This window comes from Pantoea sp. CCBC3-3-1 (assembly GCF_007981265.1).
Classification (GTDB): Bacteria; Pseudomonadota; Gammaproteobacteria; order Enterobacterales; family Enterobacteriaceae; genus Erwinia.
Genome location: NZ_CP034363.1, coordinates 1,715,335 through 2,638,080, shown reverse-complemented (window position 1 = coordinate 2,638,080; position 922,746 = coordinate 1,715,335). Strand labels below are relative to the sequence as shown.

Below are 922,746 nucleotides of genomic sequence, written 5' to 3'. Positions count from 1 at the left end.
GAAAATCAGCACTAACGGTATTGCCTTTATCAAGCAGGAAGAGGGCGAACGTCTTACGGCTTATCAGGATTCGGTCGGCATCTGGACTATTGGTGTCGGGCATACGGGCACGGTAGAAGGGCAACCTGTTGCCAGAGGGATAGCCGTCACCCCGGACCAGTCAACCAGCATTCTGCGAAACGATCTGGCCTGGGTGGAAGCGGCCATAAGCAGCAACGTGAAGGTGCCGCTCACGCAGAATCAGTATGATGCGTTGTGCAGCTTCGTCTTCAACGTGGGGAAAGCTGCATTCACCGGTTCCACACTGCTGCGTGAGCTTAATCAGAGCAACTACCAGGCGGCAGCGGATCAATTTTTGCAATGGAAGCGGGCCGGGAATAAGGCGGATCTGCTGCTGCAACGCCGTCAGCGAGAAAGGGCGCTCTTTCTGACGTAAGGATCGATCAGCGCTGATGGACAAACTGAAAGCTATCGGGCCTCGCTCTCGCGAGCGGATGAATGCGATGAACGGCAGGGGATAACCATGCTTACCGTAAAAAGTATTATTGGCGGAGTGACCCATATCTGTGAGGTAGGCAGCATCACCATTGCAAGGCGAGGCTCTGAAACCTTTGAATTTGTACTGGCGCTTACCGGTGAACATCCCAATCCTGATTTTGCCGAGGTAATGCCCGGCATTTTTGAAGATGCCGAAAAAACAAAGACCCTGCAAAAAGAGGAAATTCTGGTCAGTGAAAGGGAGGGCGTACTGGTTGAAGATGCAGTTGCCGTGCTGATTAACGACGTAGACAGCGTGAAAATGCCCGGGATCAAAGAAGCGGACGGCGTACTGTATCAGTACATCTATCCGGGGGATCGGGTGTACGTGATGAATTCTCACGGTTCAACCATTGAGACACTAAAATAAATGCGGCCTGTGAAAATCAGGCCGCTCAATATTGCCGGTCAGCTGTGACGAATACCCATGCCCGCCACCTCACCGATAATTTGCTGGCTGTTTAACAGTGGAATGCGAAATTCATCACTGGCGCTGGCCAGACAAACGGTGCGCAGATGACGATTGCAGATAAACCAAATCTCGTCACGATCGTTAGAAAGAATATAATAGGCGTCCGACGTTTCGGAGGGGTTAAAACAGCCCAACGCCCGATAAGCGGTATCGCTACTAAAACCGCTTTGCAGGGGCAGAGGGCGAGGACCGTTATCCATCTCTTTTACCCTCAGGTACAGACCTTGTTCGAGCCAAAGCATACGTCACCAAAAGTTTGCGGTTGATAAGGTCATTATAACAAGCCTGCACCGCTTCACTTTTTTGATCTGTGTATTTGCCGGGTTTGTCACAGAGGCAATACTTTTACGTCGCGTTGCCTCTGATATTTCAGGCTTAACTTACTCTTCTGCCGGGCTAAACTTACGGGTTGCTTTCGCCGCTGCACCCGCCGCGATGGTAGCTAAAATGCTTTGCGCTACCGACGCGACGCTCTCAGAAAGAGAATTCGCACATGCCGGGCAAAACTCGGCATCATAAGCTTCGCTGCCTTTAGCATAATGACCGCAGCCTGGCGTACGGCAAGCGTAGACGATACCCTGGCACGAGGTGCACTCGCATTTGTCTCTTCTCAGAAAGTTTTCGCCAAGAACGCGCGGAGAAACTATTTTTCTGCAGTGTGGGCAAGTGCCGGGATGTTTGTTTGCCATGTAAGCCTCTTCAAGGGTGGAATTACGTCAGTGGCTTTAACATCGGCAACTTTCTGGCTTTTTTTAATTTTTTTAATGGGGCAATATCTGCACGGCAAAGGGATGTTGCATTTTTGCGGGGGTGTAGCAAGGCCAGGGGCGGGGAATGTTTTGCTATGCTTGAAGTCTTTACCAGTAAAACAGGGGTAGAGATCGCTATGCATCGCAGAGATTTTATTGGGTCTGGAAGCGCCATCATTGCACTTTCCTTAATGTCTTCATCAGGCAGCGCTGCTGACGCGCCACAGATAAAATCACCACCGCTGACGCTGCAAAAACCGGTACTGAAGCTGAAAGGCATTGCGATAGGCGAAGGCGAACCCAAAATTATTATCCCCACCACCGCAACGACGGAATCCGAGGTGCTGCATTTTGTCGATAGCGTTGCGGCAAGAACCGACTTCCACATGTTGGAGCTCCGCCTGGACTCGCTGGAAAACGGCACTGATGGTCAGGCCATGGCCGCGCTTTCTCATAAAATCGCCAAACGTCTGCCGGGCAAACTCCTGCTGCTGACTTTTCGTACCAAAGCCGAAGGCGGTAAAAAGGCGGTGAGCGATCGGCAGTATGCGCAGCTTTATCAGGTGTTATTGCAGCAGGGCGAATTTGACCTGCTGGATATTGAAATGTACCGCGACCGGCTCTTAACTGAACCGCTTATCGATCTTGTGCATCAACGCGGCAGGCATGTGATCCTCTCCAGCCATGAACTTCACGCCACGCCATCGGCGGAGGAGATCGTTTCTCGTTTACGTGAACAGCAAATGCGCGGAGCCGATATTCTTAAGCTGGCGGCTATGCCCGCCGACGCCAGCGACGTTCTCCGGCTCCTTTCCGCCACGCTGGAAATGCATCAGCGCTTTGCGCAGCGGCCGCTGCTAACCATGGCCATGGGCGACACGGGCGTATTAACAAGGATGAGTGGGGAGCTGTCGGGATCGGCGCTGACGTTTGCCTCACTTGGTGACGCGTCCGCTTCAGGTCAGGTGGCGCTGGACGATCTCAGTAAAGTGTTAAATGTCATCCATAAAGGGATGTCTTCGTGAGACCCGCCGTTGCTGGTTCGCAGTTTTAATAAGCCCGGCAGAAAGAGCCTGAGTATGCCCAGGCTCCTGTGGTTGAGGTGCTCAGGCCTGAGGTTGTCCAACCGGACCGCTGCCACCCGGTGCGCCAGGAAGCTGTTGCCCGCCTGGAGGGGCGGGCGGCGGACTGTGAGTATCGCGTTCGCCCCAGTGAGCACAACCGGCAAGTAAGGTGAGTGAGAAAACGAGAGACAGTGCTAAGGCAATGTTTTTCATTGAATCCCTTTCCACAATGTTGAGGTCTTATTAGCGTAGTTGCTGGTCTGCGCTCTTTCAACCGGCTGCGGTACGTCAGGACAGTAGGGAGGGCTGGCGGCACAGCCCACCCCAGGCGGGCTATACGGCAAAACTAGCGAGAGAACAGATCGCGTTTTTTCGCTTTGAAAGGTTGAGCAATAAGCACGAAAAGCGCGATTAAAAGATAGGCGGCGAAAATACCAATCAGCCACTGCGGCATGCCCAGCGTAAACAAAGACCACTGGTTCTCAGAACAATCCCCGCTGGCGACAAATACCGAAGGCAGCCATTTATCCAGCGGTAGCCAGCCAGGGAAACGGGCCGCAAAATCACAGGTGACAAACGGATTGGGATGCAGCTGAATCATGGTGTGTTCCCACGCCAGGCGCAGGCCTTCCCAGGCGCTGTAAAGCCAAATCAGGATGGCAACCCAGCGTAGCGGCGTTTTTGGTGCAATGGCACCAACCAGTCCGGCGCCCATTACGCCGAACAGGGCACAGCGTTCGTAAATGCACATCACGCAGGGCTTAAGCAACATGACATGCTGGAACCAGAGCGCGGTCATTTCAAGAGCCATAGCCGTTAAGGCCAGCAACAGCCAGGCACCACGTCCTCGGGAACAGCTATTCAAATATCGCAACATATTCTTTCCATGTAGTGAGCGTCAAAGCGGCAGTGTAAACCAAAAGTCCGCCCCTGCCAGCCGTCGGACAGAAATTTTAACCTTAAATATGATTTAGATAGTCAGACCCGCCCGAATTTTCTCTTCAGGCAAAGGCTGCGCCTGACCTGAACCCTGCCACCTTAGCGGGTGCGATCTGTCGTTTTTGAAAAAGTGGTAACGCGATCGCCGTTTACCCGGCCGACGATCTATGTGATGGCGGGGGCATCTGGTATGATGAGCCGAATTTTTCCTGTTTGAACGCAATGGAAACAAAACGCTATGGTCATTAAGGCGCAGAGCCCTGCGGGTTTCGCTGAAGAGTATATTATCGAAAGCATCTGGAATAGCCGCTTTCCGCCAGGTTCAATCTTGCCCGCAGAACGCGAGCTTTCCGAGCTCATCGGCGTTACCCGAACGACATTGCGTGAAGTGCTACAGCGTCTGGCCCGAGACGGCTGGCTGACTATTCAGCATGGTAAGCCAACGCGAGTGAACAATTTTTGGGAAACTTCCGGTCTCAATATTTTAGAAACGCTGGCGCGTCTCGATCACGACAGCGTGCCGCAGCTTATTGATAATCTGCTCTCTGTACGCACCGATATCTCCTCTGTCTTTATCCGCCGCGCTATTCGCAACTATCCGGATAAAGCGAAAGAGGTATTGGTGGCTGTGGAACAGGTCGAAGATAAAGCCGAAGCCTATACCGAGCTGGATTACAATATTTTCCGTGGGCTGGCATTTGCTTCCGGCAACCCGATTTACGGGTTAATCCTTAACGGGCTGAAAGGGCTTTATACGCGCGTTGGCCGCCACTATTTCTCCAATCCCGAAGCGCGTCAGCTGGCGCGTGATTTTTATCAGCAGCTACTGACTATCTGCCATAACGAACAGGTTGAGAAAATCACGGAAATTGTTCGTGAATATGGGCATCGTAGCGGCACGCTCTGGCATGGAATGCAGAACACCATGCCGACTGAAGCCGTGCCACAGCGTCGATAAAAAAAGCCGGTTTGATTAAACCGGCTTGAGTTTGTTGAAATACATTGCAGGCGCAGGGAACACAGGCCTTCCACAAAGACGCAAAATACGGCATCCATGCCAGCTCGGCCTGGGCCGTCCATGGCCCAGGACGCTTTGTTCCAGGCCTGTGTTCCCCGCGCTTCACGTTCGTTAGCCGTCTGGGCCGGTTTAATCAAACCGGCTTTTTGTCACTACAGCGTTGATGGACGAGGCGGACAACGGTCAAGAATTTCCGTGCTGCCATCTTCGTTTTGCTGTTCCAGATGCACATCAAATCCCCACAGGCGATGCACATGTTTCAGCACTTCACGGCGGCTTTTGTCTAACGGCGCACGGCTGTGAGGAACGTAACGCAGCGTAAGAGAGCGATCGCCGCGTAAATCCACATCATAAACCTGAATATTAGGTTCCAGGTTACTCAGATTATACTGCGCCGACAGCTGCTGGCGGATCGCCCGATAACCCGCTTCATCATGAATAGCGGCAATCTCCAGGAAATTATTACGGTCATCGTCCATTACGGTGAACAGGCGGAAATCGCGCATCACCTTCGGCGACAGGAACTGGCTGATAAAGCTCTCATCTTTAAATTCACGCATAGCAAAATGTAGCGTTTCCAGCCAGTCAGAACCGGCGATATCCGGGAACCAGTAGCGGTCTTCTTCCGTTGGCTCCTCGCAGATGCGTTTGATGTCCTGGAACATGGCAAAGCCGAGTGCGTAAGGATTGATACCGTTGTACCACTGACTGTTATAAGGCGGCTGGTAAACGACATTGGTATGGCTGTGCAGGAACTCCAGCATAAAACGCTCGCTGACTTTTCCTTCGTCATAAAGGTGATTGAGGATGGTGTAGTGCCAGAACGTCGCCCAGCCTTCATTCATTACCTGCGTCTGCTTTTGCGGATAGAAATACTGGCTAACCTTACGTACGATGCGCAAAATCTCACGTTGCCAGGATTCCAGCAGCGGCGCATTTTTCTCCATAAAATAGAGCAGGTTTTCCTGCGGTTCAGAAGGATAGCGCGCAGCTTCGGCCTGGGCAGACTCTTTCTCACGGCGGGGGAGCGTACGCCACAGCATATTGACCTGGCTTTGCAGATACTCCTCGCGACTTTGCTGACGTGCTTTCTCTTCCTGCAACGAAATTTTCTGTGGACGTTTATAGCGATCGACGCCGTAGTTCATCAATGCATGACAGGAATCCAGCAGGCGCTCAACCTCTTCTACGCCATAGCGTTCTTCGCATTTAGCGATATAACCACGGGCAAAAATCAGGTAGTCGACAATCGAACTGGCATCGGTCCAGCTGCGAAACAGATAGTTGTTTCTGAAAAACGAGTTATGGCCATAGCAGGCGTGCGCTATCACCAGCGCCTGCATAGTGATGGTGTTCTCTTCCATCAGATAGGCGATACAGGGATTGGAGTTGATAACGATTTCGTAAGCAAGGCCTTGCTGGCCGTGTTTGTAGCGCTGCTCGGTTTCGATAAACTTTTTACCAAAAGACCAGTGGGCATAATTAATCGGCATCCCCACGCTGGAATAGGCGTCCATCATCTGTTCAGAAGTAATTACCTCTATTTGATGCGGATAGGTTTCCAGCCGGTAAAGTTTGGCGACGCGGTCGATCTCTTTTAAATAGACATCAAGAAGATCGAAAGTCCAGTCAGGCCCATCGCTGAGTCGTTGACCGTGGGTAATCGGCTCATCAAAGATAGTCGTCATAGCGCACCCCTTTTTAAAAACCGGGTTGCAGCGTCACTTTGTCACGCCACAACAGCCGGTCGACTTGCTTTTGCCGAAGCGAAGGCAAGCCTGGAATTGAAGCCAGTCTTTCAATGATAGTTCACTCTTCAGGATCGCTCTGACGAATGCAATGGAAATCTTTAGTAGAAAATAGAGTCGACAATTGAAAATAATTTTTACGTCGGGAGAAATGCAGATAATGTCCTGTTTTGCAGAATAAAATTCTGTATATAAGAGAAAGATCTGTAGCAGTCATATTCTGCTGTAAAGAGTGAGAAATGCCTGTTTTGCAATTATTTACTGCTTTAAGGGGCTTTAAAGCGATATTTCATGCCAAATTAAGAGTGGCATCTTGTTTTTATTCCCTCCCAGGGTAAAAAAGATGTGATATTTGTCAAAGCGTTGTTGCTTGTGTGGTGTGGTGTTTTCGTCCGCAAGTCATACTGATAAGCAGTTTATTCTTCTATTGTAACCAGCGGGGTGGGTATGCGAGTTGTCATTCTGGGAAGTGGCGTGGTGGGCGTGGCGAGCGCGTGGTATCTCGCTCAGAATGGGCATGAGGTCACGGTTATCGATCGTCAGCCTGCCGTCGCGCTGGAAACCAGTGCCGGTAACGCCGGTCAGATTTCCCCTGGCTACTCGGCTCCGTGGGCCGCGCCGGGTGTGCCTCTGAAGGCGATTAAATGGATGTTCCAGCGCCATGCACCGCTGGCCGTTCGGCTTGATGGCAGTCGCTTCCAGCTGGAATGGATGTGGCAAATGCTGCGTAACTGCGATATGTCGCATTATCAAAAAAATAAAAGCCGGATGGTGAGGATCGCGGAATATAGCCGTGATTGTATGAAAACGCTGCGTCAGGAAACCGGTATCGCCTATGAGGGGCGTCAGGGAGGAACGCTACAGCTTTTCCGCACTGCGCAACAGTTTGAAAGCGCCACTAAGGACATTGCGGTATTGAAAGAAGCGGGCGTGCCTTATGAATTGTTGGAAAGCAGCCAGCTGGCCGATGCGGAACCCGCGCTGGCACAAACTGCCCACAAATTAACGGGCGGTCTGCGTTTACCGAATGATGAGACCGGCGACTGTCAGCTCTTTACTCAACGCCTTGCGGAAATGGCGGCTGCGGCGGGCGTGACCTTTCGTTTTAATACGCCAGTCGATGCGTTGCTTCAGGAAGGCAACCGGATTGCTGGCGTGAAATGCGGCACAGAAATCATCACTGCGGATGCGTACGTAGTGGCATTCGGCTCTTACTCTACCTCGCTGTTGAAGGAGGTGGTTGATATTCCGGTCTATCCCCTGAAAGGCTATTCCCTCACAATCCCCATCAAAGATGCACACGCCGCACCCGTTTCTACCGTGTTGGATGAGACTTATAAAATTGCCATTACGCGCTTTGACGATCGGATCCGCGTAGGCGGTATGGCAGAAATTGTCGGTTATAACACCAAACTGAAAACCGCACGGCGTGAAACGCTGGAGATGGTCGTCAGCGATCTCTATCCACAGGGCGGCCATATCGAGCAGGCGACGTTCTGGACCGGCCTGCGACCCATGACGCCAGACGGTACGCCGATAGTGGGGCGGACGCCGTTAAAAAATCTTTATCTCAATACCGGTCACGGAACGCTCGGTTGGACGATGGCCTGCGGTTCGGGACAGTTACTTTCTGATATTATCTCGGGACGTACGCCAGCCATTGCAGCAGATGACCTGTCGGTAATGCGTTATCTGCCGGGTTTTTACCCGGTAAGCGATAGCGTTTTACACGGCGCCCGTTAGTTTTTTTGGTTAAAAACCCAGGAGAAGTTATGTCTCGTCCGATTGTCGCAACCATCGACACCAGCGCGTTGCGACATAACCTGGCGGTCGCCCGCCAGGCTGCACCCCATTCCCGCCTTTGGTCGGTGGTAAAAGCCAATGCTTACGGGCATGGTATCGATCGCGTCTGGCAAAGTTTATCTGCGACGGATGGCTTTGCGCTGCTGAATCTGGAAGAAGCCATTCTGCTGCGTGAGCGCGGCTGGAATAAGCCCATCCTGCTGCTGGAGGGGTTTTTTCACGCTGACGAACTCGATATCCTCGATCGCTATCGTCTGACCACCAGCGTGCACAGCAACTGGCAAATTCAGGCGCTGGCAAAAGCTAAACTGAGCGCTCCGCTTGATATCTATCTGAAAATCAACAGCGGCATGAATCGCCTTGGCTTCCAGCCGGAGCAGGTGCATCAGGCCTTTCGCTCGCTGCGAGCGCTGGAGAACGTCGGTGATATCACGCTTATGGCGCATTTTGCTCAGGCGGAGAACAGCGACGGGATCGTTGAGCCGATGCAGCGTATCAATCGTGCAGCGGAAGGACTGGAATGCCCCCGTTCACTGGCTAACTCTGCCGCCACGCTCTGGCATCCTGAAACCCATTACAACTGGGTGCGTCCCGGTATTATTCTGTATGGGGCTTCACCGAGCGGTGAATGGCAGGACATTGCCAGCTGCGGTTTGAAACCGGCCATGACGCTAAACAGTCAAATTATCGCGGTGCAATCGCTCAAAACGGGAGAGGGCGTGGGATATGGCGTTCGTTATCGTGCCAGCGGCGAAGAGCGGATTGGCGTAGTGGCATGCGGCTATGCTGATGGCTACCCGCGTCATGCGCCAACCGGCACGCCAGTATGGGTTGATGGCGTGAAAACCCGTACCGTCGGCGCGATTTCGATGGATATGATTACCGTGGATTTGACGCCTTGCCCACAGGCCGGGATTGGCAGTCAGGTTGAGCTGTGGGGCAACAATATCAAAATTGACGAGGTTGCCCATGCAGCCGGTACGGTAGGCTATGAGCTTATGTGTGCTTTAGCACCGCGCGTACCGGTAAAGGTCATTGAGAATTAATGAGTTAGCGCGGTCAGCGTACCGCGCACTTTCTTACTGTACACCCAGGCCAGACCCGTCAAAACAGCACCAACAACCATCATTAACGCCAGCGCCGATTTCTCCGGCAGCGGCAGTGCCATCATCAGCAGTCCCGCAGAGGATCCGCCCGCCATCTGGATAAAGCCAGCCAGCGCAGAAGCGACGCCCGCCTGTTGCTGATAAGGCTCCAGCGCATAGCTGGTGGCCGGGCCTACGGTAAAGGCCAGACCAGCAACCGAGATCGCAACCGGCAGCATATAGAGCGCCCAGTTATTCTGCCACGCAGCCGGGAACAGCATCACGCCAGCAATCAGCGTGACAGCCCCCAATGCCATAGCAAAACTGCCCGTCGCCAGACAGACAGGACGGCCCACTTTGCGGATCATTTTATTCACCAGCACGCTGACTAACATAATCCAGAAGCCGTTCGCACCAAAGGCGATGGAAAATTGCAGCGCCGACAGTTTCCCTTCGGTCATCAGAACCTGGGGAGCCAGCGAAACGTAGGTTAAAACCATTCCCAGCGCGCCCGCGTTTGCAAAGGCAAAAGCCAGAAAGCGCGGCTGACGCAGGATCTGCCAGTACTGACGCAGCGGAATACCTTTTACCGCCAGCGTTCCGGCCGGACGCGTTTCCGGCAGGAAGCAAATCACCAGCATGCCAATCACCAGGGCATAGCAGGTCAGGAACCAGAAGGGCGCACGCCAGCCAAAGGCATCTGCCAGAAAACCACCAAGCATAGGCGCAAGCGCCGGCACAATATTAAGCGCGCCGTTGAGGAACCCATAGGCACGGGCCGCCTCTTCCCCGTCCAACCGGTCCCGTACGCCGCTGAAGGCAACGACGGCGGTACAGCAAACGGCACAGCCCTGCACGATCCGCGCGCAGAGGAACTGTGGCCACCCGGCTGCCGTCGCGGCAAGGACGCTGCCAAGTACATACAACAACAGACCCGCCAGCGCGATGGGTTTTCTGCCCCAATTATCCACCAGCGGGCCGGCAACAATCTGTCCCAGACCCATTACCAGTAAAAAGAGCGGGATAGTGGTCTGGATTGTGCTGACGGGCGTATTCAGCCCCAGCGCAATCTCAGGCAGCGTAGGCAAATAAAGATCGATCCCCAGCGGTGCAAGCAGCACCAGGCTGAGAAGAAGTAAGGTGAACTTTTGCATTGAGCGAGGCGATATCCAATAAAAAGCAAGCCGCACAGGGTAGTGATAACGGGGAGAAAAGAAAAGAAAAAGAAGCACAATTTTGCGAAGAGGCCAGCGTCATGTCGATATGGGTCAACATGACGCTGAAGTTGAAGATCAGTAAGCGCCGTCGCGACGCAGCACCACGCCTGCCGTTTTAAACAAAATGGCGATATCGGTCCACAGCGCCCAGTTTTTTACATACCAGGAATCGAAGTAAACGCGAGTATCATAGTCAATGTCATTGCGACCGCTAACCTGCCACAGGCCTGTCATACCGGGCTTAGCCATCAGATAATAATCCACATCGCCAGCGTAGCGTTCCAGCTCGGCTTCAATAACCGGGCGTGGCCCCACCAGGCTCATTTCACCGCGAATGACGTTCCATAACTGCGGCAGTTCATCCAGGCTGGTTTTACGCAGGAACGCGCCGATTTTGGTGACACGCGGATCGTTTTTCAGCTTAAAATCTTTATCCCATTCGGCGCGGGCTTCAGCGCTGGTGGCCAGCAGTTCTTCCAACACTTCTTTGGAGTTGGTCACCATTGAGCGGAACTTCAGGCATTTGAATTTCTTCCCGTCCTGGCCCACACGTTCGTGCCCGTAAATTTTGTTGCCGCCATCGCGACCCACCATCCAGCAGATCAACGCAAAAGCGGGCGCAAGGAACAGCAGCAGCAGGGAAGCGACGACCACGTCAAACACGCGTTTCAGGAAACGTGACGAGCGTTTCGCCAGGTTATTACTGACCCGCAGGATCATCACTTCATGGCTGAAGATAAAGGACATATCGGTGCCGTATAGGGGGACACCACGCAGCGTTGGCACCACCGAAACCGAACGGCATTTCTTTTTAGAAAGCAGTTTGAGCCACTTATCACGCATTGCCTGCTGCTCATATTCCATGGCAACGATAAACTGGGTGTTCTCCAGATCGACCGTATCCCAGACAATATCTTTTGCGGTGATGATTGGGACGCCGTTAAGGCTTTCAGCGCCGTTATGGCCGTTTGAAGCGATAAAGGCTTTCACCTCATAACCCAGAATCTCTTCGCTTTGCAGCGCGGCATAGGCTTCGCGGGCATTCTTACCGGAGCCGATGATGATGGTGTGTTTCTGCCACTGTCCGGCTTTCAGGATGGCATGCTTAACGCTTGAACGCAGCAGAGGCACCAGAATCAGCGCATAGGCCCAGGTAAAGCTCCACAGCACGCGAGAGAAGTCCCATTTAGAGAAAGCAATCAGCGCTAAATCTAACAGGGAGAAAATGACCAGGGTTTTAATAATTTCTTTCAGCTCAAACCAGAACGGTTTGCGGTAAGTATAATGCCGTAGCCGCATCCAAAACCACGCGGTACAGACAACAGACATAACAAACTGAGCGGTAAAACGGATCTGAACTTCCTGGGGTGGGATAAAGAGATCTAAGTTTCCCCAAATAGCCCGTACGGTAGCCGCTGATAAAAACAGGGCCAGATTTATTGAGATTAAATCACTAAGACTTAATGTCACTTTGGCAATAATGTTTTTTCGGGTGCCGCTAAAGGCGCGACGACGGTCATTCAGTACCAGAGTACTAGCCATAATACCTGCTCTCTTTTCAAGAAGGATCAGTGACCTGACGAGGATCACGCACGCGTTCAGGAGTCGTGATATACAAAAAAATTGTATAACTTCAACCGGTTATTTTTTCTTGCCAGCGTTTTGACGCAAAAGATAAATGAAACACACTCCGTTTCATCATGAAGCAGTTTAATGAGTATGCCGAAGTTATTTGGGTTAGTTAATACGGGTAATTCCGAAAATGTCAGAAGTGCTTTTTTTATAAAAAAAGAGAGTGAAATAATTAAGCGAAGCGCAGGAAGAAATCCATAGCAATTAATTATGACAATAAGAGGACAGTGAGAGGGCAGGAAAATAATAGTTTAACGCCGCGAATATTCGCGGCGTTAAAGAGATAAACAGTCATCAGGCGGGTTTTTTCAGCACCCAGCGATCTTCCTGCTTATCATAATGGCCAATGGCCAGGTCAACCGGTTCACCATCAATCCAGGCAGGAACGCTGGTCTCATTGTCCCAACCATCAAGCTGGTAGCTCAGTCCTGGATTGGTCTGACAGGGAATGCTGACGGTATCGACATTCTGCGCATCCATTTCCGCATCGATAATTTCATAGCGACCAATCTTCACGACATGACCCATGATTTTCTCCCTTCTGGAAAGACACGAACTTTAAGGTTAGTCGTTATTTCACAGAGATCGAGCCGTCAGCACCAGGATTATTCCTTATCTTCCGCCACGCGCACGCCGATTTTAATAATTTCATTATCCAGCTTTTCAGCCACGGTCCAGATCATTCGCTTCCACTCAACCTGATCGCCAACCACCGGCGCGCCGCCGATCATGCCGGCCACCAGATGACCCAGCGTTTCCTGGACATTGACGTCCTCATCCAGCTCAATACCATAAATCTCAGAAATATCGTGCAGGCGGGCATCGGCCTGCAAAATAAAATCACCGAAGAAGCGTTGATCGAGCGCCACCGGCGGCGACTGGCTAAACAGCTTGCCCAGTTCCGGCAGATCTTTTTCACGGCCGATAACGCACAGCACGTCCCCCTCACGCAGGCGCGTATTCCCGGTCGGATGCAGCAGCAGATTATCGCGAAACAGGGCGGCAATGCGGGTTTCTCTCGGCATTTTCAGTTCACGAAGCGCGGCACCCACGCACCATTTGTCGGCACCCAGCTGATAAACAAACTGTTCCCAGGGGTTTTCCGGGTGAATATCCAGTCCAATGCGTGAAACTGGCGAGGCGGTGGGCGGCACGATAACCCGCGCTTTTCGGGCAGCAAAGCCAAGCGACGTTCCCTGTACCATCAGCGAAACCAGCACGACAAAGAAAGCGATATTAAAAAACAGCGAAGCGTGCGGCAAACCAGCCATCATTGGGAACACCGCAAGAATGATGGGCACCGCGCCCCGCAGGCCAACCCAGCTGATAAAGAATCGCTCACGGGTGGTGAAGCCGCGAAACGGCAGCAGGCCGACAAATACGGAAAGCGGGCGGGCAAACAGGATCAGCCAAATCGACAGCAGCATTGCCGGCAGCGCGATGTTCCATAAATCTTTGGGATTAACCAGCAACCCCAACACCAGGAACATGCCGATCTGGCTGAGCCACGCCATACCGTCAAAGGTTTGCAGAATGCCGTGTCTGTTGCGGATCGGGCGGTTGCCCAGCACGTAACCGCAAAGGTAGACGGCGAGAATACCGCTGCCTTCGAGCAACGTAGTCATGGCAAAAACCAAAATGCCGCCGCTGACCGCAAGCAATGGATAAAGACCGCTGGCCAGCGAGACCCGGTTAATCAACTGCTGTAAAGCCCAGCCGCCGCCCATTCCTAATACAATGCCCAGGCCAAACTGCTGTATGAGATGCACAACGAACATCCAGCTCAGGCCCGTTTGGCCCTGCTCAATCATCTCAATTAGCGTGATGGTCAGAAACACGGCCATAGGGTCGTTGCTGCCGGATTCGATTTCCAGCGTGGCGCTAACGCGTTCGTTAAGCCCTTTGCCGCCGAGTAGGGAGAAGACCGCTGCGGCGTCCGTAGAGCCAATAATGGCACCCACTAAAAAGCCCTCAATCATATTGAGATTGAAAAGCCATGCTGCCGCCATACCGGTCAGGCCTGCGGTAATCAGCACGCCAACGGTCGCCAGCGACAGCGCCGGGCCCAGCGCAACCTTGAAGGAACTGGCCTGGGTTCGCATGCCGCCATCAAGCAAAATCACGGCCAGCGCGAGGTTACTGATGAGATAGGCTGCGGGATAGTTATCGAAAGCAATGCCGCCGATGCCGTCAACACCGGCCAGCATGCCTAACGCAAGAAAAATGACTAAAATGGGGATGCCCAGCTTTGAAGAGAACGAACTCAGCAAAATGCTTGCAGCGACCAGCACGGAACCAATGATAAACAGACTGTAAATAGCGCTGGCTTCCAATAGGGCGATCTCCTGTAATGAATAAAAACTTGCTTAAACAGTGTGTTGTAAGAATACCGCAAATGGCCTGGCAGCGGCATAGTGAATAGTGCGAAATGAGATTTTTTATCCAAAAAAGACAATAGCGCATTTTACCCGCGGGTAAAAGCCATCATCAAGGCATGATTTGCGGGTTATTCAGGGGATTGAAAAAGAAAACGCGAAGAAAGCGCTATTTTAGCGAGGAAGCCCATTCAGTCAGCAGGGTATCAGAGAGTCGTAACACCTGAAGGAAAGCAGCCGGAAACCCGTGCGTTTCTGACTGCCCATCCTGATTTACTAATAAGATTCTTCAGCCTGTTTGTGAAAAAGTTCCCGGAACACCGGATAAATATCTTCCGGTTCACGGATATGCTGAATCGCAAAATTATCAAACATCGCCTGTAAATGTTCATATTCTCGCCACAGCGTTTGATGCGCGCGGCGGGTGATTTCGATGTAGCTGTAGTAACGAACGACCGGCAAGATATTTTTGGCCAGAATCTCATGGCAAAGCGGTGAATCATCAGCCCAGTTGTCGCCATCCGAGGCCTGAGCGGCATAGATATTCCACTGCGTTGGGTCATAGCGCTCTTTAACCACCTCATCCATCAGCTTCAGTGCGCTGGAGACAATGGTGCCGCCGGTTTCCTGTGAGTAGAAAAACTCCTGTTCATCCACTTCCTTCGCCTGGGTGTGATGGCGGATATAAACCACGTCCACGTTTTTATACGTCCGGCTGAGAAACAGATACAGCAGAATATAAAAACGCTTGGCCATATCTTTGGTCGCCTGATCCATTGAGCCGGAAACGTCCATTAAACAGAACATCACCGCCTGGCTTGAAGGCTCCGGGCGTTTCTCAAAGTTTTTATAGCGTAAATCAAAAGTGTCGATAAAAGGCACGCGCTTGATTCTGGCGCGCAGCTCGGCAATCTCCTTACGCAGGCGCTCCTCTTCCAGCAGCTGGGCTGGTTCGGTGTTTTGCACGGCCTCAAGAGAAGCTTCCAGCTCGCCCAGCATACGTCGTTTACCTGCCGTCATCGCTGTACGTCGGGCCAGCGAATTTTGCAGAGAACGAACCACGCTGATGTTCGCAGGCACGCCGTTAGAGGTAAAACCAGCCCGATGAACTTTATATTCATTAAGCTGACGATGCTGATTTTTCTTCAGATTAGGCAGGGCCAGATCTTCAAACAGCAGATCCAGATACTCGTCTTTAGAAATATTGAAGACAAATTCATCCTGACCTTCACCGTCCTGACTGGCGTTGCCCTGGCCACTACCGCCGCCACCGCCGCCGCCCTGAGGACGCTCCACCCGATCGTTCTGCACAAAATGGTCGTTACCGGGATGGACACGGTGGCGCTGGCCGCCGCGGCCCTGATGGAATACGGGTTCATTGATATCGTCAATAGGAATTGAAACGGATTCGCCGCTCTCAACGTCTGTCACCGAGCGCTTATTAATGGCCTCGGAGATCGACTGCTTGATTTGCGACTTGTAGCGGCGCAAAAAGCGCTGGCGGTTTACCGCGCTTTTGTTTTTGCCGTTAAGACGCCGATCGATAAAATAGGCCATAGAGCTCCCCCAAATACGTTGCTAGCCGGGTCAGGTTTCCCTGACCCCTTTCAGGCACTTCTGAGGCTGATATCAGGAGGACTTTCTGACTCGCAGATACCATTCACACAGCAGGCGAACCTGCTTGCGGGTATAGCCTTTTTCCATCATACGGTCGACAAAATCATCATGCTTTTTCTGCTCGTCAGTGGACGTTTTGGCGTTGAACGAAATGACTGGCAGCAGCTCTTCGGTATTTGAGAACATTTTCTTCTCAATCACCGTGCGCAGTTTTTCGTAACTGGTCCAGTTCGGATTGCGGCCGCTGTTATGAGCCCGGGCGCGCAGCACAAAGTTGACGATTTCATTACGGAAGTCTTTCGGGTTGCTGATCCCGGCAGGCTTCTCAATTTTTTCCAGTTCCGCATTCAGCGATTCGCGGTCAAACAGCTGGCCAGTGTCCGGATCGCGATATTCCTGATCCTGAATCCAGAAGTCAGCATAAGTGACGTAGCGATCAAAAATGTTCTGGCCGTACTCAGAATAAGATTCCAGATAGGCGGTCTGAATCTCTTTGCCAATAAATTCGGCATATTTCGGGATCAGATAGCCTTTCAAGTGCTCAAGGTACTTCTCTGCTAAATCCTGCGGGAACTGTTCGCGTTCAATCTGCTGTTCCAGCACGTAGAAAAGGTGTACCGGGTTAGCCGCCACTTCGGCGTGATCGAAGTTAAATACGCGCGACAAGATTTTAAAGGCAAAACGCGTTGAAAGGCCGTTCATCCCTTCATCCACGCCCGCATAATCCCGATATTCCTGATAGGACTTGGCTTTAGGATCGGTATCTTTCAGGCTTTCACCGTCGTAGACCCGCATTTTGGAGTAGGTGCTGGAGTTTTCCGGCTCTTTCAGACGCGACAGAATGGAGAAACGTGCCAGCGTCTCCAGCGTACCCGGTGCACAAGGCGCATGGGTCAGTTCACTGTGATCAAGCAGCTTGTCGTAGATTTTGATCTCTTCCGACACGCGCAGACAGTAAGGCACCTTGACGATATACACGCGGTCAAGGAACGCCTCATTGTTTTTGTTATTACGGAAAGTTACCCATTCTGATTCGTTGGAGTGAGCCAGGATGATGCCGTTAAACGGCAGGGCAGAAATCCCTTCCGTCCCGTTATAGTTCCCTTCCTGGGTGGCGGTAAGCAGAGGATGCAGCACTTTAATCGGTGCTTTAAACATCTCAACGAATTCCATAATCCCCTGGTTGGCGCGGCACAGTGCGCCGGAGTAGCCATAGGCATCCGGATCGTTTTGCGCGTGGTTTTCCAGTTTACGGATATCCACTTTACCGACCAGCGCTGAAATATCCTGGTTGTTTTCATCGCCCGGTTCGGTTTTAGCAATAGCAAGCTGTTCGAGAATGGAAGGCCAGACTTTCACCACTTTAAAGCGTGAAATATCGCCGCCAAAGTCGTGCAGACGCTTCGCCGCCCAGGGTGACATGATGGTGCCAAGATAGCGGCGTGGCACACCGTACTCTTTCTCAAGGATGTTGGCATCTTCCTGAGGATTGAACAGGCACAGCGGGTGATCGTTCACCGGGCTGCGTTCGCCATCAGCGCTAAGTACGTAAATAGGTACGCGCTGCATTAAGGATTTCAGTCGTTCAGCGAGGGAAGATTTACCCCCACCGACCGGCCCCAGCAGATACAGTATCTGCTTTTTCTCCTCCAGACCCTGAGCAGCATGTTTGAGGTAAGAGACGATTTGTTCAATCGCTTCTTCCATGCCGTAAAATTCCTCGAAGGCGGGGTAACGCGCAATAACACGATTGGAGAAAAGTCGGGAAAGGCGTGGCTCCAAAGCAGTATCGACCATTACAGGCTCACCAATAGCCATTAATAGTCTCTCTGCCGCGTTGGCGTATGCACTGCGATCTTGCCGACAAACGGTAAGAAATTCCTGCAATGTGAACTCTTCGTCCTTGGCAGCTTCATAACGCTGACGATAGTGATCGAATATATTCATAGCGATGCCCGTCCTTTCATTTTTAGCACAGGTACCAGGAGCCTAATCAGTGACAGCCCCTGAAGGAACTTATAGTGAGTACAGCAACCCTCATGCCAACCTGACGTTTTTTATCGGGATACACAAAACTTATGGTTACTCTGCTCTTCAAACTTAGCGTCTTACATTAAAGCTTAGTTGGCATTTAAGAAATTTCCTGAACCTCTTCTCTTTTTCAATGCAATTTCAATAACAAAGTCATAAAACATCTAAGCGATGACCTTGTGGAATGCGGGCTGCATGGATTTTGTAAATAAGACAGCGCAATTGCTGCGTCGCTGAATTCGTGAAGTTGATTCTGCGTGCTGCGGGTGATGTAAAATTTTAACCAAACGCCATCATGCTGATAAACTGCCTGTCCTGATTGTTATATTTATGGAACGAATAAATTGTGAACCATTTCAAATTTAGCGCGCTTGCCGTGTTATTGCCTCTCGGTTTTTCCGCTGCGATGGCGCAAGCCAATCCATTAACCGTTGGTGCTTCAGTCATTTACAGCCAAAGCCCTTATAAAAGTGGCCAGGATCGTTATTACCCGTTTCCAATTATTAATTATGATGGCGACAGTTTTTATCTGCACAGCCTGCAGGCGGGTTATTACCTGTGGAAAGACCCTCAGGATCAGCTTTCTCTGACGGTATTAGGCTCAGCACAAAATTTCGATCCGGACGATACCAGCGACAACCAGCTGAAATCGCTGGATAAACGTCATATGACGATGATGGGCGGTCTGGCTTATCGGCATGTGGCGGACTGGGGGATTATCCGTACCGTGCTGGCGGCTGACATGCTGGATAACAGCGATGGTTACATCTGGGATTTGGCCTGGCTTTATCGCTTCCAGTTTGGCCAGTTTAGCCTTACGCCGGGTATCGGTGCGCTCTACAGCAGCGAAAACCAGAACGACTATTACTATGGCGTATCAAAAAGCGAATCCCGCCGTAGCGGACTGAGCAGCTACGATGCTGACGACAGCTGGAACCCGTATCTCGAACTGACGGCAGCGTGGGCTATTAATCAGCAGTGGAATGCTACTTTCTCAGGCCGATACACGCGCCTGGGGAGCGAAGTGAAAGACAGTCCGATGGTGGATAACGATTCCCAGGTCACAATCTGGACCGGGATCAGCTACACCTTCTGATTTAACGTTATGCACTTATTAAGGGCGCTTCGCGCCCTTTTGCATAATTTGGGCGATCTGAAACAGTGCAGGAGGGCTTAATGTCAAAATCCGTGATTTTTTCTGATCATAAAGTACTGCCCGCTATTGGCCAGGGGACCTGGTATATGGGCGAAAACGCCGCTCAGCGCAGGCAGGAAGTCGATGCGCTGCGCTGCGGTCTGGACAGTGGACTGACGCTTATAGACACCGCAGAAATGTATGCCGATGGCGGAGCGGAAGAGGTGGCGGGCGAGGCCTTGAAGGGAAGGCGTGAGCAGGCCTTTCTCGTATCGAAAGTTTACCCGTGGAACGCAGGCGCAGTCGATGCCGTAGAAGCCTGTGAACGCAGCCTGCGTCGGCTGCAAACAGAGTATCTCGATCTCTATCTTCTGCACTGGCGGGGGAATGTTCCGCTACAGGAAACCATTGTCGCCATGGAAACGTTGCGCCGTGCCGGTAAGATCCTGCGCTGGGGCGTCTCTAACTTTGACAGTGATGACCTGAACGAATTACTGGCAGAAGAGGAGGGCACAAACTGTGCGGCTAATCAGGTGCTTTATCACCTTGCCTCACGCGGCATTGAATATGATTTACTCCCCGACTGTCAGCAGAGAAACATTCCGCTAATGGCCTACTGCCCCCTGGCGCAGGCCGGGAGGTTGCGGCACGACCTGATGTCTCATCCGTTACTTAATCAGATTGCACAGCAAAAGGGCATTAGTGTTGCTCAGCTGCTGCTGGCGTGGGTTATCCGTAAGGAAGGGGTGATTGCCATTCCCAAGGCGGGGTCACTGCAACACGTCCGGGAAAATGCGGCAGCGCTGGACATAACGCTCAGTAGCGATGAGCTGGCGTCCATCAATCAGGCTTTTCCTCCTCCGACGGGTAAAATGCCTCTGGATGTGGTGTAGCGCACTGACTAACAGGCGGGCCGTCAGCCCGCCTGAGTCACGTTTTAAGCCGTTTTACGCACCCGGAAGGTGGTTGCCAGACGGGCAGGGGATTCGCCTGCACTGACCATCGGTGATGAAACGTGGGCGGTTTCAACGCAGACCATCGTCTTGAAGCCTTCGTTTGCCATATCGCCCATGCTGCACGAGAGTTCCGGCCCTGGATTCCAGGTCACTACATCACTGTGATAATGATGATAAATTTCAATCGTTCGCTTGCCGGCCGTGTCGGTAATCACGCTGCAATCTTCCGGCTGGGTATAAATACGATCAATGCGATCGGGGTAAGTTTGCTTGCCGGTTGCTGAGGTATTTACCGCCCCGTCGTTGACCTTATCAATAAAGCCTGAGCCAAGCCCGCTGACTTCTACGCCCGCAATGTCTTCTACCGCAAAATAGCTGTGTAGCGCGGCCGTTGCTTCAAAGTCACCGTGCGCTTCCAGTTCGATATCGCAGCGGTCGCTGAAGCGGAAACGGGCAAAAAGCGTGAAATCATGCGGCCAGAGCTTTTTGGTCTGCTCATTACTTTTCAGCGTCAGCGTCAGTACTACGCTCTCTTCGTTCTCATCGTGTGCTGATAAGGTCCAGGGAAGAGTGCGGGCAAAGCCGTGGGCCGGTTCGCCTGCCGGACCAAACCATGGCCAGCAGATGGGTACGCCGCCACGAATCGCTTTGCCTGGCGTCCAGGCGGTTTTTTCACTGAGCCAGATCACCGGTTTTTCGCCGCTGGGCTGCCATGCCACCAGCTGTGCGCCCTGCAACGTTACCGCTGCGCGTACTTTTGGATGGACGATCGTCACTACGGGTAGCTCACCCATCTTACGTTGCGAAATGTAAGGGGTAATCTGTTCAATTACGGGAAGCGAAAAGAGTTTTTCGTTCATCAGATGACCTGTTGTTGAGCAAAAAAAAAGGGCGACCGCAGTCGCCCTCAGGATAGATCCACTCGCTTATTTAGCGATGTGAGAAATCAGATCCAGTACTTTGTTTGAGTAGCCGGTTTCGTTATCGTACCAGGAAACCAGTTTCACAAAAGTGTCGCTCAGTGCGATACCTGCTTTCGCATCAAAGATAGAAGTCAGCGTTTCGCCGTTGAAATCGGTAGAAACCACTTCGTCTTCGGTATAACCCAGAACGCCTTTCATTTCGCCTTCAGCAGCGGCTTTGATTGCTTCACAAATTTCTTTGTAAGAAGCAGGCTTAGCCAGACGTGCAGTCAGGTCAACAACAGAAACGTTAGGGGTAGGAACGCGGAACGCCATACCGGTCAGTTTACCGTTCAGCTCAGGGATCACTTTACCTACGGCTTTAGCTGCGCCGGTAGAAGAAGGGATGATGTTCTGAGATGCGCCGCGGCCGCCGCGCCAGTCTTTGTGAGACGGGCCATCAACGGTTTTCTGCGTCGCGGTGGTGGCGTGAACAGTGGTCATCAGCGCTTCAACAATACCGAACTTGTCGTTGATTACTTTAGCCAGCGGTGCCAGGCAGTTGGTGGTACAGGAAGCGTTAGAAACGATTTCCTGACCTGCGTAAGCTTTGTGGTTAACGCCCATGACGAACATTGGGGTGTCATCTTTAGACGGGCCAGTCAGCACAACTTTCTTCGCGCCAGCTTCGATGTGTTTACGAGCGGTTTCGTCGGTCAGGAAGATACCGGTTGCTTCTGCTACCACATCAACACCGATTTCGTTCCACTTCAGGTTAGCCGGATCGCGCTCAGAGGTAACACGGATGGTTTTGCCATTAACAACCAGGTGGCCGTCTTTGACTTCCACGGTGCCGTCAAAACGACCGTGAGTAGAGTCATATTTCAGCATGTAAGCCATGTACTCGGCGTCCAGCAGATCGTTGATACCAACGATTTCTACGTCAGAACGCTGCTGAGCAGCACGGAAAACGATGCGACCGATACGGCCAAAACCGTTGATACCTACTTTGATAGTCATATATTCCACCAGCTGTTGTTAGTGAATAAAAGGTTGACTGTAAAATTACAAAAACCTTACCAGGCGTCAAGCGGAATCGCTTCAATAGTTGCGACAAATCAAACCCTGATGCAGGAATAATTTGTAAAAAGCGACTTTCCTGACTCACTTCTTCCCCCTATGTTGGGCCTTCCGGCCCGAATATAAAGGGCTGTTAGATGCAAAGGGTGATCTCAATCACAAATTCACCTTTGGAGCACTTTAAGACAACACTGAGAGGGAAAAAATCCCCTGATGTTGTTAAGTCTTTGTTAGAATGTTAGCCGATAATTTGTGATCCACTTCGCCAGAGACCCTTAATATGGCTAATCACCCGACGCCCCTGAATCCAGAAACGGATTTAAACGAGATGCAGCGCTACGTGACCCAGCAGCGTGGCACAGAACCGCCTTACACGGGCAAGCTGCTGCACAACAAAGACGAAGGCATTTATCATTGCCTGGTCTGCAACTCTCCGCTGTTTCTTTCCGAAACAAAGTATGACTCCGGCTGCGGCTGGCCGAGCTTTTATCAGCCTTATCACGATGATTCTATTCGCTATATTGAAGATGATTCGCACGGTATGCAGCGGATTGAAATTCGCTGCGGCAAATGCGATGCGCATCTTGGCCATGTGTTTCCCGATGGTCCTCAGCCGTCCGGTGAACGCTACTGCGTTAACTCTGCCTCGTTAAGCTTCACCGATGATGATGGCAACAATATTAAAGGATAGCTGTTATGGAGCTGGATGAGATGATTGCAGCGATGACGCCTGAGGTCTATCAGCGTCTGGCCACCGCGGTTGAAACGGGAAAATGGGCGGACGGCGTCGCGCTGACGCCCGAGCAGAAAGAGAACAGCCTGCAACTTGTCATGCTTTGGCAGGCGCGCCATAACGACGAACCCCAACATATGAGCGTGGGCAAGGGCGGCGAGATGGTGATGAAAAGCAAAAAGCAGCTGAAGGAAGAGTTTGGTATCGGCGACGACGATGTCACCCAAATCACGCTGCAATAAATTATTCCTGGAGGAATAACTGAACGGATCTTTTGCTGACGATCCGTTCAGCTTGCCATCCCAACTTATAAAATTACCGCGCCTTTAGCGGCCATGTCATTCAGCGCTTGCTGAGCGTCGCCCGGTGACAGTTCCACGCCGCGACAGCCTGCCGTAATCACCGTCACGCTATAGCCCAGTTCAAGCGCGTCGAGCACGCTGTACTTCACGCAATAATCCGTCGCCAGACCCATTATGGTCAGCGCCGTGACGCCGCGCGCTTTCAGCCAGCTGTCCAGCGCGGTCTGATACCGATGACCGTTATCGTAAAAGGCGCTGTAGCTGTCAATCTGCGGCTGCTGACCTTTACAGATCTGAGCACTCAGATAGCGCTGTTCAAGCGCAGGATGCAGTGCCGCGCCAGCACTGTGCTGGATACAGTGATCCGGCCACCACACCTGCGGCAGCCCGTCCAGCTCACCCAGACTCCACGGCGCCTCGCCTGCATTTGAGGCAAAGCTACCATGGCTGGCCGGATGCCAGTCCAGCGTAGCGACCACCGGCTGGCCCCGTTGATGAAACGCTGCGGCGTACTGGTTAGCCACTGCGATAACGTCATCGCCTTCGTTAACCGCCAGCGCGCCGCCGGGGCAGAAATCATTCTGCAAATCGATCAGGATCAGGGCCTGCTGTGTGGTCATTCAGCATCTCACTTTTCGTCTGGCGTCAGCTCACCGCGCAGGTTGACCTGCATCAGGCGGCGTATCTCATCACTGGGCAGATTCTGGCTAAGCAGGTAGTGCAGCTTGGTCAGCGTCGCTTCTACCGTCAAATCGTAGCCGCTGATTACGCCTGCCAGCGCCAGCGCGTTGCCGGTGGCATAGCCGCCCATATTCACTTTTCCCGACATACACTGCGTCAGATTCACCACCACGATGCCGCGGTTAGTCGCTTCCTGTAGCTCTTTCAGGAAGGCGGGGTTTTGCGGCGCATTGCCGACGCCGTAAGATCGCAGGATCAGCGCCTTAACCGGTTGCAGCAGGAAGTTGCTCACGACATCCGAGGAGATACCCGGATAGATAGTGACCACACCGACAGGCTGCGGAGTGATTGAACGCACCACCAGATCGCCCGTTCCCGCCGGCGCGGGCGGCGTATTCAGACGGCGAATATGAATGCCCGCTTCCAGCAGTGGCGACAGGTTAGGGGAGGCGAAAGCATTAAAGCCATCGGCATGGGCTTTGGTCGTGCGGTTTCCGCGATAGAGCGTGTTATTAAAAAACAGTCCGACTTCGTTGATCGGATAGTTCGCCGCGACGTACAGCGAATTCAATAAATTCTGCTGGCCGTCTGAGCGCAGTTCGGCCAGGGGGATTTGTGACCCTGTCACAATAACCGGCTTGGAGAGATTTTCTAACATAAACGAAAGCGCCGAGGCGGTAAACGCCATGGTGTCAGTGCCATGGAGGATCACAAAACCGTCGTAGTCGTCATAGTTATCCCGGACATCGTTCGCAATCGTTTGCCAGTCCTGCGGAGTCATATCCGAGGAGTCCATCAGCGGCTGATATTCATGGATAGTGAAATCGGGCATGTCGGCACGGTGGAATTCCGGCATGTTAGCCAGCTGGGTTTGCAGATGCCCGGAAACCGGCACATAGCCATGTTCGGAACGCTGCATGCCAATGGTACCGCCGGTATAGGCGACGTAAATGGATTTCTTTTGCATGGTTAACTCAATAAACGCTGTATTTGAAAAATGCAGCCCGGTTAAGGGCTGCAATACTGTTATTTTACCTGACCACAGGTCAGACAGATCGCATAGCGGTTTTGCGGGTCGTTGAGGTTATCAAACAACCCGGGCTGATCTTTCATCGCTGACATGACATCAATCATTGGCGCAGGCAGATAAACCTTCAGCGCTTCCGGCAGCATCGCCCGGGCGGAGGCATCAACCTGGCTGAACAGCATGTCAACAAAGCTCGGATCGTCCTGATACCAGCGTAAATGCCACTGCGGCAATTTTGCCAGTTCGGCAGCTTTAGCGACCGCATCATCAAAGTCGCCCAGTGCATCGACCAGCCCATTATTTTTCGCATCGCTTCCGGTCCATACATGGCCCTGAGCGATCGAATCGATCTGTTCAGGCGTTTTGCCGCGCGAGGCAGCCACCAGGCCAAGGAAGTTTTTATAGCCGTTCTCGATGCTCATCTGCATCAGCTGCTGAACTTCAGTCGGTAAGGCTTTGGTGGTAGAAACGTCAGCCAGCGGCGAAGTGGCTACGCCGTCGGTGTGAACCCCAATCGAATCCAGTGAGTTTTCTACGGTATTGATCACGCCAAAGATGCCGATAGAGCCGGTAAGCGTATTCGGGCTGGCCATAATGTAACTTGCTGGCGTGGAGATCCAGTAGCCGCCGGAAGCTGCCATACCGCCCATTGAGACCACTACCGGCTTGCCCGCTTCTTTTGCGGCGGCCAGCTCTTCACGAATGGTCTCCGACGCGGTGACGCTACCGCCAGGGCTGTTAACGCGCAGTACAATTGCTTTCACTTTAGGATCGAGGCGTGCCTGACGGATTTCCATCGCGGTGGTATTACCGCCGACGTTACCCGGCGTTTCATCGCCATCCATAATCGCGCCGTTGGCCAGCACGACGGCGATATTGCCATCTGGCGTGCTGTTGTCTTTCACCTGATAATCATAAATGCTGGTGCCTTTATAATCGTTCGCCTCTTTGTCCCAGCCAAACACTTTGCTTAACTGCTGATCGACCAGCGAACGGGAAGCCAGTTCATCCACCAGCCTGTTGTCTTTCGCATAACGTGCCGTATCACCACCGGTTTTCTTCAGGCCATCCAGCACGCCCTGAGCGCCCGGGAACAGCTGTTCTGGTGTGATCTGACGATTAGCGGCAAGGGTATTCAGATAATTTTGCCACAGTTCGCCAATCCAGCGACTGTCGGCATCGCGTGCGGCAGGCGACATATCATCGCGCAGGAAAGGCTCTACGGCTGATTTGTAGGTGCCAACACGGAAGACGTGTGAACTGACCTTCAGCTTATCCAACAAGGATTTATAGTAGAGGCCGTTAGTTGCAAAGCCATGCAGATCCACCGTGCCCTGAGGGGAGAGATAAATTTTGTTAGCAAAGCTGGCGAGATAATATTGTGCCTGGCTGTAGCTGTCGCCAGTGGCATAGATTTGCTTCCCGCTGTCGCGGAATTCGCGCAAGGCTTTGCCAATATATTGCAGGGACGGCTGATCGGCTCCGGCGAAGTCACGCAGGTCCAGCACCATGCCGGTGATATTGGCATCGGTTTTGGCCTGGCGGATAGCGTCAACCACATCAAAAAGCGAATTCTCTTTCAGCCGGTCGCTGCTGGTTCCGAGCAGCTGACGGCCAAGCTTGCTCAGCTTGTTGCTCACGGAAGGTTTATCCACCACGGTGCCGCTCAGGTCGACTATCAGTGCGCCTTTTTGAGGTTCTGCTGGCGTGGAAGATTTGCTGAACTGGAAGTAAACCGCCAGGCAAATCACAATCACCACCACCAGAAACAGATTCAGGATAAATTCCCGGACGAAATTCAGCAGGCGCCAGGCCCATTTAAAAATACCCGCGATCGCTCGCCCTAAAGTGCGCATACTCTCTCCATAATCGCAATAAAAAAGCTCGCCTGTGGCATACAGGCAGGCCAAACCCAGTGAGTCAGGAGACATCCTAAAGAGCAGGGGGGGAATTGTCAGCAGGAAAAAGTGCAATGCTGTAACAAATCATCATCCTGTGCTAGTTTCAGCTGCACAGAATGTTTATCAGGAGGAAGTTATGGACGCACTGGATTTGGTGGTAAATCGCCGCTCCGCATCGCGCTTAAGTGAGCCAGCCCCTAAAGGCGAGGCACTGGAAAATATTCTGCGCGCCGGTATGCGCGCGCCCGATCACGGCACGTTGCAGCCGTGGCGTTTTATTATTATTGAAGATGAAGGACGCGAGCGTTTCAGTCAGCTGCTTGAATCTGCCGCCCGTGACGATCGTATGGAAGACAAGGCGATTGAAAAAGCGAAAAAGTCGCCGTTTCGTGCGCCAATGATCATTACGGTAGTGGCCCACTGTGAAGAGCATCATAAAGTGCCGCGCTGGGAACAGGTCGTTTCAGCAGGCTGTGCGGTGATGGCTATGCAGATGGCGGCTCAGGCGCAGGGTTTTAACGGCATCTGGCGCAGCGGCGCGTGGACCGAGCATCATGCCGTACGTCAGGCCTTTAACTGCCGCGAACAGGACGCCATCGTGGGCTTTCTCTATTTAGGCACGCCACAGCTCAAATCTTCCACCACCGTTCTGCCACCGGATACCGCTCCGTTTGTTCGTTATTTCTGATTGTTTCTTCTACAGGGTTAACGATTTCCAGCCTTGAGATGGGTGACACAGTGCCTGCATGAAGAACATGGGCCGTCCAGAAAGACGCAAAAGGCGGCATCCCTGCCAGCTCGGCCTGGGCCGTCCATGGCCCAGGACGCTTTCTTACCGGCCCATGTTCTCCATGCCTCACGTGCAGCAATCGTCTGTGTGCCAAAAATCCCCTCTCTTCTGTTGTCGTGTTAATGAGCTATCAGACAGCGAGAGCCTTACGCCGCGGTGCCGAAAGCGTTACCATAACACCGGTAAATTCTTAGAGGCGTTGCCCATGACCGATGATGCTTTTCACCTGATGCCCTGCTGTCGCAACGTTTGCTGCGGCCGCGAAACCTCATCTGATGCCAGAGTGATGACGCCGCACGCCTGCGCCAGTCATGCCGTGACTGAATTTATCTCCTGAAGGAAGCGATTGCCGGATGCGTTTGTTTATTGCCGAAAAACCCAGCCTTGCCCGCGCCATTGCGGATGTCTTGCCCAAGCCGCATCGTCGCGGAGACGGGTATATTGCCTGTGGCAGCGATCAGGTCGTTACCTGGTGCGTAGGCCATCTGCTGGAGCAGGCGCAGCCTGACAGCTATAACAGCCGCTTTGCACGCTGGTCGCTGGCTGATTTGCCTATCGTGCCGGAAAAGTGGCGGCTCCAGCCTCGTCCCTCGGTGGCTAAGCAGCTCAACGTGATCAAAGGCCTGCTTGCTCAGGCAACCGAGGTGATTCATGCAGGCGACCCGGATCGCGAAGGCCAGCTGCTGGTGGATGAAGTGCTCGATTATCTGGAACTTCCGGCTGAGATCCGCGGCAATGTCCAGCGCTGCCTGATTAACGACCTCAATCCCCAGGCGGTAGAAAGAGCCGTAGGGCGTCTGCGTGCTAACAGAGAGTTTATTCCACTGTGCGTATCCGCACTGGCTCGCGCCCGCGCGGACTGGCTGTACGGCATCAATATGACCCGTGCCTACACGCTTCTTGGACGCAATGCCGGTTACGACGGGCTGCTTTCGGTCGGGCGGGTCCAGACGCCGGTACTGGGCCTGGTCGTGCGTCGTGATGAGGAAATTGAAAACTTCATTCCTAAAGATTTCTTTGAAGTGAAAGCGCATATCGTCACGCCTGCTGAGGAACGTTTCGTGGCGCTCTGGCAGCCCAGTGACGCCTGTGAGCCTTATCAGGACGAAGAAGGGCGGTTACTTAAGCGCTCGCTGGCCGAGCATGTCGTCGCGCGTATTGGCGGTCAGCCTGCACGGGTCACAAGCTATAATGACAAGCGTGAGAACGACACGGCACCTTTGCCTTTTTCATTGTCCACGCTGCAAATAGAGGCGGCCAAACGTTTTGGCCTCAGCGCGCAGATGGTGCTGGATACCTGTCAAAAGCTTTATGAGACCCATAAGCTGATTACCTATCCGCGTTCAGACAGCCGTTATCTGCCGGATGAACATTTCGCCGGGCGCCATGCGGTATTGAACGCGATTAATTCACATCAGCCCGATTTGACGCCGCCGGCGGATTTCGACAGCGATCGTAAAAACCGCTGCTGGGATGATAAAAAAGTCGATGCGCACCATGCCATTATTCCCACGGCTCGCAGTGGCAAAATCCGCCTGACGGAAAATGAGAGCAATATTTACCGGCTGATCGCCACACAGTATCTGATGCAGTTTTGCCCGGATGCGGTTTACCGTAAATGCGTTATTGAACTGGATATTGCCGGTGGGAAATTCGTGGCTAAAGCCCGTTTTCTTGCCGAAGCAGGCTGGCGCGCGCTGTTGGGCAGTAAAGAACGTGATGAAGACAATGACGGTACGCCGCTGCCGGTAGTCGCCAAAGACGACGAACTGCTTTGTGAACGCGGAGAAGTGGTCAGTAAGCAAACTCAGCCGCCTCGTCCGTTTACCGATGCCACGATTTTATCGGCGATGACCGGCATTGCACGCTTTGTTCAGGATAAAGATCTAAAGAAAGTACTGCGAGCGACCGATGGTTTAGGGACAGAGGCTACGCGCGCCGGGATTATTGAATTACTGTTCAAACGCGCCTTTTTAGTGAAAAAAGGGCGCTATATTCATGCCAGTCCCGCCGGGCGAGCGCTGATCCACTCGCTACCAGAAATGGCAGCGCGTCCGGATATGACCGCCCACTGGGAGTCCACGCTAACGAAAATCAGTGAGAAGCAGTGCCGCTACCAGGACTTTATGCAGCCGCTGGTGGAAACGCTGCATAACCTGATTTATCAGGCCAGGCAGCAGCCTGCTGCCCACGCTTTTCGTGGCCTTCCTGCGGCGGATAATCGTAAAAAGCCCAGGCGCAAGCCGGCAAAAGCGAAGGAAACTGAGTGATGAAAGCAGGTGCACTACTCCTCCTGGCAGGTTCCATCCTGTTCAGCCAGCCGATTCTCGCCGCAGGCGAGGGATGGCATCTGAGCACGGGTAACACCAACAGCGTGAACGAGAGCGGTCGCGGTTATGAAAACGATAGCGGACAGCGCTATCGCAATAATAGCAACCGAGATTATGATGACGAGCGTGAGAGCACCAGCAGTGGCAATACTAACGCCGATGTGGTGGTAGATATGCCACCGGAGGTCTGGACTCAGGGGCAAAATAATCAGCCACCCTGCCTGCGCTGCTGTAGTTATCAAAACCGCAGCTATACCGAAGGCTCGGTAGTGAAAATGGAAGGCGTGCTGCTTCAGTGCGTGCGGGATGAAAAATCCTTCGGCACCAACAATCTGATCTGGCAAACCGTTAAGTAAACGCGGGATAGTTTGGTCGGTTAAGCTTTGCTGAGTTTAACCGACCGGATGGCGATCAGATTGTGGGCAGCCAGGCCTGAAGCAGGGGGATGTCCGCCGGCGCGAGATCGTAGGTTAGCGCCTCTGTGGGCAGGCACCATACCAACGCCTGATGACAACTCGGCTTAAGATCGCCCTTAAAATCAGTAACCAGCCAGCCATGCAGATGAATTATCCGCCCGCCGACTTCGCGGCTTTCACTGGCGATGTAGCGCTCAATCCGCGCATCAATCGCCAACTCTTCCCGTAACTCACGTTGTAACGCCTGCTGCTGGGTTTCACCGGCTTCTACTTTGCCACCCGGAAATTCCCAAAGACCCGCCTGATCGCCATTTTCTCCACGCTGCGCCAGCAGCAGCTTGCCACGACGGTAAATCAGCGCGGCGACAACATCGATCCGTGGCTGCATCGTTATCACAATGTGAACTTCGCCCAGACCGGGGCATGATCGGAGGGTTTTTCCATACTGCGAATATCGTAATCGATGCCGGTCTCCACACAGCGCTCTGCCAGCGGCTGGCTTGCCAGCAGAAGATCGATACGCAGGCCACGGTTATCATCAAAGCCTTTTGAGCGATAATCGAACCAGGAGAAGCGGTCATTGACGTCGCCGTTCTGTGCGCGCCAGGTATCGACCAGTCCCCAGTTCATTAACCGATCCATCCACTCCCGCTCTTCCGGCAGGAAGGAACATTTCCCGGTGCGCAGCCAGCGTTTGCGGCTATCTTCACCGATGCCAATATCCCGATCGGTTGAGCTGATATTCATATCACCCATAATCAGCACAGGATTAGCCGGTGTCTGTTCCTGTTCAAGATAGTTTTGCAGATCGCGGTAGAATTTTTCTTTTGCCGGAAATTTAGTGGGGTGGTCGCGGCTTTCTCCCTGAGGGAAATAGCCGTTAATAACGGTGATATTGCCAATCGGGCTGGCGATATCAGCCATGATCAGGCGGCGCTGCGCATCCTCATCATCCCCCGGGAAACCACGGCGCACCATCACCGGCTGCTCTTTCGTCAGCAGGGCAACGCCATAGTGGCCTTTTTGGCCGTGATAAAAAACGTTGTAGCCGAGGCTGGCAACCTCTTCCAGCGGAAACATATCGTCGTGGACTTTGGTTTCCTGCAGGCCGATAACGTCTGGCTGGTGCTGTTCGACGATGGCGGCAAGCTGGTGCGGGCGGGCACGCAGCCCGTTGATATTAAAAGAAAGAAATTTCATGACGCGGGCCGGTTTACGAGAAAAAAGAGGGAGGAATGGTAGCAGATGGCCCCCTAAGCTGTCATCTTTTGAGGGGCAAGCCTTCTCGAAGCTTCTCATCCTTCCCCGTGGGGAATATGAAAGTGCTTACAAGGTTTACTGGTGCGGAGTGTCGCTGAAATGGTGCAGAAAAGGGCACTACCGTGCGGGAAGGATTCACGTCACTGCGTTCCGTGCCCTGCGGGTCAAACCTTCGAGGTCGAAGCTTCTCATCCTTCCCCGTGGGGAATATGAAAGTGCTTACAAGGTTTACTGGTGCGGAGTGTCGCTGAAATGGTGGTGGGGGAAGGATTCGAACCTTCGAAGTCGATGACGGCAGATTTACAGTCTGCTCCCTTTGGCCGCTCGGGAACCCCACCAGGGGAAGCGTAATGCTGAACTAAAACTCGTAGCGTCTGGTAAACAGCACTGCGAGGGAAGGATTCACGTCACTGCGTTCCGTGCCCTTCGGGTCAAACCTTCGAGGTCGAAGTTTCTCGTCCTTCCCCATGGGGAAGCTGAAAAATTCTGCCTCTTATTAACAGAGTGAATCATGTTAATGGTGGTGGGGGAAGGATTCGAACCTTCGAAGTCGATGACGGCAGATTTACAGTCTGCTCCCTTTGGCCGCTCGGGAACCCCACCACTGGCCTTGCTGTTCTTCGTTAAAGCGGGGCGCATCATACCAAATGTCGGAACGCTGTAAACCCCGAAACTCACTAAAAAACACCGTTTGCCGTTTTTTTGCCCCAACTGCTGTTTTGTCAGACAAAACAACAGTTGGCAGCAACAGACGGCGGTCGAAATGGCTTACAGAATAATAGTACGATTGCCGTAAACGAACACGCGCTGCGCCAGAACCTGATAAAGCGCACGGCTAAGGGCATTTTTCTCAACGTCGCGGCCGGCACGCATCATATCTTCAGCGGTGTAGGTATGATCGACGTGGATCACGTCCTGCATAATGATCGGGCCTTCATCCAGATTATCATTCACGTAGTGAGCCGTTGCACCAATGATCTTAACGCCACGCTCATAGGCCTGGTGATAAGGACGTGCACCAATAAAGGCTGGCAGGAATGAGTGGTGAATATTGATGATCTGGTTAGGATAACGCTGGACGAAAGCCGGCGTCAGGACGCGCATATATTTTGCGAGAACAACGTAGTCCGGCTGGTAGCGATCGATTTCCGCCGCCATATTGTTATCGTGTTCTTCACGAGTCAGGCCTTCGTGGCTGACAAGAATAAACGGGATGTCAAAACGTTCTACCAGCGTGCGCAGCGTTTCATGGTTGCCAATCACCGCCGCAATTTCTACATCCAGCCCGCCGTAGGTGCTTTTCATCAGCAGGTCGCCCAGGCAGTGGGCTTCCTTCGTGACCAGAATAACAATACGGCGGCGGCCCGCGGAATTAAGCTCTCTGAACGATCCGGCTGGCAGCGCGCTGTCCAGATCGGCGAGCAGCGTCGTGTCGTTAAAAATGCCTTCCAGCTCGGTACGCATAAAGAAGCGCCCGGTACGGTGATCAACAAACTCATTGTTCTGCACGATATTCAGCTCGTGCTTGTAACAAATATTGGTGATTTTTGCGATCAGACCTTTAGCATCAGGGCAAATGGTCCGTAAAACTTTTCGTTGCAGTGTTTGCGCTTGCATTGCGATGGTAATCCTGTCGAAGCAATTCATTAATTAATGAAGGGACCGTCACTGGCCACAGCATTTCTTGAATTTTTTTCCGGAGCCACAAGGGCACCGATCGTTTCGCCCTGTCTCAGGGAATGTTCCGTCAATATAGTACCAGCGTTGCGCCAGTTGAAGAAAGCGGGAACGCTCGTGGATAAAGCTTCTCTGCTGATTTTCAGAAAATCGGGCGAAGAAAGTCACAAACCCTTCGCCCTCATCGGCTGGCGTTTCGGCTTCAATAATATGTAAACTTAACCACGTTGTCCCTTTATAGCTCTGCTCCAGACTGCCGCGGAAACGCGCCGGGTCGCAGGAAGGATGCCAGGTGGCGATTAAATAATCTGTATTGTTGCGAACGTAAGCAGTATAGCGTGAGCGCATTAGCGCCTGTGGTGAATCAGGTATAGCCGCGTCATTTAGATAGGGCTGGCAACATAAGCTATAATCCAATCCGCTACAGCACGGGCAATGTTCCGACACGTTGACTCCATGGATAATACATAAGGGCTGAGTGAGTTTAGGCGTCATGGTAACTGAGCGACGATAATGGCGCCATTGGTTAGTTAAACGAACACCAGAGGTTGAATGAGACAGGTTAAGATTGGGCTGGCGCTGGGGTCGGGTGCCGCTAAAGGATGGGCTCACATCGGCGTAATTAACGCGCTGGAAAGAGCCGGTATCAAGGTTGATGCTGTTGCGGGTTGTTCAGTAGGTGCACTGGTGGGTGCCGCCTATGCCAGTAATCGCCTGCCTGTTCTCACCTCATGGGTTCGCGCTTTCAGCTATTGGGATGTTATTCGACTGATGGATTTCTCCTGGCGTCGCGGCGGGTTATTGCGCGGCGAGCGTGTTTTCAGCCATGTCCGCCTTTTAATGCATCACGAAACCATTGAACAATGCGATTTACCGTTTGGCGCCGTCACAACCAACCTCAGCACCGGGCGCGAGCTGTGGCTGACGGAAGGCGATTTACATCAGGCGGTGCGTGCCTCCTGCAGTATGCCCGGTTTACTGGCACCCGTTGAGTGGAATGGGTACTGGCTGGTAGACGGTGCGGTGGTTAACCCTGTTCCCATTTCACTGACCCGCGCGCTGGGCGCAGATATTGTGATTGCCGTTGACCTGCAACATGATGCGCATCTTATGCAGCAAAATCTGCTCTCCATCACGCCACAGTCGGAAGATAATGAGGCCATCGTGGATAACAGCTGGCGAGGCAGGCTGCGGCAGACGCTGGGACGCGCCACGCACAGAAAAATGAACCAAACGCCCGGTGCCATGGAAATTATGACCACCTCCATTCAGGTGCTGGAAAACCGGGTGAAGCGCAACCGGATGGCTGGCGATCCGCCTGATGTGCTGATTCAACCGCTTTGTCCTCAAATCTCGACGCTGGATTTTCATCGTGCGGATGAAGCGATTGCAGCCGGCAAGCTGGCCGTTGAGAAAAAAATGGACGAATTACTCCCGTTGGTTCGTCAATACTCATTGCCGGAGCGATAAATGACAACACTTCAGCCAAATCCGAGATGCGTAATTGTCGATTTTGAGCCACTATTGTCTTATCTGGCGAACAAGGGGGGATAATGGAGAAGCCATTAAGTGGAAAACAGATTCTGATCGTTGAAGACGAAGTCGTTTTCCGCTCTCTGCTGGATAATTTCCTGGGCGCGCTTGGCGCAACGGTGACATTAGCAGACGACGGCGTGGACGCCCTCGAAAAAATGCATCAGCAAGACTTTGAGCTGATGATCTGCGACCTTGATATGCCCCGCATGAACGGGATTGAGCTGGTTGAGCACCTGCGCAGCAAAGGCTGTGCCGTTCCTATTCTGGTTATTTCCGCCACGGAGAACATGTCCGATATCGCTCACGTACTGCGGTTTGGCGTGCAGGACGTACTGTTGAAGCCGCTGAAAGATTTGAACAGATTGCGCGAGGCGGTGTACGAATGTCTCTATCCTTCTATGTTCAGCTCAAAGGTGGAAGAGGATGAGCAGCTATTTCAGGACTGGGATGCGCTGGTACGCGATCCGCAGGCCGCAGCGAAACTTCTGAAGCAGTTGCAGCCGCCGGTACAACAGGTTATTTCCAATTGTCGTATTAATTATCGCCAGCTGACGACGGCAGAGCAGCCAGGTCTGGTACTGGATATTGCACCCTTATCTGAAAAAGATCTGGCGTTTTATTGTCTGGATGTCACCAGAGCTGGTGATAACGGCGTGCTTGCCGCCCTGCTGTTAAGAGCATTATTTAATGGTTTGCTGCAAGATCAATTATCCGGCCAAACTCACCGCCTGCCAGAATTAAATGGCCTGTTAAAACAGGTCAATCTGTTGTTGCGTCAGGCTAATTTGCAAGGTCAGTTTCCTTTATTGGTCGGTTACTATCACCAGGGGCTAAAAAACCTGATTCTGGTTTCGGCAGGGTTAAACGCCACGTTAAATATTCATTCTCACCAAATTCAGCTCAGTAATGGTGTGCCTCTTGGTACTTTAGGGAGTACACATCTTAATCAAATTAGCCAGCGTGGCGATGCGTGGCAGTGTCAGGTTTGGGGCGCGGGCGGCAGGCTGCGTCTGATGTTGTCTACTGAGTAATCAATTCACCTCTCTTTAATCGCTGAGCCCCGGCGACAGGGCCAGCATTAAGCTTTACACTTAGGTAATTGTCTTAAATTACGCTGAATTGGTTCAACCAGGATAATTCCATCCCGATTCAACTGATATACTCACTTCGTTTTTTAACTCGACATATCAAGTAATAACTTGAACGGCCTAAAGAGAGGTACTTAGATGTCTGCCTATAAGTCCAAAGTAAAAAAAGCGGTTATCCCTGTTGCTGGTCTGGGAACGCGTATGTTGCCGGCTACCAAAGCCATTCCTAAAGAGATGCTGCCACTGGTTGATAAGCCGTTAATTCAGTATGTCGTTAACGAATGTATCGCTGCGGGTATCACTGAGATTGTGCTGGTAACGCACTCATCTAAAAACTCTATTGAAAACCATTTCGATACCAGTTTTGAACTGGAAGCGATGCTGGAAAAACGCGTTAAGCGCCAGCTGCTGGAAGAGATTCAGTCTATCTGTCCACCGCATGTGACTATCATGCAGGTGCGTCAGGGTCTGGCAAAAGGCCTGGGCCACGCAGTGATGTGTGCTTACCCGGTTGTTGGTAACGAGCCTGTAGCCGTTATCCTGCCAGACGTCATCATTGATGAGTACGAATCAAACCTGGCTAAAGATAACCTGGCCGATATGATGCGTCGCTTCGATGAAACCGGTCACAGCCAGATCATGGTTGAGCCTGTTGCTGATGTTACTGCTTACGGCGTGGTTGACTGCCAGGGTGCAGAGCTGAAAGAAGGCGAAAGCGCACCGATGGTAGGTGTTGTTGAGAAACCTAAAGCGGATAAAGCACCTTCTAACCTGGCGGTAGTGGGACGTTACGTTCTGTCTGCTGACATCTGGCCTCTGCTGGCGAAAACGCCTCCAGGCGCGGGCGATGAAATCCAGCTGACCGACTCTATCGCAATGCTGATGGACAAAGAAACCGTTGAAGCGTACCACCTGAAAGGCATCAGCCATGACTGTGGTAACAAACTGGGCTATATGCAGGCTTTCGTCGAATACGGCGTACGTCACAGCACGCTCGGCGCTGATTTCAAAGAGTGGCTCGAAAGCACTGTTGGCAACGATAAGTAAGTTTAATTTTTAACCGGGACAATTCAATGAAAGTCACCGTATTTGGTATCGGCTATGTGGGTCTGGTTCAGGCTGCTGTTCTGGCCGAAGTCGGACATGACGTTCTTTGTATCGATGTCGACGAAAATAAAGTCGAAAATCTGAAGAAAGGGATCATTCCAATTTTTGAACCAGGTCTGACGCCGCTGGTGATGCAGAACTATGAGGCAGGTCGCCTCAAGTTTTCCACCAATGCGGAAGAAGGGGTCAACCACGGCATTATGCAGTTTATTGCTGTAGGCACGCCTCCAGACGAAGATGGGTCTGCGGATCTGAAATATGTTACTGCGGTAGCACGTACTATTGCACAGCACATGGGCGATCATAAAGTTGTGATCGACAAATCTACCGTTCCTGTTGGCACGGCAGACCGCGTACGCGCAGTCATGGAAGAGACCCTGAAAGGTCGTGGTGTTGAAATCGCGTTTGACGTGGTTTCTAACCCAGAATTCCTGAAAGAAGGCGCGGCAGTCAATGACTGTATGCGTCCTGAGCGTATCGTTGTGGGTACCGACAATGATGACGTTGTTGAGCTGCTACGTGAACTTTACGAGCCATTCAACCGTAATCACGATCGTATGATCCTGATGGATATCCGCAGCGCAGAACTGACCAAGTATGCCGCAAACTGCATGCTGGCTACTAAAATCAGCTTTATGAATGAGATCTCCAACCTGGCTGAACGCCTGGGCGCAGATGTCGAGAAAGTGCGTCAGGGCATTGGTTCTGACTCCCGCATCGGCTACTCCTTCATCTACCCTGGCTGTGGCTACGGTGGTTCCTGCTTCCCGAAAGACGTGCAGGCACTGATTCGTACCGCTGAGCAGATTGGCTACAAGCCTCGTCTGTTGCAGGCAGTAGAAGACGTCAACGACTCGCAGAAAAACAAACTGCCAACGTTCATCAAACGGCATTTTGGCGACAACTTGCAGGGCAGAACTTTTGCGCTGTGGGGCCTGTCGTTCAAGCCGAACACGGATGATATGCGTGAAGCCTCAGCCCGCGTGCTGATGGAAGCGTTATGGCAGGCGGGTGCAACCGTTCAGGCTTTCGATCCGGAAGCAATGGACGAAGCACAGCGCATCTACGGTAACCGCAGCGATCTGAAGCTGATGGGTACCAAAGAAGCTGCTCTGCAGGGTGCTGATGGCCTGGTCATCTGTACTGAATGGCAGAATTTCCGCGCGCCGGATTTCGACGTCATTAAAAATGCTCTGAAAGAACCCGTGATTTTTGATGGTCGTAACCTGTATGATCCAGAAAGAGTCAGCAAACGCGGTTTCGTTTATTATGCAATCGGCCGCGGAGCTTCTATTCAAATTGCATAATTAACGAGGGCAGTATGAAATATCTGGTTACCGGTGCAGCAGGATTTATTGGGTTTCATGTCTCACAACGCCTGTTAAGCGCCGGTCACCAGGTTGTCGGTATCGACAACCTGAATGACTATTACGATGTAAAACTCAAACTCGCCCGCCTCGATCTCCTCAAACCTCACAATGAATTTACGTTTATTCAACTCGACCTGGCCGACAGAGAAGGGATTGCCCGTCTTTTTGCCGAAGGTCATTTTGAACGTGTTATTCATCTGGGCGCGCAGGCCGGGGTACGCTACTCTCTTGATAATCCTTTAGCCTATGCCGATGCCAATCTTATTGGCCATCTGAATATTCTCGAAGGGTGCCGACATAATAAAATCGGCCATCTGCTCTATGCTTCCTCAAGCTCGGTTTACGGGCTGAATCGCAAAATGCCATTCTCTACCGATGATTCGGTAGATCACCCTGTCTCGCTGTATGCGGCGACTAAAAAAGCCAACGAGTTAATGGCGCACACCTATTCTCATCTTTACGGTATTCCGACCACGGGCCTGCGGTTTTTCACCGTCTACGGCCCCTGGGGACGCCCGGATATGGCGCTGTTTAAATTTACTCGCGCAATGATTGCGGGTGAAAAGATCGATGTTTATAACAACGGCCAGATGCGCCGCGACTTCACCTATATAGATGATATAGCTGAAGCGATCGTGCGTTTACAGGATGTTATTCCGCAAGCCGATCCGGAGTGGAGCGTTGAAACAGGAAGCCCGGCAACCAGCTCAGCGCCGTATCGGGTCTATAATATCGGTAACAGCAATCCTGTCACGCTGATGGCCTATATTGAAGCGCTGGAGAAGGCGTTAGGGATAACCGCGGATAAGAATATGCTGCCTATGCAACCTGGCGACGTTCTGGAAACCAGTGCGGATACAACTGCATTGCAAAAGGCGATAGGGTTTAAACCGCAAACGGGCGTGGAAGAGGGCATCAGTCACTTTGTCAGCTGGTATCGTTCTTTTTATCAGGTCTGACGATGTATGAAACAATAAAAAAGGAAGCGAAAGCTTCCTTTTTTTAATACACGAATATCACGCTGCTGGTTAAGCAAATAAAGTCTTCACTCAGGTAAAGCCTTTAACAGGCACGTGGGCCTGAATTACAGCGAGAAATCTTCGAGTTTTTTACCCTGTTCTTCGATAGCTTTCTTGATTACTGCTGGAGTACGACCCTGGCCAGTCCAGGTTTTGGTTTCGCCGTTTTCATCGACATATTTGTATTTGGCTGGACGTGCGGCGCGCTTTGCTTTCGCCGTGGTTTTGTTGGTCGCGCCAAGCGTTGCCAGTAATTCGTTAGGATCGATGCCGTCAGCAATCAGCATTTCGCGATACTGTTGCAGTTTACGCGTACGCTCTTCAATTTCAGCCTGAGCGTGACTTTCTTCTTCACGACGCTCATTAACAACGACTTCCAGCTTTTCCAGCATTTCTTCCAGCGTTTCCAGCGTGCATTCTCTTGCCTGCGCACGCAGAGTACGGATGTTGTTCAAAATTTTAAGGGCTTCGCTCATTGTCCTGGTCTCAAAAATTATAATGGGGAATGTTCTGCTGGATAATAATAGAGTGGGTCTCTAAGAACTGCAATAGCTAATTTTTTCGGTGCTGTTAAATCGTTTATGCAAAAGACATGCGAGTATCATTATTAATCTATTGTTTTATTAACGCCAACGCTATAAGCAGAGATTGCATTTTCCGTCAGATACCGCGATTACAAACGTAACTTAAGGTAATAACATGTTCAATTAATTCCTTTGAAAAAGCAGTAACTGCGGTACGAAAAAGGCTGGGAATCCTATCAATATCAACCCTCTCTCTTTAATCGATAAATGCGCATTAATCTTCCCCTATACTTTAATAGGGTGCATTAATATTAGCTGTTATTTTAGTTACGTAAGTACAGCTATCCATAGCACAGGTGGAGGTCAGTGCCTGTCGCGGCGCGGCTTATGATACAATTGGAATGAATACCTGCAACCTTTTAACCGGAGTAAAGCCCGATGGCTCAGCTTTATTTTTATTATTCTGCGATGAATGCGGGCAAATCTACCGCATTACTGCAATCTTCATATAACTATCAGGAACGCGGGATGCGTACCATAATCTACACCGCAGAGATTGATAACCGTTTTGGCTTCGGTAAAGTGAGCTCGAGAATTGGACTTTCTTCTCCAGCAAAATTGTATAATAACGACACGGCACTTTTTGCTGAGATTAAAGCAGAACAGCAAATGGAACCGGTTCACTGCGTGCTGATTGATGAGTGTCAGTTTCTGACCCGCGATCAGGTAAAAGCATTATCTGATGTGGTTGATAATCTTAATATACCTGTACTGTGCTACGGGTTGCGTACAGATTTTCGTGGGGAGTTATTTAGCGGTAGCCACTATTTGTTAGCCTGGTCAGACAAGCTGGTAGAATTAAAAACCGTTTGTCACTGCGGCAGAAAAGCGGGAATGGTATTGCGTCTGGATGAAAACGGCACGCCTTATAATGAAGGGGAGCAGGTGGTGATAGGCGGTAACGAGCGCTATGTCTCCGTCTGTCGTAAACATTATAAGGCCGCTATTGAACAGAAGTGCCTGCGCGCCGTTTACGGTGAAAAAGGCAATCAACCGCTCTGATTAGCGCATGCGGTTACAATAGTTACCTGTGGAATGTGGATGATTAGCTACGGCTGTTGATGATAAATTTTTCTAAAGATTTAACCGATAAAAAAACCCGCCATATGGCGGGTTTTTGTTTCAGATAAAAAAGCTTTTATGCCTTTTTAGCTTTCTTTTCCGCTTTCTTCGCGGTTGCTGGCTGAGCGGCAGCTGCCTCAGCGACATTGGCGAAGAGCTCGGTGTAGTCGCGACCATAGAAGCTGTCGAGCATGATTTGTTTCAGTTCGGCAATCAGCGGATAACGTGGGTTCGCGCCGGTACACTGGTCATCAAAAGCATCTTCTGCCAGGTTATCGACTTTAGCCAGGAAATCAGCTTCCTGAACGCCCGCTTCACGGATGGATTTAGGAATACCCAGTTCCGCTTTCATCCCTTCCAGCCAGCTCAGCAGCCGCTCGATTTTCTCAGCGGTGCGATCGCCCGGCAGGCTAAGACGCAGGTGATCTGCAATTTCAGCATAGCGACGACGCGCCTGTGGACGGTCGTACTGGCTGAATGCGGTTTGCTTGGTTGGATTATCATTGGCGTTGTAGCGAATGACGTTGCTGATGAGCAGGGCATTAGCCAGACCATGAGGAATATGGAACTCTGAACCCAGTTTGTGCGCCATTGAGTGACAGACGCCCAGGAAGGCGTTGGCGAAAGCGATACCCGCGATAGTGGCCGCGTTGTGGACACGTTCACGAGCAACCGGGTTTTTTGCACCCTCGTTGTAGCTGGCTGGCAGATTTTCCTGTAGCAGCTTCAGTGCCTGCAGGGCCTGACCATCAGAATATTCATTTGCCAGCACGGAAACGTACGCTTCCAGTGAGTGAACAACCGCATCCAGACCGCCAAAGGCACAAAGTGATTTAGGCATGTTCATCACCAGGTTGGCATCCACAATCGCCATATCAGGCGTCAGCGCGTAGTCAGCAAGCGGATATTTCTGGCCGGTCGCATCGTCGGTTACAACCGCGAATGGCGTCACTTCTGAACCTGTTCCGGACGTGGTAGTGACCGCGATCATTTTGGCTTTTACGCCCATTTTTGGGAATTTGTAGATACGTTTACGGATATCCATAAAGCGTAGCGCCAGTTCCTCAAAGTGGGTTTCAGGATGCTCGTACATCACCCACATGATTTTTGCCGCATCCATTGGCGAGCCGCCGCCCAGCGCGATAATGACGTCTGGTTTGAAGGAGTTCATCTGTTCGGCACCTTTGCGAACAACGCTCAGGGTTGGATCGGCCTCAACTTCAAAGAACACCTCGGTTTCAATACCGTGGGTTTTCAGTACAGAAACGATCTGATCGACATAGCCGTTATTAAACAGGAAGCGGTCGGTAACGATAAAGGCACGTTTCGCGCCATCGCTGGCCACTTCTTCCATCGCAATGGGCAGAGAGCCACGACGGAAGTAGATAGACTTAGGAAGTTTATGCCACAACATGTTTTCTGCTCGCTTAGCCACGGTTTTCTTGTTGATCAGGTGTTTAGGCCCAACGTTTTCAGAAATGGAGTTGCCACCCCAGGAGCCGCAACCCAGCGTTAGCGACGGTGCCAGCTTAAAGTTATACAGGTCGCCAATACCCCCCTGAGAAGCGGGTGTATTGATAAGAATACGTGCCGTTTTCATTTTGTCGCCGAAGTAGTTAACGCGCTCGCGCTCGTTATCCTGATCGGTATACAAACATGAGGTATGGCCGATGCCGCCCATGGCCACCAGTTTTTCTGCTTTCGTTACCGCATCTTCGAAGTCTTTCGCGCGATACATAGCAAGGGTAGGGGAAAGCTTCTCATGAGCAAAAGGCTCTGATTCATCAACCAGCTGAACTTCGCCGATTAAAATTTTGGTGTTGGCCGGAACAGTGATGCCCGCCATCTCAGCGATTTTGACCGCCGGCTGTCCGACGATTGCCGCATTCAAACCGCCATTTTTCAGGATGATGTCCTGGACGGCTTTCAGCTCCTGACCTTGCAGCATATAGCCGCCGTGGCTGGCAAAGCGCTCACGAACGGCATCATAGGCAGAGTCCACAACGATGACGGACTGTTCAGATGCACAGATAACGCCGTTATCGAAGGTCTTTGACATCAGGATCGAGGCGACAGCACGTTTGATATCCGCTGTTTCATCAATCACTACCGGGGTATTACCGGCACCAACGCCGATGGCAGGTTTACCTGAGCTGTAGGCGGCTTTCACCATGCCTGGGCCACCGGTAGCAAGGATTAAATTAATATCCGGATGGTGCATCAACTGGTTGGAAAGCTCGACGGAAGGGACATCGATCCAGCCGATAATATCTTTTGGTGCGCCGGCTGCGATAGCAGCCTGCAACACGATATCGGCCGCTTTATTGGTGGCATCTTTAGCGCGTGGATGAGGAGAGAAAATAATGCCGTTACGCGTTTTGAGGCTGATTAGGGCTTTGAAAATAGCGGTGGAAGTCGGGTTAGTGGTAGGAACGATGCCGCAAATCAGGCCGGTAGGTTCTGCAATGGTGATGGTGCCAAAAGTGTCATCGGTATCCAGGATGCCACAGGTTTTTTCGTCTTTATAAGCGTTGTAAATATATTCTGATGCAAAATGATTTTTAATCACTTTGTCTTCGACAATGCCCATGCCGGACTCGGCAACCGCCATTTTCGCCAGCGGGATTCGGGCATCTGCTGCTGCCAGGGCGGCGGCGCGGAAGATCTTGTCTACTTGCTCTTGAGTGAAGTTGGCGTATTCTCGCTGGGCTTTTTTTACACGCTCAACCAATGCGTTTAACTCAGCAACATTAGTAACGGCCATAATGCTCTCCTGATGGAAGTTTAAACTCTATTAGTAAACAAGTGAGAACTGACAATTATAGACTCGCGTGCTGGTTAACGCTGAAAAGACACAGAATCTACATAAGTTTTACTGTCGCAAGTTCTAAAAGTTTACTGAAAGAGTCTCTGGCGGCCAGGCCTGCCTTTACAAAAGTCCGTCTGTTGCAGTGAATCTTACGCATTCCGAGGGGGAAGGATTTTGATCTAAATCATCGATTTTCCAAGCTGACACCTTTCAGCATCGGCAAACGTGCCGCGTTGTGAGATGTTTGCCTGAGGTTGCAGCAGGGGATGATACTTTCAGGGAAAATAGCCGCCAGTAAGAGAATGCGACGTGAATTTACTGCAAACAATTTGACACAATAAGCCAACGTTGGCGATGAGACCGTACGGCCTGCATAATCCTGTCAGGCTTGCATAATTACTATAGAGGAGAAGAGCGTGAATCCGGCATTACTGGACCTTTCAGGCTATATTAAATTTTTTGTCGGACTGTTTGCGCTGGTCAATCCCGTTGGGATTATTCCTGTGTTTATCAGCATGACCAGCTACCTGCCTCCCGCAGCCCGTAACAAAACTAATCTTACCGCCAATCTTTCGGTGGCTATCATTCTCTGGACTTCACTGTTTTTGGGAGACGGCATCCTGCATACCTTTGGCATTTCCATTGATTCTTTCCGCATCGCCGGGGGCATCCTGGTAGTGACAATCGCCATGTCGATGATCAGCGGAAAGTTGGGTGAAGATAAGCAAAACAAGCAGGAAAAATCGGAAACGGCTATTCGTGAAAGCATAGGTGTCGTTCCGCTTGCGTTGCCCTTAATGGCAGGGCCGGGGGCGATCAGTTCAACCATCGTCTGGAGCACCCGTTATTACAGCTGGCAAAATCTGCTGGGATTTAGCGTGGCTATTGCGCTGTTTGCTTTCTGCTGCTGGCTGCTGTTTCGTGCGGCCCCTTTAATGGTCAGGGTGCTGGGACAGACCGGGATCAACGTTATCACGCGCATTATGGGACTGTTGCTGATGGCATTAGGCATTGAGTTTGTCGTCACCGGTATCAGGGCGCTCTTCCCAGGTTTGGTACATTAATTAAGCACTGAAAAACCCCGTATTCTTCGAACAATCTACGCTTTTTTCTCATGTCTAATAAAAATTCGCACCACTCTGGTGCGAATTACGGCTTTTACGCACCAAAATAGAGCAATTATTCTTAAATCTTAACAGCGCTTCGCTTTTATTAATGTAATTACTGCAAGCTGCTAATTATTCAGAAGCTAATACAGAAATGTTATTTTCTTCACAACGTTTATCTCCGCTACTATCGCCACATCCAAACTATTATTCTCGCAATCTGTGGATAGGCAGAGGATTTACCTGCCAGTCTGCTTTTACAGCCGCTTGCGATTACTTTATAACTTAACTGAAAGCGATGAAGGTCTTGTTGAGATTTATTTGTAAATTTTTGATTAAAAATCAATATCTTGACTGTTAATTCGCGTCAGAAATAATAGCGCTGTTATAAACTTTCCCTGGCGAAAAAGAGAATTGGTTAACATTTTTGTTAATAAGATTTAGCGCGGGCTACCGCATTCTGTTAGTTTTCGAAAGATTCGCTGAAAACTGGCATCAGATGTGCAGGTATCCCGTGCGCTACCCGCAAGCTGATTTTATTGAACCTATAAGGTTCCCGGATACAGGTTACTCACGCTTAATGAAAATTCCGTTCTCGTCCTGGCGTCATACCCGCATTCTGCTGAGCAGTCTGATTGTCTTTACCCAAGTTCCTTTTGCCGCCGCCGCACCGGCGGGGGTAGCACTGGCGGCGCACCAAACCATTGTGATTAATAATGGCGGTGAAGTCGCTTCGCTTGATCCGCATAAAACCGAGGGCGTTCCGGAAAGTAATATCATCCTGAACCTGCTCGAAGGGTTGGTGACAACCGACAATCAGGGAGCGGTGGTGCCCGGCGTTGCAGAAAGTTGGCAAAATGAGCAGGGCAAAATCTGGACGTTTACCCTGCGTAGTAATGCCAGATGGAGCAACGGTGAACCGGTGACCGCGAAAGATTTCGTCTACAGCTGGCAACGTCTGGTCGATGCGAAAACGGCTTCCCCCTACGCGAGCTATTTACAATATGCTCACGTTGAAAATATTGACGCCATCCTCAGCGGCAAAAAAGCGCCGGATACGCTTGGCGTAAAGGCGCTGGACGACCACCATTTGCAGGTAACGCTGAGCGAACCCGTCCCTTATTTTATCGCGCTGGTGGCGCATTCCTCGTTAAAGCCTGTTAATCGTAGCGCGATTGAGAAGTGGGGCGAAAGCTGGACGCAGCCCGGTCACTATGTCGGAAACGGCGCTTATTCGCTGAGCGACTGGGTGATTAACGAAAAGATCGTGCTCAGGCGCAATCCACAATACTGGAACAATGGCAAAACCATTATTGAGACGGCAACCTTCCTGCCAATTTCTTCTGAAACGAGTGACGTCAACCGCTACCGAAGCGGTGAAATTGATATGACCAACAGCGCGCTGCCGCCCGATCTTTTCCCTATCCTGAAGAAAAGCATCGCTTCACAGGTTCATGTCAGTCCGTTGCTCTGTACTTTTTACTATGAGCTGAATAATAAACGGCCGCCTTTTAACGATCCGCGTGTACGCACGGCCGTCAAGCTGACGTTGGATCGCGACATCATCGCCAATAAAATTATGGGACAGGGGCAAAAACCTGCGGGTGGTTTTACGCCGCCGTTTATTTCGGGCGCGCATCTTACGCAGCCTGAATGGATGACGTGGAGTCAGGCACAGCGTAACGAACAGGCAAAAAAACTGCTGGCAGAAGCCGGATATAGTGCGGCAAAACCGCTGTCGTTCGCCTTGTTGTATAACACCTCCGATCTCAATAAAAAGCAGGCTATCGCTGCCGCATCGATGTGGCAAAAAAACCTGGGCGCGAAGGTGACGTTAGAGAACCAGGAATGGAAGACGATGCTGGATACGCGCCACCAGGGTGAATTTGACGTTGCACGGGCGACCTGGTGCGCCGACTACAACGAACCTTCGACATTTCTTAACGCCATGCTGAGCCATTCTTCCAGCAATACTGCTTTTTATCACAGCGAGAAATTTGACTCGTTAATGGCAGAAACGCTCAAAGCCGCTGATGACTCACAGCGTGCGGCGCTTTATCAGCAAGCTGAACAACAGCTCGATCGCGACTCTGCCATCGTTCCGGTTTATTACCGTGTCAGTGCCCGGCTGATCAAACCCTGGGTTGGCGGGTTTACCGGCAAGGATCCTCAGGACCAGCCTGACCTGAAATATTTCTACATTACAAAGCATTAAGTTTTTGCCATACCGTGTTGATAGCAAGTAAGTGACACAGCAACAGTTCAGTAAGCCTCCGTTCCGGCCTGCTGAATCCTGAAAGACAGGTGTGCTGAGATAACATTAGCAATAATAAAAACTGGAGTAGTGGAATGACCAACATCACAAAGAAAAGCCTGGTTGCACTGAGCATCCTGACGGCGTTGGCTGGAAATATGGCCATTGCTGCGACAGTGCCGGCAGGGGTGGAACTCGCTGCGAAGCAGGAGCTGATTAAAGGTAATGGTGATGAAGTGCAGTCACTCGATCCGCATAAAATTGAAGGCGTCCCGGAAGCTAACGTCAGTTACGATCTGCTGGAAGGGCTGGTCATTAACGATACCAACGGTCAGCCGGTGCCGGGCGTGGCGGAGAGCTGGGATAACAAAGAGGGCAAAGTCTGGACTTTCCATCTGCGTAATAACGCCAAATGGTCCAATGGCGAACCCGTTACGGCGCAGGATTTTGTTTACAGCTGGCAGCGTCTGGCCGATCCGAAAACCGCATCACCGTACGCCAGCTATTTGCAGTATGGTCATCTGGAAAATATCGATGAGATCATTGCCGGTAAGAAAAAACCTGATCAGCTGGGCGTGAAGGCGCTGGATGCGCATACGCTACAGGTCACGCTGACCGAATCGGTTCCTTATTTCTATAAGCTGTTAATCCATCCTTCTATGTCGCCGGTTTACAAGCCTGCTATCGAGAAATTTGGTGAGAAGTGGACTCAGCCTGAAAACTGGGTGGGCAACGGTGCCTACAAGTTACAGGAACACATTATCAATGAACGTATTGTTGTCGTGCGTAACCCGCAGTACTGGGACAACGCCGATACTAAACTGGACAAAGTCACCTTCCTGCCTATTCCGTCTGAAGTCAGTGACGTTAATCGCTATTTCAGCAACGGCGGCAGCGACATGACCTACACCAATTTGCCGATTGAGCTGTTTAAGAAATTACAGCGCGATAATCCGAAAGAGCTGCATGTCGATCCCTATCTGTGCACCTATTACTATGAAATCAATAACCAGAAAGCACCGTTCACCGATCCTCGAGTTCGTGCCGCGCTGAAGCTGGGCCTGGATCGCGACATCATGGTCAATAAAGTGCTGGCTCAGGGACAGCAGCCGGCTTACAGCTACACACCGCCCGCCATTGACGGCGCTGATGTCACCAAACCTGAGTGGTTCAGCTGGTCACAGGACAAGCGTAATGCAGAGGCGAAGAAGCTGCTGGCCGAAGCCGGTTATACGGCCGACAAGCCGCTGACTTTCGAGCTGCTGTACAACACGTCCGACCTGCATAAAAAGCTGGCGATCGCCGCCGCGTCTATCTGGAAGAAAAATCTCGGTGTGAATATCAAGCTGAATAATCAGGAGTGGAAAACCTTCCTGGATACCCGTCATCAGGGGAACTTTGATGTTGCCCGTGCGGCCTGGTGTGCGGATTACAACGAACCGACCTCCTTCCTGAATACCATGCTGTCCGACAGCAGCAACAACACCTCTCACTATAAATCCGCTGATTTCGATAAAGCGATGGCGGCCGCGACGGCAGCCAGTGATGATAAAGCGCGCAGCTCTGCTTACACCCAGGCTGAACAGATTCTGGATAAAGATTCGGTGATTGCGCCGGTGTTCTATTACGCCAACACGCGTCTGGTTAAGCCTTATGTCGGCGGCTACAGCGGTAAAGATCCGCTGAATTACGTCTACGATAAAGATCTCTACATAATAAAACACTAAGCAGCAAAGATTGGGGGAAGTGCTCCTTCCCCCGTGGGTTTATTTTGAGCAGTGCTGATGCACAGGCCAGCAGGTACGGGCAATGTTAAAATTTATATTTCGTCGGTGTCTGGAAGCGATACCGACGTTGCTAATCCTTATTACTATCTCCTTCTTTATGATGCGCCTGGCGCCAGGGAGTCCTTTTACCGGTGAAAGGACGCTGACGCCGGAAGTGATGGCGAACATCGAAGCCAAATATCACCTCAATGACCCCATCTGGAAACAGTATCTTGATTATCTGAATCAGCTGGCGCACGGTGATTTCGGCCCGTCGTTTAAATACAAAGACTATTCGGTGAACTATCTGGTCGGCCATGCGTTCCCGGTTTCCGCCAAACTCGGGCTGGCTGCCTTTATCCTGGCCATCATTCTTGGCGTCACGGCAGGGGTGATCGCGGCGTTAAAGCAAAACAGTAAATGGGACTTTGTGGTGATGGGCATTGCCATGACGGGCGTGGTGATCCCCAGTTTTGTCGTCGCACCGCTGTTGGTGCTGATTTTTGCGATTGCGCTGAAATGGCTGCCCGGCGGCGGCTGGAACGGTGGGCAGGTGCAATACATGATTTTGCCGATGGTTGCGCTGTCGCTGGCTTACATCGCCAGTATCGCGCGCATCACCCGTGGCTCGATGATTGAAGTGCTGCACTCCAACTTTATTCGTACCGCGCGCGCCAAAGGTTTGCCGATGCATCGTATCGTACTGCGTCATGCGCTAAAACCGGCGATGTTGCCCGTGCTTTCCTATTTAGGGCCGGCGTTTGTCGGCATCATTACCGGATCGATGGTGATTGAAACGATTTACGGCCTGCCGGGTATTGGCCAGCTGTTTGTTAACGGCGCGCTTAACCGCGACTACTCATTAGTGCTCAGCCTGACAATTCTGGTTGGCGTACTGACCATTCTGTTTAATGCGATTGTTGACGTGCTGTATGCGGTCATCGATCCGAAAATCCGTTACTGATCCCGGAGCTTGCCATGATGTTGAGTAAGAAAAATAGCGCAGCTCTTGATGCCTTTAGCGAAAAGCTGGAGGTCGAAGGACGCAGCCTGTGGCAGGATGCCCGCCGTCGTTTTATCCATAACCGTGCGGCGCTGGCCAGCCTGATCGTACTGTTGCTGATTGCACTTTTTGTCGTTTTCGCTCCGATGCTTTCGGCCTTTACCTATGACGATACCGACTGGGGCATGATGTCGGCCGCGCCGGATATCGTTTCAAAGCACTATTTTGGCACGGATTCTTCCGGCCGTGATTTGCTGGTCAGGGTAGCCATCGGCGGCAGGATTTCCCTGATGGTCGGGGTGGCTTCTGCGCTGGTGGCCGTGTTAGTGGGCACGCTGTACGGCTCGCTGGCGGGTTATCTCGGCGGCAAAACCGATTCGGTGATGATGCGCCTGCTGGAAATCCTCAACTCCTTCCCGTTTATGTTTTTCGTCATCCTGCTGGTGACCTTCTTTGGCCGTAATATTCTGCTGATTTTTGTCGCCATCGGGCTGGTCTCCTGGCTGGATATGGCGCGTATTGTACGGGGTCAGACGCTGAGCCTGAAACGCAAAGAGTTTATTGAAGCGGCCCATGTTGGTGGTGTTTCCACGGTCAATATTGTACTGCGTCATATCGTGCCTAACGTGCTGGGCGTGGTGGTGGTGTATGCCTCACTGCTGGTGCCGAGCATGATCCTGTTTGAATCCTTCCTCAGTTTCCTGGGGCTTGGCACACAGGAACCGTTAAGCAGCTGGGGCGCTCTGCTTAGCGATGGCGCAAATTCAATGGAAGTTTCCCCATGGCTGCTGCTGTTCCCGGCCGGTTTTCTGGTGGTTACGCTGTTCTGTTTCAACTTTATCGGCGATGGCCTGCGTGATGCCCTCGACCCGAAAGATCGTTAAGGAGTTTCCCGATGAGCGTAATTGAAATGCCGTCAGCGATGGCAAAAAAAGCGGGAAGCGAGCTTCTGCTGGATGTAAAAGATTTGCGTGTAACCTTCGCTACCCCGGATGGCGACGTCACCGCGGTAAACGATCTCAACTTTAGCCTGCGGGCAGGTGAAACGCTGGGGATTGTTGGCGAATCGGGTTCAGGCAAATCGCAAACGGCGTTTGCGCTAATGGGCTTGCTGGCCAGTAACGGGCGCATCGGCGGCTCGGCGCTGTTTAAGGGTAACGAAATCCTTAACCTGCCGGAAAAACAGCTTAACAGGCTGCGAGCTGAACAAATCGCAATGATTTTTCAGGACCCGATGACCTCGCTCAATCCCTATATGCGGGTTGGCGAGCAGCTGATGGAAGTACTGAAGCTGCATAAAGGTTTAAGCAACGCGCAGGCGTTTGAAGAATCTGTACGCATGCTGGATGCGGTAAAAATGCCGGAAGCGCGTAAGCGAATGAAAATGTATCCGCATGAATTTTCTGGCGGCATGCGCCAGCGTGTGATGATTGCCATGGCGCTGCTGTGTCGGCCTAAGCTGCTGATTGCTGATGAACCGACAACGGCGCTGGACGTCACCGTTCAGGCACAAATTATGACGCTGCTCAACGATCTGAAACGCGAATTTAACACCGCCATTATTATGATCACGCACGATCTGGGCGTTGTTGCCGGGATCTGCGATCGGGTACTGGTGATGTACGCAGGCCGCACTATGGAATATGGCAAGGCGCGGGATCTGTTTTATCAGCCGACGCATCCCTATTCTATCGGCTTGCTGAATGCCGTTCCCCGACTGGATGCAGAAGGCGATTCGCTTACCACCATTCCGGGCAACCCGCCAAACCTGCTGCGCTTGCCGAAAGGCTGTCCGTTCCAGCCGCGCTGTCCGCATGCGATGGAAATCTGCGCCACGATGCCGCCGCTACTGCCTTTTGGCGAAGAACGGCTCCGTGCCTGCTTTAAACCTGCGGAGGAGCTGGTATGAACGCAGTAGCTGAAAAGAAAGTGCTGTTAGAGATTGCCGACCTGAAGGTGCATTTTGATATTAAAGATGGCAAACAGTGGTTCTGGCAGCCATCGAAAACGCTGAAAGCGGTTGATGGCGTCAGCCTGCGCTTATACGAAGGCGAAACGCTGGGCGTGGTCGGCGAGTCGGGCTGCGGGAAATCCACGCTGGCCCGGGCCATTATCGGGCTGGTGAAAGCAACGGAAGGGCGCGTGGCCTGGCTGGGGCGTGACCTGCTTGGGCAGAGCGAAGAGGAGTGGCGCAAAGCCCGCAGCGATATTCAGATGATTTTTCAGGATCCGCTGGCTTCACTCAATCCACGTATGACCATTGGCGATATTATCGCTGAACCGCTGCGGACCTATCATCCAAAGATGGCGCGCCAGGAAGTGAAAGAGCGGGTCAAAACGATGATGATGAAGGTTGGCCTGCTGCCGAATCTGATCAACCGCTATCCGCATGAGTTTTCCGGCGGCCAGTGTCAGCGAATTGGTATTGCTCGCGCGTTGATCCTGGAGCCGAAGCTGATTATCTGTGACGAGCCGGTTTCCGCGCTGGACGTTTCCATTCAGGCTCAGGTCGTTAATCTGCTGCAAAAATTGCAGCGCGAAATGGGGCTTTCACTGATCTTTATCGCGCATGATTTGGCGGTAGTAAAGCATATTTCCGATCGGGTATTGGTAATGTATCTGGGACATGCGGTAGAGCTGGGAACCTACAGCGAGGTTTATCAAAATCCTCAGCATCCCTATACGCGAGCGCTGATGTCGGCGGTGCCGATCCCCGATCCCGATCTGGAAAAAAACAAGGTCATTCAGCTGCTCGAAGGGGAGTTACCGTCACCCATCAATCCGCCTTCCGGCTGTGTGTTTCGTACGCGCTGTCCGATTGCCGGGCCTGAATGTGCCAAAACGCGTCCGCTGCTGGAAGGGAGTTTTCGCCATGCGGTTTCGTGTCTGAAGGTCGATCCGCTCTAGTCGGGCAATAAAAAAGGCCGGGATTTCCCGGCCTTATCTGCTATTCACGCCATAAAATATGACACAGCTTATGATCTTTCTCGCGGCACAGCAGAACGCGGGCAAAGATGTCAGTGACCGGGTCTTCCTCGGTTTCACCAAGACCAATCACCACTTCAGCGAAGAAGTCCGGGTTCAGATCGAAATCGACATGCTCTGCCCAGTCTTCTGCCGGATCGTGCAGCTCTGCACCACCGCGTTCTTCAAACTGGAGGTTAAACAGAATGATATCAGCCGGATCGAGGTTATCGCCTGCGAGCTCAAGGAAAATATCATAAGCCTGTTCAAGCGTTTCATCTTCGGTAAGACGGTTATTTAAATCCATAAAAATTTCCCATAATGTCCTTGCGGACGCTGTGCAACTCCGCTCGTTTTACAGTAATGGACTGAAGAAGTAAAACAGTCGCTCGACAATCCGTTGCCAGTAAGCACGACGTGCCCAACGTTTGCCGTCTACCAGCCGTGAGCGGGCGATATAATCATCCTGTACGCGGGCCAGATCGCCGCCGAAACCATCGTCGTCAATCACCAGCGTGTTCTCAAAATTGAGCCACAAACTGCGCATATCCAGATTAACCGTTCCGACCAGGCTCAGCTGCCCGTCGACCAGGACGCTTTTGGTATGCAACAGGCCTTCTTCAAACTGATAAATCTTGACGCCAGCTTCCAGCAGTTCGGCGAAAAATGCCCGGCTTGCCCAGCCGACCAGCAGCGAGTCGTTACGATGCGGTACGATGATGCTGACATCGACGCCACGCTGTGCTGCGGTGCAAATCGCATGCAGTAGATCATCGCTGGGGACAAAATAAGGCGTGGTCATAATCAGCTGTTCGCGGGCAGAATAGACCGCCGTTAACAGCGCCTGATGAATCAAATCTTCCGGGAAACCCGGTCCGGAAGCGATCACCTGGATGGTATGCCCGCTCTCCTGTTCAAACGGCATCACGTTACCGTCCGGCGGAGGAGGCAAAATACGTTTACCGGTTTCGATTTCCCAGTCGCAGGAGTAGATGATGCCCATGGTCGTGGCGACGGGGCCTTCCATCCGCGCCATTAAGTCAATCCATTGTCCCACGCCAGCATCCTGCTTAAAGAAGCGCGGATCGACCAGGTTCATGCTGCCGGTATAAGCGATATAGTTGTCGATCAACACCACTTTACGGTGCTGACGTAAGTCCATTCGGCGGAGAAAAACACGCAGCAAACTTACCTTTAAAGACTCCACCACATCGACACCGGCGTTGCGCATCATTGCCGCCCACGGGCTGCGGAAAAAGGTCACGCTACCGGCCGAGTCAAGCATTAGCCGGCAGTGCACGCCCCGCCGCGCAGCCGCCATCAACGATTCCGCCACCTCATCCGCCATACCGCCAGGCTGCCAGATATAAAACACCATCTCGATATTGTGCCGCGCGAGCTGGATATCACGAATCAGAGCCTGAAGCGTGTCGTCGGTAGAGGTCAGCAGCTGTAGCTGATTACCCTTAACGCCAGCAATGCCCTGACGGTTCTCACAAAGCTGAAACAGCGAGCGCGCCACATCACTGTTGTCTTTGGCAAAGATTTGATGGCAGGACTTCAAATCACCGAGCCATTTAGCGGTTGAAGGCCACATGGTTCGCGCGCGCTCAGCACGGCGTTTTCCCAGATGCAGCTCGCCAAAAGAGAGGTAAGCGATGATCCCTACAAGCGGCAGAATATAGATAATCAGCAGCCAGGCCATGGCAGACGGCACCGCACGGCGCTTCATCAGAATGCGCAGCGTGACCCCGGCAATCAGCAGCCAGTAACCGAAAAGCAACAGCCAACTGATAAGAGTATAAAAAGTCGTCATGTAAGTGGAAGTCCTGTTCACGCTTGATTAACGGGAGTTTACGTGCAGATGACAGCAGACGAAACCTTTTCCTGTAAAGTCATCGGACTTGGCCTCAGAGCAGAAGTGTTTATAATGCGGCGCGAGTTTTTTTAAGCGTAGAGGGTAAAATGAGACGGAGTAGAAATGAAGTCGCACGCTGGCGTATGTCGCGCCAAATTCAGCGCCGCCGCGCACGGTGGCTTGAAGGGCAGTCGAGGCGCTATGGACGTATGCATGCCATTCGCCACCAGCTAAGCCAGCAGCAGCGCCGTTCTATTCTGTTTATTACTCAGCTGGTTTAATTCAGAAAATCACTGTCCGTTCTGCTGTCATCCGGCTTACTGATGAAAACCTCGTTTTGACGAGGTTTTAAAGCGTCTTGATTAAAACACGCGTTTAAACGGCTTCACCGCGACCTGCTTATAAACGCCAGCAGCAATGTAAGGATCGTCCTGCGCCCATGACTGAGCGGCTTCCAGGGACGGAAACTCTGCAATGATTGTCGAGCCGCTAAAGCCCGCCACGCCGGGTTCATTACTGTCCACTGTCGGCATTGGCCCGGCAACAATCAGACGGCCTTCGTCCTGTAAAAGCTGTAGACGCGCCAGGTGGGCAGGGCGCACGGCTGTACGCTTTTCCAGTGAGTCCGCATTATCTTCGGCATAAATTACGTAGAGCACGTTTACAACTCCTGTCGGTAATAGTCGGTCACACGTTAAGTGATCGTTCTCAGTTGTGCAAATGAAAGATAGTTATCCGGGCTGATGCGCTCTTTTCTGACAAAATGATGCCTGTGGCGCGGCGACTTATTGAAATTGATTGCTATTTGCATTTACACTTACGTCTCAACATTCACAGCAGAAAGATTATGACGACGCTGACACAAACTTCTTTACCCCGCCGTATATCATTACCCATGCTGTTTTCTGTCGGGCTGCATGCTGTGGTGATTGGGGGAATACTTTATGCTTCTTTTCACCAGGTTGTGGAAGTGCCAAAAGCGTCTCAGCCCATCAGCGTTTCGATGGTTGCGCCGGAAGTCCAGCCCGAGCCGCAGCCGGCGCCTCAACCCGCGCCGGAGCCCGTTCCCGAGCCGGAGCCGGAGCCTGAACCCGCACCAGAGCCGCCAAAGCCTGAGCCAGTGCCGATTCCAAAGCCGGTACCAAAGCCCAAGCCAAAACCGGTGAAAAAAGAGGCGATCAGGCCGAAGAAAGAGGTTAAGCCGAAGAGCGAACCTCGTCAGGCAGCGCCGCTGGATAACAGCAAAACGGCAACGGCGGCCAAACCGTCTACCGCACCTAAGACCTCGCCTGCGCCGTCAACCGCGGTTTCAACCGGGCCAAGAGCGCTTAGCATTGGTAAACCGGGCTATCCTCAACGTGCTTTTGCACTGCGTCTGGAAGGACGGGTTCGCGTACGGTTTGACGTTGACAGTACCGGACAGGTGCAGAACGTGCAGATTGTTGAAGCGCAACCACGTAATATGTTTGAGCGGGAAGTTAAGCAGGCGATGAAAAAATGGCGCTATGAGCCAAATAAACCAGGCAGCGGTTTAACAATGAATATCGTTTTTAAAATCAACGGTGGTTCCAGCATCGAATAAAAACGGGCCTGAGAAAAGCACAGAAAAGAATGCTCACCTCAGCCCGCCTTTTTGAGCACGCCGCGTCCGCGCGGCGTCAGTCCTGTTCAGTATGCATAAAATTGCTTTTACCCGGCGGCAGCGGGCGCGATTTGCCTTCAGCATCCACAGCCACGTAGATAAAGACCGCTTCGGTAGTGCAGTAGCGCTGACCAATAGGTTCAGACGACACTTTTTTAATCCAGACTTCGACGTTAATAGTGATGGAACTGCTACCGGTACGAATGCAGCGCGCATGGCAGGTCACCACATCGCCAATCGCGACGGGTTTTAAAAACGTCATGCCGTCCACCCGGACAGTCACCACGCGACCACCAGCAATTTCCTTTGCCAGAATCGCGCCGCCCATATCCATCTGCGACATCAGCCAGCCGCCAAAGATATCGCCGTTTGCATTGGTATCCGCAGGCATCGCCAGCGTCCGCAACACCATTTCGCCTTGCGGGATCCGCGTCTCTGTGTTCATTGTCTTGCTTCCAAAGTAAAGAAAAGCAGCCCGATAAAGCCATCGGGCGCTAAATATTATTTTTCTTCCTGCGGCATCAGCCGGTAAATATACAGGCCGCTGATCAGGGTAAAGAGCAGGGTAAGGCCGGTTAACCCAAAGACTTTAAAGTTAACCCAAAATTCCTGAGATAACCAAAATGCAACATAGATGTTTGCCAGGCCGCAGGCGAAAAAGAAGAGCGCCCAGGCAACGTTCAGTCTGCGCCAGGCAAACGCGGGTAGCGTCAGCTCTTTGCCTAACATGGTTTGGATCAGTGGCTGCTTCATCCAAAACTGGCTAAACAACAGCGCGGCGGCGAACAGCGTATAGATAACGGTAACTTTCCATTTGATGAATTCATCATTATGGAAAACCAGCGTCAGGGTGCCGAATACCGTTACCAGCACAAAAGTGACCAGCGTCATTTTTTCCAGCTTACGATATAAAACCCAGCTGATAACCAGCGCCAGCGCGGTGGCGACAATCAGCGCGCCAGAAGCAACAAAAATATCGTACAGCTTATAAAAGATGAAAAAGACGACAAGAGGAAGGAAATCAAGTAACTGCTTCATAAGGGTTCCAGATATCAAACCAAACGAAACGCCGTGCGCGCAAAGGCGCACGGCGGCTGATTAACGTAACAGCATATACAGGCGATACAGATAAATAATCAGTATGGCCGAAACCAGGTTACTCAGGGCATTTAGCACCACTGAAGCGACGTTTGCAGGGAGAACCGTCAGGGAGGAGGCCAGCAGCAGTACCGCAATTTTCGCCAGCAGCCAGACGGCAACGGCAGGTGCCACCACTTTAAGCTGAGGCCAGACCAGGCGCATACTGGCGCGCATGGCGGCAAAAATGCCTTTTTTTTCCGTACTTTGGATAACCGGTGCCAGCGCCAGCATAATGGCAAAGAAAATGCCCGGCACCACCAGCACCATAAAGCCAAGCTGGACAACCAGCGTCATAACAAAGACCAACAGCAGCAGGCGAGGCAGAGTGGGGGCAGAAGCACCAATGGCCCGCAGCGCGCTAACGCGTTCTCCCGCCGAAACCATCGGGATCAGGCTTAACATCGCGCCAAGCAGCAGCGTATTACCCACCAGCGAAGCAAATGTTCCGGCAGCGGAGGCGCGTAGCAGAATACGCTGCTGATCCGGCGACATATTTTGCACCATTTCCAGCAGGCTCATGCCCGCGCCGCTATCGCCATCGGTCAGTATTGACAGCTGATCGGCACCTGGCGTCAGCGCGTGGCCAATCAGAACGGTAATAAATGAAGTCAGCAGTGAAATCAGGACAATAGTAATGAGCTGATGACGAAAAAAATTCCCCGTGTCACGGTATAACGAAGCCGCCGTGAATGACATGTACACTCCTTGAAAAGCCGAATTTAGCGATCCGGCGATTGTACATGGTCTGAAGGCAACCTGGCACCCTGACTTACACAACTTTCCTTAAAGCAAAGCCTCAAAATGTGACTGCATCATTTCTCGTATTCAGGAAATACTATGACCAGAATCGAAAAGAGAACATAGCGCAAAATATCCTATTATTTTTATTAATGAAATAAGTGAATTTTTGATCCAAATCAATGTTTTGTCTTTTAGCCATTGTGGAGGGTACGAATGAGGTGATCTTTATGAAAATAAAGGTAAAGTCTGCGCAGAAAAAAATGACAAACGCGCAGATGCGCTTATTCACCTCGCAAAGGAGTGGTTATGAAACTTAACGTGTTGGCTCTGGCAGTAACAGCATTATTACCTGCGGTCGTCTCTGCTCATCAGGCAGGCGATTTCTTTATGCGCGCGGGCGCTGTTACCGTTCGTCCAACGGGGGGATCGGATAATGTCCTGGGTCTGGGAGAGTTTGACGTCAGCAACAACACGCAGTTAGGCCTGACGTTCACCTATATGGCGACCGATAATATTGGTGTTGAGTTACTGGGTGCGACGCCTTTCCGTCATAAAGTTGGTCTGGCTTCTACCGGCACGCTGGCGACCGTACATCAGCTTCCGCCGACGCTGATGGCACAATGGTACTTTATGGGCAATACCAGTAAATGGCAGCCTTATGCGGCCATCGGCGTTAACTACACCATGTTTTATGACAGTGATTTTAATCAGACCGGACGCGATGCGGGCCTGAGCAACCTCAGCGTGAAGAATTCCTGGGGGATTGCGGGTCAGGTTGGTTTAGATTACCAGCTTACGCCGGACTGGATGCTGAACGCCTCCGTATGGTACATGGATATCAATACCAAGGTGCGTTTCAACGCCGGCGATCAGCGTCAGAGCATTGATACGCACATCAATCCGTTCGCTTTCTTCCTTGGGGCAGGCTACCGCTTCTGAGCACCCGACAGATACAAAAAAGGCGCAAAATCTGCGCCTTTTGTCATGAATAAAAATTATTTAATCTGCATATTATTCGCAACTGACTTCACGCCTTTCACGCTACGTGTCACCTGAACGGCATGGTTAGCCATCTGTGGAGACGTCACGAAGCCGCTGAGCTGAACGCGTCCCTTAAAGGTTTCTACGTTAATCTCAGTCGATTTCAGCGAGTCATCTTTCAGCAGCTCAGTTTTCACTTTCGTGGTAATGACCGTGTCGTCCAGATAGCCGCCGGTACCTTCTTTTTTTGCTGTTGGCGCACAGGCGCTAACGGAAAGCGCCACGACTGCCGCAATAGCCATACTCGTCACAACGTTGAATAACTTCATTGTTTTCTCCCTGTTATGTGGAATTAGCCAGAGCAGTGATTACGATACGACTCTGTACAGGGAAGCTTAGTTGCGGTTGATAAATTTGCCATGAAAGAAAGCAGGCAGATGAAAATATTGCCTTATCCGGGCGGATAAGGCAGTGGGCAGCTAGCGGGTGGCGGCTTTCAGGCGGCTGACAAACGCCTCCAGCTCGGCCAGCATCACCGGAGGGTTGGCATGATGCTGTTCGATGATTTTGACGATAGCAGAACCTGAGATTGCCCCCGCCGCGCCGGCCGTCAGCGCCTCTTTGACCTGGGAAGGTTCGGAAATGCCAAAGCCCTGCAAAGGAGGGGCTGCATGATATTCAGTCAGTTTTGTTACCAGATGCTGGAGAGACTGGCTGACGCCACGGCTTTCTGTACCGGTAACGCCAGCCCGGGACAGCAGGTAAGTATAGCCACGGCCATGAGAGGCGATCTCTCTCAGCAAATCGTCGCTGGCGTTCGGCGGACAAATAAAGATTGGCGCGACATTATGCCTCAGCGCCGCCTGGCGGAAAGGGGCAGACTCTTCCACCGGCACATCGGCGACCAGCACGGAATCCACGCCAACTTCCTGGCAACGGGCATAAAAGTTGTCAATGCCGCCTGAAAAGACCAGGTTGGCGTACATCAGCAGGCCGATCGGCATATCCGGATATTTCTGGCGAACCGCAGCCAGTAATTCAAAGCACTGCGCTGGCGTTACGCCTGCGGCAAAAGCGCGTAGCGTAGCGTTCTGAATCGTTGGACCATCTGCCAGCGGATCGGAGAAGGGAATGCCCAGCTCCAGCGCATCGGCACCGCCAGCAATCAGCGCATCAATAATTTGCAGAGAAAGCTCCGGCGTCGGATCGCCAAGCGTCACGAAAGGAACAAACGCGCCTTCTTTGCGTTCAGCCAGGCGTTTAAACAGGTTATCGTAACGCTCCATCAGATTTCTCCCTTAGCTGTCAGAATATCGTGAACGGTGAAAATGTCTTTATCGCCACGGCCGGAAAGGTTAACCACCAGCAGCTGCTCTTTCTCGGGGTTGGCGTGGATCATTTTCAACGCGTGGGCGAGGGCATGAGACGATTCCAGCGCCGGGATAATCCCTTCACGCCGCGCCAGCAGCTTAAAGGCATCCATGGCTTCGTCGTCAGTAATGGAAACGTATTCCGCCCGGCCAATGCTGTTCAGATACGCGTGCTGAGGTCCAACGGAAGGGAAGTCCAGGCCAGCAGAGATAGAGTAAGACTCTTCGATCTGTCCCTCTTCCGTTTGCATCATTGGCGCTTTCATACCGAAGTAGATACCTACGCGACCGTGTTTCAGCGGCGCGCCGTGCTCGCCGGTTTCAATGCCGTGACCGGCGGGCTCTACGCCAATCAGCCCAACAGAAGCATCGTCAATAAAATCAGCAAACATACCGATGGCGTTAGAGCCGCCGCCCACGCAGGCGATTACCGCATCCGGCAGGCGGCCTTCTTTTTCCTGAATTTGTACCTTAGTTTCTTCACCGATCATTCGCTGGAACTCGCGCACGATAGTGGGGAAAGGGTGCGGGCCCGCCGCCGTGCCCAACATATAATGAGCGGTCTCATAGCTGCCGGACCAGTCACGCAGCGCTTCATTACAGGCATCTTTAAGCGTGGCAGAACCGCTGTGCACAGGGATAACCTCAGCGCCCATCAGCTTCATGCGGAAGACGTTTGGCGACTGGCGTTCAATATCTTTCGCGCCCATATAAATACGGCATTTCAGGCCCAGCAGGGCGCTGGCGAGGGCGGAAGCCACGCCGTGTTGCCCGGCACCGGTTTCCGCAATAATCTCTTTTTTACCCATGCGTTTTGCCAGTAAAGCCTGGCCCAACACCTGGTTGGTCTTGTGCGCACCGCCGTGCAGCAAATCTTCTCGTTTGAGGTAAAGACGCGTTTTAGTGCCTTCAGTCAAATTCTTACACAGCGTTAATGCGGTCGGACGACCCGCGTAGTTTTTCAGCAGGTCGATAAATTCAGCCTGAAATTCCGGATCGCGCTGGGCGCTGACGAAAGCTTCTTCCAGCTGATTGAGCGCAGGCATCAGAATCTGCGGTACGTACATACCGCCAAATTCGCCGAAGTAGGGATTTAATAAAGTCATATCGCTTCTCTTTTCGCTTATGGCGCCATTTTCAGGCCCCAACGGTCAGTAGGCTCTCAGCGTCTGAAAAACTGAGGCAATTTTAGAGGCATCTTTTACGCCGGGCTCACTTTCCACGCCGGAATTAAAATCCAGGCCGGCGCAGCCAAGCTGGGCAGCCGATACGCAGTTGTCCGCGCCCAGTCCGCCAGCCAGCAACACATTATCCAGCGGTCCGGTCAGCAGGCTCCAGTCAAACTGCTTGCCGCTGCCGCCGGTGCCGCTATCAAAAACATAACGATCGACATGCGGCCAGTCGCGGGCCGGCAGCGCTTCTTTAATGCTGAAAGCTTTCCAAATTTTCACCTCTGCCGGCAGCTGGCTGCGCAATTCAGCAACAAAGGCCCGATCTTCGTCACCGTGTAGCTGAACGGCAGCGAGCTGGAGTTCCCGGGCTATAGTGACAACGTCACTTATGCTGCTGTTACGAAACACGCCCACGTATTTTAACGCAGCCGCTGCGATTACCGTTTTAGCTTGTTCAGCATCGATTTGACGTGGCGAGCCTGCGGCGAAGATTAATCCGCCATAGATAGCACCCGCTTCCAGCGCACAGCGCGCATCCTGAGGTCGGGTCAGGCCGCAAATTTTATTATCACCCAGGGTGACGCGACGCACTGCTGCCGCCAGGTCATCTTCGGACATCAGCGCTGAGCCAATCAGAAAACCGTTGGCAAAATGGCTCAGCTCGCGCACCTGCGCATAGCTGTTAATCCCGGATTCGCTGATCACCGTCACGCCATGGGCCACTTTCGGGGCCAGACGGCGGGTACGATCCAGATCGATGGAAAGATCGCGCAAATCACGGTTATTAATGCCGACGACCTTTGCGCCCAGCTGAGTCGCACGTTCCAGCTCTTCGTCGCTGATCACTTCAGTCAGCACGCCCATATTCAGACTGTGCGCAACGGCGGCGAGCTGCCGATATTGTTCATCGTTCAGTACTGAAAGCATCAGCAAAATCGCATCGGCCTGGTAGTGACGCGCCAGATAAATTTGGTAAGGATCGATAATAAAGTCTTTGCACAGCACGGGCTGCGTAATCGCGGCGCTGACGACAGGAAGGAAATCAAAGCTTCCCTGAAAATATTTTTCGTCGGTCAGTACCGAAACGGCAGAGGCGTAATGTTTATAAACGCCTGCAATCGTTGCCGGATCGAAATCTTCGCGAATCAGCCCCTTCGAAGGAGAGGCTTTTTTACATTCCAGAATAAAAACGGTCCGGGCGCCCTGAAGCGCGTGATAAAAGCTGCGGGTGGACGGTTTAATCTCACTCTGAAAGGCGGACAGCGGCTGTTGCTGCTGGCGTTCGGCCAGCCATACCGCTTTATCCTGCACAATTTTGTTAAGTACGGTTTCCTGCATGATTATCCTCTTGCTGCCAGTGCGACAACGCGCTCGTAAGCCTGACCACTACGGATGGCATTCAGCGCCTGTTGGGCATTTTCCCGTAGATCTTCCTGACCAAAAATTTTCAGCAGTAGCGCCACGTTAGCCGCAACGGCTTCTTCGTGCGCCTGCTCGCCCTTACCCTGGAGCAATCGCGTCAGAATGTCACGATTTTCTTCCGGCGTGCCGCCCGCCAGCGCTTCCTGAGGGTGATAGCTCAGGCCAAAGTCTTCCGGCGTCAGCTGATAGCGGGTGATTTCCCCCTCACGTAATTCCGCCACGTGTGTTGCGCTGTGCAGCGCCACTTCATCCATGCCGCCACCGTGCACTACCGCAGCGCGCTGATAGCCCAGCATTTTAAGCACCTGAGCGACAGGCAGCACCAGCTCCGGGCTGTAAACACCGATAACCGCCAGCGGCGGACGCGCCGGGTTGATCAGCGGCCCCAGCACGTTAAACAGGGTGCGGGTTTTCAGCTGTTGCCGGACGGGCATCGCGTGGCGAAATCCCGTGTGGTATTGCGGCGCAAACAGGAAGCAAACATTGAGATCGTCCAGCGCCTGACGCGCTTTCTCCGCGGGCAGATCCAGGCTGATGCCGAAGGCGGCCAGCAGATCCGACGAACCCGACTTGCTCGAAACGCTGCGGTTGCCGTGCTTGGCGACTTTCAGCCCACAGGTTGCCGCAACAAAGGCGCTGGCCGTAGAGATATTGATGCTGTTGCTGCCATCGCCGCCGGTGCCGACAATATCGGCAAAAGCGTAATCGGGGCGCGGAAAAGGTCGCGCATCTTCCAGCAGTGCGGTAGCAGCCCCCGCGATCTCTTCAGGGCGTTCACCACGAACTTTCATTGCAATCAGCGCTGCCGCCAGCTGAGTAGATTCCAACTGACCGGTAATAATCGCTGAAAACAGCTGGTGGCTTTCGGCCTGCGTCAGAACTTGCGCCTGGTAAAGTTTTTCCAAAATAGCATTCATCAGTCTCTCCTTATTATTCCGCCAGCGCCCAGGCAAGCGTTTGTTCCAGCAGGCGTGCGCCCTGTGTCGTCAAAATCGATTCCGGATGGAACTGGAATCCGCAGACGCGATCGCCATCATGACGAACCGCCATTACCATTCCATTGAAAGTCGCGTTGACGGTTAACGCATCCGGAACGTTACTCCCCACCAGCGAGTGATAACGGGCCACAGGGAGCGGGTTACTCAGCCCGGCAAACATGCCCTGGTTATCATGCTCAATAGCAGAAGCTTTACCGTGCAGGATTTCGCCCGCCTGACCCACGTGGCCACCATAGGCTTCAACGATAGCCTGATGCCCAAGGCAAATACCGATAATCGGCAGGCGGCCACGCAGCAGCGTAAGCAGCTCGGGCATACAGCCCGCTTCAGAAGGTGCGCCCGGCCCTGGCGACAGCATTAGCACCGGATTGACCATATCCTGTAGCCGTTCAAGCAGGGTTTCGGTCGGTACGCTGTTACGGTAAATCACCACGTTGTGGCCGAAAGCACGTAACTGATCGACGAGGTTGTAAGTGAATGAATCGATATTATCGAGCAGCAGAATATCAGCCATCAGAAAATCTCCTTGCAATGATGAGCGGTGGCAATTGCCCGCAGCACTGCTCGTGCTTTGTTACGGCTCTCATCCGCTTCAGCCTGAGGAATAGAGTCCAGGACGACGCCTGCACCAGCCTGAACGGTGGCGACACCGTCTTCAACGTACGCAGAACGGATCACGATGCAGGTGTCCAAATCGCCGCTAGCGGTAAAATAGCCCACCGCGCCGCCGTAGCTGCCGCGCCTGGTGCCTTCGGCTCCGGCAATGAGCTGCATGGCACGCACTTTTGGTGCGCCGCTTAAGGTGCCCATATTCATGCAGGCGCTGTAGGCATGCAGCACGTCTAGGTCATCCCGCAGACGGCCCACCACGCGCGAAACCAGATGCATAACAAAAGAGTAGCGGTCAACCTTGGTCAGATCGGCGACGTAGCGGCTGCCAGACTGACAAATACGGGCTAAATCGTTGCGAGCCAGATCCACCAGCATCAGGTGCTCCGCCAGTTCTTTATGATCGGTACGCATTTCCAGTTCAATACGACTGTCCAGATCCCGATCTAAAGAGCCATCTGCATGACGGCCACGCGGGCGAGTACCGGCAATAGGATAAATTTCAATCTGACGGCTGGCCGCTGAATATTTCAGCGAGCTTTCCGGGGAAGCGCCGAACAGGCTGAAATCCTGGTCCTGCATAAAGAACATGTAAGGGCTGGGGTTGCTGTTTTTCAGCGTGTCGTAAGCCGCCAGCGGAGACGGGCAGGGCAGCGAAAAGCGACGCGATGGCACCACCTGGAAAATTTCGCCAATGCGAATCGCTTCCTGCATTTTACGTACCACGCCGCAATACTCTTCGTCGCTCTGATTACAGCTCAGCGTCATATTTTCTACGTGCTGAACCGGCAGCGGTTGGGCTGGCTGAAGCATTTGCCCGTGCAGCTGTTCAATACGGCTTTGCAGCCGTAAAAATTCGCCCGGCGTGGTGGTAAACAGGCTTGCCTGAAGACGAGCAGTCTGGCTCTGATGGTCAATAACCAGCAGCGTTTCTGCCAGATAGAAACAGTAATCAGGGCAGCGCTGATCGTTATCCAGCGCCGGTAAATCTTCAAAACCGGCAACCAGATCGTAAGCGAACAGGCCGCCGAGCAGCACAGCTTCGCGCTCTTCTTGCGGGCTGTTGACCAAATGAGGAATGAGTCGCAGCGCATCAAATACCGAGGTTGCCTTCAGGCGGGAATCCTCGTCCTGGATCTCGGTGTTTGCAGGAAAATGCAGCTCACGTCCATCGGGACGCACCGTACTGATGACGCCTTCAGGCAGCGCCGCATCGAGCAAAGGCAGCAGTGCGCGACCATTTTCTGACAGCGCCTGAACAGTCACCATATTGTCCAACGCTTTGATCCGCAGCGCGCTGTCGACAATCAGCAGGCTTTTCAGATTGCGTTTGCTGTCAATGTCCGCTGATTCGAGCAGCAGCGTGGCGGGACGAGCACCACACAGCTGATGAAAAACCGCCGCAGGATCCTGGCGGTAAGGGGCATTGCCGGTAATCAACTTCACTGTAGGTTTGGCATATTGCATAAGGTCATCTCTGAATTTGGCTAAAAAAAAGGCCCGCTTCGGGCGGGCCTGGGTAGCTGTGCAACGACTGATTGCGTGCAAGACTCCTTCGCCCGTTCAGGGAGAAGTGTGCCACCAACCAGTCATTATTGCCTTTATCGTCTTCATTATCGTGCTACCCATAAGTGTGAACTTGCGTACTAGTTAACGAGTTCATGAGGAAAAAGTCAATACTCTTTTTCCCTTAGCGAAAATTCTGGTTATCATGCTGCGACATTTTCCGCGCTTTATGGAGTCGTTTTGACTGACCCAACCCCGCTTAATCCCTGGCCCATTTACGATTTACACAGCCATACCCGAGCTTCCGACGGCTTATTGACGCCGGAAGAGTTGGTGCTGAGGGCCGTTGAACAGCGCGTTGGCGTGCTGGCCATTACCGATCACGACACGGTCGATGGCATCGAGCCTGCCCGTGAAGCCATTGCCAAACACCAACTGCCGCTGCGGCTGATTGCCGGAGTGGAAGTTTCTGCGCTGTGGGAAAACCACGAAATTCATATCGTCGGGCTGGGCGTGGATCCCCAACATCCTGTCCTGACGGCTTTCCTGCAGGCACAAAGCGACCGGCGAATGGCGCGCGCGCAGCTTATCGCCGAACGTCTGGAAAAAGCTCACATCCCCGGCGCGTTAGCGGGTGCGCTGGCGCTGGCCGACGGTGGGGCTATTACGCGCGGGCATTTCGCCCGTTTCCTGGTCGCGCAGGGGAAAGCCGATAATATGGCGCAGGTTTTCAAAAATTATCTCGCGCGCGGTAAAACCGGTTACGTACCGCCACAGTGGTGTACAATTAAACAAGCCATTGATGCTATTCATCATTCTGGAGGACGTAGCGTACTGGCGCATCCCGGCCGGTATGGGCTATCTGCCAAATGGCTGAAGCGTCTGATCGCCCACTTTAGTGACGTCGGGGGCGATGCAATGGAAGTCGCACAGTGTCAGCAGGCGCCTAATGAAAGAACGCAGCTGGCGCAATACGCGCAGGACTACCAGCTGGCCGCGTCTCAGGGTTCGGACTTCCATCAGCCCTGTCCGTGGATTGAGCTGGGAAAAAAATTATGGCTTCCGGGTGGCGTTGAAGCTGTCTGGCTACGCTTCCCGGAAATTACGCAGGTTTGATCCGCCCGTTGCGCGGCAAACATGAGGTTTTTTATGAGTCAATTTTTCTATATACACCCGGAAAACCCGCAGCAGCGGCTGGTAAAACAGGCTATAGAGCTGCTGAATAAAGGCGGCGTTATCGTCTATCCGACCGATTCAGGCTACGCGCTGGGTTGTAAGCTGGAAGATAAAACCGCAATGGAACGTATCTGTCGTATCCGGCAGCTGGACGGAAATCACAACTTCACCCTGATGTGCCGCGATCTCTCTGAGCTTTCTACTTATGCGCATGTTGATAACACCGCCTTCAGGTTGATCAAGAATAACACGCCAGGAAATTACACCTTTATTTTGAAGGCGACCAAAGAAGTTCCGCGACGCCTGATGAACGATAAGCGTAAAACCATTGGCCTGCGCGTTCCTTCCAATCCGATTGCGCTGGCACTGCTGGAAGCACTGAATGAACCGATGATGTCAACATCGCTGATGCTACCGGGCAATGATTTTACCGAATCCGATCCGGAAGCGATTCAGGATGAAATAGGTAAGCTGGTGGATTTAATTATTCATGGCGGATATTTAGGACAGCAGCCGACAACGGTAGTGGATTTAACCGAAAATACGCCAGAAGTGATTCGTGAAGGCGTGGGCGACGTGCAGCCTTTCCTGTAATTAACTCAGGCTCGCCAGCAAGTTAAATTCTGGTGAGCCTTAAGTGCAATTAAAAACATTAGGTGTCAACTTATTCCGTGTTGCTGGTTACGACGCTGTCGTCTGAGTCAGCCACGCTTTAAAGTCCTGATAAGGGATATAAAGCGAAACATCTTTCAGGGGCACAGTGCTTGCCTTATGGCGTTTAATCTCTTTGGTGAAACCAACAATCACGCCGCTGATGCTGTCGTCATGATTATATACAGCGCCGCCTGACATGCCTTTTACGACGCCAGCGTTAGAGGCCATTGCGACACAAGGACGTTTATTCCATTCATTACGAATTCCCGTCAACGCCAGATTTACGCCCGTTGATTCCACCGGCATTGCGCTAATAAAGCTGTAGCCATACATTTTAACCTGCGCGCCGACTTCACCATTACTGAATTTTGGTAAGGTTTTAATGTCGTTTTTATGGTAGATAATCGCCAGATCGCAATAAGGATGGTATGCCTTAACGCGCTGCACGGAGAGCTTAGCGACGTGTGCGGCGGTGAGGCTGTATTCCGGAGTAATGGGTATGCTGGTGCCGAGCGCACCGATGCCCAGGATGGTTGGAATGCCGGTAAAATTCATATCGACACGTTTCATAGCTTCGCTGCTGTATTCATATTTGCCTACAGAGCAGCCGGTCAGCGTCAGCAATGCTAACGCCGCGAGGGGCATTATTTTTTTCATAATAGTCACATGTAGTCGGACACGTCAGGAAATCCCTGGTGAGGATGAATGACGTGCAAGGCCGATGCTGACGTAAGTCAGCGTATTTCAGAGAGGTAATCTCTCCGGTTTTTAATTTCTAAACTAAAAAAATCACTATTTTTATATTTAAACTTAAACTAAATTTTTATTTAACTTAAAGATTACTTAAATGGAATTTAAACGTGTAGCCGCTAGCGACTAGACTTTAATACAGTGTTCAAACTCAAGTCTGACTTAAACTAAATTATTATGTGTACTTCAAGATCTGTTTATATGGCGCTCTTTTGCCTGAGTGAATTCTACACAATCTTATTAGCGCTGCAAATAAATATAAGCAGGTAAATAATTAAAAAAGCAAAATTCATGAACTAACTCAATCTTCAAATCAATTAGCCATGGCATGTTGTCATTTACCTGCGTTAGCTGGCGTAAGTTTGCGTTAAGTCGGGTTAAAGCACTGCCCTGGTGTATAATGCTGCTATTAACATCCATTAAACATTCTCGGCGTGTTTTTTTATATCTGCGTTAAGTTTTATTTGATAACTTAAGTTTCAATTCCCTTTCTGGTGGGCTTTGGGGGCAATTTTCCAAAGAAAGAGGCGAATAAAATAAAAGAATATTGCTATAAACATTCATGTAACATTGCCGATAATGACACAGCGCAGTTTGATATAAAGCAACGACAGAAAAGGTTAACTGTTAAGCCCGCCGAATGATAATTGTTTAATTTTATTGCTCAGTGATAAGTTTGTCCCGTGCGGCTGCTTTTACCGTCTGTCTGCTGGCCGAAGCCAGGCAGCTTTTTATCCTGCCTCTCTTATCAGCAAGAGATAAACTGTACGCCCCTTCTTTTATAGCGGCCGATGAGGTTAGGCAGAACTCGCCACGGCCAAAGCTTTTTGCCATGCAAAATTGAATGAAACATTAAAGGTTACAGCACTGTTTTAATCCTGTATAATGGCAAACTGAAAAAGAGTTAACATATTGTTTTATAAAGGATTTATCCTTTAATCACTGACGCCTGGGAAGGCGACAAAGAGGTAGCTCCATGAGCGAAAAGTTACAGAAAGTTCTCGCGCGCGCCGGACACGGTTCCCGCCGCGAAATTGAAACCATGATTTCCGCCGGACGCGTCAGCGTGGACGGTAAAATAGCAACGCTGGGCGACCGCGTTGAACCAAGCAAATCACTCAAAATTCGTATTGATGGCCATCTGGTCTCCGTCGCCGAATCCACTACCGAAGTTTGCCGCGTGCTGGCTTATTACAAGCCGGAAGGCGAACTTTGCACGCGTAACGATCCGGAAGGGCGCCCGACCGTATTCGATCGCCTGCCCAAGCTGCGTGGCGCGCGCTGGATCGCCGTAGGGCGTCTGGACGTCAACACCTGCGGCCTGCTGCTGTTCACTACTGATGGTGAGCTGGCAAACCGTCTGATGCATCCAAGCCGTGAAGTGGAAAGGGAATATGCCGTTCGCGTCTTTGGCCAGGTAGATGATGACAAGCTGAAACAGCTGAGCCGCGGCGTGCAGCTGGAAGATGGCCCGGCCTCGTTCAAAACGCTGAAGTTTGCTGGCGGTGAAGGTATCAACCAGTGGTATAGCGTGACGCTGACCGAAGGCCGTAACCGTGAGGTGCGTCGCCTTTGGGAATCGGTAGGCGTGCAGGTAAGCCGTTTGATCCGTACCCGTTACGGCGATATCGACCTGCCAAAAGGCCTGCCGCGAGGGGGTTACACCGAGCTGGAGCTGGCGCCTACCAACTATCTGCGTGAACTGGTGGGTCTTCAGCCAGAAACGACCAGTAAAGTGGCGGTGGAAAAAGATCGTCGTCGTACTAAAGCGAATCAGATCCGTCGCGCTGTTAAGCGCCATACTCAGCTTAACGGCAGCCGTCGTCCGGCAAATAAGCGTTAAGTAAGCGCTGAAACGGTTGCGAACCGCCCCCCGGATGTAAAGTCAGTAACGACATTTCGGGGGGCGGTTTTTTATTGCCTGGCGTTTGGCACTCTTTACCAGTCGATCCCTTGCTGAGCCTGAATGCCTGCATCAAAAGCATGTTTTACCGGACGCATTTCAGTCACGGTATCCGCCAGCGCCAGAATTTCACGATGACAGCCACGACCGGTAATAATGACGCTTTGATGCGCCGGACGGTCACGCAAGGCTGTCAGGACCTCGTCCAGTAATAAATAGTCATAGCTGACCATATAAGTCAGTTCATCCAGCACCACCAGATCCAGTGAGGCATCCCGCAACATGCGTTTTCCGTGCTGCCAGACGCTTTGACAGGCGGCAATATCGGTTTCGCGGTTTTGCGTATCCCAGGTAAACCCGGTGGCCATAACCTGAAACTCGACGCCTGCTGGTTCCAGTAAATTGCGTTCGCCGTTAGGCCACTCGCCTTTGATAAACTGAATAACGCCCGCCTGCTTCTGATGACCCACCGCACGCGTTACCGTTCCGAAAGCGGCAGTTGTTTTGCCTTTTCCGTTGCCGGTGAAAACCATCAGGATGCCGCGTGTTTCGGTTGCTGCCGCGATACGTGCATCCACCTTTTCTTTTAGCCGCTGCTGACGCTGCTGATGGCGATCGTCCGTCATTATTCTGCTGCTCCAGGCTTACGGCCTGGCTGAGCATCAAAGCTGACGCCGGTTTCATGACAGTCGTCGCCCATAACATAAAGATAGAGCGGCATAATATCGGCAGGGGTTTTCAGCTTATCAGCATCTTCTTGCGGGAAGGCGCTGGCGCGCATTTTAGTGCGGGTTCCGCCCGGGTTAATACAGTTCACGCGCAGCGCCGCGTCGCGATACTCTTCTGCCAGTACCTGCATCATGCCTTCGGTGGCAAATTTCGACACGGAATAGGCGCCCCAGCCGGCACGTCCCTGACGACCAACGCTGGATGAGGTAAATACCAGTGAACCGTTCGCCGATTTCAGCAACAGCGGCAGTAATGACTGGGTCAGGAAGAAAGTGGCATCAACGTTTACGCGCATCACTTGCTGCCAGACAAGCGGATCCTGCCCGGCCATTGGCACCACGTCGCCGAGTAAGCCAGCATTATGTAATACGCCATCAAGGCGGGAGACCTGCTGAGCGACCTCGGCGGCTAACTGATTGCACTGTTCAGGCGTCGCGGTGGCTAAATCCAGCACAAACCAGGGCGGAGTGGGTTTACCGCTGGCGGCGATTTCATCGGCAACAGCCTGAAGCTTTTGGGGATTACGTCCCAGCAGCAGAACCTGAGCGCCATGGCGCGCATAGCTGACGGCCGCTTCCCGGCCAATACCGTCGCTGGCACCGGTGACAAGAATGATACGATCGTTCAGCAAATTGTTGTCGGGTTGATAATGCATTGAGGCGATCCTCTGGCGGAATGAAGGGGGGCAAAGGCGACCTTAAGTCGGTAATCCTTTGACCGCAATGAATAATCCGCTTTATGCCTGAAAATTGCCGACGGTTCAACGTAAAACACTTTTTCAGGCGCGGGATTTAAGCGACGGCGGGCAGCGACTCGGCTACACTAGCGATAGTCTAATACGATGTTAAATAAGGCGGAATAAGTGGAATTACTCTCTTACTATGGACTTTTTCTGGCAAAAACGGTCACGGTGGTCGTGGCGATTGCGGCCGTTGCCATTCTGATTACCCATCTGGCGATGCGCAAACGGACGCAAAGCGGCCAGTTAAAGCTGACGCATCTCGGCGATAATTATCGCGACATGCAGGACGAGATGCTGCTGGCGCAGATGAAGCCACAGGATAGAAAACGGTGGCATAAAGAGCATAAAAAGCAGGAAAAACTGGAGGCGAAAACGGCCAAACAGCGTGCAAAGCAGGGGCTGAAAAGCGAAAGCGGCAGGCCCGTTCTGTATGTGATTGATTTCAAAGGCAGCATGGATGCGCATGAAGTCGCCTCGCTGCGTGAGGAAGTTTCCGCCGTCATGGCGGTGGCAAAACCGCAGGATGAAGTGCTGCTGCGGCTGGAAAGCCCCGGCGGCGTGGTACATGGCTATGGGCTGGCCTCATCGCAGCTTCAGCGCCTGCGCGATAAAGGCATTCGCCTGACCGTTGCGGTAGATAAAGTCGCTGCCAGCGGCGGTTACATGATGGCCTGTGTTGCGGATCGCATTGTTGCCGCGCCGTTTTCAATTATTGGTTCCATTGGCGTGGTGGCGCAGATCCCTAACTTTAACCGCCTGCTCAAGCGTAACGAAATTGATGTCGAGCTGCACACTGCCGGAGAATATAAGCGCACGCTGACGCTTTTTGGTGAGAACACCGAGCAGGGCCGCGAGAAATTCCGCGAAGATCTGAACGAAACACATGAACTGTTTAAACAGTTCGTGCATCAGATGCGCCCTTCGCTCGATATCGACAGCGTGGCGACGGGCGAGCACTGGTTTGGCAGTCAGGCGCTGGAAAAAGGGCTGATTGACGCAATCGGCACCAGCGACGATTTGATCATCGATCAGATTGCCGGACGTGAAGTCATTGCGGTGCATTACGTACGACGCAAAAAAATGATGGATCGCTTTACGCAAAGCGCAGCCAGCAGCGCCGAACGCCTGCTGCTGCGCCTCTGGCAGCGTGGCGAAAAGCCGCTTCTTTGAGTTTAAAAACGCCCGTCTGACGGGCGTTATTGCTCAAGGTGATAGCGCGGCGAAAGCTCAACGGCCAGAAATTTAAATACGTTAAATACAACCGTGCTTTTCTCGCCGGGCAACCCTTGTTCGTCGAGAAAATAATCGCCCCGAAATACCAATACATCCCCTTTCTGTTCCACATCGCTCGCGGCTAATCCGGCGAAATAATTTTCGTGCGCGGCAATCATTTCGTTCGCTTTGAGAAGCAGGGCAGCCTTCCCGATAGCTTCAGTCTGTTTCACAGATTTCTCTCCTTTATTAACGGCGTTGCTGGCCAGTATATTACGCCTCCCGCCAACAAAATCTCAATGAGGAAAGCGGTTTGCGCCAGGTAACTCTTTTTCATCAACGATCTGGCGTAAATGAGGCGCAGATGCTAATTAAGTTGCGTAACAGATTTTATCAGGTAGAGTGTGGGCGTTTCGGGTTCCGGGCGTAAACTCGGCTTTACGCTTTGTTAGAGATGCACTTAACAGGTTGTAAAAGGTGTCGTTAATCAGCGAGTTAGCTTATCGGTAAGGAAGCTGTTACAGGGATAAACCGGCGGGTTGCCATGGCTTACCCCGATCGTTATCGTCTTAACGCGCTGGACTGCTTACGGGCAAACGGCACAATTTACTCTCGGATGTTTTAATCAGGTAAAGGTAAATATGGGTAAAGCTCTCGTAATAGTTGAGTCCCCGGCAAAAGCCAAAACAATCAATAAATATCTCGGAAATGACTACGTGGTGAAGTCCAGCGTCGGTCATATTCGCGATTTGCCGACCAGTGGATCAACAGTTAAAAAGAGCGCTGACTCTACAACCAGTAAAACAACTAAAAAAGTGAAGAAGGACGAAAAAGCGGCGTTGGTTAACCGCATGGGGGTCGATCCTTATCACGGCTGGGAAGCCAATTATCAAATTCTTCCCGGCAAAGAAAAAGTGGTTGCCGAGCTGAAATCGCTGGCGCAAAACGCTGACCACATCTATCTCGCAACCGACCTTGACCGCGAAGGGGAAGCCATTGCCTGGCACCTGCGGGAAGTGATCGGCGGTGATGATTCGCGTTTCAGCCGCGTCGTATTTAACGAAATCACCAAAAATGCGATTCGTCAGGCTTTTGAAAAGCCGGGCGAACTGAATATCGATCGGGTTAACGCCCAGCAGGCGCGGCGCTTTATGGACCGCGTGGTGGGCTACATGGTCTCTCCACTGCTGTGGAAGAAAATTGCCCGTGGCCTCTCTGCGGGACGCGTACAGTCAGTTGCCGTGCGTCTGGTCGTGGAGCGTGAACGTGAAATCAAAGCGTTCGTGCCGGAAGAGTACTGGGAGCTGCACGCCGATCTGAATACGCCTAAAGGCACCGATCTGCCAATGGAAGTCACGCATCAGCATGACAAGCCATTCCGTCCGGTTAACGGCGAGCAGACTCAGGCGGCCGTCAGCCTGCTGGAAAAAGCCCGTTATGTCGTGGCCGATCGTGAAGATAAGCCAACCAGCAGCAAGCCAGGCGCGCCGTTTATTACTTCTACGCTCCAGCAGGCGGCCAGCACGCGTCTGGGCTACGGCGTGAAAAAAACCATGATGATGGCCCAGCGTCTGTACGAAGCCGGTCACATTACCTATATGCGTACCGACTCCACCAATCTTAGTCAGGATGCGGTGAGCATGGTTCGCGGCTACATTGAAAACGAATTCGGTGAAAAATACCTGCCGAAAGCCGCTAATCAATACGCCAGCAAAGATAATTCGCAGGAAGCGCACGAAGCGATTCGTCCTTCTGACGTCGCTATCCAGGCCGAGCAGTTAAAAGATATGGAAGCGGATGCGCAGAAGCTTTATCAGCTGATTTGGCGTCAGTTCGTCGCCTGTCAGATGGTGCCTGCACAGTACGATTCGACGACGCTGACCGTCACCGCCGGCGATTTCAAACTTAAAGCGAAGGGGCGAACCCTGCGTTTTGACGGCTGGACAAAAGTGATGCCTGCGCTGCGTAAGGGCGATGAAGATCGCACGCTGCCGCCGATTGACGTTGGTGAGGAGCTGAAGCTCCAGCAGCTGAAGCCAAGCCAGCACTTTACCAAGCCGCCAGCGCGTTTCAGCGAAGCCTCGCTGGTCAGAGAGCTGGAAAAGCGCGGCATCGGCCGTCCTTCTACTTATGCTTCAATCATTTCCACCATTCAGGATCGTGGCTACGTCCGTGTTGAAAGCCGTCGTTTCTACGCCGAGAAGATGGGTGAAATCGTTACCGATCGACTGGAAGCCAATTTCCGCGAATTGATGAAATACGAGTTCACCGCGCAAATGGAAGACAGCCTGGATCAGGTTGCCAACAACGAAGCGCAGTGGAAAAGCGTTCTGGATAACTTCTTTGCCGATTTCAGCCAGCAGCTGGAAAAAGCGGACAAGGATCCGGAAGAGGGCGGCATGCAGCCGAACCAGATGGTGCTGACCTCCATTGACTGCCCAACCTGTGGCCGAAAAATGGGAATCCGTACCGCCAGCACCGGCGTCTTCCTGGGCTGTTCTGGCTACGCGCTGCCGCCGAAAGAACGTTGTAAGCAGACCATTAACCTGATCCCTGAGAATGAAGTACTGAATATTCTCGAAGGTGAAGATGCCGAAACCAACGCGCTGCGCGCCCGCCGTCGCTGTCAGAAATGCGGCACGGCGATGGACAGCTACCTCATTGATAACCAGCGTAAACTGCACGTTTGTGGTAACAACCCAAGCTGCGATGGTTATGAAATCGAGCAGGGCGAGTTCCGCATCAAAGGCTACGATGGCCCGATCGTTGAATGTGAAAAATGTGGATCGGAGATGCACCTGAAAATGGGGCGCTTCGGCAAATACATGGCCTGCACCAACGACGACTGTAAGAACACGCGTAAAATTCTGCGTAACGGCGATGTTGCGCCACCGAAGGAAGATCCGGTGCCGCTGCCAGAGCTGGCCTGCGAGAAGTCTGACGCTTATTTCGTTCTGCGTGATGGCGCGGCGGGCGTTTTCCTGGCCGCAAACACCTTCCCGAAATCACGGGAGACGCGTGCGCCGCTGGTCGAAGAGCTACAGCGCTTCCGCGATCGTTTGCCGGAAAAACTGGCCTATCTGGCGGATGCGCCTGCGGCCGATGATGAAGGCAACAAATCCGTAGTGCGTTTCAGCCGTAAAACCAAACAGCAGTATGTCAGCACCGAGAAAGACGGTAAGGCAACCGGCTGGTCAGCGTTTTACGTTGACGGCAAGTGGGAAGTCACCACCAAAGCCTCAGCGAAGAAGTAATCTGACGGGCTGGCACATGCCGGCCCGTTTTTTCATCTCCCTTCCTTTACTGTGCTATACATTCCGGTCATCTTTGGTATGATTGTTATAGAAATGCCTTTCCTTATTATCAAATCGCATTAGACCGGACTTTCCAGTGCTGCGCGTTTCTGTCTGCACGGGTAGCCGGCGCATAGCTTCATACCTGGACGGAACAAACATGAAATTGCAGCAGCTGCGTTACATTGTTGAAGTGGTCAATCATAATCTGAATGTCTCTTCAACCGCCGAAGGACTCTACACCTCTCAACCCGGTATCAGTAAGCAAGTGCGAATGCTGGAAGACGAATTAGGCATTCAGATTTTTGCCCGCAGCGGTAAGCATCTAACACAGGTTACGCCTGCTGGTCAGGAAATTATTCGTATCGCCCGTGAAGTGTTATCAAAAGTTGAGGCGATTAAATCAGTCGCCGGTGAGCATACCTGGCCCGATAAAGGGTCTTTGTATGTTGCCACCACGCACACTCAGGCGCGTTACGCGCTGCCGAATGTCATCAAAGGTTTTATTGAGCGCTATCCTCGCGTTTCGCTGCATATGCATCAGGGCTCGCCCACGCAGATTGCGGAAGCGGTCTCTAAAGGCAACGCCGATTTCGCCATCGCTACCGAAGCGCTGCACCTCTATGACGATCTTATTATGCTGCCTTGTTATCACTGGAACCGGGCAATCGTCGTGACCCCCGATCATCCTTTGGCTGGCAAAGAAAAAGTGTCTATTGAAGAGCTGGCTGAATATCCGCTGGTAACATACACCTTTGGCTTTACCGGGCGCTCGGAGCTGGATACGGCATTTAACCGTGCCGGCCTGACGCCACGCATTGTCTTTACCGCTACTGATGCCGATGTGATTAAAACCTATGTGCGGCTGGGGCTGGGCGTGGGCGTTATCGCCAGCATGGCGGTGGACCCGGTCTCGGATCCGGATCTGGTCAGAATAGAAGCTACCGATGTATTCACCTTCAGTACGACGAAGATTGGTTTCCGACGCAGCACTTTCCTCAGAAGCTATATGTATGATTTTATTCAGCGCTTCGCACCGCATCTGACGAGGGATGTCGTTGATACGGCCGTTGGCTTACGCTCTAACGAAGATATTGAAGCGATGTTTAAGGATATTAAGCTGCCTGCGCGATAACTCCGCCCGCGAATTCGTATTGAGTAAAAAAGGTCGCTGAGGCGACCTTTTTTTATCATTGGTCCTGTCTATTACTCCCATCGATTAAATCTTCTTATTCTTTTTTGTAAATGACGGACCCATCACATGTTTTTTCATTGTTATTCATTAAATGCGAAACAGGGCACATTTTTGCCCCGGCAACTTTGCGCGTTCTTCGGAAGATTCCCATACTCAATTTATACATCGCTGAGCGCGGCGCGTTGTAAGGTAACCTCAAGAAATATTGAGAAAAGGTTGGACCGAAACGGGAGTATTCATGGGGTAATTTGTGTTAAAGAGTCATTTTTCTTCTACAGTTTGATTAACGACAATCGATACAATTGTTCTGTTTTGATAAATACAATTAATCGTTGTGCGTAATAAAAATGACTGGATTTCGCTCCATAAAATGTTTAGGATTCATCCTAATTTCTGATTGGTTAAAACAATCGTTTCAATGAGAGTGATTATCAAAAACTATGGCTAGCAGAATAACGGTAGGTTCTGACTTCGGTCACAAAGCACTTAAGGCTCAGCGTCCTGAGAATCTGAAACGCAAAGCCTGGTTAGCGGTATTCGCGGGTTCAGCGCTGTTTTGGGGAGCTGTTGCAGTAGCGATTTGGCATATTTGGGGGTAACGATGTACCTGCAGTATTTGAATCAGAAAACGCAACAAACCGGTAGTAGCAAAGATCAGTACCACCAGGCGAAAGCCAGTGAACAACCGTCTATTCCAGGCAGTTGGGGCCTTAGCGAAATGCAGCGCGACTTCATCGAAATGATGATGGATAAGAATCAAAATTCATAAGCACGCTATTAATACTCAATCTTATTACTGAGTCCAGTTATTCAAACAGTTAATGAGCTTTAATGACCGCTATACTTTTGGTCAGGTTTTTTGTCACCGGGTTGAATGTAATACCAGCATTAAACGGTAGATCTGCCGGTAATAACCGCAGTTCGGGATGTAATACGTTTTGGTCAGTCAGACCTGAGTGAGGGCAATAATGAATTTAACCCAAATGACCTGGTTCAGCACCTGGATGTTTTCCGCCTTATTCTGGTCGAGCCTGCTTTGGCTCGGAATGGTAATGCATTAATATCGAAGGGTAATGCATTAATATCGGCAGATTAAAAAAAAGAATTTATATAAAAGAGCCTCTCCGCTTCCCGGTGAGGCTTTTTTGTTTATACGGCTGTTTCAGCCTGTGTCAATTTGTGTTGTTATCAAAACGTTACACTCAGTTTGTACTATCTTTAAATCAGACCATATAGTTACTCAGGTTATGATAAGACAAACGAAGGAGGAGTAATGTCGGCGACCCTACATCAGACGACGAAAGCCACGCTGGATGTTAAAGGCCAACGTTATCACTATTACAGTCTGCCTAAAGCGGCAGAACAGCTGGGCGATCTTTCCCGCCTGCCCAAATCCCTGAAGGTTCTTCTGGAGAATTTGCTTCGCTGGCAGGATGAAGAGTCCGTGACGGCTGATGACATTGCCGCCCTGGCGGGTTGGCTCGAACAGGCGCATGCGGATCGCGAAATCGCTTATCGTCCCGCGCGTGTATTAATGCAGGATTTTACGGGTGTGCCAGCAGTGGTGGATCTTGCTGCGATGCGTGAAGCGGTCAAGCGTCTTGGTGGCGACGTTGCAAAAGTGAATCCGCTTTCTCCCGTCGATCTGGTTATTGACCATTCGGTAACGGTGGATCATTTTGGCGATGATGATGCGTTTGAAGAAAACGTGCGGCTGGAAATGGAACGCAACCACGAACGCTATGTTTTCCTGCGCTGGGGGCAAAAAGCCTTTAACAAATTTAGCGTGGTGCCGCCGGGCACCGGCATCTGTCACCAGGTCAATCTTGAGTATTTAGGTAAGGCCATCTGGCATGAAACGCAGGATGGCGAAGAAGTGGCTTACCCCGATACGCTGGTTGGCACGGATTCACATACCACGATGATCAATGCGCTGGGCGTATTAGGGTGGGGTGTAGGCGGCATTGAGGCGGAAGCAGCGATGCTGGGACAGCCGGTGTCGATGCTGATCCCGGATGTCGTCGGCTTTAAGCTGAGCGGGAAATTAAAACCGGGTATTACCGCAACTGACCTGGTACTGACCGTCACTCAAATGCTGCGTAAGCATGGCGTGGTGGGCAAGTTTGTTGAATTTTATGGCGATGGTCTGGATGACTTGCCGCTGGCGGACCGGGCAACCATCGCCAATATGGCGCCTGAATATGGTGCAACCTGCGGATTTTTCCCGGTAGATGATGTCACGTTAGGTTATATGAGCCTGACCGGACGATCGCCTGAACAGGTTGCGCTGGTGGAGGCCTATGCAAAAGCGCAGGGTATGTGGCGCAATCCTGGCGATGACCCGGTTTTCACCAGCTCGCTGGCGCTGGATATGAATGAGGTTGAAGCGAGTCTGGCCGGACCGAAACGTCCGCAGGATCGCGTGTCGCTCGGCGATGTACCCCAGGCTTTCCAGGCAAGTAATGAACTGGAAGTTAATCAGGCGCAGAAGCAGCATAAAGCCGTTAGTTATCGCGATCGGGCAACCGGCCAGCAGCATCAGCTTGAAGATGGCGCAGTGGTGATTTCAGCTATTACCTCCTGTACCAATACCTCTAACCCCAGCGTATTGATGGCCGCCGGGCTGTTGGCTAAAAACGCCGTTAACCTTGGCCTTAAACGTAAACCCTGGGTAAAAGCGTCGCTGGCACCCGGCTCTAAGGTCGTTTCCGATTATCTGGCGACGGCACGGCTCACGCCTTATCTGGATAAGCTGGGTTTCAACCTGGTGGGCTACGGTTGTACCACGTGTATCGGTAACTCAGGGCCGCTACCCGACGCGATTGAAAGCGCGATTAAGCAGGGTGATTTGACCGTCGGTGCCGTTCTGTCTGGCAACCGTAACTTCGAAGGGCGCATCCATCCGTATGTTAAAACCAACTGGCTGGCTTCGCCGCCGCTGGTCGTAGCCTATGCGCTGGCGGGCAATATGAACATCAATTTGCAGACCGAACCGCTGGGTGAAGATCACACCGGCAAACCGGTCTATCTGCATGATATCTGGCCATCACCGGAAGCAATTGCAGAAGCGGTACAGCTGGTCTCCACTGAAATGTTCCATAAAGAGTATGCCGAAGTCTTTGAAGGCACCCCGGAATGGCAGGAAATTAAAGTCAGCGAGGCGGCAACCTACGACTGGGATGAAGGCTCGACCTATATTCGCCTGTCGCCATTTTTTGACGATATGGGCAGAGAGCCTGAGCCGGTTGAAGATATCAGCGGGGCAAGGATCCTCGCCATTCTGGGGGATTCCGTCACCACTGACCATATCTCCCCTGCGGGCAGCATCAAAGCGGAAAGTCCGGCCGGACGTTATCTGTTGGATCATGGCGTTGAGCGAGGTGATTTCAACTCTTATGGTTCACGACGGGGAAATCATGAAGTCATGATGCGCGGTACTTTTGCCAATATACGTATCCGCAACGAAATGGTTCCGGGGGTTGAAGGTGGCGTTACCCGTTTTGTACCGGGCGACGAACAGCTGGCCATTTATGATGCGGCAATGAAATATCAGCAGCAGTCAACGCCGCTGGCGGTGATTGCAGGGAAAGAATATGGTTCGGGATCGAGCCGTGACTGGGCGGCAAAAGGGCCACGCTTACTGGGCGTAAGGGTGGTAATCGCTGAATCCTTTGAGCGCATCCACCGCTCGAATCTGATAGGGATGGGCATTCTGCCACTGGAGTTCCCGCAGGGCGTAACCCGTAAAACGCTCGGCCTGACGGGTGATGAACAGATTGATGTGAAAAACCTTCACTTACTGAAACCCGGCGGAACGGTGCAGGTGACGCTGACGCGTGCAGACGGCAGCGCCGAAACGCTGGAGGCTCGCTGCCGTATTGATACCGGCAACGAATTAACCTATTACCAGAACGACGGCATTCTGCATTACGTGATTCGTAATATGCTGAATTAGGCGGCACGATCAGGCTGCTGACGAGGATCGCCGGCCTGTAACAACGCGTCCTGAGCCATCGGTGGCCCAGGACGCGCGCGGGTAGGGATGTCGGACATCACTCTTTTGACAGCAGATGACCCATTTTCGCGGCTTTAGTATCGAGATAGTGAGCGTTCTCCGGGTTGCGGCCTACAATCAGCGGAACGCGCTCAACGATATTAATACCCGCCTCGCTGAGGATCTCAACTTTGCGTGGGTTATTGGTGAGCAGGCGAACTTCATTCACGCCGAGCAGCTTGAACATATCTGCGCACAGGGTGAAATCACGCTCGTCGGCCGCAAAACCGAGCTGATGATTGGCCTCAACGGTGTCATAGCCTTTATCCTGCAAGGCATAGGCGCGGATTTTATTCAGCAGCCCAATATTGCGACCTTCCTGGCGATGGTAGAGCAGCACGCCACGCCCTTCCTCCGCAATGTGGTTTAGCGCGGCTTCGAGCTGAAAGCCGCAGTCACAGCGCAGGCTGAACAGGGCATCGCCCGTCAGACACTCTGAGTGCACGCGAGCCAGTACGGCTTCGCTGTCGGTAATATCGCCATAAACCAGCGCGACGTGATCGTGGCCCGTGGCCAGTTCTTCGAAACCAACCATCAGGAAATCTCCCCATGGCGTGGGCAGTTTGGCTTCTGCTACCCGTTTAAGCTGCATGTGACTCTCCAGTACATCAGGTGTTGCTAAGTTATCGTCGCTGGCTGCCAGCCATCTGGCATCATCAATGCCAGCCATTTTGCCACAATCAGAGCAGCGGCGGTTAACGTCTTAGCGCGAATGTTGTAATACCGCACAATTATCACCATCTCAATCAGTATGTTATTATTTTTTCTCATATTGTCAGCAGAAAATGACCTTTTTGTTTTGAACTACCAGGAGAGAAGCCATGTTTGAGATTGCCAAACGCACCACGCTGGGTGCCGTGTTGCTGCTGATTATGCCGCTTGGCGTCTGGTTTTCCGGTTGGCAGTGGCAGCCCGTGCAGATGGGATTCGGTCATAAGTTGCTGTTTTGGCTAACGGAAACCGTTACCAGCCCGTGGGGCATTGTCACCAGTACCGTGCTTTGCGGCTGGTTTCTCTGGTGTCTGCGTTACCGACTGAAGGCGGCGGTTATTTTATTGGTTATCGTTATTGCAGCGATTCTGGCGGGTCAGTACAGCAAAACCTTTATTAAAGATCAGGTGCGTGAACCCCGTCCCTATGTGGTATGGCTGGAACAGCATGACGGCCTGAATGAGCAATTCTTTTATCAGCAAACCCGCAAGCAACGAAGCGTACTGGTACGAGAGGCCATTAATGACGATCCTCAACTGCCTGCATGGTTGAAAGCGCACTGGGAATTTGAAACCGGCTATGCATTTCCTTCCGGCCATACTATGTTTGCAGCAAGCTGGGCGCTGTTGGCAATTGGTCTGCTGTGGCCACGTCGGCGTATTGTCACGCTGACAGTGTTGATACTCTGGGCCGTTGGGGTGATGGCCAGCCGGTTGGTGCTGGGTATGCACTGGCCGCGCGATCTTGTTACTTCCACGCTCATCAGCTGGGTGCTGGTGACGCTGGCAACGTGGCTGGTGCAGCGCTACAGTGGTCCGCTTACCGTTCCACCAGCGGAAGAGCAGGAAATAAGCGAACGAGAAGAGCGGTGATTGTGTTCCGGGGATTTGTCCCCATAACATCAACGCAGGAGAAATTTTTCGCGGTATCGGCTGCTGATGAGGTTTCAGGCAAGCAACAGGGCTAATTTTTTGGCATAATTCATCTGATTATCATCAGACTATGGGACGGACTGTGAAATATTTGCTGATTTTTTTACTGGTTTTAGTGATCTTTATCATCTCAGTCACGCTGGGTGCGCATAATGACCAGGTTGTCACATTTAACTATCTGCTGGCGCAGGGGCAATATCGTGTCTCCACGCTGCTGGCGACGCTGTTTGCCGCCGGCTTCTTGCTGGGATGGGCGATTTGTGGACTGTTCTGGCTGCGCCTGCGCGTTTCGCTGGCGGCCTCACAACGTAAGCTGAAGCGTTTGCAGCATCAGATTGGTCAGGCGGAAGAGGCATCGCCGTCCGTGCCTGCCGTTAAGGAATAATTTCACATGTTGGAACTGCTGTTTCTGTTATTACCCGTGGCCGCTGCCTATGGCTGGTACATGGGGCGCAGGAGTGCGCAGCAGGACAGGCAACAAGAAGCCAGCCGTCTGTCGCGTGACTATGTTGCCGGGGTGAACTTCCTGCTCTCTAATCAACAGGACAAAGCGGTCGATCTCTTTCTGGAAATGCTGAAGGAAGACAGCGGCGCGGTCGAGGCTCATCTCACCCTGGGCAACCTGTTTCGTTCGCGGGGCGAAGTGGATCGTGCCATTCGTATCCACCAGGCGCTGATGGAGAGCGCCTCTCTGACTTACGATCAGCGATTGCTGGCTATTCAGCAACTGGGCCGCGACTATATGGCAGCCGGTTTCTACGATCGTGCGGAAGAGATGTTTAGCCAACTGACGGATGAAACTGATTTCCGCATTGGCGCATTGCAGCAGCTGCTGATTATTCATCAGGCAACCAGCGACTGGCCAAAAGCCATTGAGGTGGCCGAACGTCTGGTCAAGCTCGGCAAAGACAAACAGCGAATGGAAATCGCTCATTTTTATTGCGAGCTGGCGTTGCAGGCAATGAGCAGCGATGACCTGGATCGCGCTATGGGACTGCTGAAGAAGGGCGAATCCGCCGACCGGGAAAGTGCACGCGTCTCCATTATGATGGGCCGTATCCACATGGCGAACGGCGACTACGCCAAAGCGGTGGGGATGTTTGAACGCGTAATAGAGCAGGATAAAGAGTTGGTTAGTGAGACGCTTGAGATGCTTGAAGCGTGTTATGCAAAGCTGCAACAGCCAACGGCCTGGGCCGATTATTTGAAACGTTGCGTTGAAGAAAATACTGGCGCAGTGGCTGAACTCTATCTGTCCGACGTGATTGAACATGACGAAGGCGGCGAAGTCGCCCAGATTTATATTAACCGACAGCTGCAACGCCATCCCACTATGCGCGTTTTCCATCGCCTGATGGATTACCATCTTCACGAAGCGGAAGATGGTCGGGCAAAAGAAAGCCTGATGGTATTGCGCGATATGGTCGGAGAACAAATCCGTACCAAGCCGCGCTATCGCTGCCACAAATGTGGTTTTACTGCACATGCTCTCTACTGGCACTGTCCTTCCTGTCGTGCCTGGTCATCCGTTAAACCGATTCGCGGCCTTGACGGTCAGTAACCATCGTAAGATGACTGACCGCCTCCTTTATTTTAGTTACAACATACTAATTACTGTGATTCAATTGATGCCAGTAGCAACGGTATCGTTTTCCGTCAAGCAGGCGAGGATTGCGAAAACCCGGTCGCTAACCTGTGATTTTGTTAACGTCGCAGGTAGAATGCTTGCCGTTTATCTCTTGCGCCATGCGGTGCTCCATCTTCAGAGGGTTTTATCATGCAATCACCTCACGGCTCCCAAATCCTGGTAGCGTTAGATTATGCTGACCACGCCAGCGCTATGGCATTTGTCGACCGCATCGATCCACGCAGCTGTCGCCTGAAAGTGGGCAAAGAGATGTTTACCCTGTTCGGCCCTCAGCTGGTACGCGATCTGCAACAGCGCGGTTTTGAGGTGTTCCTTGACCTGAAATTTCATGATATTCCCAACACGACGGCTCACGCGGTCGCCGCTGCGGCGGATCTCGGCGTGTGGATGGTCAACGTGCATGCCAGCGGCGGGGCGCGGATGATGACCGCGGCTCGTGAAGCGCTGGTTCCCTTTGGTAACGATGCTCCTCTTTTGATCGCTGTTACCGTCCTCACCAGCATGGAAGCGGAAGATTTGCGCGGTATTGGAATTGATCTTTCACCTGCCGATCATGCGGAACGCCTGGCGAGGCTTACCCAAAACTGTGGCCTGAATGGCGTGGTTTGCTCAGCTCAGGAAGCGGCGCGTTTTAAACAGACATTGGGCGCAGAGTTTAAACTGGTGACCCCTGGCATTCGTCCCGTCGGCAGCGATGCAGGCGATCAGCGCCGCATCATGACGCCTCAGCAGGCAAAACTGGCAGGCGTGGACTATATGGTTATTGGACGCCCGGTGACGCAGGCTGCGGATCCCGCTGCGGCACTAGACGGCATCCTTGCATCGTTACAGGAGGCATAATGGCCGATCACAACAGCCGTCTGGTTTACTCCACTGAAACCGGACGGATTGACGAACCGAAAGAAACCGTGCAGCGACCTAAAGGCGACGGCATTGTGCGCATCCAGCGCCAGACCAGCGGGCGTAAAGGCAAAGGCGTCTGTCTGGTAACGGGCGTGGATCTGGCCGATGCAGAGCTGGAAAAGCTGGCGGCCGAGCTGAAGAAAAAGTGCGGTTGCGGTGGCGCTGTTAAAGAGGGCGTCATTGAAATTCAGGGCGATAAGCGTGATTTATTGAAAACGCTACTTGAAGCGAAAGGGATGAAGGTCAAACTGGCAGGCGGCTGAAACATCAGGGCCGCGTTGAATCGCGGCCCTTGCAAACATCATGACAGATTAACGACTGATCTGATGTCCGATGATGCCGCCGACTGCGGCACCGCCTACGGTACCGAGGCCGCTGCCGTTAGAGAGGATGGAGCCGCCAATGGCACCTGCGCCAGCCCCAATTGCCGTATTACGGTCACGTTTAGACCAATTCGAACATCCGGCCAGAGAAAGCAGTAAAGTCGCGGCCAACAGGCCCGCGGTGATGCGTTTTGCATTTATTGACATAGTCACTTCTCCATTATTGCTGCTGCAGAAAACCTTTTTAAGTATAGTCCTGGTCCGTTTATGACGGCCCGGGAACAGCGCATTTAACAGCGATTTATCTCACTAAACTGAAATTTTTAGCGGTAAAATTTCGTCAACAGGCCCATTCAGCGCTGCGTCAGAATGTAATAGTTTAGCTTCTCATTATCACTATTGTTGCTATTACAGATATATATTGTAACAACTACTGTTCACCTTTACAGGTAAAAAATCCGAATTACTGCCCAGGCTGTCACTCTCGGGCAACGTTCTGTTGCTGTAGCCAGTTTTTGCCACGCATCCAGCCATTACCTCCATACCCTGATATTCAGCCAGCAGTGACAATAGTGAAAAACAGGCTGGAGAGTGAAAATGTTGGAAGAACTGAAGCAACGCGTACTGGATGCTAACCTGGCGTTACCCCGCCATGGCCTGGTGGTGTTTACCTGGGGAAACGTCAGTGCTATCGACCGCGCCAGCGGATTGATGGTAATCAAACCGTCAGGCGTCAGTTATGAAGAGATGAAAAGAGACGATATGGTGGTGGTGGCGCTGGAAAGCGGTGAGGTTATTGAAGGAAATATGCGGCCTTCGTCGGATACCGATACCCACCGGGCGCTCTATCTTGCCTGGCCTGACGTGGGTGGCATTGTCCACACGCATTCCCGGCACGCTACTATCTGGGCGCAGGCGGGAAGGGAGATCCCGGCCTGGGGAACGACGCATGCTGATGATTTTTACGGCACCATTCCCTGTACTCGTCAGATGTACCCGCAGGAGATCCAGACAAAATATGAGTGGGAAACGGGGCAGGTTATTATTGAAACCTTCCAGGAACGCGATCTCGATCCCTTAGCGATACCCGCCGTACTGGTGAATTCACACGGGCCTTTTTGCTGGGGGGCAACACCTGAAAAAGCTGTCCACGCGGCCGTGGTGCTGGAGGAGGTCGCCTATATGGGCATTTTTAGTCAACAGCTGACGGCAGAACTGCCTGCTATCCAACAACCCCTGCTTGACTGTCACTATCTGCGTAAGCACGGCAGCAACGCCTGGTATGGTCAGAAGAAGTAAATTAACCAGATTAGGTAATATAACGATTTTTTATGGTTGTAAGGGGGTGTCTCTCCTCTTACGGCTGCTGTTTTTAGGGTATTTATGGTAATAACCAAATTATTTCACCTTAAAAATCATCTCTGAGTTAAGCAAGGTCATTCTCTGCATTACGCTTGGGCCGCGTTTAAGCGCACCCATAAACTAAGGATGAGAGTATGACCGTAATTAATCAGACAACCTGTAAGCTGTTTACTGAAGCTGGACAAACAACGCAACTCACTGCGTACTATGAAGAAGGGCGTCGCACGCTGTGGATGATGCTCAGGGCGCAGCCACGCCCAAGCTTTAACCACGCGCTGATTGAAGAGATTATGAATCTCAGCTATGCCGCGCAACGCTCAGGTCTGCAGATAGACTTTTGGGTAACGGGTTCACTGGTGCCCAACATGTTTAATGCCGGTGGCGATCTGCGTTTTTTTGTTGAGTCCATCAAAAATGGTCAGCGTGAGGCGCTTCGGGCTTATGCCAGGGCCTGTGTTGATTGCATTCATGCGGCAGCACGAGGATTTGACACCGGCGCCGTCTCAATTGCAATGGTAGAAGGAAGCGCGTTAGGCGGCGGTTTCGAGGCGGCACTGGCTCACCATTTTATCCTGGCACAGGATACGGCGAGAATGGGCTTCCCTGAAATTGCCTTTAACCTGTTTCCGGGCATGGGCGGCTACTCACTGGTCTCCCGTCGCGCAGGAATGAAAGTGGCTGAAGAGTTAATCTTTGAAGGGGAATCACACTCGGCCGAGTGGTTTGAAGCACGCGGGCTGGTGGACAGGCTCTTTCAGCCGGGCGAAGGCTATCAGGCCACGCGTACTTTTATTGACACGATGAGGCCGAAACTGAATGGGGTCAGGGCGATGTTAAAAGCGCGTCAGCGGGTGCTTCAACTGACGCGGGCCGAATTAATGGACATAACCGAAGACTGGGTAGACTTTGCCTTCTCGATTGAGCCGAAAGATATTGCTTATATGGAACGGCTGGTTCAGTTGCAGGATCGCCACAGCGCGCAGGCTATGCGTAAAGCGGGCTAACCTTTAACGGTTGCCAGCCAGTCCTCCAGTTCAGCGGGGGGCATAGGTCTGGCGTATAAAAATCCCTGGCGAGCGTCTACACCGCTCGCCATAATAAACATTTCCTCTTCAACGGTTTCGATACCCTCAGCAATCACCTTTAAATCCAATGCCTTCGCCACGGCGACAATCGCCCGTACCAGCGACTGCGAAACCGGCTGATTATTGACATTATGCACAAAACTGCGGTCAAGCTTGATGGTATCAATCGGCATGCGTGCCAGCTGGGAAAGCGAGGAGTAACCGGTGCCAAAATCGTCAAGATGCACTTCTGCGCCAAGCTGCCGAAACTGCTCCATCAGCGTGAGTGCCTGTTGCTCATTCTCAATCAGGCAGCTTTCGGTCAGTTCAATATCAATAGGGCAGCTGGCAAGCCGGGCCTCCTGCAACGCCAGTTTCAGATCGATGTAGATATTCTGATCGATAAGCTGACGCGGCGAAACATTCACCGCCACGCGAAGGTTAATGCCCTTTTCCCGCCAGCGTACAACCTGCGCCAGTGCGGTATGGATGACCCAGCGCCCAAGCGGCACGATGAGTCCTGACTCTTCAGCATAGGAAATAAAATCTGCGGGAGAAACCAGCCCACGCTCGGGTGATGTCCAGCGAACCAGCGCCTCGACGCTGTTCACGTTCCCTTCACGGTCCAGTTTTGGCTGATAATGGATCAGCAGCTGATTTTGATCGAGCGCCTTACGTAAATTGGTATCCAGCCACAAATATTCAAATACCCGCCGGTTCATTTCCGCTGAGAAAATGCAGAACCGCCCCCGACCGTTCTCTTTCGCGCTATACATCGCCGTATCCGCATTACGGATTAAACTCTCGCGATCCTCGCCATGCTCAGGGCTGATAGCTATGCCAATTGAGCAGCCTGAGTAAACTTCAATCGGGCCGAGCCGGAACGGTTCTTTGAGCCGGTGAAGAATACGCGACGACATCGCTTCCAGCGAAACCTGAGTAGCCTGTCTGGACAGCACGATGAATTCGTCGCCGCCAAGGCGCGCCAGCGTCTGCTCCTCATCCAGACAGTTCAGAATCGCCAGTGAGACCATTTGCAGCAGCCGATCGCCGAACATATGTCCGTAGGCGTCATTAACCTTTTTAAAATTGTCCAAATCAAGATAAACGATACCGACTTGCTGATCGTTCGCCAGCGCCTCGGCGATAGCATTATTGATCGCATTACGGTTAGGCAGGCCGGTCACGCTATCGGTGTTGGCCAGAACGTGCAGGCGCTCCTGTGCACGGCGCTCTTCGGTAATATCCGTCCCGGAGCAGATCAGGTAGATTTCATTCTTGCCGCTGCCGCTGTGCACAAACTTATTTCGAAAAAGGAACAAACGCTGACCTTGAAGGGTTTTAATCCAGCGCTCCACTTCATATGAATTACCGTCGCGGAAAAAACCGCTGACGTTACGGCGCGATGCCGCGGCTTCCCGGCGTGTCATAAACAGCTGAAACACATTGCGGCCAATAACTTCCTGTTCTTTCAGCCCGGTATATTCCTCGCTTTTACGGTTGAAACGCTGAATATTACCGTGCTGATCGAGGATAACAATCACCGAATTGGCTTCAGAAACGACCTGTTCGGCAAAAGAGAGTCCCGAAACCAGATCGCGTGCGACCGCCGTAGTGTCGCCCCATGCGGAAGCACTGCCAGCCCATTCGGACTGGTTCACCTTACGTCCAACAAGATGCATTGATAATGACTCGCCATAGAGGTTTAGCGTCAGATTGACGCTGGATGTAATCACCGTCATGGCGCGTAATAAATTTGCTTGTGAAGGCGTTAGTGCAATGACGACATGTGTACTGGCCAGTTCATCTTCGGCAAACAAAAGTGCGTCGCTGTCAGACTTTAAACGCCAATGAGGGCTGCTGGTTCCAAACCAGGTATAAAGCAATGATTGCCCTTCATCACTGGTCATCACGTATCTCCTTGAGGGATGCTAAGTAGTAAGGGTCTTTCATCGTAAGCAACAGTATTCGGCGATCGGCAGAATCTCAAGGCGTAGGGGTAATATATTTTTTATGTAATGAATTAAGTATAGAGTAATTCGGCCCCGAGCGAATGTTCGGGGCCGTTATTCAGCAGGGACATTTTCCTATTTTACCCGCCTTCGAGGGATAGCGGGCATCAAGACAGTAGCGATGGAATGCTTTCTCCGTCATTGGCGGAGTATCAGGATGTTTTAGCTGCATATGACGAACATAATTACCGTAATCCTGTACGCCAACCATCAGTCGAAAACTTTGCGCCAGCCGCGAAATCAACAGCCGTAGCGTAAAGGGCTGCGGCGCTGGCGCTGCCGGTAGTGGATAGCAACGCCGCACCTGCAATGAGCGCCTTTTAGCGCGTGCAAAAATGGCCTCAGACATGACGGACCTCACTTCGCAGGATCTGTTCCGATTCATGCACGGTAGGGGTTGGGCTCGTTAGCGCGCGTCGAATAACAAAAAACGCGGCGATCAGCATGGTCACGGCGACCAGCATGAAAAAACCACAGAGCGCGGCGTTAATCTGATTACTGAAAACGATGGTCTGCATATCCGCGAGAGTTTTAGCGGGCGCAATAATGACGCCTTCCTCCACTCCTTTAGAAAACTTACGTGCCTGAGCCAGAAAACCGATGCTCGGTTTCTCGTGGAAAATCTTCTGCCAGCCAGCGGTCATTGAAGTGATAAACAGCCAGGCGGTCGGTAAAATAGTGACCCAGGCATAGCGCTGCTTCTTCATCCGGAACAGCACCACGGTGCCGAGGATCAGTGCCATGGATGCCAGCATCTGATTACCGATGCCGAACAGCGGCCACAGCGTATTGATGCCGCCAAGCGGATCGACGACGCCCTGATAAACAAAGAATCCCCAGCCTGCGACGGCAACGGCGGTGCCCGCCAGATTTCCCAACCATGAGCGGTTATTTGCCAGTGAAGGCACGATAGTCCCTGCCAGATCCTGCACCATAAACCGGCAGGCACGCGTTCCGGCATCTACCGCAGTCAGAATAAACAAGGCTTCAAACAGAATGGCGAAGTGATACCAGAACGCCATCATTGCCCGGCTGTTAAAGACGTCAGTAATGATATGCGCCATGCCTACGGCGAAAGTCGGCGCGCCGCCCGCTCGGGAAAGGATGGTGGCTTCGCCCACGTCTCGTGCCGTAACCGTCAGCATTTCAGGCGTAACAACGAATCCCCAGCTGTTAATGACCTGCGAGGCGGTTTCAACGGTGGTTCCGATTAACGCCGCCGGAGAGTTCATCGCAAAATAAACGCCGGGGTCGATGACCGAAGCACAGATCAGCGCCATGATAGCCACGAAAGATTCCATTAACATCGCGCCATAGCCAATCAGGCGCATATGGCTCTCGCGTTCGACAAGTTTTGGCGTTGTCCCGCTGGAAACCAGCGCATGAAAACCGGAAATAGCACCACAGGCGATGGTAATAAATAAAAACGGGAACAGGCTGCCGGAAAATACCGGACCGCTGCCGTCGATAAACTTTGTCACCGCCGGCATTTTCATTTCCGGCATGGCAAATAAAATGCCAACGGCGAGGCCGATAATGACCCCGATTTTTAAAAAGGTAGAAAGGTAATCACGCGGTGCCAGCAGCAGCCAGACGGGCAGCACCGACGCGATAAAACCATAAATTACCAGGATCCAGGTGAGCGTGGTGCCTTTCAGGGTAAAGAAGGGGCCCCAGAAGGGATGCTGTGCGATGTTGCCGCCAAAAATAATGGCCGCCATCATCAGCACAAAACCAATCAACGAGACCTCAGCGATTTTTCCGGGCCGCAGAAAACGCATATAAATGCCCATAAACAGCGCGATAGGAATGGTGGCGGCAAGGGTAAATAATCCCCACGGGCTGTTGGCCAACGCTTTTACGACGACCAGCGCCAGGGCAGACAGAATAATGATCATTACGCCAAGCGCGCCCAGCATCGTCACCACGCCAGCAAAGGCGCCCAGCTCCTGCTTTGCCATCTCGCCCAGCGAGCGGCCATCACGTCGCGTTGAAATAAACAGGATCAAAAAATCTTGTACGGCTCCCGCCAGCATGACGCCAATCAATATCCACAGCGTCCCGGGCAGGAAGCCCATCTGCGCGGCAAGAATAGGGCCGACCAACGGACCCGCGCCCGCAATGGCGGCGAAATGGTGACCAAACAGCACCCATTTATTGGTGGGAACATAGTCCAGCCCATCGTTTTTCCTTTCGGCTGGCGTCAGCCTGCGGTCATCCAGCTCAAAAATATTGCGGGCAATAAACAGGCTGTAAAAGCGCCACGCGATGCTGTAGCAGGCTACGGCGGCAACCACCAGCCAGAGAGCATTAACGTGTTCCCCCCGACTCAGCGCCAGCATGGCGAAGGCAGTCGCGCCAATCAGTGCGACGCCCGTCCAAATTACCCCGGTTTTAACATTTCTCATGACAAACTCCCTGGCGCAGCCAGCTCAATGTTAATGATGATGTTAAAACTAATGTAATTATTTGTTAATGAAAGCCAATCAGGAGAGATCTGTGAGGTAGCAAAGAATTTTTTGTTGAACGGGCAGGAGGGGATTAGGGTGCAACTTAACGCAGGCGGGCAAGAAAACAGGCGGGAGGAAGATTATCCCGCCTGTTAAGCGCGTTACGCCACCGGGCGCGCGACGATACTGCGGGTTTCCATACGGACTTCAGCGATAGTCACTTCAATCACGTCAGTAACGCGATAAACCACTTCGCCTTTAATCTGTACGGTGCCATTTTCCTGGCTGCACACCATCTCATCACGTACGGCATGGATGAACGGGGCAGGGATAAAGGCTACCGCGCCGTTAGCGGTCAGGCGCACGCGCATGCCGCCACGCGAAACATCAATGATCTCGGCAGCAAAACGCTCATCGGTTCCGGCAGATTTTTGCAGGAAGCGTGAGTACAGCCAGTCACCCACATCGCGCTCGGCCATGCGGTTCAGACGACGACGTTCGCTCATTTTGACCGTGACGTCATCCTGTGGACGGCTCGCCGCTTCGCCTTTGATCATCGCTTTCAGCAGGCGATGGTTAATCATATCGCCATACTTACGGATCGGTGAGGTCCAGGTCGCGTAAGCTTCCAGACCAAGGCCAAAGTGCGGGCCTGGCTCGATGCCGATTTCGGCAAACGACTGGAAACGACGGATACGGCTGTCGAGGAACTGGGTAGGCTGAGCATCCAGTTCGCGACGCATGATGCGGAAGCCTTCCAGCGTAGCGATGGCGACCGGATCCACTTTCACGCCGTGGTTTTCCAGCACCGCAGCGGCCTGTTCAGCGTTTACCGCATCAAAGCCCTGGTGAATGTTATAGATACCAAAGCCCAGCTTATCGCGCAGCACGGCAGCGGCGCAGATATTTGCCGTGATCATCGCTTCTTCGACAATGCGGTTAGCGATACGACGGTGCTCGGCAATGATATCCAGCACTTCGCCTTTTTCGCCCAGCAGGAAGCGGAAGTCAGGACGATCCTTAAATACCAGCGCATGGGTTTTACGCCATTCGCCGCGCGCCAGACACAGCTTGTGCAGCAGACGGATCTGCGTCGCAATAGCGTCGTTTTCCGGCTGCCATGTACCGCTGTTTTCCAGCCAGTCAGAAACATTGTCGTAGGCCAGCTTCGCTTTGGATTCAATCCAGGCGGCGAAGAAGTGGATATCCTCACCCAGCGTGCCGTCAGCCGCTACGGTTACGCGGCAGGCCAGCACTGGACGACGCTCATTAGGGCGCAGCGAACAAATATCGTCAGACAGCTGACGCGGCAGCATCGGGATGTTGAACCCGGGCAGATAGTTGGTGAACGAACGCTCGGCGGCGATGGCATCAAGCGGGCTGTCTGCCGCAACGTACGCGGTCGGATCGGCAATGGCGATGGTCAGACGTAGCTGGCCGTCGGCCAGTTCTTCCACATACAGCGCATCGTCCATATCTTCGGTGCTGGCACTGTCAATGGTGACGAAATCCAGCGCGGTCAGATCTTCACGCACCAGGCCTTCGTCCCTCATTTCGCCGGTAACGGCTTCTGGTGCTTCGCGCTCGAGGTTATGACGTGACAGTGTCACCCACCACGGTGCCAGATGGTCGTCTGCGGTGGTGATAAAAGCGGTCAGCTCAGCGTAAAAAGTACGGTCGCCCTTCAGGGGATGACGACGCATCTCGGCCACGGCCCAGTCGCCCGCCTGGAAATCATGCTGTACGCTACGGTCGGCGCGGCACTGGATCGCATCCCTTAACAGAGGATGATCGGGAACGATAGACAGACGGTCATCTTTACGCTGAACGCGGCCAACAAAACGGGTGAGGAAAGGCTCGATAAGCGTTTCCGGATCGGCAACTTCACGATCCTTATCCGTTTGCAGCACCGCGCTTACGCGGTCGCCGTGCATGACTTTTTTCATGAACGGTGGCGGGATGAAATAGCTTTTCTGGGCATCGACTTCCAGAAAGCCGAAACCTTTTTCAGTGCCTTTTACCACACCCTCAACACGCGGCGTCTGGGAGTGGAGTTTCTCTTTGAGCTGCGCGAGCAGCGGGTTATCCTGGAACATAATCTCAACAGTTTTCGTGGCCTAAGAGCGGCAGACAGTTTTACGCGATTAACCGCTTCGCGGCAAGTAAAAAGCCGGGAAAATCCCGGCTTTAAGAACTCGGACAGCTGTCCCGTCAGGCAATACGCAGGTCGCTTTTCGCCTCTGAACGGGTGATTTTCACCGGAACAGATTTCGACGTTGGCGTCCCGCTGCCGTCACCGAAGCTGGAAAGCGGAACCAGCGGATTGGTTTCCGGGTAATAGGCCGCGAGGTTGCCCTCAGGGATATTGTAAGGCACCAGTTTAAAGCCAAAGACTTTGCGGGTAATACCGTCATTCCACAGCGTTTCGATATCGACGTTTTCGCCCGCGGTGAAGCCCAGTTTCGCCATATCATCAGGATGGATAAACAGCACTTCGCGCTGGCCATAAACGCCACGGTAACGGTCATCGAGGCCGTAGATCGTGGTGTTGTACTGGTCGTGAGAGCGCAGCGTTTGCAGTGTGAATGGCACTTCAACATCACCCAGCTGCGGGAACAGGGAATCCGGCAGGCGAGCCGCGCTGAACTGCGCTTTATTATTCAGCGTATTGAAGCGGAACTCTGCCGCTGCGTTGCCAAGGTAGAAACCGCCTTTAATATCACACTTAGCGTTAAAGTCGCTGAAACCTGGGATGGTAGCGGCGATATGGTCACGAATTTTATTATAATCCGCAGCCAGGCCCAGCCAGTCCACTTTCTCCGAACCCAGCACCGCGTGAGCAATACCGGCCACAATTGCCGTTTCAGAGCGCTGCGTATCCGCCAGCGGTTTACCGACGCCTTCAGACGCGTGAACCATGCTGAAGGAGTCTTCTACGGTAATAAACTGCGGGCCTGTCGCCTGAATATCCTGCTCGGTACGACCCAGCGTCGGCAGGATCAGCGCGTCAACCGCACCCGGACAGAGGTGGCTGCGGTTCAGCTTGGTGCTGATCTGTACGGTCAGGCCGCAGCGGCGCAACGCTTCTTCAGTCCGCGGACTGTCTGGTGCCGCGGCCGCAAGGTTGCCCCCCAGCGCAATCAGCACTTTGATTTCATCGCGCAGCATTGCTTCCAGCGCTTCAACCGTGTTGTGACCGATTTCACGCGGCGGCTCAAAGTTGAAGTGCTTGCCCAGGCTGTCGAGAAACGCCTGGGTCGGCTTCTCATCAATACCCATGGTGCGGTTGCCCTGCACGTTACTGTGGCCGCGAACCGGGCAGAGGCCAGCGCCTTTTTTGCCCAGCTGGCCAAACAGCAGCTGAAGGTTAACGATTTCACGCACGGTATCGACCGAGTGTTTGTGCTGGGTAATCCCCATCGCCCAGGTACAGATCACGCGCTCAGAATGTTGATAAATAGCGGCCGCTTCGCGGATTTGCTGCTCGCTCAGGCCAGACTGCTGCACAATCTGTGGCCATTCGGTCGCGGCAACGGCGGCCAGATAAGCATCAAGACCTTCCGTTTTCGCATTGATAAACACTTCATCAAACAGGCCTTTTTCACCCGCAGCGATCAGCGCAAAATGGTTTTCTGCCAGCACTTTCACCATGCCGCGTACGGCAGCCATATCACCACCGAGGTTTGGCTGGTAATAGGTAGAACTGATGGTACCGGCTTTACTGGTCACCACTTCCAGCGGTTTTTGTGGATCGGCAAAACGCTCGAGTCCACGTTCACGCAGCGTATTGAAGGTGACAATTTTAGCACCGTGGTCAGCAGCATGACGCAGGCTGTGTAGCATGCGAGGATGGTTAGTTCCCGGGTTTTGGCCAAAGACAAAAATGGCATCGGCATGATCAAAGTCATCCAGACGGATGGTGCCTTTACCCACGCCAATACTGCGCTTCAGGCCCGAGCCGCTGGCCTCATGACACATGTTTGAACAGTCAGGGAAGTTGTTGCTGCCATTCATGCGGCCAAACAGCTGATAAAGCCAGGAGGCTTCGTTGCTGGCGCGACCCGAAGTGTACAGCTCCATCTGATGCGGATTGTCCATTGCCTGAATATGCTTCGCGATGAGCGCAAAAGCATCGTCCCAGCTGATGGGCTCGTAGTGGTCGGTTTCGCGGTTATAACGCAAAGGTTCAGTCAGGCGGCCCTGATATTCCAGGAAATAGTCGCTCTGCTGATAGAGGGCAGAAACGCTGTACTGAGCAAAGAAGCTGGCGTCGATAAAACGGCGCGTCGCTTCCCAGGTCACGGCTTTTGCACCGTTTTCACAGAAGCTGAAGGTACTTTTGTTATCATCGCCCCAGGCACAGCCCGGGCAGTCAAAGCCTTTTGCTTTGTTCATGCGCATCAGGTTGCGCATATTTTTTAAAACTTGTTTGCTGTCAAAAACGAAACGGGTAGTAGCCTCAAGTGAGCCCCAGCCGCCCGCCGCCGCCTGGTAGGGTTTGATTGCAGTTTTAAATTTCATATCGCTTCGCAGGTGTCTATTATGTTTATGAGTTGTTAAGAAGTTATTACTTCTTTTATCCGGTAAGTCTGCAACTCGGTAACAAAATTGTCTAATTGATTGCTTTAATCATGCGATAGCTGTGGTTTATCGCTAAAGCGTGAACGGCTTCAAAGAATCATGCGTATTGTTATGCTTTTGCCTCCATCACGTAGCGAGCTGACTAATAATTAGGCTTTGCGACCTCAATGGAGCAGCCCGTGAAAGAATTTGCCAGCAAAATTCATGCTTTTGGTAAGGCGTTGATGATGCCCATTTCGGTCATCGCCGCGGCCGGTATTTTTCTCGGCGTGGCTGCAGCGATGCAGAACCCTGCCATCACTGGAGAAGCCTTCGCCAGCCTGCATACGCCCCAGCTCATTATCGGTTTTATCCGTAAAGTTGCTGGCGCGCTGTTCGCTAATTTACCGCTGTTCTTTGCCGTTGCGAGCGCGATTGGCCTCGCTAAAGCCGAGAAACCCACCGCTGCCTTTGCCGCCGTAATTGGCTTTATCGCCATGCATGTGGGCGTAAGTGCCACGCTTGCCGCTCAGGGCTTAACTGCCGCCACCACCACGCCAGAAGCATTACAGGCGAAAGGGATGGCGCAGACTGCCGCTATGATGACATCGGCAGAATACAGTGAAATGTTAGGGATTTTTACTTACAACATGAGCGTGCTTGGCGGCGTCATCGCCGGATTGCTGACGGTTGTCATCCATAATCGCTTCTACACCACGCAGTTACCGACGGCGATCGGCTTCTTTGGCGGCCGACGTTTTGTGCCTATTGTCACCGTACTGGTTCTGCCGCTGGTGGGCGTCCTGCTGGCGATGATCTGGCCGACCATCGGCGCGGGCATCGCCTGGGTGGGCGAGCTGATTGGTAAAAGCGGACAGTATGGCGCGTTTCTTTATGGCACCAGCGAGCGCTTGCTGATCCCGACCGGCCTGCATCATATCCTCAATGAAACCGTGCGCTTTACGCCCATTGGCGGCATTGCAACGGTGGATAATCAAACCGTCGTGGGTGCGCTAAACATCTTCAATACGGCGCTAACGCATCCGGGCTCGATTCCTGATGACACGATCCGCAATGCGACGCAGTTTCTGGCGCAGGGAAAAATTCCGGTGATGATGTTCGGTCTGCCCGCCGCGGCGCTGGCAATTTACCACTGTGCCAGGCCGCAACATAAGCAAAGGGTGAAAGCGCTGGTGCTGGCAGGCGCGCTGACCTCCTTTACCACCGGCATAACCGAGCCGCTGGAGTTCTGCTTTATCTTTGTCTCGCCGGTGCTTTACCTGCTGCATGCTTTTCTCAGCGGCCTGTCATTTATGCTGATGTCGATGATGCATTTAATGATTGGCAACGTGCAGGGCGGCGCGATCGATTTAGTGGTGTTCGGCATTCTGGGGGGCAGTAAAACGCAGTGGTGGTGGAGCATCGCGCTGGGTCTGATTTATCTGCCGGTCTACTACTATAGCTTTAAGTGGATCATTCTTCGCAGGCGGGTGGAAACGCCGGGAAGAGAGTCAGAGGAAGCCGAGCCGGAGCGCAAACTGGTTTCGGCGGATGAGCGTACTCAGACCATCATTAGCGGGCTGGGCGGCGAGGGCAATATAGAGGACGTCGATTGCTGCTTTACCCGGCTGCGCGTGCGGGTCAAAGAGATGAAAGAGGTCGTTGACCAGACGCTGATGACCACGGGCGCGAACGGCGTGAACCGCGTCAGCGATCACGATGTTCAGGTGATTTACGGGCCTCAGGTGGAAAAAATCGCCCATGAAGTCAAAACGGCACTGGGCGTGGCCTGAAGCCCTGCGGATCAGCCTTTACGCGCGCGTGCCGCTGCGACCAGACCGTCCAGCCATGCCTGGACAGACAGGCTCGTCTTTTTTGCACATTGCTTCATGCTTTGCCTGAAACTTAAGTTAACAAAATTAATGCAAATTAAAACCCTGCCCGCCTTGCGGTTTTACCGGTAACATCTTATTTTTGCATTGAGTCATTAATCCACGTTAACCGTGAGGGGTAAGTAATGAAGCATGTTAAAGCGTCTGATATAATAGAGTTTTCTGTACTTTTCCTTTTTCTTTTTCTGGCGGTGTGGTTTATCGCTTCCGGCATAATCTCTGCGGGAGGCTGGGTTCATAACTGGCCTTATCCGCATCGGTAAATCATCCGCACACCAGGGAAAAATAAAATAAACTTATAATTGCGAATGCAGAATAAGCTGTGCGCTTTTTTTGAAAAGCCTGTCTGTAGGCCTTGGCTAACACCTGCAAACCGTGACATTAATAGTGCTTTTCAAAAGGAGCGATAAAAGATGGCTTCCTCCCCTTTATCTGTTGGCCTGTTACTTTTTCCGGCCCTTACGCAACTCGATTTAACCGGACCTTACGAAGTCTTTGCCCGAACACCCGGCGTTACGGTTCACCTTATCTGGAAAACATCCGATCCCATGGTGGCCGACCGGGGTATGGCCATTTTACCGTCCACAACCTTCGATCGCTGTCCGCCACTGGATGTGCTTTGTGTGCCCGGCGGCCCGGGTCAGATAGCCCTGATGGAGGATGAACAAACGCTGGCGTTTATCCGCCGTAAAAGCGAAGAAGTCAGCCTGATTACGTCAGTGTGTACGGGTTCACTGGTTCTGGGCGCGGCCGGGCTGTTACAGGGATACAAAGCTACCACCCACTGGGCTTCGCTCGACCAGCTTGCTTTGCTCGGTGCGCAGCCGGTGGCGGAACGTGTCGTGGAGGACAGAAACCGGATCACCGGTGCGGGCGTGACGTCCGGCATTGATTTTGCGCTCAGCGTGGTGGCCCGGCTCCGTGGCGCAGAAGTTGCGCAGAATATTCAGCTGCAAATGGAATACGATCCGGCGCCGCCGTTTGCTTGTGGATCGCCCCGGGTCGCCCCGGCAGATCTGACTGAGCACGCCAGACAGCAATCAGCGGCTTTTATTGCTAAAAGGCTTGAGGTGACGAAAAGGGCAGCAGAGAAACTGCGCTGATTAATGCATCACAGCGCGGCTTCGGGTAAACGCTTTTCTGTGGCTATCTCTTCCCGCAGTAATGCAATCAGCTCTTTCAATCCCGGAGGTAATTGCCGGTGGCCGGGGTAGTAGAGATACATGGCTGGCGCTACGTGCGCCCAGTCGGCCAGCACCACGCGTAGCGTACCGGCCCGCAGATGATGGGCAACCCGATCTTCAAGACAGTAAGCAATTCCGTGACCTGCCAGCGCCAGTTCAATCGCCAGCGTGGTTTCACTGACGCACGCCTGGCCGGGCACATCAATAACGCGATGCTCTTTGCCTTTGCAAAATGCCCATTTGTCGATAAGTCCCTGACCGGTTCTCAGCTGAATGCAGGCATGCTCGCGCAGCTCTTCCGGGATAACCGGCGCGGAGCGGTGAGACAGGTAGCGGGGCGAAGCAACGGCAATCCAGCGGAGATCCTCACCCAGCCTGATGGCCACCAACTCTTCCGGCACCGTTCCGCCAAAACGGATCCCCGCGTCAAAACCCTCTGCGACGATATCCACCCTGCGATCGTCCACGCTGATTTCAACCGTCACCTGTGGATACTTGTTGAGAAATTTAGGCAGATGGCGCGCGAGGATAAGCCTGGCGCCATCGCTCAGTACGTTTAACCGCAACCGACCCACCGGGCGGTCACGCATCCGGTTGATATCGTCAAGCGCGTCACCGATTTCCCGAAAACCAACATCCAGCCGCAGAGCAAGGTTTGACCCCGCTTCCGTCGGGGCGACCGTGCGGCTGGTGCGGTTGAGAAGCCGTACGCCCAGCCGCGTTTCAAGATTGCGGATAGCGTGGCTGAGCGCGGAAGTGGTGATCCCCAGCTCAACGGCGGCGCGGGTGAAACTGCGCTGTCGTTCAACGACTCTGAAAGCATTCAGGTCAGCAAGATCGCTACGGGAAAGGCGGGCGGCGGGGTGGTCGGTCATGTCATTCCATTTTCAGATGAGCGTAATTCAATGTTGCATAGCGTCATATCAAATTATGCGGTGATATTCAAAGGGCTGAGTTTAGTGAAATTCACAGAGGCCCTGCAACAACAACCCAACGACGGGCCGATAAAAATATTAATTTGCAGCCTGCGCCGATAAATGAACATAACGCTGAATAGAGTTGAACAAAATATATACAGAGGTGGTACAATTAGTTTCATACATCATAAAGGCGAAACACCATGTCCGTTTTATTTGAAATTCATGCGTAGCTTAAAAAACGCCGCAAAAGGGTCGGGAGTCAACCTTACCCTGCTGCTCTGCTTTGGTAAAAAAGTAAAGCACATCAGAAAAATCAGGCATCTTAGTCAGGAAGTGCTTAGCCAGGATGCGCATCTTGACAGAAGTTACATCAGTCATATCGAATGCGGTAAATGCAACCCGTCACTGCTGATAATAAATCAGATTGCCGGTGCACTGGATGTAACTATGAATGAGCTGGTCAGCGATATTGATAACTAAATGAAAGGATTATCGTTGTTGCCGTTATGGAATGACTCGCAAAAAAGCGAGTCATTTTCTATGGCAGCTGAGCCGGTTTATTGGAATAAAAAGAACCGCTATAATAGCGGCTCAGGTCCCCATCAAAATAAATTCTGTTAATCTTCCCTTCAGGTAATAATTTTCCGGATGCACCCTGCGACGCGTGCTGGAAGGCTTCCATTAGCCTGGCTAAAGGCAAAAAAGCGCACTGGCGGGCCTGGTGTTCGCTTATTCGGAGGGGAAGAATGCATCCGGAGAAAGGATGATTGCGGAGCAGCAGCAATATCCCAAATTGTCATCTGGTAGAAAATCAACGGCACCCGATATTGCTGTGCAGTTTGCTGACATAGGTGATGGCGGAGCGGGACTATTTTTTATTTTCCGCAGAGAACGTGTTGGTTTAAATTTTATTTCACACCGTGCAGGCAACCGTTGACTGCATATTTGCAGCGTGGTTTAAAATAATTAAAAAAGATTTAAAGATAGTCGCTCACAGAACCGGGAAAAACGGCCTGCGTGCCGTTCTTGCGGGGCTGGTTATACCCTTTCCCAGTCTGGCAGCTGGTTAGCTTTTTGGCGCCACAGTTGAAAAACTGACATTGCGGTACTGAAAAGCAAGCCACTCAACAGGGTGGTGACTAACGCAGTCGTGAAATCAACGGATTGTGCATCCCAGAACACGAACCACATCACCAGACCCCAGAAAGGCGTATAGACGGCGGTAAAACAGAGAAAGTTAGTCCAGAAAGGCGCAAGCGTCGCCGGGGCGACCTTGAATCCGAGGTTCCATAGAATACGGTGACACGGTGGAGCATAAGTACTGTGCCACATACCTTTTGCCTTCATCATGGCGAAAGCACGACTTTTTTTTGCTTCAAAAAACAGGGCGTTTTTCATTTTATAAATCCATAGGGTTTTTGTTGTTATCTTAGTGTAACAGTTTCTGGGGTAAATCGTTTCATGCTTGATACGTTTTGATGAATCATGCAGCTAAACCGTTCAGGATGTTATAAATCAGGGAAATGTTTTTATAAAAGGCATTTTGATAATATTAAATGCTGATGTGATGGTATTATTTCCAGCCTTATTCCTGCCGTGCTCCAAAATTGGGCAAAGTGACTCTGTCAGTATCTGCTGGCATTAGCGGTAAATGACGACAAAAAAATGCTGCCGTAGCCGGCTCTACACCCTCGTTGAATGATCCTTTAGGGCGCTTTAAATTGACATCCCTGACGGGCTGGCTGAAGATCCTGTCCGGTCAGCAAATTTTATTGCTCAGACAGATTCTTTATTTCGTACACGGCCGGGTACATAATTTTAAAGTTGATAAAATCCACGAATTATAACCTTCTGAAAAATAAGAAAAATGGATATCAAACAATTAATTTATCTGTGTAATCTTGAGCGTGAGCGTCATTTTGGGCGGGCGGCAGAGGCGAGCTTTGTCAGCCAGCCGACGCTCTCTATGCGGCTGAAAAATCTTGAACGCGAGCTGGGTTTGTCGCTGATCAATCGCAGTAACAACTTTGACGGCTTTACGCCCGAAGGCGATCGGGTGTTAACCTGGGCTCGTGAAATTGTTTCTGTCTATCAGGGGCTTAAACTTGAAGTGGAATCGCTCAAGCACGGCGTCAGCGGCACCTTAAGAATTGGGGTCGTGCCGCAGTGCAGTATCTCTCTGCCGCCGATCCTGAAAGGAATTAGCGAGCGCTATCCGCAACTTAACTATCGCGTTTCGGTACTGAGCGCCGATCAGTTACTGGATGCGCTCAACAGCCATACCGTCGATGTCGGCATTGGTTTTTTTGAACTGGTAACGCTGCGGGAACTGCATTTTCAGGCGGAGCCGTTGCAGGACAGCGGAGTGGAAGTGGTTTACCATCCCGCACATTTTCCGCAGCTGAAAGGGGAAGAGCCGCTTGAACTGACAGCGCTGAAAGCGATCCCTTTTTGCCTGGCGGAGCAAACGCGCTATTTCCGGCGTTATCTGGACACGCATTTTCGCGAGGCCGATATTCAGCTGCGCGTCATTCTCGAAACCACCTCGGTGTTTCAGCTTATCCAGGGTGTCCAGGTGGGGCTGGGCTGTCTGATTTCGCCTCGTGGACATTTGCTGCCGGCTATGACGCCTGAACTCTGTTCAAGGCCGCTGGCGATAGCGCCGATGACCCGCCAGGCTGCGGTAGTGATCGCCGAGCCGGGCAGGGCAACGCCGCTTTCACAGCACTTCTTTGATGAAGTACGCCGCTGGTTAAGCGAGCGTTAAGGGCGTTTTGTCAGCTTGCTCCCAGAGACTGCATCAGGCGGTTATTCCAGCTGGAAAGCGCGGTGCTCATAATGACACTGAAGACGGCATGCGGCGACAGTCCCGCTTCTTTTAGCGGCTGAAGATGCGCGGCGTTAAAGCGCTCCGGCGAGCGGGTAAGTTGTGCAGCGGCGTGGATCACCGCCTGCTGTACTGGTTCTGCTGCGGCAATTGCCACGTCCACACCTTCTTTCAGCGCTTCCCGCAGCGTTGGGGTGACATAGCGGTTGAAGCAGGCGGGGCTGCCGTTGATGCGAGCAGCAACAGCCGCCGCTAACGCACCTTCCGGGGAATCAACGGTACTCTCAAGCGTGTTGAAAAGCGTACTCCAGCCATACAAAACCTCCGCATCGTGTGCCAGCAGCCAGGCACTTGTACTTAATGCCTGCTGGGGCTGGCACCAGGTCAGGGCTTCCAGCTGGCGCGGCGAGGCATAGCGCAATTCCACCGGGGCCAAAGCGGGCTGCCAGCTGGCCTGCTGCTCAAAACGGTGTGAATCCGCATCATCAGGCACGGTAACGCCCGGGATCCAGCGTACCGGCAGCGCGAGCAGCGCGTTGATCCCCGCCGCCACGCGCGCCTGGTAGCTGACAAAGCCAATAATCTGACTAAACGTAATGATGTCCGGTAACGTCAGGCCGACTTCATCCAGCCGCAGTAATGCCGCTTTATCGATAAGCGTTGGCTGGCTTGCCAGCTGACGGGCGTATTCCGTAATCTGCGTTAAACGGCGATTGCTTTCGCGGGAAGAGTCAGGCCCGGAGAGCGGATTCAGCCGGGCGGCATAATGATTACAAAGACGCTGGATGCCTGTCACCTGCGCCACGGTAAGCGCCGTGCTGAGCCGATCGTACAGCGTCAGCGTATGCGTCATGCTGGTGACCAGCTGCCGGGGAAAAAGCAGCTGATAAATATCTCTCGATGCCAGCAGCGCAGGCTGCGCCTCTTGCAAATTCTGCTGCAGTTCATCTTTACACAACGCGGCCAGACCAAGTAAAAAGCGGTCTTCAATATCCGCCGCCTCGGGAACCAGAGGGGCGGCTTGCGTGGTCAGTGTAGATTGCGTTTCATGATACCAGTGGCTGTTGCCTTCAAATCGGCGCTGTTCCATGGTCATTCCTTTTCAAGTTAACTGACCCGAAGGCCGCCAGAGAAGCATGGCCGCCGGGTCTGAAGGGCAACTCTATCCTCGCTTAGGGGAATTAACCGACCAAAGACCAATCGGTGCTAATAAATAGCGGAAAAGCATAATGCTGAAGGCGTAAGCAGGATGTGCCGAAAAAACGCCCGATTTTATGGGTGCGGGCGATTTTCGGCTAAACAGACGGGGAATTTAACGATCTTTGCGCCAGGCGTCGGCGGTCAGCGCCTCGCCAAAATGGCTGTTGATCAGCCTTTTGGTCAGGTCATGTAACGGGGAAGCAAGCACATCGGCAGTACTGCCGCGCTCAACGACTTCGCCCTGGTGCATAACCATCACCATGTCGCTGATATGTTTCATCATGCCCAGATGCTGTGTGACGTAGATGTAGGAGATGCCGTGCTTATCCTGCAACTCTAACATCAGGTTGACCAGCTGGGAGCGCATCGACATATCCAGCGACGCCAGCGCTTCATCGGCCACAATCACTTTAGGTTGCAGGATAAGCGCTCTGGCCAACCCGACGCGCTGCTTTTGGCCAGGTGCCAGCATATGGGGATAATAGGCGGCATGGTCGCGCAGCAATCCAACCTGGCGCAGGGTGGCGATAATGCGTTTTTCCCGCGCTTCTGAGGATAAATCGGTATTAAGCCGCAGCGGAAAATCCAGAATTTGCCCGATACGCTGGCGCGGGTTGAGTGAGGTCGACGGATCCTGAAAAATCATACGGATGCGCTGGCTGCGATAGCCATAATCACCGTATTCCAGCGGACGATCGTCAATCAGAATAGCGCCCGAGCTGGGTGCAATCATGCCGCTAAGCATTTTCGCCAGCGTCGATTTGCCCGAGCCGTTTTCACCGATAATGGCCAGCGTCTGCTTTTCGCGCAGCATAAAACTGACATCTTTCACGGCTTCTACGTGCTGACGGCGAAACAGGCCCGTGCGGTATCGGTAGGTTTTGGTGAGGTTGCGCACCTCCAGCAGGGTATCCATCACTGGCTCTCCATATTCAGCGGGAAGTGGCAGGCAAAAAGGTGAGACTTTGCACCGGTCAGGCGAGGCGTTTCAATACACTTCTTCTGTGCATACGGACAGCGTGGTCCCAGACGGCAGCCGATCGGCAAATGTTCCAGCGAAGGAATAGCACCTGGCAGCGTATTCAGGCGGCTTTTATGCGGCAGCGACAGGCCGAAATCCGGCATCGCGCGGATCAGCGCCTGCGTATAGGGATGATGAGGAGAGACAATCAACTCCTCACTTACGGCGGTTTCCACCGTTTGCCCGCAATACATCACGTTGATGCGGTCCGCCCAGTGACTCAACATTTGTAAATCATGGCTGATCAGCAAAATAGTCGTGTTGTTGTTCTGGTTGAGTCGCGACAGCAGGCGGAAAATTTGTGCCTGCGTGGTCGGCTCCATCGCGTTTGTCGGCTCATCGGCAATCAGCAGGCGAGGCTGATTTGCCAGCGCAATCGCAATCATCGCTTTCTGACATTCGCCATCCGTTAGCTCGTAAGGGAAGCTACGCATAATGTCTTTGTGATCTTTGATCCCCACGCGATGCAGCAGCTCGACGGCACGACGATGCCGCCAGCGAAAACGCTGATACCAGCGGCCTTTGTAAGTCCAGCCAGGGATCGCCTGCATCAGCTGACGGCCGATGCTTTCAGAGGGATCCAGACAGGACTGCGGCTCCTGGAAAATCATCGACACGTTATGACCAACAATTCTGCGCCTTTCACGCGGTGAAAGTTTCAGCAGATCGATATCGTCAAAGCGCATGCGATCGGCGGTCACGCGCCAGTTATCTTTGGTGACGCCACAAATCGCTTTCGCAATCAGGCTTTTGCCCGAGCCAGATTCGCCAACCAGCCCGCGGACTTCGCCTTCGGTCAGGGTCATACTGACGCGATCGACGGCTTTCACCGGCCCGTCGGAGGTCATGAACTCAATGGTCAGGTTACGAATATCGAGCAGCGGCATTATTCAACTCCCGCAACGATGGCCCGGCGTACGCCGTCACCCAACAAATTAACAATCAGTACGCTAAGCATAATTGCGGCTCCGGGCAGCATTACCGTCCAGGGCGCAACATAAATGAGCTCCAGCGCATCGCCTAGCATCGCACCCCATTCCGGTGAAGGCAACTGTGCACCCAAATCAAGAAAGCCCAGCGCGGCAATATCCAAAATGGCCATCGACAGCGCACGCGTAAATTCCGTGACCAGCAGCGCCAGGATATTGGGGAAAATCGCATAGCGCAAAATGTTGGCACTGCTTGCGCCATCAAGCCGCGCAGCGGTCACATACTCTTTTTCCAGCTCATCATGCACCGCAGTATAGATGGATCGCACCAGACGGGGCATGATGGCCAGCAACACCGCCAGCAGCGCATGGGGCAGGCTGGGGCCAAAAAAGGCGACCACGATTATCGCCAGCAGCAGCGAAGGAATAGACAGAAAGGTATCCAGAATATGGTTCATGACTGCCGAGCGTAGCCCACGCGTCAGCCCGGCAAAGACGCCAAGTACCATCGCGCAGAATGAAGCCAGCAGGGTCACGACTATCGCTGAACCCACCGTTGGACCTGCACCGCTGAGCAGCCGGCTCAATACGTCACGGCCCAGATCGTCAGTCCCCAGGAAGAAGGAAACATCACCATAACGCGACCAGGAAGGCGGCAGCAGCTGATAGCCAAGAAACTGCTGATCAAGGCCATAAGGCGCGAACAGACGGCCAAAAAGACAAAGTAAAATCAGCGCAATAAAGGTGTAAAAACCGATCATTGCGGTGGTATCCCGGTAAAACAGACGCCAGGTGTGGCGAAAACGACTGGGAAGCTGCTTTTCAGCATAGATATTATCGGAGGGCATACCATTCCTTATGCTTCAGCGGCGTAGTGATCGCGCCCAAAATATCAGCAAGTACGTTGACGGTGATGACCAGGCCGCCGACCATCATCACGCCAGCGGAAATCGCGGCGTAGTCCTGTTGACGTATAGCATCTACCAGCCAGCGGCCCAGACCGGGCCAGCTAAAGACCACCTCGGTGATCATTGCCAGCGTCAGCATCGTTGAAAACTGTAGTCCGAGGCGAGGGATGACGGGCGGCAGGGCGTTGTGCAGTACGTGACGGCGAATAATCGTCAGCCGTGAAAGCCCGCGCGTAGCGGCCGCTTTAATATAGTTTTGCTCCATGACTTCACGGGTACTGATCCGCAGCAGACGAATGACCTCTGTCGTTGGTGCCACCGCCAGGGCTGTGACCGGTAAGATCAGATGCAGCAAGGCGCTTTTCAGCATCTCATGCCGCCACGGCGAATGGCTGAGCCAGACGTCAATCAGCGCAAAGCCGGTGATGTTTTTGACCGGGTAGAGCAAATCGAAGCGGCCTGAAACCGGCAGCCAGCCTAAGTCGAGTGAGAAGAACAGCGTGAGCAATAGCGCCAGCCAGAACACCGGCATGGAGAAGCCGAGCAGGGCAAGCGCGCTGATAGTTTTGTCCTGCCATTTATTGCGCATCACGCCAGCGGCAATGCCCAGCGGAATGCCGACAATCAGCGCCAGCGCGAAAGCCATCATGCACAGCTCGAGCGTGGCGGGAAACACTTCCAACAGCTGCCGGGAAATCGGCTCGCCGTTGATGCTTGATACCCCAAAATCAAACTGCATCAGCCCCTGATACCAGAAAAGCAAAGCATCGGTCAGCGACGCACCCTGAAGCGGCGCATGCGGCGTAAAATAGCTCAGGCTGAACCCCACCAGCGTCAGCAGAAAAAGCGTCACCAGCCACAGCACCAGACGACGTAGCGTATAGATAACCACTTTATTTCACCCCGCCTTTATCACGATAAACACCGGCAAACGATGCATTGCCAAACGGGCTTAATACCAGACCATGAATATCGTATCGGTAAGCCTGTAGGCGCAACGAATAAGCCAGTGGCAGCACCGGAAGCTTTTGTGCCAGCTGCGCCTGGGCACGGCTGTAATATTCAATCCGCGATGCCAGCTGTTGAGAGAGGAGCGCTTTGTGCAGCGTTTCATCAAAGGAAGTATCGCACCAGTGCGCGAAGTTAGTCTGCGAACTAATTGCGGCGCAGCTTAACAGCGGGCGGAAGAAACTGTCCGGATCGTTACTGTCCGTCGCCCAGCCCGTTAAGGTCAGATCGTGATTCATCTCCATCAGGCGCGCTTCCTGAAAACGTCCTTCGACCGGCACGATTTTCACCGTCACGCCCACCTGAGCCAGATCGGCCTGAATCAGCTCGGCGGTTTTCAACGGGCTGGGATTCCACGCCTGGGAAGCCGAGGGTGCCCATAAAGTCAGCTGCAAATTTTCGACCCCCAGCGCCTTCAGCTGTTCACGTGCCTTCTGCGGATTATATTCTGTCACCCGAGCATCATTATCATAAGCCCATGATGCACGTGGCAAAATCGACGCTGCCGTTTCTGCCGTGCCGTACCAGATAGACTCCATCAGACGCTCATTGTTAATCGCCAGCGCCAGCGCCTGACGCACTTCAGGGCGATCCAGCGGCGCTTTACGGGTATTAAAAGCCAGATAGGCAATGTTCATGCCTGGCCGCAACGTTAGCCGCAAACGCGGATCGTCGCGCAAAATAGAGATTTGGCTGGCGGCGGGATAGGCCAGCACATCACATTCCCCGGTCAGCAGCTTGGAAAGACGCCCGGTACCGCCAGCGCCCATATCAATCACTACCTGCGACATGCGTGGCAGTCCTTTCCAGTAACCCGGATTGCGCGCCAGGCGAATATACTGGCCGGTGCGGTATTCACTCAGCTGGAACGGTCCCGTGCCGATGGGCTGACGATCCAGCTGTTCCTGATGATCGATCTTTGCCAGCTTCGCCGCATATTCTGCCGACAGCACCGGGGCGTAATGTGTTGCCATATGCCAGAGAAAAGAGGCATCGGGGCTGTTCAGCCGGATCTCTACGGTATCGTTATTCAGCTTCCTGACGCTTTGCACCGCATCAGAAAATTGCAGGCTGTCAAAGTAAGGATAGCTGCCGCCGTTGACGTCGTGCCACGGCGACTTACGATTAAAAATGCGCTCAAAGCTAAATACCACGTCATCCGCATTTAATGGCCGGGTGGGCACAAACCAGCTGGTTTTCTGGAAGGCGACATTGTGTCGCAGGTGAAAACGGTAAGTTGCACCATCGTCCAGCACCTCCCAGCGTTCGGCCAGTTCCGGAATTAACCGGTATGTATAGGGATCGACATCCAGCAGGCGATCGTACAGCTGGGCCGCCAGCGTATCCACGACCAGCCCGCCGCTGGCCATCTGCGGATTAAAGGTGGTTACCGCGCCATTAACGCAGTAAACAAAGCCGCTCTGGCGGATATCATCCGGCGCGGCGGCGCAAACTGCAGCACTGAACAGGCTCAGGCCAGCGAAAAGAAAAGAGAGAAATGTGCGCATAAGTCATCTGAAATATCAGGCAATAGTCAGAGTGTACCGCACTCTGCGGCGTCGCCCAAAGTTTGCCTGGGCAAGTGACGATTTTTCATGCGAAAGCGAAATAGCAGTCAGGCGCGTTGACGACCTGAGGACAAAATAACCCTGTGCTTAATAAAGCCCGGGCGATGAAGAATACGCCCAGTCTTGCTATGGAAATGAGAAAGATTCTCAACAAACTGCTTTACAAGTTTGGTTGAGAATGATTATTATTCACCTGCGCTTCGACGGTGGCTCTACCGCTGAAACGCACGACATTGCTCACATTGCTTCCAGTATTTTTAGCCCGCCTTGCGCGGGCTTTTTTTATGTCAGATCCCGACGTGGAGGCGATAGCTGTTCCGGCAGCTGATGCAGAAAACCGCAAAGCAGGCTGGCCGCAAACGCACAGCAGAAGGGCAATGCGGGGCGAGCCATCGACTATACTTAGCCTGTCGAAAAGGAGCGCTTATGAATTGTAAAATCAATCTTTTGCAAGGCGATATTACTCAGATTCCTGTTGAAGCGATCGTCAATGCGGCGAACTCTTCTCTGCTCGGAGGCGGAGGCGTGGACGGCGCCATACATCGGGCTGGAGGTAAAACGATCCTCGCAGAGTGCCGTGAAATTATCAGTCGTCAGGGAAGTTGCAAAACGGGCGATGCCGTTATTACCCGCGCAGGCAATCTTCCAGCCAGTTATGTCATTCATACCGTAGGACCGGTATGGAACGGCGGGAAAAGCGGAGAACAGGCGCTGTTAAGAAACGCCTGGAATCGCTGTTTTGATCTCATCGCCCAGTACCAGATAAAATCCGTTTCTTTTCCTAATATCAGCACCGGAATTTATCGTTTTCCAAAAGCGTTAGCGGCGGAAATTGCGCTTGAGGTTATTTCAGCAAGGGCAAATGAGAATATTGATCATATTAATATCGTCTGCTTTGAACAGGAAAATTATGCGATTTACGCGTCGCTGCTAAAGGCACAATCCTGATTATAAGCGGCTGGCAGAGAAGCGTTTGAGAGGCAATATGGTGATAAACATGCGCCTTGCGGTCATGCAGACAGACGAGAAAAAGCCTGCATCCTGTGCAGGCTTCATCCCACTTGCGAGGTAGTAGGAGTACCTCGCCTGTTCAATATAAGGGTATTAAAAAGGCCCGCGTTACCGGGCAATAAATCTGACAAAAGGGAATCCATTTTACCAGCACACGCTTGCGGGTACTGATGAGTGCACCCTACAGGGTTATGGCGAAATTGATACCCCAGTCGCAATAAACCCATAAAATTGCGCATTTTTTGTCTGTTTAATGCGAGAGCTATGTTTCGCCATTGATCTCAACATTGTGCTTTTTCATCATCGCCCTGAGCTGATGGTAGGTCACGCCGAGTAGTTCAGCGGCGCGACGTTGATTAAACCGGGCCTGCTGCAAACTCTTTGCCAGCAGCGTCTTTTCCTGCTGATTCTGCCAGCGGCGTAAGTCCAGCGGCAGTGAAGGGGACGTTGCCGTCGTGGCATCCGCAGGTGAAGCTTGCGGATGCCGAGGCTGGAACGGATTGATAATAATGGCATTAAGTTCTTCGTCTGGTTCGCTGTGTCGATAAACCGAACGTTCCACCACGTTTTTGAGTTCCCGCACGTTGCCCGGCCAGCCGTAGTCCAACAGCATTTGTTGCGCCGCAGCGGAAAACCCAGGGAAATAAGCTAACCCAAGCTCACGGCACATCTGAATGGCAAAATGTTCAGCCATGACCAGGATATCGCTGCGACGTTCTCGCAACGGCGGTAGCTGTACCACGTCAAAGGCCAGCCGATCCAGCAGATCGGCACGAAACTGCCCCTGTTCCGCCAGCAGCGGCAAATCGGCATTGGTGGCGCAAACCAGCCGCACGCTGACCTGAAGCGGCTGGCTGCCGCCTACGCGTTCAAGGTGGCCATATTCAATCACTCTCAGCAGTTTTTCCTGCACCAGCATCGGGGCGGTAGCCAGCTCGTCCAGAAACAGCGTACCGCCATCGGCACGTTCGAATCGCCCGAGATGGCGTTTTTGCGCGCCGGTAAACGCGCCGGCTTCATGGCCGAACAGTTCTGAATCAAGCAGGTTTTCGTTCAGCGCCGCGCAGTTGAGTGAGATAAAAGGCCCCTGCCAGCGGTCGGAAAGATAATGCAAACGGCTGGCGATAAGCTCTTTACCGGTACCTCGCTCACCGATAACCAACACTGGTTTGTTCAGCGGCGCCAGGCGTGAAACCTGCTCCAGCACTTCCAGAAAGTTATTAGATTCGCCTAACAGCGTTTCCTGTTCGCTCATGAAATTCACCACATATTGGTTATTTACACCACCTTATCTGAATGACGACGAGGTGTAAACTCTGTCAATCCTGATAAATCAATAAGATAAAAACTGGCACGCTATTTGTATTACTCCTCACAGCGCACCGCGCATAAATAAATAATTGAGGAGTGTGATTATGGGTATTTTTTCTCGTTTTGCCGACATCGTGAATGCCAACATCAATTCACTGCTGGAGAAAGCGGAAGATCCGCAGAAACTTGTCCGCCTGATGATTCAGGAAATGGAAGATACGCTGGTTGAAGTCCGCTCCACGTCCGCCCGGGCGCTGGCTGAAAAGAAACAGCTCCTGCGTCGTATCGAACAGGCTGAATACCAGCAGGCGGAATGGCAGGAAAAAGCCGAACTGGCGCTGCGTAAAGATAAAGACGATCTGGCGCGTGCCGCGCTGATTGAGAAGCAGAAACTGACCGATCTGACCGTTTCGCTGAAAACCGAAGCGGAGCAGGTAGAAGAAACGCTGCTGCGGATGAAAGGTGAAATTGGTGAGCTGGAGAAAAAACTCAGCGAAACCCGTGCCCGTCAGCAGGCGTTGACGCTGCGCCACCAGGCTGCCTCCTCTTCACGTGATGTACGCCGCCAGCTGGACAGCGGTAAAATCGATGAAGCGATGGCGCGTTTTGAATCGTTTGAACGCCGGATCGATCATATGGAAGCCGAGGCGGAAAGCCACAGCTTTGGCAAGCAGAAAAACCTCGATCAGCAGTTCGCTGAGCTTCAGGCCGATGATGAAATTTCTGCTCAGCTGGCCGCGCTGAAAGCAAAAATGAACCGCAGCGAGTAACGTCTGTGTGGGGCATCCGCTGAAGATGCCCACTGACCTTTGCCTGAATTTTCAAGGAGAGTAAATGAGCGCATTATTTCTGGCTATACCGTTGACCATTTTCGTGCTTTTTGTCGCGCCAATCTGGCTGTGGCTGCACTACAGCCGTCAGAGCGGCAATACGGCACTGTCTAACAGCGAGCTACAGCGTCTGCAACAGTTAACTCAGGACGCCCGGCGCATGCGTGAACGCATTCAGGCGCTGGAGGAGATCCTTGATGCAGAACATCCGAACTGGAGGCAGTCATGATGGCTAACGGCAAAAAGCTTTACCGCATTCCCTCACGCGGTAAAGTGAAAGGCGTGTGTGCCGGCGTGGCTGAATACCTTGATATTCCGGTACGCCTGGTTCGGGTGATCGTGGTGCTGTCGATGATTTTTGGCTTGTTCATGGTGACCACCATCGTCTATTTCGTGCTGGCTTTTGTACTGGATGAAATGCCTGAAAGCGTTGCGCGCGAAGAAGAAAACAGGCCGACGGCGCATATGCTGTTAGAAAAGCTTGATGCTGAACTTAACGGCGGCGAAGCAAACCTGCGTGAAATAGAACGCTACGTCACCTCGGAAACTTTCAGCGTGCGGAGTCGTTTCCGTCAGCTGTAACCGCTCTGGCTGGCCGCGTCAGGCCGCCAGTTTTCTGGAGAGAAATATGCACAACTGGCAATCTGGTTTTCGTCGTAATGCCGCGCCCGCGCTAAAGGCGGCCGGAAAATTTGCGCTGATCGGCGCACTGAATTACGGCCCCGCAGGCCTGACCGGCTGGGCGGTGAAATCCGTCGCCCGTAAACCGCTTAAAATCGTGCTGGCCTGGGCGTTGGAACCGCTTATCCGTCGTGCGCTGCGCGGCGTCACTTCCCGCTGGAACCGCTAAGGCTCCTCAAGCGTTATTTTTAAATATTTGCTACGCCTGGCGTTTAAAAAGGGATAGCTCGCTCAAAAAAGGCATTGGTTACTCGCATGAAACGACTTCAAAATGAATTGCTGTCGCTAATGAACAGAGGTGCAGACCGCCATCTGCGCCTGGCGGTCACGGGACTTAGCCGCAGCGGCAAAACGGCTTTTATCACCTCGCTGGTCAGCCAGCTTCTGAACGTTAATGCCGGCGCGCGGCTACCGATGTTTTCTGCCGTGCGGGAAGAGCGCCTGCTGGGCGTGAAGCGCGTCCCGCAACGCGATATGGGCATTCAACGATTTACCTATGACGAAGGCTTATCGCAGCTGTATGGTTCGCCGCCTGACTGGCCAACGCCCACGCGGGGCGTCAGTGAGATGCGGCTGGCGCTGCGTTACCGCTCTCGCGAATCCCTGCTGCGCCATTTTAAAGAAACCGCCACGCTGTATCTGGAAATTGTCGATTATCCCGGTGAATGGCTGTTGGATCTGCCGATGCTGGCGCAGGATTATCTCAGCTGGTCACGGCAAATGACCGGGCTGCTTCAGGGCGATCGCGCCGACTGGTCGAAGACCTGGCAAAAACGCTGTGCCGATCTGGATCCGCTCGCACCGGCAGACGAAAACCGTCTGGCGGCCATTGCTGCGGCCTGGACCGATTATCTGCTGAAGTGTAAGCAGGAAGGGCTGCACTTTATCCAGCCGGGGCGTTTTGTGCTGCCTGGCGATATGGCAGGTGCGCCCGCTTTACAGTTTTTCCCCTGGCCACAGACTCGCGATGTTAACGAGTCGAGACTGGCGCAGGCGGATGCCAGTACCAATATCGGCATGCTACGTGCTCGTTACAACTATTATTGTCAGCATGTCGTTAAAGGCTTCTACAAAAATCATTTTTTGCGTTTCGACCGGCAAATCGTGCTGGTGGACTGTTTGCAGCCCCTTAACAGCGGGCCGCAGGCGTTTAATGATATGCGCCTTGCCCTGACACAGCTGATGCAGAGTTTCTCTTACGGGCAGCGAACGCTGTTCCGTCGGCTCTTCTCGCCGGTTATCGACAAGCTCTTATTTGCCGCAACCAAAGCGGATCACGTTACCAGCGATCAGCACGCTAATCTGGTTTCGCTCCTGCAACAGCTGGTGCAGGATGCCTGGCAGAACGCCGCGTTCGAAGGCATTACGATGGACTGCGTTGGGCTGGCTTCGGTACAGGCGACGCAAAGTGGCTTAGTGGATCACAACGGTGAAAAAATTCCTGCGTTACGCGGTCACCGGCTAACGGATAATGCGCCGCTAACCGTTTATCCCGGCGAAGTGCCGCCGCGACTGCCGGGTAACGCGTTCTGGCAGCAGCAGGGATTTCATTTTGAGCAGTTCAGGCCACAGGAACAGGATGCCGATCGTCCTTTACCGCACATTCGTCTGGATGCGGCGCTGGAATTTTTGCTGGGAGATAAATTGCGATGAACAGCCCGATTAAACCACGGATTGATTTTGCTCAACCGCTGGAAACAGAGAAAACCGACACGCTGAAAGCGGCGCATTTTTTTGCCCAACAGGATGAGCGATTTGTCGCAGTAGACCCCGAACGGCCTGCTGAAGAGGAAGGCGCTGGCGAAAAAGCCGTTGAGGCCGCGCTCAGGCCCAAACGCAGCCTGTGGCGAAAAATGGTCAAGGCCGGGCTGGCGGTATTTGGCGCAAGCATTGTTGCGCAGGGCGTACAGTGGGCGCATAACGCCTGGGTGCAGCAAGACTGGATTGCGATGGGCGGCTGCGTGGCGGGGGGGCTCGTTGTTTGTGCCGGTGCCGGTTCGCTAATTGCCGAATGGCGGCGACTTTACCGGCTGCGTGAAAGAGCAGAAGAACGCGACGTGGCCCGTGATTTGTTACACAGCCATGGCGTGGGAAAAGGGCGCGAGTTTTGCGAAAAGCTGGCGCGTCAGGCGGGGCTGGATCAGGGGCATCCGGCTTTACAGCGCTGGCAGGCATCGCTTCATGAAACGCACAACGATCGGGAAATCGTTGCGCTTTACGCCCAGCTGGTACAGCCGGTGCTCGATCTTCAGGCTCGTCGTGAAATCGGTCGCAGCGCGGCAGAATCAACCCTGATGATTGCCGTCAGCCCGCTGGCGCTGGTGGATATGGCGTTTATCGCCTGGCGTAATCTGCGGCTGGTCAACCGTATCGCCGTGATCTATGGCATTGAGCTGGGCTACTTCAGCCGCCTTCGTTTATTCCGTCTGGTGCTGTTAAATATGGCTTTTGCCGGTGCTTCTGAACTGGTGCGTGAAGTGGGGATGGACTGGATGTCGCAGGATCTGGCCGCCCGATTTTCTGCGCGAGCGGCTCAGGGCATTGGCGCGGGGTTATTGACCGCACGCCTGGGCGTAAAAACCATGGAGCTGTGTCGACCGCTGCCGTGGCTGGAAAATGATAAGCCTCGTCTTGGCGATTTTCGGCGTGATTTGGTTACCCAGCTGAAAGAAACGATGCAGAAGTAGCCGACTGTCAACTTTTCATTCCAGAATGCTTCTGACGCCTGCACCAATGGAGTATTATTCGTTATCGCCCGAACAATAAGAAGGTTGCTCTACATGCGTCTGGAAGTATTTTGCCACGACCGCCTTGGTCTGACCCGTGAACTGCTTGATTTACTGGTAGAAAGAAACATTGACTTGCGGGGAATCGAGATCGCACCGATTGGGCGTATTTACCTCAATTTCACGCCCGTTTCGTTTGATCAATTCAGCCAGCTGATGGCAGAAATTCGCCGTATTCCCAGCGTGACGGACGTGCGCACCATTACATTTTTACCTTCCGAGCGGGAGCATCGTGCTCTCAGCGCGCTGCTAATCGCCTTGCCTGAGCCGGTTTTCTCCATTGATTTGAAAAGCAAAGTGGAGCTGGCAAACCCGGCGGCGCAGGCGCTGTTTTCACTTAACGAAGACAAAATGCGCAATTTTGGTGCCGGTGCGCTGATTGCTGGTTTTAATTTTCAGCGCTGGCTGGAAAGCGAGCGCATTGAGCCTCAGGCCCACCATGTTGTGATTCAGGGACGCGATTTCCTGATGGAAATTACCCCGATTTTCGCGCCGGGAGAAAATGAGCAGCCGGGTAACCCGGTAGGCGCTGTGGTGATGCTGAAATCAACGGCCAGAATGGGACAGCAGCTGCAAAACCTGGCGGTAAATGACGACAGCGAGTTTCAGCATATTGTTGCGGTTACCCCTAAAATGCGTCAGGTGGTGGATCAGGCGCGCAAGCTGGCGATGCTGGATGCGCCGTTGCTGATTGTCGGTGATACCGGTACGGGCAAAGATATGCTCGCGCGTGCCTGTCATTTACGCAGTGCGCGCGGTAAGAAACCGTTCCTGGCGCTGAACTGTGCTTCCCTGCCGGATGACGTTGCTGAAAGCGAACTGTTCGGTCATGCCGCAGGCGCCTACCCGAACGCGCTGGAAGGCAAAAAAGGCTTTTTTGAACAGGCGAACGGCGGTTCGGTTCTGCTGGATGAAATTGGCGAAATGACGCCACGCATGCAAACCAAGCTGCTACGTTTCCTTAACGACGGTACCTTCCGGCGGGTGGGCGAAGAACATGAGGTCAAAGTTGATGTGCGCGTAATCTGCGCCACACAAAAAAATCTTACCGAGATGGTGCATCGCGGCGAGTTTCGCGAAGATCTTTTTTACCGCCTTAACGTGCTTACGCTCAATCTGCCGCCGCTGCGCGAACGTCCCCAGGATATCCTGCCGTTAACGGAAATGTTTGTCGCTCGCTTTGCCGACGAGCAGGGCGTTGCCCGACCGAAACTCTCCGCGCAGCTCAATGCGTTTCTCAGCCGCTACACCTGGCCGGGCAACGTTCGTCAGTTAAAAAATGCGCTTTACCGCGCGTTGACTCAGCTGGAAGGCTATGAGCTGCGTCCACAGGATATCGTGCTACCGGAATTTGCTACGGATATGCCGCTGGGCGAAGAGGCGATGGAAGGATCGCTGGATGACATCACCAGCCGTTTTGAACGGTCAGTGCTGACCCGACTGTATCTCTCTTATCCCAGCACGCGCAAGCTGGCTAAACGGCTGGGCGTTTCCCACACCGCGATTGCGAATAAGCTGCGTGAATATGGTCTGAGCCAGAAGAAAGGCGAGGGTGAAGGGAAATAGCGCGGGAAAAATTTTTTCTGAAACCGTGTAAAAAGCATCGTCATGCCAGCCGGCAATAATATATCGATTAACGACACAGCCCCGGCCGCAAGGCCTGGGCTTTGATTCAGGCGTACGACAGTCAATATTGGGTTGCAGGTAAATTCAGGGAATTATCGGGAGAAGCTTCGTTAATGGATATTCTGAAAGTAATTGAAGATAATTTAGCTTCAGCATTAGGTAAGCTGGGAGAATTCACATGGGCATATGTTGTGCTGTCAAAAAACAAAATGTCTGTGCAGTTTTTTGCAACCAATTATCCAGAAGAGTGGGTGAAAACCTATCAGGAACAAAGTTTGCACTTTACCGATCCTGTTGTTATTAACGCGCTTAACCGGTTGACGCCATTCCTGTGGGATGAAAAAACAGAAACGGATAATAAATTTTGCTCGCCGGGCATATTCGATAAAGCAAAAAATCATAATGTGAAAAATGGCTATACGTTTGTTTTGCATGATTATAAAAACAACATGGCAACACTCTCTTTTGTTATCGATCCTGAACGGAGAAACGAAATCGAGGATTTTCTTTTCAAGCATCGGGGCGATATTAACATTCTGCTTACCACCGTACATGAACGGTATCTGGCGCTGATGATGCTTTCTGAAAATAACGAATTGCATTCAGTTAATAAAAACCTTTTCACCGATCGCGAAAACGAAATCCTTTACTGGGCAAGCGTAGGTAAAACCTATCTTGAAACGGGAATTATTTTAGGAATTAAAACGACAACGGTTAAATTCCATATGGCAAATATTGTCAAAAAACTGGGTGTAACCAATGCCCGCCATGCGGTGCGTCTTGGTGTTGGCCTTGATTTAGTTAAACCGGTGACTCACTAATTTAAATTTGCGTATTGTTTCTGTTAATCAAATTTTTTTAAAAAGCCAGTCATCGACTGGCCTTAGTGCTTTACTTTAGTGCAGCAAGCGCGGCGTCATAATCCGGCTCGGTGGCGATCTCTTCAACCAGCTGACTGTATAAGACACGATCCTGTTCATCGAGGATCACTACCGCACGTGCAGCCAGCCCTTCAAGCGGGCCATCGCTAATCGCCACACCGTAGTCCTCTTTAAATTGCGCACCACGCAGTGTTGAAAGCGTGACGACGTTGTTCAACCCATCGGCACCACAAAAACGCGACAGGGCAAACGGCAAATCGGAGGAGATGCACAGCACAACCGCATTATCCATTTCGCCCGCAAGCTGATTAAATTTACGTACCGAGGCGGCACAAACGCCAGTATCAATACTGGGAAAAATATTCAGCACCTTACGCTTGCCCGCAAAATGGGAAAGAGGAACGTCGGAAAAGTCTTTTGCGACCAGCGTAAACGGCTTCGCAGCCTGACCCGGAGTGGGGATTTGACCGGCGACAGGCACCGGATTACCCTGAAAAAGTACTGTCTGAGACATAATCTTTCCTTATATGCACGGTAAACATTGTTCTGAGTGTAAGCCATACAGGCTAACTCACCCAGAAAAAACCTGCCCTGAGCTTGTTCATTACGCAAATACGGCCACAATGGCTAAGGTATTGTGGTAGCAATTCTTTCTCTTCTTTAAGGATCCGTTGATGAGAGCAGTGAAGGTATATCCGGAAACATGGCCGTTGCATACGCCGTTTGCTATTGCGCGTGGCGCGCGCAGTGAAGCGGGCGTTGTGGTAGTAGAAGTGGAAGAGGAAGGGATCAAAGGCATTGGAGAATGTACGCCCTATCCACGCTATGGTGAGACCGAAGCATCGGTGCTGGCGCAAATCGCCTTACTGATTAATGCGCTGAAGCAGGGGCTGACGCGTGAACAGCTTCAGTCGCTGCTGCCCGCAGGAAGCGCCCGTAATGCTATCGACTCGGCGCTGTGGGATCTTCAGGCCCGTAAACTACATAGCGACCTGTGGCGACTGACCGGTGCCACACCGCCAGCGATTATCGAGATGGCACAAACCGTTAGTATTGAAATGCCGGAAGTGATGGCCAGCAGCGCGCTGGCATTGTGGCAAAACGGCGCACGATTACTGAAGATCAAACTCGATAATTCGCTGATCACCGAGCGGCTGGTGGCGATACGAACAGCAGTACCGCAAGCTACGCTGATTGTGGATGCAAATGAGTCCTGGCACAGTGAAGGGCTGGCGGCGAGATGCCAGTTGCTGGCCGATCTAAACGTGGTGATGCTCGAACAGCCGCTTCCCGCCGCAGACGATGCCATGCTGGAAAACTTTATCCATCCGTTACCGATTTGTGCTGATGAGAGCTGCCACACGCGAGCCGATCTGCCCGCGCTAAAAGGGCGTTATGAGATGGTGAATATCAAGCTGGATAAAACGGGCGGCCTGACCGAAGCGCTGGCGCTGGTGCAGGCGGCAAAAGCCGCCGGTTTTGAGGTGATGCTCGGCTGTATGCTGTGTACATCTCGTGCAATCAGCGCTGCGCTTCCGTTAGTAAATTCGGCTCGCTTCGTGGATTTAGACGGCCCAACGTGGCTCGCGGCGGATGTTGATCCCGCTCTACCCTTTAGCTGCGGCAGAATAACCCTCTCCTGAGGGCTTGCTCAGTAAATCTACCATTGCCGCAAGGTACTTTTCACTGGCCTCGTCTGTAGAAACCGGCGGCAGTTCAACGGTAATCACCGGCAGGCTCAGATCGGCACACCAGCTGCCAAAGGAGCCTGGCGTGGCATAGCCTACGGTTGTCACCAGCGGCAGCGACATATTCTCTGCCAGCCATTCGCCCAGTTTGCTGCTGTGCGGATCTTCAACACAGGCCAGCGGTTCATGAAAGGAGACCACCCAGGCCGGTTTAAGCTGATAAATCAGGCTGCAAAGGGCTTGGGTTTCCGGCTCAGAACCTGCGCGGTCGCCGGTTGAGAGCCGCACATCGCGTTCTTCTGCCGCACTGTTCCAGCGATAAATCGTCTCGCCAGACTGCCAGTTCGCCGCCGGAAAGTTACGATTCAAATCGACGCCATGGGCGTTAGCCCGTAAACCCAGCTGGCAGCCATCAGGATTAACGGCCAGCACCACATGATGTCGACGGTGTTCCTGCTGCAAAGTTCGTAAAGCACAGGAAAGCGTGACGACTGCGGCGGCCTCATCGCCATGCGTGCCAGCCAGGATCAGCCCGCTGTCGCTATCTGCCAAGGGGGCTGGGAACCAAAGCAGCGGTGCGCCCAGCACGCTGTGCCCGTAAATCTTACATTCGATCTCCAGCTTTCCCCGCGCGCTACGTGGATGGATCCGCGACATAACTTAACTCCCGAAAAGTTTTGCTAACGCTAGCTTAAATTTCAGCAGAAAAAAAGCGCAGTTCGATCCGTTGCGCAAAGCAATGGAAAAAGAGTGTCTGGCGATCAACGATTTGCGTTAAAGTGCGACTGTTAGCTCTTAAGCATTTAGCGAGGTTTCCTGATGCACAATTCTTTTCAATTATCTCTGGCATTACTGGCGATGGCGGCCAGTGGCGCACTTTATGCCGCTGAAGTGCCGCCGGGCGCTGACCTGGCTGCCGTACAACAAATTGTTCGGCATATCAAAGATGAACCCGCTTCGCTCGATCCGGCGAAAGCTGTCGGGTTACCTGAAATTCAGGTTATTCGTGATTTGTTTGAAGGGCTGACTAACCAGGACGCTAAAGGAAATAGTGTGCCGGGCGTGGCGACGCAATGGCAGACGACGGATAACCAGACATGGATCTTCACTCTGCGTAAAGATGCACGCTGGTCAGATGGCGAACCGGTTACGGCGAACGATTTTGTTTACAGCTGGCGACGGCTGGTCGATCCGAAAGTTGGTTCCACTTTTGCCTGGTTTGCTGAATTAGCCGGTATGCAAAACGCCGCCGCGATTACCAAAGGCGAGATGTCACCCGATAAACTTGGCGTGGTGGCGCTGGACGATCGCCGGCTGAAAGTCATGCTGGATAAACCCGTACCGTATTTCCTCGGCCTGACGTCCAATTTCAGTCTGTACCCCGTTTCGGCAAAGGCGATTGAAAAATCCGGCCAGGCCTGGACACAGCCGGGCAATATGGTAGGGAATGGCGCTTATAAATTGCAGGAGCGCGTTGTTAACGAAAAACTGGTGCTGGTGCGTAACGAACATTATTGGGACAACGCTCACAGCGTGTTAAATAAAGTCACCTTTGTGCCAATCAATGAAGAATCGAGCGCCACCAAACGTTATCGGGCTAACGATATTGATATCACCGAATCATTTCCCAAAAATATGTATGCGCTGCTGAAAAAACAGATCCCGGGTGAGGTCTACACGCCAGATCAGCTGGGCACCTATTATTACGCGTTCAATACCGTAAAAGGTCCAACTGCTGACGTGCGGGTGCGTAAGGCGCTTTCATGGAGCATCGACAGAAAGATCGTTGCTGAAAAGGTGTTAGGCACCGGTGAAAAACCGGCCTGGCACTTTACGCCAGATGTCACGGCCGGTTTCAGGCCACAGTCCGGCTTCCCGGAGCAGCATTCACAACAAGAGCTGAACGCGCAGGCTAAAATGCTGCTGGCGGCGGCAGGCTATGGGCCTGATCATCCGCTGGATCTGACATTACTCTACAACAGCTCTGAAAATAATCAAAAAATCGCCATTGCAGTAGCCTCAATGTGGAAAAAGAACCTTGGGGTCAACGTGAAGCTGCAAAATCAGGAATGGAAAACCTACATTGACAGCCGCAACAGTGGCAATTTTGATGTGATCCGTGCTTCCTGGGTCGGTGATTATAACGAACCCTCCACCTTTCTCAGCCTGCTAACTGCCAGCCACAGCGGGAATATCGCTAAATTCAACAGTGCAGAGTACGACGCGCTGTTGGCGAAGGCCAGCCGTGAAACTAACAGCGATTCCCGTAATGAGGACTATAACCGCGCCGAAAAAATTATTGCTGACCAGGTGCCAATTGCACCGTTATATCAGTACACCAATGGACGGTTGATCAAGCCATGGGTGAAGGGATATCCGATTACCAACCCGGAAGATATGGCCTACAGCCGAACGATGTACATTCTTAAGCATAATCAGTGAGTCATCTCCGGTTGTGGGCAAGATTTTAACCCAGGCGGGGATGGCGCGCCGATCGGTTATTGATTAATTAACGTGCGCTTTATACGCTTTTGTAACGCATCGTTATTAATAAAATGCCAGATAATAGCGTTTCCTATAAGGTTTTCATTCTTTCGGTCAGGTGTTTTATGGTTAAAGTGTGTGCTCTGCTTTGTCTTTCACTGCTGCTCACGGGTTGTGCATTAAAACGTTATCCTGCTTCACCGCCGGTTAGCGCGGTGCAAAAAACCACGCTGGATTGCCCGGCCGTAGAGAAGGCGATCGCCAGCCAGCAGGAGATCCAGGCGCAGATTGATAAAACAGGAAAATTTGATGGCCTGACGGTTCTTGGCTTTATTGGCGATTTCGGCATTGGCAACGGTGTGGCGAAAGGACTGGCGCAAAAACATGCGAATGAACGGATGAGTGAGCTGAAAAAGCTGGAAGCGGCAAAATGCCCGGCAACGCTACATAGCTGATTAGACAGTAATTTTCGAAGCATATCACAGTTCCATTTCTGGAGGCTTGAGCTCTCATGAGATTGGATTAAGGTAGCAGCTGGATTGTTACTGCTTCGCTGCAGGCAAAACCTGACAGCCGGATGAACGTCCGGCGTCAGGTTTTTTTTCATTGCAGGCCGGGATATGAAAATAATCAAGATACTGAATAATAACGTTGCAATAGTGCATGACGCACAGGGAAAGGAACAGGTTGTTATGGGGCGCGGGCTGGCTTTTCATAAAAGTGCGGGCGAGGAAATTAACCCACTGTGCGTGGAGAAAACATTTGCGCTGCAAAGTTCTGAATTGATCGGCCGACTGGGTGAACTGCTGCTGGAAATCCCCATCGAAGTCGTCACCACCAGCGAGTGTATCATCGCGCTTGCCCGTAAAGAGTTTGCAGGCAATCTCCACGAAAGCCTGGCGATAGGCCTGACCGATCATATTAATTTTGCCGTGCAGCGACAGCGGGAAAACCTCCCTCTGCGTAATGTGCTGCGCTGGGAGATCCGTTCCCTCTATCCTCGTGAATATGCGATTGGGCTGGCAGCGCTGGAGATTATTTTTCAGCGCTTAGACGTAAGGCTTGAAGAAGATGAAGCGGGGTTTATCGCGCTGCATCTGATCAATGCTCAGCTGCACAGCGAGATGCCGGAGGTGATGTATATCACCCGCTTTATGCAGCAAATCCTCGATATCGTAAAATACCAGCTACAAATCACCTATCAGCCGGACTCTCTCAGCTACAACCGTTTTGTTACGCATCTGAAATTTTTTGCTCAGCGAATATTGGGTAAGCAGGGAGTGGTCAGTGACGATGTGTCACTCCATGACGTGGTACGCAGCCGCTACCCGCAAGCCTACCGATGCGTGGAGAAAATCGACCGGCATGTGATTAAAACTTATGACTACGCGCTTGGCACGGAAGAACGCATGTTCCTCACCATCCATATTGAACGTGTGCGTAAAGAAACACTGGCGCTCGAAGAAAGCGAAGATGAGGCCTAATGCCCCTCGTCACACCACGTCTGCGGGCGATGGGTGACAACCTGCGATGTGTGGGACGCACACGTTCATGCTGCAAAGTGCAGCGGTATCCATCGACATGCCGCTGCGAATAGCCTTCAGAATTTCACCACCGTTTTGAGGCCTGTCACCCAGGCATCCTGCGTTTCTTTAAATCCACCAGGGCGATGCCAGTATTGAATACCGGGCTGAAGTTGCAGCCAGCTTGTCGCCTGTACACGGTAATACAGCTCTGCATTCAATGCGTGCCCCGGCAGAGGCAGATAACGTGGGTCACTGTAATCACTTACACCCTGTAGCTGATTACGATATTGCCTGTCGCGACGGTAATCGTCGCTTATTTCAATCCAGCTGGCGCCAAAACCAATCCAGTCATCGGGTCTGGCATCCATCAGCCCGTGGTAACGCAGTGAGGCCGCGACATTCAGACGCAGGTAGTTTGAGCGCTTGTCGCTTACCCCAATGCTCCAGGAGGTACTCAGTCCACGTGATGCATCATCACCATGGCGGGTCAACTGCTGGTTAAGCCCGCCGTAAAAAAACCAGGTGCGGTTATGGTTTCGATAGCCCAGCGGATCGTCCGCGCCGGTGCTGCCAGACTTACCCCTATAAAGATCCTGCTGTCTGGCATTGGTAAATAACAGGCCGAGGTTATAAGCGCCGGGTAAGGCATTTACATGGGTTTTTAATTCCAGTTCAACCGGAACCAGAAGCCCCTTGCTGCCTCTGGTTGACCCGCTCCAGGCCTGGCTGCGTTCCTGCTTGTGCGGATTTTGCTCCATCAATCCCGCTTTTAAGGTGAGTTCATCGTTAAGCTTATATTGCAGAGTCGTTCCCCAATAGTGCACGTTCCAGTTATACCAGGTTAAAGCGTAGGCAGATTTGCCACCGCACTGGGACAGCAGCTGAAAATCACAGGGGATAATTTGATCAAAATCCTGCACTTTGTTCATCATGCCGATTCGCCAGTGAAGACGCTGATGATTAAACGTGCGCGCAAATGTCAGCCAGCCAAGACGGGTAACAGAACCGCGACCTGAACTTTCCTGAGAAATGTCACTGATATTGGCACGAGGATCCTGCAATCGTCGGGTAGTCAGGCTGTCGTCATGATTACGGTTAACAATATTTCCTTCAATTTTTGCATCAGGAATACCGGTCAACGCGGCAAGATCCTGCTGGAATGTCAGTGAAAATTGATCGATATAAGCCGCATGAGGCTCATGGTTATATCCTCCTGCGGCATTATAAGAAACCTGACTTAAATAGCCGAGGTTATAATGAAAGCCGTTTTCTTCCAGGATGGGTTTTATCCCAGCCATATTACCCAATAATCCTGTTTGCGGCGGCGTAAAGCCCAACGCAACGCCTTGCCATTGTTCATCAGCAACAGCACTGCCAGCGGTAAAAAGATTGATTAACAACGTCCAGGCAATAAGATTGCTGGAGTAAGCCGTTAGCGAGGTCCTTTTCATTGATTATTCCTTATCTCATCCGCTAAATAGAAACAGATCCGATAAAATAGTTTCCATTAAGGTCACGGCAGATCATTCTGCCGTGAAAACACTATTTCAGTGACTCGCCCTGGCTTTTAATGACTTCCTGATACCAGTAAAAGCTTTTTTTTCTTTTACGTTCGAGCGTACCGTTACCGTCGTCATCACGATCGACATAAATAAATCCGTAACGTTTAGACAGCTGGGCTTTTGAGGCGCTAACCAGGTCTATGGGGCCCCAGCTGGTATATCCCCAAACCTCCACGCCATCCTCAATAGCTTCGCGGACCTGAACCAGGTGGTCATTAAGGTAGGCGATGCGGTAATGATCGTTAATGCTGCCGCAGGCTTCCTGTTTATCAAGCGCGCCAAGGCCGTTTTCGACGATAAACAGCGGTTTTTCGTAGCGGTCATAAAGGGTGTTCATCAGCAGCCGCAAGCCCTGCGGGTCAATCTGCCAGCCCCATTCAGAGGCGGGCAGATGCGGGTTTGGCACCATATCCAGAATATTACCGCGCAGCCGATCCTGATTTTCTTTAGCGGTGGCGCAGCCCGTCATGTAGTAGCTGAAGGAGATATAATCGACCGGTTCCCGGAGATCGATTTTATCTTCAGCATCGATCGCAAGCGTGATGCCCTGTTCTTTAAAAAAGCGTTTCATGTAAGCGGGATAGTAGCCGCGTACCTGCACGTCGCCAAAAAACAGCCACTCACGATTTTTTTGCAGCGTTTCCAGCATGTCAGCCGGACGACAGCTGAGCGGATAAAGCAGGCCGCCCAACAGCATATTGCCAATTTTCCCATTGGGGACAATTTCATGACAGGCCTTGACCGCTCGCGCGCTGGCGACCAGCTGATGATGGATAGCCTGATAGACAGCCTGTTTGTCACTCTCTTCGGGTAGACCCACGCCGGTAAAAGGGGCATGCAATGACATGTTGATTTCATTAAAGGTCAGCCAGTATTTAACCCGGTCTTTGTAGCGCTGGAATACCGTTCGGGCATAGTGCTCAAAAAAGCCAATGGTTTTGCGGTTGCCCCAGCCACCATAATTTTTAATCAGTCCGTAAGGCATTTCATAGTGCGAAAGGGTCACCATCGGGGCAATATTGTATTTTGCCATTTCGGCAAACAGACGATCGTAAAATGCCAGGCCCGCTTCGTTTGGCTGGCTTTCGTCGCCCTGCGGGAAAATACGCGTCCAGGCGATGGAAATACGCAGCACGGTGAACCCCATTTCCGCAAATAGCTTAATATCCTGCGGATAGCGATGATAAAAATCGATGGCAACATCTTTAATACTGAAATCACCCGGCTTGCGCTCAACGCGCTTGCCAAAAATACCTTCGGGTTGTAAATCGGAGGTCGACAGGCCTTTTCCTTCTTCCTGCCAGGCACCTTCAACCTGATTGGCGGCTATCGCACCGCCCCATAGAAACGTGTCCGGAAAACGTGTGGTCATCTGCAACTCCTTGTTAGCGGTTAAACGATCAGGCTTAGTAAGGGCATATTTTCTGCGGTTTCTTGCTGCGAATTAACGGGAAGCACGTCCAGATAATCATCACTGTTAGTAATAACGATCGGCGTGGTCAGTTCATAACCGGCCTGATGAAGGGCGGCGATATCAAATTCAATCAACAGATCGCCGCAGCATACCGGTTGATCCTGTTTGACGTGGACAGTGAAGTGTTTGCCATCGAGCTTGACGGTATCCAATCCTACGTGGATTAAAAGTTCTACGCCCTCATGGCTAAGTAAGCCAATAGCGTGGCCGGTGCGGAAAAGTGACGCCACGCTCCCGTTAACCGGCGACAAGACCCGCCCCTGGCTGGGGACGATGCCGACGCCTTTGCCTAACAGCCCGCTGGCAAAGGTTTCATCCGGCACTTCGCTCAAAGACACCACTTTGCCGGCTATCGGACTGCTGATTGATAAGGTGCGGAGGAGGGCATCTGTTGGCATACCCCGTGGCGTGACGAGTGAAGGGGAACCCGCCTGCGGTGCTGTTTTGCTTAGCCCAAAGAAGTAAGTGCTGAGAGCCGCAAAAACCAGCGCCAGCGCCGAGCCAGCAATAAGTGCGTAAACAGTTGCATCAATGCCCGCTTTGGGGACACTCTGGAAAACGCTAAAAATACTGGCAAGGCCGAATGAAAAGACTTTTGTCTGGTAAAAGCCAGTGAGGGCAGCGCCCAGTGCGCCGCCGATACAGCCAAAAATAAATGGGCGACGCTTTGGCAACGTTACGCCGTAAACGGCCGGTTCGGTGACGCCAAAAAGGCTCGCGCTAAATGCTGACGCCGCGATGCCTTTCAATTTTGCATCACGCGTACGCAGCATCACTCCTAATGTCGCACCCGCCTGGCCCATTACTGCCGCAAGTAGCAGAGGCAGCATAGTATCCTGGCCATGAATACTGAGATTGTTGATCATTAGCGGCACCAAACCCCAATGCAGCCCGAAAATCACCAATACCTGCCAGAAACCGCCGAGAAACAGTCCCGCCACCAGCGGGCTCAGACCGTAAATCAACACGTAGCCGTTGGCCAGCAGGCGACTAAGCCAGGTGGCAAGTGGACCAATCAGCAGAAAGCTCAGTGGGATAACCACTATCAGGCAGATTAACGGCGTGGCAAAGTTTCTTATCGCGCCTGGCATGCGTGGGTTAATGGTCCGCTCGATCAGGCAGGAAGTCCAGGCGGCAAAAATAATCGGGATTACGGAAGACGCGTAATTCAGCAGCACCACCGGCACGCCAAAAAAACGCATCGGTGCCAGGCCTGTCTGTTCCTGAACAAAGGCTTCCAGCATGACTGGATGAATCAGGGCGGCACCGATCGCCATGCAAATAAAGGGATTGCCGCCAAACTTTTTGCCGGCACAGTACCCCAGCACGACCGGGAAGAAATAGAACAGCGCATCGCTGGCGACGAATAAAATTTTGTATCCGCCGCTCTGCTCGGTTAACAGACCGGTCGCCAGCGCCAGTGCCAGCAACCCTTTTAAAACACCGGAAGCGGCCATAACGCCAAGAAAAGGGGTAAAAATCCCGGAAACGATATCAATAAAACGGGCAAACAGCGTTTGTTTTTCCTGTGTTTCCGTCGTGGAGTCGCCTTCGCTTACGCCTTCGTTTAATAACGCCTGCCAGACCTCGCTAACGTGATTGCCGATGACGACCTGATACTGACCGCCGCTCTCGACAACGGTAATAATGCCGGGGTTCTGCTTCAGATGTTGAGTGTCTGCTTTTGCCGCTGTTTTTAGTTTGAAGCGCAGACGTGTGGCGCAGTGAACCAGAGACTGAACGTTTTCCCTGCCGCCCACGCCTCGTAAAATCTGTTGGGCCAGCTGCTGATATTCCATAATGAGGCTCCTGAAACGGGTGTCGCGGTATATTGCTGAATAAAAAGCAAAAAAAAACCTAAACCGCTTATCAGTGCCGGTATGGCACACTAAGCGGTTTAGGTTTTGCCTGATTGAACAGTCACAATCCTGTTTAGCTGACGGGATATTTCCCTGGCTGCGCGAAAATAACAAGTAATGGATAACGGTACGTGCCCGATCCGTGAACCCGATCGGATTTTATGTCCCGGTTGCGCTTTTTTTCAGCATTCGCAAGTGAGAAGGGTGTTTTGCATCAGCAGTCGGTCAGGCTAGACTGTATCTCATTGAAATAAAGAAACGTGGAGCGGCTGTGGACGTCATAGAAGGTAAAGCTTTACAGGTGTCAGATGCCATCATTTCCTGCCAGCTGGATGGCAAAGGCGGGTTGATTCCCATTGATGATAAAGACGTGATTAATTGTGACCAGCCGTGCTGGCTGCATCTCAACTATACCCACCGTGAAAGCGCGGACTGGCTGATGTCAACGCCGCTGATCCCTGATGCGGTGCGGGATGCATTAGGGGGCGACAGTATGCGCCCACGTGTGAATCGGTTGGGTGATGGAACCATGATCACCTTGCGCAGCGTCAATCTCAACAGCGAGTCGCGTCCCGATCAGCTGGTGGTTATTCGGGTATTTATTAACGATAAGCTGATTGTGTCGACCCGGCAGCGCAAGGTTTTTGCCATCGACGAAGTGCTGACTGACTTACAAAACGGTAATGGGCCGGTTAATGGCGGAAGCTGGCTGGTTGAAGTGTGCGATGCGCTGAATGATCACACCAGCGAGTTCATTGAAGAATTACACGACAAAATAATTGAGCTGGAAGATGCCGTTGTCGAGCAGCAGGTTCCGCCACGAGGCGAGCTGGCGCTTATTCGTAAACAGCTGATCATCATGCGTCGTTACATGGCGCCGCAGCGTGACGTGTTTTCGCGAATTGCCAGCGAGCGGCTGCCGTGGATGAGCGATGACGACCGTCGCCGGATGCAGGATATTTCTGACCGGCTCGGGCGTGGCCTGGACGATTTGGACGCCAGCGTAGCCCGCACCGCCGTGCTGGCGGATGAAATTAGTACGGTGATGGCAGAAGCGATGAACCGCAGAACCTATACCATGTCGCTTCTGGCGATGGTATTTTTGCCAACAACCTTCCTCACCGGACTGTTTGGCGTGAATTTGGGCGGTATTCCGGGCGGCAACTGGCATTATGGGTTCAGTACGTTTTGCCTGTTGTTAGTGGTACTGGTGATGGGCGTTGCCTGGTGGTTACATCGACGTAAATGGCTGTAAAAGCGGACGGCGCAGAGGGACGAAAGGCGGAAAAGGGGGATTAAAGCTGATCGACATCAATAAAATCCCTGCTCACCTAAGGCAAACTCTCTTTCGCAGGTGAATGCAACGTCAAGCGATGGGCGTTGCGCTCCATATTGTCTTACTTCCTTTTTTGAATTATTGCATAGCACATTTAATTCATACAGGCCGGCGCAAGCCGGCTTTTTTTTGCGCATTTGCCAGCGCTCCGTGACGTGCCTATGCTTATAATTCCTGTCACGTCTGAGGAGGAAGAGATGTCATATAGCACAATGGAAAATCCACGCGCATCTGACCCGGTCCCAACAGACCCCGTTCCGATTCCCGAACCTATCCCGACGCCCCAGCCCATGCCCGATCCGCCACCGGATGTCCCGGATCCGATTACCGATCCACCGCTGCATATGTAAGTAAAGGCTGGCCGGTTGACGTCATACTGTGAACCGGCCCCGGATCCGCATCCGGCTACCCAGTGATATTCCCACCTTTCCGAAAAACCCGTATAATCCGCGCCAACTTAGTGCCTAACCAGGAAATCTACAGCCGGTTTTATCGGTCGTTGTGAAATTAGCTATGAATCAAACCGATACAAGAAAAGAATCGCTTGAGTTCAACAAACTCCAGAAGCGCCTCAGAAGAAACGTTGGCAACGCCATCATCGACTACAACATGATTGAAGAAAATGATGTGGTTATGGCCTGCATGAGCGGCGGCAAAGATTCATTTGCAATGTTAGATATCCTGTTGAATTTGCAGAAAGTTGCGCCCATCAAGTTTGATGTGGTGGCGGTTAATCTCGATCAGAAACAGCCCGGTTTCCCGGAACACATTCTGCCAGACTATTTTGAAACGCTGAACATTCCTTATTACATCGTCGATAAGGACACCTATTCAGTGGTGAAAGAGAAGATCCCGGAAGGCAAAACGACCTGTGGATTATGTTCAAGGCTGCGTCGTGGCACGCTTTACTCCTTCGCTGAGCGAATCGGCGCCACTAAAATCGCGCTGGGACACCATCTCGACGATATCGTCGAAACGCTGTTCCTCAATATTTTTCATGGCGCGCGCATGAAGGCGATGCCGCCAAAGCTACGCTCTGACGACGGACGTAACGTGGTGATCAGGCCGCTGACTTACTGCCGTGAAAAAGATTTAATCCGCTATGCGGAGGAGAAAAACTTCCCGATTATCCCGTGCAACCTCTGCGGTTCGCAGGAAAATCTCCAGCGACAGTCAATCAAAGCGATGCTGTCTGAATGGGATAAAAAAGATCCGGGCCGGGTGGAAAGCGTCTTCAAGTCTATCCAGAACGTGAGCCCAAGCCAGCTGGCGGATCGCAATCTGTTCGACTTTGAAAATCTGCCGCTGGATCGTGAAGGCGAGCGGGAAGAATACGCGTTTACGGAAGCAACGGTTTCTTCCACTAACATTGATAAAGCCATGTTTATTGATGTGACAAATATCTGACAGACATTCAGGTGACAATACGGGAATTGATTTAGCTGCAACAGAACAATATTTGGCAATAAGCGTAGTCAGAAGATGATATATGCAGCCACTCTACTCACTTTTTTCAGGCTAAATCAGTTGCTGTTGGTGACGATCGGGGAGGGGTTTTCTGCTACACTCAGCGCCAATCCCTCCTCCGGTTTTTTCAGAGAGTAATTTGTGAGCGCTTTTTCAACCCTGACTTCATTGCCCGCCAGCCAGATCGAGAATCTGAACGAGCTGGGCTACCTTACCATGACCCCGATTCAGGCAGCTTCGCTTCCGGCGATCCTCGAAGGGCGAGACGTTCGTGCGCAGGCTAAAACCGGCAGCGGCAAAACGGCTGCTTTTGGCCTGGGCGTGATGCAGCGTATTGATGCCACCCAATTTGTTACCCAGTCGCTGGTGCTTTGCCCAACGCGTGAGCTGGCGGATCAGGTGACTAAAGAGCTGCGTCGTCTGGCGCGTTTCACTGCCAATATTAAAATTCTGACGCTTTGCGGCGGACAGCCGATGGGCGCTCAGCGCGATTCTCTGGTGCATGCGCCACACATCGTGGTCGGTACGCCGGGACGCATTCTGGATCACCTCAAGCGTGAAACGCTACAGTTGAACAGCCTTACTACCCTGGTGCTGGACGAAGCCGATCGCATGCTGGAAATGGGTTTCCGCGACGACATCGACGCCATTATCGGCCATACGCCATCTGCCCGTCAGACGCTGCTGTTCTCGGCAACCTGGCCGCAGGATATTGCACAAATCAGCCAGCGTATTCAACGCGATCCATTAAGCGTGGAAACGGACGTGGTTTCCGATCTGCCCGTCATTGAACAACGGTTCTATGAAGCAAGCCCGCGTGAAAAACTCACCGCGCTAATTGGCCTGCTAAGCGATCGCCAGCCTCCTTCCTGCGTGGTGTTCTGCAACACCAGGCGCGAATGCGACGATATCGCCGCGGCACTGGAAAACAGTCAGATTAGCGCGCTGGCGCTGCACGGCGATTTAGAACAGCGCGACCGCGATCAGGTGCTCATCCGTTTTGCTAACGGCAGCTGCCGTGTGCTGGTCGCGACAGACGTTGCCGCTCGCGGATTAGATATCAAGTCTCTGGCGATGGTGGTGAACTATCAGCTTTCATTCGATCCGGAAGTGCACGTTCATCGTATCGGGCGTACTGCGCGTGCCGGAGAAGAGGGAACAGCGGTAAGTTTTGTCGCGGCAGATGAAATGATCCGCGCTCACGCGCTGGAAGATTTCTTACAGCAAAAGCTGAGCTGGCACAGCCTGTCAGAACTGAAGTCCGTGGCGGCAAAACCGTTGCCAGCCGCGATGGCGACGCTTAGCCTGGACGGCGGCCGTAAGGCAAAGATTCGCCCGGGAGACATCCTGGGAGCGCTGACTGGCGAAGCGGGACTGAGCGGCGATCTTATCGGCAAAATTGATATCGGGCCGACTCAGGCGTACGTAGCGATTCGTTATGACAGCGTACGTAAGGTGATGAATCAGCTACAGCAGCTGAAAATCAAAGGGAAATCCTGCCGGGCGCGCCTGCTGAAATAAAACAATTAACCCCAGCCAGGCTGGGGTTAGTTTTGCCGTATTGATCACTTATGACGGCACGTTTCAGAACTTAATCACTTCAGGCGGCTGGGCCAGCAGCGGTTCGGCATCGGCCATCAGGGTGAGGAAGTGGGCCTGTTTGCCATGGACATCCACGGCCTGGGCGTCTTTCCAGGTTTCATGAAACAGAAACACGTTGCCATCTTCCACGCTGCGATACAGATCGTAATGCACACAGCCTTCTTCAGCGCGAGCGGGTTTGACGCCAGCATTAAGCACTTTCTTCAGCTCTTCAGCTTTGCCCGCCCTGGCGGTAAATTTCGCCACGATACGCACATGTTTATCGGTCATGCTGTTCTCCTTTACTGTTAATACCTTTGCCGGACATTCACCGGCACTGAAATAGACTTTTCAGTTCGTTGTAAAACTCAATAACTACAGCCTGTTAAAAGAGGGTAAGGAAAAATAAGAGCGGTGGCTATTGCATTCGAATTTTTTTATTTAGTAAATATTCGTGACAGCGCTCGACCCATAAGAATTCATGGCTTATTCTGACCCACGCCCTGTCCATTGATCCCGGAGTTTTTTGAATGAAAGCAGCGACCTTTCTGTTAGCTGGTTGCGCGTTGTTGCTGGCTGGCTGTAGCAGCAATACCGACAACGAACCGCCGCAACAGGCTACCAGCGCGCACGTTCCAAAAGTCATGATGTCCGAACTGGCCGCCAGCACCTGTGCCAGCGCCGGGGGCACGCTGGCGTTATCCCGTCAGCTTGACGGCAGCGCCGTTGGGATGTGCCAGCTGGCTAATGGTCGACGCTGCGGTGAAAATGCCCTCGCCAGCGGCACCTGCGCCCGCTAGCTTTCCGGCAATGAAATGATTGGGCGGGCTCTGCCCAGCGGCCCCTAAGTCAGCTCTGAGCGGTAAGCTCATTGTCACAAGGCTGATTTTTTTCCAGCTGCTTCAGGTTTTCCAGCGTCGTTTTCGCGATGCTGGTCAGCGCTTCCGCCGTCAGAAAAGCCTGATGTCCGGTAAACAGGACGTTATGGCAGGCAGAGAGCCGGCGGAAAACATCATCCTGAATAACGTCATTAGATTTATCCTCAAAGAACAGGTCGCGTTCGTTTTCGTACACGTCCATCCCCAGCGAGCCGATTTTTTGCAGTTTTAAGGCATCAATCGCCGCCTGTGAATCAATCAGCCCACCACGGCTGGTATTAATAATCATCACGCCATCTTTCATTTGCTGAAACGCCGCCATATTCAGCAGGTGGTTATTTTCCGGCGTCAGCGGGCAGTGCAGGGAAATGACATCCGATTCACGGAACAGGGTTTTGATATCAACATATTCTGCGCCCAGCTCCAGCGCCTGAGGATTTGGATAGGGATCAAAGGCTAACAGGCGCATGCCAAAGCCTTTTAGAATACGTAAAGTCGCGAGGCCGATTTTTCCCGTACCAATAATTCCTGCGGTACGGCCATGCATATTAAAGCCAATCAGCCCTTCCAGAGAGAAATTGGCGTCACGGGTTCGCTGATAAGCGCGATGGATCCGCCGGTTAAGCGTCATCATCATGCCGACAGCATGCTCGGCTACCGCTTCCGGCGAGTAGGCCGGGACGCGTACGACTTTTAGCCCCAGCTCTTTCGCTGCATCAAGATCGACGTTATTGAAGCCCGCACAGCGTAGCGCAATAAATGTGATCCCTAATGCAGCCAGCTCTTCCAGCACGGCCCGGCTGCCATCGTCATTAACAAAAATACAGACGCCCGTACAGCCGGTAGCCGTTTTAGCCGTACGTTCGGTCAGCAGAAAATCGAAAAACTCCAGTTCAAAACCATAGCTTTCGTTCACCTGCTCAAAGTATTTCCGGTCATACTGCTTGGTACTGTAAACCGCGAGTTTCATGCTTTCTCTCCTGTGACCGTAAAGAAAATATAACCAGACTCAAGGTTAATAATAGTTCTCATTAAGCCGTGGAAGCCGGGTTTATGCCAGAAAAATTAATGCTTAACGCATGAATTTCAGGTTAAAAACTTCTCCCGCCGCGCGTAACGTGACATCATTTACCCTGATGATATTCACGGATGGGGCGGATTAACGGTCATGAGCCGGGGCGGAAAAGGGCTGATTGCAGCGCTGTTGATTTTGATGCTACCGGTGGTGGCCTTTTTTAACCTGAGCTGGTGGCTTCCCCGACTGGCGGGTTTTTGGCTGCCTGCCACAACAACGCTCTCCCTGGAGGGCCGCCCGGTGTGGGAAACAGCAGGGCTTCAGCTGCCCGCTATCCACTACCGGGTAAAAGATTGCGAGCTGGCTGCCGTAAACAAGCCGGTATTGAGTCATAAAGCGGGCCGCTGGCTGTTACATGCCCGCCAGGTCGAGATCAACAGTGCCTGTTTCAGCCAGTTGCCTGCCACGCCTTCACAGCCAACAGCACCGCGTTCCCTGGCTGAATGGCAGGCGATGCTGCCCAAAGCGACCGTCACTGTCGATCGGCTGCTTGTTAGCCCCTGGCAAACCTGGGCGGGATCCCTGACGCTTAACGTTGATGATCGGCAGCGAATAACCTATCGGGGAAAATCCCTGTCACTTGAGGCGGAATTACAGGGGCAGCAGCTCAATTTGCACTCGCTAACGCTAACGGCTGCTGCGCTCATGCAGCCTGTGAACCTGAGCGGAACCCTGATGCTGCCTGAGATTCCTGACACGCTTCCCGCCAGCGGCATTTTGAGCGCTGATTTGGCTTTGCAGCAGATCCCCACACCCTTAAAAGCCACGCTGCGCTGGCAGCAGGATCGAGGGGAACTGATGCTAAAGCCGACCGATGAGACGGAACCGCTGGCATTGCTGCCGTGGCAGGTTTCTGCGGATAAAATCACCCTGGATCAGGGGAGATGGCGCTGGCCGTACGCCGCACAGCCGGTCTCGGGCGGCATCACGCTGGCATTACAGCACTGGCAGAAAGGGCTGTCAGCGACTGAGATTACCGGTCGGCTGAACGTCCTGACCCAGGGGCGCGGCGGAAAGGGGAACGTGGTGTTAACGCTGGGGCCTGGCCGCCTGGACTGGACCGACAGCGAGCTGCCGTTTCGCCTGACCGGTGAAAGCAAACTAGCCCGACTGCTCTTCTTTGCCGGCATACCGGGCAGCGTGCAGGGGCCGCTGCTCGATCCCCTCTTGCATATCAAACCCGGTGCGCTTTTACGGATGCGCGGACGTATGCTCTCTACGCTGGAAGTGGATGAAGCCCGCTGGCCGCTCTCCGGTATCAAAGTCTCTTCTGCCGGCATTGACGGGCGGCTCCAGGCAATTCTTTCCGCGCACGACCCACAGAGGGGCCAGTTCCGCCTGCATCTGGATGGCCGGGCCAGCGATTTTTGGCCGGATAAAGGTGAATGGCGCTGGCGTTACTGGGGGAAAGGGGTACTGGCGCCGCTGGCGGCAGCCTGGGATGTGAAAGGTCAGGGACGCTGGCAGGACCAGCTGATTGAGCTGGCGTCACTGTCAACCGGCTTTAATCACATCAATTACGGCAGCGTTAACGTTCAGGATCCAAGGCTAACCCTGACCGCGCCGGTACGCTGGCAGCGCAATGAACAGCATCCTGCATTCACCGGAAAGTTTCGCCTGGAGGCGCAGCAAACCCACTTCAGCAACGGCGCGTATCTGATGCCAGCCACGCTACTGATTGCCGTAAAAGGTGTCGATCCTTCCGCTTTTCAGTTCACTGGCGATCTGGACGCACCGCCAACCGGCCCGATAAAAGTACGCGGCCGGTGGGATGGGGAACGCCTGCGTGGTCAGGCGTGGTGGCCTCAACAGGATCTCACCGCGTTTCAGTCGCTGCTAAGTGAAGATTTAAAAATGAAAATTCAGCACGGAACGCTGAAAGCCCAGGTGGCGTTTTCGGCAGCCAGTGAAGGATTTACCGCAGGCGGTCACTGGGTGGTGAACAGCGGCAGCCTGTGGATGCCGGATAACAGTATTAACGGGATCAATTTTTCGCTGCCGTTCAGGTTTAAAGACCACCAGTGGTATTTCGGCGCCAAAGGGCCGGTATCGCTGCGTATTGCGGAGGTCAAAAACCAGTTCTCCCTGCATAATATCACCGCCGATTTACAGGGCTGGTATCCATGGAACGCTCGTCAGCCGCTGCGTTTAACGAACGTTAGCGTCGATGTGTTGGGTGGGCAGATGACGCTTGTCAGCCTGCAAATGCCGCAGCGGGAAGCGGCGACGTTGCGCCTGAAAAACATCAGTATGAGCGAGTTGGTAACGGCAATAAAACCGAAGCAGATCGCTATGTCTGGCCATGTCAATGCGGCGCTGCCGCTGTGGCTGGACAATCCGCACTGGCTGGTCGAAGGCGGCTGGATCGCCAATAATGGTCCGCTGACCGTTCGGCTGGATAAGGATTTTGCCGACACGCTTGCGGCCAATAATATTGCCGCCGGCGCAGCAATGGACTGGCTGCGTTATATGGAGATTTCCCGCAGCTGGGCCACGCTTGATATGACCCGTTCAGGGCAGATGAACCTGAAGGCGCAGGTCAATGGCACCAGTCGTTTCAGTGATAAAAACCAGCGTGTTTCACTGAACTATACGCAGCAGGAAAATCTTTTCCAGCTCTGGCGCAGCCTGCGTTACGGCGATAATTTGCAATCATGGCTGGAGCAGCACGCCACTCTGCCATCGCAACAAGGAAAACACTGAATGAAATGCATTCTGCTGATGCCGGTCGGCGTACTGCTGCTAAGCGGCTGCGTTCCGCGTATTGAAGTGGCGGCGCCGAAAGAGCCGATTACCATCAACATGAACGTCAAAATCGAGCACGACATTCGAATTAAAGCGGATGACGATGTAAAAACGCTGTTAAAAAATCAGGACAACCTGCAAAAAACCCCCTGACAGCAGGGCTGGCAGAGGGTTCGGTCTTCATCTCAGGTTAACTGCCTGAAGCAGGCACCCGGAACGGAAAAATCTCAGGCAGCAACGATCTGCTTCAGCGCTTCTTTTGCATCGTTAGCCGCTTTGGTCGCTACTTCTGGCCCATAGGCGATGCCTTCAGCGAAGACGAACTCAACGTCGCTCATGCCCAGGAAGCCCAGGAACAGCTTCAGGTAAGGGGTCAGCAGATCGCTTGGGGTATCTTTGTGGATGCCGCCACGGCTGGAAATGACCACCACTTTTTTACCGGTGATCAGGCCTTCCGGGCCGTTTTCGCTGTAACGGAACGTCACGCCAGCGCGGGCAACCAGGTCGAAATAGTTTTTCAGCTGGGTAGGGATATTGAAATTATACATCGGCGCAGTGATCACTACGGTATCAGCAGCCTGAATTTCAGCAATCAGCTCATTCGACAGATCCAACGCTTCCTGCTGACGTGGAGTCAGGGTTGCATCAGAAGGGCGCAGCGCGCCAACCAGCTCGCCGTCCAGTACCGGGATTGGATTGGCGGCCAGGTCGCGAACGACAATATCATCGCTGCCATGAGCGGTTTTCCACTCTGCAATAAAGTGGTCAGCCAGCTGGTTGGACTGAGAATAACCGGCGAGAATACTGGATTTCAGAACTAAAACTTTGCTCATGATAATTTCCTGTGCGTTACGCGGAAGGGCTTCCGCTCAATGCTTTACACTTTATGGGTAAACATCTCTCAGTGATAGTGCAATATTCTGAGGCCGATGTTCGAATTTACTGAACAAGCTTACCCGGTTAGGGGCGGAACTAAGTGTTTGTCTGTGCTGAAACTCATAATAAATTATGTAACGAAACCAGGACCGCTTAATGAGGCCGGGTGTATGCCTCTTACCGCCGGTCTGTCAGAGGTTCCTTTCGTGACCGTTGGGACAGGTTTTGAGCAATTCTGCCCGTTTGCCCCCCGAAAACAATTATATTTGCTCGGGCTCACGGTATAGATGCACTTAACGATAAATGGCGCAGACTCGTCTATAACGTACCGTTGAATCCGCGGACGATGCGCTTTAACGTGTCCACTGTCAGTGCTTATGCCGCGCGAAAATCTGGGGCCGTAACGGGAAATCATTTTTTTGCAAAAGCCGATCGCTAAATGTGAGAAAGAGGGAAATTATGCTGATGCGGAATTTTACTATTTAGATTAAAGGGAACTATAAGAAGCGTTTAACATCGTCTTAATATTAACGCACGGTGACTTATTGTTTTATTCAGAAAGCATCTGTCTGGTTAAGTCCCGAATTACTTATTCAGGACTTTTTATTTCATATTTGTTGGTAAAAAATGAGTCAAAGGTTATTTGGCCTGTACAGTTCCTTTAAACTCGGAACCTGCGCCTAATGAAAGACCAACGACCATAAGATACTGCCCTGACTCGCTCACAACTTCATCAACTTTTCTGGTCTTTCCATAAGCTGGGGCGCCTTTGAGTGTATCTCCATTGTAGTAATTAGCTGGATCTTCGTCTTGCGGATTACCGCTTCCGTATTTTATGGTTGCACCTGGCTTATAAACAGTTATAGCCGAGTTGCCGTTGTTATCCTTCAGTTCAACGTGTAAGCGCTGTCCTGATTTTAGCGGAAGATACCAGCATTTTTGCTGGTATCTTAATAAATTACCTTTGAATTCGGCTTGTTGATTGTTAGCGATATGTAACTCAGTGATATTGCTACAGCTGACTTCTGCATGTAACTGTGTTGAAAAAATAGCCGCTACTAACGTTAACAGTACAAATTTTTTAGTCATGATTAACCGGTATAAATGAATGAAAAAGATAGATTCTAAAGTATTGTACGCAATTTCTTATCACTTTCGAGGTGCAAAAGGACGAAATCAGGCCAGGATAGTTCAGCTGATGCCAAAGTATCTGCCCACGATTCTGGCAAAATACCAGATTAATACCTATCTGAGAATCTGCCACTTTCTGGCGCAACTTTGTACGGAAAGTAGAGGGTTTTCATCATTGACCGAGCAGGGCATAAATCCCATTCACAATGCCTATAGCTGATAAAGATGATATTGTCTCAATAACTCACAGAATTAACGGTGACGAAAACGGATTACCCGATCGGCGTGCATTTTTAGCGCGGGTTAAGTTAGCTTTGCACTAAGTATATGCTGTCAACATCCAGGCTGTCTTTCAACAATCGCTTGCGAGAAACCTAATGAGTTTTTGGAAGATGTCATCACGATCCATAGCCGAAAATGTGATGTGATTGCGGATTTCTTCAAGGGATCTGGTTCTATCGCTAAAGCGGCGGTGAGGCAGGGACGCAAAGCAATGGGTATTGAATTTAAAGAAGCTCATTGCGAGCCAGCGAAAAGAGAAATAGTTAAACTGCAAAATTAGTTATGCAGTAGACGTAACGAAAAGTTATCGCTTACGGGATCGGTGATTAATCTTTTTGATAAAAAAGACCTGAGCACAGGGCTTTATTTATCTCACTTTGGTTTGAGAGTTCGCCTGCTATCCATAACCATAGTTTTTCCCACCAACTTAAAGCTGGTTGAATATCATAAAGGTCAAGAGTAACTTTTTCACAGATTCATTTTCCCATTCACCTGCCAGCAATTTTGCTTTAGCCTCAGACTGGCCTGGGCATGTGCTACACTACGCAAAATTTTTTTCATCTGCATTCATTGGCCAGCCTGCTGGCAATTAGCGAGCCTGATACTTTATGTCTGATCTACCCCAATCGCCGCTGACGGCGCTGCAACCTCGCCTCGATGCGCTGATGCTGCGCGATCGTCAGCGTCTGCAAAAACGCCTGTTCGGGGCAAAAAAAGTCAAAAATCCCGCCGCACAGCAGGCGATTGCTGAAGAGCTTAGCGGGGACATTAGCATAGCGGAGCAGCGCGTTGCACAGCGTAAAGCGGCGACGCCCGCTATCCGTTATCCGGAAAACCTGCCGGTTAGCCAGAAAAAGCAGGAGATTGCCGAGGCGATACGCGATCACCAGGTAGTGATAGTCGCGGGTGAAACCGGCTCAGGTAAAACCACTCAGCTACCTAAAATCTGTCTGGAGCTGGGCCGTGGCATCACCGGCCTGATTGGCCACACCCAGCCGCGCCGTCTTGCGGCCAGGACCGTTGCGGATCGCATTGCTGACGAGCTGGAAACATCGCTCGGCGGCTGCATTGGTTACAAGGTACGTTTTAACGATCAGGTCAGTGAAACCACTCAGGTCAAGTTAATGACCGACGGGATTTTGCTGGCGGAAATCCAGCAGGATCGGCTGCTGTTGCAGTACGACACCATCATCATTGATGAGGCGCACGAGCGCAGCCTGAACATCGACTTCCTGCTGGGCTATCTGCGCGAGCTGCTGCCGCGTCGTCCTGATTTGAAAATTATTATTACCTCAGCCACCATCGATCCGCAGCGTTTCTCGCGTCACTTCCATAATGCGCCGGTAATTGAAGTATCAGGCCGGACTTATCCGGTTGAGGTGCGCTATCGTCCCGTTGTTGAAGATGCGGACGATACCGAGCGCGATCAGCTACAGGCCATTTTTGACGCGGTAGATGAACTGGGCCAGGAAAGCCGTGGCGATATCCTGATCTTTATGAGCGGCGAGCGGGAGATCCGTGATACCGCCGATGCGCTGAACCGTCGCGATTTACCGCATACGGAAATCCTGCCGCTGTATGCACGCTTATCGAATGCTGAACAGAACCGGGTATTCCAGTCGCACACGGGCCGCCGTATCGTACTGGCGACCAACGTTGCAGAAACCTCGCTGACCGTTCCCGGTATTAAATATGTTATCGATCCCGGTACGGCGCGCATCAGTCGTTACAGCTTCCGCACCAAGGTACAGCGGTTGCCGATTGAGCCGGTTTCTCAGGCGTCGGCCAATCAGCGTAAAGGCCGCTGTGGACGCGTTTCGGAAGGGATCTGTATCCGTCTCTATTCGGAAGATGATTTTTTGAGTCGTCCGGCGTTTACCGATCCGGAAATTTTGCGTACCAACCTGGCATCGGTCATTCTGCAAATGACCGCACTGGGGCTCGGGGATATCGGTGCCTTTCCTTTTGTGGAGGCGCCTGACAAACGCAATATCCAGGATGGGGTCAAGCTGTTAGAGGAACTGGGCGCGATTACGCTGGATAATCAGCACTATAAACTCACCCCTTCCGGCCGCACGCTGGCCCAGCTGCCGGTCGATCCTCGCCTGGCGAAAATGGTGCTTGAAGCGCAGAAATATGCCTGTACGCGTGAAGTGATGATTATCACCGCTGCGCTTTCTATTCAGGATCCGCGCGAGCGCCCGGTTGAAAAACAGCAGGCTTCTGACGAGAAACACCGACGTTTTGCCGACAAAGACTCCGATTTTCTGTCGTTCGTTAATTTGTGGGACTACCTGCAAGAGCAGCAGAAAGCGCTGTCATCCAGCCAGTTCCGTCGCCTCTGCAAGACCGATTATCTGAACTATTTACGCGTGCGTGAATGGCAGGATATTTATACTCAGCTGCGTCAGGTTGTTCGCGAGCAGGGTATTCCGCTGAACAGCGAACCGGCGGACTTCCGTGGCGTCCATACTGCGTTACTGACCGGTTTACTTTCCCATATTGGACAGAAAGACACGGATAAACAGGAATATACCGGCGCGCGTAATGCCCGTTTCTCCATTTTTCCTGGTTCAGGGCTGTTTAAAAAACCGCCGAAATGGACGATGGTGGCGGCGCTGGTGGAAACCAGCCGCCTTTGGGGACGCATTGCCGCGCGCATTGAACCCGAATGGATTGAGCCGGTCGCCCAGCATCTGATCAAGCGCAGCTACAGCGAGCCGCACTGGGAAAAAGCTCAGGGCGCAGTGATGGCCAGCGAAAAAGTCACGTTATACGGCCTGCCGATTGTTGCGGCACGTAAGGTCAATTACGGTCAGATCGATCCCGTACTGTCGCGTGAACTTTTCATCCGGCATGCGCTGGTGGAAGGCGACTGGCAAACGCGTCACGCTTTCTTCCGCGCCAACCTGAAATTGCGGGAAGAAGTAGAAGAACTGGAGCATAAATCACGCCGTCGCGACATTCTGGTTGATGAAGAAACGCTGTTCAGTTTTTACGACCAGCGCATCCCGCATGATGTGATTTCCGCTCGCCATTTTGACAGCTGGTGGAAAAAAGCCAGCCGTGAACAGCCGGAGCAGCTGAACTTTGCTAAAGAGATGCTGATCAAGCAGGGCGCGGACAACGTCAGCAAGCTGGATTACCCGAACTTCTGGCAGCAGGGCAATCTCAAGTTAAAGCTGAGCTATCAGTTTGAGCCAGGCACCGACGCCGATGGCGTCACGGTGCATATTCCGCTGCCGCTGCTGAATCAGGTCGAAGAGAAAGGTTTTGAATGGCAGATCCCCGGCGTGCGCCGCGAGCTGGTCATTGCACTGATTAAATCGCTGCCGAAGCCGTTACGCCGTCACTTTGTGCCTGCGCCAAACTACGCCGAAGCGTTTCTTGGCCGGGTGAAGCCGCTTGAACAGCCGTTACTGGAAGCTTTGGAGCGCGAGTTCCGTCGAATGAGCGGCGTGACAATAGAGCGTGAGGCCTGGCAGTGGGATCAGGTGCCCGATCATCTGAAAATGACTTTCCGTGTGGTGGATGAAAACAACCGCAAGCTGAGTGAAGGGCGCGATCTGTCGCAACTGAAGCAGGCGCTGAAAGGTAAAGTTCAGGAAACGCTGTCGCAGGTAGCTGACGATGGACTGGAACAGCGCGGGCTGCACATCTGGAGCTTTGGCGATTTGCCAGACCATTTTGAGCAAAAGCGCGGTAACTATAGCGTGAAGGCCTGGCCTGCGCTGGTGGATGAAAAAGAGAGCGTGGCTATTCGCCTGTTCGACTCTCAACACGAGCAGCAAAAGGCGATGTGGCGCGGCCAGCGCAGGCTGTTGCTACTGAATATTCCTTCGCCGGTAAAATACCTGCATGAAAAACTGCCGAACAAAGCCAAACTGGGACTTTATTTCAATCCTTACGGCAAAGTGCTGGAGCTGATCGACGACTGTATTGCCTGCGGCATTGATAAACTGATTGCGGAATATGGTGGCCCGACCTGGCAGGAAGAGAGTTACAACAAGCTGCACGATAAAGTTCGCGCCGAGTTGAATGACACCGTGGTTGAGATTGCTAAAAAAGTGGAGCAAATTCTTACCTCGGTTTTCAATATCAATAAGCGGTTGAAAGGACGCGTTGATATGACCATGGCGCTGGCGTTGTCGGATATTAAGGCGCAGATGAGCGGTCTGGTTTATCGCGGTTTTGTCACGCAAAACGGCTGGAATCGCCTCTCGGATACCTTGCGTTATCTGCACGCTATTGAGCGGCGGCTGGAAAAATTGCCGGTCGATCCGCACAGCGATCGTGCCCGCATGCTGAAGGTGGAAAAAATTCAGCAGGCCTGGAGCAGCTGGTTCAATAAGCTGCCTGCGGTACGCAAGGACGATGAGGATGTCAAAGCCGTTCGCTGGATGATTGAAGAGTTGCGGGTGAGCTACTTCGCGCAGCAGCTCGGTACGCCTTATCCGGTTTCGGAGAAGCGTATTCAGCAGGCGATGGATGAGATCGTGGAATAAGGGACGTTGTTTTTACGTCTTTGTTCCAGTCCCGTGTTCCTCGCGCCAGATCCGGAGCAATAAGTCAAAGGGGAGCATTCGCTCCCCTCTCTTTATTAAAGTACTCATCAGAAACTGACGCGCAGTTTACTCCTGCGCCAGCGCTTCCAGATTATCGCGGAAAGCCGTTACGGCAATGGCGCGATTGTCGGCGAGGTAGCGATCTTTTGGCGCAGGCGCCGAACTTTGCACGGCAATCAGTTGCCAGGCATTATCCACCTTCAACAACAGCGGAGAACCGCTGTCGCCGGGCAGCGTATCGCACTGGTGAGACAGCACGCCTTTCTGTGCCCAACCGGTAATCAGGCAATCGGAATGGGAGTAGAGCGTATCGAGATGATCCAGCGGATAACCCGCCTGAGTCACCCGACGCTGCTCCTCTTTTAACGCAGCGGTCAAATCGCCACGGCTACCAGCAAATAAAGGCACCGGCGTGATGCCGGACGGTGGGTTATGCAAAATCACCAGGCCATAATCGTAGGGTGCCGCAGAAGCAGGAACTATCCAGCCGTCGCCGTCAGCTTTAAGCTTTTTCCCCAGGGCAGGATCGACGCGGGTTTCAATATCGTGGATCTCATAACGCCAGTCACCAGCCGTAGTAGCGATAAAGCGTAGCGCAATGACTTTGTCGATTTTTCCGGGAGGCGTGAGCAGGCAGTGTCCGGCGGTTAACGCCAGATGAGAAGAGATCAGGGTGGCAGTGCACAGATTACCGCTGGCGGTTTCCAGTTGACCTATGGCTTCCCAGGGCTGGGCGGTTGTGTCTGCCACGGCCTTGCGGTCATCTTTGCCGAAGAACAGGGTTTTCGTCTCTTGTTCGCTTTGAACGTCGTCATCAGCATGGGTATAAAACGATAAGGCTAAACACCCCATTAAAAAAACAGCTGTCAGGCGCATATCTCTCTCAACATGGAGAATTATTAGGAATTATCACGACCATACGGTGACAATAACTATAGACGGATAGTGATTAAAAAGGGAGTTTAATTTGAAATATCAGCAAGCTAGGAAACTACAGGTAGAAGCTGGCAGCAATGATGCCGCAAAGGATCATAAAACCCAGGATAATTTCGAATAAATAGCGACGCACCATCATCCGCAACTCCAGAAAAAAACACCCGGTTAAACCGGGTGTTGTAGTGAGAGTCCTTCAGGATTCGATCCTGCTTAACGTCGGTCTCAAGCTTTTTTAGCGGCTTTCTTGTGGTGTACTTTTTTCGCAGCCTGGGCTTTCTGAGCGACTGGCTTAGCGGCTTTCTTGTGGTGTACTTTTTTCGCAGCCTGCGCTTTCTGAGCGACTGGCTTAGCGGCTTTCTTGTGGTGTACTTTTTTCGCAGCCTGCGCTTTCTGAGCTACCGGCTTAGCGGCTTTCTTATGGTGCACTTTTTTCGCAGCCTGTGCTTTCTGAGCGACTGGCTTAGCGGCTTTCTTATGGTGCACTTTTTTCGCAGCCTGTGCTTTCTGAGCAACTGGCTTCTTAGCGGCTTTCTTGTGTTTCTTAGCGGCCTGAGCTTTCTGTGCGGCAGCTTTTTTATGCTTTTTAACGTGCTTAGTATCATGAGCTGGCGCTGCAGTCGTTGTAGAAGCCGTTGGAGCGGTAGCTGGAGCAGCAGTGGTTTCAGCAGCGAAAGCAACTGAAGACATACCCATAGCAGCGGCTACAACCAGAGCAAATAATTTTTTCATTGCAAAACCCTCGTTTATTTTATTTCAAAGTTCAGCCCACTGCGGGGCCGGTGAAGAGAATATAAGGGATTGCGATGAGCGCTTCCGTGAGTGATTGGTATCGCTGTGTTACCGAATGTACAAAGCGGGTAGGAAGGGGAAGAGTACGCCCGGCAGCTAAAGGCCGGGCGGGGACTGTATCAGTGACCGTTCAGATAACGATTTTCCAGATGTTGTTTAAAATACAACGGGTTGAGATCTTCACCGCTGGCATTTTCAATCAGCGTACGGGTACTGAAACGGCTGCCATGCTGCCAGATATTTTGCTGTAGCCAGTCAAATACCGGTTGCAGATTGCCTTCACGCAGGTAGTCATTCACCTGTGGCAACGCTTTTTTCACGCTCTGGAACAGCTGCGCGGCGTACATCGCACCCAGCGTGTAGGTTGGAAAATAGCCAAAAGCGCCGTCCGTCCAGTGGATATCCTGCATGCAGCCATCGCGATAGTTGCCGGTGGTATCCAGACCCAGCAGAGATTGCATCTTTTCCTGCCACAGTGCAGGAATGTCATCGACCTCAATATCACCCTCGATCAGCGCTCGTTCGATCTCATAGCGCAGAATAATATGCGCAGGATAGCTGACTTCATCTGCGTCGACGCGGATCAGACCCGGTTTAACACGCTGGTTAAGCGCAATAAAATTACCTTCTTCCAGCCCCGGCCGATCGCCCATCAGCTGTTTGACCTGCGGCAGGATCAGGCTGAGAAATTCGGCGCTGCGTCCCAGCTGTTTTTCAAAGAACAGGCTTTGCGATTCATGAATCGCCGTTGAGCGAGCCAGAGCGACGGGTTGACCAGCCCACTGCTTCGGCAAATTCTGCTCGTAATTAGCGTGGCCAGTTTCATGGATCACCCCCATCATCGCGCTGATAAACTCGTTTTCATTGTAGCGCGTGGTAATGCGGACATCCTCAGGAACACCGCCACAGAAAGGGTGTGCGCTGACGTCCAGGCGGCCTGCGTTAAAATCAAAGTTCAGCAGCTTCATCAGCGCGTGGCCGAGCTGTTTTTGCGATTCAACGGCGAACGGCCCGACGGGTACTTCAACTTGCTGCCGTGCCTGTTTTTCAACAATGCGGCTCAGCAGGGAAGGCAGCCACTCTTTAATATCGCCGAAGGTTTTATCCAGGCGGGCGCTGGTCATGCCGGGTTCAAAAATATCCAGCAGCGCGTCGTAGCGGGAGCAGCCGTTCGCCTGAGCACGAATTTCCGCTTCTTCGCGACTAAGCCTGACCACCTCTTTCAGATTGGTGGCAAAACCCTGCCAGTCGTTAGCCGGACGCTGCTGGCGCCAGGCATGTTCGCAACGCGTACCGGCAACGGATTTGGCTTCGACCAGCGAAGCGGGCAGCAGAGCGGCCTGCTGCCAGGCGCGGTGCATTTCAGCCAGGTTAGCGCGCTCCACGTCATTTAGCGAGGCGTCGGACGCTTCCTTCAACCACTGTTCCACCTTCTTGTCCGTCAGAATTTCATGCTGCAACACGCTCAGTTCAGCCAGCGCGGCGCCGCGGGCGCTGCTGCCGGCAGGTGGCATCATGGTCATCATATCCCAGCCGGTGATGGCCGACAGGTGACTGAAGCGGGAGAGTCGGGTAAATGTCTTCGTCAGATTAGCGTAGGCAGATGACATAGCGATCCTTGATTGTCGGGCGCTGTCAGACAGCGCGGTGAGAAGAGGAAGATAATAAATTAACCGGCCAGCAAAAGCGAACGCTGGCGCCGCCTAACGGGCTGGCGTCAATTTGCACATAGCCGCCAAATGCGGCAGCGATAGAGTGGACAATCGCCAGTCCCAAACCACAGCCGCCGGTCGCGCGATCGCGGCTCGGATCGAGTCTGACAAAAGGCTCAAACACGCGCTCACGTTCCTCTGGCGGAATGCCGGGGCCATCATCTTCCACCTGTAAACAGGCCGTGTTGCCGTCAAACCACAGGCCTACCCGCAGTCGCTGTTCGGCATAACGCAGCGCATTATTGACCAGATTGTCCAGTACGCGTTCCATCAGCCGGGTATCAGCCATGCCTGAATTCTCCCGCTGCGGCATATCAAGGTCGATGGCAAATTCAGGATGCACCAGACGAATATCTTCCAGCTTTTCGCTTAGCCAGGCGGCAAGATCTAACGACTGTACATTCAGATCCACGCGGGGACGATCCAGGCGTGCATAGGTCAGCAATTCTTCAATCAGCGATTCCAGCTGGCCAATATCGCGGTTTAACGCAGCGCGTTCGCTCCCGGCCAAATTATCACTCATCTCCAGTCGGTAACGGAGACGAACCAGCGGCGTCCTTAATTCATGAGCAATGCCGTCAATCAGCTGTTTTTTGCTGGCGACCAGCGTGTTGATATTGTCGGCCATCTGGTTAAAGGCCACGCCTAAACGAAGCAGGCTTGAGGTGTTATCAAAGTGAATACGTTCGTCAAGATGCCCCTGACCAAAGCGCTGTGCGGCGGATTCCAGCCGCAGCATATCTTTCCAGTGCGGCCGCATCCAGATAAAGACCGGAAACGCCAGCGAAATGCCAATAAACGCCAGTAACGCAATATCCAGAATGCGCATTTCATGCAAAAAGAATAAATAAGGGATAGGCCCGACAACCAGCACGTAGTGACTGCGCGGAATATGTTGCAGAAAAGTATATTCGTCATCCATCGCCACGATTTCGCCCGCGCGCAGGCGGCGTAACGTAGAGGCATCAAGCTGGTAATTACTCATCGGCTCAATATGCAGCTTAAAAGATAAATTGAGTTCCAGATTATCGATGGTTTTATTCCAGTCGCGCGGGGGGATTTCCCGCAGCTCGCTGCGCATTAAATAAAGCGAACTTTTCATCAGGTCGTCCATCGACTGGCGTCCCGCCCGCTCGGCGGTAAATTTATAAACCAGCCCAACCAGCATTGCCATCACCAGGAAGCAGACAAACAGCAATAAATAAAACTGAATGAAAAGTTTCTTCATTTATTCAGCGTCCCAGGCGTGTGGCGCAAACAGATACCCTTTATTACGGATAGTTTTAATACGGTAAGGCTCGGTCGCGCTGTCCATCAGCTTTTTGCGTAAGCGTGAAATCGCCACGTCAATGCTGCGATCCATACCGTCATAGCTGACGCCACGCAGCGTTTTCAGCAGCGCATCGCGATTCAAAATCGATCCTGCATGAGTCGCTAACTCCCACAGCAAATCAAAATCGGCCGTGGAAAGGGCAACCGCTTCGCCAGCAAGGGTGATCTGACGATTGACCGGGTCGATAAACAACGTTCCAAAACGCAGCGCTTTCTGGCTGGTCAGGGAGGGAGGCTGGTCCGGCGTTTGCGTAACGGCCTGACGTAAATGCAACCGCAGCCGCGCGAGCAATACCGCAGGTGGGGTGGTTTTCAGGATGTAATCATTCGCACCCATCTCCAGCGAAAGAATATGGTTCATATCGCTGTCCAAAGACGTTAGCAGGACAATTGGACCTGACCAGGCGGAACTGGCGCGCAAATCGCGACACAGCGTCATGCCATCTTTTCCCGGCAGCATAATATCCAGCATAACTAAATCTGGCAGGGTAGCGGCTATTGTCGCTTCGGCACGATCGCCCCGGCTTTCAACAATAACCTCAATATCATGGCGACTGAGATAGGCGGCGATCAATTCACCCACATCCTGGTCATCTTCAACAAATACAATTTTGTTCATAATGCGGCTTATCTGAAAATGAAAAGTAAGATTACCCAATGTTCAGGCTAACTACTACGAGTTCATGTTAAATAACTCTCGATGTATAGTATAAATAGCGTAAAATATGCCATTATGTTCGCAGGGTTGTTTCCTGACGATTAGCGGAAACGATTAATGGAGAAAGGGGGGAAAAGGGTGTCTGATAAAGAGCTGGCTACAGCGGTGCACAGTGACCATATCTGCCTGAATTACATTGATTTTCTCTCAGCTTCCTGCAAAAAACGCTGGAGCTTTGTCGATGCAATTTATGGCGTGATGCCGATCTTCGGCATGGTGACTAAAAATTCACCGGATTTGCCTGGTGCACCTTCAGAACGGCTGAAAGCACTGGCTCTGCAAATTATTTCCACCCAGGTTAGTGACGAAATAAATATCGCGCGATTGATAACGCTGGCTGAACAACAGCATATTGAACAGTTCGATATTTTATTGCCTTACCCGCTTTCCGAACAGCAGCTTGAAACCATTCGCCAGGAATATGTAAAGCCGCTCAATCTTGAGCAGCACGACGATCGCCTGACGATCAATATGCCAGCATTTTCCCACTAGTCTGTGCATATTGCCGATTATAAACCGGCAATATGCAGCAGTTTCTTAGCGCACCAGCATCCACAGTGCAGGCGCTGCGCCGATTACCAGCAGCACCATCGCCATTTTCTCTATGGCGCAAAGCGGGGCGTTTCCTCTGCCGTCGCGACGCGCCCACAGGAACAGCGCAATTCCAGGCGCATACAGCACGACCGAAAGCAGCAGGTGCAGCGGGCCGGATGCATAAAGCAGCCACAGGCCGTAAGCGCTGGCACCACAAGCGATAGCCACTGCGCCGGTCTTTTTCAGCGAGCGGGCCACCTTAAACAGATAAGCGCCAACCAGCAGGTAAGGCACCAGCACCATTTCGGAAGCAATGCCAAGCAGCGTGTTGTAATCGGAGCCGGTCAGCCAAATCAGAATCAGGCAAGCCTGCACGCTAATATTGGTCAGCCACAGTGAGCCGGAAGGGGCACCCTGTGCATTCTGTTTTGCCAGCGAGCGGGGGAAAGCGCCCTGTTGTGCCGCCAGGAGCGGCACTTCAGCAGCCATAATTGTCCAGCTAAGATAAGCGCCACTGACAGAGACAATCAGCCCTGCCGCAATCACCACGTCACCCCAGGAACCCATTAGTCTGGTCAGCAAGCCCGCCATGGAAGGATTACGCATCGTGGCAAGCTCGGCGCGCGGAACGATCCCCAGTGACAGCAGCGTGACCAGCAGGTAAACGATCAGCGCGGCAACGACGGCCAGCAACGTCGCCCGGCCAACATCTTTTTTGTTACGCGCACGGGCTGAAACTACCACTGCACCTTCTACACCAATAAAGACCCACAGCGTAATCAACATGGTGTTTTTCACCTGTTCCCAGACAGGCATGCCCAGCTCAACGCCGGTAAAATCAAAGCGGAAGCGGTCGAAATTAAAGGCTACAATCGCCAGAATGATAAACAGGCCCAGTGGAACGAGCTTGCCGAGCGTGGCAACCAGATTGATGCTGGCTGCCGTTTGCACACCGCGCAGCACCAGCCAGTGAACCATCCAGAGCAGCACAGAGGCTCCCAGTGCGGATTGCCAGGTGTTACCGTCACCAAACACCACGTGGCCGGGTGAATCGGTAAAAAAGCTCAGCGCCGAAAAAACAATAACCAGATAGGAAACATTGGCGATCACCGCGCATAGCCAGTATCCCCAGGCGGAACAAAATCCAACCAGCTCGCCAAATCCGGCGCGGGCATAGGTAAAAATACCGCCGTCCAGTTCCGGTTTGAAACGGGTCAGCAGCAGCAGCGCCAGCGACAGCATAATAATGCCGACACCGGTGATTACCCAGCCGATCAGCAGCGCTGCCGGGCTGGCCACCGCCGCCATATTCTGTGGCAGGCTGAATACGCCTGCGCCCAGCATCGAACTCAGTACCAGCGCCGTCAGCGCGGTAAGACCTAATTTTTTGTCCAAAAATGCATCCCAAAAACAGAATAAAAAACCATAGCAGGAGAATTAGATCGCATTTCATGGGCTGAGCTGCGCATAAATGTGAAGGAATCTCCTGAAACCGGCGGCGATTTTACGGAGTGGGCTGGTGAGATGCAATGCGCGATCGGGCGAAAAGTGAGTGAATATGCAAAATAAGGCGGGAAGCTATGCAATAAAGGGAGCGACGTGGTCGCTCCCGTAACACATTACTTAAAGAGATCCGCAGAAACGGTAAGGTTACCACCGCTCTGATTCGACCACTGACGCGTGATGTGATAATACTTCGCGCCTTTATCGATCGCCGCACGGCCAACCGCTTCCGAGATCTCGGTTGGTGTACCAAAGTGGCCGGTAAAGGTGACGCTGTCAAAAGGCTGCATTTGCGCGGCGGTGACAGCATTCACTTCCTGCACGCTTTTACCCGCTGGCGTTCTGACGGTGTAACGTTCACCCGTAGACGACTGGGTTTCGAAGAAACGGCCGACTTTGTTGCTAGGCGTTTCTGAGGAGGCGACGCCAGGGATCTGTACGGTTTTTGCTGCGGCACCGCCAGCAGCGACAGCGGCTTTTCCTGCCTGTGAATCTGCCGGGATCAGGTCAGGTGACTGCACCTTACGTTCTTTCGCATCGGCTTTATAAACATAGGCCGTGATGTACTGATTGCCGCCGCTGTTGGCATCAATCTGACGAATAATAAAGAAAGAGGCCGCGCCTTTCTCTTTTGCCTGTTTGGTAATGGCATCGTTAACGTCAGGCTGGCTGTGATAAAAGCCGCTAATTGACACCGTGTCGAAAGGTTCCAGCTTGTAAGCTTCAGCCTTGGTCAGTTCACGTACACCGTTAATGATGCGATCGGTGCTTTTAACCGCTTTAGGCGCATCGCCACGGTAAAGGTCGGCAACCACGCGCCAGTTTCCGCCGTTGCCGTTGGTGTCGTTAATGCCCTGAATGTAGTAGGAGGTGGCGCCCAGTTCATCTGCACGTTTTGACACAGCATCGCTGGCATCGTTAAGCGCATTAAAGCGGCCTGACACGGCAATGCGATCGAACGGTTTCAGCGATGCCGCTTTTTCCGGGGTCAGTTCCTGTGCCGCATGCGCGGTTAATGATGTGAGTGACAACAGGGCTGATGCCAGAATGGTGTTCTTCAGCTTCATAAAAATAATCCTTCGCCTTACGCAAAAAATGAGTACGAAAACGTGCTGGACTCTTGATGTGTAACAGATTAGCTGCCGATTATTGCATGTAATAATGCGTTCTGTCTCAGGCATTTTGCGCGGTCCAGCCAGGCAGCAGCCAGTCTCGCTCGTGAGAGTATTAAAAAATTGTTAAATTAAAGCACATGTTCGTTGCTTAACACTTAAAGCGGTAATTAATATTACTAATATCGTTAATTCTTTGTTAAATCTACGGTTTTTAACCGGCACCAGAAACGTTAAGCTGCGTGTCAGCTAGCAGATTCTGCCGGTTTGTCATCTAAATTAAGACTGAAAATTGTAGATTTGCCATCTGTATCCAGTTTTTTACCGTTAAAACCGTTATTCGGGCCAGGTGCGTCTGGATTGAAGGACATAATTTCAGTAGTTTATAAACAGTTTGAAACAGACTGTGCCCCGGCTATCCGTTCGGGGCAGTGTGCACTCATCTCTATCACTTCTGATGTAAGGGAATAATATGCTGATTGGAATAACCAAAGAGCGGTTGCCCAACGAAGCGCGAGTTGCAGCAACGCCGAAAACGGTTGAGCAACTGCGGGCTTTGGGCTTCAGCGTGGCCATTGAAAAAGGCGCTGGCAAAGCAGCCAGCTTTGACGATGCGGCCTATGTCGCTGCTGGCGCGACGCTGACTGACAGCGCTGAGGTCTGGCAGTCTGATATTGTGATGAAAGTTAACGCGCCGACGGACGAAGAGATTGCGCTGGCTCGTGAAGGCAGCACGTTGGTGAGCTTTATCTGGCCCGCTCAGAATCCTGAACTGCTGGAGAAGCTCGCAGCTCGCAAAGTGACCGTGATGTCGATGGATGCGGTGCCGCGTATTTCACGCGCGCAGTCGCTCGACGCGCTCAGCTCCATGGCTAACATCGCGGGTTATCGCGCCATCGTTGAGGCCGCGCATGAGTTTGGCCGCTTCTTTACCGGGCAGATTACCGCAGCGGGCAAAGTACCTCCGGCAAAAGTTATGGTGATTGGCGCAGGCGTAGCCGGTCTGGCCGCCATTGGTGCCGCCGGCAGCCTGGGCGCCATCGTTCGTGCCTTTGATACCCGTCCGGAAGTTAAAGAACAGGTGCAGAGTATGGGCGCCGAGTTCCTTGAACTCGATTTTGAAGAGGAAGCGGGCAGCGGCGACGGCTATGCCAAAGTGATGTCCGAAGCCTTTATTAAAGCTGAAATGGCGCTGTTTGCAGCTCAGGCGGAAGAGGTGGACATTATTGTCACCACCGCGTTGATCCCTGGCCGACCCGCACCGAAACTGATCACCGCTGACATGGTGGCTTCAATGAAACCGGGCAGCGTGGTTGTCGATCTGGCCGCTCAAACCGGCGGGAACTGTGAGCTGACGGTGGCTGACAAGATCGTGACCACTGACAACGGCGTGAAGATCATTGGCTATACCGATCTGCCAAGCCGTTTGCCGACCCAGTCGTCTCAGCTGTATGGCACCAATCTGGTCAACCTGCTGAAGCTGCTGTGCAAAGAGAAAAACGGTGAAATCAGCGTCGATTTTGAAGATGTGGTGATTCGCGGCGTAACGGTTGTCCGTGATGGCGAAATTACCTGGCCTGCGCCACCCATTCAGGTCTCCGCCGCGCCAAAAGCCGCGCCAGCTGCGGCGAAAGCGGCAGATAAGGTCGAAGAGAAACCCGCTTCACCTTTCCGCAAATATGCGCTTTTCGCCCTGGCTATCATCCTGTTTGGCTGGTTCGCCAACGTAGCACCGCCTGCTTTCCTGTCACACTTCACCGTCTTCGCACTCTCTTGCGTGGTGGGTTACTACGTGGTCTGGAACGTCAGCCATGCGCTGCATACGCCGCTGATGTCGGTAACGAATGCGATCTCCGGCATCATTGTTGTCGGTGCCGTACTGCAAATTGGCCACGGCGGCTGGGTAAGCTTCCTGTCGTTTATCGCCGTGCTGATTGCCAGCATCAATATTTTCGGTGGTTTCACCGTCACTCAGCGCATGCTGAAAATGTTTCGTAAAAACTAAGGGGTAATCAATGTCTGGCGGATTAGTGACTGCAGCATACATTGTTGCCGCAATTTTATTTATATGCAGCCTTGCGGGGCTGTCGAAGCATGAAACCTCTAAGCAGGGGAACCTGTTTGGTATTGCCGGGATGGCTATCGCGCTGCTGGCAACCATTCTTGGCCCGTACAGCAGCAGCGTTGGCTGGGTTCTGCTGGCTATGGTGATCGGTGGCGCTATCGGCGTCCGTCTGGCGAAAAAAGTCGAAATGACGGAAATGCCGGAGCTGGTGGCGATTTTGCATAGCTTCGTTGGCCTTGCTGCGGTACTGGTTGGCTTTAACAGCTACCTTGACCACGAGCCGGGGCTGGATGTGGTACTGGAAAACATCCACCTGACCGAAGTCTTTGTGGGGATCTTTATCGGTGCCGTTACCTTTACCGGTTCGCTGGTAGCTTATGGAAAGCTGTGTGGGAAGCTTTCTTCCCGCCCTCTGGCGTTGCCGCATCGTCACAAGCTTAACCTGCTGGCGCTGGTGGTTTCACTCTGCCTGCTGATTATCTTTGTGCGCACTGAGAGTACCGGCGCGCAGGGCTTTGCGCTGTTCCTGATGACGCTGATCGCGCTGGCTTTTGGCTGGCATCTGGTGGCGTCGATTGGCGGTGCGGATATGCCGGTGGTGGTTTCAATGCTGAACTCCTATTCAGGATGGGCAGCCGCGGCCGCGGGCTTTATGCTCAGCAACGACCTGCTGATTGTTACAGGTGCCCTGGTTGGCTCAAGCGGTGCGATCCTCTCTTACATTATGTGTAAAGCGATGAACCGCTCGTTTGTTAGCGTAATTGCCGGTGGTTTTGGCACCGACAGCAGCTCAACGGGTGAGGGTGAAGAAGTGGGTGAGCATCGCGAAATTGATGTTCAGGGCACGGCGGAACTGTTGAAAAACTCGTCATCAGTGATTATCACCCCAGGCTACGGCATGGCGGTGGCACAGGCGCAATATCCGGTTGCCGAAATCACCGAGAAACTGCGCAAAATGGGCATTAAAGTGCGCTTCGGTATTCACCCGGTTGCGGGACGTCTGCCAGGCCATATGAACGTGCTGCTGGCGGAAGCTCGCGTGCCTTATGATATCGTGCTGGAAATGGACGAAATCAACGATGACTTCAGCGATACCGATACCGTACTGGTGATTGGCGCTAACGACACCGTTAACCCAGCCGCGCAGGAAGATCCGCGTAGTCCGATTGCGGGCATGCCGGTTCTGGAAGTGTGGAAGGCGCAAAACGTGGTGGTCTTTAAGCGTTCAATGAATACCGGCTATGCCGGTGTGCAAAACCCGCTGTTCTTTAAAGAGAATACCCAGATGCTGTTCGGCGATGCAAAAGCCACCGTCGACGCCATTTTGAAAGCGTTATAACGTCGTTAAAGGCCGGGCTTCCCCCGGCCTTTCTTCTTCTCCCGTCAATCGTCCTCGTCGTCGTCCAGTTCGACCGGGGAAGTAAAACCTTCAGGCTTGATTGCCAGCAGATCGCAACGCAGATGGTCAATAACCTGCTCGGCCGTGTTACCCAAAAAGGCAGCGGAGAGGCCGGTACGTCCAATGGTTCCCAACACCACCACGCCGGCATCAAGATGACTGGCGAGGCTCGGGATCACCTCTTCCGGCAGTCCTTTATCAACGTGGGTGTATTTTTCATCAATACTGAATTTTTGCCTTAACGCTTTCATTGCCAGCAGGTGCTGCCCGCGAATCGCGTCGTTGTACACGCTCGGATCAAAGTCTGGCAGTTCAATCGCAATATTGATGGGGGTAACGGGGTAGGCTCCCACCAGGTGAACCTCTGTATGATTGACCAGTTCCGCCAGTTCCAGCGTCTCCTTTACCAGCCTGGTATTCAGGGGGTCGTGATGAGGTTCTTCACTCGCCAGGTTTACCGCCACGACGGCTTTGCCGCCCTCAGGCCACGGCTGGTCTTTTACCATCCAGACCGGGCAAGGGCATTTACGCAACAGATGCCAGTCGGTGGGGGTAAATACCACTGCCTGAAGCCGGTCATGCTGATGGGCCATTTTTAGCAACAGATCGTAGCCGCCATCCAGCACTTCCTGAATAATCGCTTCGAAAGGCCGGTTGTGCCAGATGACCTTCACTTCAATGTTTACGCCTGCATCAAGATAGGCCTTAGCCTGCTCGCGGATCCATTCAGTACGCTGGCTGACAACGCCTTTACGCATGGTAGTCCGTTCGTCAGGGGAAAGCAGCGTGGTCATCTCGTAGGAAAAGTCATAGATAGGCAAAAAAGCCGTGATGCGGCCACCGAGACGCTGGTTAAGATAAACAGCGCGGCGAAGCGCAGGCTGGTCGTCCTGCTGCGGGTCGATCGCCACGAGAATGTTTTGATACTTAGCCATAACGGGTTCTCCATACGCTATGCGTGTCAGATTAAAAGATAGCCCAATCATAGCGGGAGGAGAAACAAAAAGTCACTGTCAGATCAATATTATAACAATTAAAGCTTCTCTCAGACGGCGAGTGCGATAAGGCTCGCATTCTTACCTCGAAGCTCACTGAAAGCGTTCGTTTTTATTTATATGTTGAAGAATGATAAGACGAAGAGGGAGAGGAAAACAGGGGGAAGGAAGCGCCGGATCTGAGCGACCCGGCAGTAAAAATCAGGCGATGGCGCGGCTCTGGCCTGCCAGCATCGACAGCTCATCGTGATTTTCAATGGTGATGTATTTACCTTTTACGGCCAGCATGCCGCTTTTCTGAAATCGGCCCAGCAGTCGGCTGATTGTTTCAACTGTCAGTCCAAGATAGTTGCCGATATCGCCGCGCGTCATGGTCAGACGAAACTCACGCTGAGAAAAGCCGCGCTCGCCAAACCGACGGGACAGGCCGTAAATAAAGGCCGCCAGACGCTCTTCCGCATTCTTTTTGGACAGCAGCAGAATCATCTCCTGATCGCCTTTGATTTCGCCGCTCATCAGGCGCATCATTTGCTGACGCAGGCTGGGCATTTTTCCGGAGAGGTCGTCCAGCGTTTCGAATGGAATTTCGCAAACCATCGCGGTTTCCAGCGCCTGAGAGAAGCTCGGATGCTGACCCACGCTGATAGCATCAAATCCCACCAGGTCACCGGCAAGATGGAAGCCGGTAATCTGCTCATCACCCTGTTCGGTAATGGTGTAGCTCTTTATGCTCCCGGAACGAATCGCATACAGCGACTTGAGTTCATCGCCCGCTTTAAACAGCGTTTGGCCTTTCTGGATTGGCTTTTTGCGCTCGATAATATTATCCAACTGATCGAGTTCGTGCTCGTTCAGCGTGAAGGGAATACAGAGCTGGCTGATGCTGCAATCCTGACAGTGAATCGCACAACCGCCAGACTGTATACGTCTGTTGATGACACGCTTTTCCGGGATCATAGTAGTGGCTCGAGTAATTATTGATTGAGGTCAATTTTAACACTTTTTAGTCACTAAAGTGAACTCATCACGCGTGATTTATCCCTGGAAAAGCCAGGGATGTCATGTTTAGTGACATTCCGTTTAAAAATCCATCTAAAAACAAACTTTCCTTCTGCTTGTCGATTATTGGTTACATAACCAGTGTTTCATCGCAACTTTTTTGCCGGAACCAGCGGTTTACGCTGTCCGGACGATCTGCCGTATTCAACGCGCGTTCCGGGCTGAATTTTTGCTAAACTACCGCGGTGGGTTGTGTCACCACATCATCATTTATCTGTTGCCACCGGGGGACCCGTATGATGAGCCTTAAAGATGAAGATCTGTTCAAAGACGCGATGGAAGACGTCACGCCGCTGAAGGATTGCGCAAATATCCACTGGTTGAAATCCCCCTCACCAAAATCTCCCCGCGCATTTGAAGATGATGCGCAGCTGGACAATCCGCTGACCAGCGGCTTTCTGAATGTTATTCCCCTTAGTTTGCCACTGGAGTACAAAGCGGAGGGGATCCAACAGGGCGTGCTGGATAAGCTGCGGCAGGGGAAATATCCGCTCGATGCCAGTCTTAATCTTCTGCGTCAGCCGGTCGAAACCTGCCGACAGTCCCTTTACAGTTTTATGCTCCAGGCACAGCGAGATAACTTTCGTAATCTACTGATTATTCATGGTAAGGGGCGAGAGGATGACGCTCATGCCAATATTGTGCGCAGCTATCTGGCACGCTGGCTGCCACAGTTTGAGCAGGTGCAAGCCTTTTGCAGTGCGCAGCGTCATCATGGCGGCAGCGGAGCCTGCTATGTTGGCCTGAAAAAAAGCGAGCAGGCGCGTCTGGAAAATCGCGAGCGCCATGCCAAGCGCAGTCGCTAAGCGCAATCCGCAGAGGTTTTACGGGTGACGGCCATCAACACTTCGGCACTGAGGCTGAGCGGTGCGCCGGAGCGGGTGATAATACCGACCGGTTCGCCAGGCCCGTGTGAGGCAATCGGCAGGGCGGTGAGAGAACGGTGCATTAAATCTTCTTTAACCGCGCCGGAAGGAACAAACCAGACATAGTTATAACGGAGCGCCAGCTGGCGCGCGAGAGACGTGGCTGAGGTTTCAACCAGCGTGCCGGGGAGCTGGCAACCCTGTGCCTCCAGCATCGCTTCCGCCAGCCGTCTGGGCGCGGTGCCTTCCGGTGAGATCACCACCGGCCAGCTCATGGCGCGTGAGAGCGTGACGTTGTCACGCAGGAGCGGATGATCCGGGCCTACCACCAACCTTAAAGACTCAAGGAAAAGCAGTTCATAAGTCAGGCCCGCCATCATATCCAGATCGGCCATACGGCCAATGCCAACATCAAACTCGCCTGCCTTCAGGCCAGCCAGCAAGACATTGTTATGCAATGTCGCTACCTGCACGACAGTCTGTGGCTGCTGCAAATGAAAACGTTCAAGGATTGACGGCAGCATGCCCAGCGCGACGGTGGTTAAAACGCCAACGCGCAATACATCAGGCTGCTGCGGTTTTGCAGGGCTGAAAGATTGTCCGGCATGGTTGAGCGCATCCAGAATACGGACGGCATGAATGAGAAACTGCTCGCCCATAACGGTAAGCTGAGCGCCTAAACGACCGCGTTCAAGCAGCCTTGCTCCCACCAGCTCTTCCAGTTCGTTAAGCGTTTTAGAAAGCGCTGGCTGACTGAGAGAAAGGACTTCTGCGGCGCGCCCCAGCGTTCCTTGCTGAGCGACGGCGACAAAAGTATGCAGATGGCGCAGGCGAATGCGCTGGTTAAACAGATAATTTTTTTCCATATCCCAGAGTAGTCAGCGAGGCGGGTAGCAGGCAAGCCTCTGTAAAGATAAATGTTAACCATATTGCAAAACTTAATTAACATTAGCCCGCTTTTCCATAACCTCCACCCTTAGCTGACTGGCTAAATCATCAGTTAAAGCGATAGATGCCCCCAATGTCCTTGAGGATGCTCGCTTTTTTATGCCAAATCGCAGCAGAAAAGCACATAATTTTGCAGCCAGAGCGCCCGACGATCCGTTATGATAGCCGACACTTTTTTCAGGAACCGACAGCCAGCTTATCTGTGCAACCCTGGCTATGGAGCGCTAACGTGGAGAGTATCGCTGCGACAGATGTGCGTGCCTTGATCAACGAAGGCAGCATCAGCCGCTATCAGCAAAGAATCATTGCCCTCTGTTTTGCAGTGGTAGCAATGGATGGAATGGACATTGCGTTAATGGGCTTTATTGCGCCGGCGTTAAAAACGTCATGGGGCGTAAGCACCACTCAGTTGGGCGTGGTCATCAGCGCTGCGCTGATCGGTTTGGCGCTGGGGGCGATGTTTGCAGGGCCGTTGGCAGACCGCTTTGGTCGCCGGGTGATCATTATTAGCAGCGTGTTTTTCTTTGGTTTATGGACGCTGGCCACCGCCTTCTCACAAAATCTCGATCAAATGATGCTGTTCCGCTTCCTGACCGGGCTTGGGCTGGGAGCGGCAATGCCCAATGTGGGTACGCTGGTGGCGGAATACTCTCCCGAACGCAAACGCGCTTTCATTATTACCGTGGTGTTCTGCGGCTTCACCTTTGGCGCGGCAGGTGGAGGCTTTGCGGCTTCCTGGCTGATCCCTAACTTTGGCTGGCACGCCGTGCTGGTGCTGGGCGGCCTGTTGCCGATGCTGATTGTGCCGATGCTGCTGAAATGGCTACCTGAATCCGTGCGTTTCCTGCTTGCCCGCCAGGCGCCTCCCCAACAGATTCGCCAGATCGTTGAGAAAATGGCGCCCGGTCAGGTTCGTCACGACTGTGAATTTGCAATGGATGAAAAAGCCCAGCGTCAGGGCGCAGTAAAACTGGTGTTAACCCGACCTTATCTGCTCGGCAGTACGCTGCTGTGGGGCAGCTATTTTATGGGGCTGTTTCTGGTCTATCTGATCGGAAGCTGGTTACCGTCGCTGGTAAAAGATATGGGGATGACCGTCACCGAGGCGGCGTTGGTCACGGCGATGTATCAGGCCGGCGGAACGGTAGGTTCGCTCTTTGCCGGTTGGGTAATGGATCGTTTTAACGCTAACCTGGCGCTGGCGGCGATCTATTTCACCGGCGCTATCGCGACCGTCGCCATTGGCTATGCGCCGGCAGAAACGCTGATCCTCAGCCTGATTGCCTTCTGTAGCGGCTTCTGTCTGAACGGAGCCAATACCGGCATGAACGCGCTTTCCGCCAGCTATTATCCCACGCATGCCAGGGCCACAGGTTCCAGTTGGATGCATGGCGTAGGGCGAATGGGCGCCATACTCAGCGCGTTTGCCGGTGCGCAGATGCTCTCTATGGGCTGGCATATCACCGAGGTCTTTACCAGCCTGGCGATCCCGGCGGTATTGACCTCGCTGATGCTGTTGGCGAAAAGCCGTTATGGCCATACCCGAGTCGGGCAGGCGTAATTTTACCGGCGAGAAAGCAGAATGTCCGTCTCCGGATGCAGAGCGCATCCGGCTGGTAAACCTGTTGAATTATTGGGATTTATATTCCCTGCCGCCCAGTTAAAAATGAGACTGGGGTAAGCATAATCTGTAAATGACCGCCAGTGTTGGACAAAGGTTTCCAGTCTACAAATAATAGTCGACAGGCTATTAATGGCGTAATGACAGAATAATGAAAAACGAGCAATTGTTAAGGATTGGTACGGCTGAAGGAGCGTTACGCGGACGCCTGGAAGAGGGAATTTTTGTTTTTCGGGGAATTCCCTACGCTGCACCGCCAACCGGCAAACTGCGCTGGCAGCCGCCTAAACCCGTTCAGCCATGGCAGGGCGAGCGGGATGCCATCCAGTGGTCTGCCGCCAGCTGGCAAAACCGGGATTATTGCGTCGCCGTGGGTGGCGGAGATCCGGGCGTTTTCAGTGAGGATTGTCTTTATCTTAACGTCTGGACGCCTGAAACCGAGCCATCAAAGCCTTTGCCCGTGATGGTCTGGATCCACGGGGGCGGCTTCAGTATCGGGGCGGGTGGATTAACGCCCTACATTGGCGCGCCGCTGGCATCGCAAGGTGTGGTGGTCGTTACCCTGAATTACCGGCTGGGGCATCTGGGCTTTTTCGCCCATCCGGCGTTGGATAAAGAATATCCCGCTGGCGAAGTCGTCAATAACTTCGCCTTACTCGATCAAATTGCTGCGCTGCAATGGGTTCAACGCAATATCGATTCATTTGGCGGCGACAGACATAACGTCACTATTTTTGGTGAATCCTCTGGCGCCCGCAGCGTTCTGTCACTTTTCGCCTCGCCGCTGGCCGTCGGCCTGTTTCATAAGGGGATTGCGCAAAGTCCTTATGCGCTCCCCGATATTCCTCGGGAAACGGCGCTGAAAACCGGTGAAAAACTTAGTCATCATTTTAACCTGACGAACGCCACCGCCGAACAGCTTCGCGCTTTGCCTGCTGAAGCTTTCTGGCCGCTCGATCCCGCTTTTGCTAACGGGCCGGTTGCCATTGCGGGCGATCGGGTATTACCGCAGCCGGTGCTGGATGTCTTTAACGCCTCCCGGCAGCAAAAGCTGCCGCTGATGATTGGCAGCAACAGTGATGAAGCCAGCGTGCTCAACTATTTTGGCGTCAATCCGGGAAAAATAATTAAAGAGCTACGCCATGCACGGCGTCCGGGACTGCGGTTGAAGCTAATCCGTATGTTATACGACGGCGTTTATGACGACGATCGGCTGGGCAGGCTGGTGGCAAGGGATGTCACTTTTACCACGATGGGATACGTCGTCGCCCTTTCTCAGCATCGCATTGGGGTCCCTGTCTGGCGTTACTATTTTGATTACGTTTCAGAAAACTCGCGGGATATCTATCCTGAGGGTACCTGGCACGGCAACGAAATCCCCTACGTATTCAATACGCTGGATGCGCTTGCCTCGACGATGGGTAAACGGCCATTTACCGATAATGACCGTCTTTTTGCCCGAAAGGTCAGCGAATACTGGCTGAACTTTGCCAGAGAGGCGAGTGTGTTTTCCCATCAGCTGCCGGGAGAACTGAGCTGGCCCGCCTGGCAGCCCTGGGCGGATAAAGTCATGCGTTTTGGCGAAAAAGGCGAGGCGGGCCTGAAGCTGGAAAATCGCTTTATGCGTCGTCGCACCCAGCTGTTTCGGCTGTTAATGAAACACATGGTGCGTTTGAAACGCTAAATTGTTAACAAACAAATTTCACCATGAGATTTTTCCAGGCGCCATACCCGGCAAAAAAAGCTGATTTAGCAACGACTTAACATTATTTTCCGTTTCGTAACATAATGAATATCAAGAAATAATTACTCAGTATTTTTGTCATGATGCCGATAATCCTCGGTAAGCGTCCGACCTCATGGACGACATTATCGGCTTTATTACATCGTTACGGAGTAGTTATGAATTTGCTAAAAAACTTTACCATCCGCAGCGTGATGCTTTGGATTCTCGGGCTGTTTTGCCTGATGTGGACCGGGGTTGGAATTTACAGCGTTTCCTCATTAAATTCACTGGGCAAGGGAAATGAAGTTGACCGCCTGCTGGTCAACCAAATGACGACGCTCAGTAAAGGCAACGATCAATATTTTCGTTTTATTACCCGACTGACGCGTGCCGTCGAATCCCGCCAGGCGGGAAGCGCAACGGCACCGGCTGATATGGCATCCGCTCAAAAAGCGCTGGATAACATGACCAAACTGCTGGCGGACTTTAAAGCTGAAGCACCAGGTCCACTGAATGCCAGCCTTGCTACAGCGGTCATCGAAAGCTGGCAGAAACTGTTGGAAGAGGGCGTTCTGCCGCAGATGCGCCTGGCGCAGCAGCCGGTACTGGACGATTTCCGTCGCCATGCCGCTTCCGTAACGCCGCCGCTTAGCCGTGCATTTGGTGCCAGCGTTGACAAATTCAACGTTGCCGCAGGCGATAAGCTTGATATAACCCGCGTGACTGTCGATCGTCTGACCGATATGACCAAGCTGGTTATCGTGTTGGCGGTTGTCGCGGGTTTGCTGATTTTGCTGTTTACCGATCGCTATCTGGTCAAAATGCTGGTTCGTCCGCTGGACGGCATGCGCGAACATTTCCGCCGCATTGCCGATGGCGATCTCAGCCATCCGCTGGAAGATATTGGTCGTAACTGCGTTGGCAAACTGGTGCCTCTGTTGAGTGCCATGCAGGACAGCTTGCGTGAGGCGGTCAGCTCCATCCGTAGCGGCACAGATAATATCTATCGCGGCGCCGCTGAAATTTCTTCCGGCAATAACGACCTTTCTTCGCGTACCGAACAGCAGGCCGCTGCGCTGGAACAGACGGCAGCCAGTATGGAACAGCTGACTGCTACAGTGAAATTCAATGCCGACAACGCCCGTCAGGCGAGTGAGCTGGCACAGAGCGCTTCCGCGACCGCCAGCAAAGGCGGCAAGCTGGTTAGCGATGTGGTCAGCACGATGCAGGGTATTTCCGGCAGTTCGCATAAAATTGCCGAAATCACCAGCGTGATTAACAGTATCGCTTTCCAGACCAATATCCTGGCGCTGAACGCGGCGGTGGAAGCGGCAAGAGCCGGTGAGCAGGGCCGTGGCTTTGCCGTGGTCGCCAGCGAAGTACGTAACCTGGCGCAGCGCAGCGCCGGCGCGGCAAAAGAGATTGAAACGCTGATTGCCGACTCGGTGAGCCGCGTGAGTAACGGTTCCAAACTGGTTGGCGAAGCGGGCAGCACCATGGATGAAATGCTGAAAGCCGTGGCGGAAGTGGTTGAAATCATGAAGCAGATCGCCTCAGCCTCTGAAGAGCAGAGCAAAGGTATTTCGCAGATTGGCACCGCGATTACGGAAATGGATAGCGTGACGCAGCAGAACGCCTCGCTGGTGGAAGAAGTTTCCACAGCGGCGAGTGCGCTGGAACGTCAGACCGAAGAACTGACGCTGTCCGTCTCTAAATTCCGTCTTTCTGCCGACAGCCCGGCAAGAAGCCCGGCACCGGTTCGTGCCGTTGCTGCTGCTGCTCGCCCGCTGGCGGCAAAAGCGGCTGCTGACGACTGGGTTTCATTCTGATTCAACGCGCGGGAAGTTCGCTTCCCGCAATTTGATTTTTGCCGGTGAAGTGAGATTATTCCGCCGCCAGCCGACACAGTTTTTCCGCAACAAGATACGACTTCACAAACGACGGTACCGGTAAAAACTCGAATTTTGAGTGAAAATTATGCGCACCGGTAAAGAAGTTTGGCGTCAACAAACCCTTTGCTGACAGCGCGGCACCGTCCGTGCCACCCCGCATCGGCGTCACTTTCGGCGCAATATCCAGCGCCTCAAGCGCGGCAAAGAGCAAATCAATCGCCCGGCGATCCTCGCCAATAGCATTACTGATATTGCTGTAGATATCGGTCAGGTTAAATTCGACCTTTCCAGTGGGATATTTTGCAGCAACGCTGGCGCTGACATCGGCAATCTGCTGTTTACGCTGGGTAAACGAGGCCAGATCAAAGTCGCGAACGGATGCTTTGAGCCGCGCCTGGCTGGCATTGGCGGTCATATCATTAAACCAGACATAACCCTCGCGTCCTTCGGTATGCTCGGGCGTCTGCTGACGATCGAACTCAGCGACAAAATCCAGCGCCATCAGCAGCGGGTTGACCAACACGCCTTTGCCGGACATCGGATGCGCCGTCACGCCGGTAAAGACGATTTCTGCCGCTGCCGCATTGAAGTTTTCATACACCACTTCGCCCAGCTCGCAGCAGTCGATGGTATAAGCGAAATCCACGTTAAAACGCGTCTCCAGATCGAGCGCTTTGGCACCGCGCAGGCCGATCTCTTCATCAGGTACAAAGGCCACCACAATATCGCCATGCGGCGTGTCATCCTGCAAATTTTCCATCAGCGTCATTACCACGCTGACGGCGGCTTTGTTATCTGCACCGAGCACGCTGGTGCCGTCGCTGAAGATAATTTCCTGCCCCTGATAGGCGGCGATTTCCGGATGTTGATCAACGCGCAGCCAGATATCCTGCTGCTGATTTAAACAGAGATCCTGACCTTCAAAACGCAGCGTTTGCGGATGGATATGAGGTGAAAGCCCCACGTCTACGGTGTCAATATGGGTGATAAAGCCGATGCGTGGCGCATTCGGGCGATTACCGGGTTTAACCGCCGTCACCGTCGCGTGCTCATCAATAACAATCTCTTTCAGTCCTAACGCACGCAGCTCTTCAGCCAGCAGTTTGGCCATATCATGCTGCTCTGGCGTGCTGGGTAACTGAGTGGAAACCGCATTGCTTTGGCTGGTGACGGCAAGATAACGATAGAAACGCGTGCATAACTGGCTGGATAAATCCTGAATCATGCTGTTTTCCTGATTTGAATGAAGTCGTTCAGCGAATATAGCCTACTCTTTTCAGAGGGAAAAGGGCTATTGCGCTTGTCTATTTTTGTTTATTTTAACTTTCTCACCTGTTTTTTATTCTACACGCTTCGATTTGCATCATTAATTTCTAATTTATCACGGTGATAATTGAGATAAACAAGCAGAAAGGTGAGCGGTATATTCGCCATGATGCAGCGCAAGTAAAAATATTTATGAAGTCATTTTTCAGTGCTGTTTATTATATTTTAATGTTAAATTAACACCATTCATCGGGCAAGTAACAGCGGTCATGTTGTTTTACCGTCACAGAATGTTGAACTGGATATCCAGATTGTCTACCCAGGTGTTTCGCAGGCGTACGAAGCGATTGAAAACCTGCAGGTGGTTGCTTACGGTAATACCGCTATGATCGTCAATGGTCGGAAAATGAATAAAATCCGTTATCGTTAAGGTAAATAACAGGCTGCCCGGTAAGATGGGCAGCTTGTGTTAACCAGAATATTTTATGCTGCCTGCCGGGATTCAGCAGACGCCGAAGTCGCCTTCTTCGTGATAGAGGTTTACCGAGCTGGCGGGTACCTCAATTTCTTTTTTCTCTTTGTCATCCACTCTGGCGCAGTAGAGCGTGTCGCCTTTCACCTCTAACACCACCATTTTAGGCCCGCCAGTTTTGCTTTGTACTACATCATCTACGTTAAACATTGTGGTTCTCCTGTTAGTCTTCTTTTATTAACGGTCAGCTATTGAGCATTTGCAAGCCGTTCCCCGGCAAAGTCGTAAAAAGCCACTATACTGAAAACTCATCACTAATAAACGGGAGGATTTTCATGACCATTCATAAGAAAGGGCAGGCGCATTGGGAAGGCGATATCAAAAAAGGTAAGGGGACCATCAGCACCGAAAGCGGCGCGCTGAAAGAGCAACCTTACGGTTTTAATACCCGTTTTGAAGGCAAGCCAGGCACCAACCCGGAAGAGTTGATTGGCGCTGCGCATTCGGCCTGTTTTTCTATGGCACTGTCGCTGATGCTTGGCAATGAAGGCCTGGTGCCGGAAAGCATCGATACCGTCGCTGACGTTTCGCTTGATAAAGTCGGCGAAGGCTTCAAAATTACTAAAGTCGCGTTGCAGAGCAAGATTAAACTGCCTGGCGTGGACAGCGCTAAATTTGATGAAATCATCAATAAAGCCAAAGAAGGCTGCCCGGTGTCGCAGCTGCTGAATACTGAAATTACACTCGACTATTCCCTGAATTAATGCACGAGTTAGATACCCTGCCGCCCGGCAGGGTATTTCGTTAATCGCTATCCCCCTAAAATCCTGAAATATAATCAAAATGTATGAAGATTATCCCATTTTGACTCTGGTTCTGCGCTTCGCCAGCGTTTAGATTACTCTTTGTACAAACAGGAATAATCGACAACGAGAGGATGGCGATGAAAAAGTTGGGAATCAGAATGACCATGGCCGCACTGACGCTGGCCGTTGCTTCAGGCGCATCTGCGAAGACGTTAGTCTTTTGTTCGGAAGGTTCGCCGGAAAACTTCAATCCGCAGCTGTTTACCTCGGGTACCAGCGTGGACGCCAGCGCGGTGCCCATCTACAACCGGCTGGTGGATTTTAAACCGGGCACCACTGAACTGATCCCCAGCTTAGCGGAGTCGTGGGATATCAGCGCCGACGGCACCGTTTACACTTTTCATCTGCGTAAAGGCGTTAAATTCCACACTACGAAGCTGTTTAAACCCACCAGAGATTTTAATGCCGATGACGTGATTTTCTCGTTTATGCGGCAAAAAGACGTCAACAATCCTTACCATAACGTTTCCAACGGGACTTACGCTAACTTTGAAAGTCTGGAGTTCGGTACGCTGCTGAAAAAAATAGAAAAAGTTGATGAGCACAGCGTGCGTTTTACCCTTGCACATGCCGAAGCGCCGTTTCTGGCTGATTTAGGCTGGTACTTCGCCTCTGTTCTCTCCGCCGAGTATGCCGATGCGATGCTGAAGGCGGGCACGCCGGAAAAGGTCGACCAGCAGCCGGTGGGAACCGGGCCTTTCGAGCTGGTGCAGTACCAAAAGGATTCCCGCATTCTCTATCGCGCCTTCCCGCAATACTGGCAGGGCAAAGCAAAGCTGGATCGGCTGGTTTTCTCTATCACGCCGGATGCCTCAGTCCGTTTGGCGAAGCTTGAGAAAAACGAGTGTCAGGTCATGCCGTTTCCGAACCCCGCCGATCTGCCACGGATGAAAGAGAACACGTCAGTCACGTTAATGCAGAAGGCGGGCCTGAACACCGGTTTCCTGGCTTTTAATACGCAAAAAGCGCCGCTGGATAACCTGAAGGTGCGCCAGGCGCTGACCATGGCAATTAATAAACCGGCGATTATTCAGGCGGTTTTCCAGGGAACCGGAACCGTAGCAAAAAACCTGCTGCCGCCTGATGTCTGGAGCGCGGACAACGCGCTGAAAGATTACGCTTACGATCCACAGCAGGCCAAAATCCTCCTTCAGCAGGCGGGCATCAAGCCCGGCACCACTATTGAGCTGTGGGCGATGCCGGTTCAGCGGCCTTACAATCCCAATGCCCGGCGCATGGCGGAAATGATTCAGGCTGACTGGGCCAATGTCGGTATCAACGCGAAAATTGTCAGCTTTGAATGGGGTGAATATCTCAAACGGGTGAAAAATGGCGAACACCAGGCCGCGCTGATGGGCTGGACCACGGCGACCGGCGACCCGGATAATTTCTTTGGCCCTCTGTTTAGCTGTACGTCGGCGAACGGCGGCTCGAATTCTTCCAAATGGTGCTACAAGCCTTTCGATACGGTGATTACGCAGGCTCGTGCCGAGCAGGATCACAATAAACGTATTGAATTATACCGTCAGGCGCAGCAGATTATGCACGACCAGGCGCCCGCGGTGATGATTGCCCATTCGACCATTTTCGAACCGGTCAGAAAAGAAGTGAGCGGCTATCAGGTCGATCCCTTTGGTAAACATATTTTCTATCAGGTGGATTTGAAATAAAGCTGCTCGCCGGGGAAAAAGCACGCCCTGCGCGATAACCGGCGCAGGGCAGTATATATCGACAAAACCCGCTGCTTCATCAGTTAATACGCCTGTACTCCGTCTGCATTATTTTGTCAGTTACCAAACCGACAGCACAATTTAATCCGCTCTCCGCGCAAGCAATCGTAGTTTGTCCTTCCTCCGTTAGTGCTAATTTAATCCGCAGTCTCCTCGCCAGAAACGTCAGAACAGCCGCCTGAGGAAATTGAGAACATGGTTTGTCATCTGCTATCCATACCTGATATTTATTTCGGTGAAAAAGCGATTCACTCATTACAACGCCTTGACGCCTGCAAGGTGGGTATTGTCACCGATGCATTTATGGTGTCATCAGGAAAAACGCAGTCTTTAATTGAGGCAATGCCACGCGCTTCAGTCTGTATTTATGCGGATGTCAGGCCGGACCCCGATGTGGAAATCGTGAAGGCCGGAGCTGCACGTTTTAACGACTTCAAACCCGACGTGATTATTGCGCTTGGCGGCGGATCCTCGCTGGATGCGGCAAAAGCCATTAAGGTGACGCTTGAAGAGATGGGCAGCGACATTGAGCTGATTGCTATTCCCACTACCAGTGGTTCAGGCTCAGAAGCCACCGCTTATGCAGTTATCTCCGACCCGGAAAATGGGCGAAAATATCCGCTGGTTACGGCGAATATCCTGCCCGACAGTGCGATTCTGGATCCTCAACTGGTGCTTAGCGTCCCCCGAGAGGTGGCGACAGATACAGGGATGGACGTGCTGACGCATGCTATTGAGGCACTGGTTTCCACGGGGGCTAATGATTTCAGTGATGCTTTTGCCGAGAAAGCGATTGCCCTGACCGTCAAATATTTACCCGACGTGTTTTATCAGGAAAAAAATATTAAGGCGCGGATACGAATGCATCACGCGGCCTGTCTGGCCGGAATGGCATTTAATTCCTCCGGGCTGGGTTTGGTCCACGGTATGGCGCATGCTATTGGCGGGATGCTGCATATTCCGCATGGCAGAATTAACGCAATGCTGCTGCCGAAAATTATTGCCTATAACTGCGCGACGCAAAATCCAGTAATAACGGAGCGTTACCTGAGATGCGCAAAAATAATGGGGATCGACACGGATAACGATCGTCATGCAGTTTGCCAATTAATCGATCTTATTCGCGATCTGAATCAGCAGTTTGCTATTCCCGAAACGCTCACTGAATACGGTATTACACGGGAGAATATTTGCCGGCTGCGTCAGTCAGTTATTTCTGCGGCCTTAGCCGATGCCTGTACCCTGTCGAATCCGCGCACGCCCACGGCTCAGGATATTGACCGCTTGCTGACGGAAATCTCTTAACAAGGACAGAAAAGAATGAACCATTGCCCGCAGGCCTTAACGCTTACCCGACAAATTATGCAGGAGCTGTCTGCAACAGCGGGAATTCAGCCCACAAGGCTGGCTATTCCGGTAGGGATTTCCAATCATCATCTGCATCTCAGCCTGGCGGATATGGAAACGCTGTTTGGCTATGGCGCAACGTTAACGCGGATGAAAGCAGTGAAGCAGCCCGGACAATTTGCCGCCGATCAGACCGTTACGCTACATGGCCCTAAAGGCGATATCGCCGGCGTACGGGTGCTGGGGCCGCTGCGCACCACCACCCAAATTGAAATTTCCATTGCCGACAGCTTTGTGCTGGGCGTGAAAGCGCCGGTGCGGATGTCCGGTGAACTTCAGGAGTCCGCAGGCATTGAGATCCTTGGCCCTCGCGGGCGAGTGCAGGCAAAGCGCGGGACCATTGTTGCCTGGCGGCATCTGCATATTTCACCGCAGCAAGCCGCACAGCATAAATTATCTGACGGCATGGAGATCGACATTGAAGCGGCCGGTCCACGCGGCGGCATTATGCGACATGTGCGGGTGCGTGTCAGTGAGGATGCGGTACTGGAACTGCATATAGATCGGGAAGAAGCGAACGGTTTTGGGCTGCATAACGGCGATATCGTTCACCGCTGGCAGCAGGCGTGCTGACATGGCTGAGGCGCGGAAAGAGAGCAGGCCGCAGACGTTTGCGCACCGTCTGGACGCGATAATCAGCCAGGTCCTCAGCGCGCACAGGCAGGCACAGCCCGGACGCCTGCAAATCGTGATGACCGGCGGCGAAATCGAGAGCCTGTCAGGCAGCCTGAAGTGCCTTGAAGCGCTGCACCGTGCAGGCTATCAGCTGCGAATTTCCTTCTCACATAGCGCCAGTCAGTCCGCTGTAAAAGCAGGCTGTCAGCTGTGGAACCTTAAGCGGGGAGGCGCGGCACGTTTTGAAAACCCCCGCATCCAGTCACAGCCCGCTGATTTTATTTTGCTTTTTTTGCCGTCGCTGTCGCTGAACAGCCTGATGAAAATCGCGTCGGGCCTGCGAGACAACGTGGCCTGCGAGTGGGTTTTTTATGCGCTCGGCAGGCAGAAAAAGGTGATCGCCACGCTCGGCCCGGAATGCACTGCAACATGGCTTCCTTCCGCGCTCCGGGCCTTGATCGCCCGGCATATTGCCACCCTGCAACAGTATGGTGTGGTTGTTAAGGGAAGCCAGCCCGTGGAAAGAAAAGATCGCCTGATCGCACTGCGGGACGTGCGGCTTATGACACCAGGGCAAAGCCTGTATCTCGATCGGAACACGTTAATTACCCCGGCTGCCCGGGACGAGCTTCGACGGTGGAATATCAGCGTTATTCAGGGACGTTAAGGGGAAACGATGTATCTGGCAAAAGTTACCGGCGCACTGGTCTCCACCAGTAAGCACGCCTCACTCAACGGGGCTAAGTTGCTGGTCGTTGCGCGGCTGAATGAACACTATCTTCCTACGGGGTATGCCCAGGTTGCAGTGGACTGCGTGGGTGCCGGAAATGGCGAAGTCGTTATCGTCACCACCGGCACTTCCGCCAGGATGAGCAACGCGACAGACCATTCGGTGATTGATGCGGCAGTGGTTGGCATCGTGGATTCATTAAAAATGCATGATGCGTCAACACAAGGGAAGCAGGATGAGGAATAAAGATGATCGATTATAAGGGTTCTGAGACGCCCAGGCTTGAAGTTTGCATTGATACTGCTATCGCCAGCCATACAGCCCGGCCAAAAACCGGTCTGAATCTCGATGACGCGGCATGGCTGGCCCACGCCGTACGTGAGGAGGCCGAGGCCCGGCAGGTGCCGGTAGTCTTCAGTCTGGTGGATGCCCACGGTCATCAGCGCTATTTCTTTAGCATGGAAGAGGCGTTGCTGATTAGCCACCGACTGGCTCCGCAGAAAGCCTGGACGGCGGTAGCGCTGAAAATGGCGACGCACGAGCTCGGCAGACAGGTTCAGCCCGCAATGGGGCTGCACGCGCTGGCAGCTGACCCAGGGATATGCTGGCTGGGAGGCGGACTGCCGTGCTGGTCACAGGGGCAATTACTGGGCGGTATTGGCGTTAGCGGCGGAACAGCTGAACAGGATATCGCCATTGCCCGTGCGGCGATTCTCCGCTTTAGCGACAGTCGTTACCCGCTGGTTTCGGCTTAGTTTTCTGGCCAGGGGAGATCGGAGTATGGCCTCTTCAGCTTCACGGGTTTTAGTCATTAATTGCGGCTCGTCCTCGCTGAAATTTTCAGTGCTGCCGTTGCAGGAAAAGATGCCCGTCTTCTCCGGGTTAGCAGAACGGTTGGGGCAGCAGGAAGCGAGTATGAGCTTCGTCGAGGCCCAGGGCGAAAAAACCACGCTTGTTCTTGACGAGCCGAGCCACCGGTGTGCGCTGAGCCTGCTGTTTTCGCAGCTGACCCGGCTGAATATGCTGGGTTCGCTCTGCGCAATTGGGCACAGAGTCGCGCATGGCGGCAGCGAGTTTACGCATTCGGTATTACTGACGCCGGAAACCGTCGATAAAATCCGCCGCGTGTCGCCGCTGGCCCCTTTGCATAATCCGGCAAATCTGATCGGCATTGAAGCGGCCCTCGCGCTGCTGCCTGAACTGCCGCAGGTTGCGGTATTTGACACCGCTTTTCACCAGACAATGCCGCCGGAAGCTTACACCTATGCCATTCCGCTGGAATTTCAGCAACGCTATCAGATCCGACGCTATGGCTTTCACGGCACCTCGCATCGCTATATAGCAGCAGAAGCGGTGGCTTATCTGCAACTCGATCCTGCTCATCACGGCATCCTTATTGCGCATCTTGGCAACGGTTCATCGGTCTGCGCGGTGAAAAATGGGCGCAGCGTCGATACCTCGATGGGGATGACGCCGCTGGAGGGACTGGTCATGGGGACGCGCTGCGGCGATCTGGATCTGGGTGCGGCAGCCTGGCTGGCGAAATGCACCGGGCAGTCCATTGAATCGCTTTGCCACCTTGCCAACACGCAATGCGGTTTGCTCGGACTGTCGGGGCTCTCCAGCGATTGCCGTACGCTCCAGGCCGCCTGCGAAAAGGGCGTTCCCCGCGCCAGGCTGGCGATTGAGGTGATGGTACACCGGCTGGCCCGTCATTTAGGCGGACATCTGGCCGCGTTGGATCGGCTGGACGCGCTCATTTTTACCGGCGGCATTGGCGAGAACTCCGTGCTGGTACGCGAGTTGACGGTCAGGCGGCTGGCGGTGTTTGGCCTGCGTCTGGATGAGCAAAAAAATCTGGCTATTCGGGGTGGGCAGAGCGGCGTGATATCAGCGCCGGGCAGCCCGGTTATCGCCGTGATCCCGACCAACGAAGAAAAGATGATTGCTGAAGATGCCGCGGCGATAGCTGGCGGCAGGCAGGCAACTTTATTGCCAGCGAACCACTTTTAAACCGTTAAGGATGAAGTTCCTTAACCTCTGTTCCTTTCATTAGCGAGGTTATTATGCAACAGGAAGCATTAGGTATGGTTGAAACAAAAGGGCTGGTGTCGGCGATTGAAGCCGCCGATACCATGGTCAAATCGGCGAATGTGATGCTGGTGGGCTATGAAAAAATCGGTTCCGGGCTGGTAACGGTCATGGTACGGGGCGATGTCGGTGCGGTAAAAGCGGCGACGGATGCGGGTTCCGCCGCAGCGGGTAAAGTGGGCGAGCTGGTGTCGGTACATGTCATTCCACGACCGCATATTGAAGTGGAAAAAATCCTGCCTAAGGCCGTCAGCTAATCAGGCCCGGGGAGGGTGGCTATGCGCGATGAGGAACGCATTCAGCAGATAATCTCTGACGTCATTAACAAAGAGACGGCAGAACGGTCAGTTGAGAAACGGACCAACACGCAGGGATGTGGATTAACGGAGTTTGTCGGGACGGCGCTGGGCCATACGATTGGTCTGGTCATTGCGAATGTCGACAACCAACTGCATGACGTGATGCATATCGACGGCAAATACCGTTCGCTGGGCATTATTGGCGGGCGAACCGGCGCTGGCCCGCATATTTTTGCCGCCGACGAAGCGGTAAAAGCCACCAACAGCGAAATCGTGGCGATTGAACTGGCGCGGGATACCGAAGGCGGCGGCGGCCACGGCTGCATGATTATTTTTGGTGCAGAAGACGTATCGGATGTGCGCCGTGCCGTTGAAGTCACGCTCAGCGAAATCGCCCGCACGATGGGAGATGTTTATGGTACGCCTGCGGGACATCTGGAGTTTCAGTACACCGCCCGCGCCAGCCATGCACTCTACAAGGCGTTTGGCGCCCCACCAGGAAAGGCGTTTGGTATGACCTGTGCTTCGCCTGCGGCGATTGGCGTAGTGATTGCCGATGCGGCGGCAAAAGCTGCCGTTATCGAGGCGGTCAGTTATGCCAGTCCGGCAAAAGGCACCAGCTTCAGTAATGAAGTGATTTTCACCTTCTCCGGGGATTCCGGTGCGGTTCGCCAGGCGGTAATAGCCGCACGTGAGACAGGTTTACAGCTGCTTGCCGCGCTGGATCCGACACCGATCAAATTCACCACCACACCCTACATCTGATTTCAATGGACATCGGGATGCCAGGTAAGGAAGCTTGAAGATGAATGATGATGAAATTACCCGGGCCGTCTCGCAGGTCCTTAGCAAATATACGCAAGGCCTGTCGGTTTGTGACGGTATCTTTGACTCAGTAGAGGAAGCGATTAGCGCAGCGGCACGGGCGAAGGTGCAGTTTCACCACTGTTCAATGCAGGATCGTAACGCTTTTATCCGCGGGCTTCGTGAACTCTTTTCGCAGGAAGAGGTATTAAACACCCTTTCCCGGATGGCGGTAGAAGAGACGGGAATGGGCAATTGCGCTGACAAGGTGATTAAAAACCGCGTGGCAGCGCTGCAAACGCCAGGCACTGAAGATCTCTGCACCCGTGCGCAGAGCGGCGACAGAGGTCTGACGCTGATGGAATTTTCCGCCTGGGGCGTCATTGCCTCAATAACGCCAACCACCAACCCAACGGAAACGATCATTAATAACAGCATCAGCATGCTGTCGGCGGGCAACAGCATCGTGTTCAGCCCGCATCCCCGATCGCGTAATGTTTCACTGCACGCTATTGCGTTGATAAACCAAAAGCTGGCGGCGCTGGGAGCGCCTGAAAATCTGGTAGTGACGGTGTCACAACCCTCCCTCGACAACACCACTGCGCTGATTGCCGATCCCCGCATCAACATGCTGGTTGCCACTGGCGGGCCGGCGATTGTCAAAACGGTGATGGCCTCCGGCAAAAAAGCGATTGGGGCGGGTGCCGGAAATCCGCCGGTGGTGGTTGATGAAACGGCGGATATAGAAAAGGCCGCCCGCGATATCGTGAATGGCTGTAGCTTCGATAATAATCTGCCCTGCATAGCCGAAAAAGAAGTCATCGTGGTCAGTCAGGTTGCCGACTACCTTATTCACTGCATGAAAAAAAGCGGCGCCTGGTTGTTAAGCGATAAAAAACAGATCCAGCAGCTCCAAAGGCTGGTAATGAACGAGCAGGGAAGCGGACCGGCAACGGCTTTTGTCGGTAAAGATGCCCGTTATATCCTTCAGCAGTTGGGCATTACCACCCCTGAAGAAGTTCGGGTCATCCTGCTGGAAACGGATAAATCCCATCCTTTTGTCGTTCATGAAATGATGATGCCGGTTCTGCCCGTGGTGCGGGCGGCTAACGTGGACGAGGCTATTGAACTTGCTGTAGAGGTTGAGCAGGGGCATCGGCACACCGCGATAATGCATTCCACCAATATCGATAAACTGAGCAAAATGGCTCGCCAAATCCAGACCACTATTTTTGTCAAAAATGGCCCTTCCTTTGCCGGGATCGGCGTGGGCGGCGAGGGCTATACCACCTTTACCATTGCCGGGCCGACGGGAGAAGGGCTGACCTCGGCCCGCTCTTTTACCCGCTGCCGCCGCTGCGTGATGGTGGAGGCGCTTAATATCCGCTGAGACAGGCTGTTAACCATGAAAACGCGTCTTATTAAGGCCCCCACGCCCGATACGCTGGCAATGTTGCAGCGCCGGATGCCGGCAGAGTTTCGTGCCCGCGTCGGGCTGATTCGCATTGATGCGGTCGGGCTGCTGATGCTGCCGGTGCCCGATCTCTATTTCTATGCCGATCTGGCCAGCAAAAGTGCCCAGATAGTAGTGACAGAAATTACCGGCAGTTGCCCACAGCACGTCACCACGCTGGCAATATTTGGCGAGCTGTCGGCTGTGGAAGAAGCTATGCGGGTCATTGCTCATGACGCCACTTAAGCTACCCGATCCAACCACCGTATTCAGGGAGTGAAATTATGTTAGAGAAAGGTTTTTCAGAGCCGACCGATCGCATTATACGACTGAAAAACAGGCTTATTCAGGCCCGACCTCACGTGGAGGCCGCACGGGCGGTACTGGTTACGCAGGCGTATAAAGAAAACGAGCATCAACCCGCCATCATGCGCCGGGCAAAAGCCGTGGAGAAACTCTTCAACGCGCTGCCAATCGTCATTCGTACCGACGAGCTGATCGTCGGTGCAGTAACGATCCATCCCCGTTCGACGCAGATCTGCCCGGAGTTTTCTTACGACTGGGTAGAAAAAGAGTTTACGACCATGGAACATCGTCTGGCCGATCCCTTCATAATTCCCAGTGAAACCGCGCAGGCGCTGCGCGAGGCATTTCAGTACTGGCCGGGTAAAACCACCAGTGCCCTGGCGGCATCTTATATGTCTCAGGGTACGCACGACAGTATGGCCGGCGGCGTTTTTACCGTGGGGAACTATTTCTTTGGCGGCGTGGGACACGTCAGCGTGGATTACGGCAAAGTGTTGAAAATCGGCTTTCAGGGCATTATCAATGAAGTGACCCGCGCGCTCGAACAGCTTGATCGCAGCCAGCCGGATTATATCCGCCGCCAGCAGTTCTACCACGCGCTGATTATCACCTATAAAGCCGCGATTGCCTTTGCCCATCGTTATGCGCAGGAGGCTTCCCGTCTGGCTCAGGAAGAGAAAGATCCGCTTCGGCAGCGCGAGCTGGAACAGATTGCGCAAAACTGTACTCGCGTCCCGGAACAGGGCGCCACGACTTTCTGGGAAGCTTGCCAGACCTTCTGGTTTATTCAAAGCATGTTGCAGATTGAATCCAGCGGCCACTCTATCTCGCCAGGACGGTTCGACCAGTATATGTATCCTTATCTCGCTGCGGATACATCCCTTACCCACGCGTTTGCTCAGGAACTGGTCGACTGCTGCTGGATCAAACTCAATGATATAAATAAAACCCGCGACGAGGTATCGGCTCAGGCGTTTGCCGGTTACGCCGTATTTCAGAACCTGTGCGTGGGAGGGCAGACGGAAGAGGGGCGTGACGCTACCAACGAGCTGAGTTATATGTGCATGGAAGCCACGGCCCATGTCCGTTTGCCGCAGCCTTCTTTCTCTATTCGCGTCTGGCAGGGGACGCCGGATGCTTTCCTCTACCGCGCCTGTGAGCTGGTGCGTCTGGGGCTGGGTGTCCCGGCCATGTATAACGACGAAGTTATTATACCGGCGCTGCAAAATCGGGGCGTTTCGCTGCACGACGCGCGCGATTACTGCATTATTGGCTGTGTTGAACCTCAGGCGCCACACCGTACGGAAGGCTGGCATGACGCGGCCTTCTTTAACGTCGCCAGGGTTTTGGAAATCACCCTGAACAACGGCCGCGCAGGCGATAAACAGCTGGGGCCGGCCACGGGTGAAATCACCACTTATCGCGACATCAATGACTTTTACGCCGCCTTCAGCCAGCAAATGGCGCATTTTGTCCATCAGCTGGTTGAAGCCTGTAACAGCGTGGATCTTGCCCACGGGGAGCGCTGTCCGCTGCCATTCCTGTCGGGACTGGTTGATGACTGTATCGGACGCGGAAAATCGTTGCAGGAAGGCGGAGCAATTTACAATTTTACCGGGCCGCAGGCCTTTGGCGTAGCGGATACCGGTGATTCCGTTTATGCCCTGCAAAAACAGGTTTTCGAAGAGAGCAGGGTTAGCCTTGCCGAACTGAAAAGCGCGCTGGAGAGCAATTTTGGTTATTTGACCGGCGAAGCGCCGCCTGACGATGCTTTGCCGGATGAGCAGGCCGTCTATGAGGTGGTTAAACGCATTATCGAGCAAAACGGTTTACTGGACCCGGCGGCAATCAAAAACGAAGTCTACCGTCAGCTTGCTGTCGCCTCTGAGCCGTCACCCTCCACAACGTCTGGCATGACGCGTTTTGCCGACATCCGCCGCATTCTGGAAAACACGCCCTGTTTTGGTAACGACATTGACGACGTGGATATGGTCGCCCGTCGCTGTGCGCTAATCTATTGCCAGGAAGTGCAGAAATACCGTAATCCGCGCGGCGGGCAATTCCAGGCCGGGATCTATCCGGTTTCCGCCAACGTGCTGTTCGGCAAAGATGTCGGCGCACTCCCTGATGGCCGCCTGGCCGGCGCCCCGCTGGCCGATGGCGTGTCACCGCGCCAGGGCAAGGATATGCTCGGCCCAACAGCAGCGGCGAACTCGGTAGCAAAACTCGATCACTTTATCGCCTCAAACGGTACGCTCTATAACCAGAAGTTCCTGCCTTCTTCGCTGGCTGGCGAGAAAGGGCTGCGCAATTTCAGCGGCCTGGTCAGAAGCTATTTCGATAAAAAGGGCATGCACGTGCAGTTTAACGTTATCGATCGGCAAACCCTGATTGAGGCGCAGAAGAATCCGCAGCAGCATCAGGATCTGGTCGTGCGGGTAGCAGGCTACAGCGCGCAGTTTGTCGTGCTGGCGAAAGAGGTTCAGGACGACATCATCAGCCGTACGGAACAGCAGTTCTGAACAGGACAGCGGGCCAGGGAGTGGCTCGCATAAAAAAGGACAGGATATGGATAAAGTCGATTACCACGCGGAAGGCGTACTTTTTAATATTCAACGCTACTCTCTGCATGACGGGCCGGGTATACGCACCATCCCTTTTCTTAAAGGCTGCCCGCTGGCCTGTAAATGGTGCAGCAACCCGGAATCGCAGCGGCCTCAGCCGGAAGTGATTTATAAAAAAAATGACTGCATTGAGTGTGGAAAGTGCATCGCAGTTTGCAGTCAGCAGGCTATTTCCACCCGCAATCGCTTCTTTATCGATCGGGAACGCTGTATTCAGTGCGGTGAGTGTACGCAGGTCTGTCCGACCGCGGCGCTGGAAATGAAAGGGAAGCGCATGACGGTGGCGGCCGTGATGCTCGAACTGCAAAAAGAGGAAAACCTTTTCCGGCGGTCGGGCGGTGGGATCACCCTCTCTGGTGGCGAGCCGCTGGCGCAGCCGGTATTTGCCCGCGAGTTGCTTAAAGCCTGTAAAGAACGGGGCTGGCACACGGCGATTGAAACGACGGGCATGGCCAGCCGGGAAGTGATAGAGCAGGTTTTTCCCTGGGTGGATCTTGCCCTGACGGATATTAAAGCGATTAATCCTCAGGTACACGCGTCTTTTACGGGTGTCAGTAACCAGCGTATTCTGGAAAATCTGATTCGAATTTCTTTTATTACCCAAACGGTAGTGCGCGTGCCGGTGATCCCTGGTGTTAACGATAATCCGCAAGAGATGCGCAGTATTGCCGAATTTGCCCGACTGATGTCCCGTGTCGACACCCTTCACCTGCTGCCTTATCACAGCTTCGGTGAGAACAAATACGCTCTGCTGGGTCGGGATTATTCACTGGCGAATATCGCTCAGCCGGATGAAAACAGGATGGCGCTATTGCAGGCGGAAATCGAAGCGTCAGGGCTTTCCTGCCAAATCGGGGGTTAACACCGTTTCAGCAGACTGGATAAAACTTTCCACACCTTCCGCACTGTGGGCAATGATCAGGTGTGAATAAAGCTGGTCGGCTTCCTTTAGCGCTGCCGCCCCTGCTGCAATCGCGGCATTGACTGCGCCAACATCTCCCTGCATTTTTAGCGTCACCAGACCGCCGCCTTTGGTGAGCTCATAGCCAGCCAGCGTGACGTTGGCTGCTTTCAGCGCGGCATCGGCGGCTTTTATCGCTGCCGCCAGCCCGACGGCTTCAATTAATCCCAGGCTTTTCCCTGACATACTATTCTCCTTTTTATGAGGTCAAGCGCCGCGCCAGAGGCGGGCGTCACCGCACAGCGTGGCGGCCGGATAAGGGGCAACACGCCCCAGGCATCAGGACGCCGTTCGGCAACTTCCTGTAAAACCAGCAGCAAGGCGAAACCGCATTTTAACGGGGCCACTCCACACTGGCGGTAAACTATGTTGTCGACAGTGTGGATTTTTTTGCTCTCTTTCTGCGGAAATCAGAAGGGGCCATGCCGGTTTCTTTTTTGAAAATGCGGCAAAAGTAATTTGCGTCCTGCCACGCCAGTTCAAGGGCAATAGCGTTAACATTGAGGTCGCTGTGCATTAGCAGCGACTTAGCCAGTTTGATTTTACGACGCGTAATATAAAGGGCAAAGCCAATGCCGGTATTTTTTTTAAATGTTCTGCTAAGGTAGCAGGGACTGACAAAAGATTTTTCCGCGATGCTATCAAGGGTCATATTTCCTGAAATATTTCTTTCAATATGAAACTTTGCCCGGGCGATAAAATCGAGGTGGCGGTAATTTCGTCTGAAAAAAAGATCGTATATAGTGGCGCTGACTTCCAGTAATGCAGCGATCATAAAACGGTAATGATGTCCGGCCAAACCCTGTTGGTGAAGGAGCAGAATAATCTGTCCGATTTTTTCATGGCAGCCAGCCAGTTTTTCATTTTCGGCAACAACATATTGTTGCAAGACTTCCAGCGCTTCCGCCAGGCTTTTGCCATTATCTGAAGCGGCTGCACCGTCACCGCTTTGCTCCATCAGGCCGAAAAGAAAATTATGCCACTGCGTATAATCGCCGCTTTCTATCAAACCGGAAATATGTGCTTTCAGCGCAATCGCTGCCGCAATTTCATTTTTACTGATGCGCAAATTATTTCTGACCGACTCACTAAGCAGGCATTGCTTAACCGGCTTGAGTAAATAATCATCAACCTTCAGGTTAAACATGCTGCGTATAAGGGTAAAGTCATCATTAGCCGTAATCACGATAACGCGGGTTTCTTTGCCTTGCTGTCGCAGATACTCAATAACTTGCTGGCCATTCGGTAAAGGGATATTGATATCCACCAGCATCATATTGATATGGCTGAGTTGATCGATCAGCTGCATGGCTTCGCGCCCTGTGCGGGCCAGATAAATCTCCGCATTGCTTACGCTCTGGCTCACAATACGATGCAGCGATTCCGACTCTATCAGCTCATCTTCCACGATCACGATATGGTACATCATTGCTCTCCTTAGCGGGGGGTGAATGCAGATGAAAACGCACGGACACCGTTGTCCCCATCATCGGCCGATACGCGCTGTTAATGGTCAACGCATCGTCTTGTCCGAACAATAACCGCATTCTTTCCTGAATATTGCTTATTCCGATACTGCCCTGTTGCCGTTTTTTCCTGCCCGAAAGAATATTTTCGATATCCTCAGGTGAAATTCCATCGCCATTGTCTGTTACGTCAATAATGATATCGTGACCATTATCCATGGCGCGGATCAGTAAGGAGCTTTTCACCTCGCGAGGCTCAACGACATAGTTAAAAAAATTTTCTATCAGCGGTTGCAGGAACAGAAAAGGGCACAGCACGGAAAAATATTTTTCGTCTATGTCAAACTGATACGTGAAGCGATCTGCCATTCTCACTTTCTGCACCGAAAGATAACTTTTTACATAGTTTATTTCCTGTCCCAGCGTAATGAATTGCTGGTTATTTTTACGCAGCAAATAACGCATCATATCGGAGAAGTCATGTACCATCGCTTCCGTACGCTGCGCATTTTCAAGAAAAGCCAGCCGGCTGATGGTATTTAAAATATTAAATAAAAAGTGCGGATTGATTTGATAGGAGAGCGCCTTAAATTCCGCTTCATGCAATGAGCGTTCAATTTCGATACGCTTGTGCAGCGCCTCGGAGAGTTCCCGCTCCTTCTGATGGAGTTCCCGCTGCACCGTATTGGTCCAGGCTTGCTCAACAAGGTAGGAAGCCACTTGTAACAGCGTGCGCGCTGTAGACTCCAGACGTTGATAAGGCATGCGCGGCGTTGTGTGATTACGATCGATCGGCCACGGGTTATCCGGCATAACCGGGCGGTTATGCAAAATATAAGGAATGGTCTGCTCTTTCTCCTTTTCTACGTTGACCTGTCCGGCAATAAACGCGCCAAGATAGTGGCCGTTAATCATGATAGGAACGGCAAACTCAACGAAACCACAGCAGCAGCGATACACGACCGGCTTACCAGCCAGCATAGCGGCACGGCCTCCTGCATTATCACTCTGATAACAGTATGTCGCCCGGTTGGGATGCGCGCGCGCCCTTAAGCAAAAGTCAGAAAAGCCGCTCGGGGAGGTTACGGGCGCGCCTGTTTCATCAACGACCACCAGTGCAATCATCATTGACTGGCTAAAATTGTCCTGCAATGTTTGCAGCCTGGCCACATCTAAAAATTCTGAAAGCGTATAGCGTGATTTCATGACACCCGTCCGTAGCAACATTTCTCCGTGCATCATGAAATGTAACCGGGTTCGGCCTGGTAAATATTGAGCATGCTCACAGCTAAAAAAGCGCGCTTTGTAACTCCAGCTCTTTGGCAACAAACGTCAAAAACAGACTTAGCGCCGCCGATTGCTGGCGGCCAGAGACTGTCTGTACCTGCAACGTTCGCTGGGTAAGCTGATCGATGCCCAGCGAGCGCAGCAGCAGGCCATGTTCTTTTGCCTGATACAGCACGGTAAACTGGCTGCAAAGGGTGATGGCCTGCGGATTTTGCAGCAAAAAGCTATACAGCGTACTGAAGTTATTGCAGGTCAGCACCGGTTCGATAAACGTGCCGCTCATCTGGCAGGAGAGTTCGAAAAGCTGCCGCACGGTGGTGCCCTGATCGGGAAGGGCAACGGGGAACGCCGTTAAGTCGCGCAGTTGAAAAGGCTTTGTCGCCAGCGGATGGTGTTCATTCATCACCATCAGTACCGGCGCGGGCCAGGACCCTACCACGTTCACGCCTCGCTCCGGTTGCAGGCTAAACTGGAAAGCCACGTCACATTCCCCCTGGCGCAGGATTTCTGCCACGCCTAAGGTGCTACTGACTGTCAGCGTAAAACTGACCGCCGGATGTAGCTGGCGAAACTGCGAGCACAGCGTGGGTAACAAGCTGAACGCCATCCCGTCGGTACAGGCCAGACGCAGCGCCGTACGTCGCACCGCCTTCAGGCCTTTAATCTCCGCCAGGGCCTGGTCCATTCCCAGCATGCTTCGACGCACATGGCTCTCAAAAATCCTGCCTGCATCATTCAGCACCATTCCCCGCGCGTGACGATCGAATAACGGCGTGCCGATTTCCGCTTCCAGCCGCTGGATTTGGCGGCTGATTGCCGACACAGCCACAAATAGCTGCTGGCTGGCGGCGCTTAACGAACCGCTACTGGCGACGGCCAGAAAATAGCGAATTTCCGAACTGTGCATCGCTGTGCCTCTTTATAGTGCATGCCGCGTTTTCGTGCAGCCGGGCATTGCTTTTTAAGCAACGCTTGTTTGATATTTTAATAATTGTGGCAAAGCGCGATTTTAGCTTAGATGGTCTGCATAACAAAATCACAATGCAAACACATCGGGGCAGATTTATGACAGCTGAACAGGCGGTAAAACAGGCGGCAGCCTATTTCGACAGCGGCAAATTCCAGCAAACGCTGGCGCGCCGCATCGCGATTCGTTCCGAGAGCCAGCGAGACGATCGCGACGCGGAACTGCAACGCTATCTGCAAGAAGAGATCAGCCCGGCAATGCAGGCGCTGGGCTTTGAACTGACCCCTATTGCCAATCCTCAGGCGCCGCGCCGACCATTTCTGTTGGCAACCAAAATCGAAGACGCCAGTTTGCCCACGCTGCTGTGCTATGGGCATGGCGATGTGGTTTTTGGCGATGATGCAAACTGGCGCGAAGGGCTTTCCCCGTGGGAACTGACCGAAGAGGGCGATCGCTGGTACGGCCGCGGCAGCGCCGATAATAAAGGCCAGCATTCGGTTAACATTGCCGCGCTGGAGCAGATTTTTGCCGCACGCGGCGGTCGGTTAGGCTTTAACTGCAAATTCCTGTTTGAAATGGGCGAGGAGATCAGCTCGCCTGGCCTTGCACAAATCTGTCGTGACCATCAGCAGCTGCTTAGCGCCGATATTTTTATCGCCTCTGACGGGCCAAGGCTCAGCGCCGATCGCCCGACGCTGTTTCTTGGCTCGCGCGGTGCGGTCAACGTTCGTCTGAGCATTCAGGCGCGCGACAGAGATTACCATTCAGGCAACTGGGGGGGCTTGCTCTCCAACCCGGGCACCCAGCTCGCTAACGCCATCGCCTGCCTGGTCAATCATCGGGGACAATTGCAGGTTAGCGCGCTCAGGCCACCCGCAATTAGCGACGCTGTCCGCGCCATCCTGAGCGATATTGAAGTAGTGAGCAGCGCTGAAGGTCCGCAAATTGATGAAAGTTGGGGCGAGGCGGGGTTAACACCCACTGAACGCTTATATGGCTGGAACACGCTGGAAGTGCTGTCGTTTCTCACGGGTAACCCGGCGCAGCCGATGAACGCCATTCCTGGCAGCGCCACCGCCGTTTGTCAGCTGCGTTTTGTAGTCGGTACCGACTGGGAAAATATTGCTCAGCACCTACGCGCGCATCTGGATAAGCACGGCATGGCTCAGGTTGAGGTTGAGGTGCTGCGCGGTTCGCCAGCAACCCGGCTCGACCCACGCGATCCGCTGGTCGACTGGGCGTTGGCCGCGATGCAGCAGACCAGCGGTAAGAAAACCGCGCTGTTGCCTAATCTCGGCGGCTCGCTGCCGAACGATGTGTTTGCGCACATTCTCGGCCTGCCCACCCTGTGGGTGCCGCACTCTTATCCTGCCTGCGGTCAGCATGCCGTTGATGAACATATGCTGAAATCGATTGCGCGTGAAGGTCTGCAAATAATGACGCGTCTGCTGTGGGATTTGGGCGAGAAGGGCGGGCAGCTGCTTGCCAGCCATCATGACTATCAGCAGGGAGCATCGCGATGAGCACCGTAATAGATCGGCGGATTGAGACGGCGCAGGCGACGCCCAATCTGTATAAAACCCTGTTCGCGACCTGCATTGGCAACGCGCTGGAGTGGTTTGATATCGCGGTTTATGGCTTCTTTGCCAGCTATATTGCCCATGCTTTTTTCCCGACGCAGGATCCTGCCGTATCGCTACTGCTGACCTTTGGCAGCTTTGGCGTCTCTTTTCTGATCCGACCGCTGGGCGCGGTGGTGCTGGGCGCTTACGCCGATCGCGTCGGACGAAAAAAAGCGCTGCTGCTTTCCATCTCCCTAATGACGCTGGGTGGTGCAATCATTGTGCTGATGCCGTCATGGCGCAGCATTGGCCTGATTGCGCCGGTAATGATCCTGCTGGCGCGGTTGATTCAGGGCTTTTCCGCGGGCGGTGAGTTTGGCAGCTCAACGGCATTTCTTGTGGAACATTTTCCCCATCGACGGGCTTTTATTGCCAGCTGGCAGTTTGCTACCCAGGGGGCCAGCACGCTGCTGGCTTCCGCATTCGGCCTGGGCTTGACTCACTGGCTGAGCGAGTCGCAGATTCAGGACTGGGGATGGCGCATTCCGTTTGCATTTGGCCTGCTGATTGGCCCGGTAGGATTGTATATCCGTCGCCACGTTCATGAACCTGAAAGTTTCGTGACGCGTGAAAAGGTGCGTTCGCCGCTTACGCTGCTTTTTGCCCGGCAAAAAACATTGATGCTGCTGGCGACGGGTTTGATGGTCATTTCAACCGGCATCAACTATATGCTGAATTATGTGCCGACCTATGCCACACGCAGCCTGCATTTACCCGGTTCGGCGGCCTTTAGCGCCACGCTGCTGGCGGGCGTGATCCTGACGGTGGTGACGCCGCTGATGGGGCTGCTGGCGGAAAAAACGGGTCGCAGACCGCTGATGTGGGGCTCGCTGGGGCTGTTGATTTTGACTATCTATCCGGCGTTCTCGCAGGTGGTTGATCATCCTACACCAGCAAGGTTGCTGGTGCTGGTGGGCTGGATGGCGCTGCTGAAATCGGTTTATTTTGCCACGGTACCCTCCATGATGGCGGATCTGTTTCCCATCAGCACCCGTGCCAGCGGCATGGCCATTACCTATAACGTTGCCGTCACCGTATTCGGCGGATTTGCGCCGCTAATCTGTACGTTGCTGATCACCGCCACCGGAACCAGTCTCGCTCCTGGGTATTATTTAATGGTGCTGGCGTTGGTGAGCGGCTGGGCGCTGCTGAAAAGTCAGGTTCGGTTGAGGGATTAATGCACAAGGACATGCGGTAGGAACCTGTCGTGTTTCTCCTGCCAGCGAATTATCTGACAGACGACTGCGTTCCCGCTCCGCCCCTAATCCTCGTGCGCCTGTAAATAGGCTACGTGAGTTTGCAGATACTCTTCCAGCCCGTGACGGCCATCGGCACCGCCAATCCCCGATTTTCGCCAGCCCGCGTGGAAACCCTGCATCGCTTCAAAATTCTCACGATTGACGTAGGTTTCGCCAAACTTCAGTTTCTTCAACGCCTGCATTGCGGTATTGAGATTTTCGGTGAAAATGGATGAGGTCAAACCGTATTCGCTGTCGTTTGCCAGCGCAATGGCATCGTTAAGCGTGCGGAACGGCATTACCGGCAGAACGGGGCCAAAGGTTTCCTCCTGCATAATCGCCATATCCTGACGCACGTTGGTTAACAGCGTGGGTTCAAAGAAAAAGCCTTTATTGCCTGACCGTTTACCACCGGTAACAACCTTAGCGCCCTGCGCCACGGCCTCAGCAACTTTCTGCTCCATTCGTGCCAGCGCGTCGGCGGAGATCAACGGCCCCATATCCAGCTTATCCGACTGACCCGGATCGCCGCTGGTCACTTCCCGGAACGCCGCAGTCAGACGGGCAATGACCTCGTCATAAACCTCTTCCTGAACGTATAACCGCTCGGTGCAGTTGCAAACCTGCCCGGTATTGATCATTCGCGATGCGACGACCGCACCGATCGCCCGGTCCAAATTGGCATCTTTCATGATAATGGCCGGCGCCTTTCCGCCCAGCTCCAGCGACACTTTAGTGATATTTTTCGCAGCGGCTGCAAGCGTGGCCACGCCCGCATTCACACTGCCGGTCAGGCTGACCATACCGACTTTGGGATTAGCGGCCAGCGCCTGGCCAACGTCCGGGCCATAGCCGGTGACGATATTGAAAACGCCCGCTGGCAAGCCGATTTCGTCAACAATTTCGGCAAAAATCATTGCATTATTCGGCGTAAGTTCGCTCGGTTTAAGCACTATCGTATTGCCGGTGAGCAGCGCCGGAGCCGCTTTACGGGCAATAAGAAAGAAAGGGAAATTCCAGGGCAGGATACCGGCGGTAACACCAATGGCTTTTTTAAATACCAGAATCGTTTCGTTGACGCGATCGCTCTGCACGATCTCGCCTTCATAACGGCGATCCCAGTCCGCCATGTATTCAAGATAGTCAGCGGTGAACAGGACTTCTGTTTTCGCCAGCTGCTGCGTTTTGCCGCCTTCGGCAACGATAGTCGCGCTAATTTCTGCTTCACGACGCCGCACGCCGGCAGCAATGCGGCGCAGCCAGTTGCCACGTTCAACGGCGGGCAACGCTTCCCATTTTGGCTGAGCGGCTTCAGCTGCAACGATCGCGAAGTCGGTATCTTCACGGCTGCCCTGCGGGATCTGCGAGAGCGTTTCTTCCGTGGCGGGATTAATGACCGCGATCCAGCGTCCGCTGTGGTTTTCGACAAACTGACCGTTAATATAATGACGATATTGGCGCAGGCTCATGGCAGGGTCTCCGTAAAGCGCGATTTTCAGGTTAAATAGTTGTTAAATTAAAGTGTATTTGTTTGTATTTTTTGTTGCCTTGGTGGGATTGCCACGCCTGCGAGAGTTTTGGCAAAAAAACAATTATTTTACGCAAATACTGGCGTTGCTCTAAGGTGCGCACGCTTCAAAAAGAAAGAGATGTTTCTTTAGGGTTAAGGAAATGTTTTTACAGCAGGCGAGACTGAGAGGAATTAACGGGGATTCACGCTTTTTGTCTGTGCCGGAATCGTGCCTGGTACAGTTTGTGATCGCGGTCGGCGATAGCTGCTGAATTTTGCCATTTTTGTATCCGCGCGGGCAGCCAGCATAAGGTCGCGCCCGATCAATCCTTCGTAGACTGCTGGCTCACCGGGATTTAACCCTACCTACGAAGGAAGATAACAATGAGTCAAACTATCCTTTCCGGCATCCTCTGGCATCTGGTTGGCGCGGCCAGCGCCGCTTGTTTTTACGCTCCAATGAAAAAGGTGCGTAACTGGTCCTGGGAAACCATGTGGTCAGTTGGCGGCATCATGTCATGGATCCTGTTGCCCTGGGCGGTCAGCGCTGTACTGCTACCTCACTTTTGGGCGTTTTACAGCTCTTTTACCCTCTCTCAGCTCCTGCCGGTATTTCTGTTCGGCGCTATGTGGGGCATCGGTAATATCAATTACGGCCTGACCATGCGTTATTTGGGCATGTCGATGGGGATCGGCATCGCCATCGGCATCACCCTGGTGGTCGGAACGCTGATGACGCCGCTGTTGCAGGGACGTTTTGTCGAACTCTTCAGCTCAACCGGCGGCAGATTAACGCTGCTTGGCGTACTGGTTGCGTTAATCGGGGTAGCGATTGTGTCCCGGGCCGGTTTGATGAAAGAGCGGGCGATGGGCATTACCGCCGAAGAATTTAACCTGAAAAAAGGACTGATGCTGGCGGTGATGTGCGGGATCTTCTCGGCCGGTATGTCGTTTGCGATGAATGCGGCAAAACCAATGCACGATGCCGCCGCCGCCATGGGCATCGATCCGCTTTACGCTTCGTTACCCAGCTACGTGATCATTATGGGAGGGGGTGCGATAGTCAATCTGGGCTTCTGCTTCATTCGTCTTGCCACCAAGTCCACGCTGTCGGTAAAAGCGGATTTCTCCGTGGCTAAGCCGTTGCTGATCGCGAATGTATTGCTCTCATTGCTGGGTGGCACCATGTGGTATCTGCAATTTTTCTTCTACGCCTGGGGCCACGCCCGTATCCCGGCGCAGTATGATTTTATCAGCTGGATGCTACATATGAGCTTCTACGTGTTGTGCGGCGGTCTGGTCGGTCTGGTGCTGAAAGAGTGGAGAAATGTGGGGCGTCGTCCGGTGAGCGTGCTGTGTGGCGGCTGCTTTGTCATTATTATCGCCGCCAATATCGTGGGGATGGGAATGATGTCCTGATAACGGCTCCGCGTTAATATTCGTACGGCAGCAGAAGATTTTTCCGCTGGGCGTGGTGCTCAAACTGCTGCCGGAACGCGCTGGGCGTCAGCCCCGTTTCACGTGTGAACACCACTGAAAAATAGTTACTGTCATCAAATCCGCAGCGGGCAGCCACTTCGCCAATCAGGCAGCCGCTGCTACGCAGGAGAAACTTTGCCTTACACAGCCGCAGCTGCCGCAGGTATTGCGCCGGCATCATGCCGGTTTGTTGGCGGAACAGCGTCTTCAGCGCGCGCTCAGAAAGCTGATGCTGCTGGCAAAACTCGCCTAAGTCAAAATGGGCGATCTGTCCCTGAATCGCAGACATGAGCAAATCCAGCTGTTCGCCTTCCGGCAGATGGCCGCCACTGTTGGCCGCATAGCGGTGGCGTTGCAGGATCAATACCAGCTGCAGAAACAGCGCTTCCGTCAGCTGTCTGGAGAGCAGGTCGCTTTTGCGACTTTCCTGCGCCAGCTGTTGGATAACGCCACGAGCCAGCGCCATACCCCGCGTCGTTAATCGCCATGCCGGCTCCTGCGGCAAAAATTGTGACCAGTCCAGTTCAAGGCGAAAACGCTCGGGACAATAAATAATATTATCCAGCACCAGATCGTTCACCGACTCGTAGCTGTGGCAATCGCCCGGGCCGATGTAAAACAGATCGCCGCAGGTGATCAGCCATGGACGATCGTTCATCATGTGCAGACCGTTGCCGCGCCAGACGACCACCAGCTCGTTGAACTCATGGATATGAGCCGGAAAAGAGGGCTGCGGCGTCCGTTCGGCAACCGCCACAGGCATCATTTCGGAAGGGAAATAGTCGGCTTTTGCCAGACGAAGGGGCAGGGTCACGTTTCACCTCACAGGTCGTTTTGCCTGATGGTACGCGGAGAAAGACCAAACTCGCGCTTAAACAACGTGGAAAAGTGATTGCTGTCACCAAATCCGCAGTGATAGGCGATATCGGTAATGCGCATTTCGCTGTGGCGCAATAAATGTCGCGCCTGCAACAGGCGCAGCTGATTGAGATAACGCTGCGGAGTACTGCCGGTTTGATGCTTGAGCTGCCGGTGCAACGTTCGTAACGAGAGCGAAAAGCGCTCGGCCAGCGCTTCCCAGTCAACTTCCTCGCTGTAATGATCCGCAAGCCAGTTCAGCAGGCCGCGCATCCGACCGTCCTGATCGTCGCCCGGTTCTTCGCTGCAGCCCCGACGCAGTAAGACCAGCAGCTGCATAAAACACATTTCCTGTTCGGCCTGATCGATCAGACTACAGGGCCGGGGCATTTTCCCCAGGCCTGCAATCAGCAGTCGCGCTTTTTCCATTACCTTACTGCTGATGCGCCAGTGAGAAGGGTAATTGCCTTCATTTTCCTGCGGCAGCAAATGTTGAAAGCCCGTAATAAAGCGAAACGCTTCCGGTCCGCGATAGAGCACGTTGGTCAGGATCAGACGATCGGTATTTTCATACAGATGGCGGTCATGGTCGCGGATAAAGCAGACGCAGCCGCCGCACAGCGTTCTGGGTTCGCCGTTGAACACGTGAATACCCGCGCCCTGTTCAACAATCACAATTTCATGAAAATCATCATGGTGGTGTTCTGGAAAAGCCCCCTGCGGCGCCCGGGGTTCAATAGCGATGGGTAGCCCACCACCAGGGAAAAAATCCACGCTGTGTAACACGGTCATGATTAGCCCTCCTGCTTTATCAGTAAAAAATAGTACTGCCTGCCTGAGGAACGAACCTTGATTTTTTGACACAAAATAGCGGGTTGACTGCTTATTTTTCAAGAATATGCCTGTGCATCAAGAAATTTGCGTAGCGCATCACAACCCGTTGTTTTTGCAGAAGCGTGACCTGCTTCACGTTCACCTTTGTGGTGTTGCCAGGCACCCGACGCAGCTGGCAGTAACAGGAAGGTAGTAAATCCGCGCGCTTTTAGACTGGAGGCATTGATTTGACAGGAAGCCAATGCCATGACCATGCGAAATTGTGTTGCTATTGATCTGGGCGCGTCCAGCGGTCGCGTCATGTTGTGCCAGGTCGATACTGCCAGCGGAAAAGTGCAGCTGAGCGAGATTGCCCGCTGCGTAAACCGACTGGTGAAAATTGAGGATTATCAGTGCTGGGATGTGGACGCCCTGGAGACATTTATTCTCGCTTCGCTTAACAAACTTGAGCAGCAGGATATCGTTCCGGACAGCATTGGCATTGATACCTGGGGCGTGGATTACGTGCTGCTGGATGCGCAGGGTAAACGCATTGGGCTGCCGGTTGCCTATCGCGACGATCGTACGCATGGCCTGATGCAGAAAGCCTGCCGTGAAATGGGGAAGGAAGCGGTTTATCAGCGCACCGGTATTCAGTTCCTGCCTTTTAACACCCTTTATCAGCTGCGAGCACTCTGTAAAGACCAGCCTGCCTGGCTGGACGATGTCCGTCATGCGCTGCTCATTCCTGACTATTTCCATTATCGCCTGACCGGAAAACTTAACTGGGAATACACCAACGCGACCACCACGCAGCTGCTCAATATTCACAGCGGGGAATGGGATGAAATGCTGCTGGAATGGACCGGTGCTCGCCCGGCCTGGTTTGGAAAACCGTCCGCACCGGGGCGTAAAGTAGGCGACTGGAAAACCCCAGCGGGAAAAGCCGTTCCGGTGATCGCTGTGGCAACGCACGATACCGCCAGCGCGGTGCTGGCCGCGCCGCTAACAGAGCACAACGTTGCCTGGCTGAGTTCCGGTACCTGGTCATTAATGGGGTTTGAAAGCGTTGAACCTTATAACGGTGAGGCGGCGCTGGCGGCTAACATCACCAATGAAGGTGGGGCGGAAGGTCGCTTTCGCGTGTTAAAAAACATTATGGGCCTGTGGCTGCTCCAGCGTATTTGCAGCGAACTGGTGATTGAGGATCTGGATAGCCTGATTACCGAGGCTGCACAGCAGCCCGCCTGCCGGTCGCTGATCAACCCTAACGACGAACGCTTTATCAATCCGGTCACCATGGTGCGTGAAATCCAGGATGCCTGCGCAGAACAGGGCATGCCGACGCCGGGTACTGCGGCCGCGCTTGCACGCTGCATCTTTGACAGCCTCGCGCTCTATTATCGTCAGGTTCTTGAAGAGCTGACTGCCGTCCGTGGCGCGGCTTTCAGCCAGTTACATATTGTTGGCGGTGGCTGCCAGAACCATTTTCTCAATCAGCTGTGCGCCGATGCCTGCGGCATCCCGGTCATTGCCGGGCCTGTTGAAGCCTCAACGTTAGGCAATATCGGTAGCCAGCTGATCGCCAGTGGCGATGTGCGAGACGTTACGCACTTCCGCCAGTTAATTACCCAGAATTTCCCCCTAAAAACTTTTACCCCACAGGCCAGTGACGCCTGGTGCCGCAGCTGGGCACTGTTTCAGTCACTGACACACACGGCTAAGGAGCTATGTATATGACCCGAGCAATTGAGCAGGCGTTTGAACTGGCAGGATTGCGTTATGCGGAAATTGGCGTGGATGTAAACGCGGTTTTCGAGCAACTGAACAAGCTGCCCATTTCCATGCACTGCTGGCAAGGGGATGACGTACGCGGTTTTGAAAATCCGCAGGGTTCGCTGACCGGCGGCATTCAGGCCACCGGTAACTATCCCGGCAGGGCATCGACGCCGGCTGAACTGCGTGCCGATCTTGATATGGCAATGTCGCTGATTCCTGGCCCTAAAAGGCTGAATTTGCACGCTATCTACCTGGAAAGCGACACGCCGGTTGAACGCACCGAGATTGCGCCTCAGCATTTTTCACGCTGGGTAGAGTGGGCGAAAGCGAAGAACATCGGGCTGGATTTCAACCCAACCTGCTTTTCGCATCCTCTGAGCGAAGATGGCTTTACGCTGGCCAGCGCGGATGAGGAAACGCGCCAGTTCTGGATCGAGCATTGCAAAGCCAGCCGTAGAATTTCCGCCTACTTCGGCGAACAGCTGGGCACGCCTTCGATTATGAACATTTGGGTGCCCGACGGGATGAAAGACCTTACCGTCGACCGTTTCGGCCCGCGTCAGCGCCTGATGAATTCCCTGGATGAGATCATCAGCGAAAAACTGAACCCGGCTCATCATATTGATGCAGTGGAAAGCAAGCTTTTTGGTATCGGTGCGGAAAGCTACACCGTAGGTTCCAACGAGTTTTGCCTCGGCTATGCCAGCAGCCGCCAGACGGCATTGACGCTGGATGCCGGGCATTTCCACCCTACAGAGGTGATCTCCGACAAAATTTCTACCGCGATGCTCTACGTGCCGCGCCTGCTGCTGCACGTCAGCCGCCCGGTTCGTTGGGACAGCGATCATGTCGTCCTGCTGGATGATGAAACCCAGGCAATCGCTAACGAGATCGTTCGCCAGCGCCTGTTCGATAAAGTGCATATCGGGCTGGATTTCTTTGATGCTTCCATTAATCGCATCGCTGCCTGGGTCATCGGCACCCGTAACACCAAAAAAGCGTTGCTGCGTGCACTGCTGGAACCGGTAGACATGTTGAAAAAGCTGGAGCTGGACGGGGATTACACCACGCGCCTGGCGCTACTCGAAGAACAAAAATCGCTGCCGTGGCAGGCGGTGTGGGAAGCGTACTGCCTGCGCCACGATGTGCCTGCTGATGCCAGCTGGCTTAACAGCGTACGTCATTATGAACAACAAACTCTCAGCAAACGTTAAGGATGCAATATGCAACACATTCTGACTTCATGGTTCGTCCAGGGAATGGTCAAAGCCACAACTGATATGTGGCTGAAAGGATGGGACGAACGCAACGGCGGCAACGTCAGTCTGCGTCTTCTGGATGAAGAGGTGAAACCGTTTGCGCAGGATTTTTACCGCGAACCCAGAACGGTCGAACTGACTAAAGCTGCACCAGAGCTGGCTAACTGCTGGTTCCTCGTTACCGGTTCCGGGAAATTTTTCCGTAACGTGCAGCTGGATCCCACGGATAGCCTGGCCCTGTTACAGGTCAGTGACGACGGTCGTGCTTACAGCATTTACTGGGGACTGAGCAATGGGGGACTGCCGACGTCAGAGCTGGCTTCTCACTTCCAGTCACATGCAGTAAGAATGAAGGCCACTAACGGTGCCGACAGGGTGATTATGCACTGTCACGCGACCCATTTTATGTCGCTAAGCTATGTGGTTGAGCTGGACGCGGCTCGCTTTACCCGCTTGTTATGGGAAGGCAGCACCGAATGCCTGGTGGTGTTCCCGGACGGCGTGGGAATTGTTCCCTGGATGGTGCCCGGCACGGATGAAATTGGTGATGCGACCGCCTTACAAATGGCCTCGCACAGTCTGGTGATGTGGCCGTTCCATGGCATATTTGGCGCAGGGCCGACCCTCGACGAAACCTTTGGCCTGATTGATACCGCAGAAAAATCGTCTCAGGTGGTGGTGAACGTCCTGTCGATGGGGGGAATGCGCCAGAGCATTACCACCGATCAGCTGATTGCACTGGGTAAACGTTTTGGCGTTAAGCCATGGCAGGCAGCCTTAGACGCGACGCATGACCATGTTGCGTAAAGCGTTTGTTATGCAGGTGCATCCTGACAAACATGAAGAGTATCAGCAGCGCCATAATCCGATTTGGCCAGAGCTGGCGCAGACGCTGAAAGATCATGGTGCGCATCACTACAGCATTTTTTTGGATGCGCCTCGTCATCTTCTGTTTGCGGTGGTGGAAATCGAATCGGAAGAGCGCTGGGCTGCGGTAGCAAAAACGGAAGTCTGTCAGCGCTGGTGGCAGTCGATGTGTTCCCTGATGCCGTCGAATCCGGATAACAGCCCGGTGAGTGCGGAGCTCCAGTCGGTCTTTTATCTGGAGTGACGAATCTGAACAAAAAACCCCGTGAACTTCACGGGGTTTATTTTTAACCGTTTATCCGCAGCTGAGGATAGCGTTTCATACTCCACAAACACCACGCCAGAGAAATTAAACCTATCGTACCGCCGACGTAACCGATATTAGTCATAGATAAATGCAGACTGACCTGATTCCCCAGCAGCGCACCACCACCAATCCCCAGATTATAAATACCGGACATTAATGACATCGCCACATCGGTTGCATCCGGTGCCAGCGCCAGCACCCTGACCTGTACGGCAAGGCCAATAATCATCATCGACATGCCCCAGATAACGCAGAGCGTTGAGATGGCTATGCTGTGCGTTGCGGCAACCAGCAGGGTCAACATGCAGAGGGAAACCAGCGCGATTGCGCTAAGCAGAAACGTTGCCGGAAACTTATTCCCCAGGGCGCTAAACAATACGCTGCCGATAATCCCCGCCGCGCCAAAGATCAGCAGCAGGAAAGTGGTAAAGTTGTCACCCATCGCCGCGACGCTCTGGATGAAAGGTTCAATATAGCTATAGGCGGTATAGTGCGCAGTAACCACAACGGCAATCAGCAGATAAAGTGAAACCAGAGCAGGGCGCTTAAACAGCATCGGCACGCTTTTAAGCGAGCCGGTATGTTCGCTTGGCAGCTTCGGCAGCAATTTTGCGAGGCACAGCATGGTTGCCAGCGCCACAACGCCAATTACGCCAAAGGTGATGCGCCAGCCGAGATACTGTCCAATCAGGCGTCCGATAGGCAAACCCAGCACCATTGCCAGCGCGGTGCCCGTGGCCAGCATGCTCAGCGCCTGAGTTTTCTTACCGGCAGGCGCTACACGGATAGCCAGCGAAGCCGTAATCGACCAGAAAATCGCATGGGAGAGCGCAATACCAATGCGTGACAGCACCAGGATATTAAAGCTCCAGGCGAAAGAGGAAAGCACATGGCTGGCGACAAACAGCAGAAAAATCGCAATCAGCAGAAAGCGCCGCTCAACCTGGCGAGTCAGTAGCATCATCGGCAGCGACATCAGCGCGACCACCCAGGCGTAAATGGTCAGCATTAGCCCGACCTGGGCCGTTTTCATGGAAAAACTGGCGGCAATATCAGAAAGCAGGCCCACCGGCGCAAACTCGGTGGTATTAAAAATAAACGCAGCAATGGCTAACATGATGACGCGTAGCCATGCTGTTTTGCGTGAAACGGTAGATGATTGCATTAGAGTTAACGACTTGTTGTTATTAGGTTAATTTCGCCAGGGCGAAAGCAGAAACAGGGATATTGTGTTTGATTTACCTGGCAGATGACATGAAAAAAAACCTCTTTTTTGTAAATCAGAACATCTGTCGCATCGTGCGCGGCAGGAACGGCTTCTGATTGTGGTTACAGCAATTTTTGTTCATTTAGCAGCGTAAAAAGCTGACCAACCAGTATAGACAGGAATGATAATGCTTCCAGGGAGATTATCGGCAGGTTGACTTAAGTTATTAATGTCATTGCGGTGGAGCCTGATGCGCTTGCGTTCAGAGCATTTCCGGGCGAAACAGCGAGCGGCGGCTGACCTGTTTACCTGACAGCATAAACTGGCCATCGCCACGGTAGTGCACCGTTTCGGGCTGCTGTGGTGACGCGGCGGCATGGGCTTTAACCACTTCAAAAATAAAGAAGTTAAAGTTATCCACCAGCGAATCGTCATAGATCCGACATTCGAAACTGGCGTGGCATTCTGCAATGAGCGGCGCGTTTACCCGGCTTGCAGGTTCAGCGGTAAGGCCAAACTCTCGAAACTTATCGATCGCTTTGCCGCTGCTATTGCCGATGGCCACAACCGTATCCAGCAGGGCCGATGTGGGCAAATTAATGACGCATTCACCGCTTTGTTTGATCAGGGAATGGCTGTGATTACCGGCAGAAATCATACAGCCCACCAGAGAGGGTGAAAATTCCAGAATGGTATGCCAGCCCAGCGTCATGATATCTCGTTCTGAACCCAGCATTGACGAGATCAGCACGACCGGGCCCGGCTCCAGAAAGTGGCGGACATTATGCACCGGAAAATCTTGTTTTTTACTCATCATCGTTTCTCCCGCGGCTGACCGAATGTTGGGCGTACTAAACACTATAGAAACGGGCTGGAGATTATTCATAACCGCTTACGCATTCTTCTAACGAATGCTTCTGCAAATCAAGCATTCTGCTGCGCGTTGCGCTACCCTGGATAGTTGACGGTGTCCGCAGCGTCACCAACCTGTTAACCATTATGAGGAATTAAGATGAGTCAACGTCCCTCTGTCGCAGTACTGGGATTGGGTGCCATGGGCCATGCTTTTGCCGCCAATCTGTTGAAAAATGGCTTTATCACCTGGGGCTGGAACCGGACAAAAGCCCGCGGTGAAGATTTGCAAAGCGCCGGGCTTCAACTCGTCGACACGCCTGACGCAGCCGTACGGCAGGCCGACGTGGTGATCAGCATGCTAGCCGATGCTGCGACCACCGAAAGCGTGTTGCAACAGGCAACGGCGGCGCTGAAAAAACAGGCGATCGTGGTGCAAATGGGCACCATCGGCGTGGAATCCACGGAAAAACTGATTGCCCATTTCAGCGAGCAGCGCCCGGACGTGGTGCTGCTGGATGCTCCGGTTTCAGGCACCAGGACTCCCGCGCAAAATGCGCAAATTGTGGTGCTGGCCAGTGGCGATCGCGAACGTGCTGCGCATGTCGAACCGGTGTTTGCTGCCATTTCCAAAGGAACCAAATGGCTGGGCAAAGCAGGCGCTGCCTCGCGCATGAAGCTGGTGGTCAACGCCTGGCTGATTTCAATGGTTCAGGGGCTGGCGGAAAGTACGCAAATGGCGGAAGAGTTTGGCTTCACCCCGGACGAGTTCTGGAACGTACTGGATGGCGGCCCGCTGGCTGTACCCTATGTAAAAGGCAAGCTGGAGATGATCAAAGAGGGGAGTTACGATCCGCAAATGCATCTCACCTGGGCGTTAAAAGACGTTAACCTGGCGCTGGCTGCCGCTAAAAACAGCGAACTTCCCGGTCTGAATTTGATTTCTGAGGTCTGGCAGGATGCCGTAGACGCAGGCTATGGCGAGAAAGATTTATCGGTGATCTACCGTTATCTCAGCGAAAAAACCTCTTAAAATCCTCATGTTTTTCAGGGCTATATAACCAATAGCCCTAAACGCTTAACGCCCATCTTCTAAAATGTAACAGTATTTGTTATATTAATAAGGCATTGCCTTTTATAGTTGACTGATTTTCAATGCTTTTTAACACCACCGCTGAAACGGTGAGGAACTGCTAAAAGCAAGGATCTGAACATGCTTGATATTCGTTTTCCTACGGCCCTACAGATGGTGCTGTGCGTGGCCCAGGCGGAGCGGGAAGGTAAACGCAGCACCAGTAAAATACTGGCGATGGGCCTTGAGGCTAATCCCAGTTTCGTACGCAAAATGATGGTGCCGCTTGCTCGCGACGGCATTATCGTTTCAACGCTCGGTCGGACCGGTACTATCCGGTTAGGGCGTCCGGCGGAAGAGATCACCCTGTGTGATATTTATACTTCTGTGCTGGAAGATAAACCCTTACTGGCGGGGCGTCCGGAAGTGCCGGCGCGTTGTCTGGTGAGCGCCAATACCTGCTGGTTCTTCAAAGAGCTGGCTCACGAAGCCGAACAGGCGTCGCTAAACGTGCTGGCAAAACGCACGGTTGCAGATGCACTACGCGAGATCTATGAACGCGATCGCCGCTATCCTGAAGGAAGCTGTGAGGCGATGAAAGCAGGTGAGCAAGTTGAATCCTGAGTCGTCTTAAGACCTGCCAGCCAGCCGGACATGGCCACCATGTTCGGTTTTTTTTGCCCTCCATCTTGCCCATACACTTGTGCTTCAGCAGGTTGCAAATCGCACTTAATGCAACAATAAAACTTGCATTAAGGCCGTTGCTGCTTTAACTTACCGAAATGCATTCATCAAAGTTACCTTTTACGCTGCAAGGCGCGAATGGTCAACACTTAAAAAACAGCATTAAAGCATTAAGGGGAAGACAATGAGCCATGATGATTTCATTAGCGATCTCGTGAAGTGGATTGATACTCACATTGAAGGGAAGATGGATTTAGACACCGTTGCGCGCCGCGCGGGATACTCTAAGTGGCATCTGCAACGTATGTTTAAACAACATACCGGCCATGCGCTGGGTGAATATATTCGCGCCCGTCGCCTGAAAAAATCCGCTGAACGCCTGGCGCGAGGCGCAGAACCCATTCTGGATGTGGCCATCTCCTTTGGTTTTGACTCCCAGCAGTCTTTCAATCGCAGCTTTAAACGCCAGTTCGGCCAGTCACCAGGGGCATGGCGTCGTCAGGTGCAGGTCAGCGCCTGACAGCAGTGCTTCAATAGCGGGCGCGCCTGCCCGCTGTGAAATTCATTTCTTATTCTGCTTCGTTTTCCCCGCTGTGGGTTGTCCGCACACAGCCAGAGCCTTGATTGCCTGACTCACTTCATATCGAATCGACAAAAAATGCCTGCCCGGTTGTATACTGTCTGAATTATAATGATTTTTGGCAATATTCAGACAGGAATGATGATGGAGATACGCAACCTGAGTAAACAGAGGATGTGTGAAGGCGTAAGCTATGTGCTGATTTTTGTCGCCTTGTTTTCAATTTTTCCGCTGCGGCTGTTGCCGTGTTTTCTGGCCGGTTTTATCGTCTATGAAACCATTCTGGCTTTGACGCCCTGGGTGGAAAGGCTGGTGAAAGGCCCACTGGCTCGCTGGATTATTATCTTTTTCCTGACGGTATTAGTACTGCTGGCGCTGGTTGGCGGCATCACCAAGCTGATAGGTTTCCTGCTGCACGATTTTCAGAACCCGGCGGCCTTTCACGCGGCGGCCAGCAAATTGCTGGAAGATGCCCAGCGTACTTTATCGCCCGTGGTGACGCGTTATCTGCCAGCGGATATCGATGAACTTCAGCATCAGGTCATTACCTGGCTGCGTGAGCATCTGGTCGTGGTGCAAACCTTTGGCCGCAGTGCGGCACACACCTTTGCCACCATGCTGATTGGTATGCTGCTCGGGGCGATTATCTCTTTGCGTATTGGCAGTGCCAGCAGCAGCACCGAGACGCCGCTCAAGTATGCCATGCTCGAACGGTTAACCGTATTAGCCGCGTCGTTCCATAACGTGGTGTTTGCGCAAATCAAGGTTTCGCTGGTCAACACGCTGCTCACCTGCGGTTTTTTATTCGGCGTGCTGCCGCTGTTTGGGCTGCATTTCCCGTTCGCCAAAACCGTTATCGTACTGACCTTCATCGCAGGCCTGCTGCCGATTATCGGCAATCTCATCTCCAATACGGTTATCGTGCTGATTGGGCTCTCTATCTCGCTGGAAGCAGCGTTTATTGCGCTGATATTTTTGATGCTGGTGCACAAGCTCGAATATTTTATCAATGCCCGTATTTTTGGCACGCGCATTAACGCTAAAACCTGGGAGATCCTGCTGGCGATGCTGGTATTTGAATCCGCTTTTGGGCTGGCAGGCGTTGTCGCGGCACCGGTTTATTATGCCTACCTTAAAAGCGAGCTGCGCCTCGCCAGACTGATCTAACATGTTGCCGGGCCGCCACGGCCCGCTGCAAACACACGCCATCTCAGGCGTGGGAAACCGGACATGCAACAGAGCGCCCCAGGTTCGGTTTCCCATGATCATCCTGCACGATCCCCCGCCCATAAAGAATAGCGTTGCGGCTGCCGATAACAGCTGTGAAGAACCAACAACAACATTCCACTTTTCACACTTACCAGGGCGTTTTATGAAATTATCTAATTTTAAAATCGGTGCGCGGCTGGGATTGTTAGCCGCGCTCCTGCTGTTAGCAACGCTTTTTATTGGCCTGCGCGGGCTAATGCTAAATCAGGCATCGCTTGAGCAAAGTCATGCAATTATGCAGCAGGAAAATCAAATCGAGCAGGTTATCGATACGGCCCGCAACGCTCAGGTGCAGTTTAAAATTCAGGTGCAGGAGTGGAAAAATACGCTGTTGCGCGGCGGTCAGGATCTGCAATCTTTTGAGAAATATAAGCAGGCTTTTATTGCACAAAGCGATAAAACGCAGGTATTGCTGACCCAGTTAATTACCACGTTACCCGAGCTGGGGATGGATACCGGCGAAGTGGTAAAAACCAAAGCGCTGCATGCCGAATTGCAACAGCGTTATCTGGCGGCGCTGGATGCGTTTCATCAGGGCGATGCGACCAGCGCGCAACGCGTCGATCGTTTAGTGACGGGGGCTGACCGGCTGCCCACTAAAATGATTGATGAGGTGGTCAGCCAGGTGCTGGCGCACAGTCAAAAAATGCATCAGAACATTGAGGCAGAAAACCAGTCCAGCTTTCAGCATACCCGGTTGATTCTGATCGTATCCATGCTGGTGGCATTAATCACCGGCTGTACCATCACCTGGTGGCTGGTGCGCAGCATTACGCGTCCTCTGGCTGAAGCCGTAGGCATTGCGCAGAAAGTGGCGGCAGGCGATCTGCAAACCCAGATTGTTATCAGGGGACGAGATGAAACCGCGCTGCTGATGACCGCCCTGAAGGAGATGAATCTCAACCTGACCCGCATCGTTTCTGACGTGCGTGAAGGAACCGAAACGATTGCGACCGCCTCGGCTGAGATTGCCCTGGGCAGTCAGGATCTTTCTGGCCGTAACGAAGCGCAGGCCAGCGCACTTGAAGAGACCGCCGCTTCTATGGAAGAGCTGACCTCGGTCGTGAAAAAAAACGCCGATAATGCCCGCCACGCCAGTGATATCGCCCTTACGGCGACCACCGCCGCGAAACAGGGCGGCAGCATGATGCACGAAGTGGTGGAAAATATGGGCGAGATCCAGCATTTCTCAGACCGTATCAGCAACATCATTACCCTGATTGATGGTATTGCTTTCCAGACAAATATCCTGGCGCTGAATGCGGCGGTTGAAGCCGCGCGTGCAGGGGCTGAAGGGCGTGGATTTGCTGTTGTTGCAGCAGAAGTCCGTGCGCTTTCCCAGCGCTCCGCTTCGGCCGCACGGGATATTAAAGAACTTATCGACAGTTCGGTTACGCGCATCAATGCGGGCAACAAACTGGTTGCACGCGCGGGTGAAGCGATGGAAAACATCGTAGAGAACGTTCAGCGTGTCAGCTCGCTGGTGGCGGAAATTTCACTGGCCAGCGGCGAACAAAGCGTGGGCATCGATCAGGTAAACCTGGCCGTTACGCAGATGGACTCGGCTACGCAGCAAAACGCCTCGCTGTCTCAGCAGTCCACCGTCGCGGCACAGTCGCTTCAGGCTCAGGCAGAGAGCCTGCTGCAAAGCGTCAGCGTATTTAAGCTGGCTCAGGTGTGACGTTGTCACGCGTTATGGGTGCGATAGCCGTTTTTTTTGCGGCTGAGAAATAATCTCAGAGGCAGATGGCCGGAAAGCTGGACGCTTAGTCTTTACTGAGGCAAACTCCGGCCATGAACAAGAAACTGATTATTGCAGTTGTCTTCGCGATTGTGGCGACGGCTGCCGGGCTGCGCCACCCGTCGAAAAATGTCGCTTCCACCGGTAACACCAGCCACAGCACCGATGTCACCGCGCTGACGCAGCAGCAGCGTGTGGCGGATTATCTGCACCAGCATCACCAGCTACCGTCCATCTATCTGAGCAAAGCAGAAGCGAAAAAACGGGGCTGGGATCCCGCCCGGGGCGATCTCTGTAGTAGCCTCGGCCGGGCCATTGGTGGCGATCGTTTTGGCAACCATGAAAAGCTGTTGCCGGAGGCACAGGGCCGCCGCTGGTTTGAAGCGGATGTCAATTATCAGTGCGGGCATCGCGGCAGCGATCGCCTGCTTTACTCCAGTGACGGACTGATTTATCTCACCCGGGATCATTATCGTCATGTTGAGCGGGTGTATTGAGATGCGCCAGATCCGCTTTGATTTCAGGGAAATTGCTGATGTAGCAGCATTTTACCGACAGTTTGTCGAAAAGTTTGCGATTGAAATGGCGTTTGGCGCGAATCTGGATGCGCTTTGGGATGCGTTGACGGGCATGATCGACCTGCCGGTTTGCGTCATCTTCTGTCATCTCGCACAGCATCACGAACGCCAGCAGTTTGCCGCAATCGTTGAGGTTATGCGTCAGGCAGAAAAGGAAACGGCAGGCCAGTTCAGCCTGTTCATAAGCTAAAATGGCGTTCATGGGTAATTTTTAGCGGATATTATCCCTTTTTCTTCGGGAATTTGTTAAAAAACGTCGTCAGTAAACCTTACCAGTCAATTTCCCCGTCTACATAAAACAATTTATTTAACACCATCCCAGCCATAGCTATGATGGTTTAATAAATTATCTTTATTTAAATGATGCAGATCATTTTTACTTTAGCTAATTTTTACCGGCGTTTTTTATTTATTAAAATTATGCACAATTGCATTACTGCTACTATCCCTCTACTTTTCATAAATTAAAAAGAGAGTGAGATGCGCGTTATCCGAAGCAAACAGCTTTATACTCTGGAACGTCCGGTATGGATGGATGCCGCAGGGCTATCCAAAGGTATTAATCACGATCGTCAACATTTGGATATTATTCTGACAGCGGGACAAACGATCCGCGTCCGTCAGGTCGGCGATATTAGCGCTAATTTAACCTTGCGCTTGCTGAATGATGACCATCATACTGAATCATCCATCAGCGTTGGCAGCAGCTGGGTATCTTTAAGCGCCAGTGCAGCTTCCGTCCCGTTTATTGATACGCCTTATTACAACGCCAGCGTCGTTGTTGAGTATGAGTTCGAGGATACGGTGAAAGCGCTGCCGGTTTTCATTGAGGGTGATGATGACCATGCATTTTATAATAGTTGGGACACCCAACAGGCTGAGTTTTCATTGATAGAGGGTAAGTACGTCAACATTCTGGTCCCTCAGGGGGATAAAGAAGCGCTGCGTACTTTGCATGCTGAAAATGGCATCAATATACTGCTGGAAAGCTACAGCCATATTTTTGAGTTCTACAATGCGTTAATTGGTATTTCATTTGATTCTGCGGTTTATACCGATCGTAATATTCCTAATCGCTACTTTATCAAAGCAGATAAACATGGCGGAGGTGCGGCTTATTACGGTAGTAACTGGACAGCGGAAAGTACCGCTTCGATTCAATCATTCTGGCTTTACCCGCAACAGCCCGGCTGGGGATGTTTGCATGAAATTGCGCATGGTTATGAAGGGCACTTCATGTCAGAAAAATATATTGGCATTTCGGAAGTCTGGAACAACATTTTATGTGCCTGTTATCAGCACATCACGCTTGGCGACCGTCAGTTTAAGGAAGGCTGGCTTTATGATTACGGTAAACAGGCGGCGGTTGAAAAAGTCATCACTGATTACATCAGTACAGATACGGTTGTAAATGACTGGGATCTGCGTTCAAAACTCTATTTCTTTATGCTGATGGTGAGTAAAGCAGGAATGGCAGGCTTTACCGAGTTCAATCAACATTATCGCCAGCTCAGTAACAGCGCTGACTTTATCGCCAGCGATCATGCGCTGCTGGATATGCTGTGTGAAAGCTTTGCCTTTTTCGGCGAGCGGGTTGACGTTGCGCCATTTATGCAAAAAGTTGGCGCTTATATCACGCCGGCACAGCGTGAAAAAAATCACTTTAGCAGTGCCAAAGCCGTTTATCCGCTGTATCTACTGGCTGAAGCCAACCAGCTGGCAAGTTTGCAGCAGCAGCTGAATTTGCAAAGTTTGCTTAGCCTGGTAGATGTCGATCAACTGTCGGTGAGTGGCCTGAAAGGCAGCGTGACCTTACAGCTGAATGTTGATGATTTCAGTCAGATCAACGGCGAAAAGATACAGATCCTCAACGGCAAAGATGTCGTCAGGGTGGTACCGATTAGCAGTACGACAACGGTAGTAAAGGATCTGAATATCGGTGTTTATACCCTGCGCATGCCAACCGGGAAAAATAAAAAATATGAAATCCAGTCCTGTTATTTAGTGGTTAAACAGGGGGACAGTACGCAGCAGGTGAATTATGTCTGGAAAAAAGCGTCACCATTAGTAAATCAAACGCTGGTTATGCTTGGACTTGGCGACGTTAATTTTGCCAACGTTTCTGTCGATCATTCACAAAGCATGATCGGTATTGATGTTACCCGACGCGATCCGCACGTCTATTTTAAAGGGCAAACCTATGCGCAAATCGTTATCCGTGACGGCAACAACAATGAAATTTACAGCCGGACCATGGAAGGCTCTGATACCGCTGTAAACTACCAGGAATTTGCCTTTACGGTCGGGTATAAAATAGAGATTTTCCACGCTGAACCTGGCCGTCTGCGCTTATCCCCCAGCTTTGAGGGCATTATTAGCGGCAATACGAAAAGCACCGTATTTGAGATTACCGAATGCGGCTTAAGAAATATTGTATTAAATAATGACCCGCAGGAGGCCACTCTGCGAGCAATAGAGCAGGCAGCTGAGAGTATCGCCAGCCATCCCGTTATCTTAGCGACTGATTATGCTGCGGCGAAAGATAATCTCTGGCTGGCTATTATGGCGTTCACGCATCCGCTACGGGATACTTTACTTACCAGGTACCATGCTTTGCTGCCTGCAAATAATAAAGAGCCAGAAGCGCCAGAAATACCCGAAGCACCAGAAAAGCCTGAGATCTTACCTTATCCTGCCTGGGAAAGTACCCGGGTCTACGCGACCTGGGCAGAGAGAGTGACTTATCAAGGCAAGGTTTATCAACATAACTTCTATTCGATTAATTTGCCGCCGGATTTCTACTCCGCGCCATGGGGGCAGCCCTGGATTTATCTGTTTGAGTATTGATTCGCTTGTTCTGCTTAAAAGGCGGCACTGGCCGCCTTTTATAACCAGTCGTTATTTGACCTGTTTCAATATTTCCGCCAGCCGTTCACGATGTTCGCTGTCGATTTCACGGGCGGCAGAATAACCGGCATTTTGCAGGATCATCTCATTCAACCCCACCAGCCAGTCATAAATGTAATAGGCGGCATGATTATTGGGTTTGAGCGCCAGTTTCGTCAGACGCTGGCCTGGCCCCAAACTGGCCGTTTGTGTTTCCGGCTTGGCGAAAATCTTCTGTCCACGGTTGATTTTGCTGTCCGGACGCTGTGCTTCAGGAATGTGCTGGAAGCCGAGCCAGGCAACAAAATCACCTAATACGCTCATCGCTCTGGAAACCTGACGGTCAGCCAGCAGTTCTGGCGGCGTACCTTGGGCATCATTGTCAGTAAGGATTTTTACCAGTGCGGCTTCAATATTTAGCCGGATACTGGCCGTGACCAGCTCTTCGGTTAGCATTTCCAGCGTCGGTTTTGTGACACCCAGCAGTTCTAACAGCGCGCTCTGCTCGGGCAGCTGGCGCAATACGTTAATCCAGTGACGATAAACCTGCTGCGCAAATTCGGCCTCGGGTTCATCTTCAGCGGCGTTTTCAGGTGCGTTAAGCAGGCCCGGTACGGGTTCATCGCTGAGCAGATCAATGCTCATTCCGATACCAAAAGGATCCTCTTCGGTCAGCGCATACTCTTCAACCAGCGGACGGCTGGCCCGATGCTGATGCTGCATAAAGAGATGGCGCAGCGTTTCGCGCGAGGGCAACAGACGTTCAAGCAGCTCGCCGTGGACGCCGGTTCTCGCCTGCAACGCTTTGAGTAAAGATTCAGCGACGCGCAGGCGAGCCTGCGGCTCTTCTTTTTCCGATGCCAGATACCAGCGGCCCAGCAGGTTTTCCCGCAGTTCTCGTTTTATCTCATCGAGCTGTTCCTGCAACCGCGTCATTTTGTTTTCACGATTGATCTCGGTCATCAGCCAGCCAGCCATGCGCTTCACGCCTTTATCGTCCATCGCCAGCATCGATCCCCAGGCATCGCCAGGGTTGCCGACATAGCGCTGCACGGCGGCATCATAGTTGTGACCATGGGTCACTCGCTGGTCGAAAGGCGTCAGCGCCCAAATCAGACCGGGCTTACGGCGGCTGCGAACCTGGCTGTTCTCTCCCTGAGTCTGTTTCACCCAGTTATCCAGCACGCGGCCCACGATGCGGGTGTCCGAGCGCTGGCTACAGGCGCTGCACACCATCAGCATATTCACTTCCTGACGCTCGGCCGCGCGGGTCAGCAGGAAAGGGCGTTTGGCGCTGATAAAAGCCAGCGCCAGCTCATGATGCGCATCGTCTGGCAGCACGGCAGCATCTTCAAAACCCGGATAGTCAAGTAAATCAACCTGTTCAAAAAGAGTTTCCTGCGGCGCGCTGTAAAGCGGCAGTAAAACTTCGCGCGCAAGCAGGCTCAGTTCGGCCTGTGCAAGGTTGACCGGTTTCAGGCTGCGGCCATTATGTTGCGGAACAACCTGGATCACGCGATCGGTTGACGCATTGAAATAGCGCAGGCCATGGGTATTCAGCACGCTTAACGCAGGATCTTCCACTATCGACAATGGGGCCAGCACGCGGGAAGCGCCAGAAAGGTGATGTAAGACGTGGGCCAGCTGTCGGTAGAGTGCGGTCAGTTCGCGATCTTCACCCCACAACAGGGAGAACAGGCGGGCCCGATCATCCACGCTGAGCATGGGGGCTAACTCTACCGCCAGCGGCCAGAAATGGGTTTCGAGCGCTTTGCTACTGACCAGCTGGGCAGCAGAAAGCCGATCCCATAACGCCACGACGTTATTACTGCTCAGCCCGTCGGTTTCCTGCGGCTGCCGGTACATCGCTACCGTTTTCAGGCGTTCGGCAATTTGCTGCTCGTCAGGAATAGCAGAGGGATCGGTCTCGCGCTTAGCCCACAGCTCCACCAGCACGGCAACAATTTCTTCTTCGCTTAACAGCGCCAGCTGAACCGGCCATTCATTATCGACGCGGATTTGCTGGCCGCTAAAACGCATCACCATGGTGCCGGTTTGCTGCTGTGGGTTCAGCTGGGCATAATCAAAGGTGACGTTGCCCAGCGCAATCTCCATCCGGCCTTTTTCACTGGCGGCCAGCGCCGAGATCAGATAGGACTTTCCCGCCTGCGACAGGCCGAAAAAGCCCAGCGCGCTCTCTTTCCCGGCGGCTTCCGCCAGATACGTGGCTTTATTCTGCTGGCGACGCAGCCTGACGCCGAGGCGATCGGCCTCAAGGTTCAGGCGTGGCGCCGTTTCACGTGCGCTTGCAAGCCAGCTGATGGATTGACCGATGCCTTTCGCGACGGTTTCCAGTTTTCTGCCGAACTGCCCCGACAACTGCTTAGGCGTCAACGGTTTCATTTTTTGTATACGCTCCCACTGTCAATCCAGTAATGGGTTAAACCCGATCCGCTGCTGGCTAAGGTATTCAGTTTCAGGCGCAGATGCTCCAGCGGTACGCGCGTGCCGTCATCCAGCGTCGCTTCGGTAATGTCGAATCTTTCCGGGCCGAATTCGCCCTCGGTTTTGGCTACTGCCAGCTTAATTTTTAGGACTTTATCGCCCGCCACACTGCGTGCCAGCTGCGGATCGGCTATCGACAGCGTGTAGAGCGGGGAAGCCGGCCAGCGGTCGTTATCCAGCTGACGGAAACCCAGCGTCAGTGCGCCGCGCACCTGGAAGCGCTCGCGAGGATCCAGCGCAAACTTTTCATCATCAAGATCGATATCGCCATACCAGACGTTTTCACTGGTCAGAGCGCCGTTGCCGTCCAGCATACCCAGATAGCGGATGGTGGAATAAGGCTGGAAGTCGCCCGCTTTAAACCAGAAATTGGCGAGGCGTAAATCCAGTGAAAGCAGGCACAGCATCGCACCGACGGCGGCGGTCGATTTCGGATTTTCAATACGGCCCTGTTTGTTGAACGGATACCAGTCATTAGTATGATAGCCATCCAGCGAAAGAATACGGCTGACCGGCAGCGGCTGAAGATGACGGAACAGCGCCTGCACGCCAGGAAAACGCGAAGGGCGGCCGGTCAGCAACAGTACGTCGCAGTCATAAACCGCAACCACTTCCGACATCGAGCGCAGGCTCTGGGTAATGTTCATCCGCGGTGAGAGGAATTCCGCATGCAGCTTGCTCAGCTTGACGATCAGCGACACGCTCAGAATATCAAAGGCTTCGGCCTCGCCCGGCAGCTCACGCTGAATTTCACGGTTGATATAGTCCAACAGCTTTTGCGTGGGTTTCTGCGCCAGTAACTCGCCGAAACGTGCATCCACTTCGGCATTCAGCTCCAGCGGATCGAACTGTTCGTAAGCCTCCAGAATCGCCTGGCCCAGCGGAATAAAGATTTGCAGCGTGACCTGCTGGCGCAGCGTGGAATGACCATCCAGACGACCTTCATGACCAAACAGGCGGGTCATCACGCCTTCCGGATTGACCATGCCGGCCTGCTTAAAGGCCGATTGCAATGCAGGCAGAACGTACAGCTGGATCACGTCCAGTAAAATATCATCCCCGGCCAGCTTAAAGCCTTCACGGAACAGCAGTCGCGGCATAATTTTGACGTTGTTACCGACGCCATCGTCCAGTCGGTATTGCGTGATAGCGAGGTCAGTCGTGCCGCCGCCGATATCAATCGAGGCGATGCGCAGCGTTTTTCCAACCGGTTCATCAGCGGCACGCGCGCGGTCGGGACGCGCCATACTGATGAAGAACGCCTCCGCACGGCCGCCAAAGTTCACCTGCGTTTCGTTATACAGATAAACCATTTGGCCGCAGGTCGCTTCATCCCATTCCATTTGGACTTCCGGCACCGGCACCTGGCTTTTCGCCTTGTCTTTGGCGCTGCTGAAGTCATCGTCGGCCGGATGCCAGCCCATCGCTTTCCACACCAGCGCGATCGCTTCGATCATCCGGCGGCGGAATATTTCACGTTCGGGTTTCGGCATGGCGGAGGGCAGTGTCAGGATGATATTACGCAGCTGGCGCGGGGCGCTGCTGTGCAGCATTTTTTGACGCTGTGCCGGGCTGTTCATCTGCATCAGCGCCTGTGCCAGCAGTTCAGAAAGCATAAAGCTCATCACCGAACTGCGGCTGTACTGTGGGGAAAATACCGGCAGACGCTCTTCCAGCGGCTGGTTGTACAGCGGCTGACCTTCATCATTGACCAGAAAAGTTAACGGTGCGGCGGTGGCCAGCGGTTCCTGCGCGGCGTTGCCCGGCGTACGGCTGAAGCGCCAGCCTGGCGTATAGCTCTCTTCATCCCATAAATAGCGGCGCGGGCTGGAGATACCGGTTGCACCTTCGGTGCCCAGACGTTGCAGCGCCAGATGACTGGCTTCACGGCCGACGCGGGTAATGGATGGCCAGATAAAGGCGTCATCACGGCCGCTCTCTACCGAGAAGTTCTGTTTGCCAAAACTGGCCTGAGCAAACTCCACGCGGCTCTCAAACAGCTCGTTGTAAAGCTGATGCGGTGAGGTCAGATCGCGCATGTGCAGTTCATAAGTGTGTTTCAACCCATGATGGTCATCGACATGATCCTCAACCATGATGCCGCAGGTATGCGAGTTGCCCACGTCCAGGATCAGGTCGACCGGAATGGCGGGTTCCTGAAGCGTAGCGGCGCTGATTTTCAGCTCCGGCAGCGTCAGCTGGTGGCCCAGCATATGCAAAATATTCAGGTAGTGCGCCTGATATTCAAATTCGCGCAGCGCGGAGCGGATGTTGACCTGAGGACGCTGCTCGCGGCTGGCAGCCTGCTGGCTGAACACCTCGCGCAGCCAGCCATCAATCCAGGTATGATCGAGAAACTCACCCAGCTCGTCGCTGCCGTGAGCAAGCGCAAAACTGACGCCGTTTTTTACATCGCTTTCATTCAGGGCCAGCGATTCGTCTTCGCCTTCCGGCCAGACACGCGTTTCAAAAGCGAAACAAACACGGTGTGTATTGCCGTTGGCGTCGGGCTTGTCCAGCGCCACAATCTGCACCCGCGCCCAGTTGTCCGGGCCGCCAATAAAGGTGCGGGGGGGATTAAAGCGCAGAAAAGGCAGCGGCAGCCAGATGCCGTCCAGCAACGCCAGCGACTGTGCCAGCGGGAAACTGAACTCGGGCTTTACCACTTCCGGCATCCCGCCCACGCTAATGGGCAGCATGTATTTGCCGCTCTGCGCGTTAAAATTCAGGCGTAACAGCGGGCCGTTTGCCGTTTGCCGCACAAATTTCCCGGGCATATCCGCGTCCAGCTCCGGGGTCAGAGCGTAGTCAAGGAACTGAATGCCACTGTTCTGAATCAGCGTCATATTCGGTTTAAAATCAGCGATTGTCGCCAGCATCATTATTTACTCTCGCGCTTCATCGTCATCGGTAATACCGTGTCGGCATCGTACTGGCCGCTGCATGCTGCCGCGCCCGTGGCTCCCTGAGTACAGACCAGCTCGGGCATCTGGTAACGCGCGCCGTCACTGCAACGGGCTTTTGTACGGCTGTTAATCACCAGATTGCCTGACTGCATCAATCCGGCGTATACATCAACGCGGCAGACGGTGCCGTCGCCCTGAGTCATCAAGGCCTGGCCTTTGCCGTTCTTTATCTGGTAACGCAAAATCGGTGGCTTGCCGGTCAGTGGGGTTTTGATGCCCACGATGACGCGCCAGTTGCCGTTAAGGAATCGGGTAGAGCCTCGCTTGACCGCATCCGGGGGCAGCACCAGATCGTCTTTGCCTGCCGGTGGCAGAACAGCAACGGATGCCGGTGTGGCGTTAGCCGCAGGTTCTGTTGGCGTGGCTTGCACTGCCGCAGGTTCGGTAGCGGCAGGCTGCTGGGTCGGCGCCACGCTGGCAGAGCTAACCGGCAGCGTGGGGGTCTGAACGGCCGCCGGTGCAGGTTTTGCCTGTTCCGTGGAGGCTGGCGCGGCCGTTGAGGTCTGCGCTTCAGGCGCGGGGACAGGTTGCGGATTCGACTGTGCCGGTGGCTGAGCGGCTTTATCGCCAGAGGGTGCAGCGAGATAGTTTTTCATCTGCACGCCAAACACCACCAGCAGAGCCGCCGTGGGCAGGATCCAGCCATAACGCAGCAGCTGACCTTTAATGCCTGACGGCTTTTTCGCCGCCGGGCGGTCGGGCTCGGCCGTAGCCTGAGCAGGCGCCGGAGGAGAGGCAGGATCCAATGCTGCATAAGTCACCGCATCCGCAGGGAGCTCCGTTTTCACCGCGACGGGTTCAGGACTGGCCTCCACAACGGGCGCGGCCGGGGCTGGCTCCGGTGCGGCGATTACCGGTGCAGAAACAACCGCAGGCGCGACGGTAGCCACCATTTTCGACAGCGAGAGCGGCGGCTCATCTTCTTCAACCGCCCGCAGGCAGTCCAGCGGATCCTGACGATTTTTTTTCTCCAGGCTGACAAAGCCCCAGAAGGTTAACACCGGTTTGCCGCCCACCAGATAGACAAAGTTCTGATCGGGAAACTGAATGGCTTTCGCCAGCAGCGCACCAAACAGTTTCTGGCTGGTTTTTTCTGATTTCTGCGCACGCTGACACATATCGGCCACCGCCTGCTGACAGGCGACAAGCTGGTTGAGCGCATGGGAACGAGAGCTGTCGCTGGCGGCGGCCCATGAGGTGACTTTACCGGAAATCGGGGAATACCAGTCAAGGCGATCGCCCGCATCGTTGGGCTGAGGAATAGCCAGACAATCCGCTATCTGCTGCTGTTTTCTCAGACGCAGCGTCTCTCGTAGTTGCAGGGCCGACAGCCAGACAGGCTGGCCATTTTCACCGAGAGGGAGCACCGCGTCCAGACTTCCGCTGCGTAAGAATAATTTTGCCACGCAAAAAGACCTTTTTTGTCAGGATTCAATAAGTTTTAATCCAAATTTCTATTTACTGTAGCCCAGCAGACTTAAATCAAATGCAGAAATAAGCGATAAAAGCGGGGTCTGCTCAGCTCATAAAGGCCAAAAAAGTCTGGAACACCTTCATTTAAATAGAGAAATGGCGAAATTATGCGCGATTTTAAAAGGCGACTAACCGTGCATTATTTCACCAGTAATATGTGGGCTTGTCCGGCATCGTCATTATGCTGAAATAGTCTGCTATTTTTACATATTGATACAAACCTACCGCATAATGACTCGTTTCGGTGCATAGTCAGCGAGCCTGCTTTGCTAGACTCAAAACGTTAATCACATCAGAGGTAACGAATGAAAATTAAAAGCTATGCAGCCATGGAAGCCGGCAAGGCACTGGAACTGTACGAGTATGATGCTGCCGAGCTGAGTGCAGAAGAAGTCGAAGTCGAAGTGGAATACTGCGGCGTTTGCCACTCTGATCTGTCAATGATCGATAACGAGTGGGGCATATCCAGCTATCCGACCATCGCAGGCCATGAAGTTATTGGTCGCGTATCGGCAATGGGCGAAGCCGCCAAAACGAAGGGCCTGAAAGTCGGTCAGCGCGTGGGCATTGGCTGGACCGCTAAAAGCTGCCAGCACTGCGACGCCTGTATTAACGGCGAGCACGTTAACTGTGAAAACGGCTCCACGCCAACCATTTTGAACCACGGCGGCTTTGCCGAGAAGCTGCGTGCCGACTGGCAGTGGGTTATTCCTCTGCCAGAAAAACTGGATCCGACGACTGCCGGTCCGCTGCTGTGTGGCGGTATTACCGTATTCAAACCGCTGCTGATGAGCAACATCACGGCGACCAGCCGCGTTGGCGTTATTGGTATCGGTGGCCTGGGCCACATTGCTATTAAACTGCTGCATGCGCTGGGCGCAGAAGTGGTGGCGTTCAGCTCATCACCTGCTAAAAAGCAGTCGATTCTGGATATGGGTGCGGATGAAGTGGTTAACAGCCGCGATCCGGAGGCGTTGAAAGCGCTGGCGGGTAGCTTCGATCTGATTATCAGCACCGTTGCTGTCGATCTGGACTGGAAACCTTACTTCGCCGCGCTGGCGCCTAAAGGCAAGTTCCACACCGTCGGTGCGGTGATGAAGCCGTTTGAAGTGTCTGCCTTCGAGCTGATTATGGGTGATAAAGCGCTGACCGGTTCTTCAACGGGTTCACCAGGCCAGCTGCGTTCGCTGCTGAAACTGGCTTCGCGTCGCGATATTGCGCCAAAAGTTGAGTTCTTCCCGATGTCGAAGATCAACGACGCGCTGGAGCACGTGCGTGCCGGTAAGGCGAATTACCGTGTAGTACTGAAAGCGGACTTCTGATTTTTCGCGCGGATTAGCTGCGCGTTACACATCATCAACGGCGACCCTGTGGGTGGCCGTTTTTTTTAGTTTTGAAGCAGAATGTTATCGCTGAGATTCAGTGCGGGGCGAAACGAAGGCATGGTGCCTTCGCTTGCAGAAAGAATGATTTCGGGTAGCGCGATCGTTAACCCTGAGTTGATGCGGCTTCGGCAGACGTGGTTTTCTCCGTCGACGCAGATTCAGAACCTGCCGCCGTTTCAGACGTTGAGGTTGTTTTCGAAGCCGTTGCTTCCGTGCCCGACGTGGTTGCTGGCGCAGATTGAGTTTCAGCGGAGGTGCCTGACTCAGTGGTCGACGTCGTTGCCGGGGCCGACGGCACTGTCGCGGCAGCGGGTGCGGTTACGGGTGCTGACGTTGTCTGAGTCGCCGTTGCTGCTTCAGAAGAAGATGCTGGCGTTGAGACCGGCGCGGCGCTGGTGGTGGTGGCAGGCGTCGATACGGCGGCTGTTGCCGTCTTAATGTTTTCTGGTGCCGGTGCCGCTTTAGCTGTCGTTACCGGTATTGCGGCTTTTTCAGTAAAGGCAGGTTTACTGCGGGTAACGGAATAGGCGACCTGTTTTACCTGGTCAGGTCGGGTGGTGATTTTAATCGACTGAACGGTTACGCGGCCAAAGCCAAGCAGTGTAGGGACATATCCCCCAATCTGATGATCGCCTGCGGGCAGGTGCAGCTCCAGACTCTGACCACGAATAATCGCGCCAGCATCGTTACCGTCTACGGTGACGTAAATGGGCGAGCCATCATCCGTACGGCTGATGACGTGCGAGACTTTGACTTCGGTCGGACCTTCAGAGAAGTCATTTGCCGATATTTGCGCAGGGCCTTTAAAAAAGCGGGTATCCGCCGACTCGGTTGGCGCGCTCGGTTCGCTTTTATGCTGACTTGCACAGCCAGCCAGCGTCAGGGTGGCCATTACAGCGGCCAGAGTAAAACGACAAATCATTGAACCTCACTATCAAGCAACACACTTTGAGATGCCCATATTACCGCTACCGCGCTGCCGAATACAGCCAGTAACGGTTCGGGTTCATCTTAAAAACGCTAACCGCTGCAAATTCCTTCAGATCATGCTTAAACCATCGGCTGGGGGAAAGCGGCTTTCGCACTTGTCTCCGTGGTAGGGGGAAATCAGCGGGTTTTGTTGAGCTTAATTAAACGGAGTGCGAAAAAACGCGGGGTTATATTTCGTTACCTGCCGTAAGTATTGAATTTGGCTCAATGATGCCAGGGGTGGCAGCTAGCTTTCGCTTCCGACGTAACCTTAAGCGGCTTAAGGTTTTCCTAATCTTCCTCTGCCACATTATCGGTCATTGTTGGTTAACGGAAATCTGTTATGTCCCTGTTTACACTGAAAAGACCGACACTGAGTCGGCTTTGGCTACTGACTGCTTTTTCACTCTATATTGCCGTATTCCTTAATATTGCTTACTACCGTCAGGTATTGGCAGTTATGCCCCTGACGACAGTGCACACCACGCTGGTTTTTCTCTCTATGCCGTTAGTGGCATTTAGCGTAATCAATATAGCCGCGACGCTGGCTTCGTTTCTCCGGCTGGAAAGGGTGCTGCTGGCGGTTTTCATCCTGGTTTCCGCTGCGGCTCAGTACTTTATTATCAGCTTTGGTATCGTGCTCGACAGGTCGATGATTGTTAACATGCTGGATACCACCGCGTCCGAAAGCTTTGCCTTAGTGACGCCGCAGCTGCTGCTTACCTTGCTCGTTTCCGCTATCTTACCCATCGTGCTGCTGTTTCTGATCCGCGTTAAAAAGAGGCAGCCAGTATGGAAAAGCGTATTTTATCGTCTGGGCAGTCTGCTGATTTCGGCGCTGCTGATTGGGCTGGTGGCGCTGCCGTTCTATAAAGATTACGCCTCGCTGTTCCGTAATAATAAAGAGCTGGTCAAGTCGCTGAGTCCTTCCAACAGCATTGTCGCGTCCTGGTCTTATTACTCTCATCATCGTCTGGCGAATCTGCCGCTGGTACGCATCGGTGAGGACGCGCATCAAAATCCGCAACGGCTCGAAGGCAAACAGAATTTAACGATTCTGATTGTTGGGGAAACATCCCGTGCAGACCATTTCTCGCTGTTAGGTTACGAACGTCAGACGACGCCGCGACTGGCTAACGATGACGTTATCGGCTTCCCGAATACCGTGTCCTGTGGCACCTCGACGGCGGTGTCAGTTCCGTGCATGTTTTCGAATATGCCGCGTGCGCATTATGATGATGCGCTGGCCAGCCATCAGGAAGGCTTACTGGATATCATTCAGCGAGCCGGGATCAATGTGTTGTGGAATGAAAACGACGGCGGCTGTAAAGGTGCCTGCGACCGCGTGCCGCATCAGGATATGACCCGCCTTAACCTTCCCGGAATGTGTATTGATGGCGAATGCTATGACGACGTCCTGTTCCACGGGCTGGAGGCGTATATCGACCGGCTGAAAGGCAACGGCGTTATCGTGCTGCATACCATTGGTAGCCACGGTCCAACATATTACCATCGCTATCCGCCCGCGTTTCGTCAGTTTACGCCGACGTGTGACACCAATGAGATTCAGACCTGTTCTCAGCAGCAGCTGATTAACACCTATGACAACACGCTGCTCTATGCAGATTACATCGTCGATCGGGCCATCAGGCTGCTACAGGCTCATCAGGATCGCTTTACCACCAGCCTGGTCTATCTCTCCGATCATGGCGAATCGCTGGGCGAGAACGGCGTTTATCTGCACGGCATGCCTTACGCCATTGCACCAGAAGCGCAAAAGCATGTTCCCATGGTGATTTGGTTATCTCCTGACTATCAGAAACGCTATGCTGTGGACACGCGGTGTCTGAATAAAGCAGCCGCGACGCAACATTTTTCCCAGGATAATCTTTTTTCAACGGTACTGGGCCTGACGGGGACGATGACCCGTGAGTACATGACTTCCGATGACATTCTGACGGCCTGTCGGAGTAAAGCGTAAATGAAAATACTGGTAGTTGAAGACGATGCCTTGCTGTTGCAGGGGCTGATTATCGCGCTGGAAGGTGAAGGCTATGTCTGTGACGGTGTCACTAGCGTTCGCGAGGCGGAAGCGCATCTGGCGAGCGGGCTGTACAGCCTGCTGGTGCTGGATCTGGGATTGCCCGATGAGGATGGCCTGCATCTGCTGTTGCGGCAGCGACGACAGAAAATAAAGCTGCCGGTACTGATCCTGACCGCAAGGGATACCGTACAGGAACGTATTGCGGGCCTCGACGCGGGTGCTGACGACTATTTAATTAAGCCTTTTGCCCTGGACGAGCTGCTGGCACGTATTCGCGCGCTGATCCGCCGACACGTGAATCAGGGTGACAGCCGCATTGAGGCTGGCAATCTGTCGCTGGATATGGCGCACCGTCAGATTCATTTTTCCGGTGAGCTGCTGGACTTAACGCCAAAAGAGTATGCCATTCTCTCCAGGCTGATGCTGAAAGCAAGTAAGCCGGTACACCGCGAAGTGCTTTACAATGATATCTATAACTGGGAAACGGAGCCGTCAACGAACACCCTTGAAGTGCATATCCATAACCTTCGCGAGAAGATTGGCAAATCGTCAATTCGCACGCTACGGGGGTTTGGTTATGCGCTGATAACGGCGGAAACGTGCGGAAAACCTGAATGAAACACCTGTCCGAGCTAAAACGGAGTAGCAGCACGATACGCTTTCGTCTGCTGTTGGTCATTGGCCTGATCCTGCTTTTTTGTCAGGTTATCAGCGTCGCCTGGCTGTGGCATGAAAGCAAAGAACAAATTCAGCTGCTGGTGGATGCGGAAGTTCACAAGCACGATCAGCACAAGCATGTTGAGAAAGAGATCCATGAAGCGGTAGCGAGTCTGGCCTTGCCCAGCCTGATTATGATCGCCATGACGCTGCTGATTTGCTATCAGGCGGTGAAATGGATCACCCGCCCCTTATATGAGCTTCAGCATCATCTTGAGAATCGCCGGGACGACGATCTCGACCCGATCAATCTTCGCCGGTCGGTTAATGAAGTGGATGCCGTTACCCTGGCGATTAATCAGCTGGTCTCTCGTTTAACCACCAGTATAGAACGTGAAAGAATGTTCACCGCTGACGTGGCGCACGAGCTACGCACGCCGCTGGCAGGGCTTCGCCTGCATCTGGAACTGATTGAGAAAAAAAATAATATTAACGTCAAACCGCTGCTGCAACGGCTGGATCAGATGACCAACAGCGTTTCGCAGCTGTTGCAGCTGGCGCGGGTGGGTCAGTCGTTCACTTCCGGTAATTATCAGAACGTCTCGCTGGTGGAGGATGTGGCGATCCCAATGGAGCATGAACTGCACACCATGCTGGCACAGCGTCAGCAGACCCTGAAAATGGACTTTACCACAGCGGTGAGCGTTCGCGGCGACGCCACGTTGTTACGGGTTCTGTTACGTAATCTGGTTGAGAACGCCCATCGCTATAGCCCGGAAGGAACGGTTATCACGCTTCGGATTGATCATCAGCCTGCGCCAGCAATGGTGGTGGAAGATCAGGGACCGGGCATTGATGAGAGTAAAAGCGGCGAACTGACCAAAGCTTTTGTCCGTATGGACAGCCGTTACGGCGGGATTGGGCTGGGACTGAGTATTGTCACCCGCATTGCCCAACTGCATCAGGCTCACTTTTTCCTTGAAAATCGTCGCGAGCAGCATGGCTGTTCCGCCAGGATAACCTTTACCTCTGGCGGCTGAGAAGCGGGGCGCTAAAAGGTGGTGAACCAGATTTTCAGAAAAGAGACGATCACCAGGGCGCAAAACAGCGCGGTGGCATATTCACTGGCCGGACGGATGCGTGCAGATTTCATCGGAAACTCCTCTATGTCGTCTGAGGAGTTTCTCAGGTTTATATTAAGGAAACATTAAGAGGATTCTTTTGTGACGGAACCCGGCGTGGCAGCCGACACGTTCAGCGAAGAGCGGGTGGCTCCGCCCATATTTAGTTACAACATACATATCTATTTCTTTTAAACACCACTCACTCAACCTTCATACCTTTAGACGAGCTTAACAGGGGACTAACAAAATCCTGAAAAGTTCATTAATAATCTTTTACATGCTAAATAAAAAAAATTATAGTTCTCATTCGCATTTATGGACTGGCGTCTCTGTGGGTGCCCGCGGGGCGGAAAGCAGAAAAACCTCTTCAGGTACAGGGGGATCGCCGCCTTTAGTCCGGCGAGTTGTTAAGCGTGGCTGAGCGCCATTCGACAGGCGTTTAAATAAAACACAATAAAAATTCTTTTGAGGAAATAAGATGTTTTTTGACTTAAACCGTATCAGGGAAAGTAGCTGTTGTAGCCTCAAAACCGGCACGCCTTATTCCGTCGTCGCTGCGCTGGTCGCTGTCGCTATTCAAATGCCGCACGCCTCAGCGGCAGAAGTGACAAAAGAACAGCAGACCCTGACGGTAGACGCCACGGCCAATAGTGCCAGCGACACTGCCGCTACCGATTACAGCGTGCCGGTCACTAACGCCGGCACCAAAATGTCTCTGACGGCGCGTGATATTCCTCAATCGGTCAGTATTATCAGCAAGCAGCGCATGCAGGATCAGCAGCTTCAGTCTCTGGGGCAGGTACTGAATAACACCACCGCGATTCAGGAAAGCGTTTCTGGTGCGGATATGGACCGCAAAACGTATTACTCGCGCGGTTTTTTAATCGACAACTATATGGTCGATGGCATTCCAACCGTCTTTGAAGGGCGCTGGAACCTGGGCGATTCCCAGACCGATACGGCGCTATATGAGCGTGTTGAGGTGGTGCGCGGCGCAACCGGCCTGATGACCGGCGCGGGGAATCCTTCCGCCGCGGTTAATATGGTGCGCAAGCATGCCGACAGCAAAGAATTCACCGGCGACGTTTCCGCGACTTACGGTAGCTGGAACAAACAGCGCTATGTCGCTGATTTGTCTGCGCCGCTGAGTGAGTCGGGCAACGTTCGCGGTCGCCTGGTTGCCGGTTATCAGGATAACGACAGCTTCGTGGAGCGCTACAGCGCCGAGAAGAAATTTATTTATGGCGTGGTCGATGCCGACCTGACGGATTCTACTTTACTTTCAGTGGGCTACGAATATCAGGAAGTGAATGCCGACAGTCCAACCTGGGGCGGGGCGCCGCGCTGGTATACCGACGGCAGCCTGACCCATTACCGTCGCGGATTTAATACCGCGCCTGACTGGGCCTATAACGACAAAGAGAGTAAAAAAGCGTTCGTGACGCTGAAGCAGAGCTTTGATAACGGCTGGCAGCTAACCCTGAACGGCACCCATAACGAAACCTATCTCGACAGCCGACAGCTCTATATCAACGGTTTCTTCGATAAAAACACCGGCGCCGGCGTTTCCTCTTATGCTGATTACCCGGTCGTTGGCGGCACGGGCTACAACACCGGCAAACGTAAAATAAATTCTGTCGATACGTTTGCCAGCGGCCCTTATCAACTGTTTGGTCGTCAGCATGAACTGATGGCGGGCGTGAGCTACAGCAAGCAGGAAAATACCTACTACAGCGCCTTTGATAATATCTCTTCCGAATCGCTGGGCGACTTCAACAGCTACAACAGCCAGTATCCAGAAACTGACTGGGGCGAACGATCGCTGTCGCAGGATGACACCACGCGCCAGAAATCCGCCTACGTCGCTACCCGTATTTCACTGGCCGATCCGCTGCACCTGATCCTCGGCGCGCGCTATACGCGCTGGAGCACCAACACGCTGACTGAAAACGTCGAAAAAAATAACATTACGCCCTACGCTGGCCTGATCTATGACATCGACGAAAACTGGTCCGCCTACGGCAGTTATACCTCTGTGTTCCAGCCGCAATCCTATCGTGATATCAACGGCAGCTACCTGGCACCGGTGGTGGGCAAAAACTACGAAGCGGGCCTGAAATCAGACTGGTTTAACAGCCGCCTGACCACCTCACTGACCGTTTTCCGCTCAGAACTGGATAACGTGGCGCAAAGCACCAACCAAACTATCGCAGGCTCTAACGATACCGCTTACGTCGGTAAATCAGGTACCGTAAGCCGTGGCGTTGAGTTTGAAGTGAATGGCGCGATAACCGATAACTGGCAGATGACCGTCGGCGGCACGCGCTATATTGCAGAAGAGCGCGATGGCACAGCGGTGAACCCAACCTTACCGCGTACCCAGCTGAAAATGTTTACCAGCTATCGTCTGCCAATGTTGCAGGCACTGACCGTTGGCGGCGGCGTTAACTGGCAGACGCACGTCTGGGATGATGTTGATGCACCGGAAGGCAACGGCACCTGGCATGCAGAGCAGGGCAGCTATGCACTGGTGAACCTGTTTGGCCGTTACCAGCTGACCAAACAGCTCACATTGCAGGCCAACCTGAACAACCTGTTTGATAAAGAATACGACACCAACGTCGGTAACTATATCGTCTACGGCGAACCGCGTAACTTCTCACTGACCGCCAGCTATCACTTCTGATTAGTGATGCACTGAAAAGCAGCGATAAAAAAAGCCGATAACATTTGTTATCGGCTTTTTGTTTAACGCAGAAAAGATTACAGCAAAGGCTGAGCCGTTTTCTCTACCAGCGCCAGCAGCACCTTAATGTCTTCCAGCGTCACCGTTGGGTTCAGCAGGGTCAATTTCAGGCAGGTCACGCCACCATGCTCGGTTACGCCAACGTTGGCACGGCCTGAATCCAGCAGGGCGTCGCCGATCTGTTGGTTCAGCAGCGCGATAGCGGCATCGCTGATGTTTGCCAGCTGAGCAGGACGGAAACGGAACAGGACGCTTGCCAGCTGCGGCTGCATAACCAGCTCAAGCGAGGCCTGCGTGGTCACATACTCTGCAACCTGCTGTGCCAGCGTCACGCCGTGATCGATGATTTCGGCATACTGGGTCTGACCTAAAGCTTCCAGTCCCATCCACAGTTTTAACGCATCAAAACGGCGAGTGGTCTGCAAAGACTTAGACACCAGGTTCGGCACGCCATGTGCTTCATCGAATTCGGAGTTGAGATAAGCCGCCTGATAGCGCATCAGCTCGTAATGACGCGCATCTTTTAACAGGAATGCGCCGCAGCTGATGGTCTGGAAGTACTGCTTATGGAAGTCCAGAGTAACGGAATCTACCAGTTCAATACCGTCCAGATAATCACGATATTTTTCAGACAGCAGCAACGCGCCGCCCCAGGCCGCATCAACGTGTACCCAAATCTGATGCTCTGCCGCCAGTTCAGCAATGGCACGCAGCGGATCGATAGCGCCCGCGTCGGTGGTGCCCGCCGTCGCAACAATCGCCAGAATCTGCTCGCCGTTGGCTTTCGCCTGCTCAACTTTCTCTTTCAGATCGGTCAGATCCATACGAGCAAAGCGATCGGTCTTCACCAGCGTAACGGACTGATAGCCCAGGCCCATCAACGCCATATTCTTCTGCACGGAGAAGTGGGCGTTTTCAGAACAAAGCACTTTGATCTTACGCAGATCGCCTGGGATGCCATCCTGCTGTACGGAGTGACCGCGTGCAGCAAAGAACGCATCGCGCGCCAGCATCAGGCCCATCAGATTGCTCTGGGTGCCGCCGCTGGTAAACACGCCCGCATCGCCAGGCTGATAACCCACCTGTGTACGCAACCATTCAATCAGCTTGACCTCAATAATGGTCGCTGACGGGCTTTGATCCCATGAGTCCATGCTCTGGTTAGTGGCGTTAATCAGCACTTCAGCAGCCTGGCTAACCACCAGGCTCGGGCAATGCAGATGCGCAACACACTGTGGATGGTGCACTGACAGACTGTCTTTCAGGAAATATTCCACGGCGCGTTCAATCGCGGCCTGGTTGCCCAGGCCCTGAGGATTGAAGTCCAGCTGAATACGTTCACGCAGCTCGGCAACGCTTTTGCCCTGATACATCTCAGGCTGTTGCAGCCACTGCACGACCGCTTCACTTGCCTGCGCAATCGCCTGCTGATAGGACTCGGTGCTCTGCGCCGAGCCTGCCAGAATAGGGTTAGACCTGGACATCGAATTTACTCCACTCAGACTGGTTTAACGCCAGCATCAAGCAGGGCGTGTTCAAATTTATCCAGGAAAATATCCAGCTCTGCATTGGTAATCAGCAGAGAAGGGAGCAGGCGCAGCACGCAACCGTGGCGGCCACCGCGCTCCAGGATCAGACCGTTTTCAAAGCATTTCTTCTGCAACAGGGCAGAAAGCTGACCATCAGCCGGGTAGCAACCCATATGATCCTGCGCTTCGTTTGGTTTGACGATTTCAATACCGATCATCAGGCCCAGACCACGCACGTGACCAATCACCGGGTAACGTTTCTGCAAATCGGCCAGTTTGCCTTTCAGCCATTCACCTTGCGCTGCCACTTTATCTGCAACCTGGTTATCTTTCAGGTATTGCAGCGTGGTCAGGCCGGTCGCCATCGCCAGCTGGTTGCCACGGAAGGTGCCGGTATGATGGCCTGGCTCCCATGCGTCAAATTCTTTCTTAATACCCAGGACGGCCAGCGGCAGACCGCCACCCACAGCTTTGGACATCACGATGATGTCTGGCTCAATGCCAGCATGTTCAAAGGCGAACAGTTTACCGGTACGGCAGAAACCAGCCTGAACTTCATCAATAATCAGCAGGATACCGTGTTCCTGGGTGACTTTACGAATGCGCTGCAACCACTCAGCCGGAGCCGGGTTCACACCGCCTTCGCCCTGAACCGCTTCCAGAATGACGGCAGCAGGTTTGCGTACGCCACTCTCAACGTCGTTGATCAGGTTTTCGAAGTAGTAAGTCAGGGCATCTTCACCCGCTTTACCGCCAATCCCCAGTGGGCAACGGTACTGATGCGGGTAAGGCATAAACTGAACTTCCGGGATCATGCCGTTCACGGCTTCTTTCGGTGACAGGTTGCCGGTAACCGCCAGCGCACCATGCGTCATGCCGTGGTAGCCGCCAGAGAAGCTGATCACGCCAGTGCGGCCGGTGTGCTTTTTAGCCAGCTTCAGCGCAGCTTCAACGGCATCCGCACCGGATGGACCGGTGAACTGCAGGCAATACTCTTTACCCTGACCAGGCAGGATAGAAAGCAGGTACTCAGAGAATTGATCTTTTAACGGCGTGGTCAGATCAAGTGTATGTAACGGCAAGCCGCTGGTAATGACATTTTGGATGCTTTGCAGAACGTCTGGATGGTTATGTCCAAGCGCCAGCGTTCCCGCACCGGCCAGGCAGTCAAGATATTGATTATTCTCAACGTCGGTAATCCACACGCCCAATGCTTTCGCAATGGCGAACGGCAGTTTACGCGGATAGCTGCGGACATTCGATTCGAACTCAGCCTGACGGGCTAAATAGGTTTCATTGCTGCTGTTTGAGGAATTGGCACCTAAAGTATCAATACGGACTTTATCCGTCATCATATCACTCCTACAACTGGGGTTATCAGCAACGCCGCAGTTGAATAAATGGGATTAAAAAGGGTTAGGGTGTAAAAAACGCGGCCAATATATGGCTTTTTGAGTCGCTACTCAATAAATAAATTTGTTTAAATTTGTTTACTATTTTCTTATATGAATCAATATGTTGTTGATTTAGTGACCGTTGCTGCCGAGTATAGCCGCTTCGACCGTTAACGATAAGGCACAAAAAAGCACCGCGGTTCAGGATCTTGTTAAGCGACGGTTGATAAAAAAGACTCAGCCGATACGTTACACACGCGATCGTTTAACTCAAATCTATTATAGTCCCTCAGGGTTTTATCTGTACGGAACAGGGCGTCAGACAGGTAAAAAAGGGTTAACTATGTTGAGTTATTGTAAATTAAATTATTCCTGTGAGGAATTTGGCCTATTGGTCATTTTTCTCGATGGCTTACTGATGAACGACGAAAGCTGGAAACAAACGGGTATTATCCACCCGCTTACAGAAAATTAGCATATTGTGTGCCCAGACCTGGCGGGGCATAACCGGCGCGACAAGAATTTTGAGCCGGAAGCTTACTCACTATCCTGACTTATTTATTCGGCATCCTTTGGATTTTGTTTATATAAATTATTAATAATGTCCCTGCTAATTTTATTACATTACATTCACTAATAATGAAGCGCTAACCGTCGATTATCATCTGCAAGATGGAGATTGCCCGGAGGCTGCGCGGAGGGTTGGACATATATTCCAGGCGTTGGCTGCATCAATCCAGGCGATCCGGGTAGCCGTCCATAACTGCCGGATAACATCGTAAATTTGCACCACAATCTTTCAGCCAGTATGGTAGCGCCATTAATGTATTGCTGAGAGATAACGATGTCCCCCCATACTTCAAAAGATCCGCTTCATGGTATGACGCTGGAAGCCATTCTTAACGCCCTTGTCGCTCGCTACGGCTGGGACGAGATGGGCAAACGCGTCAATATTAACTGCTTTAAAAGCGATCCCAGCATCAAATCGAGCCTGAAATTTTTGCGTCGCACGCCGTGGGCGCGTGCAGAAGTTGAAGCTTTCTATATTGAGTCTCTTGATGAACCCACCGCGCCAGAAGCGGAACTGCCGGCCGACAGTCCCTGGGCTAACTGGAAAGCGAAGAAAGAAGAATAACGCTCTGACAAAAATGACGCCCCGACAGGCTGTCGGGGCAGGCTGTTAGCGGTGAATGACCACGCTTTCGGATACCGGCATCCGTCCCATATTGGCGTGGCGAGATGGCGCCTTGTCATCGGCATAACCAAACGAAATGCCAAACAGCAGACGGAAACTGTCGTCCACACCCAGCCTCTCTCTTATTGTATCGGCCTGGAAGCCCAACAGCGTTTGCGGGATGCCGGCAAAACCTCTTGCAGCCAGCGACAGCAAAAAGTTCTGTCCGTACATGCCGATATCAGAAGCCACACGCACATTGTCACCAAATGACGGCATAAACAAAAAGGCGACATGGGGTGCGTTAAAGAACGTAAAATTACGCAGATAGGCTTCATGGCGGCCTGCCCGATCGTCCCGCGCTATTCCCAGAGCATCATAGTAGATACGCGCCTGTTCCTGGCTGCGATCGAAGTAGTCACCGTAAAAATCGCCATAATCGAAAGTGAAATCAGGCGTCATAACCCCGTTTTCCGCATTGCGAATCATCGCGGCGGCAAGCTCATCCTTTTTTTGCCCGGAAACAATATGCACATGCCATGGCTGCGTGTTGCAGTTTGATGGTGCATGTTGCGCATCCAGCAGGACTGCCTGGATTTGCTCATCCGATAAAGGCGTTGGTAAAAAGGCGCGCGGTGAAAAGCGTTGACGGACGGTTTCTTCAAAAGAGAGCGTATTCATAAAGATAAAACTCCATGCTGGGGTAACCAGAAACCGAAATTCCCGTGTCGGGTTCGGTTCCAAAAACGAATGCATGCAGCTTATACTGGAATTCAGATGCCATCTTTGGCGATTCTTACTCAATCAATTGAAAAAAATTCAACAATGGGAGCGGAAGAATGCACTCTTCTGAACGGCTGAAAGGCATCGACGTTTTTGTCTGCGTGGCAGATACCGGCAGTTTCACCGGCGCGGGAGAACGTCTGCACCTCACCACCTCAGCCGTCAGTAAAGCAATCGCCAGGCTCGAAAAGCGCTTACAGGTCAGGCTTTTTGACCGCACCACAAGACGGTTGGCGCTAACCGAAGCGGGGAGGGAATTTTACCATACCTGCACCGGTGTGCTTGCCCATCTTGAAGAGGCAGAGCTGTCGCTGCATGCAAATAATAATGAATTTAAGGGCCGATTGCGGATCGATCTCTCTGCCTCTTACGGGCGGCTGCATGTCCTGCCGGCAATACTGGATTTCGTTAAACAGCATCCGCAGCTTGAGCCGCACATTACGCTGAGCGATCGTTTTGTGGATCCGGTTGAAGAGGGCATTGATATTATCGTGCGCATTGGCGGTTCGGGCAGCTGGCCAGCCGCGCTGGATCATTATCCGATCGGTGTACAGCGACTTATTTTCTGCGCCTCTCCGGACTACCTGCATCAGAGAGGTGAGCCCGTCGATGAACAGACATTAGCAGAGCACGGTTGCGTACTTTATGGCACAGCGGAGGGTACCGCATCCCCTTTACACGGGTTGGAAATCGGTACGGGGAAAGTGCAAAGGCCTGCTGCCACAAGAATCGCCATTGGCGATATAGAAGGGCAGGCAACCGCGGTTATTGCCGGGCACGGTATCGCGCAGCTGCCGCTGTGGCTGGTCCGGGAACATTTGAAAAGCGGTCGCCTGGTTCAGGTTTTACCTGGACTGGAGTCCGAAGGACTGCCGATGAATATCGCCTGGCTGAGAAGCCGGGAAAAGCTGCCGAAGGTGAAAACGCTGGTTGAACATCTGAAATCAACGCTTTCACCAGCGGGCCATAATTGCGGTGCGGAATGACCTTAATCACCACTCAGCCGTAAGCCACTTTGTCATTAATGGTGTAGAGCGTGGCGGTAGCCGCCAGCAGTGACTGAGCGTCATTGCCCGGCTTGTGCGATTCCACTTCAGTAATGTGATACGCAACGGCACCTGCATCCAGCGCTTTATGCAGCAGGGCATCGTTTAACTCTTCCATCGAGGTTGCCCAGCTTACCGTCGTCACGCCCGTCGGCTGAGCAGCATTTTTTTCACGATGTGTTAAGCCTGCGCGAATGAAAACCGGCTCAACGGACTGAGGCGTGAAGATAGATAACACATCCTGCACTAAATCTTTCATGGTCTGACTCCTGAAATGCTAATAAAGAGTTAATTGATTTCGGTAGTTGTTATAAAAGACGCTTTTACCACGGCGTCTTTAGCTTTAACTGCTAATTAGCGTGCGGAGAAAGGTCTGGCCACATTTCCGTGAAGGTTTAGCGGCAATATTATCATCTGCTTACAGGTTACGTATTCAGACACATTTCATCGAGTTTCGATGGCCGGGTACCGCAACGAGAATACCCTATGCCGGTACAGACTCAGGCTGCAACTGATAAATCCATGCGGTAACTTTCTGCCCGTTGGCTGTCGTAACAGTAACTTCAACCCGATCGTAACCGTCTTCAAATTCATCCAGCATTGGCCAGTGGTTTGCCATGTGGTTGGAGAGAAAAAGATAGCCGTTTACGCGCGGTCCTTCGTCATCCAGCACGATGCCGGGAAAATCAGCCGCTGCGCCCCAGCTTTTTTCATAAAAAGTGCCGGTAACAAAACCCTGCTGCCATTTGCCACCGATAGCTTCCAGGATATGCGCATTAGAACGGCCAGGACAGAGCGTGCCGTAAACAAATAAAGGTGTCATAGTCCCTCGTTAATTTTGCTTAAAAAGTGAGTTTACCCTTGTTGTGCCGCGCGTAATTGAACGAACAGAATACGAATATGTCAACACCGTGCGGGAAAGCCAGACAGAAAAGGAAACCTTCACATCTTGAGCTGGATTGGCAAAGCCGCTGCTTACGGGCTTCGAATTCGAGGTTTGTTTCACTCTTGAAGCCGTTCCACAGCAAGAGCGCTGTAGAACGGCTTTGTAACCGCCAGAGGCGGCGCGGGCTGAGTACCGGAGGAGCACTCCTGTTCACATTTTTATCACTGACTTATGACCTTACAATCCCGGCAAAATAATTTATGCGCCTGATGAAGAAGCCGTGGAGGAACTATTTCCCGCCGTTTTTTTCTCCGTCTTACTGCTCGAATAAATAAAGTAAAGCGCGATGCCCAGGCAAACAACTGCACCAAGGCGTGTTGCTGAGAAGTGGATCGCGTCATTCCCTAACCAGCCAAAGTTATCAATAAGCATGCTCATTGCCAACTGACCAAAGATCACCGCAACGGTCGCGACAGCCGCACCAATACGCTGTACAGCCAGCACCATAATGACGATGTATGGAACGCCACAAAGTGCGCCAAGCAGTTGCCATTTTGGCACGTCCAGCAAGGTCACAGTCTGCTTCGGTTCAAAGAAGAAGATGAGAAGGGCAGTGACCAGTGCGCCAATTGAGAAGGTCAAAAATGCACTACGGAATACGCCAACCTTACTGCCTAACTTGCCATTCATTGCAGCCTGCACGCTTAAGCACGCGCCACCCACTACAGCCAGAATTATCATTATTATATTCATAGTTTTTACCTTAGCCTTTTGCCACAAGGAACAGCGCGGCAATAATAAAAAACAGCGCGATGATGCGTTTGTTGTCAATTTTGCGGTGAGCGGTACCGAACAGGCCAAAGTGGTCGATCACCAGACTTTTGAACACCTGTCCTGCCAGAATGCCAATCATCGTCATCGCGATTCCGATGCTGGGAACGGCAACGGTCAGAATGACCACGTACACCGGCCCCAGGATGCCGCCCAGCAGCGTCCATGATGGCTGAGCAAAGAAAGAAGGGCTGTTACGTGGGCTAAAGAACAGCATCAGCAGAAATGTCAGCGCTGCGCCAACGCCAAAAATACTGAACGTTGCCCACAAATCTCCAACCGCGCTGCCCAACGGCCCTAATAATCCGGCTTCAACGGACAATCCCATCCCGCCTGCAACAACGAGTAATATAAATAACAGCTGCATAACACAATCCCCAGTAATTAAGGCGGTGGATCCTATAGCAGTAAGGCATAATGAAAAACGGTATAATCCAGGAAACACCTTTGCAGGAAATGAGATAATGTACGATCCCGCCACGATCAATTTTCGCACGTTGTTATTTTTCATCGGTGTCTACGACGACCAGAGTTTTTCAGCTGTAGCAAGGCGTGAAGGGGTCTCGGCCTCGATGATTTCACGCGTTATTCTGCAACTGGAGGACACGCTGGGTCAGCAGCTTTTTTATCGCAATACCCGGGCCGTTATTCCTACCGAAGCGGGCAGGTTGTTTATCGATTATGCCCGGGCCATGACTGAACAGCTCAGTGAAGCCCGTAAAGAGATGCTGGACAGATCTCTGGAACCGGCCGGATTGATAAGAATTAATGCGCCCGTCTTTTTCGGTCAGCGCCATATTGCGCCGTGGCTGACTGAGCTTTCTGTGCGCTATCCGAAACTACTGATTGAGCTGACGCAAACCGATGATTACATCGATCCGCACAAGGATGCCTCAGATGTCATTTTCAGAATCGGCACACTGACGGATTCCTCTTTCCATGCCCGCATATTCGGGACACAGCGTTATCATCTGGTTGCCTCTCCAGGCTATATAGAAAGGCAGGGAGAACCGGCGTCGCCAGCCGAGCTGAACCATCATAAGTGTCTGGTCTACAAAGGCTGGTCGGGGCCTAATCGCTGGTTGTTCAGGGAGCCAGCAGGCAGCTGGATCCATTATCCGGTTACCGGATTACTCACTTCTAATAATGCTGAATCCTTACTTACCAGCGCGCTGGGCGGCATGGGAATGGTGCTGTTTCCTGACTGGTTGATTGGTGACAGCATTAAAAAAGGCGAGCTGGTCAGAGTGATGATGGGATTCGAAGCCGCAATCAAAACAGAGCCACAGCATATCGCCGCCATTTATCCCAACGTGCGCCATCCGCCGTTAAACGTAAGAGCCGTGATTGACTATTTTGTGGAAGTCTTCGGCACGCCGCTTTACTGGCAGTTTGACTGACCTGGATATAATTTTAACGTACCGTTACCTTGGTGCGCATAATGTATATTATGTTAAATTAGATAATCATCAGCCGGGCCGAAATCCGGAGACCTGCTTCTGGTCCCTAACCTGCCTTTTCCCATCCTTTGTTGAGGCTGCCTTTCACTCGCCGTTCTTTACATGTTTGCCTTAACCTGAACAAGCCGCAGATTAAACCGATCGCGCTACGTGAAATCTGAGAAATCCTCAGCATCAATCCCTTGCAGATTTCACGTAGCGGCAGCTTCATCTTACGGCCTGTCAGGCACCGATATCACGCAGTGGTTTGCCCTTCATCAGATTTCGTTCGATATGTTCCAGCGTGACGTGCTTCGTTTCCGGCACCAGCCATATCGTCAGCAGGATAAACGCCAGGTTCAGCGCGGCGTAAAACCAAAACGTGTTGGCGTTACCGAACTTCTCCAGCATGGTCAGGAACGTTGCGCCGACAATCATATTGCCCACCCAGTTGGTGGTTGTTGAAGCCGTGATGCCAAAATCGCGCCCCTTCAGCGGCTGGATCTCTGAACACAGCAGCCATACCACCGGCCCGGCGGCCATCGCGAAACCTACAATAAAGATCAGCAGCATCGCCACCGCAAAATATTTACGGAACTCGGTTTCCACGCCGATATGCAGCAGCGTACCCAGGACGCCCATCCCTACCGCCATCACCAGGAAGCTGGTCGTGAGCATCGGCTTGCGTCCCCAGCGATCGACCAGACCAATAGCGATTAGCGTTGCCAGCACATTGACCAGCCCGACAATCACCGTTCCCCACATCTGCTCACCGGTACTGGAAAAACCGGCGATGCCAAAAATTTTCGGCGCGTAGTACATCACCACGTTCATGCCGGTGAACTGCTGCATCAGCTGCAATAACATACCCAGCCATACCGCACGGCGGAAGTTGCCATTGTTTTTAAACAACGACCAGCCGTGTTGTTTAACTTGCAGGCTTTCACGAATTTCATCCAGCTCCTGCTTTGCCTGCTCACTGGTGTTGCGCAGACGATCCAGCACGCGCTGCGCTTCATTAAAGCGACCGTGTGAAGCCAGCCAGCGTGGACTGTTAGGAAGAAACAGCACGCCAATAAACAGGATAACCGCCGGGATCGCGATAACGCCCAGCATCCAGCGCCAGCTGCCGCTATAGCTGAACGCGGTATCAGAAAGATAAGCCACCACGATGCCGGTCGTCAGCATCAGCTGATACATGGAGATCATTGAACCGCGAACACGCTCCGGCGCAATCTCAGCCAGGTACAGCGGCGCGGTGTAGGACGCTACGCCAACCGCCAGGCCGAGCAGCACGCGGGAGAAAATCAGCGATTCCACATCCGGTGACAGCGCCGACCATAAAGAGCCGATGATAAACAGTGTCGCCCCCACCAGCATGCTTTTCTTGCGCCCGAGCTTTGAAGACATCCAGCCAGCAGCCAGCGCACCTATTGCCGCGCCGAACATCATCGAACTGACCACCCACTCCTGCTCATGGTTGCTGATCTGCAAATCTTTCGCTAAAAACGGTAGCGCCCCGGCGATCACGCCAATATCAAGCCCGAACAGCAGGCCCGAAAGTGCCGCCATCATGCAGACAAACCAGGTAAACCGGTTCTGTTTACTCCCTGAAATTTTACTGGCATTCATGCCGTCTCTCCTCGCTTACGTCAATTAACATCAAGGATGTTAATATTATGTAAATGAGCGGCGTGCTGATGCGTTACCGGTCACACATTTCAGGTGACGCTCCGCTTCCCAACACCTGGCTATTTAACATAATACGACTATCTGCCTGCGTCCGCTTGCTCACCTTGTAGCAGGTGAACATAGCCGATGTTGCTGCCACCACGTGTATACTCGGGCCTTAACAAGGCGCTAAAGCCTGTTGCCCTGAAAAAAACAGGCCTGATAAAACAGTTGGCAAATATCGCTCAAACTTTTGGCTGCCCTGCCGATATCTGGATCTGGACGGATTTTTTGATCGGTCCCATAAATTTAATGCATCAGGAAAGTTAAAACAGCCTCCCAGCCTGCACACCAGTGCACATCAAGAGACACGGCCTTTAGCCACAAAATGGCAAAGCGTCAGGCGGGAAAAATGCGGACTCATGTTGCCGCATATATTCATTTGCACGGGGTTGCAGGCAGAGGGCTGCCCGCCCGCAGATGGATCATTGAGACAAGATAACTTCCTGAGGTTTATATGTTTGGTGTGAAAAAATCGAATATTTCTCTGCCCTTATCCAGAAACAACGCCCTTGTTAAGGACATCAATGCGATCAAGCAGCATGTGGCATGGATTGAATTTTTGCCCGATGGAGAAATCATTAGCGCCAATCAGCAGTTTCTGGACCTGACTGGCTACTCGCTAAGTGAGATCCAGGGCAAGCATCACCGGATTTTCTGCCATCCGACCTACTCCCACTCCTCAGGCTACGCTATTTTCTGGCAGACATTGGCGGCGGGTGAATCGGTTACGGGCATTTTTGAGCGTTTTAATAAACAGCATCAGCGCTTCTATCTCAGCGCCACCTACTTCCCGGTCTGCGATGACAAAGGCACCGTGTACAAGGTCATTAAAATTGCCTCTGATATCACCGCCCGACATCAGGAGCTGGAGCATAAAGAAGCGGTGATCACCGCGTTGGATCGCTCTATGGCGGTCATTGAGTTCACGACTGACGGCAAGATCATTACGGCCAACGATAATTTCCTTACCCATATGGGCTATGCGCTTTCTGATATTGTTGGCCAGCATCATCGCATTTTTTGCTATGAAAGTTTCTATCAGGAGAACCCCGATTTCTGGCAAAAAATTGCTAAAGGTCAGCACTTTGTTGGGCGTTTTGAGCGTAAAACGGCATCGGGCGAACGCATCTGGCTTGAAGCAAGCTACAATCCGGTTTACGACGCCGATGGGAAAGTTTGTAAGGTCATTAAGATCGCTTCTGACATTACCGCCCGTGTGGAGGCTGCAAAGCGCGTGGCGGATATCGCTGTCACCACGTCGGAACAGACGTCGCAAATTACGCACAATGCTAATGAAGTGCTGGATGAAACCGTGCGGAACTCCGGCGAGGTGACGATACAGATGAACGCCGCGGCTGAGATTGGCGCCCAGCTGAACGCCTCGGCAAAAAGCATCAGCGAAGTGGTCGAAACCATCAATCTTATCGCTTCACAGACCAATATCCTGGCGTTGAATGCCGCGATTGAATCTGCGCGAGCTGGCGAAGCGGGCCGCGGATTTAGCGTGGTTGCCGGTGAAGTTCGTCGCCTGGCGGCTTCAACCGCCAGCGCCACGCAGAAAATTACCTCGGTGGTGGAGCTAAACACGCAGCTGATCCAGCAAATGCATCACCAGCTGGATTCAGTAAAACAATTTGTGGTGACCGAACAGGATAAAATCGGCGAGCTGTCCCGCAGCCTGCGGGAAATCAACAGCGGCGTGCATCAGTTTGTTAGCGTTATCCATCGGCTGAACGTATAGGCCGCAACACAGGGGGAGCGATGCAGCTCCCCTCTGAAAACGTCGACTACCCTTAATATCAGTGCCATAAGCTCGCCCTCTCCCACACAAGCCCCGGTAAGCGCAGAGGCACTGCTCTCATGCACAAAGCCAATCTGAACTAACGGGCAAGAGAGAACCGCGCGAGAAGGCCGCAGGGATATATTTTGGTGCAAAGTGCACCAAAAAATGCCCTGGTCATTATTCTAATCATAAAGATAATTTGTATTTTCACAGCGAAACTATCAGATGCTGCTCTTATCAATATCGCACTCCAACAACGCTCACCATTAATTACACAGCTATAACAGAAGGTTAAAGAAAACCTTTTTTTCCAGCCTGGCATATTTACTGCATAGTCCTCTGCGACATTAATTAAAAAGGAGAATATGTCGATGAGTACTCTGGTGAATGAAAACGAGACTGTGGATTCAAAACGTAGAACCTTATTCAAGTTATCGGGCGCACTACTGGGCACGGCTGCCTTATCGTCAGGATTATCCCGTGCTTTTGCCGCCGATCCTGTCGGCACGGCGACCTTCTCTCCGCCCACGCAGGCGAACCCTATCCGTATTAACTTTAACGAAAATCCACTGGGCATGTCCCCAAAAGCGCAGGCAGCGGCACGCAATGCCGTCGCCATAGCGAACCGTTATGCAAAAGATGAGATCGTCAATCTGCGTGACAAGGTCGCTCAACATCATCAGGTTCCATCTTCATCCATATTACTGACTGCCGGATCGTCGGAAGGCATCCGGGCAGCGGTTGAAGCCTGGTCGCCGCTGGGATCGCAACTGGTTATCCCTGAACTGACCTATGGCGACGGCGAAGAGTTTGCCAAAATCGCCGGAATGAAAGTTACCAAAGTCAAAATGCTTGATAACTGGGCATTTGATATCGCCGGGATGAAAGCGGCGGTAGCCAGTCATAATGGCCCTTCGCTGGTTTATCTGGTCAATCCGAATAATCCGACGGCGACGATTACCCCTGCTGACCTGATTGAGCCATGGATCGCCAGTAAGCCTGCCGACACGATGTTTATCATTGATGAAGCCTATGCGGAATTTGTTAATGACAAACGCTTTCGCTCTGTCACTCCGCTCCTGCACAACGGAGCACAAAATATTATTCTGCTAAAAACCTTTTCCAAAATTCATGCGATGGCGGGAATGCGTGTTGGTTACGCGGTGGCACATCCGAATGTGATTGCGCTGCTGGAAAGGCATGTCGCCGGGGAGAAAATCAATTTTTGCGGCGTTGATGCGGCACTGGCTTCGATGGACGATCCTGCATTTATTGCTTACAGCAAAAAGACTATCGACCTCTCCCGCCAGATTTTAGTGAAAGCACTCGACGAGTTAAAGCTGCCTTATTTACCTTCCGAAGGAAATTTTGTTTTTCACCAGCTCAACACGCCACTGAAAGACTATCAGCAGCATATGGCCGAATCCGGTGTGCTGATTGGTCGTGCCTTTCCCCCCGCGGATAGCTGGTGTCGTATCTCTCTCGGCACGCCAGAAGAAATGCAATGGGTGGCCAAAACGATGCACGAATTTCGTCAAAAAGGCTGGGTTTAGTTTCAGGATTTAAAGGCGTCTGGGCATGGAGGCGTAAGAAACCTCAAAATGGGATAAATATGAATTAAGTAGTTCGTAACGTTAATTCCCGGCTGTCTAATCTTACAGGGGAGCGACAAAGCTCCCCTGCCTTCGCTAGTTATATCTTAGTGCTGTTTCAATCAGGACATCGGTAAAGTCATAAATTTCATCAAGGGTTGAAACAGGATGCCGAGTCTCAACTTTATTAGCATCAAAGAGACCAATATACATCTGACTTCGATTCAAATGCAGCCTGCATATTGGCTTCCTGTTATTGTCATCGATTAGTATGCCAAAATAACTCCTTGTGTCTCTGTATGAAATCCTTTCAGAAGCAAAATGTTTCCTTATGATTGATTTGACAATATGAAATCCTTCAATTTCTTCAGCTGTAGTTACAATTCCGTCATCTACATCGGTCTGTTGTTTACCACCCTCACTAAGCGTGGTGGGAGTATCAACCTCAGTCTTATCCGTAACAGAACCGCTGATAGCTGACTTTAACCTTTCATTGACCTGATCGTTTAACCATTGATTTGCCGCTTTTTTTGTTAAAACCAGGAAAAGCTCTTTGACCTTTTGCGTAAAAACCCCTTCATATACCCGAGATCCTACAAGCTTTACAAAATCGTCTTCGGGGTTTTGAAATTGTGCCGAAATTATTTTTTTAATCTGACTGACATACTTAAGCTCTCCAGCGGCGTTGACTATTGACTCCACATCAAAAGCACTTCTGGTTAGCTTGAGTATCTCTGGAACCACGTTTTCATCGATATCGAGAAGATCCAGTTCCAGAAAAGGTTTTTCATCCATTTTATTTGGTGCATCTAAATCCGTGAAAAACCTGTAAACCTGGCCATTTGTGAGGATGGATATTCTGGCTGTAGTCACATGAAAGTATCTGAAAAGCTGTGAAGCGTGTTTTATATTGAGTGAATCGCCAATTTTTTTACATTCGACGAGCATCTGAATCTCAGAGTCCCTGACTATGGCATAGTCAATTTTCTCGCCTTTTTTTATTCCAACATCACAAATAAATTCGGGAATAACTTCCGTAGGGTTAAAAACATCATAACCCAATATCTTGCTGATAAAGGGCATGACCAGTGCACTCTTAGTGGCCTCTTCCGTTTGAATTAAAAGCGATTGTTGTTTGATTTTGACTGCAAGTGCATTCAATTCATCTAAAATTTCCATTCATCACCATTAAAAGTTAAAAACAGACAGAAAACCTGTCGATGCTGTGCCGTGACAGAGTTTAAACCTAATATAACTGGCGCCTTATAGTGGAGATTTAAAATAATAACGCCTGTTTTTTTCTGAAATGAAAAAGAGAATGAATACCTGGAGGTATTTATTATGATATAATCGATAGTAAAATTTTTGTCAACTTATATTATTGGGGAGGCTTTACGAAGGCCTACTGATGCTTATTAATATAGGCGTCATTGAATTTATAAATCATTCAAAAATAATAAAAAGAAGCCATTTTTAGTTCTCAAGTATCATCACTTATCCAGCCCGATCCAGCGCCTTCCCGCCAACACGGTAATAGCAACAATGGTGATGCCTGCCGCGAGGTGCATAATGAAGTCGAGCAGATGCAGATGCGTTTCATGGCACAGCGAAAGCAGCATGGATGACATAAACGCGATACCGCATCCTGCCAGAGCCAGACTCCTGCCAGGATAGAGCGAACGCGAGCGATGCAGGCTGATAACCGAAATCACCATCATCGGCAGGCTGGCCGACAGCATAAACAGATAGCAGTGGATCCCTTCACCAAACTGACCCGCTCCAGCTCTTGTCCCGGAAAGGGACATATTAATCAGATTAAGCACCAGCCAGCAGAGCGCCAGCAACAGCGGCCATCTCATGCGTACGGGCTGGCGTCCGGCAATGCTAAGGGTGAAAGCGGCGGCGATAGCGCTGCTGCCAATAATAAAAGCCAGCAGCAAAGTGAGCATCGCGGGCAACGCGCCTGGCTGGGACCAGTCTGTGAAACGATGATGGAGTATCCAGCTGCTCAGCATGCCGCAAGGGAGGGCCAAAGCAACCCAACCGGCAACACGCCAGCCCACAGGCCGTAAGCGTTTCACCGGCTGCGCCGACTGACTGAGGTGATCTATAAACTGCTCATGATTTCTCACGATTACCGCTTCCATATTTCCGAAGGTTAAGCATCGCGCGATGCAAAAGGGATTTGACGGCAGAAACGGAAAGATGGGTTTCTGCTGCCGCCTGCGCCAGACTTTGTTCCCGCAGATGAACGGACTCAACAATCTCACGCTGACGCACCGGCAGGCTGCCTAAATAGCCGGCGAGGTCATGCGGTTCAGGGCTAACATCGTCCAACTCTGCGGGATAAAGATTTAATGCCTCTTCATCCTGAACTTCCTGATTACGACCGCGCTGTCGCAAAGCATCAATCGCTCTGGCAGAACTGATAGCCGCCACCCAGGGCAAAACAGGCCGTTGCGGATCGTAGGTGTGGCGCACCCGGTGGATCGCCAGCAACGTCTCCTGAATAACGTCCTCAATTAACGCTTCATCACTGATTTTTTTGCGCACGAAGGCACGAATGGCTGGCACCATCGCTTTCAGTAACTGGTTATAGGCTTCCCTGTCGCCAGCCTGCGCGCGAGCCATAAGTGCTGGCCAGTGCTGAACGCTGATTTCAGTCCCGGCCATCATTGGCCCTGAATATTTTCTCTGTTCGGTTCATTACAAAGAAGTTTACTCGTCAGTTTCAGGATTTTTTGTCGCTTACCGCGGCATGTTCCAGCGCCGAAATCACGATACGCGGCGTCAGTACCTGCGGCAGCACGACAGGCTTGCCGCCATCGGCCGGATAAACCACATAAAGCGGCAATCCACCCTGGCCAAAATCGCTGAGTGCCTGTTCGACATCAGGATTGTATTTGGTTGAATCCGCGACCATATAAATCGTGCTGGTCTGTGCCATTGCCGTTTTCACCGCTTGTGTAGAGAGCGAGGTACGGTCGTTAACCTGACAGGTAATGCACCACGAGGCGGTGAAGTTAACCAGAATCGGTTTACCCTGCCCTTTAATGGCGTCGACATTTTGTGGCGACCAGGCAACGGCAGCCGCCGCTTCAGAAGCTTCTGCACCATCCGGTGAGGTGGCGGTTGTTTTCAGGTTTGCCAGTGGCGGCACCACCAGCAGCAGAAACACCAGCGTTGCAATGTGCAGCCCCCAGTGGCCTTTACCCATCATACGGCGTTTTTGCGCCATGCCATACAGCCAGGCGGCAAAACTGAATAACAGACAGCAGACCAGGATCGCAGCCAGCGCGGCCGATCCCGCCTGACGCTCCAATACCCAAATCAGCCAGCCCACCGCACCCAGCATCGGAAACGCCAGGCCGTGTTTTAGCGTAATCATCCAGGCACCTGGCGCAGGCAATACGCGCGCCAGTACCGGGAAAAACGAAATCAAAGTAAACGGTGCCGCAAAGCCTAGCGCCAGCGAAATAAAGATCACCACGCTAATGAAAGGCGGCTGAGTCAGTGCATAGCCGACAGCGCTGGCCATAAACGGTGCGCTACACGGCGTAGCGACAACGATAGCCAGCGCGCCGGTCAGCGCCGAACCAATCAAACCGCCGCGATCGCCGCCGATCCCCCCAACCCGCTGCACTGCCAGTCCGACCTCAAAAAGGCCAAAAAGATTAAGCGCCGACCCCAACATCACCAGGATCAACAGCGCAATCACCAGCGGAGATTGCAGCTGGAAGCCCCACCCGACGGAAGCGCCGCCAGCTCGCGCCAGCAGCAATACCGCTACCAGTGCGATCATAGTGAGCACAACGCCGAGCAAAAAAGCCAGGCCTTCCGCTCGGGCGTGTCCGGGCTTGTCGTGATGGCGGATCAGGCTCAACGCTTTCAGCGAGATGACCGGAAAGACGCACGGCATTAAATTCAGGATCAGGCCGCCAAGGAAAGCGGCAGCGATTGCGGTCAGCATAATAAATCCACTCAGGTTAGAAAATTAAGCCGGGTTGGCCTGACGATATTTTTTCACTGCTTCCATCGCTTTCTCAATATGCGCATCCGGGTTTTTATCGGTATAGCTGAGCAGGATCTTACCGTCCGGCGCAATCACATAAGACGTGCGGTCTGAATAAGTTTTCCCTTTTATTTCCAGAGTGTTTTTATATTCAGTGGCGACTTTTGCACCCGGATCGGCAGCGACGGTAAATTTATCGCGACATTCCAGCTGGGAGAACTTAGCAATCTGATCGGTATTGCCGGCAGTAACGCCAATCACTGTCGCACCCTGCTTTTTAAACTCATCGGTGGCCTCGGCAAAATCGTGCGCTTCCAGTGTACAACCCGCGCTAAACGCCACCGGGAAGAAATAGAGCACGACCGGCCCTTTTTGCAACGCTTGCTGAAGTGAGAAGGTCGTTGCTTTACCGGCCAGTGCGGCTTCAAGCTTGAAGTCAGGCGCTTTCTCACCCACCTGTAAGGCAGCAAAAGCGGACGTCACGGGCAGGCTAAGGGCTAAAAGTGAGGCGGCAACGACTGTTTTCAGATTGTTTTTCATACGCATAATGCTCTCCATTGAATGACAGATAACAGGAATTGTTTCCTTAATCATAGGTTCGCCGGAGAAACGGTAAAAGTTTCGGTCGGATGAAAAAATTTTTTGCCTTTGCCGACATATTGCCGATCGCCGCATAAAAGATGGGTATCTGCCTGACCTGCTGCTGACCAACTTGCCTGATGCTAAACATATTTTGATTAAGCATTTTTTCCATGCGATATTCTGTTTCTGCATGATTTTTAAACAGCGGCCTTCTCTGAGGGTTCTAAAGAACGGAGGGAAGCATGGTCTCACGGTCTGGGGGCGCTTTGTGAAGCCCTGTCTGACTAAAAATTCATAGCAGGGAAATATTTAACCGTAAATTAACAAGGACGAAATATGACACAGGATATTTTTATTAAATTTAAGGGCATTGCAGGTGAATCCCAGGATCCGGTTCATAAAGATGAGATTGAGGTGCTCAACTGGAACTGGTCGCTCAGTCAAACGTCAAATATGCATTCAGGCAGCGGCGGAGGTTCAGGTAAATGTACCGTTAAAGACCTTTGTTTTGAACATTATATCGATAAAGCCAGCCCAAACCTTCTCCAATACTGCCTGGTCGGAAAGCCAATTTCTGAGGCGATTTTGACGATGCGCAAGGCTGGAGGAGCGCCGCTGGAATATATAAGAATAACCTTACAGGAAATCATCATTACCCAGGTTCAGCCAACAGGGGTTTACAATATGTATGGCCCCAGAGAGGACGTTAAATTATCTTTCGCGCGGGTCAAGGTGGATTATGTTTTGCAGAATGCTCTGGGGAAATCTGCCGGGACAGTTTCCACTGGATATGACATTAAACGCAATCTTTTAATTTAACTGTTATTAACACAAGGATGATTAACATGTTATTTATAGATAAAAATGGTTTAATCGATGCAGAGCGTATTACCGTCAAAAGATTTTCTTCGATAGAGCGCGGAGAACTTAAAAAAGTAAATGGAATTGTTGTGCATCAGACAAACGCCTCAACGAGTGGTAGCACATTTAATAGTTATCAAAATAAAGGCGCTAATGGCGCACATTTTTTGATAGACAAAGACGGAACTATCTATCAGACGGCCTCACTGTATAAAGTGACATGGCATGTTGGGAAAATTCAGTCCCGATGTTTTTTGACGGCCAGGTGTAAACCAGCGGAGTTTAAAAGGATCGCAACACTGGAGAAATCCTGGGTTAATGCAACTGAAATATCCAGAATTGAACACAAAAAATCATTTCCCAGTCGGTTTCCTGTAAACAGTGACAGTATCGGCATTGAAATTGTCGGTAAGTCAAATGCCGCTGACAGCAAAGAACCTGTATATGAACCCGTTAACGATATGCAAAACGAATCACTGAAATGGTTGATACAAGAACTTAGTGACATGCTTAACGTTCCAATGACCGAGGTATACCGCCATCCTGAAATAGGCAGAAAAAACACAACGGAGGCAAGTACAGCAAAATGGTAAAATCAAATTATAAAATAATTGCTTTTTTAACCTTTTTCTTAACCGCTTTATATCCTGCACAGGCAAGGACGGTCAGCCATCTCAACATTGAAAAAACCGGTTTACTTTATGAAGGACACAATGAAGAAAGTGAAAAAACAGCGTGTAAATCATTCAGGCCTGAACAAAATCAGCTTGTGCGTTTTTTCAGCCTTGCCAGTGAGTCAAAAGAAAGCGGAACACTGCTACATGAATATTACTCGCCCTGTTTTGCTGTAGGAACAGTTGTTTTTGATGATGGTTCAAGTGGGCGTTGGAATTTGCAATCCAGCGGGCTGGGTTTTGTTTTTTTTAACACGGGGGAACAAGTCGTTTTTTTCCACAGGGATAATCAATGGACGGATCCTTATCTTTGCACTTATGGGTTAAGTGACGAACCCGAACCTGGATGTGAATGATGATTCATTAATCAAAGTACGCCCTCAGTGGCGTACTTTTTCAGGTTAAGACCCTGCTCCCTGCCCCGCCAGCAACACCAGCGGGCCAGGGAGCACTCACTTAAACCAGAGCCCAAACCAGCCAGGTGAGGACAAAACCGCTCAGGCCCATAATGGTGGTCAGTACGGTCCACGTCTTCAGGCCATCCGGCACCGACAGGCCCAGATAACGCGTTACCACCCAAAAGCCCGCATCGTTAACATGTGACAACCCCAACCCGCCAAAACAGGCCGCCAGCGTTACCAGCACCCTTTCCATCTCATTTGCACCGCCGACCGCCGTGGTCAGCAGCCCGCTGGTTGTCAGGATCGCCACGGTGGCGGAACCCTGTGATGCCCGCAGCGCCAGCGACAGAATAAACGCGGCCGGCACCAGCGGCAAATGCAGCGTTTCCAGCGTGGTTGCCAGCGCTTTGCCCACGCCGGATTCCACCAGCACCTTGCCGAATGCACCACCGGCACCGGCCACCAGGATCACGCTGGCCGAACCGGGGATGGCGCGACCGGTCAGATCCTCCAGCTTATCTTTACTCCAGCCACGACGCAGACCCAGCAACCATGCAGCCAGCGCGAGCGCGATTAACAGGGCAATCGGCGGCGTGCCAATAACCATCATCACTTTACGCAGCATGCTCTCTTCTGCCAGCAGCGAATGTGCCAGCGTGCCGAGCACAATTAACGCAATGGGGACGACAATCAGCCCGGAGATCATCAGCGCGCCGGGCGGAGCCGGTTCATTTTTCTTCTCTACGCCTTCCGGTTTTGCCATTTGCAAATTTTCCAGCACTTCTACCGAAAGCTGATAGCGACGGCGATTCATCGCTTTTGCCACAAAGTAGCCCACCACGCCAACCGGAATCGAAATGGCGATCCCCAGCATCATCAGCCAGCCCATATCGCTGTGCAGGATCCCCGCCGCCGCCGCTGGCCCGGGATGCGTCGGCAACGCCACATGCACCGTCAGCATCACGCCCGCCATCGGCAGACCAAACTTCATTGGCGAGACGCGGGCAACTTTGGTAAAGCCATAAATCAGTGGGATAACAATAATAAAGCCGACCTCGAAAAAGACCGGAATTCCCAGAATAAACGCCGCCATGGTCAGTGCCGCGACGGTACGCTTGATGCCCAGCGTTTTGCTAAAGCGCTGGGCCAGCGATTCAGCGCCGCCCGAGGCCTCGATCACCGCGCCGAGCATCGCCCCCAGCACAATGATAATAGCGATATGACCGAGCAGCCCGCCCATGCCGCTCATGATGATTTCCATAATTTTTTCGGACGGAATGCCGGTGGCAAAAGCAACCAGCAGGCTGACAATCAGCAGGGCCACAAACGGATGAACTTTGGCTTTAATGACCAGCAGCAGCAGAATAACAATGCTGGCGGTCGCGATAGCTAACAGCAAGGCGGTGGACATGGTAAACCTCAGATATTTTTTATCGTTTTAAAGTAAGGCGCAGGGTTGCCTGGTGCAGGCAGAGGTAAGAAGACACCGGCGCAGCAACGCCGGTGGCAGGTTTTCAGGGCTTTTTCGCCCAGGGCTGGAACCAGCCGAGGCCTTCCAGCGTCGAATGACGCGGAATATATTCGCAGCCGACCCAGCCGTCGTAGCCCACTTCATCCAGCAGGCTAAACAGCCACGGATAGTTGATTTCACCCTCGTCCGGTTCGTGCCGGTCCGGCGCAGAGGCGATCTGCACGTGGCGGTAGCGGCCCCGATTAGCACGGATCAGCTGGCTCAGATTGCCGTCAACCAGCTGGGCATGGAACAGATCGAGCTGGGTAAAAACGTTTGGCCGGTCGATACGCGCCATGACGTCCAGCGTCTGATACTGACTTGAATAGAGGTAGTTTGGTTTAATCTTCGGGCTTAGCGCTTCCAGCAAAATGTTGATGCCGTGTGGTGCAAAGCGATCTGCCGCATAGTGGATATTGCTGATGAGCGTTTCAACGCAGGCATCGCGGTCCATCCCTTCCTGCACCACGGAAGCCATGATATGTACCTGCGGCACCTCCAGCGCCACGGCGTAAGCCAGCGCATTGTCAATATCGGCCCGGGCGTCCGCTTCACGACCGGGGATCGCCGACACGCCCCATTCTCCTGCCTGCACGTTCCTGGCTGCGGTATTAAACAGCACCAGTTTGAGATGATTATCGTCCAGCAGCTGTTTTAGCTGCGCGGCCGGATAGTCATAAGGAAACAGAAACTCCACGGCTTCAAATCCGGCGGCGGCCGCCGCGGCAAAGCGCGATAAAAAAGGCACTTCGGTAAACTGCGTGGACAAATTAGCGGCAAATTTTGGCATTATCGGCTCCTTAACGCGGCAACTTCATCATCATTCAGGTATCTGATGGCGCGGTCGCCCAGGGTAAAAATAAGGCGCGCCGTCTCTTCCAGCTCTTCGGTATTGTCAGCCGCTTCGCGCAACGATTTTCCCACTACGACGGAGCCGTGGTTGGCGAGTAAAAACGCACGATACCGTCCTGCCAGCCCGGCTAAATCTTCCGCCAGGCGTTGGTCGCCCGGCTTGTAGTAAGGCACCACCGGCACGTCGCCCACGCGCATAACAACGTAAGGCGTGAACGGACGAATACAGTTGTGCGGATCCAGCCCTTCAAGGCAGGAGAACGCCGTCAGGTAATGGCTGTGAAGATGCACTACCGCTTTACAGCTGGGATCGTTCTGATAAAGCGCCCGATGAAAAGCAATCTCTTTTGAAGGCTTGTCGCCGGAGAGCCATTCGCCCTCCAGCGTCACTTTAGAAAGCCGCTCGCCATTCAGCTCGCCCAGACAGGAGCCGGTCGGCGTGGCCAGCAGCATGCCGTCTTCAAGGCGCAAAGAAAGATTGCCTGCGGAGCCGGTTGCGTAACCGCGCGCGAAGAAGGAGGCGCCCAGCGTGACCATCTCCTGGCGTGCCTGCTGTTCAGTCATAAAGAAAACTCCGTTTGTGCGCGGCGGAAGAACTGTTCATCGCCAAAATTGCCTGATTTAAGGACCAGCGACAGCGGCTGGTCGATATCGCGTACCCAGGGGACGCCGGGTGAAACCGAGGGGCCAATATGGAAAGCGGTCACGTCGAGGCTCTGCGCCACCACGCCAGAGGTTTCGCCGCCCGCCACAATGAAACGCTGCCAGCCACGACGCTTCAGCTCCCGGGTCACGGCGGCAAACAGATTTTCGACCGCTTCGCTACTGCGCTGCGCGCCATACTGTTGCTGAATTGCCTGCAACGCCTGCGCATCAGCCGTGGCGTAAAGCAACGGTGCCAGCGGCTGGTCGCTGTTGGCCGCGACCCAGTCGCACAGCTGTTGTGCATAGTCGCCTGCCTTATCGAGATCCAGACAGCGTGCGACGTCAACTTCCTGAGAAGGTGCCTGCTGACGATAGGCATTAACCTGTTTATTGGTCATCTGCGAACAGGAACCGGAAATCACCACCGCGCGTTCGCCTTGTGGACGCCCCGCCGCTTCGGCCTCACCGCGAGCGCCATTGCCCGTTGCCCACTGGCGTGCCAGTCCGATGGCCAGACCGGAACCGCCCGTTACCAGCCGCATATCAGCCAGCGCCTCGCCCTGCGTCAGCAGATGCTGTTCGTTCAGCGTATCCAGCACCACGTAGTTCACGCCCTGGCTTTTCAGCTCAGCCAGCTTTTTCGCTACCGCACGGGCACCCTGATCGAGCACCGCAGCGCTAATCAGCCCGGCTTTGCCCGTTGCCTGCTTTTCCATTAAACGCAGCAGGTTGCTGTCGGTCATCGGCGTAACCGGATGGTGCCGCATGCCGGAATCGGACAGCAACTGCTCGCCGACAAACAGGTGTCCAAGATAGACAGTACGGCCATTTACCGGCAGCGCCGGGCAGATCGCCGTTTGCGTTTCACCCAGCTCGGCCAGCAGGGCATCAGTTACCGGGCCAATATTGCCTTTTTCCGTGCTGTCGAAGGTCGAGCAATATTTGAAGTAAAAGCGGTCGCAGCCCTGCTCCTGGAGCCATTTCAGCGCGGCCAGCGACTGCTGCACGGCCTGCTCAATACCACAGGAGCGGGTTTTTAAACTGATGACAATCGCCTGCGTGGTGGGCGCATCGTGCTGCTGCGGCACGCCGTTGAACTGAAGGGTAGAGAGACCGTTTTGCACCAGAAAGCTGGCGATGTCGGTTGCGCCGGTAAAATCATCGGCAATGACGCCCAGGCGAGTCATACTCCCTCCTTGCCGTGTGGCAGCGTGATACCGCTGAAAATCTTAATCACCGCGCTGTCATCTTCACGGCCATAGCCCGCGTTGCTGGCTTCAGTAAACATATTCAGCGCGGTAGAGGCCAGCGGCAGCGGGAAATGCAGCGATTTCGCGGTTTCCGCCACCAGGTTAAGATCCTTAACAAAGATATCGACGGCGGATTTCGGGCTGTAGTCGCCGTCCACCACATGGCGCATGCGATTCTCAAACATCCAGGAGTTTCCGGCCGCGTTGGTGACAACGTCATACATTGTTTCAAGCGGGATACCGGCGCGTGAAGCCATCGCCATCGCTTCCGCCCCCACGGCGATATGCACGCCAGCGAGCAGCTGGTGGATAATCTTCACCGTTGAGCCCTGGCCGATTTCGCTACCGATGCGGTAGACCTTCGCAGCAATCGCCTCGAGAACCGGCTGAAGCCGTTCAAAAGCAGCATCGCTGCCGGACGCCATCACCGTCATGTCGCCGGTGGCCGCTTTTGCCGCGCCGCCGGATACCGGCGCATCCAGCATCAGCAACTGATGAGCGGTAAGCTTCTGTTCAATCTGCTGAGCGTCCTGAGCGGAAATAGTGGAAGAAACCATCACCACCGTGCCCGGCTTCAGTTTTGCTGCCAGCCCGTTGTCGCCAAACAGAATGCTGTTGACCTGCGCGGCGTTGACCACCAGCAGCAGCACGGCTTCAAGTCGTTCGACAAAACTGTCGGCCGAGCTCTGCGCATCCTGTGCGCCAGCCTGACGCAGCGTTTCCAGCGCGGCAGGATTGAGATCGACACCCCAGGTGTTCAGACCTGCACGAATACATGACGTCGCTGCGCCCATTCCCATCGAACCCAAGCCGATGACACAAACATTTGCAAGTGGCACTGTCAGCCTCCGCTGTTAAATTAAGTGATTATTTGTTCAATGTTGTTAATCGTGCCAGCTTGCGTGCGGAATAAATGTGCCTGATGTCACAAAACTGACCTGGCGATTGAATGAGCACATTTTTTCACATCCCGTATCACGCCTTGCTCTATATCGACCGTTCAGGGAACAATGAAGTTAAGCCTCGTCATTTCTGGTTCGCAGAAAAGATCTTTTCCACTACACTGTGAAAAATTGATAAATTTTCACAGGAGTCGATGTGATCCCGGTTGAACGACACCAACAAATCCTGGCAATGGTGGCCGAACGCGGCGTGGTGAGCTTTTCTGAACTGACAGAACGGCTTGGCGTATCGCATATGACGATCCGCCGCGACGTGCAGAAGCTGGAGGAGCAAGGCGCGCTGCTTTCGGTTTCGGGTGGCGTCCGCTCGGCGGAACGGTTGGCAGCAGAGCCTTCACATCTGACCAAAACCTCGCTGGCGAATGCTGAAAAACAGGCGATTGGCCGCTACGCCGCGCAGCATATTCCGCGTAACAGCTGCATCTATATTGACGCCGGGACGACCACGCTGGCGCTGGCCCGTGAGCTGCTGGATCGGGATGATGTGCTGGTTGTGACCAATGATTTTATGGTGGCCAACCTGTTAATGGAGGCCAGCCAGTGCCGGGTCATCCATACCGGCGGTACGGTTTGCCGTGAGAATCGATCGTGTGTCGGGGAGAGCGCGGCACGCAGCCTGCGCAATCTGGCCATTGATATCGCTTTTATCTCGGCATCCTGCTGGGGACCGCGTGGGTTGTTCACACCCGATGAGGAGAAAGTGACGGTAAAACAGACGGTCTGCGAGGTCAGCAGCAGGCGCGTTTTACTGAGCGACAGCTCAAAATATAACAAAATCGCCACTTTTCTTGCCCTGCCGCTTGACTGTTTCGACACCATTATCACCGATACGCAGTTGAGTAACAGCGCGCGTGACGCCCTGAGTGGCGGAAACTGGCAGCTGATGCTGGCCGGGACAGCCATCACTGTTTAGCGTTAAACCGCCGCTTTTGCCGTAACGCCTGAACGCCATCGGAGCGAGTTCTGTTCAGGCAACCTTTTTGCTCCTGCCTCAACCATTGTTATACAAGCAAGCGGTTTATAACGTTAACCGCAAAAAAACGCCTGTTTCTTGCGCTCGCCCAGTATTCCCCCTTCTGCCTGGTTGTAGCATTACCGCCTCTGCTTACTTATGTCTGTCAGGACGCCGCTTAACATGTTGGGTAATAACGTCTTCACGCAAGTAAAACGTTCAGAAATGCACAAGATGGCCGAAATAAAGCAATTTCTGAAAGAAAACGATCTTAGCGTGGATAAAACGGTCGAGGTTTTTATTACTGTCAGGCGTGACGATACGCTGATCGCCTGCGGGGGTATTGCCGGAAATATCATTAAATGCGTCGCCATCAGTGAATCGGTGCGCGGCGAAGGTTTGGCGTTATCGCTGGCCACAGAATTGATTAACCTCGCTTATGAAAAGCACTGCACGCATCTCTTCATCTACACCAAAACCGGTTATGAAACGCTTTTTAAGCAGTGCGGTTTTGCAACGATAACCTCCGTGCCGGGCATTATGGTGCTGATGGAAAACAGTAAGACGCGTCTGAAGCGCTATGCCGATTCGCTTGCCCGCGAGCGTCGGGAAGGGAAAAAAATTGGCTGTATCGTGATGAACGCTAACCCTTTCACCAACGGACACCGTTACGTGATCCAGCAGGCAGCGGCGCAGTGCGACTGGCTGCATCTGTTCCTGGTAAAAGAAGATACCTCGCGTTTCCCCTATGAAGACCGCTTTGATTTAGTGCTGAAAGGCACGGCGGATATCGCCAGATTAACGGTACACAGAGGGTCCGAATACATCATCTCCCGCGCCACCTTCCCCTGCTATTTTATTAAAGAACAGAGTGTTATTGACCACTGCTATACCGAAATCGATCTCAAGATCTTTCGGCAGTATCTTGCGCCCGCGCTGGGGATTACGCACCGCTTTGTCGGCACCGAGCCGTTTTGCACCGTAACTGCCCGCTATAACCACGATATGCGTCACTGGCTGAACACGCCCGACCTTTCCGCGCCCGCCATTGAACTGGTGGAAATTGAGCGGCTTTGTTTCCAGGAAACGCCGATTTCTGCCTCATGGGTGCGCAAGCTGCTGGTCAAAAAAGATTTTTCGGCTATCGCGCCGCTGGTGCCAGCCGTCACGCTGAGCTACCTGCAAAACATGGTTGGCACCCATCAGACCGGTGCCGCAACCCGCCACGCTTTACACGCATTAACAGGTGAAAAATGAAGATAACTCAGGCCGCCGTCGCAGGCACACTTGAATCTGGCGACGTCATGATCCGCATCGCCCCGCTCAACGCGGATATTGACCTGCAAATCAACAGCAGCGTTGAGAAGCAGTTTGGTGACGCCATTCGCACCACCGTTCTGGATGTTCTTGCTCGCTATGACGTCAAAGCCGCGCAGCTCACGATTGATGATAAAGGGGCACTCGACTGCATCTTACGCGCCCGGCTGGAAACCGTCCTGGCACGTTCCGCAGGTCTTAACGCACTGCCTTGGGAGGAGCGCCCGTGATTTCTGCCTCCCTGCTCCAGCGCAAAGCCCGCACCCGCCGCAGTATGCTGTTCGTGCCGGGCGCGAATGCCGCCATGGTCAGCAATGCGTTTATCTACCCTGCGGACGCGCTGATGTTCGACCTGGAAGACTCCGTTGCCCTCAGAGAAAAAGATGCGGCCCGCCGGCTGGTTTATCACGCCTTACAACATCCGCTTTACCGCGATGTGGAAACCATTGTTCGCGTTAACGCGCTCGATTCCGAATGGGGTATCGACGACCTGGAAGCGGTAGTGCGCGGCGGCTGCGATATCGTGCGCTTGCCGAAAACGGATACCGCGCAGGACGTAACTGAGATTGAAAAAGAGATCCTGAGAATTGAAAAAGCCTGCGGTCGCGAACCCGGCAGCACCGGTTTGCTGGCGGCGATTGAGTCCGCGCAGGGCATTACTCAGGCCGTTAATATTGCTAACGCGTCGCCCCGCCTGATCGGCATCGCGTTAGGTGCAGAAGATTACGTACGCAATCTGCGCACCGAACGTTCTCCCGACGGCATCGAACTGCTGTTCGCCCGCTCCTCCATTCTTCAGGCCGCTCGCGCCACAGGAATTCAGGCATTCGATACCGTCTATTCCGATGCCAACAACGAAGCGGGCTTTCTGCATGAGGCCGCCCACATCAAGCAGCTGGGCTTTGATGGCAAATCGCTGATCAACCCGCGTCAGATTGAGCTGCTGCATAACCTCTACGCGCCCACGCAGAAAGAAGTTGAACACGCAAGCCAGGTGGTGGAAGCCGCTGAAGCTGCGGCCCGCGAAGGCCGTGGCGTGGTCTCACTTAACGGCAAAATGGTCGACAGCCCGGTTATCGAACGTGCCCGGCTGGTCCTTTCCCGCGCCGCACTATCAGGCATTCGTGAAGAATAAGGCTCTCTAATGACGCAGACAACTGAACACTCTCAACATGCCACACGCGCTGCGGCCTGGCTCCGCCGTGCTGAAAAAGATCTGGCCGCTTATCAGAACGCCCCGAAACAGACCCGCCCGCGCGACAACAAACTGTGTGCCAGCCTGGAAGAGGCGATTCGCCGTTCCGGCTTGCGGGACGGGATGACGCTTTCGTTCCATCACGCTTTTCGCGGCGGCGATCTGACGCTCAATTTAGTGATGGAAGCCGTTGCCCGCGCCGGTCTGAAAGATCTGACCCTCGCCTCCAGCTCTCTGAGCGACTGCCACGAACCGTTAATTGAGCATATTCGTCACGGCGTAATCAGCCGCATTTACACCTCCGGTCTGCGCGGCCCGCTGGCGGAAGAAATTTCCCGTGGGTTACTCAATGAGCCGGTACAGATCCATTCTCACGGTGGCCGCGTGCAGCTGATTGAAAGTGGCGAGCTGAATATTGATGTGGCGTTTCTGGGTGTGCCATCGTGCGATCCCGCCGGGAACGCCAACGGGTTTACCGGCAGCGCAAACTGTGGGTCACTGGGCTATGCCCGGGTCGATGCCGGGTACGCCACACAGGTTGTACTGCTGACCGAAACGCTGCTGCCCTATCCGCATCATCCTGCCAGCATTGCTCAGGACCAGGTGGATTTGATCGTTCAGGTCGATCGGGTTGGCGACAGCGACAAAATCGGCGCGGATGCCACCCGCATGACCTCCAACCCGCGCGAGCTGCTGATCGCCCGCAGCGCGGCAGAAGTGATTGCCCGTTCCGGCTACTTTAACGACGGTTTTTCGATCCAGACCGGTTCCGGCGGCGCGTCACTGGCCGTCACCCGTTTTCTGGAAGACAAGATGCGTCGTCGCGGGATTTGTGCTGATTTCGCGCTCGGCGGCATCACCGCCAGCATTGTCGATCTGCATGAAAAAGGGCTGATCCGCAAGCTGCTGGACGTGCAGAGTTTCGATCGCTGCGCGGCAGAATCACTGGCCCGCAACCCAAATCATATCGAAATCAGCGCCAACCAGTATGCCAATTTGAATTCCAAAGGGGCCTCTGTCGATCGTCTCGATGTGGTGGTGTTAAGCGCACTGGAAATCGATACCGGTTTTAACGTCAACGTGCTGACCGGCTCCGATGGCGTGTTGCGTGGCGCTTCCGGCGGCCATTGTGATACGGCTGCCGCCGCGGCGCTTTCGATTATCGTCGCGCCGCTGGTCCGGGGCCGCATTCCAACACTGGTTGATGAAGTGACGACCTGTGTCACGCCGGGTTCAAGTATCGATATCCTTGTGACCGATCACGGTATCGCGGTGAATCCTTCGCGTCAGGAACTGGCTAAACGCTTGCAGGAGGCGGGCATGAAAATCGTCCCTGTTGAATGGCTACGCGAGCGGGCGCAGCTGCTCACGGGCCAGCCGCATGCGGTTGAATTTACCGGGCGTGTGATTGCCGTGGTGCGTTACCGCGACGGTTCGGTGATCGATGTTGTTCATCAGGTGAAAGAATAAACCATGTACCTGTTCCCTGATAAAGCCAGCCACCATGTTGTTTCGATCCCAGAGCTGCTCGCCAGCCGCGATGCGCGACAGGCCAGGCAAAATGCATGGCTGGCGGGCTATCGCGTACCGCTGATCTCGTTCACCGTGGTGGCGCCCGGCCCGGTTAAAGACAGCGTATTAACCCGCAGGATTTTTAATCACGGCGTGCTTGCGTTGCATACCCTGGCAAAACGGTCGGGCTGGGTTATCAGAGAACAGGCGGCGCTTGCCACCGCCAGCGGGCCGGAAGCGCTGTTTGCCATCAATACCCCGGCACGCAGGATCAAGCTGGCCACCATTCAGCTTGAACAGCAGCATCCACTCGGCCGGTTATGGGATATCGATGTGCTGAGCGCGGACGGCGGGATCCTCTCCCGCCGCGATTTCTCTCTTACAGCACGACGCTGCCTTCTGTGTTCACAGAGCGCGGCGGAATGCGGCCGTGCACGCACCCACACGCTGACCGATTTACTGATTCGTATGGAGGATTTGCTGGATGATGCCGATCGCCACGCGCAATACTGATGCTTTTGAAAAACTGATCCACGCCTGGTGTGACCTCGCCTGGCGAGCGATGATCGCTGAGGTTAACCTGTCACCAAAGCCCGGGTTGGTGGATCGCTTCAACTGTGGTGCACATCGGGATATGGCGCTGGCTGATTTTTATTGCAGTGCGGCTGCTATTCGTGGCTGGCTGCCGCGTTTCGTCAGCTATGGCGCCTCCAGCGCGAAACGACCGGAAGGAGATGTTTTGCCGGGCTTGCGTGCGCTGGGTATGGCCTGCGAAACCGCGATGTTTCGTGCAACGGCAGGGGTGAATACGCATAAAGGCACCATTTTTTCCCTTGGGCTAATCTGCGCCGCACTGGGCCGTCTTTATCAGTCTCAGCACCCCCTGACGGCAGAAACGATTTGCGCCACGGTTGCCGCGTTTTGTCAGGGTTTAACCCAAAGAGAATTACAGCAGAATAACCCGCAGCGCACGGCTGGGCAGCGTCTTTATCAGCAGTTGGGACTGACCGGCGCGCGCGGAGAAGCGGAAGCCGGTTATCCGCTGGTCATTCGTCATGCGTTACCGCATTATCGGGCGTTGCTGGCGCAGCATCTCGATCCGGAACTCGCCCTGCTTGATACCCTGCTGCTGCTGATGGCGCTGAATGGTGACACCAATGTCGCATCCCGTGGCGGTGCGGACGGCCTGCGCTGGCTTCAGCAACAGGCAAAACGATTGCTGCGCAACGGCGGTATTCGCACATCCGCCGATCTCATTCATCTTCAGCAGTTCGACCGGCAGTGTATCGCTCGTCATCTCAGCCCCGGCGGCAGCGCCGATTTGCTGATTGTCACCTGGTTCCTCGCTCACCTTTCGCAAGTTATTCCTCAACCTGACTTCCCCAGGATCCCTACGGAGAATCACTCATGTCTTTAACCAAAGATAATATATGGAAGTTGCTGGCCCCGCTGGTTGTAATGGGCATTATGTTTTTGATCCCGGTGCCGGACGGCATGCCGCCGCAGGCCTGGCACTATTTTGCCGTATTTGTGGCGATGATTGTCGGCATGATCCTTGAACCGATCCCGGCCACGGCGATCGGTTTTATTGCCGTTACGATCTGCGTTATCGGCGGTAATTTTCTGTTATTCGATGCCAGTGAACTGGCCAATCCTGCTTTTCATGCGGGAAAAGAGGCGCTGAAATGGGGGCTGGCCGGATTTTCCAGCACCACGGTCTGGCTGGTCTTCGGTGCGTTCATCTTCGCTTTAGGCTATGAAGTGACCGGCCTTGGCCGCCGTATCGCGCTGTTTCTGGTCAAGTTTATGGGGAAACGTACCCTGACGCTGGGTTATGCAATCGTCATTATCGATATTTTGCTGGCACCCTTTACCCCTTCCAATACCGCGCGTACCGGCGGCACGGTATTTCCGGTGGTTAAAAACCTGCCGCCGCTGTTTCAATCTTTTCCTAACGATCCTTCCGCGCGGCGTATCGGCGGTTATCTGATGTGGATGATGGTTATTGGCACCAGCCTCAGCTCCTCCATGTTTGTCACCGGTGCGGCACCTAACGTGTTAGGCCTGGAGTTTGTTCATAAGATCGCAGGAATACAAATCAGCTGGTTGCAATGGTTTCTCGCCTTTTTGCCCGTGGGTTTGATTTTGCTGATCGTAGCGCCCTGGCTCTCTTACGTGTTGTATAAACCCGACGTTACCCACAGTACTGAAATCTCCAGCTGGGCCGGTAACGAGTTAAAGGTGATGGGTGGCCTGACGCGTAAAGAGAGGACGCTGATTGGCCTGGTATTGTTGAGTCTGGGTCTGTGGGTGTTCGGTGGCAAAGTGATTAACGCCACCGCGGTGGGCCTGCTGGCGGTCTCGCTGATGCTGGCGCTGCATGTGGTGCCGTGGAAGGATATCACGCGTTATCACAGCGCCTGGAATACGCTGGTCAACCTGGCTACGCTGGTGGTGATGGCTAACGGCCTGACCCGCTCCGGCTTTATCGACTGGTTTGCCAACACCATGAGCACGCATCTGGAGGGCTTCTCACCGGATGCGACGGTGATTGTATTAGTGCTGGTGTTCTATTTTGCACATTATCTGTTTGCCAGCCTTTCGGCGCATACGGCCACCATGCTGCCGGTGATCCTGGCGTTAGGTAAAGGCATTCCGGGCGTACCAATGGAACAGCTTAGCCTGCTGCTAGTGCTTTCCATCGGGATTATGGGCTGTCTGACGCCTTATGCGACCGGGCCTGGCGTGATTATTTACGGCTGCGGCTACGTGAAATCCCGTGATTACTGGCGTTTGGGCGCTATATTTGGGGTGATTTATATCTCACTGCTGCTGCTGGTCGGCTGGCCGATCCTGGCGCTGTGGAATTAAGCGTTTGGGGACGTCGCGTTTGCGTGACGTCCCCGTTTATTTAAGCCAGCCTGTTCAGAACTGCGGTGAATTATCCACTTGCACTGTCACCGCATTAATTTTCGGCACAACGCTAACGGTTATCGTTTCTCCGGGATCGCTCCCACGCCAGCACTCTCCTTCTACGGAACAGGTGTCTTGTTTTACGTAGTGTCGAGAAATCAGGTAAGCATTTATCTTGCTGGTGTCAGTCGTTCCAAAGAATATAACCGAATAGATAAGTGACCCTGGGCCTGCCACATTATAAAAATCGAATTCATAATTTGCAGATACTCTTGGGATTTTCTTCAGAATGTCAGGCGTGTAGTATTCATACTCTTTTTTATTTTCTTCGGTATAGTGCGCGCTACCCGCCAGTTCCATTTTTATCACTGGCCATAAATAAGAAAATATAGCGGCTATAACGATAATGAGAGCAAGCGTGATTTTAAACGGCTTTCTCATATAATGAGATCCTTCTGCTTTCCACTTTGGATAAAAGAACCGTCCATGCTTGCAATAGCTACATTTCCAGAACTCCAGTCATTGTAAGGTTTAATGGTTTGCATAAAATCGGGAAGCTCGCCTGTACGTGGCCTTGAGCCAGGAAATCGCTCTGGGTCCGGGAATAAAATTGGCTTAAAATTTTCATTTTTCCAGGAACCGATTTTGCCGTAATAATCCCAGCGTTTGAGTGCTTCCTCTTTGCTTACCGGCCGCAGGACAGAAAAAGGATCCTTAGTTGACATTACACGATAAAATCCCAATAGATCAGAAACAAGATCCTCACCACTAAATCCACTGGCAGTCACCATATTGTTAGGGAATGTACTCTGAAATTTTTCAAAGCGCCCAGCTAACGTTATCATCATTGCCAGCGCAATGCTTTTACACTCCTGATAAGAGCGCCCCTTACGAATACGCCATTTTATGAATTTACCTACTCGAATGACTTGATAGGGAGAGACCATAGACTGAGCATAAGTAATATCGTAATAAAGTGTACTGGCTGCTTCATCTTGCTTAAATTTAGCCATAAGTATTCTTATATCATCTCCTCTTGCATGACCAGGATCGATCCACCCCAGTACTTCGGTATACACTAATCCACCTCTGGCCGTAGCTGCCCGTGCGCCATCGATTATTTCATTACGTTTACTCATCCTTAAGATTTCCTTGTCGTTTACACCCAAATCGCACGCTACGGTGCAAATTTGTACAAATCAAGCGTTATCACGTGAAAGACATAAATACAGAATCTGGCCCGGGTAAAAACAACTCATTCATCAACTACGTGCTTCCATCCCGCCCACACCTTATATCATTTCCAGCATAAGATATAAGAAATCCATAGGGCAATAACTGACCTGCGACCTTGACTCTTATCGGGCCGAAAAGGATGATTCAGGCCTCACTCGCTACCATGCATTAAGTTGATACTCAACGCTACAGCATGCGTTTATGTGATAGTAAAACCTTGTGGATTTTGCGTCTTTTATGGCCGGATGTTCACCGGGTATCAACGTCAGGCATCAGTCAGGGATCTGAATCATGACAAATACGGCATCAACGCCCGCTACCCGCAGTCTTGCCGCTCTCGAAGCGCGACTAAAACAGGATCTCGACCTCCTTGAGCTGCCCGCCAAACCCTGGGTGCCGTCGCGCACTCACCATGATGCGCCGGTGCGCGACGTGGTGGTTATTGGTGCAGGGATGTGCGGTCTGGCAGCGACGGCAAAGCTGATATTAACCGGTATCGATAACGTTGTTGCTTACGACGCGGCACCCGCCGGGCTTGAAGGGCCGTGGGTCACTTTTGCCCGCATGGAGACGCTGCGTTCGCCAAAAAGCCTGCACGGCCCGGCGCTGGGTCTGCCGCAGCTGACCTTTCGCGCCTGGTTCGCCGCGCAATGGGGCAACGAGGCCTGGCAGGCGCTGGATAAAATCCCAAAAAACCAGTGGATGGACTATCTGGTCTGGTATCGCAACGTATTAAATCTGCCGGTGCGCAATAATGTCCGCATGACCCGAATCGAAGCGGTCGACGACCTGATTGCTATTGATTTAGAAGGCGCGGAAACAGGTCGGGTACTAACCCGCCATCTGGTGCTGGCGACCGGCCGTTCCGGCCTGGGCGGCTTTGCCATCCCTGACTTCCTGCAGGGTATCGATCGCGCTTACTGGGCGCATTCCGCAGATGAGATCGACTTTGCCGCACTGAAAGGAAAACGCGTGGCGGTCATCGGTGCGGGCGCATCGTCTATGGACAATGCCGCGACCGCGCTGGAAGCCGGTGCAGGATCGGTGGATATGCTGATCCGTCGCAAAGCGATGCCGCGCATCAATAAAATGACCGGCATCGGCAGCCAGGGCGTGGTTCACGGTATGCACCAGTTGCCCGATGCGTGGAAATGGAAGTTTGTGGATTATACCGCTTCGACACAGACACCGCCGCCGCGATCGTCCACCCTGCGCGTCTCGCGGCATCCCAATGCCCGCTTCTTTCTCGACTGCGGCATCAAGGCGGTAACACAGGAAGAGGATCTGCTGATCCACACCACTCAGGGCGACATGCGCTACGACTATCTGATCGCCGCAACCGGTTTTACCAATACCTTTACCGGTCGCCCGGAATTTGCCTCACTGGCACCGCATATCCGCAGCTGGGCCGATGGTCGCTATACGCCGGAAATGGGGCCAGCGCGCACGGCTATGCTGGAGGCGCCGGACCTTGGCCCGGCTTTCGAATTCCGTGAGCGTACGCCGGGCGCCTGCCCGATGCTGTCCCGCATTCACTGCTTTAATGACGCCGCCATGCTGACCCACGGCAAAGTCTCTGGTGATATTCCGGCAGTAAGCGCCGGTGCCGATCGGCTGGTGCGCGGTATTACCGCCTCGCTGTTTGCCGGGGATGTGGCAACGCATTTCGCCAGCCTGATCGCCTACGACGTGCCGGAACTTCAGGGCGACGAATGGACTGACTCAACCCCTTTGCTAAAACAGGAGAACGCGTTGTGATTGACGCTATTGACCAGGCTGCTGGTCTTTCACCGGATGATGCGCTTTATCAAACGCGACGCTTTCGCCCGGAATTTGTGCAGGGCGCGGAACAATGCCGCCAGTCCGTGCTGCAACCCGAAAACGATGCGGGGCTCGCTCATGAATTACGCATTGCGCTGGCTCGCCGCATGGCTCTGCTGAACAACGACCCGCCGCTGATTGCAGAATACGACGCGCTGCTGGCTGCGCTGTCGCCAGGCGAACAGCTTCTGGCGCTGGCAAACGGCGAAAAGGGGCTGAGCGGATTATTTGCTGCCCTCGCCCGGCACGTGGATTTCATCACCCTGACCCCGGACCGCGCCCAGGCTGAGGATATTCGGCTGCTTGAGAAAGCAGGCCTGAACAACGCACAGATCGTGGCGCTTTCAGAGCTGATCGCCTTTATTAATTTCCAGACGCGCGTCGCCGCTGGCCTGCGCCTGATGAGGTCTGCATGATCCCACAAGTTAGCCTGAAGCCGCTTAGCTGGCACCCGCATATCAAGCCGGTCGAGCTGGAATCGGCCACGCCAGACCAGCTCGCCGCGATGAAAGTCACTCCTTCCAACAAGAAGGTATCGGAATATGTGCGCACGCTGGCGCACGACCCGGAAAGCTACGTGGCCCGCACGGTACTGTTCAACGCCATCATGTATGTCGACGGCGGCCTCGATCGCGCCGACCGTGAGCTGGGTGCGCTGAGCGCTTCTATCGTTAACGGCTGCAAATATTGCGCGGTGGTCCACGCCCGCCGTCATGCGCAGCTAAGCAAAAGTAATCAGGTTGTTAGCGCGCTCTGGTTCGATAAAACAGAAAAACTCAGCCCGCGTGATGCCGCCATCGACCGTTTTGCTCGTCGCCTTTCGGTGACACCGTCACAGGCAACGCCGGGAGATATTGCTGCGTTACGCGCTAACGGTATGGACGATCGTGAAATTATCGATCTGATCCATGCTATTTCCATCTTCGGTTGGGCTAACCGTTTGATGCACGTTCTTGGACATGCCACTGCGGTAAAAGGAGCCTGAGCCATGCTGGAACTCAATGATATAACGCTTTCCTACGGCAACACGCCGATTCTGAAAGGCGTCAACCTGACGGTAAATCGCGGCGACGTGGTGTCGATTATCGGCCCGAGCGGCACCGGCAAAACCACGCTGTTACGCTGCATTAACTATCTGGCTAAGCCTGCATCCGGCACGATTGTTTTTGACGACATCCGTATGGATTATCAGTCTGTGGATAAAGCCGCCGTCCAGGCCATTCGTCTGCGCACCGCGATGGTATTTCAGCAGTTCAACGTCTTTAAAAACATGACGGTGATTGAAAACGTCATGGATCCGTTAGTTGTCGTGCAGCGTAAATCCAAAGATGAAGCGCGGGAAATTGCCCGTCAGGAGCTGGATCGCGTTGGCCTGACTGCCAGGCAGGATCACTACCCGTCACAGCTTTCAGGTGGACAACTTCAGCGTACCGGCATTGCCCGCGCGCTGGCGGTTCGGCCAGACGTGATTCTGTTCGACGAACCCACCTCCTCGCTGGATCCTGAGCTGGTCGGCGAAGTGCTGAAGGTCATTAAAGACGTGACCTCTTCAGGCATTACCTCTTTGCTGGTCACGCACGAGATGCAGTTTGCCCGCAGCATCTCTAACCGCATTGTGTTTATGGATCAGGGCGTGGTTGCCGCACAAGGCAGCCCGGCTGAAATTTTCGATAACCCCGCCGTTCCACGACTGGCTCAGTTCCTCAGTTCTGAGCGCGTAATCTAATAAGAGGAAATAAGACTATGCCTGCAATTAAAACGCCATTACGTCGCGGTGCCGTTGTTCTGGCCCTGTTAGCGCCATTCAGCTTTGCCCAGGCCGCTGACAGCGCCGTTCGCACCATCAAAATTGCCACCTCTGCCGAATCCAAGCCGCTGTCATGGGGCGCTATCGGCGTGGAGCCGCAGGGCTATGAGCCGGACGTGCTCAGAGCGATTAACGCAAAACTGCCGCAGTATAAATTCCAGATGGAAGGCGCAGCGGACATCGCCCAGGAAACGGGCCTGGTCACCGGGAAATACGATATGGCGACCGGCGGCTATTATAAAGCCCCTGCCCGCAGCAAACAGTTTCTGATCCCGGACAGCCCAATTGGCGCAAGCCTGATGAAAATCTACAGCCGCAAAGAGAGCACGATTAACGGTATGAAGGATCTGGTGGGTAAAAACATCGTGCCGGTGACCGCTGGCGGCGGCGTTTATAAATTCGTTAATCAGTGGCAGCAGGATAACCCAGGCGAAAAAGTGACGATCAAAGCGTCCAGCGCCGGCATTCCTTACCCGGACCGTCTGAAAGAAGTCCAGAGCGGCAAATACGATGCGCTGATCCTGCCTTCCAACCTGGGCGAACAGACCGTTATCGACAATCAGAAACTGGCCATCAAAGCGAGCGAGCCGGTAGCCGTCAACAACACCTACGTACTGATCCATCGTTCTGAGAAAAACAACGCGCTGAACGATGATGTCAATAACGCGCTAAAAGCGCTGAAAGCCGACGGCACGCTGGATAAGCTTTCGCAGAAATGGTTTGGCGAAGACGTTGTTAAATACATGAAGTAATCGCCCGTCCGTGGGCTTGTTCAGGAGCGTTTCATGCACCTTTCTTCCATGATCCCCGAGCTGCTTTCAGCATTACCGCTGACGCTGGCGATTATGTTTGTTGCCCTGCTCGCCGGCTTTATGCTGGCGCTGGTGACGACCGCGCTGCGCGTGCGGCGGATCCCGGGGATTAGCCAGCTGGCCGATCTCTACGTTTCCTATGCCCGCAGCGTGCCCGTTGTCCTTCAGCTGTTTGTGGCATTTTATGGTTTGCCGTTAATCACCGGCCTGTTTGGCGTGGACGACTTTCTCTCGGCGACGACGGCGTCGATGGTTGGCTTAAGCTTCTATCACGGGGGTTATCTGTCCGAGGTGATGCGCCCCGCCTTTCTGGCCGTCGAGCGCGGCCAGCACGATGCCGCCGACAGCCTGGGCTACGGCTTCCGGCAGAAAATCACCCGCATCATCGGACCACAGGCGGTACATATTGCCCTGCCTGGCTACGGTAACGCGGTAATTTATCTGATCCATAATGTGGCGCTGGTGATGTATATCGGCGCGGCCGACGTGATGGCGACCGCGCACCTGATTATGGAACGGGACTACAACCAGTATCAGTTCGGCACCTATCTGGTACTGGCGGTGATCTACTCGCTGCTGTGCCTGATTGCCTGGCTTGTTGTACGTTTCTTTGAGCATCGTCATGGGAAATACGTTTCCAAAACGGCACCGGCGAAAATCAAGTTTGGCAGCCTCTGATGGAGAAATACGATGTTTGATCTTGAGGTTTTGCTGCCGGATTTCTGGAGCATTCTTGACGCGGTACCCGGCACGCTGGCGATGGCGTTAACCATTTTTATGTTGTCGACCCTCACCGGCGGTCTGTTTGCGTTTATTGAGCACAAACGCATCCCGGTGCTGCGTCAGCTGGTGATTGCTTATAAAGTGGCGTTCAAAGGCGTGCCGATGGTGGTGGTGATTTTTCTGGCCTACTACGGCCTGCCGCCCGCGCTGCATTTTGTCGCCTCACGGGTGGGCATTGAGGTCAATGCGCACTCATTGCCGAACTGGGTGATTATCGTGGTTGCGCTCACCGCCTGCGTGGCGGCGTTTCAGGCCGAGGTGGTCAAAGGGGCACTGAATTCATTCGATCAGGGTCAGGCGGATGCCGCTCATTCGCTGGGCTATACCGGCGGCCAGCTGTTCCGGCGGGTTCTGTTTCCGCAGATTATCGTGGCGGCCATTCCCGATTTAGCCAATTCATTTATGGTGATCATGAAGGCGCTGTCGCTGGCCTTTGCCATTGAGGTCGTGGATATCTTCGCGCAGGCGCAGCTTACTGCCGCGTTGAATTTCTATTATCTTGAAGCCTTTGCGGTTGCCGTGGTGTTTTATATGGTGATAGCCTGGGTGGTAACAAAAATCGCTGATAAAATCGAGGCGGCGCTCCGGGTCAGAACCTGAAGCGGCAAAACTAACCTCCCTTGTGGGCGGTTTTTTTCGGCATTTCCCGCTGTCAGCGGGGGGTGCCTGACAGTCAGGAAACGTTCACCGGATGACCACCTTACACGATCTGGATCTACGCCAGCTGGAAGCCTTTGCCGCAGTGATTTCTGCGGGCAATATTACCGCCGCCGCGAAAGCGTTAGATCGCTCGCAGCCGGCGGTTTCGCGCCTGATTCAGGAGCTGGAGCAGTCGCTCGGCTACCTGTTGTTTACCCGTAACGGCCCGCGCATTCACCCCACCGAGGAAGCGCTACAGCTCCATCAGTATGTGCAAAAAGCGCTGCTTTCCTTGCAGCAAATCCGCCTGCGGGCGCAGGAAATCGGTCAGCAGCAACACCGCCCTTTGCATATTGCAGCCACCCCAGCCTTAGCTGCCGGTCTGCTGCCGCAGGCGCTGGCAACGTTAGGGTTGCAGAATAAAGTGCATATCATCAGTGAATCCGCTGAGCAAACCGCGCACGCGGTGATTAGCGGCGAAGCGGATATCGGTTTGTGCAGCCTGCCGCTGGAGCATCACGCGGTGGATCTGCACTGGATTGGGCAGTCGCGTTGCGTAGTGGCACTGCAACAGGACGATCCGCTGGCGAAAGAAACGCATATCACGCTGAATTGCCTGGCTGGCCGCAGGCTGATTGCGCCGTGGAATCCGCTGCGTTTGCGCGGCCGCTTTGAAAAGGCACTAAAAAAACTGAAGGTGCCGCCGCACGAAACCATCGAAACCAACTCCTCAGCTAACATTCTTGCCTGCGTCAGAGCGGGACTCGGCGTGGCAATCCTTGAACCGGTTACGGCCTGGGGCATGCCGCTTGAAGGCGTGACGATTGTCCCGCTGGAAGAAGACATTCCCTATTTCTTCGGCGTGATCACGCCACAAGGTCGCCAGCTGTCGCTTGCCGTGCAGTCATTGATCGCTGCGCTGGAGACGGCAGCGGAACAGCTGCTCTCTTCTTTCCAGCGCCTGCCCGCAGCTGAACATCCCAGGGTGATGCGGCTGCTGAATCAGGAAGACTGAGCGGGACAGATTGACATCAATCCTCAGTGGTACTGATTACGCTTAACAAAACCACAACAATCATGCGGATTTAAAACCTTGTAATTAATGCTATAATTGCGCCGCTTTAGTTAGATTGTAAAAATTACCCCTGTCAAAACCCCTATTTGTAACTAATTAAACTTAATTATGACATTTTTTAGTTATGTAACTAAAAATACATGCCTTTGCAAGTAACAATAATTTAATATTTACAACCACTTTTTAACTAATGTCAAATTCAGACTTGTAGACCACCTGCCATGACTAAAACTAAATTATTCCCGACCCTTTCGCTAACGGCCTTACTGGTTAGTTCGGCCCTTCATGCTGAGACCACACCAGAGAAAACTGACGTGCTGCTGATTGGCGGCGGCATCATGAGTGCTTCTTTAGGCACCTTGCTGGAAGACGTGCAGCCAGACTGGAAACAGATCATGGTTGAGAAACTCGACGGCGTTGCGCTGGAGTCTTCTAACGGCTGGAATAATGCCGGTACTGGTCACTCAGCGAATATGGAACTGAACTACACGCCAGAGCGTGCAGACGGTACCATTGACGTGAGCAAGGCGCTGGAAATCAATGAAGCCTTTATGATTTCCCGTCAGTTCTGGACTTCACAAGTTAAAAGCGGCGTGCTGAATAACCCGCACTCCTTTATTAACTCAACCCCGCACATGAGCTTTGTCTGGGGCGACGCTAACGTGGAATATCTCTCCAAACGTTACGCTGCGTTGCAGAAAACCACCCTGTTCCAGGGCATGAAATTCTCTACCGATCAGGATCAGATTAAGCAGTGGGCGCCGCTGATTATTGAAGGCCGCGATCCTAAGCAGAAAGTTGCGGCAACCTGGACGCCAGTCGGCACCGACGTTAACTACGGTGAGATCACCCGTCAGCTGGTGGGCAGCCTGAAGAAGAACGATAACTTCAAGCTGGAAACCTCTTCTGAAGTGACCGAATTCAAACGTAACGGCGACAACTCCTGGCACGTAACGATCAAAGACACCAAAAACGGCGCAGAACGCACCGTTGATGCGAAATATGTCTTTATCGGTGCTGGCGGCGGCGCGCTGAAGCTGCTGCAAAAAACCGGTATTCCCGAAGGTGACAACTACGCGGGCTTCCCGGTCGGTGGTTCATTCCTGGTGACGGAAAATCCAGAAATCGCTAACCGTCACGTAGAAAAAGTGTACGGTCAGGCATCCGTCGGCGCACCACCAATGTCGGTTCCGCACCTGGACTCCCGTACGCTGGACGGCAAGCGCGTTGTTCTGTTTGGGCCGTTCGCGACCTTCTCTACCAAGTTCCTGAAAAACGGTTCACTGTTTGATCTGCTGAGCACCACTACCACCAGCAACGTGATCCCTATGACACACGTAGGTCTGGATAACTTCGACCTGGTGAAATACCTGGTGGGTCAGGTCATGCTGAGCGACGACGACCGTTTCGCCGCGCTGAAAGAGTACTACCCGGACGCGAAGAAAGAAGACTGGAAACTGATCCAGGCTGGCCAGCGTGTGCAGATCATCAAGAAAGATGCGGATAAAGGCGGCGTGCTGAAACTGGGTACAGAAATTGTGACCGATCAGCAGAAAACCGTGGCTGCCCTGCTGGGTGCCTCTCCGGGTGCTTCTACCGCGGCTCCAATCGCTATCAACGTGATGAAGAAGCTGTTCCCTGAGCAGTTCAACTCGCCAGCATGGCAGGAAAAGATCCGCAACGTGGTACCAAGCTACGGCCAGACGCTGAACGGCAACACCGCGCTGACCCAGAAAGTGTGGGATGACACGGCGGCGACTCTTCAGCTGACCAAGCCACCGGTGATCAACATGCCTGCACAGGAACCTGCGCAGTCAACCATCACCGGGCAGGCTGATAAGACGCCAGCTAAGCACGATATGGCGCTGTAAGTTCTCTTTCGCATCTGATGATGCAGTAAAGATAAAAACCGCTGGCTTTTGAGTCAGCGGTTTTTTTTCATTATAAAAGCCCCCGCCCAACGCTCTCCTACCAGCTATAACTCACCGAACCCACAATCGTTCTGCCGCTGCCATAGAAGCAGGCAGAGGTATTACTACACGAAGCGACATAATGCTTATCTTCGAGGTTGTTAACGTTCAGCTGAACGGTTGTGCCGCGCAAAGCGGGAATGGCCTGATCCAGCTCGTATTTCGCCATGACGTCATACAGCGTGTAATGCGGTACGCGAAGCTGGCCAACGTAGTCGCCCGCTGCCGTGCCGGTATAGCGCACGCCGCTGCCCAACGTCAGTCCCTGCAATGCGCCGTTCAGGAAACTGTAGCTTCCCCAGCCCGACGCCGCATGGCGGGGAATATTTGGCGGCGTGTTGCCGGTCTGGCCCGCAATGTTGCTGGCTTTAGTGACCGAATCGGTATAGGTATAAGCCGCAATCACCGCAATTTCTGGCGTGATCTGTGAATGGATCTCGGTTTCCACCCCTTTCGAGCGCACTTTACCAATCTGCTCGTTATAGCCGGTAACGCTGTTATAAGAGCTGATGTTCTTCTGATTAATATGAAACGCCGAGAGCGTCATCACCGTGTCCGAACCCACCGGCTGGAATTTGATCCCGGCTTCATATTGCTCGCCGGTCGTCGGTTTAAACGGATCGGCACCCGGCGCGCCGGTGTTCAGGTTCGGTTCAAACGAGGTGCTGTAACTGACATAAGGCGACAGGCCGTTATCAAAGGCATACAGCAGTCCAGCGCGCCCTGTCATCTTGTTGTCATTCTGCTGGGTATCGGTATCCGCTACGGCATCCTGCGTGCGCACTTCGGTCCAGTCGTTACGCCCCGAAAGCAGCAGGTTCCAGTTGTTCCATTCCAGCTGATCCTGAAGATAGACGCCAACCTGATCCAGTTTAGTGCGGGTGCTGGTAGTAAGCGTGAAGGCGCTTTCGTTCACGCTGACGCGCGTCGGATTTGTCCAGTCGAGGGTATAGCGGCTGGTGTTATTGTCCCGCCACAGCCTGCTGTCGATATCGCTCCACTTGTAATCCAGACCGCCCACCAGGGTATGTTCGACCTGCCCGGTGCTGAATAACGCCTTCAGCTGGTTATCCAGGCCCAACTCTTCGGTTTCCACTTTGTCATGCTGCGGGCGACGATTGATAGTGTGGTCGTTGTTACGGGTATTCGCCGTGGTAAAGACAACGTATTTGTACGACTCATCGATATTGCTGTAGCGCAGGTTCTGCTGGAAGCTGAACACCTCGTTAAAGGTGTGTTCGACACTATAGCCAACGGACGTCTGCTCACGTTTCGACTGGTTAAAGCTCGGTTCGCTGACGTTAAAATCGTACGGCAAATAGCCGGCGCTGGTACTCAGCAGCGTGCCGCTGGCTGGCAGAAAGTTACGGTAGCCCGCTTTGGGTTCGTTCTGGTAACTGGTCAGTAAGGTAAAGCTGGTGTCGGCGTTCGGTAGCCAGGTGATGGCCGGCGCAATCGCCACGCGTTGCTGCTTTTCGCCTCTTACAAACTCATGTCTGGTGCTGCCAACGCCGTTCAGACGATAAAACAGCGTGTTGTCATCGTTCAGCTTACCGCCAAAATCGAACGCCGCTTCGCCGTAGTGTTTGTTGCCGGTACTGAGCTGAATTTTATGGATACTCTGCGCGGTGGGCCGCTTGCTGGTCATGCTGACCAGTCCGCCGGGGCTGACCTGCCCGTACAGTACGGAGGCCGGACCGTGGATCATCTCAATGCGCTCCAGCAGCCACGGGTCAATTTGCCCGGCCCCCCCGCCGCTGCGGGCCGACAGGCCATAAGTCAGGCCGTCCAGCACCTTGGGCGCATAGCGAAAACCGCGGCTGATGATCTCGTCGTTACGATTAGAGTTACCGCGATAGTTGGTGACGATGCCGCTGGAGTAGTTCAGCGCATCGGCAACGGAAGCCGCAGCCTGATCGTCCATCTGCTGACGCGTCACCACCGAAATGGACTGCGGTGTTTTGCGCAGCGGCGTGGCGGTTTTCGTCCCGGAAGCACTCTCTTTCGCCACCAGTCCCGGCATGGGGGCAGTGACGCTTTCGCGGGTATCCGCACTGACGGTCATGGTCTCTTCGGCAAAGGCCGTACCCGAAAACGTCGTCAGCAGAAAAAGCGGTGTTAACGCCAGATGTAATCTGGATTTTTTAAAAGGGATCGTCATTGCAGAGGTCACTGAATTTTCTAATTTACCAGCCATGAATGCCATCTCTTCAAACTACCTTGTCATTAAAAATCCGCGGACGCCTGCACAGCACAGGCGTGTTAACGCCCACCGGGGGTTGCGGTTTCCCCAGAAACTGTACGGAAATCAGTAAGTAAAATTTACGTCAAAATCATATTGCAAATGTAAATCGTTATCAATAGCATTTGCATTGCGTTTGATAGTGTAAAGAGTCTGGCAATAATGTTTGAAAATGTCGCCAGATGTTTCAGAGGGCAAGGGATATGACGTTACGGCAAGATTTTCCCGCAGGAACTGCATCTAAACTGTTGTCAGAAAACGATTTAGGTGAAGACACCTGGTGGCGACGGTTGCATGAAACAGGCACGCCGCTGGTTGAATATGTGGATGAAGGACGCGTTGACATGCATTTCTTCTGGCGCGATCCGCAGGGCGATGAACAAAATTCCGTTATTGAACGCGTCTATGTGCACGTGAACGGCGTAACAAATCATCACAGCCCTACGCCCACCAGCCTAAAGCGCATAAGCAACAGTAATGTTTGGCACTGGTCAACGGTAATCGATGACCGGTGGCGCGGCAGCTACAGCCTGATCCCCATTACGGCGGAGCATCTGCCGCCAGTTTTCAGCAGCGATGCAGAGACCGCGCGTTTGCAGCAAAGAGCCTGGTGGATTTCGCTGATGCCGCTGGCTGTTGCCGATCCGCTTAATCATCAGCAGCCCTTTCTTAACAGCCGTCGTCATCCGTTAAGCGCCGCCCGCATGCCGAAAGCGCCGTGGATCGCCGCATGGCAAGGGTGGGATCGCGGTGAAGCGACGCCGCCAGATGCGCTGCTGCAACTGACCTGGCAGAGCGAAATACTCAATAATCAGCGTCGTGTCTGGTTATGGACCAGCGGACATACCTCCCGGCCTGACCAGCGCCCGCTGGCCATTTTGCTCGACGGACAAAACTGGGTGGAAGGCCAGCCGATTTTTTCCGCGCTGGCTGCGGAAACCGAAGCGGGTCATCTGCCTGCCGCCTGCTGGTTATTTATTGATGCGATTAACGGCCAGCACCGCGAGGCGGAACTTCCCTGCAATTCGCAGTTCTGGCAGGCCATTGAGCAGGAGCTGATGCCGTTAATCCGCCAGCACCAGGCTTTCAGTGAGGATGGCGATCGCACTTTAGTGGCCGGACAAAGCTATGGCGGGCTGGCCGCGCTGTATGCCGGTCTGCACCGCCCCGCTCGCTTTGGCCGCATCCTCAGCCAGTCCGGCTCTTTCTGGTGGCCCAACCTGCAATTTATTCATGCTTTTGACCGGCGAGAACAGCACCCGCCTGGGCTGTTGTTTCAGCAGCTTCAGGCCGGAAATTTACCGGCCGGGCAGCTGCATATTTTTCAGGAAGTGGGCAACCGCGAACGCAATATCGAATTTGTTAACCAGCAGATTGCGCCTGAGCTGCGTGCTGCCGGACACCATTTGCAGTTTCGGGTCTATTCCGGCGGCCACGACGCCCGCTGCTGGCGTGATGGCCTGATTGAAGGCTGCCGCTGGCTGCTGGCGGATTTTCTGCCCCCTTCTGTGGTTTCTGATGCACTTCTTACTTCTACAGGTATCGATCATGACTGAACAACAAAATCCTTTTGATGATGAAACGCTGACCTTCCTCGTGCTGATTAACGCACGCGAGCAATACAGTCTCTGGCCTGCTTTTGCTGCCGTTCCGCCCGGCTGGAAAAGCATAGCCGGGCCGCTTGAGCGCACGGAAGCCACGCGTTACATCGAAAATCACTGGCAGGAGATGCGGCCAGCAGCATCAGAAATGCCCTCTGCCGTTCGTTGATTTTAAACTTAAAGACAGGAATGTTACCTTGACCGATTTAATCTTGCCTGAGACGCAAACCTCTCTCGCCCTGCCTCTGGTGGCCGCACAGCCGGGTATCTGGATGGCTGACCAGATCGCCGGGCACCGCAACATCTTTGCCGTCGCCCACTACAGTGAACTGCATGGCGATCTGAATCGCGCCTCGATGGATCGGGCGATTCGTATGGCTCTGGCAGAAGCGGATACCCTCCATGCCCGTTTTGGTCTGGCGGAAGACGGCACGCCGATGCAGTGGATCCCGGAAACGGCCAGCGTCATCGCAGCAGAGTGGTATGATCTGAGCCAGCGTGCCAACCCAAAACAGGCGGCGCTGAGCCTGATGCAGGAAGATCTGGCGGCCGAACTGCCTGCCGATGGCGATCGTCCGCTTTATCGCCACGTGCTGATGCGTATCAGCGATGATTGCTGGTTCTGGTATCAACGCTACCACCATCTGATGGTGGATGGTTTTAGTTTTGAAGCGCTGACCAGCCGTATCGCGGCGCTTTACACTTTTTTGCAACGCAAGGCGGAGCCAACAGCTTCACCGTTTACCTCTTTCGCCGAAGTGGTGACGGAATATCAGCAGTGGCAGGGTTCCGCGCAGCAGCAGCGGGCAGCCGCCCACTGGCAGCACTACACGGCTGAACTGCCGGAAGCAGTGACGCTCGCACGGCGTGAAGCGGGTGCCGCCGCGAGCGCCGCGCCCATTAAACAGCAGGTCAATCTTTCCGGTGACGCTTTGGCTCCTCTGCAACAGCATGCCGGGCTGAAAGACGTGACTGAAGGCGATATTGCCAGCGCCCTGCTGATTCTCTTTTTAGCCCGTATCAGTGGCCGACATCGTCTGTCGGTGGGCTTCCCGTTTATGCGCCGTATGGGTTCTGCCGCGCTCAGCGCCATCGGGCCGGTGGTCAATGTGCTGCCACTCATCTTCGATGTTAGCGAGGCTACTACGCTGCCGGAGCTGGTACAACAACTCCAGCGGGAAGTGAAGCAGGCACGCCGTTTTCAGCGCTATGAGGCGGAAGATCTGCGTCGCGATCTGGGGCTGGTCGGCAGCGGCAGCAAGCTGTACGGCCCGGTGATTAACGTGAAAGTTTATCATCAGCCGCTGGAACTGGCAGGTATTGAGGCCCGTACGCATACGCTGGCGATGGGGCCGGTTGACGATCTGGAATTCGAAGTCGGCTTTCGTCATAACCAGCTGCAAATTACCCTGGTTGCCAATCCGGCGCGATTTGATGCCCGCAGTTTGCAACGCCATGGTGAACGCATCAGCTGGCTGTTTACCCAGCTGGCCCAACAGCCGCAGCTAACGTGCGGTGAGCTGTCACTGCTGACGCCAGCGGAAGCGCAGCTGATCGAACAGGCCAACCACACCGCTGTCACGCTGCCGCAAGAGACGTTGCAACAGGCCATTATCGCGCAAACGGCCCTGACGCCGGATGCGCTGGCGCTGCTGGATGTCGACTGCCAGCTGAGCTATCGCCAGATGCTGCGCCAGGCGGAACTGCTGGCCGATCGGCTGATTGAAGCCGGCGTGATCCCGGGCGATATCGTTGCCGTAGCCCTCCCTCGCTCGGTCCGTTTAAGCATTACGCTGACCGCCATTTTGCTGGCCGGCGCTGCCTGGCTGCCGCTGGATACCGGCTATCCCGACGAGCGTCTGGCGCTGATGGTGGAGGATGCCCGCCCGGTGGTTGTGATCACTGAATCGGCGCTGGCGACGCGCTTTACGCCACTGGGAACGCTGCTGGCCTTTGATCGGCTGGCTGATGAACACACGGCGCTGCGCCACGCGCTGCCGCCCGTCAACGTGGATCGTCCGGCTTACGTACTTTATACCTCGGGTTCAACCGGCAAACCCAAAGGCGTGGTGGTCGGTCAGCAGGCTATCGTTAACCGCCTGCGCTGGATGCAGGATGCCTATCCGCTCGATGCCAGCGACGTTATTCTGCAAAAAACACCGTGCAGTTTTGACGTCTCGGTTTGGGAATTTTTTTGGCCGTTGATGACCGGCGCACAGCTGATGATGGCGCCGCCGGATGCACACCGCGACCCGGACCTCCTCTGGCAGCTGATTGACGAGTATCGCATCACCACGCTGCACTTTGTGCCGTCGATGCTGGCAGCGTTTGTCGGCCATCTTCAGCAACCGAATGCGTGTCCCACCCTTAAGCGCGTTTTCTGTAGCGGCGAAGCGCTCTCCTGTGAACTGGCGCGCAGCTGGCAGGCGCTCTGTGCGGCTCCGCTGCATAACCTTTATGGCCCGACCGAGGCGGCCGTAGACGTCACCTTCCAGCCAGCCAGCGGCGAAGCGCTGGCCCAGTGCGAGAGTTCAGGCGTGCCGATTGGCCGCCCGGTCTGGAACACCCAGCTCTATATTCTTGATCACCGCTTACGTCCGGTGCCGGTTGGCGTGGCGGGCGATCTCTATCTTGGCGGCGTGCAGCTGGCGGAAGGCTATCTGCATCGGGCCGATCTGACCGCACAGCGCTTTGTCGCTTCGCCGTTTGGTCAGGGCGAGCGCATGTACCGCACCGGCGATATCGCCTGCTGGAATGAAGATGGCGGCGTCGACTATCTCGGCCGTAGCGACGATCAGCTAAAAATTCGCGGTCAGCGCATTGAACCGGGTGAAATTGAGCAGGCGCTACAGGCACTGCCTGGCGTAGCCGTGGCGGTGGTTGCCGCAAAGGCGCTGACGCAGAAAACCGGCGCGGCCGATAACCGCCAGCTGCTGGCCTGGCTGATTGCCGAACCGGGCTTCCCGCTGGACACCGGGACGGTTAAAGCCCAGCTGAACGAGGTGCTCCCGGCGCATATGCAGCCGGTCAGCTATCTGCTGATCGATAAGCTGCCGCTCAGCGCCAACGGCAAGCTGGATCGTAAAGCGTTGCCGCTGCCGCAGTTGACCCCGCGCGCAGGTCGCGTGGCGCAAAGCGAGAAAGAATTGCTGCTGGCTGGCGCATTCTGCGAGCTGTCAGGCTGCAATGACGTTTTTATGGAAGACGACTTCTTTGCGCTGGGCGGCGACAGTATTTCCGCCATGGGCCTGAGCACCGCCGCCCGCCGTGCCGGCTATCAGCTGCGCCCCCGCGATATCTTTGCCGAACGCAGCATTGGCCGCATTGCCAACATTATGCAGCCGCTAACGCAGCACGTTGCCGCGCCTCGCGTGGCGCAGCAAGGCGCTGTCGGCGGTCTACCGATCCTGCACTGGTTTAACGAGTGGGCCGGCATCAATGCCCGCTTTGTGCACAGCGTTTATCTGGCGGTGCCGCCACAACTGACTCAGGCACAGCTGGAAAACGCCCTGCATCTGCTGGCTGAGGCGCATCCGGTGTTAAGAAGCTTTACGCGCGCAGGCCAACTGATTGTCGGCGAGACGGCAACAGCGGTGAACGGGTGTTACAGCACCGATATTGGCGATGCCAGTCGCGACAGCGCGGCGGAGCAAGCTTTTCTGACCGATGCGCAGCGGATCGATCCGGCTGCGGGCATCATGATGCAGGCTGCATTATTGCAACAGCATCAGCAAAGCGTTGCGCTGGTACTGACGGTGCATCATCTCGTGGTAGACGGGGTTTCCTGGCGTGTGCTGCTGGAGGCGTTGCGCGACGCGGCCATGAATAATGTGACACCGTCACGTGAAGAAACCTCGCTGCATGACTGGTCTGCTTATCTGCTGGCGACGCTCGACCAGCGCATTCCGGAACTCGGCTTCTGGCAGCAAATGCTGCAAAATGAAGTGCCGCGTTTAGGCCTGCGAGCCTTAACCGCACAGGATAACCGCCGCCAGGCCAGGCAAAAACGCACGCTGCTGAACGTGGCGCAAACGCAGGCGCTGCTGGGATCGCTGCCGCAGCAGTATCGCGCCACGACGGAAGAACTGCTGCTCACCCTGCTTTCTCTGGCGTTACGCCAGCGTTTTAACGCCAGTCAGTTCCGCTTTACGCTGGAATCTCACGGACGTGCCGAGCTGGAAGAGTGGCTCGATCTGTCGCGAACGCTTGGCTGGCTGACTACCGTTTATCCCGTCGCGGTCACGCTCCCTGATAACCCACCCGGTTCGGACAGCGTGCGGGCCATTAAACAAGTCCTGCGTGCGGTTCCCGATCGTGGCGTGGGTTACGGGCAGCTGCGCTGGCTGGATGCGAACCGGGGTAGCCAGCTGGCGAAGATGGCCCGCCAACATGCGCCGGAAGTGCTGTTTAATTACCTTGGCCGTTTCAGCCATAGTGACGATGAGTGGTCACCGTTGCGCACGGCTAATCAGTTCCGTGATACGTTCGCCGTCATGCAGGAAGAGACCATGCCGCTGCTGCATGCGCTGGAGCTGAATATTTTTGTCGACGAGCAGGCACAACGCCTGGCGTTGAACTGGGGCTGGGCCGCAGAGATCTTCAGCGAAGCCGATATTGACGCGCTACATCAGTCACTGAGCGAGGCGGCTGATGCGTTAATTCATTTCGCCCGCCAGCATCCGCAACAGGCTCAAAATACGCTGGTTGCCGCTGAAATTCCTGAACAGGTAGACGACGCGCTGCTGCAACAGCTCACCAAACGTTATGGCTTGCTCACCACGCTGCTGCCGCTGTTGCCCTTGCAGCAGGGACTGCTGTTCCATGCGCAAACCACGACGCAGCAAGGCAGTTACAACACGCTCACCAGCCTGACGCTGAGCGGTGTGTTACCCACGGCGAGCGTTCAGGCTGCGCTAAATGCGGTTGTTCGCCATCATCCCCAGCTTGCCGCCCGCTTTGACAGCGACCTCTGCCTGCCGCCCATGCAGCTGCTGCCGCTGTTGCATAATGAAAGTCACTGGCCGCTGGAGGAGATCACGCTGCCTGAGATGTCGGCAGCAGAAGAAGCTGCCGCCATAACCGAATGGGAAAAACAGGCGCTGCAACGCGATCTGTTCCGCCAGCCGGTGATGCTGCACGCCCTGCTGATCCGCCATGGTCAACGGGCAACGCTGTTGCTGAATGCGCATCATCTGGTGGTTGACGGCTGGTCAACGCCGGTGATCGTCAGCGATCTGCTCACCGTGCTGTGGCGTGGCGAACAGGCACTGAAAGCGCACAGCTACAGCTATGCCGATATTGTCCGGCAGCTGAGCGCCAGAGAGGTTGCTCAGGCCCGCACCCTGTGGCAGGCGAGTTTGCAGGATGTGCGCCCGACGCTGCTGTTTGAGGAAGCGGCAGCCAGTAAGGTGCATGAAATCCGTCTCAAGCTTGAGCCGGGACTGGAACGCGGTTTGCTGGCGCTGTGCCGCAGCCGGGGACTGACGCTGAATACGCTGATGCAGGGCATTTGGGGCTTACAGCTGGCCATCACCAGCGGTCAGAACGATGTGGTATTCGGCTCGCCGGTATCGGGTCGCTTTGGACAAATTGACGGTCTGGATCAGCATGTCGGCCTGTTCAGCAACACGCTGCCGGTGCGGATACGTTATCAGCCCGAACGCAGCTTGCCTGACCAGCTCTTCGATCACCAGAAACAGCAAATTCAGCTGATTGAGCAGGATTGCCTGGGATTAGCCGACATTCAGCAGCTGGCCGGTTGCGGGACGCTATTCGACACGCTGTTGGTAGTAGAAAACTATCCTGATAACCAGACGCTGCTTACAAGCGAGGCGGGCATTCGCTGTGAAGCGATTCATAACCGTGGCTACACGCATTATCCGCTCACGCTGCTGGTTCTGCCGCACGATGGCCTGACGTTGATCATGGAGTATCGTGACACTGTCACTCAGCCGCGGCGCTTTGCAGAACGCCTGCTGCTGCTGCTTGAGCAGCTGGTTCGCCAGCCGGATTTACCGCTGGCGCAATGGCAGCTGCAGACGGCGGCTGAACAGGCCCTGATAGCCGACGTCAACCGTACTCAGCTCGCGTTGCCTGCTGAAACGCTGCAACAGGCGATTCGCACCCAGGCGGCGCTGACGCCGGACGCGCTGGCATTGCGGGACGTGGAGTGCCAGCTCAGCTATCGTCAGATGCTGCGTCAGGCCGAACTGCTGGCCGATCGGCTGATCGAAGCCGGTGTGATCCCGGGCGATATTGTGGCCGTTGCGCTGCCTCGCTCCGCCCGCCTCAGCGTGGCGCTGACCGCCGTTCTGCTGGCGGGTGGCGCATGGCTGCCGCTGGATACCGGTTATCCCGATGAGCGTCTTGCGCTGATGGTGGATGATGCTCGCCCGGTGGTAATTATTACCGAATCGTCGCTGGCATCACGTTTCTCATCGCTGGGCATGTTGCTGACCTTTGACCGGTTTGACACCGTATCGCGCCCGCAGCACGCGTTGCCTTCTGCGAACGTAAACCGCCCCGCTTATGTGCTTTATACCTCCGGTTCAACCGGCAAACCGAAAGGCGTGGTGGTCGGGCAACAGGCGATCGTCAATCGCCTGCGCTGGATGCAGCATGAATATCCGCTACAGGCCGACGATGTGATCCTGCAAAAAACACCGTGCAGCTTTGACGTCTCGGTTTGGGAATTCTTCTGGCCGTTAATAACGGGCGCACAGCTGATGATGGCCCCGCCGGACGCGCATCGCGATCCTGAGATACTGGCACAGCTGATCGCGGATTATCAGGTTTCCACGCTGCACTTCGTGCCTTCCATGCTGTCGGCCTTTGTGGGTCATCTGCAACGGCAACATGGCACGCTCAGTAGCCTGAAGCGGGTATTTTGTAGCGGCGAAGCGCTCTCTTGCGAGCTGGCTTACAGCTGGCAGGCGTTGTGCCCGGCACCGTTACACAATCTTTATGGGCCGACCGAAGCGGCCGTGGACGTCACTTACCAACCCGCCAGCGGCGAAGCGCTGGAGAGCTGCGCGGGACCAGGCGTGCCGATTGGTCGTCCGGTCTGGAACACGCAGCTGCATATACTGGACAGCCTGCTGCGTCCGGTGCCGGTGGGCGTGCCGGGCGATCTCTATCTCGGCGGCGTGCAGCTGGCAGAAGGCTATCTGTATCGCGCGGATTTGACTTCACAACGCTTCGTCGCCTCACCGTTTGCCGAGGGCGAGCGCATGTATCGCACCGGCGATATTGCCAGCTGGCGTGAAGACGGCGCGGTCGACTACTTAGGGCGTAGCGACGATCAGCTGAAAATTCGCGGTCAGCGTATTGAACCCGGTGAAATTGAACAGGCGCTGCAAACGCTGTCGGGCGTGGCCACGGCGATCGTGGCCGCGAAGGCGCTGACGCAGCAGCATAGCGGCGCGGACAATCGTCAGCTGCTGGCGTGGCTGGTGGCCGAACCTAACGTTGTGCTGGATACAGAAACGGTTAAAACCCAGCTCGCGGCGATCCTCCCCGCGCATATGCAGCCGGTGAGCTATATGCTGATTGAACACCTGCCGCTCAGCGCCAACGGCAAGCTCGATCGTAAAGCCCTGCCGTTACCGCAGCTGGACCGGGCTGCGGGTCGCGTGCCGCAGAGCGACAGCGAAAAGCTGCTGGCCGGGCTCTTCTGCGCCCTGTTGAACCGTGAACGGGTGTTTGCCGACGATGATTTCTTTGCCTTAGGCGGCCACTCGCTGCTGGCGATGCAGCTGGCCGCTGAACTTCGTCGTAATGCCTCTCGCTCGCTCAGCATTGGCCAAATCATCACCGCCCGCAGCGTGGAGAAACTCGCCGCCCTGCTGGACGGCGCTGATGGCGCTGACGATGCCGGTAACGCGGAAGTGTTACCGCTGCGTAGCGGCACCGGGCCAACGCTGTTCTGCCTGCATCCGGCTTCCGGCTTCGCCTGGCAGTACAGCAGCCTGCTGCACTATCTCGGTGGCGACTACCCGGTGGTCGGTTTACAGTCGCCGCGTCCTTCGGGCGTTATCGCCGCCTGCGACAGCGTGGACGCCATGTGCGATCGTCATCTGGCGACCCTTCGTCAGTTGCAGCCGCACGGACCGTACTGGCTGCTGGGCTATTCTCTGGGCGGCTCGCTGGCTCAGGGCATTGCGACCAGGCTGCAACAGGCTGGCGAAGAGGTCGCCTTCCTCGGCCTGCTGGATACCTATCCGTCGGAAGGCCAGGCGTGGCGTACGCCGGATGAAATGGAGGCGCAGCAGGAAGTGGCTCGCGAGCAGGCGCAGTTTATGGCCTCGACGGAGGAAGAAAGCGATCCGCAGCTGCTGGCAGAGAAAGCCGCGATGTTTAACACCATCGTTGCCAACTATAAAGATGCCGTTGCCCGGTTATCCGTCGCCAAAACGGCACGTTTTGACGGCAAAGCTACCCTGTTTATGGCGCAGAAAACCGTGCCGGAGGGTATGGATGTGCCGGCAACCTGGGCACCGTTTGTCGGTGAACTTGAAATCTGGCCGCTGAACTGCGAGCACGCGGATATCCTTTCCGCCGAGTCGCTGACGGCACTGGGGCCATTGCTGGACCGGTTGCTGACGCGGTAATCTTTTTATCCACGGCGGAGAACACTCCGCCGTTTTATTGGGTCATTCCCTTTCCTTAACGTAGCCGCGTCTCTCAACGGCAACGCGCTATCGTACCTCGCAATAATTACCACTCCCTATTAATAATTGCAGACAACAATAAACCCTCGTTTAAAGAAAAGTTATTCCTCACCGCTATCATAAGCGTTGAAATAACCATGAATGACAAAGTCCCTTATCCGTCATCTGAATTTAAATAACGCGCGAGCATGCAATTTTTCTGGAGAGCCCGATGCACCACGGAATTAAAAAAACGTTGTTAGTCCCCTTATTATTTTTGATAAGCCCCTTGAGCCAGGCCGTTGTCGCCGGAGGGATTGTCTCGCTCAGGCATGCATGGCCTGAAAGCGCAGAATTTAATAAACTCTCTTTCTTCCAGCAGATTAGTAACGATGGTGGAACCGGAGCCCGATACTTCTGGGCAAACGAGTTTCACTTTAAACAGGGAGATGGAGGGTATATTGGTTTACAAAACAGGGGTAATGGCGTTCATGCCTTTAATTACTCTATCTGGCAGGCAACCGGCTGGAAGAGCGGGACATGCAGTTTCTTCAATCACGAGAATTCAGGCGTACAATGCCAGATTATTGTTCCGTGGAAAACCGGTCATCAGTACAAATTAGATGTTTCCAAAAATGGCAATCTGGTAACGGGTGTCGTGACCGACCAGATGGACGGCACAACCACAACGGTTGGCGTTATTGAAGTTCCCGAAACATTCGGCAAACTCTACGCCTCTTCCGGTTTTGTCGAAGAATACTCTCAGGGCGATGAGCAACTTTCTTCCTGTTATGTCATGGGCGCGCAAAGTTCAACCTTTCTCAATCCCACAGGCGATGACCATACAAAAGCCGGACAGAGTACCTTCACCTATGGCAACTGCAACGATCCTTATGTGGTAAAAGCGGCATGCGATGGTGATGCCTGCATTAATACCGTGAGCAATCTTGGTGCTGTCGCTTCCCTGAATGCCCCTACCGTCTCGATCGTTAATAATAACGATTTAACCGCCGAGACACTCGCTGGTGCATTGAACAAAGTGGATTTGGTCGCTATTCGATCTGAGGATGGTCAGTGGGCACCCGATATCTATTTTCCACACCCTGACACGCTTAAATGGAAATCAATATTTATCGATCATCGTGCGGGTTATAGTTCATCCGTGCATGTCAATGGCGCTATTACTCAGGTAAAAAAAGGACAGCAGCTGATGTATATGTCAAACGGTAGCAGCTGGAAGGTCATTAATTCAAAATAAGCGAACCGTTATATTACAGAGAGGCTTTACGCCTCTCTGTATACGGCAGCTAGCGTATAACGCCTTCCGTTTCGAGCACCTCGGCGGGTTCCAGTGCCACTGGAATGCTTTTATAGGCCGGAATGCCGCTTTCGGTATCAAAACTGTCGAGCGGCACCAGTACGTTAGCTTCCGGGTAGTAAGCCGCGACGGAGCCGGGCGCCATGTCATACACCACTATCGTCAGGCTATTCAGTCGCCGTGAAGTCTGTTTGCCATCCGGATCCAGCGCAATCATATTGACCTTGTCTCCCACCCGAAGCTGCCGTTTTTCAGCTTCACTGGCTGCCATAAACAGCACGTCACGTCTGCCGGTGACGCCGCGATAGCGATCGTTCAGACCGTAAAGCGTGGTGTTGTACTGATCGTGGCTACGCAGCGTAGTCAGCACCAGGTCGTGACATTTTAGCGAGCGCGGATCTTCATTAATGCCCTGCATCACCTTAAACTGCGCGCGCCCTGATGGCGTCAGCCACTTCCTTTCCGACGCGGCGTTATATAAACGGAAACCGCCAGGCTGAAGAATTTGCTGATTAAAATCCTTAAACGCCGGAAACACCGCCTCAATAGCCTCCCGGATAACGCTGTAATCGCCGACCATTTTGTCCCACTCAACCCGCGTCGCGGGCAGCGTCGCCTTAGCCAGTCCCGCCACTATCGCCGGTTCCGATTTCAGGAATGGCGAAGCGGGTTTCAGCGTACCGCGTGACGCATGCACCATCGACATGGAATCTTCAACGGTTACGCTTTGTTCGCCGGATGCCTGCCGATCCGTTTCGGTACGGCCCAGCACCGGCAGCAGATAGTTATGCTTACCCAGCAGCAGATGTGAACGGTTGAGCTTGGTGGCCATATGCACCACCAGATCCAGCTTGCGCATGGCCGCAAACGTTACCTGCGGATCGGAAATGGCTTCCGCCAGATTACCGCCCAGGCAGAGCAACGCTTTAGAGCGCCCGTCGCGTATCGCCTGAACCGCACTGACCGCACCGTGCCCGTGCTTTTGCGGCGGCCTGAAGCCAAAGACGTTTTCCAGACTGTCGAGCAGGCTTTGCGGCGGAATTTCAGTGATGCCAACGGTGCGATCGCCCTGCACATTGGAATGGCCGCGTAACGGGCAAATGCCTGCGCCAGGCTTGCCGATGTTGCCACGCATAAGCAGTAAGTTAGCGATTTGCTGCACGTTCTGCGTACCGTACTGGTGCTGGGTGATGCCCATGCCGTAACAGATGATGGTTTTTTCTGCCGAGGCATAGAGGTGTGCGATGTTCTGGATTTCGGCGAACGTCATCCCGGAGACTTTCTCAATATGCTGCCAGTCCGTTCCGTCGAGATCGGTTTTAAGGGCGGCGAAGCCTTCCGTGTGCTGCTGGATAAAGGCCTCATCCACCACGCCAGGTTTCCCTGCTGTCAGCGCCTCATCATGCATTTTGAGCAGGCATTTCATCACCCCTTTTAACACCGCCGCATCGCCGCCAACCCGCACTTTATAATAGGTTGACGCTAATTCGGTGGAGCTGAGCGACAGCATTTCGACCGGGCTTTGAGGCGAAGTAAAACGCTCAAGGCCACGTTCACGCAGCGGATTGATCGCCACGATTTTTGCGCCGCGTTTAGCTACTTCACGCAGCGTGCCGAGCATGCGAGGATGGTTCGTTCCCGGATTGTGACCGATACAGATCACCAGATCGCAATGGTCAAAATCGTCCAGTTCAACGGTGCCTTTGCCAACGCCAATTGACTGCGGCAGTCCGACGCTGGTCGGCTCATGACACATGTTTGAACAGTCGGGAAAGTTATTCGTGCCATATTCGCGAGCGAAAAGCTGCCAGAGGAAAGCGGCTTCGTTGGAAGCACGGCCGGAGGTGTAAAACTCCACGCTGTCGGGATCGTAGCCTTGCAGTTTTTCGCCGATTTCCCGGAACGCGGTTTCCCATTCTATGGGCTGATAAGTATCGCTGGCGGCATCATACTTCATGGGATGCGTGAGTCGCCCTTCGCCTTCCAGCTCGTAAGCGCTGCGCGACCAAAGCTCGCTAACGGTGTGCGCGGAAAAAAATTCAGGCGTGGTGCGCTTGCTGGTTGCTTCCCACGAAACGGCCTTTGCGCCGTTTTCACAGAACTCGAACGAGGATCCATGACGCGGGTCGGGCCAGGCACAGCCGGGGCAGTCAAAGCCCTGCGGCTGGTTAACTTTGAACAGCGCGATCACATCCTGCTTCACGGCCATCTGGCCGCGAATGGCATCGGCCACCGCTTTCAGTGCGCCCCAACCCCCTGCCGATCCGCTATAGGGTGAAATACCCTTATTATTCTGTTTCATTCGACTCGCTCACTAAAAAATACCGTCTTTTTAGCGTAGAGCAGGGGTTTCCCGATGGCGGGGAATTTTGTTTTCAGGATGTTGCCAAAACGCTACTGCCCCCTCGCGTGCGTGCTGTCCGGTAGCCGCTGTCATCCCGTAAGGGGTCAGCGCCTGAGTAATTTCAGGGGCTGCTTTGCTTCGCCTGAAAGACAGCAGATGAGGCCGGTTACGTTTTTTTCAGCGGTCATAACGCCCCCAGAAGATCTTTCACAGATCTGTTTAAAGTTCTGCCAACTGTCGCCGATAAATATTTCACTGACGGTGACGGGCATCCGGGCGCCGTAATCGACCCAAGTCAATCTTGAAGGAAACTATTATGTCCGTTATCAATACCAACATTATGTCCCTGACCACTCAGAACAACCTGAACAAATCCCAGGCTTCTCTGAGCACCGCGATCGAACGTCTTTCTTCTGGTCTGCGTATCAACAGCGCAAAAGATGATGCTGCGGGCGAAGCTATCGCTAACCGCATGAATTCTCAGATTAAAGGTCTGACTCAGGCAGCACGTAACGCCAACGACGGTATCTCTCTGACTCAGACGGCTGAAGGGTCAATGAACGAGATCAACACCAACTTACAGCGTATTCGTGAACTGACTGTTCAGGCGAAAAACGGCACCAACAGCGCTGACGACATCGACTCAATCCAGAAAGAAGTTGACGCACGTCTGTCTGAAATCAACCGTATTGGCGCGGCAAGCACCTTTAACGGCACGGCAATTTTCAACACCACCGGCAGCGTAAAAATCCAGGTGGGCGCTAACGATTCTACCGACGCTAACGTGATCAGCATCGACCTGTCAGGCGCAGGCTTCCAGGCTTCTGGCCTGGGCGCTACCTTCAGCGTGACCGGCGGCAACCTCTCTGACCTCGATGCGCGTATCAAAGACGTGGATACTTCACGTAGTGCCCTGGGTGCGATTCAGAACCGTTTTGAATCTACCATTAACAACCTGAATACCTCTGTGACCAACCTGACCGCGTCTCAGTCACGTATTCAGGATGCTGACTACGCAACGGAAGTGTCTAACATGTCCAAAGCGCAGATCCTTCAGCAGGCCGGTACCTCCGTGCTGTCAAAAGCTAACCAGGTTCCACAGGGCGTGCTGTCTCTGCTGCAGTAAGTCTTTCTGGTTTACCTCAGAACGCAAAACCCCGGCTTCGGCCGGGGTTTTCTTTTTTATTTCATTCTGGCCGTGCTTCGACTTCATTAAAAAGGATAAGCACAGGCAAAAGGATAAGGTATGCTCAGTTATTTATTTCCTGGCAGTAACGATCTGCACACGGCCGAAAAATTTTACGATGCCGTTTTATCGCCAAACCTTTTGATGGCAGGCCTGCTGTTGCCGGTAACGGCGCGATGCCTACGGGAAGAATTTTTACGTTGCCTGGTTGCGCGATCCTGACGGTAATAAAGTCGCCTTCTTCTTTAACGATCCGGAAGACAAGTAATGGATTTTTGGTATGGAAAAAATAAAGCCCGACAGCGGTCAGGCTTTATTTACTGTGACTTAAACGGGTTTACAGCGGTTTATATGCCGTCTCTTTTGCCTTCCATAATGCAATCAGCGTAATCCCCAGCGCCAGGCAAACATATAAAGAGACCCACACCGTGCTGCCCATCTCTTTATAAAGCGAAGTAATAATCAGCGGCGCAAACCCTCCGCCGACAATACCCGCCAGGGTGTAAGCCAGCGAAGAACCGGCATAACGAACGTGGCCGGGAAATTGTTCAGTGACAAATGCCGCCTGCGGGCCATACATCACCGCATGGATCAGCAGGCCGACAATGACCGCCAGTACAATCAATACCGTCTGCGCGCTGTCGAGCAGCACAAAAAAGACAAATGACCAAACCGCCGCCAGCAGCACGCCTGCGATATAAACCGGCCTTCTGCCCAGCCGATCGGAAAGTGCACCAAACATCGGCACGGTAATCGCATTGCCAATTGCGCCCAGCATGGTCGCCAGCAGCGCGACCGGCCGCGGCAAGTGCAGCACCGTTGTAACATAGGTCAGCGTAAAGACCACGACCAGTGCATAGAGCACATCGGAACCGATGCGCGCGCCTCCCGCAATCAGCAATTCGCGTGGATAGCGAACAAAGACCTCTTTCAGCGGCGTGTGCGTGGTTTTCTCACTGGCCTGCATGGCGACAAAGGTGGGCGTCTCCTCCACGCCACGGCGAAGCCAAAGGCCAAACATCACCAGCAGCAGACTCAGCAGAAACGGCACGCGCCAGCCCCATTCCTGAAACTGGTCACCGCTCAGCGCCAGCGTGACCAGGGTGATAAAACCGGTGCCAATCAGCGTGCCGCAGGAAGGGCCAACCTGGGCGAACGAAGCGTTGCGTCCCCGTTTGTTGGCATCGCCATGTTCCATAGAGAGCAGCACGGCACCAGCCCACTCGCCGCCCAGCGCAATTCCCTGAATAAAGCGCAGCGTGACCAACAGTACCGGGCTCCAGATACCCCAACTCGCATAGCCGGGCAGCAGGCCCATCAACGCGGTGGTGACGCCCATAATCACCAGCGTGGTAATCAGCACCGCTTTGCGGCCGGCAACGTCGCCCAAATGACCGAAAATAAACCCCCCGACCGGGCGGGAAATATAGCCAACCGCATAGGTGGAAAAGGCCAGAATCGTCCCGACCAGCGGGTCGAAGCTGGGAAAGAAAACATGGTTGAAGACCAGCGCCGCCATAATGTTATAGACGGTGAAATCATACCATTCGAGCGCGGTGCCCACCGAACTGGCCGCGGCCAGCCGACCCGTTTTAGACATTCCGCTCCGGGCGGTCTGGAGCAGCGTGGAATCAGTATTCGCCATGGGTCATCTCCTGCTTTGTTAACTGCCAGCTGAGCGGGTAAAGCTGCACATCCGCCGGATTGAAATCAGCCTCATCTTCAGGCGCAATCTGGGTGGCGACAAACAGCATGCCGTGGGAAAGAGTCATCGTGATCTCCTCCGTAAAAGAAGGATTTCCAGGGCTAACGCCAGACTCAGTACTGCGGCATCTTTACCCTGGGTGGCGGCCAGCATCAGCCCCACCGGCGCGTGGCCCGGCTGATGGCACGGCAGCGAAACAGCGCAGCCGTCCAGCATGTTGATAACGCTGGTATTGCGCAGCATCAGTGCATTGATTTCTTTGTAGCGCTGCGGATCGTCAAGTTCGGCGATAGTGGGCGCAATACGCGGGACGGTGGGCATAAGCATCCCGTCAAAATCCGTCAGTGCGGCCTCCACACGCTGTTTCCAGGCAGCACGCTGCTGATAAAGCTCTTCGGCATCCTGCGCGGTTAACCCGCGGCCGACCTGAAGACGGGTTAATACCTGGGGATCGTAAGCTTCCGGCCGTGACTGCGCGCTTTGCTGGTGCCATTGCCAGGCTTCCCAGGCTATGATGCCGCCGCGTGCGTTGAGGGTTGTCAGCTCGGCCAGCTCCGTTAGCGGTATCTCGACAAGCGTTGCACCCGCAGCCTGAATCAGATCGCGCGTGGCGGTCCAGGCCTGGCGGACGTCATCTTCTAAATCATCCAGCACGCGCGTTTGTGGGATCGCAAAACGCGCCTGTGACAGATTGCATTCTGCAAGCATCAGTGGTTCATCAGCAATGATGCTGTCCAGCAGCCAGCAGCTGCGCACGTCATGGGCGATAACGCCGATACTGTCGAGCGAAGCGGCAAGGGGCAGCGTACCGGCTTGCCCGATGCGGCTGGCGCTGGGCTTAAATCCCGTCAGGCCGCAAAGCGCCGCCGGGATGCGTACCGAGCCGCCGGTGTCCGTCCCAATTGCGCCCAGGCACATGCCATCGCTTACCGATACCGCTGCGCCGGAGGAGGAACCGCCAGGGATGCGCGGCGAGTTGCGCTGCCACGGATTTGCAGGCGTGCCGTAATGCGGATTGATGCCCAGTCCTGAAAAGGCAAACTCGGTCATGTTGGTTTTACCGACGATCGCCGCACCGGCCTGTTCCAGACGGTTCACCATACTGGCGTTCGTCTTCGCTGCGGGCGCGTTGATCAACAGCGTGGAGCCTGCGGTGGTGGCTTCACCAGCCACATCGAACAGATCTTTAATGCTGATCGGTAAACCGTCGACGGAACTGAGTGCTTCACCCTTTTGCCAGCGGATACCCGCCTGAATCGCCCGTCTGCGGGCATTATCGGTATATAAGCGCGTAAAGACGCGAGCGCCCTCACCGCTTTTCTCCGTGGCGGCAAACAGCGCCGCCTCGGTATAGTCTTGCGGGGTTGCCTCACCCTCTTTCAGCCGCTGGCTGGCCTGCCATAGTGTCGTCATCGTCAGTCTCCTCAGGCTACGACTGGCAACAGACCAGTGCTGTATTGATGGGTTAGCGTGCGGTTCAGGATGGGATCGTGCAGCGCCATGCGGAAATCACTGGCCGGACGAATGCCGCCCAGCGCGCTCAGCGTGCCGCAGGACATGGCAAAACCCTCTTCGGCCGGCGTGTCAGACAGATAACGCGCCAGCAAATCCATCGGCGTCAATAAAGAAGCCAGTGAACCTTGCTGATAGCTGACCCATTCGCCCTGCTCTTTAATCCAGGCGCTCAGTTCCAATGCATCCCAGTGTTCAGCAACCTCTTTTATCCGCCAGGCGTGGCCTGCAACCGGCTTAATACAGGCTTGTTTCGACAGGGCAACGCTGAACGTTTCCAGATGACGATCGGTATGATCGGAAATAAGCGAGACCCAGTATTCACCCCGATGGAAAAAGACAAACGGCTCCGCCTCGCCTGACGTTTCTGCACCTACAACTTCCAGATGAGATTGCTGGCTGAGTTGGTTAGTGGTGACGCGGTAAAACAGCGGCACTGCACCTGGCGGGGGCACGCCCAGCGCTTCCAGCTCCCTGATGTGGTGCAACACCGCCTGCCGATCCCTTCCTACCCATCCTGCAATAACCAGCTGATTTATCTCAACTTCAATCAGTGGCGCTGCTTTGTCATCGGTGGTAAACGTCAGTTTCATCGCTCTTTCCCCTTAAATGAAATTCGTGTGAAATTTCACACTATTTTCAATCTTGCGATTTTCATGCCACCTTTTTGTGTAATATGGTGAAAACGTTGGATAAGGAAAAAAACATGAGTGATGCGATTGCTGAAGCGCCTGATGCAGCCAGCCCCCGAGCGCTTTCTCTTAACGAGCAGGCCTATCAGGCTTTCAAACATAAACTCATCACGCTGCGCTACAAGCCGGGCGAATATCTGAATACCGCGCAGGTGATGAACGATTTGGCGATGGGCAGGACGCCGGTTAATCAGGCCGTGCACCGACTGGCGACCGAAGGCTTGTTGCAGATTATCCCGCGTAAAGGGGTGATGGTTTCCCCTCTCTCGATTGATGATGCGCTGGAGTTGATAGAAGTGCGTATGGTAAACGAAACGCTATGCCTGCAACTCGCCAGCCGAAAAGTGACATCGTCACATATCGTCTCGCTCAGGCAGCTAAATCAGCAGATTGCCGCCGCCAGCGAAGCGCGCAATCGGGTCGAGGTTATGCTGCTGGATCGCGAATTTCATCAGCGGCTGGCGGACATTGCCGGAAACAGCCGTTTATCCGATATTCTCAGCGTAATCCACGCGCAGGCTCAGCGCTTCTGGGCCACAACGTTATCAAGCGAGAGTCATATGCAGGAAGTGATTACCGAACACGATGCGATTATCGAGGCGCTGGAAAACGGTGATACAGAACGTGCCGCAGAAGCCGCGCGCGTCCATATTTTCTCGTTTAAACAGGCTTTGCTGAATTATTGAAAAAGGAGCCGATAGTTTTAGCATCTCAGCACATGGAGACTGGGCGACGCTGGCACCTGTTGGTGCCCTTCACTGAATCAACGAGGCTTTCAAGGCTTCAATAAAAACCGTTACCCGCTGAGGTAAATGTCGCGTGGTAGGAAACAGCGCCCAAACGGAAAGATCCTGAGGGCGAGCGTCTTGCAACTTCACTTCAATAAGCGTGCCCTCCTCTATTTCTTTTTTAACATCCCACAGCGTTAACTGCGCCAGTCCAATACCCTGCATACAAAGTTCCCTGACGCTTTCAACGTTGCCTGAACTGAATCTGCCATCCACGCTGATACTGGTGCTTTGGCCCTCCTGTTCAAACGTCCATTGCAAAACGCTGGTTAACCTCAGGCAGTTGTGGTGAGTGAGATCGTTAAGCGTATCAGGCACGCCAACCTGTTTAATATAATCAGGAGATGCGCAAAGTATGCGGGGATTGTCGACTATCTTGCGGGCAATCAAGTTTGAATCTTTTAGCTTCGCGATGCGGATAGCCACATCAATGCCGCGGCCAACAATATCGACCACCTCTTCATTCAGCTGTAAATCAATTTTCAGCGCTGGATTGCCAGCCAGCAGCGAAGGGATAAGCGGCAGTATCTGCCGGCGGCCAAAGCCGGAAGGTGCCGTAATCCGTAATAAACCTGACGCGCCTTTTGCATCAGGTGAGAACGAGGCTTTCGCACTTTCTGCCGCCTCAACAAGGGTTTTGGCGTAGGGAATAAACTCAGCGCCTTCGGGCGTCAGAGAAACGGAACGCGTCGTGCGCTGTATCAACCGAATGCCCAGCTCGCCCTCCAGTCCGGCCAGCCGCCGGGAAACCGCCATAGGAGAAATATCCAGCCTTTTAGCCGCCTGAGAAAGGCTGAGCGTTTCGGTAATGATCAGGAAAAGCTGCACGTCATTAAGGTTCATAGCGCCGACTTTTATAACGATTATCGTTATACCAGCATATCATAATGGCCTGTTTAAGCGCCAAATCAGAGAGACTATATTACTCCACAAGGTTAATTGCGAACGGATAAAATATGAATCACTCTCCTTTATTTACCGCCCTGAAAGGCAACAACATCAGTTTGAAAAACCGTCTTGCCGTGGCGCCAATGACGCGTGTAACGGCCAGCGAAGATGGCTGCGCCAGTGAAAAAATGAAACGCTACTACGCGAGTTTGGCGCGTGGCGGTTTTGGCCTGATTATCACCGAAGGCATCTATATCGATCGGGCCTGGTCACAGACCTATGCTTTTCAGGCGGGCCTTACTTCCACTGCGCAGGTCGATGCCTGGCGCGAGATAACCGATGCTGTCCACCGCCAGGAAGCCGCTATTTTTGCTCAAATCCAGCACGCTGGCGCGCTGTCACAAGGAAACCATTATGTGACTGAGACGGTAGCGCCCTCTGCAATCCGCCCTAAAGGGGAGCAGATGCCGTTTTATCGCGGAGAAGGACAATACCCGTTACCCCGTGAGCTGAGTGACAGCGAGATTGAAGAAATCATCACCAATTTCGCGGATGCAGCGGCGCGTGCTGTCCATGAGGCCGGGTTTGATGGCGTGGAAATCCACGGTGCAAACGGCTATTTACTCGACCAGTTCTTTACTGAATACAGTAACCTGCGCACTGACAGATGGGGCGGCGATACGGCTGGACGCATGACCATTGGCCTTGAAGTGATTAAGGCTGTTCGTGCGCGTCTCGGCGCAGACGTTCCGGTTGGTATTCGTATTTCGCAGGGCAAAGTGAATGACTTCGTGCATAAATGGGGAAAAGGCGTGGAAGATGCCCGGGTAATCTTTTCGCTGCTGGAAAAGTCTGGCGTGGACTTCATCCATGTGACGGAGTATGAAGCCTGGGAGCCTGCATTTGCCGATGACGAGCGTTCGCTGGTTGAGCTCGCGCATCAATATGCCCCTTCTCTCACTTTGATTGCCAACGGTGCCCTCCACGATCCTGGTCGCGCAGAAGAGGTGATGGCGATGGGGGCAGATCTTATCGCACTCGGTCGTGGCGCTCTGGCAAACCATGACTGGCCTGAGCGGGTTAAAGCTGATCAGCCTTTAAACGAGTTCGATCGCGACATCCTGAGTCCGATTGCGGACATCAAAGAACGCGAGCTTGATCAGTAAACGCCTTACCACTTTGAGGCAAGCGCCGCCTGAAATATTTTGAATTGCAGACTGCTCTGAAAGAAAGGCCATACGCTGGCCTTTCCTTTAAAGCACGCTATTCTCTCTTACCAATCAATAACATATTTACATCAATTTTTAAGGGATAAGAGTTATGCGCAAATTATCAGTTTTAGCGGTTACCTTCGGTCTGCTGCTTTCTGCCACGTCTCAGGTACAGGCAAAAGGCTGCATCAAAGGGGCTGCAGTTGGCGGCGTGGCTGGACACATTAAGCATCACGGCGTGGCTGGCGCGGCGGCAGGCTGTGCAGTTGGCCACCATATGGCTAATAAAAAAGAGAAGAAAGAGCAAGAGAAACAGCAGCAGCAACAACCCGCGCATTAAAATGTAGATTGCCTTCGTGCGATCCTGCTGGTTAGCCCCTGTTTTAGGGGTTAACTGGCTTTGTTACTAACCGAGTATATGCTTATCATTATCGCCCCACGGCCACCTGTTCTGCTGTCCGTGGCAGCTGTCTTCCTGATGCGGGATGATGATCCCGGAGGTATAGCTTGTGGATACATTGATGACGTTACTGGGAAATACCATCCCCCTTATACCTGTCGCGCCCATAAATATGCAAACTTATGCGAAGGCACTTTTTAATGGCTCCGATCAGAATACAAATTTCTATGCAAATGCAACGATAGACTCACAGTTAAATATTAATATCATTTCCCTGAATTTTACTAATAGCTGGCCATTTTCATTCACTACCGGTCAATTAACGCAGATTATTAAAGAAAATATCCCGCACGATTTCGGTTATTTATCCTCGTACAGCATTACGAATATGATAAGGCTGACAACCAAATTTCATCTCTATCTCGATGATAACCTTCTTCTTATTTTCTTTGTCGATGATGGTGAAGCTCTGCTCGGCAGTTTTATCGCTCCGGGCCTGATAGATTATGATGAGAACGCCTATGTACTCAATAATATCGTGGGTACCTGGAGCAGTTAAAATCTGAGTATTCGGTTTACAGAAGGTAGCCCTCTGAAGCACGACACGCTGATTGCCAGCAGGCCTGTATATGCTTAGATACTGAGCGGATCGCATGCTTCTGCGATCATGAAAGATCTATATAATCTTACCAGTAGCGCACTGTTCCCAGGCATCTTTCTGCATAGTGAACGGCAAATCCCTGTATTGCCCTATCCTGATCCGCGCTGACACTTGCGCTGTAACCCCTCCAACGGCTGCGATTTTTGTTTAGCTTTTGAACAATTACCGCTTTAACTTTATATAATGGGACTTATATAAAGTTAAAATGGCCTGGTGTTGAGCAATTATGATAAAATTCTGCGCCAGAAAAGATCGCTAGCTAACTTGTTTCGGTCGTGAACATTTTTAATGCCGGCTCATGGGCGGTTAAATTATAAACAGCCAACCGGTAGCGCTACGTGAATTCTTTAGGGTAACTCCCCTGCTTTTTCTATAGAATTTACGTAGCGCGATCGATTGTTAAACAGAGTATTTATTGGACACGTTATGCCTGAAATAACAGCAGCTGACGACCTGCTGCCCCTGATTTCATCTGATGACGCGATTTCTACGCGGCTGAAAGAATTTGTACAAGATAAAGAGGCTTTTTCTGCCAATACCTGGCGACAACTACTCAGCGTAATGCGCATTTGCTTTCGCTGGGCGGCAGATAATGCCCGCAGCTTTTTGCCAATGTAGTCGGCTGATTTGCGTGACTATCTTGGCTTTCTGCATTCATCAGGCCGGGCCTCTTCTACCATCGCCACACATGCTTCACTGATTGCAATGCTGCATCGCAACGCAGGTCTGATCTCCCCTACGGTTTCCCCCCTGGTTTTTCGTACTATTAAAAAGATTAATCGAACCGCAGTGATCGCCGGTGAACGTACCGGCCAGGCCGTTCCTTTTCGTCTGGCAGACCTGATGATGCTGGATGAGCGCTGGAGGAACTCGTCACGTAAAAAGGAAATGCGCAACCTGGCTTTTCTGCATGTTGCTTACGGTACGCTGTTGCGTATTAGTGAACTGGCCCGTCTGCGGGTTGGCGATATTACGCGCGCGGAAGATGGGCGAATAATTCTGGACGTTGGCTGGACAAAAACCATTGTGCAAACGGGTGGATTGATTAAAGCTCTGAGCACCCTTTCCAGCCAGCGGCTAACCGAATGGATTGAAAGTGCCGGGCTGGCGGGTGAACCCGATGCCTTTTTGTTTGGCCCGGTGCATCGAAGTAATCAGGTGATAGTGACCTGCGACCGTCCGCTCACTACGCCAGCGCTTGAGGCTATTTTTATTCAGGCATGGCAAATTGCCGGACCTCTTCAGCCCGCTAAAGCCAATAAAAATCGTTATCGGGGTTGGAGCGGCCACAGCGCACGTGTTGGCGCGGCTCAGGATATGGCAAAGCAAGGCTACGCTGTAGCGCAGATTATGCAGGAAGGTACCTGGAAGAAACCGGAAACGCTGATGCGCTATATACGAAACGTAGATGCACATCAGGGTGCGATGGTCGATCTAATGGAAGCCCGGCATGGCGGGAAATAAAGCATAGCGCTGGGATTGGGATTGGGATTGGGATTGGGATTTTTATTGATAACCACTTTGCTGCACAAAAAAACAAAGTGGTGCTAAAAAGTAAACGTGCTGAGATTACCTGAAAACAGCGCAATTATCTCCAGTGACGCTGGTGTATGAGGTGATTACAGGCTGACGGTCAGGCAACGAACCATCAATGGCGGATTTGCGCCAGATCGTCTTCAGTTAACCCGGTCATTTTCATGACGATATTGCGATCCAGGCCGTTCTGCAACATGGTACGGGCGACTTCGAGTTTACCTTCGTTACGGCCTTCCTGCCTGCCAAGCTGAATGCCTTTCTCAATGCCTTTCTCAATGCCTTTTTCAATGCCCTTCTCAATGCCCTTCTGTTCAAGCTGTTGTGCGATGGTCATCAATGCGTCTCCATGTTGCGGCACACGCTGTGCCAGTTCACGTACAAACGCCTCTGCGTCTGCCGTTTCACCCGTCTGTATCAGGTAGTTTATCAGCGATGTCAGCTGTTGTCCCGTAACCGGTTCTCTCAACAGCAGGGTCGCCAGCCTGTCCAGCAGCTCTGCCAGGTCGCGCCGGTGAATATGCTTTTGCAGCAGCGTCAGGGCCGCCATGCTGCGGTGGCCCATTATCTCGTCGTCGGAAATCACCGTGACGTCAACCAGCGGAAACTCACCGCCGTAAAGCTTACCGGCCAGCCCGGGATGATTAAATTCATCCAGCCAGCGGGTGGAATAGGGATAGGGAGTGCGCTTTCCCGTATAAAACAGCACCGGTATCACCAGCGGCAGCTTTTTGTGCCCGGCGTCAAGGTGGCGCTGCATGGCCGCCACCGCGTAGCGAAGAAGCCTGAACGCCATGTGCCTGTCCGGCGTGGACTGGTGTTCGATAAGAACGTGGACGTAGCCATCATCGCCGGTCGTGGTTTTCAGGCTGTAGAGCACGTCGCTGAAATAGGGGCGAAGCGTTTCCTCAACAAAGCTGCCGGACTCCAGCTTAAGAGTGCTGAAGTCGCAGACGGCCTGCAGCTCCGCGGGCAAATGCAGCTGCATAAAATCCCGTGCGGTAGCGGGATGGGTCAGAAACTGTTTAAAGGCGAGATCGTGCGGTGTCGGGCTCGCGTTCCTGCGGCCCTTTGCTTTCCTGTCAGACATTCCCTGCTCCGTTGTCCCTGGAATTCTCTTTTCGAGAAGGGGAATTATAACGAAATCCGGGCGTGCATACCCGTATTTTTTTGAGGGGTATATAAGATAAGAGATTAATTATAGAAAAAGAATTGCGTGCTGTAACTAATATTCCATACCCGCTATTAATAAAAATCATCTGATAATCTGTAACTTATCACTACTCATTTCATGTTATGTTTAACTGCCTGTAAACAAGGCTTTTACTGGCATTCTCCAGATTCGCGGGGTCTCGTTTAAGCCATCGCTGGCTGGCTCCGGCATTGGCTACGATAGACACCAGCGGCTGATTTATTTCATGCGCAATTGAAGAGGTTAGCTGCCCAACGGTAGTGGCACGCGCAACGCGGTTTACTGACTGGCTTAAGAAGAATATTTTACAAAGCATAAACCGGCAGAATCAATAATGTCATGCTGTAAAAAAACCCAGAGCCGAAGCCCTGGGAAAATAGAGACAAAAACTCAATTTACTGAACTGTTAATTTCAGCTAATGCGCCTGTAATAGCAGAAATAATGACCGGAATGGCCGCTGCTGAGGCATTGTCACTTATATCGGCTGCCAGACTCGCCACGTCGGTTTGCAAAAATTGCAACGTCCCTGAAAGGCCCGGTAAAACATTAAAACTATCAGCGACTGAGCCGTTGGCGGAAGTCAGCAAAGTCAGCAGTTTGGTTTTATCCGCAAGCGTAGTTTGCAAATCCTGTAGCTTCAGCTGGTTCCCGGAAACAATACTCTCCAGGCTTTTCACCAGTGCAAGCGCCCCCGATAAGCCGACTACGCCACCCAGAGAACCCAATCCACTTAGCAAACTGTAGCTTTTCTGCGCTTTGGTCAGCGCTGCCTGATTACCGGCAAGCGTGCTCTGGAGGGTAGAAAGTTCCGAAGTCAGCGTAGTTACCGTGCTCTGAATGCCATTTCCGAAAGTTAATACTGAATCTTTAAGCGGAGAAAGGGTTTGAATTGCACTTTCTACCGAGTTAGAAAAATCAGCAACGGCCGTTTTTAGCAGATCGCTATAGGTTGAGGCATTTGAAAGATCTTCAGGCTTAATGCTACTGAGTGCCGCAGTAGTGGAAGTAACAAACGCCTTACCTTCCGCCTGAAGTCGGGTAATAATATCGGTAATCTGGGCCAGATTACCCGTAACCTGACTAATCGAGTCATCACCCGCTCCGCCAGTTGCTGATTTAAGTGCCGAGGTAACGGAATTTAAAGATAAAATAGATTGAGACAATGAAGTAGACATAGGTAACTCCTTGAGTCATTAAGTTTTTGATTAGTTATACAGAAGTAAAAACGTTTTAATTTAAAAAAATTTGCTTATTACTACTCAGTTAAAGCTGCTGAGTAGCCCCCCCTCACATGGACTATTTAATGCATTTTTTCCTCCTTTTATGGAATTGGAATTAATAGCCTGCCGTCAGAGATGAAATCTATCCCCTGTGAAATTCTCTTTGCGCTTATATCAGTACTGGCTTTTTTTAACTAAATAGCCCCCCACTTCTATCAGTAACGCAATCTAAATAACAGAAGGGATAAGAATGTTAAGTACGAGTTAACTTATAACAATCCCCTGTGAAATCAGTCAATTGCGTACGCATCCTATCAGATTTTCCTTAGATGATTAAGACGGCGATATCATTAAAAAGTCATAAAAATCAGGCAACTAAAGACAAATAATGCCCTAATTAATTTCATTGTCACTTCAAAGCAAGTTTTTATAAAATCAGGCAGAAAAAGGTTGGTCACTTGAGATATTCCCTCCGGGTCTTGACGCAAGAGAAAATACATTTAATGCAAGAAATAGAAAAAGTGAAATATTAAAAATTACGATCGAAAATACTTTTAACAGCAACCAATCAAACTAAAATAAAAATAACATCCAATGTGAGTAGTTATTGCAGACTAATAGAAAATGTAATTAATAAGAATAACTGGCACTACCAGTCATTATTAATTTACGCAATCAGTTAAAAGTAGTGCTAAGGTTAAGTTGCCTTGCGAATTCCCTGTAAATACTTGCAGGTATCACCAGGGATCTTATATTCTCAATAAATTAACTAAGGGTAACTATCATGCCTCAGCTGAACCTGTCTTCAAACTTTGGTAGAGTTGATGAAAGCCTGCGGGGAAAACCACAGGTAGCAATGCGAGATGCTTTACTGCAATTCTTCAATTTTTTCCTGACCACTTGCAGAAATTATGACATACGCGATATTTCCCTTATCAGTTCTGACATTGAGTATATTTATGATGACAGTGCCGGACGCTCTGTCACCTGGCCTTTAGATAATTATGCTTTCGAATATTTGCTTAATGATATATTGTTTGAAGATTCACAATTGGTTGATGTGGAATGGATAATTAACTGGACCATGATGTCTAACTTTATATTCAGGCTTAACTATCAGAACGGCGCTGAGTTTACAGATGAAATGGATGTCCTTTTTTCCCCACGTACCGGTCAAGCCAGAATAAACATTAGCTTTGCGCCTTTTGTCGGCGTGAAAAGCCATCATCGTAAACACAGTAAAAAGAAATCAGCTTAACGAATGACGGCCTGTAATGAAGAGAGGCATGATGCCTCTCTTTTCTTCCTCTACTGCGCCTGCACCGTTAACCCCCGGTAAAAGGTCGGTTCCACCTGCAAAGGCTTATTTATCAGCCCCTGCTTTTGATAAAAGTCAGCCGTTTCCTGCTGCTGGGTAATGGTGGCACTGTCAATCGCCTGCCAGTGTGACTGACGTCGGCCAAAAGAGAGTCGTATCGCTTCTTTTGGGAAACCAATGATTTTAGCCAGCGTTACCGAATAATTATCAATATTAGCGTACGCCTGTTTTTCCGCTTCAGCCAGCCGGTTAATATAATCCTGAAGTGCTTTACGCTTCGTTTCATTAGCCAGTGCGCTGTCGGTCGCTGCCAGGAAACTGTTCCCCGTCGATAACCCTCGCCCACTCACCAGTACCCGACCGGTCCCCGAGGTTTCTGCCAGTGCGGTGTAAGGATCCCACGTTGCCCAGGCATCCACCGCGCCGCTGGCCAGCGCAATTTTAGCATCTGACGGGGTAAGATAACGGAAATGCACCTCTTCAGGTTTGATGCCGGCCTGTTCCAGCGCCTTCAACGCAACGAAATGTCCTACCGATCCCCTGCCGGTGCCGATGCTTTTTCCTTTCAGATTCGCAACGGTCTTAATCGCGGAATCCTTATTAACCACCACCGCCGTGCCGTAAGGATCGGACTTGTCTACCGCCACGGCCTTAACCTGCGAACCGGCCGCTATGGAGAAAAGCAGCGGTGCATCGCCAATAATGCCGACATCAACAGCGCCTGCATTTAGCGCTTCCGCTAAGGGAGCTGCCGCCGGAAACTCTGCCCATTCAATATGATACGGCAGGTTTTCCAGCAGGTTGGTTGCTTCCAGCTGGGCACGCATATTACCTTTCTGGTCAGCGATGCGCAGCGTCACGCCATCGTCGGCCTGCGTGGCGGCACCTGCCAACAGCATGATTAATAACAGAGAACGTTTCATTAAAATTCCTTGGTTCTTCAGGCAAAAACATTGGCCGTAATGCCGCGAGCAAACAGCTGCGGATCGGTATCGGGCCGCAGTACATTAATGGCTTTTAAATCGCGGGCGTAGACTGCCAGTTCCTTAACAAAAGCGTCCCCCGTTGCCGAGTGCCCATGGGTATGCGTCTGAAGTACGGCGCTAATTTCCTGAGCCGTAGTGTTAAGCGCGTGGCTGACAAATTCATCACCGATTTCATCCGGATGCTTCGCTGCCCAGGCATGGGCTTGTAAAATGGCATGGGTGATGGCTGCGGCAACGGCGGGGTCATCACGCGTCAATGCACCACGCACGCCCACGACACAGCAGCTGAGATTGGCATATTCATCCGTAAGATTGGTCGCCAGTTCACGGTATCCAGACTGGTTAATAAGCCGCCACATCACCGGATCGGAGCCGCTTGCCGCCTGAATTTCCCCTTTCTGAAGCGCCATCGGTAACAGATCCAGCGGGTAAGCGCGCCAGCTAACATCGTTTACCGGATCGATACCGTGCCTTTTCAGCAGCAGCGAGAAAAAGTTTTTATCTGCCGCCGCCATATCCGTTACGCCAATGGTTTTCCCTTTCAGATCGGCAAAATTTTGCGGCCCCTGAGCCAGCGTAACCAACCGCATACAGCCGCCGTGCGTCCCTGCCGTGAGCTTGACGTCAAAGCCTTGTTCCAGCGCTTTCAGCCAGCGCAGCGCCATGCCTACTGCCGCATCCGCTTTGCCAGTGGCGATCGACTCCAGCAGCAGTTCTGTTGAATTACCAAAGTTGACGAACTCCACATCAAGATTGTGCTGACGGAAAAAGCCCTGTTTATCTGCAACCGTTACCGGTGCAATGCAGATAGCGTTTAGATTAACCGCCAGTTTAACCTTCCGCATTGCCGGTAATGCCCATTTCCCCGGGCCTTCAATATCCGTTGTGCCATTCATGCCAGCCATATTATGCGCCAGAACGTTCGGACTGAATAAAGAGGTAACGGCAGCGCCGCCCAATAATCCCAAAAGCCGCCGACGCGACAATATTAAATTTTGATTCACTCTACAGGCTCCATTCCGAACGGGTTAATTGGATAGCGTCAACGTGATTCCCGCGCTTAACCGCAGGCTGAATAATGAAGTAATTTAATGTAAAAACTTTATAAATCATCAAGATAAGAAATGATTGTGTAAAGTTCTCGTCTCATCATAATATTAATCACCCCTCTGTTTTAAAAAATAATTATGCCGATAGTTAATTACCTTATCTGTTTTACGTCTTTTACAACTGATGCGCTAATTTGCATTCTGTCATCGAATTTTTCGCGATATTTCTGTTTCTGCTATTCAGAAATATGAAATAGTGGAGGCGTTGAAACAGATGAACAGTCCGGCCTTTTCCCCTTTTCCCTCCGGGTTTGATCCGCAGAGGGTTGATTCAGATCCGGGCAGCCCGCAACGTCTTGCCGCCCTGACCCGCTCCTTTGCGCAGCGGGCCGCGCACTATGATGTCACCGGTGATTTTCCCCATGATAATTTTGCCGAGTTGCACGATGCCGGCTTACTGAGGCTGGCACTGCCCGCACGGCTGGGCGGCAACGAATGTGATCTGGCAACCGCGCTGCGTGTGATAACGGCGGTTGCTAAGGGCGATCCGTCGTCAGCGTTAATCCTGACCATGCACTATCTGCACTCGCTACGCTTACGGACGGCCAGTGGCTGGCCGGCAGCGTTACAACAACAGGTCGCAGCAGACATTGTTAAGAACGGGGCGCTGATCAATTCATTAAGAGTCGAACCGGCGCTGGGAACCCCGGCACGCGGTGGGCTTCCTGCCACGCGAGCTACCCGTACTGAAAAGGGCTGGCAGCTTGATGGTGAAAAAATCTATTCAACCGGCAGTCACGGCCTCAGTTGGTTGCTGGTCTGGGGCGCTACCGATGATCCACAGCCGCTGACCGGCAGCTTTCTGGTACCCGCTTCCGCCTCCGGCGTGCAAATTATTGATGACTGGGATCATTTAGGCATGCGGGCGACCTGTAGTCATCGGGTCGTTTTCCGGCGGGTGACGATCCCTTTTGACCATGCTATCAGCCTGAATGAGCGGCCTGCGGCCCAGGACGCACAGGAAACGTTGTGGATGTCGGTGCTGCTCCCGGCCGTTTACGATGCCGTCGCGCAAAGCGCGCAGCAATGGCTACATGATTTTTTGCAGCATCGGATACCTTCCGCGCTTCAGGCACCGCTGGCAGCCCTTCCCCGTTTTCAAGCCCTCGCCGGGCGCATCGATACCCTGTTGTTCAGCAACCAAACGCTTTTGCACAGTGCGGCTACAGGCAACATTGATCCTGTCCGCGGCGGCCAGTTAAAGCATCTGATCACCAGTCAGGCGATTGAGGCCGTTGAGTTGGCTATTGAAGCCGCCGGAAATCCGGGTTTGTCACGCCGTAGCGATCTGCAACGTCATCTTCGCAACGTGCTTTGCGCACGCATCCATACGCCTCAGGACGATGTGATCCTGCAAACCGCAGGCCAGCGTGTTCTGGCATTTTCATCGAATCAACAGAGGAGTGTATAAATGAGCCTGGAATTTATTGGCCTGGTGGGATCGCAGGAAAGCAGCGAGGCGCTGGCTGCCGAAGGCCCTTTAGTCAACGCTGATTTTATCCGGGCTTTTTCGCAAACGCAGCAATACGCCGGTTTCGATAAAGTCCTGCTGGCCGTCAATACCCGCGCGCCCGATTCGTTAATCCTCGCCAGTTGGGTAGCTGCGCAGACCGATAAACTGGGTTTACTGGTGGCGCATCGTCCTGGTTTTCAGGCGCCCACTTTCGCTGCACGGCAGTTTGCCACCCTGGATCAGCTCAGCCAGGGACGCGTGGCCATCAATGTCATTACCGGTGGCGATAGCGGCGATTTGCAACGCGATGGCGACTGGCTGGACAAGGACAGCCGCTATGGACGGACGGCCGAATATCTACAGGTCATGCTCAATACCTGGCATCAACAGCAGCCTTTCGATCATCACGGCGATTTTTACCGCATCCGGGATAACCTGACGCAGGTGAAACCGGTTGAAGGTCATATACCGGTTTATTTCTCCGGCGCGTCTGAGGCTGCGGTCGAAGTTGCAGCCCGGTATGCCGATGTCTACATGATGTGGGGCGAGCCGCTGGCAGAAATCAAACAGCGCATCGCGCAGGTAAAATCTGCCGCAAAAAAATATGGTCGTGAAGATAAAATCCGCTTTAGCCTGTCGCTGCGCCCTATTCTTGGCGACAGCGAAACGGAGGCGTGGGCGCGTGCAGAGCGGATTCTGGCGCGGGCGAAAGCGTTGATCGATCCGGCGAGTGCCAATCCGGACAGTAATAGCGGCTCACAGCGGCTGTACGGTTTTGCCAAAGAAAAAGCCGTTCACGACAGCTGCCTGTGGACTGAGATTGCGGCGCTCTCCGGCGCGGCAGGTAATTCGACCTCACTGGTTGGCACGCCTGAGCAGGTTGCCAATGCTGCACTGGAATATTACCGCCTGGGCGTGACCACTTTCCTGTTTCGCGGCTTTGATCAGCTGCGCGATGCAGCCGTTTACGGGCAGCAGCTTATCCCTTTGATGCGTGAGAAGGTTGCGACTCTGGCATCCTGAGTATTCATTTCACCTGCCGACTTCCACCAGCCTGCTGCCCATGATGTGCGGCACAGGCTGGCAAGCTTCAGCTGCTGGCTTCGGGTTCTCGCCCTTTTTCTCTGCCTGACTAATGATTATTCGATGCCATAGTGAGCGGATAAATAACAAACATTAGTATGTTGTAACTAAAATAAAAGCTACCCGACAGCCAGTATTGGCTGTTCCCAATAAATAACGCCGCCCTTTAAAAAGAGAGCGGCGTTTCAGTCTGTTAACGGAAAATTGTGAAGCGCAACTACACCGTTATTCGCGCCAGCCTAAGGCAGGAGCAACATGTTTCAGGATCGCTTCCATCACATGGGCGCAGTAATCGACCCCAAGCTGATTTGGAATGGTTAACAGTAGCGTGTCGGCTGCGGCAATGGCTTCGTCTTTCGCCAGCTGTTCAATTAACTGCTCCGGTTCCGCTGCATAGCTGCGGCCAAAAATAGCGCGGGTTTTTTCGTCCAGATAACCGACCTGATCGCCACCCTGCCCGCTTGAACCGAAATAGGCGCGATCCTGCTGATTAGTCAGCGCAAAGATGCTGCGACTGACGGAGACCCGCGGCTCGCGTTGATGCCCGGCTGCTTTCCACGCATCCCGGTAAGCCTGAATCTGTTTCGCCTGCTGAATATGGAAGGGTTCGCCGGTTTCATCATCCTTCAGCGTCGAACTTTGCAGGTTCATCCCTGACTTTGCCGCCCAGACTGCGGTGGCATTAGAGCCGGAGCCCCACCAAATCCGCTCGCGCAGCCCTTGTGAGTAAGGCTCCGTGCGCAATAAACCCGGCGGGTTAGGAAACATAGGCTGCGGATTCGGTTTGGCAAAGCCTTCGCCGCGCAGCACTTCCAGCAGCGCTTCGGTATGGCGACGGCCCATATCCGCATCGCTTTCGCCTTCCTGCGGCTGATAACCAAAATAGCGCCAGCCGTCGATCACCTGCTCCGGCGAACCGCGGCTGATACCTAACTGCAAGCGTCCACCGCTGATCAGATCCGCTGCGCCCGCCTCTTCCGCCATATAAAGCGGATTCTCGTAGCGCATATCAATCACGCCGGTGCCAATTTCAATCTTGCTGGTACGCGCTGCTACCGCAGCAAGCAGCGGAAAAGGCGCGCTAAGCTGCCGGGCAAAATGATGTACGCGGAACCAGGCGCCATCGGCCCCCAATTCTTCTGCGGCGACCGCGAGATCGATAGATTGCAGCAACGCATCCGCCGCGGAACGGGTTGCCGACTGTTGCGACGGCGTCCAGTGACCAAACGACAGAAATCCGATTTTTTTCATGGTACAGGCCTTATCAGAGTGGCGCATTTTGCTGCCGGCAAATACGGCAGTTGGCGGGCAGCAGAGAGGCGTTCAGGTATTATCCCGCTAAATTAACGTTGCGCAGGCGTGTTGTCTAATGACACTTTCGCATGATTTCAGCTAAGACAGGGCGCAATCGATCGGCTGGCCTAAAATTCTTCCGGTTCTCCGGGCAGCGAAACAGAAAGCGGCAGCCCTTCTGCACCCGCATAAACAATGACCAACTCCGCCGGCTCATCGGTCGTATATCCGCGATGAATATCGCCTACGGCTTCATTCAGCGCTTCGCCCGCTCTCACCTGATGCGTTTTACCGCTCGCCTGGTCTTCAATGGTTAGCTTGCCTGAGAGGATATAGGCAATATTGGGCATCGAATGCGAATGCCAGGGTAGCGCGGAGTGCGCCGGAATGTGCATTTTCATGACCGTCAACTGCGGTTTCCCGCCGGGGTAAGCCGTATAGGGCGTGCCGTTCCACGCCTGGCCTGTTTGCATCAGCGTTTCACTGACAATCTCCTGCGGCTGTGTTTTAGCGGCGTCATGATGATTCTGCTTTGGCATGCGTTCCCCCTTATTTTAACCTAATGATAAGTATAGCTAAAATATAAAAAACCGCCTTTTCAAGAAAGAGTTTTCGCCAGGCTGGTATTGGTCGTTATCCATGTTCTTCCGAAGCCATTCTAAGCAACTCAGCTAACCTTGATTAAGTCCCTCACTCTTTTATCGCATCAGAAGGCCACTACCATCCGGAGAAAACTATGTATCCAGCGTGGGTCATTGCCCTTTTTATCGCTATTTTCATTTCGCCAACCGCCAGTGCGGCACCCATTTTGATCAAAAACGGCTACGTTCTTTCTATGCAATCCGGTATGGCTGACCAGCCACATACCGATCTGTTAATTGACGGTAACAGCATCAGTAAAATGGGTAAAAATCTCCAGCAACCCGATGCCGAGATAATTGACGCCAGCGGAAAATTTGTTTTACCCGGTTTTGTCGATGCCCACTCACATCTGTGGATCACCACGATGCGCGGTCAGTTTCGTAATAAAGAAGGGAAATTTTCTGCGGTCAGTAGCCGGTCAGGCGCTGCGATGCAGCCTGATGATGTCTACATCGCCATGTATAGCGGCGCGCTGGAGCTTTTGGCGGCGGGTATTACCACCAGCAGCGATTTTTTTGACAATATCCGCGGCCCGGAATGGGCCGATGCGGGCTACAAGGCGCTGAATGACGCCGGTATCCGGGCGATTATGTTTTATGGCGGGCCTGATAAAACCACCCGTTCGCCAATTGATTTATCGCATCTGCAAACCCTGTTAGCCAAACAGACACCGCGCGTCTCACTGGGCCTTGCATGGCGCCTGCCAAAAGATTTAAAGGATGCCGGTAACTGGACAATGCGTGACCGTGAATATCAGTTTGCGCGTGAGCACCATCTGCCGGTACAGGTTCACGTCAGCGGCCAGGCCGATGCGATGTTTAACGCGCTGATCCAGCGTGATTATCTCGCGCCTTTCGTTACCGTCGTCCATGCCACAGACGCCACACCGCAGCAGCTGGATGCGCTGGAAAAGGCAGGCGGCAGTCTGGCGCTCACCCCGATCAGTGAAGCGCATGTTGCCTATGGCCTGACGCGGCTGGATCATTTCAGCCGCATCACGCGTCAGGGGCTGGGCATTGACGGCAACGCGCTGGCGGGCAGCGCGGATATGTTTGCCACGCTGCGGCTGGCTGCCCTGCTGATGAGCGGTGGAGCAAAAGATGAAGGCAAACCCGATGCCCGACATCTGCTGGCACTCGCCACTCGCCAGGGTGCCGAGGCCGCAGGATTAGGCAACATCACCGGCACGCTCCAGCCGGGTAAGCGAGCCGATGTGCAAATTATTAACCCCGGCACGCTAAATATGAGCGGTTTTGGCGGCGGCGATCCTGCCGCGCTGATCGTCTATTCCGCCAGGCCCGAAAATGTCGACACCGTGTTGGTGGATGGCCGCCTGGTTAAGCGCGACGGCAACCTGGTAGGAGTGAACATGACCGGGCTGATTGATAAAGCCAATAATTCGGCAAGGCATTTACTGGAATAAGCTGGTGCCTGGTAGCTTGATAAACGCCAGTAACCTGCCAGGCTTTGCAGCAAAAGTTAACAATTTCAGACGTTCCCTTACCTAATGGAGCCAGTTATGAAAGGCACAATCCCCCTGCTCGCCGTATTGCTTCTCTGCGGCTGCGGCGCGAATAACAGCCCGCCGAAAGTGACCAGCCCCGGCGCGCCAACCTCCGGAAAAATGAAAGTGTTGGACAGCGGTGCGGCGATGATGCAATCCCGGCCGCCGATTGATGCGATTAACGCCTACCTGGATGGTTTTCATTTTTATAACGGCGATCATAATGGCCAGATGGAAGCCCACCATTACGTCACGATCCTTAATGATGATGTGATGCAGGTGGTGATTTACGACGGGAATACCCGCGATGCCAAACTGATGGGGGTGGAATATATCATCAGCGAACGGCTGTTTAAGACGCTGCCGCCGGAAGAGAAAAAATACTGGCACAGCCATCAGTATGAAGTGAAATCGGGCAGCCTGATTGCGCCGGGTCTGCCGCCCGTTGCTGAAAAAGCGCTGATGACGCGCATCGTCAATACCTATGGTAAAACCTGGCACACCTGGCATACCGATCGCGATAAGACCCTGCCGATGGGTATTCCGGCGCTGATGATGGGCTTTACCGCTGACGGCCAGATGGATCCCCGGCTGTTAACCGACCGCGATAAACGCTTCGACGTTGATACGAAGAAAATCAGGGATTCACGCAAGGATATCGTCGCGCATCCGGTAGCAAAGGGCGCGAATGCCTGGGAAAAAGGCAATACCGTACAGCTGGAAAGCGTTAAGGGTGGCGGCGCTGCGGCCAGGGGCGATACGCACTTTGGCACGTCAGAACAAACGCATGCGGGAAAACTGTGACCAGAAGCGTCCCGGGCAATCCCGGCCCGGGACGCTTTGTGACCAGCCTGTGTTTCATGCACGTGAAGTTTATCAGGGCATTAACTGACTAAAGCGCCCTCTTATTTACTGTTTCGTCAACCAGCGCGCATATAATTTGTCGCGGGCTAAATTCTTCATTTTTACCTCGCACATAATATCGAAGTCACCAAACGACAAGGCCCAGTCATTCAGCGTATCGTTGAAATAGTAATCGGAATGCGCACGAAGTTTTGTTTTAGCGACGCCCAAAATTGCCTGATCGGGAAAACCCTGCTCAGGAATTAACCCTTCCACCGATACTGAATAATGCATAACCGGCCTTACGCCGCGCCAGGATTCTTTAATTAAGGCAACACGCGGATCGTCCGGCTTAATGAATTCATTCTCTTTCACCCAGTGATGATGAATATCCAGCACCACAGGACATAAGTCTCTGGCTTGCAATACGTCATCCAGCGAGCAGGAAATTTCATCATTTTCCACGGTCAACATCCGCTGAGCTGCCGGGCTCAGGCGGGCGAAAGCGTCTCTGAATCCCGCCAGCCCCTTTTTACCGTTCATATGGATGTTAATCTTGAAATCCTGGAACGATCTGCCATAGCCCATCAGCGATGCACATAAAGCGTGGTATTCCACGTCTTCAAGCGCCCGATCGACCACTGCCGGATTATCAGATGCCAGCACCGAATACTGTCCCGGATGGAAAGAAAGACGAATATTATTTTTCCGGGCGAAGTCACCGCATCTTTTGAATAAATCGTGAAGTTCGGGTAAAAAATCCGCATAGAGCGGCGTGGCTTCAGGCACGGTATATAAAGGCAGCAAATCGCTGCCAATCCTCATCATCCGCAGATCTTCCGGCTGCGAAGCCAGCTGCTCTAAAATAAGATAAAGATGGGTCAGATTATTTTTTGCCAGCGTGAAAATCAGCGCTGTTCTTTGGTCATTATCTAAGCTTAAAAAACGGGTGCGCGTGGTGGCTTTAAAAGGATAAAGCTGTTTTAAATCTTCATTAATATATTTACAAGCAAAGCCTAATTTCATCCTACCCCCTGTTTACGTCATACCAGAGTCTAGTCTCAAATTTTGCGGGCTGCCCGTTAGCGGCCTGACTTAAGATTTGCCCGTCAGGCCGGAGAGAGGATAAGAGCCCCGGTCTTTACCGTTACGGCCATTTGTATCAGTTGTTTCAGCAGGTTGCGTTTAGCAGTAACCTGCGCATACTATCCCGACCCGTAGCGGCGTGGTGAAGATCCTGAAACGGGTCTGGCGACTCGAGTAAAAACACCTTTCAGGGATTTTGGGAGCGGCAATGAATGAAAAAATTAACCCTGCAAATGTTGGCAAAAATGGCGGGTGTTGGTGTGGCTACCGTAGACAGGGTGCTCAACGATCGCGGCGGCGTATCACCAGAAACCGTACGCAAAGTGCTACAGGTTGCGCGCGAAGCCGGACTCAAACGTCAGTTACCGGAAGCGTACCGGCAGCCCTGGCAAATTGAAGTTTTCCTGAGCGGTAACGCATCCTTCTTTTTTCAGCGTCTGACCCGCGATTTTAGCGCAATAGCCAGCCAGCTGGGCTATCAGCGCCTGACGCTGCACAGAACCTGCATTCCTGAATCACAGCCGGAAAAGCTGGCGCAGGCGATTGTTGAAAGCAGTCAGAAACGCGACGGACTCATCGTCTTCGGTCATGATTATGCGGCTATTCATCAGGCGCTGGCTTACTGTCAGGCAGCGGGCGTGCCGGTGATTACGATTGTGACGGATATCCCTGATGCCAGCAGGCTATGCCACGTCGGCATCAACCAGTATCAGGCCGGTCGCACAGCCGGTTTATTGATGAGCAAGACGGCTGTTACCGGCGAGGTAATTATGATCAGCGGACGAACCGATTACCTGGCGCACCGTCAGCGTATTGAAGGCTTTCGTGAAGCGGTTACTGCCCGTGCGCCGCATATCCGGCTGCGGGAAGTCTTGACCGGCGAAGACCGACGCGAACGGATCCGGGGCCTGTTGGACGACGCATTGCGCCACGCTGAAGAGGTCGCCGGCATTTACAATACGGGGCTGGGCAACAGCGAAATCACCTCCGTTTTACAGCGACACGGCCTGCCCGGTAACTGTACCTTTATCACCCATGAACTCTATTCCCTGACCCGAACCCTGCTCTGTGATGATGTGGTCTCGTTTACCCTCGATCAAAATGCCCCGCAGCACGCCAGGCTGGCGGTGGATCTTATGCTGCGTCATCTGGAAACGGGCTATCAACCAGAAATGTACAGCGACGGCAAAGTAGCGTTAAACATCGTGACCGCCGAAAACCTCGATTAGTCTTGCGCCAGTCCGCTGAAAATTACCTATACTTTTCAATCAACAACCTGATTTCCCTCACGAGTGTTGCTGTCGTCCGCATCGTGGCGCGCCTGCTGGGGTTAAAAGGGCAACTTCCGTTCTGCACAAAGGATGTCTGGTGGATAACAAAACATACCGTTCCCCCGTTCGTGAAAAAGGCTTTGTCGGCCTGGGTGATTACGCTGCCATCGGCGAAGGACGCTCTGTTGCGCTGATTGCGCCTGACGGTTCAATTGACTGGTGGTGTGCGCCAAATCTGGATTCGCCGCCGCTGTTCGATCGTATTCTGGATGCGCAGATTGGCGGTTTTTTCCAGATTGAGCCGGTGGGCGAGTATCAGGTACAGCGACACTATCGCGAAGACAGTAATGTACTGGAAACCTGTTATAAAACCGACAGCGGTTCGGTGCGGCTAACGGAGTCACTTAACAGCTCGCTGGCGGGCCGACTGCCCTGGAGCGAGCTGGCACGCCGTATTGAAGGCCTGGACGGTTCTGTTGAACTCAAACTTCACCTGCGCCTTGGCACCATGGCGGAAACCCGTTCTCCCTGGCTGGCTGATACCCAACAGGGCACGGTCTTTCATATTGGCGATTTGATGGCAATGCTGAAAAGCAGCGATGACGTGACAATGACGCATTTCAGCGATGAAGCAATCTCCGGGCGGCTGACCACATCGCCTGGCTCGCAGTCGTTGATCGCCCTGCTCGCCAGCGAAAAAGAGCCGCTGGCCGTACCGAGCCTTGCGGCTATTAACGATCGGATTGAAACCAGCCATATTGCCTGGCGCGACTGGGTACATCATCTGAGCTATGACGGTAAGTACCCGCTGCACGTCAAGCGCTCGGCGCTGGCGCTGAAGTTTCTGTGGTATTCACCTACCGGCGCGTTAGCGGCGGCGGCGACCACCTCCTTACCCGAAGGCCTGGGCGGCGAAAAAAACTATGATTACCGCTACGCCTGGGTACGCGACGCCTGCCTGATCATTAAGGCATTTGTCTATCTGGGGGCGCTGGAAGATTGTAAAGCGGCATTTTCCTGGCTTACGCGCACCATTATTCGTCACGGCGTTAAGCTACGAGCCTGCTATACGCTGGAAGGCGATATCGTTCCCGAGGAGCGTTATTTACCGCTGAGCGGCTACTGCAATTCCCAGCCGGTTCGTGTCGGAAACAACGCGCGCGATCAGGTGCAGCTCAGCATGTATGGCGACATGCTCGCAACTGCACAGCTGTTCATTGAGGCCGGGCACGTGCTGGATATCGCCACTTCCCGCATGCTGGGCGAGCTGGCGAACTGCTGCGCGGACAGCTGGCGACAAAAGGATTCCGGCATTTGGGAACTGCCAGATGAGCAGCACTACACCCATTCGAAAATGGCCTGCTGGCTGGCGCTGGATCGGGCGGTCGCCATGGCGGACGGCAAGCATATCGAACCCACCTGGGTAGCCCGCTGGAGACGTGAGCGCGATCGTATTCGCGACTGGATTGAAGAATTTTGCTGGTCGGATAAGAAACAGGCCTATCTGTTCTATGTCGGCAGCGAGGATCGGCTCGATGCCTCGCTGGCGCTGGTTCATCACTACGGCAACACGGTAAATCCTCAGCGTATGTTGTCAACTTATCAGGCGATCCGCCATGAACTGGGCCACGACAGCGCCATGCTTTATCGCTACAGCAACGTTGAGGAAGAAGAAAGCACCTTTGTTGCCTGCTCGTTCTGGCTGGCAGAAGCGCTGGCTGCAATGGGCGAAACCGGGCAGGCAGCGCAGGCGATGGAGGAGATCCTTGAATGCCTGTGCAACCGCGGCAACGTGGAAACCTTTAACGAGATGTTTGATGTCAGAACCGGCAGCTGGCGTGGCAATCTGCCCCAAGGCCTGAGCCATTTGGCCTTAATCTGTGCCGCTCAGGCACTGTCACACCCCAAACAAACCGAAGATGCTAACGCGGAGGGAACCTGATGAAATATTGCTGGCAACAACCTGGCCTGTCTGCCGATCGGCAGGCAGAAATCGTATTGGCCGAGATGACGGAAGATGAAAAATACGCCTGGCTTTCCGGGCCGATGGCGATCCCACTCGGCGATGAGCCTTTGCCGGAAGGCGCTATCGGTTCCGCCGCTTTTTATCCCGGCATTCCGCGCCTGGGCATTCCCGCTATGCAGCAGTCCGACGCGAGCCTGGGCATTACCGCATTGGGCAATGTCCGTCCCGGCGATAATGCCACCGCCCTGCCTTCCAGCCTGCTGCTCGCCTCCACCTTTAATCCAGACATGGCCGAACGCAGCGGAAAAATGGTAGGTCGCGAGGCCTTTGCTAAAGGATTTAACGTTCAGCTGGCAGGCGGCGCGAATGTGATCCGCGAACCGCGAGGCGGCCGTAACTTTGAATATCTCTCTGAAGATCCGCTGCTAACCGGCGTGATGGCCGGCCATTCGGTGCTCGGCATACAGTCACAACACGTGGTCTCAACCGTTAAACACTTTGCGGTCAATGCTCAGGAAACGGGCCGCGTAGTGGTCAGTTCAGATCTGGATGAGGCCGCAATGCGCGAGTCGGACCTGCTGGCATTCGAAATAGCCATCGATACGGGTAAACCCGGCGCTGTGATGCCCGGCTATAACCTTGTTAACGGTGAATGGGCCTCCGAAAACGCGTTTCTGCTTAATAAAGTGCTGAAAGGCGACTGGCGCTATCCCGGGTGGGTCATGTCCGACTGGGGAGCGACCCATTCTGCGGCCAAAGCGGCCCTTGCCGGGCTTGATGTGCAGTCAGGTGCCAATCTTGACCAGCAGGTCTGGTTCGATCGCCCTCTGCGTGAAGCCGTTGCGGCCGGTATTGTGCCGCAAGGCCGAATTGACGATATGGTGCGGCGCATTTTACGCAGCCTGTTTGCAGTGGGTGCAATTGAACATCCGGCGCAGCCGGGCGGTGATATTGATTATATGGCTCACCGCCTGGTGGCCCAGCGTGAGGCGGAACAGGGAATTGTGCTGCTGAAAAACCGTCATAGCGTATTGCCGCTGAAGAAAGGCGCGAAACGGCTGCTGGTGGTCGGTGCACATGCTGACCAGGGCGTACTGGCCGGCGGCGGTTCATCGGCGGTGACGCCGGTTGGCAGCCTGCGGTTGCCGGGCATTGATTTTATGGGCATTGCCACGGACAAAGTTTACCAGCCTTCCCCACCGCTACATGCTATCCGCGCCGAGTCAGGTGCCGCCTCAGTCGATTTTCATAGCGGTGAGGATATTGCCAGCGCGGTGGAACAGGCCCGTGATGCCGATGCGGTTATTGTCTTTGCTGAAGAGTGGCGTTCAGAAGCCCTGGATGCGCAGGGGCTGGCGTTAGACGATAAGCAAAATCAGCTGATCGCGGCGCTGGCGGCAAGCCATCAACAGGTCATTGTGGTGCTGGAGACAGGTGGCGCGGTGACGCTGCAGTGGCTCGACGATGTGGCTGCCGTGCTGCAAGCCTGGTATCCGGGCTCGGGCGGCGGCGAAGCCATTGCCGGTGTGTTATTTGGTCGGGTCAACCCATCGGGTCGCCTGCCGGTGAGCTTTCCCCTGCATGAACAGCAGCTGCCACAGCCTTCGCAGATCGATCCGCAAACAACCACCTCGCTGCCCGGCGTGCCGGTTAAAGGCGATATTTTGCATATTGACTATAACGTCGAAGGTTCCGACGTGGGCTACCGCTGGTATGCCCGCACCAGGCAAAAACCGCTGTTGCCGTTCGGCTATGGGCTGAGCTATACCACCTTTAGCAGCAGCCATCTCAGCGCATCACGGCAGGGTGCAGGCATCGAAGTCTCGCTCGACGTGACCAATACTGGCGACAGGCCAGGGGCTGAGGTCGTGCAGATTTACATCCAGCCGGCGAATAAGGCTTATGTGCCGCGGCTGGCGGCTTTTGCCCGTGTTGAACTGGCCGCGGGAGAAAGTCGCCAGGTCACGCTGATGCTGGAACCTAAAGTTATCGCCTGCTGGCACAGCGAGAGCGGGCAATGGGTGATTGCCGGAGGCGAGTATGAAATAGCCGCAGGCCGTCATGCGGCCGAATTTATGCTGACCTGCACGCTCGTTTTACCCGAACAGCGGTTTGGCCGTCAACGCCAGCCGAAAACGACGTCGGCTTAAGGTTTCGGCGATCTGAACCTCACCCGCTACGACCGGTAAATAATGCGCGAGTCGTAGCGGTAATGGCCATCGCCCGGCCTGCTGCTTACGGGCGCCCCTCATAGCCGTCCCGGTAGCTGGCCGCCATAGCATCCAGCATAATTTTCCGGGCTTTTTCGGGTCGATCGGCCTCATAAACCTTGCCGACGAAGATCGACCCTATCTGCCCCAAAGCAGGATTTTCTGCATTGCGCAGCGCCTCCCTGTTCGCTTCGGCCTGAAGACGCGTGACCCCTTTTTGACGGTCGTCCACCCCGCGTTGCCAGGCCTGTTGTAAACAGGGGCGAAGACTCTTAGCCGTATCCGTTACGTTTAAACGAAATGCGGGATCGAATTTGCTGGCCGCCAGCTGATGTGCAGCATGGTTAGCCTGTCGATCAACACTGGTTAATTGACCGGCGCAGGCGCTGAGCAGAAAGACAAATAACGCCGCAGAAAACCGAAAAACTACGTTCATGATTAATTCTTCCTTGAAAACGAACAAAGTGAATAAAGCCGGGCGCATTATCCTGTTCCACGAAAAAATGGCGAGCTATTTTTACTTTTTCCTGAAAGCATCTCACAATAATTATTTTTATTATGCCTATCCTCTGCGCATATAAAGTTACGATAACAATTTATATAAACATGTAATAGCCGGTTAGCATACTGATGCGGGATATAAAACAACCCTCATCATTAAATGAAAGTCAGCATTCTATAATTTCACAAACAATTGAAAGAAAACTGACCGTCGCGCTATGCTTTTTTTCGCTAACCATAGAATTTTTACTCTCTAAGCTGAAGCCCGCCAGTTTGCTATGTTGCGCAGACAGCACTTTAACTATGGGATAAAACAGTGAAAAAAACCCTTTTCAGCAGTCTTATCGCGACAGCGATTTTAGTCACAAGCCAGGCGGCCATGGCGGAGAATGCGCCAAAAACGGTCAATATCGGTTACCAGAAAGCCAATATCTTTGCTCTGCTGAAATATCGCGGCACGCTGGATGAAGATTTTAAAAAACAGGGCATCGCCGTACGCTGGGTAGAATTTCCTGCTGGCCCGCAAATGCTGGAAGGATTAAACGTCGGCAGTATCGATCTGGCTGCAACCGGCGATGCGCCCCCGGCCTTTGCCCAGGCCGCGAAAGCCGATTTGGTCTATCTGGCGCATTCACCGGCTAATCCAAAAACGGAAGCCATCGTGGTGCCGGAAAATTCCACGATTAAAAACGTAGCCGATTTAAAAGGCAAACGCGTGGCGTTGAATAAAGGATCAGATGTGAATTATTTACTGGTCAGCGCACTGGAAAAAGCGGGCCTGAGCTATAAAGATATCACGCCGGTTTATCTGCCGCCCGCTGATGCCCGCGCGGCTTTTCAGCGTGGCGCGGTTGATGCCTGGGTAATCTGGGATCCTTACTACGCCGAGGTGGAAACCAATGCTAAAGCGCGGCTGGTGAAAAATGCCGAAGGCCTGGTACCGCACTACACCTTCTATCTTGCCAGCCGTAAGTTCGCGGAAACCTGGCCGGAGACGGCGAAAAAGGTGGTGGATGAACTGGGCAGCCTGAGCGACTGGGCGAATAAAAATCCGGCTGAGACGGCGAAGATCCTCTCTACCTCGACCGGTTTGCCTCAACCCATCTGGCAGCGGGCGCTGGCACGAATGCCGTTTGGCGCTGAACGCATGACGCCGGAGGTGTTTAAAGAGCAGCAGGCTCTGGCCGACAAATTTAGCCAGATTGGGCTGTTGCCGGTAAAAGTTGACGTCAGTAGCGCCACCTGGTCACTTGATAAAAAACAGTAACGGCAGCGGCAGGATTACCCTGCCGTACAGACTGCTAACGAACTCAAAGCGCGAGGAACATGAGCCTGGAACAAAGCGTCCTGGGCCATGGACGGCCCAGGCCGAGCTGGCACGGATGCCGCTTTTTGCGTCTTTGTGGAAGACTCATGTTCCTCGCGCCAGCACGGTGTAAACGAATTCTGCGGCAAAATCACCCTGCCGCTTTTTTATATCCGTTCGCGCCCGGAACATGTGAAAGCAGCTGGCGGGTATAATCCGCGCCCGGTGAGGTAAAGATCTGCTGCGCTGCACCCTGCTCAACCACCTTTCCCTGCTGCATTATCACCACGTAATCCGAGATCTGCCGCACCACCGCCAGGTCATGAGAGATAAACAGATAGGTCAGGCCGTGCTCGCGCTGTAAGCGTTCTAACAGCTGGAGGATCTGCGCCTGCACCGCCACATCCAGCGCGGACACGGGCTCATCAAGGATCACCAGGTCCGGCGAAATCGCCAGCGCCCGGGCAATCGCTACGCGCTGGCGCTGGCCGCCGGATAACGTCCCGGGACGGCTGTTCAGCAGGCTTACCGGCAGCTCCACGTCCGTCAGCAGTTCTGCCGCCCGCTCACGCTGGCGCTGGCGATTGCCGCATCTGAACGCCCGTAGCGGTTCGGTAATAATCTCCTCCAGCGTCATTTTTGGGTTAAGCGAAGCGAACGGATTTTGCCACACCAGCTGTACCCGACGGCGAAACTCAGGGCGCTGAAAAGCGGCAAGCGAGGTGAACGCGACATCGTCAAAAATCACCTGCCCGGCATCTGACGCTTCCAGCCCCATCAGCATACGCACCGTGGTGGATTTCCCCGAGCCGGATTCACCGACCAGACTGGTTGTGCCGCCACGCAGGACAGGAAATGAGATATCATCCACCGCAGGAAAACGGCGGCCATCTTTCAGCGGAAAATGCCGGACCAGATTTTGCGCCTGCATCAGCGGCCTCGAGACCAGCGGTTTACGCCAGGGAACGGTTAAGAACGCCGGAGAGGCGTCCAGCAAGCGGCGAGTATAAGGATGCCGCGTCTGATGCAGCAGGCTGCCAGGCGTGCCGCTTTCCACCAGTCGTCCTTCATACATCACCAGTATCCGGTCGGCCCGCTCCAGCGCAATATTCAGATCGTGGGTAATCAGCAGCATCGCAATTCCCTTGCTTTCCACCACCGCATCCAGCGTATCCAGCACCTGTTTCTGCACGCTGACATCCAGCGCGCTGGTCGGCTCATCGGCAATAATCAGTTTCGGGTGATGGCACAGGGCCATCGCCAGCAAAATCCGCTGCCGCATCCCGCCTGAAAGCTGATGAGGATAGCTGGCAACGATCCGCGAAGCATCACGCAGACCGACATCAGCCAGCAGCCCCGGCACTCGCTGCTTCGCATCGCGACGAGTCACACCGTGCAGCGTCAGCGCTTCAATCATCTGTTTGCCGATGCTTTGGATCGGATCCAGCGCCTGGGCCGGATCCTGCGGCACGAAGCCGATTTCCACGCCTCGCAGCTGCTGCCACTGGCGCTGGCTGGCATTTTCCAGCGCCTGGCCGTTAAAGCGAATATGTCCGGCGTGGCGGGTTTTCCCCTTCAGCAACCCAACCAGCGCCGCAGCGGTGGTCGACTTGCCGGAGCCGGAGCCGCCGACAAGGGCTATCACCTCGCCGGGATCAACGGTGAAACTCAATGATTTCACCGCGTGGATAGCTTCCCCCTGACGGGAAAAGTAGTCCACCGACAGCGCCGCCACATCTAATAAGGGTTGGGTCATGGCTCCTCCGCCCTGTCCTGAATAAAACCGGCCAGCCGGTTGGTCGCCAGCACGGTAAGCACAATGGTCAGCCCCGGCAAGGTGGTATACCACCACGCAGCGGCAATATAGTTGCGGCCTTCGGCAATCAGCAGTCCCCATTCCGGCTGGGGCGGCGGCGCGCCAAAACCCAGAAAGCTCAGGGCGGAAACGGAGAGCAGTGCAAACCCCAATTCAAGGGCCGCCAGCGACAGTACCGGTGCCAGCGCATGCGGTAAAATATGGCGGCGGATAATTGTCAAATGCCCCACGCCACCGACTCTCGCCGCCTCAACAAACAGATGAGTGCGGCTACGCAATACCTCTCCCCGTGACAGTCTGGCAAAAGTCGCCACGGAAGAAAGCCCGACGGCGATAGCAATATGTAACGTGCCGAAACCGAGTACGGTGATAATTGCCATCGCCAGCAGCAGATTAGGTACGGCCATCAGAATATCGATGACGCGCATAAAGGCGCTGTCGACCCGGCCGCCGGTATATCCCGCCAGCACGCCCATCAGCGTACCGACAAACAGCGCAATTGCGGTGGAAAACAGCGTCGCCTGTAGCGTGAGCGCCGTACCAAATACGCTGCGGCTGTAGAGATCTCTTCCCAAATGATCGGTGCCGAACCAGTGCACGGCGGAAGGTGCCTGCAAGGCCTGCACAGGATCGCCTGCCAGCGGGCTTTGCCCGGTAAACCAGCCGGGAAACAGCGCCCACAATGCCACCAGCAGCAGCAGGCCAACGCTGAGCCACAGGCTCAGTGCAAAAGGACGGCTTAGCGGCTTGACGGTTAGGGTTTCACTCATCAGCGTTCTCCCGTCGCAAGGCGTGGATCGAGCAGAGGATAGATCGCATCGGTGATAAAATTCACCACGACAAAAACCGTGGCCGCCGTCAATACCACGCCCTGTACCAGGGGAATATCCTGGGCAGAAACGGCGCCTTCAGCGAGCCGCCCCAGCCCTTCGCGCGAGAAAATCGTTTCGGTAATCACCGCGCCCGCCAGCAGATGACCAAACACCATGCCGGACAGCGTCAGTAACGGAATGGCCGCATTCGGCAAGACGTGGCGCCAGAGCAAACGGGCTGTTCCCGCGCCTTTCAGGCGCAGCGCATCGATAAAAGATCGCCGCCAGACCTCCGCCAGTGAACGACTCATTACCTGAGCGAGGGTGGCTGCGGTAGGGATTGCCAGCGTCAGCGTCGGCAGCACCAGCGACTGCCAGCCACGGTTTCCCATGGCCGGGAGCCAGGCATGGCTGAACGAAAAAAGCTGTAGCAACAGTAAACCTGACCAGAAGGTCGGCAGCGCCGCACCCAGTGAAGGCAGCGCAAGCAGCATCGATTTAATTCTCCCGGACGGCAAGACGCTGGTACCCGCTGCCAGACCACCGCCGACAATAAGCGCCACGACCAGCGCGCAGACCGCCAGCAGTAAGGTCGCCGGCAGCGCCTGAATAATTAAATCAGTGACGTTGTCACCGCTGATAATCGATTTGCCAAGATTGAGATGCAGCAGATCCCACAGCGCCAGCAAATATTGCTGCCAGACAGGCAGATCGAGATGATACTGCGCCTTTAGCGCGGCGACCTGCGCCGCGTCAACGGTACTCTGTTCGCCCTGATTCAGCATGATAGTCACCGGATCGGCAGGCAGAATATAAAGGATGAAAAAAGTCAGGCTCCAGGCTGCCCACAGTACGCCGATGCCCTGCAACGCACGCTTCAGGGAAGCCGGGAGCCGACGGCGGCTCTTCGGCGTGGCGAGCAAGAGATGGTTCATTTTTACTCCTTCGCCGTAAGCCAGGTGTCATAAAGCTGGAAGCGGGAGGAGGCATCAAAATGAAAACCCCGCACGTTCTGCCCGGTCGCGATCACCGTTGCCAGCTCCACCAGCGGGATGGCGTTGCCTTCTGCAATCAGCTGTTTCGCCGCCTGAGTAACGTAATCCTGCCGCTGTGCCTTCTCCAGCGTTTCGCTGGACTGCAACAGCAGCCGATCGACCTCTGCGGGCTGGCGATGGTTAACATTGCGTCCGCCAGCGTCAAAAACCGTTCGCAGCACGTCGGGATCGGAGCGGGTCAGATTGTAGAAGTCAACCGGCAGCTTGCCGCCCGCCTGCCTCGCCACGACCTGGCTGATAGGCGCTTTTTCCAGTTGCAGATCGATCCCCACCTGATGCAGCTGCTGCTGCACGACCTCAATAAACGGTGCCGACTGCCAGTAGCTGATACGGAAACTCAGGCGCTGACCGTTTTTGCTACGAATGCCATCCGCGCCGCGCCGCCAGCCATTCTCTTCCAACAGTTTTTCAGCCGCCTGCGGGTTGTAACCCAGATCGGCGCTGAGATCCTGATAAAGCGGCGTGGTTTTTGCCAGCACCGAGGTCGCCGCCGACTGATAGCGCGAAAGCACCGGCTTCAGCGCCTGGCGATCGATAGCCAGGTTTAACGCCTGACGCAGCGGTGCTTCAGCCATCAGCGGCGTGGACTGATTAGGGAACAGGCTGTAAACCAGCCCGGGATTGGTGCGGGCGATAAGGTGAATGTTTTTCGCCAGCAGCAGCGCTTCGTCCTGCGGCGTGACGCCAACGTTAACATCCAGCTGACGTGAAATCAGGCTGCCGAACCGTACGCCGCTCTCCGGGATCACGCGATATTCCACGCTATCCAGGTAGCTTTCGCCCTGATGTTTTGCCAGTGACGACGGCCACTGATAACCGTTCCGCCGGACGAGATCCACTTTCTGATTATGCACAAACTGTTTCAGCACAAACGGCCCGGTACCTGCCAGCGATCCCTGACAGCGCGCTTCGGCCGGGGCGGCCACGGTACTGGGGGCGAAGAACCCCAGACTCATGGTGGAGGTCGCCTGTAAAAACTGCGCGTTCGGCTGCTGAAAGGTGATGACCACCGTTTGCGCGTCCGGGGTATCAATCTGCTTCAGCCCCTTCAGATAGGTTGACGCCAGTGAAGCACGCGCACCCAACTTCACAATAGCGTTAAAATTATCTTTAACGGACTGTGAGGTAAACGGCGTGCCGTCGCTAAAGGTGACGTTGTCACGAAGAGTAAAGGTAAACCGCCGGTTGCCTTCGTCAATTTGCCATTGTGTCGCTAACCACGGCACGATATTGCCCGTTTGTGGATCCTGATCGGTCAGGGAATCGGTCAACTGGCGACCAATATTCAGCGAATTATTGTTACCTGCCTGCTGCGGATCGAGACAATTTGGGTCGGTATCAATCGCTATCAGCAAATTGCCGCCTTTTTGTGCGGCGGCTTTTGCCGGAACGGCAGGTGCTTCGCTGGCGGCTTGATCGCATCCTGCCAGCAGACCGCTCACCAGTAAGGCCAGCAAAGGGCGACGCAGCGTCGCCCGAGTTAAGGTAACAGGCAAGATTAGCTCCTTTTATTTGCCTGCCAGCGCGGCAGTACGAACCGGCTGCGCATAGCGACTGACTTTGAAAGGGATACCGAGTCTGCCACGCAGCGTGGTTTCCTTTGAGGGCTGCCAGTAGCCACGTTCAGCCAGCAGTGGCAGAACGTAGCGGGTGAAATCATCCAGCGCTTCTACCAGCACCGGCCCGCTGATGATAAAGCCGCTCGCGCCGCCCTCTTCAACCCAGCGGATCAGCGCGCTGGCGACCTGTTCCGGCGTGCCGAAAAATTCGCCGCGGGGAAGCGCAGTTTCATAAGCGATCTGCCGCAGGGTAATCGGCTCCTCTTTTGCCCGGCGCTTAATCGCATCCGTGGTGGAACGGAAGGTGTTTTGGCCCAGATCGCCCAGCTCCGGGAAAGGCCCGTTCGGGTCGTACTGGCTAAAATCGTGGTGGTCGAAGAAACGTCCCAAATAGGCCAGTACATCTTCCAGAGACAGCAGCGAGAGCAGATGCTGATATTTCGCCTCGGCCTCTTCTGCCGTTTTGCCGACAATCGGGCTGATGCCGGGGAAGATCGCTACCGGCTGGCGATGATTTTCCGCAACCGAGGCCTGAAGTTTGTCTGAGTAGGTCTTCGCCTCTTCCAGCGTCCGGGCGTTGGTAAACACCGCATCCGCGGATTTTCCTGCCAGACCGATACCGGTATCCGATGCGCCAGCCTGGAAGATCACCGGCTGCCCCTGCGGAGAACGTTGAATATTCAACGGCCCCTCCACCGAGAAAAACGCCCCGTGATGGTTGAGCTTGTGCAGCTTGGACGCATCGAAAAAGACGCCGCTTTCACGATCGCGCACAAAAGCGTCGTCTTCCCAGGAATCCCACAGGCCCTGCACCACATCGATATATTCTTCGGCGATTTTGTAACGCAGCGAATGGTCAGGATGCGCTTTGCCAAAGTTTTTGGCGGAACCTTCCAGTGGCGATGTCACTACGTTCCATCCGGCACGGCCTCCGCTGATGTTATCCAGCGTGGCGAGCTGGCGGGCGACGGTAAAGGGATCGCTGTAGGAAGTCGAAATCGTTCCGGCCAGGCCAATTTGGTGCGTCACCGAAGCCAGCGCCGAGAGCAGCGCAATCGGCTCAAAGCGGTTGAGGAAATGCGGTAACGATTTTTCATTAATATGCAATCCGTCAGCAACAAACAGAAAATCGAAACCGGCGTTTTCTGCCCGCTGCGCCAGATCGGTGAAATAGCGGAAATTGACGCTGGCATCTGCCGGTGCGCTGGTATGACGCCAGGAATTCATATGGCCGCCTGCGCCGTGCAGCATCAGGCCGAACTTAATTTGAGTGCTCATCCGTTCTCCTTAATTCGCTGGTCAGCCAGCAACGTGATTGAACGCAGGCGCTGACCAACATCGGTCAGTGGCGTATGCAGAATAAATTCGTCAACGTTCAGCCGCTGACTAAGCGCGGTCAGTCGCTGATGGATATGGTCGGCGGTGCCGTGCAGGACGTTTACGGTCTGTTTCTCGATGCGGTGCTCGCTGGCAGCCGACTGGCGGACAAAGGCTTCGGCCTGTTCCAGCGTGCCGACGGTGACGTGTTTGTCGCCGAGCGTGACGCGATAATTGTGCTGTTGGGCCACCAGCTCAGCGGCCTGGTGCTGCGTCTCTGCCGCCACGGCCGCAAGGCTGATGAGCGCCTTGCCTTTGCCGGCCGCGTATTCGTGATAGGTAAGTACGGCTTCCTGCATCGCCTGTTCGTTGGTATTGATAAAACCGGCAAAAACAAAATGCCAGCCGAGCGAGGCGGCGAGTCGAGCGCTTTCAGGGCTGGCGCCCAGTAAAAAGCGCTGCGGCGCAATCGCCGGGGCGGGTAAGGCGCGTGCACTGTCGCCGCCAGCGGGTTCGGTCGCTGAAGTCAGATAATGGGTCAGTTGCTTTAGCTGAGCCGGGAAATCTTCATTATGTCCGGCCCGCGCGCCCTGCAAGGCTTTAGTGGACAGCGGCAGGCCGCCCGGCGCTTTGCCAATGCCGATATCGACCCGATCGGGTGCCAGCGCGGCCAGCAGATGAAAATTTTCCGCCACTTTATACGGGCTGTAGTGCTGCAACATCACGCCGCCAGACCCGATGCGCAGCCGCGAGGTGTGTGCCAGTAGCCAGGCGACCAGCACTTCCGGGGAGCTGCCTGCCAGCCGGTCGCTGTCGTGATGTTCGGACACCCACAGACGGTGATAGCCCAGTCTTTCCGCTTCACGGGCAAAATTCAGCGTGGCACTCAGCGCGGCCTCCGGCGTTTGTCCCTCTTCTGCCGGACTTTGATCTAATAAACTCAGGCGATAACCCATGGCAACGTTCCTCATAATCCTGTTTATAAGGAGAATTTCATATCTCGCTGCCGCGGCTAAATATTAAATTTCACTTAGCATTGTTGGAAATAACAAAATACGCAGCGTAAAAATAAAGCCGAAAAGTTTTCTCTGGTAATTGTTATTTCCCCCTATGGTTATTTGTTTTTGTTGTTTTACTTAAGCCTGCGCATCCTGAATAGTGCAATCAATTCACCGCAGGGATAAAAATAAATGATGCATAGCAATCGCTTAACCACGTTAACACTGCTGCTGGGGCTGAGTGCCAGCGTGCAGGCAGCACCCGGTATCGACCTGATCGCTAACGAAAAACCGATTCATACACCACAAAGTGATAAAGCGAAATCGCTGATCCCGGCTAATTTTAAATTTGTTACGCCCGGCACGCTGACCGTCGCTACCGCAGTTTTGGGGAGCGCCCCGCCGTTTGGCCTGTTCGCCCGGGATAATAAAACCGTTATTGGTAGTGAAGCGGATATGGCCCGCCTGGTCGCCGACGGGCTGGGATTAAAAGTGAAAATCGTTCCCGCCTCATGGGAAGACTGGCCGCTTGGCGTCGCCTCCGGGAAATACGATGCGGCGATTTACAATATTACCGTGACCAAAGAACGCAAGGCCCGTTTTGATTTTGCCACCTACCGTCAGGATACGCTGGGCTTTTATGTTAAGAGCAACAGCAAAATAAGCAAAATAGCGTCGGCACCCGATATTGCGGGCAAGCGCATTATTGTTGGTTCCGGCACCAATCAGGAAGCGATCCTGCTGCAATGGGATAAAGAAAATCAGGCCAAAGGCCTTCCCGCCGTGCAGCCGCTTTACGTGACCGACGACGCCGCCGCGACGCTGGCGATCCAGTCGGGCCGCGCCGATGCCACCTTTGGCCCCAACGTCACCGGCGCGTATAAAGCCAAACTGACCGGCACCACCCGGCTGGCGGGGACGGTGGCGGGCGGCTGGCCGAAAACCGCTAACGTCGCCGTTACGCTGAAAAAAGGTAACGGTTTAGTCAATGCCGTACAGGCCTCGCTTGACAGCGCTATTGCCAGCGGTAGCTATCTGCAAGTGCTGGATCGCTGGGGCGAGTCGGTTGAAAAAATTGATCATTCCGAAATTAACCCGCCGGGCCTTGGCGACTGATAACGGGAGAAGCTGATGATTGAAGAAACCTTTGTCCATACCCGCCCGGACGATCCGCTGATTGAGCCGATCATTGAAGGACTGTTTGCCGAATATCGCGCCCGCTACGGCGACTATTTCGGCGAACAGGAAGAGGAGCCGCTGGACTATTATGCGCCGCCGGACGGCGCATTTATCGTCCTGCTACGCCATGAAACGCCAATTGCTATGGGTGCATTCAAGCGTTACGACGCCCAGACTGCCGAACTGAAACGCATCTGGACGCACCCCAGTATGCGGCGGCAGGGGCTGGCGCAGAAGGTGCTGCTGGAGCTGGAGCGGCTGGCCGCGTTGCAGGGCTATAGCGATCTGTTTTTGACCACCGGTTTCCGTCAGCCTGAAGCGGTACGGCTTTATCTGGCGCAGGGCTATCTGCCGCAGTTCGATCCGCTGGCGGATCCGGAGATCTATTCGCGGCCGCCCTATGATGGTCGCCTGCCCTTTATTAAAACGTTGCTCACCCAGCCCGTTCAGCGCAGCGCATAGGAGTACGCGATGACCTTTAAAACCCTGTCCCGGCCACAGATCGCCAGCCAGCATCACGCCCGGCTCACGGTCGTTCCGGCTCGCTACCCTTTACGGCTGCTCGGGGCACTGTTCTCCCTGTTTATTCTGCTGGGCATTATTGAGTCCGTCGCCACCAATCCACGCTGGGAATGGCAGGTCTTTGCCCAGTGGTTCTTTGACCCAACCATTCTTGGCGGGTTGGGAAGAACGCTGCTGCTGACGCTGCTGGGCACGGTGTTCGGCTGCGTTATCGGGACCGGTCTGGCGCTGGCAAGGCTGTCGAAATCCTGGCTGCTGAACGCGCTCGCCTGGGGATACATCTGGCTTTTCCGTTCCCTGCCGCTGCTGCTGGTGCTGATCATCCTCTACAACTTCTCGTATCTGTACGACAACCTGTCGGTGGGGATCCCGTTCACTTCCCTGACCTTCTTCAGCTATTCCACTACCGACCTGCTGGATCAGTTTTCCGTTGCGGTATTGGGGCTGTCGCTGGTGCAGGCGGCTTACACCGCGGAAATCATTCGTGGGGGTATTGCCGGTGTGGATCATGGTCAGTATGAAGCGGCTGCCGCGCTGGGTTTACCGCCTTCGCGCCGGACCTTTCGCATTATTCTGCCGCAGGCGTTACGGGCGATTTTACCCACCGGTTTCAACGAGGTCATCAGCCTCGCTAAAGGCACCTCGATTGTTTACGTGCTGTCGATGCCTGAACTGTTTTATACCGTGCAGGTGCTTTACAACCGCACGCAGCAGGTGATCCCGCTGCTGATGGTGGCCAGCGTCTGGTATCTGCTGATTACCACCGTGCTCTCCGTCATTCAGCACTACGTCGAGCGTTATTTCTCACGCGGTGTCCTGCGCCAGTCCTCCCCTGGCCGGTTCGCTTTTTTCCGCCGTACTGCACGCGCGTAATTTCTGAGGAACTCTCTGATGTCTGAAGCTTTTGAACTCTATCCGCAGCACCGCGATGTCCGTCCGCTTCCAGAGACCCGTCAGGGCCGGATCGATATCAGCAATATCAGCAAACGCTATGGTGCCTTTACCGCGCTGGATAACGTCAGTCTGACGATTGAGCCCGGAACGGTTAACGTCATTCTCGGGCCTTCCGGCTCCGGCAAATCTACCCTGCTGCGCACGATAAATCATCTTGAGCGGGTGGATGAAGGATTTATCCAAATCGACGGCGAGTATGTCGGCTACCGGCAAAAAGGCGACCGCCTGTATGAGCTGAAAGAGCGGGCAATCCTTAAACAGCGTATTCAGGTTGGCTATGTTTTCCAAAGCTTTAACCTCTTCCCACATCTGACCGTGCTGGACAACATCATTGAAGCCCCCGTGGTGCATGGTCTTTTCACCCGCAAACAGGCAATCGAACGGGCTTATGACCTGCTGGATACCGTTGGGCTGCGAGATAAAGCGCTGGCCTGGCCGCGTCAGCTTTCCGGCGGTCAGCAACAGCGCATTGCGATTGCCCGCGCGCTGGCGTTGAATCCGAAAGTGATGCTGTTCGACGAACCCACGTCGGCGCTGGACCCGGAACTGGTGGGCGAAGTGTTGGAGGTGATTAAAAAGCTGGCGAAGTCGGGCGTGACGCTGGTGGTGGTCACGCATGAAATCGGCTTTGCCCGCCAGGTAGCCGATCGGGTGGTATTTATGGTTGACGGCAAAATTGTGGAATCGGGCAGCGCCGAGCAGGTGCTGACCCGGCCCGCGCATCACCGTACCCAACGCTTCCTGGAACGGGTCATTTAGGAGAGAAGATGAATTTTGACAGTCAACTGATTGCCTGGCGGCGTGAACTGCACCAGCATCCTGAACTCTCCGGCGAAGAGTTTGCTACCACGGCGCGGATCCGCCAGTGGCTGGAACAGCAGGCTATCCGCGAAATCGATTACGGGCTGAAAACCGGCGTGGTGGCAGAAATTGGCAGCGGCGAGGCGCTGATTGCCTTGCGGGCCGATATCGACGCGCTGCCGATTGAAGAAGCGACCGACCGCCCTTTTCGCTCGTCCACCGCTGGCGTGATGCACGCCTGCGGCCACGATTTGCACAGCTCGGTCATGCTGGGCGCGGCACAATTGCTGAAGGCGAAAGAAAAGCAGCTGGCCGGCCGTGTGCGCCTGCTGTTTCAGCCCGCTGAAGAGATTTTTACCGGGGCGAATCAGCTGTTAGAAGCTGGCGTATTGCAAGGCGTGCAGGCGATATTCGGTATGCATAACGCACCGGAATACCCGCTCGGCACGCTAAGAACCCGCGGCGGCGCTTTTTATGCCAACGTCGATCGTTTTACCCTCCGCGTTACCGGCAAAGGCGCGCACGCCGCCCGTCCCCAGGAAGGTGTGGATGCGATTGTGGTTGCCAGCAGCATTGTCACCGCACTGCAAACGCTGCCCAGCCGGACTTACAGCTCGCTCGAGTCGGTGGTGGTCAGCGTTGCCCGCATCAGCGGGGGGAATACGTGGAACGTGCTGCCGCAAACGGTAGAATTGGAAGGCACAGTCCGCACCCATAACGATCGGATCCGCCAGCAAATCCCGCAAAAAATCCGCCAGATCATTGACGGCGTTTCCGCGGCGCTGGGTGCCCAGGCGGAACTTATCTGGCAACCCGGCCCACCTGCGCTGGTTAACACGCCAGCATGGGCGACGTTCTGCCTGGATGTTGCCACCGACAGCGGTTACCGTGCTGAACGGGCAGAGCTGCAAATGGGCGGCGAAGATTTTGCGTTTTATTTGCAGCAGATCCCTGGCGCTTTTGTCAGTATCGGCAGCGCCAGCCCGTTTGGCCTGCACCATCCCGGTTTTGATCCTGACGAGGCGCTGCTGGCTCCAGCCGCCCGTTACTTCAGCCAGCTGGCGGAGCGCGCGCTGGCTAATATCACGGCACAAACACGGCAAACGACATCAGTCTGACTCGGGAGAGATCTATGTCTGCACTCGCACCTGTTCTCGATCATGCGGTCATTAACGTGGCCGATCGGCTTGATGAAGCCGCCACGCTGTTTCGCCGCCTTGGCTTTCAGTTAACGGCGCGCGGAAACCATTCTCTCGGCTCCAGCAATCATCTCGCCGTGCTGGGTGAAAACTATCTCGAACTGTTGGGTTATGAGCCGGGGGCGGCGGATCTGCGTAAAGCGATCTGGACTTCACCGCCCGGCCTGAACGGCCTGGTGTGGAAAACGCAGAACGCCGATGAAGTCTGGCAGCATCTGCGCGAGCGGGGCCTGGAAAGCGATCAACCTGAGCAATTTTATCGTCCGGTAACGCTTCCCGACGGGCAGGAGAAACAGGCTCGATTTTGCACCGTGCGGTTGAAAAACGGCGCGGTCGCTAACGGCCGCAGCTTTTTTTGCCAGCATCTGACGCCCGATGCTGTCTGGCAGCATGCGTGGCAACGCCATCCCAACGGCGCGGCAAATATTACCGATTTTGTTATCGCCGCCAGCGACCCCTTCTTCGCCGCCGAGGTTTACAGCCAGCTGTTTGGTGCAGAGTGGATTAAGCGTACCGAAGGCGGCGCAGAGCTGGCTGCTGGCGTGGCCAGGATACGTTTTCTAAAGCCGGAAGCGGTACTGGCGGAATATGGCTCGCTGCCCGGTGATTTTGACGGGTCTCCCCGCATGGCAGCGCTTGGTATTCGCACCACTTCTGCTGAAAGATTGCGGGTAAGCCTGATGGCGGGTGATATTCCCTTCACGCCGGTTAATGGTGCCTGTCAGGTGAAGGCGGAACATGCGTTCAACCTCGCGCTGCGGTTCTGGTGCTAGCCAGCAAGCCCGGCAGCAAAAAGCGGCCGGGCAAGCGTGGCAGATTCAGCCAACAGGTTCAGGCTGCGCGTGGCGTAACAGCGCCGCGTTTTTAAGCGCTTCAGGGGTGACAGTCGGATCGAACAACCCGGTGGAAAGATAGGTCAGGCCGCTGTCGGCAAGAATAGCGACAATGCGTTTACCGGCATTTTCCGGCCGGCGGGCAATCTCCCGAGCGGCATACAGCACTGCGCCGGAAGACTCTCCCACCAGCACCCCATCGGAAGCCGCCACTTCACGTGCAGTCGCCACCGCCTGCCAGCTTTCGACCGCAAAAGCCTCGTCGCACAGCTCCCGATCCAGCGTCAGCGGTACCCGTTCAGGCAACACGTGGCTGAAGGCATGCACGCCGGTTATCTCTCGCGTGTCGGGATTGTCGATATCAGGAATCGAATATTCGCCCGGCTCCACGCCAATCAGCCGGATAGCCGGGTTTTGTTCTTTCAGGTAGCGGCCGGTGCCGGAAAGCGTGCCGCCCGTGCCAACCGAGGCGACTAACAGATCGATGTCTCCTGCCGTTTGCTGCCAGATCTCGGGGCCGGTGGTCCGATAATGTGTCTGGGGATTTGCCGGATTCGTCAGCTGTCCGGTAAAGCAAATATTCGGCTCTTTCAGGATCACATTTTCAGCCAGCCAGCCCGCAGCAGCGACGAAATCCCCATCGCTTTCCTCAATAATTTTGTCGAATCCTGGCACCTGGCTGAAGGGAATAATCTCTGCGCCAAACGCCTGCAGTACGGCAAAGCGCTCCGCGCTTAATTTGTCATGCAGATAGACGCGAAACTTGTAACCTTTAGCCGCGGCAATCGCTGCCAGTCCGATGCCGGTATTGCCGCTGGTGGTGTCAACCAGCGTCATACCCGGTTTCAAACGGCCATCGCGCTCCGCCTCTTCCACCATCCCCAGCGCAATGCGGTCTTTTATACTGTGGTTGGGATTAAAATATTCCAGCTTGGCGATCAGTTCCGCCGGTAACTGAAACTGCCGGATAAAACCGTTCAGACGTAATAAAGGCGTCTGCCCCACCAGCTCATTAAGGCCATTGTGAATTGTCATTATGCGCTCCTGGCTCAGGATTCTGCTCCGAGCAGTTCCAGCGCCTGAGTACGTAGCTGGATCAGTCGGGGATCGTCACGGCGTCGCGGCCAGGGCAGCGATACCTGAATAGTTTCGATAATTCGCGCCGGACGCGGGCTGAATATCACCACGCGATCGGCCATCAGTAACGCTTCTTCCACGTCATGCGTTACCATTAGCGCGCTGAACTGCTGGTCACGCCACAGCGCCACCAGTTCCTGCTGCATCCTGATGCGGGTTAGCGAATCAAGCTTGCCGAGCGGCTCATCCAGAATCAGCAGTCTCGGCCGGTTTACCAGCGCCCTGGCCAGCGCGGCACGCTGCGCCATCCCGCCAGAAAGCTGATGCGGCCAGGCGTTGGCGAACTGACTCAGGCCCACTTTTTGCAGGATGCGATCGACGCGCTGCCGCCCTTCATCGGTTATTTTGCCGCGGGTTTCCAGCCCGAGCGCCACGTTGCGCCAGACGCTGCGCCATGGGTACAGCGTCGGGTCCTGAAAGACCACGACCCGGCTGGGATCCGGGCCATGCAGCGCGCTACCGTCTTCGGTGATTTCACCTGCCGCGGGTGCTTCCAGCCCGGCAACCAGGCGCAGCAACGTTGATTTACCGCAGCCAGAAGGCCCCAGCAGCGCCACAAACTCGCCCGGCCGCACCTGGAGAGAGACGTTATCCAGCACCGGCAATGTTTTTCCCTCCAGATAGAAGGCGTGGCTGACGTTATTAATTTCCAGCGCCAGACCGGTAGCCGGACTGAGCGTTTCCGCAACTGACATAATTCACCCTTCTGGTCGGTACTTTTCTTCAATATTTAACAAACACCGATAAAGGTAAATAAACAATACTGGCAAAGTTAACGCTGAAAATGAATAAGTTCAGGCTGGCAAAGTTAATGCGCTATTGTTATTTCAGCGCGACGCCATTCCCGGGGAATATAAGGAATACTTCATTATTCAGGGAATAACCCATGACCGGACTCACCGCATTATCACGCCGTTCTTTTCTGCAAAAAATTAGCTTACTGACTGCCGGGCTGAGTCTGGCCCCGGCGCTGCCGGTATGGGCGGCAACGGAGGATAAACTGACCACCGTTAAGCTCGCCTGGGGACAGACGGCAGTCTGTCAGGCTCCTATCTCCGTGGCGCTACAGCAGGGCTTTTTTAAAAAATATGGCCTCAATGTCGAGCCGGTAAATTTTAGCGGCCCGACGGATGCTCTGCTTCAGGCTATTGCTACCGGTCAGGCTGATGGCGGCATTGGCATGGCGCTACGCTGGCTCAAGCCGCTGGAACAAGGCTTTGATGTGGATCTGACGGTTGGCACGCACGGCGGCTGTATGCGCCTGCTGGCACCGAAAAACGCGGGGATCAACAGCGTGAAAGATCTGGTGGGCAAAAGCGTGGCCGTTACCGACCAGGCCAGTCCGATCCGCAACTTCTTCGCTATTCAGCTGGCCAAACAGGGAATCGATCCCGATAAGCAGGTCAACTGGGTACAGTATCCTGCCGACCTGTTTGGCGAAGCGCTGCGTAAAGGCGAAGTGCAGGCGCTGGCCACCGACGACCCGCAAGGCTGGCTGATTAAGCACCACGATGGCCTGATTGAAGTCGACAACAACCTGAACGGCGAGTACAAAAACCTGACCTGCTGCGTACTGGGCCTCCGCGGCTCTCTGGTGCGTGACAATCCGCAGGTCGCTCGCGCCATTACTCAGGCGATTGTCGATGCGCAGCAGTGGACTGCCGATCATCCTGCCGAAACGGCAAAAATCTTCGCGCCCTTCGTGCCCGGCCAGGTGCCGATTGAAGACATCACCGCCATGCTCAGCGAGCACACCCATCACCATCACTCTACCGGCGATCAGCTGCGCAAAGAAGTGGCGATTTACGTCAATGAGCTGAAAACCATTAACGTTATTCGTCCCGATACCGATGCCCGGCTGTTTGCCGAACATTACGTGCCGGAACTGCTGCCCGCCTCACATACTCAGCATCACGCAATGGCCTGATAAGGAGACCGCATGTCCAGTGAAACGCTTGACCATCTGAATCCTGCCCGCCAGGAGCAGCCGGTACTGACGCCAACGCTATTGCTGGCAATCGTTGCCTGGTGGGCGTTGGCCGCATTAATGATTGTCTGGCCGGATAAGCAGGTTGGCTTTGCACCGCCGCGCTTTGTAAATGAAACGCATCACCTGTTTGTGTTCTTTGCCAGCGTGCTGTCGGTGGCGGCTTTAGTCAGCAAGGCCGGTCTACGCCTGCTGGCCGATCCGCTGCGCCGTGGCGCGCGCTGGCTGGTGGCGCTGGCCGTGCTGATCGGCATCTGGGAGCTGGTGACGGCAAAACTGGCTCTCCTGCCGCCGCCGTTTTTTGCCCCACCGCGTGCGCTGATTGAAGCTTACGCCACCGACTGGCCGCGCCTTGGCGACAGCGTACTTAATTCGCTACGGCTGCTGGCGTTGGGTTTTCTGTTCGGCAGCCTGAGCGGTTTTGTTACCGGCGTTGCCATCGGCTGGTCGCGGGGTCTGGGCTACTGGGTGCATCCGGTATTGCGTTTCCTCGGGCCGGTGCCGTCCACGGCGCTGCTGCCGCTGGCGCTCTACTTTTTCCCTTCCAGCTTCTCCGCTGCCATTTTCCTGATTGCTCTGGCAACCTGGTTCCCGGTGACGGTACTGACCTGGTCGGGCGTGAGCAGCGTGGACAGCCGTTACTATGACGTGGCCCGCACGCTGGGTGCCAGCAACCTCTTTTTAATTCTGCGCGTGGCGGTGCCCGCGTCACTGCCGCACGTTTTTGTCGGGCTGTTTATGGGACTGGGCGCATCGTTCTCGGTGCTGGTCGCCGCTGAAATGATGGGCGTGAAGTCCGGCCTGGGATGGTATTTGCAGTGGGCGCAGGGCTGGGCGGCCTATGCCAATATGTATGGCGCGCTGATTGTGATGGCCGTGCTGTTTTCCTCGGTCATTACGTTATTGTTCAGCGTGCGCGATCGGACGCTGGCCTGGCAGCGTAACGGGGTGAAATGGTAAGGCTGTGACATCACTTATCCGATCGCAATAAAATAAAGTGCTCATTTGCGGATGGGCATTTTTAAATTTTATAAAATGCGGTGCCGGTATATTCAGGTCAATTTCATTCGCCAGCGCTTAGAGCGGTTATAGCCATCCACAACGTTAAAGGTGTGAAAACGCTTCATCGCGCAACATGTCGGGGCGGTAATGATAAACAGTATGGCTCAGAGAAAAAAGCGGCAGGCCTGTCTGACGCTGAGAGAAAAAGTCTGCACTACATGCTTTATCAGCTCCCGCTTTGCTACTGGCTTCAGAGTTTTTTTCAATCACATCTTTCTGATATCGCTGGCCTCCATACCACCGTATTTTGATTTCCAGTTGCAGTGACCTGCCCTCAAGATTAAATACATCCACTATATCGGTTAGTGACCCTGTGGACCCGCTCCCCGTATGTGATCCATTCATAATCAAGAATAACCGGCTTCAGTCTGGCTGCATATTCTGGCAACCGGCAGATTTTTCGGCGAATTCGGAAGGTCCCATCCAGCCTGGCGCAGAATGCCGCACAGGCCGCTCTATAACGGTAGAAGTATTGTGATTGCCCTCAGGCATGCGGTTTACTTGCATATACCTGGGCGACTCTAAGTGCGTTCTTGTCACCTTAATATATTTCGGATACCGTCAGGGTCTTTCCAGTAAGATCCTTTCAGAGGAGGCTTTGATGACTGTTACCGATGTCCTGTCTCACCCATTCCCTATTGGCGCCACTGAACTGCCGAACCGCACTTTCCAAAGGAGGCTCTGATGACTGCTACCGATGTCCTGTTTCGCCCGTTCCGTATTGGCGCCATGGAGCTGCCAAACCGCATCGTCATGGCACCCATGACCCGCAGCTTCGCAGTGGATGGGATCCCAGGTGCGGCGCATGCGTCGTACTATCGCCGTCGAGCGGAGGGCGGAGTCGGCCTTATCCTCTCCGAAGGTACAGTGATTGATCGCCCAGCGTCACGGAACGACCCGGGCGTCCCATTCTTCCACGGCGACGCGGCACTGGCCGGTTGGAAGGGCGTGATCGATGCGGTTCATGATGGCGGAGCCAGAATGGGCCCGCAGCTTTGGCATACCGGAGCGCTCAAGAGCTTCCTGACGGAGTGGGTGCCGGGTTCGCCCGTCGAAAGCCCGTCTGGATTGGAGGCACCAGGCGTTGAGCGCGGCGTCGCCATGAGCGATGGCGACATTGCCGATACGATCGCCGCCTTTGCCCGCGCCGCCAGTGACGCAAAGCGTCTTGGCTTCGACACCATTGAGCTACACGGGGCGCACGGCTACCTGTTTGACCAGTTCTTCTGGGCCGCCACCAACCGTCGGAACGACCGCTACGGTGGTGCCACGATCGGCGAGCGTTCGCGCTTTGCCGCAGAGGTCGTCGCGGCAGTTCGGGCGAGCGTCGGCCCCGACTTTCCGATCATCCTGCGCCTCAGCCAGTGGAAAGTGCAGGACTTCACCGCGCGGCTCGCGGAGACGCCCGATCTCATGGCCGACTGGCTGACTCCTTTAGTAGAGGCCGGCGTTGACGTGCTGCACTGCTCGCAGCGCCGATTCTGGGAGCCCGAGTTCCCGGACATCGATGGCGAACACGGCCTGAATTTCGCAGGCTGGGCCAAGAAGCTGACCGGCGCGGCCACGATCAGCGTCGGCTCGGTCGGCCTAACGGGAGACTTTATGGGCGCGTTCGGCGGTGAGGGCTCGTCTGCGGCCAAACTCGACAAACTTGTAGAGCGGATGGAGCGCGATGAGTTCGACCTTATCGCCGTCGGTCGCGCCCTCATCGCCGATCCGGCATGGTCTGAGAAAGTACGAACCGGCAATAGCAGCGCCCTGAAGGACTTTGACGCAGCCTCGCTCGCCAAACTGGTGTAGAAACAGGACGCGCCGTTCACCACCTCGAACCCGGCGTAACGAGATACGGAACAAAGAGGCCCCGGCCTGCCATATCGGAGATCGGGATGATCTTTGCGCCGGGGATTGACCAAATAGTTCGCGAGTTTGGGCTAACCTTACTCGCGGACTTCAATCAAAGCGACCGCCGCTTTGTGTTTCACAGCGATAGCTGCCCTGCCCATTCGTCCGCATAATAGTGGGCCACAGCGAATGCTGAGCCAAAGAGCATCATGACCAATGCGACTTACCTAAAGCGCACCGTACGGCATCAAGCCTGTGAGTAAAAGGGAATGTCGGTTGTCTGAATGCCCGTACCTAAGGGGTGATGAGCACGAGGCAGCATGCCGTTGTTGACGCGAAGAGCCGACAAGCCCTCCGACCAGATGCGTTGCCATGGCACAATCAATGCCGCCACGGCCACCGATCACGACAGCAATGCTTTCTGAAAGCCTGCTCATACGTCCTTCTGTCGCTGGTGACGATGTATGCTATCATTCCGATATCTAATTACAAAAAGGTACCTGAGAGTGCTCAGATATTAAGGCGTATACCCATGTCCAAAGAAGTGCTCGAACTGCCGCTTAATGTCACCGTGACGCGGCCCATCCTCGAACATATTGCCAACAAGTGGACAGTGTTGATCCTGAACGTCCTTTGCATGCAGCCGGTGCGGTTTAACGACCTCAAGCGCCGCCTTGATGGCATCACCCACAAGGCTTTGTCTGAGGCACTGAAGCGTCTGGAGCGCAACGGCCTTGTCAGTCGCAAAGTCCTGCCGACGCAGCCGGTCGGCGTCGAGTACACCATTACCGATCTTGGCTCCTCGCTACGCGAACCCTTTTCTGCCCTGTATAACTGGTCGCTCGCCAACGGCTCCGCGATGGAAAGAGCGCAGCGTGCGTATGACACATCGAGAAAGGATGGAGGGCTGTAAGAGGATATTTACTAGCCAGAGGGGATGGTGCCTTCTTCGCACACTGTGTCCAATTATGCTCTCCTGCGAGGCGGTAGTACCAATGGCCTGGATAGCGTTGCATTGACCCATTGAACTCACAGCCAGAAACGGGCGTTGCTAACATCAAGATTCACTAATCAATGGGGAGCAGGTCATAACTTCCCGTATAGCATAATCAATACTTCATCTGTGCAACACAGACACTATTTTTGACATAAAAAAGGCCGGTTTCCCGGCCTTTAATTAACGCAGAAGATTAAATCAGTTATTAACCGGAATAACAGCGCCTTTATATTTGGTGCGGATCCAGTCCTGAATCTGTTTGGAATGCAGCACGGTTACCAGCGCTTTAATATCCGGCTTGTTCTCGTCGCCACGATGCACGGTAATAATATTGGCATACGGGTTATTTTCGCCGCTTTCTACCGCGATAGGATCTTTAACCGGATCCAGGCCTGCATCGATAGCGTAGTTAGCGTTAATCACCACCGCGTCGCCTTCATCGTTGTTATACATCTGCGGCAGCAGCGCACCTTCAACGTTTGCCAGGAACTTCAGGTGTTTCGGGTTTTCCACGATGTCGCTGATGCGCGCATCCACTTTACTGACGCCTGGCTTCAGTTTAATCACGCCTTCTTTCTCAAAAATGGTCAGAATACGCCCTTCTTCCGCCACCGCATCACGCATGATCACTTTGCCGTTTTGCGGCAGATCTTTCAGCGACTTGTACTTTTTGGAATAGATGCCGATTGGCTCAATATGGATCGCGCCCGCGCTGACAAAGTCATAGCTTTTATCATCAGCGTGATCTTTCAGCACGCTGTTCAGATAAGGTACGTGCTGGAAATAGTTGGCGTCGATATCACGGCTGGCCAGCGCGGTGTTCGGCAGAATATAGTCCTGGAACGGTTTGATTTCCAGATCGATACCCTGCTTCGCCAGAACAGGTTTAGCCTGCTCGAGAATTTCAGCATGCGGTACGTTAGAAGCGCCGACAGTCAGCGTATCTGCCCACGCGCTCAGACTCAGCGCACCCAGCGTTGCTGCAGCCAGCAGCGTCAGTGTTTTTTTCATTTCATACCCCAAAGTTAGCGTTTATCGAGCCGTGTTGTCAGAACATCACCCAGGAACTGGATAATAAATACGATCACTAAAATCATTACCGTTGCCACCAGCGTTACATCACTGTGGTTACGCTGGAAGCCTTCCAGATAAGCCAGGTTGCCAAGACCCCCTGCACCAATCACACCCGCCATGGCGCTATAGCTCACCAAAGCAATCAGCGTGACGGTAATACCGGAAACCAATGCCGGAGAAGATTCCGGCAGCAGCACGCGAAAAATCAGCGTGCTCATCCGCGCTCCCATTGAGCGAGACGCCTCAATAACCCCTTTATCCACTTCACGCAGGCCGATTTCTACCAGACGCGCGTAGAACGGTGCCGCCCCGACAATCAGCGCAGGTAAAGCGGCATCGGCCCCCAAAATGGTACCGATCAGCGTTTTGGTGAACGGGATTAGCAATACAATCAGAATGATAAAAGGAATCGAACGGAAGACGTTAACCAGCACTGAAATCACCGAGTAAACGGCGCGATTCTGAAACAATCCGCCACGCGCGGTTAAAAATAGCGCAAGGCCCAGCAGAATACCCAGAACAAACGTCGCCACGCCGGAGAGCGCGGTCATATACAGCGTTTCACAGGTGGCGGCCCACAGCTGGTCCAGCTTCAAATGAGGAAAGAGTGACTCAATCATTTTGTAACCACCTCGGTAGTAATCGCGTGAGCATGTAAATCTGCGAGGATGCTTTCCAGCTGGCTGTTGCTGGCGGCAACCTGAAGCCAAAGCTCACCTAAATTTCCGTTAGCGGTTTGCGTCATCTTTCCGTGCAGGATGTTAAACGGTAGCGCATATTTCAGCGTCAGTTCGCCGACAATCGGCTGGCGGGTATTCTGACCAACAAAGGTCAGCTTCAGCACGTTGCCCGCGGAGTAGTCAACCAGCGCCGGATTGAACGGCGTATCGGCGCTGCTGTATTCTGTCGTCTGCTTCACAAACTGACGGGTGATCGGCATTTGCGGATGGGTAAAGACTGAAAGCACTTCGCCTTCTTCCACAATCCTCCCCGCTTCCATTACCGCTACGCGGTGACAGATTTTGCGCACCACATGCATTTCATGAGTGATGAGCACAATGGTCAGTTGCAGTTTACGGTTGATGTCCAGCAGCAGATCCAAAATCGCATCCGTGGTTTGCGGATCGAGCGCGGAGGTTGCCTCGTCGCACAGCAGCACTTCCGGGTTATTTGCCAGCGCGCGGGCGATGCCGACACGCTGCTTCTGGCCGCCGCTGAGGTTTGCCGGATAGGTATCCTCTTTCCCGTTCAGACCGACCAGCTCGATAAGTTCTTTGACTCTGGCTTTGATTGCCGCTTTTGGCGCGCCCGCAATTTGCAGTGAAAATGCAATATTTTCGCTGACCGTGCGTGACCACAGCAGGTTAAAGTGCTGGAAAACCATACTGATTTTCAGCCGCGCCGTACGCAGCGCCTCGCCTTTTGCCTGAGCAATATCTTTGCCCGCGATGGTGACGCTGCCGCTGGTCGGCTTTTCCAGCCCGTTGAGCAGACGGATCAGGGTGCTTTTCCCCGCGCCGCTGTAGCCGATAATGCCGTAGATCTGACCCTGGTCGACCTTCAAACTGACATCATCGACCGCCTTGATGGGGCCAGCGCTGCCATGAAAGGTTCTGGAAACGTTGCGCAAAACTATCATTTGTTGCCTGTTTTATTCGTCGAATATTTAGCGAAGCCGCTGGTTAAATGCACTGACTATTTTTAGTACGTTATTGGAAATACTTATAGCCTCCGCGATAGTAGGCAGGCGCGGACCTGCTGAAAAAGATTGTAATAGTATGTTATATAACCAAATGGAATAAAGATTCAGAATGACAGGTGGATTACGCTTTGGCAACAGGCGTGGCAGAGGTTTTTGTGGGATATAAGCGGGCGTGAATAATAATCAAACAGAAGACCGGCGAATGACCGGTCTTAATGGCATCAGTGGTGGATCTGAGCGAGATCGCCTTCGGTAAGATCGGTTAATTTTAAAATAGTGGCGCGTTCGAGACCGTTTTTCAGCATGGCCTGGGCGATTTTTAACGCTTCTTCTTTGCGTCCTTTTTCGATGCCGCGTTGTTCGCCAAGCTGAATCCCTTTTTCGATCCCTTTTTCGATGCCCGCCTGTTCAAGCTGCTGTGCAATAGTCATCAGTTCATCCTTATGTTGTGGCAGTCGCTGTGCCAGCTCGCGTATGAATATTTTTGCATTTGAAGCTTCACCTGCCTGAATAAGGTAGTTTATCAGCGAAACCAGCTGCTGTCCCGTCAGATATCCGTTGAGAAGCACGTCGGCTAATCGGTTTACCATATCGATCAGATCACGCTGGTAAATATGTTTTTGCAACAGCGTCAACGCCGCCATGCTGCGGTGTGACATAATGTCGTCGTCAGGTATTACGGTGACATCGACCAGCGCAAACGAAGCGGTATATATTTTCTCAGCCAGCGCAGGATTATCAAACTCCGCCAGCCAGTTTGTTGAGTACGGATAAGGACTCTGCCTGCCGGTGTAAAATAAAATCGGGATCACCAGAGGCAACTGACTGTATCCGGCATCAAGATGGCGCTGCATAGCAGCGACTGCATAACGCAGAAGTCGAAAGCCCATATGCCGATCGGGCGTGGACTGATGCTCGATAAGGACGTGAATATAGCCGTTCCCCTCCGTCGTTTTTACACTATAAAGTATATCGCTGTAACAGAGGCGTAAGCTTTCCTCCACAAAACTTCCTGACTCCAGCTTCAGCGTATTAAGATCGCAAATGCTTTGTAATTCTGCGGGTAAATGTAGTGCCATAAAATCTTTAGCAATATCAGGTTGAGTCAAAAACCATTTAAACGCGGAATCGTGTGGCGTACCGCTAAATCCTTTTTGGCGTTTTCCGTTTGTCTTAGCCATCCTCTCTTCCTGTTAGATAAATCCCTTTTTCCGGCAGGATCATATCTGAATGTCCGCATTTTTATAAAATTTAACGACTGATTTGCTAAACATCTTCCAAAATTTAAACGTAAGACGGCGCGCCGTTTTGTGGAATTCTTTTTAGAGCGAGAGCGGCGCGTGCCAGCAATATATATCGCTTTGCCGAAACGCGACGTTTCACATTCATTATTGTACTTTTACACCACCCGCGACCTGCCCCGATACTGTTATCACTTCTGATCTTCTGCGAATAAATCACACCGTCCGCTGGGCATGCTCTCAGCCACAGGTCAATTAACCTGAATGCAAGGAACACAGATGGGATACCGCTTATCGCTGCTGGAAAAAAGTCCGGTCGACGGCCAGGAAGGCGCTGCCGCCGCCCTGCAAAGAACCCTGGCGCTGGCGCAAAGCGCAGAACGCTGGGGATTTCATCGTTTCTGGCTGAGCGAGCATCATAATAATCCTCAGTTAGCGATTTCCTCTCCCGAGATTACCATTGCCTGGATACTGGCGCAGACCCGTCGCATCCGCGTTGGATCAGGCGGCGTGATGCTGCAACATTACAGTCCGTTTAAAGTGGCGGAGAATTTTAACCAGCTTGCCTCACTGGCTCCCGGCCGCGTCGATCTTGGCGTGGGAAAAGCGCCGGGAGGATTGCCGCTTTCTACCCGGGAGCTACAGCAGGGTATCCCTGGCGCCGATTTTCCTGCCCGATTACAGCAGCTAACTAACTGGCTACTGTCGCCAGCGGCGGCGAACGAGCCTGACAGCCCGATCGTCACCCCTGTGCCACCCGAACCTGCCGAACGTTTTCTGCTGGGTGCCAGCGTGGCCACCGCCCGTCTTGCCGCCGAGTCAGGCTGGCAGTTTGTTTTTGCGGCCCAGCTCAACGGCAGCGAGGAGGAGATTTCAAGCGCGATCGGCACCTATCACCGGCTCAGCCACGGACGCAAAGCCCTGCTGGCGGTTCCGGTCGTTGTCGCTGACAGCAAAGAACAGGCGGAAGATCTGTTAGGACCACGCCAGCAGTTTCGTCTCACCGATGCGGAAGGTCATCATGTTAGCGTCGGCAGTCTTGAGCAGGCCGAAGCCTGGATCAGACAATCGGGCGGCGGCCCCCATGATATTGAAGAGCGTCCGTCGCTGGTGCTGACCGGCACAACCGCGCAGGTTCATCGCCAGCTGGCGACCTTGCAGGCCCGCTATGGCATTGATGAATTTGTGATTGATACCCCCATAAGCAACGCTACCGCCCGCCTTGCTTCTCTGACTGCGCTCGCCTCGGGCTACGATGTGTTGTCAGGAGCGACGCTATGAACCGAATTCGACTTGCCCGCGAGGATGAGGCGCCTCAGCTGCATGCCCTGTTGCAGCGGGCCTACGCCAGCCTGCTCAAACATAATATTCACTTCACTATTACCCGGGCCAGCGTGGAGGACGTGCTTGCGGTCATCCGCCGTGAATCCACTTTCGTGCTGGAAACTGAACGCGGGCTGACAGCGACAATAACGGTGCGCATGCCCTGGCTGGCAGCGGAAAACGATCCCGCCCGCTGGCCCTTTATTCATTGGTTCGCGGTCGATGAAACGGCAAAAACTCAGGGTTATGGCAGCCAGATTATCCGCTATGCCGAAGAGGATTTTCTGCGTGACACGCTGAAGTCCCCAGCTGTTTATCTGGCGACGGCAATTCGCCATCCGTGGCTGACTTCGCTGTATGAACAGCGCGGCTACCAGCCGTTTCACTATCGGGTGAATCCGCTGGGCGTGGAACTCGTTTATATGAAAAAAGATCTCAAGCTGGCGGTAAATTCCTTTACGCCTTCACAGCCCTCCCCAGACCTCTGCGTCAAACGGGCCCGCTCCGGAGGATTAGCATGAACAGACAGTTGCATTTGGGGGCAATTATTCAGGGCGCGTCAGGAAATATGTCTGCCTGGCGCCATCCGGATGCCGTGGCAGACGCAAGCATCAACGTACAGTTTTGCCAGCAGCTGGCGCGCAAGGCTGAACAGGGCAAGTTCGATCTGTTATTTGTTGCCGACGGACTGTATATCACGGAAAAATCGATTCCACATTTTCTTAATCGTTTTGAACCCATTACCTTACTCTCGGCGCTGTCGCTGGTGACGAAGCATATTGGTCTGGTCGCCACCCTTTCCACTTCTTACAGCGAGCCGTTTACCGTCGCCCGCCAGTTTGCCAGCCTCGATCACCTGAGCGGAGGACGCGCAGGCTGGAACGTGGTGACCTCGCCTTTAGAAGGGTCGGCAAAAAACTTTTCACGCCTGGTGCATCCTGAGCATGATGAGCGCTATCGCATCGCTGCCGAATTTGTCACGGTGGTGAAAGGACTCTGGGATTCGTGGGAAGGCGACGCTTTTATACGCAACAAGCAGACGGGGCAGTTTTTTGCGCCAGAAAAAATGCATACGCTCAATCATCAGGGTGACTATTACCACGTACAGGGGCCACTGAACGTGGGCAGAACGCCGCAGGGCCGCCCAATTGTGTTTCAGGCAGGCGCCTCCGATCGGGGGAAAGCTTTTGCTGCTCAGGCGGCGGATGCAATTTATACTCGCCAGGAAACGCCCGAGCTGGCTAAAGCTTATGCTGATGATGTGCGCCGTCAGCGCGTGGCCAACGGCGGAAAACCTGAAAGTATTTTACTGTTTCAGGGGATTAGCGTCATTATTGGCGAGAGTCTGGAAGAGGCAGAGCGCCGCTATCAGCAGACCGCGCAGCTGGTGACGCTTGAGCAGGCGCTGGACTATTTAGGGCGCTATTTCGAACATCATGATTTCAGTCAGTACGATCCTGAAGCCCCGTTCCCGGACATCGGCGATTTAGGCAGCAATAGCTTCCGCAGCACCACGGATACAATCAAGAAACAGGCGGCAGAGCGGTCGTTGACGCTGCGTCAGGTCGCGCTTGAAGCCGCTACACCCCGTCCTACTTTCCTTGGTACCGCAAAGGATGTGGCGGACGGGCTGGCGCACTGGTTTACCACTGGCGCAGCCGATGGATTTATTGTGCGAGGCGGAACACCCACCTCGTTTGATGACTTTGTCGACCAGGTCGTGCCGATTTTGCAACAGCGCGGGCTGTATCGTACAGAATACGCAGGCGCAACCTTGCGTGAAAACCTTGGGCTGACGGAACCGGAAAATCAGTTTGTCGCGAAACAAGGTGAATAACATCAAGACTCATCCGCTCCTCAGGCTAAGTGCAATGAGTGAGGAGCGATGTTTACACCCGACGCCGTCAGTAAGATTTTGAGACAATAATCTTTCGCCCTAATCCTTTGTTATAGAAGCTATTTAAATTATCCGCATGGATAACTTCGTCATTCTCCCTCGCCCGCCGTCACGCCTTATATCCTTGATTCACCCCTAACTTAATGATTAACACATCATGCTGAAGAAATTATTTACGTTCTCTTCTCTCACCGGGATTGTCGTCGGGCTGTTCGGACTGGCGTTTCTGCTGCTGGGAGGTTGGCTGGCGGCGCTTGGTGGCAGCCCATGGTATTTGTTGTTTGGTGCTGGTTTTTTGCTGAGCGGCATATTGATTGTCCGGCGTCAGGCGGCCGGGATTTGGCTCTATTTGCTTTCATTTATTGTTTGCCTGATCTGGTCACTGTGGGAGGTCGGTCTCGATGGCTGGCAGTTAATGCCACGTCTTTTTGCACTGGCCGTACTGGGCGTCTGGTGCAGCATGCCGTGGGTGACTCGTCCAGTCATGGCGGCACAGGGCCAACACCGGGTCGGTACGCTGGCAGGCGTGGTCTACATCGTAACCCTTGCAGGCATATTTTACGCGGGCTGGCACATAACCGGCCAGCGGTTTGTGCACCGGGAATCGTTGCCCGCTGCCGGGTCTCAGAATAGCGACGCAAGCGATCGAAATAACGACTGGCAACATTATGGTCGTACTGCCGCAGGTCAGCGCTTTTCTCCCCTTACGCAAATTACGCCAGCAAACGTCAGCCAGCTGCAACCTGCATGGACGTTTCATACCGGTGACAATCTGCGCAAAGGAGAAGATAAAGCCGGACGAGAGTTTAATTTCGAAGTCACTCCTGTCAAGGTGAACGACACGCTTTATATTTGTACCCCGCACCGTGAAGTGATCGCTCTCGATGCCACAACCGGGCATACACGATGGAAATTTGATCCCAAAGCCGATACTTCAGCCAATGAATATCTGGCCTGCCGTGGCGTGGCATACAGTAAAACCGTGGATGACCGCATCTGCCCGGAAAAAATTATTACCACCACCAGCGATGCGCGGATGGTCGCGCTGAATGCACAAACGGGGCAACCCTGTCCCTCTTTTGGTCAAAACGGCTTTGTCAGCCTGACCGACCATTTGGGCGAGGTGCCACCCGGCTTCCACTTCATCACGTCACAACCGATGGTCATGGAGGGGCGCATTGTGCTTGGCGGCTGGATTTATGATAACCAATCCACCGGAGAGCCGTCCGGCGTGGTGCGTGCTTACGATGTTAACAGCGGCCAGCTTGACTGGGCCTGGGATATGGGCCGAACGCCGCAGAACGCGCCGTTAAAACCTGGCGAAGTTTACACCCGCGGTACGCCCAACGGCTGGGGAACCTATACCGCCGATGAAAAACTGGGGTTAATCTATATTCCGTTAGGAAACGCGACGCCAGATTATTACGGCGCCCACCGGCGTTCTTTTGATGAGAAATATTCCAGTTCGCTGGTGGCGTTGGATATCCATACCGGTGAAGAGCGCTGGCATTTCCAGACGGTTCATCATGACGTATGGGATTTTGATCTCCCCGTTGGTCCAACGTTGGTCGATTTACCCGGAAAAAACGGCGATACCGTTCCGGCACTGGTGCAAACAACTAAAATGGGCAAGCTGTTCCTGCTGGATCGCCGCACCGGTAAGCCCTTAGCGCAGGTCAATGAAAAACCCGTGCCGACATCGCCATCCTTACCTGGAGAACGTCTTTCTCCTACTCAACCCGATCCAGCAGGCATGCCCGAGCTTTCACCACCCGATCTGAAAGAAACCGATATGTGGGGAGCAACGCCTGTCGATCAGCTTATCTGTCGCATTCAGTTTCATCGTTATCGCTACCAGGGCCAATACACGCCGCCCGCAGAAGGTACCTCAATCGCCTATCCTGCTTTTGATGGCGTAATGGACTGGTATGGCGGTTCGGTTGACCCGCAACGGCATCTGTTAATTGCTAATACCAGTTACATTCCGTTCACCATGCAGATGATGAAAGCGGACGAAGCGGTAAAAGAAGGCCTGATGAAAAACTGGGCTGGCTGGGGCAGCAAGCAATCCTATCCCAAACCAAAAGAGTTCGCCGTAGGACCAGAGTACGGTACACCCTGGGCGGCGGTGGTAAAACCCTGGCTAACCGCGCTGGGTGCGCCGTGTAGCGCACCGCCCTGGGGTAAGCTGGTTGCCATTGATCTCAACACCCGTAAAATTGCCTGGGAAAGACCAGCCGGCACAACTCGCGATATGAACATTTTTGGGACCCATACCAACGCCCCGCTACCCACCGGAATCTTTATGATGGGCGGCAACATTATTACCCGCAGTGGGCTGATTTTTATGGCGGCGACAGCGGATAACTATCTGCGAGCCTTTGATGAAGAGAGCGGACAAGAGCTGTGGCGCGCCCGCCTGCCGGCAGGCGGACAAGCAACGCCAATGACCTATATCGGCGACGATGGCAGGCAATACGTGGTTATTGCGGCAGGGGGGCACGGCGGACTGGGCACCACCACTGGTGATGCATTGGTAGCCTACGCTCTCCCTGCCCGGGGGAACTGAAGCGGATTTAGCGCAAAAAAATGCCCCCATTAAGGGGGCTGAAATTCGTTACAGTGAAATCTCACTACAGGATTAGTCCGCGCTTTTGGCGGAAAGTTCATTGAATTCTATAAAATTTATTCTTCTGCACGGTCTGTACCGCCGGGCGTTCTTTTTGCCCGCTTCAACATCTCCACGTGTCGGGAGAAATCCTCATGCACTTCCTGGCTGTTCAGATTAACGGAGGCGCAGCCATCTTCATCAATCAGGATCCGCTCTCCATCATCTTTCGCTTCCTGCACATCATTTCGCGACATCGCGTTGAGTAACCTTTCAGGGCTGGCAAAAAGGCTTTTAATCATTTTAAGCATGCGCAAATTCTCTTCCTGACAGAGAGGTCGGTATAACCCCCCTCCTTCTCTGCCTCTAACCTACAATCCGGGAGGTGCCCCGGCTCAAGTTCCATAATGTTTTAAAGTATACAAAGTTTTTATCTAAGCGCAGCGGCAAATTATTCTGAAACTGCATTATCAGCGTTATCTTATTGCAGGCGGAATGCATCACGCGATGCATTTACAATAACCTGTCGAAATAATAACGCTAATGTAAATAGAGAAAGAGATTATTGAGCCTGCCACTATCTCATAAGGAAAGATGCTCACAAGGAAAGATGTTGCGTATGAATCAAAGAAGTTTTTTCAGAAAACAGAAAACCACCACCCCATTACAGAACGGGGCGGCGGATGCCTTTGAGGCGATTTCAGCTAGCGCTTAGCTTTTGCGGCTTTTTTCTCCGCCTTTTTTACCGGCTTCAGACGCTTTTTCACGGTCATTTTTAAAGTTACCGCTACCGCTGCTGTTCTGACCGCCTTTTTTTCCTGCCTCAGATGCTTTTTCACGATCTTCGGAGAAATTTCCTGCATTACCACGATGCTGAGTCATACAAATGTCCTCTTCGTGTTAAAAGAATGCCCACTAACCTTTCCGGGTTTTCACCCTGAAAATCTGAGAAATACAGAAGTTATTTAATAGTGAGCGTCTCGCGTTATTAAATTTAGCAGCAGACAACATAATTGCAAGGAAACGGCAGAACAAAATTACAAAAATATCTTTTTTCTCTATCTCTATGATTAACATGAATATTAAAAATTACAGATATTGTTATTATTTTAATTTTAAAAAATAATTTTATTCCTGACTTCTAAATATCATTTTCTGGTGCTTTCAATAAGATGACGGCGGCCCTACCGCCAAAAACCTTTCGTTGCCTTCCCCTGACAGGCACCCTACAGTGACAGCTTGCGATGGTCCTGTGCTGAAATTATGAGCGCATTCCTAAAAGCGTCAAAAGCTGCATAAAAAACTGGACTTAAATTACCAATTTTTACATTATCCCTACAAGCTGTACGGCAGTTCTTAACTGGAAGATACAGCATGCTTCACTTTACTCTTTACCGGTTGCATCCGGCTTATACAGGGAAAAACGACGCTGGTTCAGCCAGGCAGATTTTATCTGCGGCTGCCAAACCTTAAACTGTGCATATTCATTGCGGTGAAGCATGGAAAAACAGCATTTTTTTACCCTACTCAACAAATGGTCCCGGATCCGCTTTACGGACGTATTCCTGGTCAAACCTATGGTGTTCGAACTGACCTCGCCTCGCTTCGAACTTTATGTACGCGATCAATCCGATCCCCCTCATGGTTGCTTATCCGTAATTTCAGTACCAACGAGAATCGGGAACTTCTTCTTGCGCGGTATTCGCGCTGGCTGGAAGAATTCCACCATCCTTCAGTGATTGAGGACCATTCTCGATTACATGAACCGCTAATTAACGAAACGCCTTTTACCGAAAGCTGGCTCCCTCTTTCCAATATCGATTCCAAATCAAAGGCGGTAATGATCGTCAGTAATGTTTAACTTGCCTGCTGGCGCGGAGGAATGTCGGTTAACTTTATCTATACTTCTGAAGCGGAGTATTAGCTAACAGAGGAATAATATGGATAAAGAATTGATAATGGCAGCCGAAGCGCTGGGCGAAGCGTTGAAAAAGGCGGGCGTAAAGCTGGCTACTGCGGAATCCTGTACCGCCGGGCTGGTCAGTTCCGCAATGGGTGCCGCCAGCGACAGCAGTACTTTTTTCACCAGCGGCTTTGTCACCTATACCGATAGCGCCAAACACCGTCTCCTGAACGTCAGTGAAAATACATTGCGGGTAAATACCGCCGTGAGCGAAGCCACCGTGCGGGAAATGGCGGAGGGCGCGAAGGCCGTCTCTGGTGAAGCCGTTAGCCTGGCGGTAAGCGGCTATGCCGGACCTGACGGTGGGGAAGACGGTACCCCGGCGGGGACAATCTGGTTTGGTTGGTGTTTGCCTGACGAACAGGTGTGTAGCACAGTAAGATACATTGCCGGGGATGCGGGAACCGTGGTGCATGAAGCCGCCCTTTTCTCTCTTCAGCATCTCACTCAACTGCTTGCCGAAGCGCGCCAGGCGACTTCCTGACTCTGGAGCGGGCCTTAAGGCTCGCCGAGTTGCTTCACCAGCACATGCGTCTGTTTACCTTTGCCTTTAACAAATCCACTAACGCGGACTAAATCTTTCGAATCGTATTTCTTGCCGCCCCACGCCGATTTTGGAATGGTCAGGTTAATCGCGCCGGACTTGTCCTGAAAATCGTAGGTATCACCACCGGTTTTTTTGATGATGTTTCCTTCCAGCGTCACCCACGCCCCGTCGCGCAGTGAGCGGATTTGCGTGATTTTGGTCTCTGCCGTATCTTCAGAGCCTTTGTAGCCGGCGTCCTGTTTATGCGGCGGCGGCGGCGCTTCGCCCGCCTTGAATCCACCTTCGTCGGCCATTGCGCCAAAACTTAACAGTATTGCCAGGGTCAGAATCTTTTTCATTTTCTCTCCTTAAAGGATCAGGCTGTCCACTTCTGTTTTTTCACTCTTCAAGCCTGGCAGAAATAGCCTGTTTTAGGGGCGGACTGGTGAAAAAAAACGAAATTAATCGGGCTTGATCAGTCGGATAGCATGCTCCAGCACCTTTTGCTCGTCGCGGTCCGCATCTTCACGTTCGTGTCGCGTTTTTTTCAGCAGTTGGGTCAGCACATCACGCTGCGTGTTAAAACCGTTTTCCGACAGCACGATCACCGCATCACCAATTACCCGGCAAACCTCGTCATAATACTCTTCACTCAGTGCGTCACGCTTCATCGCCTTTCTCCTTTACCGTTACTGCGATAAATACTTTCAGGTGTATAGACCCAAAAAGTATTGGTCGGCAAAGGTTATCCCGCAATTTACCCGTAAGGAATGTCACCCTTTGATGTGACGCAGATCACATTAACTTGTTCACAAAGAGAGAATTCTGCGTGCCCGGACAGTAGCCCGCCCGGATGCCAGCCTGCCTTCCCAGGCAGGCCAGCTGAGCCGCTATCGGTTATAGAACGGGAATGCGCCGAACAGTAATCCGCCTGCCAGCAGCGCCATACTGACCAGAATCCCCCATTTGATGGAGAAACGCTGATGATCGCCAATATCCACTTTCGCCAGCCCTACCAGCAAATAGACTGAGGGTACCAGCGGGCTGAGCAGGTGAAACGGCTGGCCAATAATCGACGCGCGGGCAATCTCCTCTGCGGAAATCCCATAACCCGCAGCCGTCTGGGCGATCACCGGCAGAATGCCAAAGTAGAAGGCATCGTTAGACATAAAGAAGGTAAATGGCAGACTGACCAGCGCGGTAAACACTGCCAGATAAGGTCCAAAGCTGTGGGGGATTACCGCCAGCAGGCTTTTTGCCATCGCATCGACCATGCCGGTTCCTGAGAGAATACCGGTGAAAATACCGGCGGCAAATATCAGCGAAGTCACCGCCAGCACGTTGCCCGCATGCGCGCTGATACGGGCTTTCTGCTGTTCCAGCGAGGGATAGTTCAGCATCACCGCAATGGCAAAGGCGAGCATAAACAGGATCTGGATCGGCATCAGCCCCGTGACCAACAGCACTAATAATGCGGTGGTGAGGATAAAGTTAGGCCAGAACATTTTCGGACGGCGATTGGCTTCACACTCTTTGGCATCCCCCAGCCCCAGCTCAATTTCATCCAGATGCTGATTACTGATGCTAATTACCCCCAGGCGCTTGCGCTCACGCAGACCAAAAAGAACGGCCATGCCGACCAGCGTCACACAGGCGATAAACATCGCTGGCAGCATCGGAATAAAAATGTCCAGCGCATCAATGCGTAAGGCAGCCGCCGCACGGGCTGTCGGGCCGCCCCAGGGAGACAGATTCATAATACCGCTGGCCAGATTCACCAGACAGGTCATTGCCAGCACGTTCATGCCCAGCTTGCGATAGAGCGGCAGAAAAGCCGCCACCGCAATCATATAGGTAGTCGAGCTGTCGCCGTCCAGCGAGACCAGCAGCGTCAGAATAGCGGTTCCCACCAGCACTTTCAGCGGATCGCCGCGCACCAGTTTCAGGATAAAGCGAACCAACGGATCAAACAGGCCAGCGTCAATCATCAGGCCGAAATAGAGAATGGAAAAGGTTAACATCACCCCTGTCGGCGCCAGGGCTTTGACGCCGTTCAGCATCATCTCGCCCAATCCCTGGTAATAGCCAAACACCAGCGCAAAGGTGGTCGGCACGATAATCAACGCAATCAACGCCGACATCCGTTTGCTCATGATCAGATACATGAAGCAGGTCACCATCGAAAAACCGAGTATGGTCAACACGATATTTACTCCCGTTACAATTCGGCATTCGCCTTCTGTCGGTGGCGGCCATAGCGAAAAGTTATCTAATTGTTGTTAACGCAGGTTACTAATTAATTAAAATATTTCAGATTAAAATGCTAACCCGTTGTTTTAGTTCCAACCGGCTGAATAAAGTTAATACCAGGCTTATAAAATTTGACATTTATTTAACAACAAACAGTGATAGCGATCGGCTTTCCGGCACGCTGACAGAAATTATTGTGATTGAGATCGTCCCGACGCACACCGCCCAAAATCATCGCCTCGTGGGCATTCATAGCAAAAGACTTATCGCTCGCTATTCACTAATGCGCCATCTGATAAGCATTTCTGATTTAGTTCTTCCACATAACGCGCAGCTTAAGCGAGGTGAAGTTACCGCCAGAACTAAATCTTTTCCCCGGAATGCCGATACTCACTGCATCATAGTCCCTGTTAAGGATGTTCAGATGTCGCTTAAAAAGTCTTCACTATTGGTTTTATCTTTCTTATTTATCATTTTTTTCGCCAGTATGATCGCCAACGTCTGGCTGCTGACGCGCAGTAACCAGTCGCTGGATGCGGTGAATAAAGAGATTCGCGTCGTGCTGTCGATCATCGATCCCATTAACCACAGCCGTACATTACGGGTGCGCGTAATGGAATATATGAAAACGATGGAGGATGGCAACCTACAGTCTAAGCCGACGATGGACGGGCTGAATGAGGTGATGGGCAAAGCGGATAAGGCTTTCCAGGCCTATCTCGCCGCGCCAAAACTGGCAAATGAAGCTGCCCTGGCCGATGCCTATCGCAATACCTATCTGGCCTATCGTCAGCAGGGTATCGACCCCATGATTGAAGCCGCACGCGCTAACGATCAGCAGCGTTTTAAAAACCAGATTGCGACGGTCGTGCGCCTGGATCGGGCGTATGAAATCCAGCTGGATCAGGTGCTGGCGCTGCATGAGCAATATGCGAAACGGTTGAATGCTGAAGCACAGAGCCACTTTGTCTTCGGGATTGGCCTGATTATCGCCTTCAGCGTGCTGTTTTTGGTGGTGATCGCCGCCGTGCTGATGTTCCTGAAGCGTTATGTGCTTAACCCGCTGGACAGCGCCAAAACCCATTGCAGCCAGATTTCTGAAGGGATTCTGGACACGCCGGTGCCGGTGAAAGCCTCTTCACGCAGCGAAATTCAGGATCTGATGCGCACCATGGAACAGATGCGTCGCTCTCTGACTGAAATCATCAGCCAGGTTCGTAGCTCCACGCAGACGGTATCCAGTGCCTCGCAGGAAATTGCGGCAGGTAACGTTGACCTTGCCTCGCGTACTGAACAACAGGCTGCTGCCCTGACGCAAACGGCCGCCAGCATGGAAGAGCTGGGCGCAACGGTAAAACAGAACACCGAAAACGTTTTTGAAGCCAGCCGTTTAACCAGCGAAGCGGTGAAAAATGCCAAAACCGGCGAGAAAGTGTCGCAGGAAGTGATTGTCACCATGGGGCTGATTAACAGCAGTTCGAAAAAGATTGAAGACATTACCGGCGTTATCAACAGTATCGCTTTCCAGACCAACATTCTGGCACTGAACGCGGCAGTTGAAGCAGCGCGTGCAGGTGAGCAGGGCCGCGGCTTTGCCGTTGTCGCTGGCGAAGTACGCAATCTTGCGCAACGCAGCGCGGTTGCGGCAAAAGAAATTGAAAGCCTGATTGCCGAATCCGTCGCCAACATTAAAGCCGGTTCCGATCAGGTTTCCAGAACTGGCGATGCGATTGGCGCAATTATCGCATCAGTCAGCCAGGTCGATGTCTTGATGGATCATATTTCCACCGCGTCCGATGAGCAAAGCCGCGGAATTAGCCAGATCGAACAGGCTGTGACGGAAATGGACAGCGTCACCCAGCAAAACTCGGCGCTGGTACAGGAATCTGCCGCCGCGTCCGCCTCGCTGGAAGAACAGGTGCTGCATTTAACCCACTCCGTTTCTACTTTCCGCCTGGCAGACGCCTGAGTCCGACCCACGCTCCCGTGAAGACGGGAGCGTGATGATTAAAACAAGAAAACCCTATTGTAAGGGGTAAACAGCCATTTTTTTTAAGAGAACACCATGAGTAAATTAACTGATTTCTGCAATGTGTTGCTGCCGAAGAGGCTCAACCCCACGGCTGCCCGTCCAGTCAGTAAAACCTATGACTGTCGGGCATTGCCTACGTCATTTAAGCAGCTGGGCGCGGGATCCGGTTCCGGCCTGCTGATGGTTTTTGTCCCACCAGAAGCGGATTTTGCCAAAGTGAACGCGGCCTGGCAGAAAATGAGCCAGCCCGGACGTACCGTGCTGGTTCTTTCCTCTACCGGTGCGCTTTGCGCGCAAAAAGGCAAATCCACCTACTGCGCCACTAATGGGCCGCAGGGAAGCTGGATGTGGCTGCCGAATCAGGTGGTTGCCGGGCATGAAGTCCATACCGTTGATCTTAAAATGCCGGCGACAGCCAACGTCACCGAGCGTATCGCCAGCATCCGTGCGCAGCTCGACCGTTTGCAGGTCAATATGTCGCTTTCTGCCGAGCAGACCTTTGCGATGATCTACTGCGATGGCCTCTCCTCTTCAGAAGGCTTCCTGATGCAGGCCTGGTATGACAGCGGCCGCTTCCCCTGCCTGGCGATTGGCGGTTCTGCCGGAGGCCGTACTGACTTTGCCGGCACCTGGATTGCGACTAATCAGCAGATCCTGCAAAACAAAGCGGTCATCGTGTTTTGCAAAATGGCCAAAGGGAAATCTTTTGCGCCTTTTAAAAGCCAGAACTTCCAGCCGACATCACAAAGCTGGCTGGTGGCAGAAGCCGATCCGGTGGCGCGTACCGTCACGTCGCTGTTCGATGCGAAAGGACGCCAGCAGCCTGTCGTTCAGGTGTTGTGCGACTATCTGAAGTGTCAGCCTGCGCAACTCGAAGAGAAGCTAAAAGGAAAAACCTTTGGCGTAAAAGTGGCCGATGAATATTTTATTCGTTCAGTGGCAAAAATTGAGCCGGGCAGCCTGTCGTTTTTCTGCGATCTGGAATTCGGCGATCGCCTCTATCTGCTCGAAGCCTATGATTTTGTCTCGGCGACCAAACGTGACTGGGAAAAATTTGTTGCCAGCTGGGGCAAACCGGTCGGCCTGTTGCTGAACGACTGTTTGCTGCGCCGCCTGAATAACCCGGAAAGCCTGCCTTCTGCTGAGCTGTTTGAGGGAATCCCGGCGGCGGGCTTCTCCAGCTTCGGTGAAATCTTTGGCGTGCCGATTAACCAGACGCTCTCCGCCCTCGCCTTTTACGACCATGACGTAAAGGCGATGACGCGCTTTCCCATTGAATATGCCGACTACGCCGGTCATTACGCCCAGCGATCGCTGCGCCGCTGGGAAGCCTTACATACGCTGCAAACTGACGTTATTGAGAAAGTCATTAACTACCAGCAGGAAATTAGTCCGGTGATTAAAACCTTCCCGCTGCTGGAACAGGCAACCAATCGCCAGAGCGCTGCGCTGGACATTGCCGGCGTAAATATCGGCGCTATTGGTGATGCCGCCACGGTAACGCTGGAAGCGCAGGACGAGCTGGGATCGGAAATTGGCGAGCTGGAAAAAATATCAATGGGGATCACCCAGATCACCAGCGGGATCAGTACGATTGCCGATCAGACTAACCTGCTGGCGCTGAATGCCGCTGTGGAAGCGGCGCGTGCCGGTGCGGCGGGCCGTGGATTTGCGGTAGTAGCAGAAGAGGTGCGCCGCCTGGCTCGTTCATCAAAAGAACAGGCAGATGCCACGCGTAGCAGCATCAACGAAACGGTAGCGACGATCGCCCGTATTCGTAAAACCGCCTCGAAAACGGTTGCCACGACCGAAGATATGGCGCTGAAGAGTGAGTCAGCACGCGGACAAATCAGTACGCTCAGCGAGCAAAATGCCGCTGAACGTCAGGGTATGGCCGAAAACATCGATCGCCTGAAAAATGCCGCCGACGGGATGGATGCGATGCATAAAGCCGTGGCGCAGCTGACCGTGTTGCAGGATTTGGTGCGCTCGTGATCTAAACCGGTTCAGAGGTAAGCACGTGAATTAAGCCCCGCTTTTATAGCGGGGCTTTATTTTTTTCAGCACGATTTTATACTTTTTTTACACCGCGCCCCGCCGTTTATACGCCATTTTTGCATCCTAATTTTTACACTCTCGCCATATCGTTATAACGCTTAGGGAGATGAAAAATGGGTGCAGGCGTAATTGCCGGCGTGGTGCTGGTGCTACTGTTACTGGGTTATTTAGTCTATGCCCTGATTAACGCGGAGGCCTTCTGATGGCACTCCCGGGCTTTTTACTGATCGCCAGCTATATGCTGGTTTTGCTGTTACTGGCAAAACCGCTGGGACGCCTGCTGGCAAAGCTGATCGCAGGCGAGCCGCTGCCGTGGATCGGGCGCGTAGAAACGGTGCTCTGGCGCGCCACTGGCCATGAAGAAATGAACTGGCAGCGCTATCTGCTGGCGATTTTACTGTTTAATGGACTGGGCTTTTTGCTGCTGCTGGCTCTGCTGATGCTGCAAGGCGATTTGCCGCTGAATCCGCAGCACCTGCCCGGCCTGAGCTGGGATTTGGCGCTGAATACCGCCGTGAGTTTTGTGACCAATACCGACTGGCAGGCGTATGCGGGCGAAACCACCCTCAGTTATTTCAGCCAGATGGTCGGCCTGACCGTGCAAAACTTCCTCTCCGCAGCCAGCGGGATGGCGGTGGCGTTTGCGTTGATCCGCGCTTTTACCCGTCAACAAACCTCGCTGCTCGGCAATGCCTGGCAGGATCTGATTCGCATTACGCTGTGGGTGCTGCTGCCGCTGTCGCTGATTATCACTCTGCTGTTGATCCAGCAGGGCGCACTGCAAAATTTCAATGAATATCAGCCATTTGTCACTATAGAAGGGGCAAAACAGCTGATGCCTATGGGGCCGGTCGCCTCGCAGGAAGCGATTAAGCTGCTCGGCACCAACGGCGGCGGTTTCTTTAACGCGAACTCAGCCCATCCGTTCGAAAATCCCACGGCGTTGAGTAACGCCATTCAGATGCTGGCGATACTGCTGATCCCGGCCGCGCTCTGTTTTGCCTTTGGTGAAGCCGTTGGCGATGCCCGTCAGGGGCGAGGCATTCTCTGGACCATGGCGCTGATTTTTGTCGCCGCCGTGGCGGTAGTCATGTGGTGTGAAACCCAGGGCAACCCTCACTTCAGCGCGCTGGGCGCTACCAGCAATCTCAATATGGAAGGCAAAGAGAGCCGTTTTGGCATCCTGCCCAGTGCGCTTTTCGCGGTGGTAACCACCGCGGCCTCCTGCGGCGCGGTGAACGCCATGCATGATTCCTTTACAGCGCTGGGCGGCATGATACCGATGTGGCTGATGCAGATCGGCGAGGTGGTGTTTGGCGGCGTAGGCTCTGGATTCTACGGCATGCTGCTGTTTGTGCTGCTGGCGGTATTTATTGCCGGTTTAATGATTGGTCGTACGCCCGAATATCTTGGCAAAAAGATTGATGTACGCGAGATGAAAATGACCGCAATGGCCATTCTGGTCACGCCCGCGCTGGTGCTCACCGGTACCGCGCTGGCACTGATGACCGATGCCGGACGCGCTGCGATTTTCAACCCCGGCAACCACGGTTTTAGCGAAGTGCTTTACGCATTATCGTCGGCGGCCAACAACAACGGCAGCGCCTTTGCCGGGCTGGCCGCCAACTCGCCTTTCTGGAATCTGCTGTTAGCCGTTTGCATGCTGCTGGGCCGTTTTCTGGTTATCGTTCCGGTTATGGCGATCGCCGGGTCGCTGGTAGAGAAAAAAACGCAGCCCGCCACTCAGGGCACGCTGCCGACGTACGGCGCATTGTTTATCGGCCTGCTGGCGGGAACCGTGCTGATGGTCGGCGCGCTGACCTTTATCCCAGCCCTGGCTTTAGGCCCGGTTGCGGAACACCTTTCCCTGACCCGCATCTTCACGGAGTAATCTTTATGAGTCGTCAGCAACTGGCGCTGTTCGAGCCCTCACTGGTTCGGCAGGCGCTGATCGAAGCTCTGAAAAAGCTTAATCCACGCTCGCAGTGGCGTAACCCGGTGATGTTTATCGTCTGGGCTGGCAGTTTACTCACCTCTCTCCTGGCGCTGGGCATGCTGTTCGGTACGCTCTCAGGCAGCGCGGGTTTTACCGCCGCTATCAGCCTGTGGCTGTGGTTTACCGTGTTATTTGCTAATTTTGCCGAAGCGCTGGCGGAAGGCCGCAGCAAGGCGCAGGCCAGTAGTCTGAAAGGCGTAAAAAAAACCGTTTTCGCCCGCAGACTCCGCGCCCCGCATCGCGAAGCCGCCGTCGATCTCGTTCCGGCAGAGGAGTTGCGCAAAGGCGATATCGTGCTGGCAGAAGCGGGGGAAATTATTGCCTGCGACGGTGAAGTGATTGAAGGAGGCGCATCGGTAGATGAAAGCGCCATCACCGGCGAGTCGGCTCCGGTTATCCGTGAGTCAGGCGGTGACTTTGCCTCGGTGACCGGCGGAACGCGGATCCTCTCCGACTGGCTGGTGATCCGCTGTAGCGTCAACCCCGGCGAAACCTTCCTTGACCGGATGATCGCCATGGTCGAAGGGGCTAAACGCCGCAAGACGCCGAACGAAATCGCCCTGACCATTTTGCTGATTGCCCTGACCATCGTCTTCCTGCTGGCAACCGCTACGTTATGGCCCTTCTCCGCCTGGAGCGGCAACGCCGTGAGTGTCACCGTGCTGGTCGCGCTACTGGTCTGCCTGATCCCCACCACCATTGGCGGATTGCTGTCTGCTATCGGCGTGGCCGGCATGAGCCGGATGCTCGGGGCGAATGTTATCGCCACCAGCGGCCGCGCCGTTGAGGCGGCGGGCGATGTTGATGTTCTGCTGCTGGATAAAACCGGCACCATAACCCTGGGCAACCGGCAGGCATCCGCCTTTTTGCCTGCGCCGGGCGTGGAAGAAAGCAGGCTGGCCGATACGGCACAGCTGGCATCACTCGCCGATGAAACCCCGGAGGGGCGCAGCATTGTGGTTCTGGCAAGACAGCGTTTTAACCTGCGCGAGCGTGAAATTCAAAGCCTGAATGCCACCTTTGTCCCCTTTACCGCCCAAACTCGCATGAGCGGTATCAATCTTAACCAGTTGGTTATTCGTAAAGGATCCGCAGAAGCGATACGGCGGCACGTGGAGGCAAACGGTGGCCACTTTCCGCCTGAGATCGACCAGCTGGTGATGGAGGTCGCCCGAACCGGCGGCACGCCGCTGGTGGTGGCCGAAGGCGCAACGGCGCTGGGGGTTATTGCGCTGAAGGATGTGGTAAAAGGCGGGATCAAAACCCGTTTCGCTCAGCTGCGTAAAATGGGCATCAAAACGGTGATGATCACCGGTGATAACCGCTTAACCGCAGCGGCCATTGCCGCCGAAGCGGGCGTCGATGATTTTCTCGCCGAAGCAACGCCGGAAGCCAAGCTGGCGCTAATTCGTCAGTATCAGGCAGAAGGCAGGCTGGTGGCGATGACCGGCGACGGCACCAACGATGCCCCGGCGCTGGCTCAGGCTGACGTGGCGGTCGCCATGAACTCCGGAACACAGGCCGCAAAAGAAGCCGGAAATATGGTGGATCTCGATTCAAATCCCACCAAGCTGATTGAAGTCGTGCATATTGGCAAACAGATGCTGATGACACGCGGCTCGCTGACCACCTTCAGCCTGGCGAACGACGTGGCGAAGTACTTTGCCATTATCCCGGCTGCTTTTGCCGCCAGCTGGCCTCAGCTGAACGCGTTAAACGTTATGCATCTGCATTCACCCGCGTCAGCCATTCTCAGCGCGGTGATATTTAACGCGTTGATTATTGTAGCGCTGATCCCGCTGGCGCTGCGAGGCGTGCATTATAAGCCTCTCAGTGCAGCGGCCATGCTGCGTCGCAATCTGTGGATTTACGGCCTCGGCGGCCTGGCGGTGCCTTTTCTCGGCATCAAAGCGATCGATCTGCTTCTGACGCTCTCTGGTCTGATGTAAGGAGTTTCCCGTGTCTCAACTACGTCCTGCATTCGTTGTGCTGATTTTACTGACGCTGATTACCGGCGTGCTGTATCCCTTTCTGGCAACCACACTGGGGCAAAGCTGGTTTGCGCAGCAGGCCGGGGGATCACTGATTGAAGATCGCGGTCAGATCCGCGGCTCACGCCTGCTGGGCCAGGCATTCAGTGAGGAAAAATATTTTCACGGTCGTCCTTCCGCCACCGCCGACCTCCCCTATAATCCGATGGCAAGCGGCGGGAGTAACCTTGCCGCCAGCAACCCGGCCCTTGATAAGGCTGTAGCCGAACGCGTAGCGCAGCTTCGGGCAGAAAATCCGCAGGCTACCGCCGCCATTCCGGTTGATTTACTGACTTCTTCTGCCAGCGGTCTTGATTACGGTATTTCACCGGAGGCTGCCCTGTGGCAGCTACCACGCGTTGCCCGCGCCCGTGATTTGCCAGCGGAACAGGTCAGGCGGTTGATTAATACCAATACCCACCAGCCACCGCTGCGTTTTCTCGGTCAGCCATGGGTTAACGTTCTGGAACTGAACCTGGCGCTGGACGCCATGCAGGAAGAGTAAGGAATACGCGATGAGTGAGGAGCCTTTCCGTCCCGATCCGCAACATCTGCTGAAGCAGGCGAACACCCGCTATCGCGGCAAACTGAAGATTTTTTTCGGTGCCTGTGCGGGCGTTGGCAAAACCTTCGCCATGCTTCAGGAAGCGCAGCGCTTGCGCAGCCAGGGGCTGGATATCCTCATTGGCGTGGTGGAAACCCACCAGCGCCAGGAGACGGCAGCGTTGCTTGACGGGCTGCCTGTCCAGCCCGCTAAACGCCGGATTTACCGTGGTCGCACGGTTCAGGAGTTCGATCTTGACGCGGCGCTGGCTCGTCGTCCTTCGCTGATCCTGATGGACGAACTGGCGCACAGCAACGCGCCTGGCTCGCGTCATCCCAAACGCTGGCAGGATGTAAAAGAGCTGCTCGACGCAGGTATTGACGTCTTTTCGACCGTTAACGTTCAGCATCTTGAAAGCCTGAATGACGTGGTGAGCGGCATAACCGGTATCCAGGTGCGTGAGACGCTGCCAGACCCGGTGTTCGACCAGGCAGATGAGGTGATCCTGGTGGATCTGCCGTCGGACGATCTCCTCCAGCGCCTGCATGAAGGCAAGGTTTACCTGGGTGAGCAGGCCGAACGCGCCATCGAGCATTTTTTCCGGCCGGGCAATCTGATCGCCCTGCGTGAACTGGCGCTCAGACGCACCGCCGATCGGGTTGACGATCAAATGCGCGCCTGGCGTGATATTAAAGGAGAGGAGAAGGTCTGGCATACACGGGACGCGATTTTACTCTGTCTTGGCGAAGGAACAGGTAACGAAAAGCTGGTACGTACCGCAGCGCGGCTGGCGGCGAAGTTGGGCAGCCAGTGGTATGCCGTCTACGTAGAAACGCCCCGGCTTCATCGGGTCGCGCCTGCAAAGCGACGCAGCCTGTTCAGCGCCTTACGCCTCGCTCAGGAACTGGGCGCGGAAACCGCGGTACTCGCCGATACCTGCGCAGACAAAGCCGTTGTACGCTACGCTCGCGAACATAATCTTGGCAAAATAATCATCGGCAGACGCGCCGGAAAACGCTGGTTAAAAGGCAGCGCTTTTGCCGACAGACTGGCCAACCGTGCTGCTGACCTCGATTTGGTGATCGTGGCGCTGGAAGACAAAGCCACGGTCTGGTCAGAGCAAAAACAAGACGACCGCAGCTTCAGCGAAAAGTGGCGGGTACAGATCCGGGGCTGTACGCTGGCGGTGTTGATGTCCGCGGTGATTACGCTGATTGCCAGCCGGTGGCTGGCAGCGTTTGACGCTGCAAACCTGGTGATGATCTATTTGCTTGGTGTGGTGATCATCGCGCTGAAATATGGCCGCTGGCCTTCGGTACTGGCAACGGTGCTAAACGTGATCAGCTTCGACCTGTTTTTCATTGCGCCACGCGGCACGCTCGCGGTTTCCGACGTACAGTATTTACTGACGTTTGGCGTGATGCTGAGCGTAGGACTGATTGTCGGCAACCTGACTGCGGGCGTTCGCTACCAGGCGCGTATTGCACGCTATCGGGAACAGCGTACCCGACATCTTTATGAGATGTCTAAATCGCTGGCAACCGCCCGTACAACCCACGCTATCGCCACCACCAGCGCGCATTTTATTCATTCAACCTTTAACGCTCGCAGTTTGCTGCTGCTCCCTGACGGCACCGGCCAGCTGACTGCCTGGCACGGCGTCGACGGCCCGTTTGCCTGGGATGAGGCGATTGCTCGCTGGAGCTTTAACAGCGGGCAACCGGCAGGCGCAGGAACGGATACCCTGCCCGGCGTCCCCTGGCAAATGATGCCGCTGCGTAGTGCAGATGAAACGTTAGGCGTTGTGGTGGTCGCATCAGGCAGCAAGCTGTTAATGATGATCCCGGAACAGCAACGCCTGCTGGAAACCTTTACTTTGCTGGTCGCCAGCGCGCTGGAACGTCTGGCATTAACCACGCGCGAAGAGCAGTCTCGTCTTGCCAGCGAACGGGAACAGCTGCGAAACTCGCTGCTGGCGGCGCTGTCTCACGACCTGCGCACACCGCTTACCGTGCTGTTTGGTCAGGCTGAAATCCTGACGCTGGACCTCGCCAGCGAGGGATCGGCCCATGCGCCGCAGGCCAGCGAAATTCGTCAGCATGTTCTGAACACGACCCGACTGGTGAACAATCTGCTGGATATGGCCCGCTTACAATCCGGCGGTTTTAACCTGCGAAAAGAGTGGCTCACGCTGGAAGAAGTGGTGGGTAGCGCGTTAAAAATGCTGGAACCTGGCTTAGGAGGACGGCATATTCTACTGGATATGGACGATCCGCTGGCGCTGATTGAAGTGGATGGCCCTTTATTTGAACGGGTGCTGATAAACTTACTGGAAAATGCGGCGAAATACGCCGGAACCAGCGCGAAAATTGGGATAAGAAGCCGCATCAAACCCGGCGAGCTGATGCTTGAGGTGTGGGATACCGGCCCGGGTATTCCGCCCGGCATGGAACAGGCTATTTTTGCCAAATTCGCTCGTGGCAATAAAGAATCTTCTGTGCCCGGCGTTGGACTGGGGCTGGCTATCTGCCAGGCAATTGTGGACGTTCATGGCGGAACTCTCGTTGCCCATAACGGTGCTGAAGGCGGCGCGAGTTTTATCGCTACGCTGCCCCAGGCACCTGTGCCGAAATTAACGGAAACTGATGATTACGCAAACCCTGCTGATAGTTGAAGATGAAAAAGAGATCCGCCGCTTTCTGCGCACTGCGCTGGAGGACGAGGCCCTGCGGATTTATGATGCCGAAACCCTGCAACGCGGGTTAATTGAAGCCGCCACGCGCAAACCGGATCTGGTGATTCTGGATCTCGGATTGCCGGATGGCGACGGTCTCGAATTTATCCGCGATTTTCGCCAGTGGAGTCAGGCACCCATTATTGTCCTTTCTGCACGGAGTGGAGAAGACGATAAGATCGCCGCGCTTGACGCCGGTGCTGATGATTATCTCAGCAAGCCCTTCGGCATTGGCGAATTGCAGGCCCGTCTGCGGGCTGCGCTGCGACGCTCAGCGACATCACCCGACAGCGAACCGGTTTATCATTTCGGTAACGTACGGGTTGATCTCGCCGCCCGCCGCATCACCCGGCATGACACAGAACTTCATCTTACGCCGATTGAGTTCCGGCTGCTGGCCGTGCTGTTGAATAATCAGGGTAAAGTGCTTACCCAAAGACAGTTACTCACCAGGGTTTGGGGGCCGGGCGCCATTGACCGCAGCCATTATCTGCGCATCTACATGGGCCATCTGCGACAGAAGCTGGAGGACGACCCGGCCCGCCCGCAGCACCTGCTAACTGAAACGGGGATTGGCTATCGTTTTCAGTTATAAACGCAACTCAACGTGACAAACATCACATTTGTGCCAGGCTTACTGATACAAAACCACAGATGAAGGAGCACAACACGATGAGCGAACAGGCAAAAAAATCTCTGCTAACTGTGGAGTATCCTAAACCACCTTTCCCCGAGCAGCCGCAGGCCGCACCAGGCATCGCCAGCAAAATGACCCCGCAACCCGATCACGGTGAAAAAACCTATCGCGGTTCCGGTCGCTTACAGGGCCGTAAAGCGTTGATCACCGGCGGCGACTCCGGTATCGGCCGCGCGGTTGCCATTGCCTATGCTCGCGAAGGCGCTGATGTGGCAATTGGCTATCTGCCTGAAGAAGAATCAGATGCCGCCGAGGTGATTAAGCTGATTGAGGCAGAGGGCCGTAAAGCCGTTGCCCTGCCAGGCGATATCCGTTCTGAGGAATTTTGTAAAAAACTGGTAAGCGATGCTGTCAGCCAGCTTGGCGGTTTGGATATCCTGGTTAACAATGCGGGTCGTCAGCAGTTTAATGAATCTATCCGTACGTTAAGCACGGAAGATTTTGACGCCACGTTTAAAACGAACGTCTATGCCATGTTCTGGATTACCAAAGCGGCCGTAGATCATCTGCCGCGTGGCGCGAGCATTATCAACACCTCTTCCGTGCAGGCCTATAAGCCAAGCGAAATTCTGCTTGATTATGCGCAGACCAAGGCCAGTATCGTTGCCTTTACTAAAGCGCTGGCGAAACAGCTGGGCGAAGAAGGCATTCGCGTCAACGCCGTGGCACCCGGACCTTACTGGACGCCGTTGCAGTCCAGCGGCGGTCAGCCGCAGGAAAAAGTGAAGGAGTTTGGCGCAACTTCACCGCTTGGCCGCCCTGGCCAGCCTGCTGAAATCGCCCCGCTCTACGTGACGTTAGCCTCTACCGAGAGCAGCTTTACCTCGGGACAGGTCTGGTGTTCTGACGGCGGTACCGGCACGCTTTAAGTTTTAATCTGCCACTGCCGCCGGATGACGGGTTCCTGAACGGGAGACGTTATTCGGCGGCGGGCTTTTCAGGTTTACGCTTCGCGTTCTCGCACGGTATCGGGTTACACAAAAAAGCGACGGCTTACCCGTCAATGTTCCCCCCCTTTACTTTATGCAATATAAGTTTGGGGACATTTTCCACATCTAATATCTTTCTTTTACTAACAATTACCTGGATTCCCTCCTTATAACCTGCCGCCCACACATCGGTATTTTCACTTTCGTTTTGATAAACAGAAATGTGCTGGATATCTGCATATGCATAACATATACAAAGCGGATTAATCAGCATATACTACCCCTATGCGGGAATCCCCCTTGCACACTCAGCATATGAGGAAAAACCATGCGCACAGTTTCTATTTTTAAAAACGGCAACAATCGCGCCATCCGTCTGCCCCGGGATCTGGATTTTGAGGGAGCAAGCGAGCTGGAGATTATCCGGGAAGGAGACAGCATCATCCTGCGTCCCGTCCGGCCGACCTGGAGCTCGTTTGCCAGCCTGGAAAAGGCCGACCCGGACTTTATGGCAGAGCGCGAAGACGTTGTTAGCGACGAAGGACGATTTGACCTGTGAACAACACCTATATGCTTGACACCTGTATCTGCTCGTTCATCATGCGCGAACAGCCGGAAGCCGTACTAAAGCGCCTGGAGCAGGCAGTGCTGCGTAATCAGCGTATCGTTGTCTCGGCCATTACCTATTCGGAGATGCGCTTCGGTGCCACTGGCCCGAAGGCCTCGCCGCGCCACATGGGGCTGGTTGACGCGTTCTGCGCCCGCCTCGATGCCATCCTGCCCTGGGATCGCGCCGCGGTGGACGCCACCACGGATATTAAGGTGGCACTTCGACTGGCCGGCACGCCAATCGGCCCGAACGACACGGCGATCGCCGGGCATGCGATTGCGGCAGGGGCGATTCTGGTGACAAATAACACGCGGGAGTTTGAGCGGGTACCGGGTCTGGTGCTGGAAGACTGGGCGGAGTAAGTTGCGGGCTCCGGGAACTCCCGGCACATTACTTCGACGTGCCGGGTAGTTTATTTTTAAGGGTATAAAGCCGGTCAAATTCGCATTACGGCTTTGTTCAGCCTGCTCAGGCACAGACTCTGTTTTATGCTGCCAGAGCGCACCAGGAACCCGTAGCGCGGTTTCCCGATCCATCTTCTTCAGCATGCATCTGACGCGTTTGGCTTTCGATGGTCCCTCTTCCAGACAACGTTCATCATCATTACGTAGGAGCAGTACGGTTTTAACTGACTGGATATCAAAATAGAAATATCCAAATCCTTGTTCACAATATCCTCCATTTCCAAATAAAGAACTTCCTCATCTTTTTTTGGGCAGAAGCTAAACAGTGCCCCAAACATTAGCGGCGCATCACCTGTGCTGGCATTATGTGAGCATCATCTCCCGAAACCGCCTGCCCCTTCAGCCTTTCCAGCGCACGTGCAAAAAAGTCTTTCCCGCCAAAATTGCCTGACTTCAGGGCCAGCGCAATCGGGTTATCTCCTTTTGATAGCATTACCGGCACGCCGGGATCGATCTCTTCACCAATTTCCAGCGCCGTTAAATTCAGCGCGCTCACGACCGCACCCGACGTTTCACCGCCGCCGACAACTATTCGCCTTACGCCGGCAGCAACCAGCTGCTTTGCGGCTTCGCCAAACAGATTATCCAGCGCGCCTGCCACGTTTTCCCGACCATACTGCTGCTGTATGGCCTTAACCGCATCCGGCTCGCCTGATGAGTATACCAACGGCGACTTACCCTGATTTTGCCGAATAAAAGCCACAATCTGTTCCGGCCCGGTTTCGCCACTCAGTACTGCTTTCACCTCGATTGCCATCACCGGATGCGTTTTTTGATGCCAGGCTACCTGCTCACGGGTCGCCCCCGAACAGCTGCCGACCAGGATGGCTTCCGGCCCGTTAACAAACGACGCCCCCACCGCCTGGCCAAATGCCTGTCCGCTACGGATAAAATTGTGCGACAGCGCCAGTCCAATGCCTGAACCGCCGGTGACAAGTTTTGCTCCTGCACAGGCGCGACCAATAGCCGTCAGATCATAATCACTAAGGGCATCAACAATATGCAGCGTTCGCCCCTGCTGTGCCTGCTGAGCAAAAAGCGCCTGGATTGCCTGGCTGCCCTGAACCACCGTTTGCCACGGAACGTGCGCCACGCGGTTCGTCGTCTGCGGTTGCAGCACGCGTCGCAAATCGGCGTCTTTCATGGGCGTCAGCGGGTGATGGGCCATACCGGATTCGCTGAGCAGTTGGTCATGCACAAACAGATGCGCCTGATAAACCGTACGGCCCATTGCAGGGAACGCCGGACAAACGACGACGCTCTCCGTCTCCAACAGTGCCGCCAGCGCATCAATGACCGGACCAATATTGCCCTCGTCCGTAGAGTCAAAAGTTGAGCAATATTTAAAGACAATCTGCTGGCAGCCCTGATCCAACAGCCAGCGGCAGGCAGCCAGCGACTGCGCCACGGCTTCCTGCGCCGGTATTGAGCGGCTTTTAAGGGCAATCACGCCTGCTTCAACATCGCCCCCGGCGGGTCGGGTCGGCAGGCCCGGATACTGGGTGGTTTTCAGCCCCCCTTCTCCCAATCCTTTGGTCAGGGCAGCCGCGATATCGCTGGCGCCGGTAAAGTCATCTGCAATTACGCCAATTAACATACGTCACTCCTTACCCGCGATGCGGGCTTTCATCTGCTGCACGGCCGCATGAGGCGCGGTCAGCACCGGCACCGAAACCTGTTGGCGCACGCTGACCGCCGCACGGGAAGTGGAAAAATGCGCCAGCATAATCACATCGCAACCGGCCAGATCCTGTGCGCGTTCAGCCACCAGCCGGTTATGGCTTTCGGCATCGCCCTGCTTCAGTAAATCAATGGCCTTATCAACCAGCACCGTCGTTAAACGGGCCGAAGAATGATGCTGCTTAACATAGTCGTTAAATTCTTCCGTCATCGTCTCTACCGCCGGGCCAAACGTTGCCAGCATGCCGATATTTTTCCCCTGCGCAAGCGCCTGATGAAACATCGCTTCGTTCGGTTTTAACACCGGAATGGGCAAGGCGGCTGCCAGCTTATCGATGGCGGGTCCAAAGGCGGAACAGGTAATCAGAATCCCCTGCGCCTGCATGTCATACGCATAGCGTCCCAGCCGGACAAAGCGCTCCGTCAGCGCTGGCGAAAGTTCCGCTTCCCTGGCGCGGTCAAGAGAAAGCCCGTCATCCAGCAAATTAACGGTTTCCGCCTCCGGCCAGACCTCGTTAAAAGCAGTATGGATCGGCGTCATCGCGACGGGCGTGGCGTGCAGTAATACAATTCGGGATCGCATAATCATCTCCAGAAAACAGGCTGTCGGGGGGTTGCGTTAAATGTAAGGGCTTACAAATATTGCTGTAAAGTGAGCCGGATCACATAAAAACCCAATAAGGATGCCAGGGTGTTATTGAAATGTTAGAGATGATTGACCAAAATTGAAAGCGCTTACAAAATTTTTTCCTGTTTGGTCAGGCGCAGTCCTGCCCGAGCCTGATGGTTATCCTCCGATTGTGAGAACGCACTATGACATCATCTGCAAATTCCTCTTCCCTGCGTACGGCATCGCCCTCGGTCGTGAAGAGTCCGGCGGTAAAAACGGTACCGCGCCATTTTCGTGATTTGCTGGCGTTAGATGATTTTGAACGTCACGCACGACGCCGCCTGCCGAATATGATCTATCAGTATGTGGCAGGCGGCGTGGAAACCGGACGCGGCATTGCCGGAAACATCGAAGCTTATCAACAATATACTTTTATTCCCCGCATGTTCAGAGACGTCTCTGGCCGCGATCAGCGCACCACGCTTTTCGGTCACGCTTATCAGCACCCGTTTGGCGTGGCGCCGTTGGGGGGCGCCTCTTTTGTGGCTTATCAGGCAGATATTGCCCTGGCTAAAGCCGCACGGGAGATGAACGTACCGATGATCCTCAGCGCATCGTCGCTGGTAAAACTGGAAGATGTCCATAAGGCGAACCCGGACGCCTGGTTCCAGGCTTATCTGGCGGGCGATCAGCCACGCATCGACCGCTTACTCGATCGCGTTGCCGCCGCTGGTTATCAGACGCTGGTGGTGACGGGTGACACGCCGATGCTCGGCAACCGCGAGCACAACACCCGCAGCGGGTTTAGCATGCCGATAAAAATTACGCCAAAAGTGGCGCTGCAAAGCGCCATGAACCCTCGCTGGCTGCTGGGAACGGTGGCACAAACCTTTCTGCGCCACGGCGCACCACACTTTGAAAATACCGATGCCGAACGTGGCCCGCCGATGATGTCCAGCAAGGTACGCAATACTCAGGCACGCGACAAGCTGAGCTGGAAAAACGTCGAGGCCATTCGCAAAAAATGGCCCGGCAACCTGGTAATCAAAGGACTGATGTCACCGGAAGATGCTTTTATCGCACGGGATTTGGGGGCGGACGCGGTCATTTTATCGAATCATGGCGGTCGCCAGCTGGATCACACCGTGCCGCCGCTGCTAACGCTGGCGGAAATCGCGGCCAAAAAAGGCGCAATGAAAGTGATCATCGACAGCGGTATTCGTCGTGGTACCGACGTGATGAAAGCGATGGCGCTGGGCGCGGATTTTGTCTTTCTCGGACGTCCTTTCCTCTACGCCGCCGTGGTGGGCGGCCAAACAGGTGTGGAACACGCCATGCATATTTTACGGGACGAAATCGACCGCGATCTGGCGCTGATTGGCGTGCGTACACCAGCAGAACTTGACGCCAGCTACCTGCGGAAAAGCTGATAACGGGCACGCGCCTGGAACGAAAGGAGCACACGCCTGGAGCAAGCATCACGCGCTATGGACGGCCCGTTAAGGGCTGCTACGGACGGCTTTTTTTTGCCTGCGCATGCTCCCTGCTCCTGTGCAGGGTTAACACTCTTTTAAGAGGATTTTTATGAGCAGAAACCAACAAATTCGCCTGTTCAGCGCGCTCGCCATCCGGGCGCCCTTTACACAGCTGGAAGCCACGTGGCTAACACAGCATCCGGATAATCCGCTGGCGATCGACTGGGGCCCCACCACGGCGATTGAAAAAAAGCTGGCCGCTGGAGAGCCGGCCGATGCGGTTATCGTTACCGTTAAGGCGATGGATAAGCTGATTGCCGAAGGGGTGGTTACGGGCGGCAGCCGCGTGGAGCTGGTGGATTCACCGATTGGTCTGGCGATGCTGCCGCAAGCCGAAGCGCCCGATATCAGCAGCGTTGAGGCGCTGAAAAAAGCACTGCTGGCCGCCAGATCCGTCTGCTGGTCTCTGGGCGGTGCCAGCGGCATTTACTTTCAGACGGTGCTGAAGCAGCTGGGGATTGAAGAAGCGATGGCTGCCCGCGCCACCACGATCGGCGAAGGTTTTACCGCCAGCCAGCTTATCGCAGGCAAAGCGGACATTGCCGTACAGCAGATCAGCGAGTTGCTGGCGGTGAAAGGCATTAAGGTGATTGGGCCGCTACCGGATGCCGTGCAGCAGCCGACCTCGATCTCAGCTGGCGTGCTTGCCAACGCGCAGAATCCGCAGGGGGCCGCCGCGCTGCTCGATTTCCTGCGCTCTGCCGAAGCGGGCCGGGCGTTCGAGGCGTTCGGCATGTCGCTGCGCAACTAAGGGTTAGCGCTGGCGAGGCGCGGAACCGCTGCTGCCGCGTACAATCAGCTCCGGCTTTAGCTGTGTTTGCCGGGGCGCGTCTTCACCGTTTAGCGTAGCCAGCAGGTAGTCCGCCGCACAGAGACCAATCTGCGCCAGCTCCACACGCATGGTGGTTAGCGGATGTTCAAGGTGTTCAGCGTATTCATAATCGTTAAAGCCGGTTATGGAGATATCGCCAGGAATGCGCAGATAGCGTTCTGTCGCCGCGCGCATTGCGCCGAATGCCAGTAAATCATTGCCACAGATCACGGCGGTAGGCGGGTTTGGGCCATCCAGCAGCTGAAACATCGCCTGTCGTGCTTCGTTCATGGTGAAAGCGCTGCTGATAAGATTCGCCTCATCAAGCTGCAAACCCGCCGCTGCCAGCGCATTGCGCGTGCCGGTAATGCGTTCAGAAATACGATCGTTAGAAGGCGGCGTGCCGACGATGACGCCAAACTTTTGGTGGCCCAGCGCCAGCAGATGCGCCGTCATTTCACTCGCTGCCAGCTGATTATCGTAGCCGACGCTGGGGTAGCGCTGATCGACGGAAAAGGTCTGAATACAGGGGATCCCCTGCTGATTAATCCGTTCCCACAAACGCGGATGGTGGCTGTTGCCCACCAGCATCAGCGCATCGATGCCGTACTCCACCAGCTTGTTCACCTCGTTCAGTTCGGTCTGCGGATCGAAGTCGGAATTGGCCAGCAGCAGCGTGTAACCCGACTGATGGATCTTTTGCTGAAAGCTGGCCAGCGGGCGGGAGAACGTTTCCGTCGCCAGCGTGGGTACAACCGCGCCAATGGTCATGCTGCGTCGTGACGCCAGCGTTCTTGCCGCACGATTAATCACATATCCCAATTCCTCACAGGCTCGCTCTACCGCCTCGCGACGTGACTGCCGCACCGACGCGCTGCCGTTCAATACCCGAGAGACCGTCGCGGTGGACACCCCCGAACGCTGGGCAACATCTTCCAGAGAAACTCTTGCGGGAGGTGAAGGCTTATCGGACATCGTCGGTCTCCAGAGTGAAATTAGTGATGCCGTCCACAAAAATTGCAGACAGGCCAGATCTCGTTTTGAAAGCGCTTACTTTTTGCTTGACTGAATTTTGTAATCGCTTACTTTTAACATCATATTATCAGAAACAGACCAAAATTTACCAAACGATAACAATCAACCTGACGACAGGCGTCCCGGCCCGCTCGCCAACGCACCGAGATAATAAAGGAATTCACCATGCGTAGATACCCACGAGTCCGCTGGCTGATGATTGCATTCTGCTTTTTCGCCATCGCCATCAACTACATAGATCGCATTAACCTCGCCATCGCTGCACCGCATATTAAAAAAGATCTTGGGCTGGATGACACCAGCATGGGGCTGATCCTTGGCGCATTTTTCTGGACTTACGCACTGATGCAAATTCCTGCCGGTCGCCTGCTTGACCGGCTGGGTGCCCGTGCCGGTCTGGCTATCGCGGTAGGCTGGTGGTCATTGTTTACCGTCGTGACCGCATTTGGTCGGGGCTTCGGTTCCCTTTTTGCTTCACGCCTGCTGCTGGGGATCGGGGAATCTGGCGGTAATCCCGGCTGTGCAAAAGTGGTCTATTCGTGGTTTGCGAAGAAGGAGCGGGCGACGGCCAGCGGCATTTTTGATGCCGGTCCGCGTGCCGGTAGCGCCATCGCGCTGCCTCTGGTTGCCTGGTTGATCAGCACCTGGGATTGGGAAACCTCGTTTGTGGTTACCGGCGCGCTGGGCCTGGCCTGGGTGGCTATCTGGCTGCTGTTTTATCGCGAACCAGAGGCGATGAAAGGCCTGAACCCTGAACAGCGGGAGAACCTGCTGGCCGATCGCGGCGTCCAGACAGTGGATAAAAATGAGAAGGTCAATATTGCCGGTCTGTTTCGCTTCAGAACGGTGTGGGGCATGATGATCGGCTTTTTCTGCATGAACTTCGCCACCTATTTCTTTGTGACCTGGTTCCCGACCTATCTGACCATGGCGCACGGTTTCTCCCTGAAAGAGCTGGGGACGATTGGTGCCATCCCTGCCCTGATGGGCATTCCCGGCAGTCTGCTGGGCGGCATCACTTCCGACTGGCTTTATCGCAAAGGCTTTTCGCTAACCACCGCGCGTAAATCCTGCCTGATTGCCGGGATGCTGCTCTCTTCCGTGATTGCTTTCGCCGCTTTTACCAGCAGCGTTACGGTGATTTTGACGCTGTTCTCGCTTACCTATGCCGGTTTAGCTTTTACCGCCGCCAATATCTGGACGCTGCCTGCTGATGTCGCGCCGAATTCCGGCTACGTCGGCACTCTCGGCGGTATCCAGAATTTTGCCGGCAACCTCGCGGGCATTGTCACCGCATCGTTTACCGGGCTGATGCTGACCCTGAGCCACGGTTCCTTTGTGGTGCCGCTGTTGGTCGCTGGCGGGATCTGTCTCGTTGGCGCGCTGAACTTCATGTTTGTCATGGGCAAAATCGAACCGTTGGCGATTGAAAAAAACCAGCAGGTCAGCGGCGTGGTCGCGGCCGATCATAAAGCCTGACCCTCAAAGCGGAGAAAAAAATGAGTGAACTGCAATTGCGTGAAGAGATCTGCCTGGCGGGTAAAAGCCTGTTCGATCGCGGCTATACCGTCGGTAGTGCCGGAAACATCAGCGCCCGACTGGCCGACGGCTGGCTGATTACGCCAACGGATGCTTGCCTGGGCCGGCTTGAACCGGATCGTATCGCCAAAGTCAGCCTGAACGGTGACTGGATCGCCGGTGACAAGCCGTCAAAAACGCTGCTGCTGCATCGTCAGGTTTACGATCGCAATCCCGAAGTGCAGGCGGTCGTCCATACTCACTCTACCAGTCTGGTAGGACTGACTTTGCAAGGTGTCTGGCAGGAAGCCAGCATTCTGCCGCCGATTACCCCTTATCAGGTGATGAAAGTCGGCAGAATCCCGCTGATCCCATACTGTCGCCCGGGTGCGCCACAGGTGGCGGATCGGGTTGCTCAGCTGGCGCTTGAGGTACGCGGCGTCATGCTCGCGCGGCTTGGCCCGGTTATCTGGGGAAACTCGATTGCCGCCGCCTGCTTTGCCTTAGAGGAGCTGGAAGAAACGGCAAAGCTGTGGATGCAGGCGACGGTTAAGCCTCAGCCGTTGGGTGAGGATGAGGTGGCCGAGCTTTGCGAGGTATTTTCTGCCCGCTGGTAACACCTTACCGTTAAATAATAAGGATATAACAATGAATAAAAATCTTTATGCTGGCACCCTTCTGTCGTTAATGACGCTGGCCGGAACCGCGCAGGCACAAACCCTGATCTACGTCTCCAACGCCGACAGCGGCACCGTTACCGGTTATCAGCTGGATAAAAACAAACCCGCGCTACAGCCGATCGGCACGTTTCCGGCGGGCGCAAAAGCGATGTCCTCCGTGGTGTCACCCGACAAAAAAATGCTTTATGTCTCGGTACGCAGCAAGCCTTACAGCGTGGCGGCCTTTCATATTCAGCCCGATGGACAGCTGGTAAAAGCAGGCCAGACGCCGCTGCCGGAAAGCATGGCCTATCTGTCGTTGGATAAGCAGGGACATTACCTGCTTAGCGCCTCCTACGGTGGCGATCTGTTCAGTATCAACCGTATTAACAAAGAGGGGCTGGTCGAGGCCGAGCCGGTTCAGGTCGTGCATACCGGTAAACGCGCCCATGCTATTCAGGTCGATCCTACCAATCATTTTCTCTACGTTACCCTGCTGGGCGCCGATCAACTGTTGCAGTACCGCTTTGACGCGGCAACGGGCAAGGTCACGCCAAACGATCCGCCGTTCGTTAATATTCAGGACGAGGCGGCAACCGGCCCGCGTCACTTTGCTTTTGCGCCCGCGCTGGATAAGCAGGGTAAACGCAACCTCTATATTCTGACCGAAATGGCGGGCAATATCTCGCGGCTGACGGTGAATGCCAATGGCACCACCACCCCCGCAGAAGTGGTGAATTCGGTCTCGCCGAAAGAAGAGATGCAGCGTGGCGAGGCCAGACCGTTGACCGGTGATGACGATTTGCCGCCTTCTCAGAAGCCCCGCATCTGGCAGGCAGATATTCATCTGACGCCGGATGGCCGCTTTCTCTACTCGACCGAACGCACCAGCAGTACCCTTTCCGCCTTCTCAGTTGACCCGAACAACGGTCATCTGACTTATCTCAGCAGCGTTAAGACCGAACGGCAGCCGCGGGGCTTCGCCATCGATAACAGCGGACGCTTTTTGATTGAGTCCGGGCAGAAATCCACTCAGCTTTCGCTCTATACCATCAATACGTCAACCGGCGCGCTGACGCTGGCCGGCCAGTATCCAACGGATAAAGGCGCTAACTGGGTCACTGTTGTTGAGAAATAAGTTTAACCCGGGTCGGCTACGGCCCGGCAGACCAGCCCTAACCGGAGATCTTATGAAACGTACTTCGCAATCCCTTCTTTCCGCCCTCATCGCTACGGGCTTTGCTTTTGCCGCTTCGCCTGTTGCCAGTGCCGCAGAACAGGTTGTCGCCACCAATCTGGAACCGCTGCATCACGTGATTATGGAAAACCAATATGTCACCGTGATGCGCGTGATGATCCGGCCGGGCCAGTCCACGCTGTTTCACGAGCAGCATCTTGATTACGTGAATACCCATATTGATGGCAGCCTGACGCACACCACTTATCCCGATAAGCCGCCAAAAGATGGCGAGATGAAAAGTGGCAACGTCAAGTTTGGCGCGCATCAGGGCAAGTCAGAAACCGACAAAGTGACCAATACCGGCACCACGCTGAACCAGCAGGTCGCCTTTGAGATCAACCAGCCCGGCCCCCAGCATTTTGGCGGCGCGACGCGTCCCGATCTGCCGGTGTTCCAGCAGGTTCTGGATCAAAAAACGGTGAAGGGCTGGAAAGTCACGCTGCAACCCGGCGAAAGCACCACGCTCTATAACCAGCACGGGCCAGGCGTGCGCGTCTTCTTTACCGAGGGTCGCCTGCTGGAATCGATTCCCGGCAAGCCTAACCGTAATAAAGAGGTCTGGCTGCATCGCGGTGATGCCCAGCTAACCGGGCCGGAAAAAATCGAGCTCACCAACGGGGGCGATACGCCGCTTATCTTCAACGATTACGAACTGCTCTAAAGCCGGCTGCCGCCGGTTTTCCGGGGGCAACCGGCACTTTCTAATAAAAATAACGACATTTCACTTTTACAGGAGCATGTCAGGTGAGACGACATTGTCTGCCTTTGGCGATGAGCCTGATCCTTGTCACCGGGATGCAGTTTGCGCACGCGCAGCCTGACGAGAACCAGGATCTGATTGCCAAAGGAAAATATCTTGCCACGGCCGCCGACTGCGGAGCGTGCCACACCTCGCCGCATCAAGGCGCGCCGATGGCGGGCGGCTATGCAATACAGTCGCCGTTAGGCAGCATTTTCGCGAGTAATATTACCCCGTCAAAAACCGATGGCATCGGTGAATACAGCGAGCAGGATTTTGCGCGGGCGGTACGGGAAGGCATGAATAAACAGGGTGAACATCTTTACCCTGCTATGCCTTATACCTCTTACGCCGCCATCAGCGACGACGATATTCACGCACTTTATCTCTATTTCATGAACGCCGTGGCCCCGGTCGATATTGCCACGCCGCAAACCCACCTGCCCTTTCCTTACAACATTCGTGCATCCATGGCCGTATGGAATATGTTTTTTGCCGACGGTCGCCGCTTTATGCCGAATCCCGATAAGTCTGACCTGGTGAACCGGGGAGACTATTTGGTGAATGCGCTGGCGCACTGTGATACCTGCCACACGCCGCGCAATGTGCTGATGGGCCAGCAAAACGATCGGGCTTTCTCCGGCGGCAGTTTGGGCAGCTGGTATGCACCGAATATCACACCGGATCAATCTGGCATTGGCGACTGGAGCGCCGCTGAACTGAGTGAATATCTGAAAACGGGCCGCCTTGACGGTAAAGCGCAGGCGGCAGGGCCGATGGCGGAAGCTATCGAGCACGGTTTGCAGCACCTTTCCGATGCGGATATTCAGGCGATTGTGGCCTACCTGCGTCAGGTTCCCGCCGTGAATACCGGCGCTCCCCAGGCTCGGGATGGCTATGGTGCTGGCGCCGACAGTGAACAGCAGCTGCGCGGCCAGGCCAGCGCCGATCCCGGTTGGGTTGTGTTCAGCGGCAGCTGTGCAAACTGCCATCAGCCCGCAGGCCAGGGCAACTCGCGTTACCCTGCACTTTTTCATAACAGCGCAACCGGAGCCGATCGGCCCGATAACCTCGTTTCAGCCATCCTGTTTGGCGTGCAGCGCAACGTCAATAATCAGCCTGTCGCGATGCCCGCTTTCGGACCAGATGCCGACTTTACCAATCGTCTTAACGACCAACAGATCGCCGACGTCAGTAATTACGTCTTAAAAAACTTCGGTAATCCGCAGGTTTCCGTTACCGCGCAGCAGGTTAAAACATTGCGCGAAGGCGGCGATGCGCCGTTGTTGGTACAGCTGACCCGACCTTTAGCGATCGCCGGCATTGCCGCAGCGCTGGTTGTGTTGATCGCTATTTTTATCCTGCTCAGCAGAAAAAGGAGGCGTAATGCCACAGAACACTAAAGCGTCTCCGGCTTTCAGCCGCCGCCGCTTATTACAAGGTATGGCCGTTTTGTCACTCAGCGCCGTTTGTTCCTCGCTGTTCCCGGCGCAAATGGCCGCTGCACAGCAAAGCGCGGAGAGCGGCTTTGTCGCGACCTCCTCTTTTCTGGTCAGCCGACCCGCCAGCCCGATCCTCGCTGAACGCTATTACTCTGCCCTGTGCCGACATTATGCGGATTTCCCAACGCGGTTTGCTGCCCTCAAAGGCTATATTGCCACGCAGAATTTCGCCCATGTGGATGCCTTTCTTCGGGCTGTTGATGCGACACACCCGCTTTTTCAAACCGCCTCGTTAATTATCGCCAGCTGGTATACCGGCGTGGTCGGTGAAGGCGCAGGCAGCGAACTGATCGCCTATGCCGACGCAATGATGTATCTGCCAACGAAAGATATTTTAGTGGTGCCAACCTACGGCGGTGGCCCCGATTCCTGGGGCTGGGATCCGGCGCAGAAGGTGAAAGAGAAAGGAGAAGCAGCATGAAGCAGGTTGATGCCGACGTAGTCATTATTGGCTCCGGCGTGATGGGCGGCCTGGTCGCGACCGAGCTGGCGAAAGCCGGCAAATCGGTAATTATCGTCGAGGCCGGCCCGCGCATTAAGCGCCAGGAAATTGTCGAACGGTTTCGCAACTCGCCATTCAAGATGTCGCTGACCAATATGAAATTGCAGGGCGTAGGCTCACCCTATCCCGACCTGCCTCATGTCCCTTCCACCTATGGCGAGTATCTGCAACAGACAGGCCCGGTGAAGTACCCCACCAAATACCTGCGCGTGGTCGGCGGCACCACCTGGCATTTTGGCTCGGCGCTGTGGCGGATGATCCCCAACGACTTTAAGCTGCAAAGCTTGTACGGTCGTGGGCGCGACTGGCCGATTGACTATCAGGAGCTGGAACCCTGGTATGGCCGCGCGGAGCGGGAACTGGGCGTTTCCGGTATGGATGGCCAGGATGAGAGCGGGCACGGCGGCGAAGCCTGGCCGCCGCGCTCGACGCCTTTTCCAATGACCGGTCTGGAGCCGAGCTATCTGTTTAAACGGCTCTCTGAACTGTTGGGTAAAGGCGGCTACAACCCGGTGATGGAACCGAACGGTCGCGCCACCCGCCCGTACGGCAGACGTCCGGCCTGCGCAGGCAATAATAACTGCAATCCTGTCTGCCCCATCGCGGCCAAATATGATGGTTCAATGCATATTGACGAAGCGGAACGACACGGCGCAACGCTGCTGGATAATTCGGTGGTGTATAAAATCGAGGCGGACGACGCGGGAAAGATCACCGGTATCTGGTATCGCAAACCTGACGGCTCCAACCACCACCTGACCGCCAACTATTTTGTGCTGGCGGCTTACGGGATTGAATCGCCCAAGCTGCTGCTGATGTCGACCTCGGCACGTTACCCGAACGGCATTGCTAACGGTTCGGACCAGGTTGGCCGCAATCTGATGGGCCATACCGGCATCAGCATGAATGTGATGATGAAAGAGGACGTCTGGCCGGGACAGGGGCCAACCGAACTGCTGGTTTATCTGAATAATCGCGACGGCCCTTTCCGCAAGGATTTCCCCAGCTACAAAATCAAAGTGCGTAATACCGTGCCGACCGCTGACTACGCGGCTTCGCTGATCAAAAAAGGCGTGCTGGGTTCAAAACTGGATGAAGAGTTAAAGCGGATGTCGGCGCGATCGCTGAACTTTGCCATCGACTTTGAAACCCTGCCGCTGGCGGAAAACCGTATCGTGCCGAGCAAAACCCGGCAGGACGCGATTGGCCTGCCGGTACCGGAAATTTACTACAGCGTGACCGATTACTGGCACGCCGGTAAAACCCAGGGGCTTTTGGATTTTGATAATTTCGCCCGTTTGCTCAATGCGGACGTGTCAAAAATCGATACGGGCTATCAGGATCGGCAGCACATTATGGGCACGACGATCATGGGCGATGATGCCAAAAACTCCGTGGTCAACCGCCATTGCCAGAGCCACGATCACCCTAACCTGTTTATTGCCGGGACCAGCGTCATGCCTTCGGCCTCCTGCATGAATCCAACGCTGACCGGCGCGGCCCTCAGCCTGCGACTGGCGGATTATCTGCTGAAAACGGTTAAGGTATAAATTTACGCGTGGGAGACGGCGTTTAACGCGCCTGCACCTTCCTGAAAACAAAAAACCCGGCCGAGGCCGGGTTTTTGCGTTCTGCGGTAAACCAGAAAGACTTACTGCAGCAGAGACAGCACGCCCTGTGGAACCTGGTTGGCTTTTGACAGCACGGAGGTACCGGCCTGCTGAAGGATCTGCGCTTTGGACATGTTAGACACTTCCGTTGCGTAGTCAGCATCCTGAATACGTGACTGAGACGCGGTCAGGTTAGTCGACGTGGTGTTCAGGTTGTTGATGGTAGATTCAAAACGGTTCTGAATCGCACCCAGACCTGAACGTGCGGTATCCACGTTTTTGATACGCGCGTCGAGGTCAGACAGGTCGCCACCGGTCACGTCGAAAGTCGCGCCCAGACCAGTGGTCTGGAAGCCTGCGCCTGACAGAGAGATGCTGATCACGTTAGCGTCGGTAGAGTCGTTAGCGCCAACCTGAATGTTTACGCTGCCGGTGGTATCAAAGATCGCCGTGCCGTTAAAGGTACTTGCTTTACCGATACGGTTAATTTCAGACAGACGTGCATCAACTTCTTTCTGGATTGAGTCGATATCGTCAGCGCTGTTGGTGCCGTTTTTCGCCTGAACGGTCAGTTCACGGATACGCTGTAAGTTGGTGTTCATTTCGTTCAGAGAGCCTTCAGCTGTCTGAGTCAGAGAGATACCGTCGTTAGCGTTACGTGCAGCCTGGGTCAGACCTTTGATCTGAGAGTTCATGCGGTTAGCGATAGCTTCGCCCGCGGCGTCATCTTTTGCGCTGTTGATGCGCAGGCCAGAGGAAAGACGCTCAATGGCGGTGCTCAGAGAAGCCTGGGATTTGTTCAGGTTGTTCTGAGTGGTCAAAGACATAATGTTAGTGTTAATAACGGACATAATATTTTCCTTCAAAAAGTAACTTGGGTCTGTACGGCGCCAGGCTGCCCGTCACCGTCTGCATTCTTTATCGGCGACCTTTGTCAGAACTTTAAAAAACTTTTCAGGAAAATCATCATGCCCGCGTGAATAAGGCGGCAAAGCGGGCTGTTTGAGGGGGGAAACCCGTCTTCCTGCTGGAAGACGGGGTAAGACCGATAAATCTTAACGCAAACGGAACGCCATCACCGCATCGCCTTCTTTGGTGCCAAGAGAACCGTGGCCACCCGCAGCGATAATCACATACTGCTTATTATCCGCGCCCATATAGGTTGCCGGGGTCGCCTGTCCGCCTGCCGGCAGTTCGGTTTGCCACAGCAGCTTACCGGTATTGATGTCATAGGCCCGGAAGAAGTTATCTGCCGTAGCGCCATGGAATACCAGATCGCCCGCGGTGGTCAGCGGGCCACCGTGCGCCACCATTCCCATTGGGAAACCGATGGGGAAGCGGCCCGGCAGGAAGGTGGTTTTCAGGTTTTTAGTCGTGCCAACGCGTCGCAGCCAGCCCGTTTTACCGGTGGTAAGATCCACGCCAACCAGACGGCCCCAGGGTGGAGCGATGCAGGGAATGCCCAGGCTGGAGGCGAACTGCTGGATATGGATGGCGTAATCCCCTTCAAAGTTCTCATTCCAGTACGGCGTGCCGTCTTTGGTGAACAGACGCTTGTTTTCGGTCTCTGGCGTACGCTTAATCAGGTTGTACTTGTAGGCCAGACGAACCGGCGATGCCACCAGGATTTGCCGTTCCGGATCGATGGCCACGGAACCCCAGTTAAAGACGCCGATATTCCCCGGGAAAACGATAGAGCCCGCTTCGGTGGCAGGCGTCCACGGATTGCCGTCATAGCGCAGGGATTTGTAATCGATCCGACAGGCCATCTGGTCAAACGGCGTCAGTCCCCACATCGATTTCTCATCAATCGGATCGGGAATAAAGTTCAGTGCAGAAACCGGCTGGGTTGGCGAGAATTTCTCACCCGCTACGCCGCCCTGGGTAGAAACGTCAACCTGATTGATCGGATAAACCGGCTGGCCGGTCAGGCGATTCAGCACGAACAGATTGCCGGTTTTAGTCGGCAGGATCACCACCGGCTGTTTACTGCCCTGATAATCAATATCCAGCAGCGACGGCTGGGACGGATTATCACGGTCCCACAAGTCATGTTTAGAAGACTGGAAGCGCCATTTAAACGCGCCGGTTTTCAGATCCAGCGCCACCAGCGTGTCGCGGAACTTTTCGGTATTGCTGTTTGGATCGCGTTTGCCGCCCAGCTCATCCGGCGAGGCGTTGCCAAACGGCACATAGACCAGACCGTTTTTCACATCCGCACTCAGCGTCGCCCAGGCGACAGGCGTGTCCTGCGGATAACGTTGTCCGGCAGGCAGCGGCTGCGTATTGTCAGGATTAGCCGGGTCGAAATTCCACACCAGGCTACCGCTGTTAACGTCATAAGCGCGGATGACCCCGGATGGATTTCCGCTGTTATAACCGTTATCCATTACCGAGCCACCAACAATAACCAGATTGCCAGCCACCAGCGGCGCAGAGGTTTGCATCAGGGCGTGAGGACGAATATTGCCCATATTAGCCCGTAAATCGACGGTGCCGTTATTACCGAAACCGGCGCAGAGTTTGCCGCTGTCTGCATCCAGTGCGATTAATTTCGCATCGGTTGTGGCATTGAAAATACGTTTACGGCAGAGCGCCGGAGCAGTCGCGGTATTGGACGCTGTCGCCTGGCTTTCCTGATAATAACTCACGCCGCGACAGGTTTGATGCTGCTGCAAATAAGAGCGATCTTTGGTCGGCTGATATTTCCACTTCAGCGCGCCGGATTCAGGATTCAGGGCATGCACTTCATTATGCGGCGTGCAGAAATAGACGGTGTCATTCACCTTCAGCGGCGTCGCTTCAAAGGTATATTCCGTTGCATCTTTATTACTGTCACGCACGTCGCCGGTATGATATGTCCAGGCAAGCTGCAAATTATTGACGTTGTCTTTGGTTATTTGATTGAGCTTTGAGAAACGCAGGCCGTCAGGTGTTCCGCCGTAGGCCGTCCAGTCATTGCCCGGCAGGCTGTCGGCAATCGGGTTACGTTGACTGGTTAGCGTGCCCTCTTTGGGATAGGGATCGTAAAACATCAGGCCGATAACCACAGCAATGATAATAATCACGGTGGAGCCAAGGAAGGGATGAAAACTGGCGGGTTTAGCAGGATTACTGACGCGCGATAGCGGACGCACAATCCATGGCAGCGCGAGCCACACGCCGAACAGGCCGATCAGATCGCCACGGGGGATCCACTGCCATTTATCGAAGCCGACTTCGAATACGGTCCAGGCCACAACAATCCACATCAGTACCGCATAAATTGTCAGAGCAAATTTCTTTTTGTAAAACAGCGCGACGGCGGTAATTAGCAGGCCGATGGCAATAATGGCATAAAAAGGCGTGCCACCCAGCAGCAATAGCTTGCCGCCCATGTAAAGCATTGCGATACCCACGATCGCTAACACAATACCGGTTAGTTTTATCATTTTCGTCTCTCGGTTAATCTCAGGAGTGATCTGTCATTTAAATTACATTTCAACAACACAAATTTAACTAAAATAACATTGAATGAAAACTGTATTTAATTTATGTATTTTAGGTGAAGATTTCGTATTGGTATGATTTTTCAGGAGAGACGGTGATAAACCGCTAAAAAAGAGGACGGCAGAGGTAAAACAGCAAGCCCGGCGCTGAAATCAGCACCGGCTCAAACTTGAAACACGGAACACGCCAGGCGTGAAACGCCGCGTACGGGAACAGGGGCAGCCCGGGTGGGACTGCAACGGCCACGGACGGGCGCAGGTGGTGCTATTTTTGGTTATACAGCGAGCGCAGTTTGATCTGGTAAGCTTCCATATCGTGTTCGTCACGAATACGGGCGATAGCGGCATTAGCCTTCTGAGTGATCAGCTCCGGCTTTTCAACAATGTCTGTGATAATCACCTTTAACTGATCGATGGTTTTTCTGCGTAACCGGTCGCGTTCCTGCGCGGAAGAGACGCTGTAGTCGCAATCATCGTTCAGCTCGTGAGTGACCTGCCAGCCCGCTTCGATCGGATTGATCTCCGGCAGTGCACGCACGTTAGTGGTGATAACCGGACAGCCGCAGGACTGCATTTCAAGCACCGAGAAGCCGTAGGTTTCAGCCCAGGTGGGTAGCAGACCCACATCTGCTTTTTGCAGCAGCGTCATCACCCGATCGTTAGGCATGGAGGGGACGTGCTCGTATATGTCGCCATGACGGGCAATCATCGCTTCCGTCTCGCTGGCAAAGGTCGGCTCGTCCTGATACTTACCCAGCGCGTAGTTACCCGTCTTTTTTAAATCCCCAATCAGCGTCACTTTAACCTGGCTGGCCTGAATTTTGTTTTCCGCCAGCAGTTCGTCGAACGCCCGCACGATCTCTCCCCCGCCTTTGCGGTAGAAATCTTTGCCGATAAATACAAAATGAATCGGCGTTGCGCTTTTACGCGACGCACGAACCGGCGTATAGAGCTTCTGCGGTGGATGCATCACCACCATTTTATCGCGAATCGTCTGCGACAGTTCCGGACTGTCACGGAACAGCTTCATTTCCATTTTGTAGGCCGCGCCAGAGAGCGCAATCAGCGCTAAACAATTATTGGCAGTAAGGGCGGAAGAAAGACGCTGTAGCTTCGCGCGGTTCTCATCTTTATTGCCGCTTTTAGGCGGAAGAATACGCGGTAATTCGGTCTCGAATGTCGCGACCCACTTGCGATCTGTTATTGCTATCTCGTTGAAAACGTGAAAAACATCCACGTCCCGCTTCGGCGAGCTGATCACCGGTTTGAAAAGAAAAATTTTGCTCTGGCGGAAGAATTTCATATTAACAAGGTTGATATAAGAATAGAGATTCTTATTTTTGAAGTTAATATATTCCATGCCTGAATCAACTATTATTGTTCTTTTCTCCGGGTAGTTATCGTTAGATACGCCGATTCTCATACCGCCACCTCATAGAAAGTAATGCTAACTGTACTGAGTAATATTATTAGAATTCAATTTTGCCCTGGTCTTCATTCCATGACGCCCGTGTACTCCACCACAGAAGGCCTGACAAGTAAATACGGGCATTGTCTTAATATTAAAAGTGGCATTTAATTCCCCAAAGGGAAAATTTCGGTCCCCCCGCCGTCAAGTTAAAAATAAGTTAAATGTTACCCGCTCTTTGTGGCCGGTTTTCGTTTTTCGCTGGACTCAAGCCCGAAAAAACCTCGTAACCAAAAGTAATATCTTATTACATCCACTGCGGGTGATATTCTGCCTAACGCCCTCAGGTCAAGGGTGGTACGGCTTCAGCCTCTGCCCACGCTCTCTTTTCAACGGCTGCGTACGCAGTAACCCCCTGATTATGAGTCCAACAGAAAGCGGAGTTTGGGTAAAAAAAACGTTAAAAGCCACAGAATTTCCCCCTTAATTATCCTGTCCATTTACGATATCCCACTCAAAATCAGCGAATAAAGAAGAAGAATTCTTTATGTTTGAGCAGGACGCCGGAGGTCAGCCTCCCTCCCAGGCGGCTTGCACAGCCGCGGCGCCCACCATAAGAAAGCTGTGGTAAAAGGATAATTAAGAAACATCTGTATGGGCTGTAATAAAAAGGCAGAAGGCAATATCGCCATAATTTGCCTTCCCGAGGGTAATTAAACGCCAGTTTGAATAAGAAATGTCCTAATGCCGTAATTTAAGGCGGATGCACCTTATTAATGAATCAGGCTAATAACATCAAGTGGATCATACTCATAGTCAGCGCTTATTAATGACATATCATTAAGGCATGCAAAAGCTGATGATAACCACTGAGGAACAATCATGATCGATATTTTTGTTAAGGATGCCAAACCGGCCGCAGAAGGCCCGGCGGAGTATTTCACCGGCAAAGTGACAATCACCGCGCCCTTTAACACGACCGAACCTGCCCGCGTGAGCGGAGCCACCGTCAGCTTTCCCGCAGGCGCGCGTACTGCCTGGCACACGCATCCTCTGGGGCAAACGCTGATCGTCACCGAAGGTCAGGGGTGGGTTCAGGAATGGGGGGACGCAGCACGCAGCATAAACCAGGGCGATATCGTCTGGATCCGCCCGGGCGTGAAGCACTGGCACGGCGCATCCGCAACAACATCGATGACTCACATCGCAATAGCAGAAGCTGAACAGGGTAAAGTGGTTGACTGGCTGGAGCACGTCTCCGCCGAACAATACCCGCAATAGTCCCTTCACCTGCCAGGCCGGTTCGCCAGTGGCGTCCCGGTCTTTTTGCTTTTCTCCTGCCGCATAATCGCTACACTGCTTTTATCTGACCGACAACACCTGAACTCCTCCATGCTTAAAGACAATTTCAACGATCTGATTTCGCTGATGGTTATCGCCCGTGAAAAGAGCTTTACCAAAGCGGCAGCGAAACTGGGCGTATCGCAATCGGCGCTGAGCCATGCCATTCGCGGGCTGGAAGAGCGTCTTGAGCTGCGTTTGCTCACCCGTACCACCCGCAGCGTTGCCCCAACCGAAGCGGGTGAACACCTGATTAAGACAATTGGTCCCCGACTGGAAGAAATTGAAAACGAACTGATTGCGCTGCGTGAGCTGCGTGACCGGCCGGCAGGCAATATTCGTATCAGCGCGGGCGAGCATGCGCTGCGTTCAACGCTGTGGCCGGCGATGGAAACGTTCACGAAGGCGTTTCCTGAAGTGAACATTGAAGTTGTCTCTGACAACGTACTGACCGATATTGTCAGTGGCCGCTTTGATGCAGGCGTTCGGCTGGGCGAACAGGTGGCGAAAGATATGATCGCCGTGCGCATCGGGCCTGACTGGCGCATGGTTGTGGTAGGCTCGCCCGACTATTTCGCCCGCCACGGTCGGCCGGAAACGCCGCAGGATCTTCAGCAGCATAACTGCGTGAATATGCGCCTGCCTACGATGGGTGGCCTCTATGCCTGGGAATTTCAGCAGGATCAGCGTGAGATGCGGGTGCGGGTGGAAGGACAACTGACGTTTAATAACCTTCAGCCGCGCATCGATGCCGCCGTCGCCGGGATTGGCCTGGCGATGGTGCCGGAAGATAGCGTTGAAGCACTGGTCAGCGCAGGGAGACTGGAAAAAGTGCTGGAAAACTGGTGCGCGCCTTTTCCCGGTTATTACCTCTATTATCCCAGCCGTAAGCAGCATACTACCGCTTTTGCGGCGTTTATCGACGCGGTGCGCGTTAAGAGCAGCTCACGTCGATAATTCGGTAAAGCAGACTGACCCGCAGGCTCTCTGCGGGTCAGTGGCAACCTTACTCAGTGCGCTTGCTCAGAGAGTGACAGCGTCACCGGGATCAGAAGGCTTCCCAGTTATCCGTTCCACCCGCAGCGGCCAGCACGGGTGCTTTTAGCGGCGCGGCTTTTTTCGGCGTGGCGGCGTTCACCGGGCGCGAAGCGAGACGGAAAACGGCCACCGCCTGGTTCAGGTGCCCTGCCTGCTCTTCCAGCGAGGCAGCGGCAGAAGAAGATTCTTCCACCAGCGCCGCGTTCTGCTGCGTCACGCGATCCAGCTCGGAAACGGCCAGGCCAACCTGACTGATACCGTGGCTCTGCTCATCCGACGCGGAAGAGATCTCATCCATGATGTCGCGAACCTGCTTCACGGAAACCACGATCGCCTGCATTGACTCTTCAGCCTGTGCGGCAAGGCGTGAGCCGTTGTCCACACGCGTTGAAGACTCGGCAATCAGCGCGTTAATGTCTTTCGCCGCCACTGCACTTCGCTGTGCCAGATTGCGAACTTCACCCGCGACTACCGCGAAGCCACGGCCATTTTCCCCGGCGCGTGCCGCTTCAACGGCGGCATTCAGTGCCAGGATATTGGTCTGGAACGCGATACTTTCGATCACGCCGGTGATTTCTGCGATTTTTTTCGAACTTTCCTGTAAGCCAAAAATGCTTTTAATCACGCCATCAACAATGTTACCGCCCTTTTCCGCCGTTTCGGCAGCGGAAAGCGCCAGTCGTGCAGCCTGATGCGAGTTATCCGCATTCTGTTTCACGGTCGCGGTAATCTGCTCCATGCTGGCCGCCGTCTGTTCCAGAGAAGCCGCCTGCTGTTCGGTACGCGACGAGAGGTCGTTATTGCCCATCGCGATTTCAGACACGCCGGTCAGGATGACATCCGCGCCGTTACGCACGTTGCTGACGGTTTTTACCAGCGAGCTTTGCATTACCGCCAGGCCGGACAGCAGATGAGCCATCTCGTTACGGGCATCGCGCTCGGCAACAATGGTTTGGGTCAGATCGCCCTGCTCAATGGCATTGATGTGTTCCAGTGCGCGGTTCAACGGCTGGATCAGCACGCGCTTGATCACAGACCAGTAGATCAGGATAAAAATCACCACCAGCAGCATGATGGAACCCAGTAACCACAGCATTTGTACAAAAGTCTGATTACTGTCGGCGGAGGCATCCTTAGCCAGCTGGCCAATTGCCGCGCGCCAGCGATCGTAATCGCCCTGCATGATTTGCTGATTCGCCGCCACGTTGATGGTGAACAGGCCTGGCATATCGCGACGATCCGCAATCGCCATCAGCTGGTTAAGCTGACCGGCATAGACCTGGTAGCTTTGCGCCAGCTTGCTGTTCAGCGACGGGTCAAGCCCAGCGACAACCGGGCCGGACTGGTAGGCTTTGAAATCGCGGTCGGCCTGCGCCAGCATCGCTTTGCCATGGTCGACCATAGTGCCCACCACGCTGCTGGTTGGCCCTTCCCGTTGTAGCCAGATCAGCACGCGGTTAACGTCTGCACGGGCAGCGTTTAACTCGTACCAGGCATTGGTTAGCGCGGTCACCTGGTCATTCGCTGAAGAGGCGGTCGCAAAACTGTCTTTATTGTGACTGAGTGAGGTGAGAAACAGCACCCCGGCGATAAATTGCAGCGCGCCAAAGGCAATAATGCTGCACAGCAGAAATGAGGACGTTTTGATACGAGTGAAAACAGACATAGCGGCATCCTGTTAATAAGGCAGAAGTTGGCTATATCGGCATCGTTACCGGTAACATTAGGCTAAGAGGTTTTTTTATTATGCAACTGCACAAAAATCCGTCAATGGCTAGCTGCGCCTGATTTTGTTCGCTGCTTCTTCCAGCGCATCAACGATTGCATGCAGGGTTTCCCCGGAGAGCGCCTGCTGGGATAACCGATTGTTTAACGCCATCTTAAAGCTGTAAATCGCGTTTTCGATGGCAGGAATGCTGCGGTTGTTAACCAGAACCGCCATGGAGGTCAGGCGGCTGACGATCTCCGCCAGCGCGGGCTGGTTGTCTTCCAGCTGACGCTGACCAACGGCGGTGAGGCGAAACGCTTTACGTGCAGCCTGCGGATCGGCCACTTCGACGCAGTCCGTCTCTTCAAGCAGCGTCAGATTGGGATAAATGATACCCGGGCTGGGCGAGTATTCCCCTTTGGAGAGATCTTCAATCGATTTAATCAGCTCATAGCCATGCGCGGCGCCCTGCGCAATAAAGTGCAGGATCAGCAGGCGAATATCGCCCGCATCCAGCATTTTTTCACGTCGTTTCCGGCGCGCTGTGGACCCTGAGTCGCTGGCGCGTTGCTGAGAATTGTCAGAGAGTTTCATTGCCTGCCTGAGCCCGTTTTAAAGGGGGCTGATAGTAATTTAGCCCCCGGGAAAATTCAATAAGGATGCTCGGGAATGCAGACTACTGACAAACTCAAAGCACGAGGAATGCTGGCCTGGAACAAAGCGTCCTGGGCCATGGACGGAGCCGGCAGGGATGCCGCTTTTTGCGTCTTTGTGGAAGGCCTGTGTTCCTCGTGCCTGCACTATCTCAATGACCTCAAAATACCCGAACGAACAGGTCATTGACGACAGTCTGCCAGCAAGCCGATTTAGGGATTATCCGCCGCGGTAACGCGCCAGACCACGTTTCCGGCGTCATCGGCAATCATTAATCCGCCCTGTTTGTCCATGGTCAGCCCAACCGGCAGACCGCGCACTTCCTTCCGATCGTCGGTCAGGAAACCGGTGACAACCGGTTTCGGCTGCCCTTCTGGCTTGCCGTTACGGAAGGCGACCCACACTACCTGATAGCCGTTCAGCGGCTTACGGTTCCAGCTGCCGTGCTCGCTGATAAAGGCACCGCCGCGATATTCCGCCGGTAAATTGGTGCCGGTGTAGAACCACAGCCCCAGCGGTGCCACGTGGGAGCTTAAGGCATAGTCAGGCTTCAGCGCTTTTTTCACCAGGTCCGGCCGCTGCGGGCGAACGCGCTCATCAACATGCTGGCCAAAGTAGCTGTAGGGCCAGCCATAGAAACCGCCTTCCTGCACGGCCGTCATATAATCCGGCACCAGATCGGCACCGATCTCATCACGTTCATTGACAATGGCCCACAGCTTGCCGGTCTGCGGCTCCCACTGCATACCGGTGGGATTACGCAGGCCGCTGGCGTAAATCCGGCTCGCGCCCGATGCCACATCCACCTCCAGAATGTCAGCCCGGCGATACTCCGCGCCAATCCCGTTTTCCGTAATGTTGCTGTTAGAGCCGACGCCCACATAGAGTTTGCTGCCATCAGGGCTGGCGAGCAGCGACTTGGTCCAGTGATGATTAATGGGGCCGCCAGGCAGCTCGGTTAACTCAGTGCCCGGATCGGTAATGGTCGTTGCGCCGCTTTGGTAATGATATTTCCTCAGCGCGTCGGCATTCGCCACGTACAGCGTGTCACCGATCAGCTGTACGCCAAACGGCGAGGAAAGATTTTCCAGGAACGGATATTTTTGCCAGGTTTTGCCATCACCGCTGGCGTTACGCAGCAGCGTGATGCGGTTTCCGCCTTTACCCCCCTTGCCCGACGCATTTTTAACAAGGCTGGTAATCAGCTGTTTGGGCTGGCTGACAGGCGCTTTTGGCCCGCTGGCTTCCACCACCAGCACGTCGCCGTTTGGCAATGTGTAAAGCTGGCGAGGACTTTTCAGGCCGTCCGCCACTTTTTCGATTTTCAGCCCTGCCGCCACCTTCGGTTTTTCACCCTCTTTCCACGGCGTGCCGCCGGGCACCTGCATCGGCGGTATCAAAAAGTTTTTCGCGGGCGGCAGCTCAGGATTTGCGCCAGTTTGTTTTGCGGGATCGATCTTTGCCCCGTCGTCGCAACCGCTCAGGGTCAGGGAAATCGAGACGGCCAGCAGAGAGAACAGCGTTGTTTTATTCATCATGACGCCTCCTTAAGCGGTGCGTTCGCGCACGGCGAGTTGCAGGTTGGCGAACAGCATCAAAATGACTGCCAGCGTGGAGAGAATGACGCCGGTCGGCACCACGGCAAAAGCGTCACGGCTGTGGATAAAGGCGTTGAAAATTTCCAGCACGATAGCGACCAGATAACTCCAGAAATGCACCTTTACCGCCGATCCTTGCGGATAAGCCGCGCCGACCCAGACCTGAACCAGATTGATCAGACGAGGAATGATGGCAATCACCAGACCGATGGCGATCAGCCAGCTGGCACCTTGTGTCCAGAGCACTTCCGTGCTGTAGATATAGATGATGTCGAAAATCCACCCGGCGACAAAAAAACCGAGCGGGACAGGATGTAAAAGCGAATAGACGGCCACGGCAAAAGTAGAATGGCGGGATGTCACCTGAGAAGTCATTCACCGGCTCCTTATACAAAATGAACGTAAACGGCGACCCGAAACGCCAGCCGCCCTGATGCAGACTGTAAAAGGTTAGTAAATTTAATGACTTCGTGTTCGCAAATGTGATGAATAATTAATAAACCCGCGCCCAGGCCGCTCGTTTCGGTGATTTTTAAGATTAACCTGTCCGGGCGGCGCGGGATCGATGCCGCAGCGCAGCTTACTGATTTCTTAACGCCGCCAGGCCGTGTCGCTGCTGACCTTGCGGATCGAAATTGCGTTCATCCAGCCAGCGTACAAACCCCTGACGGACGGCGGGCCATTCGCTGTCGATAATGGAAAACCACGTGGTATCACGCGTGCGGCCTTTATAAACGATCGCCTGGCGAAACAGCCCTTCATAGCGGAAGCCCAGACGCAATGCCGCCTTACGCGAAGGGGCATTCAGGCTGTCGCACTTCCACTCGTAACGACGGTAGCCCAGCTGTTCAAAAGCATACTGCATCAGGAGAAAATGCGTTTCGGTTGCCGCTGGCGTGCGCTGAAGCAGCGGCGAAAAAGCAACATGGCCAACTTCAATCACGCCATGTTGTGGTGCAATGCGCATCAGCGCTACCGTGCCCACCGCCCGTTCGCCCTGCGCGTCAATAACGGCAAAATGCAGCGGATCGCGGCTCGCCGCCGCGTCAGAAAGATAGCGGCGGAACTCATCCTCATGGGAAAAGGGACCGGAAAACATATAGGTCCAGTCTCTGCCATCCTCTGCGTTGCCGTAAGCCTCCAGCAAATCGGCAATATGGCCTGCGCTCAGCGGTTCCAGCCGACAAAAACGCCCGAACAGCGTGACGCGCTGTGGCAAAGGGCGTGGCTCCCACGCCTCAAGCGTTTCACCGACGGGTTGTTGAAATTCGTTCACGTTTACAGACACAGCCTCTCTCCTGAACCGGTTCGTTTTCCTCATGGTAAAGCATAAACCCGGCGGCCGCTGCTACCGCTTTATCTGAAAATCAGCGGCTTACTTCCCCTGCATGCTGCGGAGAATATCACCGGCGTCAGTTATTCACCTGACAGCTATTGTTAGCTGAATTTCTCGGTTCACCCCATCGCTTCCCGGCTGGATATTAGCAATAACTTATTGACGCTAAAGGACTGACCATGCCGTTTCCCTTTCGCCTGCGGGCGCTTTCTCATTCTGTGGCGATCGGTGCCTCGCTGACGCTGTTTGCCGGGCAGGCTGCCGCTGCCGATCGTCCCGTTCAGGGCGGGACGTTGATTTATCTGGAACAGCAGGCGCACACCAATCTCTATCCCCCCGCCGGCGGGTTTTATCCCAACGGCGGCATCCTGAATCAGATCACCGATAAACTGACCTGGCAGAATCCCCAAACCTTGCAGGTTGAACCCTGGATAGCTGAGAGCTGGACCAGCAACGCGGAGAAAACCGAGTACACCTTTAAGCTGCGTCCCAACGTCACTTTCTCTGACGGCACGCCGCTGGATGCCAACGCGGTAGCGAAGAATTTTGATACCTACGGGCTGGGCAACAAACAAAACCGCCTGCCGGTTTCGGAAGTGATTAATAACTATGCCCGCAGTGAGGTTGTCGATCCGCTGACGGTGAAATTCTACTTCAGCAAACCGTCGCCCGGTTTTTTACAGGGCACCGCCACCATCGGTTCGGGACTGGTCTCGCTGAGTACGCTGGCAAGAAATTTCGATGCGCTGGGCGATGCGCGACATATCATCGGTTCCGGTCCCTTTGTAGTCAGTGATGAAAAGCTGGGACGTGAAGTGGATTTGGTCGCCCGCAAGGATTATCAGTGGGGGCCGAAAAATTCTCCGCAACAGGGTCGCGCAAACCTGGATGCCATCAAAATCATCGTGACGCCAGAAGACAGCGTGCGCATCGGTGCACTGCTGGCGGGCCAGTCCGATCTGATCCGCCAGGTGCAGGCTTATGATGAAAAACAGGCCAGCGATCAGCAGTTCCCGATTTACGCCCCCCCGACGCGAGGCGTGAATGACAGCCTGAGTTTCCGCCCGGATAACCCGTTGGTAGCCGATCTGCACGTGCGCCAGGCGCTGCTGCATGCCACCAACAGCCAGCAGATTGTCACCACGCTGTTTTCCGCCAACTATCCGCAGGCCACCTCCGTGCTGGCAAAAAGCGCGGCGGGTTATGTCGACTTAAGCGCACAGCTGAAGTACGACCCGGAACAGGCGAAAAAACTGCTGGATGAAGCGGGCTGGCAGCCGGGCAGCGACGGCATCCGTCAGAAAGCGGGCGTAAAGCTGGCGCTGACCGTCTATGAATCCTTACCCCAGCCGCAGAACAAAGAGGTATTGCAGCTGGTGGCGCAGCAGTGGAAGCAGGTCGGTGTCGCTCTTGAGGTACGCGCTGGCGATGCCGGAAGCCGCACGCTGGATAATCTTGACCCTTCAAAAACGCCGCTGACGGTATCGGAAGTCGGCCGCGCCGATCCTGACGTGGTGAAAAGCATGTTTTATCCCGACAACCGCGATGCGCTACTGCAAAAGGGCGGCTCCAGCAGCAAGGTAAAAAGCTTCCGGGACGAGAAGCTGAACGCGATCCTTACCGCCATCTCTGCCGAAACCGACGCGCAGAAACGTCTGACGCTGGTCGGCGACGCACAGCGCTACCTGATTGCTAACGCCTATAACATTCCCATTTTCGAAGAGCCGCAGGTCTTTGCCAGCGCGCCCTGGCTGAAAGGGCTGCGTTTTGAGGCGGTGGGTCGCCCGGCGTTTTACGGCGTCTGGCTGGAAAAACATTAAGAGGAGATAACCGTGACGCGCTATCTGGTTAACCGCTTTGGGCAGGCGCTGCTGGTTTTGTGGGCCGCTTTTACCGTCTCTTTTGTGCTGTTACAGGTGCTGCCTGGCGATGCGATCCTGATTAAGTTTCAGAACCCGGATCTTGGCCTCAGCCCGGCGCAGATAGAGGAAATGCGTCAGATTTACGGCGCGTCCACGCCCTTCTGGCAGCAGTATCTGCATACGCTGCTGGCAATGTTGCAGGGGGACTTTGGCTATTCCGTCCAGGCAGGCGTGCCGGTGAGCAGCCTGATTGCAGAAAACTTTCCCGCCACGCTGCGTCTGGCGCTGCCTGGTTTTGCGCTGGCGCTGCTGATCGCCCTGCTGCTGGCCTTCGCGTCCAGCCTGACCGGACTGCGCGGGTTGCGCAATGCGCTTCAGTCGCTGCCTTCACTGTTTATCGCCCTGCCTACCTTCTGGCTGGGGATTGCGCTGATTCAGATCTTCTCTTTTCAGCTGCGCTGGGTCCCGGTCATCAATCCTGGCGTCTGGGTCGGCTTGATCCTGCCCATTATCACCCTGGCAATACCGATTTCCGCGCCGCTGGCGCAGATCCTGATCCGCAGTATCGACAGCGTGCAGACGCAGCCTTTTGTCGCCGTCGCGCGGGCAAAAGGGGCCAGTCAGAGACGGGTTCTGCTGCATCACGTCGCTCGCAATGCGCTGCTGCCAACGCTAACCATTGCCGCGCTGTTGCTGGGCGAGCTGATTGCCGGTGCGCTGATTACCGAAACCGTCTTCGGCCTGTCGGGTCTTGGGCAGCTGACGCAGCAGGCGGTGAACAACCAGGATGTGGCGGTCCTTCAGGCTATCGTGATGATCTCCGCCAGCGGGTTTGTGCTGGTTAACCTGCTGGTGGATGCCGTTACGCCGCTGCTCGATCCTCGTCTGACCCATTCCCAGGGAGTCTTATCATGAGCCTGGTCGATTTAACCCTCAGAACGCCTGCCCGCAAACGCTGGCTGCTGCGCCGGCGCTGGCAGCCCGGCCTGCTGCTTGCCTGGCTGGTCATGGTAGTGACAATCGCCTGGGCAATCGCACCCGGCTGGTTTACCGACTGGAGCGGCACCGAAGGCGTCGCTGGCGCACAGCGCCTTGCGCCTCAGCCGGGCCACTGGCTGGGTACCGATCAGCTGGGGCGCGATCTTTTTGCCCGCATTATCTGGGGGGCGTCACATTCCCTGAGTGGTGCGCTGGTGGCGGTCGTGCTGGGCCTGACGGTCGGCACGCTGCTGGGTGTGGTGGCTGGCGCGGTCGGTGGCAAAACGGAAACGGTTCTGATGCGTCTGGTGGACGTCTTGCTCTCGATCCCCGGCCTGCTGCTGTCGCTGAGCGTAATCATCCTGCTCGGCTTTGGTACGGTCAATGCAGCCATCGCCGTGGGCATCACCTCCATCGCCAATTTCACCCGTCTCGCCCGCGCTGAAGTGATGCGCGTCCGTCATGCGGATTTTGTTGAGGCGGCCTATGGCAGCGGCGGAACCTTTTTCAGGGTGCTGATCCGGCATATTTTACCCAACTCGCTCACGCCGGTTGTGGCCTTCTCGGCGTTGCAGTTCGGTAACGCGATTCTGGCAATTTCTACCCTCAGCTTTCTTGGATACGGTACGCCGCCGCCAACGCCTGAATGGGGATTGCTGATCGCCGAAGGCCGCAACTATCTTGCCACCGCCTGGTGGCTGACCACGTTTCCCGGGCTGGTTGTGGTGCTGGTGGTTCTTTCCGCTAACCGCATCAGCCGCCAGTTTTCAGGAGAACGCCGATGAACACAGCGGTTCTGCAACTGCAAAACGTCAATATTCGTTATCACAGCGACAGCGGGCAAAAACGCGTGGTGCACAACGTCAGCTTTGCCGTTAACCGCGGGGAATTTGTCGCGCTGGTGGGCGAGTCCGGCTCTGGTAAAACCACCGTCGCTCAGGCCATTATCGGCCTGCTGGCACCTAACGGCGAACGCGAAAGCGGCCAGATTATCCTCAACGGCAGCGACATCAGCGACTGGTCACAGAAAAGGCTCAACGCGCTGCGCGGCGCACGTATCAGTTTGATTCCTCAGGATCCCGGCAGTTCGCTCAATCCGGTGATGACTATCGGCGACCAGGTGGCGGAGATCCTGCATCTGCACCTGCGCCTTTCACGTCAACAGCAGCGGCAAAAAGTGATTGAGCTGCTGACCCGCGTCGGCCTCAGTTACCCTGAACTCAGGGCGGATCAGTATCCACATCAGCTTTCCGGCGGGATGAAACAGCGCGTGCTGATAGCCATTGCCATTGCGCTACGGCCCGCGCTGATTATCGCCGATGAGCCGACCAGCGCGCTGGATGTAACGGTGCAGAAACGCGTTCTCGATTTAATCGCCGGTTTAAGCCGCGAATACGGTACGGCGGTGCTGTTTGTCACCCACGATCTCGCCGTGGCCGCCGCTCGCGCCGACAGGATTGTGGTTTTTCGCGCAGGGAAAATTGTTGAGCAAGGCCCAACTTCCCGCGTGCTGAACTCGCCGGAAGATGCCTGGACCCGCCAGCTGTTCGCCGATGCGCCGGCCTTTGCCGCGCCCAAACTGGCCAGCATAGCGCCCGGCCTGGCGCTGCCCGCGATTGAGATCGGCGGCATCAGTAAAGGCTTTTCTGCCGGACGCGCAGGCCGCTTTCAGGCGCTGGATAACGTCTCCTTCAGCGTAGCAAGCGGCAGCACGCATGCGCTGGTTGGGGAATCCGGTTCCGGCAAAACCACGCTCGCCCGCATCCTCTCCGGATTTACGCAGGCGGAAAGCGGCACCATCACGCTGGATGGCATTCCGCTGGCGGGGCTGAGGCCTGAGGCGTTGCGCCAGCTGCGGCAGAAAATCCAGCTGGTCTGGCAAAATCCTTTTGCCTCGCTGGATCCGCTGCAAACGCTGTACCGCATTATTGAAGAACCTCTGCTCAATTTTTTATCGCTCAGTAAAGACCAGCGGCGCGAGCGCGTGGAAGAGATCGCCCACCGCGTTGCCCTGCCCGTTGAACTGTTAAGCCGCAAGCCGCGAGAATTGTCTGGCGGACAGCGGCAGCGCGTTGCCATTGCGCGGGCGCTGGTGCTTCGCCCTAAAATTTTGGTACTGGATGAAGCCACTTCCGCTCTCGACGTCACCGTCCAGGCGCAAATTATCAGTCTGCTGCGGCAGCTACAGCAGGAAATGGGCCTGACCTATCTGTTTATCTCACACGATTTAGCCACGGTTCGCCAGCTGGCACACAGCGTGTCGGTGCTGCGCGCCGGAAAACTGGTGGATCACGGCCCAACGGAAAACGTCTTTAACCGGCCCACCAGCGACTATACCCGCACGCTGCTCGCCGCTATTCCAACTTTCAGGCATGAGAGGGAAACCGTATGAAAAGACTTGGCTTTTTTACGCGTCTGCTGGATAAAACTTCGCCCCGCGAGCGTTACCGTCTGGCGACGGCACAAATTCTGCACGCGGAAAAATGGGGATTCGACAGCGCCTGGATTGCCCAGCACCATTTTCATGAACAGGAAGGGGGTTTACCTTCGCCGCTGCTGTTTCTGGCCAGCGTTGCGGCGCAGACGTCGCGCATTCGCCTCGGTACCGCCATCATTACGCTGCCCATGGAGAATGCAATCAGGGTCGCGGAAGACGCGGCGGTACTGGATTTGCTGGCCGATCACCGTATTGAACTCGGTTTTGGCTCGGGCGGTACGGCGACCTCGTTTTTGCCGTTTGATTTAACGCTGGAAACCCGCGGCGACGCGTTTGCCACTCAGCTGGAAACCCTGCTCTCGGCATGGCGTGGCGAAACCCTCGGCCATGCGGATAACCGTCTTTATCCAGCCGCGCCACAGCTGCTCGATCGGGTTTGGCAGGCCACGTTTTCCGTACAGGGTGCGGCCCGCATCGGTGCCGCTGGCCATGGGCTGATGCTCTCCCGCACGCAGCCGCGCCCACAGGTACAACCCTTACTGCCGCTGGATGACATCCAGAATCCGATGATTGATGCCTATCTGGCTGCGCTACCGGCAGGCGTAGAGCCGCGTATTTTGGCTTCGCGCACCGCCTTTGTCGCTGACGATGGCGCAGAGGCCCGGGCGCTGGCAGTACCGGGTTTGTCGCAGCAGGCCGCCCATCATCGTGCCGCCGGACATCCGATTGAAGGCTCCACGCTGGATGACTATATCGCCGCCTTTGATGTTCATCTGGGATCGCCTCGTCAGGTTATTGCCTCACTGCGTCAGGACTCGGTTTTAGTGCGTGCAACGGACATTTCCTTCCAGGTGCACTCAATCGATCCGCCTCATCACTATATTTTGCGTTCCATTGAGCTACTGGCGAGCGCCGTCGCGCCCGCCTTTGGCTGGCGTTCGCCCACCGATCCCCTTACCGTTGGAGAAGCATCATGACCCGGACAAAAGATCTGCTTGATGAACTGGCTGAAATTAAATCCGCCAGCGCGCTCGCCGAGGCTCGCGCCCTGCGCGGTGCGGCGACTGAACATACCCAGGGCAGTCATGAGATTTTGTTTTCATCTGCCAGCAAAAGTTTTCCCCTCAGCTGGCGCGCGGCGCTCGCCAGGCAGGTTGCGCTGTGGCATCAGGCGCCGCAGCTGGCTAATTATTACGCCAGCCTGCCATCCCAACCCGCCGAAGGCGCAGGCTTGCAGGCGGCACTCGCTCACGCAGAAACGTTGACTTTCACACCTGCCGCAGCGACGCAGGGCGATCTGCACGCATTGCGGGAAGCGGGCTGGTCGGTGCAGGACATTGTGACACTGTCACAGCTGGTCGCCTTTGTCAGTTTCCAAAGCCGCCTGCTCACCGGACTGCGGTTGCTGGCGGGCCATAGCGTGCCGCGCGGCAGTCATGATGCAGTGGCAGCCGTCTGGCGCAGCGAACCCCGAACCGCAACCGGTCAACCTGCCCCCCAGGCTTTTACGCAACGGGAACTGCACTGGGAACCCTGGCTGGCGGCTAAACCTCTGGACGAATTTAACGCGCTGGAGCAGGCAACGCTGGCAAAATTTGGCCACGCGGATTCTGACTATTTTCGCCTGCTGGCCCGTAATCTGCCGCTGCTGGAACAGCGGACCCTGACCGACAAAGGCATCTTTTATACTTCAGGAGGCCTGCCGCGTGCCGAACGCGAGCTGGCAGCCGCAGTGGCCAGCAAGGTCAATGGCTGCATCTATTGTGCTTCCGTGCATGCCCGCAAAGCCAGCCAGCTGTCTAAACAGACGGATGATGTGGCGCGGCTGATTGCCACGCCGCCGGGTCAGGCGCTGGAGACGGGCCAGTCCGATCGCTGGCAAAAAATTATCGCCTTTTCAGCGGCCCTTTCGACAACGCCGCCCAACGCTTCGCCCCGCCAGCTTGATGCGCTACGCGAAATCGGGCTGGATGAACTGCAACTGCTGGATCTGGTGCAGTCCAGCGCCTTTTTCGCCTGGGCGAACCGGCTGATGCTGACGCTGGGGGAGCCGTTTGAATAACACGGACAGGCGGCTAATAGCAATCCGGGCCGAAAAGCGAACCTTCGACGTGGCTTTTCGGCCAGGCAAAAGTCAAACCAAAACCAACGCTCCTTTTGCCTGGCCACACCGATCCGCGTGGGCTTTCGTTCCCCAGGCCGCTGCACCCCGTTTATGCCTGAAGTCCCTGCCGGGCGCTATTAATAATCAGGCTGTTGTTGAGAAAACCAGCGGCAACAAGATCGTCCGCCTGCCGTTGCTGTTCAGCGAGCAGCTCCGTTGAGACCGGCAGGATCCCCCATGAACGCCGACGAAGCGCGGTAAACCAGCTCTCCACGCTAATACTTCCAGCCAGATGCTGGTGAATGAGTTCCGCCGCCTGGAGCGGATGTGTGGCGATCCAGCGGTCGTTCTCTGCCAGCACCGATAAAGCCAGCCTGGCCTGCCGCGGATAGCGCTCACGCCAGGATTTCCGGCACCAGAACAGCGTGCGGTTGGCAATAAACTCATCAACCTGCCCCAGCATACGTACCATCTTTGCATCACGAGCCGCGCTCAGCCAGGGATCGATTGCCGCCCAGAGATCCACGCGCCCTTCCCTTAAGGCTCGCGGCGACTCGCTGCCGCTCAAATCGACCAGGGTGATATCTTTCAGCGTCAGGCCATTTTGCAGCAGCTGCTGCGCTAAAAAACGATCGGTAACCGATCCCCGGATGCAGGCGATACGCGTGCCTTTGATCTGCTGCGGAACCTGTAAATGACTCTCCTTCATCACCAGCAGCGCACAGTTAGCATTACTCACGGGAGAGGCTCCCAGGTAAGCGACGTCCAGCCCCTTTGCCTGAGCATAGAGCGGCGATGTCGTTCCCGTACCCACAATGTCGAGCTGATGGCTGGCAAGATAAGCCGCGCTGTCGGCGCCATGCTGATAATCCATCCATTCCACCTGCCAGCCGTGGCTTACCGCCTGCGTCTCCAGCTCGCCCCGGTGGCGCAAAATAAACAGGGAAAGGTTGTCCGGGTGACTGCCCACACGCAGCGTCATTCGGTTTTCCCCTTCAGGTTTGCCGGACGTCGCGAAGGGCATGTTAAAGGGGTGAAACGGGCTGAGGAAATTTGCATTAAAGATGTCCTGTAGGGTGATTTTTTTATTATCACATCTTTAACAAAGCCGGCAGGTGGCGACAAAGAAGTTATCCGGCAAACCTTTGCCAGAAAAAGGGTTTTCCTGCCCTCTTCGCTTCCTTATCCTGGCCGATAGCCATCAGTTTGTATTAAGGCTGGTCCAGAAAGCGCTGTGGATGATCGGCTACGGGCTGTTGGCACTCATCATATCGGCCAAACAGCCGATAACGGTTATGGGCGATGAGATCGTAGCAGCGGTTACTGATAGCTTTTGGAAAAAAACGCAGAATGCTAAAAATTCGCCATGGGAAGGGCAGCCATTTCATTACCCGAAAAATGGCTTCGGCGCGCAGGTACACCTGGCCGTTATCCAACAGGACAATGGTGTTGATTTCATCCGGCGACATGCCTGCTGCAATCAGCAACGCTTTGCCTTTACGGGTTTGTACCGCAGCCAGCCGAACCTGATGACCCGTATCATGGCGGATCAGAAAATTGACCCAGCCGTTACAGAGTTTGCAGACGCCATCATAAAGCACGATCCGATCGTGCGGCGCTGCTGAAGAAGAATGAGACATGCTGTTATCCAAATTTGTGCGTGGCGGCTTAATGCATCGGCCCTCGAGACAAGTTTAGCTTAACTATTAGCTTTCCCGATGGGGAATAATTTGCAGGCGATTATGACAAACAACCTGGGAGATAACCGGCACCCACAGGTGCTGGAGATGTTTACTACCACTGATAGCGAACGGGATGAGATCCTCAGCAAGTTTACCGAGCTGGCCAGCCGGCTGCTGGAAATCCCCTCCAGTTTTATTTCCGTGATGGATGAGAAGCAGCAGTATATTAAAGCGGCGCAGCGTTTTGCATTGCAGCAAACGTCGCTTGAAGATGCGCTCTGCCGCCATACGCTGGCCAGCGGCACGATTCTGGTCTGTCAGGATACGCATCACGATGAGCGTTTCCGCGAGCATCCCCTGACGCTTGATGTACCGTTTATCCGGTTTTATGCAGGTGCGCCGCTGAAGTTAAGCAATGGCATGGTGATCGGTACGCTGTGCGTTGCCGACGTTCAGCCGCATCTTTTCCCGCAGCATAAAATAGAGATGCTACAGCTGCTGGCCGATATCATCACCTCCTGGCTGGACGCCTGGCTTAACAACGGCCTTCGTGACGTTGTCACTTCTCTTCCCAATCGCCAAAAGCTGATGCAGGACCTGGCGTTGCTAAAAGAGATGGGCGTGCAGGAGCGGCACAGTCTGGTGCTGATTGAATGTCTGGATGTGACGCGTGCCTATGAAATTGCCCGTTCGCTGGGTATGGGCACGCTGGAAACGTTGCAAAAAGATATGATTGAGCTGCTGCGCATTCGGCTGCAACTTCAGCCGCAGGAGGTTTTATATTGCTTTACGAAAGGCTGCTTCGCCCTGCTCTCGGCTGCCAGATCGTACGCCTGGCTACAGCGTTCAGGCGAAAAATTAAGCAGCGCCCACGCCCGACTGCATGAAGGCATTACGATTGACCTCAGTATTCATCTGGGCGAGGTGAATTTTGTGCCGGTAAACTCTACACCATCGGAAATTGTGCGCCGTGGCTTTAGCGCTTTACATGAAGCTATCAGTCTGCGCAAACCCTGGCAGACTTATGATGAAGCGCTCGACAACCGCCGCAAACTTGATTTCCATCTGCTGCATGATTTGTCGACGGCTTTGCGCGGCGAAGGCGGCCTGTATCTGGTTTATCAGCCCCAGCTTTCCCTGCACAGCGGGCTGCCGGTGGGTCTGGAAGCCCTGCTGCGCTGGGAACATCCCACCCTCGGTAATCTGCCGCCGATGACGTTCCTGCCGCTGGTGGAGACCACCAGCCTGATGGCGGAAGTGACAAACTGGGTTATCGCCAGCGCGCTGTCCCAGCTGCAACTGTGGCAGGCGAAAGGCGTGAATCTGCCGGTGTCGGTCAACGTCAGCGTCAGCGATCTGGCCAGCCCTGGCTTTGCCGACCGGCTGGAAGCGAAAATGCTGCGGGCCGGTATGCCCACCGAGCTGCTGCGTCTGGAGTGTCTGGAAACGGAAAGAATGCTGGAGTGTCCGCAAGCGCTGGCCGGTCTGAATCAGCTCAAGCTGCGCGGTTTTGGTCTGTCGCTGGATGATTTTGGTTCCGGCTACAGCAATATTAACTACCTCAAGCGCATTCCGGTGGACGTGATCAAGCTGGATCGCTCGCTGGTCTGGAAGATGGCGACCGATAACGCCAGCCGTACCATTGTCCGGCATGTGATAGCGATGCTGAAAGAACTGCACTATGTCGTGCTGGCAGAGGGGGTTGAGGATGAGCAGACGTTGCTGACGCTGCGCAGCTTTGGCTGCGATGAAATTCAGGGATACTTTTGCAGTAAACCCCTTCCGCCGGAAGGGGTTGAACAGTGGCTTAAGGGCGAGATGTTCGCGGGCTAAATCAGGATTCCAGCCAGACTGTCTGCGCGTTGGTAAACTCACGAATACCAAAGTGCGACAGCTCGCGACCATAGCCGCTGTGCTTCACGCCGCCGATTGGCACACGTGGGTCGGAGAAGCTCGGCGTGTTGATAAACATGCCGCCGGTTTCGACTTTTGCAGCAAGCTTGCGGGCGTTAGCCAGATCCCGGCTCCACAGGCTGCCGCCCAGGCCAAATTCAGAGTCGTTAGCCATGGCAATAGCGTGTTCGGCATCTTTCGCCACAATCAGTGAGGCTACCGGACCAAACAATTCCTGTTTGAAGCTGGTCATGCCTGGCTTCACGTTGCTGAGCACCGTTGGCGCATAGAAGTTAGCCGCGCCCTGAATAACATGGCCACCCAGCAGGCACTCGGCACCTTCGGCAATCGTCGCCTGCACCTGCGTATCCAGCTCGTCACGCAGATCGTAACGCGCCATCGGGCCAATATAGGTCGCTTCGTCGCGCGGATCGCCCACCACCATCTCTTTCACTGCCGCAACGAACTTGTCGCGGAATTCAGCAAAAATGCTTTCTTCCACAATGATGCGTTTCGCTGCCATACAAACCTGGCCACCGTTCATAAAGCGACCGGCAACGGCCCCTTTCACTGCCGCATCAATGTCGGCATCTGCCAGCACGATAAAGGCGTCGGCGCCGCCCAGCTCCAGCACGCTTTTCTTCACTGCTGCACCCGCCAGCGCGGCAATTGCGGCACCGGCACGTACGCTGCCGGTTAGCGTGACGGCGGCAATACGACGGTCGTTGATGATTTTTGCCACGGCATCGTTATCGGCATTCACCACGCCAAACAGGCCCTGTGGCACACCCGCTTCGGTCAGCACTGACTGCAACAACAGCGCGCTGCCCATGATGCTCGGTGCAGGTTTCAGCAGGTAGCTGTTGCCCGCCATGATGATTGGCACCGCGCCACGCAGCACCTGCCAGACCGGGAAGTTCCACGGCATCACCGCCAGGACTGGGCCTAACGGCAGGTAGTTGACGTAAGCCTTGTCGTTTTCCACCCGCGTTGCTTCTGGGGCCAGAAAAGCCGGCCCCTGTTCGGCGTACCATTCACACAGGCGGGCACATTTTTCCACTTCGGCCAGGCTCTGGGTAATGGGCTTGCCCATCTCATCAGTCATCATTTCAGCCAGTGAACGGGCATGCTTGCGCAGGCCCGCCGCCATGTTTTGCAGCAGCTGGCTACGGCTGTCGATTTCACTGTGGCGCCATGACTGGAACGCGCTGTCGGTTTGTTGCAGCGCGGTTTCCACGTCAGTTACTGAGGCGAACGGCGTCTGGCGGATAATTTCGCCGGTGAAAGGATTGCGGGAAACGGCAGAGGAAGTCGTCATACATTCTCCTGATGGTCGGGCGCTTGCCCGACGAAAGTCATTTGCGATGGGGAGATCATAAGCTTGTCATTCATTCTTTAAAAATGAATAATAATGAAAATATCTTACTCAAAAAGAGAATGCATGGATCTGACCCAGCTGGAAGTGTTTCGCGCCATTGCTGAGGAAGGCAGCGTGACTGCCGCCGCCAGCAAATTGCATCGCGTACCGTCGAATATCTCTACACGCCTGCGCCAGCTGGAAGAAGAGCTGGGCACGCAGTTGTTCAGCCGTGAGAAGCTCCGCCTGCATATTACCGATGCGGGCCGCACGCTGCTGGATTATGCCCACCGCATTTTGGCCCTGACCGAAGAAGCGCGTTTGCAGGTTTCCAGCCAGCATCCAACGGGCGTGTTCACGCTGGGCGCAATAGAAAGCACCGCCGCGGTACGCCTGCCGCCGCTCATTGCCCGCTATCACCAGACATGGCCGGACGTGGAGCTGGATCTTTCCACCGGCCCCTCCGGCGAAATGATTGATGGCCTGCTGGCTGGCGAGTACAGTGCGGTGTTTATCGATGGCCCGCCTAAGCATCCTCAACTGGAAGGTATGCCCGTGTTCGCCGAAGAGATGGTGGTGATCTCCTCGCTCAACCATCCGCCCGTGACCAGCGCTACCACCATTTCGGGCGCGACGATTTATGCCTTTCGCGCCAACTGTTCATACCGTCGCTTATTCGAAAACTGGTTCGCAAGGGAGAATGCCGCACCGGGTAAGATTTTTGAGATGGAGTCTTACCACGGTATCCTCGCCTGCGTCAGCGCGGGAGCCGGGCTGGCGATGGTGCCGCGCAGCATGCTGGAAAATATGCCCGGCAAGGACAGCGTGTCGGCGTGGCCGCTGGCCGGACAAATGGGGCTGATCAATATCTGGCTGGTCTGGCGAAAAGGCAGCCGTTCGGCCAACCTGCGCGCCATGACCGACATGCTGGAGATCGTGCCGGCCTAAATGGGCTACGCTTAACGCACCTAACGGATCACGGGGATTATTATGTTGTGGCTGTACAATGCGCTCATCGTCCTGTTCACCGTCGTGGCGATGGAAATCATCGCGGCGCTGGCTCACAAATATATTATGCATGGCTGGGGCTGGGGCTGGCATCTTTCCCACCACGAACCGCACAGCAGCCGGTTTGAACTGAACGACCTCTATGCGGCGCTGTTTGCGGTACTGGCGATTGTGCTGATCGCGTTCGGCAGCCGCGGCGTCTGGCCGCTACAGTGGATTGGCGCGGGCATGACGCTGTACGGCCTGCTCTACTTTATGGTGCACGATGGTTTGGTGCATCAGCGCTGGCCGTTCCGCTACGTGCCCAGACGCGGCTACCTCAAGCGCCTTTATATGGCGCATCGCCTGCATCATGCGGTACGCGGGCGCGAAGGCTGCGTCTCGTTTGGTTTTCTCTATGCGCCACCGGTTGCTAAACTTCAGGCAGTCCTGCGGCAGCGGCATGGCCGTCCGAAGCGCCAGGGCGCTGCCAGAGATCGGCAGGACGAGGCGACGACGACACCATCCGGGAAGCCCCGGCCTTAGCCGCGCCGGACACCAGCAGCCCCAGTTTTTCCAGCTTGCTGGTGCCGGCCCGCCGCGCCCAGGCATCCGTTCCGGCCCGGCGCACCTTGACGCCAATTTCACGGTAAACGCCGCTTGCGGTCGCCACCGCCCAGGCCGATCGCAGCGGCAGGCCGCGCAGCCCTGCCTGCGCCGAACGGTAATACGGCTCTGCCGCCAGCACCAGCCGTTGCGCCACGCCAGCCAGTGCCGCCCGCTGTGACGGCGCGGCGTAGTTTTCCAGCGTCAGGCCGGCCTCTTCAAGCCAGCTCAGGGGCAGATAGCAGCGTCCCATTTCGGCATCCTCAATAATATCGCGCGAAATATTGGTCAGCTGAAATGCCAGCCCCAAATCGCAGGCACGATCCAGCACGGCCTCATCACGCACGCCCATCACCCGCGCCATCATCAGCCCCACTACGCCCGCGACGTGGTAGCAATAGCGCAGCGTGTCATCAAAGGTATGGCAAAGCTGGCCGCGCACATCCATGGCATAGCCTTCCAGATGATCGAAAGCCTGCTGCTGTGGAATGCCATGCGCCAGCGCCACCTCCTGAAAAGCGGCAAAGGCGGGTTCCTGCATCGGTTCGCCTGCACAGGCGCGTAGCGTTTGCGTCCGAAGCCCTGCCAGCCTGTGCTGCGGACTCTCCTGCGGGTTGATATCGCTGTTAAAGCCCAGCGTCTGCCCATCGATCACGTCGTCACAGTGCCGACACCAGGCATAGAGCATCAGTGCGCTGCGGCGGGTAACCGGATCAAACAGCTTTGAGGCAGTCGCAAAGCTTTTCGACCCCACGGCCATGGTTTCGGTCGCGTGCGCCAGTAAAGGCTGATTCATTTCCTGCTGTCCTCAATCATCAGGTTAGCGGTGACTTTGGCCGAAGCCAGCACGCCCGGGATCCCCGCACCGGGATGCGTGCCCGCGCCAACCAGATAAAGGTTTTCGATTTGGTCGTCGCGATTGTGTGGGCGGAACCAGGCGCTTTGGGTTAGCAGCGGTTCGACAGAAAACGCTGACCCCAGGTGCGCGTCAAGCTCATCACGAAAATCAAAGGGCGTCATAATATGATGCGTCACCAGCTGCTCGCGCAGGCCCGGCATATGGTGTTTTTCCAGATAGTCGAAAATGCGCTCGCGGAAGCGCGGCCCTTCAACATCCCAGTCAATATTGGCCGTGCCTAAATGCGGCACCGGTGCCAGCGCGTAAAAGGTGCCGCAGCCCGGCGGCGCCATGGTCGGATCGGTTTTGCACGGTGCATGCAGATAAAGTGAGAAATCGTCCGACAATGAATCTTTATGGAAGATATCGTCGAGCAGCTCCTTGTAGCGCGGCCCGAAGCAGACGGTATGATGTTCCAGCTGGCTGTGCGGATTATTCAGGCCAAAATAGACCACAAACAGCGAGTTACTCATGCTCATTTTTTTCAACTCGGCCGCCCGCTTTTTGCCTCGCGGGTGGTCGCTAAGCAGTTTGTCATAGGTATGTACCACGTCAGCGTTGGAGGCCACGGCTGCCGCTTCAAAACGACGGCCATCCTGCAAGCGCACCGCGCTGATGCGATCGCCTTCCGTTTCCAGACGCTCTACTTTGGCGTTCACGATCATCTCGCCGCCCAGCTCGCGATAAAGCCGGGTCATGCAGTGGACCAGCTGATTGGTGCCGCCTCTGGGGAACCAGACGCCCCACTGCCGCTCCAGCGCGTGGATCAGCGTATAGATTGAGGAAGTGGCAAAAGGGTTGCCGCCGACCAGCAGCGAGTGAAAGGAGAACGCCTGCCGCAGGTGTTCGTTTTTGATGAATTTCGACACCAGGCTGTAGACGCTGCGCCACGCCTGCAGTTTCACCAGCTGGGGGCCGGCATGGATCATATCGCGAAAAGAGAGAAACGGCACAAACCCCAGCTTCAGATACCCTTCCTTGAATACCTCGCCGGAATAGCGGAAGAACTTACGGTAGCCCTCGACATCGTCAGGATTGAAACGCGCAATTTGCTCCTCCAGCCGCTGCTGATCGTTGCCGTATTCCAGCACTTCGCCCGATTCCCAGCACAGCCGGTAAAAAGGCGTCACCGGCAGCAGATCGATATATTCTGCTATCCGCTTGCCGCCACAGGTAAACAGCTCCTCGATGGCGGAGGGATCGGTGATCACCGTTGGCCCCATGTCAAAGACGAAACCCTGTTCACGGCGGACATAGGCCCGCCCGCCGGGCTTGTCACGCCCTTCAAGTAAAAGGGTAGACAGCCCTGAGGCCTGAAGACGGATTGCTAAAGCCAGTCCACCTAATCCAGCGCCAATAACAATTGTTTTCTTCATCTGAAAGCTCGCAACCTGGAAGTTTTTTTGAGTACCGCCAGCAGAGCTTCGCCAACGGGTACCGGTGGCTTACCGGTCAGAATACGGATCCTGTCGGTAAGCGTCGGATGACCGGCGTAAAACCTGGCGATTAGCCGGTCATCAAGAGAATAGAAACGCTGCATAATTTGCCATCTTTGCGCCGGTGGCCCGGCCAGAAACAGCATACGATTAAGTACGCGGAAGAAACGTTGTTGCCGCCACTGACGGGCCGAGAAATGCCCGATCGCTGCATTCAGCGATGCCGATGTTGGCGTCGGCTGGCGGGCGATCAAATCGGCCAGAGACGCGGCGAGAGGCAGTGAATAGCCGGTGGTTGGATGAAACAGCCCGGCCCGCAAGCCGCTACAGGGAAGCTGATGTTGCGCACGAAACGCCGCGGGTTGCCCCGCCAGGGTAATGGGCAGGCTGCCCCGCTCCTCTCGCTGTAATGTCTGGAGCTGCCAGCCCTGCGCGGCAGCATAATCTGCAATACGTTGACGGGCGGCATCAGGTTCCAGCGCCACGCTGTCCTGATAGTGCGTATCCTCGATCAGCAGCGTGTCGGCGGAAAGCGGCAGCGTATACACAAAGCGGTAGCTTTGCTGTTGGTCGACCGTGGCATCCATCAGGATCGGACGTTGAAGCCCATGCGGCTGCGCCAGCTGCCATTGCTGTCCCAGAAACGCCTGAAGCCCAATCGTATGATACCGGCTGGGCCGATAGCCACGGCCATCAATCACCGCGCCAGCGGTGAAGGTTCGGCCATCGGCAAGCCGGACGCTCTGCGGGGTTAGCGCGCTGATTTCACAGCCTGTCAGCAAATCTTCGCCCAGCAGTTCGCCAATTGCCTCTGCAAAGCGTTCCGAGGTAATACTGAGGTAGTCGCTGGTGAGCGTGCGGGTAAAACGAGGAAAGCGCACGTCATAGCCTTGCCAGCGATGCGCTACCAGCGGCGCAATCCAGCGATGTTGCTCAGCGGTTAAATCGTCTTCATGGAAAGACCAGGTGTGATTGCCGCCCGCTGAAGGCCCCGCTTCCACCATCAACAGACGTAACGACGGCTGCTGCTGGCGCAGACGCAGGGCGATCAATCCGTTCGCCAGCCCGCCGCCGGCCAAAATAACATCCCATTGCTTCATCCCGCCGCCTCAAGCCTTGCGGGCTGGGTTTTAAATGCCTGTTCGATAATATCCGCAGCACGCAGCGCGCCGCCCGCCTGTTGTAGCTGTTGGCGGGCAGCGGCGAGACGGCGTGGGTAGCCGTCATCGCTCAGCAACAGGCTTAAATTTTTCGCCATCGTGCTGCTGGTGGCAAAACGGCAGACCCGGCGGCCAAGGCCGTTCCACGCGACGCGGGCAGCCACGCCGGGCTGATCGAAGGCAATTGGCACCGCAAGAATGGGCGTGGCGCTATTTACCGCATCCACCACCGTATTCAACCCACCGTGCGTGATAACGGCCTGTGCCTGCTGTAGCACCTGTGGCTGATCGGCAAAATCGGTCACCCAGTTCGCGCCGCTGGCCAGCAGTACATCGGCCTGGTGGGCATTCAGACCGCCGCAATGGGCGATTAATAGCTGCACATCAAGGCTGCGGCAGGCGTGAGCAATAGTTTTGAACAGCCCAAACCGATGGCCCTGTAGCGTTCCCAGCGAGGCGAATACAAAAGGACGCGACGGTGAAACGGGCCATGCGCTTTTCGCGCTGCCCGCTTTCTGGCTCCGCAGCGGCCCGACGTGGTGGAAACAGGCTGGCAACGCCTGGCGGGGAAAATCCAGCAGCGGCACGGTTTGGCTGATTTGCGCCAGCGGCGACAGGCACTGATCCAGGCTTTTCCGCGGCGTCAGGCCAAATTTCGCCGCGTTGCGGGCAATCACCCGATCGTGGCTGCGCATCAGCCAGTCGTAAACCCGGCTGCTGGTATCGTAAAGCTTCAGCGCGCGCTTGTCGGTTGCGTAGTCAAACGGCATCACCGGCAGCGGCAGGCCGGTTTCACGGTTAACCGGCAGCGCGCAGGCTACCGAGACAAAAGGCAGTCCTAACGCGTCGGCCACCAACCCGCCCGCCGCTTCCATCTGATCGACAATTAGCCCATCCACCTTCAGCGCGTTCAGTGCGCCGGGCAGTTCCCGACACAGCATTTCGGTGGTACGGGACATTTGACCGATCAGGCTGAACAAAGAAATCTCACCTGGCCTGCCCGCCAGATCGGCGGCGGCCACGCCGACGTAGTGCACGGCGATATCCCGCTCAAGGGACGTTGCACCCGCAGAAGCGGGCTGAATAAAAGTGATCCGATGTCCGCGGGCAATCAGCACCTGCGCCAGCGCCTGCATCGCATGTAAATGACTGTAGAGCGGCGGCGTGATCACCGCGAAATGGCTCATGCATTCGCTCCGCTGTAGCGCAGCGGAGCCTGACGAAGTTCGCTAAGGTTGCTGCTGCCGGTACAGAAACAGGCAATGCGCAGCTGCTCGATGATCGTCTGGAAGTGATCGGTGACAGCCTGCGCAGAGGTATTCGCGCTGTGCAGCACGGCGGCCGCCTGACCCACCAAATCGGCGCCCAGACAGAGCGCCTTGGCAACGTCAATACCGTCTTTGATACCGCCAGAAGCGATCAGCGGCATTGTGGGCAGTGAATGATGCAGGTCGCGCAGCGCCTGGGCACAGGGAATTCCCCAGTTGGCAAAAGCCATTGCCACGGCGCGCAGCCGCGGATCGCTGGCCCGCTCACCCTCAACCGCAGCCCAGCTGGTGCCGCCTGCGCCCGCCACGTCCAGCATTGCTACGCCTGCCCCGGCCAGCCGTTGGCCGACGGCGCAAGAAAGGCCTGCTCCCACCTCTTTCACCACAACCGGCACCTCCAGCGTTGCAGTCAGTTGGCTGATAGCAGCAAGAACGCCGCGCCAGTCGCGGTCGCCATCCTTCTGTAGCGCTTCCTGAAGTGGGTTAAGGTGGATAATCAACGCATCCGCATCGATCATTTCAACCGCACGCCGCGCATAATCCAGCCCGCGAGAGCCTTTGATCTGGGCCGCGCCGAGGTTCGCCAGCAGGGGAATATCGGGCGCGATATCACGCAGTTCGCGATTCAATCCTTCCTGCCCGCTGCTTTCCAGCGCCACGCGCTGCGATCCAACGCCCATTGCCAGGCCCAGCAGCTGCGCTGTTTCAGCAAGATGACGATTAATATGTCTGGCGCGAGCGGCCCCGCCGGTCATCGAACTGATCAATAGCGGTGCTTTAAGGGCTCGTCCAAAAAGAGTGCTGTGAAGGTCGATGCTGTCAAGATCCAGCTCGGGCAACGCACAGTGTTCAAAGTGCCAGTTTTCAAATCCCGTGCGGGCGGAATGGACAGCGCGAGAGGGGTTCAGCACGATGTCCAGATGGTCGTTTTTACGCTGGATAAGGTTTGCGTCCTTCATTAACTCTCCATTAAAAGCAAAGCCGGAATGCCCTTCAAGGTTAACTAAACGTTGCCAGCTGCTGACTGAACCACGTTTGCATAAACTGCCTTGTCGCCAGGCCCTGCTGACAGGCCCATGAGAAATGCTGGTCGGCGCTGTGCAGGTGTTCGCGCAGGCGTTGCCGCACCGCTTCAGCGCCTAGCAGCGCCACCAGCGTAGATTTGCCCTCGTCTTTATTCGTATCCTTACCGGTGCCGCTGTGTCCGTCGGCCAGGTCGTCCAGTAGCTGAAACGCCTGACCCAGCTCGCGGGCAAAGCAGTTCAGTTTGCTCTTCACCGCTGGTGAGGCATTCGCTGCCAGCGCGGCCATTTGCAAGGTGGCGTTAAACAGCACGCTGGTTTTCAACTCATTGGTATCGGCAATGGCTTCGGCGCTGCGGGCAGCGTTACCCTCGCGCAGATCCCGGAATTGCCCCTGAACCAGCCCCTGTAAACCGACCGCCGCAGAGAGTTCAGCGACGGCCTGAGTGCGGCAGGTATCCGACAATCCCGCCGCGCCCGCCACCACGCCAAAGGCGTTGCTCAGCAGCGCAACCGCCGCCAGAATCGCCACGTCCTGGCCAAATTGCCGGTGGATGGTCGGTCTACCCCGCCGTAGCGCCGCATCGTCCATGCAGGGAATATCATCCAGCATCAGCGAGGCCGCATGCGTCATCTCGACGGCACAGGCCAGATCCAGCAGGCCGGGATGATTTCTGTCGCAGCCTAAATCACCGGCGGCCAGCATTAACAGCAAGGGCCGAATGCGTTTACCGGGCGCGAGCGTGCCTTCCCGCATCGCTTCACTTATCCGATCTCGTTCGCTGCCCACCGGTAAAAGTTGGGACAGACGCTGGTTGACTGCGTCACGCAGCCTGCGCAGTTCGCTTTCCTGACTCAGTAAGGGGTCGACATTGGCTGAAATCGTTACTGTCACGGGTTTCTCCGTTATGTTCGGGAGTGAGCGATACCGCAAACGTTCTGCTGCCAGGCAGCTACCCGGCCAGGCGTTAACTTCAAAGAACGAATGACGGTCAGACTCGGGAGAGCTTCATTTGTTAAGACTAGATTAGAATGAATAGTTTGCTGACTTCACTCACAAATATTGGGCGAATTTTTTGCCGGGTCGCCACCTTTTATTTTATCCGACCTGATGACGTAAATGATTGAGACCCGACCATCCTTACAGCTGATAGCCGGGTATAGAGAAGTGGCGTAACGTGTCGTGGAGCCAGGCATGCTTCACAACGTGACAATCCCCTGGAAGTGCTGGCTTAATCAGAATGCCTGACAGGCATTAGAAACAAGATGGTCATTGGTCACGCTTACCTGAGTGCCAACATTAGGGTTAGTCGAATTATGAAAACAGAAAGTGGTATTGCCATTTGCCTGATAATTACAGGAAGAGACGCCCGAAGGGATCCTGAAACCTGTATTGGTACCATTGATCCATATATAAGCCGTAGTGCCATTATTTGATTTACCTGATTTGGTCAGCGTCTGACCTGCCGTTGTATTAAAATTGGTGTAATGTGCACAAGTCGCATCCAGTTCCAACGTTGCAGCAAAAGATGCAGGGACTTGTGCGAGAAGCACCAACATGATAATAACTTTGAAGCGATTAATGTTTTTCATGGCAAACCTCTTCGGTAATGTTATAAAGATAATGGGTAAATTTGAAATGTCTTTAATGAATTTCTACCTCCCGCTGTCCGCTATATTGTTAACATGAATGACCTGAAGCGTTTTCAAGTATCGTCAGTGCAGCTTCACATTGACTATCACGTTTACTCATATCAAGCTCTGCTCCACCGTTTACTCGTCTGGTTATTCCATCCAGATCCCATTTATCAGCCAGCTCCAGGCATCCGGTATCTTTAAAATACCAGCAGGCGGAGTTCGCTGCGCCCTGTGGCGTGGTGCAGAAATTAACGGCATCAGTAATATTTTTATTAGTCGCGTCGGCGAACTTTTGATACATATTTTTCCCGGTGATCTGTATCAGCCCTCGCCCGCGATAAAGATAGCCCTCACCCGAATCTTCCGGGCCATTTCCCAGCCGCTTAGCGTAAACACGATTTGCCAGTTTTTCGGGCTGAAAGCAAAATGCTTCGGCTTCCTGTTCATTACTAAAATGCGATCCAAAAACCTGCATGATTCTCTCTGCCGAACTGTAGTTCAGATCCTCCTCCAGACGGCTGAAATCCTCCTCTGCCTCTACCATAAACTGTCCGATTGCTACAGCTTTACGTCGATCGTTATTAAAATTAAAATCGGCAAAGGCCTTCTCCAACACCGGTCCCCAAAGTCGAGAGTTAATTCCGGTGTTCAGCTGCTCAAGCACCGTGGCAAGCGAAATGTTTTTCCGGTCATCCGTTTTTTTTTTAAGGCTGCTGACTCTGGTGTTTTTTCAGGAAGTCCTGGTTTTGCAGGAAATGTAGGTTCACGCCGGTTAGTTTCCTCAGAGGTAACTGAAGGCTGGTCAGGCGCTGAACTGTCAGAATGCTGCCTGATAATTAAGTTAAAACTGCCTTCGATAAAATCAACACCAGCATAACCGGCAGAAACCACAGCGAAAAGTTTATCTATCTCAAGCTGGTTAATGAAGTCGCCAATACCAATGATCAGACCACTGAGGCATCCTGCTATAAAGCCGATCATCAAGGTGACACTCAGATAAGCAAGGTTAAATGACGGAAGATGGGCTATTTTCCCCGGTTCTAACTCTCCCGTTTTATTCAGCCCAACAATAGCACGCATTCCTTGCCCTACCATTCCGGCCAGACCGCAGAGCAGTAATGCAGGTAATACATTTGTTGCCGTCAGTTCGTTCATATCCCCTCCGGAAAGCCTGAACCATCAGGCTTTTCAGCTATCTGATTCTTGTACAGGCGACATGCAGATACGCTTGATTAAAGGATCCTGAGTAAATGGTGGCAATACCCTTTTTCATCAACCTGTAACGATACCCCTTCAACATTGAGCCTTATTTCTACATCACTAAAATCAGGTTCTAAACTAATCACTACTGGAATTTCTTTGTTAGGGAAAAACAAAAACTCCTCTCCTTTGTAAAAACTGCTTTTATAAGAAAGCTCTTTAATCAGTTCTTCCGTCATAAAAAAAACGCTGTGGCTTTCCTGATTATTATGAGGGCGAGCGTTTTTCCTTTCCCATGCCGTTTTTGTTGCCAGGCAAGCTGAGTAAATAAAAAATTTATAGTTATCCTTATTAATTATTTGTTCAGCGGTTATTTTCCATGCTGAAAAGACCGAATCAATAAGGCAGGGATCTATTTCCCTGTCGATAAACCAGCGGTACAATGAACCTTCTCCCCTGGGTTCACAGATTTTTTCATACGCCGCTTCACCGTAAGGTCGTATGTGTTTAACAATAAAATCTGGCGAAACAGGCATGCCGCCTCCCGTTATCATTAAATATGATAAAATTAATAATGTTAACAGCCTACAATGAGGCTGTTAACACATTGCCTGATTGATTAATTTTATCAGGATCAGTTAGGGCGACGCTTGATGGTTGTAACGAAGTTTCCGGATGACGTATATTCTACATAGAAATCAGTATCACCTCCGGTAGCGTCACAAACACCAACGCTATTTCCGCTTGAGGAAGCCGTAAAATTCATCACCTGTCCTGATTCGTAGCTGCCTATTGCCACATAGAAAGTTAACACCGGCTGACAATCAAGATAACTATTTGGCGTCAGCGTTGAGAAATTAGAAAGCACAATTGTGCCGTCGCTTAACTCTACAGCTGAACCACCATAATAAGTTTCCAGGGAAGAATCATATTCCGGCACGATGATTCTGAATGCCCCAGTCTGCACGTTCTGACTTGCATCAGGCACGGCTGGGATCGACAGTCCCAGTGGACGAGCGGACATAATTGTCGCACTGGTATTAGTCCCATCAGCAGGCGTCAGGCCAATTTCCTGGATAGCAGAATAGTAGCCTGAAGGCTGGCCCACCATGACAGGATTTTTCAGGGACTGAACTCCAGCATGGTGTTTAAGTTTCAGCTGAAATTGATACCTTGTTCCCTGCGAGATTAAAGGTGATACCTCACAGTGCAATAAACTGTTTGAATAAACTTCTGCACCGCCGGTATATTTTGCCGGTTCCTGAAAAAAATAAAAGTCCTTGGGCGTACTCGAACTATTAACCAGCGTGATAGTAATTAAAGTATCAGACATACAAACCTCCAGAACATATGATTGATTAACCTGTTCTGCGATTGCAGAAAAGGTAAACGCGAACTGACATTAAATATCAACACGAATCAAATCTGTACGGATGTTATTTACTCTTTCCTGATTTTCAGCGCAGAAGCAGATAACTTCTGCTGAAATGAACAGCTCCGGCAAAAGTTGAGTATTCACAGCCTGAAAGCGCGATGAATATCTTTACTCCTGTAACAGCACCCTACTCCCACTGCGTGTTTTATGTACAATTCTGATTTTCGATCTATAAGATCGAATTTGCTCATTATTTAATCACATGTCGTAACTTGCTTTGCAATTTATGCCGAAGTTCGGAGATAACAGACTGATCTAACGGGATCTTTTGTTAAATAAACTGATGATTCACCTATCATCCGGTGGCCCGAAAAGCGGCTCGATTCAGGGAAAAATTAATCGATAAGCCGAGCGTTTCTTGGTTTACGCCAACGTCCTCAAAGTAATTTGAGAAAATACTCATCACTTTCAAAAAGTTAAGAAGAGATTACGAGGACAGAGTGATGTATTAGTGCAATACCGTAATAATTTTTTGCGTTGGTAGCGTTAAAATCAGGTCCGGGTAACGACTGCCTGAATAAAACTTTGCTTATCTATTAAACAAAGTTAACTGATTGATCTAACAAGACGCGGGAGGATTATCGGGGCGGGAAATAAAAAGGCGTCCCGCAGGACGCCCTTTTCACTTACATCTGCACCAGATTTTTAATTTTCACATCTGGATTAACGTCGGCATCGTAGTCCACACCGCTCAGACCGAAGCCGAACAGGTGCATGAACTCGGTTTTGTAGCCAACGAAGTCGGTTAGCTCGTTCAGGTTTTCGTCAGTCACGGTCGGCCACAATTTGGTGACTTCGTCCTGCACTTCCGGTGCCAGCTCTTTATAGTCGGCACGCAGACGGCCCACCTCATCCAGAATTGGCGATGCGCCGTACAGGCTATCTTTAAACAGGCCGTAAACCTGCTCAATGCAGCCTTCGTGAGTACCCTTCTCTTTCATCACTTTAAACAGCAGCGACAGGTACAGCGGCATGACCGGAATAGCGGAGCTGGCCTGGGTGACCACAGCTTTCAGTACGGAAACGCGCGCGTCGCCGCCTTTGTCAGCCAGCGTATCGCGAATGGTCAGAACACGCTTGTCCAGATCCTTTTTCGCTTCGCCAATGGAGCCGTTCCAGTAGATGTCATGGGTGATCTGCTCGCCCAGGTAGGTAAAGGCGGTGGTTTTTGCGCCGTCAGCCAGCACGCCGGCCGCTTTCAGATCGTCGATCCACATCTGCCAGTCTTCACCCCCCATTACCGCGACGGTGCCGTCGATTTCTTCCTGAGAAGCCGGCTCCAGCGTGATGTCGGTGATGGTTTCTTTATCGGTATTCAGGCCGCGAGTGGTCAGCGTTTTACCGACTGGCTTCAGGGTGGAGTTGAACACTTCACCGGTTTTCGGATGGGTACGGCGTGGCGCGGCCAGGCTGTAAACCACCAGATCAACCTGACCCAGATCCTGTTTAATCAGTTCAATGGTCTTCTGCTTCACGGCGTCTGAGTAAGCGTCGCCGTTGATGCTTTTGGCATACAGGCCTTTTGCTTCAGCCAGCTCTTCAAATGCCGCAGAGTTGTACCAGCCCGCCGTGGCGGTTTTGTTTTCTTCGCCCGGACGCTCGAAGAACACGCCCAGCGTGTCGGCTTCGCAGCCGAAAGCAGCGGAGATACGTGCCGCCAGGCCGTAACCGGTAGACGCGCCGATCACCAGCACTTTTTTCGGGCCGTTGGCAATTTTGCCATTGCGGGTAACATACTCAATCTGTTTTTCAACGTTAGCTTTGCAACCTGCCGGATGGGCAGTAATACAGATGAAGCCACGAATGCGTGGTTTAATAATCATGTCGACCTCAAGATCGTCTTAGTAAATATGCGCAGTAGAATACCCGCTAGTGTGCTTTCAAGTAAAGCTGGCGGGCGGTAAGGCGCGGCGAGTCGGCTTATTTGCTTATTTCTCAGGCGCAATTTGCCCTTCGCCGTACAAATTTTGTTGCCGTACGCCTTGTGGTCGCTTGCGGTTAGCGCGCTTATCTGGCATTTTGGAATCAATCATTTCCTATATGCGAAATTTATGAACGCTTCTGTTACCCAAAATACAACCAAAGAACGCGGTCGCCCGCGAGAGTTCGATCCCGAGCTGGCGGTCGATAAGGCCATGCTGATATTCCGCCAAAAAGGCTATCACGCGGCTTCTGTTGCCGATTTAAGCGAGGCGATGAATCTCACCGCGGGCAGCATCTACAAGGCGTTTAAAGATAAGCGCAGCCTGTTTCTTCGCGCGTTCGAACGCTATATCTCAGTGCGTAATGCCGATCTGCGTCAGCGCATGGAAAACGGTGCTGACGGCCGCGAGCGGCTCGCTGAGGTGTTGAAATTTTATCTCGAATCCGCTCACGGCGTGGAAGGAAGGCGCGGTTGCCTGGTGGTCGGCAGCGCGACCGAGCTTCAGGTGCTGGATGATGAGCTGGCGGCGCTGGTGCAGCAGGCGATAACGCGCAACAAAACGCATTTGTTGTCGCTGCTTTCACAGGGGCAACAGGATGGATCCGTCTCGGCCGGGCTGAATATCGAAACGGCGGCTGACGTGCTGCTGTCGCTGCTGTTTGGGCTGCGGGTGGTGGGTAAAGTCGGCAATATTGCCGATCCTGAAGCCGTGGTCGCTATGGTATTAAAAATCGTCGATTAAAATTTATCTATTTTGGAAATGATCAATTTCTAATTAACCGTTCATGGAGATCTTGTTATGCCAAATCCACAACATGCGATCGCTCACGCATTGCCGCTTCGCCAGGCCTGTGCGCAACCGCATTCCTCTGCCGTCAGCGGGCTTGAAGGGTTCGTCCACCGCTATGCCACGGTCGACGGGGTGCGATTGCATTATGTCACGGGAGGAAATCCTGACGGCGAAACGCTGGTGCTGCTGGCAGGCTTCCCACAAAGCTGGTACGCATGGCGGCAGGTGATGCCGTTGATGAACACCTTTCATATTATCGCGCCCGATTTACCGGGCCAGGGCGATTCCGACCGACCGGATTCCGGTTATGATACCCAGGCGCTTGCCGAAAAAATCCACGGCTTACTGGCTCAGTTAAAGATAGATCGCTATTTTCTGGCGGCGCATGACGTCGGTGCCTGGGTCGCGTGGCCCTTTACGGCGCTTTACGGTGATGAAGTGAAACGCCTGGCCTTGTTGGATGCCGGAATTCCTGGCGTGACGTTGCCGGACGCGCTGCCGGTCACCCCGGATAAGGCGTGGAAAACCTGGCACTTTGCCTTTCATTCGATTGCCGATCTGCCGGAAGCGCTGATTACCGGGCGCGAGAGAATTTATCTGGAATGGTTTTTAAAGAGAAAAACGGCCTGCCCGGATGTGTTTACTGAAGACGATCTGGCGGAGTATTTGCGCGTTCTGACCCGCGACGGCGGCCTGCGCGCCGGGCTGGCTTATTATCGTGCCGCTGAGCTTTCAGCGCGACAAAACAAAGCCTTGCTTGCCAAAGGAAAACTGCCAATGCCGGTGTTAGCAATCAGCGCCGATCACGGCTCCATTGCCGATATGGCGGCACCGCTGCGCCCGTTTGCCGAAAACGTTTCCGGCATACGGGTTCCTCACTGCGGCCATTTCCTGCCTGAAGAGCAGCCGCAGGCAATCGCCCGCGAGCTGAGTGATTTTTTTAACGACGCGTCAGTGCAAGCCGCACCCCTAACGAAATAAAGGTCGCGCCGACTACCCGGTCCAGCCATCTTTGCAGCTTGTGATTTTTCGACACGGCGCTGGCGGCGCTGCCCGCGATCAGTGCAAAGGTGGTATCCGTGGCAAATCCGGCAATGGCATAGGTAATCCCCAACACCACGAATGAAAGCGCCTGGTGTTCGCCGCCAACGGTCACAAACTGCGGGAAAAAAGCGATAAAGAACAACAGGACTTTAGGATTGGTAATAGTGGTGATAAAGCCACGTGACAGCAGGCTACCGGTACTGACGGCAGGAATGGATTTGATTTCCTCTGACGGTTTCGCCTTCTTGCTAAAGGTGCTCCATATCATGCGGCTTCCCAGCCAGATCAGATAGAGCGCGCCCATGTATTTAACCATCAAAAACAGCGTTGGTGAGGCGGCAATAATCGCCGTTAAACCTACAGCGCTGGCCACCGTGTGCGCGCAGCTTCCCAGCGCCACACCCGCCGCGGATATCACGCCAGAGCGGCGGCCATTGGCGATGCTTTGCCCGATAACGTAAGCCAGGTCCGGGCCGGGTGTGACAACCAGCACCAGCACGGCGACAACAAACAGCGGATAGTGAATGATATCGAGCATACAACTTCTCCATTGACGAAGCCGGGCTGTCCTCTGCTGGCTTCCGGTTTAAAAACGCAGGCGATAATTAAGGTCGTATCAGCGTGCCTGATTAAACAGCAGATCAACACCCGCCTCTTTTTCCAGTTTATTAAGATAGCGCAGCGTTGCCGGGCCGAATTTCACGCCGGAAACAATGGTGAGCGAGCGCAGTAGCGGGAAAAGGATAAAGTCCGTGGTGTCCACAGCCGTTCTGCCTGCTAACAGGGGTTCCAGCGTTTCCAGCCTGGCATGCATATCGCTTAACAGCGCTGGCGTATCGGCCATCAGCGCATCCAGGTCGCCAAACGCTTTTCTCTCACGAGCGATATAGGCTTCCCTTGCCTCTTCGGTTGCCAGCTCGGCAAACTCGCCCTGAGTAAAGCGTGGGATCGCCAGCAGGAACAGCGTTTTGGTGGCTTCATCGCACCACTGTTTAACGGCCGGGTCGATCCCGGCATCAGTTAGGCGTGGTGCTGATAATGCATCGACAAATTTCACGATATCCATGCTTTCTGCCATAAAAGTGCCGTCATCTTTTTCAAGTATCGGCACCACTTTGCGGCCAACCATGCGTAGAGGAATTTCGCTGTTACCTTCCGGGATTACCGCCGTTGCATAAGGAATATTTTTCAGGCCAAAGATCATTCTTGCCCGTACGCAAAAAGGGCAGTGTTCATAGATATGCAGTTTCATCGGCAACTCGCTGGTATTATTGAGGAATTTAACAGGGTGAAAAAAAGCCATACTACCTCTGAGCAGAAAAAGTTGCCACCGCCGCCGTCTTTTCATCCCGGCCGGGTCGGGTCATAAAAGGCATGATTTGTGCGAAGGGTGTAACTATCTGCCGCCTGTAATGTAGTAAATTTTCAAAATCCGTCTACGCTTCCAGTATTGTCATAGTTATTGTTGAACTAAGGAAAGGATGATGAAAATTAAAACAATTTTAGCCGCTGCCCTGCTTTTTACCACCGTTGGCGCGCTGACAGGCTGCTCCTCTAATCAGGCAATCCGTACCACCGACGGCCGCACTATCGTGACGGATGGTAAGCCTCAGGTTGATGACGATACCGGTCTGGTCTCCTTTAAGAATGCCCAAACCGGCAAAACAGAACAGATCAATCGCGATCAAATCAGCAATATGAACGAGCTCGATAACTGATAAAAGGAACTGAAAATGAAAAAATCATTGGTTTTACCGCTGGTTGCATTGTTCGGCATGGCCTTTTTATCCGGCTGCACCACCACGAGCTATGCGATTCATACTAACGATGGTCGAACGATTATCAGCGACGGCAAACCGAAAGAGTCGGAAACCGGACTGCTGGGCTACACCGATGCGAACGGCGTTAAGCAGCAGATCAATAAATCTGACGTGAAAGCCGTTTCAGAAGTGCCTCACTAAGATCGATGGCCGCCTGCGGGCGGCCTTGTTGTTAAGGGTTGTTAATGCCGACTGGCGCAGCCACATTTCGCCATTTCACCGGGCGCGGCTTTCGCCAGATGAGAATGTCTGATTCTCAGCTCACCCTCACGCCATGCGCCCTCTTCTTCGCGGCGGTTCTCCAGCAGCCGGTTTAACGCTTCCGTCACCAGCAATGCATAAGGCTGTGCCCAACTGGTCAGATGCCAGGTGGAAGTACCGGCTTCATCACTATCGTCAAAGCCCGCCACGCCAATATGTGCGCCCTGTCCGAAATCGCGAATGGCCTGCATTGCGCCAAAGGCCAGCAGATCGTTTTCACAGAAGAGTGCGTTAATTCGTTCCGACGCCCGCGCCTGTTTCAAATAGCGCATCATCGCCTGATAGGCGGATTCGCGATCGCTATCGCCCGCGGTTAGCACTTCAACTTTTTGCCCGGCAACCTGCAAGCCTGCGATGTAGCCTGCCAGCCTGCGCGAAGGTTCAGCGCCCGCTCGTCCTTGCAGATAACCAAAGCGCTGATGCGGCTGATCCGCCAGTAATCGCCCGATTTGCTCTGCCGCCGCATGGTCGTTAATGCTGACGCTATCCTCAGCATCAGCGCTGCTGCTGCAAACAGGGATAACCGGGTAAGGAAGCGATTCTTTCAGCGCGGCCAGCATGTTACTCGCCGGTGCCTCCAGACAGATCAGCCCAGCCAGCGCCAGCTGGCGGGTTTTTTGCAGTAAGTCTGGATGCGCATCGACAGGCAGCAACAGCGTCAAATACCCCCGTTCACCGAGCTGCCGGGTAAGTTCATCCAGCATCTTTACGCTAAAAGGCGTGGCGGGCACGGGGCTGATGACGCCGATAAGGTTCACTTTTGGGCTGGACTGATGCGCAGGTTCGCTGTTCATTGTTGATTCGCCTTCAGGTTAACTGGAGTGAGTAACAGTAAGGGAACCCGACGGCTTTCAACAGGTTAATGCAGAAAATATGTGCGACAGCTCGAAGTTAATCAGTCACGCAGCAGCTCAAGGACATTTTGCGCCGACTGATTTGCCATTTTCATTACTGCGTTTTGGCCCTGCTCTTTAATTTGCGCTTTTGCCAGCTGGCTGCTTTCCTGCGCGTAATCCGCATCGTCGATACGGCTTTGCGCTGCCTGCGTGGCGATGCTCTGCTGGCTTAGCACCGATTTATTGGATTCGTAGCGGTTGATTTTTGCACCATAGTCGGCGCGATAGCCGCTGACCGTTTCCAGTGCGGCATCCAGCGCCTGCATCGCGGTTCGGGTGGATCCGTCCGTCAGCAGGCTGGTGTTGGCTAATCCCAGCGATTTTGGATCGCTCGGCGTCGCGTCAATCGTATCCGACTGCAACGGCTGACCATAGTTGGCGCTGGTGACTACCGTTAACGGCCCGCTCTGTTTCGGCGGAACGGTGGGAGTAATCGTCGGTTCGGGTAGCGTCCCCCAGGTCAGATTGGCGTTAAAGGAACCATTGCCTACCACCACTACAATCAGGTCTTCCGACACGCTATCAATGGTGATCCGCTCCTGCGAATTTCCGGCCACCAGGCCATCGTTATACCCGCCGGTGGCCACATCTTCGTAACGATCGCCGTCGCCGCTGTAGCTGATGTCCATGCCGTTGTAGCTAAGCGCATCGCTGCCGCTTAAGTTCCACGAGGAGCCGCCGGTAATCAGCTCGCTGTCGTCATAGCTGGCTCCGCTGCTGAATCCATTGCTGGTGGTGAGCAGTGCGGTAGCAGATGCGTCATCGGTCACGCCCTTGCTCGCCCAGGTGTAATCCGCATCGCTGCCGTCGATCGGCGTTCCCACCAGATGTTTGCCGTCGCGGGTAAAGAGTTGCAGGTCATCATCCATGCTCAACGAGTCAATGGTGATCGAGATATTCGTTGCACCGGCAGGAATATACGCCAAAGGCACCACGCCGGAGCTGAACGAATAGTTCTGCCCCTGCACCGGGAATTTGGTATTGATTGGCGCTACGTCACCCAGCATAACCGGTGGCAGCTGCGGGTGTCCGGTTGCCAGCGGAAATTTGCCAAAAATTTCAGTGCCGTTGGCGATATTGCCGATTGCCGCAAGGATCTGCTGATATTCCCCGTCCAGGCTCTGACGATCGGAAACCGACATCGTGCCGTTCGCGGCATGCACCGCAATGCTTTTGGCGCGGATAAGCATATCGCTGACGACCGACAGGCTGCCTTCCGCCGTTTGTGCATAGCTAATTGCGTCGTTCAGACCGCGCGTTACCGTGCTGTCGGCATTGATATTGGACTGCATGCGGTTAGCAATGGCCTGGCCTGCCGCATCGTCTTTAGCACCATTGATACGCTGCCCGGAGGAAAGCCGCTCAATAGACTGCGCCAGCAGAGACATGTTGGCTGTCCGCGACTTGTTCGCCGATGCGACCGTTTCGTTATGGTTTACAGATAACATAATCACTCAGTGCAGTTATTGGAGGTGAATGGGATTATCGGCTTCGCTGTAACGGGCTTTAGCGAAATGAACAACCTTTACACAGCGCGTGGAAGGTACCGGTTCACCCAAACAGCCAACATCCTGCCCTGCGTTGTCGGCGATTATGCAGCTACAGCAGTTGCTGCGGTGATCTGCGTCCTGCCAGAAAACGCTAATCGGGCAGATGACTGCGGCAATGCTGCCGCAGTCACGGTACAACGTTACTGACTAATCGTTTGCTGTAGTGCAGCAACGGACGAGGCGATTCCGGCATCCACCGACATGGTTAAGTCTTCCATTTCTAGCGAGACCCATTCGTTGTAGCCCATCATGCGCACCACCGAGAAGAATGCTTTCCACCACTGGAGATCCTGACCGCAGCCTACCGCCACATAGTTCCAGGCGCGGTTAGCCACCTCCTCCACCGGTTTGGTTTCAAGCAGGCCGTTAATATCGACCAGCCCGCGCTCCAGGCGAACATCTTTGCCATGTACATGATGGATTGCCGGCCCCAGCGCACGGGCGGCGGCAATCGGATCGGCGCCCATCCAGATCAGATGGCTGGGATCGAGGTTAAGTCCGACCATCGGCCCTACCGCATCGCGCAGGCGGAACAGCGTTTCCGGGTTCCACACCAGCATCGCACTGAAGTTTTCCAGCGCAAAGCGTTCCACGCCGCTGTGACGGGCACGCTCTACCAGCCCCAGCCAGTAAGGGATAGCGACCTCGTTCCACTGATAGTCGAGGCAGTTTTTCAGCGTCGGCGGCCAGCTGACCGTGTAGGTGATCCAGTTCGGGATGGTATCGTGCGGGCTGGCGGGCGGCAGGCCGCTCATCATCACGATTTTCTTCACGCCCAGCTCGCCTGCCAGCTGCAACGCCTCTTCGGTTTCCTGCTTGTGTCGCTGGCCCAGCGCACCGGGATCGAGCGGGTTGCCTGAGACGTTGAGCGCGGCGATGGTCATTCCCCGGCTCTCAATCGCTTTTAAGAACTGCTGGCGCTTGCCCGCACTTTCCAGCAGTTCTTTGGTGCGGATATGCGGGGCCGAAGACCAGCCGCCGGTGGTCATCTCCACGCCGGTGACGCCAAGCTCCAGCAGCTTATCCAGCATCGGCTCAAACGGCAGATGACCCAGACTGTCGGTACAAAATGAGAGTTTCATACTTTTCCTTATTGGTAGTTGACCCACAGGGAGCCGCGATCGGCTGAACGGACACAGTTTTCAATCCAGCGCACGCCCTCAAGGCCGGCGTTGATATCGGGATAAATCAGCGTTTCAAGCGTCTGGGTGTCGCCGCGCTGGGTGGCGCTGATGGCAATAGCAAATTTCAGGTAGATATTGGCCCAGGATTCGGCCAGCCCTTCGGTATGCAGCGCGCCCAGCCGTTCATCCGCCAACGCGCTTTCGTCGAGGTAAGGCATACCGTGATGCAGCGTCTGATTGGGCTGGCCCTGCACCTCATATTTGAGTTCGCCCGGGTTGGCGTCGCTCCACTCCAGGCTGGCGCGGGAACCGATAACGCGAATACGCTGGCTGTCCATCGATCCGGCATTAATTGCCGAGGCCCACATGCGCCCCACCGCGCCGGTTTCGTAGTGCATCAGCACCATCGCGTTATCTTCCAGCGGGGCGCGGGACGGAATAAAGCTCTGCCGGTCGCATAACAGACTTTTGATTTTCAGTTCGGGCAGCACCAGCTGCGAGATATAGAAGGTATGGGTAGAGATGTCGCCCAGTACAAAAGAGGGCCCGGCGATTTTCGGATCGACACGCCATTTCTGCGCGTCGCTGAATTTATCGGCGCTGTCGCTGGCGTTGAAGCCGTGGGTATATTGCATTTCCACCATTCGCACTTCGCCAATTTCACCTTTGGCGATCATTGCCCGCATCTGCATCAGCAGCGGATGCCCCGAAAAGCCGTAGGTCACGCCAACAATCAGCCTTCTGGCTTCGGCCAGCGCTTTGATCTCCTGCGCTTCGGCACGGGTGAAAAACAGCGGCTTTTCACAAATCACGTGAATGCCCGCCTCCAGCGCCGCTTTGGTAATTTCATAATGGGTGCCGTTTGGCGTGGCGATGGTCACTACTTCAATACCGTCATCACGTTTGGCTTCTTCCGCCAGCAGCTGCTGGTAACTGTCATAACAGCGTTCGCCAGCAATACCGAGGTTTATGCCAAACTCCCGTCCGCGCGCCGCATCAATATCAAAGGCGCTGGCGACCATCTGGTAAGCGGTATTGTCGCGTAATGCTCCACTGCGATGTTTATAGCCAACCTGACTCAGCCGCCCACCGCCAATCATCGCCCAGCGCAACGGGCGTGAAATCTGTTTTTCACCGTTTAACATAGTTGCTCCATACATTTTATTGCACCCGGGTGCAATTTAAGGTTGATAAAAACTACTGAGGGTTCATATCGGCAAACTGCTGATAATTTGCTTTGGTGACGGTCTGGTAAGGGATCCAGTTATAGTTGGCTGCTTTTTGCTTCTCCAGCAGAGTGTGAGCCACCTTTACTGCGCCGCTGGCCTGGCCTTTCGCATCCTGAAAAATCGTCACCACCATTTCGCCATTTTTAATGAATTGCAGGCCGTCGGGCGTGCCGTCAATACCGGCCACCAGCACATCTTTGCGCTTCGCCTGGTTCAGCGCCATGATCGCGCCAATCGCCATTTCATCGTTGTTTGCCACAATGGCGTTTACTGGCGTGCCGTTGAGTAACCAGCCGGAGACCACGTCTACCGCCTCGTTACGCTGCCATTTGGCGCTCTGCTTCTCCACCACTTTCATCTCCTTATGCTGTGCGACAAACGCTTCAACGGCCCGGGTGCGTTCGCGCGCTTCTTCGTTCGATAAAGCACCCATCAGAATGGCGATATTGCCCCGGTAGTTCATCTGTTTCGCCAGCGCTTCTATCTGCATTTTGCCGCTCAGCGCGGAGTCGGAACCCACATAGGCCATGGCACCACTCAACGGCACTTCCGGTTTGCGGTTAACAAAAATCAGCGGAATATTGGCCTGCTTCGCAGCATTGATCATCGGCGTAACCCCTTGAGTATCAACCGGGTTAAGAATGATGGCGTCGACGCCCTGATTAATAAAATCTTCGACCTGCTGTACCTGTAATGCGACGTCACCTTTGGCGTCTGAGAACTGGCTTTTTATTCCCTGCGCCTTAAGTTCTTCAATCATTTGCGTACGTAAAATGGAAACGAAATTCAGGTCAAAGTTGGCCAGTGCAACGCCAACCTGCCAGGTTTTTGCCTGGGCGCTGGATGAGAGCACCAGTAATAAGATAAAACAGAGCGTCTTTTTCATCATCGGGTCCTGTAGGGTAAGAATAATTATTCATTCCGTGACGCGAAGAGCGACCTCTCACTGCCCTTTTAGCCATAACTTGTCGTTGATAACGGGATGACTGTGGGATGCGCGTTATAAATAGTCAATTAGCATTCTTTAAATACACCATGCTCGATCACAAAAAGTTTGCAATCGGGTGCAAAGATAAAACATAATCGCAACATCCAACCGGGAAACGTGGCCGATGACTCAACAGCAAGCAAAGCGACACAAATCCACCGCCAGCGACGTGGCGGCAAAAGCGGGCGTCTCCAAATGGACGGTTTCCCGTGCCTTTACGCCGGGCGCATCCATTTCAGACAAAGCGCGTGAGAGCGTGCTCGCGGCGGCGAAAGCGCTGGATTATCGCCCTAACCTGCTGGCACGAAGCCTGTCGCAGAAACGCACCCACATTATCGGCGTGGTGATCGATGAACTAAAAAATCCGCATTCAATGCAGCTGCTGGATGAAGTCACGCGACAGCTTCAGGCGCGTGGCTATATGGCGTTAATGCTGAACATTACCGGTGACAATTACCCTTCGGTAATGTCGCTGGCGGACCAGCTTCAGGTCGACGGCATCTTATTTCTCGGCACGGCGCTGACGCCGGAGCTGATTGCCATCGCAGAAGAGATGCATAACGTTCCGCTGGTGCAGGTCGGCCGCAACAGCAAAGAGAGCATTGATGCGGTCAATATTGATGGCTATCAGGCAGGACGCATCATAGCGCGACTGCTGCTTGAACAGGGCCACCAGCGCTTTGGTTATCTGTCCGGGCCTGGTGCTGATGACGGGCATCTGCTGCGTAAGGAAGGTTTTTGCGCCGAACTGACAGCGATGGGCTATACGCTGGAACGGGAACTGACTGCGGCACATTACCAGCGTCAGCTCGGCTACGAGGCAATGCAGCGCTATTTGCTTGAGGTCTCAGCGGCCGACCGTATTGAAGCGCTGTTTTGCGAAAACGACATTCTTGCACTGGGTGCGATGGCGGCCATACGCGACATTGCGCCCAGGACACAGCTCGCGGTCGTGGGGTTTGATGACATTGATGAGGCTGCCGCGCCGGGCTGGCAGCTGACCACCTTCAGCCAGCGGGTTGATCGGCTGATGCAGGAAGCGATCGCGCGTCTTATCGATGGGGGAAGTACGGAAGATAACGCGTGGCAACAGGGTGAATTGCGTATCCGTCGCTCTCACCTGAAGCCGTAATCGGAGGAGAAGAGATAAAGCTGTCATTACGGAGTGTATCCGCCTGCCGCTGGCAAGACCCAGCCGGATGAAGTCGCCCGCATGGACGTCTGACTGAGCGCGATCGCTGTCACAAAAGAAGAAACCAACGGGTTAGCCGGTTTTATCTGAAAATTTGACGGAAATCTCACTAATGCATGCTTTAAGGACCTTTCCCTCTTTTTTTGCGTCATTAATGCGTACAGAGCATTAATTCATCCGAAAAATGCACTTATTAACTTATCCAGGATGTTTCAGTCTTCAATATTCAACGTTTTATTAAAATAACGCACATAAATATTGGAGTCTGTTATGCAACCTGCCTCTGTAAATCCGGCTACCTTACGCTCGCGCATCGGTGCTATTTTCCGCGTGACGTCAGGAAACTTTCTTGAACAGTTTGATTTTTTCTTTTTTGGCTTTTACGCCACCTATATCGCCCATACTTTTTTTCCTGCCAGCAGCGAGTTTGCCTCACTGATGATGACGTTTGCCGTTTTCGGTGCCGGTTTTTTAATGAGACCTCTGGGCGCCGTAGTATTGGGCGCCTATATCGATAAAGTCGGCAGAAGAAAGGGATTAATCGTTACCTTGTCGATCATGGCGACGGGGACTTTTTTAATTGTGTTAATTCCCTCCTATAACGCCATTGGTTTGTGGGCGCCTTTTTTTGTGCTGCTGGGCCGTTTATTACAGGGCTTTTCGGCTGGGGCGGAGCTGGGCGGCGTGTCGGTCTATTTAGCCGAAATCGCAACCCCCGGTCATAAAGGCTTTTATACCAGCTGGCAGTCCGGCAGCCAGCAGGTGGCAATTATGGTCGCCGCCGCGATGGGCTTCGCGCTTAATGCATTACTCGATGACGCCGCTATACGTGAATGGGGCTGGCGCATTCCTTTTCTTTTTGGCTGCCTAATCGTTCCCTTCATCTTCTTCCTGCGTCGTAAATTAGAAGAGACGGACGCGTTCAATTCCCGCCGTAGCCATCCTGAAATTTCTGACGTATTCCGCACCCTGGTCAAAAACTGGAAAATTGTTGTTGCGGGCATGCTGATGGTTGCCATGACGACAACCGCTTTTTACCTGATTACCGTCTACGCGCCAACCTTTGGAAAAAAAGTGCTGCTGTTAAGCGCTTCAGACAGTTTGCTTGTGACGCTACTTGTTGCAGTCTCCAATTTTATCTGGCTACCCATCGGCGGCGCTATTTCAGATCGATTTGGCCGCAAACCCGTATTAATTACGATGGCGCTTATTGCAATTGCAACTTCTTATCCGGCATTAAAATTCCTTGCTGCCGACCCGAGCTTTTATTCCATGCTGGGCGTGCTGCTGTGGTTATCCTTTATTTACGGATTGTACAACGGTGCAATGATCCCGGCGCTAACTGAAATTATGCCAGCCGCAGTTAGAGTGGCGGGTTTTTCTCTTGCTTACAGTCTGGCAACTGCCGTATTTGGCGGTTTTACTCCCGCCATGTCGACCGTGCTGATTGAGGTCACGGGTGATAAAGCAGCGCCGGGACTCTGGATGAGCTTCGCCGCCGTTTGCGCCCTGCTCGCAACGTTATTCCTCTATAAGCAGGAATCTCAGCTGCATCATTCCGTTAAAAAGAACTTCGGATAAGGGAAGCCAGGATGATGAAGAAACAGTTAAAACAAACTTTACTGGTTTTGATGCTGTGCGTGGTCAGCAACCATTCACTGGCCAAAGAGCTTACCGTGATGATTTCAGGCGGGTTTAAAGCAGCCTGGGAGAAGCTGGAGCCGCAGTACGCTGCACAGAACGGCAACACGCTGAAGATAAAAACGGTGCCGGGGCCGTCAATGGGTCAATCGGCAGAGGCCATTCCGAACCGGCTGGCCGCCGGTGAAAAAGCAGATGTCGTTATTATGGTAGGTTACGCGCTGGATAACCTTGCCAAAGAGGGTAAAATCCTGCCCGGCACACGCACCGAACTGGCCGACTCAAAAATTGGTGCCGTGGTTAAAGCGGGTAACAGCAAGCCGGATATCAGCAGCAATGAGCGGCTCAGTAAAGTCCTGCTTAGTGCTAAATCAATCGCCTATTCAGACAGCGCCAGCGGGCGTTATGTTCAGGAGCAGCTGTTTAAGACCTTGGGCATTGAACAACAGGTGGCGGCCAAAGCACACAAGGTGGAAAAAACGCCGGTGGGAGAAACGGTCGCCAGGGGCCAGTATGAGATAGGCTTTCAACAAGTGAGCGAGCTTCTGCCCGTTTCCGGCGTCGCCTTTATTGGTAAAATTCCTGATGACGTGCAGTACGCCACGCGGTTTGCAGGTGCCGTAGCGGCAAGCTCCGCCAGTCCTGCGGAGGCGAAAGCCCTGCTGAACTATCTTTCTTCAAAACAGGTACAACCGATCGTGCAGTCAACGGGATTGGATACGGTTGCGCAACAGAAGACTAACCATCCAGCGCGTTCATCTCAAAAATAAGCTTTTCCAGCTCGCTGGCCAGAGAGGAAAGTTCTCGTCCGTGACGTTTAAGCAGCCCCACGTTACGTTTTACCGTGGGGTCTGTTAACGCCAGGCTGGTTAGCACCGGATGCCCGGCCCTGGGCATTGCCATGGCCGGAACGGCAGCAATGCCAAGCCCCGCTTCGACCATACCGAGCAGCGTCGTGACGTGACGGGTTTCGCATACGCTCTGACAGTCCGGCGTGATGCCTGTTAATGCCTGATCCAGCACGTTACGGTTGCCAGACGTCTTATCAAGCCTGACGTAAGGATGGGTATAAAATTCCCGCCACGTCAGGCTTTCTCTTGCTGCGAGGGGATGATCGTGACGGCATGCTGCGACATAGGTTTCATCGACCAGCGTTCTGAATAGAACATCGGGCTGGGGAGATCCGGTAAAACTCAGCCCGAAATCAGCCTGCCCTTTCATCACCGCGTCATAAACATTGCCGGCGCTGGAGTCGATCAGTTTTATCCGCACACGGGGATAGCGTGACTGAAAACGGGCAATAACTTTTGGCATAAAATAGTAGGCGGCAGAAGGCACGCAGGCCACGGTCACTAAACCACTCCGGCTTTGACGTGTATCACTCACCTCCAGCACTGCCTCTTCCAGATCCGCCAGAATCTGCTGCGCGCGGGGTGCAAACGTCCTGCCTGCTAAGGTCAGGTTCACGCGACGCGTTGTCCTTTCAAAAAGCTGAACGCCAAGCGACGTCTCCAGTTTATCAATTCGTCGGCTAAGAGCAGGCTGTGAAATACAGATCGCCTCTGCCGTCGCTTTAAAACTGCCGTACTCGGTCAATGCACGAAAAGCATAAAGATCGTTTAAATCAAAATTCACTGCCATCGGCATCATGTCCTTAAAACGCTGATTAAAATTACTGTTTTTTCCTGCCAATCGATGAGGACAATTTTGCAACCACCGATGAGATACCGACAAAGAAAACCGGCACAAAGAAAATCGCCAGCAGCGTGCCGCTGATCATACCGCCAAATACGCCGGTGCCAATGGCGTGCTGAGTACTCTCGCTGGCACCCGTTGCCAGCATCAGCGGCACAACGCCCAGCGTAAAGGCCAGCGAGGTCATAATAATCGGGCGCAGGCGCAGATGTGCCGCCTCAACGGTAGCCTCAAAGACCGTCGCTCCCTGAGCATGCAGCTGCCGCGCAAACTCAACGATAAGAATGGCATTTTTGGTTGAGAGGCCTATAAGCGTGATCATGCCCACTTTAAAAAATACATCGTTTGGCATACCTGCTATATAAACCGCCGCCAGCGCGCCCGCCACGCCAAGCGGCACCACCAGCATCACCGAAAGCGGTATTGACCAGCTTTCATACAGCGCGGCCAGCACCATAAACACCACCAGCACCGACAAAGTCATCAGCATGGGCATTTGCGCCGCAGAGCTTTTTTCCTGTAGCGAGGCGCCGCTCCATTCTGCCATAAAGCCTTTGGGCAAGGTTGCGGCCAGACGCTCCATCTCCGTCATTGCCGCACCGCTTGAATAGCCTGGCGAGGTACTGCCGGTAATTTTTATCGCCGGATAGCCCTGATAACGGTTGAGCTGCTGCGGTGACTGCGTCCAGCGGGCAGTGATAAAGGTCGAGAGCGGCACCATCTCTTCGTTACTGTTGCGTACATAAAGCTTGAGCAAATCCTGGAGCTGCATCCGGTACGGCGCGTCAGCCTGCACAATCACCTGCTGCACGCGGCCATTATCGGTGTAATCATTGACGTAGTTAGAGCCGGTAGCCGCCGACAAGGTTTGGTTAATCTCATCAAAAGAGATCCCCATCGCCTGCGCTTTCTCCCGGTCGACTTTCAAATCCGCGCTAACGCCTTCCGGCAATCCGTCAGTGTAAACGCCACTCACAATCGCGCTGCCAGCGGCCAGCTCGGTCAGCTTTGTCGCCGCCTGCATTAACGCCGTATAGCCTCTGCCGCCCCGATCTTCGAGATAGAGCGTAAAGCCTGATGAGGTACCCATATCGGCGATTGCGGGCGGCATCAGGCTCATCACCGTCGCGTCGGGCTGCGTATTCATCGCTTCCTGAACAAACATCGCCTCGCCTGCGGCCGTCGCGCCTTTGCGCTGGTCCCAGTCCTTCAGCGTGGTAAAGGCCAGAGCCGTATTCGGGCCGGAGCCGGAAAAGCCATATCCAAACACGGAGATATTGCCTTCGATACCCGGCCGTTGGGCAACAACAGATTCCAGATGATCAACCACCTTGCGGGTTCGCTCCTGAGTGGCATCCGACGGCAGCTGGAAAACCGTCATAAAATAGCCCTGATCTTCATCAGGCAAAAATGAAGACGGCAACGCACGGTAAGCGATAAAAACGATGCCGCACAGCAAGGCATAAAGGATCATCACCCTTCCGCTGCGTTTCAGGGTGAAGCGCAATCCTGACTGATAGCGATGCGTCAGCCCCTTAAAACGTCGGTTAAACCAGCCTGCAAAGCCCTTTTTATCGTTCCCGTGCGTAGTGACGGGCTTCAGTAAAGAAGCACATAAAGCCGGGGTCAGCGTCAGGGCCAGGAAGGCTGAAAAGAGGATCGAGACCGCCATGGACAGCGCAAACTGCCGGTAAATTACCCCGACCGATCCGCTGGCAAAGCCCATCGGGATAAAGACCGCCGTTAACACCAGCGTGATGCCAATAATGGCAGGCGTGATTTCGCGCATCGCTTCACGCGTTGCCTCTTTTGGCGACATCCCTTTATCCGCCATTAAACGCTCGACGTTTTCCACTACCACAATGGCATCGTCAACAATGATCCCAATCGCCAGTACCATGCCGAACATGGTCAGCACGTTAATGGAAAAGCCACCAAGCAGCATAATGGTGAAGGTACCCAGCAGCGCCACAGGGGCCACAATGGCTGGGATAAAGGTGTAGCGCAGATTTTGTAAAAACAGCAGCATCACCAGGAACACCAGCCCCATCGCTTCAATAAAGGTATGAATAACCTTTTCAATCGACAGTTTCACAAACGGCGCGGTATCAAAAGGCACAGAAAACGCCATGCCTTCAGGCAGTACTGAAGAGAGCTCATTCAGCCGCGCGCGTACGCCTTCTGCCGTACTCACTGCGTTGGCGCCCGGCGAAAGCTGAATAGCGGCGGCGGTTGCAGGCTTGCCGTTTTCGCGGATGGAAAATGCATAAGATTGCAGCCCGTGCTCAACACGAGCCACGTCGCTTAGCCGCACGCGGGATCCATCTTTCCGCGCTTTAAGCGTAATGTTGCGAAACTCTTCTACCGAAGAAAGCTGCCCCTGGACGGTTAGCTGATAGGTGACCCTCTGACCCGGACGTGCAGGTTCATCACCAACGCGGCCCGGCGAAACCTGGGCATTCTGTTGGCTTAGCGCGGTAACGACGTCGCTAACCGAGAGGTTATAGGTGAACAGCTTGTTGGGATCTAACCACACCCGCATCGCTTTCTCAGCACCAAACAGCTGCACTTTCCCCACGCCCTGCACACGCCGAAGCTCCTCAGAAACGTTACGGGCAAAATAGTCGCTCAGATCCTGGTCGCTGTACGCGCCCGAGGGCGAGCGGAGGCCAACAATCATCAGAAACCCCGAGTTCGCTGCCTCCACATCCAGTCCGTTTTGCCTGACCGTCTGTGGCAAACGTGGCTCTACGACCTTGAGCTTATTTTGCACATCGACCTGCGCCAGTTTGATATCGGTTCCTGGACGAAAGGTGATGGTAATGCTCGCCGTGCCCGAGGTATCGCTGGTTGACTCGAAATAGAGCATGTTGTCCACGCCCGAAATCTCTCGCTCCAGCAATGAAATGACCGACTCATTCATCGTCTCAGGCGTGGCACCCGGATAAGAAACGCTGACGCTGACGCTGGGTGGTGCGACCGACGGATACTGCGCGACGGGCAGCTGCGGAATTGCAATCAGTCCCGCCAGGACGATAAACAGCGCAACAACCCAGGCAAAGATGGGGCGATTAATAAAAAACTGCGGCATCAGGAATTTCCGTATATAGCATTGGCTTTATGGTTGATTCACCCTGGTGGGACTTATCCCGAAGAGCCTGAAGGCGACCAGGCTGCCAGTCACAAACGGATGACCAGGCTGCCGGTCGCAAATTGATGGCTACGCGGCCATTCGCAGATTGATAATATCAGCGATAGTCAGAAACTGCGGCCTGAGGAAAAAATGATCGCCCGGCAATATGTGTGACTCAAAGCTGCCACGCGTTGTGTTCCGCCAGCCTGCCGCCGCTTCAGCACTGACTTTGTCATCCCGATCGCCCACTAAAGCCGTTACGCTGGCGTCAAGAAGGGTGCCGGATCTTGCCTGATGATTTTCAACGGCGGTGAAGTCGGCCCTGAGCATCGGCAGCAGCAGCTCCATCAGTTCGGCATTGTCCAGTACCTCCGAAGGTGTCCCGCCAAGGCGACGTAACTCTTCAACAAAGTCAGCATCATTAAGGCCTTGCAACTGTTTATACCGGCGAGAGGGATAGCCGGGTGCGGGACAGGCGCTAACGAACAGATGGCGCAGGTTGGCGCGAGCGGACAACGGTAGTCTGCCAACAATTTCAAAGGCAAGCGCCGCGCCCATGCTGTGGCCAAATAAGGCAAACGGGCGTTCAAAATGGGGAGCGAGTTCTGTCATCATCTGTTCCGCAAGCGCTTCCATTGACGCATGCGCCGCCTCGTTCATTCGCGAACCGCGCCCCGGTAGTTCAGGCGTATGGACCTCAATATCCGGCAGTAACTGGGCCAGCCCACGGAAAACAGCTGTACTGCCTCCGGCATAAGGGAAACAAATCAGACGCATCAGAAACTTTCTCCTTTACTCTTTTTGCGGCGGAAACGCATCCCGCTCGCTATCGATGAAAAACCGCGCGCCAGTCTGGACAGAAGCCGGGCCGACGGAGACATCCAGTTCAAATCCATATCGTGCCGCCCGTAGGCGATGCCGTTCTCAGTACGGCCATTTCCCTCAAAATAGTCGCCAGGACAGGCCAGCGTCTCTGCAAGCGCCAGTACCCCGCTCTCCTCCACGCACAGCGTGAAGAAACGAGGCCCGGAAACGGCGGCGATCTGCATGGCAGCGCTCTCCCGCATAAACGCCGGCACGTCATCCAGCCCCGCATAGATTTTGTGCGTCAGATGATGCAAAACCGTTTCCCACAGCGGATGGCCCGTCGCGCTGGCGATAAAGGCAATGTTGTAGCCGACGGTCTCGGAAAGGATCAGCTCGTGGCCTGCCAGCAGCTCATCGACAGGCCGCAGACATTCAATATCCATGTCCGCATAGATCCCACCAAGCGTGGCCAGCAGGCAATAACGAGCGCTGTCCATGCGCTGTACATCGTGTGGGAAGGCATCGTAAACAGGCAAAAACTGCGGCCAGTGAGTGGCCACATGTTCCCGTAAGGCGTGCGCATCCCATAACAGGCACTGAAAGTCTGGATGATGGCGCTGCCAGGATGCCCGGTAACGGCGATATTTCTCGGGAAGCTGTGCTTCCCCCTGAAACCAAACCTGATGGATGAGTTGTGGAATACTCATGATGGCATCTCGTCGTTGATGGCCTGAGCCAGGCTCGCCGCCAGTCCCTGTACATGGGGAGGTTTGAGCATGCTGACGTGATCGCCGCTGGCCAGCTGAACCGTTACCCGGTCAGCATAATTGCCCCATCCGGCCTCTCCCTGCGGGTAAAGCGCTTCGGTCGACCATAGCGCCACCGGACAGGTAACCCGCCCGGGCTGATAGCCGTGCAGGCTTTCCAGATTGTTTTTATAAATGGTAAACAGCTGCATAACATGCTCCGGTGAGGTCTGTTCAGGAACGACACCCGCCTCGGTAATTTTGGCGGTAATCCAGCCTGCACGTTCGGCTTCAGGCAGCGCGCGCAGACGTGTTGCATCCAGATCGATACGTTTTTCTATCGACAGCTCAATGGTGCGGATCATGTAGTCCATCAAATCCAGATCGTCGCGAGGTAATTGATCTAAAGAGGCCCGGTCTGGCTCAGCTATACCGTCCAGAATTGCCAGCAGTAACGGCGGCTTGCTCTGAGCAGTCAGCGTTCGGGCCAGCTCGGTAGCAACCTGAGCGCCAAACGAATGTCCCGCCAGGATTAGCGGCCCGGGGATGTTGGCTTCCACTATGGCGCGAGCATAGAGTTCCGCCATCTGGGCGATCGACGGCGCGTTCTCATGCTGCGCTGCGAGCGACTGAATAGCATAGACGCTAAACGCCTTAAGCTGCTCAGCAAGCGGACGGTAGGAGAGGATCTGCCCGGAGATGTCGTGCACCAGCACCACGCTGGGGGCATTTTCACGAACGTGGATGGGAACCAGCACGTCGGTCGGGGTATTCACTTCAGCGGTAATCGCGACAGCTTGCGCCTCAAGCGTACGCAGCCCAAACAGGCTGGCCAGCGGTAAAGCGCGTTTAAATTCGCGTTCAATCAGGAAAATAAGCTTCACCGCTCTGAGCGAATCGCCGCCGGCCTCGAAGAAATCAGCTTCAGGATCGTTTACCGCATGCCCTGTCACTTCACGCCAGATCGTCGCCAAACGCTGTTCGATGGCGTTCAGCGCTCTGGTCTCGCGTTTCTCTGCTTCTGAGTTACCTATATTGTCAGGAAGCGGTAAAGCATTACGATCCACTTTTCCGCTAACGGATATCGGCAGCGCGTCAAGCCGGACGTAGTGCGACGGCACCATAAAGCCCGGCAGCCGTTCTCGCAGCCAGGCGGCTAAATCGTGCGTCAGGCCATCGTGCTGTTCTGCCAGGTAAGCGACCAGCGAATTGTTTCCCCGATCGTCGGTATGCACCCTGACCGCAGCTTCAGTCACGCCCGGGTATTGGCGTATTTTTTCCTCAATTTCACCCAGCTCAATGCGGAAACCACGGAATTTCACCTGATCGTCATTGCGGCCGAGATAGTTGATAACGCCGGTGGTGCTCCAGCTTGCGCGGTCGCCGGTGCGATACAGGCGTCCCCCTTCCGAGAACGGATCCGGAATGAAACTTTGCGCAGTTAGCCCAGGTTTGCCTGCATATCCACGCGCCAGCCCGCTGCCCGCCACGTAAAGATCGCCAGCAATGCCGGGAGGCACTGGCTGCATCTGCTCGTCTAAAACGTAGACCCTGACGTTCCAGATCCCGCGACCAACCGGCATCGGTCCGAACCACGGTGAAGCAGCGGTAATTTGATAAGTACAGCAGCCGACGGTCGCTTCAGTTGGCCCATATTCGTTGTACAACCGGGTGGACGGCGCATGGCGACGCCACTGTTCAACGGTTGAGGCTTGCAGCGCCTCGCCACCAATAACGATGGCTTCTACGCGGCTGCTGGCCAGCTGTTCCGGCTCCAGCACCTGCTGCAAAACGTCCAGCTGTGCCGGGCCACAATCGATCAGAGCCAGTTGCTCGCTGCGCGCCAGCAGCGCGTAACGGGTGCGTGACAGCACTTCATCACGCAGCATCAGCTGCATGCAGCGCCCGCTAATCAGCGGCGTAAAGAGCGTGGTCATACTGCCGTCAAAGGCATAGGAAGGCGACATCAGAACGGTACCTTCGCTGCCTGGGGTATAGGTCTCAAGTGCCCAGCTAAGGTAGTTAACAATCGCCGCGTGGGTAATCATCACCCCTTTCGGCACGCCCGTGGACCCGGAGGTATAGATGATGTAGGCAAGGTTAGCAGGCATCACCCCACTGGCTGGACACGGGTCCGCCAGCCCGAGATCCTCAAGCAGGATTTTAGGCCCGCTGAAGGAGGTCGCCGATGTCAGGCCAGACTGGGTGACCAGCACGGCAGGCCGGGCGTCATTGAGTATCAAATCCAGGCGTCCGGCAGGGTAATCCGGATCCAGCGGAAGATACGCCGCCCCGGCTTTCATTATTCCCAGCAGCCCAATCACCATGCCGCGATCGCGTTCGGTACAGAGGCCGACAATGCTGTCGGGACCGACACCATGTTCGTGCAAAGTCCAGGCTACGGCATTCGCCCGCGCCTCAAGTTCTGCGTAACTGATTTCGCCCGTAGCGTCGCGAACGGCAATGCTGTCAGGCGTACGAGCTGCCTGTAAAGCAATAAGCTCGTGAAGGCAGCGCTCATGCGGGATCGCATGGTCCGTCTCGTTGAGCACCTCCAGCAGATGCTCGCGCTCGCCCGGTGCCAGCAGGTTCAGCGTCGCAACGGGCGTTTCCGGTGTGGTTGCCATTGCCAGAAGCAGGGAATGCAGCTGGGTTGAGAAGCGTTCTACCGAAGCGTGCAGGAACTTATTCGCATCGTATTCCAGCATGCCCTGGAGGCCAGACTGGCCGTTGTCGTCAGCAGTCTCAATAAAAGTCACGCTGAGATCGAACCCCGCCACCCCTTCCTCGCCCTGCAAGGGCTCGGCTTCCAGCCCCGGTAGCGTAAATTTCCCCAACGGCATATTTTGCAGCGTCAGCATGGTCTGGAACAGAGCATGACGATCGCGTGACCGCTCGGGGCTAAGCTCGCTGACCACCGCATCGAACGGCGCGTCCTGCCATTCATACGCTTCCAGCACGCGTTCCCGCACGTGAGCCAACAACGCCCGGCCGCTTATCCCTGCATCGCTTTGAATACGCAAGGCGAGCGTATTCAGGAAACAGCCAACAATGCCCTCCAGCTCTTTATGCTGTCGCTGGGCAATCGGCGTGCCGATCACCACATCATACGTTCCGCTGTAGCGGCTCAACAGGGCGGAATAACCTGCCGTCAGTACCATAAACAGGGTCGCGCCCTGGCTTTCGGCGAAATGTTTCAGCTGGCGCAGCTGGGCCGCATCGAAATTGAAATAGATGATTTGTCCCATCTTTGGCACGTCAGAAGGTGGCACCCGGTCGAAAGGCAGCGACAGGCCATAAGGCGCGCCCAGAAGACGCTGTTTCCACTGTTGCAGCAGCGATTGCAGACGAGCGCCGGCCAGCTCCGTTCGCTGCCAGACGGCGAAATCAGCCAGCTGTAGCGGCAAGGCAGGCAGCTGCGGCGCCCGGCCGGCCACGCTGGCTGCATAGCACTCGCTGAATTCACGGACCATCACGCCCAGTGACCAGCCGTCACAGATGGCGTGATGCAGAGTGAGTTGCAGCACGTGTTCCTGCTCGCTTAAACGTACAAGGTCCAGTCGCAAAGGTGGTGCGACGTCAAGTTTGAACCGGGTGTTAGCCTGAACAGCAATCCGCTCTCTCAGCGCCTTTTCAGCCTCACTGGGGGAAAGGTGGCTAAGATCGGTTTCCTCTGTCTCCGGCGTCCAGTCAGATTTGATGAGCTGCGCAGGCTCACCCTCGTTTTGGACAAATACCGTGCGCAGCGCTTCATGGCGAGCCACAACAGTCTGAATAGTAGCGCGCAGCGCGGCAGGCACTAACTGTCCACGAAGCCTGAGGGCTAACGAAATATTATGAGAGCCAATCGATCCCCGATCTATCTGCTCCATAAACCAGAAGCGCTGCTGGGTATAAGCCAGCGGAAGTAAGCCACCGCGCGGAACCGCTTTGAGGTCGGCTGACGGCGGCAATGACTGCCTGGTTTTTTTCAGCAGGCTCTCCAGCATCGCGGCCAGCCCGGCAATGGTAGGATGATCGAACAGGCTTCTCAGCGGCAATTTCACCGAAAACGCCGCGTTCAGGCGCGAAATAACCTGCGTCGCCAGCAGCGAGTGGCCGCCCTTCTCAAAGAAGTTGGCATGCAGTTCCGGCTGGGCCAGCTGCAACACCTCGGTCCAGATTTTTGCTACTTTGCGCTCGGTATCGTTGAAATGCTGATGCCGATCGGCGGTGACTTCCTGCACTTCCTCCGGTTCAGGAAGCGCTGAGTAATTGAGTTTTCCGTTCAGCGTCAGAGGAAAAGTCTCCAGCGGGATATAGACCGCTGGCAGCATATAGTCGGGAAGATAAGCGGCAAGATAGCGCCGCAGCGTCGTTGCCAGCGGCTCTTCCTCTCTCAGTTTCGACGGGACGTTGAAAAATTGGGTCAGTTCTGCATCAATAGTGACGGAAGGCGCTAAAGCGGGCAGCGCTTCGATGCGGGTCGCTACAGCCAGCTCAAAGTGCCCTGGCTGCCCTTCAACGGTCCAGTAAAGCTTCGCAGCTCCCGCGCGTGACTGCCACTGCTCTGCCAACACCCCAGGCGCCTGGCCCGCCTCAGCGCTGGACCAGTTGTTCCACTGCTGTGACGTTGGCGCTGCATCGGCATCGCTTTCCAGCCAGCCGAGAAAAGCGTCGACAGCCGCCAGCCGTGGATTGGGGATGCCACTAATGAATGCAGGCTGTCCCTGCCAGGCAGCGTGAATGTTGGCGACGTCAATGCGCTCGCAGGGTTGCGATGGTTGCGGCGTGCCTTTGAGGATCGCCACATCGTAACGGTAAGTGGTGAGTTCATTCTGCCCGCCACCTACCTTCGGTAAAATATCGATACGGGCGATATCGTCGCGCTGAGCGGCCCAGTGGAAGAAGAATGCGGGATCGACCAGGAGTTCTTTCTCGCCCTCGACCATTTTTGTCAGCTGCGCAAGCAGGCTGGCCCGGTCAGATTCAGCAGGTCGGCGATGGACCAGACGGCTGGCGTGAAAATGCCTTAACAGCCCCAGATGCCGCAAATCGCCGACAAACAGGCTGCCGCTCGCATTCAGTCGCTGCATCGCCTGATCGAGGACATCAATAAAATAGCTGGCTTTGGGGAAATATTGCGCGATGGAATTGAGGATTGCTAAATCGAAATCATCCGGCAATCCGGCCTGGTCGCTGGCTTCCCGCTGCTCCAGCTGGACATGCGTAAACCCGCGCCCGGCGACTTTCCGGGAAAGACGCGCGACGGCTTCAGCGGAGAAATCCAGCCCCTGATAGCGCTCAACCTCTTCCGCCAGCGGCAGCAGCAGCATGCCGGAACCGGTGCCCAGTTCGAGAACACGGGTTGGCTGTAAGGCGCGCAGTCGTTGCAGGATTTCATCCCGCCACAGGCGCATATGCTCAAGCGGCAGCGGCTTGTTGTCGTAAGAGTCATTCCAGCCGACGACGTCAAGATCGTCGTCCTCGACCTCGGCGGCATAAATCATATCGAAACTTGGCCGCCAGTCTTCAGCAGTAGCGCCACCCTGTGGCAGAGACGTTGGGCGTTTACGTACCCAGGCAACCAGCCGCGCGGCGTCGTTTTGCCCTCTGACGGCGACCACGGCATCTTCAATAGCAGGATGACGCCTTAAGGTATTTTCGATCTCCCCGGTTTCGATGCGGTAACCGCGTAATTTGATTTGAGAATCGGCACGGCCACGGTATTCGAGTTCACCCCAGGCATTGATCCTTGCCAAATCGCCGCTGCGGTATAACGGCATGCCGCTGGCATCACGGAGAAAACGCGCGGCCGTCAGCGCTGGCTGGTTGCGATAGCCACGTGCCACACCGGCTCCGCCGACAAAAATTTCACCCACCATCCCTTCCGGTACAGGTTCACCATTAGGATCGAGCAGGCGCAGACATAAATCAGGCAACGGCGTGCCGATAACGCTGCTGGCCGCTCGGGGTAAATCAGCGTAAGTAATCAGGCGGAAGGTCGCGTGGACGGTGATTTCGGTAATACCGTACATATTGACCAGCCGTGGCTCCTCATCACCATGGCGATCCATCCACGAAGCCAGGCTGGCGATATCCAGCGCCTCTCCGCCGAATACGACATAGCGCAACGCCAGATCGCCTTCGCGAGGGTTGGCCTCTTCGGCGGCCATCAGCTGGCGAAAAGCTGACGGCGTCTGGCTTAAAACGGTGACTTTCTGGTCACACAGGAGATCGTAGAAGCTGTCGGTCGACCGCGCCACGATTGGCGGCACGATCAATAACGAAGCGCCGTGAACCAACGCGCCCCAGATTTCCCATACCGAAAAATCGAAGGCGTAGGAGTGGAAGAAGGTCCAGACGTCGCTTCTTTCAAACTCGAACAGGCTGTCGCAGGAAGAGAAAAGTCTCGCTGCGTTAGCGTGAGTGACCTCGACGCCCTTAGGACGCCCCGTCGAACCGGAGGTATAAATAATATAAGCAAGCCGTTCAGGACTCACCTCAGGCAGGTCACATTGCGGCGGGTTATCGATCTCATCGATGCAGAGAAGGGTGCCGGCGAAAATCGGTATCGTCCCTGAATGAGCGCTGTCAGAGAGCATGAATTTGACTTCGCTGTCTTCAATAATGGTGGCAATGCGCTCTGCCGGCGAGTGGATATCAACAGGCATATAGCCGCCGCCAGCCATCCATGTGCCCAGCATCGCGGCGATCATGCCAAAGCCTGGCTCAAACCATAACCCTACCGGCTGCTCAGTATTAATGCCTGCGGCGATCAGCGCGTGGGCAATCTGGCGGGCCTGAGAGGCCAGTTCACCGTAGGTGAGGCGCTCGTTGCCCAGCTGTAGCGCGCGACGATCGGGCCACTTCTCCGCCTGTTGCACTATCCGTTCGTGTAAAGGTCTGACCGCCGCTGGCGACGTCTGGCGCGGAAACGGTAGTAAAGCGGCACTGTCGTTAATCAGCGCCAGTTGCGACACCGGCTTATCGGGCGAGGCGGCAATGTCGGCTAACAATATCAGCCATTGTTCGGTGAGACGGTTTAACGAGGCGGGCAAAAAGAGATCGGTATTATAGACAAAGGTGCCGGACAGGATGCCGTCAGACTCGCTCAAAAAGAGTTCCAGATCGAAACGGGCCGCTTCCTGGCTGAGCAATTTCTCAGCAGCCAGCGTGCCCAGAGACATCCGCGAGCCGGGCAGATTCAGCAACGTCATGGCCACCTGGAAAATCGGATTGCGGCTGGGATCGCGCGCAATTTTCATGCCCTCAACCAGCCGGTCGTAAGCCAGCGTGCTGTGGTCCATAGCGGCATGCACCTTAGCGGCGGTGGTTCTTAGCAGCGTGCGAAAGCTCGGGTCCTGCTCCAGCCTTGCGCGGATCACCACCATATTGGCAAAGAAGCCAATCAGCCCTTCCAGCGCCTGATCGTCCCGGCCAGCAATCGACGTGCCGATGGCAACGTCAGACTGGCGTGCATGGCGTGCCATCAGCACGTGCAACGCAGCCATCAGTAAACTGAACAGCGTAGTACGCTCGCTGGCCGACAGCTTCTGCAAAGCGTGGGTCGTTGTCGCGGGCAGCTGAAAACTTACCGTCGCGCCGTTAAACGTTTGCTTCTGCGGTCGGGGAAAGTCGGTGGGCAGTTCGAGCAGAGGCAGCCCCTCCAGCTCCTGTAGCCAGTAAGCCATTTCTCTGCTTTCACGGTCTTTGGCCGCAGTACTTCCTCGCTGCCAAAGAGCATAGTCAATATAGCGAAGAGATCGGCGAGGCAGCAGCGGCTCTTCGCCGCGAGCATAAGCATGATAAATCACGGCCAGCTCGCCCATCAGCACGGTCATCGACCATGCATCGCTGATAATGTGATGCAGACTGAGCATCAGGGCATGTTCATCGGCAGCCAGCTTAGCCAGTACCACGCGAAAAGGCTTTCCGTCGCTGAGTACAAACGGGCGAGCCGCTTCGCTGCGTAACAGTTTGTGCAGCGCCTGCTCGGCTGCTTCACCTTCTGTCTGCGTCAAATCGACGCTGTTTTGCACCGGCATATAAGCCGGCATAATTACCTGTTGTGCCTGCCCGTCCTGGCTACAAATGGCGGTGCGCAACGCTTCATGCCGCTCAACCAGCGTCTCAAGCGCCGCAAACAGCGCCTTCTCGTCCAGCTGGCCCTGTAACCGAAATGCGTTGAAGATCGTATAGGCCGCCGCATCAGGATCCAACTCGCTGAGAAACCACAGGCGCTCCTGCTGGAAGGATAACGGCCCCTTGTTCACCGCCTGCGTGGCAATGGCCGGTTCTTTAACCCGCACATCGTCAGATAACAGTGCATCAAGCAGGTCAAGATCTTCTTCAAAGAAATCGTTCTGGTCCAAATTACCACTAACACTCATCAGGTCACTCCTCAATGGCCAGAATTAATCAGGCATGTTCGGGAAAAAGGCGCACGGGGACGGCAGGCTTAAGGTATTTCTCTTCGCAACGGCCTTCCTCGAAATGGAACCAGCGGTCAGCGTATTCGAAGTACTGTTCATCATGGGTCACGGCGATGATGGTCTTGCCCAGCGATTTGAGTCTGGGCAGCTCTTCGCGGTAGAACCAGCTGCGAAAATGGGGATCCTGATCGGCAGCCCATTCGTCAAAAATGTAGATTTGCCGGTCTTCAAGCAAGGTGACAAGGTGGGCAAGCCGCTTGCGCTGGCCGGTTGACAGATTCAGCGGCGTAAAAGTACGTCCTTCCAGGCGAACCTTGTTGCCAAGCGCCAGCCGGTTCAGTTGCTCTGTCACCATGGCGCGACGTGGGATCTCGGCGCCATACAGTTTGGTAAACAGATGAAAATCGGAGAAGATTGCCGAGAACAACGCGCGATAACCGGCAATTTTTTCAGGCTTGTTAACGCGTTCGCCGTTCAGCAGCAGATCGCCGTGGTTGGCAAACCGCAGGCCGGTCAGCAATTTAAGGAACGTCGATTTTCCTGAACCGTTGCCGCCGGTGACAAAGATGATCTCTCCCTGAAAAATCAACATATTCAGCGGCGCGATTTCAAATGCCTGACCGCCGTTTGCCTCATAGGCGAAACGGATATCCCTCAGTTCAATACTTCGCATAGCTTCAGGAACAACGTCGGGCAAGTCGGGATCCCGATTGGCGGCGGCATCAAGCCGCTGCTCCAGCTCGCCAATACTGTGCGCGGCAGCATTCGCCTGCGCGTACATCGGTAAAATGCCGATAAACTGACTGAGCGGTCCGTTAAGAAACAGGATGACTGCAATCACCTGAACCTGCAAAAGCGTCTGCATCTGCCCTGCCAGAGGCAGAACGAAGATCACCAGCCCGATCAAAACGTAGAGAATGGATTGCAGCAAAATCATATGGTCAGTCGCCAGGCCAAAGGCTTTTTGATTCAGGCTGGCGGTTTTATCAGACGCCTCAACCAGTTCCTCATACACTTCACGGCGGCGTTTCTGGTGCAGCTTGAGTTCCTTAAATCCTCTTACAATGTGGCTGGTTAGCCCGGAGAGGCTGTTTTCTGACTGCAACGCCTGTTCAGTGGCGGTGAATATTGAACGCATTCTGATAAAGTTCAGCGCGACGCCAAAAACGATCGTCCCGGCGGTGAGCAGAAAGGCCGGGAGTGAAAGCCAGGCCAGATAAGCGGCCGCGCAAACGAACAGCATGACCGACTGGCCGGAGGCAATAATGGCGGTACAGGCGTTAGACATGGTTTTGATGTCCTTCTCCACGCACGCCATCAAATTCTTCTCGCCTATCTGTTCAAACGTCTGCAAATCAATTCTTGTCAATTTATCCACGACCCGCACGCGCACGTTGTGGATTGAACGCTCCACGCGCAGGGCCGTACAGCGCATGGCGTAACGCTGACTGAAAAGGAACATGAACAGCGTTAAGGCGGTAAGCGCGACCAGCGGGAGCACCTTTCCCTGTTGTTCAACGGCATGCGCTGCCTGTGTAAGGATGGCGACCAGCCCGGCACCTGCCAGCCCGGCCAGCGATTGCGCCGCCAGGAGCTTTGACAACCGGGGGGCGCCCTGCGGACGTTCAGAAAGTAGCCTGTACATGTTCATGTTCACTCTCCTGTTCGGATCGAAGTCGTTATTGACCCGAATTTAACGATTGCCGGCCATGGCGTTGCGTAAGCTCAGTGGACGCATATCTGTCCAGACCTCCTCAATGTACGCCAGGCATTCCTGTTCACTCCCTGATTTGCCGACCTCCTGCCAGCCGGCTGGCAGATCACGATAAGTTGGCCAAATTGAGTACTGTTCTTCATGATTCATTACCACGGTGTAGGTAACGGCATTGTTTTCAACTTCACTCATAACGATCTCCTGTAAATTACATGGGTAGTGCTATTGCGCGGGCAGCCTCAGCAGAAGCCTGCTCCGCCATCAATGGTCAACACTCGACCGTTGAAATAATCACATTCCAGAGCGAAACGCAGACCCAGCCAGATCTCCTGCGTGCTGGCGATACGCCCCAGCGGAATATTTTTCAGCATCGACTCTCGCTCGGCTTCAGGCAGGGCCATCGCCATCGGCGTGTCGGTCAGGCCGGGGGCGATACCGACCACACGAATATGGCTGGAGGCCAGTTCCAGCGCCCAGGTTCGGGTAAGCGCATCCATGCCCGCTTTTGACGCCGCGTAGGCAGACTGGCCTGGATTGCCTGCGCTGGTCACGGAAGAGATGTTGACGATTATCCCGCCGCCTGCTGGCTGGCTGGCCTGCTGCGCGGCAAACTCGCGACTCATCAGGTAAGTGCCTGTCAGGTTAGTGTCCAGCACGCCCCGCCATTGCGCCGTCGGCAGTTTTCGCACGTAGCTGTCTGCATCCTTGTTCACCAGCAGACCGTCACGCAGCACGCCAGCGTTATTGACCAGGATGTCTGGCACGCCAACGCTCATGCTGATTTCGCTAAAGAAAGCGCGGACTTCCGCTTCATTGCTCACATCAACAGGTCGGATGGTCAGCGCGTCGCCAAAGGCGTGGCACTCTCCCGCCAGCCGATCCAGCCTGTCACCCTTTTTGTCGACGGCAACGACCCGACACCCTCCTTCAAGCAAGTGACGGGCAAACGCCCCGCCAATGCCGCCTCCTGCGCCGGTGACGATGGCGAGCGATTTTTCCCAATTCATGCCGAACCTCCTGTGATAAGCGATCCGCCATTGCGCAGCGCCTGGCGCTGCTCCGGGGTCATAGATCGCAGACGTAAATAGGCGTCAGCCAGCTGAGCAGCCCGCTCTGTATCGGAGTGGGTGTAAATGAGTGCTGCCAGCTCACGCGGTGTGGTTGCCCTGAACACTTCGCCCAGCGGCGGGGAAATGCGGAAAATGCGGGTAATACGCGTATGAATTTGAGTAGCCATTAACGAATGGCCACCCAGGGCATAGAAATCGTCCTCAACGCCAACCCGATCCCGCGCAAAGACCGTTTGCCATATTGCACAGACGGCCGTTTCTACCGGCCCTTCCGGGGCCAGCCCGGTGACGTTTTTAGGAGTGACTTTTGTTGCTTCTAACGCTTTACGGTCAATTTTCCCGTTCGGCGTCAGCGGCAGCGCGGCCAGCTGCACCAGCGCCGTGGGCAGCATGTAGCGCGGCAGCGCCGCCGCCAGACCCGCCAGCCAGGCCGCCTCGCCGGGCGCATCCCCGGCCGCCACCAGATAGCCGACCAGCTGGCCGCCGCCCGCCGTCGGGTGAATCGCCGCCGCCGCGTCCCTGACGCCCGGCAGCGCACGCAGCGCGGCGTCGATTTCGCCCAGCTCGATCCTGAAGCCGTTGAGCTTGATCTGATGGTCAAGCCGGCCCAGCACCTCAATGCGCCCGTCGCCGCGCTCGCGGGCAAGGTCGCCGGTCAGGTAGAGGCGGCTGCCCGGCCGCGCGCTGTAAGGATCCGGACGGAAGCGCCCCGCGGTCCGGGCCGGATCGCGCAGGTAGCCGGCGCTCAGCCCCGCGCCGCCTATCGCCAGCTCTCCGCTCACCCCGGCAGGCAGCCGCTGCCCGGCCGCGTCCAGCACGTACAGCCCGGTGCGCCGGATCGGCCCGCCGACCGACAGCGGCCCGCTGACCGGTGCGGTAACTTCGGTTTCCGCCGACCAGATGGTGGTTTCCGTCGGGCCGTACAGGTTCCACAGCCGCACGCCGCAGGCCACCAGGTCACGCGCCAGCTCCACCGGCAGCGCCTCGCCGCCGCACCAGGCGCGGAAGTTTGCCGGCGGCGTCCAGCCCGCCGCCAGCAGCATGCGCCAGCTGGCCGGCGTCGCCTGCATCACCGTGATGTCGTGACGGGCAATCAGCCCGGCCAGCAGCGTGCCGCTGGTGACCTGCTGGTTCTGCGCAATCACCACCTCCGCGCCGCAGCTCAGCGGCAGGAAAAGCTCCAGCGCGGCGATGTCAAAGCTCAGGGTGGTGACCGCCAGCAGGCGGTCGCCGGCTTCCAGCCCCGGGCTGGTGCGGAAGTGCAGCAGGATGTTCGCCAGCGCGCCGTGCGTTACCTGCACGCCCTTCGGACGGCCGGTGCTGCCGGAGGTGAAGATGGTGTAGGCCGGTGCGGGCGGCGACAGCGCATCGCCCGGCAGGGTGAAGTCGGCCTGTTGCCCGTCGCGCACGTAGCGCAGCGCCGGCGCGTCGCTGAAGGCCGCTTCGTTTTCGGCGTCCACCACCACCAGCCGGGGGGCGGCGTCCTCGAGGATCATCGCCCGGCGGGCCGCCGGATGCGTCGGGTCGACCGGCACATACTCTGCGCCCGCCCACAGCACGCCGAGCAGCGCGGAGAGCATGTCGGCCCCGCGCGTCATGCAGATCGCCACCGCCGCGCCCGGCCCGACGCCGTGGCTGACAAGGTGGCGGGCAAAGTTGCGGCTCTCGGTCAGCAGCTGCGCGTAGCTCAGCTCGCGGTCCGCGCCGGTGACCGCGCGCGCCGCCGGTGACCGCCCGGCCGCCCGGCGGAACAGTTCCGGCAGGCCCGGATCCGGCTCGCCGGTTTGCTGAACCGCCGCGCTGCTCTGCGAGGCCGTCTGCTGAACCACCGCACCGCGCTGCGAGGCCGGTTCGTTAACCTGCGAAGCCGCCGTGCTGTGCTGCACAGCCGTCAGCCGCAGCGCGCCGACGTGGGTTGCCCCGTCAGCCAGCTGTGCCAGCAGGCTGCTCACGCCGTCGAGCAGCAAAGCTGCCCGTGCCGGTTCAACCCGTTCGGGATCGAATACCGCTTCCAGCGTCAGTTCTGCCCCGCGCGGTTTGACATACAGCGAAAACGCGTAGTGAGGATGGTCGAGCACCTCAATGACATCGATATCCAGGCTGTTCGAGGCTTCTACCAGCCCCTGACCCAGCGGGTAGTTTTCAAAAATCAACACGCTGTCATAAAGCGGCTGCCCGGCGGCAAGGCCTGACCAGCGCTGAATATCGGCCGGATGAACGTGGGCATGTTGCTCAATCTCACCCTGCAAAGCCTGTACCCGGCTGAACACTGTGCCAACCGGCGCGCCCGGCGCGCAGTCGACCCGCAGCGGTAAAGTCTGGATAAACAAGCCCACCATGTTTTCTGACTGGGCCAGCTCGGCCGGACGGCCGGACAGGGTCACGCCAAACAGCACGTCCTGTCGGCCGGTCAGGCGAGCCAGTGCCACCGCGTAAGCGCTCTGCGTCAGGGTATTCAGCGTGACCTGCTGGCTGGCGGCCAGACGGGAAAGACGTCGTGTCAGATCCGGGGAAAGCCGGGTAGTCAGCCGCTGATGGATGCCGGTCCGCGTGGTCTCTTCGCCAACCGGACTGAGCAGTTCCAGTGCCTGGAAGTAGCTGCGCCAGTAGCGCCCGGTCGCTTCCTGCGTGGTCTTTTGCTGTCCCAGCCAGCGCAGGTAAGTGGCCCAGGAAGGCGCAGGCGTTTTCGGCCAGCTCTGGTTGAGTTTCAACGCACGATAGCACTCGGCCAGATCGCTAAAGATGACGGCCATCGACCAGCCGTCCAGCAGCGCATGGTGGTGCAGCCATACCAGACGCCAGGGTTTGTTATCCTTTCTGAGCAGGCTGACCCGCATCAGTGGCGCGACGGTCAACGCTATACCGCGCTGGCGATCCTGCGCCATAAAGGCCTCAAGTGCCGCGTCGCCCGCCTCTTTCGGCAACTCGACGGTTTCGAAAGGAACCTCAACGTTCCGCCAGACTCGCTGCTGTGGGCGATCGAGATCTTCCCAGACAAAGGAGACCCGCAGGGCATCATGACGGTTGACCACGCTGTTCCACGCCTGTGCCAGCAGAGCCGCATCAACGTCCTCGTGCAGCCGCATCACGATTTGTTCCAGATAGACGTCGCTCGCGCCACTCTCCAGGCGGCTGTGGAACAGCATTCCCTCCTGAACAGGCGTGGCTCGCCACAAATCGGCAAGATGTCTGCCCGCATCGCCCAGCGCCACCGGCAGGCTGCGCTCCTCCACATCGGCCAGCGGGAAGTCCTGAAGCGTCCAGGCGCTGGAAACATCCTCCCGGTCGAGCATTTTGTGCAGCCAGCTGGAGGCGGAATCGATTACCGCCGTGATCGTTGACGCCTCAGGAATGCGATCGTCAAATACGCAGCGTAAGGTCAGTTTACCGGCCCGGATAAAAGCGACGATCTCCAGTGAGAACGGACGTTTACCTTGTGGATCTTCGTTGTCGCCAACCGCTTCATCTACCACCGTCAGCCCATCTTCATCGCTCTCGTCAAACTGGCCCAGATAGTTAAAGGAGAGAGTCGGCAGCTGGGCAGGGTCATGCAGCTGTCCATAGCCATAACCGCCATCCGGCACTTCCCGCAACGTCTTCTTAACCGTCTGAAGCACCGCCATTTCGCTGTCGGTGTCTTTCAGGTCGAACATCACCGGATATAAAACCGTAAACCAACCTGTCGCGCGCTCCAGCGGCCACGCTTCCGCATTGTCGCGGCCATGTCCTTCCAGGGTCAGGGCGATGCGCTCCTCATCCGTCCAGCGGCTTAACGCACAGACAATTGCAGTGAGTAAAAGCTCTACGGGCCGGGCCTTAAGATGCTGTGACGAATGATCAATAAGCCGCTGCGTGGTTTGGCGATCGAATGATTTCTCAATCGTCTTAGCCTGGGCGTAATGGCCACTGTTCAGGGGCTGAATAAAGGAAGGCACCTGAAAATCCTCTGCCGCTTTTTCGGCCTGCGTCAGCCAGTAGTCACGAACGGCTTCAGGCATCTCAGCGCGCTCCTGCAACGCCAGCCAGGCGGCAAAGCCCATTGGCGGTGGACTCAGCTCATCACCTTCAAGCAGCAAATTGATCTCGTTCAGCAGGATGCGCCAGGAAACGCCATCGACGATCAGATGGTGGATCACCAGCAAAAGTCGGCCCTCTTTATCCAGCCCTTTATCGATGTGAACCGCTTTTAATAACGGCCCCTGCTCCAGGTTAAGCGTGCGCTGAATACTTTCGACTAACGCCGCCATCCCCTTTTCGTATTCATCGGCTGAAAGATCGGAGACGTTCACGCTGCTGTACCAATCGCCTGCATTTTCCTTCAGTTGAGCAAACCAGCGCCCTTCTTTCTTCAGGAAGCTCAGACGGAACGCCTCATGCAGGCTAACCAGTCGCGCCAGCGCTTTATACAGACGGTGCGGCTGAATATGCTGCGGAACGCGGATCATCACGGCCTGATTCCAGTGCGCCCGGCTGGAGAGCGCCAGATCGAAGAACCAGCGTTGCGTAGGTGACAGTGGCAGCAGGCCGGCCGGGGCTTCGTGCTGTGGCTGATAGTGGTTTTGTACCGGGACAATAACCGCCGCCAGCTCACGGATGGTGGGCTGTTCAAACAGGTGGCGAGGCGACATGATCCAGCCTCTGCGGCGCATCTCTGCGGCAATTTGCATGGCAAGGATCGAATCGCCACCTACTTCAAAGAAGTTTTCTGTCGCGCCTATGGTCTGGTGCGGCAGGAGCCCCTGCCATATCCCAATCAGATCGCTTTCGATTTGGTTCGCCGGTTCCACGACAACAAGCGGATTTCCCGGTTCAGGCGCGGCGGCGGGCAAGGCCTTATAATCGGTTTTACCGTTAGGCGTCAGTGGCCAGCTGGCGACCTTGATTACCCGCTGCGGCAGCATGTAATCCGGCAAATGAGCCCGTAACGCGGTGAGAAGCTGCGTGGGATCCTGACCTGCTGGCCCCATCACCCAGGCGACCAGCTGTCCCCGACCTTCGCCGCAAACGCGTACGGCATTACGGGTAACGCCAGGCTGGCGGGCGAGCACGGCTTCAATGTCCGCCAGCTCAATGCGGTTGCCGCGCAATTTTATCTGGCTGTCGCTACGTCCTGCGTATTGCAGACCACCTTCCGGCAGCCAGCGGGCCACGTCGCCGGTACGGTACATGCGCTCGCCCGGCTGCGATGAAAAAGGGTTCGGGCGGAAGCTTGTTGCGGTATCCAAAGCGCGATTCCAGTAGCCCCTTGCCAGTCCGGCTCCGGCAATCCACAGCTCGCCATAAATACCGACGCCTGCGGGCTGCTGACAATGATCGAGTACATAAACAGAGACGCCATCAATCGGCTCCCCGAGGCTGACAACGTTTCCTGCCTCGCCGCGATAGCAGGCGAAAGTGCTGTCTATGGTGGCTTCAGTCGGGCCATACAGGTTAATCAGCGGCACGCCGAGTACGCTTGCAAAGCGCTCAACGGTTGCCGCCTGTAACGCTTCGCCGCCGACAAAAACGCGTTGGAGTGACCGGCATGCCGCCAGCTCAGGCATCCCGATTAAAATATCCAGCACGCTCGGCACAACTTGCAGGACGGTAATGGCATTGCGCTGAACCGCTTCCAGCATGGCTACAGCATCATTTTGTACCCCGTCTGCGGGCAGGACCAGGGTCGCGCCTGCCATCAGCGGCGCCCAGAATTCCCATACCGACGCATCAAACCCCACCGGCGTTTTTTGCAGGACCCGGTCGCCAGGCGCAAGCGGGAAACGGCGCTGCATCCATGCCATGTGGTTAGCGAGCGCACTCGCGGGGATACCAATCCCTTTTGGACGTCCGGTTGAGCCTGAGGTGAACAGCACATAGGCCAGCGTAGCCGGATGCGCCTCTTTCAGGGCAGGAAGCGGGTAAGAGGTATCGGGTAAGGCATCGAGCACAAACAGGCGACCGGCATCACTTCCCACCGGCAGAATGTGTTGCAGTGCTTTCATGCTCAGCGTCGCCTGCGGCCTGACATCAGCGAGGATTTCCGCCAGTCGTCCCTGTGGCAGATAAGTCGCCAGTGGCACATAAGGACAGGCCGCTTTCATCGCCGCCAGCATGGCGACGGTCAGATCAAGGGAGCGCTCAAACAGCAGCGCAACAGGCACATCTGGCTGGAGTCCGGCAAGCTGCATGTGGGCAGCCAGTTCGCTGGAGCGTCGGTCAAGCGTTGCGTAGTCCAGCTCACCTTCAGCGCTCATCACCGCAATGGCCTGCGGATGGCGCGCGGCGGCAGCCTGAAATGCCTGCAATACCGACGGCGGCTGCGATGTTGGGAAATCGCCTGAAGAACGGCGTGCAATGTCCTCCCGTTCCTGTGCCGACATCAGCGCCACGCTCTCAACCTCTTCCGTGCCGTTAACGAGGGCTTCAGCTGCACGCTGATAGCTGGCGCCAATAGCCTCAACCTGTGCGGCCGGGAACAGAGTGCCGTCACAGGTTAAAATTAGGTGCAGCAGACCCTGCTCGCGATCGACACTGAAACTGGTCGCCAGCGGAATATCTAACGCCTGGTTGCCTGCGGCGTTCAGCACCTGCACCGGCTCAACGTTGTCGCGCTCGCTGTAGACGTGGAAATCGACAAAGTTGAAGGTGGTTTCAAACAGCGTTCTGTTTTGCAGCATCCGCCGCAGTTCCGTCATCGGGAAACGACGATGCGGCAGCTGGTCGATCTCAACCTGCCTGACCGTTTCCAGCAGCTCACGCCATTTTAGATTACCGCTATCAACCCGCACGGGCAGCGTATTCAGGAACAGCCCCAGCGCTTCGGTACTGCCAGCACGCTCAGGACGGCCGTTTGTGACTAAACCTGTTACCACCTCTCGCTCACCGCTCCAGTGTGCAAGCACGCGCATATGTACCGCCAGCAGGACGCTTTTTAGCGGTAATCCCTTCTCTTTCGCCAGTGCTGATAAGGCGCGACAGAGTTCCGGTGGGAACGGGTTGTCATAGCTGACCTGGCTGACATCCGCCTGTTTCCCGGCAAACGGCCAGCGCGGTAACGTTGTGACCGGTAAATCTTTTAATTGTTTCTGCCAAAACGTATGGTCCCGCGTGCTGTGTAACGCCTGCTGTTCCAGATGGATGAACTCACGGAACAGAGGCTGCGGCTGTGCCGCCGTTTCCGACTCATCAACCCGCAGCAGCGCGGTCAGGAGGGAGGCCAGGCTCCAGCCATCAAGGATCACGTGGTGCAGAGCAATCGTTACCTGCCAGCGGCTGTCGTCAAGGCGCTGGAAAAGCATCCGCAGCAGCGGCGGCCGGGCCAGATCGAATTTTTCTTCGCGTAAGCGCTGCTGCGCCCGGCCCACCAGGGTATGCTGCGCGACCGCGCTTAGCGCCCGTAAATCTTCCTCTTCGATTAGCGGTTCTGCCTGTTCCCAAACCCACTGCAAAGGCCGACTGTAGCCTGCTAATGCGAAACTCGTGCGCAGCACCGGGTGCGTGGCGACCAGCTTACGCAGTCGCCGACGCACCTGCCCGATCGCCATCGCCGGATTGTCGAGCAGGTAACTCACCACGTTGTGATAGAGCTGCTGCGTGTTGTCGGAACCGGCATGAAAAAGCATGCCAGCCTGAAGTTCGCTGAGTGGATAACCGTCCACCACGCCAGCAGGAGCGGCACGACGATCCTCATCGCTAAGCAGGGCAAAGGCTTCCGGCAGAGGTTCCTGTATCACCTGAACCGGCGCCTTGTTGCTTTGCGTCAGGCGTTCGATAGTGAGCTTTTGAAACAGATCTTCAATCGTCAGGCCGATCCCCTGTGCGGCAGCTTGCGTAACGATACGGATGCTGAGGATTGAGTTGCCGCCAAGAGAAAAATAGTTGTCGGTAAGCCCGACCTGCTCCACACCCAACACTTCCTGCCAGATGGCTGCCAGCGTTTTCTGCTCAGCCGTGCGCGGTGCCACATAAGCCGTGCTGCGAATTTGTGGCTGCGGTAACGCTTTACGGTCAATTTTCCCGTTCGGCGTCAGCGGCAGCGCGGCCAGCTGCACCAGCGCCGTGGGCAGCATGTAGCGCGGCAGCGCCGCCGCCAGACCCGCCAGCCAGGCCGCCTCGCCGGGCGCATCCCCGGCCGCCACCAGATAGCCGACCAGCTGGCCGCCGCCCGCCGTCGGGTGAATCGCCGCCGCCGCGTCCCTGACGCCCGGCAGCGCACGCAGCGCGGCGTCGATTTCGCCCAGCTCGATCCTGAAGCCGTTGAGCTTGATCTGATGGTCAAGCCGGCCCAGCACCTCAATGCGCCCGTCGCCGCGCTCGCGGGCAAGGTCGCCGGTCAGGTAGAGGCGGCTGCCCGGCCGCGCGCTGTAAGGATCCGGGCGGAAGCGCCCCGCGGTCCGGGCCGGGTCGCGCAGGTAGCCGGCGCTCAGCCCCGCGCCGCCTATCGCCAGCTCTCCGCTCACCCCGGCAGGCAGCCGCTGTCCGGCCGCGTCCAGCACGTACAGCCCGGTGCGCCGGATCGGCCCGCCGACCGACAGCGGCCCGCTGACCGGTGCGGTAACTTCGGTTTCCGCCGACCAGATGGTGGTTTCCGTCGGGCCGTACAGGTTCCACAGCCGCACGCCGCAGGCCACCAGGTCACGCGCCAGCTCCACCGGCAGCGCCTCGCCGCCGCACCAGGCGCGGAAGTTTGCCGGCGGCGTCCAGCCCGCCGCCAGCAGCATGCGCCAGCTGGCCGGCGTCGCCTGCATCACCGTGATATCGTGACGGGCAATCAGCCCGGCCAGCAGCGTGCCGCTGGTGACCTGCTGGTTCTGCGCAATCACCACCTCCGCGCCGCAGCTCAGCGGCAGGAAAAGCTCCAGCGCGGCGATGTCAAAGCTCAGGGTGGTGACCGCCAGCAGGCGGTCGCCGGCTTCCAGCCCCGGGCTGGTGCGGAAGTGCAGCAGGATGTTCGCCAGCGCGCCGTGCGTTACCTGCACGCCCTTCGGACGGCCGGTGCTGCCGGAGGTGAAGATGGTGTAGGCCGGTGCGGGCGGCGACAGCGCGTCGCCCGGCAGGGTGAAGTCGGCCTGTTGCCCGTCGCGCACGTAGCGCAGCGCCGGCGCGTCGCTGAAGGCCGCTTCGTTTTCGGCGTCCACCACCACCAGCCGGGGCGCGGCGTCCTCGAGGATCATCGCCCGGCGTGCCGCCGGATGCGTCGGGTCGACCGGCACATACTCTGCGCCCGCCCACAGCACGCCGAGCAGCGCGGAGAGCATGTCGGCCCCGCGCGCCATGCAGACCGCCACCGCCGCGCCCGGCCCGACGCCGTGGCTGACAAGGTGGCGGGCAAAGTTGCGGCTCTCGGTCAGCAGCTGCGCGTAGCTCAGCTCGCGGTCCGCGCCGGTGACCGCGCGCGCCGCCGGTGACCGGCCGGCCGACCGGTGGAACAGTTCCGGCAGGCCAGGGTCCGGCTCGCCGGTTTGCTGAACCGCCGTGCTGCTCTGCGAGGCCGGTTCGTTAACCTGCGAAGCCGCCGCGCTGCTCTGCACAGCGGTCAGCCGCAGCGCGCCGACGTGGGTTGCCCTGTCAGCCAGCTGTGCCAGCAGGCTGCTCACGCCGTCGAGCAGCAAAGCTGCCCGTGCCGGTTCAACCCGTTCGGGATCGAATACCGCTTCCAGCGTCAGTTCTGCCCCGCCGGGTTTGATATACAGCGAGAACGCGTAATCAGCATCATGGCTGTTCGCCGCCGTACCCGGGTTTTGCCCGGCTACAGAGTGATCCCCGAGCAACACGCTGTCATAAAGCGGCTGACCGGCGGCAAGGCCTGACCAGCGCTGGATATCAGCCATGTTTGCATCGGCATGTTGCTCAATATCATGCTGAGTAGCCTGTACCCGGCTGAACAGCGTGGCAACCGGGATGCCCGGCGCACAGTCGACCCGCAGCGGTAAAGTCTGGACAGGCTGGCCCGCCCTGCTTTCAGACCGAGCCAGCGATTCCCGTTCGGACAGGGTCGCGCCAAACAGCACGTCCTGTCGGCCGGTCAGACGAGCCAGCGCCACCGCGTAAGCGCTCTGCGTCAGGGTATTCAGCGTGACCTGCTGGCTGGCGGCAAGATCTGAGAGACGCTGGGTCAGCGTTGGGGAAAGCGTGGTGGTCAGTTGCTGGTGGACGCCGGTCCGCGTGGTCTCTTCGCCAACCGGACTGAGCAGTTCCAGTGCCTGGAAGTAGCTGCGCCAGAACTGCTCCGTTGGAGGCCCGGACTTAGCGGTCTGCTGTGCGCTGCTTTCCAGTGAAGTTTCGCTGTGTGGGAGGGATAACGGCGTGTCGCCCAGAGAGGCAGCCCACGCCTCAAGCGTCGCTTCTGGCTGACGAATGATTTCATTCAGCAGGGAATCAAAATGGCCGATTAAGGCTTCTGCTGACGTATCGTCGATTCTGCTGCGGTCATAACCCAGCTTTAACGATACCTCGCCCTCTTTCGGCACCAGCGTCAGCGCGATGGGATAATGGGTCCGCTCAAACAGATCAATTCCGGTTATCTCAAACGGTAACCCTTCGCCCAGACGCAGGTCGCCCACCGGAAAATTATCGATGATGATTAAGCTTTCGAATAACGGCGTTCCCTGCGGCACGCCGCTACAGGTTTGGATATCTGACAGGGCGCTGTAAGAATAGCGTTGCAGGGAAAACTGCGCTTCCTGCACCTCTGCCAGCCAGTCGGCAATCTTGCGCTGCGGCGTCAGTCGTAATCGCAGCGGCAGCGTATTGATCAACAGGCCAATAATGTTATCGACGCCGGGCAGATCGATAGCGCGTCCCGATAAGGTGACGCCGAAGGTCACATCGTCCCTGCGCGCGTAGTGTCCGAGAAGCATGCCCCAGCCAGCCATAAGCAGGGTGCCGACGCTGACTTTGCATTCAGAAGCGGTGCCGGCAAGCCCCGGCACGATCAGCGTATGGCGGCGCTCTGCAAACTCTTTCCCACCCTCAGTGCTGGCCGGTTTATCGATGCCCAGCGGCGTTGGCGTGTTTACATCGCCAAGGAGGCTTTTCCAGAAATCACCCGCGCGCGCTTGCGGCTGTCTTTCCAGCCAGGCGAGATAGTCAGAGAATGGCCGGGAGGTCGCTTCGGCCCGATCACCCGCCATCAGCTGGAAGAAATCTTTCAGCAACAGCTGCACCGACCAGCCATCCAGCAGCAGATGATGATGGCTCCATACCAGCCGCCATTCCCGCTCGCCAAACTGCACTAAAATAAAGCGCATCAGCGGCGGCCGGTTAAGGTTAAAACCCGCTTTGCGGTCGTCTTCTAACAGCGTTTCAAATGCGGCTTCCTGCACCTCTGCGCTGCGATCGGTCCAGTCGTACAGGGTAAACGGCACCGTCGCTTTTTCCAGCACGACCTGCAACGGATCGCGCTGCCCTTTAGTGACAATCCCCATCCGCATGATCGCATGTCTTTGGGCCAGCAGCGCCAGCGCCTGCTTAAATTGCTGCGGATCGATCTCCCCGTTAAGACGACAGAAAAGCTGTTCAAAATAGGCCGCGCTGTCGGGCGCGTACATCGCATGGAACAGCACGCCCATCTGCAAAGGCGTCAGCTTATGGGCACTCTCGATACGTATTTTCGCTTTAACATTGGTGTTCATTCGTCGTCCTCGGTTAAATCGCTCAAAATGGCAGACAGCTCTGTTTCACTGAGACGAACCCCGGAGACATCGCTGCTCTGAAGGTCAACCGGCTCGGCGAGGCGACAATGTTCGGCCAAATCGTGCAGGGCATCCTGGTAATGATTTAACAATGCCTGCATCGGTGAATCGGCCGCGGGGTCGGCATACGCCAACGAGAACCGCAGCCGACCCGCGACGAGCATCACGGTTACGTTCAGGGCGTGTGGCAGGCGCTGACAGGCGGCCTGACCGGGTCCGGCTTCGCGTCGGGACAGCCGGATATCCATGTCGGACGATGCCGACATCGCCGTATCGCCTAAGAAGTTAAAGCTGACCGACGGCGCTGCCAGTTGGCAAATTTCGGGGGTTTTAAGCAGATAACGTAAAATGCCGTAACCGTGACCGCCGGAAGGGATATGGCGCAGAGTCTGCTTGACGTTATCGACGATCCCCGGCCAGTCGTTGCCCGCTTCAATACGCAGTGGGAACAGCGCGGTAAACCAGCCGACGCTACGCGAGAGGTCCATTTTGACGTCATGAAATTCTTCACGTCCGTGGGTTTCCAGCTCGATAGCCAGGTAATGGGTGCCACACCAGCGATGCCACGCTCGGGCCAGCGCGGTCAAAAGCAGTTCTTGTCCACGGCTGTGCCAGATTTGATGAGCTTCGCCAGTGAGGAACGCGCTGGTTTCTCTGTCCAGCTCGGCGGACAGCACCCGGCGATCGCCGACCACGCCTTTTTGCGGCAGCGCTGAGGGTTTGGCACCGGCATCCAGCATGGTTTGCCAGTAGCGGGTTTGGTCGCGGAAATCAGCGGCACGATCGTTCAGCCACTGTGACCACTGCCGGTAACTTGTGCCTTCATGCAGCACCCTGACCGGCGTGCCACCGTGCAACGAGGTATAAATCGACGCCAGGTCTTCAATCAGGATCCGTAATGACCAGGTATCCATTACCAGATGGTGGGCGATAAACAGCAGTTCCGCTTCGCCCGTTTCACCAACATCACGATACGCCGCGCGCAGCAGCGGGCCTTCAGAGAGATCGAGCAGAGATTGCAGCTCTGCTTCTCTTGCCGCCGCCTGCTGATGAGCAGCCGGCAGGCGCTCAAGGGGAACCGTTGTTGAGGCAACGTAACGCTGATGCCAGACGCCCGCAATGCTGTCAAAACGCAGGCGCAGCGCCGGATGGAACCGGACCAGCTCATCAAGCGCCCGCTGAAGCAGCTGCGGGTCCAGCGGGTGCTGTAGCGCCAGGCGCACGCTCAGATTCCAGTGCGCTACAGCCGGTAAGTTTTGGGCAAAAAACCAGTGCTGGATGGGTGCCAGTGCTACCTTCGCCTCTTCAGGCTCAAGCGCGTTGGTTTCAAGTACGCCTGCCATCGCGGCGAGCGCCGCCACGGTTCGATGCTGTAATACCATTCTCGGCGTTACCGCCCAGCCTTCCTGACGAGCCTGCGAGGTGATTTGCAGCGCGATAATCGAATCGCCGCCCAGGGAGAAATAATCGTCATGAATGTCGATGTCATCACGCCCAAGGACCTGCGACCAGATTTGCAGGAGGAGGGTTTCTACAGGCTTGAGCGCCTTACCCTCAGAGGCCTGGCGAGGCGTGGCTGCCGGAAGCGGTAACGCGTTACGATCGATTTTCCCCGCCGGGGTTAGCGGCCATTTTGCTAAGGGTACGATGGCGCCAGGCACTTCATAGGCTGCCGCATGTTCAACCATGTAATTGCGCAGCGCATCAGGTTCCACCTCCCCTTCAGTCACCACCCAGGCGACCAGAGACTGGCCGTTCTCCACGGTGCGGATCATCGCCAACGCTTCCCGTACGGCAGGATGACTCTGCAACAGCAGTTCCACCCCATTAAGATCGATGCGGTTGCCCCGAAGTTTGGCATAGCCGCCGAGCCGCCCGGCGTACTTGATGCGGCCATCCGCCAGGCGGATCCCGGTGTCGCCGGTGCGGTACAGCCGTGCGCCGGGAACGTTGCTGAAGCGATCCGGTATAAACGCGGCGGCCGTCAACGCGGGCCGTCCGATATAGCCACGGGCCAGGCTTTCTCCGCCGAGGAAAATTTCGCCGCTGACGCCTGGTGGAACAGGATTGCCCCAGCAATCGAGCAGATACATGGCAATGCCCCGTAGCGGCAGCCCCAGAGGCGGCGTGATCGTGTTGACGTCGCATGGCTCAATCGCCACGCAGACCGTGCACTCCGAAGGTCCGTAGGCATTGAAAACCCGTCTGCTTCGCGCCCACTGCGCCAACATGCCGGGTGCCGCCGCGTCGCCACCAACAATCAGCGTATGCAGGCTCGGTAACGCATAATCAGACAGCAGGCCCAGCAATGCGGGCGTGACAAGTACGTGAGTAAACTGGTGACGTTCAGCCGCGCGGTGTAGCGCATCAAGCACATCGCCTTCAGCATCGCTTTCAGGCAGAACCAGCGACCCTCCGCCGAACAGCGCCATCATCACTTCCCAGACCGAGGCATCGAAACTCAGCGGAGCCTGCATATAGACCCGGGCGTCGGCACCGGTGCCCAGCATGCGCTCGGTTTCTGCCCGCAGATTGGCAATACCGTCATGAGTAACCCCAACCGGCTTGGGTTTGCCGGTGGAACCCGAGGTATAAATCAGATAAGCCAGATTGTCGGCGGTCAGGCTGTCGCAGGAGCGAGGCCGGGCCTGCGAGGTGAAATCAAAATCGTCCAGCAGCAGCAAGTTTGGTAAGGCATTAAGCTTGCTGACGGAGTGCGCACTGTCACTGAGTAGCATCACAGCGCCGCTGTCCCGCAGCATGTAGTCGAGACGTTCGACAGGATATTCCGCATCCAGCGGCAGATAGACGCCGCCCGCTTTCAGGATCGCCAGCAGCGAGATGACGGCAAAAGGTCCGCGCGACAGCATCACCGCGACCACCGATTCAGCGCCAACGCCCTGCTGCTGTAACGTCGCCGCCAGCGTGTCGGCCTGTTGATTAAGCCGGAAATAATCGTACCGCTCATCCCCTTGTAACAGCGCGGGCGCGTGCGGCTGGCGGGCAACAACGGCTTCAAACATCTGGTGCGCCAGCACCGGCGCGACAGCGGCTGACGCCCCCGCATTCCACACCTGCTGAGCCTGTTTCTGCTCAGCATCAGTCAGCAGATCCAGGGTGCCAATTTTACGGTCCGCATCGGCAGCCATTTTGCCGATCAGATCGGTTAAACGCGTCAGCAGCAGGGCTGCCGCTTCGTCATCAAAGGTGGCGCAGTTGTAGTCGAGCTTGATTTTCAGGCCGTTATCGGGAAGCACCGCCAGGGTGACTGGATAATTCGAATGCTCCCGATACTGGAATTCGGCTAAACGGAAGCCTTTGCCATTATCTTCCGGCACGCCGCCGGGGTAGTTTTCAATCACCAGAACGCTGTCAAACAGCGTTCCTTCCCCTTCCATACCGCTCCAGCGCTGCACGTCAACCAGCCTGTCGTGGCTGTGCTCCTGCAAATTCGCCTGATATTGCCTGGCCTCGTGCAGTAAATCGCGCACGCTCATCTCGGGGCGCAAGCGCAGCCGTAACGGTAAGGTGTTGATGAACAGCCCAATCATTTTATCAACGTCGGCCACGCCCGCCTCGCGGCCTGAAAGCGTGCTGCCAAAGACCACGTCGTTGCCGTAGCCGGAGAGCGCCAGCAAAATCCCCCAGGCGGCATTGAAGACGTTGCCCAGCGAGACGCCAGCCTCGCGTGCTGACTGGCGTACGGCCTGCTCCCACTCTGGCGATGGCGATACCATCAGCTCATGGTAAACGGCCTGGCCCGACTGCTGACGAGGACTTAGCAGCGTAGGCCGCTCAAGGCCCGCCAGCGCCTTTTGCCAGAACAGCTCGCTGCTGTGGCGGTGGGTGTTGTTAACGAGCTTTTCAATATGAAGACCATATTGTACGGGCGGCGGAAGGTCTGACGGCAATGCCGCAACCATTCCCTGATAGATTTCAACCAGCTCACCCATCAATAAAGGCAGGGACCAGCCGTCCATTAAAATGTGGTGATAGCTGCATACCCAGCGCCAGCTGTCGTTATCGATTCGGGCAAGCATGATGCGCAGCAGAGGAGAAGCGCTTAAATCAAAGGTGTTTTCGGCATCTTCCTGCAAAAATTCGGCAAGCCGCTGGCGATGATCTTCGCCGCGCCAGTCGAACACGTTAACTGGCAGTTCAGCCTCTGCATGCACGATTTGCAAAGGACGCGGGAGATCCTGCCAGTGAAAACTGGTGCGTAAAATATCGTGCCTGGAGAGTAATTTTTTCCATGCGCCAATGAACAGTTCCGGGTCCAGCCGTTCAAGCGTGGCGATGGCCTGCTCGTGATAAGCGTGGTGCTCCGGCTCGGCGACGCTATGGAACAGCATCCCTTCCTGCAAAGGCGATAAAGGATAGATATCCGTGATGCGGCGCTGGCCGACCAGCGCGTCAAACTGAACCTGTCCGAGGCCGGAAAAAGGGAAGTCCGCCGCCAGTAACGGCCGGGCAGTCAGCTCGGCGAGCAATTGCTGCAAGTGCTGTTGCAGCTCGTCAGCCCACGCCTCAACAATTTCCGGTTTGAGAACGTGACGACAGAAGTTCCAGTAAAATCTTAGCCTGCCGTCGATCACCACCGCCACCAGATCCAGGGTAAAGGCCCGGATGTTCCCGGCGGCGCGGTCGACGCTGCTGATATCGTGACGCAGCACAAACTTCCCTTCCGGCTGGTCAGGCACGCTGCCCAGATAGTTCAGACTTAATGCAGGCAGATCGGCCTCATCAAGCGTGGCGCGAACCTCTTCATCAGCGCCCAGCCAGCGGAGCAGGCCATATTCTGCTTTATGCGGTGCCAGCTTCAGCAGCGAGGATTCCAGCTCGACCAGCAGCTCCGCCGACTCCAGCTCAGACTGCGAGCCGGTGAAAAGGAAAGGATACAAGCTGGTAAACCAGCCGAGAGTGCGGGAAAGGTCCGCGTCGCTGTGGGCATCACGGCCATTGTGTTCCAGCGTTACGGCCAGCGAGCGCTCGCCAAATACCCGCCACAGCGCGGCGCACAACAGGGCGGAAGCACGCGCTTCGCTGCCTTTAGCCAACAGCTGGAGGAATAACGCGCTGCTCTCAGACGATAAAGTGCGTTTACAGACCGTCAGCCCCTCTTCTCTGTTTCGCCCCTGCACACTTACCGAATGACGGAAGGGAGAAGGATAGCCCCGGGACGCCATTGCCAGCCAGGGTTGCGGATCGCTATTTTTTACCGCCGTCTGGAGATGCTGCCCCCAGTCCGAAAGGTCAGTGACCACCGATGCAAGTGCAATCGGATCATTGTTAAGCAGCTGTTTTAAAGCGACATCAAGATCGTCCAGCAGGATGTGCCAGGAAACCGCGTCAATCGCAATATGGTGGATGACCAGCACCAGAATGTCCGCCTGCTCTGCACGCTGGATCAGCACTGCGCGGGCAACAGGACCGTTATCCAGTGAGAGATGCTGTTGCGCCTGAAGGATTGCCGCGTCCATCTCCGCCTGCGAGCCTGGGTTGCAGATTTCGAGGGGGAAAGCTTCCGGCGAACGTTCTGCCAGAGAGAGGCTGTCTGCACGGTTGTAATCCAGGCGCAGCCTGAAGGCGTCGTGATGCTGCCCCACCGCATTCAGCACGCGTGCGAGTAAGGCTGGCGCAACCGGCTGGGTAATCTCCAGCGCCAGCGACTGGTTCCAGTGGGCAGGCTCGGGTAGGGTCAGCGCCTGGAACCAGGCGACAATCGGCGTGGTCGGTAAAGGACCCGACAGGCTGCGGCTCTTGTTCTCCAGAGCCGCGCTTCCTTTAACCGGGGTGGCTACGGCTGAAAGCTTGCGGATCGTGGTGAAAAGCAGCGCCTGTTTAGGCGTGATGACAATTCCGGCGGCTCTTGCTCTGGAGACGATTTGCAGTGAGTTAATACTGTCACCGCCCAGCGCGAAGAAGTTTTCGTCAATGCCCGGCTCAGGAATATTCAGCACCTCGCTCCAGATCCGCGCCAGCGTCTGTTCCACTTCCGTCCGTGCGCCCTCTCCGCCCGCAACCACGATTTCTGGCTTTGGCAGCGCCCGGCGGTCGAGCTTGCCGTGCGCGGTCAGCGGCAGCTGCGCCAGCGGCATTATCACCGCAGGCACCATATGTTCCGGCAGACGCTTTGAGAGCGCCTCACGCAACGCCTGCGGATTGTCTCCGCCCACCACGTAAGCCACCAGCCGAGGCTGGCCCTGCTCCGGCGTGTCCAGCAGCACCGCCGCGTCGCGGATGCCCGCTTCTTCACGCAGCGCCGCTTCGATCTCGCCCGGTTCGATACGGAATCCGCGCAGCTTCAGCTGCTGGTCCGCACGCCCCTGATAGATCAGGTTTCCGTCCGCCAGCCGCCGCGCCAGGTCGCCCGAGCGGTAAAGCCTTGAGCCTGGCGCACCCCAGGGGTCCGGCACAAAACGCTGCGCCGTCAGCGCCGCGCGGCCCAGATAGCCCCGCGTCACGCCCGCGCCGCCCACGTACATTTCGCCCGCCACGCCCAAAGGCACCGGCTCGCCGTAGCGGTCCAGCACCTGAACGTGCAGATCCGCCAGCGCTTCGCCGATCGCGCCTGCCGGTTGGTCGACGCGGGCCGCCGGGAGTGTATGTTCAGTAACGTGTACGGTGGTTTCGGTAATGCCGTACATATTCACCAGCCGCACCCGCTCACCGTGCCGCGCGTACCACGGCCGCAGGCTGCCCGGCTCCAGCGCCTCGCCACCGAAGAAGACCAGCCGCAGCGCCGGAAAGGTCTGACGGGCAGAAGCGGCAACCAGCTGGCGGAAGGCCGCCGGCGTCTGGCTCAGCACCGTCACCGCCTCCTCTTCCAGCAGCTGTGCAAACTGTTCCGGGTCACGGCTGCTCAGGTAAGGCACCACCACCAGCCGTCCGCCGTGCAGCAGCGCGCCCCAGATCTCCCAGACTGAGAAATCAAAGGCGTATGAGTGGAACAGCGTCCAGACGTCCGACTCGCTGAACGCATAATGCGCGGTGGCGCTAAACAGCCGCGTCACGTTGGCATGCGTCACCACGCAGCCCTTGGGCTGGCCGGTGGAACCGGAGGTGTAGATAACGTACGCCGCCTGCTGCGGATGCAGGGAGCGCGGCGGCGGCGCGTTGTGCGCAGGATCGGCGCTGTCCGACGGGCTCACGCCCGCCGACGCTGCATTCGTCTGGCTCACGCCTTCCGCCAGCCCGACCCGTTGTACATCCTGCCCGGCCATCGCCGTCAGGCCCGCTTCGTCAGCCACCACCACCCGGACGCCGCTGTTAGCGGTCAGGAAGGAGAGGCGTTCAGCCGGATAAACCGGATCCAGCGGCACGTACGCCCCGCCTGCCTTGAGAATGCCGAGGATACCGACCAGCAGGCCGGGACCGCGCTCCACGCTCAGCCCGACCAGGCTTTCCTGCTGTCCGGCGCCGATCCCCCGCTCGCGCAGCCGCCATGCCAGCGCGTTGGCCGCCCGGTCAAGTTCGGCATAGGTGAGCTGCTGGCCGTCGCTGCTGACCGCCACCCGATCGGCGTAGCACGTTGCTGCCAGTTCAAATTGCTGGCATAAATCAACCGGAGCCGGGTGTTTTTGCAAAGACGAGCGCGGCGTAATGTCCGCCAGCGGTACGCGATCGATCGCCTCATGCGGCGTAGAGACTTCCGCTGCTAATAAGCGTTGATAGCAATGCATCCAGGCACGGGCGACTTCAGGCAAAATCCGCTCGCGGCGAAACTCGAAAGTCGCTGTCAGCGTGTCGCCTTCCTGCTTCAGCAGCAGCGTTAAATCAAATTTGGCCTGAACCGGATAGAGATCGATTGACTGGATTTGCAGATCGGTGAAAACAAGCGCGGTCGAAGGCGTGTTCTGGAAAGCAAACATCGCGGTAAAAGGCACGCTGTTGGTATTTTCACGATGGGTCTGCTTCAGCAGCTTCTCATAGCTGGCATCTTCATGTTCCATTGCGTCAAGGACGGCGGCCCCACAGCGTTCCGCCAGGCTGTCAAAACTCTCTCCCGGCTTGATCTCATCGCGGATAACCAGCGTATTAACGAAATACCCCACCATATTTTCAAGCTCGCTGCGCTTTCTGTTGGCAACCGGAAAACCGACACAGACGTCATCGGTTTGGGTTAACCGATTTAACAGCGCCATAAAGCCAGTCAGCAGGGTGACAAATAAAGTGGTATTACGTTCACGAGCGTGAGCATTAAGCTGATGCACAAAATCTGCGGTGAATTGTTGCTGAACTGTACCCCGGCTAATATTCTCTGGATCCTGATTTTCACATCCGGGCAAATAAGCCGCACGCGGGGCGTCATATTCTTTTACCTTTACCTGAGATGCCGTACGCTTAAGTTCCGCCTCTTCCCATTCGGCATAATCAGCATATTGCAGAGGGAGTTCGGAGAGTTCAGGCGATATGTTAGCGACATGGGCATTATAATAATGACTCAGCTCACGCAACAGAATACCGACCGACCAGCCATCGCAGGCAATATGGTGGATCACCATAGAAAGAATATGGTGCTCGTCACTCAGCTGATAAACACGGGCACGGAATACCGGAGCGAGCTGAAGATTAAAAGGTTCGGCTGCATCCTGCTCCAGCCTTTGTCCGAGCTGGGATTCTTCGATGCGAATAAGCGGCAGCACCAGGTCGTCGTCGGGCTGATGGATGCGCTGCATCGGGATATCATCCACTATCCCATAGCTTGTGCGCAAAATTTCATGACGCTGCTCTATATCGGTTAATGCCTGACGCAATGCCTGATGATTAAACCGCCCCCGGCAGCGTAGCGCAAAAGGAATGTTATAACTTACGTCCGCTTCATTTATTTCAGCCAGGGTCCAGAGACGCCGTTGTGATGAAGACAAGGGAAATATCAGGGCTTCAGAGTCATCGTAAAAATTATTCACTGCGCTCGCTCCTTACAATAAATTTGTCATTCATTTTTGACGACGTCGTGATGGCAGAAGCGGAGCTGAATGCGTGTTCTGGCGCTCCCCATTATTAATCTGCCGAAGCGCCGTGATTTTTTCTGCCAGTGCGGCGACCGTCCCCGCTTCAAAAATATGACGCAGGGGCAGTTCAACCCCATAACGTTCACGCAGACGGAATAACGCCTGAGTCGCCAGGATTGAATCGCCGCCGGTTTCTAAAAAGCTCTGATGACGTCCCAGGCCAGACAGCCCAAGCACGCTACCCAATAACCCGGCAATTTCTTTTTCAAGAGTGGATTGATAGCCCTCTTCGTTTGAGCGCAGAGCAATTTCTGGCTTTGGCAGCGCCCGGCGGTCGAGCTTGCCGTGCGCGGTCAGCGGCAGCTGCGCCAGCGGCATTATCACCGCAGGCACCATATGTTCCGGCAGACGCTTTGAGAGCGCCTCACGCAACGCCTGCGGATTGTCTCCGCCCACCACGTAAGCCACCAGCCGAGGCTGGCCCTGCTCCGGCGTGTCCAGCAGCACCGCCGCGTCGCGGACGCCCGTTTCTTCACGCAGCGCCGCTTCGATCTCGCCCGGTTCGATACGGAATCCGCGCAGCTTCAGCTGCTGGTCCGCACGCCCCTGATAGATCAGGTTTCCGTCCGCCAGCCGCCGCGCCAGGTCGCCCGAGCGGTAAAGCCTTGAGCCTGGCGCGCCCCAGGGGTCCGGCACAAAACGCTGCGCCGTCAGCGCCGCGCGGCCCAGATAGCCCCGCGTCACGCCCGCGCCGCCCACGTACATTTCGCCCGCCACGCCCAAAGGCACCGGCTCGCCGTAACGGTCCAGCACCTGAACGTGCAGATCCGCCAGCGCTTCGCCGATCGCGCCTGCCGGTTGGTCGACGCTGGCCGCCGGGAGTGTGTGTTCGGTAACGTGTACGGTGGTTTCGGTGATACCGTACATATTCACCAGCCGCACCCGCTCACCGTGCCGCGCGTACCACGGCCGCAGGCTGCCCGGCTCCAGCGCCTCGCCACCGAAGAAGACCAGCCGCAGCGCCGGGAAGGTCTGACGGGCAGAAGCGGCAACCAGCTGGCGGAAGGCCGCCGGCGTCTGGCTCAGCACCGTCACCGCCTCCTCTTCCAGCAGCAGTGCAAACTGTTCCGGGTCACGGCTGCTCAGGTAAGGCACCACCACCAGCCGTCCGCCGTGCAGCAGCGCGCCCCAGATCTCCCAGACTGAGAAATCAAAGGCGTATGAGTGGAACAGCGTCCAGACGTCCGACTCGCTGAACGCATAATGCGCGGTGGCGCTAAACAGCCGCGTCACGTTGGCATGCGTCACCACGCAGCCCTTGGGCTGGCCGGTGGAACCGGAGGTGTAGATAACGTACGCCGCCTGCTGTGGATGCAGGGAGCGCGGCGGCGCGTTGTGCGCAGGATCGGCGCTGTCCGACGGGCTCACGCCCGCCGACGCTGCATTCGTCTGGCTCACGCCTTCCGCCAGCCCGACCCGTTGTACATCCTGCCCGGCCATCGCCGTCAGGCCCGCTTCGTCAGCCACCACCACCCGGACGCCGCTGTTAGCGGTCAGGAAGGAGAGGCGTTCAGCCGGATAAACCGGATCCAGCGGCACGTACGCCCCGCCCGCCTTGAGAATGCCGAGGATACCGACCAGCAGGCCGGGACCGCGCTCCACGCTCAGCCCGACCAGGCTTTCCTGCTGTCCGGCGCCGATCCCCCGCTCGCGCAGCCGCCATGCCAGCGCGTTGGCCGCCCGGTCAAGTTCGGCATAGGTGAGCTGCTGGCCGTCGCTGCTGACCGCCACCCGATCGGCGTAGCGCGTTGCTGCCAGTTCAAACAGAGTACAGAGGTCGAAAACGGCTTTCACCGAATTTTCTGAGTGGGGCACGACTGTTTTTGGCTGAAGGCTGGCATACCAGCGGGTATCTGGCCTGTTGGCGATGGCCTCCACAGCGTGCATGACAAACTCGCCAAACTGTTCAACCTGCCAGTCAGCCACAACAGCGGGATCGGAAACCAGGGTGATTTCCAGTGAGCCATCAAAAGGATCCTGTGAATACTGGGCGAGGAGCGGAAAATCGGTTTCTTCATAAATATCAACATCCACAACCTGGAAATCAGGCAGATCAAGCAGGCCGCCATAGATGTGAAAATGGATGTAGTTAAAACTGACGTTATAGAGCTGCATGCCGCTGTTAAGTGACTTAATGACAGCGGCCGGCAGGCGGCGTATTGACTGAAGCCCCCGTTCTTCGGCGGCTATCAGCTCTGTCAGTTCGCGCCAGCTGGCTGGCGGCAGCGCCACGCTGAAAGGGAGAGTATTCAAAAAGAGGCCGACAGCCTTATCCGCGCCTGCCGTACGGCCATGGGTAACGTAACCGCTGGTGGTCACTGCTCCGCCGCTGATTTTTGCTAACGCGCTCAGGTGTGCCGTCAGCAAAACGATTTTCAGGGGAATCGCCAAATCCGTAGCGCGTTGTTTAAGCTGGTTTGCTAAAGGATCGGGCAGGCGGAACACTTTGCGCCTGACCTGGCGCGTTGCGGTTGCTGCTTCGCCCGAAACATCTCTACCCAGCAGCGTCGGCGCTACGTCCGAGACGCGTTTGCGCCATGTCTCAATGAGGTGCTGGTCAGCCTCGGCCTGGCGTTCCAGCGCCACGAAAGCGGTATTAGCTGAAGTATCAGAGAGGGTTTGAGCAACGCTGGCATCCGCGTTGGTAACGCTGTGAATTAAGCTACTCAGCAGGGTAGCAACGCTCCAGCCATCGAAAATCGCGTGATGGAAATCAAGGGTCAGCTGCAATTCTTCATCGGTATGCCGGTGCAGGCTCACGCGGAACATGCGCCCAACGGCCGGTTCAAAATGATATGACTTGCTTTCAGCAATAAAAGCAGCGATTTCGCGTTCCCGTTGTTCCGTCGCCAGCGGGCGCAGGTCAATAATTTGATACGCAATTTCGGCTGATGAATGAATAATCTGGATTGGTTCGCTATAACCCGTCCAGTGGAAAGAGGTTCTCAACGGCGTATGGAAAGAAGGCAGCCGCTCGAGCGCATGACGCCACGCCTGCTCATCCCACGGCATGCGTAACCGGAAGGTAAAAACGTCATGAAAAATAGCCCCTTCTTCCGCAAGCGTGGAATGAAACAGCATTCCGGCCTGCAATCTGGATAAAGGGAAAGCATCATCGACGTTGTCCGGCAGAAGCGCACGGTCCGATGCCGACAGCAAGCTAAACGGGGATGTCAGGCTCTCATCGTTACTGGCCGTATCATTATTTTTTACGCCCGCCGCGATTTTACGGATATATTGCGCGGCTAAAAAACCTTCAATAGTCACGTTGATCCCCGCCGCTCTCGCTTTGGCGATAACCTGGAGTGAATTGATGCTGTCGCCACCCAGCGCAAAGAAGTTTTCGTCAATGCCCGGTTCAGGGATGTTCAGCACCTCGCTCCAGATCCGGGCCAGCGTCTGTTCAACCTCGTTTCTTGCGCCCGCCCCGTCGGCGACCGCGATTTCCGGCTTTGGCAGCGCCCGGCGGTCAAGCTTGCCGTGCGCGGTCAGCGGCAGCTGCGCCAGCGGCATTATCACCGCAGGCACCATGTGCGCGGGCAGCCGGGCCGACAGCGCTTCACGCAACGCCTGCGAATTTTCTCCGCCCACCACGTAAGCCACCAGCCGTGGCTGGCCCTGCTCCGGCGTGTCCAGCAGCACCGCCGCGTCGCGGACGCCCGCCTCTTCACGCAGCGCTGCTTCGATCTCGCCCGGTTCGATACGGAATCCGCGCAGCTTCAGCTGCTGGTCCGCACGTCCCTGATAGATTAGGTTTCCATCCGCCAGCCGCCGCGCCAGGTCGCCCGAGCGGTAAAGCCTTGAGCCTGGCGAGCCCCAGGGGTCCGGCACAAAACGCTGCGCCGTCAGCGCCGCGCGGCCCAGATAGCCCCGCGTCACGCCTGCACCGCCCACGTACATTTCTCCCGTTACGCCAGCCTGTACCGGCTCGCCGTAGCGGTCCAGCACCTGAACGTGCAGATCCGCCAGGGGTTCGCCAATCGCGCTTGCCGGTTTTTCACTATCAGCAGCACAGAGCGCGTATTCGGTAACGTGTACGGTGGTTTCGGTAATGCCGTACATATTCACCAGCCGCACCCGCTCACCGTGCCGCGCGTACCACGGCCGCAGGCTGCCCGGCTCCAGCGCCTCGCCACCGAAGAAGACCAGCCGCAGCGCCGGGAAGGTCTGCCGGGCAGAAGCGGCAACCAGCTGGCGGAAGGCCGCCGGCGTCTGGCTCAGCACCGTCACCGCCTCCTCTTCCAGCAGCAGTGCAAACTGTTCCGGGTCACGGCTGCTCAGGTAAGGCACCACCACCAGCCGTCCGCCGTGCAGCAGCGCGCCCCAGATCTCCCAGACTGAGAAATCAAAGGCATAGGAGTGGAACAGCGTCCAGACGTCCGACTCGCCGAACTCATAATGCGCGGTGGCGGTAAACAGTCGCGACACGTTGGCATGCGTCACCACGCAGCCCTTAGGTTGGCCGGTGGAGCCGGAAGTGTAGATAACGTACGCCGCCTGCTGCGGATGCAGGGAACGCGGCGGTGCCGCTTCGTTCGTACGATTCGAGCTGCCCGACAGGCGTGCATCCCTCGCCTCCTCGCCCGTCGGGTTTATGCCTTCCGTCGCCAGCCCGACCCGCTGCACGTCCTGTCCGGCCATTGCCGTCAGGCCCGCTTCGTCGGCCACCACCACCCGTATGCCGCTGTCGGCCACAAGGAAAGAAAGACGTTCGGCCGGATAAACCGGATCCAGCGGCACGTACGCCCCGCCCGCTTTGAGAATGCCGAGGATACCGACCAGCAGGCCGGGACCGCGCTCCACGCTCAGCCCGACCAGGCTTTCCTGCTGCCCGGCGCCAATCCCCCGCTCGCGCAGCCGCCATGCCAGCGCGTTCGCCGCCTGGTCAAGTTCGGCATAAGTGAGCTGCTGGCCGTCGCAGCTGATTGCCACCCGTCCGGCATAGCGTGTTGCTGCCAGTTCAAACTGAGTACAGAGATCGTCGGTGACAGTTGGCTGGGCAAAAGCAGCTTTTGCAGGCGTTATTTGACTGCTGCTAAACAATTCTCTTTCGGGGAAAGCGATACAGTTATCCAGGATATTTTCAAAATCGGAAAATACACGCTCGATATCTATTTCGCTGAAGGCAGAGACGTTGTAATCGATATCGATTGTGAGTGGTCTTTCTGCGTCATAATCGCGAATAAAGATCTTTAAAGGATAATCCTGAGAAGGACTTGATAATACCGTCAGCCGGGTATCAGTCCCCTCGTAAGCCGCACTGTAATCATGTTTTTCATAGGAAAGGCTCGCTTCATACGATACGCCGCCTCTTAATAACTGATTAGCAGGAAAACGCTGATGCCGATAATCAGCTTTAAGCAGAGCGTTAATATTTTTTAACAGGCTACTAAAGGTGTCGCGCGATTTTCTCTGAAGGCGAAAAGGCAGAACGTTAGCAAACAAACCACACGTCTGTTTGGCGCGGGCCGACCGACGGTTTAGCACGGGTAAACCGAGAACAATATCATCAACGCCAAACGTCCGGAAAAGGAAGGTGGCAGTAATGCCTGTCAGCGCCTGAAAAAGCGTTCCGCCTGAACTGAGCGCAAGCGCCTGCAACTTGTCGCGATGATGGGGCTCAACGGTAAACGAGTGACGTCGCGCGGTCACCTCTCTGCATCCTTGCGGAAACAGCGTGGTGTCATAACCCGTCAGCCTTGCCTGCCAATATGTCTGGTCGGTTGCAAATAAGCGCGAGTTTTTATACTCCCGCTCAGCGTTAAATTGCTCTTGCAGACTTAAGGGTAAAACGCTGCTTCCGAACTCGCCCTGAGCAGTGCCGTTATAAAATGCGGCTAAACGCTGATAAATCAGGGAAGTAGCCCAACCATCGTAGGCTAAATGATGGTAGAACCCCACCATCAAATGATGATCTTTTGCAATACGTATTAACGTATGACGCAACAGGGCCGTTTTTCCGTCAAAAGGAAAGGTCTGTTGCAGACGCTGATCAATACAGGAAATAGCGGATTGGAAAGGATCATCGTGGCCGGAGAGATCCAGCACTTCCAGCGGGGTGCTGTGGTCATCAAGCGTGATGATTTCAGGCTCCCAGGCAGTCACAGACAAGGCTGAACGCAGGGCGGGATCTCGTTTTACTGCCCGATCGGCCTCACGCATTCGACCTTCGTCAAAAGGCCCTCTGATATCAATAATCGCGCCGATATTGAACAGCGCCTCTGATGGATACAACGCTTGTTTGGTAAGAATTTCAGCCTGTTTATCGAGCAACATGCACATTCACCTTTTTGGTAAACAGATTCGCCGTCACAGCACGATCGCGACCACAATGATTAGTGGATCTAATCTGATGGAATTTTTCAAATATCAGTAATGTTTATGCTTATTTGTTTTAAGCGCTTGTAATTTGCCAATAGCGGAACAGGGATTCAGCACAACCACATGTAAAACAAGGAATAATTAACAATTACGCAAACAATAAGACTAAAATTTTTCTAAACACTATCAACTCTTTTTAACTGCGTAAAGCGCCAAAAATCAAAATTTTTTATTATTTTTCAAGATGCCTGTTCGTCGAGGTTGTCAGGTATAAGCTCAATAACTTAAGGCCTTTTCAACCAGCAAAAATAAAATTCCCTATATAATTTATCTACTTAACGTTTTACACCTTGAGAATGACGTAAATATGTCAGCAAGGCCTTTCGTATAAGAACAATTTTTCCCTGAGGCTCCTGTTTATACAAATTCTCTAATACGTATTACGCTGTAACCCGCTATCCAGGCTGGCTGAAGAGCATTTTTGTAAGGGCTTTAGAGCCTGTAATTGCGTTAATCCGTTTTTAAGATTTTCCCTATAAAAAAATAACGCCTTATCAGCCGGGAAATTTTTTCCCCTGTCGATGGAATTTTTTTGCATTAGGACAATAGATAGTTTTTATATTGCTTAATAAATGCGCTACTGGTTAATTTATGCACACATCTGTTTTTGCATGCTACCGCGAAGCAAAGGGGTAATTTGATATCAAAGGATAGAAAGAGGGGATAATTCGGGAGGGTGTTTTAAATTTCCTGGAAATTCGCTGCCTGCTGAATAAGTAAAGTGAGATATGACCGATCTGCCACTAAAAATGTTCAACCGGAATGGTAACGCATTATTGTATCGTATGGTATGAATCAGCATTTTCCACGTAAGCCCGACTCTCATCCTGGCGCCGGATGTATTCCCACATCGGTTCACGCATCACCTGGGCGGCTAATCTGTGATATGCTCCTGCGGATATGATTTACTACTACATCGTTTGATTAATCACCAACGTCAGCCACTGTTATGAGGTGTTAGCGATCTTCCGGCAGGCATCAATATGCTGAACAATTTTTTTAGCCAGTTACGCATATAACCATAACAACAAGGAGTTATATTGTGGGATACGCCCGGAGCAGTGAGCGTTTGAGCCTATATTGGTCGCTCCCCTGGAGTGAACTGGCTGGTTGAGACGAAATTTATGACCGGCACACCTTTTGACGTAAGGAGGTGATGCAGGATTGCCTGATTATTACCCGCCATGAGCCGCAGCCGGAACTGCCAGCAGAACCGGACGTGGTGACCACACTGCGCAAGGCCTGCAAGAAGCTAACGGTGTGTAAGCAGCAGCTGATCGAAGAGTTTATTCAGGTTATCGCCACGCCGCAGAAATGGCCACGGAAGATCCCAGATGGGATAATTGAGTGGCGATTAATTTAGATTAAGTAGCTGTTTTTAAAGTAAAAACCCAGCTGACCGGCTGGGATTTATTCAGTTTTTTATTGTGAAAGAGATAAAAATATTGTCACTTTTTAATTTTCTTAAATGCTCTCTTGCGTAATCACAGCTCTCATAAGGATCCACTAAATTACAATACCAATCAGCATAAAAATTTTTCATTTCATTATTTTCATGTTGATAGACATCTCCACCAAGAACTGTCCATTTCGCATCTGAAAAGAGTTCTAATGCCTCATCCGCTACAGATATTGGTAGAACTGCATCATGAATCCCATTCTCCAAAAGGCTTTTTCCACAACGTGAATACAATTCCAGGATTTTATTAATCATTATTTTTCCATTTCCATTTATTTTTTAGGAACAAAAAGCCGGTGATTTATAGAACCATTTGGTTCACGTATATATTCGAATATACCTTCTTTCCCACGGTAACTGCCTGATATCTCGAGCCTCAGGCGCTCTACGCCATCGCCTCCTGTAATTACTGATACTGTCCCCTGATTAGCATGGCCATCTACAGATTCAGGGAAGGAATGAAAGTCTCCAGAAGACGCTTGTTGTTTGACTTTATCTGTATAGGTCGTTCCCGTAAAGAAGTCGCCAGCACTGCTCTTACCAGAAGATTCAGAAATATAGCTGCTGCCAGTATTTTCTACCGGTTTGGGGTTAATGAATATCCCATCATTTTTTCCCGGCTGGGTTTCAGGGGATATAGTAATAATAGAACTATTACTGCCAGACCGATCCGGCGTAACCAGCGACGTTCCCTTGTTTTCATCCTGCGCCGGACTAATCAGCCTGCCACCCGTCACATCCCTGTCCGGCTGAGGGAAGATAGTGACTAGTCCTTTTTGATCCTGAGCAACCATGTAATTATAAGCTTCACGCTGCTCTGGCGTCAGTTTTTCTATCAAATCGGCACGGCCCGTTGCGGCAACGCCCAATACATACTCTTTATCAGTATCTGAAAGCTTATCCAGCACGGTGACTGCGGTACTAATCCCCAGCAGGCTTCCCAGACCTTTTTCTATCAGCGCATTACGACAGGCCGCGACTTTAGTGCATCCTTGTGCGACAAGCCTTACTCCCTGGCCCAGTACGGCCAGGTTGTTATTCTCTACCGCATTCTTCCCGGCCTGCGCACCCGCCACCGCGCTGGCGGTGCTGTCTCCGGCGATACCGCCTGCAAGCCCTGCCGCCAGCGTGCCCAGCTCGCTGACGATCTGCTTCTGCCCTTCGCTGAGTTTATCACGATCCACGCCCGGATAAAGCTGCTGCGCGATAAACTCGCCTGCCGTCGCGCCTGTTGCCCCCGCCAGCGCTGAGTTGTTCTGTATCTGCGCCACCACGGCGCCCAGCACCGCGTGCGCTATCAGGTTGGCCGGTTCGTTAACCACCTCTTTTCCGTCGGGACCGGTTGTGATGGTCTCCCTGTGGATAAGCTCCGCCAGGTAAGGGGCAGCGGCTCCCGCAATTGCGCCCTGAACGTTGCCTGCCACCAGCCCCTGCAACGCCGCCGTGGCGGCCTGGATGGCGCTGCCGGTGCCGAACTTCGCCTCGGTGTTTTTGTAACCGTCAGTGCCGATCAGCGCGTCGTTGTACGCTTTCCACTTCGGCCCGGAATTTATTTCGCTAACGCTGGCTGAGTGGGCCGAAATTCACGCAGTGAGGCTGGAATTTATTGAACCAGGCAAAACGACTCAGAATACATTCATTGAACGCTTTAACCGGACATACCGCACTGAAATACTCGATTTCTATATGTTCAGGACGCTGAACGAAGTACGAAAAATTACAGAGCGGGGCTTTCAGAATATAACTGTGAACGTCCACATGAATCACTGAACAACCTGACACCGGAGGAATACGAATCACAACACCATCTGGCTGGGATCTCAAAAAGTGCGTGAAACTAACACGGGTCTATTTACACAGAGACGAACAGTTCTTTAGAAAGATGGGTGCCAGGATCTCGCTGGCAAGGAAAGCGCTGCAACTGGCCGAACAGCTGGGGATCGCCCAGCAGACGATGGCGCACTATGAAGGCGGGCGGCCCAAGGTTTCGGCCTCACTGCTGCCACAACTGGTGCAGATCGTGAACCTGTCACTGGATGAACTGCTGGGTCTGCCGGCCCGGCGTCACGGTTGGAGCAGCAGATCGATATGATCCGGCAGATGCCAATGACGAAGCAGAAGTTTGTTTCTGAGACGCTGGATAACGTGATTGGCAAAACGGAGTAGTTTACAAATACGGGACTGAGGTGCTCTAACACCCCAGTCCGCTAGCCACAAGCAACTAACAAGGAGTTGATTATGGATGAGACATATCATAAGCCAGAGATTGCCACACCCGCAACCCGTTGTTATACCGTAGATTATATCAGTGACGCGAAGTACCGCCCCGTTCCGGTGGTTACGCTGAAGGGCCACTGGCTGAAGGAGACGGGATTTGATACCGGTACGGCGCTGGAGGTGAAGATCTTACTGGGCTGCCTGATACTGGCGGCGCAGGAGCCGCAGCCGGAATCGCCCGCAGAAGCGGAGGTGGTGTTTACGCTGCGTAAAGGCTGTAAAAAGCTTTCTGGCCGTAAACAGCGGGAGATGGCAGCATTTAATGAACTGGTTGCCACGCCGCAGAGGCGACCACGGAAGGTCCAGTAAGGGGCAGTTGAGTAGCGGAGGCTGGATTAACCTTTTGTTTATAAAGAAAAACCCCAGACCTAAGGGCTGGGATTTCTTATTAAGGGCCTTGCCATTGTAGCTTACACTTTAATCCATCAGGAACCATTTTAAATAATAACTCTATATATTTAACGTGTTGACTGTAATTAGGTGAAATGTTTTCACTGCATTTTTCAAAATAATATTTTGCTTGATTGTTTAAGAACCATAAATCATGCTCAACGAAGTCTGAGATAAGTAGCGTATACATTAGGTTATGCACCAATTCAGCTTCAAAGTAGCATGATATATCTCGACCTTTCTCTTTTTTATCCAATGACTGGATATTTCTGATGTAAGGTAGAGAAAGAGATAGCATTTTTATATATATCTCATTTTTTTTCATGGGCATAGTATTCTCCATAAGATCATCACCTCCTAGTCGGCATAGATTTAGCCCCTGCTGGCGCATTCTTTGTCTGAGTCCATGAGCCATTTTGAAGTAATTTGTCTATGTAAGATTTATCTCCAGTCTTTTTATAGATTAGGGGTGATTCAGGTCATGGCGAAGCCGAAGACGCGGAGCGCTGGCTGAGCGATACAGTAAAAATCCCGGCGCGAAGGCCGGGATTTCTGGCTAACTTACTGCCTCAAAAAAACTTTCTATTTCACTTTGTGTTAACTTGACCAATAATAAATTAACGATATTTATTCCAGCATCTATTCCTAGATAAAAATTATCGCTACATCTTATCCAGTTAGTTACTTTTTTATTCTCGCCGATTGTTAACAGTATAGAGTCTGAGGATATAATCACTTGAATGTCAAGGCTAAAATCGTCAACAAAACGCTGTCTAAAATCATCATTTCCTGAGTATGTCCACAGTTCTGTATTCACGACCGGAAGTCCATAAATACTGTCTGATAATGATACTGAAAGGGAATCTGTTTTATGGATTGAGCCTGGTTCAATCATTACTAATGTTATGGACGATAAAAATCCATTTTCTGGTAGTACAGCCAGTTCGAGCAGGCTTTTCTTGCCATTTCCGACCCGCCAATACAAAGGAGGAAGTTTTTTAGAATCAATGATTTTTATATCAACAGGAACGTAACCATCAGTAGTAATGGCTACACATCCTGGTTCATTAATAACGCTATCTACAGTTAATTTCATCATTTATACAACGCATGTTTTAATACAGGGTAAGGGTCTGAAGACCTTTGGCTAAATACTAGCTCTCAACGCTCAACCTGCATTTTTCCGTTAAATTTGACTCCCTGGGAAGATGCATCTTTAACAGCACTTTGAAGAATGGTCAGCATAGCCTGACTTCCTTCTGTTGTGCTGTGAGACAATCCATTTCGTGTTAAATATTCGCCCATATGTTTAGTTGCATTTGGGTTCACCCAAACAGTTTGCCCGTTAACATTTAATTCAAAAGACCTTGGAATGGATGTTCCAGGTATTGCAGGCTGAGTTGCGTTAATAGAATCAAAAACAGTTCCTGTTTTTACAATCTCAGCGCCAGCTTTTGCCGCTGCTGATTCAGCCTTACTCACAGCCTTAGCAACAACCTTCTCCGTCAGTACCGCGCCACCTTTTACCACCCCCGCACCGCCAGCCAGCAACCCGGCTATATCCGTCACCAGCTTGCCACCTTCAACGCCCGCATTAAATGAACCGCTGGCTCCGGCTTTCTGGTACTCAGCTTCCATCCGGTCAATGCGGTCAATATAGAACTGCTTCACCGCATCCGACACGTTACCCAGCACATCGCCGCTGTTAAACAGCGTCTTCAGGGCTTCGTAAGTTTCAACCGGGCTGCTGGCCGTTTTTACGAGGCTGCCAACAGCATCATACAGCCCCGACGGCACCCCCGCGACCATTCCCGCCGCAAAGCTGCCATCCTGGCCCAGGTCTATCGCCGTCCATTTCGCCTGCGTCTGGGCTTTACAGGCCACGCTCTGACATTCTGCCAGCTCTTCTTTCTTCTGAGCCTTCTGGGTGTTGCTCAGATAATTATTCTCAACCGCATTCTTCCCGGCCTGCGCACCCGCCACCGCGCTGGCGGTGCTGTCTCCGGCGATACCGCCTGCAAGCCCTGCCGCCAGCGTGCCCAGCTCGCTGACGATCTGCTTCTGCTCCTCGCTGAGTTTATCACGATCCACGCCCGGATAAAGCTGCTGCGCGATAAACTCGCCTGCCGTCGCGCCTGTTGCCCCCGCCAGCGCTGAGTTGTTCTGTATCTGCGCCACCACGGCGCCCAGCACCGCGTGCGCTATCAGGTTGGCCGGTTCGTTAACCACCTCTTTTCCGTCGGGACCGGTTGCGATGGTCTCCCTGTGGATAAGCTCCGCCAGGTAAGGGGCAGAGGCTCCCACAATTGCGCCCTGCACGTTGCCTGCCACCAGGCCCTGCAACGCCGCCGTGGCGGCCTGTATGCCGCGCTGGATGGCGCTGCCGGTGCCGAACTTCGCATCGGTGCTTTTGTAACCGTCAGTGCCGGTCAGCGCGTCGTTGTACGCTTTCCACTTCGGCCCGGAATTTATTTCGCTAACGCTGGCTGAGTGGGCAGAAATTCACGCAGTGAGGCTGGAATTTATTGAACCAGGCAAAACGACTCAGAATATATTCATTGAACGCTTTAACCGGACATACCGCACTGAAATACTCGATTTCTATCTGTTCAGGACGCTGAACGAAGTACGAGAAATCACAGAGCGGGGGCTTTCAGAATATAACTGTGAACGTCCACATGAATCACTGAACAACCTGACACCGGAGGAATACGAATCACAACACCATCTGGCTGGGATCTCAAAAAGTGCGTGGAACTAACACGGGTCTATTTACAGTTGGAGGAGCTGGGTTTTGAGACGGGGAAAAAGGTTGAGGTGACTTGTGAGCAGGCCGAGTTGATCATCCGGCTGGCTGAGGAGTGATCGGACTGACAGATAAAAAGATCCCAGCCGCAAGGGCTGGGATTTTACTATGTCACTTGGGATTTAAAGGCGAGGCTGGTTTCTCTTTCGACATGAGACATTGCCCCACGCCAATAATAATACCGCATCCTATTGATATTTCAGTTCCTCTGATTAAGTTATTTCTATCAAAATCAAAATCACCCACTAAAAAATAGGATGCCAGAGATATAAGTAATCGACCACCCACAAGAGTAATGAAAAGGCCAACTGTCCATGATGTGACCAATAATAACAAGAGCTTAATTTTCTTCTTTTGCATAACTATTTTTCTCAAATTTCTGCTGAACTTTTTCGGTTAGATTCTGTGCGGAACTTCCAAGATATTCAGAACCGGCTGATTCAGCGACCGCCCCTGTTATTTTAGGTACAGTAAATTGAGGAATTGTAGTTTGTAGTCGTTCGACACCTTTTCCTATAGTAGCACCTCCAAGGGTTCCCAAGCCTGCACCGATCATCGGAGCTGTAGCATCTTTCCCCTGCGATTTAGCGCCTATATAAGCACCAGTAATACTTGCTAATTCAGTGAACCATAACCCTTTACCCTGAGTTAATCCACTGAGACCTGTGGCTAAAAGCGCATCAGTCGCACTGAATGGTCCCCCGCTGTTCAACTGATTAAACACATTTGTCGAACCGCCAATTGCACCTGCACCGATAACACTTCCCGCCGTTGCTGTAGCGGGCAACAGGACAGGTGCCATGACCGTTATTGCGCCTGCTCCCCACGCCGTTAATAAGCCGGTTGCCGCATTTTGTCCGGCAGGTAATTCGCCCGTCACCAGCTTATCTGAGGCATACTTAATTTCCCTTGGTGTTGCTGGGTTCAGCACTTTGCCATTTTCATCAGTAAGATTCGTATTATTTACCAGCGATCCCTGGGCCTGAACATTATTCTGGAAGCCGGTGCCGAATCCTTCCAGACCCGACAGCGCATTATTCTCTACCGCATTCTTCCCGGCCTGCGCACCCGCAACCGCGCTGGCGGTGCTGTCTCCGGCTATGCCGCCTGCAAGCCCTGCCGCCAGCGTGCCCAGCTCGCTGACGATCTGCTTCTGCTCCTCGCTGAGTTTATCACGATCCACGCCCGGATAAAGCTGCTGCGCGATAAACTCGCCTGCCGTCGCGCCTGTTGCCCCCGCCAGCGCTGAGTTGTTCTGTATCTGCGCTACCACGGCGCCCAGCACCGCGTGCGCTATCAGGCTGGCCGGTTCGTTAACCACCTCTTTTCCGTCGGGACCGGTTGCGATGGTCTCCCTGTGGATAAGCTCCGCCAGGTAAGGGGCAGAGGCTCCCGCAATTGCGCCCTGCACGTTGCCTGCCACCAGGCCCTGCAACGCCGCCGTGGCGGCCTGGATGCCGCGCTGGATGGCGCTGCCGGTGCCGAACTTCGCCTCGTTGTTTTTGTAACCGTCAGTGCCGGTCAGCGCGTCGTTGTACGCTTTCCACTCTTCCCTGGTGGCCTTTTCACCCGGCTCCTGCACGCCTTTTCTCGCCAGCTCAGCCTTGCCCGCCCCGGTGGCGCGCAGGGTGCCCTCGGTCTGTGCCATCTCCATCGCCTTGCCCGCGATTTCGCCGACCAGCTGCGCGGTCTGCAACCGCTTCTGCTCTTTTTCCCTGTCGAAAATCGGGCTGATGCTGCCGTTGGCACCGGCCACGTCGCGGCTGAGCTGGCTGACGTCCTGCTGCTGCCCGCGCTGGTCGCGTATCACCACCGAGCCTTCAGAGACGGCGGCGCGGGTAACGCCTTCCGCATGGCCGCTGCTGCCCAGGCCGCTGAGCAGCGTGGACGTCATGTTGCTCAGCAGCTGGCTGCCGGCCGGTGCGCCGGTGCTGAAGCTGCCGCCCACGTGCTGCACCTTATAATCCGCGCGGTTATCGATATCGCTGAAGCCCAGCGTGCCGCTATCCAGCCGGTTTTTATCCGCCGTTGCGGTGGAGCCGATAACCGCGCCGTTCAGCTGCGGTTTCCCGCTGGCTTACGCTGTCGGCATTCTCATGGCCTTTGCCTGCGCTGACGCTGGCGGACACGTTAAAGCCCGTGCCGCCGCTGCCGGCGGTGATACCCACGCCCACGCTGCCGCCTTTGCTGCTGTTGCTGCCGCGCGTCTGTGATGATTCTTCAGCGGAGACCAGGTTCACGTCGCGGTTCGCCGACAGCAGCATGTCTTTACCCGCCTGAAGCTGGCTTCCCTGCACGCTGATATCACCATTTTCCCCCTGTACGCCGCTGCCGGTGGCGGTGATGCTCAGGTTACTGCCCGCCGTCAGGCTGCTTTCCTGCTGCGTTTTCTGGTTAAGCGTGCTTTGTGATTTGGAGGACTGGCTGCCGTAAGAGAGGCTGAGGCCGGCGGTCGTCTTGTTGTCCGGGTCGTCACCTCTGGCCGCATCCAGCCTGGCCGCCTGAGTGGCGCTGACCCCGCTGAGCGCCGCCTTCACCCCCTGTAAGGCCGCGAGGCGACCGTCGCTCTCTTTCGTGGCCTCGTTTACGGTGGTGACGGCCGAATTAATGGCGCTGCCCGCGGCACCGGAGAGGGCGAGGGTGAGGCCGCTCTGCTTCTGCTCAACTTTATGGCTCTGGCTGCTCTGGTTCTCCGCCGCCAGAATGTTCACTTCCTTGCCGGTCAGGCTCAAATCTTTCGCCGCCAGCACCTCAGAGCCTTTAACCGTCAGGCCGCTGTCCGCAGTCAGGCTCACGCTGCCCACTGTGCTGACCACAGGCAACTATAAGGGAGTTGATTATGGCTGAGACACATCATAAGCCAGAGACGCACACACCCATAACCCGTTGTTATACCATCGGTTATGTCAGTGACGCGAATTACCGTCCCGTTCCGGCTGTTATGCTGAAGGGCCACTGGCTGGTGGAGGCGGGATTTGATACCGGGACGGCGCTGGAGCCGCAGCCGGAACCGCCCGCTGAACCGGAAGTGGTGACCATGCTGCGTAAAGCCTGCAAAAAGCTTTCGGCACGTAAGCAGCAGCAGGTCATGGAGTTTATCCAGGTGATCGCCACGCCGCAGAAGCGACCGCGGAAGATCCCGGAAGGGATGGTTGAGTGGTGCAGGCTGGAGTAACCAGCTGTTTGTAAAGGAAAACCCCAGCCGTGAGGGCTGGGGTTTTATGTTTTAAGATGGGATCTTAGCCAGTAATTCATTCACTTTATCTGTATCTTCTTGATGAAGATGAAGATATTTAGAGCAGGCTAAACGGATATATTGATAGCAGATTTCTTCGCTGACGATTACGGTATCATCTTCTGAAGGGGGATAACCTATTGCAAATTGCACACCTTCAAAATGATCCTCTTCATCATAGCTATTCATATCTGGAAAGTTGCAATAGGCACCATCAACATTTAACGTCCATTTTCTAGACAATAATTCTATAGCTTCTAAAAATTTATTGTCCTCATAAATCCTGTCAAAATAGGACATAACAATTGTATTTAACCCTGCATTCTCATCCTGTTGATTAAATAGTTCTTTTTTCATTGTTAGCCTCAGTTAGGGTGAAAGTTTCGCACTGTTCCAGTAGATTTATCTACATATATTCTGAAGCTAACGCCGTCAACAGTTGCACTAGCTTGCCCGTTTTTACTCGCCATTGCATCGTTATAGCCTTTAGCTGCTGCTTGTTGTCCAAGTTCTAACATTTTCTGATCGGTAAATATATTAGTCTTCTGCTGAGCCTGCTCACGCTCCGCCGGATCTTTGCTGTTCTGGAGTTTCTGCTTCGCCAGCTCAAGTTCTGTCTTCTCCGACACATGCAGGTGATTCTGCTCAACCGCATTCTTCCCGGCCTGAGCACCCGCGACAGCATCAGCCGTGCTGTCACCAACAACGCCACCCGCCAGTCCCGCCGCCAGCGTACTCAGCGCGCTGATGGTCTGTTTCTGTTCCTCACTGAGCCGATCGCGCGGGATCCCCGCATACATCTGCTGCGCGATATACTCGCCCATCACCGCGCCCGAAGCCCCGGCCAGCGCGCTGTTTCCTGCTGCGTAAGCGGTTACTGCACCAACCACCGCATGCGCCATCAGGTTCGCTTCGGTATTAACCTTACCGTTCGCATCCGTGGTCAGTTTATGTATCTGCTCCGCCAGATACGGACTCGCCGCACCGCTGACAGCCTGAGCAATGTTTCCGCCCGCCAGCCCCTGGATTGCCGCCGTGGCCGCCTGGAGTCCCTGTTGCAGCGCGCTGCCCGTGCCGAACGGCGCCATCGCAGTGTTATAAGCCTGCTCCGCTATCTGGTCGGCGTTTGGCTTCAGGTTACCTTTCCCGACCAGCGCCGCTTTTGCCGCCTCAAGCGCTGCCGGATCTCTCTTCGCTTTCTCGCCCGCTATCTGACCCTCAGTGCTGGCAATATCCATTGCCTGCGCCCCGATTTCCGCCACGAGCTGCGCCGTCTTCAGCCGGTTCCGTTCCTTCTCCGCGTCGAAGATTTTATCCAGACCCGGATTCGCATTTTCCACATCACGACTCAGCTGCGCAATATCCTGTGTCTGCTTTTCCTGATCACGGACAGTAATCGTGCCTTCGCTGACGGCGGAGTGGGTGGTCGAGCTGGCGCTGTCCGAACCGTTCAGTCCCGCCAGGAGGTTGCCGGCCATGTTCCCTTTAAACTGGTCGCCGATGCTGCTGCCGGTGCTGACACCGACGCTCTGGTGCTCAACACTGTAATCCGCTTTGTTTTCAATATCCCCGAACCCTAACGTGCCGGTATCGAGTTTATTCTTCTCCGCTGCTGCCGTTGAACCGATGACCGCGCCGTTCAGCTGCGTGTGGTTGCCGACGGTGATATCAAACCCGTCCTGCCCGCCAAAGATCCCGGTCTGCTCAATCACCGAATCGTAGTTGCTTTTCATTTTGTCGCGGTTAGCGCTGAGGTACGCCGAACCGCTCATTGAGCCAAAGGTAAAGCTGCCGCCCGCGCTGACGCTGGTCTGCTTCGAGTCATAGCTGTTGCTGTCCTGCTGGCTGCTCAGCGTTAGCTGACGACATGCATCCAGCGTGGTTTCCGTGCGGGTGATGAACGGTTGCCCATCCGCATAGCCTGCTCCAGCGCCAGCACGAAGGCAGTAGAACCGAAAGTGCTGACCCAGGTACGCCAGGCCTGTAAAAAGCTCTCTGCCCGTAAGCAGCGGCAGATCGCGGAGTTTATCCAGGTGATTACGACCCCGCAGAAGCGGTCACTGCCACCGGGAACGGGTGAGTGGCAGGCGATGCACAGAAGTAATTAACTGGTTATAAGGTAAAAATCCCAGCCGTGAGGGCTGGGATTTATACCTATACAGATTCTTGATAGGGAAGCTTTTGGATCACGTTATTGACCGTTCCTTTCTTTAAAGTGGTTTTTTTAGCTGTGCTGCCATAATCTGAACTGTATATTAAACACTCTTCATCGTTATCTTTAGGATAATAAAACAAATAAAATCCAACGTCTGATATTTCAACAGGGCTTAAAAAAACGCCTAACGCTTCAGAATCAGGTAATTCAAGATCATCAGGATCACTATCAAGAAGCATTCCATGTGAATGAGCTAACTGCGTTATCAACTCTGACGCATCTTCTGACAAGGACAACCCGACACTCTTACAGCTATTTATTTCTTGCTGGCTATCTTTTAAATAATTAATAGCCATATGTAATGTATAATTTGATCCTTTCGACGGATAGATTTCATCCTCAATAAAAAAACTAAAGATCCCATACTTCCAGTAGTTATCCTCTGTTTTTTCTAACATTTCATAAAAAACAGCAAATTCAAAAGGTTTACCAAAGATCATTTTTTGTCCTTTAATTCTTTAATTTCTTTATTGAAGCTACCCAGTTCTCTGTTACCTAAAGCATTTTTACCATCACCAGTACTGCCACTCCAATGATAAGTACCAGAGCCATCTTTGTTAGTGTTAAAGAATCGATGAATATTCCCATCATTATCAATTGATAGTCTTATCTTAGGATCTTTTGTAGCAATCGAATTCTCGAAGAGCGATAAAGAATTCTTTGGTTCTATCCCTGCACTAGGTCTGGAACCAGGTGCACCTGGCGTATGTTTGGGATTAGATTCAATTTTAAATCCATTGTTTGCAACTGTTGCTTCAGGGATTGGTAATCTATTATCTTTAATTCCAGATGAATGATTACCCGCCTTCCCAATCCCAGCAGCACTGGTTCCTGCCGCCTGCGCTAACGAATTGATAGCAAGCTGCTTCGCCTCCGCTGAATCACCGGACATCAGCGCGTTATGGATCGCCGCGTTTCTGTCCGTTTCAAGCTGGATGGTCGTCACCTGAAGAACAGCTAATTCGTCCTGTTCTGCCGGACTTAATCCGCCACCAGTGCGCGCTTTCTCCAGCAACTCATTGGTACGGCTGGCGTAATCGGCTTGTAACTGACTAACTTCACTAACTTTATTAACGCAGTCCTGAGCGCCTTTACATCCAACTACGCTTTCATGCTGCTCAGCATTGATTTTTTTGTACTTATCAATGACATCTTTTTCGCAGGCGGCTCCGCCCTGACATTGAGCCATTTCCTGAGCAAGGGATTTGTTACCCGGCACACTCAGCGCATTATTCTCAACCGCATTCTTCCCGGCCTGCGCACCCGCCACCGCGCTGGCGGTGCTGTCTCCGGCTATACCGCCTGCAAGCCCTGCCGCCAGCGTGCCCAGCTCGCTGACGATCTGCTTCTGCTCCTCGCTGAGTTTATCACGATCCACGCCCGGATAAAGCTGCTGCGCGATAAACTCGCCTGCCGTCGCGCCTGTTGCACCCGCCAGCGCTGAGTTGTTCTGCACCTGCGCCACCACGGCGCCCAGCACCGCGTGCGCTATCAGGTTGGCCGGTTCGTTAACCACCTCTTTTCCGTCGGGACCGGTTGTGATGGTCTCCCTGTGGATAAGCTCCGCCAGGTAAGGGGCAGAGGCTCCCGCAATTGCGCCCTGCACGTTGCCTGCCACCAGGCCCTGCAACGCCGCCGTGGCGGCCTGTATACCGCGCTGGATGGCGCTGCCGGTGCCGAACTTCGCCTCGGTGTTTTTGTAACCGTCAGTGCCGGTCAGCGCGTCGTTGTACGCTTTCCACTCTGCCTTTGTGGCCTTCTCACCCGGCTCCTGGACGCCCTTCTTCGCCAGCTCAGCCTTGCCCGCCCCGGTGGCGCGCAGGGTGCCCTCGGTCTGCGCCATCTCCATCGCCTTGCCCGCGATTTCGCCGACCAGCTGCGCGGTCTGCAACCGCTTCTGCTCTTTTTCCCTGTCGAAAATCGGACTGATGCTGCCGTTGGCCCCGGCCACGTCGCGGCTGAGCTGGCTGACGTCCTGCTGCTGCCCGCGCTGGTCACGTATCACCACCGAACCTTCAGAGACGGCGGCGCGGGTAACGCCTTCCGCATGGCCGCTGCTGCCCAGGCCGCTGAGCAGCGTGGACGTCATATTGCTCAGCAGCTGGCTGCCGGCCGGTGCGCCGGTGCTGAAGCTGCCGCCCACGTGCTGCACCTTATAATCCGCGCGGTTATCGATATCGCTGAAGCCCAGCGTGCCGGTATCCAGCCGGTTTTTATCCGCTGCTGCCGTTGAGCCGATGACCGCCCCGTTCAGCTGCGTGTGGTTGCCGACGGTGATATCAAACCCGTCCTGCCCGCCAAAGATCCCGCTCTGCTCAATCACCGAGTCGTAGTTGCTTTTCATTTTGTCGCGGTTAGCGCTGAGGTAAGCCGAACCGCTCATTGAGCCAAAGGTAAAGCTGCCGCCCGCGCTGACGCTGGTCTGCTTCGAGTCATAGCTGTTGCTGTCCTGCATGCTGCTCAGCGTAAGATTGCGGCCCACGTCCGCCACGACTTTGCTGCCGCTCGCCTGTGCCCCGCTCAGCGTGGTGTCGCGTCCGCTGCTCAGCGTTAGCTGACGGCCTGCATCCAGCGTGGTTTCATTTTGCGTGACGCCGTTGCCCTTCTCCCTGCCATTGCTGCTGTTCACGCTGGCGGAAACGCTGATCCCCCAGCCGCCTGAACCGGCACCAATGCCGATCCCCAGCGTGCCACCTTTGCTCTCGTTTTTCCCGGTGGTGAGATCCGTATCCTGAGCGGAAAGCAGCGTGATATCGCGCGCCGCGTTCAGCGCCATGTCCCGGCCTGCTTTTAGCTGACTGCCCGCAAGGGTGATATCGCCGCTTTGTGCGCCTTCCTTGCCGCCGGTGGCGGCGATGGTCAGGTTATTGCCCGCGTTTAGCGTGCTGCCGCTGGTGCGATCCTGCTCGCTGTGGCTGGTCGATTTGGACGACTGCGAGCCATAGGTGGCGCTAACGCCAATGGTGTTATTGTTGGCCGGATCGTTGCCCTTCGAGGTATCCATGCGCATAGCCTGCGACGCCTGCACGCCGGACAGCGTCGCTTTTGTCGCCTGAAGCGCTGCCAGGCGACCATCGCTTTCCTTGCTGGCCGTTTGGGCCGTGGTCACCGCGCTGTTAATCGCGCTGCCAACCGTGCCGGAAAGCGCCAGCGTCAGTCCGCTCGACTTCTGCTCAAACGTCTGGTCGCTGATGCGCCTGTCGTGACCCGGGTCGATTACCACGCTGTCACCGCTCAGTGACAGGTTATTGCCTGCAATCAGGTCGGAGCCGACAACGTGCGCCTGCCCGCCGGCGCTAATGCTCAGATTACCCGCTGAACTCCCCACGGTACTGCCGCTCTGGCTCTGGGTGGTGCCTTTTTCCTTCAGCTCCTGACGGGTTTTGCTGCTGCCGATCGTAAAGCCAATACCGCCGCTGCCCATCAGGCCGCTTTTCTTTTTCTCGCTAAGCTGCCAGCTGGAATCAGTGTTGGTGGCGGCGACGATATCGACGTTATTGCCCGCCTTCAGCGCGACGTCATGTTCACCGGCAACCGCAGAACCTTTAACCAGCAGGTTGTTGCCCGCGTTTAGCGTGACGTTATCGCCGCTCAGCAGGGTTCCCTTTTCTGCCGTGTCGCTGCTTTCTTTAACGGTATGCGTGGTGGTTTTTTTCAGGAAACTTTTTTTGGTTTTGGTTTCCTCTTTGTAGCGGTAATCGCTTTCGGTGGCGGTGGTCAGGTTGATATCGCGACCGGCACTGACCGCCAGATCCTGCGTGGCCGTCACCTGCGCGGCCTCGCTGTTCACATCACGCCCGGCGGTAACCGAGGTGCTGCCGCCGCTGGCGATTTCAGTTCCCTGCTGACGGACGGATTCAGTGATTTCCGTCTTTTTGCTCGCTTTGTCGCTGTTGCCGGAAGCGGTTTGCGCCGCCGTCAGATTGACATCCCGACCCGCTGCAAGCGCCACATCCCGGTCAGCCACCAGCCCGGCCGCCTGACTGTTGAGATCGCGTCCGGCGGCCAGCGTCAAATCGCTGCCGCTGGTGACGGTGGTGCGGGCCAGTCCGCTGCTGTGCGATTCACTTTTTCCCTGGCTGCTGTTCTGGCTGGTTTCTGCGCTTTGCAGATTGATGTCGTTACCTGCCGCGAGAGTCGCGTTACCGGCTGCATTCACCGTGCTGGCTTTGATATTCAGATCGTGCCCGGACTGCATGGCAAGGCTGCCGCCCGCGGTGACGTCACTTCCCTGACTGGACATGCTACTGTTGTTTACAACGGTGCGTTTACCGTTTTTGAAATCTGTCAGTCCGCTGCTTGCTGTCAGCGGATTGGCGGTAACGTTGATGTCATTGCTGGCGCTCATCAGCAGATCGCCACCGGCGCGCAGTGTTGCGCCCTGCACGTTAATGTCTCTGCCTGATTGCAGCGACAGCGATTCGGTTGCGGAAATGGCGCCTGTCTGGCTGCTCTGCGTTTCAGTCAGCGCTCCCGGGGTGCCTTTACCATTTCGTGTACCGGACTGCCAGGGCCGTGCCGTGGTCAGGTTGTTGATATCGCCGTTTACGCTCTCCAGCGCCACGGTTTTACCGCTGATGGCGGACGCCACGTTGGTGATGCTGTTCAGCGCGGTTAGTTTCAGGCTGTCGGCGGCCTGAATCAGTCCCGAGTTCAGGTTTTCAATTGAGTTCTGACTGTCCAGCGCCAGCGCATTTTGCGCCACAAGGGTGCTGCTGCTGTTGGTGACGTTTCCAGCCTTCAGCGTGACGTTATTACCGGCAATCACGCTGCCGTTTTGAACTACGGCATCCTTCGGCGAGAGGTAGACTTTTGGCACCATCACCGTCTCGCCATTCAGGGTTGCCGCTTCCCACCAGATAATGCTTTTATCCAGCGAAGCCAGCTGATCGGCGGTCAGCGACACGCCAAACTCCAGCCCCAACGACTGCTGTGTGGCGGCGGCGTTATCCATCAGGTAGCGCATCTGCTCCAGATCGGAGCCTGTGCCGCCGAGGTAGCGATTTCCGGTCTGGTTAAGCACGGCGTTACTGACGTAACGGGTATCGAAAGCCGCGTCACCAAGGAAACGGTAGTCGTTATCGGGCTTCAGATTCAGACGGTTAAGCAGATAGGCCGAGCCGAGGAACTGCTTCTCATCGGTATACTGTGCACGGGTTTCTTTTACCGCACCGGCAGGCTGTGCGCCCAGCAGCGAATAGAGATCGCCGAACAGGTTTTGGTCCAGCTGCCCCAGCCCGTTTAGTTTGGGGTTTAAAGTGATCAGATACGGTGATTTGCTTTCAGGTGAAATAACAAAGTAACCGTTATCACCAGAAGGCAGCGGATAAGCGCTGGTATCCACGCTTTTCGGCTGATAATTTTTCAGCGAATGACTGCCCGGCGTATTGCCTGCGGAAGGCAGGTTAGCGGAAGCGTTATCAAGACCCACTGCGCCATTGACCTGCTGAACTGCATTTTGTAGCAGGTCGCGCCACTGCGGTGAACTTACCGCAACCTTATCCGTACCGTTGAGGCTCTGCTTTTGTAACGCGGCAACACGGGCTGGCGTGCTCCAGGTGTTTAGCGAAGGGGCCGCCAGCGTATTCCCTGTTGCTCCCGCATTGGCCGTGGTGCTGGTATTGCTCAGATCGCTGCTGAAATTCGCGCTGACGTTGCCACCGGCCTGGATAACGGCGCGGTAGAGTTCGCCGGGGGTGTATTCGGTTTCATGGCCCGTCAATTTATAGGTTAAGTTGCTGCCTTTGGCGCCATTTTGGGTTCTTTTCTCGCCAATTTTGATTGTCCCAGCCACCGCTTTGTGCTCGTAAACCAGTACATCGCTGTTCGTCCCGGCCTGCCAGCTTTGATTTTCGAGCTGATTACCGGCAAGCGTTATATTGCCGTTTGCCAGGATATTGCTGGCCTGATTTTCCAGATGATCAGCCCGGATAACCACATCATGCCCGGAAGCGAAACGACCCGCCCCGCCGTTACTGATCACATTTGTTGTGCCAGTAGTCAGCGCGAACTTCTGTACCGCCGATTCAGCAAGCGTTCCGTAATATGTTTTGACGTCGGTGTGTGTGGAACATCCTCCATCCGCTCCGGCACATCCGCCACCGCTCTCTGTCGTAGTGACTGTAGTAAAATAACCATAGCTGCCAACGGGTAACTCCCAGATGGATATCGTCATCGTCGCATCACCAAGGCCCGCCCTGGTCGGTGCCGTGGTAGTGCTTTGCGATACGCTCAATCCGTCACGCGTATTCAACAGGTGCCCGGTATTGACCCTAATATCGCCATTCTGCGTTTCTACCGTGCCGGAGGTGTTCAGCACCTCGCCGTTGGCATTTCCCGCCGCATCGCGCTGCATCCACAGATTGTTTCCGGCCAGAATATCGCCGCGCTGGTTACGGATACTGTTGGCCAGCAGCCAAAGATTATTACCGGCATACAGCAGCGCCGTATTGACGATGCTGCCCGGCGTGGTCAGCGTCATTGAGCCACGCGTGCCGGTAAAGCCGTTGACGTTGATATCGCTGCGGCTGTTAAGCGCCACGTCGCCGCCGCCCTGAAGCGTGCCCGCGCCGTTAAGATCGATGCGGCTGCCGCTCAGGGTGCTGACGCCGCCGCCCGTCGTAATCTGGCCGTTGTTAGTGAGCACGCCGCCTGCATTCAGGTTGATCGTATTGCCCTGAAGGGTGCCCTGGTTATCAATATCGCCATTGCTGCTGACGCTAAGCGTATTTCCTGCGGCCAATACGCCGCGCGCGCTAAAGCCGTTAGCCAGCGTCAGCGCCAGGTTGCCCAGCGCTACAATCTGGCTGGCAGAGTCCAGCCCGTTGCTGTGTAGGGTCAGATCGCCGCCGCTGAACAGGCGGCCATTGCCCTGCTGGTTAACCTGAGCCGCATCCAGCGCCAACTGGCCGTTGCCAAGCAGCGTGCCGCTGTTGTTAATCTGCTGATAGTTAACGGTAAGATTGTTGCCCTGCGCCGTGCCCTGATTAGTCAGGTTGTTACCGGTGAGCACGCCCTGCTGTTCAGCCAGCACCGTGCCGCTGTTGAGAAGCGTTGCCGCATTCGCCAGTAAAGTCGTAGCCTGAAGCCAGCCGCTGTTATTCAGCGAAGCGCTGTTCAGGTTCAGCGTCCCGCCGTTCAGCAGCCGTCCACTGTTGCGCGTTTCGCCCGCAACCGAAAGCACCGAGCCGTTACCGTTCTGGATCAGCCCGGCGTTATCCAGGCCCGGCGTGGTAAGAGTCAGCGGCCCGTTACTGAGAATAGTGCCGCTGGCCGCGTTATTCAGATTGCCGGTCAGTACCAGATCCGTGGCGTCATCACCCTGTAAGCGACCGCCGTTATCCAGCTGTCCCGAGGTGATTTGCAGCGATTTTCCCTGCACGCGCCCCTGATTGTTTACCGAGGCGGCATCGAGCGTCAGCGTGCCCGCGCTGAGCAGCGTTTTATCCTGCTGCTGCGTGAATGCGCTCTGCAAGGCGACCGTCAGGCCATTGACGCCGCCGATCGCGCCGTTGTTGGTCAGGGTATTGCCGGTGAGCGTCAGGTTGTTGGCGGTCCATTCCCCGGCATTCGTGAGCGTCAGTGCCTGAAGCGCGGCCGTGCCGTTGGCGGTAATTTTGCTGTTTGCTTCCGCCTCCAGCCTGTCGCTGAGGAGCAGCTGCAACGCATCCGCGCTCTGAATAGCCCCGCGCTGGGAAAGGTTCTGCGCATCCAGCAGGATCTGCTGTCCCTGCCAGCGACCGTCATTGATCACCGAGCCGGCTTTTATCTTTAGCGTGCCGAGGGTTAACAACGATCCCTGACTGCCGTTGGTCAGTGCTGGCAGGGTTGAAGATGTTGTCGCGAGCAGCATACGCGCTCTTACAGGCGCAGAAGCGCCCAGCGTGAGCGACTGTAGACCAGTAAGCGAGCCGTCGTTGTCGATCTGCATCGGGCGAAGAGTCAGGTTATCTCCCTGGATCGCGCCGGTGTTGATCAGGCTACCGCCACCGAGCGTCATATCGCCTTCGCTCAGTAGCGAACCGCTGTTGTTAAAGGTGCCGGCATTGATGTCCGTGCTGCCTTTACTCATCAGATCGCCCTGACTGGCAAGCAGGCCGGAGAGGTTAGCGTCCAGCGTTCCCGTCGCCAGCAATGAACCGTTATGCTGCCAGTCAGCGGCCGTGACGGTGGCGTTCATACCCTGCAAGACGCCGTCAGTCGTTAACTGGCCCGCATCCAGCGTCAGATCGCCGCCGGTCAGCATGCGCCCTGCCTGCTGGTTTTCAACCGTGTTAGCCGTGACGCTTAAACCGTCAGTTCCCTGAAGCAGCCCGCTATTGGTCAGGGCGCCGCCAGTGAGGGTGAGCGACTGCGCCGCGATCTTGCCCTGGTTAACGAAGGTGTTAGCGTTAACCTGAAGCGTGTTTTCACTCAGAATCTGGCCGTCGCTTACGTTCCGCACGCTATTGCCGCCGATCGAAACATCTGCGGACTGAAGTAAACCGCTGTTGAGCAGATCGCCTTGTAACGTTAGCGCCTTCGCGATCAGCGACCCGCTGTTCGCCAGCGTGCCTGACTGCACGTTCAGAGCCTGTACGCTCAGAATCTGGCCGCTGTTCGCCAGCTCGCCATCCACCTGAAGCTGACTCCGCCCTTCGCTGCGCAGGGTGCCGGTATTGCTGGCTTTATCCGCGGCCAGCGCCAGCGTATCGGCCTGTAGCTGACCGGCGTTGTTCAGAACGGATGCCGTCAGATTTAACGTATCGCCACTCAGTAAAGTGCCTTGATTATCCAGCGTTCCCGCCTGCAAACGCATAGCCTGCACGGCCTGCATACTGCCCGTATTGCTGAGGTCGCCTTTTGTCTGATTCAGCGTCTCCGCCGCCAGTTGTCCGGCGTTAGTGAGCTGTTCACCTGAAAGGGTCAGGCCATTTTTTGCCAGCATCAGACCGGTGTTCTGATTGGTCAGGCTACGGCTGGAGAGATCAAGACTGACAGCATTGATTTCGCCGCCGTTAGTCAGGCTGTCGCCACTGAATGAAAGCGCGTTATCACCGGTGATCAGGCCCTGATTGTTGATCCGGGCAATCGCGAGCGAGAGATCGCTATTGCTGTGGAGCGTACCGCCCTGCCAATTATCGAACCGGCTGGCGGTGAGGCCCAGCTTGCGATCGCCCTGTATGAGTCCACTGTTACTGAGGCGCTGGCTGGTCAGCATCAGTTCAGGCGCGATCAGCGTTCCGCTGTTGCTGATTTCTGCTGCCTCAATCGACAACTCGTCAGCGTAGCTTTTCCCACCGTGCTGGAGAGCATCGGCGTTCAGGCGCATTGCCTTAACGGCCGTTTGCGTCCCGTTCAGCGTGGCCTGATTAGCGGTGAGTTGCAGGGCGCCTTTGCTCTGCAACTGCGCGCTACCGTCGGTGGTGATTTGCTTACCGATCGCGGTAAGATCGCCACCCGTTATCTCGCCTGCAAGCCGGATAACATCGCCCTTCAGAGCAATATTCCCCTCGCTGGCGATGCGCGATCCGCTGCTGGCCGTCAGCGTGTCGGCAGCAACTGCCAGTCCGTTGACGGCAGAAAGCGATCCGTTCTGCGTCAGGCTACGATGGCGGGTAGTCAGCTGGCCGCCGCTGGCGATCTTCCCGCCGTTAAGCAGAGAGTTTCCCGCCAGCGACATTGCCTGCTGGCTTTGTAAGGTGCCCTGATTATCCAGCGCGGCGACCTGAGCCGTCAGCGATCCATCCGCCGCAAGTGAGCCTTTATTGGTTAAGGTATCGGCAGTAATATCAAGCTGCTGGCCTGAACGGATTTGTCCTTCATTACCGAGTTGTGTACCGGATAGCGTAATATTGCCTGCACCGTTAGCTTCACTGTTCTGGTCGATATTGACGGTCTGACCATTCAGGCCGATGGCCCGGCCTGCCGTCAGGTGTGCGTCTGCAAGCTTAACGTTACTTTGCCCGTTAAGCGTGATATCACCGTCGCTGAGCAGCGAACCGGACTGAACGACAATATTGTTCCCGGCACTCAACGTAACCGCGCCGCCCGCTTTATGATCGCCGGTAAGCGTCAGGCTTTCGCCCTTCACTTTTAGCGCGCCGCTGGCCAGGCTGTTTCTCATCGTCAGCTGGCCGTTAGCATCCAGCACCATATCGCCCTGACGGGCATTCAGATTGCCAAGGTTAACACCGACGCCCTTTTCACTTGAGACCAGGTGAATCCGGTTGGCATACATGCCGCCCAGCGCGCCAGTGTCTACCGAGACCGCAGGCGCGGCACCTTCGCCCGCTATCGGCGTGACGGAACCCTCCTGATCGACGCGGTTTGCACCTGTTGTCACCGACAGGTCTTTAGCGTGAATGCCCGCGTTGATTTCCGTTGCGCGCGCCACAATCGCCACCGCATCTGCACTGCTGCCATCAAGCCCCTGACCTTCAACGATCACCGACCCTTTACTCACCTCCAGCGCGGCAAGATTGCCGCTGGCATCCAGCTGCGGTTTCCCGGTAGTGAGGGTGACGTTCGGCGTGTTGATAAAGCCGCAGCCGCTACAGGTAATGCCGTACGGGTTTGCCACCATCACGTTGGCCGCTTTACCCGCCACTTCGGTATAGCCTTGTAGCTGAGAGCGGTTAGCGCCGACCACTTCGTTGATGATTGCGCGGGCTTCCTGTCCGGCTTTCAGGTTAGGATTGTTCTGGATCAGCCCGCCAAGCTGGGTCTGTGTAAGCTGGCCGGTGGCGTTATTGAGGATCAGCCCCTCCTTGCCGACGTTGAACTGCTGATACTGGTTATGCGACACGCCCGTCTGGTTCGGCGCGGTGATATTGACCACCGGCACGCCATTGCCTGCCGCGTCCATTTTTGTGCCCGGCGTGACCGGGGTGAGGGCCGCAGCGGCCGCAGGCAGCATCGGCTGTACGGCAATCAGGTAGCAAATCACATAGCTCAGTGCGCGACGGGCCAGAGAAACCGGCTTCAGATCGTCCATAATCCTTCCTCTTAAAAGATCAGCCCAAAGCGGGCATAAATGCTGACGCGATCCGGGGCCAACTCACCGGGATAGCTAAGTGGGATGCCAAGCGTGTACTGGCTGTAGAAATGCGTATTCCGTGTTGCGAAACCTACGGCGCTGCCCCACAGCGTGCCGGTGGAACGGCGATTCTGCGGGTCACTCTTCAGCCAGCCGCCATCGATGGCCAGCAGGCTGCTGACCTCACCGATGCCCGGTAGCCTGAACAGCGAATAGTTCAGTTCGTTACGCAGGTAGCCGCCCGCATCACCGGAGAGATACTGTTCTTTGAAACCGCGCACCGAGCTTTCGCCGCCAAGGGTGAGGCGTTCGCTGCCATACAACCGGTCCGGTGACCATTGCCCGTAGACGCTGCTCAGCCACCAGAGCTTTTGGGTGATCGGGCGCTGAAAACTGCCGCTCAGGCTCCATTTACGAAACTGCGCTTTGGGTAAATCACCGGTTTTGCCCGCGTCGCTTTCGGCATCAAACCATGGCATGCCGCGACTCAGTACCGGGTTCAGGGTAGCGACGCCGCCGAGGATTTTTTGCGTATGGTTCAGGCCGAACTGAAGGCTGGTGATCTTGCGGCTGCTGCTTTGCAACAGCGTATGATTGAGGAAGTTATGACTGGCATAACGGTTAAGGCCAATCTGAACGCCGGTTTTGATCGTGCCATTGCGCAGCAGCACCCAGGAGCCGTTCAGCCGGTGCGCGATGTTGTCGCCGTTGCTCAGCCAGGTAAAGCCGTTATTGATAAAGCTGCTGTGATAATTGCTCCAGCTGTAGCTGTAATCCAGCAGGCCATAGCCGTACGGCATGCTGACGCCAGCCTGAAGGTTCTGTGCATCACGCCACTCGCTGAACGCACTGCTGCGGCCGCCGCTGATAAACCAGCGGTCGGCCAGTCCGAGCAGATTATTACCGGTAACGGCACTGTTAAGCTGACCCACGCCGGTGCTCTTCTGTCCGCTGTTATCAAAACCGGCCGAGAGGCTAACGGGAAATTCAGATTGACTGGTCAGATTAACAATCGAATAGCCTGGCTTTTGCGACGGCACAATTTCAATCTGTACCGGTGAGCTGCGTACCCGATTAATCTGCTCCATTCCCTGCTCTATATCGCGCAGGTTGAGCGTTTTCCCTTCCAGCCCCGGAAAGGTTGTTTCTAACATGCGCGAGTGCACGCCATTGAGGCGTACAGCCTCTAATTTCCCTTCAAGTACGGGAATCGTTAATTCTTCAGAGGATAAATTCTGCTCGCTAAGAAATGCCCGACTGGTAATATAGCCCCGCTGCATATACCAGTCAGAAATTGCATGTACAAGCGCATTAATTTCCGTTAAGTTCAGGCAGCGGTTATTATAATTATCCGTTAATGCTGATTGCTGTCTGACTGATAACAGCGTAGCGTTTTTAATAATAATACGATGAACAGGAAAGCACTGCCCTGACTGTGTGCCAGCCGTTGCTGGCGCGCTGTGCAGTGTGGAAGCATGCCAAAGGGCATTACGCTGCTGCTGGTTCTGCTCCAGCTGCTGTTGTTGCTGAGTCTGAATATAATCGCGGTCGCCCGGGGTTAGCGGTGCAGCAAATACCTTGCAAAAAAACAAACCAGCAGACAACGCCAGCCACTTTCCTGTTTTAATTTTCATCGTTAAAAGTTTAGTGAAACTGATTGTAAGGATTATGTAAGTAAGGGTGCGAAGAATAACACCTTAACTATCGGAAAGTTCCCGGATAAGCTAAAAAACGAATTATTTTTGATAATGCGCGTTATGGGATATTAATCTGCCGACATAAATCAAATCACCTCTCTTTTATCTTTAAAAAACGCGCGATCGCTAAACGAGTAGAATTTAATTCATAAAGGCAGCAGGTGCTGCCTTTATTCAGAAAGCGAGATCGGTAACGTTTTCCGCTATTAAATTTATGTGATGAACGACAGAACCCTGCAATCGCACCGGATCCCGTTAACGCGTGCTGTTGAAGCCTGGCGCTATTTTGACAGCCGTCAGCAGACCGGCAAGGTGGTGATTTCCATCAGCTAAGACTGCACGCTCACGCTGTTTAACAGCGTCTGATATATTCAGGTTCGGGTCACACAGAGGGGGCATCAGCAGATGCCCCCTTTTATCGATCAAACAGTTCTGCCTGAACCATTCACTTCAGGCAGCATTGACTAAATCAGGAAGTCATTAAGAGACTGGCCATTTTCAAGGGCGGTTTTAATAGGAGAAGGTGTCCGGCCCTGACCCGTCCAGTGCCTGATTTCATTGTTGACGTCAGTATATTTATACTTAGCAGGGCGTGGCGCGCGTGCTTTTTTTGGCATGCCAGATCGCTTGATGCCGTCCAGCAGTTCTGCGGGAGAGATACCGTCTTCCAGCAGCAGTTCGTGATACATGGCCAGTTTTTCAGCTTTTTCACGATGCGCTGCTTCAGCCGCTTGCCGTTCAATATGACGTTCGTCGATTAAAATATTGAGCTTTTCGCGGATCTCTTCCAGCTCCTCTGTAGCCATATTACGCGTCTGCGCACGCAATGAACGGATATTTTTCAGGCTACTCAGGTTAAAATTCATACTTTACTTCCTTAAATCTCAAATCAAATAAGCCAGCGAGCATTCACTGACGAGACAAGGATAACATTTATTGTTTTGATTTATCGCGTTGAACGGACGATTACCCGCATCAACAGAATATGAAACATAAAACTGTTCAATTTAGATACAAACCCTAAAATCAAGGGTGACTAAAAGTCAGGCAAAATTTTCTTCTTATATTTAACGAAATTAAAAAATAATCATTTTTAGGCCAGTGAAATTAGTCCTGTTATCGTGCGAAAAAAAAGGCCCCCACCCAAAAATAGATTGCTTTACCTTGCGCAATATAAATAATAAGGCGTTGATTACATTCTCCTAACATATGGAACCGTCAAATGAGCAATCAAGATGACCTGTTGCAGGGTAAAAATGTAAAAAGATGGCTTATTTCAATCCTGACGCCAACCGCTATTTTAACGGGTATAGCAATCCTGTTTACCTGGGTCTTTCTGTACCGCCTGGGCCGTCAGGACATTTTTTTACAGGTTGTCAGCTTCAAAGATATCTTCTCTTTTATTGCGTTTTCTTCTGTTTTAAGCATCTTTCTTTTTTGCCTGGTTTTCTTTACCCCCTCGATAATTTCAGCACTGATTTTACAGGGAAGTCCGCGTAACCATAGCGATTACCAAAAAATCAAGAGTAACTATGTCAGGATCCTCTTATGGGGCTCATTTCTTGCGGTAATTCTTTTTTTTGCGTTTTGTTATTTTTATCCTGCTAATAAAAAACCGGGTTCTGCATGGCCTGTAGGTTTATTTTTCCTGGCAAATAGTGTGATATGTATTCTGTTAAACCTGTGGTTTAATCGTCATATAGCGCAAAAACGCTCCCGCTACCTGTCCGGGTGGGACTGGTGGGAATTCGTTTTAACGATTCATTTTTTTAAGCCAACGATGATCGGTGTGGCATCCTGGCTGTTCGTTTTCCCAATGGGATTGCTGATTAAAACGTTGAAATTCCCTGACGGTACGGGAAACTTAAAAGAAGCGTTACTGTTATTTGGCCTGACCTATTTTATTGTGATAATCACCCTGGTTCCTTTGCTCGTCTTCATAGGTTTAAAAAGCCATATATTCAAAAGACTGGCCATATTTAGCTGTGCAGCATTGATGGCGTTAGCGCTGGTATCAAGTCTGCTCCCCGTTATCCCGGCAATGATAATTAATTTATCCATGAAATTATCAGGCGTGATGGATTTGACGGTTTACCGTTATGCGGTTCCGGCAGATAAATATCCCGCAGAAATGTTTTCAGGCAAGAACTGGTCGCTGACAGAAAGTAAAGATACGAAATTTCATATCGTTGAAGGCGTTAACCTTTTTTCAATGGGAACCGTCAGCCTGATTTGCCCAAAAACGCTCCCTGCCGTTTTAACTGAAAGTATGAGTTATCGATTAGGTGACAAAGATTTTGATGAAAATCTTCGTGATAAGCTTCAGCAGGCAACCCGAAGATGCAATATCATCGATAAAGAGACGTTATTAAAATGGCAGGAATAAGGCATTTTCACCGCTGAAGCGATCTCATTAAAAAGGACGGCAGTGTTGCCACGCCGTCCCCTGTTGCCAGGCCGTTTAGGGAGGCGTTAATCGCCCTTTCCGGCTTACTGCTTCACATGACACCAGTTACGCAATTCATTGATGCCGCCATTCGGTGAAGTGAAGCCCGCGCAGCCCAATATGCTGTCGAACAGCTTCTCGTGGAAAACCGGCGTTTTGTCTTTAGCCAGCATTTTCAGCTGAGCAAAGGCCGCAGCATGATCGGGATGCGCAAGGAATTTATCTGAAGCCCAGACCATAATCGGCACCGATCGCTGTGCCATCGGTGCCACGTTACGCGGCGTGCCGTGGAAGTGCATATTTTTTGAAATCGATTCGCCGTGATCGGAAGCATAAAAAACGATGGCGTTACGATTGCGCAGCTGATTAAACACCTGTTCCAGCACGTGGTCGGTGTAGAGCAGGCTGTTGTCGTAGGAGTTCACCATCTGCTGCGTCGAGCAGTTATCATCAATGCCCATGCATTCCGGCTGATAGCGGGCAAAAGCACGCGGATAGCGCTCGGTATAAAGATAATGCGACCCTTTGGTATGCAGGATCACCAGATGTTTGCCCTGCGGATGACGATCAAGGGAATCCTTCAGCTCGCTGACCAGCGCCATATCATCAATCGGTTTGCCAACGTTGCGTTTCTCCGACTGAATGGTCTCACGCAGCGCATAATCATCGGCCAGCGCCTTGTTATAAAACCAGGCTTCACTTTGCATCGCAAAAAGCTCGGAAGAGAAGCCCTGCTTTTTCAGCACGGAGAAAACGTTCATCTCTTTTAGCGTACGTTCTGGCGCTTCAGAAGCTCCGCCTTCCCTGACGAACATACAGCGCAGCGAGAGCTTGGTTGAGGTGTCGCAGGAATAGCCCTGTAACGCCGCCAGGTTGGGTTCTTTGTCCAGGTTTGGCGTGTTGTCACGCGCATAACCATAAACGCCCATATGATCGCGACGCGCGCTTTCGCCGATAACAAATACGACGTAGAGATCGTTAACGTCTTTTGGCGGCGTGTAGGTGAAATGCGCTGCGGGATCGAAAAGTTTACGGCTGTCTTCCGCCTGGCTCCAGCTGCTATAGGCCAGAAGCCCCATGCCAGACAGCCAGTTAGACGGCGAGTAGGTGCCTGCCACGACGCCGCCATAGCTCGCCATCATGCGATTATGCTGGCGGTCCAGGCTGTCCTGATGCTTACCCATCACCTTTAGCGGCAGCCAGCAGCATAAGCCAGCCGCGACCATCACGCCCGCCCGACGCAGCATTGCGCCGCCGTTACGACGATGCAACACCGCCTCCGGTAGCGGAGCCAGCCACAGTATCAGCAGCGGCAACAGGCTGACTAACACCAGCCACAGGCCAAAATTCCAGCCTATCGACTCTTTTGACAGATCCATGCTGTCGGTGGTCATCACTGCCGCGATGATGCCGTAACCGATATCCACATTGAAAAAGATCATGTAGTAACTGGCGGCGACCGAGCCAACTACCAGCAGTGAGATTAAAATACGGAACAGCAGGCGGCCCGCCAGCGACGCCAGCAGGGTGGTAAACAGCACCAGGGCAAAAGCCGCGACGATTTCAATGCCGGTAGAAAGCAGAGCGTCGTAGCGCAGCTGATGGAAACGCCGAAGAAAAATGGGCAGGTTTAATAAAATACCAATGTAGAAAGCGAGCAGGCAGCAGACCCGTTGCTGAGTCAAAAAAAGCAGTTTTTTCATCTGTTACGTCATATTTTTTGCAGTGGGTTTCATGGCAGAACGGCCTTAGCACGAGGAGTTTATAGTTATTGCCACAGCGTGAATGGGTTAGGACAGTGTAAAGGTGCGTGAGTTTGGTTTAGCGACTGAAAAACAGATCGTTATAATGTAACAAAAAGTGTGATGACAGCCGTACAGGATCACCGCAAAGTCAATTTATCGCTGGTATCAGGCCCGTACGGCTGCTGCTTAGCTCAAATGTTGTTCCGCCGCCGCAAGGTATTTTGCCATTTCGTCTTCAGGCACCATTCCGCCACCCGTTGCCCAAACCAGGTGCGTTGCCCGGCTGAACCGTTGCGCATTCATTCCCTGTTCCGCCAGGGCATCCGCGGCCTGCTGCATCCGCCAGGGGCCCGGCAGCCCGGCCAGCGCCGACGGCTCCAGCCTCAGGTTTTCTTCCTGCGCCAGCAGGCCCAGCAGTTCAAACAGCTGCTCGTCGCTGACCGTAAAGAAAGCACACAGCAGCCGTTCCATTGCGCGCCCGACAAAACCTGAAGCGCGTCCAACCGCAAGGCCATCCGCAACCGTCCGGTTGTCGATGCCCAGATCGCCAACCGCGACAGCATCATGCAGACCCGTGTGGACGCCCAGCAGCATACAGGGCGCGTGCGTCGGCTCGGCAAAGACGCAGTGCACATGGTCCCCAAAAGCCAGCTTCAGACCAAAAGCCACCCCGCCCGGCCCGCCGCCCACGCCACACGGCAAATAGACGAAAAGCGGATGTTCAGCATCAACCGTCACTGCCATGGCCTGAAGCTGTTGCCTGACGCGCTCGCCCGCAACGGCATAGCCGAGGAAAAGCGTGCGGGAGTTTTCATCATCAATAAAGAAACAGTGGGGATCGCTGGCCGCCTCACGTCGCCCCTGCTCCACCGCGACGCTGTAATCGTCCTGATATTCAATAACCTGTACGCCATGCTCGCGCAATTTCCGCTTTTTCCATTCCCGTGCATCTGCCGACATATGAACGCAACAGCGGAAGCCCAGCCGGGCACTGACACTGCCAATCGACAGCCCGAGATTGCCGGTTGACCCTACGGCAATGCAATACTGCGAGAAAAACTGGCGGAACTCATCGGAGAAAAGACGGCCATAATCATCCGTTTCGTGCAGCAAACCGGCCTGAATAGCCAGGCTTTCCGCATGCGTTAACACCTCATAAATGCCGCCACGCGCTTTGATGGAACCGGAAATCGGCAGATGGCTGTCTTTTTTCAGCAGCAGCCGGCCCGTTACCTGCGTACTGAAGCGACTGTTCAGGGTTTGTTGCAGGCGAGGTAGCGCCACGATTTCAGATTCAATAACGCCCTGCGCGGCCGCCGTGTCCGGAAAGGCTTTTATCAGCCAGGGCGCAAAGCGTTGCAGCCGCTGTGCGGCGTCATCAACCTGAGCGGCCGTCAGCCCGACGTAGCGTAATCCTTCCTCGCTGGTGGTTGCTCGCGGGTTAACCCAGGTGACAGGCTCCAGTGCGGAGAGTTTCTTCAGTAAGGGGAACTGCTGTAAAAACGATTGTGTGCTGGCATCCATAATGGCTCCTGGTCATATTGCAGGAAGAGCATGAACAGCCAGCCCAACCCGCTTCCCGTACGGCAAAATATGATCGCATTCAAACTTTTGATAAATAACATCAATGTTTCAGATATGCATTTTATCTGCATAACTATGGAAAAACAGCCCCTCTTTGTCCTCTCCTGTAACCCGGCGCTTAATTATTTATTCGTCTGGCGCTAAACAAATCACCACTCACCATAAAATTCACATTAATTTAATGAATTTCCAACATTCATTTGGTGATAGATTGTGCGTCGTGCAAGTCATATGCACCTCACTCTCCGCGATTTTGCAGCATTTATCACTAATTCAGAAAAGGTTTGTTATGGATAAGCTCTCTTACGCTTCTGAAAGCAGCACATCGGCCTGGTCTACTTATTTACAGCAAATCGACCGCGTTGCCCCTTATCTGGGCGACCTGTCCCGCTGGATCGATACGCTTCGCCACCCCAAGCGCGCACTGATTGTTGATATCCCTTTGCAGATGGACGACGGCACGATTCGCCATTTCGAAGGTTTCCGCGTGCAGCACAACCTTTCGCGCGGGCCGGGTAAAGGCGGTATCCGTTACCATCCTGATGTCGATTTGAATGAAGTGATGGCGCTATCTGCGTGGATGACGATTAAGTGTGCCGCGGTGAACTTGCCGTATGGCGGCGCGAAAGGCGGCATTCGCGTCGACCCCTTTGCGCTTTCCGATGGTGAACTGGAACGCCTGACGCGCCGCTATACCAGTGAGATCGGCCTGATTATCGGCCCGCAAAAAGATATTCCGGCACCGGATGTTGGCACCAACGCCAAAGTGATGGCGTGGATGATGGATACCTATTCCATGAATCACGGCACCACCATCACCGGCGTCGTAACCGGCAAGCCGATTCATCTGGGCGGATCGCTGGGACGTGAAAAAGCGACCGGGCGTGGCGTGTTTATTACCGGCCGGGAAGTGGCGCGTCGTTCAGGGATTGAGATTGAAGGCGCGCAGATTGCGGTGCAGGGCTTTGGTAACGTGGGTAGCGAAGCGGCTCGCCTGTTCGTGGAAGCTGGCGCGCGGGTCGTGGTTATTCAGGACCATACGGCAACGCTGTTTAATCCCGCGGGGATCGATTTAAATGCGCTGACCGAATGGCAGGCCAGCCACAAAAAAATCGCCGGCTTCCAGGGCGCGCAGGAGATTGCCAGCGAGGCATTCTGGGATGTGCAGATGGATATCCTGATCCCTGCCGCGCTGGAAGGACAAATTACCGCGGCGCGGGCGGAAAGGCTTAACTGCAAGCTGGTGCTGGAAGGGGCCAACGGCCCAACTTATCCCGATGCCGACGACATGCTGACTTCACGCGGCATTACCGTTGTTCCGGATGTGATCTGCAACGCGGGCGGCGTCACCGTCAGTTATTTTGAATGGGTGCAGGATATGGCAAGCTTCTTCTGGAGCGAAAGCGAAATCAATGCGCGCATGGACAAGATCATGACCGAAGCGATGATCCACGTCTGGGACAAAGCCCGTGAGAAAAGCTGTAGCCTGCGCACCGCGGCCTATATCGTGGCCTGCGAGCGCATTCTGATGGCGCGTAAGGATCGCGGTATTTATCCGGGCTAAGAGTGCCACGGCCAACATACCGGATTTAATAAGGTGCGGAATCTGCTTTTCGCACCTTATTGATTCCCGGACCTAAGGGCCATTACGGGTAAAAACGCCCCTGCGTACAGGCGCGGTTTTTTCATCTTGTAAGGGCGGATGCTGCCATCTGGAGCGCAAATAATCGACTGCCTGCTGCGTCTGCGGCTGGCGCAGAAAGGCTTCGCGGAACAAAATCGTACCCGATATTTCCGGCAGCGCCTCATTCAGATCCAGCTCTCTTTGCAGCTCCGCTACGCCGCCACCCACCATCCAGTCAGGCTCCATTTTAGAAGGCTGTCCGACTTTATAGAGCGCCACGCCGATGTAGAGTTTAGTGTGGCTGGGTCTGACGACTTCTGCCCACCATTTTGCCAGCGTATCGTAACGGGCTGCCTGTCGGGCGAAGGGCCAGTAAATTTGCGGTGCAATATAATCAAGCAACCCTTCGTTAACCCACAAACGCGTGTCGGCAAAAGCCTGATCGTACGCAGCAGCACCGCGTGTATCTGAGCCTTGCGGATCGTCACCCCGGTTGCGCCACACGCCCGCCGGGCTGATGCCGAATTCTACCTCCGGCCGCAGCGATTTGATGGTCCGGCTGATATCCTTCACCAGCAGCAGCGTGTTGTTACGCCGCCAGCTGGCTTTGTCGGCAAATACCTGGCCATATTGTCGCCAGCTTGTCCGATCGTCCAGCCGCGAGGTTGGGGTTTCATAATAGAAGTAATCATCAAACTGAATGCCATCAACCGCGTAACGAGTGACCAGTTCCGCCACCACGCTGGCTATCCATTCGCGCACTTCGGGCACGCCCGGATCGAGGACAAAGCGATGACTTGCGGTACGCACCCAGTCAGGATGTAAGGCGAAAACGCTGGCTGGCGAACCGCTGAGCGTCCGCCTGAGCGCCGCCACGGTGCTTGCCGAGGTATCCATTGAAACACGATAGGGATTGAGCCAGGCGTGAACTTTCATCCCGCGCCTGTGCGCTTCGGTCAGCATAAATTGCAGCGGATCGTAGCCGGGATCTTTTCCATTTTCGCCGGTCAGCACGTCAGACCAGGGCAGGATGTTGGAGTGGTAGAGCGCGCTTGCATCCGGCTTGACCTGAAAAAAGATCGTATTCACCCCGACAGACGCCAGGTTATCGAGCTTATCGATCAGCGCGTTTTGCTGTGCACGGATTCGTTCTGCATCGTCAGTCATGTTGACCGTATTGAGCGGCGGCCAGTCGAGATGCTGCACGGTCGCCAGCCAGACTCCGCGCATCGGTCGGTCGATAACGGGCGCAGGCGCGGGGCGTGGCTGCGGCGTAACCACGGGCACCACCGGTTTTTTTTCCAGCGGTGGATGCCCACAGGCCGTGAGGATAAAGCCGCAAACAATCATCGCGATGGCCTGCCAGCGCCGTGTAGCTGGAAAAAACATAGAAATCCCTTTACGCATTCTGAGCCGGGAAGCTCCGCATTATTTTGAGGACAAAACTTTATCATATCCCGGCTCCGGATGCCCTTCCCGACCCGTCCGCTTATTCGTAGTTGACCCAGACTGCCCCTTTGTCAGCCGAACGCACACAGTTTTCAACCCAGCGCACGCCTTCAATGCCCGCATCAATATCGGGATAGATCATGTCGGCCAGCGCGGCTTCCTCTCCCCGCTGCTTCGCATCGATGGCCAGCGCAAATTTCAGGTAAATATTTGACCAGGCCTCGGTCAGGCCTTCCGTATGCAAAGCGCCAAGGCGATCGTCGGCCAGCGCCGTTTCATCAAGATAAGGCATGCCATGATGGAGCAGCTGATTGGGTTGATTTTGTCTTTCATGCCGCAGTTCATTAGGCTGTGAATCGCGCCATTCCAGGCTCGCTTTTGAGCCGATAATCCGAATAAACTGGCTGTCCATCGATCCGGCGTTAACCGAAGAGGTCCACATCCGGCCTACGGCTCCGCCGTGATAGTGCATTAACACCATCGCGTTGTCCTCCAGCGGTGCACGGGAAGGAATAAAGCTTTGGCGATCGCAAAGCAGCGATTTCAGCTGAAGCTGCGGTAAAACCAGCTGCGAAATATAAAAGGTATGGGTGGAGAGATCGCCCAGCACAAAGCTCGGGCCTGCAATTTTCGGTTCCACCCGCCATTTTTGCGCCTCGGAAAATTTATCCGCGTTGTCGTTAGCGCTGAAGCCGTGCGTGTACTGCATTTCCACCATGCGGACATCGCCAATATCACCCTGCGCAATCATCTTGCGCATCTGTAGCAGCATCTGATGCCCGGAATAGCCGTAGGTCACGCCGACAATCAACCCTTTTTCTGCGGCAAGCTGCTTGATTTCGCGTGCCTGCTGGCTGGTAAAAAACAGCGGTTTCTCACAGATAACATGTAATCCTGCATTCAGCGCCGCTTTGGAAATTTCATAATGCGTTCCGTTCGGCGTGGCGATGGTGACGACTTCAATACCGTCGCTGCGGCTGGCTTCATCAGCAAACATCTGCGCCCAGCTGTCGTAACAGCGGCCGGCCTCAACGCCAATATTCACGCCAAATTCACGGCCGCGCCGGGCGTCAATATCAAACGCGCCGGCCACCAGTTTGAACGCGGTGTTATCCCGCAATGCGCCGCTACGATGCTTGTAACCCACCTGGCTCAGACGACCGCCGCCGACCATTGCCCAGCGCAGCGGGCGGGAAATCTGTTTCTCTCCGTTTAGCATGATGACCTCACTGAATATCAAATAAATGATGTTTATCTATCAAAATACCGCACAATTTATGATTTAGACTTTCATAATCACTCTCAGAATAATTCCACTTTTAGTCAAATGTGAAACGTTATAATTCATGGAGAAGATCACAATCTGAAGATTTACTCTCAGAGAATAACGCAGTATTCAGGGCGAAATGGCGTTTTCAAAGATAAGACAAACACGGCTGCTTCAGAGAAAGCGTGCAGCTTTACCCCAGGGGAATCAACTATCAAAATCTATCAAAAATCCTATAGAAACCATCAATTCATGACCCACTTCAAAGAATTAATATTCCAATAAAACAATAAATGGAATTTACATTCCTCCTGCCATAGTCTCGGTTCATCCTGATGCTTACCCTCGCTCCACCGTGAAACCTCAGTCTCAACGGCATCACCTGACTTATGTTATCGCTGTCCGCGCCGTGGCCGCGTTGGCAACAGGTTCAACGGCGCGTCAAATCTAAAGGAGTCACTATGTATTCAATCGCTAATGCGCCCTGTAGCTGGGGCGTGGATGACCCAAAAAATCCTTTTCTGCCGCCGTGGGAAACCGTGCTGGCCGAAGCGCGTGAAGCCGGTTATCACAGCATTGAGCTTGGCCCGTGGGGTTATCTGCCATCTGATGCGACAGCGCTGGCTCGGGCGCTGGATCATCATGGCCTGTCGCTGGTGGCCGGAACCCTGTTTGACGATCTGGTTTCAGAAAGCCACTTTGGCATGATGGTTGAGCTGACCCATGCGATTTGTGCCAATTTGCAAAAAGTGCCGATCGCCCAGCCAGATGGCCCAAAAACGCCGCCCTGGCTGGTGATAATTGATTTTGGCGATGCAGAACGCGCGCGCTGTGCCGGACAGTCTGCCCGCGCAAAGCGCCTGCCTGAAGCTGACTGGCAGCGCATGGTTAAACACATTAGCGAACTGAGCCGCATTGCCTGGCGCGAATATGGCGTGCGTCCGGTGATCCATCCTCATGCCGGCGGCTTTATTGAGTTCGGTGATGAGATCGATCGCATTGCGCAGGCGATCCCCGCCGCAACCGCCGGGCTTTGTCTGGATACCGGCCACCTCTATTACGCCGGTTTGGACCCGGTGCAATGGCTACGCAAATATGCCGACCGCATCGATTACCTGCACTTCAAGGATGTGAACAAGACGGTTTATGAAGCGGCAATTGCCGGACAACAGGACTTTTTCAGCGCCTGTGCGGCGGGCGTGATGTGTCCGTTAGGGACGGGTGACGTCGATTATCCGGGGGTAAAAGCGCTGCTGGAGGAACTGAACTGGCGCGGCTGGATCACCATTGAACAGGAAAGAGATCCCCGGGATGTCGCGGGCAGCCTGCACGATGTCACCGCCAGCCTGCATTATCTGCGCAGCGTGGGGTTTTAAACATAAGCGACTGGATGCCTTAACGGGCGAGCAAATCGCCCGTTAAGGCTACAATTACGCGGTAAGGGCTGAACGGTGAAGAAGCGACAACCAGACCAGAACTTTTCAGCGGTCAGAAAACGAAAATCAGCCTAAAAGTTCTCAACGGTAAGAATGTCGAACGGCAAATAGCGCTGCTGATTACCGCGCGCTTCGTGAACGAAATCGTCCGCAATGGCGGCGATTATCTCTGCTGCAAGCGCCGGCATTCTGTGCCAGATAAAGACGTCTACCACTTCTTCCAGCAGCGCCTGTTGCGCGTGGGCAATCGGCCCGTGACAGACAACCGTCAGCGTTCTGCTCTGCTGTTTTTTAGCCGCCAGCAGTGCGCGAACCACGCCGTCCACGCCTCCGCTCGGCACGTACAGCGCCACTAAATCACTGTTTTCTTCGAGCATCGTGTGCGTTGCCTGCTCTGCCATCCCATCGTCTTCATAGCTGCGCAGCGGTTCCAGAATATCGAACTCTGCGGCTTTTTCGCGAAACCAGGAACGGAAGCCGATCTCCGCCATCTCCTGGCACAGAAAACGGTGATCGCCCAACAAAATGCCGATTTTACCCGGCCGTTTGCACAAGCGGGAGATCATCCAGGCTGCCGTACGTCCGGCTTTGCGGTTATCCAGCCCCATATAACCTGCGCAGCCGCTCGCGGTCAGTTCACTGAACAGGGTGTAGACGCGTACGCCTTTCTCCTGCACATGGTTGATCGCCTGATTCACCACGGGATTGTCCGTTGCGACGATGCCGATCACATCGACACGGCCCGCCAGCTCAACGATTGCGTCGGCAATTTGCTGGCTGGCATTGATACTTAGCCAGACGAAGTGCGGATTAGCGGCAATGTGCGCTGAACGCTCAGCATGGAAGCGCAGCTGCTCGCTGAACTGACGGTAAAATTCCGCGCCGCTGTCCAGCAAAATAAAGCCCAGCCGACAAGGCACGGCAGAGGATGTCATCCCTTTTCCGGCGCTAAAACCTAACCTGCGGGCGGCATCCATTACCCGCTGCTGCGTGGCGGGTTTAACCGGCGCACGGCGGTTAATCACCCGGTCTACCGTCGCGACGCCCACCCCGGCTTCCCGGGCAACGTCGTTCATTGTCGGATGTGAAGCCATCCTCGCTCCCTTTTATGCCTGCCACACGACGAACCGCAAAATGCGTACACCGCCCGACAAATCTACTGGTTTTGTGCCGTTTCCGCCGCTTCGTACTGCGTTTTAAAGGCGTCGTTCTCTTCGGTCAGGCGAATGGCCGCTTCGATCATTTCATTTTGCATCAGCGAAGTCGAACCCTCACTGGTGCGCCAGTGGATGTACAGCACGCAAAGCGCTGCAACCTGCAGCATATCGTTTTCACGGCTGGTGCCATCAAAACCATATTCTTCGGCTGACCAGCGATACACGTCGGCGACAAAAGGCATCTCGCCATTCTCATCCAGCGGTGGCAACGTATCGAACAGCGCCAGCATTTCCGGCGTGGCCTGGTAGCTTTGACGCCCTACCGCATCCAGCTGCTTGCCGCGCGCTCGCGCATTGTTCGCCTGTTTAGCTTTAAGTTTGGCGCGCTTATTGCGCTTGTCCTGTTTGGTGCTCACCCGCATCTCCTGCCTGAAAAAAAGAGCGCAATCATAGCAGAAATCAGAGTGATATGGCGACGCAAGCCGCTATAACTTGCCCAGGAACAGCGAAACCAGCCCGGCTGCGATCAGCGGCCCCACCGGCACGCCACGAAACAGCGATACGCCAACGATCGTGCCAATCAACAATCCGCCGACAATGGTAGGCTGCGAGCTCATTAAGGTCACGCCGCGTCCTCCCACCCACGAGACAAAAATACCGATGGCGATGGCCAGCAGCGATTTCCAGTGTAAAAACGAGTGGAGCAGCGTGCTGGTGGGAATGGCACCGCTGGCGATGGGTGCCATAACGCCGATAGTCAGAATCACAATACCGACGGTAACGCCCTGTTTTTCAACCCAGGGAAAAAGGCTGTTAAGCGGCGTCATGCGGATGACGATCAACACTAAAAGCGCGATCGCCACGGTCAGGTTGTGGCTGAAATAACTCAGGGCTGCCAGGCACAATAAGATCAGCAGCGTCATATCGAACATAGTCTCTTTCCTGAAAAAATGGCCGGTTTGGGGACTTACACCATAAAACGCTTTGCTGTCCGGCGGGTATTTTTTTTAACGTTTCAGAAACAACTGCTCAGATAATCGCCTCAATGGCCGTCTGCAAACTCACTTCCGGGCCGGTCAGCACGGCCAGGGTGCTGTTGATATATTTTTCAGCCCGCGCCATTGAGGATTGAGCCAGCACGATGCAGCCCAGCGAGCATTCCGGCCGCTGCTTAATATAGTCGGCTATTTGGCGATAATAGCCTTCTTCATCGCCGCTGTTAAAAAACGCCCATGCACGCGGGATCAACTCAACCGCCAGCCGCTCGCCAGGAATAAACGCGGCAAAGATACGCTGAGTCGCCTCAAGGGTGGAATGCGCGGTGCAGAGCACCAGAATTGAGCCATGATAACGCGAGGCCGCTTTTGCCAGCGTCGCATCCACGCGAAACACCGGCTTGCTAAACTGACTGGCGTCACACGCACTGGCCCCCAGCGTGGTGCAGGTGACAATCACCGCGTCCGCATGCTGGCACATCTCTTCAATTGCCTGACGGGTAGCATCAGCAATGTCAGGCGTCAGCGCGTTGCTGGCCAGCGCCTGTTCAAAAAGCCGATCCTCAACGCGATGCAGCAGCTGGATATCATCATATTCCAGCACCTGTAACGCCTGCTCATAAATGTCGATATTACTGCGGGCCGCGTGCAAACAGGCTATGGTCGCCATGTTACCCCCTCCGTGATGAGTGAAGACTCACTGTGACAAATTACGCTGCGCTTGCCAAACACCCTGTGCATTAATTGCAAAGGTTTCAGTCGCTATGCACTTTTATTGTGCAATGCATCCTGTTGATGCAGTCACGCAGTGAAACGATTGTTTCAGAACCCCGTATTTACCGGCCTGAACGGCTGAAAACATCTGGTACAAAAATTGCTTAATTTTGCTGATATCTTGAAAGGAGAAGCGGATGAAAGCAATTGTGATTGGTGCCGGTATCGGCGGCATGTGTACCGCCATTGCGCTGCAACGGTTCGGTATTGAAACGGCGGTATTTGAGGCAGTGCAGGAAATTAAACCGGTTGGTGCCGCTATTTCCATCTGGCCGAACGGCGTCAAGTGCCTCAATTTCCTGGGCATGAAGGAACCGCTGCGCGCGCTGGGCGGCCCAATGCAGACGATGGCCTATAACGATTTTCGTGACGGCACGACGCTGACGCAGTTCAGCCTCGATCCGCTGGTACAGGATGCGGGTGAACGCCCTTACCCGGTTGCCAGGGCCGAGCTTCAGGCGATGTTGCTGGAGACGTATGGCCGCGAACAGGTGCAATTTGGCAAACGTGTTGCCCGCGTGGAGCAGGATGAACATGGCGTAACGGCTTTTTTCGCCGACGGTACTCAGGCCAGCGGCGACTTACTGATTGCCTGCGACGGCACCCATTCCGTGGTGCGCCCTTATGTACTGGGTCATAAAGTGGAGCGTCGCTATGCCGGATACGTTAACTGGAACGGCCTGGTAACCATCGATGAGGCCATTGCCCCTGCCACGCAGTGGACCACCTTTGTCGGTGAAGGCAAACGCGTTTCCCTGATGCCGGTCGCCCGTAACCGCTTCTATTTCTTTTTTGATGTGCCGCTGCCTGCGGGACTGGCGGAGGATCGGGCGACCCTGCGCGACGATCTGAAACGCTATTTCAGCGGCTGGGCGGCGCCCGTGCAAAAGCTGATCGATTTGATTGAGCCAGAAACCACTAACCGGATTGAAATCCACGATATCGATCCCTTCCCTCAGCTGGTAAGAGGCCGCGTGGCGCTGCTGGGTGACGCCGCGCACAGCACTACGCCCGATATTGGTCAGGGCGGCTGCGCCGCAATGGAAGATGCGGTGGTGCTGGCTAACAGCCTGCAAAGCAACTCGCTTGGCATTGAAGATGCGCTGCTGCGCTATCAGCACAAGCGTGCCGATCGGGTTAAAGATCTGGTGCTGAAAGCGCGTAAGCGTTGTGACGTGACGCACGGCAAAGAGATGGCGATCACCGAGCAGTGGTATGAAGAACTGAAGAGCGAAACCGGCGAACGCATTATTCACGGCATGTGCGACACCATTCAGGGCGGCCCGCTGGCGTAGGCGGTTTCAGGATGCCGAAAGCCCGTTTTTGCTTGCGCGTAAACGGGCTTTAGTTCGGTTATGTATAGTGAAATACTCGGCCTCAATATCTGATTCAGGAATACAATGCTCGGTTAAATCCTGAAAACTTCCGGGCCTTTTTCAAGGAGAGTGCTCAGCACACGGAGAGCTGCACCGTTCGGTTTTTTCTCCCCTCTTTCCCATTTTGAAACAGTCATAACAGACATATTCACGTACTCAGCCAGCATGGCCTGGCTGAGATTAAAGCGGCCACGCAGCGCGCGGATCGCCTCACCATTCATCTCGATAATGGCTGGCAGCTGAGCGCGCAGTTCGCGCAGTTTCACCCGCGCATCAATGTAGTTTACTGTGTCTTCAGAAATGCCGCCTTGAGGGACCATTTCATGCGCCATTTCTTGCAAATCTTTTAGATGATCAACCATCGCATTTTACCTCTCGCATCGTTTTCGCTTTCACTTGAGCGTCAATCTGCGCTTGTGTCATACCAAACAAATCAGCGGCAAGTTTTTTATAGGCTTTAAGAGCATCATCCGGAATCTCTTTGCCATAACTGCTGGTGCCTGACTTCGCATAACCGTTCATAAAGAACAGGCAATTTCCTGCCTTAAACGCAACAACCGTACGTGCCCCACCGCTTTTACCCGTGTTAGGAAGCGGGATGCGTTTCTTAAATACACCGCCACCTAAGCTCGCCTCATACACCCCGTTTATGACTTCCTGTGCGGCCGTGCACAGTATGGTGTCATCAATGCCGTCACCTTTAGTGTTCTTGTCGAACACCTTCAAAACATAAATCTCCATACTTATTATTTCCCTATAATAAGAGCATGTATCCTTACCCTCAATCCTAATAACTATAGTACTTAGGTATATATTTAATGGCAATAAATTGTGCCGAGGTTATGCTTTCAGCGCCGCCAGCGCCAGCCGCGCTGTTTTTGCCAGCACATCCTGGCGTGAACGCGCGTCTTTGCCTTGTTGGGTAAAGTAAATGGCCATTAGCAAAGGTGTAGCGTCCGGTCGCCAGAGGATAGCAACGTCATTGGTGGTGCCATAGTCGCCGCTGCCGGTTTTATCGCCCACTATCCAGCCCGCGGGAACGGCAGCGGTGATGGCTTTCTTGCCGGTGGTGTTGCCCTTCAGCCAGCTGGCCAGTTTTTCCTGCGACGAAGGCGCTAAGCCCGATCCGAGCAGCAGCGTGTTGAGGTTGCCCAGCATCGCCAGCGGCGACGTAGTATCACGCAGATCGCCGGGCACCGCCGTATTCAGCGCAGGCTCGTTTCTGTCCAGGCGCGTGACGTTATCACCCAAACCACGGGCAAAATCGGTGATCCCCGCCGGGCCGCCCAGCGTTTTCAGCAGCAGATTGCCAGCCAGATTATCGCTGTACTGCAAGGCGGCAAGGCACAACGCCTCAAGGGTCATGCCCTCGTCCTGATGCTTTTCCGTCACCGGCATATAAGCGAGATGTTCGGCTGGCGTCCAGTGCATCCTTTGCAGCAGCAAATCAGGCTGCTGCTCGCTACGGCGTAAAACTGCCGCCGCGGCCAGCAGTTTAAAAGTACTGCACAGAGGAAAGCGTTCATCGCCTCTGTAGGTGAGCTTTTCGCCGGTGTGGGTATCCAGCAGCGCCAGGCCGATTCGGCCATTCACCTCCCGTTCCAGACTGGCTAATTGCTGAGATAACGAGTCAGCCTCAGCCCGCGCTAAAAGCGGGCTAAGGCCGACAAGCAATGGCATTGCGGCGGCGGCGATCAGCAGTTTGCGGCGTTGATATGAAGGATTCACGCGTCTTTCAGCCCCCGGTTGATCAACATCGCTTCGATCTCGGGATCCCTGCCGCGCCAGTCTGAATAGCATTTTTTCAGGTCTTCGCTATTGCCGCGTGAAAGGATTTTTTCGCGGAAGATCTGCCCGTTTTCGCGGCTTAACCCTCCCTGTTCACGGAACCACTCGAAGCCATCATCCGCCAGCATCTGTGTCCACAGATAGGCGTAGTAACCGGCAGCGTAGCCACCGCCCCAGATATGCTGGAAGTAGCTGGAGCGATAGCGCGGTGGTACAGCGTCAAGATCCAGCTTCTCCTGCCGCAATGCGTCAGCCTCAAAACTGCCCACGTCCGTGACTTTCTCACCGCTTTGCAGGCTGTGCCAGTGCATATCCAGCAGCGCGGCAGCCAGCAGTTCGGTCATGTCGTAACCCTTGTTGAATTTGCTGGCCTGATTGATTTTCTCATGCAGCTCAGCGGGCATCGGTTCGCCGGTCTGGTAGTGTCGGGCATAGTTTTTGAACACCTGCGGATCGCTGGCCCAGTGCTCGTTACACTGCGAAGGGAACTCAACAAAATCCCTTGGCGTGGCCGTGCCGGACAGGCTCGGATAGCGCTGTTCGGCAAACAGGCCGTGCAGCGTGTGGCCGAATTCGTGGAACAGGGTGATAACATCGTCCCAGGAGATCAGCGCGGGCTGGCCTGCCGCAGGCTTGCTGTAGTTGCAAACGTTGTAAATGACCGGACGCGTGCCCAGCAGCGTGGACTGATCGACGAAGTTGCTCATCCAGGCGCCGCCGCCTTTGTTGTCCCGCTTAAAGAAATCGGTATAAAACAGCGCCATCGCTTCGCCATTACTGTCGCTGATTTCATAAACACGGACGTCAGGATGGTAAACCGGAATATCAGTACGGGGCGCAAAGGTAATGCCAAACAGCTGTGTTGCAGCCCAGAAAACGCCATTTTCCAGGACTTTATTCAGTTCAAAATAGGGTTTGACCTGGCTTTCATCAAGATCGTATTTGGCGCGTCGCACCTGCTCGGCGTAAAACAGCCAGTCTGACGCCGCGAGTTTAAACGGTGCTGGCTGGCTGTCGATCACTGCCTGAATATCGGCCGCTTCACGCGTGGCTCTGGCCGTCGCGGCCGGTACGATTTCCCGCATAAATTCCAGCGCGGCCTGCGGCGTTTTCGCCATCTGATCTTCCATGCTCCAGGCTGCAAAGCTGGTAAAGCCCAGCAGTGCCGCTTTTTCCGCCCGCAGCGCCGCCAGCTGTAATACCAGCGAACGCGTATCGTTTTCGTCGCCTTTTTCAGCACGGTTCCATGCAGCGCTAAAAAGAGCGGCTCGCGTGTCACGATTGCTGAGGCTTTGCAGATCCGGCTGCTGCGTGGTGTTTTGCAAGGCCAGCAGCCAGCTGTGGGTCAGGCCTTTTTCTGCTGCGGCTTCCGCCGCCGCGCTGATTTCCGCCCCGGAGAGTCCCGCCAGCTGCGCGAGATCGTTGACCACCACGCCGCCCGCTTTGGTTGCGGCCAGAAGGCGATTGGTAAACTGTACGCCCAGCGTCGCCGCCTGCTGGTTAAGGGCTTTTAAGCGCACTTTTTTCTCTTCTGTCAGGCTGGCACCCGCCAGCTGAAAGGCCTGCCAGGTGACCTCCACCAGCCGCAGCGATTCGGCATCCAGCGATAGCGTTGCACGCTGCTGATAAACGCTGTCCAGCCGGGCAAACAGCTGGCTGTTTAGCTTGATGTCATCATCCAGCGCCGCCAGCTTTGGCGACATCTCTTCATCAAGCTGTTGCAGTCCAGGGGTGGTATTGGCGGAGGTCATGGCACCGAAGACGTTTTCAACGCGCTTCAGCATTTGCCCACTCAGTTCAAGCGCCTGATAAGTGTTAGCAAAGGTGGGGGCATCAGGATGGCTGGCAATCGCCTCCACTTCTTCGCGCTTCTGACGCATGCCCTCTTCGAGGGCGGGACGGTAGTCGCTCTCTAAAATTTTATCGAAAGGCGGCGCCTGAAAAGGCAGCGTGCCTGGCTGGCTGAATGGATTCGATTGCATGGTTATCTCCTTGTCTTCGCAAGACTTCAGCATAGGCCGATAATCCTCCCAAGCCAATCGGTTAACGCTGCCCGGCTTTTATAAACAGTGCTAACAGCGTCTGAATTTGCTGGTCGATGGCAACCAGCTCTTTTTTGACAATTAAATGCAGCGGCGTGGCGCGTCTTATTCCATGCGCGAGAGGTAAAATTTTTATCGTTTCATTCGCTAACTGTTGGGCAATGCGCTCTTCAGGCAGCCAGCCATAGCCCACCTGCCAGGTAATGGCTTCGATTGCTGCGTCAATCGTGGAGAATGTCCAGCATTGAGCCGCACCCGTTTCATCGATACCCGCTTTGGCTTCGCGTCCGACGATGCGGATGAGCGGCCAGGATGCCAGATCGTCTTCATTTAGCGGCTGCGGCTGGTGATGCAGCGGATGATCGGCATGCGCCACCGCCACAAAATCAATGTTCATCAGCCACTCGCCGCGCCCACTCATATCCTGCCTGCGGCTCAGTACCATCACATCCGCTTCCGTCAACAGCGGCTCGCTTTCCAGCACTTCGGTCAGGTTGACCTGAGTATGAGGATATTGCTGCTGAAACTCGCGTAATACGGCAAACAGGCGGCTGCGGGGAAAAATATTATCGACCACCAGCTCCAGCCTGGTGCGGGTACCCTCGCGAAGCGAGGCCGCAGAACTTTCCAGATAATAAAAAGATTTTAAAAGAGGGCGAACCTGACTGAGCAGCACCTCACCGGCGGGCGTTAGCACGGTTCTTCTGCCCTCGGTCTGCAACAGTGCCACACCCAGCTTCTCCTGTAGCGAAGCCAGGTTGTAACTCACGGAGGACTGGCTGCGCCAGGTGGCTTCCGCAGCTTTGGCGAAGCTGCCAAGCTCGACTACCTTATCTAAGAGGCTCCACTGTTCCAGCGTTGATTTGTGCATACTCATCCAAAATTTCGATAGGTTTGATTTAAAAATAGCATTATTCATCGAAAATTCAGAATGATAATCTAAAGCCATTCAATGAAGGAGAATAAATCATGAGCAAATTCGATAAACAGGATCTTAGTGGTTTCGTTGGTAAACACCTGGTTTATACCTACGACAACGGCTGGAATTATGAAATTTACGTGAAAAATGAACAGACGCTGGACTACCGTATTCACAGCGGGCTGGTCGGCAACCGTTGGGTAAAAGATCAGCGTGCTTATATCGTCCGCGTCGGTCAGGAGACCTACAAAATCTCCTGGACTGAGCCTACCGGTACTGACGTCAGCCTGATTGCAAACCTCGGTGACAACCTGTTCCACGGCACGATTTTCTTCCCACGTTGGGTAATGAACAATCCGGAGAAAACCGTCTGTTTCCAGAATGAGCACATCGCCGAGATGGAACGCTATCGCGAAGCTGGCCCGGCTTATCCTACCGAAGTGATTGATGAGTTCGCTACCATCACTTTCGTTCGCGATTGTGGCCCTGACGATGACAGCGTCATAAACTGTGCGGCGAGCGAGCTGCCAGCCAACTTCCCGGACAATCTGCGTTAATCAGCGAAAAGGGAGCGCGCTTTTGCTCTCCCCCTGCCACTACTCTGTCAGTAATCTCAGGGAGGCATTCCAGCGCCTCCTTTTAGCCAACAAGAGGATCGTAAATGGACTTATCCACCCAGGTTTTTATCAGCAGTGATAAGCACGATGGTTTTGGCGTCAGCTCCACGCTGATCATGGGGAAGAAAGAAGCCCTGTTGGTTGATGCGCAATTTACCCTGGCGAATGCACACCGGCTGGTGGCTGATATTATTGAAAGCGGACGGGAGCTGAAAAGGATTTTTATTACCCACCTGCACCCGGACCATTTTCTGGGGCTGGAGGTGATCAAACAGGTTTTTCCTGATGCTGACGTTATTTCCTGTAAAACCGTCGCCAGTGATGTTAACGACGCTTTCGATTTTAAAATCGATTACTGGGGGCGGGAAGTTTTGCAGAAAAATGGGGCAAAAACAAAATTTGCAGTCAGGCCAGTCGAAGAGGACACGCTTTATCTCGAAGGTCATGAGATCAAAATCCTCGGCCAGATGAGCGGTGACTGCATAACGATTGCTCCGTTGTGGATCCCCTCTCTTAAAACCCTTATCGCGTCCGATCTGGTCTTTAATAACGCCCATGTCTGGATAGCGGATATGCGCACGCCGGAACGTATCGCACAATGGATGCAAAGCCTGGATATCATTGAAGCATTGCGACCTGAAGCCGTTGTGCCTGGCCATTCAAGCCTTCCGGGCAATTTTAGCCCTTCCGCCATCGGTTTTACCCGCAGATATATCCAGGACTTTCTTAACGTGTTGCAGCGTGTCGGCACCAGCGAGGCGTTAATCGCTGAAATGGAACGGATCTATCCCGATCTGCCGGTAAAAATTTGCCTGGAATACAGCGCGAAAATCATTAAGGATAAGTACAACTGGCCGGGCGACTGGCCGGTGTCATTAAGAAATATGACCGCCACGCTACAGGAAAAAGGCTGAACCTTGCCAGGAAAGTGAAATGAAACCCGATCTTGAATACAGTTTTTCAGTGAAAGTGAACGTAGGGAAACCTGAGATTGTCTCGAACAGCAGCGAGTACGGGAAGCGACAGCTGATCCCTGTCCTTTCCGGAACGGTGAGCGGAAAACTGAACGGAGAAGTAATGGCTGGCGGCGTTGACAGCCAGATTGTGATGCCCGACGGTCTGTGTAAGCTCTCGGCCCGTTACGCGCTAAAAACTGACCATGGCCCTGTTTATATAGAAAATAACGGGGTTCGTCGCGTGCCGGAAGCGTTCCGCTCCCGACTGTTCGATGAGGATATGCGTTTTTTCAGCAGTATCCCTACTGAAGAACTTTATTTTCGCACCGTGCCGTCATTTGAAATCTACGATCCGGCTTTAGCATGGTTAACGGAATCGGTCTTCGTCAGTACCGGCCAGCGTACGCCCGACGGCGTGACCATCGACTTTTACCGTCTCACCTGAATAATATTTCTGAGCGGCTCCCGCCCCCGCCGTGCGGGCCGCTCAGGCAGCAACTTTCTCAGAGAAGATGTTGCTGCTGATAGCTGGCGATGATTTCACCCGCCACCGCCACGGCAATTTCTGCGGGCAGCTTCCCTTTTACATCCGGCAAACCAATCGGACAGCGCATGGTTGCCAGCTGCTGCGGACTGAACCCTTTCCCCTCAAGGCGATAGCTAAACCGCTGGCGCTTGGTTTGTGAGCCTATCACGCCAAAATAGTGATAATCGCCGCGCTTAAGAATGGCTTCGCATAATTCAAGATCGCGCGGATGGTGATGCGTCATCACCACGTAGTAACTGTCTGGCGGCATCAGCCTGACCTGATCGCACGGATCTTCCTGACAGCAAACCGTCACGCCCGCTGGCACGTCGGTAAACTGCGCCTGACGCTCGTCGACCCAGTATACGTGACAGGGTAACGTAGCCAGCAAATTGACCAGCGCCTGTCCGACATGACCGGCGCCGAAAACCACGATCTGCGGCTGCGTCTGCAACAGCGGTTCAAACAGGACGGTAGCCATGCCGCCGCAACATTGCCCGAGGCGCGCGCCAAGGTTGAAATGTTCGCTTTTAGGCTGAGGATGACGCTGGTTGAGCATCTCGCGGGCGATAGCAAGACACTGAAACTCCAGATGGCCGCCGCCGATAGTCAGGTAAGTTCGTCCGGCGGTGACAATCATTTTGCTGCCGCAATCGCGCGGCACCGAACCTTTGTCCTCCAGCACGGTGAGCAACACACAGGGCTCGCGTTTTTCACGGAGTGAAGCCAGTGCGGTGATCCAGTCATCAACGTTCATGAGCCGCCTCCGTCCGCATTTTTTCCATTCCCCAAAACACCCTTTCCGGCGTGGCTGGCGCGTCCAGCAGCGGGTGTTGCTGATAATTGCCCACGCTGGCCACCGCATCCTGAATCGCACACCAGGCCGCAATGCCTAACATAAAGGGTGGCTCGCCTACCGCTTTTGAGTGAAACACCGTGTCTTTGGGATTTTTGCGGTTTTCCACCAGCGTCACCCGCAGATCGGGCGGCACATCGCCGATGGCCGGGATCTTATAGCTGGCCGGGCCGTCGGTCATCAACCGGCCTTGCGCATTCCACACCAGCTCTTCGCAGGTTAGCCAGCCAGCGCCCTGCACAAAGCCGCCTTCCACCTGACCAATATCAATAGCCGGATTCAGCGAAGCGCCCACGTCATGCAGGATATCCGCCCGCAGCAGCCGGTATTCACCGGTCAGCGTATCGACAAGCGCCTCCACGCAGGCGGCGCCATAGGCAAAATAGTAGAACGGCGTGCCGCGGCCCGCTTCACGATCGTAATGAATGCCGGGCACTTTGTAATAGCCGGTGGCTGAAAGCGGCACCTGATTGAGCCAGGCCATTTGCGCCACATCGGGGAAGGTAAAATGTTTTTCCTGCACTTTGACAATGCCGTTGCTAAAGCTGACCTCATCTGCCCTACAGCTGTGCAGCTGGCAAAGCATGCCGATCAGCCGGTCGCGAAGAATTTCCGCCGCGTTTTGCGCCGCCTTACCGTTTAAATCTGCACCGCTGGACGCTGCGGTGGGTGACGTGTTTGGCACTTTGCCGGTGTCGGTTGCGGTGATCTGAATTTGATCGACATCGATTTGCAGCACCTGCGCGACGATCTGCGCGACCTTCGTGTTCAGTCCCTGACCCATCTCCGTGCCGCCGTGATTGAGCTGCACCGTGCCGTCGGTATAGATCAGGATCAGCGCACCGGCCTGGTTAAGAAAGCTGGAGGTAAAAGAGATGCCGAATTTTACCGGCGTTAGCGCCAGACCGCGCTTCAGCCAGGCACTGTTCTGGTTTAACAGGGTGATTTCCCGCCGGCGTGCCGCATAATCGCTGCTGGTTTCAAGCATTTCAGTCATTTCATCCAGCAGATTATCTTCAACCCGTTGGTGATAATGGGTGATATTGCGCGTCTCTTTGCCATAGTAATTGCGCTTGCGCACTTCCAGCGGATCCAGCGTCAGCCTGCGGGCGATATGATCCATAATTTGTTCAATGGCGACCATGCCCTGAGGCCCACCAAAACCGCGATAGGCGGTGTTGGAGGCGGTGTTAGTACGGCAGCGATAGCCGGTGATCAGCGCATCCCCGAGATAATAGGCGTTATCCGCGTGGAACATGGCCCGATCGACGATTGAACCGGAGAGATCCAGCGAATAACCGCAGTTGGCCGCCAAATCGATTTTGACGCCGCAAAAGCGCCCTTGCTCATCTACGCCGACATCGTAGCGCACGTAAAAAGGATGCCGCTTGCCGGTGATGCGCATATCGTCCCGCCGTCCAAGCCGCATTTTTACCGGGCGACCGGTGAGGCGCGCTGCCACCGCGCACAGGCAGGCCACGCCGGCGGCCTGCGTTTCTTTACCGCCAAAGCCGCCGCCCATCCGGCGCATATCAATGGTCACTTTGTTCATAGTGATACCCATCACCGAAGCCACCAGCTTTTGCACTTCGGTCGGGTTTTGGGTAGAGGAGAAAACCTGTAGCGACTGGTCTTCTCCCGGGATCACCATCGCTACCTGGGTTTCCAGATAGAAATGCTCCTGACCGCCGATATGAAATTCGCCCTGTAAGCGATGTGCCGCTCGTGACAGCGCCGCCTGCACATCACCGCGCTGATGCACATGAGGCTGCTGAACAAAATGCTGTTTTTCCAGCGCTTCTCTGACGTCCAGAACGGGGGTCAACAGATCGTATTCGATAACCGCGGCATCGGCTGCCAGCCTCGCCGCGTGTGGCGTTTCAGCGGCAACGACCAGCACAATCTGGCCGGCATACTCCACCACATCCTTCGCCAGGAGGGGATCGCCAGGTTCCAGCGGCCCGATATCCAGCTCGCCCGGCACGTTTTGCCAGCTCAAAACGCTAACGACACCCGGAATGGCATAGCAAGGCGCGGTATCAATGTGGCGGATACGAGCGTGGGCATGCTCGCTCAGCCTGGGAGAGAGGTGCAGCATGCCAGGCAACTCCAGCTTGTCGTCAATAAAGACAGCTTCACCCGAGACGTGTTTTGCCGCACTTTCATGCTTGTTGCTTTTGCCGACGCCGCTCTGGATGCCTTCCCGGTATTGTCTGGCAATCACTTCTTCAGCTACTTCCGGACGATTATGAGACATAGCGGGAAACCTCCACCAGTTGCAGCTCGTCAGAAAACGACGCGTGATAACGACGCAGCAGGTTTTTAGCCACCTGTAAGCGGTAGCGGGCGCTGGCGCGAAAATCGCTCAGCGGCGTAAAATCCTGTTCCAGCGCGCGGCATGCCTGTTCGACAGATTGCAGCGTCAGGGGTTTTCCCAACAGCTGTTGTTCGCAGTGCAACGCCCTTTTCGGTATGTCGGCCATGCCGCCGAAGGCAATACGCGCCTGCGTTACACGGTTGTCGCTGTCGATTTCCAGTGCAAAAGCAGCGAAAACCGCAGAGATATCATCTTCAAGCCGTTTAGAAACCTTCCACGCGCGGAAATTTTGTGACGCCGTCACTTTTGGAATGATAACGGCGCGAATAAATTCGCCGGGTTGTAGCGCAGTTTGTCGGTAGCCGAGGAAAAAGTCTGCCAGCGGCAGGCGGCGCACCCTGCCACCCTTTTGCAATTCCAGCGAGGCGTTAAGCGCCAGCAGCATCGGTGGCGTATCACCAATCGGCGAGCCGTTAGCAATATTGCCGCCAAGCGTTCCCTGATTGCGGATTTGCAGCGAGGCGAAACGTTCAAGGATCCGCGCAAAGGACGGAATATGCTCGCGCAGCCACAGCTGGCACTGCTGTAACGAAACGCCAGCGCCAATCACCCATTCTTCGGCCTCTGCCCGACAGGTTTTTAGTTCATCAATCTGTTCCAGCGCAATCAGCAACGGCAACGCTTTAGCGTGTTGCGTTACCTGAAGCGCCAGATCGGTGCCGCCTGCCAGCAGCTTCGCTTCGGGATGTTCGCTTAACAGATCGCCCAGCTGATCCAGCGTTTTCGGTAACAGGCAACGATGCGCGTTACATGCTATTTCCTGCACTTCGGCGGTTTTCAGCGCGCTCAGACGTTTTACGGTCTCGGCCTCCTGCTGGCGGAAGCTATCCGGCTCGGGGTGATGACAAGCCTTGCGGGCCGCATCGACAATCGGCCGGTAGCCGGTGCAGCGGCATAAGTTTCCTGCCAGCGCCTGCTCGGCCTGATGCTGTTGCCAGCCCGTGCTGTTTTTTTGCAGCGTAAACAGCGACATAACAAAGCCGGGCGTGCAAAACCCGCACTGCGAAGCATGGCAATCCACCATCGCTTGTTGCACCGGGTGGAGTTTGCCTGCCTGCTGCAAATCCTCGACGGTAATCAGCTGCTTGCCTTGTAGCGTACTGACAAAAGTCATGCAGCTGTTGGCGGTTTCATACACCATTTCACCGTTTTCGACGCGACCCAGCGTGACGGTACAGGCACCACAGTCACCGGAGGCACAGCCTTCCTTTGTCCCGCTGCGACGCTTGTACTGGCGCAAATAATTCAGCACGGTCAGGTTTGGATCGATTGCCGCTTCGCTGACTAAGGCCTGATTGAGTAAAAACTGGATCATGCGGCTTTCTCCTCTTTTTGCTGCTGCCAGACACATTTGCCGTTCACCCAGGTGTGGGCGATATTGCGGTCGTCCCCGAGCGTCATCAGCACAAACAGTTTTTCACAAATATCGCGGCTGTTGGCATAACGCATCTGCTGGAGCGCGGAAACCGCCGGATCCAGCACCACAAAATCGGCCTCTTTACCGGCAGTGAAATTGCCGATGTGATCATCCAGATCCAGCGCCCGGGCGCCGCCAAGCGTGGCATGATAAAAGGCTTCGTACGCCGCCAGTTTGTAATGCTGAAGCTGGCCAACTTTGTAGGCTTCCCCCAGCGTTTGCAGCATATTAAAGGTGGTGCCCGCGCCAACGTCGGTACCCATGCCCATTTTCACGCCTTTATCCCAGCAGGTTTGCAGATTAAACAACCCGCTGCCGAGAAACAGATTCGAGGTTGGACAGAAAGCAATGGCGGAATGGGTATGATGCAGGCAATCCCACTCCTCTTCCGCCAGGTGCACACAATGTGCAAACACGCTGCGACGCCCGGTTAACTGATACTGGTGATAAACGTCAAGATAGCCGTCGTGATCGGGAAACAGCGCTTTTACCCAGGCGATTTCCTGCGGGTTTTCACTCAGGTGCGTATGCATCCAGGTATCGGGATATTCCGTTTTCAGCTGTTGCACTTTTGCCAGTAGCGCAGGTGATGAGGTTGGCGCGAAGCGTGGCGTTAACGCATAGCCGAGACGGCCCCGCTTATGCCAGCGCTCAATCAGTTCACGCGTCTGGTCATAGCTCTGCTCCGGCGTTTCGGTCAGATATTCAGGCGCGTGCCGATCCATCATGACCTTCCCGGCGATCAGGCGCATTTCCAGTGCTTCCGCCGCGCTGAACAGCGCCTCTACCGACTGAGGATGTACGGTACCAAACACCAAAGCAGTAGTTGTACCGTTACTCAGCAGCTGGTGCAGAAAAAACGCCGACATTTTTGCCGAATAGTCGGGACAGTGATACTGACGCTCGGTCGGGAAAGTATATTGTTGGAGCCATTCCAGTAACTGCTCGCCAAAGGCGCCAATCATTTCCGTTTGAGGATAGTGAATATGCGTATCAACAAAGCCCGGCACAATCAGCTTGCCGCGATAATCTGTCACTGTAACGGCATCGGTTAGCTGATGCTGCCCTTCTTCCCAGCGCTGGAGCGAAATAATTTTGCCGCCATTAAGCAGTAATAAACCGTCTTCAATATAGCGGGCCTGCTCCGGCAACTGCCGTGGATGACTGACCGTGGCGGCAATATCAAAAAAACTGCCCCGAATAGCCTGAGTAATGGACACTGACATAGCAATTCCTTCCGGGAGGGCCGCTGGCCCTCGCTTTATTAGCGCAGGTGATAACCTTAAGAGGTAATTGCAAATGCCGTGCCAGCTGGAAAATTTAAATTAGCCTTTATTTTTCAGTTAATTATAAGAGAACCCGTTTAAAAAGGCGCGACTTACCGGCCAATCGTATGCGCAAACGGTTGCCTGCGTGAGCAAACGATTGCCATGCCGTTATAAGGGATTACAGGAGTGAATAAACCGCAACAAGGCGTTTTCAGACGCACCATAACATCGCAAGGGTGTTCTGAAACGCACCAGCATCGTGCATTTTTTCTTATTAATCATAACCAATCCGTTCTTATCAGTTCATGATGGAAATGATATGGTGATTAAAACCCAAAATGTGTTGAGGAACAGTGAGATGATTGTATTTGTAACTGGCGCTACCGCTGGCTTCGGAGAGAGTATCACCCGCCGCTTTATCGCTGAGGGACACAAGGTTATTGCCACCGGCCGTCGCCAGGAACGTTTGCAGAGCCTGAAAGAGGAGCTGGGCGACGCGCTATATACCCTGCAACTGGACGTGCGTAATCGCGCAGGCATTGAAGAAGCGCTGGCCAGTCTGCCCGCCGGGTGGCGTAACATCGATGTGCTGGTTAATAACGCCGGCCTGGCGCTGGGTATTGAACCGGCGCACAAAGCAAACCTGGATGACTGGGAAGCGATGATCGATACCAATAATAAAGGCCTGGTCTATATGACCCGCGCCGTGCTGCCCGCGATGGTGGAACGCAATATTGGTCATATTATTAACCTGGGTTCGATTGCCGGCAGCTGGCCTTACGCAGGCGGTAATGTTTATGGCGCGACTAAGGCGTTTGTCCGTCAGTTCAGCCTGAACTTGCGCACTGACTTACACGGCACGGCGCTGCGCGTTACCGATATCGAGCCGGGCCTGGTGGGCGGCACCGAGTTTTCTAACGTTCGCTTTAAAGGTGACGATGCGAAAGCGGACAGCGTGTATGACGGCGCAGAACCGCTGACCGCAGAAGACGTTACCGAAGCGGTTTACTGGGTCGCTACGCTGCCGAAACACGTCAATATTAATACGCTGGAAATGATGCCGGTTGGCCAAACGCTGGCGGGCCTTAAAGTGCATAAATCCTGATAAGGCGCTGTGCCGCCGCCTGCCAGATCCGGCGGCAAAACAGTACAAATTGTTGAGAGTGCAGGCTCAGGTTTATCAGCCATCTGGGCCTGCCTTAGCCGGAATACGATTTTGCAGCCGGCTACGCTTTTCCCCACCCTGCCACGATAATCAACATGCCACAAAATGCCACTGCTGCGCCCGTCCAGTCGTAGTAACTTAGCCGGACGCCGTCGACAAAGCGCAGCCATAACAAAGCGGTAACGACATAAACGCCGCCGTAAGCGGCATAAACGCGACCGCTGGCAGCGGGATGAAAAGTCAACAGCCAGACAAACAGCGCGAGACTGGCGGCGGCAGGTATCAGCACCAGAACAGACGCGTTTTTTCTCAGCCACAGCCAGGGCAAAAAACAGCCAATAATTTCGGCCAGCGCGGTAAGAAAAAACAGCAGTGTGGTTTTTATTAACATACTTCCTCTCTGAAACGTCAACGATCGGGCGGGCTGAGTGGTTAGCCTGCCAGCGCTGATGATATACTATTGCAAGCGATCGTCGCAGCCGCTCGGGTCGGCTGTCCGTTGGAAGTGAAAAGGAACCGAAGATGAAAACGAGTAAAGTCTGGTTAAAAACGCTGAGCAAAGCCGCTTTGCCGCTGGTACTGTTCGCCACGCTGTTTAGCCTGCAACAGGCGCAGGCCAAAACGGATACGCTGATTATTCAGGACGGCAGTAGCGCACTGACCAACGAGCAGGCGCGTCAGCAAAAACAGCAGTGGGACGAAACCCACCGGTTGCGCAGCAAACAGAATCTGCGTGCCGAAAAAGATTTCGATAAAGACGACCGTGCCATTGATACGCGTGACGCCTGCGATCAGAGTCTGAACGTTAACGCTTATTGGGAAGCCAATACCCTGCGCTGTCTCGATCGCCGTACCGGACGCCCCGTCACGCCCTGATGAAATATTGCTGCTATAGTTACCGCTGAATTCACGCAAAAGGACAGGATGATGAAAGGTAAGAAGTGGATATTAACCGCGCTGATTATCGCCACTCCGCTGGCGGTGCAGGCATCTTGCGAAACGGTAAAAGCGGACATTAACCAGAAAATTATCAATAACGGCGTCCCGGCAAACGGTTTTACGCTGGAAATCGTTCCCAACGATCAGGCCGAACAGGCTGGCGGTCAGGTTGTTGGACACTGCGAAAACGATAGCCAGAAAATCGTTTATAAGCGTGGCGCCGAAGGTGACGCCCCGGTTCCGGCAAATACCGGCACCTCTCAGGACGCACCTTCGTCGTAAGTTTTCTCTTCAAGGGCTGCGATTGCAGCCCTTTTCTATTCTGGCCTGCCTGAGGGAATCGCTCTGGCCACCAGCATACTTCCTGACGCAATTACCACCGACACCGCAAACACCCAGTGCAGTGAAGAAGCCGTCTGCTCGATAATATGTTGCAGACTGGCGTGCGGTAACGCCTCTCGCTGACTGGTAGAGATAATCTGCTGCACAGGATCTTTAAACTCCGGGAGCCGCAGCATCAGATTGTAATTAAGTACCGCCCCCATCACGGCGGTGCCCAACGCGGAACCCAGCATGCGGCTGAACATGATCGATGCTGTACAAATCCCCCGAATGGAATATTCCGCGCTGTTTTGCACGGCGATCAGGAAGGTGGTGCTGGTCATGCCCATGCCGGTACCGATGACAAAGGCAGACAGCCCCGCATGCACCAGCGAGCTGGTGCTGTGCAGCGTCAGCAGCATTGCGGTGCCGAGGATCAGCAACAGCGAGCCAAGCTGCGCGGTAAAACGGTAAGAAGTCCGCAGCATCAGTTTACCGCTAAGCGTGCTCGCCAGCGGCCAGCCGATTGACATCATCGCCAGCGCGCTTCCCGCCTGGAGCGGCGTACCGCCATTCACGCCCTGGATCCAGCCAGGCAAAAATGCGCTGATGCCCATCATCGCTGCGCCGATAATCAGGTTTCCTGCATTACCGGCAACAATGGTACGGCTTCGCCACAGCGCCAGCGGAAACAGCGGTTCGCCAGAACGCTTTTCATGTCTGACCAGCGCATAACCGGCGATGGCCGCCACAGCAAGCAGCGCAAGCACCCAGTAGCCCAGCATTTCAGCCTGAAGCAGAGCCGTCAGAAGCGCAGTCACGGAGAGCATCAGCCAGCCGCTGCCTGCCAGATTGAGCTTTTGTTTTTTATGGCTGTCTGGCTCAGGAAACCAGCGTGCCAACATCAGCATAGAAACTATGCCAATGGGCACGTTAACCCAAAAGATCAGCGCCCAGTTAAAATGCTGTACAAGCCAGGCGCCGGTCAGTGGCCCCACAATCGCCGAAACGCCCCAGACGCTGGAGAGCCAGCCCTGGATCCCCGCCCGCTCTTTCGGTGCATAGACATCGGCGATGATGGTTGCCGTTAACGGCATAATGGCACCCGCGCCCAATCCCTGGAGTGCCCGAAACAGGATCAGCCAGCCCATATTGGTGGAAAATCCACACAGTACCGAACCGGCCAAAAACAGCGAGGTGCCAAAAAAGAATACCCGTTTCCGGCCCCAGAGATCGGCCAGCCGACCATAAATGGGGACGCTAACGGCCTGCGTCAGTAAATAGATGGAAAAAACCCAGCCAAATTGGGAAAAGCCGCCCAGTTCCGCAATGATAGTTGGCATCGCCGTCGCGACAATGGTGACCTCAATGGCGGCCATAAACATCGCCAGCATCGCGGCAATCAATATCCAGTGACGGTGCGCGACCTGTGTTTGAGCTGTTTCTGACATAAGCATCCTTTTTTCATAGTGCTTTTAGTCTGGCCTGGATTGGCTTGCAGTGTTTCCGAATTGTGCGATCGGCAGCAAAGATTATGGCGAGAAAGGGACTTTAACGCTGAGGAAAATAGCGAACGAACGGGGAGCGCGTGCGGAACAGATCTGAGAAAGGCCGAAAAGGTTTGTGCAGCGGCGCGAGCGCACCGCTGTGACCGCCATTAAACCTGACTTAAATCGAGATAGCCTGCCAGCTCCCGCCGTTCAGGTTTCGGTAAATAAGGCAGCTCGCCCAGCAGAGGCGCCGGGATCTTGCTGCTTAAGACTTCGATAATTTCTGCATAGTGCGCCAGCCCCGGGTTGATGCGGTTTGCCACCCAGCCCAACAGAGGCAACCCGTCATTAATCACCGCCTGGGCGGTAAGCAACGCGTGGCTGATGCAACCCAGTTTGATCCCCACAACCATAATCACCGGCAGGCGCTCCTCAACGGCCCATTCAGAAAGCGGGCGCAGATCGTTCATTAAGCTAAGCCAGCCGCCCGTTCCCTCCACCACAACGTGGTCCGCCTGCACGCTTAACGACTGCAACCCCTCGCTTAGCCTGGCATAATCAACCACCATGTCACGGCTGGTACTGATTTTATCATCCAGTAAGGTTAATGGATTAACCGATTCATAGGGCAAAATAACAGAAGAGGATGCCTGCAATATCAGCGCATCTTTATTCCGTGGCCCCTGCTCGGTTTGCTGGCTCCCTTTTGCTATCGGTTTGTAGCCAGCCACTCTCTTGCCGCCTTCTGCAAGCTTTTGCAAGAGCGCGCGGGTAACAACCGTTTTTCCCACCTCGGTATCGGTACCGGTAACGAATATTCGCTTTAACCTGGTCATGTAGAGAGTCCGCTCCTGACGATTATTTATTAACAACTGTTAACATTTAAGACGGATCATCTTAGGTCAGCGAGCGAGCGTTGAATTTGCGTTAGCGCAATTTTTTTTGATAAAGAGGATTAACCCTGCAACAGTTTGACCAGCAGCGTGCCGTTATAAAGCGCATCCTTGACCAGGGCTGCGCCAGGCATGGTGCCCTGATTGTGAAAATGCGTCGGCTCAACCCGGGTGCGCTGGCTGTACGCGGGAAGCGACTGTCGGCGAACGCAGTCGGTAATAGCAGAGTGAAGGATTTCCTGCGCGCGGTTCAGCGGCGAGCCAATCAGGATTTTTTCCGGATTAAACAGGTTGACCATAATGGCCAGGATGCGCCCCACGCTATGCCCCACGCCGGTAATGATATCTTTAGCCAGCGGATCGCCAGCCAGGGCCGCATCACACAGCGATTCGATGGTCAGCGGTTGTTGGTGCAGCGTGCATTCCGGCGAAGACTGCATGCGCTGTGCGGTTAGCTCCAGCACGCTTTCAATGCTGGCTACCGTTTCCAGGCAGCCATGATTGCCGCAGTAGCACTGTTTGCCCCAGGGCTCGACCTGCGTGTGTCCAATTTCCACCAGCGTACTGCTGCCGCTGTGTAATAACCGGCCATCAGCAATGACGCCCGCGCCAACATTGTGATCGATCACGACCTGAATAACGTTACTGACTTCGCGAGAAGCGCCATATAACGCTTCTGCCATCGTCCACGCGCAGATATCGTGCTGGATATAAACCGGCACGCCAATATGCTTTTCGAGCTCGCTGCCGAGCGGCATATCCCTCACCGGATAAAAAGGCATGCGGTGCACGATGCCCTGTCTGGCATCCAATATACCGGGAAGCGTAATGGCAATCGCGGTGAGGCGTTCCAGCTTGCGCTGGTGACGGATAAAAAAGCGGTCGATTTCATTAATAATGCGCGTGATTAAAGGCAGCGGATCGTCCACCGGCAGCGGCAGATTTTCCTCAACAATAAGCTGGCTGCTTAAATCTCGCAGCGCCAGCGTGATATCGCCATTGCCAATGCGGGCAGAAAGGTAATGCCAGGCCACCGTGTCCAGGATTATGCCGACAGCGGGGCGTCCACGACTGCCGATCTCCTGAAACTCCGTTTCCTGCACCAGATGCGCTTCCAGCATCTCACGCACGATTTTAGTAATGCTGGCCGGGGCCAGCTGGGCCTTTTTGGCTAATTCAATGCGCGAAATGGGGCCAAACCGATCGATCAGCCGGTATACCGCGCCTGCATTGGTCTGTTTGATCTGGTCAATGTGCCCAGGCTGACTGTCCGCTATCACCCGCCTCCTCCCGCTTATTTTCGCGCCTCAAAATAAATCACTGGCCCATGGTGAAACAGTTCCGGCAGCACGTCAACGGTTTGATTTATACTGTGATTCAGAGCACATATTCAGGTTATGCGGCTTGAAAATTCATTCTGCTGATTATTTAACAGCAGCCGGATCATTTGCCGGGTTGCCGCGCTCATTTCACGCCGTTTTGACCAGACCAGCCAGACCTCGGATAACGCGTCTGGCTCGCTCAGCGTAATCCAGCTGACATCTTCCAGGCGCACCCGCCGAAACGAAGCAGGAAGAATTGAAACGCCCAGTCCGGTCGCGACCAGCCCGAGAATAGTCATCGCTTCGCCGACTTCCTGAGCAATGTTAGGCGAAACGCTGTAACGCTCCAGTAGCGTTAAGGTTTCGGCATATAAAGCGGTTCCCACCTGAGGATCGAAAAAGACGAACGGTTCGCCCACCAGCTCGGTTATGGAAAGCGTGGCCCGATTCGCCAGCCTGTGCGCCCGATGAACCACCGCGCAAAGGGGCTCGCGCAGCATCAGCTGGTGCGATAGCGTCTCTGGCAACGGCGTGTTGCGCATCACGCCCAGATCCAGCCTGCCGTCATTGAGCGGCGCCAGCTGCTGTCGGGTATTGATTTCCTGCATTTGAATATGCACGCCGGGGTAGCGCTGGCGAAAGGTATACAGCGCATCAGAAACGGAGGTGATAAACGGCGCGGAAGAGGTGAAACCAATCCGCAGTTCACCTTCCTCACCGCGATGGAGCCGCGCGGCTTTATCCGCCGCGTTGGTCACGTTTTGCATAATCTGGCGGGCATCGCTAAGAAACTGCTCGCCCGCCGCGGTGAGCTGCACGCTGCGGTTAGTACGGGCCAACAGCCTGGCACCAACTTGCTGTTCCAGCTGCTGAATTTGCTGGCTGAGCGGCGGCTGCGAGATATTCAGGCGCTGGGCAGCACGACCAAAATGCAGCTCTTCCGCCACGGCAATGAAGTAGCGCAGATGACGAAGCTCAATATTCATATTTTAAACGTATCATTCAAGATTATTAATAGATTAGACATCATATTAAGCCGGGCTTACAGTTAACAGTATAATTTTTCTTCTTTTTAAGGGATCGCAGTGAACCACTCATCTCGCAGCATCGTGGCCGACAACGGTGCTGAACGACGCTCCGCCATTCAACGTTCTACTCGCCCTCGCGCTACAAACAGCGCCACGCCCCCGCTGTTTATTAAACGTGGCACGCCAGAATTTATGCGTGTCACCCTGGCGCTTTTTTCCGCCGGACTGGCCACCTTTGTCTTGTTGTATTGCGTGCAGCCCATTTTGCCGGTTTTAACCCAGGAGTTTGGCGTTTCTCCGGCTACCAGCAGCCTGTCGCTCTCTATTTCTACCGGTCTGCTGGCGCTGGGCTTGCTGATTACCGGGCCGCTTTCGGATGCCATTGGACGCAAGCCGGTAATGGTGACCGCGCTGTTGCTGGCCGCAGTTTGTACCCTGCTTTCAGCTACCATGACCAGCTGGCATGGCATTTTAATTATGCGGGCGCTGATTGGGCTGTCGCTCAGCGGCGTGGCGGCCGTGGGGATGACCTATCTGAGCGAAGAAATTCATCCCAGCGTGATCGCTTTTTCAATGGGGCTGTATATCAGCGGTAATTCCATTGGCGGCATGAGCGGCAGGTTGTTAAGCGGAGTCATCACCGATATTACCAACTGGCGCGTGGCGATAGCGGCGATCGGCTGTTTTGCGCTGGCTTCCGCGCTGATGTTTTGGAAAATTTTACCGCCTTCGCGCCATTTTCGCCCGGCCTCCCTGAAGCCTCGCAGTTTGATGATCAACTTTCGCCTGCACTGGCGTGACAGCGGTTTGCCGCTGCTGTTTGCCGAAGGCTTTTTACTAATGGGCGCTTTCGTCACCCTGTTTAATTACATTGGCTACCGGCTGCTGTCGCCGCCCTGGTCGCTAAGCCAGGCCGTTGTTGGCCTGCTGTCGGTGGTTTATCTCACCGGATCGTGGAGTTCGCCTAAAGCGGGTGCGATGACGGCAAAATATGGCCGCGCCAGCGTGCTGCTGTTCTCGACCGGGATTATGCTGGCTGGGGTGCTGATTACGCTGGTGAATTCTCTGTGGTTTATTTTTCCGGGAATGATGCTGTTTACCGCAGGCTTCTTCGCGGCGCATTCCGTCGCCAGCGGCTGGATTGGCCCTCGCGCACGGCGTGCGAAAGGTCAGGCATCGTCGCTTTATCTGTTCAGTTATTATTTAGGTTCAAGCCTGGCGGGAACGCTGGGAGGCGTGTTCTGGCACAAATTTGGCTGGCAGGGAATTGCCGTATTTATTGCTCTGCTGCTGGTAGTAGCGCTGCTGGTTGGCCTGCGTTTACGCAGCCGACAGCTTTAACGCGATGAAGACAGGATGGGCCACGCGCCCATCCTGTCTGACTTATTTGGTGCGGTCAGCGAAACGCTTATGCAGTTTTTGTAGTTTTGGCGGGATGACCGCCAGGCAATAGCGGTTTTCCTGCCCTTCGCCTTCCCAGTAGTTCTGGTGATAATCTTCAGCAGGATACCACTGTGCATCGCTTTCAATAGTGGTGACGACCGGTTCGTCATGATCAACCTGCGCACGGGCAATCGCCGCTTTCGCTTCCACCGCCTGAGCTTCATTGGCTGGGAAAATCGCCGAGCGATACTGAGTGCCGATATCGTTACCCTGACGGTTTAGCTGGGTAGGATCGTGCGTGGCGAAGCTGATATCCAGCAAATCACCGTAGCTGATTTTTTCCGGATCGAAACCTAAGCGAATGGCTTCCGCGTGGCCCGTTTCGCCGGTACAAACCTGGCGATAGGTCGGGTTGGCTACATGGCCCCCGATATAGCCACTTTCTACCGATTCCACACCGTTAATCTGTTTAAAGACTGCTTCTGTACACCAGAAACAGCCGCCAGCGATAATTGCATATTCAGTCATAATAACTCCTGGTTAACTCTGTGCCACCGACTCACGTTCAGCACGATCGCCTCAACACTGTTCATTGCAGCATAAATGCGGGCTTAACGCCATTCGTCAGGGCGGCTCGTTTTTTTCTGACGTCTTTAATCTGAAAATGACTTGTCCTAAAACCCTACATTGATAAGGCCTGTTGAAAGCCTGAAAAATACTGAAATTATTTTTAATTGAATGCTCAATCAATAAAACCTATAGTGACTGCATCTTTTTTAACAAAATCGCTCAGGAGGTCAACAAATTACCGAGTCATTTAACGTAAATCAATAAGATAACCCACTCAACCCGAACCATTCCTCAGTGTAGTTAGCGGATATACGGCGGACACAACCCAGTATGCGCTAAGGCACGCTTTGTGAAACGGGTTTATTCTTGAGCATTTTTTCGGAGAATCTATGCCGACGACTGAAATACCCAGGAAAGAACAACAAGACCGCATTAACCCCGTGGTCTTTTATACTTCAGCAGCGCTGATCCTGATATTTACCCTGACCACAATTTTCTACACCTCGCTTTCTGACCGGTGGATCAACAATACCCTTGAATGGGTCTCTAACACCTTCGGCTGGTATTATCTGCTTGCCGCCACCGTCTATCTGGTGTTCGTCATTTTAATTGCCGCCTCACGCTTTGGCTCCATTAAGCTTGGGCCGGAGCAATCAAAACCAGAATTCAGCATGATGAGCTGGGCAGCGATGCTGTTCGCAGCGGGTATCGGTATCGATCTGATGTTCTTCTCGGTAGCTGAACCCGTTACGCAATATATGATGCCACCCGAAGGTCAGGGACAAACCATGGAAGCGGCCCGTCAGGCGATGGTCTGGACGCTGTTCCACTACGGTGTTACCGGCTGGGCCATGTACGCGTTGATGGGCATTGCGCTCGGCTACTTCAGCTACCGTTACGGCCTTCCGCTGACCATCCGCTCGGCGCTTTACCCTATTTTTGGTAAACGCATTAACGGCTGGATCGGTCACTCGGTGGATATCGCCGCGGTGGTGGGGACTATCTTTGGTATTGCCACCACGCTGGGGATTGGCGTGGTTCAGCTGAACTACGGCCTTAAGGTTCTGTTTGACGTGCCTGAAGGGATCACCGCGCAGGCTGCGCTGATTGCGCTGTCGGTGGTGATGGCGACGATTTCGGTGACGTCCGGCGTCAATAAAGGCATTCGCATCCTGTCTGAGCTAAACGTCCTGCTGGCGCTGGGCCTGATCCTGTTCGTCCTGTTTATGGGCGATACCAGCTTCCTGCTGAATGCGCTGGTGCTGAACGTTGGTGACTATATCAATCGTTTTGTTGGCATGACGCTGAACAGTTTTGCTTTCGACCGCCCTACGGAATGGATGAACAACTGGACGCTGTTCTTCTGGGCATGGTGGGTTGCCTGGTCGCCGTTTGTCGGGTTGTTCCTGGCACGTATTTCCCGTGGTCGTACCATTCGTCAGTTCGTTGTGGGCACGCTGACTATTCCGTTTATCTTTACCCTGCTGTGGCTGTCGATTTTCGGCAACAGCGCGTTGAACGAAATTATTCACGGCAATCTGGCGCTGGCTCAGGAAACGCTTGCCCACCCTGAACGCGGTTTCTACAGCCTGCTGGCGCAATATCCGGCGTTTACCTTCAGCGCTTCGGTGGCCACCATTACCGGCCTGCTGTTCTATGTTACCTCAGCGGATTCCGGCTCGCTGGTGCTGGGTAACTTTACCTCGCGCCTGAGCGACATTAATAACGATGCGCCAAACTGGCTGCGTATCTTCTGGTCACTGGCTATCGGTTTACTGACGTTGGGCATGCTGATGGTTAACGGCGTAACGGCACTTCAGAAAACCACGGTGATTATGGGCCTGCCCTTCAGCTTTGTGATTTTCTTTGTGATGGCGGGCCTGTATAAATCCCTGCGCGTAGAAGACCACCGTCGGGCAAGTTCTACAGTCAGTACGCCGCCGGTGCCGGTTTCACGTGAAGATCGCCTGAACTGGAAGCAGCGTATTTCCCGCGTGATGAACTATCCTGGCAGCACGCATACCCGGAAAATGCTGGATAATGTCTGTCGTCCGGCAATGGAAGAGGTCGCCATGGAGCTGGAGCGACGCGGTGCGAAAGTGCAGGTCAGTGAGCGACCACCGCTGGAAGACGAGCGTCTGAACCATCTGGAGATGCTGGTAAATCTGGGTGATGAGCAGAGCTTCCTGTATCAGATATGGCCACAGCGCTATTCCGTTCCGGCATTTACCTACCGTGCACGTAGCGGTAAGTCCGACTATTTCCGCCTCGAAACCTTCCTGCTGGAAGGAACACAGGGCAACGATCTGATGGACTACACCAAAGAGCAGATTATTAATGACATTCTCGATCAGTACGAACGTCATTTAACCTTCCTGCATATTCACCGTGAAGCGCCGGGCAATTCCATGCCCTTCCCTGAAGTTTGATAAAACAGTGATTCTGGCCAGGCTAAACAGCCTGGCCTTTTTACTTTTATCACCCTATGCAGAACGCCTGTTACTTACCCACTTTGCCAGCGCCGGGCCGGTAAACAGGACAATAATAAAGCGTCCGGTTTGCATCGCCATCACAAATGACATATCGACCTGGCTGGACGAGGCGATAATCGCTACCGAGTCGGCACCGCCCGGACTGGTCGCCAGATATGCCGTCAAGGGATCAATACCTGCAAAGTGAACCAGTAAAAAAGCGAATCCGCCACAGATAGCCACCAGGCTTAATATCGATAACAAAAGTCGGGGTAGCGCTTTTGCCGCATAGAGCAATATGGCGCGGTTAAAACGCAGACCAATACTCCAGCCAATTATTGCATAAGCGACCATTAACAATGCTGGCGGCAATTCCAGCTCAACTAGCTGCATTTCCTGAGCCGTTATCCCAGCCGCCAGAGAGAGTAATAATGCACCCGCGGGGATACGCAAATAGCGGCTGATGACCACGCAGCACAAAATAAGCGCTGAAGTTTGCCCGAAAGCTGTCCAGGCAACCGGCTGGATAATATCTAATCCTGAAGCAGCGTGCGAACCCATCGGTGGTGCCCAGATACGGGCTACTAACGTGGCAGCAAGCGCGACAATCACTACGCGAAGATATTGCATAAAGGCGACCAGCCGTACATCTGCGCCATAACTTTCGGCCATGATTGTCATTGCGGTAGCCGCCCCAGGCGAAGAACCCCAAATCGCCGTTGAGCCAGGCAATACCTGCCAGCGTGTTAACAGCCAGCCCAGCACGGCGCTGGCGATAATGACCGAAAACAGGGTAAGTGCGAATAGCAGCCAGTTATTTACTATTTCAGGAAAGAGTGAGGCAGGTATTGCCCGGGCGATCATGCATCCGACAACACCCTGAGCGAGGTAAATAACAGGACGATAAACAATTAGCGGCTTATCCCACGCAGCAAAGACAATAGCAATTGCCATTGGCCCAAGCAGCAATGCGGCGGGAAGGTGCAATTGCTCAAGGGCCAGAACGAACAGAAGAGAGTAAAAGATTAACCATAGCCAGCGTACCGCTGTTTTCATGCTTATCTCCCGCCAATTACGGCATAAAGGGTGGAGACGGTCGTATTGAATAAAGGCAGCCTGGCACAGGCTTCGCTAAATCACCAGATAACCTCTTGTTTAACTCGCTGCCCTGCCTGACTTTTTAGCTTTGTATTATCGCCTCTCTTAATCCTCTTTGTGCACAATATTGCAGCGACTTAATGAAAAACTAACAAAAAGTATGTTGTAACTAATTCCAGATAAGGAATATCTTTTTTCACATTTAATGCTTTGACAAAAAATATTTCCGTCGGTTAAGCACTCGATATCCAGCAATAACCTCGGATTGCCATAACGCAACAGCAACAAATCCGATGAGTTATTCCCTCAAAAATTTCTTATATTCAGGTTTACAACGCTTTAAATTCGACTATATGTCCAGCACGCATTCTGTTACGTATGCCAGCATGCTAACGGTAAGCAGGCTAATTCGTTATAATTCCAGAGGGATAATGCGCTGCAATTATGGCCATTACTCGAGCAACGTACTGCACATTTCCGTTTTTTTTACCGTCACTTTCACCAGGAATTTTCTTATCAAGGGATAATATATTGCTTTCCTGTTTGCGCTAATTTGCAAAAAAAATGAAAAAGCAGGTAAATAAAGAGACTTTTTTCCATTCAGGTGTTTTTAACTTAGAGATTTGTATGTACACTGTTTGTCGTACATACACCACTATTTTTTAAACCACTTAACGCTACGGATTCCTTTATGAGCGAAACTCTGAAAGTATTAAATAACATTCGAACCCTTCGTGCACAGGCTCGTGAAGTTTCTTTATCTGAGCTGGAAGAGATGCTGGAAAAACTTGAAGCGGTTGTTAACGAACGTCGTGATGCAGAAGCCGCGATCGCTTCTGAAATCAAAGAAAAAGAAGAGAAACTGGCTAAATATCGCCAGATGCTTCTGGACGACGGTATCGATTTAAGCGAACTGACCTCTGCTGAAAATACGACGGGTAAATCTCGCGCTAAACGTGCTCCACGTCCGGCCAAATATCAGTACACCGACGAAAACGGCGAAACCAAATCCTGGACCGGCCAGGGTCGTACTCCTGCGGTGATTAAGCAGGCGCTGGATCAAGGTAAAAAACTGGAAGATTTCCTGATCTAATCTTCAGCCACGCTGAATCTTCAGCGTGGCGTCTTCTTTATTATGTTCCTTCAACTCCCCCCTTTTACTTTTTATATTCCCCCTCTCCTGAGCTGTTTATTTCCACTAATCGCGTTATACTCATCAGTATGTTGTAACTAAGGGTGCACCTATGAATCGTTATGATGCGGTAGATAATCTCCATCGCTGCGCTGCTGAGCTGGAGAAAGCCCTAACGACGCTAAGCGAGCAACTCTCAGCCAGACGTCTGCTTGCTGCGCGAGTGTTTGAACTGCCTCCCGTTCAGAAAGGCCACGAAAACGATCCGTTAACGCAGATTGCCGTGGAGCAACATTTGGCACAAACCGCGTTGCAAATGGCTATTACTCACTTTTGTCGTCTTTATATGCAGCATCAGTCGGAAACGGTCAGTACAAAATCCGCCGTGCGTTTGCCTGGCGCTATTTGTCTACAGGCCAGCGCTCAGGAAGCCAGCCTCCTGCACCAGCAGGTTAGTCAGATTAATAGCCTGAAGCAGCGTCTGGAAGAAATTATCACTGTTGAATCTGGCGTACCCAGTGAAGAACGATTTGATTTTGTGCACACCCATCTCAGGGGGTTAATTACCCTTAACGCTTACCGGACTATTACCTTACTTGACGCGCCGGATTCGGTACGTTTCGGCTGGGCAAACAAACATATTATTAAAAATATCAGCCGCGAGGAACTGCTGGAAAAGCTCAATAAAAGTCTGCAATCAGGACGGGCAGTCGCCCCCTGGACGCGTGAGCAATGGGCCGAAAAATTACAGGATGAGATCGAGGCGGTTAATTCATTACCCCACTCTGCCCGGCTGAAAATTAAACGCCCGGTAAAGGTGCAACCGATTGCTCGCGTATGGAATAAGCAAGATCAGAAGCAAACTCAGTTCGCCTGTCCTTCGCCATTGCTGGTGCTTTGCCCCGATACGGCTTCGGTACCCAAGCTGGGAGAGTTATTAAATTATGATGCTGATAAAGTTGTGCACCGTTTTAAACCTGAGGCAAAAAAGCTTTTTTTGATCATTCCCCGCCTGCATCTCTATAGCGACAGATTGTCGTAACCAGAAGATAAAACGCAGACAAAAAAAGAGCGGAAATGATTTCCGCTCTCTCACTCTGTTACAGAATATTAGGCTTTCATGCTGCCAACCATCTCTTCCGGACGTACCCAACTGTCAAATTCTTCTTCAGAAAGATAACCCAACTTCAGCGCGGAAGCCTTCAGGGTTAAGCCTTCTTTATGGGCCTTTTTAGCAATTTCTGCCGCTTTATCGTAACCGATATGGGTATTTAAAGCCGTCACCAGCATCAGTGATTCATTCAGCAGCTGGGAAATACGATCGTGATTTGGCTCAATGCCCACCGCACAGTGATGGTTAAAACTGTCCATGCCGTCAGCCAGCATACGCACCGATTGCAGGAAATTGTGAATGATCATCGGGCGGTAAACGTTCAGCTCGAAATTACCGGATGCGCCGCCCATATTTACCGCAACATCATTTCCCATCACCTGGCAGCACAGCATGGTCATTGCTTCACACTGCGTCGGATTTACTTTACCTGGCATAATGGAGCTGCCTGGCTCATTCTCAGGAATCGCAATTTCACCAATGCCGCAACGTGGGCCGGAAGATAACCAGCGAACATCATTTGCAATCTTCATCAGTGAGGCAGCCAGCCCTTTTAACGAGCCATGCGCATGCACCAGCGCATCACAGGTTGCCAGTGCTTCAAACTTATTCGGGGAAGTCACAAAAGGCTGGCCCGTCAATTCTGCCAGCTCTTTAGCCACGCGTACTGCATATTCAGGATGCGTGTTCAGCCCGGTGCCGACAGCGGTACCGCCCAGCGCCAGCTCTGCCACATGAGGAATACTCTGCTCAATATGCGTCAGGTTATGGTTCAGCATGGCGACCCAGCCAGAAATTTCCTGCCCCAGCGTTAGCGGCGTGGCATCCTGGAGATGCGTACGACCGATCTTCACAATGTCTTTAAAGGCTTCGGCTTTATCATTCAGCGTTTTCTGCAACACTTTCAGCTGCGGGATCAGATGCTCTTTTACCGCGACCACAGCCGCGACATGCATCGCCGTTGGGAAAACGTCATTCGAACTTTGGCTTTTGTTCACGTCGTCGTTGGGGTGAACCAGACGAGACATGCCGCGCTCGCCGCCCAGAATTTCACTGGCGCGATTGGCGAGCACTTCATTCATATTCATGTTGGTTTGCGTACCGGAACCGGTCTGCCAGATTGCCAGCGGAAACTCCCCGGTATGTTTGTCTGCCAGCACTTCATCGGCAGCCTGGACGATAGCTTGCGAACGTTCATCGGGCAGCAGACCTAAATCGCTGTTCACTTTGGCGGCAGCACGTTTGGTCAGCGCCAGCGCGTGGACCAGCTCCGGTGGCATTTTTTCGCTGGAGATGCGGAAATGTTCCAGGGAACGCTGCGTTTGCGCGCCCCATAATTTATCCGCTGGAACTTCGATGGAACCCATTGAATCTTTTTCAATGCGGTTGGCAGCCATGACTCTCTCCTTTGTACAATGAAATGTTTAAGCCTTTTTCTGCCCGCAGGGCATTTAGCGCGGGCATAGTATGACATACAATAATTTAACATTATGCGACCCAATCGTCTTTATTGCACCCGCCATACGATTTGCAACGCTATATTTCTGAGCAAATACACGGTGTTATTGGTCTCCGACAACGCCTTTTCGACCGCTGAGCCTGGCGGATTGCGTGGCGACATCACCGCAAGGATTACACCTCTTTACCCTTCAATGCAGTAATTGCGGCTGACGTGATAAGCCACAGTTGCTATGATATTTAACTTATTAAACAAAAACGCCTTTATCGCGTTTTCCCTCCGTCAGACACGGGTCGGATGGCCCTTTTTGTCGGCATTGGTGATTTAAAAAAGGACGACTTTACAGATGAAAAAAACAAAGATAGCGGCAGGCGTAATTATCGCTCTTGGCGTGATTTGGACCGGAACCGCCTGGTTTACCGGTAAGCAACTGGAAAAGAACATGGACCAGGTGGTGCAGAACGCCAATGCGCAGATGAACAATATCGCGCCTGACAGCCGCCTGAAACTCAGCTATCAGGATTATCAGCGTGGCGTGTTCAGCAGCTCGGCACGGTTTGTGTTGCAGTCCAATTCACAGACGGAAGATAACGCTGTTATCAAACCGGGACAGAGCATCGTTTTTCTTGAAAAGATCGACCATGGCCCTTTCCCTTTCGCACAGCTGAAAAAATTCAACCTGATCCCAAGTATGGCCTCCGTTCATACTCAGCTTGAAAATACTGATGCGGTGAAAAAGCTGTTTGAAATGACCAAAGGTAAGTCGGTGATCCAGGCCGATACCCGCATTGGCTATAGCGGTGCAACCGCCACTGAAATTGCCCTGCTGCCGCTGGATTACCAAAATGCGCAGAGCGGTGAGCGTTTCGCGTCGAATGGCGGCACGCTGAATATCAGCGCCGATAAAGACGGTAACAAAGTGGACGTCAGCAGCGATCTGGACAGCCTTGTCCTGACTACCCGCAATCAGCTGAATATGCCGGTAATGTTTACCGCTAACGGCCTCAAGCTGAACGCTAACACCCATTTAAGCCCGGAAGGCGTCCGCGTTGGCGATCAAAATATCGATCTGCAAAAACTGAGCGTGGCGGTCAACGGCCAGCAGGCTTTCATTGCAGAAGGTCTGAACGGCAAATCCTCGGTGGATTCTGTTAAAGGCCTGGTTTCCGGCAACATCGACTACGCCCTGAACTCGCTGAAGATCCAGAACCAGGACTTCGGCCAGGGCAAGCTGTCTGTGAAGCTGTCGCAGTTTGATGCCAACAGCATGAAAACCTTCTCTGAGAACTATAACCGTCAGGTTCAGGCCCTTCTTAGCGACCAGGAAGTGGCAAACAACCCGGCGCTGTATCAGGCGCGGATGAGCCAGGTAATGAGCGACAACCTGCCGCTGTTGCTAAAAGGCAGCCCGGTAATCACGATCGCCCCGTTCAGCTGGAAAAATGAGAAAGGCGAGAGCAGCTTCAACCTGTCGGTTCACTTTAAAGATCCCGCAGCCGGCGCGCCTCAGCCTCAAAATGTGACTCAGGCGGCTGACAACGTACTGAAAACCCTGGATGGCAAGCTGTCCATTTCAATGGATATGGCTACAGAAATGATGACGCATGTCGCCATGGCGCAGGGTTATAAAGAAGAAGATGCGGCCAAACTGGCCGACCAGCAGGTGAAAGGCGTGGCGGCAATGGGCCAGATGTTCCGTCTGACCACGCAGAAAGACAATAATATTGTTGCCAGCCTGCAATATGCTACTGGCCAGGTGGCGATGAACGGCGAGAAGATGACGCTGGAACAGTTCCTGTCCCGCTATATGCTGGGCAGCGATGCACCCGCCACGGTTTTACCGACCGATCCCGCCCAATAACCTTACCTCGACTGGCTGACTTTAAGCCGGGAGCCCCCAGGACGTGCAGCCCGCGTCCTGGGTCATATGGAGCCGGCATGGATGCCGCTTTGTGCGTTTTTCCTGATGGTCCTTCTCCCCCGCGGGTAATCTTCTGCGCGACATCGCGCAAATAAACAACATACACGCAGTAGGTTGCGCAATTTGCTGGCGAAGTTGCGCAAAATGTTTTTATACTGTTATGCACTTTACCGTTAACAACAGAGTGCGCCGACATGATCGACTCCCGCATCCCCCTTACCGATATTCATCGCCACCTTGATGGCAATATTCGTGCTCAAACCATTCTTGATTTAGGTCGCGAATTCAACCTCACCCTGCCCGCTTCCACGCTGGAAACCCTGCGTCCGCACGTGCAGGTCACGCACAACGAACCCGATCTGGTGAGTTTTTTACAAAAACTCGACTGGGGCGTGAAGGTGCTTGGCTCACTGGATGCCTGCCGTCGCGTCGCGCTGGAAAACGTGCAGGATGCCGCCCGTGCCGGTATCCACTATGCCGAACTGCGCTTTTCACCCGGCTATATGGCAATGACCCATAACTTACCGATTGCAGGCGTTGTTGAAGCGGTTATTGATGGCATTCGTGCGGGTTGTCAGCAACATGATATCGACGTGCGCCTGACCGGCATTATGAGCCGCACCTTTGGTGAAGACGCCTGTCTGCAAGAACTGGAAGGTTTACTGGCGCATCGTGATGGTATTACCGCGCTGGATTTAGCGGGCGACGAGCTGGGCTTCCCGGGCAGTCAGTTCCTCAGCCACTTTAACCGCGCGCGCGATGCCGGTTTCCGCATCACCGTGCATGCGGGTGAAGCGGCAGGCCCGGAAAGCATCTGGCAGGCCATTCGTGAGCTGGGTGCTGAGCGTATTGGTCACGGCGTGAAGGCCGTCGAAGATCCTGCCCTGATGGATTATCTTGCCGCGCAGCAGATTGGTATTGAATCCTGTCTGACCTCTAATATTCAGACCAGCACGGTGTCATCCCTGGCTCACCATCCGCTGGCCGCATTCCTGGACCACGGTATTCTGGCAACCATTAATACTGACGATCCGGCGGTACAGGGCATTGAGCTGGCGCATGAATATGAAGTTGCTGCACCCCAGGCAGGGCTAAGCCAGCAGCAGATCCGCACCGCGCAGGAGAATGGTTTAAAGATTGCGTTCTTAAGCGAAGCGGAAAAAGTCGCCATTCGCGCCAAAGTGGCGGCTTAACCGACAGGGCTTTGTGCTGGCCAAAGCCGCCAGCAGGGCATCGCGGGCCAGGGTCGGCCCGCGACACGCCGCCAGAAACGGCATTGTTTGCATTTTGACGGGAGCCCGTGATCCCTGAGCCAGCAACGTGTTGGCAATGGCTCCGCTACCGCTTATTTCAGCGACAGGGTTTGACGCTTCTCGGCGGACTGGAGGCCAAGCTCAATCAGCTCCATAACCTGAATGGCTTCTTCAGCCGTTACCGGGTTGCGCCCTTCGCCGCTGATTGCATCGCGGATCCCGGCATAATAGGCGGGATAGTTGCCGGGCGTGGTCAGCAAGGTTTCTTCAGCCATCTCTTCACCGTTTGCCAGCGTTAGCACGCCATCACGCATATCGTAACCCCACTCTTCCTGCGGCAGACGAGCGCCCGCTTTCAGGCTGTCCTCCTGCGGATCGAGGCCATATTTTACGTAGCTGCCACGCGTGCCGTGTACCTGATAGCGAGGCGATTCCGCCGCCACCAGCATGCTGGCATGCAGCACCACCCGACGCTGTGGATATGTCAGCACCGCATGGAAATAGTCAGTGGTTTGCGCGCCAGGACGCAGCTCAGCCAGATCGACGTTAATGGCTACCGGCGACCCAAACAGCTGAAGCGCCTGATCGATAAGATGCGGGCCGAGATCGAACCAGATGCCGCTTCCCGCGCCCTTCTGCTCGCGCCAGCGGTTACGCACTTCCGGGCGGAAGCGGTCGAAATGCGACTCGAAATAGCGCACTTCACCCAGCGTACCCTGCGCCAGCAGCGTCTTCAGGGTTAAAAAGTCGCTGTCCCAGCGGCGGTTATGAAATACCGACAGCAGCAGTCCTTTTGCCTTAGCCAGCGCTTCCAGCTCACGCGCCTGTGACAGCGTGACGGTAAAGGGTTTGTCCACCACCACATGCTTGCCTGCGTTCAGCGCCGCTTTCGCCAGGGGGAAGTGGGTGTCGTTGGGCGTAGGGATCACAATGAGCTGAATTGACGCATCGTCGAACAGCGCCTGCGCGTCGGCCACCGTCTGCACGGCAGGCCAGTCGGCATGAACTTTAGCGGCATCGCTACTGGAAACGGCCGCCAGTTCCATCCCTGACGTGCCGTTGATGAGTGGCGCATGGAAGGTCTTGCTGGCGAAGCCGTAGCCGACCAGCCCTACACGAATTTTATCGTTCATTGGCATTCCTCTTGTCTCAGTCCGGTTGATTTAAGACGATTGTCCGGGTAAGAACAAGGCGGATTAACCTGAATTGTTGCTAAATCGTTACTGAGTGGCACGTAAAGGCAAGTCCCAGCTTTCACGGGCCACCAGCGCATCATGGGCATCCAGCGAACGGCGGCGGAAATCGCTGGGGCTGACCCCGACCCTTTTTCGAAACACGCGTGAGAAATAGAGCTGATCGTCGTAGCCAACAATGCGCCCGACGGTAGCAATAGGCTCCTGCGTGGTTTGCAAAAGCAGCTTCGCTCGTATCACACGCTGATCTTCGCGCCAGCGCAGCAGATTAATTCCCATCTGCTCGCGAAATAAGTGTGCCAGCCGCGAAGGGGAAAGGCAGACGTGATTCGCCACCTCGTCGATCTTCAGCTCGCCGGCAAGATTGCTCGTCACATACTGACAAGCCTCCACCACGCGAGGATCGCGCACCTGCTGATGACTGCGCGGATCTTCTTCAACCGCACGCAGCAGCAATCTTTCCAGTAAGTTCATCGCCAGCTCTTCGGCAAAGCGTTTGCCCGACGTATGCGTTTGTTCAATGGTGGCGAACAGCCGCTCAAATTCTGGCCACAGCCTTTCCGGCAGCCGTAACCGGCCGACACCCTGCTTTTCATCCTGCCACTGAAGCCAGCTGCTCCAGTAGGCGCGCGGGCGAAAATAGATCCAGCGATGGTGCCAGCAGTCGCTTTCTGAAGAACGGCCATAGTAATGCGAGGTTTTTGGCTGAAACAGCAGCAGGTCGCCTGTTTCACAGTTAAAGGCATCGTCACCGCTGAAGACCTGGCCGCGCCCTTTGGTGGTCAGGTTAATAATGTAGCCTTTCATACCCGCAGGACGATCAATAAAGAAATCGAGCGGATCGCCGGCATTGATCGGCGTCAGGCCAGCGACCAGCCAGGCGTTGAAGGGATAGCCGGGCAACAGCGGATTAGATTGCGCCACCGGCGCCAGACGATGATACATAACGCCTCCTCAGGCCGTTTTAGCTTTTTGTTTATAGCGGTCAAATATCACCGCGGCTAACAGTATCAGACCTCGCACCACGTACTGTGAAAACGGTGAAATATTTAAGAGATTCATCGCATTTTCCACGGTGCCAAGGATCAATACGCCCGCAACAACGTAGGAAATTTTGCCGATACCGCCCTTCAGCGACACGCCGCCCAGCACGCAGGCCGAGATCACAATCAGTTCATAGCCCAGCGAGGTCATCGGCTGACCGCTGGTCATTCGCGAGGCGAGAATGATGCCTGCCGCAGCGGAAACCAGCCCGGAAAGGATAAAAATGATAATGCGCGTGCGCACCACCGGTACGCCTGCCAGCCTGGCCGCCTCTTCGTTGCCGCCAATCGCCAGGGTATTACGACCAAAGGTGGTTTTATTGAGCAGAAAACCAAAGACGATCATGGTGCCAATAGTCAGCCAGACCGGCGCGGGTACGCCCAGCCAGTTGGTATAGCCCAGCGCAAAGAAGCGCTCGTCTTCTATCCCCACGGCTTTACCGTCGGAGAAGATATAGGCCAGCCCCCGCACAATCTGCATGGTCGCCAGCGTGGTAATCAGCGCATTGATCTTCAGCTTCGCTATCACAAAGCCGTTAACAAATCCGCAGGCCACGCCCAGCAGCAAGCCCGCTACAATGCCGATCCACAGGCTTTCAGTCATATTGATGACCACGGCGGTAGTCACCCCCGCACAGGCGATAACCGAGGCGACAGAAAGATCAAAATCGCCTGAAGCCAGACAGAACAGCATGCCGCAGGCCACCATGCCGGACATCGACATCGCCAGTCCAAGGCCTTTCATATTGATCAGCGAGCCAAAGTTCGGTACAAAAATCGTGCAGCCGATAAACAGTACGGCAAACACCACCAGCATGCCAAAATTATCCCAGATGCGGCTCAGGTTGACGCGACGGGTCGGTGGCGTCGCGGAGGAAGTGGTAATGGACATTATAATGCTCCTTCGGTTCAGGCCACGACGGCGGTATGTTGGGTGGTTTTCGGCATCGCCAGCGCCAGCGTTAGCGCTTCGGTGGCCTCGTGATGATGCAATTCTCCGGCAATGGCGCCTTCCCGCATGACCAGGATACGATCGGCGAGACCCATCACTTCAGGCAGGTCGCTGGAGGCGAACAGCACCGCGATGCCCTTTTCTGCCAGCGCATAAATCAGGTTATAGATTTCATGTTTTGCCCCGACGTCGATACCGCGCGTCGGTTCATCCAGCAGGATCACCTTCATCTCTTCCGACAGCCAGCGTCCTAAAATCGCTTTCTGTTGGTTGCCGCCGGAGAGGTTCATGATCAGCTGATCGGCGCCTGGCGTTTTGATATTCAGCGAGCGAATATGCGACGCCGCGTTAGTCTGCTCCCACTGGTTTTTAATCAGACAGCCTGCGGTGAGATTGTTGCGCCGGGCGCTGATATTGATATTGTCCCGCACCGAGTGTACCGCGATGATACCGTCGGCTTTACGATCTTCCGGGCAGAGCAGCAGCCCGGCGCGAATCGCATCGGACGGTTCACGGATAACCAGCTTTTCACCGTCCAGACGGACTTCACCGCCGGTGAGGCGGGTGGCGCCAAATAAGCCTTTCATTAATTCACTGCGTCCGGCACCGACCAGCCCAAACAGCCCGACGATTTCACCGGCGCGAACGGTCAGTGAAATCGGCATGCGTACCCCTTTGGCCTGCACGTTATCCAGCTGCAAACGGATCTCGCCGGTATCTCTTGGCGTATAGCCATAGATATCGCCAATTTCACGGCCCACCATCGCCTGTACCAGCGCATCATGGCTGGTTGCCGCAACGTCGTGAAAGGTACGCACGTAGCGGCCGTCTTTAAACACGGTAATGGCGTCGCTGAGCGCAAAGATTTCTTCCATGCGGTGCGAAACATACAGCACCACTTTGCCTTCCGCGCGCAGCTGGCGGATTACGCGGAACAGATGTTCAATTTCACGGGCCGAGAGCGAGCTGGTTGGCTCATCAAATGCGATCACTTTCGCATTTCTCGCCAGTGCCTTAGCGATTTCCACCATCTGCCACTGGCCGAGCGAAAGCGACTTCAGCGGCGTATCCGGATCAATATCCATGCCTAAATTTTTCAGCTGAAGCCCCGCCTCGTAACGTAGCAGCGAGCGATTAACAAAACCGGCCCGCTGCGGCAGCTGTCCGAGATAGATATTTTCCGCCACTGACATCTCAGGGATCAGATGCAGTTCCTGATAAATAATCGCCACGCCCGCGTCCAGCGCGTCGGTCGTGTGCGTAAAGCTGACCGGCTGGCCTTTCAGACGGATTTCACCGCTGGTCGGCTGATAGCTGCCGCTAAGGATCTTCAGCAGCGTCGATTTTCCCGCGCCGTTTTCACCCATCAGCGCGTGGATCTGGCCTGCCTCGCAATCAAAACTGATGTCCTGAAGCGCCTTCACGCCAGGAAAGGTTTTACTTATGCTGTGAAAGCTCAGATACGGGGGTTGCGTGTTCATTATTCCTCCGGAGTACATTGCGGTACAGCATGCGGAGCCGCAGCCTTCGCGGCTCCATCCTTGTTACATCAGCCCTTTTTTGGCCAGTTCGGTTTTAAAGTTTTCGCGGGTGATCAGCACCACATCGGTCACTTCGGTAAATTTCGCCGGTTCGGCATCTTTACTCACCCAGTTGTAGAGCATCTGGATACTCTTATAGCCGTGCACGTCCGGGCTTGGCAGCAGCGATCCAAAGAAGCCGGTTGCCTGGCCTTTGGAAAGTTCGCTGATGGCATCGACGCCGTTGATGCCGATGCCGATCACATCCGGCGCTTTAAAGCCCTGGCCTTCGGTTGCACGTACGCCACCGAGCACGGTGTTGTCATTCATGCCGATAATCAGCCAGTGCTTCACTTCCGGGTGCTGTACCAGCAGTGAATTACCGGCATCGAATGCACCAGGGATATCGTTAGATTTGGTCGGGACTTTGTAGATCTGGCCCGCCGGGAAACCTGCCGCTTTTAACGCTTCCATTGAGCCACTGGTGCGTCGACGTGCGGTATCCAGCTCATCGGCGGTAATCGCCATTACGCCGGTTTCTTTCGCATCCCAACCGCGCTTCTGCATCTCCTTATAAAGTTCCTGCCCCTGACGCTCACCGATTTTAGTTGCCGCCATCATCACCAGCGGCACGGTATCCATCGGCTTACCTTTAGCCGTAACAAACTGATCGTCTACCGCGATAACCTTCAGGTCGTAGCTTCGGGCTTTTGCCACAATAGCCGAGCCCAGTTTCGGATCGGGCGTACAGATGACGAAACCCTTCGCACCGCTGGCCGCGAGGCTGTCGATAGCGTTCAGGGTTTTTTCCCCGTCCGGTACGGCAATTTTAATCACCTCAAACCCCAGTTCTTTGCCCGCTTTGTCGGCAAACTTCCATTCCGTCTGGAACCAGGGTTCTTCCGGCTGTTTGACCAGAAAACCCAGTTTCATGGTGTCGGCCATAGCCGAATGTGACATAACGGCGGCGAGGCCAACCGCTGCCAGCGCGTGAGTAAATTTGTGCATGAGGCTCTCCGGCTCAGTTCCCGCTTTTTGCGGTGTGATGTAAACGGTATCAATCGTAGGGCAGCAAACTTAACAACTTAAAAAGCCTGTCGTTTCGGCGCTGAGAGGTTTTCCCGTTGCCGGTAAGCGCTAGTTTTAACGTTAAGAGAGGCCAGAAAGGGAGAGCGGTATCACAGCCTGAAGATTCAGCTAAATAGTCCATATATTTAGCAAAATTAACCCAATGTTAACTTTTGAAGCGGATCACAAAACGCGGGCGAATGACAGAAAAGTGCATATATGCAGCGCCCCTAACCTAACTGCTGCACGCGTAACTTCTTAGGGTAGTCACACAGTGATTAGCCGGAGAGTAAAAATGCAGAAGGACGCCATCACAATAGGTTTGGATTTTGGCAGCGATTCAGTGCGGGCGCTGGCGGTAGATTGCGCCAGCGGCAAGGAGTTGCAAACCCAGGTTGTGGCTTATCCTCGCTGGAAAGCAGGCCTTTATTGTCAGAGCCGCATCAATCAGTTTCGTCACCATCCGCAGGACTACATTGACGCTTTCGAACAGGCCATTCGTGACGTTGTCACTAAATTAACCCCTGCCCAGCGTGAAAACGTCGTGGGTATCGGTGTCGATTCAACAGGCTCAACGCCAGCCCCCATCGATCGCGATGGCAACGTACTGGCGCTGCGTCCGGAATTTGCTGAAAATCCCAACGCGATGTTCGTTCTGTGGAAAGATCATACCGCCATTAAAGAAGCGGAAGAGATCACGGCGCTGTGCCACAGTGGCCAGTTTGCTGATTATTCTCGCTTTATCGGCGGTATTTATTCTTCAGAATGGTTCTGGGCCAAAATCCTGCACGTAAGCCGCGAAGACCGCGAAGTACGCGAAGCGGCGGTGGCCTGGATTGAATTATGCGACTGGGTGCCGGCGTTACTGAGCGGCACCACTGCGCCGGAGGCAATCCGTCGGGGACGTTGCGCCGCCGGTCACAAATCGTTATGGCATCCTGAGTGGCAGGGTTTGCCGGATCGCGCCTTTCTGGATGCGCTGGATCCGATGCTGGCAGCGCATCTGGATACGCCAATGTTCAGCGAGACCTGGACTGCCGATCGCCCTGTCGGCCAGATTACCGCCGAGTGGGCATCGCGCCTGGGGCTGCCTGCAACTGTGACCCTTTCCGGTGGCGCATTCGACTGTCATATGGGCGCGGTTGGCGCAGGTGCGGGTCCTTATACGCTGGTTAAAGTGATTGGCACTTCAACCTGCGACATCCTGATTGCCGACCCTGAACGCGTCGGCGAACGCGCCATCAAGGGCATCTGCGGCCAGGTTAACGGCAGCGTGGTGCCGCAAATGATAGGTCTGGAAGCGGGACAGTCCGCGTTTGGTGATATGTATGCCTGGTTCAGCCGCCTGCTCAGCTGGCCGCTGGTTCAGGCCGCAGAGAAACATCCTCATCTTCAGGGCGATCTGGAAAGCATTCAGAAAAACCTGCTCAACGAACTGACCCAGGCCTGGGCGGCCGATCCCCAGCTGGACCATCTGCCGGTGGTGCTTGACTGGTTTAACGGACGCCGCACGCCTTTTGCCAATCAGCGACTGAAAGGCGTTATCACCGATTTGAATCTGGGAACCGATGCGCCAGCCCTGTTTGGCGGTTTTATTGCGGCCACCGCTTTTGGTGCACGCGCCATTATGGAGTGTTTCGAGCGCCAGGATATTCCTGTAGAAAACCTGCTTACCCTTGGCGGGATCGCCCGCAAATCCCCGGCAATTATGCAGGTCTGCTGTGACGTCATGAACCGTCCGCTGGATATTGTGGCCTCCGACGAGTGCTGTGCGCTGGGCGCCGCGATTTTTGCCGCTGTTGCCGCTGGTGTCTACGCCGATGTCCCTGCCGCCCAGCAAAAAATGGCCAGCCCAATCGCGACCACGCTACAGCCCGACCTCAGCCGCGTGGATCGCTATCAGCAACTTTATCAGCGTTACCTTCAATGGTGTGAAGTGGCCGAACCGCAGTTCGCCCCACGCCTGTCCAATGTTTAAGGAGATTTTATGACTCAGCTCAACGCGCTCAACGTCTGGTTTGTCATCGGTACTCAGCATCTTTACGGCGCGGAGACGTTACGTCAGGTGGAACAGCATGCACAGCAAGTGGTGGACGGGCTTAATCGTGGCGGTAATCTGCCGTTTACTCTGACGCTGAAGCCGCTGGTAAAAAGTCCGGATGAAGCGCTGGCCCTGTGCCGTCAGGCCAACCATGCCGAAGACTGCCTGGGCATTATTACCTGGCTGCACACGTTCTCTCCGGCAAAAATGTGGATTGGCGGCCTGTCGATCCTCAACAAGCCGCTGCTGCAATTTCATACCCAGTTCAACGCGGAAATTCCGTGGGAGAGCATGGATATGGACTTTATGAATCTTAACCAAACCGCGCACGGCGGCCGTGAATTCGGTTTTATCGGCGCGCGTATGCGTTTGCAACACAGCGTGGTAACGGGTCACTGGCAGGATAAAACCGCCCAGGAGCGCATTGGTAAATGGATGCGTGCCGCTGCGGCGAAACAGGCCAGTGCACAGCTTAAGGTTGCCCGTTTTGGCGACAACATGCGCGAAGTCGCGGTGACGGAAGGCGATAAAGTTGCAGCGCAGATCCAGTTTGGTTATTCAGTTAACGGCTGGGGCGTGGGCGACCTGGTCGAGGTGATCAACAGCGTGTCCGATGGCGATCTGCATGCCCTGATTGACGAATACGAAAGCCTGTATGACTTTACGCCTGCGGCAGCGGCCAATGGCGACAAGCGGCAAAACGTGCTGGATGCGGCTCGCATTGAGCTGGGCATAAAGCGCTTCCTTCAGGATGAAGGCTGTATGGCCTTCACCACCAATTTCCAGACGCTGCACGGCATGACACAGCTGCCCGGGCTGGCAGTACAGCGACTGATGGCGCAGGGTTACGGTTTTGCCGGTGAAGGCGACTGGAAAACCGCCGCGCTGCTGCACATCTTCAAAGTGATGGCGACCGGTCTGCCGGGCGGCACGTCATTTATGGAAGACTATACCTACCACTTCTCACCCGGCAACGAGCTGGTGCTCGGCTCGCATATGCTTGAAGTCTGCCCTTCTATCGCCAAAGAATCTCGCCCGTTAATTGACGTGCAGTATCTGGGCATTGGCGGCAAGGCCGATCCGGCACGCCTGATTTTCTCTGCGCCGGCGGGTCGCGCAGTGAATGCCAGCGTGATTGATATGGGCGATCGTTTCCGTCTGCTGGTGAACGCGGTGGACACTATTGAGCAGCCCCAGCCTTTGCCGAAACTGCCGGTTGCGCGAGCGCTGTGGCGTGCTCAGCCTTCCCTGGCTACCGCCTCTGAAACCTGGATTCTGGGCGGCGGCGCGCACCATACGGTGTTCAGCCAGGCGCTGACGGTTGAGGATATGCGTCAGTATGGCGAAATGCACGGCATTGAGGTGCTGGTCATTGATGAAGAAACCACGCTGCACGGCTTTAAGGACGCGCTGCGCTGGAACGAAGCCTACTATCGACTGAATCAACGTTAATGACTCAAACCGGGACCGCCCGACGGCTGTCCCGGTACGCCACGCTTATTACACCGTTCCTGACGTGCGCTGTCTGGCGCCTGCTATTCCTGCCGTTGTTTAAGCATCTCTGCAACCAGCCTCTCGGTTTTTTCAAAGGAAGCAAAGACCTTTTCACTGGCCTGCTCTTTATGATACTCATCCGGAATGACGCCGCTGTATTTATCACGCGGATTGTTGCCCCTGAGCCATTCGGCAGGAAAATCGGCCAGCTTTTTGCCTTCCGGCTGATGGCGGAAAACCATGCCCTGACTGTTTCTTTCGTTATAAGGAATAATGTTCGCCCCGTTATGATCCTTCAGGCTCTCAAATAGCTTTTTCCTCAGTGCAATTTTGGTATCAATCGTCTTTTTATCGGTGGCGTCAATCAGGTTGTTTTTCTCCTGCGGATCTTTCGCAATATTGTACAATTCCTCTTTATCCCACACGCCGTAATACTGAATGTATTTAAACTCCGGCGTGCGAATAGCTAACGTGGTCGGGGTGTACGGGAAGTTGTATTCCCAAAAATATTCATACACGAAGTAGTCTTTTCTCGGCGGCATGTTTTTGCGCTGCGTACCCAGCCCGAGGAAACTTTCACCATCATAGTTCGTCGGTTTGGCAATGCCCGCCGCATCAAGTAAGGTTGGCGCGATATCGATATTGGCAACCACATCCTCTACCACCTGGCCTTTAGCGAAGCCCGGCCCCGAGGCAATCAGCGGCACGCGCATTGACTCTTCATAGGCGGCTCGTTTATCAATTAAACCATGTTCGCCAAACATAAAGCCGTTATCACCCATGACCATAATGATGGTGTTTTTATCCAGCCCGCGCTGCTTCAGCCATGCATGAACCTTTCCGACGCTATTATCCACGCCGATCAGCGTCTCGTAGTAGTCGCGCTGAAACTGCTGCAAATCCATTTTTTTATTGTAGGGATAATCCACCCCATGCCAGCTGTTACGCTGGTTGCGCACCCACATCGGCTTTCCGGCATAGTTTGCGTCGGTATCGGCCCAGGTGTCAGGCAGCGGGAAATTAACGCTGGCGAGTTTGCCTTTATCCCGCACCGCAGGATAAAAATCTGCATGCACGCCTTTGTGCGACAGGTAGATCATAAAAGGCTTGTTTTTGTCGGTCTGATTCAGCCAGTCGAGGGCATAATCGGTCAGCTCATCGGTGATATAGCCTTTTTGCGGCGTGAGCCTGCCGTCAATATTTAACATGGCCTGTTCACCAAACATATTGATCGGATAGTAATCGCCCTGCCCCAGCAGCCCAACCCAGCGGTCAAATCCGGCTTTCGCCGTTTTATCGGCACCGCCAAAATGCCACTTGCCGAAGAAGGCGGTCTGATAACCTGCATCCCGCAGCTTTTCGGGGAAATAATGCAGGCGCGATAAATCAGACGGATTATTATCGGAAACGCCATGATTATGGACATACATGCCCGTCAGAATGCTGGCCCGGCTTGGCGAACTGAGTGAGGTGGTGACAAACGCGTTTTTAAACCAGGTGCCGTTACGGGCGATCTCATCCATGTGCGGCGTGGTAATTCTCGGATTGATAAAGCCGAAGGCGTCATAGCGCTGATCGTCGAGAAGGATATAAACAATATTCGGCTTGTTTTGCGTTGGCGCTAAAGGGGCTGCATTGACGTTCCCCTGCGCCCAGGCTGCTCCGCCCGTAACGCTGCAACAGAGCGCCAGCATCGTTAATCTGTTTTTCATAGTCGACCTCTCTTTTTGACGCCCGTTCCGCTGGGCGTGCCGTTATTAAAGGATGGCGAAGCAATGTAAAGACCGCTGCTTGTTATGATGTCGTTACCCTCCCTGATAATATTTTTTCATGATCTTCCTGATGCGCTGGGCGGGAAGCTGCTGATGCATCAGCGGCAATAATTCGCGCATGACGGGCAGACAATGGTGCAGATGCAGGGACAGACCGTCACAGAAATAATTTTTGTTGGCCCTGCCGTCGCCAGCCAACAGAAAACGGTGCTTCGGACAGCCGCCATGACACTGCGCCCGTACGCTGCATTTCAGACAGTCGGCACTGAGATTGTTGAGCTTTCGCTGGCCGAACGCCTCCTGATTTTCGCTATTCACCAGGGAGGCCAGCGTGTTCTGGTTGATATTGCCGAGTTTGTATTCAGGCCAGACAAAGTGATCGCAGGCGTAAACATCACCGTTGGCTTCCAGCACCAGATTGCCGCCGCAGGTTTCACTGTGTACGCAGATGCCAGGCAGGCCGGTCAGGCTCGCCAGCGTTTGCTCAAAATTCATCACAAACACCGAGCCGAAATCATGCTGTATCCAGTGGTCAAACAGCGTATTCAGAAAGCGTCCCCAGGCTTTGGCGGGGGTTGACCAGGGTGCGACCCGACACTGACCGCTGAAATCGGGCTGGATCAGCGTCATGCCATCGGCATCCGGCTGTGTGCTCTGCCGCTCTACCAGCGGGATGTATTGCTGATAACGGCTGCCAGCGCGCTTGAGAAAATGGTAAATCTCCAGCGGCTTTTTAACGTTGTCAGCGTTAATGACGGTGAGCGTATTAAACTCGACATGATGGCGCTTTAACGCCGCCAGTCCGGTCATAACAGCGTCAAAAGTGCCGTCTCCGGCCCGCGTTTTTCGGTATAAATCGTGGCTGGCCTTGTCGCCATCCAGCGAGATTCCCACCAAAAACCGATGCGTTTTAAAAAACAGCGCCCACGCATCGTTAAGGCGAATACCGTTGGTCTGGAAAAAATTGTTGATGGTTTTGCCGTGGCGATAGTGCTGCTGAAGCCGCACGGCTTCGCGAAAAAAATCGAGGCCCAGCAGGGTGGGTTCTCCCCCCTGCCAGATAAAGTCGACCACGTCGGCCTGCTGTGCGTCGATGTGCTGCCGGATAAAGTTTTCGAGGGTTGCGCCGTTCATTTTCCCGTGGTGCTGACCCTGTGGATAGAGCTGCGCTTTTTCAAGATAGAAGCAGTAATCGCAATGGAGATTGCAGAGCGAACCCGATGGCTTCGCGATAAGCTGAAAATTCTGCCGTTGCGCCTTCATCACACCTCCCTGGTGGTCATATGCGTTGCCGGAAACCGCTATCCGATGCGGCTTTTCCCGGTGGTCCCTTTTTTGAGCGAAAAAAAACCTGAGAAAGCGACAGCATTACTCTGCATGTCGCTTTCTCAGGTTTCGCCTGCATTACAGTTACGCCCTGTGTCGGGGGACACTACTCCGCTTCGTGTTCCCCTGACAACGCCGTTAATTTCTGAATGTGAGACCAGTCACGCTAAAATTTTCACTTTTTCGTAATTGCCATCCCGCATGGAAACGCGCTCGCATAAGTAAAACTTCAGGTGAGCCGCTTCACCGGTGCATTTTGCTGCCGCTCCCATATCACCGTTAGCAGCCGCTGTAGCGCAATGAAAGCAAACAGCAATATGCCAATAGCGATTTTTGTCCACCAGGAGCTGAGCGTGCCGTCAAAGTTGATCCAGGTTTGGATTAATCCCTGAATCAGCACGCCAAACAGCGTGCCCAGCACGGTGCCAACCCCACCAGAAAGCAGCGTTCCGCCAATCACTACCGAGGCAATCGCGTCCAGTTCCACGCCCATGCCTGCCAGGGCATAGCCTGCAGAGGTATAGATTGAGAAGACGATGCCGGCCAGCGTCGCCAGCATGGAGGACAGCATATAGACGCGCACCGTTGTGCTGCGCGTGGAGATCCCCATAAGCTGGGCCGAGGTGGCATTACCGCCAACGGCATAGACCTGATTGCCAAAGCGGGTGCGGTGTGCCAGCACAATGCCCACCACAACCACAAGCAGCATAACCACGGCCAGCAGGCTGAGACGGCCGCCGCCGGGAATTTTCCATGCCATGCCGGACAGCGTCGTGTAAAGCGGATGATCGATCGGAATCGAACTTTCCGCCACCAGGTAGCTGCTGCCGCGCAGAAAAAACATCCCCGCTAACGTGATGATAAACGCCGGAATTTTCAGCGCATCGATCAGCCAGCCCATCAGCGCGCCAAAAGCGGACCCCATGACCAGCACCAGGGCAAACGCCAGCCAGGGATCGAGATGGAAATCGCCTATCGCCCGAGCCAGAAACACGCCGGTAAAAGCGATTACCGAGCCGACCGATAAATCGATACCGCCGGAGAGGATCACAAACGTCATGCCGACGGCGATAATACCGAGAAACGCGTTATCGGTCAGAATGTTGGCAATAACCCGCGTGGAGGCAAATCCAGGATACTGGCTCAGGCAGAACAGATAGCCCGCGACAAACACCAGCAGTGTAATGGTTAATGGCAGATGACGTTTAAACACGTGGGCGCCCTCGCCTGAACAGGTTGATAAAGCCCGGAGCCTGGATCAGCAGCACGGCCATGACGACAACGGCTTTTACCACCTGATTCAGCTCAGGCGGAAAACCGGAAAGTAAGATACCCGTGTTCATTGCCTGAATGATCAGTGCGCCGGTTAACGACAGCAGCAGGTTGAAGCGTCCGCCCATTAGCGACGCGCCGCCAATTACTACCGCCAGAATCGCGTCCAGTTCCAGCCACAGACCGGCGTTGTTGGCATCCGCCCCGCGAATATCCGCGGTGACGATCAGCCCGGCCACCGCCGCACAAAAGCCGCTGATAATATAGGTGCTCATCACAATAGCCGAGCCGTTTACCCCGGCATTTCGCGCCGCCCGCAGGTTGATGCCTGTGGCTTCAATAAACATACCCAGCGCCGTTTTGCGCACCAGCAGCCAGACCAGCAGCGCCAGCATCAGCGTTATCCAGAGCGGTATCGGCAGTAGCCACAGCGTGCCGCTGCCAAGCCGCGCAAGCGCTTCGCTGTCAAAGGTCACAATTTGCCCCTGGGTGATCAGCTGTGCGACGCCTCGTCCGGCCACCATCAGGATCAGCGTGGCCACAAACGGCTGGATTTTCAGTAACGCCACCAGCACGCCGTTCCATACGCCACAAAGAATCCCCACGCCCAGCGTGGCAAGCACGATGATGCTCAGGCTGTGTCCGGCTACCGTCAGCGTCGCCGCCGTTGCGCCCGCAATCGCCATCACCGCCCCGACCGACAAATCAATGCCGCCGGTCGCAATCACCAGCGTCATGCCGATGGCCAGTAGCGCAACGGGCGCGGCACGGTTAAGGATATCGATGGGGCTGCCAAAAAGACGGCCATCCTGAAGATGAATAGCAAAGAAGTTGTGCGTCACCAGGCTGTCGGCGAGCAGCACCAGGATCAGCGCCGCAATTTGCGGCATTCCTCGTGGAAAACGCTTTGGCCTTTTTTCCGATGTGAGATGAGTCTCAAGCATATGTCCCCCCAGCCGCAATTGCGTTAACCACGGCGGCCACCGAAAGCTCGGCCAGCGAAATTTCTGCCACCTGCTGGCGATCCCGCAGGATCACCACCCGATCGGCATAGCCCACCAGCTCTTCCAGCTCTGAGGAGATCACCAGCAGCGCCAGCCCATCGGCGCAGAGCGATTCGATCAGGCGAATGATTTCCGCGTGGGCGCCGACATCAATGCCGCGCGTTGGCTCGTCGAGGATCAGGAATTGCGGTTTTGTCACCAGCCAGCGTGAAAGTAAAACCTTCTGCTGATTGCCGCCCGAGAGCAGCTCGACGGGTTGTTCTGCGTGAGGCGTACGAATACCCAGGCTTTTGATAAAGCGTTCGGCTATCTGTTCCTGTTCACGCCGCTTAACCGGGCGGAGCCAGCCCCGCTGGGCCTGAAGGGCCAGAATAATATTTTCCCGCACCGACGCCGCACCGATAATGCCGTCGGTTTTACGATCTTCCGGGCAAAAGCCCATGCCCAGACGGGATGCCTGAGCAGGCGTGCGGATCGTGCGTTTTTTTCCCCTGATGAAGGCGCTGCCGCTGTCGGCACGTTTAATGCCAAACAGCAGCTCAGCGGTTTCGGTTCGTCCCGAGCCAAGCAGACCGGCAAGGCCAACCGCTTCGCCAGGACGGACGCTCAGGCTAAACGGTTCGATGGTCCCTTTCTTGCCGTAATCCTGGAATTCCACCACCGGCTGATTGCTTTTTAAGGTGCTGCCCGCGCGCTGTAGCGCGGTTTCCAGCAGCTCACGTCCCAGCATCAGCTTAATCAGCTCCAGACGCGGCAGCTCGCGGGTTTCCCGCGTAGCGACGAATTGCCCGTTGCGTAAAACGGTGATTCGATCGCTGACCTTGTAGACCTGATCGAGAAAATGCGTGACAAAAATCAGCCCCATACCCCGGGCTTTTAGCTGATTCATCAGCGTAAACAGCATTTCGACTTCGCTGGCGTCCAGGCTGGCCGTCGGTTCGTCGAGGATCAATATCTGGGCCGAAAGATCGACGGCGCGGCAAATCGCAATAATCTGCTGCATCGCCACTGAATATTGACCCAGCGGCCTGGTCACATCCAACTCAAAGCCATAATTGTTGAGTAAGGCATTCGCCTGCCTGACCAGCTTGCGGCGATTGATAAAGCCGAAACGTTTGGGTTCACGGCCAATAAACAGGTTATCGGCAACCGACATATCAGGCAGCAGATTCACTTCCTGATAGACGGTGCCAATACCCGCCTTTTGCGCTTCCGCCGTACTGCGCGGATTGATTTTATTACCCGCCAGCTCAATGCTTCCGGCATCACGTTGGTACACGCCGGTCAGGACTTTAATCAGCGTGGATTTTCCGGCGCCGTTTTCCCCCAGCAGCGCCATAATTTCTCCGCTGCATACGGAAAAGGAGACATTGTCCAGCGCCTTTACGCCTGGAAAAGTTTTACTGACGCCGCTGATGCCAAGCAGCGGTGCGGAAGAGAATACCCCGGTGTTGATCGCCATTCGCCATACCCTAAAAAAGCCGCCTGGCAGTCAGGCGGCGAGAGGATCAGTAACCCATGCCTTTTTTCTTATCGAGTTGCGCCTGGGCATCGGCAGTAAGAAAGAGTCTGGATTCGGTTTTGATAATTTTTGGCGGCTGAACGCCTTCTTTGCGGAATTTCTCCAGCGCGTCAAAAGCAGGGCCAGCCATATCTGGGGTCAGTTCGACGTTTGCATTTGCCTCGCCAGCCAGCATCGCTTTATAAATATCCGGCACGCCATCGATAGATCCGGTCAGGATATCTTTGCCCGGTTTGAGCCCTGCTTCTTTAATTGCCTGAATAGCACCGATGGCCATATCGTCGTTATGGGCGTAAACCATGCAGATGTTTTTGCCGTTGTTTTCCGCCTTGATAAAGCTTTCCATCACCTCTTTACCTTTGCTGCGGGTAAAGTCGCCGGACTGGGAACGAATGATTTTGAGGCCAGGCGCATCAGCGATCGCTTCTGCAAAGCCTTTTTTACGGTCAATCGCCACGCTGGCCCCTACCGTTCCCTGCAATTCAACGATGTTGCAAGGCTTACCGGCGCGCTCTTTAACCAGCCAGTCGCTAATCAGCTTGCCTTCATAAACGTTGTCGGCGGTGACCACTGCCATATACAGCGATTTGTCTTTAACCACGATGGCGCGATCCAGCAGGAAAACCGGGATTTTTGCGTCCCGCGCTTCCTCAAGTACCGGTTCCCAGCCGGTTTGCACTACGGGCGCAATAAAAATGGCATCAACGCCCTGGGCAATAAAGGAGCGCACCGCTTTGATTTGATTCTCTTGTTTTTGCTGGCCGTCGGCGATTTTTAGCGTAATTCCACGCTTTTTCGCCTCGCTTTTCGCCATGCTGGTTTCCGCTGCGCGCCAGCCCGACTCCGAACCGACCTGAGAAAAACCAACCGTAAGGTTTTCTGCCAGCGCGGCACCCGACAGGCTTGCGCTAACGAGGGTGGATAAAAGTAAACGCTTCCACATGGTCACTGCTCCTCTTAACTTTTTTTATTGTGTAGGGTCAAATGCTGACAAAGTCTGGACCACGACGCGGAAAACATTTTCGACAATGCTCACAAAACGTCGCAAATAAAGGCAGTTACCAAAACGCAGCACATTCTGCACGGCAATAATATGGATTAATGGCCTGGCAGAGCGGCGGATGATTTGTTAATTATTTGTAGAAAAGAGAAACGGTTATCGCGAGGCCTCATGAAACCGATTACAAGCAGCAGGTCAGGTTCTGTCATAATCGCCTTATTCAGAAAAACGGCGTTTGTTGTGGAATATGTGACGGCGAGCACATCTTATGCTGCCAGCCATTAACCAGAACTTTTACCGCCTCTTTGCTTTTGAAAATGACTTCATATCGGAAATAGCGCTATTAAGGCAATGGCGGTATTAAGAATGCGGAAATGACTTACTCTTTATTCTGAATTTATCTTCTTTTTGCATTAACCGTATAGACACTTTTTTTGCGGGTCATATACTTGGAGCCTCTTATATCTGACCTCAACGGCAAACATGACAGTTCAAGATTATCTGTTAAAATTTCGTAAAGTAAGTTCTCCGGATACCCTGGAGAAACTCTTCGACCACCTCAACTACTCTCTTACCGATAACAAAGAGATTATTGACATGTATCGTGCTGCCGATCACCGCCGTGCCGAGCTGGCCTCAGGTGGTCGTCTGTTTGATCTTGGCTGTGTGCCGAAGTCCGTCTGGCGCTTCGTGATATAACCCGTTTCTGGAACCGTGAAAGCGTCACGCGTTGGCCCACCGTGGTCAGTATTCCTGTCCGTAAGTGCGTTGCTGGTTGCTAAATGACGCAGCGCGCTGTTTATTTTTCCTTGTTTTTTACCCCTGACGCCACCTTCGCCAGTCAAAATATTAATCTGTTATTCAATAAGTTAAGTAAACAAGACGCGCTGCCCGTCGCTTAAAAAAAAAGCAAAAGTTTTCTCCTCAGTGCGATTACCCCGGCCTGCGGTTGTCGCAGAGCCTGGAATATCCGATAATAACGCGTTTTATTTTTCTCAGGCGTAATCATGACTGACTACCTGCTTCTTTTTATTGGCACAGTGCTGGTGAATAACTTCGTTCTGGTGAAGTTTCTCGGCCTCTGTCCCTTTATGGGCGTTTCCAAAAAACTGGAAACCGCGATTGGCATGGGACTCGCCACCACTTTCGTTATCACACTGGCCTCGATTTGCGCATGGCTGGTGAATCACCTGATCCTGCTGCCGCTGGATCTGGTCTATCTGCGCACCATGGCCTATATCCTGGTGATCGCCGTTGTGGTGCAGTTCACCGAAATGGTGGTGCGTAAAACCAGCCCGGACCTTTATCGTCTGTTAGGCATTTTCCTGCCGTTGATCACCACTAACTGTGCCGTGCTGGGCGTTCCGCTGCTGAGCGTGAATCTCAACCACACGTTTTTACAGGCCGCGCTGTATGGCTTTAGCGCTTCGCTTGGCTTCTCGCTGGTGATGGTGCTGTTCGCCGGTATCCGTGAGCGTCTGGTGCTGGCCGACGTGCCCGCCCCGTTTAAAGGGTCGTCGATTGCGCTGGTCACCGCGGGACTGATGGCGCTGGCATTTATGGGCTTTAGCGGATTGGTAAAATTCTGATGAGTGCGGTGTGGATTGCTGTTGCGGTATTAAGTGCGCTTGGCCTGCTGTTTGGCGGCCTGTTGGGCTATGCCTCGCGCCGGTTTAAGGTTGAAGAAGATCCGATTGTTGAACAAATCGACGCGATTTTGCCACAAAGCCAGTGTGGGCAGTGTGGCTACCCTGGCTGCCGCCCCTATGCGGATGCGGTCGGCAACAATAATGAGATGATCAATAAATGCGCGCCGGGCGGCGAGCAGACCATGCTGAAGCTGGCAGCGTTGCTGAACGTTGAGCCGCAGCCGCTGGGCGATGAAGAAGCACGCGAGCCGGAGCGCAAAGTTGCCTGGATCGATGAAGAAAACTGTATCGGCTGTACCAAATGCATTCAGGCTTGTCCGGTCGATGCCATCGTCGGCGCCACGCGCGCGATGCACACGGTGCTGAGCGATGTCTGTACCGGCTGCGACCTGTGCGTTGCTCCCTGCCCAACCGACTGCATTGAGATGCGTCCGGTAGCGACGACTACCGCTAACTGGAAGTGGGATCTGCAAAGCATCCCGGTCAAGGTCATTTCTGTGGAAAGCCATGCGTAATCTGTTTAAATTCCTTAAAAAAGAACCACTTTGGGATTTCGAAGGCGGTATCCATCCCCCTGAAATGAAAACCCAGTCTACCGGCACGCCGCTGCGTCAGCTGCCGCTGCCGGCGCGGTTTATTATTCCCATCAAGCAGCATATTGGTCACGAAGGTGAACTGCTGGTCAGCCCGGGCGATAAAGTCCTGCGCGGTCAGCCGCTGACCTTTGGCCGTGGCCGGATGCTGCCGGTGCATGCGCCCACCTCCGGTACCGTTGAGGCTATTGCGCCTCATATGACGGCACACCCTTCTGCGCTGGCGGAAATGTGCATCTTTATCACGCCGGATGGCGAGGATCGCTGGATCGAAAAAAACCCGCTGGCCGACTATCGTCAGGCAGAGCGGTCAACTCTTGTCGAGATGATCCATCAGGCGGGCGTGGCCGGTCTTGGCGGTGCAGGCTTTCCGACCGCGACCAAGCTGAAAGGCGGCCTTCGCGGCGTGAAAACGCTGATTATCAATGCCGCTGAGTGTGAACCTTACATCACCGCCGATGACCGGCTAATGCAGGATTGCGCCGCAGAAGTGATTGAAGGCAGCCGCATCCTGGCGTGGGTGCTGCAATCCGAGCGGGTGCTGATTGGCATTGAAGATAACAAGCCGGAAGCGATTGCCGCGCTGAAAAAAGCGCTGGGCGGCGCGCTGGATATGCAAATTCGCGTGATCCCCACTAAATATCCTTCCGGCGGCGCGAAGCAGCTCACTAAAATCCTCACCGGGCTGGAAGTGCCCCATGGCGGACGCTCAACCGATATAGGCGTGCTGATGCAAAACGTCGGCACAGCCTGGGCGGTTAAACGGGCCATTATCGATGGCGAGCCGCTGACCGAGCGCGTAGTAACCTTAACCGGTGAGTCAGTACAGCGGCCTGGCAACGTGTGGGGCCGAATTGGTACGCCAATCAGCCATCTGTTGCAGCAGGCTGATTTTACGCCGATTCCCGGCCAGATGGTGATCATGGGCGGCCCGCTGATGGGCTTTACGTTACCAACGCTCGACGTGCCGGTGGTGAAAATCACCAACTGTATTCTCGCCCCTTCCGCCAGTGAAATGGGCAACAACGACGACGAACAATCCTGTATTCGCTGTAGCGCCTGCGCCGATGCCTGCCCGGCGGCGCTGCTGCCGCAGCAGCTCTACTGGTATAGCCGTGGCGGCGATCACGACAAGGCTCGTGAGCACAATATCGCCGATTGCATTGAGTGTGGTGCCTGTGCTTACGTCTGCCCAAGCAATATCCCGCTGGTGCAGTATTACCGTCAGGAAAAAGCGGAAATTCGCGCTATCGATCTGGAAGCCGAACGGACGGCGCAAGCTAAAGCCCGTTTTGAAGCGCGTCAGGCTCGTCTTGAGCGCGAAAAACTGGCGCGTGAAGCCCGCCATCAGCAGGCTAAACGCACCGTCAGTAAGGATGATAAAGGTGAAATCGATGCGGCGCTGGAACGCGTGAAGGCGAAACAGGCACAGGCGAAGCAGGAGAGCAATGACAACGTTGCGCTTGCGCAGCGGGATGCCCGTAAAGCGACTGCGCGTGCGCATCAGGCGGAAACACAGTCTGAGACAGAACCGGCGACGCGTCAGGCTGGCGATCCGCGTAAAGCGGCTGTTGAAGCAGCTATCGCCCGCGCCAAAGCGAAGAAAAGCGCTCAGGCGGCCGGTAGTGATGTGGCCTCAGCGACAGACGTGGCTCCTCAGGCTAAAACAGCTCAGACCGACGCGCCGGTTGATCCGCGCAAAGCCGCCGTCGAGGCCGCTATCGCCCGTGCCAAAGCAAAGAAAGCCGCTCAGGCGGCGGGAAATGCTGTGGCGGAAGCGGCTCCGGTAGCAGCAAGCGCTGCAACAGCTGAAGCGGCACCGGCTGAAGCACCAGCCGAAACCGACGCGCCGGTTGATAAACGCAAAGCCGCCGTTGAAGCCGCCATCGCCCGTGCCAAAGCGAAGAAAGCCGCTCAGGCGGCGGCAGATGCTGAAGCGGCGCCGGTAGCAGCAAGCGCTGCAACAGCTGAAGCGACGCCGACAGCAGCAAACGCTGTAATAGCCGAAGCACCAGCCGAAACCGACGCGCCGGTTGATAAACGCAAAGCCGCCGTCGAGGCCGCTATCGCCCGCGCCAAAGCGAAGAAAGCCGCTCAGGCGGCGGGAAATGCTGAAGCGGCACTGGCGGCAGCAAGCGCTGCAACAGCCGACGCGACGCCGACTGAAGAAGATCATGAAGGATCGGCGGTTGTCGATCCCCGCAAAGCAGCAGTGGCGGCGGCCATCGCTCGCGTTAAAGCGCGCAAAGCGCAGCATTCTACGCAAGAGGATTAAATGGCTTTTCGCATCGCTAGTTCGCCCTACACTCATAACCGCCGCAGCACCGGCACTATCATGCTGCTGGTTCTGCTTGCCTGCCTGCCGGGCCTGGCGGCCCAATGGTACTTTTTCGGCTGGGGCACGCTGATCCAGGTCGTGATTGCCGCCGCCGCAGGTATTGGTGCCGAAGCCGCTATCCTTAAGCTGCGTAAACAGCCGTTAGCCAAGACGCTGGGCGATAACTCTGCCCTGCTGACGGCTTTGCTGCTGGGGATCAGCATCCCCCCGCTTGCCCCCTGGTGGGTTATCGTTATCGGTACCGTTTTTGCCGTGGTAATCTCCAAGCAGCTTTACGGCGGGCTGGGCCAGAACCCGTTCAACCCGGCGATGGTCGGCTATGTGGTGCTGCTGATCTCCTTCCCGGTACAGATGACCAGCTGGCTGCCGCCGGACGCGCTCCAGGCCGTGACGCCTGGCTTTGCTGATACGTTGAGCATGATTTTCCACGGCCTGACGCTGGACGGTCATACCATGCAGCAGCTGCAAATTGGCGTCGACGGCGTCAGTCAGGCTACGCCGCTGGATACTTTTAAAACCGGTCTTCGCGCGGGCCACAGCGCAGAGCAGCTGCTGGCCGAGCCGATTTACAGCGGCGTCATTGCCGGCCTCGGCTGGCAGTGGGTCAACATTGGCTACCTGGTCGGCGGCCTGTTCCTGCTGATGACTCGCAGCATCCGCTGGCATATTCCCGTCAGCATCCTGCTGTCGCTGGCGGTGTTCTCAACGCTGGGCTGGCTGCTCTCGCCTCAGGGCCTGGTCTCACCGGTGGTACACCTGTTCTCCGGCGCAACCATGCTTGGCGCGTTCTTTATCGCTACCGATCCGGTAACGGCCTCAACCACCAATAAAGGTCGTCTGCTGTATGGCGTACTGATTGGCCTGCTGGTCTGGCTAATTCGCAGCTATGGTGGTTATCCGGACGGCGTGGCCTTTGCCGTACTGCTGGCAAACATTACCGTGCCGCTGATTGATTACTATACTCAGCCGCGCGTTTACGGCCATCGTAAGGAGAAGTGATGCTGGATGCGATTCGTAAAAACGGCGTCACGCTGGCGCTGTTTGCTGCCGTGACCACCGGACTGACGGCGGTGATTAATGCCGTGACCAAACCGACCATTGAGCACCAGACCGTGGTGCAGCAAAAAATTCTGCTCGATCAGGTTGTGCCGCCGGAGCTGTACAATAACCACATTCAGCAGGAGTGTTATCTGGTCAGCAACCCGGCGCTCGGCAACGGCGGTCATCACCTCTATCTGGCACGTAAAGATGATAAACCGGTGGCCGTGGCGCTTGAGACAACCGCGCCGGACGGCTATTCTGGCGCAATTCAGATGATTGTCGGCGCAGATTTTAACGGTAAAGTGCTGGGTGTGCGCGTGGTTGAACACCATGAAACGCCAGGCCTCGGCGACAAAATAGAGCTGCGTATTTCCAACTGGATCAACAGCTTTAATGGCGTTCAGCTGCACGGTAAAGATGACCAGCACTTCGCTGTAAAAAAAGACGGCGGTGATTTCGATCAGTTTACCGGCGCAACGATTACACCACGCGCGGTCGTGAACGCGACAAAACGCGCTACGCTGTTTGTTGAAACGTTGCCGGGGCAACTCGCCTCGCTGCCAACCTGTGGAGACTCCAATGAGTGAAGCTAAAACCCTGCTGATCGGCGGGCTGTGGAAAAACAACTCGGCGCTGGTACAGCTGCTGGGCCTCTGCCCATTACTGGCGGTCACGTCCACCTCAACCAATGCGCTCGGGCTGGGACTGGCGACAACGCTGGTGCTGACCTGTACTAACAGCGCCATTTCCGCCTCGCGCCGCTGGGTGCCTGCCGATATCCGTATTCCGATCTATGTGATGATTATCGCTGCCGTGGTGAGCTGCGTGCAGATGCTGATTAACGCCTACGCTTACGGCCTGTATCAGTCGTTAGGGATTTTTATTCCGCTGATCGTGACTAACTGTATTGTGGTCGGTCGTGCTGAAGCGGTCGCTTCGCGCAGCAGCGTGCCGCTCTCGGCGCTGGACGGCATGGCAATTGGTTTAGGGGCAACCAGCGTGATGGTGGTGCTGGGATCGATCCGTGAAATTATCGGTAACGGCACCATTTTTAACGGTGCCGATCAGCTGCTCGGCCCGTGGGCGAAAGTACTGCGCGTGCAGGTCGTTCATTTCGATTCGCCGATGCTGCTGGCGATGCTGCCGCCGGGCGCGTTTATTGGTCTGGGCATGCTGCTGGCCGCCAAATACCTGATTGATAACAAGATGAAAGCGCGTGCAGCCCGTAAGGCGCAGCAGGCCGCCGTGCCGGAAGGGAAAGCGAGTGCCGCGTGAATAAGGACAAGCGTCAGCAAATTTTAAGTCGACTGCGGGATAACAACCCGCATCCCACCACGGAGCTGGTGTTCTCTACCCCGTTTGAACTGCTGATCGCCGTGCTGCTTTCCGCACAGGCCACGGACGTCAGCGTTAATAAAGCTACCGCAAAGCTTTATCCGGTAGCGAATACGCCCGCGGCCATTCTGGCGCTGGGCGTGGACGGCGTAAAAACGTACATCAAGACTATCGGTCTGTTTAACAGTAAAGCCGAGAACGTGATCAAAACCTGCCGCATTTTGTTGGAGCAGCACGGCGGCGAAGTGCCGGAAAACCGCGAAGCGCTGGAAGCCTTGCCTGGCGTCGGGCGAAAAACCGCTAACGTGGTGCTAAACACCGCCTTCGGCTGGCCGACGATTGCTGTTGATACGCATATTTTCCGCGTCTGTAACCGCACCAAATTTGCGCCCGGCAAAAACGTTGAACAGGTGGAAGAGAAGCTGATCAAAGTCGTTCCCAAAGAGTTTAAGGTCGACTGCCATCACTGGTTTATCCTGCATGGCCGCTACACCTGCATCGCCCGCAAGCCGCGCTGTGGTTCCTGTTTGATTGAAGATCTGTGCGAATATGGCGAGAAAACGGACTGATTTTCGACGGCAGACTGGCTCCCTGCTCAATTAAAATTATTAAATCAAAAAAGGTGGTCTGGGAGTCCTGTCGACGCCAGGCCAGCGCCAGTGCGGTTCCATCTACAGCAGGATAGTCCAGCCGCTGTGCATCATCGCAATCAGACAGCCTCTACAACGTTTCCTGCCCGGCACTGTTCAAAACCCCCAGCCGTTCGCTTTTGCCTGTTGCTTTACCGCGAGTTGTCATCCTGCCCCCGGAAATAATGTCCGTATCCGGATCGCTCTGAGGGCACTAAAAAACAGTGATACCCTTCAGGCTCGTGCCGTAAAACTGCCCTAAGTGCCAGTATCTGTGACCCGACTGTTTACCGGACGCTTTTCCGAGTGTAAAAATAACCAACGGCATTTAATGAAAACTAGCAAGGAGCAGCTATGTACAACAATGAAGTTATCAGTTATTTGCAGGCCAATAACATTCTTGCATTAAAGTTTGAACATGCATTAAAGGGCGTTGAAAAAACAGTATCAAATCAGATTGAAATGATAGGTGCAGGTGTTACGCGTGCGCTGTATTACACATCCTGTTTTACGGATGAATATCAGGACGTCTGCCAACAGCAAAAGACCGAGGATATCAGATTTTCCAGAGCAATTTATCGACTTATACAGCATAGAAACATCGTCTGTGACATGCTTGAAATATATTTCGAAGAAATATTTAAATATAAGACCTCCGATCAATTGGAAAATATCAAACAAATTCTCATGATGGTCAACATTCATATTGCCGCCAGTTCACTGACAAAAGCAGGTTTTGCTTTAGCAGCAGCATCATCTGTCGCCGTCGGCATGAATCTGAGTGTTGATATGAGTGCCTTAGTTGGAGCCAGGGCTACAAAATTCCTGGTAGGGGCAGGTCTATATGGCATCGTCCAGAAAGCAGCAGATAGCGCACACCGTCTTCACTTAACCTATCCTGCTTACTACTCTGCACTGTATGCGCAAGAATTGGAAATGATGTACTTTTTAGTCGAACCATTATTTGAACGTGCTGAGGCGTTTAAAGCTCAGTGGACATCTGATGAAGGTATCGCCGAAATTATCACCAGGATGATTCGGTAGATATGATGAATCTGATTTTAAGAATTTTTAGGCGAATATTTAGTTCATTAGTTTCTTATTATGGACCTGCTGTACTTACACTTTTGTTTTCAGTCGTCTTTTTCCAATTATTCCCTGATGGACCTGTCTGGCCTGTGCCTGTATTTTTTATAATTATGGTCTTTTGTTTTTGATGGATAAAAAACTGTATGACTAACACTAGTCTAACCCCACTGATAAGGAAATTACATGTCTACACCCGCACATTTATGGCTTGAAGATGAGAACGGTTCTCCGATTGTTGGCAGTTGTCTAATGCCACAGCGGCTGGGCTCTGTCGAGTTAAAATCATTCTCCCATGCTGTCACTATTCCGGTTGATCCGAGCTGGGGAAAACTGACTGGTACGCGCGTTCACCGCCCTGTCACGATAGTGAAGGAATTTGATCGGACAACACCACTCCTGTACCGCGCCGTCTGCGAAGGTCGAACCATGAAGAAGGCGACAATCAAGATGTACCGTATTCTGGAATCAGGCATCGAGGCCGAGTATTTCAATATCATTCTGGAAAACATCAAATTCACGACGGTTGCACCCTACCTGTCTCCTAACGGTATGAGTAGTACGCATCTTGAAACGCTCGAATTGCGCTATGAGGCGATCACCTGGAAGTATACGGAAGGAAATATTATCTATCGTGATTCATGGAACGATCGTTGTTGTGCCTGATAACAGTGGATCCAGAGGAGGCAAATGCCTCCTCCGACACTAAAAAATCACAGGCTGGAAAAGGCTATCTTTAACGAGAAGAAAAATGCCCGGCTTAACCCGCGGCGCTTACGCTATAACAGCAGCGCCAGTTCCATTGCCGCACGCTGCAATCTCGGCAGGAACCTGTCATGTAAATCCGTTAACGAAACCTCCGCGGCATGCGTCCCGACATTCATCGCTGCGACCACCCCGCCTTTGCGTGAATACATCGGCACGGCCAGCGAACGAAGCCCCAGTTCCAGCTGCTGATCGTTAATGGCATAACCCTGCTGCTTCACTTTTTTCAGCTGCATCCGCAGCGCCTGCTCATCGGTCAGGGTGAACGCCGTCAGCGCGTCAAGTTTTACCCGCGCGAAGTAGCCAGCCAGTTCCTCTTCCGTCAGTTCAGCAAGCAGCACCATGCCCATTGAGGTTGCGTAAGCCGGTAAACTGCTGCCGCGATCCAGATCGATTTTCATAATGCGTTTTTTGGATGCCCGGGCGATATAAAGGATCGCATCCCCATCCAGCGTCGCGACCGAACAGGACTCATCAAGCTGCATGCTAAGATACTCAAGCGCGGTTTGCGCCTGCCGCGCCAGGTTTGAAGAGTGCAGCCACGCATGACCAATCGTCAGCACGCGCGGCAGCAGCTGATAATGCCGACTGTCGGATGACCAGACAAAGCCCAGGGCATTGAGGGTGTAAAGGCAACGTCGTACGACGGCACGATGTAACCCGGTATTTTCTGCCAGCTGCGGCACCGTCATCGATGCGTGTTCCGGTGTGAATGCCTGCAATACGGTTAGTCCGCGCGCCAGCGAGGTCATAAAGTTAGGATCGCCCTTATAGCGCGCGTTTGCCAGCTCGCTGATTTCCTGCACGTGCTGAAGTTCACTGTCGTTATTGCTCTCTGCCATACTCCTGTCCCTCGCGGTCGCGTTTTATATCCTGAGTTAACAGTATTTTTTTATCTTTTCCTGCCCCCCTGCCTGCGAGTTAACAGTTTTGCAACAACCATCACAAATCCCACGGCAGAATCGGTTTTGCTTCGATAATCGCACACAATACTGTTATTCGCACTTGTTGCGGGTCACTTGTTGCCCTAATTTTTCATCAGGTCATGTTTAAAAGGACTCCCCCGTAATGATTAATAAAGTGCTTAGCTCAACGGATGAAGCCGTGGCGGATATCGCTGATGGTGCCGTACTGATGATTGGCGGCTTCGGCCCGGCCGGTCAGCCCGCTGAACTGCTGGATGCCTTAATCCGTCATCGTCCACGCAATCTGACCGTGATCAGCAACAATGCCGGAAACGGCGACTACGGCCTGGCTGCCTTGCTGGCCGCTGGCTGCGTGCGCAAAATCATCTGTTCCTTTCCGCGCCAGAGCGATTCATGGGTATTTGACCAGCTTTACCGCGAGAAAAAAATTGAGCTGGAGCTGGTGCCGCAGGGCAACCTGGTGGCACGGATCCAGGCGGGCGGCTCAGGGTTAGGCGCGGTGTATACCCCGACCGGCTACGGTACGCAGCTGGCCGAAGGGAAAGAGGTCCGCGAGTTCGAGGGCCGTCATTACGTGCTGGAGATGCCGCTAAAGGCCGACTTTGCGTTGATTAAAGCGCTCAGAGGCGATCGCTGGGGCAACCTGATCTTTAACCAAACTGGCCGCAACTTTGGCCCGATTATGGCCGCCGCGAGCAACTGCACGCTGGCTCAGGTAAGCGAAGTGGTTGCCCTGGGCGAGATCGATCCCGAAACCGTGGTGACGCCAGGTATTTTTGTGCAGCGTCTGGTAGAGATCCCCACGCAGGAAATCCGGCTGAGCGCCTGAGGAGAAACGATGAAAGGTTTACATCACCAGCAGCTTGCGCAACGTATTGCCCGTGATATTCCCGACGGTGCATACGTTAACTTAGGCATCGGCCTGCCCACGATGATCGCGGACTACCTGCCTGCGGAAAAAGAAATTTTCCTGCACAGTGAAAACGGTATTTTAGGTATGGGGCCCTCGCCCGCTGAAGATCACGTCGATCCTGAACTGATTAATGCCGGAAAACAGCCGGTGACGCTGTTGCCCGGCGGCTGCTTTTTTCACCATGGTGATTCGTTTGCAATGATGCGTGGCGGCCACCTGGATATCTGCGTGCTGGGCGCTTACCAAGTCTCAGAACAGGGTGACCTGGCTAACTGGAGCACCGGCGAAGCGGATGCCATTCCGGCCGTGGGTGGCGCGATGGATCTGGCTATTGGGGCAAAAAAAGTCTGGGTTATGACCACCCATCTGACCAAAAAAGGTCAGTGCAAGCTGGTCGAAACCTGTCGCTATCCGCTAACGGGTATGCAGTGTATCGATCGCCTCTACACGGATATGGCGGTAATGGATATTACGCCCGCAGGCATAGTGGTCATTGAGCTGCTGGGTGACATTACGGCGGATTATTTGCAGGAAATCACCCCGGTTGCCCTGCAATTTGCGCTGGCTGAGGAGGAAGTGACGCATGTCTGAGGCGTTTATTTGTCAATCAACCCGCACCCCATTTGGCCGCCTCAATGGCAGCCTGGCAACAATACGTGCCGACGATCTGGCCGCCCTTCCTCTTGCGCAGCTGCTTAAGCTTGCGCCGCAGCTGGACGCGGAAGCCATTGATGATGTGCTACTCGGCTGCGCCAATCAGGCCGGCGAGGATAACCGTAACGTGGCACGTATGGCGTTATTACTGGCGGGACTGCCGGTTAGCGTACCCGGCTGCACGCTGAATCGCCTGTGCGGATCGAGCCTGGACGCGGTGGCTGTGGCAGCGCGGGCGATTAAAAGCGGCGAGTGCGATCTGATGATTGCGGGCGGCGTCGAAAGCATGTCGCGCGCCCCCTACGTGATGGGCAAAGCCGGTTCGGCTTTCAGCCGCCAGCAGCAGATTGAAGATACCACTATGGGCTGGCGTTTCGTCAATCCCGAGATGAAAGCGCGTTACGGCGTGGAATCGATGCCGCAAACGGCAGAAAATCTGGCGCGTCAGTATCATATCAGCCGTGCCGATCAGGATGCTTTTGCGCTCAGAAGCCAGCAGCGCACCGCCGCCGCGCAGGAAAAGGGGTTTTATCAGCCGCAGCTTGTCGCCGTCACGCTTCCGGCGAAAAAAAACGCGCAGCCCGTATGCTTTCAGCAGGATGAACATCCCCGCGCCACCACGCTTGCGCAGTTAAGCCGCCTGAAGCCCGTTGTCGACAGCGATGGTAGCGTAACGGCAGGAAATGCATCAGGCTTAAATGACGGTGCCTGCGCCATGTTTGTTGCCAGTGAAGCGGCGGTGCGTCGCCACGCGTTACGGCCGGTCGCGCGCGTGGTGGCCAGCGCCACCAGCGGCATTGCCCCCAGCGTAATGGGCTTTGGCCCGGTCGGTGCCGTGGAACGCGTGCTGCATAAAAGCGGGCTGTCGCTGCAACAAATGGACGTTATCGAACTGAACGAAGCCTTTGCTGCCCAGGCGCTGAGCGTAACAAGGGCGCTGGGCTTACCGGACGATGCCGAATGGGTCAACCCTAACGGCGGCGCGATTGCGCTGGGGCATCCACTTGGCGCATCTGGCGCGCGCCTGGTGATGAATGCCGTACACCAGCTGCAAAACAGTCAGGGTCGTTACGCGCTTTGCACGATGTGCATTGGCGTCGGCCAGGGCATCGCGATGATTGTGGAACGCGTCTAAGGAGCGAAATATGGACAGCGAATACCGACTGGATGGGCCAGAGGCGGCTCCCGTCCTGATACTGTCGAACTCTCTCGGCACCAGCTGGAAGATGTGGGATGCGCAGCTGCCCTGGTTTACGCAGGCGTTTCGCGTTCTGCGCTACAACACGCGTGGGCATGGCAACGCCTCCCCCGGTGACGGTAAAATAACGCTGGAGACGTTGAGCAATGATGTGATTGCTTTGCTTGATCGTTTGGAGATTGAACGCGCGCATTTCTGCGGTATTTCACTCGGCGGGCTGACCGGTTTATGGCTTAACCGATACGCACCCACGCGCTTTAACCGTTTTGTGATAGCCAACAGCGCCGCCAAAATTGGCACAGCAGAAGCGTGGCTGAGCCGGGCCGAAAGCGTGCGTCAGGCAGGCATGAAGACGGTGGCTGAAGGCTCAGCGCAGCGCTGGTTCACCGATGCGTTCATTGACGCTCATCCCGACGTTGTCGCTTCGCTGATTGCAGAAATGAAGCTGCTCTCGCCTGAAGGGTATGCTGCCTGCTGCGAGGTGCTGGCCGCAGCCGATTTGCGCACGGAAGTCGCAAACATGACGCGGCCGATGCTGCTGATCGCCGGTCAGGCCGATCCCGTTACCACCCTGAACGATGCGCGGTGGATTCAGGAACGTGCCCCGGCGGCAACCTGCTGTACCCTGCCCGCCTCTCATCTTTCTAACGTCGCCTGTCCGGCTGAATTCAGCCAACAGGTACTGACTTACCTGACTTCCGGAGCGATTCATGGCCTTAACGATTGAAGCCCTTTCCTGCTGGCTGGTGGATATTCCCACTGTTCGTCCGCACAAGCTGTCGATGGTAACCATGGGCTGCCAGACGCTGACCATTGTTAAAATGACCTGCGCAGGCGGCATTAGCGGCTGGGGCGAGGCGACGACCATTGGCGGATTGAGCTACGGTCCTGAAAGCCCTGAGGCGATCAAATCCGCCATTGATGGCTATCTGTCGCCGCTGCTTTGCCAAAAAACCTTCAGCGGCGTCGAATCGCTGGCTGAAACCATGAATACCAGCGTAAAAGGCAACACCTTTGCCAAATCGGCGCTGGAAACTGCCTTTCTTGATGCGCTGGGCAAGGCGCACAATTTGCCGGTCAGCAGCCTGCTCGGCGGCGCGCTGAGTGAACGGTTACCGGTGCTCTGGACGCTGGCGAGCGGCAGCACGGAAAAAGATATTGATGAGGGACATCGCCTGTTGGCGGAAGGTCGTCATCGCGCTTTCAAGCTGAAGATTGGCGCGAAGCCGCTGGAAACCGATCTGGCGCATGCGCTGGCGATCAAAGCCGCGTTGGGTGACGACGTTCCGGTACATGTTGATGTCAATCAGGCCTGGGATATGACCACCGCACTGAAAGCTATACCTCAGCTGCACGACGGCGGTATCAGCATGATCGAACAGCCGCTGGCGTTGCAGGAACGCCACAATCTTATTGCGCTCAGCCAGCGCATGCCGGTGACGATCCTGGCCGACGAAGCCGTCACCGACAGCCATGCTGCTTTTGCGCTGGCAAGCGGCGGCTTTACCGGCGCTTTCGCGCTGAAGATCGCCAAGGCTGGCGGCCCGGCGCAGGTGATTAAGCTGGCTCACGTGGCCCAGTCGGCGGGTATTTCGCTCTATGGCGGCACCATGCTGGAAGGCACGCTGGGCACGGTGGCTTCGCTGCATGCCTGGTCTACGCTACAAATGCGCAGCGGCACCGAGATGTTCGGTCCGCTGCTGTTAAAAGATGACATCGTAACGACACCGCTGGATTATCAGAACGGTCAGGTGAAATTGCCACAAGGCCCGGGCCTGGGCATTGAAATTGATGAAGACAAACTTCGGCACTACGCCCGTAAACAGTGAGGAACAACATGCTATTTAAAGTAGAAATGACGGTAAATATTCCCGCGACGCTATCGCCAGATCGTGCCAGCGAATTAAAAGCGCAGGAGAAAGCCTATGCGCAGAAATTACAGCAGTCAGGGAAATGGCGTCATATCTGGCGCCTTGCCGGCCTGTATGAAAACGTCAGTATCTTTGACGTCGAAAATAACGACGAGCTACATGAAATCCTGACCGGTCTGCCTTTATATCCTTATATGACGATGAAAATTCAGCCTCTGTGTCGCCATCCTTCCTCAATAAGAGATGATGACCAGTAAATAATAATAGCTACCCTACAAAGAGGAAGACGCCATGTCTCAGACCCTGATTAACCCTGTAGAGCTGGAAAAGCTGCTGGCCATCAGCTGTGGCATTACGACAGACAGCGGCGATGACCGTTTTAAAGCAATCCTGACTCAGCTACTGGGCGACGTGTGCCGCACCATCGACAAGTTTGATGTCACCGATGAAGAGTTCTGGCAGGCGGTGAACTATCTCAACGTTCTTGGGGAACGTAAGGAGGTGGCGCTGCTGGCGGCGGGGCTGGGACTGGAACACTTTCTTGATATGCGCGCGGATGCTAAAGCGGAGGCCGAAGGCACCGCTGGCGGCACGCCGCGCACCATTGAAGGGCCGCTGTATGTCGCTAATGCGCCGCTGGCGGAAGGGTATACGCGTATGGATGACGGTACGGACGAAGGAGAACCCATGTGGCTTTATGGCCGGGTAACGGATCCGCAGGGCAACCCGGTAGCCGGTGCCGTTGTCGATATCTGGCATGCTAACACGCTGGGAAATTACTCTTTCTTTGACCGGTCGCAGAGCGAATATAACCTGCGCCGCCGCATTAAAACCGGCGCGGATGGCTACTATGCGGTCAGAAGTATCCTGCCTTCCGGCTACGGCTGCCCGCCTGATGGCCCTACTCAGACGTTGCTGAATCAGCTTGGCCGTCACGGTAATCGCCCGGCGCATATTCACTTTTTTGTCTCCGCGCCCGGCTGCAAGCATCTGACCACGCAGATCAATCTGAATGGCGATCTGTGGCTGTGGGACGATTTTGCCTTTGCCACGCGCGAAGAGCTGATTGCCGATCCGGTTAGCGTCACCGATAAGGCCCTGGCCCGAGAGCGGGATATGCCGTCGCCGCACACTGAGGTGAAGTTTGATTTCCAGCTGGTGCCGAGCAAAGAGAGCCGTGAACAGGAAAAAATTAAACGCGAACGCGTACTGGGGTGAGTTCGGTTTTTAACGCGCAATCGGGCAGCAGGGAAATGCCCGATTATTGAGATTTTTCAGAAAAGCTATCGAACATTTTATAGGTCTTTACATCAAAGAGCGAAACGGCTTCAACCTGATCCATAGGAATAACATGTCGGAAATGCTGTAAATTAAGCGGTTCAGAACGTGGCGTAATATTTTCACTGAGATAAAGCTCGTAGTATCGGTGTTGTTCGTAATATCGAAGCGTATCTTTATCACGGTAGCCACTAATATAAGGAATGATGGCCAGATGCTGTGTATGCGTATGTTCAATTCGCGGAGCTGCAACATAGCCAATGTAGACTTTTCTGGATTTTAGCGTAACGAAAATAAGTTTATCTTCATCGATCGCCTGAACTAATAGCGCTTCAATGCCATCCTGCGCAGCCACTTCGCGATAGGCAGCAAGGCGCTTCTTTTCATCTTCAATTTCTTTTTTGGCATTATTTCCCGCGAACCAGGCAAAAAGACCGGCGGTGCCTAAAGAAAAATAAAAAAAAACAGGATATGACATGATCTTGATTTCGGTTAGCCACGAAAAAAGATCAACGTGGATATCCGGCCATATCAATCCAAACAAATTTATAAGCTGCGTGATTAACAGCAGCAACAAAAAAAGAACTAAAACGAACCCAAATCCCAGAATGGCAAACCTGCAGCCGTGCATTGCTACGTAAAAATAAGAAGCCCAGCCGTTACTTCTGGCCTGCCGGATGCGGGACTGATAATGGTTTTCTGTGTACCAGACCCCGCATACGAGGACGATCATAATGACCAGAGGACCCATTGCTTTTCCTTAGCGTTCCCGGGCAAGCTCTTCCATACGAGCGCGCATTGATTCGCGAACATGTTGATTATTCATGTTTAATGACGCATTACCATTAGCGTCCGTAAGAATTTTACTGCTGTCGGAATGTTGAATGTTTTGGCGAATAGATCCATGCATCAGCTTAGCGGGTGCAGCCAACATCCTGGCGAATCCACGGCGGAAAAAGTCGGTCATAAATCCTCCTGAGGGTCTCGTTATAAGCATGGCAGAAGAAAACAGTGTTGGTGCTCTGCCTGATTATAAGACAACGCCAAATAATAAGAATTACCTGACAGCCTGTCTATAGCATTTCGCGATTTGATGCAACAGCTGTCGGTTCAGCGATGATTTAACCGACGCGACAGGCGATCGCCGCAGAGTTGCAGCAGCGTAACTAATGCTACCAGCACCACGATCACCGTCACCATGACCTGGGTATCGAAACGCTGATAGCCGTAGCGGTAAGCCAGATCCCCGAGTCCGCCCGCGCCAATAGCGCCTGCCATTGCCGAGGCGTTGATCATTGTCACCAGCGTAATGGTAAAACCGCTGACGATGCCGGGCCGCGCTTCCGGCAGCAGCACGTGCCAGATAATGTGCCAGCGATGAAAACCCATCGCCTGCGCCGCCTCGATCAGCCCTTTGTCCACTTCGCGCAGGCTGACTTCGGCGATGCGGGCAAAGAAGGGCGTTGCCGCCAGCGTCAGCGGCACTACCGCCGCCCAGACGCCGTAGCTGGTGCCCACAATCAGACGGGTAAAGGGGATCAGTGCCACCATCAAAATCAGAAACGGTACCGAGCGGAACAGATTGACCAGCCAGCCGAGCAGGCGGTTTACCGTCGGTGCGGGAAAGAGATTTCCCCGGCCGGACGTCACAAGGATCACCGCCAGCGGCAGACCAGACAGCAGCGCGGCCAGCGAGGAACATCCCACCATCATCAGCGTATCAAGGAATCCCTGCCACAGTCGATCAAGCGCTAACATAACCTATTACCTCCACACGATCGGCGAGTCGCCCTGAAATATCTTCTGCCTGAAAACGCTGTCCGCTGGCCGCTGCCAGCAGTAACAACCGTCCAATTTGCCGTCCCTGCACCCATTCCAGCGCGCTCTGAACCAGCGTCAGCTCGCTGCCAGACACGACAGCCAGTTTGGCCAGATCCGGCACCGCGCCCTGCCCGGTATAATGCAGACAGATTAGCGGGCGGGAAAAGGGCGAGGGCTGAGGCAGAAGCCGATCTGCCAGCGGTTCCGGCAGGCTGGCAGAATGCGGATTCAGCAACAGCCGCGTGGTCTCCTGCTGCGGGTCACCATACACCTGCCATACCGGGCCCTGTTCAATAATCCTTCCCTGTTCCAGTACCGCGACCTGGTGACACAAATCGTGGATCACATCCATCTCATGGGTGATCAGCACGATAGTGATGCCCTTCTGCCGGTTGATATCACGCAGCAGGGCGAGGATTGCCCGCGTGGTTTCCGGGTCAAGCGCCGAGGTCGCCTCATCGCACAATAGCAGTTGGGGATCGTGAACCAGCGCGCGGGCAATCCCCACGCGCTGCTTTTGGCCGCCGGAAAGCTGGGCCGGATAAGCATGCTGCCAGGCTTCCAGCCCCACCAGCGCCAGCAGTTCATCGACCTTGCGCTGGCGTTGCGGCTTCGCGACACCCGCAACGCGCAGCGGTAATTCAACGTTCTCGCGTACCGTTTTTGCCGACAGCAAATTGAAGTGCTGGAAGATCATGCCGGTGCCGCGACGCCAGTTCACCAGCTCGGTGGCGGACAGGCTGCCGATATCAACACCCTCGATCACCACGCTGCCAGCAGAAGGATTTTCCAGCCGGTTAAGACAGCGGATTAACGATGATTTCCCGGCGCCGCTGCGTCCAATAATGCCGAAGATGTCGCCGTGGGGAATATGCAGGTTGATCTCCTGCAACGCATCGCTGTGCTGGCCCGGATAGCGTTTCACCAGGCCGCTTACGGCAATATGCACACGACTGCTCGTCCGCACCGATTGTTCTGTTTCCGTGGCCTGCTCCGGCCAGGCAAAACTGACCATTACTGGCTCCAGCCAGGCTGATAAAGCTTGCCGTAAAATTTATCCAGGCTGGCGCGAACCACCGGGGAATGCTGATAGATGTCGACAAACTTTTTCAGTCTTGGATCGTCCTGATGCCCATCGCGAATGACAAACTGAATAACGTATTCAGGGTGTTCCAGCCCGTCAAACAGCAACGCGTTGTTTGGATCGATCACCCCCGACGCGCGCAGATAATGCGGATAGCCCTGCGCCAGATCGACCTCTTCCAGCGAGCGGGAAAGCTGTACCGCCTCCACTTCGAGGATCCTCAAATGCTTTGGATTTTCCACAATATCATCCAGGGTAGATTTCAGCCCGGCGCCTGGCTTGAGCCTGAGCAGCCCCGCTTTTTGCAACAGCAGCAGCCCGCGCCCGCCGTTAATCGGATCGTTGGCGATGGCTACCGTGCCGCCATCGGGGATCTGCGCCAGGCTACTGTGTTTCAGCGAATAAAGCCCGACGTTATTGATGATTGCGGGCGCGTATTTCACCAGGTGAAAGCCGCCCTGCTGGTTAGCGTTATCAAGGAACGGCTGATGCTGAAACAGATTCACGTCAATATCGCCGTTTTCAAGGCTGACGTTGGGCGCGGTCCAGTCGCTGAATTCGATCAGATCGACGGCAAGTCCCTGCTTTTTCGCCTCGGCTACGGCGGTTTCCAGCGGCGGCGCAAAGGCGGATGTGGTGCCGACTTTCAGCGGCCCGTCGTAGTTTGCCGCCAGCGTTGCCGTCGAAGTCAGGCCCAAAATCCCGGCCAGCAAAAGGTGTTTAAATGTCATCGTGGATCCCCAGAAGTGATGCGGTCGCGAGCCGCCGGATGACGATCCGGCAGCCTGTTATCGCCAAAAAGTTTTTTTCTAAAGGTGCCGGGCTGATAGCCGGTTTTATAGCGTCCGCGCAGCTGAAGTTCCGGTACCACCAGATCGATAAAGTCGATATAGCTTTGCGGATTCACGATGCGCGTCAGGTTAAAACCGTCGATGCCGCCTTCATCAAGCCAGTTGATCAATGCCTCCGCCACCTGCGACGGATTGCCGACAATCAGCGCGTAGCGGCCGCCGAGCGCGTGCTGCTCTAGCAGCTGCCGCCGCGTCCAGCCTTCAAAGGCTTTGCTGACGGATTCGATGGCCCGCGTCGGGCCGCTGCGGATCGGTTCGTCCAGCCCGAACTGCGCCAGATCGATGCCGATGGAACTGGAAAAATGCGCCACGCCCGCCTCCGGGCTGGCATAGCGCAGATACTCACGGTATTTCTCCTGCGCTTCGCTTTCGGTCGGCGCAACGATCACCGAGATGCCCATAAAAATCTTCAGATCGTCAGGCTGGCGGCCCGCATCCTGTGCTGCCCGACGCAGCTTATCCGACTGAATTCGCATCGCCTGCGGCGTCCGCCCATTCACAAAGGTGCATTCCGCATGATTTGCCGCAAAACGCGTGCCGCGCCCGGAGCTTCCCGCCTGAAACAGCAGCGGCGTGCGCTGCGGCGAAGGCTGCGAGAGGTGATAGCCTTCCAGCTGATAAAATTCGCCCTGATGGCGTACCGGGTGAATTTTGCTGGCGTCGGCATAACGCCTGCACGCTTTATCATTGATCACCGCATCCTCTTCCCAACTGCCTTCCCACAGGCGATAGCAGACCTCAAGAAACTCATCGGCCTGGTCATAGCGACGATCGTGGCTCACCAGCTCGGTCTGCCCCATCGCCCGGGCGGCGCTGTCGAGATAGCCGGTAACGATGTTCCAGCCCACGCGGCCTTTGGTCAGATGGTCAAGGGTAGATAAGCGTCGGGCGAACGGATAAGGCGCTTCGTAGCTGAGATTCGCCGTCAGGCCGAAGCCCAGATGCTGCGTCACGCTGGCCATTGCCGATACCAGCATCAGCGGATCGTTAACCGGCAGCTGAATAGATTCGCTGGCCGTCAACGCAATGCCCTGCTGATAAACGTCATAAACGCCGATGATATCGGCAATAAACAGACCGTCAAACAGGCCGCGTTCCAGCGTTTTCGCCAGATCCAGCCAGTAATCCAGATCGTTAAATTCGGTGGAACGATCCTGCGGATGCGTCCACATGCCATGATGAATATGGCCAACGCAGTTCATGTTAAACGCGTTCAGTAACAGCTGTTTTGCCGGCTTCATATTGTCCCCCTGCGCGGTGGCAGCGTGCCGTTCAGTATGTAGTCGCCAATCAGTGGATATTTCCAGCGCACCGGATCGTGCAGCGTATGGGTACGCGCATTGCGCCAGTGGCGGTCAAAATTATGTTCCCGCAGCGCCGAGCGGGTGCCTGAAAGCTCAAACAGCAGGTTTGCCGCTTCCAGCGCGCACTCCGTTGTCCAGGCGCGCGCGGCGGCAACCTGTATGGAAGCATGCGCAACCCGTTGTGCATCAGGTTCGCGCTGCGCGGTATCCACGGCCTCGCCTGCATCTTCCAGTAAGGCTTCTCCTGCCTGCAAACGCGCCGCCATTTGTCCCACACGATCGATCAGCAGCGGATCGTCTGCGGCCCGCTCCACGCCCGCGTCGGGCCACGGGCGTGCTTTGGTACGAATAAAGTCGAGCATCTCACTGAAGGCCGCGCGGGCAATGCCCTGATCGATGGCGGCATGCATAATTTGCGCAAAAGGGCCGACCGCCGTGGGCCGCTCAAAGGCGCTCTGAAACGGCACGATATCCTGCGGATCGATAATCACGGCTTCAAAGATGACGGTACCGCTGCCGGTAGTACGCTGACCAAAGCCCGACCAGTCGTCGGTTACGCTGACGCCAGCCTGTTCGCGCGGCACAAACACCAGCTGTTCTTTGCCGTCACCATCGCGTGCAGCGGTGGGAATGCGGTCGGCCCAGATCGCGCCGGTGGCATAGAACTTCTGCCCCTGTAGCAAAAAACCGTCGCCCTGCGGCAAAACCGACGTGCTGCGATGATGCGCGGCCGGGGTGCGGAATTCTGCCAGGGCGTTGCCCAAATGCACGCCATCCAGCACTTCCCGATACAAACGCCGCTGCTGGCTGGCCGAGCCGTTTACCCGCAGCACTTCCAGCGCGTAAAAGTGGTTCTGCGGGATTTGCCCGATGGCGGCATCGGCTTCGCTCAGGATCGCAATGATCTGCGCCACTACGACGCTGGAGACGGCCGCACCGCCAAAGGCGGCCGGCACGGTTATCGCACCCAGCCCTGATGCAAACAGCGCCTGAAGCTGCGTATCAGGCAGCTGTCGCTCACGGTCGCGCAGGCTCGATTCAGGGCGAAACTGTGCAGCCAGCGCGTGCGCCACGCTGAGCGCCTGAGCCTCGCTGGTAATGACGGCGGCGGGCTGTTTTGGCTTAACCTGGCTCATGTGCGTTCCTTAAATCCAGGCATGACGGGCCGGGAAAATCGCGTTGAGGTAATAGTTACCGATAGCGTGATACTTCCAGCGCACCGGGTCATGTAACGTATGGGTGCGCGCATTGCGCCAGTGGCGATCCAGATTATGTTCACTGAGTGAAGATCGGCTGCCGCCCCATTCCAATAGCTTTTCGCTGGCTGTCAGCGCAACGTTTGTTGTCAGTACTTTGGCCTCGGCAACGGCAATGGACGCCTGCGCAATACCGGCCGCATCAAGCCGTTGGGGATCGAGCGCGTCCAGCGTATTTGCCGCACGCCGAAGCAACGCTTCCGCCGCCTGTAACGCGATCCAGACGCGTCCGACATCCGCCTGCAGGTGCGGATCACAAGCATTGCGCTCCACGCCCGCGTCCACCCACGGACGTGAGTGCTGACGGATAAATTCACACGCCTCATCGAAAGCGCCGCGAGCGATTCCGGCATCGATGGCCGCCTGAATCAGCTGCGAAACCGGGCCGCGCAGCGAAGGCTGCCCGGCGTCGGGAACCGCGATGACCCGCGCCGGATCGACCCACACGTTCGTCAGGCGTACCGTGCCGCTGGCCGTGGTGCGCTGGCCGATGCCCGACCAGTCATCAATAATCTCCAGGCCCGGTGTCTGACGCGGTATAAACGCCATGACCGCCTTACCGTTATCATCAACAGCGGTGGTGACGATGAGGTGGGCAAAGAGCGCGCCGGTGGAATAAAACTTCTCGCCGCTGAGCCGCAGTCCCTGTTCACTTTGTCGCAGCCGTGCCTGCACGTCCCGCGTGTGTCGGCTGTTTTTCTCCGGCCCGCCGTTGCCCAGCCGGTGGCCGTTGACCACCGCTTTGAATATCGCCGCCTGTTGTTCTGGTGTGCCCGCGTCGCGAACAAACTGGATCAGGCCGAAGTGGTTTTGCGGGATCTGTCCCAGCGACGGATCGGCTGCCGAGATCAGGCGGAAAACCTCCGCCACGGTGCGATAAGGCAGCCCGCCGCCGCCAAAAGCACGGGGAACAGAAAGGCTGGCTAAGCCGCTGCGGCTGAACAGCGAGAGCGCCTCCAGCGGATAAATACGATCTCTGTCGCGCGTTGCCGCATCGGCCACCGCCAGTGCCGCCACCTGCCGTGCTGCGGCAAGCGCCTGTTGCTCGCTGTCAAGCACTGCGGCAGGCTCTGGGGGCTGCCAGTCAATGTCGCTGAGCGGGCTTTCGCTGTGGGCAGCCAGGCTCGCCCCGCTGGCCGCCGTTAGTTTTTCAGAAGCCATCGCTATTCACCGTTGCCGATTTGCCAGATAAAGGTCGGTTCGTGACCGTTGACTTCCCAGTCGCCGACGTTGCGCGTTTTATAGATCACCGGATTGTGTGAGGCGACCGTGCGGGCGTTGCGCCAGTGGCGATCCAGCGCTTTGCTGACACGGGTATCTGACGCACCGAGCGCGTTAAACAGCTCCGTTGCCGCACGCGGGATCAGATCGCTGGCAATGACCTGCGCTTTCGCCGCTTCCAGTTCCGCCTGAACATTGGCCTCACGAATTTGCGCGTCATCACCGCCCTGCTGATGAACGTCAAACGCCAGCTGTAACGACTGCGTGGCGCGCTGGACCGTTGCCTCAACCGACCAGGCCCAGCTGGAGATCTGACCGACAACCTGCAATACCTGAACGTCCTGTTTTACCTGCGGCGCGTTACCGTGGCTGTAGATGCGCTTGCGGGCGGCCACGCTTTTCGCTGCGTCACGGGTGACGGCGCGGCCAATTCCGGCCAGCGTTGACAACAGAACGTGTTGATAAAAGGCGGTCTGATAACGGAAGCGTTCGCTGAAGTCATAGACGTGCGTCCGATCTACCCTGGCCCGCTTAAAGCGCGTGGTGCCGCTGCCGGTCAGGCGCTGGCCGAAACCATCCCAGTCATCGTCACGTTCAACCTCCGCCTGATGCGTGTTCACCAGCGCAATCACGTCGCGGCCGTTGTCGGTGCGCTGAGCATAAACATCGATCCAGTCGGCGTAGAGTGTGCCGGTGCTGTAGAACTTTTCGCCATCAAGCAGCCAGCCTTCTTCTGCGGGCGCGACTTTGGTTAATACTTCCCCCAGTTTCAGATTGCCGATTTCGCTCCAGCCACTGCCTACCAGCTCACCGTCGATAAAGCGGCGGAACCAGCGTTTACGCTCCTCGCTGTCCGGCTGGTTCAGGCGGTCTTCCACAAAGGCAAAGTGTGCTCTGAGCGCCTGCGGCAGATTGGAGTCGGCTTCCGCCAGTTCGGTCAGCAACTGAAACAGCTGCGGCAGCGTTGCACCCAGCCCACCTTCGCTACGGGGGATACGTAAGGTGCCGAATCCTGCTTCTTTCAGCCAGCGGATGGGTTCCTGCGCCAGCGCACGACGCCGCTCGCGTTCAACGGTGCCTTCGGCGATGCGGGCAAAGATTGGCCGGAAGCGTGCAGCCAGCTCGTTGTAGTGTGCTGTGTTGGATTCAGACATGGGATTCTCCAGTAGCTTGAGTGTCGTCAATGTCCTGACGCGTCGGTTCGAAGCGCACCACCATCAGGAAGCAGATCGGGATGATGGCGGCCAGCGAGACAATCCAGAACATGTTAGTGCCGTACGAGGCCTGCAAAATGGGCAGAACAAACAGCGCCAGTGCGCTACCGATACCGGAAAGCGAGCGGCCAAAGCCGACGCCGGTAGCGCGAATATGCGTTGGATAGGAGAGCGCCGGATAGATCATCATCTGCGCGCCAGGCCCGAAGCCTTCGGCGAACAGCCACAGGCCGAGCATCAGAATGGCAAACACCACGCCGAAGGTGGCCTGCGGATGACCGACCAATGCCAGCGCCACCAGCGCGATAAATTGCAGCGCGAAACCGGCAATGGCCACGTGGCGGGAAGGGAATTTCCACGCCAGCCGCATGCCCAGCAGGCCGCCGGTAAAGGCGAACAGTGCGTTCAGCCCCAGCGAGGCGGAAATCGTTTCGAACATGCCAGCGCCAAGGAACTGCGCCAGAATCGACGGCAGGAAAAAGGCGATGGCGGTGTATTCGAACGAGATGCAGACGTTCATCACGCTGGTGACGATGGTGCGTTCGCGATAAGGCTTCTGGAACAGCACGCGGAAACTGACTTTCGGTGGGGCTTTCTTTTCTGCCGCAGAGGCGGATTTTTCTTCGTGCGCGTGAATGCCATAAGAGTCGCGCAGAATGCGTGCCGCGCCGCTCAGATCGCCCTGATTAGCGGCCCACAGTGGCGATTCGTTCATAAATTTACTGCGCACGGCGATGATCAGCAGCGCCGGAACGGCACCAAACAGCAGCGAGGCGCGCCACAGCCAGTCCAGATGCTCTTTCGGCAGCAGGAAATAAAGCGCGAAGATGATAAAGAAGCAGGCGGACGAGGCGGCGTACCACATCGGGCACCAGGCCGCCAGCCGCGCCGCTTTGTTGCCTTTACCGGTAAATTTCGAGAACTCGGCCAGATAAGCCATTGCCACGGGGAGATCGATGCCTACGCCAATGCCCATCAGAAACCGTGCGCCGATCAGCACCCAGACGTTGGGTGCCAGTCCGGCGGCAATTGCCGAGACCACAAAGAACAGCATGTCGGCCATAAACACGGAATAGCGGCCATATTTGTCGGTGAGCCAGCCGCCCAGCAGGTTGCCGACGATGGTGCCGATCATAATCGACGAGGTGACTAAGCCGGTGAGCGTCGGGGTCAGGCCAAACTCTTTGACCACGTCGTCGATGCCCCAGGAGAGCGTAGTGAGATCGTAGGCGTCGAGAAAGACGCCGCCCAGGGCGAGGAAAACGATAAAGCGTGCATAGCTGTTTTTACTGGTGCTGCTGTTGATCAGTTGCGCCACGTCGCTGACGGAGCGGATCGGTGTTGAGTGCGGCGAGGGCAAAATCAATTCGCCTTCGTCATCAAGGTTGATGGTGCTCATAGAACCCTCATTATTATTTTGCAGGTCGAGCTGTTATAAAGCGAAAATGAGACGCATCAAAACAACAAAATATGCTATTAAATTTAATAAATTCAATAAGTTAAATGATATTTTTCAGGCAGGCGAAGACGCCGGATCGGCGGGGCTGATTCGGGGGGAGTAGGCCGGTGATCGTTGGCATTGTGGCTGCCGGGTCCGGTGCTCGCTGGTAATGTAGCTGCCGGTTCCGGTGCAGGCGTCAGGGGAATGGGCCGTCCATAAAGACGCAAAAAACGCCCTCCCTGGCAGCTCGACCTGGGCCCTCCATGGCCCAGGACGCTTTATTACCGGCCCATTCCCCTCCCGCTTTAATACAGGCGTTGCTTTTTAGGAAAAAAACGATTCTCCTTTGCCAAAGGCGTCACCTTTTCAGAGGATTGTTCCTTCTGCTTTACTACAGGCATCGCGTTTGCAAAAAGAAGATTCTTTTTTGGCAAAGGCGTATCTGTTCAGAAATCTTCTCATTCCGCTTAAGGCGTGACCACTGTCTGTGAGGGACTTTCTGCCTGAGACTGGCGTCGATAGCCTGCGCCCGGATGCGGCGCGGTCAGGCGCGGTCCCTGGTTGAACAGTTTTTCACGCAGCGTGCCGGGCTGGTAGTCCTGCTTGTAAACGCCGCGTCTTTGCAGTTCGGGGATCAGCAGCTCTACTACGTCGGTGAAGGTTTCGTGGGTGACGGCATAAGCGAGGTTAAAGCCATCGACGTCGGTCTCTTCCACCCAGCTTTGCAGCTCGTCAGCCACCGTTTCAGCGCTGCCCACCAGCAGCGGGCCAAAGCCGCCAATACCCACCCAGTCCGCCAGCGCCTGCACCGTCCACTGTTTGTTGGGATCGGCGGTTGAGAAGGTTTCCACCGCCGACTGAATGGCGTTGGTATGCAGATGCTTCAGCACCTGATCCGGCTGATACTGTCCAAAGTCGATACCGGTCCAGCCGGAAATCAGCGCCAGCGCGCCTTCATAACTGACATAGCTTTTATATTCCTGCCATTTGGCCTGTGCGGCCTTATCCGTTTCGCCAACGATCACCGTTTGCAGGTTGAAAATCAGTACGCTGCGGGGATCGCGTCCCGCTTCTGCGGCGCGTCGGCGAATGTCCGCGACCGTTTTCTTTAGCAGCACTTTTGACGGTGAAGCAACGAAAACGCATTCGGCATGTTCGGCGGCAAACTGCTTGCCCCGGCTGGAGGCACCCGCCTGATACAGTACCGGCGTGCGCTGCGGTGAAGGTTCGCAAAGGTGAATGCCCGGTACCTGGAAGAAAGTCCCCTGATGGTTGATCGGATGGATTTTGGCCGGATCGCTGAACAGACGTTTTTGGCGATCGCGCAGGATTGCACCCTCTTCCCAGCTGCCCTCCAGCAGTTTGTAGACCACCTGCAAATATTCATCAGCATAGTCATAGCGCGCATCATGATCGGTTTGCGCCCGGTAGCCAATATTGCGCGCGCCGCTTTCCAGATAAGAAGTGACGATATTCCAGCCGACGCGGCCTTTGGTGAGATGATCCAGCGTGGAAAGACGGCGGGCGAACGGATAAGGATGTTCAAACGACAGCGAGGCCGTCAGGCCAAATCCAAGATGCTCCGTCACCAGCGCCATTGGCGTAATTAGCGCCAGCGGATCGTTTACCGGCACCTGCGTGGCGTGGCGGATCGCGGCCTCGTTATTGCCGTTCAGCACATCATAAACACCGAGCACGTCCGCAATAAACAGGCCGTCGAATTTACCGCGCTCCAGCAGACGCGCCAGATCGGTCCAGTAAGCGAGATCTTTATATTCCCACGAGCGGTCGCGCGGGTGCGCCCACAGCCCCGGCGACTGGTGTCCGACACAGTTCATATCAAAAGCGTTCAGGCGAATTTCGCGTTGCACAGGCATAGTTCACTCCAGAGGAATAGTTTTTAGTACGTCAGTGGACGATTTTTGCGGGTGCGGGGTTTTGCCGAGAAGCTGATACGCCAGCGTTTCAGCATGTTCAGCCACCTGCGGCAGGCCCATCAGTTCGCCAAAACGACCGCGGGCAGCGGGTCCAACAACATGCAAATGCGAATTGGCAAAGCCATGCTGATTAACTGCTTGTGAATGGGCATTGACCAAAATCCCCAGTGCCAGCGGATCGGCCTGAATCTCCCCCGCTTCAGCCAGCTGGTGGAGCAAAGCGTCGCTGTTCAGCAATGCGCCGTGCGCCGGTCCGGTGGTGACAATCAGCTTATCGACGTGCAGCCCGGGCTGCTCAGACCACTCAGGCCAGGCAGCCCGTACGCCACGACGCGGCTGAAGCGTCAGCTGAATACCCTGTTCTGCGCTGCGCACGGCCGTTAAGCGAGCGGCCAGCACATGCAGTCTGCCGCTGGCCTGAGACTGATTCAGGATTTCGCTCACCTGCGGGGCGATGCGGTAACGGTGCACGTCCCACCAGGGGCGCAGATGCCGCAGAAAACGCCGCTGCTCCGCAACCGGCAGCTGTTGCCAGATGCGCTGGCCATTCAAGCGGATATCATCCAGCACCAGCTGCCACGGCACACCGTCTTCCGCAGCCCGAGCCACTTCCTGACGAACACGTCGCAGCCAGCCGAGGGCGGTGGCGGCCTGAGGGCGTTGGTAATCCAGCGGTCGCGCCGGATAGTCGCCGCTGACGTTGTCACGTGGCAGTTGCCCGCGCCGTGAGAAAGCGACGATTTGACCGCGATGTCCCTGGCGGTGCAGCGAGGCCACCACGTCCGACATGGTCAGTCCTGAACCGATAATGGCGATTCGATCGTCCGCGCCCACCGTCGCGAGCGCATTTTTTTGCCACGGATTGGCGATCAGCGCGGCAGGGCTGGCAGAGCCTGCATCGCCGGTCCGTTCAGCGGCGCGGTTTTGCCCGTGCTCTCCCGCAAGCCATCGCTGCAAAATTTGCGGTAGCGCAGGCGGCGGATGACTGATGGCTAACACCACCTCGTCTGCCTGAAACACCGCACCCGAAGCGGTGACTATTGCATGATGACGTAACGCGACGGCGCGATCCTGCACGTGCCGCAGGCTGACCGCCGACGTGCGGGCAGCCTGCGCAAACTGTTCGGCAACGTATGCGCCAAACTGCCCGCGCTGTGGATAGATCTTGCCGTCATGCCAGCGCGCGGCCGGATCCTGCGCACAGGCCGCCGAGGCGCGATACCACTGGTCAAACTCGCCTTCCTGCGCCGCTGAAAGCTGCATACGTGCGGCGGGCACGTTGATGCGGTGCGCCGGATCGTCAGTACCGTAGGCCACGCCTTGTCCCAGCTGATGACGCGGCTCGATAACCGTGACCGTTAAGCCCGCGCTGCCCAAACGCGCCAGATGGATCGCCAGCGCGGTGCCGGTAAAACCGCCGCCGACGATGACGATATGCCGCTCAACCATGATGCAGCTCCGGCTGCCGCTGAGCCTCCAGCTCGCGCACCAGCGGAATCACTTCACGACCAAAAAATTCCACCTCTTCCTGAAAATGCAGGAAGCCGAGCAGCAGCAGATCGGCACCCGCCTCTTTGAGCGCCATAATCCTCTGCGCAATTTGCTGCGGCGTGCCGATCAGGTTGGTTTTAAAGCCGTCGTTATATTGCACCAGATCGTCGAGCGTCGATTTTGCCCAGTTGCCTTCCCCTTCCGGCGAGGCGCTACCCGCATTTTTCACCTCATGCTGAAAGCCTTTCACCGCCTCCGGATTGGCATGATCGAGGATCTCCTGCAAGACCTGTTGCGCCTGCTGCTCGGTCTCACGGGCGATAACAAAACCGTTAACACCGACTTTTACCTGATGCTGGTTTTGCGCGGCCTTATGCTGAATATCATCAACCTGCTGGCGGATCCCCGCCGGCGTATTGCCGTTGGTGAAGTACCAGTCGGAAACCTTAGCGGCCATATCACGTGCGGCGCGCGAGCTGCCGCCCTGAAAGACTTCAGGCTGCGGATCCAGCGGCTTCGGCTTCAGCGAATAGTCACGGTAGCGGTAAAAATCACCGGCAAAGGTAAAGCTTTCCTGCTGCCAGATGCCTTTCAGGCAGCGGATAAACTCTTCCGAACGCAGGTAGCGTTCTTCATGATCCAACCAGGGTTCACCGATCGCCTTGAATTCGCCGCGAAACCAGCCGCTGACAATGTTGACCGCGATGCGGGCATTGCTGAGATGGCTGATGGTGGCGATCTGTTTTGCCGCCAGCGTGGGATTCCAGGGGCCGGGAAGAAGAGCGGCAATCACCTTGAGCTTCTCCGTTGCGCCCAGCAGCGCCTGCGAGAAACTGACCGATTCGTGCTGATTATCTGCGCCATAGCCCGCCGTAAAACGGATTTGGGTTAACGCATACTCAAAGCCAGCCCGCTCGGCGATTTGCGCCAGCTTGCGGTTATAGTCAACGTCCCAGCTGGTGCGCTGTGGAATGTCGCTGATGACCAGGCCGCCCGAAACGTTAGGCACCCAGTAGGCGAACTTGATGGGTTGGTTGCTCATAGTCACTCATCCTCGGTTTTTTGCCGGACGGCGATCGCCGCCAATGGTTTCGCCAAACGGCCCGGTATTGATGGTACGCTGACGCTTTTCGCTGTTGGAGGCCAGCGGCAGCAACGGCATCACCAGTTCGGCAAAGCGGTGTGCTTCTTCCAGATGCGGATAGCCGGAGAAGATAAAGTTCTCAATGCCCAGCGCCTGGTATTCACGGATGCGCCCGGCGACCTGCTGCGGGTTCCCCACCAGCGCGGTTCCTGCGCCGCCACGCACTAACCCGACGCCAGCCCATAAGTTTGGCCCAATCCACAGATCGTCGCGCGAGCCGCTATGCAGCGCGCTCATTCGCGCCTGACCGGTAGAATCCATCCGCGAGAAAATTTTCTGTGCCGCAGCAATGGTGTCGTCATCCAGATGCGCAATCAGCCGGTCAGCAGCGGCCCTGGCCTCCTCTTCCGTTTCGCGCACGATAACGTGTAACCGGATGCCATATGACAACGTGCGGCCGCGTGCCTGCGCGCGCTGACGCACCACTGCCAGCTTTTCGGCAACCTGCTCTACGGGTTCGCCCCAGGTCAGATAGCTGTCGATCTGGTTAGCAGCCACGTCGATAGCTTCCTCAGAGGAGCCGCCGAAATAGAGCGGCGGGCCGTTTTCCTGCACCGGTGGAAACAGTACTTCAGCGCCCTCGACCTGAATATGTTCGCCGTGGAAATCGACCTTTTCGCCTTTCAACAGGCGTGAATAGACTTCGAGGAATTCACGCGTGACCTGATAACGCTCGGCGTGGCTGAGAAAAATACCGTCGCCTTTGTTTTCAACGGGATCGCCGCCGGTGACCACGTTAATCAGCAGACGTCCTTCCGAGAGGCGATCCAGCGTGGTGGCCATCCGTGCCGCCAGCGTTGGCGGCTGCAAGCCTGGCCGCACGGCAACCAGATAACGCAGGCGTTTAGTGATGGGCGCCAGCGCCGAGGCCACCAGCCAGGAATCTTCACAGCTTTTGCCCGTGGGGATCAGCACACCGTAATAGCCGAGGTTATCGGCTGCCAGCGCAACCTGTTGTAAATAAGGCAAATCCACCGCACGTCCGCCTTCCGTAGTGCCCAAATAGCGCCCGTCGCCGTGGGTCGGCAGGAACCAAAAGACGTTGATGTTTTCCGGTGAAGGGTGGCTCATTATCGCTTATCCTTATAACGTTATCTGAATTTATCTTATAGAGTCAGACTCTTTGGTTATAAATCAGTTAGCAGGAAGCGTGCCAGCCAATGAAGATTTATTTTTTATTATAAATCAGTGAATTAACTGTTTTTACCCGGGCTATGTTCTGCTGCAAATGCAACACATCGCGTACAGCAACTGCTGCATATGCAACAGTTTCGGTGCTGCGCCCTCTCGTTTTGTTATCAGTCAGGCGGTATGGTGACAGCACGCTTGTCACTCAGGATTTTGCGATGCATAACGCCATTCCCGCGCTGATCGATCCCGCCTCCCTTGCTTTTCAGAGCGTGCTGGATCGCCTTGCGCCTACCGACGCAACCGTGCTGATTGTTGGCGAAACCGGCACGGGAAAAGAGGTGGTTGCGCGCTACCTTCATCATCATAGCGCCAGACGGGATCGCCCTTTTCTCGCCGTCAACTGCGGTGCACTAACGGAAAGCCTGGCAGAGTCGGAACTGTTCGGGCACGAGAAAGGCGCATTTACCGGCGCGGCCGGACAGCATCAGGGCTGGTTTGAGGCAGCCGAAGGCGGCACGCTGCTGCTGGATGAAATCGGCGAACTGAGCCTCTCTTTGCAGGTAAAGCTACTGCGCGTGTTGCAGGAGCGTGAAGTGACCCGCGTAGGCTCCCGTCGCCCGGTGAAGGTCAATGTCCGGGTCATCGCCGCCACCCATGTCGATTTGGCCAACGCGATCGGTGAAAAACGCTTCCGGGAAGATCTCTATTACCGGTTAAACGTGGCTGCCGTTACGCTGCCGCCGCTGCGACAGCGCCGCCAGGATATTCCGCTGCTGGCGGAGCATTTCCTGACGTTGTACGCCCGCAGGCTGGGTCGCCCGCAGCGTAAACTCAGCGAAGAGGCGCTGGCCACGCTGATGGACTATGCCTGGCCGGGCAATATCCGCGAGCTGGAAAATACGCTACATAACGCCGTGCTGCTGAGCAAAGAACCGCTGATTACGCCACAGCAACTGCGCCTCAGCCCGGTGATGACGGCAACGTCAGCGGCAGAGAATTCTCTCGACAGCTTTCTGCGGCAGCAGCTGGCGTGCAATGACGGTGCGGCCTGGCAGCGCATCATGGACTCGCTGGTGCGTAACGCGTTTGAGATGAGCCAGGGCAATCAGATCCAGACCGCCGCCCTGCTTGGCATCAGCCGCAACAGCCTGCGCACGCATCTGGGCCATATCGGCCTGATTAAGCCGCGCCGCAGCGTGGCAGGAAAAACACCGCGCATCACCACGGCCACAGCGCAGGAGCGCGAGCTGCGTATCGGTTATCAAAAATTCGGCAACCTTGGCATTCTCAAGGCGCGGCAGTCGCTGGAAGCGCAGTTTGCCGATTGCGGCGTCAGCGTGTTGTGGAGCGAGTTCCCCGCAGGGCCGCAGCTGCTGCATGCGCTTAGCCATGGCGAGATCGACTTTGGCACCACCGGCGAGGTGCCACCGCTGTTTGCCCAGGCCAGCCAGAGTCCGCTGCTGTATGTCGCCTGGGAGCCGGCCGCGCCGCAAAGCGTGGCGCTGCTGGTCGCCGCCGACAGCGATTTGCACACGCTGGCCGATTTAAAAGGCAAACGCATTGCCGTGAACAAAGGCTCTAATGTGCACTACCTGCTGCTGCAAATTCTTGATGAAGCCGGACTGACGCTGGACGATGTGCGGGTGGTTTACGCGCCGCCGAAGTATCCACTGACGCCCAGCGATCGCCATGCGGTGGATGCCTGGATGATGTGGGATCCGTTGCTCAGCGACGCCGAAAAAGGTCAGCAGCTGCGGGTGATCGCCAACGGTGAAGGCCGCGTCAACAACCATCAGTTCTATCTTACCCATCGCGATTTCGCCAGCCATTCGGCAGATTTGCTGCAAACGCTGATGACGGCGCTGGAGCAGACCGGCCGTTACATTGATACCCAGCGCAGTGAGGCGGCAACGCTGCTTTCAGGCGAGCTGGGGTTATCGACCGCCTCGCTCAGCCATGCACTTTCCCGGCGCAGCCATCAAACCCGGCACATGGATTTTGCCATCGTTCGTGAGCAGCAGGCTATTGCCGACAGGTTTTATGCTCTCGGCCTGCTGCCACGGGCCATTAAAGTGCGGGATGCGGTCTGGCAGATGCCGGTAGGGCGAGCGAAATGGCGCAGTGCGCAGTGAGGCTGGATGCTCGATGTAAAAAAGCCTCTGGCGTTAACCAGAGGCTTGTTGTGCAAATAAGCAAAAGGCGAGCGGTTAAACGGTGCCGTCGGCCATTTCGTGCTCTGCTTCAGCCTTTTCACGCTGTAGCTGATAGTAATCCGCCGTGGATACCGCCAGCGGCGCGCGACCGCGGATAAGATCGGCCATCTTCTCGGCAATCATAACCGTTGGCGCGTTCAGGTTGCCGGTGGTGATCTGCGGCATAATCGACGCATCCACTACGCGCAGACGCTGCATGCCATGGACGCGTCCTTCTGCATCCACAACCGCCATTTCGTCGTTACCCATCGCACAGCTGCCGCACGGGTGATAAGCCGTTTCAGCGTGGTCACGAATGAAAGCGTCAATCTCTTCATCACTCTGCACATGCGCACCAGGCTGGATCTCTTCGCCGCAATATTCTGCCAGCGCCTGCTGCTTCATGATGTCACGCGTCAGGCGAACCGCGTTGCGGAACTCCACCCAGTCACGGTCTTCTGACATGTAGTTAAAGAAGATCGAAGGTGCGGCATAAGGATGTTTCGAGGTCAGCTTCACACGACCGCGGCTCATTGAACGCATGGGGCCAACGTGGGCCTGGAAACCATGCTCTTTCACCGGGCTGCTGCCGTTATAGTTAATCGCCACCGGCAGGAAGTGATATTGCAGATCCGGCCAGTCTGGCTGGTCATCGCTGCGAATAAAGCCGCCCGCTTCAAACTGGTTACTGGCCCCGGTGCCGGTGCCGTTAAACAGCCACTCAGCACCAATCGCCGGCTGGTTCCACCACTGTAGCGACGGATAGAGACTGACCGGCTTTTTGCAGCGGAACTGCATATAGACTTCCAGGTGATCCTGCAAATTGCGGCCAACGCCAGGCAACGCGTGAACCACCGGGATATCCAGCTCCTGCAACCATTCCTGCGGGCCAACGCCTGAACGCTGAAGGATCTGCGGCGACGCAATTGCGCCAGCACACAGCAGCACTTCACGCGTGGCTTCCGCCTGCTCTTCTTTGCCGTTGCGCAGCCAGCACACGCCCGTTGCGGTTTTGCCGCTGAACAGAATGCGATCGGTCTGCGCATGGGTAACGATGGTCAGGTTTGAACGCTGCTTAGCCACATCCAGATAGCCACGAGCGGTGCTGGAGCGACGGCCTTTTGGCGTCACGGTGCGGTCCATCGGGCCAAAACCATCCTGACGGTAGCCGTTCAGGTCGTCGGTTTCATGATGACCGGCCTGCGTAGCCGCATCGATAAAGGCGCGGAACAGCGGATTGTTGCCTGCTTTCGGCGTGGTGACGCTCAGGTAGCCTTCGCCACCGTGATAGTCGTTTTCACCAATATCACGCTTTTCCGCCTTGCGGAAATAGGGCAGGCAGTTCAGATAAGACCAGTTTTCCAACCCGTCTTTTTTCGCCCAGTTATCGTAATCCATCGCGTTGCCGCGAATGTAGCACATGCCGTTGATTAGCGATGAGCCGCCCAGGCCTTTACCGCGTCCACATTCCATGCGGCGGTTGTTCATTTTTGGCTCAGGATCGGTCTCATAAGCCCAGTTGTAGCGTTTCCCCTGAAGCGGATAAGCCAAAGCGGCTGGCATTTGGGTACGGAAGTCCCAGCGGTGATCTTTTCCACCCGCTTCCAGTAAAAGTACCGATACGTCAGCATCCTCAGTCAGTCGCGTTGCAAGGACGTTGCCTGCGGAACCGGCTCCAATAATGATATAGTCAAATTTCTGCATTAAACCTCCAGATAACCGCGACCGAAGCCGCGGTAATTAGTAATCAGTGTTCAAAATGGCTATTCAGGCCAGCGACTCAGAATGCGGACGGATACTCACCCATCTCAATCAGAATCGACTTGGTGCGCGTATAGTGATGCAGGGTTTCCAGGCCGTTTTCACGGCCAACGCCAGACTGCTTATAGCCACCAACCGGCATTGGCGCAGGCGATTCGCCCCAGCTGTTGACCCAGCAGATACCCGCTTCCAGCTGATGGATCACTCGATGTGCACGGTTGAGTGACGTGGTGAATACACCCGCCGCCAGGCCGTACTGGGTATCGTTCGCGCGTTCGATCACTTCCTGCTCGTCGTCAAAGACCAGCACGCTCATTACCGGGCCAAAGATCTCTTCCTGCACGATACGCATATCATCAGTACAGTCAGTGAACACGGTTGGCTCGACATAGCAGCCTTTCGCCATCGCGCCTTCGGTTATGCGCGATCCCCCTGCCAGCACACGAGCGCCCTCTTCTTTACCGATGTTCAGGTAAGAAACCACCTTCTGGCAGTGTTCTTCGCTCACCAGTGGGCCAAAGTTGACCTGCGGATCGAGCGGGTCGCCGCATTTAATACCGGCCATCTTTTCCTGCAGGCGCTTTTCAAACGCGGGCAGCAGTGAACGATGCACAAATACGCGCGTGCCGTTGGTACAAACCTGCCCGCTGCTGTAGAAGTTCGCCATCATCGCGCCGTCTACCGCACGTTCCAGCTCGGCATCTTCAAAGACGATCAGCGGAGATTTACCGCCCAGCTCCATGGTGACCGACTTCAGGTTAGCCAGTGCGGCATCCGCCATCACGCGCTTACCGGTGTTCACTTCGCCCGTGAAGGAGACTTTAGCGATTTTCGGATGCTGGCTCAGTCCCTGGCCTACGGTTCCTGCGCCCTGAACAACGTTAAACACGCCATCCGGCAGGCCCGCTTCGGTAAAGATTTTTGCCAGTTCCAGCGCGCTGAGCGGCGTGACTTCGCTTGGCTTGAAGATCATTGCGTTGCCGGTCGCCAGCGCCGGGGCGCTTTTCCACATGGCGATCTGGATGGGATAGTTCCATGCGCCAATACCCGCGCAGACGCCTAACGGCTCGCGGCGGGTGTAGACCAGCGCGCTGTCACGCAGAGGAATGGATTCCCCTTCCACTGCGACGGCCAGACCCGCGTAATACTCCAGCACGTCGGCACCGGTGACGATATCAACCGCAGCGGTTTCGCTGATGGGCTTACCGGTGTCGGCAGTCTCCAGTTCAGCCAGCTGCTGGTTGCGCTCGCGCAGGATCGCAACGGCTTTTAGCAGGACGCGGCTACGCTCAACGGGCGTGTAGCTGCGCCAGATGCGCTGACCGGCTTCTGCGGTGGCCACGGCGCGATCGATATCCTGCTGGCTGGCCGAGGTGATTTCTGCCAGTACCTCACCATTGGCGGGATTGATGGTGGTGAATGTTTCGCCATGACCGGCTTCTTCGCGGCCATTAATGTAAATTCCACGGCGTTGCATATCTGCCATGTCTCCTCCTTTGGGGTTTAGGTTGCCGGGGTTGTTAACCACAGCGCAAGATTTTTATAACAAAGCTGTCGGGCTTCAAGCAGCCCCTGCGCCATCGGCTGCGGCGCCAGCGTCATGCGTAGCCACAAGCCGTCGATTAACGCTGCCATGCTGGCACCCGCATCTCGCGCCTGCTGTGCAGGCAGCGCCCTGGCAAACTGCGCCGTCAGGTTGGAATAGAGCCGGCGGTCGTTAATCCGCTGTAATCGCTGTAATTCCGGCTGATGCAGGCTGTTGGTCCAGAAAGCCAGCCAGGTTTTTAGTACCGGCCCGGCAATCTGCGACACGTCAAAGTTACCGTCTATGATGGCGCGAATACGCGCTGCCGGTTCGTCCGTTGCCAGGTTGCGGTGGTGTTCCACCGCCCTGTACAGATCGAAAAGGATCTGACGCATACAGGCATCCAGCAAACCGTTTTTGTCGCCAAAATAGTGGCTGACAATCCCGGTTGACACCCCGGCTTCTTTCGCAATCAGCGCCAGGCTGGCATCGGCCAGGCCTACGCGATCGATAACGGTCAGGGTGGCGTGGATCAGCTGCGCCTGACGAATGGCTTTCATTCCAACTTTTGGCATCGCTTCATCGGTTTTGGCTATTGAATGAGGGTAAGTATAGTCATTTTATATTGAACGTTCAATCAATAAAAAGAAGCGGTGCACTGAGGTTTTGTTGAACAGGGTTCGGACGACGCCCTTTCTGCGTGCTTATTTCTCTTTCTCTGCTGGGAAGACTGAGCTTAGTAACAGAACAGCATTTACTGGCAGAGCAAGCTACGGAGGAAATGAAGCAGGGAGATTTGTTGTGTTAACGGAGAGGGAATAAAAGTTTTTTTTCAACAATTAATATCATCGTATAAGCGATCTAAATCACATTTTTCTCAACTAAATAAATTTTCAAACAGTAAACCGCCATTAAACAGTTTACTTGCTCTGTAAACAGGCTATTAACGGATGATTATTTTACCTGCATTACACCTTGCCCTATTTCATCTCGCAAACGATTGCCTGGTGCAAACCTGTGCTGTGAAGTACAAGAAGCAGCCTATTATTAGCAGGAAAATTCAGAAATACATTATCAATTAGCTTTTAACTCTAAAAATAGAGTTAATGGCCTCTCTTCATCCTTTTCAAAGCCGTTTTTCCCTTACCGGAAAAAAGACTTGCCTGATGCACGGCAATCGGCGAAATTACTTGCCGTTTCTCCCATCTTATAACCATGCGGCGAATGCCCACCTTGAATGATGGCGACTTAATTTTCAGGTCGAATCAGGATTTAACGCCAGAGGTACTTGTGTCAACTGCAAACAAACATCCCGAGACCCCGAGTCTCAACGCGTTTAAGCAACCGCGATCGTTCTATTTGATTTTCTCAATCGAATTATGGGAACGATTTGGCTATTACGGTCTGCAAGGCATTATGGCGGTTTATCTCGTCAAAATGCTCGGCATGTCTGAATCCGAATCCGTGACGCTGTTTTCTTCGTTCAGCGCGCTGGTGTACGGTCTGATCGCTGTGGGCGGCTGGCTGGGTGACAAAGTGCTCGGCACCAAGCGCGTCATTGTGCTGGGTACGCTGGTGCTGGCGCTGGGCTATGCGCTGATTGCCTGGTCTGGTCACGATGTCAGCATGGTCTATATCGGCATGGCGACCATTGCCGTCGGCAACGGTCTGTTTAAAGCTAACCCCTCTTCGCTGCTTTCGACCTGCTATGAGAAAGACGATCCGCGTCTTGATGGCGCATTTACCATGTATTACATGGCGATCAATATTGGTTCGTTCTTCTCAATGCTGGCGACGCCGTGGCTGGCCGCTCATTACGGCTGGAGCATGGCGTTCTCGCTCTCCTTCGTCGGGATGCTGATTACGCTGGTCAACTTTATGCTGTGCCGCAAATGGGTTAAACCCTACGGTTCAAAACCCGATTTCCAGCCACTGCATATCGGTAAGCTGCTGGCTACGCTGGTTGGCATTGCCGTGCTGGTCGTTATTGCGACCTGGATGCTGCATAACCAGGGCATCGCCCGTCTGCTTCTGGCGCTGGTTGCCGTGGCCATTGTTTTCATCTTTGCCAAAGAAACCTTTGCCCTGCAAGGCGCAGCGCGTCGCAAAATGATCGTCGCTTTTCTGCTGATGACGGAAGCGGTAGTGTTTTTCGTTCTGTATATGCAGATGCCAACCTCGCTGAACTTCTTCGCCATTCGTAACGTGGAGCACAGCATCCTGGGCATCGCTTTTGAGGCCGAGCAGTATCAGGCGCTGAACCCCTTCTGGATTATGATTTTCAGCCCGATTCTGGCCGCTATCTACAACAAGATGGGCGATCGTTTACCGATGCCGCATAAGTTTGCGCTGGGAATGCTGCTCTGTTCAGCTGCTTTCCTGGTGTTGCCGCTGGGGGCGAAATTCGCCAATCAGCTGGGCATTGTGTCGGTGAACTGGCTGATTTTGAGTTATGCGCTGCAAAGCGTGGGCGAGCTGATGATTTCCGGCCTGGGCCTGGCGATGGTGGCGCAGCTGGTGCCACAGCGTCTGATGGGCTTTATTATGGGATCCTGGTTCCTGACCACGGCTGGCGCAGCGATGATTGCCGGTAAGGTGGCTAACCTGATGGCAGTGCCTTCAGGTATTACCGATCCCTTGCAGTCGCTGCATGTTTACGGTGACGTGTTCCTGCAAATTGGTATCGCCACCGGCGTGATTGCCGTGCTGATGATGCTGACAGCGCCAAAGCTGAACCGGATGACTCAGGACTGAGTGATGATTTGGGCGACATTGCTGTCACCCTCCGACAGCTGACAAACTCAAAGCGCGAGGAACATGAGCCTGGAACAAAGCGTCCAGGGCCATGGACGGCCCTGGTCGAGCCGGCATGGATGCCGCTTTTTGCGTCTTTGTGAAAGGCTCGTGTTCCTCGTGCCAGCGCGACCTCAGGGTGACAGCAATGTCACCCTTTTTTATTGCCAACGGCCAGCGATGAGCCAGCATATTCAACCGCCAGTCCGGCAGCAGGCAGCAGCTGACGGATCCGCAGTATCCTTTCCGGCTCAATGACCAGCCAGCGCTCAATTGCCCCTTCTGACGGCTGCCACAAAATGTCGGCTTTGCCCTGAATATGCAGCGCCGCGCCCTGATGAAAATCCATAATCAATACCGCGCACCGCGGCTCTACCAGCAGGTTGCCTAAGGTGTTCATATAGCGATTTCCCGGATAATCAGGAATATGCAGGCGGCCCTGCCTCAGCTCAATAAAACCGGGAAGGCCGCCCCGGTGTGAAATATCTGCCCCGCCTGCGCCATTTTCACGCTGCGCCTGACTGGCGATAAACAAGGTGTCGGCGGCGGCAATCAGATAGCGTGCATCCGCATCCAGCGTGGTCAGTTCTTCCAGCTGAGGCAGTCGCTCAGGCGAATTTTCTGGCAACATTCGCCGCTGAATATACTGCGGACAATTGCCAAAACTTTCCTGCACCGCCAGCGTAATTGCTTCGGCGGTCACGCTCTCTATAATGCCATTCACCCGATTACGACGTCGGTTAGACAAATCCAGACCCAGTCCACCTACCCGCATGCCCGCTTCAAGCTCAGGCAGATAAGTTACAGCCTCCAGCGAAGCCCGACCGATCACCAGATGCCCGGCATCCGGGGCCGAGACAAAGCCCGGTATTCCCTGTAGCACACAGGCAACCGGGTAGCCTTTCGCATCGGGCACGCTGAAATAGAATTGCCGTAGCCCGGCATAAAACAGGCGGTGCTGGTCCGGCATTGCCGTGTAAAGCGCGGCACTGACATGTTTATAGCCCGCTTTCTCTTGCGCCAGTCGTTCACCGGGATGAAACATTTACCTCTCCTCGGGATAGGGCAGCGGCGGCAGCGCGACAAAACCAGGCAGTGAAGCCACATTTTGCAGCCAGCGCTGGATAGCGGAATAACCGTTTAGCGAAATACCGCCTTCCGGTGCACAGGCCACATAGGCGTAGCAGGCCAGATCGGCTATCGTGGCGTGTGCGCCTACCAGCCATGTTCTCTCGCCAAGATGCGCCTCCAGCTGCGGCAGAAATTTTTTCGTAATCTCACAGGCTGAGGCATAATTTTCTGACGTACCAAACTGCTTAATCATCCGGGCGGATGCCACACCGTAGCGGATTTCGCCCGCCGCTTTTGCCAGCCATTGATGGACCTGTACTTCCTGATAGAGATCCTGCGGCAACCAGTGGCTTTCCGGCGCATAGCGTTTTACCAGCCAGATCAGAATGGCATTGCTGTCGGTGATGACGCTGTCGCCATCCACCAGCACCGGAATTTGTCCCAGTGGATTTAGCTGCAAAAAAGCGTCGGTGGCGCGGATATCTGCGCCCGCTTCGATCCACTCTGCTGACAGATCCAGCATGTTCAACAGCAGTTGCACACGATGAACGTGTCCGGAAAGTGCGGTGCCGTACAGTGTTAATGAACTCATTGTTACCTCCGATGGGTTTACATCAGCATACTCTTGCTGAAAACGGCGTAAACGGGCAAAAATAACAATTCATAATTTCGATACCTGGAATAATCATGGATAAACTCGACGAGCTGGCGGTGTTTGTCGCCGTGGTACAGCAGGGAAGCCTGGCGGCGGCGGCCCGTTCACTGCGGCGTTCACCGGCGGCGATTACGCGTGCGCTGGCCGCTCTCGAAACCCGATTCGCCACCAGCCTGATTGAGCGAACAACACGCCGACTTTCCCCCACGCCAGCTGGATTAGCGCTGTTCGAGCGGGCAAAAGGATTACTGGATGATTATCAGCAGGCGCTGGTCGCCGCGACCTATACCCAGCTCAACGGACAACTTCGGCTGACCGCACCGGTGCAGTTTGGCCGCAAGCATATTGCGCCGCTGGTGTTGCGTTTTCTGGAGCGTTATCCGGATATTCAGATTGAGCTGTTGCTCAATGATGGCTATCAGGATTTGATTGAACAGGGGCTGGATATCGCGGTACGGATTGGACAGCTGCGTGACTCCTCGCTGGTGGCGGCCGAAGTCGGCAGCGTACAGCGGATGCTGGTCGCCAGCCCGGGCTATTTAGCCAGAGCAGGTATCCCCTCCTCTCCCGGCGCGCTGACGGACCATCATCTGATAGCCAGTGCATCGCAGGTGGCAAACCGGGAGTGGCGCTTTGCCGCCAGTGGCGATCGGCGCGTACGTATCCGCCCAAGGTTAATCGTTAATGAAGTCGAGACGCAGCTTATTGCAGCACGCGCGGGAAAAGGCATCGCCCGCCTGCTCTCTTATCAGGTGTATGACGATCTTAAAAATGGACGGTTGTGTGAAGTCCTGCCGGCGTATCGCCTCAGCGCCGTGCCGGTGCAGTTGGTGACGCAAAACATTAAGTCTATGCCAGCCAGAGTGCGGGCTTTTTGGGATCTTGCCCGCAGCGAGCTCCCGATGCTGGGCTGTTTTAAAGACGAAAGCTTGCGGCAGGACAATTAACGCTTTGCTGCCGTCTTCTGCTGCTGGATTTTTAACCATGCGGCGTTAAGCTAAAGAGATCTTTCGCCACGGAGTGAGGAGCAAGTGATGAAACTGTTTTTTATGCCCGGTGCCTGTTCGCTGTCGCCGCATATCGTCATGCTGGAAACCGGTCTTGATTTCACCCTGATCAAGGTTGATACCAAAGCGGGTCTCACCGAACAGCATGAGGATTATCACCAGATCAACAGCAAAGGCCAGGTGCCCGCCCTGCTGTTTGATGACGGCACCGTGCTGACTGAAGGCGTTGCCATCGTACAATATCTTGCTGACCTCAAGCCTGACCGACAGTTGCTTGCGCCGACCGGCAGCCTGGCCCGTTATCAGACGCTGGAGTGGCTCAATTTTATCTCTGCCGAACTGCACAAAACGTTTAGTCCTTTGTTCAGCTCTGCGACGCCGGATGAGTACAAAACCCTGCTGCGCGAAAAGCTGGAGCAAAAGTTTAGCTGGGTGAATCAACAGCTCAGCGATCGGCAATGGCTGTTGGGTATGCACTTCACCGTGGCGGACGCCTATCTGTTTACCGTCATGCGCTGGGCAAAATCCCTGAAGCTGAATTTAAACGAACTGACGACGCTGGAAGCGTGGTTTCAGCGCGTAGCGGCGAGGCCAGCGGTGACAGACGCCTTAGCGGCGGAAGGGCTGAGCTAGCAGAAGAGACTAACGTTTGAAAAAACCGTCCGTCGCCGCGTGCTCTTTGCCGATCTTTTGCAAAAACAGATAGCCATTGTCATCGCATCGCTGCATGGCTATGGCAATCTGTACGCTTATCACAAGAGTGCAGTCACATGGCGCCCCGTGAAGAAAAATTACTCCCTGTCTGCCAGCAGCGGCGGAACGGTGGGCACTTCAGGCGCATTATCAATATCGCTTTGGGTCATGCGGAAGGCGTGCGGATAATGCTCCCGGCTGGTACGGCGTAAGGGTTCAGTGTTGCGCCAGGTATAAAGGCAGCGTTGACACTGAAAAACCGTCCAGACGCCTTTTACCGGAGAATGAGCCAGTGTTGCAAGGGTATCAAAAGCACAGCGCGGACAAATCATTTTACTCTCCTCGTTGGTTAGCCAGCATTGCGGTCAGCTTTTCAATCCACAGCGTTGTTTCCGGCAAATCTTTTACCGGCTGGCTGTAGTGGCCACGTTTATCGGGCGCGACCGGCGTGGTGGCGTCAACGATCAGCTTATCGGTTATGCCGGCAGGGCTTGAGCCCGGATCCAGTTCCAGTACCGACATATTCGGCAGCTGCACTAAATCGCCAGCCGGATTGACCTTCGATGAGAGCGCCCACATCACCTGCGGCAGGTCAAAAGGATCAACGTCTTCATCCACCATAATGACCATCTTGACGTAGCCCAGCCCGTGCGGCGTGGTCATCGCGCGCAGGCCTACTGCGCGGGCAAAACCGCCATAGCGTTTTTTGGTTGAGATGATGGCCAGCAAACCATGCGTATACATGGCGTTAACCGCCTGAACTTCGGGGAATTCTGCCTTCAGCTGTTGATAGAGGGGAACGCAGGTTGCCGGCCCCATCAGATAATCAATTTCGCTCCACGGCATGCCAAGATAGAGCGATTCAAATATTGGGTTTGTGCGGTAAGAGACTTTGTCGATGCGCACAACGGTCATATTGCGACCGCCTGAATAGTGGCCGGTAAATTCGCCAAAAGGGCCTTCGATTTCACGTTTGCGCCCTTCAATGACGCCTTCCAGAATCACCTCTGAGCCCCAGGGGACATCAAAACCGGTAAGCGGCGCGGTAGCAATGGGATAAGGGCTTTCGCGTAATGCTCCTGCCATTTCGTACTCAGACCAATCGTATTTCAGCGGCGTTGCCCCCATCAGGGTGATAATGGGGTCGTTGCCAAGCGTAATGGCTATCGGCAGATCCTCGCCCCGCTCTTCCGCTTTGTGGAGATGCAGTGCGATATCGTGCATCGGGATCGGTTGCAGTCCAAGTTTACGCTTGCCCTTAACCTCCATTCGGTAAATGCCGACATTCTGTTTGCCGAAGTGATCCGGGTTCAGAGGATCGCGCGAAACGACACAGGCTTTATCAAGGTAGAACCCCCCATCGCCGTCATTAAGTCGAAACAGCGGCAGAATATCGAACAGGTTGATCTCTTCGCCATCACGGCTGTTTTCCGCCCAGGGTGGGCTGTTCCGCCGCTCGGGGGCAATGGGGAAATTGTCCCAACGCTGAATAAAGGTTTCAATTTGCTGTCGGACTGGCGCTGCAGGAGCCATCCCTAACGCGATCGCATGATTTTTCCAGGAGCCCAGGGTGTTTACCACCACGTGGGCCTGATTAAACCCCTGAATATGGGTAAAGGCGAGCGCCGGTGCACCCTCTCCAATCCGCCCCGTTGCATTCGCGGCGGCGGCGATATCCGGCTCCGCTTTAACTTCTTCTTCAATCGTCAGTAACTGTCCCTGCTCGTCGAGCGCCTGAAGATAATCCCTTAAATCATCAAATGCCATACTTCATCCTCTCCGCTGTCGGGTGATGTCGTTTTACAACATCAGATTCCTTTATTGATATTGTTCGCATACGAACAACATTACCAGCGTAGTGTTTTGTCAGGCATTAAACAAGCGAGGCCAGGCAAATAATTCGTGTACGAACGTTATATTGCTGACTTTATTGGAAAGTTTATTAAAATCATCCAGCTGTTACGTTACTCTTGGACCATAACGTTATTTCGCCTGTTAAATTGAGACAGTAATCATGACCCGAACGCTCGCCAGCACCCCTTTTCACCTGATGCGACTTTTATTCCAGGATCACACCGCCCAGTGGCAAAAAGCGTTGCAGGGGCTGACCAAGCCGCAGTATTCCGTACTCTGCGCGGTGGCTGAACAGCCCGGCATAGAGCAGGTCGATTTAATGGATGCGGCGCTAAGCAGCAAGGCGACGCTGGCAGAAATGCTGGTGCGGATGGAAGATCGCGGGCTGTTAAGGCGTGAACCCGGCAGCAGCGACCGACGACGGCGCTTCATCTGGCTGACCGAGGCGGGAGAGCAGCTTCTTCTGAAGGCACAGCCGGTTGCGAATGAGGTAGATAAACGTTTTCTTTTACGGATTTCTGCTGACGAACGGCAGGTTTTAGTGGGTCTGTTGCAGAAGATGATTGCGGAAGAAAACGGCGAGTAGCGTTGAATCTTTACCACGTTCAAAAAAGCCGGGTATGAGCCCGGCTTAAACGGCCCTAACAATCAGTCCTGAACGCATCATGACTATTTATCGTTACCGAATCCCTGCTTAAGCAGCGCGGATAAAACATCCGGGAAATAGATTTTCTGATAATAACCACTGACGCTTTCGCTCCAGCTTTCGCCGTCGCTGCGGCCGATAGCCTGCCAGTGCTCAACCATTTCCTGATTGTAAGCGGCGATGTTTTCTTCCAGCCCTTCGGTGTGATATTGCTCATCATGAACAAAGGTGCTGAGCGGCAGGCGCGGTTTCGCATGGGCAGGCACATCAACATGGCCAACAGCCAGACCAACAACCGGGAAAGTCTGTTCGGGCAGGTTCAGCAGTGAAATCATCGCCTGTGAATCACGGCGGATACCGCCGATCGGCACAATTCCCAACCCTTCCGCACGGGCGGCAGCCATGACGCTGCCCAGCGCAATCCCGACATCCGTGGCGCCAGCAACGATACTCTCAATGCTCTGGTTGGCAATTTGCTCACGGCCAATCGCAGCCATCGCCTGACGGCTTTTATACATATCCAGCACAAAGGTGATGAAGATAGGCGCTTTGGCAATCCACGGCTGCCCACCCGCAATAGCGGCAATCTTCTCGCGTGCCTGCGCATTGCGGGTGATGACCAGTGAAACCTGCTGGGAATTGACAGAGGTAGGCGCACGATAGGCAGACAAAACAATACGTTCCAGCGCCGCGGCATCAACAGGCTGCTCGGTAAAGCTGCGCTCACTTTTATGAGCGGTGAGGACATCAAAAACTGAATTCATTTTACCTCCGGGTTAGTTGCGAGTGAGTATAAGCCATTGCTATCGAGGGGTTTAACACCTTATGCCATGGCAAGAGAAAGGAAGATTTGATGCAGGTGCTGGCCATCCGGGCTGAGAACCAGCCCGGAGAAAAGCGCTTACAGTTTTACCGCATCAAAATGCTGCTGAGGATTGGCAATACGATCCTGTGCGGCCACCAGCTGCAACTCATATTCACCCATTTCATGGGTTTTCAGCATCACTTCGTAAACCGCCGCCGTAATATGTTCGAGCGCCTCTTTCAGCGGCATCCCATGCAGTAAATCGACCAGTAACAGCCCGCTGGTCAGATCACCCACGCCCACCGGTTGACGAACGCCGAAATCCACCAGCGGACGGCTGATGTGCCAGGCCTCATCAGCGGTGACCAGCAGCATTTCAAAGCGATCGCTACGCTGGCCGGCGCGCGCCAGATGTTTAACCAGCACGATTTTTGGCCCCTGGGCAATCAGCTCGCGCGCGCTGGCGACCGCCTGCTCCACGCTGGTGACTTCATGGCCGCTGAGCATCTCCAGCTCCAGCAGGTTCGGCGCAATAATATCGCTGGCTGGCAGTGCGTAACGGCTGTGGAACTCAGCCACGCCCGGTGCCACGATGCAGCCTTTTTCCGGATGGCCCATCACCGGATCGCAAAAGTACCAGGCGTTCGGATTGGCCAGCTTCACCTGGCGAACGATTTCCAGAATCTGTTCACCCTGCTCGGCAGAACCCAGATAGCCACTGAGTACCGCATCGCACGTTTTCAGGCGATCGATATCCGCAATGCCTTTGACGATCTCGCTGAGATGCGTAGCGGGCATCACCACACCGGTCCAGTGACCATACTGAGTATGGTTAGAAAACTGCACGGTGTTCAGCGGCCAAACGTTTGCGCCCATACGCCGCATTGGGAATTCTGCGGCGCTGTTGCCCGCGTGACCAAAAACAGTATGCGACTGAACGGATAAAATATTTTTCATTGCGGAATGCTACCCTGACAAAAAGAAAGGCCGGTCAGACCGGCCTCAATGGATGTGGATTATTTCCAGACGATTAAGCAGTAGTTCTTCTTGCCGCGACGCAGCAGCGTGTAGCGACCAAACAGACGATCGGCCTGCTCAAAACCATACTCCGCGTTCAGCTGGATCTCACCGTTGATGCTGACCGCTTTGGAATCGATCAGCTTACGTGCCTGACCGCGAGACGGTGCCAGATCGCCATCGACCATTGCCTGCTGTAGATCCTGTCCCTGCTCCAGCTCGACAAAAGGTACGCCATCCTGAGCCAGCTGTTCAAAGTCCGCTTCGGTCATGTCACTCAGGCTGCCGGAAAACAGGCTGCGGGTGATACGCTGCGCCGCCAGCAGGCCAGCTTCGCCATGCACCATTTTCGTAACCTGCTCGGCCAGTACATACTGGGCGCGAGGCGCTTTGCCGCTGTTTTTGTCTTCTTCTTCCAGCGCATTGATTTCGGCAATGTCCATAAAGGTGAAGAACTTCAGGAAGCGGTAGACATCCGCATCAGCCGTATTGATCCAGAACTGGTAGAACTTGTACGGGCTGGTTTTCTTCGCATCCAGCCATACCGCGCCGCCTTCGGTCTTGCCAAATTTGGTGCCGTCAGACTTGGTGATTAACGGTACGGTCAGGCCAAAGACCTGATTCTGATGCAGGCGACGCGTCAAATCGATACCGGAGGTGATGTTACCCCACTGATCGGAACCGCCGATCTGCAACGCAACGCCATATTGCTCATTCAGGCAGGCGAAATCGTAGCCTTGCAGCAGATTGTAGGAGAATTCGGTAAAGGAGATGCCCTGATCGTCACGGTTCAGGCGCTGCTTTACCGCTTCTTTATTGATCATCTGGTTTACAGAGAAGTGTTTGCCAATATCGCGCAGGAAAGTCAGCACGTTCATGCTGCCAAACCAGTCGTAGTTATTGGCTGCAATGGCGCTGTTGTCGCCGCAGTCAAAATCGAGGAACGGGGCGACCTGACGGCGAATTTTTTCTACCCACTCGTTAACCGTATCGCTGGTGTTGAGCTTGCGTTCGGCCGCTTTGAAACTCGGGTCGCCGATCAGACCGGTTGCGCCGCCGACCAGTGCAACAGGACGGTGTCCGGCATCCTGGAAACGTTTCAGGCAGAGTAACGGGACCAGATGGCCCAAGTGCAAGCTGTCGGCGGTTGGATCAAAGCCGCAATAGAGTGCGATTGGCCCTTGCGCCAGTCGTTCTGCTAACGCGTCCTCATCCGTTACCTGGGCTACCAGGCCCCGCTCTTGCAATTGTTTGATCAGGTTACTGCTGGCCATCTGTGACTCCATGAAAAAAAAGTCTGCACCTATGCTGGTACACAGCTTTCCGCTGACTAGCGGAGAAAATTAGGGACATAGAATAAAGCGCTGGCGCACTCTGTGCCAGCGCTTAACACCATTATTTCGCGCGTTTAAGGTGCGAGCCGGTCAATTTGCCAGCCGTCGGCTTCACGCTGGTAGAAAAAACGGTCATGCAGCCGGTGTTCACCGCCCTGCCAGAACTCCATTGACTCAATTACAATGCGATAGCCGCCCCAAAAACTCGGCAGCGGCACTTCGCCCTGCTGGAACTTTTGCTTTAGCTCAAGGAATTTTCCTTCCAGTACGCCACGTGCCGAAATACGGCTCGACTGTTTTGAAACCCAGGCGCCGATCTGGCTTTCGCGGGGACGACTGTGAAAATATTTTACCACGTCAATCATCGACAGTTTTTCAACACGCCCCAATACCATCACCTGGCGTTCAAGCATGTGCCAGGGAAACAGCAGGCTGATGCGCGGGTTTTTTTCAAGATGATGCGCTTTGCGGCTGCCAAGATTGGTGTAAAACACCATCCCGCGCTGATCGAAATGTTTTAGCAATACAATACGTTGATAAGGCTGACCGTTCTCATCAACCGTGGCAACACTCATCGCTGTAGGATCGGGCAGCTGTGCTTCAACCGCCTGGCCAAGCCAGTGCTCAAACAGCGCCAGCGGGTCGGCTGGCAGATCCTTACGGCGCAGGCCACCACGGGTATATTCACGGCGCAGATGGGCAATCTGCTGCAAATTATCGCTCTCGTTCATCGCTCAGGTTTCCACTGACAGGGGAAAGGCATTGTGCGCCTCATCATAATAGATTTCAACGGGTTAACTGTTATTCAGCTGGCAGTCGTTGATGATGACTTTATCATTACGTTCAATAAATGCACCGTCGCCTTTCGACCAGAAAACATAATGACCATCACCGTAACGGGTGCCTGAGGCGGCAGGCAGCTGCTTCAGCGTCAGCGGATTGCCATCAAGAATAAGATTAACCTCCTGCCGGGCATTATCCAGCTTCACCGTCAGCGGCAGCGTACCGCACTGGTAGTGCAGCGTTACCGGCCTTTCAGGCGACGAATGAAACAGGCTACAGCCAGAAAGCAACAGGGTTGTCAGCATAAGAACGGTTTTCATGCTTGCTCCTTAAGGTTGTTAAAGCGCGTCTTATCTACAGCGCGGAATATTGGCCGGGAAAATCGCACCGAGTACCGAGGCTTCCCGCGCGCCGGTAACAGAGGGTAAATTTCCCGGTTCGCCGGAGAGCGTGCGGTATGCCAGCCAGGCAAAGGCCAGCGCTTCAATATCGTCGCCATCCAGGCCAGCCCGATCGGTTGAACTGATTTCCGTTCCCGCCAGCTGGTTTGCCAGACGCGCCATCAGCAGTGGATTTTTGCCGCCGCCGCCGCATACCAGCAGCCGCTCGCAGCCGCCGCTTAGCATCACCTGTTCGGCAATCGTTATCGCGGTTAGCTCTGTCAGCGTTGCCTGGACGTCCTGCGCGGCCAGGCCAGGGAAATTGGCCAGCTGCTGTTCTATCCAGCCAAGATTGAAATATTCCCGCCCGGTAGATTTAGGCGCCGGCAGTGAAAACCAGGGATCGGACAGCATCTGTTTCAGTAGGGGATAAATAATTTGCCCGCGGCTGCCCCATTCGCCATTTTTATCAAACGGCTGCTGCTGCTGCCGCCAAATCCAGGCATCCAGCAGCATATTTCCCGGCCCGGTGTCGTAACCCCCGACCGGTTTGCCCGGGATCAACAATGACAGGTTGGCTATCCCGCCGATATTCAGCACCATGCGTCGCTCACCAGGGTGCATCAGCACTGCCTGATGAAAAGCCGGCACCAGCGGCGCGCCCTGACCACCCAGCGCCATATCACGCCGGCGAAAATCCCCCACCACCGTGATACCGGTCGCTGCTGCTATCTGATTGTTATCGCCAATTTGCAACGTGTTAGGCGCGTCGCCCTGCGGTTCATGCCAGACGGTCTGACCATGGCAACCAATGGCGGTGATATCTTCTCTCTCTAAACCTTCACGACGAATCAGCGTCAGCACCGCATCGGCAAAAAGGCGTCCCAGTTTTGTATCCAACTGCCCGAGTTGCGAAAGCGTCAGCGGCTGCCCCTGGCTGATGGCTAACACGGCCTGACGCAGTTCGCCCGGGATGGGATGGCAATAGCTGGCCTGCTGCGCCACCATTTGCTGGTCAATCGCAGCCAGCACCACATCGACGCCATCGAGACTGGTTCCTGACATCACGCCTATATAGCGTCCAGATTTCATGCTTATGCCTTACCCGCGATCGGGGAGATGAGATTATCTCTACAGCGTCGCAAAAATAGTACTGCAATTCTATGATTAACTATGCGTTTTCCGAGCTGTATTCCTTTTTTACGAAGAGCGCTGGCAATTCACAACCAATTGATTCCAGGTTTAGCTTGCCTGCGCTATCCTTAAACCAGTTTTCTTAACCCAATCAGTACGCAGGCCTTGCCTGTGCCATATAATTACGTTATTGATCGCTGCGCAATTGACTGCAGCAAATGGAAATCGAAGGAGTTTTGACAATGTTCAAGCGCATATTGATCGTGGCACTGACTGGCGTAACTTTAGCGGGATGTACGAACACCAGTAATCTTTCCGGAGATGTCTACAGTGCGTCGGAAGCGAAACAGGTGCAAAGCGTCACCTACGGCACGCTGGTCGCAGTGAGACCCGTGCAAATTCAGGGCGGCGATGACAGCAATGTTATCGGCGCGATTGGCGGCGCGGTGCTGGGTGGCTTCCTGGGGAATACGCTTGGCGGCGGCACCGGTCGTAGCCTGGCAACGGCTGCGGGCGCGGTAGCAGGCGGCGTTGCGGGTCAGGGTGTTCAGGGCTCAATGAATAAAACCGAAGGCGTGGAGCTTGAGATCCGTAAGGATGATGGCAACACCATTATGGTGGTCCAGAAACAGGCCGCCAGCCGTTATGCTGTTGGTCAACGCGTGGCGATGGCCTCAAACGGCAGCCAGGTCACCGTTTCCCCACGTTAAATGCGAAAGAACCGGCAAAAAGCCGGTTCTTTTATTCATCCCGGTTTTGTAGCTCCAGGATATTTTTTTCCAGACGGGCAATCAGCGTCACCATTTTGTCGATCTCCTGTTGGGAGATACCCGATAAAATATCGTCTCGGGTGGCATCAATTACATGTTCAACCTGAGTGATAATCGGTGCAGCTTCTTCTGTCAGTTTAATCCGCTTTGCGCGGCGATCGCTGGCGCAGGTTGTACGCGTAATCAGCCCTTTTTCTTCCAGCTGATCCAGCGTGCGTACCAGAGAGGGCTGTTCAATACCAATGGCCTTGGCCAGCTGGATTTGCGACTGCTCAGGCGGCAGCTGATGGATATTATGCAGCGTTACCCAATGTGTTTGCGTCAGTTCCAGCGGTTTTAACCGTTGATCGATTAAAGAACGCCAGATGCGCACCAGTCTTGCCAGGTCCGTTCCTAAGGGGGTATCCAATTTCATCTCCTTATAATTAGCTTGCTAGCTATCAAGCTTGATTCTAGACTATTCTGCGAGTTTACAGGACAAAATACAAATTCATCCGCCATGAAACTGTATTGCTAACCCGGCCCGTAACACGCGATCCGGCAAGAGGGAATCACTCCGTGGGCAACGCGCATTCAAACTCCGCATCACCACTGACCGACCTGGTATTTGGCGCGTCAGTCTATTTTCCACCGCTGTTTAAAGCCGTGCTGTTAGGTTTTTTCTTCTGGTTACTGATCCATCCGCTGTTACGCAACTGGATCTACTCCGGGGAGATCTGGCATCCCACCCTGTTAGATCTTTCTCTGTTTATTCTTTGCGTCAGCGCTTCGCTGTGGCTTCTCCTGGTGATCGTATGAAATTCAGCACGTTAAAATACTTCTCCACCCTGATTTTTTTTGCCGCTGCGCTTCTTGCCGGCTGGTGGCTGTGGAATTACTACATGCAGTCTCCCTGGACGCGGGACGGTAAAGTTCGCGCCGAGCTGGTCAATATCACCCCGCAGGTTTCCGGGCGGATCGCGCAGTTGCCGATAAAAGATAATCAGTACGTCACTCAAGGCAGCAAGCTGATGACGCTGGATGATGAGCCTTTTCGCATTGCCGTTCTGAACGCCGAGTCGGGGCTGGCGAAGGCGCAATCTGATCTGTTGAAGGCGCAGCACGAAGCTCGCCGACGTCAGAATCTCCCGCGCAATGTCATTTCCGCGGAAGATCTGGATGCGGCGAATCTCAATGCTAAAGCGATGGAGGCTGCGGAGAAGGCGGCGCAGGCCGAGCTGGAGCAGGCTAAATGGAATCTTTCGCAAACGCAGATTTATGCACCGGCCGACGGCTGGATCAGTAATCTGGTGGTGCGGCCCGGCAATTATGCCACCAGCGGGACGCCGATTGTGGCACTGGTCGACAGCCACTCTTTCTACGTGATGGGCTATTTTGAAGAAACCAAGCTACGCCATATTCGTGCCGGTTATAAAGCGTCCATTCGCTTATACAGCGATAATCGGGAACTGACGGGCGAAGTGGAGAGTATTGGCCGGGCCATTTACGATCAGAGCGTTGAAACCGACAGCGGGCTGATCCCGGATATTAAGCCTAACGTTCCCTGGGTGCGTCTTGCGCAGCGAGTGCCGGTGCGTATCCGGCTGACTGGGGTGCCCAAAGATTTGCCGCTGGTCGCTGGCACCACCTGCAGTATTTCCATTCAACCATGAATCTTAGCTGGCTGGAGTGGCAGCAGCTGCCATGGATTAAGGCCACGCCGGGACAATGGCGCTATGCGTTACGCAACGCCATTGCCATGTGTCTGGCGCTGAGCATCGCCTATGGTCTGGATTTGGATGAACCTTACTGGGCAATGACCTCTGCCGCCGTGGTGAGTTTTCCTACCTTAGGCGGGGTGATCGGCAAAAGTTTGGGTCGCATTGCCGGCAGCCTGATGGGGGCAGCCGCCGCACTGCTGATTGCCGGACATACGTTGAATGAACCCTGGCTGTTTGCCCTGGCCATCGCCTCCTGGCTGGCACTCTGTACCTGGATCCAAAACCACTATCAAAATAATGTCGCCTACGCTTTCTCGCTTGCAGGCTATACAGCAGCGATCATTGCCTTTACCACGGTGAACGTTACCGATATTAGCGACCTGTGGGATATTACTCAGGCCCGCGTCTGTGAAGTGATTTCCGGCATCCTGTGCGGCGGGCTGATGATGATGATTTTGCCCAGCACCTCCGATGGAGACACCCTGATAACATCGCTGAAGGAGATGCACGGTCGCCTGCTGGAGCATGCTAACCTGCTGTTGCAGCGTGAAACCACCGATAATGTTCGCAGCGCGCATGAAAACGTTATTGGGCAGATTTTGACCATGAATCTGCTGCGCATTCAGGCTTTCTGGAGTCACTATCGCTTTCGGCGTCAAAACCATGTCCTTAACTATGTGCTTCATCAGCAGCTGCGGCTGACCAGCGTGATTTCCAGCCTGCGGCGGATGCTGCTCAACTGGCCCGATCCTCCTGAAATCGTCTTCACCGCCCTTCAGCAACTGTTGACCGAACTGGCGCGCAGCGACTGCGATAAATATCAGCTCGCCCGCATCCTGGCGAGCGCGGCACCACAAGATAAAGGCGATTACCGCCATCATGCCTTCTGGCATCGGCTGCGCTACTTTTGCTGGCTGTATCTGAATGTCAGCCGCTGGCTACGCCAGTTCGAACGGGCCGATGCCGACACCTTGCTTTCGCCTCCGCCGGTTCCCGCATTAGCACGGCACAGCGACAGCGCTGAAGCCAGCTGGAGTGCGTTACGCACTTTTGTTGTCATCGTGTTGGGCTGCGCGTTTACGATTACCACCCAGTGGGATTCAGGCGATGCTGCACTGACTCTCGCCGCTATCAGCTGCGTGCTGTATTCTTCGGTGCCCTCGCCCACCAGCAGCGTTTCGCTGCTGCTTAAAACGCTGCTGCTGCTGTCCGTTTTCAGCTTTATCATCAAATTTGGCCTGATGGTACAGGTCAGCGTGCTGTGGCAGTTTTTACTTTTTCTGTTCCCGCTGCTGATTACGCTTCAGCTGTTTAAGCTGCAACAGAAAAAGCGTGCCAGCCTGTGGGCGCAGCTGATTGTCTTCGGCGGCTCGTTTTTAGCGGTGACGAATCCACCTGATTACGATTACCAAAGCTTTCTTAACGATAACATTGCTAAAGTTTGCGGCGTGCTGCTGGTTTGGGTGGCGTTTCAGATTTTGCGGCCCAGCTCGGATAAACGCCGCAGCCGCCGTCATATACGCGCGCTCAGAAGGGAGTTTCTCGATCAGCTAAGCCGGCGGCCGCAGCGCAACCAGAGTCATTTTGAATCGCTGATTTACTATCGGGTTAATCAGCTGAACAATAGTCGGGATGAACCGGCCCGCATCTGGCTTTTACGCTGGGGCGTGGTGTTGCTGAACTGCTCACATATCGTCTGGCAGCTGCGGGAATGGCAAACGGATTCCGCAACGCTTGCTATGCTGCGTGATGCCACACTGCGTAATCTGCAACAAATTATCAGCGTGAAGGGCGTGCAGCAGGATCCGCTGGATAACACCCTTAATGAACTCCAAACCATTGTTACCACGCTGGCGGCGGGCCATACTGCAAATGAGACGGAGCTGGCCGGGATCGTCTGGCGACTCTACTGCTCGCTCTCTCAGCTGCGTGTGGCACTACCTCAGTAAGCCGGCCGGTTTCATCCGGCAGGATAATTCCGGTAGCACGCTTTATACACTCAGCTTCCGCGATAGGTGGAATAGCCATACTGACTCAACAACAGAGGAACGTGATAATGCTCCCCGGTGTTGGTGATATGAAATTCCACGGGGATTTCCGGGAAGAAGCTCTCCATGTGCTGTGCCGAGAAATATTTTCCCGTCTGGAACACTACCCGGTAATCGCCGGCAGCCGCTGGCTGCGCTGGCCACAACGCGGGAATACGGCCTTCTTGATCCGTGGTTGCTGCATTAAGCTTTTTCCAGCCATCACTCTGCTTTTGTTCGAGGGTAACTTCCACGCCAGAAGCGGGTTTGCCAGTCTGCTGGTTAAGGATATGGACGCTTAACAGATTTTTGGCCTGACCCAGCGCGGGCAGCGACAGTGCCATAACAAGAGCGGTAAAGATGAGGTTCTTTTTCATTTTTGGTTTCCATTATTTTCGACCAGTACAGCATAACCTGCAACGGATACCGTCCACCTGACAGCAGCATGACATTATTGTCATATTGCGCTAATCAGCAGGACAAATTACTGACCCCATGGCAGACTTGCCTGATGAAAATACTCCTCATTGAAGACAACCAAAAAGCCCGTGACTGGGTAAGTAAAGGACTACAGGAAGCGGGTTACGTAGTGGACGCGGTGGGTGATGGACGAGACGGCCTGCACCTTGCGCTGGAAGGGAACTATAGCCTGATCGTTCTGGATATTATGCTGCCAGGCCTGGACGGGTGGCAGATACTGCAACTGCTCAGAACCACCCGCCCGGTTCCGGTTATTTGTCTTACGGCAAGAGACTCCGTAGACGATCGAATCCGTGGTCTGGAACTGGGTGCCAACGATTATCTGGTGAAACCCTTCTCTTTTGCTGAGCTTCTGGCTCGCGTACGTTCGCAGCTGCGGCAACATAATGTCGCCGATACGACATTAAAAGTGGCGGATTTGGAAATGGATTTAGTGCGGCAATCCGTGATCCGGGAAGGAAAAAGTATCGCATTAACCCGACGAGAATTTGCGCTACTGTGGCTGCTGGCTACCCGGGCCGGGGAGATCGTGCCACGAACGTTAATTGCCAGTGAAGTATGGGGCATTAACTACGATAACGAGACCAATACCGTCGACGTCGCTATCCGCCGGTTACGCCGTAAGATGGACGACCCTTACAGGCATAAACTGATTACCACCGTGCGTGGTATGGGATATTGCCTGTCGGCGAATGGGGAACGGAATGCTTAGGATATCCCTGACGCTCAGGCTGACGATAGTCTTTATTGTCCTTGTTACGCTGGCCTGCACCGGCATCACCTTTACGCTATATCGGGCGCTGGAAAATGAGCTGATATGGCGTGACGAGCAGACGCTGATTAACCGTGGCGCTCAGCTGAGACAACTCCTGCTGGATGGTGCTGAACCTGCTTCGTTACCGCTTTACTTCAACCGTATGGTTGATACCCACCAGGATATTCTTGTCATTCATCCTGCACGGGGCAAGGATGTGGCTATCAACCATACGGGCATCACGCTGCCCCCGGTTGCGACTTTACCTGTAGAACAGGCTGCAACGGCCAGGGCGCTTTATCGCTCGCGGGTTAATAACGGCGATGAAATCACTATTCTGGGTCTGCAGGGCAGTTTTGACGGCCTGCCGGTCACTATTGTTGTAGCCAGAATAAACAGTGAAAGAGCCAGGGTTCTGGCCAGCTATCGGCAAAAGAGTTTTTTTGTCAGCCTTGCGGCGGTGTTGCTGAGCGCCATTCTCAGCCCCCTGCTTATTCGCCGGAGTTTACGGGCAATAAAGATGCTCAGTGAAATTACCGCGACGACAAAGGCGGACCAGCTAAATCAGCCAGTGCCGGTTAGCACACTGCCTGCCGAACTCCTGCCGCTGGGCAATGCGATGAACGTAATGCGCCACCGGCTGGCCGAAGACTTTGCTCGTCTGAACCAGTTCGCCGACGATCTCGCCCATGAGCTCCGCACGCCCGTTAATATTCTGTTAGGGCAAAATCAGGTGGCGCTTATTCAAAAACGCACACCCGAACACTACCAGCAGCTCATTGAGGGCAATATCGAAGAGCTGGAAAACCTGTCACGGCTGACGGATAACATTCTTTTTTTATCACGTGCAGATCATCACAATATCACTCTGCAAAAAGCGCATTGGCCGTTACACGATATGCTGGAGAACATTATCGATTTCATGGACTCTCTGGCTGAGGAGCATACTGTCAGCCTGAACCTGGACGCTTCGGGGTGGGTCTTTGCGGATAAGATACTTTTCCAGCGAGCAGTAATAAATTTGTTAACTAACGCTATCCGGCATGCACCCATGCAGAGTCAAATCACCCTTCGTGCCCGCTCAGATTATACTGCCGCCGAAGTGCAGGTTAGTAATCAGGGTCTGCCATTAACCGAGACTGAGAAGCTTTTCCGACGATTTTGGCGAGGAGACAACTCACGTCATACGCCCGGTTCCGGTCTTGGGCTCTCGCTGGTTAGTGCCATTGCGAAACTTCATGACGGGCGGTGCTGGTATCAACATTGCCGGGGGGAAAATGTTTTTGGAATCAGCTTCACTAATCACATTGATAAATAAAATAACGGCAGAAAACGGCCCTCTGACAGACCGCTTTCTGGCATTCACTCACTTCACTGCTGTCCATTTTCGCTTCTTTTAGCGAAAAAAATGTTGTGCAGCCGTTATTCAGATAACGCCACAGGCAAATCTTCCGCCTCCGCCGCCCAACGGTTGAGGATGATCGGAATGGTTATCGCCACCCACGTGCACCATCAACGCTTTACCTTTTACTTCCGACAGTTTTTTAAGGCGGGGTGCAAGAACAGGATACGTTGAGGTGCCGTCATCCGTAACAAACAGTGCCGGTAAATCGCCTAAATGGCCGGGTTGCCATGGCCCCAGGTGCTTCCCGGTTTTTTCCGGGTCAAGATGTCCGCCCGCTGCGCCAGCGGCAACCACTTTACCGTCCGTTGTTTTCGGCTCGCAGCTCCCGTTAGCATGGACGTGAAAGCCGTGAATGCCCGGCGGTAGCGCTTTCAGCTGGGGCGTAAAACTCAGGCCGTAAGGTGTTTCATCAATGGTGACAAAGCCAATGCTCTCTCCGGCTCCTTTTTCGGTAGCCAGCTTGATCTCTACTTTTTCGCTGGCGGCATGCGCCAGCCCGCACAGCCCGAGAGATAACACCAGTAAATTAATGCGTTTCATACGCTTTCCTCAACAGTCTTTAAGAGCTTTAAGTCTGAACAGAATTCCGGAAAACGCCTGAAAAAAAGCGCATAAAGATAAGTAAAATTTTCAGAAAAGTGACGGCTGTTCAGGATCGGCCGGCGATTCAGGTTTATGGATGCGCTGCAATCTTTGATAGCGTAACCGACATAAACGCAGTATCTCGCGCTTTTGCGTATCGCTAAATGCCATCCAGTTAAAGCGCTCTTCCCGGCTACGCATGCACCCACGGCAGTAGCCTCGTTCGTCAGCCTGACAAATACCCCGGCAGGGACTGGGTACGGGAAAAAATTCTAATTGTTCGGCCACGTCGGCTCCCGGTTAGTGAACGCCCTTCTATTCAAGTTCCTCTGCGCGTTTCCGGCAAGTTAATCGTGACGCAAGTCGTCCAGGCCAACAAGCGTCTCGTTTGTGAACCCAATAACAGAGTTATAAATTTTATAATGGATCTGATAATTGTTTAGCAATTATTAAGGTTTAGTTAATGTAATACCGCTATGCTGATCGAAGAATCTTCCGTGACTGGGCTGCCATGAACCTGCTGAGAAAGTTACACTGTAACGAAAACACCTTTAACCTCTTAATGGCTTTTTTCTTTACCTTTATTCTTAATGCCGTTTTCCTCTTTCATGCCTGGGAAACGATTCCCTACCAGAAACTGCGGGACTATTTGTTCGCTGCTACGATCCCGCTGGTATTGTTCAGCGCCTTTTTATTTATTTTCAGCGTGGCTGCCCTGCCCTGGATACGTAAGCCCCTGCTGATGGTGCTGGTAATAGCCAGCGCGGCAGCAAACTATTTTATCTACAGTTTTGGCACGGTTATCGACACGAATATGATTCAGAACGTGTTTGAGACCGACATGCAGGAAGCGGCCGCATTGTTCAGTCTGCGTTACGTCATTTGGCTAATGGCCGCAGGCATAATACCCGCCCTGGCGATATTACTGGTAAAGATAAAAACCCGTCATCCCTGGTGGATGAATATCGCCTTTCGCGCTATAACCGCGCTGGTTTCCATATTGGTTATCTTGCTTGTCGCCGCATTATTCTATAAAGATTACGCGTCACTGGTGCGCAACAATAAAGGCCTGGTAAAAATGGTGACGCCCGCTAACGTGCTTAGCGGCATAGGTCATTATGCGGATAATCGCTGGTTTGCCGGGAATCAGACGCTGGTTAAAATCGGTGAGGATGCGCAAAAAGGCCCGCTGATTAGCGCCGAAAAGAAAAAGACCCTGGTGGTTTTTGTGTTGGGCGAAACGGCACGCGCAGAAAATTTTTCGCTCGGCGGCTATGCGCGGGAAACCAATCCAAAACTCAAGCAGGAGGGCGTCATATATTATCGCAATGCCACCTCCTGCGGCACGGAAACCGCCATCTCCGTGCCCTGCATGTTTTCCAATATGCCACGTGAGCATTACGACGCCAATCTTGCCCACCATCAGGAAGGCGTGCTGGATGTGATGGCCCATGCTGGCATCAATGTGCTCTGGCGTGAAAACGATGGCGGCTGCAAAGGCACCTGCAATCGCGTTCCCCATACCGATATGACCAAATGGCAGCTTAACGCCCTGTGTCAGGATGAATCCTGTCTGGATGACGTTTTGCTTTACCGGCTCAATCACTATATCGACAGCATTAAAGACGATACGGTGATCGTTTTGCATCAAATGGGCAGCCACGGCCCGGCCTACTTCCGCCGTTATCCCGCGACGATGCGCCAGTTCACGCCGACCTGCGACAGTAATCAAATTCAGGATTGCGATCATCAGGCGCTGGTTAATACCTATGATAATTCGATTCTTTATACCGACTCGATGCTGAGTGAGACAATCGGTCTGCTGAAATCTTACAGTGAGAAGTACAACGTGGCGCTAATTTATCTCTCTGACCACGGTGAATCGTTGGGAGAACATGGCATGTATCTGCATGGCGCCCCTTATGTTTTTGCCCCCTCCCAGCAAACCCATATTCCTTTGTTACTCTGGCTGTCGCCCGATTATCTGCGGACATATGGCATAAAAGAGCAGTGCTTACAGCAGGAAGCGCTCAGCTCAGATGTTTCACAAGACAATGTTTTTCATACGTTATTGGGCATGATGAACGTGCAAACGACGGTGTATCAGCCTTCACTTGATATGATCCGTTCGTGCCAGTCCTGAATCGGTGGATTTGTAACAGACCGATTGGTCTGTTACGCTACCTGCCATGAAGACGACCCGTTTTGATACTCGCGAACATATTCTGACCACTGGCGAACAGCTCTGCGTTCAGCGCGGCTTTCATGCCATGGGTTTGATTGAGCTGCTGAAGGTCGCGGGCGTGCCGAAGGGATCGTTTTATCACTATTTCGCGTCAAAAGAGGCGTTTGGCGTTGCTATGCTGGAGCGTTATTTTGCGCATTATCATCAGCAGCTGCGCGGCTACCTTGACGACCATCAGGGCGATCAGCGTCAGCGTGTTCTCGACTATTATCATCAGTCGTTGCAGACGTTCTGTCAGGAAAGCAGCTTTGCCGGCTGCCTGTCGGTTAAGCTTTCTGCCGAGGTTTGCGATCTCTCTGAACCCATGCGCATTGCGCTGGATGCCGGCTCTAAGGCGATAATTGCTACACTGACCTCTGCGCTACAGAAAGCGCAGCAGCAGCAAACATTGCAGCGGGTCAGTAATGCAGAAGATGTTGCACAAAACATTTATATGCTGTGGCTTGGCGCCAGCCTGCTGAGTAAAATTTCTCGCGACGTCAGGCCGCTGGAAAACGCCTGGCAGCAAATTAATCTGATGCTGCCAGCGCCGCTCTAAAAAAACGCTCGTTACTAGTCGACCGGTCTACCAGGAGTAACAATGAAACTGAATAAGCTTTTTACCCCGTTGAAAACCGGCGCGATCACCGTGCCTAACCGTGTATTTATGGCGCCCTTAACGCGTCTGCGCAGCATTGAGCCAGGCGATATCCCTACGCCCCTGATGGGCGAGTACTATCGCCAGCGCGCCAGTGCCGGGCTGATTATCACTGAAGCCACCCAAATCTCTTTCCAGGCTAAAGGTTATGCTGGTGCGCCTGGGCTGCACACGTCCGAACAAATTGCGGCCTGGAAAGCGATTAATGCGGGTATCCATGCAGATGGCGGACACAGTGCGGTACAGCTGTGGCACACCGGCAGAATTTCTCACACCAGCGTACAGCCAGAAGGTCAGGCTCCGGTTTCCGCTTCTGCCATTAACGCTGAAACCCGCACGTCATTGCGTGATGAAAAAGGCCAGGCCATTCGTGAAGCGACCTCTACACCTCGCGCGCTGGAACTCAATGAGATCCCGGGCGTGATTAATGATTTCCGTCAGGCAGTCATTAATGCTCGCGAAGCCGATTTCGACCTGGTTGAGCTGCATTCCGCTCACGGCTATCTGATCCATCAGTTCCTGTCACCCGCGTCTAATCAGCGCACCGACGCTTACGGCGGCAGCGTTGAAAATCGTACCCGCTTTGCGCTCGAAGTAGTGGATGCCGCGATTGACGGCTGGAGCGCAGACCGCGTTGGCATCCGTATTTCGCCATTGGGCCCGTTCAATGGTCTGGACAATGGTGAAGATCAGGAAGCCGCCGCGCTGTACTTTATTGCTGAGCTGGCGAAACGCAGGCTGGCTTATCTGCATATCTCGGAACCAGACTGGGCTGGCGGCAAGCCTTACAGCGAGGCTTTCCGTAAAGCTATCCGCCATGCTTACCCTGGCGTGATTGTTGGTGCTGGCGGTTATACGGCGGAGAAAGCCGAAGATTTGATCGAAAAAGGGCTGATTGATGCCGTTGCCTTTGGCCGCGACTATATTGCTAACCCGGATCTGGTTGAACGCCTGCAACAGGCAGCCCCGCTGAATGAGCAGCGCCCTGCCTTGTTCTATGGCGGCGATGCGGAAGGGTATACCGACTATCCGTCACTGGCCGACTGAACGTCAGCGGGCCAGCGCTGAGCGGCTCGCTGCACCCGATGAGATTTCCCGGCGTGATTATCGTCCGGGCGATTTCATCGCTATACTTGTTTCTTAGTTATCGGATGATAACGTTTTTTTAAAGAGGATGTTATGCGCTTACTTCACACCATGCTGCGCGTTGGCGATCTGCAACGCTCCCTTGATTTTTATACCAAAGTTTTAGGTATGCGCCTGCTGCGTACCAGCGAAAATGCTGAATACAAATATACGCTGGCGTTTGTTGGTTATACCGAAGAAAGCGAAGGCGCGGTCATTGAACTGACCTACAACTGGGGCACTGAGAAGTATGACCTGGGTAACGCTTACGGCCATGTCGCACTGGGCGTGGATGACGTCGCAGCGACCTGCGAACGCATTCGTAAGGATGGCGGCAACGTCACTCGTGAAGCAGGCCCGGTTAAAGGCGGCACCACGATTATCGCCTTCGTGGAAGATCCGGATGGCTACAAAATCGAACTGATTGAGAACAAGCACGCGGGTCACGGCCTGGGCGCTTAATCTTTCGGGGCGCCATTATGGCGCCCTTCTTCCTTCCTCTGCTGCATCCCGCCGTGAAATTTGCCATAATACGCGCTGCAATTTTTCCCCTGTGAGATCCTGATGTCTGAATCGAACCAACTGAACGCCCTCAGCAGCCGTTTTCGCGGTTTTTATCCGGTAGTCATTGATGTGGAAACCGCCGGTTTCGACGCCAAAACCAATGCATTGCTGGAAGTCGCCGCCGTTACGCTAAAAATGGACAGCGATGGCTGGCTGGAGAAAGACGAAACGCTGCATTTCCACGTCGAGCCGTTCGAAGGTTCCGTTCTGCAACCTGAAGCGCTGGCATTTAACGGTATTGACCCGTCGAATCCGTTGCGTGGTGCAGTCAGCGAATACGAAGCCCTACACGCTATTTTTAAACTGGTACGTAAAGGGATTAAAGATCAGGGATGTAACCGCGCAATCATGGTGGCGCACAATGCCACTTTCGATCTGAACTTTATGAACGCAGCAGCGGAGCGTGCCGCGCTGAAACGTAACCCGTTCCATCCTTTCGTCACCTTTGATACCGCCGCGCTAAGCGGATTGGTACTGGGACAGACGGTGCTGGCAAAAGCCTGTACCGCAGCCGGTATGCCTTTTGACAGCGCTCAGGCGCATTCAGCCCTGTACGATACGGTGCAGACGGCCGATCTGTTTTGCGAGCTGGTTAACCGCTGGAAACGCCTTGGCGGCTGGCCGTTGCCACAGGCCGAATAACTGACATAAAAAAGGGCGGGAAAGCAATTTCCCGCCCTTTTCTTTACTGATGAACTTATTCAGCCGCGTCAGAAGGATGCTTTTGCGCGGTTTCTTTGATCAGCTGCTGCAGTTCGCCACGCTGATACATTTCGATGATGATGTCGCAGCCGCCAACCAGTTCGCCATCAACCCACAGCTGCGGGAAGGTTGGCCAGTTAGCGTATTTCGGTAGCTCGGCGCGAATTTCAGGATTTTGCAGGATATCCACGTAAGCAAAACGCTCGCCACAGGCAGAAAGCGCCTGAACGGCCTGTGCGGAGAAGCCGCAGCTTGGCAGTTTTGGTGAACCTTTCATGTACAGCAGAATCGGGTTTTCTGCTATCTGGCGCTCAATTTTTTCAATCGTACTCATAAATGGCTTCCTTTAAGAACTACATGTCTGTTAATTGTAGCGAGTCTGGCCCGTTGATGAAAACGTCATTTTCAGCAGGGTTTTACAGCTAACAAGGCGATGGCCTGCGTTAAAATACCATTTCCCAGCCATCTGGTGTGCTGACTTTAGAAAAAAACCGCGCGAAACTGCGCAGATAAGCAGCTGATTCGGCTAATTTTTACAGCTTTTACGTGTTATGTATTCTTGAAACAAAAAAGCCTAACCCTTTGGTAATGAGTTCGATTAGAATTGTCCGAGCTGTCTGCCCTGGCGCAGATATCCCTAATTATCCAGGCTCTGGCCGCTGGCGGGAGCACAAACTGTTAATGGTAACGATGCGTTCACTCATTACGCTTATCATGCTGGCCTTTGCGCAACTGTTCCTGAATATGGCACACGCATCGCCCCATGCTCCCGTCAATGCCAGCCACCATAAAGTGGACAGCAACACGGCGGCACGTGAAGACGATCGTCGCAAACGCCGCCCGGTAAAATCAACCGGCACGAAAAAAGTCAAAGAAGTCACCGCTAAAAAAGCCCGAACGCCCATCCTGAAGAAGTATAAATTTAAAAAGAAAACCGTTCAGACCGCTGCGCTTCCGCCTAAAAAACGCTATGGCCGTCACTCACGCCACCCGGAAGCGGCTGAATCGCTGACGGAAAATTCTGCTACAGCGCCCCTTAAGCTCAGCAAAGCGCACCGTGTTCGCTATCAGAAAGCGCGCGAAACCGCGATGAGCAAACTCATGGGCCAGCTCGGCAAACCTTACCAGTGGGGGGGGACATCGCCTAAAACCGGCTTCGACTGTAGCGGTCTGGTCTGGTATGCCTATAAAGATTTGGTGAAATTTAAAATTCCACGCACCGCTAATGAGATGTTCCATCTGCGTGACGCGGCGTCGATCAAACGCGATGAGCTGGAGAAAGGCGATCTGGTGTTCTTCCAGATTAACGGACGCGGAACCGCCGATCATGTTGGCGTTTACCTGGGGAATGGCAAATTTATTCAGTCACCGCGTACCGGCAAAGATATTCAGGTTACCGCCTTGAGCGAAGATTACTGGCAGCGTCACTACGTTGGCGCTCGTCGGGTAATGACGCCGAAAACCATTCGCTAACCGAGCCCGACGGGTTATACAAAGCATTAACACAGGCAAAGATTTTCCCCGTCGGGCCGTAAAAATCTCGTTTTCTCGCCCCAGCCTTGTTAGAATCCTTTTTTTGTTGCGCAACACGCCAGGAGGCCAGATTTTATCGGGCTCCGCGGCAGGCTTTTACCGCCTTTTTTTCCTTCCTGACGTATCCGGACCACAAAAAAAACGCCAACCAACGTCAGGTTTCTTTGTTACCAGGCAAACGTTTAACAAGATGCTTATCAGCAAGTTGCGATAGGCGCAGGAGTAGCTATTTCATGGCAACCATTAAAGATGTGGCTAAACGCGCCGGTGTCTCCACCACCACCGTGTCCCACGTCATCAATAAAACCCGCTTCGTCGCTGAAGAGACACGAGAAGCCGTCTGGGCTGCAATCAAAGCATTGCATTATTCCCCCAGCGCCGTGGCCCGTAGCCTGAAGGTGAACAATACCCGGACGATTGGCCTGCTTGCCACGTCCAGCGAAGCGCCCTATTTTGCCGAAATTATTGAAGCGGTGGAAAACAGCTGTTTTGCCAAAGGCTATACCCTGATCCTGGGTAATGCGCATAACGATTTGCAAAAACAGCAGGCCTACTTGTCAATGATGGCGCAGAAACGCGTCGATGGCCTGCTGGTGATGTGCTCGGAATATCCCGATGAGCTGATTCAGATGCTGGAAGATCATCGTAATATCCCTATGGTGGTGATGGACTGGGGCGAATCACGGGGTGATTTTACCGACACCGTGCTGGACAACGCGTTTGAAGGCGGCTATCTGGCTGGGCGCTATCTGATTGACCGGGGCCATCGCGATATTGGTGCCATTCCAGGCCAGCTGGAGCGCAACACCGGCGGCGGCCGCCATGCCGGTTTTCTGAAAGCGCTGGCAGAAGCGGGCATCACCCTGCGTGAGGAGTGGCTGGTGCAGGGCGATTTCGAGCCGGAATCCGGCTATCGTGCGATGCAGCAAATTCTTGCGCAAAAGCAGCGTCCTACCGCCGTATTCTGCGGCGGCGATATTATGGCTATGGGCGCAATTTGCGCAGCAGATGAGATGGGACTGCGTGTCCCGCAGGATATTTCGGTGATCGGTTATGACAACGTGCGCAACTCACGCTACTTTGCGCCTGCGCTAACCACCGTGCATCAGCCTAAAGAGCGACTGGGTGCAACCGCATTCAATATGCTGCTTGACCGCATCACCAGCAAGCGCGAAGAGCCCCAGACCATCGAAGTTCATCCAACGCTGATCGAGCGTCGCTCGGTCGCTGACGGCCCGTTTATGGATTACCGTCGCTAAGATTTTAGCCGGTTATCTGCTTTAATGCAGATAACCGGCGTTTCATTCTCACTCCGCCCGCTTACTCTTCCCGCAACCATTCGCTGTTCAGCGTTTCCGTTTCGCCGAGATAGTCCAGCAGCCAGCTCAGCGCCGGTGATGCCTGTTGTTCCGACCAGCTGACGCAGCAGGGGCTGTCAGGAAAAGCAGGATCCAGGGTAATTTCGCGTAGCGTGCCGTTGCGCAACAAAGGCTGAGCCAGATGGCCCGGCACCATGCCAACACACAGTCCCGCCAGCAAGCAGTCAAACGCACTCTGCCAGTCCGGCACCACCAGCCGTCGCTGGTTATCCAGCGTCCAGGTCGTCCTTTTGGGTAGCGCCCTTGAGGTATCTTCCAGCAACAGCGAAGGCCATTCGCGAATCGCGTCCTCGCTGACGTGTTCCAGCCGTTGCGCAAGCGGATGCGCGGCCTGTACCACACATCGCCAGTTCAACGCGCCCATATTGCGAAACGCAAAGCGACCGCCAACGGGTATCGCCTGGGTAGCGCCAATGGCCACGTCTACCCGACCATCTGCCAGCGCATCCCAGACGCCGTTAAAAACCTCATGCGCAAGATGCAGCTCCATATCGGGAAAGTGGCGATAAAAATCGACCACCAGCTGACGGGTTCGCTCGGCTTTAACAATGCGATCGACAGCAATATTCAGCTGACCACGCCAGCCGTTAGCGACCTGCTGGCACTGGCGGCGAGTGGCAAGCATTTTTTTGATGACAAGACGACCTTCCTGAATAAACACCCTACCCGCATCGGTTAGGGCGACATCACGGTGTCGTCTTTCAAACAGCGGAACCGCCAGCCACTCTTCCAGCTGACGGATGGTATAGCTGATAGCCGACGGAACACGGTGCAGTTCAGCCGCGGCGGCCGTAAAGCTGCCGGTTCGCGCAACCGCATCGACCACTTCAAGTGAATGTTCAGACCACATTTTCTGCCTGCAATATTTTTGAACGCAAGAAACAAATAATACCGTTTCACAACCCCTTTGGCACTCAATTAGACTCCTGCCTCTTTGGTAATAACGGATACAGAGCAAAAAATGCCTTCGAAAGGATTTATTATTTACCTGGCGCTGCTGAGCGTGGCAGGTTTTCTCGCGACCGATATGTACTTACCCGCGTTTGGTGCAATGCAGCAAGACCTGCAAACTCAGCCGGGTGCAATTAGTGCCAGCCTGAGCATATTTTTGGCGGGTTTTGCGCTGGCACAGCTTATCTGGGGCCCGCTTTCAGACCGAATTGGCCGTAAACCTGTGCTGCTGATGGGATTGTCGCTTTTCGCCGTAAGCTGCCTGGCGATGTGGTGGGTTGAATCTGCTACCGTGCTGCTGGTATTACGCTTTTTGCAAGCCGTAGGCATTTGTGCAGCGGCTGTTACCTGGCAGGCCCTGGTTGTCGATCGCTATCCGGCATCCGCTGCAAACCGCGTTTTTGCTTCCATCATGCCGCTGGTTGCGCTCTCCCCGGCGCTGGCCCCGCTATTAGGTGCCTGGCTGCTGAACCATTTTTCCTGGCGCGCTATTTTTCTGGTATTGATGCTGATCGCCTGCGTGCTGTTAGTCGCTACGGCTTTCCTCTCTCCCGCCAGGCCAAAAGCTGACGACAAGGCGGCAGCTAAAATCGGGTTTTTCACTCTGCTTAAGTCGCCTGTATGGAGCGGAAACGTCCTGATTTATGCCGCCTGTTCCGCCAGCTTTTTTGCCTGGCTAACCGGCTCGCCGTTCATCCTCGCCGAACTGGGCATGACGCCGGGCGATATCGGCCTGAGCTATGTTCCGCAGACGCTGGCGTTTCTGGTTGGCGGCTATGGCTGCCGCACGCTGTTGAAACATACCGAGGGTGCGTCGCTGCTGCCGTGGCTGCTGGCGATATATGCGCTGAGCGTAGGCGCGTTTTTTATCGCCGCTCAGGTTGAAGAGCCTTCCACTTACGCATTGCTGCTGCCGTTTTGCGGCATGGCGCTGGCGAACGGTGCTATCTATCCGGTTGTGGTTTCAAATGCGCTACTGCCGTTTCCTCAGGCCAGCGGCAAAGCAGCAGCGCTGCAAAATACGTTACAACTGGGGTTATGTTTTGTTGCAAGCCTGATTGTGTCTACGCTGATTACCACACCGTTGTTCACCACCTCGCTGGTGATGCTGTCAACGGTTATTCTGGCAGGCGCAGGCTATTTGTTACAGCGTACCCGGACGGTAAAAACCACTTTCTCCAGCGCCCACGGCGAAAGTTAAGCCGCTGAAAGTATTTAGTTAGCACCCTAACAATATGATATTGAATATTGCCTGGCGTGAGCATATACTCATTTTCAGGCAATAAAATATAACAATTCAGTATCATTTTGAGTCCTGACAGGGTCGTCCGATTGTCCTTTCTTCACGGGTGCCTATCGCCCACTCTGCAGGTTTCTTTTCAATCCTCTGAAGCACAAGAAATCTGTCGTACAGCAAATACTGTGCGTTTTCTCACAAACCTTGAGAAGTTGACTATTCTTTTCTTAGGTTTCAATCACCCTAAGTGATGGAGAGGCTATGAGTTCATCGTGTATAGAAGAAGTGAGCCTGGAAGAAAATCAGTGGTACCGCATCGTGCAGGAGATGCTGCAGAAAGCCGGTGTTGAAATCAATGGTACTCACCCGTGGGATATTCAGGTCACTCACCCCGATTTTTTTAAGCGTGTCCTGCAGGAAGGATCGCTGGGGCTGGGTGAAAGTTATATGGATGGCTGGTGGCAATGCGAACGGCTGGATATGTTTTTTCACCGGGTGCTTGAAGCCAAACTTGACGAACAACTCCCTCATCATTTTAAAGATACGCTGCGTATCGCTGCCGCCCGCCTGACTAATCTCCAGTCACGCAAACGGGCCTGGATTGTAGGTAAAGAGCATTACGATTTGGGTAACGACTTGTTCACGCTGATGCTCGATCCTTATATGCAGTATTCCTGTGGTTACTGGAAAGAAGCGCAAACGCTGGAACAGGCGCAGGAAGCTAAACTCAAATTAATCTGCGAAAAATTGCAGCTCTCGCCAGGCATGACGTTACTTGATATCGGCTGTGGCTGGGGCGGACTCGCTGCCTATGCTGCGAAGCACTATAGCGTCAAAGTCACTGGCGTCACGATTTCTGCCGAGCAGCAGAAGCTGGCGCAACAGCGTGGTGAAGGTCTCGACGTCACGATTCTTTTACAGGATTACCGTGATTTGAATCAGCAGTTTGACCGGATTGTTTCCGTCGGCATGTTTGAACACGTCGGGCCAAAGAATTACGCCACCTATTTCGACGTGGTTGACCGCAATCTGAAACCCGACGGGATTTTCCTGCTGCACACCATCGGCTCAAACCTGACCGCCGATAATGTCGATCCCTGGATGGATAAATACATTTTCCCGAACGGTTTTCTGCCTTCTGTGCGTCATATTGCAGCTGCTCACGAAGGTCATTTCGTGATGGAGGACTGGCACAATTTCGGACCGGACTATGACGTCACGCTGATGGCCTGGCACGAGCGTTTTCTTGCGGCCTGGCCGCAGCTGTCTGCAAAATACGGCGAGCGCTTTTACCGCATGTTCACCTACTATCTTAACGCTTGTGCTGGTGCCTTTCGCGCGCGGCATATGCAGCTCTGGCAGGTAGTATTTACACACGGTTCCGAAGGCGGTTTGCGCGTTCCGCGCTAGCGGTTAACCGTTAAAAAGGTCGGCGATTTGCCGACCTTTTTCGTTACCACGCCTGCCTGAGATTTACTGCTGAGGTGATGTGGCTTCTACCGCAGCAGCCAGCAATGCGGCTTCACGCTGCGCGAGGACGCGTTCTACGGTTTCTACAATCGCCTGCGTGTGCGGATCGATTTCAATATTCACTCTGTCGCCCAGACGCTTGCTGCCCAACGTGGTTCTCGCCAGCGTTTCAGGAATAAGATGGACACAGAATTTACTTTTGGTGACTTCGCCGACGGTCAGGCTGATACCATCAATACCAATAAAACCTTTATGCAGGATATATTTCATCTGCAAAGGATCCTGCGGTTTAAACCAGATTTCGCGATTATTTTCCGACGTAATAATTTTACTGATTTCGGCCGTGGTCATAATATGACCGGACATTAAATGCCCGCCAATTTCATCACTAAATTTCGCCGCACGCTCAACGTTAATTTTATCGCCTGCACGCAGGTCGCCAAGATTAGTAATACGCAGCGTCTCTTTGACCAGATCGAAACTGACCCGATTCCCGTTAACTTCTGTCACCGTCAGACAGCATCCGTTGTGAGCCACTGAAGCGCCCAGTTCCAGACCGGGCAGCATCTCGTCTGGCAGGCTGATGATGTGCGTCCGAAAATTCGGTTTTTCTTCAATTGCCAGCACCTCGGCGGTGCCCTGCACAATACCGGTAAACATAGTTGTGGCCTCAGTAATATTTTTTCGCTGCCCTAGTTTGCCCTGGCTTTGGGATAAAACCAAACGCCGAACCGCATTTTAACGTGACGGAAAGAGCTATTCTCCATGTCGACGATTGGCTAATTACGCCATGAACATTACACTGTATCGCCTGCCCTGCTGTCATTTTGCCTCAAGCGCATTTTTGTCATCAGTGCCTCCTTGTTCAGTCTTACAATAATATAGGTGTATACGTGCAGAAGTACCTGACTGAGGCGCGTCAATTATTAGCGCTGGCACTCCCGGTGATTATTGCGCAGGTTGCGCAAACCGCTATGGGTTTTGTCGATACTATTATGGCCGGCGCGGTTAGCGCCACGGATATGGCCGCCGTCGCTGTAGGAACCTCCATCTGGCTTCCCGCTATTCTGTTCGGCCACGGTTTGTTGCTTTCACTGACCCCGGTTGTTGCCCAATACAACGGGTCGGGCCGACGCGACCGCATTGCTTTTCAGGTTCGTCAGGCCTACTGGCTGGCGGCATTCTCAGCATTTTTCGTCATGCTGGTGCTCTATAATGCCGGGTTTATGATCCACGCCATGCACGATATCGATCCCGCACTGGCGGACAAAGCCGTGAGATATCTGCGTGCGCTGCTATGGGGTGCGCCCGGTTATCTGTTCTTCCAGGTTGCCCGAAATCAATGTGAAGGCCTGTCGCGCACCAAGCCGGGTATGGTAATTGGCTTTCTCGGCCTGCTGGTGAATATTCCGGTTAACTATGTTTTTATTTACGGCCATTTTGGCATGCCCGCCCTGGGTGGCGTGGGCTGCGGCGTGGCTACCGCCTCCGTTTACTGGGTCATGTTTGTTGCGATGAAATGGTGGGTAATGCGCGCCGGTTCAATGCGCGATATTCGCCTGACAGATCGGTTCAGCAAACCTGATACTAAAGTGCTGTGGCGCCTGTTCAAGCTAGGGCTGCCCGTTGCGCTTGCGCTGTTTTTTGAAGTGACGCTGTTTGCCGTTGTGGCGCTGCTGGTCTCGCCGATGGGAATTGTTGACGTTGCAGGCCATCAGATCGCCCTGAACTTCAGTTCGCTGATGTTTGTGATACCGCTGTCGCTTGGCGTTGCGACGACGATCCGTGTTGGCTTTCGGCTGGGACAGGGTTCGACAGAGGCGGCTCGTGTCGCAGCATGGACTGCGCAAGGCGTCGGAATGGGGTTATCGGTGCTGACCGCGCTGTTCACTATCACTTTCCGGGAGCAAATCGCTCTGCTCTATAACGATAATCCCGCCGTCGTGGCGCTGGCAGCGCAGCTGATGTTTTTAGCCGCCGTGTACCAGTTTTCAGATGCGATACAGGTGATTGGCAGCGGTATTTTGCGCGGCTATAAAGATACCCGTTCCATTTTCTTTATTACCTTTGTTGCTTACTGGGTGCTGGGCCTGCCGAGCGGCTACATCCTTGCCTTAACCGATTGGGTGGTGCCGAAAATGGGACCGGCAGGGTTCTGGACGGGGTTCATTATCGGCCTGACCTCTTCTGCGGTGATGATGATCTGGCGTATCCGACGTTTACAGCGCCAGCCGGCGGCAGTGATTCTGGCTCATGCAGCTCGCTAATTTTGCGAAGATTTACGGCATCCATGGCTAATTTTGCTGCGCTTCGCACAGTTGCGCAGCAGTCGTGCTGAAAAAAACGGATTTCCGCTTGCAAGGTGCCTGGGCTGTCGTTAATATTCGTCCCGCTGTCACCCAGACGGCATGATGCGTTCTTAGCTCAGTTGGTTAGAGCACCACCTTGACATGGTGGGGGTCGGAGGTTCGAGTCCTCTAGAACGCACCACAGTGCGTCCGTAGCTCAGTTGGTTAGAGCACCACCTTGACATGGTGGGGGTCGGTGGTTCGAGTCCACTCGGACGCACCAAAACGCGTTCTTAGCTCAGTTGGTTAGAGCACCACCTTGACATGGTGGGGGTCGGAGGTTCGAGTCCTCTAGAACGCACCATCTCTGTACTGCTTCTCTCCTTTCCATTTCGCTCTTCTCCCACTTCAGCATATTGACACCGGCTTTATGGCATAACGTTTCCCTTCCCGTCTTTGTATAAATATTAAGCAATCAGAAAAGCTGTGCTGGCTCGCTCAGTCACCGTTTGCCGCCGCAGCGCAAAAGGGATTTTTCACGCAACAACCTGATCTGGTACAACCTTTCCCTTGCCTTTGTCCGCTTTTTAATTGGTTTTCACCTGTTTGAACCGCTATAATACGAAACATTGTTTCACTTGAATGGTTTCAGCGTATGGTTGGCCTTTTAGCAAAAACGATAGCATCCTGCGCAACGCCTGACCGCGTCTGTGGCTCAACCGCCTTGAAACTTCCCCTGCACGCTCTTTTACTGTCACCTATCCTTAAGCTGTATCGCAGTTCGCCGCTCTGGCACCCATGCTTTTCCGGCGCGCAACACCAACCACCGGGATCTCGATTTTTTCATCCATCACAACTTAACAGATGACTCGTCATGAAAAAGACCAAGATTGTTTGTACTATCGGTCCAAAAACCGAATCGGAAGAAATGTTGACCAACCTGCTGGACGCGGGCATGAACGTCATGCGTCTGAACTTTTCCCACGGCGATTATGAAGAACACGGCAAGCGTATCGCTAACCTCCGTGCGGTAATGAATAGAACCGGTAAGCAGGCGGCTATTCTGCTGGACACGAAAGGTCCAGAAATCCGTACCATGAAGCTGGAAGGCGGCGCTGATGCCTCGCTGAAAGCGGGCCAGACCTTCACCTTCACTACCGATCAGTCAGTGATTGGTAATGCTGAGCGCGTAGCAGTGACTTATGCTGGCTTAACGTCTGACCTGAAAATCGGTAATACCGTGCTGGTAGATGACGGTTTGATCGGTATGGAAGTGACTGAAGTTACTGAAAACACCGTTATCTGTAAGGTGTTAAACAACGGCGATCTGGGTGAAAACAAAGGCGTTAACCTGCCAGGCGTTTCCATTCAGCTGCCTGCACTGGCCGAGAAAGATAAGCGTGATTTGATCTTCGGCTGCGAGCAGGGCGTTGATTTCGTTGCGGCTTCTTTCATCCGTAAACGTTCTGACGTGCTGGAAATTCGTGAGCACCTGAAGCAGCACGGCGGTGAGCACATCCAGATCATCTCCAAGATCGAAAACCAGGAAGGCCTGAATAACTTCGACGAAATCCTTGATGCTTCTGACGGCATCATGGTAGCGCGTGGCGATTTGGGCGTAGAAATCCCGGTTGAAGAGGTGATCTTCGCCCAGAAAATGATGATCAAAAAATGTAACCGTGCACGCAAAGTGGTGATCACCGCCACCCAGATGCTCGATTCCATGATCAAAAACCCACGCCCTACCCGCGCTGAAGCCGGTGACGTGGCGAACGCCATCCTGGATGGGACTGATGCGGTTATGCTCTCTGGTGAAAGTGCCAAAGGTAAATACCCGCTGGAATCGGTCACTATCATGGCAACCATCTGCGAACGTACCGATCGCGTGATGAAGAGCCGTATCGATTCTCAGCATGACAACCGCAAAATGCGTATTACCGAGGCGGTTTGTCGCGGTGCGGTAGAAACCGCTGAGAAACTGGAAGCGCCGCTGATTGTGGTCGCAACCGAGGGTGGTAAGTCAGCCAAGTCCGTGCGTAAATATTTCCCTAACGCAACGATCCTGGCACTGACGACGAATGAGCAAACGGCTCGTCAGCTGATCCTCAGTAAAGGCATCATTACTTCTGTGGTTAAAGAGATCGCCTCTACGGACGATTTCTACCGCATTGGTAAAGAAGCAGCGCTCGCCAGCGGCTATGGCCTGAAGGGTGAGGTTGTTGTGATGGTTTCCGGCGCCCTGGTGCCAAGTGGAACCACCAATACTGCCTCTGTACACGTGCTGTAATCAAAGATTACGCCTTGCATGATAAAAGCGCCCTGAGAGGCGCTTTTTTTACAATTTTGTTAACACGCTCTCGAAAAATTTCAATCGAAATTATCTATCCAACTTACCGTTAAGCGTCGATCGCTCCGATTAAAATAGCCTGTTTTCGCTAAATTTTTTAGACAATTCTGGAAAGACGGTGCTTCTTTGAGCGAACGAGCTAATTTAAGCACGTTCTCACTAAAAATTTATTCTCATTAGAAAAAACTTTGTGTAATACTTGTAACGCTACATGGAGATTAACTCAATCTAGAGGGTATAAATAATGAATCGTACTAAACTGGTACTGGGCGCGGTAATTCTGGGTTCAACTCTGCTGGCTGGTTGCTCAAGCAACGCTAAAATCGACCAGCTGTCTACCGATGTTCAGACTCTGAACGCGAAAGTTGACCAGCTGAGCAACGACGTGAACGCAATCCGTTCTGACGTTCAGGCTGCTAAAGACGACGCAGCTCGCGCTAACCAGCGTCTGGACAACCAGGCTCACTCTTACCGTAAGTAAGAGTTCTGGTTTTAAAAATGGCGCACAATGTGCGCCATTTTTTTGCCCTGTTTTTGCAACACTTTCCCTGGCCCTTCTCTCCTCACCTCTCCGCAGCAAAACGAGCTATACCTCTTACTGTGCGCTTTGTGACTGAACCTGACTTACGGTAGCCTTTTTTGCTGAACCCTTGTCAGAATGCGTTTGCTGCGTCGTAGCGGGCATCTCCGTCTCGCTATCAATGGCATCCCCTGTGTTCACCAACACGGGCATACCTGAACGTCTTGCAATCGCTTCTTTGATCATCGCATCGTCACTTTGCGCGCTGCGGGCAAATTTTTTGGCATTTATCGTCATCGTAATCGGCATGGTTTGAGGATCGTCTTGCTCCGTATGGGAAAGCGGCTGATGCACCTCGATATAACGTTTACCATCGGGTTCCACGCCATATTTTACCGGCTGATTAATAATCTGCACGCGAGTGCCCTGAGGCACGCTGTTGAATAGCGCCTCTATATCTTTAGGCCGCAGACGAATGCAGCCGGAACTGACACGCATGCCAATGCCAAAATCCGCATTTGTGCCATGGATCAGATAGTGCCCCTTACCGTAAGCCAGGCGCAGCGCAAAAAGCCCCATGGGGTTATCCGGCCCTGCCGGAATAGTTACCGGTAGCGTTTTCCCCTCAAGCGCATAGCGCTTGCGAATATTGGGTGTTGGCGTCCAGCTGGGATGAGGTATTTTCTGGCTGATGCGGGTAATCATTGGCGGCGTATTCGCGCCTAACTGACCAATGCCGATGGGATAGACCACCACTTTGTTTTCATTCGGCGGATAGTAATAAAGCCGCAGCTCCGCAAGATTAACGACGATGCCTTCACGTTTGGTATCAGGCAGCAACATCTGACCCGGAATGGTCAGCTGTGAGCCGGCTTTCGGCAGCCAGGGATCGGTGCCGGGGTTCGCTTCAAGCATGCCCAGCAGGACAATTTTATAATGGGCGGCAACGGCTTCCAGCGAGCGGCCGTCGTTGGGGACGGTGTAGGTGGTGTTTTCACCGATCAGGCGGCTGTCGGCAGCAGGTAAAGGATATTCTGTTGCGCTGGCAGGGTGCGCAAACAGGAAAGCAGTCAGCAGTAAGGACAAAGTGAGGCAAATTTTCATGCTAATTTCTCGTCAGGATAAAGAAAACTTCCCACCAGCGAGGCGGGAAGCCCTTCGAGAAGTGTAGCAACTCAGCTCTGAGTCAGCGCCTGAGCCTTAGAGCGGATGGCACGGATCATCGCTTCAAGTCCCTGAGAACGGGACGGCGTGAGGTGTTGAGTCAGCGCCAGCTGGGCAAACCACGGACGGACATCGAACGCGAGAATTTCCGCAGGCGTCATTTGCTGATAGAGGATGAAGACCACCGCAATCAGCCCTTTAACGATAGCGGCATCGCTGTCGCCACCGAGCGTCACGCGGCCCTGAGCGTCGGTGTCCATCAGGATCCACACCTGGCTTTGACAGCCAGAAATGGTGTTCTCCGGCTGATGCAGCGCGTCAGCCAGTGCTGGCAGCATGGCACCCAGTTCGATAACGTAGAGATATTTCTCTTCCCAGTTAGCGCAACGGGTAAAGTTGCGCACCAGTTTTTCTTTGTCTGGCAACGTTGCCATTAAAACCTCCCTTCGCTAAACGGCTCAGCCGCCCAGCAGGCGATGAATACGTGTCAGGCCAGCCGCCAGGCGATCGGCCTCTTCTTCGCTATTATACAAAACAAAGGAGGCACGGCACATCGCCGGTACGCCGTAATGCGTCATCAACGGCATGGCGCAATGGTGACCGGTGCGAATAGCAATTCCGTACTGATCGAGGAAGCTGCCGACATCGTAAGCATGATGCTTGCCCAGGTTAAAGGCGATGACGCCTGCACGCTGCTCGGGCCCGTAGATGACCAGATCGGGCACGGAAGCCAGCTTGTCCAGCGCGTAACGCATCAGTACCTGCTCACGCTGATGGATAGCGTCCAGATCCTGCCCGGTTATCCACTTCAGCGCGGCCCCCAGGCCCATAATCCCGCCGGTATTTGGCGAACCCGCCTCAAAGCGCCATGGCGCAGCGGCATAGGTCGTGCCTTCTGTCAGGCTGACGGTGGCAATCATTGAGCCGCCGCCTTCCCAGGGTGGCATTTGATCCAGTATGGCTTTACGGCCATACAGGATACCAATCCCGGATGGACCGTAAATTTTGTGCCCGGAGAAGACATAAAAGTCGCAGTCCAGATCCTGAACGTCGACTTTGCCGTGCATCACCGCCTGAGCGCCGTCAATCAGCGTGGCCACGCCCGCCGCTTTGGCCTGAGCAACCAGCTCTTTAACCGGATTGACGGTGCCCAGCACGTTCGAAACCTGAGTAATGGCCAGCATCCGCGTACGGCTGTCCATCAGCGACGGCAGCGTTGAGAGATCCAGCTCACCGGTTTCGGTTAGCGGAATAAAGCGTACTTCCGCCCCGGTACGCTGCGCAATCATCTGCCACGGAACGATATTGGCGTGATGCTCCATCTCGGTAATGAGAATGTTGTCACCCGCCTGCAGCTGACTGCCTCCCCAACTGCTGGCCACGAGGTTAATGCCCTCGGTGGTGCCTTTGACGAAAACGATCTCCTCTGGCGAAGCGGCGTTAAGGAAACGCGCGGCCTGAGCACGCACGTTTTCCATTTCCGTTGTCGCTTCAGCGCTTAGCGTGTGAATACCACGGTGCACTGCCGCGTAGCCGTGTTCATAGAACCGGCTTTCAGCATCGATAACCACCTGCGGCTTTTGCGCGCTGGCGGCGCTGTCAAGATAGGCCAGCGGCTGGCCATTCACTTCTCGCGCCAAAACAGGAAAATCAGCCCTGACGCGTGTCAGGTCAAAACTCATTTAATGCCTCCGGGAAAACGCTGTGCAATACGCTGCATCACCGCTTCCTTCAGTACGTCATCTGTAATTGCTTCGGTCAGTTCTGCGGCAAATGCATAGATAATCATGCGCTGCGCAGACTCTTCGCTGATACCACGCGCGCGCAGATAGAACATCTGCTCGTCGTCGATTCTGCCAATTGTCGCACCGTGGCTGCACTTAACGTCATCAGCATAAATTTCCAGCTGAGGTTTGGTGTCCACTTCCGCCAGACGTCCTAACAACAGGTTGTTGTTGTTCATCTGGCCGTCAGTTTTCAGCGCGTGCTTCGCTACGGTAATTTTGCCATTGAACACGGATCGCGCTTTATCACGCGTAATGGTTTTGTGCAGCTGACGGCTCTGACAATACCCTTTGTTGTGTTCAAGGTAAGTACGGCTGTCGCAAACTTCTTTTTCTACCGGCAGCATCAGGCTGTTAATGCCCAAATCGGTGCCTTCACCATTCAGCTGCACGCTGGTGTTATGGCGGCAAAGGCCACTGCCCAGCAGGAAGCTATGGCTTTGCACACGCGCATCACGTTCAATCACCAGATCGTTATGGGAGAAGTGATAGCTGCTGGCGTGCTCAAAGGCCAGCTTGTAATGCTTCAGCTGCGCGTTATTACCCACGGTCGCGGTAAAGCGAGCGCCGGTAAAATGCGTAGCGTCATTCAGGCTGACATAGTGTTCAATAACCGTCGCTTCCGCACCGTCATCCAGCTGCAAATGATGACGATAATGCGAGGTATTCATCTCTTCCTGTGCGCTGCCGCTGCTGATATGCAGGATATACAACGCCCGAGCCGCCGACTTGCCGCGCGGCAGATGAATGGTGGTCACCTCTTCCGCCAGGCTTTCGGTCAGATGCAGGAAAACTTCTGGCTGGACGGGTGCGCTCAGCTCGCGGCGTCCGGCAGCTTTTGTTACCTGGATGTCGAACAGATCCCAGCTGTTATCGCTCAGTTCGGCGCTGAAGCGACCATCAACAAAGACCATTCGCACCGCATCGATGTTCAGTGCCTGGGCAGCGACATCGGCACTGCTTAGCGTCGCAGGCTGAGGCAGAACAAAATTCTGGCCAAGCAGGCCGTCAAGCGGCGTGTATTTCCAGTTTTCCTGCTTGCGCGTCGGCAGCCCTAAGCGCAGTACCTGCTGCCAGTGCTGCTGTGCCTGCAGTGAACGGTGCTCGCCCTGGGTTTCGAACAGGTGATGCCATTGCTGCAGGGCGTTGTCACTACTCCTGTTCGGTAAGCCAGCCATAGCCTTGCTCCTCCAGTTGTTTCACCAGCGTAAAGTCACCCGACTTGACGATTTTGCCCTGATAAAGGACGTGCACGAAGTCAGGTTTGATGTAATCCAGAATACGCTGGTAATGCGTCACGATGATAAACGAGCGCTTGCCGTCGCGCAGCGTGTTGACGCCGTTTGCCACGGTTTTCAGCGCATCGATATCCAGACCGGAGTCGGTTTCATCAAGGATACAAAGTTCAGGTTCCAGCGCCGCCATTTGCAGAATGTCGTTACGCTTTTTCTCGCCGCCAGAGAAGCCAACGTTAACCGAGCGGGTCAGCAGATCTTCCGGCATTTTCAGCAGGTGAATTTTATCTTCAATAAAGTCCTGGAAGTCGAAACGGTCCAGCGCTTCCTGCTCGCGATATTTGCGCACGGCGTTGACTGACGCCTGCAGGAAAAACTGGTTACTGACGCCGGGAATTTCAACCGGGTACTGGAAAGCCATAAAGATGCCTTCGCCCGCGCGATCTTCCGGAGAAAGCTCCAGCAGATCTTTACCTTTGAAATTCACCGAGCCGCCGGTCACTTCGTACTCTTCGCGGCCTGCCAGCGTGGCCGACAGCGTACTTTTACCTGAACCGTTTGGTCCCATAATGGCATGGACTTCACCCGGCTTCACCTCAAGGCTCAGTCCGCGCAGGATCTCTTTATCTTCGATACTTACCTGTAAATCTTTAATGCTTAACATAGTGTTTCCTGGGCAATACGCTCGGGCATTGCGCTGAATGATCGTAAGCAGCGCGGATTAACCCACGCTGTGTTCAAGGCTGATCGCCAGCAATTTTTGCGCTTCCACTGCAAATTCCAGCGGCAGCTCGGAGAAAACGTCTTTACAGAAACCGTTTACGATCATCGAGATGGCATCGTCTTCGCTGATCCCGCGTTGCAGGCAGTAGAACAGCTGATCTTCGCCAATCCGTGATGTCGTCGCCTCATGCTCCAGCTGAGCGGTATTATTGCGCGCTTCCACATAAGGGAACGTGTGCGCGCCGCACTCAGCGCCAATCAGCATTGAGTCACACTGGGTGAAGTTACGGGCGTTGGTCGCTGTTGGCATGATTTTCACCAGGCCGCGATAGGTATTCTGGCTTTTACCCGCCGAAATCCCTTTCGAGATGATGGTGGATTTGGTGTTTTTCCCGATGTGGATCATCTTGGTGCCGGTATCAGCCTGCTGATGGCCGCTGGTCAATGCTACCGAGAAGAACTCACCGATCGAGTTGTCGCCTCTGAGGATCACGCTTGGATATTTCCAGGTGATAGCAGAACCGGTCTCGGACTGTGTCCAGGACATTTTGCTGTTCTCGCCTTCGCAAAGCGCGCGCTTGGTTACGAAGTTGAGAATACCGCCTTCAGATTCGCCACCGGCGAACCAGTTCTGCACGGTGGAATATTTCACTTCAGCATCTTTGTGAATAATCACTTCCACTACGGCAGCGTGCAGCTGATAGGTGTCGCGCACGGGCGCAGAGCAGCCTTCAATATAGCTGACGTAACTGCCTTCATCGGCAATCAAAATCGTACGTTCGAACTGACCGGTTTTCGCCGCATTAATGCGGAAATAGGTCGACAGTTCCATCGGGCAGCGTACCCCTTTCGGGATATAAACAAAGGTGCCGTCTGAGGCGACAGCGGAGTTCAGCGCGGCAAAGAAGTTGTCGTTTGCCGGCACGACGGTGCCCAGATACTGTTTAACCAGCTCGGGATGCTCATGAATCGCTTCGCCAAACGAGCAGAAAATAATGCCCTGCTCTGCCAGCTTGCCGCGGTAGGTAGTGGAAACCGACACCGAGTCAAAAATCGCATCTACCGCGACTTCCTGCCCTTCACGTACCGGTACGCCCAGCTGTTTAAAGGCGTTTTCCACTTCTTCCGTCAGGTAGTTCGGTGCCTGCGCGCCAGAAGCCTGCTGAGCGCCAGGCTCAGATGCGCAGCTGTCGTCGCAGTTGCCACAGGAAGGCGCTGAGTAATAGCTGTAATCCTGATAGTTCAGCGATTTATAATTCGCTTTCAGCCAGTGTGGCTCTTCCATTTCCAGCCAGGCCGCATAGGCTTTCAGGCGGAATTCCAGCATCCAGTCCGGCTCATTGCGTTTGGCCGAAATCGCACGCACGACATCTTCACTGAGGCCGTGTTCGAATTCTTCCGTTTGCAGCTGGGTGAAAAAGCCTTCCTTGTATTTCTGATGATTCCCTTCCCAGACCTGCACGTCGTCTGATGTATCAGTATTTCGAGACATAAGCTTTACTCAACGCCAAAGCTCTCACCACAGCCGCAGGCGTGTTGAGCTTTAGGATTATTAAATTTGAAAATCTGGTTCAGGCCTTCACGAACGAAATCCACTTCGGTTCCGTCAATAAAGGGCATAGCCTGCAACGGCACGTAAAGATTCGCGCCGTTATGGCTGAAAACTAAATCATCGGTAGCGGGCTCTTTAGTCAAGTCCATGGTGTAACCGAATCCGGCACAGCCCGACGTTTTCACGCCCAGCCGTAAACCTTTCACCTGCGCGTCGCCAGCACCCAGCGTAATAATTTGCTTAGCGGCGCTGTCGGTGAGCGTCAGTCCTTTCCAGACGTAGTCGTCAGGAGAAAAAGAAGCAGTTGATGATGATGGCATAACATTACCTCGCGAGTCTGAAGCCCTGCGGGCTGATACCCCTATGTTAGTGATAATGATAGTCTCTTCAACCTCTTGTTTTGCAGGGATTAAGGCTAACAGGGGGTTTTTCGGTCTCTTTAATCAGTTTAGACCCTGTGAAGAGGATTGCGCTTTGTGTTACAGCACGATTTAACGAAATGGTAACACATTGAAAAGCAGCCAGTAAATATCAGCCGCGCTGCGTTAAGCAGTAATAATGCTTATTTTAACTCTTTCAGCCCTGTGGCGTATTGTTATTACCAATTTATCTGAGAGGCAGCATGAATCGATAAAAATAATTGCGGGTGGCGTTGAATAATGCGCCATTTATTATATGATAATGATTATCATTAGCGCGAATGGGGCCTGTAATGAATGTGTCGATGAGTGCCTGGCTGCAACATAAGATTGATGAATACAAATTTTCCGTCCGCGATATTACCGTCGACTACTACATGGCCCAGGCAAAATTAAACCGCCCGGAATCCACTCCCGAACAACTGCGCAGGTTTAACGACACCTGTCTTGATATGGCTGAACTCTGTCAGCTTAATGGCGATGACCAAAGCTACCTGCATGCACTTGGCCGCCTTCATCAGCGCCTGATGCAGGAGTTAACCAACACCGGACGCGAGCGGCTGTTTCGCATGCAGGCCTGGCAACTGGCACGCAACACGCTCAGCCGCCTTTGTCACCAGCTGGCGCTGAACGGCGAGTGGGACAAAGCGACCCGGCTGCAAAGCGATTTCGTCAGGCACGCCTCCTGGATTATATAAGGCGATTGGGCCTTATTTTTTACCCGAGAGCACAACCGTCGTTAAGCGTGACGTACAGCATAATCGCTGTTGCTGGTCGAAAATATCGATCTGCCAGACCTGGTGCGTGCGGCCAGGATGGATCGCACGACAGACGCCACGCACTTCACCTTCACTCACTGCTCGCAGGTGGCTGGCATTGATGTCCAGCCCTACGACACGCTGATCGTCTACGCTGCAAAGATAACCGGCAACGGAGCCCAGCGTTTCTGCCAGCACGACAGACGCTCCGCCGTGCAACAGGCCAAAGGGCTGACGCGTGCGTGCATCCACAGGCAGAGTGGCTTCAAGACTTTCGTCGTTGATGAACGTGAACACAATGCCAACATGCTCAACCATTGTACCCTGGCTAAGCTGATTTAGCTGCTCCAGCGTGGTGTGTCGTTGCCAAATGGCCATCAGACGAGTTCCAGTAAGGCCTGCAAAGGATGGCGCATGCCGTTGCCTTCGATGCGTTTTACCTGGCTGCGGCAGGAATAGCCGGTGGCAAGGCAGCGCTGGCGCGGCAGTTTTTGCAGCGCCTGATGCCATGAAAGCTCGTAGATGCCCAGGGAGTTTTCCAGATTCTTGCTCTCATGGCCGTAGGTGCCTGCCATACCGCAGCAGCCCACGCTGACGTTTTCAAGCCTGGCGCCAAACCGGGCAAAAATGCCGGCCCACTGCTGGCTTGAAGCAGGCAGCGCAGTCACTTCAGTGCAGTGCCCAAACAGATACCAGGATTCACCGCTTTGTGGCATAGCGGGCTGTTCCGGCAGCGCTTTTTGCAGCCACTCATGCACCAGCTGTACATGGAAATCGCCGCGCTTATCAGCCAAAATTTCTTTGTACTCATCGCGATAGCAGAGTACCAGCGCCGGATCGACGCCCACCATCGGTAGCCCCAGCGTTGCCACACGATTGAGAAAGTCGGCGGTTTTCTGCGCCGTACGGGCAAAACGTTGCAGGAAACCTTTAATGTGCTGCGCCTTGCCGTTTGGCGAGAACGGCAGCACCACGGGCTGATAACCCAGCTTTTCCACCAGCGCGACGAAATCGCTGACTAACCGGGCCTCATAATAGCTGGTGAAAGGATCCTGCACGATCAGGACGTGGCGCGCACGGATCGTCTCGCTCATCGCTTCTAACTGCTCAAGCGTGGTATTCGTTGAACGGTGGCCTGCCAGCTGCTGTTTTAAATTAGGCGACGAGAGCAGCGGTAAATCCACCATGCCAATCTGCGCTTTGCTCATTTCACGCACCAGCGGCTGGCGCAGAAAAAAGTTGAAGAACTTTGGCGCTTTCGCCATCAGCGGCGCATAGCTTTCCACGCTGGCGACCAGGTAATCACTTGCCGGACGCAGGTAGCGGGTATGATAAAGCTGTAAAAAGCGGGAGCGGAAACCGGGCACGTCAATTTTGATCGGGCACTGGGTCGAACAGGCTTTACACGCCAGACAGCCGGACATCGCTTCTTTCACTTCATGTGAAAAATCGTATTCGCCACGCCTGGCGTGCCAGCTGTTACGGGTCCGCTCAATTAATCCACGCAGGCTGACTTTCTGCTCCGGCAGACGTCTCTCCAGCTCCAGCGGATCCACCCCCTGCTCTGCTAACAAGCGCAGCCATTCTCGCGTCAGCGTGGCGCGGCCTTTAGGAGAGTGGATTCGGTTACTGGTGATTTTCATTGACGGGCACATCGGGCTGCGGACATCAAAGTTGAAGCACAGGCCGTTGCCATTACATTCCATCGCGCCACGCCAGTTGGTGCGAACGTTAACCGGGATCTGGCGATCGAAGGTGCCACGTTTGACCGCATCGACCTGCATCATTGGCTCATTCACACCATAAGGCGCACAGATTTTACCCGGATTCAGCCGGTTTTCCGGGTCAAAAGCCGCTTTGATGCGGCGTAAATCATTAAACAGCTCTTCACCAAAAAAGGCCGGACTGTATTCAGCACGGAAGCCTTTGCCATGCTCTCCCCACAGCAAACCGCCATAGCGTGCTGTCAGTGCCACCACTTCATCAGAAATCTGCTTCATCAGCATTTCCTGCTGCGGATCGCACATATCCAGCGCCGGGCGCACATGTAAAACACCCGCGTCAACGTGACCAAACATGCCGTAGCTGAGGTTATGCCCATCAAGCAGCTTGCGGAACTCGACTATATAGTCCGCCAGGTGCTGCGGCGGCACGCAGGTATCCTCCACAAACGGGATAGGTTTGGCCCGACCTTTCGCATTGCCAAGCAATCCCACCGCTTTTTTACGCATGGCATAAATGCGCTCAATGCCGCTGATATCGTCACACAGCTGATAGCCAATGACGCCAGCCTGCCCCGAAGCCATTAATTCGTCCAGACGCTGGCACAAAGAGGCCAGCTGAGCGTCGATCAGCGCCTTATCATCTCCAGCGAATTCTACAATGTTCAGGCCCTGCATATCGCGATTGGGGACGTCTGCAATAAGTTCACTCACCGAGTGCCAGACGATATCTTCCCGCGCCAGATTTAACACTTTGGAATCGACAGTTTCGACTGACAACGCCTGCGCTTCTACCATAAACGGCGCGCTGCGCAGGGCAGAATCAAAAGAGTCATACTTAATATTGACCAGGCGGCGGACTGCAGGAATGGGCGTAATGTTCAACCGGCTTTCGGTAATGAACGCTAAAGTGCCTTCTGCACCACATAGCAGTCGGGTCAGATCGACTTTTTGCAGGTCATCGCTGATGACGTGCCGCAGATCGTAGCCCGTCAGGAAGCGGTTGAGCCGGGGAAACTTATCGATTATCAGCTGACGGCGATCGCGACAGCGTTCCAGCACCGTACGATAAATAACGCCTTCCGGCGTGGCTTCCCGGGCCAGCGTTTCAGCCACTGCCACCGGTACGCTTCGTGTATCCAGAATATCACCGCCGAGCAGCACCGCCCGCAGCCCCAAAACGTGATCGGACGTTTTACCGTAAACCAGCGATCCCTGACCGGATGCATCGGTATTGATCATTCCGCCCAGTGTTGCACGGTTACTGGTAGAAAGTTCGGGAGAGAAGAAATAGCCGAGGGGCTTGAGAAAGGCATTGAGCTGATCTTTAATCACGCCCGCTTCAACTTTGACCCAGCCCTGTTCAACGTTGATGTCCAGGATGCGGTTCATATGGCGGGACATATCCACTACGATCCCCTGATTCAGCGACTGACCGTTAGTGCCAGTGCCGCCGCCGCGCGGCGCAAACGTCAGGCTGCTGAAACGCGCTTCGCCAGCCAGGCGGGCCACCAGCGCCACGTCGGCTGTCGAACGGGGAAAAATCACCGCGTCGGGTAACAGCTGGTAGATGCTGTTGTCGGTGGACATTAAAAGGCGGTCGGCATAGCTGGTCGCGGTATCACCAGTAAAACCCTGCTGCTCTAACGCCTGCAAAAAATTCAGCACCAGTTGAACGAGGCCCGGCGCCTGAGAAATCTGTGGGATCATTATAGAGAGACCAAAATGTTGTGTATGACGTTTGTGCTTTGTCATGGTTTTATCACATTTTTTTATGACCTGTCGCGGTTTCAAAAAAAGCAGATAAAAGAATAACGTGCCGTTTCAGTCGAAAATGCGTTTAATAGCCTTATCAGGAGGCCCGTCCAACGCAGCTTCAGGCCAGGGCTCCCTTTATTGCTCTTATATTGAGGTAAATGTTCATAAATGAAGAACGCGCATAAAGAATGGGATATGCCGCAAATCGTGTTTTCTTTGCTGTTTATCATTCTACTGATTGTGGCCAGTTTTTGGATTGTTCAGCCGTTCGTGCTGGGCTTTGCCTGGGCCAGCATGGTGGTGATTGCCACCTGGCCGCTGATGATTAAAATTCAGGGCTGGCTGTGGGGAAGACGTTCGCTGGCGGTCATCGCCATGACCATCATCCTGATTTTGCTGTTTATCGTCCCGATTGCGCTTCTGGTTAACAGCCTGATTGAAAACAGCGGGCCGGTGGTCGCCTGGGCGACGGCAGGTCATTTACAAATGCCGGAGATGCATTGGCTGAGGAGTATTCCGCTGGGCGGCAAAAAACTTTATGCCGTTTATCACAATATGGTGGCTGGCGGCGGCAGCGCGATTATGGCCAAGGTGCAGCCTTACATCGGGCGTACCAGCGGTTTCCTGTTTGCGCAGGCCGGACATTTTGGCCGCATTATGCTACATCTCGGGCTGATGTTGCTGTTCAGCGTGCTGCTTTTCTGGCGCGGTGAACAGGTAGGCCACGGTATTCGTCACTTTGCTTTCCGTTTAGCCTCTCGTCGCGGCGACGCGGCGGTTTTACTGGCCGGACAGGCAATTCGTGCCGTTGCGCTTGGCGTGGTCGTCACCGCGCTGGTTCAGGGCGTGCTGGGTGGGATCGGTCTTGCTATCTCAGGTATTCCTTATGCAACCATTTTGACGGTGCTGATGATTTTCTCCTGTCTGGTGCAGCTTGGTCCGCTGGTAGTATTGATCCCGGCGATTATCTGGCTGTACTGGAGCGGAGACACGACCTGGGGCACGGTATTGCTGGTGTGGAGCTGTGTGGTTGGCACGCTGGATAACGTTCTTCGCCCAATGCTGATCCGTATGGGGGCCGATTTGCCCATGATTCTGATACTGTCCGGCGTCATTGGCGGCCTGGTGGCTTTTGGGATGATCGGACTGTTTATTGGACCGGTCGTGCTGGCTGTTTCTTATCGCCTGCTTTCCGTCTGGATGCATGAGGCGCCTGCCCCACTGGACGATCCGCTGGACGTCGTAGAAGAACTTGCTGAAATAGAACAAGAAAACATCACTAAATAGTCCTTTGAAGGCGGTCAGCCTGCTGGCCGCCTCTTTCAGAAAGCTTTCCCTTCCCTGTAATGTTTCATTTCATTAGCAACTTTTACCTGTAAAGCGCACTTTTGGCGCAACGCCATCTAACTTAAGGGCAAATGTTTACCTTTCGTACAGATTAGCGCATTAAAACAATTAGTTTCCCAAATAAAAGGTTACGGAACTTAAACTAATAAGAGGATTCTTAATGACTCACTCTGTCCGGCAGAATAGTATAAACCCTATGTTTTACAATCAACATGTTGATTTATAAACAACCTTTTTTCCCCGAATAACGTAACGAATTGCTGTGTGTAGTCTTTGCCCATCCCATGTGATGGGCTTTTTTTTTGTACGATCCAAAAGAAAAGGCCAGAAATCTGGCCTTTGCTCACTATTTTAGTGCCTTATGCTATTTTTTCGGTAATTCCGCCAAACTCAGCCAGGTCTGCACCACCGTATCGGGATTGAGTGAAAGGCTGTCAATGCCCTCCTCCATCAGCCAGGCGGCAAAATCTTCATGGTCAGAGGGTCCCTGACCACAAATGCCTACATATTTACCGGCTTTTTTCGCCGAGCGGATAGCCATGGAAAGCAGCGCTTTTACCGCATCATTACGCTCATCAAAGAGTTCAGAGACCACCCCAGAGTCTCTGTCCAGTCCAAGTGCCAGCTGCGTCATATCGTTTGAGCCAATTGAGAAGCCGTCGAAATATTGCAGGAACTGGTCGGCCAGCAGCGCATTAGAGGGTATTTCGCACATCATAATGATAGAAAGCCCATTTTCGCCGCGCTTCAGCCCCTGACGTTCTAACTCTTCCACGACCGCTTTTGCCTGAGCTACCGTGCGAACAAACGGCACCATGATCTCGACGTTGGTCAGTCCCATTTCGTTGCGGACGCGCTTAACTGCCGCACATTCCAGCGCGAAGCAGTCACGGAAGCTGTCTGCTACGTAACGACCTGCCCCACGGAAGCCCAGCATGGGGTTTTCTTCTTCCGGCTCGTAGCGTTCTCCGCCCACCAGGTTGGCATACTCGTTGGTTTTAAAATCCGACAGCCGAACGATAACGCGCTTAGGCGCAAAGGCCGCGCCCAGGGTCGCGATCCCTTCGGTCAGGCGAGCAACATAGAACTCAACCGGATCGTCAAATCCTTTCATCATGCTACGGATTTGCTGCTGTATTTCCGGCGTCTGCCGATCAAACTCAAGCAGCGCTTTAGGATGCACGCCAATCATGCGGTTAATGATAAATTCCAGACGCGCCAGACCCACGCCTTCATTCGGTAAACAGGCAAAGTCGAAAGCGCGATCCGGGTTGCCGACGTTCATCATGATTTTCAGCGGCAGCGAAGGCATTTCATCTACCTGCGAGCTTTTCACCTCAAAATCCAGCAAATCGTCGTAGACGTAGCCCGTATCGCCCTCGGCGCAGGAGACGGTGACTTTATGACCATCCTTTAATCGATCGGTGGCGTCGCCGCAGCCTACCACTGCCGGTATACCCAACTCGCGGGCAATGATAGCCGCATGACAAGTTCGCCCACCACGATTGGTCACGATGGCCGAGGCTTTTTTCATGATCGGCTCCCAGTCGGGATCGGTCATATCCGTAACCAGCACGTCGCCTTTCTGAATGCGGTTCATTTCGCTGATGTCATGGATCACCTTGACTTCACCGGCCCCAATGCGATGGCCAATGGCGCGCCCTTCCACCACCACTTTGCTTTTACCCTGTAAGGTGTAGCGTTCCATTACCTGGCCGCTTGAACGCACGGTTTCCGGGCGTGCCTGCACGATGAAGAGTTTACCGGTGTGGCCATCTTTGGCCCACTCAATATCCATGGGTCGCTGATAATGTTTTTCGATCTGTACTGCCTGTGCGGCCAGCGCCTCCACTTCTTCACTGCTGAGGCAGAACCGATCGCGCTCCGCCTCTGGCACATCTTCGATTCTGACCTGCTCGCCATGCTCCTGCGAATCGGCATAGACCATACGAATTTTTTTTGAGCCCATCGTGCGGCGAACAATGGCCGGACGCCCGGCCGCCAGCGTTGGCTTATGTACGTAAAATTCGTCCGGGTTTACGGCCCCCTGCACAACCATTTCGCCAAGGCCAAACGCGGCGGTGATAAAGACCACCTGATCAAAGCCCGATTCTGTATCGATTGTGAACATTACGCCAGCAGCGCCTACATCTGAGCGTACCATTCGCTGTACGCCAGCCGATAAGGCCACGCCGCGGTGATCGTATCCCTGATGTACCCGATAAGAAATAGCGCGGTCGTTAAACAGCGAGGCGTAAACGTGTTTTACCGCAATCAGCACGGCGTCAAAGCCCTGAACGTTTAAGAAGGTTTCCTGCTGTCCGGCGAAAGAGGCATCCGGCATGTCTTCGGCCGTTGCCGATGAACGTACAGCGAAAGAGGCTTCATCATCATCCGCGGAGAGCTGATGATAGGCTTCACGAATCGCCTGTTCCAGCGCGGGCTGGAAAGGGGTTTCGACAATCCACTGGCGGATCTGCTTACCTGCTTTTGCCAGTTCATCCACATCTTCAATATCAGTTTTATCCAGCAGTTCGTAAATACGCTGATTGACGCCGCTCTGATCGAGAAACTGATTGAAAGCTTCAGAAGTTGTCGCAAAACCGTTCGGCACGCTAACGCCAAGCGAGGACAAATTAGTAATCATTTCACCCAGAGAGGCATTTTTGCCTCCCACCCGATCAACATCGTTCATGCCAAGCTGGTTATACCAGAGCACGAGCGACAGGTCTTTATTGGACATTGAAGAAATCCTTTTATGATTTAACTAACTGATTGAGGACAGAGTTATACGTTTTTGAGCCTGGCACATTCTTAATGCAGAAAGAAACTGTTGAATCGTTCAAGCGGGTTTAAAAATGGCTTTTAAGAAAATTCCGCACAATAAACCCTGCACGCCCGAGATGAAATTAAATATAAAAAACTTAATTATCATGCAGTTAAAAAATGACACGCTTGTCTCTGTGTCGAATTTAACCCTCATTCGATAATGATGAACATTAAGAATGATTTTCTTGATTACACCTGTTTTTATGAATAGTAAAAGAAAACGTTATTTCATTATTCGATGTTTATTCCGTTCTGGGGCACGCAAGGGAAATAACAGATTTACTTTATTCTGTTTTAAGGTATCAATCTTATAGTGTAGTCGCCGTCGGGATTTGCTTTACAGCAGTAAATTATTTTAGTCTGCGTTAAATTCGCTACAGGATGAGAAAATGGAAACTGAAAGAAGCGTGTTTTATATTTCTGACGGGACGGCAATCACCGCCGAGGTACTGGGTCATGCGGTGTTGTCACAGTTTCCTGTTGGCATCAACAGCGTCACGCTGCCCTTTGTGGAAAATGTGCAGCGGGCACAGGCAGTTAAGGCACAAATCAATGCGCTGTATGTGAAAAGCGGCGTGCGCCCGCTGGTTTTTATCTCAATCGTCACGCCTGAAATTCGCGAGATCATCCTGCAAAGCGACGGATTTTGTCAGGATATTGTGCAGTCGCTGGTTGCCCCGCTGCAACAGGAATTAGGCCTTGCTCCGGCACCGGTAGCGAACCGGACGCATGGCCTGACGGCAAATAATCTTGGCAAATACGACGCGCGCATTGCCGCCATCGATTACACGCTCGCGCATGATGACGGCATTTCACTGCGTGGACTGGAAGATGCCCAGGTGATATTGCTGGGTGTGTCACGCTGCGGGAAAACGCCAACCAGCCTTTATCTCGCTATGCAATTTGGCATCCGGGCCGCTAACTATCCGTTTATCGCCGACGATATGGACAACCTGAAACTGCCCCCAGCCCTGAGACCTTTTCAACATAAACTGTTCGGTTTGACCATCGACCCGGAACGTCTGGCCGCCATTCGTCAGGAGCGCGCTGAAAATACCCGCTACGCTTCTATGCGCCAGTGCCGCCTTGAAGTGGGTGAAGTCGAAGCCCTTTTCCGCACCCATCAAATTCGTTACCTCAACAGCACCAACTATTCCGTTGAAGAAATCGCCACAAAAATCCTCGATATTATGGGACTTAACCGCCGCATGTATTGATCGGCAATACCTATCGCGTCAAAAAGTGATATTTCTCCCGATACGCTCGTGCGACGGGCGTTTAGGGTTGAAATCATCCTCGGGTCAAGGCTATTGTGATCGCCATCACTTCCCGGCACTCCTGCCGCTGCGAAGACAAAATTTTTGAGATCGCTATGAACAAAACAGATGAACTGCGGACCGCGCGCATCGAGAGCCTGGTTACGCCTGATGAACTGGCGAAACGGCATCCGATCACGCCCGCTGTTGTGGCAAATGTTACCGCTTCCCGCAAGCGTATTGCCCGTATCCTTTCCGGTGACGATCCTCGCCTGCTGGTGGTGATCGGTCCCTGCTCGCTGCACGATCCTGCTGCCGCCGTTGATTATGCATCCAGGCTTAACCTACTGCGAGAGCAGCATCAGTCGCGCCTTGAAATCGTTATGCGTACCTATTTCGAAAAGCCCCGTACGGTAATCGGCTGGAAAGGACTGATTTCCGATCCGGATCTCGACGGCAGCTTTCGTGTTAACCACGGATTAGACGTCGCTCGTAAGCTGTTACTGGATATCAATGCGCTCGGGATGCCGACGGCGACTGAATTTTTAGATATGGTGACGGGGCAATTTATTGCCGATTTGATTAGCTGGGGTGCGATTGGTGCACGAACGACCGAAAGCCAGATCCATCGCGAAATGGCCTCGGCGCTCTCCTGCCCGGTAGGTTTTAAAAACGGTACGGATGGTAATATTCAGATTGCGGTGGATGCGATACGCGCGGCCCGAGCCAGCCACATGTTCTTATCGCCGGATAAAAATGGTCAGATGACCATTTACCAGACCAGCGGCAACCCGTCCGGACACGTGATTATGCGCGGCGGTAAACAGCCGAACTATCATGCGGAAGATATTGCCGCTGCCGCTGCCAGCCTGCGTGAGTTTAAGCTGCCGGAGCGTCTGGTGGTCGATTTCAGCCATGCTAACTGTCTCAAACAACATCGCCGCCAGAAAGACGTTGCCGCTTCCGTTGCTCAGCAGATCCGGGAAGGCACGCAGGCGATCGCTGGCGTAATGATTGAGAGTTTCTTACAGGAAGGCACGCAAAAGGTTGAGAGCGGTAAGCCGCTGGTTTACGGCCAGTCAATTACCGATCCCTGTCTGGGATGGGATGACAGCGAAGAGGTATTGGCGTTGCTGGCTGAGGCTGTTGAGACACGGTTTTAAGGGCGAGGTAAGGTTAACGCGGCAGCGGGTGAAAGCTGGCGGCAACAAGCGGTTGCGCCTCGCTAACTCAGTCTTACGTGGATCCCCATGCGAGGCTACCAGCAATAGCGTGGCTTAGGGCAGAAATAGCTGACCGGAGAAGCGAACCGTGACGCGCAGGGACGCGCGTCACGAGCCTGGAGGGCGGATCTACGGCGAATTTGTGCTGCAACCCGCTCTTCCGGCAAAGCCCCCCACCCATTTTTAGCTTGAACAGCTTACCTCAAGCGTTTTGCCCCAGTCCGGTGGGCGGCGCGTTAAATCTGCAAACTCCGGCGCGTCATCAAAGGGACGGCTCAACGCCTGATGCAGCCGGGCCAGCACGCTGATATCATCTTTCTCTGCCTGCTCAATCGCCTGCTGAGCGAGATAATTTCTCAGGATAATGGCCGGATTTACCTGCTTCATTTCCTGCTGCCGTTGCTCATCCTGTCGCGCTTCCTGGAGTAAACGCTGACGATAAACGTTATACCAGCTGTCGAAGGCTTCACGATCGATAAATTCATCGCGCAACGGCGAGCGGGATTGCTGCTGCTCGGTATCACACAGCTTGCGGAACGTCAGGGTATAATCGCTACTCTCTTTGGTCATCAATGACAGTAAACCCGTCAGGATATCATTATCATCGCGATGGGGGGTCAACAGCCCCAGCTTCGCCCGCATTTTCTCTCCCCAACAGCGCATCAGCTCAGTCTCGTAGCCAGATAGCGCCTGCTTCAACTGGGTTGCATCCAGTAAACTGGAAAGCGCGTGAGCCAGCCGGTTGAGATTCCATAATCCCACTACCGGCTGATTGTCAAAGCTGTAACGCCCCTGATAATCGGAGTGGTTGCAGATAAAGTCAGGTTTGTAATCATCAAGGAAGCCGTAAGGGCCGTAGTCCAGCGTAATGCCCAAAATCGACATGTTATCGGTATTCATCACGCCATGCGCAAAACCGATACTTTGCCAGTAAGCGATCAGACGGGCCGTGCGTTTGACCACATCGCTGAACCACAGCAGGTAGCGATCCTGCTCATCCTGATATTGCGGCCAGTGATGACGAATCGCATAGTCAGCCAGCTCGCGCACTTTCTCGGGCTGGCCGCCATAGAAGAAATGTTCAAAATGGCCAAAGCGTAGATGGCTTTCAGCCACGCGCAGCAACATTGCGCCACGCTCTGTCGTCTCCCTGTATACCGGCTCATCGCTGGTTACGACGGTGAGTGCACGGGAGGTGGGCACCCCAAGATGATGCATCGCTTCCGAGGCCAGAAATTCGCGTAGCGACGAGCGCAGAACCGCGCGGCCATCTCCCATACGTGAGTATGGCGTCAGTCCGGCACCTTTCAGATGCCAGTCCATTTTTCGCCCGTCGGGAAGCTGCTGCTCGCCAAGTAACAGACCTCGTCCATCGCCAAGCTGACCGGCCCATACGCCAAACTGATGTCCACTGTAAACCTGTGCCAGAGGCTGCATGCCCGGCAACAAAGATTCACCACTCCATGGCGCGGCGGTGCTGAACAGGCTCTCGTCGATGCCCAGCTCCTGAGCCAGCGAAGGACTGTGATAAAGTAATCGTGGATTTTTAAGCGGTGTCGGCATCAGCGCGGTGTAAAAGCCGGCCAGCTCGTTGTGCCAGGTATTATTGAATTGCATGACGTCCCCTTATGATTTCCGGACGTCGCCAGGATTTGACGTCAGTTAATCGTCTAAGTGTAAACCGTCAGCGACGTAGTAAACACGGACTTACTACAGGGTTATTGCACCAGTTCGCCAGTAAGCACTTTAGGAGGATGGATAAGCGAAGGAAGGGCTTCTTCCGTTACCGGGGAAAACAGCGCACTCTGAATACCGTCAAAAGCATAATCGCTGATTTTTTCCAGTCCGCTAATATCATCAATACCTTGTACGATAATCTGCTGACAATGAGGCTTAATATGGTCCAGCACTGTACTAATTAGTGGTCTGAAAGTCAGGCGGTTAATATGATGCTGAATAAAGCCTTTATCCAGTTTGATGCGGAAAAAGAGATCGTCGTAGACGGCTTTGGAAGGCGCTTTGCCCGAACCGTAGTTCGCCAGACTTAAATCAAAGCGCTCGCTTAACGCCATCAGCCCCGGGTGATCCTTGCCCAGTTTTAAATCCGGAAAGCTTTCGTTTATTTCCAGTTCAAGCCAAGACAATCCGTCCAGTTTATATTTCAGAAAATCACTTTCAAGAATGGCCTTTGTGGAAATCTCGTCTATTTTCAACGTCACTTTCACACCCTGCTCGCTAAAAAAGGCATGATGTTTTTGAATACTGTTAATTTGGCTTTGCAGCAAGGTCATCCGTTGCTCACAGCTCAACTGCGGGAGCAGGAGCTCTTGCGGGATCGCCACATTGGCCGTGCTGTGCGAGAAATGGGTCAGCAGTTCGACAGAGAGAAGATGCCCATCAAAACTGTAGACAGGGTTGAATGCTGTGTAACTTTTATAATCCGCTTCCAAATGGATTTTCATTTTTATTCAGCCATGATGAAGTCGCAAACTGCGCAGACTGACTCAGCAACAAGGGTCTGACAGGACCATTATTAAATTCAGCTGCGGCAGGATTGCCAGGATAAAGGATCGGCCTGTGCTAAAAGCCCTAAGCTATCACATTTCCTGCATGAAAGATGCTTAACTATTAAATCATATTTTTGCACTTTTGAAGCATAACATTGTTCGCTTTAACGGCACTTTACAAAAATCTGACATAAGTCGATTTTCCCTGTCACTTTAACCACAACAGGTTTCTTTACCGATTAAAAAATCAGGCAGCGCTGGTAATATTTTCATAAATCAAATGCCGGATAAATAAGCTTTTTCTTAAACGGTTAGCAGGCTATTAATTAGCAATAACTAAATCCGCCTTGCCTGCCAGAAAACTTTTTTCCAGTAGACATTATTTAATGAAGAACGGATAACGCCCTGGCTGGTCGAGGCATGAATAAACCGATCGTCGGTATCGTAAATGCCGACATGCAGACCATTTTCTCCCGCACCCGTTTTAAAAAAGACTAAATCCCCGGGCAATAACTCTTTTTTGGCAATTCGCGTTCCAATTTCTGTCTGTGCAGACGTCGTGCGCGGTAATTGTAAGTCAAAACGATCGCGGAAAGTCAGATAGACAAAACCGGAGCAGTCCACCCCACCATGTCCCATACCGCCATAGCGATAAGGCGTGCCATGCCACTGGCTAAGCTGATCGTCCAGTTGAGCGATAACGGTGATGGAGTTAGACAGTCGCGCGTTTGGCGGCGGCGCATGACTGCTGCAACCCGCGAGCACGAAAGCAATAAACAGAAACCAGCAGCGCATAACAGGATCCCTCATAAGTTGTGACTACTTTACTGACGAAAAGGCCTGCCGACAATATACGTCATGCTTTCAAAGGAATGTCGTCAGGATTTGTTGTCCTTCAATGCACAGGCGCTTAAAAGGAACCTCATAAACCGCTGACAGGGTTGCCGGTTGCAGAACCTCCCCGGCGCTGCCCTGTTGTACCAGCGCGCCGTTTTTTAATAGCCAGACACGTTGTGCATGATGCAGGCTGTGATTAAGATCGTGCCCGCTCATGATGACCGTCAACCCGGCGTTCACCTGCGCATTAATATAACGATCGAAAGCGGCCTGTTGGGCAAGATCCAGGCCGGTAAGCGGCTCATCCAGCAACAGTAACTGCCCCTGCGGCTGAGCCATCTGACAGAAGACCGCCACCAGACGCACCCGCTGCCACTCCCCGCCCGAAAGCTTATCCAGAGAACGCGTCAGTTTATTATCCAGCTGGAAGCTTTCACACAGCGCCATTAACGTACGGTCATCAGCGCCGATCTGATGCATCTGAAGATAATGCCAAACCGGCATAGTCCCCGAAGGGATCTGCTGTTGCGTAAGCCAGGCGCGATGCCGGGCCAGCGCATAGCCTGACCAGCGATTCAGCGGCTGCCCCAAAAATTCTATTTTGCCGGACGCCGGTAATAAACCCGCAAGACAGGCGAGCAACGAACTCTTTCCGGCCCCGTTCGGTCCCAGCAGGTGAATCAGCTGCCCTTTCCTGACCTGCACGCTAAAGGAACTCAGGCGTTGCGCTACCGCAACGCCTTCGCATTGCAGCAGCATTTATTTCGCCAGCGCCGCTTTGATACTTTCCATCACGATAGGGTCTTCCGGCGTCATGTCAGGTGAGAAACGCTGAATCACCGTGCCGTCACGTCCAATCAGGAATTTTTCAAAGTTCCACAGGATATCGCCCGTCTCCTTTGGACCGCGCCCTTTGCTAACCATTTTTTCCAGAAAACCGCTGCTTTCCGGCGAAACGGCTTCCGGCTTTGCCGCAACAAGCTGGCGATAGAGTGGATGACGCTGTGGACCATTAACCTCAATTTTTTCAAACAGCGGGAAAGTCACCCCGTAGGTGCTACTACAAAAGGTTTTGATCTCTTCTGCGCTGCCCGGCTCCTGCCCAAGGAAGGCGTTACACGGGAAACCCAGTACCGAGAAACCCCGATCGTGCCAGGCTTTGTGAATGTTCTCCAGCTGCTCATACTGCGGGGTCAAACCGCATTTAGACGCAACGTTGACCACCAGCAGCACCTGGCCCTGCCATTTAGCCAGCGAGGTCGGTTCACCATCCAGCGTCACCAGTTCTGTATCAAAAATAGTCATGGATTGTTCCTGTATCAGAAGGGAGAAGTAAACCGGCCAGAGACTACGGCCGGTTGCGTAACAGTAACCAGATAAAAACCGGCGCGCCCAGCGTCGCCGTCACCACGCCAATGGGCAATTCTGCCGATACAATCGCTATGCGTGCCAGGATATCGGCAGCCAGCAATACGCCGCCGCCTGCCAGCGCACAGGCGGGTAACAGCATTCGGTGATCGTGAATGCCGTTAAGGCGCAAAATATGTGGGATAACCAAACCAATAAAGCCGATAGCGCCTGCCAGCGCCACGCTTACGCCTGTCAGCCAGCCAGTGGCAAGCACCAGTATGTTTCGCCACAGTAGAAGTGGCAAACCCAGCTGTTGCGCAGAAACCTCGCCCAGCGCAAGCAGATTCAGTACCCGCCAGCGGGTACTGAGCCAGATCAATACCGGCAACAGCGCCAACAGTAAACCGCTATAGCGCCAGTCCGTGCCGCTAAAGCCGCCCATCATCCAGTACATCAGCTGACGCAGATCCAGATTGGTACTGAAATAGACTATCCAGGTCATGATGGCGCTACAAATAATGCCAAGCGCCACGCCAGCCAGCAACAGCCGACTGCTGGAAAGATGCCGGCGCGAAAAATGCAGCAGGATAAAGGTGACTAACAGCGCGCCTGCTATTGCAAATAAACTCAGCTGCCACAGCATCTGTACACCGGCAAAAATACTCAATACAAGTCCTACGCCGGCCCCGTTCGCCACGCCCAGCAGGCCTGGCTCCGCAAGTGCGTTTTCAAACAGTGCCTGCATCACCACGCCACAGACGGCCAGCGATGCGCCAACTAACAGAACAGCCAGCGTGCGCGGCAGACGCAGCTGCCAGACAAACAGCCGAGCTTCATCACTAAACCAGACGTTCGGCGGTAACCAGCGGTCGCCGGTACAAAGACTGAGGATCGCCATCGTCACGCTGAACAGCACAAGAGCAGCCAGCCACCGGCGCTGATGGCGACGAGCCAGTTTCATCTGTTGTGAAAGCAGAGTCATTCGCGAGTTCTTAATGAAATCAGTAGGTTGATTTTAGAGGGAAACGCTGAAAAAGAAAGTGGGTTTGGGCCGTCGATAAAAAAGGCCGCAAAAGCGGCCTTTTATAGATGCGTCAGTCTTCTTTCGGCGTAGCGTTTTCTACCCGGCTTTTGAGCTTCTGCCCAGGCCGGAAAGTCACCACGCGACGCGCCGTAATCGGAATATCTTCGCCGGTCTTAGGATTACGTCCCGGACGTTGATTTTTGTCGCGAAGGTCGAAGTTGCCAAATCCTGACAGTTTCACCTGTTCACCGTTCTCCAAAGCACGACGCACTTCTTCAAAAAACAGCTCTACCAGCTCTTTGGCATCCCGTTTGCTAAGCCCCAGCTTCTCAAACAGATATTCAGACATCTCAGCTTTTGTAAGCGCCATAGGTTCAATCCCTCAAGGTTGCCTGGAATCGCTCTTTTAACGCCGCAACACATTTGGCGACGGTTGCAGCGATCTCCTCTTCTTCGAGTGTCCGGCCGGTATCTTGCAAAATCAGGCTGATAGCGAGGCTCTTAAAACCTTCATTTACACCCTTACCGCGGTACACGTCAAACAAGTTTACGCCAACTACCTGATTTACGCCAACTTTCTTACACTCGGCGATGATATCTGCTGCAGGGACGTTTTCAGCCACCAATACGGCGATATCGCGACGGTTTGCCGGGAAACGTGAAATCTCGCTCGCATCAGGCAGGACGCGGTCTGACACCTTATCCCACTCCAGTTCGAACACCACGGTACGGCCGTTAAGATCCAGTTTCCGTTCAAGTTCCGGATGCACAACACCCAGATAACCTATGCGCTCATCGTGTAAATAAATGGCGGCGCTCTGTCCCGGATGCAGGGCTGGATTAGCCTCAGCACGGAACTGAATGTCAGCCAGTTTACCCGTTAAATCGAGCACGGACTCTAAATCACCTTTTAAATCATAGAAGTCAAATGACTCACGCGCCAGATCCCAGTGCTCTTCATATCGCGTACCGCTGATCACACCCGCCAGCATAACATCCTGTCGGATACCGAGGTTTGCCTGTGTATCAGGGACAAAGCGCAATCCGCTTTCAAAAAGACGCACGCGACTTTGCTGGCGATTTTGATTGTAAACCACGGCAGAAAGCAGGCCTGTCCATAAAGAGAGGCGCATCGCCGACATTTCAACCGAGATTGGGCTGGGCAGTACCAGAGGATCAAAGCCCGGATGCAGCAGCGCCTGAACTTTAGGATCAACAAAGCTGTAGGTGATCGCTTCCTGATAACCTTTGTCCACCAGCAGCGCTTTCACACGCTTCAGCGACAGATTGGCTTCACGATGCGAGGTCATAATCAGACCAGCCTGAACCGGCACATCAGGAATATTGTTGTAGCCGTAAACACGGGCAACTTCTTCCACCAGGTCTTCTTCGATTTGCATATCGAAACGCCACGATGGCGCGACTGCCTGCCAGCTGCCTTGCCCTTCCGTGACTTCACAGCCTAAACGATTCAGGATATCGCTCACTTCGCTGTCAGAAATAACATGACCGATCAGGCGATCCAATTTTTCACGGCGCAGCGTAATGGTTGCGCGTGCTGGCAATGACGCCGGGTTAGTCTGATCGATGACCGGACCTGCCTCACCACCACAGATATCCAGCAGCAGGCGTGTAGCACGCTCCATCGCTTTCAGCTGCAGCTGTGGATCGACACCACGCTCGTAGCGATGAGAGGCATCGGTATGCAGGCCATGACGGCGAGCACGGCCGGTGATTGACAGCGGGCTGAAGAAGGCGCACTCAAACAGTACGTTGGTGGTTTCTTCATTGACGCCAGAGTGCTCGCCGCCAAAGATGCCGCCCATTGCCAGCGCTTTATGGTGGTCGGCGATAACCAGCGTATCGGCGTTCAGTTTGGCTTCCGTGCCGTCCAGCAGCGTCAGGGTTTCGCCCTCTTCTGCCATCCGCACGATAATGCCGCCGTCAATGCGATCCAGATCGAAAGCGTGCATCGGCTGGCCCAGCTCAAGCAGCACGAAGTTGGTGATATCAACGATCGGATCGATAGAGCGAATACCGCAACGACGCAGCTTCTCACGCATCCACAGCGGTGTTGCTGCCTTAACGTTAACGCCTTTGATTACGCGGCCCAGATAACGTGGGCAGGCATCGACAGCATCGACACGGATTGGGAAAGTATCCTGAATAGTTGCGGCAACCGGCGAAATTTGTGGCTCGGTCAGCGACATTTTATTCAGTACGGCGACGTCGCGGGCAACGCCAATAATGCCTAAACAGTCAGCCCGGTTAGGCGTCACGCTGATTTCAATCGTGCTGTCGTCGAGCTTCAGATATTCACGAATATCCGTGCCGACAGGCGCATCCAGCGGCAGTTCAATAATCCCGTTGTGATCGTCAGAAATACCCAGCTCGGAGAAGGAACACAGCATGCCTTCAGAAGGCTCACCGCGCAGCTTAGCCGCTTTGATTTTGAAATCACCCGGCAGTACGGCACCGACGGTGGCGACGGCCACTTTTAAGCCCTGGCGGCAGTTCGGTGCGCCACAAACAATATCCAGCAGGCGATCGCCACCTGTGTTGATTTTTGTTACGCGCAGTTTGTCTGCATTAGGATGCTGGCCGCACTCTACCACTTCACCCACAACTACGCCGTGAAAAGCACCGGCTACTGCATCCACGCCGTCCACTTCCAGACCGGCCATGGTGATTTGTTCACTCAGTGCTGCACTGTCAACAGACGGGTTAACCCACTCACGTAACCAGAGTTCGCTGAATTTCATTGGAATAACCCGCCCTTATTTAAACTGTTTGAGGAAACGTAAATCATTTTCGAAGAAGGCGCGCAGATCGGTCACGCCGTAACGCAGCATGGTCAGACGCTCCATTCCCATCCCAAAGGCAAAGCCGGAATAGACTTCAGGATCGATACCGACGTTACGCAGAACGTTTGGATGCACCATGCCGCAACCCAGAACTTCCAGCCACTTGCCATTTTTGCCCATCACGTCCACTTCCGCAGAAGGTTCGGTGAAGGGGAAATAGGAAGGACGGAAACGCACCTGTAAGTCTTCTTCAAAGAAATTATTCAGGAAATCGTGCAGGGTCCCTTTCAGGTTGGTAAAGCTGATGTTTTTATCAACAATCAACCCTTCCATCTGGTGGAACATTGGGGTGTGCGTCTGATCGTAATCGTTACGATACACGCGGCCCGGCGCGATAATACGGATCGGCGGCTGCTGGTTTTTCATCGTGCGGATCTGCACGCCAGACGTCTGGGTACGCAGCAGGCGGGTCGCATCAAACCAGAAGGTATCGTGATCGGCGCGAGCAGGATGGTGTCCCGGAATATTCAGCGCATCAAAGTTATGATAGTCGTCTTCAATTTCAGGCCCGGTTTCAACCGCGAAGCCCAGCTCGCCAAAGAAAGTTTCGATACGATCGATCGTACGCGTAACCGGATGCAGGCCACCATTCTCGATACGACGTCCCGGCAGCGAAACATCAATCGTCTCTTCAGCCAGACGAGCGTTGAGCGCCGCAGACTCCAGATCGTTTTTACGTGCGTTGAGCGCTTCCTGCACCTGCTGCTTGGCTTCGTTAATGATAGCGCCTGCAGCAGGACGCTCTTCCGCTGGCACCTCGCGCAGCGTGGTCATCTGCAGCGTCAGATGACCTTTTTTCCCTAAATACTCAACGCGTACCGTATCTAACGCGGCAACATCGGGTGCATCTGTAATGGCCGCTTTCGCGTTCGCCACCAGTTCTGCGAGATGTGACATGCTTTCCTCTTCTTCCAGCCGCCGTGGCCGGTCTGTTTTTTATGGGACGACTCTGTCCTGGATTTGCTACGCCGGAAATAAAAAAGCCTCCACGAGGGAGGCTTTCAGCGCGATTTTTCGTTTCTTTTCTTTGCGCAAAAGCCCCCGATGTTCAGGTGCTAAAGTAAAAAAAGAAACGAAAATTCGCGTTCATGCTTGTATTACCTTGTTGTCATTTGCCGTATCAGCGCCCTATTGAAAAACGCATGGATAAAAATGTCAACAAATTGCTTAAGTTACACAAAATAAAAGAGGGAGACCAGCTCCCTCTTTCACCTGACTTACGCCAGAGCTGATTTCGCTTTTTCAACAAGTGCAGAGAATGTCACTTTGTCGAATACGGCGATGTCAGCCAGAATCTTACGGTCGATTTCGATCGAAGCCTTTTTCAGGCCATTGATGAAACGGCTGTAAGAGATACCGTTAGTGCGTGCCGCTGCGTTGATACGCGCGATCCACAGCTGACGGAACTGACGCTTACGCTGACGACGGTCACGGTAAGCATACTGACCAGCTTTGATAACAGCCTGGAAAGCAACGCGGTATACACGTGAACGTGCACCGTAGTAGCCTTTAGCTTGTTTTAAGATTTTTTTGTGACGTGCGCGAGCAACTACACCACGTTTTACACGAGCCATTTAGCTCTCCTGTTTAATATTCTGATTTAAAAAAAAATTACTTATGCGTACGGCAGGCAGGCAATAACCAGACCCAGATCGCCTTTAGACACCATGCCTTTCGGACGCAGATGACGTTTACGCTTAGTAGATTTTTTAGTCAGAATATGACGCAGGTTTGCGTGTTTACGCTTGAAGCCACCAGAGGCGGTCTTCTTGAAGCGCTTAGCCGCGCCACGTACAGTTTTAATCTTTGGCATTTAAAACATCCACTTCGCATTGTTAATAAAATAAAACAGACAGGCGGACAACAATCCGACGGCATACACCGTCGGGTCGCGGTCACTTTATGGCCTACTGTTTCTTCTTAGGAGCGAGCACCATGATCATCTGACGACCTTCGATCTTCGAAGGGAAGGATTCGACAATCGCCAGATCCATGTCTTCACACAGATCTTTACGGACGCGGTTAAGCACTTCCATACCGATCTGCTGGTGCGCCATCTCACGACCGCGGAAACGCAGCGTGATTTTGGCTTTATCACCCTCTTCCAGAAAGCGAATCAGGTTGCGTAGTTTTACCTGATAGTCGCCATCATCGGTACCAGGACGGAATTTAATTTCCTTAACCTGGATAACTTTTTGCTTTTTCTTCTGTTCTTTAGAAGATTTGCTCTTTTCATAGAGGAACTTGCCGTAATCCATAATACGGCAAACGGGCGGCTCGGCGTTAGGGCTGATTTCTACTAAATCAACGCCTGCTTCCTCAGCTTTTTCCAAAGCCTCATTCAGACTGACAATACCAATCTGCTCGCCATCGACGCCAGTCAGTCGTACTTCTGTGGCGCGGATTTCTCTGTTAATGCGATTAGGACGCGCCGGTTGAACTCGTTTTCCGCCTTTAATACCTTATTCCTCCAGTTGATGAAGATTGCGACTGCGTATTTCTTCCTGCAGCTTCGCGATCACTTCGTTTACGTCCATGCTGCCCAGGTCTTTACCACGGCGGGTGCGAACGGCAACTTTGCCTGCTTCCACCTCTTTATCACCACAGACCAACATATACGGGACACGACGTAAAGTGTGCTCGCGGATTTTAAAGCCAATCTTCTCGTTTCTCAAGTCCGCTTTTACACGAATGCCCGCATTCTGAAGTTTTTGGGTCAATTCTGCAACATATTCGGACTGGCCATCGGTGATATTCATCACCACAACTTGTACAGGAGCGAGCCAGGTCGGGAAGAAACCGGCATACTCTTCGGTCAAAATACCGATAAAGCGCTCCACTGAACCCAGAATCGCACGGTGAATCATCACCGGCACCTGACGTTCATTATTTTCACCTACATAGGAAGCACTCAAACGGCCCGGCAGAGAGAAGTCGAGCTGAACGGTACCACACTGCCATGCGCGATCCAGGCAGTCATGCAGGGTAAATTCAATTTTAGGGCCATAAAACGCGCCCTCGCCCGGCTGATACTCGAACGGAATATCGTTCTCTTTCAGCGCGGCAGCCAGGTCAGCCTCGGCACGATCCCATTGCTCATCAGAACCAATGCGCTTCACCGGACGGGTAGACAGTTTCACCACGATTTTTTCAAAACCGAACGTGCTGTACATGTCGTAAACCATACGGATGCAGCTGTTTACTTCAGTACGTACCTGCTCTTCTGTACAGAAGATATGCGCATCGTCCTGAGTAAAGCCACGCACGCGCATCAGACCATGCAGCGCACCAGAAGGTTCATTACGGTGGCAGCTACCAAACTCGGCCATACGCAAAGGCAGGTCGCGGTATGATTTTAGACCCTGATTGAAAATCTGCACGTGTCCAGGGCAATTCATTGGTTTAATGCAGTATTCACGGTTCTCAGAAGAGGTCGTGAACATGGCTTCTTTATAGTTTTCCCAGTGACCGGTTTTTTCCCACAGCACGCGATCCATCATCAATGGACCTTTCACTTCCTGATAATCGTACTCAGTCAGTTTGCTACGGACAAAGACTTCCAGCTCACGGAAAATAGTCCAGCCATCATTGTGCCAGAACACCATGCCCGGCGCTTCTTCCTGCATATGGTACAGGTCAAGCTGCTTGCCGATTTTACGGTGGTCACGCTTGGCCGCTTCTTCCAGACGCAACAGGTAAGCTGCCAGCTGTTTTTTATCTGCCCAGGCCGTACCGTAAATACGCTGTAGCATTTTGTTGTTGCTGTCGCCACGCCAGTAAGCACCGGAAATCTTCTGCAGTTTAAAATGATGGCAGAAGCGCATGTTAGGCACGTGCGGCCCGCGGCACATATCAACATATTCTTCGTGATGATACAGGCCAGGACGGTCGTCATGGCTGATGTTTTCATCAAGAATGGTCATCTTATAAGTTTCGCCACGAGCAGCGAAGGCGTCACGCGCTTCCTGCCAGCTCACTTTCTTTTTGATGACGTCATAATTCGTTTCAGCCAGCTGGTGCATACGCTTTTCCAGCTGCTCAATGTCTTCCTGGGTCAGAGTACGATCGATATCAACGTCATAGTAGAAGCCGTTGTCGATAACCGGACCGATCGCCATTTTAGTATCTGGCCACAGCTGCTTAATAGCATGACCCAGCAGGTGAGCGCAGGAGTGGCGGATAATTTCCAGACCTGCTTCATCTTTAGCAGTGATGATGGCAACGTGTGCATCTTCGGTGATGGGATCGACAGCATCAACCAGTTCACCATTCACACGGCCTGCGATACAGGCTTTAGCCAGACCCGGACCGATGTCCTGGGCGATATCCATCACGCTAACGGCGTGGTCAAAAGAGCGCTGACTTCCATCAGGAAGAGTAATAACAGGCATAATACATCCTTACTTGCAGTGGTAACCCATACGCAAGGCTACATACAAAATTGAAATTTACTTATATACCAGCAACCTGGCACTTAAAATCAACTCACATTTGCTGATTCGGTGTCAAGCCTGATACACATATTCAAAAGCAGCCATTTAGCAAAAACCTTTGAAGGAGTAGTATCTTACACGCCATGGCCAACAAATGCACGGCGCGAAAAAAATTTGTCAGTTAACAAGGCTTATTTGTGGTCATCTGCGGTTTCGCTGAAAAGCTGTCCGGTAACGTTCCGCTCAGCACGAGTCCTTACGCAGAGGCCCTCACTTCCGGATAAAGAAAAAATGAAAATTGGTTATTTGTTTCCCGCCGCAGTGGGAATAACGGGTGTTGCTCTGCTGGTGTGGTTTATCGCCAGCGGCGCATGGATGCCGGGCGCATAATGGCAGGAGGAGTGTGGGTTATGCCTGGCATAACCCACAGGCTTTCTTACATGGCGTAAGAAAGCTGAATCGTGGTCTTGGTATCGGTTTTATCCGGGGCAGAAGACGGCGGATTCTGGTTCCAGGTAACGTTATAAGCCATCTTCAATGAGAAATGAGCGTTGATCGCGACCTGTAAACCGGTTTCGGAGTTTACCGTTGTGTCATCGCTGCCCAGCACGGAAACACCCTGAATAAATTTAGTGGTATCGGTCAGCTGCCACTGGTAGCTCGCCGCACCATAAGCCAGTGCCTGCGTTTCATGGCCGCCATCATGGTAGTCGTCGTAGCGCACACCAGGACCGGCTTCCAGACGCAGTGAGTGAACCGGACCGCTCAGGATCTGACGACCGTAACCGGCAGCCAGAATAGAACGTCCGTCGTAGCCATTGAAACGATCGCTTAACCAGCTTGCCTGACCAAACAGGTAATCGGCCGTGTTGATGTTATAACGCGAACGACCGCCCACCTGATAGGTTTCGGAAGAGCGCTCATCGTTAGAAGAGGTATTGCTGGCGTTGCCCCACAGGCTGTAAGCCATCTGCGACTGGTACCAGGTCATATTGGTGCTGGCAGTTAGTGAAGAACTGGTGGTATTGCCGGTTTGAGCGAGGTAACCCGCAGCAGCGTTACCTTCAAAATTTTTCTTGGCAGTAGAAGGATCATCCATGACCGTGAAGACATTGTTATCCGCCAGAGCCTGATGGCACAGGGCGCCGCCAGAAAGTAAAAGTACGACCGACAACTTATTAAGCGCTTTCATTAAATATGATCCATACGGCTGTTGAGGTTGAAAAAAAGAGTGAGTCTGAAGAGTTTTCAAAGACGATCAATGCCTTTTATGGAAAGAGTTGTAACATTTTATTAAATCGCATTTTTCCACCTGGTTACCCGCAAAAAAAGTAATGAAATGAGAAGCGCTTTCCCCGGCGGCGCAAAGTATAGCCCGATCGGACGCGGCCAGGTGAGCTATGCTAAAAAACGATGGCTTAACAACGAGGTGAATTATGGGTGATTCAGATGTTACACAGTATGTTGTCACTTTCCGTTTCGAGGAAAAGGGACTTTCTGATGTGCTTGAGCTGAACAGCGCTCTGACCAATGGCGGATTTACCACCAGCCTTCATGACAAAGAAGGCCATCCTTTTGAGTTGGGAACCAACAGCTTTGGCCTCGTTAGCGCACTGGATGAAGAAAAAGTCCGTGAGCAGGCAGAGGGGCTGGGTGAAATGGCACTGGGAGAAAAACCCGAGGTTGAAATACAACGTTTTGACGAGTTTCTGGCCGCCAGCAAAACCTAAGGTTTTGTAAAAGATGCCCGATGCTGTGCGCAACCGCTGGTTTTGATTATTATTTAAGCGTTAGTATCATCCTGTCCTGCAAGACACAGCGAAAGAGGAAACCGCTATGTGGTCAGCCATTGGTCGTCTGTTGAGTGAGCAGTTAGGTGAGGCTGAAATCAGCCAGCGCACAGAGTTGCCGGGCGGTGATGTCCATCCGGCATGGCGTATTCGTTACGGTGAGCACGAGGTTTTTATCAAGTGCAACACCCGGGAGATGCTGGATCTGTTCACATGGGAAGCCGATCAGCTTGAACTCCTTTCCCGCAGTAATACCGTTCGCGTTCCGGCAGTTTACGGCGTAGGGAGCGACCGTGAGGTCAGTTTTTTGCTGCTGGAATATATTCCTCTTACCGCGCTGGATGAACACAGCGCCCGGCAGCTGGGCCAACAGCTGGCTCATTTGCATCAATGGAGCGAGCAGCCTCAGTTTGGTCTGGATTTTGATAACAACATTACCACCTCACCTCAGCCAAACAGCTGGTTACGACGCTGGTCTGTTTTTTTTGCCGAACAGCGGATTGGCTGGCAGCTACAGCTGGCGGCAGAAAAGGGCATCCAGTATGGCGATATAGAGTTGATTACCCGCTGTGCGCAGAACGTATTGGCTGCTCATCACCCTCAGCCTTCCTTGCTGCATGGCGATTTATGGCCGGCAAACTGTGGAGCCAGCGATGCGGGCCCATGGATTTTCGATCCTGCCTGCTATTGGGGTGACCGAGAATGCGATCTGGCAATGCTCGCCTGGTTTCCAGAGCTGCCACGTCAGATTTTCGAGGGCTATCAGTCAGTCTGGCCGCTGCCGGACGATTATCTGCTGCGTCAGCCGGTCTATCAGCTTTATTATTTACTGAACAGGGCAAACGTGTTTGGCGGACACTGGTTGGGAGAAGCGCAGCGAGCGGTAGGCACGCTGCTGGATCTGGACGAACTGAGCAGACAGCACGCCCGCCCAGCCTGAAAATCAATGAATAAACCCGGCGAGTTTCAGCACAAAATAGCCTGCGGCGGCAATGATAACCGGCAGGACATATAACGGAAAAAACTGCAGGAAAATTGTATGGCGCGGCACCACAATTTTTTCTTCCAGCTGTTGGCGGCTGCGCCCTTCTTCACCTTTCGCCTTTTCGAGGATCATCTGATCTTCAATTCCCTCGCGCAGATGACGTGACTGACGCCACATTCGGGCGCCGCTCGCCTGTAAAGCAAGCCCCACAAAAATGGCGATATAAATAACCCAGAACAAAACATTGCTGCCCTGGTTAAAATCAGGAATCGGGGAATTCTGCCAGAATGCATCGAGAAAATGGGTGTTGAAACGGATCATATCGATCATCACGTGCGAAAAATCCTGCATTACCGCATTAATCCCTTCCTGCTTTTCGCGGGTTTTTTCCAGAAACCCCATCAGCGAGATCAGCGTGGAAATCAGCGCTGGAATAAAAATAATCCAGCCAGCGATACGCTTAATGACTGCGACTCGCCCAGCCTGTTGATAAGTCATGCTTTCTCCTGTCCTTTAGCTGTGAGGCTGTAAGTTTACCCGCCCGCCGCTAAATGTGCCTGAAAATTTGTTGCAGCAAGCGTAAATGGCGACTTATCACTCTGAATGCGCAGATATCGTCCAGCAATACTTCATGATAAGGTGAAGAAAATTGGATAACGGAGCCGTAATATGACGTGGTCACGCCCAGTGCTTGCAGCAATTTTTGATATGGATGGCTTGCTGATCGATTCAGAGCCGTTGTGGTACCGTGCCGAACTGGACGTTTTTGAAACGCTGGATGTCGATCTTTCAAAGCGAGATGCGTTACCGGATACGCTTGGTTTGCGCATCGATCAGGTCGTTCGTATGTGGTACGAAACGCTGCCGTGGAGCGGCCCGAGCCAGCAGGAAGTAACGCAGCGGATTATTACCCGCGCGTTGGATCTGGTTGAAGAGACCCGCCCTCTGTTACCCGGCGTGGAACAGGCGCTGAAGCTGTGCAAAGCCGAAGGGTTAAAAATTGGGCTGGCATCCGCTTCGCCACTGCATATGCTGAAGCAGGTGTTGGAGATGTTTAACCTGCGTCACTACTTTGACGTGCTGGCGTCGGCAGAAGCTCTGCCCTACAGCAAACCTCATCCGCAGGTTTACCTGGATGCCGCTACGCAATTAGGCATCGATCCGTTGAACTGCGTAACGCTTGAAGACTCATTTAATGGCATGATCGCCACTAAAGCCGCGCGCATGCGTTCAATTGTCGTGCCTGATTCTGACTATGCCGCCGATCCGCGCTGGGCGCTGGCTGACGTAAAACTCTCTTCGCTTGTTGAGTTAAGCAGCCGCCATTTGCACGGCAAATAAAACCGCGGAGCGAGGCTGCTTCCGCCCCGCTCCGTTGACTATTATGGCCGCTCGCCAAACTCGCACTCCAGCACCGTCCATTTACGCGCTTGCTCGCTGATAGTAAAGCCCAAACCGGCCCGGTCCGAAATCCACATCCTTCCGTCGCGCAGCTCCAGCTGTTCATTAAACAGCGGATTCAGCCATTCAAAATGCTCCAGCCACGGCTCCAGTGGATAGGCAGCAGACAGGTGCAGATGCACTTCCATCGCAAAATGCGGTGCCAGTTTTTTATGGTGCCTTGCCGCTAAATCCATAATTTGCAGAAATGGCGTAATGCCACCCACTCTTGGCGCATCAGGCTGCACAAAATCGCAGGCGTTGTTCAGAATCAACTGCTCATGCTCGCGAAAGCTGGTAAGCATCTCTCCTGTGGCGACAGGCGTATCGAGCGCGGCGGCAAGCTGCGCATGTCCTTCAAAATCCCACGCGTCCAGCGGCTCTTCAATCCAGACCAGATTAAAATCCTCCATTTTGCGTCCCATGCGGATAGCCGTGTCTCTGTCCCACTGCTGATTGGCATCCACCATTAATGGAAAATCGTCGCCAAGCGCATGACGCACGGCGCTGAGTCGTCGAATATCTTCTGCCGTATCCGGCTGACCGACCTTAATCTTAATGCCGCCAATACCGCTTTCACGAGAAATCGCCACGTTTTTAAGCACCTGCTCCAGCGGCGTATGCAGGAAGCCACCGGAGGTGTTGTAACACTGTACAGAATCACGATGCGCCCCTAAAAGTTTGGCCAGCGGTAATCCTGCACGCTTCGCTTTGAGATCCCATAAGGCGATATCCAGCGGCGAAATCGCCTGCACGGCCATGCCGCTTCGCCCAACCGAAGCGCCGGCCCATAACAGCTTGCTGTAGATTTTATCAATGTCGTTAGGATCTTCGTTGAGCAGATTATCGGCTATCTCTTTTGCATGAGCATAAATGCCCTGTCCACCCGCTCGCTTTGAATAGCTGAATCCCACGCCTTCAAAACCTTCCCGGGTGCGGATTTCAGCAAAAATAATGGCCACTTCGGTGAGGGGCTTTTGCCGACCGGTCAGGACCTTAGCATCACTAACCGGTGTGGCTAAAGGAAGGAAAGCCAGAGAAAGTTTTACCCAGGTGATTCGGTCCCCAGTGTCGGCCGCAGTGGCTGTACCGGTTGCCTGGGCATAGGTTACGGCCTGAGAATTAGCGCTGGTGCTCATAAGGCAGGATCTCCTTCAACATAAGGCTGGTGATGGTGAATACGTCAACATTTAGCGTAATACGTTCAGCAGAGACCAGCATCAAAGCTAATAACTGGATAATCGATCACGAAACGAGCCGGAATGTTAACCTTATGGCAGAAATATTTATCTTTCGTTACAGCGTCACATATTTCTTCTACTGTATATATCCCCTATACTGGATGAATTGACAGTTCGACTACCAGGTAATCCCATGACGGCCGAAGGCCATCTCATTTTCGCCATTGCCAGCGCCATTTTTGCCAAGCGAGCCGAGTTAACCCCGGTGCTGGCCAGCGCTGACTGGTGGCATATTGTTCCCGCCACGCTGCTGACCTGCCTGCTGCCGGATATCGATCATCCGCGCTCGTTTCTGGGGCAGCGATTCCGCTGGCTGTCGCATCCCATAGCACGGGCGTTCGGCCATCGGGGCTTCACCCACAGTCTACTGGCGGTAGCGGGCGGCGTAGCGCTGTTTAATTTACAGGTCCCGGCCGAATGGGTAGTGCCTGCCGATGTATTTCAGGGACTGGTGCTGGGTTATCTGAGTCATATCGTTGCGGATATGTTAACCCCCGCAGGCGTACCGCTGCTCTGGCCATGCCGCTGGCGTTTTCGCCTGCCGCTGCTCAGAAGCCAGAATGGCAACCAGATGGAAAGAATGCTTTGCCTGGCGCTGGTGGGTTACGCCATTATTTTCCCGCAAGGTTCGCCTGGATTTGGCAAGACCGACTGGCCTCCCCAGGCAATAAATGCGGTGCAAAGCAGCATCAGCCGCTTCCTTAACCACTCGCTGGCGCAATAACGCCATCCTAAATTCCATTTAGTTATAAGCTATTGATTTTGGATATATAGTGCGTATCCGCGGAACTGTTACCATTTGCAGATCCGCGGACTTAATACGCGATACGAATTATATCCAGAGGGCAGTATAACCCTCGCTATAAATGGAGATTTGGGGATGAACCTTCCTTTGATACTTAACCTGGTAGCATTTATTGCTCTCCTGGCGCTGCTGGCCAGAAGCGGTAAAACCCAGTGGAGCCTGGCAAAAAAAGTGCTCGTCGGGCTGGTAATGGGTGTGCTGTTCGGACTGGCTTTGCACACTATTTATGGGCCCGACAGTGCTGTCCTGAAAGAGTCGATTAGCTGGTTTAATTTAGTCGGTAACGGCTACGTTCAGCTTTTACAGATGATTGTTATGCCGCTGGTGTTTGCGTCCATACTGAGCGCCGTTGCCAGGCTGCATAACGCCTCCTCATTAGGTAAAATCAGTTTTCTGACTATTGGCGTGCTGCTGTTTACCACGGCTATTTCTGCGCTGGTCGGCGTCTTTGTCACCTGGCTGTTTGGCCTGAACGCTAACGGGCTGGTTCAGGGCGCACAGGAAACGGCTCGTCTCGCCGCGCTGCAATCAAATTATGTTGGAAAAGTGGCCGATCTTTCGCCGCCACAGCTGCTGCTCTCCTTTGTACCGAAAAATCCGTTTGCCGATTTAACCGGTGCTAATCCTACGTCGATTATCAGCGTAGTGATTTTCGCTGCCTTCCTCGGTGTCGCTGCGCTTCATTTATTACGTGATGATAAACCTAAGGGCGAACGCGTGCTGGCCGCGATTGATGTGCTCCAGGCGTGGGTAATGAAACTGGTTCGTCTGATTATGAAGCTGACGCCATACGGCGTGCTGGCGTTAATGACGAAGGTTGTTGCCAGTTCAAATCTCAACGACATCATTAAACTCGGTGGCTTCGTGGTGGCGTCCTACCTGGGCCTGGCAATCATGTTTGCGGTCCATGCGCTGCTGCTGGCCGTCAACGGCGTTAACCCGAAAGTGTTCTTCCGCAAAGTGTGGCCAGTTATTACCTTTGCTTTTACCAGCCGCTCCAGTGCGGCAAGTATCCCGCTGAGCATTGAGGCGCAAACTCGCCGCCTGGGGATCCCTGAATCGATTGCCAGCTTTGCGGCCTCTTTCGGCGCAACTATCGGTCAGAATGGCTGTGCGGGTTTGTACCCCACGATGCTTGCGGTGATGGTCGCGCCTACCGTTGGCATTAATCCGTTCGAACCGATGTGGATTGCAACGCTGGTTGGCATCGTGACGCTCAGTTCTGCGGGCGTGGCAGGCGTTGGCGGCGGTGCGACTTTCGCTGCTCTGATCGTCCTGCCTACGCTTGGCCTGCCGGTTACGCTGGTAGCGCTGCTGATCTCCATTGAGCCATTAATCGATATGGGACGTACGGCGCTCAACGTGAATGGCTCAATGACGGCCGGTACGCTGACCAGCCAGTGGCTGAAGCAAACCGATCGCGCATTGCTAAATGCCGACGCCAGGGAAGATGCCGAACTGGCACACCGGTAACGCCCTACCCACAAATGCCGTCACGGCCCGCTGCCGTTACTGAGCTACTGCCCCGTAAGTTTGCTGCTTGCGGGGCATTTTTATTGCGCCCCTGCTCTCCCTTCAGCGTTTCAGATGTTTAACCCTGTACTTTTCATGCGTATCCGCCTGACTGTTCTATAGTTACTGAAGTCCAAAAGACAACAACAGGAGCAAGTGAGCATGTCAAAAGAAACCGATAACAAGGAAATAACCCATAACGCCCCGCTAACCGGTCCCGACTCGGCAAAGCCAGGCATGGATTCTCTGGCACCCGCGGACGGCTCACACAAGCCTCTGTCCGAGCCAACGCCTCCCGGAAAACAGCCGACGGCGCCAGGCAGTCTGAAAGCGCCGGAGACCAGTAACGCGAAGCTCGACGCGCTGGAAACCTTCCGCAAAGGCGGTGAAAATTTCCCGCTGACCACCAATCAGGGCACACGCATTGCTGATGACCAAAACTCGCTGCGTGCTGGCACCCGTGGTCCAACATTGCTGGAAGATTTTATCCTGCGAGAAAAAATCACTCATTTCGACCACGAGCGCATTCCGGAACGTATCGTTCACGCGCGTGGTTCAGCAGCACATGGTTACTTCCAGCCCTATCGCGATATGAGCGATATTACGAAAGCTGATTTTTTACGCGACCCGAATCAGCAGACGCCGGTTTTTGTTCGTTTCTCTACGGTTCAGGGCGGCGCAGGTTCAGCAGACACCGTGCGCGACATCCGCGGCTGGGCCACCAAGTTTTATACGGAGGAAGGCGTCTTCGATCTGGTTGGCAACAACACGCCCGTGTTCTTTATTCAGGATGCGCACAAGTTCCCCGATTTTGTTCACGCCGTGAAGCCTGAGCCGCACAATGAAATTCCTCAGGGCCAGAGCGCGCACGATACGTTTTGGGATTACGTCTCGCTTCAGCCTGAAACCCTGCACAACGTGATTTGGGCGATGTCAGATCGCGGTATTCCTCGCAGCTATCGCACCATGGAAGGTTTCGGCATTCATACTTTCCGCTTTATTAATGCAGAAGGTAAAGCCACCTTCGTCCGCTTCCACTGGAAGCCCGTGGCCGGTAAAGCCTCGCTACTGTGGGATGAGGCGCAAAAACTGACCGGGCGCGATCCGGATTTCCATCGTCGCGATCTGTGGGAAGCCATTGAAGCGGGCGATTACCCGGAATATGAACTGGGCGTGCAGCTGATCCCGGAAGAAGACGAATTTAAGTTCGACTTTGACCTGCTGGATGCGACCAAGCTGATCCCGGAAGAACTCGTGCCGGTTGAGCTTATCGGTAAAATGGTGCTGAACCGCAATCCGGATAACTTTTTTGCCGAAACCGAGCAGGTCGCCTTCCATCCCGGCCATATCGTTCCCGGCATGGATTTTACCAACGACCCGCTGCTTCAGGGACGTCTGTTCTCCTATACCGATACGCAAATCAGCCGCCTTGGCGGGCCGAACTTCCACGAAATTCCGATTAACCGCCCCGTTTGCCCTTACCACAACTTCCAGCGTCAGGGCATGCACCGCATGGACATTGATACCAACCCGGCTAACTACGAGCCGAACTCCATCAATGATAACTGGCCGCGTGAAACGCCTCCGTCCCCCCATCGCGGCGGTTTCGAAAGCTATCAGGAACGCATTGAAGGCCATAAGGTTCGCGAGCGCAGCCCTTCCTTCGGTGAATACTATTCTCAGCCACGCCTGTTCTGGAACAGTCAGACGCCGGTTGAGCAACAGCACATTATCGACGCCTATTCATTTGAGCTAAGTAAGGTTGCGCGGCCCTATATCCGTGAACGCGTTGTCGACCATCTGGTTCATATCGACGTATCGCTGGCCAATGGCGTGGCGCAAAATCTGGGTATCGCGCTCTCGGATGAAAAAATGCACACCGCACCGCCAAAAGATGTTAATGGCCTGAAAAAAGATGCCAGCCTGAGCCTCTATGCCGTACCGAGCGGAAGCATCAAGGGACGCCAGGTGGCGCTGCTGATCAGCGACGGCGTGATAGCGGCCGACGTGCTGGCGATCCTCCAGGAACTGAAAGCCCAGGGCGTGCATGCCAAACTGCTTGCGCCACATATGGGCCAGGTGCGCGCTGATGATGGATCTTCACTGCCGATTGACGCGACCTTTAGCGGCCTGCCGTCACTGACGTTCGATGCCGTTATCGTGCCGGATGGTAATATCGACGCGCTGTTGCTCAGTGGCGACGCGCGCTACTTCCTGCTGGAAGCCTATAAGCATCTGAAAGTGATTGGCCTGAGCGGTGCCGCACGCCGCTTTAAATCACAATTTGGCTTGGGCGACAGCGAGCAGGAAGAAGGCATTATCGAAGACAGCAAGGCGGAAGGCGTGCTGATGAGCGAATTCCTTGCCGCGATGGCCGCGCACCGTATCTGGTCGCGCAGTCAGAAAGCGTTAAGCGTTCCGGCATAATTTGCCCTGTAAAGCGGCATGATGCCGTTCCAGTAAGGTGCAGCCGACGCTGCGCCTTGCTCTGGACAGGCTCAAAGCGCTTAGCCTCGCCTTATTTTGCCCACCCTTTCCAGCAGGATCCCGCACTAAAATACCCAACCTTCTGCATTTTGACCGGCCGGTCAAAACAGTGGCATCAAAGTTGCTTCTCCTGAATACCCTCGTTGTTCAGGAGACAATCCATGAGAGCTGCTACCGACACCCGTTATCGCTATCGAATCTTTGCCATGCTGTTTTTGATCGCCCTAATCAACTACATCGATCGCGGCGCCCTCTCCTTTGCGGCTAACGCGATTGCAGACGAATTCCATTTCAGCAAAGTCCAGCTTGGTGTGGTGCTGAGCTATTTTGGTTTTGGCTATCTTTTTGGCTCATTGTGCGGCGGCTTTCTTGCCGATCGCTTAGGCACGAAAAAGGTCTGGCTCCTTGCTGGCGTTCTCTGGTCATTACTGGAAATCGCTACCGCCTGGGCTGGCGAGCTGGGTATGGCGCTATTTGGCGGCTCGGCGATTATGGGCTTTGCGGTAATGCGCGTGATGTTTGGCGTTGCGGAAGGGCCAGCGTACGCCCTGATGAACAAAGCCATCGCGCATTGGGCACCTGACAATGAACGTGGAATTGCGCTGGGTATTGGCTTGCTGAGTACTCAGGTTGGCGCTTTACTCACTGCGCCTGTCGCGGTTGGCCTGTTGTTATTAACGAATGACTGGCGAGTGATGTTTATTTTGTTGGGGATTTTTTCACTGGCAGCCATGCTGCTTTTCGCCCGCGCATTTACCGACACGCCGGAACAGCAGCCGCGCGTCAGTGCCTCTGAACGAAATTTGATCCTGCACGGCCAGGCTGAAAGCGCCGCTGGCCCCCGCCTGCCCTGGTGGCGTTTTTTTAGCAGCCGTACCCTTGTTTGCAACGCGCTGGGCTATTTCTCTTTTCTCTATATTACTTTCACCCTGGTGACATGGGGGCCCAAATACCTGCAGGATAATTTCCATTATGATCTGCACTCGTTATGGTACGTCGCCATGATCCCCTGGAGCGGCGCCTGTTTGACCGTGCTGCTAGGCGGGAAAATTGCCGACACGTTATTAAAACGCTTCAAAAATCTGCGCCTGGCGCGCAATGTCTTCGCCTCCGTCACTTTAATGCTTACCGCACTCTGCTTTATGGCCATCCCGTGGATGCCTTCAGCAACCGCTATTATTCTGATGATGACGCTGGGCAACGCGCTGAATGCGCTGGTGAACAACGTCTACTGGTCGGTGGTTATTGACGTCACGCCTAAATCGACGGTCGGCACCTACAGCGGAATGACGCTGGCGATCGCAAACCTTGCCTCGATTATTTCTCCGATGCTTAGCGGCTGGCTGGCACAGCATTATGGCTACAATGCTATGTTTAGTGCCACTGCGGCAATTGCCTTTGGCAGCATGCTGGCAATGCTGTTTTTACAGCCGGAGAAAAAGCTGACGGTGACTGGCCCTGTTTTCCATCCGCAGCGTAAGGAAGCAATCTGACAGAGAGCATGGAGAGAGAGTTAAGAATACGTTAAGCACTGTAAGCAACCCGCAATAGCGGCGGGTTGCCTCTTGCGTTTTCACTGGCCCGGAGTAATGTTAGCCTCAGTCAGAACCAGGAGATACTTTATGAAAAAGGTGATAAGTACATTGTTCGCCTTGACGCTGTTAGCCCCTACGCTGGCCATTGCGCATCCCGGAGACTGGGGCCCGGGACCCGGTTGGGATCATGGTCACGGCCATGGTGGCGGTGGCCCTGGACGGCTCTCTTTTCTGCCGGAAGCCGCCGCAGCAGTGATCATCGGCGGCCTGACCTATTACGCGCTAAACGGCAACTACTATCAGCGTCAGAACGACAACACCTATGTTGTTGTACAGCCACCCGCGGAACGCTTCAGCGGTGATATGCACGCGCTTGACTACAACGGCGAGCGTTTTTACGTGCAGGATGGTCATTACTACCGTCGGGATATTGACGGTCGTTACCTGGAAGTGCCACGCCCGCCAGGCCTGTAAACGGGACAAAATAAAACACCCTGCCGCAGTACGCTGGCAGGGTGTTTTTTTATTGTTTAAAACCGGTCACATCCGTCACCGGTTTTTATAACAGCTTACTGACCCGCTTGCGGATCGGTATCGTACTCTTTACAGCTCTGGAAACCATAATTCATCACGCGGCCGGTGTCGCTGTAGCTCACGAAATAGGTCTGCTGCTTATGATCACGCTCGCCCAGCACATAAGTCTGACAAGTGCCGCGAGCATGCGTCATGGTGATTTCAGTAGAAGGTGGTCCCGCGATATCGCGAACCTGCTGACGGGTCATCCCTTTCTTAACATCCTGAACAACGGGCTTGGTTACGAAACTTTCGGCGCGGTCATAAGCTGTACAACCGGACAACACAGCCAGAGCCACGGCAGCACCAATAAATCCTGTTACTTTATTCATGTTTTTATTCCTCATTTATTTTCCATGTGAGCATAAGCCTGGAACAGAAATGCAGAGTTATCAACTTTTTGGCAGAGAAAAACGCTAACATCCTTATCAACAGGGTGACTATAATGGCCTTTTTGAGAATGAACGTTCGCTCTCGCACAGTCTGGCGAGCGACAAAGAGCGGGAAAGCGTGATGAGTACACAATCTGAAGCACGCGATGCACGGCATCGCCAACGCCAGGACGAGATTATCGCTGCTGGCCGTCGCTGTTTTCGCCAGGCAGGTTTTCACGGTGCCAGTATGGCGCAGCTGGCCGCAGAGGCGCGCCTGAGCGTCGGTCAGATCTATCGCTATTTCACCAATAAAGACGCGATTATCGAAGAGATGGTGAAACGTATTATCGATACGCGGCTGCAACACATGGAAGAGACGGCGGCGACCAATCTGCCGCGGCTGCTCGCGTGGCGTCACGCGCTGAATGAAGATGATGAAGCCCTGATGATGGAGGTGGCAGCCGAAGCGACGCGTAACCCGGTTGTTGCACAAATGGTAAGCGACGCCGATAACCGCATGTTCACGCATGCCTGCCGAAATGTAAAACGAGACTATCCGCACTTCAGCGATGAACATATCCGCGCCTGCGTGGAGGTTCTGGCTGTCCTGACGGAAGGCACCTCATGCCGACGCCTGACGCCTCAGAAAGCCTCAGCGGAACGCCTGTACTCTTTATACCAACAATTCAACGATCTACTTTTCAAGACAGAGGATTCATGACACCTGCCCATTCCAATCGTTTTGGCTACGCCATCACGCTCGGCCTGCTGGCGGCTTTAGGGCCGCTTTGTATCGATCTTTACCTTCCTGCGTTACCCGCACTCGCCCGCGAGTTGAATTCGCCCACCGCGACTGCACAGCTAAGCCTGACCGCCGGCCTGATCGGTCTGGGCGCTGGCCAGCTGCTTTTTGGCCCAATGAGTGATAAATATGGCCGCGTTCGTCCTTTGCTGATTTCTCTGCTGCTGTTGACAATCGCTTCCGTCGGCTGTGCGCTGGCGCAGAATATTCATCAATTACTGTTAGCGCGTCTGCTACAGGGCATTTTCGGCGCGGGTGGCGCGGTGCTGTCCCGCGCCATTGCGCGTGATATGTACAGCGGCCATGACCTGACGCGCTTTTTTGCGTTATTGATGCTGGTTAACGGCTTTGCGCCTATTGCCGCGCCGGTGATGGGTGGCGCAATGATGGCCATATTCAGCTGGCGCGGCCTGTTTATGGTCATTGCAGCCATCGCCGTATTGCTGCTGTTTCTGGCGCGGGTAAAGCTGCACGAAACGCTTATGCCAGAGCGGCGCAGTCAGGGCAGCATTTTTTCCGCCTGGGCCGCGCTGGGCCAGGTCATCACCTACCGTCCTTTTATGGGCTTCTGCCTGACGCAGGGCTTTATGATGTCCGGCATGTTTGCCTACATCGGCGCGTCGCCGTTTGTTCTGCAACAGATTTATGGCCTGTCGCCGCAGGCGTTCAGCTTCTGCTTTGCCGCTAATGGATTTGGACTGATTATTGCCTCACAAACCAGCGCTCGTCTCAGTCCGCTTTGGGGGGAGTATCGGGTGTTAAAAGGCGGCCTGACGCTGGCGTTTGTCTCTTCCGCCAGCCTGTTGCTTACCGGCCTTAGCGGGGCCGCGCTGCCTTTTGTTCTGGTTGCCTTGTTCTTTAGCGTTGCCAGCAACGGCGCGGTCGGTGTTGCCGCCGCCTCGCTGGCCATGCAGAGCCAGGGACATCGTGCCGGCAGCGCCTCCGCCGTTCTTGGCGTCACCATGTTTACGTTGGGTGGGATCGCCGTGCCGGTCACGGGAATTGGCGGCACGTCGGTGCTGACCATGACCGCCACCATATTTGGCTGCTATCTGCTGGCAATCACCCTGTTCCTGTTATTAGCGCAGAAGCCGGAAAAGCCTGAATAATCAGCAAAAGACCGGCAAAACCTTATTCTGCCTTGTTGTTTCCCGCCGGGCGCGTTAAGTTTTAAAACAGACGTTTTCGCAACTGCCCAGCTCGGCGGGCACTGAATCTGAGGAGAGGTGAATGGCTCTGCAACAGGAAATTATCGAAGCGCTGGGGGTTAAGCCCACTATTGAGGTTAATCAGGAAATTCGCACCAGCGTCGACTTTCTGAAGTCTTATCTCAAGACATATCCGTTTATCAAAACGCTGGTGCTCGGCATCAGCGGCGGTCAGGATTCTACACTGGCAGGAAAACTGAGCCAGACTGCGATCAACGAACTGCGCGAAGAGACCGGCAATAAGGATTATCAATTTATTGCCGTACGTTTGCCGCATGGCGTGCAGGCAGATGAGCAAGATTGTCAGGATGCGATCGCTTTCATCAAGCCTGACCGCGTTTTAACGGTGAACATCAAAGAAGCTATTCAGGCAAGTGAAAAAGCGTTGCGCGATGCGGGCATTACCGTTTCTGACTTTGTGCGCGGTAACGAAAAAGCGCGCGAACGGATGAAGGCGCAGTACAGCATTGCCGGAATGACCTCGGGCGTGGTTGTGGGGACTGACCATGCAGCAGAGGCGGTTACGGGCTTCTTTACCAAATACGGTGATGGCGGCACGGATATTAACCCGCTGTTCCGGCTGCATAAAGGTCAGGGCAAACAGCTGCTGAAAGCGTTAGGCTGCCCGGAACATCTTTACCTTAAGCACCCTACCGCCGATCTGGAAGACGACCGCCCCGGACTTCAGGATGAGGTCGCGCTGGGCGTGACTTATGAGATGATCGACCAGTACCTGGAAGGTAAAACCATTGATGAAGCCGCTGCTAAAATCATCGAAGGCTGGTATTTGAAGACCGAACATAAACGTCGCCCGCCGATTACCGTATTTGATGATTTCTGGAAAAAATAACATTTTTTCCGTCCGGTAAGCGACACGGGTCAGGGACGACCCGGATCCTGCTGATATAACAACCTTTTTCACCCTACCCCAATATGCCCTGGTGCGTATCCAGCGATAAAATCCTGTTATCTCCGGTTAACCCCGGTTTAAACGCCTCTTTTTTATCCACTACGCTGCTGTTACACTGTATAAGTAACCAGTAAGCGGAGTGCAATAGTGGTAAGACGTACTGCAAGCCATCGCCTGTCATTTGAGCCGGCGGCCATTTATCAATATCCCGAACATTTACGTCCTTCGCTCGAAGGGCTGCCCTCTCTACCTGGCGTATATACTTTTCATGGCGAAAGCGAATCCATGCCGCTTTACATCGGTAAAAGTATTAATCTACGCAGCCGGGTGATGTCGCACTTCCGCACGCCCGATGAAGCGAAAATGCTTCGCCAGGCTCGCCACGTTACCTGGATTACTACCGCTGGTGAACTGGGCGCGCTGCTGCTGGAAGCACAGATGATCAAAATGCAGCAGCCGCTGTTCAATAAGCGCCTGCGAAAAAACCGCCAGCTCTGCTCCCTGCATATCAGCAATCTCAAGCCCAGCGTGGTGTATGCCAAAGAGGTGGATTTTTCCCATACGCCCGATCTGTTCGGCCTCTATTCCAGCCGCCGCTCCGCGCTGGAAACGCTGCAAAAAATTGCCGATGAACAGCGTCTTTGCCTGGGCCTGTTGGGATTGGAAAACGTCAGTAAAGGACGTGCCTGCTTTCGTGCCAGCCTTGGTCGCTGTGCGGGAGCCTGCTGTGGGAAAGAGACGCTGGAAGCGCATCACCAGCGATTGCTGGCCGCGCTGGAACGTGTGCGCGTGCAATGCTGGCCGTGGAATGGCGCAGTCGCCGTGGTGGAAGAAGGCCCGCTGCAAACGCAGATTCATATTATCAATAACTGGTTTTATTTGGGTTCGGTGGAAGATATTGCCGAGGCTGGCAAGCTGACATCAACGCCGCAGGGTTTTGACAGCGATGGTTATAAGATCCTCTGTAAGCCAGTCCTTAGCGGGAAGTTCCCGATTATTCCGCTGAATTAAGGACGAACTGCCCGTCGGTGAAAGCCGTTAGCCGTTAGCGCTAAATAGTGGATACGAAAAACCGCCGACGCTGTCCACGGCATATAAGCAGTGTGAACAACGTCGGCGGTCTTACTCAAGTCTTAAGAACTTATTCGCCCGCAGGTGGCATTTTGTCGCCATGGTGCGGTTTTTCAGTCAGGTGCTTTTCAAAGTTAGCGTTGAACTGTTTCTTCTGTTCTGGCGTCAGCACGTTATACATTTTGTTCTGCGTGGCCAGCATTTTCAGCGCACGATCTTTGCCTTCCGCGCTCATCTTAGTTGCCTGTGCTTCCGCTTTAGCCTGGTCGAAGCTGTCTGAAGCAATAACGCTGTGCATTGCACGACGATCGTCGAGAGAAGGACGCGGCATATCTTTATGGGCATCTTTCATGATCTCGTGCATCTGCTTTTTCTGAGCTTCAGTCAGGTTCAGACCTTTAAACATTTCGTGCGGGCCGCCGTGACGAGGTGGCTTGTGCATCATTGGTTTGTCTGCGCTTGCCGGTGGTGGCGTCACGTTATCTGCCGCTGCGTGAACAATGTTCGCCGCGCCCATAGCCAGAGTCATAGCCACTACCAGAGAAGTTAATTTACGCATATTTTTTATCCTTACTTTTCAGTTCTGTGACGACAGCAATGTCGCGATGTCGGAAACAAGCTTAATACGCTGAACGTCAAGTACTCAGAGGGTTGGTAAAACCCTGCAAGCATAAAAGACAAAAAGGCGGCAATCATGGAGAGAATAAGAAGGATCGCGTGAGGAATTGCAAAAGAGTATGAATATAAACTGATTAATGCAGAAATTATGGAGAAGTGTAATACAGGCGGCAGGATTGAGAAAGGAATAAGTAAGCTGGATTGTCTGCTTCAGCGCCCGTTCACTCTTTCTGAGCAGAATACGTATGAAATGCCGGTCGGACCGGCGAAACAAACTTTCGCCGGTATTAACAACCGTTTTAAATCACTGCGTCTGCTGCGCCAGAAGTCTCATTGTGCGCGTTGTCTTCCACCAGCATCAGTCCCGCACGCTGGCCAATTGCCACATCCGGGTTAGGAAACATTACGTATTCCCTCGCCTGCTGCACGTAACAGCGCTTGTCGCCATCCTCTGCCAGCAAGGTGCCTTGCGGAAAAGCGGTAAAATTCAGCGTGTCCTTGTTCATATGCAGCACGAAGGCTTCTGACAGGCGAGTGATTTGCTGAGAAACACGGTAGCGAAGCGGCGGAGCTTTTACTTCCGGCAGCGTTTCACCAAATATTATGGCGGCAAGCGCATCGCGTGCCGCTGAAAACTGCGTCAGATCGTTACTGCCAAACGGCAACGCTTTGCCTAATTCCAGCGTACAGCTGGCGGCGTTGAAATGCTGTGAGCTGTAGTGCGTAAAGGTACCGCCCGGCGCGCGATGGAAAACCAGTGCCTCCAGCCCTGCCGCCGTCAGCCAGTGCAGAAAGTCGTCCGGCCAGTCCGTCTCACGCAGCGGCATGACGCCAAAACGGCTGTGCCAGGAGCCACGTATAGCGGTATGCAAATCGAGATGCCAGCGAACCTCTTCATTCATTCCGGCCTGCCAGAAGGTTTCCAGCGCCTGTTCCAGCCGCCAGGCGCGACGGGCTTCCATATTGTCGTCATACTGCTGCCAGCGTCCGCCAAACATCCGGTTTACGTCGCAGCGCATATAGCGTTTGTTATGGCGTATCGCATCCGGGTTGCCATAAATAATCAGTAATCGGGGGATCAGCCGCTTCATGCCGGCCAGCAGCGGGTTAATGAGGGCATTCAAGATTTCAATGGGGGCGGTTTCGTTGCCGTGGATCCCGGCGGAAATCACCAGAGCCTGCGATGTCGGCCCGTTTGGGGTGAGTTCCAGAATCCCTTCATCAAGCCACTGCCAGCTCAGCCGATCGTTACGACCTGAAAGCTGCGCAGGCGGTTCTCCACTCAGGGTCTGCTTAAGAAAATCCTGCATACATTCTCCTTATTATAAATTCTGCTCCTTCATCCAGTGGCAGAGCGCGCCTTAGCATAGCCTGACGCGCGCTGTTCGTCCGTGATTATTGCTGAAAGCTGTATATGTTCCCTAAGTTTAGCAGCTTCGTCAGTTCGTCCAGCGCTTCCCGTCCTTCTGTTAATAATTGCGGATCGCCCAGGTCATGCTGCGTGAGGTCGTCACGATAGTGGCGATCGACCCACGCGTTTAAGGTGACAAAAAGTGAATCATTCATCATTACCGCTGGATTCACTGCCGCAAGCTGAGCCGGGGTGAGTACCACCCGCAGCCGCAGACAGGCTGGCCCACCGCCATTTCCCATACTTTCACGCAGGTCAAAAACGCGCAGTTCGTCGATAATATTTTGCGCTGAAATGAGTTCATTGAGATAGCGCCAGACGCCGCTGTGCTGCCGGGCTTCCTCTGGTAAAACCAGCAGCATTTTGCCGTTAGCTTTACTCAGCAGCTGACTGTTGAAAAGATAGGTGGCGACGGCATCCGCGACGCTGACCCGATCTTCCGGCACCTCAATTGGGGTAAAAGCTGGAAATTTTTCGCGCAGCGTGGCAAAAAGCCCGGCCTGATTGAGAAACGCCCGCTGATGGCAAAACAATACCTGTTGATTGCTGACGGCGATAACATCGTTATGAAACACGCCCCGATCGATGACTGCCGGATTCTGTTGGGCAAAGACCGTGCGGTCAGCATCGAGTAAATGCTGACGCGCCACCGCCTGACTCGCTTCAAGCGTCTGGCGGGCAGGATAGCGAGCCGGCACCAGCCCACCGCCGCCCTCTTCCCGACCGTAAATAAACAGCTGTATCCCTTCATCGCCATACTGCTGGCTAAAACGGTTATGGTTGGCCGCGCCTTCGTCACCAAACATCGCCACCTGCGGCAACGCATCGTGAACGCAAAAATGCTGCGGATCGCGAAATATCGCTCTTAACAGTGCGCCGGTGGTTGGCGCTTCAATTGCGCGATGAAACTTGTTATTCAGGTTTGCCACGGTGAAATGCACACGGCCATCTGCGCTGTCAGCAGAAGGTGAAACCGTTGCCGCATTCGCCACCCACATGGCCGACGCCGAACTGGTGGCCGAAAGCAATTCAGGCGCGCGCTTTGCCGCGTCGCTCACCACCTGAGCATCACTGCCGCTGAAACCGATTTGCCGTAGCGCCGCCACGTTTGGCCGCTCATGGGGCGGAATGACGCCCTGCACAAAGCCCAGATCGGCCAACGCTTTCATCTTGAGTAAGCCCTGCTTCGCCGCCTGTTTCGGATGAGAAACCTGGTGCTGATGTCGGGCTGAGGCTTCGTTGCCGAATGACAGTCCGGCGTAATGATGCGTCAGGCCTGGCAGGCCATCGAAATTGACTTCACGCGCGCTCATCGCTCACCTCCGGCAACGCTGAAATCCAGCCCTGGCGATAACGTTGCTGGCAGCGACAGGCTGGAAGATTCGAGCGAAGCCATCGGCCAGGCGCAGTAATCTGCGGCGTAAAAGGCGCTGGCCCGGTGATTACCGGAAGCACCGATCCCGCCGAAAGGCGCGCTGCTGGCCGCACCGGTCAGCGGTTTGTTCCAGTTGACAATGCCGGCACGAGCCTCAATCAACAGCCGGTCGAACTGCTCGCGTTGCGGCGAGATCAACCCGCAGGACAGGCCGTAGCGCGTGGCGTTTGCCAAACGGATCGCCTGAGAAAAATCATCGTAGCGGATAACCGACAGCAGTGGGCCAAATACCTCTTCGTCGGCCAGGTTAGCCACGGCAGTAACGTCAATAATTCCCGGTGTAAGCATGGCGCTTTCGCGATTTGGCCAACGCATGGGCAGCAAAACCGTACCACCCGCGCCTACGCGTGCCTGCCATTCACTGTAAATTCGTTCCGCCGCCTGCAAAGAGATCACGCTGCCCAAAAAAGGTTGTGGTTCGGCATCCCAGCGATCGGGTTTGATTTTTCCGGCCACTTCCACCAGCCGTTTAAGAAAAGCTTCCCCCGCCGCGCCGCGTTTCACCAACATTCTGCGGGCGCAGGTACAGCGCTGACCGGCGGTGATAAAAGCGGACTGAATGGCGATGTTTACCGCGGCATCGATATCCGCCGGGTCTTCAACAATCAGGGCGTTATTACCGCCCATTTCCAGCGCCAGCATTTTTTCCGGGCGTCCGGCGAATTGTTGATGTAGCTGGTGCCCACTGGCTGCGCTGCCGGTAAACAGCAGGCCGTCAATTTGGGGTTCCTGCGCCAGCGCCTGACCGCATTCACGCCCCCCCTGCACCATATTCAGTACGCCGCCAGGCAACCCCGCCTGCTGCCACAGCCGGACGGTTTTTTCCGCAATCAGCGGCGTCAGTTCACTGGGTTTAAAAATGACCGTATTTCCTGCCAGCAGCGCCGGAACAATATGCCCGTTCGGCAAGTGTCCGGGAAAATTGTACGGGCCAAACACCGCCATGACGCCGTGTGGCCGGTGACGCAGCGAGCTTTCACCCTGCACGCTTTCTCCGCTACGGGCATGGTAAGCCTCAACCGAAATAGCGATTTTACCGATCATTGCCTGGATTTCCGTGACGGCTTCCCAGCGCGGTTTGCCGGTTTCCTGCGCCAGCGTCGCCGCCAGCTGCTCCTTGTTTTTCTCCAGCAGGCGCGCAAATTTTTCGGCGATGGCCTGACGTTCGCTAAACGGGCGTCTGGCCCAGCCAGGAAAAGCGCTGCGCGCTGCTTCACAGGCTGAAGAGATCTGACTGGCGCTTGCGGCCTTCCCCTGCCAAAGCAGTTCGCCGCTTACCGGATCCCGCTTCGTAAAGTTTTCACCGCTGCCGGTTAACCATTGTCCATTGATGCAGTGCGTCATGCTTTTTTCTCCCCAACGTTCAGCGCCGCGACTCGCAGCGTATCGCCCTGTCTGCAGCGTAAAATATCAGCCTGCTGCGGGCTGAGGCTCAGGGCATCGCCCTGCGGATCGGTATTCAGTAGCATGACGCGGAAATCCTCATAGCGTTCGTTGCCGACCAGGCAAAGCGGCTGGTCGCTGTCGCTCTCTTTACCAATGACCGCCGTCACCAGACGACTTTTGCGAATCGCCCGCACGCGATCGATATCGCATTCCAGCGTCGGGCCGCCGTCAAAGATGTCGACATAATTCAGATAACGGAATCCTTCTGCCTCCAGCACCGCCCGCGCGGGTGAAGTCTGGGGATGAGTTTGTCCGATCACCGCCTGCGCTTCCGGCGCGAGATAATTGATATACAGGGGATGTTTCGGCATCAGCTCGGCGATAAAGGTTTTTTTCCCGGTGCCGGATAAATAGTCCGCGTCCCGAAAGGACATGGAGAAAAAACGACTGCCGACGCTTTCCCAGAAAGGTGAATGGCCCTGTTCATCACTCACGCCTCGCATCTCCGCCACCACTTTCTGCATAAACCGTTCACGAAAAGCGGCCATAAACAGAAAGCGGGATTTCGACAACAGATAGCCGTTTTTGCCGTTACGATAGTCAGGATCGAGGAACAGCGTGCAGAGCTCGCTGCTGCCGGTATGATCGTTACTAAGCGACAGCGTAGGCAGGATGTTATAGACATTCAGCTCACGGGAAGCATGCACCTGCGTTCCCACCCGAAAGTTATACCAGGGATCCTGAAGGCCAACCGCGACTTCGATTGCGCAAATGCCCACGGCCTGTCGGGTGTCCGTATCCTCCAGCACAAAAACATAGCCCTGTTCGGCGCGCGGCAATTTATTCTGCCAGGTTAGCACCGAGCGCTCAATCCGTGCCGCTAACGTTGCGCTGTCGGCCGGTAAGGACGTGAGGCCGCCGCCGGTCTTACCGGCAAGCTGCATCAGTTGAGCCAGATCGTCATGTGCAACAGGGCGGATAATCATCATGATCCCGCTCCTGCGACAATGTCGTGGCAGGCCCGTTCAAAACGCGCCAGCCCTTCTTTCACCTCCTGCTCGCTGATAATCAGGGAAGGCGCGAAGCGCACTACGTTGGCACCGGCAATCAGTACCATTAGTCCGTGCTTCGCCGCAGCGAGGCTGAACAATTTTGCCTGGCCGCTGTAGTCCTGATTTAATACGCAGCCGATCAACAGGCCCAGGCCACGTATTTCGCTGAACAACGGCAAACGTCGGTTGATCTCCTGTAATCCCTCCACAAACCACTGGTGACGCAGGGCTACGCCCGCCATCACTTCCGGGCGATTGACCAGCTCCATGACCTTTCCGCCTACCGCGCCCGCCAGCGGATTACCGCCATAGGTGGTGCCATGCGTTCCCACACCCAGCGCGCTGGCATACTGCCCGGTGGTTAACATTGCGCCAATCGGAAAACCGCCACCCAGCGCTTTAGCGGTGGTCAGCACGTCTGGCGTTACGCCGTAATGCATATAGGCATACAGCGAACCGGTACGCCCTACGCCGCTTTGTACTTCGTCAAATATCAGCAGCGCACGATGTGCGTCACAGAGCTCGCGTAGGCCGCGAAGAAAAGCCGGATCGGCAGGGACAACGCCGCCTTCGCCCTGAATCGGTTCGACAATAACGGCACAGGTGTGGTCATCAATCAGCGCGGCGGCTGAGGCGAGATCGTTGAACGTGGCGTGTTGGATCCCGCCAGGCAGCGGCGCAAAATCTTTTGAGTAAGCGGGCTGGCCCCCTGCGGAAACGGTAAACAGCGTGCGGCCATGGAAAGCGTTACTGAAGGCTACAATGCCGCTTTTTTGCTCGCCAACTCGATCGTGCGCGACCTTACGCGCCAGCTTCAGCGCGGCTTCGTTAGCTTCCGCGCCGGAATTGCAGAAAAAGACTCTTTCTGCAAAGGTGGCGTCGATAAGCTGCTTTGCCAGCCGCAGGATCGGCTCGTTGGTATAGCCGTTACCGGTATGCCACAGCAGCGCGGCCTGCTGCTGTAAAGCCAGCTGTAAATCGGGATGGGCATGGCCCAGCGCGTTGACCGCGATGCCACCGGCAAAGTCAATCCAGGATTTCCCTTGCTGATCCCAAAGCGTGGAGCCCTCAGCCCGAACCGGCACAAAGCTGGCGGGCGCGTAAGTGGGGATCATCCACCGATCGAAATCTTCACGTGTGACTGCTGATTGCATGGCGACCTCTTATCCTGCCCAAATGCAGGTAAATTTTTAGTTTAAATAATGTTAATGAATTGCTTCATCTGAGCCTCACTGTAAATTGCATGCTTTGTGCCAGCCAGCAAAAAAATGCATAAATCGTTTTCTGTTACCAACAATCAACAGGTTAAGCAAGCTCACTATTCACATTTAATGAATAAATAGTGAATACGCCTCAATCCGCAGCGGGTTGGCAGATAAAAAAAGAGCGGAATTATGCATTCGTAAAATAAAATATTGTTTTTGTGATCGTTGCCAGGATTTAGCCCGTAAATGAGGCAGTTAGCGCACTAAAAGGGGGCTTACTGCACCCTGATTGCGCACTGAACGTCTGGCTCCAGCGAACCTTTGAAAGACATTTGTGGAGGAAATGAAACCCGGCGGAAATTCATTGAAACATCGTGAAAACATTGCAAGCAGAGAAAAGCAAAATATTTTTATGGATAACAAAATCACTTTTTATTTAGTTACGTCGCAAATAAACGCCCTGCCAAATAAAAAATATTTTGCAAGAGAGAAAGAAAGGTAAAATCCCAGGCTTTAGATATAAAAAACACTTTAAAATCAATAATATAATAATTTAACTGTTATAACAAAAAATCATATTAACAGATTCCTGCCACATAAACCCCATTATCCCCCGTTTATAAAAGCCCATAAAAACCCCCACGCAATCTTAAATTACAATTTGTTACAAGTAATGAATTCTGATAAAAATAGTTAGCCGTTATTTTTCTTCCCGATGCTAGTTAACACCTCAAAAAATATAAATAATTCACAGGGTAAAAAATGATGAAGCGCAATGTAATCCTATGGGCAATCCCGACACTAATAACGTTTGGTAGTGCTAACGCCGCTGAAATTTATAATAAGGACGGTAACAAACTGGATCTGGCAGGAAAAGTGAATGCCGGGCATCTCTTTTCTTCAGATGAAGCCAATAATGGTGACGTCTCTTTTGCTCGTTTGGGTTTTAAAGGGGAAACGCAAATCAATGACCAGCTCACGGGCTATGGCATGTGGCAGTACCAGTTTCAGCTCAATAACTCGGAAGGTAGCGATGCGCAAACCGGAAATAAAACTCGTCTGGGTTACGCGGGTCTGAAATTCGGCAAGTATGGCTCTTTTGACTATGGGCGTAATTACGGTCTTGTTTATGATGCCCTCTCCTATACCGATATGCTGCCGAAGTTTGGCGGCGACTCAGGTTATAGCGACAGCTTTTTAGCCGGACGTGCAGGCGGCGTTGCTACCTGGCGCAACAGCGACTTTTTTGGGCTGGTAGAGGGGCTGAATATTGCTGCACAGTATCAGGGTAAAAATGAACGCAGCGGAACGGATGCCGTACGCCGCTCTAATGGCGATGGTTACGCCGCCTCCCTTTCCTGGACGGCTGATTTCGGGCTGGGTCTGGCGGCGGCATGGGCCAGCGTAGACCGCACAACGGCCCAGAATCAGGCCGCGCGTGGCGAAGGCGATCGCGCCGAACTTTGGTCGACGGCGGTGAAATACGATGCCAATTTGATTTATCTGGCGGCGATGTATGGCGAAACGCATAACGCTACGCCGGTTAGCGGCGGCTTTGCCAATAAGGCTCAGAATTTTGAAGCGGTCGCACAATATCAGTTCCTGAATGGTTTGCGCCCTTCCCTGGCCTTTGTTACCTCACGCGGTAAGGATATTGAAAACATCGGCAACGTGGATCTGTACAAATATATCAGTGCCGGTGCCAGCTATTACTTTAATAAAAATATGCTGGCCTATGCGGAATACCGTATTAACCTGCTAAAAGACAATAATCCACTTGGTGCCGCAACCGACGACATTACCGGCGTGGGGCTGACTTATCAATTCTGATTACGTTAAACGATAGCGCCCGTCAGGAACCGGCGCGGACGGCAGTTCGCGCTGGTTATTCATTTCCATCAGGTTAATGGCAATATTGGTACACATGGCATCCATCGGCAAATGGTTATTGGCATAACCAAACGGCATCTCCAGCTCTTCCGCCAGCTTATCCAGCGACAGAAAACTGTAGGCGATAAACACCGAGACCAGCGGCGTCATATAGTGTAAATCGGGCACCAGCGCGAAAGGCAGCAGCGTACAAAACAGATAAACCGTGCGGTGCAGCAACAGGCCATAAGCGAAGGGAACCGGCATACTCGCCAGGCGTTCACAGCCACCCAATACCTGAGAAAGCTGGTTAAGACTGTTATCAAGCTGGGCAAACACGATATCAGAGACGTTACCGCTGCGCCGCTGTTCAGCCAGCCACTGCGAAATTTTCATCGCGATAGCATTGGTTGGCGCGCGACGCCGCAAAATGTCTTCCGCTTCATCCCCCAGATAATGATACATGTCCGCTTTGGCATCGGTCTGCCGCAGCTGGTGTTTCAGGCTATAGCTGAACGCCATCAGCAACGCGCCAATCCTCGGGCCATCAGCTGGCGCAACCGTAAGTGCCAGTCGCAGAAAGTTACGGCAGTTGATCAGCAATCCGCCCCACAGCAGTCGGGCTTCGGTGTAGCGTGCATAGCAAACGCTGTTACGGAAACCAAGGAAGATCGCGATGGAGACGCCGAGCAGACTGAACGGTGCCAGCGTCAGTTTCACCCCCAGCGTCTCATACCAGTCGAGGCTGAAAATGGCCACGACTGACATCAGCAGATTCAGGCTCAGGCGAAACAGAATATCGGGCAGCACAGAGCCGTGCCAGGAAAAGAGACGGAGAAACCAGTTGCGATGCGGACGAATAATCATAGTGAACAGGCTCAGGCAGTAAGTAAATGCTGACAACTTCCCGTCATAGCGTCGGACGTTTTATCCATTGCCATTATCAGGGCGCTAACAGGTCAAAGTGGCTGGCATCAGGATCCTGCAACGTCACCGGCGGCGTCAATTTCAATGTGATCCAGTTAGAGGTGACGCGCTGCTGCTTGCTGTCCTCAACCGTCACCGACAGGCGATATTCATTACTGGCCTCCGGCGAGCTGTCCCAGGCAGGAATAATAATACTCCAGCCCTGAGGATCTGTGTTATCCGCTGGCGGCGTCAGGCTGAGGGCCTGGGTATCGCCTTGCCAGCTGACCGCAGCGACAGGGTTGCTATGACGGATCTGCAATTTCAACGGCAGCGTTTCACCCGGCATCACCTGCCACGGCGGCGTCGCTAAAAACACCGACAGGGTTTTCTGCTGGCGGAACTCCATGACGGGCAGATTGTTGCGGCTTACCACATCATAGCGGCTGCCGCTTAGCGAACGCGCTGCGGCAACGTTGTCGGCCGAAAGTTGCTTACTGATAGCCACGCCGATCTGGTAGTTCATCTTCAATCCCAGCTGATCCTGCGTTTCGCCGGTGTCCGCCGTTTTATGGCTGGCAGTGAGCGTAAACAGCGGCACCGGCGTATAGCTGACGCCCAGCTCAATGGCCGCAGGGTTGCTGCTGACGGTGCCGCTGTTAAACAGATCGACGTTATTGCCCAGATAGCGCTCATAACTTACCGACAGGCCAAGCTGCTGGTAAAACGGCAGATATCCCTGCGTAGTAATATCGTACCCGCGCGCCATACGCATTTGCGAGTCAGCCGCGTTTTGCCGCCAGCTTGAAAGCGGTTGATAGTAATTGGCGGAAAAGCGCAGAAAATTGCTCCAGGCTTCTGCTCCCAGCGAGCCGCGCTGAAGATCGGATTCGAACTGGTCATCAACAAACGCGTTATAACCCAGACGCCAGCTGCCGAGCAGCCAGCGCTGCCCCAGACCGGCATTGCCTACCAGGCCATAATCGCTTTGCTCAATACCCAATTGGCTGAAGGTGAGATACTGATAATTATCCTGCCAGGGCGTGACCAGCTGCGCGGAGGTGCCATCAAAGTTGCCTTTGCTGTCGACCATCAGCGACAGCGTCGCGCGACCGTAAGGCGACAGCAGCTCTTTCCCTTCACTTTCCGCCCGGCGTGCCGCTTCATCACGAAAATGTTCAAACGCCCACTGCCCGGCTTCGCTGCCCAGCGATTTATCATCATCGCTGCTCATACTGGCCTGGCCAATACTTTTCATTGCTTCTGCGACACGCTTCGATAGCGCCGTGTCGCCCGTTTTATCACTGCCCAAATCAGGCAGCGAATCACTAAAACGTGCGGGATCGGCAAAAGGCGCGCTGGCGACGCGAGTATCCGTGGTTAGCGCCTGCGCAAACGGGCTGGCGGCCGTAAAGAAAAGTAGCGATGCGATCGGCAGGGAACAATGGTTAAAATTTTTCATAATTTCAAAATTTGCCATCTGGCAAGCTAATTTAATCGATGAAAATGGAAGATGGCTCACAAAATCAGATAAATGCCAGCTTAACACTTTTGCCCCGCTAACGGCACCTTCTGCGGCAATTGATTCATGGACGCCGGGTTAAGCCACTGGCAGATCGTGTATTTATCGACCAGACTTTGCGCAGACCCGCCAAACAGGAACGTGACGATGAAAAAAACCTTACTCGCGATGGCACTGGTGGCGAACATCAACGCCGCCTATGCTGCCCCCCTTTTTTCACTCAGCTCGCCAGATTTTAATGACAACGCGGTACTTCAGAAGAAATTTGCTGGCGCGGCCAAAGGCAATATCAGCTGTACCGGTGAAAACGTTTCGCCCGCGTTAAGCTGGACTAACCCGCCGGAGGGGACGAAAAGTTTTGCCCTGACGATTGTCGACCCGGTCGGCGCGAAAGGCCTGGGCGTAAACCATTTTGTTGGCTACAACATCCCTGCTCAGCGCACCCGCTTTGCCCAGGGCGAGCTGACCGAGGGCAAAGGTTACACGGGGGGTAAAAACAGCCCCGGCACGCTGCACTATTATGGTCCCTGTCCACCCGCCGGAACGGGACTGCACCATTACAACTTCACGCTCATCGCCACCGATTTACCCGCCAGTGAACTTGAACAGGGGCTGACGCGTGAGGAATTATTGCAACGATTAAAAGGTCATGCGCTTGGCGCAGCTGGCCTGGTCGGCCGTTACGGCAACGACCATTGAGACAGGCTGCCGATTACTTACATTGCGTGAATTTCACGCTAATGAACTTATCAAATTGACATCGCTTTCTTTAAAAGTAAGGATTGCCCTGGTCTGGCTGCAATAACATGTCAGGCCGGGCACTGCAATTGTTCCCATTCTCAAAAGTGTCATGTAAACTGAATACAGATTTATCTTTATGTAAAACAGAATAATTTTCAGCCGACTGGCCTTTTTTCTGCCCAGACGACTGAAGCGTGTGAGACGGGTTTGTGAACACTACTACTCACTGATGATATTCACGAGGATCGCTGTGAAAATAAGCATCGCGTTAACCCTGCTGGCTGTGCTGACGCTGTCTGCATGCAAGGCTCCTCTTCCTCCGATGACGGACGACACGCTCGTCACTTCTGAAGTCGATGGCGTGAAGCTGACGCATCGCCATGCCGTTCATGCACCAAAAACCTTTACGCCAGTTAATGAAACCTACCGGGCTTTATACAATGCGTCGGTGATGAGCGGCCCGGACTTTGGCAGCAAGGTGGTGCGCTATCTGGAAAACAGCAAGCCGTTCACCGTGCTGGGCGAAGTGGAAAATCACTGGCTAGCCGTAGCCGAACCTGATCAGCAAGAGCTTATTGGTTACGTGCCGTACAAAGCGGGCGTCAAAACCGACCTGTATGACGCTACGCTGCGCAGCGATCGCCCTCGCCCACGCAAAGCCAAACAAGTTTGCGTCGACGTTGGCGGGCAAAGTAAGGCTTGCCGTAACAACGATACCGCCACCTGGATTCTGGAATAGACATGATATTCTCAGCGCCATGGAAGGCCCTGTATCACCGTCTGATAAGATTGGATAGCGCCTGCGCTGCAGGTGCCAAACAGCTGAGACAGTAAAGCCTGATGACCCCGGAACACCCTGCTGACACCCGCACTTTTAGCGGTCAGGAAAACCCATTACTTGCAGCAGCAGCGCCGTTGCTGAATGCAATCGTACAGATCCGCCTGGCGGCAACGCATGATGACCCTGCCGGCCTGCGCCAGCAGCTGGTTGATGAGATTCGTCAGTTTGAAGCGCGCAGCAAAAACATCGGTTTGCCTTTCGATATGATCATTGGCGCCCGCTACTGCCTTTGCAGCGTGCTGGACGAAGCGGCGGCCCAAACGCCCTGGGGAACGCGTGGCGTCTGGTCCGGTAACGGCTTGCTGGTGACTTTTCATAATGAGAGCTGGGGCGGCGAAAAAGTGTTTCAACTGCTGTCGCGTATTTCTCAAACGCCTGCGCAACATTTATGGCTGCTGGAAGTCATCCACTACTGCCTGCTGCTGGGCTATGAAGGACGCTATCGTGCGGTTGAGCAAGGCAGGCTGCAACGCGATGCGGTAAGAAATCGCCTTGCGCAGTTAATCAACGATACGCGAGGTGAATTACCGCCGCAGCCAGAGCCTCAACCGCTGGAGCCGGTCGGTCGTGATTCGCGATGGCGTCCTCCGGTACCGCTCTGGGCCTGTATTGCGCTGACGGCTTTTATCGCCAGCATGATTTATTCAGGCCTCAACTGGCGTTTAGGCAATGCGGCTGAACCGCTGTTGCGGGCTATCTGGGAGACGCCACTGCCGCAGAACGAAATTGCCCGCAACAGTTCGAGCCAGGCGCTATTAGATCTGCGCCAGCGGCTGGACGATTTGATTACTGCTCGCCAGCTGGACGTGGCAGACGGGACTAATGGCAGCAAAGTGATCATCGCCGCCGACAAACTGTTTAGCCCTTCAGGCAGCGATCTTACGCCGGAAGGCCGGGCGATTATCACCCGTGTCTCTGCCGCGATGGACAATATCAAAGGCACGATTTTAATCAGCGTTTACACCGATAACCGGCCTGTGCATTCAACGCACTTTGCCTCAAATTATGAATATTCCCTGGCGCAGGCGCGCTCGATTAGCGCGCAGATGCGCCAGCAGATGCTGGAACCGGAACATTTACTGCGCAGCGAAGGCCGTGGCGACAGCAGCCCGTTGCTGCCTAATGATAGCGACGAAAACCGGGCGCAAAACCGCCGGGTCGAAATTGTTCTGTTCCCAGCGCCAGAAGTGAAAACCAGCCAGGCGAGAAAATCCTGATGCCTTCTTTGTTTATGCTTTTTTTCAGCCGACTGCTGTGGAGCTTTTTAGGGATTACCGCCCTTTCGGCGCTGATCTGGATGATCGGCCCGCAGCTGTCGTTCCATAATACTCACTGGCTGGAAAGCCCTCTTAATCGCCAGATAGCGATTGGTCTGTGCTATTTCCTGTGGATCCTTTTCCAGCTGATCCCTCAGCTTTACCGCGCCTGGTTTAACAGCAAGCTGTTAAGCAATATGCAGCGTTCCAGCGCCGATCACAGCGAACAGGCCGCCGCCGAAGAGCTGCTCGGTGCGCTCTTCAGCGAAGCGGCTTCGCTGCTAAAGAAAACCCACTTCACCGGCCCCCAGCAGAAGAAAAAACGCGGCTGGCTTCAGCGTTTCAATGCGCAATATCTCTATCAGCTGCCGTGGTACATCATTGTTGGTGCACCGGGAGCGGGAAAAACTACCGCGCTGATCAACTCAGGTCTTGAGTTTCCTCTGGGCGAAAGCATCGGCAGAACGGCCTTGCGGGGCGTGGGCGGTACTCGCCATTGCGACTGGTGGTTTACTCAGGAAGCGGTGCTGCTGGATACCGCAGGACGCTATACGCTTCAGGAAAGCCAGCGGGCAAGAGATGCCAGCGAATGGCAGACCTTTATTAATCTGCTTAAGCGCTACCGGACGCGCCAGCCGATTAACGGCGTGATTATGGCGATCAGCGTCGCGGATCTGTTAAGCGACTCCGCCGAGGCTCGTCGTTTTCAGGCTCAGGCGTTGCGTACCCGCATGGCGGAGCTGCACCAGCAAACCGGGATCCACTTCCCGGTCTACATCATGGTGACCAAGACCGATTTACTGAAAGGTTTTATGAGCTATTACGGTACGCTGGATAAAACGCAGCGCGACCGTATTTGGGGCTTTGGTTTCCCATGGGGCGCCGAGCGACCTGCTGGACAATCGTTAACGTCACTGTTTACTGAACAGTTCAACGACATGACGCTGCGTTTGCAAACCGGGCTGGCTGGCAGAATGGCGAAGGAAAGCGACCTGACGCAGCGCGCCGACTGTTTTCTCTTCCCACAGGAATTTGCTTCACTGCGTCCGCTACTGGCGGAATATCTGGATATTGTCTTCGCAGAGAAAGAGGGTGAAATACCCTGGGCGCCGCGCGGGCTGTTTTTCACCAGCGGCACGCAGGAAGGTCTGCCTTTCGATCGCATTATGGGAGAGCTGACCCGCAAACTTCAGCTGCCGCAGGCTTCCAGCCATCCTATCGCCAGCTGGAACAGCGTCAACCGCATTGCGCCCATTCCTGCCAATAAAGGCCAGAGCTACTTTATTCGTGCGCTGATGAGCGATCTGATCTTTCAGGAGAGCGAGCTGGCGGGCAGCGATCGGTCATGGGAACACCGCAATCGCCTGCTGCACTGGACGGGCTACGCTTCGCTTGGCCTGGCGCTGATCCTCGCCACCCTGCTTTGGGCCACCAGTTACTATAAAAATCAGCAGTATCTGCAACAGGTTGAAGCACGGCTTCCCCCGGTGGACCGTCAGGCTCAGCAACTGATCGGCAATAACCACGGAGATATCCTGGATCTGCTACCCTTCTTAAATAGCCTGGTGGCCCTGCCGCAAAGCAGTAGCTTCCGGCTTGACGAGCCGCCTTTGAGCATGCGCGGCGGCCTGTACCGTGGCGATCAGATTAACGCCGCCGCACAGGGCTTTTATCAGAACGCGTTAAAAACGTTGCTGCTGCCGCGCGTGGCACAGAACATCACGCAAACTTTACGTAATGATAAAGGCGACGATAGCGAATTCAGCCGCAATGCACTGCGCGCTTATCAAATGCTGTATCAGCCCCGCAGCTACGATGGCGAATTTTTACGCGGCTGGGTAATGCAAAATTTGCAGCGTACGTTGCCTGCCAACGTGACGACGCGTCAGCTTCAGCAGCTTGACTGGCATCTGAGCCAGTTACTGGATCGGCAGATCCAGACTTCACCGTTCGCGCGTGATAATGCGCTGGTGATGAGAAAATTGGCGTTTAATCTTGAGAGTCCTGGACGGCCGTCTGGCAGCACTGCGGCAAATATTGCTCCGCCGGTTCAGGCTATCCCCCCTCACTAGCCGGGAAGGTGATGACTATGCCAGATAAAAATATGCTGGGTTGGTACGGGAAATTACCCGGCACCGGCGATTTTTTACAGCGTCGGTTACCGGAAGCGATTGTCGCCAGTTGGTCTAACTGGTTTCAGCAGGGTTTATCACTCTGGTATCACCAGAGCGAGGGTGACGGTGAGCTTTTTAGCCGCGCACCGGTGTGGAATTTTGCCGTCCCTGCTACGCTCGGTGTACAGCGTGTACAAATTGGCTGTCTGCTCCCTTCGCGCGATCGCGTAGGCCGAACCTGGCCTTTGCTGGCGCTGCAAAGCGTGCCGGTCAGTCTCTGGCATCCGGCGCAGCTGGCAGTGTCTGGCGACTGGTTTCAGACGTTGGGGGAAACGCTGCATCAGGCCGTCAGCCAGCAATCGACCCCCGAGCGGCTTGAACAAAGGCTACTGACGCTGCCGCCGCTGTCGCTGCCCGATACCGGCCGTTCAGATATTATGGATGTGATTGGCTATCAGGATCTGCCTTGCACGCTGGCATGGCACGAGGTGGCGACCCGCTTTGACCCCATGCGCTATACCAGCTACTGGTGGACAAATCAAAGCGATGGTTATCCCCTGGCCAGCCATAAACACAGCGGCAACCTTACCGCACAACTATTCTCACAGTTATTCGATCCGGCCGCTGTAGCACAGCCGGGTCGGCATGGACTCTATCCACCCATGTTCGAATAGAGTTATTTGGCCCGTTGGCTTTGGCTTCAGGAAAAGCGCATGCGATTTACCATTGTTGAAAGCAGAACCGAGGCGCCCGTTACCGCCTGTGATTTTATGCCGCCAGGCGGCACCATAGGCCGTAGCGTTGATAACGATCTGGTTTTACCGGATACCGAGCGCGCCATTTCTCGCTTGCAGGCAGTCGTCCAGATCGCCAGCAACGGCGAGTGTCGTCTGACCAATCACGGTAGCGTGATCGCGGTGGTGCATAATCAGGCCCCTCTCGATCGCGGCAGGCAAATTGTTCTGCATCATGGCGACATACTGGGCATTGGCGATTATCAAATTACGATAAGCGATCCCAACCGCCAGCAGGATACCGCTTTCAGCGACGTGGATCCCCTTGCATTATTCAGCCATGACCAGACATTGCCCAACGATCCGCTGGGTATCCTGAACGAGCAGATACCGGTCGTGGTGCCTGCTCCCGAGCAGCCCGCCGTTCGTCAGGTTCGGCAAAACGATGCGCGGCTGGATATTGACCCGGTTCGCAGCGATCTGCCGCATGCTGAGAATGCTGTACATGAAGGCAACGAGCAGCGCTTGCTCGCCGCTCTGCTGGAAGGCATGGGGCTGGATAATGGCGCGGGCAGGCCACAGCTGACAGAAGACCAAATGCGCACGACGGGGAAAATGCTCAGCCTCTTTTCTCAGGGAACCGTCGCCCTGCTCTCATCACGTTCAATCCTGAAACGCGGCGTGAAGGCAGAAATGACGATGATCCTGAACGAAGCGAACAACCCGTTCAAAATATTGCCTTCAGGTAAGACGGTCCTGATGCAGATATATCAGAGCCAGATGCCAGGCTTTATGCCGCCTGAGCAGGCAGTGCGTGATGCGTTAGTGGATTTGCAGGCGCATCAGTTGGGGATGATTGCCGGGATCCGCGCGATTATTGCCGCCATGCTGCAATCTTTCAATCCGCAACGGCTGGAAGATTACGCCCGTCGTGATGGCAACGTTCCACGGATAGGGTTAAGCGCGGTAAAAAAAGCCGCCCTGTGGGACTATTTTTTGCGTCACTACCAGAACACGTCTGGCGAAATTGAGGACGATTTCCATACCCTCTTCGGCGACGCATTTCTGCAAGCCTATGATATGGAAGTGAATCAGTATAAAGACTCGCAGCTCAAACCGGAAAAGAATGAACATTAACTATGCATTGACCTCACAAACGGGTGCCCGGGAAAGTAATCAGGATGAAACGGGCGCGTTGATAGGCGAACGCTGCGCCTGTTTTTTAGTCTGTGACGGGGTAGCGGGCACGGCAGGCGGTGAAACGGCAGCGAGAATCGCCCGCGATACGTTGCTGGCTGAGCTGATGGTCGATAAGCCTATTCAGCCAGCAGATACCGCGGAATGGATCGATAAGGCCGAGCAGGCGATTCGCCAGGCACAGAGTAAAATTCTGAATTTTGATCGGATGAGCACTACGCTGGCGGCGGTATTTATTGACCGTGATTCTCAGCGTGCATGGTGGGCGCATGCCGGTGACAGCAGGATTTACCACTTTCGCCGGGGGTATATTCATGCGGTCACGCGCGATCATAGCCTGGCGCAGCAGTTAAAGGATGCTGGTGTAGATAATTCCGGCATTAACAGCAACTTACTCTATAATGCTTTGGGTGCGGGCGGTACATTGCCGGTGAGTTACAGTGAGGTTATGCCGCTGGAAGATGGCGATGCCTTTTTAGTCTGTACCGATGGTTTCTGGTGCAGCCTGACGCCGGAAGAGATGCAACAGGCGCTGCGTATGGTCAGCTCGCCTCATGAGTGGCTGGCGCTGATGCAGGAAGCCATCAACCGTAGCGAGCAGAAGGATAACCTGAGTGCCGTAGCCGTCTGGATTGGCTCGCCACAGGAAACCACTCTCTTACAATCCGTAGCGGACTCAGGACGCTTCCTGCCGACGCGTGATTAACACCAAGGAACACTATGAAATACGGGTTGCCAGCTATTGCTTTGTTGATTGCAACTGCCGCTCAGGCTGAGGATTACCGCGTGGTATATTCCCCAAGCCTGGCGCTGGAGGTGTTCATTGACAACGTTGAAAGTAATGCGCCGCGAGACTGGTGTCAGGAGACTATCCACTTGCGCCTCGTTTCCGGTAAAAGCAAAGAATCCAGCACCCTGACCAGTTTTCTGCCGCGTGTCGGCAAGCTGTTAAATAACCAGTGCGGCAAACTTACCGAACTCCCATGGCAAATGACCAACGCTGCCGGAACGGTGCTGGCTGCCGGTACCGCAGCCAAAGAACAGAACTGGCGCCCAATCGTTATCGCGGACGGGACAACGGCGGCGAATGCCAGCAATGCGGAACCGCTGGATTTGTCACAGCCAGCCAATAGCGCACCATTGCAGCATTTCGATCTGCCCGGTGGCTGTCATTTTCGCACCTGGTGGGACGAAAAAGGCCAGTCGCTGTTTATCCCTGACGATCGTCACCTCAGCTGTTCTACCGAAGGATGGCTGGAGGGGAAAAGTCAGTTGACTCTTTCCTCTAACGGGAAAGATCAGCCCGTTGACGTCCAGTTTTACCAGGGATTTCCGTTACGCAATATCCATCCTGCTTCGGGAGAACTGGACGTTGTCGCGGCGAATAATCAACGGCTGGTCGTCAGTAAAAAGACGGCCCCCAACAGCTGGCTGGTGCTGACGTTTAATCCTGCTTTGCACGTCTGGTCATTTGATGGCGCACTGCTGGTAAAAATGGACAAAAGCCAGGCGGCGGACCCTGCCGTCCTGAAGGCTCGCGTAGATGCTCTGCGTCAGGTCTGGAGCAAAGTCGTCGATTCAAAAGTAAAAATTAATGTGCTGCTGGTGGATGACCTGCATGCAGACCTGGCCGATCCGGCTATTGGCGCCTGGCGCACTGTTAACTGACCGGCTCTCCCGGATGGGAGCAGCAGAGAAGTTGGCATTCAGAGAGTGTTTACTATGTCGGCAAACGATAATGTCAAGAACGTGCCCAACGCCCTTCCGGCTGGCCACCGTTTTAACGAATTTGAAATTAAAGAAGTCATTGGCGGTGGCGGCTTCGGCATTGTTTATCGTGCCTGGGACCACCTGCTTGAACGTACCATCGCCATTAAAGAGTATTTGCCGGTTTCACTCGCCTCCCGCGATGAACAACTGACTATCGTGCTGCGCGGCGAGCGCTATCATAAACTGTTTTCAGCAGGACTTAGCAGCTTTATTCAGGAAGCCCGCCTGCTGGCCCGCTTCAACCATCCGGGCTTGCTGCACGTGCTGCGGTTCTGGGAGGAGAACGGCACGGCCTATATGGGCACGCTCTATTACAGCGGTATGACCCTGAAAGAGTGGCAGTTAGGCCACCCGGAAAGGATCACCGATGAATGGATCCGCCAGCTGCTTCCGCCCCTTTTTGGCGCGATTGATACCATCCACCGTGGCGGCTACCTGCATCGCGATATCTCGCTGGATAACATTCAGATCCAGGAAAATCAGCTGCCGGTGCTGCTGGATTTCGGTTCAGCGCGTAAAACGATTGGTAACCTCTCCGACGAAACGGAGATTATGCTGAAACCCGGCTATGCGCCTATTGAGCAGTACAGCGAAGAAAGTGATATTGACCAGGGGCCGTGGACGGATATCTACGCCCTCGGCGCGGTATTGCATACGCTGGTTACCGGAAGCCCACCACCGGTAAGCGTGGTGCGCTGTATTGAAGATCGCTACCAGCCGCTCGCCCAGCTGCGCCCGGAAGGATTCTCGCTGTCGCTGCTCAACGCCATTGACTGCGCGCTGGAAATGAAACCTCAGGACCGTCCGCAGTCTATCGATGAATTAGCGGCGCTTATTGCCCTGCCCGTAAGCTCTGTAGAAGAGTTGGTGACCAGCATACCGGCTGTGGCCGAAGAGGTGCCAGAGGCGCAGCAGGAACCTGAACCGGTCCCTGAGCCGGAGCCGGTCAGCTATACCCCTCCGCCGGTAGCAGGCGGGGAAATACCCGGCGTCAAAACCCGACTGTCTAAACCGCTTATCGCCCTCGGCGGCGTCGCTGTGCTGGCTGCGGTTGCGCTGGCCATCTCTCTCAGCCGGGAAGACACCTCTGCCGATACCCAGCAACCTGCGATAGCCGGATCGGAAACAGCGCCGACCCGCACGGTCTCGGGTGGAGCGGCAGTGAATACTAAACCGATGATGGCTACCGTCTACCTGCGGCTTGCCAGCGGCGAAACCGTGCTGCTCAACGGCACGCCGATCGAGGTCAAGCCGAACAACAGCGGCTATGCCTCACTGAACCTGGCATCCGGTAACTACAATATTGAAGTGCATTCTGCGAACGCGGTTCACCGCCAGAGCCTGACGATTAACAAGGCAGGCACCTGGCTGATCAATCCTGGAAGCTGAGCCGGCTTAGCCGACCAGAGGGTCGTGGCATTGCTGTAATTCACGCACGCGCTGCACCAGATCGGTCAGGCAATCATCATACAGACCGCGCGTCTTCAACTCCTGTTCCAGCGAGTAAAGATACTGTGCGTTAGTGCCGAGTGGACCGCTGGCTTGAGCAATCAGCGGCGCAATGGTTTTTGGGCAGGAATCGGCCTCGTAAAGCGCATGGCGCGGATCCATAACGAAAGCCAGCGCCGTCACGCTACGCCCGTCTGAAAGCTCCAGCTCACGCCAGGTAGGGAGATAGCAGCCTGTGACCATTTCGCGCTTCCACAGCAGCTCCAGCTCCTCACGGAGTTTTTCTTCCGGCAGGCGAAAAGCCAGCCCGGTCGTTTCGCCGCCCTCTTTCAGTGCCAGCATTCTTCCGGGCTGTTGAGCCGTGCCCCGTCCCGCCGTAAGCCGCAGGCAGAAAGCCCGATGCCAGCCCTTTAAGGTTCCTTCAGCCACCTCATCGGACTCGAATATAGGGTTCCACATTAGCGAACCATAGCCGAAAATCCATACCGGGCTGTGATTAGGCCGACAGGAAAGCGTGGCGCTCAGCGACGCAGCACGCTGTTCGCAGGTCCATAACAGCGATTCCTCGATTGCACCAAAAGCCGTCTTACAATCCGCTTTTAATAAGAAATCCCTTGTTAACATTGACCCCCCTTACCCGTGCTCATGCTTGCGACAAGTTAACTTATTCCGAAAATTGTTTTGCGTTAAAGGTGACAATATGTCATTTCGTCCCTGGCAATCAAGTTTGAACTTTGTCACAAAAGCGAAAAATTTTACTTAGGTTTATCATCGGCCGCATAAGAAAAAACTTAAGGCCGGCAGACAAAAAGTGTGATGGCCGTTAACAGCCGGAGATCGTGACGCGGGAGACCGTACGGAAACGTTTTGCAGGGAAGCGGCTGCCGCCCTGCGGAAAGCTAGTGCTTTTTATGCCACTTATCATCGTCGCCTTTTTCATAGGAATGCTTTACCGCAGACCAGGCAACTTTGTGAGCCACCTCTTCGCGGGACTCGTCACCGCGGCGATCTTTCTTCTCTTTGTATTCATCCCAGGCGCTATTAAATGCTTTCTGGTAGATGTCCTGAGCATGAGCCGGCAGGACATGCTTCACGCTGTCAGGCAGTGAAGATCTTGTACTGTATGGCATCGGTTTTCCTCCTCTGGTTAGGCCATATAAGCCTGGAACAAAATTAACGACCACGCCAGCAATGCAGTTATTGCCATCAGGATTAAAAAACAGGCTGTAAGGCTAATTTAGCCAATACAGATGCGATTTAAATGCGCATTAATCACCACAAATAGCGTGAAAATAAAAATTATTAATCCATAAAATTCATAAAGTTATAAATGAATAAATTTTAAAGAATGGAAGTTTATGATTTTTCTCTTTTAATGCGTAAATCAGTGTAAATTTTACACATTTTTAACCCATTAGCCGTTACACTGCCCGCGTATGTAAAATAACCAGGTTGAAACAAATGGTATTTTTTTACCGGTGGGCCGCCGCGTCTACCGGTTAATCGTCAGTGATAAGGAAAAGCTACCTATGGGCACGCAAGAAAGCGTCAAAACTCGTCATAAAGAGTCGTTTCTCATCTTACCGCTCATTGCCCTGGCCATACTTTGGCTTTGGGGTGATTCGACGTCCTTCCCGGTCATCATCGCGATCAATTTACTGGCGCTGGTGGCGATTCTGAGCAGTGCATTCAGCGTAGTTCGTCATGCTGACGTGCTGGCACACCGCCTTGGCGAACCCTATGGTTCCCTGATCCTCAGCCTGTCGGTAGTGATTCTGGAAGTCAGTTTAATTTCCGCGCTGATGGCAACAGGCGACGCGGCCCCCGCCTTAATGCGTGATACGCTCTATTCGATCATCATGATCGTTACCGGTGGGCTGGTTGGCTTTGCTTTGTTGCTTGGCGGCCGTAAATTTGCCACGCAGTATGTTAACCTGGCCGGGGTCAAACAGTACCTTATCGCTATTTTCCCGCTGGGTATTTTGGTATTGGTTTTCCCTAATGCGCTACCGGGCGGCAATTTTACTTCCGGGCAGGCTCTGCTGATCTCGGCGATTTCAGCCGCAATGTACGGCGTCTTCCTGCTGATTCAAACCAAAACCCACCAGAGCCTGTTTGTGTATGAGCATGAGGACGAAGGCGACGATCCGCATCACGGCAGGCCTTCCGCCCATTCAAGCCTCTGGCACACCGTCTGGTTACTGATTCATCTGATCGCTGTGATTGCCGTAACTAAAATGAACGCCAACACGCTGGAATCCTTACTGACCGAGATGAATGCGCCCGAGCAGTTTACCGGCTTCCTGGTCGCGTTATTGATCCTGTCACCAGAAGGTCTGGGAGCGATAAAAGCGGTGCTGGCTAATCAGGTACAGCGCGCGATGAATCTGTTTTTTGGTTCGGTGCTGGCGACGATTTCACTGACGGTTCCCACCGTCACTATCATTGCCACCCTGACCGGACAACAGCTGATATTTGGTCTGGAGTCGCCGCAGATGGTCATCATGATTGCCGCCCTGCTTCTTTGCCAAATCTCCTTCTCGACCGGGCGCACCAACGTGCTGAATGGCGCGGCGCACCTTGCACTGTTCGCCGGCTATTTGATGACGGTTATGCTGTAAATTTTTACCGCTGCTGGCACTACGCCAATAAAAAAAGAGCGCCTGAAGGCGCTCTTTTTGTTACTCGCTCAGCGATTAGTTGCTGGTATCCAGTTCCGGGAAGTTCTTCACCAGATCGTCGATCGCTTTCATCTGCTTGAGGAACGGCTCCAGCTTGTCCAGCGGCAGTGCGGATGGACCGTCGCATTTCGCGTTAGCCGGATCCGGGTGCGCTTCGATAAACAGGCCGGCCAGGCCAACAGCCATACCAGAACGCGCCAGCTCTGTAACCTGACCACGACGACCGCCTGAAGCAGAGCCAAACGGGTCGCGGCACTGTAGCGCATGGGTCACGTCGAAAATCACCGGGCTGCCGTTAGAAACCTGCTTCATGACGTTAAAGCCCAGCATATCCACAACCAGGTTGTCGTAACCGAAGTTAGCACCGCGATCGCACAGGATCACTTTCTCGTTGCCGCCTTCAGCGAATTTCTCAACGATGTTGCCCATCTGACCCGGGCTGACGAACTGCGGCTTCTTCACGTTGATGACCGCGCCCGTTTTCGCCATCGCTTCCACCAGGTCGGTCTGACGCGCCAGGAATGCAGGCAGCTGGATAACATCAACCACGTCGGCAACGGTCTGCGCCTGGCTGGCTTCATGCACGTCAGTGATAATCTTCACGCCGAAAGCCTGTTTCAGCTCCTGGAAAATCTTCATGCCCTCTTCCAGACCGGGACCCCGGTAGGAACGAATAGACGAACGGTTAGCCTTATCAAAAGAGGCTTTAAACACGTAAGGGATACCCAGCTTCTGAGTCACGGTGACATAGTGTTCACAGATGCGCATGGCAAGATCGCGGGATTCCAGCACGTTCATGCCGCCAAACAGCACAAACGGCAGATCGTTTGCTACCTTGATATCACCAATGCTAACCACTTTTTGTTTCATGTCTTCGCCTTATTCATGCAGAGTTTACAGATTAGTGCAGCGTGATCTGTTTTTGTTCAATCGAGTGAATTTGTAATTTGATCATTTCGCTGACCGGGTCTTCCGGACACTGCTCAACGAAATAGGTCAGGTCGCTCAGCGCCACGTGTTCACAATCCAGCTGGGCAAAAATCAGGCCACGGTCGCGGATTTCATAGGGATCTTCTGGATCCATATTTACCAGTACCTGACTGACCTGAAGCGCCAGCTCCATTTGTTTCTCTTCCATCAGCGCGGCTTTCAGCGTATCCAGCATTTTATTCAGCACCAGCTGCGGCTCGGCTTCCTGTAAATCATCATCATACAGTTCCGCGACCGGGCCAATATTGCCCTTCAACCAGACTTCCAGCGTGTGCTCATCCAGCGTATCGCCATTGAAAGGATTGATTAACCACATCTCTTCATCAATCCAGTCGGCTCTGAGGATCAGCTGGGTAGGGAAAATCACCGGCATCAGCGGGATGGTCAGCTGTTCGGCAATGTGCAGGAAGATGATGCCCAGCGAGACGGCGGTTCCCTGGCGGGTTTTCAACACGTTGTCCAGCCATAGCGTATCCGAAAGGCGGTATACGCCGCTGGCGCCGCCGAATCCCCACTTTTTCCAGAACAGTTCAATCAGTTTTTCCAGCTGAAGATCCTGTTCCGTCTGCGAGGAAACATAGGCGCGGGCCTCTGCGACCAGCTCCGCAAGCTGCTTTTTCACGTCTTCAGCAGGAAAATCGGGACGGATCGCCAACGTGGCTGCAATTACCGCCTCGCACAGCGGCATCGCTGTGGGTTCATCAGTTGCTATCGACGTCATACAATCCCCAACAATGGCATTTTTGTGGTGGCCAGGTGATAAATCAGCACCAGCATGGCTATCGCCACTATAAAGGCTATCCAGCGCGCTTTCTGTGCGCGTGGTTTACGTCCAAGGGCAATAAACCCAAGGGCGATATAGATAATAACGCCAAACAGCTTTTCAGTCAGCCACGCGCCCTGTGGGCTGAACGGATAAAAATGCGTGATCGCTACCAGCCAGGCGCCGGAAAGCAGCAGCAGCGTATCATTGAGATGCGGCACGATGCGCACCCAGCGACGCTGCATCATTGCCGATCCGGTCTGTAACCAAAAAAAACGCAATAATAACATCAAGAGGGTGATGGCAACCGTCACCATATGCAGCGTCTTAACCGCGCTATACCAGTCCGTCATTCTCTCTTCCTTAATCAGGCCAGCTGTGCCAGTGTGACACGGTCGTTACCGCCGTAGTCCTGGCAGGAAGCCACCTGGATAAATAGGTTTTCGCTCAAAATTGCCCGTACCTGAGCCGCCTGCTGCCAGCCGTGCTCAAGCAACAGCCAGCCGCCGGGCAATAGATAATTTCCTGCACGTTCAGCAATAATTTTAATATCCGCCAGCCCGTTATCAGCGGCAACCAGCGCGCTGTCTGGCTCAAACCGTACGTCGCCCTGCTGAAGATGTTCATCATTGCTATCGATATACGGCGGATTACTGACGATAACCGCAAAGCGTTCCCCGGAGAGCGCGCTAAACCAGTTGCTCAAACGAAATGACGCGTTACTGATAGCCAGTCGCTGAGCATTATGCTGCGCCAGCTCAACAGCCGCCGCGATGCGATCGACGCCCGTTACCTGGCAATCAGGCCGCTCGCTGGCTATCGCCAGCGCAACAGCGCCGGTTCCGGTGCCCAAATCCAGCACGGAAGCTGCGCCAGCGGGGATCCGGGCGAGAGCCAGTTCGACCAGCAGTTCAGTATCGGGGCGGGGAATAAGCGTGTCGGGGGAAACGCTGAGCGGCAATGACCAGAACTCGCGTTCGCCAGTCAGATAAGCGACAGGTTCCCCGCTGGCGCGTCGGGCCAGCAGCGGGGCAAGCTGCTCAAGCTGTGAAGGGCTGAGCAACGTATCATCAAAGGCGATCAGCCAGCTGCGGGATTTGCCGGTGACAAATCCCAGCAAAATTTCCGCATCGCGCTTCGGGCTGTCGCTTTCGGCCAGTTGTGTGATGGCTGAACGCAGCCACTGGCGGATTTCCATTACTCCTGCTCGGACAGCGCAGCCAGCTGATCCGCCTGGTATTCCTGCACCACAGGCTCAATCAGCATATCCAGCTTGCCCTGCATTGCTTCATCCAGACGGTAAACCGTCAGGTTGATACGATGATCGGTAATGCGTCCCTGAGGATAATTATAGGTTCGGTTACGATCGGAACGATCGCCGCTGCCCAGCAGGTTACGGCGCGTCGACGCCTCTTCCTGCTGACGTCGGGCAATCTCGGCGGCACGAATACGCGAGCCGAGCACCGCCAGCGCTTTGGCTTTGTTTTTGTGCTGCGAACGTTCGTCCTGGCACTCCACCACAATGCCGGTTGGCAGGTGAGTAATGCGGATCGCGGAATCGGTGGTGTTAACGTGCTGCCCACCCGCGCCCGATGAACGGAACGTGTCAATTTTCAGATCGCTCGGGTTAATATCCGGCAATTCCGCTTCCGGCACTTCCGGCATCACCGCAACGGTACAGGCAGACGTATGGATACGGCCCTGCGATTCCGTTTCCGGTACACGCTGAACGCGATGCCCGCCTGACTCGAACTTCAAACGTCCGTAAGCGCCGTCGCCCACGATTTTGGCGATCACTTCTTTATAACCACCGTGCTCGCCTTCGTTGGCGCTCATCACTTCCACTTTCCAGCGGCGTGCTTCCGCATAACGGCTGTACATACGGAACAGATCGCCTGCAAAGATCGCTGCTTCGTCGCCACCGGTTCCGGCACGGACTTCCAGATAGCAGTTGCGCTCATCATCCGGATCTTTCGGCAGCAGCAGAACCTGCAATTCCTGCTCTAAGGTTTCGCTGGCCTCGCGGGCTTCTTTAAGTTCTTCCTGCGCCATGTCGCGCATTTCGGGATCGCTGAGCATCTCTTCTGCCGCAGCAATATCATCCTGGTTCTGCTGCCACCGTCTGAAGCACTGGCTGACATCGGTCAACTGAGCATATTCACGTGACAGCGCACGGAAACGCTCCTGATCGGCAATCACGCCAGCGTCACCCAGCATCGCCTCAACTTCTTCATGGCGTTCCTGCAAGGCTTCCAGTTTGGCAACAATAGAAGGCTTCATCGATGTTGTTTTACCTTGTAATCAAAGAGGCGAAAACGCTACAGCCCAAGGCTGTCGCGTAAAATCTGCAGGCGTTCATCGTCCCCGTCTCGGGCAGCCTGCTGAAGAGATTTGGTTGGTGCGTGGATCAGTTTATTTGTCAGTTTATGGGCCAGCTCACGCAGCACGACCTGGGCATCTGCGCCCTGCTCCAGCGCAGCCAGCGCACGGCTTTCTAAATCAGCCCTGATCTGGTCGGCCTGCGAGCGGTAATCGCGGATGGTTTCTACTGCGCTTTGCGCACGCAGCCAGGACATAAACTCGCCGCTTTCCTGCACCACGATGGTTTCGGCCTGCACGGCCGCGGCTTTACGCTGCGCCATATTGCTTTCAATGATCGCCTGCAAATCGTCCACGCTATAAAGGTAGGCGTTAGGCAGTTTGCCCACTTCCGGCTCCACGTCTCGCGGAACGGCAATATCCACCATCAGCATCGGCTGATTACGGCGCTGCTTCAGCGCACGCTCGACCATTCCTTTACCGATAATCGGCAGCGGACTGGCGGTAGAACTGATGATGATATCGGCTTCCGCCAGACGCGAATCGATGTCGGCAAGGCCAATCACTTCTGCACCCACTTCATCGGCCAGCGCCTGAGCGCGTTCGCGGGTACGGTTAGCGATGAGCAGCTTCTGCACGTTATGCTCACGCAGATGACGTGCGGCCAGCTCAATGGTCTCACCCGCACCCACCAGCAGAACGGTTACGGTTGAGAGTGATTCAAAAATCTGACGCGCCAGCGTACAGGCGGCAAAGGCCACCGAAACGGCGCTGGCACCGATATCGGTTTCCGTGCGCACACGTTTAGCGACCGAAAACGATTTCTGGAACATTCTTTCCAGCTCGCTGGAAAGCGGATGGCCGCGATGGGAGTCGGCGAACGCTTTTTTGACCTGGCCGAGAATTTGCGGCTCACCGAGTACCAGCGAATCAAGGCCGCTGGCAACGCGCATCAGATGGCTGACCGCTTCATTATCATGGTGCCAGTAGAGGCTTTTACGCACATCTTCAGCACTGAGCTGATGGTAGTCACACAGCCATTTCACCAGCTGTTCCTGCAGGTTTTCCTGCTGTTCAACGCTAAGGTATAACTCGGTCCTGTTACAGGTAGACAGCACAACGCCTCCCTGCACCAGCGGCTGAGCCAGCAGGCTGTCGAGGGCCTGATCCAGCGTCTCCGGCGAGAACGTCACGCGTTCACGCAGAGCGACAGGAGCCGTTTTATGATTTATTCCGAGTGCCAGCAACGTCATGGTGATTTGGTCTGGGTTATCCCACTGTTGATAGGGTTTTGAGAGGCGCATTCTACAAGATGCGCGAGATCAAGAAAAGCCATCCTTCACCGTTCCCTGTAACAAGATATAGCTATTGTGCATTAAATAAGACAAATTGAGCATTGACGCCGCCTTTGCAGGCCGATAATTTGAACGGTTAGTTTGCGCATGAGCGCCCACATGGAGTCTGAGGAGTTGTTCCCCTATGTTTATGAAGAATCGCCGTCTGATGCGGCTTCTCCCGCTTGCCAGCATCGTGCTGGCCGCCTGTAGCGTCAATAAACCCCAGGGGCCCGGACAGAGTGTCACCTCCCCCCAGTGGCAGCAGCACCAGCAGGCTGTCGAAAAAATTACCCAGTATCAGACCCGTGGCGCTTTTGCCTATCTTTCCGATAGGCAAAAAGTTTATGCACGTTTTAACTGGCAGCAAACCGCGCCAGATCGCTACCGTTTACTGTTGACTAACCCGCTGGGCAGCACTGAACTTCAGCTGGATGCACAGGGCAGCGTGGTGCAGCTGGTTGATAACAAGGGCAAGCGTTATACCAGTAACGATGCCGAGAAAATGATTTCTCAGCTTACCGGTATGGATATTCCTCTAAACAGCCTGCGTCAGTGGATGATGGGCTTGCCGGGCGAGGCGAGCGATTTCTCCCTTGATGACAAGTATCGCCTGCGTGAAGTGAACTACAGCCGTGACGGTCAGCAGTGGAAAGTGAGCTATCAGGGCTACGACGAACGCCAGAAGCCTGCGCTGCCTTCTAATCTCGAACTGCGCGAAGGCGAACAGCGCATCAAGCTGAGAATGGATAGCTGGACCGTTAAATGAAACCCACCCACCCGTCAGCCAGCGCGAAATGGCCAGCACCCGCTAAACTGAATCTGTTTCTCTATATCACTGGCCGTCGTTCCGACGGCTATCATGACCTGCAAACGCTTTTTCAGTTTCTGGATTATGGCGACTCACTGACCATAGAGCCTGACAACAGCGGTCAGATTCGGCTGCTCACCGCAGTTCCGGGCGTACCTGCCGAAGAAAATCTGGTGGTTCGCGCGGCGAAACTGTTGCAGGAACAGGCACGCCTGCGGGGAGCACTGCCGGATAATGCCGGGGCATCGATTGCAATTGAAAAACGTTTGCCGATGGGCGGCGGGCTTGGCGGCGGTTCGTCAGATGCCGCAACGGTACTGGTCGCGCTGAATTATTACTGGCAAACCGGCTTCAGCTTTGCCGACCTGGCCACGCTGGGCCTGAGCCTTGGCGCGGACGTGCCGGTGTTTGTACAAGGTTTTGCAGCCTTCGCCGAGGGAGTTGGCGAAAAACTGACCCCGGTTAGCCCGGCGGAAAAGTGGTATCTGGTTTTTCACCCTGGCGTATCTATTTCAACGCCGGTGGTTTTTAACGATCCGGAACTGATTCGCGACACGCCACAGCGGCAGATCAAGCAGTTATTAGAGGCCGAATACCGTAATGATTGTGAGCCAGTAGTAAGAAAACGTTTTCGTGAGGTTGAACAGCTTGTTTCCTGGCTGCTAGAATACGCGCCGTCGCGCCTGACAGGAACCGGCGCTTGTGTGTTTGCTGAATTCGACACCGAGTCCGCTGCCCGTCAGGTGTTTGAGCTTGCTCCGAAAGCATGGCAGGGCTTTGTTGCGCGAGGCGTTAACGTTTCGCCGCTGCACCGTCATCTTTCAGAGCAGTTAGAGTTGCCGTGACTGCATCAAACTGTTCCTGAAGCAGCACGACACTCATTACAACACCCGTATGAACCCGTCAGCGGTATTCCGCCCAGTGCTGCTGACGAAGATGTTCATTCTCTGGACGCAAAGCCTGAGGTTCTTCTCGTGCCTGATATGAAGCTTTTTGCTGGTAACGCCACCCCGGAACTAGCACAACGTATTGCCAACCGCCTTTACACCAGCCTGGGCGACGCCGCCGTCGGTCGTTTCAGTGATGGTGAAGTTAGCGTACAAATTAATGAAAACGTACGCGGTGGTGATATTTTCATCATCCAGTCCACCTGTGCACCAACCAATGACAACCTGATGGAACTGGTTGTTATGGTCGATGCTCTGCGTCGCGCATCTGCTGGTCGTATTACTGCTGTCATTCCTTACTTTGGCTATGCCCGTCAGGACCGTCGCGTGCGTTCCGCTCGCGTGCCTATCACCGCCAAAGTTGTGGCTGATTTCCTTTCCAGCGTCGGCGTCGATCGCGTGTTAACTGTGGATCTGCATGCAGAACAGATTCAGGGCTTCTTTGATGTCCCGGTTGATAACGTCTTCGGTAGCCCAATCCTGCTGGAAGACATGTTGCAGATTGGTCTGGAAAACCCAATCGTGGTTTCTCCGGATATCGGTGGCGTGGTTCGCGCCCGTGCTATCGCTAAGCTGCTCAACGATACCGATATGGCGATCATCGACAAACGTCGTCCGCGCGCTAACGTTTCACAGGTGATGCATATCATCGGTGACGTTGCTGGCCGCGACTGTGTGCTGGTTGATGACATGATCGATACCGGCGGCACGCTGTGTAAAGCCGCTGAAGCGCTGAAGGAGCGTGGTGCTAAGCGCGTATTCGCTTACGCTACCCACCCTATTTTCTCCGGCAACGCCGTTGAAAACCTGCGCAATTCCGTGATTGATGAAGTGGTGGTTTGCGACACCATTCCCCTACCGGAAGAGATCAAAGCATTGCCAAACGTGCGTACGCTTACGCTGTCTGGCATGCTGGCTGAGGCGATTCGCCGCATCAGCAACGAAGAGTCAATTTCAGCGATGTTCGAGCATTAATTGGCGTACCGGCTGAATTAGCATTGCTGCCTTTTCAGCCATGCCGCCAGCAATAATGCTCTGCTGAAACAAAAAGTGGGACGGATTTTCATCCGTCCCACTTTTTTTGTTTGTCTGAATCACGATCCGTCAGTGATGACCCTGGCCTGACACTCTGCGACAACGCTTGTCCCCGTAACGACGTACCCAGTAATAATGATCGGTAATCTTTTCACGCCCGCTCATGCTTGCGCCGATCAGCCACATTAACGCACCAATAAATATCGCGAAAATGGCGACATTGGCTAAAAACTGGGGCAGCTGTAGCTGCGGCAGCTGATTGAGTACGGCATAGCCGATCCCTGTTACCACGACTGCCAGACCAATAACCATCAGGGCGTTACCGGTTAAATTGACGTGTCTGCGTTTCATCTGTCACCTCCAAAAGTCAGTGCCTTCCTGTGCGGTTAGTGCCATAAGTTTATGCAATGGTTTGGCAACTCGTTGCGGGACAGATCACATTTACTGCTAAAAGTCTGACAAATCTTTACGCGCAGCATCTTGATTTTTATATAGAAACGGCATTATCACGCTACACAACTATTGTGATATCACGCGCAGTTTTGAGTTCTGCCGCCGCTCTTAGTACACTAGCGCCCTTCCCTATCGGACTTCTCAGGAACAGAGACAAGTGAGCAGCATTAAACTGATTGTCGGCCTTGCCAATCCTGGCGCGGAATATGCCGCGACACGCCACAATGCAGGCGCGTGGTACGTTGATCTTCTGGCTGAACGTCACAATCAGTCACTGAAAGAAGAGAGTAAATTTTATGGTTACACCGCCCGGCTGAATATCGGCGGTGAAGACGTCAGGCTGCTGGTGCCGACCACCTTTATGAACCTGAGCGGTAAAGCCGTGGCGGCAATGGCGACTTTTTATCGCATCGCACCTGAAGAGATTCTGGTGGCGCACGATGAGCTGGATCTGCCGCCGGGCGTGGCGAAATTCAAACAGGGCGGCGGCCACGGTGGTCATAACGGCCTGAAAGATATCATCAGTAAATTAGGTAATAACCTGAACTTTCACCGTCTGCGTATCGGTATTGGTCATCCGGGCGATCGGAACAAGGTGGTGGGTTTTGTGCTGGGCAAACCTCAGGCAGCTGAACAGACGTTAATTGATAACGCCATTGATGAAGCGGCGCGCTGTACCGAAGTCTGGCTGAAAGAAGACAGATTGAAAGCCATGAATCGTCTGCACAGTTATAAGGCTTAATATTTAATCCGTCTGCATATGGAAAGTATCACCGGCTTATATTTTAATGTAAGTCGGTATATTTTTTTGCAAAAGGCTTTTGAAGAAAAGATTCGAAGTTATAGCAGAAGGTCTGCTTATCAGAACTTTTACTAAGCTCATAGCGGAAGGCAAACTTTGTAAAGGTGAAAAAGGTGGCGTGTTTAAAGGCCCAAACTGGGAAGCGCCGCAGTTCATTCTCGAGAAAAAGTACGGCTTTAACAGGTAGGCGTTAAAAACGTTTCAGACCCTGCTTCCGACAGCCTGATGAGCTAAACGGGAGCAGGTCGAAATTATTAGTTAGCTCAGCATTTACAGCAAGTCCCAAACCTTACGGCCCTTCCGTACCGTCGAGCGTGGACAGCCCCATCGTTGCGGCAAAATACCCCTGGACACCCCAGATCTTACTGGTAGCAAGCTTCTCCAGCTGAATCGCGCTTTCAACGCCTTCTATCACTACCCGATTGGTATACTGACGAATATTCGCAATCAAGATGCTGAAAAACGGCTTGCTGACGTTATCGAGATAAAACTGACGATCCAGTTTCACGACTTCAAACATCTTCGACTGCAATGCATTCAGATTGGCATCGCCCGCGCCCAAATCATCCAGCCATAAGATATTCAACTGTTCCATCAGCGTACGCAGCAGCGGGTTATTCGGCCCGTCATGCAGATTAGGAAAATCTTCCGACAGCTTCAGGCGTACAAACGGCAGATGGCTGAGAATTTGCTGAATAAAGGTCGATTCCGTCACCACACGGGCCAGTTGAAAATCAATATTCAGACAGCACAACAGTCCATGCTGCTGGAACTGGTCGGCATAGTGCTCAATCGTCAACAGCTGACTAAGCAGCCGGGTTTGCGGATCTGCCTCAAGGAATGTTGAGTTATCCTGATTTGCTACAGGGGTGAGATCCAGTGCAATGAGCTCACCGCTAAGGGAGTGAATCGGAATGCAAATATAGTCGTTTATCATGCCATGGTGCCAGTTAGGACATCCCGCCAGTGGTTATGTTCGCCGACCAGGAAAGCTACAGATTTTCATTCTGCAACTTCGGCCAGATCGGCAATTTTTATGTATATCGGCAGGACCCGCGCCAGCTTTATGCGTTAACGCTTGTCAGCAGCAACTTTATAGTCAGGCGCATCAAGCTCGTGACTACAGAAGGGCCCCGCCTGCTTCAACAGACTGATACAATCTTCGCTAAGATGGCGTAATCGTACGGTTTTTCCCGCAGCCAGATAGCGTGAAGTCAATTTATCAATGGCCTCAACACCGCTTGAGTCCATTACCCGTGTACGGGCAAAATCAATAACCACATCCTGCGGATCTTTGTCAGTATCAAACAGTTCCTGGAAACTGACTACCGATCCAAAGAAGAGCGGACCTTCAAGCTGATAGGTCTTCTGCTCATCGCTCTCCTGCTGTGCCAGGATGGTAATGCGCGCATGCTGCCATGCAAAAACCAGTGCAGAAATGATGACGCCACAAATAACTGCCATCGCCAAGTCGGTGTAGATAGTCACCACCGTAACCGCAACCATAATCACCGCATCCGGCTTCGGCATGCGCTTCAGACGGCGGATCGAGCTCCATTCAAAGGTATTAATGCATACCACGAACATGATCCCGGCCAGCGCTGCAACCGGCAGCAACGCAATATATTTCGACAGGCTAACCACAAACAAAATCAACAAAACGGCGCCAACAAAATTAGAGATGCGCCCACGCCCGCCGGACGTAAAGTTGATAATCGACTGACCAATCATGGCGCAACCGGCAAAGCTGCCGAAGAAACCACACAGCGTGTTACCTATGCCCTGCGCCACGCATTCTTTGTTGCCGTCACCTTTTTTGCTGCCCATTTCATCCAAAACGGCCAGCGTTAACAACGATTCTATCAGACCGACAAGTGCGATAATCACCGAATAAGGCAGTACAATTTGCAACGTGGCCCAGCTTAGAGGGGCTTCAGGCAGGTGAAAGAACGGGAGCGAACCGGAAATATCAGCCAAATCGCCCACGCGTTTGGTGTCCAGACCAAAGCCGATTGCAATGGCGCTGATAGCGATCAGCGCGGCCAGCGAGCCTGGAATGACTTTCGTAAACTTAGGGAACAGCCAGACAATCAGCATCGCCAGCGCCACCAGCGCATACATCACCGGTCCCTGGTTTTTAATCATCGGGATCTGCGCCAGCGCAATCACAATCGCCAGGCCATTCACAAAGCCATAAATAGCGGGTTGTGGCACCAGCCGAATAAATTTACCCAGGCGGAACAGCCCGATCGCCAGCTGGATCAGCCCGGCGAAGATAGTGGCCAGCAGCACATACTGATAACCGTGTGTCTGAATCAGGCTGATCAACACCACAATGATGGAACCGGCTGCGCCGGAAATCATGCCCGGTTTGCCGCCAAACAGCGCCGTGACCAGACCTAAAATAAAGGCGGTATGCAGACCGATAGTCGGCGACAGTCCGGCCAGCAGTGAAAAGGCGGTCGCTTCCGGGATCAGCGCCACCGAGACCACCGCGCCCGCCAGAACGTCATTTTTGACGTCAGCAGCCTTGAGGTTGCTCAGATTGAACATACTTATTTTCCGTTTTTATAAATGATGCAGGTATTTACTGTGCCGCCAGTAGCCGGGCACGGTCGTCAGGGAGACGAGAAACGCAACAGAGGTTGCATGGCGGGGAGGTCTCAAGGTGGCGTAAGCAGGAAGCGATGCATCTGCGGCTGTCTCCATCATGTGTCAGGTTTCGTCAGTATGGAAAAATGTGAACCAGATCTCAACCCTCTTCTCGCTGGCGCGGCGATAAATCAGCGCCATTCAGCCTGCAATTACGTGTATAATGTCGGGAAATTTGCAGTATCAACACTCTCAACACATCAGGGGATGCAAAAGCCGCCCTGATTTATAGCTTAAGGTGATTCAAACATGGGATTCAAATGCGGTATTGTCGGCCTGCCAAACGTCGGGAAATCCACCCTGTTCAATGCGTTAACTAAAGCGGGCATCGAAGCAGCCAACTTCCCGTTCTGTACCATTGAGCCGAACACCGGCGTGGTGCCAATGCCTGACTCCCGTCTCGACGCCCTGGCAGAAATCGTGAAGCCGCAGCGCATTCTGCCAACCACCATGGAATTCGTTGATATCGCGGGTCTGGTAAAAGGCGCGTCGAAAGGCGAAGGCCTGGGCAACCAGTTCCTGACCAACATTCGTGAAACCGAAGCTATCGGTCACGTTGTGCGCTGCTTTGAAAACGACAACATTATCCACGTTAACAACAAAGTTGACCCGGCGGATGATATTGAGGTGATCAATACCGAGCTGGCGCTGTCGGATCTCGATACCTGCGAACGTGCGCTGCAACGCGTTCAGAAACGTGCGAAAGGCGGCGATAAAGATGCGAAAGCGGAACAGGCTGCGCTGGAAAAATGTCTGCCTCATTTAGAGAACGCTGGCATGCTGCGCTCGCTGGGTCTGAGCGAAGAAGATAAGGCAGCAATCCGCTACCTGAGCTTCCTGACCCTGAAGCCAACCATGTACATTGCAAACGTTAACGAAGACGGCTTCGAGAACAACCCGTACCTGGATCAGGTTCGTGCGATTGCAGAGAAAGAAGGTTCTGTTGTGGTGCCGGTTTGCGCCGCGGTGGAATCTGATATCGCCGAGCTGGAAGATGCCGATCGCGAAGAGTTTATGGCCGAGCTGGGTATTGAAGAGCCAGGCCTGAACCGCGTAATCCGTGCAGGCTATTCGCTGCTGAACCTGCAAACTTACTTCACCGCGGGCGTGAAGGAAGTGCGTGCATGGACGATCCCTGTTGGCGCTACCGCTCCACAGGCTGCGGGTAAAATCCATACCGATTTCGAGAAAGGCTTTATCCGCGCTCAGACTATCGGCTATGAAGATTACATTACCTACAAGGGCGAGCAAGGCGCAAAAGAAGCCGGGAAAATGCGTTCTGAAGGTAAAGATTACATCGTTAAAGATGGCGACGTAATGAACTTCCTGTTTAACGTCTAAATCGTTATTGTGGTCTCATGAGGTTTGATTGAACCTCATAAGAAGCGCGAAATCTTATAAAATCCACGTAATTGCGTGGATTTTTTGTTTTATAGCGTTTCAGTCATCTCGGTGACGTCAGTCCGGTGGCCTTTGAACTGCCCCCGTCGTGAAGGACAGAATTTGTCTACAGTCGCGGGGCAGTCCAAACCGCATCTGCATAAGCGATGCGGTTTAACACAATCAAAGCATCATAAAGTGCTGCGCAATTTGCCAGCCGACAGAAAGCCCAACAACACTGGCCATCAATGTCAGTACAAAGCGGTGACGGAATTGGGATTTGAAAAATTTCACCTGTAACTCAGCAATAGCATTATCAATGACTATTTGCCCATCAGCGTGCTGCGCCACGACAATGGATAACTCATGCTGGAACGCATCACACTGGTTTATGGTTGATTTGACCGAATTAAGTAAATTCAGACGATTTCGCTCAAGCTCAGCGAGCAGTTGCTGATGGGAAAACTGCTGTTCCTGCAACAAGGACTGTTGCATCTTCTCAACGAAACCCTTTTGAACAGCCTGATTGTCCTCCATTGTCTGTTCGAGAATGCTGTGCCGTTTTCCCTGCTCCTCCAGGCCACTTTGCAATTTTTGTGCAAGATGCGAAGAAAAGTTAGTGATACGCTTTTCAAGTTCAGCCAGCAGGGTAGCGTTTGCCTCGCCAATTTTGTTTTCCGCCTCTGTCACCCGTTTTACGCAGCCAATCAGTTGCTTAGCTTGATCTTGCGTTACTCCTTTTGCATCCATTAATCCCTGGTTGGCCTTATTAATCTCTTTTTGCTGTTTTTCCAGTAGCACCTGTTGTTTCAGGATCTGTTCATTTTGTTCAGCAAGGGAGCCTGTTTGAACTTCCAGAATGTTTTGCTGATTCAATAAAATCTGTTGTTGCTCGTTCAGAAGTTTGGATAGTGCCGTATTGACAATCAATAACTGAGAAGATTTTTGCGTCAGGCGACCAATGGCTTTATTGAGATCAATCTGTGCATCCTGTAACACATCGTCGCGATCATTCCACCAGTTAGTTATAAAGTTTCCATCCCTTTGTTCCCTGCGCAGGCGGTCAAGATCCTTTGCGCTCTTCTGAACTGTTTGCTGCTCCTCCGTCATACCGCTGATTAATTCTTTAATGTTACTGTCGCGAAAGACACGTTCCGGCAAATCTGCGGACGAAAACGCCTGAATGACCTGAAGTTCCTGCTTGTTTAACAAACTCATCTTATTGTTCTCAAATATTTTTTAGAAAGTCATCAATTTCAGCCTGGCTTTCATTAATAAACGCAATTGCAGCGGTACTCCGTGCCACCTGCATAGCGGTCTCAGTAGTTGTTTTCTCAATACATACCAATGTTGCTTTAGTTGAAATTGTGGCAGTAGCCAGGTTTGCCCCAATAGCTTGATATTGGGTTATAGCGGTCGCGTAATTTTCAATATTACCCAGAGAACTTTCTGAAAGTGTCACCAGCTCACTGGCAAACGCTTCCCGACGTTTGCTATCTGCGAACATCTCATCCATGAGTTTTTCGCTTAGCGTAAAACGGGAGCGATCAAAAAACGTGTCTATCTGATATGCGAGAAAGGCAGAAAGCAATCCGGTGGCAATGCCTATAAGCACTGGGGTTAATATATCTGCAAAAGGTTTCAGAAACGGTACGGTCGCCATAAACGTCACGATACTTTCGTTCAATAACATACCGACTGAAGTTACGATGACAGTAGTCAGAATTTTCAGTCCTTCCTGTAACGCTTGCTGTGCCGTCATAAGTTCCGGCGGAAAGAATATCATTTTAAATGCCCGGAAAAGTCCCAATAGCCCTTCCCGAATCATGGTCACGAAACGCTTTGCGGTTGAGAGAAAATTATTAAGCAAGAAGGTAAGTAAATTACTCATGAATCCACTCACTCCGCCCTGGAACATTTGTCCCAGCGCATCGGGAATTTTTTTGGCCACGGAAGCAACTACACGCATTAAGCGCTGTCGGATCTCCTCAAACAATGTTTTTCCCACCTCAACGCCGTGTTGAATGAGCACTTTAAATTCGTTAAACAAGCCATTTACCAGTTCAGTGAGCAGTAATCCAAGTGCTTGTCTGAGCCCCATATGCAACGCTTGTTGGCCGCCAGTCTGCAGCAACTCTGTGCTTTGTTTTTTCATCAGCGCCGAGTTAAGCGTTGTCGAAATATGGTCCTTCGATTGTTTCTTCGCTGCTGCTACTCGCTCTGGATCCAGCTCAAATCTTTTACCATTTTTTTCTGCAAAAGTATCGAGTTCAGCAGCGCCTTTTGAACGGTTAATCGACTTATGTGTGGTCACCAGGTTTTCGTCGGCATTGGCCATTTTGACTAATTTTTCAACGCCTTTCCCGGTTTCCAGAGCAAGATGCAATTTCTTGTTTTTGGACAATGTATTTAATGAAGTGACATGGTCGAGATCCATATCCGCCGCATTGGTCGTTTTTCCCGTATAACCATCAACACCACCGGCCCGTAGTTTCTCGCTTTTTTTTGTAAAACCTTTACTTTCATACTCTTTGCGCTGGTAATCCTGACGCGATTTCGCATGACTGGACATGTCTTTATCAGCTATGAAATCCGACTCTTCGCGATCGAAATTATGCAGCGTGGTTACATTGCCGCCATTGCGATCCTCAAACATGGCCATTGAAAGCCCGAAAGGCCCAATAACTTGTGACAATACTTGTTGCTGGCAATCGTGAAATAGCTTTTGCAGACGCTGCTGTTTTAACTCTTCATATGTTAAATCCATTTACCCTCCAAGTTTATCGAATCAATTGCAAAAAGGCCTACATTTGCTCTACATACTGTTTGAACCAATGAATGAAGCTGTCCGCTTGTTTTTCACGCGCACCATCATCATGCCAGAGCATGATAATCTGCCCGCGAATCCCAACATCCGTCGGTGCAAGGTCAAGACAAAGATGATCGCCCGCCCCATTGTAGGTAAAAGGGATCCAGCCGGGACTCCACCATTCCGGACGAATACCGCTTTGCGGACACGACTCAGCTCCATCAAAATCTCCACCATCAAGTAAATCTTTCCAGACACGCCACTCCTGTAAAATGCGTGAAGTGGATAAGAATTCGCATTCATCAAATAATCCATGGCTCATACCGCGCTGACCATTGTGAATTTTCATGAAGGCCACAAAATCGGCAGGCAAAATTACACCCAGAGCATGCTCTAACCTGGCGATTTCTTCATCTGTAGCCGGAGGTGCAAGATCTGCTAATACCTCAGGGTCAGTGTCTTGCAGAATGGCTTCCAGTTTTTCCCATAGTTGCTTCATTGTTTCTGTTCCTTTCAATCCATATGTTTATTAACGGCATATTCGACTGATAATTGAGTAATATTTCGTACGTATGACTTTCAGCTAATGAGGTAATCACAACCAACTGTCAAACTGTGTCAGCCTTTCTCAGGCATTTTTGCGACATGACTCACGAGGCCCACCTAGCCCCCAAGATTAGATATCCCATCAAGAGGTAATGTCGGTTGGTTTTTCCCACACCCTATTTTACCAGTCCGCTGCAGATTCAGTTGGTATCTGGTGGTCAAACGATAAATGTGAATATTTTTTGTTATAGTTCAGCAACCAGTCATTAATCGCTTTCCCGGTGTGGACAGTACCGCTGAACCAGCGCTCATTCATACACTCATCTTCGAATCGCTCGTTGAAACTTTCATGATTTGCCAAGCTGGATAAGATGCAGTTCAATGCCATGCTTAAGACCCAATGATTCAGAGCTAAAGGTGAATTTCGCTCTCCACCTACCAGGTCTTATCATCGTCGGTGAAATATATAACTACCTTATGCTGCACCACTTAGACGTTGCATGATTGGCTTGAGCCCCGAATGTTGAGGTAATTGTCAGGTACTCCTTCGCGAAATCATCCACACAGGTCAGCACTTGATCCTGAAACCAGTGGTCAGTCCGTCCATAACGAAATCGATCGACCAGGTCAGAATCGGCACATCCGGCTGCAACTGCGAAACCGTTTGGTTGCGAGCCTTTTACGCCGTCGTCTGCGTTTTACGCTTAGGCAGTTGAGATGGCAAATGCGGTATAACTGCATGTGATTGATACGAAGGTGCATGTGATTGACACTAAGGCCCCCGACGCGGTAGCTGCCAGATGAGCCGATAACGAAAACGTCTGTGTTCAAGCGCCAGCTCTGGGATACGTAGAGATAGCTACACGTCTAGCGTCAGGTCGGCAGGGAAAAACCTCAGCTCTTCAGGCACGAGGTTGCTACAGACCGGTCGCATCACACATCACCCCCACTGCTTCCTGTGTCGTGCGTTTACTTTCAGGCGACTTAAGCCACTTCACCTCAGAATCCTCCATGGCTCCAGACTACTTGCGGCAGGTACAGAGTGTAGTGTCTAAAAAGCATGTTTACGGCAGAGTTCACGGGCCAGAGCCCCGGTTTCGTCCTCGCGGAGAATGCTAATGATCTGTTCGTCGGAAAAACGCTTCTTGATAAAGATACCCTCGCGTTACTGATGAAAACAGTTCTAAAATCACGATGGATTAATCAACGGGAAGTAGGTCAGAGGGTGTGTACGTTGGCTTCAACGTACACTTTTCTCATTGATTGCTAAGTGATCGGTTCAGGTTAATGCTGCAGCTAATCATTTGTTTTATAATTTAATTTAAACTTAAAACCTTGTGGAGAAACAATCATTCCACTATATTCATTTTCATATGCAAACCATGAGTTAGCATTATGCCGTCGGTCAAAACTTTCCTTTGTAACACTTAGCTCATTAATTAATACAGATACCTTGGTTTTATTTGAGGTTAAATCCTCGACGAGGGAAAATATTTTATTATCTATTTTGGCGCTAAATTTTATATCTGAAATCTCCCCTTCAATTGGATTTTTGAAATTATGGCTAAAAACCACACTTTCTCGTTCAAAGGATTTTAATTCTTGGATTGACTTCGGAGAAAATTTAAAGCCGTTACCTTTGACATAATTTGATAACTCACTCGCAGAATTATTTGCACCAGCGAGATACAATTGTTTAATCACCGATCCACGAATAATGGCTTTAGTTAGCTCCTTAGGGTCGGCCTCAGAAATGATTTTGTTAAATTCATTCCAGTCTGGATCACGGAAGTGTATTAGCGCATTTTCAGGATTGTCAAACTGAGGAATAAATATCCCGCCAACCAACCCTATTTTTATTTGACCAGCGGGATTTTTTGTCAGGTTTTCCTTTTGATCTATACCATTTTTTATAGCCTTGTGTAAATCCTTTATTTTATTTTGCGTTCCTTTGCATTCAAGAGCAATAACTCTTCCAAAATTGTCTAAACCAATATAATCAGGGGTCTTACCTTTACCATTTTTAGATTTATTTAAAAGAAGGTGAGTAAGGTTTAATGTTTCCAATAAGTAAATTGCATCAATGAACCCCTGAAAACCTAAAGTATTGATTAATGTAAATGTAGTTGAGCCAACCCCTATTTCATCACTTAAAATTGTTTTTTGATGGGGATCTATGTCTTTCCATTCTTTACGAAGTCGCAAGTCAGTTGTGGTTTTCGAAAAGGCAGGGAAGTATCTTAGCCAGGCCCAGAAGTCTGATAAATGAAAGCCAGTAAGTTTGGGGGGGCGAGTCCATAGAGCGGTGTGAATTAGCATGCAGTTCACATCAATTTTGTTAACAGTAACTAGCGGATTATAGTACTGAACTTGACTTTTAGGAAACGATGAAGAATCAAAAGTTACTGTAATATCTTTTTTCATTGAACATCCATTCAGTTTATTATCAAGAATTACGTATTATCTATATTTCGGCAATCTGAAGCATTTCTTGACGATAATTTAGCGTTGGGATAACTGGAATGACTAACAAAATCCCTGCCGTAATCTCAAACATTCCCTGACTATCCGCCCTGCTCCTACTGTGCGCCCTCAGCGTCATACGCGAACAAAACATCGAGCATGAGACCCTTTTTTTCTATCGTTGCCAGCACTGACTGAGGTGAAGCCTGCGAGCGCTTTAAAGAAGTCTGGTAACTCCTCAACGGTAAGGAAGGGATAATGCTTCGATTCATGCCTTGACATCGCGCTGGGTAGATCCGCTGCAGGGTTGTATTCCGCACGGCCGGTAACGATGGCGTAACGAAAGACTTCACTGCAGCGCTGGCGAACCTTCCTGGCCTTCTCTGTCGCGCCACGGCTTTCCATTCGACGCAGCACATTAAGCAGAACAAGTGGTTTGATTTCATTCACCGGCAGTTGGCCGATATAGGGGAAATATCTTTATTGAAAGCTTCGATAATGTCGGAAGCATAACCTTCTGACCACCGGCTCACCTTCGTTCCGTGCCATTCAAGCGCCACTGACTAAAACGTGTTGTTGAACTGCACATCGCGAACCAGCTCCGTCTGCCAGCTTATAGGCTTTCTCTCTGAGTTTAGCAGCACACACCTGTCGCACATTAAGCTTCATTAGGTGCATCTCCCATGACCGAACACAGAATGCCCCTACTTATGCCCCCAACTGTGAATTGATTCTGGTGGAGTCCAGTTGATAGCAGGAGATAAAATACAGGCTATAAGCCTTACTGTACGGGCTTTAAGTCGATTTCGGTAGACTTGGGAAGAGTTTAAAATGGTGCCGATAATGGAGTAGAACCTACGACCTTCGCCTTACGAAAGCGAGCCAACTCCAAAATGAGTACAAGAATGAGTACTATAAAGATAAGGTTCTAAATAAAAAAAATATCAATAAGATACAGTTAAAATCATGGTTCAACGTCTAACAGCCGCTGTTGTCTCATGAGGTTTCACAGAACCTCATAAGAAGCGCGAAATCTTATAAAATCCACGCAATTGCGTGGATTTTTTGTTTTATTGCGTTTCAGACAAGATCGTAAAGGCGCAGCTAAAATTAAACACACTGAATAGCTGCCAGGTTTCCTTCAGTCAGTTCAAAGCGGATGGCAAAACCAAGACCGCTACTGAATGCCCGATTCCGGTGCGCTGATCATCATTGCGGCGGGCCTGCTGGCTGAGCAGCTTAGCTGACGCGGCGGTATTGATTTCACGGGCGGTAAACGTTTCGCCAGCACCGCCAGAGTTCATTACCGCCTTCTTACCGTTCAACCAGCTCATACTGTACTGAGAGCTGCCCTTTCTTCTCCTTCACGCGCGTTATCTGAACCTCACCCACGTCGGACGTCAACAGCACATGCGTGCCACCGCAGGCGTACGCCGGCAACTCGCCCCACGTGATCATACGGCGGCCCTCCTCCTCCTCCTGACGGCGTGGCAGCGCCTGGTTAACCAGTTCTGACACGCCTTGAGCAAATTCCGCGGCCGTCACCGGCGTAGTCAGGCGCAGCGGTTCAAAAACCACGCGTCCTTCCCCGGGGCGATGGTTGCCTTTGCTGCCATACCAACCATATTTTTCACCCGCAACCGCAATCAGGTGGCCGGCCGAATGGTAACGGGTATGAAGCTGGCGTAGCGCAGCATCCACGGTCAGCTGCACCGGCCCGGTATCCAGCGGCGCATCCGTGAAATGCACAACTTCCGCATCCTCCTGAACGGCATGCAGCATGCTGGCATGACCGATGGTACCTCGGTCGGAGGGCTGGCCACCGCCCTGGGGATGAAAAATTGTGGCGGAGAGGATGACGCGATAACGGCCGTCATCCTGCGGATCGCAGCTGATAACGGACGATGCCATTTCTAACGCATCACTGCTGAAGTAAGTTCTTTCTGTCATAAGTCATCCTTTCCCGTCCGCCGGGTGGACAGGATTTTGCTGTAGGTTGAAGGAGGAACGGACCGTCAATGCGAGACTTGCCGCAGTAATCAGCCGGTAAAACCTTTAAGAGAGTCGATGGTGGCCGTCGATCCGCCGCACACAATCACCAGAATGTTTTTATGGCTGCCGCCAGGAATTTTATTGTCGTAAAGCAGAGCCAGCGCGGCGCCGCAGGCCGGCTCGACCAGAATACGGTTGTCGTCCAGGAATGCCAGACAGGCGTTCACCGCCTCACCGTCGGTAACCTGCACCGGTACGATGGTTCTTTCACTGGCAAGATCGAACGCCCTCCGGCAGACCTGACGTGCACCAAGAGAGGTTGCTACGCCGGTCAGCACGGGAACTTCCGTCAACACGCCCGCCTTCAGCGCGGCGGCATAGGAGGCCATACCTTCCGTTTCAGCGGCATAAACCGGCACATCCGCAAGCCCGTTACGGCGCAGCCCTTCATCAACGCCTGCCAATAGTCCGCCGCCGCCCACCGAAAGCACCACGGCATCCGGCCGTACGCCAGCGGCGACCACCTCATCGATCATGGAGGCATGGCCTGCCCAGAGAAGCGGATCGTCAAAAGGATGCAGAAAGGCGTCGTCACCGGTTAACAGCGATCGAGCCAGCTCGTTGGCTTCAGACCACATTTTTCCGTGAACGATAACCTCTGCTCCTTCACTCTGCAGCCGGTGACGGGTGCGCTCCGGCGTGGTTTCAGGCACGACCACGATGACGGGGACACCCAGCCTGCGACCCGCATAGGCCACTGCCAGCCCTGCGTTGCCGCCGGAAGAGGAGATAAAACGCCGGGCACCGCGGGAAAAATACGCTTCACAGGCATAGCCGATACCGCGGATTTTAAACGACCCGGAAGGCTGTAGCGCCTCCATTTTCAGCCATACGCGGGTGTCGTTCAGCTGACCCAGCGGGAGGGATTCAAGCAGTGGGGTAGTGATACTAAGCGCCATGGGTATACTCCGGTAAAATGAACGTCAGGCCAGTGCCATCACTTCAACTTCAAGCCCGAATGCCAGCTGGCTGGCGACGATTTGCGTCTGTTCTTCTGTGATGCCGCGTACGGGGTCGCCCTGCGCATTCATGGACACCTGACCGGACAGAAACAGGAAGCCGTTGGCTTCCACCGCACGGGCAAACGGAAATGGCAGCGAGCCGGGATATCTTTTCATCGGTTCCTCAGCGCTGAGAGGCGTGACCCGTCATCCAACATTTTCAGTTCATCAAGGTAGTTGTAGATGGTGTAGCGAGTGACGCCGAGGGCCGCTGCCGCTTTTTCAACGCCGCCTTTCATCAGGAAAATGCCTTTTTCCTGCATCTTCTGCACGGCGAGAATTTTGGCCTTTTTACCGTTGGCTCTTCTGGCTCCGGGGCTGAGCGCCGTCGCCGAGTTGATAATGTCGCGCATCAGATCTTCAATGTTGTCAGGCGACGGGCCGCTTTCTTCCTGCGGAATGGCTTCTTCGCGTTGCGACGGCATAATAGCGGTCAGGCTCTGTAGTACGCTGAGGGCCTTACGGATATTTTCATCATCGACATTGATGCAGAGCGCGGCAAAGGGCCGGGCGTTACGTCCCCGATAGATGGCCGTGCTGCTGCGCAGGCGGGTGCCTGAGCGGCTGAACGTCTCGTAATCGGTCAAAAGCGTTACGGCTTCCTGGCTTTCTTCCATCGCGCTGATAAAGGCTTTGTCCGTGCGCATGCCGGAAAGCACGGAATCGCCCTGACGCCGTCCGGTGATGTGCGCATTCACAATTTCAGCAATGGAATACTCAGGTCTGCGGAGGTCATGAAGAGCAATCTCCGTGTTAGAAGAAATGATGCTTCCAATAGCACGGACGGCTGCGGCGAGTATACGCAACACATCATCCTCATAAGATTCATCCGGATGGTTATCAGTCATAATGCACTCGCCACAATTAAACAATATGTTGACTAAATTAAGGCTTATGCCGCTTCAAATCAACATAATGTTTAATTAAATCGTGCGTTTGATATACAGGCTATCATGATGGATGAAAGCCCTGTTAAACCGTCAATGATGGAAAACTGAGTACTGACATCGTTGAGACGAGTAATAATTCGTATAAAAAACAGATTTATACGATTGCCGAAAGCCAGCGAAAGGTGCCGTAAACGGCCATCTTACCGCAGAATCGCGCGGGATGCGTTTCTGCGGGGCCTCGAACAGATGTTATGGCAAATACGGTGTATTTAAAGAAGGTGCATGGAATTACCGCATCACTTATAGAGTCCGGAATACCCACATTGCAATGGGATACAACAGGTACAGAAAGACGGCAACTCGCAGCCCTTTGATCAGCCAGCGGGTATGACGCCAGAGGTGACGTTCCCTTTCATTGGCTTCCTGAATAGATTTTTGTATCTGGTCCTGAAGGGGCATAGCATCATCCTTGATTGAGGTGTGGCCAGAGGTTCCAGCATATCAGAGCGTTTTAATCAATGTGTTGCATCTATCAGTTGAACTCACAGCCAGAAGCGGACAATGTTTACATTGTTCAGCTGTAATTGAATGATAGCAGGTTAAATGTACCGGGGCCGTAAATTAACGCTTGATAGCTTAAATCATGACATCTTCGAAGTAAATGTAAATAGAATAGGAGTATTTATTTATCTCTCAATAAATCATGTCGTAGCAGCTAACCATTGCTTTATATAACATTATAATAACTACACTGTAAATATATTTTCATCTACAGTGTAGAAATATTCTTTCACAAACCGCTTATTATTTCAGCTATTTGGGAATGCAACTCCACCTAATTGAAGTGTCCCAAAAAACTGTGCAAAGCTGACGTATAGATCGGAACTACCAGGCCAGTATATCTTAGAAGCACTATTACTAATTAGATTTGCCAGCGATGGGATTTCATTATTAATACCTTTTGCTGCGATAGCTATCAATATGCCCGGAAGCGCCTCTGTCAAGCCTATTGCTATTGCCAGTATTACACCGACTATAACAAGTGTAGCGCCCTCGACAAAAACAACGGCAACTACAGCAGCCACTGCAAGTATGATTGCCAAAATAGCTGCGCTTACAATTATGCCAGTAGCAACCTTATATGACTTAGTTACTGAGCTTTTAGATGTATCAACATTATATTGCAAAGTATTAGATTCACCTGTCACATAATAATAAGTAATTGTATCTACAACTGCTGTAATTCCAGGAGACACTTCTGTCTCAACATGAGAACTTATTATTACTTCAGTTACAGCCCACTCTACAGAGAATTTTTTGATGACAGGGTGATACTGCAATCCCAAATGCGTCACAGGTGCCAGTGGTATATCTTTAGAATTAGTTATCGATATACCTGTATTATCAACATTAAAATAAGATGAGTCTATAACTTCTGATGTTCCTTTAGCATTGAATGCAGCGGGTAAAACAGGAAGCACCATGTACTGAATGAAGCATTGAGGAGATATATTAAAACTGCTCTCACAGTTCTGAGGTATCGACGAAGGGTTTAGAACATTAGTTAGTGAACTATCAACTCTTCCGTTTACAGTGCAGAGAACGGCAAATACTGCGTTATCATCTGATGACCCATTAGCATAGGCATATCCAACTGTTGTTGGTTGAATCCATTGGAATCCAGGATCGCTAACCTGGTCATTGATAGTTACTGTATTAAACACATAAAGCAGCTGATTAGGATTATTATTGTAATAATCTGGAAAAGCTTCAGAAATCGCTCCTATACTTTCATAATCAGCTCCAGGTATAGAGCCACCCTGTCCAGAAGCAGTGTTTGTATTAGCTAGTAAATTATACTTCGCCCCTCCATTACTTCCTGATGGAGGCACAGAAATATAGGAAAACATTATTTCTAAAATGATTACCCCTCCAGTAAGTGGATATGTGTTACTGGTTTTCCCGCTGATAATTGCCTGCCCTCCTGTTAAGGTTATTTCGAAGAATACATTTCCATTTTTACCGCCCGGCACAATTTTCCAAAGGGTGCATGTTGCCTGATTAATATTTACATCAAATACATTACCATCCATGTCATGACTAAATACAATTGGCGTTGTAAAGTAATCCTTTAACTTATCATTTACCTTGGATACTGGAACTGCAAATACAGTATCCCACCCTGCATTATCACTCGGAACGCTAGTATCTTGTAGGGCTGCTCTTACTGATTTCGATGTAAAGCTATTTTTTGGGTAAGGAAAATTAGTGAGGTTATTTTCTTCCGGGAAAATAATAATGGCATCTTTATCAAAGCTAAATTGATTATTTAACATAAGTGTCACCATTAGGTAATGTAAACGTACTGATATTACGGTTTTACTTTAAGAACCAGCTGGTAATTTCAAAGCAAATATTAATGTACGTCACTTGAAAACCGCTTTAAACAACAAAAATCAATCCATAGGATTCACTTAATAAATCCACAAAAAGATGACAACAATTAATTATTAACCCTATGAAATTTATCGTTTTTTTATAAAAATTATCCTAGAAGACTGGCTTAACATCATTTTTTTAAGATTTACCTTAGTTTATAGCATTAGCTACGCTAATAGCTTAACGAGCAAGCAGCATAAGAGAAATAAAGCATCCTCTTGATAAAAAATACTTTTTTATAAAAGAACAGGATTGATACTCGCAACACTTTGATTTATTGCTATATTATCTGCAACATTCAAAAAAGAATATTATTAACTTCTGAAGCTTTGAAGTCATGTGTTACTAAAGAATACTGATTTGTGCTTCTTAAACCCGGTGCTAACTGGCCGAACAAACACTCAAGCTAAACTTCCTTTAAAAAACAAAATATTTACGCTTCCTTTTGAATAATATAACTTTCTCTAGTTCATAGCCGACCTTCAGCCCTTCAATTTGATTGCGAAGATTGAGACATCTGCTCATTTCACAATTTCTTCCTCATTTGGGCCTTATTGTCCGCCAGGCCAGATTCAGCCTGACAACAATTTTTGCACAACCACCATCTTTAATACTCTTAACGCGCCTGCACAATCCGGCTAAGCTGTGCCAGTTCGCGTACAAACGCCTCTGCGTCTGACATCGCCGGTCTTGGTTTTCAGGCTGTAGAGCACGTCGCTGAAATAGGGACGAAGCGTTTCCTCAACAAAGCTGCCGGACTCCAGCTTAAGAGTGCTGAAGTCGCAGACGGCCTGCAGCTCCGCGGGCAAATGCAGCTGCATAAAATCCCGTGCGGTAGCGGGATGGGTCAGAAACTGTTTAAAGGCGAGATCGTGCGGTGTCGGGCTCGCGTTCCTGCGGCTCTTTGCTTTCCTGTCAGACATTCCCTGCTCCATTAAAGATAGTCGGTACATCGGCCGATAAAAGATGATCTAACTTCTAATCTTGAATCTCGTTATCGACCAGGAATACTGTGATCAAACCTAACTTTTCCGCCGTTTGGTCCACGGACGCCTATGGCACATGCATTGCCTGTCAGGAAAGCCCAGCTGGCCTGATGCCCGCGCTGAAGGGCGTAACGCTTAGTGCATGGCTGAAGCTCGCGCAGGCTGACGATGATGCCAGAATCGCGCTGCAACTTACTGCGGCGTTGGAATGTATGACTCCCTTTCATATCGAAGTGCCGATCCACTGTCTGGACGGGACAACGCGACGTGTGATTATTTCAGGCTTGCCGGATAGCCAACCCAGCGCTTCCCGCATGCAGTACAACGGCTTCATTTTTGATATCACCGGGCAGCGCAAGGCACTTGAAGATGCGTTACGCACGGCGGCAGAATACCGTCTGTTGATTGAAAACAGCACTGACCTGATCGCCCATTGCGACACGCACGGCCGATATGTGTCGATCTCGCCTTCTTACAGCCAAATGACAGGCTGGTCGGCCGAGGAGATGATAGGTCAACAGGTGTTGGATTTCCTGCATCCCGACGATCGTGCATCCGCCAGGGATACGTACTGCTGCTAGTAGAGTCAAAAAATGCACCCAGTCAGAGCCCGATGGCTGTATTCTCAGCGCACGACGTTTTCAAGCGTTAGCCAACAAGAGATGGGTTCTGGAAATAACCTGTTAACCAGTCGAATATACGTGTGACCATCGAGCCGACCCGTTATTTTATTCACCTTATTAACCCCCTGTTGCGTTCAGCTTTATAATCCGCCCTCATAAAGCCGACCAATGCGGCAACAATGGCCTTGATTATGCAGTGATCCACACGTCGAGGTGCTCTAGCCATATTTGTGGCTCTACAAAAACTATTCGCCATGCTGGTCATTGAGGGCGTTTTGAGCACCGGTGTTCCCACAAACTCACATTACTCCGGCATATTTCCGGACGCGGAAGGGATGTATGAATAAACCGTTTTAACCACGGGAACCTGATAAACATGCATCAGGCATTCCGTTTACATTGCTAAAGCTCAATACAGACAGTGATGAGTCGGTGAACGCCTTTGTACGGGAAGTTTATACCAGGATGGATACGCTGGATGTGCTCGTGAATAACGCAGGTTACATGGTGACAGGAGTGGCGGAAGAGACGCCTGTTGAGATGGGCAGACAGCAGTTCGAAACCAATTTCTGGGGAACCGTCAGATTAACGAATGCGCCTCTCCCTCGTTTTCGGGCTCAGAAGAATGGAAAAATAATAACTGTCAGCTCAATTGTGGGTTTGATCGGACCACCAAACCTTGCCTACTACACCGCTTCAAAACATGCCGTTCAGGGCTACTTCAAGTCGCTGCGTTTTGAACTGGAGCAGTTCAATATCAGTGTGAGCATGGTTGAGCCAACCTGGTTTAAAACTGACCTCGCCCATAATTCAGCGCTGGCGCACGGCAATAAAATTTCTGATTACGATCTTTACCGTAAAAAGGCTGCTGCAGCGACGCAGAAGGGTATTGATGAAGCAGAATTCGAAAGCGCCATTTTGAAAAGTGTGAAGACCGCCTGAAAGTGAAAACTACAGTTTGCACTCATTTTGTCCAATCAATCAGGAATCAATATGAAATATTATCTGTGTAAATATATCCCTCCCCGCGCGGACTTCCTTGCAACGATGACCGTAGATGAAAAAGAATTAATGGCACAGATCAATTCTGTTCAAGAATTTTAATCAGGAGAACAGGGAGTGACATATAACAATTGAGTACAATTGCGGAGCAGCTCAAGCTAAGCCTGGGGAAATTCGCTTGCAGACAAACCAGGCGTTCGGGGCGAACATTGCATTATATGCGGCGGCAGGATATGAAATCGATAGATATGAACCCTTCAAAGGTGGAACGACCGTCTTTATGAGAAAAAAATTATAATCGTTTTGTTTGTCGGAGGTCCTCTGACAGTGGACGGTTTGAATTACCGCAGCACTCAGGTTTCCAGTGCTGCAAGGATTGCCGCTTCCATTTTCTCTGGGGTAGCGATCGGTGCAAAACGCCTGAGCGGTTTGCCGTCGCGTCCGATCAGGAACTTAGTGAAGTTCCACTTGATCCGCTTACCCAGCACGCCGGGCAACCCGTCTTTCAGGTAACGAAACACCGGGTGCGTAGCGGCGCCGTTGACCTCCACTTTCCCGAACATCGGGAAGCTCACACCATAGTTGATGTGACAGGTCTGCGCGATGTCGTCGGGGCCGCCAGGTTCCTGCTTACCGAACTGGTTGCAGGGAAACCCAAGCACCACCAGCCCCTGGCTTGCGTACTTCCTGTAAAGTGTTTCAAGACCTGCGTATTGCGGCGTGAAGCCACAATGGCTGGCGGTATTAACCACCAGAACCACCTTGCCAGCGTAGTCGGCCATAGAGATGGGTTGTCCACGCAAACTGGTGGCAGTGAGTTGATGAAAGGTGGTCATGTCGAAATCCTCAGAGCAGAACCATTTTGGCGTCGACAATGCCACGTCGCGCGTAGCCACAGAGACAAACGGCGTGGGCGACAACGCCGGTTGGCGTGGCTCGGGTCTGGTAGAATGTTTTCATAGCATAGTCCTTCTGCGGGTATTTTTCGTGATTAAAACGCAGGCAATACATATTTAAAAAGCCGGACAAAAATAGCCGAATCTCGTTGATTAACATCCCTGCTGGCGGCATTCAGCGGCAAAACCGATGCCTACGGGCATCCAGGTAATCTGTAGATCTCAGTAATTATCTGCATCGTTGCGTCTTCGAGCGTTCCTTCATTACGGCATAAAACCCATTCGTGATTTGCAATCTCTTGCTCAAATGCCCTGGTACAAGCAACGTGTTCTTCCAGCTTATACATCACCGTACTGTTCAGCCCCCGCGAGCGGGCCGCGGCTCTTGCCCATGAAATATCAGGCGCAGTAACCACCCCGACATGCAGGTCAGGTGTTCGCACGTTTTGTTCAATGTTAAGCTGTAAAATCTCTGCAAATGGAATCATCCGGCGAAACGCGGCATCCGACGGATACCAGCGATCCATCAAGATAATGCTGTCCGGTGGCTGTTCAGGCAACACTTGCTGGGAAATCCAGGCACGGCTATCAGCAAAACGTTTACAAATCTCCCATTCCAAATCCAGAGTGGGATTTCTGGCTAGCCTGTTGACGAGGGCCATTGTTTCCCTTCTGAAGGGATCGCTTTTTTTCTCGCAAAGTCGGATCACCTTCTTATTGTCAGCCCTCAATACTTTCGTCATGGCCTCCAACAGTGTGGTTTTACCGGCGCCCTTCGGCCCATCCAGAGAAACAAACAGCTGACGACTCATTCTTCGATTAACAGGCGGTTTTTGTAAAGCTTGCATCTGGCCTTTCCCAATATGTTGCATCGCTGTCAGGCAAACGTTGTCCAGGGGAACAGCGCCTGACAAGGCTGGGGCAACGTGATGTATAGTCCGGCAGCCCCTGTTTGCGATAAAAACCTCGATTATGCGCATAAGGTCGCTCAGGCTTTCCGCGCAGTCCTGGCGAATCTGCCTTAATCAGCTTTCTTTCTGGAGCGAAATGCCGCCACTTTCATGCGGTTGCCGCAGGTGGCCATGCTGCACCAGCGTCGACGGTGAGATTTACTCAGGTCGTGGAACAGCAGAATGCAGTCATGGGCCTCGCACTGACGAACGAATTCGAATTTCTCGCTGGTGATCAGACTCACCAGCGCATCGGCAATAGGCCAGAGAAGGCCGGACGGGCTTCTGGTATTTTGATAAACGGCGATCCGGAAGTGCTGCACGTCGTCGTGCCATTCCAGCTTCCTGATTGGGCATCCCACCTCAAGCACCCGATTAATTACGGCCAGTTCTGCCGGAGCACCGCTTATGGCGGCGTGCACAATATTCCTTGCCGTGTCGCGAAGTTCACGCGCCTCGGTAAGCAGTCCATCCGGTAGCTGTTGGCCATTGATGTCGGGCAACACTTCGGCCCTACTCAGCCAGTCGGCAACGCTTTGATCATCAATAAAACAATCATGACGTTTATCGTCCACGCCATATTCGCTGTTAATGAAATCAAGGGCCAGGTTATCAGCCAGAAACGGGGCGTCGGAAAAAGTGCTGTCTGAATTCATGCTGCTATGTAACCCATAAATTTTTTCTGGCAGGTTACCAAAAATACATGTAACCTTCAAATTCAAACTTTAATGGTTACAGGTGATAATCATGACCGTTTCTCATTCAATTGCCGCCGCGGCAGTAAATCCGGTTCACTACCGCTACGAACAGGTTGATAACGTTAAGATTTTCTACCGCGAAGCCGGTAATCCAAAAGCGCCCACGATAATGCTGCTTCACGGCTTTGCGGCCTCATCCTTCATGTTCCGCGACCTAATCCCCGCACTTGCCGATCGCTATCACGTCATCGCGCCAGATCTGCCGGCGTTCGGCTTTACCGAAGCGCCGGCACGAGATGAGTACGCCTATACTTTCAACCAGCTGGCGAAAACCATCGGACTGTTCACCGAACAGCTTAAGCTGACTACCTACGCGCTTATGGTTCACGACTACGGCGCTCCGGTGGGCTGGCGTCTTGCTTTTGCACATCCGCAGCGTGTGACCGCCATCATTTCCCAGAACGGCAACGCTTATGAGGAAGGACTGGGCGAGAGCTGGGCACCTATCCGGAAGTACTGGCACGAACCCACGCAGCAGAACCGGCATGCCCTGCATGACTTTCCGACACCGGCCTCGATTAAGTGGCAATACCTTGAGGGCGTTGCCGATAAGAGTTCCGTTTCGCCAGATGGATACACTTTGGAAGGAGTGCAAATATCGCGACCGGGCAATGCGGATATCCAACTCGATCTGCTGCTGGATTACGCCTCGAATGTGGCAATGTATCCTGACTTCCAGAAGTACTTCCGCGAGGCTCAGCCCCCTCTGCTGGCGGTTTGGGGAAAAAACGATCCGTTTTTCCTTCCAGCTGGCGCAGAGGCCTGGAAACGCGATCTTCCCAATGCGGACATTCGCTTCTACGACACCGGACACTTCGCGCTGGAAACCCACGGCAAGGAAATTATTCCTGCTATCCATGCGTTTCTGGATAAAAATATTCAGTAAAGAAGACGCTTATGGATGTTGCCAGGGATCTGGCTTAGCGCGGCTGAAGAACTGCTAAATCTGGGCAACTAATGGTTTTAGCCGGAGGCGCTCGGTTTTAAGCGCGGGGATTGGCTACGTGACCGCCTTCACGGACAATTGGCTGAGCACCTGCCAGTCCCATTCCGCTGGTACCGCCAGTGACAAGTCTGCGCTCTGCTGAGATTAGGCAATAAACGGAATGCCGCTGGCGCTTAGTTTGCAATGAGCGAAAAGCGGACGTTAGCCTCACACAGATAATGGAAGCTCTCTAAAATTAGATCCGTATATTTATTTGTGAAGACGGAGGGGGTCCTGACATGCCCCCGATATTAGATACAACCGTCGGTCAGTAGAGTCGGTTTGTTGACCCGTTCCCTGCATGGAGACTTAAACATCACGCTATCAGCGCTGCTGCCGTGTCATAAATAGTTTGTAATCAGGATGAGCCCTGAGATGTCCATGCTCCGGCTGGTTTGCATGGCAGGCAATACAAAGCACTGCCAGATTTTCGCTCCTGTTGTCATTCTTTAAACCATTGCGATGGTGAACATGGAGGAATCGAGAATCATCCTTGCTGAAAGATTGATGGCAGGATTCGCATTTGTGCCCACGTTTATGTCTGATCTCCTTTGACAATTTAGGCCAGTCTTTTGAATAGATATTAAGTGGCGCAGTAGTTGAAGTATGTAAGGTTTTTTTCCCGATCAAATCGCGAGGGTATTTCTCAAAAAATTCAGGTAGCGAAAAAACGTCAACTCGATTCTGCCTTTCCATACGTGACAGACCAGGTATGCTAAACCCCTTCCAGTGGATCTTGTCGAGACAGTTCTGGCATACATTTAATCTTACTTGTTGCGACACTACTTCTTCCCGATCAATGATGTTGACTTTAAACTCACCGGAGGTCGTTTGTGCAACAACATATCGGTCAAATCGTGCGTTTTTCTGCATCTTTTCGAGAGTCTGGCAATATGCCAGATGAAATCTTGGCATCCTCGTATCACCCGCGATAGAAGATACATCTCTAATATGTAAAAGACCTCGATAGCCTTGGTAGAGTAACGTCCCATCCTCATGGACGCTGATTTCATCGAGATCAATTTCGACGCCGCCGGCATTCAATTGATCCATAATGTTGCTTTTAGAAGAAATGGGGGCCAGCACAAAGTTATCCGTCAGCGGGGCTCCCATTTTCTCTCGCAAAGTATTCAGTGGCGACCAGTTGAGAAAATCAGGTAACTTAAAACTCATTTTTTAGATAATTTCTCTGCAATAAGATCCATTTTTTCGCTGGCATTGGTAACGATGCGAAATTCAACGCGCTGGTTCGCCGCCTGCGATGACTCATGTAAGAGAGGATGGGAGGAAGAAAGACCATTTGCTGTCACATGCTGAAAAAGCCATTTTCCGTCGCCCTGCACTTTTGGCAATGACATCAGATATTCAAGCGTGCTACGAGTCCTTGCCTGAGAGAGTTCCATGTTTTTAAAATAAGCCTGTCTTTCATCCAGCGCTCCACTCCAGAAAGCGCTTGTATGTCCTTCAATACGTATTTCCTTAACGGCGCCCCTGTATTTTTCTGACGTCAGCAGCGCGATGTAACGTGGGAAAAACTTACCAAGCACTTCTCTAAAACGAGGTCTTAATTCTGACGAGCCTGTGGCGAAAAGGACGGAGGGATCGTTAAAACGGATAGTCATATCCCCCAAAATTTCAGCATTCCATTGCTTCAGGTCTTTCGCAAATTCTTTCTGCAGGGCCATCTGCAAATCACGCTTCGTGACTTCATACTCTTTTACAACAAGCGTCGTTGTTTGCTCTACGCGAAGCATAAATGCAGCAGTCAGTAGCATGAACACCATCATTAAGCCCGTCATAAGGTCCGCGAGGGGTATCCAATAAGATTGGTTGCTCTGTTCTAAATTCATATTTTTCTCACGTCGCTGAAGCGATACGCACAACATCCCTCAGACGTTCGGTCAAAGGGGTATAATCGGCTACGAATTTTTCGGAAAGGGAGGCAAGCTGCCGACCAAGAGTTTCGAGACTCTTTGTCAGTTCCTCCTGCAACCCTGTATCCAGAGCGACAACGCTTTGGCGGATCTTGTCTACTGACTGGGTAAGTTCTGAATTAACTTCCGACCGTGACTGACTGAGCGTCTCCGTTAAGAAATGTTTTATTTCCGTGGAGAAGGATTGTGCCTGGGTACCAAAATCGCTGACAATATCACTCACATCATTCTGTAATTTTGCAACGCCCAACGTCATTGAGGTGGTCATTTCATCAATTTTTCGTGAGAACTGAGGTGTGACGTCTTTCATCTGCAATAATACTTCACTCATGGAACGCTGAGACTGATCGATCTCCCCATGCTGCCGGGCCAGATTCACCAGCGTTTCCTCTAACGCGTCGGCGGTCCGGGCAAAACTGGATGCCTGCCCGATAAACGACGCGAGTCCCAGTGAAGCTTCTTTAAGATCCCCGGCTGAAGATTTTTGCAAACTCTGTAACGTGTCGAGCTCCTCTTTATACTGCTGCTGCCAGACGACCAGTTTTTCTACACTTGCGTTCAGGTGTTTAAAATTATCGCCAAACTGCTCATTAATCTGCGCATTAAAATCATGAATAACTCCCTTCAGCGCCTCAATAAGTGCCTTAGAGCCATTCTCGGCCATTTTCTGAGAAAAAGTATCAAAGGCGCTGCGCAGTGTGCGTAATTCATCTACCTGTTCCTGACGCATTAATTTTAGCTGTGTCAGAAGACTACTATCTTCCTTACCGGCAAGGCTCTGCTGAAGTGCGTGAGTGGCAGCAACTACATCATCCAGAGTCGCAGCTTTAGGAGTACCGGCAGTTTGGGGAATGGGTTTTTTCTGGAAATAGTGCCTTGCTCTGATAATAAGCGAACCACCGACACCACTTAATGAAGCAAGGAATGCTGTCTTCACCCCTTCAAGCAGGTGAGGTACGCTTTCTGCCACATTGGTTGAATCAAAATGCAGCAGCGAAGTTGCAATACCCGCAAAACAACCGAGAATACCAACAGTAGTGAGTATTTCTGGACCATGAACAATGGCAAACCTGTCAAAGCGTATAAAAGCAAAAAATATCGTCAGGGCCAGGTTAACTAATACGAAACTGTTGGTAATAGGATCTGATGTAATGGTACTGAGCGTTACAGACGCTGCGGCGTACGACACGCAAGGAATGAATAGCAGCGGAAGCAGAAATGTTTTTTTCATCGTTATCAAAGGAAGTGAGTTCTAAGTTTATTAACTTGCGTGTGAGCGCCTGACTTGCGTGCAGGCCGTAATTTGCGGATCATAGTACTCCGTTTTTTTATAGATTTTAAGTATCGTTTCATTTAAATGATTGATAGCCTGTATTTAAGTCACAGCGAAAATGAAATCCTTTAACCTGCGCCCAACCCAATCTCAAATTGCTCTGGTTAATCGGGCTGGCAGCAAGAAGATAAAATCATTCTCCGGCAACAGCTATCAATTGGCGCCAGGTTTCAGCAAATAATAGCTGGCTACCCGTTGCTTAAGATGTCATTCCGTCTGGAACTGGGGCGTTGCCGCAGAAGCATTCCAGGCTCGTTGTTTATGGAGCTGCCGCAGTTGAGCTTCAACGGGAGATAATGATGAAGCGTCTGAATGATAGCCAATACTGCTGACTTCAATTCGCTAACGGTCATGGATTGTCCCCGCTTCTCATTCAGGCTGTGCAGCTTGTCAGTTAAGAGGTGAAGTTTTTCTGTTGTCTCCTGCCAGGTGTAGGCTACACAGGCATGCCATCGCTGGTTTTAAGTATTTCGTCTTTTTTCATTAAAAGCGTTCCATCATAGTTAAACACCACTCGCATTCTATTTCTGAGTCCTCTGCCAGAGCATGCTGTGTTATTTAGCTTCCAGGACAGGATCAGGCTGAGCTGCTCGAGTCTAAAGTATTGCTGGAAATGGATGCCGCCTGGGTTTCACACGGGGGTCAGGATCCGGTACGCTTCCTGAAAAAATACCCGGGCCGTGTTTATGCTATTCATGCGAAAGATAACGCATCAATTGGCATTCGCGATGATGAAATGAACTTTGCGCCGCTGGGCGAAGGATTGCTGGACTGGCAAGCTATTCTGCCTGCGGCAAAAGAGAGCGGCGTGAAGTGGTTTATTATCGAACACGATAAGCCCAAAGATGCCTGGAGCATTATTACCACCTCTCATCGTAATCTGAGCGCGGCGCTCAACAAGCTGGCAAACTGATTTACGGCTCAGGCGCTGGCACGTTGGATTAACTGCCAGCTCATCATCACCCGCTGCGCCGCCGAGGCAGGATGATCAATTTTATGCCGCAGCAGCGTAAATGCCTGGCGGCCAATATCACGTGATGGTTGAGAAAGCGTCGTCAGCGGCGGCGAGACCATTTCCGCAAGGTCGGTGCCGTCAAACCCCGCCACGGCAATGTCCTGCGGCACGTTCAGCCCGGCTTCCTGGATAGCCGACATCGCGCCAGCCGCCAGCACGTCCGAAACGGCGAACACCGCATCCGGTCTCTCCCCGCCCTGTAAAAGTGCCTGCATAGCGTGTTTGCCCGCGCTAAAACTCAGTTCGCTGGCATAGCTCAGCGCCTGCCAGCCGAGCTGCAGCTGACCGAGCGCCTGCTGATAACCTTGCAGACGTAGCTGCGCATATTTATAGCTAAGATCGTGATTAATCAGCGCAATCCGCTGGCGTCCTTTTCCTGCCAGATAGCGCACCATCTCCTGGGAAGCCTCAGCATCACTGATCCCCACGCAGGAAATCTCGCCGGCATCGGCATATTCCGCACACTGTACCCACGGCGTCGCGCCAATCAGCCGGGTCAGCTCAGGGAGTTTACTGAAGGCGTCCATGGTGATGATGCCATCCACCATTTTGCCCGCGAGCAGTTGCAGGCTGGAACGTGAGCGTTCGATATCTGACCCGGAATTACAGAGCAAAATGCGATAACCGTTTTTTTCGGCCTGCTCTTCAATGCCTTTGACCACTTCAGCACAAAACGGATTGGAAATATCCGACACCATAACCAGCACCATTGAGCTGCGCGCCGTGCGCAGCTGTCGGGCTAAAAGATTAGGCTGATAGTTACTTTCATTGATGGCTTGCAGGACTTTTTCACGGTTTTTTTCCTTCACGGAATCGCTGTTGTTCAGCACCCGAGAAACCGTTGCGACCGACACGCCCGCCAGACGGGCGATTTTTTGAATGGACATGAAGTTGCGTTTCCTGCAAGCAATTGAATAAGGCAGATTACCATAAAATCCCCCGATCCAATAAGTTAGCCCGGCATCAGCCGGGCAGGTACTTAAGGCAAGACGTTTACCCAACGTTGCTGGTGATGACTGGTTACAATCGCATCGACAATCGACATAACCTGCGCACCTTCGTAAAAGGTCGCGAAGCTGGCCTCTCCTCGCAGAGGCGGTTTACCCTGCTCTACCGCCTGATAAAACTTCTGCATCATATTGCGAAACGCATCGGGCCAGCCCTCAATATGACCACCGGGAAAACGTGCCTGCCCGGCAACGTCGCGGTTTAACAGGGAAGGATCATCGGTGAAAATTTGATTAGGCTGATGCCGGTGGCCGATCCACAGCTGCTGAGGCGTTTCCTGATCCCAGGCAACCGAAGCATTGCTGCCATTCAGCTCAAAGCTGAGACGATTTTTACGCCCGGCGGAGACCTGCGATACGCTAAAGCAGCCTTTGCTGCCATCATCAAAACGGAACAGCACAAACCCCATATCTTCCGTGGTAACGTCACGGGCTTCATAATGCGTTTCTGCATGCTGAGCGCCGAAGGTGGCGCTTCCGCTCACGCTGGCTTTGCGTGTTGGCCAGACCGTGGCAAGATCGGCCATGACGGCAACGATTTTTTTACCCGTCACAAACTGCACGGTGTCGCACCAATGCGAGCCAATATCTGCTACCGCGCGGGAAACGCCGCCTTTATCCGCATCAACCCGCCAGTTGTAATCCGTTTCTTCCAGCATCCAGTCCTGTAAATAACCGCCCTGCGCTGAAAACAGACGTCCCGCCTCGCCGTTTCTCATCATGCTCGCCGCCTGCTGCACCATCGCGAACTGGCGATAAACAAAGCTGACGCCATGGACTACCCCAGCCTGTTCAGCCCGTTCAACCAGCTCACGGGCTTCCTCCATCGACAGGCATAATGGCTTTTCGGAAAAAACATGCTTGCCGGCACGAAGGATTTGCCGGTTGATTTCAGCATGCAGATGGTTCGGCGTGCAGTTATGGATCACATCCAGCCCGTTATGCTGCAAAAACGCCGCCACGTTGCTAAAAGCAAAAGGCACGTTTAGTTTTGCCGCATCCTGCTGCGCAGAGCGCTGAGTCGCACCACAAATCGCCACAATGTTGATATTGCCAAGTCGCCGCAGTGCCTCAATGTGTGCCGGACCAATAAACCCGGTGCCGATAATTCCCACGTTGATCATCTCAGACCCCTTTATCCAAACCTAACTGCGCACGTACAGTTGCCTGCGAATCGCTCTGCGCGGCAAAATCATCAAAGTTGCGTTCAGCAACGGGGATAATATGGTGCCGAATAAATTCAGCGCCCTCCCGCGCCCCGGTCTCGCTCTCTTTCAAACAGCATTCCCATTCCAGCACCGCCCAGCCGTCGTAATCATACTGCGCCAGCCTGCTGAAAATACCTTTGAAATCAACCTGGCCATCGCCTGGCGAGCGAAAACGTCCGGCCCGCTCCAGCCAGCGTTGATAGCCGCCGTAGACGCCGCTGCGTCCGTTGGGCAAATACTCAGCATCCTTCACATGAAAAGCTTTAATCCGCTGATGATAAATGTCGATATACTGTAAATAATCAATGTGTTGCAGATGAAGATGGCTGGGATCGTACAGGATGTTGCAGCGTGGATGGTTATCCACCAGCGCCAGAAAACGTTCGAAAGTGACGCCGTCGTGCAAATCTTCACCCGGATGAATTTCATAACAAAGATCCACGCCGTGGCGATCAAACTCATTAAGTAGTGGCTGCCAGCGACGCGCCAGCTCGGCAAAGGCTTCGTTGAGCAGCTGTGGGTTATGCGGCGGCCAGGGGTAGAGATAGGGCCAGGCCAACGAGCCGGAAAAGGTGGCGTGCGCCTTCAGCCCCAGCTTCGCCGATGCCGCTGCCGCCAGTTTTACCCGGTTGATGGCCCATTCGGTGCGCTTAGCCGGATCCCCCCTCAGGGCTTGCGGGGCAAAGCCATCAAATGCCGCATCGTGAGCCGGATGCACGGCAACCAGCTGTCCCTCCAGATGCGTCGACAGTTCACTGACTTCCAGCCCATAGTTTGCCAGCAGTCCGCCCACCTCATCACAGTAAGTCTGGCTTGTCGCAGCACGCTCAAGATCGAAAATCGCCGGATGATTACAGGGGATCTGTAACGCTTTATAACCCAACCCGGATGACCATTGCGCCAGCCCTTCCAGCGAGTTAAACGGCGCTTGCTGACCAATAAACTGCGACAGGAAAATACCCGGTCCTTTTAACGTTTTCACGTCCACCTCCGTTCAAAAAAATTGCCTCAGTCCCGATATCTGAAAGAAAAGAGGAACAAAATGGCGATCGCCGCCGCAGCCACGGCCGGGATCCACCAGAAAATTGCCCAGTTCTGCGCGGTCGCCTGTCCGGCGACCAGAAGGTTGTAAAGCGCGCCGGAAATCTGCGATCCAAGCAGCATGCCGATTCCGTAGGTGAACATCACAATCATGCTCTGCGCCTGCCCTTTCACCTTTTCTCCGGCAATGCGGTCGGTGTAAATAAACCCCACGACGAAGAAAAAGTCGTAGCAGATACCGTGCAGTAAAATTCCCATGTAGATCAGCGTCCGGCTCTCGTCGCCCATTCCCAGCGCGAAAAAGACATAGCGCAGAAACCAGGCGCACATGCCCGCCAGCAGCATGTATTTAACGCCAAGCCGACGAAACAGCAGCGGGATCACCAGCATGAAGAAGATTTCGGACATCTGACCAAACGACATCACTGTACTGACATTTTCAACGCCCGCATCCGCCAGCCACGAGGCGGTATAGGCGTAGTAGGTGCCGAGCGGGATGGAAATCAGCATGGCGCACAGCGAGAAGATAAAGAAATGACGGATTTTCAGCAGCGCGAAAGCATCGGCGCAGAACAGATCGCGCGGACGGAACGGCATGCCTTTAGCCGGTGCCGGAGTATGTGGCAACGTCAGGCTGTAGAGAGCCAGCAAAACCGAACAGGCCGCCGCAACCATAAACACGGATGCACTGGCTGATATACCGGTTACGCCGATAAAGATCCCGGCGGCAATCCAGCCGATGGTGCCAAACACACGCACTACCGGAAAGCTTTTATCGCTGCTGACAAGGCTGTGAAAAGCGATGTTATTGCTAAGCGCAAGCGTGGGCATAAAGCATAAGGTATAGCCGAACAGCAAAGCGATCAGCAGCGCGCCGTTTTCACTGGCTAACGCCTGAGGAACAAACCAGAGGATCACCGCGCCAGCGAGGTTCATTACCGCCATCACCTTCTGTGATGGAAAGAAGCGGTCGACTAACATCCCCAGCACAAAGGGTGACAGAATCGACGCGACAGGCCCTGCCGAAAAGGCATCCCCGATCAGCAGTGACATATTATGTTGCGTCATCACCAGCCCCAGAGTGACGGACCAACTTCCCCAGATAAAAAACTGCACAAACATCATTAAAGCAAGACGCGGCACCAGCAATCTGGGCTGGACTGCCAGCTGTGCAGATCCTTGTGTTGGAGAGACCATAACTACCTCCAGAAAAAGTAATCGATTACATTGTAGATAATTTAAAAGTAATCGATTACAAAAAAGCGATCTTTTGTCTGGATCACACTTCGTAAATGATTTGCGCCACGCCTGAGCGAAAAGTAATTAACTCACTGACCGATAACCTCTTCCCTGACGGACTATTAATGAATGCTGTTCATGGCCGCTAGCGTATTAGGCCCTCTAATCAATCCAATCGCCCTGCGCTATGCTTTTCAGCGATCACTTTCGAGGACACTCCCGTGCAAACGACAAAACTAAACAACGGTATTGACATGCCCCTGCTGGGCTTCGGCGTCTTCCAGATGACGGATGCCAGCGAATGCGAACGCGCGGTGATTGACGCGATTGAAACCGGCTATCGCTTAATTGATACCGCGGCCTCTTATCAGAACGAAACGCAGGTGGGAAATGCGCTTAAACAGAGCGGCGTGGCGCGTGAAGATCTGTTTATCACGACCAAACTCTGGTTGCAGGACGCCAGCTACGAAGGCGCGAAAGCGCAGTTTGAGCGTTCACTGAACCGCCTGCAGCTGGATCATGTCGATCTCTATCTGATCCACCAGCCCTATGGCGATGTTCACGGTGCCTGGCGTGCGATGGAAGAGCTGCATCAGGCGGGAAAAATTCGGGCGATTGGCGTCAGCAATTTCCAGCCGGACAGGCTGGCTGACCTGATGGCCTTTAATCGTATCGTCCCCGCCGTAAACCAGATCGAAGTAAACCCATTTAACCAGCAGCTGCACGCCGTGCCGTGGATGCAGAGCCGTGGCATTCAGCCGGAAGCCTGGGCGCCCTTTGCAGAAGGTAAAAACGGTCTGTTCCAGCATCCGCTATTAGCCAGCATCGGTGAAAAGCACGGCAAAAGCATCGGTCAGGTTGTCCTGCGCTGGATTTATCAGCGCGGCATTGTGTCGCTGGCGAAAACAGTCCGTAAAGCGCGCATGGAAGAGAACATCAACATTATGGACTTTGAACTTAGCAGTGAAGAGTTAACGCGCATCACCGCGCTGGACACGGCGACCAGCGCCTTCTTCTCTCATCGCGATCCCGCGAGGGTGGAGTGGCTGACCGGCCGCAAGCTGGATGTCTGATCCTTTAACCTAAACCGCGAGGAACTTAGCAATGCAAAAACGCTATCTCGGTCATTCCGGCCTTGAAGTCTCAGCAATAGGTCTGGGCTGTATGGGGCTGAGCCACGGCTACGGGCCGGCGACGGATACCCGTCAGGCCGTAGAATTAATTCGTGCTGCGGTTGAACGCGGCGTGACACTTTTCGATACGGCCGAGGTGTATGGCCCCTATCTGAATGAAGACGTTGTCGGCGAAGCCTTAAAACCCTTCCGCGACCGGGTGGTGATTGCCACCAAATTTGGCTTTACCTTTGGTGACGATAACAAGCAGCAGATCCTGAACAGCCGACCGGAGCATATTCGTGCAGCGGTGGAAGGCTCACTGCGTCGTCTCAAAACCGAGGTTATCGATCTGCTTTATCAGCACCGTGTCGATCCTGAGGTGCCCATTGAAGACGTGGCCGGCGTGGTAAAAGATCTGATTGCCGAAGGTAAGGTTAAACACTTTGGCCTGTCTGAAGCAGGTGCACAAACCGTCCGCCGCGCGCATGCGGTACAGCCCGTCGCCGCGCTGCAAAGCGAATACTCCCTGTGGTGGCGCGAGCCTGAGCAGGAAATCATGCCGATGCTGGAAGAGCTGGGGATCGGGTTTGTTCCTTTCAGCCCGCTGGGCAAAGGTTTTCTGACCGGCGCGATCAACGCGGGCACGATTTTCGGCGAAGATGATTTCCGCAGTAAAGTCCCGCGCTTTGCCGCTGAAGCGATTGAAGCCAACGAAAAACTGGTGGCGCTGCTGACCGATCTCGCCGCTGAAAGAGGCGTGACGCCGGCGCAAATTGCCCTGGCCTGGCTGCTGGCAAAGAAACCGTGGATTGTGCCTATTCCTGGCACCACTAAACTGCATCGTCTGGAGGAGAACCTGCATGCGGCAAATATCACGCTTGCCGCCGATGACTTGCGCAAAATCAGCCAGGCGCTCGAAACGGTGAAAATTGTTGGCGACCGTTATCCGGCGTCATTACAGGCCCGCGTTGGGCGTTAAGACCTTTCTGGCTTGCGGGCAGCCGCAGGCCATTTTCAGGAGGCGTTGCACAAGCTGACTTCGCGTTTCAGACGTCGTTACCGCCCGCCTGCAAAATATCTTTTCTCACCCGAAACAAACCTGCCTTCTGTCCATGACCACGCCCCTCGCCTTTTTTGCAAATCGTAATAATAACGTTATGTAATGATTGTTAAGCGCACCGCAGGCAAAGACGTTTCCCCCTGCTAGCCTTAAATCGCGGCCGCAGAGCCAGGGACACCTTCCCTTTTTTCTGTGAGGTATCGGTATGACCGACCCTGTCATTACAGACGTTTTCAAATTCGTGGCGGTCAGGCCTGCCGACCTGATTACCGACGCGCAAACCGATCTGCACTTTATTCACGATACCCGGCTTAACACTTCTTTCGGTGAGCGCACGCTGAATGGGCTGGCGCGCAAACTGGCAACGCCTGCTCAGGCATTAGCGTTTTATCAGGCTGGAGACATCAAGGCGCTACAACCCTTAAGCGATCGGCGCGATGAACTGCTGGCAGCCTACCGCGCTCGTCCGGCAGAGGAACCGCTACCGCCGCAGGAAGACGACCCTGACGCACCGCCAACTACCGACGACAAGTCCGATAAGGATATCGAAGAACAGTCGGCTAACGCCTTCGATCTGCTGTATGCCGCCTGGATGAGTGGCCCGGATGCGGGTAAACGTCTGCCGATAGCCATGGATGCTCTGCGTCTGCTGCACTATTTGCGTCTGCGTCAGCAAGACAAGCTGCCGGACGTCGCTTCAGCGCGTGCGGCATTACAGGCAAGTCCGCTCATCCCGCCAGGCTTAAGTGCTTTTACGCCTGCATCGGAGACAACAGATCATCATGCAGCGGAAGAGCGAAAGCTGGCGGCTGAACAGCTGGCCAGCGCGGAACAAGCCAGACTGCGTCCGCTGTTTGAGGAATATGCCACCACCCAGCGCCTGCTTTCGCTCACCGAGGGCGACAGCGGTAGCCGGTTGCCGGTACGTCAGACCAGCAGCGAAGTGACTAACGGCAGCCAGCGGCTGATGCTTTCTAATCAGGTACGCTTTGGTGAAGTCATGGGCCTGCAAACGCCTGTTCAGGCACGCTCGTTGATGAAACGACTGACGTTGAATGACAGCAGCAGCCTGCCACAGGCCCATACCATCTTAAAAAATCATCTGCAAAAACTAAATCGTCAGCTGGCACTGCTTCCTGCCAGCGCGTCGCTTAAAACGCTGGTTCAGGAATACCAGCTAACCGAAATCGGCAAACTGATCCCCGCCGATTCCCCGGTAATTTTTGCGGGTCAGGCAGAATCGGCGGCAGATGTTGATATGTCCGGTAAACTCACGCCGCTGGGCATTGGCGATCTTCTGGTCGTAAAACAGCAGCTAATCGCCTATCAGCCTGGCGAAGTCGCACACATTGAAAACGTGTTGAAAGGTGAGTTTCGCGAACGTACTCATCGCATGCTTGATCGCACCGAAACGATTCTGTTCAGCTCAACGGAAGATAACCAAAGCGTGGAACGTGACACGCAGTCTACCGACCGTTTTGAGCTGAAAAAAGAGGCTGAAAAGACCGTCAAAGAAGAGATGAGCGTCAGCGCCGGGGTAACGGTAACGGGCGGCTATGGGCCAGTGAAAATTACCGCTCAGGGCGATTTCGCCTATAAGACCGCCAGCGAGGAGTCGACAAAAAACAGCAGTACTTTCGCCCATGAGGTCATCGACCGGTCAATCAGCAAAATAGAAAAGAAAATCAAAACCGAGCGCACCGATAAAACCTTTCATGAAGTGGAAGAGACTAACAAACACGGTATTGATAATAAGGACGGAGACCAACACATTACCGGCGTTTACCGTTGGGTGGATAAGCAGTATCACGCGCAGATTTATAATTACGGGCGACGGCTGATGCTGGAGTTTATTCTGCCGGAACCGGCAGCCTACTACCGCGCTTCACAGCGTAAACAGGCTGTCGAGGTTGCCGGACTGACGCCACCGGTGCCTTTTCTCGATCTCAACGGGCATGAACTGACAGCGGAAGATATTACCGAAAACAATTACCAGATTTTCGCCAGCCGCTACAACGCCACTGTTGAACCCCCGCCTCCCGCCTGGACCTATGTTGGCACCTCCATCGATCAGAGCGGTATTCAGGACGGCGCAACCGTTTCTAAATCGGTGAAGGATCTGGTGATCGCCGATGGCTATCAGCTCCAGATGTTTACCGTCACTGCCGCCGTAACCTGGCATAATTATCCGCAGTTTATTCTGCAATTTGGCGAATGGGGCTGGCATGTTTTAAATAATACCCACACCTACCACGCCAGCCACATTGAGAGAGGGATGAATCCGCTTGATTACATGACGCTCAGCGGAGAAGCGCTGGCCCCGACAGGCATCGTGCCGCTGAGTGTGGCAGGCTACGATGTGAATGCCTATGCCGTGAACGTGGCGGCAAACTGCATCCGCACGCCTGAAAAATATCAAAAGTGGCAGTCCACTTCTTTCGCCGCGATTTATACCGCCTGGCAGGCATTGAAAACCGCTTACGATCAAAAAGTCACCCAGGCTCAGGCAGCGGCAGATGCGGTCATTATCGAAGGGCGCAACCCGGCAGCTAATCTGGAAATTGAGAAATGCGAACTGAAAAAGCTCTGCATTACGATGATGACCGGCCAGCATTTTAATCAGTTTGACGCCATGACCAGCCCTGAGGATCAGCCGAAAGATTTGCCGGAAATGAAGCCGCTGGAAGCCTTAAAAGAAGGCCGTTATATCCAGTTTTTTGAACAGGCGTTTGACTGGCCACAGCTGACCTGGCTCTATTATCCCTATTTTTGGGGACGCAAAAAAAACTGGGTCGGGGTCAGTAATCTGACCGACAGCGATGCGCTTTTCGCCAGCTTTCTGCAAGCTGGCGCTGCGCGCGTTATCGTGCCGGTTCCTTTAGAGTACAGCGCGGCGGTACTCTTTTTCCTGCAAAAAAACAGCCAGCCGGGGCTCCCGCTGGAAAGCAAACTGTGGCTGGGCGGCGAGCCGCCGACGCTTGACGATCCCGAATATAAATCCATCGTTAATGAGATCCGTAAGCGCACCGACGATCTCTACGGCGCACAAGCGGTCGAGCCGAAAGCGCAAAACGGCTGGGATTTTACGCTGCCGACGACGCTGGTATGGCTGCAAAGCGATGCCGCATTACCTGCCTTTCCCCTGACGATTTAAGGCGGCGCTGTGAGTGAACATCCTGATGGCGGCGTGCTCAGCACGACTGAATTTGATGTTTTATGCGGCGGCAACCGGGTCAAAGTGCCGCCACGTACCGCAATCCCCTGGCTGGCCCAGTGCTATGCCGCCGCGCTGTATCGCAACGATTTTCGCCGCCGCTATCCCGGGGGAGAAATCTACCCGGAATCGGATATTCGGCTGGTCGGCACCGGCCAGGCGTTTACCGATCGTGCGCTGGCGATCATTGTTAAAGAGCTGCGAAACTACTATGCAAAAAACAAAAGAAACAGAGACCTGATCGCGAAAGGCAGACCGCCCGCTGAACTGACCGAAGGCCGTGCTTTGCGGCCTGACGTACTGGGACTGGCGCTGGATAATTATCAGGCCACTATCGTTTGTGAGTTACTGGAAGTGAGTACGGTCGATCAGGCGGAAAACACCATTAAAGGCGATCTGGAACCCAAGCTGGCGCTGCTGCGCGGGCCGGTAAAAACCTTCGTTGATGACTGGTTAAGCGGTCTGGCGTTGAACAGCTCAGCACCAAAAGCGTTCATCGCCAACGGTGCACCATGGATTATTCCGCCAGAACTGATGATTGTGCCCATTTTTCCCCAGCCCGGCACGGCGATAGCATCGTTTAAATACCGCTGGATTTGTTTCGGGCCGACCTACAATTATCGGCCGATGCCGATTGGCAACTTCCAGCTGGAAGATCCCGCTTCGCCTGCCCGTGGCCTGATCCTCTATAGCTATCATGAAGCCGTCAGGGGCGCGCCCGTGCCGGTTGAGGTTTTCGAGAAGCTAACAAAATGGCTGGAGGAACAAAAAAAAAGGGAAACCCGTCTGGAGCTGCTGCCGCTGGGCGATTATCACCAGTACTGGCGTGATAATTCCGCCGACCTGAAAAGAATGCTCGGCTACCTGGCCGTTGGCGTAACCGCCGTCGCCGTCGTGGCGCTGGCCATTTTTCTCGCACCGGTGGTAGCCGGTGCCGCTTCGGCTCTGCTCAGCAACCTTGCGCTGGCGGCCACTGCCGAAGCCACCGCGCTGGAGATGGGCGCCGTTATCGCCGCCCTCTCCAACACCCTTCCCGCACTTATGCGCACCGCACATAACATCCTGAGTTCCGCAAATAATATGGGCAGCCTGGCTACGGTCAGGTGAGAATGGTCTCTATATTACTCCACGTGAGGTTATTGTCATTTTTAATTAAACTTCATCTTATTTATAATTTAAAAAAACTTCACCTGTCATTCCAGGATAATAACCCTCACTTTTTTGTACTATACTTAACAGGCTGTATTTCCACAAAAAACAAAGGGGGCGACGTGAAGGAACTCTTTCATGCTGATTATTTGAGATTGATAACATCATTCACATTCTGGGGAAACATCCTGCTGGTAGTGGTTATTACTGCCGTTACTTTTTTCATCATCACTAAACTTATCTCTATACTGCAAAAGCGCGTGGCCTATTGGGCAACCAATAACGATAACCGCGTCGCGCACAAAGTGTTTCTCGACGTATTAAAAAGAACACGCGTTATGTTAATTCTTTTCGCTTCTTTTTTATTTAGCCTGCAATTTATTGTTTTACCCGGCCGGGTCAGCGGCAGTATTCCGCACGCCTGGTTCCTGGTGGTGGCAATACAGATTGCCTTGTGGCTGGATCAGGCCGTACAGTCATGGCTACGCTACTCCCTCACGCTTTCAGGCCCCGATCATCACCGTAATCCCGTTACCACGATTATTCTGGGATTATTGTGTCGTGCCCTTGTCTGGTCGGTAATGATACTGTCGATTCTGGCTAACGCGGGCGTAAATATTACCGCGCTGGTCGCGAGCCTTGGCGTGGGGGGGATTGCCATTGCGCTGGCTGTACAAACCGTGCTTAGCGATCTGTTTGCCTCGCTCTCGATAGGCATTGATAAACCTTTTGAAATTGGCGACTTTGTGGTGTTTAACGACGTTGCCGGAACCATTGAACATATTGGCTTAAAAACAACGCGCATCCGCAGCCTGAGCGGAGAGCAGATCGTTTGCGCTAACGCTATTCTGCTTCAGCAAACTATTCATAATTATAAAAGGATGCAAACGCGCAGGATTGTCTTTAATTTCGGCGTGCCGCTGGCGACGCCCGCAGAAAAATTACGTCAGATTGGCCCGATGATCGAAGGTGTCATTAACAAGATTGAGAAAACCCAGTTCGACCGTGCACATCTGGCTTCTTTTGAAGCGGACCGCATTATGTTTGAAGTGGTGCATATTCTTAAGTTTTCTGATTACAATCAGTATATGGATATCCAGCAGGAAATTAATATCCGTATCAAGGAATATCTGGAAGAAACCGGCATCGGACTGGCGTGTCCGCATCGCCTTGTGACCTTTACCTCCCCCGTGCCGGTCGAAAGCGTGGAAATGTAATCATCGGCAGTTACGCTAAGCCAACAGGTGGTTAAAAAGGCCGGGCGCTTGTGGAATTAAATCTGATCCGCAAGCGCCTTCGCGCTATATTATCGGCTCACTGAAAACAGTGTCAGCAAAGAATCGGCCTGATTATTCATGGAGTGATAATGAGCGACTTGCAACGCAATCGGCGGCGGAAACGCCCGATGAAATTGAGTACTTCCGTCAGTTTGATGGTCAGCGCAGCGATTGCTGCGGTATTACTGGTTGTCCATCTGTTCTACTTTTTACAGATCAGTCAGATCACCCGCGACGGCGTCAGGGATAAAGCGCTGGCGGTGGCACGCACCCTGGCTGATTCGGCGGAAATACAACGCGGCCTGCGCTTGCCTTCTGACAGCAATATCATTCAGCCTCTGACGCAGGCCGTTCAGCAAAGTAATGACCTGCTGTTCGTGGTGGTCACCGATATGCAGGGCATCCGCTTTTCACACCCCAATAAAAAGGCAATTAGTCAGCATTTTATTGGTGACGATCTGCAACCTGCGCTGGCCGGAAAGGAAAACGTCGCGATAAATCGCGGCCAGCTCGCTGAAGCCCTGCGGGTATTCACCCCGGTCTACGATGAGCAGCATCGGCAAATCGGCGTGGTGGCTATCGGCATCTCATTAAGCGAAGTTACGCATCAAATCAACAAGAGCCGCTGGTACATTCTCTGGACGGTGTTATTTGGTCTTGTCGCCGGAGCGATCGGCACCTGGTGTCTGGTAAAAGCCTTAAGGCGTATTCTGTTTGGGCTGGAGCCCTATGAAATCTCCACTCTCTTTGAGCAGCGCCAGGCGATGCTGCAATCCATTAAGGAAGGGGTGATTGCCGTTAACGATCGCGCGCAGGTGACGCTGACTAACCGGGCCGCCCGCCAGCTGTTTTTGGAAACCGGCGCGCAGCAGGCGCTAAACGGCAACAGCAGCGATATGATCGACCGGGCCGCGCCTCTGCTGACCCATTTACGGGAGGTGTTAGCCGACGGCGTGCCGAAACGGGACGTCGAGATCAACTTCAAAGGCCGGGTTCTGATCAGCAACACCATGCCGGTGAAAAGCAACGACGTTATTATTGGCGCTATCTGTACCTTCCGTGACAAAACCGAAGTGAGTCAGCTGATGCTGCGACTCGACGGCATGGTGAATTACGCCGATGCATTACGCGAGCGCTCTCACGAATTTATGAACAAGCTGCACGTTATTCTTGGCCTGCTGCATATGAAAAGTTATGCCAGGCTGGAAGACTATATTTTGAAAACGGCCAGTAAATATCAGAATGAAATTGGCTCGCTGCTGCTGCGGATCAAATCGCCGGTGATTGCGGGCTTTCTGTTGAGTAAGATCAATCGGGCCTCGGATCTGGGCCACCGGTTGACCATCAATGAAGACAGCGATTTGCCCGACAGCGGCAGTGAACAGCAGGTGGCAACGCTGATTACCGTGCTGGGTAACCTGATTGAAAACGCCCTGGATGCCGCCGGCGAATCCGAAGGTGAAATTACCGTGCTTCTGCATTATCAGAACGGTTCTCTCGCCTGCGTGGTAAGCGATGACGGGCCGGGTATTCCTGCCGAGCGGCTTGATGCTATCTTTGATAAAGGTTTCTCGTCGAAGGGCGATAATCGAGGGGTGGGGTTATTCCTTGCCAGACAACAAACCGAAAGCCTTGGCGGAAAAATTGCTGTAGAGTCCGAACCCGATGTTTATACCCAATTTTTTGTCCAACTGCCCTGGGATGGAGAAAGTAAAATCGCATGATCAATGTTTTAGTCGTCGATGATGATGCCATGGTGGCCGAGCTAAACCGCGTCTACATCAGCCAGCTGGAGGGATTTACCTGCTGCGGCGTCGCGTCGACTTTGCAGCAGGCCAAAGAGTGGGTGCAGCATGGCAATGTCGACCTGATTTTGCTGGATATTTATATGCAGCAGGATAACGGACTGGATTTGCTGCCGGAGCTGCGCGCGGCAAAGCGTGCTATCGATGTGATTGTCATTTCTTCAGCGGCGGATGCCAGCACCATTAAGCAGTCGCTGCATTATGGCGTGGTCGATTATTTGATTAAGCCATTCCAGTTTTCACGCTTTGAAGAAGCGCTGACCGGCTGGCGGCAAAAAAAATTGTTGATGGATAACCAGCAATATTATCAGCAGGCGGACGTTGACCGACTGATCCATGGCGACAATACGGTCAGCGATAATAAACGGCTGCCGAAAGGCCTGACGCCGCAAACGCTGCGTACGCTGTGCCAGTGGATTGATGCGCACCCGGCAGAAGAGTTTTCAACCGATGAACTGGCTGCCGCAGTTAATATCTCGCGCGTTTCCTGCCGTAAATACCTTATCTGGCTGGCGCAGATCCATATTTTATTTACCAGCATTCACTACGGTGCGACGGGCCGTCCGGTCTATCGTTACCGGTTACAGCCGGAATACAGCGCGTTACTCAAGCAGTACTGTCAGTAACTGCATTAAGCCGGTAATCCTGGTGTAACAGTTGGAAGCTGAACTGCCGCCGTGAGGAACAAATCACCTGACGGTCTTTGGTAACAAAAATAGCTTCAATCTGCGGGTTCTGGCCCAGGTAAGCCAGACCTTGCCGGACACCCATGCCGTACAGCAGCGTGGTAAAGATGTCGCCGTCTATCGAGTGCTCACAAATCACGGTGACGCTAAGCAGTTCGTTATCCAGCGGATAGCCGGTAGCGGGATCGAGAATATGATGATAGCGGCGTCCGTTCAGCTCGAAATAGCGTTCATAGACGCCAGAGGTCACCACCGATTTACTGCTGACGTGGATGACGCCAATCAACGCATCCGGCCCGGCGAAGGGTTGCTGCAAGCCAATCGCCCAACCCTGCCCTGCCTCATCCGGCGCGCCCAGCGTCTGAACATTACCACCCAGATTAATCAGCGCCCGCGTCACGCCCTGCTGACGTAAAAAATCCCTGACCACATCGGCGATATAGCCCTTGGCTATCGCGCCCAGATCGATTTCCATCCCTGCTTTACGCAGAAATACCGTCTGCGCCTGCTCATCCAGCTGCACATCGGCCGGATCCGTTAGCGTTAGCAGGCGTTGCAGTTCTGCTGCGGGCGGCACGCTGTTGCCCTGAAAACCGATCTTCCAGCGTTTGACTATCGGCCCAATGGTAAAATTAAAGCAGCCGTTCAGCTGACTAACGGCTTTCGCCTGCTTAATTAGCTGGAAAACCGGCGCGCAGACGCTGACTGCCTGCTGGCCTGCGGCATGGTTAACGGCCATCACTTCAGACTCCGCCCGGTTCACGGTCAGCAGATTTTCCTGATGTTTGATCAGACGAAACACCTGTGCAGCAAGGGCCTGGTCATCAACAAACAGTTTGAGAAGGATTGGCGATCCCATCAGGACCGCCGAATAAGAAACCTGCTCCTGAACCATGGTTCGCCTCGTTAACGCAGCGCGTGAGCGGCTGCGTTATGGCCTGCCAGCGTGCCGAAGATAATGATATCGGCCACCGCGTTGCCGCCAATGCGGTTCGCGCCGTGAATACCGCCAACCACTTCGCCAGCCGCCCAGGCACCGCTGATGACCTGTTTTTGCGCATCCAGCACGGCGGTATCGGCATTGATAGTGACGCCGCCCATGGTGTGATGCACGCCCGGCGCGATACGGATGGCATAGAACGGTCCCTGATTGAGCGGGTGACGCAGCGCGGTTTTACGACCGAAGTCTTCATCTTCCTGTTTATCAACGAACAGATTGTAGCGTTCCAGCGTCGCCAGCAGCGTATGGAAATTCATATTTAGCCTGGTGGCAAGCTCCTGCGGTGAAGGCGCACTGACCACAAAGCCTTTGGCAATATACTCATCTGCCGCCTTGTTGTTTTTTCTTACCTGTTCATCAAAAATCACCCAGGCGCTTTTTTCCGGCAGCGCGATAATGGCGGCAGAGACTTTGTCACGGGTTTCCATTTCGTTAAAGAAGCGATTCCCTTCCTGACTGACCAGGATTGCACCGCCACCACGAATCGCTTCAGAGATCAGATAAGACGTGGTTTGTTCTACGGTCGGGTGAATCTGGATCTCGCCCATATCGACCGTGTCCGCGCCAATGTTTTGCAGCATGGCGATACCGCTGCCGGTTGCGCCTTTATGGTTAGTCGTCACAAAGCCGTCCAGCTCGGGGCGATATTTCACCACCATTTCACGATTGGCGCTGAAACCGCCGGTGGCAACAATCACGCTTTTCGCGTTAAGAATGCGGCTGTCGTTGTATTCATCAACCACTTTAACGCCCGTTACCGCACCGTTTTCAAAAATGATTTCTGCAACCGAGGTCTCCAGCAGCACTTCAATTTCACGCTTGTTAATATTTTTTACCAGTCCACTGATCAAAAAGCCGCCAACCGCTGAGCGATCGGCCGGACGGTGGGTGCGGTCAATGCTCATGCCGCCGGTAATGGTGATGTCGTTCAGTTCAATATCTTTGGCCGCCAGCCATTCAATCGCTTCGGGTGCCAGCTCAACAAACTCTTTCAGCAGCACGGGATTGTTTTTGAACTGGCCGCCTTTCAGCGTTTCCTGATAGAACAGCTCTTTGCTGTCGACAATGCCTTTCAGCTTCTGGAAACGGGTTTCCGCCGCGTTCATCCCTACCGAGGCTTTAATGGTGTTGCCGCCAATGGTCGGCATCTTCTCAATAATCACCACGCGGGCACCTTCGTCGTGCGCCTGAATCGCGGCGGCCAGGCCTGCGCCACCGCTGCCCACCACGACCACATCGTAGTTTTGCGGCGCTTGTGGATTACCCCCTTCATCAATGACCTGCTCTTTACTGGAGGTGGCCAGCGCGCGCGAAACCGCTTTTTTCAGTGCTTCACTCTGTGTGGTTGCGCCGGTGACGGCATCAACGTGCGGGCTGTTGGCCACCAGGATGCGGCTACGCAGGCTTTCAAAGGTCGTGGTAAAATCGACATCCAGCGTATCGTCCGGCACCAGCATGATATCGGTGATGCGGTCCGTATCCAGCGTGACGTTGATTTTTAGCTTCAGCGCCTCGGCTTCGACTTTTTCCTGATACACGCCAGCTTTGTATTTGCGCCCGGTCGCGCTCATATCGCGGATCATTGCGTCAACCAGCGAGAAGCGCCACAGCGGTTCAGGAATGTTCAGCTCTTCACGCTTATTGCTGTCAATAAACAGCTCAAGATGCTCGTTGTTAACAATGCGGTCTGTCCAGTCCGGGTAAGCGATGCAGGCTTTACCCACTGCCACCAGATCAAAACCGTGTTCGAGCGCGTTTTCGGCGTCGGCTTTGTTCACCACGCCACCCACACCAATCACCGGGATTTTCGCCAGCGTAGCGGAACGCTGAGCGAGGAATTTGGTAATCAGCGGCGTAGGATCGTTACGCTCGACGATGGAAGGACGCAGCAGCTGGCCAACGGAGAAGTGAACGTAATCCAGCCCACGCGCCGCCAGTTTTTCCAGCAAATACATTGTGTCGTCAAAACGGATGCCGGGAACTTCCAGCTCTTCTGGTGAGAAACGATAGCCGATAATAAATGAAGCATCTGCGAAGCGTTCGGCCATTTTATGCGTGATTTCTAACACTTCCAGTGGGAAACGCGCCCGGTTGTCGCGGCTGCCACCCCACTTATCGTCACGCTGGTTGGAATTAGGAGAGTAAAACTGCTGGATCAGGTAAGTGTTGGCGCCATGAAGTTCGACACCGTCAAAACCGGCTTTGATGGCACGGTTAACCGCATCACCAAACTTAGTAATCATCACATCGACTTCGTCAGCGGTCAGCGCTTGCGGTGTCGTGGCGCCTTCACGCGGCGCGGCGATCGCGCTGGGCCCAACCGGCGTTCTGCCGCCAATCAGCTCGGGTTCCACCATTCTGCCGCCGTGGTAGATCTGTAAAATCGCTTTGGAGCCTTTCGATTTAATGGCCGAGGCGATTTTACTCAGTCCTGAGATTTTGTTGTCGCTGTCGATGCCGATCGCGCCAGGAAATGCCGGGCCTTTGGGGTCAATAAAAGCGCATTCAACGATCACTGTGCCAATGCTGCCAGCACGGTCACGATAATACTCCACCAGCTCACTGGTTACAGTGCCGTCGTAAAAACCGGTACAGGTGGTCATTGGCGCCATCACTAAACGGTTTTTCAGCACCGCACCTTTTGGCAGCGTCAGAGGATTAAGGATCGGGGTTAGCGTATTCATTATTATCAACTCCAAAATTAAAAAATTTTTAGATTCTGTGCGGACGCGCTATTTCCCAATTAATTAAGTGGTCCGATTTCATACGCCAAATATAACAATTTCTTTATTTTTATAATCGATAAATTTAGTTATTAAACTTTTTAAACCCTACGTTTATTTAATTCATAAGCCCTGGGCGCAACAATACTCTATTGTTAATCAGAAGTTGACTTAAATCAACTTTTGATTAACACCGAAATAAAAAAGATTAAAAACAAACAGTTACATAAACAACTTCGCCCTTTTCTGGAAATTAAGCGCCCAAAGCTGCCGTTCTCACCCCTCCTTTACCGCATTAAACCAAAAGAAAAAGATTACATTTACTTAAAATTAAATGCGTTCAGAAATATTTATTGATCCAGATCAATATTATATTTAAGCCATATCGCAATATCTTCACGGGGACTTAATTATGTGTTAAAAATAAGAGCAAGAAAAACACTTCCACCAGTTTAAGATGGTCCGGTTGATTAGCGAAGAAAGAATAAAGAGATAAAAAGACATACACTCAACCGAACCCTGAACCTATTCCTCACAACTTGTAGACACATACTATGAAACCACGATCTGATTTGAGCGAACCTCCAAAAGCGCCCGTTGCTTCTTCAGGATCAAAACGCCTGATTATGCTGTTCCTGCCCGTATTGGTAGCGGTCCTGTTATTACTGGTTCCCACGCCTGCCGGGTTGGAACCTTACGCCTGGCATTTCTTTGCCATCTTCGTTGGGGTGATCGTCGGGCTGATCTTCGAACCCCTGCCCGGCGCGGTAATTGGTCTGACCGGCGTGGTGGTCATCGCGCTATTCAGTCAGTGGCTGCTGTTTAGCCCGGCTGAGCTGGCTAACCCTAAATTCAAGATGGCTACCGAATCCTTTAAATGGGCGGTCAGTGGCTTTGGCAATTCTACCGTCTGGCTGATCTTCGGCGCATTTATGTTCGCCGCGGGCTATGACAAGACGCAGTTCGGTCGTCGTCTGGCGCTGATTCTGGTGAAATACCTTGGGCGGCGGAGCCTGACGCTGGGTTATGCCATTACCTTTGCCGATCTGTTGCTGGCACCGTTTACCCCGTCCAACACCGCGCGCAGCGGCGGGACAATCTATCCGATTATTGCCAACCTGCCGCCGCTGTACGGTTCCAAACCTAACGACCCCAGCGCGCGTAAAATTGGTTCTTATCTGATGTGGGTGGCGATTACCGCAGCCTGTATCACCAGCTCGATGTTTTTGTCCGCTCTGGCACCTAACCTGCTGGCACTGGCGCTGGTGAAAAGCATTGTTGGTTTCGAGATTTCATGGGGCACCTGGTTCCTGGCTTTCCTGCCGCTGGGCGTGCTGTTAATCCTGACCATGCCGCTGCTGGCTTACTGGTTCTATCCTCCGGAAGTGAAAATTAATGATGAAGTTCCTCGCTGGGCGAAGAGCGAGTTGGAAAAGCTCGGCAAGCTTTCACGTAATGAAATTTTGCTGCTGGTGTTTGTCGTCTGCGCCTTGCTGATGTGGATTTTTGCTACCAGCTGGATCGAGCCGGCTATGGCGGCCCTGCTGGTCGTGGTTCTGATGCTGTGGACCGGCGTGCTGAACTGGAATGACATTACCAGCAATAAACCGGCCTGGAACACTTTCGCCTGGTTCGCCACGCTGGTGGCGCTGGCCGATGGTCTGGCACGCGTTGGCTTTATTGCCTGGCTGGGTAAAGAAGGCGGACAGCTGCTGACGGGTATCGATCCGCAGGTCGCGGCGGTCATGCTGCTGGTGGCTTTCTTCCTGCTGCACTATCTGTTCGCCAGCACCACGGCGCATACAACGGCGCTGCTGCCTGCCATGCTGACTATCGCCGCAGCGATTCCGGGCATTAATATGCCGGTCTACTGCCTGATGATGGTCACCTCGCTGGGCGTTATGGGTATTATTACCCCTTACGGCACCGGTCCAAGCCCTATCTATTATGGCAGCGGCTATTTGCCCACAAAAGATTACTGGCGACTGGGAACCATCTTCGGCGCAATCTTCCTTGGTGGCCTGATGCTCATTGGCTATCCCTGGATGGTGATGATGTTCTGATTGCACTGACTTCCTCAGTCATTGCCCTGACCCGCCTGACATCGCGACAGGCGGGTTGGATAACACAACCCTTGCAGTCACTTTGCCAGACCCCGCCCGGAGCCCGGCTTTACGTCACTAAGTGAGTATAAAATGTCGACCAAACCTTTTGTTTATCAGTCTCCTTTCCCGCTTGAACATGAAGATACTGAATACTATTTGCTGAGCAGCGACTATGTTTCCATCGCCGAGTTCGCTGGCCAGGAAGTACTTAAAGTTGAACCTCAGGCGTTGACTCTGCTGGCACAACAGGCTTTTCATGACGCTGCATTTATGCTGCGTCCTGCCCATCAGCAGCAGGTGGCTAAGATATTGAGCGATCCGGAAGCCAGTGAAAACGACAAGTATGTTGCCCTGCAATTCCTGAGAAATTCAGAGATTGCCGCGAAAGGCGTCTTACCGACCTGCCAGGATACCGGCACGGCCATTATTATGGGGAAAAAAGGCCAACGCGTCTGGACCGGCGGCGGTGATGAGGCGGCACTGTCACAGGGCGTCTACAACACTTACAGGGAAGATAACCTGCGCTACTCGCAAAACGTGGCGCTGGATATGTATAAAGAGATTAATACCGGCACCAATTTACCTGCACAAATCGATTTATACAGCGTGGATGGCGAGGAATATAAATTCCTTTGCATGGCAAAAGGTGGCGGTTCCGCTAATAAAACATATCTTTACCAGGAAACGCGTGCGCTGCTCAACCCGGGCAAGCTGAAAGACTACCTGACGGAAAAAATGCGCACATTAGGCACCGCAGCCTGCCCGCCTTACCATATTGCTTTTGTTATTGGCGGTACCTCGGCAGAAAGTACCCTGAAAACCGTTAAGCTGGCGTCAACGCACTACTATGATGCGCTGCCGCGTGAAGGCAACGAGCACGGCCAGGCTTTCCGCGATGTTCAGCTTGAAGAGGAACTCTTGCTTGCTGCACAGCAGTTGGGTCTTGGCGCACAGTTCGGCGGAAAATACTTTGCCCACGATATTCGCGTCATCCGCCTGCCCCGTCATGGCGCTTCCTGCCCAATCGGTATGGGCGTCTCCTGCTCTGCTGACAGAAATATCAAAGCCAAAATCAATCGTGACGGCATCTGGATTGAAAAACTGGAGCACAATCCCGGCCAGTACATTCCGGCGGCATTGCGTCAGCAGGGGGAAGGTGACGTCCTGAAGGTGGATTTAAATCGTCCGATGAAAGAAATCCTGGCCCAGCTGTCGGCATACCCGGTTTCTACTCGCCTTTCACTGAGCGGCACAATTATCGTTGCGCGTGATATTGCTCATGCGAAGCTGGCCGAACGTCTCGAGAAAGGCGAAGGTTTACCGCAGTACATCAAGGATCATCCTGTTTATTACGCTGGTCCGGCAAAAACACCGGAGGGTTACGCCTCAGGCTCACTTGGCCCGACTACCGCTGGCCGCATGGACTCCTATGTAGACCGCCTACAGGCCAATGGCGGCAGCCTGATTATGCTGGCAAAAGGAAATCGCAGCCAGCAGGTTACAGATGCCTGTCATCAGCATGGGGGTTTTTATCTGGGGAGCATTGGCGGTCCGGCAGCGGTGCTGGCACAGCAGAGCATTAAGAGTCTGGAATGTGTGGAATATCCGGAACTGGGAATGGAAGCCGTATGGAAAATTGAAGTTGAAAACTTCCCTGCCTTTATTCTTGTTGATGATAAAGGCAACGATTTTTTCCAGTTAATCCAGCAGAACCAGTGTAATAAATGCGCTAAATAAAGATATAACAGCCAGCTTCGAATTAAGAAGCTGGCTGAATAGTTTTATCTGCCTTGACAAAAAAAGTAAAAGTCGTGATTTGTCATTTTACTGACCTTCCCTTTCATCAGCCTGTAAAATTAATGCATAGCGCGCCATCAGCTGTTGTAAGCGGTGGTCAATTTTGCCCCGCAATACCGGCGACTGTTTATTTTTTTCCAACTGACGCAGCAACTCCTCTACGGGTAATGCCGCCTGTAAAGGCTGCTGAATAGTGACAAGCTGCGCTTTTATTTCCGTTACGGACAGGCAGGTCTCTGCATTTATATCCGACTCGTTAATCATTGTCGCCAGTTTCTGTAGCCTTAGCTGCGCCGTATTCCATAGCAGCAGTTGTTCCACCGGTAATGCAGTCGAAACAATCATCTGCTGCCAGTTTTGATACTGATGAACCCGTTCAGGCGTGATTTGTTGTGCGAGCAGTGCGATCCTCTCTCCTTTGCCGGGCTCGGGTTGAAGCAGATAATAACCCCACGCAATGATCCCGCTTAGCAGGGCCATCGAAACCATGCCTGCGAAAAACCTCTGGCTACGCGCCCAAAAACTGAATCTGACGTTGAGCCCTGAAGAGGAGGTTAAGTCATGTGGCACATAGATTAGCGGCGTAAATTTTTCGCCACTGCATAAGGGTAGCGGGCCGTCAGTGCTAAGTTCCGTTTCTGGTTGGGCCACAGGTGATATTTTCAATTCTGGCCTCTGAAGCTGCTCAATCATACTGCTAACCTGCACAATTAAGCGATCCAGCTGGCTCAAGTGTTTCTGCGCCAGTTTTTCCAGAGTTTCAACATTCTGTTGCAGCTGATTTTGCAGCTGCTGAAGCAGCGCCAGATCTTCCTCAGTAAGCGACAGCGTAGGCAGCACCTGCTGGATGCCGGCGCTCAGCCAGGTAATAATGGCCAGACGTGCCGATAACGGGTGCGGCCAGAGCGTCGACCACTGATGTTTCATCATTGCCGTAGCAATCTCGAGCCCTTCACAAAGTCCCATCAGGCCGGTTCGCCAGGCCCGGGCGAGCGTATACCAGGCCACGCTTTGCAAATCCATGCCGTTCTCTCTGAACAGCGCAATGGCTAACTGCTCCACTCTCAGCCAGTCGACTTCTGATGCAGCGTTATTCATCCGGGTAATTTCCTGACGCAGCGCGATAAATTCCGCCAGCGTGCGCGGATCACCGCCGGTATGCAGGATATGACTTATGGGTGCTGTCATGCGTTATTTTCCCTGTAACTTGAGGCTTTACTCTTCCCTGGTCGTTTTGATTACCTTAAAATTTACTACTCACTTTCCAGCTATTTTTGTGGCACTCCTGTGACAAACCCGATCGACAAAAAATAAAATCAACCTGCGTTGATAAAGAAAACAGCGTTATCAGCATGATAGTTAATATTGCGATAATAAACCGCCCCCCGCATTATTACAAACGGTTTAACCCCATCTGGAAACATTGTTCCAACAGAAATTTTTAATTGGCGCTTTAAGTAACACAACCCCTTAATGAATAATTACATTTCAGTGTTAAGCGCCGGGTAAAATGCCCATTTTCTCTAAAATTATCCTTATTCGGAAATTAGCACCAAAAAAAGGTTCATGTAACTAATTAATCGGAATTTAACCTCACTGCATTAACAGTAATAGTCAAAATATGCGTAATTTCGTCTTAATACGCTTAAGACCCTATTATTACGCATGGCAAATAAACTGACTGAGCGCCTTCTGTGAAGGCTGCTTTGACGACATAAATATCGCCGGGCAAAACCCGGATAGCATCACATTTCCCGCTAGTTTCACCACAAAGGGTGAAATGTCGTCTAAAGTTTGTTTCAGGGTCAATAACTTACAGATCATCCGATTGGAAGAGGGAGAACTACTGATGCAGAGAGTTAAGCAAACTCAATGGAAAGCCGCGCTGGCACTGCCGTTGCTGGCCGTTGCAATTGCTCAGCCAGCCTGGGCGGCCCCTGTTGAAATACAGCAACGTATGTTGAGCGATGCGCCTCAGCCACCTGATATTCGTCTGGGGCCACTGTTTCACGCCGTACAGGCGGCAAAACTTTACCCTGACCAAAAAACCTTCGCGGATGCTGTACCAAAATTTAATCCGAGCTCGATCCTTGCCGACTGGCAGATGCAACGGAAGCAGCGCAACTTCGATCTGCATCATTTTGTAAATGCTAATTTTTCGCTGCCGGTGGCAGGTGAAACCTACGTGCCGCCTGCCGGTCAGAGCCTGCGTGAGCATATTGATGGCCTGTGGCCGGTGCTGACCCGCTCGGCGACTCAGGCTAACCAGTGGGATTCCCTGCTGCCGTTGCCCAAACCCTACGTAGTACCCGGCGGTCGTTTTCGGGAAATCTATTACTGGGACAGCTATTTCACCATGTTAGGCCTGGCTGAAAGCGGCCACTGGGACCGCGTGCAGGATATGGTGGACAATTTTGCGTCCCTTCTCGATAAATATGGCCATATTCCTAACGGCAACCGCAGCTATTACCTCAGCCGCTCCCAGCCGCCCTTTTTCAGCTTGATGGTTGATCTGCTGGCACAGCATCAGGGAGAGAGCGTCTACAGCAAATATTTGCCGCAGTTGCAGAAAGAGTACGACTACTGGATGGCCGATGCGGATAAGGTTACGAACGGTCAGGCCAGTAAGCGACTGGTAAAACTGAAAGATGGCACGTTGCTGAACCGTTACTGGGATGCGCGTGACGTACCGCGTACCGAATCTTATATGGATGATATTGCTACAGCGGACAAAGCCTCCGGGCGAAATAAAGCTGAACTGTATCGTGATTTGCGTGCTGGCGCAGCTTCCGGTTGGGACTTCAGCTCCCGCTGGTTTACCAAACCGGACGATATTTCATCTATACACACCACGCGGATCCTGCCGGTGGATTTGAACGCCCTGATGTTCCATCTGGAAAAGACGCTGGCACACGCCAATACCGTTGCTAAGCATAGTGATGCCGCAAAACAGTTTGATGAGCGGGCCAGCAAGCGTCAGCAGGCGATCAACCGCTATTTTTGGGACGATAAACAGGGTTGGTATGCAGACTATGACTGGCAGAAAGCGACCCTGCGCTCTCAGCTGACGGCAGCCACGTTGTTCCCGCTCTATCTTCAGGTTGCCACCGAGGATCAGGCTAACCGCACCGCAACCGCGGTACAGACCCATCTGGTGAAAGAAGGTGGCCTGGTGACGACCAATATCAATAATGGTCAGCAATGGGATGCACCGAACGGCTGGGCGCCGCTGCAATGGGCGGCAGTTGAAGGTTTGAATCATTACGGCAAACAGGCGCTGGCAAAAGATATTGGCATGCGTTTTCTGCAAAATGTGCAGCAGACTTATGACAAGGAACACAAGCTGGTAGAGAAATACGTGGTGGAAGGTAAAGGTCTGGGCGGCGGTGGCGGCGGCGAATATCCGTTGCAGGACGGCTTTGGCTGGACCAATGGCGTTACGCTAAAACTGATGGATCTCTACTGTCCGAAAGGGGTGGTCTGCAATAACGTGGGCGATATCCCTAAAGGTCAATAACCCTTTTCAGGCGGCTCAGCGCCGCCTGAAAACGCGTTTCCCTTCTTCGGCCGGAAATTATCGGAAAAATCACCGATTGCCTGCCTTGCAAGAAAAGATAATAATTCTCATTGCGATTATCATAATCCTTACATTTCCGTTACTGCGCGGTAATCTGGCGTAGACGGGTTTTATTTATCCGCACTCTGAAGGGAAAAATAATGAGAATGTCTTTTACTCAAAAGCGTTCCGTCCTCCTCTGTACCCTCGCGCTGGCTTCACCTGCTTTTGCGGCTCAAACCCTGGTGGTGACTGCCGAACCAACTGAAACCGCCACAACGCCCACCCTCGGCTATACCGCCAAAACCAGCCAGGGCGCGATGAAAACCGATCGCCCATTGATTACAACCGCCCAGTCCGTTTCCGTGGTGACTCGTCAGCAAATGGAAGACCAGGGCGCTATGGATGTGAATCAGGCGCTGAATTATACGGCAGGTGCATTTACTAACTTCGCGGGTGCGGCAACGCGTTACGATACGGTGTCATTACGCGGTTTTCATGGTGGCGACGTCGACAACATTTTTTTAGACGGTTTGCGTCTGATGAGCGACCCCGGCAGTTATAACGTGTTGCAGGTCGATCCCTGGTTCCTTGAACGCATCGACGTCATCAAAGGCCCCTCTTCGGCGCTGTATGGTCAGACAGTGCCTGGCGGTCTGGTAATGGAGAGTTCGAAACGACCGCAATTTAGTCAGGAAGGTCATTTCCGCGCTTCGACCGGAACCAATAACAGCAACAGCACCGGCTTTGACTACACCAATGCGATTAACGACCAGTGGGCATTCCGCCTGACGGGTATTACCCGCAACAGCGATACGCAGTACGATCATACGCGTGAAGAAAAATATGCCCTTTCACCCTCCCTGCTCTGGCAGCCGGATGAAGATACCTCGCTGTTGTTACGCGCCTATTTACAGAAAGATCCCTCTGGCGGCTACCATGGTGCGGTGCCGGGTGACGGCAGCATCACTGAACACAACGGCCGCAAGCTGAGCAACGGTTTTTACGACGGTGACAGTTCGCTGGATCGGTTTAAACGTCACGAACAGCTCTACAGTCTGGAATTTGCCCACCGCTTTAATGACACCTGGGCCTTCCGCTCTAATGCCAGTTATACCCATTCGAACGTCGATCTCGATCAGGTTTACCAAATCGGTTGGGATAGCGCGAACCCCGATCTGCTTAACCGTTATTACTCCGGCTCACGTTCTTCTCTCGATGCGTTTGCGCTGGATAATCAGCTGGAAGCCGATTTCGCTACGGGCGACGTGACGCATACCGTCGTGCTGGGCGCAGAATATCATCAATACAAAAACACGCTGAGCGATGCCAGCGGCTATGCGAATCAGCTGAATGCGCTAACCGGCGAGGCCGTTGGGCCGGCTGTCAGTAATCCGTTCTCAGATTCGCAACGACGCTATTATCAGACGGGTGTTTACTTACAGGATGAGATGATCTGGCAAAAATGGCATCTGGATGTCTCAGGCCGCTACGATCGCATCGTGTCGCAGACGAAAGATAACTCAGCCAATACAAAATACCGCCGTCAGGACGATCACGTTAGCGGACGCGCGGCGCTGCTTTATGCTTTCGACAACGGCCTCTCTCCTTATGTCAGCTACAGTCAGGCGATTACGCCGCAGTCGCTTTCCGGTGCCGATCAGAACCTGCTGAAACCCACGACGGCCGAGCAGTATGAAGCCGGGTTGAAATATCAGCCGCCGGGCAGTGCCGATCTCTACTCGCTGGCGCTGTATGATTTGACGCAGAAAAATGTCGGAAGCCGCAACGTTCAGTTCTCCTACTATGAGCCGGTGGGGAAAGTGCATTCGCAGGGGATTGAACTGGAAGCACACAACCAGCTAACGCCAAGGCTGAGTACGCTGGCCAGCTACACGCTGAATCATGTGCGTTACAAAGATGCGACGGACGGTAATGATGGCCACACGCCTTACGTCACGCCGAACTCTCTGGCTTCTGCATGGGCAAAATACCAGCTGGATTACGGTATCAGCATCGGCGCTGGCGTGCGTTACATCGGTAAGCAGTGGGCAGATAATGAAAACACCACTCGTCTGCCCTCCTTTACGCTATTTGACGCCTCGGTGCGCGCCGACCTTTCTGCCTGGAACAGCCGCCTGAAAGGTGCCTGGGTGCAGGTAAACGCCAATAACCTGACCGACAGAGAGTATGTCTCGGCCTGTTACGGCACGGGCTACTGCTACTGGGGCGCAGAACGCTCGGTAGTGGCTACCGTTGGCTATGATTTCTGATTTCGCGGCAAAAAAAAGGGAGACATTCGTCTCCCTCATTCAAATATTATGCAGGTCAGCTTCTGACTTTACGGTAGATCCACAGCACCACGATGGCACCGATCACCGCAACGATAAAGCTGCCGAAGTTGAAACCATCAACTTTACCAAATCCGACTAAAGTACTGATCCAACCGCCTACTACGGCACCGACAATACCCAGGATTACCGTGATGATAAAACCACCGCCATCTTTCCCTGGCATAATCCATTTAGCAATGATCCCGGCAATCAAACCAAAAATGATCCATGACAAAATACCCATTTACTGCTCCTTTGTTTGTTAAAATCAGACGCAAAGAGTATAGAGCAAGATTCTAACTCCGTGATTTAAAGCCAAACTTTTTTCAATTTTTTTTTAAAAAACCTAAAGCGTCACGTGTGAATGCCGATAATTGGTCGTATCACCGCCAGGCGCGCGTTTTTTGACATTCAACTGGAGTCGAATGTGAAAGAAGAAGAAGACAAAGAACAGTATCTCAAGCGCGGTCCGCTGGCCGTGCTGGCAGTTTTAAAAAATCTGCTAAAAAGTCAGACCCCCATTATGGTTTCCCATGCCCGCGGTCAGTTTATCACCCGTTTGCTGTATGCCGATAAAGAACGTCTGGTTGTCGATCTGGGCAGTAATGATTACGAAAACCAGCTTGCGCTGGAAACCGCCGATTTGCATCTGACGGCCGAAACCCACGGTGCAAAAGTCGAGTTCGCCCTGAGCAAACTGGAAGAAGAGCGCTATGACGGTCTGCCCGCGTTTGGTGCCGGTCTGCCCGACGAACTCTTGATGATCCAACGGCGTGAATATTTCCGCGTTTCCGCCCCGCTCGACCCTATTTTTTACTGCTACGTCAAGTGGCCGGACGGCAGCGGCGAAGGCCGGATGCGTCTGCAAGATCTCTCGCTGGGCGGCATCGGCGTGCTCAGCGATTCCCCTATCCCGGAAACGCTGGAGGGTGGGGAAAGCTTCAAAAACCTGCGTGTTGAGCTGGGGGAATATGGCCGTTTTGAAGTGGATGCGAATCTGATCAACGTCGGTCAGCGCAGCGTGGTGGGCAATAAAAATGAAACCGTGGTAACGCCCCGCCTGAGCTTCCGCTTTTTAACGCTGAATTTTGCCCAGGAACGGCTGTTGCAACAGGTTATTTTTTCGCTGGAAAGGCTTGCTCGCGAGAAAGCGACCCGCTTCCAGTAACAACAATCAGGGCCGCTTAAGCGGCCCTGTGCAGACTGATGACAAACTCAAAGCGTGGGGAGCACAGGCCTGGAACAACGCGTCCTGGGCCATGGACGCCCCTGTTTCAATCAGATAATCCGATCTTTTAACACCATTTCGCCTTTCAACTCTTCCGGCGTTTTCAAAAACGGCGTGAGTACGGCGCTGAGAATATAGAGCCCGGCGTAAATACTCAGCACTCCGCCCGCTCCCCAGCTTCCGTAAAAAGCGCCCGCAATGGCAGGCGCCAGGAACGCACCTAATCCGGCCCCCAGGTTCAGCACCGACATTGCCGCCCCTTTATTGTCCGGCGCCAGCAGCGGGAACAGTGCCGAAAGCGGGACATAGCCAGCCATGGTAATACCGCACAAACAAAGCACAAACGTCATCAGCCAGAAGTTATGCCCTGCCATCTGCGGCACCAGCCACACCAGCATCAATACCAACGCGTAACAGACGCCGCCAACCCACATAATCGTATTCCGCCAGCCAAATTTATCGCCAAAAAAGCCGAAAAACAGATTGGCAAAAATCGCCACGATAAACACCGCCGACCACATGTGCAGCCATTCGGTTTTGCTGTAGCCGAAATCCATCAGGTAGAGCGGCAGGAATACCGCCAGACCGTACTGGGCAATGCCGTTAATCGATTTCACTACCAGCCCGATGGCAATACGGGGCCGTTGCAGAATGGTAATCCCCGTCATCAGCTCTTGCAGATTAAAGGGATGGATTTCATCCGGCGGCACCTTATCACGGTTAACCACCACCGCGAGAAACGCCCCCACCACCACGAATATCACGCCAGCCCAAAGCACTTTCATTTCGCCCATCACCGGCAGCGCCACTGATGAAAACCAGGGGCCGATGACGCTCAGCCCCAGCGAGAAGGTAAACCAGAACCAGCCCACCGCCGTCGCCCGCTTTTCAAGCGGAGAGCTGTAGTTAATCCACACCAGGAATGAATAGGCAAACAGCGGATAGCCAATGCCACGAATGGCGTAAAACGGCAACATCACTGCCATATTCATCTGCGGCAGGCCATAACCAATGAAGCCGATGCTGCCAATAAAGAAGGTGGCCAGCCCCCAAAGCATCACTTTTCGCGGTCCCATCGTTTGCACCAGCACGCCGGAAAACCAGGCGGCCAGCGTGACGGTGATGCCATAAAAGGTCAGCAAAAACGACGCGCCAGAGACGCTCATGCCTTTACTGACCAGATAGAGGGAGATCCAGGCCTGTTCGACGCCATCGCCGACCATAAACAACGTCAGGCCAACATATCCCCAGAACAAGTTGGCGGGTAAACCCATTTTTTCTAACATAGCGCCTCCTCAGCGTAACCTGCGTTACGCTGGCGGAAAGATATCGGTAAGGTAGAGAGTCAGATCGTAAAGCGCCGCGCGGAGTCCGTTATTCGTTATTGCCTGCAATCAGCGACAGCAGCATTTTTTGTACGCGGATGGCATCCTGCGACTGGATAATAGATTCGATTTCATTGATGGACAGCTTGTCGATATAGCCGGCGAGCAGCTGATACATCCTGATATTTTGTTCACATTCCGCCACCGGGTTTTCACGGCTTGGGAAGGTATCAAAATAGACCAGCCCGTCGAAATTCACTTTTTTCGCATAATAGATATATTCCAGCGTTTGCATCAGATGTACCGAACCCAGCATCAGACCATCATCAAAATGTCCGTAGCCGTCATTCAAATGAAAGCCAACCAGCTTGTTGCACCGCGCTGATAAAAACAGCGAAAAGGCCGGATTCTCTTTTTTCATGATCATATGACAGAAATCGAGCGTAATGCCCAGGTTGGGCGCGCCAACATCGTCAATCAGCATCAGCGTGGACGACACGTCGCCAATCAGTGAAAACGTGCGCGGTTCATAAGGCTTATATTCGAAGCTAAACGTCATCTCCGGATGTTCAGCGGTAACGCGCCGCAGGCACGCCACTACGTTGTCGTAAGCACGGGTGTAATCCAGCTGGAAGGGATAATCAAAACCGTCATTGGCAAACCACAGCGTCACGGTGTTTCCGCCAAGTATTTTACAAACCTCAGCCGCTTCAAGCGTAATCTGCACGGCTTTTTCGCGCAGGGCCGCCTCCGGGTTACTGAATTCGCCCTCGGCAAAATCATTCTGATAGCGTAAGGCAATACCGCCCACTTTCAGTCCAACGGCGGCAATGGTTTCTTTGATTTGGCCAACGTCCTGATTAATAAAATGCTCAGGGTAATTCAGCTCAATATGCGTCAGGCCTTTTACCGTAGCCATACGCTTAATTAAATCCAGCGTGGTTAATTTATCCTGACCGCCATATAAATCAGGGCGTGATTTAAAAGAGTTAATTCTGGATGAAAATTTCATATTCTTTCCTCGGTGTGATAGCGATGAAACATTCTATGAACCACCGCTTAAAAAAGGAAAGCAGAATATGAAAGCGTTACCGAAAGTTTTTTTAAGGTGAGTTTTTAACGGTCATAATTTTACTCTTAGTAAAATGAGTAAAATAGATGAGTAAAATTAACACTTTTATTGTGAGCCAGTTAACACTTTCCTGTGCAGCGGCTGTGCTACTGTCAAATACTGCAACGGCTCGCCACGTTTTGACGGAACTTAAAAATGATTCAGCAAAAACTCAATGGTAATGAAATTGTGCTTCTGGCACGAACGTTAGCGCCCTCTTTAGGTAAAAAAGAACGAGCTATCGCGCGCTTTATTGAGAATAATCCGGATACGCTGGCAAAGACCTGTATAACCGACATGTCGAAGTTCTTAAAAGTTAGCGTTTCCAGTATTACTAAAGTCGCCAAGAAATTAGGCTTTACCGGTTTTCATGAGTTGAAAAGCCATATGGCTATTGTTGTCGATCGCGACGACGACTACTTTCAGTCCTTCCCTGAACAGAGCGGCAGCTCCCGGGCGATTGTTGAAGAGTCTTTTCTCAGCGCTATCCTTGCGCTTCAGGATTCGCTGGCGACGGTCAATATGGAGACTTTTAATCAGGTCGTTGAATTAATAGCCAACGGACAGGGGCAACGAAAAATTATTCTTGCAGGCTGTGGAGGGTCGGGGGCAATTTGTGACGACTTCCATCATAAATTATTGAAGATTGGAATTTTTGCTAACGTTTATCACGATTCCCATTTGCAGCAAATGGCGGCTTCGTTAATGCAGCCAGAAGATATACTGTTAGGCGTTTCGCATTCCGGGAAAACCACCGACATTATTAATATGATGAAAACGGCAAAAGACAATCAGGCAAAAACGATTTGCCTGACCAATTATCTTAACAGCCCGCTAAGCCGCATGGCAGATTACGCGCTGGTTTCCGCCGTACGTAATAACCCTATTACCGGTGAAAATGCATCAACCCGTATCGTGCATTTAACTATCCTCGATGCATTATTCACGGTTGTCGCCCATAAGCGTAGTCAGTTAAGCCAGTCGAATCTGCAAAAAACACGAAATTCTATTTTAACCAAAAGAGCGTCTGATTAACCGGGGGAAATTATGCAATATGATGTGCTGGTCGTCGGTAGTTTAAATTACGATATTCTTATTCAGCAGGATCGTTTACCGCAGCTGGGTGAAACCTTTACCGGTAATGCGCTGATGACGATGCCCGGGGGAAAAGGCGCTAATCAGGCCGTTCAGTGCGCTCGCCTGGGGCTGAGGGTGAATATGGTTGGCTGTGTCGGTCAGGACCTCTATGGTCAGGAGCTTATCCAGTCGCTGGAAAAACACGGTGTTCAGACCGCCAATATCAAACGCAGTGGTACGTCAGGCGTAGGTATCGTTCAGATCCTGAGTGAAGGTGACTATTGCAGCACCATCATCAAAGGCGCTAACTATCTTATTGGCAGTAACGATATCAGCCCGGCCTTTTTTCAGCATGCTCCGCTGGTGATCCTGCAATCTGAAATTCCAGAAAGCGTCGTCAATGATGTCGTTGAACAAGCCTCTGTGTACGGTTGCCCGGTGCTGCTGAATAATGCCCCTGCGCGGCATATCCCTGAGGCGGTGCTGAAGAAGGTCAATTACCTGGTGATCAATGAAACCGAAGCCGCATTGATGACGAGTGAATCGGTGAACGATGTTGAAGCCGCTCGCCGTGCTGCCGGACAGCTGTTTGAGAAAATTAACGGCGTGGTCATCATCACGCTGGGAGAAAAAGGATCGGTGGTGAAGTCAGCGTCGCTGCTCCAGCATTTTCCGGCCTCGCCCTGCAAGCAGGTTGTGGATACCACCGGTGCTGGCGACTCATTTATTGGCGCACTGGCTTATAACATCGTCCAGGGGAACGCCCTTCAGGATGCCATCGGTTTTGCTTCACGCGTGAGCGCACTCTCGGTGCAAAAATATGGCGGGCAAAGCTCGTTTCCTGCATTGAGTGATGTACAGGGTGCCTGTCACGTTACACCAGCCTGAAAAGCGAACCGGCATGCGAGGCATGCCGGATAACATCAGATGGTGCGGTAAGCCGTCGTGACCTTCCACAAATAACGCGGTGCCTGCGCCGCAGGATGCTTGTTTTGCACATGCTGATAAAACTCTTCCGGCGTCATTGCGTTGATCATGGCAATAGCCCGATCTCTGTCACGCGAGAAAGTGCGAAGCAGTGCGCCAGCCCCGTTGGCGTAAGAGACTATCGTGGCGTAGCGTAGCGTTTCCGGGTTACGGATGCCTGCGAGCGGCTGTTCCTGCAAAATTTTCAGGTATGCCGTGCCGATGTTGATGTTTTTCACCGGATCGCGCAGCTCTGAGTTCGTTGGCTGCCCGTGACGTCCCTGCACCCGATACACTTCACGCCCTGCGGTGGAAGCTTTAATCTGCATCAATCCAATGGCATTCGACTTGCTGACTACCGTTGGATTGCCGCCCGATTCGACCGAAATAATCGCATCTACCAGTTTCTGATCGATGCCGTAATTGTGTGCTGCATCCTCTGTAAACAGCGACCAGGCCTGTGCGACTTTGTGCGGCGGCGCTTTAGTTAATGGCGTTTGCTGCTGATTGTTAGCCTGTTTGTGTGACTGGCTGGCGCACCCTGCCAGCAAAAGCACACTTAATATTGCAACTGTTTTCACGCTTCTCACGCTATATTATTCCTCTGAGCCTTAGCCTCGCGCTTTATCATAGCGGCTACCTGCCTGGAAAAAATTACCGTAACTCTGAATTTCACGCCAGTACTGATGACTTCAGCCAACCTTTTCGTCATCATCAGGCGTATTGGACCGTCAGTGACATAAAATAATTCACTTTGGGACGTCAAAAATTCGCTACGGCGCGACCAGAGGCGAACAGCTTACTCATCCTCTTACAGGATCTTATTGAAACATGGCTAATCTTTAACCAATGGAGCGAATAAAGTGAATATTATGTCCGTTTCTCCACGTTCTTTTCATCTCATCGCTCCTTCCGGCTATTGTCAAAATCAGCAGGCCGCGCAGCTTGGCGTGCAGCGCCTGCGCGATCAGGGTCATAAAATCAACAACGTGCAGGTCATTTCTCGTCGCGATAGCCGTTTCGCCGGAAGTGACAGTGCGCGTCTGCAAGATTTACAGGATCTGGCACAAGAGGATTTACAGGCAGATATTGTGATGCCGGTGCGTGGTGGCTACGGCGCGACCCGCTTGCTTCCCCACTTCGACAGCGCCCGGCTGGCCGCCCGCCTGCGTGAGCAGCCGATGGCAATTTGTGGCCACAGTGACTTTACGGTTATTCAGATGGCGCTGTTGCAACAGGGCGCGTTCACTTTTAGCGGCCCGATGCTTGCCGGTAATTTTGGCGCTGAGACATTGTCTGAATTCACCATTGAGCACTTTTGGCGCGCCCTGACTTCGCCTAAATTAACGCTGGAGTGGCAAACGGAGCCGCAACAAGTTTCCGTCAGCGGAACGGTATGGGGCGGCAATCTGGCCATGCTCGCTTCACTGGCAGGAACCCCCTGGATGCCGCAGATTCAGGATGGCATCCTGGTAATAGAAGATATTAATGAACATCCGTTCCGGGTTGAGCGAATGTTGTTACAGCTGGCTCAACAGGGCGTTTTGGCGCGGCAGAAAGCCATTGTCACCGGCAGCTTCACCGGTGTAAAACTCACCGAATACGATAACGGCTACGATTTTGACAGCGTGTGGACACTGATACGGCAGATAACCGGCCTGCCGATTGTTACCGGGCTGGAATTTGGTCATCACTGGAATACCGTGACGCTGCCGCTGGGTGCGCAAGGGCATTTACAGGTGAATGGAACAGCCGGTTCGCTGACGTTATCAGGTCATCCTACGCTGCGTTAATTTTCAGGGAGCACGCATGAAGCAGTTGTATGAGGATCTCTGGGTCTCTACGCCGGAGTTTCCACCTGATGAACAGGATCCAGAACGGATGATGCATGGTTTTTTGCTCGCGCATCTCCGGGGTAACTTACTGATTTCAAGAGTTGAAAATCCAGATGATCACCAGGCGATTGATGACCTTGGCGGCATCATTCGTCACTATCTTACCCACTGGCATGAAGCCGGCCCGGGAACACGTATTTTACAGCAGCGTTTTAACTCAGCGCTTTATTGCCACAATCGTGCGCTGGGACCGATCAGCCCCTTCGCCGAAGCAGACGATACGTTTAACCAGGCGGAAGTTCACTGTGGCAGCTTCCACGTCGTCCCGACGCCGGGCCATACGCCGGGTAGCACCACCTATTTGTATGCTTCTCCCTTTGGCAAAACTTACCTGTTCGTTGGCGATACCATCAGCCTTTATCACGATCGTTGGGTCACGGTGCGGGTGCCGGAAAGTAACGAAGCTGATTTAAAAAAGACGCTGGAGTTTTACCGGGCGCTGCGACCGGATGTGGTGTTGATGGGCACGACGACCGGGCATCTCTCCTGGCAGGAAGTGACCATGCGGGAATGGCTGGCGTTACTGGATGAAGCGGAAAACACCCCGCTGGATTTACGCCAGCGGCCAGGAGAGTAACCTTTGGACGGGGCAGCCCAACGAAAATGCGATTATTGCGCATGACCGCTACCGCATTAAGAACGAGTAAGTATAAGAGGCATAAGATCTTTATAATGGCTTATTAAGCCATCAGGATTCGACGTTGCCGCTGGCATCGGTACGCTGCAAGGTGACAGTGCTGTTTTCCCGCTCGCCTGTCCGGTTACACGACACCAGATTTTTTTCACCGCTGTAGGAGAAAAAAGTTTCACTGTCCGTTTTATTGACGATCATTTGATCGCCATTGCGAAACAGCACAATAGACACTTTGTCGCCGTTGTCGGTTTTTGACTGCTGCGTGCCGGAAGCAATCTGGAAGTGATCGCCTGCCCACATCACCGTCGTTAGCCCATACTGAGCGTTACTGACGGTCATGGTTGGGCGGCCAGGGCAGGTAATTTGGAACTTGCTGTTCAGTAAAGGCAGCGAGGCGTCGGATCCCCAGGCAGCGAAAGTGGTGCAGACAAGCAGGCTTCCAGCAGCGATCAGGCGATACATGAGCAGGTTACTCCCGTTATTTTCTTATAAATTGGCTTATGGCAGACGAAATGCCTGGCGCAACATCCTGCCCCTCTCGCCGCCGCCTGACAATCGGAACATCCCTGGACTGCCGCAGGATAAATGGCGCAACGCCGTGAGGCCTTGCCAGATAAGCCATTTTGCTGCCCCCTGAACAGAATTTTCATTGAACACGCGGCGAGAATACTGTATTTTTATCCAGCATCTTTAACCAGGATCCCCTCATGTTTGTTGAACTGATTTATGATAAGCGTAACGTTGCTGGCTTACCCAATGCGCAGCAGCTGATTTTAAGCGAGCTGGAAAAGCGTATTCAGCGCGTTTTTCCTGATGCAGAAGTGAAAGTGAAGCCAATGCAGGCGAATGGCGTAAAAACCGATGCCAGCAAAAGCGACAAATCAGTAATGTTGAGAATTATTGAAGAAATGTTCGATGAAGCCGACCAGTGGTTGATCTCTGAAGAATTTTGAATCAGATCGCATTCCTTCAGCAAATTAACTGAATAAACGCGGTTTTTTTGTCTTTTTTTCTTTGCATTTTGCGGCCAGCATGCCAGAATTTAATCATTAAGTTTCCCTGGTGTTGGCCCGTAATGTTCCTTTTGCGGGCATTTTTTTACCTGAAACTCAATCTTTCCTGATATCTTTCACCGGCTTCTGACGCTTTCCTGACGATTTTCTGACAATACACTGCACCAGTGAGTCCGGTCCTCTCCCCTTTCCTGCCGCAAGCGTTGCTTTGCCTAAAGTTTTTTACCGCAAGGCCGAAGATCTTTGAAAGCGGAAGAGGCAGAGGAAGTGAGCATGACGATTGTTTTTATCCCGTCGCTGGCAGCATTGCTGATACGAGCGGAACGGCAGAAGGGAAGCTTGTTAACACAGCAGGAAGTGGAAGAGGTACGTGATAATGCGACCTGTGTTTTTGTACCGGATGATATTGCGCGGCATTTAGAACCCTCACGCGGATACAGTGATATCGATCCGCTGAACTGCTGGGAGCAGTGGGCTTCTTATCGGGCCGTTAATCTGACATAAACGGCCCGATCTCAGGCGTTATTACGCTTTGGAGCGCTCGCTGATTTCGGTGTAAAGCAGCTCATAAACCTGTGCCGCATAGGCTGAACCGTCCCGCAACATCTGGATGGCATCCTCCAGCGACTCAGGCTCCATTTGACCCACAATTCGCCAGCCTAAAGCGATATTTTTCGCTTCTTCCAGTCGTTCCAGACTTTGTGCAATGGACGCAGCTTCAGACACAGAATTCTCCCGATTTGAATTTTGGCCCTATTTTACGGATGAAAGCGCTGCCAGCTCAACCCTTGATTTCACCGTGCGCGCTTTTTTTACGCATTTTAGCTGTAAAACACGGCTAACTCGGTTGAATAAGGCTTACAAAGAGAAAAAAGCAGAATATTCCTGGCATAAATAGTCGGTTAAATCCCAAAGGATAGGCTACTTGCCACCGGGAAACGATCAAAAAGCCATATATTTCATAATGCTCCGATAACCACCAATAACATTTAACTTAATTTAAATTAACAAAAACACAACCTTTAGCGGGGCGCGCCCGTGAAAAATCAGCAGAAAATGTTGTTAAAATTTTGAGTACCACTCTTCCGCAAGGTCTGTATGGTCATTGCCGCGCTTTAAATCCGTGGAAAGAAACCAGCAGACGTTCACCCCGGGAGGAGCCAGATTCAAGACCTGGACAAAGGTTGACAGATCCACTTTATAACCGAGTTAACAGACGAATTGTCACCTACAGACCTTGCGGAACCTTCAGTTTTTCTTCGGAGGACGTAGTACTGCCAGAATTACCGCCACATTACCTTTTGACCGAAACACCGCTGCACCAATAATTAAATTGATGAGCAGTGATGACCAGCTTGTATGATCGTAATGATCAAAAAAATAGCGGAATGGGATCGATCCATAGGCAATGACGAGCAGATAGGCCAGCCATGAAGCCCACCATTGATGATGTGAGCCAGGCTTACGGAAAAACATTATCCGCAGCGCAATGGCTGAACACGTCATAACGTTGGTGATAACCAGCGGATCACTTGTGACCATGGAAACCTCCTTTAAAGCGCGCCAGCCAGGATCCGGGATCTTGCTGACTAAAGAAAGTTAACGTTTTGATTGCCAATGCAGACAGCAGCACGGCTCCCAGACCGTCGAGCGGGTGTTCACTATAGCCTAAAAGATCGGCCAGTTTAGCCCCGGCCAGTCCGGCTCCAAAAACCCCGACAATCCAGGAAACGATAAAATAGGCCGCCCGCACCAGCAAACTTAAATCGGCTGCGCCCGCGACATAAAAAACAGCCCCGGCGAATGCACCAAACAGCACGCTGTAATTTATGCCTCCTAAATGGCTCACCACACTCGCTCCTGATGAAGATACTGCCCCAATGCTAATTGCAATCTCATGAACGAACATAGAGCCCCCTCTTGCTTCAGCGTCTTCTCAGCATTTGAGAAACAAAAAACCCGGCAGGGCCGGGCAAAAAAGCCATCTCACCGTAATGTAGTGATTGATGTTATTACCTTAGCCTGCTAATTGCGTACGCGTGAGCGCTTTATAAAATTATTTATGGAGCTGATTCTACGGAATTAATAACCGCATATTTTCGTATGGTGCAATAATAATCCGCCCTGATAGCTTTCTTTATATTGGATAAAAGAATGGCGTCTTCCTGCGCCACAGCAGTCTCTGCCGCTGTCAGGGTAAGCGGCTGGCTGACGGCCGCGATACGCGTACGCAGCGGGCCGTCAGAACGGCAACGGATATGACCAGGTTTTTATCAACTTTTCCCCGTCGCTGTCGACAGATTATGGCGTTATAGCGAAGCACTTCAGCATTGATGGCTATCTTATAAAGCTGGCCGTGCGGCCGAAAAGCAAAATTTATTGGAAGCTGCGATGACGTGAAACAACGTTTGTCTCATCCCACGCTGCTACGCTGACGCCCCCAAAAATCCGCTAAATGGCTTTGCGTGAATCGCGATAACTAACGACAGTTTTGGAGCAGCTAAATGGAAGTCGAATTAAATAAATCCCTCAAAGAACGCATTTTTCACTCCATTCTGTTCGAGGTATTAGCTAACATAATTATTGCTGTCGGACTATCATTGGTTTTGTCGGTACCCGTCACAAAATCAGCCGTCCTGGCGGCATTGTCAGCGGCGACGGCCATGCTGTGGAACGGCCTTTTTAATCGTGTTTTTGACAGAGTTCAGCAGCGAAAAGGTTTCAAAAGAACCCTGAACGTCAGGATTATCCATGCGGTGCTTTTTGAAGCGGGCCTCATCAGCGTGCTGATGCCGGTGGCGAGCTGGTGGTTCAGTATCTCGTTAATGAAAGCCTTTTTTTTGCAGATTGGTCTGGTTGCGTTTTTTCTTCCGTACACGATAACATTTAACTATCTGTATGATTTTATCCGGTTTTACTGGATCAACAGAACCAGGATAGTCGAGGACTGACAATGCTTCGAGGCCTTTTGTACGTGTGCCTTGCTTTAGTCGTAGTACTGCTGATTTTTTGGGTGTTTACCTCCAGCCCATTGATGATAAAAGTTGAAGATATGCTGTTCGAAATCGCGACCTTCATTTTGCGACATCGCGAAGAATAATTTTGCGTGTCGGTAACGAAAGAGGTGCCTGTATGTCACACCATTTCAGCCAACAACCCGCCATGCTTCATCTGCTCTGTGGGAAAATCGCCTCCGGTAAATCCACTCTGGCCAGAAAACTGGCCAACGCGCCGCTAACCGTGTTGTTAAGCGAAGATCGCTGGCTGGCAGCGCTCTACGCTGACAGGATGACCAGCGTTGCAGATTACGTTGATTGTTCCGCACGACTGTGGGAAGCGATAAAGCCGCACCTGACTGATTTACTGAATGCTGGCGTCTCGGTGGTGCTTGATTTCCCGGCCAATACCCTCGCCCACCGCGAAGCCATCAAAGACATCATTATCACGTCAAACTGCCATCACAGGCTGCACTTTCTTAATGTGCCCGATGCCACTTGTAAAGCACGCCTTCTCGCCAGAAATCAAAACGGTGAGCATGATTTTGAGGCTACCGAAGCACAGTACGATTTAATCAGTCGCTACTTTGTCACGCCTCAGCCTGACGAAGGGTTTTCCATCATTTACTATGATGCCAGTGGAGAAAAACGGTGAGGAAGGCATGAGAACCCGACGCGCGCGACCGGAAGAAGCCGAAGCCTTATGGCGCATACGTAACCTGGCTATCCGGGGAGGCTGTCGTGAAGCCTATGGTGATGCAGCAGTAGCGGCCTGGACGCCGGATAAGATGCCGCCGGGTTTTGTTAGTGCGATCGTCCAAAACCCTTTTTTTGTGACGGATGCGCCGGATCAGGCGATCCCGGTAGCAACGGGCTTTCTGGATCTGCAAGCGCACAGCGTAGAAGCGATTTTTACCCTGCCCGACTATATGGGTTTTGGCTATGCCACCGCTATTTTGCAGGCTATTAAACAAGAAGCGCTGGCGCGCGGTTTTACCACCTTAACCCTGGCTTCAACGCCGAACGCCTGGCGCTTTTATCAGCATCAGGGCTTTCGGCTGGTTAAAAAAGCCGTCTATCACTCGGCCATGGCGGGTGAGCTGGCCTGCATGAAGATGGTAATCGATCTTCCTGAATAAGGTTTTCTGTCCTTCCTCCGTTAAATCTGCTTACATTATGATTTGCTAAAAAACCTATTACTATCAGCAATTTAATTAAAAACCCTTTCTCTTTGCCTTGCGCTTCCGGCTGAGACTGCCAAAGTTATCGGTAACAGTTAACATGCAACAGGAGGTTAAAATGGCTCGTTTTCAGCAAAAAGTCGTTGTCGTGACCGGCGCAGGATCGGGTATTGGCCAGGCGGCCGCAAAACGTTTTGCCAGCGAAGGCGCTTCGGTGGTGCTGGTAGGGCGTACAAAAGAGAAGCTGGAAAAAACGCTGGCAATATTGCCTCAGGGTAATCACCTTGTCGCCCCGTGTGACGTGGGTGAAGCGGAACAGGTACAGGCTCTGTCACGCCAGGTGCTGGAAAAATATGGTCAGGTTGACGTTCTGCTTAATAACGCTGGCGTGATCGTGCAGGGACGAATTCATGAAGTCTCCCTGGATGACTGGAAAAACCTGATGAAGGTGGATTTGGATGGGGTTTTCCACTGCGTCCACTACTTCATGCCCGCGCTGCTGAAAAGCAAAGGCAACGTCGTGAACATCTCTTCTGTTTCCGGGCTGGGTGGCGACTGGGGAATGAGCGTCTACAACGCAGCGAAGGGGGCTATCACTAACTTTACCCGTTCGCTGGCAATGGATTACGGCGCCGATGGCGTTCGCGTTAATGCAGTGTGCCCGGGCTTTACGCTTACCGATTTAACGGAAGAGATGAAGGATAATCAGCCATTGCTGAACAAATTCTATGAGCGGATCCCGCTGGCGCGAGCAGGCCAACCAGAAGATATTGCTGATGCCATCGCTTTTATCGCCAGTGACGATGCGCGTTATATTACCGGCGTGAATCTGCCGGTCGATGGCGGAATTACCGCCTCTAACGGTCAGCCAAAGCAGGCCTGATCCTACCGGTCAGGACAACGTTGCGTTGTCCTGACCAGGTATCCGGCGCGAAGATCAACCAGGGCTTTTATATCGCCCTATTCATTACGATGATTTTCGCGCCATGCCTTAACCATTTCAGCCGTCACCTCATTTTTATAACAAATGGGTGATGCGCCGCCAGGCTTACTCCATGCGCTGCGCCCACCGCAGCGACTGCCGTTTCTCGCTGAATTATAGGGACAGGCGCAGGCGCCGGAATAATCCGCTACTGACTCATCGATAATTTGCTGCTTTACTGCGGCATCGGTTAATTCTGCTGGCTCTTTAGCCACCGCCAGTCCCGCAGTAAGAAAATAACAAACCGCTAATCCAGCATAAAATCCGTTTTTCGCGTGTACCATATCGGCCTCAAATAAGAAAAGTGAAGTACGCTTTCTTTGTATAGATGAATTTATAACCTTTTGCTAATGAGACATTCGTCTTAATAGTGGATGCGTAACGCGCTTGCTGCTAATGAACGAATGCTTCAGCCTTGAATTAAATGAAATTTTGACTACGCTTTATTTCGTTACTTCACTTTTAATCCGGGGGATATCGTATGAAGCATTACACTAAAGGTCTTATTGCTGTTTTAGCCGTTGTTGCCTTATCAGGCTGTATGCATCGCAGTAGTGCCGTCGGTAACGATGGACGTCCTCATGCGCCAGGCGGTCAGCAGGCACCCGGCGGCACCTTAGGCGCGGGTCCGGTAGGACAGCCGCAGTCGTAACCGGCCACATCTTTTCGCTTTTTTCAGGCTAAAGGTCAGTTAAATATCCGACCTTTAGCCTGCCAGTAATCATCAGATAACCCGCTTCAACCCACCCGATCCACCATCAGGGATGTGCTTTTTGTATTTTTTGCAGAACATACCAGGGGCCGGTTACCACAACGTTTTCCCCCTGCCTGTCGAGGTAAATACGCTGGGAACGAAATTGCAGGATTTTCAGTCCCGGCGGTTGGTAATAGCCACTGTCTGTTTTTTGATAACGGTATTTCTTTAGTACGGGTATAAACGCCTGCTGGTTTTCCGTCAGTTTTATCTGCGAAATACTGCTGTAGCGATAAGTAAAAACTATGCCGACAACGATCCCAATCAGCCCGCCATGACCATTACCGCGGGAGAAAAGCGGCAAAATGTTGGTGATGAATATCGCGAAGAAAAAAACCGTCCCCAGGCAAAATATCAGTTTCAACGGGTCTCTTTTGACCTGCTGCAAAAAATGTAGTCGTTTAACATCGGTTTTTTTCAACGAATGAGCATCCTTGAACAATAAATAACAATGTTTTGAAAAATGAACGGCGTTTATTATTAAATAGAATGGGGTTATTTACCAGATAATGCTGACTGCCCGTCACGTTATCAGATTTCTTCGGCACAAAATTTGTTTTACTGATTATCTCCTGCCAGCTTTTTTGGAAAAGCCTCCAGCAGCCAGGCAATAAATACCCGCAGACGCTGCGTTACGTGTCGATTTTGTGGATAAACCACGTGAAAAGGATAAGCGGCAGGCCGCCATTGCGGCATCACTTCCACCAGCAGGCCATCACGCAATGCGGCATTAGCTGCATAAGTAAACGTCTGAATAATCCCCAGGCCGGCAATCGCTGTCGCCAGATGCGCATTGCTCTCGTTAACGCCCATACGCTGATCGATTTTGATTTCAGTTTTGATGCCGTCACGTTCAAACCGAAACGGAAAGGCTTTGCCGTTGTGCGGTGAAAGATAGCTAACCAGCCGGTGGCCGTTTTTAAGCTCTTCCGGATAAGCCGGAATGCCATAAAGCTTCAGATAGGCGGGCGAAGCACAGGTTATCAACGTAGCGAAACCAATATGCCGAGCGATCAGCGAAGAATCATTTAGCGGGCCGCCACGGATCACACAGTCGATATTGTCGCCAATCAAATCGACGGCACGATCCGAGACGCCAAGCGTGAGATAAATATCAGGGTAGCGCGCAACAAACTCAGGCAGCGCGGGAATGAGCACGTCGCGCATCATCGATCCGCCCACATCGATGCGTAGCTGCCCGCTCGGCTTATTCCGCGCAATATCAAAGCAGGCGTCGATATCCTCCAAATCCCGCAGAATACGCGAGGTTTTCTCATAATATTCCTGCCCTTCCGGCGTAACCGTGACACGCCGGGTTGTCCGTTGCAACAGTCGGACGCCAAGATGCGCTTCCAGCTCCTGAACCAGCTTACTCAGGGTAGCGTTAGGCATGGTGAGTGAATCTGCGGCTCGCGTAAAATTTCCCGCTTCCACTACGCGGGCAAAAGCCCGTATCGCCATTAACTGATCCATATCTCACTCCGGGTTAGAGATTCGATTATCCACCTGTGTGAATAGTCATTTTCATTTTACACCGTTTTTCCGCATCGGTTTCAGGACTACTGTTCTTTCATGCCCTGTAGAGCGTGGCAATGTCTTTCAGGGGTTGAAATCAACGTTTAATGACGAGGAAATGAAAATGAATAATCCATTAAGTGGAAAAGTTGCTCTGGTTACCGGCGGCACCACCGGTATTGGTCTGGCAGCGGCTAAAGAGCTGATTGCTCAGGGCGCAAAAGTCTTTATCACCGGTCGTCGTCCGCAGGAACTCGATAAGGCAGTCGCCCTTCTTGGCTCCGCAGCAACCGGCATTCGTGCTGATGTCTCTAAGCTCGGTGATTTGGACGCAATGTACGCGCAGATTGCCAAAAGCGTCGGCCACTTTGACATTCTGGTTGCCAACGCGGGCGGCGGGGATCTGTCGCCGCTGGGTGCCATTACCGAAGAGCATTTTGACACGATTTTTGCCACCAATGTGCGCGGCCTGGTTTTTACCGTGCAGAAAGCGCTGCCATTGCTTGTCGATAACGCCTCGGTAATTCTTACCGGCTCGACCGTTTCCGTTAAGGGTACCGCAGGTTTTAGCGTCTACAGTGCCAGCAAGGCTGCCGTCCGCAACTTTGCCCGCAGCTGGGCGCTGGATTTAAAAGATCGTGGGATCCGCGTCAATGTGGTCAGTCCCGGTCCGATTCGTACGCCGGGTCTGGAAGGGCTGGTCGCCGAAGAGAGCCGACAGGGTCTGTTCGATGCGCTGACGGCTCAGGTTCCGCTTGGTCGCCTGGGCGAACCGAAGGAAGTTGGCACGGTTGTGGCGTTTCTTGCCTCTGATGCCGCCAGTTTTATCAACGCAGCAGAGCTTTTCGTCGATGGTGGTCTGGCACAGATTTAAGCCGCTGAAAGGACTCCCCGACGCCGGTCGGGGAGCTGGCTCAGAACGAATAAGAAAGATTCACAGAATAGTTACGCGCTTCGCCATAGACCGCGTAGTCGCTCAGCCAGGAATAGTAGGTGCGATCGAACAGGTTGTTGACGTTAGCCTGCACCGCCAGCTGTTTAGTAACCTGATAACGGGCAAACAGGTTAGCCAGCGGATAGCTGCTCTGGTAAACGCGCTGCGTCTCGCCATCAGGGCCGGTGACGTCCTGGAAGGTGCGGTTTTGCCAGTTCATACCGCCGCCAATGGTCAGATCTGGCAGCCCCGGCAGACGGTAACGGCCAAACAGCTTGAATGAGGTTTGCGGCATATTGCTGTTAAAGCGGCCTGAAGAATCTCTCGCCACGTAGCGAGTCGCGCCAAACGTCATTTGCAGGTTATCGGTTACGGCTCCGTTTAACTCAAATTCCGCTCCTTTGCTCACCGCGCCTTTTGTAGCCACGTAGGCCTGTTCACTGCTGTTGTTAACAAAATTATTGCCATCCGTCTGGGCAGCATTCTCTTGTTCAATGCGGAACACGGCGAAATTTGACGTCAGACGGCCATCGAACCAGTCGGCTTTCAAACCGGTTTCATAGTTCTTTCCGGTCACCGGCGAGAGGTAGCCGCCGCTGCTGTCGCGCTTCGTTTGCGGCTGGAAAATAGAGGTGTAGCTGGCGTAAGCCGATAAGGTGTCGTTAAGGTCATAAACCAGACCGCCGTAAGGGGTCAGATTATTTTTCCGCATGTCGCCGCTGCTGCCGGTCGTGCTCCACTGGGTATAGCGTACGCCTGCAATTAAAGAGAGCGAATCGGCCAGCGAGAGACGTGCTGCGGTATAAGCAGATTTCTGCCGGACTACGTCATCGGCGTTCTGATACCAGTCGCCCCACTGTGGCTCAACGACTTCGCCGCTCCAGCTGTTGTTCACGCTGCCCATCTGCTCGCTGTCCAGCTCGCCATCTTCACTGTAGGTTTGGTTGTGCTGACGGCTGTAACTGACGCCCGCCATCAGCTGATGCTGACGCCCAAAGAGTTCAAACGGACCGCTGGCGTAAGTATCAACAGAATCGAGCTTGCGCGTTCCCCGGTCACGGCTGCCAAAACCGGTGGTGCCTTCGCCCGTCTCGGCATCCGGGAAGCCTTCGATATAAAGCAGTTTGTCGTTGAACGTTTCTTCCGCATGCGTACCGTTGAGGCGGAAATTCCAGCCGTTATCAAAATTATGGGAAAGAGTGGCAAAAACTTTACGCGAATTCAGATTGTAATGCGTCCAGTCGGCGGCAACGCTGGTGTTGCGGTTGAAATGGGTGCGCGTGCCGTCGCTATACCAGGTGGGCAGCCCGCCCCAGGTCGGGTTGCCGGTATTGCTTTCCTGATAGTCGTAGCCCAGTGAGGCCGTGGTGTTGTCGGTAATATCCGCATCCACCACGCCATACAGAAATTTTTTGCCTTTGTGATAACGGTCCAGCTTGCTGTCCTGATCCTGATAACCGGCAACCACGCGGCCACGCACGGTGCCTTCTTCATTCAGCGGCCCGGAAACATCCGCCACGTAGCGCTGTTTGTTCCAGCTGCCGTAGCTGGCATCCAGATTGCCGGTAAACGTTTTGCTGTCCGCCTGCTTGCGCACCATATTGACGGAAGCCGCCGGGCTGCCTGCGCCGGTCATCAGCCCGGTTGCGCCGCGCACCACCTCAATACGGTCATAAATGGCGGTATCCGAACCTGCATCGCCAAAGTTCCACGTATCGCTGACCGAGGTCGGGATATCATCGAAGGTAAAGTTCGTTATCTGGAAACCGCGTGAAAAGTAGGAAGAGCGTTCGCTGTCAATCACCTCGGTGGCTATGCCGGTGGTGTTATCCAGCACCTCGCCTACCGATTGTAAATTCTGATCCTGCATACGCTGTTTCGTTACCACGCTGAGAGACTGCGGGACATCGCGTGGCGTGAGCAGCATTTTGGTTCCTGCACGGGTGGTTTGAACCGCATAGTCCTGCTGCTCAGCACTGTTATCCGCACTGGCGCTCACGACCATATCTTGCTGTGCTGCTGTCGTGGTATCAATCGCCGCAGCGTGTGCGGGATGGATAACGGTTTGAATGGCCAGCGTCAGTAACGAAACGGTGAAGGTCTGTTTAATGGTCAACGTGCGTCCCGCCGCGTCGCCTTCCCTGCTTTTAAAAGACATAAAAACCCTTTGATTGTTTGTTATACGCAGCCCAAGGCGCTTCTTTTGTTATTGTCCTGCCACCAGCATCCCGCGCACACCCGCACGCTTAGGTATCGGTCAGGTAACAGGCGACTGATGAGAATCAGAATGATAATTATTTGCTTTACAGACGTCGCCAGCGTTATGCACTTAAGATGTAACAATTTGTTATTACAGCCTTCTCTGACCGTTACGCCGCCGTGTGACGGGCAGCGAGCTAACAACAAAATAGTCATCCAACGCCGAATGTTGCATTTACTTAGATTTTGTTAATGCGTATGATTCTCATTCTTTTTATCACGCAAAGGCTGGCAACGCCTTGCCAGCGTTAGTTTTTATTATCGGGGTTTACATGAAATCTTTGCTCAGTCAGCGTAAAGCTGTGGTTGCGCTCGCGGTTGTTGCCGCTTTCAGCCTGACCGCCTGTCAGGCACCAGCAGGCAAAACCGCCGCGCCAACGGCGGCGTCAAAACCCGCAGCGACTCAGGTTTCTCAGCGCCTTATCGGCAATGGCCTGTATGAAATGGCGGCGGTTCCCGCGGCTAATGCGCTGTATGTTGCCAGTGCACAATCGTTTAAGGACGTTAACGGCGGCGTGATCTACCGTCTTGATCCGACTTCACTGGCTGATAAAGGTGAAACCCATACCGATCTGAAAAACTTTGCCATGGCGACCGATCCTGACGGCAGCGTGTTCTACACCACCAATACGCTGGATGGCGGCGTCTCCAAGGTAGAGGCTAAAAGCGGCAAGGTTTTACAGCGCCTGATGTTCAGCGAGAAAGGCCCGGATGGCGATGCGTTAGGCGCGCGTGAAGTTTTCTGGCATGAGGGAATGCTCTATATCGGCGGCGTGGGCGATCCAGGATTGATTTGGGTGGTCGATGCCAAAACTATGAAGCTGAAAACGCGCATTCGCAATGCCGGGAAGTGGGTTACGGGCATCATCTGGTCTGCGACAACCGATCGGATTTATGCGGCAAACGGCGGCGGCGAGATCCTCGTCATCAATCCGCATACGCATAAAATCGAGAAGCGCCTGACCGCAGGCGATGGCAAAGCTTATCTGTTCCTCAACCTGGCGTCCGATCCGGCTACCGGACGGCTGTTCGTGACCGATGATTCCAAAGCGAAAACTACTCTGGTATTTGACGAACGCAGCGGCAAGGTCATTAAGCGCATTGAAGGCGACGCGCTGGGTATTAAATTCAATGCCAAACGCAATGAAATTTACATCAGCCAGCGTGAATCGAAGAAAGTCTTGCAGCTCGATGCCACCAGCTATGCGGTGAAAAACAGCTGGTCGTTCGACAGTCATCCTAACAGCCTGCTGGTTTCAGACGACGGTCAGACGCTGTATGTCACGTTGAAGCAAGATTTCAACAAGGACAATTCCACCAAAGGTCTGGACAGCGTGGCACGCATCTCGCTGAAATAATTTGCTGGATTTTGCTATCAGCACGGCGCCCGCGGGTGCCGTGCTTATCATGTTTTCAGCCGATCTTGCGTTACCCAGCGCTGTTGTGGAAACAGCAGCAGACGAATATTAAAGATGAAAAACATTGGCATAAAGGCGCTTTTGTCCAGCGTCGCCAGCGCTTCCAGCCTGAATAACAGCAGGTCCAGCTCGTCGAGCAAATCCTGATGCGGCCTGACCTGTAACGATTTCATCCGCCGTTTCAGATACAGCCCCAGCTCGTGAAACATCGCTCCACTGTCGATATGGTAATAGTCCAGCACTTCACGGTGACGCGCATAGAAGTCGTAGCAGTACGCGCCAAGCCAGGCTTCAGTAATCAGATTACCGCCCGCGTCTAAATCCGGATCGGGATCGAGTTTTTTTCGCGGCAGGATAATATTCACTTTATCCAGCTGGCTGGAAACAAAATGCTGTCGCGCCAGCAGCGATGCGGCGTTGCGCTCCACCTCTTTGATAAACCTCAGCAGGTCTCGCAGGCCTTTTCGCAATGCGCGTTTCGCGGTCCAGGCAGGACGCTTGTTGCGGATAATTGCAGTAATGATGACCGCAAACAGGATCCCGATTAATGAAGACATCGCCGCATTAGGTACCGAGGTATAGCTGGGCTTAAAGTGGTGGCTCATGCCGATAAAACCCGGGATTTGAATAGCGACACTCAGGCCAATCAGATTGGTTGAAGGTCGCGCAATCACCAGCCCAAGCGCAAACAGTACCGGTGCGAGGCAAATGATCAGCGCTTCAAAGGTGATAGCCTGAGGGATCAGCACCACCACGTAGAGTATGCTAATCACCAGCGCGATCAGCACCCCTTTAATAAAGCGCTTCATTGGGGTAATCGGGCTGTCCATACTGGCGAAAAACGAGCTGGTGATCGCCGCCATCATCGGCGCGGTTGCCCCATCCACCCAGCCGCTGCCGATCCAAAACAGACAGGAGAGAAACGTTGCCAGAAAGGCGGTAAATGCAGACAGCAGCACCAGCCCTTTATCAATATGCCTGCTGGCGCGCGCGCTTTTATTCAGCCGTGAATCGCCGGACACATCGCTGACAAGGGTACTGACGCTTTGATAAGCCCCGGCAATGCGCACGAAATCCACCAGCCGCTCCAGCAGACCCATCAGCAGCAGGCTCTCTTCCGTGTTCAACACGCCGTGATGCCAGGCCGCACGCAGCTGACGCAGGCTTTCGGCGAGGATTGCCTGAATTTCAGCTGTATCATTAATTTTGTCACCGGTATTCAGCCACAGCAAAAACTGTTGAAACGCCTGCGCGACGTATTCGGGGAAGCGGATCTGCTGCATGCCTAAAAGATTCAGCCGCACTTCGATAGCGGTTAGCGTCGGGATCAGATAGGAAAGATGCTGATACTGCACGCTGACCAGCCGGATCAGCTTCCGTGCCGCATCGCCTTCGTAGACATAGTGGGTAATCAGCGTTTCAACGTTCAGCGGAAAATTCGCCATCTGAATAAGAATATCTTCGCGCTCCAGCGATTTATCCTTTGGCATCACGGTAATCAGCTCGCTGCACAGCTTGCGGGCATTCTGATACCAGACGCTGACGCTCTGCTCCAGCAGGCTGCGCATGGATACCGGCAGGATCAGCTGGTGTACCAGCGTACTGCAAACAATGCCTAAGGTGATCTCTTCAATCCTGGAAATCACCGTTTCGGTGATCGACGAAGGCGAAAACACGTTGGGAAAGCCCATGATCGCCGCACTGTAGCCTGCCAGCATAAACACGTAGCTTTTTGGCGTCCGCTCGTGCAGAGAAAGGTATAAGCAGACCCCGACCCACAGCGACACGCACAGGCTGAACAGCATCGGATCCTGAACGGTTTCGGGATAGATCAGGAAAATAAATACCCCGCCCAGCAATGTGCCCAACAGACGGAATACCGCTTTCGACATCGTTGAGGCGGAGTAAAGCTGTGAGGTGACATAAACGGTGGTCAGTGACCAGGCCGGTTTTTCGAAATTAAGTTCAAGAGCAATAAAAAGTGCCAGGAATGCGGCCAGACAGGTTTTAGTTGAGAACAGAACTGCGTTTTTAGAAAACCACTTCATGATGAAAAGATCGTACCATTGCACGCTGCGTGGCGCGTATCCTGACAGAAGGTGTAGTTTCACGCTCTCAGATTTTTACTACAAGTTATTACAACAGTGCGGGAGTGTTTGAATAGTAAGGAAATTGATATTTCTTTAATTTTTACAATAAGTTGCGCACGCATTGCAAAGTTTTTACAGCTTTTATTCCCTACGGCACCCTGGCTTTATTGCTGAAATTTCATTCAGCCCGCTGTCGGTGATTTTTACACCTCGATATGCGTCGCCAACGCAGACGGAGGTAACCTGCGGGATGCGGTCGGGGAAATCTGCTGGGGTTCTCGCCGTCAAAATTTTTCGTGATACGAGCAGCTTAACTACTTCTTCCTTCAGCGCTGCCAGAAGGAGTTACGACTGCTTTTCAGTGCCGATGGTTTTCCGTACTGCCCCCTTCTGCCCACTCCCAACCCATTCTTTGTTGCTGGCGCTGGCAAGGTTTTTTGTCTGCATCCTCGTGCCGCTGACGCCTGCCCAAAGCCACCCACGCTCCAGCGGAGTAACCGATAACATGCGCTTTTTTGTATCCCAACTCATCCATAATTTTAGCAATGGATAAAGCCTGTTTTTGTTGGGTATAGAATTCTTCCACATTTGTTTTTTCGCTTTCTCCATGACCTATAAGATCCGGACAAACAATGTGAAAAAACGGACTAAGGACGGATATTAAGCCGCTGTCTTTCCAGGACTTTCTGTCCATCAGAAGGCCATGAAGCATTATTACCAGGGGGCCTTTTCCCTCTGCATGATAAGACAACCGGGGTGTTCCTGATGTATGGAGCATATATTTCCCTTTTATTTATCTTATGTATGTAAGCATGCACACCCTGGGCGAAACTGTTTAAGGAGCGATTTTTTATGTCCGCTGCTCGCCCATAGCTGCCAGTCAGATACTAAGAACTCCTGAAGGTATTTCGGCAGCCGTTGTGCATGCATGAACCGAGACGGTTGTCTGTCCCATTCATGACTTCACTACCGTGCTGGGTTTCTCAGGCATAATTGGTGTGTGACTTTATCCATACCAGATAAAGCAACAAAGCCAGCCTGTTCATAGAAAGTGAATGCCGAAGAGGGGGCGTTCGTATTGATAAAATCAAACCAGCGGCCAGCATCCTTAAGTATTTCACTGAGCAGACCGCTGCCAACCCGTCTATTTCGCCATCCAGTGTCTACATAAAAATGTCGGAGCCGTCCGGTGCCAGTTGCTTGCGTAAAAGGATCGATGTTAAGTCCGCACACGCCAACAATTAAACCATCAATATAAGCCCCAATCAGTTTTTCTCCGGGCCTGTCAAAGCGGTTATCTCCGCTAAGCCAATTTTCTTCCAGCCGACGTAGCATATTAAATCCTTCAGCCATGCTCTGCGATCTTAGCTCAACAAATCCTGGGCTGTTCGGGGTGAGGTTTGCGAATTGGATATCCATGAGTCGTTCCAAAAATTTCAGTCTGCATAGTCTGGACAGGATTACCTGAATGTCCAGTATGACCGTGGTACTGCGCTTGCCTTTATGGTCATAAATGTCCCCTGAGTGCCAGAAGCGGACATTTCACACTTCTGCTTACGTGGCCAAAATCGGTATTTCACTACACTTTATAGAATTTATATCAGGAGGTAAGATAAAATGAAGGTTAACTGGAGTTTCATCCTAAACAGACTCACCGTTCAGTTCATGATTTACTCAGAAATAATCACTGTCAGAGTTCATGAAAAAAATACAGGTAAGGGATTATCAGATGCCGTCTCTATACACACTCAATGACCTACTCGGGTTGCTTGTTTTTTCCCGGAAATATCACTTTCTCCACAATGATCTGGACCGCCTATTCATTGCATGGGCTGAAGATCAAATCACCGAAGGAAATGATTCAGAGACTCTTTTAATTCTCGCTTCACTGGGGCTTGATAAAAAATCTGAGCGGACAGAGGTTGAATTATTTATGTCACGGTACATGGCAGAGCAGCGGATAGACCTGCCACCGCTAAAAGCAGCAGCATTAGTCTGGATCAAGCTGTTTGTACGTCAACTTTCCCAGTGCGCGTCCATCCATGATGCAGAACAAAAAATGTATTTTCTGGTGTGTCATTGGTTTGAACCTGACGTAAAGATTTTCGCTGCGATCGTCGATACCCTGAAATCGCTATACTGGCATCTCTTTGATGAATGGGAGGGACCAGGCACAAGCGAAGCAGCAAGGATGGAGGAGTCAGAATTCTTTGAGCTGATTAATTGTGCAATGCTGCCCTATTCACGTAAAATTGAGGACCCAGATTGGCTGGATCTGCTAGTTCGGTAGTTTTTCCCATCATCCTGAAAGATGTATTTTCTGTGTGCATAATTCCATCAGATTTGACTTCCCTTTTGCATTTTACTTGAGTATATCCAGCAACAATATCATCGTTCCCCCGAGGAACCGGGGCATAAGATCGAACGTGATTTAACAGCCGTTCTGTGCCAGAAGCGGAAATTACTTACACAGGGATGCTAATCAACAGAGGGTTGCTCACTAACTTTTAGATTTTGACTTAGATGCTAAACGACCAACCAGACTGTTTCAGGATAATTCGCGCTTATCCAGACACAACTGCAAAAACGTCAGGTCAAGCCAGCGGCCGAACTTGGTGCCAACCTCTGACATTCGGCCAGCTTCAGAGGATCCTGGCTTTTTGTGCAGTGCAATTGATGCAGCGTTTTCAGATTCAATGCCTGCCACCATGATGTGCTTACCTTGTTTTGCAGCCAGTTTGATAAGTTCTTGCATTAACCTGGTGCCTGCTCCTGCACCCCGCGTATCTTTATGAACGTAGACGGAGTGTTCCACGGTGTGCCGGTATCCGTCCCAGGAACGCCAGTCACCATAAGAAGCATATCCCAGTACTGCGTCCGTTTCATCCACTGCCACGATGACCGGGAAACACACCATGCCAGCCTTCCATAGCCGATCACTATACTATTTGGGTATTCATTTTTTAATATCTACTGTTCGCTCTTAGCGGACAGCCTTGTGTCAGAATCTGGCTTTAAAACGTAAGGTGCATCCATGAACGATTAGCAGCTCGTGACCTTAAAATTATTCATAAATATCCGGCGACGGACGTAATGAAGCCCACTGCTCAGTGTCATGCCCGTAAACCACGAACGCCGCTTTTTTGCTTTCAGCCAGGTCTGCAATTTTTGCATGCTCCGCCTGATACCCGGTTTATCCTCCCTATCAGTGACAAACATCTGACGTGTAGCCGCAGCTGCCATCAAGTGATGCATAACAGCGTCAGCGGCGAGCAAAACGGTTCCTGTTTCAGAAAGCTGCACTAAAAGAGACTGATGATCAGGAACATGCCCACTGGTTTCAAACAGTACAATGTCCGGCTAAAATGGAGAGAGACCCACCTGGTAGCGGGTCTAAAATGATCATGTTTACATTTCAGCGCGGAAAAAGTTAAGCATGATTTTCGATTATGTTGATGCTACTGATAAATCAGTTATCGCTTTATGAGGTAACAGGCGGGAAATAAGAAGCCCCGTAATCTGTCCAGCCGCGGCAAGATAAAAAGCGAGCTGTAAGGCATTTGCGAGATTACCCCTGGATGCTTCCAGCGACAGGCTCTCAGCCCCGCTCCCGGATAACGCTATCAGCAAAGCGATACCGATGGCATTCCCCACATTCAGTGTCGTAGAAGCCATACCTGAAGCGATCCCCTGCTCGCTGTCCGTTACTCCTGAACCCGCTGCTATCCACATTGCCGTCCAGATAATCCCCTGTCCTGCTCCTGAAATCACCAGTCCGGGCATAAAGTTCGCATAAGACGTCCCCGAGCAGGCTGCCAAAGCCAGTGCCACCGTGCCCGCGATCCCGGTTAAAAAACCGATCAGCAGTGTTGTTCGTACCGGCAGGCGATTTGACAGCCGGGCTCCGAACTGCGTCCCGGCAAAGATTGCCAGTGAGGGAATAATAAATGCCAGGCCAGTCTGCAACGCGCTGTACCCCATTACAGCCTGAAACAAAACAGTCAGAAAGTAAGGCAGGGCGCCAAAGGTTCCCATATAGATGAATGTAATCACCATGCCTGTAACAAGACTGCGGTTTCTGAATAAACGTACCGGCATCAGCGGATCGTGACTGCGGGACTCAATGACGGCGAACATCAGCAGAAATACAGCGGCCAGAATCAGTGATGCAAGAATATACCCTGACAGCCAGCCATCTTCAGGCCCCTGGACCAGGGCATAAACCAGCAGAGTTGCGCCCACCGTTACCGTCAGAGCACCCAACAAATCGAAACTGCGACGCTTGTTCTGGAGACTGTCTTTCGGTAAGACATAAAATGCAGCAAAAATAGCGACGGCTGCCAGTACAACGTTGACAAAAAAAACCGACGGCCAGCCATATACACTGGTAAGTATGCCTCCGGCAAGCGATCCCAGCGTCAGGCCGCTTGCTCCCGCGCCGCCCCAAACCGCCAATGCCCGGTTGCGTGAAGGCCCCTCCTCAAACAGTCTGTTTATAAGTGAAAGCGTGGACGGGAAGAGCAACGCAGCACCTATGCCCTGCACAGCCCGGGCAATAACGATAACAACCGGACTCCACGCTAAGCCACCGGCAAGCGAAGAAAACGCATACAGCCATAACGCGCAGATGAAGACACGACGTTGTCCCAGAAGATCAGCAGCGCGTCCACCAAACAGTAAAAAACCCCCGCAGCACACCGTGTAAGCACTGACCACCCACTGGAGCGTCTGATCTGAAAACCCCAGTCCCGCGCCAATTTCCGGCAATGCCACAAACACGATGTTGATATCCAGTGAGTAAATAAGCTGCGCAAACGCAAGTAGTGCCAGGCTCCAGTGCCGTAAACGAGGGGCACCTGAGTCCGGTGAGGATATGGCCATAGAGGAATCTCCGTATCAATTTAATCGGCTATTGTACGCATACATACGTACAATTAAAGTATGAATATACTCGTACAATAGTCAACTGATAAAATTTAAAGTAGAGTACCGATATGTTGATTACCAGATGAGAAGCCTGATGATTCCTAACCACCCTGAAAGGGAAAACATACGTCTTGAAAACGTGCTGACCGCTTTCGGACATCCGCTCCGCCTGACAGTGTTGCGTGTACTGGCCGGTGGAGGTGAGCATGCCTGTAGCGCCGTTTTGAGCGGTATTCCAAAATCCACGCTAACTCACCACTGGCGTGTATTACGCGACAGTGGGGTTATCTGGCAGCGTCCTTTTGGGCGCGAAAATTTACTCTCGCTGCGTCGGGAAGACTTAGATACCCGTTTTCCGGGATTACTTGAGGCACTATTAGGTGCTGTTGAAAATGATGCGCTAACGCTGGATGCGACCACAAAAAATTTGCCACCACGTTCAGCTAACGAATAAAGACGTTATGTAAAGCTAAAATAAGTGAACAACCGGCCTCCGACAGTCAGCACCTCCCTCAAAGCCGCCTGTAGGGCTGGATTGTTTGACAAGATACATTCCGCACGCTCCCTTTTCCTCTCCGGCATTTAAGCCTTTTTCATTGCTATAGTGAAAAGGAAATCTGCAAAAGGGAGAAAAACGTGACTCATCAATTTACCCGCCGTCGATTCCTCGCCCTGTCCTCTTTGAGTGCTGTTGCAGTGGCCGTTCCCGCGTTGACCGCACGAGCTGCAACGCAGCAGCAACCCGCTGCCCCCGTCGCCACCCGCGAAACCTATGCCAACGCCGTTGCCGTGGTACAGAAGGCCGTCTGTAGCCTTGGGGTTTATGATTTTGTTTCCGGCAAAAGCCTGGCGCAAATCCCGTTACCCGAACAGAGCCACGAGCTGGTTATGACGCCCGATCGGCGTTATGCCTTTGTTGCGCAATACGGCGCCAAAAAATGGGCCGCGCCGGGCGTTGGCGGCAACCTGATTACCATGGTGGACATGCAAAAGTTGAAGGTGGTGAAAACGCTGGATCTGACGCCCTGGCACCGCCTGCACGGCATTCGGATGGATAAGCATGGACGGTTATTTGTGCTCAGTGAAAGCAGCTCGGTACTGATCCGCTTTGATAATCCTGTCGATAAGGATGAACCTGACGCGGCAATCCCGGTGAACGGCGTTCGCAGCCACTATTTTGTATTGAATGATGAGGGTAGCCGCGCCTGGATAACGGATACGCTAAGCGGTCTGGTCATTGCAGTAAATACGGAAGATCCTTCGGTTCCGGTACAAAAGCTTTTGGCCGGTAAAGCACCGGAAGGAAGCTGTTTAAGTCCCGATGAGAAGACGGTTTACGTCGTGGATCGCTATGGTGACGCCATCAAAGCGTATGATTCAGAGACGTTGAAAACACGTTATTCTGCAAAAACGCAGGGAGAGAGCGTGCGGGCTGCCGCGCTACAGGATGGCAAAATCCTGCTGGCAAATGCGGCGCGGAAAAGCCTGTTATTGTTCAGTCCCGATTTAACGTTTCAAAAAGAAATTTTCCTCCCGGCCAGCCCTACCGCTATCACGCTTACGCAAAATGCCGGCCAGGTATTAACCTCAACCGAAGACGATAAGTTAACCCTGGTGGATATCGCCAGCAGCCAGCTTTTACGCACCATCAGCACCGATAAAGGCGCTGACGCCTCGGTTCTGTTCCACTATCAGGGATAAATTTGCGCTCTTCGTCGCTCGTGGTAATATACGTTTCATATATGTTTCGTATAAGTCTTACGGGGGGACAAGATGGGCATCGTTAAAATTTCTGATGTGATGCATGAAAACCTGCGCATTGCCTGCAACGCGCTCAGCCGGTCGATGAATTCACAGGCCGAACACTGGCTGAAAGTGGGCATGCTCAGCGAGCTTTATCCCGATCTTACCCATCATGAGATTGCGCGCGCGCTGGTTCAGGCTGAGCTTGAAGGCGGTACGGACATTACCAGGATTATTCAAAAAGCGTCAGCTATGGAGGAAAGAGCGCAATGAGCAAGGTAAAACTTCACAATCAGCAGGAAGTTGAAATGGCGCGCGCGGCGGGTCATGCGGCAGCCAAAGTGCTGGAAATGATCAAACCCCATGTTCGCGTGGGGGTAACTACCGATGAGCTTGATCAAATTTGTCACGATTTTATCGTTAACGAGCTAAAGCTGATCCCGGCCAACATCGGCTATCACGGCTTTACGCGTACGGTGTGTACCTCAATCAACCATGTGGTTTGCCATGGGATTCCGGCCGATAAGAAGCTGAAAGATGGCGATATTATTAATATCGACGTGGCGGTGATCAAAGATGGCTGGTACGGCGATACCAGCAGAATGTATTACGTCGGCGAACCTTCCGTGCGTGCGCGCCGCCTGGTCGATATCACTTATCAGTCGATGGTTGCCGGTATCAAAACCGTGCGTCCCGGCGCCACGCTGGGTGATATCGGTGCCGCTATCCAGCAGGTAGCGGAAAATGCGGGTTTCTCAGTCGTGCGTGAGTATTGCGGTCACGGTGTCGGTCAGGAATATCACACCACGCCACAGGTACTGCATTATGGGCAGTGCGGCACGGGCCTGGTTCTTGAAGAAGGGATGATTTTTACCATTGAGCCGATGATTAACGCCGGTAAAGCCGCCACCAGCGTGCTCTCCGACGGCTGGACGGTGGTGACGAAAGACCGCTCGCTCTCCGCACAGTGGGAACACACCGTTGCCGTTACCGCGACAGGCTTTGACTTACTGACGCCGTGGCCGGAAGGCACCGGCGAGTACGAAGCCATCTGAGGTTTTGTGATCGGGATCGAAACCCGTTTCACGCAGCAGATTTCTTTATGTTAGCAACAGCCTATTACAGCTTCACGTAACGCCTTTCAGCTAAGTTAGCTTCCCGATTGGCGATAACGCTGGAGTTGTAATGGATAAGATCTGGTTTGGCACGGCCTATTATCGTGAATATCTGCCGCAGGAAAGGCTGGAAGAAGATATTGCGATGATGAAAGCGGCGGGCATCAATTACGTTCGCATTGCCGAAAGTACCTGGAGCACTTTCGAGCCTCAGGAAGGCGAGTTTGATTTTTCCTCCGTTCTCATCGTGCTCGATCGTATGCACGCCAACGGCATCAGCGTGATTATCGGCACCCCGACCTATGCCGTCCCCGCCTGGCTGGTAAAAAAATATCCGGACGTCATGGCTACCACGCCAAAAGGCCTGAATAAGTATGGCCCGCGGCAAAAGATGGATATTACCAGCCCGGTTTACCGCTATTACGCCGAACGTATTATTCGCCAGCTGCTGGCGGTTACCGCCGCGCATCCGGCAGTGATCGGCTTTCAGATTGATAACGAAACTAAGTATTACGAAACCAGCGGCCATTCTGTGCAGGTCGCGTTCGTTAAATATCTGCGCAAAAAATTCAGCAACGATCTCAATGCGCTTAACCAGGCATTCGGGCTGGATTACTGGAGCAATCGCGTGGATGCCTGGGAAGATTTCCCGTCGGTTGAAGGCACAATTAATGCCAGCCTGGGTGCCGAGTTTCAGGCTTTTCAGCGTCAGCTGGTGATTGATTTCCTCGGCTGGCAGGCGGATCTGGTCAGGGAATACCGCTCCGCTTCGCAATTTATCACCCACAATTTTGATTTCGAGTGGCGCAACTGGTCGTTTGGCATTCGTAGCGAAGTGGACCATTTTGCGACTTCGCGCCTGCTGGACATTACCGGCGTGGATATTTATCACCCCAGCCAGTCCCGTCTGACCGGCGCGGAGATCGCCTTTGCGGGAGATTTGGCGCGCACCACCAAAGACAAAAACTATTTCGTACTGGAAACGCAGGCGCAGGCGTTTAAGGACTGGACGCCCTATCCGGGCCAGCTGCGGTTACAGGCATTCAGCCACGTCGCCAGCGGTGCCGGACTTATCGGCTACTGGCACTGGCATTCCCTTCATAACTCATGGGAAACCTACTGGAAAGGCCTGCTCAGTCACGATCTGTTGCCCAATCCGGTTTATCAGGAAGCCTGCACGCTGGGTAATGAACTGGCGAAACTGCCCGAGCTGGTGGGATTAACCAAAACTAACCGCGTTGCCATGCTGGTCAGTAATCGCTGCCTGACGGCCATCGACTGGCATCCGTGGCGCGGTCATCAGTTCGGCGGTGACAAACAACATCAGTACAACGATCAGTTTCGTGACTGGTACGACGCGCTGTATCGCCTGAATATTGAACTGGATATTCTTGATGCTGACGATCCGCGGGCCATGCGTTACGACGTATTGATCGTGCCGCTACTGTATGCCGCTTCAGATGCTTTACTGCATCGTCTGAACCGCTTCGTTGCCGACGGCGGGCAAATTATTTACTCGTTTAAATCCGCTTTCGCCGATGAGAATCTCAAGGTCCGTACCACGCTTCAGCCGGGTATTATCAGTGAAGCCTGCGGCGTGACTTACCAGCTGTTCGTAGAGCCGGATAACGTCAGTTTAACCACCGATACCTTCGCGTTCCCCGACGAGACCGGCCAGGTGAGTGACTGGATGGAACTGCTGGAACCCTCCTCGCCGGAGACAGAAATGCTGGCACGCTATCAACATCCTTATTGGGGAAAATACGCGGCGATTACCCGTCACCGTTATGGTAAAGGATCGGCAACCTATATCGGCTGCCACCTTTCCTCTCAGGGGATGGAGCAGATCTTCTCCTCTTTGTTTGCCAGCGCGTCGCTGACAGTCGGTGCCACTTTCCCGCTGGTCGTACGTAAAGCGCAAACCCGTACGCAGCAAACGCTGTTGTTTCTGCTGAATTATTCGGCTACGCCGCAAAAAGTGCGCAATCCGCTGCGGCAGGCAAGATCGTTGCTGAACAACCGCCAGACAGAAACGGGCGAGATGCTGGAGATCGCGGGCTGGGACGTGGTGATTTTGTGTGGGGAGGAGGCGCAATGAAACGATCGGATACTGAAGTGGTGCCCGCTATCGGTCTGCGCGAACGGCTCTCTTTTGGGCTGGGCGATTACGGCACTAACCTGACTTACACCTTAATGGTGACGTTCCTCGCCTGGTACTATACCGACGTGGTCGGTGTGCCGGCATTTCTGGTGGGATCGCTGATGTTCCTTGCCCGCGTGCTGGACGGTCTGTTGTGCATTTGGGTGGGGATCCGCATCGATAAAACCCAAACCCGCTACGGTAAAGCGCGCCCCTGGGTTTTATGGACCGCCATCCCGTTTGGTGCCTCGACCTTTTTACTGGCCTGCGTGCCGGACGGCAGCTATACCCTCAAGGTTAGCTGGGTTTGCGTCACCTATTTGCTGGCGAACATCCTGTTTACGGCAAACAACATTGCCTATGGCTCACTGCTGGCGTTGATTACGCGCGATGTGGTGGAGCGTGGCGTGCTGAGCGTTTTCCGCAAGGGGCTTTCCACCTGCGGCTCGCTTACCGTGGGCGTTATCACGCTGCCGCTGATCGCCTGGCTGGGCGATAACCGCAGCGCATGGCTGATTGTCTTTGCCCTTTACGGCTTCTTTACCGCCCTCTTTCTGATGCTCACGGCCCTCGGTACGCGAGAGCGTATCAAGCCCGTGCGTGATGATAATCGCCAGCAGATCGCCTTTCAGCGCATCTGGCGATCGATGCTGGCAAACAAGTACTGGATGATGATCTTCCTCTACCTGATGATCACGTTTACCAGCCTGACTGCCCTGAGCACCATCAGCGTTTACTACTCCAAATATATTTTGCAGGACATCACGCTGATGTCGTGGATCAGCGTGGCGCAGTATTTGCCTGGATTACTGACGCTGCTGATCATACCCATGCTGATTAAGCGCATCGGCAAACGCAATCTGGCGCTGTTGGGTTTAACGGTTTGTACGATGGGTTATCTGCTGCCGCTGCTGGGCAGACAGGATGCGCTGTTTGTGATCGCCGCAACGGTCGTGCGCAGCATCGGCTTTTGCGGCATTGGCGCAACCATGTTCGCCTTTCTTGCCGATACCATCGACTATGGCGAATGGACCAGCGGGCTGCGCATTGAAGGCATTTTATTCAGCGCCGGTACGCTGGGCCAGACGGTAGGCATGGGCTTTGGCACCGCCAGCGTAGGCTGGATGCTAAGCGCCGCCGGCTTTACCAGCGGCGGCGGCGCTCAGCCTGCAAGTGCCATACAGATGATCCAGTTTCTCTTTATCTTCTTCCCGGTGATCCTCGCACTGGTCAACATTTTACTGCTCAGCTTTTACCGGCTGGATGCCATTTATCCGCAGGTTGCTGCCGACCTGGCCGAAGGGAAATTTCGTTCGCCAGAAGCTGCACCCGTGGTGACTGCGCAAGGTAAATTGAGCAGCTAAGTCTGAATTTATACGGGATGGGAGCCGCAGCGCAGCGGCGAACTGCCGTTGCGCTATGCTGCTGTTTTTTCAGAACTCCGGGAAGCGTAACGATGGTGCATAACGAAGAGGCGGCGATGTCAGGTTTTACTCCACTGGTCAGGCGTTTCACTTTTAATGCCTGGATGGTTGCTGGCTTTACCCCCATCACTCGCGGCAGCAAACTCGACTTTGCCATTAACCGTGCTGGCGGCATGAAAGGGCATGTCCTCAATCTTACGCTGCGTGGACGGGGAAGAATTTCCACGTCAAAAGGCAGCTTTGTTTGCCAGCCCGGCGAAATTTTGCTGTTTCCGGCAGGCGTACCGCATCACTATAGTCGTGATGAGGCCTGTGAAGAGTGGGATCATCTGTGGATCTATTTCATTCCACGCACTTACTGGATGACGTGGCTTAACTGGAAACACTGCGTCGAGGGTATTGGCCGGCTGACGCTGGCTGCCACCAGCGAATCCGACATCATGCGATCGCGCTTTCTGGAAGTGATCCAGCTGAGCGTCAGCGATGAACCCCTGGCAGAAGCGCTGGCGATGAACGCCGTGGAGAAGATCGTGCTGGAATGCTATCGGGCCCAGCCCGATCTGCACCAGCCGGTTATCGATCCGCGGATTAAAACGCTTTGCCAGTATCTGAACGAACACATGGCCCAGGAAACCAGCATTGAACGGCTGGCCCGTAAAACCTGTCTCTCCCCTTCACGTCTGGCGCATTTGTTTAAAGAAGAGACCGGCCTCACCATCTTTGCCTGGCGTGAAAAACAGCGGGTAGCGCGGGCCTGTGAATTACTGCAAAAAACCAGTTTCTCCATTACCCACGTCGCGCTGACCGTGGGCTATAACGACCCGCTCTATTTCTCACGTATCTTTCGCCATCATATGGGCGTCAGTCCTCGCGGCTACCGGAAAAATTAGCCGCAGTACCGTTGCGCTTCTGCGTCCCCAACTGCAATCGTCTGCTGGTTACCAGCGTAACGACGATGCCGCAAAGCGCAACCGAAACAAGGCTGATACCCAATACGGTCATCGCTTTAAAACCAAAGGCCTGATAGAGCAGAAAACCGGCAATACAGCCTGACAGGAAGGAAAAAATGGTGGTCAGATGCGTATACAACTGTTTTCTTGAGGCCTGTCGACTGCCAGCCTCATAGTTGTGAGTAAATGAACAGATGAAGGACCCCAGCGCAATGCCGACATCCGTCAGCGTACCGGTAACATGGGTGGATCGTACCCGACCGTTAGAAAGCTGCGTCGAGGTAGAGTTGTGGATACCCATTAAAAAACCGAGGATCACCAACACTTCCCGGTTGTTCTCAGACGAGTAAAAATGCGTTTCAAATAACGACGTAAAGAACAGCGCTATCCCTTCCGCCAGCAGCAGCAGGCAGAACACCGTTCTGATCCGCTTCTTTAATCCGGCAATCACCACAAAGCGAGCGGTTGTCGAGCCGATAATAAACGCCAGCAGCATGACGCTGAGAAAAATCAGCGTATTGATATCTGCACTGGAGATCTCCGTGGAAATTTGTGACGCGTTACCGGTCATATGTGATGGGAAAAAGCCGAAGGCACCCAGCGCCATGGCGTTCAAAATACCCGCAGCGGTCGCCAGCACCAAGGCCAGATAGCGATCTTCAGTATGCGATCTCGCTTTCTTCTTTTTTATCAGCACGTCGTTTACCCCTCTGATTTAACCAACCGGCAACAATATGAAACCAGTCGTAACAATATCAGGATAAGCGATTTCAGCAGAAGCGCAGCGAAATTCAGCAGGTTAAGCCATTTACTTTGTTAATTTTGCTGTCATTTCTCTGGTAATGTTTGGTTTGTTAAATAAAGGTAAATATTAACCTGCGAGGCGTGAGGTGCCGTGCATGGTAAGAAAGATAACCGGCATTTTCTGAGGCCAAAACGCCGGTTAATCATTTTCGGCCAAAAAGCTAACGATACACCGGCAGCAAATTAAATTCGCTCAGTGTCCAGGCGATGATATTCATCACGCCAAAAGCCAGCACGGCTAATATCATCAGATTTTGCTGCCAGCTTACTGGCTCGCCGGCTGAAAACTTTTTCCGGGCTTTTAATACCAGCATGGCAGGGATGATAACCGCCCATAAGGTCGCGCACAGCCCGGCATAGCCGATGGCCGCGACAAATCCATTTGGCCACCACAGTGAGGCACTCAACGGAGGCAGAAAGGTCAGGCAGGCGACCTTCAATCGTGATGCTGGCGTATTGCCCATGCCCAGCCGGTCAGCGATAAAATCAAACAGGCCTGCCGTCACGCCCAGGAAAGAGCAAAGAATGGCGAAGTGTGAAAAGATCTCCATCAGCAGCGTCAGCGCATTGACATGAAGCTGGTTGCGCAGTGCATCCAGCAGCGCCGCCACGTCGCCACCCTGCGCAATGATCGCCGGGAAGGATGAGCGAGGGAGGTTGCCCATGGTGCTGGTGATCCAGAACAGATAAAGGAACAGAGCCAACAGCGTTCCCAGGATCAGCGCTTTTTTAACCGGTTTTTGCTCGCCGCCATAGTAACTAATCAGCCCGGTAATATTGCCGTGATAGCCAAAGGAGGCGAGGCAGAAAGGCAGGACGGCCAGCGTATACGGCCAATAGGTCACGCCTGATGCCTGGCTGTTAGTGAGCGTGGGCAAATCGACCTGCATCAATAACCCCCCGAAAAGCGCCAGCAGCAGCACAATCTTGGCAACGAGCGAGACCGTCATCAGCCGACTCACGCCTTTAGTCCCTAACCAGACGATTACCGCGACACAGAGCGTCAGTAAAATTTTTGCACCCGCCGTTGAGACAGGCAGTCCTGCCGCCGCCAGAGAATGCTGGTAAACCGGCCCGCTGGCCGAGATATAGGCATAAGTCAGAATGCCCAGTACGAACAAAATGCTTAACCCTGTCAGTGTGGCCCAACCGTTTCCCAACAGATCTTTTGTGACGGTGTCGTAACCTGCACCGAGGGGGTAGTGGCGGCTGGCATGTAAAAACAGCAGACCGGAGAACAGCATACTTCCCCAGCCGATCAGTAATATCAGTAACGACCAGCCATACCAGGCGCCTGCCATCACCACTGGCAGGGTGAACATCCCTGCCCCGACTACCGTTCCGCAGATAATCATTGCGCCCCACCATACGGATGGGCTGCGTCCGGCAATTGCTGATTGCGTCATTTTTTTATCCTGAGTATTCATTCCGCTGCGGACTTTATCACTGACGCGGGGTTTTTGGCAGGCTGACAGCAGGAGAAATTGCACAGGTTTTGATTGTAGCGGTCAAAACAGGGTTGCTGGCTGGGTATCTTGCAGTTTCAATTCGTTACCGCTTATCAGGTTTCCGAAAAAATCTTAAAAACAACATTATTTTGTACCACCCCGTTATAATTAACAGACAGGCAAAAAAGCATGGGGGGTTTTTCAAATGAAAAAGGACCTGATTTTTGAGCGGAAGAAAAATCGAGCCATCGAAATCATGGCCAAAAAAGGCATGTGGCGCAGTATTTATGCTCCACCCTGCCATCTGTTTTTGTGGAAAATGGGCGTGAGTATACCGCCACCACCTTTTTCTCATTTTCTGACTAATTTTTTTAGCTTTGCCGTTGTTTATACACCATTTTGGGGCATCGTAATGTGGTTCATCTTATGGCGAGATCAGGGCGCGGGTGTGTTTGCTGCGTTTACCACAGCGATCACGTCAGGAGTGCTTTTTGGCGTGGCGATGGCGGTTTTTCAAAAATGGCGAAAACAGGCTAACCATCTGCCGGAATGGGAACAGGTATGACGTGTCAAACAGCCGGAAAACCGCTGTTGCGGCTTTTCCGGCTGATTTTTTGACAACAAAATCAGGCGGCGCCATTTATCGGTGTATCACAAATAATGACTTGCAGTGCGGACAGGTCATCGTCAGTTCAAGAGAAATTTTACTGATTGATTGCTTAGACTTTTTTCCACAAACGGGACAGGTGGCATCTGAAGTAATTTTTGAAATCTGATCCATCACGCGATTGAAGTAGGACATAATATTCGACCTTTCCGGTGAATGAAATTAATTGTACCACCGTTGGTTATTTTTTATACTGCCGTCTCACGTAATACCTGCCACTATAGGAATAACCGCAGGGTAGCCGCCCGTTGTAACTGCCTTTGACTCCATCGCATGCAACAAAACCTTAGCGTGTAAGATTCTTAGCCTGCTTATATAATTCACCCTGTCGGCTTTATTGATATAATAATAAATAAAATCAAATAGTTAACCAGGGAGATGTATCAATTTCTGCGCTTGCCGCTTTGACCAGCCTATCTCCAAACACTTTTACTGTTATATACTGGATTTTAAATGCGTATATGAACGTCCTGAAGAAGGCTTCTGTTACCTTAAGTTCGCCGCAACCGACATAAACCTTAACCGATGGATCTGACTTATGAACGAAGAAGTACCGCTTAAATTTTATGACATCGTAGATGAGTATTCGACGGAGTGTGCAAAGCCGGTGAGTGAGTCAGAACGTGACGCTCTGGCACGCTATTTCCAGCTGTTGATTACTCGCTTAACAAATAATGAAGAAATCAGTGAGAATGCCCAGGAAGAGATGGCCAGTGAAGCCGGTATCAATGCGCTTCGAATTGATGATATAGCGACATTTTTGAATCAATGGGGCAATGAATAGCCGGGCAGCTATTTATCCGGCTACGGGCCGGGAGGCTGCTCTGCTTAATATATTCTGAGATATAGAGTACGCAGGAGATATTCTTCTGCCGATAACGTTGGGCTGGCCACCTGCCAGCCCGGTAATAAAAAATAACGATGAAATAATCCATTCGTTAGGTTACAGGTTTAATTTAGCAGTACCTGTAACGCAAAATCCTCTGCTTTGTTCGGTTCTCCAACCGATAGTTCAGCAATCATTTCTTTCAGGCTTATATTAGTGACAGCCCTTCCCTCTGCCACCAACAAATAAGCCGCTTCGCCAAGCAACATGCACACCGCTTCGTGTTCTCTTACTACAGAATCCTTATCCATAATAGCCTCCTGTCGTAATTGACAAATTAATTTAACGCCAGACTCCGTTTACATAACGTGATCTGTTATACAAAATTTTCATTCATAAATGTACAAATGACAAAAGTTGAGCGTAATGCCTCAATTTTTCCAAAAAGGATTTAAATCGCGCTATTGCGCCTTTGTTTTGGCTGCTGCGCAGGTGCCAGGGTCCAAGGATAGCCAGCCGCATCGGGGTAACGGCCTGTGTGGCGGAATACGACGTTGGCACCGCCGGTGACTGTTTTGTCAGGCGGTGAGATTCTGCTCTGCATTTTAATGCTTTTTTAACATGTTATGCAGCGCCAGAAAAATTACACCGACCCCTATGAATATGAGAAATCCATATCCAAGCAAATGGAACAACCAGATCCCGGCTATCCCGCCAGTCAGAAATGACAGTAAGGTGAACGCGTGTAGCCTGAGCCTCTCAAGATAAATCGGTGCGTCTTTTGGAGACTCCTTACGCCGCAGCACATCAAAGAGCATGGCCAACTCTATACCGATATCCGTCGATGTTCCTGATATGTGTGTTGTCCTGACACGCGCATTCGATATGCGGGTTACCACAGCATTCTGTAGACCCATTAAAAAGCTCAGGCACAAAATAAGTAATACGCCAGGCGAAAATGGAGTAAGCCAGCGTTCAACAATTCCCAGTAAAACCAGCCCCACACCTTCGATGATAATGTTTAAGGCGTACACCGAGCGAATATTCTTTCGGCGTCCTGCATTTATAATAAGTGTGGAGAAGGCAGAGCCAGCAATAAAGATACAGACGACAGACAGAAAAAAAATGCCTGGAGCGAAGTTTGCTTTAGCAAGGTGATCTGACAGTGAAGAGACGTTACCCGTCATATTTGCAGAAAAAAAACCAACGATTTCAAAAGCGGCAGTGTTCAGAGCTCCGGCAACGGCCGCCAGAGTGCAGGCGAGACGAGTATCCGCAATGCTGCTACGAAAATTTTCAGTACTGATTAACATGGAACCTACCGTGCTCAACCTGGAAGGACCCATGATCCGCTTATTTCTAATAACAAACAAGACGGTAAGTCAGGCAAAGCTTCAACTGTTGATTCAAACTGTAAGCGCACCCGTTTTAGTTCCACATACTTTTTGAGATTTCCGGGGTTTCAGCCATCAGCCGGTGCTCTTACGGTGTCAGGTTATTCAGGGATTCGTGGGGGCGCTTACCAAAAACCATTGGTCCTTTTAAGCGACGGGCAATGCTCTCAACATCCCTAAGCAGACAACTGTAGTGGCACACTGAATTTGGCCACCTGAATAGAGGTGATATCATCACCTCATAGTCAAAACAGGTGACATTATGACCGGACGTAACAGACGCAATTTTAGCCCTGAGTTTCGCCTCGAGGCTGCCCAGCTTGTACTCGATCAGCATTACACCATTGCCGCCGCTGCTACGGCAATGAACGTCGGCAAATCCACAATGGACAAATGGGTTCGACAACTGAAAGAAGAGCGAGCGGGAAATCACCCATGACATCTGAGCAGATTGAAATACGCGAGCTAAAGAAAATACTTCAACGCGTTGAAATGGAAAGGGATATATTAAAAAAGGCTACCGCGCTCTTGATGTCAGACTCCCTGAACAATTCTCATTAGTTGAGAAACTCAGGGCGCGGTTTCCTGTTGCCGCTGTGTGCAACGTGTTTGGGGTTCATCGCAGCAGTTATAAATACTGGCGGCAGCTCAGGAAGCCTGACGCCACGAGAGTGGCATTACTAAGCCTTGTGCGTGAAGTTTATTGCGAAAGTAACGGTTCAGCAGGAGCGCGAAGCATTGCCGCAATGGTCACCACCAAAGGTATAAAACTGAGCCGCTGGCGGGCAACAAAGCTGATGAAAGCGCTCAATATTATCAGCTGTCAGCAACCTGGCCATCGTTATAAGAAGGCGTCTAAGGAACACATTGAGATCCCTAATTATCTGGATCGCCAGTTTGCTGTTACCGAGCCTAATCAGGCCTGGTGCGGTGATGTGACATATATCTGGACGGGAAAACGCTGGGCTTATCTGGCTGTTGTACTCGATTTGTTTTCCCGTAAACCGGTTGGCTGGGCGATGTCATTTTTCCCTGATTCCGCACTGACAGGTAAAGCCCTGTCGATAGCCTGGGAAGCACGGGGAAAACCGGCTATTTACTGTATCATTCGGATCAAGGCAGTCACTATACCAGCAGGAATTTCAGACAGTTACTGAGGAGATATCAGATAAAGCAAAGCCTGAGTCGCCGGGGAAATTGCTGGGATAACAGCCCAATGGAACGGTTCTTCAGAAGCCTGAAAACAGAGTGGGTACCGGATATATGGCTACGCGAATTTTAGCGAAGCCAGCACGGCAATAACGAATTACATCACAGGATATTACAGCCAGCTCAGGCCTCATCAATATAATGGTGGTTTGACGCCGAATGAATCAGAACGATTGTTCTGGAAAAACTCTAAAGCTGTGGCCAGTTTTTGTTGACCACTACAGTATGTCTGTTAAGCGATTCTCGGATGTTATAGTAAATCGGCTATCCCGTAATTATTCTGGCGGGACATAATCCGTTACCTGCTCAGGTAAAAGATCAGGCATCGCAATAGTTCGCCCTTCGTCATCAACAAATTCAACCATGTAAGCCAGATATGGTTTTTCATGAATGAATACGATGGCGCCCACCATGCCTTTAGTTAACCCATCATTCGGTAAATCTTCCGCTAACACAACCACTTCAAACTCTTCTCTTCTCATGGCCTGTATCTCACTTAACAAAAATCGTCGTCATGCGTGGAACGACGGCATCAGGTTCATATATCCAACCGGTGCGTACTATCACAGTCTCACCGTTAGCGCCTAATATCGGCATGTCTACGGCCATTCGCTGCCCGTGCTGGTTTGCGTCCAAAACCTTAGCTGGGGCAGTTAATATGCCCTCTTGGACTTTACTCGCTAACACATCAGAATTTGTCGGGTTATAACCCAGCGCTGACTGGAATACTCTAGCCTTATGTCCCCCTTTCGGGTGGGTAACATCTAAAGAGTAAGTCGATAATTTTCTGTAATCTACAACCGCGTGTTCAGCATTCAGTAATGCCCCTGACTCTGAGGTAAATCCCTTTAAAGCGGGAGATTCAAACGTTGGGATTTTGCTTAATGACGATAATTCTTCCAGTTCTCCAGTAACGTTAACTCTTCCCATTGTCAGCCCGGCGGCTACTGAAGCGGCGGTAATCAGCAATCCCTTGTTATCCATAACCTGATCATAACCCGCAGGCGCATCGCCGCCGAGCTGTTGTGCGGTCTGAAGGAATCCTTCTACATTTCCGTTGTAGATGCCGCCAGCAGCCAGAAGTCTGCCCACCGCTTTGCTGTTGATGGTTTTTGCGGCCTGGGCATGTTGCACTGGCTCACCTGAAGGGCGAAACGTCTCTGTAGGTAAGGTTTTTTTGCCGTTTTGGTTATTGATAGCGAATTGGTAAGCCCGCTGGAAATCACTGACTACCCAGCAAAAAGGATCAACACCATCAAAAACCAGTTTGCCATCGGCGTTGATGTGAAAAGGATTTACTGTATCGTCCCAATACTCATCGGTATCCAGTCCGATGACCCAGCCTTCCATCAGGTTGACTTCAAGAGCGTCATAAACAGGGTCGTGTGCTGAGCGGATATAATGTTTGTCCTTCGGGAGTGGCAATAGGTTAGGGACTTCGTTGACCGGAGGCGATACGTAATTACGGTAGTCCAGGTCATAAGTAAACGCGGCTTTTTCCAGTGCTGCATCGGGTGTCAGTATGTGCTGGAATTCATCGGGAGATAGCTCCCGTTCGAGTTCCCACAGTGTGTAGAGTCTGAGCATCAAACATCCTGTTTTCCATATTATCCATATGTATTCTCGCGCTTATTTGTATGCAAATCAAACACGCAGGCAATAAATACCTAATGTTCTGCGTTGGGTATACAAAAAAATGAGGGTCAGCGATGGGAACGTCCGACGGGGAGTAATTTCAGGCCTTCAATACCCGACAGCGTCAACTAGTTAATCCAGCGTCCGACGGATGAACGGGCGCAGCAGAGCGTTCTGGCGACATCGCTAACGCATTCGCCCCGGTGTAACATCAGGATGACGATCAGTCTGCGGGCATGATTTTTGTCACGCGTTTTATGGATAGCTTTCTGCATCAGGCGTCGCTCGTCGCGAGGAATGGGTGCTATGAGCGGCATCGCTCAGTCCGGTTGGTGATGTGGGATATTTGGCGATTGATCAGATCACATAATCTGGACTGAGTTCCCTTAAAGTGATCTACTATTCGGTGCAGCTATTTAGCACCTAAAGGTTCTGCCATATTAAGCCCTCGATAAGAAAAAGGCCGCTTATAGAAGCGACCTTTAGAGTTGTAACCTAATCCACTGATATTATTTTAAATTAATCACAATGGTTGTTGGATTTATCAAATTTCTTTAGAAGCCAGCTATAGATATCATTTAAAAATCGGACACAGCCCAATGATGTAATTACTACTACTGCCCAATGCGAAAAATTTTCTGGCATTTCCCACCAACCAGATATTATATCGGCCCCGCTTAATATAGAAGCTGAAAACTGAAAACCCACAACAACAACTACTACATATCCAAATTTGATTAATCTTTTCTGTTTTACCAAGTGAATTGTCCTGGGGAAATACTTCCTCCTCCATTTGCGTTTCGACTTCCAGAATCACGAACACAAGAGTTGTAAGCGTTAGCAACAACACCAGATAACACTCCACCGGGGCCGCCTTTTAACCCACCAATTATTTCAGATCCTATATCCAGCACGCACTGAGTGTCAACATCTTTGTAAATATCAACGGCAGCACCACGCTGTATAGTCGATTGTCTTGATTTATTCTTATTTTGAGAAATCCCTTCATAATTCCCATTAGCATTACCACCAGATACTAAACCCCAACACTCAGGATTAATTTCTTGAACAGCCATCATCAACTCCTTGTTATATCAACCTATATGCTTTTTAGCCTGTACTCCTTAAACAGGACAAATATATATCTACACCTGTGTATGACTGCTGTCAAAAAAATTAATTATATGTAATTGTCAAAAAAAGCATACACTTACAAGGGGTTAACTTATCATGTTAAATAAAATTGGCTGGTAATGGGAGTGCAGGTAATAAAACAGACAATTTATCTTGAAGTTGATCACAATTAATCCATAAGTAAAACTGGATCCTCAATAAAGTTCTGACGCTATCAGCGTTAACTTCCAGGTACGTCTGCCCAGGGCTAAATTCGAGATGGTTCATTCCAGCTTTGGTCTGCTCAAAGCGTGCTTCCTCAAACTCTCCAACGATAGCTTTTTGAATCACCACGGATTTAAACACACACAACCTCTATGTCAGGGCAAAGAACTACGGCCCTGATTCATCAGCCATTAAAACGCAGTCCGATGTCCAGTCTGAGATCCGGCGACTTCAGAAAAAACTGAAAAGGGTTACTGATAAGAGAGACATACAAAAAAAAGCCGCTGCAGACGGCAGGAAAAATGCAACAGAACAGGCAAAAGCGTTTTATGCCGCTTATTTAACGGCTTTTTTTAATAACAGTGACGAAGCTTACCCATCAGCGTTAATTAAAAAAATATGTCGCTGCGGATACCGTAAAACGAATTAATCAGATTCAACAATTACCGGAGCAGGACGTTCTGGAAGCCGATTATTTTACATACTTCCAGGATTATGATCCCTCATGAATTACCGTACTTAAGGTTGAAGACGCAAAACCTGCATTTAATGGCGATGAGACCCCTTAAGTTTTTCTCGGGATTGAGGACGGTAAAAAAATTCACTTTGAAGTATTCATGAAACTTGAAAGTAATGACTGGAAAATTTATCGGGTCCGTGATGTGATAAATAAATATGAGGCTCCCATTTTTGATGGTTTTGTCCTGGAACCGGTGCAGCAATAGTAAAGCATCATTATCGGTTTCCTGACGTGTTGCCGTTTTACAAGCGTAAAGAGTAGATTCTTACGTTGCTCACTATCGATCCTGCTGGCCGATTCCCGTTTTGCCGGGGTATGCACCGATATAATAATGCGCATCAGCCGTAGCCAGTTTTGAGGAGGTTTTGGGGAGATTTTGGGGAAAGGCATTTGAATTTAAAAGCCAACATAAAATTAACATCTTATGTTGGCTATATGTTACAGAAAGCGATTACATATTTTTAATAATTGCTTCGCCAAACTCTGAAGATTTCAGCAGTTTAGCGCCGTCCATCAGACGTTCAAAGTCATAGGTAACGGTCTTGGCAGCGATAGCGCCTTCCATACCTTTAACAATCAGGTCTGCGGCTTCGAACCACTCCATATGACGCAGCATCATTTCTGCGGAAAGGATCACGGAACCTGGGTTCACTTTATCCTGACCAGCGTACTTAGGCGCGGTGCCGTGGGTGGCTTCGAACAGCGCGCATTCGTCGCCAATGTTAGCGCCCGGTGCGATACCGATACCGCCAACCTGCGCCGCCAGGGCGTCGGAAATGTAGTCACCGTTCAGGTTCATACAGGCGATAACATCGTACTCGGCCGGACGCAGCAGGATTTGTTGCAGGAACGCATCCGCGATCACGTCTTTAACAACGATCTCTTTGCCGGTGTTCGGGTTCTTAATTTTCAGCCATGGGCCGCCATCAATCAGCTCGCCGCCGAACTCTTCTTTCGCCAGCTGGTATCCCCAGTCTTTGAAAGCGCCTTCGGTGAACTTCATGATGTTGCCTTTGTGAACCAGCGTTACGGAATCACGGTCGTTAGTGATTGCGTATTCGATAGCAGCACGAACCAGGCGTTTGGTGCCTGCTTCTGAACAAGGTTTCACACCAATACCGCACTGCTCAGGGAAGCGAATTTTTTTCACGCCCATTTCGTCGCGCAGGAATTTGATCACTTTATCCGCTTCCGGCGTACCGGCTTTCCACTCGATACCCGCATAGATATCTTCGGAGTTTTCGCGGAAGATCACCATATCGGTATCTTCAGGGCGTTTTACCGGGCTTGGGGTGCCGGTGTAGTAACGTACCGGGCGCAGGCAGATGTAGAGATCAAGCTGCTGGCGCAGAGCCACGTTGAGGGAACGAATACCGCCGCCAACTGGGGTAGTCAGTGGGCCTTTGATAGCCACGCGATACTCTTTAATTAAATCGAGGGTTTCTTCTGGTAGCCAGACATCCTGGCCGTAAAGCTCTACTGATTTCTCACCGGTATAAATCTCCATCCAGGAAATTTTACGCTCACCGTTATAAGCTTTCTGTACAGCGGCGTCGACGACTTTAATCATCACTGGAGAAACATCAACACCGATACCATCGCCTTCAATAAAAGGGATAATCGGGTTGTTGGGTACGTTCAACTTACCCTGGTCCAGGGTGATTTTCTGACCTTCCGCCGGAACAACTACTTTGCTTTCCATTAACCTCTCCTTCGAGCGCTTTTTTGTTAATGATTTGTAAGATGCGCGTCAATACTACTTGAATATTCAGTCCGCGCCAATCCTCACCGCTTTGCGTTATAATGCGCTCATTGTGAACAAGTGCAAATATCATGCGTAAATCTCCCGTTATTAATCACCGCCTTAACCGATTCAGCCCGAAGAAAGCCGCCCGTCCGGCAGTCAAGGGGCCGCGCCGTGTTATTGTTTTTAACAAACCCTTTGATGTGCTGCCGCAATTCAGTGATGAAGCCGGGCGCAGCACGTTAAAAGATTTTATTCCTGTTGCCGATGTGTATGCGGCCGGGCGGCTCGATCGGGACAGCGAAGGCCTGATGGTGCTGACCAATGATGGTGTGCTCCAGGCGACCCTGACCCAGCCGGGCAAACGTACCGGAAAAATCTATTACGTTCAGGTTGAAGGACAGCCCTCGGAGAGCGATATTCAGCCGCTGCGGGATGGCGTTAATCTGAAAGATGGCGCCACATTGCCCGCAGGGGTGGATCGGGTCGCCGAGCCCGCGTGGATCTGGCCGCGTAATCCGCCGATCCGTGAACGTAAAGCCATCCCCACCAGCTGGCTGAAGATCACGCTTTATGAAGGACGTAACCGCCAGGTTCGCCGCATGACGGCGCATATCGGCTTCCCTACCCTGCGGTTAATCCGCTTTGCGATGGGCAAGCTGGAACTCCAGGAACTGCCGCCGGGCGAATGGCGTGATGTTACCGACGAGTTTCCGCTATAACTCACTATTCAATGGCCACAAGGAGTCAGGCATGTTTAAACCACACGTTACGGTTGCCACCGTAGTTCAGGCCGAAGGGCAGTTTCTGGTAGTGGAAGAGATGGTGCGTGGACGCGCGACATGGAATCAGCCAGCGGGCCATCTGGAAGCCAACGAGACCTTGTTACAGGCCGCCGCGCGCGAGCTGTATGAAGAGACCGGCATCGAGGCCGTACCCGAAGCCTTTTTAAAGCTGCATCAGTGGATCGCGCCGGATAACACGCCTTTTTTACGTTTCCTTTTTGCGCTGGATTTACCGAAAGTGCTGCCGACTTACCCTCAGGATCGGGATATCGATCGGGCGCTGTGGCTACCGCCGGAAGAGATCGTCACCGCGAAAAAGCTGCGTTCTCCACTGGTTGCCGAAAGCCTGCGGATTTATCAGCAGGGAACGCGCTACCCGCTCGATATCCTGAGCGCCTTCCAGTGGCCATTTAGCGAGGATGCGCCCGCCGCTGACGCGTGGTAGAATATGCCGCAATTTTAAAGTGCAGCCTTTAACTGCAACTCAAAGTCGGGTATTTCTCATGTCGTTAAGTCAGAAAAAAGTGATCGTCGGAATGTCCGGCGGCGTAGATTCCTCCGTTTCCGCCTGGTTACTGCAACAGCAGGGCTACCAGGTAGAAGGCCTGTTTATGAAAAACTGGGAAGAGGATGACGGTGAGGAATACTGTACAGCTGCGGAAGATCTGGCCGATGCGCAGGCGGTTTGCGACAAATTAGGCATCCATCTGCACACGGTAAACTTTGCTGCGGAATACTGGGATAATGTGTTTGAGCATTTCCTGGAAGAATACAAGGCGGGCCGCACGCCGAACCCGGATATTCTTTGCAACAAAGAAATTAAATTTAAAGCGTTTCTTGAGTTCGCCGCGGAAGACCTGGGAGCAGATTTCATCGCTACCGGCCATTACGTACGTCGTCAGGATGTTAACGGTAAGAGCCAGCTGCTGCGCGGCCTGGACGATAACAAAGATCAAAGCTATTTCCTCTATACACTCAGCCACGAGCAGATTGCACAAAGCCTGTTCCCGGTAGGCGAACTGGCCAAGCCAGAAGTGCGTCGCATTGCGGAAGAGCTGGAGCTGGTTACGGCGAAGAAGAAAGATTCCACCGGCATCTGTTTTATCGGCGAGCGCAAATTCCGTGACTTCCTGGGCCGCTATCTGCCTGCCCAACCCGGCGCCATCGTCAGTACGGAAGGCGACGTGGTCGGCGAGCATCAGGGGCTGATGTATCATACCCTTGGCCAGCGTAAAGGGCTGGGCATTGGCGGAACGAAAGAAGGCAGCGAAGAACCCTGGTACGTGGTGGATAAAGACGTCGCGAAGAATCTGCTGGTGGTAGCGCAGGGTCACGAGCACCCTCGCCTGATGTCGGTCGGCCTGATAGCCCAACAGCTGCATCTGGTGGATCGCGAAACAGTGACTACCCCGCTGCGCTGTACGGTAAAAACCCGCTATCGCCAGACGGATATCCCGTGCACGGTAACGCCTTTAGGTGCCGATCGCCTGGAGGTTCGCTTCGATGAGCCGGTCGCCGCCGTTACGCCAGGTCAGTCCGCGGTGTTTTATCTGAATGAAGTCTGCCTGGGTGGCGGCATTATTGAAGAGCGCCTGCCGCTGCTTTAACCGCTGTTCCGGGTGGCAAAATGCTGCCCGGTTTATTCCTCTGGCGTTACAGGAGTTACCTTGGCGAAAAATTATTACGATATTACGCTGGCCCTCGCGGGCATCTGCCAGTCGGCTCATCTGGTGCAGCAGCTGGCGCATCAGGGGCATTGTCAGGCGGAAGCCCTACAGGTGTCGCTGAAAAGCCTGGTAGATTTAAATCCCTCTTCCACGCTGGCGGTGTTTGGCGGTGACGAAGCCCATCTGCGCTTCGGCCTGGAAACCCTGTTAGCCGTGCTCAATACCGGCAGCCGTCAGGGCGCGGGGGCAGAGCTGACGCGCTATACGCTGAGCATGATGGTGCTGGAGCGCAAGCTGAGCGCGAATAGCAAAGCGCTGGATGACTTAGCGCAGCGCATCAGCCAGTTAGATCGCCAGCTGGCGCACTATGACTTACATTCCGATACGCTGCTGGGCGCGATGGCCGCCATCTATGTTGATGTTATCAGCCCGCTCGGCCCACGGATTCAGGTGACAGGCTCGCCTGCCGTTCTGCAAAACTCACAGGTTCAGAGCAAAGTTCGCGCCACGCTGCTGGCGGGCATTCGTTCGGCCGTGCTGTGGCATCAGGTTGGCGGTGGCCGCCTGCAGCTGATGTTTTCCCGCAATCGTCTCGTTAACGAGGCGAAGCAAATATTATCTCGTATTCCCCAAACTCATTAACCTTCCAGGAGTTACACTGATGGAATTATCCTCTCTGACTGCCGTCTCCCCGATTGATGGCCGTTATGGCGACAAAGTCAGCCCACTGCGCGATATCTTCAGCGAATATGGCCTGCTGAAATTCCGCGTTGAGGTCGAAGTGCGCTGGCTGCAAAAACTGGCCGCCTGCGCAGAGATCAAGGAAGTTCCTGCATTTGACGCCGACGCAAACGCTTACCTTGATGCAATTGTTGCTAATTTCAGCGAAGAAGACGCCGCACGCATCAAAACGATTGAGCGCACGACTAACCATGATGTGAAAGCCGTTGAATATTTTCTGAAAGAGAAAGTGGAACCGGTCGCCGCGCTGCATGCCGTTTCTGAATTTATTCACTTCGCCTGTACCTCAGAAGATATCAATAACCTGTCGCACGCGCTGATGCTGGAAACTGCACGTCGCGACGTGATTGTTCCTTACTGGAACAAAATCATCGCAGCGGTAAAAGATCTGGCGGTGCAGTATCGTGATATTCCACTGCTTTCCCGTACTCATGGTCAGCCCGCCACGCCTTCCACGCTGGGCAAAGAGATGGCTAACGTCGCTTACCGCTTTGAACGCCAGCTGCGCCAGCTGGAGCGTATTGACGTTCTCGGTAAAATTAACGGTGCCGTGGGTAATTATAACGCCCATATTGCAGCCTATCCGGAAGTGGACTGGCACGGCCTGAGCGAAAGCTTTGTCACCTCGCTGGGCATTACCTGGAACCCGTACACCACGCAAATCGAACCGCATGACTATATTGCTGAACTGTTCGACTGCATGGCGCGCTTCAATACCATCCTGATCGACTTCGACCGCGACGTGTGGGGCTACATTGCTCTGAACCACTTCAAGCAAAAAACCATCGCCGGTGAAATCGGCTCTTCCACCATGCCGCACAAAGTTAACCCCATCGACTTTGAAAATTCAGAAGGCAACCTGGGTCTGGCTAACGCCGTAATGCAGCATCTGGCCAGCAAACTGCCGGTTTCGCGCTGGCAGCGCGATCTGACTGACTCCACCGTGTTGCGTAACCTTGGCGTGGGCATGAGCTATGCGCTGATCGCTTATCAGGCCACGCTGAAAGGCGTTTCCAAACTGGAAGTGAACCGCGAACGCCTGCTCGACGAGCTGGATCATAACTGGGAAGTGCTGGCGGAACCGATTCAGACCGTGATGCGCCGTTACGGCATTGAGAAACCGTATGAGAAGCTCAAAGAGCTGACCCGCGGTAAACGTGTTGATGCGGCCGGCATGAAAGCCTTTATCGACAGTCTGGCACTGCCGGAAGAAGAAAAAAGCCGTCTGAAACTGATGACCCCGGCAAATTATCTGGGTCGCGCAGTGCAGATGGTTGACGAACTGCCGTAAATCTTTTCGGGCCGGATCTACCCGGCCCGTGTTAACCTCTTGTTTACCTGCTTTAACCTATACTTTTCTTTGATTAAATTCAGGCGTCCGCCAACGATAAAATCTACAGAAAGGATCATGATATGCGCGTATTGATTGTGGAAGATAACCCCCTGTTGCGTCATCATCTGGCCGTTCAGCTGCGAGAAATGGGGCATCAGGTTGATGCCGCTGAAGATGCAAAAGAAGCTGATTACTTTCTTAATGAGCACACGCCTGACATTACCATTGTCGATTTAGGCCTGCCTGATGAAGATGGCATGACGATGATCCGCCGCTGGCGGGGTCAGGAAGTGAAGCAGCCTATCCTGGTGTTAACCGCCCGCGAAGGCTGGCAGGCCAAGGTTGAAGCGCTGGAAGCCGGTGCCGACGACTACGTCACCAAGCCGTTTCATATCGAAGAGGTGGTCGCGCGTATGCAGGCGCTGATGCGCCGTAATAGCGGGCTGGCCTCGCAGATTATTTCTCTTCCGCCTTTCCTGGTCGATCTTTCACGCCGTGAGCTGACCATCGACGATCGGCAAATCAAGCTAACCGCGTTTGAATACACCATTATGGAAACGCTTATCCGCAACGCGAGCAAAGTCGTCAGTAAAGATTCGCTGATGTTACAGCTCTATCCCGACGCCGAGCTGCGTGAAAGTCATACCATCGACGTGCTGATGGGACGGCTGCGCAAAAAAATCCAGGCCATACACCCTAAGGATGTGATTACTACCGTCCGTGGGCAAGGCTACCGGTTCGATTTGTAACGGATGCCGCTATTTCGTCCTGAAAAACCATTTTCGCTGCGCGCCCGCTTTCTGCTGGCTACCGCAGCGATCGTGCTGATCCTGTCGCTTTCTTACGGTATGGTGGCCGTGGTGGGCTATGTCGTCAGTTTCGATAAAAACACGTATCGGGTCATGCGCGCCGAAAGTAACCTGTTCTTTACGCTCGCCCAGTGGCAGAACAATCAGCTGACGATTGCCCAGCCAGAACGGGTTACGCTCAATTTCCCGACGCTGGTCTATATCTACAATGAAGATGGTCAGTTGCTCTGGCAACTGCGCAACGTGCCGGAGATCCGCAGCAAAATAAAACGTGAATGGCTCAGGCGTGCGGACTTTTATGAAATCGATGCGGATAACAGCACCAGTCGTCAGGCGCTGGGTAATAACCCGGACGCGCAAAACAAGCTGACCGCCTACGATGATGATAACAACGATACCTTTACTCACTCCGTGGCGGTTAACCGCTATGCCGCCACCCCCTCTCTGCCCGCACTGACCGTGGTGGTGGTGGATTCTATCCCGCAGGAGCTTCAGCATTCTGATGTGGTCTGGTCATGGTTCAGCTACGTGCTGCTGGTCAATCTGCTGCTGGTGATCCCGCTGCTGTGGCTGGCCGCGCACTGGAGCCTGCGGCCTATCGGATCGCTGGCCCGGCAGTTAAGGGAGCTGGAAAAAGGCACGCTGGAAACGCTGACGGATGAGCCACCGCAGGAGCTCACCAGCGTGGTACGCAACCTCAATTTGCTGCTGGATAACGAGCGCCAGCGTTACACCCGCTATCGCACCACGCTGAGTGATTTGACTCATAGCCTGAAAACGCCGCTGGCGGTGCTGCAAAGCACGCTGCGGTCGCTGCGTGGCGGGCAAAATCTGTCGGTTGAAGAAGCAGAGCCGATCATGCTGGAGCAGATTGGCCGTATTTCGCAGCAGATTGGCTATTATCTGCATCGCGCCAGCATGCAGGCCGATCATAATGTGCTGAAACGCGAGCTGCATTCCGTATCCGGCCTGCTGGATAAACTCTGCTCGGCGCTGAACAAAGTGTATCAGCGCAAAGGCGTGGTGCTGACGCTGGATATTTCGCCGGAACTGAGCTTTATCGGTGAGCAAAACGACTTTATGGAAGTGATGGGTAACGTGCTGGATAACGCCTGCAAATATTGTCTGGAGTTTGTGGAAATTACCGCACGGCAAACCGATAACGAACTGCATTTGATTGTTGAGGATGATGGGCCCGGCATTCCGGAGAGCAAACGCGATTTGGTCTTTATCCGTGGTCAGCGCGCCGATACGCTCCGTCCCGGTCAGGGACTGGGGCTGGCGGTCGCCAGAGACATTCTGGAGCAATACACTGGCGATATTATCGCCTCCACCAGCGAGCTGGGCGGCGCGAAAATGGAAGTGATTTTTAAGCGCCAGGAAATGCTGCATGGCGAAGAATAATTACGACCGCTGCAAGCTTAAGCATCCGAACGCTAAATGCTTTACCCGGGACGCCGCCAGCGCTGTTATAATCGGGTAAATTCAGCGTCTCAGGAACTCTCATCATGGACTATCAGCTCGATCTTAACTGGCCCGATTTTATCCAGCGCTACTGGCAGAAACGGCCCGTGGTGCTTAAGCGCGGCTTTAAAAACTTTGTCGACCCGATCTCACCTGATGAGCTGGCGGGTCTGGCAATGGAAAACGAAGTCGACAGCCGCCTGGTGAGCCATGAAGAGGGCAAATGGCAGGTCGCTCACGGCCCGTTTGAAAGCTACGATCACCTTGGTGAGAACAACTGGTCGCTACTGGTTCAGGCCGTCGATCACTGGCATGAACCTTCCGCCGCGCTGATGCGCCCTTTCCGCTTTTTGCCTGACTGGCGTACCGACGATCTGATGATCTCTTTCTCTGTGCCAGGCGGCGGCGTTGGCCCTCATCTGGATCAGTATGATGTGTTTATCATTCAGGGCACGGGCCGCCGTCGCTGGCGCGTGGGCGAGAAAGTGGCGATGAAACAGCATTGTCCGCATCCGGACCTGCTTCAGGTCGAACCTTTCGATGCCATCATCGATGAAGAGATGGAACCGGGCGATATTCTCTATATTCCACCAGGGTTCCCGCACGAAGGGTATTCGCTGGAAAGCGCCATCAACTATTCCGTGGGCTTCCGTGCGCCAAGCGGCCGTGAGCTGATCAGCAGCTTTGCCGACTTTGTGCTCTCCCGTGAGCTGGGCAGCTATCGCTTTACCGATCCGGACGTGCCTGCCCGTGAGAACACGGCGGAAATCCTGCCGCAGGAACTCGACGGTATTCGCGCCATGATGCTGGATGTGATTAATCAGCCGGAACACTTCACTCAGTGGTTTGGCGAGTTTATCTCTCAGTCACGCCACGAGCTGGATGTCGCGCCGCCGGAGCCGCCTTATCAGCCGGATGAAATTTACGATGCGCTGCAACAGGGCGATAAGTTACTTCGTCTGGGCGGGCTGCGTGTGCTGTCGGTCGGTGATGCCGTGTTTGTGAACGGCGAGCAGATTGAGTCGCCACATCGTCACGCATTGACCGTTCTGGCTAATCAGCATGCTATTAGCGCAGAAGATCTGACAACCGCGCTGGACGACCCATCCTTCCTCGCACAGCTGGCAGCGCTGGTAAACTGCGGTTACTGGTATTTTAGCGAAGAAGAATAATCGCAAAGTCTGCGCATCCCGCCCAGCCGTAAAATTGGGACGCGCCCATGAGGGGTTGGGGGGATGCCAGCAGGCGGGACATAAGCCGTTCGGAAAGAGGCGAAAAGCCGCGTTCATACCTGTTGGACCTGGGCCTTCTGTGGCCCAGGACGCTTTCCTGAAGAAACGTGTTCCCCTGCTTTGCGTGTCTCAGCCCCGTTCGGGCACGCTATTTTCTGGCCTGTTCAGCCGTCAGGGCCGCAATACGCATAATCACCGTCACCGCTTTTTCCATATTATCCAGCGAAGCAAACTCGTGCTTGCCGTGATAGTTGTAGCCGCCGGTGAAAATGTTTGGACAAGGCAGGCCCTTAAACGACAGCGCCGCCCCATCCGTTCCCCCTCTTATCGGCTTCACTTCCGGCTCGATACCGCAATCCCGCATCGCCTGTAGCGCAAGATCGATAATGTGAGGATGCGCCATCACTTTTTCGCGCATATTGTAATAGCTGTCTTCGACAGTCACTTCGATCGCCACGCCCGCCTGTTGGTTACTGGCAAGAGAAGCGGCGATATCACGCATGACCTGCTTACGCGCGGCAAAATTATCAGGGTCAAAATCGCGAATGATGTAATGCAGTTCGGCTTTATCCACGCTGCCCTTAATACCATGCAGATGGTAAAAACCTTCAAAGCCGGCCGTCTGTTCCGGCACCTCTTTTTCCGGCATGGCCGCGTGAAAACGCATCGCCAAATCGAGCGCGTTAACCATCACGCCTTTCGCCGTACCTGGATGCACATTGTTGCCGGTGATTTTTACCGTCGCCGAGGCGGCATTGAAGTTTTCATATTCGAATTCACCCACGCCACTGCCGTCAATGGTATAGCCCCACTGCGCGCCAAATGCTGTAACGTCAAAACAGCTGGTGCCTTTACCAATCTCTTCGTCGGGCGTGAAGGCAATGCGAATGTCGCCGTGGGGGATATTCTCGCTTTTCAACCGCGCGATTGCCGTCATGATTTCCGCGACGCCCGCTTTATCATCGGCACCTAACAGCGTTTTGCCGTCGGTGGTGATCAGCGTGTGACCGGTCAGGCTGTGCAGGACAGGGAACATTACCGGCGAAAGGATTTCATCGCCCATTCCCAGCGCAATGTCTCCACCGCGATAATTTTCCACGATTTGTGGATTAACGTTTTTTCCCGTGAAATCCGGCGAAGTGTCTACGTGGGCAATAAAACCGATGGTCGGTACCGGCCAGGCAACCGTCGCTGGCAGCGTCGCCATAACGATCCCGTGTTCGCTGAGCGTGATATCGCTCAGGCCCAGCGTTTCTAACTCTTCCTTCAGCACCCGCGCCAGCTGCCACTGCCCTTCCGTACTGGGAACCTGCCGCGCATGGGCTTTGGATTGCGTATCGATTGATACATAGTGCAAGAAGCGATCGAGTAAATTAGTCATCTGCCTTCCCTCTGAATGCGAACGTTTATTATTAATAACTTTACCGGGGAGTTTATTGCGTCAGGTCAGTTCAACGTCCAGTCTTCCTGCCATCCTGGCTAACGCCTTGCTGTGCGGCTTAGCGGATAATGGATGAGACTGTGAAATTTTGCGCTTACCTTTCCCGGATTTTGGTAGCTGTGCGCACAGTCAGCCTGAAAACGTAAACCTTCTCCCGCCTTCAGCGTATGCCATTCTGCCCCGATCGCCAGCCTTAATACGCCATCAATGACCACCACATGCTCAATCACGCCCGGTTCATGCGCAGAAGATTCACTTAGTGCACCCGCAGCCAGTTCGACTTGTAGCATGTCGAATCCTAACTGACTGTCAAAAGGAAAAAGTGAACTGACCTGCATCGCCGCATTCGACTGACGAAAACGTAGCGCTTCGCCACGGCGTAGTGCCGTCTGATCCGGCTCGGGGTCGTTGAGAAAAAGGGAAAAAGGGACGTTAAAACCGGTCGCGATTTTCCACAGCAGCGCAATGGTGGGGCTGGACTCTTCCCGTTCGATCTGACCCAGCATTGCTTTACTGACGCCGGTCTCCAGCGCGGCCTGACTCAGGCTCCATTCACGGGCCAGCCTCAGCGATTTTAATATCCTGCCGGGCGCAGGGCGAGTTTCGCTCATAAATTCTCCTTGAAAAAGGCAGTATAGCGCTTGTGCGTTATAACGCACAGTGCTAGTTTGTGCGTTATAACGGTCAATAAGAGACAAGCCATGCGCCCGAATTTTTCATTCCGACACCTGACGTTCCCTGCCGTGGTGGCCGGTTTCGTGGCCGTCCTGGTAGGCTATACCAGCTCTGCGGCGATTATTTTTCAGGCCGCGGCCGCAGCGGGCGCAACACCGTCGCAAATTGGCGGCTGGCTGAGCATGCTGGGCCTGGCAATGGGGATCACTTCTCTGGGGTTGTCGCTCTGGTATCGTGCGCCGATCCTTACCGCCTGGTCAACGCCTGGTGCGGCGCTGCTGGTCACCAGTCTGCCTGGCACCTCCATGCCTGAGACGATTGGGGTATTTATCTTTGCTTCGGCGCTGATTTTTTTGTGCGGCGTGACCGGGCTGTTTGCCCGTGTGATGAACTATCTCCCTCAGGCGATTTCTGCTGCCATGCTGGCGGGCATTTTGCTGCGCTTTGGCCTTGATGCGTTCGGCGCGTTTAAGCTGGATTTTGCGCTTACCGCCAGCATGTGCCTGGCTTACCTGCTGATGCGTCGCTATCTGCCGCGTTACGCCATTGTGGTCACCCTGCTCACCGGACTGCTGGTGGCGGCACTGAAAGGCGAAATCCATTTGGCGCGCCAGCCGCTGGCGTTCACGCTGCCGGAGTTTATCGCGCCGCACTTTTCGCTTTCGAGTTTACTTGGTATCGGCGTGCCTTTTTTCCTGGTGACCATGGCCTCACAAAACGCGCCCGGCATTGCCACGCTAAAAGCCGCCGGTTATCGGGTACCCGTTTCGCCGCTGATGAGCTGGACCGGCCTCACTTCGCTGCTGCTTTCGCCTTTCGGCGGATTTTCTGTATGTATCGCAGCCATTACCGCCGCGATCTGTATGGGATCGGATGTGCACCCCAATCCACAACGACGCTATTGGGGCGCGGCCTGTGCGGGGTTTTTCTATCTGATTGCGGGTTTATTTGGCGGGGCGATTGGACAACTGTTCAGCGCGTTGCCACCAGCATTGATCCATACGATTGCCGGACTGGCGCTGCTGGGAACCCTTGCTGGCAGCCTGCAACGTTCGCTGGCTGAAGAGCAACAGCGGGAAGCGGCGGTGATAACCTTTTTGATTACCGCTTCGGGTCTGTCCTTGCTGGGCATTGGCGCGGCGTTCTGGGGGCTGGTGGGCGGAATTGTGGCGCATCTGATGTTGAGTCTGCCATCGCGTAAGGCGTCTGCCTCCGCCGCTTCACCACCGAAAACGCGTTAACAGTACGCCCTTTAGATCGGTAATCAGAGGTTTAAGGGCGACACGCTGTCGCCCTGCCAGCCTTATTTACCCACTTTCTCCAGCAGCTGATGGACAAATTTCGGCACCACCTCGCTGGCCAGCCCGTATTCTTTCTCTTCGAACTCGCTGCCCACCTGGCTCGGCTCAAGATTCAGCTCAACGGTATGTGCGCCCTGGAGTTTGGCTTCATGCACAAAGCCCGCCGCCGGGTAGACGTGGCCAGATGTCCCGATAGCAATAAAGTAATCGGCTTCGCTGATTGCCTGGTAAATTTCATCCATTTGCAGCGGCATTTCGCCAAACCAGACGATATGCGGCCGCAGCACGGAAGGAAACTGACAGCAGTGGCAGCGGTCGTCTTCTTTCAGATCTTCCTGCCAGTACAGCACCTGACCGCTGCTGACACAGCGCACTTTTAGCAGCTCGCCGTGCATATGAATAATGTTTCGGTTGCCTGCGCGCTCGTGAAGGTTGTCGATATTCTGCGTGACCAGCAGAAAATGGTCGCCCAGTGCCGCTTCCAGCTCGGCCAGCGCGTCGTGAGCGGCATTGGGCTGGATCGCAGCGTCCTGGAGCTGACGACGGCGGGCGTTATAAAATGCCTGCACCTTTTGCGGGTCGCGGGCAAAGCCTTCCGGCGTCGCCACGTCTTCAACTTTGTGCTCTTCCCACAGACCATCTGCCGCACGGAAGGTACGAATACCCGATTCGGCAGAAATGCCTGCGCCGGTTAGCACCACCACGCGAGGCAGCGGATGGCGGGCAATCTCAATATTGCGGTCGCGCTCAAAAATGCGCTGGCGAAAACGCTGATGCACCTGGCGTCGGGTTTTCTTGTAACGGGCCAGCCTTAATCGGCGACGGGGTGTACGCATCATAATTTAATCCTTAACGTGCAGGAATGCGGCGCCGCGCATTCCACCTGCGTCTCCGTGACGCGCTTTGACAAAGCGGGGCGGCTTCGCCACCGGCAGCAGGTGTTGCGCTACCCGCAGTGAGAGTCCGTCATAGAGCGCGTCGAAATTAGACAATCCGCCACCCAGCACCACCAGATGAGGATCAAGTAGCGTTAACAAGCTGCCAAAACAAACGGCCAGCAACGCCTGATAACGTTCGGTATGGGCAACGGCTTCGGCATCTCCCTGATAATAACGGGTGATGATGTCGGGAGCACTGAGAACCTGCTGATAATGCAGTTGAAAAAGGCGGGAAAATCCGGGTCCTGCGAGCCATGACTCAATACAGCCCCGTTTGCCACAGCCGCAAAGCGGCTGTTCAACCTCTTTGCCCAGCACATCCAGCGCGTCGATCGGCAGACGCGTGTGGCCATATTCGCCAACGATATAGTTGCGCCCGGTTACCGGCTTACCGTTCACGATCAGCCCGCCGCCGACGCCGGTTCCTAAAATCAGTCCCAGCACCACCGGATACGCCATAAACTCATCGTCCCAGGCTTCTGATAGCGCAAAGCAGTTCGCATCGTTATCGATGCGGACTTCGCGCCCTAAACGCGCGCTAAGATCGGCCTGAAGCCGCTGTCCCTGCGCTGCCGGAATATTGGCGGTGAAGACCGTGCCGTCATCCGGTACCGGCAATCCCGGCACGCCAACCCCCACGCTGCCCTGTTCACCGCAAAAGGCATCGGCTTCGTGAGTTAGCATCACCAGCTGATTAAGCAAGCTGGCATAATCGTGCTTCGGCGTCGCCACGCGTTTAGTCCATACCTGCTTGCGCTGCGCGTCGTAAACGCCCAGCGCGATCTTGCTGCCGCCAACGTCAAAACCGTAATACATCGCCGTTCCTGTTTACTGACCGCTAAGAACGCGAGCCGGATCGATACGGCTGGCTCGTCTGGCCGGATACCAGCTGGCAATCAGGCTCAATACCAGCGAGGTGATCAGCACGATGCCCACATCCAGCCAGTGCACTTCCGAAGGCAGGAAGTCGATAAAATAGATATCGCCTGAAAGGAAGTGATAGCCGGTTAAGGTTTCAATTCCGCGAATGATCGGGGTGAGATTAAACGCCGCCAGCACGCCGACAATTACGCCGCTAACGCTGCCCACCAGCCCGGCCATCAGGCCATACCAGACAAAGATAGCGCGGATTAGCCTGTCTTTCGCACCGAGCGTGCGTAAAACCGCAATATCGCCGCTTTTATCTTTCACGGCCATCACCAGCGTGGAAACAATATTGAAGCAGGCGACGCCAATCACCAGCACCATGGCCAGATACATAATGGCGCGGATCATCTGAATATCGCGATACATATAGCCGTAAGTGCCAATCCAGCTGCGAACGTAGACGTAAGAATTCGTCACCTCACCGGCATCATGCACCAGCTTTTGTGCGGCAAACGGATTGGTCATCTTCATCGCGATGCCCGTGACGTTGTCACCCATTGCCAGGTACTGTTGCGCATCCGCGAGCGGCACCAGCGCCAGGCTGTGATCCAGCATCCCGCTTAGCGCCAGAATACCGCTGACCTGAAGGCGCACGCGCTTAGGCTGCAACAGCTTATGTTCCGGATCGCTGTTGGGGATCATGATCGTCAGCCAGTCGCCCTGCTTCACCTTCAGCGTATTGGCGACGCCCTGCCCTAACACGATCTGCTGCTTGCCGGCGCTGAAGCTTTGCCAGGCGTTGTTCTGTACATAAGCAGGCAGCGCGCTGAGCTTCGTTTCCTGCTGAGGATCCACGCCTTTGACCTGAATCGCTTGCAGCTTTGCTCCGCTTTCAATCAGGCCGGTAAAGTTGATGTAAGGTGCCGCCGCCGCAATGCCCTGCACCTGTTCAATTTTAGGCAGCAGCTGCTGCCAGCCGGTGAACGGCTGATTAACCGGCTCTATTTCGCCGTGCGGTACCACGGCAAGAATGCGGTCATTCAGCTCGCGCTCAAAACCGTTCATGGCGCTCAGACCAACAATCAGTACCGCCACGCCCAGCGCGATGCCCACGGTAGAGATGACTGAAATCAGCGAGACCATTCCGCCGCGACGACGCCCGCGACTAAAACGCAGGCCAAGGAGAAAAGAGAGAGAGCCTGCCATTACGCCATCCCTGCCAGCGTCAGTTCCTCACTGAGCACGCCGTCGCGCATTTCCATCTGCCGCTTCATGCGCTTCGCCAGATGCAGATCGTGCGTGACAACCAGAAACGCCGTGCCCTGACGAACGTTGAGTTCGCCCAGCAGATCGAAAATCGCATCGGCATTGCGGGCATCCAGATTACCGGTCGGTTCATCTGCCAATACCAGGCGAGGGTTGTTGACCAACGCGCGAGCGATGGCCACACGCTGACGCTCGCCGCCGGACAGCTCGGAGGGGCGATGAGCGGCACGCTTAGCCAGCCCGACCGCATTGAGCAACTCAAGCGCTTTTGCTTCGGCTTCTGCTTTGCTGGCTTTACCAATCAGTAACGGCATCGCGACGTTTTCCAGCGCGCTGAAATCAGGCAGCAGATGGTGGAACTGATAGATAAAGCCCAGCTCGCGGTTACGCAGCTCGGCTTTGGCCGCCGAAGACATGCCGTTCAGCGATTTACCGTTAAACACCACGTCGCCGGAAGTTGGCGTATCCAGCCCGCCCAGCAGATGCATCAGGGTACTTTTGCCGGAGCCGGAGCTGCCGACGATCGCCATCATTTCGCCTGGCGCCACGCTGAAAGAGACGTTACGCAGCACATCAGTCTGGACGCTGCCTTCCTGATAGCGTTTGCACAGGTTGTCGCACTGCAACAAAATCGGGTTACTCATAACGTAAAGCCTCAGCGGGTTGAACGGCGGCCGCGCGCCAGGAAGGATAAAGCGTGGAAAGCAGCGCCACGACCATCGCGGTAATGACAATGGTCAGTACCTGCGGAACAGAAATTTCTACCGGCAGCGCGGCGCCATCCAGGAAAGCGCCAATCAGCGGCATCAGGTTATTCAGCTGGCTGGCCAGCAGTACGCCGAGCAGTGCGCCCAGCACCGAGCCGACTATACCGGCCGTCGCGCCCTGCACCATAAAGACCAGCACAATTTGACGGCGCGTCAGTCCCTGAGTTTGCAGGATCGCCACCTCGCCCTGCTTTTCCATAATCAGCAGGCCAAGCGAGGTGATGATATTAAATGCCGCCACGGCGACGATCAGGCTGAGCAGCAGCCCCATCATGTTCTTTTCCATCCTGACGGCCTGGAACAGCTCGCCCTTGCGCTCGCGCCAGTCTTTCCACACCAGACCGGCGGGCAGTTTTTGCTCGCTAAGGGTATCCACCTGGAGCGGCTTATCTAGCCAGAGCCGCCAGCCGGTGATGTTGCCGGCCGGGTAGCGCATCAGGCGCGACGCATCCTGCTGGTTCACCAGGATCTGATAGCCATCCACTTCGCTGTTGGCGCCAAAGGTGCCGATAACGGTAAACAGGCGCTGGCTCGGCAGCCGCCCCATCGGCGTGAACTGGCTGGCTGAAGGCACCATCAGGCGCAGCGGGTCGCCGCGCTTCAGCCCAAGCTGTTCAGCAAGCTGTTCCCCAAGAATGACGTTATATTGACCCGATTGCAGATCGCTCTGCTTCACGTTGCTCAGATAAGGCGTCAGCGGATCGGGCTCATCAGGATTGATGCCCAGCATCACGCCGACGCCGACGCTACGCGCGCTTTGCAGCACCACGTCGCCAGTCGTAAGCGGCGTGACGCGATTGATCCCTTTTAGGGTTAGCGAGTCGGCGGGCGTCTGCTGTGGATTGATTGAGCCTTTGTCGCTGGTGATCAGCGCCTGCGGCATCAGGTTGAGGGTATTTTTTTCCAGCTCGTGCTCAAAGCCGTTCATCACCGACAGCACGGTGACCAGCGCCAGCACGCCAAGCGTAATGCCGATAGCGGAGAGCCAGGAAACAAACCGCCCGAAGCGGTCTGATGCTCGCCCACGCATATAACGCAGGCCGATAAATAACGCGACAGGTTGATACATATATTCCGTCTTCTGGCGGTAATAAGGCAAAAAGTTGCCAAAGATGATAAAGGTTAGCCCGGCGTTATGGAACCTCTAAGCCAATGACTCTTTTGCTTTGTTTTGTCAGCAATCGCGTCAGCCCGCACGATTGTGGATAAAACAGACAAAAAACGTCTGTTAATCACCCGATTGTTACGCGGAAATAAGCGTAAACTGAACATTAATCCTTCTGATAAGAGGGGAAAGCGAAAAGCGTTATCGCATTCAGGCGGGAGAAAGGGTTATGGCAAAATATCCTAAAGGCAGTATTGTCAGGCACAAAACAGGCCATATCAAAGGACTGGTGGTAAACGTGTTTGAACAGGGTGATTCCTCTGCGGGCTATTACGTCCGCTGGGACGACGGCAATCACAGCTATCATGGCGAAAAAGAGCTGATGTGGGCAAACATTGACCGACCTAAAATGCACTACACCCAACAATCGCCGAAATAGAGGTATACTCGGTTAGCCGAAACGGAAACGTTGTTTCCGCTCTCCTTTTATGTGAAGAGACCGTCTGACTGATTATGCCTGAACACGCCCGATACACCCTGCCTCTGAAAGCAGGCGACCAGCGTCAGCTGGGAGAACTTACCGGTGCCGCCTGCGCGGTGGAATGTGCTGAAATCCTCGCGCGGCATGATGGCCCGGTGATGCTAATCGCGCCGGATATGCAAAACGCGCTGCGCTTGCAGGATGAGATCAAACAGTTCACCGACCAGCCGGTTATCAGCCTGGCCGACTGGGAAACGCTGCCTTTTGACAGTTTTTCCCCTCACCAGGAAATTATCTCTTCACGTCTTTCGACGCTTTATAACCTGCCTGGTTTCGAAAAAGGCGTGCTGATCCTGCCGGTTAATACGCTGATGCAGCGCGTTTGTCCGCACAGCTTTCTGCATGGTCATGCGCTGGTAATGAAAAAAGGCCAGCAGCTGTCGCGCGATAAGCTGCGTGCCCAGCTGGAACAGGCTGGCTATCGCCATGTTGATCAGGTGATGGAGCACGGCGAGTACGCCACGCGCGGCGCGCTGTTGGATCTCTACCCGATGGGCAGCGAACAGCCCTACCGCATCGATTTCTTTGATGATGAGATCGACAGCCTGCGCCTGTTCGACGTAGACAGCCAGCGCACGCTGGAAGAAGTGCCGGCCATCAACCTGCTGCCTGCGCACGAGTTCCCCACTGATAAAGCCGCCATCGAGCTGTTCCGCAGCCAGTGGCGGGAGCATTTTGACGTGCGCCGTGAAGCTGAACATGTCTACCAGCAGGTCAGTAAAGGCACGCTTCCCGCCGGGATTGAGTACTGGCAGCCTTTGTTCTTTGAGCAGTCGCTCCCGCCGCTGTTCAGCTATTTACCGGCGAATACGCTGCTGGTGAATACGGGAGATCTGGAAAGCAGTGCTGACCGCTTCTGGCAGGATGTGATCGCGCGTTATGAGAATCGCCGCGTCGATCCTATGCGTCCGTTACTGCCGCCGGAAAAACTCTGGCTGCGCACCGATGAACTGTTCAGCGAGCTGAAGCAGTGGCCACGCATCCAGCTGAAAAGCGATGCGCTACCGGACAAAGCGGCTAACACCAACCTGAGCTACCAGAATCTGCCGGACCTTGCGGTTCAGGCTCAGGCGAAAGCGCCGCTGGATGCGCTGCGCAAATTCCTGGAAAGTTTCAGCGGCCCGGTGGTCTTCTCCGTGGAAAGCGAAGGCCGACGCGAAGCCTTACAGGAGCTGCTTGCTCGTATCAAAATCATTCCTAAAGCGATTCCTGCGCTACAGGACGCAGATCGGCCCGGTCACTATCTGCTGATTGGTGCCAGCGAACACGGTTTTATCGACAACCTGCGTCATCGCGCGCTGATTTGCGAAAGCGATTTGCTGGGTGAACGCGTCAGCCGTCGTCGTCAGGACAGCCGCCGCACCATCAATCCGGATGTGCTGATCCGCAACCTGGCGGAACTGCATCCTGGCCAGCCGGTGGTGCATCTTGAACATGGCGTTGGCCGATATATCGGCCTGACCACGCTGGAAACCGGGGGTATTACCGCTGAATATCTGATGCTGGCCTATGCGGGCGACGCGAAACTCTACGTGCCCGTTTCTTCGCTGCATTTGATTAGCCGCTATGCGGGCGGCGCCGATGAAAATGCGCCGCTGCACAAGCTGGGCAGCGATGCCTGGTCGCGCGCGCGCCAGAAAGCGGCGGAAAAAGTCCGCGACGTGGCCGCTGAGCTGCTGGATATTTATGCGCAGCGTGCGGCGAAAGCGGGCTTTGCCTTTAAGCACGATCCGGCTCAGTATCGTCTGTTTTGCGACAGCTTCCCGTTTGAAACCACCCCCGATCAGGCACAGGCAATCAATGCCGTGCTGAGCGATATGTGTCAGCCGCTGGCGATGGATCGTCTGGTCTGCGGCGACGTTGGCTTTGGTAAAACCGAAGTCGCCATGCGGGCCGCCTTCCTGGCGGTTGAAAACCATAAGCAGGTTGCGGTACTGGTGCCGACCACCCTGCTGGCGCAGCAGCACTATGACAACTTCCGCAATCGCTTCGCCAACTGGCCGGTGCGTATAGAAATGCTGTCGCGTTTCCGCAGTGCCAAAGAACAGGCACAGATCCTCAGCGAGGCGAGTGAAGGCAAAATCGATATCCTGATCGGCACGCATAAGCTGCTGCAAAGCGAGATCAAATGGCGCGATCTGGGGCTGCTGATTGTTGACGAAGAGCATCGCTTTGGCGTGCGGCATAAAGAGCGTATTAAAGCGATGCGCGCTGACGTGGATATTCTGACGCTAACCGCGACACCGATTCCACGTACGCTGAACATGGCGATGAGCGGGATGCGCGATCTGTCAATTATCGCCACGCCCCCTGCCCGACGTTTAGCGGTAAAAACGTTTGTACGGGAGTACGATAATCTGGCGGTGCGTGAAGCGATCTTGCGTGAGGTGCTGCGCGGTGGCCAGGTTTACTATCTGTACAATGATGTGGAAAACATCGAGAAAGCGGCACAGCGGCTTGCCGAACTCGTTCCCGAAGCGCGCATAGCCATTGGCCACGGCCAGATGCGCGAGCGCGATCTGGAACGGGTGATGAATGATTTCCATCATCAGCGTTTCAACGTGCTGGTTTGCACCACCATTATCGAAACCGGTATCGATATCCCGACCGCCAATACCATTATTATTGAGCGTGCAGACCGCTTCGGGCTGGCGCAGCTGCATCAGCTGCGCGGTCGTGTGGGTCGTTCTCACCATCAGGCCTACGCGTGGCTGCTGACGCCGCATCCTAAAGCGATGACCACCGACGCGCATAAGCGTCTGGAGGCTATCGCTTCGCTGGAGGATTTAGGCGCTGGCTTTGCGTTAGCCACGCACGATCTGGAAATTCGTGGTGCCGGGGAACTGCTGGGCGAAGATCAGCACGGCCAGATGGAAAGCATCGGCTTCTCGCTTTATATGGAACTGCTGGAAAACGCGGTCGATGCGCTGAAAGAAGGCCGTGAGCCGTCGCTGGAAGATCTGACCAATAACCAGACCGATATTGAGCTGCGCATGCCTTCCCTGCTGCCGGAGGAATTTATTCCTGACGTCAATACGCGCCTGTCGTTCTATAAACGTATCGCCAGCGCACAGCAGGAAGGCGAGCTGGACGATCTGAAGGTCGAACTGATTGACCGCTTTGGTCAGTTGCCGGATCCGGCCCGTAATCTGCTGGATATTGCCGCGCTGCGCCTGATGGCACAAAAAATTGGTATTCGCCGCGTCGAAGCAAGCGACAAAGGCGGCTTTATCGAGTTTGCGGAGAAAAACAAAGCCGATCCTGGCTGGCTAATCGGTCTGCTGCAAAAAGAGCCGCAGAACTGGCGGCTGGACGGCCCGACTAAGCTGAAGTTTATCCGCGATCTCGGTGAGCGTAAGCTGCGCATGAAGTGGGTGCGAGAGTTTATGGGGCAAATCCTGGAAAATGCTGCCTGACCATTGATTACCGTTTCAGCCTGTTGATTCAGGCAGGCTGAAACGGATCTTTCATCTGATGTTGCCAGGGCGTTCAGGGTTAACGACCCTACTCGTCGTTTGAAGATATCCCTAACATAAAGCCATCTATCTCTTCGATTTTAATCCTCAGCAAGCCATTCTTATGATGCGAGAATTTCTCAGAACCCAGCCTGAAAGAGACGTCTTGCAGATGTAAGAAATTTAAAGGAACGGATGATTCATCATCGGTTGGCGTATAATATTCTTCACCGGTGCGCTTAAAATAATTCGCGACAGCCTGTTCGGTAGAGCCATCCTCGACATCGCCAAAAAGCGCCACGATTTTGTCGTAATACTCCTTGCCGGAAATGGTGTTTCCCGTCACCAGCGCGCCTTTAACAAATAAGGTGACGCCTAATCCCACGCCAAATTTGCTGGCAATATTTGCGATAAAATTCAGGTCTGCATCACGCATTTTACTTGCAAATACGTTGGTCATTTCACTCTGTTCGGACATGACAATCTCCTTGCCTTGGTGGAGGTGATCTATCAGCTTACTTAATGAGTTTAGTGGATAACGCGCCGGTGACCAGTAAAGCGCGGACGGCTGGTTTTAGCCGTTTGGCTTACCCGTGGAGGGTTGACTGGCTGGTGCTGATCTCCTGAGCCAAATTACAGGCATAAAAAAAGCTCCATCAATGATGAAGCTTCTTATCCGTTTGCTGTCAGTTATGCCTGATTATTCAGTACCAGCTGACCATCGCTGTTAAGCGGTATGCGCGTACCGGGATCGCTGTCCATGCGAATTTTGCCCTGCTCGTTGCCGATTTTATAGGTGACATCGTAGCCGAGGGTCTTTTCCTGCTTATCGTAGACGGTTTTGCAGCGCTGCTCGGTCGTGGTGTAAGTGTCCCGATCCTGCATAGCGCCCTGCACCTGGTTGCCGCCGTAGCCACCTGCCAGTGCGCCCGCGACGGTTGCCACATCACGTCCACGTCCACCGCCGAACTGATGTCCCAGCACGCCGCCTGCAACAGCTCCCAGCACGGAACCCGCAATCCGATGGTCATCCTGTACCGCACGTCGGTGAGTCAGCGTAACGTTGCGGCATTCCTGACGAGGGTTTTTTGTTGTTTCTTTTATCGGGGTTGCTGAAAGAACCTGCGCAAACTGCGGGCTACGATCAAAAACATTCATGCTCGCTACGGCAGCCACACCCAGTGCCGCCGCTACGCCAATCCCGATACCCGCCAACATTGATTTATTCACAGGACTTCCTCCTGACATTGTTACCGCGCATTTTTGCCCGCTGCCTCTTCCCTGAACAGAAGCGCCTTACCCGGCGTGCGCGACGCGCCGTGTTAGTTAAGATAAATTTTGCTTAACAGGACCATTGTTGACAATAAGAATAGCGGAGGAAATCGCGTTTCCCGGTCATAAGGGAAAGCTTTTAAGAGAGTTCTTAAGGGGGTTCAACCACAGGAAAGGCTTATGGCAATATCGTCACCATAAGCCTTTTTTTATGCATATTCGGTACTAAATCAGGTTAATTTTGATTAGTGCAGCTTAAGTCGCGGACGGATAACGCGGTTAATACTGCCAACCAGCATCATCAGCCCGGTTTTGAAATAACCATGCAGCGCGACCTGATGCATACGGTACAACGAGATGTAGACAAAGCGGGCAATCCGTCCTTCTACCATCATTGAACCGCGCATCAGGTTGCCCATCAGGCTACCAACCGTGCTGAAGCGTGAGAGTGACACCAGCGAGCCATGATCTTTATAAACATAGGCTTTCTGCTTGCGGCCCTTCATCTGCGCAAGAATGTTTTCCAGCACCTGTGATGCCATCTGGTGAGCAGACTGCGCGCGTGGCGGAACAAAACCACCGGACGGCAGCGCACAGGATGCACAGTCGCCGATTGCGTAGATATCGGCATCACGCGTTGTTTGCAGGGTAGGTTCAACAACCAGCTGGTTGATCCGGTTTGTTTCCAGCCCACCGATCTCTTTCATAAAGTCTGGCGCTTTGATGCCTGCAGCCCAGACCATCAAATCGGCGGCAATAAATTCGCCTGACTTGGTATTTAAGCCGTTTTCATCCGCACTGGTCACCATGGTTTGCGTCAGAACACGCACGCCCAGCTTGGTCAGTTCCTGATGAGCAGCGGTCGAAATTCGCGGTGGCAAAGCCGGCAGAATACGTTCGCCCGCTTCCACCAGCGTCACGTTCAGCGCTTTGTTATCCAGCCCTTTATAACCGTAGCTGTGCAGCTGTTTAACCGCATTGTGCAGCTCGGCCGACAGCTCAACACCGGTCGCCCCGCCACCGACGATGGCGATATTGACCTGCTCCTGCACGCCTTCGCTGGCGGAGAACTTCAGGAACAGATTGAGCATTTCGTTATGAAAACGACGGGCCTGATGAGGGTTATCAAGGAAAATGCAGTGATCCTTAACGCCCGGCGTACCGAAGTCGTTTGAAGTGCTGCCCAGCGCCATGACCAGCGTGTCATAGGCAAGCTCGCGCTCGGGGACTAACAGTTCGCCCTGAGCATCGCGAATTTCAGCCAGCTGTAGTCGTTTGTTTTCACGGTCGATTTCAGTCAGCGTGCCTAGCTGGAAATGGAAATGATGGTTGCGGGCATGCGCCAGATAGCTCAGGGCATCGATGCCTTCATCCAGTGAACCGGTTGCCACTTCATGCAGCAGCGGTTTCCAGAGATGGCTGTGGTTACGATCCACCAGCGTAATTTCTGCTTTGTTCTTACGGCCCAGTTTGTGACCCAGCTGAGTAGCCAGCTCCAGCCCTCCGGCCCCCCCGCCGACGATAACAATCTTTTTCATTGGTGTAGTCAAACGACCCCCTTAAAAATGTGAACCAGTCGTTAATCAAAGGTTAAAATAATATCCTTAATTAACATAGGGTTGGCGATTTATTCGCTATCTGCTGGCAGAATACCACGCGGTAAATCGGCCGTCCTGTTAAAATTGATGCAGGTCAATTTTTTTGAGAGCTTTCGGAATATCACGCTGTTTTCACTGGATAATTTAATCGCCACGGCTCAGGTTTATTAAATTTCAGGCGTCCGAATGCGCTATTTTTTATCGGTCTTTAAAGGAATTGGCAGGAATACAGGGCGTTCTGCCTGGCGAGTTGAGTCAACGAGCTCATGCTTTGGGCAATGATAAATAAGAAACAAAAAAGCCTGCCGATATGGCAGGCTTCTTACGATGCAGCACGCTTAGCCCAGCGTTTTAAACGCCTTGATCCGTTGCAGATGCGGCGAGATATTTTTAAATTTATGCCCCTGCTCGTTATCCCAGATAATTTCATAGCAGTGATGTAACGCGGCTGCCGTACGCTGACTGTCCAGCGCATCGTCATTACGCGATAAAATGGCCAGACAACGATCGCGATTTTTCTCGCGAAAGTTGCTGACGCATTTGGTGGCAATATCAATATACTCTTCCGGTCGGTTAATTTTTCCGACCATATTCTCTTCCGGCCAGAGGTTGGGATTGAAAATCACCTGCCGTATGTCATTCAAAAAACCGATGCGCTCAGCCCAAAAGCCGCCAAGCCCTACGCCGCAGATCAACGGACGCTCATCTTCACAGCTGCGCAGAAGTTTATCCGTCTCATTCAGCAGAAACTGCATATCATGTTTGGGGTGCAGCGTGCTGTAGCTGAGCAGCCGCACATCCTTATCGATAAACTGCAGCTGTAACACTTTTTCGTGATTGCCCGGACTGGTTGAATCAAAACCATGCAGATAGATGATCATCACCCTTCTCCTGGGATTTTTAGTCTGTTAGTGGGTCGACTCCTGCCAGCGCGCCTGCAACGCTTCCAGCCGCTGACGAGTTTCTTTCCAGCGCGAAGAAGCCAGCAGCTGCTGACGAGTAAAGGTTCCACGATGGTAGAGCTTGCTGACGCGTTCGGCATTGATCGGAGACAGATTATCCAGCACGCTGACTGCCCCCTGGCGGTTATTGCAAACCAAAATCATATCGCAGCCCGCATCCAGAGAAGCCTGGCCACGTTCGGCATAGCTGCCCATTATCGCCGCGCCTTCCATCGACAGATCGTCGGAGAAGATGACGCCATCAAAGCCCAGCTCGTTGCGCAGCACTTTTTTCAGCCAGTGCGATGAACCGCTCGCCGGCCGTGGATCCACCTGAGTATAGATAACGTGCGCGGGCATAATGGCATCCAGCAGTTGTTCATCAATCAGCTGCCGGAAAATTTGCATATCATGCTGGCGGATAACCGCTTCCGGGCGATCGTCGTGCGGCGTCTCTTTATGCGAATCTGCACTGACCGCGCCATGTCCCGGGAAGTGCTTGCCGGTGGTTTTCATTCCGGCTTCATGCATGCCTTTAATAAACTGTCGCGCCATTCGTAACGCGATCGCCGGATCTTCATGGAAGCTGCGCTCGCCGATGGCGGCGCTGCCGTGACCAATATCCAGCACCGGCGCAAAGCTGATATCAATGTCCATCGCGATCATTTCGCTGGCCATCAGCCAACCTGCCTGCTGCGCCAGGGCGCCCGCTTCGGCTTCGTTGTTTAGCGCGGCAAAAGACTGCATTGCAGGCAGGCGCGTAAATCCTTCGCGGAAACGCTGCACGCGGCCGCCTTCCTGATCGACCGCAATCACCAGCCGGTGGCGGGAAGCCGCCCGAATCTGCCTGATCAACTCTTGCAGCTGCGCAGGATCGTGATAATTACGGCTGAATAAAATCAGTCCGCCGACCAGCGGATGCTGTAAAATTTCCCGCTCTTCCGCATCCAGCTCGTAGCCGAGCACATCTAACATTACCGGTCCCACACTTCACCTCTTAATCTGATAACACCCGCTGCCAGGCTTTTTCTGCCAGCGTGTAAAACATCTCTTCGCCGCTTTGTTGCCAGCGCAGTTCATACCAGCTGGCCATCAATAACCGTAACCAGGGCTGCCAGCGCTGCATTTGCCGATGCAGAGCCGTGACATCCAGTCGCTGCATACTGGCATACTGCTCCGTCAGCCGGGACTGCTGGTTTTCTGAAAGTTCATTTCCTGCCACTATCGCCGCCAGTTCCAGCGCCACGTCGCCATCGCTGGCGTACTCCCAGTCGATCAGCTTCAGCTCATCCCGATACACGATCAGGTTGCCCGGATGAATATCCATATGCAGCAGCGCAAGACGCAGCGGCTTTGGCTCTCCCTGCCGCTGTAGCCGTTGCAGCCGCTTCAGCCAGCCATAGTGACGGCGATCGGGGCGACTGATTAACCAGTACTGCTCCAGCAATTTCAGTATCGATAAACGATGGCCGCTAAGCGGCTGCTGGTGCAATTTGGCTACGTACTGGATGAGCGGCGTCAGATGGTGCGCCAGATCGGATACGTTCTCACCCGGCTGCCAGTTGAGCAACAGCCATCCGTTAGCATAGCCCTGCACCGCCGGGGCGAGACCGCTTGCCGCAAGCTGGCGCAAAATATGGTATTCACGACGCCGGTTAACGCCCGGAATGGGCTGCGCTTTGTGCTCCTGACGGGCAAGCAGAGCGGTTTCACCCAGCTCAATTTTCGCCGTCAACCCGGTAAGTCCCGCCAGTGGAAAAAAAGAACCGGCGGATTGCGCCGCCGGAAATTTTACTGCAATGAGCCTGTTAAGTGCCGGATCAACGTTGTACAACGCCATTACCCGACCAGATGATCTCACCGGTCTGCACCAGCATCAGCTGCATTTGCAGCGCAGGTGACTTGATGTCGCCCTGAGCGTTGCTGTACAGCACATACTGCGCGCCCACGTAGCGTGCGAGGCCAATGGCTTTGCTACGGGAACCCAGGCTGTCTTCCGCCGAGAGGCCCAGCGTCTGCTTCGCCGTTGCCAGCTGTTCGGTAGAAACCAGCTTGAACTGCGTATTGTTTTTTAGCGCATCCTGCAATGCTGCGGTGGCCTTCGCCGTTTGCAGGCTACCGTTGGTGCTGTTTTTCACCCCATCCACCAGCAGGACGCTGCCTGGCGTGACGCCATCGGCTCTCAGCATTTGCGCCACCAGCGGCGTTACGCTGGCATCCCAGTTAATTGACTGCATTTTTGGCGGCTGCGGAACCGTTTCGCCCGGCAGCGGCTGTGGCTGCTGTACCGGCGGTGGCACAGGCTGTGCAGGCTGAACCGGCTCTACGGGTGCGGGTTTCTGCTGCTGTTGCTGGCTAATACAGCCGCTGAGTACCAGCGCCAGTAACATGACGCCCGAGAGTTTTGTTATCTTCCTTTCCACGCATATCTCCTAAAGATACAGATAGAGCCTGACTTTACTGGCGGTCAGATTACCCGTTTGCGATGATATTTCAATACTGCCGTGTGCCGCGACCGTCACCGTACGGGGAACTTCAAAAGGCAGGATTTCCAGACCTTTATCGTCGTACCAGTAAAAACGGTAATGCACAGTGACCGGCTTCTCCTGCTGATTATACAGCAGCGTTGAAGCGCGTTGCTGCCCTTCGTGCACGGACAGAGTGGGTTTATCGGTAATGATGCCTGCCGATAACACCGACGACTCCATCACCAGTGCCTGCGACGTATCTATGGTCGTACGATCGCTTGTACAACCACTCAGCAGAGCGAGAAACGTTAATCCTGCGATAGCCCGCATCATATAGTCAGTCCGTCTCAGAATCGCATTCACTCAGCCAGCATTGGCCCTAACGGACGACCGCCCAGCAGATGCAGGTGGATATGATAGACCTCCTGCCCGCCGTGCTGATTACAGTTCATAATCAGACGGTATCCATCTTCCGCAAAGCCTTCTTCTTTGGCGATTTTTGCCGCAACAACGATCATCCGGCCCAGCGCCGCCTCATGACCCGCGACCACATCATTGGTGGTAGGGATGAGAATATTAGGCACGATCAGAATATGGGTTGGGGCTTTCGGGGAAATATCGCGAAAGGCGGTGACCAGCTCATCCTGATAAACAATATCAGACGGGATTTCGCGACGAATGATTTTACTGAAAATGGTTTCTTCAGCCATGATATCTCTTCCTGGGGCAACGTTGAGTTAAGGCAGTATGAGCGAGATATTTGTTTTCTTTCAACCTTCCCGTGATTTTTCTTTCTGAATCCGCCCTGTATTGCCGGTTTTACCGCCGTTAGCATAAAAAAAGGGGAGCTTACGCTCCCCTTGTTTATGTCCGCCGTTTTACAAATTACGGATGTAGTCATCCATGTCGGTTTTCAGGTTATCGGATTTTGTACCAAAAATAGCCTGAACGCCTGAGCCAGCCACCACTACGCCAGCAGCACCCAGTCTTTTCAGTCCAGACTGATCCACCTTCGAGACATCGGCGACGCTAACGCGCAGACGAGTAATACAGGCATCAAGGTTAGTAATGTTCTCTTTACCCCCAAAAGCCGCTACCAGATTGGCCGCCATTTCGCTGGAGGCACCTGCGGTTTGTTCAGTAGTCGCATCCTCGCGGCCTGGCGTTTTCAGGTTAAAGCGGGCGATCACTACGCGGAAAATGGTGTAGTAAACCAGACCGTAAATAATACCGATGATGGGGAACAGCCAGATTTTGCTGCTGTTGCCGCTCAGTACCACAAAGTCGATCAGACCGTGTGAGAAGCTGGTACCGTCACGCATGCCGAGCAGGATACAAATTGGGAACGCCAGGCCTGCCAGAATTGCGTGGATCACATACAGGATAGGTGCCACGAACATGAATGAGAACTCAATCGGTTCGGTGATACCGGTCAGGAATGAGGTCAGCGCGGCAGAGATCATGATCCCGCCCACTTTCGCACGGTTTTCTGGCTTAGCGGAATGCCAGATAGCAATTGCCGCAGCAGGCAGACCGTACATTTTGAACAGGAAGCCGCCAGAAAGTTTACCGGCAGTTGGGTCACCCGCCATGTAGCGAGGGATATCACCATGGAAGACCTGACCGGCTGCGTTGGTAAATTCACCAATCTGCATCTGGAAAGGAACGTTCCAGATATGGTGCAGGCCGAACGGCACCAGCGAACGCTCTACCAGACCGTAAATACCAAAGGCCACCACCGGGTTCTGATAGGCAGCCCACTGTGAGAACTCCTGAATCGCGGAACCCACCGGAGGCCAGATAAAGGAGAGTACCACCCCGACAAAAATAGCGGTAAAACCGGAAATAATCGGTACAAAGCGTTTGCCGGCAAAGAAGCCGAGATATTCAGGCAGCTTGATACGATAAAAACGGTTGAACATATAGGCGGCAATCGAACCGGCAATAATCCCCCCGAGCACGCCGGTATCGGCCAGATGGCGTGCCACAATCTCTTCAGCAGGCAGATGAATCACTAATGGTGCGACCACCGCCATGGTTTTCACCATAATGCCATAAGCGACAACCGCGGCCAGTGCCGAGACACCGTCGTTGTTGGTAAAGCCTAACGCCACGCCAATTGCGAAGATCAGCGGCATATTGGCGAATACCGATCCCCCTGCTTCAGCCATAACATGCGAGACAACTGCGGGCAGCCAGCTGAAGTTGGCTGAACCTACGCCAAGCAGAATACCGGCTATCGGCAGAACCGACACCGGCAGCATCAGCGATTTACCGACCTTTTGCAGGTTTGCAAATGCATTTTTGAACATAGTGTGAAACTCCTGAGTATGAGTGCTTTTTATTACGCGCTGGTTCGCGCGATAACGGGGGAGGACCCGCTATGAATGGAGCGATTAACGCCCTCGGTATTTATTACGGACTGTAAAATAATTCGGGTAAAATTAGTTTGATGGCTATCACGTTTCGTTCAACAACCGCCTGCTGTGTAGTTTATTTCGCGCGCAATTGCCAGTTTTTGCCCATAAAAAAGCCGCATGGCCCGGCAAGAGCGATGCGGCGTTACACTTTTCACATTTTAATTACGAGCAATAAAATAAATTAATTGTCCGTCAGGCGAGATGGCGGCACATGGAATAAGCGAGAGAAATTCTCAGTAGTGGCCTGCGCCAGCACCTCAAGGCTCACGTTTTTTAATACGGCCATATATTCCGCCACGTCACGCGTATAGGCTGGCTGATTCTCTTTGCCGCGATACGGAACCGGGGCAAGATAAGGAGAATCTGTCTCAACCAGGATTCTGTCCAGCGGAATGTAGCGAGCCGCTTCACGGATTGTCTCTGCATTACGGAAAGTGACGATGCCAGAGAAAGAGATATAGAAGCCCATATCCAGCAGCTTTTCAGCGGTGTCGCGATCTTCAGTAAAACAGTGCAGGACGCCGCCACAGCCTTCAACCTTCTCTTCTTTCAGGATCGCCAGCGTGTCTTCTCGTGCATCACGCGTGTGAACAATCACCGGCTTGTTCAGATCCCGGCCGATACGGATATGTTCCCGAAAGGAAGCCTGCTGCTGGGCTTTGGTATCCTGCTGATAGTAGTAATCAAGTCCGGTTTCGCCCATCGCGATTACCCGCTCGTCAGCCGCCAGCTGACGCAGCTCGGCAAAGTCGTAAGGCTCATTCTGATTCAGGGGATGAACGCCGCAGGAGTAAGCAACGTTGGGACGGTCGCCAATCAGCTGAGTCATCGCTTTATAACCCGGTAAGGTCGTCGCCACGGCCAGCATAAATTTTACGTCGCGTGCCGCGGCCTTGGCCAACACATCGTCGACGTCCTGATGAAGCTTTTCATAATCCAGGCCATCAAGATGGCAGTGCGAATCCACTAAAAACATAATAACTCTCTAGTTCGGTAAACCCGCTGTAGTGGCATGCAGCATTTGCTCCCATGCCAGTAGCTGGTCGGTCAATAATAATTCACGGTTAACGGCTGGTACATTCAGCAGGCGATCGCGACAGATCATCCACTGCCGCACGCTGGCATCCATTGCGCTTCCGGGCAGCAGCTGAGCGATACCCGCAACCAGTGTTTGCTGGTCGACGTTGGCAATAAAGCGTCCGCCGCCCTGTTGCCATTTAAGCGCATCCACCAGCAGCGCACACAGCCAGCCAATACGGCGTACTGCATCATCCTGATTCAATACGGGCTGCAAGGATAGCATATCGCCATTCAGCGCCTTCGGCAGTGCCTGACACAGCGCCTGACGCGCTGCCCAGTTCTTCTCTCCCAGCAGCTGTTCTGCCGCTGCGGGTGCACCGCCGCTCAACCGTAAAGCGGCGAGCGCATCACTTTGTGGCGCAGGCGTCTGCTTTTGTAGCCAGTTCAGGCTCTGGCCTTCATCTGGCGCAGCAAGATGAAGAGTGAGGCAGCGGCTGCGCAGCGTGGCCAGCAAACTGCCCGGTTGCTGACAGCACAGCAGAAACCAGGTATTTTTGGGCGGCTCTTCTAACGTCTTTAGCAACGCGTTGGCTGCGGCCTCGGTGAGCTGCGATGCATCCGGCACCCAGACGACTTTCGCCCCGCCCTGTTGAGCATGGTGATAAAGCTTTTCGGTTACGCTGCGCACCGCGTCAATACCCAGCGAGCTTTTGCCCTTTTCGGCGCTGAGTTCATACCAGTCAGGATGGGTGTGAGCCTGCATTAGCTGGCAGGCATGGCACTCACCGCAGCTTTTCAGCCCGGAACGCCGCTGGCACATCAGCCAGCGGCTAATGCCCCATACCAGCGAGGCATCTCCCATACCCGGCAGCGCCTGAAGCAGTAAAGCATGATGCGGCCGGCCGTTCTGATGCTGAGCAATAATTTGACGGTAAGGCTGATTTAGCCACGGATACCAGATCATTGCTGTTCCTGAAGCCACTGCGTTAACGTCTGGCGGATCGCCTGTGAAACCCCATCGAGCGTTTTCGTTGCATCAACGGTTTTAATTCGGCTGTCGCTGGCGGCCAATGCCAGATAGCGCTCGCGGGTGCGGGTGAAAAAATTCAGTGATTCCTGCTCAATGCGATCCAGCTCGCCGCGAGCTCTGGCGCGCTGCAAACCAATTTCGGGCGTGACGTCCAGATAAAGCGTCATATCAGGTGCAAACTCACCGAGCACGCTGCGTTTTAACTGGCTCATCAGCGCCGTATCCATCCCGCGTCCGCCGCCCTGATACGCCTGGGAAGAGAGATCGTGACGATCGCCCACCACCCATGCGCCACGCGCCAGCGCTGGCTTAATGACATTCTCCACCAGCTGAACACGTGCAGCGTAGAGCATGAGTAGTTCAGCCTGATCGGTTACCCGCTCGCCTGCAATACCCTGCTTAATAAGATCGCGCAACTTCTCGGCCAGCGGCGTACCGCCGGGTTCCCGGGTGAAGACAATGTCACTGATGCCCTGCTGCTTAAGCGTCGCGACGATGACATCCCGTGCGGTGGTCTTCCCCGCGCCTTCCAGCCCTTCAATAACAATAAATTTACCGTTCATTTTTTTCCTTGACCGCCAGACGCCACGCCTGCACTGCCCGATTATGGCTGGCAAGATTGGTGGTAAAAGTGTGACCGCCTTTGCCGTCCGCCACAAAATAGAGGAAGTCGGTTTTCAGTGGATTGGCGGCCGCTTCCAGGGAGGCTTTGCCCGGCATCGCAATCGGGCCTGGCGGCATGCCGGCAATAACATAGGTATTGTAAGCCGTCGGCGTTTCCAGATCTTTACGGGTCAGCGTGCCTTTATAGCTGTCGCCTATGCCATAAATCACCGTCGGATCGGTTTGCAGCCGCATGCCCAACCGCAGGCGATTAATAAATACCGAAGCCACCTTACTGCGCTCTTCGCTGAGTGCCGTTTCTTTTTCCACAATGGATGCCATGGTCAGCAAATCATTTTTATCGCGATAGGGCAGCCCGTCTTTTTTGCTCTGCCAAAGCCGGTCGACGGTTTTTTCCATCTGCTCGTGGGCACGCTTCAGGATTGCCACATCTGTGGTGTTAGCCGTATAGGAATAGGTGTCAGGATAAAACCAGCCTTCAACATCCTGCGGGGCTATTTTTAGCGTGTCGGCGACCGTTGTCAGCTTATCGTCTGGCAGAGTGTGCTTGATATAGGGCGCGGCCCGAAGCTGGGCAAGCCACTCCTGCATTTTAGTCCCTTCCACAAAGCGAACCGGAAACTGCGCTTCTTTACCGCTGGCCAGCAGCGCGAGCATCTGACGAACCGTCATGCCTGGATTAAAGCGATAGGTTCCCGCTTTAAATTTCGCCAGTTCGGGTTCAAGCTTAAGCAACCAACCGAACCAGATGCTGTCAGGAACAATCTTTTGCTGATTGAGTTCAGCTTCCAGTACAACTCGCCCCGAGCCTGCCGGGAGCGTAAATATCGTTTCCTTTTCGACCGTCAGCTTCTGGCTGGCAAACTGCCCGATCTGCCAGTAGCTGTAAGCGAGGCCTGCTATAACAAGGACGATAATCCCGACCAGAAGTTTGCGTTTTGCTCTCATAAAGTTCCCTGTAAATCGTCTTGCTTGCAAAGCTGGTAAAACAACTCTCTGTTACGGTAAAACCGGTTTTCAATCTGACTTACCGGCAAGATCGGCATAAGTGCGTTAGTTATCAGCACTTCATCTGCTTCCGTGAGCACGTCCGGTGGCATTCTGACTTCAGCCACAGCGTTGCCCAGTTGCTTCAGTCTGGCGATGACCCACTGACGCTGAATGCCATTAACCCCAGAATCGCTCAGGATGGGAGTGAATACCTGCTTTCCGCTGCGCCAGAATAAATTCGCCGCACAGCATTCCACCAGCTGACCTTCAGTGTCAAGCACCAGCGCTTCGTCGGCACCAGTCTGCTCAAGCTCTGTACGGATCAGCACCTGCTCAAGGCGGTTAAGATGCTTAATCCCTGCAAGCAGAGGATTGCGTCCCAGCCGTATCGTGCTCAACGCCAGCTTTGCGCCGGTTTGACGCAGCTGATGATAGCGGGCCGGATAAGCGGAAAGCGAAACGATGCGGGTTGGCTGCTCGCAGCCGCGGGCGCTATAACCGCGCCCGCCGGATCCACGCGACAGGATAACTTTAATAACGCCTTCATCGCGTGTTGCGGCGGCCATCATCATTTCTTCTCGCAACGCTTCCCAGTCGACATGGTGAATGAACAAACGATGGCAGGCTTCGCGAAGACGTTTTAGATGCGCTTCAAGCATCACGACTTCGCCCTGCCAGAGGCGACCGGTGGTAAAACAGCCATCGCCAAACTGGACGGCGCGGTCGCTTGCCGCAATATTCTCAACTGCCCGACCATTGATTAACATCACCGTCCCTCCTGAGCGACTGCCGTCTCACGGTAAAGATTAACCGCTAACTACGCCTGATTCATCCCTGCCACAGAAAGTTTCACCTGAGATGAAGTTTGCAGCACGATTTTAAAACGAAAAAGGCCCGCAATTGCGGGCCTCTCAAGGCAGATAAAGGTTAAATTTTGCGGAAAATCAATGAACCATTGGTTCCGCCAAAACCAAAGGAGTTGCATAACGCATACTCCAGGCCTTTTACCTGACGTGCTGTGTGAGGCACAAAATCCAAATCGCAACCTTCATCCGGATTATCCAGGTTGATGGTTGGCGGGATAACCTGATTGCGTAGCGCCAGGATCGAGTAGATAGATTCTACAGCGCCTGCCGCACCTAACAGGTGACCGGTCATGGATTTGGTTGAGCTAACCATTACGCTGGCTGCACTGGCACCAAAGACGGATTTAACCGCCTGAGCTTCCGCTTTATCACCGGCCGGCGTAGACGTGCCGTGAGCGTTGATATAGCCGATTTGCTCTGGCGAGAGCTGCGCATCTTTTAATGCGTTAACCATTGCCAGCGCCGCGCCTGCGCCATTTTCTGGTGGGGAGGTCATATGGTAAGCATCGCTGCTCATGCCAAAGCCCACCAGTTCTGCATAAATTTTCGCGCCGCGTTTTTTGGCGTGCTCGTATTCTTCCAGCACGACAATACCCGCACCGTCGCCCAGCACGAAGCCGTCGCGGTCTTTGTCCCACGGGCGGCTTGCCGCCTGCGGATCGTCATTACGGGTGGAAAGCGCACGCGCTGCCCCGAAACCGCCCATGCCCAATGGCGTACTGCCTTTTTCGGCACCGCCTGCCAGCATAACATCTGCATCGTTATAAGCGATGATACGCGCAGCCTGACCAATATTGTGCACACCAGTAGTACACGCCGTGGAGATGGCAATACTCGGGCCTTTCATGCCGTACATGATAGTCAGATGACCGGCAATCATGTTCACAATCGTGGAAGGAACGAAGAAAGGACTGATTTTACGCGGGCCGCCGTTGACCAGCGAAGCGTGGTTTTCTTCGATCAGACCGAGACCACCAATACCAGAACCGATAGCGGCACCGATGCGATCGGCATTCTCGTCAGTAATGACCAGACCAGAATCCTGCATGGCCTGAATGCCAGCGACAACTCCATATTGAATAAAGGCATCCATCTTGCGTTGATCTTTACGCGAGATGTACTCCTCACAGTTAAAATCCTTTACTAAGCCAGCAAAACGCGTTGCGTAGGCACTAGTTTCAAAATGGTCGATCAGGCTGATGCCACTCTGACCGGCAACAAGAGCATTCCAGGTAGACTCTACGGTATTGCCGACAGGAGACAACATGCCAAGACCGGTCACAACTACACGACGCTTAGACACGTTCGTCCTCCAGGGAGGGAAATTAGGATACTCAGTGGGACGTACAGATAAAACTCAGGCGGTCGAGTGACCGCCTGGAGATGCTCACTTATGCCTGGTGACCATTGATGTAATCAATAGCAGCCTGAACAGTAGTGATTTTCTCAGCTTCTTCGTCCGGAATCTCGGTATCAAACTCTTCTTCCAGAGCCATTACCAGCTCAACGGTATCAAGAGAATCAGCGCCCAGATCTTCTACAAAAGAAGCAGTGTTAACGACTTCTTCCTGCTTAACGCCAAGCTGCTCGCCAATGATTTTCTTAACGCGTTCTTCGATAGTGCTCATACTATTAAATTTCCTATCAAAACTCGCTTTCGCGATGGTTTTCGTAGTGTATAAAATGTTGAAAAAGATGCAACTAAATCCCGGCTGGTCAAACCACGAATTTACGCTATTTTGCGGCTTTTCCCGCAAATAACGCAAATAATTTTCGTGATTATCAGACCATGTACATTCCGCCATTGACGTGCAGCGTTTCACCAGTGATGTACGCCGCCTCGTCAGAGGCTAAAAATGCAACGGCATTGGCGATTTCCTGCGCGTCGCCAAGGCGACCCGCTGGCACTTCCGCCAGAATGCCCGCACGCTGATCTTCAGTCAGTGCACGCGTCATGTCGGTTTCAATGAAACCAGGTGCCACAACGTTAACGGTAATACCACGTGACGCGATTTCTCGTGCCAGTGACTTGCTAAAGCCGATCAAACCCGCTTTTGCTGCAGCGTAGTTTGCCTGACCCGCATTACCCATGGTTCCTACAACAGAACCGATGGTAATAATTCGGCCCACGCGCTTCTTCATCATAGCTCGCATTACCGCTTTTGACAGGCGGAATACGGAAGTCAGATTCGTGTCCAGGATATCCTGCCACTCATCGTCTTTCATACGCATCAGAAGATTATCACGCGTGATGCCAGCATTATTGACTAAAATGTCTGGTTCGCCAAATTCAGCACGAATAGTAGCCAACACATTCTCAATAGAGGCGCTGTCGGTTACATTCAGCAGCAGGCCTTTGCCATTGCTGCCCAGGTAAGCGCTGATAGCATCTGCGCCGCTCTGGCTGGTCGCTGTACCTACCACTTTCGCGCCGCGTGCTACCAGCGTTTCCGCGATAGCACGGCCAATGCCGCGACTTGCACCGGTAACCAGCGCGATTTTTCCTTCGAAGCTCATGCTCATCCTCGTCTGATTGTTAAAGCGCAGCTGCCAGGCTTTCCGGATCGTTAACCGGCGCCGCAGTCAGCGTATCAACAATACGTTTTGTCAGGCCGGTCAGTACTTTGCCAGGCCCAGCTTCCAGCAGCGACGTCACACCCTGCTGCGCCATAAACTCGACGCATTCGGTCCAGCGGACCGGGCTGTACAGCTGGCGAACCAGCGCGCTGCGAATCGCCTCTGCTGAGGTCTCACATTTCACATCAACGTTGTTAATCACCGGAATGACCGGGGCGTTGAAGGTTAACTTTTCCAGCGCAACAGCCAGTTTGTCGGCTGCCGGCTTCATCAGCGCGCAGTGTGACGGCACGCTAACGGGCAGTGGCAGAGCGCGTTTAGCACCGGCGGCCTTACAGGCTGCCCCCGCACGCTCTACCGCTTCTTTATTTCCGGCGATAACAACCTGACCGGGTGAGTTGAAGTTGACCGGGGAGACAACTTGTCCCTGAGCCGCTTCCTCACAAGCTTTAGCAATGGCTGCATCATCCAGGCCGATAATCGCCTGCATTGCGCCTGTGCCTTCCGGCACCGCTTCCTGCATCAGTTTGCCACGCAGTTCTACCAGCTTGATCGCATCACTAAAGTCGATCACGCCCGCGCAAACCAGCGCACTATACTCGCCCAGGCTGTGTCCTGCCAGCATTGCAGGCGTCAATCCGCCTTTTTCCTGCCAAACGCGGAAAATAGCAACAGATGCGGCCAGCAGCGCGGGCTGAGTTTGCCAGGTTTTGTTCAATTCTTCAACCGGCCCCTGCTGCACCAGTGCCCAAAGGTCGTAACCCAGCGCATCGGAAGCTTCACGGAAAGTTTTTTCCACCAGCGGATTTTCAGCTGCCAGGTTAGCCAGCATGCCAACCGTCTGCGATCCCTGTCCCGGGAAAACCATTGCAAATTGCGTCATTGTTATATCCTGTTAATCAAAAACGAACCAGCGCCGAGCCCCAGGTGAAACCGCCACCAAAGGCTTCAAGCAGCACCAGCTGACCTGGCTTAATACGGCCATCGCGTACGGCTTCATCCAGCGCGGTCGGAACGGAAGCGGCAGAGGTGTTGCCGTGCCGATCCAGCGTCACAACCACTTTATCCATCTCCATGCCCAGCTTGCGCGCGGTGGCGTTGATAATACGCAGGTTAGCCTGATGCGGTACCAGCCAGTCGATGGCTTCACGCTCAAGATTATTTGCCTTCAGCGTCTCTTCTACGATGTGCGCCAGCTCGGTTACGGCAACCTTAAACACTTCGTTGCCCGCCATGGTGACGTAAGAAGGCTGCTCCTGGTGCTCACGATCCTGATTCGCCAGCGTCAACAGCTGACCGTAGCGGCCATCAGCATGCAGATGGGTCGAAATGATGCCCTGTTCTTCGCTGGCACCCAGCACCACCGCACCTGCGCCGTCGCCAAACAGAATGATCGTGCCGCGATCGTTTGGATCAAGCATACGCGCCAGCACGTCAGCACCGATCACCAGCGCGTTTTTTACTGCGCCGTTTTTGATGTACTGATCGGCCACGCTCAGGGCATAAGTAAAGCCTGCGCATGCCGCTGCCAGATCAAAGGATGCGGCATCATCAATACCCAGCATCTGCTGGATCATGCAGGCTGAACTTGGGAAAGCATGACTGGAGGAGGTGGTGGCAACCACGATCAAACCGATATCGTTCTTGTCGATACCGGCCATTTCCAGCGCACGTTCAGCCGCGTGGAAGCCCATCGTCGCGACGGTTTCGTCTGCTGCGGCTATCCGACGTTCACGAATACCGGTTCGCGTGACAATCCACTCGTCCGATGTATCTACCATTTTTTCCAGATCGGCATTAGTCCGCACCTGTTCGGGCAAATAGCTACCCGTACCGATAATCTTCGTATACATGTACGTCAGTCACTCTTAGGTAATACAGTTTCAAGGCGGGCAGCAATCCGTTCGGGAAGTTGCTGCCGCACCGCCTGCTCTGCCTGTTCTATTGCCGCAAAAAATGCGTGCTGGCTGGCGTTACCGTGACTTTTCACCACGATACCGCGCAAGCCTAACAGGCAGGCGCCATTGTACTGGTCGGGATTCAGATGGCCGAACTGCTTAGCCAGACGCCTTTTCAGCACGCGTCCCAGCAGTGACAGCCACCAGGCCCTTTTTTTACCTTCGCCCTGTGATTGCAACAGCGAAAGAAACGTTTTTACTACTCCTTCCATCGTTTTTAAGGTGACATTGCCGATGAAACCATCGCATACAAGTACATCCGTCTTTCCGGTAAGAAGATCGTTTCCTTCGAGGTATCCAATATAGTTAATTTCCGGCGATTCACGCAGAATTACCGCAGCGTCGCGGATGCTTTGCAAACCTTTGGTCTCTTCATGACCAATATTTAGCAGCGCCACGCGTGGATGACCAATGTTTAACACCTCTTCGGCCATCACTGCGCCCATTACGGCAAACTGCACCAGCAGGGCGCTGTCTGACTCAATATTGGCACCTAAATCCAGCAGCACCGTTTTTCCACGCTGCACGTTTGGCAACACCGTCATCAACGCGGGCCGCTCAATGCCGTTTAACGGCTTGAGCAGTAATTTCGCCAGCCCCATCAGCGCCCCAGTATTCCCGGCACTGATACAGGCTTGTGCCTGCCCTTCTTTTACCAGCTCAAGCGCCACGCGCATGGAAGAACCACGGCTGTGACGAATCGCCTGGGAAGGTTTAGCATCACTGGCAATAACCGACTCGGCAGGAATAATCTGCAGACGTGCCCGTAAGGCGGAATCAGCTTTTGCGAGTAATGACGTGATTTTGTCGGGATCGCCGACCAGGAGAAGATGCAACTGCGAGTGAGATGCCAGTGCCTGCATTGCCGCAGGCACTGTCACGCAGGGACCGAAGTCCCCGCCCATGGCATCTATCGCCAGGGTCAATCGTGTCAAAGTATCGCCGGCAGAGCCGCGAATTACTTAACGATGACCTTGCGACCGCGGTAGTAACCATCCGCAGTGATGTGGTGACGCAGATGCGTTTCGCCAGAAACTTTATCTACGGAAAGAGCTGCTGTGGTCAGCGCATCGTGTGAACGACGCATGCCACGCTTGGAACGGGTTGGTTTATTCTGTTGTACGGCCATGGACCTTACTCCTATTACTTACGCTTTAAACTGGCTAATACGGCAAATGGGTTTGGTTTTTCCGCCTCTGCAGGCAGTTTGCCAAAGACCATGTCCGCCTCGGACACTTCACAGTGTTCAGAATCATGCACCGGAACGACAGGCAGAGCGAGGATAATTTCATCTTCTACCACTGCCAGCAGGTCGATTTCGCCAAACTCGTTGACCTCGACCGGCTCGTACGCTTCCGGGAGTGCTTCAGCCTGCTCGTCAGTAACGACCGGGCTAAAACAATACGTCACGTGGACCGCGTGCGGGAAAGACTGGTTGCAGCGTTGACAAGAGAGCGTAACGGAAACCGCAGCAGTACCTTTCAGTACCGCTAAACGCTGCTCGTCAATCGCGAACGACATCGTACAATCCACATCGCTGTCCACACTCACGACCGATTCGGCAACACGCAGCACCTGTTCAGGGGTGTAAACGCCCTGGTAATCCAGGCGTTTTTGAGCGGTGCGAACCGGATCAAGAGTTAGGGGTAATTTTACCTTTTGCATAGGGCGCGCATATTAACTTTGTAACGACATAGAGTCAAAGAAAAAGGCCGTTTAACAGCATCTTTCACCCATTATTCGCATCCAGTGCGGCGCACAGTTTAAAATGTCCCGCACTGATTCGCTATCTATTCTGGAAAAAAATATGACACAGCTGGTTTTAGCCTCCACTTCCCCGTTCAGAAAAACCCTGCTCGAGAAGCTGGGCGTTCCTTTTATTACCGCTTCGCCTGAGGTGGATGAAACGGCTCAACCCAATGAATCTGCAACGGATCTTGTTAAGCGTCTTGCGGCAGCTAAAGCCTGCGCGCTGGCTAAATCTTATCCTGCACATCTCATTATAGGCTCCGATCAGGTCTGCGTAATTGACGGAAAAATCACCGGAAAACCGCATACGGAAGAGAACGCTCGCGCGCAGTTACGTCAGGCCAGCGGCCACAGCGTCATTTTTTATACTGGCCTGGCGCTTTTAGACAGCCGAAATAATAAGCTGAACGTGATTTGTGAACCTTTTAGCGTCGATTTCCGCCCGCTAAGCGAAGCGGAAATCAGCCACTATATTCGTAAAGAACAGCCGCTTAACTGTGCGGGAAGTTTTAAAAGCGAAGGGCTGGGAATTACTTTGTTTGACCGTCTTTCCGGCCGCGATCCGAATACGCTGGTTGGACTGCCGCTGATTGCGCTGTGTGAGATGCTGCGGGAAGCGGGAATCGATCCGCTGGCAGGTTAGGTCTGGATGAGATCGGTCGCTTCAGGCTGGTCAGAAAGCGGGAGGGGCTACCCGGAACACGGACACGCAAAAAACCTCATGCCTGATACGCTCGTTTGGCGCCGTCCATGGCGTCAAACGGTAAGCTTATTTGCAGTCATTTCTTTTCGACAACACCGCTGTACCAAACATCACTTCGCCGGGGAATTCTTCCGCAGCACCGCCAGGCAGCGCTTCAGCTCATCGTCCAGCGGCGCTTCCACGCGCATGACTTCACCGGTGTTAGGATGAGTGAATTTCAGCGCAGCAGCGTGCAGGAAAAGGCGTTTCAAGCCCGTACCGGCCAGTTGCGCATCAAAATCTCTTTCGCCGTAGCGGTCATCAAAAGCAATCGGGTGCCCGGCATGCAGCGTGTGCACACGGATCTGATGGGTACGACCGGTAATCGGGCTGGCCTTTACCAACGTAGCCTGCGCGTAACGTTCTTCAACCTTGAAGCGCGTTTCGGACGGTTTGCCTTCGCTGCTTACCCGCACAATGCGCTCACCGCTTTGCAGGATATTTTTCAGGAGTGGAGCCTGCACCGCTTTGATATGCGAAGGCCAGGAGCCGCGAACCAGCGCCAGATAATCCTTCTGCATGCCTTTTTCACGTAACTGTTCATGCAGCGAACGCAGCGCAGAACGTTTTTTCGCCACTAGCAGAATGCCGGAAGTATCGCGATCGAGACGATGCACCAGCTCCAGGAAGCGAGCATCAGGCCGTAGCGCGCGCAGCCCTTCGATAACGCCAAAGCTCAGCCCACTTCCGCCGTGCACGGCGGTGCCTGACGGCTTGTTCATCACCAGAATATAATCGTCTTCATAAAGGATTGCATCGGCGAGTGCCGCAACCTTAGCCAGCTTTGGCGAGACGGCGGCATCTTCACGCTCCGCCACCCGCACCGGCGGGATACGCACCTCATCCCCCGCTTCCAGCTTATATTCAGGCTTGATTCGACCTTTATTAACGCGCACTTCGCCCTTACGCAAAATGCGATAAATCATACTTTTCGGCACGCCTTTCAACTGGGTGCGTAAAAAGTTATCGATGCGCTGTCCCGCCTCATCGGCGGAAATAGTCACTATTTGTACTGCGGGAGTATTGGTTTTCATGGTCGGCGATTCTAAATAGAGCGCCAGGATAGCGCCACTTCTTTTTCTGTGCTTAACTGACTAAGACCCCTGCGATGCAGGCGTTTATGTCCAGTTTTTAGGCAATTTGCTGAATTGCGCTGCAAATGATTCGAAAAGCTGGAATAAACTTCTCAGAGCGGGAAAAGTCACCTTGCTATCACAAGCTTAGCAATGGAATAATGATTCCGTTTTCCAGGCTCTGGCCTTGTGAAACAAGAAAATAGCGTAATAAGAAATTTTGCCGGATAACCCATACACGCAGCAATGGCGTAAGACGTATTGTGTCATCAGGCATTTAGCGGGCTGCGGGTTGCAGCCTGGACGACAAGACGGGATTGGTTCACTCTGGTATCCACTGGTGGTTCTCCCCCTTTTTAAAAGCGCTGTTTTTTCTAATGAAAAACAGGCTACCGAGATTTTGCGCCCCTTGAGCCGCCGATAACCGGGAGGTTGACGGCTTTGCGATGAGACACGGGGCCATCGGTCGATTGCGTCCAGCGTTACTATTGCCCGTAGCTTTGTCACTAATGTAAGAATAATGAGTAAGTTACGATGAAAAGAATGTTGATAAACGCAACTCAACAGGAGGAGTTGCGTGTTGCTCTGGTAGACGGACAGCGTCTGTATGACCTGGATATTGAAAGTCCGGGACACGAGCAGAAGAAAGCCAACATCTACAAAGGCAAGATCACCCGCATTGAACCTAGTCTTGAAGCCGCCTTTGTCGATTACGGCGCTGAAAGACACGGTTTTCTCCCTCTGAAAGAAATCTCCCGCGAAAACTTCCCCAGCAATTACAACTCGCATGGTCGTCCTAACATTAAAGACGTGCTGCGCGAAGGTCAGGAAGTTATCGTTCAGATTGATAAAGAAGAGCGCGGCAACAAAGGCGCAGCGTTAACCACCTTTATCAGCCTTGCGGGCAGCTATCTGGTTCTGATGCCGAACAACCCTCGTGCTGGCGGCATTTCCCGCCGTATTGAAGGCGACGATCGCACCGAACTGAAAGAAGCCCTTTCCGCGCTGGAACTGCCCGAAGGCATGGGTCTGATCGTGCGTACCGCGGGCGTCGGCAAATCAGCCGAAGCGCTACAGTGGGATTTGAGCTTCCGTATGAAACACTGGGAAGCGATCAAAAAAGCCGCCGACAGCCGCCCTGCTCCCTTCCTGATCCATCAGGAAAGCAACGTTATCGTGCGCGCTTTCCGTGATTACCTGCGTCAGGATATCGGTGAAATCCTCATTGATAATCCGAAAGTTCTTGAACTGGCTCGCCAGCATATCGCGGCGCTGGGTCGTCCGGACTTTAGCAGCAAAATCAAGCTCTATACCGGTGAGATCCCGCTGTTCAGCCACTATCAGATCGAATCGCAGATTGAATCCGCCTTCCAGCGCGAAGTGCGCCTGCCTTCCGGCGGCTCGATTGTGATCGACACCACTGAAGCACTGACCGCTATTGATATCAACTCCGCTCGTGCAACCCGCGGTGGCGATATCGAAGAAACAGCCTTTAACACTAACCTGGAAGCAGCAGACGAAATCGCACGTCAGCTACGCCTGCGCGATCTGGGTGGCCTGATCGTTATCGACTTTATCGATATGACGCCGGTTCGCCATCAGCGTGCGGTTGAGAATCGCCTGCGTGAGGCCGTCCGTCAGGACCGTGCGCGCATCCAGATTAGCCATATTTCCCGTTTCGGCCTGCTGGAAATGTCGCGTCAGCGCCTCAGCCCGTCACTGGGCGAGTCCAGTCATCACGTCTGCCCTCGCTGTAGCGGGACCGGCACCATCCGTGATAACGAATCGCTGTCGCTCTCTATCCTGCGTCTGATTGAAGAAGAAGCGCTCAAAGAGAACACCAAAGAAGTTCACGCTATCGTGCCGGTGCAGATTGCGTCTTACCTGCTGAACGAAAAACGTGAAGCGGTTAGCGCCATCGAAAAACGTCAGGGCGGCGTGCGGGCCATCATCGTGCCTAACGATCAGATGGAAACCCCACACTACTCCGTTCTGCGCGTGCGCAGCGGTGAAGAAACGCAGACCCTTAGCTATCATCTGCCGAAGCTGCATGAAGCGGAAATGGCCCTGCCTTCTGAAGAAGAACATGCTGAGCGTAAGCGTCCTGAGCAGCCGGCTCTTGCCGCGTTTGTGATGCCGGATGCGCCGCCTGTTCCACAGGAGCCTGTGGTTGAAATCGCCAGCCCTGCCGTTGCGCCACAGCCTGCTGCGCCGGAAAGCCAGCAGCCAGGCCTGGTCAGCCGCTTCCTGAGCGGACTGAAGAAAATGTTCGCGGGTGAGCAAAAACCTGTTGAACAGCCTCAGCCTGCTGCCGTTGTGGAAGAAAAAGCGCCGGAAGCCACACCTCCGCGTAGCGAACGCCGCAACAATCGTCGCCAGAATAACCGTCGTGACCGTAATAACGGTGAACGTGGTGAACGCTACGGCGACCGCAGCGAGCGCAGCAACGAACGTAACAGCGATCGTAATGAACGTACCGAGCGTAATGAACGTACCGAGCGTGGCGAACGTAATAACAATCGTAACGAGCGTAACGACCGCAACTCCAATCGCAATGAGCGTATGGTTCGCGACCGCGATCCTGCCGCTGAAGGCCGTGAAGATAATCGTCGTAACAAGCGTAATGCGCCACAACAGGCAGAAACGCATGACGAAATCCAACCGGTCAGCGACGAAGCGCGTAATCAGCAACGTGAAGAGGCGCAACAACAGCGTCGCGATCAGCGTGCCGAGCGTAAACGTCGTCAGGATGAAAAACGTCTCGCTGCGCAGGAAGAGAAAGTTGCTGAAGTCGTACCGGCTGAAGAAGTTGCAGAAGCTGCTGAAGAGCAGGTTCAGGTACTGCCACGTCGTAAGCCACGTCAGCTGAATCAGAAGGTACGGATTGAGACGGCCGAGCAAACGGCTGCACGTTCATTCGCACCTGCTGAAGACGAGCCTGCTGCGCCAGTTGAAGAACAGCCAGCTGCGCTGACCGGGGCGGTAGATATCGTTGAATCGGATGAAAGTGAAGAACGCGACAGCAACACGATGCCACGTCGTTCACGCCGTTCGCCTCGCCATCTGCGCGTTAGCGGCCAACGTCGTCGTCGCTATCGTGACGAGCGCTATCCAAACCAGTCGCCAATGCCGCTGACCTTTGCTGCTGCGTCTCCGGAAATGGCTTCAGGTAAAGTTTGGGTCTCTTACCCTGTGGCGCATATTACCGATGGTGACGAGGTCGAACAGTCCGTGGTGCCAGATTATGGTCATCAGGATGTTGAAACCGCCCCTGCTGTTGCCGTAGCCGAAACCGCTTCGCTGCCGGAAGGCGTTCAGGATGAAGCTCAGCCGGTACATATCGCCGAGCCTCAGCCAGCGAATCAGCCGGAAGTGACGCTGGTTAACACCGACGAAACTGCCGCCATTGAAGCGCCAGTCAATGAGGAACCTTCGGTTATCTCAGCTGCTGACGAGCCTGTTGCTGAAGCGGTGGCGGAAGAAGCTCAGCCGGTAGAAGAGACTCAGCCTGCGGTTGATTCTTTTGCCAGCACCGCTGAAGAAGCTGCACCGGCTAAAGAGATTGCTGAAGCGCAGCAGACTGCTGAAAACAACCCGCAAGCCGTCACTTCTGCCTCCGATGTGAGTGCAGAAACGAAGCAGCAGGTTGAAGACGTGCTGAAGGCGCCAGAAGCAGTCGCAGAACCTGTTGTGGCTTCCGAGCCTCACGCTCCGGTTCCGGCACGTGACGAACCGGTTGCTCAGGCCACTGCTGCACCTCAGGTTCCTGCTGCTGAGGCGGCACCGGTTGCTCAGGCTCCTGCTGCACCTCAGGCTCCGGCTGTTGAGGCGGCACCGGTTGCTCAGGCGACTGCTGCACCTCAGGCTCCGGCTGCTGAAGCTGCACCGGTTGCTCAGGCGACTGCCGCACCTCAGGCTCCGGCTGCTGAAGCGGCACCTGCGGTAACAGACGCTGCGGTTCCGGCCTTCAAGCATCATGCTACGGCTCCGATGACTAAAGCGCCGGCACCTGAGTATCAGGCAGAACCTGCTCGCAACAGCGACTGGGTTCGCCCTTCCTTCAACTTTGAAGGTAAAGGCTCAGCTGGCGGTCACGCAGCAACCCATCAGGCAACGGCCCCGGCAACCCGCCCGGAATAAACCGCAACCCTGACGAAAAGCCCTGGTCACTGACCGGGGCTTTTTTTGCAGGCGTGAAAGCCGATAAACTCCCGCTGGCAGCTATCATCAACTCATCGCGTACTCTGATGCAGCGTCAAAACTCCCCCGCCAACACGGCAGTGCAGGCGAACGTTTTCCAACTGAAGTAGTCCTGTTCGCGACGGCAAACTCAGGGCAAAAAAAACCCGTTATCAGGAGGTTACTCTGATAACGGGGGAAAAGTGGACGCACCCGGTTTAAGCGCGTCCAAAATGGGTAACAGGTTTAATTCGTTTTGAACAGGGACATCTGAGACATTGAGCTAAACACCTTGTAGGAAGCCTGCAAAGCAGCCTGCTTCATGGTGTAAGCGGAAATGGTACTTGTGTAGTCAGCGTCGACCAGGTTACTCATCTGCGTTGACTGGTTGAGCGCCGTGTCATCAGATTTGGATTCAATATTATCCAGCTCGCTTAGCTGCGTGCCCACTTCAGACTGTACTTTCAGCACGTTGTCCATTGAGTTACGCAGGCCACGGTTAGCCTTAGCCATATCGGCGGCGGCGGCATCTTTGGTCGTTGCATCGGCATCGGCCAGCGGCTGTTTCAGCGCGTTGATGGCGGTATTCAGCGTGGTGAAAATATTGCTCTCACTTGCGCTGCCATCCGGCTCGGCTACCGCAGTGCTGGTCAGGCTGTTAAAAATCTGGCTACCGGTATGGCTGGTGACCATGGTACGGCTGGCATCGACTTTCTGGTTAATCGCCGTATCACCGCCGACATAGCTCACGTTGCCGCTGGCATCCTGAGTAAAAGGTGCCGTATCGGATTTGTAGCCTGCAAAAATGTAACGGCCGTTGCCGTCTGTCGAGTTAGCAAGGTTCATCAGCTGATCGCGCAGGCTGGTCAGGGTTGTCGCATAGGTGGCGCGGTCGGCATCCGACAGCGTACCGGTTGATGCAGCAACAACGGCCGTTTGAGCCTGAGTGATGACGTTCGTCACCTGCGACAGGTTAGTGTCTTCCTGCGCCAGGCTGCTGGTCGCAAAATTACGTGCCGTCTTGTACTGGCTGGTCTCAGCCTGAGCCTGTGACAGCACAACTGCCTGAGCGGCCGCCACCGGGTCGTCTGATGGGTTGACCACACGCTTGCCGGTTGACAGCTGTTCGCCCGATTTCAACCAGGCAGACTGCGAGTCAGAAATACCGCGCATTTGTTGGTCATAAATCATCGTGGTGCTTAAACGCATGATTTGTTCCTTCCTCAGAATCAGCTAACGGCGCCGATCAGCGCGTTAAATATAGTGGTGGCAGTTTGCAAAATCTGCGCGTTCGCAGTGTAGTACTGCTGATAACGCGTCAGGTTGCCATATTCTTCATCCAGGTTAACGCCGGAAACGGACTGCTGCTGATTGGTCAGCTGCGTCACCACATTGCCCTGCGTGGTGCTGGTGGTTTCCAGGTTGCTGGTTTTGTTACCAATGGTAGCGACCATGCTGGCATAAGCCTGAGTCAGCGTACTGTTGCCGGTAATGACCTTTTTGGTCTGCAAATCCAACAGCGACTGCGCGTTGTTGTTGTTGCTTACACCATTATCGGCATCGGCGGCAGCAATTTTAGCTTCGTCGGTAATATTTACACTCATGCTGGAAATCACGTTAGAAACGGGTTTCACCGTGAAGCTGTCTTTAGCCGATGGCGTACCGTTCACCGTCAGCTGTAAGCCATCAAAACTCAGCGTAGAATTACCGGACGCATCCGTTCCCGCGGTTGGGGTCACGGTCGCGTTGTCAGATAAACGTTTTACGCTCCAGCTGCTGCCGTCGTAGCTCACCTTGTAATCTGACGCCTGCACGCTGCTGGTATCAGTCCAGGCCGCAGAAACGGAAACGCCGGTGCTGTTGTTGCTGTTGGCCGTGACCGTCGGGCCGCCCAGATTAAAGAACGCTTCGCCCGCATCGCCGTTGCTGTCATAACCGGCTTCGTGCTGGGTGTTAAAGCTGTCACCCAACGCCATCGCCATCTGGCCAAGCTGATTGCGTGTATTATCCAGATCGGTACGGAAAGCGAGCAGACCACCCAGTGAGCCGGTGGTGATCAGTTTTTCCGGAATTTCCGTGGTGGCTTTCGTGGTTGAATCCACAGTAGCAATGGTGGTTCGGGCAGGATCCGCGCTGGAAGAAACCGCAGCCAGCTTGTTGTAGCTGTCGCCCTGCACCAGCGAAATACCGTTACCGATGCTGATGTTGTAGCTGCCGCCATCCTGCTGCGTCACGGTGACGCCGACAATTTTGTTCAGATCGCTGACCAGCTGATCGCGTTGATCCATCAGATCGTTAGGTTCGTTACCCGCGCCCGCGCCTTTCAGCTTGGTGATCTGCTGGTTAATATTAGCGATCTGCTTGGCATAGCCGTTGATTTGGTCCACGCTGGAGCCGATCGAGGTATTCAGGCTGCTGTCAACGTTACGCAAATAGGTATCGGTGACTTGAAACTGGTTTACCAGCCCGTCTGCTTTGCCCAACACGGCCTGACGTGATGAAGAGTCAGATGCGTTGCTGGTCAACGTTTGCAGCGAGGAGAAGAAATCCTGCACGGTCGTTGACAGCGTGTTGGTGGTACTGGAAAACATATCATCCAGGTTAGAGAGCTGGCTGTATTGCGTGGTCAGCGCGCTGGACTGGGTACTGGCGCTGCGCAGCTGGTTAGTAATAAAGGCGTCGTATTCACGATTGACGCTGGCAACCGAAACACCGTTGCCATAGTACTGCGTGCCGTTGAGCGTACTGCTTGCCTGAGCAAGAACCGTCGTCTGACGCGAGTAGCCAGCAACGCTGTAATTACTGATGTTGTTACTGGTGGTGCTCAACGCGGCCGAGGCGGCGTTGATACCTGTCATAGCGGTATTAATTAAGTTAGACATGTCGGTTCCTTATCACCCTGGCTCAGCACGGGCCGGCATTACAATCGGTTGCCGGTCCACGCGTTAGCGTCAATCCGGCCTGTCACTGTTATCGGTTAAAATGCAGCAAACTTGAGCGAAAAATTTAGAATAAATCGCCCACGTCCTGGCTATAAGCCTTCACGACTTTTTCACCCATGTTTTTGAATTGCTGGATCATTCCCACCAGCTTCTGCGCATATTTTGGATCGGTCGCATAGCCTGCTGCCTGGAGTGCTTTCGCGCCCTGCTCCGGCGTTGCCGCCGTGGTCACCGCCTGGTAACGCGGGTTATTGGCAATCAGCTTCACGTAATCATTCAGCGCATCGAAATAGGAGTCATAGACGCGGAATTTGGCTTTTACCTTCTTCGCTTCGCCATGCTCATATTCGGTAGTGGTGATTTCGGTGGTTTTCCCCTGCCAGCTGCTCGTCGCTTTGATACCGAAAACGTTAAAGCTTGGTTTGCCTTCCGCGGTCAGGATCTGACGTTGTCCCCAGCCCGACTCCAGCGCGGCCTGCGCCAGAATCAGGTGATGAGGAATACCGGTGCCGGCGCTGGCCTCTTTCGCTGGCTGCGACAGCTGAGCGATAAAGTCGCTGCTGTCGCCACTCAACGGCCTGTCAGACGAGGCTGGCAGACGCGGCACCGCCTTACGTACAATCTGTTCTAACGCCAGCGGCGGCAGCGTGTTGATAAAGTCTTTATCCAGCATCATCGGAATGGTGCCCGCTTTCTCATCGGGTGCCTGTGCCTGTTCCATCTGCTTGACCATCATGTCGGCCAGGCCCAGTCCTTTTGATGCAATCTGTTGCCCAATCTGCTGATCGTACATTGAAGTGTAAAGACGCGTCTGTTCGGTGCTCAGCAGGCCATCCTGCGGCAGCGCCTGACGCATGCTTTTCAACATCATCTGTACAAACATGCCTTCCACTTGCTTAGCGACTTCTTTAGCGTGAGCCTTAGGATCGTTACTCGCATCACGTTTCAGGTTGTTCAGTGAGCGGCTGTCGTAAGCCGCTGACATCAGAGACTGGGTATCGGTCATCAGATAATTTCCAGTTTGGCGTGCAGACAGCCCGCGCTCTGCATTGATTGCAAAATAGACATCAGGTCAATCGGCGTGGCACCCAGCGCATTCAGTGCACGCACTACGCTGTTCAGGTTGGCGCTGGCATTCACGCTCTGCAACGCGCCGCCGCTCTGGCGCAGGTCAATCTGAGTCTGCGGCGTGACGGCAGTCTGTCCACCGGCAAACGGCGTGTTAGGCTGGCTGACGTTCTGCTGCTGGTTCACCGTTACCGAGAGGTTGCCCTGAGCGATAGCGCAGGAGCTGAGCATCACTTCACGGTTCATCACGACCGAGCCGGTACGCGAGTTGATAATCACTTTCGCATCCTGAATCGGCACGGAAACATCAATGTTCTGGATATCGGCCAGCAGGCGAACCTGTGAAGTGCCGTTAGCAGAAACCTGTACCTGTACGGTACGGCCATCAATTGCCTGCGCTGAACCGTAGCGACCGTTAATGGCATCGGCAATACGCTGCGCCATGCTGAAATCTTCCTGGTTCAGGTACAGGCTGATCACGTTAGAGGTGCCAAAGTTATTTGGCAGTTCACGTTCAATGGTGGCGCCGCCGGTGATACGACCGCCGTTCACCTGGTTAACCGTGACGCTGCTGCCGCCCGCAGAAGCACCCGCGCCGCCAACCAGAATGTTACCCTGCGCCAGCGCATAAACCTGGTTGTCCACGCCTTTCATCGGCGTCATCAGCAGCGTACCGCCGCGCAGGCTTTTTGCGTTACCCATTGAGGAAACCACGACGTCAATCACCTGACCCTGACGGCCAAACGCCGGCAGCTTGGCCGTCACCATGACCGCCGCCACGTTTTTCAGCTGCATGTTGGTACCAGAAGGCACGGTAATGCCCAGCTGAGATAACATGTTGTTCAAACTCTGCGTGGTGAATGGCGTCTGGGTGGTCTGGTCACCCGAGCCATCCAGACCCACAACCAGACCGTAACCGATCAGCGAGTTATCACGCACGCCGCCAACGGTGGTCAAATCGCGAATACGGTCGGCGTGAGCAAATGAACTGACCGCGGCCAGCAAAACCAGGGTAAACCGGAAAATAATATTACGCATTTAAACCTCTTAGAATGGTGACAGGTTCAGGAAGAACCGTTGCAACCAGCCCATCGTCTGTGCCTCATTGATGTAGCCGTTACCGACGTACTCAATACGGGCATCCGCCACCTGGGTCGAAACGACGCTATTGCTACCGCTGATGGTGCGTGGGTTAACCACGCCCGAGAAGCGGATAAATTCCGTGCCCTGGTTGATCTCAATCTGTTTCTCACCGACCACTTTCAGGTTGCCGTTCGGCAACACCTGATTCACGGTTACAGTGATAGTGCCGGTAAAGGTGTTGTTGGCTGTCGCGCCGCCTTTACCTGCAAAGGTGTTTTTACCGCTGGCGTCGATATTCGTTTTATCGCCACCCAGCAAGCCGGTCAGCGCGGATGGTAACGCGGTCAGACCCAGCGTTGCGCTACCGTCACGTCCGGCAGACGCCGTGGAGCTCTTGCTCGCACTGACGTTTTCCTGCAGCGTGATCGTCAGCGTATCGCCGATATTACGTGGACGGCGATCCTCGAACAGCGGCTGGTAGCCGTAGTTCATCGGCATCACGCCCTGAAAAATGGAACCGTTAACCATCGGTGGCGAAGCGGGCAGCGGCTGGGCCGTTGTCGAACCTTCGACCAGAGGCTTACGTGGAACTAAAGCACAACCGTTAAGCGTCAGGAGCAGCGTGGCTACTAACAAGCGTCCAGGCATTGAGATTTGCTTCGCCATGGAATTAACCTTTAATAATTAATGAAAACTTTTTATTTAGAGCCGGGCGAACCCGGCCTCTGTGACTTCAAAAATCCATACCCTAAATAATTCAAGTCGCAGGAAGGCGGCAAGGGAGCGAACCCCGATGAGCTTACTTGAGTAAGTGATTCGGGTGAACGAACGCAGCCAACGCGCCTGTGGCTTAAAGGATGACGGGTATTACAGCTGAGTCAGTTTGGCCAGCATCTGATCGGACGTGCTGATTGCCTTACTGTTGATCTCATAGGCGCGCTGAGTCTGAATCATGCTGACCAGTTCTTCGGCGACGTTAACGTTTGAGGTTTCAACGTAGCCCTGGTACAGCAAACCCGCACCGTTGTTGCCCGGCGTACTGTCAGTCGGCGCACCAGATGCCTGCGTTTCCTGGTAAAGGTTTTCACCTTTGCTTTCCAGGCCCGCATCGTTAATAAAGGTGCTCAGCGTTAACTGACCAACCTGAGTCGGCGCGGTCTGACCCTGAATGGTCACGCTAACCACACCGTCACGCCCTACGGTCATGCTTAAGGCGTTAGCCGGAATGGTGATAGCCGGCTGCACCGGGAAACCGCCGTTGGTCACCAGCTGGCCATTCTGGTCAGTCTGGAATGAGCCATCACGGGTGTAGGCTACGGTGCCATCGGGCATCTGGACCTGGAAATAACCCTGACCGCTGATCGCCACATCTTTCGACGAATCGGTCTTGTTCAGGTTGCCCTGAGTGTGCAGGCGCTCGGTCGCAACCGGACGAACACCGGTACCCATCTGCATACCAGAAGGTAACGTCGTCTGCTCGGAAGACTGCGCGCCAGGCTGACGAATAGTTTGGTACATCAGATCTTCGAACACGGCACGCTGGCGTTTAAAGCCGTTGGTGCTGACGTTTGCCAGGTTGTTCGAGATGACGTCCATATTGGTTTGCTGAGCGTCAAGACCGGTTTTAGCAATCCATAAAGAGTTGATCATGTTAAGTTCCTCTGCTCTTAGCTCATTGACAGCAGCTGGTTAGCGCGTTGTTCATTCTCATCGACGCTGGAGATGACTTTCATCTGCATCTCGAAGCGTCGTGCGTTAGCGATCATGTCGACCATGGTCTGGCTGGAGCTGACATTGCTGCCTTCCAGTACGCCAGGCATAACCTGAATGGTCGGATCGCTCTGTAAAGCCGCGCCACGCTGTGCCTGGGCGCTATCGGTCAGACGGAACAGACCATCATCACCCCGGTTCACTTCTGAACTGGTGGCTTTCACCAGCTTCAGACGGCCAAGCTGCACGGTGGCATTCGGCGAATCGCCCGGGTTTAGCGCGGTAATCGTACCGTCAGCGGCAATGGTGATTTCCGACCCTTGCGGCACGGCGATTGGCCCCCCGTCGCCCATCACCAGGTTGCCCTGAATGGTGAGCTGTCCGGTTTGGTCAATTTCCATGTTGCCGTTACGGGTATAAGCCTCTGACCCATCTGCGGCGCGGACTGCCAGCCAGCCATCCTGACGAACGGCGACGTCCAGCGAGCGCCCGGTGTAGTCCATCGCGCCTGGCGTCATATCTGACCCCGGCGTTGAGGCGGTTACCAGCGTACGAGTCGGAAGCGACTCGCCCTGAACCGGGACAGCGCGCAGCGCATTAAGCTGCGCACGGAAGCCCGGGGTTGAGGCGTTGGCCAGGTTGTTGGCCGTCACTGCCTGCTGTTGGAGGGTCTGTGTTGCGGCCCCCATTGCGGTATATATCGCGTGATCCATAAGACGATCCTGTTAGCCGAATTAACGCAGGTTGACCAGGGTATTGAGGATCTGGTCCTGAGTTTTGATGGTCTGGGCGTTAGACTGATAGTTACGCTGTGCCACAATCATGTTCACCAGCTCTTTACTCAGATCGACGTTGGAAGATTCCAGCGCGCCTGCGGTCAGGGTGCCGAGGTTACCGGTTCCGGCGATGCCGACCAGTGCCTGACCAGAAGATGCGGTTGCCGACCAGACGTTGTTGCCTTCAGATTTCAGGCCTTCCGGGTTAGCGAAGTTAGCCAGCGCGATCTGACCCAGAGTCTGCGTCTTCTCGTTGGAGTAGTTGCCGACAACGGTACCGTCGTTGTTGATCTGGTAGCTGGTCAGTTCACCGGGTTTGTAACCGTCCTGCGTTGGGTTGCCGAAGGTATCAGTACCGGTGTTCTGCTGCTGGCTGCCCGCCATGTTCAGGGTGAAGCTGCTCGGTGCAGAACCGTTCAGTGACGCCAGGCTGATCGTCTGGGTCGCTGTAGAGGTCAGCTGACCGCTGCTGTTAAAGGTCATGTCGAAGCTGCCAGCCGCCGCGCCGGTGCTGGCGTCAACAGCCTGCACGTTCCAGGTAGTGGTAGGATTCGACGGGTTAGTCGTGGAATCGGTCGCCCCTTTCACGAAGTACAGGTTGACGGTGTGTTCGTTACCCAGCGAGTCATAAGTCGTCATTGACGCTTTGCTGTTATAGGTATCCGTGTTAGTGGAATCGAACGGCGTGGTCGCCGGTACGCTGTCGGTTGAGTTCAGGTTAGCGGTCAGCGCAGCCGTAGTGGTCGCTTTCGCCGCCATTGCGGTCGTCGGAACGCTCAGTGCAACAGGGTTAGCACCGGTCTGAACGGTTGGTGGCGTACCGGTTGCCGGATAGCCAGTCAGCTGCAGGCCGTTGGCATTAACGATGTTGCGGTTTTCGTCCAGGGTGAACTGGCCGTTACGGGTGTAGGTCACCGCGCCGCTGCTGTCGGTCATACGGAAGAAACCAGACTGGCTGATTGCCACGTCCAGCCCACGGCTGGTTGACGTTGTAGTACCGTCGTTAAAGTCCTGAGTAACCGCAGCCACTTTAACGCCCAGACCGACTTTAGAATCAGCGAACATGTCGGCGAAAGAAACGGTCGCGGATTTAAAGCCAACCGTTGCCGAGTTGGCGATGTTGTTGCCGATAACGTCAAGGTTGCTGGACGCGGCGTTTAAGCCACTGACTGCCTGTGAAAATGCCATGTGTAGACTCCTGAAAAGGGGTTAATTAAATAATCTGACGAACATTCGCGACGGTGGTCGTACCCATCGTGCCGAGGTCTAGAACGGCACCGCTAGTGTCGTTAGTCACCCCATTAACCAGTGCATAGTTCAGCGGCTGCGCGACCAGCTGACCGCTGGCGTTGCTGGCGCTGATTGCCACGGAATATTTACCATCTGCAGCGGTTGTACCGTCTGCCGCCGTGCCATCCCATGAGAAGGTGTGCACGCCAGCGCTCAGTGCGCCCAGATTAATGGTCTGTACCACTTTGCCTGAGGCGTCGGTAATCGTTGCCGTAGAGGCGGTTGAAGCCTGCTCCAGACTTACACCGAACGGCGTGGTCTGACCGCTGCCGACCAGTACCTGCGTACCGTCAACCATCACACCGTGACCGATCAGCGTGGAGGCCTGTAGCGACTGCCCGCTGCTGATCTGGCCGGAAATCGATCCCAGCGTGGTATTCAGTTTTTCAATGCCGCTCAGGGTATTGATCTGCGCCAGCTGAGTTGTCAGCTGGCTGTTATCCATTGGATTCGTCGGATCCTGGTTTTTTAACTGCGTGACCAGCAGGGTCAGGAAGTTACTCTGTAAGTCTGCTGCCGACGTATCGGTAGTCGACGACGAAGTAGTAATCGAGGAGTTGTCTAACTTCTCATTAACGCCAACTGTAATGCCCATCAGCCTTTTCCTTATTGACCCAGTGTCAGGGTTTTCATCATCATTTGTTTAACGGTATTCAGGACTTCAACGTTGGCCTGATAACTGCGTGATGCCGACATGGTGTTAACGGTCTCGCCGACGACATCCACGTTTGGCATCTTCACGTAACCTTTTGCGTCCGCCATCGGATTACCCGGTTCGTACACCAGTTTTGCCGGCGTTGGGTCATCAATAACCTGCGCGACCTTTACGCCGCCGGTTGCTGCACCCGGTGCGGCATCGGTCTGGAAAACCACCTGCTTCGCGACATAAGGCTGGCCGTCTGGTCCGGTCACGCTGTCGGCGTTAGCCAGGTTACTGGCGGCAACGTTCAGACGCTGTGACTGGGCAGCCATGGCCGAGCCGGAGATATTAAAAATATTCAGTAAAGACATAACTTATTGCCCCTGTAGCACGGACATCATGCTTTTGATTTGTCCGGTGATAACCGTCAAATCGGTCTGGTATTTCAGGCTGTTGTCCGCGAACTCGGTACGTTCCCGGTCCATATCAACCGTGTTGCCGTCCAGCGAGGGCTGGTCAGGCACTCTGTACATCAAATCCATCGACGCAGGTTCCTGTGATTGTCCCGCGATATGGCGAGATGACGTCACCGCCATCGACATGCCCGCACCCTGCGACCGCCCCTGCTCCATTACCTTGTTCATCTGGCTGGCGAAATCGATATCGCGCGCCTGATAACCTGGGGTATCCGCATTGGCGATATTCGATGCCAGGATTTCCTGCCGCTGGGCACGCAGATTTAACGCTTCTGTGTTAAACCGCAGTGCTGCATCCAGTTTGTCGAGCATGCTTCCTCCGCAATATGAAAATTCAGTGAGGAGAGAATAACCTTCTCGGATTATTCCGATCGTTTGAATAGCGCTAAAAATCGTCGTTAATTTGCGCCTTGACATTGCAGCCCCGTGCGTAGAATTGCTGCCATGTTGTACGGGGGATAAAGCAATGCGTGGTGTGAACTTCTTTCTGATGGGGCTGAGCCTGGTGACGATGTCAGTCAGCGCGGCCGATTTAACCGCTCAGCTCACTGATTTTTTTAAAGCTCGCTATGGGGAAAACGGCACGGGTGCCGATACCCTGACCGTGGTGGTGAAAACGCCGCAGGCGCAGTGGCCCACGTGTGAAGCGCCGCAATTCTCCTTACCGGGCAATAGCCGGATGTGGGGCAACTTAAGCGTGGCCGCAAATTGCGATCGGAACCGTCGCTATATTCAGGTACAGATTCAGGTTACAGGTGATTATCTGGTTGCTGCGCGCATGGTCGCTCGCGGTACTGCCATTACCGCAGATGATGTGAAAACAGCCCATGGTCGACTGGACACGCTGCCCGCAATGGCCGTGACCTCGATGACCGACGTCGTTGACGCGGTGACGCTGCGGGATATCCCTCCCGGCCAGCCGCTAACAAAGATGATGGTCCGCCAGCCGTGGAAGGTTAAAGCGGGCGATAACGTGAACGTTACCGCCAGCGGCGACGGATTTAACGTGACCAGTGAGGGTCGGGCGATGAATAATGCCACCGCCGCACAGCTGGTCCGGGTAAGATTAAACTCCGGGCAGATTGTCAGCGGCAAAGTAGGCGGGGATGGGAATATTCTTATATCGTTATAAAGCGCTTATAAAGCCCTAAAGATGACCTCATCTCTGCCGATAGTGTAAATAACAGACGCAATACACTTATCTTATTATCAGGCAACAGATCGCCTGAGCATACAGGAGTCAGATATGAGCATCGACAGAACTCAACCGATGAAACCGGCCAGTACGGTACAGCAGCGTGAGACTAACGAGGTTATCACGCCTAAAGCACGTCCGGTCGAGACGAAAACGACTGAATCCGCCGGTACTCAGGTAGTACTGAGTGGTGCACAGTCTCAGTTAACTAAAAACAGCGCGCAGGATATCAACACTGCCCGCGTTGAACAGTTAAAAACCGCCATCAAAAACGGCGAACTGAAAATGGATACCGGCAAAATCGCCGATGCTCTGATTCAGCAAGCTAAAGACTCTATAGAAGGTAAATAAGTCAATGAATAAGCTGCCAGGCGCCCTTGATAAAATGTTGGAAGTACTGACCACACTGGCTGAAGTGATGATGGCAGAGCAGCAGCAGCTGTCAGGTGGCCAGATCAACAGCAGCTTACTTCAACGCATTACCGAAGATAAAAGCTCTCTGCTCGGCACGCTCAATTTTATTGAGCAGCTGCGTCGGGATGCCGATAAAGAAGTGGGTGTTCATGCGCCTTACAGCAATCAGCCCGATCTGGCCCGCCGCTGGGCTGCGATTCAGGAGCAAACCGTAAGATTGCGCGATATGAATCTTCATAACGGTTTGCTGCTCAATCACCAGATCAGCTTTACCGAACAGGCGATTGAAGTGCTGAAACCACACCATACGCAGAAGTTCTATGGCCCAAACGGTCAGGCGACATCCAGCAGCTTTATTAGCCGTAAGGTGTAAGCCAGCGCATTACCTGCGCCCCACTTCCTGAACTGCTCCCGAAAAGTTGGTAATCAACTGAGTCAGGAGCAGTTTTTTTATGCTGAATAAACGAAATGCATTAGCCTTATCTCATCCTGCCGGAAAAGAGTTGATTGTAATTAATAATCATTCTCATTATAGTTTGTGTTTTCATTTATAGCACACAGGCAGGTGTTTAATACCATTATGAAAATTGCGTATAAATATTCTTTACTGGCTTCGCTTATTGCATGCAGTCAGGGATTTTCTCTGGCAATGGCCAATGAAAATACAGGGATTAAACAGCAGACCAGTAATAAAGAAAATAGTAACGAACTGGCTGTTACTAATAATAAAAGCAGCAGCGAAAATACGCTGGTCGTCACGGCCAGGGAACAGACATTACAGGCGCCCGGCGTCTCCATTATCGACAGTCAGGCCATTAAAAAGCATCCCATTCAACGTGACGTCGCTGAGATTATTCGCACCATGCCTGGCGTAAATCTTACCGGCAACTCCAACAGCGGTCAGCGCGGTAATAACCGACAAATTGATATTCGTGGCATGGGCCCGGAAAATACCCTCATTCTGGTTGATGGTATGCCGGTCGGCAGCCGTAATTCGGTGCGGTTTGGCTGGAGCGACGAGCGTGATACTCGCGGCGACACCAACTGGGTGCCGCCGGAAATGATCGACCACATTGAGGTTATCCGTGGCCCGGCCGCAGCGCTCTACGGCAATGGCGCAATGGGCGGCGTGGTAAATATTATTACCAAACCGACAACAGATGCCTGGCACGGTAACTTTAATACCTACCTCAATATGCCGGAGCATAAATCTGAGGGCACCACCAAACGTTATAACGCCAGCTTAAGCGGCGCGCTGGCGGATAATCTTACCCTGCGCCTGTATGGCAACTGGAATAAAACGCAGGCAGATGCCCAGGATATAAATGAAAGCCACACCACGCCGCGTATCGGATCCTATGCCGGATCTTATCCGTCAGGTCGCGAAGGCTTTATTAATAAAGATATCCATTCCGCCCTGCGCTGGGAATTTATGCCGCAGCAGGCGCTGGAGCTGGATACCGGCTTTAGCCGTCAGGGCAATCTCTATGCGGGTGATACGCAGAACACCAACAGCAATGCGCTGGTGAAGAAATATTACGGCAAAGAAACAAACGTGCTTTATCGTCAGTCGCTCAGCCTGAAATATACCGGGGCGTGGGATAACGGCGTGACCACCAGCAACTACGTTCAGTTTGAAAAGACGCGTAATACCCGGCTCAATGAGGGATTATCGGGTGGGATCGCCGGGATCTTCAGCCCCTCTGACGAAGGTTTCTCCACCATCACGCTGTATGACACTAACCTACATTCAGATGTGAATATTCCCTTCGACCTGTGGGTTAACCAGACGCTAACGCTGGGCGCGGAGATGAATCATCAGGCGATGCGAGATCCCTCGTCGAATACTGAATCTACCACGGCCGGAGGCTCGGTAGAGGGAATTGCTGACTCGGGGCGTAATATCTACAGCTCGGCCGATATCTATGGCCTCTACACCGAAGACAATATTGAACTGACGGATTCAACGCTGCTGACGCCGGGTATCCGTTTTAATCATCAGAGCATCACCGGAAGCAACTGGAGTCCGGCGCTGAATTTATCGCAGGAATTGGGCAGCGATTTCACTTTGAAGCTGGGTATTGCCCGTGCCTGGAAAGCGCCGAACCTGTACCAGACCAATCCTAACTATCTGTTATTCAGTAAAGGCCAGGGCTGCTATGACAGCGCCGGCTACTGCTACCTACAGGGAAATAGCGATCTGAAGGCGGAGACCAGCGTCAATAAAGAGATTGGCATTGAGTATCACCACGAAGAGGTGCAGGCCGGTCTGACCTGGTATCGCAACGACTACCACGACAAAATCGAAGCGGGTTATTCGGCGGAATACACCAACGGCACCTCGGATGTTTATAAGTGGGAAAACGTACCTAAAGCGGTGGTTGAGGGGTTGGAAGGGACGCTTAACTTCCCGATCGCCGGGTCCGTTTCGATGAAAAACAACTTCACTTATATTATCGAAAACCAAAACAAAACCACCGGCGATTACCTGTCGATCATCCCGAAATACACCATCAACTCGACGCTGGACTGGCAGGCCACGAACGATCTCTCCTTGCAGGGAACGCTAACCTGGTACGGCCGCCAGAAGCCGAAAAAATATAACTACAAAGGAGAAGCCACCTCCGGCAGCGAAACCCGGCAGGTTAAGCCTTATGCGCTGGTTGGCGTAAGCGGCACCTATGCCGTGACGAAATATATGGATGTCACGGCCGGTATTGATAACCTGTTCGATAAACGTCACTTCCGTGAAGGCAACGCCCAAAGCACCGGAAACGCGACAACAGGTGCATACCTGTGGGGCGCGGGTGCCAATACCTATAATGAACCGGGCCGCACTTATTATATGGAGCTGGGCCTGCATTTCTGATCCCGAAGCTGGGATCGGTTTGATAAAGCTGCGGGAACCGCTCCGCAGCATTCGAGAAAGAGTAAATGGTGAGAGTGTGTCAATGAGTTACCGGTTAAACCACAAAAACTGCCGCAATGCTTTACGTCTTGCCGCCTTCTTCTTTACCTTCCTGTTTGCCATAAAGAGTGATGCCAGACCCGATATGACCCCGCTTGGCCCCAATATCGCGGATAAAGGATCCCTGTTTTATCACTTCTCCGTTAACGAATTCGACTCTGCGGATGGCAAAAGGCATTACAAAGTCTGGACCGGCGTGCCCAATAAAACGCCGCCGCCGTCCGGCTTTCCGATCCTTTACCTGCTGGATGGGAATGCGGTGATGGACAGATTATCTGAGCCATTACTGAAGAAACTGTCAGAAAATAATCCACCGGTTATCGCCGCGGTAGGTTATCAGACGGTTGAGCCTTTTGAGCTTAACGCCCGATCGTTTGACTACACGCCACCGGTGACAGCAAGGGGTAAGCCTTGCCAACAGCAGCGCAGCAGAGAGTGCGGCGGCAGTATCATTTTCCAACATCTGCTGGAAGCGACAATCGCACCCGTTGCGGAACGAGGCTTGAACATTGATACACATAAACGTGGGGTTTGGGGACATTCTCTCGGCGGCCTGTATGTGCTTAACGCCTATTTGTCCTCGTCGTTATTTACTGTTTTTTATTCGACCAGTCCGACGTTAAACAGTGAATATGTTGATTTACTTAAAATGCTCGGGGCCGTCAACCGTCAGCAATACGACCACAAGCAGCTCTGGTTTATTGAAGGAAGTCCCGCCTCCAGCAAAAACCCGCAGGCACCCGCTGCGGATGTGCAGGATAAAATCCGCGCTACGCTGTCACTGCTTCACAAGGCTGGACTGCCTGCCGGGTATTGGTCCCATCCTGAACTCACGCATGGCCAGACGTTCAACGCTGGGTTCCAGCAGGCATTGCTGAATATGGCAGAAAATCCCGCCAGCAATGCACCACCGGTTCCCCGGTAAAGCGCGCCTCCGGTTTAGGCTTTTCAGCAGCCACCTCACCAGATAGCCTTTTTCTGATGAGGTGGCAGCAATATTACCGCTTCAGGATAATACCTCTTCAATTCCTTCTTCGATGGTCTGTGCCGCCGCCGTTCGGGATCCCTGGGCCTTGCCCGTACTTTCATGCCACAGACGTGCGTAAAGGCCATCCACTGCCAGCAGTTCAGCGTGCGAGCCATATTCGACGACGCGGCCTGCGGCCATGACGGCGATCCGATCGCATCGACAGGCGGTGGTGAGCCGATGCGCCACCACCAGCGCCGTACGTCCATGCTGACGAGCACCGTCGGCCAGCGAGGTCATTAGCGCCTCTTCAGAAGCGCGGTCCAAACGTGCCGTCGCCTCGTCAAGCAGCAGAACATGCGCATTGGCAAGGTGCGCGCGAGCCAAAGCGATAAGCTGACGCTGCCCTGCCGACAATCCTGCGCCACCGTGACTCACCGGCGTTCTGAATCCCTGCGGCAGCGCTCGCACCGTCGCTAACAGCCCGGCCTGGCGAGCCGCATTTTCCACTTCCCGATCGGTACTCTCCGGCCGCGCATAGCGAATATTCTCCGCGATATCGCCGCTAAACAATGCCACATCCTGCTCGACCAGACCCACCTGGGAACGGTAGTCTGCCAGCGGCATCTCATTAACCGAGCGTCCGCCAACGCGAATTTGGCCTGCTGAAGGAACGTAAAGACCGGCAATCAGTTTAACCATTGTCGACTTGCCCGCGCCGCTGGCTCCGACCACCGCCACGACCGAGCCTGCCGGGATGGAGAGGTTAAGCTTATCCAGCGCTTTCTCGTTGCTGCCCGGGTAATGGAACGTGACCTGATCCAGCGTCAGATCGCCGTGCAGAGGAACAACTGACGACGGAGCCGATGGCTGTACCTGCTCTGCGCCTTCGGTTGCCAGCAATTCATCGATATGCCTGCCGCTGGCCGAGGCCTGCTGGTAAGAATCGACAATGCCGGAGAGCTGCTGAACGGGCCCATAGAACTGCCCAAGCAGCAGGAAGAAGGCTGCCAGCACGCCCGCGGTGAGCTGCCCCTCGGCCACGCGGGATGCGCCAACCAGCAGCACCGCAGCGTAAGACGCTTCCGTACAGAACGTCAGGAAAGGGAAGTAGACCGCCAGGTACTTCTGCGCACGCACGCGGGTGGCGCGGAAGCGATCCGACAGCTTACGAAGTTTGGCGGCTTCCGCATCCTGCTGACCATGCGACTGCACCGTGCGCAGCCCGGAGACTTTCTCCTGCAGGGTACTGTTCACTTTACCAATCTCTAAGCGGGCCTGCGCATAGGCGGGCGAGCTCAAACGACGGTAAATCAGCGTGGCGATAATGACCACCGGAACCGCACCCAGCGCCACCAGCGCCAGCACCGGATCGAGCCAGAACATCGCGACGGCAATCGCGCCCATGGTAATCAGGCTGGTTGCCGTGCCGGCGAGGCCGTTTTGCAGGAACCGCGCCAGCGCATCGACGTCAACCGTCATGCGGGTTAGTCGGGTATCAGCCTGCTGCTCATGGTAAGGCAGCGCCAGGCGTAACAGATGCCCAAAGCTTCGTAAGCGCACCGTATGCTGCACGGTTTCTGCGGCACGCGATGAGATGATGGTCTGCAATGAGTAGCAGCACCAGCCGATCGCGACCAGCAACAGCGCACAGGCAGCGCAAATACCGATCAGCGTCAGGTTGCCCCCGGCTACGCCCAGGTCGATGCCCCGTTGCAGCAGCACCAGTACGCCAACGCTGGCAGCGGAGTCAATCGCAATCAGCAGAGCAGCAGCAATAAACATCCACATCACCGGCCTGACCAGCGAGGCGACCCGCTTTCCTTTGCCTTCCTGCGCCATTTTTACTGCCCGCTCCGGGACGCGGGTCATGCGTTCACGGAAACCTTCCCGCGCGTTAGCCGTCCCCTCCGCATTTTCATCCGCCGTAGCGGCTTCAGATACCTCTGATTCCGGCCAGAGTACGGCGGTTGAACGGGCAGATCCTTCGAGGAATTCCCCTGAGCCGGACATCAGCGAGCGGAATGCTGGCGATCGTGCCTCAAGTTCAGCCTGAGTGCCGATATCAGCGACGCGCCCTTCTTCCAGCACCACAATCTTGCTGGCGAGCTGCAAAGTCGAACGACGACGGGCGATCACCATCAGCATATGCTCATCGTCGGCATAGCCACTAAGCGCCGCGTTGATCTCTGCCTCGGTGCCGGCGTCCACCGCCGAGGTGGTGTCGTCAAGGATCAATAAACCCGGCGCCGTAAGCAACGCGCGGGCAAGCGCAAGGCGCTGTCGCTGTCCGCCGGAAAGATTGGTCGCACGTTCGGCAAGCGGCGTTTTAAATCCTTTCGGCAGCGCTGAGATAAACCCGGTCGCGCCAGCCGCATCGGCGGCACGCCGGATGTCCTCTTCGGTCGCTTGCGGATGACCATAGGCAATATTTTCAGCGACCGTACCGGCAAACAGGAAGGTATCTTCAAACACCACGCCAACCGCCCGACGCAGCGCATCCAGCCGCAGTTCGGCGATGTTCTGCCTGCCCTGATCCGTTTTAAGCCACAGCTTACCGCGGGTGGTATCGTAGAAACGCGCGAGCAGCATCAGCAGGGTTGATTTACCCGAACCCGATGCGCCGACTATCGCCACCGTCTCTCCCGCGCTGATGGAAAAGGACACTTCGTTTAAGACGTCAGCGCCGTTGCCGTAGTTAAATCCGACGCTTTCCAGTTCAAGACCTGTCACCTTACCCGCCACCTGCTCAACGCCATCCTGCATTTGCGGCCTGGTGTCGATCAGGGTGAAAACGCGCTCAACAGAAGCCTGGGTACGCTGCGCAATCACCAGGAACGAGGCGAAGACACGGGTTGGGCCGGTCAGCATGGCGAGGAAACCGGCAAAGGCCACGAAGGTTCCGAGGTCAATCCGTCCGGCCATCACTGACCATCCACCAAAGCCCAGCAGCACGATCTGGCCGAGCACCGGCAGCGCCAGCATCGTCGCGCCCGGCATGGCCTGAGCGATTGCCGAACCAATACGCACGCGCACCATCTTTCGTGACTGGCGATCCAGCCACTTCATTTCGCCTAACTCGGCCACGCAGGATTTAACGATGGCGATCTGCGTCAGTACTTCACGCATGTGCTCTGTCAGGTTAGCGAGCCGGTCGGAAGCCTGACCTGTCTGCGCAAAAACCCGACGGCGTGCGCTAAGTGCGGTAAACGCCAGGCCCGCAAGCACAACGACCACGATCAGCGTCATGGGTGGCGACATCCATAACATCACCGCAAGGCCGGCAATGTAATAGGTCAGAACGGCCAGCGGCACCGGGCTCATCTGCAACAGCACGTGCATCTGTTGAAGATCGCTGTTGGTGCGTGAAATTACCTGTCCTGTGCGCAGCGCGTCCTGACCGGCGCCATCCAGCTGTTGAATGCTGTCGAAGGCGCGGCCCCGCAAAGTGTGCTGAACCCATAGCGACAGTTCTCCGGCATAGCCGCGGCGCACGTAGTTGCCGATGAAATCGAACAGCGCAATAAACAGCAGCCCGCAGGCGAGCCAGGGCAATCTTGTCGTATCACCGGCTAACGCATCGTTTACCGCCTGTCGGGTCAGTAGTGGCGTTAGCGCGGCGAGGAGAATGGTCGACACCGAGGCAAAGATGACAATCAGGCTTAACTTCTTACGTTCCCAGCACACGCCAGCAAGACGTACAATCCAGCCAGCTGGCTTTGGAGAATGAGCAGTGGGCATCGCGCCTCCTTCATCTGCTAGAGAAAAATTCCTGAGTGCAACCGTTATGCCGTACTCAGGTAAATCGGGTTAATGACTTCAGTGCAGGCTGCCTTTGCTCTTCCTCAGCCGCAGGCAGCCCGTCACTGGCGTAGCGTTGACGGTCAGCGCGTGTTTAGCCTGGCTATCAGAGTGTCAGCCACGTCAGAGGGACTGGCCTGCGCCGCCATTTCTGCTGCAACGTCGGCTGATGCCGTGCGCAGCGAGTGATTATTCAGGAAGGCATTGACCAGGTCGCTGGACAATCCTTCCTTGCCGGGAATGATCCCGCAGCCGCGATCCACCACCGCCTTCGCATTCACCGGACGGTCTGCCCCTTCGCCGAAGACAATTTGCGGGATACCGGCGTGCAAAGCGGTCAGCGTATTTCCCGCGCCGCCGTGATGGATAAAGCCATCGGCACCGTTCAGGAATGCGCCCATAGGGATCCAGTCCACCAGCCGCACATTGGGGGGTAGTGTCCGCAGGTCAGAACGCGCGTTGGCGGACAGATGTAAAATGATCTCAGCATCCACCTCATCTGCTGAATCCATCACCCATGAAATCAGATCCAGCCCGTCGGCCATCGGCTTAACGGTGCCAAGACTGACCAGCAAGCGCTTGCGGTCTGGCGTCGGTTCCCACCAGTCCTCCCACACGCCGCCGCCGTTATAGGGAACATATTGCATTGGAATTACCGGCTCGCCGTCATTTTGCAAAATGCTCATACTCGGCGGCGTAACGTCAATCCACGCCAAATCGCGCGGGGGAGCGGCAACGCCATGGCGGGCATAGGCGTCGGCCAGCGAGCGGGTTACGCCTTTGATATGCCACGGCGTGTGGGCAAAGCCCACGGAGTGCATAACCACAGGAATATTATATTTAGCCGCAATTAAAGGGCCGACCACGCCGAGAGGAGGGTAGACAATTAAATCCGGCTTCCACTCACCTGCCATTTCCATCAGGCTGTCCGCCATCTCTTCACTGAAGAACGAGAAGTTGCCCATTTTGGTGCCGGCATTGCTCTGTTTGCGCAGCGCTTCCCGCCGCCGGTAATCGGCCTCGGAATCAAATCCAGGCGCGGCATCAAACGCGACCAGACCGGCTTCAGCCGCTTTCTGCGCAAATTTACCCGCGCTGGCAATAACCACTTCATGCCCGTTAACGCGAAAAGCCTGGGCTAGCGAGAACACGGGGTATAAAAGCCCATATAAAGGTGGCCCGACAAAAAGAATACGCATGAGAAAATTCATCTCCTGCCTGACCTGATGAAATTCGATAGCTTACGCAAGCCCCCGCTTGCTGAGGCAGCCATAAATCTCGGGTCAGGCTAATCAGCTAACCGGCACTGAGTCCCCGCAAAATAAACAGGGGGCGCATTATTTAAGACTCAGTAACCGTACCTGACGCAAACTAATCGTTGTTGTTGCGAAGCCGCTGTTGAATACAGACTCCCCTCTCCCAAAATAAATAATAACGTTCAAGCCGCCAGCATTTCGGAATAACGCCACAAAACAGATTGCCATTATTCCCTAATCGCAAAATAGAGGCGACCGGGAGCGCCACATTCTTAGCAGAATGCGCAGGATAAACTATATGGAACAGAGCATCGTTTCTGTCTGTAATACAGAAGCCAACAAGAGAAATAGTTTCGTCCGACAATAGCTCAGCAGAGTGATGTTCCAGCGCCCGCTGATGAAACGATGCCGTTGAAAATCACTGAGTTTGCTATTTACCTGGAGCCTTCCTCGGAGGACTCTGTTTATAACGCTAACACAAATTTAGAAGTAATGTAAATTTTTATAAATAATTCTCATTTGCAACTCATAGCAATAGCCATTCGTTTCCTGTGACTACTAAATTTAAAAAACCATTCATTTCCTGCTACTATTAAATCCATATAACCTTTTATTTCGTCATTCATCTAATTTCAATAACTCATTAATCCAGCGTTAATGGGTGCACTTAAAACCTTATATTTCGTAATTCTACTCAATTTTTATAACCCTTTATTTCCTGCATCTACTAAATTTAACAAAGCAGATAATTCACTGATAAATTTATATTGAGACTTTCGTCTGTTTTTTTTAACGTGACACCGAATTACGACCACTCTAAAATAACAACACGGTTAATTTACGTTGGCCGTGTTTATCACCTTATCTCTTTCAGGGAATACCAAAATGAGGAACAGCTCACTCTCCACGCCCCGTGATAACGGTGTTACAGAACGGATATTCGCACAGCTGACTGCACGCGCCTTGCCGGATCTCTCCCGGTTTTGGCACGACGTTGAATCTGTTGGGTTGCCTTTGGTGACCAGGGTTGAAGAGCATGACGACCAGCGCGATGTGACTTTTTTGTGGCGCGCGGATAAGCCGCTACAGGGTGTCTATCTCTTCCTGAATCGTGTTACTGATAAAGACCATGCCGCGCTGGGATACATGACTCACGTAGCAGACAACATCTGGACGCTGACGCTGCGCTTGCCGGCCAGCTACTGCGGCTCATACACCCTTACTGAAATTCCGCCGGGCACGTCATCCGGGCAGCTGGCGCACTTTGGTACTCGCCGCCCGCCGTTTACCGGTCAGGCCGATCCGCTGAATAACATGCCGGGTATTAACGTGGGAGGAGGAACGGAATCCGTGCTGGCCCTGGATCAGGCTCCTGAGCAAAGCGAATGGGGCATGACCGCTGCCTGCCAGGGTAAACTTATCACCTCGTACCCTGTTGTCGCCGGTAAACCGCGCCGCGTTCGTCTCTACCTTCCCGACCTGCCCAAATCAACGCCGTTGGGATTACTGGTATTGCCCGATGCCGAAAAATGGTTCGACCATGTCGGCGTGACAAGTGCTATCGACGTGGCGATAAACACCGGCCGTATTGGCCCGATGGCGATACTCGGCATCGATAATCTTGATCAGGCCGATCGTGCGGCCATCCTGGGCGGCGAGAGCCAGCTGGTGATTGATATCGCCCGGCGGCTGGTGCCTCAGGCTCGCGCAGAGCACCCCGACAGAACCTGGGCCGGCCGTTCGCAAACCGTACTGTGTGGACAAAGTCTGGGCGGCGTAACCGCACTCATGGCCGCCCTCTGTGCACCGGACATCTTCGGCTGCGTGCTCAGCCACTCTCCTTCCATGTGGTGGTCGCCGGATAAAGAGAAACGTCCGTTTATGTTCACGGCAAGCGCGGCTTCCTGGGTGAGCGAGCAGGTGCTTTCGACACCGCCAAAGGCAGTGCGGATCGCGTTGTGCGTGGGGACGCTGGAAGGGACAACCGTTCCGCATGTGCAGCAGCTGCATCAACGCTTACTGGCAGCGGGCGTGGATAGCGATCTGAAACTCTATACGGGCGGCCATGATATGGCATGGTGGCGTGGCGCGCTTATCGATGGACTCGCCACGCTGTAAAAAGCGGCTGACGGTGCGCCTGTTCTCCTCCGGAGGCAGACGCACTGACGATATATGTACCGGTTTAGCACCAGTTGTACATAACTTATCCCCTGTTTTTGTGGATAAGATCGCCGCCGTCGTATAGCTTACTGCTCATTATATCGCCGTGGTTCGTGCGAAGTCCCGGACGCGGAATCCCAGGATGGCCAGTACGGCAAAATAAACGCCGCCACCGGCCGCACATACCGCAGCCAGTCGCAGCAGGCGTTCCAGCATATTGCCCTGCGCCCAGTCAGGCATCAGCCACAGCGCGCCAACCAGCGCCGCCGCCATCGCCACGACGGCAAAAATCAAACGCAGCAGGAAACTGAACCAGCCAGGCTGAGGCTGGAAAATTTTCTGTTTACGCAGCTGCCAGTAAAGCAGCGAAGCGTTAAGGCAGGCCGCCAGACCAATGGAAAGCGAAAGTCCCGCGTGCTTCAGCGGACCGATAAACGCCAGATTCATCAGCTGCGTCATCAGCAGGGTAATAATGGCGATTTTCACCGGCGTTTTGATGTCCTGACGTGAATAGAAGCCCGGCGCCAGGATTTTCACCACGATCAGCCCCATCAGCCCGACGGAATAAGCCACCAGCGCGCGCTGCGTCATTGAGGCATCGAACGCGGTAAATTTCCCGTACTGGAACAGCGCCACCGTGAGCGGCTTTGCCAAAATTCCCAGCGCGACGGCGCTCGGTAGCGCCAGCACGAAGCAAAGGCGCAGACCCCAGTCCATCAGGCGGTTATATTCTTCGTGATTGCCACTGGCAAAGCTTTTCGCCAGCGACGGCAGCAGAATGGTTCCCAGCGCCACACCCAGCACGCCGGACGGAAACTCCATCAGGCGATCCGCATAGTACATCCAGGAGACCGAGCCGGAGACGAGGAAAGAGGCGAAAATGGTATTGATGATCAATGAAATCTGGCTGACCGACACGCCAAGAATCGCCGGGCCCATCTGACGCATTACCCGCCACACGCCAGCATCTTTCAGGTTCAGACGAGGCAGAACCAGCATCCCGATTTTTTTCAAGTGCGGCAGCTGATAGCCCAGCTGCAATACGCCACCGGCCACCACGGCCCAGGCCAGCGCCATGACCGGCGGATGGAAATGGGGTGCGGCAAACAGCGCAAAGCCAATCATGCTGATATTAAGCAGCGTAGGTGCAAACGCCGGAACGGAAAAACGGTTCCAGGTATTGAGGATCGCGCCCACCAGTGAAGCCAGCGAGATCAGCAGAATATAAGGAAAGGTCACGCGCAGCAGCGCTGAGGTAAGCGCAAATTTATCCGCCGTATCCGCAAAGCCTGGCGCAGTGACCAAAATCACCCAGGGCGCGGCAAACATGCCAAGAACGGTGATGATCGCCAGCGCCAGCGTCAGCAGGCCCGATACGTAAGCGATAAAAACGCGCGTGGCTTCTTCGCCCTGCTTGCTTTTGTACTCGGCGAGGATCGGCACAAAGGCCTGGGAAAAGGCGCCTTCGGCAAAAATACGACGTAACAGGTTAGGCAACTTGAAGGCGACAAAGAAGGCATCGGTGGCCATCCCTGCGCCAAAAACTCTCGCCACAATGGCGTCGCGTGCAAAGCCCAGCACGCGAGAAAACAGGGTCATAGAGCTGACCGCTGCCAGTGATTTCAACAGGTTCATGGTCTTCCTGAGTATGCTATGAGGTGGCGCGGGCCACGGTTATCGCCTGATAGCCGTCAGTGGCGGTGCAGGAACCGGCATAGTCTACTGATATGAAATGAAATAACCACACCCGATTGTTACAGCATTATTCCCGATCGCTGTCGCGCCAGAGCTTTTCCACAATGCGCTGCGCCAGCAGTGCCGCTTCGCCTGACGTTTGCGGCATAGTCTGATTTTTTACGCAGTCGATGAAATGGTGAGCCGCACCGACAAAGCCTCGCTGCTCCAGCGTACTTTGCCAGCCGGGGACGGCATCAATAATGACCTTGCCCGCCGTTTCCTGACGCAAATCCCGCATATCATCCACCTGCCAGACGCTGCCATCGGCAATCGCCGTCACCGTTTCACGCTGCGTTCCGGCACGACGGTGCATGCTGGTGGTGATTTGCAGACTGGCCTCGCTGAAGTGGTGTTCGGCATACAGCATTTCACCCACCTCATTGGTGAGCAACGTACCGCTTTGTAGCCGTCCTTTGCCGCCGCTGAGCCACAGTGCGGTATCCACGACATGCAGATAATCATCAAGCAGGGTGAAAAACAGATCGTGCGGCCCCACGCTGTCACAGCGATGCTTATCCATACGCAGCGAGGCAAGGCTCCCGGCTACCGCCTTAAGTTGCAAATAGCGTGGCGCAAAGCGGCGATTAAACGCCACCATCAGCCTGCGTCCCCGGCGGTGGGCCAGTTCGGTCAGCTGTTCCGCCTCGGCCAGCGTTGCCGCCAGCGGTTTATCGACGCAGACATCTTTTCCCGCCAGCAGAATCTGCCTGACAATGCTGAAATGACTGGCAGTTGAGGTATGAACGAACAGCGCATCGCTGGCGTCAATCAGCTGATCCAGCGAGGAAAACAGCGGAATGCGGTAGCTGTCGCAAACCGTCCGGGCTTTTTGTTGATTAGGGGAAAAAGCCCCGGCAATCTGCCAGCCCGCCGTTTGTGTAAGCACCGGCAGCCAGGCTTTTTGGGCGATGCTGCCCAGACCGACAATGCCTATCCGTAATGCCGTCATCGTCAGACTCCTTCCAGCAACCGTGCCAGCTGCTGCTGCATTTCTGCCACCTGCTGCTCCAGCGCCGCAACCCTTTCACTCAGTTCACTGCTCTCCTCGCCGCTCACCTCAGCAGGAAACGCGGCTTCATCCACATCACCGCTGAACAGATGCATATAACGGCTTTCACGCTTGCCCGGCTCGCGCGCCAGCCTGACCACAAAAGGGCCATCCTCGCGCGAAGCTAATCCTTCCAGCGTTTTTTCGACCTCGGTCATATCGGCAAATTCATGTAACCGACCGCTGCGGGTACGAAGCTCGCCCGGCGTTTGCGCGCCGCGCAGCAGCAAGGTAGCAATCAGGGAAAACTCAGCGGGCGACAGCTTCAACTGACCAAATTCACTGTTGCAGAAACGGTGCTCATATTTCACCACGCGATTACCGAACCCGCTTTGCGTAGTCACCAGATGTTTTTTCGCCAGCCTGTCCAGCGCGTCCTGTACGGCGCTGTCGCTTAACGATAAAACCGGCTCGCGGTTGGATTTCTGGTTGCTGGCGGTGACAACGCCATTGAGTGACATAGGATATTGATCGGGCGTTGTGACCTGCTTTTCCAGCAGGCAGCCAATGATGCGTGCCTCAACGGGCGAAAGAAGAATTTTCATTACAGGGATCCACGTCGTTCGGGTGTCCACTCTTTGGCGGTGAGCGCGGTCAGCACATGATCCTGCCAGCGGCCGTCAATGAGCAGATAATCGCGGGCGTAGCCCTCTTTTTCAAAACCGAGCCGCGCCAGTAAGTTGCCGCTGCGCTGATTATGCGGCATGTAGTTTGCCATAATACGGTGAATACGCTGTTGACGCTGCATATAGCGGATCGCCGATTGCAGCGCCTCAAACATCATTCCCTGCCCCTGCCACTTTTCGCCGAGCGAATACCCCAGATAGCAGGCATGAAACGAGCCGCGCACGACATTGCTGAAATTCGCCACGCCACGCACTTCGTTCTCATCAGGATCCATCACCGCAAAATAGTAAGCATTGCCCTGCCTGTGCATATCAGCGATCAGGCCGAGCCTCGCCTGCCAGCCTGACGGATAGCAGTGGCTTTCATCGCGGATCGGTTCCCACGGCTTTAAAAAAGCGCGGTTTTCTGCGTAATAATCAGCCAGACGCCAGGCATCACGCTCGTGAACCAGTCGTATCACTAACCTGTCGGTGGTCAGGCGTACTTTTGGGGCTGCGGAACGATAGCCAAACATCTTTTCTCCTGAATCTGGCCTGAGTCAAAAATTTTGCGGCTCCGGTTAAAGGTCGATTTACCGCCGATCCTTCACAGAGCCTGCGTCATTTCACTATAACCGCCCGCGCACAACTGGGGAAAATAATGCGGATAATATTTCAGAAATCGTCAATCTCTTCCATACTTCCTTAATACATTCAGAAGATTGATGGCAACTGCCATCAGCTTTATCGCTGTAAGGAGGCGTTCTTGAAACTATTTATTTACGATCACTGCCCATTCTGTGTGAAAGCCCGAATGATTTTTGGTCTGAAGAATCTGCCTGTTGAACTGGTCGTGATGCTGAACGATGACGAAGCGACACCTACCAAGCTGATCGGCCAGAAAATGGCCCCGATCCTGATGAAAGAAGATGGCAGCTGCATGCCGGAGAGTCTGGACATTGTGCAGTATGTTGACAAAAGCGATGGCGAACCGCTGCTGACCGGCAAAACCAATCCGGCCATCACCGACTGGCTGCGTCATATCAACGGCTATTTGAATAAGCTGCTGCTACCGAGGATTGCCGCTGCGCCTTTTGCCGAATTCGCCACGCCGGAAGCTCGCAGTTACTTCCGCAACAAAAAGGAAGCCAATGCGGGCAGCTTTGAAGAGCTGAAACAACACTCTGAAGGCTTTATCAAAAATGTTAACGACGATCTGCGCAAGCTCGATAAGCTGATCGTGAAGTCCAATGCGGTGAACGGCGAGCTGTCGCTCGATGATATTCATCTGTTTCCGGTGCTGCGCTCCCTGACGCTGGTGGCCGGGGTGGAATATCCAGGCCGCGTTGCTGACTATCGCGATAATATGGCGAAACAGACGCAGATTAACCTGCTCTCTTCCGTCGCGGCCTGATCGTTCCTGCCCGATGACGAGCCCGGTTTCTGCCGGGCTCGCTTTATTTCGACACATAATTCCCCTTCTCTTTACCGCTCTTCTGGTGACATCAACCCCGATGTCGGGCAAGCTTGGCATCACAAAAAGGGTTTGTTGAATCATCACGTAGAGGACATTATGAAAAGGTTTTTTTTGGGGCTGAGCGCCCTGCTGCTGGCCGTTTTGCTGGCCGGCTGTAATCAGCTGACGCAGTACACCATTAGCGAACAGGAAGTAAACCAGGCGCTGCAAAAACACAATAATTATGAAAAGCAGATTGGCGTGGCCGGACTGGCCGACGCACATATTGTGCTGACCGATCTAAAAAGTCAGATTGGCCGCGAAGAGCCTAATAAGGTGACGTTATCCGGCCATGCGAAGGTAAATATCACCTCGCTGTTTGGCCCTCAGCAGGCCGATATGCAGCTGACCATGAAGGCGCAGCCGGTATTTGATAAAGATAAGGGCGCGGTCTTTTTGAAGGATATGCAGCTGACCGACGTGCAGGTCCAGCCAGAAAAGATGCAGGGCGTGCTAAATACCCTGACGCCTTACCTGAATCAGTCGCTGAAAGATTACTTTAATCAGCGGCCGGCCTACGTGCTCAGTACCGACCGCAGCAAAGCGGAATCGCTGGCGAAACGCTTTGCCAAAGGGCTGGAAGTTAAACCGGGCGAGCTGGTGATCCCGTTCACCGAATAACGCCATACAAATCCAACGCTCCCCGCCATTTACCGCCGGGGAGCGTTATTTTTTAAAAATGCGTGAAAGCAGGTGCAAAGCGCTTTCTTTATCCTTATGCTTGGTACCCGGCCAAATCGACCTGATTTCATTTCTGCCGGAGCCTGTTTATGACCGCCTTACCCCAGCAATTGCTTATCCGCCGTCCTGACGACTGGCATATTCATCTGCGTGACGATGAAATGCTGCAAACCGTGCTGCCGTTTACCAGCGAGGTTTCAGGTCGCGCGATAGTCATGCCTAATCTGGTACCGCCCGTAACCAGCGTTGCCGCTGCCCTCGCCTACCGCGAACGCATTCTGGCCGCCACCCCAGCTGGCCATCAGTTTCAACCGCTGATGACCTGCTACCTGACCGACTCACTGGATGCGGATGAAGTGGAAAAAGGCTTCAGCGCTGGCGTCTTTACCGCCGCGAAGCTTTATCCTGCGCATGCCACGACCAACTCCAGCCATGGCGTCACAAATATCGCCGCCATTGCTACGGTGCTGGAGCGGATGCAGAAAATCGGGATGCCGCTGCTGATCCACGGCGAAGTCACCGACGCGCATATTGATATTTTTGACCGTGAAGCACGCTTTATCGAAACGGTAATGGAACCACTGCGCAAACAGTATCCCGAGCTGAAAGTGGTGTTTGAGCATATCACCACCAAAGAAGCGGCCGCTTACGTGCAGGAAGGCAATCGTTTCCTTGGCGCAACCATCACCCCGCAGCACCTGATGTTTAACCGCAACCATATGCTGGTTGGCGGCGTTCGTCCGCACCTTTACTGCCTGCCGATCCTGAAGAGAAACGTGCATCAGGACGCGTTGCGCAAGGTAATTGCCTCTGGCCATGATCGTTTCTTCCTCGGCACGGATACGGCGCCGCATTTACGTCACCGTAAAGAGGCAAGCTGCGGCTGTGCTGGCGTCTTTAACGCGCCGTCTTCTCTGCCGGCGTATGCAACCGTCTTTGAAGAAATGGATGCGCTACAGCACTTTGAAGCGTTCTGTTCAGAAAACGGCCCGCGTTTCTACGGTCTGCCGCTGAATGAAGGCAGGATAAAACTGGTACGCCAGCCGTGGACCGTTCCGGAGAGCATCGCGCTGGGTAATGACACGCTGGTGCCGTTCCTGGCGGGTGAAACGCTGAACTGGCGTGTTGAACTTTAAGCCGCTGTACTTTAAATATTGCTGATTAAATAATTTGCCTTCGTCAGCCTTACTGTATATATTCACAGTAATTCTTTCGGAGGCTTTTATGCGTATTGAAGTCACTGTAGCAAAAACCACATCCCTTCCTGCTGGCGCAATTGATGCGTTATCGGCAGAGCTCAGCAAGCGTATCGATAAACATTTTCCTGAAACGTCCAACAGCGTTTCTGTCCGCTATGCTGGTGCCAACAACCTGACGGTGATGGGCGGCGGTAAAGAAGCCAAAGATCAAATCACCGATATTCTCCAGGAAACCTGGGAAAGCGCCGACGACTGGTTTATCACCGACTAATTTCTGCTCAATGCCCGCCCGACTGAACGCGTTGATATTGTGACGTTCAGCGGTCTGGTGGCGCTGAGCTTTCACTTTCCGTTTTTTGCCGGGCTTCGCCGCCCGGTTTTTTTTATCTTTGCTTCTGACCGCACTCGCCGGAATCGCCCGCAGGTTGTAGACTGATCTGATTCGTTTAGCGACCCAGGTGAGGAGTAACTATGCAGGCTGAAAACCCCGAAGAAGCGATGACTTTCGGTGAACTACTGACGCTGATAGCCGGGCAACAACGCCGTCTTAGCGTGCTGGAAAACGCCTTTTCTTCCCTCTCTTTATGTCTGGATGCCCATACGTCGCAATTGCTAATCCAGCAACTCCGTCAACAAGCGCTTAATCAGGAATATGATGACTATATTCAACAGCACTACACCGAGCTGGCTGACGCGCTTGAAAAAAATATCACCTGACTATTTATTAATCGACCTTATGTTATTTTTGACAGAAGCTTGACGGGCATGAAGATATTTTTTTTTGCCGTTAAGCTTGCTGCCGCTTAAATAGAGGGTTTTGGCCCTGAACAAAATTTCATTCTGTACGAATTGCAGGTTATGTTATAATTATCCTGCTCTACGAATAAAAAGGCCGCATTGAACCTCGATAAATCACTTCGTTGTCATCGTTAACACGAGTAATAAGGGGGTTATAATGGACAGGAACAAAGAGGTTATCCAGACACATCCCCTCATTGGGTGGGATATCAGTACCGTAGACAGCTACGATGCCATGATGATCCGTCTACATTCGCTTTCGTCAAACGAACAGCAAACAGAAGAAGCTGAGGTTGGCCAGACCTATTGGTTGACTACCGACGTCGCCAGGCAATTCATTTCCATTCTTGAAGCTGGCATAGCGAAAATCGAAGCGACTGACTATCAGGACCGCGACTACAAAAAGCATTAATTCTGAACGCGTTAGCCTGAAGGCACCCCATGGGGTGCCTTTTTCATTTCTGCCGCATTTTGCTATCCTGCGACAGGCAATTTCACAGAGGAGCAAGGCGCTGATGGTATATGACTTAATAATAGTGGGTAGCGGTTCGGTCGGCGCAGCCGCTGGCTGGTATGCAACCCAGGCCGGCCTGCGTGTACTGATGATTGACCGGGCGCATCCACCGCATCGGGAAGGCAGCCATCATGGTGAATCACGGCTAATCCGCCATGCTTACGGTGAAGGATCACGCTATGTGCCACTGGTGCTCAGAGCACAGCAGCTGTGGGACGAGCTGGAAAAACAGTGTGGCGAGCGCATTATGCAGCGCAGCGGCGTTATCAATCTTGCGCCTGTTTCCTCAGAATTTATACATAATGTTCGCCAGAGCGCAGAGCAATTCAACCTGCCGGTTGAGATACTGAACGGTGAGGACATCAATCGGCGCTGGCCGCAACTGGCTGTTCCTGAAGGCTATACGGGGGTTTTCGAACCCAACTCTGGCTATCTGAAATCGGAAGAAGCCGTTCGCCAGCTGATTCGGCTTGCCTGCGAAGCGGGTTGCGCGCAGCTCTTTAATTGTGCGGTGAACGCGCTTGAGGAGCGCGATGGCCTGCAACTGGTGCATACCGACGATGGCATCTACCGTGGCCATAAGCTGTTGTTGAGCGCGGGAACCTGGGTGAAAACGCTGCTGCCCACGCTGCCCGTTACGCCCGTGCGCAAAGTGTTCGCCTGGCATCAGGCCGATGGACGCTACAGCGAAAACAATCAGTTTCCGGCTTTTACCGTGGAAACGCCCGACGGCTCGCACTACTACGGTTTCCCGGCAGAAAATAACGCGATAAAAATAGGCAAACACGACGGCGGACAGCCCATTACCGCGCCCGAACAGCGTAAGCCATTTGGTAATGTTGCCGAAGACGGCAGCGAACTGTTTGGCTTTATACGGCAGTTTTTACCCGGCGTGGGCGTTTGTCTGCGCGGCGAAGCCTGTACTTATGATAATACGACGGATGAAGACTTTATCATTGATACGCTTCCCGGCTCGCCACAGCGACTTATTATTACCGGCTTAAGCGGTCACGGTTTTAAATTCGCTACGGTGCTGGGCGAAATAGCCGCGCTATTTGCGCAGAATAAAACAGCGCAATTTGACTTATCGCCCTTCTCTTTATCCCGCTTTAAATAAAAAAAGACGGCCTGAACGGGCCGTCTTTTTTACTTACAGCACTATTTTAAATGGTGCTGTTAATTTCCAGTTAATTTACCAGAAATTATTTTGCGGCTAATGCGGCCGCTTCTTTCTTCTGCTGCTGACGCAGGCGCAGTTTCTTAATCAGTTTATGCGCTTCCGCTTCGCTGGCCACTGCCGGTGCGGAACCGGAAAGGGGTTTACGTGCCGTTTCACGCATGGTGAAGACAGTCAGCACGCCAATCGCACCCGCACCCATCAGGTAATAGGCTGGCATCAGCAGGTTATGCGTGGTATCCACCAGCCAGGTGGTAATCAGCGGCGTAGTGCCCCCAAACAGCGACACGGAAAGGTTGAAGCCGATCGCCAGCGCGCTGTAACGGATATCGGTCGCAAACAGTGCAGGCAGCGTAGCGGGCATGGTTCCGCTAAAGCAGGTATGCAGCACGCCCAGAATAATCAGGCCGAGGAACACCAGCAGCATATTTCCCGAACCAATCAGCATCAGGCAAGGTACCGCCAGTACGATCAGGCCAATCGCTCCGCCAAGAATAACCGGACGGCGACCCAGACGGTCGGTCCAGTGTCCTGAAAACAGCGTCAGCGGCATCATCACAAACATCACCACCAGAACCAGCAGCAGGCTGCTCATCTCGCTAAGACCTAAAATACCGGTCAGGTAGCTTGGCATGTAAGAGGTCAGCATGTAGTTGGAAACGTTAAACAGCAGCACCAGGCCGATACATTTCAGCATCTGCGCGCGGTATTTGCTTAACATTTGCAGCAGCGTCAGGCGCGGCTTGCTGTGCTCCAGCGCGTCCTGTTTTTCCATATGTTTTTGGAAAGCTGGCGTTTCTTCCAGTTTTAAACGGACGTAGAGACCAAACAGCCCCAGCGGTGCGGCAATGAAGAAGGGAACACGCCAGCCCCAGTCCAGCAGCGTTTCCGCCGGCATTGCCGCCGTCATAATGGTGACTAACCCGGCGCCCAGCAGATAACCGCCCAGCGTACCGAACTCCAGGAAGCTGCCCATAAAGCCGCGACGGTTATCAGTGGAATATTCGGCAATAAAGGTTGCCGCACCGCCGTATTCACCACCGGTTGAGAAGCCCTGTACCAGACGCGCCACCAGCAGCAGAATCGGCGCCAGAATACCGATGCTGTCGTAGCTGGGGATAAGACCAATACAGAAGGTCCCGATCGACATCATAATCATGGTAATCGCCAGCACTTTTTGGCGGCCGATCTTATCACCCAACGGGCCAAAGACCAGGCCGCCAACCGGACGAACCAGGAAGGCGGCAGCAAAAGCGCCAAAGGTCGCCAGCAGCTGAGCCGCCGCGTTGCCGCCCGGGAAAAAGACTTTACCCAGCGTAACGGCTAAATAGCTGTAAACACCAAAGTCGAACCACTCCATGGCGTTGCCCAGCGCGGCCGCGCCAACGGCACGCTTCAGCATGTCTTTATCAACGATGGTGATATCTTCGAAAGCCAGCTCTTTCGGCTTTTTTTGCCAGAAATGCTTCTTTGGCTTTTGTTCGGATTGAGCGCTCATGCAGTCCCCTTAGTGACAGAATGAATAGAGCAGCATCATAGCTTTCGTTGCCGGTGTAGCGCGTAATCGAGAGAAGGGAATGAAAGCTATAAAGCAGCGAAAAATCGGAAGTAAAACGCGTAATGACGTCTCTTTACGGTAATTTACTCTATACGACGTTCTTTGCTTTTTCAAGTTTGTGACAGGAATCGCTGTAATTGGGCGTTTCTTGTGAGTTATGTGCTAATTGATGAAGGCGGATCGATTTTAAAACGATTGAGAGAGCAGGCAGCCTGCGTGGCACGCGATGTGGTGCAAGGTTTTAGCGCTAATCAGGAGAGGCTCTGCCCTGCCAGCAGATGACTGACAGAACAGAGCAGAACGCTTTTGGGCCAGCAGTCTGGCCCTGAAAATCAGTTATCCGGCCCAGGGATTTTCAGCGTCATATTCAGTAAACCACGGGACTTATTGAATATTTTATTACCATTTTCACGACCCGCACGGCGCGCGCGCTGCTCTTCCGGGCTAAGCGCTAACTCTTCCATACAGATTGGGCTGCAACAGTTATGGTATTTCTCCGCACAGCTTTGACACTGAATAAATAACAGATGGCAGCCGTCGTTCAGGCAGTTCACGTGCGTGTCGCAAGCGGTACCGCACTGGTGACACTGTGCAATCACATCATCAGAGATACGTTCGCCCATACGCTCATCAAAGACAAAGTTTTTGCCCTTAAAGCGAACCGGCAACCCTTGCTCACGTGCGCGACGGGCATACTCAATGATGCCGCCTTCCACGTGCCAGACGTTTTCAAAACCATTGTGACGCATCCAGGCGCTGGCTTTTTCGCAGCGAATTCCCCCGGTGCAATACATCACGATCTTTTTGTCTTTACTGTCTTGCAGCATATCAACCGCCATTGGCAGCTGATCGCGGAAGGTGTCAGCCGGGATCTCCAGCGCCTGGTCAAAATGGCCCACTTCATATTCGTAGTGGTTACGCATATCAACAAAGATCGCTTCCGGATCGTCCAGCATGGCGTTGACTTCATCCGCTTTCAGATAGCCGCCCACGTCGCTGGCATCAAAGCTTTCATCAGTGATGCCGTCGGCAACGATACGCTCACGCACTTTCAGACGCAGCACCCAGAAGGATTTACCGTCATCATCCAGCGCAATGTTCATACGCAGGTTGTCCAGTGCCGGATCGAAAGCATACAGCATCGCTTTCATCGCTTCGTACTGGCTGGCCGGCACGCTGATTTGCGCGTTAATACCTTCGTGAGCAACGTAAACGCGCCCAAACACTTTCAGACGGGTAAACGCCAGGTAAAGCGCATCGCGAAAGGCCTTAGGATCGTTAATGGTGAAATACTTATAGAAAGAGACTGTGGTACGCGGTTCGGTCTCGGCCAACATCCGCGCCTTCAGTTCTTCATTGGATACAAGGTTATGTAACACTGGCATGGTGTACGTTCCTGCGTTCAAGAGAGAAATTTTGCGGGCGCTATCATACCCGAAAAGCATACGCGGACCAACGACATAAACAAATCCCGCCTATAGTTAGCTTTTTGCATGTCGTAATGATTCACACCGGAGAGCAACTATGAGTCAACTTTTCAGCCCAATCCAACTGGGTAAGCTAACGCTGAAAAACCGCATCGCCATTGCGCCAATGTGCCAGTATTCTGCCGATCATGGTAAAGCGACCGCGTGGCATCGTATCCATTTGGGGCATCTGGCCCTCTCTGGCGCTGGCCTGCTGATTGTGGAAGCCGCCGCTGTTGAAGCGGCCGGGCGGATAACCCCGCAGGATTTAGGGCTGTGGAACGACGAAACCGAACAGGCACTGGGTGACGTATTAAAAGACGTCCGCCACTATTCCAAAATGCCCGTTGGAATTCAGCTGGCGCATGCTGGCCGTAAAGCCTCAACCGATGTGCCATGGCAGGGCGGCGGATTTTTGCAGCCTGAACAGGGTGGCTGGCAAACCTCGGCGCCTTCTGCCGTGCCGTTTAACGACGGCGACAATGCGCCGCTGGCGTTAACCACCGCGCGCATTGAAGAGATCAAACAGCAGTTTATTGACAGTGCGATTCGGGCCGATCGTCTGGGTCTGGATCTGATTGAGGTTCACGCCGCACATGGCTATTTGCTGCATCAGTTCCTCTCGCCGCTTTCTAATAAGCGTGAAGACCAGTATGGCGGTTCGCTGGAAAACCGTCTGCGTCTGACGCTGGAGATTTTCCGCGAGGTTCGCCGGGTCTTCCCGGCAAACAAACCGGTTGGCGTGCGTATTTCGGCAACGGATTGGGTTGAAGGCGGCTGGGATCTGGAGCAGTCGATCGCCTTAAGCAAAGCCCTTGAGAAGGAAGGCTGCGCTTATATTCACGTTTCCAGCGGCGGCCTGTCGCCAGAGCAGAAAATAGCCGTCGGCCCTAACTATCAGGTGCCTTTTGCAGCCGGAATTAAAAAAGCCGTCGCCATTCCGGTGATTGCCGTGGGTCTGATTACCGAACCTGAACAGGCAGAAGCGGTGCTGGTGGAACAGCAGGCGGATATGGTCGCCCTGGCGCGCGGTATGCTCTACGATCCACGCTGGCCGTGGCATGCCGCGGCAAAACTGGGGGCCAAAGTCGATGCACCAGAGCAATACTGGCGCTGCGAGCCTCACGAAGTAAAAGGTTTATTTAACGCGTAAAGTACCCTGCCGACGCCAGCAATCCTTTTGTTGGCGTCATAAACCGTCTGAAAGACAACGCATTATTTCAGTTAGCCGCTAAAAATGGCACAATAGGCCATAAATTATAAATTCGGGGCAGCATAATGGTGCCCTTTTTTTACGGTCTGGAAACTTATGACTCAGCTGCCTCAATTTACGCGTGCATTGTTGCATCCCCGTTATTGGTTTACCTGGTTAGGTATTGGCTTACTTTACCTGCTGGTTCTGTTGCCTTATCCGTTACTTTATCGGCTGGGCTGCGGGCTGGGCCGCTTATCGATGCGGTTTATTCGCAGTCGCGTTGAAATTGCCCGCCGCAATCTGGAACTATGCTTTCCTGACATGCCGGAAGCAGAGCGCGAAGCGATGGTAGTACGTAATTTTGAATCCGTCGGCATGGGATTGATTGAGACCGGCATGGCCTGGTTCTGGCCCGACTGGCGGATCAGCAAGTGGTTCCACGTGAGCGGCCTGGAGCATATTGATAAGGCGCATCAGGAAGGGAAAGGCGTACTGCTGATCGGGATGCATTTTCTGACGCTGGAACTGGGCGCGCGAATTTTCGGCATCCACAATCCCGGTATCGGCGTTTACCGTCCGAACGATAATGCTCTGCTCGACTGGCTGCAAACCTGGGGCCGGATGCGATCTAACAAAAGCATGCTGGATCGCAAAGATCTAAAAGGGATGATCCGCGCGCTGAAAAACGGCGATATTATCTGGTATGCGCCGGATCATGATTACGGTCCTAAAAGTAGCGTGTTCGTGCCCTTTTTTGGAGTTGAAAAAGCCGCGTCGACCAAAGGCAGTTACCTGCTGATCCGCAGTGGACAGCCTGCGGTGATCCCTTTTGTTCCGCGTCGCTTACCGCATGGCCGGGGCTATGAGATGGTTATCCTGCCCGCCGAAGAAGCCGTGCCGCTGGATGATGAAGCCGCTACCGCCGCCCGGATGAATAAAGTGGTGGAGAACGGCGTGCTGATGGCACCCGAGCAATACATGTGGCTGCATCGCCGCTTTAAGACCCGCCCTTCTGGCGAACCTTCACTCTATTAATCGACTTTTTGGCAGGCTGCCAGCGGCCTGCCGGAAAGCTAAACCTCCCGTCAATACCCTGCTTTTTCTCTGTTATTTTCTGTTCAGTGGATTATTAAAAGCGCATAATTAGTGTGCTAACAATAACCTTCCAGAGAGGTCACGCAGCTATTTATGGCGATTTCTGACGTTGCTCCCTCCTCCGTTAACTGGCAAAAAAATCTGTTCGTCGCCTGGTGCGGCTGTTTTCTGACGGGTATGGCCTTCAGCCTGGTGATGCCTTTCCTGCCGCTGTATGTCGAGCAGCTTGGCGTAACCGATCCGCAGTCGCTCAATATCTGGTCCGGGCTGGTTTTCAGCATTACTTTTCTTTTTTCGGCTATCGCTTCTCCTTTCTGGGGCGGGCTGGCCGATCGTAAAGGCAGAAAAGTGATGCTGCTTCGCTCGGCGCTGGGCATGGCGATTGTGATGGTGCTGATGGGAATGGCGACCTCGATTTGGCAGTTTCTCGCCCTGCGTGCGCTGCTTGGGCTGCTCGGTGGCTTTGTGCCGAATGCAAATGCGCTGATCGCCACCCAGGTGCCCCGCAAACGAAGCGGCTGGGCGCTGGGCTGGTTGTCCACCGGGGCGGTCAGCGGTGCGTTAATCGGACCGTTAATCGGCGGCCTGCTGGCCGACAGTTTTGGCCTGCGCCCGGTGTTTTTTATCACTGCCGCCGTGCTGTTTATCTGCTTTATCATGACGCTGTTTGCTATCCGCGAAGAGTTTGTGCCGGTGCTGAAAAAAGACATGCTGCATGCCCGACAGGTTTTTACCTCGCTGAAGAAGCCTAAACTGGTGCTGTCGCTGTTCGTGACCACGCTGATTATTCAGGTTGCTACCGGTTCGATTGCGCCAATTCTGACGCTGTACGTCCGCGATCTGGCGGGGAATATTCAGAATTTGGCTTTTGTGAGCGGTTTGATTGCTTCCGTGCCCGGCGTCGCGGCTTTAATTTGCGCACCCCGACTGGGAAAATTGGGGGATCGCATTGGCCCGGATCGGATCCTGATAGCGATGCTGGTGTTTTCTGTTCTGCTGCTGATCCCAATGTCGCTGGTGCAGAATCCTTTCCAGCTTGGCATCTTGAGATTTCTGTTGGGAGCGGCTGACGGTGCTTTGCTGCCAGCGGTGCAAACGCTATTGATTTATAACGCCAGCAATCAGGTTGCCGGGCGTATCTTCAGCTATAACCAGTCTTTTCGCGATATCGGTAATGTCACCGGCCCGCTGATGGGCGCCGTGGTTTCGGCGCACTGGGGATTTCGTGCGGTATTTGTGGTGACGGCGCTGGTGGTGCTGTTCAACGCCGTTTATTCCTGGCGGACGCTGCGTCGCCGCCCTTCTCATTCCACTGTCGAGCTATAGGTCGTTAAGGAAAGCAGTGACCGAGCCGGTTACCTCGCTGATACGGGCTTCGCAACGGCGATAATAGGTCCATTTACCGACCTTGCTGGCTTCAAGCAGCCCGGCTTCCTGTAGAACTTTCAGGCAAAGCGACGTGGCGGGCTGTGACAGCCCCGCCTTGTCCTGAATGAGGCTGGCACAGACGCCATAGAGCTCGAAATCATACAGCTGGCTGTAGCTTGCAAAAGCCTGCGCCGGGTTTTTGAGCCAGTGTAATACTGCCATACGTGTTGGGTTAGCCAACAACTTCATGGCATTTTCAGGTGTCATGCAGCCTCACAGAATCATTTATAAAAAGGATAGTCAGTATATCCTTTACGGGTTCCGCCATACAGAGAAGAGGCATCAACGCTGTTTAGCGGATAATCGTGCAGGAAACGCGCTGGCAGATCCGGGTTAGCGATAAACGTTCGGCCAAAACCAAACAGATCTCCCCAGCCATTTTCCAGCACGCGCTCTGCTTTTTCACGGGTGTAGCGGCCGGAATACATAATCGGCCCGGTGAAAGCCTCACGAAGCGCAATGCGGAAGCTTTCCGGCAGATCCGGGCTGTTATCCCAGTCTGCTTCGGCAATTGACAGATAGCCAATCGCCATCTCATTCAGCATTTTTGCCGCTGTGATATAGGTCGTATGCGGATCGCTTTCCACCAGTCCCAGGTAAACACGTTCTTCGTCAGTGCTGGAGAACAGCGGTGCAAAACGCACGCCGACCCGCTGACTGCCAAAGACCGAACTGACTGCGGCAATGATTTCCCGTAAAAAACGCAGGCGATTTTCCAGCGAGCCGCCGTATTCATCCGTGCGGAAATTGCTGTGTTCAGAGATAAACTGATTGATCAGATAGCCATTGGCGGAATGCAGTTCCACGCCGTCAAAACCGGCTTCTTTCGCATTTTCCGCCGCTTTACGATACAGCTCTACAATCTCTTTCACTTCAGCGGTGCTCAGCTCACGCGGCTCACTCGGCGCGGTCAGAATGCCTGCGCCCGGCCCGGTTTCAATAAACACGCGCACACCCTCAGCGGCAACGGCTGAAGGCGCAACCGGCGGCTGGTTGCCCGGCTGTAAGGCGGTGTGCGATACGCGTCCAACATGCCACAGCTGACAGAAAAGCACGCCGCCCTGCTGATGAACCGCCTCGGTCACGTTTCTCCATCCGCTGATTTGTTCTGCGCTGTGGATGCCGGGCGTCCAGGCGTATCCCTGCCCACGTGGTTCAATCTGCGTACCTTCGGTAATCATAAAGCCCGCACTGGCGCGCTGACGATAATACTCCACCATCATCTCGCCTGGGATATTGCCCGGCTGTTCGCTGCGGCAGCGGGTTAACGGTGGCAATGCAATACGGTTACGCAGCGTCAGGCCGCCTAGTTGCATCGGGGTAAAAAGCGTTTTACTGGTCATAGCGTTGAGTTTCCTGGTGAGATAAGGCGCCCATTATATTTAAACATTTAAATGTGTAAATGCTTTTTTATGTTGCACTGTTGTTATTTAAAGGTTTTTAGCGGCGATTTTTCCCGGCGCTCTTCATCGCGCTTTCAGATCAAATTTTATTCAGAAACTGTTTAAAGTTATTTCACCATTCGCCGATAAATATTTCACTGACGGTGACGGGCATCCGGGCGCCGTAATCGACCCAAGTCAATCTTGAAGGAAACAACTATGTCCGTTATCAATACCAACATCATGTCCCTGACCACTCAGAACAACCTGAACAAATCCCAGGCTTCTCTGAGCACCGCGATCGAACGTCTTTCTTCTGGTCTGCGTATCAACAGCGCAAAAGATGATGCTGCGGGCGAAGCTATCGCTAACCGCATGAATTCTCAGATTAAAGGTCTGACTCAGGCAGCACGTAACGCCAACGACGGTATCTCTCTGACTCAGACGGCTGAAGGGTCAATGAACGAGATCAACACCAACTTACAGCGTATTCGTGAACTGACCGTGCAGGCGAAAAACGGCACCAACAGCGCTGACGACATCGACTCAATCCAGAAAGAAGTTGACGCACGTCTGTCTGAAATCAACCGTATCGGCGCGGCAAGCACCTTTAACGGCACGGCAATCTTCAACACCACCGGCAGCGTAAAAATCCAGGTTGGCGCTAACGATTCTACCGACGCTAACGTGATCAGCATCGACCTGTCAGGCGCAGGCTTCCAGGCTTCTGGCCTGGGCGCTACCTTCAGCGTGACCGGCGGCAACCTCTCTGACCTCGATGCGCGTATCAAAGACGTGGATACTTCACGTAGTGCCCTGGGTGCGATTCAGAACCGTTTTGAATCTACCATTAACAACCTGAACACCTCTGTGACCAACCTGACCGCGTCTCAGTCACGTATTCAGGATGCTGACTACGCAACGGAAGTGTCTAACATGTCCAAAGCGCAGATCCTTCAGCAGGCCGGTACCTCCGTGCTGTCAAAAGCTAACCAGGTTCCACAGGGCGTGCTGTCTCTGCTGCAGTAAGTCTTTCTGGTTTACCTCAGAACGCAAAACCCCGGCTTCGGCCGGGGTTTTCTTTTTTAAGCAGGGAACGTGAGAACGCAGCGCTGCCTGAATGACATAACAAAAACCGAAACCCATTTTAATGTGAATTAACTCACAAATACGCGAATAGCTTATTCATGCCAGCCGCTGCGACCAACGCGATGCAGCTCACAAAATTAAATCCTAAAAGAAACAACACGTTACAAACGTTATCACTAAAACCCCGCTAAAATAAGACGATCTACTTCACATAATTAAGCGATATATAACGCTGTCAAGCCATGTGGCAATCCTATTTCGTTGCAAAATTGTGACCAGGTTCGAAAAATTTAATTCGGGCATCATTAACATCAAATCTACAAACAACAAAAATAATTATTCGGGAGCCAGCCATGAAAATAGGATTAGTCATTAGTGGTGGTGACGTTAGCGGCATGAATAATTTTATCTTTCAGATAAACAGGATGACCGATTCTGAAATCGTCATATTTGATGGCGGTATTTCCGGGCTTATTAACAACACGGCAAAAGAGATATCACGGCGGGATCTGGTGGATTTATCGATCTCTTCGGTTCCGCTTATTGCGTCAGGAAGAAAAGAAGAGAAATGCAGGAAATCGGATTACGAAAAGATCATAAAAAACATCCGGCAAAAAAAGATTGATTGTCTGGTCATGGGCGGCGGTGATGGCTCATTCCAGTTTTTAAAGGTGCTCAGCGAATATGGTATCAACTGTTACGGAATAGGCATGACCATTGATAATGATATTACCGGCAGTAGCTACAGTATTGGATTTTCGACTGCCTGCGAACAGGTGATTAGTGAAGTGGCAAAGTTACGTAATACCGGCCGCGGACTACCGGGGCGTGTATTTATGGTGGAGTTACTTGGCGGCTATTGCGGCGAACTCACCTTGCAGGCGGCCTTAAAAAGCAATGCGGATATCGCGCTTATTCCTGAAGCAGTTTGGGATATCGATGAGCTGGCAACAAAAATCCGCACAAAGATCGACCAGCAGAATAGCGTCATTATTCTCTGTTCAGAAGGCTATACCAAAGAATATACCCCTGGATTTCAGGGCGCTATTGATACCATGATTGGTAAAATTGAGCACAAGATTGGTATCAGAATTAGAAAAACAATCATGGGCTATGGATTGAGAAACGGCACCCCTACCGGAGAGGAAATTATACAGGGCGCGATTCTGGCCGAAGAAGTCGTCAGATGCATAAACAGCGGCCTGACTAATAAAATCATTGTTATAAATAACAACAATAAAGCCATACCTGTCGATCTTAATAATTCCGACAAACGTTTGGTAGATAAAGAAAGCAACTTTTATAAACTGGCTAAAGCCAACAATCTTATCTGAGGTAATACCATGCTTAAAGTACTCTGCGTATGTGGCTGCGGCCTCGGCTCAAGCTTTGCTATCGAAATGAGCGCCAAATCTGTTTTGCAAAAACTGTCTATCGATGCAGATATCGATCATACGACAGTATCCGAAGCGTCATCATTCAAATATGACATTATTCTTACTCAAAAAATATTTGCTGACATTCTTAACTCCGATGCCAGCGATGACGAAAAGAAGCGCGTTATTATCTTAAACAAACTGACCGACAAGAAAGAACTTGAAGAAAAAATCCTGGCTTATTTAGGCTCAAAATAAAAAGTGAGGTCACCCGTGGACGCTATTATTCATTTTATTGTGAAAGATTTTTTAGGCCAGGCTTCAATTCTCATCGCGCTGATCGCCATGCTTGGCCTTATCTTACAGAAAAAGTCGGTTGGGAAAACGCTGGAGGGGACGTTTAAAACCCTGCTGGGTTTCCTGATCATGATGGCGGGTATCAATATCATTGTTGAATCACTCACCTTCCTTAATGATATTTTCACCCACGGTTTTGGTATGAAGGGCTACATTACCGACGTTGCTGCCATTGCTGGCGTAGCGAACCGCGAGCTGGGATCGGAAGTGGCGCTGACGCTACTGGTGATATTTGCCGTCAACATCATCATTGCGCGCATTACGCCGTTCAAATATATCTTCCTCACCGGCCAGGCGCTGCTGTGGATGGCCACCATTGGTACCGTTATCGGCTATAAAGCGGGGCTAACCGGCATGACGCTGATCCTGACCGGGGGGATATTCGGCGGCATCATGGCGGTGCTGATGCCGGCTATTGCCCAACCCATCGTACGGAAAATTACCGATTCCGATGATGTCGCCTTGGGTCACTTCTGCACAATTGGCTATCTGGTTCAGGCCGCCGTCGCGCGCGCCATTGGGAAAAACTCCCGCTCGACGGAAGATCTGGAGCTACCTGATAACTTTAAGTTTTTGCAGGACACCTATCTGTCGATGGCGGTGGTAATGATACCGATGTATCTCATTCCTGCCATTTTTGCCGGGCCGGGCTACATTGCCCAGTTCGCCGGAGAAACAAACTACATCATGTATGCATTTATGCAGTCGATGCAGTTTGTCGCCGGGGTATTTGTGCTCTACAGCGGCGTGCGCTTGCTGCTTAATGAGCTGGTGCCGGCTTTCAGAGGCATTGCCATGCGTCTGGTGCCCAACGCCATACCGGCGCTGGATTGCCCGGTGTTGTTTCCCTATGCCCCCAATGCGGTCATTGTTGGTTTTCTTGCCACCACGGTAGGGTCGATTATCGGCATGATTGTTTTCCCAATGTTTGGGCTGGCAATGATCCTGCCAGGCTTGCTCACCAACTTCTTCGCGGGCGGGACGGCCGGCGTATTTGGTAATGCGATGGGCGGCAGAAAAGGCGCCATTATTGGCGGTATCGTTCATGGCCTGTTTATCACGTTATTACCGGCGATCCTGGTGCCGCTACTTGAAACCTTCGGCTTTAAAGGCGTCACATTTAGCGATTCTGACGTTATCAGCACCGGATTAATTTTAGGTCACGCCTTCCAGAATGACTGGCCGTTTGTGATTGGTTTTATCCTGTTCGTTACGCTGATTATTTGGTTCTCAAGCCGCAAGCTGGTTAAACAACCTGATTAATGTCCTGTATTAGCCTGAACAGACGCGGAGGCTTTATGTTTGCAAAATTGAAAAATATGTTTATTTCATCTGAGCCACAACATCAAAATGAAAATCATGAAGCGGCGGAAAAGATTAAGCAGGAAATATCCCTGTTGGAAAGCTCGCTATCAAAAGCGCCCTCGGATAATGACACCCAAAAAAAATTGATGATTAAATATAACCAGGCGGTGAAAACTTATGCCGCCAGTCCGGTATACCGTCATCACGTAGATGACATCTTTGTAAAAATGGACGAGCTGAGAAATACCATCCGTAAAAATATATGAGGTACTATGAGCATTCGACAGTTCCTTTCACAGAATCAATATATTCAAATTGGAATGCATATTGATTGCTGGAGCAAGATAATCGAAACAGCCGCCAGACCCTTAATAGAAGGAGGTTTTGTCACCGCTGACTATCCACAGGCCGTTATTGATAACACCAATAAGTATGGCGCGTATTATGTTTTTGATGAAGGGATTGCTATTCCTCATGCCAGGCCGGAATGTGGCGTGCTTAAAAATGGTTTTAGCATGGTCACGCTGGATCAACCTGTCTCTATCAAAGGCAGTGAGCCTGTCGACATTATTGTCATGTTCGGCGGCGTAGACAGCGATTCGCACATTACGGAAGGGATTGCTTCGATTGTGGAATTACTCGATCAGGAAGAAACACTCACGCGGATCAGACAAGCGAAAACAATTGATGAAATCCTTGGGTTATTATGAAAAAACTGATTTTAGTCAATGGCATTCCAGCCTCAGGAAAAAGCCGTGTCGCCCGTTTGCTGGCTGACCACTTTAATGCACCTGTTCTGAGTATTGATGAAATTAAAGAGCCATTTATGGTTCAGTTCGCCGATGTTATTGACAGACCCTTAAATCGAAAGCTGGGTTATGCCGCTTACGAGGCAATGTTTAATATCGTTAAGGCCGCGCCGGAAAAGAGTTTATTTATTATGGATGCCTGGTTTGGCTTTCGTGATAAGTCCATTTTGGCGGATTATCTTTCTCTGAGCGGCTGCCAACATCACGTTGAAGTATGGAATAAAATTTCGCCTGAGCAGGTTGCCCAACGCTATAAGTCACGCTGTTCCTGTCGCGTTAAAGGTCATCCTGGCGAAGAGTATATACCTGAATTAATGCAGCTGGCAGAGCGAGCCTGCCCGATGCAGCTCGGCGACGTTTATACCCTATTACAGGATCGGGAAATTAACCGCGCCGGGCTTATTTCCTGGATCAATCAACAACTGAACTGCAACTAATTTTTCTCAATGAGGTTTACTCTAATGAATAAAATGACAACAGCCGAACGTCGTGGTTATCAAATGATCTGTGATGCTACGGGATCGATGATGGTCGTCGCCTGTGACCAGCGTGGCGGTATGCGAACGTTGTTAGCCGCTACGCCAGAAGAGCAGGCAAAAATTAGCAATGAAACGTTGGGCAAGACCAAATACGATATTACCCGTTATCTTGCCGCCGAAGCAGGCTGCGTACTGGTTGATCCGATTTGTGCCGTGCCGGGTATCGTTGATGAGGATGTAGTGCCGCGCAATACCGGCTTACTGGTCGGGCTGGACGCTTCCGGCTGGGATACGTCACCGCAGGGATACCGCATCTCTAAAATGGTCGAGGGCGTTAACGCCCGTAAAGTCCGTGAACTGGGCGCGACCGGTGGTAAAATTATGATTTATCTGCGTATGGATACGCCGGAAGCGAACACCGCTAATCTTGCTACGCTGCGTGAAGTCATTGCCGATTTTGCTCGCGAGGATCTGCTGCTGGTGGTGGAGTTCCTGACTTATCAACTGGAAAATGAGAGCAGTGACGTTTATCAAAGTAAAATTCCGCAGCTGATTCAGGACGGCTGTCAGGCCTGTATTGATTGCGGTTCCAAGGTGCTGAAAATTCCCTATCCTGGCACGGAAACGGCCTGCGCTAAGGTAACAGAGATTTGCGGCGATATTCCCTGGGCCGTGCTTTCTGCGGGTGTCGATCACCAGACTTTTCTCCGGCAGGTTGATATTTCTCTGCGCAATGGTGCTTCAGGCGTTATTGCCGGACGCTCACTGTGGAAAGACTGCATTTCACTGGACCGCAACGTCTCCAAAGAGAAGCTTTCTTCCGTTGCCGTAGGACGGCTGCGGGATATTCAGCAGCTGCTGCATAAGCATAAAAAAGTGCTGGTGCCGGCATAAATTGCCGTTTATCCCTGGCTGGTCACGTGCTTTTGCCGTGACCAGCCCCCTTCAGGAAGAGCAGATGAAACAACTCGATCTGATTATTTTTGACTGTGATGGCGTGCTGGTTGATTCAGAAATTATCGGCATCAATCTTACCCGCGCGCTGCTTGAGCAGCACGGCGTTGTTATCGGCCTTGAGGCGTTCTGCACGCATTACAGCGGGCTGGCGTGGAATGAGCTGATAACAAAAGTGCGCGAAGAAAGCGGCGTTAACCTTCCCGATACGCTTCATCAGACATTTTATAACGCTTTATATAGCGAATTTGAGGAAAAATTAAGGCGCATTACCGGCACGTACGAGGTTATCAGCCAGCTGGATTATCCTAAATGCATTTGTTCTAATTCGGGTCGGGAACAGCTCGATTTTATGTTAACGCACGTAGGGCTGAAGTCGTTGTTTCCCGGCTCTGTCTTCTCGGCTGTCGATCTTGGGCCAAATCGCGGTAAACCGCAGCCCGATATCTTCCTTCATGCCGCGGCGGTTATGCGAGCTGTCCCTGAAAACACGCTGGTTATTGAAGATTCCGTACATGGCGTAACGGCCGCAAAACGTGCAGGGATGTATGTTGCAGGCTTTACCGGTGGCGCACATACCTGGCGCGATCATGCGGAGCGACTGAAAGCGGCTGGAGCCGATGTGGTGATAGATTCGATGTATCAGCTGCCTGCACAGATTGCCCGGCCGCCTGTAACTGATTAATAATATTAAACAAATCCCTAATAATTTTTTTTTCGCTCCACGTTTTACCCCCTCAGATCTTCGACTATCCTTCATAAACCTGCAAATTTTGTTACGGAGAAACCCCATGAGCATGTATGCAACGCTGGAAGAGGCTATTGACGCCGCACGTGAAGAGTACCTGGCCGCTAATCCAGAGCTGGAAGAAGATGATGCATCCGTAAGCCAGTTCAACCTGCAAAAATATGTTATGCAGGACGGCGATATCATGTGGCAGGCCGAGTTCTTTACCGACGAGAGCGATGAGGGAGAATGTCTGGCGCTGCGCAGTGGTGAAGCCGCACAGGCTATTTTCGACGGCGATTTCGATGAGATCGAACTGCGTCAGGAATGGCTGCCGGAAAATACGCTGCATGAATGGGACGAGGGCGAGTTCCAGCTCGAACCGCCAGCCGATACTGAAGAAGGTAAAGCCGCGGCGGAAGAGTGGGAAGACGATAACAGCGATTCCGATCGGGCCGATCGCTGGGAGTAACCGACCTTACTCATAAGGTCCGTGATGCGCATCAACAGGCAGCAGCAAAGTATCGACCACCAGCGACAGCGGGAGATCGATAATGGTCAGAAAGCGCCAGGGCGTATCACGGACATCCCACTGCACGCCAGGATAATACTGGTTGCTGTGGCCCTGCCCCGGAAACGTCCGGCTAATAATACTGCCGCATCCGGTCAGGGTCAGAATAGACATTCCCACCAGCATGCTACGTAAAAGCGTCACTATTATTTCCTCTTACTGAATAAAAAACGCGCCATTGTACAGGAACAGTTTGCGCAACGATGACCTGAAAACGCAAAAATAGTGTAAATATCACTTCTTCCCGCCTCACCCTACATGACATTGTTCATCGCCTGCATCACGGACAATCAACAATTGAAACTGCATTCTTGTTCTATGCTTTATTAACTTTGTCTGAGTATAAGGACCAGGTAATGCGCTTAAAAAGAACCGCCTCTTCACCGATCGTCCCAATTTTTCTCCCTCTTCCGATCCATAACCGGAGCTGAGCCTATGAAAGCCCTGACTTATCATGGCCCACATCGGGTTAGTGTCGATACTATGCCCGATCCTGGTATCGAAGCGCCCGATGATATTATTTTGCGTGTAACCGCTACGGCAATTTGTGGTTCTGACCTGCACCTCTACCGGGGCAAAATTCCTGGTACGCATCACGGTGATATTTTTGGTCATGAATTTATGGGTGAAGTTGTCGAAACGGGCAGCGGGGTAACTAACGTAGCGAAAGGCGATCGGGTTGTTATTCCTTTCGTCATTGCCTGCGGCGACTGTTTTTTCTGCCATCTGCACCAGTATGCGGCCTGCGAAAATACCAACAGCGGCAAGGGCGCAACCTTAAATCGCAAAAGCATTACCCCACCTGCGGCGCTGTTTGGTTACAGTAAATTGTATGGTGGCGTCCCCGGTGGTCAGGCGGAATATGTTCGGGTGCCCAAAGCCAATACCGGACCGTTTAAAGTCCCTGATACGCTGGCGGATGAGAAGGTACTGTTTCTTTCCGATATTTTGCCAACGGCGTGGCAGGCCGTTAAAAATGCGGAGCTTAAGAAAGGGTCAAGCGTAGCGATCTTTGGTGCAGGTCCGGTTGGATTGTTAAGCGCGGCCTGTGCACGATTGGCCGGTGCAGAACAGATTTTCATGATCGATCACCATCCTTATCGCCTTGAATTTGCCCGCGAACGCTACGGTGTGATCCCCATCAATTTTGATGATAATGACGATCCTGCTGCCTGGATTATTGAACATAGCGCCGGGCACCGCGGTGTGGATGCGGTGATTGATGCGGTGGGCTTTGAAGCGAAAGGCAGTCTGACCGAGACCGTATTAAGTAATTTGAAGCTTGAAGGCAGCAGCGGCAAGGCGCTTCGTCAGTGCATCGCCGCCGTACGACGAGGCGGCATCGTCAGCGTGCCGGGCGTTTATGCAGGCTTTATCCACGGTTTCCTCTTTGGCGATGCGTTCGATAAAGGACTGACTTTCAAGATGGGACAAACGCATGTGCATGCTTACCTTCCCGATCTGCTTCAGCTTATAGAACAAGGCCATTTAAAGCCGGAAGAGATTGTAACCCATCATCTGCCGCTTGAGGATGCGGCACGCGGCTATAAAATTTTCGAAAAACGTGAGGAAGAGTGCCGAAAAATTATTCTGATACCCGGGCTGAACGTGGAGCACGCAACGCTCTGAAAACTGGACATGAAATTCGATAATTCCCGACTTGAAAAATTTATTAACGGTCCGCCAGTGAAATTTTATTTCATGGCGGACTAAATGATTAACAGATTAATGTAATTTACTATCATCATGTTCTTATTTATTTCAGAAATTTTAAATGTGGCTAGATCAATAATATTTTTCCATCGTTTTTTTTCTTTCAACGCCACGTCTAACCTGATGAATCGGTTAGAGTTCCGCTTCAAATCCACCTGTTAACTGTCCTTTTTACCCGCTTAAATTAAATATTGAACTTACTCTTTTCCACAGGAATGAAAATAATAAGCTAACCTTGTTCTAAAGTCCTCCTGTTTTTTCTTATTTCCTTTTACCTCTACCTGACCGGAGCAAATAATGACGATTAAAACGATGGAAGATCTGTTCATTCACGACTTATCAGATATTTACAGTGCAGAAAAACAGATCACCCGGGCTCTGCCTAAAATGGCCCGCGCGGCAACTGATGAAAAGCTTGTTGCCGCGTTTAAACAGCATCTTGAAGAAACCCACGGGCAAATTGAGCGACTCGATCAGCTGGTAGAAAGTACCGAAGGCGTGCGGATCAAACGTATGAAGTGTCATGCGCTTGAGGGACTTGCAGAAGAAGCTCAGGAAATTATCGATTCGGTTGAGGCAGGTCCCGTCAGGGATGCCGGGCTGATCGGCGCGGCGCAAAAAGTTGAACATTATGAAATCGCGACTTACGGCACGCTCTACGCGATGGCCGTGAAACTCGGCTATCAGGATGCAGCAAAGCTGCTGGCAGAAACGCTGGCAGAAGAAAAAGCCACAGATGAAAAACTGACGGGTATCGCTGAACAACAGCCTTAATAAACATCGGCGGCAACCTTAAATCTCACGCCTGCAAGGCGTGTCTGAAAAAAATTAAAAGAGGTACTTTTTATGACTCACCAAGAGAATTATCTGGCATGGGTAAAAGATGCACATGCCATGGAAAAACAGGCCGAAAGCATGCTGGAAAAAATGGCCGGACGTCTGGAGCATTACCCGGACCTCA

802 protein-coding genes, 5 tRNA genes, 1 other RNA gene, 23 pseudogenes and 2 other annotated features (2 of these 833 cut by a window edge) are annotated in these 922,746 nt (G+C 53.7%); of the genes and pseudogenes, 400 read left to right on the top strand and 431 right to left on the bottom strand.

The features are described from left to right. A protein-coding gene (locus EHV07_RS12265; protein ID WP_147198310.1) for a lysozyme crosses the window boundary here: on the top strand, positions 1–436 show its 3' portion. 2 nt of this gene lie to the left of the window's left edge; only the last 436 of its 438 coding nucleotides appear in the window; its start codon straddles the left edge of the window (only 1 of its three bases is visible, at position 1); it ends in the stop codon at positions 434–436. A gap of 87 nt (positions 437–523) precedes the next feature. After that, entirely contained in the window at positions 524–907 is a 384-nt protein-coding gene (locus EHV07_RS12260; RefSeq protein ID WP_147198308.1) for a hypothetical protein, read from the top strand. 38 nt (positions 908–945) lie between these two features. Here the strand turns inward: EHV07_RS12260 and EHV07_RS12255 are convergent, their stop codons facing one another. Beyond that, positions 946–1,251 (bottom strand): hypothetical protein, encoded by a 306-nt coding sequence (locus EHV07_RS12255; RefSeq protein ID WP_147198306.1) that lies wholly within the window; start codon positions 1,249–1,251, stop codon positions 946–948. A gap of 138 nt (positions 1,252–1,389) precedes the next feature. Further along, entirely contained in the window at positions 1,390–1,698 is a 309-nt protein-coding gene (locus EHV07_RS12250) for a hypothetical protein (protein ID WP_147198304.1), read from the bottom strand. Positions 1,699–1,853: 155 nt separating this feature from the next. Between EHV07_RS12250 and aroD the strand changes: the two genes are divergently transcribed. Continuing rightward, positions 1,854–2,783, top strand: coding sequence for a type I 3-dehydroquinate dehydratase (gene aroD, locus EHV07_RS12245; protein WP_147198302.1), 930 nt, complete (start codon positions 1,854–1,856; stop codon positions 2,781–2,783). 81 nt (positions 2,784–2,864) lie between these two features. On the opposite strand, the gene EHV07_RS24535 is transcribed toward aroD, so the two are convergent. After that, entirely contained in the window at positions 2,865–3,035 is a 171-nt protein-coding gene (locus EHV07_RS24535; RefSeq protein ID WP_168199625.1) for a hypothetical protein, read from the bottom strand. A gap of 133 nt (positions 3,036–3,168) precedes the next feature. Then, positions 3,169–3,699: a disulfide bond formation protein DsbB gene (gene dsbB, locus EHV07_RS12240; RefSeq protein WP_147198300.1), complete on the bottom strand. Its 531-nt coding sequence runs from the start codon at positions 3,697–3,699 to the stop codon at positions 3,169–3,171. Between the two features lie 300 nt (positions 3,700–3,999). Between dsbB and fadR the strand changes: the two genes are divergently transcribed. Further along, positions 4,000–4,719 (top strand): fatty acid metabolism transcriptional regulator FadR, encoded by a 720-nt coding sequence (gene fadR, locus EHV07_RS12235; RefSeq protein ID WP_147198298.1) that lies wholly within the window; start codon positions 4,000–4,002, stop codon positions 4,717–4,719. Positions 4,720–4,931: 212 nt separating this feature from the next. On the opposite strand, the gene EHV07_RS12230 is transcribed toward fadR, so the two are convergent. Then, on the bottom strand, positions 4,932–6,467 hold the full coding sequence (locus EHV07_RS12230; RefSeq protein WP_147198296.1) for a SpoVR family protein: 1,536 nt from the start codon (positions 6,465–6,467) through the stop codon (positions 4,932–4,934). A gap of 507 nt (positions 6,468–6,974) precedes the next feature. Between EHV07_RS12230 and EHV07_RS12225 the strand changes: the two genes are divergently transcribed. Continuing rightward, entirely contained in the window at positions 6,975–8,270 is a 1,296-nt protein-coding gene (locus EHV07_RS12225) for a D-amino acid dehydrogenase (RefSeq protein ID WP_147198294.1), read from the top strand. 29 nt (positions 8,271–8,299) lie between these two features. Next, positions 8,300–9,376, top strand: coding sequence for a catabolic alanine racemase DadX (dadX, locus tag EHV07_RS12220; RefSeq protein ID WP_147198292.1), 1,077 nt, complete (start codon positions 8,300–8,302; stop codon positions 9,374–9,376). Here dadX and EHV07_RS12215 read toward each other — a convergent pair. From EHV07_RS12215 to yeaG, 6 genes are all read right to left on the bottom strand, one after another. Beyond that, on the bottom strand, positions 9,373–10,569 hold the full coding sequence (locus EHV07_RS12215) for a multidrug effflux MFS transporter (protein WP_147198290.1): 1,197 nt from the start codon (positions 10,567–10,569) through the stop codon (positions 9,373–9,375). The genes dadX and EHV07_RS12215 overlap by 4 nt on opposite strands. Before the next feature lie 138 nt (positions 10,570–10,707). Continuing rightward, positions 10,708–12,174 (bottom strand): undecaprenyl-phosphate galactose phosphotransferase WbaP, encoded by a 1,467-nt coding sequence (wbaP, locus tag EHV07_RS12210; RefSeq protein ID WP_147198288.1) that lies wholly within the window; start codon positions 12,172–12,174, stop codon positions 10,708–10,710. Between the two features lie 384 nt (positions 12,175–12,558). After that, on the bottom strand, positions 12,559–12,792 hold the full coding sequence (locus EHV07_RS12205; protein ID WP_147198286.1) for a DUF1480 family protein: 234 nt from the start codon (positions 12,790–12,792) through the stop codon (positions 12,559–12,561). 77 nt (positions 12,793–12,869) lie between these two features. Further along, complete coding sequence (locus EHV07_RS12200; RefSeq protein WP_147198284.1) at positions 12,870–14,597, bottom strand: potassium/proton antiporter; 1,728 nt, start codon at positions 14,595–14,597, stop codon at positions 12,870–12,872. A 318-nt stretch (positions 14,598–14,915) separates the two neighbouring features. Beyond that, a complete protein-coding gene (locus EHV07_RS12195; protein ID WP_147198281.1) occupies positions 14,916–16,196 on the bottom strand; it encodes a YeaH/YhbH family protein in 1,281 nt (426 codons plus the stop codon). A 72-nt stretch (positions 16,197–16,268) separates the two neighbouring features. Further along, positions 16,269–18,203 (bottom strand): protein kinase YeaG, encoded by a 1,935-nt coding sequence (gene yeaG, locus EHV07_RS12190; RefSeq protein WP_147198279.1) that lies wholly within the window; start codon positions 18,201–18,203, stop codon positions 16,269–16,271. 430 nt (positions 18,204–18,633) lie between these two features. Between yeaG and EHV07_RS12185 the strand changes: the two genes are divergently transcribed. Next, entirely contained in the window at positions 18,634–19,383 is a 750-nt protein-coding gene (locus EHV07_RS12185; RefSeq protein ID WP_147198277.1) for a MipA/OmpV family protein, read from the top strand. 80 nt (positions 19,384–19,463) lie between these two features. Further along, positions 19,464–20,315, top strand: coding sequence for an aldo/keto reductase (locus EHV07_RS12180; protein WP_147198275.1), 852 nt, complete (start codon positions 19,464–19,466; stop codon positions 20,313–20,315). A 44-nt stretch (positions 20,316–20,359) separates the two neighbouring features. Here EHV07_RS12180 and EHV07_RS12175 read toward each other — a convergent pair whose 3' ends face one another. Together EHV07_RS12175 and gapA are read right to left on the bottom strand one after the other, a co-directional pair. Next, complete coding sequence (locus EHV07_RS12175; protein WP_147198273.1) at positions 20,360–21,238, bottom strand: D-hexose-6-phosphate mutarotase; 879 nt, start codon at positions 21,236–21,238, stop codon at positions 20,360–20,362. A 66-nt stretch (positions 21,239–21,304) separates the two neighbouring features. Further along, on the bottom strand, positions 21,305–22,300 hold the full coding sequence (gene gapA / locus EHV07_RS12170; RefSeq protein WP_168199624.1) for a glyceraldehyde-3-phosphate dehydrogenase: 996 nt from the start codon (positions 22,298–22,300) through the stop codon (positions 21,305–21,307). A 340-nt stretch (positions 22,301–22,640) separates the two neighbouring features. On the opposite strand from gapA, the gene msrB reads away from it, so the two are divergent. Together msrB and EHV07_RS12160 are read left to right on the top strand one after the other, a co-directional pair. Beyond that, positions 22,641–23,051 carry a peptide-methionine (R)-S-oxide reductase MsrB gene (gene msrB, locus EHV07_RS12165; protein ID WP_147198269.1) on the top strand — a complete coding sequence of 137 codons (411 nt, stop codon included), beginning with the start codon at positions 22,641–22,643 and terminating at the stop codon, positions 23,049–23,051. 5 nt (positions 23,052–23,056) lie between these two features. Further along, positions 23,057–23,335 carry a YeaC family protein gene (locus tag EHV07_RS12160; protein WP_147198267.1) on the top strand — a complete coding sequence of 93 codons (279 nt, stop codon included), beginning with the start codon at positions 23,057–23,059 and terminating at the stop codon, positions 23,333–23,335. A 65-nt stretch (positions 23,336–23,400) separates the two neighbouring features. On the opposite strand, the gene pncA is transcribed toward EHV07_RS12160, so the two are convergent. From pncA to sppA, 3 genes are read right to left on the bottom strand one after another with little or no spacing between them, the layout of a single operon-like run. Then, positions 23,401–24,015 (bottom strand): bifunctional nicotinamidase/pyrazinamidase, encoded by a 615-nt coding sequence (gene pncA / locus EHV07_RS12155; protein WP_147198265.1) that lies wholly within the window; start codon positions 24,013–24,015, stop codon positions 23,401–23,403. A gap of 8 nt (positions 24,016–24,023) precedes the next feature. Continuing rightward, positions 24,024–25,043 carry an asparaginase gene (ansA, locus tag EHV07_RS12150; RefSeq protein ID WP_147198263.1) on the bottom strand — a complete coding sequence of 340 codons (1,020 nt, stop codon included), beginning with the start codon at positions 25,041–25,043 and terminating at the stop codon, positions 24,024–24,026. Positions 25,044–25,102: 59 nt separating this feature from the next. Then, positions 25,103–26,959 (bottom strand): signal peptide peptidase SppA, encoded by a 1,857-nt coding sequence (gene sppA / locus EHV07_RS12145; RefSeq protein WP_147198261.1) that lies wholly within the window; start codon positions 26,957–26,959, stop codon positions 25,103–25,105. Between the two features lie 181 nt (positions 26,960–27,140). Between sppA and EHV07_RS12140 the strand changes: the two genes are divergently transcribed. The 4 genes and pseudogenes from EHV07_RS12140 to EHV07_RS12130 form a co-directional block, all read left to right on the top strand. Then, on the top strand, positions 27,141–27,692 hold the full coding sequence (locus EHV07_RS12140) for an NAD(P)H nitroreductase (RefSeq protein WP_147198259.1): 552 nt from the start codon (positions 27,141–27,143) through the stop codon (positions 27,690–27,692). 307 nt (positions 27,693–27,999) lie between these two features. After that, positions 28,000–28,131, top strand: coding sequence for a hypothetical protein (locus EHV07_RS25055; protein WP_256377166.1), 132 nt, complete (start codon positions 28,000–28,002; stop codon positions 28,129–28,131). A 16-nt stretch (positions 28,132–28,147) separates the two neighbouring features. Beyond that, positions 28,148–30,064 (top strand): DNA topoisomerase III, encoded by a 1,917-nt coding sequence (locus EHV07_RS12135; RefSeq protein ID WP_147198257.1) that lies wholly within the window; start codon positions 28,148–28,150, stop codon positions 30,062–30,064. A gap of 197 nt (positions 30,065–30,261) precedes the next feature. Further along, positions 30,262–30,480 (top strand): annotated as a pseudogene (locus EHV07_RS12130) (DUF1496 domain-containing protein); the annotation flags it as partial. Positions 30,481–30,535: 55 nt separating this feature from the next. Here EHV07_RS12130 and EHV07_RS12125 read toward each other — a convergent pair. The 6 genes from EHV07_RS12125 to EHV07_RS12100 form a co-directional block, all read right to left on the bottom strand. Further along, positions 30,536–30,928: a pyrimidine (deoxy)nucleoside triphosphate diphosphatase gene (locus EHV07_RS12125; RefSeq protein WP_147198256.1), complete on the bottom strand. Its 393-nt coding sequence runs from the start codon at positions 30,926–30,928 to the stop codon at positions 30,536–30,538. A gap of 5 nt (positions 30,929–30,933) precedes the next feature. Continuing rightward, positions 30,934–31,740: an exodeoxyribonuclease III gene (xthA, locus tag EHV07_RS12120; protein ID WP_147198254.1), complete on the bottom strand. Its 807-nt coding sequence runs from the start codon at positions 31,738–31,740 to the stop codon at positions 30,934–30,936. A 313-nt stretch (positions 31,741–32,053) separates the two neighbouring features. After that, positions 32,054–32,138 (bottom strand) — tRNA-Tyr (locus tag EHV07_RS12115). 180 nt (positions 32,139–32,318) lie between these two features. After that, positions 32,319–32,403 (bottom strand) — tRNA-Tyr (locus tag EHV07_RS12110). 165 nt (positions 32,404–32,568) lie between these two features. Then, on the bottom strand, positions 32,569–33,417 hold the full coding sequence (gene purU / locus EHV07_RS12105) for a formyltetrahydrofolate deformylase (protein ID WP_147198252.1): 849 nt from the start codon (positions 33,415–33,417) through the stop codon (positions 32,569–32,571). A 48-nt stretch (positions 33,418–33,465) separates the two neighbouring features. Further along, the gene (locus EHV07_RS12100; RefSeq protein WP_147200612.1) at positions 33,466–33,924 is read right to left on the bottom strand and encodes a YchJ family protein; all 459 of its coding nucleotides are present in this window, start codon (positions 33,922–33,924) and stop codon (positions 33,466–33,468) included. Positions 33,925–34,029: 105 nt separating this feature from the next. Between EHV07_RS12100 and rssA the strand changes: the two genes are divergently transcribed. The 5 genes from rssA (at position 34,030) to EHV07_RS12075 (ending at position 39,537) form a co-directional block, all read left to right on the top strand. Beyond that, entirely contained in the window at positions 34,030–34,947 is a 918-nt protein-coding gene (rssA, locus tag EHV07_RS12095; RefSeq protein WP_147198250.1) for a patatin-like phospholipase RssA, read from the top strand. A gap of 83 nt (positions 34,948–35,030) precedes the next feature. Next, complete coding sequence (gene rssB, locus EHV07_RS12090) at positions 35,031–36,044, top strand: two-component system response regulator RssB (protein WP_147198248.1); 1,014 nt, start codon at positions 35,031–35,033, stop codon at positions 36,042–36,044. Between the two features lie 195 nt (positions 36,045–36,239). After that, a complete protein-coding gene (gene galU, locus EHV07_RS12085) occupies positions 36,240–37,148 on the top strand; it encodes a UTP--glucose-1-phosphate uridylyltransferase GalU (RefSeq protein WP_147198246.1) in 909 nt (302 codons plus the stop codon). Between the two features lie 26 nt (positions 37,149–37,174). Further along, positions 37,175–38,515, top strand: coding sequence for a UDP-glucose/GDP-mannose dehydrogenase family protein (locus tag EHV07_RS12080; protein WP_147198244.1), 1,341 nt, complete (start codon positions 37,175–37,177; stop codon positions 38,513–38,515). Positions 38,516–38,529: 14 nt separating this feature from the next. Next, entirely contained in the window at positions 38,530–39,537 is a 1,008-nt protein-coding gene (locus EHV07_RS12075) for an NAD-dependent epimerase (RefSeq protein WP_147198242.1), read from the top strand. Positions 39,538–39,662: 125 nt separating this feature from the next. Here the strand turns inward: EHV07_RS12075 and hns are convergent, their stop codons facing one another. Beyond that, on the bottom strand, positions 39,663–40,073 hold the full coding sequence (gene hns, locus EHV07_RS12070; RefSeq protein ID WP_147198240.1) for a histone-like nucleoid-structuring protein H-NS: 411 nt from the start codon (positions 40,071–40,073) through the stop codon (positions 39,663–39,665). A 486-nt stretch (positions 40,074–40,559) separates the two neighbouring features. On the opposite strand from hns, the gene tdk reads away from it, so the two are divergent. Beyond that, on the top strand, positions 40,560–41,183 hold the full coding sequence (gene tdk, locus EHV07_RS12065; RefSeq protein WP_147198238.1) for a thymidine kinase: 624 nt from the start codon (positions 40,560–40,562) through the stop codon (positions 41,181–41,183). Positions 41,184–41,319: 136 nt separating this feature from the next. Here tdk and adhE read toward each other — a convergent pair whose 3' ends face one another. Then, complete coding sequence (gene adhE / locus EHV07_RS12060; protein ID WP_147198236.1) at positions 41,320–44,007, bottom strand: bifunctional acetaldehyde-CoA/alcohol dehydrogenase; 2,688 nt, start codon at positions 44,005–44,007, stop codon at positions 41,320–41,322. A gap of 461 nt (positions 44,008–44,468) precedes the next feature. Between adhE and EHV07_RS12055 the strand changes: the two genes are divergently transcribed. From EHV07_RS12055 to oppF, 7 genes are all read left to right on the top strand, one after another. Further along, a complete protein-coding gene (locus tag EHV07_RS12055) occupies positions 44,469–45,116 on the top strand; it encodes a YchE family NAAT transporter (RefSeq protein ID WP_147198234.1) in 648 nt (215 codons plus the stop codon). 622 nt (positions 45,117–45,738) lie between these two features. After that, the gene (locus tag EHV07_RS12050) at positions 45,739–47,373 is read left to right on the top strand and encodes an ABC transporter substrate-binding protein (RefSeq protein WP_147198232.1); all 1,635 of its coding nucleotides are present in this window, start codon (positions 45,739–45,741) and stop codon (positions 47,371–47,373) included. A 134-nt stretch (positions 47,374–47,507) separates the two neighbouring features. Then, positions 47,508–49,139 (top strand): oligopeptide ABC transporter substrate-binding protein OppA, encoded by a 1,632-nt coding sequence (oppA, locus tag EHV07_RS12045; protein WP_147198230.1) that lies wholly within the window; start codon positions 47,508–47,510, stop codon positions 49,137–49,139. An 82-nt stretch (positions 49,140–49,221) separates the two neighbouring features. Continuing rightward, complete coding sequence (gene oppB / locus EHV07_RS12040; protein ID WP_147198228.1) at positions 49,222–50,142, top strand: oligopeptide ABC transporter permease OppB; 921 nt, start codon at positions 49,222–49,224, stop codon at positions 50,140–50,142. A gap of 14 nt (positions 50,143–50,156) precedes the next feature. Beyond that, entirely contained in the window at positions 50,157–51,065 is a 909-nt protein-coding gene (gene oppC, locus EHV07_RS12035) for an oligopeptide ABC transporter permease OppC (RefSeq protein ID WP_147198226.1), read from the top strand. Positions 51,066–51,076: 11 nt separating this feature from the next. After that, a complete protein-coding gene (locus EHV07_RS12030) occupies positions 51,077–52,090 on the top strand; it encodes an ABC transporter ATP-binding protein (protein WP_147198224.1) in 1,014 nt (337 codons plus the stop codon). After that, the gene (gene oppF, locus EHV07_RS12025) at positions 52,087–53,088 is read left to right on the top strand and encodes a murein tripeptide/oligopeptide ABC transporter ATP binding protein OppF (protein WP_147198222.1); all 1,002 of its coding nucleotides are present in this window, start codon (positions 52,087–52,089) and stop codon (positions 53,086–53,088) included. The genes EHV07_RS12030 and oppF overlap by 4 nt, the downstream gene beginning before the upstream one ends. 40 nt (positions 53,089–53,128) lie before the next feature. Here the strand turns inward: oppF and EHV07_RS12020 are convergent, their stop codons facing one another. Next, the gene (locus EHV07_RS12020; RefSeq protein WP_147198220.1) at positions 53,129–53,458 is read right to left on the bottom strand and encodes an HI1450 family dsDNA-mimic protein; all 330 of its coding nucleotides are present in this window, start codon (positions 53,456–53,458) and stop codon (positions 53,129–53,131) included. Positions 53,459–53,500: 42 nt separating this feature from the next. After that, complete coding sequence (cls, locus tag EHV07_RS12015; protein ID WP_147198218.1) at positions 53,501–54,961, bottom strand: cardiolipin synthase; 1,461 nt, start codon at positions 54,959–54,961, stop codon at positions 53,501–53,503. Between the two features lie 149 nt (positions 54,962–55,110). Between cls and EHV07_RS12010 the strand changes: the two genes are divergently transcribed. Continuing rightward, positions 55,111–55,284 carry a YciY family protein gene (locus EHV07_RS12010; RefSeq protein WP_125287735.1) on the top strand — a complete coding sequence of 58 codons (174 nt, stop codon included), beginning with the start codon at positions 55,111–55,113 and terminating at the stop codon, positions 55,282–55,284. Positions 55,285–55,365: 81 nt separating this feature from the next. On the opposite strand, the gene EHV07_RS12005 is transcribed toward EHV07_RS12010, so the two are convergent. Next, entirely contained in the window at positions 55,366–55,662 is a 297-nt protein-coding gene (locus EHV07_RS12005; RefSeq protein WP_147198216.1) for a YciI family protein, read from the bottom strand. A 188-nt stretch (positions 55,663–55,850) separates the two neighbouring features. On the opposite strand from EHV07_RS12005, the gene tonB reads away from it, so the two are divergent. After that, positions 55,851–56,585, top strand: a complete 735-nt coding sequence (gene tonB / locus EHV07_RS12000) for a TonB system transport protein TonB (RefSeq protein WP_147198213.1) — start codon at positions 55,851–55,853, stop codon at positions 56,583–56,585. A gap of 76 nt (positions 56,586–56,661) precedes the next feature. Here the strand turns inward: tonB and yciA are convergent, their stop codons facing one another. From yciA to EHV07_RS11985, 3 genes are read right to left on the bottom strand one after another with little or no spacing between them, the layout of a single operon-like run. Next, positions 56,662–57,090 carry an acyl-CoA thioester hydrolase YciA gene (yciA, locus tag EHV07_RS11995; protein WP_147198211.1) on the bottom strand — a complete coding sequence of 143 codons (429 nt, stop codon included), beginning with the start codon at positions 57,088–57,090 and terminating at the stop codon, positions 56,662–56,664. A gap of 56 nt (positions 57,091–57,146) precedes the next feature. Continuing rightward, a complete protein-coding gene (locus EHV07_RS11990; protein WP_147198209.1) occupies positions 57,147–57,683 on the bottom strand; it encodes a septation protein A in 537 nt (178 codons plus the stop codon). A 60-nt stretch (positions 57,684–57,743) separates the two neighbouring features. Then, positions 57,744–58,481, bottom strand: a complete 738-nt coding sequence (locus tag EHV07_RS11985) for a YciC family protein (protein WP_147198206.1) — start codon at positions 58,479–58,481, stop codon at positions 57,744–57,746. 351 nt (positions 58,482–58,832) lie between these two features. Between EHV07_RS11985 and ompW the strand changes: the two genes are divergently transcribed. Further along, complete coding sequence (gene ompW, locus EHV07_RS11980) at positions 58,833–59,465, top strand: outer membrane protein OmpW (RefSeq protein ID WP_147198203.1); 633 nt, start codon at positions 58,833–58,835, stop codon at positions 59,463–59,465. Between the two features lie 56 nt (positions 59,466–59,521). Here the strand turns inward: ompW and EHV07_RS11975 are convergent, their stop codons facing one another. The 6 genes and pseudogenes from EHV07_RS11975 to EHV07_RS11945 all read right to left on the bottom strand — a co-directional run bounded on the left by EHV07_RS11975 (position 59,522) and on the right by EHV07_RS11945 (position 66,545). Further along, positions 59,522–59,836, bottom strand: a complete 315-nt coding sequence (locus EHV07_RS11975) for a BON domain-containing protein (RefSeq protein WP_147198201.1) — start codon at positions 59,834–59,836, stop codon at positions 59,522–59,524. Positions 59,837–59,986: 150 nt separating this feature from the next. Continuing rightward, positions 59,987–60,793: a tryptophan synthase subunit alpha gene (gene trpA, locus EHV07_RS11970; protein WP_147198199.1), complete on the bottom strand. Its 807-nt coding sequence runs from the start codon at positions 60,791–60,793 to the stop codon at positions 59,987–59,989. Further along, positions 60,793–61,983, bottom strand: a complete 1,191-nt coding sequence (trpB, locus tag EHV07_RS11965) for a tryptophan synthase subunit beta (protein ID WP_147198197.1) — start codon at positions 61,981–61,983, stop codon at positions 60,793–60,795. Before trpB ends, trpA begins: the two co-directional genes overlap by 1 nt. A gap of 45 nt (positions 61,984–62,028) precedes the next feature. Next, entirely contained in the window at positions 62,029–63,387 is a 1,359-nt protein-coding gene (gene trpCF / locus EHV07_RS11960; RefSeq protein WP_147198195.1) for a bifunctional indole-3-glycerol-phosphate synthase TrpC/phosphoribosylanthranilate isomerase TrpF, read from the bottom strand. A gap of 2 nt (positions 63,388–63,389) precedes the next feature. Beyond that, positions 63,390–64,983 (bottom strand): annotated as a pseudogene (gene trpD, locus EHV07_RS24905) (bifunctional anthranilate synthase glutamate amidotransferase component TrpG/anthranilate phosphoribosyltransferase TrpD). Next, positions 64,983–66,545: an anthranilate synthase component 1 gene (locus EHV07_RS11945; protein WP_147198189.1), complete on the bottom strand. Its 1,563-nt coding sequence runs from the start codon at positions 66,543–66,545 to the stop codon at positions 64,983–64,985. Before EHV07_RS11945 ends, trpD begins: the two are co-directional and overlap by 1 nt. 23 nt (positions 66,546–66,568) lie before the next feature. Then, positions 66,569–66,668 (bottom strand) — a sequence feature (Trp leader region). Positions 66,669–66,824: 156 nt separating this feature from the next. Between EHV07_RS11945 and EHV07_RS11940 the strand changes: the two genes are divergently transcribed. After that, positions 66,825–67,700, top strand: a complete 876-nt coding sequence (locus EHV07_RS11940) for a PHP domain-containing protein (protein WP_147198187.1) — start codon at positions 66,825–66,827, stop codon at positions 67,698–67,700. Between the two features lie 33 nt (positions 67,701–67,733). After that, on the top strand, positions 67,734–68,354 hold the full coding sequence (locus EHV07_RS11935; RefSeq protein ID WP_147198185.1) for an L-threonylcarbamoyladenylate synthase: 621 nt from the start codon (positions 67,734–67,736) through the stop codon (positions 68,352–68,354). Positions 68,355–68,441: 87 nt separating this feature from the next. On the opposite strand, the gene EHV07_RS11930 is transcribed toward EHV07_RS11935, so the two are convergent. Further along, the gene (locus EHV07_RS11930; RefSeq protein WP_147198183.1) at positions 68,442–69,071 is read right to left on the bottom strand and encodes a trypsin-like peptidase domain-containing protein; all 630 of its coding nucleotides are present in this window, start codon (positions 69,069–69,071) and stop codon (positions 68,442–68,444) included. 1,069 nt (positions 69,072–70,140) lie between these two features. Here EHV07_RS11930 and rluB point away from each other — a divergent pair. Beyond that, positions 70,141–71,007: a 23S rRNA pseudouridine(2605) synthase RluB gene (gene rluB, locus EHV07_RS11925; protein WP_147198181.1), complete on the top strand. Its 867-nt coding sequence runs from the start codon at positions 70,141–70,143 to the stop codon at positions 71,005–71,007. A gap of 95 nt (positions 71,008–71,102) precedes the next feature. Here the strand turns inward: rluB and cobO are convergent, their stop codons facing one another. Both cobO and EHV07_RS11915 read right to left on the bottom strand, forming a co-directional pair. Then, complete coding sequence (cobO, locus tag EHV07_RS11920; protein ID WP_147198178.1) at positions 71,103–71,693, bottom strand: cob(I)yrinic acid a,c-diamide adenosyltransferase; 591 nt, start codon at positions 71,691–71,693, stop codon at positions 71,103–71,105. Further along, on the bottom strand, positions 71,693–72,451 hold the full coding sequence (locus EHV07_RS11915) for a YciK family oxidoreductase (protein WP_147198176.1): 759 nt from the start codon (positions 72,449–72,451) through the stop codon (positions 71,693–71,695). Before EHV07_RS11915 ends, cobO begins: the two co-directional genes overlap by 1 nt. Positions 72,452–72,658: 207 nt before the next feature. Between EHV07_RS11915 and sohB the strand changes: the two genes are divergently transcribed. Then, on the top strand, positions 72,659–73,708 hold the full coding sequence (sohB, locus tag EHV07_RS11910) for a protease SohB (protein WP_147198174.1): 1,050 nt from the start codon (positions 72,659–72,661) through the stop codon (positions 73,706–73,708). A 26-nt stretch (positions 73,709–73,734) separates the two neighbouring features. Here the strand turns inward: sohB and EHV07_RS11905 are convergent, their stop codons facing one another. Beyond that, positions 73,735–73,929: a DUF2498 family protein gene (locus EHV07_RS11905; RefSeq protein WP_254446355.1), complete on the bottom strand. Its 195-nt coding sequence runs from the start codon at positions 73,927–73,929 to the stop codon at positions 73,735–73,737. 462 nt (positions 73,930–74,391) lie between these two features. Between EHV07_RS11905 and topA the strand changes: the two genes are divergently transcribed. The 5 genes from topA to acnA all read left to right on the top strand — a co-directional run bounded on the left by topA (position 74,392) and on the right by acnA (position 82,193). Continuing rightward, positions 74,392–77,004: a type I DNA topoisomerase gene (gene topA, locus EHV07_RS11900; RefSeq protein WP_147198170.1), complete on the top strand. Its 2,613-nt coding sequence runs from the start codon at positions 74,392–74,394 to the stop codon at positions 77,002–77,004. Positions 77,005–77,203: 199 nt separating this feature from the next. Beyond that, positions 77,204–78,178 carry an HTH-type transcriptional regulator CysB gene (cysB, locus tag EHV07_RS11895; protein ID WP_147198168.1) on the top strand — a complete coding sequence of 325 codons (975 nt, stop codon included), beginning with the start codon at positions 77,204–77,206 and terminating at the stop codon, positions 78,176–78,178. A 500-nt stretch (positions 78,179–78,678) separates the two neighbouring features. Continuing rightward, positions 78,679–78,837 carry a YmiA family putative membrane protein gene (locus EHV07_RS11890; protein WP_147198166.1) on the top strand — a complete coding sequence of 53 codons (159 nt, stop codon included), beginning with the start codon at positions 78,679–78,681 and terminating at the stop codon, positions 78,835–78,837. A gap of 2 nt (positions 78,838–78,839) precedes the next feature. Continuing rightward, a complete protein-coding gene (locus tag EHV07_RS24530) occupies positions 78,840–79,007 on the top strand; it encodes a hypothetical protein (RefSeq protein ID WP_168199622.1) in 168 nt (55 codons plus the stop codon). Positions 79,008–79,511: 504 nt separating this feature from the next. Beyond that, positions 79,512–82,193 carry an aconitate hydratase AcnA gene (gene acnA, locus EHV07_RS11885; RefSeq protein ID WP_147198165.1) on the top strand — a complete coding sequence of 894 codons (2,682 nt, stop codon included), beginning with the start codon at positions 79,512–79,514 and terminating at the stop codon, positions 82,191–82,193. 97 nt (positions 82,194–82,290) lie between these two features. Here the strand turns inward: acnA and ribA are convergent, their stop codons facing one another. Beyond that, positions 82,291–82,884, bottom strand: a complete 594-nt coding sequence (ribA, locus tag EHV07_RS11880) for a GTP cyclohydrolase II (RefSeq protein WP_147200611.1) — start codon at positions 82,882–82,884, stop codon at positions 82,291–82,293. Between the two features lie 229 nt (positions 82,885–83,113). Here ribA and pgpB point away from each other — a divergent pair, with 229 nt between their 5' ends. The 5 genes from pgpB (at position 83,114) to yciH (ending at position 86,749) form a co-directional block, all read left to right on the top strand. Next, the gene (gene pgpB / locus EHV07_RS11875; protein WP_147198163.1) at positions 83,114–83,875 is read left to right on the top strand and encodes a phosphatidylglycerophosphatase B; all 762 of its coding nucleotides are present in this window, start codon (positions 83,114–83,116) and stop codon (positions 83,873–83,875) included. Between the two features lie 142 nt (positions 83,876–84,017). Further along, complete coding sequence (locus tag EHV07_RS11870; RefSeq protein ID WP_147198161.1) at positions 84,018–84,320, top strand: LapA family protein; 303 nt, start codon at positions 84,018–84,020, stop codon at positions 84,318–84,320. Between the two features lie 6 nt (positions 84,321–84,326). Further along, positions 84,327–85,496 (top strand): lipopolysaccharide assembly protein LapB, encoded by a 1,170-nt coding sequence (gene lapB, locus EHV07_RS11865; protein WP_147198159.1) that lies wholly within the window; start codon positions 84,327–84,329, stop codon positions 85,494–85,496. Between the two features lie 216 nt (positions 85,497–85,712). Further along, a complete protein-coding gene (gene pyrF / locus EHV07_RS11860; protein WP_147198158.1) occupies positions 85,713–86,423 on the top strand; it encodes an orotidine-5'-phosphate decarboxylase in 711 nt (236 codons plus the stop codon). Continuing rightward, the gene (gene yciH, locus EHV07_RS11855) at positions 86,423–86,749 is read left to right on the top strand and encodes a stress response translation initiation inhibitor YciH (RefSeq protein ID WP_147198156.1); all 327 of its coding nucleotides are present in this window, start codon (positions 86,423–86,425) and stop codon (positions 86,747–86,749) included. Before pyrF ends, yciH begins: the two co-directional genes overlap by 1 nt. Positions 86,750–86,797: 48 nt before the next feature. On the opposite strand, the gene osmB is transcribed toward yciH, so the two are convergent. After that, on the bottom strand, positions 86,798–87,016 hold the full coding sequence (gene osmB / locus EHV07_RS11850; RefSeq protein ID WP_147198154.1) for an osmotically-inducible lipoprotein OsmB: 219 nt from the start codon (positions 87,014–87,016) through the stop codon (positions 86,798–86,800). Between the two features lie 390 nt (positions 87,017–87,406). Between osmB and EHV07_RS11845 the strand changes: the two genes are divergently transcribed. Together EHV07_RS11845 and EHV07_RS11840 are read left to right on the top strand one after the other, a co-directional pair. Beyond that, positions 87,407–88,108, top strand: coding sequence for an L-ribulose-5-phosphate 4-epimerase (locus tag EHV07_RS11845; protein ID WP_147198152.1), 702 nt, complete (start codon positions 87,407–87,409; stop codon positions 88,106–88,108). A gap of 197 nt (positions 88,109–88,305) precedes the next feature. After that, entirely contained in the window at positions 88,306–89,175 is an 870-nt protein-coding gene (locus EHV07_RS11840) for a crotonase/enoyl-CoA hydratase family protein (protein WP_147198150.1), read from the top strand. Here the strand turns inward: EHV07_RS11840 and pdeR are convergent. The 5 genes from pdeR to EHV07_RS11815 form a co-directional block, all read right to left on the bottom strand. Beyond that, positions 89,172–91,145 (bottom strand): cyclic di-GMP phosphodiesterase, encoded by a 1,974-nt coding sequence (pdeR, locus tag EHV07_RS11835; RefSeq protein ID WP_147198148.1) that lies wholly within the window; start codon positions 91,143–91,145, stop codon positions 89,172–89,174. The two genes, EHV07_RS11840 and pdeR, sit on opposite strands and share 4 nt — an antisense overlap. A gap of 160 nt (positions 91,146–91,305) precedes the next feature. Continuing rightward, positions 91,306–91,596 (bottom strand): YbdD/YjiX family protein, encoded by a 291-nt coding sequence (locus tag EHV07_RS11830; protein WP_147198146.1) that lies wholly within the window; start codon positions 91,594–91,596, stop codon positions 91,306–91,308. Then, complete coding sequence (locus EHV07_RS11825; protein WP_147198144.1) at positions 91,589–93,655, bottom strand: carbon starvation CstA family protein; 2,067 nt, start codon at positions 93,653–93,655, stop codon at positions 91,589–91,591. The genes EHV07_RS11830 and EHV07_RS11825 overlap by 8 nt, the downstream gene beginning before the upstream one ends. Before the next feature lie 203 nt (positions 93,656–93,858). Then, positions 93,859–95,793, bottom strand: a complete 1,935-nt coding sequence (locus tag EHV07_RS11820) for an exoribonuclease II (protein WP_147198142.1) — start codon at positions 95,791–95,793, stop codon at positions 93,859–93,861. 115 nt (positions 95,794–95,908) lie between these two features. Further along, positions 95,909–98,218 carry an FdhF/YdeP family oxidoreductase gene (locus EHV07_RS11815; protein ID WP_147198140.1) on the bottom strand — a complete coding sequence of 770 codons (2,310 nt, stop codon included), beginning with the start codon at positions 98,216–98,218 and terminating at the stop codon, positions 95,909–95,911. Positions 98,219–98,502: 284 nt separating this feature from the next. On the opposite strand from EHV07_RS11815, the gene EHV07_RS11810 reads away from it, so the two are divergent. Together EHV07_RS11810 and EHV07_RS11805 are read left to right on the top strand one after the other, a co-directional pair. Further along, positions 98,503–100,050 (top strand): PTS transporter subunit EIIC, encoded by a 1,548-nt coding sequence (locus EHV07_RS11810; protein WP_371419689.1) that lies wholly within the window; start codon positions 98,503–98,505, stop codon positions 100,048–100,050. 512 nt (positions 100,051–100,562) lie between these two features. Then, positions 100,563–101,252, top strand: coding sequence for a DJ-1/PfpI family protein (locus EHV07_RS11805; protein ID WP_147198136.1), 690 nt, complete (start codon positions 100,563–100,565; stop codon positions 101,250–101,252). An 8-nt stretch (positions 101,253–101,260) separates the two neighbouring features. On the opposite strand, the gene EHV07_RS11800 is transcribed toward EHV07_RS11805, so the two are convergent. After that, positions 101,261–102,208 (bottom strand): LysR family transcriptional regulator, encoded by a 948-nt coding sequence (locus tag EHV07_RS11800; RefSeq protein ID WP_147198134.1) that lies wholly within the window; start codon positions 102,206–102,208, stop codon positions 101,261–101,263. A 162-nt stretch (positions 102,209–102,370) separates the two neighbouring features. Between EHV07_RS11800 and EHV07_RS11795 the strand changes: the two genes are divergently transcribed. Both EHV07_RS11795 and EHV07_RS24525 read left to right on the top strand, forming a co-directional pair. Then, positions 102,371–102,733, top strand: coding sequence for a helix-turn-helix domain-containing protein (locus EHV07_RS11795; RefSeq protein WP_217363405.1), 363 nt, complete (start codon positions 102,371–102,373; stop codon positions 102,731–102,733). 283 nt (positions 102,734–103,016) lie between these two features. Further along, positions 103,017–103,190 carry a hypothetical protein gene (locus EHV07_RS24525; protein WP_168199621.1) on the top strand — a complete coding sequence of 58 codons (174 nt, stop codon included), beginning with the start codon at positions 103,017–103,019 and terminating at the stop codon, positions 103,188–103,190. Between the two features lie 101 nt (positions 103,191–103,291). Here the strand turns inward: EHV07_RS24525 and EHV07_RS11790 are convergent, their stop codons facing one another. Further along, entirely contained in the window at positions 103,292–103,651 is a 360-nt protein-coding gene (locus EHV07_RS11790) for a DUF6404 family protein (protein WP_147198133.1), read from the bottom strand. A 469-nt stretch (positions 103,652–104,120) separates the two neighbouring features. Between EHV07_RS11790 and EHV07_RS11785 the strand changes: the two genes are divergently transcribed. Then, positions 104,121–105,020: a LysR family transcriptional regulator gene (locus EHV07_RS11785; protein WP_147198131.1), complete on the top strand. Its 900-nt coding sequence runs from the start codon at positions 104,121–104,123 to the stop codon at positions 105,018–105,020. 10 nt (positions 105,021–105,030) lie between these two features. Here the strand turns inward: EHV07_RS11785 and EHV07_RS11780 are convergent, their stop codons facing one another. The 6 genes from EHV07_RS11780 to sapA all read right to left on the bottom strand — a co-directional run bounded on the left by EHV07_RS11780 (position 105,031) and on the right by sapA (position 111,654). Then, a complete protein-coding gene (locus EHV07_RS11780; protein WP_147198129.1) occupies positions 105,031–106,170 on the bottom strand; it encodes an oxidoreductase in 1,140 nt (379 codons plus the stop codon). A gap of 222 nt (positions 106,171–106,392) precedes the next feature. After that, the gene (gene sapF / locus EHV07_RS11775; protein ID WP_147200609.1) at positions 106,393–107,196 is read right to left on the bottom strand and encodes a putrescine export ABC transporter ATP-binding protein SapF; all 804 of its coding nucleotides are present in this window, start codon (positions 107,194–107,196) and stop codon (positions 106,393–106,395) included. After that, positions 107,196–108,188, bottom strand: coding sequence for a putrescine export ABC transporter ATP-binding protein SapD (gene sapD, locus EHV07_RS11770; RefSeq protein WP_147198127.1), 993 nt, complete (start codon positions 108,186–108,188; stop codon positions 107,196–107,198). Before sapD ends, sapF begins: the two co-directional genes overlap by 1 nt. Next, the gene (sapC, locus tag EHV07_RS11765) at positions 108,188–109,078 is read right to left on the bottom strand and encodes a putrescine export ABC transporter permease SapC (protein WP_147198125.1); all 891 of its coding nucleotides are present in this window, start codon (positions 109,076–109,078) and stop codon (positions 108,188–108,190) included. Before sapC ends, sapD begins: the two co-directional genes overlap by 1 nt. Then, the gene (gene sapB / locus EHV07_RS11760) at positions 109,065–110,030 is read right to left on the bottom strand and encodes a putrescine export ABC transporter permease SapB (RefSeq protein WP_147198123.1); all 966 of its coding nucleotides are present in this window, start codon (positions 110,028–110,030) and stop codon (positions 109,065–109,067) included. The genes sapC and sapB overlap by 14 nt, the downstream gene beginning before the upstream one ends. A 1-nt stretch (position 110,031) precedes the next feature. Then, positions 110,032–111,654, bottom strand: coding sequence for an ABC transporter substrate-binding protein SapA (sapA, locus tag EHV07_RS11755; RefSeq protein WP_147198121.1), 1,623 nt, complete (start codon positions 111,652–111,654; stop codon positions 110,032–110,034). 486 nt (positions 111,655–112,140) lie between these two features. Between sapA and EHV07_RS11750 the strand changes: the two genes are divergently transcribed. Then, a complete protein-coding gene (locus tag EHV07_RS11750; RefSeq protein WP_147200608.1) occupies positions 112,141–112,662 on the top strand; it encodes an O-acetyl-ADP-ribose deacetylase in 522 nt (173 codons plus the stop codon). A 325-nt stretch (positions 112,663–112,987) separates the two neighbouring features. Here EHV07_RS11750 and pspF read toward each other — a convergent pair whose 3' ends face one another. Further along, the gene (pspF, locus tag EHV07_RS11745; RefSeq protein WP_147198119.1) at positions 112,988–113,980 is read right to left on the bottom strand and encodes a phage shock protein operon transcriptional activator; all 993 of its coding nucleotides are present in this window, start codon (positions 113,978–113,980) and stop codon (positions 112,988–112,990) included. 160 nt (positions 113,981–114,140) lie between these two features. Between pspF and pspA the strand changes: the two genes are divergently transcribed. The 8 genes from pspA to EHV07_RS11705 all read left to right on the top strand — a co-directional run bounded on the left by pspA (position 114,141) and on the right by EHV07_RS11705 (position 120,780). Further along, a complete protein-coding gene (gene pspA / locus EHV07_RS11740; protein WP_147198117.1) occupies positions 114,141–114,806 on the top strand; it encodes a phage shock protein PspA in 666 nt (221 codons plus the stop codon). A gap of 64 nt (positions 114,807–114,870) precedes the next feature. Next, positions 114,871–115,095, top strand: coding sequence for an envelope stress response membrane protein PspB (gene pspB / locus EHV07_RS11735; RefSeq protein WP_147198115.1), 225 nt, complete (start codon positions 114,871–114,873; stop codon positions 115,093–115,095). Next, positions 115,095–115,448, top strand: a complete 354-nt coding sequence (gene pspC / locus EHV07_RS11730) for an envelope stress response membrane protein PspC (protein ID WP_147200607.1) — start codon at positions 115,095–115,097, stop codon at positions 115,446–115,448. The genes pspB and pspC overlap by 1 nt, the downstream gene beginning before the upstream one ends. A 46-nt stretch (positions 115,449–115,494) precedes the next feature. After that, positions 115,495–115,716: a phage shock protein PspD gene (pspD, locus tag EHV07_RS11725; RefSeq protein WP_147198113.1), complete on the top strand. Its 222-nt coding sequence runs from the start codon at positions 115,495–115,497 to the stop codon at positions 115,714–115,716. An 86-nt stretch (positions 115,717–115,802) separates the two neighbouring features. Next, positions 115,803–117,200 (top strand): YcjX family protein, encoded by a 1,398-nt coding sequence (locus EHV07_RS11720; protein WP_147198111.1) that lies wholly within the window; start codon positions 115,803–115,805, stop codon positions 117,198–117,200. After that, positions 117,197–118,234: a YcjF family protein gene (locus EHV07_RS11715; protein ID WP_147198109.1), complete on the top strand. Its 1,038-nt coding sequence runs from the start codon at positions 117,197–117,199 to the stop codon at positions 118,232–118,234. The genes EHV07_RS11720 and EHV07_RS11715 overlap by 4 nt, the downstream gene beginning before the upstream one ends. Before the next feature lie 93 nt (positions 118,235–118,327). Then, positions 118,328–119,899, top strand: a complete 1,572-nt coding sequence (gene tyrR, locus EHV07_RS11710) for a transcriptional regulator TyrR (protein ID WP_147198107.1) — start codon at positions 118,328–118,330, stop codon at positions 119,897–119,899. Positions 119,900–120,072: 173 nt separating this feature from the next. Beyond that, entirely contained in the window at positions 120,073–120,780 is a 708-nt protein-coding gene (locus EHV07_RS11705) for a LuxR family transcriptional regulator (protein ID WP_147198105.1), read from the top strand. A 70-nt stretch (positions 120,781–120,850) separates the two neighbouring features. Here the strand turns inward: EHV07_RS11705 and tpx are convergent, their stop codons facing one another. After that, the gene (gene tpx, locus EHV07_RS11700; RefSeq protein WP_147198102.1) at positions 120,851–121,354 is read right to left on the bottom strand and encodes a thiol peroxidase; all 504 of its coding nucleotides are present in this window, start codon (positions 121,352–121,354) and stop codon (positions 120,851–120,853) included. 160 nt (positions 121,355–121,514) lie between these two features. On the opposite strand from tpx, the gene ycjG reads away from it, so the two are divergent. Further along, complete coding sequence (gene ycjG, locus EHV07_RS11695; RefSeq protein WP_147198101.1) at positions 121,515–122,483, top strand: L-Ala-D/L-Glu epimerase; 969 nt, start codon at positions 121,515–121,517, stop codon at positions 122,481–122,483. Here the strand turns inward: ycjG and mpaA are convergent. Further along, positions 122,448–123,185: a murein tripeptide amidase MpaA gene (gene mpaA / locus EHV07_RS11690; RefSeq protein ID WP_147198099.1), complete on the bottom strand. Its 738-nt coding sequence runs from the start codon at positions 123,183–123,185 to the stop codon at positions 122,448–122,450. The two genes, ycjG and mpaA, sit on opposite strands and share 36 nt — an antisense overlap. A 201-nt stretch (positions 123,186–123,386) precedes the next feature. Between mpaA and EHV07_RS11685 the strand changes: the two genes are divergently transcribed. From EHV07_RS11685 to licT, 3 genes are all read left to right on the top strand, one after another. Beyond that, on the top strand, positions 123,387–124,970 hold the full coding sequence (locus EHV07_RS11685) for an ABC transporter substrate-binding protein (RefSeq protein WP_371419688.1): 1,584 nt from the start codon (positions 123,387–123,389) through the stop codon (positions 124,968–124,970). Positions 124,971–125,137: 167 nt separating this feature from the next. Beyond that, positions 125,138–125,467: a hypothetical protein gene (locus tag EHV07_RS11680; protein WP_147198095.1), complete on the top strand. Its 330-nt coding sequence runs from the start codon at positions 125,138–125,140 to the stop codon at positions 125,465–125,467. Between the two features lie 165 nt (positions 125,468–125,632). Further along, positions 125,633–126,496, top strand: coding sequence for a BglG family transcription antiterminator LicT (licT, locus tag EHV07_RS11675; RefSeq protein WP_147198093.1), 864 nt, complete (start codon positions 125,633–125,635; stop codon positions 126,494–126,496). A 116-nt stretch (positions 126,497–126,612) separates the two neighbouring features. Here the strand turns inward: licT and EHV07_RS11670 are convergent, their stop codons facing one another. The 3 genes from EHV07_RS11670 to bglF all read right to left on the bottom strand — a co-directional run bounded on the left by EHV07_RS11670 (position 126,613) and on the right by bglF (position 131,373). Continuing rightward, positions 126,613–127,989 carry a carbohydrate porin gene (locus EHV07_RS11670; protein ID WP_147198092.1) on the bottom strand — a complete coding sequence of 459 codons (1,377 nt, stop codon included), beginning with the start codon at positions 127,987–127,989 and terminating at the stop codon, positions 126,613–126,615. A gap of 91 nt (positions 127,990–128,080) precedes the next feature. Beyond that, positions 128,081–129,472: a glycoside hydrolase family 1 protein gene (locus EHV07_RS11665; RefSeq protein WP_147198091.1), complete on the bottom strand. Its 1,392-nt coding sequence runs from the start codon at positions 129,470–129,472 to the stop codon at positions 128,081–128,083. Between the two features lie 20 nt (positions 129,473–129,492). Next, entirely contained in the window at positions 129,493–131,373 is a 1,881-nt protein-coding gene (gene bglF / locus EHV07_RS11660) for a PTS beta-glucoside transporter subunit IIABC (protein ID WP_147198089.1), read from the bottom strand. 331 nt (positions 131,374–131,704) lie between these two features. On the opposite strand from bglF, the gene zntB reads away from it, so the two are divergent. Then, positions 131,705–132,688 carry a zinc transporter ZntB gene (gene zntB / locus EHV07_RS11655; protein ID WP_147198083.1) on the top strand — a complete coding sequence of 328 codons (984 nt, stop codon included), beginning with the start codon at positions 131,705–131,707 and terminating at the stop codon, positions 132,686–132,688. Between the two features lie 56 nt (positions 132,689–132,744). On the opposite strand, the gene EHV07_RS24520 is transcribed toward zntB, so the two are convergent. Further along, the gene (locus EHV07_RS24520) at positions 132,745–132,906 is read right to left on the bottom strand and encodes a hypothetical protein (protein WP_168199620.1); all 162 of its coding nucleotides are present in this window, start codon (positions 132,904–132,906) and stop codon (positions 132,745–132,747) included. A 60-nt stretch (positions 132,907–132,966) separates the two neighbouring features. Between EHV07_RS24520 and EHV07_RS24515 the strand changes: the two genes are divergently transcribed. From EHV07_RS24515 to dbpA, 3 genes are all read left to right on the top strand, one after another. Beyond that, complete coding sequence (locus tag EHV07_RS24515) at positions 132,967–133,119, top strand: hypothetical protein (RefSeq protein ID WP_168199569.1); 153 nt, start codon at positions 132,967–132,969, stop codon at positions 133,117–133,119. A gap of 163 nt (positions 133,120–133,282) precedes the next feature. Next, a complete protein-coding gene (ttcA, locus tag EHV07_RS11650; protein ID WP_147198081.1) occupies positions 133,283–134,176 on the top strand; it encodes a tRNA 2-thiocytidine(32) synthetase TtcA in 894 nt (297 codons plus the stop codon). 201 nt (positions 134,177–134,377) lie between these two features. Next, positions 134,378–135,757 (top strand): ATP-dependent RNA helicase DbpA, encoded by a 1,380-nt coding sequence (gene dbpA, locus EHV07_RS11645; protein WP_147198080.1) that lies wholly within the window; start codon positions 134,378–134,380, stop codon positions 135,755–135,757. Positions 135,758–135,820: 63 nt separating this feature from the next. Here the strand turns inward: dbpA and EHV07_RS11640 are convergent, their stop codons facing one another. Continuing rightward, entirely contained in the window at positions 135,821–136,108 is a 288-nt protein-coding gene (locus EHV07_RS11640) for a putative quinol monooxygenase (protein WP_147198078.1), read from the bottom strand. 239 nt (positions 136,109–136,347) lie between these two features. Between EHV07_RS11640 and EHV07_RS11635 the strand changes: the two genes are divergently transcribed. Next, the gene (locus EHV07_RS11635) at positions 136,348–136,617 is read left to right on the top strand and encodes a DUF333 domain-containing protein (RefSeq protein ID WP_147198076.1); all 270 of its coding nucleotides are present in this window, start codon (positions 136,348–136,350) and stop codon (positions 136,615–136,617) included. 49 nt (positions 136,618–136,666) lie between these two features. On the opposite strand, the gene EHV07_RS11630 is transcribed toward EHV07_RS11635, so the two are convergent. Then, complete coding sequence (locus tag EHV07_RS11630; RefSeq protein ID WP_147198074.1) at positions 136,667–137,665, bottom strand: 2-hydroxyacid dehydrogenase; 999 nt, start codon at positions 137,663–137,665, stop codon at positions 136,667–136,669. 198 nt (positions 137,666–137,863) lie between these two features. On the opposite strand from EHV07_RS11630, the gene EHV07_RS11625 reads away from it, so the two are divergent. Next, the gene (locus tag EHV07_RS11625) at positions 137,864–140,473 is read left to right on the top strand and encodes a YdbH family protein (RefSeq protein WP_147198072.1); all 2,610 of its coding nucleotides are present in this window, start codon (positions 137,864–137,866) and stop codon (positions 140,471–140,473) included. Further along, entirely contained in the window at positions 140,474–140,668 is a 195-nt protein-coding gene (locus EHV07_RS11620) for a YnbE family lipoprotein (RefSeq protein WP_147198070.1), read from the top strand. 74 nt (positions 140,669–140,742) lie between these two features. Here the strand turns inward: EHV07_RS11620 and EHV07_RS11615 are convergent, their stop codons facing one another. Further along, positions 140,743–141,348, bottom strand: coding sequence for an FMN-dependent NADH-azoreductase (locus EHV07_RS11615; RefSeq protein ID WP_147198068.1), 606 nt, complete (start codon positions 141,346–141,348; stop codon positions 140,743–140,745). 682 nt (positions 141,349–142,030) lie between these two features. Next, the gene (locus tag EHV07_RS11610) at positions 142,031–142,480 is read right to left on the bottom strand and encodes a hypothetical protein (protein WP_147198066.1); all 450 of its coding nucleotides are present in this window, start codon (positions 142,478–142,480) and stop codon (positions 142,031–142,033) included. 427 nt (positions 142,481–142,907) lie between these two features. Between EHV07_RS11610 and EHV07_RS11605 the strand changes: the two genes are divergently transcribed. Both EHV07_RS11605 and hrpA read left to right on the top strand, forming a co-directional pair. Beyond that, a complete protein-coding gene (locus EHV07_RS11605) occupies positions 142,908–143,084 on the top strand; it encodes a DNA methyltransferase (RefSeq protein ID WP_168199619.1) in 177 nt (58 codons plus the stop codon). 328 nt (positions 143,085–143,412) lie between these two features. Next, positions 143,413–147,309, top strand: a complete 3,897-nt coding sequence (gene hrpA / locus EHV07_RS11600; protein ID WP_147198062.1) for an ATP-dependent RNA helicase HrpA — start codon at positions 143,413–143,415, stop codon at positions 147,307–147,309. Between the two features lie 126 nt (positions 147,310–147,435). Here hrpA and EHV07_RS11595 read toward each other — a convergent pair whose 3' ends face one another. From EHV07_RS11595 to rstA, 5 genes are all read right to left on the bottom strand, one after another. Continuing rightward, a complete protein-coding gene (locus tag EHV07_RS11595) occupies positions 147,436–148,245 on the bottom strand; it encodes a serine protease (protein ID WP_147198060.1) in 810 nt (269 codons plus the stop codon). A 282-nt stretch (positions 148,246–148,527) separates the two neighbouring features. Then, entirely contained in the window at positions 148,528–149,034 is a 507-nt protein-coding gene (gene asr, locus EHV07_RS11590; RefSeq protein WP_147198059.1) for an acid resistance repetitive basic protein Asr, read from the bottom strand. A gap of 179 nt (positions 149,035–149,213) precedes the next feature. Then, on the bottom strand, positions 149,214–150,704 hold the full coding sequence (locus EHV07_RS11585) for a carboxypeptidase M32 (RefSeq protein WP_147198057.1): 1,491 nt from the start codon (positions 150,702–150,704) through the stop codon (positions 149,214–149,216). A gap of 25 nt (positions 150,705–150,729) precedes the next feature. Continuing rightward, the gene (gene rstB / locus EHV07_RS11580) at positions 150,730–152,034 is read right to left on the bottom strand and encodes a two-component system sensor histidine kinase RstB (RefSeq protein WP_147198055.1); all 1,305 of its coding nucleotides are present in this window, start codon (positions 152,032–152,034) and stop codon (positions 150,730–150,732) included. Beyond that, a complete protein-coding gene (rstA, locus tag EHV07_RS11575; RefSeq protein ID WP_147198053.1) occupies positions 152,035–152,757 on the bottom strand; it encodes a two-component system response regulator RstA in 723 nt (240 codons plus the stop codon). Between the two features lie 156 nt (positions 152,758–152,913). Here rstA and EHV07_RS11570 point away from each other — a divergent pair, with 156 nt between their 5' ends. Continuing rightward, positions 152,914–153,348 (top strand): hypothetical protein, encoded by a 435-nt coding sequence (locus EHV07_RS11570; RefSeq protein ID WP_174822360.1) that lies wholly within the window; start codon positions 152,914–152,916, stop codon positions 153,346–153,348. 45 nt (positions 153,349–153,393) lie between these two features. On the opposite strand, the gene EHV07_RS11565 is transcribed toward EHV07_RS11570, so the two are convergent. Continuing rightward, on the bottom strand, positions 153,394–154,785 hold the full coding sequence (locus tag EHV07_RS11565) for an amino acid permease (RefSeq protein ID WP_147198049.1): 1,392 nt from the start codon (positions 154,783–154,785) through the stop codon (positions 153,394–153,396). Positions 154,786–155,009: 224 nt separating this feature from the next. Continuing rightward, positions 155,010–155,960, bottom strand: coding sequence for a DUF1471 family protein YdgH (gene ydgH, locus EHV07_RS11560; protein WP_147198047.1), 951 nt, complete (start codon positions 155,958–155,960; stop codon positions 155,010–155,012). 517 nt (positions 155,961–156,477) lie between these two features. Between ydgH and pntA the strand changes: the two genes are divergently transcribed. Together pntA and pntB are read left to right on the top strand one after the other, a co-directional pair. Then, the gene (gene pntA, locus EHV07_RS11555) at positions 156,478–158,010 is read left to right on the top strand and encodes a Re/Si-specific NAD(P)(+) transhydrogenase subunit alpha (RefSeq protein ID WP_147198045.1); all 1,533 of its coding nucleotides are present in this window, start codon (positions 156,478–156,480) and stop codon (positions 158,008–158,010) included. A 10-nt stretch (positions 158,011–158,020) separates the two neighbouring features. Beyond that, a complete protein-coding gene (gene pntB / locus EHV07_RS11550; protein ID WP_147198043.1) occupies positions 158,021–159,409 on the top strand; it encodes a Re/Si-specific NAD(P)(+) transhydrogenase subunit beta in 1,389 nt (462 codons plus the stop codon). Between the two features lie 44 nt (positions 159,410–159,453). Here the strand turns inward: pntB and uspE are convergent, their stop codons facing one another. Next, positions 159,454–160,404: a universal stress protein UspE gene (uspE, locus tag EHV07_RS11545; protein WP_147198041.1), complete on the bottom strand. Its 951-nt coding sequence runs from the start codon at positions 160,402–160,404 to the stop codon at positions 159,454–159,456. A gap of 261 nt (positions 160,405–160,665) precedes the next feature. Then, on the bottom strand, positions 160,666–161,421 hold the full coding sequence (locus tag EHV07_RS11540; RefSeq protein ID WP_147198039.1) for an FNR family transcription factor: 756 nt from the start codon (positions 161,419–161,421) through the stop codon (positions 160,666–160,668). 341 nt (positions 161,422–161,762) lie between these two features. On the opposite strand from EHV07_RS11540, the gene smrA reads away from it, so the two are divergent. Then, positions 161,763–162,329, top strand: coding sequence for a DNA endonuclease SmrA (smrA, locus tag EHV07_RS11535; protein WP_147200606.1), 567 nt, complete (start codon positions 161,763–161,765; stop codon positions 162,327–162,329). Here smrA and EHV07_RS11530 read toward each other — a convergent pair. Further along, positions 162,326–163,255, bottom strand: coding sequence for a LysR substrate-binding domain-containing protein (locus EHV07_RS11530; protein WP_147198037.1), 930 nt, complete (start codon positions 163,253–163,255; stop codon positions 162,326–162,328). The genes smrA and EHV07_RS11530 overlap by 4 nt on opposite strands. Positions 163,256–163,566: 311 nt before the next feature. Here EHV07_RS11530 and EHV07_RS11525 point away from each other — a divergent pair, with 311 nt between their 5' ends. The 3 genes from EHV07_RS11525 (at position 163,567) to EHV07_RS11515 (ending at position 168,513) form a co-directional block, all read left to right on the top strand. After that, positions 163,567–164,898, top strand: a complete 1,332-nt coding sequence (locus EHV07_RS11525; protein WP_147198035.1) for an aromatic acid/H+ symport family MFS transporter — start codon at positions 163,567–163,569, stop codon at positions 164,896–164,898. A gap of 211 nt (positions 164,899–165,109) precedes the next feature. Further along, a complete protein-coding gene (locus EHV07_RS11520) occupies positions 165,110–166,642 on the top strand; it encodes a carboxylesterase/lipase family protein (RefSeq protein ID WP_147198033.1) in 1,533 nt (510 codons plus the stop codon). A gap of 218 nt (positions 166,643–166,860) precedes the next feature. Then, positions 166,861–168,513 (top strand): methyl-accepting chemotaxis protein, encoded by a 1,653-nt coding sequence (locus EHV07_RS11515; protein ID WP_147198031.1) that lies wholly within the window; start codon positions 166,861–166,863, stop codon positions 168,511–168,513. A 55-nt stretch (positions 168,514–168,568) separates the two neighbouring features. Here EHV07_RS11515 and pepT (EHV07_RS11510) read toward each other — a convergent pair whose 3' ends face one another. Together pepT (EHV07_RS11510) and EHV07_RS11505 are read right to left on the bottom strand one after the other, a co-directional pair. Continuing rightward, the gene (gene pepT / locus EHV07_RS11510) at positions 168,569–169,801 is read right to left on the bottom strand and encodes a peptidase T (protein WP_147198029.1); all 1,233 of its coding nucleotides are present in this window, start codon (positions 169,799–169,801) and stop codon (positions 168,569–168,571) included. 543 nt (positions 169,802–170,344) lie between these two features. After that, the gene (locus EHV07_RS11505; protein ID WP_147198027.1) at positions 170,345–170,524 is read right to left on the bottom strand and encodes a DUF2158 domain-containing protein; all 180 of its coding nucleotides are present in this window, start codon (positions 170,522–170,524) and stop codon (positions 170,345–170,347) included. 125 nt (positions 170,525–170,649) lie between these two features. Between EHV07_RS11505 and EHV07_RS11500 the strand changes: the two genes are divergently transcribed. From EHV07_RS11500 to EHV07_RS11435, 14 genes are all read left to right on the top strand, one after another. After that, on the top strand, positions 170,650–171,078 hold the full coding sequence (locus EHV07_RS11500; protein ID WP_147198024.1) for an OsmC family protein: 429 nt from the start codon (positions 170,650–170,652) through the stop codon (positions 171,076–171,078). 179 nt (positions 171,079–171,257) lie between these two features. Next, entirely contained in the window at positions 171,258–172,850 is a 1,593-nt protein-coding gene (locus EHV07_RS11495; RefSeq protein WP_147198023.1) for an ABC transporter substrate-binding protein, read from the top strand. A 255-nt stretch (positions 172,851–173,105) separates the two neighbouring features. After that, complete coding sequence (locus EHV07_RS11490; RefSeq protein WP_147198021.1) at positions 173,106–174,215, top strand: 1-propanol dehydrogenase PduQ; 1,110 nt, start codon at positions 173,106–173,108, stop codon at positions 174,213–174,215. Positions 174,216–174,230: 15 nt separating this feature from the next. Then, positions 174,231–174,890 carry a phosphate propanoyltransferase gene (gene pduL / locus EHV07_RS11485; RefSeq protein WP_147198019.1) on the top strand — a complete coding sequence of 220 codons (660 nt, stop codon included), beginning with the start codon at positions 174,231–174,233 and terminating at the stop codon, positions 174,888–174,890. A gap of 1 nt (position 174,891) precedes the next feature. Continuing rightward, positions 174,892–175,599, top strand: a complete 708-nt coding sequence (locus EHV07_RS11480; protein WP_147198017.1) for a hypothetical protein — start codon at positions 174,892–174,894, stop codon at positions 175,597–175,599. Positions 175,600–175,608: 9 nt separating this feature from the next. Then, a complete protein-coding gene (locus EHV07_RS11475) occupies positions 175,609–175,908 on the top strand; it encodes a EutN/CcmL family microcompartment protein (RefSeq protein ID WP_147198015.1) in 300 nt (99 codons plus the stop codon). Positions 175,909–175,910: 2 nt separating this feature from the next. Continuing rightward, a complete protein-coding gene (locus EHV07_RS11470) occupies positions 175,911–176,417 on the top strand; it encodes a heme-binding protein (RefSeq protein ID WP_147198013.1) in 507 nt (168 codons plus the stop codon). Between the two features lie 25 nt (positions 176,418–176,442). Then, the gene (gene tdcD, locus EHV07_RS11465; RefSeq protein ID WP_147198011.1) at positions 176,443–177,675 is read left to right on the top strand and encodes a propionate kinase; all 1,233 of its coding nucleotides are present in this window, start codon (positions 176,443–176,445) and stop codon (positions 177,673–177,675) included. Between the two features lie 53 nt (positions 177,676–177,728). Further along, complete coding sequence (grpH, locus tag EHV07_RS11460) at positions 177,729–178,010, top strand: propanediol utilization system shell hexameric protein GrpH (RefSeq protein ID WP_005969382.1); 282 nt, start codon at positions 177,729–177,731, stop codon at positions 178,008–178,010. A gap of 21 nt (positions 178,011–178,031) precedes the next feature. After that, positions 178,032–178,817: a propanediol utilization microcompartment protein PduB gene (gene pduB, locus EHV07_RS11455; RefSeq protein ID WP_147198009.1), complete on the top strand. Its 786-nt coding sequence runs from the start codon at positions 178,032–178,034 to the stop codon at positions 178,815–178,817. A gap of 40 nt (positions 178,818–178,857) precedes the next feature. Continuing rightward, positions 178,858–180,246: an aldehyde dehydrogenase family protein gene (locus EHV07_RS11450; protein WP_147198007.1), complete on the top strand. Its 1,389-nt coding sequence runs from the start codon at positions 178,858–178,860 to the stop codon at positions 180,244–180,246. A 15-nt stretch (positions 180,247–180,261) separates the two neighbouring features. Then, the gene (locus EHV07_RS11445; protein ID WP_147198005.1) at positions 180,262–180,555 is read left to right on the top strand and encodes a BMC domain-containing protein; all 294 of its coding nucleotides are present in this window, start codon (positions 180,262–180,264) and stop codon (positions 180,553–180,555) included. Between the two features lie 38 nt (positions 180,556–180,593). Next, positions 180,594–183,137: a glycyl radical diol dehydratase GrpM gene (gene grpM, locus EHV07_RS11440; RefSeq protein ID WP_147198003.1), complete on the top strand. Its 2,544-nt coding sequence runs from the start codon at positions 180,594–180,596 to the stop codon at positions 183,135–183,137. Between the two features lie 46 nt (positions 183,138–183,183). Continuing rightward, on the top strand, positions 183,184–184,101 hold the full coding sequence (locus tag EHV07_RS11435) for a glycyl-radical enzyme activating protein (RefSeq protein ID WP_147198000.1): 918 nt from the start codon (positions 183,184–183,186) through the stop codon (positions 184,099–184,101). On the opposite strand, the gene EHV07_RS25085 is transcribed toward EHV07_RS11435, so the two are convergent. The 4 genes from EHV07_RS25085 to EHV07_RS11415 form a co-directional block, all read right to left on the bottom strand. Beyond that, a complete protein-coding gene (locus EHV07_RS25085) occupies positions 184,072–184,386 on the bottom strand; it encodes a BMC domain-containing protein (protein ID WP_147197998.1) in 315 nt (104 codons plus the stop codon). The genes EHV07_RS11435 and EHV07_RS25085 overlap by 30 nt on opposite strands. A 178-nt stretch (positions 184,387–184,564) precedes the next feature. Next, a complete protein-coding gene (locus EHV07_RS11425) occupies positions 184,565–185,626 on the bottom strand; it encodes a helix-turn-helix domain-containing protein (RefSeq protein WP_147200605.1) in 1,062 nt (353 codons plus the stop codon). Further along, positions 185,598–186,872 (bottom strand): PocR ligand-binding domain-containing protein, encoded by a 1,275-nt coding sequence (locus EHV07_RS11420; protein WP_147197996.1) that lies wholly within the window; start codon positions 186,870–186,872, stop codon positions 185,598–185,600. Before EHV07_RS11420 ends, EHV07_RS11425 begins: the two co-directional genes overlap by 29 nt. An 82-nt stretch (positions 186,873–186,954) precedes the next feature. Next, positions 186,955–187,860: a LysR substrate-binding domain-containing protein gene (locus EHV07_RS11415; protein WP_147197994.1), complete on the bottom strand. Its 906-nt coding sequence runs from the start codon at positions 187,858–187,860 to the stop codon at positions 186,955–186,957. 158 nt (positions 187,861–188,018) lie between these two features. Here EHV07_RS11415 and EHV07_RS11410 point away from each other — a divergent pair, with 158 nt between their 5' ends. Both EHV07_RS11410 and EHV07_RS11405 read left to right on the top strand, forming a co-directional pair. Further along, positions 188,019–189,443: a M20 family metallopeptidase gene (locus tag EHV07_RS11410; protein ID WP_147197992.1), complete on the top strand. Its 1,425-nt coding sequence runs from the start codon at positions 188,019–188,021 to the stop codon at positions 189,441–189,443. After that, on the top strand, positions 189,440–190,720 hold the full coding sequence (locus tag EHV07_RS11405) for an MFS transporter (RefSeq protein WP_147197990.1): 1,281 nt from the start codon (positions 189,440–189,442) through the stop codon (positions 190,718–190,720). Before EHV07_RS11410 ends, EHV07_RS11405 begins: the two co-directional genes overlap by 4 nt. 83 nt (positions 190,721–190,803) lie before the next feature. Here EHV07_RS11405 and aldA read toward each other — a convergent pair whose 3' ends face one another. Next, the gene (gene aldA, locus EHV07_RS11400; protein WP_147197988.1) at positions 190,804–192,249 is read right to left on the bottom strand and encodes an aldehyde dehydrogenase; all 1,446 of its coding nucleotides are present in this window, start codon (positions 192,247–192,249) and stop codon (positions 190,804–190,806) included. Between the two features lie 425 nt (positions 192,250–192,674). On the opposite strand from aldA, the gene rhaT reads away from it, so the two are divergent. Next, positions 192,675–193,709, top strand: a complete 1,035-nt coding sequence (gene rhaT, locus EHV07_RS11395) for an L-rhamnose/proton symporter RhaT (protein ID WP_147197986.1) — start codon at positions 192,675–192,677, stop codon at positions 193,707–193,709. Between the two features lie 13 nt (positions 193,710–193,722). Here rhaT and rhaR read toward each other — a convergent pair whose 3' ends face one another. Together rhaR and rhaS are read right to left on the bottom strand one after the other, a co-directional pair. Further along, on the bottom strand, positions 193,723–194,583 hold the full coding sequence (gene rhaR / locus EHV07_RS11390) for an HTH-type transcriptional activator RhaR (RefSeq protein WP_371419674.1): 861 nt from the start codon (positions 194,581–194,583) through the stop codon (positions 193,723–193,725). 8 nt (positions 194,584–194,591) lie between these two features. Next, positions 194,592–195,419, bottom strand: a complete 828-nt coding sequence (rhaS, locus tag EHV07_RS11385) for an HTH-type transcriptional activator RhaS (RefSeq protein ID WP_147197984.1) — start codon at positions 195,417–195,419, stop codon at positions 194,592–194,594. Between the two features lie 288 nt (positions 195,420–195,707). Here rhaS and rhaB point away from each other — a divergent pair, with 288 nt between their 5' ends. From rhaB to rhaM, 4 genes are read left to right on the top strand one after another with little or no spacing between them, the layout of a single operon-like run. After that, positions 195,708–197,180 carry a rhamnulokinase gene (rhaB, locus tag EHV07_RS11380; protein ID WP_147197981.1) on the top strand — a complete coding sequence of 491 codons (1,473 nt, stop codon included), beginning with the start codon at positions 195,708–195,710 and terminating at the stop codon, positions 197,178–197,180. Then, positions 197,177–198,433, top strand: a complete 1,257-nt coding sequence (locus EHV07_RS11375) for an L-rhamnose isomerase (protein WP_147197979.1) — start codon at positions 197,177–197,179, stop codon at positions 198,431–198,433. Before rhaB ends, EHV07_RS11375 begins: the two co-directional genes overlap by 4 nt. A 9-nt stretch (positions 198,434–198,442) precedes the next feature. Beyond that, positions 198,443–199,285 (top strand): rhamnulose-1-phosphate aldolase, encoded by an 843-nt coding sequence (gene rhaD, locus EHV07_RS11370; protein ID WP_147197977.1) that lies wholly within the window; start codon positions 198,443–198,445, stop codon positions 199,283–199,285. Further along, positions 199,275–199,589: an L-rhamnose mutarotase gene (gene rhaM / locus EHV07_RS11365; protein WP_147200603.1), complete on the top strand. Its 315-nt coding sequence runs from the start codon at positions 199,275–199,277 to the stop codon at positions 199,587–199,589. The genes rhaD and rhaM overlap by 11 nt, the downstream gene beginning before the upstream one ends. A 43-nt stretch (positions 199,590–199,632) precedes the next feature. On the opposite strand, the gene EHV07_RS11360 is transcribed toward rhaM, so the two are convergent. Beyond that, on the bottom strand, positions 199,633–200,817 hold the full coding sequence (locus tag EHV07_RS11360) for a sugar transporter (RefSeq protein ID WP_147197975.1): 1,185 nt from the start codon (positions 200,815–200,817) through the stop codon (positions 199,633–199,635). Positions 200,818–201,121: 304 nt separating this feature from the next. Further along, positions 201,122–201,676 carry a flavin reductase family protein gene (locus tag EHV07_RS11355; RefSeq protein ID WP_371419673.1) on the bottom strand — a complete coding sequence of 185 codons (555 nt, stop codon included), beginning with the start codon at positions 201,674–201,676 and terminating at the stop codon, positions 201,122–201,124. A gap of 195 nt (positions 201,677–201,871) precedes the next feature. On the opposite strand from EHV07_RS11355, the gene EHV07_RS11350 reads away from it, so the two are divergent. From EHV07_RS11350 to EHV07_RS11315, 8 genes are all read left to right on the top strand, one after another. Continuing rightward, the gene (locus EHV07_RS11350; RefSeq protein ID WP_147197973.1) at positions 201,872–202,744 is read left to right on the top strand and encodes an NAD(P)-dependent oxidoreductase; all 873 of its coding nucleotides are present in this window, start codon (positions 201,872–201,874) and stop codon (positions 202,742–202,744) included. 180 nt (positions 202,745–202,924) lie between these two features. Then, positions 202,925–203,407 carry an Rrf2 family transcriptional regulator gene (locus EHV07_RS11345; RefSeq protein ID WP_147197971.1) on the top strand — a complete coding sequence of 161 codons (483 nt, stop codon included), beginning with the start codon at positions 202,925–202,927 and terminating at the stop codon, positions 203,405–203,407. Between the two features lie 244 nt (positions 203,408–203,651). Continuing rightward, positions 203,652–203,987, top strand: a complete 336-nt coding sequence (locus tag EHV07_RS11340) for a helix-turn-helix domain-containing protein (RefSeq protein ID WP_147197969.1) — start codon at positions 203,652–203,654, stop codon at positions 203,985–203,987. 204 nt (positions 203,988–204,191) lie between these two features. Continuing rightward, the gene (locus EHV07_RS11335) at positions 204,192–205,214 is read left to right on the top strand and encodes an AI-2E family transporter (RefSeq protein ID WP_147197967.1); all 1,023 of its coding nucleotides are present in this window, start codon (positions 204,192–204,194) and stop codon (positions 205,212–205,214) included. A 205-nt stretch (positions 205,215–205,419) separates the two neighbouring features. Beyond that, on the top strand, positions 205,420–206,997 hold the full coding sequence (locus tag EHV07_RS11330) for a methyl-accepting chemotaxis protein (RefSeq protein ID WP_147197965.1): 1,578 nt from the start codon (positions 205,420–205,422) through the stop codon (positions 206,995–206,997). Positions 206,998–207,110: 113 nt separating this feature from the next. Next, complete coding sequence (locus tag EHV07_RS11325; RefSeq protein WP_147197963.1) at positions 207,111–207,554, top strand: ribonuclease domain-containing protein; 444 nt, start codon at positions 207,111–207,113, stop codon at positions 207,552–207,554. A gap of 1 nt (position 207,555) precedes the next feature. Continuing rightward, positions 207,556–207,825: a barstar family protein gene (locus EHV07_RS11320; RefSeq protein ID WP_147197961.1), complete on the top strand. Its 270-nt coding sequence runs from the start codon at positions 207,556–207,558 to the stop codon at positions 207,823–207,825. A 290-nt stretch (positions 207,826–208,115) separates the two neighbouring features. Next, positions 208,116–210,482 (top strand): putative mucin/carbohydrate-binding domain-containing protein, encoded by a 2,367-nt coding sequence (locus tag EHV07_RS11315; protein ID WP_147197959.1) that lies wholly within the window; start codon positions 208,116–208,118, stop codon positions 210,480–210,482. A 51-nt stretch (positions 210,483–210,533) separates the two neighbouring features. On the opposite strand, the gene EHV07_RS11310 is transcribed toward EHV07_RS11315, so the two are convergent. The 3 genes from EHV07_RS11310 to EHV07_RS11300 are packed head-to-tail and all read right to left on the bottom strand — an operon-like array spanning position 210,534 to position 217,398. Further along, the gene (locus EHV07_RS11310) at positions 210,534–212,924 is read right to left on the bottom strand and encodes a virulence factor SrfC family protein (protein ID WP_147197956.1); all 2,391 of its coding nucleotides are present in this window, start codon (positions 212,922–212,924) and stop codon (positions 210,534–210,536) included. Next, positions 212,921–215,905 carry a virulence factor SrfB gene (locus EHV07_RS11305; RefSeq protein WP_147200601.1) on the bottom strand — a complete coding sequence of 995 codons (2,985 nt, stop codon included), beginning with the start codon at positions 215,903–215,905 and terminating at the stop codon, positions 212,921–212,923. Before EHV07_RS11305 ends, EHV07_RS11310 begins: the two co-directional genes overlap by 4 nt. A gap of 2 nt (positions 215,906–215,907) precedes the next feature. Next, positions 215,908–217,398: an SrfA family protein gene (locus EHV07_RS11300; protein ID WP_147197954.1), complete on the bottom strand. Its 1,491-nt coding sequence runs from the start codon at positions 217,396–217,398 to the stop codon at positions 215,908–215,910. 372 nt (positions 217,399–217,770) lie between these two features. Here EHV07_RS11300 and EHV07_RS11295 point away from each other — a divergent pair, with 372 nt between their 5' ends. Further along, positions 217,771–218,787 (top strand): NAD(P)-dependent alcohol dehydrogenase, encoded by a 1,017-nt coding sequence (locus EHV07_RS11295; RefSeq protein WP_147197952.1) that lies wholly within the window; start codon positions 217,771–217,773, stop codon positions 218,785–218,787. Positions 218,788–218,953: 166 nt separating this feature from the next. On the opposite strand, the gene EHV07_RS24685 is transcribed toward EHV07_RS11295, so the two are convergent. Further along, entirely contained in the window at positions 218,954–219,772 is an 819-nt protein-coding gene (locus tag EHV07_RS24685) for a hypothetical protein (protein ID WP_174822359.1), read from the bottom strand. Positions 219,773–220,162: 390 nt separating this feature from the next. Here EHV07_RS24685 and eptA (EHV07_RS11285) point away from each other — a divergent pair, with 390 nt between their 5' ends. From eptA (EHV07_RS11285) to fhuE (EHV07_RS11270), 4 genes are all read left to right on the top strand, one after another. After that, a complete protein-coding gene (gene eptA, locus EHV07_RS11285) occupies positions 220,163–221,800 on the top strand; it encodes a phosphoethanolamine transferase EptA (protein WP_147197950.1) in 1,638 nt (545 codons plus the stop codon). Next, positions 221,801–222,481 (top strand): two-component system response regulator PmrA, encoded by a 681-nt coding sequence (gene pmrA, locus EHV07_RS11280; RefSeq protein WP_147197948.1) that lies wholly within the window; start codon positions 221,801–221,803, stop codon positions 222,479–222,481. It begins immediately after the preceding gene. Then, positions 222,478–223,560 (top strand): two-component system sensor histidine kinase PmrB, encoded by a 1,083-nt coding sequence (pmrB, locus tag EHV07_RS11275; protein ID WP_147197946.1) that lies wholly within the window; start codon positions 222,478–222,480, stop codon positions 223,558–223,560. The genes pmrA and pmrB overlap by 4 nt, the downstream gene beginning before the upstream one ends. A gap of 562 nt (positions 223,561–224,122) precedes the next feature. Beyond that, positions 224,123–226,330, top strand: coding sequence for a ferric-rhodotorulic acid/ferric-coprogen receptor FhuE (fhuE, locus tag EHV07_RS11270; protein WP_147197944.1), 2,208 nt, complete (start codon positions 224,123–224,125; stop codon positions 226,328–226,330). Positions 226,331–226,407: 77 nt separating this feature from the next. Here the strand turns inward: fhuE (EHV07_RS11270) and EHV07_RS11265 are convergent, their stop codons facing one another. Then, the gene (locus EHV07_RS11265) at positions 226,408–227,874 is read right to left on the bottom strand and encodes an aspartate aminotransferase family protein (RefSeq protein WP_147197942.1); all 1,467 of its coding nucleotides are present in this window, start codon (positions 227,872–227,874) and stop codon (positions 226,408–226,410) included. A gap of 14 nt (positions 227,875–227,888) precedes the next feature. After that, positions 227,889–229,271: a diaminobutyrate--2-oxoglutarate transaminase gene (locus EHV07_RS11260; RefSeq protein ID WP_147200600.1), complete on the bottom strand. Its 1,383-nt coding sequence runs from the start codon at positions 229,269–229,271 to the stop codon at positions 227,889–227,891. Between the two features lie 886 nt (positions 229,272–230,157). On the opposite strand from EHV07_RS11260, the gene EHV07_RS11255 reads away from it, so the two are divergent. Next, positions 230,158–230,448 (top strand): VF530 family DNA-binding protein, encoded by a 291-nt coding sequence (locus tag EHV07_RS11255; protein ID WP_147197940.1) that lies wholly within the window; start codon positions 230,158–230,160, stop codon positions 230,446–230,448. Between the two features lie 45 nt (positions 230,449–230,493). Here EHV07_RS11255 and EHV07_RS11250 read toward each other — a convergent pair whose 3' ends face one another. Then, complete coding sequence (locus EHV07_RS11250) at positions 230,494–231,168, bottom strand: nitroreductase (RefSeq protein WP_147197938.1); 675 nt, start codon at positions 231,166–231,168, stop codon at positions 230,494–230,496. 158 nt (positions 231,169–231,326) lie between these two features. Between EHV07_RS11250 and EHV07_RS11245 the strand changes: the two genes are divergently transcribed. Continuing rightward, positions 231,327–232,256 (top strand): LysR family transcriptional regulator, encoded by a 930-nt coding sequence (locus EHV07_RS11245; RefSeq protein WP_147197936.1) that lies wholly within the window; start codon positions 231,327–231,329, stop codon positions 232,254–232,256. Between the two features lie 13 nt (positions 232,257–232,269). On the opposite strand, the gene EHV07_RS11240 is transcribed toward EHV07_RS11245, so the two are convergent. From EHV07_RS11240 to EHV07_RS11225, 4 genes are all read right to left on the bottom strand, one after another. Then, a complete protein-coding gene (locus EHV07_RS11240) occupies positions 232,270–232,575 on the bottom strand; it encodes a DUF1471 domain-containing protein (protein WP_147197934.1) in 306 nt (101 codons plus the stop codon). Positions 232,576–232,800: 225 nt separating this feature from the next. Then, positions 232,801–233,139 (bottom strand): gamma-glutamylcyclotransferase family protein, encoded by a 339-nt coding sequence (locus tag EHV07_RS11235; protein ID WP_147197932.1) that lies wholly within the window; start codon positions 233,137–233,139, stop codon positions 232,801–232,803. Positions 233,140–233,460: 321 nt separating this feature from the next. After that, positions 233,461–233,955: a DMT family transporter gene (locus tag EHV07_RS11230; RefSeq protein WP_147197931.1), complete on the bottom strand. Its 495-nt coding sequence runs from the start codon at positions 233,953–233,955 to the stop codon at positions 233,461–233,463. Between the two features lie 10 nt (positions 233,956–233,965). After that, complete coding sequence (locus tag EHV07_RS11225) at positions 233,966–234,400, bottom strand: DMT family transporter (protein WP_147197928.1); 435 nt, start codon at positions 234,398–234,400, stop codon at positions 233,966–233,968. A 97-nt stretch (positions 234,401–234,497) separates the two neighbouring features. Between EHV07_RS11225 and EHV07_RS11220 the strand changes: the two genes are divergently transcribed. Further along, positions 234,498–235,433, top strand: coding sequence for a LysR family transcriptional regulator (locus tag EHV07_RS11220; RefSeq protein WP_147197926.1), 936 nt, complete (start codon positions 234,498–234,500; stop codon positions 235,431–235,433). A gap of 282 nt (positions 235,434–235,715) precedes the next feature. On the opposite strand, the gene EHV07_RS11215 is transcribed toward EHV07_RS11220, so the two are convergent. Continuing rightward, on the bottom strand, positions 235,716–237,104 hold the full coding sequence (locus EHV07_RS11215) for a sugar porter family MFS transporter (protein WP_147197924.1): 1,389 nt from the start codon (positions 237,102–237,104) through the stop codon (positions 235,716–235,718). Positions 237,105–237,660: 556 nt separating this feature from the next. Here EHV07_RS11215 and EHV07_RS11210 point away from each other — a divergent pair. Both EHV07_RS11210 and EHV07_RS11205 read left to right on the top strand, forming a co-directional pair. After that, positions 237,661–238,947, top strand: coding sequence for a PAS domain-containing methyl-accepting chemotaxis protein (locus EHV07_RS11210; protein ID WP_147197922.1), 1,287 nt, complete (start codon positions 237,661–237,663; stop codon positions 238,945–238,947). 413 nt (positions 238,948–239,360) lie between these two features. After that, entirely contained in the window at positions 239,361–240,542 is a 1,182-nt protein-coding gene (locus EHV07_RS11205; protein ID WP_147197915.1) for a histidinol-phosphate transaminase, read from the top strand. Between the two features lie 135 nt (positions 240,543–240,677). Here the strand turns inward: EHV07_RS11205 and EHV07_RS11200 are convergent, their stop codons facing one another. The 5 genes from EHV07_RS11200 to EHV07_RS11180 all read right to left on the bottom strand — a co-directional run bounded on the left by EHV07_RS11200 (position 240,678) and on the right by EHV07_RS11180 (position 245,139). Then, complete coding sequence (locus tag EHV07_RS11200; RefSeq protein ID WP_147197913.1) at positions 240,678–241,760, bottom strand: type I restriction endonuclease; 1,083 nt, start codon at positions 241,758–241,760, stop codon at positions 240,678–240,680. A gap of 311 nt (positions 241,761–242,071) precedes the next feature. Then, on the bottom strand, positions 242,072–242,713 hold the full coding sequence (locus EHV07_RS11195; RefSeq protein ID WP_147197910.1) for an NrsF family protein: 642 nt from the start codon (positions 242,711–242,713) through the stop codon (positions 242,072–242,074). Next, entirely contained in the window at positions 242,700–243,254 is a 555-nt protein-coding gene (locus EHV07_RS11190) for a sigma-70 family RNA polymerase sigma factor (protein ID WP_147200599.1), read from the bottom strand. The genes EHV07_RS11195 and EHV07_RS11190 overlap by 14 nt, the downstream gene beginning before the upstream one ends. A 58-nt stretch (positions 243,255–243,312) precedes the next feature. After that, positions 243,313–244,551 (bottom strand): protein-disulfide reductase DsbD, encoded by a 1,239-nt coding sequence (locus EHV07_RS11185; protein ID WP_147197909.1) that lies wholly within the window; start codon positions 244,549–244,551, stop codon positions 243,313–243,315. Positions 244,552–244,575: 24 nt separating this feature from the next. Then, complete coding sequence (locus EHV07_RS11180) at positions 244,576–245,139, bottom strand: peroxiredoxin (protein WP_147197906.1); 564 nt, start codon at positions 245,137–245,139, stop codon at positions 244,576–244,578. 372 nt (positions 245,140–245,511) lie between these two features. On the opposite strand from EHV07_RS11180, the gene EHV07_RS11175 reads away from it, so the two are divergent. Genes EHV07_RS11175 through EHV07_RS11165 form a run of 3 tightly spaced genes read left to right on the top strand, consistent with a single transcriptional unit; the run spans position 245,512 to position 247,066 of the window. Next, positions 245,512–245,994, top strand: a complete 483-nt coding sequence (locus EHV07_RS11175; RefSeq protein ID WP_147197904.1) for a type VI secretion system tube protein Hcp — start codon at positions 245,512–245,514, stop codon at positions 245,992–245,994. Between the two features lie 26 nt (positions 245,995–246,020). After that, positions 246,021–246,629, top strand: coding sequence for a peptidoglycan recognition family protein (locus tag EHV07_RS11170; RefSeq protein WP_147197902.1), 609 nt, complete (start codon positions 246,021–246,023; stop codon positions 246,627–246,629). Further along, on the top strand, positions 246,623–247,066 hold the full coding sequence (locus EHV07_RS11165; RefSeq protein WP_147197900.1) for a hypothetical protein: 444 nt from the start codon (positions 246,623–246,625) through the stop codon (positions 247,064–247,066). The genes EHV07_RS11170 and EHV07_RS11165 overlap by 7 nt, the downstream gene beginning before the upstream one ends. Before the next feature lie 100 nt (positions 247,067–247,166). On the opposite strand, the gene EHV07_RS11160 is transcribed toward EHV07_RS11165, so the two are convergent. From EHV07_RS11160 to ltnD, 5 genes are all read right to left on the bottom strand, one after another. Continuing rightward, complete coding sequence (locus EHV07_RS11160) at positions 247,167–248,522, bottom strand: GntP family transporter (protein WP_147197898.1); 1,356 nt, start codon at positions 248,520–248,522, stop codon at positions 247,167–247,169. A gap of 103 nt (positions 248,523–248,625) precedes the next feature. After that, positions 248,626–249,411 (bottom strand): 2-oxo-tetronate isomerase, encoded by a 786-nt coding sequence (gene otnI / locus EHV07_RS11155; protein WP_147197896.1) that lies wholly within the window; start codon positions 249,409–249,411, stop codon positions 248,626–248,628. Further along, a complete protein-coding gene (locus tag EHV07_RS11150; RefSeq protein WP_147197894.1) occupies positions 249,411–250,037 on the bottom strand; it encodes an aldolase in 627 nt (208 codons plus the stop codon). The genes otnI and EHV07_RS11150 overlap by 1 nt, the downstream gene beginning before the upstream one ends. After that, positions 250,034–251,305 carry a 3-oxo-tetronate kinase gene (gene otnK / locus EHV07_RS11145; protein ID WP_147197892.1) on the bottom strand — a complete coding sequence of 424 codons (1,272 nt, stop codon included), beginning with the start codon at positions 251,303–251,305 and terminating at the stop codon, positions 250,034–250,036. Before otnK (EHV07_RS11145) ends, EHV07_RS11150 begins: the two co-directional genes overlap by 4 nt. Beyond that, entirely contained in the window at positions 251,302–252,168 is an 867-nt protein-coding gene (gene ltnD, locus EHV07_RS11140; RefSeq protein WP_371419687.1) for an L-threonate dehydrogenase, read from the bottom strand. Before ltnD ends, otnK (EHV07_RS11145) begins: the two co-directional genes overlap by 4 nt. 298 nt (positions 252,169–252,466) lie before the next feature. Between ltnD and ygbI the strand changes: the two genes are divergently transcribed. From ygbI to EHV07_RS11100, 8 genes are all read left to right on the top strand, one after another. Further along, positions 252,467–253,243: a DNA-binding transcriptional repressor YgbI gene (gene ygbI / locus EHV07_RS11135; RefSeq protein WP_147197888.1), complete on the top strand. Its 777-nt coding sequence runs from the start codon at positions 252,467–252,469 to the stop codon at positions 253,241–253,243. Positions 253,244–253,465: 222 nt separating this feature from the next. Beyond that, on the top strand, positions 253,466–254,539 hold the full coding sequence (citC, locus tag EHV07_RS11130) for a [citrate (pro-3S)-lyase] ligase (protein ID WP_147197886.1): 1,074 nt from the start codon (positions 253,466–253,468) through the stop codon (positions 254,537–254,539). Beyond that, entirely contained in the window at positions 254,536–254,829 is a 294-nt protein-coding gene (gene citD, locus EHV07_RS11125) for a citrate lyase acyl carrier protein (RefSeq protein WP_147197884.1), read from the top strand. The genes citC and citD overlap by 4 nt, the downstream gene beginning before the upstream one ends. After that, complete coding sequence (gene citE, locus EHV07_RS11120) at positions 254,826–255,734, top strand: citrate (pro-3S)-lyase subunit beta (RefSeq protein WP_147197881.1); 909 nt, start codon at positions 254,826–254,828, stop codon at positions 255,732–255,734. Before citD ends, citE begins: the two co-directional genes overlap by 4 nt. Positions 255,735–255,743: 9 nt before the next feature. Further along, positions 255,744–257,264 carry a citrate lyase subunit alpha gene (citF, locus tag EHV07_RS11115; protein ID WP_147197879.1) on the top strand — a complete coding sequence of 507 codons (1,521 nt, stop codon included), beginning with the start codon at positions 255,744–255,746 and terminating at the stop codon, positions 257,262–257,264. A gap of 3 nt (positions 257,265–257,267) precedes the next feature. Continuing rightward, complete coding sequence (citX, locus tag EHV07_RS11110; protein ID WP_147197877.1) at positions 257,268–257,819, top strand: citrate lyase holo-[acyl-carrier protein] synthase; 552 nt, start codon at positions 257,268–257,270, stop codon at positions 257,817–257,819. Continuing rightward, a complete protein-coding gene (gene citG, locus EHV07_RS11105; protein ID WP_147197875.1) occupies positions 257,791–258,723 on the top strand; it encodes a triphosphoribosyl-dephospho-CoA synthase CitG in 933 nt (310 codons plus the stop codon). The genes citX and citG overlap by 29 nt, the downstream gene beginning before the upstream one ends. Next, positions 258,714–260,177, top strand: coding sequence for an anion permease (locus tag EHV07_RS11100; protein WP_147197873.1), 1,464 nt, complete (start codon positions 258,714–258,716; stop codon positions 260,175–260,177). The genes citG and EHV07_RS11100 overlap by 10 nt, the downstream gene beginning before the upstream one ends. Before the next feature lie 54 nt (positions 260,178–260,231). Here EHV07_RS11100 and EHV07_RS11095 read toward each other — a convergent pair whose 3' ends face one another. Both EHV07_RS11095 and EHV07_RS11090 read right to left on the bottom strand, forming a co-directional pair. Beyond that, positions 260,232–260,660, bottom strand: coding sequence for a hypothetical protein (locus tag EHV07_RS11095; RefSeq protein ID WP_147197870.1), 429 nt, complete (start codon positions 260,658–260,660; stop codon positions 260,232–260,234). After that, positions 260,657–261,358: a hypothetical protein gene (locus EHV07_RS11090; RefSeq protein ID WP_147197868.1), complete on the bottom strand. Its 702-nt coding sequence runs from the start codon at positions 261,356–261,358 to the stop codon at positions 260,657–260,659. Before EHV07_RS11090 ends, EHV07_RS11095 begins: the two co-directional genes overlap by 4 nt. Positions 261,359–261,746: 388 nt before the next feature. Here EHV07_RS11090 and EHV07_RS11085 point away from each other — a divergent pair, with 388 nt between their 5' ends. The 9 genes from EHV07_RS11085 to mqo all read left to right on the top strand — a co-directional run bounded on the left by EHV07_RS11085 (position 261,747) and on the right by mqo (position 270,263). Next, positions 261,747–263,213, top strand: a complete 1,467-nt coding sequence (locus EHV07_RS11085) for an NAD(P)-binding domain-containing protein (protein WP_147197866.1) — start codon at positions 261,747–261,749, stop codon at positions 263,211–263,213. Then, positions 263,210–263,692, top strand: a complete 483-nt coding sequence (locus EHV07_RS11080; protein WP_147197865.1) for a CMD domain-containing protein — start codon at positions 263,210–263,212, stop codon at positions 263,690–263,692. The genes EHV07_RS11085 and EHV07_RS11080 overlap by 4 nt, the downstream gene beginning before the upstream one ends. Then, complete coding sequence (locus tag EHV07_RS11075; protein WP_147197863.1) at positions 263,689–264,261, top strand: peroxidase-related enzyme; 573 nt, start codon at positions 263,689–263,691, stop codon at positions 264,259–264,261. The genes EHV07_RS11080 and EHV07_RS11075 overlap by 4 nt, the downstream gene beginning before the upstream one ends. A gap of 3 nt (positions 264,262–264,264) precedes the next feature. Beyond that, complete coding sequence (locus EHV07_RS11070) at positions 264,265–265,002, top strand: amino acid ABC transporter ATP-binding protein (RefSeq protein WP_147197861.1); 738 nt, start codon at positions 264,265–264,267, stop codon at positions 265,000–265,002. A 17-nt stretch (positions 265,003–265,019) separates the two neighbouring features. Further along, positions 265,020–265,835 (top strand): transporter substrate-binding domain-containing protein, encoded by an 816-nt coding sequence (locus EHV07_RS11065; protein ID WP_147197859.1) that lies wholly within the window; start codon positions 265,020–265,022, stop codon positions 265,833–265,835. Between the two features lie 33 nt (positions 265,836–265,868). Further along, on the top strand, positions 265,869–266,573 hold the full coding sequence (locus tag EHV07_RS11060; RefSeq protein ID WP_147197857.1) for an amino acid ABC transporter permease: 705 nt from the start codon (positions 265,869–265,871) through the stop codon (positions 266,571–266,573). 12 nt (positions 266,574–266,585) lie between these two features. Continuing rightward, positions 266,586–267,278 (top strand): amino acid ABC transporter permease, encoded by a 693-nt coding sequence (locus tag EHV07_RS11055; RefSeq protein ID WP_147197856.1) that lies wholly within the window; start codon positions 266,586–266,588, stop codon positions 267,276–267,278. 91 nt (positions 267,279–267,369) lie between these two features. Continuing rightward, the gene (locus EHV07_RS11050) at positions 267,370–268,332 is read left to right on the top strand and encodes a LysR family transcriptional regulator (RefSeq protein WP_147197853.1); all 963 of its coding nucleotides are present in this window, start codon (positions 267,370–267,372) and stop codon (positions 268,330–268,332) included. A gap of 281 nt (positions 268,333–268,613) precedes the next feature. Continuing rightward, positions 268,614–270,263: a malate dehydrogenase (quinone) gene (gene mqo / locus EHV07_RS11045; RefSeq protein WP_147197851.1), complete on the top strand. Its 1,650-nt coding sequence runs from the start codon at positions 268,614–268,616 to the stop codon at positions 270,261–270,263. A gap of 97 nt (positions 270,264–270,360) precedes the next feature. Here mqo and EHV07_RS11040 read toward each other — a convergent pair whose 3' ends face one another. After that, on the bottom strand, positions 270,361–272,559 hold the full coding sequence (locus tag EHV07_RS11040) for a TonB-dependent siderophore receptor (RefSeq protein WP_147197849.1): 2,199 nt from the start codon (positions 272,557–272,559) through the stop codon (positions 270,361–270,363). Between the two features lie 248 nt (positions 272,560–272,807). On the opposite strand from EHV07_RS11040, the gene fes reads away from it, so the two are divergent. The 4 genes from fes (at position 272,808) to EHV07_RS11020 (ending at position 284,111) form a co-directional block, all read left to right on the top strand. Then, the gene (gene fes, locus EHV07_RS11035) at positions 272,808–274,160 is read left to right on the top strand and encodes an enterochelin esterase (protein ID WP_147197847.1); all 1,353 of its coding nucleotides are present in this window, start codon (positions 272,808–272,810) and stop codon (positions 274,158–274,160) included. Continuing rightward, positions 274,153–274,374: an MbtH family protein gene (locus EHV07_RS11030; protein ID WP_147197845.1), complete on the top strand. Its 222-nt coding sequence runs from the start codon at positions 274,153–274,155 to the stop codon at positions 274,372–274,374. Before fes ends, EHV07_RS11030 begins: the two co-directional genes overlap by 8 nt. A 103-nt stretch (positions 274,375–274,477) precedes the next feature. Continuing rightward, positions 274,478–282,814 (top strand): non-ribosomal peptide synthetase, encoded by an 8,337-nt coding sequence (locus tag EHV07_RS11025; RefSeq protein ID WP_147200598.1) that lies wholly within the window; start codon positions 274,478–274,480, stop codon positions 282,812–282,814. 271 nt (positions 282,815–283,085) lie between these two features. Continuing rightward, positions 283,086–284,111, top strand: a complete 1,026-nt coding sequence (locus EHV07_RS11020; RefSeq protein WP_147197843.1) for a DUF3472 domain-containing protein — start codon at positions 283,086–283,088, stop codon at positions 284,109–284,111. Positions 284,112–284,160: 49 nt separating this feature from the next. Here EHV07_RS11020 and EHV07_RS11015 read toward each other — a convergent pair whose 3' ends face one another. Then, complete coding sequence (locus EHV07_RS11015) at positions 284,161–286,473, bottom strand: FdhF/YdeP family oxidoreductase (protein WP_147197840.1); 2,313 nt, start codon at positions 286,471–286,473, stop codon at positions 284,161–284,163. Between the two features lie 358 nt (positions 286,474–286,831). On the opposite strand from EHV07_RS11015, the gene EHV07_RS11010 reads away from it, so the two are divergent. Beyond that, positions 286,832–287,641, top strand: a complete 810-nt coding sequence (locus tag EHV07_RS11010; RefSeq protein ID WP_147196827.1) for a flagellin — start codon at positions 286,832–286,834, stop codon at positions 287,639–287,641. Positions 287,642–288,038: 397 nt separating this feature from the next. Here EHV07_RS11010 and EHV07_RS11000 read toward each other — a convergent pair whose 3' ends face one another. The 4 genes from EHV07_RS11000 to EHV07_RS10990 are packed head-to-tail and all read right to left on the bottom strand — an operon-like array spanning position 288,039 to position 291,511. Continuing rightward, positions 288,039–289,346 carry an MFS transporter gene (locus EHV07_RS11000; protein ID WP_147197839.1) on the bottom strand — a complete coding sequence of 436 codons (1,308 nt, stop codon included), beginning with the start codon at positions 289,344–289,346 and terminating at the stop codon, positions 288,039–288,041. After that, positions 289,333–289,473: a hypothetical protein gene (locus tag EHV07_RS24510; RefSeq protein WP_168199618.1), complete on the bottom strand. Its 141-nt coding sequence runs from the start codon at positions 289,471–289,473 to the stop codon at positions 289,333–289,335. The genes EHV07_RS11000 and EHV07_RS24510 overlap by 14 nt, the downstream gene beginning before the upstream one ends. Next, the gene (locus EHV07_RS10995) at positions 289,470–290,819 is read right to left on the bottom strand and encodes an amidase (protein ID WP_147197837.1); all 1,350 of its coding nucleotides are present in this window, start codon (positions 290,817–290,819) and stop codon (positions 289,470–289,472) included. Before EHV07_RS10995 ends, EHV07_RS24510 begins: the two co-directional genes overlap by 4 nt. 11 nt (positions 290,820–290,830) lie before the next feature. Continuing rightward, positions 290,831–291,511, bottom strand: a complete 681-nt coding sequence (locus tag EHV07_RS10990; RefSeq protein ID WP_147197835.1) for a DUF2848 domain-containing protein — start codon at positions 291,509–291,511, stop codon at positions 290,831–290,833. Positions 291,512–291,624: 113 nt separating this feature from the next. Between EHV07_RS10990 and EHV07_RS10985 the strand changes: the two genes are divergently transcribed. Beyond that, positions 291,625–292,296, top strand: coding sequence for a GntR family transcriptional regulator (locus EHV07_RS10985; protein WP_147197833.1), 672 nt, complete (start codon positions 291,625–291,627; stop codon positions 292,294–292,296). Positions 292,297–292,365: 69 nt separating this feature from the next. Here EHV07_RS10985 and EHV07_RS10980 read toward each other — a convergent pair whose 3' ends face one another. Continuing rightward, positions 292,366–293,241: a LysR family transcriptional regulator gene (locus tag EHV07_RS10980; protein ID WP_147197831.1), complete on the bottom strand. Its 876-nt coding sequence runs from the start codon at positions 293,239–293,241 to the stop codon at positions 292,366–292,368. A gap of 113 nt (positions 293,242–293,354) precedes the next feature. On the opposite strand from EHV07_RS10980, the gene EHV07_RS10975 reads away from it, so the two are divergent. From EHV07_RS10975 to EHV07_RS10960, 4 genes and pseudogenes are all read left to right on the top strand, one after another. Continuing rightward, positions 293,355–294,452, top strand: coding sequence for an NADH:flavin oxidoreductase (locus tag EHV07_RS10975; protein ID WP_147197829.1), 1,098 nt, complete (start codon positions 293,355–293,357; stop codon positions 294,450–294,452). Positions 294,453–294,606: 154 nt separating this feature from the next. Further along, complete coding sequence (locus tag EHV07_RS10970; protein ID WP_147197828.1) at positions 294,607–294,837, top strand: hypothetical protein; 231 nt, start codon at positions 294,607–294,609, stop codon at positions 294,835–294,837. A 169-nt stretch (positions 294,838–295,006) separates the two neighbouring features. Then, positions 295,007–295,456, top strand: coding sequence for a hypothetical protein (locus EHV07_RS10965; RefSeq protein ID WP_147197826.1), 450 nt, complete (start codon positions 295,007–295,009; stop codon positions 295,454–295,456). 528 nt (positions 295,457–295,984) lie between these two features. Beyond that, a pseudogene (locus EHV07_RS10960) lies at positions 295,985–297,022 on the top strand (tyrosine-type recombinase/integrase). A gap of 184 nt (positions 297,023–297,206) precedes the next feature. Here EHV07_RS10960 and EHV07_RS10955 read toward each other — a convergent pair. Beyond that, on the bottom strand, positions 297,207–298,181 hold the full coding sequence (locus EHV07_RS10955) for an Rpn family recombination-promoting nuclease/putative transposase (RefSeq protein WP_147197824.1): 975 nt from the start codon (positions 298,179–298,181) through the stop codon (positions 297,207–297,209). A gap of 492 nt (positions 298,182–298,673) precedes the next feature. Continuing rightward, complete coding sequence (locus EHV07_RS10945) at positions 298,674–299,459, bottom strand: hypothetical protein (RefSeq protein ID WP_147197820.1); 786 nt, start codon at positions 299,457–299,459, stop codon at positions 298,674–298,676. A gap of 829 nt (positions 299,460–300,288) precedes the next feature. On the opposite strand from EHV07_RS10945, the gene EHV07_RS10940 reads away from it, so the two are divergent. Further along, positions 300,289–300,762 (top strand): hypothetical protein, encoded by a 474-nt coding sequence (locus EHV07_RS10940; RefSeq protein ID WP_147197818.1) that lies wholly within the window; start codon positions 300,289–300,291, stop codon positions 300,760–300,762. Between the two features lie 50 nt (positions 300,763–300,812). On the opposite strand, the gene EHV07_RS10935 is transcribed toward EHV07_RS10940, so the two are convergent. Next, positions 300,813–301,745, bottom strand: a complete 933-nt coding sequence (locus EHV07_RS10935) for an ABC transporter substrate-binding protein (protein ID WP_147197816.1) — start codon at positions 301,743–301,745, stop codon at positions 300,813–300,815. Between the two features lie 17 nt (positions 301,746–301,762). After that, a complete protein-coding gene (locus EHV07_RS10930) occupies positions 301,763–302,812 on the bottom strand; it encodes an ABC transporter substrate-binding protein (protein ID WP_254446333.1) in 1,050 nt (349 codons plus the stop codon). 319 nt (positions 302,813–303,131) lie between these two features. On the opposite strand from EHV07_RS10930, the gene EHV07_RS10925 reads away from it, so the two are divergent. Together EHV07_RS10925 and EHV07_RS10920 are read left to right on the top strand one after the other, a co-directional pair. Next, positions 303,132–304,328 carry an acyl-CoA dehydrogenase family protein gene (locus tag EHV07_RS10925; RefSeq protein WP_147197815.1) on the top strand — a complete coding sequence of 399 codons (1,197 nt, stop codon included), beginning with the start codon at positions 303,132–303,134 and terminating at the stop codon, positions 304,326–304,328. Then, complete coding sequence (locus EHV07_RS10920) at positions 304,329–305,393, top strand: LLM class flavin-dependent oxidoreductase (protein WP_147197813.1); 1,065 nt, start codon at positions 304,329–304,331, stop codon at positions 305,391–305,393. Between the two features lie 285 nt (positions 305,394–305,678). Here the strand turns inward: EHV07_RS10920 and EHV07_RS10915 are convergent, their stop codons facing one another. Beyond that, positions 305,679–306,704: an LLM class flavin-dependent oxidoreductase gene (locus tag EHV07_RS10915; RefSeq protein ID WP_147197811.1), complete on the bottom strand. Its 1,026-nt coding sequence runs from the start codon at positions 306,702–306,704 to the stop codon at positions 305,679–305,681. 170 nt (positions 306,705–306,874) lie between these two features. Continuing rightward, positions 306,875–307,285: a cupin domain-containing protein gene (locus tag EHV07_RS10910; protein ID WP_147197809.1), complete on the bottom strand. Its 411-nt coding sequence runs from the start codon at positions 307,283–307,285 to the stop codon at positions 306,875–306,877. A gap of 197 nt (positions 307,286–307,482) precedes the next feature. Between EHV07_RS10910 and EHV07_RS10905 the strand changes: the two genes are divergently transcribed. Beyond that, entirely contained in the window at positions 307,483–308,811 is a 1,329-nt protein-coding gene (locus EHV07_RS10905; protein WP_254446332.1) for an amidohydrolase family protein, read from the top strand. 96 nt (positions 308,812–308,907) lie between these two features. Then, positions 308,908–309,696: an OBAP family protein gene (locus tag EHV07_RS10900; protein WP_147197807.1), complete on the top strand. Its 789-nt coding sequence runs from the start codon at positions 308,908–308,910 to the stop codon at positions 309,694–309,696. 105 nt (positions 309,697–309,801) lie between these two features. On the opposite strand, the gene EHV07_RS10895 is transcribed toward EHV07_RS10900, so the two are convergent. Then, a complete protein-coding gene (locus EHV07_RS10895; RefSeq protein WP_147197805.1) occupies positions 309,802–310,761 on the bottom strand; it encodes a UV damage endonuclease UvsE in 960 nt (319 codons plus the stop codon). A 272-nt stretch (positions 310,762–311,033) separates the two neighbouring features. On the opposite strand from EHV07_RS10895, the gene EHV07_RS10890 reads away from it, so the two are divergent. The 3 genes from EHV07_RS10890 to EHV07_RS10880 all read left to right on the top strand — a co-directional run bounded on the left by EHV07_RS10890 (position 311,034) and on the right by EHV07_RS10880 (position 316,208). Next, positions 311,034–312,050, top strand: coding sequence for a LacI family DNA-binding transcriptional regulator (locus EHV07_RS10890; protein ID WP_147197803.1), 1,017 nt, complete (start codon positions 311,034–311,036; stop codon positions 312,048–312,050). Between the two features lie 139 nt (positions 312,051–312,189). Next, positions 312,190–314,034: a glycoside hydrolase family 15 protein gene (locus EHV07_RS10885; protein WP_147197801.1), complete on the top strand. Its 1,845-nt coding sequence runs from the start codon at positions 312,190–312,192 to the stop codon at positions 314,032–314,034. After that, positions 314,034–316,208, top strand: a complete 2,175-nt coding sequence (locus EHV07_RS10880) for a beta-glucosidase (protein ID WP_147197799.1) — start codon at positions 314,034–314,036, stop codon at positions 316,206–316,208. The genes EHV07_RS10885 and EHV07_RS10880 overlap by 1 nt, the downstream gene beginning before the upstream one ends. Before the next feature lie 85 nt (positions 316,209–316,293). Here the strand turns inward: EHV07_RS10880 and EHV07_RS10875 are convergent, their stop codons facing one another. Beyond that, positions 316,294–316,752, bottom strand: coding sequence for an Exc2 family lipoprotein (locus EHV07_RS10875; RefSeq protein WP_147197797.1), 459 nt, complete (start codon positions 316,750–316,752; stop codon positions 316,294–316,296). A 333-nt stretch (positions 316,753–317,085) separates the two neighbouring features. On the opposite strand from EHV07_RS10875, the gene EHV07_RS10870 reads away from it, so the two are divergent. Continuing rightward, complete coding sequence (locus EHV07_RS10870) at positions 317,086–318,036, top strand: sulfonate ABC transporter substrate-binding protein (protein ID WP_147197795.1); 951 nt, start codon at positions 317,086–317,088, stop codon at positions 318,034–318,036. 190 nt (positions 318,037–318,226) lie between these two features. Here EHV07_RS10870 and EHV07_RS10865 read toward each other — a convergent pair whose 3' ends face one another. The 6 genes from EHV07_RS10865 to EHV07_RS10840 are packed head-to-tail and all read right to left on the bottom strand — an operon-like array spanning position 318,227 to position 325,590. Further along, positions 318,227–319,831, bottom strand: a complete 1,605-nt coding sequence (locus EHV07_RS10865; RefSeq protein ID WP_147197793.1) for an ABC transporter ATP-binding protein — start codon at positions 319,829–319,831, stop codon at positions 318,227–318,229. Then, complete coding sequence (locus tag EHV07_RS10860) at positions 319,828–320,661, bottom strand: ABC transporter permease (protein WP_147197791.1); 834 nt, start codon at positions 320,659–320,661, stop codon at positions 319,828–319,830. The genes EHV07_RS10865 and EHV07_RS10860 overlap by 4 nt, the downstream gene beginning before the upstream one ends. Beyond that, entirely contained in the window at positions 320,661–321,638 is a 978-nt protein-coding gene (locus tag EHV07_RS10855) for an ABC transporter permease (RefSeq protein ID WP_147197789.1), read from the bottom strand. The genes EHV07_RS10860 and EHV07_RS10855 overlap by 1 nt, the downstream gene beginning before the upstream one ends. 2 nt (positions 321,639–321,640) lie before the next feature. Then, a complete protein-coding gene (locus EHV07_RS10850; RefSeq protein ID WP_254446331.1) occupies positions 321,641–323,254 on the bottom strand; it encodes an ABC transporter substrate-binding protein in 1,614 nt (537 codons plus the stop codon). A 12-nt stretch (positions 323,255–323,266) separates the two neighbouring features. After that, positions 323,267–324,595: an LLM class flavin-dependent oxidoreductase gene (locus EHV07_RS10845; RefSeq protein WP_147197785.1), complete on the bottom strand. Its 1,329-nt coding sequence runs from the start codon at positions 324,593–324,595 to the stop codon at positions 323,267–323,269. Then, positions 324,592–325,590, bottom strand: a complete 999-nt coding sequence (locus EHV07_RS10840) for an MsnO8 family LLM class oxidoreductase (RefSeq protein WP_147197783.1) — start codon at positions 325,588–325,590, stop codon at positions 324,592–324,594. The genes EHV07_RS10845 and EHV07_RS10840 overlap by 4 nt, the downstream gene beginning before the upstream one ends. Positions 325,591–325,824: 234 nt before the next feature. Between EHV07_RS10840 and EHV07_RS10835 the strand changes: the two genes are divergently transcribed. The 6 genes from EHV07_RS10835 to EHV07_RS10810 are packed head-to-tail and all read left to right on the top strand — an operon-like array spanning position 325,825 to position 331,060. Beyond that, positions 325,825–326,748, top strand: coding sequence for an ABC transporter substrate-binding protein (locus tag EHV07_RS10835; protein ID WP_147197781.1), 924 nt, complete (start codon positions 325,825–325,827; stop codon positions 326,746–326,748). Between the two features lie 15 nt (positions 326,749–326,763). Continuing rightward, positions 326,764–327,273, top strand: coding sequence for a GNAT family N-acetyltransferase (locus EHV07_RS10830; protein WP_147197779.1), 510 nt, complete (start codon positions 326,764–326,766; stop codon positions 327,271–327,273). 9 nt (positions 327,274–327,282) lie between these two features. Next, a complete protein-coding gene (locus EHV07_RS10825) occupies positions 327,283–328,206 on the top strand; it encodes an amino acid ABC transporter permease (RefSeq protein ID WP_147197777.1) in 924 nt (307 codons plus the stop codon). Between the two features lie 18 nt (positions 328,207–328,224). Then, the gene (locus tag EHV07_RS10820; protein ID WP_147197775.1) at positions 328,225–329,046 is read left to right on the top strand and encodes an amino acid ABC transporter ATP-binding protein; all 822 of its coding nucleotides are present in this window, start codon (positions 328,225–328,227) and stop codon (positions 329,044–329,046) included. A gap of 8 nt (positions 329,047–329,054) precedes the next feature. After that, positions 329,055–330,206: an amidohydrolase gene (locus EHV07_RS10815; RefSeq protein WP_147197773.1), complete on the top strand. Its 1,152-nt coding sequence runs from the start codon at positions 329,055–329,057 to the stop codon at positions 330,204–330,206. A gap of 14 nt (positions 330,207–330,220) precedes the next feature. Continuing rightward, a complete protein-coding gene (locus EHV07_RS10810) occupies positions 330,221–331,060 on the top strand; it encodes a VOC family protein (protein WP_147197771.1) in 840 nt (279 codons plus the stop codon). 45 nt (positions 331,061–331,105) lie between these two features. On the opposite strand, the gene EHV07_RS10805 is transcribed toward EHV07_RS10810, so the two are convergent. Together EHV07_RS10805 and EHV07_RS10800 are read right to left on the bottom strand one after the other, a co-directional pair. Then, positions 331,106–332,155: a PLP-dependent cysteine synthase family protein gene (locus tag EHV07_RS10805; RefSeq protein ID WP_174822358.1), complete on the bottom strand. Its 1,050-nt coding sequence runs from the start codon at positions 332,153–332,155 to the stop codon at positions 331,106–331,108. Positions 332,156–332,169: 14 nt separating this feature from the next. Then, on the bottom strand, positions 332,170–332,952 hold the full coding sequence (locus EHV07_RS10800) for an ABC transporter ATP-binding protein (protein WP_147197768.1): 783 nt from the start codon (positions 332,950–332,952) through the stop codon (positions 332,170–332,172). 191 nt (positions 332,953–333,143) lie between these two features. Here EHV07_RS10800 and EHV07_RS10795 point away from each other — a divergent pair, with 191 nt between their 5' ends. Next, complete coding sequence (locus EHV07_RS10795; RefSeq protein WP_174822357.1) at positions 333,144–334,184, top strand: ABC transporter substrate-binding protein; 1,041 nt, start codon at positions 333,144–333,146, stop codon at positions 334,182–334,184. A 12-nt stretch (positions 334,185–334,196) separates the two neighbouring features. Further along, positions 334,197–335,204 (top strand): ABC transporter permease, encoded by a 1,008-nt coding sequence (locus EHV07_RS10790; protein WP_147197766.1) that lies wholly within the window; start codon positions 334,197–334,199, stop codon positions 335,202–335,204. 144 nt (positions 335,205–335,348) lie between these two features. Here EHV07_RS10790 and EHV07_RS24505 read toward each other — a convergent pair whose 3' ends face one another. Continuing rightward, complete coding sequence (locus EHV07_RS24505; RefSeq protein ID WP_168199617.1) at positions 335,349–335,600, bottom strand: hypothetical protein; 252 nt, start codon at positions 335,598–335,600, stop codon at positions 335,349–335,351. A 390-nt stretch (positions 335,601–335,990) separates the two neighbouring features. Between EHV07_RS24505 and EHV07_RS10785 the strand changes: the two genes are divergently transcribed. Further along, the gene (locus tag EHV07_RS10785) at positions 335,991–337,106 is read left to right on the top strand and encodes an NADH:flavin oxidoreductase (RefSeq protein ID WP_147197764.1); all 1,116 of its coding nucleotides are present in this window, start codon (positions 335,991–335,993) and stop codon (positions 337,104–337,106) included. A 574-nt stretch (positions 337,107–337,680) separates the two neighbouring features. After that, complete coding sequence (locus EHV07_RS10780) at positions 337,681–338,061, top strand: helix-turn-helix domain-containing protein (RefSeq protein WP_147197762.1); 381 nt, start codon at positions 337,681–337,683, stop codon at positions 338,059–338,061. 282 nt (positions 338,062–338,343) lie between these two features. On the opposite strand, the gene EHV07_RS10775 is transcribed toward EHV07_RS10780, so the two are convergent. The 4 genes from EHV07_RS10775 to EHV07_RS10760 all read right to left on the bottom strand — a co-directional run bounded on the left by EHV07_RS10775 (position 338,344) and on the right by EHV07_RS10760 (position 342,102). After that, on the bottom strand, positions 338,344–339,156 hold the full coding sequence (locus EHV07_RS10775; RefSeq protein ID WP_147197760.1) for a MetQ/NlpA family ABC transporter substrate-binding protein: 813 nt from the start codon (positions 339,154–339,156) through the stop codon (positions 338,344–338,346). Positions 339,157–339,170: 14 nt separating this feature from the next. Further along, the gene (locus EHV07_RS10770; protein WP_147197757.1) at positions 339,171–339,839 is read right to left on the bottom strand and encodes a methionine ABC transporter permease; all 669 of its coding nucleotides are present in this window, start codon (positions 339,837–339,839) and stop codon (positions 339,171–339,173) included. After that, the gene (locus EHV07_RS10765) at positions 339,836–340,858 is read right to left on the bottom strand and encodes a methionine ABC transporter ATP-binding protein (RefSeq protein ID WP_147197755.1); all 1,023 of its coding nucleotides are present in this window, start codon (positions 340,856–340,858) and stop codon (positions 339,836–339,838) included. The genes EHV07_RS10770 and EHV07_RS10765 overlap by 4 nt, the downstream gene beginning before the upstream one ends. Before the next feature lie 284 nt (positions 340,859–341,142). Further along, positions 341,143–342,102, bottom strand: a complete 960-nt coding sequence (locus EHV07_RS10760) for an Rpn family recombination-promoting nuclease/putative transposase (protein WP_147197753.1) — start codon at positions 342,100–342,102, stop codon at positions 341,143–341,145. A 339-nt stretch (positions 342,103–342,441) separates the two neighbouring features. Between EHV07_RS10760 and EHV07_RS10755 the strand changes: the two genes are divergently transcribed. The 4 genes from EHV07_RS10755 to EHV07_RS10740 all read left to right on the top strand — a co-directional run bounded on the left by EHV07_RS10755 (position 342,442) and on the right by EHV07_RS10740 (position 347,951). Beyond that, on the top strand, positions 342,442–343,443 hold the full coding sequence (locus EHV07_RS10755; RefSeq protein WP_147197751.1) for an MsnO8 family LLM class oxidoreductase: 1,002 nt from the start codon (positions 342,442–342,444) through the stop codon (positions 343,441–343,443). Beyond that, positions 343,440–344,006: a GNAT family N-acetyltransferase gene (locus tag EHV07_RS10750; RefSeq protein ID WP_147197749.1), complete on the top strand. Its 567-nt coding sequence runs from the start codon at positions 343,440–343,442 to the stop codon at positions 344,004–344,006. The genes EHV07_RS10755 and EHV07_RS10750 overlap by 4 nt, the downstream gene beginning before the upstream one ends. Beyond that, the gene (locus EHV07_RS10745) at positions 344,003–345,322 is read left to right on the top strand and encodes an LLM class flavin-dependent oxidoreductase (protein ID WP_147197748.1); all 1,320 of its coding nucleotides are present in this window, start codon (positions 344,003–344,005) and stop codon (positions 345,320–345,322) included. The genes EHV07_RS10750 and EHV07_RS10745 overlap by 4 nt, the downstream gene beginning before the upstream one ends. Before the next feature lie 217 nt (positions 345,323–345,539). Next, a complete protein-coding gene (locus tag EHV07_RS10740) occupies positions 345,540–347,951 on the top strand; it encodes a membrane-bound PQQ-dependent dehydrogenase, glucose/quinate/shikimate family (protein WP_168199616.1) in 2,412 nt (803 codons plus the stop codon). A 116-nt stretch (positions 347,952–348,067) separates the two neighbouring features. Here the strand turns inward: EHV07_RS10740 and EHV07_RS10735 are convergent, their stop codons facing one another. Both EHV07_RS10735 and EHV07_RS10730 read right to left on the bottom strand, forming a co-directional pair. Beyond that, positions 348,068–348,301, bottom strand: a complete 234-nt coding sequence (locus EHV07_RS10735) for a hypothetical protein (protein ID WP_147197746.1) — start codon at positions 348,299–348,301, stop codon at positions 348,068–348,070. Between the two features lie 400 nt (positions 348,302–348,701). Then, on the bottom strand, positions 348,702–348,872 hold the full coding sequence (locus EHV07_RS10730; RefSeq protein ID WP_147197745.1) for a general stress protein: 171 nt from the start codon (positions 348,870–348,872) through the stop codon (positions 348,702–348,704). 1,058 nt (positions 348,873–349,930) lie between these two features. Here EHV07_RS10730 and EHV07_RS10725 point away from each other — a divergent pair. Continuing rightward, on the top strand, positions 349,931–350,437 hold the full coding sequence (locus EHV07_RS10725) for a CinA family protein (RefSeq protein ID WP_147197744.1): 507 nt from the start codon (positions 349,931–349,933) through the stop codon (positions 350,435–350,437). Positions 350,438–350,451: 14 nt separating this feature from the next. On the opposite strand, the gene EHV07_RS10720 is transcribed toward EHV07_RS10725, so the two are convergent. The 3 genes from EHV07_RS10720 to EHV07_RS10710 form a co-directional block, all read right to left on the bottom strand. Continuing rightward, positions 350,452–350,838 carry a YgiW/YdeI family stress tolerance OB fold protein gene (locus EHV07_RS10720; protein ID WP_147197742.1) on the bottom strand — a complete coding sequence of 129 codons (387 nt, stop codon included), beginning with the start codon at positions 350,836–350,838 and terminating at the stop codon, positions 350,452–350,454. A 102-nt stretch (positions 350,839–350,940) separates the two neighbouring features. Beyond that, positions 350,941–351,150, bottom strand: coding sequence for a DUF2767 family protein (locus EHV07_RS10715; RefSeq protein ID WP_147197740.1), 210 nt, complete (start codon positions 351,148–351,150; stop codon positions 350,941–350,943). Positions 351,151–351,369: 219 nt separating this feature from the next. Continuing rightward, complete coding sequence (locus EHV07_RS10710) at positions 351,370–352,683, bottom strand: CitMHS family transporter (RefSeq protein ID WP_147197738.1); 1,314 nt, start codon at positions 352,681–352,683, stop codon at positions 351,370–351,372. Between the two features lie 470 nt (positions 352,684–353,153). Here EHV07_RS10710 and EHV07_RS10705 point away from each other — a divergent pair, with 470 nt between their 5' ends. The 9 genes from EHV07_RS10705 (at position 353,154) to EHV07_RS10665 (ending at position 365,689) form a co-directional block, all read left to right on the top strand. Beyond that, a complete protein-coding gene (locus EHV07_RS10705) occupies positions 353,154–354,698 on the top strand; it encodes a methyl-accepting chemotaxis protein (RefSeq protein ID WP_147197736.1) in 1,545 nt (514 codons plus the stop codon). Between the two features lie 96 nt (positions 354,699–354,794). After that, positions 354,795–356,756: a methyl-accepting chemotaxis protein gene (locus EHV07_RS10700; protein WP_147197734.1), complete on the top strand. Its 1,962-nt coding sequence runs from the start codon at positions 354,795–354,797 to the stop codon at positions 356,754–356,756. Between the two features lie 176 nt (positions 356,757–356,932). Next, a complete protein-coding gene (kdpF, locus tag EHV07_RS10695; RefSeq protein WP_147197732.1) occupies positions 356,933–357,022 on the top strand; it encodes a K(+)-transporting ATPase subunit F in 90 nt (29 codons plus the stop codon). Beyond that, the gene (kdpA, locus tag EHV07_RS10690; RefSeq protein WP_147197730.1) at positions 357,022–358,710 is read left to right on the top strand and encodes a potassium-transporting ATPase subunit KdpA; all 1,689 of its coding nucleotides are present in this window, start codon (positions 357,022–357,024) and stop codon (positions 358,708–358,710) included. The genes kdpF and kdpA overlap by 1 nt, the downstream gene beginning before the upstream one ends. Positions 358,711–358,715: 5 nt before the next feature. Continuing rightward, positions 358,716–360,764 carry a potassium-transporting ATPase subunit KdpB gene (gene kdpB / locus EHV07_RS10685; protein ID WP_147197727.1) on the top strand — a complete coding sequence of 683 codons (2,049 nt, stop codon included), beginning with the start codon at positions 358,716–358,718 and terminating at the stop codon, positions 360,762–360,764. A gap of 10 nt (positions 360,765–360,774) precedes the next feature. After that, on the top strand, positions 360,775–361,350 hold the full coding sequence (kdpC, locus tag EHV07_RS10680; RefSeq protein ID WP_147197725.1) for a potassium-transporting ATPase subunit KdpC: 576 nt from the start codon (positions 360,775–360,777) through the stop codon (positions 361,348–361,350). Positions 361,351–361,360: 10 nt separating this feature from the next. Continuing rightward, complete coding sequence (gene kdpD / locus EHV07_RS10675) at positions 361,361–364,063, top strand: two-component system sensor histidine kinase KdpD (RefSeq protein WP_147197723.1); 2,703 nt, start codon at positions 361,361–361,363, stop codon at positions 364,061–364,063. Continuing rightward, on the top strand, positions 364,035–364,718 hold the full coding sequence (gene kdpE, locus EHV07_RS10670) for a two-component system response regulator KdpE (RefSeq protein WP_147197721.1): 684 nt from the start codon (positions 364,035–364,037) through the stop codon (positions 364,716–364,718). The genes kdpD and kdpE overlap by 29 nt, the downstream gene beginning before the upstream one ends. Positions 364,719–364,795: 77 nt before the next feature. Next, positions 364,796–365,689, top strand: coding sequence for an SDR family oxidoreductase (locus EHV07_RS10665; RefSeq protein WP_147197719.1), 894 nt, complete (start codon positions 364,796–364,798; stop codon positions 365,687–365,689). Positions 365,690–365,813: 124 nt separating this feature from the next. On the opposite strand, the gene EHV07_RS10660 is transcribed toward EHV07_RS10665, so the two are convergent. Beyond that, on the bottom strand, positions 365,814–366,023 hold the full coding sequence (locus EHV07_RS10660) for a hypothetical protein (protein ID WP_147197717.1): 210 nt from the start codon (positions 366,021–366,023) through the stop codon (positions 365,814–365,816). Between the two features lie 54 nt (positions 366,024–366,077). On the opposite strand from EHV07_RS10660, the gene vapB reads away from it, so the two are divergent. Both vapB and EHV07_RS10650 read left to right on the top strand, forming a co-directional pair. Continuing rightward, positions 366,078–366,308, top strand: coding sequence for a type II toxin-antitoxin system VapB family antitoxin (vapB, locus tag EHV07_RS10655; protein WP_147197715.1), 231 nt, complete (start codon positions 366,078–366,080; stop codon positions 366,306–366,308). Then, on the top strand, positions 366,305–366,721 hold the full coding sequence (locus EHV07_RS10650; RefSeq protein WP_147197713.1) for a type II toxin-antitoxin system VapC family toxin: 417 nt from the start codon (positions 366,305–366,307) through the stop codon (positions 366,719–366,721). Before vapB ends, EHV07_RS10650 begins: the two co-directional genes overlap by 4 nt. Before the next feature lie 84 nt (positions 366,722–366,805). On the opposite strand, the pseudogene EHV07_RS25175 reads toward EHV07_RS10650, so the two are convergent. The 3 genes and pseudogenes from EHV07_RS25175 to EHV07_RS10635 form a co-directional block, all read right to left on the bottom strand. Continuing rightward, positions 366,806–366,961 (bottom strand): annotated as a pseudogene (locus tag EHV07_RS25175) (DUF3644 domain-containing protein); the annotation flags it as partial. A gap of 139 nt (positions 366,962–367,100) precedes the next feature. Further along, the gene (gene otnK / locus EHV07_RS10640; RefSeq protein WP_147197711.1) at positions 367,101–368,420 is read right to left on the bottom strand and encodes a 3-oxo-tetronate kinase; all 1,320 of its coding nucleotides are present in this window, start codon (positions 368,418–368,420) and stop codon (positions 367,101–367,103) included. Positions 368,421–368,423: 3 nt separating this feature from the next. Continuing rightward, the gene (locus EHV07_RS10635; protein ID WP_147197709.1) at positions 368,424–369,086 is read right to left on the bottom strand and encodes an aspartate/glutamate racemase family protein; all 663 of its coding nucleotides are present in this window, start codon (positions 369,084–369,086) and stop codon (positions 368,424–368,426) included. A 230-nt stretch (positions 369,087–369,316) separates the two neighbouring features. Here EHV07_RS10635 and EHV07_RS10630 point away from each other — a divergent pair, with 230 nt between their 5' ends. Both EHV07_RS10630 and EHV07_RS10625 read left to right on the top strand, forming a co-directional pair. After that, positions 369,317–370,543 (top strand): alpha-hydroxy acid oxidase, encoded by a 1,227-nt coding sequence (locus EHV07_RS10630; RefSeq protein WP_147197708.1) that lies wholly within the window; start codon positions 369,317–369,319, stop codon positions 370,541–370,543. A 154-nt stretch (positions 370,544–370,697) separates the two neighbouring features. After that, a complete protein-coding gene (locus EHV07_RS10625) occupies positions 370,698–371,399 on the top strand; it encodes a substrate-binding domain-containing protein (protein ID WP_147197706.1) in 702 nt (233 codons plus the stop codon). Positions 371,400–371,402: 3 nt separating this feature from the next. On the opposite strand, the gene EHV07_RS10620 is transcribed toward EHV07_RS10625, so the two are convergent. Next, positions 371,403–372,434 carry a LacI family DNA-binding transcriptional regulator gene (locus EHV07_RS10620; RefSeq protein WP_147197704.1) on the bottom strand — a complete coding sequence of 344 codons (1,032 nt, stop codon included), beginning with the start codon at positions 372,432–372,434 and terminating at the stop codon, positions 371,403–371,405. Positions 372,435–372,659: 225 nt separating this feature from the next. On the opposite strand from EHV07_RS10620, the gene EHV07_RS10615 reads away from it, so the two are divergent. From EHV07_RS10615 to EHV07_RS10585, 7 genes are all read left to right on the top strand, one after another. Further along, positions 372,660–373,973, top strand: coding sequence for an MFS transporter (locus EHV07_RS10615; protein ID WP_147197701.1), 1,314 nt, complete (start codon positions 372,660–372,662; stop codon positions 373,971–373,973). A 20-nt stretch (positions 373,974–373,993) separates the two neighbouring features. After that, positions 373,994–374,629, top strand: coding sequence for an aldolase (locus tag EHV07_RS10610; protein ID WP_147197699.1), 636 nt, complete (start codon positions 373,994–373,996; stop codon positions 374,627–374,629). A 31-nt stretch (positions 374,630–374,660) separates the two neighbouring features. Continuing rightward, a complete protein-coding gene (locus EHV07_RS10605) occupies positions 374,661–375,809 on the top strand; it encodes a beta-propeller fold lactonase family protein (protein ID WP_147197697.1) in 1,149 nt (382 codons plus the stop codon). 52 nt (positions 375,810–375,861) lie between these two features. After that, positions 375,862–376,572, top strand: coding sequence for a hypothetical protein (locus EHV07_RS10600; RefSeq protein WP_147197696.1), 711 nt, complete (start codon positions 375,862–375,864; stop codon positions 376,570–376,572). 110 nt (positions 376,573–376,682) lie between these two features. Next, complete coding sequence (locus EHV07_RS10595; RefSeq protein WP_147200594.1) at positions 376,683–378,053, top strand: c-type cytochrome; 1,371 nt, start codon at positions 376,683–376,685, stop codon at positions 378,051–378,053. Next, positions 378,037–378,573, top strand: coding sequence for a sugar dehydrogenase complex small subunit (locus EHV07_RS10590; RefSeq protein ID WP_147197694.1), 537 nt, complete (start codon positions 378,037–378,039; stop codon positions 378,571–378,573). Before EHV07_RS10595 ends, EHV07_RS10590 begins: the two co-directional genes overlap by 17 nt. Beyond that, positions 378,570–380,204 carry a GMC family oxidoreductase gene (locus EHV07_RS10585; protein WP_147197692.1) on the top strand — a complete coding sequence of 545 codons (1,635 nt, stop codon included), beginning with the start codon at positions 378,570–378,572 and terminating at the stop codon, positions 380,202–380,204. The genes EHV07_RS10590 and EHV07_RS10585 overlap by 4 nt, the downstream gene beginning before the upstream one ends. 101 nt (positions 380,205–380,305) lie before the next feature. Here EHV07_RS10585 and EHV07_RS10580 read toward each other — a convergent pair whose 3' ends face one another. The 3 genes from EHV07_RS10580 to EHV07_RS10570 all read right to left on the bottom strand — a co-directional run bounded on the left by EHV07_RS10580 (position 380,306) and on the right by EHV07_RS10570 (position 385,175). Next, a complete protein-coding gene (locus tag EHV07_RS10580; protein ID WP_147197691.1) occupies positions 380,306–381,115 on the bottom strand; it encodes a flagellin in 810 nt (269 codons plus the stop codon). Between the two features lie 204 nt (positions 381,116–381,319). Next, on the bottom strand, positions 381,320–383,695 hold the full coding sequence (locus tag EHV07_RS10575; RefSeq protein ID WP_147197689.1) for a membrane-bound PQQ-dependent dehydrogenase, glucose/quinate/shikimate family: 2,376 nt from the start codon (positions 383,693–383,695) through the stop codon (positions 381,320–381,322). Positions 383,696–384,017: 322 nt separating this feature from the next. After that, entirely contained in the window at positions 384,018–385,175 is a 1,158-nt protein-coding gene (locus tag EHV07_RS10570; protein WP_217363427.1) for a glycosyltransferase family 4 protein, read from the bottom strand. An 867-nt stretch (positions 385,176–386,042) separates the two neighbouring features. On the opposite strand from EHV07_RS10570, the gene EHV07_RS10565 reads away from it, so the two are divergent. After that, complete coding sequence (locus EHV07_RS10565) at positions 386,043–386,441, top strand: cupin domain-containing protein (RefSeq protein ID WP_147197687.1); 399 nt, start codon at positions 386,043–386,045, stop codon at positions 386,439–386,441. Between the two features lie 111 nt (positions 386,442–386,552). Next, a complete protein-coding gene (locus EHV07_RS10560) occupies positions 386,553–387,458 on the top strand; it encodes a LysR family transcriptional regulator (RefSeq protein ID WP_147197686.1) in 906 nt (301 codons plus the stop codon). A gap of 91 nt (positions 387,459–387,549) precedes the next feature. On the opposite strand, the gene EHV07_RS10555 is transcribed toward EHV07_RS10560, so the two are convergent. The 5 genes from EHV07_RS10555 to EHV07_RS10535 form a co-directional block, all read right to left on the bottom strand. Continuing rightward, positions 387,550–389,205 (bottom strand): methyl-accepting chemotaxis protein, encoded by a 1,656-nt coding sequence (locus EHV07_RS10555; RefSeq protein WP_147197684.1) that lies wholly within the window; start codon positions 389,203–389,205, stop codon positions 387,550–387,552. A gap of 108 nt (positions 389,206–389,313) precedes the next feature. Next, positions 389,314–389,841 (bottom strand): PadR family transcriptional regulator, encoded by a 528-nt coding sequence (locus tag EHV07_RS10550; protein WP_147197683.1) that lies wholly within the window; start codon positions 389,839–389,841, stop codon positions 389,314–389,316. 272 nt (positions 389,842–390,113) lie between these two features. Next, positions 390,114–391,436, bottom strand: a complete 1,323-nt coding sequence (locus EHV07_RS10545) for a sorbosone dehydrogenase family protein (protein ID WP_168199676.1) — start codon at positions 391,434–391,436, stop codon at positions 390,114–390,116. Between the two features lie 12 nt (positions 391,437–391,448). After that, positions 391,449–391,874 carry a DUF2231 domain-containing protein gene (locus tag EHV07_RS10540; protein WP_147197679.1) on the bottom strand — a complete coding sequence of 142 codons (426 nt, stop codon included), beginning with the start codon at positions 391,872–391,874 and terminating at the stop codon, positions 391,449–391,451. Between the two features lie 205 nt (positions 391,875–392,079). Beyond that, entirely contained in the window at positions 392,080–392,787 is a 708-nt protein-coding gene (locus EHV07_RS10535; protein ID WP_217363426.1) for a GNAT family N-acetyltransferase, read from the bottom strand. A 227-nt stretch (positions 392,788–393,014) separates the two neighbouring features. Between EHV07_RS10535 and EHV07_RS10530 the strand changes: the two genes are divergently transcribed. Genes EHV07_RS10530 through EHV07_RS10505 form a run of 6 tightly spaced genes read left to right on the top strand, consistent with a single transcriptional unit; the run spans position 393,015 to position 400,174 of the window. Continuing rightward, positions 393,015–394,655: a TIGR04028 family ABC transporter substrate-binding protein gene (locus EHV07_RS10530; RefSeq protein WP_147197676.1), complete on the top strand. Its 1,641-nt coding sequence runs from the start codon at positions 393,015–393,017 to the stop codon at positions 394,653–394,655. Positions 394,656–394,667: 12 nt separating this feature from the next. Then, positions 394,668–395,612, top strand: coding sequence for an ABC transporter permease (locus EHV07_RS10525; RefSeq protein ID WP_147197674.1), 945 nt, complete (start codon positions 394,668–394,670; stop codon positions 395,610–395,612). Further along, positions 395,609–396,460, top strand: coding sequence for an ABC transporter permease (locus EHV07_RS10520; RefSeq protein ID WP_147197672.1), 852 nt, complete (start codon positions 395,609–395,611; stop codon positions 396,458–396,460). The genes EHV07_RS10525 and EHV07_RS10520 overlap by 4 nt, the downstream gene beginning before the upstream one ends. Next, positions 396,457–398,067 carry an ABC transporter ATP-binding protein gene (locus EHV07_RS10515; RefSeq protein WP_147197669.1) on the top strand — a complete coding sequence of 537 codons (1,611 nt, stop codon included), beginning with the start codon at positions 396,457–396,459 and terminating at the stop codon, positions 398,065–398,067. The genes EHV07_RS10520 and EHV07_RS10515 overlap by 4 nt, the downstream gene beginning before the upstream one ends. Next, positions 398,064–399,089, top strand: coding sequence for a putative FMN-dependent luciferase-like monooxygenase (locus tag EHV07_RS10510; protein WP_147197667.1), 1,026 nt, complete (start codon positions 398,064–398,066; stop codon positions 399,087–399,089). The genes EHV07_RS10515 and EHV07_RS10510 overlap by 4 nt, the downstream gene beginning before the upstream one ends. After that, positions 399,086–400,174, top strand: a complete 1,089-nt coding sequence (locus EHV07_RS10505) for an alkylhydroperoxidase domain protein (protein WP_147197665.1) — start codon at positions 399,086–399,088, stop codon at positions 400,172–400,174. Before EHV07_RS10510 ends, EHV07_RS10505 begins: the two co-directional genes overlap by 4 nt. Positions 400,175–400,325: 151 nt before the next feature. On the opposite strand, the gene EHV07_RS10500 is transcribed toward EHV07_RS10505, so the two are convergent. Continuing rightward, complete coding sequence (locus tag EHV07_RS10500) at positions 400,326–401,198, bottom strand: ABC transporter substrate-binding protein (protein WP_147197662.1); 873 nt, start codon at positions 401,196–401,198, stop codon at positions 400,326–400,328. 229 nt (positions 401,199–401,427) lie between these two features. Then, positions 401,428–401,856, bottom strand: a complete 429-nt coding sequence (locus EHV07_RS10495) for a thiol-disulfide oxidoreductase DCC family protein (RefSeq protein WP_147197660.1) — start codon at positions 401,854–401,856, stop codon at positions 401,428–401,430. A 147-nt stretch (positions 401,857–402,003) separates the two neighbouring features. On the opposite strand from EHV07_RS10495, the gene EHV07_RS10490 reads away from it, so the two are divergent. Further along, on the top strand, positions 402,004–403,731 hold the full coding sequence (locus EHV07_RS10490) for an EAL domain-containing protein (protein ID WP_254446330.1): 1,728 nt from the start codon (positions 402,004–402,006) through the stop codon (positions 403,729–403,731). Position 403,732: 1 nt separating this feature from the next. Here EHV07_RS10490 and EHV07_RS10485 read toward each other — a convergent pair whose 3' ends face one another. After that, positions 403,733–405,109, bottom strand: a complete 1,377-nt coding sequence (locus EHV07_RS10485) for an NAD-dependent succinate-semialdehyde dehydrogenase (protein ID WP_147197656.1) — start codon at positions 405,107–405,109, stop codon at positions 403,733–403,735. A 123-nt stretch (positions 405,110–405,232) separates the two neighbouring features. On the opposite strand from EHV07_RS10485, the gene EHV07_RS10480 reads away from it, so the two are divergent. Beyond that, a complete protein-coding gene (locus tag EHV07_RS10480) occupies positions 405,233–406,096 on the top strand; it encodes a LysR family transcriptional regulator (protein WP_147197653.1) in 864 nt (287 codons plus the stop codon). 42 nt (positions 406,097–406,138) lie between these two features. Next, positions 406,139–406,681 carry a sterol desaturase family protein gene (locus EHV07_RS10475; protein WP_147197651.1) on the top strand — a complete coding sequence of 181 codons (543 nt, stop codon included), beginning with the start codon at positions 406,139–406,141 and terminating at the stop codon, positions 406,679–406,681. On the opposite strand, the gene crtB is transcribed toward EHV07_RS10475, so the two are convergent. The 12 genes from crtB to fabV all read right to left on the bottom strand — a co-directional run bounded on the left by crtB (position 406,569) and on the right by fabV (position 418,621). Continuing rightward, positions 406,569–407,537 (bottom strand): 15-cis-phytoene synthase CrtB, encoded by a 969-nt coding sequence (gene crtB, locus EHV07_RS10470; protein ID WP_147197649.1) that lies wholly within the window; start codon positions 407,535–407,537, stop codon positions 406,569–406,571. The two genes, EHV07_RS10475 and crtB, sit on opposite strands and share 113 nt — an antisense overlap. Continuing rightward, positions 407,534–409,015: a phytoene desaturase gene (locus EHV07_RS10465; protein ID WP_147197647.1), complete on the bottom strand. Its 1,482-nt coding sequence runs from the start codon at positions 409,013–409,015 to the stop codon at positions 407,534–407,536. The genes crtB and EHV07_RS10465 overlap by 4 nt, the downstream gene beginning before the upstream one ends. Next, entirely contained in the window at positions 409,012–410,175 is a 1,164-nt protein-coding gene (gene crtY / locus EHV07_RS10460; RefSeq protein ID WP_147197645.1) for a lycopene beta-cyclase CrtY, read from the bottom strand. The genes EHV07_RS10465 and crtY overlap by 4 nt, the downstream gene beginning before the upstream one ends. Beyond that, complete coding sequence (locus EHV07_RS10455; protein WP_147197643.1) at positions 410,172–411,422, bottom strand: glycosyltransferase; 1,251 nt, start codon at positions 411,420–411,422, stop codon at positions 410,172–410,174. The genes crtY and EHV07_RS10455 overlap by 4 nt, the downstream gene beginning before the upstream one ends. Then, the gene (gene fni, locus EHV07_RS10450; protein ID WP_147197641.1) at positions 411,419–412,462 is read right to left on the bottom strand and encodes a type 2 isopentenyl-diphosphate Delta-isomerase; all 1,044 of its coding nucleotides are present in this window, start codon (positions 412,460–412,462) and stop codon (positions 411,419–411,421) included. Before fni ends, EHV07_RS10455 begins: the two co-directional genes overlap by 4 nt. Before the next feature lie 40 nt (positions 412,463–412,502). Further along, on the bottom strand, positions 412,503–413,420 hold the full coding sequence (locus EHV07_RS10445) for a polyprenyl synthetase family protein (protein ID WP_254446329.1): 918 nt from the start codon (positions 413,418–413,420) through the stop codon (positions 412,503–412,505). 341 nt (positions 413,421–413,761) lie between these two features. Further along, on the bottom strand, positions 413,762–414,118 hold the full coding sequence (locus EHV07_RS10440; RefSeq protein WP_147197639.1) for a hypothetical protein: 357 nt from the start codon (positions 414,116–414,118) through the stop codon (positions 413,762–413,764). 88 nt (positions 414,119–414,206) lie between these two features. Next, entirely contained in the window at positions 414,207–414,827 is a 621-nt protein-coding gene (locus EHV07_RS10435) for a glycoside hydrolase family 19 protein (RefSeq protein WP_147197637.1), read from the bottom strand. After that, positions 414,812–415,318: a hypothetical protein gene (locus EHV07_RS10430; protein ID WP_147197636.1), complete on the bottom strand. Its 507-nt coding sequence runs from the start codon at positions 415,316–415,318 to the stop codon at positions 414,812–414,814. The genes EHV07_RS10435 and EHV07_RS10430 overlap by 16 nt, the downstream gene beginning before the upstream one ends. Positions 415,319–415,395: 77 nt before the next feature. Next, on the bottom strand, positions 415,396–415,899 hold the full coding sequence (locus EHV07_RS10425; protein ID WP_147197634.1) for a hypothetical protein: 504 nt from the start codon (positions 415,897–415,899) through the stop codon (positions 415,396–415,398). Between the two features lie 98 nt (positions 415,900–415,997). Next, entirely contained in the window at positions 415,998–416,696 is a 699-nt protein-coding gene (locus EHV07_RS10420; RefSeq protein WP_147197632.1) for a hypothetical protein, read from the bottom strand. Between the two features lie 728 nt (positions 416,697–417,424). Continuing rightward, a complete protein-coding gene (gene fabV, locus EHV07_RS10415) occupies positions 417,425–418,621 on the bottom strand; it encodes an enoyl-ACP reductase FabV (protein WP_147197630.1) in 1,197 nt (398 codons plus the stop codon). A 228-nt stretch (positions 418,622–418,849) separates the two neighbouring features. Here fabV and EHV07_RS10410 point away from each other — a divergent pair, with 228 nt between their 5' ends. Both EHV07_RS10410 and EHV07_RS10405 read left to right on the top strand, forming a co-directional pair. Next, positions 418,850–419,464 carry a TetR/AcrR family transcriptional regulator gene (locus EHV07_RS10410; protein WP_147197628.1) on the top strand — a complete coding sequence of 205 codons (615 nt, stop codon included), beginning with the start codon at positions 418,850–418,852 and terminating at the stop codon, positions 419,462–419,464. Between the two features lie 57 nt (positions 419,465–419,521). After that, the gene (locus EHV07_RS10405; RefSeq protein ID WP_147197626.1) at positions 419,522–420,493 is read left to right on the top strand and encodes an alpha/beta fold hydrolase; all 972 of its coding nucleotides are present in this window, start codon (positions 419,522–419,524) and stop codon (positions 420,491–420,493) included. Here EHV07_RS10405 and EHV07_RS10400 read toward each other — a convergent pair. Together EHV07_RS10400 and grxB (EHV07_RS10395) are read right to left on the bottom strand one after the other, a co-directional pair. Continuing rightward, positions 420,453–421,094, bottom strand: coding sequence for a LysE family translocator (locus tag EHV07_RS10400; RefSeq protein ID WP_147197624.1), 642 nt, complete (start codon positions 421,092–421,094; stop codon positions 420,453–420,455). The genes EHV07_RS10405 and EHV07_RS10400 overlap by 41 nt on opposite strands. 78 nt (positions 421,095–421,172) lie before the next feature. Next, positions 421,173–421,808, bottom strand: a complete 636-nt coding sequence (grxB, locus tag EHV07_RS10395; protein ID WP_147200591.1) for a glutaredoxin 2 — start codon at positions 421,806–421,808, stop codon at positions 421,173–421,175. 232 nt (positions 421,809–422,040) lie between these two features. Here grxB (EHV07_RS10395) and EHV07_RS10390 point away from each other — a divergent pair, with 232 nt between their 5' ends. Together EHV07_RS10390 and EHV07_RS10385 are read left to right on the top strand one after the other, a co-directional pair. Next, a complete protein-coding gene (locus EHV07_RS10390) occupies positions 422,041–422,274 on the top strand; it encodes a YgdI/YgdR family lipoprotein (RefSeq protein ID WP_147197622.1) in 234 nt (77 codons plus the stop codon). Between the two features lie 15 nt (positions 422,275–422,289). Further along, positions 422,290–422,517: a YgdI/YgdR family lipoprotein gene (locus EHV07_RS10385; RefSeq protein WP_147197620.1), complete on the top strand. Its 228-nt coding sequence runs from the start codon at positions 422,290–422,292 to the stop codon at positions 422,515–422,517. A 41-nt stretch (positions 422,518–422,558) separates the two neighbouring features. Here the strand turns inward: EHV07_RS10385 and EHV07_RS10380 are convergent, their stop codons facing one another. From EHV07_RS10380 to EHV07_RS10360, 5 genes are all read right to left on the bottom strand, one after another. Next, a complete protein-coding gene (locus EHV07_RS10380) occupies positions 422,559–423,431 on the bottom strand; it encodes a substrate-binding domain-containing protein (protein ID WP_147197618.1) in 873 nt (290 codons plus the stop codon). 101 nt (positions 423,432–423,532) lie between these two features. Beyond that, entirely contained in the window at positions 423,533–424,981 is a 1,449-nt protein-coding gene (locus EHV07_RS10375) for a flagellin (protein ID WP_147197616.1), read from the bottom strand. Positions 424,982–425,223: 242 nt separating this feature from the next. Further along, positions 425,224–426,165 (bottom strand): sugar phosphate isomerase/epimerase, encoded by a 942-nt coding sequence (locus tag EHV07_RS10370; RefSeq protein WP_147197614.1) that lies wholly within the window; start codon positions 426,163–426,165, stop codon positions 425,224–425,226. Positions 426,166–426,173: 8 nt separating this feature from the next. Beyond that, positions 426,174–427,352, bottom strand: a complete 1,179-nt coding sequence (locus EHV07_RS10365; protein ID WP_147197612.1) for a Gfo/Idh/MocA family protein — start codon at positions 427,350–427,352, stop codon at positions 426,174–426,176. A gap of 52 nt (positions 427,353–427,404) precedes the next feature. Beyond that, a complete protein-coding gene (locus EHV07_RS10360) occupies positions 427,405–428,322 on the bottom strand; it encodes a substrate-binding domain-containing protein (protein ID WP_371419672.1) in 918 nt (305 codons plus the stop codon). A gap of 226 nt (positions 428,323–428,548) precedes the next feature. Between EHV07_RS10360 and EHV07_RS10355 the strand changes: the two genes are divergently transcribed. From EHV07_RS10355 to EHV07_RS10345, 3 genes are all read left to right on the top strand, one after another. Continuing rightward, positions 428,549–429,556: a LacI family DNA-binding transcriptional regulator gene (locus EHV07_RS10355; RefSeq protein WP_147197608.1), complete on the top strand. Its 1,008-nt coding sequence runs from the start codon at positions 428,549–428,551 to the stop codon at positions 429,554–429,556. A gap of 330 nt (positions 429,557–429,886) precedes the next feature. Further along, entirely contained in the window at positions 429,887–431,197 is a 1,311-nt protein-coding gene (locus EHV07_RS10350; RefSeq protein ID WP_147197606.1) for an MFS transporter, read from the top strand. A gap of 14 nt (positions 431,198–431,211) precedes the next feature. After that, on the top strand, positions 431,212–432,027 hold the full coding sequence (locus tag EHV07_RS10345; RefSeq protein ID WP_147200590.1) for a substrate-binding domain-containing protein: 816 nt from the start codon (positions 431,212–431,214) through the stop codon (positions 432,025–432,027). Here the strand turns inward: EHV07_RS10345 and EHV07_RS10340 are convergent. The 11 genes from EHV07_RS10340 to EHV07_RS10290 all read right to left on the bottom strand — a co-directional run bounded on the left by EHV07_RS10340 (position 431,996) and on the right by EHV07_RS10290 (position 475,798). Beyond that, the gene (locus EHV07_RS10340; protein WP_147197604.1) at positions 431,996–432,898 is read right to left on the bottom strand and encodes a LysR family transcriptional regulator; all 903 of its coding nucleotides are present in this window, start codon (positions 432,896–432,898) and stop codon (positions 431,996–431,998) included. The two genes, EHV07_RS10345 and EHV07_RS10340, sit on opposite strands and share 32 nt — an antisense overlap. A 31-nt stretch (positions 432,899–432,929) precedes the next feature. Next, a complete protein-coding gene (locus EHV07_RS10335) occupies positions 432,930–436,043 on the bottom strand; it encodes an efflux RND transporter permease subunit (RefSeq protein WP_147197602.1) in 3,114 nt (1,037 codons plus the stop codon). Between the two features lie 129 nt (positions 436,044–436,172). Next, positions 436,173–436,862 (bottom strand): thioesterase II family protein, encoded by a 690-nt coding sequence (locus tag EHV07_RS10330; protein ID WP_147197601.1) that lies wholly within the window; start codon positions 436,860–436,862, stop codon positions 436,173–436,175. Further along, a complete protein-coding gene (locus EHV07_RS10325; RefSeq protein WP_147197600.1) occupies positions 436,862–437,599 on the bottom strand; it encodes a glycosyltransferase family 32 protein in 738 nt (245 codons plus the stop codon). The genes EHV07_RS10330 and EHV07_RS10325 overlap by 1 nt, the downstream gene beginning before the upstream one ends. Next, complete coding sequence (locus tag EHV07_RS10320; protein ID WP_147197599.1) at positions 437,596–446,010, bottom strand: non-ribosomal peptide synthetase; 8,415 nt, start codon at positions 446,008–446,010, stop codon at positions 437,596–437,598. The genes EHV07_RS10325 and EHV07_RS10320 overlap by 4 nt, the downstream gene beginning before the upstream one ends. 28 nt (positions 446,011–446,038) lie before the next feature. Then, a complete protein-coding gene (locus EHV07_RS10315) occupies positions 446,039–447,703 on the bottom strand; it encodes a cyclic peptide export ABC transporter (RefSeq protein WP_147197598.1) in 1,665 nt (554 codons plus the stop codon). A gap of 42 nt (positions 447,704–447,745) precedes the next feature. Then, positions 447,746–447,958 (bottom strand): MbtH family NRPS accessory protein, encoded by a 213-nt coding sequence (locus EHV07_RS10310; RefSeq protein ID WP_147197597.1) that lies wholly within the window; start codon positions 447,956–447,958, stop codon positions 447,746–447,748. A gap of 47 nt (positions 447,959–448,005) precedes the next feature. Beyond that, entirely contained in the window at positions 448,006–448,773 is a 768-nt protein-coding gene (locus tag EHV07_RS10305; RefSeq protein ID WP_147197595.1) for an SDR family NAD(P)-dependent oxidoreductase, read from the bottom strand. Further along, positions 448,770–460,448: a non-ribosomal peptide synthetase gene (locus EHV07_RS10300; protein ID WP_147197593.1), complete on the bottom strand. Its 11,679-nt coding sequence runs from the start codon at positions 460,446–460,448 to the stop codon at positions 448,770–448,772. Before EHV07_RS10300 ends, EHV07_RS10305 begins: the two co-directional genes overlap by 4 nt. Continuing rightward, the gene (locus tag EHV07_RS10295; RefSeq protein WP_147197591.1) at positions 460,445–469,417 is read right to left on the bottom strand and encodes a non-ribosomal peptide synthetase; all 8,973 of its coding nucleotides are present in this window, start codon (positions 469,415–469,417) and stop codon (positions 460,445–460,447) included. Before EHV07_RS10295 ends, EHV07_RS10300 begins: the two co-directional genes overlap by 4 nt. Before the next feature lie 30 nt (positions 469,418–469,447). After that, complete coding sequence (locus tag EHV07_RS10290; RefSeq protein ID WP_168199615.1) at positions 469,448–475,798, bottom strand: non-ribosomal peptide synthetase; 6,351 nt, start codon at positions 475,796–475,798, stop codon at positions 469,448–469,450. Between the two features lie 1,261 nt (positions 475,799–477,059). On the opposite strand from EHV07_RS10290, the gene EHV07_RS10285 reads away from it, so the two are divergent. Beyond that, a complete protein-coding gene (locus EHV07_RS10285) occupies positions 477,060–477,266 on the top strand; it encodes a hypothetical protein (RefSeq protein WP_147197587.1) in 207 nt (68 codons plus the stop codon). A gap of 51 nt (positions 477,267–477,317) precedes the next feature. On the opposite strand, the gene imm40 is transcribed toward EHV07_RS10285, so the two are convergent. After that, positions 477,318–477,617: an Imm40 family immunity protein gene (gene imm40 / locus EHV07_RS10280; protein ID WP_147197585.1), complete on the bottom strand. Its 300-nt coding sequence runs from the start codon at positions 477,615–477,617 to the stop codon at positions 477,318–477,320. A 17-nt stretch (positions 477,618–477,634) separates the two neighbouring features. After that, a complete protein-coding gene (locus tag EHV07_RS25170; RefSeq protein WP_371419671.1) occupies positions 477,635–478,786 on the bottom strand; it encodes a VENN motif pre-toxin domain-containing protein in 1,152 nt (383 codons plus the stop codon). 115 nt (positions 478,787–478,901) lie between these two features. Here EHV07_RS25170 and EHV07_RS10270 point away from each other — a divergent pair. The 3 genes and pseudogenes from EHV07_RS10270 to EHV07_RS10260 form a co-directional block, all read left to right on the top strand. Further along, a pseudogene (locus EHV07_RS10270) lies at positions 478,902–479,197 on the top strand (integrase core domain-containing protein); the annotation flags it as partial. Further along, a pseudogene (locus EHV07_RS10265) lies at positions 479,194–479,528 on the top strand (helix-turn-helix transcriptional regulator). The pseudogenes EHV07_RS10270 and EHV07_RS10265, both read left to right, overlap by 4 nt. A gap of 72 nt (positions 479,529–479,600) precedes the next feature. Continuing rightward, positions 479,601–479,948: a SymE family type I addiction module toxin gene (locus EHV07_RS10260; protein ID WP_147197580.1), complete on the top strand. Its 348-nt coding sequence runs from the start codon at positions 479,601–479,603 to the stop codon at positions 479,946–479,948. A gap of 79 nt (positions 479,949–480,027) precedes the next feature. Here the strand turns inward: EHV07_RS10260 and EHV07_RS10255 are convergent, their stop codons facing one another. From EHV07_RS10255 to EHV07_RS10245, 3 genes and pseudogenes are all read right to left on the bottom strand, one after another. Further along, positions 480,028–480,354, bottom strand: coding sequence for a zinc ABC transporter substrate-binding protein (locus EHV07_RS10255; protein ID WP_147200589.1), 327 nt, complete (start codon positions 480,352–480,354; stop codon positions 480,028–480,030). A 231-nt stretch (positions 480,355–480,585) separates the two neighbouring features. Then, positions 480,586–481,128, bottom strand: a complete 543-nt coding sequence (locus EHV07_RS10250; RefSeq protein WP_254446327.1) for a hypothetical protein — start codon at positions 481,126–481,128, stop codon at positions 480,586–480,588. Then, a pseudogene (locus tag EHV07_RS10245) lies at positions 481,125–482,429 on the bottom strand (VENN motif pre-toxin domain-containing protein); the annotation flags it as partial. The gene EHV07_RS10250 and the pseudogene EHV07_RS10245, both read right to left, overlap by 4 nt. Positions 482,430–482,487: 58 nt before the next feature. Between EHV07_RS10245 and EHV07_RS10240 the strand changes: the two are divergent. Further along, positions 482,488–482,790: pseudogene (locus EHV07_RS10240) on the top strand (integrase core domain-containing protein); the annotation flags it as partial. A 156-nt stretch (positions 482,791–482,946) separates the two neighbouring features. Here EHV07_RS10240 and EHV07_RS10235 read toward each other — a convergent pair. Continuing rightward, a complete protein-coding gene (locus tag EHV07_RS10235) occupies positions 482,947–483,195 on the bottom strand; it encodes a hypothetical protein (RefSeq protein ID WP_147197576.1) in 249 nt (82 codons plus the stop codon). Positions 483,196–483,862: 667 nt separating this feature from the next. Further along, positions 483,863–485,651 (bottom strand): annotated as a pseudogene (locus EHV07_RS25165) (hemagglutinin repeat-containing protein); the annotation flags it as partial. 23 nt (positions 485,652–485,674) lie between these two features. Here EHV07_RS25165 and EHV07_RS10220 point away from each other — a divergent pair. Continuing rightward, on the top strand, positions 485,675–486,010 hold the full coding sequence (locus EHV07_RS10220) for a SymE family type I addiction module toxin (RefSeq protein WP_147197570.1): 336 nt from the start codon (positions 485,675–485,677) through the stop codon (positions 486,008–486,010). Positions 486,011–486,061: 51 nt separating this feature from the next. Here EHV07_RS10220 and cdiI read toward each other — a convergent pair whose 3' ends face one another. Both cdiI and EHV07_RS10210 read right to left on the bottom strand, forming a co-directional pair. Beyond that, complete coding sequence (gene cdiI, locus EHV07_RS10215; protein ID WP_147197568.1) at positions 486,062–486,427, bottom strand: ribonuclease toxin immunity protein CdiI; 366 nt, start codon at positions 486,425–486,427, stop codon at positions 486,062–486,064. 224 nt (positions 486,428–486,651) lie between these two features. Continuing rightward, a pseudogene (locus EHV07_RS10210) lies at positions 486,652–487,947 on the bottom strand (VENN motif pre-toxin domain-containing protein); the annotation flags it as partial. A 27-nt stretch (positions 487,948–487,974) separates the two neighbouring features. Between EHV07_RS10210 and EHV07_RS10205 the strand changes: the two are divergent. Next, positions 487,975–488,178 carry a hypothetical protein gene (locus EHV07_RS10205; RefSeq protein ID WP_254446326.1) on the top strand — a complete coding sequence of 68 codons (204 nt, stop codon included), beginning with the start codon at positions 487,975–487,977 and terminating at the stop codon, positions 488,176–488,178. Between the two features lie 46 nt (positions 488,179–488,224). Here EHV07_RS10205 and EHV07_RS10200 read toward each other — a convergent pair whose 3' ends face one another. From EHV07_RS10200 to EHV07_RS10185, 4 genes are all read right to left on the bottom strand, one after another. Continuing rightward, the gene (locus EHV07_RS10200) at positions 488,225–488,725 is read right to left on the bottom strand and encodes an immunity 42 family protein (RefSeq protein ID WP_147197563.1); all 501 of its coding nucleotides are present in this window, start codon (positions 488,723–488,725) and stop codon (positions 488,225–488,227) included. After that, a complete protein-coding gene (locus EHV07_RS10195) occupies positions 488,722–499,260 on the bottom strand; it encodes a hemagglutinin repeat-containing protein (RefSeq protein WP_147197561.1) in 10,539 nt (3,512 codons plus the stop codon). The genes EHV07_RS10200 and EHV07_RS10195 overlap by 4 nt, the downstream gene beginning before the upstream one ends. 11 nt (positions 499,261–499,271) lie before the next feature. Continuing rightward, positions 499,272–500,936, bottom strand: coding sequence for a ShlB/FhaC/HecB family hemolysin secretion/activation protein (locus EHV07_RS10190; protein WP_147197559.1), 1,665 nt, complete (start codon positions 500,934–500,936; stop codon positions 499,272–499,274). Between the two features lie 527 nt (positions 500,937–501,463). Beyond that, entirely contained in the window at positions 501,464–501,865 is a 402-nt protein-coding gene (locus EHV07_RS10185; RefSeq protein WP_147197557.1) for an H-NS family nucleoid-associated regulatory protein, read from the bottom strand. Positions 501,866–502,221: 356 nt separating this feature from the next. On the opposite strand from EHV07_RS10185, the gene EHV07_RS10180 reads away from it, so the two are divergent. Beyond that, positions 502,222–503,385, top strand: coding sequence for a hypothetical protein (locus tag EHV07_RS10180; RefSeq protein WP_147197555.1), 1,164 nt, complete (start codon positions 502,222–502,224; stop codon positions 503,383–503,385). Positions 503,386–503,489: 104 nt separating this feature from the next. Here EHV07_RS10180 and eptB read toward each other — a convergent pair whose 3' ends face one another. Together eptB and EHV07_RS10170 are read right to left on the bottom strand one after the other, a co-directional pair. Then, complete coding sequence (gene eptB, locus EHV07_RS10175; RefSeq protein ID WP_147197553.1) at positions 503,490–505,148, bottom strand: kdo(2)-lipid A phosphoethanolamine 7''-transferase; 1,659 nt, start codon at positions 505,146–505,148, stop codon at positions 503,490–503,492. 228 nt (positions 505,149–505,376) lie between these two features. Beyond that, positions 505,377–506,714 carry a D-serine ammonia-lyase gene (locus EHV07_RS10170; protein WP_147197551.1) on the bottom strand — a complete coding sequence of 446 codons (1,338 nt, stop codon included), beginning with the start codon at positions 506,712–506,714 and terminating at the stop codon, positions 505,377–505,379. Positions 506,715–507,063: 349 nt separating this feature from the next. On the opposite strand from EHV07_RS10170, the gene EHV07_RS10165 reads away from it, so the two are divergent. Then, entirely contained in the window at positions 507,064–508,338 is a 1,275-nt protein-coding gene (locus EHV07_RS10165; RefSeq protein WP_147197549.1) for a Glu/Leu/Phe/Val dehydrogenase, read from the top strand. Between the two features lie 72 nt (positions 508,339–508,410). On the opposite strand, the gene EHV07_RS10160 is transcribed toward EHV07_RS10165, so the two are convergent. Both EHV07_RS10160 and EHV07_RS10155 read right to left on the bottom strand, forming a co-directional pair. Continuing rightward, positions 508,411–509,787, bottom strand: coding sequence for a glycoside hydrolase family 10 protein (locus EHV07_RS10160; protein WP_168199612.1), 1,377 nt, complete (start codon positions 509,785–509,787; stop codon positions 508,411–508,413). Between the two features lie 100 nt (positions 509,788–509,887). After that, positions 509,888–511,066 carry a Gfo/Idh/MocA family protein gene (locus tag EHV07_RS10155; protein ID WP_147197547.1) on the bottom strand — a complete coding sequence of 393 codons (1,179 nt, stop codon included), beginning with the start codon at positions 511,064–511,066 and terminating at the stop codon, positions 509,888–509,890. Between the two features lie 509 nt (positions 511,067–511,575). Between EHV07_RS10155 and EHV07_RS10150 the strand changes: the two genes are divergently transcribed. Beyond that, a complete protein-coding gene (locus EHV07_RS10150) occupies positions 511,576–512,490 on the top strand; it encodes a sugar phosphate isomerase/epimerase (protein WP_147197545.1) in 915 nt (304 codons plus the stop codon). Between the two features lie 131 nt (positions 512,491–512,621). Here the strand turns inward: EHV07_RS10150 and EHV07_RS10145 are convergent, their stop codons facing one another. The 4 genes from EHV07_RS10145 to EHV07_RS10130 all read right to left on the bottom strand — a co-directional run bounded on the left by EHV07_RS10145 (position 512,622) and on the right by EHV07_RS10130 (position 515,372). After that, the gene (locus EHV07_RS10145) at positions 512,622–513,644 is read right to left on the bottom strand and encodes a LacI family DNA-binding transcriptional regulator (protein WP_147197543.1); all 1,023 of its coding nucleotides are present in this window, start codon (positions 513,642–513,644) and stop codon (positions 512,622–512,624) included. Positions 513,645–513,706: 62 nt separating this feature from the next. After that, positions 513,707–514,123: a hypothetical protein gene (locus tag EHV07_RS10140; protein WP_147197541.1), complete on the bottom strand. Its 417-nt coding sequence runs from the start codon at positions 514,121–514,123 to the stop codon at positions 513,707–513,709. A 69-nt stretch (positions 514,124–514,192) separates the two neighbouring features. Continuing rightward, positions 514,193–514,639 carry a DUF441 domain-containing protein gene (locus EHV07_RS10135; protein WP_147197539.1) on the bottom strand — a complete coding sequence of 149 codons (447 nt, stop codon included), beginning with the start codon at positions 514,637–514,639 and terminating at the stop codon, positions 514,193–514,195. 97 nt (positions 514,640–514,736) lie between these two features. Next, positions 514,737–515,372, bottom strand: coding sequence for an aspartate/glutamate racemase family protein (locus EHV07_RS10130; RefSeq protein ID WP_147197536.1), 636 nt, complete (start codon positions 515,370–515,372; stop codon positions 514,737–514,739). Between the two features lie 241 nt (positions 515,373–515,613). Here EHV07_RS10130 and hpxO point away from each other — a divergent pair, with 241 nt between their 5' ends. After that, positions 515,614–516,771 carry an FAD-dependent urate hydroxylase HpxO gene (hpxO, locus tag EHV07_RS10125; protein WP_147197534.1) on the top strand — a complete coding sequence of 386 codons (1,158 nt, stop codon included), beginning with the start codon at positions 515,614–515,616 and terminating at the stop codon, positions 516,769–516,771. A 113-nt stretch (positions 516,772–516,884) separates the two neighbouring features. Here the strand turns inward: hpxO and EHV07_RS10120 are convergent, their stop codons facing one another. The 5 genes from EHV07_RS10120 to EHV07_RS10100 form a co-directional block, all read right to left on the bottom strand. Then, a complete protein-coding gene (locus EHV07_RS10120) occupies positions 516,885–517,214 on the bottom strand; it encodes a DNA-binding transcriptional regulator (protein ID WP_147197532.1) in 330 nt (109 codons plus the stop codon). Then, entirely contained in the window at positions 517,207–517,593 is a 387-nt protein-coding gene (locus EHV07_RS10115; RefSeq protein WP_147197530.1) for a type II toxin-antitoxin system RelE/ParE family toxin, read from the bottom strand. Before EHV07_RS10115 ends, EHV07_RS10120 begins: the two co-directional genes overlap by 8 nt. Before the next feature lie 99 nt (positions 517,594–517,692). Beyond that, the gene (bla, locus tag EHV07_RS10110; RefSeq protein WP_254446353.1) at positions 517,693–518,532 is read right to left on the bottom strand and encodes a class A beta-lactamase; all 840 of its coding nucleotides are present in this window, start codon (positions 518,530–518,532) and stop codon (positions 517,693–517,695) included. 44 nt (positions 518,533–518,576) lie between these two features. After that, positions 518,577–520,622 carry a peptidyl-dipeptidase Dcp gene (gene dcp / locus EHV07_RS10105; RefSeq protein WP_147197526.1) on the bottom strand — a complete coding sequence of 682 codons (2,046 nt, stop codon included), beginning with the start codon at positions 520,620–520,622 and terminating at the stop codon, positions 518,577–518,579. 61 nt (positions 520,623–520,683) lie between these two features. Continuing rightward, the gene (locus tag EHV07_RS10100; protein WP_147200585.1) at positions 520,684–521,553 is read right to left on the bottom strand and encodes a LysR family transcriptional regulator; all 870 of its coding nucleotides are present in this window, start codon (positions 521,551–521,553) and stop codon (positions 520,684–520,686) included. A gap of 98 nt (positions 521,554–521,651) precedes the next feature. On the opposite strand from EHV07_RS10100, the gene EHV07_RS10095 reads away from it, so the two are divergent. The 3 genes from EHV07_RS10095 to EHV07_RS10085 all read left to right on the top strand — a co-directional run bounded on the left by EHV07_RS10095 (position 521,652) and on the right by EHV07_RS10085 (position 523,619). Further along, positions 521,652–522,158 (top strand): phenolic acid decarboxylase, encoded by a 507-nt coding sequence (locus EHV07_RS10095; RefSeq protein WP_147197524.1) that lies wholly within the window; start codon positions 521,652–521,654, stop codon positions 522,156–522,158. A 104-nt stretch (positions 522,159–522,262) separates the two neighbouring features. Continuing rightward, the gene (locus EHV07_RS10090) at positions 522,263–523,132 is read left to right on the top strand and encodes an MBL fold metallo-hydrolase (protein ID WP_147197522.1); all 870 of its coding nucleotides are present in this window, start codon (positions 522,263–522,265) and stop codon (positions 523,130–523,132) included. A gap of 19 nt (positions 523,133–523,151) precedes the next feature. Beyond that, entirely contained in the window at positions 523,152–523,619 is a 468-nt protein-coding gene (locus tag EHV07_RS10085) for a DUF3237 domain-containing protein (protein ID WP_147197520.1), read from the top strand. 58 nt (positions 523,620–523,677) lie between these two features. Here the strand turns inward: EHV07_RS10085 and xdhC are convergent, their stop codons facing one another. The 4 genes from xdhC to guaD are packed head-to-tail and all read right to left on the bottom strand — an operon-like array spanning position 523,678 to position 529,576. After that, positions 523,678–524,457, bottom strand: coding sequence for a xanthine dehydrogenase accessory protein XdhC (gene xdhC / locus EHV07_RS10080; RefSeq protein ID WP_147197518.1), 780 nt, complete (start codon positions 524,455–524,457; stop codon positions 523,678–523,680). After that, positions 524,447–526,813, bottom strand: a complete 2,367-nt coding sequence (gene xdhB, locus EHV07_RS10075; protein ID WP_147197516.1) for a xanthine dehydrogenase molybdopterin binding subunit — start codon at positions 526,811–526,813, stop codon at positions 524,447–524,449. Before xdhB ends, xdhC begins: the two co-directional genes overlap by 11 nt. After that, positions 526,803–528,248 carry a xanthine dehydrogenase small subunit gene (gene xdhA, locus EHV07_RS10070; protein WP_147197514.1) on the bottom strand — a complete coding sequence of 482 codons (1,446 nt, stop codon included), beginning with the start codon at positions 528,246–528,248 and terminating at the stop codon, positions 526,803–526,805. The genes xdhB and xdhA overlap by 11 nt, the downstream gene beginning before the upstream one ends. Beyond that, positions 528,245–529,576 carry a guanine deaminase gene (gene guaD, locus EHV07_RS10065; protein WP_147197512.1) on the bottom strand — a complete coding sequence of 444 codons (1,332 nt, stop codon included), beginning with the start codon at positions 529,574–529,576 and terminating at the stop codon, positions 528,245–528,247. Before guaD ends, xdhA begins: the two co-directional genes overlap by 4 nt. 400 nt (positions 529,577–529,976) lie before the next feature. Here guaD and ydfG point away from each other — a divergent pair, with 400 nt between their 5' ends. Next, a complete protein-coding gene (gene ydfG, locus EHV07_RS10060; RefSeq protein WP_147197510.1) occupies positions 529,977–530,723 on the top strand; it encodes a bifunctional NADP-dependent 3-hydroxy acid dehydrogenase/3-hydroxypropionate dehydrogenase YdfG in 747 nt (248 codons plus the stop codon). 121 nt (positions 530,724–530,844) lie between these two features. Here the strand turns inward: ydfG and EHV07_RS10055 are convergent, their stop codons facing one another. Beyond that, on the bottom strand, positions 530,845–531,174 hold the full coding sequence (locus EHV07_RS10055; protein ID WP_147197508.1) for a YnfA family protein: 330 nt from the start codon (positions 531,172–531,174) through the stop codon (positions 530,845–530,847). A 131-nt stretch (positions 531,175–531,305) separates the two neighbouring features. Here EHV07_RS10055 and EHV07_RS10050 point away from each other — a divergent pair, with 131 nt between their 5' ends. Both EHV07_RS10050 and EHV07_RS10045 read left to right on the top strand, forming a co-directional pair. Next, on the top strand, positions 531,306–531,659 hold the full coding sequence (locus EHV07_RS10050) for a DUF1283 family protein (RefSeq protein WP_147197506.1): 354 nt from the start codon (positions 531,306–531,308) through the stop codon (positions 531,657–531,659). Between the two features lie 48 nt (positions 531,660–531,707). Then, the gene (locus tag EHV07_RS10045; RefSeq protein WP_147197504.1) at positions 531,708–532,004 is read left to right on the top strand and encodes a DUF1161 domain-containing protein; all 297 of its coding nucleotides are present in this window, start codon (positions 531,708–531,710) and stop codon (positions 532,002–532,004) included. Between the two features lie 35 nt (positions 532,005–532,039). On the opposite strand, the gene EHV07_RS10040 is transcribed toward EHV07_RS10045, so the two are convergent. The 4 genes from EHV07_RS10040 to EHV07_RS10025 form a co-directional block, all read right to left on the bottom strand. Then, the gene (locus tag EHV07_RS10040) at positions 532,040–533,494 is read right to left on the bottom strand and encodes an MDR family MFS transporter (protein ID WP_147197503.1); all 1,455 of its coding nucleotides are present in this window, start codon (positions 533,492–533,494) and stop codon (positions 532,040–532,042) included. A 206-nt stretch (positions 533,495–533,700) separates the two neighbouring features. Further along, on the bottom strand, positions 533,701–534,369 hold the full coding sequence (bioD, locus tag EHV07_RS10035; protein ID WP_147197501.1) for a dethiobiotin synthase: 669 nt from the start codon (positions 534,367–534,369) through the stop codon (positions 533,701–533,703). 119 nt (positions 534,370–534,488) lie between these two features. After that, positions 534,489–535,706, bottom strand: a complete 1,218-nt coding sequence (locus EHV07_RS10030; RefSeq protein WP_147197499.1) for an ROK family transcriptional regulator — start codon at positions 535,704–535,706, stop codon at positions 534,489–534,491. Between the two features lie 110 nt (positions 535,707–535,816). Then, positions 535,817–536,734 (bottom strand): LysR family transcriptional regulator, encoded by a 918-nt coding sequence (locus tag EHV07_RS10025; RefSeq protein WP_147197497.1) that lies wholly within the window; start codon positions 536,732–536,734, stop codon positions 535,817–535,819. A 156-nt stretch (positions 536,735–536,890) separates the two neighbouring features. Between EHV07_RS10025 and EHV07_RS10020 the strand changes: the two genes are divergently transcribed. Further along, entirely contained in the window at positions 536,891–538,117 is a 1,227-nt protein-coding gene (locus EHV07_RS10020; RefSeq protein WP_254446352.1) for an MFS transporter, read from the top strand. 42 nt (positions 538,118–538,159) lie between these two features. On the opposite strand, the gene msrA is transcribed toward EHV07_RS10020, so the two are convergent. Then, positions 538,160–538,690, bottom strand: coding sequence for a peptide-methionine (S)-S-oxide reductase MsrA (msrA, locus tag EHV07_RS10015; protein ID WP_147197495.1), 531 nt, complete (start codon positions 538,688–538,690; stop codon positions 538,160–538,162). 428 nt (positions 538,691–539,118) lie between these two features. Between msrA and EHV07_RS10010 the strand changes: the two genes are divergently transcribed. Further along, entirely contained in the window at positions 539,119–541,158 is a 2,040-nt protein-coding gene (locus EHV07_RS10010) for a choline transporter (protein ID WP_147197493.1), read from the top strand. Between the two features lie 54 nt (positions 541,159–541,212). On the opposite strand, the gene EHV07_RS10005 is transcribed toward EHV07_RS10010, so the two are convergent. Next, the gene (locus EHV07_RS10005) at positions 541,213–542,256 is read right to left on the bottom strand and encodes an AbrB family transcriptional regulator (RefSeq protein WP_147197491.1); all 1,044 of its coding nucleotides are present in this window, start codon (positions 542,254–542,256) and stop codon (positions 541,213–541,215) included. A 733-nt stretch (positions 542,257–542,989) separates the two neighbouring features. Here EHV07_RS10005 and EHV07_RS10000 point away from each other — a divergent pair. Both EHV07_RS10000 and tus read left to right on the top strand, forming a co-directional pair. Further along, the gene (locus EHV07_RS10000) at positions 542,990–543,391 is read left to right on the top strand and encodes an H-NS family nucleoid-associated regulatory protein (protein WP_147197489.1); all 402 of its coding nucleotides are present in this window, start codon (positions 542,990–542,992) and stop codon (positions 543,389–543,391) included. Positions 543,392–543,542: 151 nt separating this feature from the next. Further along, positions 543,543–544,472 (top strand): DNA replication terminus site-binding protein, encoded by a 930-nt coding sequence (gene tus, locus EHV07_RS09995; protein ID WP_147197487.1) that lies wholly within the window; start codon positions 543,543–543,545, stop codon positions 544,470–544,472. Between the two features lie 68 nt (positions 544,473–544,540). Here tus and fumC read toward each other — a convergent pair whose 3' ends face one another. Then, on the bottom strand, positions 544,541–545,938 hold the full coding sequence (fumC, locus tag EHV07_RS09990) for a class II fumarate hydratase (RefSeq protein ID WP_147197485.1): 1,398 nt from the start codon (positions 545,936–545,938) through the stop codon (positions 544,541–544,543). A 408-nt stretch (positions 545,939–546,346) separates the two neighbouring features. Between fumC and EHV07_RS09985 the strand changes: the two genes are divergently transcribed. Together EHV07_RS09985 and add are read left to right on the top strand one after the other, a co-directional pair. Then, entirely contained in the window at positions 546,347–547,861 is a 1,515-nt protein-coding gene (locus EHV07_RS09985; RefSeq protein WP_147197483.1) for a YdgA family protein, read from the top strand. A gap of 254 nt (positions 547,862–548,115) precedes the next feature. After that, entirely contained in the window at positions 548,116–549,114 is a 999-nt protein-coding gene (gene add, locus EHV07_RS09980; RefSeq protein WP_147197481.1) for an adenosine deaminase, read from the top strand. A gap of 152 nt (positions 549,115–549,266) precedes the next feature. Here add and EHV07_RS09975 read toward each other — a convergent pair whose 3' ends face one another. The 5 genes from EHV07_RS09975 to EHV07_RS09955 all read right to left on the bottom strand — a co-directional run bounded on the left by EHV07_RS09975 (position 549,267) and on the right by EHV07_RS09955 (position 554,890). After that, entirely contained in the window at positions 549,267–550,307 is a 1,041-nt protein-coding gene (locus EHV07_RS09975; protein WP_147197479.1) for an oxidoreductase, read from the bottom strand. Between the two features lie 87 nt (positions 550,308–550,394). After that, the gene (gene araC, locus EHV07_RS09970) at positions 550,395–551,312 is read right to left on the bottom strand and encodes an arabinose operon transcriptional regulator AraC (RefSeq protein ID WP_147197477.1); all 918 of its coding nucleotides are present in this window, start codon (positions 551,310–551,312) and stop codon (positions 550,395–550,397) included. 9 nt (positions 551,313–551,321) lie between these two features. Next, positions 551,322–552,302, bottom strand: coding sequence for an L-arabinose ABC transporter permease AraH (araH, locus tag EHV07_RS09965; protein WP_147197475.1), 981 nt, complete (start codon positions 552,300–552,302; stop codon positions 551,322–551,324). Positions 552,303–552,319: 17 nt separating this feature from the next. Further along, the gene (araG, locus tag EHV07_RS09960; RefSeq protein WP_147197473.1) at positions 552,320–553,843 is read right to left on the bottom strand and encodes an L-arabinose ABC transporter ATP-binding protein AraG; all 1,524 of its coding nucleotides are present in this window, start codon (positions 553,841–553,843) and stop codon (positions 552,320–552,322) included. Between the two features lie 63 nt (positions 553,844–553,906). Beyond that, positions 553,907–554,890, bottom strand: coding sequence for an arabinose ABC transporter substrate-binding protein (locus EHV07_RS09955; protein WP_147197471.1), 984 nt, complete (start codon positions 554,888–554,890; stop codon positions 553,907–553,909). A 355-nt stretch (positions 554,891–555,245) separates the two neighbouring features. Here EHV07_RS09955 and EHV07_RS09950 point away from each other — a divergent pair, with 355 nt between their 5' ends. Together EHV07_RS09950 and araA are read left to right on the top strand one after the other, a co-directional pair. Next, the gene (locus EHV07_RS09950) at positions 555,246–556,928 is read left to right on the top strand and encodes a ribulokinase (protein WP_147197469.1); all 1,683 of its coding nucleotides are present in this window, start codon (positions 555,246–555,248) and stop codon (positions 556,926–556,928) included. A gap of 9 nt (positions 556,929–556,937) precedes the next feature. Further along, positions 556,938–558,443, top strand: coding sequence for an L-arabinose isomerase (gene araA / locus EHV07_RS09945; protein WP_147197467.1), 1,506 nt, complete (start codon positions 556,938–556,940; stop codon positions 558,441–558,443). Between the two features lie 83 nt (positions 558,444–558,526). On the opposite strand, the gene EHV07_RS09940 is transcribed toward araA, so the two are convergent. The 6 genes from EHV07_RS09940 to ytfQ form a co-directional block, all read right to left on the bottom strand. Beyond that, positions 558,527–560,197 (bottom strand): sulfatase, encoded by a 1,671-nt coding sequence (locus EHV07_RS09940; protein WP_147197465.1) that lies wholly within the window; start codon positions 560,195–560,197, stop codon positions 558,527–558,529. A 93-nt stretch (positions 560,198–560,290) separates the two neighbouring features. Next, positions 560,291–561,520 (bottom strand): anaerobic sulfatase maturase, encoded by a 1,230-nt coding sequence (locus tag EHV07_RS09935; protein WP_147197462.1) that lies wholly within the window; start codon positions 561,518–561,520, stop codon positions 560,291–560,293. A gap of 292 nt (positions 561,521–561,812) precedes the next feature. Then, positions 561,813–562,796, bottom strand: coding sequence for a galactofuranose ABC transporter, permease protein YjfF (yjfF, locus tag EHV07_RS09930; protein WP_147197460.1), 984 nt, complete (start codon positions 562,794–562,796; stop codon positions 561,813–561,815). Beyond that, positions 562,789–563,799 (bottom strand): galactofuranose ABC transporter, ATP-binding protein YtfT, encoded by a 1,011-nt coding sequence (gene ytfT / locus EHV07_RS09925; protein ID WP_147197458.1) that lies wholly within the window; start codon positions 563,797–563,799, stop codon positions 562,789–562,791. Before ytfT ends, yjfF begins: the two co-directional genes overlap by 8 nt. Next, positions 563,792–565,321 (bottom strand): galactofuranose ABC transporter, ATP-binding protein YtfR, encoded by a 1,530-nt coding sequence (gene ytfR / locus EHV07_RS09920; RefSeq protein ID WP_147197456.1) that lies wholly within the window; start codon positions 565,319–565,321, stop codon positions 563,792–563,794. The genes ytfT and ytfR overlap by 8 nt, the downstream gene beginning before the upstream one ends. 46 nt (positions 565,322–565,367) lie before the next feature. Further along, complete coding sequence (ytfQ, locus tag EHV07_RS09915) at positions 565,368–566,324, bottom strand: galactofuranose ABC transporter, galactofuranose-binding protein YtfQ (protein ID WP_147197454.1); 957 nt, start codon at positions 566,322–566,324, stop codon at positions 565,368–565,370. 540 nt (positions 566,325–566,864) lie between these two features. Here ytfQ and ydgT point away from each other — a divergent pair. The 10 genes from ydgT (at position 566,865) to EHV07_RS09865 (ending at position 575,718) form a co-directional block, all read left to right on the top strand. Beyond that, positions 566,865–567,080 (top strand): transcription modulator YdgT, encoded by a 216-nt coding sequence (ydgT, locus tag EHV07_RS09910; RefSeq protein ID WP_147197452.1) that lies wholly within the window; start codon positions 566,865–566,867, stop codon positions 567,078–567,080. Positions 567,081–567,388: 308 nt separating this feature from the next. Further along, a complete protein-coding gene (rsxA, locus tag EHV07_RS09905) occupies positions 567,389–567,970 on the top strand; it encodes an electron transport complex subunit RsxA (protein ID WP_067710437.1) in 582 nt (193 codons plus the stop codon). After that, positions 567,970–568,545, top strand: coding sequence for an electron transport complex subunit RsxB (rsxB, locus tag EHV07_RS09900; RefSeq protein ID WP_147197450.1), 576 nt, complete (start codon positions 567,970–567,972; stop codon positions 568,543–568,545). Before rsxA ends, rsxB begins: the two co-directional genes overlap by 1 nt. Then, complete coding sequence (gene rsxC, locus EHV07_RS09895; RefSeq protein WP_147197448.1) at positions 568,538–570,898, top strand: electron transport complex subunit RsxC; 2,361 nt, start codon at positions 568,538–568,540, stop codon at positions 570,896–570,898. Before rsxB ends, rsxC begins: the two co-directional genes overlap by 8 nt. Then, positions 570,899–571,960 (top strand): electron transport complex subunit RsxD, encoded by a 1,062-nt coding sequence (rsxD, locus tag EHV07_RS09890; protein ID WP_147197446.1) that lies wholly within the window; start codon positions 570,899–570,901, stop codon positions 571,958–571,960. Then, positions 571,960–572,589 carry an electron transport complex subunit RsxG gene (rsxG, locus tag EHV07_RS09885; RefSeq protein ID WP_147197443.1) on the top strand — a complete coding sequence of 210 codons (630 nt, stop codon included), beginning with the start codon at positions 571,960–571,962 and terminating at the stop codon, positions 572,587–572,589. The genes rsxD and rsxG overlap by 1 nt, the downstream gene beginning before the upstream one ends. After that, positions 572,582–573,277 (top strand): electron transport complex subunit E, encoded by a 696-nt coding sequence (locus EHV07_RS09880; RefSeq protein WP_147197441.1) that lies wholly within the window; start codon positions 572,582–572,584, stop codon positions 573,275–573,277. Before rsxG ends, EHV07_RS09880 begins: the two co-directional genes overlap by 8 nt. Beyond that, on the top strand, positions 573,274–573,906 hold the full coding sequence (nth, locus tag EHV07_RS09875; RefSeq protein ID WP_147197439.1) for an endonuclease III: 633 nt from the start codon (positions 573,274–573,276) through the stop codon (positions 573,904–573,906). The genes EHV07_RS09880 and nth overlap by 4 nt, the downstream gene beginning before the upstream one ends. 414 nt (positions 573,907–574,320) lie before the next feature. Then, on the top strand, positions 574,321–575,010 hold the full coding sequence (locus EHV07_RS09870; RefSeq protein ID WP_147197437.1) for a hypothetical protein: 690 nt from the start codon (positions 574,321–574,323) through the stop codon (positions 575,008–575,010). Positions 575,011–575,238: 228 nt separating this feature from the next. Continuing rightward, positions 575,239–575,718 carry a type VI secretion system tube protein TssD gene (locus tag EHV07_RS09865; protein ID WP_147197435.1) on the top strand — a complete coding sequence of 160 codons (480 nt, stop codon included), beginning with the start codon at positions 575,239–575,241 and terminating at the stop codon, positions 575,716–575,718. 113 nt (positions 575,719–575,831) lie between these two features. Here EHV07_RS09865 and EHV07_RS09860 read toward each other — a convergent pair whose 3' ends face one another. After that, entirely contained in the window at positions 575,832–576,659 is an 828-nt protein-coding gene (locus EHV07_RS09860) for an IclR family transcriptional regulator C-terminal domain-containing protein (protein WP_147197433.1), read from the bottom strand. A gap of 226 nt (positions 576,660–576,885) precedes the next feature. Here EHV07_RS09860 and EHV07_RS09855 point away from each other — a divergent pair, with 226 nt between their 5' ends. The 7 genes from EHV07_RS09855 to catA are packed head-to-tail and all read left to right on the top strand — an operon-like array spanning position 576,886 to position 582,597. Further along, complete coding sequence (locus EHV07_RS09855; protein ID WP_147197431.1) at positions 576,886–577,572, top strand: 3-oxoacid CoA-transferase subunit A; 687 nt, start codon at positions 576,886–576,888, stop codon at positions 577,570–577,572. Between the two features lie 9 nt (positions 577,573–577,581). Then, positions 577,582–578,247 carry a 3-oxoacid CoA-transferase subunit B gene (locus tag EHV07_RS09850; protein WP_147197429.1) on the top strand — a complete coding sequence of 222 codons (666 nt, stop codon included), beginning with the start codon at positions 577,582–577,584 and terminating at the stop codon, positions 578,245–578,247. After that, complete coding sequence (gene pcaF, locus EHV07_RS09845) at positions 578,240–579,445, top strand: 3-oxoadipyl-CoA thiolase (protein ID WP_147197427.1); 1,206 nt, start codon at positions 578,240–578,242, stop codon at positions 579,443–579,445. The genes EHV07_RS09850 and pcaF overlap by 8 nt, the downstream gene beginning before the upstream one ends. A gap of 10 nt (positions 579,446–579,455) precedes the next feature. Then, on the top strand, positions 579,456–580,235 hold the full coding sequence (gene pcaD, locus EHV07_RS09840) for a 3-oxoadipate enol-lactonase (RefSeq protein WP_147197425.1): 780 nt from the start codon (positions 579,456–579,458) through the stop codon (positions 580,233–580,235). Beyond that, positions 580,219–581,337: a muconate cycloisomerase family protein gene (locus EHV07_RS09835; RefSeq protein ID WP_147197423.1), complete on the top strand. Its 1,119-nt coding sequence runs from the start codon at positions 580,219–580,221 to the stop codon at positions 581,335–581,337. The genes pcaD and EHV07_RS09835 overlap by 17 nt, the downstream gene beginning before the upstream one ends. An 8-nt stretch (positions 581,338–581,345) precedes the next feature. Further along, complete coding sequence (catC, locus tag EHV07_RS09830; protein ID WP_147197421.1) at positions 581,346–581,636, top strand: muconolactone Delta-isomerase; 291 nt, start codon at positions 581,346–581,348, stop codon at positions 581,634–581,636. A 34-nt stretch (positions 581,637–581,670) separates the two neighbouring features. Then, the gene (gene catA, locus EHV07_RS09825) at positions 581,671–582,597 is read left to right on the top strand and encodes a catechol 1,2-dioxygenase (protein WP_147197419.1); all 927 of its coding nucleotides are present in this window, start codon (positions 581,671–581,673) and stop codon (positions 582,595–582,597) included. A gap of 43 nt (positions 582,598–582,640) precedes the next feature. Here the strand turns inward: catA and EHV07_RS09820 are convergent, their stop codons facing one another. From EHV07_RS09820 to ssuD, 14 genes are all read right to left on the bottom strand, one after another. Next, on the bottom strand, positions 582,641–583,408 hold the full coding sequence (locus tag EHV07_RS09820; RefSeq protein WP_147197417.1) for a hypothetical protein: 768 nt from the start codon (positions 583,406–583,408) through the stop codon (positions 582,641–582,643). A gap of 9 nt (positions 583,409–583,417) precedes the next feature. Next, positions 583,418–583,624, bottom strand: coding sequence for a hypothetical protein (locus EHV07_RS09815; RefSeq protein ID WP_147197415.1), 207 nt, complete (start codon positions 583,622–583,624; stop codon positions 583,418–583,420). A 143-nt stretch (positions 583,625–583,767) separates the two neighbouring features. Beyond that, positions 583,768–584,415, bottom strand: coding sequence for a methionine ABC transporter permease (locus EHV07_RS09810; protein WP_147197413.1), 648 nt, complete (start codon positions 584,413–584,415; stop codon positions 583,768–583,770). Beyond that, positions 584,402–585,493 (bottom strand): methionine ABC transporter ATP-binding protein, encoded by a 1,092-nt coding sequence (locus EHV07_RS09805; RefSeq protein WP_147197411.1) that lies wholly within the window; start codon positions 585,491–585,493, stop codon positions 584,402–584,404. The genes EHV07_RS09810 and EHV07_RS09805 overlap by 14 nt, the downstream gene beginning before the upstream one ends. Then, positions 585,493–586,293, bottom strand: a complete 801-nt coding sequence (locus tag EHV07_RS09800; RefSeq protein WP_147197409.1) for a MetQ/NlpA family ABC transporter substrate-binding protein — start codon at positions 586,291–586,293, stop codon at positions 585,493–585,495. Before EHV07_RS09800 ends, EHV07_RS09805 begins: the two co-directional genes overlap by 1 nt. Further along, positions 586,290–587,654 carry an LLM class flavin-dependent oxidoreductase gene (locus EHV07_RS09795; protein ID WP_147197406.1) on the bottom strand — a complete coding sequence of 455 codons (1,365 nt, stop codon included), beginning with the start codon at positions 587,652–587,654 and terminating at the stop codon, positions 586,290–586,292. Before EHV07_RS09795 ends, EHV07_RS09800 begins: the two co-directional genes overlap by 4 nt. Continuing rightward, positions 587,651–588,853 (bottom strand): SfnB family sulfur acquisition oxidoreductase, encoded by a 1,203-nt coding sequence (locus EHV07_RS09790; protein ID WP_147197403.1) that lies wholly within the window; start codon positions 588,851–588,853, stop codon positions 587,651–587,653. The genes EHV07_RS09795 and EHV07_RS09790 overlap by 4 nt, the downstream gene beginning before the upstream one ends. 9 nt (positions 588,854–588,862) lie before the next feature. Beyond that, positions 588,863–590,134, bottom strand: a complete 1,272-nt coding sequence (locus EHV07_RS09785) for an SfnB family sulfur acquisition oxidoreductase (protein WP_147197401.1) — start codon at positions 590,132–590,134, stop codon at positions 588,863–588,865. 2 nt (positions 590,135–590,136) lie between these two features. Beyond that, the gene (locus EHV07_RS09780; protein WP_147197399.1) at positions 590,137–591,348 is read right to left on the bottom strand and encodes an acyl-CoA dehydrogenase family protein; all 1,212 of its coding nucleotides are present in this window, start codon (positions 591,346–591,348) and stop codon (positions 590,137–590,139) included. Then, complete coding sequence (locus tag EHV07_RS09775) at positions 591,341–592,807, bottom strand: MFS transporter (protein ID WP_147197397.1); 1,467 nt, start codon at positions 592,805–592,807, stop codon at positions 591,341–591,343. The genes EHV07_RS09780 and EHV07_RS09775 overlap by 8 nt, the downstream gene beginning before the upstream one ends. Before the next feature lie 509 nt (positions 592,808–593,316). Next, complete coding sequence (locus EHV07_RS09770) at positions 593,317–594,726, bottom strand: LLM class flavin-dependent oxidoreductase (protein WP_147197395.1); 1,410 nt, start codon at positions 594,724–594,726, stop codon at positions 593,317–593,319. Positions 594,727–594,729: 3 nt separating this feature from the next. Beyond that, entirely contained in the window at positions 594,730–596,235 is a 1,506-nt protein-coding gene (locus EHV07_RS09765) for an FAD/NAD(P)-binding protein (RefSeq protein ID WP_147197393.1), read from the bottom strand. Continuing rightward, on the bottom strand, positions 596,228–597,319 hold the full coding sequence (gene sfnG / locus EHV07_RS09760) for a dimethylsulfone monooxygenase SfnG (protein ID WP_147197391.1): 1,092 nt from the start codon (positions 597,317–597,319) through the stop codon (positions 596,228–596,230). The genes EHV07_RS09765 and sfnG overlap by 8 nt, the downstream gene beginning before the upstream one ends. A gap of 6 nt (positions 597,320–597,325) precedes the next feature. Next, positions 597,326–598,492: an FMNH2-dependent alkanesulfonate monooxygenase gene (ssuD, locus tag EHV07_RS09755; protein ID WP_147197389.1), complete on the bottom strand. Its 1,167-nt coding sequence runs from the start codon at positions 598,490–598,492 to the stop codon at positions 597,326–597,328. A 275-nt stretch (positions 598,493–598,767) separates the two neighbouring features. Here ssuD and EHV07_RS09750 point away from each other — a divergent pair, with 275 nt between their 5' ends. After that, positions 598,768–600,684 carry a sigma-54-dependent Fis family transcriptional regulator gene (locus tag EHV07_RS09750; RefSeq protein ID WP_147197388.1) on the top strand — a complete coding sequence of 639 codons (1,917 nt, stop codon included), beginning with the start codon at positions 598,768–598,770 and terminating at the stop codon, positions 600,682–600,684. A gap of 75 nt (positions 600,685–600,759) precedes the next feature. On the opposite strand, the gene betA is transcribed toward EHV07_RS09750, so the two are convergent. The 3 genes from betA to betI form a co-directional block, all read right to left on the bottom strand. After that, a complete protein-coding gene (betA, locus tag EHV07_RS09745; protein ID WP_147197385.1) occupies positions 600,760–602,448 on the bottom strand; it encodes a choline dehydrogenase in 1,689 nt (562 codons plus the stop codon). Between the two features lie 76 nt (positions 602,449–602,524). After that, entirely contained in the window at positions 602,525–603,982 is a 1,458-nt protein-coding gene (gene betB, locus EHV07_RS09740) for a betaine-aldehyde dehydrogenase (protein ID WP_147200583.1), read from the bottom strand. 26 nt (positions 603,983–604,008) lie between these two features. After that, positions 604,009–604,605 (bottom strand): transcriptional regulator BetI, encoded by a 597-nt coding sequence (gene betI, locus EHV07_RS09735; RefSeq protein ID WP_147197383.1) that lies wholly within the window; start codon positions 604,603–604,605, stop codon positions 604,009–604,011. 715 nt (positions 604,606–605,320) lie between these two features. Here betI and dtpA point away from each other — a divergent pair. Then, positions 605,321–606,784 (top strand): dipeptide/tripeptide permease DtpA, encoded by a 1,464-nt coding sequence (gene dtpA / locus EHV07_RS09730; RefSeq protein ID WP_147197381.1) that lies wholly within the window; start codon positions 605,321–605,323, stop codon positions 606,782–606,784. Positions 606,785–606,974: 190 nt separating this feature from the next. Here dtpA and EHV07_RS09725 read toward each other — a convergent pair whose 3' ends face one another. Together EHV07_RS09725 and EHV07_RS09720 are read right to left on the bottom strand one after the other, a co-directional pair. Then, entirely contained in the window at positions 606,975–607,868 is an 894-nt protein-coding gene (locus EHV07_RS09725; protein ID WP_147197379.1) for a pyridoxamine 5'-phosphate oxidase family protein, read from the bottom strand. After that, the gene (locus tag EHV07_RS09720) at positions 607,869–608,486 is read right to left on the bottom strand and encodes a glutathione S-transferase family protein (RefSeq protein ID WP_147197376.1); all 618 of its coding nucleotides are present in this window, start codon (positions 608,484–608,486) and stop codon (positions 607,869–607,871) included. 95 nt (positions 608,487–608,581) lie between these two features. On the opposite strand from EHV07_RS09720, the gene EHV07_RS09715 reads away from it, so the two are divergent. After that, positions 608,582–609,496, top strand: coding sequence for a LysR family transcriptional regulator (locus EHV07_RS09715; protein ID WP_147197374.1), 915 nt, complete (start codon positions 608,582–608,584; stop codon positions 609,494–609,496). An 87-nt stretch (positions 609,497–609,583) separates the two neighbouring features. After that, the gene (gene gstA, locus EHV07_RS09710) at positions 609,584–610,189 is read left to right on the top strand and encodes a glutathione transferase GstA (protein ID WP_147197372.1); all 606 of its coding nucleotides are present in this window, start codon (positions 609,584–609,586) and stop codon (positions 610,187–610,189) included. A gap of 158 nt (positions 610,190–610,347) precedes the next feature. Here the strand turns inward: gstA and EHV07_RS09705 are convergent, their stop codons facing one another. Further along, a complete protein-coding gene (locus EHV07_RS09705) occupies positions 610,348–610,581 on the bottom strand; it encodes a non-oxidative hydroxyarylic acid decarboxylases subunit D (protein WP_147197370.1) in 234 nt (77 codons plus the stop codon). Position 610,582: 1 nt separating this feature from the next. Next, positions 610,583–612,016 (bottom strand): non-oxidative hydroxyarylic acid decarboxylases subunit C, encoded by a 1,434-nt coding sequence (locus tag EHV07_RS09700; RefSeq protein ID WP_147197368.1) that lies wholly within the window; start codon positions 612,014–612,016, stop codon positions 610,583–610,585. 247 nt (positions 612,017–612,263) lie between these two features. Here EHV07_RS09700 and EHV07_RS09695 point away from each other — a divergent pair, with 247 nt between their 5' ends. Then, positions 612,264–612,689, top strand: a complete 426-nt coding sequence (locus tag EHV07_RS09695; protein WP_147197367.1) for a MarR family winged helix-turn-helix transcriptional regulator — start codon at positions 612,264–612,266, stop codon at positions 612,687–612,689. 83 nt (positions 612,690–612,772) lie between these two features. On the opposite strand, the gene EHV07_RS09690 is transcribed toward EHV07_RS09695, so the two are convergent. The 6 genes from EHV07_RS09690 to anmK all read right to left on the bottom strand — a co-directional run bounded on the left by EHV07_RS09690 (position 612,773) and on the right by anmK (position 618,160). Continuing rightward, positions 612,773–613,513: a nitroreductase family protein gene (locus EHV07_RS09690; protein WP_147197365.1), complete on the bottom strand. Its 741-nt coding sequence runs from the start codon at positions 613,511–613,513 to the stop codon at positions 612,773–612,775. 137 nt (positions 613,514–613,650) lie between these two features. Further along, positions 613,651–614,511 carry a pyridoxal kinase PdxY gene (gene pdxY, locus EHV07_RS09685; protein ID WP_147197363.1) on the bottom strand — a complete coding sequence of 287 codons (861 nt, stop codon included), beginning with the start codon at positions 614,509–614,511 and terminating at the stop codon, positions 613,651–613,653. Positions 614,512–614,570: 59 nt separating this feature from the next. Then, the gene (gene tyrS, locus EHV07_RS09680) at positions 614,571–615,845 is read right to left on the bottom strand and encodes a tyrosine--tRNA ligase (RefSeq protein WP_147197361.1); all 1,275 of its coding nucleotides are present in this window, start codon (positions 615,843–615,845) and stop codon (positions 614,571–614,573) included. A 134-nt stretch (positions 615,846–615,979) separates the two neighbouring features. After that, positions 615,980–616,636, bottom strand: a complete 657-nt coding sequence (gene pdxH / locus EHV07_RS09675; RefSeq protein ID WP_147197359.1) for a pyridoxamine 5'-phosphate oxidase — start codon at positions 616,634–616,636, stop codon at positions 615,980–615,982. A 63-nt stretch (positions 616,637–616,699) separates the two neighbouring features. Then, positions 616,700–617,008 carry an MliC family protein gene (locus tag EHV07_RS09670; RefSeq protein WP_147197357.1) on the bottom strand — a complete coding sequence of 103 codons (309 nt, stop codon included), beginning with the start codon at positions 617,006–617,008 and terminating at the stop codon, positions 616,700–616,702. 30 nt (positions 617,009–617,038) lie between these two features. Further along, positions 617,039–618,160 carry an anhydro-N-acetylmuramic acid kinase gene (gene anmK / locus EHV07_RS09665; protein ID WP_147197355.1) on the bottom strand — a complete coding sequence of 374 codons (1,122 nt, stop codon included), beginning with the start codon at positions 618,158–618,160 and terminating at the stop codon, positions 617,039–617,041. A 284-nt stretch (positions 618,161–618,444) separates the two neighbouring features. Between anmK and slyB the strand changes: the two genes are divergently transcribed. Then, entirely contained in the window at positions 618,445–618,912 is a 468-nt protein-coding gene (slyB, locus tag EHV07_RS09660) for an outer membrane lipoprotein SlyB (protein WP_147197353.1), read from the top strand. A gap of 31 nt (positions 618,913–618,943) precedes the next feature. Here the strand turns inward: slyB and slyA are convergent, their stop codons facing one another. After that, positions 618,944–619,387 (bottom strand): transcriptional regulator SlyA, encoded by a 444-nt coding sequence (slyA, locus tag EHV07_RS09655; protein WP_305790949.1) that lies wholly within the window; start codon positions 619,385–619,387, stop codon positions 618,944–618,946. Positions 619,388–619,530: 143 nt separating this feature from the next. On the opposite strand from slyA, the gene EHV07_RS09650 reads away from it, so the two are divergent. The 3 genes from EHV07_RS09650 to EHV07_RS09640 are packed head-to-tail and all read left to right on the top strand — an operon-like array spanning position 619,531 to position 622,621. After that, positions 619,531–619,770, top strand: a complete 240-nt coding sequence (locus EHV07_RS09650; protein ID WP_147197349.1) for a DUF1656 domain-containing protein — start codon at positions 619,531–619,533, stop codon at positions 619,768–619,770. Further along, positions 619,767–620,624, top strand: a complete 858-nt coding sequence (locus EHV07_RS09645) for an HlyD family secretion protein (RefSeq protein ID WP_147197347.1) — start codon at positions 619,767–619,769, stop codon at positions 620,622–620,624. Before EHV07_RS09650 ends, EHV07_RS09645 begins: the two co-directional genes overlap by 4 nt. After that, the gene (locus EHV07_RS09640) at positions 620,621–622,621 is read left to right on the top strand and encodes an FUSC family protein (protein WP_147197345.1); all 2,001 of its coding nucleotides are present in this window, start codon (positions 620,621–620,623) and stop codon (positions 622,619–622,621) included. The genes EHV07_RS09645 and EHV07_RS09640 overlap by 4 nt, the downstream gene beginning before the upstream one ends. 50 nt (positions 622,622–622,671) lie before the next feature. Here EHV07_RS09640 and hiuH read toward each other — a convergent pair whose 3' ends face one another. Then, positions 622,672–623,076, bottom strand: a complete 405-nt coding sequence (gene hiuH, locus EHV07_RS09635) for a hydroxyisourate hydrolase (RefSeq protein WP_147197343.1) — start codon at positions 623,074–623,076, stop codon at positions 622,672–622,674. Positions 623,077–623,210: 134 nt separating this feature from the next. Between hiuH and hprR the strand changes: the two genes are divergently transcribed. Then, positions 623,211–623,891 carry a response regulator transcription factor HprR gene (hprR, locus tag EHV07_RS09630; RefSeq protein WP_147197341.1) on the top strand — a complete coding sequence of 227 codons (681 nt, stop codon included), beginning with the start codon at positions 623,211–623,213 and terminating at the stop codon, positions 623,889–623,891. Further along, entirely contained in the window at positions 623,884–625,251 is a 1,368-nt protein-coding gene (locus EHV07_RS09625; RefSeq protein WP_147197339.1) for a heavy metal sensor histidine kinase, read from the top strand. Before hprR ends, EHV07_RS09625 begins: the two co-directional genes overlap by 8 nt. A 108-nt stretch (positions 625,252–625,359) precedes the next feature. Here EHV07_RS09625 and sodC read toward each other — a convergent pair whose 3' ends face one another. Beyond that, a complete protein-coding gene (sodC, locus tag EHV07_RS09620) occupies positions 625,360–625,878 on the bottom strand; it encodes a superoxide dismutase family protein (protein ID WP_147197337.1) in 519 nt (172 codons plus the stop codon). A gap of 90 nt (positions 625,879–625,968) precedes the next feature. Next, positions 625,969–626,208, bottom strand: coding sequence for a DUF1289 domain-containing protein (locus EHV07_RS09615; RefSeq protein WP_147197335.1), 240 nt, complete (start codon positions 626,206–626,208; stop codon positions 625,969–625,971). A 223-nt stretch (positions 626,209–626,431) separates the two neighbouring features. Here EHV07_RS09615 and eptA (EHV07_RS09610) point away from each other — a divergent pair, with 223 nt between their 5' ends. The 5 genes from eptA (EHV07_RS09610) to rnt all read left to right on the top strand — a co-directional run bounded on the left by eptA (EHV07_RS09610) (position 626,432) and on the right by rnt (position 631,133). Further along, the gene (gene eptA, locus EHV07_RS09610; protein ID WP_147197334.1) at positions 626,432–628,063 is read left to right on the top strand and encodes a phosphoethanolamine transferase EptA; all 1,632 of its coding nucleotides are present in this window, start codon (positions 626,432–626,434) and stop codon (positions 628,061–628,063) included. A gap of 46 nt (positions 628,064–628,109) precedes the next feature. Next, entirely contained in the window at positions 628,110–628,703 is a 594-nt protein-coding gene (locus EHV07_RS09605; protein WP_147197332.1) for a TetR/AcrR family transcriptional regulator, read from the top strand. 42 nt (positions 628,704–628,745) lie between these two features. After that, positions 628,746–629,849, top strand: coding sequence for an alkene reductase (locus EHV07_RS09600; RefSeq protein WP_147197330.1), 1,104 nt, complete (start codon positions 628,746–628,748; stop codon positions 629,847–629,849). Between the two features lie 132 nt (positions 629,850–629,981). Continuing rightward, a complete protein-coding gene (gene gloA, locus EHV07_RS09595) occupies positions 629,982–630,389 on the top strand; it encodes a lactoylglutathione lyase (protein WP_147197328.1) in 408 nt (135 codons plus the stop codon). A 102-nt stretch (positions 630,390–630,491) separates the two neighbouring features. Continuing rightward, a complete protein-coding gene (gene rnt / locus EHV07_RS09590) occupies positions 630,492–631,133 on the top strand; it encodes a ribonuclease T (RefSeq protein ID WP_147197325.1) in 642 nt (213 codons plus the stop codon). A 55-nt stretch (positions 631,134–631,188) separates the two neighbouring features. Here the strand turns inward: rnt and EHV07_RS09585 are convergent, their stop codons facing one another. Continuing rightward, on the bottom strand, positions 631,189–631,527 hold the full coding sequence (locus tag EHV07_RS09585; protein WP_147197323.1) for a Grx4 family monothiol glutaredoxin: 339 nt from the start codon (positions 631,525–631,527) through the stop codon (positions 631,189–631,191). A 356-nt stretch (positions 631,528–631,883) separates the two neighbouring features. Here EHV07_RS09585 and EHV07_RS09580 point away from each other — a divergent pair, with 356 nt between their 5' ends. Together EHV07_RS09580 and purR are read left to right on the top strand one after the other, a co-directional pair. Beyond that, on the top strand, positions 631,884–632,666 hold the full coding sequence (locus tag EHV07_RS09580) for a C40 family peptidase (RefSeq protein WP_147200582.1): 783 nt from the start codon (positions 631,884–631,886) through the stop codon (positions 632,664–632,666). 293 nt (positions 632,667–632,959) lie between these two features. After that, the gene (gene purR, locus EHV07_RS09575; RefSeq protein ID WP_147197321.1) at positions 632,960–633,985 is read left to right on the top strand and encodes an HTH-type transcriptional repressor PurR; all 1,026 of its coding nucleotides are present in this window, start codon (positions 632,960–632,962) and stop codon (positions 633,983–633,985) included. Positions 633,986–634,046: 61 nt separating this feature from the next. Here the strand turns inward: purR and punR are convergent, their stop codons facing one another. Beyond that, positions 634,047–634,955, bottom strand: coding sequence for a DNA-binding transcriptional activator PunR (punR, locus tag EHV07_RS09570; protein WP_147197319.1), 909 nt, complete (start codon positions 634,953–634,955; stop codon positions 634,047–634,049). Between the two features lie 111 nt (positions 634,956–635,066). On the opposite strand from punR, the gene punC reads away from it, so the two are divergent. After that, entirely contained in the window at positions 635,067–636,257 is a 1,191-nt protein-coding gene (punC, locus tag EHV07_RS09565) for a purine nucleoside transporter PunC (protein WP_147197317.1), read from the top strand. 297 nt (positions 636,258–636,554) lie between these two features. Then, complete coding sequence (gene cfa, locus EHV07_RS09560; protein WP_147197315.1) at positions 636,555–637,703, top strand: cyclopropane fatty acyl phospholipid synthase; 1,149 nt, start codon at positions 636,555–636,557, stop codon at positions 637,701–637,703. A gap of 63 nt (positions 637,704–637,766) precedes the next feature. On the opposite strand, the gene EHV07_RS09555 is transcribed toward cfa, so the two are convergent. Beyond that, positions 637,767–638,423 carry a riboflavin synthase subunit alpha gene (locus EHV07_RS09555; RefSeq protein ID WP_147197313.1) on the bottom strand — a complete coding sequence of 219 codons (657 nt, stop codon included), beginning with the start codon at positions 638,421–638,423 and terminating at the stop codon, positions 637,767–637,769. 233 nt (positions 638,424–638,656) lie between these two features. Between EHV07_RS09555 and EHV07_RS09550 the strand changes: the two genes are divergently transcribed. From EHV07_RS09550 to EHV07_RS09525, 6 genes are all read left to right on the top strand, one after another. Beyond that, a complete protein-coding gene (locus EHV07_RS09550; RefSeq protein WP_147197311.1) occupies positions 638,657–640,030 on the top strand; it encodes an MATE family efflux transporter in 1,374 nt (457 codons plus the stop codon). Between the two features lie 146 nt (positions 640,031–640,176). After that, positions 640,177–640,253, top strand: a tRNA-Val gene (locus EHV07_RS09545). 4 nt (positions 640,254–640,257) lie between these two features. After that, positions 640,258–640,334 (top strand) — tRNA-Val (locus EHV07_RS09540). A 4-nt stretch (positions 640,335–640,338) separates the two neighbouring features. Further along, positions 640,339–640,415: transfer RNA gene (locus tag EHV07_RS09535), tRNA-Val, on the top strand. Positions 640,416–640,925: 510 nt separating this feature from the next. Beyond that, the gene (gene pykF, locus EHV07_RS09530) at positions 640,926–642,338 is read left to right on the top strand and encodes a pyruvate kinase PykF (protein WP_147197309.1); all 1,413 of its coding nucleotides are present in this window, start codon (positions 640,926–640,928) and stop codon (positions 642,336–642,338) included. A 304-nt stretch (positions 642,339–642,642) separates the two neighbouring features. Then, the gene (locus EHV07_RS09525; RefSeq protein ID WP_016169824.1) at positions 642,643–642,879 is read left to right on the top strand and encodes a major outer membrane lipoprotein; all 237 of its coding nucleotides are present in this window, start codon (positions 642,643–642,645) and stop codon (positions 642,877–642,879) included. 114 nt (positions 642,880–642,993) lie between these two features. Here EHV07_RS09525 and EHV07_RS09520 read toward each other — a convergent pair whose 3' ends face one another. The 7 genes from EHV07_RS09520 to sufA all read right to left on the bottom strand — a co-directional run bounded on the left by EHV07_RS09520 (position 642,994) and on the right by sufA (position 649,696). Further along, complete coding sequence (locus EHV07_RS09520; RefSeq protein ID WP_147197307.1) at positions 642,994–644,022, bottom strand: L,D-transpeptidase family protein; 1,029 nt, start codon at positions 644,020–644,022, stop codon at positions 642,994–642,996. Between the two features lie 71 nt (positions 644,023–644,093). Beyond that, positions 644,094–644,516, bottom strand: coding sequence for a cysteine desulfuration protein SufE (gene sufE, locus EHV07_RS09515; RefSeq protein WP_147197305.1), 423 nt, complete (start codon positions 644,514–644,516; stop codon positions 644,094–644,096). 24 nt (positions 644,517–644,540) lie between these two features. Continuing rightward, positions 644,541–645,764 (bottom strand): cysteine desulfurase SufS, encoded by a 1,224-nt coding sequence (gene sufS / locus EHV07_RS09510; protein WP_147197303.1) that lies wholly within the window; start codon positions 645,762–645,764, stop codon positions 644,541–644,543. Beyond that, positions 645,761–647,044: a Fe-S cluster assembly protein SufD gene (gene sufD, locus EHV07_RS09505; protein WP_147197301.1), complete on the bottom strand. Its 1,284-nt coding sequence runs from the start codon at positions 647,042–647,044 to the stop codon at positions 645,761–645,763. Before sufD ends, sufS begins: the two co-directional genes overlap by 4 nt. Next, positions 647,019–647,765, bottom strand: a complete 747-nt coding sequence (sufC, locus tag EHV07_RS09500; RefSeq protein WP_147197299.1) for a Fe-S cluster assembly ATPase SufC — start codon at positions 647,763–647,765, stop codon at positions 647,019–647,021. Before sufC ends, sufD begins: the two co-directional genes overlap by 26 nt. A 57-nt stretch (positions 647,766–647,822) precedes the next feature. Next, positions 647,823–649,316, bottom strand: a complete 1,494-nt coding sequence (gene sufB / locus EHV07_RS09495; protein WP_147197298.1) for a Fe-S cluster assembly protein SufB — start codon at positions 649,314–649,316, stop codon at positions 647,823–647,825. 5 nt (positions 649,317–649,321) lie between these two features. Next, positions 649,322–649,696 (bottom strand): Fe-S cluster assembly scaffold SufA, encoded by a 375-nt coding sequence (gene sufA, locus EHV07_RS09490; protein WP_147197295.1) that lies wholly within the window; start codon positions 649,694–649,696, stop codon positions 649,322–649,324. 392 nt (positions 649,697–650,088) lie between these two features. Here sufA and EHV07_RS09485 point away from each other — a divergent pair, with 392 nt between their 5' ends. After that, entirely contained in the window at positions 650,089–650,493 is a 405-nt protein-coding gene (locus EHV07_RS09485; RefSeq protein WP_147197293.1) for a hypothetical protein, read from the top strand. Positions 650,494–650,505: 12 nt separating this feature from the next. Here the strand turns inward: EHV07_RS09485 and EHV07_RS09480 are convergent, their stop codons facing one another. Both EHV07_RS09480 and EHV07_RS09475 read right to left on the bottom strand, forming a co-directional pair. Continuing rightward, complete coding sequence (locus EHV07_RS09480) at positions 650,506–650,931, bottom strand: hotdog fold thioesterase (RefSeq protein WP_147197290.1); 426 nt, start codon at positions 650,929–650,931, stop codon at positions 650,506–650,508. Then, positions 650,931–653,984: an FAD-binding and (Fe-S)-binding domain-containing protein gene (locus EHV07_RS09475; RefSeq protein ID WP_147200581.1), complete on the bottom strand. Its 3,054-nt coding sequence runs from the start codon at positions 653,982–653,984 to the stop codon at positions 650,931–650,933. The genes EHV07_RS09480 and EHV07_RS09475 overlap by 1 nt, the downstream gene beginning before the upstream one ends. 216 nt (positions 653,985–654,200) lie before the next feature. Between EHV07_RS09475 and ydiK the strand changes: the two genes are divergently transcribed. Further along, on the top strand, positions 654,201–655,319 hold the full coding sequence (gene ydiK / locus EHV07_RS09470; protein WP_147197289.1) for an AI-2E family transporter YdiK: 1,119 nt from the start codon (positions 654,201–654,203) through the stop codon (positions 655,317–655,319). 256 nt (positions 655,320–655,575) lie between these two features. After that, positions 655,576–655,684, top strand: an RNA gene (gene rprA, locus EHV07_RS09465) — antisense sRNA RprA. Between the two features lie 59 nt (positions 655,685–655,743). Here rprA and ppsA read toward each other — a convergent pair. Next, positions 655,744–658,122, bottom strand: coding sequence for a phosphoenolpyruvate synthase (gene ppsA, locus EHV07_RS09460; protein ID WP_147197287.1), 2,379 nt, complete (start codon positions 658,120–658,122; stop codon positions 655,744–655,746). 475 nt (positions 658,123–658,597) lie between these two features. Between ppsA and EHV07_RS09455 the strand changes: the two genes are divergently transcribed. Together EHV07_RS09455 and EHV07_RS09450 are read left to right on the top strand one after the other, a co-directional pair. Next, positions 658,598–659,425: a pyruvate, water dikinase regulatory protein gene (locus EHV07_RS09455; RefSeq protein WP_147197285.1), complete on the top strand. Its 828-nt coding sequence runs from the start codon at positions 658,598–658,600 to the stop codon at positions 659,423–659,425. Positions 659,426–659,580: 155 nt separating this feature from the next. Further along, positions 659,581–660,627: a 3-deoxy-7-phosphoheptulonate synthase gene (locus EHV07_RS09450; RefSeq protein ID WP_147197283.1), complete on the top strand. Its 1,047-nt coding sequence runs from the start codon at positions 659,581–659,583 to the stop codon at positions 660,625–660,627. A gap of 243 nt (positions 660,628–660,870) precedes the next feature. Here EHV07_RS09450 and EHV07_RS09445 read toward each other — a convergent pair whose 3' ends face one another. From EHV07_RS09445 to thrS, 14 genes and pseudogenes are all read right to left on the bottom strand, one after another. Beyond that, positions 660,871–662,304, bottom strand: coding sequence for a protein adenylyltransferase SelO (locus tag EHV07_RS09445; RefSeq protein WP_147197281.1), 1,434 nt, complete (start codon positions 662,302–662,304; stop codon positions 660,871–660,873). Between the two features lie 101 nt (positions 662,305–662,405). Then, positions 662,406–663,149, bottom strand: a complete 744-nt coding sequence (locus EHV07_RS09440; RefSeq protein ID WP_147197279.1) for an EAL domain-containing protein — start codon at positions 663,147–663,149, stop codon at positions 662,406–662,408. Positions 663,150–663,530: 381 nt separating this feature from the next. Next, complete coding sequence (locus EHV07_RS09435) at positions 663,531–663,989, bottom strand: NlpC/P60 family protein (protein WP_147197277.1); 459 nt, start codon at positions 663,987–663,989, stop codon at positions 663,531–663,533. Between the two features lie 69 nt (positions 663,990–664,058). Continuing rightward, positions 664,059–664,790 carry a vitamin B12 ABC transporter ATP-binding protein BtuD gene (gene btuD, locus EHV07_RS09430; RefSeq protein ID WP_147197275.1) on the bottom strand — a complete coding sequence of 244 codons (732 nt, stop codon included), beginning with the start codon at positions 664,788–664,790 and terminating at the stop codon, positions 664,059–664,061. Then, on the bottom strand, positions 664,791–665,336 hold the full coding sequence (locus EHV07_RS09425) for a glutathione peroxidase (RefSeq protein ID WP_147197273.1): 546 nt from the start codon (positions 665,334–665,336) through the stop codon (positions 664,791–664,793). A gap of 43 nt (positions 665,337–665,379) precedes the next feature. Then, positions 665,380–666,363, bottom strand: a complete 984-nt coding sequence (btuC, locus tag EHV07_RS09420; protein ID WP_147197271.1) for a vitamin B12 ABC transporter permease BtuC — start codon at positions 666,361–666,363, stop codon at positions 665,380–665,382. Positions 666,364–666,475: 112 nt separating this feature from the next. Beyond that, positions 666,476–666,775: an integration host factor subunit alpha gene (gene ihfA / locus EHV07_RS09415; protein WP_004157378.1), complete on the bottom strand. Its 300-nt coding sequence runs from the start codon at positions 666,773–666,775 to the stop codon at positions 666,476–666,478. A 4-nt stretch (positions 666,776–666,779) separates the two neighbouring features. Then, the gene (pheT, locus tag EHV07_RS09410; protein ID WP_147197269.1) at positions 666,780–669,167 is read right to left on the bottom strand and encodes a phenylalanine--tRNA ligase subunit beta; all 2,388 of its coding nucleotides are present in this window, start codon (positions 669,165–669,167) and stop codon (positions 666,780–666,782) included. Between the two features lie 15 nt (positions 669,168–669,182). Next, a complete protein-coding gene (pheS, locus tag EHV07_RS09405) occupies positions 669,183–670,166 on the bottom strand; it encodes a phenylalanine--tRNA ligase subunit alpha (RefSeq protein ID WP_147197267.1) in 984 nt (327 codons plus the stop codon). A 76-nt stretch (positions 670,167–670,242) separates the two neighbouring features. Next, positions 670,243–670,368 (bottom strand) — a sequence feature (Phe leader region). After that, a pseudogene (locus EHV07_RS24760) lies at positions 670,318–670,359 on the bottom strand (hypothetical protein). (Overlaps the previous feature by 42 nt.) Positions 670,369–670,486: 118 nt before the next feature. Then, positions 670,487–670,843, bottom strand: a complete 357-nt coding sequence (gene rplT / locus EHV07_RS09395; RefSeq protein WP_147197262.1) for a 50S ribosomal protein L20 — start codon at positions 670,841–670,843, stop codon at positions 670,487–670,489. A 41-nt stretch (positions 670,844–670,884) separates the two neighbouring features. Then, entirely contained in the window at positions 670,885–671,082 is a 198-nt protein-coding gene (rpmI, locus tag EHV07_RS09390; protein WP_004157374.1) for a 50S ribosomal protein L35, read from the bottom strand. A gap of 94 nt (positions 671,083–671,176) precedes the next feature. Continuing rightward, positions 671,177–671,728: a translation initiation factor IF-3 gene (gene infC / locus EHV07_RS09385; protein WP_071995442.1), complete on the bottom strand. Its 552-nt coding sequence runs from the start codon at positions 671,726–671,728 to the stop codon at positions 671,177–671,179. Positions 671,729–671,731: 3 nt separating this feature from the next. After that, positions 671,732–673,660, bottom strand: coding sequence for a threonine--tRNA ligase (thrS, locus tag EHV07_RS09380; RefSeq protein ID WP_147197260.1), 1,929 nt, complete (start codon positions 673,658–673,660; stop codon positions 671,732–671,734). Positions 673,661–673,993: 333 nt separating this feature from the next. Here thrS and EHV07_RS09375 point away from each other — a divergent pair, with 333 nt between their 5' ends. Continuing rightward, positions 673,994–674,092 carry a YoaK family small membrane protein gene (locus EHV07_RS09375; RefSeq protein WP_147197258.1) on the top strand — a complete coding sequence of 33 codons (99 nt, stop codon included), beginning with the start codon at positions 673,994–673,996 and terminating at the stop codon, positions 674,090–674,092. A 46-nt stretch (positions 674,093–674,138) separates the two neighbouring features. Here EHV07_RS09375 and EHV07_RS09370 read toward each other — a convergent pair whose 3' ends face one another. Then, on the bottom strand, positions 674,139–674,894 hold the full coding sequence (locus EHV07_RS09370; protein WP_147197256.1) for a YdiY family protein: 756 nt from the start codon (positions 674,892–674,894) through the stop codon (positions 674,139–674,141). A 244-nt stretch (positions 674,895–675,138) separates the two neighbouring features. Between EHV07_RS09370 and ghoS the strand changes: the two genes are divergently transcribed. Together ghoS and EHV07_RS09360 are read left to right on the top strand one after the other, a co-directional pair. Further along, positions 675,139–675,432, top strand: coding sequence for a type V toxin-antitoxin system endoribonuclease antitoxin GhoS (gene ghoS, locus EHV07_RS09365; protein WP_147197253.1), 294 nt, complete (start codon positions 675,139–675,141; stop codon positions 675,430–675,432). Between the two features lie 106 nt (positions 675,433–675,538). Beyond that, on the top strand, positions 675,539–676,432 hold the full coding sequence (locus tag EHV07_RS09360; RefSeq protein WP_147197251.1) for a fructosamine kinase family protein: 894 nt from the start codon (positions 675,539–675,541) through the stop codon (positions 676,430–676,432). Between the two features lie 3 nt (positions 676,433–676,435). On the opposite strand, the gene EHV07_RS09355 is transcribed toward EHV07_RS09360, so the two are convergent. After that, the gene (locus tag EHV07_RS09355; protein WP_147197249.1) at positions 676,436–676,975 is read right to left on the bottom strand and encodes a YniB family protein; all 540 of its coding nucleotides are present in this window, start codon (positions 676,973–676,975) and stop codon (positions 676,436–676,438) included. A gap of 171 nt (positions 676,976–677,146) precedes the next feature. Here EHV07_RS09355 and hxpB point away from each other — a divergent pair, with 171 nt between their 5' ends. After that, on the top strand, positions 677,147–677,818 hold the full coding sequence (gene hxpB / locus EHV07_RS09350) for a hexitol phosphatase HxpB (RefSeq protein ID WP_147197247.1): 672 nt from the start codon (positions 677,147–677,149) through the stop codon (positions 677,816–677,818). 41 nt (positions 677,819–677,859) lie between these two features. Here the strand turns inward: hxpB and EHV07_RS09345 are convergent, their stop codons facing one another. Further along, the gene (locus EHV07_RS09345) at positions 677,860–679,056 is read right to left on the bottom strand and encodes an L-talarate/galactarate dehydratase (RefSeq protein WP_147197245.1); all 1,197 of its coding nucleotides are present in this window, start codon (positions 679,054–679,056) and stop codon (positions 677,860–677,862) included. Between the two features lie 235 nt (positions 679,057–679,291). Here EHV07_RS09345 and EHV07_RS09340 point away from each other — a divergent pair, with 235 nt between their 5' ends. From EHV07_RS09340 to EHV07_RS09320, 5 genes are all read left to right on the top strand, one after another. After that, positions 679,292–679,882, top strand: coding sequence for a metal-dependent hydrolase (locus tag EHV07_RS09340; protein WP_147197243.1), 591 nt, complete (start codon positions 679,292–679,294; stop codon positions 679,880–679,882). 156 nt (positions 679,883–680,038) lie between these two features. After that, complete coding sequence (locus EHV07_RS09335; RefSeq protein ID WP_147197241.1) at positions 680,039–681,436, top strand: L-cystine transporter; 1,398 nt, start codon at positions 680,039–680,041, stop codon at positions 681,434–681,436. Between the two features lie 201 nt (positions 681,437–681,637). Next, positions 681,638–683,902 (top strand): catalase HPII, encoded by a 2,265-nt coding sequence (katE, locus tag EHV07_RS09330; RefSeq protein WP_147197239.1) that lies wholly within the window; start codon positions 681,638–681,640, stop codon positions 683,900–683,902. 221 nt (positions 683,903–684,123) lie between these two features. Next, positions 684,124–685,455: an MFS transporter gene (locus EHV07_RS09325; protein ID WP_147197237.1), complete on the top strand. Its 1,332-nt coding sequence runs from the start codon at positions 684,124–684,126 to the stop codon at positions 685,453–685,455. Between the two features lie 129 nt (positions 685,456–685,584). Continuing rightward, positions 685,585–685,971, top strand: coding sequence for a DUF6515 family protein (locus EHV07_RS09320; RefSeq protein ID WP_147197234.1), 387 nt, complete (start codon positions 685,585–685,587; stop codon positions 685,969–685,971). A gap of 95 nt (positions 685,972–686,066) precedes the next feature. Here EHV07_RS09320 and osmE read toward each other — a convergent pair whose 3' ends face one another. After that, a complete protein-coding gene (gene osmE, locus EHV07_RS09315) occupies positions 686,067–686,402 on the bottom strand; it encodes an osmotically-inducible lipoprotein OsmE (protein ID WP_147197232.1) in 336 nt (111 codons plus the stop codon). A 181-nt stretch (positions 686,403–686,583) separates the two neighbouring features. On the opposite strand from osmE, the gene EHV07_RS09310 reads away from it, so the two are divergent. The 4 genes from EHV07_RS09310 to cho all read left to right on the top strand — a co-directional run bounded on the left by EHV07_RS09310 (position 686,584) and on the right by cho (position 690,375). Beyond that, the gene (locus tag EHV07_RS09310; protein ID WP_147197230.1) at positions 686,584–687,165 is read left to right on the top strand and encodes a TetR/AcrR family transcriptional regulator; all 582 of its coding nucleotides are present in this window, start codon (positions 686,584–686,586) and stop codon (positions 687,163–687,165) included. Beyond that, positions 687,162–688,355 (top strand): multidrug effflux MFS transporter, encoded by a 1,194-nt coding sequence (locus EHV07_RS09305; RefSeq protein WP_147197227.1) that lies wholly within the window; start codon positions 687,162–687,164, stop codon positions 688,353–688,355. The genes EHV07_RS09310 and EHV07_RS09305 overlap by 4 nt, the downstream gene beginning before the upstream one ends. Positions 688,356–688,476: 121 nt before the next feature. Continuing rightward, positions 688,477–689,304, top strand: coding sequence for an ammonia-dependent NAD(+) synthetase (nadE, locus tag EHV07_RS09300; RefSeq protein WP_147197225.1), 828 nt, complete (start codon positions 688,477–688,479; stop codon positions 689,302–689,304). A gap of 207 nt (positions 689,305–689,511) precedes the next feature. Continuing rightward, entirely contained in the window at positions 689,512–690,375 is an 864-nt protein-coding gene (gene cho / locus EHV07_RS09295; RefSeq protein ID WP_147197223.1) for an excinuclease Cho, read from the top strand. Between the two features lie 130 nt (positions 690,376–690,505). Here cho and spy read toward each other — a convergent pair whose 3' ends face one another. From spy to EHV07_RS09265, 6 genes are all read right to left on the bottom strand, one after another. Next, a complete protein-coding gene (spy, locus tag EHV07_RS09290; protein ID WP_147197221.1) occupies positions 690,506–690,994 on the bottom strand; it encodes an ATP-independent periplasmic protein-refolding chaperone Spy in 489 nt (162 codons plus the stop codon). 358 nt (positions 690,995–691,352) lie between these two features. Continuing rightward, entirely contained in the window at positions 691,353–692,363 is a 1,011-nt protein-coding gene (astE, locus tag EHV07_RS09285; RefSeq protein WP_147197219.1) for a succinylglutamate desuccinylase, read from the bottom strand. 85 nt (positions 692,364–692,448) lie between these two features. Next, on the bottom strand, positions 692,449–693,777 hold the full coding sequence (gene astB, locus EHV07_RS09280; RefSeq protein WP_147197217.1) for an N-succinylarginine dihydrolase: 1,329 nt from the start codon (positions 693,775–693,777) through the stop codon (positions 692,449–692,451). Continuing rightward, positions 693,774–695,243 carry a succinylglutamate-semialdehyde dehydrogenase gene (astD, locus tag EHV07_RS09275; protein ID WP_147197215.1) on the bottom strand — a complete coding sequence of 490 codons (1,470 nt, stop codon included), beginning with the start codon at positions 695,241–695,243 and terminating at the stop codon, positions 693,774–693,776. Before astD ends, astB begins: the two co-directional genes overlap by 4 nt. Continuing rightward, entirely contained in the window at positions 695,240–696,274 is a 1,035-nt protein-coding gene (gene astA / locus EHV07_RS09270) for an arginine N-succinyltransferase (RefSeq protein ID WP_147197214.1), read from the bottom strand. The genes astD and astA overlap by 4 nt, the downstream gene beginning before the upstream one ends. After that, the gene (locus EHV07_RS09265; protein ID WP_147197211.1) at positions 696,271–697,491 is read right to left on the bottom strand and encodes a bifunctional succinylornithine transaminase/acetylornithine transaminase; all 1,221 of its coding nucleotides are present in this window, start codon (positions 697,489–697,491) and stop codon (positions 696,271–696,273) included. Before EHV07_RS09265 ends, astA begins: the two co-directional genes overlap by 4 nt. 415 nt (positions 697,492–697,906) lie before the next feature. On the opposite strand from EHV07_RS09265, the gene EHV07_RS24490 reads away from it, so the two are divergent. Both EHV07_RS24490 and EHV07_RS09260 read left to right on the top strand, forming a co-directional pair. Beyond that, complete coding sequence (locus EHV07_RS24490) at positions 697,907–698,044, top strand: hypothetical protein (protein ID WP_168199610.1); 138 nt, start codon at positions 697,907–697,909, stop codon at positions 698,042–698,044. A 260-nt stretch (positions 698,045–698,304) separates the two neighbouring features. After that, positions 698,305–699,372 (top strand): porin, encoded by a 1,068-nt coding sequence (locus tag EHV07_RS09260; RefSeq protein WP_305790948.1) that lies wholly within the window; start codon positions 698,305–698,307, stop codon positions 699,370–699,372. Here the strand turns inward: EHV07_RS09260 and EHV07_RS09255 are convergent, their stop codons facing one another. Both EHV07_RS09255 and EHV07_RS09250 read right to left on the bottom strand, forming a co-directional pair. Next, the gene (locus EHV07_RS09255) at positions 699,373–700,278 is read right to left on the bottom strand and encodes a bestrophin family protein (RefSeq protein ID WP_147197209.1); all 906 of its coding nucleotides are present in this window, start codon (positions 700,276–700,278) and stop codon (positions 699,373–699,375) included. 76 nt (positions 700,279–700,354) lie between these two features. Next, the gene (locus tag EHV07_RS09250) at positions 700,355–701,779 is read right to left on the bottom strand and encodes a YchO/YchP family invasin (protein ID WP_147197207.1); all 1,425 of its coding nucleotides are present in this window, start codon (positions 701,777–701,779) and stop codon (positions 700,355–700,357) included. A gap of 207 nt (positions 701,780–701,986) precedes the next feature. On the opposite strand from EHV07_RS09250, the gene EHV07_RS09245 reads away from it, so the two are divergent. The 9 genes from EHV07_RS09245 (at position 701,987) to EHV07_RS09205 (ending at position 711,881) form a co-directional block, all read left to right on the top strand. Further along, the gene (locus EHV07_RS09245; RefSeq protein WP_147197205.1) at positions 701,987–702,538 is read left to right on the top strand and encodes a YbhB/YbcL family Raf kinase inhibitor-like protein; all 552 of its coding nucleotides are present in this window, start codon (positions 701,987–701,989) and stop codon (positions 702,536–702,538) included. Between the two features lie 271 nt (positions 702,539–702,809). Next, the gene (locus EHV07_RS09240; RefSeq protein WP_371419686.1) at positions 702,810–703,319 is read left to right on the top strand and encodes an SH3 domain-containing protein; all 510 of its coding nucleotides are present in this window, start codon (positions 702,810–702,812) and stop codon (positions 703,317–703,319) included. Positions 703,320–703,420: 101 nt separating this feature from the next. Then, on the top strand, positions 703,421–704,638 hold the full coding sequence (gene icmH / locus EHV07_RS09235) for a type IVB secretion system protein IcmH/DotU (RefSeq protein ID WP_147197202.1): 1,218 nt from the start codon (positions 703,421–703,423) through the stop codon (positions 704,636–704,638). Next, positions 704,638–706,749: a type VI secretion system membrane subunit TssM gene (gene tssM, locus EHV07_RS09230; protein ID WP_147197200.1), complete on the top strand. Its 2,112-nt coding sequence runs from the start codon at positions 704,638–704,640 to the stop codon at positions 706,747–706,749. The genes icmH and tssM overlap by 1 nt, the downstream gene beginning before the upstream one ends. A 17-nt stretch (positions 706,750–706,766) precedes the next feature. Continuing rightward, positions 706,767–707,465, top strand: a complete 699-nt coding sequence (gene tagF, locus EHV07_RS09225; protein WP_147197198.1) for a type VI secretion system-associated protein TagF — start codon at positions 706,767–706,769, stop codon at positions 707,463–707,465. Positions 707,466–707,504: 39 nt separating this feature from the next. After that, positions 707,505–708,662, top strand: coding sequence for a type VI secretion system-associated FHA domain protein TagH (gene tagH, locus EHV07_RS09220; RefSeq protein ID WP_147197196.1), 1,158 nt, complete (start codon positions 707,505–707,507; stop codon positions 708,660–708,662). Beyond that, entirely contained in the window at positions 708,652–709,428 is a 777-nt protein-coding gene (locus tag EHV07_RS09215) for a PP2C family serine/threonine-protein phosphatase (protein WP_147197194.1), read from the top strand. The genes tagH and EHV07_RS09215 overlap by 11 nt, the downstream gene beginning before the upstream one ends. A 14-nt stretch (positions 709,429–709,442) precedes the next feature. Continuing rightward, a complete protein-coding gene (locus tag EHV07_RS09210) occupies positions 709,443–710,390 on the top strand; it encodes a hypothetical protein (protein WP_147197192.1) in 948 nt (315 codons plus the stop codon). Between the two features lie 54 nt (positions 710,391–710,444). Next, positions 710,445–711,881 carry a serine/threonine-protein kinase gene (locus EHV07_RS09205; protein ID WP_147197190.1) on the top strand — a complete coding sequence of 479 codons (1,437 nt, stop codon included), beginning with the start codon at positions 710,445–710,447 and terminating at the stop codon, positions 711,879–711,881. Between the two features lie 6 nt (positions 711,882–711,887). Here EHV07_RS09205 and EHV07_RS09200 read toward each other — a convergent pair whose 3' ends face one another. Further along, the gene (locus EHV07_RS09200; protein WP_147197188.1) at positions 711,888–712,565 is read right to left on the bottom strand and encodes a gamma-glutamylcyclotransferase; all 678 of its coding nucleotides are present in this window, start codon (positions 712,563–712,565) and stop codon (positions 711,888–711,890) included. 275 nt (positions 712,566–712,840) lie between these two features. Continuing rightward, the gene (gene chaB, locus EHV07_RS09195; RefSeq protein ID WP_147197186.1) at positions 712,841–713,071 is read right to left on the bottom strand and encodes a putative cation transport regulator ChaB; all 231 of its coding nucleotides are present in this window, start codon (positions 713,069–713,071) and stop codon (positions 712,841–712,843) included. A gap of 399 nt (positions 713,072–713,470) precedes the next feature. On the opposite strand from chaB, the gene chaA reads away from it, so the two are divergent. Continuing rightward, on the top strand, positions 713,471–714,562 hold the full coding sequence (gene chaA / locus EHV07_RS09190; protein WP_147197184.1) for a sodium-potassium/proton antiporter ChaA: 1,092 nt from the start codon (positions 713,471–713,473) through the stop codon (positions 714,560–714,562). Between the two features lie 75 nt (positions 714,563–714,637). On the opposite strand, the gene kdsA is transcribed toward chaA, so the two are convergent. From kdsA to hemA, 6 genes are read right to left on the bottom strand one after another with little or no spacing between them, the layout of a single operon-like run. Continuing rightward, on the bottom strand, positions 714,638–715,492 hold the full coding sequence (kdsA, locus tag EHV07_RS09185) for a 3-deoxy-8-phosphooctulonate synthase (protein ID WP_147197182.1): 855 nt from the start codon (positions 715,490–715,492) through the stop codon (positions 714,638–714,640). Positions 715,493–715,523: 31 nt separating this feature from the next. Beyond that, complete coding sequence (sirB1, locus tag EHV07_RS09180) at positions 715,524–716,333, bottom strand: invasion regulator SirB1 (protein WP_147197180.1); 810 nt, start codon at positions 716,331–716,333, stop codon at positions 715,524–715,526. Then, the gene (locus tag EHV07_RS09175) at positions 716,330–716,728 is read right to left on the bottom strand and encodes a SirB2 family protein (RefSeq protein ID WP_147197178.1); all 399 of its coding nucleotides are present in this window, start codon (positions 716,726–716,728) and stop codon (positions 716,330–716,332) included. Before EHV07_RS09175 ends, sirB1 begins: the two co-directional genes overlap by 4 nt. Before the next feature lie 14 nt (positions 716,729–716,742). Continuing rightward, positions 716,743–717,573 (bottom strand): peptide chain release factor N(5)-glutamine methyltransferase, encoded by an 831-nt coding sequence (prmC, locus tag EHV07_RS09170; protein WP_147197176.1) that lies wholly within the window; start codon positions 717,571–717,573, stop codon positions 716,743–716,745. Next, on the bottom strand, positions 717,573–718,655 hold the full coding sequence (gene prfA / locus EHV07_RS09165) for a peptide chain release factor 1 (RefSeq protein ID WP_147197174.1): 1,083 nt from the start codon (positions 718,653–718,655) through the stop codon (positions 717,573–717,575). The genes prmC and prfA overlap by 1 nt, the downstream gene beginning before the upstream one ends. A gap of 38 nt (positions 718,656–718,693) precedes the next feature. Next, on the bottom strand, positions 718,694–719,947 hold the full coding sequence (gene hemA / locus EHV07_RS09160; protein WP_147200579.1) for a glutamyl-tRNA reductase: 1,254 nt from the start codon (positions 719,945–719,947) through the stop codon (positions 718,694–718,696). Between the two features lie 226 nt (positions 719,948–720,173). On the opposite strand from hemA, the gene lolB reads away from it, so the two are divergent. From lolB to prs, 3 genes are all read left to right on the top strand, one after another. Beyond that, positions 720,174–720,797, top strand: coding sequence for a lipoprotein insertase outer membrane protein LolB (lolB, locus tag EHV07_RS09155; RefSeq protein WP_147197171.1), 624 nt, complete (start codon positions 720,174–720,176; stop codon positions 720,795–720,797). Continuing rightward, positions 720,794–721,684, top strand: coding sequence for a 4-(cytidine 5'-diphospho)-2-C-methyl-D-erythritol kinase (gene ispE / locus EHV07_RS09150; protein WP_147197169.1), 891 nt, complete (start codon positions 720,794–720,796; stop codon positions 721,682–721,684). The genes lolB and ispE overlap by 4 nt, the downstream gene beginning before the upstream one ends. Before the next feature lie 129 nt (positions 721,685–721,813). Then, a complete protein-coding gene (prs, locus tag EHV07_RS09145; RefSeq protein WP_013201847.1) occupies positions 721,814–722,761 on the top strand; it encodes a ribose-phosphate diphosphokinase in 948 nt (315 codons plus the stop codon). 129 nt (positions 722,762–722,890) lie between these two features. Here the strand turns inward: prs and ychH are convergent, their stop codons facing one another. After that, entirely contained in the window at positions 722,891–723,172 is a 282-nt protein-coding gene (gene ychH / locus EHV07_RS09140) for a stress-induced protein YchH (RefSeq protein WP_147197167.1), read from the bottom strand. Positions 723,173–723,431: 259 nt separating this feature from the next. On the opposite strand from ychH, the gene pth reads away from it, so the two are divergent. Beyond that, positions 723,432–724,016 carry an aminoacyl-tRNA hydrolase gene (pth, locus tag EHV07_RS09135; protein ID WP_147197164.1) on the top strand — a complete coding sequence of 195 codons (585 nt, stop codon included), beginning with the start codon at positions 723,432–723,434 and terminating at the stop codon, positions 724,014–724,016. A gap of 349 nt (positions 724,017–724,365) precedes the next feature. On the opposite strand, the gene EHV07_RS09130 is transcribed toward pth, so the two are convergent. Then, complete coding sequence (locus EHV07_RS09130; RefSeq protein ID WP_147197162.1) at positions 724,366–725,013, bottom strand: EAL domain-containing protein; 648 nt, start codon at positions 725,011–725,013, stop codon at positions 724,366–724,368. A gap of 134 nt (positions 725,014–725,147) precedes the next feature. After that, entirely contained in the window at positions 725,148–726,629 is a 1,482-nt protein-coding gene (locus EHV07_RS09125) for a SulP family inorganic anion transporter (RefSeq protein WP_147197161.1), read from the bottom strand. A gap of 348 nt (positions 726,630–726,977) precedes the next feature. On the opposite strand from EHV07_RS09125, the gene ychF reads away from it, so the two are divergent. Then, on the top strand, positions 726,978–728,069 hold the full coding sequence (ychF, locus tag EHV07_RS09120; RefSeq protein WP_147197159.1) for a redox-regulated ATPase YchF: 1,092 nt from the start codon (positions 726,978–726,980) through the stop codon (positions 728,067–728,069). A 222-nt stretch (positions 728,070–728,291) separates the two neighbouring features. Here ychF and EHV07_RS09115 read toward each other — a convergent pair whose 3' ends face one another. The 13 genes and pseudogenes from EHV07_RS09115 to EHV07_RS09060 form a co-directional block, all read right to left on the bottom strand. Beyond that, on the bottom strand, positions 728,292–729,326 hold the full coding sequence (locus EHV07_RS09115; protein ID WP_147197157.1) for a hypothetical protein: 1,035 nt from the start codon (positions 729,324–729,326) through the stop codon (positions 728,292–728,294). Between the two features lie 10 nt (positions 729,327–729,336). Beyond that, positions 729,337–730,875 (bottom strand): hypothetical protein, encoded by a 1,539-nt coding sequence (locus EHV07_RS09110; RefSeq protein WP_147197155.1) that lies wholly within the window; start codon positions 730,873–730,875, stop codon positions 729,337–729,339. Between the two features lie 37 nt (positions 730,876–730,912). Continuing rightward, positions 730,913–731,416 (bottom strand): SMI1/KNR4 family protein, encoded by a 504-nt coding sequence (locus EHV07_RS09105; RefSeq protein WP_147197152.1) that lies wholly within the window; start codon positions 731,414–731,416, stop codon positions 730,913–730,915. A gap of 228 nt (positions 731,417–731,644) precedes the next feature. Beyond that, positions 731,645–732,613: pseudogene (locus EHV07_RS09100) on the bottom strand (integrase core domain-containing protein). A gap of 146 nt (positions 732,614–732,759) precedes the next feature. Next, positions 732,760–733,887 carry a hypothetical protein gene (locus EHV07_RS09095; RefSeq protein ID WP_147197150.1) on the bottom strand — a complete coding sequence of 376 codons (1,128 nt, stop codon included), beginning with the start codon at positions 733,885–733,887 and terminating at the stop codon, positions 732,760–732,762. Between the two features lie 237 nt (positions 733,888–734,124). Further along, positions 734,125–734,534 (bottom strand): annotated as a pseudogene (locus EHV07_RS24880) (tyrosine-type recombinase/integrase); the annotation flags it as partial. 537 nt (positions 734,535–735,071) lie between these two features. Then, positions 735,072–735,230, bottom strand: coding sequence for a hypothetical protein (locus tag EHV07_RS24485; protein WP_168199608.1), 159 nt, complete (start codon positions 735,228–735,230; stop codon positions 735,072–735,074). 10 nt (positions 735,231–735,240) lie between these two features. After that, a complete protein-coding gene (locus EHV07_RS09085; RefSeq protein WP_147197148.1) occupies positions 735,241–735,876 on the bottom strand; it encodes an alanyl-tRNA editing protein in 636 nt (211 codons plus the stop codon). A gap of 89 nt (positions 735,877–735,965) precedes the next feature. Next, on the bottom strand, positions 735,966–736,877 hold the full coding sequence (locus EHV07_RS09080; protein ID WP_147197146.1) for a pyridoxal-phosphate dependent enzyme: 912 nt from the start codon (positions 736,875–736,877) through the stop codon (positions 735,966–735,968). A 24-nt stretch (positions 736,878–736,901) separates the two neighbouring features. Next, a complete protein-coding gene (locus EHV07_RS09075; RefSeq protein WP_147197144.1) occupies positions 736,902–737,096 on the bottom strand; it encodes a RidA family protein in 195 nt (64 codons plus the stop codon). Next, a complete protein-coding gene (locus EHV07_RS09070) occupies positions 737,093–737,827 on the bottom strand; it encodes a transcriptional regulator (protein WP_147197142.1) in 735 nt (244 codons plus the stop codon). Before EHV07_RS09070 ends, EHV07_RS09075 begins: the two co-directional genes overlap by 4 nt. Before the next feature lie 851 nt (positions 737,828–738,678). Next, on the bottom strand, positions 738,679–740,205 hold the full coding sequence (locus EHV07_RS09065) for a TULIP family P47-like protein (RefSeq protein ID WP_168199607.1): 1,527 nt from the start codon (positions 740,203–740,205) through the stop codon (positions 738,679–738,681). A 783-nt stretch (positions 740,206–740,988) separates the two neighbouring features. Beyond that, a pseudogene (locus tag EHV07_RS09060) lies at positions 740,989–741,231 on the bottom strand (Rpn family recombination-promoting nuclease/putative transposase); the annotation flags it as partial. Between the two features lie 89 nt (positions 741,232–741,320). Here EHV07_RS09060 and EHV07_RS09055 point away from each other — a divergent pair. The 3 genes and pseudogenes from EHV07_RS09055 to EHV07_RS25160 form a co-directional block, all read left to right on the top strand. Further along, positions 741,321–741,872: pseudogene (locus EHV07_RS09055) on the top strand (PAS domain-containing protein); the annotation flags it as partial. A gap of 477 nt (positions 741,873–742,349) precedes the next feature. Next, positions 742,350–742,859 (top strand): SDR family NAD(P)-dependent oxidoreductase, encoded by a 510-nt coding sequence (locus EHV07_RS09050; protein ID WP_254446351.1) that lies wholly within the window; start codon positions 742,350–742,352, stop codon positions 742,857–742,859. A gap of 208 nt (positions 742,860–743,067) precedes the next feature. Beyond that, positions 743,068–743,217: pseudogene (locus EHV07_RS25160) on the top strand (GNAT family N-acetyltransferase); the annotation flags it as partial. 55 nt (positions 743,218–743,272) lie between these two features. On the opposite strand, the gene EHV07_RS09040 reads toward EHV07_RS25160, so the two are convergent. Then, the gene (locus tag EHV07_RS09040; protein ID WP_147197136.1) at positions 743,273–743,755 is read right to left on the bottom strand and encodes a glutathione peroxidase; all 483 of its coding nucleotides are present in this window, start codon (positions 743,753–743,755) and stop codon (positions 743,273–743,275) included. A 254-nt stretch (positions 743,756–744,009) separates the two neighbouring features. Beyond that, complete coding sequence (locus tag EHV07_RS09035; RefSeq protein ID WP_147200578.1) at positions 744,010–744,627, bottom strand: dTMP kinase; 618 nt, start codon at positions 744,625–744,627, stop codon at positions 744,010–744,012. Positions 744,628–744,726: 99 nt separating this feature from the next. Here EHV07_RS09035 and EHV07_RS09030 point away from each other — a divergent pair. Beyond that, a pseudogene (locus EHV07_RS09030) lies at positions 744,727–744,810 on the top strand (hypothetical protein); the annotation flags it as partial. A gap of 26 nt (positions 744,811–744,836) precedes the next feature. On the opposite strand, the gene EHV07_RS09025 reads toward EHV07_RS09030, so the two are convergent. Beyond that, positions 744,837–745,421, bottom strand: coding sequence for an ABATE domain-containing protein (locus EHV07_RS09025; RefSeq protein WP_147197132.1), 585 nt, complete (start codon positions 745,419–745,421; stop codon positions 744,837–744,839). 91 nt (positions 745,422–745,512) lie between these two features. Here EHV07_RS09025 and EHV07_RS09020 point away from each other — a divergent pair, with 91 nt between their 5' ends. Continuing rightward, complete coding sequence (locus EHV07_RS09020; protein ID WP_147197130.1) at positions 745,513–746,409, top strand: alpha/beta fold hydrolase; 897 nt, start codon at positions 745,513–745,515, stop codon at positions 746,407–746,409. Between the two features lie 112 nt (positions 746,410–746,521). Here the strand turns inward: EHV07_RS09020 and EHV07_RS25155 are convergent. The 5 genes and pseudogenes from EHV07_RS25155 to EHV07_RS25150 all read right to left on the bottom strand — a co-directional run. Beyond that, positions 746,522–746,614, bottom strand: a pseudogene (locus EHV07_RS25155) (oxidoreductase); the annotation flags it as partial. Positions 746,615–746,832: 218 nt separating this feature from the next. Beyond that, positions 746,833–747,681: an HNH endonuclease gene (locus tag EHV07_RS09010; protein WP_147197128.1), complete on the bottom strand. Its 849-nt coding sequence runs from the start codon at positions 747,679–747,681 to the stop codon at positions 746,833–746,835. Continuing rightward, the gene (locus EHV07_RS09005; protein WP_147197126.1) at positions 747,678–748,358 is read right to left on the bottom strand and encodes an OmpA family protein; all 681 of its coding nucleotides are present in this window, start codon (positions 748,356–748,358) and stop codon (positions 747,678–747,680) included. Before EHV07_RS09005 ends, EHV07_RS09010 begins: the two co-directional genes overlap by 4 nt. Before the next feature lie 7 nt (positions 748,359–748,365). Beyond that, positions 748,366–749,673, bottom strand: coding sequence for a hypothetical protein (locus EHV07_RS09000; protein WP_147197124.1), 1,308 nt, complete (start codon positions 749,671–749,673; stop codon positions 748,366–748,368). 290 nt (positions 749,674–749,963) lie between these two features. Further along, positions 749,964–750,152 (bottom strand): hypothetical protein, encoded by a 189-nt coding sequence (locus EHV07_RS25150; protein WP_371419685.1) that lies wholly within the window; start codon positions 750,150–750,152, stop codon positions 749,964–749,966. A gap of 224 nt (positions 750,153–750,376) precedes the next feature. Between EHV07_RS25150 and EHV07_RS08990 the strand changes: the two are divergent. Continuing rightward, positions 750,377–750,688, top strand: a pseudogene (locus EHV07_RS08990) (sugar phosphate isomerase/epimerase family protein); the annotation flags it as partial. Between the two features lie 8 nt (positions 750,689–750,696). On the opposite strand, the gene EHV07_RS08985 reads toward EHV07_RS08990, so the two are convergent. From EHV07_RS08985 to EHV07_RS08970, 4 genes are all read right to left on the bottom strand, one after another. Further along, positions 750,697–751,677: a LacI family DNA-binding transcriptional regulator gene (locus EHV07_RS08985; RefSeq protein ID WP_147197122.1), complete on the bottom strand. Its 981-nt coding sequence runs from the start codon at positions 751,675–751,677 to the stop codon at positions 750,697–750,699. A gap of 92 nt (positions 751,678–751,769) precedes the next feature. Next, on the bottom strand, positions 751,770–752,921 hold the full coding sequence (locus EHV07_RS08980) for a Gfo/Idh/MocA family protein (RefSeq protein WP_147197120.1): 1,152 nt from the start codon (positions 752,919–752,921) through the stop codon (positions 751,770–751,772). Position 752,922: 1 nt separating this feature from the next. Continuing rightward, complete coding sequence (locus tag EHV07_RS08975) at positions 752,923–753,987, bottom strand: sugar phosphate isomerase/epimerase (RefSeq protein ID WP_147197118.1); 1,065 nt, start codon at positions 753,985–753,987, stop codon at positions 752,923–752,925. Positions 753,988–754,013: 26 nt separating this feature from the next. After that, positions 754,014–755,243 (bottom strand): MFS transporter, encoded by a 1,230-nt coding sequence (locus EHV07_RS08970; RefSeq protein WP_147197116.1) that lies wholly within the window; start codon positions 755,241–755,243, stop codon positions 754,014–754,016. Between the two features lie 263 nt (positions 755,244–755,506). Between EHV07_RS08970 and EHV07_RS08965 the strand changes: the two genes are divergently transcribed. The 7 genes from EHV07_RS08965 to dcuR all read left to right on the top strand — a co-directional run bounded on the left by EHV07_RS08965 (position 755,507) and on the right by dcuR (position 765,531). Further along, positions 755,507–756,358, top strand: coding sequence for an aldo/keto reductase (locus EHV07_RS08965; protein WP_147197113.1), 852 nt, complete (start codon positions 755,507–755,509; stop codon positions 756,356–756,358). 31 nt (positions 756,359–756,389) lie between these two features. Then, positions 756,390–757,379: an aldo/keto reductase gene (locus EHV07_RS08960; RefSeq protein ID WP_147197111.1), complete on the top strand. Its 990-nt coding sequence runs from the start codon at positions 756,390–756,392 to the stop codon at positions 757,377–757,379. Between the two features lie 286 nt (positions 757,380–757,665). Next, positions 757,666–760,614: a hypothetical protein gene (locus EHV07_RS08955; protein WP_147197109.1), complete on the top strand. Its 2,949-nt coding sequence runs from the start codon at positions 757,666–757,668 to the stop codon at positions 760,612–760,614. Positions 760,615–760,623: 9 nt separating this feature from the next. Then, complete coding sequence (locus EHV07_RS08950; protein ID WP_147197107.1) at positions 760,624–761,781, top strand: hypothetical protein; 1,158 nt, start codon at positions 760,624–760,626, stop codon at positions 761,779–761,781. A gap of 164 nt (positions 761,782–761,945) precedes the next feature. Continuing rightward, positions 761,946–763,040 (top strand): mechanosensitive ion channel family protein, encoded by a 1,095-nt coding sequence (locus EHV07_RS08945; RefSeq protein WP_147197104.1) that lies wholly within the window; start codon positions 761,946–761,948, stop codon positions 763,038–763,040. 149 nt (positions 763,041–763,189) lie between these two features. Continuing rightward, on the top strand, positions 763,190–764,824 hold the full coding sequence (locus EHV07_RS08940) for a sensor histidine kinase (protein ID WP_147197102.1): 1,635 nt from the start codon (positions 763,190–763,192) through the stop codon (positions 764,822–764,824). Beyond that, positions 764,821–765,531, top strand: coding sequence for a two-component system response regulator DcuR (gene dcuR / locus EHV07_RS08935; protein WP_147197100.1), 711 nt, complete (start codon positions 764,821–764,823; stop codon positions 765,529–765,531). Before EHV07_RS08940 ends, dcuR begins: the two co-directional genes overlap by 4 nt. Here dcuR and EHV07_RS08930 read toward each other — a convergent pair. Continuing rightward, entirely contained in the window at positions 765,512–766,486 is a 975-nt protein-coding gene (locus EHV07_RS08930; protein WP_147197098.1) for an FAD:protein FMN transferase, read from the bottom strand. The two genes, dcuR and EHV07_RS08930, sit on opposite strands and share 20 nt — an antisense overlap. Before the next feature lie 11 nt (positions 766,487–766,497). After that, positions 766,498–769,275: a flavocytochrome c gene (locus tag EHV07_RS08925; protein WP_147197096.1), complete on the bottom strand. Its 2,778-nt coding sequence runs from the start codon at positions 769,273–769,275 to the stop codon at positions 766,498–766,500. A gap of 593 nt (positions 769,276–769,868) precedes the next feature. On the opposite strand from EHV07_RS08925, the gene EHV07_RS08920 reads away from it, so the two are divergent. Next, positions 769,869–771,377 carry an anion permease gene (locus EHV07_RS08920; protein ID WP_147197094.1) on the top strand — a complete coding sequence of 503 codons (1,509 nt, stop codon included), beginning with the start codon at positions 769,869–769,871 and terminating at the stop codon, positions 771,375–771,377. Between the two features lie 132 nt (positions 771,378–771,509). Next, positions 771,510–773,156 (top strand): class I fumarate hydratase FumA, encoded by a 1,647-nt coding sequence (gene fumA, locus EHV07_RS08915; protein ID WP_147197092.1) that lies wholly within the window; start codon positions 771,510–771,512, stop codon positions 773,154–773,156. A gap of 87 nt (positions 773,157–773,243) precedes the next feature. On the opposite strand, the gene EHV07_RS08910 is transcribed toward fumA, so the two are convergent. Continuing rightward, positions 773,244–774,404, bottom strand: coding sequence for a type VI secretion system ImpA family N-terminal domain-containing protein (locus EHV07_RS08910; RefSeq protein ID WP_147197090.1), 1,161 nt, complete (start codon positions 774,402–774,404; stop codon positions 773,244–773,246). Between the two features lie 661 nt (positions 774,405–775,065). Here EHV07_RS08910 and treA point away from each other — a divergent pair. After that, positions 775,066–776,733 carry an alpha,alpha-trehalase TreA gene (gene treA, locus EHV07_RS08905; protein ID WP_147197088.1) on the top strand — a complete coding sequence of 556 codons (1,668 nt, stop codon included), beginning with the start codon at positions 775,066–775,068 and terminating at the stop codon, positions 776,731–776,733. Positions 776,734–776,933: 200 nt separating this feature from the next. Beyond that, a complete protein-coding gene (locus EHV07_RS08900) occupies positions 776,934–779,045 on the top strand; it encodes a TonB-dependent siderophore receptor (RefSeq protein ID WP_147197086.1) in 2,112 nt (703 codons plus the stop codon). 55 nt (positions 779,046–779,100) lie between these two features. Here the strand turns inward: EHV07_RS08900 and EHV07_RS08895 are convergent, their stop codons facing one another. Beyond that, the gene (locus tag EHV07_RS08895) at positions 779,101–779,349 is read right to left on the bottom strand and encodes a GlsB/YeaQ/YmgE family stress response membrane protein (protein WP_147197084.1); all 249 of its coding nucleotides are present in this window, start codon (positions 779,347–779,349) and stop codon (positions 779,101–779,103) included. Positions 779,350–779,532: 183 nt separating this feature from the next. On the opposite strand from EHV07_RS08895, the gene EHV07_RS08890 reads away from it, so the two are divergent. After that, positions 779,533–780,273, top strand: a complete 741-nt coding sequence (locus tag EHV07_RS08890) for a flagellar brake protein (protein WP_371419670.1) — start codon at positions 779,533–779,535, stop codon at positions 780,271–780,273. Between the two features lie 110 nt (positions 780,274–780,383). Here EHV07_RS08890 and EHV07_RS08885 read toward each other — a convergent pair whose 3' ends face one another. Together EHV07_RS08885 and EHV07_RS08880 are read right to left on the bottom strand one after the other, a co-directional pair. Further along, entirely contained in the window at positions 780,384–781,619 is a 1,236-nt protein-coding gene (locus EHV07_RS08885; protein WP_147197080.1) for an MFS transporter, read from the bottom strand. A gap of 88 nt (positions 781,620–781,707) precedes the next feature. Beyond that, positions 781,708–782,670, bottom strand: coding sequence for a sugar phosphate isomerase/epimerase (locus tag EHV07_RS08880; protein ID WP_147197078.1), 963 nt, complete (start codon positions 782,668–782,670; stop codon positions 781,708–781,710). Positions 782,671–782,925: 255 nt separating this feature from the next. On the opposite strand from EHV07_RS08880, the gene EHV07_RS08875 reads away from it, so the two are divergent. Together EHV07_RS08875 and EHV07_RS08870 are read left to right on the top strand one after the other, a co-directional pair. Beyond that, complete coding sequence (locus EHV07_RS08875; protein ID WP_254446325.1) at positions 782,926–783,804, top strand: SIS domain-containing protein; 879 nt, start codon at positions 782,926–782,928, stop codon at positions 783,802–783,804. Positions 783,805–783,816: 12 nt separating this feature from the next. Further along, positions 783,817–784,734 (top strand): ribokinase, encoded by a 918-nt coding sequence (locus EHV07_RS08870; protein ID WP_147197076.1) that lies wholly within the window; start codon positions 783,817–783,819, stop codon positions 784,732–784,734. Between the two features lie 35 nt (positions 784,735–784,769). Here the strand turns inward: EHV07_RS08870 and emtA are convergent, their stop codons facing one another. Beyond that, the gene (gene emtA, locus EHV07_RS08865; protein WP_371419669.1) at positions 784,770–785,393 is read right to left on the bottom strand and encodes a membrane-bound lytic murein transglycosylase EmtA; all 624 of its coding nucleotides are present in this window, start codon (positions 785,391–785,393) and stop codon (positions 784,770–784,772) included. A 291-nt stretch (positions 785,394–785,684) separates the two neighbouring features. Between emtA and ldcA the strand changes: the two genes are divergently transcribed. Together ldcA and EHV07_RS08855 are read left to right on the top strand one after the other, a co-directional pair. Then, a complete protein-coding gene (ldcA, locus tag EHV07_RS08860; RefSeq protein WP_147200575.1) occupies positions 785,685–786,605 on the top strand; it encodes a muramoyltetrapeptide carboxypeptidase in 921 nt (306 codons plus the stop codon). A 16-nt stretch (positions 786,606–786,621) separates the two neighbouring features. Continuing rightward, positions 786,622–787,284: an MBL fold metallo-hydrolase gene (locus EHV07_RS08855; protein WP_147197071.1), complete on the top strand. Its 663-nt coding sequence runs from the start codon at positions 786,622–786,624 to the stop codon at positions 787,282–787,284. Positions 787,285–787,395: 111 nt separating this feature from the next. Here the strand turns inward: EHV07_RS08855 and EHV07_RS08850 are convergent, their stop codons facing one another. After that, positions 787,396–787,803 carry a hypothetical protein gene (locus tag EHV07_RS08850; protein WP_254446324.1) on the bottom strand — a complete coding sequence of 136 codons (408 nt, stop codon included), beginning with the start codon at positions 787,801–787,803 and terminating at the stop codon, positions 787,396–787,398. Between the two features lie 245 nt (positions 787,804–788,048). On the opposite strand from EHV07_RS08850, the gene EHV07_RS08845 reads away from it, so the two are divergent. Then, positions 788,049–788,294: a DinI-like family protein gene (locus EHV07_RS08845; RefSeq protein WP_147197068.1), complete on the top strand. Its 246-nt coding sequence runs from the start codon at positions 788,049–788,051 to the stop codon at positions 788,292–788,294. Between the two features lie 333 nt (positions 788,295–788,627). Then, the gene (locus tag EHV07_RS08840; protein WP_147197066.1) at positions 788,628–788,858 is read left to right on the top strand and encodes a hypothetical protein; all 231 of its coding nucleotides are present in this window, start codon (positions 788,628–788,630) and stop codon (positions 788,856–788,858) included. A 21-nt stretch (positions 788,859–788,879) separates the two neighbouring features. Here EHV07_RS08840 and EHV07_RS08835 read toward each other — a convergent pair whose 3' ends face one another. The 3 genes from EHV07_RS08835 to EHV07_RS08825 form a co-directional block, all read right to left on the bottom strand. Beyond that, positions 788,880–789,080, bottom strand: coding sequence for a hypothetical protein (locus EHV07_RS08835; protein WP_147197064.1), 201 nt, complete (start codon positions 789,078–789,080; stop codon positions 788,880–788,882). A gap of 522 nt (positions 789,081–789,602) precedes the next feature. After that, complete coding sequence (locus tag EHV07_RS08830; RefSeq protein WP_147197062.1) at positions 789,603–789,896, bottom strand: phage holin family protein; 294 nt, start codon at positions 789,894–789,896, stop codon at positions 789,603–789,605. Continuing rightward, the gene (locus tag EHV07_RS08825) at positions 789,883–790,263 is read right to left on the bottom strand and encodes a putative holin (protein WP_147197061.1); all 381 of its coding nucleotides are present in this window, start codon (positions 790,261–790,263) and stop codon (positions 789,883–789,885) included. The genes EHV07_RS08830 and EHV07_RS08825 overlap by 14 nt, the downstream gene beginning before the upstream one ends. Before the next feature lie 595 nt (positions 790,264–790,858). On the opposite strand from EHV07_RS08825, the gene EHV07_RS08820 reads away from it, so the two are divergent. From EHV07_RS08820 to EHV07_RS08805, 4 genes are all read left to right on the top strand, one after another. Beyond that, a complete protein-coding gene (locus tag EHV07_RS08820) occupies positions 790,859–791,305 on the top strand; it encodes a PACE efflux transporter (protein ID WP_147197058.1) in 447 nt (148 codons plus the stop codon). A 181-nt stretch (positions 791,306–791,486) separates the two neighbouring features. Next, a complete protein-coding gene (locus tag EHV07_RS08815; RefSeq protein WP_147197056.1) occupies positions 791,487–792,005 on the top strand; it encodes an ATP-binding protein in 519 nt (172 codons plus the stop codon). A gap of 7 nt (positions 792,006–792,012) precedes the next feature. Next, positions 792,013–792,489, top strand: coding sequence for a GNAT family N-acetyltransferase (locus tag EHV07_RS08810; protein WP_147197054.1), 477 nt, complete (start codon positions 792,013–792,015; stop codon positions 792,487–792,489). Positions 792,490–792,649: 160 nt separating this feature from the next. Beyond that, the gene (locus tag EHV07_RS08805) at positions 792,650–793,414 is read left to right on the top strand and encodes an SDR family NAD(P)-dependent oxidoreductase (RefSeq protein WP_147197052.1); all 765 of its coding nucleotides are present in this window, start codon (positions 792,650–792,652) and stop codon (positions 793,412–793,414) included. Between the two features lie 77 nt (positions 793,415–793,491). Here the strand turns inward: EHV07_RS08805 and EHV07_RS08800 are convergent, their stop codons facing one another. Next, complete coding sequence (locus EHV07_RS08800) at positions 793,492–793,797, bottom strand: hypothetical protein (RefSeq protein ID WP_147197050.1); 306 nt, start codon at positions 793,795–793,797, stop codon at positions 793,492–793,494. A 197-nt stretch (positions 793,798–793,994) separates the two neighbouring features. Between EHV07_RS08800 and EHV07_RS24480 the strand changes: the two genes are divergently transcribed. After that, positions 793,995–794,165, top strand: coding sequence for a hypothetical protein (locus EHV07_RS24480; RefSeq protein ID WP_168199605.1), 171 nt, complete (start codon positions 793,995–793,997; stop codon positions 794,163–794,165). A gap of 106 nt (positions 794,166–794,271) precedes the next feature. Here the strand turns inward: EHV07_RS24480 and EHV07_RS08795 are convergent, their stop codons facing one another. Beyond that, positions 794,272–794,631, bottom strand: a complete 360-nt coding sequence (locus EHV07_RS08795) for a hypothetical protein (protein WP_147197048.1) — start codon at positions 794,629–794,631, stop codon at positions 794,272–794,274. Positions 794,632–794,825: 194 nt separating this feature from the next. After that, a complete protein-coding gene (locus EHV07_RS08790) occupies positions 794,826–795,740 on the bottom strand; it encodes a LysR family transcriptional regulator (RefSeq protein ID WP_147197046.1) in 915 nt (304 codons plus the stop codon). 166 nt (positions 795,741–795,906) lie between these two features. Here EHV07_RS08790 and EHV07_RS08785 point away from each other — a divergent pair, with 166 nt between their 5' ends. Beyond that, positions 795,907–796,656, top strand: coding sequence for an SDR family NAD(P)-dependent oxidoreductase (locus EHV07_RS08785; protein WP_147197044.1), 750 nt, complete (start codon positions 795,907–795,909; stop codon positions 796,654–796,656). A gap of 40 nt (positions 796,657–796,696) precedes the next feature. Here the strand turns inward: EHV07_RS08785 and fhuE (EHV07_RS08780) are convergent, their stop codons facing one another. Further along, a complete protein-coding gene (gene fhuE / locus EHV07_RS08780; protein WP_147197042.1) occupies positions 796,697–798,874 on the bottom strand; it encodes a ferric-rhodotorulic acid/ferric-coprogen receptor FhuE in 2,178 nt (725 codons plus the stop codon). Between the two features lie 373 nt (positions 798,875–799,247). On the opposite strand from fhuE (EHV07_RS08780), the gene EHV07_RS08775 reads away from it, so the two are divergent. Beyond that, positions 799,248–800,333, top strand: a complete 1,086-nt coding sequence (locus EHV07_RS08775) for a YncE family protein (protein ID WP_147197041.1) — start codon at positions 799,248–799,250, stop codon at positions 800,331–800,333. Between the two features lie 47 nt (positions 800,334–800,380). On the opposite strand, the gene EHV07_RS08770 is transcribed toward EHV07_RS08775, so the two are convergent. From EHV07_RS08770 to EHV07_RS08760, 3 genes are all read right to left on the bottom strand, one after another. After that, positions 800,381–802,441, bottom strand: coding sequence for an FUSC family protein (locus EHV07_RS08770; RefSeq protein ID WP_147200573.1), 2,061 nt, complete (start codon positions 802,439–802,441; stop codon positions 800,381–800,383). A 400-nt stretch (positions 802,442–802,841) separates the two neighbouring features. Then, entirely contained in the window at positions 802,842–803,261 is a 420-nt protein-coding gene (locus tag EHV07_RS08765; RefSeq protein ID WP_147197039.1) for an alpha/beta fold hydrolase, read from the bottom strand. Positions 803,262–803,449: 188 nt separating this feature from the next. After that, on the bottom strand, positions 803,450–803,902 hold the full coding sequence (locus tag EHV07_RS08760) for a GNAT family N-acetyltransferase (protein ID WP_147197037.1): 453 nt from the start codon (positions 803,900–803,902) through the stop codon (positions 803,450–803,452). A 310-nt stretch (positions 803,903–804,212) separates the two neighbouring features. Between EHV07_RS08760 and EHV07_RS08755 the strand changes: the two genes are divergently transcribed. Continuing rightward, on the top strand, positions 804,213–804,773 hold the full coding sequence (locus EHV07_RS08755) for a hypothetical protein (RefSeq protein WP_147197035.1): 561 nt from the start codon (positions 804,213–804,215) through the stop codon (positions 804,771–804,773). A gap of 258 nt (positions 804,774–805,031) precedes the next feature. Here EHV07_RS08755 and EHV07_RS08745 read toward each other — a convergent pair. Next, positions 805,032–805,391, bottom strand: a pseudogene (locus tag EHV07_RS08745) (N-acetyltransferase family protein); the annotation flags it as partial. Positions 805,392–805,930: 539 nt separating this feature from the next. After that, positions 805,931–807,364: an MFS transporter gene (locus EHV07_RS08740; protein ID WP_147197031.1), complete on the bottom strand. Its 1,434-nt coding sequence runs from the start codon at positions 807,362–807,364 to the stop codon at positions 805,931–805,933. A gap of 139 nt (positions 807,365–807,503) precedes the next feature. Between EHV07_RS08740 and EHV07_RS08735 the strand changes: the two genes are divergently transcribed. The 7 genes from EHV07_RS08735 to araC (EHV07_RS08705) all read left to right on the top strand — a co-directional run bounded on the left by EHV07_RS08735 (position 807,504) and on the right by araC (EHV07_RS08705) (position 814,721). Next, positions 807,504–807,863 carry a helix-turn-helix transcriptional regulator gene (locus tag EHV07_RS08735; RefSeq protein WP_147197029.1) on the top strand — a complete coding sequence of 120 codons (360 nt, stop codon included), beginning with the start codon at positions 807,504–807,506 and terminating at the stop codon, positions 807,861–807,863. A gap of 182 nt (positions 807,864–808,045) precedes the next feature. Continuing rightward, positions 808,046–809,110 (top strand): twin-arginine translocation pathway signal protein, encoded by a 1,065-nt coding sequence (locus tag EHV07_RS08730; protein ID WP_147197027.1) that lies wholly within the window; start codon positions 808,046–808,048, stop codon positions 809,108–809,110. Between the two features lie 72 nt (positions 809,111–809,182). Beyond that, positions 809,183–809,425, top strand: coding sequence for a ParD-like family protein (locus EHV07_RS08725; RefSeq protein WP_147197025.1), 243 nt, complete (start codon positions 809,183–809,185; stop codon positions 809,423–809,425). Continuing rightward, positions 809,422–810,207, top strand: a complete 786-nt coding sequence (gene map, locus EHV07_RS08720; RefSeq protein ID WP_147197023.1) for a type I methionyl aminopeptidase — start codon at positions 809,422–809,424, stop codon at positions 810,205–810,207. The genes EHV07_RS08725 and map overlap by 4 nt, the downstream gene beginning before the upstream one ends. A gap of 130 nt (positions 810,208–810,337) precedes the next feature. After that, the gene (locus tag EHV07_RS08715; RefSeq protein ID WP_147197021.1) at positions 810,338–812,365 is read left to right on the top strand and encodes a beta-galactosidase; all 2,028 of its coding nucleotides are present in this window, start codon (positions 810,338–810,340) and stop codon (positions 812,363–812,365) included. Continuing rightward, positions 812,362–813,771 (top strand): MFS transporter, encoded by a 1,410-nt coding sequence (locus EHV07_RS08710; protein ID WP_147197019.1) that lies wholly within the window; start codon positions 812,362–812,364, stop codon positions 813,769–813,771. The genes EHV07_RS08715 and EHV07_RS08710 overlap by 4 nt, the downstream gene beginning before the upstream one ends. A 92-nt stretch (positions 813,772–813,863) precedes the next feature. Continuing rightward, positions 813,864–814,721 carry an arabinose operon transcriptional regulator AraC gene (gene araC, locus EHV07_RS08705; protein ID WP_147197017.1) on the top strand — a complete coding sequence of 286 codons (858 nt, stop codon included), beginning with the start codon at positions 813,864–813,866 and terminating at the stop codon, positions 814,719–814,721. Here araC (EHV07_RS08705) and EHV07_RS08700 read toward each other — a convergent pair. Both EHV07_RS08700 and EHV07_RS08695 read right to left on the bottom strand, forming a co-directional pair. Continuing rightward, entirely contained in the window at positions 814,693–815,478 is a 786-nt protein-coding gene (locus tag EHV07_RS08700; protein ID WP_147197015.1) for a YoaK family protein, read from the bottom strand. The two genes, araC (EHV07_RS08705) and EHV07_RS08700, sit on opposite strands and share 29 nt — an antisense overlap. A gap of 268 nt (positions 815,479–815,746) precedes the next feature. Further along, positions 815,747–816,991, bottom strand: coding sequence for an aromatic amino acid transporter (locus EHV07_RS08695; protein ID WP_147197013.1), 1,245 nt, complete (start codon positions 816,989–816,991; stop codon positions 815,747–815,749). A 247-nt stretch (positions 816,992–817,238) separates the two neighbouring features. On the opposite strand from EHV07_RS08695, the gene EHV07_RS08690 reads away from it, so the two are divergent. Then, positions 817,239–817,598 carry a DUF6404 family protein gene (locus tag EHV07_RS08690; RefSeq protein WP_254446323.1) on the top strand — a complete coding sequence of 120 codons (360 nt, stop codon included), beginning with the start codon at positions 817,239–817,241 and terminating at the stop codon, positions 817,596–817,598. Positions 817,599–817,673: 75 nt separating this feature from the next. Here the strand turns inward: EHV07_RS08690 and EHV07_RS24755 are convergent, their stop codons facing one another. Beyond that, entirely contained in the window at positions 817,674–817,814 is a 141-nt protein-coding gene (locus EHV07_RS24755) for a transposase (protein WP_254446349.1), read from the bottom strand. 424 nt (positions 817,815–818,238) lie between these two features. Here EHV07_RS24755 and EHV07_RS08685 point away from each other — a divergent pair, with 424 nt between their 5' ends. Continuing rightward, a complete protein-coding gene (locus EHV07_RS08685) occupies positions 818,239–818,484 on the top strand; it encodes a YmjA family protein (protein WP_147197011.1) in 246 nt (81 codons plus the stop codon). A 167-nt stretch (positions 818,485–818,651) separates the two neighbouring features. Here the strand turns inward: EHV07_RS08685 and EHV07_RS08680 are convergent, their stop codons facing one another. Both EHV07_RS08680 and EHV07_RS08675 read right to left on the bottom strand, forming a co-directional pair. Further along, a complete protein-coding gene (locus EHV07_RS08680) occupies positions 818,652–818,837 on the bottom strand; it encodes a hypothetical protein (protein ID WP_147197009.1) in 186 nt (61 codons plus the stop codon). A gap of 294 nt (positions 818,838–819,131) precedes the next feature. Continuing rightward, on the bottom strand, positions 819,132–819,839 hold the full coding sequence (locus EHV07_RS08675) for a YoaK family protein (RefSeq protein WP_147197007.1): 708 nt from the start codon (positions 819,837–819,839) through the stop codon (positions 819,132–819,134). A 343-nt stretch (positions 819,840–820,182) separates the two neighbouring features. Here EHV07_RS08675 and EHV07_RS08670 point away from each other — a divergent pair. After that, positions 820,183–821,344, top strand: a pseudogene (locus EHV07_RS08670) (IS3 family transposase). 60 nt (positions 821,345–821,404) lie between these two features. Here the strand turns inward: EHV07_RS08670 and EHV07_RS08665 are convergent. The 6 genes and pseudogenes from EHV07_RS08665 to EHV07_RS08640 form a co-directional block, all read right to left on the bottom strand. Beyond that, positions 821,405–821,611, bottom strand: coding sequence for a DUF4926 domain-containing protein (locus tag EHV07_RS08665; RefSeq protein ID WP_147197005.1), 207 nt, complete (start codon positions 821,609–821,611; stop codon positions 821,405–821,407). A gap of 10 nt (positions 821,612–821,621) precedes the next feature. After that, positions 821,622–822,716: a DUF6883 domain-containing protein gene (locus EHV07_RS08660; protein WP_147197003.1), complete on the bottom strand. Its 1,095-nt coding sequence runs from the start codon at positions 822,714–822,716 to the stop codon at positions 821,622–821,624. Between the two features lie 179 nt (positions 822,717–822,895). Continuing rightward, positions 822,896–823,081, bottom strand: a pseudogene (locus EHV07_RS08655) (helix-turn-helix domain-containing protein); the annotation flags it as partial. Between the two features lie 202 nt (positions 823,082–823,283). Continuing rightward, positions 823,284–823,523, bottom strand: a complete 240-nt coding sequence (locus EHV07_RS08650; protein ID WP_147197001.1) for a hypothetical protein — start codon at positions 823,521–823,523, stop codon at positions 823,284–823,286. Then, positions 823,517–823,840, bottom strand: a complete 324-nt coding sequence (locus EHV07_RS08645; protein WP_147196999.1) for a hypothetical protein — start codon at positions 823,838–823,840, stop codon at positions 823,517–823,519. The genes EHV07_RS08650 and EHV07_RS08645 overlap by 7 nt, the downstream gene beginning before the upstream one ends. 157 nt (positions 823,841–823,997) lie before the next feature. Beyond that, positions 823,998–824,243, bottom strand: a complete 246-nt coding sequence (locus EHV07_RS08640) for a hypothetical protein (protein WP_147196997.1) — start codon at positions 824,241–824,243, stop codon at positions 823,998–824,000. Here EHV07_RS08640 and EHV07_RS24875 point away from each other — a divergent pair. Both EHV07_RS24875 and EHV07_RS25145 read left to right on the top strand, forming a co-directional pair. Beyond that, positions 824,233–824,382, top strand: a pseudogene (locus EHV07_RS24875) (IS3 family transposase); the annotation flags it as partial. The gene EHV07_RS08640 and the pseudogene EHV07_RS24875 sit on opposite strands and share 11 nt — an antisense overlap. A 145-nt stretch (positions 824,383–824,527) precedes the next feature. Continuing rightward, entirely contained in the window at positions 824,528–824,611 is an 84-nt protein-coding gene (locus EHV07_RS25145; protein ID WP_147200570.1) for a hypothetical protein, read from the top strand. Between the two features lie 462 nt (positions 824,612–825,073). Here EHV07_RS25145 and icd read toward each other — a convergent pair whose 3' ends face one another. Next, on the bottom strand, positions 825,074–826,324 hold the full coding sequence (gene icd / locus EHV07_RS08630) for an NADP-dependent isocitrate dehydrogenase (RefSeq protein WP_147196995.1): 1,251 nt from the start codon (positions 826,322–826,324) through the stop codon (positions 825,074–825,076). Positions 826,325–826,455: 131 nt separating this feature from the next. Between icd and rluE the strand changes: the two genes are divergently transcribed. From rluE to EHV07_RS08590, 8 genes are all read left to right on the top strand, one after another. Beyond that, a complete protein-coding gene (rluE, locus tag EHV07_RS08625; RefSeq protein ID WP_147196993.1) occupies positions 826,456–827,088 on the top strand; it encodes a 23S rRNA pseudouridine(2457) synthase RluE in 633 nt (210 codons plus the stop codon). A gap of 31 nt (positions 827,089–827,119) precedes the next feature. Beyond that, complete coding sequence (locus tag EHV07_RS08620; RefSeq protein WP_147196991.1) at positions 827,120–827,596, top strand: NUDIX domain-containing protein; 477 nt, start codon at positions 827,120–827,122, stop codon at positions 827,594–827,596. Between the two features lie 58 nt (positions 827,597–827,654). Next, entirely contained in the window at positions 827,655–828,758 is a 1,104-nt protein-coding gene (mnmA, locus tag EHV07_RS08615) for a tRNA 2-thiouridine(34) synthase MnmA (protein ID WP_147196989.1), read from the top strand. 60 nt (positions 828,759–828,818) lie between these two features. Further along, a complete protein-coding gene (gene hflD, locus EHV07_RS08610; protein WP_147196987.1) occupies positions 828,819–829,460 on the top strand; it encodes a high frequency lysogenization protein HflD in 642 nt (213 codons plus the stop codon). A gap of 19 nt (positions 829,461–829,479) precedes the next feature. Then, positions 829,480–830,850: an adenylosuccinate lyase gene (gene purB, locus EHV07_RS08605; RefSeq protein ID WP_147196985.1), complete on the top strand. Its 1,371-nt coding sequence runs from the start codon at positions 829,480–829,482 to the stop codon at positions 830,848–830,850. A gap of 122 nt (positions 830,851–830,972) precedes the next feature. Beyond that, a complete protein-coding gene (gene phoP / locus EHV07_RS08600; protein WP_147196983.1) occupies positions 830,973–831,641 on the top strand; it encodes a two-component system response regulator PhoP in 669 nt (222 codons plus the stop codon). 3 nt (positions 831,642–831,644) lie between these two features. Continuing rightward, complete coding sequence (gene phoQ, locus EHV07_RS08595) at positions 831,645–833,105, top strand: two-component system sensor histidine kinase PhoQ (protein ID WP_147196981.1); 1,461 nt, start codon at positions 831,645–831,647, stop codon at positions 833,103–833,105. A gap of 104 nt (positions 833,106–833,209) precedes the next feature. Beyond that, on the top strand, positions 833,210–834,337 hold the full coding sequence (locus tag EHV07_RS08590) for a cupin domain-containing protein (RefSeq protein ID WP_147196979.1): 1,128 nt from the start codon (positions 833,210–833,212) through the stop codon (positions 834,335–834,337). A 208-nt stretch (positions 834,338–834,545) separates the two neighbouring features. Here the strand turns inward: EHV07_RS08590 and pepT (EHV07_RS08585) are convergent, their stop codons facing one another. Together pepT (EHV07_RS08585) and EHV07_RS08580 are read right to left on the bottom strand one after the other, a co-directional pair. After that, complete coding sequence (pepT, locus tag EHV07_RS08585; RefSeq protein WP_147196977.1) at positions 834,546–835,778, bottom strand: peptidase T; 1,233 nt, start codon at positions 835,776–835,778, stop codon at positions 834,546–834,548. Between the two features lie 98 nt (positions 835,779–835,876). Further along, on the bottom strand, positions 835,877–836,449 hold the full coding sequence (locus EHV07_RS08580) for a helix-turn-helix domain-containing protein (protein WP_147196975.1): 573 nt from the start codon (positions 836,447–836,449) through the stop codon (positions 835,877–835,879). Positions 836,450–836,539: 90 nt separating this feature from the next. Between EHV07_RS08580 and EHV07_RS08575 the strand changes: the two genes are divergently transcribed. Continuing rightward, on the top strand, positions 836,540–837,754 hold the full coding sequence (locus EHV07_RS08575; protein WP_147196973.1) for a benzoate/H(+) symporter BenE family transporter: 1,215 nt from the start codon (positions 836,540–836,542) through the stop codon (positions 837,752–837,754). A 62-nt stretch (positions 837,755–837,816) separates the two neighbouring features. On the opposite strand, the gene cobB is transcribed toward EHV07_RS08575, so the two are convergent. Genes cobB through lolC form a run of 5 tightly spaced genes read right to left on the bottom strand, consistent with a single transcriptional unit; the run spans position 837,817 to position 842,721 of the window. Next, a complete protein-coding gene (gene cobB, locus EHV07_RS08570) occupies positions 837,817–838,653 on the bottom strand; it encodes a Sir2 family NAD+-dependent deacetylase (protein ID WP_147196971.1) in 837 nt (278 codons plus the stop codon). Positions 838,654–838,656: 3 nt separating this feature from the next. Further along, positions 838,657–839,568: an N-acetylglucosamine kinase gene (nagK, locus tag EHV07_RS08565; protein ID WP_147196969.1), complete on the bottom strand. Its 912-nt coding sequence runs from the start codon at positions 839,566–839,568 to the stop codon at positions 838,657–838,659. A gap of 12 nt (positions 839,569–839,580) precedes the next feature. After that, the gene (gene lolE, locus EHV07_RS08560; protein WP_147196967.1) at positions 839,581–840,825 is read right to left on the bottom strand and encodes a lipoprotein-releasing ABC transporter permease subunit LolE; all 1,245 of its coding nucleotides are present in this window, start codon (positions 840,823–840,825) and stop codon (positions 839,581–839,583) included. Beyond that, entirely contained in the window at positions 840,825–841,529 is a 705-nt protein-coding gene (gene lolD, locus EHV07_RS08555; protein WP_147196965.1) for a lipoprotein-releasing ABC transporter ATP-binding protein LolD, read from the bottom strand. The genes lolE and lolD overlap by 1 nt, the downstream gene beginning before the upstream one ends. Continuing rightward, positions 841,522–842,721, bottom strand: a complete 1,200-nt coding sequence (gene lolC / locus EHV07_RS08550; protein ID WP_147196962.1) for a lipoprotein-releasing ABC transporter permease subunit LolC — start codon at positions 842,719–842,721, stop codon at positions 841,522–841,524. Before lolC ends, lolD begins: the two co-directional genes overlap by 8 nt. Positions 842,722–842,986: 265 nt before the next feature. Here lolC and EHV07_RS08545 point away from each other — a divergent pair, with 265 nt between their 5' ends. Both EHV07_RS08545 and mfd read left to right on the top strand, forming a co-directional pair. Continuing rightward, on the top strand, positions 842,987–843,196 hold the full coding sequence (locus EHV07_RS08545; RefSeq protein ID WP_147196960.1) for a hypothetical protein: 210 nt from the start codon (positions 842,987–842,989) through the stop codon (positions 843,194–843,196). 74 nt (positions 843,197–843,270) lie between these two features. Beyond that, positions 843,271–846,714, top strand: coding sequence for a transcription-repair coupling factor (mfd, locus tag EHV07_RS08540; RefSeq protein ID WP_147196957.1), 3,444 nt, complete (start codon positions 843,271–843,273; stop codon positions 846,712–846,714). Between the two features lie 88 nt (positions 846,715–846,802). Here the strand turns inward: mfd and EHV07_RS08535 are convergent, their stop codons facing one another. The 23 genes from EHV07_RS08535 to yceD form a co-directional block, all read right to left on the bottom strand. After that, positions 846,803–847,231 carry a hypothetical protein gene (locus tag EHV07_RS08535; RefSeq protein WP_147196955.1) on the bottom strand — a complete coding sequence of 143 codons (429 nt, stop codon included), beginning with the start codon at positions 847,229–847,231 and terminating at the stop codon, positions 846,803–846,805. A gap of 212 nt (positions 847,232–847,443) precedes the next feature. After that, entirely contained in the window at positions 847,444–847,983 is a 540-nt protein-coding gene (locus EHV07_RS08530) for a glycine zipper 2TM domain-containing protein (RefSeq protein ID WP_147196953.1), read from the bottom strand. A 287-nt stretch (positions 847,984–848,270) separates the two neighbouring features. Then, positions 848,271–849,575, bottom strand: coding sequence for an NAD(P)/FAD-dependent oxidoreductase (locus tag EHV07_RS08525; protein ID WP_147196951.1), 1,305 nt, complete (start codon positions 849,573–849,575; stop codon positions 848,271–848,273). A 386-nt stretch (positions 849,576–849,961) separates the two neighbouring features. Further along, positions 849,962–850,504, bottom strand: coding sequence for an alpha/beta hydrolase YcfP (gene ycfP / locus EHV07_RS08520; RefSeq protein WP_147196948.1), 543 nt, complete (start codon positions 850,502–850,504; stop codon positions 849,962–849,964). A gap of 27 nt (positions 850,505–850,531) precedes the next feature. Further along, positions 850,532–851,551: a beta-N-acetylhexosaminidase gene (gene nagZ / locus EHV07_RS08515; protein ID WP_147196946.1), complete on the bottom strand. Its 1,020-nt coding sequence runs from the start codon at positions 851,549–851,551 to the stop codon at positions 850,532–850,534. 10 nt (positions 851,552–851,561) lie between these two features. Continuing rightward, on the bottom strand, positions 851,562–852,404 hold the full coding sequence (gene thiK / locus EHV07_RS08510) for a thiamine kinase (protein WP_147200568.1): 843 nt from the start codon (positions 852,402–852,404) through the stop codon (positions 851,562–851,564). Then, positions 852,385–852,954 carry a penicillin-binding protein activator LpoB gene (gene lpoB / locus EHV07_RS08505; protein ID WP_147200569.1) on the bottom strand — a complete coding sequence of 190 codons (570 nt, stop codon included), beginning with the start codon at positions 852,952–852,954 and terminating at the stop codon, positions 852,385–852,387. The genes thiK and lpoB overlap by 20 nt, the downstream gene beginning before the upstream one ends. Positions 852,955–852,996: 42 nt before the next feature. Further along, entirely contained in the window at positions 852,997–853,362 is a 366-nt protein-coding gene (locus EHV07_RS08500) for a YcfL family protein (RefSeq protein ID WP_371419684.1), read from the bottom strand. A 29-nt stretch (positions 853,363–853,391) separates the two neighbouring features. Next, the gene (gene hinT, locus EHV07_RS08495) at positions 853,392–853,742 is read right to left on the bottom strand and encodes a purine nucleoside phosphoramidase (protein WP_147196941.1); all 351 of its coding nucleotides are present in this window, start codon (positions 853,740–853,742) and stop codon (positions 853,392–853,394) included. A 168-nt stretch (positions 853,743–853,910) separates the two neighbouring features. Beyond that, on the bottom strand, positions 853,911–855,344 hold the full coding sequence (gene ptsG, locus EHV07_RS08490) for a PTS glucose transporter subunit IIBC (RefSeq protein ID WP_147196938.1): 1,434 nt from the start codon (positions 855,342–855,344) through the stop codon (positions 853,911–853,913). 289 nt (positions 855,345–855,633) lie between these two features. Further along, on the bottom strand, positions 855,634–856,428 hold the full coding sequence (locus EHV07_RS08485) for a metal-dependent hydrolase (RefSeq protein WP_147196935.1): 795 nt from the start codon (positions 856,426–856,428) through the stop codon (positions 855,634–855,636). A 9-nt stretch (positions 856,429–856,437) separates the two neighbouring features. Further along, positions 856,438–857,436 (bottom strand): DNA polymerase III subunit delta', encoded by a 999-nt coding sequence (gene holB, locus EHV07_RS08480; protein WP_147196933.1) that lies wholly within the window; start codon positions 857,434–857,436, stop codon positions 856,438–856,440. Beyond that, on the bottom strand, positions 857,433–858,065 hold the full coding sequence (gene tmk / locus EHV07_RS08475; RefSeq protein WP_147196931.1) for a dTMP kinase: 633 nt from the start codon (positions 858,063–858,065) through the stop codon (positions 857,433–857,435). The genes holB and tmk overlap by 4 nt, the downstream gene beginning before the upstream one ends. Beyond that, the gene (gene mltG / locus EHV07_RS08470) at positions 858,055–859,074 is read right to left on the bottom strand and encodes an endolytic transglycosylase MltG (RefSeq protein WP_147196928.1); all 1,020 of its coding nucleotides are present in this window, start codon (positions 859,072–859,074) and stop codon (positions 858,055–858,057) included. Before mltG ends, tmk begins: the two co-directional genes overlap by 11 nt. Next, positions 859,071–859,886: an aminodeoxychorismate lyase gene (gene pabC, locus EHV07_RS08465; RefSeq protein ID WP_147196926.1), complete on the bottom strand. Its 816-nt coding sequence runs from the start codon at positions 859,884–859,886 to the stop codon at positions 859,071–859,073. Before pabC ends, mltG begins: the two co-directional genes overlap by 4 nt. A 157-nt stretch (positions 859,887–860,043) precedes the next feature. Continuing rightward, positions 860,044–861,285 carry a beta-ketoacyl-ACP synthase II gene (gene fabF, locus EHV07_RS08460; protein WP_147196924.1) on the bottom strand — a complete coding sequence of 414 codons (1,242 nt, stop codon included), beginning with the start codon at positions 861,283–861,285 and terminating at the stop codon, positions 860,044–860,046. Positions 861,286–861,373: 88 nt separating this feature from the next. Then, positions 861,374–861,610 carry an acyl carrier protein gene (gene acpP, locus EHV07_RS08455; protein WP_004157115.1) on the bottom strand — a complete coding sequence of 79 codons (237 nt, stop codon included), beginning with the start codon at positions 861,608–861,610 and terminating at the stop codon, positions 861,374–861,376. Positions 861,611–861,764: 154 nt separating this feature from the next. Further along, positions 861,765–862,499 (bottom strand): 3-oxoacyl-ACP reductase FabG, encoded by a 735-nt coding sequence (fabG, locus tag EHV07_RS08450; RefSeq protein ID WP_147196922.1) that lies wholly within the window; start codon positions 862,497–862,499, stop codon positions 861,765–861,767. Between the two features lie 19 nt (positions 862,500–862,518). Next, positions 862,519–863,442 carry an ACP S-malonyltransferase gene (gene fabD, locus EHV07_RS08445; RefSeq protein ID WP_147196920.1) on the bottom strand — a complete coding sequence of 308 codons (924 nt, stop codon included), beginning with the start codon at positions 863,440–863,442 and terminating at the stop codon, positions 862,519–862,521. 16 nt (positions 863,443–863,458) lie between these two features. Next, positions 863,459–864,412 carry a beta-ketoacyl-ACP synthase III gene (locus EHV07_RS08440; RefSeq protein WP_147196918.1) on the bottom strand — a complete coding sequence of 318 codons (954 nt, stop codon included), beginning with the start codon at positions 864,410–864,412 and terminating at the stop codon, positions 863,459–863,461. A 5-nt stretch (positions 864,413–864,417) separates the two neighbouring features. Continuing rightward, a complete protein-coding gene (gene plsX, locus EHV07_RS08435; RefSeq protein ID WP_147196916.1) occupies positions 864,418–865,452 on the bottom strand; it encodes a phosphate acyltransferase PlsX in 1,035 nt (344 codons plus the stop codon). A 23-nt stretch (positions 865,453–865,475) separates the two neighbouring features. Further along, positions 865,476–865,646, bottom strand: a complete 171-nt coding sequence (gene rpmF / locus EHV07_RS08430; protein ID WP_003849870.1) for a 50S ribosomal protein L32 — start codon at positions 865,644–865,646, stop codon at positions 865,476–865,478. Positions 865,647–865,660: 14 nt separating this feature from the next. Continuing rightward, on the bottom strand, positions 865,661–866,182 hold the full coding sequence (yceD, locus tag EHV07_RS08425) for a 23S rRNA accumulation protein YceD (RefSeq protein ID WP_147196913.1): 522 nt from the start codon (positions 866,180–866,182) through the stop codon (positions 865,661–865,663). A gap of 142 nt (positions 866,183–866,324) precedes the next feature. Between yceD and EHV07_RS08420 the strand changes: the two genes are divergently transcribed. Continuing rightward, positions 866,325–866,909, top strand: a complete 585-nt coding sequence (locus tag EHV07_RS08420) for a nucleoside triphosphate pyrophosphatase (protein ID WP_147196911.1) — start codon at positions 866,325–866,327, stop codon at positions 866,907–866,909. Positions 866,910–867,079: 170 nt separating this feature from the next. On the opposite strand, the gene rluC is transcribed toward EHV07_RS08420, so the two are convergent. Further along, complete coding sequence (rluC, locus tag EHV07_RS08415) at positions 867,080–868,042, bottom strand: 23S rRNA pseudouridine(955/2504/2580) synthase RluC (RefSeq protein WP_147196909.1); 963 nt, start codon at positions 868,040–868,042, stop codon at positions 867,080–867,082. Positions 868,043–868,615: 573 nt separating this feature from the next. Here rluC and rne point away from each other — a divergent pair. Further along, positions 868,616–872,221 carry a ribonuclease E gene (gene rne, locus EHV07_RS08410; protein ID WP_147196907.1) on the top strand — a complete coding sequence of 1,202 codons (3,606 nt, stop codon included), beginning with the start codon at positions 868,616–868,618 and terminating at the stop codon, positions 872,219–872,221. Between the two features lie 285 nt (positions 872,222–872,506). On the opposite strand, the gene flgL is transcribed toward rne, so the two are convergent. The 11 genes from flgL to flgB all read right to left on the bottom strand — a co-directional run bounded on the left by flgL (position 872,507) and on the right by flgB (position 882,557). Beyond that, positions 872,507–873,469, bottom strand: a complete 963-nt coding sequence (gene flgL / locus EHV07_RS08405) for a flagellar hook-associated protein FlgL (protein ID WP_147196905.1) — start codon at positions 873,467–873,469, stop codon at positions 872,507–872,509. A 20-nt stretch (positions 873,470–873,489) separates the two neighbouring features. Then, positions 873,490–875,142, bottom strand: coding sequence for a flagellar hook-associated protein FlgK (gene flgK, locus EHV07_RS08400; protein WP_147196903.1), 1,653 nt, complete (start codon positions 875,140–875,142; stop codon positions 873,490–873,492). A gap of 124 nt (positions 875,143–875,266) precedes the next feature. Further along, a complete protein-coding gene (flgJ, locus tag EHV07_RS08395; protein ID WP_147196901.1) occupies positions 875,267–876,208 on the bottom strand; it encodes a flagellar assembly peptidoglycan hydrolase FlgJ in 942 nt (313 codons plus the stop codon). Further along, on the bottom strand, positions 876,208–877,308 hold the full coding sequence (locus EHV07_RS08390) for a flagellar basal body P-ring protein FlgI (protein ID WP_147196899.1): 1,101 nt from the start codon (positions 877,306–877,308) through the stop codon (positions 876,208–876,210). Before EHV07_RS08390 ends, flgJ begins: the two co-directional genes overlap by 1 nt. A 9-nt stretch (positions 877,309–877,317) precedes the next feature. Continuing rightward, entirely contained in the window at positions 877,318–878,019 is a 702-nt protein-coding gene (locus tag EHV07_RS08385) for a flagellar basal body L-ring protein FlgH (RefSeq protein WP_147196897.1), read from the bottom strand. A 201-nt stretch (positions 878,020–878,220) separates the two neighbouring features. Then, the gene (flgG, locus tag EHV07_RS08380; protein ID WP_147196895.1) at positions 878,221–879,003 is read right to left on the bottom strand and encodes a flagellar basal-body rod protein FlgG; all 783 of its coding nucleotides are present in this window, start codon (positions 879,001–879,003) and stop codon (positions 878,221–878,223) included. A gap of 17 nt (positions 879,004–879,020) precedes the next feature. Continuing rightward, positions 879,021–879,776: a flagellar basal body rod protein FlgF gene (locus EHV07_RS08375; RefSeq protein ID WP_147196893.1), complete on the bottom strand. Its 756-nt coding sequence runs from the start codon at positions 879,774–879,776 to the stop codon at positions 879,021–879,023. 21 nt (positions 879,777–879,797) lie between these two features. Then, positions 879,798–881,027 carry a flagellar hook protein FlgE gene (flgE, locus tag EHV07_RS08370; RefSeq protein ID WP_147196891.1) on the bottom strand — a complete coding sequence of 410 codons (1,230 nt, stop codon included), beginning with the start codon at positions 881,025–881,027 and terminating at the stop codon, positions 879,798–879,800. Positions 881,028–881,052: 25 nt separating this feature from the next. Beyond that, the gene (flgD, locus tag EHV07_RS08365) at positions 881,053–881,724 is read right to left on the bottom strand and encodes a flagellar hook assembly protein FlgD (protein WP_147196889.1); all 672 of its coding nucleotides are present in this window, start codon (positions 881,722–881,724) and stop codon (positions 881,053–881,055) included. Positions 881,725–881,735: 11 nt separating this feature from the next. Beyond that, complete coding sequence (gene flgC / locus EHV07_RS08360; RefSeq protein ID WP_147196887.1) at positions 881,736–882,140, bottom strand: flagellar basal body rod protein FlgC; 405 nt, start codon at positions 882,138–882,140, stop codon at positions 881,736–881,738. 3 nt (positions 882,141–882,143) lie between these two features. Then, on the bottom strand, positions 882,144–882,557 hold the full coding sequence (gene flgB, locus EHV07_RS08355; protein ID WP_147196885.1) for a flagellar basal body rod protein FlgB: 414 nt from the start codon (positions 882,555–882,557) through the stop codon (positions 882,144–882,146). Positions 882,558–882,711: 154 nt separating this feature from the next. Here flgB and flgA point away from each other — a divergent pair, with 154 nt between their 5' ends. The 5 genes from flgA to EHV07_RS08330 all read left to right on the top strand — a co-directional run bounded on the left by flgA (position 882,712) and on the right by EHV07_RS08330 (position 887,747). Continuing rightward, complete coding sequence (flgA, locus tag EHV07_RS08350) at positions 882,712–883,377, top strand: flagellar basal body P-ring formation chaperone FlgA (RefSeq protein ID WP_147196883.1); 666 nt, start codon at positions 882,712–882,714, stop codon at positions 883,375–883,377. Between the two features lie 114 nt (positions 883,378–883,491). Beyond that, positions 883,492–883,791 carry a flagellar biosynthesis anti-sigma factor FlgM gene (flgM, locus tag EHV07_RS08345; RefSeq protein ID WP_147196881.1) on the top strand — a complete coding sequence of 100 codons (300 nt, stop codon included), beginning with the start codon at positions 883,492–883,494 and terminating at the stop codon, positions 883,789–883,791. 4 nt (positions 883,792–883,795) lie between these two features. After that, positions 883,796–884,227, top strand: a complete 432-nt coding sequence (gene flgN / locus EHV07_RS08340) for a flagellar export chaperone FlgN (protein WP_147196878.1) — start codon at positions 883,796–883,798, stop codon at positions 884,225–884,227. 207 nt (positions 884,228–884,434) lie between these two features. Then, on the top strand, positions 884,435–886,723 hold the full coding sequence (locus EHV07_RS08335; protein WP_147196876.1) for a TonB-dependent siderophore receptor: 2,289 nt from the start codon (positions 884,435–884,437) through the stop codon (positions 886,721–886,723). Positions 886,724–886,805: 82 nt separating this feature from the next. Then, positions 886,806–887,747: an alpha/beta hydrolase gene (locus tag EHV07_RS08330; RefSeq protein WP_147196873.1), complete on the top strand. Its 942-nt coding sequence runs from the start codon at positions 886,806–886,808 to the stop codon at positions 887,745–887,747. A gap of 81 nt (positions 887,748–887,828) precedes the next feature. On the opposite strand, the gene iroC is transcribed toward EHV07_RS08330, so the two are convergent. Both iroC and EHV07_RS08320 read right to left on the bottom strand, forming a co-directional pair. Next, positions 887,829–891,530 (bottom strand): salmochelin/enterobactin export ABC transporter IroC, encoded by a 3,702-nt coding sequence (gene iroC / locus EHV07_RS08325; protein ID WP_147196871.1) that lies wholly within the window; start codon positions 891,528–891,530, stop codon positions 887,829–887,831. Between the two features lie 143 nt (positions 891,531–891,673). Further along, positions 891,674–892,789 (bottom strand): glycosyltransferase, encoded by a 1,116-nt coding sequence (locus tag EHV07_RS08320; RefSeq protein WP_147196869.1) that lies wholly within the window; start codon positions 892,787–892,789, stop codon positions 891,674–891,676. Between the two features lie 942 nt (positions 892,790–893,731). Between EHV07_RS08320 and EHV07_RS08315 the strand changes: the two genes are divergently transcribed. After that, positions 893,732–894,964 (top strand): alpha/beta hydrolase-fold protein, encoded by a 1,233-nt coding sequence (locus EHV07_RS08315; protein ID WP_147196867.1) that lies wholly within the window; start codon positions 893,732–893,734, stop codon positions 894,962–894,964. A 138-nt stretch (positions 894,965–895,102) separates the two neighbouring features. On the opposite strand, the gene murJ is transcribed toward EHV07_RS08315, so the two are convergent. From murJ to rimJ, 4 genes are all read right to left on the bottom strand, one after another. Continuing rightward, positions 895,103–896,641 carry a murein biosynthesis integral membrane protein MurJ gene (gene murJ, locus EHV07_RS08310; protein ID WP_147196865.1) on the bottom strand — a complete coding sequence of 513 codons (1,539 nt, stop codon included), beginning with the start codon at positions 896,639–896,641 and terminating at the stop codon, positions 895,103–895,105. Positions 896,642–896,768: 127 nt separating this feature from the next. Then, positions 896,769–897,692 (bottom strand): Gfo/Idh/MocA family protein, encoded by a 924-nt coding sequence (locus tag EHV07_RS08305; protein WP_147196862.1) that lies wholly within the window; start codon positions 897,690–897,692, stop codon positions 896,769–896,771. 2 nt (positions 897,693–897,694) lie between these two features. Beyond that, the gene (locus tag EHV07_RS08300) at positions 897,695–898,336 is read right to left on the bottom strand and encodes a DUF480 domain-containing protein (protein ID WP_147196860.1); all 642 of its coding nucleotides are present in this window, start codon (positions 898,334–898,336) and stop codon (positions 897,695–897,697) included. After that, positions 898,336–898,932 (bottom strand): ribosomal protein S5-alanine N-acetyltransferase, encoded by a 597-nt coding sequence (gene rimJ / locus EHV07_RS08295; protein ID WP_147196858.1) that lies wholly within the window; start codon positions 898,930–898,932, stop codon positions 898,336–898,338. The genes EHV07_RS08300 and rimJ overlap by 1 nt, the downstream gene beginning before the upstream one ends. A 230-nt stretch (positions 898,933–899,162) precedes the next feature. Between rimJ and grxB (EHV07_RS08290) the strand changes: the two genes are divergently transcribed. The 7 genes from grxB (EHV07_RS08290) (at position 899,163) to solA (ending at position 904,221) form a co-directional block, all read left to right on the top strand. Then, positions 899,163–899,810: a glutaredoxin 2 gene (grxB, locus tag EHV07_RS08290; protein ID WP_147196856.1), complete on the top strand. Its 648-nt coding sequence runs from the start codon at positions 899,163–899,165 to the stop codon at positions 899,808–899,810. Positions 899,811–899,969: 159 nt separating this feature from the next. After that, positions 899,970–900,533 carry a lipoprotein gene (locus tag EHV07_RS08285; RefSeq protein ID WP_147196854.1) on the top strand — a complete coding sequence of 188 codons (564 nt, stop codon included), beginning with the start codon at positions 899,970–899,972 and terminating at the stop codon, positions 900,531–900,533. A gap of 149 nt (positions 900,534–900,682) precedes the next feature. Further along, positions 900,683–901,729 carry a dihydroorotase gene (gene pyrC / locus EHV07_RS08280; protein WP_147196852.1) on the top strand — a complete coding sequence of 349 codons (1,047 nt, stop codon included), beginning with the start codon at positions 900,683–900,685 and terminating at the stop codon, positions 901,727–901,729. Positions 901,730–901,817: 88 nt separating this feature from the next. Continuing rightward, positions 901,818–902,063 (top strand): DNA damage-inducible protein I, encoded by a 246-nt coding sequence (gene dinI, locus EHV07_RS08275; protein ID WP_147196850.1) that lies wholly within the window; start codon positions 901,818–901,820, stop codon positions 902,061–902,063. Positions 902,064–902,263: 200 nt separating this feature from the next. Next, positions 902,264–902,509, top strand: coding sequence for a hypothetical protein (locus EHV07_RS08270; RefSeq protein ID WP_147196848.1), 246 nt, complete (start codon positions 902,264–902,266; stop codon positions 902,507–902,509). A gap of 238 nt (positions 902,510–902,747) precedes the next feature. After that, positions 902,748–903,002, top strand: coding sequence for a biofilm formation regulator BssS (bssS, locus tag EHV07_RS08265; protein WP_147196846.1), 255 nt, complete (start codon positions 902,748–902,750; stop codon positions 903,000–903,002). A gap of 103 nt (positions 903,003–903,105) precedes the next feature. Next, on the top strand, positions 903,106–904,221 hold the full coding sequence (gene solA, locus EHV07_RS08260) for an N-methyl-L-tryptophan oxidase (protein ID WP_147196844.1): 1,116 nt from the start codon (positions 903,106–903,108) through the stop codon (positions 904,219–904,221). An 85-nt stretch (positions 904,222–904,306) separates the two neighbouring features. Here the strand turns inward: solA and proP are convergent, their stop codons facing one another. Together proP and EHV07_RS08250 are read right to left on the bottom strand one after the other, a co-directional pair. Further along, complete coding sequence (proP, locus tag EHV07_RS08255) at positions 904,307–905,779, bottom strand: glycine betaine/L-proline transporter ProP (protein ID WP_147196842.1); 1,473 nt, start codon at positions 905,777–905,779, stop codon at positions 904,307–904,309. A gap of 392 nt (positions 905,780–906,171) precedes the next feature. Then, positions 906,172–907,224 (bottom strand): rhodanese-related sulfurtransferase, encoded by a 1,053-nt coding sequence (locus EHV07_RS08250; RefSeq protein WP_147196840.1) that lies wholly within the window; start codon positions 907,222–907,224, stop codon positions 906,172–906,174. A gap of 139 nt (positions 907,225–907,363) precedes the next feature. Here EHV07_RS08250 and EHV07_RS08245 point away from each other — a divergent pair, with 139 nt between their 5' ends. The 3 genes from EHV07_RS08245 (at position 907,364) to mdtG (ending at position 910,921) form a co-directional block, all read left to right on the top strand. Next, entirely contained in the window at positions 907,364–908,458 is a 1,095-nt protein-coding gene (locus EHV07_RS08245; protein ID WP_147196838.1) for an NADH:flavin oxidoreductase/NADH oxidase, read from the top strand. Positions 908,459–908,614: 156 nt separating this feature from the next. Then, positions 908,615–909,535 carry a Kdo(2)-lipid IV(A) acyltransferase gene (locus EHV07_RS08240; RefSeq protein WP_147196836.1) on the top strand — a complete coding sequence of 307 codons (921 nt, stop codon included), beginning with the start codon at positions 908,615–908,617 and terminating at the stop codon, positions 909,533–909,535. A 153-nt stretch (positions 909,536–909,688) separates the two neighbouring features. Continuing rightward, a complete protein-coding gene (mdtG, locus tag EHV07_RS08235) occupies positions 909,689–910,921 on the top strand; it encodes a multidrug efflux MFS transporter MdtG (protein WP_147196834.1) in 1,233 nt (410 codons plus the stop codon). Here mdtG and EHV07_RS08230 read toward each other — a convergent pair. Both EHV07_RS08230 and EHV07_RS08225 read right to left on the bottom strand, forming a co-directional pair. Beyond that, entirely contained in the window at positions 910,916–911,230 is a 315-nt protein-coding gene (locus EHV07_RS08230; protein ID WP_147196832.1) for a helix-turn-helix transcriptional regulator, read from the bottom strand. The two genes, mdtG and EHV07_RS08230, sit on opposite strands and share 6 nt — an antisense overlap. 14 nt (positions 911,231–911,244) lie before the next feature. Beyond that, entirely contained in the window at positions 911,245–912,366 is a 1,122-nt protein-coding gene (locus EHV07_RS08225) for an alkene reductase (protein WP_147196829.1), read from the bottom strand. Positions 912,367–912,624: 258 nt separating this feature from the next. Here EHV07_RS08225 and EHV07_RS08220 point away from each other — a divergent pair, with 258 nt between their 5' ends. The 10 genes from EHV07_RS08220 (at position 912,625) to EHV07_RS08175 (ending at position 919,973) form a co-directional block, all read left to right on the top strand. Beyond that, entirely contained in the window at positions 912,625–913,434 is an 810-nt protein-coding gene (locus EHV07_RS08220) for a flagellin (protein WP_147196827.1), read from the top strand. Between the two features lie 413 nt (positions 913,435–913,847). Continuing rightward, positions 913,848–914,828: a 6-phosphofructokinase gene (locus tag EHV07_RS08215; protein ID WP_147196825.1), complete on the top strand. Its 981-nt coding sequence runs from the start codon at positions 913,848–913,850 to the stop codon at positions 914,826–914,828. Between the two features lie 9 nt (positions 914,829–914,837). Continuing rightward, positions 914,838–915,128: a PTS sugar transporter subunit IIB gene (locus EHV07_RS08210; protein ID WP_147196823.1), complete on the top strand. Its 291-nt coding sequence runs from the start codon at positions 914,838–914,840 to the stop codon at positions 915,126–915,128. Between the two features lie 15 nt (positions 915,129–915,143). Then, a complete protein-coding gene (locus EHV07_RS08205) occupies positions 915,144–916,490 on the top strand; it encodes a PTS sugar transporter subunit IIC (RefSeq protein WP_147196821.1) in 1,347 nt (448 codons plus the stop codon). A 35-nt stretch (positions 916,491–916,525) separates the two neighbouring features. Next, positions 916,526–916,798 (top strand): hypothetical protein, encoded by a 273-nt coding sequence (locus EHV07_RS08200; RefSeq protein ID WP_254446322.1) that lies wholly within the window; start codon positions 916,526–916,528, stop codon positions 916,796–916,798. A gap of 6 nt (positions 916,799–916,804) precedes the next feature. Continuing rightward, complete coding sequence (locus EHV07_RS08195; RefSeq protein WP_147196819.1) at positions 916,805–917,242, top strand: PTS sugar transporter subunit IIA; 438 nt, start codon at positions 916,805–916,807, stop codon at positions 917,240–917,242. Further along, positions 917,239–917,778 (top strand): ATP-binding protein, encoded by a 540-nt coding sequence (locus tag EHV07_RS08190; protein ID WP_147196817.1) that lies wholly within the window; start codon positions 917,239–917,241, stop codon positions 917,776–917,778. The genes EHV07_RS08195 and EHV07_RS08190 overlap by 4 nt, the downstream gene beginning before the upstream one ends. Before the next feature lie 24 nt (positions 917,779–917,802). Beyond that, positions 917,803–918,714, top strand: a complete 912-nt coding sequence (locus tag EHV07_RS08185) for a tagatose-bisphosphate aldolase (protein ID WP_147196814.1) — start codon at positions 917,803–917,805, stop codon at positions 918,712–918,714. Positions 918,715–918,778: 64 nt separating this feature from the next. Then, positions 918,779–919,459 carry an HAD family phosphatase gene (locus EHV07_RS08180; protein WP_147196812.1) on the top strand — a complete coding sequence of 227 codons (681 nt, stop codon included), beginning with the start codon at positions 918,779–918,781 and terminating at the stop codon, positions 919,457–919,459. A 106-nt stretch (positions 919,460–919,565) separates the two neighbouring features. After that, on the top strand, positions 919,566–919,973 hold the full coding sequence (locus EHV07_RS08175; RefSeq protein WP_147196810.1) for a MysB family protein: 408 nt from the start codon (positions 919,566–919,568) through the stop codon (positions 919,971–919,973). Positions 919,974–919,979: 6 nt separating this feature from the next. Here EHV07_RS08175 and EHV07_RS08170 read toward each other — a convergent pair whose 3' ends face one another. After that, entirely contained in the window at positions 919,980–920,198 is a 219-nt protein-coding gene (locus EHV07_RS08170) for a YceK/YidQ family lipoprotein (protein WP_147200566.1), read from the bottom strand. Positions 920,199–920,507: 309 nt separating this feature from the next. Between EHV07_RS08170 and EHV07_RS08165 the strand changes: the two genes are divergently transcribed. From EHV07_RS08165 to EHV07_RS08155, 3 genes are all read left to right on the top strand, one after another. Beyond that, entirely contained in the window at positions 920,508–921,701 is a 1,194-nt protein-coding gene (locus EHV07_RS08165; protein WP_147196807.1) for a zinc-dependent alcohol dehydrogenase, read from the top strand. 381 nt (positions 921,702–922,082) lie between these two features. After that, a complete protein-coding gene (locus EHV07_RS08160; RefSeq protein WP_147196804.1) occupies positions 922,083–922,559 on the top strand; it encodes a ferritin-like domain-containing protein in 477 nt (158 codons plus the stop codon). 72 nt (positions 922,560–922,631) lie between these two features. After that, a protein-coding gene (locus EHV07_RS08155) for a ferritin-like domain-containing protein (protein ID WP_147196802.1) crosses the window boundary here: on the top strand, positions 922,632–922,746 show its 5' portion. Its footprint extends 392 nt past the window's final position; only the first 115 of its 507 coding nucleotides appear in the window; it begins with the start codon at positions 922,632–922,634; its stop codon lies beyond the right edge, outside the window.

Coding starts and splice junctions, on each gene's coding strand:
- EHV07_RS12260 (WP_147198308.1), top strand. CDS start 524: ATGCTTACCGTAAAAAGTATTATTGGCGGAGTGACCCATATCTGTGAG.
- EHV07_RS12255 (WP_147198306.1), bottom strand. CDS start 1,251: ATGCTTTGGCTCGAACAAGGTCTGTACCTGAGGGTAAAAGAGATGGAT.
- EHV07_RS12250 (WP_147198304.1), bottom strand. CDS start 1,698: ATGGCAAACAAACATCCCGGCACTTGCCCACACTGCAGAAAAATAGTT.
- aroD (WP_147198302.1), top strand. CDS start 1,854: ATGCTTGAAGTCTTTACCAGTAAAACAGGGGTAGAGATCGCTATGCAT.
- EHV07_RS24535 (WP_168199625.1), bottom strand. CDS start 3,035: ATGAAAAACATTGCCTTAGCACTGTCTCTCGTTTTCTCACTCACCTTA.
- dsbB (WP_147198300.1), bottom strand. CDS start 3,699: ATGTTGCGATATTTGAATAGCTGTTCCCGAGGACGTGGTGCCTGGCTG.
- fadR (WP_147198298.1), top strand. CDS start 4,000: ATGGTCATTAAGGCGCAGAGCCCTGCGGGTTTCGCTGAAGAGTATATT.
- EHV07_RS12230 (WP_147198296.1), bottom strand. CDS start 6,467: ATGACGACTATCTTTGATGAGCCGATTACCCACGGTCAACGACTCAGC.
- EHV07_RS12225 (WP_147198294.1), top strand. CDS start 6,975: ATGCGAGTTGTCATTCTGGGAAGTGGCGTGGTGGGCGTGGCGAGCGCG.
- dadX (WP_147198292.1), top strand. CDS start 8,300: ATGTCTCGTCCGATTGTCGCAACCATCGACACCAGCGCGTTGCGACAT.
- EHV07_RS12215 (WP_147198290.1), bottom strand. CDS start 10,569: ATGCAAAAGTTCACCTTACTTCTTCTCAGCCTGGTGCTGCTTGCACCG.
- wbaP (WP_147198288.1), bottom strand. CDS start 12,174: ATGGCTAGTACTCTGGTACTGAATGACCGTCGTCGCGCCTTTAGCGGC.
- EHV07_RS12205 (WP_147198286.1), bottom strand. CDS start 12,792: ATGGGTCATGTCGTGAAGATTGGTCGCTATGAAATTATCGATGCGGAA.
- EHV07_RS12195 (WP_147198281.1), bottom strand. CDS start 16,196: ATGGCCTATTTTATCGATCGGCGTCTTAACGGCAAAAACAAAAGCGCG.
- yeaG (WP_147198279.1), bottom strand. CDS start 18,203: ATGAATATATTCGATCACTATCGTCAGCGTTATGAAGCTGCCAAGGAC.
- EHV07_RS12180 (WP_147198275.1), top strand. CDS start 19,464: ATGTCAAAATCCGTGATTTTTTCTGATCATAAAGTACTGCCCGCTATT.
- EHV07_RS12175 (WP_147198273.1), bottom strand. CDS start 21,238: ATGAACGAAAAACTCTTTTCGCTTCCCGTAATTGAACAGATTACCCCT.
- gapA (WP_168199624.1), bottom strand. CDS start 22,300: ATGACTATCAAAGTAGGTATCAACGGTTTTGGCCGTATCGGTCGCATC.
- msrB (WP_147198269.1), top strand. CDS start 22,641: ATGGCTAATCACCCGACGCCCCTGAATCCAGAAACGGATTTAAACGAG.
- EHV07_RS12160 (WP_147198267.1), top strand. CDS start 23,057: ATGGAGCTGGATGAGATGATTGCAGCGATGACGCCTGAGGTCTATCAG.
- pncA (WP_147198265.1), bottom strand. CDS start 24,015: ATGACCACACAGCAGGCCCTGATCCTGATCGATTTGCAGAATGATTTC.
- ansA (WP_147198263.1), bottom strand. CDS start 25,043: ATGCAAAAGAAATCCATTTACGTCGCCTATACCGGCGGTACCATTGGC.
- sppA (WP_147198261.1), bottom strand. CDS start 26,959: ATGCGCACTTTAGGGCGAGCGATCGCGGGTATTTTTAAATGGGCCTGG.
- EHV07_RS12140 (WP_147198259.1), top strand. CDS start 27,141: ATGGACGCACTGGATTTGGTGGTAAATCGCCGCTCCGCATCGCGCTTA.
- EHV07_RS25055 (WP_256377166.1), top strand. CDS start 28,000: ATGACCGATGATGCTTTTCACCTGATGCCCTGCTGTCGCAACGTTTGC.
- EHV07_RS12135 (WP_147198257.1), top strand. CDS start 28,148: ATGCGTTTGTTTATTGCCGAAAAACCCAGCCTTGCCCGCGCCATTGCG.
- EHV07_RS12125 (WP_147198256.1), bottom strand. CDS start 30,928: ATGCAGCCACGGATCGATGTTGTCGCCGCGCTGATTTACCGTCGTGGC.
- xthA (WP_147198254.1), bottom strand. CDS start 31,740: ATGAAATTTCTTTCTTTTAATATCAACGGGCTGCGTGCCCGCCCGCAC.
- purU (WP_147198252.1), bottom strand. CDS start 33,417: ATGCAAGCGCAAACACTGCAACGAAAAGTTTTACGGACCATTTGCCCT.
- rssA (WP_147198250.1), top strand. CDS start 34,030: ATGAGACAGGTTAAGATTGGGCTGGCGCTGGGGTCGGGTGCCGCTAAA.
- rssB (WP_147198248.1), top strand. CDS start 35,031: ATGGAGAAGCCATTAAGTGGAAAACAGATTCTGATCGTTGAAGACGAA.
- galU (WP_147198246.1), top strand. CDS start 36,240: ATGTCTGCCTATAAGTCCAAAGTAAAAAAAGCGGTTATCCCTGTTGCT.
- EHV07_RS12080 (WP_147198244.1), top strand. CDS start 37,175: ATGAAAGTCACCGTATTTGGTATCGGCTATGTGGGTCTGGTTCAGGCT.
- EHV07_RS12075 (WP_147198242.1), top strand. CDS start 38,530: ATGAAATATCTGGTTACCGGTGCAGCAGGATTTATTGGGTTTCATGTC.
- hns (WP_147198240.1), bottom strand. CDS start 40,073: ATGAGCGAAGCCCTTAAAATTTTGAACAACATCCGTACTCTGCGTGCG.
- tdk (WP_147198238.1), top strand. CDS start 40,560: ATGGCTCAGCTTTATTTTTATTATTCTGCGATGAATGCGGGCAAATCT.
- adhE (WP_147198236.1), bottom strand. CDS start 44,007: ATGGCCGTTACTAATGTTGCTGAGTTAAACGCATTGGTTGAGCGTGTA.
- EHV07_RS12050 (WP_147198232.1), top strand. CDS start 45,739: ATGAAAATTCCGTTCTCGTCCTGGCGTCATACCCGCATTCTGCTGAGC.
- oppA (WP_147198230.1), top strand. CDS start 47,508: ATGACCAACATCACAAAGAAAAGCCTGGTTGCACTGAGCATCCTGACG.
- oppB (WP_147198228.1), top strand. CDS start 49,222: ATGTTAAAATTTATATTTCGTCGGTGTCTGGAAGCGATACCGACGTTG.
- oppC (WP_147198226.1), top strand. CDS start 50,157: ATGATGTTGAGTAAGAAAAATAGCGCAGCTCTTGATGCCTTTAGCGAA.
- EHV07_RS12030 (WP_147198224.1), top strand. CDS start 51,077: ATGAGCGTAATTGAAATGCCGTCAGCGATGGCAAAAAAAGCGGGAAGC.
- oppF (WP_147198222.1), top strand. CDS start 52,087: ATGAACGCAGTAGCTGAAAAGAAAGTGCTGTTAGAGATTGCCGACCTG.
- cls (WP_147198218.1), bottom strand. CDS start 54,961: ATGACGACTTTTTATACTCTTATCAGTTGGCTGTTGCTTTTCGGTTAC.
- EHV07_RS12010 (WP_125287735.1), top strand. CDS start 55,111: ATGAGACGGAGTAGAAATGAAGTCGCACGCTGGCGTATGTCGCGCCAA.
- tonB (WP_147198213.1), top strand. CDS start 55,851: ATGACGACGCTGACACAAACTTCTTTACCCCGCCGTATATCATTACCC.
- yciA (WP_147198211.1), bottom strand. CDS start 57,090: ATGAACACAGAGACGCGGATCCCGCAAGGCGAAATGGTGTTGCGGACG.
- EHV07_RS11990 (WP_147198209.1), bottom strand. CDS start 57,683: ATGAAGCAGTTACTTGATTTCCTTCCTCTTGTCGTCTTTTTCATCTTT.
- EHV07_RS11985 (WP_147198206.1), bottom strand. CDS start 58,481: ATGTCATTCACGGCGGCTTCGTTATACCGTGACACGGGGAATTTTTTT.
- ompW (WP_147198203.1), top strand. CDS start 58,833: ATGAAACTTAACGTGTTGGCTCTGGCAGTAACAGCATTATTACCTGCG.
- EHV07_RS11975 (WP_147198201.1), bottom strand. CDS start 59,836: ATGAAGTTATTCAACGTTGTGACGAGTATGGCTATTGCGGCAGTCGTG.
- trpA (WP_147198199.1), bottom strand. CDS start 60,793: ATGGAGCGTTACGATAACCTGTTTAAACGCCTGGCTGAACGCAAAGAA.
- trpB (WP_147198197.1), bottom strand. CDS start 61,983: ATGACTTTATTAAATCCCTACTTCGGCGAATTTGGCGGTATGTACGTA.
- trpCF (WP_147198195.1), bottom strand. CDS start 63,387: ATGCAGGAAACCGTACTTAACAAAATTGTGCAGGATAAAGCGGTATGG.
- EHV07_RS11945 (WP_147198189.1), bottom strand. CDS start 66,545: ATGCAATATGCCAAACCTACAGTGAAGTTGATTACCGGCAATGCCCCT.
- EHV07_RS11935 (WP_147198185.1), top strand. CDS start 67,734: ATGAGTCAATTTTTCTATATACACCCGGAAAACCCGCAGCAGCGGCTG.
- EHV07_RS11930 (WP_147198183.1), bottom strand. CDS start 69,071: ATGAAAAAAATAATGCCCCTCGCGGCGTTAGCATTGCTGACGCTGACC.
- rluB (WP_147198181.1), top strand. CDS start 70,141: ATGAGCGAAAAGTTACAGAAAGTTCTCGCGCGCGCCGGACACGGTTCC.
- cobO (WP_147198178.1), bottom strand. CDS start 71,693: ATGACGGACGATCGCCATCAGCAGCGTCAGCAGCGGCTAAAAGAAAAG.
- EHV07_RS11915 (WP_147198176.1), bottom strand. CDS start 72,451: ATGCATTATCAACCCGACAACAATTTGCTGAACGATCGTATCATTCTT.
- EHV07_RS11905 (WP_254446355.1), bottom strand. CDS start 73,929: ATGATTGCCGCGCACGAAAATTATTTCGCCGGATTAGCCGCGAGCGAT.
- topA (WP_147198170.1), top strand. CDS start 74,392: ATGGGTAAAGCTCTCGTAATAGTTGAGTCCCCGGCAAAAGCCAAAACA.
- cysB (WP_147198168.1), top strand. CDS start 77,204: ATGAAATTGCAGCAGCTGCGTTACATTGTTGAAGTGGTCAATCATAAT.
- EHV07_RS11890 (WP_147198166.1), top strand. CDS start 78,679: ATGGCTAGCAGAATAACGGTAGGTTCTGACTTCGGTCACAAAGCACTT.
- EHV07_RS24530 (WP_168199622.1), top strand. CDS start 78,840: ATGTACCTGCAGTATTTGAATCAGAAAACGCAACAAACCGGTAGTAGC.
- acnA (WP_147198165.1), top strand. CDS start 79,512: ATGTCGGCGACCCTACATCAGACGACGAAAGCCACGCTGGATGTTAAA.
- ribA (WP_147200611.1), bottom strand. CDS start 82,884: ATGCAGCTTAAACGGGTAGCAGAAGCCAAACTGCCCACGCCATGGGGA.
- pgpB (WP_147198163.1), top strand. CDS start 83,114: ATGTTTGAGATTGCCAAACGCACCACGCTGGGTGCCGTGTTGCTGCTG.
- lapB (WP_147198159.1), top strand. CDS start 84,327: ATGTTGGAACTGCTGTTTCTGTTATTACCCGTGGCCGCTGCCTATGGC.
- pyrF (WP_147198158.1), top strand. CDS start 85,713: ATGCAATCACCTCACGGCTCCCAAATCCTGGTAGCGTTAGATTATGCT.
- yciH (WP_147198156.1), top strand. CDS start 86,423: ATGGCCGATCACAACAGCCGTCTGGTTTACTCCACTGAAACCGGACGG.
- osmB (WP_147198154.1), bottom strand. CDS start 87,016: ATGTCAATAAATGCAAAACGCATCACCGCGGGCCTGTTGGCCGCGACT.
- EHV07_RS11845 (WP_147198152.1), top strand. CDS start 87,407: ATGTTGGAAGAACTGAAGCAACGCGTACTGGATGCTAACCTGGCGTTA.
- EHV07_RS11840 (WP_147198150.1), top strand. CDS start 88,306: ATGACCGTAATTAATCAGACAACCTGTAAGCTGTTTACTGAAGCTGGA.
- pdeR (WP_147198148.1), bottom strand. CDS start 91,145: ATGACCAGTGATGAAGGGCAATCATTGCTTTATACCTGGTTTGGAACC.
- EHV07_RS11830 (WP_147198146.1), bottom strand. CDS start 91,596: ATGTCTGAGGCCATTTTTGCACGCGCTAAAAGGCGCTCATTGCAGGTG.
- EHV07_RS11825 (WP_147198144.1), bottom strand. CDS start 93,655: ATGAGAAATGTTAAAACCGGGGTAATTTGGACGGGCGTCGCACTGATT.
- EHV07_RS11820 (WP_147198142.1), bottom strand. CDS start 95,793: ATGTTCCAGGATAACCCGCTGCTCGCGCAGCTCAAAGAGAAACTCCAC.
- EHV07_RS11815 (WP_147198140.1), bottom strand. CDS start 98,218: ATGAAATTTAAAACTGCAATCAAACCCTACCAGGCGGCGGCGGGCGGC.
- EHV07_RS11810 (WP_371419689.1), top strand. CDS start 98,503: ATGATGCCCATTTCGGTCATCGCCGCGGCCGGTATTTTTCTCGGCGTG.
- EHV07_RS11805 (WP_147198136.1), top strand. CDS start 100,563: ATGGCTTCCTCCCCTTTATCTGTTGGCCTGTTACTTTTTCCGGCCCTT.
- EHV07_RS11800 (WP_147198134.1), bottom strand. CDS start 102,208: ATGACCGACCACCCCGCCGCCCGCCTTTCCCGTAGCGATCTTGCTGAC.
- EHV07_RS11795 (WP_217363405.1), top strand. CDS start 102,371: ATGAACATAACGCTGAATAGAGTTGAACAAAATATATACAGAGGTGGT.
- EHV07_RS24525 (WP_168199621.1), top strand. CDS start 103,017: ATGATTGCGGAGCAGCAGCAATATCCCAAATTGTCATCTGGTAGAAAA.
- EHV07_RS11790 (WP_147198133.1), bottom strand. CDS start 103,651: ATGAAAAACGCCCTGTTTTTTGAAGCAAAAAAAAGTCGTGCTTTCGCC.
- EHV07_RS11785 (WP_147198131.1), top strand. CDS start 104,121: ATGGATATCAAACAATTAATTTATCTGTGTAATCTTGAGCGTGAGCGT.
- EHV07_RS11780 (WP_147198129.1), bottom strand. CDS start 106,170: ATGGAACAGCGCCGATTTGAAGGCAACAGCCACTGGTATCATGAAACG.
- sapF (WP_147200609.1), bottom strand. CDS start 107,196: ATGGATACCCTGCTGGAGGTGCGCAACCTCACCAAAACCTACCGATAC.
- sapD (WP_147198127.1), bottom strand. CDS start 108,188: ATGCCGCTGCTCGATATTCGTAACCTGACCATTGAGTTCATGACCTCC.
- sapC (WP_147198125.1), bottom strand. CDS start 109,078: ATGCCCTCCGATAATATCTATGCTGAAAAGCAGCTTCCCAGTCGTTTT.
- sapA (WP_147198121.1), bottom strand. CDS start 111,654: ATGCGCACATTTCTCTCTTTTCTTTTCGCTGGCCTGAGCCTGTTCAGT.
- EHV07_RS11750 (WP_147200608.1), top strand. CDS start 112,141: ATGAATTGTAAAATCAATCTTTTGCAAGGCGATATTACTCAGATTCCT.
- pspF (WP_147198119.1), bottom strand. CDS start 113,980: ATGAGCGAACAGGAAACGCTGTTAGGCGAATCTAATAACTTTCTGGAA.
- pspA (WP_147198117.1), top strand. CDS start 114,141: ATGGGTATTTTTTCTCGTTTTGCCGACATCGTGAATGCCAACATCAAT.
- pspB (WP_147198115.1), top strand. CDS start 114,871: ATGAGCGCATTATTTCTGGCTATACCGTTGACCATTTTCGTGCTTTTT.
- pspC (WP_147200607.1), top strand. CDS start 115,095: ATGGCTAACGGCAAAAAGCTTTACCGCATTCCCTCACGCGGTAAAGTG.
- pspD (WP_147198113.1), top strand. CDS start 115,495: ATGCACAACTGGCAATCTGGTTTTCGTCGTAATGCCGCGCCCGCGCTA.
- EHV07_RS11720 (WP_147198111.1), top strand. CDS start 115,803: ATGAAACGACTTCAAAATGAATTGCTGTCGCTAATGAACAGAGGTGCA.
- EHV07_RS11715 (WP_147198109.1), top strand. CDS start 117,197: ATGAACAGCCCGATTAAACCACGGATTGATTTTGCTCAACCGCTGGAA.
- tyrR (WP_147198107.1), top strand. CDS start 118,328: ATGCGTCTGGAAGTATTTTGCCACGACCGCCTTGGTCTGACCCGTGAA.
- EHV07_RS11705 (WP_147198105.1), top strand. CDS start 120,073: ATGGATATTCTGAAAGTAATTGAAGATAATTTAGCTTCAGCATTAGGT.
- tpx (WP_147198102.1), bottom strand. CDS start 121,354: ATGTCTCAGACAGTACTTTTTCAGGGTAATCCGGTGCCTGTCGCCGGT.
- ycjG (WP_147198101.1), top strand. CDS start 121,515: ATGAGAGCAGTGAAGGTATATCCGGAAACATGGCCGTTGCATACGCCG.
- mpaA (WP_147198099.1), bottom strand. CDS start 123,185: ATGTCGCGGATCCATCCACGTAGCGCGCGGGGAAAGCTGGAGATCGAA.
- EHV07_RS11685 (WP_371419688.1), top strand. CDS start 123,387: ATGGCGGCCAGTGGCGCACTTTATGCCGCTGAAGTGCCGCCGGGCGCT.
- EHV07_RS11680 (WP_147198095.1), top strand. CDS start 125,138: ATGGTTAAAGTGTGTGCTCTGCTTTGTCTTTCACTGCTGCTCACGGGT.
- licT (WP_147198093.1), top strand. CDS start 125,633: ATGAAAATAATCAAGATACTGAATAATAACGTTGCAATAGTGCATGAC.
- EHV07_RS11670 (WP_147198092.1), bottom strand. CDS start 127,989: ATGAAAAGGACCTCGCTAACGGCTTACTCCAGCAATCTTATTGCCTGG.
- EHV07_RS11665 (WP_147198091.1), bottom strand. CDS start 129,472: ATGACCACACGTTTTCCGGACACGTTTCTATGGGGCGGTGCGATAGCC.
- bglF (WP_147198089.1), bottom strand. CDS start 131,373: ATGGAATATCAGCAGCTGGCCCAACAGATTTTACGAGGCGTGGGCGGC.
- EHV07_RS24520 (WP_168199620.1), bottom strand. CDS start 132,906: ATGCGCAAAAAAAAGCCGGCTTGCGCCGGCCTGTATGAATTAAATGTG.
- EHV07_RS24515 (WP_168199569.1), top strand. CDS start 132,967: ATGTCATATAGCACAATGGAAAATCCACGCGCATCTGACCCGGTCCCA.
- ttcA (WP_147198081.1), top strand. CDS start 133,283: ATGAATCAAACCGATACAAGAAAAGAATCGCTTGAGTTCAACAAACTC.
- EHV07_RS11640 (WP_147198078.1), bottom strand. CDS start 136,108: ATGACCGATAAACATGTGCGTATCGTGGCGAAATTTACCGCCAGGGCG.
- EHV07_RS11635 (WP_147198076.1), top strand. CDS start 136,348: ATGAAAGCAGCGACCTTTCTGTTAGCTGGTTGCGCGTTGTTGCTGGCT.
- EHV07_RS11630 (WP_147198074.1), bottom strand. CDS start 137,665: ATGAAACTCGCGGTTTACAGTACCAAGCAGTATGACCGGAAATACTTT.
- EHV07_RS11625 (WP_147198072.1), top strand. CDS start 137,864: ATGAGCCGGGGCGGAAAAGGGCTGATTGCAGCGCTGTTGATTTTGATG.
- EHV07_RS11620 (WP_147198070.1), top strand. CDS start 140,474: ATGAAATGCATTCTGCTGATGCCGGTCGGCGTACTGCTGCTAAGCGGC.
- EHV07_RS11615 (WP_147198068.1), bottom strand. CDS start 141,348: ATGAGCAAAGTTTTAGTTCTGAAATCCAGTATTCTCGCCGGTTATTCT.
- EHV07_RS11610 (WP_147198066.1), bottom strand. CDS start 142,480: ATGACTAAAAAATTTGTACTGTTAACGTTAGTAGCGGCTATTTTTTCA.
- hrpA (WP_147198062.1), top strand. CDS start 143,413: ATGTCTGATCTACCCCAATCGCCGCTGACGGCGCTGCAACCTCGCCTC.
- EHV07_RS11595 (WP_147198060.1), bottom strand. CDS start 148,245: ATGCGCCTGACAGCTGTTTTTTTAATGGGGTGTTTAGCCTTATCGTTT.
- asr (WP_147198059.1), bottom strand. CDS start 149,034: ATGAAAAAATTATTTGCTCTGGTTGTAGCCGCTGCTATGGGTATGTCT.
- EHV07_RS11585 (WP_147198057.1), bottom strand. CDS start 150,704: ATGTCATCTGCCTACGCTAATCTGACGAAGACATTTACCCGACTCTCC.
- rstB (WP_147198055.1), bottom strand. CDS start 152,034: ATGAAGAAACTTTTCATTCAGTTTTATTTATTGCTGTTTGTCTGCTTC.
- rstA (WP_147198053.1), bottom strand. CDS start 152,757: ATGAACAAAATTGTATTTGTTGAAGATGACCAGGATGTGGGTGAATTG.
- EHV07_RS11570 (WP_174822360.1), top strand. CDS start 152,914: ATGGAGAAAGGGGGGAAAAGGGTGTCTGATAAAGAGCTGGCTACAGCG.
- ydgH (WP_147198047.1), bottom strand. CDS start 155,960: ATGAAGCTGAAGAACACCATTCTGGCATCAGCCCTGTTGTCACTCACA.
- pntA (WP_147198045.1), top strand. CDS start 156,478: ATGCTGATTGGAATAACCAAAGAGCGGTTGCCCAACGAAGCGCGAGTT.
- pntB (WP_147198043.1), top strand. CDS start 158,021: ATGTCTGGCGGATTAGTGACTGCAGCATACATTGTTGCCGCAATTTTA.
- uspE (WP_147198041.1), bottom strand. CDS start 160,404: ATGGCTAAGTATCAAAACATTCTCGTGGCGATCGACCCGCAGCAGGAC.
- EHV07_RS11540 (WP_147198039.1), bottom strand. CDS start 161,421: ATGATCCCGGAAAAGCGTGTCATCAACAGACGTATACAGTCTGGCGGT.
- smrA (WP_147200606.1), top strand. CDS start 161,763: ATGAGCCTTAAAGATGAAGATCTGTTCAAAGACGCGATGGAAGACGTC.
- EHV07_RS11530 (WP_147198037.1), bottom strand. CDS start 163,255: ATGGAAAAAAATTATCTGTTTAACCAGCGCATTCGCCTGCGCCATCTG.
- EHV07_RS11520 (WP_147198033.1), top strand. CDS start 165,110: ATGAAAAACGAGCAATTGTTAAGGATTGGTACGGCTGAAGGAGCGTTA.
- EHV07_RS11515 (WP_147198031.1), top strand. CDS start 166,861: ATGAATTTGCTAAAAAACTTTACCATCCGCAGCGTGATGCTTTGGATT.
- pepT (WP_147198029.1), bottom strand. CDS start 169,801: ATGATTCAGGATTTATCCAGCCAGTTATGCACGCGTTTCTATCGTTAT.
- EHV07_RS11505 (WP_147198027.1), bottom strand. CDS start 170,524: ATGTTTAACGTAGATGATGTAGTACAAAGCAAAACTGGCGGGCCTAAA.
- EHV07_RS11500 (WP_147198024.1), top strand. CDS start 170,650: ATGACCATTCATAAGAAAGGGCAGGCGCATTGGGAAGGCGATATCAAA.
- EHV07_RS11495 (WP_147198023.1), top strand. CDS start 171,258: ATGAAAAAGTTGGGAATCAGAATGACCATGGCCGCACTGACGCTGGCC.
- EHV07_RS11490 (WP_147198021.1), top strand. CDS start 173,106: ATGGTTTGTCATCTGCTATCCATACCTGATATTTATTTCGGTGAAAAA.
- pduL (WP_147198019.1), top strand. CDS start 174,231: ATGAACCATTGCCCGCAGGCCTTAACGCTTACCCGACAAATTATGCAG.
- EHV07_RS11480 (WP_147198017.1), top strand. CDS start 174,892: ATGGCTGAGGCGCGGAAAGAGAGCAGGCCGCAGACGTTTGCGCACCGT.
- EHV07_RS11475 (WP_147198015.1), top strand. CDS start 175,609: ATGTATCTGGCAAAAGTTACCGGCGCACTGGTCTCCACCAGTAAGCAC.
- EHV07_RS11470 (WP_147198013.1), top strand. CDS start 175,911: ATGATCGATTATAAGGGTTCTGAGACGCCCAGGCTTGAAGTTTGCATT.
- tdcD (WP_147198011.1), top strand. CDS start 176,443: ATGGCCTCTTCAGCTTCACGGGTTTTAGTCATTAATTGCGGCTCGTCC.
- grpH (WP_005969382.1), top strand. CDS start 177,729: ATGCAACAGGAAGCATTAGGTATGGTTGAAACAAAAGGGCTGGTGTCG.
- pduB (WP_147198009.1), top strand. CDS start 178,032: ATGCGCGATGAGGAACGCATTCAGCAGATAATCTCTGACGTCATTAAC.
- EHV07_RS11450 (WP_147198007.1), top strand. CDS start 178,858: ATGAATGATGATGAAATTACCCGGGCCGTCTCGCAGGTCCTTAGCAAA.
- EHV07_RS11445 (WP_147198005.1), top strand. CDS start 180,262: ATGAAAACGCGTCTTATTAAGGCCCCCACGCCCGATACGCTGGCAATG.
- grpM (WP_147198003.1), top strand. CDS start 180,594: ATGTTAGAGAAAGGTTTTTCAGAGCCGACCGATCGCATTATACGACTG.
- EHV07_RS11435 (WP_147198000.1), top strand. CDS start 183,184: ATGGATAAAGTCGATTACCACGCGGAAGGCGTACTTTTTAATATTCAA.
- EHV07_RS25085 (WP_147197998.1), bottom strand. CDS start 184,386: ATGTCAGGGAAAAGCCTGGGATTAATTGAAGCCGTCGGGCTGGCGGCA.
- EHV07_RS11425 (WP_147200605.1), bottom strand. CDS start 185,626: ATGTACCATATCGTGATCGTGGAAGATGAGCTGATAGAGTCGGAATCG.
- EHV07_RS11420 (WP_147197996.1), bottom strand. CDS start 186,872: ATGAAATCACGCTATACGCTTTCAGAATTTTTAGATGTGGCCAGGCTG.
- EHV07_RS11415 (WP_147197994.1), bottom strand. CDS start 187,860: ATGCACAGTTCGGAAATTCGCTATTTTCTGGCCGTCGCCAGTAGCGGT.
- EHV07_RS11410 (WP_147197992.1), top strand. CDS start 188,019: ATGACAGCTGAACAGGCGGTAAAACAGGCGGCAGCCTATTTCGACAGC.
- EHV07_RS11405 (WP_147197990.1), top strand. CDS start 189,440: ATGAGCACCGTAATAGATCGGCGGATTGAGACGGCGCAGGCGACGCCC.
- aldA (WP_147197988.1), bottom strand. CDS start 192,249: ATGAGCCTGCGCCAATATCGTCATTATATTAACGGTCAGTTTGTCGAA.
- rhaT (WP_147197986.1), top strand. CDS start 192,675: ATGAGTCAAACTATCCTTTCCGGCATCCTCTGGCATCTGGTTGGCGCG.
- rhaS (WP_147197984.1), bottom strand. CDS start 195,419: ATGACCGTGTTACACAGCGTGGATTTTTTCCCTGGTGGTGGGCTACCC.
- rhaB (WP_147197981.1), top strand. CDS start 195,708: ATGACCATGCGAAATTGTGTTGCTATTGATCTGGGCGCGTCCAGCGGT.
- EHV07_RS11375 (WP_147197979.1), top strand. CDS start 197,177: ATGACCCGAGCAATTGAGCAGGCGTTTGAACTGGCAGGATTGCGTTAT.
- rhaD (WP_147197977.1), top strand. CDS start 198,443: ATGCAACACATTCTGACTTCATGGTTCGTCCAGGGAATGGTCAAAGCC.
- rhaM (WP_147200603.1), top strand. CDS start 199,275: ATGTTGCGTAAAGCGTTTGTTATGCAGGTGCATCCTGACAAACATGAA.
- EHV07_RS11360 (WP_147197975.1), bottom strand. CDS start 200,817: ATGCAATCATCTACCGTTTCACGCAAAACAGCATGGCTACGCGTCATC.
- EHV07_RS11355 (WP_371419673.1), bottom strand. CDS start 201,676: ATGATGAGTAAAAAACAAGATTTTCCGGTGCATAATGTCCGCCACTTT.
- EHV07_RS11350 (WP_147197973.1), top strand. CDS start 201,872: ATGAGTCAACGTCCCTCTGTCGCAGTACTGGGATTGGGTGCCATGGGC.
- EHV07_RS11345 (WP_147197971.1), top strand. CDS start 202,925: ATGCTTGATATTCGTTTTCCTACGGCCCTACAGATGGTGCTGTGCGTG.
- EHV07_RS11340 (WP_147197969.1), top strand. CDS start 203,652: ATGAGCCATGATGATTTCATTAGCGATCTCGTGAAGTGGATTGATACT.
- EHV07_RS11335 (WP_147197967.1), top strand. CDS start 204,192: ATGGAGATACGCAACCTGAGTAAACAGAGGATGTGTGAAGGCGTAAGC.
- EHV07_RS11330 (WP_147197965.1), top strand. CDS start 205,420: ATGAAATTATCTAATTTTAAAATCGGTGCGCGGCTGGGATTGTTAGCC.
- EHV07_RS11325 (WP_147197963.1), top strand. CDS start 207,111: ATGAACAAGAAACTGATTATTGCAGTTGTCTTCGCGATTGTGGCGACG.
- EHV07_RS11320 (WP_147197961.1), top strand. CDS start 207,556: ATGCGCCAGATCCGCTTTGATTTCAGGGAAATTGCTGATGTAGCAGCA.
- EHV07_RS11315 (WP_147197959.1), top strand. CDS start 208,116: ATGCGCGTTATCCGAAGCAAACAGCTTTATACTCTGGAACGTCCGGTA.
- EHV07_RS11310 (WP_147197956.1), bottom strand. CDS start 212,924: ATGAAACCGTTGACGCCTAAGCAGTTGTCGGGGCAGTTCGGCAGAAAA.
- EHV07_RS11305 (WP_147200601.1), bottom strand. CDS start 215,905: ATGCTGGCGACAATCGCTGATTTTAAACCGAATATGACGCTGATTCAG.
- EHV07_RS11295 (WP_147197952.1), top strand. CDS start 217,771: ATGAAAATTAAAAGCTATGCAGCCATGGAAGCCGGCAAGGCACTGGAA.
- EHV07_RS24685 (WP_174822359.1), bottom strand. CDS start 219,772: ATGATTTGTCGTTTTACTCTGGCCGCTGTAATGGCCACCCTGACGCTG.
- eptA (WP_147197950.1), top strand. CDS start 220,163: ATGTCCCTGTTTACACTGAAAAGACCGACACTGAGTCGGCTTTGGCTA.
- pmrA (WP_147197948.1), top strand. CDS start 221,801: ATGAAAATACTGGTAGTTGAAGACGATGCCTTGCTGTTGCAGGGGCTG.
- pmrB (WP_147197946.1), top strand. CDS start 222,478: ATGAAACACCTGTCCGAGCTAAAACGGAGTAGCAGCACGATACGCTTT.
- fhuE (WP_147197944.1), top strand. CDS start 224,123: ATGTTTTTTGACTTAAACCGTATCAGGGAAAGTAGCTGTTGTAGCCTC.
- EHV07_RS11265 (WP_147197942.1), bottom strand. CDS start 227,874: ATGTCCAGGTCTAACCCTATTCTGGCAGGCTCGGCGCAGAGCACCGAG.
- EHV07_RS11260 (WP_147200600.1), bottom strand. CDS start 229,271: ATGACGGATAAAGTCCGTATTGATACTTTAGGTGCCAATTCCTCAAAC.
- EHV07_RS11255 (WP_147197940.1), top strand. CDS start 230,158: ATGTCCCCCCATACTTCAAAAGATCCGCTTCATGGTATGACGCTGGAA.
- EHV07_RS11250 (WP_147197938.1), bottom strand. CDS start 231,168: ATGAATACGCTCTCTTTTGAAGAAACCGTCCGTCAACGCTTTTCACCG.
- EHV07_RS11245 (WP_147197936.1), top strand. CDS start 231,327: ATGCACTCTTCTGAACGGCTGAAAGGCATCGACGTTTTTGTCTGCGTG.
- EHV07_RS11240 (WP_147197934.1), bottom strand. CDS start 232,575: ATGAAAGATTTAGTGCAGGATGTGTTATCTATCTTCACGCCTCAGTCC.
- EHV07_RS11235 (WP_147197932.1), bottom strand. CDS start 233,139: ATGACACCTTTATTTGTTTACGGCACGCTCTGTCCTGGCCGTTCTAAT.
- EHV07_RS11230 (WP_147197931.1), bottom strand. CDS start 233,955: ATGAATATAATAATGATAATTCTGGCTGTAGTGGGTGGCGCGTGCTTA.
- EHV07_RS11225 (WP_147197928.1), bottom strand. CDS start 234,400: ATGCAGCTGTTATTTATATTACTCGTTGTTGCAGGCGGGATGGGATTG.
- EHV07_RS11220 (WP_147197926.1), top strand. CDS start 234,498: ATGTACGATCCCGCCACGATCAATTTTCGCACGTTGTTATTTTTCATC.
- EHV07_RS11215 (WP_147197924.1), bottom strand. CDS start 237,104: ATGAATGCCAGTAAAATTTCAGGGAGTAAACAGAACCGGTTTACCTGG.
- EHV07_RS11210 (WP_147197922.1), top strand. CDS start 237,661: ATGTTTGGTGTGAAAAAATCGAATATTTCTCTGCCCTTATCCAGAAAC.
- EHV07_RS11205 (WP_147197915.1), top strand. CDS start 239,361: ATGAGTACTCTGGTGAATGAAAACGAGACTGTGGATTCAAAACGTAGA.
- EHV07_RS11200 (WP_147197913.1), bottom strand. CDS start 241,760: ATGGAAATTTTAGATGAATTGAATGCACTTGCAGTCAAAATCAAACAA.
- EHV07_RS11190 (WP_147200599.1), bottom strand. CDS start 243,254: ATGGCCGGGACTGAAATCAGCGTTCAGCACTGGCCAGCACTTATGGCT.
- EHV07_RS11185 (WP_147197909.1), bottom strand. CDS start 244,551: ATGCTGACCGCAATCGCTGCCGCTTTCCTTGGCGGCCTGATCCTGAAT.
- EHV07_RS11180 (WP_147197906.1), bottom strand. CDS start 245,139: ATGCGTATGAAAAACAATCTGAAAACAGTCGTTGCCGCCTCACTTTTA.
- EHV07_RS11175 (WP_147197904.1), top strand. CDS start 245,512: ATGACACAGGATATTTTTATTAAATTTAAGGGCATTGCAGGTGAATCC.
- EHV07_RS11170 (WP_147197902.1), top strand. CDS start 246,021: ATGTTATTTATAGATAAAAATGGTTTAATCGATGCAGAGCGTATTACC.
- EHV07_RS11165 (WP_147197900.1), top strand. CDS start 246,623: ATGGTAAAATCAAATTATAAAATAATTGCTTTTTTAACCTTTTTCTTA.
- EHV07_RS11160 (WP_147197898.1), bottom strand. CDS start 248,522: ATGTCCACCGCCTTGCTGTTAGCTATCGCGACCGCCAGCATTGTTATT.
- otnI (WP_147197896.1), bottom strand. CDS start 249,411: ATGCCAAAATTTGCCGCTAATTTGTCCACGCAGTTTACCGAAGTGCCT.
- EHV07_RS11150 (WP_147197894.1), bottom strand. CDS start 250,037: ATGACTGAACAGCAGGCACGCCAGGAGATGGTCACGCTGGGCGCCTCC.
- otnK (WP_147197892.1), bottom strand. CDS start 251,305: ATGACTCGCCTGGGCGTCATTGCCGATGATTTTACCGGCGCAACCGAC.
- ltnD (WP_371419687.1), bottom strand. CDS start 252,168: ATGGGAATGGGCGCAGCGACGTCATGTATTCGTGCAGGTCTGAACACC.
- citC (WP_147197886.1), top strand. CDS start 253,466: ATGTTGGGTAATAACGTCTTCACGCAAGTAAAACGTTCAGAAATGCAC.
- citD (WP_147197884.1), top strand. CDS start 254,536: ATGAAGATAACTCAGGCCGCCGTCGCAGGCACACTTGAATCTGGCGAC.
- citF (WP_147197879.1), top strand. CDS start 255,744: ATGACGCAGACAACTGAACACTCTCAACATGCCACACGCGCTGCGGCC.
- citX (WP_147197877.1), top strand. CDS start 257,268: ATGTACCTGTTCCCTGATAAAGCCAGCCACCATGTTGTTTCGATCCCA.
- citG (WP_147197875.1), top strand. CDS start 257,791: ATGATGCCGATCGCCACGCGCAATACTGATGCTTTTGAAAAACTGATC.
- EHV07_RS11100 (WP_147197873.1), top strand. CDS start 258,714: ATGTCTTTAACCAAAGATAATATATGGAAGTTGCTGGCCCCGCTGGTT.
- EHV07_RS11095 (WP_147197870.1), bottom strand. CDS start 260,660: ATGAGAAAGCCGTTTAAAATCACGCTTGCTCTCATTATCGTTATAGCC.
- EHV07_RS11090 (WP_147197868.1), bottom strand. CDS start 261,358: ATGAGTAAACGTAATGAAATAATCGATGGCGCACGGGCAGCTACGGCC.
- EHV07_RS11085 (WP_147197866.1), top strand. CDS start 261,747: ATGACAAATACGGCATCAACGCCCGCTACCCGCAGTCTTGCCGCTCTC.
- EHV07_RS11075 (WP_147197863.1), top strand. CDS start 263,689: ATGATCCCACAAGTTAGCCTGAAGCCGCTTAGCTGGCACCCGCATATC.
- EHV07_RS11070 (WP_147197861.1), top strand. CDS start 264,265: ATGCTGGAACTCAATGATATAACGCTTTCCTACGGCAACACGCCGATT.
- EHV07_RS11065 (WP_147197859.1), top strand. CDS start 265,020: ATGCCTGCAATTAAAACGCCATTACGTCGCGGTGCCGTTGTTCTGGCC.
- EHV07_RS11060 (WP_147197857.1), top strand. CDS start 265,869: ATGCACCTTTCTTCCATGATCCCCGAGCTGCTTTCAGCATTACCGCTG.
- EHV07_RS11055 (WP_147197856.1), top strand. CDS start 266,586: ATGTTTGATCTTGAGGTTTTGCTGCCGGATTTCTGGAGCATTCTTGAC.
- EHV07_RS11050 (WP_147197853.1), top strand. CDS start 267,370: ATGACCACCTTACACGATCTGGATCTACGCCAGCTGGAAGCCTTTGCC.
- mqo (WP_147197851.1), top strand. CDS start 268,614: ATGACTAAAACTAAATTATTCCCGACCCTTTCGCTAACGGCCTTACTG.
- EHV07_RS11040 (WP_147197849.1), bottom strand. CDS start 272,559: ATGGCTGGTAAATTAGAAAATTCAGTGACCTCTGCAATGACGATCCCT.
- fes (WP_147197847.1), top strand. CDS start 272,808: ATGACGTTACGGCAAGATTTTCCCGCAGGAACTGCATCTAAACTGTTG.
- EHV07_RS11030 (WP_147197845.1), top strand. CDS start 274,153: ATGACTGAACAACAAAATCCTTTTGATGATGAAACGCTGACCTTCCTC.
- EHV07_RS11025 (WP_147200598.1), top strand. CDS start 274,478: ATGGCTGACCAGATCGCCGGGCACCGCAACATCTTTGCCGTCGCCCAC.
- EHV07_RS11020 (WP_147197843.1), top strand. CDS start 283,086: ATGCACCACGGAATTAAAAAAACGTTGTTAGTCCCCTTATTATTTTTG.
- EHV07_RS11015 (WP_147197840.1), bottom strand. CDS start 286,473: ATGAAACAGAATAATAAGGGTATTTCACCCTATAGCGGATCGGCAGGG.
- EHV07_RS11010 (WP_147196827.1), top strand. CDS start 286,832: ATGTCCGTTATCAATACCAACATTATGTCCCTGACCACTCAGAACAAC.
- EHV07_RS11000 (WP_147197839.1), bottom strand. CDS start 289,346: ATGGCGAATACTGATTCCACGCTGCTCCAGACCGCCCGGAGCGGAATG.
- EHV07_RS24510 (WP_168199618.1), bottom strand. CDS start 289,473: ATGACTCTTTCCCACGGCATGCTGTTTGTCGCCACCCAGATTGCGCCT.
- EHV07_RS10995 (WP_147197837.1), bottom strand. CDS start 290,819: ATGACGACACTATGGCAGGCCAGCCAGCGGCTGAAAGAGGGTGAGGCA.
- EHV07_RS10990 (WP_147197835.1), bottom strand. CDS start 291,511: ATGAAACTGACGTTTACCACCGATGACAAAGCAGCGCCACTGATTGAA.
- EHV07_RS10985 (WP_147197833.1), top strand. CDS start 291,625: ATGAGTGATGCGATTGCTGAAGCGCCTGATGCAGCCAGCCCCCGAGCG.
- EHV07_RS10980 (WP_147197831.1), bottom strand. CDS start 293,241: ATGAACCTTAATGACGTGCAGCTTTTCCTGATCATTACCGAAACGCTC.
- EHV07_RS10975 (WP_147197829.1), top strand. CDS start 293,355: ATGAATCACTCTCCTTTATTTACCGCCCTGAAAGGCAACAACATCAGT.
- EHV07_RS10970 (WP_147197828.1), top strand. CDS start 294,607: ATGCGCAAATTATCAGTTTTAGCGGTTACCTTCGGTCTGCTGCTTTCT.
- EHV07_RS10955 (WP_147197824.1), bottom strand. CDS start 298,181: ATGTCTGACAGGAAAGCAAAGGGCCGCAGGAACGCGAGCCCGACACCG.
- EHV07_RS10945 (WP_147197820.1), bottom strand. CDS start 299,459: ATGTCTACTTCATTGTCTCAATCTATTTTATCTTTAAATTCCGTTACC.
- EHV07_RS10940 (WP_147197818.1), top strand. CDS start 300,289: ATGCCTCAGCTGAACCTGTCTTCAAACTTTGGTAGAGTTGATGAAAGC.
- EHV07_RS10935 (WP_147197816.1), bottom strand. CDS start 301,745: ATGAAACGTTCTCTGTTATTAATCATGCTGTTGGCAGGTGCCGCCACG.
- EHV07_RS10925 (WP_147197815.1), top strand. CDS start 303,132: ATGAACAGTCCGGCCTTTTCCCCTTTTCCCTCCGGGTTTGATCCGCAG.
- EHV07_RS10920 (WP_147197813.1), top strand. CDS start 304,329: ATGAGCCTGGAATTTATTGGCCTGGTGGGATCGCAGGAAAGCAGCGAG.
- EHV07_RS10915 (WP_147197811.1), bottom strand. CDS start 306,704: ATGAAAAAAATCGGATTTCTGTCGTTTGGTCACTGGACGCCGTCGCAA.
- EHV07_RS10910 (WP_147197809.1), bottom strand. CDS start 307,285: ATGCCAAAGCAGAATCATCATGACGCCGCTAAAACACAGCCGCAGGAG.
- EHV07_RS10905 (WP_254446332.1), top strand. CDS start 307,483: ATGTATCCAGCGTGGGTCATTGCCCTTTTTATCGCTATTTTCATTTCG.
- EHV07_RS10900 (WP_147197807.1), top strand. CDS start 308,908: ATGAAAGGCACAATCCCCCTGCTCGCCGTATTGCTTCTCTGCGGCTGC.
- EHV07_RS10895 (WP_147197805.1), bottom strand. CDS start 310,761: ATGAAATTAGGCTTTGCTTGTAAATATATTAATGAAGATTTAAAACAG.
- EHV07_RS10890 (WP_147197803.1), top strand. CDS start 311,034: ATGAAAAAATTAACCCTGCAAATGTTGGCAAAAATGGCGGGTGTTGGT.
- EHV07_RS10880 (WP_147197799.1), top strand. CDS start 314,034: ATGAAATATTGCTGGCAACAACCTGGCCTGTCTGCCGATCGGCAGGCA.
- EHV07_RS10875 (WP_147197797.1), bottom strand. CDS start 316,752: ATGCGCCCGGCTTTATTCACTTTGTTCGTTTTCAAGGAAGAATTAATC.
- EHV07_RS10865 (WP_147197793.1), bottom strand. CDS start 319,831: ATGACCCAACCCTTATTAGATGTGGCGGCGCTGTCGGTGGACTACTTT.
- EHV07_RS10860 (WP_147197791.1), bottom strand. CDS start 320,661: ATGAGTGAAACCCTAACCGTCAAGCCGCTAAGCCGTCCTTTTGCACTG.
- EHV07_RS10855 (WP_147197789.1), bottom strand. CDS start 321,638: ATGAACCATCTCTTGCTCGCCACGCCGAAGAGCCGCCGTCGGCTCCCG.
- EHV07_RS10845 (WP_147197785.1), bottom strand. CDS start 324,595: ATGAGCACTCAAATTAAGTTCGGCCTGATGCTGCACGGCGCAGGCGGC.
- EHV07_RS10840 (WP_147197783.1), bottom strand. CDS start 325,590: ATGGGTTATCGCCTGAGTTTATTAGATCAAAGTCCGGCAGAAGAGGGA.
- EHV07_RS10835 (WP_147197781.1), top strand. CDS start 325,825: ATGATGCATAGCAATCGCTTAACCACGTTAACACTGCTGCTGGGGCTG.
- EHV07_RS10830 (WP_147197779.1), top strand. CDS start 326,764: ATGATTGAAGAAACCTTTGTCCATACCCGCCCGGACGATCCGCTGATT.
- EHV07_RS10825 (WP_147197777.1), top strand. CDS start 327,283: ATGACCTTTAAAACCCTGTCCCGGCCACAGATCGCCAGCCAGCATCAC.
- EHV07_RS10820 (WP_147197775.1), top strand. CDS start 328,225: ATGTCTGAAGCTTTTGAACTCTATCCGCAGCACCGCGATGTCCGTCCG.
- EHV07_RS10815 (WP_147197773.1), top strand. CDS start 329,055: ATGAATTTTGACAGTCAACTGATTGCCTGGCGGCGTGAACTGCACCAG.
- EHV07_RS10810 (WP_147197771.1), top strand. CDS start 330,221: ATGTCTGCACTCGCACCTGTTCTCGATCATGCGGTCATTAACGTGGCC.
- EHV07_RS10805 (WP_174822358.1), bottom strand. CDS start 332,155: ATGACAATTCACAATGGCCTTAATGAGCTGGTGGGGCAGACGCCTTTA.
- EHV07_RS10800 (WP_147197768.1), bottom strand. CDS start 332,952: ATGTCAGTTGCGGAAACGCTCAGTCCGGCTACCGGTCTGGCGCTGGAA.
- EHV07_RS10795 (WP_174822357.1), top strand. CDS start 333,144: ATGACCGGACTCACCGCATTATCACGCCGTTCTTTTCTGCAAAAAATT.
- EHV07_RS10790 (WP_147197766.1), top strand. CDS start 334,197: ATGTCCAGTGAAACGCTTGACCATCTGAATCCTGCCCGCCAGGAGCAG.
- EHV07_RS10785 (WP_147197764.1), top strand. CDS start 335,991: ATGACTGCTACCGATGTCCTGTTTCGCCCGTTCCGTATTGGCGCCATG.
- EHV07_RS10780 (WP_147197762.1), top strand. CDS start 337,681: ATGTCCAAAGAAGTGCTCGAACTGCCGCTTAATGTCACCGTGACGCGG.
- EHV07_RS10775 (WP_147197760.1), bottom strand. CDS start 339,156: ATGAAAAAAACACTGACGCTGCTGGCTGCAGCAACGCTGGGTGCGCTG.
- EHV07_RS10770 (WP_147197757.1), bottom strand. CDS start 339,839: ATGATTGAGTCACTCTTTCCTCATTTGAAGCTGGACCAGCTGTGGGCC.
- EHV07_RS10765 (WP_147197755.1), bottom strand. CDS start 340,858: ATGATAGTTTTGCGCAACGTTTCCAGAACCTTTCATGGCAGCGCTGGC.
- EHV07_RS10760 (WP_147197753.1), bottom strand. CDS start 342,102: ATGGCTAAGACAAACGGAAAACGCCAAAAAGGATTTAGCGGTACGCCA.
- EHV07_RS10755 (WP_147197751.1), top strand. CDS start 342,442: ATGGGATACCGCTTATCGCTGCTGGAAAAAAGTCCGGTCGACGGCCAG.
- EHV07_RS10750 (WP_147197749.1), top strand. CDS start 343,440: ATGAACCGAATTCGACTTGCCCGCGAGGATGAGGCGCCTCAGCTGCAT.
- EHV07_RS10745 (WP_147197748.1), top strand. CDS start 344,003: ATGAACAGACAGTTGCATTTGGGGGCAATTATTCAGGGCGCGTCAGGA.
- EHV07_RS10740 (WP_168199616.1), top strand. CDS start 345,540: ATGCTGAAGAAATTATTTACGTTCTCTTCTCTCACCGGGATTGTCGTC.
- EHV07_RS10735 (WP_147197746.1), bottom strand. CDS start 348,301: ATGCTTAAAATGATTAAAAGCCTTTTTGCCAGCCCTGAAAGGTTACTC.
- EHV07_RS10730 (WP_147197745.1), bottom strand. CDS start 348,872: ATGACTCAGCATCGTGGTAATGCAGGAAATTTCTCCGAAGATCGTGAA.
- EHV07_RS10725 (WP_147197744.1), top strand. CDS start 349,931: ATGGATAAAGAATTGATAATGGCAGCCGAAGCGCTGGGCGAAGCGTTG.
- EHV07_RS10720 (WP_147197742.1), bottom strand. CDS start 350,838: ATGAAAAAGATTCTGACCCTGGCAATACTGTTAAGTTTTGGCGCAATG.
- EHV07_RS10715 (WP_147197740.1), bottom strand. CDS start 351,150: ATGAAGCGTGACGCACTGAGTGAAGAGTATTATGACGAGGTTTGCCGG.
- EHV07_RS10705 (WP_147197736.1), top strand. CDS start 353,154: ATGTCGCTTAAAAAGTCTTCACTATTGGTTTTATCTTTCTTATTTATC.
- EHV07_RS10700 (WP_147197734.1), top strand. CDS start 354,795: ATGAGTAAATTAACTGATTTCTGCAATGTGTTGCTGCCGAAGAGGCTC.
- kdpF (WP_147197732.1), top strand. CDS start 356,933: ATGGGTGCAGGCGTAATTGCCGGCGTGGTGCTGGTGCTACTGTTACTG.
- kdpA (WP_147197730.1), top strand. CDS start 357,022: ATGGCACTCCCGGGCTTTTTACTGATCGCCAGCTATATGCTGGTTTTG.
- kdpB (WP_147197727.1), top strand. CDS start 358,716: ATGAGTCGTCAGCAACTGGCGCTGTTCGAGCCCTCACTGGTTCGGCAG.
- kdpD (WP_147197723.1), top strand. CDS start 361,361: ATGAGTGAGGAGCCTTTCCGTCCCGATCCGCAACATCTGCTGAAGCAG.
- kdpE (WP_147197721.1), top strand. CDS start 364,035: ATGATTACGCAAACCCTGCTGATAGTTGAAGATGAAAAAGAGATCCGC.
- EHV07_RS10665 (WP_147197719.1), top strand. CDS start 364,796: ATGAGCGAACAGGCAAAAAAATCTCTGCTAACTGTGGAGTATCCTAAA.
- EHV07_RS10660 (WP_147197717.1), bottom strand. CDS start 366,023: ATGCTGATTAATCCGCTTTGTATATGTTATGCATATGCAGATATCCAG.
- vapB (WP_147197715.1), top strand. CDS start 366,078: ATGCGCACAGTTTCTATTTTTAAAAACGGCAACAATCGCGCCATCCGT.
- otnK (WP_147197711.1), bottom strand. CDS start 368,420: ATGTTAATTGGCGTAATTGCAGATGACTTTACCGGCGCCAGCGATATC.
- EHV07_RS10635 (WP_147197709.1), bottom strand. CDS start 369,086: ATGCGATCCCGAATTGTATTACTGCACGCCACGCCCGTCGCGATGACG.
- EHV07_RS10630 (WP_147197708.1), top strand. CDS start 369,317: ATGACATCATCTGCAAATTCCTCTTCCCTGCGTACGGCATCGCCCTCG.
- EHV07_RS10625 (WP_147197706.1), top strand. CDS start 370,698: ATGAGCAGAAACCAACAAATTCGCCTGTTCAGCGCGCTCGCCATCCGG.
- EHV07_RS10620 (WP_147197704.1), bottom strand. CDS start 372,434: ATGTCCGATAAGCCTTCACCTCCCGCAAGAGTTTCTCTGGAAGATGTT.
- EHV07_RS10615 (WP_147197701.1), top strand. CDS start 372,660: ATGCGTAGATACCCACGAGTCCGCTGGCTGATGATTGCATTCTGCTTT.
- EHV07_RS10610 (WP_147197699.1), top strand. CDS start 373,994: ATGAGTGAACTGCAATTGCGTGAAGAGATCTGCCTGGCGGGTAAAAGC.
- EHV07_RS10605 (WP_147197697.1), top strand. CDS start 374,661: ATGAATAAAAATCTTTATGCTGGCACCCTTCTGTCGTTAATGACGCTG.
- EHV07_RS10600 (WP_147197696.1), top strand. CDS start 375,862: ATGAAACGTACTTCGCAATCCCTTCTTTCCGCCCTCATCGCTACGGGC.
- EHV07_RS10595 (WP_147200594.1), top strand. CDS start 376,683: ATGAGCCTGATCCTTGTCACCGGGATGCAGTTTGCGCACGCGCAGCCT.
- EHV07_RS10590 (WP_147197694.1), top strand. CDS start 378,037: ATGCCACAGAACACTAAAGCGTCTCCGGCTTTCAGCCGCCGCCGCTTA.
- EHV07_RS10585 (WP_147197692.1), top strand. CDS start 378,570: ATGAAGCAGGTTGATGCCGACGTAGTCATTATTGGCTCCGGCGTGATG.
- EHV07_RS10580 (WP_147197691.1), bottom strand. CDS start 381,115: ATGTCCGTTATTAACACTAACATTATGTCTTTGACCACTCAGAACAAC.
- EHV07_RS10575 (WP_147197689.1), bottom strand. CDS start 383,695: ATGATAAAACTAACCGGTATTGTGTTAGCGATCGTGGGTATCGCAATG.
- EHV07_RS10570 (WP_217363427.1), bottom strand. CDS start 385,175: ATGAGAATCGGCGTATCTAACGATAACTACCCGGAGAAAAGAACAATA.
- EHV07_RS10565 (WP_147197687.1), top strand. CDS start 386,043: ATGATCGATATTTTTGTTAAGGATGCCAAACCGGCCGCAGAAGGCCCG.
- EHV07_RS10560 (WP_147197686.1), top strand. CDS start 386,553: ATGCTTAAAGACAATTTCAACGATCTGATTTCGCTGATGGTTATCGCC.
- EHV07_RS10555 (WP_147197684.1), bottom strand. CDS start 389,205: ATGTCTGTTTTCACTCGTATCAAAACGTCCTCATTTCTGCTGTGCAGC.
- EHV07_RS10550 (WP_147197683.1), bottom strand. CDS start 389,841: ATGAAACTCTCTGACAATTCTCAGCAACGCGCCAGCGACTCAGGGTCC.
- EHV07_RS10545 (WP_168199676.1), bottom strand. CDS start 391,436: ATGAATAAAACAACGCTGTTCTCTCTGCTGGCCGTCTCGATTTCCCTG.
- EHV07_RS10540 (WP_147197679.1), bottom strand. CDS start 391,874: ATGACTTCTCAGGTGACATCCCGCCATTCTACTTTTGCCGTGGCCGTC.
- EHV07_RS10530 (WP_147197676.1), top strand. CDS start 393,015: ATGCCGTTTCCCTTTCGCCTGCGGGCGCTTTCTCATTCTGTGGCGATC.
- EHV07_RS10520 (WP_147197672.1), top strand. CDS start 395,609: ATGAGCCTGGTCGATTTAACCCTCAGAACGCCTGCCCGCAAACGCTGG.
- EHV07_RS10515 (WP_147197669.1), top strand. CDS start 396,457: ATGAACACAGCGGTTCTGCAACTGCAAAACGTCAATATTCGTTATCAC.
- EHV07_RS10510 (WP_147197667.1), top strand. CDS start 398,064: ATGAAAAGACTTGGCTTTTTTACGCGTCTGCTGGATAAAACTTCGCCC.
- EHV07_RS10505 (WP_147197665.1), top strand. CDS start 399,086: ATGACCCGGACAAAAGATCTGCTTGATGAACTGGCTGAAATTAAATCC.
- EHV07_RS10500 (WP_147197662.1), bottom strand. CDS start 401,198: ATGACGCTGCGTGTGGGCAGTCACCCGGACAACCTTTCCCTGTTTATT.
- EHV07_RS10495 (WP_147197660.1), bottom strand. CDS start 401,856: ATGTCTCATTCTTCTTCAGCAGCGCCGCACGATCGGATCGTGCTTTAT.
- EHV07_RS10490 (WP_254446330.1), top strand. CDS start 402,004: ATGTTTACTACCACTGATAGCGAACGGGATGAGATCCTCAGCAAGTTT.
- EHV07_RS10485 (WP_147197656.1), bottom strand. CDS start 405,109: ATGACGACTTCCTCTGCCGTTTCCCGCAATCCTTTCACCGGCGAAATT.
- EHV07_RS10480 (WP_147197653.1), top strand. CDS start 405,233: ATGGATCTGACCCAGCTGGAAGTGTTTCGCGCCATTGCTGAGGAAGGC.
- EHV07_RS10475 (WP_147197651.1), top strand. CDS start 406,139: ATGTTGTGGCTGTACAATGCGCTCATCGTCCTGTTCACCGTCGTGGCG.
- crtB (WP_147197649.1), bottom strand. CDS start 407,537: ATGAATCAGCCTTTACTGGCGCACGCGACCGAAACCATGGCCGTGGGG.
- EHV07_RS10465 (WP_147197647.1), bottom strand. CDS start 409,015: ATGAAGAAAACAATTGTTATTGGCGCTGGATTAGGTGGACTGGCTTTA.
- crtY (WP_147197645.1), bottom strand. CDS start 410,175: ATGAAGCAATGGGATGTTATTTTGGCCGGCGGCGGGCTGGCGAACGGA.
- EHV07_RS10455 (WP_147197643.1), bottom strand. CDS start 411,422: ATGAGCCATTTCGCGGTGATCACGCCGCCGCTCTACAGTCATTTACAT.
- fni (WP_147197641.1), bottom strand. CDS start 412,462: ATGAAGGACGCAAACCTTATCCAGCGTAAAAACGACCATCTGGACATC.
- EHV07_RS10440 (WP_147197639.1), bottom strand. CDS start 414,118: ATGAAAAACATTAATCGCTTCAAAGTTATTATCATGTTGGTGCTTCTC.
- EHV07_RS10430 (WP_147197636.1), bottom strand. CDS start 415,318: ATGAACGAACTGACGGCAACAAATGTATTACCTGCATTACTGCTCTGC.
- EHV07_RS10425 (WP_147197634.1), bottom strand. CDS start 415,899: ATGCCTGTTTCGCCAGATTTTATTGTTAAACACATACGACCTTACGGT.
- EHV07_RS10420 (WP_147197632.1), bottom strand. CDS start 416,696: ATGTCTGATACTTTAATTACTATCACGCTGGTTAATAGTTCGAGTACG.
- fabV (WP_147197630.1), bottom strand. CDS start 418,621: ATGATTATTAAACCACGCATTCGTGGCTTCATCTGTATTACTGCCCAT.
- EHV07_RS10410 (WP_147197628.1), top strand. CDS start 418,850: ATGAACGCTTCTGTTACCCAAAATACAACCAAAGAACGCGGTCGCCCG.
- EHV07_RS10405 (WP_147197626.1), top strand. CDS start 419,522: ATGCCAAATCCACAACATGCGATCGCTCACGCATTGCCGCTTCGCCAG.
- EHV07_RS10400 (WP_147197624.1), bottom strand. CDS start 421,094: ATGCTCGATATCATTCACTATCCGCTGTTTGTTGTCGCCGTGCTGGTG.
- grxB (WP_147200591.1), bottom strand. CDS start 421,808: ATGAAACTGCATATCTATGAACACTGCCCTTTTTGCGTACGGGCAAGA.
- EHV07_RS10390 (WP_147197622.1), top strand. CDS start 422,041: ATGAAAATTAAAACAATTTTAGCCGCTGCCCTGCTTTTTACCACCGTT.
- EHV07_RS10385 (WP_147197620.1), top strand. CDS start 422,290: ATGAAAAAATCATTGGTTTTACCGCTGGTTGCATTGTTCGGCATGGCC.
- EHV07_RS10380 (WP_147197618.1), bottom strand. CDS start 423,431: ATGAACAGCGAACCTGCGCATCAGTCCAGCCCAAAAGTGAACCTTATC.
- EHV07_RS10375 (WP_147197616.1), bottom strand. CDS start 424,981: ATGTTATCTGTAAACCATAACGAAACGGTCGCATCGGCGAACAAGTCG.
- EHV07_RS10370 (WP_147197614.1), bottom strand. CDS start 426,165: ATGAAACTCTCATTTTGTACCGACAGTCTGGGTCATCTGCCGTTTGAG.
- EHV07_RS10365 (WP_147197612.1), bottom strand. CDS start 427,352: ATGTTAAACGGTGAAAAACAGATTTCACGCCCGTTGCGCTGGGCGATG.
- EHV07_RS10360 (WP_371419672.1), bottom strand. CDS start 428,322: ATGAAAAAGACGCTCTGTTTTATCTTATTACTGGTGCTCTCATCCAGC.
- EHV07_RS10355 (WP_147197608.1), top strand. CDS start 428,549: ATGACTCAACAGCAAGCAAAGCGACACAAATCCACCGCCAGCGACGTG.
- EHV07_RS10350 (WP_147197606.1), top strand. CDS start 429,887: ATGCAACCTGCCTCTGTAAATCCGGCTACCTTACGCTCGCGCATCGGT.
- EHV07_RS10345 (WP_147200590.1), top strand. CDS start 431,212: ATGAAGAAACAGTTAAAACAAACTTTACTGGTTTTGATGCTGTGCGTG.
- EHV07_RS10340 (WP_147197604.1), bottom strand. CDS start 432,898: ATGGCAGTGAATTTTGATTTAAACGATCTTTATGCTTTTCGTGCATTG.
- EHV07_RS10335 (WP_147197602.1), bottom strand. CDS start 436,043: ATGCCGCAGTTTTTTATTAATCGCCCCATCTTTGCCTGGGTTGTTGCG.
- EHV07_RS10330 (WP_147197601.1), bottom strand. CDS start 436,862: ATGCGTCTGATTTGTTTCCCTTATGCCGGAGGCAGTACAGCTGTTTTC.
- EHV07_RS10325 (WP_147197600.1), bottom strand. CDS start 437,599: ATGAGTATTCCACAACTCATCCATCAGGTTTGGTTTCAGGGGGAAGCA.
- EHV07_RS10320 (WP_147197599.1), bottom strand. CDS start 446,010: ATGAGTGTTAGTGGTAATTTGGACCAGAACGATTTCTTTGAAGAAGAT.
- EHV07_RS10315 (WP_147197598.1), bottom strand. CDS start 447,703: ATGAACATGTACAGGCTACTTTCTGAACGTCCGCAGGGCGCCCCCCGG.
- EHV07_RS10310 (WP_147197597.1), bottom strand. CDS start 447,958: ATGAGTGAAGTTGAAAACAATGCCGTTACCTACACCGTGGTAATGAAT.
- EHV07_RS10305 (WP_147197595.1), bottom strand. CDS start 448,773: ATGAATTGGGAAAAATCGCTCGCCATCGTCACCGGCGCAGGAGGCGGC.
- EHV07_RS10300 (WP_147197593.1), bottom strand. CDS start 460,448: ATGAACACCAATGTTAAAGCGAAAATACGTATCGAGAGTGCCCATAAG.
- EHV07_RS10290 (WP_168199615.1), bottom strand. CDS start 475,798: ATGTTGCTCGATAAACAGGCTGAAATTCTTACCAAACAAGCGTTGTAT.
- EHV07_RS10285 (WP_147197587.1), top strand. CDS start 477,060: ATGCAGGATTGCCTGATTATTACCCGCCATGAGCCGCAGCCGGAACTG.
- imm40 (WP_147197585.1), bottom strand. CDS start 477,617: ATGATTAATAAAATCCTGGAATTGTATTCACGTTGTGGAAAAAGCCTT.
- EHV07_RS10260 (WP_147197580.1), top strand. CDS start 479,601: ATGGATGAGACATATCATAAGCCAGAGATTGCCACACCCGCAACCCGT.
- EHV07_RS10255 (WP_147200589.1), bottom strand. CDS start 480,354: ATGAAAAAAAATGAGATATATATAAAAATGCTATCTCTTTCTCTACCT.
- EHV07_RS10250 (WP_254446327.1), bottom strand. CDS start 481,128: ATGATGAAATTAACTGTAGATAGCGTTATTAATGAACCAGGATGTGTA.
- EHV07_RS10235 (WP_147197576.1), bottom strand. CDS start 483,195: ATGCAAAAGAAGAAAATTAAGCTCTTGTTATTATTGGTCACATCATGG.
- EHV07_RS10220 (WP_147197570.1), top strand. CDS start 485,675: ATGGCTGAGACACATCATAAGCCAGAGACGCACACACCCATAACCCGT.
- cdiI (WP_147197568.1), bottom strand. CDS start 486,427: ATGAAAAAAGAACTATTTAATCAACAGGATGAGAATGCAGGGTTAAAT.
- EHV07_RS10200 (WP_147197563.1), bottom strand. CDS start 488,725: ATGATCTTTGGTAAACCTTTTGAATTTGCTGTTTTTTATGAAATGTTA.
- EHV07_RS10195 (WP_147197561.1), bottom strand. CDS start 499,260: ATGGACGATCTGAAGCCGGTTTCTCTGGCCCGTCGCGCACTGAGCTAT.
- EHV07_RS10190 (WP_147197559.1), bottom strand. CDS start 500,936: ATGAAAATTAAAACAGGAAAGTGGCTGGCGTTGTCTGCTGGTTTGTTT.
- EHV07_RS10185 (WP_147197557.1), bottom strand. CDS start 501,865: ATGAATTTTAACCTGAGTAGCCTGAAAAATATCCGTTCATTGCGTGCG.
- EHV07_RS10180 (WP_147197555.1), top strand. CDS start 502,222: ATGAGCAATCAAGATGACCTGTTGCAGGGTAAAAATGTAAAAAGATGG.
- eptB (WP_147197553.1), bottom strand. CDS start 505,148: ATGAAAAAACTGCTTTTTTTGACTCAGCAACGGGTCTGCTGCCTGCTC.
- EHV07_RS10170 (WP_147197551.1), bottom strand. CDS start 506,714: ATGGATGCCAGCACACAATCGTTTTTACAGCAGTTCCCCTTACTGAAG.
- EHV07_RS10165 (WP_147197549.1), top strand. CDS start 507,064: ATGGATAAGCTCTCTTACGCTTCTGAAAGCAGCACATCGGCCTGGTCT.
- EHV07_RS10160 (WP_168199612.1), bottom strand. CDS start 509,787: ATGTTTTTTCCAGCTACACGGCGCTGGCAGGCCATCGCGATGATTGTT.
- EHV07_RS10155 (WP_147197547.1), bottom strand. CDS start 511,066: ATGCTAAACGGAGAGAAACAGATTTCCCGCCCGCTGCGCTGGGCAATG.
- EHV07_RS10150 (WP_147197545.1), top strand. CDS start 511,576: ATGTATTCAATCGCTAATGCGCCCTGTAGCTGGGGCGTGGATGACCCA.
- EHV07_RS10145 (WP_147197543.1), bottom strand. CDS start 513,644: ATGGCTTCACATCCGACAATGAACGACGTTGCCCGGGAAGCCGGGGTG.
- EHV07_RS10135 (WP_147197539.1), bottom strand. CDS start 514,639: ATGTTCGATATGACGCTGCTGATCTTATTGTGCCTGGCAGCCCTGAGT.
- EHV07_RS10130 (WP_147197536.1), bottom strand. CDS start 515,372: ATGGCGACCATAGCCTGTTTGCACGCGGCCCGCAGTAATATCGACATT.
- hpxO (WP_147197534.1), top strand. CDS start 515,614: ATGAAAGCAATTGTGATTGGTGCCGGTATCGGCGGCATGTGTACCGCC.
- EHV07_RS10120 (WP_147197532.1), bottom strand. CDS start 517,214: ATGGTTGATCATCTAAAAGATTTGCAAGAAATGGCGCATGAAATGGTC.
- EHV07_RS10115 (WP_147197530.1), bottom strand. CDS start 517,593: ATGGAGATTTATGTTTTGAAGGTGTTCGACAAGAACACTAAAGGTGAC.
- bla (WP_254446353.1), bottom strand. CDS start 518,532: ATGCCATTGCTTGTCGGCCTTAGCCCGCTTTTAGCGCGGGCTGAGGCT.
- dcp (WP_147197526.1), bottom strand. CDS start 520,622: ATGCAATCGAATCCATTCAGCCAGCCAGGCACGCTGCCTTTTCAGGCG.
- EHV07_RS10100 (WP_147200585.1), bottom strand. CDS start 521,553: ATGCACAAATCAACGCTGGAACAGTGGAGCCTCTTAGATAAGGTAGTC.
- EHV07_RS10095 (WP_147197524.1), top strand. CDS start 521,652: ATGAGCAAATTCGATAAACAGGATCTTAGTGGTTTCGTTGGTAAACAC.
- EHV07_RS10090 (WP_147197522.1), top strand. CDS start 522,263: ATGGACTTATCCACCCAGGTTTTTATCAGCAGTGATAAGCACGATGGT.
- EHV07_RS10085 (WP_147197520.1), top strand. CDS start 523,152: ATGAAACCCGATCTTGAATACAGTTTTTCAGTGAAAGTGAACGTAGGG.
- xdhC (WP_147197518.1), bottom strand. CDS start 524,457: ATGAACGTTGATGACTGGATCACCGCACTGGCTTCACTCCGTGAAAAA.
- xdhB (WP_147197516.1), bottom strand. CDS start 526,813: ATGTCTCATAATCGTCCGGAAGTAGCTGAAGAAGTGATTGCCAGACAA.
- xdhA (WP_147197514.1), bottom strand. CDS start 528,248: ATGATCCAGTTTTTACTCAATCAGGCCTTAGTCAGCGAAGCGGCAATC.
- guaD (WP_147197512.1), bottom strand. CDS start 529,576: ATGTCAGTGTCCATTACTCAGGCTATTCGGGGCAGTTTTTTTGATATT.
- ydfG (WP_147197510.1), top strand. CDS start 529,977: ATGATTGTATTTGTAACTGGCGCTACCGCTGGCTTCGGAGAGAGTATC.
- EHV07_RS10055 (WP_147197508.1), bottom strand. CDS start 531,174: ATGTTAATAAAAACCACACTGCTGTTTTTTCTTACCGCGCTGGCCGAA.
- EHV07_RS10050 (WP_147197506.1), top strand. CDS start 531,306: ATGAAAACGAGTAAAGTCTGGTTAAAAACGCTGAGCAAAGCCGCTTTG.
- EHV07_RS10045 (WP_147197504.1), top strand. CDS start 531,708: ATGATGAAAGGTAAGAAGTGGATATTAACCGCGCTGATTATCGCCACT.
- EHV07_RS10040 (WP_147197503.1), bottom strand. CDS start 533,494: ATGTCAGAAACAGCTCAAACACAGGTCGCGCACCGTCACTGGATATTG.
- bioD (WP_147197501.1), bottom strand. CDS start 534,369: ATGACCAGGTTAAAGCGAATATTCGTTACCGGTACCGATACCGAGGTG.
- EHV07_RS10025 (WP_147197497.1), bottom strand. CDS start 536,734: ATGAATATTGAGCTTCGTCATCTGCGCTACTTCATTGCCGTGGCGGAA.
- EHV07_RS10010 (WP_147197493.1), top strand. CDS start 539,119: ATGCCGACGACTGAAATACCCAGGAAAGAACAACAAGACCGCATTAAC.
- EHV07_RS10005 (WP_147197491.1), bottom strand. CDS start 542,256: ATGAAAACAGCGGTACGCTGGCTATGGTTAATCTTTTACTCTCTTCTG.
- EHV07_RS10000 (WP_147197489.1), top strand. CDS start 542,990: ATGAGCGAAACTCTGAAAGTATTAAATAACATTCGAACCCTTCGTGCA.
- tus (WP_147197487.1), top strand. CDS start 543,543: ATGAATCGTTATGATGCGGTAGATAATCTCCATCGCTGCGCTGCTGAG.
- fumC (WP_147197485.1), bottom strand. CDS start 545,938: ATGGCTGCCAACCGCATTGAAAAAGATTCAATGGGTTCCATCGAAGTT.
- EHV07_RS09985 (WP_147197483.1), top strand. CDS start 546,347: ATGAAAAAAACAAAGATAGCGGCAGGCGTAATTATCGCTCTTGGCGTG.
- add (WP_147197481.1), top strand. CDS start 548,116: ATGATCGACTCCCGCATCCCCCTTACCGATATTCATCGCCACCTTGAT.
- EHV07_RS09975 (WP_147197479.1), bottom strand. CDS start 550,307: ATGAACGATAAAATTCGTGTAGGGCTGGTCGGCTACGGCTTCGCCAGC.
- araC (WP_147197477.1), bottom strand. CDS start 551,312: ATGTATCATCGTCTGGCGCCGGTGGCGCAATCTAATCCGCTGTTGCCC.
- araH (WP_147197475.1), bottom strand. CDS start 552,302: ATGTCCATTACCACTTCCTCCGCGACGCCACCGACCCGTCGCGTCAAC.
- araG (WP_147197473.1), bottom strand. CDS start 553,843: ATGAACACGCAACCCCCGTATCTGAGCTTTCACAGCATAAGTAAAACC.
- EHV07_RS09955 (WP_147197471.1), bottom strand. CDS start 554,890: ATGCACAAATTTACTCACGCGCTGGCAGCGGTTGGCCTCGCCGCCGTT.
- EHV07_RS09950 (WP_147197469.1), top strand. CDS start 555,246: ATGCAGAAGGACGCCATCACAATAGGTTTGGATTTTGGCAGCGATTCA.
- araA (WP_147197467.1), top strand. CDS start 556,938: ATGACTCAGCTCAACGCGCTCAACGTCTGGTTTGTCATCGGTACTCAG.
- EHV07_RS09940 (WP_147197465.1), bottom strand. CDS start 560,197: ATGAAAAACAGATTAACGATGCTGGCGCTCTGTTGCAGCGTTACGGGC.
- EHV07_RS09935 (WP_147197462.1), bottom strand. CDS start 561,520: ATGAAGGCGCAACGGCAGAATTTTCAGCTTATCGCGAAGCCATCGGGT.
- ytfT (WP_147197458.1), bottom strand. CDS start 563,799: ATGCTTGAGACTCATCTCACATCGGAAAAAAGGCCAAAGCGTTTTCCA.
- ytfR (WP_147197456.1), bottom strand. CDS start 565,321: ATGGCGATCAACACCGGGGTATTCTCTTCCGCACCGCTGCTTGGCATC.
- ytfQ (WP_147197454.1), bottom strand. CDS start 566,324: ATGTGGAAGCGTTTACTTTTATCCACCCTCGTTAGCGCAAGCCTGTCG.
- ydgT (WP_147197452.1), top strand. CDS start 566,865: ATGACAGTTCAAGATTATCTGTTAAAATTTCGTAAAGTAAGTTCTCCG.
- rsxA (WP_067710437.1), top strand. CDS start 567,389: ATGACTGACTACCTGCTTCTTTTTATTGGCACAGTGCTGGTGAATAAC.
- rsxB (WP_147197450.1), top strand. CDS start 567,970: ATGAGTGCGGTGTGGATTGCTGTTGCGGTATTAAGTGCGCTTGGCCTG.
- rsxC (WP_147197448.1), top strand. CDS start 568,538: ATGCGTAATCTGTTTAAATTCCTTAAAAAAGAACCACTTTGGGATTTC.
- rsxD (WP_147197446.1), top strand. CDS start 570,899: ATGGCTTTTCGCATCGCTAGTTCGCCCTACACTCATAACCGCCGCAGC.
- rsxG (WP_147197443.1), top strand. CDS start 571,960: ATGCTGGATGCGATTCGTAAAAACGGCGTCACGCTGGCGCTGTTTGCT.
- EHV07_RS09880 (WP_147197441.1), top strand. CDS start 572,582: ATGAGTGAAGCTAAAACCCTGCTGATCGGCGGGCTGTGGAAAAACAAC.
- EHV07_RS09870 (WP_147197437.1), top strand. CDS start 574,321: ATGTACAACAATGAAGTTATCAGTTATTTGCAGGCCAATAACATTCTT.
- EHV07_RS09865 (WP_147197435.1), top strand. CDS start 575,239: ATGTCTACACCCGCACATTTATGGCTTGAAGATGAGAACGGTTCTCCG.
- EHV07_RS09860 (WP_147197433.1), bottom strand. CDS start 576,659: ATGGCAGAGAGCAATAACGACAGTGAACTTCAGCACGTGCAGGAAATC.
- EHV07_RS09855 (WP_147197431.1), top strand. CDS start 576,886: ATGATTAATAAAGTGCTTAGCTCAACGGATGAAGCCGTGGCGGATATC.
- EHV07_RS09850 (WP_147197429.1), top strand. CDS start 577,582: ATGAAAGGTTTACATCACCAGCAGCTTGCGCAACGTATTGCCCGTGAT.
- pcaF (WP_147197427.1), top strand. CDS start 578,240: ATGTCTGAGGCGTTTATTTGTCAATCAACCCGCACCCCATTTGGCCGC.
- pcaD (WP_147197425.1), top strand. CDS start 579,456: ATGGACAGCGAATACCGACTGGATGGGCCAGAGGCGGCTCCCGTCCTG.
- EHV07_RS09835 (WP_147197423.1), top strand. CDS start 580,219: ATGGCCTTAACGATTGAAGCCCTTTCCTGCTGGCTGGTGGATATTCCC.
- catC (WP_147197421.1), top strand. CDS start 581,346: ATGCTATTTAAAGTAGAAATGACGGTAAATATTCCCGCGACGCTATCG.
- catA (WP_147197419.1), top strand. CDS start 581,671: ATGTCTCAGACCCTGATTAACCCTGTAGAGCTGGAAAAGCTGCTGGCC.
- EHV07_RS09820 (WP_147197417.1), bottom strand. CDS start 583,408: ATGGGTCCTCTGGTCATTATGATCGTCCTCGTATGCGGGGTCTGGTAC.
- EHV07_RS09815 (WP_147197415.1), bottom strand. CDS start 583,624: ATGACCGACTTTTTCCGCCGTGGATTCGCCAGGATGTTGGCTGCACCC.
- EHV07_RS09810 (WP_147197413.1), bottom strand. CDS start 584,415: ATGTTAGCGCTTGATCGACTGTGGCAGGGATTCCTTGATACGCTGATG.
- EHV07_RS09805 (WP_147197411.1), bottom strand. CDS start 585,493: ATGGTCAGTTTTGCCTGGCCGGAGCAGGCCACGGAAACAGAACAATCG.
- EHV07_RS09800 (WP_147197409.1), bottom strand. CDS start 586,293: ATGACATTTAAACACCTTTTGCTGGCCGGGATTTTGGGCCTGACTTCG.
- EHV07_RS09795 (WP_147197406.1), bottom strand. CDS start 587,654: ATGAAGCCGGCAAAACAGCTGTTACTGAACGCGTTTAACATGAACTGC.
- EHV07_RS09790 (WP_147197403.1), bottom strand. CDS start 588,853: ATGAGCCAGGTTAAGCCAAAACAGCCCGCCGCCGTCATTACCAGCGAG.
- EHV07_RS09785 (WP_147197401.1), bottom strand. CDS start 590,134: ATGGCTTCTGAAAAACTAACGGCGGCCAGCGGGGCGAGCCTGGCTGCC.
- EHV07_RS09780 (WP_147197399.1), bottom strand. CDS start 591,348: ATGTCTGAATCCAACACAGCACACTACAACGAGCTGGCTGCACGCTTC.
- EHV07_RS09775 (WP_147197397.1), bottom strand. CDS start 592,807: ATGAGCACCATCAACCTTGATGACGAAGGCGAATTGATTTTGCCCTCG.
- EHV07_RS09770 (WP_147197395.1), bottom strand. CDS start 594,726: ATGCCTGTGCAACGCGAAATTCGCCTGAACGCTTTTGATATGAACTGT.
- EHV07_RS09765 (WP_147197393.1), bottom strand. CDS start 596,235: ATGGTTGAGCGGCATATCGTCATCGTCGGCGGCGGTTTTACCGGCACC.
- sfnG (WP_147197391.1), bottom strand. CDS start 597,319: ATGAGCAACCAACCCATCAAGTTCGCCTACTGGGTGCCTAACGTTTCG.
- ssuD (WP_147197389.1), bottom strand. CDS start 598,492: ATGAGCCACCCTTCACCGGAAAACATCAACGTCTTTTGGTTCCTGCCG.
- EHV07_RS09750 (WP_147197388.1), top strand. CDS start 598,768: ATGCATAACGCCATTCCCGCGCTGATCGATCCCGCCTCCCTTGCTTTT.
- betA (WP_147197385.1), bottom strand. CDS start 602,448: ATGCAGAAATTTGACTATATCATTATTGGAGCCGGTTCCGCAGGCAAC.
- betB (WP_147200583.1), bottom strand. CDS start 603,982: ATGCAACGCCGTGGAATTTACATTAATGGCCGCGAAGAAGCCGGTCAT.
- betI (WP_147197383.1), bottom strand. CDS start 604,605: ATGCCAAAAGTTGGAATGAAAGCCATTCGTCAGGCGCAGCTGATCCAC.
- EHV07_RS09725 (WP_147197379.1), bottom strand. CDS start 607,868: ATGTTTCATCCCGGTGAACGACTGGCGCAAGAGAAAGCGGGCTATAAA.
- EHV07_RS09720 (WP_147197376.1), bottom strand. CDS start 608,486: ATGAGTTCATTAACACTGTACGGCACCGCACTTTCCGGACACGTTCAT.
- EHV07_RS09715 (WP_147197374.1), top strand. CDS start 608,582: ATGGATAAACTCGACGAGCTGGCGGTGTTTGTCGCCGTGGTACAGCAG.
- gstA (WP_147197372.1), top strand. CDS start 609,584: ATGAAACTGTTTTTTATGCCCGGTGCCTGTTCGCTGTCGCCGCATATC.
- EHV07_RS09705 (WP_147197370.1), bottom strand. CDS start 610,581: ATGATTTGTCCGCGCTGTGCTTTTGATACCCTTGCAACACTGGCTCAT.
- EHV07_RS09700 (WP_147197368.1), bottom strand. CDS start 612,016: ATGGCATTTGATGATTTAAGGGATTATCTTCAGGCGCTCGACGAGCAG.
- EHV07_RS09695 (WP_147197367.1), top strand. CDS start 612,264: ATGACCCGAACGCTCGCCAGCACCCCTTTTCACCTGATGCGACTTTTA.
- EHV07_RS09690 (WP_147197365.1), bottom strand. CDS start 613,513: ATGAATTCAGTTTTTGATGTCCTCACCGCTCATAAAAGTGAGCGCAGC.
- pdxY (WP_147197363.1), bottom strand. CDS start 614,511: ATGAAAAATATTTTATCCGTTCAGTCGCATACTGTTTTTGGTCACGCG.
- tyrS (WP_147197361.1), bottom strand. CDS start 615,845: ATGGCCAGCAGTAACCTGATCAAACAATTGCAAGAGCGGGGCCTGGTA.
- pdxH (WP_147197359.1), bottom strand. CDS start 616,636: ATGAACGAGAGCGATAATTTGCAGCAGATTGCCCATCTGCGCCGTGAA.
- EHV07_RS09670 (WP_147197357.1), bottom strand. CDS start 617,008: ATGAAAACCGTTCTTATGCTGACAACCCTGTTGCTTTCTGGCTGTAGC.
- anmK (WP_147197355.1), bottom strand. CDS start 618,160: ATGAAATCTGGACGCTATATAGGCGTGATGTCAGGAACCAGTCTCGAT.
- slyB (WP_147197353.1), top strand. CDS start 618,445: ATGTTCAAGCGCATATTGATCGTGGCACTGACTGGCGTAACTTTAGCG.
- slyA (WP_305790949.1), bottom strand. CDS start 619,387: ATGAAATTGGATACCCCCTTAGGAACGGACCTGGCAAGACTGGTGCGC.
- EHV07_RS09645 (WP_147197347.1), top strand. CDS start 619,767: ATGAAATTCAGCACGTTAAAATACTTCTCCACCCTGATTTTTTTTGCC.
- EHV07_RS09640 (WP_147197345.1), top strand. CDS start 620,621: ATGAATCTTAGCTGGCTGGAGTGGCAGCAGCTGCCATGGATTAAGGCC.
- hiuH (WP_147197343.1), bottom strand. CDS start 623,076: ATGAAAAAGAACCTCATCTTTACCGCTCTTGTTATGGCACTGTCGCTG.
- hprR (WP_147197341.1), top strand. CDS start 623,211: ATGAAAATACTCCTCATTGAAGACAACCAAAAAGCCCGTGACTGGGTA.
- EHV07_RS09625 (WP_147197339.1), top strand. CDS start 623,884: ATGCTTAGGATATCCCTGACGCTCAGGCTGACGATAGTCTTTATTGTC.
- sodC (WP_147197337.1), bottom strand. CDS start 625,878: ATGAAACGCATTAATTTACTGGTGTTATCTCTCGGGCTGTGCGGGCTG.
- eptA (WP_147197334.1), top strand. CDS start 626,432: ATGAACCTGCTGAGAAAGTTACACTGTAACGAAAACACCTTTAACCTC.
- EHV07_RS09605 (WP_147197332.1), top strand. CDS start 628,110: ATGAAGACGACCCGTTTTGATACTCGCGAACATATTCTGACCACTGGC.
- EHV07_RS09600 (WP_147197330.1), top strand. CDS start 628,746: ATGAAACTGAATAAGCTTTTTACCCCGTTGAAAACCGGCGCGATCACC.
- gloA (WP_147197328.1), top strand. CDS start 629,982: ATGCGCTTACTTCACACCATGCTGCGCGTTGGCGATCTGCAACGCTCC.
- rnt (WP_147197325.1), top strand. CDS start 630,492: ATGTCTGAATCGAACCAACTGAACGCCCTCAGCAGCCGTTTTCGCGGT.
- EHV07_RS09585 (WP_147197323.1), bottom strand. CDS start 631,527: ATGAGTACGATTGAAAAAATTGAGCGCCAGATAGCAGAAAACCCGATT.
- EHV07_RS09580 (WP_147200582.1), top strand. CDS start 631,884: ATGCGTTCACTCATTACGCTTATCATGCTGGCCTTTGCGCAACTGTTC.
- purR (WP_147197321.1), top strand. CDS start 632,960: ATGGCAACCATTAAAGATGTGGCTAAACGCGCCGGTGTCTCCACCACC.
- punR (WP_147197319.1), bottom strand. CDS start 634,955: ATGTGGTCTGAACATTCACTTGAAGTGGTCGATGCGGTTGCGCGAACC.
- punC (WP_147197317.1), top strand. CDS start 635,067: ATGCCTTCGAAAGGATTTATTATTTACCTGGCGCTGCTGAGCGTGGCA.
- cfa (WP_147197315.1), top strand. CDS start 636,555: ATGAGTTCATCGTGTATAGAAGAAGTGAGCCTGGAAGAAAATCAGTGG.
- EHV07_RS09555 (WP_147197313.1), bottom strand. CDS start 638,423: ATGTTTACCGGTATTGTGCAGGGCACCGCCGAGGTGCTGGCAATTGAA.
- pykF (WP_147197309.1), top strand. CDS start 640,926: ATGAAAAAGACCAAGATTGTTTGTACTATCGGTCCAAAAACCGAATCG.
- EHV07_RS09525 (WP_016169824.1), top strand. CDS start 642,643: ATGAATCGTACTAAACTGGTACTGGGCGCGGTAATTCTGGGTTCAACT.
- EHV07_RS09520 (WP_147197307.1), bottom strand. CDS start 644,022: ATGAAAATTTGCCTCACTTTGTCCTTACTGCTGACTGCTTTCCTGTTT.
- sufE (WP_147197305.1), bottom strand. CDS start 644,516: ATGGCAACGTTGCCAGACAAAGAAAAACTGGTGCGCAACTTTACCCGT.
- sufS (WP_147197303.1), bottom strand. CDS start 645,764: ATGAGTTTTGACCTGACACGCGTCAGGGCTGATTTTCCTGTTTTGGCG.
- sufD (WP_147197301.1), bottom strand. CDS start 647,044: ATGGCTGGCTTACCGAACAGGAGTAGTGACAACGCCCTGCAGCAATGG.
- sufC (WP_147197299.1), bottom strand. CDS start 647,765: ATGTTAAGCATTAAAGATTTACAGGTAAGTATCGAAGATAAAGAGATC.
- sufB (WP_147197298.1), bottom strand. CDS start 649,316: ATGTCTCGAAATACTGATACATCAGACGACGTGCAGGTCTGGGAAGGG.
- sufA (WP_147197295.1), bottom strand. CDS start 649,696: ATGCCATCATCATCAACTGCTTCTTTTTCTCCTGACGACTACGTCTGG.
- EHV07_RS09485 (WP_147197293.1), top strand. CDS start 650,089: ATGAATGTGTCGATGAGTGCCTGGCTGCAACATAAGATTGATGAATAC.
- EHV07_RS09480 (WP_147197290.1), bottom strand. CDS start 650,931: ATGGCCATTTGGCAACGACACACCACGCTGGAGCAGCTAAATCAGCTT.
- EHV07_RS09475 (WP_147200581.1), bottom strand. CDS start 653,984: ATGATCCCACAGATTTCTCAGGCGCCGGGCCTCGTTCAACTGGTGCTG.
- ydiK (WP_147197289.1), top strand. CDS start 654,201: ATGAAGAACGCGCATAAAGAATGGGATATGCCGCAAATCGTGTTTTCT.
- ppsA (WP_147197287.1), bottom strand. CDS start 658,122: ATGTCCAATAAAGACCTGTCGCTCGTGCTCTGGTATAACCAGCTTGGC.
- EHV07_RS09455 (WP_147197285.1), top strand. CDS start 658,598: ATGGAAACTGAAAGAAGCGTGTTTTATATTTCTGACGGGACGGCAATC.
- EHV07_RS09450 (WP_147197283.1), top strand. CDS start 659,581: ATGAACAAAACAGATGAACTGCGGACCGCGCGCATCGAGAGCCTGGTT.
- EHV07_RS09445 (WP_147197281.1), bottom strand. CDS start 662,304: ATGCAATTCAATAATACCTGGCACAACGAGCTGGCCGGCTTTTACACC.
- EHV07_RS09440 (WP_147197279.1), bottom strand. CDS start 663,149: ATGAAAATCCATTTGGAAGCGGATTATAAAAGTTACACAGCATTCAAC.
- EHV07_RS09435 (WP_147197277.1), bottom strand. CDS start 663,989: ATGCGCTGCTGGTTTCTGTTTATTGCTTTCGTGCTCGCGGGTTGCAGC.
- btuD (WP_147197275.1), bottom strand. CDS start 664,790: ATGCTGCTGCAATGCGAAGGCGTTGCGGTAGCGCAACGCCTGAGTTCC.
- EHV07_RS09425 (WP_147197273.1), bottom strand. CDS start 665,336: ATGACTATTTTTGATACAGAACTGGTGACGCTGGATGGTGAACCGACC.
- btuC (WP_147197271.1), bottom strand. CDS start 666,363: ATGACTCTGCTTTCACAACAGATGAAACTGGCTCGTCGCCATCAGCGC.
- ihfA (WP_004157378.1), bottom strand. CDS start 666,775: ATGGCGCTTACAAAAGCTGAGATGTCTGAATATCTGTTTGAGAAGCTG.
- pheT (WP_147197269.1), bottom strand. CDS start 669,167: ATGAAATTCAGCGAACTCTGGTTACGTGAGTGGGTTAACCCGTCTGTT.
- pheS (WP_147197267.1), bottom strand. CDS start 670,166: ATGTCACATCTCGCAGAACTGGTGGCGAACGCGAAAGCGGCCATTACA.
- rplT (WP_147197262.1), bottom strand. CDS start 670,843: ATGGCTCGTGTAAAACGTGGTGTAGTTGCTCGCGCACGTCACAAAAAA.
- rpmI (WP_004157374.1), bottom strand. CDS start 671,082: ATGCCAAAGATTAAAACTGTACGTGGCGCGGCTAAGCGCTTCAAGAAG.
- thrS (WP_147197260.1), bottom strand. CDS start 673,660: ATGCCTGTTATTACTCTTCCTGATGGAAGTCAGCGCTCTTTTGACCAC.
- EHV07_RS09375 (WP_147197258.1), top strand. CDS start 673,994: ATGAAAATTGGTTATTTGTTTCCCGCCGCAGTGGGAATAACGGGTGTT.
- EHV07_RS09370 (WP_147197256.1), bottom strand. CDS start 674,894: ATGAAAGCGCTTAATAAGTTGTCGGTCGTACTTTTACTTTCTGGCGGC.
- ghoS (WP_147197253.1), top strand. CDS start 675,139: ATGGGTGATTCAGATGTTACACAGTATGTTGTCACTTTCCGTTTCGAG.
- EHV07_RS09360 (WP_147197251.1), top strand. CDS start 675,539: ATGTGGTCAGCCATTGGTCGTCTGTTGAGTGAGCAGTTAGGTGAGGCT.
- EHV07_RS09355 (WP_147197249.1), bottom strand. CDS start 676,975: ATGACTTATCAACAGGCTGGGCGAGTCGCAGTCATTAAGCGTATCGCT.
- hxpB (WP_147197247.1), top strand. CDS start 677,147: ATGACGTGGTCACGCCCAGTGCTTGCAGCAATTTTTGATATGGATGGC.
- EHV07_RS09345 (WP_147197245.1), bottom strand. CDS start 679,056: ATGAGCACCAGCGCTAATTCTCAGGCCGTAACCTATGCCCAGGCAACC.
- EHV07_RS09340 (WP_147197243.1), top strand. CDS start 679,292: ATGACGGCCGAAGGCCATCTCATTTTCGCCATTGCCAGCGCCATTTTT.
- EHV07_RS09335 (WP_147197241.1), top strand. CDS start 680,039: ATGAACCTTCCTTTGATACTTAACCTGGTAGCATTTATTGCTCTCCTG.
- katE (WP_147197239.1), top strand. CDS start 681,638: ATGTCAAAAGAAACCGATAACAAGGAAATAACCCATAACGCCCCGCTA.
- EHV07_RS09325 (WP_147197237.1), top strand. CDS start 684,124: ATGAGAGCTGCTACCGACACCCGTTATCGCTATCGAATCTTTGCCATG.
- EHV07_RS09320 (WP_147197234.1), top strand. CDS start 685,585: ATGAAAAAGGTGATAAGTACATTGTTCGCCTTGACGCTGTTAGCCCCT.
- osmE (WP_147197232.1), bottom strand. CDS start 686,402: ATGAATAAAGTAACAGGATTTATTGGTGCTGCCGTGGCTCTGGCTGTG.
- EHV07_RS09310 (WP_147197230.1), top strand. CDS start 686,584: ATGAGTACACAATCTGAAGCACGCGATGCACGGCATCGCCAACGCCAG.
- EHV07_RS09305 (WP_147197227.1), top strand. CDS start 687,162: ATGACACCTGCCCATTCCAATCGTTTTGGCTACGCCATCACGCTCGGC.
- nadE (WP_147197225.1), top strand. CDS start 688,477: ATGGCTCTGCAACAGGAAATTATCGAAGCGCTGGGGGTTAAGCCCACT.
- spy (WP_147197221.1), bottom strand. CDS start 690,994: ATGCGTAAATTAACTTCTCTGGTAGTGGCTATGACTCTGGCTATGGGC.
- astE (WP_147197219.1), bottom strand. CDS start 692,363: ATGCAGGATTTTCTTAAGCAGACCCTGAGTGGAGAACCGCCTGCGCAG.
- astB (WP_147197217.1), bottom strand. CDS start 693,777: ATGAGCGCGCGTGAAGTCAATTTCGATGGCCTGCCAGGCCTGACGCAT.
- astD (WP_147197215.1), bottom strand. CDS start 695,243: ATGACGCACTGCATCAATGGACAATGGTTAACCGGCAGCGGTGAAAAC.
- astA (WP_147197214.1), bottom strand. CDS start 696,274: ATGATGATTATCCGCCCTGTTGCACATGACGATCTGGCTCAACTGATG.
- EHV07_RS09265 (WP_147197211.1), bottom strand. CDS start 697,491: ATGCAATCAGCAGTCACACGTGAAGATTTCGATCGGTGGATGATCCCC.
- EHV07_RS09260 (WP_305790948.1), top strand. CDS start 698,305: ATGATGAAGCGCAATGTAATCCTATGGGCAATCCCGACACTAATAACG.
- EHV07_RS09255 (WP_147197209.1), bottom strand. CDS start 700,278: ATGATTATTCGTCCGCATCGCAACTGGTTTCTCCGTCTCTTTTCCTGG.
- EHV07_RS09250 (WP_147197207.1), bottom strand. CDS start 701,779: ATGAAAAATTTTAACCATTGTTCCCTGCCGATCGCATCGCTACTTTTC.
- EHV07_RS09245 (WP_147197205.1), top strand. CDS start 701,987: ATGAAAAAAACCTTACTCGCGATGGCACTGGTGGCGAACATCAACGCC.
- EHV07_RS09240 (WP_371419686.1), top strand. CDS start 702,810: ATGATATTCACGAGGATCGCTGTGAAAATAAGCATCGCGTTAACCCTG.
- icmH (WP_147197202.1), top strand. CDS start 703,421: ATGACCCCGGAACACCCTGCTGACACCCGCACTTTTAGCGGTCAGGAA.
- tssM (WP_147197200.1), top strand. CDS start 704,638: ATGCCTTCTTTGTTTATGCTTTTTTTCAGCCGACTGCTGTGGAGCTTT.
- tagF (WP_147197198.1), top strand. CDS start 706,767: ATGCCAGATAAAAATATGCTGGGTTGGTACGGGAAATTACCCGGCACC.
- tagH (WP_147197196.1), top strand. CDS start 707,505: ATGCGATTTACCATTGTTGAAAGCAGAACCGAGGCGCCCGTTACCGCC.
- EHV07_RS09215 (WP_147197194.1), top strand. CDS start 708,652: ATGAACATTAACTATGCATTGACCTCACAAACGGGTGCCCGGGAAAGT.
- EHV07_RS09210 (WP_147197192.1), top strand. CDS start 709,443: ATGAAATACGGGTTGCCAGCTATTGCTTTGTTGATTGCAACTGCCGCT.
- EHV07_RS09205 (WP_147197190.1), top strand. CDS start 710,445: ATGTCGGCAAACGATAATGTCAAGAACGTGCCCAACGCCCTTCCGGCT.
- EHV07_RS09200 (WP_147197188.1), bottom strand. CDS start 712,565: ATGTTAACAAGGGATTTCTTATTAAAAGCGGATTGTAAGACGGCTTTT.
- chaB (WP_147197186.1), bottom strand. CDS start 713,071: ATGCCATACAGTACAAGATCTTCACTGCCTGACAGCGTGAAGCATGTC.
- chaA (WP_147197184.1), top strand. CDS start 713,471: ATGGGCACGCAAGAAAGCGTCAAAACTCGTCATAAAGAGTCGTTTCTC.
- kdsA (WP_147197182.1), bottom strand. CDS start 715,492: ATGAAACAAAAAGTGGTTAGCATTGGTGATATCAAGGTAGCAAACGAT.
- sirB1 (WP_147197180.1), bottom strand. CDS start 716,333: ATGACGTCGATAGCAACTGATGAACCCACAGCGATGCCGCTGTGCGAG.
- EHV07_RS09175 (WP_147197178.1), bottom strand. CDS start 716,728: ATGACGGACTGGTATAGCGCGGTTAAGACGCTGCATATGGTGACGGTT.
- prmC (WP_147197176.1), bottom strand. CDS start 717,573: ATGGAAATCCGCCAGTGGCTGCGTTCAGCCATCACACAACTGGCCGAA.
- prfA (WP_147197174.1), bottom strand. CDS start 718,655: ATGAAGCCTTCTATTGTTGCCAAACTGGAAGCCTTGCAGGAACGCCAT.
- hemA (WP_147200579.1), bottom strand. CDS start 719,947: ATGACGTTGCTGGCACTCGGAATAAATCATAAAACGGCTCCTGTCGCT.
- lolB (WP_147197171.1), top strand. CDS start 720,174: ATGTTTATGAAGAATCGCCGTCTGATGCGGCTTCTCCCGCTTGCCAGC.
- ispE (WP_147197169.1), top strand. CDS start 720,794: ATGAAACCCACCCACCCGTCAGCCAGCGCGAAATGGCCAGCACCCGCT.
- ychH (WP_147197167.1), bottom strand. CDS start 723,172: ATGAAACGCAGACACGTCAATTTAACCGGTAACGCCCTGATGGTTATT.
- EHV07_RS09130 (WP_147197162.1), bottom strand. CDS start 725,013: ATGATAAACGACTATATTTGCATTCCGATTCACTCCCTTAGCGGTGAG.
- EHV07_RS09125 (WP_147197161.1), bottom strand. CDS start 726,629: ATGTTCAATCTGAGCAACCTCAAGGCTGCTGACGTCAAAAATGACGTT.
- ychF (WP_147197159.1), top strand. CDS start 726,978: ATGGGATTCAAATGCGGTATTGTCGGCCTGCCAAACGTCGGGAAATCC.
- EHV07_RS09115 (WP_147197157.1), bottom strand. CDS start 729,326: ATGAGTTTGTTAAACAAGCAGGAACTTCAGGTCATTCAGGCGTTTTCG.
- EHV07_RS09110 (WP_147197155.1), bottom strand. CDS start 730,875: ATGGATTTAACATATGAAGAGTTAAAACAGCAGCGTCTGCAAAAGCTA.
- EHV07_RS09105 (WP_147197152.1), bottom strand. CDS start 731,416: ATGAAGCAACTATGGGAAAAACTGGAAGCCATTCTGCAAGACACTGAC.
- EHV07_RS09095 (WP_147197150.1), bottom strand. CDS start 733,887: ATGAAAAAAGATATTACAGTAACTTTTGATTCTTCATCGTTTCCTAAA.
- EHV07_RS24485 (WP_168199608.1), bottom strand. CDS start 735,230: ATGAACTCTGGCGGTGCTGGCGAAACGTTTACCGCCCGTGAAATCAAT.
- EHV07_RS09085 (WP_147197148.1), bottom strand. CDS start 735,876: ATGACAGAAAGAACTTACTTCAGCAGTGATGCGTTAGAAATGGCATCG.
- EHV07_RS09080 (WP_147197146.1), bottom strand. CDS start 736,877: ATGGCGCTTAGTATCACTACCCCACTGCTTGAATCCCTCCCGCTGGGT.
- EHV07_RS09075 (WP_147197144.1), bottom strand. CDS start 737,096: ATGAAAAGATATCCCGGCTCGCTGCCATTTCCGTTTGCCCGTGCGGTG.
- EHV07_RS09070 (WP_147197142.1), bottom strand. CDS start 737,827: ATGACTGATAACCATCCGGATGAATCTTATGAGGATGATGTGTTGCGT.
- EHV07_RS09065 (WP_168199607.1), bottom strand. CDS start 740,205: ATGTTAAATAATCAATTTAGCTTTGATAAAGATGCCATTATTATTTTC.
- EHV07_RS09040 (WP_147197136.1), bottom strand. CDS start 743,755: ATGACCACCTTTCATCAACTCACTGCCACCAGTTTGCGTGGACAACCC.
- EHV07_RS09035 (WP_147200578.1), bottom strand. CDS start 744,627: ATGAGTCGTCAGCTGTTTGTTTCTCTGGATGGGCCGAAGGGCGCCGGT.
- EHV07_RS09025 (WP_147197132.1), bottom strand. CDS start 745,421: ATGAATTCAGACAGCACTTTTTCCGACGCCCCGTTTCTGGCTGATAAC.
- EHV07_RS09020 (WP_147197130.1), top strand. CDS start 745,513: ATGACCGTTTCTCATTCAATTGCCGCCGCGGCAGTAAATCCGGTTCAC.
- EHV07_RS09010 (WP_147197128.1), bottom strand. CDS start 747,681: ATGAGTTTTAAGTTACCTGATTTTCTCAACTGGTCGCCACTGAATACT.
- EHV07_RS09005 (WP_147197126.1), bottom strand. CDS start 748,358: ATGAATTTAGAACAGAGCAACCAATCTTATTGGATACCCCTCGCGGAC.
- EHV07_RS09000 (WP_147197124.1), bottom strand. CDS start 749,673: ATGAAAAAAACATTTCTGCTTCCGCTGCTATTCATTCCTTGCGTGTCG.
- EHV07_RS08985 (WP_147197122.1), bottom strand. CDS start 751,677: ATGTCCATTCAAAAAATCGCCCGTCTGGCGGGCGTGTCGGTCGCAACG.
- EHV07_RS08980 (WP_147197120.1), bottom strand. CDS start 752,921: ATGATCAACGTGGGAATTATCGGCACCGGGTTTATTGGTCCGGCACAC.
- EHV07_RS08970 (WP_147197116.1), bottom strand. CDS start 755,243: ATGGTCTCTCCAACACAAGGATCTGCACAGCTGGCAGTCCAGCCCAGA.
- EHV07_RS08960 (WP_147197111.1), top strand. CDS start 756,390: ATGCAAAAACGCTATCTCGGTCATTCCGGCCTTGAAGTCTCAGCAATA.
- EHV07_RS08955 (WP_147197109.1), top strand. CDS start 757,666: ATGACCGACCCTGTCATTACAGACGTTTTCAAATTCGTGGCGGTCAGG.
- EHV07_RS08940 (WP_147197102.1), top strand. CDS start 763,190: ATGAGCGACTTGCAACGCAATCGGCGGCGGAAACGCCCGATGAAATTG.
- dcuR (WP_147197100.1), top strand. CDS start 764,821: ATGATCAATGTTTTAGTCGTCGATGATGATGCCATGGTGGCCGAGCTA.
- EHV07_RS08930 (WP_147197098.1), bottom strand. CDS start 766,486: ATGGTTCAGGAGCAGGTTTCTTATTCGGCGGTCCTGATGGGATCGCCA.
- EHV07_RS08925 (WP_147197096.1), bottom strand. CDS start 769,275: ATGAATACGCTAACCCCGATCCTTAATCCTCTGACGCTGCCAAAAGGT.
- EHV07_RS08920 (WP_147197094.1), top strand. CDS start 769,869: ATGAAACCACGATCTGATTTGAGCGAACCTCCAAAAGCGCCCGTTGCT.
- fumA (WP_147197092.1), top strand. CDS start 771,510: ATGTCGACCAAACCTTTTGTTTATCAGTCTCCTTTCCCGCTTGAACAT.
- EHV07_RS08910 (WP_147197090.1), bottom strand. CDS start 774,404: ATGACAGCACCCATAAGTCATATCCTGCATACCGGCGGTGATCCGCGC.
- treA (WP_147197088.1), top strand. CDS start 775,066: ATGCAGAGAGTTAAGCAAACTCAATGGAAAGCCGCGCTGGCACTGCCG.
- EHV07_RS08900 (WP_147197086.1), top strand. CDS start 776,934: ATGAGAATGTCTTTTACTCAAAAGCGTTCCGTCCTCCTCTGTACCCTC.
- EHV07_RS08895 (WP_147197084.1), bottom strand. CDS start 779,349: ATGGGTATTTTGTCATGGATCATTTTTGGTTTGATTGCCGGGATCATT.
- EHV07_RS08885 (WP_147197080.1), bottom strand. CDS start 781,619: ATGTTAGAAAAAATGGGTTTACCCGCCAACTTGTTCTGGGGATATGTT.
- EHV07_RS08880 (WP_147197078.1), bottom strand. CDS start 782,670: ATGAAATTTTCATCCAGAATTAACTCTTTTAAATCACGCCCTGATTTA.
- EHV07_RS08875 (WP_254446325.1), top strand. CDS start 782,926: ATGATTCAGCAAAAACTCAATGGTAATGAAATTGTGCTTCTGGCACGA.
- EHV07_RS08870 (WP_147197076.1), top strand. CDS start 783,817: ATGCAATATGATGTGCTGGTCGTCGGTAGTTTAAATTACGATATTCTT.
- ldcA (WP_147200575.1), top strand. CDS start 785,685: ATGTCCGTTTCTCCACGTTCTTTTCATCTCATCGCTCCTTCCGGCTAT.
- EHV07_RS08855 (WP_147197071.1), top strand. CDS start 786,622: ATGAAGCAGTTGTATGAGGATCTCTGGGTCTCTACGCCGGAGTTTCCA.
- EHV07_RS08850 (WP_254446324.1), bottom strand. CDS start 787,803: ATGTATCGCCTGATCGCTGCTGGAAGCCTGCTTGTCTGCACCACTTTC.
- EHV07_RS08845 (WP_147197068.1), top strand. CDS start 788,049: ATGTTTGTTGAACTGATTTATGATAAGCGTAACGTTGCTGGCTTACCC.
- EHV07_RS08840 (WP_147197066.1), top strand. CDS start 788,628: ATGACGATTGTTTTTATCCCGTCGCTGGCAGCATTGCTGATACGAGCG.
- EHV07_RS08830 (WP_147197062.1), bottom strand. CDS start 789,896: ATGGTCACAAGTGATCCGCTGGTTATCACCAACGTTATGACGTGTTCA.
- EHV07_RS08825 (WP_147197061.1), bottom strand. CDS start 790,263: ATGTTCGTTCATGAGATTGCAATTAGCATTGGGGCAGTATCTTCATCA.
- EHV07_RS08820 (WP_147197058.1), top strand. CDS start 790,859: ATGGAAGTCGAATTAAATAAATCCCTCAAAGAACGCATTTTTCACTCC.
- EHV07_RS08815 (WP_147197056.1), top strand. CDS start 791,487: ATGTCACACCATTTCAGCCAACAACCCGCCATGCTTCATCTGCTCTGT.
- EHV07_RS08810 (WP_147197054.1), top strand. CDS start 792,013: ATGAGAACCCGACGCGCGCGACCGGAAGAAGCCGAAGCCTTATGGCGC.
- EHV07_RS08805 (WP_147197052.1), top strand. CDS start 792,650: ATGGCTCGTTTTCAGCAAAAAGTCGTTGTCGTGACCGGCGCAGGATCG.
- EHV07_RS08800 (WP_147197050.1), bottom strand. CDS start 793,797: ATGGTACACGCGAAAAACGGATTTTATGCTGGATTAGCGGTTTGTTAT.
- EHV07_RS24480 (WP_168199605.1), top strand. CDS start 793,995: ATGAAGCATTACACTAAAGGTCTTATTGCTGTTTTAGCCGTTGTTGCC.
- EHV07_RS08790 (WP_147197046.1), bottom strand. CDS start 795,740: ATGGATCAGTTAATGGCGATACGGGCTTTTGCCCGCGTAGTGGAAGCG.
- EHV07_RS08785 (WP_147197044.1), top strand. CDS start 795,907: ATGAATAATCCATTAAGTGGAAAAGTTGCTCTGGTTACCGGCGGCACC.
- fhuE (WP_147197042.1), bottom strand. CDS start 798,874: ATGTCTTTTAAAAGCAGGGAAGGCGACGCGGCGGGACGCACGTTGACC.
- EHV07_RS08775 (WP_147197041.1), top strand. CDS start 799,248: ATGAAATCTTTGCTCAGTCAGCGTAAAGCTGTGGTTGCGCTCGCGGTT.
- EHV07_RS08770 (WP_147200573.1), bottom strand. CDS start 802,441: ATGAAGTGGTTTTCTAAAAACGCAGTTCTGTTCTCAACTAAAACCTGT.
- EHV07_RS08765 (WP_147197039.1), bottom strand. CDS start 803,261: ATGCTCCATACATCAGGAACACCCCGGTTGTCTTATCATGCAGAGGGA.
- EHV07_RS08760 (WP_147197037.1), bottom strand. CDS start 803,902: ATGGATATCCAATTCGCAAACCTCACCCCGAACAGCCCAGGATTTGTT.
- EHV07_RS08755 (WP_147197035.1), top strand. CDS start 804,213: ATGCCGTCTCTATACACACTCAATGACCTACTCGGGTTGCTTGTTTTT.
- EHV07_RS08740 (WP_147197031.1), bottom strand. CDS start 807,364: ATGGCCATATCCTCACCGGACTCAGGTGCCCCTCGTTTACGGCACTGG.
- EHV07_RS08735 (WP_147197029.1), top strand. CDS start 807,504: ATGATTCCTAACCACCCTGAAAGGGAAAACATACGTCTTGAAAACGTG.
- EHV07_RS08725 (WP_147197025.1), top strand. CDS start 809,183: ATGGGCATCGTTAAAATTTCTGATGTGATGCATGAAAACCTGCGCATT.
- map (WP_147197023.1), top strand. CDS start 809,422: ATGAGCAAGGTAAAACTTCACAATCAGCAGGAAGTTGAAATGGCGCGC.
- EHV07_RS08715 (WP_147197021.1), top strand. CDS start 810,338: ATGGATAAGATCTGGTTTGGCACGGCCTATTATCGTGAATATCTGCCG.
- EHV07_RS08710 (WP_147197019.1), top strand. CDS start 812,362: ATGAAACGATCGGATACTGAAGTGGTGCCCGCTATCGGTCTGCGCGAA.
- araC (WP_147197017.1), top strand. CDS start 813,864: ATGGTGCATAACGAAGAGGCGGCGATGTCAGGTTTTACTCCACTGGTC.
- EHV07_RS08695 (WP_147197013.1), bottom strand. CDS start 816,991: ATGACGCAATCAGCAATTGCCGGACGCAGCCCATCCGTATGGTGGGGC.
- EHV07_RS08690 (WP_254446323.1), top strand. CDS start 817,239: ATGAAAAAGGACCTGATTTTTGAGCGGAAGAAAAATCGAGCCATCGAA.
- EHV07_RS24755 (WP_254446349.1), bottom strand. CDS start 817,814: ATGGATCAGATTTCAAAAATTACTTCAGATGCCACCTGTCCCGTTTGT.
- EHV07_RS08685 (WP_147197011.1), top strand. CDS start 818,239: ATGAACGAAGAAGTACCGCTTAAATTTTATGACATCGTAGATGAGTAT.
- EHV07_RS08680 (WP_147197009.1), bottom strand. CDS start 818,837: ATGGATAAGGATTCTGTAGTAAGAGAACACGAAGCGGTGTGCATGTTG.
- EHV07_RS08675 (WP_147197007.1), bottom strand. CDS start 819,839: ATGTTAATCAGTACTGAAAATTTTCGTAGCAGCATTGCGGATACTCGT.
- EHV07_RS08665 (WP_147197005.1), bottom strand. CDS start 821,611: ATGAGAAGAGAAGAGTTTGAAGTGGTTGTGTTAGCGGAAGATTTACCG.
- EHV07_RS08660 (WP_147197003.1), bottom strand. CDS start 822,716: ATGCTCAGACTCTACACACTGTGGGAACTCGAACGGGAGCTATCTCCC.
- EHV07_RS08645 (WP_147196999.1), bottom strand. CDS start 823,840: ATGGCTGTTCAAGAAATTAATCCTGAGTGTTGGGGTTTAGTATCTGGT.
- icd (WP_147196995.1), bottom strand. CDS start 826,324: ATGGAAAGCAAAGTAGTTGTTCCGGCGGAAGGTCAGAAAATCACCCTG.
- rluE (WP_147196993.1), top strand. CDS start 826,456: ATGCGTAAATCTCCCGTTATTAATCACCGCCTTAACCGATTCAGCCCG.
- EHV07_RS08620 (WP_147196991.1), top strand. CDS start 827,120: ATGTTTAAACCACACGTTACGGTTGCCACCGTAGTTCAGGCCGAAGGG.
- mnmA (WP_147196989.1), top strand. CDS start 827,655: ATGTCGTTAAGTCAGAAAAAAGTGATCGTCGGAATGTCCGGCGGCGTA.
- purB (WP_147196985.1), top strand. CDS start 829,480: ATGGAATTATCCTCTCTGACTGCCGTCTCCCCGATTGATGGCCGTTAT.
- phoP (WP_147196983.1), top strand. CDS start 830,973: ATGCGCGTATTGATTGTGGAAGATAACCCCCTGTTGCGTCATCATCTG.
- phoQ (WP_147196981.1), top strand. CDS start 831,645: ATGCCGCTATTTCGTCCTGAAAAACCATTTTCGCTGCGCGCCCGCTTT.
- EHV07_RS08590 (WP_147196979.1), top strand. CDS start 833,210: ATGGACTATCAGCTCGATCTTAACTGGCCCGATTTTATCCAGCGCTAC.
- pepT (WP_147196977.1), bottom strand. CDS start 835,778: ATGACTAATTTACTCGATCGCTTCTTGCACTATGTATCAATCGATACG.
- EHV07_RS08580 (WP_147196975.1), bottom strand. CDS start 836,449: ATGAGCGAAACTCGCCCTGCGCCCGGCAGGATATTAAAATCGCTGAGG.
- EHV07_RS08575 (WP_147196973.1), top strand. CDS start 836,540: ATGCGCCCGAATTTTTCATTCCGACACCTGACGTTCCCTGCCGTGGTG.
- cobB (WP_147196971.1), bottom strand. CDS start 838,653: ATGATGCGTACACCCCGTCGCCGATTAAGGCTGGCCCGTTACAAGAAA.
- nagK (WP_147196969.1), bottom strand. CDS start 839,568: ATGTATTACGGTTTTGACGTTGGCGGCAGCAAGATCGCGCTGGGCGTT.
- lolE (WP_147196967.1), bottom strand. CDS start 840,825: ATGGCAGGCTCTCTCTCTTTTCTCCTTGGCCTGCGTTTTAGTCGCGGG.
- lolD (WP_147196965.1), bottom strand. CDS start 841,529: ATGAGTAACCCGATTTTGTTGCAGTGCGACAACCTGTGCAAACGCTAT.
- lolC (WP_147196962.1), bottom strand. CDS start 842,721: ATGTATCAACCTGTCGCGTTATTTATCGGCCTGCGTTATATGCGTGGG.
- EHV07_RS08545 (WP_147196960.1), top strand. CDS start 842,987: ATGGCAAAATATCCTAAAGGCAGTATTGTCAGGCACAAAACAGGCCAT.
- mfd (WP_147196957.1), top strand. CDS start 843,271: ATGCCTGAACACGCCCGATACACCCTGCCTCTGAAAGCAGGCGACCAG.
- EHV07_RS08535 (WP_147196955.1), bottom strand. CDS start 847,231: ATGTCCGAACAGAGTGAAATGACCAACGTATTTGCAAGTAAAATGCGT.
- ycfP (WP_147196948.1), bottom strand. CDS start 850,504: ATGATCATCTATCTGCATGGTTTTGATTCAACCAGTCCGGGCAATCAC.
- thiK (WP_147200568.1), bottom strand. CDS start 852,404: ATGGCGTTGTACAACGTTGATCCGGCACTTAACAGGCTCATTGCAGTA.
- lpoB (WP_147200569.1), bottom strand. CDS start 852,954: ATGTTACTGGCGCTGGTACTCAGCGGCTGTATTAGCCAGCAACAGCAG.
- EHV07_RS08500 (WP_371419684.1), bottom strand. CDS start 853,362: ATGCGGGCTATCGCAGGATTAACGTTTCTCGCTCTGCTGAGTGGTTGT.
- hinT (WP_147196941.1), bottom strand. CDS start 853,742: ATGGCTGAAGAAACCATTTTCAGTAAAATCATTCGTCGCGAAATCCCG.
- ptsG (WP_147196938.1), bottom strand. CDS start 855,344: ATGTTCAAAAATGCATTTGCAAACCTGCAAAAGGTCGGTAAATCGCTG.
- EHV07_RS08485 (WP_147196935.1), bottom strand. CDS start 856,428: ATGTTTTTAGTGGATTCGCACTGCCATCTTGATGGCCTGGATTATGAA.
- holB (WP_147196933.1), bottom strand. CDS start 857,436: ATGATCTGGTATCCGTGGCTAAATCAGCCTTACCGTCAAATTATTGCT.
- tmk (WP_147196931.1), bottom strand. CDS start 858,065: ATGAACGGTAAATTTATTGTTATTGAAGGGCTGGAAGGCGCGGGGAAG.
- mltG (WP_147196928.1), bottom strand. CDS start 859,074: ATGAGAGCAAAACGCAAACTTCTGGTCGGGATTATCGTCCTTGTTATA.
- acpP (WP_004157115.1), bottom strand. CDS start 861,610: ATGAGCACTATCGAAGAACGCGTTAAGAAAATCATTGGCGAGCAGCTT.
- fabG (WP_147196922.1), bottom strand. CDS start 862,499: ATGAGCTTCGAAGGAAAAATCGCGCTGGTTACCGGTGCAAGTCGCGGC.
- fabD (WP_147196920.1), bottom strand. CDS start 863,442: ATGACGCAATTTGCAATGGTTTTCCCGGGACAGGGATCGCAGACGGTT.
- EHV07_RS08440 (WP_147196918.1), bottom strand. CDS start 864,412: ATGTATACGAAGATTATCGGTACGGGTAGCTATTTGCCCGAACAGGTG.
- rpmF (WP_003849870.1), bottom strand. CDS start 865,646: ATGGCCGTACAACAGAATAAACCAACCCGTTCCAAGCGTGGCATGCGT.
- yceD (WP_147196913.1), bottom strand. CDS start 866,182: ATGCAAAAGGTAAAATTACCCCTAACTCTTGATCCGGTTCGCACCGCT.
- EHV07_RS08420 (WP_147196911.1), top strand. CDS start 866,325: ATGACACAGCTGGTTTTAGCCTCCACTTCCCCGTTCAGAAAAACCCTG.
- rluC (WP_147196909.1), bottom strand. CDS start 868,042: ATGAAAACCAATACTCCCGCAGTACAAATAGTGACTATTTCCGCCGAT.
- rne (WP_147196907.1), top strand. CDS start 868,616: ATGAAAAGAATGTTGATAAACGCAACTCAACAGGAGGAGTTGCGTGTT.
- flgL (WP_147196905.1), bottom strand. CDS start 873,469: ATGCGTTTAAGCACCACGATGATTTATGACCAACAAATGCGCGGTATT.
- flgK (WP_147196903.1), bottom strand. CDS start 875,142: ATGTCTAACTTAATTAATACCGCTATGACAGGTATCAACGCCGCCTCG.
- flgJ (WP_147196901.1), bottom strand. CDS start 876,208: ATGACCGATACCCAGTCTCTGATGTCAGCGGCTTACGACAGCCGCTCA.
- EHV07_RS08390 (WP_147196899.1), bottom strand. CDS start 877,308: ATGCGTAATATTATTTTCCGGTTTACCCTGGTTTTGCTGGCCGCGGTC.
- EHV07_RS08385 (WP_147196897.1), bottom strand. CDS start 878,019: ATGGCGAAGCAAATCTCAATGCCTGGACGCTTGTTAGTAGCCACGCTG.
- flgG (WP_147196895.1), bottom strand. CDS start 879,003: ATGATCAACTCTTTATGGATTGCTAAAACCGGTCTTGACGCTCAGCAA.
- EHV07_RS08375 (WP_147196893.1), bottom strand. CDS start 879,776: ATGGATCACGCGATATATACCGCAATGGGGGCCGCAACACAGACCCTC.
- flgE (WP_147196891.1), bottom strand. CDS start 881,027: ATGGCATTTTCACAGGCAGTCAGTGGCTTAAACGCCGCGTCCAGCAAC.
- flgD (WP_147196889.1), bottom strand. CDS start 881,724: ATGGGCATTACAGTTGGCGTTAATGAGAAGTTAGACAACTCCTCGATT.
- flgC (WP_147196887.1), bottom strand. CDS start 882,140: ATGTCTTTACTGAATATTTTTAATATCTCCGGCTCGGCCATGGCTGCC.
- flgB (WP_147196885.1), bottom strand. CDS start 882,557: ATGCTCGACAAACTGGATGCAGCACTGCGGTTTAACACAGAAGCGTTA.
- flgA (WP_147196883.1), top strand. CDS start 882,712: ATGCGTGGTGTGAACTTCTTTCTGATGGGGCTGAGCCTGGTGACGATG.
- flgM (WP_147196881.1), top strand. CDS start 883,492: ATGAGCATCGACAGAACTCAACCGATGAAACCGGCCAGTACGGTACAG.
- flgN (WP_147196878.1), top strand. CDS start 883,796: ATGAATAAGCTGCCAGGCGCCCTTGATAAAATGTTGGAAGTACTGACC.
- EHV07_RS08335 (WP_147196876.1), top strand. CDS start 884,435: ATGAAAATTGCGTATAAATATTCTTTACTGGCTTCGCTTATTGCATGC.
- EHV07_RS08330 (WP_147196873.1), top strand. CDS start 886,806: ATGAGTTACCGGTTAAACCACAAAAACTGCCGCAATGCTTTACGTCTT.
- iroC (WP_147196871.1), bottom strand. CDS start 891,530: ATGCCCACTGCTCATTCTCCAAAGCCAGCTGGCTGGATTGTACGTCTT.
- EHV07_RS08320 (WP_147196869.1), bottom strand. CDS start 892,789: ATGCGTATTCTTTTTGTCGGGCCACCTTTATATGGGCTTTTATACCCC.
- EHV07_RS08315 (WP_147196867.1), top strand. CDS start 893,732: ATGAGGAACAGCTCACTCTCCACGCCCCGTGATAACGGTGTTACAGAA.
- murJ (WP_147196865.1), bottom strand. CDS start 896,641: ATGAACCTGTTGAAATCACTGGCAGCGGTCAGCTCTATGACCCTGTTT.
- EHV07_RS08305 (WP_147196862.1), bottom strand. CDS start 897,692: ATGACGGCATTACGGATAGGCATTGTCGGTCTGGGCAGCATCGCCCAA.
- EHV07_RS08300 (WP_147196860.1), bottom strand. CDS start 898,336: ATGAAAATTCTTCTTTCGCCCGTTGAGGCACGCATCATTGGCTGCCTG.
- rimJ (WP_147196858.1), bottom strand. CDS start 898,932: ATGTTTGGCTATCGTTCCGCAGCCCCAAAAGTACGCCTGACCACCGAC.
- EHV07_RS08285 (WP_147196854.1), top strand. CDS start 899,970: ATGAAAAGGTTTTTTTTGGGGCTGAGCGCCCTGCTGCTGGCCGTTTTG.
- pyrC (WP_147196852.1), top strand. CDS start 900,683: ATGACCGCCTTACCCCAGCAATTGCTTATCCGCCGTCCTGACGACTGG.
- dinI (WP_147196850.1), top strand. CDS start 901,818: ATGCGTATTGAAGTCACTGTAGCAAAAACCACATCCCTTCCTGCTGGC.
- EHV07_RS08270 (WP_147196848.1), top strand. CDS start 902,264: ATGCAGGCTGAAAACCCCGAAGAAGCGATGACTTTCGGTGAACTACTG.
- bssS (WP_147196846.1), top strand. CDS start 902,748: ATGGACAGGAACAAAGAGGTTATCCAGACACATCCCCTCATTGGGTGG.
- solA (WP_147196844.1), top strand. CDS start 903,106: ATGGTATATGACTTAATAATAGTGGGTAGCGGTTCGGTCGGCGCAGCC.
- proP (WP_147196842.1), bottom strand. CDS start 905,779: ATGAGCGCTCAATCCGAACAAAAGCCAAAGAAGCATTTCTGGCAAAAA.
- EHV07_RS08250 (WP_147196840.1), bottom strand. CDS start 907,224: ATGCCAGTGTTACATAACCTTGTATCCAATGAAGAACTGAAGGCGCGG.
- EHV07_RS08245 (WP_147196838.1), top strand. CDS start 907,364: ATGAGTCAACTTTTCAGCCCAATCCAACTGGGTAAGCTAACGCTGAAA.
- EHV07_RS08240 (WP_147196836.1), top strand. CDS start 908,615: ATGACTCAGCTGCCTCAATTTACGCGTGCATTGTTGCATCCCCGTTAT.
- mdtG (WP_147196834.1), top strand. CDS start 909,689: ATGGCGATTTCTGACGTTGCTCCCTCCTCCGTTAACTGGCAAAAAAAT.
- EHV07_RS08230 (WP_147196832.1), bottom strand. CDS start 911,230: ATGACACCTGAAAATGCCATGAAGTTGTTGGCTAACCCAACACGTATG.
- EHV07_RS08225 (WP_147196829.1), bottom strand. CDS start 912,366: ATGACCAGTAAAACGCTTTTTACCCCGATGCAACTAGGCGGCCTGACG.
- EHV07_RS08220 (WP_147196827.1), top strand. CDS start 912,625: ATGTCCGTTATCAATACCAACATCATGTCCCTGACCACTCAGAACAAC.
- EHV07_RS08215 (WP_147196825.1), top strand. CDS start 913,848: ATGAAAATAGGATTAGTCATTAGTGGTGGTGACGTTAGCGGCATGAAT.
- EHV07_RS08210 (WP_147196823.1), top strand. CDS start 914,838: ATGCTTAAAGTACTCTGCGTATGTGGCTGCGGCCTCGGCTCAAGCTTT.
- EHV07_RS08200 (WP_254446322.1), top strand. CDS start 916,526: ATGTTTGCAAAATTGAAAAATATGTTTATTTCATCTGAGCCACAACAT.
- EHV07_RS08195 (WP_147196819.1), top strand. CDS start 916,805: ATGAGCATTCGACAGTTCCTTTCACAGAATCAATATATTCAAATTGGA.
- EHV07_RS08190 (WP_147196817.1), top strand. CDS start 917,239: ATGAAAAAACTGATTTTAGTCAATGGCATTCCAGCCTCAGGAAAAAGC.
- EHV07_RS08185 (WP_147196814.1), top strand. CDS start 917,803: ATGAATAAAATGACAACAGCCGAACGTCGTGGTTATCAAATGATCTGT.
- EHV07_RS08180 (WP_147196812.1), top strand. CDS start 918,779: ATGAAACAACTCGATCTGATTATTTTTGACTGTGATGGCGTGCTGGTT.
- EHV07_RS08175 (WP_147196810.1), top strand. CDS start 919,566: ATGAGCATGTATGCAACGCTGGAAGAGGCTATTGACGCCGCACGTGAA.
- EHV07_RS08170 (WP_147200566.1), bottom strand. CDS start 920,198: ATGCTGGTGGGAATGTCTATTCTGACCCTGACCGGATGCGGCAGTATT.
- EHV07_RS08165 (WP_147196807.1), top strand. CDS start 920,508: ATGAAAGCCCTGACTTATCATGGCCCACATCGGGTTAGTGTCGATACT.
- EHV07_RS08160 (WP_147196804.1), top strand. CDS start 922,083: ATGACGATTAAAACGATGGAAGATCTGTTCATTCACGACTTATCAGAT.